This window comes from Paenibacillus sp. FSL R5-0923, assembly GCF_038009145.1.
GTDB lineage: Bacteria > Bacillota > Bacilli > Paenibacillales > Paenibacillaceae > Paenibacillus_AQ.
On sequence record NZ_JBBPAT010000001.1, the window covers coordinates 3,517,101 to 4,439,846 of the forward strand.

General features: G+C 42.8%; 801 protein-coding genes, 1 tRNA gene, 25 pseudogenes, 2 riboswitches and 1 other annotated feature (2 of these 830 running past the window's edge). Of the genes and pseudogenes, 461 read left to right on the forward strand and 366 right to left on the reverse strand.

What is annotated here, in order from left to right:
• The 3 genes from MKX35_RS15650 to MKX35_RS15660 all read left to right on the forward strand — a co-directional run.
• Window positions 1-42: the 3' portion of a hypothetical protein gene (locus tag MKX35_RS15650; RefSeq protein ID WP_076300587.1), read on the forward strand. 1,560 nt of this gene lie to the left of the window's left edge; 42 of the gene's 1,602 nt are visible here — the last part of the coding sequence; its start codon lies beyond the left edge, outside the window; its stop codon occupies window positions 40-42.
• Between the two features lie 135 nt (window positions 43-177).
• The gene (locus MKX35_RS15655; RefSeq protein WP_179086740.1) at window positions 178-1,785 is read left to right on the forward strand and encodes an S-layer homology domain-containing protein; all 1,608 of its coding nucleotides are present in this window, start codon (window positions 178-180) and stop codon (window positions 1,783-1,785) included.
• Between the two features lie 245 nt (window positions 1,786-2,030).
• Window positions 2,031-3,323: a galactokinase gene (locus tag MKX35_RS15660; RefSeq protein WP_076300588.1), complete on the forward strand. Its 1,293-nt coding sequence runs from the start codon at window positions 2,031-2,033 to the stop codon at window positions 3,321-3,323.
• 93 nt (window positions 3,324-3,416) lie between these two features.
• Here the strand turns inward: MKX35_RS15660 and MKX35_RS15665 are convergent, their stop codons facing one another.
• From MKX35_RS15665 to MKX35_RS15680, 4 genes are all read right to left on the reverse strand, one after another.
• Entirely contained in the window at window positions 3,417-3,935 is a 519-nt protein-coding gene (locus MKX35_RS15665) for a GNAT family N-acetyltransferase (RefSeq protein ID WP_076300589.1), read from the reverse strand.
• 25 nt (window positions 3,936-3,960) lie between these two features.
• The gene (locus MKX35_RS15670) at window positions 3,961-4,413 is read right to left on the reverse strand and encodes a MarR family winged helix-turn-helix transcriptional regulator (RefSeq protein ID WP_076300590.1); all 453 of its coding nucleotides are present in this window, start codon (window positions 4,411-4,413) and stop codon (window positions 3,961-3,963) included.
• A 342-nt stretch (window positions 4,414-4,755) separates the two neighbouring features.
• On the reverse strand, window positions 4,756-5,472 hold the full coding sequence (locus MKX35_RS15675; RefSeq protein ID WP_076300591.1) for a glycosyltransferase: 717 nt from the start codon (window positions 5,470-5,472) through the stop codon (window positions 4,756-4,758).
• On the reverse strand, window positions 5,469-6,176 hold the full coding sequence (locus MKX35_RS15680; protein ID WP_076286234.1) for a glycosyltransferase: 708 nt from the start codon (window positions 6,174-6,176) through the stop codon (window positions 5,469-5,471). Before MKX35_RS15680 ends, MKX35_RS15675 begins: the two co-directional genes overlap by 4 nt.
• 340 nt (window positions 6,177-6,516) lie before the next feature.
• On the opposite strand from MKX35_RS15680, the gene MKX35_RS15685 reads away from it, so the two are divergent.
• The 7 genes from MKX35_RS15685 (at window position 6,517) to MKX35_RS15715 (ending at window position 11,311) form a co-directional block, all read left to right on the forward strand.
• The gene (locus MKX35_RS15685) at window positions 6,517-7,089 is read left to right on the forward strand and encodes a hypothetical protein (RefSeq protein ID WP_076300592.1); all 573 of its coding nucleotides are present in this window, start codon (window positions 6,517-6,519) and stop codon (window positions 7,087-7,089) included.
• 68 nt (window positions 7,090-7,157) lie between these two features.
• Window positions 7,158-7,775: a hypothetical protein gene (locus MKX35_RS15690; protein ID WP_076300593.1), complete on the forward strand. Its 618-nt coding sequence runs from the start codon at window positions 7,158-7,160 to the stop codon at window positions 7,773-7,775.
• A 12-nt stretch (window positions 7,776-7,787) separates the two neighbouring features.
• A complete protein-coding gene (locus tag MKX35_RS15695) occupies window positions 7,788-8,798 on the forward strand; it encodes a hypothetical protein (protein ID WP_076300594.1) in 1,011 nt (336 codons plus the stop codon).
• A 35-nt stretch (window positions 8,799-8,833) separates the two neighbouring features.
• A complete protein-coding gene (locus MKX35_RS15700; RefSeq protein ID WP_076300595.1) occupies window positions 8,834-9,583 on the forward strand; it encodes a hypothetical protein in 750 nt (249 codons plus the stop codon).
• A gap of 37 nt (window positions 9,584-9,620) precedes the next feature.
• Complete coding sequence (locus MKX35_RS15705) at window positions 9,621-10,187, forward strand: hypothetical protein (protein WP_076300596.1); 567 nt, start codon at window positions 9,621-9,623, stop codon at window positions 10,185-10,187.
• A gap of 62 nt (window positions 10,188-10,249) precedes the next feature.
• Window positions 10,250-10,708 carry an SMI1/KNR4 family protein gene (locus MKX35_RS15710; RefSeq protein WP_042189330.1) on the forward strand — a complete coding sequence of 153 codons (459 nt, stop codon included), beginning with the start codon at window positions 10,250-10,252 and terminating at the stop codon, window positions 10,706-10,708.
• Window positions 10,709-10,729: 21 nt separating this feature from the next.
• The gene (locus MKX35_RS15715) at window positions 10,730-11,311 is read left to right on the forward strand and encodes a DUF4303 domain-containing protein (RefSeq protein ID WP_256716386.1); all 582 of its coding nucleotides are present in this window, start codon (window positions 10,730-10,732) and stop codon (window positions 11,309-11,311) included.
• Window positions 11,312-11,409: 98 nt separating this feature from the next.
• Here MKX35_RS15715 and MKX35_RS15720 read toward each other — a convergent pair whose 3' ends face one another.
• Window positions 11,410-11,985, reverse strand: coding sequence for a hypothetical protein (locus MKX35_RS15720; protein ID WP_076286227.1), 576 nt, complete (start codon window positions 11,983-11,985; stop codon window positions 11,410-11,412).
• 508 nt (window positions 11,986-12,493) lie between these two features.
• On the opposite strand from MKX35_RS15720, the gene MKX35_RS15725 reads away from it, so the two are divergent.
• A complete protein-coding gene (locus tag MKX35_RS15725; protein WP_042189324.1) occupies window positions 12,494-13,000 on the forward strand; it encodes a DL-endopeptidase inhibitor IseA family protein in 507 nt (168 codons plus the stop codon).
• 271 nt (window positions 13,001-13,271) lie between these two features.
• Here the strand turns inward: MKX35_RS15725 and MKX35_RS15730 are convergent, their stop codons facing one another.
• The 3 genes from MKX35_RS15730 to MKX35_RS15740 all read right to left on the reverse strand — a co-directional run bounded on the left by MKX35_RS15730 (window position 13,272) and on the right by MKX35_RS15740 (window position 16,379).
• Window positions 13,272-14,102: a carbohydrate ABC transporter permease gene (locus MKX35_RS15730; protein ID WP_076300599.1), complete on the reverse strand. Its 831-nt coding sequence runs from the start codon at window positions 14,100-14,102 to the stop codon at window positions 13,272-13,274.
• Between the two features lies 1 nt (window position 14,103).
• The gene (locus tag MKX35_RS15735; protein WP_076286224.1) at window positions 14,104-14,991 is read right to left on the reverse strand and encodes a carbohydrate ABC transporter permease; all 888 of its coding nucleotides are present in this window, start codon (window positions 14,989-14,991) and stop codon (window positions 14,104-14,106) included.
• 68 nt (window positions 14,992-15,059) lie between these two features.
• Window positions 15,060-16,379 (reverse strand): ABC transporter substrate-binding protein, encoded by a 1,320-nt coding sequence (locus MKX35_RS15740; protein WP_076300600.1) that lies wholly within the window; start codon window positions 16,377-16,379, stop codon window positions 15,060-15,062.
• Between the two features lie 244 nt (window positions 16,380-16,623).
• Between MKX35_RS15740 and MKX35_RS15745 the strand changes: the two genes are divergently transcribed.
• The 8 genes from MKX35_RS15745 to MKX35_RS15780 all read left to right on the forward strand — a co-directional run bounded on the left by MKX35_RS15745 (window position 16,624) and on the right by MKX35_RS15780 (window position 30,583).
• Window positions 16,624-18,195 carry a response regulator transcription factor gene (locus MKX35_RS15745; protein ID WP_076300601.1) on the forward strand — a complete coding sequence of 524 codons (1,572 nt, stop codon included), beginning with the start codon at window positions 16,624-16,626 and terminating at the stop codon, window positions 18,193-18,195.
• Window positions 18,192-19,907 carry a cache domain-containing sensor histidine kinase gene (locus MKX35_RS15750; RefSeq protein WP_076300602.1) on the forward strand — a complete coding sequence of 572 codons (1,716 nt, stop codon included), beginning with the start codon at window positions 18,192-18,194 and terminating at the stop codon, window positions 19,905-19,907. The genes MKX35_RS15745 and MKX35_RS15750 overlap by 4 nt, the downstream gene beginning before the upstream one ends.
• A 174-nt stretch (window positions 19,908-20,081) precedes the next feature.
• Complete coding sequence (locus MKX35_RS15755) at window positions 20,082-25,526, forward strand: glycoside hydrolase domain-containing protein (RefSeq protein ID WP_076300603.1); 5,445 nt, start codon at window positions 20,082-20,084, stop codon at window positions 25,524-25,526.
• A 96-nt stretch (window positions 25,527-25,622) separates the two neighbouring features.
• Window positions 25,623-27,029: an alpha-L-fucosidase gene (locus tag MKX35_RS15760; protein WP_076300652.1), complete on the forward strand. Its 1,407-nt coding sequence runs from the start codon at window positions 25,623-25,625 to the stop codon at window positions 27,027-27,029.
• Window positions 27,030-27,429: 400 nt separating this feature from the next.
• A complete protein-coding gene (pnuC, locus tag MKX35_RS15765; protein ID WP_256716387.1) occupies window positions 27,430-28,107 on the forward strand; it encodes a nicotinamide riboside transporter PnuC in 678 nt (225 codons plus the stop codon).
• A complete protein-coding gene (locus MKX35_RS15770) occupies window positions 28,104-29,114 on the forward strand; it encodes an AAA family ATPase (protein ID WP_076300605.1) in 1,011 nt (336 codons plus the stop codon). Before pnuC ends, MKX35_RS15770 begins: the two co-directional genes overlap by 4 nt.
• A 27-nt stretch (window positions 29,115-29,141) precedes the next feature.
• Window positions 29,142-30,035 (forward strand): NUDIX hydrolase, encoded by an 894-nt coding sequence (locus MKX35_RS15775; protein ID WP_076300606.1) that lies wholly within the window; start codon window positions 29,142-29,144, stop codon window positions 30,033-30,035.
• A complete protein-coding gene (locus MKX35_RS15780; RefSeq protein ID WP_076300607.1) occupies window positions 30,032-30,583 on the forward strand; it encodes an NADAR family protein in 552 nt (183 codons plus the stop codon). Before MKX35_RS15775 ends, MKX35_RS15780 begins: the two co-directional genes overlap by 4 nt.
• A 49-nt stretch (window positions 30,584-30,632) precedes the next feature.
• Here the strand turns inward: MKX35_RS15780 and MKX35_RS15785 are convergent, their stop codons facing one another.
• On the reverse strand, window positions 30,633-31,403 hold the full coding sequence (locus MKX35_RS15785) for an AraC family transcriptional regulator (RefSeq protein ID WP_256716388.1): 771 nt from the start codon (window positions 31,401-31,403) through the stop codon (window positions 30,633-30,635).
• A gap of 282 nt (window positions 31,404-31,685) precedes the next feature.
• Between MKX35_RS15785 and MKX35_RS15790 the strand changes: the two genes are divergently transcribed.
• Window positions 31,686-33,761 (forward strand): beta-galactosidase, encoded by a 2,076-nt coding sequence (locus MKX35_RS15790; protein ID WP_076300609.1) that lies wholly within the window; start codon window positions 31,686-31,688, stop codon window positions 33,759-33,761.
• Between the two features lie 44 nt (window positions 33,762-33,805).
• On the opposite strand, the gene MKX35_RS15795 is transcribed toward MKX35_RS15790, so the two are convergent.
• Together MKX35_RS15795 and MKX35_RS15800 are read right to left on the reverse strand one after the other, a co-directional pair.
• Entirely contained in the window at window positions 33,806-34,351 is a 546-nt protein-coding gene (locus tag MKX35_RS15795) for a GNAT family N-acetyltransferase (RefSeq protein WP_076300610.1), read from the reverse strand.
• Entirely contained in the window at window positions 34,348-34,998 is a 651-nt protein-coding gene (locus tag MKX35_RS15800) for an NUDIX hydrolase (protein WP_076300611.1), read from the reverse strand. The genes MKX35_RS15795 and MKX35_RS15800 overlap by 4 nt, the downstream gene beginning before the upstream one ends.
• Window positions 34,999-35,140: 142 nt before the next feature.
• On the opposite strand from MKX35_RS15800, the gene MKX35_RS15805 reads away from it, so the two are divergent.
• Together MKX35_RS15805 and MKX35_RS15810 are read left to right on the forward strand one after the other, a co-directional pair.
• The gene (locus MKX35_RS15805; protein WP_042189307.1) at window positions 35,141-35,662 is read left to right on the forward strand and encodes a hypothetical protein; all 522 of its coding nucleotides are present in this window, start codon (window positions 35,141-35,143) and stop codon (window positions 35,660-35,662) included.
• A 5-nt stretch (window positions 35,663-35,667) separates the two neighbouring features.
• Window positions 35,668-36,102 (forward strand): DUF5301 domain-containing protein, encoded by a 435-nt coding sequence (locus MKX35_RS15810; protein ID WP_076300612.1) that lies wholly within the window; start codon window positions 35,668-35,670, stop codon window positions 36,100-36,102.
• A 45-nt stretch (window positions 36,103-36,147) separates the two neighbouring features.
• Here MKX35_RS15810 and kduD read toward each other — a convergent pair whose 3' ends face one another.
• The 3 genes from kduD to kduI form a co-directional block, all read right to left on the reverse strand.
• Complete coding sequence (gene kduD / locus MKX35_RS15815; protein WP_076300613.1) at window positions 36,148-36,906, reverse strand: 2-dehydro-3-deoxy-D-gluconate 5-dehydrogenase KduD; 759 nt, start codon at window positions 36,904-36,906, stop codon at window positions 36,148-36,150.
• 43 nt (window positions 36,907-36,949) lie between these two features.
• Window positions 36,950-37,705, reverse strand: coding sequence for a DeoR/GlpR family DNA-binding transcription regulator (locus tag MKX35_RS15820; RefSeq protein WP_076286209.1), 756 nt, complete (start codon window positions 37,703-37,705; stop codon window positions 36,950-36,952).
• Between the two features lie 132 nt (window positions 37,706-37,837).
• Window positions 37,838-38,671, reverse strand: a complete 834-nt coding sequence (gene kduI / locus MKX35_RS15825) for a 5-dehydro-4-deoxy-D-glucuronate isomerase (RefSeq protein ID WP_076300614.1) — start codon at window positions 38,669-38,671, stop codon at window positions 37,838-37,840.
• A gap of 235 nt (window positions 38,672-38,906) precedes the next feature.
• On the opposite strand from kduI, the gene MKX35_RS15830 reads away from it, so the two are divergent.
• On the forward strand, window positions 38,907-40,583 hold the full coding sequence (locus MKX35_RS15830) for a hypothetical protein (protein WP_076300615.1): 1,677 nt from the start codon (window positions 38,907-38,909) through the stop codon (window positions 40,581-40,583).
• Between the two features lie 297 nt (window positions 40,584-40,880).
• A complete protein-coding gene (gene aspA / locus MKX35_RS15835) occupies window positions 40,881-42,305 on the forward strand; it encodes an aspartate ammonia-lyase (RefSeq protein WP_042128747.1) in 1,425 nt (474 codons plus the stop codon).
• A 107-nt stretch (window positions 42,306-42,412) separates the two neighbouring features.
• Here the strand turns inward: aspA and MKX35_RS15840 are convergent, their stop codons facing one another.
• Entirely contained in the window at window positions 42,413-42,952 is a 540-nt protein-coding gene (locus MKX35_RS15840; protein ID WP_076300616.1) for a MerR family transcriptional regulator, read from the reverse strand.
• 15 nt (window positions 42,953-42,967) lie between these two features.
• A complete protein-coding gene (locus MKX35_RS15845) occupies window positions 42,968-43,090 on the reverse strand; it encodes a hypothetical protein (RefSeq protein ID WP_339265453.1) in 123 nt (40 codons plus the stop codon).
• Between the two features lie 74 nt (window positions 43,091-43,164).
• Between MKX35_RS15845 and MKX35_RS15850 the strand changes: the two genes are divergently transcribed.
• The 5 genes from MKX35_RS15850 (at window position 43,165) to ybaK (ending at window position 46,031) form a co-directional block, all read left to right on the forward strand.
• A complete protein-coding gene (locus MKX35_RS15850) occupies window positions 43,165-43,785 on the forward strand; it encodes a bifunctional transcriptional activator/DNA repair enzyme AdaA (protein ID WP_076300617.1) in 621 nt (206 codons plus the stop codon).
• Complete coding sequence (locus MKX35_RS15855) at window positions 43,775-44,308, forward strand: methylated-DNA--[protein]-cysteine S-methyltransferase (RefSeq protein ID WP_076300618.1); 534 nt, start codon at window positions 43,775-43,777, stop codon at window positions 44,306-44,308. Before MKX35_RS15850 ends, MKX35_RS15855 begins: the two co-directional genes overlap by 11 nt.
• A complete protein-coding gene (locus MKX35_RS15860) occupies window positions 44,305-45,123 on the forward strand; it encodes an SPL family radical SAM protein (protein ID WP_076300619.1) in 819 nt (272 codons plus the stop codon). The genes MKX35_RS15855 and MKX35_RS15860 overlap by 4 nt, the downstream gene beginning before the upstream one ends.
• A gap of 86 nt (window positions 45,124-45,209) precedes the next feature.
• On the forward strand, window positions 45,210-45,461 hold the full coding sequence (locus MKX35_RS15865) for a YolD-like family protein (RefSeq protein ID WP_042189285.1): 252 nt from the start codon (window positions 45,210-45,212) through the stop codon (window positions 45,459-45,461).
• 96 nt (window positions 45,462-45,557) lie between these two features.
• Window positions 45,558-46,031, forward strand: coding sequence for a Cys-tRNA(Pro) deacylase (gene ybaK, locus MKX35_RS15870; RefSeq protein ID WP_076300620.1), 474 nt, complete (start codon window positions 45,558-45,560; stop codon window positions 46,029-46,031).
• Here the strand turns inward: ybaK and MKX35_RS15875 are convergent.
• Entirely contained in the window at window positions 46,020-46,772 is a 753-nt protein-coding gene (locus MKX35_RS15875) for a YdcF family protein (RefSeq protein WP_076300621.1), read from the reverse strand. The two genes, ybaK and MKX35_RS15875, sit on opposite strands and share 12 nt — an antisense overlap.
• A 368-nt stretch (window positions 46,773-47,140) precedes the next feature.
• Between MKX35_RS15875 and MKX35_RS15880 the strand changes: the two genes are divergently transcribed.
• From MKX35_RS15880 to MKX35_RS15915, 8 genes are all read left to right on the forward strand, one after another.
• Window positions 47,141-47,710 carry an RNA polymerase sigma factor gene (locus MKX35_RS15880; RefSeq protein WP_076286199.1) on the forward strand — a complete coding sequence of 190 codons (570 nt, stop codon included), beginning with the start codon at window positions 47,141-47,143 and terminating at the stop codon, window positions 47,708-47,710.
• Complete coding sequence (locus MKX35_RS15885; RefSeq protein WP_076300622.1) at window positions 47,703-49,184, forward strand: DUF4179 domain-containing protein; 1,482 nt, start codon at window positions 47,703-47,705, stop codon at window positions 49,182-49,184. The genes MKX35_RS15880 and MKX35_RS15885 overlap by 8 nt, the downstream gene beginning before the upstream one ends.
• Before the next feature lie 430 nt (window positions 49,185-49,614).
• Window positions 49,615-50,025 carry a hypothetical protein gene (locus tag MKX35_RS15890; RefSeq protein ID WP_218641871.1) on the forward strand — a complete coding sequence of 137 codons (411 nt, stop codon included), beginning with the start codon at window positions 49,615-49,617 and terminating at the stop codon, window positions 50,023-50,025.
• A gap of 242 nt (window positions 50,026-50,267) precedes the next feature.
• Window positions 50,268-50,717, forward strand: coding sequence for a DUF1569 domain-containing protein (locus MKX35_RS15895; RefSeq protein WP_042189271.1), 450 nt, complete (start codon window positions 50,268-50,270; stop codon window positions 50,715-50,717).
• A gap of 217 nt (window positions 50,718-50,934) precedes the next feature.
• Window positions 50,935-51,456: a phosphotransferase-like protein gene (locus tag MKX35_RS15900; RefSeq protein ID WP_076300624.1), complete on the forward strand. Its 522-nt coding sequence runs from the start codon at window positions 50,935-50,937 to the stop codon at window positions 51,454-51,456.
• A gap of 147 nt (window positions 51,457-51,603) precedes the next feature.
• Entirely contained in the window at window positions 51,604-52,437 is an 834-nt protein-coding gene (locus MKX35_RS15905) for a GNAT family N-acetyltransferase (RefSeq protein WP_076300625.1), read from the forward strand.
• 92 nt (window positions 52,438-52,529) lie between these two features.
• Window positions 52,530-53,330 (forward strand): aminoglycoside 6-adenylyltransferase, encoded by an 801-nt coding sequence (locus MKX35_RS15910; RefSeq protein WP_076300626.1) that lies wholly within the window; start codon window positions 52,530-52,532, stop codon window positions 53,328-53,330.
• A 413-nt stretch (window positions 53,331-53,743) separates the two neighbouring features.
• Window positions 53,744-54,271 carry an aminoglycoside adenylyltransferase domain-containing protein gene (locus MKX35_RS15915; RefSeq protein WP_143759562.1) on the forward strand — a complete coding sequence of 176 codons (528 nt, stop codon included), beginning with the start codon at window positions 53,744-53,746 and terminating at the stop codon, window positions 54,269-54,271.
• A 188-nt stretch (window positions 54,272-54,459) separates the two neighbouring features.
• On the opposite strand, the gene MKX35_RS15920 is transcribed toward MKX35_RS15915, so the two are convergent.
• Window positions 54,460-55,476, reverse strand: a complete 1,017-nt coding sequence (locus tag MKX35_RS15920; RefSeq protein WP_076300628.1) for an aminoglycoside phosphotransferase family protein — start codon at window positions 55,474-55,476, stop codon at window positions 54,460-54,462.
• Complete coding sequence (gene rsgA / locus MKX35_RS15925) at window positions 55,473-56,546, reverse strand: ribosome small subunit-dependent GTPase A (protein WP_076300629.1); 1,074 nt, start codon at window positions 56,544-56,546, stop codon at window positions 55,473-55,475. The genes MKX35_RS15920 and rsgA (MKX35_RS15925) overlap by 4 nt, the downstream gene beginning before the upstream one ends.
• 824 nt (window positions 56,547-57,370) lie before the next feature.
• Between rsgA (MKX35_RS15925) and MKX35_RS31875 the strand changes: the two genes are divergently transcribed.
• From MKX35_RS31875 to MKX35_RS15945, 5 genes are all read left to right on the forward strand, one after another.
• Window positions 57,371-57,625, forward strand: a complete 255-nt coding sequence (locus tag MKX35_RS31875) for an NUDIX domain-containing protein (protein WP_081383049.1) — start codon at window positions 57,371-57,373, stop codon at window positions 57,623-57,625.
• A complete protein-coding gene (locus tag MKX35_RS15930; protein ID WP_341044326.1) occupies window positions 57,573-57,863 on the forward strand; it encodes a hypothetical protein in 291 nt (96 codons plus the stop codon). The genes MKX35_RS31875 and MKX35_RS15930 overlap by 53 nt, the downstream gene beginning before the upstream one ends.
• 242 nt (window positions 57,864-58,105) lie before the next feature.
• On the forward strand, window positions 58,106-58,555 hold the full coding sequence (locus MKX35_RS15935) for a hypothetical protein (RefSeq protein ID WP_076300632.1): 450 nt from the start codon (window positions 58,106-58,108) through the stop codon (window positions 58,553-58,555).
• Window positions 58,556-59,081: 526 nt separating this feature from the next.
• Window positions 59,082-59,717: a hypothetical protein gene (locus MKX35_RS15940; protein ID WP_076300633.1), complete on the forward strand. Its 636-nt coding sequence runs from the start codon at window positions 59,082-59,084 to the stop codon at window positions 59,715-59,717.
• 173 nt (window positions 59,718-59,890) lie between these two features.
• Window positions 59,891-60,238, forward strand: coding sequence for a RidA family protein (locus tag MKX35_RS15945; RefSeq protein ID WP_076300634.1), 348 nt, complete (start codon window positions 59,891-59,893; stop codon window positions 60,236-60,238).
• 143 nt (window positions 60,239-60,381) lie between these two features.
• Here MKX35_RS15945 and MKX35_RS15950 read toward each other — a convergent pair whose 3' ends face one another.
• Window positions 60,382-60,624, reverse strand: coding sequence for a hypothetical protein (locus tag MKX35_RS15950; protein WP_341044328.1), 243 nt, complete (start codon window positions 60,622-60,624; stop codon window positions 60,382-60,384).
• On the reverse strand, window positions 60,612-60,875 hold the full coding sequence (locus tag MKX35_RS15955) for an LD-carboxypeptidase (RefSeq protein ID WP_341044329.1): 264 nt from the start codon (window positions 60,873-60,875) through the stop codon (window positions 60,612-60,614). Before MKX35_RS15955 ends, MKX35_RS15950 begins: the two co-directional genes overlap by 13 nt.
• Before the next feature lie 368 nt (window positions 60,876-61,243).
• Here MKX35_RS15955 and MKX35_RS15960 point away from each other — a divergent pair, with 368 nt between their 5' ends.
• A complete protein-coding gene (locus MKX35_RS15960; protein ID WP_076300636.1) occupies window positions 61,244-63,517 on the forward strand; it encodes an alpha/beta hydrolase in 2,274 nt (757 codons plus the stop codon).
• 15 nt (window positions 63,518-63,532) lie between these two features.
• Complete coding sequence (locus MKX35_RS15965; protein ID WP_143759563.1) at window positions 63,533-63,718, forward strand: hypothetical protein; 186 nt, start codon at window positions 63,533-63,535, stop codon at window positions 63,716-63,718.
• 562 nt (window positions 63,719-64,280) lie between these two features.
• Here MKX35_RS15965 and MKX35_RS15970 read toward each other — a convergent pair.
• Window positions 64,281-64,598 carry a hypothetical protein gene (locus MKX35_RS15970; RefSeq protein WP_076300637.1) on the reverse strand — a complete coding sequence of 106 codons (318 nt, stop codon included), beginning with the start codon at window positions 64,596-64,598 and terminating at the stop codon, window positions 64,281-64,283.
• Between the two features lie 475 nt (window positions 64,599-65,073).
• A complete protein-coding gene (locus MKX35_RS15975; RefSeq protein WP_081383050.1) occupies window positions 65,074-65,580 on the reverse strand; it encodes a hypothetical protein in 507 nt (168 codons plus the stop codon).
• Window positions 65,581-65,777: 197 nt separating this feature from the next.
• Here MKX35_RS15975 and MKX35_RS15980 point away from each other — a divergent pair, with 197 nt between their 5' ends.
• From MKX35_RS15980 to MKX35_RS16025, 10 genes are all read left to right on the forward strand, one after another.
• Window positions 65,778-66,329 carry a hypothetical protein gene (locus tag MKX35_RS15980; RefSeq protein ID WP_341044331.1) on the forward strand — a complete coding sequence of 184 codons (552 nt, stop codon included), beginning with the start codon at window positions 65,778-65,780 and terminating at the stop codon, window positions 66,327-66,329.
• Window positions 66,330-66,486: 157 nt separating this feature from the next.
• Entirely contained in the window at window positions 66,487-66,921 is a 435-nt protein-coding gene (locus tag MKX35_RS15985; RefSeq protein WP_076300639.1) for a GNAT family N-acetyltransferase, read from the forward strand.
• A gap of 106 nt (window positions 66,922-67,027) precedes the next feature.
• Entirely contained in the window at window positions 67,028-68,242 is a 1,215-nt protein-coding gene (locus tag MKX35_RS15990; RefSeq protein ID WP_076300640.1) for a YARHG domain-containing protein, read from the forward strand.
• A 393-nt stretch (window positions 68,243-68,635) separates the two neighbouring features.
• Window positions 68,636-69,139 carry an RNA polymerase sigma factor gene (locus tag MKX35_RS15995; protein ID WP_076300641.1) on the forward strand — a complete coding sequence of 168 codons (504 nt, stop codon included), beginning with the start codon at window positions 68,636-68,638 and terminating at the stop codon, window positions 69,137-69,139.
• Window positions 69,132-70,157: a DUF4179 domain-containing protein gene (locus MKX35_RS16000; protein ID WP_076300642.1), complete on the forward strand. Its 1,026-nt coding sequence runs from the start codon at window positions 69,132-69,134 to the stop codon at window positions 70,155-70,157. Before MKX35_RS15995 ends, MKX35_RS16000 begins: the two co-directional genes overlap by 8 nt.
• A 257-nt stretch (window positions 70,158-70,414) precedes the next feature.
• Complete coding sequence (locus MKX35_RS16005) at window positions 70,415-70,786, forward strand: hypothetical protein (protein WP_076300643.1); 372 nt, start codon at window positions 70,415-70,417, stop codon at window positions 70,784-70,786.
• A gap of 87 nt (window positions 70,787-70,873) precedes the next feature.
• Window positions 70,874-71,215 carry a hypothetical protein gene (locus tag MKX35_RS16010; protein WP_076300644.1) on the forward strand — a complete coding sequence of 114 codons (342 nt, stop codon included), beginning with the start codon at window positions 70,874-70,876 and terminating at the stop codon, window positions 71,213-71,215.
• Window positions 71,216-71,344: 129 nt separating this feature from the next.
• On the forward strand, window positions 71,345-71,902 hold the full coding sequence (locus MKX35_RS16015; protein ID WP_076300645.1) for a class I SAM-dependent methyltransferase: 558 nt from the start codon (window positions 71,345-71,347) through the stop codon (window positions 71,900-71,902).
• A 204-nt stretch (window positions 71,903-72,106) separates the two neighbouring features.
• On the forward strand, window positions 72,107-72,358 hold the full coding sequence (locus tag MKX35_RS16020) for a hypothetical protein (protein WP_076300646.1): 252 nt from the start codon (window positions 72,107-72,109) through the stop codon (window positions 72,356-72,358).
• A gap of 475 nt (window positions 72,359-72,833) precedes the next feature.
• Window positions 72,834-73,709, forward strand: a complete 876-nt coding sequence (locus tag MKX35_RS16025) for an aldose 1-epimerase family protein (protein ID WP_076286184.1) — start codon at window positions 72,834-72,836, stop codon at window positions 73,707-73,709.
• Between the two features lie 33 nt (window positions 73,710-73,742).
• On the opposite strand, the pseudogene MKX35_RS16030 reads toward MKX35_RS16025, so the two are convergent.
• A pseudogene (locus MKX35_RS16030) lies at window positions 73,743-74,112 on the reverse strand (transposase); the annotation flags it as partial.
• A 150-nt stretch (window positions 74,113-74,262) separates the two neighbouring features.
• Here MKX35_RS16030 and MKX35_RS16035 point away from each other — a divergent pair.
• From MKX35_RS16035 to MKX35_RS16050, 4 genes are all read left to right on the forward strand, one after another.
• Complete coding sequence (locus MKX35_RS16035; RefSeq protein WP_339796512.1) at window positions 74,263-75,030, forward strand: nucleotidyltransferase domain-containing protein; 768 nt, start codon at window positions 74,263-74,265, stop codon at window positions 75,028-75,030.
• 286 nt (window positions 75,031-75,316) lie between these two features.
• Window positions 75,317-75,661: a hypothetical protein gene (locus MKX35_RS16040; RefSeq protein ID WP_179086757.1), complete on the forward strand. Its 345-nt coding sequence runs from the start codon at window positions 75,317-75,319 to the stop codon at window positions 75,659-75,661.
• Window positions 75,662-75,909: 248 nt separating this feature from the next.
• Window positions 75,910-76,158 (forward strand): hypothetical protein, encoded by a 249-nt coding sequence (locus tag MKX35_RS16045; RefSeq protein ID WP_076287095.1) that lies wholly within the window; start codon window positions 75,910-75,912, stop codon window positions 76,156-76,158.
• 68 nt (window positions 76,159-76,226) lie between these two features.
• Entirely contained in the window at window positions 76,227-76,481 is a 255-nt protein-coding gene (locus MKX35_RS16050; RefSeq protein ID WP_076301144.1) for a cold-shock protein, read from the forward strand.
• Between the two features lie 154 nt (window positions 76,482-76,635).
• Here the strand turns inward: MKX35_RS16050 and MKX35_RS16055 are convergent, their stop codons facing one another.
• The gene (locus tag MKX35_RS16055; protein ID WP_076301145.1) at window positions 76,636-77,448 is read right to left on the reverse strand and encodes a class I SAM-dependent methyltransferase; all 813 of its coding nucleotides are present in this window, start codon (window positions 77,446-77,448) and stop codon (window positions 76,636-76,638) included.
• Window positions 77,449-77,759: 311 nt separating this feature from the next.
• Between MKX35_RS16055 and MKX35_RS16060 the strand changes: the two genes are divergently transcribed.
• From MKX35_RS16060 to MKX35_RS16115, 12 genes are all read left to right on the forward strand, one after another.
• Window positions 77,760-78,107, forward strand: a complete 348-nt coding sequence (locus MKX35_RS16060; RefSeq protein WP_076287092.1) for a VOC family protein — start codon at window positions 77,760-77,762, stop codon at window positions 78,105-78,107.
• 57 nt (window positions 78,108-78,164) lie between these two features.
• Entirely contained in the window at window positions 78,165-78,731 is a 567-nt protein-coding gene (locus MKX35_RS16065) for a MarR family winged helix-turn-helix transcriptional regulator (protein WP_076301146.1), read from the forward strand.
• 108 nt (window positions 78,732-78,839) lie between these two features.
• Window positions 78,840-79,343 (forward strand): hypothetical protein, encoded by a 504-nt coding sequence (locus MKX35_RS16070; RefSeq protein ID WP_143759608.1) that lies wholly within the window; start codon window positions 78,840-78,842, stop codon window positions 79,341-79,343.
• Window positions 79,344-79,346: 3 nt separating this feature from the next.
• Window positions 79,347-80,213 (forward strand): SDR family oxidoreductase, encoded by an 867-nt coding sequence (locus tag MKX35_RS16075; RefSeq protein ID WP_076301147.1) that lies wholly within the window; start codon window positions 79,347-79,349, stop codon window positions 80,211-80,213.
• A gap of 586 nt (window positions 80,214-80,799) precedes the next feature.
• Entirely contained in the window at window positions 80,800-81,546 is a 747-nt protein-coding gene (locus MKX35_RS16080; RefSeq protein WP_256716446.1) for a class I SAM-dependent DNA methyltransferase, read from the forward strand.
• Between the two features lie 172 nt (window positions 81,547-81,718).
• Complete coding sequence (locus MKX35_RS16085) at window positions 81,719-82,336, forward strand: hypothetical protein (RefSeq protein ID WP_076301148.1); 618 nt, start codon at window positions 81,719-81,721, stop codon at window positions 82,334-82,336.
• 186 nt (window positions 82,337-82,522) lie between these two features.
• On the forward strand, window positions 82,523-83,092 hold the full coding sequence (locus tag MKX35_RS16090; protein WP_256716447.1) for a CHAP domain-containing protein: 570 nt from the start codon (window positions 82,523-82,525) through the stop codon (window positions 83,090-83,092).
• 120 nt (window positions 83,093-83,212) lie between these two features.
• Entirely contained in the window at window positions 83,213-83,641 is a 429-nt protein-coding gene (gene fabZ, locus MKX35_RS16095) for a 3-hydroxyacyl-ACP dehydratase FabZ (RefSeq protein WP_076287072.1), read from the forward strand.
• Between the two features lie 277 nt (window positions 83,642-83,918).
• On the forward strand, window positions 83,919-84,422 hold the full coding sequence (locus MKX35_RS16100) for a DinB family protein (RefSeq protein ID WP_341044335.1): 504 nt from the start codon (window positions 83,919-83,921) through the stop codon (window positions 84,420-84,422).
• A gap of 337 nt (window positions 84,423-84,759) precedes the next feature.
• Window positions 84,760-85,047, forward strand: coding sequence for a hypothetical protein (locus tag MKX35_RS16105; protein ID WP_341044336.1), 288 nt, complete (start codon window positions 84,760-84,762; stop codon window positions 85,045-85,047).
• 157 nt (window positions 85,048-85,204) lie between these two features.
• Window positions 85,205-86,182, forward strand: coding sequence for a phosphotransferase enzyme family protein (locus tag MKX35_RS16110; protein ID WP_076300859.1), 978 nt, complete (start codon window positions 85,205-85,207; stop codon window positions 86,180-86,182).
• Window positions 86,183-86,310: 128 nt separating this feature from the next.
• On the forward strand, window positions 86,311-86,805 hold the full coding sequence (locus MKX35_RS16115; protein ID WP_076300860.1) for a GNAT family N-acetyltransferase: 495 nt from the start codon (window positions 86,311-86,313) through the stop codon (window positions 86,803-86,805).
• A 25-nt stretch (window positions 86,806-86,830) separates the two neighbouring features.
• Here MKX35_RS16115 and MKX35_RS16120 read toward each other — a convergent pair whose 3' ends face one another.
• Both MKX35_RS16120 and MKX35_RS16125 read right to left on the reverse strand, forming a co-directional pair.
• A complete protein-coding gene (locus MKX35_RS16120; RefSeq protein WP_076300861.1) occupies window positions 86,831-87,232 on the reverse strand; it encodes a VOC family protein in 402 nt (133 codons plus the stop codon).
• Window positions 87,233-87,386: 154 nt separating this feature from the next.
• Complete coding sequence (locus MKX35_RS16125; RefSeq protein WP_076300862.1) at window positions 87,387-88,262, reverse strand: LysR family transcriptional regulator; 876 nt, start codon at window positions 88,260-88,262, stop codon at window positions 87,387-87,389.
• 168 nt (window positions 88,263-88,430) lie between these two features.
• On the opposite strand from MKX35_RS16125, the gene MKX35_RS16130 reads away from it, so the two are divergent.
• The 4 genes from MKX35_RS16130 to MKX35_RS16145 all read left to right on the forward strand — a co-directional run bounded on the left by MKX35_RS16130 (window position 88,431) and on the right by MKX35_RS16145 (window position 91,773).
• Complete coding sequence (locus MKX35_RS16130; protein WP_076300863.1) at window positions 88,431-89,600, forward strand: MFS transporter; 1,170 nt, start codon at window positions 88,431-88,433, stop codon at window positions 89,598-89,600.
• Between the two features lie 254 nt (window positions 89,601-89,854).
• Window positions 89,855-90,406, forward strand: coding sequence for a glutathione peroxidase (locus MKX35_RS16135; RefSeq protein WP_076300864.1), 552 nt, complete (start codon window positions 89,855-89,857; stop codon window positions 90,404-90,406).
• A 135-nt stretch (window positions 90,407-90,541) separates the two neighbouring features.
• Window positions 90,542-91,135, forward strand: a complete 594-nt coding sequence (locus tag MKX35_RS16140) for a chloramphenicol phosphotransferase CPT family protein (protein WP_076300891.1) — start codon at window positions 90,542-90,544, stop codon at window positions 91,133-91,135.
• A 269-nt stretch (window positions 91,136-91,404) separates the two neighbouring features.
• Complete coding sequence (locus MKX35_RS16145) at window positions 91,405-91,773, forward strand: hypothetical protein (protein WP_076286696.1); 369 nt, start codon at window positions 91,405-91,407, stop codon at window positions 91,771-91,773.
• A gap of 36 nt (window positions 91,774-91,809) precedes the next feature.
• Here the strand turns inward: MKX35_RS16145 and MKX35_RS16150 are convergent, their stop codons facing one another.
• Complete coding sequence (locus MKX35_RS16150) at window positions 91,810-92,238, reverse strand: VOC family protein (RefSeq protein ID WP_076300865.1); 429 nt, start codon at window positions 92,236-92,238, stop codon at window positions 91,810-91,812.
• A gap of 311 nt (window positions 92,239-92,549) precedes the next feature.
• On the opposite strand from MKX35_RS16150, the gene MKX35_RS16155 reads away from it, so the two are divergent.
• From MKX35_RS16155 to MKX35_RS16210, 12 genes are all read left to right on the forward strand, one after another.
• Window positions 92,550-92,622 (forward strand) — tRNA-Lys (locus tag MKX35_RS16155).
• Window positions 92,623-93,500: 878 nt separating this feature from the next.
• Window positions 93,501-95,789: a helix-turn-helix domain-containing protein gene (locus MKX35_RS16160; protein WP_076286697.1), complete on the forward strand. Its 2,289-nt coding sequence runs from the start codon at window positions 93,501-93,503 to the stop codon at window positions 95,787-95,789.
• A 247-nt stretch (window positions 95,790-96,036) separates the two neighbouring features.
• Window positions 96,037-96,996, forward strand: coding sequence for an ABC transporter permease (locus MKX35_RS16165; RefSeq protein WP_076300866.1), 960 nt, complete (start codon window positions 96,037-96,039; stop codon window positions 96,994-96,996).
• A 3-nt stretch (window positions 96,997-96,999) separates the two neighbouring features.
• Window positions 97,000-97,872, forward strand: a complete 873-nt coding sequence (locus tag MKX35_RS16170) for a carbohydrate ABC transporter permease (protein WP_076286699.1) — start codon at window positions 97,000-97,002, stop codon at window positions 97,870-97,872.
• Between the two features lie 52 nt (window positions 97,873-97,924).
• Window positions 97,925-99,454 (forward strand): extracellular solute-binding protein, encoded by a 1,530-nt coding sequence (locus MKX35_RS16175; protein ID WP_076300867.1) that lies wholly within the window; start codon window positions 97,925-97,927, stop codon window positions 99,452-99,454.
• 30 nt (window positions 99,455-99,484) lie between these two features.
• Entirely contained in the window at window positions 99,485-101,605 is a 2,121-nt protein-coding gene (locus MKX35_RS16180; RefSeq protein WP_076300868.1) for an MGH1-like glycoside hydrolase domain-containing protein, read from the forward strand.
• Window positions 101,542-102,945, forward strand: coding sequence for an FAD-dependent oxidoreductase (locus tag MKX35_RS16185; RefSeq protein WP_081383074.1), 1,404 nt, complete (start codon window positions 101,542-101,544; stop codon window positions 102,943-102,945). Before MKX35_RS16180 ends, MKX35_RS16185 begins: the two co-directional genes overlap by 64 nt.
• 84 nt (window positions 102,946-103,029) lie before the next feature.
• Complete coding sequence (locus tag MKX35_RS16190) at window positions 103,030-106,287, forward strand: hypothetical protein (RefSeq protein ID WP_076300869.1); 3,258 nt, start codon at window positions 103,030-103,032, stop codon at window positions 106,285-106,287.
• 351 nt (window positions 106,288-106,638) lie between these two features.
• Complete coding sequence (locus MKX35_RS16195) at window positions 106,639-107,085, forward strand: hypothetical protein (protein ID WP_076286704.1); 447 nt, start codon at window positions 106,639-106,641, stop codon at window positions 107,083-107,085.
• Window positions 107,045-107,617, forward strand: coding sequence for a hypothetical protein (locus MKX35_RS16200; protein WP_076286705.1), 573 nt, complete (start codon window positions 107,045-107,047; stop codon window positions 107,615-107,617). Before MKX35_RS16195 ends, MKX35_RS16200 begins: the two co-directional genes overlap by 41 nt.
• Before the next feature lie 148 nt (window positions 107,618-107,765).
• On the forward strand, window positions 107,766-108,425 hold the full coding sequence (locus MKX35_RS16205; RefSeq protein ID WP_076286706.1) for a VOC family protein: 660 nt from the start codon (window positions 107,766-107,768) through the stop codon (window positions 108,423-108,425).
• Window positions 108,426-109,054: 629 nt separating this feature from the next.
• Window positions 109,055-109,792, forward strand: coding sequence for a carbohydrate ABC transporter permease (locus MKX35_RS16210; RefSeq protein WP_143759585.1), 738 nt, complete (start codon window positions 109,055-109,057; stop codon window positions 109,790-109,792).
• A gap of 76 nt (window positions 109,793-109,868) precedes the next feature.
• On the opposite strand, the gene MKX35_RS16215 is transcribed toward MKX35_RS16210, so the two are convergent.
• Entirely contained in the window at window positions 109,869-110,783 is a 915-nt protein-coding gene (locus MKX35_RS16215) for an AraC family transcriptional regulator (RefSeq protein WP_076300871.1), read from the reverse strand.
• 173 nt (window positions 110,784-110,956) lie between these two features.
• Between MKX35_RS16215 and MKX35_RS16220 the strand changes: the two genes are divergently transcribed.
• From MKX35_RS16220 to MKX35_RS16285, 14 genes are all read left to right on the forward strand, one after another.
• Window positions 110,957-113,068 carry a glycoside hydrolase family 52 protein gene (locus MKX35_RS16220; protein ID WP_076300892.1) on the forward strand — a complete coding sequence of 704 codons (2,112 nt, stop codon included), beginning with the start codon at window positions 110,957-110,959 and terminating at the stop codon, window positions 113,066-113,068.
• A 162-nt stretch (window positions 113,069-113,230) separates the two neighbouring features.
• Window positions 113,231-115,012: a methyl-accepting chemotaxis protein gene (locus MKX35_RS16225; RefSeq protein ID WP_076300872.1), complete on the forward strand. Its 1,782-nt coding sequence runs from the start codon at window positions 113,231-113,233 to the stop codon at window positions 115,010-115,012.
• 186 nt (window positions 115,013-115,198) lie between these two features.
• Window positions 115,199-116,053, forward strand: a complete 855-nt coding sequence (locus tag MKX35_RS16230) for an AraC family transcriptional regulator (RefSeq protein ID WP_052404329.1) — start codon at window positions 115,199-115,201, stop codon at window positions 116,051-116,053.
• Window positions 116,054-116,191: 138 nt separating this feature from the next.
• Window positions 116,192-117,082 carry a DUF6923 family protein gene (locus MKX35_RS16235; protein WP_076300873.1) on the forward strand — a complete coding sequence of 297 codons (891 nt, stop codon included), beginning with the start codon at window positions 116,192-116,194 and terminating at the stop codon, window positions 117,080-117,082.
• 33 nt (window positions 117,083-117,115) lie between these two features.
• Complete coding sequence (locus tag MKX35_RS16240) at window positions 117,116-118,486, forward strand: ABC transporter substrate-binding protein (RefSeq protein WP_076300874.1); 1,371 nt, start codon at window positions 117,116-117,118, stop codon at window positions 118,484-118,486.
• A gap of 85 nt (window positions 118,487-118,571) precedes the next feature.
• Window positions 118,572-119,480 (forward strand): carbohydrate ABC transporter permease, encoded by a 909-nt coding sequence (locus MKX35_RS16245; RefSeq protein ID WP_445671585.1) that lies wholly within the window; start codon window positions 118,572-118,574, stop codon window positions 119,478-119,480.
• Window positions 119,481-119,564: 84 nt separating this feature from the next.
• Window positions 119,565-120,401, forward strand: a complete 837-nt coding sequence (locus MKX35_RS16250) for a carbohydrate ABC transporter permease (RefSeq protein WP_081383077.1) — start codon at window positions 119,565-119,567, stop codon at window positions 120,399-120,401.
• A gap of 12 nt (window positions 120,402-120,413) precedes the next feature.
• Window positions 120,414-121,274: a metallophosphoesterase family protein gene (locus MKX35_RS16255; RefSeq protein ID WP_076286711.1), complete on the forward strand. Its 861-nt coding sequence runs from the start codon at window positions 120,414-120,416 to the stop codon at window positions 121,272-121,274.
• Window positions 121,271-122,473 (forward strand): Gfo/Idh/MocA family protein, encoded by a 1,203-nt coding sequence (locus tag MKX35_RS16260; protein ID WP_076286712.1) that lies wholly within the window; start codon window positions 121,271-121,273, stop codon window positions 122,471-122,473. Before MKX35_RS16255 ends, MKX35_RS16260 begins: the two co-directional genes overlap by 4 nt.
• 2 nt (window positions 122,474-122,475) lie before the next feature.
• Window positions 122,476-122,991 (forward strand): GNAT family N-acetyltransferase, encoded by a 516-nt coding sequence (locus MKX35_RS16265; protein ID WP_076286713.1) that lies wholly within the window; start codon window positions 122,476-122,478, stop codon window positions 122,989-122,991.
• Window positions 122,992-123,156: 165 nt separating this feature from the next.
• Complete coding sequence (locus MKX35_RS16270) at window positions 123,157-124,185, forward strand: ROK family transcriptional regulator (RefSeq protein WP_076286714.1); 1,029 nt, start codon at window positions 123,157-123,159, stop codon at window positions 124,183-124,185.
• Between the two features lie 19 nt (window positions 124,186-124,204).
• Window positions 124,205-125,407 (forward strand): MFS transporter, encoded by a 1,203-nt coding sequence (locus MKX35_RS16275; RefSeq protein ID WP_076286715.1) that lies wholly within the window; start codon window positions 124,205-124,207, stop codon window positions 125,405-125,407.
• A 65-nt stretch (window positions 125,408-125,472) separates the two neighbouring features.
• Window positions 125,473-126,564, forward strand: coding sequence for a glycosyltransferase (locus tag MKX35_RS16280; RefSeq protein WP_076300875.1), 1,092 nt, complete (start codon window positions 125,473-125,475; stop codon window positions 126,562-126,564).
• On the forward strand, window positions 126,564-127,175 hold the full coding sequence (locus tag MKX35_RS16285) for a glycerol-3-phosphate acyltransferase (RefSeq protein ID WP_076286717.1): 612 nt from the start codon (window positions 126,564-126,566) through the stop codon (window positions 127,173-127,175). Before MKX35_RS16280 ends, MKX35_RS16285 begins: the two co-directional genes overlap by 1 nt.
• 104 nt (window positions 127,176-127,279) lie before the next feature.
• On the opposite strand, the gene MKX35_RS16290 is transcribed toward MKX35_RS16285, so the two are convergent.
• Window positions 127,280-128,788 (reverse strand): MFS transporter, encoded by a 1,509-nt coding sequence (locus MKX35_RS16290; RefSeq protein ID WP_076300876.1) that lies wholly within the window; start codon window positions 128,786-128,788, stop codon window positions 127,280-127,282.
• A gap of 114 nt (window positions 128,789-128,902) precedes the next feature.
• Here MKX35_RS16290 and MKX35_RS16295 point away from each other — a divergent pair, with 114 nt between their 5' ends.
• The 8 genes from MKX35_RS16295 (at window position 128,903) to MKX35_RS16330 (ending at window position 135,454) form a co-directional block, all read left to right on the forward strand.
• Complete coding sequence (locus MKX35_RS16295; RefSeq protein WP_076300877.1) at window positions 128,903-129,721, forward strand: MerR family transcriptional regulator; 819 nt, start codon at window positions 128,903-128,905, stop codon at window positions 129,719-129,721.
• A gap of 283 nt (window positions 129,722-130,004) precedes the next feature.
• A complete protein-coding gene (locus tag MKX35_RS16300; protein WP_076286720.1) occupies window positions 130,005-130,832 on the forward strand; it encodes an AraC family transcriptional regulator in 828 nt (275 codons plus the stop codon).
• Window positions 130,833-130,918: 86 nt separating this feature from the next.
• Window positions 130,919-131,902, forward strand: coding sequence for an iron-siderophore ABC transporter substrate-binding protein (locus MKX35_RS16305; RefSeq protein ID WP_076300878.1), 984 nt, complete (start codon window positions 130,919-130,921; stop codon window positions 131,900-131,902).
• 29 nt (window positions 131,903-131,931) lie between these two features.
• On the forward strand, window positions 131,932-132,297 hold the full coding sequence (locus tag MKX35_RS16310) for a cupin domain-containing protein (protein WP_076300894.1): 366 nt from the start codon (window positions 131,932-131,934) through the stop codon (window positions 132,295-132,297).
• A gap of 118 nt (window positions 132,298-132,415) precedes the next feature.
• A complete protein-coding gene (locus tag MKX35_RS16315; RefSeq protein ID WP_076286722.1) occupies window positions 132,416-132,838 on the forward strand; it encodes an SRPBCC family protein in 423 nt (140 codons plus the stop codon).
• 1 nt (window position 132,839) lies between these two features.
• The gene (locus MKX35_RS16320; protein ID WP_042128608.1) at window positions 132,840-133,172 is read left to right on the forward strand and encodes an ArsR/SmtB family transcription factor; all 333 of its coding nucleotides are present in this window, start codon (window positions 132,840-132,842) and stop codon (window positions 133,170-133,172) included.
• A gap of 429 nt (window positions 133,173-133,601) precedes the next feature.
• Window positions 133,602-134,636, forward strand: a complete 1,035-nt coding sequence (locus MKX35_RS16325; protein WP_076300879.1) for an ATP-binding cassette domain-containing protein — start codon at window positions 133,602-133,604, stop codon at window positions 134,634-134,636.
• On the forward strand, window positions 134,633-135,454 hold the full coding sequence (locus MKX35_RS16330) for an ABC transporter permease (protein ID WP_076300880.1): 822 nt from the start codon (window positions 134,633-134,635) through the stop codon (window positions 135,452-135,454). Before MKX35_RS16325 ends, MKX35_RS16330 begins: the two co-directional genes overlap by 4 nt.
• A 62-nt stretch (window positions 135,455-135,516) precedes the next feature.
• Here MKX35_RS16330 and MKX35_RS16335 read toward each other — a convergent pair whose 3' ends face one another.
• On the reverse strand, window positions 135,517-136,170 hold the full coding sequence (locus MKX35_RS16335; protein WP_076286725.1) for a TetR/AcrR family transcriptional regulator: 654 nt from the start codon (window positions 136,168-136,170) through the stop codon (window positions 135,517-135,519).
• Window positions 136,171-136,366: 196 nt separating this feature from the next.
• On the opposite strand from MKX35_RS16335, the gene MKX35_RS16340 reads away from it, so the two are divergent.
• The 13 genes from MKX35_RS16340 (at window position 136,367) to MKX35_RS16400 (ending at window position 150,576) form a co-directional block, all read left to right on the forward strand.
• Window positions 136,367-137,152 carry an SDR family NAD(P)-dependent oxidoreductase gene (locus MKX35_RS16340; RefSeq protein WP_076286726.1) on the forward strand — a complete coding sequence of 262 codons (786 nt, stop codon included), beginning with the start codon at window positions 136,367-136,369 and terminating at the stop codon, window positions 137,150-137,152.
• Between the two features lie 179 nt (window positions 137,153-137,331).
• Complete coding sequence (locus MKX35_RS16345) at window positions 137,332-138,051, forward strand: SDR family NAD(P)-dependent oxidoreductase (protein WP_076286727.1); 720 nt, start codon at window positions 137,332-137,334, stop codon at window positions 138,049-138,051.
• Window positions 138,052-138,404: 353 nt separating this feature from the next.
• Window positions 138,405-139,163, forward strand: coding sequence for a YveK family protein (locus MKX35_RS16350; protein ID WP_042189097.1), 759 nt, complete (start codon window positions 138,405-138,407; stop codon window positions 139,161-139,163).
• Window positions 139,111-139,818, forward strand: a complete 708-nt coding sequence (locus MKX35_RS16355; protein ID WP_042189094.1) for a CpsD/CapB family tyrosine-protein kinase — start codon at window positions 139,111-139,113, stop codon at window positions 139,816-139,818. Before MKX35_RS16350 ends, MKX35_RS16355 begins: the two co-directional genes overlap by 53 nt.
• Before the next feature lie 6 nt (window positions 139,819-139,824).
• Window positions 139,825-141,060, forward strand: a complete 1,236-nt coding sequence (locus tag MKX35_RS16360) for an oligosaccharide flippase family protein (protein WP_076300881.1) — start codon at window positions 139,825-139,827, stop codon at window positions 141,058-141,060.
• A 32-nt stretch (window positions 141,061-141,092) separates the two neighbouring features.
• Window positions 141,093-142,364, forward strand: coding sequence for an O-antigen ligase family protein (locus MKX35_RS16365; protein ID WP_076286729.1), 1,272 nt, complete (start codon window positions 141,093-141,095; stop codon window positions 142,362-142,364).
• Window positions 142,365-142,428: 64 nt separating this feature from the next.
• On the forward strand, window positions 142,429-143,610 hold the full coding sequence (locus tag MKX35_RS16370) for a glycosyltransferase family 4 protein (RefSeq protein ID WP_256716418.1): 1,182 nt from the start codon (window positions 142,429-142,431) through the stop codon (window positions 143,608-143,610).
• 62 nt (window positions 143,611-143,672) lie between these two features.
• Window positions 143,673-145,583, forward strand: a complete 1,911-nt coding sequence (locus MKX35_RS16375) for a polysaccharide biosynthesis protein (protein WP_076286731.1) — start codon at window positions 143,673-143,675, stop codon at window positions 145,581-145,583.
• A gap of 3 nt (window positions 145,584-145,586) precedes the next feature.
• Window positions 145,587-146,705, forward strand: a complete 1,119-nt coding sequence (locus MKX35_RS16380; protein WP_231573288.1) for an LCP family protein — start codon at window positions 145,587-145,589, stop codon at window positions 146,703-146,705.
• Between the two features lie 24 nt (window positions 146,706-146,729).
• Window positions 146,730-147,356, forward strand: a complete 627-nt coding sequence (locus MKX35_RS16385; RefSeq protein ID WP_143759584.1) for a sugar transferase — start codon at window positions 146,730-146,732, stop codon at window positions 147,354-147,356.
• Complete coding sequence (locus MKX35_RS16390; protein WP_076286732.1) at window positions 147,353-148,162, forward strand: GNAT family N-acetyltransferase; 810 nt, start codon at window positions 147,353-147,355, stop codon at window positions 148,160-148,162. The genes MKX35_RS16385 and MKX35_RS16390 overlap by 4 nt, the downstream gene beginning before the upstream one ends.
• A 78-nt stretch (window positions 148,163-148,240) precedes the next feature.
• Window positions 148,241-149,350: a GNAT family N-acetyltransferase gene (locus MKX35_RS16395; protein WP_076286733.1), complete on the forward strand. Its 1,110-nt coding sequence runs from the start codon at window positions 148,241-148,243 to the stop codon at window positions 149,348-149,350.
• A 59-nt stretch (window positions 149,351-149,409) separates the two neighbouring features.
• Window positions 149,410-150,576: a DegT/DnrJ/EryC1/StrS family aminotransferase gene (locus MKX35_RS16400; protein ID WP_076300883.1), complete on the forward strand. Its 1,167-nt coding sequence runs from the start codon at window positions 149,410-149,412 to the stop codon at window positions 150,574-150,576.
• A 4-nt stretch (window positions 150,577-150,580) separates the two neighbouring features.
• Here the strand turns inward: MKX35_RS16400 and MKX35_RS16405 are convergent, their stop codons facing one another.
• The gene (locus tag MKX35_RS16405; RefSeq protein ID WP_076300884.1) at window positions 150,581-152,227 is read right to left on the reverse strand and encodes a glycosyl hydrolase family 28-related protein; all 1,647 of its coding nucleotides are present in this window, start codon (window positions 152,225-152,227) and stop codon (window positions 150,581-150,583) included.
• 194 nt (window positions 152,228-152,421) lie between these two features.
• On the opposite strand from MKX35_RS16405, the gene MKX35_RS16410 reads away from it, so the two are divergent.
• The 6 genes from MKX35_RS16410 to MKX35_RS16435 all read left to right on the forward strand — a co-directional run bounded on the left by MKX35_RS16410 (window position 152,422) and on the right by MKX35_RS16435 (window position 159,412).
• Window positions 152,422-153,366 (forward strand): NAD-dependent epimerase/dehydratase family protein, encoded by a 945-nt coding sequence (locus tag MKX35_RS16410; protein ID WP_076300885.1) that lies wholly within the window; start codon window positions 152,422-152,424, stop codon window positions 153,364-153,366.
• 27 nt (window positions 153,367-153,393) lie between these two features.
• On the forward strand, window positions 153,394-154,512 hold the full coding sequence (locus MKX35_RS16415; RefSeq protein WP_076300886.1) for an acyltransferase family protein: 1,119 nt from the start codon (window positions 153,394-153,396) through the stop codon (window positions 154,510-154,512).
• A 354-nt stretch (window positions 154,513-154,866) separates the two neighbouring features.
• Window positions 154,867-155,922, forward strand: a complete 1,056-nt coding sequence (locus MKX35_RS16420; RefSeq protein WP_076286738.1) for an LLM class flavin-dependent oxidoreductase — start codon at window positions 154,867-154,869, stop codon at window positions 155,920-155,922.
• Window positions 155,923-156,003: 81 nt separating this feature from the next.
• Window positions 156,004-156,684, forward strand: a complete 681-nt coding sequence (locus tag MKX35_RS16425) for a Crp/Fnr family transcriptional regulator (RefSeq protein ID WP_076286739.1) — start codon at window positions 156,004-156,006, stop codon at window positions 156,682-156,684.
• A gap of 112 nt (window positions 156,685-156,796) precedes the next feature.
• Window positions 156,797-157,609 carry a DNA alkylation repair protein gene (locus MKX35_RS16430; protein WP_076300887.1) on the forward strand — a complete coding sequence of 271 codons (813 nt, stop codon included), beginning with the start codon at window positions 156,797-156,799 and terminating at the stop codon, window positions 157,607-157,609.
• A 252-nt stretch (window positions 157,610-157,861) separates the two neighbouring features.
• Window positions 157,862-159,412, forward strand: coding sequence for an acetamidase/formamidase family protein (locus MKX35_RS16435; protein WP_076300888.1), 1,551 nt, complete (start codon window positions 157,862-157,864; stop codon window positions 159,410-159,412).
• Between the two features lie 75 nt (window positions 159,413-159,487).
• Here the strand turns inward: MKX35_RS16435 and MKX35_RS16440 are convergent, their stop codons facing one another.
• The gene (locus MKX35_RS16440; protein WP_076286742.1) at window positions 159,488-159,934 is read right to left on the reverse strand and encodes an Lrp/AsnC family transcriptional regulator; all 447 of its coding nucleotides are present in this window, start codon (window positions 159,932-159,934) and stop codon (window positions 159,488-159,490) included.
• A 151-nt stretch (window positions 159,935-160,085) separates the two neighbouring features.
• Window positions 160,086-160,316, forward strand: a binding site (T-box leader).
• Between the two features lie 139 nt (window positions 160,317-160,455).
• Here MKX35_RS16440 and tyrS point away from each other — a divergent pair.
• From tyrS to MKX35_RS16455, 3 genes are all read left to right on the forward strand, one after another.
• The gene (gene tyrS / locus MKX35_RS16445) at window positions 160,456-161,715 is read left to right on the forward strand and encodes a tyrosine--tRNA ligase (protein ID WP_076300889.1); all 1,260 of its coding nucleotides are present in this window, start codon (window positions 160,456-160,458) and stop codon (window positions 161,713-161,715) included.
• A gap of 204 nt (window positions 161,716-161,919) precedes the next feature.
• The gene (locus MKX35_RS16450) at window positions 161,920-162,207 is read left to right on the forward strand and encodes a hypothetical protein (RefSeq protein WP_042189061.1); all 288 of its coding nucleotides are present in this window, start codon (window positions 161,920-161,922) and stop codon (window positions 162,205-162,207) included.
• A gap of 211 nt (window positions 162,208-162,418) precedes the next feature.
• Entirely contained in the window at window positions 162,419-163,663 is a 1,245-nt protein-coding gene (locus MKX35_RS16455) for an anaerobic sulfatase maturase (RefSeq protein ID WP_076300890.1), read from the forward strand.
• A 74-nt stretch (window positions 163,664-163,737) separates the two neighbouring features.
• On the opposite strand, the gene MKX35_RS16460 is transcribed toward MKX35_RS16455, so the two are convergent.
• Together MKX35_RS16460 and MKX35_RS16465 are read right to left on the reverse strand one after the other, a co-directional pair.
• Window positions 163,738-165,296 (reverse strand): IS3 family transposase gene (locus MKX35_RS16460; protein ID WP_143759361.1). Its coding sequence is split into 2 segments (ribosomal slippage): window positions 163,738-164,663 and window positions 164,663-165,296, totalling 1,560 coding nucleotides; the frame shifts between segments, so codons are not numbered across the junction.
• 106 nt (window positions 165,297-165,402) lie between these two features.
• On the reverse strand, window positions 165,403-166,602 hold the full coding sequence (locus tag MKX35_RS16465) for an ROK family protein (protein WP_076298781.1): 1,200 nt from the start codon (window positions 166,600-166,602) through the stop codon (window positions 165,403-165,405).
• Between the two features lie 186 nt (window positions 166,603-166,788).
• On the opposite strand from MKX35_RS16465, the gene MKX35_RS16470 reads away from it, so the two are divergent.
• The 5 genes from MKX35_RS16470 to MKX35_RS16490 all read left to right on the forward strand — a co-directional run bounded on the left by MKX35_RS16470 (window position 166,789) and on the right by MKX35_RS16490 (window position 171,387).
• Window positions 166,789-167,451, forward strand: a complete 663-nt coding sequence (locus MKX35_RS16470) for a chromate transporter (RefSeq protein ID WP_256716245.1) — start codon at window positions 166,789-166,791, stop codon at window positions 167,449-167,451.
• An 11-nt stretch (window positions 167,452-167,462) separates the two neighbouring features.
• Complete coding sequence (locus MKX35_RS16475) at window positions 167,463-167,996, forward strand: chromate transporter (RefSeq protein ID WP_076298782.1); 534 nt, start codon at window positions 167,463-167,465, stop codon at window positions 167,994-167,996.
• Window positions 167,997-168,032: 36 nt separating this feature from the next.
• A complete protein-coding gene (locus MKX35_RS16480; protein ID WP_076298783.1) occupies window positions 168,033-169,010 on the forward strand; it encodes a formylglycine-generating enzyme family protein in 978 nt (325 codons plus the stop codon).
• A gap of 39 nt (window positions 169,011-169,049) precedes the next feature.
• Window positions 169,050-169,883 (forward strand): AraC family transcriptional regulator, encoded by an 834-nt coding sequence (locus MKX35_RS16485; RefSeq protein WP_076298784.1) that lies wholly within the window; start codon window positions 169,050-169,052, stop codon window positions 169,881-169,883.
• A 106-nt stretch (window positions 169,884-169,989) separates the two neighbouring features.
• A complete protein-coding gene (locus tag MKX35_RS16490; RefSeq protein WP_076298785.1) occupies window positions 169,990-171,387 on the forward strand; it encodes a sulfatase in 1,398 nt (465 codons plus the stop codon).
• A gap of 71 nt (window positions 171,388-171,458) precedes the next feature.
• Here MKX35_RS16490 and MKX35_RS16495 read toward each other — a convergent pair whose 3' ends face one another.
• Both MKX35_RS16495 and MKX35_RS16500 read right to left on the reverse strand, forming a co-directional pair.
• Entirely contained in the window at window positions 171,459-173,237 is a 1,779-nt protein-coding gene (locus MKX35_RS16495; protein WP_076298786.1) for a cache domain-containing sensor histidine kinase, read from the reverse strand.
• Window positions 173,224-174,663 (reverse strand): response regulator, encoded by a 1,440-nt coding sequence (locus MKX35_RS16500; RefSeq protein WP_076298787.1) that lies wholly within the window; start codon window positions 174,661-174,663, stop codon window positions 173,224-173,226. The genes MKX35_RS16495 and MKX35_RS16500 overlap by 14 nt, the downstream gene beginning before the upstream one ends.
• A 250-nt stretch (window positions 174,664-174,913) precedes the next feature.
• Here MKX35_RS16500 and MKX35_RS16505 point away from each other — a divergent pair, with 250 nt between their 5' ends.
• The 5 genes from MKX35_RS16505 (at window position 174,914) to MKX35_RS16525 (ending at window position 182,031) form a co-directional block, all read left to right on the forward strand.
• On the forward strand, window positions 174,914-175,882 hold the full coding sequence (locus MKX35_RS16505) for an ABC transporter permease (RefSeq protein ID WP_076298788.1): 969 nt from the start codon (window positions 174,914-174,916) through the stop codon (window positions 175,880-175,882).
• Between the two features lies 1 nt (window position 175,883).
• Window positions 175,884-176,807: a carbohydrate ABC transporter permease gene (locus tag MKX35_RS16510; protein ID WP_256716246.1), complete on the forward strand. Its 924-nt coding sequence runs from the start codon at window positions 175,884-175,886 to the stop codon at window positions 176,805-176,807.
• A 57-nt stretch (window positions 176,808-176,864) separates the two neighbouring features.
• The gene (locus MKX35_RS16515; RefSeq protein WP_076298789.1) at window positions 176,865-178,496 is read left to right on the forward strand and encodes an extracellular solute-binding protein; all 1,632 of its coding nucleotides are present in this window, start codon (window positions 176,865-176,867) and stop codon (window positions 178,494-178,496) included.
• Between the two features lie 124 nt (window positions 178,497-178,620).
• Window positions 178,621-180,516, forward strand: a complete 1,896-nt coding sequence (locus MKX35_RS16520) for a family 20 glycosylhydrolase (RefSeq protein ID WP_076298790.1) — start codon at window positions 178,621-178,623, stop codon at window positions 180,514-180,516.
• Between the two features lie 15 nt (window positions 180,517-180,531).
• Window positions 180,532-182,031, forward strand: a complete 1,500-nt coding sequence (locus tag MKX35_RS16525; protein WP_076298791.1) for an arylsulfatase — start codon at window positions 180,532-180,534, stop codon at window positions 182,029-182,031.
• An 81-nt stretch (window positions 182,032-182,112) separates the two neighbouring features.
• On the opposite strand, the gene MKX35_RS16530 is transcribed toward MKX35_RS16525, so the two are convergent.
• Window positions 182,113-183,567: a sulfatase family protein gene (locus MKX35_RS16530; RefSeq protein WP_076298792.1), complete on the reverse strand. Its 1,455-nt coding sequence runs from the start codon at window positions 183,565-183,567 to the stop codon at window positions 182,113-182,115.
• A 153-nt stretch (window positions 183,568-183,720) separates the two neighbouring features.
• Between MKX35_RS16530 and MKX35_RS16535 the strand changes: the two genes are divergently transcribed.
• Complete coding sequence (locus MKX35_RS16535; protein WP_076298793.1) at window positions 183,721-185,466, forward strand: glycoside hydrolase family 35 protein; 1,746 nt, start codon at window positions 183,721-183,723, stop codon at window positions 185,464-185,466.
• A 139-nt stretch (window positions 185,467-185,605) separates the two neighbouring features.
• Window positions 185,606-185,995, forward strand: a complete 390-nt coding sequence (locus tag MKX35_RS16540; protein WP_042189026.1) for a hypothetical protein — start codon at window positions 185,606-185,608, stop codon at window positions 185,993-185,995.
• 84 nt (window positions 185,996-186,079) lie between these two features.
• Here MKX35_RS16540 and MKX35_RS16545 read toward each other — a convergent pair whose 3' ends face one another.
• From MKX35_RS16545 to MKX35_RS16565, 5 genes are all read right to left on the reverse strand, one after another.
• A complete protein-coding gene (locus MKX35_RS16545) occupies window positions 186,080-187,108 on the reverse strand; it encodes a serine hydrolase domain-containing protein (RefSeq protein WP_076283436.1) in 1,029 nt (342 codons plus the stop codon).
• 45 nt (window positions 187,109-187,153) lie between these two features.
• A complete protein-coding gene (locus tag MKX35_RS16550) occupies window positions 187,154-187,981 on the reverse strand; it encodes a MerR family transcriptional regulator (RefSeq protein WP_076298866.1) in 828 nt (275 codons plus the stop codon).
• 129 nt (window positions 187,982-188,110) lie between these two features.
• On the reverse strand, window positions 188,111-189,118 hold the full coding sequence (locus tag MKX35_RS16555; protein ID WP_076298794.1) for an alpha/beta hydrolase family protein: 1,008 nt from the start codon (window positions 189,116-189,118) through the stop codon (window positions 188,111-188,113).
• Window positions 189,102-189,782: a GNAT family N-acetyltransferase gene (locus MKX35_RS16560; RefSeq protein ID WP_081382786.1), complete on the reverse strand. Its 681-nt coding sequence runs from the start codon at window positions 189,780-189,782 to the stop codon at window positions 189,102-189,104. Before MKX35_RS16560 ends, MKX35_RS16555 begins: the two co-directional genes overlap by 17 nt.
• Window positions 189,779-190,555, reverse strand: a complete 777-nt coding sequence (locus tag MKX35_RS16565; protein WP_076298795.1) for a helix-turn-helix domain-containing protein — start codon at window positions 190,553-190,555, stop codon at window positions 189,779-189,781. Before MKX35_RS16565 ends, MKX35_RS16560 begins: the two co-directional genes overlap by 4 nt.
• A 242-nt stretch (window positions 190,556-190,797) precedes the next feature.
• Between MKX35_RS16565 and MKX35_RS16570 the strand changes: the two genes are divergently transcribed.
• From MKX35_RS16570 to MKX35_RS16580, 3 genes are all read left to right on the forward strand, one after another.
• On the forward strand, window positions 190,798-193,908 hold the full coding sequence (locus MKX35_RS16570; RefSeq protein ID WP_076298796.1) for a hybrid sensor histidine kinase/response regulator: 3,111 nt from the start codon (window positions 190,798-190,800) through the stop codon (window positions 193,906-193,908).
• Between the two features lie 3 nt (window positions 193,909-193,911).
• The gene (locus tag MKX35_RS16575; RefSeq protein ID WP_076298797.1) at window positions 193,912-195,003 is read left to right on the forward strand and encodes a response regulator; all 1,092 of its coding nucleotides are present in this window, start codon (window positions 193,912-193,914) and stop codon (window positions 195,001-195,003) included.
• 157 nt (window positions 195,004-195,160) lie between these two features.
• On the forward strand, window positions 195,161-199,255 hold the full coding sequence (locus tag MKX35_RS16580) for an S-layer homology domain-containing protein (RefSeq protein WP_341044365.1): 4,095 nt from the start codon (window positions 195,161-195,163) through the stop codon (window positions 199,253-199,255).
• 112 nt (window positions 199,256-199,367) lie between these two features.
• Here MKX35_RS16580 and MKX35_RS16585 read toward each other — a convergent pair whose 3' ends face one another.
• The gene (locus tag MKX35_RS16585) at window positions 199,368-199,853 is read right to left on the reverse strand and encodes a DUF2975 domain-containing protein (RefSeq protein WP_076298799.1); all 486 of its coding nucleotides are present in this window, start codon (window positions 199,851-199,853) and stop codon (window positions 199,368-199,370) included.
• Window positions 199,854-200,074: 221 nt separating this feature from the next.
• On the opposite strand from MKX35_RS16585, the gene MKX35_RS16590 reads away from it, so the two are divergent.
• From MKX35_RS16590 to MKX35_RS16600, 3 genes are read left to right on the forward strand one after another with little or no spacing between them, the layout of a single operon-like run.
• Window positions 200,075-200,593, forward strand: coding sequence for an ankyrin repeat domain-containing protein (locus MKX35_RS16590; RefSeq protein ID WP_076298800.1), 519 nt, complete (start codon window positions 200,075-200,077; stop codon window positions 200,591-200,593).
• A gap of 1 nt (window position 200,594) precedes the next feature.
• On the forward strand, window positions 200,595-200,957 hold the full coding sequence (locus MKX35_RS16595; RefSeq protein WP_076283444.1) for a DUF4180 domain-containing protein: 363 nt from the start codon (window positions 200,595-200,597) through the stop codon (window positions 200,955-200,957).
• A 28-nt stretch (window positions 200,958-200,985) separates the two neighbouring features.
• Window positions 200,986-201,366 (forward strand): iron chaperone, encoded by a 381-nt coding sequence (locus tag MKX35_RS16600; RefSeq protein WP_076298868.1) that lies wholly within the window; start codon window positions 200,986-200,988, stop codon window positions 201,364-201,366.
• A gap of 85 nt (window positions 201,367-201,451) precedes the next feature.
• On the opposite strand, the gene MKX35_RS16605 is transcribed toward MKX35_RS16600, so the two are convergent.
• The gene (locus MKX35_RS16605; RefSeq protein WP_076298801.1) at window positions 201,452-202,390 is read right to left on the reverse strand and encodes an ArsR/SmtB family transcription factor; all 939 of its coding nucleotides are present in this window, start codon (window positions 202,388-202,390) and stop codon (window positions 201,452-201,454) included.
• A 145-nt stretch (window positions 202,391-202,535) separates the two neighbouring features.
• Here MKX35_RS16605 and MKX35_RS16610 point away from each other — a divergent pair, with 145 nt between their 5' ends.
• Window positions 202,536-205,289 (forward strand): glycoside hydrolase family 2 protein, encoded by a 2,754-nt coding sequence (locus MKX35_RS16610; protein ID WP_076298802.1) that lies wholly within the window; start codon window positions 202,536-202,538, stop codon window positions 205,287-205,289.
• Between the two features lie 96 nt (window positions 205,290-205,385).
• Here MKX35_RS16610 and MKX35_RS16615 read toward each other — a convergent pair whose 3' ends face one another.
• Window positions 205,386-207,080, reverse strand: coding sequence for a M3 family oligoendopeptidase (locus MKX35_RS16615; protein ID WP_076298803.1), 1,695 nt, complete (start codon window positions 207,078-207,080; stop codon window positions 205,386-205,388).
• A gap of 136 nt (window positions 207,081-207,216) precedes the next feature.
• Here MKX35_RS16615 and MKX35_RS16620 point away from each other — a divergent pair, with 136 nt between their 5' ends.
• From MKX35_RS16620 to MKX35_RS16660, 9 genes are all read left to right on the forward strand, one after another.
• Window positions 207,217-207,351, forward strand: a complete 135-nt coding sequence (locus MKX35_RS16620; protein WP_341044371.1) for a hypothetical protein — start codon at window positions 207,217-207,219, stop codon at window positions 207,349-207,351.
• Window positions 207,352-207,379: 28 nt separating this feature from the next.
• A complete protein-coding gene (locus MKX35_RS16625) occupies window positions 207,380-207,802 on the forward strand; it encodes a VOC family protein (protein WP_076298804.1) in 423 nt (140 codons plus the stop codon).
• A gap of 226 nt (window positions 207,803-208,028) precedes the next feature.
• Complete coding sequence (locus tag MKX35_RS16630) at window positions 208,029-209,213, forward strand: GntR family transcriptional regulator (protein WP_076298805.1); 1,185 nt, start codon at window positions 208,029-208,031, stop codon at window positions 209,211-209,213.
• 233 nt (window positions 209,214-209,446) lie between these two features.
• Window positions 209,447-210,712 carry a glycoside hydrolase family 125 protein gene (locus MKX35_RS16635; protein WP_076298806.1) on the forward strand — a complete coding sequence of 422 codons (1,266 nt, stop codon included), beginning with the start codon at window positions 209,447-209,449 and terminating at the stop codon, window positions 210,710-210,712.
• 43 nt (window positions 210,713-210,755) lie between these two features.
• Window positions 210,756-212,060, forward strand: coding sequence for an ABC transporter substrate-binding protein (locus MKX35_RS16640; protein WP_076298807.1), 1,305 nt, complete (start codon window positions 210,756-210,758; stop codon window positions 212,058-212,060).
• 65 nt (window positions 212,061-212,125) lie between these two features.
• Window positions 212,126-213,013 carry a carbohydrate ABC transporter permease gene (locus MKX35_RS16645; RefSeq protein ID WP_076298808.1) on the forward strand — a complete coding sequence of 296 codons (888 nt, stop codon included), beginning with the start codon at window positions 212,126-212,128 and terminating at the stop codon, window positions 213,011-213,013.
• A gap of 33 nt (window positions 213,014-213,046) precedes the next feature.
• Window positions 213,047-213,934, forward strand: coding sequence for a carbohydrate ABC transporter permease (locus MKX35_RS16650; RefSeq protein WP_076298809.1), 888 nt, complete (start codon window positions 213,047-213,049; stop codon window positions 213,932-213,934).
• Between the two features lie 33 nt (window positions 213,935-213,967).
• Entirely contained in the window at window positions 213,968-215,023 is a 1,056-nt protein-coding gene (locus tag MKX35_RS16655) for a glycoside hydrolase family 76 protein (protein WP_076298810.1), read from the forward strand.
• Window positions 215,024-215,035: 12 nt separating this feature from the next.
• On the forward strand, window positions 215,036-216,097 hold the full coding sequence (locus MKX35_RS16660) for a glycoside hydrolase family 76 protein (protein ID WP_076298811.1): 1,062 nt from the start codon (window positions 215,036-215,038) through the stop codon (window positions 216,095-216,097).
• Between the two features lie 103 nt (window positions 216,098-216,200).
• Here MKX35_RS16660 and MKX35_RS16665 read toward each other — a convergent pair whose 3' ends face one another.
• The 5 genes from MKX35_RS16665 to MKX35_RS16685 all read right to left on the reverse strand — a co-directional run bounded on the left by MKX35_RS16665 (window position 216,201) and on the right by MKX35_RS16685 (window position 219,244).
• Window positions 216,201-217,217, reverse strand: coding sequence for a glycoside hydrolase family 88 protein (locus MKX35_RS16665; protein WP_076298812.1), 1,017 nt, complete (start codon window positions 217,215-217,217; stop codon window positions 216,201-216,203).
• 135 nt (window positions 217,218-217,352) lie between these two features.
• A complete protein-coding gene (locus MKX35_RS16670) occupies window positions 217,353-217,667 on the reverse strand; it encodes a helix-turn-helix domain-containing protein (protein WP_076298813.1) in 315 nt (104 codons plus the stop codon).
• Window positions 217,654-218,211, reverse strand: a complete 558-nt coding sequence (locus tag MKX35_RS16675) for an AraC family ligand binding domain-containing protein (RefSeq protein WP_076298814.1) — start codon at window positions 218,209-218,211, stop codon at window positions 217,654-217,656. Before MKX35_RS16675 ends, MKX35_RS16670 begins: the two co-directional genes overlap by 14 nt.
• A 365-nt stretch (window positions 218,212-218,576) precedes the next feature.
• Window positions 218,577-218,942: a hypothetical protein gene (locus MKX35_RS16680; protein WP_341044377.1), complete on the reverse strand. Its 366-nt coding sequence runs from the start codon at window positions 218,940-218,942 to the stop codon at window positions 218,577-218,579.
• A 65-nt stretch (window positions 218,943-219,007) separates the two neighbouring features.
• Entirely contained in the window at window positions 219,008-219,244 is a 237-nt protein-coding gene (locus MKX35_RS16685; RefSeq protein WP_305953476.1) for a hypothetical protein, read from the reverse strand.
• Between the two features lie 295 nt (window positions 219,245-219,539).
• Here MKX35_RS16685 and MKX35_RS16690 point away from each other — a divergent pair, with 295 nt between their 5' ends.
• Complete coding sequence (locus MKX35_RS16690) at window positions 219,540-219,917, forward strand: DUF1304 domain-containing protein (RefSeq protein WP_042188986.1); 378 nt, start codon at window positions 219,540-219,542, stop codon at window positions 219,915-219,917.
• Window positions 219,918-220,062: 145 nt separating this feature from the next.
• On the opposite strand, the gene MKX35_RS16695 is transcribed toward MKX35_RS16690, so the two are convergent.
• The gene (locus tag MKX35_RS16695) at window positions 220,063-220,950 is read right to left on the reverse strand and encodes a fructose bisphosphate aldolase (RefSeq protein ID WP_076298815.1); all 888 of its coding nucleotides are present in this window, start codon (window positions 220,948-220,950) and stop codon (window positions 220,063-220,065) included.
• A 771-nt stretch (window positions 220,951-221,721) separates the two neighbouring features.
• On the opposite strand from MKX35_RS16695, the gene zwf reads away from it, so the two are divergent.
• From zwf to MKX35_RS16710, 3 genes are all read left to right on the forward strand, one after another.
• Window positions 221,722-223,257, forward strand: coding sequence for a glucose-6-phosphate dehydrogenase (gene zwf, locus MKX35_RS16700; protein ID WP_076298816.1), 1,536 nt, complete (start codon window positions 221,722-221,724; stop codon window positions 223,255-223,257).
• A gap of 72 nt (window positions 223,258-223,329) precedes the next feature.
• Complete coding sequence (gnd, locus tag MKX35_RS16705; RefSeq protein WP_076298817.1) at window positions 223,330-224,223, forward strand: phosphogluconate dehydrogenase (NAD(+)-dependent, decarboxylating); 894 nt, start codon at window positions 223,330-223,332, stop codon at window positions 224,221-224,223.
• Between the two features lie 166 nt (window positions 224,224-224,389).
• Window positions 224,390-225,034, forward strand: a complete 645-nt coding sequence (locus MKX35_RS16710) for a class I SAM-dependent methyltransferase (RefSeq protein WP_076298818.1) — start codon at window positions 224,390-224,392, stop codon at window positions 225,032-225,034.
• A gap of 86 nt (window positions 225,035-225,120) precedes the next feature.
• Here the strand turns inward: MKX35_RS16710 and MKX35_RS16715 are convergent, their stop codons facing one another.
• The gene (locus MKX35_RS16715; RefSeq protein ID WP_042194054.1) at window positions 225,121-225,876 is read right to left on the reverse strand and encodes a DeoR/GlpR family DNA-binding transcription regulator; all 756 of its coding nucleotides are present in this window, start codon (window positions 225,874-225,876) and stop codon (window positions 225,121-225,123) included.
• Window positions 225,877-226,194: 318 nt separating this feature from the next.
• Here MKX35_RS16715 and MKX35_RS16720 point away from each other — a divergent pair, with 318 nt between their 5' ends.
• The 16 genes from MKX35_RS16720 (at window position 226,195) to MKX35_RS16795 (ending at window position 246,693) form a co-directional block, all read left to right on the forward strand.
• On the forward strand, window positions 226,195-227,346 hold the full coding sequence (locus tag MKX35_RS16720) for an iron-containing alcohol dehydrogenase (RefSeq protein WP_076298819.1): 1,152 nt from the start codon (window positions 226,195-226,197) through the stop codon (window positions 227,344-227,346).
• 27 nt (window positions 227,347-227,373) lie between these two features.
• Window positions 227,374-228,840 (forward strand): rhamnulokinase, encoded by a 1,467-nt coding sequence (gene rhaB / locus MKX35_RS16725; protein WP_076298820.1) that lies wholly within the window; start codon window positions 227,374-227,376, stop codon window positions 228,838-228,840.
• A 38-nt stretch (window positions 228,841-228,878) separates the two neighbouring features.
• Window positions 228,879-230,135, forward strand: a complete 1,257-nt coding sequence (rhaA, locus tag MKX35_RS16730; protein ID WP_076298821.1) for an L-rhamnose isomerase — start codon at window positions 228,879-228,881, stop codon at window positions 230,133-230,135.
• 49 nt (window positions 230,136-230,184) lie between these two features.
• Window positions 230,185-231,030, forward strand: a complete 846-nt coding sequence (gene rhaD, locus MKX35_RS16735; RefSeq protein WP_042128469.1) for a rhamnulose-1-phosphate aldolase — start codon at window positions 230,185-230,187, stop codon at window positions 231,028-231,030.
• A 164-nt stretch (window positions 231,031-231,194) separates the two neighbouring features.
• Window positions 231,195-232,289, forward strand: a complete 1,095-nt coding sequence (locus MKX35_RS16740) for an NADH:flavin oxidoreductase (RefSeq protein ID WP_042188971.1) — start codon at window positions 231,195-231,197, stop codon at window positions 232,287-232,289.
• Between the two features lie 107 nt (window positions 232,290-232,396).
• Window positions 232,397-233,836, forward strand: a complete 1,440-nt coding sequence (locus MKX35_RS16745; protein WP_076298822.1) for an SWIM zinc finger family protein — start codon at window positions 232,397-232,399, stop codon at window positions 233,834-233,836.
• Between the two features lie 48 nt (window positions 233,837-233,884).
• Window positions 233,885-235,762, forward strand: coding sequence for a HEAT repeat domain-containing protein (locus MKX35_RS16750; RefSeq protein WP_076298823.1), 1,878 nt, complete (start codon window positions 233,885-233,887; stop codon window positions 235,760-235,762).
• 6 nt (window positions 235,763-235,768) lie between these two features.
• Window positions 235,769-236,863, forward strand: a complete 1,095-nt coding sequence (locus MKX35_RS16755; RefSeq protein WP_076298824.1) for an ATP-binding protein — start codon at window positions 235,769-235,771, stop codon at window positions 236,861-236,863.
• The gene (locus MKX35_RS16760; RefSeq protein ID WP_076298825.1) at window positions 236,863-239,202 is read left to right on the forward strand and encodes a DUF5682 family protein; all 2,340 of its coding nucleotides are present in this window, start codon (window positions 236,863-236,865) and stop codon (window positions 239,200-239,202) included. The genes MKX35_RS16755 and MKX35_RS16760 overlap by 1 nt, the downstream gene beginning before the upstream one ends.
• 2 nt (window positions 239,203-239,204) lie before the next feature.
• Window positions 239,205-240,425 (forward strand): VWA domain-containing protein, encoded by a 1,221-nt coding sequence (locus tag MKX35_RS16765; protein WP_076298826.1) that lies wholly within the window; start codon window positions 239,205-239,207, stop codon window positions 240,423-240,425.
• A gap of 403 nt (window positions 240,426-240,828) precedes the next feature.
• Window positions 240,829-242,415 carry a tRNA (N6-isopentenyl adenosine(37)-C2)-methylthiotransferase MiaB gene (gene miaB, locus MKX35_RS16770; protein ID WP_042188958.1) on the forward strand — a complete coding sequence of 529 codons (1,587 nt, stop codon included), beginning with the start codon at window positions 240,829-240,831 and terminating at the stop codon, window positions 242,413-242,415.
• Between the two features lie 13 nt (window positions 242,416-242,428).
• Complete coding sequence (locus MKX35_RS16775) at window positions 242,429-242,893, forward strand: RicAFT regulatory complex protein RicA family protein (RefSeq protein ID WP_445667671.1); 465 nt, start codon at window positions 242,429-242,431, stop codon at window positions 242,891-242,893.
• A 165-nt stretch (window positions 242,894-243,058) separates the two neighbouring features.
• Window positions 243,059-243,829, forward strand: a complete 771-nt coding sequence (locus MKX35_RS16780) for an NUDIX domain-containing protein (protein WP_042128449.1) — start codon at window positions 243,059-243,061, stop codon at window positions 243,827-243,829.
• 30 nt (window positions 243,830-243,859) lie between these two features.
• Window positions 243,860-244,399 carry a cysteine hydrolase family protein gene (locus tag MKX35_RS16785; RefSeq protein ID WP_076298827.1) on the forward strand — a complete coding sequence of 180 codons (540 nt, stop codon included), beginning with the start codon at window positions 243,860-243,862 and terminating at the stop codon, window positions 244,397-244,399.
• A 52-nt stretch (window positions 244,400-244,451) separates the two neighbouring features.
• Complete coding sequence (locus MKX35_RS16790) at window positions 244,452-245,903, forward strand: nicotinate phosphoribosyltransferase (RefSeq protein WP_076283476.1); 1,452 nt, start codon at window positions 244,452-244,454, stop codon at window positions 245,901-245,903.
• Window positions 245,904-246,003: 100 nt separating this feature from the next.
• On the forward strand, window positions 246,004-246,693 hold the full coding sequence (locus MKX35_RS16795) for a DUF6273 domain-containing protein (RefSeq protein WP_076298828.1): 690 nt from the start codon (window positions 246,004-246,006) through the stop codon (window positions 246,691-246,693).
• 110 nt (window positions 246,694-246,803) lie between these two features.
• On the opposite strand, the gene MKX35_RS16800 is transcribed toward MKX35_RS16795, so the two are convergent.
• A complete protein-coding gene (locus tag MKX35_RS16800) occupies window positions 246,804-248,147 on the reverse strand; it encodes an amino acid permease (RefSeq protein WP_076298829.1) in 1,344 nt (447 codons plus the stop codon).
• A gap of 322 nt (window positions 248,148-248,469) precedes the next feature.
• Here MKX35_RS16800 and MKX35_RS16805 point away from each other — a divergent pair, with 322 nt between their 5' ends.
• The 9 genes from MKX35_RS16805 (at window position 248,470) to MKX35_RS16845 (ending at window position 261,779) form a co-directional block, all read left to right on the forward strand.
• Window positions 248,470-249,480 carry a 2-oxoacid:acceptor oxidoreductase family protein gene (locus MKX35_RS16805; protein WP_076283479.1) on the forward strand — a complete coding sequence of 337 codons (1,011 nt, stop codon included), beginning with the start codon at window positions 248,470-248,472 and terminating at the stop codon, window positions 249,478-249,480.
• Window positions 249,481-249,505: 25 nt separating this feature from the next.
• Window positions 249,506-251,812, forward strand: coding sequence for a thiamine pyrophosphate-dependent enzyme (locus tag MKX35_RS16810; protein WP_076298830.1), 2,307 nt, complete (start codon window positions 249,506-249,508; stop codon window positions 251,810-251,812).
• A 53-nt stretch (window positions 251,813-251,865) separates the two neighbouring features.
• The gene (locus tag MKX35_RS16815; RefSeq protein ID WP_076298831.1) at window positions 251,866-252,510 is read left to right on the forward strand and encodes a hypothetical protein; all 645 of its coding nucleotides are present in this window, start codon (window positions 251,866-251,868) and stop codon (window positions 252,508-252,510) included.
• Window positions 252,511-253,297: 787 nt separating this feature from the next.
• Window positions 253,298-254,038: a LytR/AlgR family response regulator transcription factor gene (locus tag MKX35_RS16820; protein WP_076283482.1), complete on the forward strand. Its 741-nt coding sequence runs from the start codon at window positions 253,298-253,300 to the stop codon at window positions 254,036-254,038.
• 1 nt (window position 254,039) lies between these two features.
• On the forward strand, window positions 254,040-255,326 hold the full coding sequence (locus MKX35_RS16825; RefSeq protein ID WP_076298832.1) for a sensor histidine kinase: 1,287 nt from the start codon (window positions 254,040-254,042) through the stop codon (window positions 255,324-255,326).
• A 121-nt stretch (window positions 255,327-255,447) separates the two neighbouring features.
• Window positions 255,448-257,502, forward strand: coding sequence for a serine hydrolase domain-containing protein (locus tag MKX35_RS16830; RefSeq protein WP_076298833.1), 2,055 nt, complete (start codon window positions 255,448-255,450; stop codon window positions 257,500-257,502).
• 76 nt (window positions 257,503-257,578) lie between these two features.
• On the forward strand, window positions 257,579-258,751 hold the full coding sequence (locus MKX35_RS16835; protein ID WP_076298834.1) for a serine hydrolase domain-containing protein: 1,173 nt from the start codon (window positions 257,579-257,581) through the stop codon (window positions 258,749-258,751).
• A 133-nt stretch (window positions 258,752-258,884) separates the two neighbouring features.
• Window positions 258,885-259,439, forward strand: a complete 555-nt coding sequence (locus MKX35_RS16840; RefSeq protein ID WP_076298835.1) for a DUF1700 domain-containing protein — start codon at window positions 258,885-258,887, stop codon at window positions 259,437-259,439.
• 270 nt (window positions 259,440-259,709) lie between these two features.
• Window positions 259,710-261,779 carry a serine hydrolase gene (locus MKX35_RS16845; RefSeq protein ID WP_076298836.1) on the forward strand — a complete coding sequence of 690 codons (2,070 nt, stop codon included), beginning with the start codon at window positions 259,710-259,712 and terminating at the stop codon, window positions 261,777-261,779.
• A gap of 1,044 nt (window positions 261,780-262,823) precedes the next feature.
• Here the strand turns inward: MKX35_RS16845 and MKX35_RS16850 are convergent.
• Window positions 262,824-263,036, reverse strand: a complete 213-nt coding sequence (locus MKX35_RS16850; protein WP_076283489.1) for a hypothetical protein — start codon at window positions 263,034-263,036, stop codon at window positions 262,824-262,826.
• Between the two features lie 99 nt (window positions 263,037-263,135).
• Complete coding sequence (locus MKX35_RS16855) at window positions 263,136-263,648, reverse strand: MogA/MoaB family molybdenum cofactor biosynthesis protein (protein ID WP_179086664.1); 513 nt, start codon at window positions 263,646-263,648, stop codon at window positions 263,136-263,138.
• A 172-nt stretch (window positions 263,649-263,820) separates the two neighbouring features.
• Between MKX35_RS16855 and MKX35_RS16860 the strand changes: the two genes are divergently transcribed.
• The 3 genes from MKX35_RS16860 (at window position 263,821) to MKX35_RS16870 (ending at window position 265,994) form a co-directional block, all read left to right on the forward strand.
• Window positions 263,821-264,846, forward strand: a complete 1,026-nt coding sequence (locus MKX35_RS16860; RefSeq protein ID WP_076298838.1) for a CobW family GTP-binding protein — start codon at window positions 263,821-263,823, stop codon at window positions 264,844-264,846.
• A gap of 94 nt (window positions 264,847-264,940) precedes the next feature.
• Window positions 264,941-265,288 (forward strand): four-helix bundle copper-binding protein, encoded by a 348-nt coding sequence (locus tag MKX35_RS16865; RefSeq protein ID WP_042128424.1) that lies wholly within the window; start codon window positions 264,941-264,943, stop codon window positions 265,286-265,288.
• Between the two features lie 241 nt (window positions 265,289-265,529).
• Window positions 265,530-265,994, forward strand: coding sequence for a hypothetical protein (locus MKX35_RS16870; RefSeq protein ID WP_042188942.1), 465 nt, complete (start codon window positions 265,530-265,532; stop codon window positions 265,992-265,994).
• Here the strand turns inward: MKX35_RS16870 and MKX35_RS16875 are convergent.
• The 3 genes from MKX35_RS16875 to MKX35_RS16885 all read right to left on the reverse strand — a co-directional run bounded on the left by MKX35_RS16875 (window position 265,971) and on the right by MKX35_RS16885 (window position 271,215).
• Window positions 265,971-267,224, reverse strand: a complete 1,254-nt coding sequence (locus tag MKX35_RS16875; protein ID WP_076298839.1) for a winged helix-turn-helix domain-containing protein — start codon at window positions 267,222-267,224, stop codon at window positions 265,971-265,973. The two genes, MKX35_RS16870 and MKX35_RS16875, sit on opposite strands and share 24 nt — an antisense overlap.
• Before the next feature lie 107 nt (window positions 267,225-267,331).
• Window positions 267,332-269,419 (reverse strand): ABC transporter ATP-binding protein, encoded by a 2,088-nt coding sequence (locus MKX35_RS16880; protein ID WP_076298840.1) that lies wholly within the window; start codon window positions 269,417-269,419, stop codon window positions 267,332-267,334.
• Between the two features lie 47 nt (window positions 269,420-269,466).
• The gene (locus tag MKX35_RS16885) at window positions 269,467-271,215 is read right to left on the reverse strand and encodes an ABC transporter ATP-binding protein (RefSeq protein ID WP_076298841.1); all 1,749 of its coding nucleotides are present in this window, start codon (window positions 271,213-271,215) and stop codon (window positions 269,467-269,469) included.
• Window positions 271,216-271,762: 547 nt separating this feature from the next.
• Here MKX35_RS16885 and MKX35_RS16890 point away from each other — a divergent pair.
• Complete coding sequence (locus tag MKX35_RS16890) at window positions 271,763-272,080, forward strand: HesB/YadR/YfhF family protein (RefSeq protein ID WP_076298842.1); 318 nt, start codon at window positions 271,763-271,765, stop codon at window positions 272,078-272,080.
• Between the two features lie 76 nt (window positions 272,081-272,156).
• Here the strand turns inward: MKX35_RS16890 and MKX35_RS16895 are convergent, their stop codons facing one another.
• A complete protein-coding gene (locus MKX35_RS16895) occupies window positions 272,157-272,672 on the reverse strand; it encodes an ADP-heptose synthase (protein WP_076298843.1) in 516 nt (171 codons plus the stop codon).
• Window positions 272,673-272,796: 124 nt separating this feature from the next.
• Here MKX35_RS16895 and MKX35_RS16900 point away from each other — a divergent pair, with 124 nt between their 5' ends.
• From MKX35_RS16900 to MKX35_RS16910, 3 genes are all read left to right on the forward strand, one after another.
• Window positions 272,797-274,545, forward strand: a complete 1,749-nt coding sequence (locus tag MKX35_RS16900; protein WP_076298844.1) for an ABC transporter ATP-binding protein — start codon at window positions 272,797-272,799, stop codon at window positions 274,543-274,545.
• Between the two features lie 133 nt (window positions 274,546-274,678).
• Window positions 274,679-275,197 carry a sigma-70 family RNA polymerase sigma factor gene (locus MKX35_RS16905; protein ID WP_042194048.1) on the forward strand — a complete coding sequence of 173 codons (519 nt, stop codon included), beginning with the start codon at window positions 274,679-274,681 and terminating at the stop codon, window positions 275,195-275,197.
• Window positions 275,190-276,128 carry a hypothetical protein gene (locus MKX35_RS16910; protein ID WP_076298845.1) on the forward strand — a complete coding sequence of 313 codons (939 nt, stop codon included), beginning with the start codon at window positions 275,190-275,192 and terminating at the stop codon, window positions 276,126-276,128. Before MKX35_RS16905 ends, MKX35_RS16910 begins: the two co-directional genes overlap by 8 nt.
• Before the next feature lie 77 nt (window positions 276,129-276,205).
• Here the strand turns inward: MKX35_RS16910 and MKX35_RS16915 are convergent, their stop codons facing one another.
• Both MKX35_RS16915 and MKX35_RS16920 read right to left on the reverse strand, forming a co-directional pair.
• Entirely contained in the window at window positions 276,206-276,649 is a 444-nt protein-coding gene (locus MKX35_RS16915) for a DUF441 domain-containing protein (protein ID WP_042188929.1), read from the reverse strand.
• A 1-nt stretch (window position 276,650) separates the two neighbouring features.
• Window positions 276,651-277,655 (reverse strand): YpdA family putative bacillithiol disulfide reductase, encoded by a 1,005-nt coding sequence (locus MKX35_RS16920; protein ID WP_076298846.1) that lies wholly within the window; start codon window positions 277,653-277,655, stop codon window positions 276,651-276,653.
• Between the two features lie 179 nt (window positions 277,656-277,834).
• On the opposite strand from MKX35_RS16920, the gene MKX35_RS16925 reads away from it, so the two are divergent.
• The 5 genes from MKX35_RS16925 (at window position 277,835) to MKX35_RS16945 (ending at window position 283,133) form a co-directional block, all read left to right on the forward strand.
• Window positions 277,835-278,431 (forward strand): DUF2087 domain-containing protein, encoded by a 597-nt coding sequence (locus tag MKX35_RS16925; protein ID WP_076298847.1) that lies wholly within the window; start codon window positions 277,835-277,837, stop codon window positions 278,429-278,431.
• Window positions 278,432-278,551: 120 nt separating this feature from the next.
• On the forward strand, window positions 278,552-279,007 hold the full coding sequence (locus MKX35_RS16930) for a DUF3939 domain-containing protein (protein ID WP_076298848.1): 456 nt from the start codon (window positions 278,552-278,554) through the stop codon (window positions 279,005-279,007).
• Window positions 279,008-279,168: 161 nt separating this feature from the next.
• The gene (locus MKX35_RS16935; RefSeq protein ID WP_076298849.1) at window positions 279,169-279,840 is read left to right on the forward strand and encodes an HAD family hydrolase; all 672 of its coding nucleotides are present in this window, start codon (window positions 279,169-279,171) and stop codon (window positions 279,838-279,840) included.
• A 496-nt stretch (window positions 279,841-280,336) separates the two neighbouring features.
• Entirely contained in the window at window positions 280,337-281,428 is a 1,092-nt protein-coding gene (rsgA, locus tag MKX35_RS16940) for a ribosome small subunit-dependent GTPase A (RefSeq protein ID WP_076283500.1), read from the forward strand.
• Between the two features lie 146 nt (window positions 281,429-281,574).
• Window positions 281,575-283,133 (forward strand): IS3 family transposase gene (locus tag MKX35_RS16945; protein WP_143759361.1). Its coding sequence is split into 2 segments (ribosomal slippage): window positions 281,575-282,208 and window positions 282,208-283,133, totalling 1,560 coding nucleotides; the frame shifts between segments, so codons are not numbered across the junction.
• A gap of 88 nt (window positions 283,134-283,221) precedes the next feature.
• Here MKX35_RS16945 and MKX35_RS16950 read toward each other — a convergent pair.
• Together MKX35_RS16950 and MKX35_RS16955 are read right to left on the reverse strand one after the other, a co-directional pair.
• Complete coding sequence (locus MKX35_RS16950; RefSeq protein WP_042188917.1) at window positions 283,222-283,848, reverse strand: FMN-dependent NADH-azoreductase; 627 nt, start codon at window positions 283,846-283,848, stop codon at window positions 283,222-283,224.
• A gap of 496 nt (window positions 283,849-284,344) precedes the next feature.
• On the reverse strand, window positions 284,345-284,584 hold the full coding sequence (locus tag MKX35_RS16955; RefSeq protein ID WP_042128392.1) for a hypothetical protein: 240 nt from the start codon (window positions 284,582-284,584) through the stop codon (window positions 284,345-284,347).
• 142 nt (window positions 284,585-284,726) lie between these two features.
• Here MKX35_RS16955 and MKX35_RS16960 point away from each other — a divergent pair, with 142 nt between their 5' ends.
• Window positions 284,727-285,395 carry a hypothetical protein gene (locus MKX35_RS16960; protein ID WP_042188915.1) on the forward strand — a complete coding sequence of 223 codons (669 nt, stop codon included), beginning with the start codon at window positions 284,727-284,729 and terminating at the stop codon, window positions 285,393-285,395.
• On the opposite strand, the gene MKX35_RS16965 is transcribed toward MKX35_RS16960, so the two are convergent.
• The gene (locus MKX35_RS16965) at window positions 285,382-287,076 is read right to left on the reverse strand and encodes an alpha-amylase family glycosyl hydrolase (protein ID WP_076298779.1); all 1,695 of its coding nucleotides are present in this window, start codon (window positions 287,074-287,076) and stop codon (window positions 285,382-285,384) included. The two genes, MKX35_RS16960 and MKX35_RS16965, sit on opposite strands and share 14 nt — an antisense overlap.
• A 272-nt stretch (window positions 287,077-287,348) precedes the next feature.
• Here MKX35_RS16965 and MKX35_RS16970 point away from each other — a divergent pair, with 272 nt between their 5' ends.
• The 7 genes from MKX35_RS16970 to MKX35_RS17000 all read left to right on the forward strand — a co-directional run bounded on the left by MKX35_RS16970 (window position 287,349) and on the right by MKX35_RS17000 (window position 294,690).
• Window positions 287,349-288,371 (forward strand): ABC transporter substrate-binding protein, encoded by a 1,023-nt coding sequence (locus MKX35_RS16970; protein ID WP_076298778.1) that lies wholly within the window; start codon window positions 287,349-287,351, stop codon window positions 288,369-288,371.
• 52 nt (window positions 288,372-288,423) lie between these two features.
• Window positions 288,424-289,200, forward strand: coding sequence for an ABC transporter ATP-binding protein (locus MKX35_RS16975; protein WP_076283504.1), 777 nt, complete (start codon window positions 288,424-288,426; stop codon window positions 289,198-289,200).
• A complete protein-coding gene (locus MKX35_RS16980) occupies window positions 289,200-290,036 on the forward strand; it encodes an ABC transporter permease (RefSeq protein ID WP_042188906.1) in 837 nt (278 codons plus the stop codon). The genes MKX35_RS16975 and MKX35_RS16980 overlap by 1 nt, the downstream gene beginning before the upstream one ends.
• 95 nt (window positions 290,037-290,131) lie before the next feature.
• Window positions 290,132-291,118 (forward strand): aromatic acid exporter family protein, encoded by a 987-nt coding sequence (locus tag MKX35_RS16985; RefSeq protein WP_042188904.1) that lies wholly within the window; start codon window positions 290,132-290,134, stop codon window positions 291,116-291,118.
• A 165-nt stretch (window positions 291,119-291,283) separates the two neighbouring features.
• The gene (locus MKX35_RS16990) at window positions 291,284-292,306 is read left to right on the forward strand and encodes an HD-GYP domain-containing protein (protein ID WP_052404322.1); all 1,023 of its coding nucleotides are present in this window, start codon (window positions 291,284-291,286) and stop codon (window positions 292,304-292,306) included.
• A 225-nt stretch (window positions 292,307-292,531) separates the two neighbouring features.
• Window positions 292,532-293,089: an outer spore coat protein CotE gene (locus MKX35_RS16995; RefSeq protein WP_036687755.1), complete on the forward strand. Its 558-nt coding sequence runs from the start codon at window positions 292,532-292,534 to the stop codon at window positions 293,087-293,089.
• Window positions 293,090-293,796: 707 nt separating this feature from the next.
• Window positions 293,797-294,690 carry a putative amidoligase domain-containing protein gene (locus MKX35_RS17000; protein ID WP_179086663.1) on the forward strand — a complete coding sequence of 298 codons (894 nt, stop codon included), beginning with the start codon at window positions 293,797-293,799 and terminating at the stop codon, window positions 294,688-294,690.
• Between the two features lie 114 nt (window positions 294,691-294,804).
• On the opposite strand, the gene MKX35_RS17005 is transcribed toward MKX35_RS17000, so the two are convergent.
• The gene (locus tag MKX35_RS17005) at window positions 294,805-295,602 is read right to left on the reverse strand and encodes a GNAT family N-acetyltransferase (RefSeq protein WP_076298776.1); all 798 of its coding nucleotides are present in this window, start codon (window positions 295,600-295,602) and stop codon (window positions 294,805-294,807) included.
• Between the two features lie 275 nt (window positions 295,603-295,877).
• On the opposite strand from MKX35_RS17005, the gene mutS reads away from it, so the two are divergent.
• The 13 genes from mutS (at window position 295,878) to glnA (ending at window position 312,468) form a co-directional block, all read left to right on the forward strand.
• The gene (mutS, locus tag MKX35_RS17010; RefSeq protein WP_076298775.1) at window positions 295,878-298,631 is read left to right on the forward strand and encodes a DNA mismatch repair protein MutS; all 2,754 of its coding nucleotides are present in this window, start codon (window positions 295,878-295,880) and stop codon (window positions 298,629-298,631) included.
• A 32-nt stretch (window positions 298,632-298,663) separates the two neighbouring features.
• Entirely contained in the window at window positions 298,664-300,649 is a 1,986-nt protein-coding gene (mutL, locus tag MKX35_RS17015) for a DNA mismatch repair endonuclease MutL (RefSeq protein WP_081382783.1), read from the forward strand.
• Window positions 300,650-300,691: 42 nt separating this feature from the next.
• Window positions 300,692-301,471: a class I SAM-dependent methyltransferase gene (locus MKX35_RS17020; RefSeq protein ID WP_076298773.1), complete on the forward strand. Its 780-nt coding sequence runs from the start codon at window positions 300,692-300,694 to the stop codon at window positions 301,469-301,471.
• A complete protein-coding gene (miaA, locus tag MKX35_RS17025) occupies window positions 301,461-302,441 on the forward strand; it encodes a tRNA (adenosine(37)-N6)-dimethylallyltransferase MiaA (RefSeq protein WP_076283510.1) in 981 nt (326 codons plus the stop codon). The genes MKX35_RS17020 and miaA overlap by 11 nt, the downstream gene beginning before the upstream one ends.
• Before the next feature lie 19 nt (window positions 302,442-302,460).
• Window positions 302,461-302,700, forward strand: coding sequence for an RNA chaperone Hfq (hfq, locus tag MKX35_RS17030; RefSeq protein WP_042128368.1), 240 nt, complete (start codon window positions 302,461-302,463; stop codon window positions 302,698-302,700).
• Between the two features lie 139 nt (window positions 302,701-302,839).
• Entirely contained in the window at window positions 302,840-305,410 is a 2,571-nt protein-coding gene (locus tag MKX35_RS17035; protein WP_076298772.1) for a transglycosylase domain-containing protein, read from the forward strand.
• Window positions 305,411-305,620: 210 nt separating this feature from the next.
• Window positions 305,621-306,175, forward strand: coding sequence for a DUF402 domain-containing protein (locus MKX35_RS17040; RefSeq protein WP_042128364.1), 555 nt, complete (start codon window positions 305,621-305,623; stop codon window positions 306,173-306,175).
• A gap of 4 nt (window positions 306,176-306,179) precedes the next feature.
• Window positions 306,180-306,836: a YdcF family protein gene (locus MKX35_RS17045; protein ID WP_076298771.1), complete on the forward strand. Its 657-nt coding sequence runs from the start codon at window positions 306,180-306,182 to the stop codon at window positions 306,834-306,836.
• Window positions 306,837-306,929: 93 nt separating this feature from the next.
• Entirely contained in the window at window positions 306,930-307,895 is a 966-nt protein-coding gene (locus MKX35_RS17050; protein ID WP_042188887.1) for an AAA family ATPase, read from the forward strand.
• Between the two features lie 40 nt (window positions 307,896-307,935).
• Entirely contained in the window at window positions 307,936-309,225 is a 1,290-nt protein-coding gene (hflX, locus tag MKX35_RS17055; RefSeq protein ID WP_042188885.1) for a GTPase HflX, read from the forward strand.
• 133 nt (window positions 309,226-309,358) lie between these two features.
• Complete coding sequence (locus MKX35_RS17060; protein ID WP_076283514.1) at window positions 309,359-310,612, forward strand: methionine gamma-lyase family protein; 1,254 nt, start codon at window positions 309,359-309,361, stop codon at window positions 310,610-310,612.
• Window positions 310,613-310,695: 83 nt separating this feature from the next.
• On the forward strand, window positions 310,696-311,106 hold the full coding sequence (locus MKX35_RS17065) for a MerR family transcriptional regulator (RefSeq protein ID WP_042128355.1): 411 nt from the start codon (window positions 310,696-310,698) through the stop codon (window positions 311,104-311,106).
• 33 nt (window positions 311,107-311,139) lie between these two features.
• A complete protein-coding gene (gene glnA / locus MKX35_RS17070) occupies window positions 311,140-312,468 on the forward strand; it encodes a type I glutamate--ammonia ligase (protein WP_042128352.1) in 1,329 nt (442 codons plus the stop codon).
• A gap of 115 nt (window positions 312,469-312,583) precedes the next feature.
• On the opposite strand, the pseudogene MKX35_RS17075 reads toward glnA, so the two are convergent.
• Window positions 312,584-312,838: pseudogene (locus MKX35_RS17075) on the reverse strand (tyrosine-type recombinase/integrase); the annotation flags it as partial.
• Between the two features lie 291 nt (window positions 312,839-313,129).
• Between MKX35_RS17075 and MKX35_RS17080 the strand changes: the two are divergent.
• Window positions 313,130-313,306, forward strand: a complete 177-nt coding sequence (locus MKX35_RS17080; RefSeq protein ID WP_341044378.1) for a hypothetical protein — start codon at window positions 313,130-313,132, stop codon at window positions 313,304-313,306.
• A 61-nt stretch (window positions 313,307-313,367) separates the two neighbouring features.
• On the opposite strand, the gene MKX35_RS17085 is transcribed toward MKX35_RS17080, so the two are convergent.
• Window positions 313,368-313,613: a DUF2642 domain-containing protein gene (locus tag MKX35_RS17085; protein ID WP_076298864.1), complete on the reverse strand. Its 246-nt coding sequence runs from the start codon at window positions 313,611-313,613 to the stop codon at window positions 313,368-313,370.
• 134 nt (window positions 313,614-313,747) lie between these two features.
• Window positions 313,748-313,909, reverse strand: coding sequence for a hypothetical protein (locus tag MKX35_RS17090; protein WP_179086661.1), 162 nt, complete (start codon window positions 313,907-313,909; stop codon window positions 313,748-313,750).
• A 176-nt stretch (window positions 313,910-314,085) separates the two neighbouring features.
• Here MKX35_RS17090 and MKX35_RS17095 point away from each other — a divergent pair, with 176 nt between their 5' ends.
• The 5 genes from MKX35_RS17095 to MKX35_RS17115 all read left to right on the forward strand — a co-directional run bounded on the left by MKX35_RS17095 (window position 314,086) and on the right by MKX35_RS17115 (window position 316,746).
• Complete coding sequence (locus MKX35_RS17095; protein WP_256716244.1) at window positions 314,086-314,397, forward strand: hypothetical protein; 312 nt, start codon at window positions 314,086-314,088, stop codon at window positions 314,395-314,397.
• A 418-nt stretch (window positions 314,398-314,815) separates the two neighbouring features.
• Window positions 314,816-315,268: an ASCH domain-containing protein gene (locus MKX35_RS17100; protein ID WP_076298769.1), complete on the forward strand. Its 453-nt coding sequence runs from the start codon at window positions 314,816-314,818 to the stop codon at window positions 315,266-315,268.
• Window positions 315,265-315,696, forward strand: coding sequence for a hypothetical protein (locus tag MKX35_RS17105; protein WP_076298768.1), 432 nt, complete (start codon window positions 315,265-315,267; stop codon window positions 315,694-315,696). The genes MKX35_RS17100 and MKX35_RS17105 overlap by 4 nt, the downstream gene beginning before the upstream one ends.
• A gap of 380 nt (window positions 315,697-316,076) precedes the next feature.
• Complete coding sequence (locus MKX35_RS17110; RefSeq protein WP_256716243.1) at window positions 316,077-316,325, forward strand: hypothetical protein; 249 nt, start codon at window positions 316,077-316,079, stop codon at window positions 316,323-316,325.
• A 67-nt stretch (window positions 316,326-316,392) separates the two neighbouring features.
• Window positions 316,393-316,746, forward strand: coding sequence for a DNA methyltransferase (locus MKX35_RS17115; protein ID WP_256716242.1), 354 nt, complete (start codon window positions 316,393-316,395; stop codon window positions 316,744-316,746).
• Between the two features lie 136 nt (window positions 316,747-316,882).
• Here the strand turns inward: MKX35_RS17115 and MKX35_RS17120 are convergent, their stop codons facing one another.
• Entirely contained in the window at window positions 316,883-317,050 is a 168-nt protein-coding gene (locus tag MKX35_RS17120; RefSeq protein ID WP_234541773.1) for a DUF4083 family protein, read from the reverse strand.
• Between the two features lie 569 nt (window positions 317,051-317,619).
• On the opposite strand from MKX35_RS17120, the gene MKX35_RS17125 reads away from it, so the two are divergent.
• The 6 genes from MKX35_RS17125 to MKX35_RS17150 all read left to right on the forward strand — a co-directional run bounded on the left by MKX35_RS17125 (window position 317,620) and on the right by MKX35_RS17150 (window position 320,664).
• Entirely contained in the window at window positions 317,620-317,802 is a 183-nt protein-coding gene (locus MKX35_RS17125) for a hypothetical protein (RefSeq protein ID WP_076298766.1), read from the forward strand.
• A 40-nt stretch (window positions 317,803-317,842) separates the two neighbouring features.
• Window positions 317,843-318,277 (forward strand): hypothetical protein, encoded by a 435-nt coding sequence (locus tag MKX35_RS17130; RefSeq protein ID WP_076298765.1) that lies wholly within the window; start codon window positions 317,843-317,845, stop codon window positions 318,275-318,277.
• A 24-nt stretch (window positions 318,278-318,301) separates the two neighbouring features.
• The gene (locus MKX35_RS17135; protein ID WP_076298764.1) at window positions 318,302-318,535 is read left to right on the forward strand and encodes a hypothetical protein; all 234 of its coding nucleotides are present in this window, start codon (window positions 318,302-318,304) and stop codon (window positions 318,533-318,535) included.
• 784 nt (window positions 318,536-319,319) lie between these two features.
• Window positions 319,320-319,499: a hypothetical protein gene (locus tag MKX35_RS17140; RefSeq protein ID WP_256716241.1), complete on the forward strand. Its 180-nt coding sequence runs from the start codon at window positions 319,320-319,322 to the stop codon at window positions 319,497-319,499.
• 83 nt (window positions 319,500-319,582) lie between these two features.
• Window positions 319,583-319,843, forward strand: coding sequence for a sigma factor-like helix-turn-helix DNA-binding protein (locus MKX35_RS17145; RefSeq protein ID WP_256716240.1), 261 nt, complete (start codon window positions 319,583-319,585; stop codon window positions 319,841-319,843).
• Window positions 319,844-320,112: 269 nt separating this feature from the next.
• Entirely contained in the window at window positions 320,113-320,664 is a 552-nt protein-coding gene (locus tag MKX35_RS17150; protein WP_076298762.1) for an RICIN domain-containing protein, read from the forward strand.
• Window positions 320,665-321,232: 568 nt separating this feature from the next.
• Here the strand turns inward: MKX35_RS17150 and MKX35_RS17155 are convergent.
• A complete protein-coding gene (locus MKX35_RS17155; protein ID WP_076298761.1) occupies window positions 321,233-321,487 on the reverse strand; it encodes a hypothetical protein in 255 nt (84 codons plus the stop codon).
• Window positions 321,488-321,709: 222 nt separating this feature from the next.
• Here MKX35_RS17155 and MKX35_RS17160 point away from each other — a divergent pair, with 222 nt between their 5' ends.
• The 9 genes and pseudogenes from MKX35_RS17160 (at window position 321,710) to MKX35_RS17195 (ending at window position 327,094) form a co-directional block, all read left to right on the forward strand.
• Window positions 321,710-321,835: a phage terminase small subunit-related protein gene (locus MKX35_RS17160; protein ID WP_256716239.1), complete on the forward strand. Its 126-nt coding sequence runs from the start codon at window positions 321,710-321,712 to the stop codon at window positions 321,833-321,835.
• Window positions 321,836-322,026: 191 nt separating this feature from the next.
• Window positions 322,027-322,110 (forward strand): hypothetical protein, encoded by an 84-nt coding sequence (locus tag MKX35_RS31880; protein WP_445671587.1) that lies wholly within the window; start codon window positions 322,027-322,029, stop codon window positions 322,108-322,110.
• Window positions 322,098-322,613 carry a terminase small subunit gene (locus tag MKX35_RS17165; protein ID WP_076298760.1) on the forward strand — a complete coding sequence of 172 codons (516 nt, stop codon included), beginning with the start codon at window positions 322,098-322,100 and terminating at the stop codon, window positions 322,611-322,613. The genes MKX35_RS31880 and MKX35_RS17165 overlap by 13 nt, the downstream gene beginning before the upstream one ends.
• Window positions 322,614-322,653: 40 nt before the next feature.
• A pseudogene (locus MKX35_RS31885) lies at window positions 322,654-323,646 on the forward strand (PBSX family phage terminase large subunit).
• Window positions 323,647-323,665: 19 nt separating this feature from the next.
• Entirely contained in the window at window positions 323,666-324,130 is a 465-nt protein-coding gene (locus tag MKX35_RS17175) for a phage portal protein (protein ID WP_076298759.1), read from the forward strand.
• 457 nt (window positions 324,131-324,587) lie between these two features.
• Window positions 324,588-324,791, forward strand: coding sequence for a DUF5316 family protein (locus MKX35_RS17180; protein ID WP_076298758.1), 204 nt, complete (start codon window positions 324,588-324,590; stop codon window positions 324,789-324,791).
• A gap of 266 nt (window positions 324,792-325,057) precedes the next feature.
• Window positions 325,058-325,681 (forward strand): DUF4352 domain-containing protein, encoded by a 624-nt coding sequence (locus tag MKX35_RS17185; protein WP_076298757.1) that lies wholly within the window; start codon window positions 325,058-325,060, stop codon window positions 325,679-325,681.
• A 133-nt stretch (window positions 325,682-325,814) separates the two neighbouring features.
• Entirely contained in the window at window positions 325,815-326,315 is a 501-nt protein-coding gene (locus MKX35_RS17190; RefSeq protein WP_052404320.1) for a cupin domain-containing protein, read from the forward strand.
• Window positions 326,288-327,094: an MBL fold metallo-hydrolase gene (locus MKX35_RS17195; RefSeq protein ID WP_076298756.1), complete on the forward strand. Its 807-nt coding sequence runs from the start codon at window positions 326,288-326,290 to the stop codon at window positions 327,092-327,094. The genes MKX35_RS17190 and MKX35_RS17195 overlap by 28 nt, the downstream gene beginning before the upstream one ends.
• A 125-nt stretch (window positions 327,095-327,219) precedes the next feature.
• Here the strand turns inward: MKX35_RS17195 and MKX35_RS17200 are convergent, their stop codons facing one another.
• From MKX35_RS17200 to lexA, 4 genes are all read right to left on the reverse strand, one after another.
• A complete protein-coding gene (locus tag MKX35_RS17200; RefSeq protein WP_076298755.1) occupies window positions 327,220-327,798 on the reverse strand; it encodes a hypothetical protein in 579 nt (192 codons plus the stop codon).
• A 234-nt stretch (window positions 327,799-328,032) separates the two neighbouring features.
• Window positions 328,033-328,413 (reverse strand): hypothetical protein, encoded by a 381-nt coding sequence (locus tag MKX35_RS17205; RefSeq protein WP_076283533.1) that lies wholly within the window; start codon window positions 328,411-328,413, stop codon window positions 328,033-328,035.
• 149 nt (window positions 328,414-328,562) lie between these two features.
• Window positions 328,563-328,901, reverse strand: a complete 339-nt coding sequence (locus MKX35_RS17210; RefSeq protein WP_042188851.1) for a L,D-transpeptidase — start codon at window positions 328,899-328,901, stop codon at window positions 328,563-328,565.
• A 273-nt stretch (window positions 328,902-329,174) separates the two neighbouring features.
• Window positions 329,175-329,801 carry a transcriptional repressor LexA gene (gene lexA / locus MKX35_RS17215; RefSeq protein WP_042188849.1) on the reverse strand — a complete coding sequence of 209 codons (627 nt, stop codon included), beginning with the start codon at window positions 329,799-329,801 and terminating at the stop codon, window positions 329,175-329,177.
• 295 nt (window positions 329,802-330,096) lie between these two features.
• On the opposite strand from lexA, the gene MKX35_RS17220 reads away from it, so the two are divergent.
• The 18 genes from MKX35_RS17220 (at window position 330,097) to MKX35_RS17305 (ending at window position 348,223) form a co-directional block, all read left to right on the forward strand.
• Complete coding sequence (locus MKX35_RS17220; protein ID WP_076283534.1) at window positions 330,097-330,510, forward strand: LysM peptidoglycan-binding domain-containing protein; 414 nt, start codon at window positions 330,097-330,099, stop codon at window positions 330,508-330,510.
• Between the two features lie 109 nt (window positions 330,511-330,619).
• Window positions 330,620-330,829: a DUF896 domain-containing protein gene (locus tag MKX35_RS17225; RefSeq protein ID WP_042188845.1), complete on the forward strand. Its 210-nt coding sequence runs from the start codon at window positions 330,620-330,622 to the stop codon at window positions 330,827-330,829.
• A gap of 49 nt (window positions 330,830-330,878) precedes the next feature.
• Window positions 330,879-331,406: a hypothetical protein gene (locus tag MKX35_RS17230; protein WP_076283535.1), complete on the forward strand. Its 528-nt coding sequence runs from the start codon at window positions 330,879-330,881 to the stop codon at window positions 331,404-331,406.
• 33 nt (window positions 331,407-331,439) lie between these two features.
• Window positions 331,440-332,225, forward strand: a complete 786-nt coding sequence (locus tag MKX35_RS17235; RefSeq protein ID WP_076283536.1) for an HAD family hydrolase — start codon at window positions 331,440-331,442, stop codon at window positions 332,223-332,225.
• 263 nt (window positions 332,226-332,488) lie between these two features.
• Entirely contained in the window at window positions 332,489-332,920 is a 432-nt protein-coding gene (locus MKX35_RS17240; protein ID WP_076298754.1) for a FixH family protein, read from the forward strand.
• A 179-nt stretch (window positions 332,921-333,099) separates the two neighbouring features.
• The gene (gene metH, locus MKX35_RS17245) at window positions 333,100-336,477 is read left to right on the forward strand and encodes a methionine synthase (RefSeq protein WP_371916531.1); all 3,378 of its coding nucleotides are present in this window, start codon (window positions 333,100-333,102) and stop codon (window positions 336,475-336,477) included.
• Window positions 336,478-336,621: 144 nt separating this feature from the next.
• Window positions 336,622-337,569, forward strand: a complete 948-nt coding sequence (gene rnz / locus MKX35_RS17250; protein WP_076298752.1) for a ribonuclease Z — start codon at window positions 336,622-336,624, stop codon at window positions 337,567-337,569.
• 283 nt (window positions 337,570-337,852) lie between these two features.
• Window positions 337,853-338,641, forward strand: a complete 789-nt coding sequence (locus tag MKX35_RS17255) for an HAD-IIA family hydrolase (RefSeq protein ID WP_076298751.1) — start codon at window positions 337,853-337,855, stop codon at window positions 338,639-338,641.
• Window positions 338,642-338,687: 46 nt separating this feature from the next.
• Complete coding sequence (locus tag MKX35_RS17260) at window positions 338,688-339,503, forward strand: Fpg/Nei family DNA glycosylase (RefSeq protein WP_042188834.1); 816 nt, start codon at window positions 338,688-338,690, stop codon at window positions 339,501-339,503.
• Entirely contained in the window at window positions 339,493-340,350 is an 858-nt protein-coding gene (locus MKX35_RS17265) for a deoxyribonuclease IV (RefSeq protein ID WP_076298750.1), read from the forward strand. The genes MKX35_RS17260 and MKX35_RS17265 overlap by 11 nt, the downstream gene beginning before the upstream one ends.
• Before the next feature lie 2 nt (window positions 340,351-340,352).
• The gene (locus MKX35_RS17270) at window positions 340,353-340,697 is read left to right on the forward strand and encodes a cyclic-phosphate processing receiver domain-containing protein (RefSeq protein WP_042188830.1); all 345 of its coding nucleotides are present in this window, start codon (window positions 340,353-340,355) and stop codon (window positions 340,695-340,697) included.
• On the forward strand, window positions 340,694-341,017 hold the full coding sequence (locus MKX35_RS17275) for a thioredoxin family protein (protein WP_231573284.1): 324 nt from the start codon (window positions 340,694-340,696) through the stop codon (window positions 341,015-341,017). The genes MKX35_RS17270 and MKX35_RS17275 overlap by 4 nt, the downstream gene beginning before the upstream one ends.
• Window positions 341,017-341,799: an ABC transporter ATP-binding protein gene (locus MKX35_RS17280; RefSeq protein ID WP_076298749.1), complete on the forward strand. Its 783-nt coding sequence runs from the start codon at window positions 341,017-341,019 to the stop codon at window positions 341,797-341,799. The genes MKX35_RS17275 and MKX35_RS17280 overlap by 1 nt, the downstream gene beginning before the upstream one ends.
• On the forward strand, window positions 341,796-342,863 hold the full coding sequence (locus MKX35_RS17285; protein ID WP_076298748.1) for an SAM-dependent methyltransferase: 1,068 nt from the start codon (window positions 341,796-341,798) through the stop codon (window positions 342,861-342,863). Before MKX35_RS17280 ends, MKX35_RS17285 begins: the two co-directional genes overlap by 4 nt.
• Before the next feature lie 117 nt (window positions 342,864-342,980).
• Window positions 342,981-344,480, forward strand: coding sequence for a serine/threonine protein kinase (locus MKX35_RS17290; protein ID WP_076298747.1), 1,500 nt, complete (start codon window positions 342,981-342,983; stop codon window positions 344,478-344,480).
• Between the two features lie 238 nt (window positions 344,481-344,718).
• Complete coding sequence (locus tag MKX35_RS17295; protein ID WP_042188823.1) at window positions 344,719-346,272, forward strand: ABC-F family ATP-binding cassette domain-containing protein; 1,554 nt, start codon at window positions 344,719-344,721, stop codon at window positions 346,270-346,272.
• A 72-nt stretch (window positions 346,273-346,344) separates the two neighbouring features.
• Window positions 346,345-347,385 carry a ThiF family adenylyltransferase gene (locus MKX35_RS17300; protein ID WP_076298746.1) on the forward strand — a complete coding sequence of 347 codons (1,041 nt, stop codon included), beginning with the start codon at window positions 346,345-346,347 and terminating at the stop codon, window positions 347,383-347,385.
• On the forward strand, window positions 347,330-348,223 hold the full coding sequence (locus tag MKX35_RS17305; RefSeq protein ID WP_081382776.1) for a response regulator: 894 nt from the start codon (window positions 347,330-347,332) through the stop codon (window positions 348,221-348,223). Before MKX35_RS17300 ends, MKX35_RS17305 begins: the two co-directional genes overlap by 56 nt.
• A 45-nt stretch (window positions 348,224-348,268) precedes the next feature.
• Here MKX35_RS17305 and MKX35_RS17310 read toward each other — a convergent pair whose 3' ends face one another.
• Both MKX35_RS17310 and MKX35_RS17315 read right to left on the reverse strand, forming a co-directional pair.
• Window positions 348,269-348,769: a C40 family peptidase gene (locus tag MKX35_RS17310; protein WP_076283549.1), complete on the reverse strand. Its 501-nt coding sequence runs from the start codon at window positions 348,767-348,769 to the stop codon at window positions 348,269-348,271.
• A 326-nt stretch (window positions 348,770-349,095) separates the two neighbouring features.
• On the reverse strand, window positions 349,096-349,737 hold the full coding sequence (locus tag MKX35_RS17315) for a thiamine diphosphokinase (RefSeq protein ID WP_076283550.1): 642 nt from the start codon (window positions 349,735-349,737) through the stop codon (window positions 349,096-349,098).
• Window positions 349,738-349,899: 162 nt separating this feature from the next.
• On the opposite strand from MKX35_RS17315, the gene MKX35_RS17320 reads away from it, so the two are divergent.
• Window positions 349,900-350,364, forward strand: a complete 465-nt coding sequence (locus MKX35_RS17320) for a low molecular weight protein-tyrosine-phosphatase (protein ID WP_076283779.1) — start codon at window positions 349,900-349,902, stop codon at window positions 350,362-350,364.
• A gap of 136 nt (window positions 350,365-350,500) precedes the next feature.
• Here the strand turns inward: MKX35_RS17320 and MKX35_RS17325 are convergent, their stop codons facing one another.
• Window positions 350,501-351,232 carry an alpha/beta hydrolase gene (locus tag MKX35_RS17325; protein ID WP_076298745.1) on the reverse strand — a complete coding sequence of 244 codons (732 nt, stop codon included), beginning with the start codon at window positions 351,230-351,232 and terminating at the stop codon, window positions 350,501-350,503.
• 265 nt (window positions 351,233-351,497) lie between these two features.
• Here MKX35_RS17325 and pdhA point away from each other — a divergent pair, with 265 nt between their 5' ends.
• From pdhA to MKX35_RS17370, 9 genes are all read left to right on the forward strand, one after another.
• Entirely contained in the window at window positions 351,498-352,565 is a 1,068-nt protein-coding gene (gene pdhA / locus MKX35_RS17330; RefSeq protein WP_042188812.1) for a pyruvate dehydrogenase (acetyl-transferring) E1 component subunit alpha, read from the forward strand.
• A gap of 15 nt (window positions 352,566-352,580) precedes the next feature.
• The gene (locus MKX35_RS17335; RefSeq protein WP_076298744.1) at window positions 352,581-353,558 is read left to right on the forward strand and encodes an alpha-ketoacid dehydrogenase subunit beta; all 978 of its coding nucleotides are present in this window, start codon (window positions 352,581-352,583) and stop codon (window positions 353,556-353,558) included.
• Window positions 353,559-353,668: 110 nt separating this feature from the next.
• Window positions 353,669-355,321 (forward strand): 2-oxo acid dehydrogenase subunit E2, encoded by a 1,653-nt coding sequence (locus MKX35_RS17340; protein ID WP_076298743.1) that lies wholly within the window; start codon window positions 353,669-353,671, stop codon window positions 355,319-355,321.
• A gap of 2 nt (window positions 355,322-355,323) precedes the next feature.
• Window positions 355,324-356,736 carry a dihydrolipoyl dehydrogenase gene (gene lpdA / locus MKX35_RS17345; protein WP_042188806.1) on the forward strand — a complete coding sequence of 471 codons (1,413 nt, stop codon included), beginning with the start codon at window positions 355,324-355,326 and terminating at the stop codon, window positions 356,734-356,736.
• Window positions 356,737-356,914: 178 nt separating this feature from the next.
• Window positions 356,915-357,889: a S66 family peptidase gene (locus MKX35_RS17350; RefSeq protein WP_076298742.1), complete on the forward strand. Its 975-nt coding sequence runs from the start codon at window positions 356,915-356,917 to the stop codon at window positions 357,887-357,889.
• Window positions 357,890-357,996: 107 nt separating this feature from the next.
• Window positions 357,997-358,977, forward strand: coding sequence for a thymidylate synthase (locus tag MKX35_RS17355; RefSeq protein WP_076298741.1), 981 nt, complete (start codon window positions 357,997-357,999; stop codon window positions 358,975-358,977).
• A 52-nt stretch (window positions 358,978-359,029) separates the two neighbouring features.
• Window positions 359,030-359,521 (forward strand): dihydrofolate reductase, encoded by a 492-nt coding sequence (locus MKX35_RS17360; RefSeq protein ID WP_076283555.1) that lies wholly within the window; start codon window positions 359,030-359,032, stop codon window positions 359,519-359,521.
• Between the two features lie 230 nt (window positions 359,522-359,751).
• Window positions 359,752-361,239, forward strand: coding sequence for a glutamate synthase subunit beta (locus MKX35_RS17365; protein WP_076283556.1), 1,488 nt, complete (start codon window positions 359,752-359,754; stop codon window positions 361,237-361,239).
• A 424-nt stretch (window positions 361,240-361,663) separates the two neighbouring features.
• A complete protein-coding gene (locus tag MKX35_RS17370; protein ID WP_076298861.1) occupies window positions 361,664-363,379 on the forward strand; it encodes a proline--tRNA ligase in 1,716 nt (571 codons plus the stop codon).
• Window positions 363,380-363,390: 11 nt separating this feature from the next.
• Here the strand turns inward: MKX35_RS17370 and MKX35_RS17375 are convergent, their stop codons facing one another.
• Window positions 363,391-364,254: a pentapeptide repeat-containing protein gene (locus MKX35_RS17375; RefSeq protein WP_076298740.1), complete on the reverse strand. Its 864-nt coding sequence runs from the start codon at window positions 364,252-364,254 to the stop codon at window positions 363,391-363,393.
• Window positions 364,255-364,440: 186 nt separating this feature from the next.
• Between MKX35_RS17375 and MKX35_RS17380 the strand changes: the two genes are divergently transcribed.
• A complete protein-coding gene (locus MKX35_RS17380) occupies window positions 364,441-366,696 on the forward strand; it encodes a type IA DNA topoisomerase (protein WP_076298739.1) in 2,256 nt (751 codons plus the stop codon).
• Between the two features lie 89 nt (window positions 366,697-366,785).
• Here MKX35_RS17380 and MKX35_RS17385 read toward each other — a convergent pair whose 3' ends face one another.
• From MKX35_RS17385 to MKX35_RS17395, 3 genes are all read right to left on the reverse strand, one after another.
• Window positions 366,786-367,511 (reverse strand): thioredoxin domain-containing protein, encoded by a 726-nt coding sequence (locus MKX35_RS17385; RefSeq protein WP_076298738.1) that lies wholly within the window; start codon window positions 367,509-367,511, stop codon window positions 366,786-366,788.
• Window positions 367,512-367,614: 103 nt separating this feature from the next.
• The gene (locus tag MKX35_RS17390) at window positions 367,615-368,361 is read right to left on the reverse strand and encodes an HAD family hydrolase (RefSeq protein WP_076283560.1); all 747 of its coding nucleotides are present in this window, start codon (window positions 368,359-368,361) and stop codon (window positions 367,615-367,617) included.
• 36 nt (window positions 368,362-368,397) lie between these two features.
• On the reverse strand, window positions 368,398-369,315 hold the full coding sequence (locus MKX35_RS17395; protein ID WP_076283561.1) for an ArsR/SmtB family transcription factor: 918 nt from the start codon (window positions 369,313-369,315) through the stop codon (window positions 368,398-368,400).
• 162 nt (window positions 369,316-369,477) lie between these two features.
• Between MKX35_RS17395 and MKX35_RS17400 the strand changes: the two genes are divergently transcribed.
• The 6 genes from MKX35_RS17400 (at window position 369,478) to MKX35_RS17425 (ending at window position 375,985) form a co-directional block, all read left to right on the forward strand.
• Window positions 369,478-370,632 (forward strand): MFS transporter, encoded by a 1,155-nt coding sequence (locus MKX35_RS17400; protein ID WP_076283781.1) that lies wholly within the window; start codon window positions 369,478-369,480, stop codon window positions 370,630-370,632.
• Between the two features lie 90 nt (window positions 370,633-370,722).
• Window positions 370,723-371,448, forward strand: coding sequence for a phosphonate ABC transporter ATP-binding protein (locus tag MKX35_RS17405; RefSeq protein ID WP_076283562.1), 726 nt, complete (start codon window positions 370,723-370,725; stop codon window positions 371,446-371,448).
• Window positions 371,449-371,488: 40 nt separating this feature from the next.
• The gene (locus tag MKX35_RS17410; protein ID WP_076283782.1) at window positions 371,489-372,766 is read left to right on the forward strand and encodes a hypothetical protein; all 1,278 of its coding nucleotides are present in this window, start codon (window positions 371,489-371,491) and stop codon (window positions 372,764-372,766) included.
• Entirely contained in the window at window positions 372,759-373,457 is a 699-nt protein-coding gene (locus MKX35_RS17415) for a response regulator transcription factor (RefSeq protein WP_042128265.1), read from the forward strand. The genes MKX35_RS17410 and MKX35_RS17415 overlap by 8 nt, the downstream gene beginning before the upstream one ends.
• Window positions 373,454-374,920 carry a sensor histidine kinase gene (locus MKX35_RS17420; RefSeq protein ID WP_076283563.1) on the forward strand — a complete coding sequence of 489 codons (1,467 nt, stop codon included), beginning with the start codon at window positions 373,454-373,456 and terminating at the stop codon, window positions 374,918-374,920. Before MKX35_RS17415 ends, MKX35_RS17420 begins: the two co-directional genes overlap by 4 nt.
• A 6-nt stretch (window positions 374,921-374,926) precedes the next feature.
• Window positions 374,927-375,985: a GNAT family N-acetyltransferase gene (locus MKX35_RS17425; protein ID WP_081382775.1), complete on the forward strand. Its 1,059-nt coding sequence runs from the start codon at window positions 374,927-374,929 to the stop codon at window positions 375,983-375,985.
• A gap of 195 nt (window positions 375,986-376,180) precedes the next feature.
• On the opposite strand, the gene MKX35_RS17430 is transcribed toward MKX35_RS17425, so the two are convergent.
• A complete protein-coding gene (locus MKX35_RS17430) occupies window positions 376,181-377,404 on the reverse strand; it encodes a glucose-1-phosphate adenylyltransferase (RefSeq protein WP_076283564.1) in 1,224 nt (407 codons plus the stop codon).
• Window positions 377,405-377,620: 216 nt separating this feature from the next.
• Between MKX35_RS17430 and glgB the strand changes: the two genes are divergently transcribed.
• The 6 genes from glgB to MKX35_RS17460 all read left to right on the forward strand — a co-directional run bounded on the left by glgB (window position 377,621) and on the right by MKX35_RS17460 (window position 385,347).
• Entirely contained in the window at window positions 377,621-379,558 is a 1,938-nt protein-coding gene (glgB, locus tag MKX35_RS17435; protein ID WP_081382774.1) for a 1,4-alpha-glucan branching protein GlgB, read from the forward strand.
• 48 nt (window positions 379,559-379,606) lie between these two features.
• Window positions 379,607-381,031 (forward strand): glycogen synthase GlgA, encoded by a 1,425-nt coding sequence (gene glgA / locus MKX35_RS17440; RefSeq protein WP_076283565.1) that lies wholly within the window; start codon window positions 379,607-379,609, stop codon window positions 381,029-381,031.
• A gap of 329 nt (window positions 381,032-381,360) precedes the next feature.
• Window positions 381,361-382,179, forward strand: coding sequence for a transporter substrate-binding domain-containing protein (locus MKX35_RS17445; RefSeq protein ID WP_042188769.1), 819 nt, complete (start codon window positions 381,361-381,363; stop codon window positions 382,177-382,179).
• Between the two features lie 106 nt (window positions 382,180-382,285).
• Complete coding sequence (locus MKX35_RS17450) at window positions 382,286-382,951, forward strand: amino acid ABC transporter permease (protein WP_042128253.1); 666 nt, start codon at window positions 382,286-382,288, stop codon at window positions 382,949-382,951.
• The gene (locus MKX35_RS17455; protein ID WP_042188767.1) at window positions 382,938-383,660 is read left to right on the forward strand and encodes an amino acid ABC transporter ATP-binding protein; all 723 of its coding nucleotides are present in this window, start codon (window positions 382,938-382,940) and stop codon (window positions 383,658-383,660) included. Before MKX35_RS17450 ends, MKX35_RS17455 begins: the two co-directional genes overlap by 14 nt.
• A 157-nt stretch (window positions 383,661-383,817) precedes the next feature.
• Window positions 383,818-385,347: a Ppx/GppA phosphatase family protein gene (locus tag MKX35_RS17460; RefSeq protein WP_042188766.1), complete on the forward strand. Its 1,530-nt coding sequence runs from the start codon at window positions 383,818-383,820 to the stop codon at window positions 385,345-385,347.
• Here MKX35_RS17460 and ppk1 read toward each other — a convergent pair.
• Window positions 385,295-387,409 (reverse strand): polyphosphate kinase 1, encoded by a 2,115-nt coding sequence (gene ppk1, locus MKX35_RS17465; protein ID WP_076283567.1) that lies wholly within the window; start codon window positions 387,407-387,409, stop codon window positions 385,295-385,297. The genes MKX35_RS17460 and ppk1 overlap by 53 nt on opposite strands.
• A gap of 401 nt (window positions 387,410-387,810) precedes the next feature.
• On the opposite strand from ppk1, the gene MKX35_RS17470 reads away from it, so the two are divergent.
• Window positions 387,811-388,470, forward strand: coding sequence for a 3D domain-containing protein (locus MKX35_RS17470; protein WP_076298737.1), 660 nt, complete (start codon window positions 387,811-387,813; stop codon window positions 388,468-388,470).
• A gap of 130 nt (window positions 388,471-388,600) precedes the next feature.
• Here the strand turns inward: MKX35_RS17470 and MKX35_RS17475 are convergent, their stop codons facing one another.
• Window positions 388,601-389,482 (reverse strand): polysaccharide deacetylase family protein, encoded by an 882-nt coding sequence (locus tag MKX35_RS17475; RefSeq protein WP_076298736.1) that lies wholly within the window; start codon window positions 389,480-389,482, stop codon window positions 388,601-388,603.
• Window positions 389,483-389,667: 185 nt separating this feature from the next.
• On the opposite strand from MKX35_RS17475, the gene MKX35_RS17480 reads away from it, so the two are divergent.
• The 8 genes from MKX35_RS17480 (at window position 389,668) to MKX35_RS17515 (ending at window position 396,006) form a co-directional block, all read left to right on the forward strand.
• Window positions 389,668-390,702, forward strand: coding sequence for an NADH:flavin oxidoreductase/NADH oxidase (locus tag MKX35_RS17480; RefSeq protein WP_076298735.1), 1,035 nt, complete (start codon window positions 389,668-389,670; stop codon window positions 390,700-390,702).
• Between the two features lie 87 nt (window positions 390,703-390,789).
• Window positions 390,790-391,494 (forward strand): dihydroorotate dehydrogenase electron transfer subunit, encoded by a 705-nt coding sequence (locus MKX35_RS17485; RefSeq protein ID WP_143759356.1) that lies wholly within the window; start codon window positions 390,790-390,792, stop codon window positions 391,492-391,494.
• Window positions 391,487-392,419: a dihydroorotate dehydrogenase gene (locus tag MKX35_RS17490; protein WP_076298734.1), complete on the forward strand. Its 933-nt coding sequence runs from the start codon at window positions 391,487-391,489 to the stop codon at window positions 392,417-392,419. Before MKX35_RS17485 ends, MKX35_RS17490 begins: the two co-directional genes overlap by 8 nt.
• A 23-nt stretch (window positions 392,420-392,442) precedes the next feature.
• Window positions 392,443-392,781, forward strand: coding sequence for a prenylated flavin chaperone LpdD (gene lpdD, locus MKX35_RS17495; protein ID WP_081382772.1), 339 nt, complete (start codon window positions 392,443-392,445; stop codon window positions 392,779-392,781).
• A 70-nt stretch (window positions 392,782-392,851) separates the two neighbouring features.
• Window positions 392,852-393,520: a PspA/IM30 family protein gene (locus tag MKX35_RS17500; protein WP_076283572.1), complete on the forward strand. Its 669-nt coding sequence runs from the start codon at window positions 392,852-392,854 to the stop codon at window positions 393,518-393,520.
• A gap of 123 nt (window positions 393,521-393,643) precedes the next feature.
• Window positions 393,644-394,048: a DUF350 domain-containing protein gene (locus MKX35_RS17505; RefSeq protein ID WP_042188754.1), complete on the forward strand. Its 405-nt coding sequence runs from the start codon at window positions 393,644-393,646 to the stop codon at window positions 394,046-394,048.
• Between the two features lie 14 nt (window positions 394,049-394,062).
• Entirely contained in the window at window positions 394,063-394,569 is a 507-nt protein-coding gene (locus MKX35_RS17510) for a DUF4178 domain-containing protein (RefSeq protein WP_076298733.1), read from the forward strand.
• Between the two features lie 174 nt (window positions 394,570-394,743).
• A complete protein-coding gene (locus MKX35_RS17515) occupies window positions 394,744-396,006 on the forward strand; it encodes a molybdopterin molybdotransferase MoeA (RefSeq protein ID WP_076298732.1) in 1,263 nt (420 codons plus the stop codon).
• A gap of 230 nt (window positions 396,007-396,236) precedes the next feature.
• On the opposite strand, the gene xerS is transcribed toward MKX35_RS17515, so the two are convergent.
• A complete protein-coding gene (xerS, locus tag MKX35_RS17520) occupies window positions 396,237-397,319 on the reverse strand; it encodes a tyrosine recombinase XerS (RefSeq protein WP_076298859.1) in 1,083 nt (360 codons plus the stop codon).
• A gap of 164 nt (window positions 397,320-397,483) precedes the next feature.
• On the opposite strand from xerS, the gene MKX35_RS17525 reads away from it, so the two are divergent.
• From MKX35_RS17525 to MKX35_RS17540, 4 genes are all read left to right on the forward strand, one after another.
• Entirely contained in the window at window positions 397,484-398,029 is a 546-nt protein-coding gene (locus tag MKX35_RS17525; RefSeq protein WP_076298731.1) for a GNAT family N-acetyltransferase, read from the forward strand.
• A 184-nt stretch (window positions 398,030-398,213) separates the two neighbouring features.
• Window positions 398,214-398,315: a sporulation protein YjcZ gene (locus tag MKX35_RS17530; RefSeq protein ID WP_197069683.1), complete on the forward strand. Its 102-nt coding sequence runs from the start codon at window positions 398,214-398,216 to the stop codon at window positions 398,313-398,315.
• Window positions 398,316-398,496: 181 nt separating this feature from the next.
• Window positions 398,497-399,144, forward strand: a complete 648-nt coding sequence (locus MKX35_RS17535; protein WP_076298730.1) for a TetR/AcrR family transcriptional regulator — start codon at window positions 398,497-398,499, stop codon at window positions 399,142-399,144.
• Between the two features lie 33 nt (window positions 399,145-399,177).
• Window positions 399,178-399,657 carry a flavodoxin domain-containing protein gene (locus MKX35_RS17540; protein WP_076298729.1) on the forward strand — a complete coding sequence of 160 codons (480 nt, stop codon included), beginning with the start codon at window positions 399,178-399,180 and terminating at the stop codon, window positions 399,655-399,657.
• Between the two features lie 288 nt (window positions 399,658-399,945).
• On the opposite strand, the gene MKX35_RS17545 is transcribed toward MKX35_RS17540, so the two are convergent.
• Window positions 399,946-400,881: a Gfo/Idh/MocA family protein gene (locus MKX35_RS17545; protein ID WP_076298728.1), complete on the reverse strand. Its 936-nt coding sequence runs from the start codon at window positions 400,879-400,881 to the stop codon at window positions 399,946-399,948.
• Between the two features lie 111 nt (window positions 400,882-400,992).
• On the opposite strand from MKX35_RS17545, the gene MKX35_RS17550 reads away from it, so the two are divergent.
• Complete coding sequence (locus MKX35_RS17550; RefSeq protein WP_076298727.1) at window positions 400,993-401,949, forward strand: helix-turn-helix transcriptional regulator; 957 nt, start codon at window positions 400,993-400,995, stop codon at window positions 401,947-401,949.
• Window positions 401,950-402,119: 170 nt separating this feature from the next.
• On the opposite strand, the gene MKX35_RS17555 is transcribed toward MKX35_RS17550, so the two are convergent.
• Window positions 402,120-403,355: an MDR family MFS transporter gene (locus MKX35_RS17555; protein WP_076298726.1), complete on the reverse strand. Its 1,236-nt coding sequence runs from the start codon at window positions 403,353-403,355 to the stop codon at window positions 402,120-402,122.
• Between the two features lie 143 nt (window positions 403,356-403,498).
• Between MKX35_RS17555 and MKX35_RS17560 the strand changes: the two genes are divergently transcribed.
• The 3 genes from MKX35_RS17560 to MKX35_RS17570 all read left to right on the forward strand — a co-directional run bounded on the left by MKX35_RS17560 (window position 403,499) and on the right by MKX35_RS17570 (window position 406,933).
• A complete protein-coding gene (locus tag MKX35_RS17560; RefSeq protein ID WP_076298725.1) occupies window positions 403,499-405,274 on the forward strand; it encodes an ABC transporter substrate-binding protein in 1,776 nt (591 codons plus the stop codon).
• 287 nt (window positions 405,275-405,561) lie between these two features.
• Window positions 405,562-406,485, forward strand: a complete 924-nt coding sequence (locus tag MKX35_RS17565; protein WP_076298724.1) for a ketopantoate reductase family protein — start codon at window positions 405,562-405,564, stop codon at window positions 406,483-406,485.
• A gap of 34 nt (window positions 406,486-406,519) precedes the next feature.
• Complete coding sequence (locus MKX35_RS17570; protein WP_076283581.1) at window positions 406,520-406,933, forward strand: VOC family protein; 414 nt, start codon at window positions 406,520-406,522, stop codon at window positions 406,931-406,933.
• Between the two features lie 383 nt (window positions 406,934-407,316).
• On the opposite strand, the gene MKX35_RS17575 is transcribed toward MKX35_RS17570, so the two are convergent.
• Window positions 407,317-407,712 carry a hypothetical protein gene (locus MKX35_RS17575; protein ID WP_143759354.1) on the reverse strand — a complete coding sequence of 132 codons (396 nt, stop codon included), beginning with the start codon at window positions 407,710-407,712 and terminating at the stop codon, window positions 407,317-407,319.
• Between the two features lie 148 nt (window positions 407,713-407,860).
• Between MKX35_RS17575 and MKX35_RS17580 the strand changes: the two genes are divergently transcribed.
• Window positions 407,861-408,799 (forward strand): GNAT family N-acetyltransferase, encoded by a 939-nt coding sequence (locus MKX35_RS17580; RefSeq protein ID WP_305953473.1) that lies wholly within the window; start codon window positions 407,861-407,863, stop codon window positions 408,797-408,799.
• 131 nt (window positions 408,800-408,930) lie between these two features.
• Here the strand turns inward: MKX35_RS17580 and MKX35_RS17585 are convergent, their stop codons facing one another.
• Both MKX35_RS17585 and MKX35_RS17590 read right to left on the reverse strand, forming a co-directional pair.
• Complete coding sequence (locus tag MKX35_RS17585; RefSeq protein ID WP_167348469.1) at window positions 408,931-409,107, reverse strand: hypothetical protein; 177 nt, start codon at window positions 409,105-409,107, stop codon at window positions 408,931-408,933.
• A 237-nt stretch (window positions 409,108-409,344) separates the two neighbouring features.
• Window positions 409,345-409,803 carry an Hsp20/alpha crystallin family protein gene (locus MKX35_RS17590; RefSeq protein ID WP_076283584.1) on the reverse strand — a complete coding sequence of 153 codons (459 nt, stop codon included), beginning with the start codon at window positions 409,801-409,803 and terminating at the stop codon, window positions 409,345-409,347.
• A gap of 116 nt (window positions 409,804-409,919) precedes the next feature.
• On the opposite strand from MKX35_RS17590, the gene MKX35_RS17595 reads away from it, so the two are divergent.
• The 4 genes from MKX35_RS17595 (at window position 409,920) to MKX35_RS17610 (ending at window position 411,584) form a co-directional block, all read left to right on the forward strand.
• The gene (locus MKX35_RS17595; protein ID WP_036687577.1) at window positions 409,920-410,144 is read left to right on the forward strand and encodes a spore germination protein; all 225 of its coding nucleotides are present in this window, start codon (window positions 409,920-409,922) and stop codon (window positions 410,142-410,144) included.
• A 12-nt stretch (window positions 410,145-410,156) separates the two neighbouring features.
• On the forward strand, window positions 410,157-410,378 hold the full coding sequence (locus MKX35_RS17600; protein WP_076283585.1) for a spore germination protein GerPB: 222 nt from the start codon (window positions 410,157-410,159) through the stop codon (window positions 410,376-410,378).
• A gap of 48 nt (window positions 410,379-410,426) precedes the next feature.
• Window positions 410,427-411,047, forward strand: a complete 621-nt coding sequence (gerPC, locus tag MKX35_RS17605) for a spore germination protein GerPC (protein WP_076283586.1) — start codon at window positions 410,427-410,429, stop codon at window positions 411,045-411,047.
• 159 nt (window positions 411,048-411,206) lie between these two features.
• Entirely contained in the window at window positions 411,207-411,584 is a 378-nt protein-coding gene (locus MKX35_RS17610; RefSeq protein WP_076283587.1) for a hypothetical protein, read from the forward strand.
• Window positions 411,585-411,823: 239 nt separating this feature from the next.
• Here the strand turns inward: MKX35_RS17610 and MKX35_RS17615 are convergent, their stop codons facing one another.
• Together MKX35_RS17615 and MKX35_RS17620 are read right to left on the reverse strand one after the other, a co-directional pair.
• Window positions 411,824-412,780 carry an alpha/beta hydrolase gene (locus tag MKX35_RS17615; RefSeq protein WP_076283588.1) on the reverse strand — a complete coding sequence of 319 codons (957 nt, stop codon included), beginning with the start codon at window positions 412,778-412,780 and terminating at the stop codon, window positions 411,824-411,826.
• Window positions 412,781-412,867: 87 nt separating this feature from the next.
• A complete protein-coding gene (locus MKX35_RS17620) occupies window positions 412,868-414,190 on the reverse strand; it encodes an APC family permease (RefSeq protein ID WP_076283589.1) in 1,323 nt (440 codons plus the stop codon).
• Between the two features lie 127 nt (window positions 414,191-414,317).
• On the opposite strand from MKX35_RS17620, the gene MKX35_RS17625 reads away from it, so the two are divergent.
• Both MKX35_RS17625 and MKX35_RS17630 read left to right on the forward strand, forming a co-directional pair.
• A complete protein-coding gene (locus MKX35_RS17625; RefSeq protein WP_076298857.1) occupies window positions 414,318-415,214 on the forward strand; it encodes a LysR family transcriptional regulator in 897 nt (298 codons plus the stop codon).
• A gap of 63 nt (window positions 415,215-415,277) precedes the next feature.
• The gene (locus MKX35_RS17630; RefSeq protein ID WP_076283590.1) at window positions 415,278-416,183 is read left to right on the forward strand and encodes a tyrosine-type recombinase/integrase; all 906 of its coding nucleotides are present in this window, start codon (window positions 415,278-415,280) and stop codon (window positions 416,181-416,183) included.
• A gap of 90 nt (window positions 416,184-416,273) precedes the next feature.
• Here the strand turns inward: MKX35_RS17630 and MKX35_RS17635 are convergent, their stop codons facing one another.
• Window positions 416,274-417,197: an L-lactate dehydrogenase gene (locus MKX35_RS17635; protein WP_042188714.1), complete on the reverse strand. Its 924-nt coding sequence runs from the start codon at window positions 417,195-417,197 to the stop codon at window positions 416,274-416,276.
• Between the two features lie 172 nt (window positions 417,198-417,369).
• Here MKX35_RS17635 and MKX35_RS17640 point away from each other — a divergent pair, with 172 nt between their 5' ends.
• From MKX35_RS17640 to murB, 15 genes are all read left to right on the forward strand, one after another.
• A complete protein-coding gene (locus MKX35_RS17640) occupies window positions 417,370-418,752 on the forward strand; it encodes an amino acid permease (protein WP_076283591.1) in 1,383 nt (460 codons plus the stop codon).
• A gap of 26 nt (window positions 418,753-418,778) precedes the next feature.
• Complete coding sequence (locus tag MKX35_RS17645; protein ID WP_081382771.1) at window positions 418,779-420,068, forward strand: WD40/YVTN/BNR-like repeat-containing protein; 1,290 nt, start codon at window positions 418,779-418,781, stop codon at window positions 420,066-420,068.
• A 241-nt stretch (window positions 420,069-420,309) separates the two neighbouring features.
• The gene (locus MKX35_RS17650; protein WP_179086660.1) at window positions 420,310-420,486 is read left to right on the forward strand and encodes a hypothetical protein; all 177 of its coding nucleotides are present in this window, start codon (window positions 420,310-420,312) and stop codon (window positions 420,484-420,486) included.
• A 191-nt stretch (window positions 420,487-420,677) separates the two neighbouring features.
• Entirely contained in the window at window positions 420,678-421,070 is a 393-nt protein-coding gene (locus tag MKX35_RS17655) for a DUF2500 domain-containing protein (RefSeq protein WP_076298855.1), read from the forward strand.
• Between the two features lie 213 nt (window positions 421,071-421,283).
• The gene (locus MKX35_RS17660) at window positions 421,284-421,715 is read left to right on the forward strand and encodes a cell wall hydrolase (RefSeq protein WP_042188711.1); all 432 of its coding nucleotides are present in this window, start codon (window positions 421,284-421,286) and stop codon (window positions 421,713-421,715) included.
• Window positions 421,716-421,900: 185 nt separating this feature from the next.
• Window positions 421,901-422,311, forward strand: a complete 411-nt coding sequence (gene gerQ, locus MKX35_RS17665) for a spore coat protein GerQ (RefSeq protein ID WP_371916527.1) — start codon at window positions 421,901-421,903, stop codon at window positions 422,309-422,311.
• A 312-nt stretch (window positions 422,312-422,623) separates the two neighbouring features.
• Window positions 422,624-423,940 (forward strand): hemolysin family protein, encoded by a 1,317-nt coding sequence (locus MKX35_RS17670; protein WP_042188644.1) that lies wholly within the window; start codon window positions 422,624-422,626, stop codon window positions 423,938-423,940.
• Window positions 423,941-424,100: 160 nt separating this feature from the next.
• Window positions 424,101-424,853 carry a DsbA family protein gene (locus tag MKX35_RS17675; RefSeq protein WP_042188642.1) on the forward strand — a complete coding sequence of 251 codons (753 nt, stop codon included), beginning with the start codon at window positions 424,101-424,103 and terminating at the stop codon, window positions 424,851-424,853.
• Window positions 424,850-425,314, forward strand: a complete 465-nt coding sequence (locus tag MKX35_RS17680; RefSeq protein ID WP_076298723.1) for a disulfide oxidoreductase — start codon at window positions 424,850-424,852, stop codon at window positions 425,312-425,314. Before MKX35_RS17675 ends, MKX35_RS17680 begins: the two co-directional genes overlap by 4 nt.
• 197 nt (window positions 425,315-425,511) lie before the next feature.
• Window positions 425,512-425,670, forward strand: a riboswitch (cyclic di-AMP (ydaO/yuaA leader).
• A 123-nt stretch (window positions 425,671-425,793) separates the two neighbouring features.
• On the forward strand, window positions 425,794-427,611 hold the full coding sequence (locus MKX35_RS17685; RefSeq protein WP_076298722.1) for an APC family permease: 1,818 nt from the start codon (window positions 425,794-425,796) through the stop codon (window positions 427,609-427,611).
• A 202-nt stretch (window positions 427,612-427,813) separates the two neighbouring features.
• The gene (locus MKX35_RS17690) at window positions 427,814-428,821 is read left to right on the forward strand and encodes an ABC transporter substrate-binding protein (protein WP_076283596.1); all 1,008 of its coding nucleotides are present in this window, start codon (window positions 427,814-427,816) and stop codon (window positions 428,819-428,821) included.
• A 221-nt stretch (window positions 428,822-429,042) separates the two neighbouring features.
• Complete coding sequence (locus MKX35_RS17695) at window positions 429,043-430,098, forward strand: FecCD family ABC transporter permease (RefSeq protein ID WP_076298721.1); 1,056 nt, start codon at window positions 429,043-429,045, stop codon at window positions 430,096-430,098.
• Window positions 430,098-431,132, forward strand: a complete 1,035-nt coding sequence (locus MKX35_RS17700; protein WP_076283598.1) for a FecCD family ABC transporter permease — start codon at window positions 430,098-430,100, stop codon at window positions 431,130-431,132. The genes MKX35_RS17695 and MKX35_RS17700 overlap by 1 nt, the downstream gene beginning before the upstream one ends.
• 75 nt (window positions 431,133-431,207) lie before the next feature.
• A complete protein-coding gene (locus tag MKX35_RS17705) occupies window positions 431,208-432,008 on the forward strand; it encodes an ABC transporter ATP-binding protein (protein ID WP_042188632.1) in 801 nt (266 codons plus the stop codon).
• 151 nt (window positions 432,009-432,159) lie between these two features.
• Window positions 432,160-433,071, forward strand: a complete 912-nt coding sequence (gene murB / locus MKX35_RS17710; RefSeq protein ID WP_076283599.1) for a UDP-N-acetylmuramate dehydrogenase — start codon at window positions 432,160-432,162, stop codon at window positions 433,069-433,071.
• Window positions 433,072-433,131: 60 nt separating this feature from the next.
• Here murB and MKX35_RS17715 read toward each other — a convergent pair whose 3' ends face one another.
• The gene (locus MKX35_RS17715) at window positions 433,132-433,467 is read right to left on the reverse strand and encodes a hypothetical protein (protein ID WP_076283600.1); all 336 of its coding nucleotides are present in this window, start codon (window positions 433,465-433,467) and stop codon (window positions 433,132-433,134) included.
• 213 nt (window positions 433,468-433,680) lie between these two features.
• On the opposite strand from MKX35_RS17715, the gene MKX35_RS17720 reads away from it, so the two are divergent.
• From MKX35_RS17720 to MKX35_RS17800, 17 genes are all read left to right on the forward strand, one after another.
• Window positions 433,681-434,529, forward strand: coding sequence for an ABC transporter ATP-binding protein (locus MKX35_RS17720; RefSeq protein ID WP_076298720.1), 849 nt, complete (start codon window positions 433,681-433,683; stop codon window positions 434,527-434,529).
• A complete protein-coding gene (locus MKX35_RS17725) occupies window positions 434,526-435,212 on the forward strand; it encodes an ABC transporter permease (RefSeq protein WP_076298719.1) in 687 nt (228 codons plus the stop codon). The genes MKX35_RS17720 and MKX35_RS17725 overlap by 4 nt, the downstream gene beginning before the upstream one ends.
• A gap of 74 nt (window positions 435,213-435,286) precedes the next feature.
• Window positions 435,287-435,330, forward strand: a riboswitch (PreQ1 riboswitch).
• A gap of 163 nt (window positions 435,331-435,493) precedes the next feature.
• Complete coding sequence (gene queF, locus MKX35_RS17730; protein ID WP_042193989.1) at window positions 435,494-435,967, forward strand: preQ(1) synthase; 474 nt, start codon at window positions 435,494-435,496, stop codon at window positions 435,965-435,967.
• A 29-nt stretch (window positions 435,968-435,996) separates the two neighbouring features.
• On the forward strand, window positions 435,997-436,659 hold the full coding sequence (gene queC / locus MKX35_RS17735; protein ID WP_076298717.1) for a 7-cyano-7-deazaguanine synthase QueC: 663 nt from the start codon (window positions 435,997-435,999) through the stop codon (window positions 436,657-436,659).
• A complete protein-coding gene (locus MKX35_RS17740; protein WP_076298716.1) occupies window positions 436,659-437,141 on the forward strand; it encodes a 6-pyruvoyl trahydropterin synthase family protein in 483 nt (160 codons plus the stop codon). Before queC ends, MKX35_RS17740 begins: the two co-directional genes overlap by 1 nt.
• A complete protein-coding gene (queE, locus tag MKX35_RS17745; protein ID WP_076298715.1) occupies window positions 437,134-437,856 on the forward strand; it encodes a 7-carboxy-7-deazaguanine synthase QueE in 723 nt (240 codons plus the stop codon). The genes MKX35_RS17740 and queE overlap by 8 nt, the downstream gene beginning before the upstream one ends.
• Before the next feature lie 128 nt (window positions 437,857-437,984).
• Window positions 437,985-438,509, forward strand: coding sequence for a cysteine hydrolase family protein (locus MKX35_RS17750; protein ID WP_042188616.1), 525 nt, complete (start codon window positions 437,985-437,987; stop codon window positions 438,507-438,509).
• Complete coding sequence (locus tag MKX35_RS17755; RefSeq protein ID WP_256716237.1) at window positions 438,510-439,328, forward strand: VanW family protein; 819 nt, start codon at window positions 438,510-438,512, stop codon at window positions 439,326-439,328.
• 81 nt (window positions 439,329-439,409) lie between these two features.
• Entirely contained in the window at window positions 439,410-440,546 is a 1,137-nt protein-coding gene (locus MKX35_RS17760) for a zinc-dependent alcohol dehydrogenase (RefSeq protein WP_076298854.1), read from the forward strand.
• A 141-nt stretch (window positions 440,547-440,687) separates the two neighbouring features.
• A complete protein-coding gene (locus tag MKX35_RS17765) occupies window positions 440,688-441,602 on the forward strand; it encodes a DMT family transporter (protein WP_179086659.1) in 915 nt (304 codons plus the stop codon).
• 32 nt (window positions 441,603-441,634) lie between these two features.
• The gene (locus MKX35_RS17770; RefSeq protein WP_076298714.1) at window positions 441,635-442,480 is read left to right on the forward strand and encodes a class I SAM-dependent methyltransferase; all 846 of its coding nucleotides are present in this window, start codon (window positions 441,635-441,637) and stop codon (window positions 442,478-442,480) included.
• 232 nt (window positions 442,481-442,712) lie between these two features.
• A complete protein-coding gene (locus MKX35_RS17775) occupies window positions 442,713-444,212 on the forward strand; it encodes a sugar ABC transporter ATP-binding protein (RefSeq protein WP_076298713.1) in 1,500 nt (499 codons plus the stop codon).
• A 31-nt stretch (window positions 444,213-444,243) separates the two neighbouring features.
• A complete protein-coding gene (locus MKX35_RS17780) occupies window positions 444,244-445,236 on the forward strand; it encodes an ABC transporter permease (protein ID WP_076283610.1) in 993 nt (330 codons plus the stop codon).
• A 60-nt stretch (window positions 445,237-445,296) separates the two neighbouring features.
• Window positions 445,297-446,277: an ABC transporter substrate-binding protein gene (locus MKX35_RS17785; RefSeq protein ID WP_060623448.1), complete on the forward strand. Its 981-nt coding sequence runs from the start codon at window positions 445,297-445,299 to the stop codon at window positions 446,275-446,277.
• 113 nt (window positions 446,278-446,390) lie between these two features.
• Window positions 446,391-448,001 (forward strand): response regulator, encoded by a 1,611-nt coding sequence (locus MKX35_RS17790; protein WP_076298712.1) that lies wholly within the window; start codon window positions 446,391-446,393, stop codon window positions 447,999-448,001.
• Window positions 447,998-449,782: a cache domain-containing sensor histidine kinase gene (locus MKX35_RS17795; protein WP_076298711.1), complete on the forward strand. Its 1,785-nt coding sequence runs from the start codon at window positions 447,998-448,000 to the stop codon at window positions 449,780-449,782. Before MKX35_RS17790 ends, MKX35_RS17795 begins: the two co-directional genes overlap by 4 nt.
• Window positions 449,779-450,768: a substrate-binding domain-containing protein gene (locus MKX35_RS17800; protein ID WP_076298710.1), complete on the forward strand. Its 990-nt coding sequence runs from the start codon at window positions 449,779-449,781 to the stop codon at window positions 450,766-450,768. The genes MKX35_RS17795 and MKX35_RS17800 overlap by 4 nt, the downstream gene beginning before the upstream one ends.
• A gap of 65 nt (window positions 450,769-450,833) precedes the next feature.
• On the opposite strand, the gene MKX35_RS17805 is transcribed toward MKX35_RS17800, so the two are convergent.
• Window positions 450,834-451,718, reverse strand: coding sequence for a LysR family transcriptional regulator (locus MKX35_RS17805; protein WP_076283614.1), 885 nt, complete (start codon window positions 451,716-451,718; stop codon window positions 450,834-450,836).
• 332 nt (window positions 451,719-452,050) lie between these two features.
• Between MKX35_RS17805 and MKX35_RS17810 the strand changes: the two genes are divergently transcribed.
• The 10 genes from MKX35_RS17810 (at window position 452,051) to MKX35_RS17855 (ending at window position 459,395) form a co-directional block, all read left to right on the forward strand.
• The gene (locus tag MKX35_RS17810) at window positions 452,051-452,983 is read left to right on the forward strand and encodes a phosphate ABC transporter substrate-binding protein (protein ID WP_042132223.1); all 933 of its coding nucleotides are present in this window, start codon (window positions 452,051-452,053) and stop codon (window positions 452,981-452,983) included.
• A 97-nt stretch (window positions 452,984-453,080) separates the two neighbouring features.
• Window positions 453,081-453,977, forward strand: a complete 897-nt coding sequence (gene pstC / locus MKX35_RS17815; protein ID WP_076298709.1) for a phosphate ABC transporter permease subunit PstC — start codon at window positions 453,081-453,083, stop codon at window positions 453,975-453,977.
• A complete protein-coding gene (gene pstA, locus MKX35_RS17820) occupies window positions 453,974-454,870 on the forward strand; it encodes a phosphate ABC transporter permease PstA (protein ID WP_042128135.1) in 897 nt (298 codons plus the stop codon). The genes pstC and pstA overlap by 4 nt, the downstream gene beginning before the upstream one ends.
• 39 nt (window positions 454,871-454,909) lie before the next feature.
• Complete coding sequence (pstB, locus tag MKX35_RS17825) at window positions 454,910-455,686, forward strand: phosphate ABC transporter ATP-binding protein PstB (protein WP_042188599.1); 777 nt, start codon at window positions 454,910-454,912, stop codon at window positions 455,684-455,686.
• Window positions 455,687-455,803: 117 nt separating this feature from the next.
• Window positions 455,804-456,406, forward strand: a complete 603-nt coding sequence (locus MKX35_RS17830; protein WP_076283615.1) for a nitroreductase family protein — start codon at window positions 455,804-455,806, stop codon at window positions 456,404-456,406.
• A 240-nt stretch (window positions 456,407-456,646) separates the two neighbouring features.
• On the forward strand, window positions 456,647-456,826 hold the full coding sequence (locus MKX35_RS17835; protein ID WP_042132222.1) for a helix-turn-helix transcriptional regulator: 180 nt from the start codon (window positions 456,647-456,649) through the stop codon (window positions 456,824-456,826).
• 2 nt (window positions 456,827-456,828) lie between these two features.
• Complete coding sequence (locus MKX35_RS17840) at window positions 456,829-457,302, forward strand: DUF6773 family protein (protein WP_076298708.1); 474 nt, start codon at window positions 456,829-456,831, stop codon at window positions 457,300-457,302.
• Window positions 457,303-457,385: 83 nt separating this feature from the next.
• Window positions 457,386-458,102 (forward strand): MBL fold metallo-hydrolase, encoded by a 717-nt coding sequence (locus tag MKX35_RS17845; RefSeq protein WP_076298707.1) that lies wholly within the window; start codon window positions 457,386-457,388, stop codon window positions 458,100-458,102.
• Between the two features lies 1 nt (window position 458,103).
• Window positions 458,104-458,676: a TetR/AcrR family transcriptional regulator gene (locus tag MKX35_RS17850; protein WP_076298706.1), complete on the forward strand. Its 573-nt coding sequence runs from the start codon at window positions 458,104-458,106 to the stop codon at window positions 458,674-458,676.
• 26 nt (window positions 458,677-458,702) lie between these two features.
• Entirely contained in the window at window positions 458,703-459,395 is a 693-nt protein-coding gene (locus MKX35_RS17855; RefSeq protein WP_076298705.1) for an AlkZ-related protein, read from the forward strand.
• A 71-nt stretch (window positions 459,396-459,466) separates the two neighbouring features.
• On the opposite strand, the gene MKX35_RS17860 is transcribed toward MKX35_RS17855, so the two are convergent.
• From MKX35_RS17860 to MKX35_RS17870, 3 genes are all read right to left on the reverse strand, one after another.
• Window positions 459,467-459,649 carry a hypothetical protein gene (locus MKX35_RS17860; RefSeq protein WP_042128123.1) on the reverse strand — a complete coding sequence of 61 codons (183 nt, stop codon included), beginning with the start codon at window positions 459,647-459,649 and terminating at the stop codon, window positions 459,467-459,469.
• A gap of 221 nt (window positions 459,650-459,870) precedes the next feature.
• Entirely contained in the window at window positions 459,871-461,100 is a 1,230-nt protein-coding gene (locus MKX35_RS17865) for an aminopeptidase (RefSeq protein WP_076298704.1), read from the reverse strand.
• 50 nt (window positions 461,101-461,150) lie between these two features.
• Window positions 461,151-462,383, reverse strand: coding sequence for an aminopeptidase (locus MKX35_RS17870; protein WP_076298703.1), 1,233 nt, complete (start codon window positions 462,381-462,383; stop codon window positions 461,151-461,153).
• Between the two features lie 177 nt (window positions 462,384-462,560).
• Here MKX35_RS17870 and MKX35_RS17875 point away from each other — a divergent pair, with 177 nt between their 5' ends.
• A complete protein-coding gene (locus MKX35_RS17875; protein ID WP_042188584.1) occupies window positions 462,561-462,836 on the forward strand; it encodes a hypothetical protein in 276 nt (91 codons plus the stop codon).
• 61 nt (window positions 462,837-462,897) lie between these two features.
• Here the strand turns inward: MKX35_RS17875 and MKX35_RS17880 are convergent, their stop codons facing one another.
• The gene (locus tag MKX35_RS17880; RefSeq protein ID WP_081382769.1) at window positions 462,898-464,244 is read right to left on the reverse strand and encodes a TrkH family potassium uptake protein; all 1,347 of its coding nucleotides are present in this window, start codon (window positions 464,242-464,244) and stop codon (window positions 462,898-462,900) included.
• 161 nt (window positions 464,245-464,405) lie between these two features.
• Between MKX35_RS17880 and MKX35_RS17885 the strand changes: the two genes are divergently transcribed.
• The 3 genes from MKX35_RS17885 to MKX35_RS17895 are packed head-to-tail and all read left to right on the forward strand — an operon-like array spanning window position 464,406 to window position 465,591.
• The gene (locus MKX35_RS17885) at window positions 464,406-464,759 is read left to right on the forward strand and encodes a VOC family protein (protein WP_042193979.1); all 354 of its coding nucleotides are present in this window, start codon (window positions 464,406-464,408) and stop codon (window positions 464,757-464,759) included.
• A gap of 25 nt (window positions 464,760-464,784) precedes the next feature.
• The gene (locus MKX35_RS17890) at window positions 464,785-465,213 is read left to right on the forward strand and encodes a GNAT family N-acetyltransferase (RefSeq protein WP_076298702.1); all 429 of its coding nucleotides are present in this window, start codon (window positions 464,785-464,787) and stop codon (window positions 465,211-465,213) included.
• A gap of 6 nt (window positions 465,214-465,219) precedes the next feature.
• Window positions 465,220-465,591 (forward strand): hypothetical protein, encoded by a 372-nt coding sequence (locus MKX35_RS17895; RefSeq protein WP_179086658.1) that lies wholly within the window; start codon window positions 465,220-465,222, stop codon window positions 465,589-465,591.
• A gap of 36 nt (window positions 465,592-465,627) precedes the next feature.
• On the opposite strand, the gene MKX35_RS17900 is transcribed toward MKX35_RS17895, so the two are convergent.
• The gene (locus tag MKX35_RS17900; RefSeq protein ID WP_042188579.1) at window positions 465,628-466,953 is read right to left on the reverse strand and encodes a hemolysin family protein; all 1,326 of its coding nucleotides are present in this window, start codon (window positions 466,951-466,953) and stop codon (window positions 465,628-465,630) included.
• A gap of 113 nt (window positions 466,954-467,066) precedes the next feature.
• On the opposite strand from MKX35_RS17900, the gene MKX35_RS17905 reads away from it, so the two are divergent.
• The 13 genes from MKX35_RS17905 (at window position 467,067) to MKX35_RS17965 (ending at window position 485,127) form a co-directional block, all read left to right on the forward strand.
• Entirely contained in the window at window positions 467,067-467,834 is a 768-nt protein-coding gene (locus MKX35_RS17905) for a DUF1836 domain-containing protein (protein ID WP_076283623.1), read from the forward strand.
• Between the two features lie 91 nt (window positions 467,835-467,925).
• Window positions 467,926-469,128 (forward strand): MFS transporter, encoded by a 1,203-nt coding sequence (locus MKX35_RS17910; protein ID WP_042193977.1) that lies wholly within the window; start codon window positions 467,926-467,928, stop codon window positions 469,126-469,128.
• A 195-nt stretch (window positions 469,129-469,323) separates the two neighbouring features.
• Window positions 469,324-470,928: a TerB N-terminal domain-containing protein gene (locus tag MKX35_RS17915; protein ID WP_076298700.1), complete on the forward strand. Its 1,605-nt coding sequence runs from the start codon at window positions 469,324-469,326 to the stop codon at window positions 470,926-470,928.
• A gap of 15 nt (window positions 470,929-470,943) precedes the next feature.
• Entirely contained in the window at window positions 470,944-472,263 is a 1,320-nt protein-coding gene (locus MKX35_RS17920; RefSeq protein WP_076298699.1) for an ATP-binding protein, read from the forward strand.
• The gene (locus MKX35_RS17925; RefSeq protein ID WP_076298698.1) at window positions 472,260-474,458 is read left to right on the forward strand and encodes a DEAD/DEAH box helicase; all 2,199 of its coding nucleotides are present in this window, start codon (window positions 472,260-472,262) and stop codon (window positions 474,456-474,458) included. The genes MKX35_RS17920 and MKX35_RS17925 overlap by 4 nt, the downstream gene beginning before the upstream one ends.
• Window positions 474,459-474,636: 178 nt before the next feature.
• A complete protein-coding gene (locus MKX35_RS17930; RefSeq protein WP_076298697.1) occupies window positions 474,637-476,304 on the forward strand; it encodes a spore germination protein in 1,668 nt (555 codons plus the stop codon).
• Between the two features lie 36 nt (window positions 476,305-476,340).
• The gene (locus tag MKX35_RS17935; protein WP_076298696.1) at window positions 476,341-477,444 is read left to right on the forward strand and encodes a GerAB/ArcD/ProY family transporter; all 1,104 of its coding nucleotides are present in this window, start codon (window positions 476,341-476,343) and stop codon (window positions 477,442-477,444) included.
• Window positions 477,437-478,627, forward strand: a complete 1,191-nt coding sequence (locus MKX35_RS17940) for a Ger(x)C family spore germination protein (protein ID WP_076298695.1) — start codon at window positions 477,437-477,439, stop codon at window positions 478,625-478,627. The genes MKX35_RS17935 and MKX35_RS17940 overlap by 8 nt, the downstream gene beginning before the upstream one ends.
• Before the next feature lie 191 nt (window positions 478,628-478,818).
• Window positions 478,819-480,192, forward strand: coding sequence for an extracellular solute-binding protein (locus MKX35_RS17945; protein ID WP_076298694.1), 1,374 nt, complete (start codon window positions 478,819-478,821; stop codon window positions 480,190-480,192).
• A 76-nt stretch (window positions 480,193-480,268) separates the two neighbouring features.
• Window positions 480,269-481,162 carry a carbohydrate ABC transporter permease gene (locus MKX35_RS17950; RefSeq protein ID WP_042188566.1) on the forward strand — a complete coding sequence of 298 codons (894 nt, stop codon included), beginning with the start codon at window positions 480,269-480,271 and terminating at the stop codon, window positions 481,160-481,162.
• 17 nt (window positions 481,163-481,179) lie between these two features.
• On the forward strand, window positions 481,180-482,103 hold the full coding sequence (locus MKX35_RS17955; RefSeq protein WP_256716236.1) for a carbohydrate ABC transporter permease: 924 nt from the start codon (window positions 481,180-481,182) through the stop codon (window positions 482,101-482,103).
• Between the two features lie 77 nt (window positions 482,104-482,180).
• On the forward strand, window positions 482,181-483,962 hold the full coding sequence (locus MKX35_RS17960) for a cache domain-containing sensor histidine kinase (RefSeq protein ID WP_076283631.1): 1,782 nt from the start codon (window positions 482,181-482,183) through the stop codon (window positions 483,960-483,962).
• Complete coding sequence (locus tag MKX35_RS17965) at window positions 483,943-485,127, forward strand: response regulator (RefSeq protein WP_076283632.1); 1,185 nt, start codon at window positions 483,943-483,945, stop codon at window positions 485,125-485,127. Before MKX35_RS17960 ends, MKX35_RS17965 begins: the two co-directional genes overlap by 20 nt.
• A gap of 76 nt (window positions 485,128-485,203) precedes the next feature.
• Here MKX35_RS17965 and MKX35_RS17970 read toward each other — a convergent pair whose 3' ends face one another.
• Together MKX35_RS17970 and MKX35_RS17975 are read right to left on the reverse strand one after the other, a co-directional pair.
• Window positions 485,204-485,518 carry a DUF4190 domain-containing protein gene (locus MKX35_RS17970; protein ID WP_076298693.1) on the reverse strand — a complete coding sequence of 105 codons (315 nt, stop codon included), beginning with the start codon at window positions 485,516-485,518 and terminating at the stop codon, window positions 485,204-485,206.
• Window positions 485,519-485,542: 24 nt separating this feature from the next.
• Window positions 485,543-486,322, reverse strand: a complete 780-nt coding sequence (locus tag MKX35_RS17975; protein WP_076298692.1) for a GNAT family N-acetyltransferase — start codon at window positions 486,320-486,322, stop codon at window positions 485,543-485,545.
• A gap of 176 nt (window positions 486,323-486,498) precedes the next feature.
• On the opposite strand from MKX35_RS17975, the gene MKX35_RS17980 reads away from it, so the two are divergent.
• Complete coding sequence (locus MKX35_RS17980) at window positions 486,499-487,722, forward strand: MFS transporter (protein WP_076283635.1); 1,224 nt, start codon at window positions 486,499-486,501, stop codon at window positions 487,720-487,722.
• Window positions 487,719-488,243, forward strand: coding sequence for a GrpB family protein (locus MKX35_RS17985; RefSeq protein ID WP_076298691.1), 525 nt, complete (start codon window positions 487,719-487,721; stop codon window positions 488,241-488,243). The genes MKX35_RS17980 and MKX35_RS17985 overlap by 4 nt, the downstream gene beginning before the upstream one ends.
• Window positions 488,244-488,254: 11 nt before the next feature.
• Here the strand turns inward: MKX35_RS17985 and MKX35_RS17990 are convergent, their stop codons facing one another.
• Window positions 488,255-489,118: an AraC family transcriptional regulator gene (locus tag MKX35_RS17990; protein WP_076298690.1), complete on the reverse strand. Its 864-nt coding sequence runs from the start codon at window positions 489,116-489,118 to the stop codon at window positions 488,255-488,257.
• Window positions 489,119-489,372: 254 nt separating this feature from the next.
• Here MKX35_RS17990 and MKX35_RS17995 point away from each other — a divergent pair, with 254 nt between their 5' ends.
• The 15 genes from MKX35_RS17995 to MKX35_RS18065 all read left to right on the forward strand — a co-directional run bounded on the left by MKX35_RS17995 (window position 489,373) and on the right by MKX35_RS18065 (window position 513,527).
• A complete protein-coding gene (locus MKX35_RS17995) occupies window positions 489,373-490,671 on the forward strand; it encodes an alpha-glucosidase/alpha-galactosidase (protein WP_076298689.1) in 1,299 nt (432 codons plus the stop codon).
• Window positions 490,672-490,800: 129 nt separating this feature from the next.
• A complete protein-coding gene (locus MKX35_RS18000; protein ID WP_076298851.1) occupies window positions 490,801-491,478 on the forward strand; it encodes a succinylglutamate desuccinylase/aspartoacylase domain-containing protein in 678 nt (225 codons plus the stop codon).
• Window positions 491,479-491,639: 161 nt separating this feature from the next.
• Window positions 491,640-492,020: a GntR family transcriptional regulator gene (locus tag MKX35_RS18005; RefSeq protein ID WP_042188506.1), complete on the forward strand. Its 381-nt coding sequence runs from the start codon at window positions 491,640-491,642 to the stop codon at window positions 492,018-492,020.
• Window positions 492,017-492,886, forward strand: coding sequence for an ABC transporter ATP-binding protein (locus MKX35_RS18010; protein WP_076298688.1), 870 nt, complete (start codon window positions 492,017-492,019; stop codon window positions 492,884-492,886). Before MKX35_RS18005 ends, MKX35_RS18010 begins: the two co-directional genes overlap by 4 nt.
• Window positions 492,879-493,514, forward strand: a complete 636-nt coding sequence (locus MKX35_RS18015; protein ID WP_076298687.1) for an ABC-2 transporter permease — start codon at window positions 492,879-492,881, stop codon at window positions 493,512-493,514. Before MKX35_RS18010 ends, MKX35_RS18015 begins: the two co-directional genes overlap by 8 nt.
• Window positions 493,515-493,531: 17 nt before the next feature.
• On the forward strand, window positions 493,532-494,170 hold the full coding sequence (locus MKX35_RS18020) for an ABC-2 transporter permease (RefSeq protein ID WP_076298686.1): 639 nt from the start codon (window positions 493,532-493,534) through the stop codon (window positions 494,168-494,170).
• A gap of 83 nt (window positions 494,171-494,253) precedes the next feature.
• Window positions 494,254-495,351 (forward strand): HAMP domain-containing sensor histidine kinase, encoded by a 1,098-nt coding sequence (locus MKX35_RS18025; RefSeq protein ID WP_076283642.1) that lies wholly within the window; start codon window positions 494,254-494,256, stop codon window positions 495,349-495,351.
• A gap of 146 nt (window positions 495,352-495,497) precedes the next feature.
• On the forward strand, window positions 495,498-495,914 hold the full coding sequence (locus tag MKX35_RS18030) for a MarR family winged helix-turn-helix transcriptional regulator (protein WP_256716235.1): 417 nt from the start codon (window positions 495,498-495,500) through the stop codon (window positions 495,912-495,914).
• A 62-nt stretch (window positions 495,915-495,976) separates the two neighbouring features.
• A complete protein-coding gene (locus MKX35_RS18035; RefSeq protein WP_042188496.1) occupies window positions 495,977-496,201 on the forward strand; it encodes a DUF896 domain-containing protein in 225 nt (74 codons plus the stop codon).
• 277 nt (window positions 496,202-496,478) lie between these two features.
• Window positions 496,479-497,417, forward strand: a complete 939-nt coding sequence (locus tag MKX35_RS18040; RefSeq protein ID WP_076298685.1) for an alpha/beta fold hydrolase — start codon at window positions 496,479-496,481, stop codon at window positions 497,415-497,417.
• Window positions 497,418-497,523: 106 nt separating this feature from the next.
• Window positions 497,524-498,702, forward strand: a complete 1,179-nt coding sequence (locus tag MKX35_RS18045; RefSeq protein WP_076298684.1) for a hypothetical protein — start codon at window positions 497,524-497,526, stop codon at window positions 498,700-498,702.
• Window positions 498,703-498,851: 149 nt separating this feature from the next.
• Window positions 498,852-502,340 carry a hypothetical protein gene (locus tag MKX35_RS18050; RefSeq protein WP_076298683.1) on the forward strand — a complete coding sequence of 1,163 codons (3,489 nt, stop codon included), beginning with the start codon at window positions 498,852-498,854 and terminating at the stop codon, window positions 502,338-502,340.
• 10 nt (window positions 502,341-502,350) lie between these two features.
• Window positions 502,351-510,924, forward strand: a complete 8,574-nt coding sequence (locus tag MKX35_RS18055) for a hypothetical protein (RefSeq protein ID WP_076298682.1) — start codon at window positions 502,351-502,353, stop codon at window positions 510,922-510,924.
• Window positions 510,925-511,109: 185 nt separating this feature from the next.
• The gene (gene asnB, locus MKX35_RS18060) at window positions 511,110-512,987 is read left to right on the forward strand and encodes an asparagine synthase (glutamine-hydrolyzing) (protein ID WP_076298681.1); all 1,878 of its coding nucleotides are present in this window, start codon (window positions 511,110-511,112) and stop codon (window positions 512,985-512,987) included.
• A 15-nt stretch (window positions 512,988-513,002) separates the two neighbouring features.
• On the forward strand, window positions 513,003-513,527 hold the full coding sequence (locus MKX35_RS18065; RefSeq protein ID WP_076298680.1) for a putative immunity protein: 525 nt from the start codon (window positions 513,003-513,005) through the stop codon (window positions 513,525-513,527).
• Window positions 513,528-514,212: 685 nt separating this feature from the next.
• On the opposite strand, the gene MKX35_RS18070 is transcribed toward MKX35_RS18065, so the two are convergent.
• A complete protein-coding gene (locus MKX35_RS18070) occupies window positions 514,213-515,139 on the reverse strand; it encodes a helix-turn-helix transcriptional regulator (RefSeq protein WP_076298679.1) in 927 nt (308 codons plus the stop codon).
• Between the two features lie 96 nt (window positions 515,140-515,235).
• Here MKX35_RS18070 and MKX35_RS18075 point away from each other — a divergent pair, with 96 nt between their 5' ends.
• Entirely contained in the window at window positions 515,236-515,727 is a 492-nt protein-coding gene (locus MKX35_RS18075; RefSeq protein WP_076298678.1) for a GyrI-like domain-containing protein, read from the forward strand.
• Between the two features lie 449 nt (window positions 515,728-516,176).
• On the opposite strand, the gene MKX35_RS18080 is transcribed toward MKX35_RS18075, so the two are convergent.
• Complete coding sequence (locus MKX35_RS18080) at window positions 516,177-516,422, reverse strand: winged helix-turn-helix transcriptional regulator (RefSeq protein WP_341044464.1); 246 nt, start codon at window positions 516,420-516,422, stop codon at window positions 516,177-516,179.
• Window positions 516,423-516,618: 196 nt separating this feature from the next.
• Here MKX35_RS18080 and MKX35_RS18085 point away from each other — a divergent pair, with 196 nt between their 5' ends.
• Window positions 516,619-517,041, forward strand: a complete 423-nt coding sequence (locus tag MKX35_RS18085) for a YybH family protein (protein WP_076298677.1) — start codon at window positions 516,619-516,621, stop codon at window positions 517,039-517,041.
• A gap of 445 nt (window positions 517,042-517,486) precedes the next feature.
• On the opposite strand, the gene MKX35_RS18090 is transcribed toward MKX35_RS18085, so the two are convergent.
• Window positions 517,487-518,074 carry a DUF4291 domain-containing protein gene (locus tag MKX35_RS18090; protein WP_076298676.1) on the reverse strand — a complete coding sequence of 196 codons (588 nt, stop codon included), beginning with the start codon at window positions 518,072-518,074 and terminating at the stop codon, window positions 517,487-517,489.
• A 472-nt stretch (window positions 518,075-518,546) separates the two neighbouring features.
• On the reverse strand, window positions 518,547-519,494 hold the full coding sequence (locus MKX35_RS18095; protein WP_076298675.1) for a DMT family transporter: 948 nt from the start codon (window positions 519,492-519,494) through the stop codon (window positions 518,547-518,549).
• A gap of 399 nt (window positions 519,495-519,893) precedes the next feature.
• On the opposite strand from MKX35_RS18095, the gene MKX35_RS18100 reads away from it, so the two are divergent.
• The 4 genes and pseudogenes from MKX35_RS18100 (at window position 519,894) to MKX35_RS18115 (ending at window position 522,817) form a co-directional block, all read left to right on the forward strand.
• Entirely contained in the window at window positions 519,894-520,088 is a 195-nt protein-coding gene (locus tag MKX35_RS18100) for a hypothetical protein (RefSeq protein ID WP_076298674.1), read from the forward strand.
• Between the two features lie 756 nt (window positions 520,089-520,844).
• Complete coding sequence (locus MKX35_RS18105) at window positions 520,845-521,459, forward strand: DJ-1/PfpI family protein (RefSeq protein ID WP_076298673.1); 615 nt, start codon at window positions 520,845-520,847, stop codon at window positions 521,457-521,459.
• A gap of 159 nt (window positions 521,460-521,618) precedes the next feature.
• Window positions 521,619-521,860, forward strand: a pseudogene (locus MKX35_RS18110) (IS4 family transposase); the annotation flags it as partial.
• 645 nt (window positions 521,861-522,505) lie between these two features.
• The gene (locus tag MKX35_RS18115) at window positions 522,506-522,817 is read left to right on the forward strand and encodes an ArsR/SmtB family transcription factor (protein ID WP_149647484.1); all 312 of its coding nucleotides are present in this window, start codon (window positions 522,506-522,508) and stop codon (window positions 522,815-522,817) included.
• A 215-nt stretch (window positions 522,818-523,032) separates the two neighbouring features.
• Here the strand turns inward: MKX35_RS18115 and MKX35_RS18120 are convergent, their stop codons facing one another.
• The 4 genes from MKX35_RS18120 to MKX35_RS18135 form a co-directional block, all read right to left on the reverse strand.
• On the reverse strand, window positions 523,033-523,287 hold the full coding sequence (locus tag MKX35_RS18120) for a hypothetical protein (protein ID WP_179086657.1): 255 nt from the start codon (window positions 523,285-523,287) through the stop codon (window positions 523,033-523,035).
• A 238-nt stretch (window positions 523,288-523,525) separates the two neighbouring features.
• Window positions 523,526-524,044, reverse strand: coding sequence for a GrpB family protein (locus MKX35_RS18125; RefSeq protein ID WP_076298670.1), 519 nt, complete (start codon window positions 524,042-524,044; stop codon window positions 523,526-523,528).
• A gap of 71 nt (window positions 524,045-524,115) precedes the next feature.
• Window positions 524,116-524,565: a GNAT family N-acetyltransferase gene (locus MKX35_RS18130; RefSeq protein WP_341044386.1), complete on the reverse strand. Its 450-nt coding sequence runs from the start codon at window positions 524,563-524,565 to the stop codon at window positions 524,116-524,118.
• A gap of 55 nt (window positions 524,566-524,620) precedes the next feature.
• Entirely contained in the window at window positions 524,621-525,592 is a 972-nt protein-coding gene (locus MKX35_RS18135; protein WP_076298669.1) for a LacI family DNA-binding transcriptional regulator, read from the reverse strand.
• 157 nt (window positions 525,593-525,749) lie between these two features.
• Here MKX35_RS18135 and MKX35_RS18140 point away from each other — a divergent pair, with 157 nt between their 5' ends.
• Together MKX35_RS18140 and MKX35_RS18145 are read left to right on the forward strand one after the other, a co-directional pair.
• On the forward strand, window positions 525,750-526,940 hold the full coding sequence (locus tag MKX35_RS18140) for an MFS transporter (protein ID WP_076298668.1): 1,191 nt from the start codon (window positions 525,750-525,752) through the stop codon (window positions 526,938-526,940).
• 22 nt (window positions 526,941-526,962) lie between these two features.
• On the forward strand, window positions 526,963-527,754 hold the full coding sequence (locus tag MKX35_RS18145) for a Cof-type HAD-IIB family hydrolase (RefSeq protein WP_076298667.1): 792 nt from the start codon (window positions 526,963-526,965) through the stop codon (window positions 527,752-527,754).
• Between the two features lie 6 nt (window positions 527,755-527,760).
• Here the strand turns inward: MKX35_RS18145 and MKX35_RS31890 are convergent, their stop codons facing one another.
• Window positions 527,761-527,919 (reverse strand): MerR family transcriptional regulator, encoded by a 159-nt coding sequence (locus tag MKX35_RS31890; protein WP_081382767.1) that lies wholly within the window; start codon window positions 527,917-527,919, stop codon window positions 527,761-527,763.
• Window positions 527,920-528,588: 669 nt separating this feature from the next.
• Here MKX35_RS31890 and MKX35_RS31895 point away from each other — a divergent pair.
• On the forward strand, window positions 528,589-528,852 hold the full coding sequence (locus tag MKX35_RS31895) for a hypothetical protein (protein WP_445671586.1): 264 nt from the start codon (window positions 528,589-528,591) through the stop codon (window positions 528,850-528,852).
• Window positions 528,853-529,272: 420 nt separating this feature from the next.
• On the opposite strand, the pseudogene MKX35_RS31900 reads toward MKX35_RS31895, so the two are convergent.
• The 10 genes and pseudogenes from MKX35_RS31900 to MKX35_RS18195 all read right to left on the reverse strand — a co-directional run.
• A pseudogene (locus MKX35_RS31900) lies at window positions 529,273-529,461 on the reverse strand (serine hydrolase domain-containing protein); the annotation flags it as partial.
• Between the two features lie 218 nt (window positions 529,462-529,679).
• Window positions 529,680-531,089, reverse strand: a complete 1,410-nt coding sequence (locus MKX35_RS18160; RefSeq protein WP_076298666.1) for an alpha/beta hydrolase family protein — start codon at window positions 531,087-531,089, stop codon at window positions 529,680-529,682.
• 115 nt (window positions 531,090-531,204) lie between these two features.
• Window positions 531,205-532,671 carry an alpha/beta hydrolase family protein gene (locus tag MKX35_RS18165; protein WP_256716250.1) on the reverse strand — a complete coding sequence of 489 codons (1,467 nt, stop codon included), beginning with the start codon at window positions 532,669-532,671 and terminating at the stop codon, window positions 531,205-531,207.
• A 185-nt stretch (window positions 532,672-532,856) separates the two neighbouring features.
• Entirely contained in the window at window positions 532,857-533,156 is a 300-nt protein-coding gene (locus MKX35_RS18170; protein ID WP_076298664.1) for a hypothetical protein, read from the reverse strand.
• A gap of 88 nt (window positions 533,157-533,244) precedes the next feature.
• On the reverse strand, window positions 533,245-533,565 hold the full coding sequence (gene trxA / locus MKX35_RS18175) for a thioredoxin (RefSeq protein ID WP_076298663.1): 321 nt from the start codon (window positions 533,563-533,565) through the stop codon (window positions 533,245-533,247).
• Window positions 533,566-533,737: 172 nt separating this feature from the next.
• Window positions 533,738-534,664 carry an NAD(P)/FAD-dependent oxidoreductase gene (locus tag MKX35_RS18180; protein WP_076298662.1) on the reverse strand — a complete coding sequence of 309 codons (927 nt, stop codon included), beginning with the start codon at window positions 534,662-534,664 and terminating at the stop codon, window positions 533,738-533,740.
• A gap of 114 nt (window positions 534,665-534,778) precedes the next feature.
• A pseudogene (locus tag MKX35_RS18185) lies at window positions 534,779-534,966 on the reverse strand (transcriptional regulator); the annotation flags it as partial.
• A 541-nt stretch (window positions 534,967-535,507) separates the two neighbouring features.
• A complete protein-coding gene (locus MKX35_RS31905) occupies window positions 535,508-535,705 on the reverse strand; it encodes a GrpB family protein (RefSeq protein WP_445671588.1) in 198 nt (65 codons plus the stop codon).
• Window positions 535,624-535,821: a GrpB family protein gene (locus tag MKX35_RS31910; RefSeq protein WP_256716234.1), complete on the reverse strand. Its 198-nt coding sequence runs from the start codon at window positions 535,819-535,821 to the stop codon at window positions 535,624-535,626. Before MKX35_RS31910 ends, MKX35_RS31905 begins: the two co-directional genes overlap by 82 nt.
• Before the next feature lie 246 nt (window positions 535,822-536,067).
• Window positions 536,068-536,206: pseudogene (locus MKX35_RS18195) on the reverse strand (serine hydrolase domain-containing protein); the annotation flags it as partial.
• A 108-nt stretch (window positions 536,207-536,314) separates the two neighbouring features.
• Between MKX35_RS18195 and MKX35_RS18200 the strand changes: the two are divergent.
• From MKX35_RS18200 to MKX35_RS18235, 8 genes and pseudogenes are all read left to right on the forward strand, one after another.
• Window positions 536,315-537,127 (forward strand): MerR family transcriptional regulator, encoded by an 813-nt coding sequence (locus MKX35_RS18200; RefSeq protein WP_076298661.1) that lies wholly within the window; start codon window positions 536,315-536,317, stop codon window positions 537,125-537,127.
• Complete coding sequence (locus MKX35_RS18205; protein WP_076298660.1) at window positions 537,102-537,734, forward strand: GNAT family N-acetyltransferase; 633 nt, start codon at window positions 537,102-537,104, stop codon at window positions 537,732-537,734. The genes MKX35_RS18200 and MKX35_RS18205 overlap by 26 nt, the downstream gene beginning before the upstream one ends.
• Before the next feature lie 60 nt (window positions 537,735-537,794).
• Window positions 537,795-538,988 carry an MFS transporter gene (locus tag MKX35_RS18210; RefSeq protein ID WP_076298659.1) on the forward strand — a complete coding sequence of 398 codons (1,194 nt, stop codon included), beginning with the start codon at window positions 537,795-537,797 and terminating at the stop codon, window positions 538,986-538,988.
• Between the two features lie 98 nt (window positions 538,989-539,086).
• A complete protein-coding gene (locus tag MKX35_RS18215) occupies window positions 539,087-539,572 on the forward strand; it encodes a hypothetical protein (RefSeq protein WP_143759348.1) in 486 nt (161 codons plus the stop codon).
• A 14-nt stretch (window positions 539,573-539,586) separates the two neighbouring features.
• Window positions 539,587-540,207 (forward strand): DedA family protein, encoded by a 621-nt coding sequence (locus MKX35_RS18220; RefSeq protein WP_076298657.1) that lies wholly within the window; start codon window positions 539,587-539,589, stop codon window positions 540,205-540,207.
• Complete coding sequence (locus MKX35_RS18225) at window positions 540,204-541,283, forward strand: DUF418 domain-containing protein (RefSeq protein ID WP_076298656.1); 1,080 nt, start codon at window positions 540,204-540,206, stop codon at window positions 541,281-541,283. The genes MKX35_RS18220 and MKX35_RS18225 overlap by 4 nt, the downstream gene beginning before the upstream one ends.
• 368 nt (window positions 541,284-541,651) lie before the next feature.
• Window positions 541,652-541,897, forward strand: a pseudogene (locus MKX35_RS18230) (GNAT family N-acetyltransferase); the annotation flags it as partial.
• A gap of 43 nt (window positions 541,898-541,940) precedes the next feature.
• Window positions 541,941-542,498 (forward strand): NADPH-dependent FMN reductase, encoded by a 558-nt coding sequence (locus MKX35_RS18235; RefSeq protein WP_076298655.1) that lies wholly within the window; start codon window positions 541,941-541,943, stop codon window positions 542,496-542,498.
• A gap of 514 nt (window positions 542,499-543,012) precedes the next feature.
• Here MKX35_RS18235 and MKX35_RS18240 read toward each other — a convergent pair.
• Together MKX35_RS18240 and MKX35_RS18245 are read right to left on the reverse strand one after the other, a co-directional pair.
• A complete protein-coding gene (locus MKX35_RS18240; protein ID WP_076298654.1) occupies window positions 543,013-543,543 on the reverse strand; it encodes a GNAT family N-acetyltransferase in 531 nt (176 codons plus the stop codon).
• A 151-nt stretch (window positions 543,544-543,694) separates the two neighbouring features.
• On the reverse strand, window positions 543,695-544,336 hold the full coding sequence (locus tag MKX35_RS18245; protein ID WP_076298653.1) for an FMN-dependent NADH-azoreductase: 642 nt from the start codon (window positions 544,334-544,336) through the stop codon (window positions 543,695-543,697).
• A 227-nt stretch (window positions 544,337-544,563) separates the two neighbouring features.
• Here MKX35_RS18245 and MKX35_RS18250 point away from each other — a divergent pair, with 227 nt between their 5' ends.
• A complete protein-coding gene (locus MKX35_RS18250) occupies window positions 544,564-545,070 on the forward strand; it encodes an RrF2 family transcriptional regulator (protein ID WP_076298652.1) in 507 nt (168 codons plus the stop codon).
• Between the two features lie 203 nt (window positions 545,071-545,273).
• On the opposite strand, the pseudogene MKX35_RS18255 reads toward MKX35_RS18250, so the two are convergent.
• From MKX35_RS18255 to MKX35_RS18265, 3 genes and pseudogenes are all read right to left on the reverse strand, one after another.
• A pseudogene (locus MKX35_RS18255) lies at window positions 545,274-545,600 on the reverse strand (transposase); the annotation flags it as partial.
• A 478-nt stretch (window positions 545,601-546,078) separates the two neighbouring features.
• Complete coding sequence (locus tag MKX35_RS18260; RefSeq protein ID WP_143759346.1) at window positions 546,079-546,501, reverse strand: phosphotransferase; 423 nt, start codon at window positions 546,499-546,501, stop codon at window positions 546,079-546,081.
• A gap of 33 nt (window positions 546,502-546,534) precedes the next feature.
• A complete protein-coding gene (locus tag MKX35_RS18265) occupies window positions 546,535-546,984 on the reverse strand; it encodes a hypothetical protein (protein ID WP_076298650.1) in 450 nt (149 codons plus the stop codon).
• A 154-nt stretch (window positions 546,985-547,138) separates the two neighbouring features.
• Between MKX35_RS18265 and MKX35_RS18270 the strand changes: the two genes are divergently transcribed.
• The 3 genes and pseudogenes from MKX35_RS18270 to MKX35_RS18280 all read left to right on the forward strand — a co-directional run.
• Window positions 547,139-547,384: an IS110 family transposase gene (locus MKX35_RS18270; RefSeq protein WP_081382766.1), complete on the forward strand. Its 246-nt coding sequence runs from the start codon at window positions 547,139-547,141 to the stop codon at window positions 547,382-547,384.
• A 79-nt stretch (window positions 547,385-547,463) separates the two neighbouring features.
• Window positions 547,464-547,988, forward strand: coding sequence for a hypothetical protein (locus MKX35_RS18275; protein ID WP_143759344.1), 525 nt, complete (start codon window positions 547,464-547,466; stop codon window positions 547,986-547,988).
• Window positions 547,912-548,420: pseudogene (locus tag MKX35_RS18280) on the forward strand (Tn3 family transposase); the annotation flags it as partial. The gene MKX35_RS18275 and the pseudogene MKX35_RS18280, both read left to right, overlap by 77 nt.
• Before the next feature lie 310 nt (window positions 548,421-548,730).
• On the opposite strand, the gene trxA (MKX35_RS18285) reads toward MKX35_RS18280, so the two are convergent.
• The 9 genes and pseudogenes from trxA (MKX35_RS18285) to MKX35_RS18325 form a co-directional block, all read right to left on the reverse strand.
• Window positions 548,731-549,051 carry a thioredoxin gene (trxA, locus tag MKX35_RS18285; protein ID WP_076298850.1) on the reverse strand — a complete coding sequence of 107 codons (321 nt, stop codon included), beginning with the start codon at window positions 549,049-549,051 and terminating at the stop codon, window positions 548,731-548,733.
• Window positions 549,052-549,339: 288 nt separating this feature from the next.
• Window positions 549,340-549,615 carry a hypothetical protein gene (locus tag MKX35_RS18290; protein ID WP_076298648.1) on the reverse strand — a complete coding sequence of 92 codons (276 nt, stop codon included), beginning with the start codon at window positions 549,613-549,615 and terminating at the stop codon, window positions 549,340-549,342.
• A gap of 197 nt (window positions 549,616-549,812) precedes the next feature.
• A complete protein-coding gene (locus MKX35_RS18295) occupies window positions 549,813-550,580 on the reverse strand; it encodes a GNAT family N-acetyltransferase (protein ID WP_076298647.1) in 768 nt (255 codons plus the stop codon).
• Between the two features lie 269 nt (window positions 550,581-550,849).
• Window positions 550,850-551,384, reverse strand: a pseudogene (locus tag MKX35_RS31915) (FAD-dependent oxidoreductase); the annotation flags it as partial.
• Between the two features lie 100 nt (window positions 551,385-551,484).
• Complete coding sequence (locus tag MKX35_RS18305; RefSeq protein ID WP_076298646.1) at window positions 551,485-551,883, reverse strand: Rrf2 family transcriptional regulator; 399 nt, start codon at window positions 551,881-551,883, stop codon at window positions 551,485-551,487.
• Between the two features lie 454 nt (window positions 551,884-552,337).
• Window positions 552,338-552,808 carry a GNAT family N-acetyltransferase gene (locus MKX35_RS18310; protein WP_341044467.1) on the reverse strand — a complete coding sequence of 157 codons (471 nt, stop codon included), beginning with the start codon at window positions 552,806-552,808 and terminating at the stop codon, window positions 552,338-552,340.
• A 344-nt stretch (window positions 552,809-553,152) separates the two neighbouring features.
• Entirely contained in the window at window positions 553,153-554,841 is a 1,689-nt protein-coding gene (locus tag MKX35_RS18315) for a methyl-accepting chemotaxis protein (RefSeq protein ID WP_076298644.1), read from the reverse strand.
• Window positions 554,842-555,220: 379 nt separating this feature from the next.
• Window positions 555,221-555,509, reverse strand: a pseudogene (locus MKX35_RS18320) (NAD(P)/FAD-dependent oxidoreductase); the annotation flags it as partial.
• Window positions 555,510-555,633: 124 nt separating this feature from the next.
• Window positions 555,634-557,676: a serine hydrolase domain-containing protein gene (locus MKX35_RS18325; protein WP_076298643.1), complete on the reverse strand. Its 2,043-nt coding sequence runs from the start codon at window positions 557,674-557,676 to the stop codon at window positions 555,634-555,636.
• Between the two features lie 440 nt (window positions 557,677-558,116).
• On the opposite strand from MKX35_RS18325, the gene MKX35_RS18330 reads away from it, so the two are divergent.
• Together MKX35_RS18330 and MKX35_RS18335 are read left to right on the forward strand one after the other, a co-directional pair.
• On the forward strand, window positions 558,117-558,749 hold the full coding sequence (locus MKX35_RS18330) for a TetR/AcrR family transcriptional regulator (RefSeq protein WP_076298642.1): 633 nt from the start codon (window positions 558,117-558,119) through the stop codon (window positions 558,747-558,749).
• A 420-nt stretch (window positions 558,750-559,169) separates the two neighbouring features.
• Window positions 559,170-559,460, forward strand: a complete 291-nt coding sequence (locus MKX35_RS18335; protein ID WP_143759340.1) for an MFS transporter — start codon at window positions 559,170-559,172, stop codon at window positions 559,458-559,460.
• Window positions 559,461-559,613: 153 nt separating this feature from the next.
• Here MKX35_RS18335 and MKX35_RS18340 read toward each other — a convergent pair whose 3' ends face one another.
• The 9 genes and pseudogenes from MKX35_RS18340 to MKX35_RS18385 form a co-directional block, all read right to left on the reverse strand.
• A complete protein-coding gene (locus MKX35_RS18340; protein WP_076298639.1) occupies window positions 559,614-560,375 on the reverse strand; it encodes a GNAT family N-acetyltransferase in 762 nt (253 codons plus the stop codon).
• A gap of 324 nt (window positions 560,376-560,699) precedes the next feature.
• Window positions 560,700-560,837: pseudogene (locus MKX35_RS18345) on the reverse strand (MerR family transcriptional regulator); the annotation flags it as partial.
• A 502-nt stretch (window positions 560,838-561,339) separates the two neighbouring features.
• Window positions 561,340-561,786 (reverse strand): GNAT family N-acetyltransferase, encoded by a 447-nt coding sequence (locus MKX35_RS18355; RefSeq protein ID WP_076298637.1) that lies wholly within the window; start codon window positions 561,784-561,786, stop codon window positions 561,340-561,342.
• A gap of 218 nt (window positions 561,787-562,004) precedes the next feature.
• Window positions 562,005-562,289 carry a TetR family transcriptional regulator C-terminal domain-containing protein gene (locus tag MKX35_RS18360; RefSeq protein WP_445671589.1) on the reverse strand — a complete coding sequence of 95 codons (285 nt, stop codon included), beginning with the start codon at window positions 562,287-562,289 and terminating at the stop codon, window positions 562,005-562,007.
• Window positions 562,290-562,295: 6 nt separating this feature from the next.
• Window positions 562,296-562,511 carry a TetR/AcrR family transcriptional regulator gene (locus MKX35_RS18365; protein ID WP_256716231.1) on the reverse strand — a complete coding sequence of 72 codons (216 nt, stop codon included), beginning with the start codon at window positions 562,509-562,511 and terminating at the stop codon, window positions 562,296-562,298.
• A 73-nt stretch (window positions 562,512-562,584) separates the two neighbouring features.
• Window positions 562,585-563,370: an aminoglycoside nucleotidyltransferase ANT(9) gene (gene ant(9) / locus MKX35_RS18370; RefSeq protein WP_076298636.1), complete on the reverse strand. Its 786-nt coding sequence runs from the start codon at window positions 563,368-563,370 to the stop codon at window positions 562,585-562,587.
• A 224-nt stretch (window positions 563,371-563,594) separates the two neighbouring features.
• The gene (locus MKX35_RS18375) at window positions 563,595-563,834 is read right to left on the reverse strand and encodes a hypothetical protein (RefSeq protein ID WP_179086655.1); all 240 of its coding nucleotides are present in this window, start codon (window positions 563,832-563,834) and stop codon (window positions 563,595-563,597) included.
• 158 nt (window positions 563,835-563,992) lie between these two features.
• Window positions 563,993-564,937 carry a DMT family transporter gene (locus tag MKX35_RS18380; protein ID WP_076298635.1) on the reverse strand — a complete coding sequence of 315 codons (945 nt, stop codon included), beginning with the start codon at window positions 564,935-564,937 and terminating at the stop codon, window positions 563,993-563,995.
• A gap of 184 nt (window positions 564,938-565,121) precedes the next feature.
• Window positions 565,122-565,391 (reverse strand): annotated as a pseudogene (locus MKX35_RS18385) (Rrf2 family transcriptional regulator); the annotation flags it as partial.
• Between the two features lie 255 nt (window positions 565,392-565,646).
• Here MKX35_RS18385 and MKX35_RS18390 point away from each other — a divergent pair.
• Window positions 565,647-565,790 (forward strand): transposase, encoded by a 144-nt coding sequence (locus tag MKX35_RS18390; RefSeq protein WP_179086654.1) that lies wholly within the window; start codon window positions 565,647-565,649, stop codon window positions 565,788-565,790.
• The gene (locus tag MKX35_RS18395) at window positions 565,790-566,095 is read left to right on the forward strand and encodes a transposase (RefSeq protein WP_076298634.1); all 306 of its coding nucleotides are present in this window, start codon (window positions 565,790-565,792) and stop codon (window positions 566,093-566,095) included. Before MKX35_RS18390 ends, MKX35_RS18395 begins: the two co-directional genes overlap by 1 nt.
• 547 nt (window positions 566,096-566,642) lie before the next feature.
• Here MKX35_RS18395 and MKX35_RS18400 read toward each other — a convergent pair.
• From MKX35_RS18400 to MKX35_RS18465, 14 genes and pseudogenes are all read right to left on the reverse strand, one after another.
• Entirely contained in the window at window positions 566,643-566,885 is a 243-nt protein-coding gene (locus tag MKX35_RS18400; protein WP_076298633.1) for a hypothetical protein, read from the reverse strand.
• A gap of 456 nt (window positions 566,886-567,341) precedes the next feature.
• Window positions 567,342-569,096 carry a S41 family peptidase gene (locus tag MKX35_RS18405; RefSeq protein WP_341044389.1) on the reverse strand — a complete coding sequence of 585 codons (1,755 nt, stop codon included), beginning with the start codon at window positions 569,094-569,096 and terminating at the stop codon, window positions 567,342-567,344.
• A 1,134-nt stretch (window positions 569,097-570,230) separates the two neighbouring features.
• Complete coding sequence (locus tag MKX35_RS18410) at window positions 570,231-571,229, reverse strand: NADP-dependent oxidoreductase (RefSeq protein ID WP_076298631.1); 999 nt, start codon at window positions 571,227-571,229, stop codon at window positions 570,231-570,233.
• An 80-nt stretch (window positions 571,230-571,309) separates the two neighbouring features.
• Entirely contained in the window at window positions 571,310-572,392 is a 1,083-nt protein-coding gene (locus MKX35_RS18415) for an alkene reductase (RefSeq protein WP_076298630.1), read from the reverse strand.
• 43 nt (window positions 572,393-572,435) lie between these two features.
• Window positions 572,436-573,134, reverse strand: a complete 699-nt coding sequence (locus MKX35_RS18420) for an SDR family oxidoreductase (protein WP_076298629.1) — start codon at window positions 573,132-573,134, stop codon at window positions 572,436-572,438.
• A 239-nt stretch (window positions 573,135-573,373) separates the two neighbouring features.
• Entirely contained in the window at window positions 573,374-573,952 is a 579-nt protein-coding gene (locus MKX35_RS18425) for a TetR/AcrR family transcriptional regulator (protein WP_076298628.1), read from the reverse strand.
• A gap of 465 nt (window positions 573,953-574,417) precedes the next feature.
• Window positions 574,418-576,289 (reverse strand): M56 family metallopeptidase, encoded by a 1,872-nt coding sequence (locus tag MKX35_RS18430; RefSeq protein WP_341044390.1) that lies wholly within the window; start codon window positions 576,287-576,289, stop codon window positions 574,418-574,420.
• Entirely contained in the window at window positions 576,286-576,699 is a 414-nt protein-coding gene (locus tag MKX35_RS18435; protein WP_076301167.1) for a BlaI/MecI/CopY family transcriptional regulator, read from the reverse strand. Before MKX35_RS18435 ends, MKX35_RS18430 begins: the two co-directional genes overlap by 4 nt.
• 75 nt (window positions 576,700-576,774) lie before the next feature.
• Entirely contained in the window at window positions 576,775-577,506 is a 732-nt protein-coding gene (locus tag MKX35_RS18440) for a hypothetical protein (RefSeq protein ID WP_341044391.1), read from the reverse strand.
• A gap of 405 nt (window positions 577,507-577,911) precedes the next feature.
• Window positions 577,912-578,307 (reverse strand): BlaI/MecI/CopY family transcriptional regulator, encoded by a 396-nt coding sequence (locus MKX35_RS18445; protein ID WP_076283655.1) that lies wholly within the window; start codon window positions 578,305-578,307, stop codon window positions 577,912-577,914.
• Between the two features lie 410 nt (window positions 578,308-578,717).
• Window positions 578,718-580,919, reverse strand: a complete 2,202-nt coding sequence (locus MKX35_RS18450) for a M1 family metallopeptidase (protein ID WP_076299870.1) — start codon at window positions 580,917-580,919, stop codon at window positions 578,718-578,720.
• Window positions 580,920-581,249: 330 nt separating this feature from the next.
• Window positions 581,250-581,393 (reverse strand): annotated as a pseudogene (locus tag MKX35_RS18455) (MFS transporter); the annotation flags it as partial.
• A 26-nt stretch (window positions 581,394-581,419) separates the two neighbouring features.
• The gene (locus MKX35_RS18460) at window positions 581,420-581,800 is read right to left on the reverse strand and encodes a hypothetical protein (RefSeq protein ID WP_076299869.1); all 381 of its coding nucleotides are present in this window, start codon (window positions 581,798-581,800) and stop codon (window positions 581,420-581,422) included.
• Window positions 581,791-582,870, reverse strand: coding sequence for a DUF418 domain-containing protein (locus tag MKX35_RS18465; protein ID WP_076299868.1), 1,080 nt, complete (start codon window positions 582,868-582,870; stop codon window positions 581,791-581,793). Before MKX35_RS18465 ends, MKX35_RS18460 begins: the two co-directional genes overlap by 10 nt.
• 532 nt (window positions 582,871-583,402) lie before the next feature.
• Here MKX35_RS18465 and MKX35_RS18470 point away from each other — a divergent pair.
• Window positions 583,403-583,726, forward strand: a pseudogene (locus tag MKX35_RS18470) (IS3 family transposase); the annotation flags it as partial.
• 64 nt (window positions 583,727-583,790) lie between these two features.
• Here the strand turns inward: MKX35_RS18470 and MKX35_RS18475 are convergent.
• The 18 genes and pseudogenes from MKX35_RS18475 to MKX35_RS18560 all read right to left on the reverse strand — a co-directional run.
• Window positions 583,791-583,993, reverse strand: a pseudogene (locus MKX35_RS18475) (hypothetical protein); the annotation flags it as partial.
• A gap of 10 nt (window positions 583,994-584,003) precedes the next feature.
• Entirely contained in the window at window positions 584,004-584,972 is a 969-nt protein-coding gene (locus MKX35_RS18480) for a glycoside hydrolase family protein (protein ID WP_256716329.1), read from the reverse strand.
• A 208-nt stretch (window positions 584,973-585,180) separates the two neighbouring features.
• The gene (locus MKX35_RS18485) at window positions 585,181-587,460 is read right to left on the reverse strand and encodes a chondroitinase-B domain-containing protein (RefSeq protein WP_256716328.1); all 2,280 of its coding nucleotides are present in this window, start codon (window positions 587,458-587,460) and stop codon (window positions 585,181-585,183) included.
• A 157-nt stretch (window positions 587,461-587,617) separates the two neighbouring features.
• On the reverse strand, window positions 587,618-588,748 hold the full coding sequence (locus tag MKX35_RS18490; RefSeq protein WP_076299866.1) for a glycoside hydrolase family 88 protein: 1,131 nt from the start codon (window positions 588,746-588,748) through the stop codon (window positions 587,618-587,620).
• A 21-nt stretch (window positions 588,749-588,769) separates the two neighbouring features.
• Entirely contained in the window at window positions 588,770-589,645 is an 876-nt protein-coding gene (locus MKX35_RS18495; protein ID WP_076299865.1) for a carbohydrate ABC transporter permease, read from the reverse strand.
• A gap of 12 nt (window positions 589,646-589,657) precedes the next feature.
• Window positions 589,658-590,611: an ABC transporter permease gene (locus MKX35_RS18500; RefSeq protein WP_042188470.1), complete on the reverse strand. Its 954-nt coding sequence runs from the start codon at window positions 590,609-590,611 to the stop codon at window positions 589,658-589,660.
• A gap of 103 nt (window positions 590,612-590,714) precedes the next feature.
• The gene (locus tag MKX35_RS18505; RefSeq protein ID WP_076299864.1) at window positions 590,715-592,385 is read right to left on the reverse strand and encodes an extracellular solute-binding protein; all 1,671 of its coding nucleotides are present in this window, start codon (window positions 592,383-592,385) and stop codon (window positions 590,715-590,717) included.
• A gap of 173 nt (window positions 592,386-592,558) precedes the next feature.
• Window positions 592,559-594,913: an AraC family transcriptional regulator gene (locus MKX35_RS18510; protein WP_081382929.1), complete on the reverse strand. Its 2,355-nt coding sequence runs from the start codon at window positions 594,911-594,913 to the stop codon at window positions 592,559-592,561.
• 21 nt (window positions 594,914-594,934) lie between these two features.
• The gene (locus MKX35_RS18515; protein WP_076299863.1) at window positions 594,935-596,116 is read right to left on the reverse strand and encodes a polysaccharide lyase 6 family protein; all 1,182 of its coding nucleotides are present in this window, start codon (window positions 596,114-596,116) and stop codon (window positions 594,935-594,937) included.
• A 282-nt stretch (window positions 596,117-596,398) separates the two neighbouring features.
• Window positions 596,399-597,109: a metallophosphoesterase family protein gene (locus MKX35_RS18520; protein ID WP_076299862.1), complete on the reverse strand. Its 711-nt coding sequence runs from the start codon at window positions 597,107-597,109 to the stop codon at window positions 596,399-596,401.
• Between the two features lie 1,001 nt (window positions 597,110-598,110).
• On the reverse strand, window positions 598,111-599,037 hold the full coding sequence (locus tag MKX35_RS18525; protein ID WP_076299860.1) for a VanZ family protein: 927 nt from the start codon (window positions 599,035-599,037) through the stop codon (window positions 598,111-598,113).
• Between the two features lie 179 nt (window positions 599,038-599,216).
• Window positions 599,217-599,771: a CPBP family intramembrane glutamic endopeptidase gene (locus MKX35_RS18530; RefSeq protein WP_341044392.1), complete on the reverse strand. Its 555-nt coding sequence runs from the start codon at window positions 599,769-599,771 to the stop codon at window positions 599,217-599,219.
• Window positions 599,772-599,937: 166 nt separating this feature from the next.
• Entirely contained in the window at window positions 599,938-600,705 is a 768-nt protein-coding gene (locus MKX35_RS18535) for an ABC transporter permease (RefSeq protein WP_076299858.1), read from the reverse strand.
• Window positions 600,702-601,475, reverse strand: coding sequence for an ABC transporter permease (locus tag MKX35_RS18540; RefSeq protein ID WP_076299857.1), 774 nt, complete (start codon window positions 601,473-601,475; stop codon window positions 600,702-600,704). The genes MKX35_RS18535 and MKX35_RS18540 overlap by 4 nt, the downstream gene beginning before the upstream one ends.
• Window positions 601,472-602,185 (reverse strand): ABC transporter ATP-binding protein, encoded by a 714-nt coding sequence (locus tag MKX35_RS18545; RefSeq protein ID WP_076299856.1) that lies wholly within the window; start codon window positions 602,183-602,185, stop codon window positions 601,472-601,474. The genes MKX35_RS18540 and MKX35_RS18545 overlap by 4 nt, the downstream gene beginning before the upstream one ends.
• Before the next feature lie 92 nt (window positions 602,186-602,277).
• On the reverse strand, window positions 602,278-603,285 hold the full coding sequence (locus MKX35_RS18550) for a sensor histidine kinase (protein ID WP_076299855.1): 1,008 nt from the start codon (window positions 603,283-603,285) through the stop codon (window positions 602,278-602,280).
• Entirely contained in the window at window positions 603,282-603,959 is a 678-nt protein-coding gene (locus MKX35_RS18555; protein WP_076299854.1) for a response regulator transcription factor, read from the reverse strand. The genes MKX35_RS18550 and MKX35_RS18555 overlap by 4 nt, the downstream gene beginning before the upstream one ends.
• A 250-nt stretch (window positions 603,960-604,209) precedes the next feature.
• Entirely contained in the window at window positions 604,210-606,090 is a 1,881-nt protein-coding gene (locus tag MKX35_RS18560) for a peptidoglycan D,D-transpeptidase FtsI family protein (RefSeq protein WP_081382927.1), read from the reverse strand.
• 540 nt (window positions 606,091-606,630) lie between these two features.
• On the opposite strand from MKX35_RS18560, the gene MKX35_RS18565 reads away from it, so the two are divergent.
• The 3 genes and pseudogenes from MKX35_RS18565 (at window position 606,631) to MKX35_RS18575 (ending at window position 609,174) form a co-directional block, all read left to right on the forward strand.
• Entirely contained in the window at window positions 606,631-606,762 is a 132-nt protein-coding gene (locus MKX35_RS18565; protein ID WP_256716327.1) for a hypothetical protein, read from the forward strand.
• 567 nt (window positions 606,763-607,329) lie between these two features.
• Window positions 607,330-608,481, forward strand: a pseudogene (locus MKX35_RS18570) (glycosyl hydrolase family 8); the annotation flags it as partial.
• Window positions 608,458-609,174, forward strand: a complete 717-nt coding sequence (locus MKX35_RS18575) for a galactose-binding domain-containing protein (RefSeq protein ID WP_256716331.1) — start codon at window positions 608,458-608,460, stop codon at window positions 609,172-609,174. The pseudogene MKX35_RS18570 and the gene MKX35_RS18575, both read left to right, overlap by 24 nt.
• 375 nt (window positions 609,175-609,549) lie before the next feature.
• Here MKX35_RS18575 and MKX35_RS18580 read toward each other — a convergent pair whose 3' ends face one another.
• The 10 genes and pseudogenes from MKX35_RS18580 to MKX35_RS18625 form a co-directional block, all read right to left on the reverse strand.
• A complete protein-coding gene (locus tag MKX35_RS18580; protein WP_076299852.1) occupies window positions 609,550-616,323 on the reverse strand; it encodes a stalk domain-containing protein in 6,774 nt (2,257 codons plus the stop codon).
• A 109-nt stretch (window positions 616,324-616,432) separates the two neighbouring features.
• The gene (locus tag MKX35_RS18585; protein ID WP_076299851.1) at window positions 616,433-617,374 is read right to left on the reverse strand and encodes a hypothetical protein; all 942 of its coding nucleotides are present in this window, start codon (window positions 617,372-617,374) and stop codon (window positions 616,433-616,435) included.
• Between the two features lie 421 nt (window positions 617,375-617,795).
• Window positions 617,796-618,732: pseudogene (locus MKX35_RS18590) on the reverse strand (alpha/beta fold hydrolase).
• Window positions 618,733-618,750: 18 nt separating this feature from the next.
• Entirely contained in the window at window positions 618,751-622,050 is a 3,300-nt protein-coding gene (locus MKX35_RS18595; protein WP_076299850.1) for a sugar-binding protein, read from the reverse strand.
• A gap of 109 nt (window positions 622,051-622,159) precedes the next feature.
• Complete coding sequence (locus MKX35_RS18600; RefSeq protein WP_076283675.1) at window positions 622,160-623,008, reverse strand: carbohydrate ABC transporter permease; 849 nt, start codon at window positions 623,006-623,008, stop codon at window positions 622,160-622,162.
• Window positions 623,009-623,025: 17 nt separating this feature from the next.
• On the reverse strand, window positions 623,026-623,895 hold the full coding sequence (locus tag MKX35_RS18605) for a carbohydrate ABC transporter permease (protein WP_076283800.1): 870 nt from the start codon (window positions 623,893-623,895) through the stop codon (window positions 623,026-623,028).
• 118 nt (window positions 623,896-624,013) lie between these two features.
• Window positions 624,014-625,351 carry an ABC transporter substrate-binding protein gene (locus tag MKX35_RS18610; protein WP_076299849.1) on the reverse strand — a complete coding sequence of 446 codons (1,338 nt, stop codon included), beginning with the start codon at window positions 625,349-625,351 and terminating at the stop codon, window positions 624,014-624,016.
• 105 nt (window positions 625,352-625,456) lie between these two features.
• Window positions 625,457-626,893: a response regulator gene (locus tag MKX35_RS18615; protein WP_076299848.1), complete on the reverse strand. Its 1,437-nt coding sequence runs from the start codon at window positions 626,891-626,893 to the stop codon at window positions 625,457-625,459.
• Window positions 626,865-628,889, reverse strand: a complete 2,025-nt coding sequence (locus tag MKX35_RS18620; RefSeq protein WP_081382926.1) for a histidine kinase — start codon at window positions 628,887-628,889, stop codon at window positions 626,865-626,867. Before MKX35_RS18620 ends, MKX35_RS18615 begins: the two co-directional genes overlap by 29 nt.
• Window positions 628,890-628,991: 102 nt before the next feature.
• On the reverse strand, window positions 628,992-631,241 hold the full coding sequence (locus MKX35_RS18625) for an FAD-dependent oxidoreductase (protein ID WP_076299846.1): 2,250 nt from the start codon (window positions 631,239-631,241) through the stop codon (window positions 628,992-628,994).
• A gap of 125 nt (window positions 631,242-631,366) precedes the next feature.
• Here MKX35_RS18625 and MKX35_RS18630 point away from each other — a divergent pair, with 125 nt between their 5' ends.
• Window positions 631,367-632,158 (forward strand): helix-turn-helix domain-containing protein, encoded by a 792-nt coding sequence (locus MKX35_RS18630; RefSeq protein ID WP_076283679.1) that lies wholly within the window; start codon window positions 631,367-631,369, stop codon window positions 632,156-632,158.
• 541 nt (window positions 632,159-632,699) lie between these two features.
• On the opposite strand, the gene MKX35_RS18635 is transcribed toward MKX35_RS18630, so the two are convergent.
• The 11 genes from MKX35_RS18635 to MKX35_RS18685 form a co-directional block, all read right to left on the reverse strand.
• A complete protein-coding gene (locus MKX35_RS18635; protein ID WP_076299845.1) occupies window positions 632,700-638,306 on the reverse strand; it encodes a golvesin C-terminal-like domain-containing protein in 5,607 nt (1,868 codons plus the stop codon).
• Window positions 638,307-638,603: 297 nt separating this feature from the next.
• Window positions 638,604-639,812, reverse strand: coding sequence for an SGNH/GDSL hydrolase family protein (locus MKX35_RS18640; RefSeq protein ID WP_076299844.1), 1,209 nt, complete (start codon window positions 639,810-639,812; stop codon window positions 638,604-638,606).
• Window positions 639,813-639,829: 17 nt separating this feature from the next.
• Window positions 639,830-642,046 (reverse strand): FAD-dependent oxidoreductase, encoded by a 2,217-nt coding sequence (locus tag MKX35_RS18645; protein WP_081382925.1) that lies wholly within the window; start codon window positions 642,044-642,046, stop codon window positions 639,830-639,832.
• A 99-nt stretch (window positions 642,047-642,145) separates the two neighbouring features.
• Complete coding sequence (locus MKX35_RS18650) at window positions 642,146-643,771, reverse strand: response regulator transcription factor (protein WP_256716326.1); 1,626 nt, start codon at window positions 643,769-643,771, stop codon at window positions 642,146-642,148.
• Window positions 643,768-645,507 carry a sensor histidine kinase gene (locus MKX35_RS18655; RefSeq protein WP_076299841.1) on the reverse strand — a complete coding sequence of 580 codons (1,740 nt, stop codon included), beginning with the start codon at window positions 645,505-645,507 and terminating at the stop codon, window positions 643,768-643,770. Before MKX35_RS18655 ends, MKX35_RS18650 begins: the two co-directional genes overlap by 4 nt.
• Before the next feature lie 291 nt (window positions 645,508-645,798).
• On the reverse strand, window positions 645,799-647,385 hold the full coding sequence (locus tag MKX35_RS18660; protein WP_076299840.1) for an extracellular solute-binding protein: 1,587 nt from the start codon (window positions 647,383-647,385) through the stop codon (window positions 645,799-645,801).
• 66 nt (window positions 647,386-647,451) lie between these two features.
• Complete coding sequence (locus MKX35_RS18665; RefSeq protein ID WP_042188438.1) at window positions 647,452-648,321, reverse strand: carbohydrate ABC transporter permease; 870 nt, start codon at window positions 648,319-648,321, stop codon at window positions 647,452-647,454.
• A 13-nt stretch (window positions 648,322-648,334) separates the two neighbouring features.
• Window positions 648,335-649,282, reverse strand: a complete 948-nt coding sequence (locus MKX35_RS18670; RefSeq protein WP_042188436.1) for an ABC transporter permease — start codon at window positions 649,280-649,282, stop codon at window positions 648,335-648,337.
• 350 nt (window positions 649,283-649,632) lie between these two features.
• On the reverse strand, window positions 649,633-649,782 hold the full coding sequence (locus MKX35_RS18675) for a hypothetical protein (protein WP_231573272.1): 150 nt from the start codon (window positions 649,780-649,782) through the stop codon (window positions 649,633-649,635).
• A gap of 18 nt (window positions 649,783-649,800) precedes the next feature.
• Window positions 649,801-650,382, reverse strand: a complete 582-nt coding sequence (locus MKX35_RS18680; RefSeq protein WP_076299839.1) for a TetR/AcrR family transcriptional regulator — start codon at window positions 650,380-650,382, stop codon at window positions 649,801-649,803.
• 92 nt (window positions 650,383-650,474) lie between these two features.
• On the reverse strand, window positions 650,475-651,485 hold the full coding sequence (locus tag MKX35_RS18685) for a fumarylacetoacetate hydrolase family protein (protein WP_076299838.1): 1,011 nt from the start codon (window positions 651,483-651,485) through the stop codon (window positions 650,475-650,477).
• 155 nt (window positions 651,486-651,640) lie between these two features.
• On the opposite strand from MKX35_RS18685, the gene MKX35_RS18690 reads away from it, so the two are divergent.
• Window positions 651,641-652,663 (forward strand): MBL fold metallo-hydrolase, encoded by a 1,023-nt coding sequence (locus MKX35_RS18690; RefSeq protein ID WP_076299837.1) that lies wholly within the window; start codon window positions 651,641-651,643, stop codon window positions 652,661-652,663.
• 162 nt (window positions 652,664-652,825) lie between these two features.
• Here the strand turns inward: MKX35_RS18690 and MKX35_RS18695 are convergent, their stop codons facing one another.
• The 3 genes from MKX35_RS18695 to MKX35_RS18705 all read right to left on the reverse strand — a co-directional run bounded on the left by MKX35_RS18695 (window position 652,826) and on the right by MKX35_RS18705 (window position 654,826).
• Window positions 652,826-653,650, reverse strand: coding sequence for a hypothetical protein (locus MKX35_RS18695; RefSeq protein ID WP_076299836.1), 825 nt, complete (start codon window positions 653,648-653,650; stop codon window positions 652,826-652,828).
• An 85-nt stretch (window positions 653,651-653,735) separates the two neighbouring features.
• Entirely contained in the window at window positions 653,736-654,329 is a 594-nt protein-coding gene (locus MKX35_RS18700) for an RNA polymerase sigma factor (protein WP_076299835.1), read from the reverse strand.
• A 350-nt stretch (window positions 654,330-654,679) separates the two neighbouring features.
• Window positions 654,680-654,826 (reverse strand): hypothetical protein, encoded by a 147-nt coding sequence (locus MKX35_RS18705; protein WP_179085726.1) that lies wholly within the window; start codon window positions 654,824-654,826, stop codon window positions 654,680-654,682.
• A gap of 58 nt (window positions 654,827-654,884) precedes the next feature.
• Here MKX35_RS18705 and MKX35_RS18710 point away from each other — a divergent pair, with 58 nt between their 5' ends.
• Window positions 654,885-655,412 carry a DUF1036 domain-containing protein gene (locus MKX35_RS18710; RefSeq protein WP_076283691.1) on the forward strand — a complete coding sequence of 176 codons (528 nt, stop codon included), beginning with the start codon at window positions 654,885-654,887 and terminating at the stop codon, window positions 655,410-655,412.
• Window positions 655,413-655,479: 67 nt separating this feature from the next.
• Here the strand turns inward: MKX35_RS18710 and cydC are convergent, their stop codons facing one another.
• The 6 genes from cydC to MKX35_RS18740 form a co-directional block, all read right to left on the reverse strand.
• Window positions 655,480-657,207: a thiol reductant ABC exporter subunit CydC gene (gene cydC, locus MKX35_RS18715; protein WP_076299834.1), complete on the reverse strand. Its 1,728-nt coding sequence runs from the start codon at window positions 657,205-657,207 to the stop codon at window positions 655,480-655,482.
• A complete protein-coding gene (gene cydD / locus MKX35_RS18720) occupies window positions 657,204-659,003 on the reverse strand; it encodes a thiol reductant ABC exporter subunit CydD (protein WP_371915718.1) in 1,800 nt (599 codons plus the stop codon). Before cydD ends, cydC begins: the two co-directional genes overlap by 4 nt.
• A gap of 101 nt (window positions 659,004-659,104) precedes the next feature.
• Window positions 659,105-660,121 carry a cytochrome d ubiquinol oxidase subunit II gene (locus tag MKX35_RS18725; protein ID WP_042188427.1) on the reverse strand — a complete coding sequence of 339 codons (1,017 nt, stop codon included), beginning with the start codon at window positions 660,119-660,121 and terminating at the stop codon, window positions 659,105-659,107.
• On the reverse strand, window positions 660,118-661,482 hold the full coding sequence (locus tag MKX35_RS18730) for a cytochrome ubiquinol oxidase subunit I (RefSeq protein ID WP_076283693.1): 1,365 nt from the start codon (window positions 661,480-661,482) through the stop codon (window positions 660,118-660,120). Before MKX35_RS18730 ends, MKX35_RS18725 begins: the two co-directional genes overlap by 4 nt.
• Window positions 661,483-662,022: 540 nt before the next feature.
• Window positions 662,023-662,874 (reverse strand): GNAT family N-acetyltransferase, encoded by an 852-nt coding sequence (locus MKX35_RS18735; protein WP_076283694.1) that lies wholly within the window; start codon window positions 662,872-662,874, stop codon window positions 662,023-662,025.
• A 61-nt stretch (window positions 662,875-662,935) separates the two neighbouring features.
• Window positions 662,936-664,783: a hypothetical protein gene (locus tag MKX35_RS18740; RefSeq protein ID WP_076299833.1), complete on the reverse strand. Its 1,848-nt coding sequence runs from the start codon at window positions 664,781-664,783 to the stop codon at window positions 662,936-662,938.
• Between the two features lie 106 nt (window positions 664,784-664,889).
• Here MKX35_RS18740 and MKX35_RS18745 point away from each other — a divergent pair, with 106 nt between their 5' ends.
• A complete protein-coding gene (locus MKX35_RS18745; RefSeq protein ID WP_076299832.1) occupies window positions 664,890-665,498 on the forward strand; it encodes a TetR/AcrR family transcriptional regulator in 609 nt (202 codons plus the stop codon).
• Between the two features lie 123 nt (window positions 665,499-665,621).
• On the opposite strand, the gene MKX35_RS18750 is transcribed toward MKX35_RS18745, so the two are convergent.
• The 6 genes from MKX35_RS18750 to MKX35_RS18775 are packed head-to-tail and all read right to left on the reverse strand — an operon-like array spanning window position 665,622 to window position 673,157.
• Complete coding sequence (locus MKX35_RS18750; RefSeq protein ID WP_076299831.1) at window positions 665,622-666,515, reverse strand: glycoside hydrolase family 43 protein; 894 nt, start codon at window positions 666,513-666,515, stop codon at window positions 665,622-665,624.
• A gap of 41 nt (window positions 666,516-666,556) precedes the next feature.
• Entirely contained in the window at window positions 666,557-668,605 is a 2,049-nt protein-coding gene (locus MKX35_RS18755; protein WP_081382924.1) for a glycosyl hydrolase family 28 protein, read from the reverse strand.
• A complete protein-coding gene (locus MKX35_RS18760) occupies window positions 668,592-670,061 on the reverse strand; it encodes a glycosyl hydrolase family 28 protein (RefSeq protein WP_076299830.1) in 1,470 nt (489 codons plus the stop codon). The genes MKX35_RS18755 and MKX35_RS18760 overlap by 14 nt, the downstream gene beginning before the upstream one ends.
• 8 nt (window positions 670,062-670,069) lie before the next feature.
• Window positions 670,070-670,888: a carbohydrate ABC transporter permease gene (locus tag MKX35_RS18765; protein ID WP_076299829.1), complete on the reverse strand. Its 819-nt coding sequence runs from the start codon at window positions 670,886-670,888 to the stop codon at window positions 670,070-670,072.
• Window positions 670,888-671,769 carry a carbohydrate ABC transporter permease gene (locus MKX35_RS18770; RefSeq protein WP_076283699.1) on the reverse strand — a complete coding sequence of 294 codons (882 nt, stop codon included), beginning with the start codon at window positions 671,767-671,769 and terminating at the stop codon, window positions 670,888-670,890. The genes MKX35_RS18765 and MKX35_RS18770 overlap by 1 nt, the downstream gene beginning before the upstream one ends.
• Window positions 671,770-671,807: 38 nt before the next feature.
• The gene (locus tag MKX35_RS18775) at window positions 671,808-673,157 is read right to left on the reverse strand and encodes an ABC transporter substrate-binding protein (RefSeq protein WP_076299828.1); all 1,350 of its coding nucleotides are present in this window, start codon (window positions 673,155-673,157) and stop codon (window positions 671,808-671,810) included.
• A 217-nt stretch (window positions 673,158-673,374) separates the two neighbouring features.
• Here MKX35_RS18775 and MKX35_RS18780 point away from each other — a divergent pair, with 217 nt between their 5' ends.
• Together MKX35_RS18780 and MKX35_RS18785 are read left to right on the forward strand one after the other, a co-directional pair.
• On the forward strand, window positions 673,375-675,159 hold the full coding sequence (locus MKX35_RS18780) for a cache domain-containing sensor histidine kinase (RefSeq protein ID WP_076299827.1): 1,785 nt from the start codon (window positions 673,375-673,377) through the stop codon (window positions 675,157-675,159).
• Complete coding sequence (locus tag MKX35_RS18785; RefSeq protein ID WP_076299826.1) at window positions 675,152-676,771, forward strand: response regulator; 1,620 nt, start codon at window positions 675,152-675,154, stop codon at window positions 676,769-676,771. The genes MKX35_RS18780 and MKX35_RS18785 overlap by 8 nt, the downstream gene beginning before the upstream one ends.
• A gap of 133 nt (window positions 676,772-676,904) precedes the next feature.
• Here the strand turns inward: MKX35_RS18785 and MKX35_RS31920 are convergent.
• The 13 genes and pseudogenes from MKX35_RS31920 to MKX35_RS18845 form a co-directional block, all read right to left on the reverse strand.
• A pseudogene (locus MKX35_RS31920) lies at window positions 676,905-677,474 on the reverse strand (chitinase N-terminal domain-containing protein); the annotation flags it as partial.
• Window positions 677,475-677,720: 246 nt separating this feature from the next.
• A pseudogene (locus tag MKX35_RS18790) lies at window positions 677,721-681,449 on the reverse strand (CBM96 family carbohydrate-binding protein); the annotation flags it as partial.
• Window positions 681,450-681,627: 178 nt separating this feature from the next.
• The gene (locus tag MKX35_RS18795; RefSeq protein ID WP_076299824.1) at window positions 681,628-683,361 is read right to left on the reverse strand and encodes a hypothetical protein; all 1,734 of its coding nucleotides are present in this window, start codon (window positions 683,359-683,361) and stop codon (window positions 681,628-681,630) included.
• Window positions 683,362-683,450: 89 nt separating this feature from the next.
• Entirely contained in the window at window positions 683,451-685,037 is a 1,587-nt protein-coding gene (locus MKX35_RS18800) for an extracellular solute-binding protein (protein ID WP_076299823.1), read from the reverse strand.
• 62 nt (window positions 685,038-685,099) lie between these two features.
• Entirely contained in the window at window positions 685,100-685,990 is an 891-nt protein-coding gene (locus MKX35_RS18805) for a carbohydrate ABC transporter permease (protein ID WP_076299822.1), read from the reverse strand.
• 4 nt (window positions 685,991-685,994) lie between these two features.
• Window positions 685,995-686,969, reverse strand: a complete 975-nt coding sequence (locus MKX35_RS18810; RefSeq protein ID WP_076299821.1) for an ABC transporter permease — start codon at window positions 686,967-686,969, stop codon at window positions 685,995-685,997.
• Between the two features lie 201 nt (window positions 686,970-687,170).
• Window positions 687,171-689,483: a helix-turn-helix domain-containing protein gene (locus tag MKX35_RS18815; RefSeq protein ID WP_076299820.1), complete on the reverse strand. Its 2,313-nt coding sequence runs from the start codon at window positions 689,481-689,483 to the stop codon at window positions 687,171-687,173.
• A 183-nt stretch (window positions 689,484-689,666) separates the two neighbouring features.
• The gene (locus MKX35_RS18820) at window positions 689,667-690,470 is read right to left on the reverse strand and encodes a polysaccharide deacetylase family protein (RefSeq protein WP_076283710.1); all 804 of its coding nucleotides are present in this window, start codon (window positions 690,468-690,470) and stop codon (window positions 689,667-689,669) included.
• Window positions 690,463-691,521, reverse strand: coding sequence for a glycoside hydrolase family 88/105 protein (locus tag MKX35_RS18825; protein ID WP_076299819.1), 1,059 nt, complete (start codon window positions 691,519-691,521; stop codon window positions 690,463-690,465). The genes MKX35_RS18820 and MKX35_RS18825 overlap by 8 nt, the downstream gene beginning before the upstream one ends.
• Window positions 691,522-691,858: 337 nt before the next feature.
• On the reverse strand, window positions 691,859-692,773 hold the full coding sequence (locus MKX35_RS18830) for an N-acetylneuraminate lyase (RefSeq protein ID WP_076283712.1): 915 nt from the start codon (window positions 692,771-692,773) through the stop codon (window positions 691,859-691,861).
• A 30-nt stretch (window positions 692,774-692,803) separates the two neighbouring features.
• Window positions 692,804-693,589 (reverse strand): carbohydrate ABC transporter permease, encoded by a 786-nt coding sequence (locus MKX35_RS18835; protein WP_340974848.1) that lies wholly within the window; start codon window positions 693,587-693,589, stop codon window positions 692,804-692,806.
• A 169-nt stretch (window positions 693,590-693,758) separates the two neighbouring features.
• The gene (locus MKX35_RS18840) at window positions 693,759-694,703 is read right to left on the reverse strand and encodes a carbohydrate ABC transporter permease (protein ID WP_076299817.1); all 945 of its coding nucleotides are present in this window, start codon (window positions 694,701-694,703) and stop codon (window positions 693,759-693,761) included.
• An 84-nt stretch (window positions 694,704-694,787) separates the two neighbouring features.
• The gene (locus MKX35_RS18845) at window positions 694,788-696,161 is read right to left on the reverse strand and encodes an ABC transporter substrate-binding protein (protein WP_076283715.1); all 1,374 of its coding nucleotides are present in this window, start codon (window positions 696,159-696,161) and stop codon (window positions 694,788-694,790) included.
• 239 nt (window positions 696,162-696,400) lie between these two features.
• Here MKX35_RS18845 and MKX35_RS18850 point away from each other — a divergent pair, with 239 nt between their 5' ends.
• Together MKX35_RS18850 and MKX35_RS18855 are read left to right on the forward strand one after the other, a co-directional pair.
• On the forward strand, window positions 696,401-698,200 hold the full coding sequence (locus tag MKX35_RS18850; protein ID WP_076283716.1) for a sensor histidine kinase: 1,800 nt from the start codon (window positions 696,401-696,403) through the stop codon (window positions 698,198-698,200).
• Window positions 698,181-699,776 carry a response regulator gene (locus tag MKX35_RS18855; protein WP_076283717.1) on the forward strand — a complete coding sequence of 532 codons (1,596 nt, stop codon included), beginning with the start codon at window positions 698,181-698,183 and terminating at the stop codon, window positions 699,774-699,776. The genes MKX35_RS18850 and MKX35_RS18855 overlap by 20 nt, the downstream gene beginning before the upstream one ends.
• A 100-nt stretch (window positions 699,777-699,876) precedes the next feature.
• On the opposite strand, the gene MKX35_RS18860 is transcribed toward MKX35_RS18855, so the two are convergent.
• Window positions 699,877-700,440, reverse strand: a complete 564-nt coding sequence (locus MKX35_RS18860; RefSeq protein WP_179086709.1) for a hypothetical protein — start codon at window positions 700,438-700,440, stop codon at window positions 699,877-699,879.
• A gap of 675 nt (window positions 700,441-701,115) precedes the next feature.
• On the opposite strand from MKX35_RS18860, the gene MKX35_RS18865 reads away from it, so the two are divergent.
• Complete coding sequence (locus MKX35_RS18865) at window positions 701,116-702,318, forward strand: LamG domain-containing protein (RefSeq protein WP_179086708.1); 1,203 nt, start codon at window positions 701,116-701,118, stop codon at window positions 702,316-702,318.
• Window positions 702,319-702,534: 216 nt separating this feature from the next.
• Here the strand turns inward: MKX35_RS18865 and MKX35_RS18870 are convergent, their stop codons facing one another.
• From MKX35_RS18870 to MKX35_RS18895, 6 genes are all read right to left on the reverse strand, one after another.
• Window positions 702,535-703,521, reverse strand: coding sequence for an alpha/beta fold hydrolase (locus MKX35_RS18870; protein WP_076299815.1), 987 nt, complete (start codon window positions 703,519-703,521; stop codon window positions 702,535-702,537).
• A 232-nt stretch (window positions 703,522-703,753) separates the two neighbouring features.
• Entirely contained in the window at window positions 703,754-707,050 is a 3,297-nt protein-coding gene (locus MKX35_RS18875; protein WP_076299814.1) for a chitinase N-terminal domain-containing protein, read from the reverse strand.
• Window positions 707,051-707,470: 420 nt separating this feature from the next.
• The gene (locus tag MKX35_RS18880; RefSeq protein WP_341044393.1) at window positions 707,471-708,001 is read right to left on the reverse strand and encodes a YfbM family protein; all 531 of its coding nucleotides are present in this window, start codon (window positions 707,999-708,001) and stop codon (window positions 707,471-707,473) included.
• Between the two features lie 291 nt (window positions 708,002-708,292).
• Window positions 708,293-709,561 carry a cytosine deaminase gene (locus MKX35_RS18885; RefSeq protein WP_076299812.1) on the reverse strand — a complete coding sequence of 423 codons (1,269 nt, stop codon included), beginning with the start codon at window positions 709,559-709,561 and terminating at the stop codon, window positions 708,293-708,295.
• On the reverse strand, window positions 709,530-710,807 hold the full coding sequence (codB, locus tag MKX35_RS18890) for a cytosine permease (protein ID WP_076299811.1): 1,278 nt from the start codon (window positions 710,805-710,807) through the stop codon (window positions 709,530-709,532). Before codB ends, MKX35_RS18885 begins: the two co-directional genes overlap by 32 nt.
• Window positions 710,808-711,305: 498 nt before the next feature.
• Window positions 711,306-713,228: an AraC family transcriptional regulator gene (locus tag MKX35_RS18895; protein WP_076299810.1), complete on the reverse strand. Its 1,923-nt coding sequence runs from the start codon at window positions 713,226-713,228 to the stop codon at window positions 711,306-711,308.
• A 159-nt stretch (window positions 713,229-713,387) separates the two neighbouring features.
• Between MKX35_RS18895 and MKX35_RS18900 the strand changes: the two genes are divergently transcribed.
• On the forward strand, window positions 713,388-713,963 hold the full coding sequence (locus MKX35_RS18900) for a dihydrofolate reductase family protein (RefSeq protein ID WP_076299809.1): 576 nt from the start codon (window positions 713,388-713,390) through the stop codon (window positions 713,961-713,963).
• Between the two features lie 161 nt (window positions 713,964-714,124).
• On the opposite strand, the gene MKX35_RS18905 is transcribed toward MKX35_RS18900, so the two are convergent.
• The 6 genes from MKX35_RS18905 to MKX35_RS18930 all read right to left on the reverse strand — a co-directional run bounded on the left by MKX35_RS18905 (window position 714,125) and on the right by MKX35_RS18930 (window position 719,296).
• Window positions 714,125-715,072, reverse strand: a complete 948-nt coding sequence (locus tag MKX35_RS18905) for an ABC transporter substrate-binding protein (protein WP_076299808.1) — start codon at window positions 715,070-715,072, stop codon at window positions 714,125-714,127.
• A gap of 28 nt (window positions 715,073-715,100) precedes the next feature.
• Window positions 715,101-716,147: an NAD(P)/FAD-dependent oxidoreductase gene (locus tag MKX35_RS18910; RefSeq protein ID WP_076299807.1), complete on the reverse strand. Its 1,047-nt coding sequence runs from the start codon at window positions 716,145-716,147 to the stop codon at window positions 715,101-715,103.
• A gap of 25 nt (window positions 716,148-716,172) precedes the next feature.
• Entirely contained in the window at window positions 716,173-717,477 is a 1,305-nt protein-coding gene (locus MKX35_RS18915) for an NtaA/DmoA family FMN-dependent monooxygenase (protein ID WP_076299806.1), read from the reverse strand.
• Between the two features lie 215 nt (window positions 717,478-717,692).
• Window positions 717,693-718,490, reverse strand: a complete 798-nt coding sequence (locus tag MKX35_RS18920; RefSeq protein WP_341044395.1) for a helix-turn-helix domain-containing protein — start codon at window positions 718,488-718,490, stop codon at window positions 717,693-717,695.
• Window positions 718,491-718,628: 138 nt separating this feature from the next.
• Window positions 718,629-718,913 carry a HesB/YadR/YfhF family protein gene (locus MKX35_RS18925; protein WP_076299804.1) on the reverse strand — a complete coding sequence of 95 codons (285 nt, stop codon included), beginning with the start codon at window positions 718,911-718,913 and terminating at the stop codon, window positions 718,629-718,631.
• Window positions 718,914-718,936: 23 nt separating this feature from the next.
• Window positions 718,937-719,296, reverse strand: coding sequence for a HesB/IscA family protein (locus MKX35_RS18930; RefSeq protein WP_370510539.1), 360 nt, complete (start codon window positions 719,294-719,296; stop codon window positions 718,937-718,939).
• Between the two features lie 294 nt (window positions 719,297-719,590).
• Here MKX35_RS18930 and MKX35_RS18935 point away from each other — a divergent pair, with 294 nt between their 5' ends.
• Window positions 719,591-720,256 (forward strand): helix-turn-helix transcriptional regulator, encoded by a 666-nt coding sequence (locus MKX35_RS18935; protein WP_076283730.1) that lies wholly within the window; start codon window positions 719,591-719,593, stop codon window positions 720,254-720,256.
• Between the two features lie 233 nt (window positions 720,257-720,489).
• On the opposite strand, the gene MKX35_RS18940 is transcribed toward MKX35_RS18935, so the two are convergent.
• The 16 genes from MKX35_RS18940 to MKX35_RS19020 all read right to left on the reverse strand — a co-directional run bounded on the left by MKX35_RS18940 (window position 720,490) and on the right by MKX35_RS19020 (window position 737,802).
• Window positions 720,490-720,681 carry a hypothetical protein gene (locus tag MKX35_RS18940; protein ID WP_076299803.1) on the reverse strand — a complete coding sequence of 64 codons (192 nt, stop codon included), beginning with the start codon at window positions 720,679-720,681 and terminating at the stop codon, window positions 720,490-720,492.
• 71 nt (window positions 720,682-720,752) lie between these two features.
• Window positions 720,753-722,018 carry a YncE family protein gene (locus MKX35_RS18945; RefSeq protein WP_076299802.1) on the reverse strand — a complete coding sequence of 422 codons (1,266 nt, stop codon included), beginning with the start codon at window positions 722,016-722,018 and terminating at the stop codon, window positions 720,753-720,755.
• Between the two features lie 597 nt (window positions 722,019-722,615).
• Complete coding sequence (locus MKX35_RS18955) at window positions 722,616-722,804, reverse strand: hypothetical protein (protein WP_042188410.1); 189 nt, start codon at window positions 722,802-722,804, stop codon at window positions 722,616-722,618.
• A 71-nt stretch (window positions 722,805-722,875) separates the two neighbouring features.
• Window positions 722,876-723,145 (reverse strand): hypothetical protein, encoded by a 270-nt coding sequence (locus MKX35_RS18960; RefSeq protein ID WP_081382921.1) that lies wholly within the window; start codon window positions 723,143-723,145, stop codon window positions 722,876-722,878.
• A gap of 171 nt (window positions 723,146-723,316) precedes the next feature.
• Window positions 723,317-723,574 carry a glutaredoxin family protein gene (locus tag MKX35_RS18965; RefSeq protein WP_060623601.1) on the reverse strand — a complete coding sequence of 86 codons (258 nt, stop codon included), beginning with the start codon at window positions 723,572-723,574 and terminating at the stop codon, window positions 723,317-723,319.
• Between the two features lie 233 nt (window positions 723,575-723,807).
• The gene (locus MKX35_RS18970) at window positions 723,808-724,728 is read right to left on the reverse strand and encodes a hypothetical protein (RefSeq protein ID WP_076299800.1); all 921 of its coding nucleotides are present in this window, start codon (window positions 724,726-724,728) and stop codon (window positions 723,808-723,810) included.
• Window positions 724,729-724,863: 135 nt separating this feature from the next.
• Complete coding sequence (locus tag MKX35_RS18975) at window positions 724,864-725,214, reverse strand: metal-sensitive transcriptional regulator (protein ID WP_076283736.1); 351 nt, start codon at window positions 725,212-725,214, stop codon at window positions 724,864-724,866.
• A gap of 116 nt (window positions 725,215-725,330) precedes the next feature.
• Window positions 725,331-726,776: an MFS transporter gene (locus MKX35_RS18980; protein ID WP_076283737.1), complete on the reverse strand. Its 1,446-nt coding sequence runs from the start codon at window positions 726,774-726,776 to the stop codon at window positions 725,331-725,333.
• Between the two features lie 586 nt (window positions 726,777-727,362).
• Window positions 727,363-728,082: a trehalose operon repressor gene (treR, locus tag MKX35_RS18985; protein WP_076299799.1), complete on the reverse strand. Its 720-nt coding sequence runs from the start codon at window positions 728,080-728,082 to the stop codon at window positions 727,363-727,365.
• A gap of 163 nt (window positions 728,083-728,245) precedes the next feature.
• Complete coding sequence (treP, locus tag MKX35_RS18990; RefSeq protein WP_076299798.1) at window positions 728,246-730,216, reverse strand: PTS system trehalose-specific EIIBC component; 1,971 nt, start codon at window positions 730,214-730,216, stop codon at window positions 728,246-728,248.
• 50 nt (window positions 730,217-730,266) lie between these two features.
• Window positions 730,267-731,970 carry an alpha,alpha-phosphotrehalase gene (gene treC, locus MKX35_RS18995; protein WP_076299797.1) on the reverse strand — a complete coding sequence of 568 codons (1,704 nt, stop codon included), beginning with the start codon at window positions 731,968-731,970 and terminating at the stop codon, window positions 730,267-730,269.
• 310 nt (window positions 731,971-732,280) lie between these two features.
• Window positions 732,281-733,462 (reverse strand): NupC/NupG family nucleoside CNT transporter, encoded by a 1,182-nt coding sequence (locus MKX35_RS19000; RefSeq protein WP_042188403.1) that lies wholly within the window; start codon window positions 733,460-733,462, stop codon window positions 732,281-732,283.
• A gap of 15 nt (window positions 733,463-733,477) precedes the next feature.
• Window positions 733,478-734,824, reverse strand: a complete 1,347-nt coding sequence (locus tag MKX35_RS19005) for a purine/pyrimidine permease (RefSeq protein ID WP_256716325.1) — start codon at window positions 734,822-734,824, stop codon at window positions 733,478-733,480.
• 3 nt (window positions 734,825-734,827) lie between these two features.
• Window positions 734,828-735,535, reverse strand: a complete 708-nt coding sequence (gene deoD, locus MKX35_RS19010) for a purine-nucleoside phosphorylase (RefSeq protein ID WP_076299796.1) — start codon at window positions 735,533-735,535, stop codon at window positions 734,828-734,830.
• A 161-nt stretch (window positions 735,536-735,696) separates the two neighbouring features.
• Window positions 735,697-737,130 carry a helix-turn-helix domain-containing protein gene (locus MKX35_RS19015; protein WP_076283742.1) on the reverse strand — a complete coding sequence of 478 codons (1,434 nt, stop codon included), beginning with the start codon at window positions 737,128-737,130 and terminating at the stop codon, window positions 735,697-735,699.
• Window positions 737,131-737,250: 120 nt separating this feature from the next.
• Window positions 737,251-737,802, reverse strand: coding sequence for a biotin transporter BioY (locus MKX35_RS19020; protein ID WP_076283743.1), 552 nt, complete (start codon window positions 737,800-737,802; stop codon window positions 737,251-737,253).
• A gap of 247 nt (window positions 737,803-738,049) precedes the next feature.
• On the opposite strand from MKX35_RS19020, the gene MKX35_RS19025 reads away from it, so the two are divergent.
• Complete coding sequence (locus MKX35_RS19025) at window positions 738,050-739,027, forward strand: biotin--[acetyl-CoA-carboxylase] ligase (protein ID WP_076299795.1); 978 nt, start codon at window positions 738,050-738,052, stop codon at window positions 739,025-739,027.
• A gap of 138 nt (window positions 739,028-739,165) precedes the next feature.
• Here MKX35_RS19025 and MKX35_RS19030 read toward each other — a convergent pair whose 3' ends face one another.
• The 4 genes from MKX35_RS19030 to MKX35_RS19045 all read right to left on the reverse strand — a co-directional run bounded on the left by MKX35_RS19030 (window position 739,166) and on the right by MKX35_RS19045 (window position 743,472).
• Window positions 739,166-740,065 carry an NAD-dependent epimerase/dehydratase family protein gene (locus tag MKX35_RS19030; RefSeq protein ID WP_076283745.1) on the reverse strand — a complete coding sequence of 300 codons (900 nt, stop codon included), beginning with the start codon at window positions 740,063-740,065 and terminating at the stop codon, window positions 739,166-739,168.
• Between the two features lie 172 nt (window positions 740,066-740,237).
• Window positions 740,238-741,116, reverse strand: a complete 879-nt coding sequence (locus tag MKX35_RS19035) for a LysR family transcriptional regulator (RefSeq protein WP_076299794.1) — start codon at window positions 741,114-741,116, stop codon at window positions 740,238-740,240.
• 76 nt (window positions 741,117-741,192) lie between these two features.
• Window positions 741,193-742,545, reverse strand: a complete 1,353-nt coding sequence (locus MKX35_RS19040) for an MATE family efflux transporter (protein ID WP_076299793.1) — start codon at window positions 742,543-742,545, stop codon at window positions 741,193-741,195.
• A 243-nt stretch (window positions 742,546-742,788) separates the two neighbouring features.
• The gene (locus MKX35_RS19045; RefSeq protein WP_081382919.1) at window positions 742,789-743,472 is read right to left on the reverse strand and encodes a MarR family winged helix-turn-helix transcriptional regulator; all 684 of its coding nucleotides are present in this window, start codon (window positions 743,470-743,472) and stop codon (window positions 742,789-742,791) included.
• Between the two features lie 285 nt (window positions 743,473-743,757).
• Here MKX35_RS19045 and MKX35_RS19050 point away from each other — a divergent pair, with 285 nt between their 5' ends.
• Together MKX35_RS19050 and MKX35_RS31925 are read left to right on the forward strand one after the other, a co-directional pair.
• Complete coding sequence (locus tag MKX35_RS19050; RefSeq protein WP_076299792.1) at window positions 743,758-744,600, forward strand: copper amine oxidase N-terminal domain-containing protein; 843 nt, start codon at window positions 743,758-743,760, stop codon at window positions 744,598-744,600.
• A gap of 89 nt (window positions 744,601-744,689) precedes the next feature.
• The gene (locus MKX35_RS31925; protein WP_076299791.1) at window positions 744,690-745,010 is read left to right on the forward strand and encodes a YfjL-like protein; all 321 of its coding nucleotides are present in this window, start codon (window positions 744,690-744,692) and stop codon (window positions 745,008-745,010) included.
• A 27-nt stretch (window positions 745,011-745,037) separates the two neighbouring features.
• On the opposite strand, the gene MKX35_RS19055 is transcribed toward MKX35_RS31925, so the two are convergent.
• The 3 genes from MKX35_RS19055 to MKX35_RS19065 form a co-directional block, all read right to left on the reverse strand.
• Window positions 745,038-745,559: a PadR family transcriptional regulator gene (locus MKX35_RS19055; RefSeq protein ID WP_076299790.1), complete on the reverse strand. Its 522-nt coding sequence runs from the start codon at window positions 745,557-745,559 to the stop codon at window positions 745,038-745,040.
• A gap of 30 nt (window positions 745,560-745,589) precedes the next feature.
• Window positions 745,590-746,438, reverse strand: coding sequence for a sialate O-acetylesterase (locus MKX35_RS19060; RefSeq protein WP_076299789.1), 849 nt, complete (start codon window positions 746,436-746,438; stop codon window positions 745,590-745,592).
• Window positions 746,439-746,615: 177 nt separating this feature from the next.
• Window positions 746,616-748,130: an NAD-dependent epimerase/dehydratase family protein gene (locus MKX35_RS19065; protein ID WP_076299878.1), complete on the reverse strand. Its 1,515-nt coding sequence runs from the start codon at window positions 748,128-748,130 to the stop codon at window positions 746,616-746,618.
• A gap of 170 nt (window positions 748,131-748,300) precedes the next feature.
• On the opposite strand from MKX35_RS19065, the gene MKX35_RS19070 reads away from it, so the two are divergent.
• Entirely contained in the window at window positions 748,301-748,858 is a 558-nt protein-coding gene (locus MKX35_RS19070; protein ID WP_076283751.1) for a TetR/AcrR family transcriptional regulator, read from the forward strand.
• Here MKX35_RS19070 and MKX35_RS19075 read toward each other — a convergent pair.
• Window positions 748,839-751,499 (reverse strand): alpha-L-rhamnosidase, encoded by a 2,661-nt coding sequence (locus MKX35_RS19075; RefSeq protein WP_076299788.1) that lies wholly within the window; start codon window positions 751,497-751,499, stop codon window positions 748,839-748,841. The genes MKX35_RS19070 and MKX35_RS19075 overlap by 20 nt on opposite strands.
• 210 nt (window positions 751,500-751,709) lie before the next feature.
• Between MKX35_RS19075 and MKX35_RS19080 the strand changes: the two genes are divergently transcribed.
• The gene (locus tag MKX35_RS19080; protein ID WP_076283753.1) at window positions 751,710-752,588 is read left to right on the forward strand and encodes an AraC family transcriptional regulator; all 879 of its coding nucleotides are present in this window, start codon (window positions 751,710-751,712) and stop codon (window positions 752,586-752,588) included.
• A 53-nt stretch (window positions 752,589-752,641) separates the two neighbouring features.
• Here MKX35_RS19080 and MKX35_RS19085 read toward each other — a convergent pair whose 3' ends face one another.
• The 8 genes from MKX35_RS19085 to MKX35_RS19120 form a co-directional block, all read right to left on the reverse strand.
• Window positions 752,642-753,424 (reverse strand): ABC transporter ATP-binding protein, encoded by a 783-nt coding sequence (locus MKX35_RS19085; RefSeq protein ID WP_076283754.1) that lies wholly within the window; start codon window positions 753,422-753,424, stop codon window positions 752,642-752,644.
• Between the two features lie 38 nt (window positions 753,425-753,462).
• Window positions 753,463-754,149: a FadR/GntR family transcriptional regulator gene (locus MKX35_RS19090; protein ID WP_076283755.1), complete on the reverse strand. Its 687-nt coding sequence runs from the start codon at window positions 754,147-754,149 to the stop codon at window positions 753,463-753,465.
• Window positions 754,150-754,313: 164 nt separating this feature from the next.
• Window positions 754,314-754,691, reverse strand: a complete 378-nt coding sequence (locus tag MKX35_RS19095; RefSeq protein WP_042188380.1) for a VOC family protein — start codon at window positions 754,689-754,691, stop codon at window positions 754,314-754,316.
• Between the two features lie 230 nt (window positions 754,692-754,921).
• The gene (gene ppsA, locus MKX35_RS19100) at window positions 754,922-757,534 is read right to left on the reverse strand and encodes a phosphoenolpyruvate synthase (RefSeq protein WP_076299787.1); all 2,613 of its coding nucleotides are present in this window, start codon (window positions 757,532-757,534) and stop codon (window positions 754,922-754,924) included.
• Window positions 757,535-757,766: 232 nt separating this feature from the next.
• Window positions 757,767-760,418 (reverse strand): endo-beta-N-acetylglucosaminidase, encoded by a 2,652-nt coding sequence (locus tag MKX35_RS19105; RefSeq protein ID WP_076299786.1) that lies wholly within the window; start codon window positions 760,416-760,418, stop codon window positions 757,767-757,769.
• 247 nt (window positions 760,419-760,665) lie between these two features.
• A complete protein-coding gene (locus MKX35_RS19110; protein ID WP_076299785.1) occupies window positions 760,666-761,592 on the reverse strand; it encodes an aminoglycoside phosphotransferase family protein in 927 nt (308 codons plus the stop codon).
• Between the two features lie 243 nt (window positions 761,593-761,835).
• Entirely contained in the window at window positions 761,836-762,168 is a 333-nt protein-coding gene (csaA, locus tag MKX35_RS19115; protein WP_076299784.1) for a chaperone CsaA, read from the reverse strand.
• 42 nt (window positions 762,169-762,210) lie between these two features.
• A complete protein-coding gene (locus MKX35_RS19120; RefSeq protein WP_076299783.1) occupies window positions 762,211-763,119 on the reverse strand; it encodes a DMT family transporter in 909 nt (302 codons plus the stop codon).
• A 151-nt stretch (window positions 763,120-763,270) separates the two neighbouring features.
• Between MKX35_RS19120 and MKX35_RS19125 the strand changes: the two genes are divergently transcribed.
• Complete coding sequence (locus MKX35_RS19125; RefSeq protein WP_042188375.1) at window positions 763,271-764,212, forward strand: AraC family transcriptional regulator; 942 nt, start codon at window positions 763,271-763,273, stop codon at window positions 764,210-764,212.
• Between the two features lie 60 nt (window positions 764,213-764,272).
• On the opposite strand, the gene MKX35_RS19130 is transcribed toward MKX35_RS19125, so the two are convergent.
• The 5 genes from MKX35_RS19130 to MKX35_RS19150 form a co-directional block, all read right to left on the reverse strand.
• A complete protein-coding gene (locus tag MKX35_RS19130; RefSeq protein ID WP_042188373.1) occupies window positions 764,273-764,752 on the reverse strand; it encodes a DUF6530 family protein in 480 nt (159 codons plus the stop codon).
• Window positions 764,753-764,827: 75 nt separating this feature from the next.
• A complete protein-coding gene (locus tag MKX35_RS19135; protein WP_076299782.1) occupies window positions 764,828-765,187 on the reverse strand; it encodes a GIY-YIG nuclease family protein in 360 nt (119 codons plus the stop codon).
• 53 nt (window positions 765,188-765,240) lie between these two features.
• Complete coding sequence (locus MKX35_RS19140; RefSeq protein ID WP_076299781.1) at window positions 765,241-766,452, reverse strand: MFS transporter; 1,212 nt, start codon at window positions 766,450-766,452, stop codon at window positions 765,241-765,243.
• A gap of 291 nt (window positions 766,453-766,743) precedes the next feature.
• Window positions 766,744-767,268, reverse strand: a complete 525-nt coding sequence (locus MKX35_RS19145; RefSeq protein ID WP_076283764.1) for a GNAT family N-acetyltransferase — start codon at window positions 767,266-767,268, stop codon at window positions 766,744-766,746.
• Entirely contained in the window at window positions 767,268-767,936 is a 669-nt protein-coding gene (locus tag MKX35_RS19150) for an epimerase (protein WP_076283765.1), read from the reverse strand. Before MKX35_RS19150 ends, MKX35_RS19145 begins: the two co-directional genes overlap by 1 nt.
• A 370-nt stretch (window positions 767,937-768,306) precedes the next feature.
• Between MKX35_RS19150 and MKX35_RS19155 the strand changes: the two genes are divergently transcribed.
• Window positions 768,307-769,164: a class I SAM-dependent methyltransferase gene (locus MKX35_RS19155; protein ID WP_081382918.1), complete on the forward strand. Its 858-nt coding sequence runs from the start codon at window positions 768,307-768,309 to the stop codon at window positions 769,162-769,164.
• A gap of 65 nt (window positions 769,165-769,229) precedes the next feature.
• On the opposite strand, the gene MKX35_RS19160 is transcribed toward MKX35_RS19155, so the two are convergent.
• The 4 genes from MKX35_RS19160 to MKX35_RS19175 all read right to left on the reverse strand — a co-directional run bounded on the left by MKX35_RS19160 (window position 769,230) and on the right by MKX35_RS19175 (window position 779,869).
• Window positions 769,230-774,152, reverse strand: coding sequence for an S-layer homology domain-containing protein (locus MKX35_RS19160; RefSeq protein ID WP_076299780.1), 4,923 nt, complete (start codon window positions 774,150-774,152; stop codon window positions 769,230-769,232).
• Between the two features lie 25 nt (window positions 774,153-774,177).
• Window positions 774,178-775,269: a peptidylprolyl isomerase gene (locus MKX35_RS19165; RefSeq protein ID WP_076299779.1), complete on the reverse strand. Its 1,092-nt coding sequence runs from the start codon at window positions 775,267-775,269 to the stop codon at window positions 774,178-774,180.
• Window positions 775,270-775,462: 193 nt separating this feature from the next.
• Window positions 775,463-777,628, reverse strand: coding sequence for a GH92 family glycosyl hydrolase (locus tag MKX35_RS19170; protein WP_076299778.1), 2,166 nt, complete (start codon window positions 777,626-777,628; stop codon window positions 775,463-775,465).
• Between the two features lie 63 nt (window positions 777,629-777,691).
• The gene (locus tag MKX35_RS19175; protein WP_076299777.1) at window positions 777,692-779,869 is read right to left on the reverse strand and encodes a beta-galactosidase; all 2,178 of its coding nucleotides are present in this window, start codon (window positions 779,867-779,869) and stop codon (window positions 777,692-777,694) included.
• Between the two features lie 307 nt (window positions 779,870-780,176).
• On the opposite strand from MKX35_RS19175, the gene MKX35_RS19180 reads away from it, so the two are divergent.
• Both MKX35_RS19180 and MKX35_RS19185 read left to right on the forward strand, forming a co-directional pair.
• A complete protein-coding gene (locus MKX35_RS19180; protein WP_076299776.1) occupies window positions 780,177-781,418 on the forward strand; it encodes a response regulator in 1,242 nt (413 codons plus the stop codon).
• Entirely contained in the window at window positions 781,411-783,177 is a 1,767-nt protein-coding gene (locus MKX35_RS19185) for a cache domain-containing sensor histidine kinase (RefSeq protein WP_076299775.1), read from the forward strand. Before MKX35_RS19180 ends, MKX35_RS19185 begins: the two co-directional genes overlap by 8 nt.
• 218 nt (window positions 783,178-783,395) lie before the next feature.
• Here the strand turns inward: MKX35_RS19185 and MKX35_RS19190 are convergent, their stop codons facing one another.
• From MKX35_RS19190 to MKX35_RS19260, 15 genes are all read right to left on the reverse strand, one after another.
• Window positions 783,396-783,644, reverse strand: a complete 249-nt coding sequence (locus MKX35_RS19190; RefSeq protein ID WP_042188352.1) for a hypothetical protein — start codon at window positions 783,642-783,644, stop codon at window positions 783,396-783,398.
• 34 nt (window positions 783,645-783,678) lie between these two features.
• Window positions 783,679-783,810, reverse strand: coding sequence for a hypothetical protein (locus MKX35_RS19195; RefSeq protein ID WP_341044397.1), 132 nt, complete (start codon window positions 783,808-783,810; stop codon window positions 783,679-783,681).
• A gap of 14 nt (window positions 783,811-783,824) precedes the next feature.
• On the reverse strand, window positions 783,825-784,853 hold the full coding sequence (locus MKX35_RS19200; protein ID WP_076299774.1) for a cache domain-containing protein: 1,029 nt from the start codon (window positions 784,851-784,853) through the stop codon (window positions 783,825-783,827).
• Between the two features lie 65 nt (window positions 784,854-784,918).
• Complete coding sequence (locus MKX35_RS19205; protein ID WP_076299773.1) at window positions 784,919-787,366, reverse strand: alpha-L-rhamnosidase-related protein; 2,448 nt, start codon at window positions 787,364-787,366, stop codon at window positions 784,919-784,921.
• 99 nt (window positions 787,367-787,465) lie between these two features.
• Window positions 787,466-788,893 carry an ABC transporter substrate-binding protein gene (locus MKX35_RS19210; RefSeq protein WP_143759488.1) on the reverse strand — a complete coding sequence of 476 codons (1,428 nt, stop codon included), beginning with the start codon at window positions 788,891-788,893 and terminating at the stop codon, window positions 787,466-787,468.
• A 141-nt stretch (window positions 788,894-789,034) separates the two neighbouring features.
• A complete protein-coding gene (locus MKX35_RS19215) occupies window positions 789,035-789,919 on the reverse strand; it encodes a carbohydrate ABC transporter permease (protein ID WP_076286758.1) in 885 nt (294 codons plus the stop codon).
• Between the two features lie 5 nt (window positions 789,920-789,924).
• Window positions 789,925-790,857, reverse strand: coding sequence for a carbohydrate ABC transporter permease (locus MKX35_RS19220; RefSeq protein WP_218640913.1), 933 nt, complete (start codon window positions 790,855-790,857; stop codon window positions 789,925-789,927).
• A 274-nt stretch (window positions 790,858-791,131) separates the two neighbouring features.
• Window positions 791,132-793,237, reverse strand: coding sequence for a hypothetical protein (locus MKX35_RS19225; RefSeq protein WP_076299771.1), 2,106 nt, complete (start codon window positions 793,235-793,237; stop codon window positions 791,132-791,134).
• Window positions 793,230-795,872: a glycoside hydrolase family 2 protein gene (locus tag MKX35_RS19230; RefSeq protein WP_076299770.1), complete on the reverse strand. Its 2,643-nt coding sequence runs from the start codon at window positions 795,870-795,872 to the stop codon at window positions 793,230-793,232. Before MKX35_RS19230 ends, MKX35_RS19225 begins: the two co-directional genes overlap by 8 nt.
• 653 nt (window positions 795,873-796,525) lie before the next feature.
• The gene (locus MKX35_RS19235; protein WP_076299769.1) at window positions 796,526-799,330 is read right to left on the reverse strand and encodes a glycoside hydrolase family 2 TIM barrel-domain containing protein; all 2,805 of its coding nucleotides are present in this window, start codon (window positions 799,328-799,330) and stop codon (window positions 796,526-796,528) included.
• Window positions 799,331-799,560: 230 nt separating this feature from the next.
• Entirely contained in the window at window positions 799,561-800,673 is a 1,113-nt protein-coding gene (locus tag MKX35_RS19240) for an alpha/beta hydrolase (RefSeq protein ID WP_076299768.1), read from the reverse strand.
• Between the two features lie 239 nt (window positions 800,674-800,912).
• Window positions 800,913-803,372, reverse strand: a complete 2,460-nt coding sequence (locus tag MKX35_RS19245; RefSeq protein WP_076299767.1) for a GH39 family glycosyl hydrolase — start codon at window positions 803,370-803,372, stop codon at window positions 800,913-800,915.
• 102 nt (window positions 803,373-803,474) lie between these two features.
• On the reverse strand, window positions 803,475-804,611 hold the full coding sequence (locus MKX35_RS19250; RefSeq protein ID WP_076299766.1) for an MFS transporter: 1,137 nt from the start codon (window positions 804,609-804,611) through the stop codon (window positions 803,475-803,477).
• Between the two features lie 131 nt (window positions 804,612-804,742).
• Window positions 804,743-805,369 carry an FMN-dependent NADH-azoreductase gene (locus MKX35_RS19255; RefSeq protein WP_076299765.1) on the reverse strand — a complete coding sequence of 209 codons (627 nt, stop codon included), beginning with the start codon at window positions 805,367-805,369 and terminating at the stop codon, window positions 804,743-804,745.
• Between the two features lie 34 nt (window positions 805,370-805,403).
• Window positions 805,404-805,988, reverse strand: a complete 585-nt coding sequence (locus tag MKX35_RS19260; RefSeq protein ID WP_076299764.1) for a DUF3238 domain-containing protein — start codon at window positions 805,986-805,988, stop codon at window positions 805,404-805,406.
• 152 nt (window positions 805,989-806,140) lie between these two features.
• Between MKX35_RS19260 and MKX35_RS19265 the strand changes: the two genes are divergently transcribed.
• Window positions 806,141-806,614, forward strand: coding sequence for a MarR family winged helix-turn-helix transcriptional regulator (locus MKX35_RS19265; RefSeq protein ID WP_076286766.1), 474 nt, complete (start codon window positions 806,141-806,143; stop codon window positions 806,612-806,614).
• Between the two features lie 133 nt (window positions 806,615-806,747).
• On the opposite strand, the gene MKX35_RS19270 is transcribed toward MKX35_RS19265, so the two are convergent.
• A complete protein-coding gene (locus MKX35_RS19270; RefSeq protein ID WP_179086707.1) occupies window positions 806,748-807,851 on the reverse strand; it encodes a Gfo/Idh/MocA family protein in 1,104 nt (367 codons plus the stop codon).
• A gap of 24 nt (window positions 807,852-807,875) precedes the next feature.
• Window positions 807,876-808,535: a ThuA domain-containing protein gene (locus MKX35_RS19275; protein ID WP_076299763.1), complete on the reverse strand. Its 660-nt coding sequence runs from the start codon at window positions 808,533-808,535 to the stop codon at window positions 807,876-807,878.
• A gap of 224 nt (window positions 808,536-808,759) precedes the next feature.
• Here MKX35_RS19275 and MKX35_RS19280 point away from each other — a divergent pair, with 224 nt between their 5' ends.
• Window positions 808,760-809,539: an AraC family transcriptional regulator gene (locus tag MKX35_RS19280; protein WP_223178944.1), complete on the forward strand. Its 780-nt coding sequence runs from the start codon at window positions 808,760-808,762 to the stop codon at window positions 809,537-809,539.
• Between the two features lie 140 nt (window positions 809,540-809,679).
• Here MKX35_RS19280 and MKX35_RS19285 read toward each other — a convergent pair whose 3' ends face one another.
• From MKX35_RS19285 to MKX35_RS19295, 3 genes are read right to left on the reverse strand one after another with little or no spacing between them, the layout of a single operon-like run.
• Window positions 809,680-810,663, reverse strand: coding sequence for an aldo/keto reductase (locus tag MKX35_RS19285; RefSeq protein WP_076299761.1), 984 nt, complete (start codon window positions 810,661-810,663; stop codon window positions 809,680-809,682).
• A 41-nt stretch (window positions 810,664-810,704) separates the two neighbouring features.
• The gene (locus MKX35_RS19290; RefSeq protein WP_076299760.1) at window positions 810,705-811,100 is read right to left on the reverse strand and encodes a cupin domain-containing protein; all 396 of its coding nucleotides are present in this window, start codon (window positions 811,098-811,100) and stop codon (window positions 810,705-810,707) included.
• Between the two features lie 55 nt (window positions 811,101-811,155).
• Window positions 811,156-811,998 carry an SDR family oxidoreductase gene (locus MKX35_RS19295; RefSeq protein WP_076299759.1) on the reverse strand — a complete coding sequence of 281 codons (843 nt, stop codon included), beginning with the start codon at window positions 811,996-811,998 and terminating at the stop codon, window positions 811,156-811,158.
• 327 nt (window positions 811,999-812,325) lie between these two features.
• On the opposite strand from MKX35_RS19295, the gene MKX35_RS19300 reads away from it, so the two are divergent.
• A complete protein-coding gene (locus tag MKX35_RS19300) occupies window positions 812,326-812,856 on the forward strand; it encodes a TetR/AcrR family transcriptional regulator (RefSeq protein ID WP_076299758.1) in 531 nt (176 codons plus the stop codon).
• Between the two features lie 97 nt (window positions 812,857-812,953).
• On the opposite strand, the gene MKX35_RS19305 is transcribed toward MKX35_RS19300, so the two are convergent.
• Together MKX35_RS19305 and MKX35_RS19310 are read right to left on the reverse strand one after the other, a co-directional pair.
• Window positions 812,954-813,520: an NADPH-dependent FMN reductase gene (locus MKX35_RS19305; protein ID WP_076299757.1), complete on the reverse strand. Its 567-nt coding sequence runs from the start codon at window positions 813,518-813,520 to the stop codon at window positions 812,954-812,956.
• 19 nt (window positions 813,521-813,539) lie between these two features.
• Entirely contained in the window at window positions 813,540-814,595 is a 1,056-nt protein-coding gene (locus MKX35_RS19310) for an LLM class flavin-dependent oxidoreductase (RefSeq protein ID WP_076299756.1), read from the reverse strand.
• Window positions 814,596-814,839: 244 nt separating this feature from the next.
• On the opposite strand from MKX35_RS19310, the gene MKX35_RS19315 reads away from it, so the two are divergent.
• Complete coding sequence (locus MKX35_RS19315) at window positions 814,840-815,886, forward strand: stalk domain-containing protein (protein ID WP_076299755.1); 1,047 nt, start codon at window positions 814,840-814,842, stop codon at window positions 815,884-815,886.
• Between the two features lie 47 nt (window positions 815,887-815,933).
• Here MKX35_RS19315 and MKX35_RS19320 read toward each other — a convergent pair whose 3' ends face one another.
• The 12 genes from MKX35_RS19320 to MKX35_RS19375 all read right to left on the reverse strand — a co-directional run bounded on the left by MKX35_RS19320 (window position 815,934) and on the right by MKX35_RS19375 (window position 827,194).
• A complete protein-coding gene (locus MKX35_RS19320) occupies window positions 815,934-817,214 on the reverse strand; it encodes a M20 metallopeptidase family protein (RefSeq protein WP_256716324.1) in 1,281 nt (426 codons plus the stop codon).
• Window positions 817,211-818,548 (reverse strand): LLM class flavin-dependent oxidoreductase, encoded by a 1,338-nt coding sequence (locus MKX35_RS19325; protein ID WP_076299754.1) that lies wholly within the window; start codon window positions 818,546-818,548, stop codon window positions 817,211-817,213. Before MKX35_RS19325 ends, MKX35_RS19320 begins: the two co-directional genes overlap by 4 nt.
• Window positions 818,549-818,623: 75 nt before the next feature.
• Window positions 818,624-819,103 (reverse strand): DinB family protein, encoded by a 480-nt coding sequence (locus tag MKX35_RS19330; RefSeq protein ID WP_076299753.1) that lies wholly within the window; start codon window positions 819,101-819,103, stop codon window positions 818,624-818,626.
• The gene (gene solA, locus MKX35_RS19335) at window positions 819,103-820,278 is read right to left on the reverse strand and encodes an N-methyl-L-tryptophan oxidase (RefSeq protein ID WP_076299752.1); all 1,176 of its coding nucleotides are present in this window, start codon (window positions 820,276-820,278) and stop codon (window positions 819,103-819,105) included. Before solA ends, MKX35_RS19330 begins: the two co-directional genes overlap by 1 nt.
• A complete protein-coding gene (locus tag MKX35_RS19340) occupies window positions 820,275-821,456 on the reverse strand; it encodes an amidohydrolase (RefSeq protein ID WP_076299751.1) in 1,182 nt (393 codons plus the stop codon). The genes solA and MKX35_RS19340 overlap by 4 nt, the downstream gene beginning before the upstream one ends.
• A gap of 51 nt (window positions 821,457-821,507) precedes the next feature.
• Window positions 821,508-822,524: an LLM class flavin-dependent oxidoreductase gene (locus MKX35_RS19345; protein WP_076299750.1), complete on the reverse strand. Its 1,017-nt coding sequence runs from the start codon at window positions 822,522-822,524 to the stop codon at window positions 821,508-821,510.
• 11 nt (window positions 822,525-822,535) lie between these two features.
• Window positions 822,536-823,288, reverse strand: coding sequence for an amino acid ABC transporter ATP-binding protein (locus MKX35_RS19350; RefSeq protein ID WP_076299749.1), 753 nt, complete (start codon window positions 823,286-823,288; stop codon window positions 822,536-822,538).
• On the reverse strand, window positions 823,285-823,995 hold the full coding sequence (locus MKX35_RS19355) for an amino acid ABC transporter permease (protein ID WP_076299748.1): 711 nt from the start codon (window positions 823,993-823,995) through the stop codon (window positions 823,285-823,287). The genes MKX35_RS19350 and MKX35_RS19355 overlap by 4 nt, the downstream gene beginning before the upstream one ends.
• Entirely contained in the window at window positions 823,992-824,777 is a 786-nt protein-coding gene (locus MKX35_RS19360) for an amino acid ABC transporter permease (RefSeq protein ID WP_076299747.1), read from the reverse strand. Before MKX35_RS19360 ends, MKX35_RS19355 begins: the two co-directional genes overlap by 4 nt.
• Before the next feature lie 33 nt (window positions 824,778-824,810).
• Window positions 824,811-825,662 (reverse strand): transporter substrate-binding domain-containing protein, encoded by an 852-nt coding sequence (locus MKX35_RS19365; protein WP_042188293.1) that lies wholly within the window; start codon window positions 825,660-825,662, stop codon window positions 824,811-824,813.
• Window positions 825,663-825,666: 4 nt separating this feature from the next.
• On the reverse strand, window positions 825,667-826,182 hold the full coding sequence (locus MKX35_RS19370; protein ID WP_076299746.1) for a GNAT family N-acetyltransferase: 516 nt from the start codon (window positions 826,180-826,182) through the stop codon (window positions 825,667-825,669).
• A gap of 118 nt (window positions 826,183-826,300) precedes the next feature.
• Entirely contained in the window at window positions 826,301-827,194 is an 894-nt protein-coding gene (locus MKX35_RS19375) for a LysR family transcriptional regulator (RefSeq protein ID WP_076299745.1), read from the reverse strand.
• Between the two features lie 363 nt (window positions 827,195-827,557).
• Here MKX35_RS19375 and MKX35_RS19380 point away from each other — a divergent pair, with 363 nt between their 5' ends.
• Window positions 827,558-828,091, forward strand: a complete 534-nt coding sequence (locus MKX35_RS19380; protein WP_076299744.1) for a GNAT family N-acetyltransferase — start codon at window positions 827,558-827,560, stop codon at window positions 828,089-828,091.
• Between the two features lie 134 nt (window positions 828,092-828,225).
• On the opposite strand, the gene MKX35_RS19385 is transcribed toward MKX35_RS19380, so the two are convergent.
• The 4 genes from MKX35_RS19385 to MKX35_RS19400 form a co-directional block, all read right to left on the reverse strand.
• Window positions 828,226-830,163, reverse strand: a complete 1,938-nt coding sequence (locus tag MKX35_RS19385; RefSeq protein WP_076299743.1) for a hypothetical protein — start codon at window positions 830,161-830,163, stop codon at window positions 828,226-828,228.
• Between the two features lie 216 nt (window positions 830,164-830,379).
• Complete coding sequence (locus MKX35_RS19390; protein WP_076299742.1) at window positions 830,380-831,273, reverse strand: sugar phosphate isomerase/epimerase family protein; 894 nt, start codon at window positions 831,271-831,273, stop codon at window positions 830,380-830,382.
• Window positions 831,274-831,298: 25 nt separating this feature from the next.
• Complete coding sequence (locus MKX35_RS19395; protein WP_076299741.1) at window positions 831,299-832,156, reverse strand: sugar phosphate isomerase/epimerase family protein; 858 nt, start codon at window positions 832,154-832,156, stop codon at window positions 831,299-831,301.
• Window positions 832,153-833,211 (reverse strand): Gfo/Idh/MocA family protein, encoded by a 1,059-nt coding sequence (locus MKX35_RS19400; RefSeq protein WP_076299740.1) that lies wholly within the window; start codon window positions 833,209-833,211, stop codon window positions 832,153-832,155. The genes MKX35_RS19395 and MKX35_RS19400 overlap by 4 nt, the downstream gene beginning before the upstream one ends.
• Before the next feature lie 123 nt (window positions 833,212-833,334).
• On the opposite strand from MKX35_RS19400, the gene MKX35_RS19405 reads away from it, so the two are divergent.
• Window positions 833,335-834,204, forward strand: coding sequence for a helix-turn-helix domain-containing protein (locus MKX35_RS19405; protein WP_042188277.1), 870 nt, complete (start codon window positions 833,335-833,337; stop codon window positions 834,202-834,204).
• 180 nt (window positions 834,205-834,384) lie between these two features.
• Window positions 834,385-834,954: a hypothetical protein gene (locus MKX35_RS19410; RefSeq protein ID WP_076299739.1), complete on the forward strand. Its 570-nt coding sequence runs from the start codon at window positions 834,385-834,387 to the stop codon at window positions 834,952-834,954.
• 35 nt (window positions 834,955-834,989) lie between these two features.
• On the opposite strand, the gene MKX35_RS19415 is transcribed toward MKX35_RS19410, so the two are convergent.
• The 6 genes from MKX35_RS19415 to MKX35_RS19440 form a co-directional block, all read right to left on the reverse strand.
• Window positions 834,990-835,889, reverse strand: a complete 900-nt coding sequence (locus MKX35_RS19415) for a glycerophosphodiester phosphodiesterase (RefSeq protein ID WP_081382910.1) — start codon at window positions 835,887-835,889, stop codon at window positions 834,990-834,992.
• Between the two features lie 141 nt (window positions 835,890-836,030).
• Window positions 836,031-836,234, reverse strand: a complete 204-nt coding sequence (locus MKX35_RS19420; protein ID WP_076299738.1) for a biotin transporter BioY — start codon at window positions 836,232-836,234, stop codon at window positions 836,031-836,033.
• Window positions 836,235-836,387: 153 nt separating this feature from the next.
• Complete coding sequence (locus tag MKX35_RS19425) at window positions 836,388-837,377, reverse strand: ABC transporter substrate-binding protein (RefSeq protein ID WP_076299737.1); 990 nt, start codon at window positions 837,375-837,377, stop codon at window positions 836,388-836,390.
• Between the two features lie 130 nt (window positions 837,378-837,507).
• The gene (locus tag MKX35_RS19430; protein WP_076299736.1) at window positions 837,508-838,482 is read right to left on the reverse strand and encodes a helix-turn-helix domain-containing protein; all 975 of its coding nucleotides are present in this window, start codon (window positions 838,480-838,482) and stop codon (window positions 837,508-837,510) included.
• Window positions 838,483-838,766: 284 nt separating this feature from the next.
• Window positions 838,767-840,527 carry a dihydroxyacetone kinase subunit DhaK gene (gene dhaK / locus MKX35_RS19435; protein ID WP_076299735.1) on the reverse strand — a complete coding sequence of 587 codons (1,761 nt, stop codon included), beginning with the start codon at window positions 840,525-840,527 and terminating at the stop codon, window positions 838,767-838,769.
• A 1-nt stretch (window position 840,528) separates the two neighbouring features.
• The gene (locus MKX35_RS19440; RefSeq protein WP_076299734.1) at window positions 840,529-841,665 is read right to left on the reverse strand and encodes a glycerol dehydrogenase; all 1,137 of its coding nucleotides are present in this window, start codon (window positions 841,663-841,665) and stop codon (window positions 840,529-840,531) included.
• Window positions 841,666-841,867: 202 nt separating this feature from the next.
• On the opposite strand from MKX35_RS19440, the gene MKX35_RS19445 reads away from it, so the two are divergent.
• Window positions 841,868-842,902 (forward strand): PocR ligand-binding domain-containing protein, encoded by a 1,035-nt coding sequence (locus MKX35_RS19445; protein WP_076299733.1) that lies wholly within the window; start codon window positions 841,868-841,870, stop codon window positions 842,900-842,902.
• Here MKX35_RS19445 and MKX35_RS19450 read toward each other — a convergent pair whose 3' ends face one another.
• The 12 genes from MKX35_RS19450 to MKX35_RS19505 all read right to left on the reverse strand — a co-directional run bounded on the left by MKX35_RS19450 (window position 842,903) and on the right by MKX35_RS19505 (window position 854,662).
• Window positions 842,903-843,424 carry a redoxin domain-containing protein gene (locus tag MKX35_RS19450; protein ID WP_256716323.1) on the reverse strand — a complete coding sequence of 174 codons (522 nt, stop codon included), beginning with the start codon at window positions 843,422-843,424 and terminating at the stop codon, window positions 842,903-842,905. It abuts the gene before it with no gap.
• Between the two features lie 2 nt (window positions 843,425-843,426).
• Window positions 843,427-844,146: an ABC transporter ATP-binding protein gene (locus MKX35_RS19455; RefSeq protein WP_076299731.1), complete on the reverse strand. Its 720-nt coding sequence runs from the start codon at window positions 844,144-844,146 to the stop codon at window positions 843,427-843,429.
• Window positions 844,139-844,960, reverse strand: a complete 822-nt coding sequence (locus MKX35_RS19460; RefSeq protein ID WP_076299730.1) for an ABC transporter permease — start codon at window positions 844,958-844,960, stop codon at window positions 844,139-844,141. Before MKX35_RS19460 ends, MKX35_RS19455 begins: the two co-directional genes overlap by 8 nt.
• Window positions 844,960-845,517, reverse strand: coding sequence for a nitrous oxide reductase accessory protein NosL (locus MKX35_RS19465; protein WP_076286794.1), 558 nt, complete (start codon window positions 845,515-845,517; stop codon window positions 844,960-844,962). Before MKX35_RS19465 ends, MKX35_RS19460 begins: the two co-directional genes overlap by 1 nt.
• The gene (locus MKX35_RS19470) at window positions 845,514-846,872 is read right to left on the reverse strand and encodes a right-handed parallel beta-helix repeat-containing protein (protein ID WP_256716322.1); all 1,359 of its coding nucleotides are present in this window, start codon (window positions 846,870-846,872) and stop codon (window positions 845,514-845,516) included. The genes MKX35_RS19465 and MKX35_RS19470 overlap by 4 nt, the downstream gene beginning before the upstream one ends.
• A 202-nt stretch (window positions 846,873-847,074) precedes the next feature.
• Window positions 847,075-850,242 (reverse strand): ATP-binding cassette domain-containing protein, encoded by a 3,168-nt coding sequence (locus MKX35_RS19475; protein ID WP_076299729.1) that lies wholly within the window; start codon window positions 850,240-850,242, stop codon window positions 847,075-847,077.
• Window positions 850,243-850,344: 102 nt separating this feature from the next.
• Window positions 850,345-850,761, reverse strand: a complete 417-nt coding sequence (locus MKX35_RS19480; RefSeq protein WP_076299728.1) for an SRPBCC family protein — start codon at window positions 850,759-850,761, stop codon at window positions 850,345-850,347.
• Window positions 850,761-851,090, reverse strand: coding sequence for an ArsR/SmtB family transcription factor (locus MKX35_RS19485; RefSeq protein WP_371915753.1), 330 nt, complete (start codon window positions 851,088-851,090; stop codon window positions 850,761-850,763). Before MKX35_RS19485 ends, MKX35_RS19480 begins: the two co-directional genes overlap by 1 nt.
• 152 nt (window positions 851,091-851,242) lie before the next feature.
• Window positions 851,243-852,151 carry a hypothetical protein gene (locus MKX35_RS19490; RefSeq protein ID WP_256716321.1) on the reverse strand — a complete coding sequence of 303 codons (909 nt, stop codon included), beginning with the start codon at window positions 852,149-852,151 and terminating at the stop codon, window positions 851,243-851,245.
• Window positions 852,148-852,774, reverse strand: coding sequence for an RNA polymerase sigma factor (locus MKX35_RS19495; protein ID WP_341044399.1), 627 nt, complete (start codon window positions 852,772-852,774; stop codon window positions 852,148-852,150). The genes MKX35_RS19490 and MKX35_RS19495 overlap by 4 nt, the downstream gene beginning before the upstream one ends.
• Before the next feature lie 251 nt (window positions 852,775-853,025).
• Window positions 853,026-853,715: a hypothetical protein gene (locus MKX35_RS19500; protein WP_143759486.1), complete on the reverse strand. Its 690-nt coding sequence runs from the start codon at window positions 853,713-853,715 to the stop codon at window positions 853,026-853,028.
• Between the two features lie 80 nt (window positions 853,716-853,795).
• A complete protein-coding gene (locus MKX35_RS19505) occupies window positions 853,796-854,662 on the reverse strand; it encodes an alpha/beta fold hydrolase (protein WP_076299726.1) in 867 nt (288 codons plus the stop codon).
• Window positions 854,663-854,819: 157 nt separating this feature from the next.
• Here MKX35_RS19505 and MKX35_RS19510 point away from each other — a divergent pair, with 157 nt between their 5' ends.
• The 3 genes from MKX35_RS19510 to MKX35_RS19520 all read left to right on the forward strand — a co-directional run bounded on the left by MKX35_RS19510 (window position 854,820) and on the right by MKX35_RS19520 (window position 856,720).
• Window positions 854,820-855,518, forward strand: coding sequence for a MerR family DNA-binding transcriptional regulator (locus tag MKX35_RS19510; RefSeq protein ID WP_076299725.1), 699 nt, complete (start codon window positions 854,820-854,822; stop codon window positions 855,516-855,518).
• 618 nt (window positions 855,519-856,136) lie between these two features.
• Window positions 856,137-856,433 (forward strand): DUF2089 family protein, encoded by a 297-nt coding sequence (locus MKX35_RS19515; protein WP_076287105.1) that lies wholly within the window; start codon window positions 856,137-856,139, stop codon window positions 856,431-856,433.
• Window positions 856,434-856,435: 2 nt separating this feature from the next.
• Window positions 856,436-856,720 (forward strand): hypothetical protein, encoded by a 285-nt coding sequence (locus MKX35_RS19520; RefSeq protein WP_076287106.1) that lies wholly within the window; start codon window positions 856,436-856,438, stop codon window positions 856,718-856,720.
• A 533-nt stretch (window positions 856,721-857,253) separates the two neighbouring features.
• Here MKX35_RS19520 and MKX35_RS19525 read toward each other — a convergent pair.
• The 3 genes from MKX35_RS19525 to MKX35_RS19535 form a co-directional block, all read right to left on the reverse strand.
• Window positions 857,254-858,120: an SDR family oxidoreductase gene (locus MKX35_RS19525; protein WP_076287107.1), complete on the reverse strand. Its 867-nt coding sequence runs from the start codon at window positions 858,118-858,120 to the stop codon at window positions 857,254-857,256.
• Window positions 858,121-858,123: 3 nt separating this feature from the next.
• Entirely contained in the window at window positions 858,124-858,627 is a 504-nt protein-coding gene (locus MKX35_RS19530) for a hypothetical protein (RefSeq protein WP_179086706.1), read from the reverse strand.
• Window positions 858,628-858,735: 108 nt separating this feature from the next.
• Window positions 858,736-859,302, reverse strand: coding sequence for a MarR family winged helix-turn-helix transcriptional regulator (locus MKX35_RS19535; protein WP_149645603.1), 567 nt, complete (start codon window positions 859,300-859,302; stop codon window positions 858,736-858,738).
• Between the two features lie 78 nt (window positions 859,303-859,380).
• Here MKX35_RS19535 and MKX35_RS19540 point away from each other — a divergent pair, with 78 nt between their 5' ends.
• Complete coding sequence (locus MKX35_RS19540) at window positions 859,381-859,749, forward strand: transposase (RefSeq protein ID WP_256716443.1); 369 nt, start codon at window positions 859,381-859,383, stop codon at window positions 859,747-859,749.
• Window positions 859,750-860,041: 292 nt separating this feature from the next.
• Here MKX35_RS19540 and MKX35_RS19545 read toward each other — a convergent pair whose 3' ends face one another.
• The 3 genes and pseudogenes from MKX35_RS19545 to MKX35_RS19555 form a co-directional block, all read right to left on the reverse strand.
• Window positions 860,042-860,704, reverse strand: coding sequence for an NAD-dependent epimerase/dehydratase family protein (locus MKX35_RS19545; RefSeq protein ID WP_076286956.1), 663 nt, complete (start codon window positions 860,702-860,704; stop codon window positions 860,042-860,044).
• A 59-nt stretch (window positions 860,705-860,763) separates the two neighbouring features.
• Window positions 860,764-860,892 (reverse strand): annotated as a pseudogene (locus MKX35_RS19550) (MarR family transcriptional regulator); the annotation flags it as partial.
• 135 nt (window positions 860,893-861,027) lie between these two features.
• Window positions 861,028-861,282 carry a cold-shock protein gene (locus tag MKX35_RS19555; protein ID WP_076301118.1) on the reverse strand — a complete coding sequence of 85 codons (255 nt, stop codon included), beginning with the start codon at window positions 861,280-861,282 and terminating at the stop codon, window positions 861,028-861,030.
• Window positions 861,283-861,395: 113 nt separating this feature from the next.
• On the opposite strand from MKX35_RS19555, the gene MKX35_RS19560 reads away from it, so the two are divergent.
• On the forward strand, window positions 861,396-861,536 hold the full coding sequence (locus MKX35_RS19560; protein ID WP_179085873.1) for a hypothetical protein: 141 nt from the start codon (window positions 861,396-861,398) through the stop codon (window positions 861,534-861,536).
• A 27-nt stretch (window positions 861,537-861,563) separates the two neighbouring features.
• Window positions 861,564-861,632 (forward strand): annotated as a pseudogene (locus MKX35_RS31930) (GMP synthase (glutamine-hydrolyzing)); the annotation flags it as partial.
• Window positions 861,633-861,691: 59 nt separating this feature from the next.
• On the opposite strand, the pseudogene MKX35_RS19565 reads toward MKX35_RS31930, so the two are convergent.
• The 4 genes and pseudogenes from MKX35_RS19565 to MKX35_RS19580 form a co-directional block, all read right to left on the reverse strand.
• A pseudogene (locus tag MKX35_RS19565) lies at window positions 861,692-861,931 on the reverse strand (aminoglycoside phosphotransferase family protein); the annotation flags it as partial.
• A 220-nt stretch (window positions 861,932-862,151) separates the two neighbouring features.
• Complete coding sequence (locus tag MKX35_RS19570) at window positions 862,152-862,649, reverse strand: hypothetical protein (protein WP_076301117.1); 498 nt, start codon at window positions 862,647-862,649, stop codon at window positions 862,152-862,154.
• A gap of 163 nt (window positions 862,650-862,812) precedes the next feature.
• Window positions 862,813-863,274: a GNAT family N-acetyltransferase gene (locus MKX35_RS19575; RefSeq protein WP_076286962.1), complete on the reverse strand. Its 462-nt coding sequence runs from the start codon at window positions 863,272-863,274 to the stop codon at window positions 862,813-862,815.
• Between the two features lie 48 nt (window positions 863,275-863,322).
• Window positions 863,323-863,766: a tautomerase family protein gene (locus MKX35_RS19580; protein WP_081383103.1), complete on the reverse strand. Its 444-nt coding sequence runs from the start codon at window positions 863,764-863,766 to the stop codon at window positions 863,323-863,325.
• Window positions 863,767-864,191: 425 nt separating this feature from the next.
• Between MKX35_RS19580 and MKX35_RS19585 the strand changes: the two are divergent.
• Window positions 864,192-865,409: pseudogene (locus tag MKX35_RS19585) on the forward strand (IS110 family transposase).
• A gap of 286 nt (window positions 865,410-865,695) precedes the next feature.
• Here the strand turns inward: MKX35_RS19585 and MKX35_RS19590 are convergent.
• The 4 genes from MKX35_RS19590 to MKX35_RS19605 all read right to left on the reverse strand — a co-directional run bounded on the left by MKX35_RS19590 (window position 865,696) and on the right by MKX35_RS19605 (window position 868,412).
• Window positions 865,696-866,319, reverse strand: coding sequence for an HXXEE domain-containing protein (locus tag MKX35_RS19590; RefSeq protein WP_076286964.1), 624 nt, complete (start codon window positions 866,317-866,319; stop codon window positions 865,696-865,698).
• 23 nt (window positions 866,320-866,342) lie between these two features.
• Window positions 866,343-866,924, reverse strand: a complete 582-nt coding sequence (locus MKX35_RS19595; RefSeq protein ID WP_076286965.1) for a TetR/AcrR family transcriptional regulator — start codon at window positions 866,922-866,924, stop codon at window positions 866,343-866,345.
• Between the two features lie 257 nt (window positions 866,925-867,181).
• Window positions 867,182-867,535 carry a VOC family protein gene (locus tag MKX35_RS19600; RefSeq protein WP_042188233.1) on the reverse strand — a complete coding sequence of 118 codons (354 nt, stop codon included), beginning with the start codon at window positions 867,533-867,535 and terminating at the stop codon, window positions 867,182-867,184.
• Between the two features lie 76 nt (window positions 867,536-867,611).
• Entirely contained in the window at window positions 867,612-868,412 is an 801-nt protein-coding gene (locus tag MKX35_RS19605) for a phosphotransferase (RefSeq protein ID WP_081383102.1), read from the reverse strand.
• A gap of 219 nt (window positions 868,413-868,631) precedes the next feature.
• On the opposite strand from MKX35_RS19605, the gene MKX35_RS19610 reads away from it, so the two are divergent.
• Window positions 868,632-871,742 (forward strand): ATP-binding protein, encoded by a 3,111-nt coding sequence (locus MKX35_RS19610; protein WP_076301114.1) that lies wholly within the window; start codon window positions 868,632-868,634, stop codon window positions 871,740-871,742.
• A gap of 58 nt (window positions 871,743-871,800) precedes the next feature.
• On the opposite strand, the gene MKX35_RS19615 is transcribed toward MKX35_RS19610, so the two are convergent.
• The 5 genes from MKX35_RS19615 to MKX35_RS19635 form a co-directional block, all read right to left on the reverse strand.
• Window positions 871,801-872,595, reverse strand: a complete 795-nt coding sequence (locus tag MKX35_RS19615; RefSeq protein ID WP_076301113.1) for an SDR family NAD(P)-dependent oxidoreductase — start codon at window positions 872,593-872,595, stop codon at window positions 871,801-871,803.
• 92 nt (window positions 872,596-872,687) lie between these two features.
• Window positions 872,688-873,716, reverse strand: coding sequence for an AraC family transcriptional regulator (locus MKX35_RS19620; protein ID WP_076301112.1), 1,029 nt, complete (start codon window positions 873,714-873,716; stop codon window positions 872,688-872,690).
• Window positions 873,717-873,756: 40 nt separating this feature from the next.
• Window positions 873,757-874,707, reverse strand: a complete 951-nt coding sequence (locus tag MKX35_RS19625) for an LLM class flavin-dependent oxidoreductase (RefSeq protein ID WP_076301111.1) — start codon at window positions 874,705-874,707, stop codon at window positions 873,757-873,759.
• Window positions 874,688-875,050 (reverse strand): hypothetical protein, encoded by a 363-nt coding sequence (locus tag MKX35_RS19630; RefSeq protein ID WP_042188220.1) that lies wholly within the window; start codon window positions 875,048-875,050, stop codon window positions 874,688-874,690. The genes MKX35_RS19625 and MKX35_RS19630 overlap by 20 nt, the downstream gene beginning before the upstream one ends.
• 52 nt (window positions 875,051-875,102) lie before the next feature.
• Window positions 875,103-875,552: an OsmC family protein gene (locus tag MKX35_RS19635; RefSeq protein WP_076286972.1), complete on the reverse strand. Its 450-nt coding sequence runs from the start codon at window positions 875,550-875,552 to the stop codon at window positions 875,103-875,105.
• Between the two features lie 151 nt (window positions 875,553-875,703).
• Between MKX35_RS19635 and MKX35_RS19640 the strand changes: the two genes are divergently transcribed.
• The 3 genes from MKX35_RS19640 to MKX35_RS19650 all read left to right on the forward strand — a co-directional run bounded on the left by MKX35_RS19640 (window position 875,704) and on the right by MKX35_RS19650 (window position 878,494).
• The gene (locus tag MKX35_RS19640) at window positions 875,704-876,186 is read left to right on the forward strand and encodes a nucleoside deaminase (RefSeq protein WP_076301110.1); all 483 of its coding nucleotides are present in this window, start codon (window positions 875,704-875,706) and stop codon (window positions 876,184-876,186) included.
• Window positions 876,187-876,327: 141 nt separating this feature from the next.
• A complete protein-coding gene (locus MKX35_RS19645) occupies window positions 876,328-877,302 on the forward strand; it encodes a glycoside hydrolase family 43 protein (RefSeq protein WP_076301109.1) in 975 nt (324 codons plus the stop codon).
• Window positions 877,303-877,351: 49 nt separating this feature from the next.
• Complete coding sequence (locus tag MKX35_RS19650) at window positions 877,352-878,494, forward strand: glycosyl hydrolase family 8 (RefSeq protein WP_076301108.1); 1,143 nt, start codon at window positions 877,352-877,354, stop codon at window positions 878,492-878,494.
• An 83-nt stretch (window positions 878,495-878,577) separates the two neighbouring features.
• Here the strand turns inward: MKX35_RS19650 and araA are convergent, their stop codons facing one another.
• From araA to MKX35_RS19665, 3 genes are read right to left on the reverse strand one after another with little or no spacing between them, the layout of a single operon-like run.
• A complete protein-coding gene (gene araA, locus MKX35_RS19655; protein WP_076301107.1) occupies window positions 878,578-880,002 on the reverse strand; it encodes an L-arabinose isomerase in 1,425 nt (474 codons plus the stop codon).
• Between the two features lie 32 nt (window positions 880,003-880,034).
• Window positions 880,035-880,730 (reverse strand): L-ribulose-5-phosphate 4-epimerase, encoded by a 696-nt coding sequence (locus MKX35_RS19660; RefSeq protein ID WP_042188210.1) that lies wholly within the window; start codon window positions 880,728-880,730, stop codon window positions 880,035-880,037.
• Window positions 880,731-880,746: 16 nt separating this feature from the next.
• Window positions 880,747-882,354, reverse strand: coding sequence for a xylulokinase (locus MKX35_RS19665; protein ID WP_076301106.1), 1,608 nt, complete (start codon window positions 882,352-882,354; stop codon window positions 880,747-880,749).
• 262 nt (window positions 882,355-882,616) lie between these two features.
• Between MKX35_RS19665 and MKX35_RS19670 the strand changes: the two genes are divergently transcribed.
• Window positions 882,617-883,699: a GntR family transcriptional regulator gene (locus MKX35_RS19670; RefSeq protein WP_042188207.1), complete on the forward strand. Its 1,083-nt coding sequence runs from the start codon at window positions 882,617-882,619 to the stop codon at window positions 883,697-883,699.
• Window positions 883,700-883,833: 134 nt separating this feature from the next.
• On the opposite strand, the gene MKX35_RS19675 is transcribed toward MKX35_RS19670, so the two are convergent.
• The 4 genes from MKX35_RS19675 to MKX35_RS19690 form a co-directional block, all read right to left on the reverse strand.
• Window positions 883,834-884,961, reverse strand: a complete 1,128-nt coding sequence (locus MKX35_RS19675) for a glycoside hydrolase family 11 protein (protein ID WP_076301105.1) — start codon at window positions 884,959-884,961, stop codon at window positions 883,834-883,836.
• A 312-nt stretch (window positions 884,962-885,273) separates the two neighbouring features.
• Complete coding sequence (locus tag MKX35_RS19680; protein ID WP_076301104.1) at window positions 885,274-886,107, reverse strand: formylglycine-generating enzyme family protein; 834 nt, start codon at window positions 886,105-886,107, stop codon at window positions 885,274-885,276.
• Window positions 886,108-886,258: 151 nt separating this feature from the next.
• On the reverse strand, window positions 886,259-886,894 hold the full coding sequence (locus MKX35_RS19685; protein ID WP_042188200.1) for a glycoside hydrolase family 11 protein: 636 nt from the start codon (window positions 886,892-886,894) through the stop codon (window positions 886,259-886,261).
• A 357-nt stretch (window positions 886,895-887,251) separates the two neighbouring features.
• A complete protein-coding gene (locus tag MKX35_RS19690; RefSeq protein WP_340969413.1) occupies window positions 887,252-888,175 on the reverse strand; it encodes a ketopantoate reductase family protein in 924 nt (307 codons plus the stop codon).
• A gap of 148 nt (window positions 888,176-888,323) precedes the next feature.
• Here MKX35_RS19690 and MKX35_RS19695 point away from each other — a divergent pair, with 148 nt between their 5' ends.
• The 10 genes from MKX35_RS19695 to MKX35_RS19740 all read left to right on the forward strand — a co-directional run bounded on the left by MKX35_RS19695 (window position 888,324) and on the right by MKX35_RS19740 (window position 901,630).
• A complete protein-coding gene (locus MKX35_RS19695) occupies window positions 888,324-888,875 on the forward strand; it encodes a TetR/AcrR family transcriptional regulator (RefSeq protein WP_076301174.1) in 552 nt (183 codons plus the stop codon).
• A gap of 287 nt (window positions 888,876-889,162) precedes the next feature.
• Window positions 889,163-890,950: a cache domain-containing sensor histidine kinase gene (locus MKX35_RS19700; RefSeq protein ID WP_076301134.1), complete on the forward strand. Its 1,788-nt coding sequence runs from the start codon at window positions 889,163-889,165 to the stop codon at window positions 890,948-890,950.
• Complete coding sequence (locus tag MKX35_RS19705) at window positions 890,943-892,496, forward strand: response regulator transcription factor (RefSeq protein WP_076301135.1); 1,554 nt, start codon at window positions 890,943-890,945, stop codon at window positions 892,494-892,496. The genes MKX35_RS19700 and MKX35_RS19705 overlap by 8 nt, the downstream gene beginning before the upstream one ends.
• Window positions 892,497-892,627: 131 nt before the next feature.
• Entirely contained in the window at window positions 892,628-893,584 is a 957-nt protein-coding gene (locus MKX35_RS19710; protein ID WP_076301136.1) for an ABC transporter permease, read from the forward strand.
• 9 nt (window positions 893,585-893,593) lie between these two features.
• Window positions 893,594-894,496: a carbohydrate ABC transporter permease gene (locus MKX35_RS19715; RefSeq protein WP_076301137.1), complete on the forward strand. Its 903-nt coding sequence runs from the start codon at window positions 893,594-893,596 to the stop codon at window positions 894,494-894,496.
• Between the two features lie 76 nt (window positions 894,497-894,572).
• Window positions 894,573-896,324 carry an ABC transporter substrate-binding protein gene (locus tag MKX35_RS19720; protein ID WP_076301138.1) on the forward strand — a complete coding sequence of 584 codons (1,752 nt, stop codon included), beginning with the start codon at window positions 894,573-894,575 and terminating at the stop codon, window positions 896,322-896,324.
• Between the two features lie 124 nt (window positions 896,325-896,448).
• Window positions 896,449-897,543 (forward strand): GerAB/ArcD/ProY family transporter, encoded by a 1,095-nt coding sequence (locus MKX35_RS19725; protein WP_076301139.1) that lies wholly within the window; start codon window positions 896,449-896,451, stop codon window positions 897,541-897,543.
• Window positions 897,540-898,991 carry a spore germination protein gene (locus MKX35_RS19730; RefSeq protein WP_076301140.1) on the forward strand — a complete coding sequence of 484 codons (1,452 nt, stop codon included), beginning with the start codon at window positions 897,540-897,542 and terminating at the stop codon, window positions 898,989-898,991. The genes MKX35_RS19725 and MKX35_RS19730 overlap by 4 nt, the downstream gene beginning before the upstream one ends.
• Window positions 898,988-900,127 (forward strand): Ger(x)C family spore germination protein, encoded by a 1,140-nt coding sequence (locus MKX35_RS19735; RefSeq protein WP_076287027.1) that lies wholly within the window; start codon window positions 898,988-898,990, stop codon window positions 900,125-900,127. Before MKX35_RS19730 ends, MKX35_RS19735 begins: the two co-directional genes overlap by 4 nt.
• A gap of 249 nt (window positions 900,128-900,376) precedes the next feature.
• Window positions 900,377-901,630 (forward strand): sensor histidine kinase, encoded by a 1,254-nt coding sequence (locus MKX35_RS19740; protein ID WP_076287026.1) that lies wholly within the window; start codon window positions 900,377-900,379, stop codon window positions 901,628-901,630.
• A gap of 73 nt (window positions 901,631-901,703) precedes the next feature.
• Here MKX35_RS19740 and MKX35_RS19745 read toward each other — a convergent pair whose 3' ends face one another.
• The 3 genes from MKX35_RS19745 to MKX35_RS19755 all read right to left on the reverse strand — a co-directional run.
• A complete protein-coding gene (locus MKX35_RS19745) occupies window positions 901,704-908,027 on the reverse strand; it encodes a discoidin domain-containing protein (RefSeq protein WP_341044404.1) in 6,324 nt (2,107 codons plus the stop codon).
• 97 nt (window positions 908,028-908,124) lie between these two features.
• Window positions 908,125-916,620, reverse strand: a complete 8,496-nt coding sequence (locus MKX35_RS19750) for a glycosyl hydrolase family 95 catalytic domain-containing protein (protein WP_341044405.1) — start codon at window positions 916,618-916,620, stop codon at window positions 908,125-908,127.
• Between the two features lie 91 nt (window positions 916,621-916,711).
• On the reverse strand, window positions 916,712-922,746 hold the 3' portion of the coding sequence (locus MKX35_RS19755; protein WP_341044406.1) for a discoidin domain-containing protein. It continues 979 nt past the right edge of the window; the window shows 6,035 of its 7,014 coding nt (coding positions 980-7,014); its start codon lies off the right edge, out of view — the gene reads right to left on this strand; it ends in the stop codon at window positions 916,712-916,714.

Sequence of the window (922,746 nt, forward strand, 5' to 3'; positions counted from 1 at the left end):
TATATTCAATCCAAAGGGGAGCTTTTATTTCGGGCTCTTTAAATCATAGGGGGATCCTAAAAGTCGTAACGGCTAGTGGGATGCCCTATTTTTTTTGCGCTCTACCAATATTTTAGCAGTGTTTATAGCTTCTATCCTTGGTATAATTCGAAGATTATATCCGAGGAGGATCATCTCGTGAACAATAGATTTGGTAGATTTGTAATTACGATACTTGTAGTAGTGCTTGTAGCTGGAGTATTTATTCAACATATATCGGCTGATGATGAGGCGCCTTTTAAGGATATAGATACTAGTTATGCTAAAAATGAAATTATAGATTTGTATCACCGCAACATATTAACCGGCACAACGGCGACAAGCTTCTCACCTACTAAATCGATTACTAGAGCGGAATTCATTACGGTTCTTGACCGTCTGCTAAAGCTTGATCCGGCAGTCAGTCCAGTATCTTCTTATACAGATGTAGCTAAAAAAGCTTGGTATTACGGCTGGATACAGGCAGCTGTTCAGCTTGAGCTGGCTAACGGCACATCGGCAACTACTTTCACGCCAGCAAAAGCAGTTACCAGGCAGGAAGCGGCTGTATGGATGGCCAAAGCTTTAAAGCAAACAAACCATACTCATGTTCTAACTTCGTTCAATGATCGAAATAAGATTGCTAGCTGGGCAAGATCAGCTGTTGCTACTGTAAATGATCTAGGTTTGATGAAGGGGGATAATCGCAAGAATTTCCGCCCCTCTGATCCTATAACTAGACAGGAAACGGCCGTCCTCATTGACCGAGTGCTGCAAAATGAGAGTTGGGCAGCAGAACTCGATGATGAGCCGGAGGATCGAATCGTTATAGGCTGGCAATATGGGCAGACGACGGCACAATATGAGAATACGGTTCTGAAATCCAACGTTAACACCTTATCACCACGGTGGTATTATGTAGGAAAAACAGGTGCAGTAACGGATTCAACGGATACTTCGCTGATCACATGGGCAAAGAAGAATAATAAGAAAATATGGGCGATGGTAGGCAATCGATCGGATCAAGAAGCGACCCATCAAATGTTGTCGAGTGTAACCACAAGGAATACTGCAGTAAATCAATTAGTAGCTTTAGTGAGCAAATATAGATTAGATGGACTAAACATTGATTTTGAAAATGTAGCGCCTGACGATCGTGAGTATTTGACCTCGTTCATTACATTATTAGCTGAGAAAATGCATGCTCTTAACGCGAAGCTATCAATAGACGTCTCTCCTGATCTTGGAACAGATTGGACAGATGCTTTTGACTACGCTGCACTAGGTAAGCAAGTGAACTATATGGTGATGATGGGTTATGACGAACATTATGACGGGAGTAAGCTTCCAGGGTCCAATGCTTCTATTCCTTTTGATCAACATGCAGTGGATACTGTACTAAAGGACGTACCCAGCCATAAGGTTATATTGGCACTGCCTTTATATAATCGGGACTGGACATTGAATCAGAATGGTACGGTTTCATCTTCAAAGTATATCTCGCTTCCGGAGCAAAATCAGATTATTAGTAGCTATGGAATGAAACCTGTATGGAATGAGACTTTAGGACAATATGTTGCCAACTATTCGAAGCAGTCCATAAAGCACACGATCTGGATTGAGGATGGCCGTTCTTTAATAGCGAAATACGATTTAAGCGTTAAGAACAATCTAGCCGGAATCGCTTATTGGTATATAGGTGGGGAAAGCGCAGATATATGGTCTAGCGTAAGTAATGCAGAGAAATTTTACGATTATAGCTTTTAAAAAGAAAGACTGGATGCATATAGCTATCTTGCTATGGCATTCAGTCTTTTTATTTAGTTATCACAGCGCAACGACCGCGCGTTACGGTGAAAGCTCTTGGCACGCAACATATACACTAAATATATATATTTGAGGAATTATAAGTCATAATCATCCATATAAAAGTTACATTTTTCACTAGTATGAAATAATTAATAAATGCTATATTCTTCTTGATCAATTATACATATGGAGGAATTCAAAGGATGCCATCAATTACAGAAACAATTCAACTGATCGAATCAAAAGAATTTCAAAGAACACTAGAAAGTCTGTATGGTGATGTTCCATCTATCATTAACGATCAAAAGCAAAGATATAAAACCTTGGTTCAGGAATATGTAAAAAAAATTGCAGAGGGCGAAGTGTTTCTCTTTAGCTCACCAGGGCGCAGTGAAATTAGTGGCAATCATACAGATCATAATCTAGGTAAAGTAATTGCTGCCAGTATAAACATGGATTGTATTGGAGCGGCTGCGAAAAATGATCAAAATATTATTCGTATAAAAAGCATTACCTATAACGAAGACTTCATTATTGATTTAAATTCGAGTGGGAATAGCCTTAACCTTTCAGGAACATATACCTTAGTTAAAGGGATTTTGGACGGTTTTGAACGTTACGGTTATAAATTAGGCGGTTTTGATGTTTGTATCACAAGTGATGTCATAAGTGCAGCAGGTGTAAGCTCATCAGCTTCTTTTGAGATGTTGATATGTTCTATTATTAATTTCTTCTACAACAATAACGAGATGGATGTCGTTACCTGTGCCAAGATAGGCCAATATGCAGAGAATTCAGAGTGGAACAAACAATCGGGTTTGCTCGACCAAATTGCTTGTGGATATGGGGGACTAATTTCGATTGATTTTAAAAACATCGAGGCTCCGCTGATCACTACATTAAATTTTTCATCCATTGACAAAGGTTATGAGTTATTTATTGTCCCCACAGGTGCAAACCATGCAGATTTAAGTGAAGAATACTCCTCAATTCCAACAGAAATGAAGGCTGTTGCCCGAGAACTTGGGAAAAATGTGCTTCGTGATTTAGAAAAGCAAGATATATTGGACAACCTGGACAAACTTAGAGAGAGTGTTGGAGATAGAGCTGTATTGAGAGCACTGCATTTCTATGAGGAAAACATTCGAGTTGATCAACAAGTAGAAGCTTTGACAGACGATAATGCAAACAGCTTCATAAGACTCGTAAATGAATCTGGAAACTCATCCTGGAAATGGCTGCAAAATTGCTATTCTAACTCTACTCCTACTGAACAGGGTGTGACACTATATTTGGCATTAACTGAGCTGTTTATCAAGGAGAAGGGGGCAGGAGCCTGCAGGGTACATGGAGGCGGTTTTGCAGGAGTTATAATGGCTTTATTGCCAAAAGAATATACGGATTCCTATAAAGCATATATGCACTCATTTGGTGTTGAGCAGATTTATCCTGTCCGCATTCGTAAACATGGTGCTATTAATTTAAATCTATTATAGGCGTTTATCAGCCGGCACCTAGTTAGCATATAGCTATATACTTGGTGCCGATTTTTTTTCTGATGATGTTCTGGTTCACGAAATATGAGAATATTAAATGAGTGTTTTAGTCATTATAAAATCAATTTGTTCTTCATTACCCATATAGAAAGAGTGAGTCCCTGTTTGAACGAAATTCATTTTTTCATAGAATTTAATTGCATTCTCATTTTTTTCCCAAACGCCTAACCAAATCTTCTCTTTATTCTGATCTTTTGCTATGTCTAATGCCTTATTCATCAGGTATTTACCTAGTCCCCGTTTATGAAATTTCCCCCTGATATAAATCCTCTCGATTTCAAGCGAATCATTACCCATTTTTTCTGATTGGGCATCATTAAAGTTTAGCTTTAAATACCCAGCAACTTCCTTATTCAAAAAAATAAAATAGAATTCCGAACAATTATTTAATAATTCTTTTCCTAATTGTTTCAAATTAAAAGCACGATCTAAGTAAGCTTTCATAATTGCAGGTGAGTTTTGATTCTGAAATGTATCGTTAAATGTTTCAACACTGATTTCTTGGAGCAACCCTAAATCTTCAAACGTACACTTTTTTATATTTATGGTCATTTTTATTTGTCCTCCGTTTACTAAGTCAATAATCTCTTTTGTTTCCTTTTTTGACTAACTCCCAGTCTTTTTCTACATTTTTTCTAACTCTCTGCAGCATGGTGGAAATATGTTCTACTTCACTCTCGGAGAATCCAGATAATGCGACCTTATTGGAATAATCGTTTTCCCTTTTTATGTATGGGTACAAAGTAACCCCTTTCTCTGTAGGAAATAGTTTTTTTATTTTTTTATTTTGATTGTCTTCTTTCTTTTCAATAAATCCATTAATTTCTAATTTCTTAATTGCACGTGAAGCTGTTGTTCGATCTACTTTTATCATCTCAGCTAACTTTTCTTGAATTATTCCTGGGTTTTCACATATTCGAACAAGGTACAAATATTGCCCTTTTGTAAGGTCATGTTCTGCAAATTCTATATTGCTTATTGAATCTAATGCCCTAGCTATCATTCCAATTTCACGTAGGATTTCCTTCATAAATAACTCCTTAGCGCGTATTTTGTTGTAAATGCAATAAATAATATATATTAACTTATCTCATAATTGTTGCATTTGCAATAAAAAATAAATAAATAAAATAGCGAGGTGAGTAAAGTGAAGCGTGACTTCTATGTATTAGAAATTTATAAAACTAACTCTTGGTATTTCACGATTGGAAGCCCTTATAAAAAGACTGGATAGCAAGATGGTTATGTTGCCATCCAGTCTTTTTATTGGGTTATTACCGCACAAATGGTAGTCTCTCGTTATTGAACAGTGTCCGGTAACATCAGCAAATAACTCGATCTGGCCAAAGTCTGCATTTCGTATTTCATTAATTCAGTTTCGAGTGACGTATTTTTTGAAGTTTTTTACTTTAATAACTTTAACACTTTTTGATAAAAGCTTCTTGTCGCTGACGATCCAGGTGTGATCTTTGGAGTTTTTTCTACGAATTGCAGCGAAGTTATACTTATTACCTGCGTAAATCTTAAAGCCATGAGCTGCGCAATCAGCACAAAATTTAACGCATTCACCTCTGTTCCGATTTGAAAAAGAAATCTGATCGAACACCTTGCGTTTAATGAGTAGGGTCGCACCTTGAACATTGGTTACATATTTATTCTCCATTCGGAGGTAACGAAGCAAAAGTAACTTCTTATCATTCAAATACATATAGTGAGCCCGTTTTCCAACGATATCTGCTTTAGTCTTATGGAGTATTTGCATGCTATCAGTTAAATAGTTGGAAGCGTAATAATCGTCATCATCAAATTTTGCAATATAACTATAATTCGCTAATTGCACACCAAAATTCAAACAATAACCGAGAGAATGATGTTCCGGTACTTTAAAAACCCACACATTCTTATGTTTTTTTGCAGCAGCTGTATAGTCATCTATCTTCAAACTATCATTATTTATGATTACGATAAGTTCTTTAAGATTAAAATTTTGTCGTCGATAGTTATCAAACAGTGTATTTATACAGTCAGCTCGTTTCGTACAGGTCAGAATAGATACAGCAGATATAGTGGAATCTGTAGCCCGTTTCATAATTTGATCTTTGGACTGCGTCCAACAAATGCTTTGTAATTTTTAATATTACGGATGATCTTATGGTTTGCTATTAAAGTGCTATCACTGATGATCCATGTGTGCTTTGAAGAGTTTTTTCTACGGATGGCTACGAAGTTATTCTTACTCGCAGAATAAACCTTATAACCTTTCTTTCTACTTCTGCTGCAAAAAAGATCATCTTCACCCACGTTTTTATTAGGGAATTTCACATGATCGAATACTTTACGTTTGAAGACGAGTGTAGCGCCTGGGAGATGGGTAACTGTTCGATGTTCGTCATGCGCGAAACGAAGGATTAAAGTCTTTGAACCACTTAAATACATATAATGAGCTCGTTTTCCAAGAATATCAGCATTTGTTCTATTTAATGTCTGAATACTTTCTGTCAAATAATGAGGGGCATAATAATCGTCGTCATCGAATTTGGCGATGGTATGATATTTGCATTTTGTGACGGCATAGTTTAAGCATGAACCCAGAGTTTGATGTTCTGGCTTACGAAATATCTTTATGTTTTTGTATTTTTTAGCTAAGTGTTGGTAGGGGGAAAGTGGAATTGCATTGTTATTGATAATAATGATGAGTTCTTTTTGGGCATATCGTTGTCTGTTGTAATTTTGGAGTAGGTTGTTTAAATAATTTTGACGATTTGTACAGGTAATAATAGAAACACCTTTCATCTAACCAACCCCTCAGATGCTTTTTTTGGAAAAAGTCTCATAATACGATATGTCCAAGTTAGAATAGAGTAACGGCATATTAACCTCAGGGATGCAAATATGGATTTTTATAAAGAACACAAAACCACAGTCATGACTGTGTTATCGAGATCTAGCTCAGCTTGAAGCAACAATACAGTATCTCTCCCTAGTAAAGGTCATTTTCAAAATTCAGGTGAAAAGTAGGAAGACTCAGGACAAATGATCACTATAATGGAAATAAGAGACATACTTAGATACAATCTATAGGATATAAATAAGAATTAGTCTGAATAAGAAAGCGATTAGAGGAGGCCATCTCGTGGGAAGATCATTCGCAAATTTGCATATCAAGTCGAACAACCTTGAGAAGACTGTCGGAGCATTAAGAGAGCTAAGCGAAGGGCATGCCACAGTATTAGGCAAGCCAAATAATGAGGCTCAAGAGTTCAATGTTGTCATGTACGTAAGCAAAAGCAACGAGTACTGGATCAGCGTGCTCCATGATTATTTTGTATGGGGTACGGTGAAGAAGATCGGCAAAACGCTGTCTCGGCTTATCGAGGAGCCAGTGATGACCGCCGGATATATAAATGAGGAAATATTCGAGTTGTCGTTGTTCGAGAATGGAGATATTGAGGCCGAAAGAATCTTTTGTGAACAGTGGACGAGGGATGAATATGAACAACTCAAAGAAGAGCGTCTTAACGATGACTATTTGCAGAAAGCGTTGGATATCCGCAATGAGGATTTTGACGACTTCATTAGCATTACGAGTCCGGCACAAGCCGTAGATAAGCTGTCAGAACTCGTAAGAATGTCATTATGGAGCGATTGGGAGTGGATCCCGCACGAAGAAACTCTCAAAGAACGATTTGCGAAATATGAATTTTGAAAATACATGAGCAAATGGCTAAGGTCATCTGAGATGACACTTTAGAACATGGCGGTGAGAGAAAAGAAATGGATAGATTAAAGAACAGTGGATTTTATAAACTTAGATTCTTCATAAGGCCGGAAGAGTTTGAAAGCGTTTTGAAGCTTTTTGAACATAAGCAAGCGCAATTTTATCTAACCAATTATGCCCAGACAGAGCATGACCAGAATCAGGTGTATGAGGCGTATCAGTCATTTTATCATTATTTTACGGCAGAGGAAAAAAGGAATGATGGTCACCCATTCTTTGTTTATTCCATTTCTGTTGCGTCTGATAATGAAGGCTCCGGATTTTTTGCGAGAAATGAAGGTGTCCATTTTCCCTATTACGGACAATGGGCAGAGGATGAATTGCCGTGTATCTTGCTTTCATTTCCTAAAGGCTTTCAAATGGATTTGGAAGATGAAAACGGGAAGTATTATATCTATGAGGATATCAGGGATCATAAGCCGTTAACATATAAGTTTTTCGATGAAATAAAAGACTCTATTAATAAAATGACAAAGCCGCTTCGCTTCTCGGCGCATGACGCAGATGCTATGAAGGAGCAAAAGCCTTCTGTGCGTATAAGCCATGGTGCGATTCAAGATTTGAGCAAATCGTGGATTTTCAATAAATATGGACTTGTGATGGGTGGCAAATAGGAGGATTCAGCAATGCGGAAAATATGGAAAAAAAGAATTCTGATCAATAATCCTGCCCTGCTGGACCGGGATCTGATCGAGCGGGATTTGCACGACGGTAACCAAGTGATTATTCAATTTTCTCACCCGGATTTTTATGGCTCCATATTGGAAGAAGTGGATGAGCTTTGCGCGCGCTGGAATGAGGATTTCGGAGTACGTTTCTACGCCCACTATTCGCTGTCTTTTGATTGTCATACTCTCTTGCGGATTCCTCATGTGAAAATGCTGCACCTCGATAGTCTCACCCAGGCACATAACACTGAAGCATTGGCGAAGCTGGATCACCTGCGCAGTTTGAGCATAGGCATATACGAGCTGGAGAATTCGGAAATTTTGGGGATTGATACGTTGCACTCTCTAAATAAATTAAACATTATCTCGGATAAAAAGACCCTCAACCTGCAATATTTTAGAGAGTTCTCTGATCTGGAGGAATTACATGTAGGGGGTAAGGTTAAAAACCTTGATGCTATAGGTTATCTGGAGAACTTGAATTATCTCGCGCTGCATTCGATCAGCAAACTGCCGTTACATTGTATTAACCGGCTGAGGAAGCTGGAGCACCTTCGCATTTTGCTTGGAGGCCGGGAGCACATTCATGAAATTGAAGAGAATACAATCGAGAACCTGGAGATTACTAGAGTCCGCGGCTTCCATGACCTGACCAATATTACAGCCTTTCAAGCGCTGAAGAGACTTGTTATTGAGGATCAAATCCAACTGAAGGAAATCAGCTTTAACCAGGATATGAAGGCACTGGAGGAACTTTCTATTAGGAATTGTAAAGGCTTAACCCGTTTGACGGGAATGGAGCAACTACCTTTGCTGCACACGCTTCGTATTCTCAAGACGGCAATCGATTTTGATTCCTTTATCCATCAGAAACTTCCGAATTCTTTATCTTCAGTGGAGTTTGCAACTTTCAAAAGTAAAGCAGACCGGGAAATACAACAATCTTTAGCAAAATTGGGTTTTCAATAAAAGGTAGGATCGTTCAGTTAACAGGAGGAGTATTTATGTACATCGTATCTCAGCCAAAACCGCTATCTGACGGCCAAAACCAAGCACTTGCGAAGGAAGACGTTACTGTTTATCCACAGGGCTACCTCCGGTTTTTGCGGCGATTCGGTGAAGGGACTTACAGAGGGTGGTTGAATGTTCAGCTTCCCGATGCGGAGGTGCTTAAACCTTTTGCCGAGTACGGATTATGGGAGCATGACGAAAACAGCCCCATTAGTGAGCAACAGATCGGCGAGTGTATCGTTATAGGTACAACGGTGGACGGTGATTTTCTGGCAGTACATCCCCAGACAGCTAGGCTGCTCTGGCTACCTCGGCATGCGGAGCACGTAAAGGCGATTTCCCTGCTGGCACGGGAGCAGGAAGACGAAGGGATGTACGCCTTGGTGCTGGATGAAATATATCGTCAGGTGTATGGAATCAGCCAAGGGGAGAGCATCTACTATGAACCGTGGACGGGCACTCGGAGCCATCTCTTTTTGCGTTTGCCACAAGGACAGGATCAGCTTACGCTGCCCGAACTGGCCGACTTATGCCAAAACGAATTTCCGCCGGATTTGTCCATTGAGAATGCCTATGCTTGTTTCCTGTTCTACCGGCAGCTGGGCGGCTATGTACGATTGAATTATGCCTACCAGCAAGAGGTGGCTGTCTTCTATGAACAGGATGCGGGGCAGGCGTTTGAAGTTATGGAGCAGTGGCTCTTGTCGAAAGGCTGCGAAGCGATCTCAGAAAATAACAGATGATCCGGATACTCCTTAAGTGTGGGAGAGGGAGGTATGTATGAAACTAGTTTTTACTTTGGATACACATGGAACGTGTGTGGGTCAATTGAGAGATGAGCTGCTGCCCTTAGAGGAATTAGCAAATACATGGAAGTTTCCCTATGATATCTTTTTTGTATTGCGTGTTTTACCTGAAAGTTATGGTCGAACAACATCCAGACGTTTTGATAGCAGGGATCATACCCTCGAATTAGATATCAGCATAAGTTATGAACAGTACCAACGGATGTCCAAGCATGAGCAACGTGAGGTATTAGGCAGTCACCTTTGTAACTATTTGTCAGAGTCAGTCGCTAAATATAATAAGCATGCAGATAAGGAAACTCAAAATCAACTACTGGATCTGGTGAAAAAATGGATGCTTGAAAACAATTGGCTAAATGGAAAGCTAAATCAAGCACGGAAACTACTTTCGCAAGACATGGGTCTTTATGAAGTCAGCCAAAAATTGCAGATGCCATTAGAAGAGATTGAGTATATCCTTCTCCGTATGAATGACTATGAGCCAACTGACGTTCATCCTGATAACATTGTAGCAGGAAAAGCGCCGCCATATCATTTGTAGAAGATTGGAGAGATATCCAAAACTTACAATAAACCCATGTATAAGGAGAGGGGATCGAACTTATGTATGAGCGTTTGGCAGAAAAACTGAAAACGACCTCCGCTTTAAAATGGTTTCCTGGCCATGGTGCGGAAGAAAGCTGGATAGCAGAAGCTGAAGAGGAATTAGGATTCTGCCTGCCGCCATCTTATCGCTGGTGGCTGGTTCATTACGGTAATGCCCGGTTGGGAGACGGCAACATTCTAGCGATCGCAGCTCCGGAACATAGAGAGTATTACGACGGCGACCTTCTTTACATACATAGACTGAATAAAGCCGAGGAATGGTGGGTAGGTCGGTTTCCCCACAGACTGGACTTGTTCGTGCCGGATAGCGACGAGCTTTATTTTTTTGATACGTCTACTAGAGATAAACAGGGGGAATTTCCGATCATGTGTTATGATCTCATGAATGATTTGATCGACAAGTATGCTTCAACGTTTGCGGAATTTCTAGAACGGCTGATTGACGAGCGTTCTTAAATAACCTGAGCTGATCGACTAATGGAAAGGAGGACCATTATCATGAAGCCGATGCAAGAAATAGAGACGCTGGCGATAGAAATCGCCGCTGCTGCCAGAAAGTCATTTCGTGCTCTTTTTGAAAATGGCGAACATTATTATTACTGTACGCTACATACTACTGGCGAGGGACATGCGCCTAGCATCTCTGCCTGGTCGTGGGAAGCTTTGGAGATGGAATCGACCAGACAAGGAGACGAAAGTGACACACCGGGTTCGACAATTGCTGAACTGATCAAATGGTCCTATGCCGATTCACCCTATTGTTGTTTCGGGGATGAGAACTTCGATCACGTTAAACAACGATTCATCGAGCGTCCTTTCATTGCGGATCTTGAGAATGACGAAGGGAATCGCGAGTTTGATTTGAGGCTGAAGGCCATGGAGCTGGCAATGAAAATGCTCGATGATGAAGGTGTGTTTGCATTGAATCAACTGCGAGAGTCAGTATGCGTCCTTGTCGAAGTCATGCCGCCGGATGAGGTTAATACCGAAATTGCCCTACGTTTAAATCGGGCGGAATCACCGGTTATGCAAGCATGGTTGGCGGAAGCGGCGGAGTAGAAACGTTAGTCTCCCGTACTTTGGAATCTTGCCACTTTAGTCGCGAGTAGTTCAATCAGTTGCTGCCACCAGTGAAAGCCGGCAGTCTTCACAACTAACTAGCCCACTCCTAGTAAGGTGTAATTAGTATATATTTTGCGACTGATCGGAAATCTAAAGCTGATTCTGAAGCCTGAATCTTGTGCTCTGATAGTTAGTAAAAAACGGGAGCGTATTAATCCACGAATTAAATTGTTCAGTCTTGTCGTATTACCTGAATTAATTGCGGCAGTGACACGCGTTGCAAATGGAATATCAGTCGCCAACCTGAGGTATAAGGGAAGAATAGCTTGTACTACTACGAGATGTTCTCCCACTTTATACTTACTTTGAGCGGGGTCAAGAAAAAAACCGTTGACGTATAGTCGATCCCGCATAGGTGTACGAAAGCCGAAACTGTACCCTGATCCCAATTCTGCAATTGGGGCATGGCTTACCTTTTGAAACAGTCTTTCCATCTGCACAAAATCAATCGTATTCACCGCTTGTACCCATGCAGCTGAGTATGCTGGATTGCGCACGATTTCGCGATAGAAGGGCAGCACATTTCGTATCGTTCGTCTTAAAATTGCAGGTGTTATAAATTCGTTTTGCTGTTTGCGAACGGGGAGTTGACGTTTTCTTTTCTTATTCAATATGCTTCCCTCCTTGAAAATTCAGTTATCTGCAACATATGCTTTACCGGAAAGGTACGTTTGGACATTTCATCGAAAAAGCACTCCAGGCTTTCGGGATTTAGATTTACTGCTAGAACGATAAGAAAATTACTTAGCAAGAAATGACGCGGCTGCCGGTAGGAACGGTTTAGTCGCGTTTTTTTTGTGTGCTGCAGCTTGCATGGAAATGATCGATATTCTCTCCCGAAATGTAGGTATACAAGGATGAAATCTGTTTTATTTTTCAATGCTCGGATATCCGCTATCATCTTCATTTGCTCCTTGACAACGAAGATTGTAATGCGTGAAGTGCGAGCAGTAATCGTTCCTTGCTACAAGTTGCTGTCTCAAAAATAAGGTTTTTACTTATGAGCCGGCAAACATCATGAAATGAAAAATCATGAAATACGAGGATCCATTCTTGCCGTGCCTTCCATAAGGTAACATACATAGAATGCAATGGAAGAGCGATAAGGAGGGGGACGGCATGGTTTCGAGAAAACGACTTATGGCATTTATTCAGAATGCGGAAAAGGCATGGGAGAAAGTAGTCTTTTCGTATGATCTAAACAGTCCACCGATTCGAATCGGTGATTTTGATTACTACAGACTTCCCTTGCGATTCTCGACCCGAATCAAAATTTTTCGGTATTATCGCCAATTTTGGAACAATGTGTACGCAAATCGCATGATCTGCTCCGCAGGTTTTAAAAACATTCGAGGACGTCTTTACTCTCCTGATGCAGATACGGGGGGATTGCCTAGCAGAGTGTTGGGTTTAAAAATTATAAAACAGACAAGCACAAATATAATAGTTGATGCTATTCTAGGTATTCCAGGTGACTCAATCGCTGATGGGGAAACTATTCGTTATTTCATCTTGCGCAACCCATCCACCCAAGTACTTACGATCAATTTACGCAGAAGCCGATATGCCGATTACCGTTACGATCCATGCAAAAAAAAGAGTAGGATACTAAGAAGGAAAAAATGAAATAGCGCCTGTTATATAGGGAGATAATTTATTCATTGAAAAAACTGATTGCAGAAAGAAGAGCTAGAGCTTTTATATTGAGATGGATAGTAGCCAAATCGGTAAAATGAATTATTGAACTAACAGAAAACGTTACTTCAATAAAACAGCGACAGCCTAGGACTTTTTTCTCGTCCTGTGCTATCGCTGTTTTAATTTCTAGGTTCAGTGTAATATTTTACTTTCTGCTGACAACTGTATGATTCAGTGTGAACCCCTTGTCATTAACTCCCTATCCCTTTAGCGAGCCGGACGTGATGCCGTTAATGATATATTTTTGCATGAAAATGTAGAACAGAATGAGTGGTGCGACCGCTAGGAGCATCATCGGGAAGAAATTCGTCCAGTCGGTCGAGAATTGCCCAATATTGCGGAACACTTCTAAGAGTAATACACCCTTTGAACGGGATTGCAAGAACAAGAGCGGTGTCATGAAATCATTCCAGACTCCCAGCGTATTCACGATCGCTACAGTGGCAATCACCGGCATAAGCAGCGGGAACACAATCTGCAAGAAAGTTCTCCACACCCCACAGCCGTCTACTTTTGCTGCTTCTTCCAGTTCAAATGGAACGGTAGAACCGATAAAGCTTTTAATTAAAAAGATAGAGAGCGGGAGGCTGTAACAAATTTCTATAAGAATAACACCCGTGTGGGAATTCATAAGTCCAAGCTGGGATATTTGTTTATAAAGTGCCAAGATCCCCATTTGGTACGGTACCATCATTCCAACCATGAATAAAAGGAACACGAGGCGATTGAAGCGGTTCGTATGTCGTACCAAGCTGTAAGCAGCCATCGCAGAAAACATAACAATACCCGCGACGGAGGAAATCGTAATGAGAAGGTTATTTCCTAACACATGGAAGTAGTTCATTGCTTTAAAGGCGCGAACGTAGTTGTCGAATGTGATATTAATTGGAAGGCCCATCGGACTAGAGACTGCATCAGCTGGGGTTTTAAAAGTCGTGATAATCAAATAGTAAATAGGGATCAAAAAAATCGCGGCTATGACGATCAAGAGAATTTCAGTAACGGCAGACCCTTTAGTATATCGATTCATATTACCGCCGCTCCCACATTTTGATTAGTGTAAAGTGAAGAAAGGTGATGAAGCCAACGAGGATCACGAAGACGATTCCGAATGCGGCTCCGTAGCTATAGAAACCTTCACTGAGCCCTTTTTTGATCATGAGTGATACGATCGTTTCAGTAGAATACCCAGGGCCACCTCCAGTCAAGGCATAAACAATATCAAATACCTTCATCCCGTTTATCATCCCCATAACCGTATTGAAGGTGATCGCTGGAAGCAGTAGAGGAAGCGTGATATAACGGAACAATTGCCACCCGTTCGCTCTGTCGATCTTCGCCGCTTCATAATAATCTGTTGAGATGCTCTGTAAGTTGGCCAAATAAATAACCATTGTGTAACCCACCCACTGCCATACGGAGGCGATGATGACTGAGTAGAGTGCAAGTCGCGGATCTCCGAGGAAATTAATGCGTTCGAAGCCAAGAGCAACTACAAGTTGATTAATCAAGCCGAAGTCGGAAGGTGAGTACATAAAATTCCAGAGAAAACCGATAACCAATACGCTGAACACCGCAGGAAGGAAGAACGCAGCCCGCAGCAGATTTTTTGTTTTTAATTTTTTATTGAGAAATACCGCTAATGGAATGGCTAGCAAATTCTGTCCGAGCATCGCGAGTACTGCATAGATTAATGTGTTGCTAATCCCTGTTAAATAGAGGGAATCTTTAAATAGAGCGATATAATTGTTTAATCCAACATACTTGACAACAACGGGATGTACGTCTGACCAGTTCGTAAAGCTGTATACAGCGGTCTTTAACGTCGGATATATGAAAAAGGTACAATAAATAAGTAAGGCAGGAAGCAGAAGCAGAACATAATTGATTTCTCGTTTGAAAATGTTTGGTTTGTTCATATGCAACAACCTTTAGCTTATAGGATGTACAAGGAGCAAATCGCTTTGCCCCTTGTAATTTATACGACCTATTTAGATTTCTCCAACAGTTCAACTGCTTTTTTGTCTACCGCTTCTAGCACTTGTCGAGGCGTTTTAGTACCTGCTATGATTTCTTGAATACCTTTTCCTAGATCTGAGAAAGCAGGGCCAGCAACGCCCCAATTATTAACAGGGTACATGACATTGCCCGCCTTGAAAGCTTCTTGAGCACCGTTGTACTCTGCTGGCATTTCAAAAGTAACCCCTTTCAAAAAAGAGGAACCTCCTTTATTATCGACCCAGTAAGCATTCTGACCTTCTGGTGTAGATAACAGGTCAAGCACCTTGTACGCTGCATCCTTGACTTTGGACTTCGCATTCAAACCAAACGATACCCCTGGACCACCGACCATCCAACCCGGGCCACCTTTTGTACCCAGGTTCGGGAACATATCAATCTTCATGTCAGGCGCCTTTTGCTTAAAGGTTTCCATATACCAAGGTCCTGCTTGGAACATAGCTGCCTTGCCACTTGTAAACTCATCAATCGCTTGTTCTTCTTCAAGCCCAAGCATATCTTTGGTGAAGACACCACGTTTCAAGTATTCGGTCCATGTCGTCAAAGCAGGCTCCAGGGCATCGACCATTTTTGAGTTTCCTTTACCAAAATCATCGTTCCATTTTTTTCCTTCGGTTGTGCCGATAAATTCATTAAGTGCTAAACCAAGGAAGGACTGGCCTGCTACGTTAGGATTTTTTAGACCGATTGCTTGCGGTTTAATTCCATTTTTCTTAAGTACTTCAGCTACTTGGAAATACTCATCAAGCGTTGTTGGTACTTTTAGGTCATATTTGGCAAATAGATCAACATTATAGTAAACCCCGTTAAACCAACTAGCTTGCGGCAATCCGTACAGTTTATTATCAAATGTCGCGGTGGACGTGCCGGTTTCATAATACTTGCTAGCATAACGTTCTGTTAAATCTTCGAAATATCCTGTCTTGACGGTATTTGCGTCGATTACTCCACCGATAATGTCAGGACCTTCGCCTGCTGCAAGCTGGGTCTTGATGACATCTACGTAAGTCTTGTTATCGATGAACTGATACTCCACATCTATATCGGGAAGTTTATCTTTGAATAATTGCAGAAGTGCCTTTACACTGTCTTCTTTGTTCCAATATGATAATCTAACCTTCACTTTTTTTACCGGTTCGGGAGCCTTTGATTCTTTCGGCGCCGCCGTATCATTTGGTGTTGCACTTTCCTTTGTGCTGCTGTTGTTCGTACTGTTGGAACTGCAGCCTGTTATGAGGATTGACAAGGCGAGTAAAGCAGTAGTGGGAATTAACCACGTTCTCTTCATACAAAGACCTCCCAAATTTAAAATTTGTTTTGCGGTATAGATTTCATTGTAATGTAAATACCATTTCCATCGAAATAACAGATTTTTGCGAAATCTAACAGAATCCATCTGACAATAGAAACCAAATCATGTGGTTAATGTAACATGGTATGAATTGGAATGCCTAGTGTGCTATGCTTTGGTTTGTAGTGAGTATCCTCTGGAAGCGAGTAAATACCGCCCGATGAACGGTTAGGAGGAAAATATGTATCATATTCTAGTAGTCGATGATCAACAAGCCGAAATCGATGCTATTGAATGGCTTATTCAGAAGCATGCTCTACCCTTTTCTGTTGCTCAGGCCAACGATGGGGAAGTAGCGCTGGAATATATTAGGGGCCATCATGTAGATCTGTTATTCACGGATATTCGCATGCCATTCATGGACGGTTTAGAGTTAATCAAGCAGGCAAAGATAGTCATTCCGGACCTTAAGGTGCTTATTTACAGTGCTTATGGGGAATTTGAATATGCACAAAAAGCGATTCAACTTGGAACGGTTAGTTATATGTTGAAGCCGATCGATGTGAAGGAATTCCTCAAAGTATTCCAATCCATAATCGATATACTAGATGACGAACGACTTCAGAGAGAGAAGGACGAGTTGCTGATCAAAGGCTTTCATAAAGGAGTGGCGTATGAGAAACAAAAGCTCCTGTTTGATCTCATCCAAGGTCGGGAAAGTGACGTCTATTACGAGGAACGGGCAGCTTTTGCTGGACTAAATCATCTGGAAAATAAGCGGATGTATATGATTATGATTGGATTGCAAAATCACTTTTTTGATCAACATCATACAGAAGCGTTTGAATTTCTTCAATCGACTAGTAAACATGAGATGCTTTTATTACATATCAATGAATACCAAAGCATCATGCTCGTCGTAATTGATCCCGCTTCAAAGAACAGCGATAACGGGCAAGAGCTTATGACTTATGGAGAAAAGGTTAAAGAATGGCTGGAGACTCGCTTCGACCGGCGATGTTTAATTATTGTCGGTAGTCCGGTAGATAAGCTAGAGGGGCTTCATGACGAGTTCACCCAAATGGAAGAGTTAATGAATTTTCGGTTTTTTATGGATAGAAGTGTCGTTTGTTCCAAAGATGCCGAAAGCATTCATGACCATATAGACGACGAATCGTTAGAGCTTATGCTTAAAGAGATTTATACTTCCATTGCACGAAATGAATATCGTACACTCGAGCATCAAATAGAGTATCTCATTGCGAGTATGCGAAATAGTAAGCGCTTTAGTTCTATGTATGCCAAACTTTTATTTACAGAAATATTGAAAAAAGTAGTAGAGCTTCAAGGCAAAAAAAGCAGCAGTTTACTAAAGGAAGGTTTGGAGCGAATCGCACTTTGCAATTCAATTGCTGAGTTGAGGCAAGTCATTTTATCCGTTTTTCAGGAACATTTGCTGCAAATTAAAACGAATACAGATGATCAATGCCGCAAAGTAATTGAAGATGTACAGATACTCATCCAGATGGAGTACGGAAATGATATTGGGGTTGACTATTTAGCTAATCGTGTCTTTTTATCGCCAAGTTATTTAAGTTTCCTCTTTAAAAAAAGTACAGGTCAAAACCTAATCAAATATATTACAGCTGTACGTATGGAGCGAGCGAAGGAGCTACTGCGAGATTCAACGATTAAAGTTGTTGATATTGCCAGTACAGTTGGATTTGCGAATACTTCCTATTTTAATTTAATGTTTAAGCAGCATAACGGCCTGACTCCTATTCAATATCGGGAGGGTGGCGGAAGAAGATGAGTCTGCTCAAATTTATTCGTAATATCCGCCTGCGTCAGAAATTATTGCTTTCATATGTGATTGTTATTTTCCTGCCAACGATTGTACTGGGCTTGTATGCCTATCAAAGTTCCAAAGCTTCATTGAAAAGCCAGGTTCAGCAAAGCGCGGATAACGAGGCGAGGAAGCTGGCGTTAGAAATTAGTTACCGTCTTCAGAGACAGGATGTATCCATGAAATCGATTGTATTTCATCCTGCGCTTCTTGATTTGATGAGTAATCCAGATCAGGATTTGTACGCTCAATTTAAGACGTTGAATGATAAAATTGAACCTATTTTTTTTAATTTAATGTATATGGTTGGGGATATGACTGAGATTATGTTGTATTCTGAGAATCGGCAATCCGAATTAGGAAACTTCATTACGCCTTCTTCAGCAGTTAAGGATAAGGATTGGTATGAAGCGACAAAGAGCAGCGAGTCAACGAAGTGGTGGTTCGAGGATGGAGAATTGTTTGCCACTCGAGTGATTCGCGATATCGATCTTCAAATCGTGAGCGCTGAACTTTACGTCCGGTTTGATTACAATAAAATCTTCGGTGATTTCATTGGCAAGATGAATGAAGGTAGGGGCATCATTATTACCGATCAAAAGAATCAGCCGGTGTTAACAGAGCATGCCCCGCAGATGGATGATGTTCAGCTTCAATCCCTTTCAAGGAGTGGTACTTCAAAAGCAAGCTTAGGTGGCGAATCCTACCTAGTTATAAACAAAGATATTCCGCAAACCGATTGGGTCCTGCATTATTTGGTTTCCGATGATCAATACAATACAGGCATTCGCAATATTTTAAGCGCCACGGGTATCATTGTACTCATCTGTATGGTTTTCCTCAGTATTATTATCTTCTTGTTCTCTGAGACGCTGTTAAGAGGAATCGAGAAATTAAACACCAAAATGAAGATGGTGGAAGATGGTGATCTTACAGTTGTTGTTTCCACGAATTCCAAAGATGAAATCGGGCAGCTTACCGATCGATTCGGTTCTATGCTTAAACAAATAAATCAACTCATTTCGGAAGTATATCAAACAAAGGTCACGCAAAAGTCGGCCGAACTCAAAGCGCTGCAAGCTCAGATCAATCCTCACTTTCTATATAATTCTTTATCTTTAATTAATTCCAAAGCGCTGCGAATCGATGCTCAAGAAATTAGTGACTTGGTAAATAACCTTTCTAGTTATTACAGAACGACTTTAAATAAAGGGAAGCAAATTATTGCGATTCAAGATGAATGGACTAACGTTCAAGCATACATACATATTCAATTAGCTATGCACAATTCAAGATTTGACGTAGAATTCGATGCCGACGACAAGGTATTTCAATTTGAAATGATTCATTTGATTTTACAGCCGATAGTTGAAAATGCGATTATGCATGGCATCGATCTGAAGCGGGAGGGGCGAGGTAAACTCATCCTGCGGGCAAGTCTTGACGGTGAGGATATTGTTTTTGTCGTGGAGGATAATGGCGTCGGTATGGAACCGTATATGATCGCACGTATTCTTGAACATGAAAGTTCCGGCTATGGGATTAAGAATGTGCAAGAAAGATTACAGCTCTTATTTGGATCTGAGTACGGGATCAATATTCATAGTCAACCTGGGATTGGCACTTCCGTTATCGTACGCATACCGCAGTATCGTCACATCAGAGAAGAAGATTCATGATCACATAAGGGCCAATGCTCATAAAAGCATGGCCTTTTTTTTGTTTACAATCGAAATCTGTTAGATTTCAAAAAATACTCTTATTTAGCAAGACTTCAATTGAGATTATAATGCATAATGTGAGCGCTTTAAATGTGTTCTAAAATTAAATGAATATGAAAGGATGGTTGATCTATGTTCAAACGGACAATGTATACAATGATCTGTTTCATGATTCTAGTAAGTACATTTTTCCAGGGCAATGCGCCTAGTGTCCATGCTGACAGTAACAACCTGGACGTGTGGGTGGAAAATGCATTGAAAGCTGTATATAGGACCAGCACGATTCCCGCAAATCATGACAACAGCATTGATCTTGTTTCAGCCAAGAACGAATACGAAAGTGAGCAAATTGCTGTAAGAGGCACAAGCGATTTTAAGATTACAGGAATTGAATTTTCCGATCTTGTATCTCCTGGAAATACGATCTCAAACAGCAACTTAAGCTATCATTTTGAAGAATACGTACTTGAGGATACCGTGCAGCCCAATCAATATCGACCGGATTTGGTAGGCACGCAAATCTACCCCTTATCCGAAATTCCCGACCCGCTTTCGAATGATACCTCTATAAATGTAGCAGCAAATTCAACTCAGCCCATCTTAATTACGAATTATGTCCCTGCCGATGCTGTTCCTGGCCTCTATTTCGGTATAGTTACGGTGAAATCAACTTTGGGCGATTATCAAGTACCTATTAACGTTGAAGTTGCTAACGCTGCAATCCCTCCAACCTCTGAGGCTAATTTCGTTAATTATCAATGGTCGATGACGAATGGTTTTATGATTGGAGGTAATCCACCTGAGATTGTAGATGATCCTTTAACTCAGTCTAGTTATGACGTTGGCGAGAACTATTATGGAGTGGAGACGTATAGCGATGAGTGGTTTGAGCTTATGGATAATTTCGCCAAGACCATGACCGACTATCGCCAGAACATGATTTGGGTTCGTACAGACTTATTATTAAATGAAAAGGGTACAAAAATGGTGTCTTTTAAAGACGGGATACCGGAGAATATCGACTGGTCTTTGTTCGATCGATATGTTCAAACCTTTATGGATAGAGGAATTACTCATTTTGCGAACATACACTTGATCCATGCTTTAGAACAAATGCCACAAAGTGAGAGACCAAACAATAATAATCCACAAGATCCGTGGAAAACGTCGGTACCTGAATTCGATTCACTACCTGTTACAGACGCTTATCTTACGAACTACTTGACAGCATTGCACGATCATTTAGAGGAAAAAGGTTGGCTTAATGGTATTACTTGGTATCAGCATACTAAGGACGAACCTAACGGTTCGAGCATTACAAACTATATGACCTATATCGCTAGAAAAATAAAAGAGGTCGTTCCGGATTTCAAGACTTTGGATGCTGATGCGGCCGGTACTCTAATGAACGATACCATCAAACCTTATGTGGATGTGTGGGTCCCGTTAACCCCAGTTTTCGAGGACAAGAAAAGTCTCTATAAAGCGGAGCAGGCGGCAGGCAAAGACTTATGGGTGTATACTTGCGATGTGAATCCGGCTCCGTGGTTGAACAGATTCTGGACGCAGCCCATATTGACTGGCAGACTGTTATTCTGGAATCTTAGTCAAGAAGGTGTACAAGGACACTTACATTGGGGATGGAACGTATGGTATGTCCCTCATTATGGAGATTCTACGATCGTATATCCAGACAAGGAACATATGACGGTTAAGAGCTCACTGCGTTACGAGGCCCAAAGAGACGGACTTGAGGAATACGAACTGATGCACCAACTCAAGCAAACCAATCCTGGGCTTGCAAAACGTATAGTAGATAGCGCTGTTAACCCATCTGATCCGAGAAAATATACCCTGGATAATGAATATATCAGCAAGCTTCATGATTATCTGGTTAAAGCGGCGGCCGGAGAAACATTGGGTGAAATTCCTGTGCCAACTAGTCCCTACGATGGGCAGGCTGTACCTATGACTTACATGACCGATAACGCGACCGGTGAGATCACTTTTGATGGTGAATGGTTTGCAAAAAGCCGGAAATACGCTTATATGGGAGGCGTTCAAGGCACGTTAAAAGCGGATGATGAATTGACCTATACTTTTACAGGGGCTGGCATCGATCTTATCGCGGAGAAAAATGAAGGCTCTGGTAAAATTTCCGTATCCATCGACGATTCCGCGCCAGTGATTATAGACCTATATGAAAAAGTTCAACTCGATTCGATATCGGTATACAGCAATCATAACTTGTCAGCAGGCAAGCATACGATCAAGGTAGTGAATCTGGAGAACAAAAACCTATTCGTTGACGGCTTCAGAGTAAGCATGTATGAAGGACAGGAGCTCTATGACGGAACGCTGCAAAGTTTGGAAATGACTAACATGCCGTCGGTTATTTTTAATAAAAACAATATCAATTACCAGGCCATTATTCCGAGCGATGTAGATGTGATCACGATTACGCCAACACTTACGGATGCAAATGGCACCCTGGAAATCAACGGGTTACCTTACCGCAGCGGTGAGAGGCTTACATTCAACATCCCTACTGGCAAAAGTAAGATCCTTATTCGCTCTACCGCAAGTGATGGGGAAACCTCGAGAATGTATACTTTAAACTTTCTCAAAGGCAATGTAAATCAACCGACCACCAATATTGCGAGAAGTTATTCAGCGATTACAGCAACAGCTGATAGGGGAGGCAGCAGTGGCTATGGTGTGGCTAATATGGTTGATGGAAGTTACGGTTCCATGTTTGCTAGTATAAGCGGGTATACGAGCATTGTGCCATTCCCACATGAGATCAATCTGACTTGGACTCAACAAAAGACCTTTAATACGATGGTCATGGCCACGCCATCAGGCTTATTACAGGGGATAACGGATATTGATATTGAGGCTACATCAGATGGAACGAATTGGACCACCTTTGCAAAGAGGGTACCGATTCAATGGTTTAGCAGCACAGACGACAACAAGATGGAATACGCATATGCGAATATCCCTACAGTTAATGACGCACTGAAGCTGAGAATACGGGTCAATGACGCTAACAATACGTATTGGGGCATATACGCGCTATATGAGCTTGAGCTTTATAATCTTCCAGACAACGGAGAGATTTCCCCTACAGCAGACGGAACGCTTAGTAATTTAACAATCCCTAATGTTCCTACTTTTACATTTGACAATAGTACGATGACCTACTCAGTAATGATCCCGAATGATCTAAACTCCATTGAGATAACGCCAACACTTTCGGACGGAGCGGGTACCTTGCAGGTCAACGGAAAGACTGTCGCCAATAACACAGCGCAGACTTTTGACATTCCATTTGGAAAAAGCGTAATTCATATCAGGTCCACTGCAAGCGACGGGACAACAACAAAGCTCTACACGTTAAATTTTCTCAAAGGAAATGAGGATGGGCTAGGTACCAATATTGCCAGAAGCTATTCTGAGATTACAGCAACGGCAGAACGTGAAGGCGAGGACTATAGTGCCAAAAAAATGGTTGACGGTATTATTTATACCATGTTCGCGAGTTCGCGAGGCTACAATACCGAACATCCGTTTCCGCATGAGATTAATCTTACTTGGGAACAACCGCAAACCTTTAACACCATCGTCATGGCTACGACATCTGGTTTAATTCAGGGTATTTCCAATATCGATGTTCAGGCTTCTACAGACGGAATAAACTTTGAAACCATAGCACAGGGGGTACCCATCCAATGGAAAAGCAGCAAAGATGACGGCGTTATGGAGCATACCTTTGCCAATATTCCTGAAGTACGAGATGCGCTTAAGCTCAGAATAAAGATCAACGATGCGAACTATACGACATGGGGTATGTACGCTATGTATGAGCTTGAGCTCTATAATCTCGCGGAGAACGGAGAAATTGGCGAGAGCAGTAATACGATTACGGCGAGCGCGGGGGACAACGGAACGATCAGTCCAAATGGCGCCGTTGTAGTCAATGAGGGTGATGATCAAACCTTTACCTTCAATCCGAACAATGGATACGAAGTCGACGAGGTATTGTTAGACGGTACCGCCGTGTCGGTGACCGGAAGCGTGTATACGGTTACTAACATAACCGCCGACCATACGATCAATGTTACGTTTAAGCAAAAAGAGACAGGTGGCGAGAACAGTAAGACGATCACGGCGAGTGCGGGGGAAAATGGAACGATCAGTCCAAATGGCGCCGTTGTAGTCAATGAGGGTAATGATCAAACCTTTACATTTAATCCGAATAATGGATACGAAGTCGACGAGGTACTGTTAGACGGTACCGCCGTGTCGGTGACCGAAAACGTGTATACGGTTACTAACATAACTGCTGATCATATGATCAATGTTACATTTAAGCAAAAGGTGACAGGTGGCGAAAATAGTAATCCTCCGACGAGTGGTGAGAATAGTAGTATTCCTTCTACCGGTGGTACAGTCAATGGGAATACCGATGCTCATACACTTGTAGTGAAATCGGAGGACCTTACCACTCCAGCCTCCAACGGAGTCGTGACGATTGTTGCCAAAGATAAAGAGAAAATTGTACTTCCTGCCAATGCAGCCGAACTGCTTGGACTACATCCATTAGTCATTCAAACGGGTTCATTCACATTGGAGGTCCCTGCTGAATTACTTAAACAGTTGACGGATAAATACTCCGCAGAAGCTAAACGAGACAGTACGATAGAGTTAATCATGACTCTCTTATCCGAATCTGATGCTAACAACCTTCTAGCGATAAGGCAGTCTTCCACGCATGCAAATATTAAAATTTCCGGCAATGTGATCAATTTTAGATTATCGATTGTCGGAAAAGATGGTAAAGTGACAAGCTTGAACAGCTTCGATAAACCGATGACGATTCGATTTAAAGCAGATCCTTCCTTAAATCCGAATCTGACTGGCATTTACTATTTGGCAGACAACGGTACGCTGGAATATGTGCGAGGCACGTTTATAAACGGAGAATGGGTGGCCGATATTCACCATTTCAGTAAATATGCGGTGCTCGAATTCAAGAAATTATTTACCGATGTTAAGTCCACTCACTGGGCGGCCGATGCGATCAAACAGCTAGCAGCGAAGCAATTTATTGAAGGCACTAGCGCGGCAATGTTCGAGCCAGAGCGTTCTATAACACGGGCCGAATTTACGGCGATGCTTGTCAAAGCGTTGAACCTGACATCAATGGGCGAATCGAAATTTACGGATGTATCGAAGGGTGCCTGGTACGAGGGAGCTGTTTCCATGGCGGTCAAAGCAGGCATTATTAAAGGAATTAGCACAATGTCTTTCAATCCCGATGCTAGCATCAAACGCGAAGAAATAGTCACTATGCTGATGCGGGCGTATGTTATCTTGAAAGAGGTCGAGTTGAACGGAAAAACGGCTTCTTCCTTTACCGACGAATCCGCTGTGGCAACCTGGGCGCTTGAGTCAGTAAGAGCGGCGGCGGCACTTCATTTAATTAACGGTCGAGAAGCAAACAAATTCGTTCCGAGCGGGATCACTTCCCGTGCAGAAGCAGCAGCTTTGCTCAATAGAGTTATACACTAGCCGGGTAAACCCCCAATTTCTATATTGGGGGTTTACAATTAATAATTTTACTTTGATGTGACGCGGAGAACCGAAGGAGGCAACCCGATGAACGATATGGAAATCAAGGAACTTCAGCAAGCAGATGTGGCGGAACTGAAAGAAGGCGTCCACGGTTACAGCAGCGAGACGAATTGGGTGAAGCCGGAAAATCCAATTACGCTGGAAAGGTTGGAATGGTTCAAGGATCAGAAATTGGCCCTAATGATGCATTGGGGACCTTATTCGCAGATTGAGGTTGAGTCCTGGATTCTCAGCGACGAAGATGGTGATTGGGCGCGTAAAGATGTCGATTGGACGAGCGACTACGAAGAGATGAAGCGCGAATATTTCGGACTCAACCGCACGTTCAATCCGTTCCGCTTCCAGCCGGAGCTATGGGCGGAAATCGCTGCAGAAGGCGGGTTCAAATATTTGATTTTCACGACCAAGCATCACGACGGATATTGCATGTGGGACACACATACGACGAATTACCGAATTACTGGCTCCGAAACGCCGTTTCATGCACATCGCTATGCCGACGTTTGCAAGCATGTGTTTGACGCTTTCCGCAGCAAGGGGCTTGCGATCGCCGCATATTTCTCGAAGGCGGATTGGCAATCGCCGTATTACTGGGCGCCAGGAATGGAACGGGGCAGCAATACGTGGAGAGGGCCTTCGTACTCCCCCGAGGAATATCCGTGGCTGTGGGAGCAATTCGTCGATTTCACCCATGAGCAAATCATGGAGCTGATGAGCCGTTACGGCCGGATCGATATTTTGTGGCTGGATGCGGGCTGGGTTAAAGATAGTGATCAGGTAAAGCAGGACATTCGATTGGGCGAGGTTGTCGAGCGCGCCCGTCAAACGCAGCCGTGGCTGTTATCCGCGGATCGTACAGTCGGAGGGCCTTACGAAAATTACGTGACGCCGGAGCAAACGATTCCGGAGCGTCCGCTGAACGTACCGTGGGAAAGCTGCATTACGATCGGCACACAGTGGGCTTTCAAATACGATGACCAGTATAAATCGGGGAGAGAGCTCGTTCGCATTCTGATGGAAGTCGTATCCAAAGGCGGCAATTTGGCGCTTAACGTAGGTCCTCAACCCGACGGACGATTGCCGGCTGGGGCGGTTAAGAGTATTAATGAGCTGGGCGGATGGATGAAGGTTTACGGTGAAGCGGTATACGGCACACGCGTGTGCGGACCGTATTTTGCCGGTTCCTGCGCGTTCACCTCGAAAGGAAATACCGTATACTGTACGTACTTGTATGAAAGCGCAGATCAAGCCGTAGCTAAGCTCGTTCATATTCCTTATAAGGAGCCCGTTTCAGGCATCGAGCTTGTCGGAAGCGACGCTTTGCTGCAGGTTGAGCGTACGCCGGAAGGAATCTCGATCACACTTCCGGATTGCGAATTGAACGGGCAGGCTCCGATCGCCCATGTTTTCCGCATGCAGAAGGGCGAGGAGGCAAAGTGAACGATAAGATTCTTAGCTTTAAGTTATTATACGATGGGGTCTGTGGGCAATAATGCGAGAGCAGAGGTGAGAAGAAGAAGTAGCCGGATGACAAATACATGTTCGAACGCCAACCCGCGTAAATCGCGGGTTTTTTCCTTTGTCAGCGTATATTCTTGCCAGAAATCATTGTCAAGAATAAGTACCGTTAGCTGATTCTAGAAATAGGCTTATGCTAAGGAAGAGGATACCGACCATGGACTGGGGCTAGACTTAAGTTGGAAATTATTCTCACCTTTTTATTGCATCTTCCTCGCCTTTTTGCTATATTTGATATTAACAAATTGTTATTATCAAAAAGTTACTAACAGTAAACTGAATGGTGAAGATTAGGAAATTTAATGAAAGGGAGCGGATGAAAGTGGATAAAACATGGGGTGGTTGGAATCTGTTTGAAATCGTCTGGCTAGTTTTATTTACCTCTATTGCTGTTGCGTTTACGGTTATTTCTAAAGATTCCTTATTCGGATTTACGGTCTTTATCACCGGGGTGCTGTGTGTGGTGCTCGCGGCGAAAGGAAACCTGATGAGTTATGTTTTCGGAATGTACAATACCGTTGGTTACGCGTACTTGGCTTATATAAACGGTTTGTTTGGAGAGGTCATGCTGAATTTGTTATTCTTTGTACCTATGAATGTCATTGGCTTCTATATGTGGAAAAACAACCGCCAAGACGGCAAACTATCCATGCGACAGATGGATCTTAAGTGGCTGTTCTTTGTCGGAGCAGTCTGCGTAATAGGCTGCCTGCTACTGGGAATCGGGCTATCGTTCATCCCAGGGCAGAACTCGCCTTATATAGATGCTATTACAACGGTATTATCCATTGTGGCTACCTTTTTAATGGTCAGAAGATTTAAGGAACAATGGCTGGTCTATATTGTATTGAATATATTTACGGTGGTGTTGTGGGTAATAAGGATGCTGGAAGGCAGTAACGAAGGGGTGCTAATGATCGTCATGTGGAGTGCGTATCTGATTAACGCGGCATACGGCTATTACAATTGGAATAAAGGAGCTAAGGAGGTGGCGGTATGAAGACGCTTGGATTAACACTGGGGAAGTTTGCCCCGTTGCATAAAGGACATCAATTCATGATCGAGACGGCGTTGCAAGAGGTCGACGAATTGATTGTGGTAATCTACGAAACGACGGTGACCCCGATTCCGCTTCATATCCGGGCGAACTGGATCCGCAAGCTCTATCCGACGGTCCGGGTAATCGAAGCTTGGGACGGTCCAGATGGGTATTCGAACGATCGGGAGCATGAGATTCGAGAGGAGCAGTATATTCTGGGGGTGCTGAAGGGCGAGCAAGTGACGCATTTTTACTCTAGTGAGTTTTACGGTGAGCATATGAGTGTCGCATTAGGCGCGGCGGACCGGCGGGTGGATGAAGCCCGTGAGCGGGTGCCGATTTCGGCCACGATGGTACGAGCCGACCCTTATAAATATCGCAGATTTGTAAGTGATGTAGTGTATAGGGGGTTAATCACGAAAGTGGTTTTTGTGGGAGCGATGTCGACTGGCAAATCTACAATCACCGAAGCGCTGGCGCGGCGGTATCGCACAACCTTTGCGAGCGAATATGGGCGTGATTACTGGACCGAGCATCAAGTTGATCGTAGAATCAGCCTAGAAGCGTTCGATGAGATCGCTTTGGGCCATATCGAACGTGAGGAGCAGGCGATGCTGGAAGCTAACCGATATCTCTTTGTCGATACCAATGCAATTACCACATATATGTTTGCTTTGGATTACCACGGCCGGGCTCCTGAATGCTTAGCCCGGATCGCATTAGAAAACGCGCAGCGCTACGATCTGTTTTTCCTGTGTGACGATGATATTCCTTATGAGAATACATGGGACCGTAGCGGGGATCAGAAGCGGCATGTTTTTCATAAGCAAATCATTGCCGATTTGAAAGAGCGGCGGATTCCCTATATCACGTTGCGAGGAAACCTAGAGGAACGAATGCACAAAGTAAGTGAGGTCTTGGCAAAGTTCGAGCCCTACCGGAACTATTTCGGAGAGTTGAATGGCTAGAATAAAGAACAAAGGAGGCAAGGATACATGAATATGTTGGATCGCGATGGACTTACGGAACGTCAATTTTTAGAGCAGTACCATGCCGGGGATTTCGAGCGGCCTTCGGTGGCGGCGGACATGGTCATTTTCACCGTTACGAACACGGAGGCGGACAGCTACCGCAAGCTTCCGGAAAAAGATCTGCGAATTCTGCTCATTCAGCGGGGAGGTCACCCGTTCCTGGGCAATTGGGCACTTCCAGGCGGTTTCGTCCGGCCGGACGAGACGACAGAGCAGGCGGCGGTGAGGGAGCTGAGTGAGGAAAGCGGTGTGGATGACGTTTATTTGGAGCAGTTGTACACCTTCAGCGATGTTGGAAGGGACCCTCGTACCTGGGTGATGAGCTGTAGCTACATGGCCTTAATCAACAGTGATCAGGTACAGCTGAAAGCAGGAGATGACGCTGTCCATGCTGCCTGGTTCAAGGTAACCTATCGGCTTCTGCGCGAGCGGAAAGAGATTATTGAGGATGGGTATGTGAAAACGAAGGAATACGAGCTCAAGCTAAGTAGCGATGAAGAAGAGTTTACGGCAGTTGTGGGTCGGACGATGACATCAAAGTCGGCCTCTACGTCAACCGCATACTCCATTGTATCAAATGACGGATTGGCTTTTGATCATGCGAAGATTATAGCTTGCGCTATTGAGAGACTGCGGGGAAAAGTGAATTACACCGATATTGCGCTAAACTTGATGCCGGGTCTCTTCACTTTGACGGATCTACAGCAGGTTTATGAGGTGATCTTAGACAAAGAGCTGCTGAAAGCCGCATTCCGGCGTAAAGTAGCGGATCTCGTAGCGGAGACCGATCATTATACTGAAAATGCGGGACACCGTCCTTCCCGCTTATATCGGAGAAATATGGAGGAATATCAATGATATACAATATAGAGCAGTTAAGAAAAGCTTATATCGCGGGCAAAACGTTCAAGTTTGTGTTCTTCTGGGGCCATACACCGCCAAAGCACGACGGCGTCGACAAAAGCTGCTTCAGCCAATGGTGGATGAGTCCTTTCGTGGTAGAGGGGATCGAGTATTCCTGTGTCGAGCAGTTTATGATGTCCGAGAAAGCAAGACTGTTTGGAGATGACGATATGTTGGACGCGATCCTTAAAGCTAAGCATCCCAAGGAGATGAAAGCCTACGGGCGTGCAGTAAGAAACTTCGAAAATGACACTTGGGATAAAGAATGCTATGACATTGTCAAAAGAGGAAATATAGCCAAATTTTCGCAGAATCCGAAGCTTGGTGAATACCTCAAGTCAACGAAAAACCGTATTCTCGTCGAAGCTAGCCCACAGGATCGCATTTGGGGAATAGGCATGAGCCAGTCCAATCCGGATGCGGAGAATCCCGTAAAATGGCGGGGTAGGAATCTACTTGGATTCGTGCTGACCGAAGTGAGGGACGAATTGCTACGGGATTAACTTCATCCTATATTTAAATGAAAAGATAACGATATCCCTTTGGATTTCGTTATCTTTTTTGTTCACCCTCTAAAAGCCGAAGCTTCATCACCCCAGGTGTACAGCCATAAGTATTTCGGAAGATTCGGATAAAATAATTCGTCTCCATTCCCAGTTGAATCGCAATATCCTGAACGAGAATATCAGCATTCTCTGTCATTAACTGTATCGCACGTTCTAGTCGCAGATTCTGTAGATATTTATGTGGAGTTACGGCATATTCCTGTACGAATAGACGCTGGAAATGCTGAACGGAATACCCCACAGCAGCTGCTAGATTGGAGATAAGGAGTGGCTCAGTATAATGTTCGTTAATAAGTTCAACCGCTTTAGCCAACGCTTCATTACGCACAGACTCAAGTTCTAAACGACTGCCTGAGGAGTGTATGGATTCAGAACGACGTAACATCAGAAGTAATCGATATAGGGTTATAGATAGATCCTCCATCCCTTGCTCGTCTTGACGACTAGCCGTCTGCGTATGCCAGATCTTTCCGATTTCCTCCCAACATTGTTCAAAACGAGCAGGATGATAGGGGAGAGAAGGGAGAAGGCCAATCCCCTCCAGCATTCCTTGCGATTGACTCCCTTCGATTCCGATGAAACCCACATGCCATGGTTCATGTGAGGTAGGATAATATTCGTGTCCTCGATCCGGTGGGAAGGCGAAAGCCATTCCAGGTTCTAGTATGGTTTCAGAACCGGTCTCCAGATCACGAAACAACCCAGTTCCGGTACGAATCAGAAAAACTTGATGAACAGGAAAACCTGTAGGGCGCACATGATGAAATTGTATATGACGACCTACAGAGTAGGGATATAAGGGAAGCGTCTCAGCGTCGCGCGGTAGTTCTATCAGTGAAAAAGGAAGCAGGATGATTCACCTCATATTCATTTTGTACTATCACTTCGAGAGTATATTCCTACTGATCGGGATGAATTTTCTTATATTATAAATAGTATAAATGATGATTCGTGAATTTGATAGCTTAAGCATCTAGCGTCTCATCAGAGAATAGTCCCATTTAAGAAATGGGCAGAATTGAGAGGATGATCTTACATTATGACTAAAAAATACTCCCCGATTAGCAGCAAAGCTCCAGTGATGCTGCACGGTGCCGATTATAATCCTGAGCAATGGCTGAAGTACCCAGAAATTTTGCGTGAGGATATTCGTCTGATGAAGCTTGCGAATTGCAATGTGATGTCTGTCGGGATTTTTTCTTGGGTATCCCTAGAGCCTGAAGAAGGTGTGTTCACTTTCGATTGGCTCGATAGTGTTTTGGATTCTTTTGCAGAGAATGGGATTTATGCTTTCCTGGCAACTCCTAGTGGAGCACGACCTGCTTGGATGTCTGAGAAGTACCCTGAAGTTCTAAGAGTGGAACGTAATCGTGTTCACAATTTACATGGCTTCCGTCATAATCATTGCTTCACCTCGCCTGTGTATCGGGAAAAGACTGCGATTTTAAATGCGAAGCTAGCAGAACGTTATAGCCAGCATCCTGCGGTTATCGGTTGGCATATTTCGAATGAGTTCGGTGGCGAATGTCACTGTGATCTTTGTCAGAATGCTTTTAGAGATTGGTTAAAGGTCAAATATAATAACAGTCTGGATGAGGTGAATCATGCTTGGTGGGCTACTTTTTGGAGTCATACCTACACTTCATGGACACAGATTGAATCCCCGGCTCCACATGGAGAGACGCAAGTACATGGCTTGAATCTCGACTGGCGGCGGTTTGTCAGCGAACGGACGATTGATTTCTGTCAGCATGAGATCAATACTGTTCGCCCATACAATCCAGCGTTGCCAATTACGACGAATATGCATATGATCGATGGCATTGATTACCGCGAACTGGCCAAAATTCTGGATGTTGTCTCATGGGATGCTTATCCAGAATGGCATTATACTGAAGACGGTGACGATGCTAGATTAGCGGCATGGGCGGCAATGCACTACGATTTAATGCGTTCTTTTAAAAAGAAACCGTTCCTGCTCATGGAAAGCACGCCGTCTCTTACGAACTGGCAATCGGTCAGTAAGCTGAAGCGTCCTGGCATGCACAAGCTGTCTTCACTTCAAGCGGTCGCACATGGTTCGGATTCCGTTCAATATTTCCAATGGCGTAAAAGCCGGGGCTCTAGTGAGAAGTTCCATGGTGCAGTTGTTGACCATAGCGGCCACTCCGAAACTCGTGTGTTTAAAGACGTTACAGAGGTAGGAAAGACGCTGGCGGGAATGACAGAAGTAGTAGGTACATCAACTCCAGTAAAAACAGCGATTATTTTCGATTGGGACAACCGCTGGGCGATCAAGGATGCGCAAGGCATTCGTAATTCCGGATTGCGTTATGAGGAGACTGTACTACAGCATTATCGTGCCCTTTGGGAGCTAGGCATTCCAGTTGATATGATCGGATCGGGGGATGATCTGTCCGCTTACAAGCTGGTGATCGCACCTATGTTATATCTGATCAGTGAAGAGAATGGAAAGCGTATCGAGAAGTTTGTTGAGCAAGGCGGAACTTTCCTTGCAACCTATTGGTCTGGTGTCGTTAACGAAACGGATTTATGTCATTTGGGTGGATTCCCAGGACCGCTACGTAGAACGCTCGGCATTTGGGCAGAAGAGACCGAAGGGCTGCATAGCCGTGATTTGAATGGTGTTGTAATGCAGGCGAGCAATGTACTTAATCTTAGTGGAGATTATGATGCGCATGAAATTGCTGAGCTGATCCACTTGGAAGGTGCGGAAGCATTAGGCACTTATCGCAGCGATTTCTATGCTGGCCGTCCAGCGCTTACGGTAAATCGTTTCGGTGAAGGAAATGCGTATCATCTCGCTACTCGTGTAAAAGATGCCTCTTTCTACGTTGAATTGTATGCTGCAATCACTGCAAAAGCGGGAATTACTCGTGCGCTTGATAGTGAGCTTCCAACTGGTGTGACAGCGCAGCTTCGTACGGATGGAGAGAGTGATTATATTTTTGTGCAAAACTACAGCGGCAGTCCGCAAGCGGTACAATTAGATGGAGCGGATTATACGGATTTGTGCTCAGGCACTGCTGCTCCGTCTGTGTTAAATCTAGCTGTAAATGATCTCGCAATGTTGAAGCGTAAATCGTTAGTATAAAAAGAAGGCAGGACCTGAGGGATTCAGGTTCTGCCTTTTTACTATCAATCCATAAATCGTCCCATCATAATCGTGTTATAGAATTTTCCATCTGAAAGGCACTTATCATTCTTTAATATTCCCTCGATTTCAAAGCCAAGCTTCTGATAAAGGGTAATAGCTTTGTCGTTCGTTTCGAGGACATTTAAAGTGATTTTTTGGATACCGTTAGCGTCGGCCCAAGCAATCGATTCTGCTAAAAGATTTTTTCCAATTCCATAACCCCAATAATCCTGCAGCACACATACTCCGAACTCGACTTTATGAGCGAATCTTGCTAATGAATGGCCTTCGCATCTAGAGAACCCAACGATTTGATTATTAACTACCGCGATTAGAAATAAGTTTCTTAGTTTCTCTGAATCAGATAGAATAAGCTGCTGAAACCCTATTTCGTCTATAAAAGCCTCCCCTGGTTCTCTGTCTAAATTCTCGGTCTCACCATCGATTTGTACTCTTAATTCGGATAATGCCATAGCATCCTTAGTGATTGCAGATCTTATGTTGTAATGGATGCCTTTCACGGTAAATGTTCGTTGATCAATAATCATTTGTCCTCCGTTACTACTGGTGATTTTAGAAATATAGCTTCGATACCCTCGATAATACGAGTATAATAACCCACTTCATGGGGTACAAAATGGGTCTTGTCTACATCCTGCTCAATGGTAATTCTATGTCCATGCGGATCGATTTGAAAACCGTTGACTTGTAGACTATGTATTTCTCCCTGCCAAAATTTGCGGAAATCAGAGAACTTAGCTTTGACAATGCCGGCGACCTCTTCTTTTTGTAGCTGAAAATCTTCTAGACGATAGGGATTGTTATAAACAAAGACATGCGCTCGTTCATTATCGATAAGTTTTTCTTTTTTCATACTATAAGGAATTGTCCCTAGCGGGATCAGGTCTTTTAAGGATAAATCCAGTCCGAGCTCTTCATGAACCTCGCGTGTTCCATCTTCTACAGTTTCGTTTGCCAGCAAATGTCCGGCGGCCGTGATGTCCAGTAGTCCCGCATAATCTTGTTTCTGTTCACTCCGAAGTTGTAAATAGATATAGGGTATTTCCTGATCTTTGCTTATAAACCAGCAGTGGAAAGTCTCATGCCAATGTCCTAACCGATGTACCTCTTCACGTGGAGCCGTACCTGTTCGGTTGCCTGCTTCATCAAAAATGGTAAGTATCTCATTATGCATAGAAAAGCTCCTTTGTGATGATTTTTTCTTTCTAAAGCCTATCATAAAAACGTTCGAATTACCCTAAATGTTAGGGAGGTTCTTATTGACAACCGCTAGAATGAAATGTATATTTTTGGATGTTGATCAAAGGAGGAGTTAAATGAATTTAGTAACCATGAAGCAGAAGGATTTGGACACTTTTAGTGATGAAAGATTAGGATGGGCCTGTATGGAGCCTACCTTTCAGCAGATTCGCGCAAAATCACCATCGATCAAATCCGAAGTGATCTCAAAGCTCACAGATGGACAGAAAGCACTTTGTATGTTCAGAGTAATGCATGATCACAGCCGTAATTCCGAAGGGGAGTACTATGCTTGGATTTCTTACATGCAAGACCTACCGGGGTATTGGACAGGGGTGATGGGAGGCATACGATTTTTTGGCGACGATCCGATGATTCTTTTGCTTCAGGAAACAAAGGCATTTCTCGAAGAAAGAAACAATCGATTAGGAATACAGTGGGTTGATGCTACCATCACGGATCTCGATCGAGATCCTGAGTTGTTGAATGAGATGAGTGGTTTATTTGAACGATTTAAGAACATAGCCGAAGATAGCCACAGGTTGATTGGCGAGTATATTCGGGCACATCCGGGAGAATTTGTGGAGATAGAAGGCTAATAATTATGAAAAAAAGTAAATTATTTTTATTGTTTCTTATAGTAATAAATCTGCTTCTTTATGGAGTTCCCTTATATCACAGTTATAATTCATTTCAAAATCTTGTACTGGATCGAATCGATGCTACTCAAATCACCTCCATTAGAGTTCTTAAGAGTTCTAATGAACAAGAAATTAAAGTGGATGACCCGAAAGAAATTGAAAAGATCATACATGAGTTTTCTGACGTGAAATTAAAAAGAAGTGATGCATCAGAACGACCTGCGGAGACCTATTGGATAAGAATATATGTAAATAAAGATCAGCGCTTTGGAATGACACTCTATGGCACAGATTACTTGTATTTCAGCGATCGATCTAGTAATAGTAAGTATCACTCTGGAAATTTTAAGATTACTAGTAAATTTGATGGGGAATCCATTACAAGCTTGTTTAAGTAAAAATAACCCGCTGCCACAGGCAGCGGGTTAAATATTTCAGGTTATTTATCTAGCCATCCATCCGCCGTCAACATTAAGAATATGACCATTCAAATAGTCGGATGCTGCGGAAGCTAAGAATACAGCAGGACCTTTAAGATCATCAGGTGTTCCCCAACGTGCAGCTGGAATACGATCTAAGATAGCATCCGAGCGGCTTTGGTCAGCACGGATCGGCGCTGTATTTTCAGTCGCCATGTAGCCTGGTGCAATCGCATTGATGTTCAGACCGGAGCCTGCCCATTCATTGGCAAAAGCTTTAGTAAGACCTGCAACCCCGTGCTTACTCGCGGTGTAGCCAGGGACATTGATTCCGCCTTGATAGGAGAGCATAGAGGCGATGTTAATGATTTTGCCGGATCCTCTTTCCAGGAAGTGGCGGCCAGCGATCTGAGACAGAAGGAACACTGTGTTCAAGTTCAGGTTAATAACATCGAACCAGTCTTTTTCACTATGGTCTTTTGCAGGAGTACGGCGAATCATTCCTGCACAGTTCACGAGAATGTCAACATGACCAGTCAGTTCAAGTGCTTGGTCAAATGTGTTTTGCAGGTTGCTATGATCACTTAAGTCAGATTCGATGCTAACCGCTTTTACACCAAAAGCATTTGCGGCGTTTACGGTTTCTTGACTTGTATTAAGCGATACGGATGCAATATCCGCACCTGCTTCTGCGAAGGCAAGGGCAATGCCTTGTCCAAGACCTTGAGCAGCACCGGTTACGAGTGCTGTTTTACCTGCCAAGCTGAATAATGATGATGACATTATAAATTACGCCCCTTTGATTTAAATGGATTTGATTCCGTTATTACTCACATTCAATGGCAATGCCTGCACTGCGGAACTGTTCTGCTGTTTCGGGAGAGAGTCCTTTATCTGTCAAGATAACGTCAACTTCCTGCAGAGAAGCGAATGTACGCAGCGCAGTTTGGCCGAATTTATGATGATCCACAACCGCGAACACTTTACGGGCAGTAGACACAAGGGCTTGCTTAAACTCAATTAAATCTCCTGTATAAATAGAAAGTCCATGTTCGATATGAACAGCTGTCGAGGACAGAAATGCTTTTTGAATATTAAGTTGTTGCACATAGGAGACGGCTTCTGGGCCGGCCAACATATTGCGGACACGGTAACCTCCGGGAACGACGAGACGAATATGATCTTTGGGAACCAGTTCGCTGATGATGTATACATCATTGGTGACTACCGTTAGAGGCATATTGTCCAGGCGTCGGGCAATTTCAAGCGTTGTGCTCCCGCCGTCAAGAGCTATAATATCGTCCTGTTCAATATGAGCAAGCGCGCGCAAGGCGATCTCTGTTTTTTCGTCGGAATACTTATCCAATGGATCCTTAGAGGGCAAAATACCAAACTGGTCGCTTTGTGCCAGCACAGCTCCGCCATGTACACGTACGATCAGTCCTTGCTCCTCCAGCTTGCTTAAATCCTCACGAATTGTTTTTCCTGTAACCTGTAGTTTATCGCTCAGTTCATTCACCGTTACATCTTTTTGGTTCAGCATAACTTCCATAATCATCTCATGTCGTCGTATCGGGTTCATCCGCTTGCCTCAGCTTTCCGTAATTGATTAAAATTATAAGAAAGTTTAAGTTTCACGCTAGACTCTTCCTTATAATTCTCGCACAAACGCTTATCGTCCTTAAAAGGACGCCGAAGGCGTTTTAGCTTGTCTCTATTGTAGTTCTTTCATGGATACGGGGTCCATATCATCATATCTTTTATTATCGCCAGCCATACTCCAGATAAAAGTATAGTTATGAGTACCAACACCACTGTGGATGGACCAGCTTGGAGAAATAACCGCTTGTTCGTTTTGCATTACGATATGGCGAGTTTCATTAGGCTCTCCCATCAAGTGGAACACAACGGAATCGTCCGGTAGATCGAAATAGAAATATGCTTCCATCCGGCGTGGATGTGTATGTGCTGGCATCGTATTCCACATGCTACCTGGCTTCAGTTGAGTCATACCCATAACTAGCTGAGCACTTTGCACGCCGTTTGTATGAATGAACCGGTGAATGGTACGCTCGTTGGAGTTCTCCAAACCGCCCATCGCACCAGATTCGGATTCAGCCAGAGTGGTTTTGGTAGTTGGATAGGACTGGTGAGCAGGCGCAGAATTCAAATAGAATTTAGCGGGCTTGGAAGCGTCTGCACTTTTGAAGATAACATCTTTAGAACCTTGACCGACATACAGACATTCTTTGAAATCTACTTCATATTCTGTACCATCGACAATAACCGAACCTTTACCGCCAACATTGATGATCCCCAGCTCACGGCGTTCCAAGAAGTAAGTAACTCCAAGTTCTTTAAGGTCAGTTGTAAGTGCAACTTCTTCCTTAACAGGATTAGCACCGCCAACGATCATGCGATCCTCATGGGTAAGTACAAGTTTCAGTTCATCTGGTGCAAAAATGACAGGAATGTGGAATTCCTTACGGAGGCGATCAGTGTCAAACTGCTTAACTTCATTAGGGTGGGATGCAAAACGTCTTTCCATGGAATATTCAATCTCCTTCACAAGCATATTTTCGTTCGTATAAGTACAATTTACTCCATTTATGTTCATATTACAAGTGTTTGTTTTTATATGATGGTTCATTTTAGTTTATTTTTAAGTTTTAATAATTGCCAAATGAACGAAAAGTGTGCACAATAGATCTAAAATGCTTAGTTCTCATTTATAGGATTGTTATCATACTATTGAAAATTGAGATGTGGGAGGTTGAACTTGAATGCTGGAGTCGAATGGTATTCAGAGTACTTATCAGGACCGTCAACAAGAAATCATTATAAGTATAGCGCTGGAAGCGCAGAGACGGCCTCTGCTTGAGAGTGGACTCTGGTTCCACGATGATGTGCGAAATAACTTTTATTATGCCTCATATCTTTTTGCAGCTGCAGTAGATGATTCTTTGTCGTTGCCTTTTGACCGGGAAGAAGCGAAACAGAAGGCACAGGATGTATTACTAGAGACATTAATGCTACAGAATCGTCAACCTGGCACGGAGCTATACGGGCACTGGCCGCTTGGATTGAATCCGGTTCCACGTGAGGCTTCGCCGCATGAATTGCCTGTGGAAATTATGGGCAGTCTGATGGCCTACTTTTGCAAAAGATATGGTGGAGCACTAAACGCTCAGCTTCGCATTGTCCTGAATACAGCATTTGGACACATTTATCGGAGTGATTTCTACCGTAAGCCGGTAATCACTTTTGGACATCATGAAGCGAAATATACAGCAGCAAAGCTGATTTTTGGTACTATGTTTGCAGATGATGTGCTCGTTGAGGATGGTCGGCAAAGTTTGAAGGACACATTGACATACATCCGCTCTAAGGGTATGCCAGAATACGGCAGTCTCCCGTGGTTCTGGCATTGGATACAAGCGTTTACCTGCGCTTTGGAGCTTGTCCCAACAGAGGATACGGATTTAATAACTACTCTTAAAGACATGCTTGATCATCTTTGGAAGGTAAGAGCAGAGTTTTATTTACATGGTGCTTGGGTGGGTGCACATTCTAGAGGTTGGCCACATGATGTACCAGGGGATGCTAATGTGCTTCATGACTATGTTCAGTTCGGGGACTTCAAGCTTTCAGAGGCAATGCCGCGTACAGAATACGCTGGACTCCTATTCTATAAAGCACCAGATGAGGCTTTAACAGCTGCGATGAATCACCGGACGCCAGTGGAAACCACCAAGATTACACAGAAGGTAGTCCCAGCAGATCCGAACGCTCAACCGTTACTTCATTCTTATGCCTATATTACTGAGGATTTTGCAGCAGGCGGGATGTGGGAACGGGTAGAGGAATTTGATAATGAACAGCTCCGTTGGACTTTCTCTCTGCCTGTGAATGGAGAAGGAGGGTCCAACCAGCTATTTTTCTTCCATCCAGGTCAAGGCTACAATGAGGGAGATCCTCGCCATCAGAGCCGTTATATGGAGGTCCTCTATCACAAGAATGTAGTTATTTCTTTATTTCCCATTCCTCAGGGGGAAAAGAATACGATCATCGGTGTTCTTCCTCATGGGGAGTGGATGCAAGACCCGAACGCCTTATTCGGTCAGGTTGGGGATGTCTATTTCGCAATATATTTATCTCAATCGTACCAACTACAGGAACGTTCGGGATACATTGAGGTAACCGTTCAAGGGATGCCGGGTGGGGTGATCGTTGAGGCGATCGGTGTTAAGGAGTCTGCAGAGCGTGGCATCATCGGACTGGATGCATTCGTAATAGCAATGGCCCATAATGAACCCCAATTTGAGATGGAAGGCGGCTTGGCGGCTCATTATACGACCAGTAATGGCGATAGATTGCATTTGAGTATGAAGAGCGAGTCAGAGCAACCGCGAGCTTTGCTGAATGGTGTGAAGATCTCTTTGGAGAACTATACGGTTTAATAAGAACTCAACATAGTTGTGAGTTAAGTTTGGATGGAGTCGACCTTAAGGTCGGCTTTTTTATATTATAAATGCGCATACTATGCTATAGCTTCAATTGGAAATTTACTCCTAATAAAAACCAGCTTTCCTTTAAGGGCAAGGCTTTCGTAATCTTATTTGAAATTAATTACATTAATCTCTAATTTTATGAGAGACATTTATCACAATAAAGGTTAATATCTAAGTGAGACATATGAATGAATGCGCTTTCTTAAATCCGTTCAAACCTAACTCAAAGAATGCGAGGGATTTACTGTGACAGGAACTGAATTTCGTGTAGAAAATGATTTTCTAGGCAGCAAACAAGTAGATAAGAATGCATACTATGGGATTCAGACATTACGCGCAGTAGAGAATTTTCCAATTACGGGTTATAGAGTGCACAATGAATTAATCAAAGCGATGGGGATCGTAAAGAAAGCCGCTGCGCTTGCAAATATGGAAATCGGCAGGCTCTATCGTGGGCTTGGAGAAGTTGTTGTGAAAGCAGCAGATGAGATCATCGAAGGTCAATGGCACGAACAATTTATTGTAGACCCTATACAGGGTGGTGCAGGTACCTCGTTAAATATGAATGCCAATGAAGTCATTGCTAACCGAGCATTAGAGCTGCTTGGTCATGAAAAAGGAGACTATCGTCATTTAAGTCCCAACTCTCATGTGAATATGGCGCAGTCTACAAATGATGCATTCCCGACGGCTATTCATATTGCGACGCTTTCTCTTCTGGAACAACTGCTTGTTACAATGCGCAGAATGCATGAGGTGTTTGCAGACAAAGCCAAGGAATTCGATCCGGTTATAAAAATGGGACGCACGCATCTACAAGATGCAGTACCAATTCGTCTGGGCCAAGAGTTCGAGGCTTATCGCAGAGTACTTGAGAGAGATATCAAACGTATTGAACATACACGTCATCATTTGTATGAAGTGAATATGGGGGCAACGGCTGTAGGAACTGGATTAAATGCTGACCCTCGATATATCGAAGTGGTTGTAGAGCATTTGGCTGAAATAAGTGGATTGCCGCTAGTTACTGCAGATCATCTTGTGGATGCTACGCAAAATACAGATGCATACACAGAAGTATCTGCTGCCTTAAAAGTCTGCATGATGAACATGTCCAAGATTGCTAATGATCTTCGACTCATGGCCTCCGGCCCGCGGACAGGATTTAATGAAATTTCACTACCTGCTCGCCAGCCTGGTTCCTCCATTATGCCAGGTAAAGTTAATCCGGTTATGGCAGAGGTCATCAATCAGGTAGCTTTTCAAGTGATAGGAAATGACCATACAATCTGTCTGGCTTCCCAAGCGGGTCAACTGGAACTGAATGTTATGGAGCCAGTTCTAGTGTTTAATCTCATTCAGTCCATCAGCATCATGAACAACTCCTTCCAAGTCTTCACAGATTTCTGTCTGGCTGGTATTGAAGCCAATAAAGAGAAGCTAGAGCGGGATGTGGAGCGGAGTGTCGGAATCATTACTGCGGTTAACCCACATTTGGGCTACGAAGTGGTTTCACGTATTGCTCGTGAGGCGATTTTGACAGGAGAATCTGTTCGTGAATTGTGCCTTAAGTATAATGTGTTATCCGAGGAAGAGCTCAATCTGATTCTGGACCCATACGAAATGACGCATCCAGGAATCGCAGGCTCAGCTTTATTGCAGAAGCAATAGGGGATTACCTAACCGTTAATCGCTGACTTTGTCATCCATGTCCAACGATATTTAAAAAGAACCTACTTCAACGTTAGTTAGAAGTAGGTTCTTTTTGTGTTTCAGGCTTACAGGAAAAAGAATGAGCGTAATAGACCACGTTTTCTTGGTGGAGAGGGTAACCTTGCAGTAGTAACGGGATGGGAAGCTTCATTAGATGTGAAGGTGTTGCCTTTTGAAACTTGCATGGGTTCTAGGGTTGCCGCTAATTGTTTGATCATTATCCGCAGATCCTCAAGCTCCTCACGCTGCTGAAGCAACTGTATCATGACTACTTCGTCAGCTTTTTGATCGAGTGTACGTTCAATATAATGAATCCGGGATAATATATCTTGCATAGGCTCAGCGTCTGTGGGATGAAGTGGATCTTGCGGTGACGTGGACATCTGCTTTTCATTCGAGTCAGTTAATTGAATACTCTCTAGTGGTTCTCCGTGATTAATGTGGTCTTTAATATGACTAAGCAAGCTGATTTGCTGCTCTGAGAATGTATAGTGGCCAAACCGGTCTTTTGGGAAAAAATCAGGGAACATAGCAGCCCAACGTTTGATCGTAGTCTGGCTAACGGACAGCAGCTCTGCGGCATCCTTTGTTTTCAGAATTTCCATTTTGATTCCTCCAGTTCAGGTAGTCATGTTATGAGTAATTCGTTGTTCAATTGCTGCTCCCTGCAAGGTTGACAAAGGAAGTGCGGATTCGATAAACAAAGTGTAATTACGAGCAATCTCACCATTCTTGTATTTCACTATCTTGCTTTTACATTCTAGAATGAGTACAGATGACCCAGTAGCGGGGTATACTTGGTTTAGAGGTGAATCGTATGGATAAGAGTGGAGAAGTGGAAAAGATGACTGAGGAGCAATGGCAGGCTATTTTGCAAAATGATGCAGCTTATAACGAAAAATTCTTTTATGCTGTGAAGACTACGGGAATCTTTTGCCGACCTTCCTGTAAGTCCAAAGCACCTAATCGAGAGAATGCACGTATCTTTCAAAATGCAGAACAAGCATTAGAATCTGGATTTCGTCCCTGTAAAAGATGCAAACCGACGGGTGAGCGGCTACCGGATAAGGAATGGGTGGTTGTAATGACTGAATATATCGACAAACATTATCATGAACCTCTTACTCTTGAAACGCTGGCAGAAGTCTGTCATGGAAGCCCTTATCATCTGCATCGAACCTTCAAGAAAGTAACGGGAATCACTCCAGTGGATTATATACAGCAAAAGAGAATCGATCAGGCATCTGAATATTTGGTTACCACGGATCGGGATGTAGCTGATATTGGATTACATGTGGGTCTGCCAAATACGTCGTATTTTATTACCTTATTTAAGAAAAAGACGGGGCTTACCCCAATGAAGTATCGACAGCTTAACAAATTAGAATTAACGAATCATTCTGAATTATTCTTGGAGGTACAGAAAAATGGAGAGTAGACCAAGTGCAATCATATACTGGACATTGCTAGCTTATAAGGAATGGAGTTTCTATATCGCAGCGTCGGAGAAAGGATTAAGTTATGTGGGGTCGCAGCAGAAGCCATTCGAAGAAATGAGTGACTGGATCAGCCGTAGATTTCCTGAAAGTAAACTGGTGCAGGACGATGAGAAAATGGTTCCATTTGTACAGGAACTGATCGAATATTTGCAAGGGGTACGGCAGGCATTCAGCATTCCTTTTGACTATCGTGGGACTCCATTTCAACTCGCGGTGTGGAAAGCGTTATGTGAAATCCCATATGGACAAACGTGGTCTTATTCGGACATCGCCACACATATTCAAAAGCCTGCTGCAGTACGCGCGGTAGGGACGGCCATAGGTGCAAATCCGATACTAATTACGGTGCCCTGCCACCGAGTCATTGGCAAGAATGGAACATTAACTGGCTACCGCGGGGGATTAGAGATGAAGACTAGGCTGCTTAATTTGGAAAGTGGAAAGAGTGCTCTAGAATTATGAATATTGAGATCCAGTACAAAACCCCAAAGACCTTACTAAATAAAGGGACGGGTTATCTGAACGGATATAGTCATTCTTTAAACCCATATACCGGCTGTACTTATGGCTGTTCTTATTGTTATGTGCGTCAAATGCCTGTTTCACTGTTTTGCCAAGAAGAATGGGGAACGTGGGTAGATGTCAAACAAGAAGCTGCAGCTATCTTACGCAAAGAACTCCTGAAAGCAAAGTCCAAAGGACCGGTCTCCATCTTTATGTCCTCTAGTACAGATCCATACCAACCGATAGAGCACAAGGAGCAGGTAACCAGGGCTTTGCTGGAGGTTATGGTGGAGACCCCGCCCGATTTTCTGTTCGTGCAGACGCGCAGTCCGCTCGTACGCAGAGATATAGATTTATTATTACGCTTAGAAGACAAGGTTCGCGTGAGTATGACTGTAGAGACGGATCGTGAAGATATTCGCAAAAAATTCACACCAAGTGCTCCGCCCATTTCTGCAAGATTAAAGACACTGAAATTACTGCGTGAAGCGGGCATTCCTGTTCAAGCAACCATCGCTCCGGTATTGCCAAGCAGCACTTCTTTTCCAGAGATCCTAAGGGGTTTGGTGGATAGGGTCTGTATCGACGATTATTTTATGGGAGATGGCAGTGGGGGCAAACGGACACGGAGATTAGGTATTTATTCCCTTTATGAAGAGCTGCAATTGGAAGAATGGTACGATCCGGCGGCTTATCGCAGGGTGTACGATGGACTCCGGAGTGTTTTTAATGAAGATGAGCTTTTCTTGAGCCAGAAGGGGTTCGAGCCTTAAACTGAAACATGATATAATAAACGAGAGCATTCATACTTAGTATTTTAAAATACTTAATACCTGTAATCGCTTATTGGAGGAGTAGAGTGGCAAAAGCAAAAGTGGCCAAGCGGCCCACAAGAGATGAATTTGTACTTGAGGAGCTAGGCAATCAGCTAGTTGAAGCGAAGCAAGAAGGTTCTGAGATTTTATTGACCGTATGGGGAAAAGAAGAACAGGTGCGCGGAACGATTGTAGAAATGGACTCGCGGACAGGAAAAGTACACATCAGTAAAAACGAAGGTATCGAAAAAGTTCCGTTTATGGATATTATGCAAGTTAATTATCCCAGAGATTAATGGGAACGCAGCAATAAGAGGTCCTGTGAGCCATGTTGGCTTTGGGGCCTCTTTGACCATATGGTATTGAATAGATTAAAGAGAGGTAGATCAGAAATGGCAATAACCAAAACCAACGCGATGCGAATGCTAGATGCGAAGAAAATTGGATATGAAGTGTTTTTTTATGACAACGAGGATGGACTAATCCATGGTACAGCAGTTGCGGAGAAGATTGGAAAGGCGGCAGAGACGGTTTTTAAAACTTTGATCGCTCATAGCGGAGCAAATCTTTATGTATTTGTTATACCGGTTGCTGAGGAGCTGGATCTCAAAAAGGCGGCCAAGGCCGCCGGAGAGAAAAAGATTGAGATGCTGCCAGTGAAGGACTTGCAGAAGTGGACGGGTTATATCCGTGGTGGATGTTCACCAGTCGGTATGAAAAAGCTATATCCAACGTTCATTGATAGCAGCGCAGAAAGTCAGGAAACGATAGCCGTTAGCGCCGGAAAAATTGGTCAACAAATGGATGTATCACCGCAGCTTCTTGCAGGGGTAACAAATGCGAAATTCACAGATCTAATTAAATAGATGAGCAACAAGAAGACCTAAATACTCCTTCAAGGCTGTGCCTGTAGTGGAGATGGCTCCTGGCGAAGGAGTGAACTTTGAGGGTTGCAACGAAAATTCAGCGCTGGCGATATAATCTGTAGGAAAAGCTTGCGCTGTTAGCCCTGCATTCTTGAAGTGCTGCATCGAGCGGGGCATATGAAACCCTGATGTGACTAGTACAGGACGCTTAAGTCCCTTCTCTTGTAGGATTGCGGCGGTATTTACAGCATTCTGCTCCGTGTTAAGAGATTGATTGTCGGTCAGGATATCCTCTTCGGGGACACCGAGTCCAAGGAGTTGTCTTTTTGCGATATCCGCTTCATTTCCGCTGTCGGAGAAGACTTGTCCACCAGAGAATAGGATGGGTAAACCACTCGCATTATGTAGTCGTACAGCTGTAATTAGCCGATTCGCTGCTGATCCATATAAGTTACCCTCGCCATCAATATCCGGTGTCCCAGAGCTTGCACCTCCACCAAGCACAACGATGACATCTCCTTGCAATGTATCCGGTTGTGGATATTTTCGTTCTAAACCTCCGATTAACGCATCGCTGACTAAGGGAGTCATGGAGAAGTACATAAGCAGTGTAACGCCAAGCAGGACAAGCGCAGGACGACGGTTCTTTTTCCATAACCAAATGACAAGACCGAGCAGAAGTAGGATGAAAAGTCCTGGAGGAAGCACAAAGCTGTATACAAATTTGATGATGTAAATCAACAGTATCAACCGCCTTCGTAAAGTATGAGTTCAGGTTGTATTGTAACATGAGTTGGGGTGTTCGAAGTTGCACAAAAGACCGAAACGGTCTTTTTTTATTTGATGAGAAGCCTAATCTAGAACTAGATTGGGAGCGGCATTAAGCTAAAAGGGAAGGATAGTTGAATAAATTTTTCCTAAACTCCCCAACCTTTATCGTTTTCGCTGCAGTATATATTTGAGTGCCACCGATAAGAAGGGGAAATTTATTGATAACCTCGCAAGTAGCAGTTTACCCAAGTGAGGGAAAAGTTTTTTCCTCTTTTTATGAACCAAAATACGAGAACTGGTGAATAAGAAGTGAAAGGAAAAACGAGGAGGTCTTTTAAGTGAAAGAAAATCATCATTTTCCAATACCCAAGGAAGGAGGTCCAGTTGATTTTGAAGCACTTGTTCAACCTCACTTAACTAGTGCATTTCGAGTCGCTTTTTTGATCGTCCATGATTATCATCTAGCTCAGGATGCCGTTCAAGAAGCACTATGGGAAGCGTATAAATCACTTTATCGATATGATAAACGAAAAGGGACATCGTTTCGAGCTTGGTTTATAAAAATTGTGACACATCGTGCACTTAATATGGTGCGTAGAAAGAAAAATACGGAAGAATATTTGGACTCTATTGACCCTGGGCAAAACCCATTGGAGAGTATTCTTCAAAAGGAGAAAGAGCAACAGATTTGGCGAGCGATTCAGATGATGACGCTGAAACATCGCTCAGTAGTTATCCTTTACTATTATGAGGAGTTTAGTATAGCTGAAATTGCAAAAATCCTTGGTGTATTTGAGGGAACGGTAAAATCAAGGCTACATAAGGCCAGAAACTTAATTGCTGAAAAAATACAAGTTAACAAAGAAACACAGGTATTTACCGAGATGGGAGTGAACATGCATGACTAATCTTGACAAACAAATTGCACAAACTCTAAAAAATGTTGCTGGAGAATTGGATCAGCCTAGTTTTGTGATTCCTGACCAAGTGGTAGCCTATAAAAGAAAAAGGTCGCGTTTACTAGGCACTTTGGTACTTCCTGTCTTAATCAGCTGCGCTTTGCTTTTAACGATATCGGTGAGTCCTACCTTTGCGGCCTATGTTAAATCGCTATTTAATGGTTCTGATAAAGAACTGCAATATGCAGCACAGGAAGGTTTTTCACAGAAGGTAAATGCCTCTGTTACTGATCGAGGCTATACTCTTGAAATAGAGGAGATATTGGCTGATCCGATGAGAATTGTGGCTGTTTATTCGATCAAGGATCAGCAAAAGAACTTTATTCATCCGGATAAGCTTCACATAAGTAACGTAGAGGTAACAGATTTGAAAGGGAATGTGATTAAAGAAACTAAAACGTATATGGTAGAAATCCAAGAAAATTACGGATATCTCACTCTAAAAAAACCGGGGGAAACAGAAGATCAAAACCTTTTATTACAGTTTGAGGGGAATCAGATCGACTCTGTTAAAGGAAATTGGGCCTTACAGATTCCTATTGATTTAGAAAAAGCAATTAAGGCATCCAAGGTGCAACCAATCGATAAAACGTATACTACACCACAGGGACTGCAAATCAATCTAAATAGCATTATGCATTCACCGACTGCTGCTCGTGTGGATTATGAAACGAAATGGACGGAAGAGGCAAAGAAAAGATTAGTAGAGGAAAGTAAACAAGTGAAAGGAAAACTAGATTCAGTTGATCCTTATGTTCGCTATGATGATTATAAACTGAATTTTCATGTTGAAAATGAAAAAGGAGAAAAAGTAAAAGATTTAACTAGGGCGCTTGATATTCCACGCAAGGCTGTGGGAGAATACGGTCATTCCAATCGGAAGTATGGATTTGCTCCACTGTCTCCTGATCATCAATATACACTTGTATTGGATTCTTTAGAAAAAACAGAACCGTATGAGCTAGGTGTATCATTTGAGCCAAAACAGCTTGCTGAAAAACCTGTAAGAGTAGATGAGGATGGCAAAACGATTGAGATCATGTCCGTAACCTTTGACGAACCATTAAATGAAGCATCTCCAAAGAATGAGAAGCACGCTACTATTTTACTAGAGGCTTATTTAAAGGATATTTCATATATTAATGTAGCAGATACGATTTTAGTGGATGATGACACAGATAAAATTATTAATCGTTTTGGTTGGACTATAAAGGATGAAAAGGGCAAAATATACAATGTAACAGGTGGAGATTTTAAAATGATAGGAAAGGATGAACAAGGCAGAAACCATATCCGAATAAAATTGCAAAGTGATGAAATGAAAGAACTCCCTCAAAAGCTAAGTCTTACTTCAGAATTGGCAAAAAAGAGCTATGACCTGGATTGGAAAGTACCATTGCCAATGCCAAAAGAAGACAAATAAGAAAAGCGAAAGCGGAAAATCATGGCCTTTTAATCGTTTAACAGTGTCTTGTAGCAGCCGTTCGAGTCTGTTCAACTAACGGGGAACGATAGTTACTTAAAACAAGGAGCAGATCGCCGCGGCAGCTGCTCTTTGTCTTATTGAGCGATAAAGGAGACGGGTGAATTATATGCCAAATGATTATGTTTGGGGGATTTTCGTTGCTGATGCTTCAACTGATTTTCCGAAATAATAACTTCGCATATTACCATAGAAAGAGTAGTAAGTTGGTTGGAATGGATACGATCCATCATGAACATTTTCATTTCAAAGATGAAAGTTAACCGATAGCGGTTGCTTCGGCAGCCGGTTTTATTTGTTCAACTAACGGCAGGTTAGTTGAACTAAATTTTTATGTTAAAATGTGAATAAATCTGTTTATCGGGGTTGAATGATGATTAATTCGGCTGAAGAATTTGTAAGGTTAAGGCTTAGTGATAACATGGAGGAATATCTGAAGGCTGCATGGGATGAAGCACCTTTTGAGGTTTGGTTACAAGTAATTGAAACGTACCCTGAAATGCGTGAATGGGTAGCACATAATAAAGCAATTCCTATTGAGATTATGGAAATTCTAGCTGACGATGCAGATGAAAGGGTTAGATTTAATGTTGCTACAAAAAATCGACTACCAGAAAGTTTACAAATGAAACTGGCAAAAGATTTAGATAGCTCAGTTAGAAAACGAATTGTCTATAACAAAAAAGCGACATTTCGAGTTTTAACTATTTTATTGAACGATGATGACGAAGATATAAGAATAGTGGCGAAGAATAGGGTTGATGAGGGACGACATAGGTAAACGTTAGTAGAATAGCGGTTGCTTAGGCAGCTGTTTTTTATTTGTTCAACTAATGGGCAGGTTAGTGAGCCAAGGATAGATTGATGGAAAATGGTAAATATTAGATTGACAGCATACTGTCGAATTGTACTGATGCAATTATGAATATAATAGACAAACCAGAAGATTCTAGATTATGCAGGAAATCGCATCGGTCAACACCATATATGAACTTCCTCAGATAAATTTAATGGAGCGTGCCGATGGAAAATATATATAATGAATTGCATACAGCAGAAATACTGAACCGCATCGAGAATTTAAGTCCAAATTCAAAACCACAATGGGGAACAATGAATGTTGCTCAAATGTTGGCTCACTGCTCAGCATTTCAAGATATCGCATTGGGAAATTCCTTCCCCCCTAGATATTGGCTAGGAAGGTTAATAGGAAGGTTTGTGAATTCTATTTTCTATAATGACAAGCCGGTACCACACAATATGTCAACAATTCCGACCATACTTATTGTAGATGAAAGAGACTTTATGACAGAAAAAGAAAAACTGAAACAAAAGATTTTAACTTTCCAAAGAAACGGTCCGGAGAAATGTTCATCCCATCCGCATCCTTTTTTCGGCAAGTTTACTCCTGAGCAATGGGGTAAAGGGATTTATAAACATCTAGACCATCATTTAAGACAATTTGGTGCTTAGTATTTTTTCGCAATGATTAATAATTGTTCAGTTTAGTGCAGTAACAACACTTCGCTGTGCTAACGGGACTCGATAGAGGAATAGCGGTTGCTTCGGCAGCCGTTTTTTATTTGTTCACTAACGGTAGTATAGTTCAATTATAGTTGTTTTTTATTTCCAGACTTACAGTTTAAATATTAAAATGAGATTAATTGAATTAATAAGGGGCATTAACAGGATGAACAAGGGTAGAATCGTATTTTTGAACGGTGTTACGAGCTCTGGAAAAACATCAATAGTAGATGCTTTACAGTTAAAATCGCATGAATTTTTTTATGTTGTTGCCAATGACCTTTTTGAAGAAATGATAGGTGAACGTTATCTTCGTGAAGATTATTGGAAGTATTTAAGTGAAGCAATTATCATGATGTATCATACAGCCAAATTATTTTCTGACCATGGTAAAAATGTACTTATTGATGGCATTATGGTAGAAAGGCCTGAGTTGAAACCGCATTATGAAAAAGTGAACAATATATTTTCTGGTTACCCATTATACATTGTTGAAGTGTTTTGCCCTTTAGACATTTGCCGTCAGAGAAATATTGCACGAGAAAATAGAACCGAAGACCAATCTGATTGGCAACACAAAATAATGGCAAAAGATATCCAGTATAATTGTACTGTCAATACACATTTAAACACTTCCGAAGAATGCGCAGATTTGATTTTAAAAAGTATATTTGAAGATGAAGTATGAATTACTATGCTCGAGATGATATATTCCGGTAACGGGGAAGGTTAGTGTAATAGCGGTTGCTTCGGCAGCCGTTTTTATTTGTTCAACTGTGTTCAGGTTAATTTAACAAGGAACTTATCTAATGATGAAATTTGAAGGAGAGATGAAATGATAGAATTATCTAAAGAAAACTACGCACACGTTCTGCCACTGTTGAAAAATCTAGCATATGAACCTGTGTTTGCGTATTCAGTAATTGAGCGAAATCAATCTGGAAAAGTGTTTGTTGATCACAACGAAAATCCTACCTGCAGTCTTATTATCAATTCATATGGACAGTATTTTTTGGTTAAGAGGGGCGACAATGAGTGCTTCATGAGCGATGTAGTTGAATTTTTGCGAAATGATCAAAATCATTCAAAATATTACGATCTTTATGCTTCAACACCCGAACTACTGTTTCAAATTAGTGAAAGTTTAGCGGGAAAGACCGTATTATTGCACCGTTCTTCTTTTACATTCGATCTATCCAAATTCCAACATCTAAAAAAACCTAACGCATTGCCAGAACAATTTGTTATGAAACGGATGGATAAAGCGCTATTCGATAAATACAAGAATGAAATGGACGCTTCTTATGATTCGTTATGGAGTTCGGCACAACACTTTTCGGATCGAGGGTTTGGTTACTGTCTTGTGATGGATGATGATTTTGCAAGTGTTTGCAATTCTTATTTTGTGGGTGGAGGGTTTGCAGCTATTGATATCGTAACCGTGGATGAATACCAGAATAAAGGGCTAGCAACACTCACGGGTGTAGCATTTATCGAACATTGTCTGAACCATAATCTAGTGCCGAATTATAATTGTGACGCTGGCAATGAACGATCAATACAGCTAGCGAAAAAGTTAGGGTTTGCAAAAAAGTATGATTTTCCAATGTTATGGTGGCATCAGGATCAGAGTATAATTAGTGATTATTTGAAAAGATTCAATTATTAAAAAAGAGAGTTTAAAACGAAAACTTTCCAAAATGACAGGAGTAAACCGGTGATAAAACTATTATTATATGAAAATACATGGGAGGTTTAGCTATGACGATTAACCGTGAGACCATTCTAAACGCAATTGTATCAGACCTTGGAATTGAAAATTATATTTTAGCTATCTGGCTAGAGGGTTCAGATGGTACTAAAACTTTGGACGAGTATTCTGATATCGATTTGGTGTGCTATACAAAAGAAGGCTGCATAGATTCTGCAATTACCCGGTTGGATGCCTGTATGCGTCGATTAGGAAAAGTAGATATTGCCTATGAAGAAACTGGTCGACCCACAAATAACCGCTACAAGGTTTACCACCTACAGGAGTCATCAGATAGTCTCTTAGTTGACGTGACGATCCAAAGTGAGAGTGTCCCTGTTTTATTCATTAACGAAGACAAAACTGTCGTACCCGTTATATTGATAGATAAGACTGGTATCGTGAAGTATCAAAACGTTGATCACACGACTCACCATTCACAACTTCAATCACAATTGATACGTGCTCAGGGTATTTACAGTCAAAGGAACCGAGCTGTCAAATATACCAAACGCGGGCTTTTTTTAGAGTCGTTGATTTACTATCATAAGTATGTTGTGAATCCACTTGTAGATGTACTTCGGATAATCTATACACCATTCCAAGCTGACAGCTTCTTGGTTCATGCATCTCGGGATTTTCCTGTCGAAGTGGTACTAATCTTGGAAAAGCTATATGGTGTAAAAACCTTAGAAGATATAGTAGATCGCATCGAAATGACAGACAAATTGTTTCGTAATGCTGTAGCAGAGGCTGATGTCATGCTGTCACAATCTAAAGAAGGCGAAAGATTAGCGGATATCAGCCCATAAGCATTACTGGGTTATTGTGAGTGATCGCAGATACATAACTACGGGAACGCTAGTATTATACTGATAGCAATAGGTTTATAGTATTGAGATAAAACTGAAAAATAGAAATTCATAATGGAGCGATCGTATTGTTTATCCAATCCTTTGAAGACGAAATACTTGAGCAATCTTTGTCCATATTTGTGAAAGATATGAGAGCCATACTTAATAGAAAGTTGCGAAGCATTTACCTTTACGGTTCGGCCATACACAATGATTTATCCCCGGGATACGGGGATTTGGATTTTCTCGTCGTAATTGGAGAGGACCTAAGCCAAAATGAAATCGAATTTCTAAATAAACAAAGATCCAATTATAGATCATCCCTTCTTAGAAGATCCGTTGATAGACAAATCCCCAACCTCTATATCGATATGCTTGAGGGTGCCTTTCTTACGATTAATATGCTGAGTGGGGAAAAGGGCAGTGGCTTATGGTGGGGAACAAAGCGCGAATCCGACTGGACAGAAAATCAATTAGATCTGTTCACCATGCACACGATCAAGGAGCAGAGTATCTTGTTGTATGGTGAGTCCCATCTAGACAATATTCCATCGTATTCGAAGGAAGAGTTCATTAGTTTTTTTAAGGAATATGCCAAGTGTATGCGGAAGTTTGGCAAGGGAAATAGTCTACATTCCGTCGACTGGCTCCTATTAGCTTCTAAATTTATAGCTTGGTGGCAGGAAGGTGTCATCTTGTCTAAAAGCCAAGCAGCAGATTGGGGGCATTTACATCTTAGTAGCGGATGGAAAGATAATTTGAAGAGATGCAAGGAGCTAAGGAAGGATCCATCCATGGTAACACGTTTAGAGTATTCCGAATGGTTGAGTAATTTGGAGCCAGCCATTATTGAAGCATCACATGATCTGGACAGAGTTCTCGAAACAACAATTCATTAAACTAGAATCTTTTTAGTCCTATAAAAAAGACTGTTAATAATAGATTTTTCGCTAACAGAACACGTTAGTTAAGTGAAATAGCGACAGTCTAGAACTTTATTTCCATTGTCGATCCACCGAATGGGAGTAAAGAAAGAAGCTCCGAAAACCCATTATATTCAAGGGGTTTCGGAGTTCTTTTTTTAGAGTCAACCCTGCGCAGGGCTGGTCTTCATTTCATGGATTTTTTGGAGCGTATGAAGACACTTTGTTTTCTCGTCATCGTCCTCTGTGTGGAGATACCATTCTACAAGCCTGTACCCGAACATGAGAAGGATCAATTCGAAGACGCAATTATCGGCGATAGGGGATGCATCTGCATACTCCGAAAAACCTTTGTAATACGCAGGGACACATCGTTGGTAGTATTCGACCATGTGATCGATATCCGCTTCATCCGCAATCAAGCTTGCGAGATCCTCGCCCATGTAGCCCCATCCGCATGTATCCCAGTCGATGAGCGCGATTTTCCCGTCGGCATAGATCAGGTTGGTCACCCAGAAGTCCCGGTGGCATAGCACTAGGGGCAATTGCTCAATGCGGGCGAGTATCTCATCTGCGTGCTCATCGATGTCGATGAGCATTTGCCGCATGTGCTGCGGGAATTCGCAGTCCTCCGAGCGTATATAATCGTAGACGACTGGCCACGACCGGTAATGCAGATACGTATTCTTCATGAGATCTGCATGGCTCAGGTTTGTCAGGCTCTGCAGCACAGCGGGCTTCTCCGCATACAGCTTGCCTTGATAGCGTCCTAACTCCAGCGCCGCCTCTTCATACATGTCACCGGTTAAGTCTAAACCGGTTACGCCATCGATATATTCCAGCCACAGCTGGAATTCATTTTCTTCGGCATTCATCTCCGCATGGTAACATGTTGGCCAGCGGAAGGTATCCGAGAACGTCGTTCCCAAGTCAGACATATAGAGATCATATTCCCGGCGCCAGGAATCCGGATCGTTGTAACGTTCCCATTTCTTTTGAATTTTCAGCACGATACGGTACGGCATTTTTTTACCATCCGCGGTTTCGGCGATCCCGTTTACCAGGTGCACATTTCCCACAGTTCCGCCCTGTAACGGCATGGTTTGGCAGTCAGCCGAGATAATATCCTTCTTGAAGTGTCGGCTTAAGGCATAGATCAGCGTTTCAAATTTAATATTCATTTCTTCCATCCTCCGTTTTTCTTCGTTTGCTTGCTTGACATAGCTATCGTTTTATTTCGAGCCCTCTTGTCGATGAGGTAGCTTGTTTTATCCTGGACATACTTGTGCTCATGTTGCTGGGCAACATAATACTCCCACCGTTCACGCGGCAACGAACCGTCGGCAAGCGCGGCGAGAACGGCACAGTCCGGCTCGCCCTGATGGCGGCAATTTGCAAACCGGCATTGCGGGAACAATTTCTCCACATCGGTAAAGCTTGTGCTTATACCTACCCCGGCATCAAAAAGCCCGAGCTCACGCATTCCCGGCGTATCGATGACCATCGTTCCGGAGGGGAGCATGAACAGCTGACGGTGCGTTGTCGTATGCCGCCCCCGGCTATCAACCTCTCGAATCGCCTGAACCCTCATTACGTCCTGTTCTATCAATGCATTGAGCAGAGAAGATTTACCGACGCCGGACATGCCGAGAAAGACGACTGTTTTACCAGGCATCAAGTAGGAAGTGAGTTCGTTCAGCCCCAGGCCGGTATGACTGCAGATCGCATGAACTGGCACATCAGGGATGCTTTGTGTAACTTCTGCGAGCGGGAGATTATAATCTTCAACGAGATCAGCCTTGGTTAGAATGACGACTGGCTGACTGCCGCTCTGTCTGACTTGTGTCAGGTACCGCATGAGGCGGGTAACGTTGAAATCCCAATTCAAAGAAGAAAGAATGAACACATAGTCAAAGTTGGTTGCAACGACCTGTTCCCGCACGGTTTTGGCGTAACCTACGGCATGCCCTGAGTAATCTGCGCGTGAGAACTTGGAACGGCGGGGCAGTACCGTAACGATGAGCGAATCTCCGCTCTCGTTGTATTGCAGCAAGACGAAATCTCCGACGCATGGAAAATCTACGCGTGTTTCCACGCTGTGATAGAATGCTCCTTTGAGCACCGCCGTTGCTTCGCCGCGCTCGGTCATGACCGTGAAGCGCTCGCGCCGAAGCTCTGTCACCCTGCCGGGCAATAATCCGTCGGGAATTGCTTCTATTTCTGTATAGCCATAGGTTTTCAGATTTATCATAGTTTTTTTGTTAGCTCCTTTAATGTTGTTTTTGGACGCAAAAATGCCACGGACAAGCAGCCTCTAAAGAAGCTGCTGTCACGCGGCATCAGGACGCAAAAAAGACACGACCTTCATCGTATCCTGCAAACAGCAATATTCACGAAAGGTTACTTCGGATGGCATACCAAATAATTGGGGCGTTTCCCCGCTTTTTTCGCGTATGCCTACTATTCAGTTTTAAGACCAAACCACCATATAAGTAGTTGCCATTAAAACACATCTCCCTTCGTGTCAGGAACTTGCTTATCGCTAAGCTTTCTATAAAATAACCTATTTTGGAAAAAAAATCAATGCCTGACAGCGCAGATTGTCGGCCTGCTCCATCGAGTCTGCCGTTGATAAAGAACTCGCGAGCATTAAAAGTCAGCGTGAGCGCTTCCTCAAGTTGTTTGAAGGAAACGGCGATGGTATATCAAAGATCAGCGAAATTGCAGAAATCGACAAGATACTCATTGAATATTAATAATTCATCATTCAACTAACGGTAGGTTAAATGGGAGTTATTTACAAATAGACAAGCTATTCTTTATTCAGCTCTCTATCGAAACGGAAATATTGAAGCACTCGATGGTTGGTCTAGGGAGTTTTTGAAGCGTGCCCGATATAATATGGAAAACAATATTTCACTGATTGAACCCGATGATATTTTAAATTTTATAACTTAAAAGAGCAATAACATGAATAAACGTCAGCCAAGTTGATTGGCTGCTGTTTCTCAACTAACGGGCAGGATAACGCAATGCTTATATGGAATATATTTGAAAAATAAAATACTATGAGGAGTGAAAAATTTGCGATATAGAGCTTGTTCACTTTGCATTATTAAAAGAAGAGAATCAATATTACTTGAACAATTCCCGGAAGAAGATGGTATCATTACATTTCGCCCAGTTGGTGGCACGATTGAGTATGGGGAAGATAGCAAATCAGCTGTAATACGAGAAGTAAAAGAGGAAATTAATATTGATATTATTGAGCCCAAAATTGATAGGGATTATCGAGCACATCTTCCCTTGGTACGGAGAAATTGGACATGAATATGATTTTTTTTATGAAGCGAGCTTTAGTCGAATGGATAACTATAACAAGAATGAATTTGAAGGGATTGAGGGGGACAAAAAGTTTATAGCTGTTTGGAAGAACTTAGATGATTTTGAAGAAAACATTCAGTATAAACTTGTTCCTGACGGTCTTTATGAGATGCTTACAAGTGGGCAAATTTCTGATATTAAACATATTAACACAAAAGATTTATTGGCTTTTAAAGGTTCTTGATTTAACCTAGCGGGACACGTTAGTGGAATAGCGGTTGCTTCGGCAGCCGTTTTTTATTTGTTCAACTAACGGGCAGGTTAGCTGAGTAACAGAAATGTTGATATTGGATTATATACCATTAAATTGAAATTTAAAAAATGTCTAACGTCTATACTGTCATAGCGTAATAAAAAGGGGTTTCTAAGTGTATTGAACCTGTGTGGTTCGGTAGGATATTTATATTTTTTGAGAGAGGTGTTAACTTGAAGAAAACATTCATAATCATTTTAATAATTGCAGTAGGTGCTCTTGTTTTACTAGTCGTATCCACTCCATTTATTAACAATTATATTGCATATTCCATAAAAAAAGATCTAGTAGAAGTATCTTTGCCAGACAAAACTGAATTGATAGATGATTTATCATCAGCTGGAAAATTAATTGGGAATGGAAATGGAATGCAATTTTTTGGCGCTATTTTAATCAAATCGGAACTAACTTTAGAAGAATTAAATCATTTTTATTCAAAGTATCGCGAGAATGAATGGAGTTACATCGTTGAAAAGCAAGTGAGTAATAACATTGATTTTCTTAATGGTAACTTGAAATTCAAAGCATTGAAAGCAGATGAAAAACTAATTAACAATTATATTGTTTATACTTGGGGCAGTAGTAACTATCCATTAAGTGATCTTGACATCCGTGGGCATTAACACTCTGCATAAGCAAGATTACGTGCTAGAATATTATAAGCATTGAGGGTGTTTTATGAAATTAATTCGCCGCGCCATTAAGTAGAACCGTACCATAGATGACAGATCATCATTACGCTAACGGGCAGGATTGCGTGGTGGTAGACTGATGCCTCCGCATGAATATTGAGCAGTAAAGAACGGTTTGAATTCAAACCAAACTTCCATTTATTAGGATTCTATTGCATAATCATTAGCACAATAGAAGTTTGAACTGAAGGTGGGGGGAAGACAGATGAATGCTTTTACATTAAGCGATGCTAATGAATATGCTCTGGCCAATGATATTGAAACGTGGGTTCATCTTTTTTTAAATGGAGAAGGCGACAATAGGTAGGAATTAAACTTACGAGACACTATAGTGGAATAGCGGTTGCTTCGGCAGTCGTTTTTTATTTGTTCAACTAACGGGCAGATTAGCGCGAAGGCAAGCCAAACGAAATAGAGTATAATAGGATTAAAAGTTGAGCCCAAAAGGTGTGTTCTCATGCCCGAATATTCTCAAATCCAAACTTATATAAAGTGTGATCATCTCAATTTCCAGGATGTTATCAGGCTCTTTTCAGAAGTAATAAACTCGCTAGAACTTGATTCTAAATACTTCAACGATGAGCTGGAATGGAAAGTCTCGGAAAATGGTTTCATGTACGTTGGTGGCGGCGCTGCGCCTCAATTGTATGACAATAACGGGTTCCAACTCCATTTACGGCCATTTGTAGTAGGTTTAACACCTGGAGTTATTGAGGAATTAAAAGAATCATATCTGGAAATTAGTATCTTGCTTTGGACGGAAGAGATAGAACTCGATTGGAGAACAGGACTATTACGAAGCCAGCATCAATCCTTGATTTGGAGGATTATGACAAAGTTCTCTGAGGAGTTTAAACAAACTGGAGTATTTTTCACAAATGAAGTTATGGATGGAGTTCCTTGGGAGGCAATAGTGTCAGGCAATAAAGAGGGACTTTGGGCATTTGATGCTGCTATTTTACCTGTGCACCTGTTTGATTTATATAAGGATTTTCCAGAAAATATTTTTATTTATAAGGATGAAAAGGTAATGTATGTTGCCAAAAAATCCGTATGGGGGACAGAACCTTGGCATATCCAACGATTGAACTAACGGGGGAACTATAGTTGAACGAAACAAGGAACAGTTTGCCTCGACAGTGTTCCTTGTTTTTATTAAGCTAAAGGGCAGGAAAGCATGGAGTTCTATTAAAAGAAAATATTTACAAATAGGAACAATTGTTCTATTGTGAAAGAGTGAACTTATTACATAGGGGGCTCATGGAAATGATAAATCGAATTTCAACGCCGTTTAGCTATTCGTCTGCTGTTGAGGCTGGAGATTATGTATTTCTAGGATTACATAGAGGTTTTGGAGTAACCTTTACCGAGCAGATTCACAATACTTTTTCACACTTAAAAGACACACTCAATCAACTCGATGTACCACTTGAAAACGTTGTGAAAGTTAATGTTTACCTCAAAAATATTAAGGACTTACCCGAAATGGAACAAGTTTTTTGCGGGTATTTTGAGAAGGACAAATTCCCTGCAAGAATGACATCCACAACAGAGTTCATTGATTCAGATTGTCTTATGATGATTGACGGAATAGCGTACAAAGGATTGAACTAACGGGGAACTATAGTTGAACAATCACCAGAACGAGGCTGCCGGTAAGAAACGGCAGCCTCGTTGAGCTAACGGGCAGTGTAAAGCCCAATAGATAGTTGATTTCATAAATTCTAATACTTCGATACATCCACCCCACAAATATCCTAGCTCGGTGGTAAAAACGTCCATCCAGTCTCATTATTATAAAACTGTTGACACTCACCTAGCGTATCTAATTTGCTCCAATCTTTATATCCATTGGTCCATTTCTCAAATGGAGAATATGTATAAGGGAAACGACCTTGAAATAAAATCGCTTCTAAATGTTCAGTATATTCGGTTGGAAGGCTTTTTATTTGGGCTAAACCTGCCATAACAGAAGGTCCGTAAAAAGTTACCATACCCATTGGTTTAAGTAAGTTATAAAAGTAGTCGCGTCTGAAAAACCCATGATAAATTCGGTTTTTTTTTGGATTGTCTTTGTATCCAAAAACGGTAGTATTCTAACCGATTCATACCCACCAATTGAAGTGATGATGTCATCTATACTCTCATACTCGAAACATTTATTTATATCATCTGCACGAATTTGTGGATTTTTGTATAAATCATCTGGAGACATTCTTGCGGTTGGCATCTCAATAACTTCTAATCCCAAGTTGTCTTAAAGATTTTTTATACCAAGCTCGTAGATATCTGGGAACAGATAAGGTAGACCATTAGAAAGTGAAATTATCGCTATTTTCGAACCAGACTTAAGTCTTTTGGGTTTTATCATTGCTCTTCCTCCCAATATATTATTTCCTAATGTTACCACGCAACCCTACTTGTAATAAGAACAATCTTAATTCAGCTTAAACATGGATCTGTTTGAAATTGTAAAACTATGTAAAAGAAGAGGGTTTCTAGTATCTACCTCGAATATATGAATGGTCCATCATGAACGGTTGCATCTTGAAACTAGCTTATTTTTCTATACCTTATGCGGTACATTTTGAACAAGCTCTATGGGAAAGAGGTCGTTACATGTCAAGAATAGAATTGAAGCCGACGGGGCGAACCCCACGGTTAATGAACAAATGGAAAAAAATTAGTCCACTTGCCCCAAGATGGAAAGGGGCCTCCATCGTATTGCTCATCATCGCATTATGCTTGTATTTCATCCAAGGATATTTCGTTTTGGGAACGCGCAGTTTGGGCGAATATCTGATCGGAACGTTAGTGATCTTGCTTGTGATTGTGCTCGTAACCGGCGCAATTGCAGGAGTGCTTCATGTTGCCAAGCGAATGCCTTCGCGTTATGTTTGGATTGCTCTCGCTTCGTTTTTTTTGCTGTTCATTAGCTTCATCGGGCCGATACAGTTGATGTTTATCGTCCCATTGTTGATAATTGTCGTATTTTCTATACTAGGAGCCCTCTTATCCCGATTGATAACCGGTAGATACCGAGAGGCAAAGCTTATTTCGAAAGTAACTGCTGGGGTTTTGGCGGCAGTTACGCTAGGATCCATTGGCATTGGCGGGTATTGGCTGCTGAACAACGGCAATGCGGATTTGGCGAAGCCGTACCGCTTAACAGCGATGAAAACTGCGGACCGCTACCCAACGGCGGCGGCGAATCCAGCTGAACAAGGACCGTATAAGGTCAAAACGTTAACTTACGGTAGCGCAAACAGTTATCGGAAGGAATTTAACCAGAATGGGTCGCTCGTGACAAAACAGGTGAACGGATCGGCTTTTGTGGAAAAGTGGTCATCTAATCGTACAAATACGTTTGGTTTCGGACCGGATCAAATGCCGCTGAATGGATTGGTCTGGTATCCTGATGGCGAAGGACCGTTTCCGTTAATCGTCACCGTTCATGGCAACGCCAACTCAACCGATTATTCGGACCCGGGATATGAATATTTGGGTAAGCTGTTGGCGAGTCGCGGGTATATTTTTGTATCCATAGACGAAAATTTTCTCAATACATCCCTTTACGATGATTTGTTTACACTCAACCTGTTGGAGAAAGAAAACCCAGCCCGGGGATGGTTGATGTTGGAGCATGTGAAAGTGTGGAACGAGTGGAATAAGACGAAGGATAATCCGTTTTTCGGTAAAGCGGACATGAGCCAGATCGCTCTGATCGGCCACTCTCGCGGCGGTGAGGCGGTAACGGTCGCAGCGGCATATAACAAACTGCCGGCCTCCCCGGAAAACGGCAACATCAAATTCGACTACAACTTTGGTATCCGTTCCATCATTTCGATTGCGGGTACTGACGGGCAATACAAGCCTGCGGGACACCTGACTCCGTTAAAGGATTTGAACTATTTGACTTTGCAAGGCGCACACGACATGGACGTCAGCACATATTCCGGCGCGAGCCAATACAGTCGGATCGGCTTTTCAAACGGTAGTGATTATTTTAAAGCATCGGTATACATTTATGGTGCGAATCACGGCCAATTCAACACCGTCTGGGGAAGAAACGACAATGTAGGGCTTGGCAATAAACTGTTCAACACCGCTCAACTGATACCGCAGGAGGAGCAGCTACAAGCAGCTAAGGTGCTCATATCGTCCTTCCTAGATACGACATTGAAAGGGAAAGGAGAATATCGGTCCATGTTCCAGGATATTGGTTATGCCCGAGAGTGGCTGCCGGACACCATGTATATCAGCAACTATATGGACTCGAATACAAAGCTCATTAGTAGCTTTGACGAAGACATCGATCTGAGTACGTCGACATTGGCTGGAGGAAGGCTGAACGGGGAGCATCTGAAGCAGTGGAAAGAGGAAAAAGTGGAGATGAAATTTGCCCCCGACTTGTACAGTGCAGTGCGTCTGGGGTGGGACAGTACTGCGACACCTGGCGTTCCCTCTTACACGGTTGTTTTGCCAAATGACAGTCTCGATATACGAGAAACGAGCTCCATCGTTTTTTCGATGGCTGACTGGAATGACGAGAAAGCAAATCGTGACAAGGATGTCCTCGTAGATTTGACCATTAATGTGGAGGACAAAGAAGGCAACGTGGCGTCCCTCCCTCTTAGCAGCGAAGCTTATTTACTACCGATGTTCGAAGGCAACATCATAAAATGGCCTTTCACGACTTTGCAACCGACGAAGGAGCCGGTGTTCCAAAACTTTGCGTTCCACCTTGCCGATTTAAAAAGGGCCAACCCGAATTTCCAACCTGAGCAATTGAGCAAAATCGGTTTTGTATTTGATAAAACGAAAAAGGGCACGGTACTGATCGGTAATATCGGCATCCAAAATGAATATGTTACAGGAGGTAATACGCCTTAATACAGGAAGTTAGACTTGAACAAGTTGGTGACAAGGGCAAAGGTGCTGGAGACCATCGTATCTCAAGAACAGGAAAACACATTTATCTATATCAAAACAGCCCGATCATTTGGTGACCGGGCTGTTCTGATTTTGCAACCACACTGTGTCTATACCAGTGTAAACGCGATAAGATTCTTACCCCTCTTCAAAACGTTGTGAGAGGCCTCATCGCTAATATGGAATAAGCTTTATGTGCTACAAGTTTATTTATTCTGCAAATTAATTTTTAATACATCCCCCTTAGCACCACCAAAAACGATCATCCCACCTTTAGGCAGTACTACTGAATGATTGCTCGTTGCCTTTGAAAAGTTCACAACCTTCCCTCCGCGTCATAAACGACAAATCCCCCAATTAATAAATACACTCCATTCAATTTTGTTGTGAAGGATGTAGAAGAAGTGAGGGCTAGACTCGAGAAAAATGGAGTAGCCGTTTCAGAGGTAAGGAACGGTGAACCTAAACGTTTTGATCTTACTGATAATAACGGAAATATGATCAGTGTCATTCAATTGTAATTCAAAATAGAGTTCGAGGTTATTTTTTGTTATTGAACTAACGGGACACGATAGTTGAATAATACAAATTGAAGAGCAGGAGCTAAGGTATCCTGCTTTTTTCATTGAACTAACGGGCAGTTTAGTTGAACAAAATAAGTGGAGGTTTTATGTCACATTTGACGCAAATTGCGACATAAGGAAAGGTGAAAATTCGGAAGTATTCATTTGAAAGTATGGGGAAATATCAGTTCTCTTATTTGACTTAAAACGCTAGGTGAGTTTTCTTGTGGGTGCATAATAATTGCTACTAGCACGCTTATTGAGATAACTGTAATCCAATAAAAGCTTTTGTATACTCTTGACTTTATTTTTCGAGTGATAAGTAGAGAAATTAACAAAATAATAATATTAAAAAACAATGTTATCGGAATACTCAAAATTCTTCCAAGACCAGTATAAGGAAAATATTCGATTAATAAAAATATGGCTAGTATACTCGGGATCATGGCTAGAAGAATAGTTTTTACTGCCTTTTCCATGTTGGTCTCCTAATCTAGTTTTCTGTGTCTCACATAACGTTTTATTTAGCGATTAGATATTCGTGAAATGAATTAAACTATCCTGCTCGGTTTAATTCCCTCGACAGATTATAACTTTATTTTCTTTTGACAGAAAGGGTTCCGTTTGATGATGCACAGTACGAAGATATTGTGTAATAAAAGAAAGCGTGCTCGTTCAACTAACCGGACACTTTAGCTCAAGCAGTTTAGAACGAGATAAGTGGAGGTTTTATGTCGCATTTGACGCATACTACTCACTAGTAAATTCCAAAAGAGCTCGTTTTGAGGGCTCCAATATAAAAACCAACACCTGTCTTAAACTGAGAAATAAAGTCCTAGACTACTGTTGGTTTATTGAACTAACGTTCCCGTTAGCCATCCATGTCGCTCAAGCGACACCACAGATTATGGAAGTAATTACGTTCTTCCATGGGAGCTTAACAAGAAAAAGAAGTCACATTAATTGAAGTTCAAGAAGATCTATATTATCGCTTACGAGGATCATTTTATCCTTATAGTCCCAATGGTCGACTAAGTTAGGCAACTTCGTCAGATTGTAATCTTTATTCCATGCCAACAAGTTATGGATTCCTTCGAGCGTCTCACGCTTCTTGTTTGGGGCAATGTTCACAATGCGCTCTTCATAGCGCTTCCAGATTCGTTCCTCTTGAACGGACAACGGCGTCATCAGTACGACGATCTTATCTGCAGCGGCAAAACTAGGCCCTACCCATGACCTGTATACCCCTTCTGCGATCCATGAATCGAGACCGATGATTTCTGTGAGCTGACGATCACGCTCATTCTCCGGTGTCTTTACGCCATATTCGCTTGATTGCTGATCCCAGAAAATATCATCTAGATCGTAATGCGGAATCCCGAGCTTATCGCTCAATAACGCCGCGATATAGGATTTACCGCTTCCTGAGCCGCCGATTATATGGATTCGGATTGTAAACACCTCTTTCTTCCAGATTATTCGTGGAACTACCAATGCCTAAAGTACTTCGTCGTGTTGTTAAAACTATCCTGCCCGTTTTTCTTAATGCCCTCGGCAGTCTAGTAATTTATTTCCTCAGTCTAATACTTTTTTTCTTTGACAGAAATGGTTCCTTTAGATGATGCACAGTACGAAGATATTGTGTAATAAAAGAAAGCGTGCTTGTTCAACTAACGGGCAGTTTAGCGCAACTAAATATTTCCTTTTTCGTTAAAGTAATAAGGAGTGAAACAATGAGGAATATTTCTTTTTCTTTTCTAGTAATGATTTTTTTAATAAGTGGATGTAGTAGCAGCAATCCAACCGAAGAAAGAAGTAAATCAATGCTCTATGATTTCAATGAACCATATAGATTTCCATTTGAAGTTAATGAAGTTCGCACGGAAATAGCAATTGATAATCCTGATGTACTTCAACAGTATATTTTTCATTATAAAAACAAGCAGACCACGCAAGAATTAAGGTATATCTTGAGCAAGGTTATTGATGAACCAGAGAAAATATCCTCGCAAGGCAAGCAACCCTTTGAACTTGAAAATGGGAAACAAGCATATTACGAAGAGGACGAAACCAGTCAATCAATTTGGCGGGAAAGTGAAAAAGGATTTTTGGCTCGATTTGTTTATTATATTAACGGGAACCTTAATCAGTTAAACAATTATAAATTAGATGAGTCCGACCTAATTGATTTAGCTAATCAGGTTCAATAGTATCTTTGCGCTAACTGGGAACGTTAGCTCAAACACGATATGGCAGCCTGTCAAGTCAACTCGATCGGCTGCCTGTATTCAACAGGCAAGATAGCTTAACATGTGTCAAGAATACGTAACATCTGTAAGATCATCTAAATAAGGAGTGGTGCTTCTTATGATTTGTTTAAAAGATTATGAAGACTTAGGTGAATTGAAGCTTTTAATGGCTGAGTGTATGTGGGCTAATGATGAAAGAATTGATAATGAACTTAAAACATACATAGACAATGATTCGCGGGAATTAGTAGGGAGTTTAAATAATGATGAGCTAGTAGGATTAATTGGAGTCATATACGAATCAACAAATGAAATAGAACTTAAGCATATTGCAATTAAACCCAATTATCGTGGTAAAGGTATAGGCAGCGAAATGGTAAATGAGTTCATTAAAACTAAAAAGATTGTGAGAATAAAGGCAGAAACCGATAAAGATACTGTTGGCTTCTATAAAAAAAATGGTTTCTCGATAACAAGTTTGGGAGAAAAATACCCAGGAGTAGAGCGGTTTGAATGTATTTTTTTAGTCACAAATAATTCAAGTGATCATTAAGCTCACGGGCAGGTTAGTGAACATTCAAATCAAAAAGGAGATATAAACTGTAGCGGCTCCTTCAGAAGTGGAAGACTCGCTTTTTCTATACGCTAGATTCCACTTTATGGTACATTTATACACGATTATCAAATCGAATTCATATGACGAAGCGGGTGTCAACAAAATGGATTTTCGGAAGTTTCGGCTTATATATGGGGGGATTGCCCTGTCATTAATCGTTTCCGGATGTACTTATGCGGAAAAAGAGAAAGCCGCTAAAGGAACGGTCGGTAATCTAGTTGCGGCAAGTGAGACAACTGCTGCTCCTTCTACTGTTGCAGCTGCAATACGAGAGTATATTTTGAAAGACAGCTCGAATACGGTACTTTCCCCGGAAAAGATCGGCAGTCTGGACGACCGAATTCTGAAGCTTGCGCGCAACGAGATATTTGCAAGGCATGGGTATGTATTTAAACAGAAGGATTTGCAAAACTACTTTGCCGCCAAGCCTTGGTATCATGCTGACTCTGCCTACAAGGAGCATCTTAGCCCGACGGAGAAACAGAACGTGGCGCTACTAAGTGACTACGAACTCAAATACGCTGACTATAAGCTCGAACCATCTCATACAGATGATGTCCATTTACGGGATTATACAGGCGATTCGGCCTTTAAACAGAAGAAGATGAACGTGGATCTGAACGGAGATGGTCGTGAAGAAGAGATTCAGTTAATACCGCCGGTAACGGAATTAGGAGCCTTCAACCTGAAGGTGAATAACATCACAATGGAGGTGGGCAGTGAGCTGCTTCCTTATCTGGATATTGTCGATCTGGATATTGACGATCCATATTTCGAGATTGCACTTCAAATGGATTCGCAAATGGTCTTTTTACGATCAACATCTTTCTATTCTTATGACGGCGAAACCCTCAAGCAAATAGGTGAGCTTCCCGATTTATCGGCACACAGTTCGATGTATGACGGACACGGGAGAGTGATCAGCGCAAAAGAAAGCGACGATTTTCAAACCTGGTTCCGAGATTCGGTATTCCGTCTGGATGCCGAACATTCCCTTCATGAAGAGCAACAGGATTTTTATCCGATGGAACCACCGACGCTTTTAACGATCAAAAAGGAAATTGCTGTGCAGTTTTATAAAGATGGCACGGACGAAGCCTTTTCGCTGGAGCCTGGAGACAACGTGAAATTCCTGGGTGACGACAAACGCGGCCATATCATGCTTCAGACTAGCACTGGTAAGGAAGTCTGGTACATCATGGGCGATGAGTATGTCGACTATAGTAGTTTTTTTGACGGGTTGATTTTATATGATTAGACGGAGGATGTCGGTATGGGACCCGTTGCTAAAAGTAGATATGGACATTTATTTAATCTCACTGGTGAGCGGATTGACGAGTAATCAACCGTTAAGCTAACGGGACACTATAGTTCAATAATGAGAGGGCTACCGAGAGGTAGCCCTTTGTTCAACTAACGGGCAGTTATGCGTAGGCGTAATTGTAAGCAACGACCTATTAGTCATTACGATTACGGAAACGCTAGCTTAATAAAACAGCAGAAGGATCCGCCTTGGTGGGTCCTTTGTCTTGAAATTTAAAAACACAAGGAAATCGTCCAAGTGTGCATAATCTGTCTCATGTAAAAAAATAAAACCGGGTAATGAGATATTTTGGAATCATCAATCGTGTTGAATGTAGGAGGCGAAAAAATGGAATGCAATTCTTTATTACGTACGGATAAAGAATTGGCTGAACTATATCAACGGCGTGCAGATCTAGTCTACAGACTTTGCTTTATATACTTGAAAAATCCCGTTGATGTTGAAGATGCTGTTCAATCTGTATTTCTAAAACTAATTAAATCTCCAATGCTTTTCAATGACCACGAGCATGAAAAAGCATGGCTGATGGTAACCACTCGAAATTACTGTAAAGACGTTCTTAAAAATTGGTGGACAACCCGTCGTGTGGCATTAGACGCTTTGCCGGAAGTTGCTTCTTGGAATGGTGATGAGCCATCCGGCAAGATGGTTGCAAAACTGCTCTCACTTCCCGAAAAATACAAAACTGTATTATATCTATACTATTTCGAGGAGTACACGGTAAAAGAAATAGCAGAAATGTTAGGACGCAAAGAAAGCACGATCCAAACGCAACTATTCAGAGGCCGCAAACGCCTCAAGATGGATTTGGGAGGGAATTATATTGAGTAACAAAAATATTAATCGAATTTTTGAAGCTCTTACGCCAAGAACCGAACAAAAAGAAAAAATGTTTCATAACATTTTAATGCAAACCCAGTTTGAACATAAAAGGCAAAGAAGAATTCCTCCTATTAAACCTGTAAGATATGCCGTGCTGGCTACCGTGCTGATGGTTTGTTTAACGACAACGGCATTCGCAGCGGCATATATGGGATTAGATGAAGCATTTATAAAATTTCTTAAACCAGCAAATAACGAGCAAACGGAATATTTATCCAATGGCGCTTATGTAGTGGGCAAAACCGTGGAAAATGAGTATGGATCGCTTACTTTTAAGCAAGTGATCGGCGACGGCAATCTAACCTATATTTTAATGGACTTTACTGCTCCAGAAGGCACTGTTCTAAATGCAGCGCGATACCGTTTTGATACTTCGATTACGACAAATCAAAGCTTTCACAGTACAGGATTTGAGGTGCTCAACGATGGAAATCCTAATGACAATAAAATTAGCTTGATCATGAATATTATGACCGACAGTTCCTTAGCAGATCAAACGGTTAATTTAAAACTCTATGATTTACAAGCTGCAGATCTGTTTCCCGGCAATTTTAAAACCATCATTCCTGGTCCTTGGGAAACCAGTTTTAAACTAGAATTTAAGGAGTATTCGACCCTTTATCAGATCGATCAAAGCTTTACGATGTTTGGTTATACGGCAATATTAAAAACGATCTCTGTCTCGCCAATTTCAATTACTTTGAAGATTAATAGCGGATCATTGAAGGAGATTAATGCTGCCAGCAGATTTAAGGAAATTGGTCCAAATGAATATTTGGATGACTTCCCTATCACGATAAACTATAAAGATGGCACCTCAGAAATTACCAGCATTTTTACCGGATTATCTAGAAGCAATTACATGAGTAACCAAATGGTTACAATTAAAACGTTTGAAAATGTTATAAATGATAAGGAAATCGCGTCTATCGTTTTCTTTGACAAAGAAATTCCAATTAATAAATGAATCTCCACTACTTTACTAATATCTTATTTAAGTAAGCTTCAAATGCTCCCCATCACGCTTAGCTTGGCTAGGCACAATGCTATTTGTAGTTTGCGACAAAGATGGTTCCGAGTCATTAAGCTAACGGGACACGATAGCTCAATAACGACACAAAGGCAATCGATCAGTGGATCGGCTGCCTTTGTTCAGCTAACGGGCAGGATAACGCAACAAATTTACTGTTCCTACGTATAGGATATAATTGGAAAACCAACTCTATGAGAATTGTAGCCAAGGGGCAACAATTTGCAGGGGAGCGAAATGAAGTGACAATAAAAAGATCATTTGGTACTGGGTCATTTGCAATAGTTGTTCTTATTTTAGGTTTTTTATTTAATTTTAAATTTCAAAACGACTTCATGTTGAGCCATTATCTTTTTAAGTTATTCAATTGGAATATATATACGAATGAAACCGAGGGGTATCACATTCCATTTATGGCTGCTATCGTATTTTGGTTACCAGCAGTGATAATTTCGAAAAAATATCCAAATAATTTTGGAACTACTTTCTGTTATAGGGTGGGAGGAGTTATGTTGGTTCTTAGTATTACTGTGTTTGCAGTTTATTTGTTTGGGACTCTTGTATAGAAACAAGCGATGATTAAGGTTCGTCGTTTGGTTAAGCTAACGGGACACGTTAGTTCAGTGAACTAAGAAAATGAGGAGATATTTTAAATGGGACAAGGATATATTTTAGTCAATAAAAGCAAAGGAGAAATAATAAGCTTTGCCCATCTCCCAGCAAGTAAAGCAAAGGAATTAACCGGAAATCCCGTAACAGCAGCTATGACGACCTGGTACCTTTTGAGTAATATAGGCGATCAAATTAGTTTTATTGAAGAGGAAAATGTATTGGACCATTATCACGATGTAACCGATCTGCTCATTGACGATTTGATTAAAAGACAGCTTATAAAAGATGACGGGATTGAGGTGTTTGACCCAAATGAACCTGAGATATTCATTCGGCGGCTGAGGAACACGTGGATGGATTGTGAAGCTAACGAGGAACGTTAGCTCAAACACGATCGGCTACCTTTATTCAACTAACGGGCAGGTTAGTTACAAATAGAGGAAATAACCTAAGCCTAAAGAATATTTACTTAGTTATATTGTTCAAGAACAAGATTGGATGGTGGTATTTATATGAAAGTGGTCATTGGAGCAGGACAGACAAAGTATGATGGTTGGCTCAGTACGCAGGTAGATGAGTTGAATTTACTATCTTTAGAAAGTTGGAATAAATTATCTGAACCAGAGAGTATTGATGCGCTCTTGGCTGAACACGTGTGGGAACATTTAACCTATGAGGAAGGGATTATGGCTGCGAAGCATTGTTATAAATTTTTAAAACCTGGTGGGTACATTCGTTGTGCCGTTCCTGATAAAAACTTCAGTAACGATTGGTATCAACAGATGGTTCAAGTCGGTGGTCCAGGACCAGCGGATCATCCTGCTGCAACTCATAAAATAGTTTATAATGCTAAAACTTTCGTATCAGTATTTGAAATGGCAGGGTTTGAAGTAACGCTGTTAGAGTATTGTGACGAGAACGGAGATTTTCATTATACATACTGGAATGAAGTGGATGGGAGAATAGGAAGATCTTTTCGGTTTGATTCAAGGAATTCTATCGAGGAACTTAAGATGGTTTCGATTATTGTGGATGCCAAAAAGCCATTTATAATTAAGAATAAAAACTGATCATTTACCGCCTAAGCTAGAGTCGGGATAGGATAGTGCAATAAAGGCACGCAAGTATTCGAGTCAGAACGATCAGCTGCTTTTATTCAACTAACGGGCAGTAGAGCGTAAGCATTTCGACGAATACTTCATACATAAGAAAATTCACGAAGTTCGTAAATAAGGCGTTATATGAAACCGCGGTGCAAGGAAAGGATTGAAATCATGGATCCGATCAATGAAGAAATTATAGAATGGTTTCACTCAGTCTTGAGGAATAAACTTTCAACAAAGGAATTTGAACAGTGGCTTTATGACAAAAAAGAGATACTTGAAGAATCAATAGGTAAAGATGTCTATTTTAGATTGATTAATCTAAATTATAATTCTAAATATGTGATGGATGAATTAGAAGGGCAACTTACAAAAATTCTTAATTATAGGTCAGTTGAAGGTTTAAGATCAGAGATCTATTAAATCGATTTGTTTATATTGAGGAGGAATTCATTAGTTCTTGTTCACACATTTACAGGGAGTATTGTAATGGATATTCCTTTTTTAGGATGATAGCCCTTAAATATATTGTATTTGATTACGATGATCAACTTGCAGACCCAGTTAAAAGGTCAGAGTTTTCCCGACAATATAAAGATGAATTGTTAAATGAAGGATTGAGATTGCTTAGTTTTTTTGATTCTAATGAAATAGAAATAATTAGTGAGAATGAGTACGTAGATAAGAGACATAAGGATCTAAAGATTGAAGAGCAATATTGGACGTAATTCAGGAAGGCACACCGGCATAATAAGATGCCATTAAGCTAACGGGACACGATAGCTCAATAAGCACGAAGAAACGGCAGCTGATGAATTGGCTGTCTTTTTCTCAACTCCCTCAAGAACTTTGATATAATATGTGTATCTGGACTATAAGTATGAAAGGGAGTACAACAATGAATAAAATTTTGCGCAGCAGCTCGGCGGAAGCTGAGATTAATACCCTTGGGGCGGAACTGATCAGCTTCAGAAAGCTGGATCCGGAAGCTGAATACATCTGGAGCGGTGACGCCACGTATTGGACAGGCCGTTCTCCGGTGCTGTTTCCCATTATTGGTGCGGCCCGGAACGGAGAGATTAAGGTGGACTGCAAAGCCTATAAGATTGGCAATCACGGATTCGCCAGACGCAGCGAATTTACGCTGGTCCAAGAAAGCGACACCCACGCGGTTTACCGCCTCTCTTATGATGAGAAAACCCTGGCCAGTTATCCTTTTAAATTCAACCTATATATTACATATAAACTGAATGCAAGCACACTGGAACTTAGTTACCGGGTGGAAAATAGCGATGAACAGGATATCTTCTTCCAGCTCGGAACCCACCCGGCGTTCAATTGTCCGCTTGATGACAACGGTAGCCTGAACGATTACTATCTGGAGTTCGCTGAATCGGAAAACCTTGAAAGGTTGTTCTTGAATTCGGACGGCCTGCTGATCAGCGGCAAATCGGAGCCCGTTCTGAAACAAGAGACCATCCTGCCTTTATCCCATGAAATGTTCGCCGAAGGCGCATTGATTTTCCGAAATGTGAGCTCTCGGCAGATTTCGCTTAGAAGCAAGCACTCCTCCAAAAGCGTAGTTGTCAGCTATAAGGGTTTTCCCGACCTCGGCATCTGGCAGCCTTTGAACGCTCCCTTCATATGCATCGAGCCTTGGCAAGGAGTAGCGGATATGGACGTCTTCGAAGGTGAACTTCAAGCTAAAGAGGGAATAATCACCCTGGAGCCGGGGGCGAATTTCACAAGCTCCCTGACCATAGAAATCAACTGACGATCCGAAGGGATCTGCAGGGTTCTCAACTGGTTAAGCTCGGCTCCATACCATTGCAAAAAACTTTAAGTTCACGGCGAATATCTTCATCGCACCTTGTAATTCCATACCAATCAGACCCGAGGATGTAGCTACATCATACCCGTGCCCATGTTTAAGTTCGCTATTCTTCGCTTCAATTTTGTAGCGTTCCTTAGATTTTTCTTTAAAGTACTCTGTTTCCTGGAACGCAACGCAATCTGTTCCGAATGTTCTTCAGATTTAATCGTTACAGAGTAGGTTTGCTCTTCGATCCTTCTTTATAACAACCCTCTTTAAACGGACAACGCTTGCACTGTTCCACGTTAAAATAATAGGTGTCTGCTTGGTTTTTGTCGATGCCTTTCTTGCCCTGTTCTCTTTTTTATTGAAGTAGGCGTCAAATCGTGGATGCCGTTGAGCTAACGGGCAGGATAGTTGAATGATTTCGCGAATAACTTAAGTCATGACGAATTTACGAAGTTCGCAAAAAAGACGTTAGCCGAAAGAAGTTCTTAGTTTAGGAGGAGTCTATATGATATTAGAAAAAGTTATAAATAGAATTGTAATACAAAGTGAATATAAGGATTTTGTTGATAAGTATATAGAAAATATACTTACCGAATTTAAAGGTAAGATTCATAGCATTTATATGTGTGGCTCGATTCCAAAAGGAACTGCTAAACCTTTTAAGTCAGATGCAGACTTTACTATTGTATGTGTAAATCCCAAAGATATTGATTACGAAAGATTGTCAAATATTAAAGACAGGCTTTTGGAAGAATATCCAGTAGTAACTAAGATTGATACGATAATTTGCTCGATTGACGATGTATTAAGTAAACCAAATGAGTGGGGTTTTTGGGTAAAGATAATTTGTGTTTGCATATATGGTCATGACGTTGGTGAAAAAGTACCACCGATAATTATTTCTCCAGAGTTCATTTTAGACTTAAATACAGAGACCAAGGAGGAAGTAGATCATATACATAGTTTACTTTCTAATGCTAATGATAACACAATGAAAACTAGATATATTAAAGGTTACTCTAAGAGATTAATTCGTGCATTATACTCTTTGGTTTTAGAAGATACAGGTGTATGGCAAGATGACATTATTAAGATGAAGAATGCCATATTAAACTATTGTGAGATTGACCCCGCTTTAGTTGATTATCTGTATGCTTGTTACTTGGATAGTAATGTACTTGTTGAAGAGTTTCTGGGAATTGCAGATGAAGTATATAGCTATTTTGAGAACGCCTTAAATGCAATGGCTGCTTCCAGAACTTCCTTCGGCTAACACCATATTGACGCTCCGGGTCACTCTCAGAAGCGAGTGACCACATCCAGCCCCCTAAGCCCGTCGGGACGTCACTGCATTAGGTGTTCGGCAAGCCTTACAACTATAAGCAGCGACTCTAATTAAAACATAAGACTATTGAACTAACGGAGAACTTTAGTTGAATGATACACACTAATGAGCAGGCGCTACGGTAGCCTGCTTTTTTCATTGAAGTAACGGGCAGGATAACTTGGACAATCACGGTGATTTGAATATGAAGATTGTTAAGGGATGTGTTATTAACATGAGTCTACAATTGGTGCCATTAAATATTCCGTCAGATTGGACTGTCTTATGGAATCATTTTTATGAAATTAATCCCGATGACTTTCATGACGACTCATTTCCTTATGTATGGGAGCTACATGAGGATATATTCTATTTAAGAAATGAAAAGACAGGTTTGATTTTTGATTTAGGATGCTATCCAGCTATGCGTTCAGAGGGTGTGTATACATTGAATTTAGTGAAAATTGGTGATGATGAAACTGGACCCGAATATTGGGCTAACCCTATTTTAAAATATTGTTCCCGCAAAATTAACGACATAACAAATATAATCCATGAAGTTCTCAATAAAGAGCAATAGGATTCGTCCGAAGCAAAGTAAATCATTAAGCTAACGGAGAACGACAGTAGAATAGCGGCTGCTTCGGCAGCTGTTTTTTATTGTTCAATTACCCGGCAGAATACTTACAATTTGTGGCGCTATAGCGTCACATTATTAGCATTAGGTTATGTAATGATATTCTGATACCCAGAAAATTGGAACAATGTGGTAAAGTGGGATCGTGGGAGAAGTACTTAATAAAAAATAGAGGAGGAGACAAATATTTCATGGGCAACGACTTTTACAGAAAACTAGGTGCATCCTTTCTAATTTCCGCTGGAGTAATCTATGCAATCGAACGAGTAGGCTCTTTGATAGCTCGCAGCCATGAAATTGCAGCGTTGTACGAAGCAAATATGTTCAACGCCCTACCTGAAACTCATATTACAAGCTTCTTCGATAATATCTTTGTGCCAATCCTTGCGTTTCTCGGTATGATACTTTTTGTATATGGGTTTCCGAAAAAAATCAAATGAGATAACTCATTCAACGCGATGTGAGCACATAATGAGTTGTACCATAAAGTTACAGAGGAGGTGCTTAGGTGGCGGAAAGAAGATGGGGTGTTGTCAAATGGTACAAAGAAGATAAAGGTTACGGACGGATAATGCTAGACGGCCAGGAAGGTTACCATGTTTTTGTACACTTCAGCGAAATACTACCAGACCCTATTAGGTTACCGAACGGCTTTCGGTTCCTTAAAGAGGGTCAAAAAGTTGAATTCGACCTATTCGAGTTTCCGAATATAGTTGATTCTCAGCGCAGGACAGCTAAGAATGTGCAAATATTAGAGGAATGAAGGAATCGAGACGTACTTGATGAATGTATGGACTTTCGGGAATCATAATTAAGCTAACCGGAGACGATAGTTCAATAAACGCGATAAGGCAGCCAATCAGTCAACATGATCGGCTGCCTTTATTCAATTAACGGCATTTATCTTCAACTACTAATTATAGTTTTCTTGCTTTGATTACAAAAGTTACAGGGAGCATTTTTGCTTTTTTTGCAAAATCGTCGTTATCGTCCCGCAATTGAATAATTTCATCATCAGATTGCTCAATCATTTCTTCAATAACAAATCCCGCTTTTGAGAGCGCATTCACATAGGTTGATAGTTTACGGTCAGCTAATGTTAGCGTACTTTCGTCAAGAGTTACCGAATACCAAGATTCATCGAAGTAACATTTTTTAAAAACAAGCATATCATTTTCTGCAACAACACATTTGTGTATAGGGTGAGACCAACTGAAAATAAAAACGCCGTCTTTTTTTAGGTAAGAAGCAATCCTGCTAAAAGTACCCTCAAGATCGGTTGTCCAGCCTATAGCATAAATCGAATAAACAAAGTCAAAATAATCCTCAGGTAGTCCACATTTTTCTTCCATGGGTGAACAGATTAATTTTGCTGAAAGTCCGTGATCTGATAAGTATTCTCTTGTTTTTTCGATTTGGTTTTCTGATATATCCATACCCCATAGTTCAGATGCTTTACGTTCCCCGAGATATTGCAAGGATTGACCGCTTCCACAGCCTATCTCCAACATCTTTTTTCCTGAAATATCGCCAAAAAGCTGGCATTTTTCTTCTGAGACAAATGCTCCATATAAAGGAAGTGCGGTTGCTCCTAAAATATCATTTCCTTTTGTATCCCAAAATAAGCTGTTAGTTTCATGAATAACATTCTTGTCCATATCGACCGAGATAGCGCTACCAACCTCGCCAGCGCCTATAATATTTGTTCTATAAACAGAATTCTTGTCCATGCCAGTACCATCCCCCAATATAAAAATATTAGTCTAAATGTATATCCTGACTTGCGCGCTATTGATTCCAAAATAATGTACCATTTTTCTATGAATACATCTACCTAAAATCTTCCATACTGCATCCATTGGATCTAGTAGACTCATTGCGCTAACGGGACACGATAGTGGAATATCGGTTGCTATGGCAGTAGTTTTTTAATTGTTCAATTCATGGGCAAGATAGTTAAAAAAGGAACTTAAATTTAAATCTCGAATATTTATTGAGAACGGATAGCTAAAAAATTGATGACTGACAGGAGATAAATACGATGATAAAAGGTTTCGGAGGAATCTTTTGGAGAACTAAGAATCTTGAAGTTATAAAAAAATGGTACAGTGAGGTCTTGAAGATTGAAATAGATCATTGGAATGGGACTGTGATAAAGCCCCAATCAGGAAATGAGACTATCTTTTCTTTCTTTACCGAGGATGACAGTTATTTTCCAACAGAACAACAAGTGATGTTAAATTTCCAAGTACATAATCTAGACGAGACTATTAAGCATCTTGAGCATATTGGTATACCACTTGCAAAGAAAAAAGAAATTAGTGAATTTGGAAAGTTTGTTTGGATTGAAGATCCTGAAGGTCGACTGATCGAGCTTTGGGAGAAATAACGAGTTGTGTAATAAAAATGAGTTGACACAAAAGTAGTTAGGGACCATACTACATATATGAACAACAATAATAAAAAAATAAATGACATTGAGGCTATTCCCTCGCTTGTACAATCCAAGCGTCAGATTGATCGCTATAACCTAGACATAGACGCACAGGCTATACTCGTCGCCTCTAGGCTAATGGCAGCGGGAGCCATGCTTGGACACGCCTCAGAGATTCATTTCTCTAGATTCGGTTTATCAACAGGGCGTTATCGTTTATTGGCAGATCTTGAAGATAACGAAGGAGAAGAGTTGCCTTCGCAATTAGCGGAGAATCTAGGCGTTACACGTGCTACAGTGACTGGTCTTATCGACATTCTTGAACGAGATGGGCTAGTGTCTCGGCGATCAAGCTCAGACGATGGCCGTCAGAAATCAGTCGTCTTAACGGAAGAAGGAGCGAAGAAGCTCCGTGAAATGGCTCCTGAGCATTTCGCTCGGTTGGAAGCAATGGTGGGCTTGCTCAACATCGAAGAACGCAGCGTATTTCTCGACTTGCTAGGTCGAGTTACACAAGGCATCTCAGCACTTACGGGCGAATTAGGCTCGAAACCAAAGGGAAACATCAGTAATGAGTAGAATGGGCTAGTGAAGCTAGCCTATTTTTACTCTTATATAGTTAGGCACCTAATTATATCTAGCTGAACGCAATCATTGAACTACTTCAAAGATGAAAGGAGCAAGTAAATGAACCAGATGAAATACTCGAATCAGACAGATGATGTTTACGGCATCAAGGCTGCTGGTTCCAAGAAAAAGACTTTTGTACTATGGCGTGAATTTGTAATGGCCTATACTGCTCCTGCCATTATGGCAGGTATCGGGGGATTGGTTACTGCAGATAGGGGGCTTCAAATAGCGGCATTGACCACAATTGGCGGCGCATCGGCCTTGATGGCCTTGATGATTGGCCTTTTGTTGCGCAGCCGAGTGGGCCATTTGCGATGGGTCATCTGTGCACCTCACTTGGTTGTAGTAGGGGTATTCGCAATGGCCGGGTCCTCATTTGGACTATACGCTGCATGGGTGACATCTGTTTTTGTAGAATTTATGATTCCGATTAATTACTTGGCCTGGGTCAATCGTGTATGGATCGATTTCCCGTTGTCTGGATTCATAGCAAGCACGATAGTGACATGGCGGTGGCGACTTGCCGTCACAACTAATTTTTCATCTAAAAGGAGAAGATAAAAAATGATAGTTATTATGGGAGCAACAGGTACGATAGGTAGTGCGCTTTTGGAACGTTTAGTTGATCTTGGCGTTCCTGTCAGGGCGCTAAGCAGAGAGCCAGAGAAGTTGCGTGATCAGATCGGAGAAAAAGGCCGATCAATTATCGAGGTCGCTTTTGTCGATGCTTCTGACCCCACATCGATGCGACGCGTGTTTACAGGTGCTAGCCAGCTCTTCCTTGCCATGTCCAACAGTCCAAGACAAATCGAATTGGAAACCTCTATCATTCAGATTGCCGCCGAATCTGGAATCAAACACATCGTAAAAATATCCAGTCCAGCCTTTGAGCATAGCTCTCCAGTGGCAGTAGCGGGCTGGCATCAAGAAATTGAGAAAACGCTGAGAGAATCGGGTCTCACCCACACCGTATTGCGCCCCTATGCGTTCATGCAAAATTTAAGGCGCTTTGCACCAACGATCACAACCCAAAATGTTTTCTTCGGCTCCATGGGCGTTTCACCGTGTAACTTTATAGACTGTCGCGATATTGCAGACGTTGCCGCAGAAGTTCTGACCAACCACAAGGTATCAGGCCATATATATACGCTTACTGGTTCGGAGATTTTCAGTTATCCCCAGATCGCGAGTCGACTATCTGCCCTGCTTAATCGGCCGATAAGTTACATCAACTTGGAACCCCAAGTACTACTCCGTAATCTTATCGAGCACGGGAATCTGCCTCCTTGGCTCGCGAACCACATTGTGGAAATTCAAACCATGTCTAGGATGGTGCCAGAAAGTCCAAATGACACTGTGAAGCGCTTGCTCGGCAGAGAGCCACGCACACTAGACGCCTTTCTACATGAGTGTGTAGAAAATTTCCGGTAGAGGTGGAGTCCACCTATTCTGATATTTGTGTCGATAGCAGAATTTTATTCCGATTTAGATAAGTCATCGAGCTTACTGAGAACGTTAGTGGAGGAGCTTCCTATATGGTAGCTCTTCTTTTTCATTTAAGCTAACAGCAGGTTAACGGAATGGGACCGCAGTCGAAATAATTTTGCGTCATCTGGCCCGGTTATTGTTCCGACACGGTGTCTGCGAACCAGTTTCGGCTTGAAGATGGGAACGAGATATCGTTTACTCGATCACCTGTATCGAATAAAGAAAGATGCTATACCGAATATGAAAAAAAGATGACCATTTTGTTGGGTCGGCCTCTAATTATTCTATCGCGGTCAGGATAAAGTAGTGATTATCGACTTAAAAAGTAGTTATGTAAGGTTCGATAAAAATTGATTATAACTATGAATTACCAAACGGTTTATCGAATAAATAGTAAAATAATACTATTAAGTACGAGGGTTATCGAGAGGGTTTTATTTTGATTATCCTTTCTGAGTCTATATAAGTACAGTTTTTCCTAATGAAAATTATTTTTTCTCCAATGTAACATTGAAATGAAAGAGGGGGCATGGCGTTGATTGAACATAGCAATCTTGAAGAATATCTGGATCCGGTAAATTATGATCTTGAATTTGACGGTGAAATGGACAAATATCAGTTCTATCTTGAGCTTGCAAGATCGAGTCCTGGCGAAGTGTTAGAACTTGCTTGTGGTACAGGCTTAACAACGATACCCCTGTCGAAAGCCGGCATAACGATGACTGGTGTAGATATCTCTTCGGCGATGCTCGCATATGCGCGGCTGAAGGCGGAAGGGTTGACTGTTACTTTTATGGAAGGCGATGCCCGTACCTTCGAATCGGACAAGCGATTTTCGATGATCTATTTGACTGGCAATGCATTTCAGGCATTCTTAAGTGATCAAGATCAAAGCGATTTACTTACTACCGTTCACAAACATTTACAACCCCATGGAATCTTTGCATTCGAGACCCGTAATCCGGAGGGAACGGATTTATCCGATCAAGAGGAGACAGGATGGGGGTCCTTTATTGATAAGGATGGGCAAAACGTCAAGGTATCAGGCACACAATGTTACGATGCTAGCCAGCATATCATGCATTGGGTCACGATTCGTGATTGGGGAGATAAACGAACGACTTCCCGAATTGCTTGTCGATTCACAGATCAGGCTACGCTGCAATCTTTATTAATCCGTCACGGCTTTCGCGTCGAACATCAATATGCTGACTGGGATAAAAAGCCGTTCTCTCCGTCATCTTCATCTATTATTAGCGTTTGTAGGAAATGTTAGGAGAGACGTAATGCATTGCAATAGGAAAAATCCCCTCAGGTCGAGGGGATTTTTGGTGATCCTAGCAGATTCCCCCTTAGAGTCCGCCTTTATTCAACTAGACGGCAAGATAGCGTAATAGCCTGTCTGAAAATATGGTACAATTTGTAATACTAAAGCGAGGTGAAAGAATTTGAGGAATATTGTTGAGGACTCACAGTTTCTCAGTGAAAGAGCTGAGATGATGTACTATTTTCAAGATGAATTTTACATCTCTGAGAAAACTGAAATTATTCATTCAACTTCAGGAAAGTTCAAACTTGAAATCCATCACTATAACCATGTTGAAGGTTTTATCAGACATAATTACACAAAAGGGATTGTTACGGATAGTGAGCATAAAATCATCGACATAATATATAGAAATTATGACCCATTCTTATTCAGTTGGTTGGAGGTAAATGGCACAGAATATCTGTTGTGTGGGTTAGATTATCAAGGGTATTCAATTGTTAATTTATCAAATAAAGAAACCAATCATTATGTTCCCGAAGAGGCTTATAAAGGGCATGGATTTTGCTGGGGGGAAATAATATATTTTCAACAAAAAAAACTAATAGTGATTGATGGATGCTATTGGGCATGCCCCTATGAACTTGTTTTTTATGATTTTTCTAATCCTATGAATGTACCATATAATGAATTATTCCGTGTGGATGTTGATAGCGTATTAAATTGGGATAGTTGGAAAGATTCCTGTAGGGTTATATATCTTGATAAGGAAAACAACGAGACAGAATTTGTATTTTAGAAACTAAGTTAACGGAGAACGATAGTGGAATAGCGGTTGCTTCGGCAGCCGTTTTATTTGTTCAACTAATCGGGTAGTATAGAGAAACCTGTTTTTGTAAATTATGGTTTGATTATTATAGAGTACGTATTAGCTCCAGTCCTAAGGATTAAGTAGGGAAATGTAGATACAGAATTAAACGTAGATGTGGAAGCATTAAATAGAGAAACTAAAGACAGACGACTTATGCTGGCTGATTTTGCGGAAAAGCTCGCAGAGCAAAACATAATCGGGGTACCGGAAGATGAACGTTATCGGGAAATTTGCAAGTATTGGCCGGACTCTGATATCTATAAATTACTAGAAGGTAACTGGTGTGCTGCATTTGTATATTACTGCTGTATGCAGGTTGGAATACTTCTTCCAATTCGATATCCTAACCGAATGTATCGTCTAGCTGGGGTTGGTGCGTGGTTGGATTGGGCTCAGCTGCACGAAACTAGATTTTTCTATGACGCTAAACAAGAAGAATTTATTCCGGCACGTGGTGATATTGTTATTTTCGATAAGCTTCTCTCCGATAATTCTCACGATCATATCGGAATTGTTTTAGCTTGTGAAGACAATGAAATTTTGATTGCTGAAGGTAATAAAGACAATAAAAACTACTCTAGTGTCTCATTCAGGGGTAGAGATCATTGTATACTCGGATATGTCCGAATAGATAACGGCTACCGTTATCATTTCAATGGAGAGTATGTACCCTTTGGTTATTGATTTCGAGCAGTTATTACGCTAACGGATAGGATAGTTTAATAAGAGTTATGTTGAGTTTTTTCGGGCCAGTTTAACCCAAAGGCGATAAAATGGTAATAAACCGATTAGGGAGGCAAATCCATGATTGATATTGAAAGAATTAAAGAGATTATTCCTCATCGGAATCCATTTCTCTTGGTCGATAGAATATTGGAGATTAATGAGGGGAAGAGAGCTGTTGGGATTAAAAATGTAACCATTAATGAACCTTATTTTCTCGGTCATTTCCCTGACTATCCCGTAATGCCTGGAGTCTTAATTGTAGAAGCACTGGCACAGGTCGGTGGAGTCGCTATGTCTAACGTTGAAAGCAACAATCATAAAATAGGCTTACTGACTGGTATTGATAATTGTCGTTTCAAACGACAAGTAAAACCAGGAGACCAACTCCTTCTTGTATTTGATGTAATTCGAATCAAGGGACAAATCGTCAAAGGAAAGGGAGTCGCCACGGTAAATAATGAATTGGTATGCGAATCTGAAATAATGTTTGCATTCAGTTCGATTTAGGTTTTAATGTAACGGGAAACGACAATTAAACAATATACATTGATGAGCAGGTGCTTCGGTATCCTGCTCTTTTCATTAAGCTAACGGGCAGGCTAGCGTAAACAAAATGATCAAAAGTATTAACCATACGTAGTTAATTACATTTCGGGATTAGCGCAATGATTTTCGGCAGCTTCGTTTGAATAACGGGGGTAGTTTAAGTAAATGTAAATATTTACTTACGAACTAGTGTTCGGTATAATAAACTTGATTCCATTACAAAAAGGAGATGTTGGATATGTATAAACACATTAAAGATTTTGCCGCAACTTGGCAGAATGAAACGGAAGCAACAATGCGGACACTGGAGATCCTGACCGACGAGTCTCTTGGCCAACAGATAACAAGCGATCATAGAACGCTTGGACGTGTTGCATGGCACCTTGTACAGACGTTGCACGAAATGCCATCTCGGACGGGACTGTCTTTCGAAGGACCGAGCGAAGATATGCCGGTGCCAGCTTCGGCAGCAGACATCGCATCAGTCTATAAGAGGACCTCACAAGCGCTCCTTAATGCTATACAGTCCAGTTGGAAAGATGAGAATCTGCTTATCATGAGCGATATGTATGGTGATCAATGGCCAAACGGCTTAATGCTGGATATTCTCGTAAAGCATGAGATTCATCATCGTGGTCAGATGACAGTCCTGATGCGTCAGGCAGGCCTTCGTGTGCCGGATCTTTACGGCCCGACAAAAGAGCAGTGGGCCGAGTACGGAGCGCTACCTCCAGTAATTTAGAGTAAGATTATATCCGCATTTGGCCGTTTGGCTATAGTGGGATTTATAAGTATTTAATCATAGGATTGAAAGTGGTGGCTTGAATCATAGACAAGAGGATACCATCGGACTGAAACTGTTAATTCTATTGAACTAACGGGGAACGTTAGTGGAATAGCGGTTGCTTCGGCAGCCGTTTTTTATTTGTTCAACTAACGTGCAGTAGAGCGTGATGTTGCCTTGTTGAACTATTAGGCAGTTAAATGCGGTATTATATTGTACGATTATCCATAAGAGATGAGGTGCCTTTATCAAGAAGAAATATGCTTTCCTAATAGTTTCCATATTATTATTTGTGATGGCTTATACAAAACCAAGTAGTCAAGATTATGATAATTACCTCCAAAAGGTTCACGGTCTTAAATGTGACAGTTCCGAAAGCTCAAATTGCTTTCATACTATTAATGACTTGAAATCATCAAGTCTCACACATCAGATTATTTTTATGACAGCAGAAACAAAAATTTTTGGAGAGGCAGATAATAAAGTACGAGTAGTAGGTATTTTCAATCATTTTTTTGTAATAGAAAATCGTCTTCATCCTAAATCAGATAATAACAATAATATCGAAGTTCCGTTGAGCTAACGGGACACGATAGTTGAATAATACATATTGATGAGCAGGTTACCTTAATCAACTAAGTGATGGATAAAATATAAATATAAGTGTTCTCTCTCAAACTATTGGAAAATATTATGGTACGATATCCTTATTCGGTTGTTTCAAGGGGAGGGAAGATACCGTGCTGAATACTCAGGATATTGCTATAGAAGCATTAACTTGTTATCCAATTACTTATCAATCAATAGCACATATTGGCCAAAATGCAAACACCATCTATAAAGTGACAGATAAGGAAAGTAACTGCTATAGTTTGCGAATACATCTATCAAAAAATGATTCGATGGAAAGTATTTGGTCTGAGGAAAAAGTCATCCATTCAGAAATGATTTGGTTGGAAACATTAACAAATGATACAAATCTGGTGTTGCCATCACCTATAAAAAATAACATTGGTGAATATGTTACTAAGATAGCTGACATAAACTGTACATTGTTAAAATGGGTAGATGGTGAACAAAAACAATTTGTTCCAACAGTCAATGATGCCGAGTGTGTAGGCGAATTGATCGGAAAGCTTCATAAACATTCATCTTTTTGGAAAATTCCGTCATCATTTACTCGACCGTCATTTGATAATTCTAGAATTTCACAATCATTAGAAAAGCTAAAACAGCTTGCTAACGGTGGTGAGCTCGATAAAAATGATGTGGAAATTCTGCAATTGGCCGGAGAGTGTGCAATTTTAATGATGAACGACATAGAAAGAACACCAGGCAATTGGGGGATAATTCACGCAGATTTGATTCCAAGTAATTTTGTGTTTCATGAACAAGAAGCTAGAGCTATTGATTTTGGAGCTTGTGGGTTCGGATATTATTTATTCGATTTAGGTTGGACACTTTCTTATATCCACCCAGCATTCAGAAACCAGTTGCTAGAATCATACGCAAAACAATTCGACCTGCCTCATAACTATGTTCAACGTTTGGAAGGTTTCTTTGTAGCAGCCCAACTCGAAACAATGAATTTTTGGCTTGGGCTGCCTGAATCTAATGAGTGGTTAACCAGTCACATTAGTAAATTAGCAAGTCGGGAATTTAAGCGATATGTAAATAAAGAAGAATTTCTCTTTAGTGGTACTCCTTACTGGGAGTAGTTTGTTCAACGAACGGAGAATGTTAGCCCAGATACTTTGGGAGCAGTTTTGCTTCAGAAGAATAGAGATCATGATAAGCTTATTGTCGAAAAGAATCTATAACCGCATAAAACAAAAGGAGAGGTACTTTGAAAAAAATTAGGGAAGCAACAAAAGAGGAAATGATCGAAATTTATAAGATGGGCTATGATGTTTGGGGAGATAATCTGCCATATGAAGAATATATAACTATGTGCCAGGCTTCCAAAAAGTATAAAAAGGGAAAGTGGTACGTTCTTGAAGCAACAGATACAAAGCAGCTATTAAGCTCCCTCATCGTATATGAACTAAATCTTTCTGTTGACCAAATTGTAAAAGGGATTGGTTCAATTGCTACCCCTTTATATTTAAGAAAAAAAGGATATGCTTCTTTATTGGTCAAAGAAACGATAAATAAACTTGAACAGGAAGAAAAGTGTAACAACTTTTTCCTTTATAGTGATATTGGAATAGAATTTTACAAAGAATTAGGTTTTATTGTACTACCTAATGAGTTTCAGAAATATAAAGACAGTGTTTGTATGTATTACTCAAAAGAAAATGATATCGACTCCATAGTACTTGATATCCCCGATTACTTTTAAAGCACATCCTTATTGAAGTTTCATATTAGCTTTTAGGCATTTTGCTCTCATCCATGTACAGCAGGTTCCAGCGGTGACCGTCCAGGTCGGCAAATCCTGCGCCGTACATCCAGCCGTCAATTTCACTCGGCTTGCCAAAGATGTTTCCTCCGGCAGACTCTGCTTTTTGAATAAAGGCATCTACTTCTTCTCTGCTTTCAGCGCCAATGGAGAATATTACTTCAGCGCTATGGGTAGTATCTGCGGTTTTAGAACCTGTGAATTTCTCAAACGCTGCATCCGGGAACAGCAAAATCGTTGTTTGGCCTATGTCAAGCTTGGCTCGCTCGTTACCAACGCTCACTGCATGGAATCCAATCTCATTGAAAAAGGCAGTTGACCTCTCAACATCTTTGACCGGCAGGTTAATCCAGATCTCCTGTGGCATGGCTATAGCCTCCTGGAATATATTTTTAACAACTCCTACTATACTCTAGTTCTGGCAGCAGAAGCGAATCTTACAAAAGAATCCGTAATGACATTTCTGTCATGTATTATGCGGTTTCCTTAGTAACTTCTCTTCTCTAAATCGCAACTCACTCTTAATTGAAATACTCGATAGTTTTCTCAATAAATGCCTTGGCCGATTTTGTCAGAAAACGGTCGGACCTATGAATGATCTCAAAGTGACGGTATGGCGGATCGTCTGTAATTCGGATGCAGCGTAGTGTTGGTTCATTCATCGCTTGGATCAAACGATAAGGCAGCAATGTTCCTCCGACGTTGGCTTTAACCAAGCTAATAATGGAAGTAGCCGAACTGGTCTCCATGATCGTATTTAAACTGAATCCATATTTACGGCAATAGCCATCAACCAGTTCTCTGCCTGTAAATCCTTCGGGGAACATCACAGTTTGGATATTTCGCAGTTCCTGGATTCCAATCGTGCTTCGTTCAGCCCAATCATGATTCTCGGAAACGACGAGTACATATTCTTCACTGCACAAAGGAATGCGTACAAGCCGATCATCAGGAGCAGACGTGATCTCGATGCCGATGTCTACTTCATTATCCAGCACTTGATTCAAGACATAGATCGAAGAGATAACCTTCAGTTGTACCTTGGGGAATCGTGCATGAAAATTCACGAGCAATGGGGTGAGCCGATAGTCCAGATCGGAAGGGAGAACACCAATTACCAACCGACCTCGTTGATCATTGCGGAGTTCAGCTAACGCATCCTGGGTATTCTGTAAATGCCGAATCATCTGTACACAGTGCTCCAGAAACAGATTTCCTGCCTGGGTCATCACAATCTTTTTGCCGACTCGGTCAAATAAGGGAACACCGAGTTCATCCTCGAGCGCGCGTATTTGTTGGCTCAACGTAGGTTGAGATATGCCGAGTTTCTCAGCTGCTCGTGTAAAATGAAGCTCCTCACACACCGTAATGAAGTTTTCCATCTGACGAATCTCCATATGAATCTCCCTCTTATCATTGGTTTTAGTAATCATTTTAATAGAAACTATAGTATTGTTCAATCATTCTAATGATTCTATACTTAATCGTGCACCACCCAACGATCTGTCGTTAACAAATAGGATGATGGGTGATGTAACGATACTACTACCATGAGGTGATTCATAATGAAACTTTTTTATATCGTCCTGGCGCTTATCCTGGCTTCGCTGAATTTACGACCACCCATTACATCCATTTCACCTCTAATGAGCACCGTACAGAATGATCTGGGTATAAGCGGGATTACCGCCAGTCTGTTAACCACACTTCCGGTATTATGTATGGGGATATTTGCACCGTTCTCCGTAAGATTAAGTAGAAAGTGGGGAAATGAGGGCGCAATTGTTCTGGCTTTAATCCTCATTGGGTTAGGTACGGGATTACGATGGTTTGTGGGTACAACTCCATTGATGATGTTCACTTCTTTTCTGTCCGGAATAGGAATAGCATTGGCAGGGCCGCTATTATCCAGCTTCATTAAGCAGTACTTCCCTGACCGAGTGGCAGCTATGGTGGGTATCTACTCTACAGCGATGGTGTTGGGGGCCAGCATTAGTGTGGGATTATCGGTTCCGCTTCAGCATACGCTGGGTGGTTCGTGGAGGGGCTCGTTGGCTGTATGGGCATTTCTCGCAGCCATTGCATTGCCGATCTGGTTGAGATTAGCCTGGTCTGCGCGCATAGATCTACAATCCGGTAAAATCTCGAGTGTACTTAATGCACCACTTCCGGTGAACAACAAGCGTGCCTGGATGCTGACATTATTCTTCGGGCTGATGGCAGCGATCTTCTACTCGTTGACCGCTTGGCTTGCGCCAGCAATCCAAAGCAAGGGGTATAGTCAAGAGACGGCCGGCAACATCCAAACCTTATTTACATTGATATCTCTGCCCTCTACGTTGTTCATTCCCATGCTTGTACACCGTTACCAAAGACGTGTATTCTGGCTTGTCGGGTGTGCGTTATTAGAGTTGATGGGTGTCCTGATGCTGAACATATCCGTAAGCCCCTGGCTCGCGGCGATTCCACTCGGTATTGGAGCAGGTGGACTGTTCCCGATTGCACTGATGTTGCCCATTGATGAAACAAGCAATGCTCAGGAAGCCAGTAGCTGGTCCGCAATGACCCAATCAGGTGGCTACATTCTCGGAGCGCTTGGGCCGCTAGCCATTGGCTGGCTCCACGATACAACGGGCAGCTTCGTCCAAGCATTCTATGGTTTGGCTGTAATCATCGTGCTTCAGATTATCGTTCAATTGGCTATAGGTAATAAAAAAAGTTCTCCAGCGAGTTAGGATAAGCCCCAGAGCTGAGAGGATGTACTATTTTCATGATGAATTTAGAAACGGATTTTGTTGGGGGGAAATAAGTAGAGGAGCTTCCTATATGGTAGCTCCTCTTTTCTAGTAAATTAAATGGGCAATATACTAAGGTAATATTGGATTATAGGTTCATTCTATAAATATTATTCCTTTTATATATTAGACCAATAAAAGCCTGTAGCGATATTATGTTATTTATAATAATAACGCGGAGGAATGGTGGTCTGATGTCTATTTATGATTTTCAAGCGAAGTCAATTAATGGTGAGCCTGTTGAATTGTCAATTTATCGTGGAAAAGTTCTGCTTATTCTGAACACTGCCAGTAGATGCAGCTATTCTCGCCAATTACCTGATCTTCAAAGGCTTTACGAAATACACCATGAGCAAGGGTTTGAAATACTAGGTTTTCCTTGTAACCAATTCAACGAGAAAGAGCCAGAGAGTAACTCGGAAGTACATGAATATTGTGAGAGCAACTTTGGAGTTAAGTTTCCTTTATTCGAGAAAGTTGAGGTTAGGGGACCGTCTGCTCATCCGTTATTTCAATATTTAACACAGCAAGCACCATTTCAAGGGTTCGATACTGAGACATCAGGCGGTCAATGGATGCAGGATTTTCTGATGGAAAAGTATCCGGACATATATGCCGGTGACGGGATCAAGTGGAATTTCTCAAAGTTTTTAATCGATCGAAACGGCCATATATATGGTAGATACGAAACTACGACTGAACCATTTGACATAGAGGTATTTATTGAATCACTTCTTTTAAAGTAAATGAATCCGATTAGTGATTGAGCTAACGGGCAGGATAGTTCAATCGTTTCTCGAATATTTTATGAGTTGGATAATTTTATGGACTTTGTGATTATAACGTTATCTGTAAAATACGTTTTTGAAGGGATGATTAAATTGAAGCAAGGGATGTTAGTTTATCTAAATGGAACTTCAAGTTCTGGAAAGACCTCCATATCGACTGAACTGCTAAATCAGAAAGAGATTCCTTTTTATCATTTATCAATTGATGATTTTTTTAATAATTACAATGATTTTATTAATAATAAATTTCCAGATGAACCTCCAAGAGAAATAGATCATCAAGTTGTCTCACAAATACTTGATGATTCCATATTCTCAGTGTACCATTCGACAATTAAATTGTTATCAGAAATGGGTTTTAATGTAATAGTTGATACCGTAATCGACAATGACAAGAGGTTTAATGAGTTTCTTGATCAATTTTTCGATCAGCCTACGTTATTTATAGGTGTAATATGCTCGAAAGAAGAACTCATAAGAAGAGAGCAAGCAAGAGGAGATAGAAAAATCGGACTGGCAGCTTCACAGTTTAGCAAAGTATATTGCTTTGATGAATATGACCTCGAAGTAAATACTGAAGAGATGAATCCAAAAGAATGTGCCGAAAAGATATTAAGTTTTATTAAGTCCAATAAGGAATACTCGGTATTTAAGAAATTAAGTAAAAGAAATGTTAGTGCTTCCTAGTAGGCGAATCCATCAGATAACACCATATCAAGCGTTGGGGCTATCGCCTCTCGGTCTGCCCGAGGGATTTCGGAATTAAGCTAACGGGCAGTTTAGTTGAGTGTCAACCAATAGGATTTGAGTATTAGTTTGCAGAGCTTATAGACGAACACTTCAATTTCGAAAGCAGGTGAATAACTTGACAGTGCCACCATTGCTGGATGGAGCAAATGTTTTGATTTATACAGCAAACGAGCATTTCAATAATAACGGATATGTTTTGTTCGAGGGTGAAAACAAAAAAAGAGGTTATCACTGCTTTCGCGGTAGCTAAATATGACGGTGCCAGAGGTTACTATCTATTCTCATGTGACCTAGAGTGGAATGTTATTGGTGGCACTCTGCACGATTCATTGCAGGAAGCTAAAGATTGTGCAGAAAACTCAAGCCATGTACCGATAAATTGGATTTCAATAGTCATTCATCATTACGAAATCTTAGTCGAACGTTTTAAGAATAAGGAATACGGAATTGAAGAATTACAGCGCAGATTAAACACCGCTGTAATGCCTGATCCTCCAAAAACTGAAATTTCGACTAGACTCTTAAAATTGGATAATGATTTAGAGATGTACGCCCAGCATGGGCGTCATCTCTAGGGTGAAAGTCTCCCACGGGGGCTGGCAAGTTTACCTTTAGCGAAGGGCAAGGGTATCTACCGCGAGGTGAATCTGAAGGAAGTTGGAGGCAAAAGTACGGGCCAAGGCAGACGAATCTACTTTGAGGCGGCTGCAGCCGTAAAGAACATAAAAGAACCGCAAGCGGGGATTCGGCGTGATCGGCCTGCGCGCTACCGGGATGCCCTGATTTTTCAAATGATCTATTGCCTCATCCAGTGACTCCACCTCGAACCCAACGGAAGCGCCGCATTCTGGCTTCAGAGCCGGTCGGTTCCCTGTATAAGCTTGATCTTGGGCTGTCCCTCCGTGCCTAACATAAACAATCTGTTTTCCTCTGCTCTCAAATCTGCGGTCTATCGGAAGTCCCAGAATCCTATGATAAAAATTAAGGGATGCCTCCAGATCGCGCACCTTTAGCGTAATCCAATTCAGGCTCAATTTCATGACTTTAATATCCCCTTATGTGAATTTATATTTTGTTCATTATACGCCATTTTGCACTGAAACCGGGGAGGATGAGGAATCGTGGGGCGTTTATAAGGGATTTGGCAAGCGGCTTACCCCTAGTCAAAAGTATGAAAGGGGTCCATCGTGAGACGGGTTTTCTTTTTTGGAAATGAAACAGTTGGAAATTGATCATTGCTTTGTGAGGTGAAGTATAGGGCAGTGCCCCTGACCACCACGCCAGAGCGCATCGCTGCAGCGATGAGGTCAGGGGTTCGATCCCCCTTGGCTCCACCAACAATTTTATACATGGACTCTTAGCTCAGTTGGTAGAGCCGTTGACACTTAATCAATTGGTCCAGGGTTCGAGTCCCTGAGAGTCCATCCAGAAGAAAAGGCGGAAATGCAGTTTTTTTGTTGTTAATGGGAGTTGGAGGAATAAGCAGAGAGTGGGGGGTTCTGAGCTGCAAATGCCAACGGCAACAGCCCGCTCGTGCATCCAGACCGGAACTCACCCTCTGAACTCTAGATGTTAAAGCTAAACGCCAAGCCGACCGCCAGTTACGATCGGTGCTCGCTAACCCCGAAATTCAACTTCAGACTAACCAAGTTCTTGTCCCGAGCTGAGTACAAGAACTTACATCGTTAGCCGAAATGAACAAGAACTTTGAATCATAGCTGATTAGATGTATGTCTAATATTTGAAGGGACACGAGAGATAAAAAAACAGTTGGGGAGGCAGCCGGGAGATCAGCTGTCTTATTCTCAACGGGCAGGATAGCGCAACAATCGCCGAATTCCATTGAAAGACGCAGTCTTAGCATTATGACTAAAGAAATGCAGCCAAACTAATGTGAACTCTAGGAGGTTACAGAATGTCTGTCATACCTGATGAATCAAGACGAGCGAGGTTCTCTACCCTAGCCAATGCGATAGTCTATTAAGTTTGATTATCCGACAAGGGTAGCATGTAGATGGTCGATTTGTCTTAATTAAAAAGCCTAATCAGGTAAAAAATCAAAATATAACTGAATCCCCAAATAGTCCCCTAAAAGCCTAAAAGTACGTTTCTCTTCATGTTCATGCCGTTGAATATAAGATCACGCTTGATGTCAAAAAAAGTGTATTCAACATTATGCTAAGCTGATAACGAATCAAACCAGATAATCCGTTCTAATGATTATGTCCTGATTATGGACTTCCTTTAATCTCATCTCTATAATAGGTGAAACATTATTGAAAACGTTCACAAGGGAGTTGCCATGAAAATTCGTTCCAGCAACTATTTCACCCGTCTCTTAATGTACAGTCTGCTGATTGGCTCTATTCCAGTGATCATCGTTGGAATCATCTCATATTTCAAAGCTTCCTCAATCGTGCAGGACAAGGTAAACCAGAGCAGCATGGCGACACTTCAGCAGACCCAACTTCGTGTGGAGCAAACCCTCAAGACGATCGATCATTCGGTTACGCAGTATATTAGCTCGCCCCTTGTGGTGAATGCGATGTCGCTCCCTTATTCTGCAGCCCATTATCAGGTTTATAATGAGATGTACCAGAACATGGTGCGCAGCCAAACCTTCGAGCTGACGATAAACAATATGACTGTAGTAAATTTAAAAGGTAAATGGGGCGTCGACAACAACAATATTTTTACATTTGACGATGTAAGGAATCTGGATCATCTTCTCCGGTATGAGAAGCTGCCTTCATTTTCTCTTTGGGTAACGGACGAGGACAAAAGCTCGCCAAGTATTAGTCTCGTGAAGAAAATCCCGTTGAATTCGCTGAAAGCCAACGGACTGGCCATCGTGACCATCGCCGAATCGCAGCTGGCGAGCCTTCTGGCGGCCGACAACCAAATCGGTAGCATTATGGTAATGGATAAAGATTACCGGCTTTTGTCCCGAAGCGATCGGAAAATACAGCAATCCGGTTTTGAGCAACTTGTTGCCGAGATGCAAAGGCGAAATGAAACGGAAGGACAATTCAACGTTGAGCTTGATGGGGACAATACAACCGTTATCGTTCGTAAGTCAAGTTATAATGACTGGATTTATGTTTCCGCCATATTCATCAAGGATATTACCCGAGATTCCCGCTCTATAGGCTGGGTTACTCTGTTTGTATGCCTGCTCATGGTTCTGATAACCGGCGGACTCGCACTACTTGGTTCCCGTAATTTCTACCGGCCAGTTCGGAAATTGGCCGCAACGATTGCCAGCAGATTCGGAGATCCGCCAGATGAAGCCCGTACCGACGAATTCACCATGATCGGCTGTCGGTTGCAATCCATGCTGCAGACGGAATCCCGCCTCCTGGCTCAGCTGACAGGACAAGTACGGGAACTAAAGCAATTTTTTGTCATGAAGCTGATTCGCGGCGAGGAGAAAGAATCTCAGTTACCGGCCAGATTGAAAGAATATGGCTATCACGCCGATTGGAACTGGTATGCCGTACTCGCCATTCAGATCGATTTTCTGGAGCGGTCCCGGTATAGCGAAAACGACCGTGATCTGCTGCTCTTCGCGATCGCCAATATCGTCGGCGAGCTGATCCCCGCCGAGGAACGGCTAGATTCTGTGTTGCTGGAACAATCCCAGATCACGGTTGTCGGAGGTGCCGTAACTACGGATGTGGAGTACAAGAACCGGTTGTTTGCTGTAGCAGAACTGATCCAGAGAACAGTACTGCAATACCTGAAGCTGCATATTAGCATCGGCATCAGCCGTCCCCAAAATCAGCTCGTCGATATTTCTATCTCTGCCAAGCAAGCACTGGAGGCGCTTCGCTATAGGATCCGTTTCGGCGCGGAATCAGTTCTGTTTATCGATGATGTCCAGCCTGAAGACTTAGTATCCAGCGTGTTCCCGCACCGTGCAGCCAAAGAGCTCTACGATGCAGTTAAGCTCGCGGAGCGGACAAGGGCTGACGAACTGTTGGAGCGCTGCATTGGATTGATCTTTGAAGAGCAAGCCGACTGGCGCCAATATCGGATGGCATTGGTCAGGCTGTACACGATACTGACCGAGCTTGGACAGTCCGAGATAACAGCAGATACAAAGAAGAATACAGACGCGGAATTTCCACCCGATCAGGAAAAACAGCTTTTTGACAGATTGCTTGATCTAAAATCCCAGGAGGAAATCCGATTTTGGTTTAGTGAGACAGTCATTACTCCAATCATGCGCAGGCTGGAGCACCAGAGAAAGTCTCATGTCAAGAAAATATCGGACCAGCTAACTGATATGATCCATCAGAACTTCGACACCGAGCTTACGCTTGAAGCATGCGCAAAGCAATTGAATTATCACCCCAACCATTTGGGGCCGCTGTTCAGCAGGGAAAAGGGGATCAGCTTCAGCGAGTACCTGCAAAACTACCGTTTACAGATGGCGAAGCAATGGCTGGTAGAGACTGATATGAAGATCGGAGATATTGCGGATCGATTAACCTACACCAATCCCCAGAACTTCATTCGCTTTTTTCGCAAGATGGAGAACATGACGCCCGGACAATACCGGGATTTGCACTGCCATCAGAAAAAATGAACGCTTCAGCCGAAGACTCCCTGCGATAGGTCCACAGCCTGTCGTTGGGGGTCTTTTCATTATGATGTTACAGAGTAACAAGAAGTTACTCCTGATCGTATCCTCATGATTGTTCCGCACGTGATCATGATTATAACCTAAATAGTGGCAAATACCTTCCTTGATGATTATCCCTTGATTATAGACGTCGGCTTGTCGGACGCTTATCTTGAAGGTACGCACAAATAACACGAAGGTGGAGTCGAAGATGAATCAACCCAAAGGAAATCTTGCGATTGAAATATCTGCCCCGTTGAGAAAGAGACCCTATTTCTGGGGGCAGATACGGAGAAACAAATGGTTGTACGGGATGCTGGCCCCCGGGGTCCTTTACTTCCTATTATTCAAATACGCCCCGATGTGGGGACTTCTCTTGGCTTTCAAGGATTATCAGCCTTTCTTGGGCTTTTTCGGCAGTCAGTGGGTTGGCATGAAACACTTCGAGCGGCTATTCCATGATCCCGCGTTCTGGATGCTTCTGAGGAATACCCTGGTACTGGCCGGATACAATATTCTATTCTTCTTTCCTGCACCGTTCCTGCTCTCTCTTATGATTAATGAAGTGCGCCGTGAGAAATTAAAAAGAGCCATACAGACCGTCATCTACATCCCGCATTTTGTCTCATGGGTCGTGGTAGTCGGCATCGCCTATACCTTCTTTACAATCGACGGCGGACTGGTGAATGAAGCCATTATGGCAATGGGTGGAGATAAGATCAATTTTCTCGCCAGTTCAGGCTGGTTTAGAACCATGGTTACATTGGAGGTGATTTGGAAGGAGACGGGATGGGGAACCATTATATTTCTTGCAGCCTTGGCAGGAGTTGATCCCCAGATATATGAAGCGGCAAAAATGGATGGTGCAGGAAGGTTGCGACAATTATGGCATGTGACACTTCCGGCCATTCGCTCCACCATTATTATTCTTTTCATCCTCCGGTTGGGAAGCTTTTTGGATACGGGCTTTGAGCAAATTTTCCTGATGCTAAATCCGATTAACCGTGAGGTCGGAGAAGTGTTTGATACTTATGTATATACGGCGGGGATTACGCAAGGGCAGTTCAGTTTCAGTACCGCTGTTGGCCTTTTTAAGTCGCTGGTTGGATTTGTACTGGTCATCGGTTCCAACTGGTTGGCCAAAAGATTCGGCGAGGAAGGAGTGTATTAATCTATGAATCAACAAAACCGAAGCTGGAGCACCCGTATGTTTGACGGGATCAATGTCGCAATCCTGCTATTGGTATCGGCTGTGATGATCATCCCGTTTATTTACATCATATTGATTTCCTTCGCTACAGAGCAGGAGGTGCTGTCCAAGAGCTTCCTCGTATTTCCAACGAAATTCTCGTTAGAGGGCTACCGATATATCTTCTCTACTCCAATATTGCTGCGCAGCCTGGCAGTTACCATTGGGGTGACTGTGATCGGGACATTGGTGAACCTGCTGCTGACTGTGCTGATGGCGTATCCACTTGCCCGCAAAGATCTTTACGGACGGCGCGTTGTCATGCTCATGGTTATCTTCACAATGCTATTCAACGCCGGTATTGTACCTACTTTTTTGATTGTCAAAGAGCTGCACCTTACCAATACCTACTGGGCGCTTATTATTCCCAGCGCGATCAGTGCTTTTAATATGATCATCATCAAAAATTTCTTCCAGCAGTTGCCTGACGGCCTGGAGGAATCGGCCAAGATTGACGGTTGCAATGACCTTGGGATTTTATTCCGTATAGTCATCCCACTATCTCTGCCTGCGCTGGCAACCTTTTCACTGTTTTACGCAGTAACTCATTGGAATACCTTTCTGAGCGCTATTTTGTATATCAACGATTCGAATAAATGGCCGATCCAGGTCCTGCTAAGACAGATTGTGATTCTCTCGGAGAAGGGGTTGTCTGATATGAGCGAGGCCCCTCCGCCGCCGTCCAAGATTATCAATATGGCGGTTATTGTGTTCTCCACCGTCCCGATTCTGTCAATTTATCCATTTTTGCAAAAGCACTTTGCCAAAGGAGTGCTGCTAGGTTCGGTTAAAGGATGACCCTATTCATCTTTTAATACAATATCTTCAATATAATGAGGGGGAGTAAGACATGAAACAGTTAAGCTACAAAATGTTCCTGACAGGTCTCTTAGTCATTCTGACAGCCGCAAGTTTGTCGGCGTGTGGAAGCAAACAGGAAGGGAAGAGCCCGCAGGCAGGTGGACAATTTTCATTTACAATGATGAACCAGTATTCCTCGACTGAGCCGCCCAAAGCCGACAATTCGATTATCAAGCAAATCGAAGAGTATACGAATACCAAAATCAATGTCACTTGGGTTCCGGCGTCTGCTTACAATGACAAGGTCAACGTCTCTATCGCCTCCAATGATCTACCCCAGGTACTGATGATTGCGGATACCAAGTCCTCATCTATCATCAATGCGGAGCGGTCGGGTATGTTCTGGGAGATCGGACCTTATATCAAGGACTATCCTAATCTGAGCAAGTACAACACCAATGAACAGGTACTGAAGAATATATCGGTAGATAGCAAGGTTTACGGTTTGTACCGCGCCAGAGCTTTGGCCCGCCAAGGCATAACCTTCAGGCAGGATTGGTTAGATAATCTAGGCTTGCAGCAACCCAAGACCATCGATGATCTCTATAATGTTATCCGCGCATTTGCCCTAGACGATCCGGACAAAAATGGAAAAAACGATACATTCGGGCTGGTGGAAGCCGAGGATTCCGGCGGAGCAGGGTCCACAGGTCTCCTTGGATTCCAGACCATCGCGTCCTTCTTCGGAGCGCCCAACCAATGGGATATTCAGGATGGCAAAGCAGTTCCCGAGTCTATGACTAAAGAAAATATGGAAGCCATGAAGTTCTATAGGAAGCTGTATGAGGAAAAGCTGATTAATCAGGATTTTGCGGCTACCAAAGTCAACAAACAGCAAGAGCAATTCTTCCAAGGTAAGGCCGGGATGCTGTTCACCACCCTTGACTTCGTGATCACAGGAGGAAACGAGCTGAAGAAGGCCAATCCTGACGCCAAAATTGATATTGTCAGCAGAATTCAAGGACCAAAGGGGGAACAGGTATTTGCGACCACTGGATATAACGGAATGTTCGTGTTCCCAAAGGCTACAGTCAAGTCGGAGGCGGAGCTGAAACAGCTTCTTGGTTTCTTTGACAAAATCGTCGATGACCAAATGTTGTATACCTGGACGTGGGGTATCGAGGGGGTCCATTACACCAAAGGAGAGGACGGAGAACCGAAAATCACTGACCAAACAGCGTATGCCAACGAGGTATCTCCACTAAAGCAGCTGCCTACCTATGATGGTGCGCTGATGATCTGGAAAGGGAAGGGGGAGACGGACAATAAATTCCGTACCATGATGAAAGAAAACGAGGCCATTGCCGTATCCAACCCGGTGGAGCCCCTGATCTCTCAGACCGCTGTGGAAAAGGGAACGGAGCTGAACAAGATCATAACTGACGCCCGTGTCAAATTTATTATGGGAACTCTTGATGAAGACGGCTTCAATAAAGAAGTGGAGAAGTGGCGCTCTCAGGGCGGGGACCAGATGATCAAGGATTATACGGAGCTGTATGCTAAGCAGGCTAAGAAATAATGTGGCTATTTAAAGAAAATGAGGTGCGTTATGAGTTATTTGCTGGAGGACTTTGCATTTGATCTGCGGGCTTGTCTTGCGCCTAAGGAGCATATTTGGGTATGTAGCGGTTATAGCACCGTAGCTCCGGAACGAAATATGGTAATGGGAGTTAAGGGGTGCTACTCGCCCCCTTTTGCCGCTAAGGATCTGCATGCTGGGATTCACATGATCGTGAACGACCACGATATTGAGGATACAGGAAACTTGGGCAAGGGAGACTGCGGAGTACTTTACGCCGAAGAGCGCTGGCGCCCCGATCGAATTTTCCGCCGTGGCACATACCATCATTTTATCGGAGAAAGGCTGATTTCCTTAAGCGTTTGCAGTGAGCTGGTTCCATTATTGAACACCCATGGATTTGTTCTGAAGGTGACCATCCGCAACCGCAGCGGCAGCCCGGTGCCAGTTAGGTTGCGTCCCCGAGTAACACCGGGCAGCCCGGCTTATGTAGCTTATGACTTGTGGGACTATGGCTGGCCAGAGGCGGCAGCAGCGCCTGCTCAGGAATTGGAGCCTGGCTTGTGCGAACGCGAATCTGGGGGCTTGACCTTTGCAGTGTCCGGTGTTTGGGAGAATGAACAGGTCCGAGTAACTCTGCTGCGGGAAGGAGTTTGGGAAGCGGAGCTGGCCGACGGGGAAGATCTGGAGGTACGTCTTGGCATCATCATGACCGAGTCTGGAAATCCATTTTGCCCGGATGAGACGCTGGCAGAGCTGGAGCAGCGGACGACAGTAGGTTGGGAGAAGCGATTGGAGGATGCCGGCAAACGTCTGCCTTACTTGCAATCCGATATTCCTGGGCTGGAGGATTATTATAAACGTTCGCTTATTAGCGGACTCGTATGTTTATGGGAAAACCCTGAGTTCGTCATGACGCCGTTTCCTGCGGTATCTGGTATGGAGGGGGCGGGCATATGCTGCTATCCGTGGGATGTTGGCGGCTACGCAGCCAAAACGATGGTTCTTCTGCTTGGCAAGGAGAAGAGCCTGGAGTTGGCCAGACTGATGGTGGCAAGTGGAATTGACCGCCACTCTCGGTTTGCCCCAACCGGCAGAGGAGCGGACGTCCCTTACTCCTATAGCCTGTGGTCCTTTATCCATTTTGCTTGGTCCGCTATTGTGCTCCATGGGGAAGGGAGCGATCTGTTCCCGGCGATGAGACTGCTAACACTGTATGATGACCAGCGCCTTACCGAATGGAATGATTTGCTGGATTACGGTTTGCAGCATAATTTGCTCGAAATGCGCGGGGCGGGCTATGAGCACATTGTAGCCAGCCCTAATGCCGAGCGGGCCTGGAGCTACGACCGTCTGGCGGAGTTGGCATTGCATTTAGGAGCAGACCATGAGCCGGTTAAGGAGTGGCGGGAAAAGGCGGAGCGGATTCGAAAGTCAATCCGGGAGCATCTGTGGGATGATGAGGCTGGCTGGTTCAAGGCACTCTATCCCGGGGGCCACGAGGAAATAATCTACTCGATCCAATATTATGACGCTTTGCGCTTTGGCGCTTGTAATGAGACCATGATGGCCGGAATGCTCAGACAGGTAACAGACGATGCATTCCTCGGAGCTTACGGAGTAAGCAGTGTATCCGCCAGGGATGAACTTCATTATGAACTGAATGATCCGGACTGGTCCGGCAGTGGATCATACACGGGAGACGGACCGATGCTGGCTTTGACTTTATGGGAAAATGGCCAAAGTGGACCAGCTTGGAATGTACTGAAGCGTTTACTGTGGATGGGAAGGCATCTGCCCTATTATCCGCAAGAGCATTATTGTGACAGGCCTGCTGTACCTGCACATAAACGGGCCAATGTGGTGGCGGGGTTATCGGGGATGGAAGCTCTACTGTTCGGTATGGCGGGTATCGAACCAGGATTGGACGGCAGCTTATGGATACGTCCGAACCCGCCGGAGGAAGGTACGGTACGCGTTTCCGGTTTCCTATTCAGGGGACAAAGCATTGACGTCAGCATGAACCCCGGATATTGCGAGATTTCATGCAATGGCAGCATCGTTTATAGCGGTGCTCCGCAACGAGTATGGGTAGGTCGTTTTTCCGCAGAGGAGAGAGAAGTTACGGATTTAGGGGGTCTAACGATATGAACAAAGAGTCTTTTGATTTTGATATTATCATCGCGGGTGCGGGTGTCGGAGGTATTAGCGCGGCGCTTGCTGCTGCAAGATTGCAGATGAGGGTGCTACTGATCGAACAAGCCGGGGAAGTGGGGGGAACAGGTGTATTCTCGAGTGTATCCTTAATATGCAACTTCCGGGATTCACGGGGAAAACCGATTACCAGCGGCATTCACCGGGAGTTGTTCCCCGCCGCATACACGCATTACAATGAGAAGCTCGTTCCTACCTATGATGAGCAGGAGTTGAAGGCTGCATATGAGGGGCTATTGGCTTCCGAACCGACCCTTACGCTGTGGACCGACTGTAAGGTCTTCCAAGTTGATATGAAGAATGGACGAATTGTCCGTCTGCATATTCAGGGCAGCCGAACAACTGCGGTTACCGCTAAGATATACCTCGACGCCACTGCCGACGGCAATCTTTCCGCGTTGGCGGGATTGGAGTACAAACTGGGCAGAGAAGGCGACGGTAAGCTGCAGTCCGCCACTGCCACCTTCAAGGTCAGCGGTATAGACTGCTCCCGGCTGAAGGAGCCGGATATTCGGCAGTGGTCAGCCATTCATTCGTTGCGAAGGGAGCTGTTGCCTTATTACCTCGACATGAAAGCGGCAGGCCTCACCGGCAACACCCGGCAGAGCATTACTTGTTTTCCTTATCCAGATGGAAAAGCCCTGCTGTTCAACTCTACTTCGGTGCTGGATGTAGACCCCACCCGGCCGGAAACAGTTATTAGAGGGAAAGAAGAAGGTATTCGGCAGGCGCAGGAGCTGTTTGAGGCTATTAAGCAGCATCCCGCTTTCCATCATGCCCAGCTGGAATATATCGCCCCTAAACTGGGTATCCGAGAGGGGCGGCGAATTGTCGGAGAATACGAACTGACTGCAGAGGACTGCCTGCAGAGCAGGCGCTTTGATGATATGGTGGCAGCATGCGCTTATTCCTTGGATATTCATAGTCCGGATGGAGGCGCCAGTAGGCTTGAGAGCATCCCTGAGCCAGGCTACTACCATATTCCATACCGTTCGCTTATCCCCAAGGGCTGCACCAATCTATTACTCAGCTCCCGATGCATCAGCGGCACCCACGAAGCTCACAGCTCCTACCGGATCATGGCCTCGGTAAGCGCCATCGGGGAAGCATCGGGTACAGCTGCTGCGCTCTATGTATTCCAGGGGCTACAGAATGTCCGGAAGGTTCAAACTTCCCACATCCGGTTCCTTCTCCAGCTGCGTGGTCAATTTATAGAAGGAGAGGTGGAGCGGATTCCAATGCCAGCAAGCTCTGCATGGGCGGAAGAGATAAATTAATACGGAAAAACTCTAATTATCTTTGATAACGCTTACAGAGTCATTTGTGATTGAGTTCCAGTTCAAGATAAGGGAGTGAACGTCATGTTCGTGAAAAAGTTGATGATCCGTTTGGTACTTGTCTTGCTTGTGTCAGTCAGTGTTATTGGGGCGGTAGCACCCCATACCGTCGCTGCCCAGCCCCAGGTCGACGTAATTTTGAGCTCACCCCCAATATACAGCGGTGTTAACAAGGCTTGGCCTGGTGACGCAGACAAAGACCCGACACACGCTGCGACGACCAGGAACGGCAGGGCGTGCTGGACGACGTCACAAGATCCGCTAAATCCCTTTCTCTACATTGATGTAGGGAGCTCCGCGAAACCTGATGGCGCGACGTACGCAATCGTGTCCGTTGACTACTTTGACGCAGCGGCGACGACCATGGCCATCGAGTATGACGGTCAAAACAACGCATACCAGGCCACCCCTTGGATACCTACAAGCGGCAGTCAGACTTGGAAAAATCAGATTTTTGAACTGAACGGAATTAGGTTCGCAAATGGCACAAACGGTGCAGATTTCCGTCTGCGCGTTCACAGTATCAATGGCGTCATGCCGGAAATCTGTTTCGCGCGAGTCCAGGTGACTTTTGCAACGACCCCAGCGCTATCCGTGATGAACCCGAGTCTGCTCTTCACAACCAATTCCGCAAACCTGGATTTTGGCACAGTGGGTGACTTGGTTTCATATGAAATTACGGATGATCAGGGCGTGAGTCTTCGCACGGGATCTGTACCCGTAGGAGCTGACGGACATGCTTCGCTATCGGTGCAGGACCTCGGTCCGGGATTTTACAACCTCACTTTCTCAAGCCTGATTGATGACCAGATGGTAACGCGCACCACAACGTTTGGCATTGTGACCCCGACGCCAGCCGGCGCCTTAAGCCCTGATTCCTTCTTCGGGATCGACACACACTTTGGTCACTACAAATCCCTTGAAGACGGACTCATGAATTCTCTGGCGACAATCGGCTATGGCCACATTCGCAGCGATATTAACTGGTCATTAATTGAAAAGCAGCCAGGCGTGTACAACTGGGCTGGGTATGGTTTTGAAGCCAAGTCACAACAGTCTCTTGAACTCGGCATGACTCCCCAGGGTGTTCTGGCCTACAACAATGCAAATTATGACAACGGGAAAACGCCGAGCTCCGCGGCTGGCCTAGCCGCGTTTGGTCAGTTCGGAAAAGCTGCCGCCGAGCACTACAAAGGGAAGGTCAGCGATTTCAACATCTACAACGAGTTCAATGGCACCGGCTTCAACAACGGTGCTTGCGGTACTACTGCAGCCTGCTATGTACAGATGCTTCAGGCTATGTACGGCCCCATTCACGAAGGAAACCCCGACGCGAATGTCATAGGCCCGATTCCATCTACCATTGACGATAACTGGAATAATGCCTTTTTCGCTGCCGGCGGCATCAACTACATTGATACGTTCGCGACGAATGTCTACGGTTACGCTCTCAAGGGGGCAAACACCCCGCCCGAGCAAACCCTATTGGTATCGAAGCTTCCTGCGTTGGTGCAGCAGGTGAGGCAGGCGGCTGGAAATCGGCATGTCCCCGTGTGGATTACGGAGAACGGTTGGCCCACGTATGCCCCTGGCTCTACGGAGCTCCAGCAAGCGGATAATCTGGTGCGTGCTCAGGTGCTGGCAAAGGCAGCAGGCGTGGATGTCTTCAGTTGGTACTCGGCTATGGATGACGGTACGGACCCCAATAATAGGGAACATCACTTTGGACTGTTCGGGCAACCCGTCGATGGCGTAGTCGGCGTAGCTCCGAAACCGGGAGCTGTCGCAAACGCTGTGCTCATTCGCGCGGTGACCGGAAAGACTCTTGGTGCCCGCGACAGCCTCGGCTCCGCTACCGCCTACTCGTATCCGTACACAGGAGGAGGCTCGACGACTCGGGTGATGTGGTCCACGGGCTCCGAGGACATTGCTTTGCATACTACCCAGCCTCTGATCGTCACTGATGAATATGGCTCGGCTCAGACGGTGAATCCGACAGACGGCGCGGTCATTCTGACGCTCAACGGCAGCCCGATCTACGTCACAGGCAATGTTGACAGCTTAGGCTTAGCGCAGTCAGCGATCACGATGAAAGTTGCCGACCAGTCGATCAAAGGAGAGGCGGTTCTTGTAACGGTGACTGCAGATCGCTCGGACCGCAAGACGGATCTTCCCAATGAGTTGACGATCATTGCGAACGGGGCACAACCTATAAAGCTTCGAACTTCCCCAGGCAAGGTAACGAGCGCCACTATCAGCGTTCCTGCAACCATGCTCCTTGGCCAGCGAACTATAGCCGTAGATGTAACGAAAGCGAAGCCGGGGAAAGGGGGCAACAATAAGCACGAGCCGAGTCTTGTTGCCGGCTTGAGGGTAACGACAAATGTCGTCAAGCCGTTCGAGATCAGCGTCCAGCCAACAATCACCTCAGATGCGACGTCCCGAAGCTATTTTCTCGACATCGATCTGAAGAATAATCGAACCAGCGCCTTCACGGCGACCCAAGTTACCTACCAAGTTGGGCCGGCATCTGGGGAGGTGCCGGATGTGGCCAATGTCTCTGCGAATGGAACTGCATCGATGCGGTTCCCGCTCTCCGACATTCCGTTGTTCGATTCCCTGAGGTATAGCGTGACCGTCGATAGCGAGAACGGTTCGGACACTTTATCCGGATCGATTTCCTACGCTCCCATCGAGCCCACAGACCACCAATCGTTGCCCGCAATCGACTTGGCGACGCAAGCGACATGGGTATCGATTTCCGGGTCACGAAGCGGCAACAGCGATCTCAGTGGGCATCTGCGCATCAACTACAACAGCGACGCACTTGTGATTGACGCCATGGTCACAGACGATAAACATTTCGGCGCGCGCACTCCAAGCACACTATGGCAGACCGATTCCATCCAGTTCAGTACCTATGACCGAGTGCCAGGACACGCTGGCGGACAGCGTGTTGAAATCGGGGCTGCACTTCTCGACAGCGGACCGTCAGTTTACACCTTCGCGGCGCCGGCCGGCCAGCAGTCGGGACCAACCCCTGGCGCTAAAGCGAACATCGTTCAAGACGGAAGTAACATGCACTACGTCATCTCTGTCCCGTGGACCTCGCTAGGGTTTAGCGGACCGCCGATGCAGACCATTGGAATCTCGTTCCTGGTGAATGACGATGACCGGGGATCCAGTGGCGATTCCCGCGATGGTTTCTTGCAGTGGGGATCAGGAGTCGGCACGACACCGAAGAACCCCTCATTGTTTCGCCACGCACAGCTGGTACTGTAAAGAACATATCTGAACCGAAGATGCAGAAGATTTGATTTATAAGCACGGAACAGGACACGAGATAAAAAAACAATAGAGACAGCCGGTAGATCGGCTGTCTTTTTCTATTATAGCGTGCCCAGAGGCAAGCATTATCTAGTTGGTGAAAGTCCAACCAAAGGCGGGGCTACAAAGTCTTATAGGTCCCTTCGGGCTTTCCCTTAACATGGTGAGGTCTTTCGATGGTGGGGCTATTCCAACCGTACTTAACGCAAATAGAAAGGATCCGATTATTCCGAACGTTTGTCCGGTGAGAAGCAACGGGACTATCAGAGCGCTTACGAGCGTGAGCATTATGCGTAAAAAGCAGACATGCAAAGGGCAAGGAAGGAACGGTTCAAAGATGAAGTACCAATTACAGATGGCTACACAAATCAAACTTTAGAGCGAGATGGCCAATCACATATCGAACATGTCATATCCGCAAAAGAACTTCATGATGACGATTGGCTTCGATTATATCTAGACGTAGATGAACGCAAGGATTTAGCGAATAGCGACAACAATAAGACTTGGACGAATGCCAGTTTAAATAAGTCTAAACAGGACCAAGACCTGATAAAATGGATGGAAACTCCATCTACAAATGACGAAACAAAGACAAACGCGCAGTATTATAAAGTAGACAAAGAACAGGCCAAAGAACTTTATTCACAAGCTCGCCGGGAAAGAAACAAACGTCTATACAACAAAGTCGGGAAGGAAGTCATGGTGCAGTGTGAAAGATTTGCTGAGCAAAAAGAAGAAACAATCCATTAAACTAAAGGACGAGCTTCCAGGACGCCTGAAATCCATTGCCCTCCTTATCACGGACAAATGGAAGGAAGTCATTAAGCAGTTTATAGACGGTGCAATTACTGGATTCGTATCAGAACTAATCATCTTCCTGATCAACAACTTCATTACCACGATGAAACGCATGGTTCGGATCATCAAAGAAGGACTTATGTCCCTTGTTAGTATGATTCGCTTCCTTCTTAATCCACCGGAGGAGATGTTACCGGAAGAGGTCCATCACCAGTGTATGAAGTTGGGGATGTCTATCCTCGTCACATCGGGCGGTATTTTGCTGGAGGAAGTAATCGAAAAGTTTCTCATGGCCCAGGTGTGGATAGCACCGATAGCGAACTTCCATGCACCTGTAATAGCAGGTCTTTCAACGGGACTCATTCTTTCCCTCTTAACTTATGGGATCGACAAACTCGATTGTTCGGTGCACGAGAGAGAAAAATCGACAGACAAATATCGCAATCTATCATGGACCAGCTTTGGGAAGTTGAAGTGGAGTTAAGCAAGATATATTTATCGAAGAAATCGTCACATCGTTCACTAGTGCCTGTTCAGCTAACTGACAGGATGATGTAGCGATGATCCCGAATTTCTAACTAAGTAAATTAATGGAAGTGAAATATTTATTAGAAATGCTGAGGTGAAAATGAATGATAAGAGAAGTAGAGATGCTTGCTCATTCCATTAAAGAATTGAAGGAGTTTTATGTGGATTCTCTTGGGCTAACTGTAATTAAAGAAAATCAAACTTCATTTAGTGTAAAAGTTGGGGAGTCTAGCCTATCCTTTAAAGAGTCTGAACAAAGCGTAAAACCTATGTATCATTTTGCTTTTAATATACCTGAAAACAAAATGGACGAGGCGGTGCGATGGATAACTCCTAAGGTCCCTATAATACTCGATCAAGACAAGCAAGTAGTGCACTTCAAGGACTGGAATGCCCATTCTATTTATTTCTGTGATCCCGCAGGCAATCTTGTAGAATTGATTGCACGGCATAATTTGAACAATTCAACCGATCAATTATTTTCTCAAGCGAGTTTATTATGCGTAAGTGAAATCGGTTTGCCTGTACCCAACGTTGAAAATGCAGTACTCAAACTATCACATGCAAGGATCTTTCCTTGGCGGGAATATCATAGCAAATTTGCTGCTGTCGGTGACGAGCAAGGGTTGCTTATTGTTGTAAAGGAAGGCAGGGTCTGGTTTATGTCAGACAAAGAATCGTATCCATATAAACTAACAATAAAGACTGATGTCTGTGAAGTTACCCTCGATGATTCAAATGGAATGAATGTCACGAGGTTATAGAACCTACGTAGAAAGGCCGCTTCTTCAACTAACGGGAAACGTTAGTTAAATGAACCAGCGACAGTCGAGGATTTTATCGTCCTTTGCTGTCGCTGTTTCAATTTCTAGGGTCAGTCTAAAACTTATTTTTATGGATTCTGATGGTATGATAGTTCGAAAAGCCTCGTGGAATAAAGACATTCAGTCTAAATGCTGTCAAAAGGAAATAAAGTTGTAGACTGAGAAAATAAAGTATTAGACTGAAGATGCTTCATTGATCGGGTAGGTTAGTTTAACTCAGGAAACAAGAATAGAGAACAAGCGTGCTTTATATATATAATATATTAGTATAAATCAAAACGAAACGGAAACGGAGATCTGGTTTGCTTGATAAAGCAATGTAGATTCTTCTTTAGTGTAAGAATATTATAAATAACTCAATTTTGGAGGAGTCTGTATGCCATATTGTTAACTTATATTATTTATAAAGTTGGGTTTGGTGAATTAAGACAAGGTTTTGGTACGGCGCTGGCCATGGTCTTGTTCTTAATCATACTGATCATTACAGTCTTCCAGTTGGGCAAATCGCACTTTTTTTGGTTACCTTAGTAGTGGCTATTCTATTTTTCTTTCCTATTTTCTTTAATTTGATGTCGGCCTTTAAGAGTAATGCAGAGATCATGAAGGATGCCATTGCTTTTCCGAAAACCCTTTATCTGGACAGCTTTAAATACCTGTTAACAGAAACAGAGTTTCCACGAGCGATTCTGAACAGTCTGATTCTGACAGCGGTGTCTATCTCCGCACAGGTCTTGATCATTCCCATGGCAGGGTATGCCATTGAACGTAGAAATACTAGATGGACTCGGTTTATGTTCGTATATTTTTTGGCCGGAATGATGATTCCTTTTCAGGCGTATATGATTCCTTTGTTTAAAGAGCTTAGAATGCTAGGATTGTACGGTAGCCTTGCGGGACCCATTCTTATTTATGTAGCCGGTGCAGTAGGTTTTGGATGTCTGCTGTATACCAGTTTTGTCAAAGGAATACCTAGAGAAATTGAAGAAGCGGCAGAGATTGATGGCTGTTCTCGGTACGGGATATTTTGGAGAATTGTTTTCCCGCTATTAGGGCCTGTTACGGCAAGTATGGTTGTCTTGAACGGACTTGGAATCTGGAATGATTTCTTGATGCCGATGCTGGTATTACCTTCAGGACAGGCTAAGACGATGGTTGTGGAAATTTACCGTTATATCGGAGAATTCTCTTCCCGTTGGGATATGATTTTTGCGGGAACAGCGATGTCGGTGGTGCCTGTGTTGATTGTGTTTATCGCTTTGCAGAAGTATTTTGTGAAGGGGATTGCGTCGGGAGCGACGAAGGGGTAATTCATAAGAGGGATGTATCCTGTAACCACTTAGTGGACAGCGGAATACACCCCTTTTTTCGTAGGCGTAAAGATCTTTAAAGTGTACTTGGATTCGCAGTTAAACGGCGATAGCCCATTGGCGGGAGACCTGTCCAGCGTTTGAATTGTTTGCTGAAATGGGACACATCACGGTACCCCAGTCGTTGAGCAACCGATTCGACAGATAGACTATTATCCATCAGCAGCAGTTTGGCGTGTCGAATGATTAAGCGTGATAAATATTGCCTTGGTGACATCCCATAGATTTGATGAAAAGCACGATTACAGTGAGTAGTGCTATATCCGAGCTTGGCAGCAATGTCCTCAATACCGCCACCTCTTTCGCCTGTGCTGGCAGCGGTGGAGACGGATTCCTGCAATAGTCCTTCAATAGCGTTAGCTAGGGCAACTGTATTTTCTGTAGCTTCTGTATCTGCTGGGAGAGGCATTTCCGAAAGCACCCAACCGCTGAGCGCGGTCAGAAGCTGCAGTGAAGCATGCAGTGTGATCAAGCGATTTCTATGTATGTCTTTAGACTCTGACAAGATGGAAGAGTTAATGATTACATCTAGCGCGGAACGGATGGCCAGCAGTTCGGGGGTGTTCCCGCTGAGACTAACAGCATCTGCTGTAAGTAAGGCACGCCGCAAAATCAGGTCATCAATATCAAAATGCAGGCAGTAATAAGTCATGTCACAGTCAGCATTTGAACCCATACTACTATGCTCAACACCGGGACGAATGAATAAAATATCGCCGCTTTTCTGTATAAAAGACTTATTGCCTACCGTCATTTGTTGCTCACCTTGAAGGACAATATTAATCTCAAACATCGGATGAGTGTGTACAGGATATTGCCAATCCAAATTTACTTTTCTCCAATGTGCGGCGAAGATATGAAAGGCTGCTTGAATGTCTGGTGACATCTGACCGTCAATAGAATTATGGAAGGCGGGATCATTCGAGATCATTTCAATCCTCTTTTACAATAAAATTTGGCTTAATTATATCATAGGTTGTTATCGATGTTTGATTTGCCCAAATAATAGAAGGCTTTAGCCCTGTTGCACTTCCAGAAATATCGATAACATGGATATATAGCCCGGAGGTATCCGGGATCATGTTGGAGGGAGTGCATTTATTTATGTCACATAATAAATTTTTTAATGCTCATCATTCACCGATCGGTGCATTTGCGAGTTTTACCTTAGGATTTAAAGGAGCTAGTGGTGGTTTCGATTTGGAGATGGCCAAACCTCCTAGACAGAATATATTCATAGGATTAGAACGCAATGATGGGAAAGGGTATGACACACTACCATTTCACGAGATTGGCGGAGATGACGAGAGCAAACGCTATGACATCGAGAATCCAGACCCCAATCCAAACAAGGAGAATATTCTGTTCCCTTTTCAAGATCGTGAGATTTCTAGAGATTTTCAAGTAGCTACAGACAGCTGGAGTGCGGGGGATCTGACCTTCCGGATTCTCTCGCCAGTTCGATCAGTACCAGATCCTGAAACTGCGTCTGTGGAAGAAATGAAGGAAGTGTTGTTGCCAGCAGTACTGGTTGAGCTCGAAGTGGATAACACCTCATCAGCTACCTCACGTCGCGCGTTCTTTGGTTTTCAGGGAACAGATTTGTATAGCGGAATGAGAAGACTGGATGATGTGTCATCTGAAATTACAGGCGTTGGACAAGGAAGATTTATTGCGATTGCTGCCGAGAAAGGCACTACAAAGTCCGCACTTCATTTCACGATGGAGGATATTCTAAGTGAGGAGCTTCAGGAAAATTGGACCTTTGGACTGGGTCGCGTGGGTGCTTTAATCATAGATGTTCCAGCCGGAGTAAAAGAAACGTACCGGTTTGCGATTTGTTTCCACCGTTCGGGTTATGTTACCTCTGGTATGGATGCTTCCTATTACTATAATCGCTATTTCAACAATGCTGAGGCAGTAGCCGAATATGCATTAGCTAAATTCGATGTTCTTAAACAAGCAGCGGAGAAGGCTAACGAGATGTTTAATCATGCAAACCTATCCGAAGACCAAACCTTTATGCTAGCGCATGCGATTCGTAGTTATTATGGTTCCACACAATTACTGGATAATAAGAATAAGCCATTCTGGATCGTCAACGAAGGCGAATACCGGATGATGAATACCTTTGATCTGACCGTCGATCAGTTATTCTACGAGCTGCGTCTGAATCCTTGGACGGTTCGTAATGAGCTGGATATGTTCGTAGAAAGATTCAGCTATGAAGATACGGTACGTTTCCCTGGGGATGATACAGAGTATCCAGGTGGAATTAGCTTCACACATGATATGGGTGTAGCCAACGTAGTTTCACGTCCGGGCTATTCCTCCTATGAGTTATATGGCATTGATGGTTGCTTCTCTCATATGACACATGAACAATTGGTAAACTGGGTGCTGAGTGCGGCAACTTATTTTGAGCACACAGGTGATCGGAGCTGGATGGAACGTAATCTGAGTATCTTGGAGAAGTGCTTGAATAGTATGTTAAATCGGGATCATCCAGATCCTGAGCAAAGAAACGGTGTTATGGCGCTAGATAGCTCACGTACGATGGGTGGAGCAGAGATTACTACCTATGACAGTCTGGATGTCTCTTTAGGTCAGGCTCGCAACAATATTTACTTGGCAGGAAAATGCTGGGCGGCTTACTTAGCTATGGAGAAAATATTTGCAGAGTATGAGCGTGCGGAGCTGTCCAAAACAGCAGGGGCAGGGGCAGAGAAATGCGCCGCAACGATGGTGGCAAGCGTTACAGCAGATGGATATATCCCGGCTGTGATTGGAGAAGGTAACGACTCCAAGATCATTCCAGCTATCGAGGGTCTTGTATTCCCATACTATACGGGTTGTAAGGAAGCTCTTGATCGCAATGGACGGTTCGCCGCATATATCGGCGCACTCGACAAACATCTTCATGCGGTGTTGAAGCCGGGCGTTTGCTTATTTGATGACGGCGGTTGGAAAATCTCATCCACTAGCAATAACAGCTGGCTTAGCAAAATCTATCTCTCGCAGTTCATCGCCCGCAACATTCTGGGACTGGAATGGGATGAACGCGGAGCGGCAGCAGATCGCGCTCACGTGGCATGGCTTACCCATTCAGAATTATCGATCTTCAGCTGGAGTGATCAAATTATTTCCGGGGAGATTACGGGCAGTAAATATTATCCTCGTGGAGTAACAGCGATATTGTGGTTGGATGAGAAGTAGGGATTTGGAGTTTCATTGAATAAATGGCAAACGGACCTCTTATTAGGGGAGCGTTTGCTTTTTTTTGTTAAATTATGAATTTCTTTTTTTGATTTATATTCCCAAAACTAGTACTATAGTATTAATTTGTAATTAATTCTAATAGGATGCGGAGCGGTGTATATGGTAAAAGTTACACGTACAAGGTTGCGACTAACAATTCGGAAAAAACTGCTCATGATGTCACTCACGCTACTAATTCTTCCCATCGGAATATTAGGAGCAGTTATTTATCAGATTTCAGTCAAAGAAACGAATCAGCTCATTGAGAGTAAACTGAGTTCAAGCGTAAACCTGGCTGTCGCCTTAATTGAGAATTTGGAAAATTCCGTTCAATCGGGGCAGTTGACTGAAGTGGAAGCCCAAGAGCAAGTACGGACCTTACTACTTGGAAACAAAAATGAGGATGGTACTCGGCCTATTAATCAATCAATTGATTTGGGTCCAAATGGCTACTTCTTTATTTTAGATAACAAAGGGAAACTGCTTGCTCATCCCAAACTAGAGGGAGATAATATTTGGGATAAACAAACCTCAAACGGTACTTTTTACATACAGGATTTGATTAAAGCAGCACAGAACGGTGGTGGAGCTACTTACTATAAATGGCCGCTACCTAAATCGGATGGTACTGGAAACGCTGTAGGAGAAGAAGCGTTGAAAATATCTTATGCTAAACTATCGCCCTCTTGGGGCTGGGTCGTAGCTGCAGGCTCTTATATGCAAGACTATAATACCGGGCAACAAACCATTCTAAAGGGAATTATTACTACATTGATTGTATGCGTTGTCATCGGAATCGCTGTAATATACATATTTGCACAACATATTTCAAGACCGATTGTACGCATTGCCCGTGAAGCTGAACGGATCGCTCAAGGGGATCTAAGCGGTAAAGCATTGACTGTGCGCAATCGGGATGAGATCGGACAGCTCGGAATCAGCTTTAATCAATTATCGGGTAATATTCGGCAATTGGTTGGGAATTTAACCATAAGCTCGGAGTTATTAGCTTCTTCCTCCAAACAGTTGTCTTCAACGTTAGGTGAAACCACAGCGGCACTTGTTCAGACTTCATCCTCAATGACTGAAGTGGCGAACAATAGTGAGAAACAAGCTTCCTCAACGCAGGAGACTTCCCAATCGATGGAGGAGATGGTAAAAGAGATTCAGCGAGTAGCTGAAGCCTCTACACATGCCTATCAGCTGTCCATGCAAACACTGGAAGAGGCTGATAAAGGAAACAGCCTTATCATTAACTCTTCCGAGCAAATGAACGCAGTAAGTAATACTGTTGATGATTTAGGGATCACCGTTACTAGTTTAAATGACCAGTCTCAACAAATAGGCACCATCGTCAGTACTATTAAAGGAATATCTGAGCAAACGAATCTATTAGCGCTTAATGCGGCAATTGAAGCTGCTCGATCAGGAGAACAAGGCAGAGGATTTGCAGTGGTAGCTAGTGAAGTCCGTAAGCTGGCAGGACAAACAAGTGAAGCAGCTGAAAGGGTTTCAGTCATGGTTGAAGAAATTATTACGAGTATAGGTCATGCCCATCATTCGATGAGTAAAGGCCAAAATGAAGTCGCAGCAGGGGTTCAAGCGATTGATGATACGGGTAAAGCATTTGAACGCATTTTGCAGGCCACCCGGACCATCGTAGATCAGGTGGAGCAATCCTCGACCGCTGCACAACAGATGTACACGGGCTCCGAACAAATATCTGCTGCGGTGATGGAGGTCGAGCAGGTTTCATTGCACTCAGCTTCGGCTGCACAGACAGTATCTGCTGCCACTCTGGAGCAGCTTGCATCTATGGAGGAAATTGCCGCATCTGCTCGCAAGCTCCAAGAGGGTTCAAATGAGATGCGTGCTTTAGTAAATCAGTTTAAATTGGAATAGATGTTCAGACTTAGAGTTACAGAAATAGAATATGTAAAATATTAAAGAGGGGAATTAACCCCTCTTTTTTGCTGTTCTGACGTAAATAACCTTTTGAATACTATGAGGAAATTAATATAGCTTTTACAGCTCATTGACGCGGAGCGTATACTGGCTTGCTATATTGAAGGGAAAAGGGGGATGAATATGAAAGAAATGGAAGAATCGTCCTTTGCAGCTGCTCAGCCTGTCCTTGCAAGTGATACTTTTGGTTGGGATAAGCTTCAGGTTTCGCAATGGTATAGCCCGCAGCAAGCTTTCACCCCATCCTCGGAGTCTAAATATTTAATAGGAATTCACTGCACAGCCTACTACGAAAATTACTACACCATTCATATTACCCCCTGTAATGAGAGCCTTCTTTGCCCTTGGGGCAGAACCTCGCTCTATTTTTTGAAAATAGAAATTACGCCAGCGGTACTCGAAGAGATTGCTCGTGAATCTGGTTATCTAAAGGAAGGCCATATCCAGTTGGACCGCAAATTTCATGTCAAGGATTCCAAGCTACTGCAATTAGGGCTTTGGATGCTGGAGGAATTACAGAATGGCGGTGCCAAAGGAAAAATATATAGCGACTCTTTATCCAACATGTTAATTATTCACTTGTTACAACACTATTCTTCAGTGATTCCCCAGCATTCAAACCGAAAAACGCCAGCCAATCAAGAAATATTTCAGGTCATTCAATTTATGCGTGAGCGTTTAGAAGATGAGATTCAACTGACTGATCTCGCTGGCATGGCTAATATGAGCCAGTCGCATTTTATTCGGATTTTTAAACAACAGACAGGATATACTCCCCATAATTATTTAATTCGCCTGAGAATCGAACGTTCTAAATTTCTTATTCGTTCCGGAAAAATTGGTTTGAAGGAAATTGCATCTCAGGTTGGTTTTGCCGATCAAGGTCATTTTACTAGATTATTCAAACGAGAAACCGGCCTAACCCCAAAGCTGTATGCGAATCAAAGCTCCTCCAAACCTAATCATATGATTTATTGATTTTATTCTTGCAAATGAGAGTTTTGTTCAAGGAAAGAAGTGTTTTGTTCAATTAGAGAGCTGTTGCCAGCTCCTATAATAAGGTTGAAGTAAGGCGCACAAATGCCGAACTACAACCTTATTAGGAGGAGAGAAAACATGAGATTAAAGAGATTATTCAGTCTGATTTGCGCGGGGGTACTTACGACCAGTTCTTTATCTTTAGTAGCATCTGCCACACCAGTCGGACCGGATAACCTAGTAAACACTGAGGTAGAAATCAGTGCAGAGTCAACTTCGACTTCAGCTACAACTGCTGGAACTTGGCATGAAGTATCTAAGCAAACCTTCTGGTTACTTGATGCCCTGGAACGGGGACAAGGGGTGGCTACAGACGGGAATTCATGGATCTTTAATTCCTCGTATGGGCTCTTACGGACTGGACTTGATGGAAAATCCGTAAAAGCACGGAATGAATTGGCTATTCCACTGGAGATTGCCTCCCAAGGTGGAGACCATATCGGTGATATTTCCTACTATAACGGTAAAATATACGCTCCTATTGAAGACGGCAAAAACTATCAGCATCCTTACATCGCCCTCTATGATGTGAACACTTTGAAATATACGGGTACATCCTATGCTTTACCGTTGAATCTGCATATTGGCGGTGTGCCTTGGGTAGCCGTTGATGCTGCTCGCGGTCAGGTCTACACAGCTCAGTGGAGTAATGCAAGCGTCTTGAATGTACTAAGTCTTGATGATATGCATGTGATCACAACCATTCCACTTTCCCAAAGTATTGATCGAATTCAAGGTGCCGAAATGTACAACGGTGTTCTGTATGCTTCTACGGATAACGCAACCCAAACGGTTTATCAGATTGATCCGGAGACTGGAAACGTATCTGTTGCCTTTGATCGCAATCTGCCTAGTGGTACTGAAGCCCAAGGAATTGCTGTATTGCCTACCGCTGATGGTGCACAGCTCCATATTCTTGATGTAGGCTCGAATCGCATTAGTGTGAACTTTCGCCATTATGCATTTTAATTCAAATCCAAGCGAAAAAAGGGGCTAACAGAAATGCTAAAGCAAACCAAAACTATTCTAACACTGCTATCCGTCTCAATGCTGGCAGTAGCGGGCTGCGGACAATCTAATAACAGTACGGCTGAAGCCAAAGAAAATACCGCTCAACCCACAGCAATCGCTGCAACTCCGGAATCCACAGAGACTCCAGTCACTAAGCCGGTGGAAATTACATTTTATTATCCGGTTAATGTTGGTGGTCCCCTTACAAAAGTAATCGATGGGATGGCTAGTGCATTCATGGAGCAGCACCCGGAAATTAAGGTTAATCCCGTGTACACAGGTAATTACGGTGACAATACCGTGAAAATTCAAGCAGGTGTGCAGGCCAAACAGCCACCGGATGTCGCGGTCATGATGTCAACAGAGTTGTACAGTATGCTCGATATGAATGCAATCATTCCGCTGGATGATTTTATTGCAAAGGACACGGATATTCAGATGGCTGATTTTTATCCCGCCTTTGTAGAGGATACACAGTCTGAAGGTAAAACTTACAGCCTGCCTTTTCAGCGGAGCACGATTGTTATGTACTACAACAAAGAAATGTTCAAAGCCGCAGGACTTGATCCAGAGAAACCACCCACTACAAGGGATGAGCTTGTAACCTATGCTAAGAAGCTGAACAAAGACGGTCACGTGGGGCTGGAAATTCCGGGAAATGATGATTCCTATTGGATGTTTCAAATGCTTGCACGGCAAAATGCTTCCGATCCGAAGCAAAACATAATGTCCTCCGATGGCAAAAAAGCGATGTTCGATACGCCGGAGAATGTGGAGGCATTGCAATTCTGGTTAGATTTGTCCCATAAAAATAAGGCGATGCCGGAAGGTGTTATTGATTGGGCAACCGTTCCGACAGATTTCATTCAAGGCAAAACAGCCATGATGATGCATACAAGCGGCAACTTAACCAATGTAAAAAATAACGCGAAGTTCGAATTCGGCGTAGCGTTCCCACCCGCACAAAAGCAATTTGGATCACCTACTGGAGGAGGTAACCTGTATATTTTCAAGGACACATCTCCTGAAAAACAAGCTGCAGCTTGGGAATTTGCCAAATATATGACGGCTTCAGAACAAGCTGCCCTCTTTAGCAGCTCATCCGGTTATGTTGGCGTAAGAAAATCCGCATACGATACAGATGCTATGAAGAAGTATACGGCGGATTTCCCGCAAGCATTGGTAGCGAGAGATCAATTGGAATATGCGTTCCGGGAATTGTCCACTCATAATCATGGTAAAGTATCGACGGCAATTACGAACCAGATTCAAGCGGCATTGGCAGGAGAGATTGATGCAGCAGGTGCACTTAAAAAGGCTCAAGCAGAAGCAGATCAGGCACTTGCTCCCTTCAATAAGTAAGCTTTGAGGTATGGAATACGCCAGGACGGCTCGATAGCTTGTTCTGGCGTCATTACTTTATTCATTAATCGTAGAAACCTTAATCATGGAAGGATTGAATGGTATGAATGCCGGATGGAGTGAGAGGCTTAGACGAAACGGATTTGGCTGGGGACTAGTGTTGCCTTCGCTGCTCTTTCTTTGCTTGTTTACTTATTACCCTATGTTTAAATCGTTCTGGCTTAGCTTTTATGAGAAAAATTTGGCGACTCCTGAGCCTTTGTTCGTCGGTTTTGACAATTACGCTAATCTATTGCACGACAATGTCTTTATGAAGGTGATCAGTAACAATATATGGTTCGCCATTGGCACAGTACCCACTTCATTAGCTTTGGCTTTCTTGATGGCACTGTTTGCCGACAAGGCGATAAAAGGGCGGGGACTGGCACGTCTTTCATTTTTCTATCCGAATATGATCCCGATGATCGCTGTGGCGAACATCTGGTTGTTTCTGTATACCCCTCATTTTGGGCTCTTTGCCAGACTGGCTTCATGGATCGCGGATCAGCCTGTGAATTTGCTGGGAACACCTGATACGGTGATGGGTGCATTAGTCATTATGATGATTTGGAAAGAAGCCGGATATTTTATGATTTTTTATTTAGCAGGAATGCAGCAGATTCCAAAGGATTTATATGAAGCGGCTGCAGTAAGCGGAGTCGGTACATTCACTTCCATCCGCAGAATCACAATTCCGCTCACGATGCCGACTACGTTGTTCGTGGCTGTTGTGGCGATAACCAATTCTTTTAAGCTGGTAGACCATCTCTGGATTATGACAAAGGGCGGTCCGAATAATGCAAGTAATCTGCTGCTTTATTATATCTACGAGTCCACCTTTAATTTCTACGATCAAGGGATGGCCGCATCGATGACAGTAGTAATGATCGTGCTGCTGCTCCTGATTTCCTCTTTACAGTTTTTTGGCTGGGATCGGAAAATCCATTATGAATAGGAGGTGGAATCCATGGAGGATAATCCACTAAAGCTGCCCTTAGTATTAAGGCAGAATACACGCAAAGCTTTAGAAGAGGAGCGCATGCTGAACTCCGAAAGAACGAAGCGCCGAATCGGGCAGATACTGTGGCATGCGGTTGGATTTACGTTTGCCGCGGCTTGGATCATTCCCTTCCTATGGGTGGTCAGAACGGCTTTTCTACCCAAAGACGTCGCTATCGATGCGGGATGGTCTTGGGACTTCACGTTTGTGAATTTGATTCATGTCTGGAATGGAGCGCCTTTTGGACGATTTTTTATGAATACATTGCTTGTGTGCGGTGTTGTGCTTGCTGTGCAACTCGTTACAATGACGATGGCTGCTTATGCGTTCGCACGGGTACGATTCGCCTTGAAAGATCTGTTATTCATGTTATTTTTGGTGCAAATTATGGTGCCGCCAGATGTACTTATCTTTTCCAACTATCAGGTGTTGAACGAAATGGGTCTGCTGGATACCAAGCTGGGGATTATGCTACCTTACTTTGCCTCCTCCTTTGGAGTGTTTCTGTTAAGGCAATCCTTCAAGCAATTACCCTATGAGCTGGATGAAGCTGCCCGGGTGGAAGGCGCCTCACGCCTGCATATTCTTTCAAGAATCTATGTCCCACTGTCACGCCCGATTTATGTGTCCTTTGCGATCGTGTCGGTCAGCTTTCATTGGAATGATTTCTTGTGGCCCCTTATTGTAACCAATTCGGAGGAGAATCGCTTATTAACTGTAGGCTTGGCGATGTTCGCAAAAGCCACAGAGTCGGGTGCACAGTGGTCTGATGTCTGCGCGGCTACGTTGATTGTTTCGGCACCCTTAATGATTGGATTTTTATTGTTCCAGCGGCAAGTGATAGGTAGTTTTATGAGCTCTGGCATTAAAGGTTAGGAGGAGGCATTTATGAGGCTGGCGATTATTGGGGACTTACATTACCCGGACGAATTGTTAAACAACAAGGTTTTGATTAAAGATGCACGAGATGCTTTTTATGAGCAATTTATGAATCTATTCTTGTCCATCCCAGCCGATTATCATATTTCCGTGGGAGATATGGTGCACGCAGGAGAATTTAGCGAATTTAATTATATCATGGGTAAGATTAAGGATAGCAAGCATTCTAGACGTTTTCTACATGTTCTTGGTAATCATGATACGTACACTTATCCTAAGGAAGAAATCCTTTCCGTCACCCGGCAGCAGCGATACAGTGTGATTGAAGAGACAAATGCAATCATTATTTTGCTGGATACCGCACGGGAAAATCGTGACGATTGGAGCGGAACACTTGATGATGAACAGCTGACTTGGCTCGAAGCACAAGTGAAGCGGAAATCGGAAAAACCTTTATTCGTCTTCGGTCATCATCCCTTGTATAATACGACGGCCAGATCAACTGAGCCAATGATGTCACTGGATCCCAGCTTAGACATTTGGCCGATATTGAAGCAATGGCAAGGTGTGGGTTTCTATTTCAACGGGCATAATCATGTGCATTCTATCGTTAGAAAAGAAAACTGGCATTTCATTCAAACAGCCTCCATCCTGGATATTCCTGCTGCTCGAATCCTTACTGTGCTTGAAGATGAAATCAGGTTAGAGATGGTGAATCTGGCAAGCGAGCAATTGAGTAAATGGTCTTCATTATTTACCTTCAGCATTTTTGATTATGAAAAATATCCGCAGGCTGAAGGGGAGACAAGAGATCAGGAGCTAATCATCAATCGACTTCAAATGGATAGAAAGCAGGTGGACCAGCAATGAATCGTCAGCCAGTAAGATTAGCGATCGTAGGTGGAAATCGCGGAGCCAGTTTTATGAATGCACTGTACTCTCTATCGGATCGGATACATCTAACCGCCACTTGTGACTTGAATGAGTGGGTGCTTAACCAATGGAAAGAGAAATTCCCAGAAATCCGAACGTATCGGGATTATCATGAAATGTTAAAAGATTCGGCGATAGATGCGGTGTTTATCTTAAGCCCCATGCATTTGCATGCCAGACAATCTATTGATGCTTTAAAAGCGGGTAAGCATGTCCTAAGCGAAGTGATTTCGATCCAATCTTTAGAGGAAGCTTGGGAGCTTATCGAAACTGTTGAACAAACTGGACTTAAATATATGATGTCTGAAAATTACTGCTTCTCGCGCTCAAATCTGACGATTAAACATATGGCGGATCAAGGCATGTTCGGTGAAATTACTTATCTGGAAGGCGGATATATCCATGATTTACGTCATTTGACTCATCATCCGGATGGTTCTCTGACTTGGCGGGGGCAATTACATCAGCAGTATAACGGGATCAATTATCCAACACATTCTATTGGTCCAGTTGCGCAATGGATTAACCTCAATAAGCCTGAGGGTGATCGATTAAAAAGCGTCTCGTCTTCTGTTTCCAAATCTAGATCCTTACAATATTATTTCGGAGAGCATTATGGAAAAGATCACCCAGCAGCACGGGAGGGATTCTGGCGGCAAGGGGATAGCGCGGTTGCGGTCATTCAAACGGAAAAGGGTGTACTGATTGAACTGCGTGTAGACTGGTCCTCCGTTAGACCGCATAATAAAACTCATTATTTACTGCAAGGAACTGAGGGAGCGTATATTACGGGCCGCCATCAGTACGAAGAGGATTTGATCTGGTTCAAGAATCTCTCGCCCAAAAATATAGCGGATGGAGAGGAAATGTGGGAGCCTTTAAGCAGTTATCAACCACTCTATGATCACCCGACATGGATGAAATGGGGCGAATATGCCGCTGGGACGAAACATGGCGGAGGCGATTTTATGGTGCTTGAAGAATTTATTTCTGCCATTCAGGAGGATCGAACCCCCTCGGTGGACGTATATGATGCCGTTACTTGGAGCTCTGTGTTTACATTGTCTATGGAATCTGTAGAGAATGGTGGAAAAGCAATAGCCTTTCCTGATTTTAGAACGAGAGTGAGGAATTGACGGTGGATCAGGCCCTTTCCAAACTTGTGATGAAAAAAGAAATGCTGTCCGACTTGCCTGTTTTTCACTGTCCTACCGGGTATCTAATTCGTCATTTCGAGCCGGATGATGAACGGAACTGGGAAGAGCTTATACGCCATTCTTTTACAAGGGAAGTTAAATTTGCTCATAAAATCAGTGATCATGTACCCTTGTATTCGGATCGCTTGTTGTTCATTTGCCGCGGGGATCAACCTGTAGCTACTGCTACGGCCTGGGAGTCGGGTAGTGAGGACAATAAGAACTGGTACTTGCATATGGTTGGAGTGCTTCCAGAATATTCTGGTAAAGGTCTCGGCTATGCTGTGAGTCTAGCTGTCTTGCACAAAATAAGAGATTCAGGGGGAACGGTGGCATGTTTAGAAACCGATGATTTCAGACTGCCTGCCATCCGCATTTATTTGAAATTAGGCTTTCAGCCTGTGTACTTGGATGAAAGCCATCCTGGAAGATGGGAGCGAATCCTGCAAAGGCTTTAAATTTGTTGATAATTAGGGGGGGGCTTCATGCCCCTTTATTCATGTTGGAGTTTCAGAAGGGGCAGCATCCAAAAATTATGTTGTCGTTAAGAAGTATTCCTGCTATAGTCAAACTGACTTATTAAATGCATTTAATAAGTCAGTTTGACTATAGGTGGGAGAGCCATGGCAAGTGATAAAAGACTTCCTTCACAGCAACTCAAATCCGAAATTATTCGGAATATTCGAACAGCATTATTAGAATTCGGAAGGGCTACGAAGGCGGAGTTAAGTCAAAGATTACAATACAGTTTTCCAACGATCAGTAAATTTCTAATGCAGATGGAAGAGACTGGGGAAGTGACGATCATTGGCCTTGATGAGTCTAGTGGCGGAAGAAGGGCAATAAGATACGCCTATAATCCGAATTACCGATTAGGGATGGCTATTTTTTTGGAAAAAAATGAAACGAACTATACGATCTATAATTGCATTGGCGATGTTGTAAAAGAAGGGAATTTACCTAGTATTCTTGAGGAAGACGTTAGTACACTGGTCTCGCTTATCGAAGGCGAAAAAAAGGTCAATCCTAAGATTCAATCTGTAGCGATTGGTGTTCCAGGCGCGGTGAAACAGGGGAAGATTTTTCTGATCCCAGGTTATGCGAAATATCAGAATCTAGATTTGAAAAGATGTATAGAAGATCAGCTCTCTATCCCGACAATCGTGGAAAATGATATGAATGCCGCTGTAATCGGTTATATGGCGCAAAGAAATTTGAAGGAGAATATTTCTTTGATGTATCTGTATTTAGGGAAAAACGGACCGGGAGCTGGGATAGCCGTTAATGGTGAAATTGTTCGGGGAAAGACGTTTTTTTCAGGGGAAGTTCAATATATGCCCCAGTATGACAATAGAAATTTCATAGAAGCATTAACTGGAGATCAGGGTGGATCAAGCATGCAGTCGGATCATAAAGTAGATGCGATTAGTCGGTTAGTGGCTACTATGACCTCTATTTTGAATCCGCATTATATTATTTTTTGTGAGGATGAATTAGCTCCAGCTATGCTTAATCAAATCGCTGAGCGAACTGCTACATACGTTCCTAAGGAACATCTTCCGGAATTAGCGGTAAGTGACTTGAAGCGTGATTATCTGAATGGATTACAAAGTCTTGGATTAGGTTTATTAGTTTCACAACAAATAGATTAGAACCCTTAAGGAGATAACGATGGCTACTTTTTTTCTTATTATTATTTATTTAGCATTTATTAGTTTAGGACTGCCAGATTCATTACTTGGATCCGCATGGCCGGTAATGAGAATAGATCTAAATGCCTCATTAGGTACTGCTGGAATCCTTTCAATGGTTATTGCAGTAGGCACAATTGTCTCCAGTTTGATGAGTGGTACAATCCTTAAACGTTTTGGTACGGGGAAAGTGACCCTTGTAAGCTGTATAATGACGGCTGTAGCTTTATTTGGTTTTGCATGGTCACCTTCATTAGTATGGCTAATTGTTGCTGCGATTCCACTCGGTTTAGGTGCGGGATCTGTAGATGCCGGATTAAACAGTTATGTTGCTACGCACTATAAAGCCCATCATATGAGCTGGTTACATTGTTTCTGGGGAGTGGGCGCGACGCTGGGTCCGATTATTATGGGGTCTTTTATCTCTGGTGAAGGTCTATGGCGAGAAGGTTATCTTACGGTTGCTTATATTCAATTGAGCTTAGTTGTAATTCTCTTCGTTACGCTGCCTTTATGGGATAGAGTGGCTGGAAACAATAGCAACTTGAATGCTGGTAGCGAACATGAGCTCAATCATCCGGAGCTAGAGCAAGCTACTGAGAACACAAAACCTTGGAAACTAAGAGGGGTTAAGCTTGCGATGTTAACCTTCTTATTTTATTCTGCCATCGAAACGAGTATGGGGTTATGGGGGAGCAGCTTTCTAGTAAATATCAAAGACATCCCTGCATCCACTGCAGCGACATGGGTATCGGTATTTTATCTAGGGATTACCTTCGGCAGAATGGTGACGGGCTTCATTACGTTTAGAATGAGTAATAAACAGCTAATACGATATGGCCAACTCATTGCATTAATCGGTACAGTGCTGTTAGTATTACCACTTCCCACTATAGTTTCACTGGTAGGATTTATGATTATAGGTCTGGGCTTAGCCCCCATTTTTCCATGTATGCTACATGAAACTCCTGTACGTTTCGGGAAGAAGCACGCCCAGTCGATTATGGGCTTTCAGATGGCAACGGCATATACCGGTACCACGCTGATGCCGCCGTTTATCGGCTTACTTGCATCGAATTTTACGCTGGGTATATTCCCTGCGATGATCGTTTTTTTCGCTATCGTCATGCTCTTATGTACAGAAAAGCTTAATAAATACTCAGCTAAAGTAAATGTAGGTTAAATTTGAATTGAATATATTACGGACTAACCCTTCATATATATAGATGTAGAAGGGGGGGAACCGTAATGTGGTTGTTAATGGTTATATGCGTTGGATGTCTCTCCGGTTTTATTTTGTTCAGAAAGAATACTTTGACCACTTATCACGAGCCTATTCAAGGACCGGAGAAATTGTCCATCATCATTCCCGCAAGGAATGAAGAATATAATTTGCGCTTTTTGCTCGATTCACTTCAGTCTCAGACCCTTACACCCTATGAAATTATTGTTGTAGATGACTTCTCGGAGGATCGGACCAAAGAAATTGCTGAGAGCTATGGAGTTAAGGTTATTGCGAACAGCAGTCTCCCTGAGGGGTGGACGGGTAAGAGCTGGGCAGTATGGAATGGATATTTACAGGCCTCGGGCGATATTTTTGCTTTTTTGGATGCGGATATTCGATTAAAGCCTAACGCCCTGGCTTCATTATTAAAAGCAAGGGAGCTATCGAAAGGCGTCATTTCGGTAGTTCCTTTTCATCATACAGAAAAGCTGTTTGAGAAGCTCGCCCTAATCATGAATATGCTGGGGATCTTCACGTTCACCTCAGTTTTTGAAAGGAATAATGCCAAAAAAGGGCTGTACGGCTCGTGTATTCTAGTATTAAGGCAGGATTATGAAAAAGTTAATGGCCATCAAAGCATTAGATCTGAAGTGCTGGATGATTTGTCTTTAGGAGAAAAATTTATTGCGGCAGGTGTTCCGATCACCAATTATATCGGGTATGGCTTAGTATCGTTTCGCATGTATCCGAAGGGAATCAAAAGTGAAATTGAAGGGTTCAGTAAAGGGGCTGTCTTAAGCACTTCAACGATAAGTCCGCGGACAATTATTCCAATCGCGCTTTGGGTAATCGGACTAATCATCTCAGAAACCGTGTTTATTTTTGCGAATACTTCATGGTTTATGCCTTTATTGATCGGTTATCTCCTTTATATGTTCCAGCTCTTTTATTTTATAAAATATGTAGGTGTATTTGGCATCGTTATTCCTGTATTTCACGTGGTAGCAACTGTTTTCTTTATCTTGATCATGCTGTATTCGATTTATCAGGTTGTTTTTCTGAGGCATGTAAGCTGGAAAGGAAGGCATATCCAGGTGGGAGGCCATAGGGACTAATGATTATATTGTGGGTCGCGGGTTTATTTTTGTCGGGATCTCTTATGTTTTCCTATTGGCTTGGTCTAGCGCGTAAAAAGAACCTGAAAGACATTGGCGACGGTAATCCGGGGGCTTTGAATCTATGGAAGTCGTCAGGCTATAAATTCGGCATATTGGGGATTATATTGGATTTTTTAAAAGGGTATCTACCACTTCTATGGGTAATGGGAAGTCATTATAGTCAGGGGTATTTCATTATTCCGTTAGCCCTAGCTCCCATTGCGGGTCATGCCTTATCTCCCTTTCTTAAAGGAAAAGGTGGTAAGGCAATTGCCGTAACCTTTGGGGTATGGAGTGCATTGACAGGATTCAAAGCTTCTTTAGCGCTAGCAGTCATTTTAGCAGTGCTGAAAATGCTCAGCAGTTGGTTCAAAAGCAGAGGAAATTCACCTGTATCGGATGGTGTGCAAGTAGTTAGCGGAATGCTGCTTCTTTCCGTTTTTTTGTACATTAGTAATTGGTCTGCTCCTATCTTATGGGTATGGTTTGGAAGTTTTGTGATCCTTGTGTATACGCACAGGTTAGAATTGGCAGTGTGGGTGAGGAAGTATTCATCAAGGAAACGATAAGGAACATAATATAGGCTTGGTATAAACAAGGGTGTCCCAGCAGCTATCGCATAGCTGTTGAGACACCCTTGTTTGGTGAAGCAGTAGCTTCGTCTTTTCTAATATTAGTGTTCTAGGATTGAGGATTTACGTTTTGACACAGCACGGATAATAAACGCAGAAGCTAAAAGAAGGATTGTGGCAGTGGCAAGGACAACAATAAATGACTTATCAAAAGCTGATTGTGCGGCTTCAACGAGCGCAGATCCAGCAGCAGTAGGCATATTTTCTGCGGCTAGAAGAGCTTCGTCAAGGCTGTCGCGAACGATCGGCGGGACTGTTAGTTCATCAGGGAGAACTAATGATGCTGTATAGATGAATGACGAAAGACTGCCCAGAAGTGTAATACTTAGGGCGCTGCCGAGTTCGAACGATACTTCCTCTATAGATGCGGCCATGCCAGCTTTTTCGACGGGGACATTTAGCATGATTGAATTTGAGGCGGCAGTCATGGCTCCCCCAAGACCTGCACCCAGAATCATTAAGGCTGCGAATTGTAACAATATATTTCCGTCATGGAAGAGTAGAAGGGTGCCCATTCCTATACCTGACACTAACAGACAGACCCACTGTACTTTTACTTTGTCCACTCGATGCAACACAAGTCCGATGAGTATCCCTGAGATGAAGGACGCTATCGAAGTGAATACAACGTACAAGCCTGCTTCCAACGGTGTATATCCAAGAACAAGCTGGAGCCGTTGAGTCACGATCAATTCCATTCCAATAAGTGCGAAACAAGACAATAGAGCTGTAGCCACTCCAGTAGTAAAGTGGGAGTCTCTAAATAGTGCAAAATCTATTAATGGATTCTGGCTCTTACGTTGATGGCGCATAAATATGATCATAGCTACGACACCAATCACGGCAGATAACACAGCGATGGAAATTGAACCTTCACGTCTGCTGATCTCCTTAACTGCATAAACAAGGGCAACCAGACCAATCATAATTTGAACGGAACCAATGAAATCCCATTTCTTATTCTTATTCCCTTTAAGGTTTGGGATTAGTAAGATGGCCAAGATCAGTGCAAGAATAACTATAGGAATATTGATGAGGAACACCGATCCCCACCAGAAATGTTCCAGTAAAAAACCACCAACGAGTGGACCCATTCCTGCTCCCACAGAGGAGACAGATGCCCAAATACCTACGGCTAGTGAACGCTCACGCTCATCCGAAAAGGTAGTTCGAATAATGGAGAGTGTTGCGGGCATCATCATGGCTGCACCAATAGCTAGTAGGGTACGCGCAGCAATAAGCACGAGAGGTGTCGGCGCGTAGGCGGCGATTAATGAAGCCAACCCAAAGATAGTAAGTCCCATAACGAAGAGTTTTTTATGCCCAAGACGATCGCCTAGTGTGCCAAGACCGAGTAATAATCCTGACATTACAAGTGGATAAATATTTACGATCCATAGTTTTTCCGATGCAGAAGCAGCAAGATCATGCGTAAGTCGTGGTAGAACCGAATAAAGTACGGTCATGTCGATGACGATCATAAAGAGTGCGCTGGACACAATCGCCAGCACGATCCAGCGTTGAAATTTAGATAGATTTGATGAAAACATGGGTAATCCTCCTAAGATGATAGTAGCTAATAACGTTACCTTGACAAGGTAATGGTGTTACGTTATTGTACTTTGAGGTATAGGGTAACCCGATAGTCAAGAGGAGTGATCTGAATGTCTATTGATTATGATCAATACTTTACGACGAGTGAGTTCGCAAAGGTATGTGGGGTAACGAAGCATACGTTATTCCATTATGATGAAATTGGTATATTAAAACCGGAGATCGTGAAGGAAAACGGATATCGTTATTATTCCTATAAGCAGTTTTATACCTTCGATATTATTGCCGTACTAAAAGGGACAGGAACGCCGTTGAATGAGATCAAAGAATATATACAAGATCAAAACACATTGCATTTTTTATCCATGCTTAAGCAAAAACAGCTGCAGTTGGTTGATGAACAAAAAAAGTTAGAGCGAATGCAGAGGCTTTTACAAGGGGCTATAGATAATACGAATCGTGCGCTCTACGTTGATTGTGGAGAACCCTGGGTCGAGGAATGTGATGAAGAGTATTTTATTGCGGTTAGACTCTCGAAGGAGAAGGGTGAGAAGGATCATGTACGAAAAGTATATCGAATCTTCGATTATTGCGATGAACATCATCTTGAATATGACTTTCCGATAGGTTCGATTATTTGTAAAAGCAGTTTGGAAGAAGGTGACTATGACCCGGATTATTATTGTAATAAAATCAATGAAAAGCATAACGGTGAATTACTTTATATTAAGCCAAAGGGTAAATATTTGATCATGAATCACAAGGGATCTTATGAAACCTTACCTGCGTCCTATGAGAAGCTAAAGTCTTATATTGCTGAAAATGATTTACACATAACCGGAAACGCTTATGAGTATGAATTGCTTAGTTATTTAGCTGTAGGGGATCCGGATAAGTATGTTATTCAAATTGCGATCCAAACCTTTTGAGGTTTAGAGCATTGGATTGACTTTAAAATTGGCTTACAAATTGACACGCTTGGGATTCCAAGCGTTTTTTTTATGGATACCTGATGGCTTGAGCATTAGCCAGATGCGACATTTTTATTATCTATATTGATTGACAATGATAATCATTATTATTAATGTGTAAACAGGCGTGAATCCTTATGCTCACCTTACCGACGCCAATGCCTCTGAGCTGGTGCACTATGATTGAGTTTTGTTGATGATTATCCATAGAAGAGACTACTATTGAAATGAGGTATGCATTGTGAAAATAGATGTTAATCAATTAGCAGAGCATTTTGCACACACTCCTTTCCAAGTAGAAGGAGTATATCGATATGCTGAAAATCCAGGTGTGCCTTACGCTGACTATACAGATTCTTTTCCTGGATTTGTGTTTCCACTTACAGGAAAGATTAAATTTAAATTTAATGGCACGCCTTATATCTTTTCGCCTGGAAAAGTTGTGCATGGGGGTGCAAAAATGAAATTAGATCAAAAAATGTTAGGTAGAACCAATTGGGAATATATTCTTGTTCAATATCGGATATGTAACTCAGAACTAAAAGAGTCAAGCTTTTCTCATCAGCATTTTGAATTATTAACAGGTCAATCTCCTCGTCTTATTGAATTAATTATGCGTCTTTGGCATGTGTATAATCAGCGTGGAGGCATTTCGATGTTTCAGACTGAAATGCTGTTTCGCGAAGTGCTGAATGAGGCCTTATTATGTGTTATTAATAGGGAAGATAGCTGTGAATCACATACTTTATTCGAGCGGGTATCTAATTATATTCATCAAAACTATTATCAAAGTCTTACAATAGCTTCGCTTGCAGAACAAAATAACGTTAATCGAAATCGACTTTCTTACGTATTTAGAACACATGCCGGTATGGGACCAGCAGAATATTTATTAAAATATCGTATAAATATAGCGCAAGAAATGCTATTTACAAGTGATGCGCCTGTACAACAAATTGCGCAAACCGTTGGAATGGCTGACCCCTTTTATTTTAGTAGAGTGTTCAAAAAACAATGTGGCATTTCACCTACCGAATATCGAGAGAAGTTCATCAATAATCCATGGTAAATTCAACCTGCATCCATTCTTATCTAAAAAGTACTTTACTATAATAATGGTTAAGCAAAGAAACCATTATGTTGGAGGAATTTCGTATGAAAAAGATTAGAGGACTGCTAGTCGCAACACTATTATTAGCAGGTATACTAGCGGGTTGTACTGAAACACCTGCTGAAAATAAAGAATCAACTAAAGAAGGCGTATCTTCAACAGCAGTTAATGTAGATGCAGCTGATTGGCCAAGAACATTTAAGGATGCCTTAGGTAAAGAAATTGTTATCGAGAAAAAACCGGAAAAAATAGCCTCGCTATGGTATTTTTATCCTGAAATATTAGTTGCATTAGGTGAGCCACCTGTTGCATCTACAGAAAAAGATTATCTATCTTCTTTATCTTATTTAAAAGGAAAGCTGGATTCAGCTGAAGAACTAGGAGATAAAGTGTCTCCTAGCATTGAGAAAATTCTATCTATTAATCCTGATTATATTTTAGCAACAGAGCATCATGAAGCAGTGTATGATTCACTAGATAAAATTGCACCAGTCATTACATTAAAATACAAGGACATCTATGAAGATTGGCAATATGGACTCCGTACAGTAGCCATGATTATTGGAAAAGAAGACGAAGCGGAAAAAGTAATTGATAAAATGATGAAAGATATTACAACTGGGCGTGAAACATTAAAGTCGATGGAAAGAGAGACAGTATCGCTTATATTGTCTTGGGATGGAAAAACTTTTAATGTTCTAGGTGAAGGGAATCCGGTCTATAAACTTGCTTTTGATAAAAAAAAGGGACTGGGGCTTACACCGGATGATACATATGCAGGTAATAATAATGAATTTACTTCGTTTGAAGGAATATCAACTGTTCAAGCAGACCATATTTTCCTTATTGGTGACATTACAAAAAAGGAGGAATTAATGAATAACTTAAAACAAAGTAATGTGTGGAATGCTATGAATGCCGTAAAGAAAGGCAATGTCTATTTAATGGATAATTCCGCTATTACTGGTGGACCATTAGCTATTGATTACGCTTTACAAAATATATTATCAGCCTTGCTTAAGCTCTAATAAGTTGAGGGAAATAAGGAGTGATTACTATCCATTATCAAGCTATTAATCTGAACGATAAGTTATCTAAATTTAACGACCTTTGGTCTCCGAAAGTCATTGGTGAAATGAATGACTATCAATTTAAACTTATTAAGATCACTGGGGATTTTGAATGGCATGTTCATCAAGATACCGATAAGGTATTTTTTACGCTCGAAGGGGAGATGATCATTGATTTCCGTGATGGTCAGGTTAAAATCTCCAAGGGTGAGATGTTTTTTCTCCCAAAGGGAGTCGAGATGAAGCCTTCTGCCGAAAAGGAATGCCATATCATGTTGGTGGAGCCTAGAAGCGTAGTAAACACTGGCGGTACTGAATCCGAATTAACCGCAGCCAATAATACTTGGATCTAGTTAAGGCTTTCCTCCGCTATTCTCTTTAGGTTTCTGCAAATTGACATAACACCAAATGGTGTTATAATAAAAACGAAACCAGAAGGTGTTACATTAAAATGAATTTTGGAGGAAATTTATGCAAACTCAAGGACCACTACAAGATATTCGTCAAACAATTACACTCAATGCGCCCATTGAAAAAGTATGGAAAGCTGTTTCCACTGCTGAAGGAATAGCTGCCTGGTGGATGCCAAGTACATTCGAGCCAGTGGTAGGTCATGAGTTCATTCTACATGCTGGACAATTCGGGGATTCCCCATGTAAAGTTACCGAGATTGATGAGCCGAACCGTGTTGGTTTTAATTGGGGGAAGGATTGGCATCTTGCCTTTGAATTGAAAGAAATTGATGGGAAGACGGAGTTCACCGTGATTCACTCTGGATGGGACCCTGAAAAGGTAACTGAATTTGGTCAACCGCATCCAATCGTTCGTGGCTTTATGAACGGCGGCTGGGAGAAAATCGTCCAAGAAAAACTTCCTGCTTATATCGAGGTTTAAGATGCCAGTCGCTGAATCTGGACATGATGTATTTCAAGCGATAGCAGATCCTACCCGCCGCAGTCTGCTAAAGCTGCTTGCTAATAAGGAAATGTCCATAGCATCCATCTCGGACTGCTACCCGATCAGCCGAACCGCTGTTAACAAGCATTTACAAGTATTGTCCGATGCGCAGCTTGTTAGCAGTCAGAAAGTCGGTCGGGAGACTCGGTACAAGCTTCAGCCAGAGCCTCTACTGGAGCTTCAAGATTGGCTTACCTTTTTTGAACAATACTGGGCTAATAAACTGTTTGCGCTTAAAGAATATGTTGAAGCAGATCATAACAATGAATGATAAACCGAGAGGCGTGAGATCGCGCTTCTCGGTTTTTTTGATGCATTGTGCAAAAATATTTAAATGAAACAGATATAATGGATTCGTATATACATATGAACTGCTATTTGCTCATTTTGAGGCATTTGGGGCGAGTTGCGGACTAGAGAGACGTTAATCATCATTATCAGGGGCAATATTGTGTACTTTCAGTCCGATAAAGCTCCATGGAGTCCGTTAGCATTCCAGATGAACATAAGGACAAGGCAGAAGCATTTTTGAAAGAATAAACGGCGTAGCATTGAGCTACACCGTTATTTCTGCATTTACAGGATAGCTTTCAACGGAAAGCATATCTCATTTATAAACTCAGTTTAAACCTTCGTTTAAATTCAGTTTATAAAAGGGAGTTAGCATCACAATACAAACTAAAACGTTGGAGGAATTGTAATGGTTAATGAACGCAAAAAAATAATTGAGCACAACCCTGGAGATTGGGCCGTCGAGGCGCGTGGACTCGTCAAAACATTTGGTGACAATCGCGCTGTGGATGGGGTGAATTTAAACGTAAAAGCAGGTACGATCTATGGAGTTCTTGGTCCAAATGGAGCCGGAAAAACTACCGTCATACGGATGCTGGCGACCTTACTTCGCCCTGATGCAGGTTCAGCGCGAATCTTCGGACATGATGTAGTGAAGGAATCGCAGATAGTGCGGCAATTAATTGGTGTGACAGGACAATACGCCTCAGTCGATGAGTCATTAAGTGCTACAGAGAATCTTATTATCTTCTCTCGGCTATTAGGGCTTGGGCGCGCAGAGTCGCGGAAAAAAGCAACAGAATTACTGGAAGAGTTTGGTCTGACTGAGGCGGCTAAACGGCCTCTTCGAAATTTCTCTGGCGGTATGCGTCGCCGTCTGGATTTGGCAGCTAGCCTTATTGCACAACCACCTTTAATTTTCCTGGATGAACCGACTACAGGGCTTGATCCTCGCACTCGTTCACAGATGTGGGATACCATTCGTCGATTGGTGAATACGGGATCAACAGTTCTTTTAACGACGCAGTACCTTGAAGAAGCAGATCAACTTGCAGACCGGGTGGCAGTTATTGACCGTGGGCAAGTCGTCGCCGAGGGCACTGTGGATGAGCTGAAATCATCCGTGGGTACCACATCTTTACTATTGAAGGTCCGAGAGCTAAAGGATTTTAAACAAGCTCGTCAGCTTGTAGAACATGTTCTGCATGTCCAATCCAATGTGTCTTCGTTCGAGGAAGGGCAGATTTCTGCACCGATGGCGAACGCGGATTTAGTGACTGACTTACTTATTGCTCTGCGCGAAGCAGGCATTCCACTTGCAGAGGTGAGTGTGCAGAAACCAACACTTGATGAAGTATTCTTAACAATCACGGGTCAGGGTGTAACAGATAACGCTTCAAATGCGTCTGGGCAGTCAAACAAGAAGGAGGCAGTAAGAGTATGAGTACAAGAACTTCTGCAATAAACTCAGGAACTACAAGACAATTGAAAAACCATACGAGTCTCAGACAGAGTATACGAAATTCATTCACAATGGCGTATAGAGGTATACTAAAAATACGGCGAACACCTGAGCAATTATTCGATGTTACGCTTCAGCCTATTATTTTTACTCTGATGTTTACCTATATTTTTGGTGGAGCCATCTCTGGTGACATTGCTAGCTATTTGCCTGTTATCATTCCTGGTATTCTCGTTCAGACCGTAATTACTACTTCGATCGTTACTGGAGTTCAATTACGTGAGGATATGGATAAAGGTGTGTTTGACCGATTTAAATCACTGCCAATTGCAAGGATAGCTCCGTTAGCAGGTGCTCTATTAGCAGATACGATTCGGTATACGATAGCGACTGTGCTCACTTTCACCATGGGTTATATTATGGGATTACGGCCCGAGGGAGGGCTGGGGCATGTTGCTGTAGCGGCACTTCTTGTTATTGTCTGTGCTTGGTCGATTAGCTGGATCTTTGCTTTCTTTGGTGTCATTGCAAGAACAGCCTCAAGTGTACAAGGGATCTCGATGATTGTGCTGTTCCCGCTTACGTTTCTGTCTAACGCATTCGTACCGGTAGATACAATGCCTAGCTGGCTTCAATGGTTTGTTAAAGTCAATCCGATCTCACATTTGGTGACCGCGGTGCGGGAGCTTACTAACAATGGTACCGTAGGCTGGGATTTCGTAATCTCTCTGATCGGAGCAGCTGTCATCGTTGCGATTTTTGCACCAATTACAGTTCGTGCTTATATGCGCCGGACATAATATGAAATGAAAAAACGGCAGAAATGCCGTTTTTTTGTATTAGCCGCAAAAAAGCTTCTTTTTTAATTATCGCTTCTAAAGAACGTATGGATTAAATTGGATACTGATCTATCATACAATGTTTTAGCAGCTTCCTCATTTTGAATATGTCCCCCCAAATGCAGATGAATGACGCCATGCAACGATGCCCACACCAGATTCACAACAAGGAGGGGATCTTTCTCCTCAATAAACCCTTGTTCGATGGCTTCTGTAATAAGGGCTATTACTTGTTGAAGTGCCGTGAAGATAGCATGTAAACTTTCTTCCTCCGGTTTGAACTCGCTAAAAGCCCCTCCAAACATAACCATATAATAGCTGGTATGATTCCGTGAGAAATCCCAATAAGCTTGTCCAAGATCGCGAAGATATAAATTTAGATTGTCTTGTTTTGGAACCGCTTGAAAGGCAGCGGCCAACAATTTACACCCTTGCAGAAAAAGCTCCTTCGCTAAACCTTCCTTGTTTCCAAACAAGTTATAAATGATTTTTGTGGGACATTCCATTTTTTCAGCAACCTTGCGAATGGTTACACCTTCAGGTCCGGATTCATGCATAATGGCCGCAGCGGCTTCGATAATATTCAGTCTTAATATTTCTGCATGCTGTAGTTTTGCTTTTGGGTAGGTTGTAACGGATTGAGCATCTATAGAAGATATTTTGGACGATTTTTGCATGTAGTTTCACTTCCTTAGAACTTTACTTTAGCTTTTTCAAATAGCCGTTATTTCTAAACCTTATTTTACTGATGTAGAAGAGAAATAGCCAATAATTAAATGTAGAATTTTATTTGACAACGCAACCTCACTTGGATACAATGATTCATATTGAAACACTGTTTCTAGATGGTCATTAAAGGGAGAGATGATAGCAATGATTACAATTCAAAATAAATGGACGTTGATTACAGGTGCTTCTTCAGGAATAGGTGAAGCGTTTGCTCGAGAACTTGCAGCCAAAGGAAGTCATTTGATATTAGTCGCCCGTTCCGAAGATAAATTGATTGCTTTAGCGGAAAAATTACAAAGAGAATTTCATATTCAAGCGGAGGTTATCGTTGCTGATTTATCGCAAGAAGGTTCTCCTAGCAGGCTCTATCAACAATGTATGGAACGTGGTCTGAACGTTGATATTCTGATTAATAATGCAGGTTTTGCTACGTATGGGCTTTTTGAACAACTGTCTGGTCCAAGACAACATGAAGAGGTGATGCTAAATGTTTTGGCGGTTGTAGATCTGACCCATTTATTTTTGCCAGGTATGTTAAAAAGAAAAAGTGGTGTGATTATAAACGTTGCATCAACAGCAGCATTTCAACCTCTCCCTAATATGGCTGTATATGGAGCGACAAAAGCTTTTGTATTATCATTTACACAAGCACTATGGGAGGAAAATCGGAAACGGGGCGTACAATTTCTTGCGTTATGTCCGGGGTCTACGGAAACAGAATTTTTTAATGTTGTGGGAGCCGATGAAGCATCAGTAGGGAAGCGAGATACTCCAGAAAATGTGGTTCAAGTGGCTCTTCGGTCGCTTCAGGCAAAGAAAACATTTGTTGTCCCAGGATTTTCAAACTATATTTCAGCTCAAATGTCACGGTTTTTCACACGTAAACAAATGCTTTATTTAGTTGGACGTATGCTCCGTACTAGACATTAATAAGTCAACATTTTGCTTCGATGATGTAAAATAAAGAGCCGTTATCTATGGATTACTCCATGATAGCGGCTTTTTTCAAAAGTTAATTGCCTAACTCCGAATTTTAACCCTACTTCTTCATGTCCTTCGATGGTACTATGATATAAAAATAGAATGATGCATATAGAAAGGACGACAGTATGAGAAACTATCTAATTTTGGGGGCAAGTAAAGGTTTGGGAGATGCATTTGTGAAAGGTTTACCTGAGTATGGTGATCGAGTGTGGATCGTCTCCAGAAGCAGACCGGGCAGTCTGGATCTTAATGATGGCATACAGCGGGTATGGATTGCAGTAGATCTATCGCAGCCAGATGCCGCACAAGTCTTATCAAAGGGAATTCAAACGGAGAAGATTGATGTTTTAGTTTATAACGTGGGTATTTGGGAGAAAGAAGGTTTTGAGGATCACTATACTTTTGACAAGGATGAGACGAGTGACATTGCCAACATTATTAATGTGAATATAACTTCAACAATTACCTGCATACAGGCTGTACTGCCTAATCTTCGCCAATCGGAAGCAGGAAAAATTATTCTAATTGGCTCCACAGCAGGACTGGATCATACCAATAACGCCCAGGTATCATTTGTAGCTTCCAAGTTCGGTCTGCGTGGCATTACACATGCATTACGTGAGCATGTTCGTAAGGATGGCATTGCAGTAACTTGTGTAAATCCGGGTGAGCTGGCAGCAGAAATTCCTTATGAGGATGGCGCAGAAAAAGCGATTGCAGAATATAGCGGCACAAGAATTCCTGTTCAGGACATTGTCTCCATTGTGAAATGTATCGTTAACCTCTCTAGCGCTTCCTGTGTCAAAGAAATTCATATTCCAGCAATGGCGGATTTGAATGCATAATAAATCTCATTTATCCTTTAAGATTTCATTAAGATTCAATACGAAGATAAACCATATAATTGGATTATAGAAATGTTATCAAAAAAAGTGCTACATAAGCGCGTCAACTAGCACGACGTATTATTAGGTTGTAGTAAAAAGTGAATATATAAGGCTGTCTACCAGTAGAATCTTACTAGTAAACGGCCTATTTCTGTTGGGATTTAATAGAGAGTCGGGTGGATTTTATTAAAAGAAGACTTATAAATTCCCAACTTTTTTTGGACATATATTGGGCTAACGAGAATATAACTATACAATAAAACACTTGTTGAAGAAGAGGAAAATACATTAACGGTTAGGAGAAATGAACGATGGAATTCGAACTAGGCAGCATTTTGAAACTAGTGAAACGTAGGCTGCTGTTCATCATTGTATTATGTATTGTTGCGGTCGGAATTGCTAGCTTCGTTAGCTACTATGTCTTAAAACCGAAATACGAGGCGACGGCTTCTATTCTTATTCAAGGGGATAGGCAACAGAAAGCAATCAATGACATTATGGCTGGGCAAAAACTAGTAACCACTTACGGAGAAATTATCCGAAGCAGTAGAATCGCTGAAGAGGTCGTTAGAAGACTGCAATTAAACATGACCCCTGAAAAACTATTAGAAAAAGTGAAAACAAGAACAAGTAGCGAGTCACTCGTGACGACGGTAATTGTATCGGATTCTAATGCTCAGCGGGCAACGAATATCGCGAATGGCTTTGGTGAGGCCTTTAATGAGAACATCCAAGCGATTATGGGGGTAGAGAATGTTGTGCTTCTTGACCGAGCCAAGGTTCCTTTCGAGGCGATCTCACCCAAGCCAGTATTCAATATGGTCGTTGCTTTCGGACTTGCATTGATTGCTGGGATCGCATTTTCCATTCTACGGGAATTGGCGGAGAAACCTGTGAAAAGCGCCAAGAATATTCAGTTGGATTTGCAGCTTCCTCTTCTGGGAACGGTGGGAAAATTGAAGCCGCGGAAACGGCGGGAGAAGACGAAATCCAATTCAGTAGAAGGAGCCAGCAGACATGAAGAAGAAAACGCCAAGATTGTATTGCCTGGAACAACCGAAATCATCTAATGGTGACCAATTCCGAACGATACGATCTAATATTCGTTATACCCGAGTTGGTGGAGAAATTCGATCTTTATTAGTTACAAGCTCACTTCCGAATGAAGGTAAATCAACAGTGGCGATGAACTTGGCCATAGCGATGGCAGAAACGGGAAGAACTGTGCTGCTGATCGATGGGGATTTGCGTACACCAACGGTGCATAAGGCATTCGATCTACCCAATTGGATCGGATTAAGTAGTATCCTAGTGGATCAAACCCGTGTGGATGATTGTATTTTCCCTATTGAGGGATCAGAAGGACTTTCTGTAATGACATCGGGTCCGATCTCCCCAAATCCAGCCGACTTACTAGGATCAACAGGAATGAAAAGGTTATTTGCAGAGCTTAGTGAGAGATTTGATACGATTGTCATCGATTCTTCTTCGGTGTTAATGCCTTTTTCGGATGCCCTTATCTTGGCAAAGATGACCGAAGGGGTACTGTTAGTCGTAAAATCCGGGAAAGTGCTCTTAAAGCATACCAACTCTGCAAAACAGATCCTTGAGCAGCAAGGAGCACATATTTTGGGAGCGGTTTTGAATTATCGAAAAAGTAGCAAACGTTACAAGATTCGCGGTGAAGATTTTGCCGATTGGGCCTCAACTTCAGGGTTGGTCTAACGCATTATGACACTTGCTTCTCTTCGTTATTTATTCGGAAATATCACATACGCTGGCGCTCAATTCGTGATTGTAATTTTGCTTAATAAATTTGGCTCATCCGAAATCGTTGGGCAATATTCGTTAGGGCTTGCGGTGACTGCTCCCATCTTCATGCTGTCGCATCTGCATCTGCGTTCGGTCTTGATCGTTGATACATCTGGAAAATATCTTTTTGGAGATTTTTTTGGCCTTCGTCTCGTGACAACCGCAGTTGCATTCACGGTTACAGCAGGTTGTTGCATCCTTAGTGGTGCTGATTGGAATACAGCTTTAGTCATATTTTTCATAGGATTGTATAGAATTGTTGAGTCGGTCAGCGATATTTTATTGGGTATCGTTCAGAAGCAGGAAAGGCTAGATCAAATCTCTTTCTCGAGAGCTGCTAAAGGATTGTTCTCCATACTTGTCTTCGCCCTCGTATTTATCCCTACTCAGAGTCTCATTCTAGCGTTGTTAGTCATGATTATCGGATGGTTAGCAATAACCATTGGATATGATGCTCGCAAAGCGAGAATGCATACGTCGCTCAGGCCACTTTTTAACAAAAGACGATTATGGGGCTTGCTGCTCGTAAGCTCACCCCTTGGCGTGGTGCTGGCGTTGATGTCACTAAATACAAATATCCCACTATACGCGATTTCATATTTTAAAGGAGAACATGACTTAGGCATATACGCTACGCTCTCATACATGATCGTTGCCTGCAATGTTGTTGTGACTGCACTCGGTGAAGCGATAACACCACGTCTTGCCCGTTGGCACGCTAGCGGACGACATAAGGAGTTCATCTCTTTACTCAGTCGAATGATTGTAATGGGTATAGGAATTAGTGCGATCGCTTGTTTGATCGGGTGGATCTTTGGTCATCAGCTACTAACTCTTCTATTCAGTCCAGATGTGGCTGTAGAAATAGGTTTATTTCATTGGTTGCTCGTTTCTACCCTATTGGTATTTGTAACGTCTTACCTGTGGTATGCCATAACGGCTACCGGGAAGTACAAAGCGCAGATTCCCTTGTTTCTGTGTTCCGTGATCACTAATGGGCTTTCTTGTCTAATATTCGTGCCTATTTTCGGGGTGATAGGTGCTGCGGTGGGGGCTAGCTTGGCCTTATTCGTTCAGATGATAGGCAGTGTGATCGTACTTTTCTTGGTAATCCGCCAGGCAAGGAAACAGGTACAACGGGAATTGGCTGCATAGAAGCAATTTCTCATAGGAAAGTAGGGGCTTGTATGACATCTGTACTCGTTGTAGGGAAACCCTACACCATGCGTAATTTATTTCTGTTTGCGGTTATGGGTTACATCATCTGCCTTCCGGCTCAAATTGATTTCGGCGGCGCATTTCGAATCGCACCCTCTGACCTTTTCTTAATGCTTGGTTTGTTTGCAGCAGGTTTACACCTCAAATTGGACCCGAGGCAGTTCAGTTCATGGCATTGGGGGATGTTGTTTATTTTCGTCCTTGCTTCATTTGTATCCATTTGGCGCAATGGATTCATTACGCAATACGCTCTATTGCAAAAAGATTTTGGGTTTATACTCCTACTGCTGACTTACATCATGCTTGTTCAGGCTGTAGACAGCTGGGATCGGTTATATAAAATGCTACGAGCTTTTTTGATCAGTGTGCTGATCTTCAATGGCGTCGCTTTGTTCGATTTTTTTAGTGGAGTGAAGGTTCCGTTTATGGTGCAAGACGGTCGCCTCTCCGGGATGCTAATTGATCCGAATGCATACGGCGGATTACTAGTTACGGCTTTTGCCATTCATATAATGACGAGTGGAGACGGGGTAAAGCTGCTTAGAGGATGGGTGAGTACGCTAGCGACGATCACCTTAGCCGGGGGCATAATAATGACTTTTTCGCGTTCGTCATGGATAGGATTGTTCCTTGTCCTGCTTACATTACTGCTGACTAATCCTTCTCGACTTCTCAAGATCGGTATGGGGTTTAGCGTCGCGTTTGGAGCATTGCTGTTGTATAAAGGTACAGCTTATCTGGATGTGCTTGGGAATATGGCCAGCAGACCCTCGCAGATTCAGTCGCGTCTAGACATCATTGGGAAGGCTGTGGAGTGGATCGCTCAAAGTCCATTATTAGGGATTGGACTCGGTAGCTATAACTATGAACTGCGGATTATTATCCATAATACTCCGATCTGGTTTATGACAGAATTTGGCTTGTTGGGCTTGATTGTGTACGGCGGATTCATGATCTGGTTCTTCATCGTTGGGATCCGTTCTTATCGCGCGGCAGATAGGGTGAACAGACCGATCATTATGGCATTATTGCTGTCTCACGCAGCGATGATTGGACTTTCGATGGGTATTGAAGCCTTATTCCAGCGGTATTGGTGGTTCATGATGGCTATGAACGCAGCTTGCATCCGATTAACGAATACGGGATGGAAAGGAGTGAAGCGATATCGAACCAAGGGCACTGAAAAGTCAACGGGTCGTAACCTACGACAACAAACAGAACAAGCGCAACAAGCGCAATAATAAGAGGTTCGGGAGCATACCTGCTGAAGACTGTGGGCCGGTAAGAGTTGCTTTTGTAGCCTCCATTTTTGGGCATTTTGAGAGTTTCCATCTATCTTACATGGCGTTATTGCAGCAAAAAGGTTGTGAAGTGCATGCTTACGCGCAGCCCGGGGAAGCGAGATTGCGATTAGAAGAGAAGGGGATCGTGTGCCATGATGTGCCCATTCAGCGTAGCCCTTTACAGATGCAGAACTGGGCAGCGCTAGGGATACTAACGGAAAGCTTCAAGGAGGAGGGGTTCCAGTTCATCCATGTACATACGCCAGTCGCTTCGATTCTCGGACGGATTGCGGCCCATAAAGCAGGTGTACCTTGCACATTGTATACAGCGCATGGTTTTCATTTTTTCAAGGGAGCTCCTTTTCTGAACTGGATGCTTTATTATCCGCTCGAGAGGTTAATGGCCCGCTGGACAGATGTGCTAATCACCATAAATAGAGAAGATTATGAACGTGCCCAGAAATTTTCTATACGGAAAAAGGTGACTTATGTGAGTGGTGTAGGACTTGATCTCCAGGTTTACGGCAGTGAACAGGATCATCCTGAAACTGCGTCGGAGAAGGCAGATAGGCGACGCCAACTGTTTGATCTGCCGAAGAGTGAGCATGATGAACCTCCCTTCGTCATCCTATGCGTTGCGGAATTGAACGCCAACAAGAACCAGAAGCAGTTGATCGAAGCGCTGGGTCAGTTGGGGTCTCAAGCAGGCAACATCCATCTGGCTTTTGCGGGTACAGGACCGTTCGAGCAGACTCTATTGGAACTTGCTAATCGGCTGGGTGTCAGCGATCGGGTGCATATGCTTGGGTACCGTAGAGATATTCCGGATCTACTCAGAGCATGTGATGTTGCTGCACTTGTGTCTTATCGCGAGGGGCTACCTCGGGCGATTATGGAGGCGATGGCAGTAGGAAAACCCGTTATAGGTACGCATATTCGGGGGATTCATGATTTGATCGAACATGAGTCAACAGGCATGTTGGTTCCTGTTGGTGATATTACCGCTACCGCTAAGGCTTTTACTCAATTACGAGATGATCCAGCATTAACTAGGGCAATGGGAGAAGCAAACAAGGAGAGGATCATTCGTTACGGGTTGCCTGCGGTGCTCCGTGAAATGGACTCGATCTATATAGAAGCGCTAAACAAGGAGGAAAGAAAGCGGGTTCCGTCTGAAATGCATGCCAGCCTATCGGGGGATTGAATATTCACTCTCACTTAAAAGGCGAGTAAATGAATTTTTAGTTAATTAGGGAGAAAGAAGTGATGAAAATGCGGATCGTCCGTTTGGTCATGTTGGATGCAGGGATTATTGCGGCTTCAGTGTGGCTTGTGTTTTTACTTCGGTTTGATTTTCAAATCCCTGAGATGTACGTGTGGATGCTTCCGTGGGCAATATTGATTCACATTGCGGTGTATGCGGCCTTCTCATTTGGATTCAAAGTGTATAACAATATCTGGCGATACACCGGAATGAGAGAGTTACTGCAGCTTCTAAAAGTGAGTGTATTAACCCTCGTTGGAGTGATTGCTGTCAACGTATCCACCCATGTAGTAATTCCTTCCTATCGACTACCGATTTCTATCTATTTTGCAGCGGGTTATGTGTTTCTGGGCATTGTGGGGTTACGAATGGTTAAACGTCTTCTAAATGATGGATTTGAGACAACGGGTGTGAAGGATGCCTTCGAAGGTAATCTTCTAATCGTTGGGGCTGGTAAAGCTGGAATCCTCGTTACGAAAGATATCAAGCATTCAAGGTTCAAATTTATGCATCCCGTTGCCTTCATTGATGATGATGCATCTAAACAAAAGCTGGAAGTAATGGGGCTGCCGATTGTGGGTAACCGAAATTTCATTCCCGAGGCCGTGAAACAGCTGGACATTGCATTCATTATTATTGCCCTTCCGACAGCGCCACATAACGACTTAATGGAGATTATTGAGATCTGCAAATCAACAAAAGCACAGATTAAGCTAATGCCTAGTATGACAGAAATTTTGGACGGGAAAATGGCAGTCAATCGAATTCGTGAAGTGTCCGTAAATGATTTGCTGGGTAGAACTCCTGTTGAGATTAATACTGAAGAGATTCGTGAGAATTTAGGGAGTGAGTGTATTCTCATCACGGGTGCAGGAGGCTCCATTGGCTCAGAACTGTGCCGTCAGCTAGCTGCGTATCGTCCGAAGGAAATGTTGCTGCTTGGTCATGGTGAGAACAGCATTTACCTGATTGAACAAGAGCTACGCCAGTTATATCCCGATCAGAAGATTCAACCTATCATAGCTGATATTCAGGATGTGTCGCGGATCGATAGTGTTTTTCAGAATTTCCGACCTACGATTGTGTATCACGCCGCTGCGCATAAACATGTGCCCCTTATGGAGATGAATCCAGTGGAGGCGGTAAAGAACAACGTTATCGGAACAAGGAATGTAGCGGAAGCGAGTGCCAAATATGGAGCTAAGCGGTTCATTCTGATCTCTTCGGACAAAGCGGTTAATCCAACAAGTGTCATGGGAGCTACAAAGCGAGCGGCAGAAATGATTATTAATGATCAGAATTCATCTAGCAAGACGGTTTTTGCTGCTGTCCGTTTCGGTAATGTTCTCGGTAGTCGGGGAAGTGTTATTCCGTTATTCAAAAGACAGATCGAGAGTGGTGGCCCGGTTACGGTTACCCATATGGATATGGTGCGGTATTTCATGACGATCCCTGAAGCAGTGCAATTGGTTATCCAGGCGAGCGTACTGGCACAAGGTGGCGAGGTGTTCGTGCTTGATATGGGTAAGCCGGTTCGGATATACGATCTAGCAAGAGATTTAATACGTCTGTCGGGCTTAGAACCCGATAAAGATATCCCTATCGTGGTCACGGGCATTCGTCCCGGAGAGAAATTATTTGAGGAACTCCTGACAGAAGAGGAGGGATTGATGGTCACCAATAACTATCGCATCATGATCAGTCGGCCTCAAAGTGTTTCCAGATCCGAATTGAATTTGGTCCTTGGTGTGCTGGAGAATTTGTGCAAACGGTACGAATTTGTGCCAAGCAGTTATCAGATTAAGAAATTATTAAAGCAGCTTATTCCAAGCTATTCGGGCTTTCAGGAAGAACCACAGGTGGCTACTCATGAGCTTGAACGGATCAAATCCGAAGTTCATGCGGGGATCTAAGTGATGAAGTCGTTTATGAGTAGATGGAACAAGAAATTGCGTTTGCGTGGCAAGAGTGACAAGGAATTCACAAGAAAGCAAATAGTCATGCGGCGAATTGGAAGATTCGCCCTGATTGGTTTTCTGATTGTGATTGTAATTGGTGGCATTTGGATTAGAGGGGTATTAAATGCTGAGCAGCGATTTCAAAAGGCTGCCCTTAATCCATTAACGATACCTAACTCTAAAATTTCTGCAGTACCTGTGGGGAAGACGCAGTCGGATGGGACTACGAAAAGTCCAGCAAATTCGGATGGCGTGGTACTACCATCGACTGAACCAGCAGCATCGCCAGAAGCAACCGATAAAAAAACTTCATCCTTTAATGTTGTATTAATTGGAACAGATACGTGGGGTGGGGAAATCTCGCGTGCAGACACGATAATGGTTGTGCATGTAATGCCGGAACAGCGGAAGGTGAACATCGTCTCTGTACCGCGCGATACAAGGGTTTATGTACAAAATGTTGGATACACCAAAATTAATCATGCTCATATTGTTGGTGAATCCAAAGGTGGGAATGAGCAAGGAACGTTGACGCTCATTCAAGCGGTGAGCGACTTTATGAATATTCCCATTCATCATTACATCAAGACGAATTTCTCTGGAGTTCGTGATTTCATCGATTCAATCGGTGGGATCGACATGGTAATCGATCAGGATGTCACAATAACCCCAGAGATTACCATCAAAAAAGGCGAACAGCATTTGGATGGTGTGCATGCTCTCTACCTTGCTAGGGCGCGTTACTCTACTCCGAACGGTGACTTTAGTCGTCAAGAGGAGCAATTCAATATCGTTAGAGCTGTGGCCAATAAGCTGTTGAGCCCTGAGCATCTTCCGGATCTGGCGGGATTATTGCTCCATGAAAAGAAAGACATTATCGATACAAGCTTCAGTGACAGTGATTTGCTCAGCTTAGCTTGGTTATTCAAGGGAATAACTTCCGAGGACTTTAAATACGAGCAGATTCCAGGCAACAACAGTTTTGGTTCTGATCCGCTAGTCAGAACTAAGGTGTACTACTGGAGTGCTGATTTAAAACAGGTGAACTCACTGAAGGAACGTCTTTTTACGGATTAAGAGAAAGGCGGGAGGAGTACTAACATGTATCGCCATATGAAACGAGGCTTCGATCTTGTGGGAGCGATCGTTATGTTATGTATATTTAGTCCAGTCATGGCTGTGGTGGCGTTGTTGATTCGAATGAAGCTTGGAAGCCCAATCTTGTTCAAGCAGCAACGACCAGGGCGGGGAGAGAAACCCTTTTTTATCTACAAATTTCGGACCATGGCTGAACTGTATGACACGCAGGGTCAGCCGTTACCAGATGAGCGACGATATATCAAATTTGGCGGAATCATCCGGAAGCTAAGTCTGGATGAACTACCACAATTGGTGAATGTTGTGAAGGGAGAAATGAGTCTGATTGGTCCAAGACCCTTACTCATGCGTTATAGCCCATACTATTCCGAACAGGAGAGGTTGCGTTTCTCAGTAAGACCAGGAATTACGGGATTAGCACAGGTTTCAGGACGCAATACTTCGTCGTGGAAAGACCGGCTTTCGTATGATGTCACCTATGTCGAGAATTTAAGTTTCAGACTTGATGCGCTGATATTGTGCAAGACCGTCTTGAAGGTGATTCGCCAAGATGATGTTGTAGCCAATCCAGGTCGGCATAGCCTGCCTCTGGATGAGTATAGGTTGAATAAAAAGGAGGGCCAGGCATGAGTGTGCAGTTTAGACCGCTGCATGAAGACGATATACATCATGCATGCCGGCTCTTGAAGAGCAACTTACCGGAGCATGTGTACAATCAAACGATATTTGCTTGTAAGGGTTATCCAGCATATCTACAAGCGGCTTGTAAGTGTGGAGGTCATTCGGCCACATTGTTGATTGGAGCCTATATTGGAGAAGTGCTCATTGGATTCGCGGAATGGCGAAGAATGGAACAAATATTGGTTCTGAATAATTTAAACGTGGATGCGGCGTTTCGCAAGGACGGTATTGGCGGAATGCTCATGGCGTACGGAGAGAAATTAGCCAAGAAGGACGATATTAAGAAGTTGGTACTGGATGTGTTCTCGTGGAATGAACAGGCGCATGCTTGGTACCTTCGCCTTGGCTTTGTAGAAGAAGGACGTACTTATTGGTATGTGAGGGATCTGGATCGTTCATTAACGGCTAGCGCAGATGTTATTGCTTCTGGAGTGGATATAGATGATGAAGAAGTGACTTACATTATTGATGATTACCCAATGGCAGAGGCTCATCATCTAAAATACGGATTTTCTTCATTTAGGATTAGAACGAAGCAGAAGACTTCAGTTGTGGGCCGGCTAGGCGAGCAGTATTTTCGCATCCAACTGCAAAGTGGGGAGTGGGACGGCGGATATCCACTAACCGATGTGTTACTCGACCTTGACCGGGAGAGAAAGCTGTTATTGCTCTCATCCGATGCATTCTTACGTGAGAGAGACCCAGCGCTAAGCTTAAGCACTGAAAGTATACGTATGATCAAGATATTGGATTAGCAGCGAATGCTTCCAAAGTAAGTTTTGTCGAAGTACCTCAAGGAAGCGTACGCTAACATAACTTTTAGGAGGTGACGCATGAGTGATTTCATTGTGCTTAATAGCTCGCATTCTGAAGAATGGGATGCTTATTTGAATCAGATGGATAGTAAGGATATCTATTTTTCTGCAGATTTTTTTCGGCTGTTTGAGGATGATGATCATCAACAGGCAGAGCTGTTTGTTTTTAAGCAGGGTGAGAAGCTCATCATTTATCCTTACTTACTTCGCTCCATTAGCCATCTTCCCGCAGTCATCCAGCTGGGACTTGAAGGAGAATGGTATGACATCAGCACACCTTATGGATACGGGGGGCCAATATCTAATGTGCCTATAGGAGCGGAACGAACAGAGTTGTACCGACAATTCAGTGATACGTTTACAGATTACTGCAGAGAGAAAAAGATCATGACCGAGTTTGTAAGATTCCATCCTTTCATAGGCAATGCCGCTGAATACCAAAAAGGGCTTACTACGGAGCTCAATCGGAATACAGTATACATGGATTTGACAGTTGGCTCAGAGTCAGTGCTAATCCAGAACTATGGCAGCAATCATAAAAGAAATATCCGTAAATTAAAGTCAGCTCCATTCACCATTCGAAAGTCGGATCTTAAGGATCGGATCGAGCCTTTCATCGAGTTATATTACGGGACGTTAAATGATTTACAAGCAGATCCCTTTTATTATTTCCCTCGAAAATTTATAGAAGATACAAGCCTTATGCCAGAAGGACGGGTAGCGCTGTTTGAGGCGATGGATGGGGAGAGGAGTGTAGGGGCAAGTATTGTACTCCTTGATCGACCATGGATGCATTATCACTTATGCGGTTGGGATCGAGCTTATCTGCAGTGGTCACCCACCAAATTTCTCATCCACGCAGCAGCCGTGTGGGGGATGGAGAATGGATACGACAAATTCCATCTCGGTGGGGGATATAAGGGGAATGACGAGTTGTTTCAGTTCAAGCTAAGATTCGCTACTCAACTAGAACCACTAGACTATTACTTAGGTAAGCGAATATTTTTCCCCGAGGTGTATGAACGAATGATTGCACTCTGTGACACTGGGGTTGCGGGAAATTATTTTCCGCTCTACCGGCATCCATCTCTGTTGAATCAAAATATCATGGACCACGCTCTGAAGTAAGACAATAAGATATGTATTCCATTTGGATTAAAGCATCCAAATGGAGAAAGGAGCAAGGCATGAGTATTCGTCAACCACGCATTCTACCACGAATCTTGTTATCCCCACCGCATGTAAGTGGACGTGAACAGGCTTATTTGGAGGATGCAATTCACTCTGGCTGGATCGCTCCCATCGGACCACAAGTCGATGCTTTCGAGCGGGAGATGGCCGACTATACAGGTTCAAAGGGTGCACTTGCATTAAGCTCTGGAACAGCGGCAATTCATCTTGCACTACGTCTAGCTGGCGTTTCTCAAGGAGATTGCGTGATTTGTTCGACGCTCACGTTCGTAGCTAGTGCCAATCCTATTTTATATTTGGGGGCTACACCTGTATTCGTAGACTCAGAACCAGAGACATGGAATATGTGTCCACTAGCCTTTCAGCGGGCCTGCCTGGATTTGAATGATAGAGGGATACTGCCTAAAGCAGCTGTTGTTGTCAATTTGTACGGGCAGAGCGCAGACATGGAACCAATTGTAGAAATCGCGAATCGTTACGGTATTGTTTTAATAGAAGATGCTGCGGAATCCCTCGGTGCCTTTTATCACGGAAAGGCCAGTGGTACTTGGGGCCGCTTCGGAATCTATTCTTTCAACGGGAATAAAATTATTACAACCTCAGGTGGAGGTATGCTTGTATCGGATGATACCGATGCATTAGATCAAGCCCGTTTCTGGTCTACCCAAGCACGTGACACTGCTCCACACTATCAGCATTCCGAAATGGGTTATAACTACCGGCTAAGTAACCTGTTGGCAGCTATAGGACGAGGGCAACTGGAGCTACTTGAGGAAAGGGTCGAACGTCGTAGATATATTTCTCAAGTGTACTCAGATCGATTGGGATCCATTCCGGGTCTTCATTTCATGCCGGAAGCGCCAAATTGTCGCAGTACACGCTGGTTAAGTGCGCTAACGATTGATGAAGAAATCGCAGGCTTCTCCGCTAATCAACTCTTAAAGTGCCTGGAATTCAACAATATAGAAGCTAGACCTGTATGGAAACCTCTACATTTGCAACCTCTGTTCGAGAACGCCTTCTATTATCCATACATGGAGGGACATAGTGTATCTGATCAATTGTTCACAAAAGGTGTATGTCTACCTTCCGGTAGCTCTTTATCGGATGATGATCTGATACGCGTAATGGATGCGATAGAGTCTTGTATTCAGAACCGCTGAAAAATTACTTAGCAATCCATCCGTTAGCACCGGTTCCGCTTTCCTTCACATAAAAAGTGGCTTTCGCTACACCATCTGTTCGCATAGCCAGACTTCCAATCGGAGCGGTAATGGTTCCCTCAGGCGTTCCTTCCACGATAAATACTGCAGGAAGTAATGTTCCACCAACGAGTCGGACTGCCCGTTTGAAGTTACCATAGGTAGAGAACCATTCAGTTAAAGCATAAGGATTATACAAAGTACCAAGAGAAGTACCCTGCATGGCAACCAATGTTTCGAATTCTAGAATGCGTTTTACCTTTACAGAACGGGTATCGAACACTGCTACATTGTTCAGGTGCAGGAAGGGCTTAGCTGCACCATAAGAAGACGCTAGCACGACTTGATTGGTCCCGCTGTTACGGACAATCATATTGTCGACAGTAACCATCGCGTCAGACTCTGTTGTGAATAATTGTAAGGTACTGCCCGTTAAGTCCTGTGCATCTATCGTCCCCACATAAAGATCTCCTCCGTCGATTCGGACTCCGCTTGCTAAGGTGGAACCCGAGCCGTACATCCCTAACGAGCCGATATGCAATCTTGGTTTTCCTCCAGCAGCATTAAACGCAGCGTAGATCGCAGGGCCGCCGATTCCATCGAACCTTGCGCTTCCGATATCAATAAATTGTGAATAGATCGTTTGTAGACCGTAATTAGCTTTATGATCCGTCGAGCGAATAGACAAATGGCTGATTTTTAGCGTCAATCCATAGGACAGCAATGCTGGACTTACTGATCCACTTACACGCATATCTAGTGAACCGATGTCGAGAGTCCAGAGTCTCGTTATCTCATCTGAAAGTCCAGTTGTCATATCATTGCCGAAACCAGTTGTTGTCAAAGAGTCGAATCGCTGATAAAAGCTACGCGTTCCCTTGAAGATGTCGGGTTCTACATCGAGTGAATTGGCGCCATTAAACCCAGGTGCACCACCTCGACTGTTATTTAATACCGCTCTGTTGACATGAAGCTGGTCTACAAAATGGACTACAAAGTTCTTTCGACCAGCCGTTTCACAGTACGCATATCCGATATGCACATTAACGGATGGGATATCTTCTGTCCCTCCAATGAAAATATTATCACCATAGCAATCATGAGAGTACACCGATTCAATCGTTATATTTTGCGAAGAAGAAATGAACAAGCCATGAAGTTGATCGTTGACGGCTGTTTTAACAGTCGAAGCACTTCCGTCTATTTCGAGGCTGCCGGATATCGTGATGTTTGCGGCATTTAACATAACGAGAACTCGAGTATCCGATGGTGGGTTAGGGGCAAGCACCAATTTTGAGCCGGCTTCAAAGCTTAGGTTAGTTCCGGTTGGAATACGAAGACACCACCAATCTAGGACTGAAGGGTTACGCATGTGGCCGGAAGAGACTTTATATACACCAGGCGGAAAAATAACAACCTTGCGTTTGGCATTTCCAGCATTAATTGCATTTTGAATCGCGACGGTGTCATCTTTGGTACCATTCCCTGTAGCTCCATAAGATCGAACATTCACGTAACCGTTAGTTTCAGGATCTAATTTAATAGAAGTGACTGCTCCGTCCGCAATAACGGACGTTGTTACAGAATTATCTGGAATAGGTGCAGTTGCCATATACTTCACTCCTTTATTTTTTGATTTGAAATATAAGGCTAAGTTTCACGTTATAAATCATCCTTATATTTCTACGAGTAACGGTTGTCGTCCATAAAGGATGACAACATCGTTTCTTCTTAAGTATTTTATGTGAACTTTTCTACAGATGCATGGTACAAAGAGCACTTTACAGGGCGAAAGGAGTTTTTTATTTGAAGGTATTAGTAACTGGGGGGCTTGGTTTTATTGGGTCACATGTTGTTGACCGGCTTATAAGAGAGGGGATCGAAACTGTAATTGTAGATAATTTATCGGGTGCTTCCGGCTCATTCTATAGAAATCCTTCCGCTGTTTTATATCCGTACGACATTCGGGACGAGACTCTGGGTGAAGTCTTTATCCGTGAGAAACCGGATGCGGTCATTCATCTGGCTGCACAGATTGACGTAAGAGAATCTCAGCGCAATCCATTGTTTGATGCGAATGTGAATATTGTTGGCACACTTAACGTCCTGCGGATGTGTGAGGCCCATCAGGTTGAAAAGATCGTGTACGCCTCGTCGGCCGCTGTATACGGTAATCCTGAATATTTGAGCATTGACGAGAAACATCCCTTAAATCCTGAATCTTGTTATGGGGTATCAAAAAGTGTTCCTGAGTCTTATATTCGGATGTTTGCCAGCATGCATGGGCTAAAGTACACCATTCTTCGTCTTGCAAATGTATATGGACCTCGACAAAGCTCGCATGGTGAAGCTGGTGTCGTTTCGATTTTTCTGGATCGCATAAAGCAAGGCAAGGAACTTGTGATTTATGGGGATGGAGAACAGACCAGGGATTTTGTCTATGTTGAGGATGTTGCACAGGCGTTTGTAAATGCGGCTTGTACAGATGAGAATGCGGATAATCAGATCATAAATATTAGCTGCGGGGTGGCGACCTCCATTAATACGATTGTAGAAATGATAGGCGGTATTACAGGTCGGGAATCCCAGACAACCTATGAACAGGCTCGACCGGGAGATATTCTTCACAGCTACTTAAACAATAGTAAAGCAAACGAGTTGATGTCCTGGTCACCTCACCATGATCTTCACCGGGGACTCAAGAAGACGATTGCAGCCCGATTGACTGTAGGCAGTGCTGTGGACCATTAATCGCAAATATCGAAAGGGGTTATCCCCATGGAACGAAAATTAAATTCGGAAATGTTTGTTCTACGAAGTATTGCCTGCTTAAGTATAGCGCTGTTACATGCTTTATATCGAGTCTATGACGATGGGAACACGCCTTGGGTAGAGTCAGTGGGTCTACTGCTTACATTTGGCACACCGGTATTCGTATTTATCTCGCAATTCGTATTGTCTTTTGCATACCCGGACGGAATTCCCGCGAAATTTTGGGAGAAACGGATCAAGTATATTTTGCTTCCTTACTTTTTTTTCGGAGCTTTGTACGCAGGGTTAAAAGGATTGGATATGGCGGGCAGTGAGGGGATTCCGCTTCTTCAGGCTTTTTGGTACTTTCTCTGGCGTCATTGGTTACTTGGCGATTTTCATGGCTACTTTATCCTAATTATCTTTCAGTTTTATGCCTTGTTTCTTTTATTTCAAAAGCATGCCAAAAAATTCACTCCACGCTCTATACTGATTGCGTCATTCGTTATAAATGTGGCTTACTTAGGTTTTTTCAATTTCACCAAACCCGTAGATACGGTAGCTGCTCAATATATTTGGGATAAATTGTATTGGGTTTTCTCTCCGGGGTGGATTTTCTACTTTACTGTGGCTTATTACTTGGGGCGAAATGAGGCTTGGTTCCGGGAAAAATTAAAACAGTTCCGTGTAGCTGTCTACGTGCTTCCAGTTGTAACAGGCGCGTTTGTGCTATTCGTGAATGGGCAAGGCTGGATTACGGCACATAGTTCCAAGAGAATTGATATGTTACTTTTCGCCATGAGCATGATTCTACTACTCTTCACAGTGGCTTCTTCATTGAAAAAAGTGCCGCGTGTGCTGGAGTGGAGCAGTAGATACTCCTTCGGCATATATTTGCTTCACCCGTTGTTGTTGGCTTTATTCGTCAAACTTCCTTCTTCGTTCGGGTTGCAAAACCTTGGACTATTCAGTGTGCTTCTCCAATTTGTCGGATGTGTGGTAGGATCGGCGATCATCATGAACATAGCGAATCGTATTCCAGGCGGAGCCTTTGTGTTCGGTCGAGTCGGGATTGGAATCAATCAGAGAAAACCCCCGAAACCGCTGGATAAGCCCATAAGCTCGAGTATAGGGAACATGAACTAGCTAAAAATAGACCACTAAACTTCCGTTTTTCAGGTGATTAGTGGTCTTTTAATATTGTCTTGGCTCTTACATCGCACTAGTTTCGGACCGTATAGTTGTTATTTCTATAAAAACACACATTTTGGTATTGGTTTTGAGCAAAAAGCAGCATCTGAGTCCAATAATCTCGCAAAATGGACAAAACCATTAAAATAAGGGCACCTCAGACCGATCAATAATCGAGGGGATCTGAAATAGTTGGAATTATCGGTGAATCCTATTATAATGGGTTTCTTGATTAAATGTAATTATGAATATTCAAACATTTACATCCAGAGAATAATGCATCGTGCAGAACTTTAGGAGGAAACGAAAGTGGAACTTGGAATAAGTACCTTTGTCGAGACAACGCCCGATGTCCAAACGGGTGAGACAATAAGTCATGCAGAACGACTACGTGAAGTAGTGGAGGAAATTGTACTTGCCGAAGAGGTGGGACTAGATGTATACGGAGTGGGCGAGCATCATCGTAATGATTATGCGGCTTCATCACCTGCGGTTGTGTTAGCTGCAGCTGCATCGTTGACTTCGAAAATTCGTTTGACCAGTGCCGTAATGATCCTGTCTTCAGCAGATCCCGTACGTGTATTTCAAGATTTTGCAACACTAGATGGCATTTCGAATGGACGTGCAGAAATTATGATCGGCCGCGGCTCGTTTACAGAGTCTTTTCCATTATTCGGCTATGATCTGAAAGATTATGAAGAACTCTTTAATGAGAAGCTGGAATTGTTATTAGCCATCCAAAAGTCAGAAAAAGTAACCTGGAGTGGTAAACATCGAGCGGCCATAAAGAATTTGGGGATTTACCCGCGTCCGGTTCAAGATCCGTTACCGATTTGGATTGGGAGTGCAGGTAGTCCAGAGTCTGCGATCCGCACTGGAGCATTAGGTTTACCTTTTGTATTAGCTATTATTGGAAATGTTCAGCCGCTTGATTATGCGAAGCATGTGCAGCTTTACAAAAAAGCAGCGGCTGAAGCCGGATATGATCTTTCAAGCCTGCCTATTGCCTCACACTCACACGGGTTTATTGCTGAGACTAATGAGTTAGCACTGGAGAAATTTTTCCCTTCAACGCATGCTCGGACCAATGTGCGGGCGAAGGAAAAAGGGACACCGCCATACCATCGTTCCGATTATGATGCAGCATGCAGCTTTGATGGCGCTCTGTACGTAGGTGATCCAGAAACCGTTGCGAACAAAATCATTCATCTTCGCAAGCATGTGGGAATTACGCGATTCTTTTTACATATGCCCCACGGTACAATGCCTCATGAGGATGTTATGCAGGCGATTAGACTGCTGGGAACGGAAGTAGCTCCTCGTGTTCGTGAAGAAGTAGCGCGCTGGGAAGCAAGTAATCGTTAACGAATAAGCTGCGTCCTTAGGACGTGGCTTTTTTTGTGCGGTATACTAAAATAACGAATAACGTTATATAAGGGAGGGGCAATGGAGACTATTCATTATTTATCTCAATTCAATTTGCTTCAATCGTTAGCGCTGGAAGATCTAATGGAAATGGAAGAGTTAACTCGAATAACAGTAGTTCCGAAAAATACATATATCCAGACACCGACAACCTTCTCTGAAGGATTATTTTTTGTGAAAAAAGGAAAGGTGCGTTTATACCGATTGAATGCGGATGGGAAGCAGTTTACTTCGGATATTCTGAGTGAGGGTAATGTTTTTGGTGAAATGAACGTGATTTCGTTTGGAACCAAAGATCATTACATTGAAGCCATGGAAGAGTGTCATATCTGTACAATTGATCCTGTAAGATTTGAAGAATTCGTAGCTACTCGACCTAGATTTTTGATGTCATTAATGCAAGTATTGAGTGATCGTATAAAAAGTATGAGTCAGTTAACTCAAAACCTAGCCATCGGAAATCTGCATGATAAAATATTGTGCGTTCTTTTAAAGCTATCTGATCAACTAGGCGTTAAAAGTGAGGATAATTATTATAAAATCAATGTTCCACTGTCACATCAAGAAATCGCCAATTTGATTGGTGCGAGCAGAGAAGCGGTTACTGTGGCATTGCAAGAATTGGTAAAAGCTGAGGTGCTTCAGACTGGGTTCAAAACTATACGTATCCATCATGATAAGATTTTGGAAAGAAATTTATAAAGATTATGAGTTGTAAATGAGATTACATCTTTGTGGTTAGAAATACCCGTATCCTAGATATAAGAAGAAGGTTATCCAAGCCTTTAAAATCATAGGTGAAGGGAAGATTTCTATGGAGCATAGGAAGGGAGCTCGAAAAGTTAGCGATATTCCTGCTGATGTTGTAGGACTATTGCATAAAGGACAATTACAGACTGTAAATCTAACGGAATGGCTTGCTGTCGACCATATGGTTTTGTTGGAAAATGTGCTGGACGAGCTAGGTTTTGGACAGGAATCCGAACCAATTTTACAAAGGCTTCGCGATTCATCGGAAAAGAAAATCATGAAGCTCATACCGGCTATCGCGCGGGAGTGGCAACAGGTATTGGAGTGCAAATCAGAGGTGGAACAAGTCCGAGTATTCTCAGCTTTAGCGCAGCATCGTTCCGATAGTGTCCGCTGTTGGGCTGCCTATATGATCGGTCTAAATCAATCTTTAAGTCTATCGCAAAAGCTAATGGATATCCGTCCCTTTGCAGCGGATGATCATTTTGGGGTACGTGAGATTTCATGGATGGCTTTAAGGGAATCGGTCATTGCAGAATTGGATGAATCCATTAAGTTCTTAGAGAGCTGGGTTCATGATCAAGATACGAACATAAGGAGATATGCAATCGAATTGACGCGGCCACATGGGGTATGGGCGAAGCATATTACTGCGCTAAAAGAAAACCCAGCAATAGCACTTCCATTATTAGAACCACTTAAGTCAGATCCGGCAAAATACGTTCAGGATTCTGTAAGTAATTGGTTGAACGATGCGAGTAAAAGCAATCCAGACTGGGTGCAACAGCTTAGTGAGAAGTGGTTAATTTCTTCGGATTCCAAGGAAACGAAACGGATTGTAACACGGGCAACTAGGAGTATTACTGATCTACGTTGAAAATGAATTGTCGCTTTAGAATGGATGATAAACGTCAAACACTATGGCTAATTAGCTAATAAGTGTTGGCGTTTTTTTATTGTAACGAAGAAGGGGGCTTGGATAATTAAAGATATCTAATAGTTCTGATTTATTATTTAAACCTAGAAGCGCATAAATATTTATATTGTTAATCTCGAATCCTTATGTTATACTCAAAAACACAAAATGTTATAAAAACTAACACGAAATTGAGTTGAGGAGGATTTGACTATGAAAATACAAACATTTCTGAAGGTTAGTGTCATTTTATCGGCGGTTTTGTTAGCTGACTCGTCAGTTAATGTTATTTTTGCTGACGCGATGGAAAGTGCGTATAAACCGAAAACGCATGTTCTAAAGGCGAATTCGGAGACTGTTCGCTGGGGGAATATTGGTAAAGGTGATCCAGCTTTAACAGTACAATCGGGAGATATTGTGACGGTTGAGGCCATTACGCATCATTCCGGTGATGATTACGATCGGATGATTAAAGGGGATGCGGGTGTTGAAGATGTTTTTCACTGGATAGAAGGGGAGAAGAACGAAGCGCTTCGTGGACCAGGCGTACATATTTTGACGGGACCTATCGCAGTAGAAGGCGCTGAGCCAGGGGATGTTCTGGAAGTGAAGATTCTGGACATGAAGCTGAGACCTAATGGAAATGACCAATATGCAGGCAAAACCTATGGCGTGAATGCCGCGGCGAACTGGGGTTATCTATACGGAGATATGGTTGAGGAGCCGAAAAAACGTGAAGTGGTCACCATCTATGAGATGGATACTGAAGGTGGGACGGATTATGCAACAGCTGTTTATAACTACAAATGGACAGTGCAAACCGATCCGGATGGTCAAGTGCACCCGACAATCGACTACCCAGGTGTAATTGTAGACCATAATACGATTGATAAGAACTTTGATGTATTGAAAGGTATAAAGATTCCAGTACGTCTCCACTTCGGCACGATGGGTGTGGCGCCTAAAGAAGCGGATATTGTAGATTCAGTACCTCCTTCATACAATGGTGGCAACGTTGATGATTGGCGGATTACTGAAGGTGCAACGATGTATTATCCTGTATCCGTACCGGGTGCGCTACTGTCAATTGGTGACCCGCATGCCGGCCAAGGGGATTCAGAGATTAACGGAACTGCGATCGAGACATCAGTTACTGGTGATATACAAGTTATTCTTCATAAAAAAGCAACGCTTAACCAAAAACTGAGTGGGTTAAGTTTCCCATTACTTGAAAATGAATACGAATGGGTTGTGCATGGCTTCAGCTACGCCAATTATTTGGAGGAGCTGGGGGCTAGTGCTCAGACGGATATTTTCAAAAACTCGTCCATCGACAAAGCAATGAAGGATGCCGCTCATAAAACAAAAGATTTTTTAATGGCTGGAATGGAATTGAGCGAGGATGAAGCGTACTCACTGATGTCTGTGTCCGCGGATTTTGGAATTACACAGGTGGTGGATGGAAACTGGGGTGTGCATGCTTTGATCGATAAAGGCCAATTCGGTGATTCGGAGCGCAAGGCAGTGGGATTACGTAGCAGCTTTGAAAGCTTTGGTGCGAAGGTGAGCTGGAAGCCGACTACTCAGACAGTAACTATAAGCTACAATAATAATGTTCTAGAGATGAAAGTCGGGGCGACGACAGGAATGTACAATGGAGAGATCGTTAAGCTCGTTGCTCCAATAGAAGTTGTAAAAGAGAAGGTTCAGGTCAGCGAATATTTCGCAAAATTTTATAAAGCTAAGTTATCTAAAACAGAGTAGGTCGAATTAGCAATCATTTCATAAACATAATAAGATCCAAACCAGAGAAGAACCGTCTTAAAGTCGGTTCTTTTTTTATATATTTAGACCATCCTGATTTTTGTGGCGTTTTAATAAGATTTGGTTTTCTACACGGACTAGACCATCCAGACAGTAGATGGATTCATGCATAAACCGCTCCATCTCTTCAAGGTTCTCAACTAGAATATGAATGTGAAGAATGCATGGCCCTGTCATTTCATAAAGTACGGCTACGCGTTCATTTTCTTTTAGGACTCTGACAATATGATTTAAATGGGCAGGCTCCACTTCAAGCTCTAGATACGCCGAAATTTTCTTTCCTAATTTTTCTGCGTTGATGACGATTGAGAATTGCTCAATAATTCCTTGATTGACGAGCCGATCAATACGATCCTTAACCGCGACACTTGATAAATTAACTTCTTTAGCTAGATCGGTGTAGGAAATTCTGCTGTTTTGAGTTAGGCGTTCTAAAATATGATTATCGATTGGATCAAGCATACGGAGTCGTTCACCTCTTTTTTCGTAATTGTAACAGAAAAAAATAGGCAATGCCTAGTAGTGCGTCACAGCAGGAGTGTGTCTCAGCATTCTCAGCTTAAGATGTTGACATTGAAGAATTATTTCACTATACTGGCTGTAATCTTATATACGATATACGTTGAAGAAGCCCAGTAGTAGCTTAGTCCCTGTTTCAGAAAGCCGGGGGTTGATGAAACCCGGTACACACTAAGAGTACGAATTACACTTTGGAGTATCTCGGCTAACACCGAGCGGAATGGCGAACGATATCTCGTCACGAGTGGCATCAATGCTGTGTTTTAGCATTAGCGTTTCATTGGTGCAATCTGGGTGGTAACACGGTTATTCAATCGTCCCTATGTCTACAATAGACAAGGGGACGATTTTTTTGTTTTTAAATATAAGGATTTATAAGTTTCTCTTCATCAACTATCCTTATATTCGCTTGGCGGACTGATGATTCGTTATAGGATATCTACTAATTTAAGGGGTGTTAGGCAATGAATATTATCGATGAACTAGAATGGCGCGATGCCATCAATCAACAAACCGATGCCGAAGGGCTTAGAGAATTGACCAACCAGAAATCCGTTTCGGTGTACTGCGGTGTAGACCCGACGGGTGACAGTATGCATATTGGTCACTTGATTCCGTTCATGGTACTCAAAAGATTCCAGCTTGCAGGACATCGTCCGGTTATGCTAATTGGCGGTGCTACAGGTACGATAGGTGATCCAAGTGGACGACAATCCGAGCGTTCATTGCAGACACTGGAGCAAATCCAAGCTAACGTAGATGCGCTTACCGCACAAATGAAAAAACTGTTCGTTACTGATGGCGACAATCAAATTCGTATGGTGAATAACTATGATTGGACGCATAAAATCAATGTGATCGAATTTTTGCGTGACTATGGTAAGAACTTCAGCATCAATTCGATGCTTGCCAAAGATGTTGTAGCGAGCAGATTGGACAGCGGAATTTCCTTTACTGAATTCTCTTACCAAATCCTGCAATCCCTAGATTACCTGCATCTGTACCAGCATGAAGATGTGCAGCTGCAAATTGGTGGCTCCGATCAATGGGGCAACATTACAAGTGGTCTGGATCTGATCCGTAGAAAAGAAGGACCTGAAGCAAAAGCATTCGGTCTAACGATCCCGCTTATGTTGAAAGCTGATGGAACAAAATTCGGTAAATCAGCTGGAGGAGCAATCTGGCTCGATCCAAACAAAACGACTGCGTTTGAGTTCTACCAGTTCTGGGCGAACACTGATGACCGTGATGTTGTGAAATACTTGAAGTACTTTACATTCCTATCTAAAGAGCAAATTGATGCACTTGCGGAAAAAGTTCAGACTGAACCGCATAAACGCGAAGCACAAAAAACACTTGCTGAAGAAATGACCAGATTCGTGCATGGTGAAGAATTGCTGGAGCAGGCTAAACGTATTACTGCTGCTCTGTTCAGTGGAGATATCAAATCCCTAACTGCTGATGAGATCGAGCAAGGCTTCAAGGAAATGCCGACCTACGAAACTACACTGGAATCTAAAAATATCGTAGAGTGGTTGGTTGATCTCGGTATCGAGCCGTCTAAGCGTCAAGCACGTGAGGATATCACCAAAGGAGCAATCACCATGAATGGTGAGAAAGTTAGCGACGTAGCACTGGAAGTTACAGCTAGCGAAGCTATCGGCGGCCGGTTTATCATTATCCGTAAGGGTAAGAAAAACTACAGCTTGGTGAAATTGTCCTAAAAATAAGAGCCTTCCTTATGAATAAGGGAGGTTTTTTGTTGTATTTTAAGTATAGAGGCGGATCATTTGCATATTAAGTGAAATTTGAAAGGTGAAATAGCGAAAATTATGGTAAGCTTAGGATTCGTGTGATTTATGGATTAACATGATATTCTACAACTATAACAGAAAATTAGGAGTGGTAATTTGAGAAGACAAAAACCAATGACCATGGAAGAATTGATGAATGAGTTACAAGGACAGAAAACGTATCAAGAAGATCCCAATCACATCTCTTTCGAGAAATTGTTTAATGAAGCGTTTATGAGTAAGTATTCCAATTACAAAAGTTTCGATGAGTTTGTAACCAAAGGAAACTTTCAAGTAAAGACAGAAGAAGATGTTGCTGACATACCTGATGAACTTTTTGATCGTCATGTAGTTAGAGAGACTAAATTTGCGGATTGGAAATCAATGTTGGAAACAGCGAATAAGGAATACGTCCGTAATTAAAGAAACGGTGTCTGGTAATGCTCTATTTATCTTCAAAGAAAATACACTCCGCATTGTTTTAACAGACAATGGGGAGTGTATTTTTTTATCTCTAGATATTCGACAAACTATGATGTTTTACTCATCGTTGATGCACATACCTATGATTTAATTGAAGAAATAGGAAATAGGTTTCATAAAGGTTGTATTTATATAGGAGGGGCAGAATCGTATGACAACTTGCATACAGACCTCGAGGCCTGCGACTCTTCATGTCATGTGGAAAACCGTCTCAGAGGATTGTAATCTAGCCTGTGATTATTGCTATTACAGTACTGCCGGGGGACATCCTCAGCAACCGATCCGAGTGATGGATACGGAGCTTCTGGAGCGGTTTATCGCTCAGTACATGAAAAGATCATCAGGGATAGCGACTTTCTCTTGGCAGGGTGGGGAGCCATTATTGGCCGGACTTTCGTATTTTGAACAAATGATTTCATTCCAAGCTAAGTACGCTCCACCTCATACGATGATCAGTAATGCACTGCAGACGAATGGAACGCTTATCCATGAGAAATGGGCGAAATTTTTTAAACGGTATAACTTTTTGGTTGGGATTAGTCTGGATGGCCCAGAGCCTATTCATGATGCTCATCGTGTAACGGGTTCGGGAAAAGGCAGTTATGATCTAGTTATGCGTGGGATTCGTCATTTACAGAATGAGGGTGTGGAGTATAGTATTCTGACGGTGATTCATGAAGATAACGTGACGAAACCAGATGAGTTGATGGCATTTTATCTAGAACATACCTTTCCGAATATTCAGTTTATCCCCTGCATGGATTTTGTTTCTCAGAAAAGTGATGTAGCGGGACGTTTCCGAATTACACCTGAACAATACGGAGTCTTTTTATGCCGTACATTTGACCTTTGGTACAACGGTGGGTATCCAGAGCTTCCTATTCGTATTTTTGAGAATATGCTTCTTGTATTCATGCATCGTGAGGCAGAGTTATGCGTTCACAACTCATGTTGCCCGAAGATGATGGTGCTTGAAACGAACGGGGATGCCTACCCTTGCGATTTCTTTATTGATGAAGAGCATAGGCTAGGAAATATCGGCCAAACTGACCTGGAAACACTGCTAACCAGCCCAGTATATGATGATTTTTTGTTAATGAAGCCCAATATGAATGAATCATGCTATAAGTGTGAGTACCTTAGCTTTTGCAATGGGGGATGTCCGCGCAACCGGAATTGGCTTGATGTTCATGATCGTACTGAGGTTGATTATTTCTGCCGTAGTTATAAAATGTTCTACTCATATGCCTATGAACGGATGATACTGCTAGCAAACCGACTTAAATCGGAGCAGATGCTGGAGTTCAGGAAAAGTGCCAAACCACTTCCAGGTAGAAATGATCCATGTCTCTGCGGAAGCGGGAAAAAATTTAAGAGTTGCTGTCAACCACTATAGCTCAAATTAAAAAAAGGCTGTCCCAACAATGAACTGCACCCCGTCAAGTAGACAGTACAAAAAATAAAAGTAGTTTAAGCGGCCTTAGTCCTAAATTCAATGGGACTGAGGCCGTTTAATTTTGCCTGTAACCGTTCGTTATTGTAAAAGTGAATGTAGGTATCAATATCTGTTTGGAGTTCTTCAAAGGTCTGGTAGGTATGTAAGTAGTACTTCTCACATTTCAATGTTCCCCAGAAGGATTCCATCGGCCCATTGTCAATGCAGCAGCCTACTCGGGACATGCTTTGCTTCAGTTCTGCATCGTCCAGCATCTTCTTAAAATGCAGAGAGGTATACTGGAAACCGCGGTCGCTATGGAGTAAGGTTCGGCTCTCCGACGCTGCCTGCAATGCTAATTCCAGCGTGTTAAAAACTAGCGAATTATTATTGGAATGGCCCAGAACGTAAGCAACAATGGAATTGTCATACAGATCTTTTATTGCACTTAAATACGCCTTCTTACCCTTGCCGTATTTGAATTCTGTTACATCCGTTACCCATTTTTGGTTTGGAGCTTCCGCCTCAAAATTACGGTTCAGCACATTCTCCGCGACCTGCTGAGGCGTGGAGCCTACATACTTCTTTCTTTTTCTGCGGATGACAGACTGGATACCTTGGCGTCTCATGAGCCGGTATACTCGTTTTGCGTTAATAGATTTGTTCATTTGTCTGCGCAAATGCAGGGTCAATTGACGATACCCAAAGGTTCGTTCCACCTTCTCATACAAGAGAAGCATAGCCTCTGTCAGTTTCTCGTTTTCGGTCTCTCGGGAACTGGGTTTGCGATTCAACCATTTATAGTAACTTGACCGTGAAATCCCTACGATTTCACACATAAGTCGAATGGAGCAAGACTGTTCCTGCTGAACGGCTTGAATGGCCAGATAGATGATCTCCTGGCGAATGGTTCTTAACGTCTCCTCCTTTCGAGTTCCTCTAACTTTTTTAGAAAAGCATTCTCCGCACGCAGGCGTGCATTCTCGTACTCCAGCTTTTGCATCGCGAGTTTGTGGCGATCTGCTTCCGTAAGTTCTTCGGGCGCTTTAGTACGTCCTCTGCCGTCTCGTAACGCCTCTTCACCGCCTGCTTCGTACTTCTTTACCCAGCTATATACTTGTTGGTAAGACACGTGAAAATGGCTTGCCGCCTTCGTGTAGTCTTCTCCGTTCGAAAGGCAGTACAGCACGATATCTATCCGTTCCTGCCAAGTGGTTACGCGTCCTTTGGTCATAGCTTTAGATCCTCCTGAATGAGCTGTTAAGCTGTTGCTATGACCATTATACTTCCTAATCCAGTTGGCAAGTTGGGTTGAACTTGCAATCTTATACTTGCAGATGATTTGGTTTTGTGACAATCCTCCCTCGAGATAATCCTTAACGGCATGGAGTTTAAGTTCTGCGGAATACGTACGGTTGTGGATTCGAACTTCCAGCCCTTCGTACCCATACAATTGATAACGTTGCCGCCACTTCACTACAGAGGTTTTGGATAATCCATATTTTCGGGCCGCAGCTTTCAAACCAATGTCGCCCCGTTCAATTTCTTGGAGAATCGTTAATTTTTCGAGTGCCGTATACTTCTTTTGTTCCATAAAAATACTCCCCATACAGCAGCAGGTTTTTATTATTTCGCCTGTCTACTATATGGGGAGCATATCACAATCATGCAAATGGTTGTGGGACAACCTTTTTATTATGTTAAAGAACCATTTGATTTCTCATCATAATAGCCGCGCCAGTCACCACAGCTTCTTCTTTTAATGTACCTAGGGAGAAGTGAGGTTGGTATTCAGGATAACGGTAAGTGTTTCGCTGTGCCACTTCAACCGCCGTTTGGAAAAACAACTCGTGAGAGTGGATGAGCGCACCACCTAGAATGATGGTCCCAGGATGAAACAGGTTGATAACGTTGGCGAGGCCAATACCGAAGTGAATGGCGGCTTGAGTAAATAATTCACGCGCATGTGGATTACCGTCTCTAAAGGCTTGTACCAATACATCATAAGTTAGTTTCTCAGGCGCCACTTTATATCTTTGGAAGATCAGATCGTTGTCTATTTTCGCCTCTGAGCGCGCACTTTGTTCTAGCGCCTGCACAGATACGAATGCTTCCAGAGCTCCGTAGTTCCCTTCATTATTTAATCGGGGTCCATCTGTCTGGATGATCATTTGACCAATGGCATCTTCCATATCCATCGTGCCATGAACAATACTTCCATGCGACATCATCGCATAGCGGAGTCCTGCTCCAGCATGAACATAGAGCATATGTTGAATGTTAGCGTGACGGATGGACCATCGTTCTCCAAGGAGTGCGGAATTGGCACCGTTGTCGAGTAAAGCTTTGAAGCCCGTTCGTTCCTGCACCAGTTTGCAAATAGGGAGATTGTTCCATCCAGAAGAAGGGAAGTGTAGCGGTTTTAAGATTAAACCATTTTCCCGGTCAAGCGGTCCCACTGCTCCTATTCCTATCCCAATAATTTGACTGTCCTTCAGCTGATGGTCTCTAAGGAAGGCGCGTATTTGATTACTTATGTGATCCATAAATCTTTCAGGTGTGAATGCCTGATCCATTCGCCAGTGAACAATTGATTTTGGGTTCATTTGCATATCAAATAAACCAAGGGAAGAATACAGTCTGGAAATCTCTAAACCGATGATGTAGCCGTAGGAAGGATTGATCTGGTATAAAATAGGTCTTCTGCCTCCGCTAGATTCCCCGAATCCGCATTCTATCAGCAAGCCTTCTTCCGTCATCTCATCTAATATTCGGGTCATTGTGCTTTTGGTAAGTGAAAATGTCTGTAGAAGATCTAACTTGGAAACAGTGCCTTGTTCGGCGATTCGGTCGTATAGGTGTTTTTTTGGTGATGGAATGTGTGTCGAGCGCTTTTCCACGATATACCTCCAAGCTATATATAGGATGAACTAGTAAGATCGTATTTTATAAAGTTTGTATTTATTAACATTAATATAGTATAACGCATAAACCATAGATTGTATTTTACCGTTCAAAAAACTTAATTCCATTTTGGGAAAAAGTGATATAATGAAATTACGACAGAAAACATAAGGGTGGAATCCATGAGAACAACTATGAAAACAAATGTGACTACGAATACAGACCTAAGGATAAGTCTATTGTTCCAGTTGTTTTGGGTATTTGTTCGAATCGGTCCCGTAACTTTCGGGGGAGGTTATGCGATGATCCCTATGATCGAACGGGAAATTTCCACTAAACGGAAATGGCTGGCTGAAGAGGAGATGGATGAAATTCTATCTTTAGCTGGCGCAGCACCAGGTGGGGTAGGTGTAAATGCGGCGGCATTCATTGGTTATCGTCTTGCTGGTGTGAAGGGTGCGATTGCTGCAATCGCTGGGATTACGATTCCAACCTTTATCATTGTTTGTTTGCTTAGCGCCGTTTACTCACAACTGGCCGACCAACCAAAAGTTATTGCCGCCATGAAGGGGATTCATGGTGCTGTTATTGCTTTGATCCTAGTAGCAGCATATCGAATGGCCAAGAACGCTATTTTTGACAAGACTACGGCTGTTACAGCGTTGGTTATACCGATTGTTTTATTAGTTTCCGGAATCAATCCCATTTACGTGATCGCAGTTGGATTGATTATCGGTTTTGTATATATGCCGATCAAACAGCTCTTAGGGCTCCAAGTTCGGACAGAGAAGGATTCCTTGAAAGCTTCTGATGAAGAATCGAATTATCCGGAGTATTACATCTAGGGGGAAGCGATGTGATTTGGAATTTATTTTTTATCTTTATAAAAATTGGACTGCTCTCCTTTGGAGGAGGGTACGCCATCATTCCGATGATTCAGCATGAAGCTATGGCTGGTGGTTGGTTATCTGAAAGGGAATTTCAAGAGGTAGTTTCCATCGCAGGGATGTCACCGGGCCCTGTTGCTACGAACAGTGCAACCTTGATTGGATATCGTGTAGCCGGAATAGAAGGAGCGATTGTGTCCACATTAGGCATGGTTCTGCCTTCATTAATCATCATCATTGTTATTTCCATCTTTTTTTATAGGGTGAGGGACAGTCAATGGATTAAAACGTTATTTTATGGTTTGCGACCAGTGATTACAGGTTTGATTGCCTATGCTGCGATTCGGTTTGGTTTAAATAGCGTGGAACACGCCTTCGTTACTTGGCAAACCATTGGCACGTTGATCATTGTATTCGCTGCACTTTATGGTTTAATGAAATATAAGCTGCATCCGCTCACCATTATCGTTGCCTCTGGTATTCTTGGTGTAGCCTTTTTTTAGACAGAGCCGGGACGATCCCAGATTGGAGGTAAGTACATGTCAGAGAATATACGGGCTTGCTGTTCAGCTAGTCGAAATCAAGTCGAGAAACAAGGTTCCATCGATGTTTGTAAGGAGAACACAACTATCCAAAGACCAGAAGGGGATAAAGATTTCTCAGACATGATCCTTATTCCTGGAGGTACTTTTCTTATGGGGACGGATGACAAAGAAGGGTTCCCCGCAGACGGAGAAGGTCCCGCTAGGAATGTTACCTTATCTCCCTTTTTGATTGATGCAACGGCAGTTACGAATAAGCAGTTTGCTGCTTTTATCAAGGAAACAAACTACGTTACAGATGCGGAGCGTTTCGGTTGGTCTTATGTGTTTCATTCTTTTGTTTCCATGGAGACAGGGAAAAAGGTGATCCAAGTAGCTACTCAAACTCCCTGGTGGTGGGTAGTAGAGGGCGCGAATTGGTGTCATCCGGAAGGTCAGGATTCTCATATAGACGAACGCCTTGATCATCCGGTGATCCACATATCTTGGCATGATGCTGATGCATATTGCAGCTGGGCCGGCAAACGTCTGCCTACGGAAGCGGAGTGGGAGTATGCCGCACGAGGGGGTCTAGTTCAGAAACGATATCCTTGGGGGGACGAATTAAAACCGGGCGGTGAGCATCGCTGCAATATTTGGCAAGGAAAGTTCCCTGATAAAAATCATGCCAGCGACGGTTATGCAGGTACGGCACCTGTGAAATCCTATCTACCTAACGGATATGGTCTTTATAATATGTCAGGAAACGTGTGGGAATGGTGCGAGGATTGGTTTACTAAGGCCTATCATTTAACTTCCGAATCCGAGAATCCGAGAGGCCCGGTAAGTGGTGTAGCAAGGTCGATGCGCGGAGGATCGTATTTGTGCCATAAATCTTATTGTAACCGTTATCGGGTGGCGGCCAGGAGCAAAAATACACCAGACAGCTCTGCAGGAAATATTGGCTTTCGATGTGCGGCTGATTATACCGGTTGAGAATACATAAAGACTACTACATTAGAAGGAGGAACTTCTTTGTCCTCTATCATTCATAGTCAGTTTGATATCACCGTGCTGGACGTCATAAAAATTCAATATCAGAAGCGGGTCTTATTCGATTACGTCCAGTCTTGTTATACCGTCTCGTACATCCAAAAAGGTGAGGTATTGACGACATCCTCCGAGGGAGAATATGTTGCTTCTGCCGGAGACGTGATGATCCACCGTCCTAATGAGCCTTTTAATGTGATCTCCAAAATGGAAGGCGTACATTATCTGTTTAATATTAACGCTAAAGTTAAAGACGGAGATAATTTCTTCAAGTTATTCCCGCTAGGCAAGGTGATTCGGATTCGGGATCAAAGCGAATATGAGCGAAGGTTTGACGAGCTGCGAAGCCTGTGGTTGCAGGAGGAGGAAGATTTCAGAAATGTTCAGGTCGGTTCATTGGCATTTTTTCTCCTTTATGAAATTATGGAGAGCACCAAGCTTGGCGGGCGCCGCTCATCACGAGATCCCTATGTCACGGACCGCTTTAACGAGGCGTTGAAATATATGGAGGAGAGACTTGATCAGGAGATTAGTAGAGAGGAGCTTTCCAAGCTATATCATATGAATCCTGTTTATTTTAGCCGGGCGTTTCAGAAAATATATAAATTGACACCTATGCAAATGTTACGAAAATTACGGCTGCAGCAAGCTAAACAAATGTTGGAGTATACGGATTATACCATCGAGCATATCTCCCAGAGATGTGGTTATTATGATGCTTCGCATTTCAGTAAGGTATTTCGTGGCGAATACGGCAGGGGTCCGGCAGAGTACCGAAAAAGTATCGAATATACAAAAACAAACATCGCTACTCCATAGCGGAGCTTTCCATATTCATTTACTCTATAAGCATGAGCAGATCATTCTGAACTGCCCGAATCGATGCGTAACCATTTCGATTAAAAGGAAAGGCAGGTTATAACTCATGAGAATCTTGTATTTGGATTTGGATTCGCTTCGCCCGGACCATCTGGGATGTTATGGCTATCATCGGAATACCTCCCCGAATATCGATTCAATCGCTAAAGAAGGTGTCACCTTTACCAACTACTATTGTTCAGATGCGCCGTGTCTACCGTCCCGTTCTGCTTTAATGTCGGGACGATTTGGCATTCATAATGGGATTGTAGGACATGGCGGGACCGCTGCTGATATGCGTAGAGAAGGGGCGAAACGCGAATTTAATGACCGGCTGGGAATGGAGAGTCTTCCCGCTATATTAAGGCAAGCAGCCATGAAAACCGCGTCGATTAGCACCTTCGCCGAACGGCACTCGGCCTGGACCTTTAATGCCGGTTTTCAAGAAGTGTTCAATGTTGGTGGAAGGGGGCATGAGACGGCAGAGCAGGTACTTCCTGTGGCACTTAAATGGCTTGAGGATAATGGGGAGTCCGAAAATTGGTTTCTGCACCTGAATTTCTGGGATCCGCATACGCCTTATCGTACACCCGAGAGCTACGGTAATCCGTTCGAGAAGGAGCCTTTACCCGATTGGATCACGGAAGACGCGTTTGAGCTTCACCGGAGTAAAAAGGGGCAGCATAGTATTGAAGATATGAATGCACTCGCGAAATCGCATTATCATCAGCATTTTAGGCATCATCTGGAGATAGAGAATCGTGATGACCTGCGAGTTATCTTTGACAACTATGATGCTGGAGTTAAGTATCTGGACGAGCATCTCGGGAAAGTATTTTCTAAGCTGAGAGAACTTGGCGTGATGGAAGATACGGCTATCTTGATCTCAGCGGATCACGGAGAGAGCCTGGGCGAGCTAGGGATTTACTCCGAGCACGGCACGGCAGACGAGGCGACTTGCCACATTCCGATGATTATTCGCTGGCCAGGCGGCAAGAAGGGAATAGTGGAGGATGGGCTACATTATCACCTTGATCTCGGACCGACATTAGCAAGCCTTCTGAATTTGAAAGGGGCTCCTTCTTGGGATGGTGAAAGTTATGCTGATACCATTCTGGAGGGACAATCAGGAGGGCGTGAGTATCTCGTAATCTCACAATGCGCGCATGTGTGTCAACGCAGCATCCGATTTGAGGATTGGTTATATATACGCACCTATCATGACGGACACCATGGATTTCCGAAAGAAATGTTGTTTGATTTGAAGCATGATCCTTACGAACAACATAATCTCGCCGAAGTGCGTAAAGACATTTGTATGAAGGCTGTCTATCTGTTGAATGAATGGCATGACAACATGATGAGCTCCATGGACTGTGATATCGATCCCTTATGGACGGTACTTATGGAAGGTGGACCCTATCATGCGAAAGAGTATGCGAGCTCATCCTCAAAGGATGCTTAGCGTTGTCCCTTTGAATGAGGAAAGAAAGACAACTGAGAAGGAGGCTGCCCCTGAATGGGCAACCTCCTTTTTTATTTTCTGGCTTCTTGCTGATCAATTAAAGCCCCGGGAAGCCTCAAAACGGTTTTCGTCCCGCTACCTTCCTTACTGTACAGCAGAACGCCGCAGGGATCACCGTACTTAAGATTTAGACGGTTGTTGACGTTTAGGAGCCCGATATGATCACCGGATTCTATGTTCTTACCAGCCAGCAGCTCGGTTAGCTGTTCCAGTCTCGCAGCAACGATGCCTACACCATTATCTTCTACAGCGATTTCAAGCAGTCCCGCTTCGCTTTTCTCTACTGTGATCAGCAAGACTCCCTGACCTTGAGCCTCAAGTCCATGACCAAGCGCATTTTCGACAATAGGTTGAAGGATCATTTTAGGTACGGGAATGTGTAACCATTCCTGTGGACAGAACAGCTTGTAACTGAATTTGTCAGGGAAACGGCCTTGGTAAATCCTCACACAAGATTCTGCGATTTTCAGCTCTTCCCCAAGAGTTACCTCCTCCTTGCCTTTGATGCTGTACTTGAGCATTGTGCTTAAGGCGGTAGTCATTTCGTAGATTTCCCGATTTCCTTTTACGATCGCAACGCCTTTGATTGTATCTAAAGTATTGCTTAAGAAATGGGGATTAATTTGACTTTGCAAATACGAGTATTCGGCACGTTGCTTTTCCAGATCTGTCTGGTAAAGCTGGGTGTTTGCATCGATTAATTGGTCCGTCAAATCGTGAATCCGTGTTGTCATATCATTGAACTGTCGAGAGATGATTTCAATTTCAGCATAGCCTTTTAAATCGACCTTATTGTTCAATATTCCTAGACTTCCGCCTTTTAATTGATTCATATAGCGCATAAGCCTAGACAACGGTCTTAAGAGATTCATCATGAGTACAGAGTAGGGAATAGAGACGACCAATAAGATTAATGCTAGAAGAGCATAGCTGACCTTCTTTAATTTCTCCAGTTCTTTCATTAAATTATGGACAGGAACAGCGGTTATAATTTTTCCGGAGATCTCCGGTAAGATAAAGGACTGAATTGCATATTTCTTTCCGTTAACTGTTTCGACGATTGACTCTCCATCCCTTCCAGTTGCCCGAGTTTGAAACTGCTGGAGCATGTCCTCCGGCTCATCACTATTTGAGTAGATCAGCCCTTTATCATCCATCATAAAAAAGCTGGTTCCGACTAATCGAGGGTACTCTGAAATTTCAGTTTGAATAGCCTTCATATCCACAATAACTGCGATGTAGCCGATTTTTTCGCCATATAGGGACGTGTCACCTGAAGCAAAGATGTTCATCCCGAACAGTAATTTTCTCTTGTCGATGACCTTGTCTGGAGGACTGTATCCGCGATAATGAACGATTCCATCATCCCCAGCCGTCTTCATAAGATCGACGGCATATTTGGTTCTTCCCGCTAATGAAATACGTGTGTTAGAGCTACCAATAACAATAATATCTAAAATGTCCGTATTCATATTTCGCGCGATACTCAATAGCCCCTCTACCTTTTGGGATAGGTCGTAGCCACGAAGCTTATCATTCTCGACTAGGAACTTTTGGACGGTCGAATCGTATCCTACATTCATCATCATGGAAGAAACGTTGGCATAGTTGTTAGAAATCCGTTGCTTGAGAAGGGAGACCAGCTCCGTATTGTATTGCGTATTTTGATTAATGATGGTCTCGCTTGATAGTTGGTAGACTCGTGAAACGATGATTGGGATAATGGCAACAATAAATAAACCAAATAACAGAACCTGAGTACGGATGGATAATCTCTTAAATGTCTTCATTGCTTTGTTCCCTATATTGCGTAGGTGTCATTTTGAGATGCCGCTTAAAAATTCGTGTGAAGTAGAAATAATCCTGAAAACCGCATTTCTCACCGATTTGGTAAATGGAAAGGTCGGTCTCGACCAGCATTTTACAAGCGTATTCAATTCTTAAACGACTGATATGTTCGATGATGGTCTCGCCGACTTCTTTCTTGAATAGTTGGCATAAGTAATTTGGACTTAAGAAGAACTGATTGGCTAAATGCTGAATCGAAATTTCTTGATTGAAGTGGTTGCGGATGTACAACATGATTTCTTTGACTTTGTGGTTTGAAATTCGTGAAATATCAGTTTCGTTTCTGTTCATAAAAATATCAAGTGTCATAAGAATCAAATCATCGATCATAGCTTCAGCCGTACCGTATCGATAATAGAGCTGTTCATATCCTTCAAAAAAACGGCCGTTAACCCGAGTCCCTTCCCGAGGAAATAAGTAGAGGATCGATGTGTAGAGCAAATAGGCTTCTTTAATGGTGAACGTTCCCTCTTTGAATAATTTCTTTATCGATTCCATGGCTGCTATAAAACCGAGTCGGTCTTTATTATGAAGAATCCGGGAGATCTCTTTGAGCTTCTCGTCGATCGGTATTTCCTGTTGTGGATTCACCCGATAACATCCAGGCATCCCCGTTGCGAACATACTGAAAGCAGCATGAGAAGCGGATTCTAAAGCCGCATCCAGTTGATGTATATCCGAAATAGGAGGACCGATCCCGACCCCGCATTCTTGTACAACCTCTGTATGTTCAAGACCCCGAAGGAAGACTTCGTATTGGCACTCTTCCAATAAGTAACCATAACGTCGGCGGCTCATCGGGAAGACCAAGGAAGAGAATTGCCCGACATCTGCGGGCGAACTTAACCCTTGGATAACAATGGGGATATGAGGGCGATCTTCCGACAAGGGTATTCGCTTCTCGTCCAACCATAAGCTAATTCGTTCAAGATCTCCGGAACAAACCGCTTCATATAGTTCGAAGTCATGGACAGGGATTTCTTTAGCCACCTTCGATTCGTGTTGCTGGGCTATTCGGTTAAGCATTCCTTCAATTTCTTCGATTTCAAAAGGTTTCAGGCAGTATCCGAACGTACCATAATTCATCGCTTTTTGTGCATAAGCGAACTCTGCATGTCCGCTGAGTACGATGAAAATTGTATCAGGTGCGATGGCTTTGCCACGTTGAATGAGCTCTAGCCCATTCATTACAGGCATTTTAATATCTGTTAGAACAAGGGTGGGGCGAAGCGATTGAATTAATTGCAGGGCTTCTTGCCCGTTTTCGGCATCGTCGATCACTTCAAAGCCGTATTTCTTCCAATTCACTCCTGCTTTAATTCCCTCTACAATCCACTTCTCATCATCTGCAATAATCACTGAACGCATAAGTGAATCCCCCTTTCTATATGGAGCTCTTAGATTTATCCTAGCGATTGTGGATCAAGGGGGGTATGGACTATCTTACGCTCACTATGTCCGATATTACGTGTCACAGGAAGGTCACCCACAAAGGTGTGAAAAATCCACATGACCGGAGTTGTATCCTCTATACAAGAGAATTTACACTCCCGATATAATTTACCATATAAACCGCTTACAAGCATAAACAATCTCATACAGAAAGGTGGGGAGAAGATTGGCTGATTCTGTAACCGCTCGTACGCCTAAGCGAAGCTTAAAGACTCGTACTCCTAAGCAAAGCCTAGGAAAAACGATTTTACAGTACAAGTATTTTTACCTCATGGTTCTACCGGTGTTAATCTGGTACGCCCTCTTCAGCTATGCTCCCATGTACGGTGTAACGTTAGCATTCAAATCCTTTGATTACAGTAAGGGGATCCTGGGAAGTCCCTGGATTGGCTTAGAGAATTTTCAAACGCTGTTGACCGACCCCGATTTTCGCAGGGCATTTTGGAATACGGTCATTATCAGCTTGATGAAGCTGATCACTCATTTTCCGATGCCCATTATCCTGGCGATTGTTTTATATGAGTTTTCCAGGACAAAAATGAAGCGGTTTTTTCAGACGATCCTGACGTTTCCACATTTTATTTCGTGGGTTGTGCTGTCAGGGATTATCATCAATATTTTAAGCAAGGACGGGATTTATAACCAGATCATCATGTTGTTTGGCGGGGATCCAAATTCTCCGCTTGTAGATGAAAGTGCATTTAGACCCGTTCTGTATATCACACATGTGTGGCGAGAGATCGGTTGGGATTCAATCATTTACTTAGCGGCGCTTGCAGGGATCAATCCTGAGCTGTTTGAAGCGGCGGAAGTGGACGGAGCGAACCGGTTTCGCCGTCTGCTAAACATCGCATGGCCGGGCTTGAAGAGTACCGTCGCAGTTTTGTTAATTCTTCAAGTTGGACAATTATTGACGCAAGGTTCGAGCTTCGAGCAAATATTCAATCTGCATAGTTCACCGGTATATTCGGTTGCCGACACGATCGATACATACATTTATCGGACTTCATTCACGATTGGAGGCGACTTTGGATATATGACCGCCGTGGGTGTCGTCAAGTCCATTATCAGCCTAATCCTTTTATGGGCGGCCAATACGTTCGCTAAGAAGATGGGCGAGGAAGGACTGTATTAATTTGGCAGGAAAAGGGGAGAAGCAAGTGACCGACACAACGGTTAAAAAGAGAAAAAAATGGAGTGTCTTCGATATCGTCGCATTCGTGGTTCTGGGGCTTCTAGCACTAGTAACATTTTTTCCCTTCTATAATGTTCTTATTATCTCAGTTGCAAAGTTCGAAGCGATTAGTAAAAGCGACTTTTATATTTTTCCGCTTTCGTTTGACCTGTCGGCATACAAGCTGTTGCTTCAGGATATGAAGTTTTGGACTTCGATTTTAAATTCTGTCATCGTAACGGCGGTTGGCGTGTTGTTCAGCATGACGATCTCTGTAGCGGGAGCATACGCATTATCCAAGCGGGGCATGCCGGGAAGAAACATAATGCTTAGTTTGATCTTGTTCACTATGTTTTTCAATGGCGGTTTAATTCCCTTTTATCTAGTCGTTAAAGATCTAGGATTCGTAAACAATATACTCGTCATGATCATACCCGCCGGTCTCAATACGTTTTACCTGATCATTATGAAAAACTATTTCAACACGATTCCAGAAAGTCTGGAAGAGTCAGCTAAGCTGGATGGGGCAAATGATCTGTACATCCTTTACAAAATCATTATTCCGATCTCTGCCCCATTCATGGCGACCTTTGCTTTGTTCTATGCTGTGGAAAGATGGAATGAATGGTGGTACGCGTTGATCTTTATCAGTGACGCTTCAAAGGCCCCGCTTCAGATTTATTTACGTGAGACACTCATTACTTCGAATTCCTTGCTAAGTCAAATGGCACAGACGATGGCCGAGCAGGAGCAGACGGGGAAGGTCTACACACCTGCACTTCAAATGGCAGCAATTGTAGTTTCGAGTATTCCGATTATTGTTGTTTATCCATTCCTGCAGAAGCATTTTAATAAAGGCATTATGGTTGGTTCGATAAAAGGATAAGAAAGATTTTAAATAGATTGATTCTATCCTAAAATAGTATAAAGGGAGGTTTCAAGCATGCTTAGAAAGAAAATGATGACACTGGCATTATGCATAACTTTATTGGCTTCGGTGCTCACGGCTTGTGGTGGAGGCAATAACGACAAAGGGCAGGCGGCATCAAACGGTGAAGTATCTCCGGATTCTTCTAATTCCACGGACAACCCTTACAAGGATCCAATGACCATTTCTCTTGGTTTCTGGGACGCGGATGCTGAAATTGCTAACATCGAAAAAGACCCGATCGCCAAACAAGTATTAGAAAAATTCAACATTACATTAAAACCTGTCAATATGACCTGGGATGACTATACCCAGAAGATTCAAATGTGGGCTGCTTCCGGTCAATTGCCTGATATTTTCGCGATCGACGCTGTCGGTACGCAATATCAGCGTAAATGGGTTGAACAAGGTGTTGTCAAAGCACTTCCGGATCTTTCTAAGTATCCTAACCTTGCAAAATACTTCGAATCGCCGGACATTAAAGGTTTAGGTGTAGACGGAAAGTATTATACCGTTCCTCGCCGGATGTTCCCGAGTGTCGATTGGAGCGCGCTGGATCGTATGGTGTTCTATCGATGGGATCTTGCTCAAAAAGCTGGAATCACAAAAGAACCCGAGACCTGGGAAGAGTTTGAAGCTATGCTTGATGCAATCGTCAAGTCGGATCCGGAAGGTAAGCATATTACCGGTCTTACGACGACAACTACCAAGATGCTGGGCGGATTCTTCTGGTTGTACGGTAACCCGGTCGCCACGAGTGATGGAAGCGGCAGTGACTTTAAATGGATCAAAGAGGACGGTAAGTTTATACCTGCTGTATTTTCGAAAAATGCACTTCCGGCATTACAAAACATGAAGAATATGTACGAAAAAGGTTTGATCGATCCAGACATCGCGCTTGTAAAGCCTGCAGAGTCTTATGACAATTTCGTAGCAGGTAAAGCAGCTGCTCTTCTAAGCGGTGGCGGCTTTATAAATTTAAATAGCGATATGTATGAAAAACGCTGGAAAACAGCTTATCCGGATAAAGATATCATGGAGAGCGTAAAGGCACTCAAGCCACTTATTGGACCTGATGGTGAACGCTCACATGCTATTTTTAAAACGTACTGGTCGGAAAGTTATTTCAGCAATAAGGTTGACGATAAAAAGATGGATCGCATCATGGCACTCTATGATTATGTGTTGTCTCCTGAAGGTAAGGACCTGTTGACTTATGGCATTGAAGGTGTCGATTACAAGATCGAAAATGGGCAGAAGGTTGTCATTGAAAAGGGTTCATTAAATGAGAAGTATCCTGCTAGCAGATTTCTAAAAAATTTGGTGGCTTATGAAACTTCAGATAGCTATAACATGGATAACCCGACGATCGCTAACGAAGGGATCCGCAAAGAAGCTGTCGATTATATCGATTGGATTCAGAACAATACGAAGGTTCCAGAATACGACATTCGGTTAACGTATTTGTCCACCCCAACAAAGGATAAATTTACTGTGCTGGACCATGATGATCTGCTTAAGATCATGCTTTCCAAAGAACCCGTTGAGAGTTACTGGAATAACATTGTGAACGATTATAAGGCTAAAGGTCTTGATAAAATGATAGAAGAAGTAAATGCGAAGGCCAAAGAACAAGGTATTGAATAATTGATGGATAGAGAAGATCCGGGCTGAAGCAGCCCGGATCTTCCGTTTAATGATTTGAAGAAGAACCAAGAATGTGCGGCGCTACTGATCGCATACTTATAATAAGATTAGGAGGGGAAAGTCTATGATACATAGCATTCACTTGACAGGGTTAACCGAGAAACAGTTAGCAGCTGTTTCAGAAGTAGCGGGAATATTGAGTATCCGAATAGAACGGTCAGGGATTCCAGTAAATTGTAAGAAACAAGGGAAGGGCATTCGAATATCTTACGATGAGATTCAGGCCACTATTGAGTATGAACAGGAACATCAGTTGATCCGGGCACTCAGCCGATTGCTAGAGAATTTACGTCGTGGTGAGAGAGTTGGAATTAATGAAATGTCGGTTTATGAACAGCTAGGTTTCATGGTAGACTGCTCAAGAAATGCTGTTCTTAACCATGAAGGATATAAGGAATTGATTCGGCGCTTAGCGCTTATGGGATATTCAACGGTTCAACTGTATACGGAAGACACCTACGAACTTGAGGGGTATCCTTATTTCGGTTATTTAAGAGGTCGATATACAGGGGAGCAAATTCGGGAGATGGACCAGTATGCCGCGTTATTTGGTATAGAATTAGTTCCTTGTATCCAGACGCTGGCTCATCTGGGCCAAGCATTGAAATGGCAAGCACATGCACCGCTAGTGGATTTCCAAGACATTCTCCTCATTGATGATCCGAGAACTTACGAGTTAATTGATCGAATGTTCGCTTTCATGGCGACCCATGTAAGCAGTCGTCGCATAAATATTGGGATGGACGAAGCGCATATGATGGGACTTGGTAAATATCTAGACAAGCATGGGTATCAAGATCGATCCTCCTTGATGTTAAAACACTTTAGTACTGTTATGGAAATCGCCAGGAAATATGGTTTCCGTACGATGATGTGGAGCGACATGTTTTTCCGTCTGGTCAGTTCCGGAGAATATTACGATGCTGAAAGTCCAATCAGCCCCGATATTGTTAAGCTGATTCCTGAAGATGTTACCTTGATCTATTGGGATTACTATTCGGAAACGCAGGAGAAATACGACGGAATGTTACGCAAACATAAGCAGCTGAATGATCATATTGGATTTGCAGGTGGTGCTTGGAAATGGATGGGCTTCGCTCCAAACAATGAATTCAGCTGCAAAGTCAGTCTGCTGGCTCATGATAGCTGTGTTAAGCATGGAATTCAAGAAGTGCTGATTACCGCATGGGGAGATAATGGTGCTGAAGCTTCCGTCTTCTCGGTTCTTCCTACCCTTCAACTTTGGGCGGAGCTGTGCTACACGGGATGTTTCGTGGAGAATCATGTCAAAGAAAGATTCAGTAGCTGCGTGCAAGGCCATTATGATGACTTTATGGCACTCGATGCGGCTAACCTGGTTCCAGGTAATTCGGTTCCGGGGGGGTGTTCCATCAATCCGGCTAAATACTTGCTTTATCAAGACATTTTGTGTGGTTTGTTCGATCGACATGTTATTCCTAGCGTGTATTCGAAGCATTATCAGCAAAGTGCGAAAATGCTCGAACAGGCGATTACTCGGAATTCGCCTTGGCAATCCTTATTCTCTGTACAAGCCAGCTTGTGTCGCTTGCTTGCGATAAAGAGCGAAATTGGGATTTCCATACGTGATGCTTATCATCGAGGGAATGTTGAGGAATTGGCTCATCTTGCCAAGGTGACTTTGCCAGAACTATCAGATTTAGCCGTTCGATTTATGGATGACTATCGGGTGCAATGGGAGCTGGAAAATAAGGTGTTTGGTCTTGATGTTTTTGATCTTCGTATGGGAGGTATGCTTCAGAGGATTAGGACGGCTATTCATCGAATCAATAGTTATGTCGAAGGGAAAGTGGAACAGATAGCTGAATTAGAAGAGGAGCTACTTACGTTCGACGGTCTCGTTGACGATGACGGCCCAAGGGCGATAAGTGCGAATTTGTGGCACACGATCGCAACACCGTCCGTCATCGCAGGAGTATAAGAAGGGAGTGAGGTTATGATTGACACTAATCTGGACCATCAAAATGGCTCAAAGCGGCCCAACCTTATGCTTATCACAGTGGATCAGATGCGTTTTGATTGCCTGAGCATCATGGGACATCCCGTCGTTGAGACACCCAACCTGGATTCTCTTGCATCAAGAGGGATATTATTTGAACACGCTTACTCAGCTACCCCGAGTTGTATTCCCGCAAGGGCTGCTATCATGACAGGAATGGGCCAACGATCACATGGGCGGGTGGGGTATCAGGATAAGGTTGAATGGAATTACGCCCATACGATTGCCGGAGAGCTTGCTCAATCTGGTTATCATACGCAGTGTGTTGGCAAGATGCATGTGTATCCTGCACGTAATCTATGTGGATTTCATAATGTAGTGCTTCATGATGGATATCTTCACTACAATCGGGACAAGAGCCAAGCCATATATGATGAACACTATGATCAAGTAGATGATTATTTACAGTGGCTGCGAAGACAAACCAATGCCAATTCGGATATCACTGACTTAGGACTTGATTGCAATGCCTCAACGGTTGCCCGCCCCTGGCATTTGCCGGAATCGATGCATCCAACGAATTGGTGCGTAACCGAATCGCTAGACTTCTTACGAAGAAGAGACCCTGGAAAACCATTTTTCCTATGGTCCTCCTTCGTTCGCCCACATTCCCCCTTGGATCCGCCGCAATGTTATCTAGATATGTACATGGATTTGGAAATTCCTGATCCTCCAGTCGGAGATTGGGTGGACGAGAATGCAGCTTTAAACAGTGCTAAGGATCCAACATCTTCGTTCACTCATTTGCCAAAGCGCAGATTGGATCGTGCCCGTGCCGCATATTATGCACTAATAACGCATCTTGACGACCAAATTGGGAGGTTGATCAATGGGCTGCAGGAATATGGAGTTTTAAATGAAACTTTGATTCTATTTACTTCTGATCATGGTGAAATGATGGGGGATCATCGTTACTTTCGCAAATCTCTTCCTTATGAAGGAAGTGCTAAGATTCCTTTCATAGTGTTTGATCCGGGAGAAACGCTTGGACTTCTTGCAGGCTCCCGGCTTGATTCCATTATAGAGCTTCGCGATATTATGCCGACGTTTCTTGAAGCTGCTGGCGTCCAAATACCAGTTACAGTAGAAGGGCAAAGTGTGTTGCCGCTGTGTAAGGGAGAACAGATAGTGTGGCGGTCTTATATTCATGGGGAGCAAGCCTATGGAGAAAAGTCTCACCACTTTTTAACGGATGGAAGAGAGAAATTCATATGGTATTCTCAGACAGGCGAAGAGCAGTACTTTAACCTAGTGACCGATCCCTTAGAGAAGGTTAATGCAATCGGATGTACCGATAATTTAGAGCGTATACGTGAATGGAGAGAGCGTCTTATTCACGAGCTGGAGGGACGAGAGGAAGGGTTTGTAAACAACGGCGAATTGATTGCCGGACGTCCAATTTCTCATATTCTAAAGGCATCCGAATTGGGGAAATGATCTTAACGAAGGACAACCTGAACATTCAGGTTGTCCTTCGTCTGTTACGGAAAGATTAAGGAGTTTAGCATGTGTTTTGATTTACCAGCTACTCCGGCGCTGAGGCAATGGGTCCTGATCTTGAATCATTCGATGGACGAGCAATTCTACCATCGAACGGCGAATTTCACTATAATCGGGATCTTCAAAACGATTGTAGTTTTCATGAGGATCCTCTTTCAGATCATATAATTCACCGTAGGTCTCTCCTGCAAAGATAACTAGCTTATAACGTGTAGTTCGCAAACACTTAGCGTTTATGCCTCGATCATGAGCAATATAAGCGGTAAGGGCAGAATTACGTACATGGGGCTCCCTGCCAGCTAGCACTTCCATCTGTGACACGCCTTGAATTCCGTAGGGGAATTTGAGACCTGCGGATTCAAGCAGTGTGGGGACAATATCAACATGTTCCATCAAAGCAGAGACCCGTTGCCCGGAAGCAATCCCAGGACCACGTACGATCATCGGGATCCGTGTTAACCCTTCATAAAACCACGGTCCCTTGTAAATTAGTCCATGGTCACCGAGCAGTTCTCCATGATCGCTGGTAAAGAGGATGACAACATCATCGTACATTTCTTTTTGACGCCAAGCTTTTATAATACGTCCGATCTGCTCATCAATGAAGGTAATCATCGCATAATAATTTCGAGTGAGCCGTTTCATATGCGCTTCATCAAGAGAATGCTCCTCACCGCCACCAGGCCAATATCCTCCCTGACTCTGACGCAGCAGATGTGGAGGACGAAGATGAACGTCGTCAGCTTCTCTGGTTGGTGATGGAATGTCAATGTCCGCGTACATATCCGTATAAACTTTTGGAGGGTCAAAGGGATGATGCGGATCAACGAAACTGGACCATAAGAATAACGGTTGCTCGGTTTTGTGGGCGAGGATAGCATCGATACTCCGTTCAGCAATCCAGTAAGTCTGATGCAGCTCCGGAGGAATTTCGCTCTCCCACACATCGTGTTGAGCATCGGAGGCTCTGAAACGGTCTTTACTGAATCGTTCTGCTACTTCCGGGTTGCGTTCCCTAAGCCACTCCATATATTCCCCGATACAATTGTCTTCAGTAATATGATGCTCATCAAATCCGTAGTACGTTCCATCGGAAGCTCTTCCGCGGTCACGATAATCAGGATCTTCATATTCTTGTGAAAAGTCCCCCTTCATTTGTGGACGGAAGTGCATCTTTCCTATACCGATGGTTTTATAATTCGCTGTCTTTAAATGATCGCACAAGGTAAGTTCGTCTTCTTTTAGTGTGGTACCGATGTTCCAAGCACCATGGACATGAGGGTACCTTCCAGTAAAAATGGAGGAACGTGAGGGCGTGCAAACGGGACTAGCGCAGTAAGCTCCAGTGAAGAGCGTGCCTTCTGAAGCAAGCTTGTCAAGCTCAGGTGTCAGTACGGAAGCGTTCTCGATACCTAGTGCATCCGCACGCATTTGATCTGTGGTAATTAACCAAATATGAGTTCTTTTTGACATCCGTAAAACCTCCTATGAATATAGTTTATAGCATCACAAAAGCCTCTAGCAACCAATGAATTCTCCATATATTTCATTAGAATTGTCCATATGGGTTGATATTTTTATTACCTATAATTGAATAGTCTATCTCAATGTTGGAGGAGAAATTATATGCGGAAGTTATCCATATCAGGGGATCATTTTATATTAGACGAACAACCCATCCGGTTGCTTTCTGGTGCGCTTCATTACTTCCGGATCGTTCCGGAATATTGGCAGGATCGTTTGCTGAAGCTGCAGGCTTGCGGATTAAATACTGTTGAAACCTATATTCCTTGGAATTTACACGAACCAGAGGAGGGGAACTTCAATTTTGATGGATTTGCTGACATCGAGGCTTTCGTTAGACTTGCTGGAGAGCTTGGTTTGCACGTGATTTTGCGGCCAAGTCCTTATATTTGTGCGGAATGGGAATTCGGTGGATTGCCAGCTTGGTTACTTGCGGACGATAACATCCAGCTGCGTTGTAATGATAACGTCTATTTATCTAAGTTGGATGCCTATTTCGATGAGTTGCTTCCACGTCTGCGGCCTTTGTTAAGCACTAACGGTGGGCCTGTGCTTGCCCTTCAGGTAGAGAACGAATATGGAAGCTTTGGGAGTGATAAGACTTACCTGCATGATCTAAAAGCAGGAATGATCGCCCGCGGCATGGACGTTCTGCTGTTTACTTCAGATGGAGCTGAAGATCATATGCTTCAAGGCGGTATGATCGACGGAGTGTTCGCCACCGTAAATTTCGGTTCACGGGCAAAGGAAGCCTTTGCTAAATTACGTGAATATCAGCCTACGGGACCGTTGATGTGCATGGAATTCTGGAATGGATGGTTTGACCACTGGATGAAACCGCATAATACCCGCCCCGAATCCGAAGTAGCGGAGACTTTGGATGAAATGCTGGCTCTAGGAGCCTCTGTTAACTTCTACATGTTTCATGGGGGGACGAATTTTGGATTTATGAATGGGGCAAATCTTTTTGACAAATATGAGCCCATCGTAACCAGCTACGATTATGATACACTGCTGGACGAATCGGGTAAGCCAACTGCAAAATTTTATGAAGCTCGAAAAATTATTGAGAAATACGTAACGTTGCCGCCACTGGAATTACCGCCGTTAATAAAGTCACAAGCTTATGGTAAAGTGTTGATGACAGAAGCAGCACCACTGTTCACTCAGTTAGACGTTTTGTCTCGTCCAGAACGTAGAGCATGTCCCGAGCCAATGGAGAAACTGGGTCAAGATTATGGATTTATCTTGTATTCAACGAAGATCAGTGGACCCCGCAGCAGTACGGAGCTCGTTCTTCAAGAAGTTCGCGATCGTGCGCTTGTATTCGCGAATGGGGCCTTTGTCGGTACAGTTGAACGCTGGGATCCGCGAGGAATTTCATTAGAGATCCCGATTGAGGGACTGCAAATCGACATTCTTGTGGAGAACATGGGACGCGTAAATTATGGCCCTCTGCTTCGTGATCCGAAGGGCATAACCTGTGGCGTTAGACTCGGCTATCAATTTTTGCATGATTGGACCATTCGTTCCTTGCCATTAACAGATCTTAAAGGATTATCATTCACACCGATAAATTGCGAAGAACGTCAGCGGCCCACTTTCTACCGGGGGAGCTTTCAAGTCAGTAAGCCTGAGGATACTTTTTTGCGGCTGGACGGATGGAGTAAAGGTCAAGTTTTTATAAACGGCTTTAATCTAGGTCGTTACTGGGAGGAGGGTCCGACAAAAACGCTTTACATACCGGCACCGCTTTTGCGTCAAGGCGGGAACGAACTAATCTTGTTTGAATTACATGGCGTAATGGAGCCAGTGGTTACTTTTGTAGATACACCTGAGCTCACATGATATTTAAATATTTAATGGGTGAGTAAGTATCATAATTCTATAGTATGGGTCTGATGATTTTTAATATATAATCAAAACAGCCCAACAATTTATAGGAACTGAAAATGCACGATTAGGGTGGTTTAGAGGAGGATTGCTAATGAGTTATGATTTGATGGCGTTCGAGACGTCTAAAGCACCGCAAGAGAGAGCAGCGTTTATGAAGTGGTATGAGCAGCAAGTGCAGTGGTCGGAAGACCATGCCTATAATGATCCATCAGTTTTATCGGAGGCGCTGCAACGTTTTTATAGTGAGTTGTCCGAGCAATTTCCTAATATGAATGTAGAGGATGAGATTTTTGAGGCGATGGAGGAAGCAGGAACGGATAACCGGTTGACTGACTACTCGCTTGGCTCATCCGTCATCTATGCAGCTTTCGCTTATTCTGTAGCTGAGGAAGCTTATACGGCGATGCGGGAGTTGGCTATAAAACACAAAGTAGGATTTTTTGATGTGAGCAGCAACGAAGGCGATATTATTTTTCCTTGAAGCAAAATGATTTAGATTGTAGACAGCTGGTTGCACTCCTAGTTGTTAATGAAGTAGTGGCAACCAGCATGTTTTCTATCTTCTTTACTCTACTACAGACGGAATAATACAATCCTTAATCAGAGGCCACCGGTCACGAGGCTGAAGTGTGAATTCTGAGGCGATAGCTACGACAAGTTTTTTTTCTGGAATGCAGCAAATGACATTACCACCATCCCCTAACGCTGAGTAAGTGTAAGTCCCATCTTCTTCGCGTAGCCACCACAAATAACCGTAATGATTAGGGTTCATCGCTGTTGATTCTTCAATCCATGTCTCCGAAATAATCTGATTATTCTCCCATTTTCCACGGTTCAAATATAATAAACCAAAACGCGCCATATCACGTGGAGACAACGTAAGTCCCCATCCTCCTGTGGTGATACGATTGGGGTCTTCCACCCATCCCTTCACATTTACCCCAAATAAATCATCAAACCCAAATGATTTCATCTCATAATCCGGGATTTCCGTCATGCCGATAGGGCTGAATAATCGCTCGTTAGCAAACTCACGGGCACTTTTTCCTGTGGAACGAGTGATGACAGCTGACAGTAAGTGCGCCCCTGCGCTGGAATATTTAAAATCACCGACATTCCCTTGGTGGCCAAGGATATCAAGTGTGTATTTGACCCAGTCGGACGATTTACAGAGTTGCTCCAGTGGCTCGTGCCAGTCTTCAAAAGCATAGGGAGCTGTCATGGTGAGCAAATGGCGTATAGTGATTTCTCGTTTTTGTAGATTGGCAGCAGCATCGTCGGGAACATAGTCGGGGAAAAAATCCAGCACCTCCTGATCAACATGCTTGATAAATCCGGCTTCAATGGCAATACCAATGAGGGCGGATAAGATGCTTTTCGTTACAGAAGCCACATGATGCAGATCATCCGGGCCATAGTCATTGAAGTATTGTTCATAGGCAATATATCCATTTCTCACCACTACAATTCCGTTTATATTACTATAGTCGGTTTTAATCTTAGCTTCTAGTTCTGAAAGTTGTTCAGCATCCATTCCTAAGGTAGCCGGATCTGAAGTTTGCCAGTCTTTTGTAGGCCAGTAGTTTCTGTGCATATCGATAACTCCTTTAATTAAATTTTTGTGTGAATATGAGTGTGGCTACGATCTTTTCTTAACTGGAAAATACACCTCAGTAACAAGATCCTCAGGATGAGTAGTTTGCGTGGGGTCTGTTATATATTTTTCATAGGGTGAGTTCACCATTTCATAACCTTCATTTTCAATCCATTCTGTGAGCTTCGCATAAACCGATGTTAATTCTGAATAAGGGCCCTTATAAACAGACTTCGCACACAGCCCTTCACGTAATTCTCTCGTTCCATTTACGATCTCCTCAATAGGTAGGGCAAACTCTGTATCATTCCCGGCAGGATTATATTCCTCACTGTGATAAATTGTTATTGGCGTGCCCAGCAAGGTCAGCTTTTCAGTGGCAATAGTTTCATACAGTTTGCTAAAATACTTACCATATCCAAACGTATAATCATCACTGCTCAACATTTGACGTGTATATAGGATATTCATTGGTTTGGTTTCAACAAGTTGCACTTCTATCTTATTTAGGTAGGACATCATCGATATTCCTTTCTCTAAATTTAGAACATCACTATTAAGTTGCTTTAATGTATATTCGTAAGTTCGTAGTTTCTCTTGTAGTTTTCTTTTTTTGAGATTTAGGGCTGTACTAAGCTTCTCTTCAAAATGATCCTGCTCCCATTCCAGAATATCTTTGATTTCTTCTAGTGAGAAATGATAAGATTTCAAACGATTGATAAAGAGTATTTTTGTTAGTTGTTTGATGGAATAATACCTATAACCGTTCTCGGGATTAATCTCATCGGGATGAATTAATCCAATTTCATCATAATACCGCAGCGTTTTGGTTGACACTTCGCATATCTTCGAGAATTCTCCTATGGACAGCAACAATCTCATCTCCATTTCTTCGATATTTAATGATATATAAACTTTGAATTTCGGTGGTTTGTTCAATTCCACTATGCACCTTCCCCTAAGGGTAAAGTCAATAGCCAGACTTCTTATCTGGAAATAGGTTTAATGTTGTGTCTTCACAAATCGGTTTAGATCATTTAAATATTGATCTTCCACCAATTGTCGTGGAAAGAAAACAGCGGTTAAATAAGTCCTTAAGGGGGATGCGGCATTCTTCTTTGACAGCATAGAGTGGTCAGCTTTGGGAAAATAAGAGACTGAGAGCAAGCTGGCAGGTATTTTTTCACGATAAATACGTTCGGTTTCCTCAATATCTACATTGATATCTTGACCGCCGAGTACTAAATGGACAGGAGCATTGAAGTAACTAAGGTCTTCTGTGGCATCAGACTGATAGTTTTTGGCAATAAATCCCCAGCGTTCCTTAGAAATCAAGTCCTCGGATTGTGCAATACGCAAGTAATCCTCGTAAGATGCTCGTTCGTTAAGTAATTGTAATACTTGAGCATTATAATATTCTTTCGCTTGGATCTCATTTTCCGAGAAGCCTTCTTGTTTCATTTCTAATCTTGTATTGTATTTACCTTGAGAAATCCAGTTCACCGCAGGCGATACAAGAATACTGAACGCGAGATCAGGAACTTCTTTTACAATCTTGGGAATCACCCAACCGGCCTGACTTGCTCCCCACAAACCAATAGACTTCTTATCAATCATTGGTAAGTTCTTCGCCCAGTTAATCGCAGATATCGTTTCCTGAGCACGATCTTCCATGCTTTGCTCCAACCAGTTACCAGAGGAACCACCAATACCAGGCTTGTTAAGAGACAAAGACGCATATCCGGCAGATGCGAATTTCTCCCATAAAGGTTTATATCCGTCATCGTATGTGTCATTTATGGGACCATCACCATGAACAAAAACTATTAGCCCTACGTTTCCAGAATAGTGCTGGGGTAGAATTAAAGTTCCTGTTAGTTTACCCTGAGGGGTTTCGATTTCTATCTTTTGCTCATTCATTGCATAGGAATGCTGATTTAATACGAATAAGACTGAAGCTGCCATTAAGCCAATGATCAAGCATGCGGTTAATTTAATATTTTTTTTCATTTATTGAGCTCCTAGGATGTAGTGGTAAACGCCTCGTCATGTAATGCCAATTAGCCTCTTTAAAAAGAAGGTGTCTAATCCCGCTATAGTTTGATTGATCGATAGCAAAGTCCATCTGTTGGTACATATGAATAGCTCGTTTATTATTTTTAGCAACATGTAGCGTTAATTTGTCCACTTCGGAGTGACTGTTTACAAAATCTATTGCCCAACTAAGCAACTGCTTACCGATTCCTTTATTACGGTGGCTAGATCGAACGGCCAAATGATCGACATAACATTCTTTTGCGCGAGGCTGATAATTCAAAAAATGTAACCCAACCATTAACTTACATACATTTAGATATCCAAATTGCTTAAATAATTGTGAAAAGGAACTATGGTGAGATGATATAAATTTACTTCTGTCTGAGGCTTGGTTGTCCTTCCACTTAATGCTGAGTGTACCGACAACCTCTCCATTTTCTTTAGCTACGATTTGTTGTGATGATGCGGACGGTTGATCATGCTCCCAGAGCCCAAAAAGTAGTTCAGCAATATCATCATCCGCTAGTGAGATGAGGGAGTGGAACTTACCGTGGAACGCATCCACTAAAAGACTGCACACTGCTCTATGATCTTGTTCTTGGTAGTGAGCGATTGTTATCTTGTTCGGACTTATCATGCTACACCGTCAGAGTCATGCTTGATATTAATTTGGATTTCATAATGAAGCTTGTCATTGTTGAATAGGGATAGATATGATTTTTCCAAAAGGATCAATGGTCCCTGAATTGTATAGTGATGTTGTGTTATATAGTGTTCCAGTTGAGCAATCTCAAGTTCAATATCATGATCATCCGTCACGAAAAATGCTTTATATAAGTAGCTGCCTTTTTCTAGGATGATGTCCGGTAAGTGAGTGCTTTCAAAACATAAGGTTACTTGTTCAGTATCGTATAAATAATGCAGATCTGTTTCAAATAAATGAGTCGGTTGCGGCTTTTTTTCATACAGACTTCGAGCGGTGAGTGACTCATCTTGCTCTATTTCCATCCATTTTTTTAAATGACGAGTATCCAATTGTTTAATGTGATATTTGTCTTCTAGAATGTCGGAGTGCTCGTATTCCTTAAGTACCTTTTGTAAAAACTGCTGCAACAACATTAGCTGGTTTATTTCAGAGTTTATTTTACTTAGAGACTGCTCCAAAAGTTGATGGTAGTCATTTTTGGTGAAGTTATTCATGCTTTTGTTAATCGTACTGACAGGCACGTTCAATTTGCGGAGTAATAGGATCTGGGCCAACTGATAAATCTCATTAATTCCGTACATCCGGTATTGATTGCTATCGGTATAGGCTGGAAATAAAATCTCTTTCTCTTCAAAATATCGGATTTGATGTACGGATACATTCATAAGTTTTGAAAGTTCACCAATCGTAATGTAATGATTCAATGGAGGTGCTCCTAACTATATTGGTATTTGTTGATTTAACTATAAACCTTAGGTCTGACCTAAGGTCAAGTGTGGATCTCAGTTTCGTGTAATCGCTAATCACCATTTATTTTGTCGAAACATGAAGGAAAACAGAAAATTTTATAGAATTATCTATCGTTATCTATCCTATATAATCCAAGTGTTGCACGATGCCCCAAGCGTTTGCGCAGCTTAACATCACCATAGAAAAGGGGCCTACGATGCTCAAAAGGACGTTACTTATTTATTTAATTGCTTTCATCTCATTAGCAACAATCCCACTATCCATTTTTATAGATAATGATCAACATGAGAATTATCTGCAAGTTCAGAAGGGGAGCATGGATCTTTCAACTTGGGATTATGGGCAACAAAAGATCATCAAGTTAGATGGTGAGTGGGAATTTTATTGGAACCAGCTGCTAATGCCTGAGCATTTTATAGAATCGAGCACAGACAAACCTGCTCCTACGGCATTAATGGAGGTCCCCTCACGATGGAATGGCAAAGTGGTTGATGGACAACCTTTACCTGCATTCGGTTCTGCTACTTATCGGATGGTGCTGAAAAACTTACCTGTAAACGGTGTATTCGCTTTGAAAAAAACGAATATCCGCTTTTCGAGTGCGATTTATGTGAATGGGCATTTACTCATTAAGGATGGAAACCCCACTATGAGTACTGCCGATTACCAGTCGGGGAATATTCCGCAGATTGGGCTTTTTTCGTCTGAAAAAGGTGATGTAGAGATTATCATTCAAGTTTCTAACTATGAATATGTAAATGCAGGTATTCCGGTATCTCTTACTTTTGGCGAGGAAGCCGCTATGCTGGAGAACCAGCAGAAGAGTACGGCTCGTGAATTTAGTACAGTTGCAATATTGGGAACATTATCACTTATTTTTGTCATCTGCTTTGTAGCGGCTGCTTTATACCGTAAGAAGGATTACTCCTTACTTGTATTTGCTATTATTTGTTTACTGCTTGCGATCTATCATGGCTTGATTGGAGAACGTTCGCTGTTACTGTTTTTCCCAAACCTTTCGTTCATTGTGTTATACAAAGTGAAGGATATTAGCTCCATATCGTGTTTTATTGTTCTGGCTATATTTTTCTACCAAATGCACAAAAGCATAATCTCTTTAAAACTTACGCAAGTCGTAACGATTATACTAGGCAGCTTTATAATATTGGTAGCAATCCTGCCTATTCGTACTTACACGCTTTTCTCTACCTATGTGATCATTGTATATGAATTGATGTTAATTTGGATGTTGTTTAGAGTGGCTATCTTGTATATCAGAAGTCCAGAAGTAAATCGGATCAAATCGTTGCTGCTGTTCTTGGCGATTCTTGCTATCAATCTGTACTCGATAGACATCATTCTGTTTGCTCTTTCGATGAAAGAAAACCTTTGGCTAGGACAGTTTTACATTGTAGCCTTTAATATCATTATGATCGTTCTGATTGTTCTCCGTTTTTTCGAGGCTTATCATACGATAGATGAAATGAAAAACCAGCTGATCGGTCTGGACAAAATTAAGGACGAATTTCTCTCCAATACCTCTCATGAGCTGAAGACACCACTGAATGCCATAGTCAACATTACTGCTACACTACTTAATGGGGTTGAAGGTCCAGTTACCGAAAGGCAAGCGCAGAATCTAGCGATCGTAATGGGAAGTGGAAGAAGATTAACTTATATGGTAAACGAATTGCTCGATTATTCCAAAATGAAGCATGGAGATATCACCTTATATAAAAGCACCCTAGATCTGAAAGCTGTTGTTGATTCTGTTATCGGTATACATTCGTTTCTGCTCGGAGAAAAGTCGATCTTTCTCGTAAACAATGTTGCTCCAGAGTTTCCACCTGTACATGCAGATGGCAACCGTTTGATTCAGATTTTGCACAACTTGGTAGATAATGCGATTAAATTCACGGAGCAGGGTGAAATAAATATTAGTGCCAGATTTACTCATGAATGGGTTGAGGTTCGTGTGGCAGACTCGGGAATCGGAATTGCACCGGATATGCAGAAACGTATTTTTATGGCCTTTGAGCAAGTGGACGAAGCTGAAATTCACAGTCATGGTGGGACAGGTCTCGGACTAAGCATTACCAAGAAGCTGGTTGAGTTACATGGCGGGAACATTAGAGTGGACTCTGTTGCAGGTAAAGGTTCGGTCTTTATATTTACTCTTTCACGATGGGATCGAACATCTAATCAAGTCTCGGGTCCAATCGTGGATAAGACTCTTCCTTATAGAGAAGTTTTCTTTCCGCGCCAGGAGTATCCTATATATATCAAAGGTAAAATCAATGAGCCGATTTTGGTCGTGGACGATGATTTTGCCAACCTGCAATCTATGATCAACTTGTTCAAGCTTGAGGGATATTCCATTGTTGTTGTGAACCGCGGGCAGCTGGCACTTGATGAGTTATCGAAGAATTCAGACTTCTTTCTCGTTGTACTGGACATTACAATGCCGGATATTTCTGGCTATGAGGTTCTGCAAAGGATTAGAGAGAGATTCACACCCTTTGAGCTGCCTGTGTTAATGCTAACGGCGAAGAATAGAGTTAGCGATATGAAAATGTCCATGGATAATGGGGCAAATGATTATGTGGGGAAGCCGTTTGAAGCGGAAGAATTAATGGCGCGTGTGAAAAGCCTGACCCGATTGAGAGCTTCTGTGAAGAAAGCTAAAGATGCCGAAATTGCCTTTTTACGTTCTCAGATCAAACCGCATTTCTTGTACAATGCCCTGAATTCAATTGCTGCATTATGTGTGGAAGAACCTGAGCAGGCGGAAGAATTAACGCTGGAGCTGTCACAGTATTTGAGAAGCAGCTTTGACTTCAAACAGTTGGATTCGTTAACTACCTTGGAGGGTGAGCTAGAGCTAGTTAAAGCATATATTAATATTGAAAAAGTGCGCTTTGGTGCTAGATTACAAGTGGAATATGATATAACCGCAAATACGGATAGCCGGATTCCCCCACTTATCCTACAACCATTAGTAGAAAATGCTATAAGACATGGACTGATGTCCAATTTACGGGGAGGAAAGGTAACTATATCTGTGAAAGAGTCGGATCCTTCTGTAGTCAGCTTTGTTGTAGAAGATAATGGACGCGGAATGAGTGAGCACAAGCTGGAGGAAATCATGAAATCAGATGTAGATAAAAGAGGCGTAGGGCTTTGGAATATTAGTCAACGCATCAAACTTCTCTATGGAAAGAACATTCGTATTCAAAGTGTTGAAGGAAAAGGCACACGGGTTTCTTTTGATATCCCCAAACAACACATGAAGCGGATAGGAGGTTGAAGTATGCTGCGGGCCATTATCGTGGATGATGAAGAATTATCAGTAAAGCGCTTAAAAAGGATATTATCTCAGAGTGGAGAGATTGAAGTATACGATACTTTTCTGGATCCGACGGAAGCCTATGAATTTGTGAAGGGGAATTCGATTGATGTAGCTTTTTTGGACATTTCTATGCCTGACACAAATGGAATGAAGCTTTCCACCCTTTTGCATGAACTAGATGAATCGATTAATGTGGTTTTTGTTACAGGGTATGACGAATACGCACTGCAAGCCTTCGAACTGAGTGCTGTGGATTATTTGCTGAAGCCTGTAACTGCACAGCGTTTAACTAAAACTTTGGATAAGATCAAAAAAATGAATAGAGGTGTGACGGTTCAGCCCGTCATAGAAGTTCTCTTATTTAATGGACTAAAGATATACCGCCGTACGCAAGACAGAGAGCCCATCAAGCTAAGGAGCCCAAAAACCGAAGAATTGTTTGCCTTTTTGATTAGTAAAGGGACGGTTAGCCGAGATGAAATTATCGATACCTTATGGAGCGGGCTGGAGCCTGATAAAGCGTTGAAGAATCTGAACTCAACCCTATACTATATTCGAAAAGCAATCGGTACTAGCTTTATTAAAGCCAGCAGAACCGAAATTAGTATAGAGGAACGCAGTATTTATTGTGATTTGTATGAGTTTAAGCGACAGCTGAAGCAAATTAGGCAGGTCTCGAAAAAAGATTCTGAATGGTTCAATCAAGTAGAAACATTGTATACGGGGTCCTTTCTCAAAGGTAAAGCATACGATTGGGCTAGTGGGAAGACACACCGACTTGAACAGGATTTTATTGGACTGCTGGAACTAGCTGCTAGATTTCATATGGAGCAGAACGAGCGTCAACAATCGCTGCACTACTTTGAGAGAATCTTGAAATTGGATCCCTTGAGAGAAGATATCCATCAGGAAATCATTCATTTGTATATTGAACTAGGGCGTATGAATGAAGCTTATCGGCGATATGGGCAATTGGAAGAGACCCTTCAACAGGAGCTTGGAACTTCACCTGATCCTAAGCTCAAAGCTCTGATTAAGAAGATGATGAACTAGTATAAAGAAAAAGCGAACCGACGAATCGATTAGAATTCGAAGGTTCTTTTTTTGTTTATTTTTCGTTTATCATAATTTTGTATAATACTCTCGATTATTGTCGAAATGATGACATGATTTAAGCTAGAGGGGGAAAAAGAGTTTGAAGCCATCATTTATGAAAATAGGCATTAGTATTTCGTTAGCCACTGGAGTTGTGGTGCAAGGTGTGGGGCCGATCCACACTCAAATAGTGAGTGCAAAATCGGACTTTGGTTGGATCGTGAATAGCCCAACTGTGATACCGTCCATCAATGAAGACGATACTTCCAACGCAGGCGTTGTTGTGTCTAGTCTTTTGTCGGGTAAGGTAACTGACCCAGCTTCAACAGGAATTGCTGTGGTGTCATTTGATAATACCAATGGGGCTTGGCAATATTACAACACGCAAGCAAATATTTGGTATAATATCGAGCCAGTGTCTGACACTAAAGCTTTTCTGCTGCTGAAATCGGAGAAAATTCGTTTTGTCCCCGCTAAAGACTGGAACGGAACAGCTTCCATTGACTTTAAGCTATGGGACACAACAGCAGTCGGCTATCAAAATTATCAAAAAAATGCGAATACCACTGTTTCTGCAGCATTCAACCCAGATCTAGGTACTGCTACAATTACTGTAAATCCAGTGAACGATGCACCTTATCTGACAGAACTGAATGGTGGGGACTATCTTAGTTTTGACGGCAATGGGGATTATGTGACGTTCCCAGATCAACTGTTATACAAGAATTCTTTTACAATTGAAGGTAATTTAAAAGTCAATGGTTTTAATACCTGGATGAGATTCTTCGAATCTTCGATCGCAGAGCAGAACCACAATATTTTTGTGGGTTTTAACGGCAAAAAAATGCATTTCATCGCTTACACCAATAAAGGAGATATTAATGTCACAGACGATTTCCCGATATCCAAGTGGGTACATGTCTCGATTGTTTACGATCACAGTCAGAAGAAGGGGCGTATTTATTGGGATGGTGTTCTTAAGGCAGAAGGGGCTATGGATTTAAGTACAGTTGGAAATATGGCACGTCCGAACAACTGGCTTGGTAAAAGCACCTGGAGACAGGACGGAGATTACAGCGGTGGGATGAGAGACGTAAGGTTTTGGAGTAAAGCTAAAACCCAGAGCGAAATTGTTCGCGAAATGAACGTCGATTTGAATGGATCAGAGCCTAATCTGGCTTTAAACTATAAATTAGCAAATAGTAAAGATGGTAATGTTGCTGTCAATACAATCACCCCACTTAAGAACGGTTCAATCACTGGTGCTAGCTGGAAGCAGGACACAGGCTTCATGGGAAGTACTACAACGGAAAAAAATAAATCTGTATCACGCTCCTTTAAGGTCATTGATGTGGATGGGGATGACCTAAATGTATCAGCTACATCTTCTAATACTTCCCTAATTCCGAATAATGGACTGAAAGTAAGTGGAAGTGGGGATGTGCGGACGTTAGAAATAACACCAGCGAAGAATGCCTACGGAAACAGTGTGATTACTGTTACTGTAAATGATGGCACTATAAGTAGTTTATACACCTTCAATGTGCAGGTAAACGATGTGGGAGATGTCCTCGTAACTGGAGTGACTTTGAATAAAACATCACTTAGTTTAACAGAGGGAGAAGCAGGAGATACACTAAATGCTGTAATAGAACCTGCTAATGCCACGAACAAAACCGTGATCTGGAGCTCCAGTGATGCAACTGTGGCGACAGTTGTGAATGGAGTGGTCACCCCAGTTGGCGTTGGAACGGCAACGATAACAGCAACAACAACAGACGGAAGTTATACTGCGACATCCACCGTAACTGTGAGTGCTCCAATTGTGAACGTAACCGGAGTGAAGCTTGATCAGGAGACGCTCGACTTAACTGCTGGTGAAGCAGATGCCTTACTAAAGGCGACAATAGAACCTGCAAATGCGACAGATACAGATGTGATCTGGAGCTCCAGCGATGAAACTGTTGCAACAGTCGTGGATGGAGTGGTTACACCAGTTGGTGAGGGTATAGCAATTATTACTGTAACGACTAAGGATGGAAGTTTTAAGGCTTCAACAACTGTGAATGTGGCAGCACCTAAGCCACCAATTGTTATAGTAACCGGAGTAACCTTAGACCAGCCAACACTTGATTTAACAGTTGGAGAAGGTGATAAAACGCTACAAGCGACAGTCGCACCTGCCGATGCAACCAATAAGGGGGTAATCTGGAGCTCCAGTGATGAAACAGTAGCTAAGGTTGTTTACGGAGTAGTAACCCCGGTTGGTGTTGGAACAGCCACCATTACGGTTACGACTAAAGATGGAAGTTTTACTGCTTCAACAACAGTACATGTAAGTGAACCAATTCCACCAGTTGTGAATGTAACTGGGGTGAGGCTAGATCAGGAGACGCTCGTTTTAACAGCTGGTGAAACTGTGGGAATACTAAAAGCGACAATAGAGCCTGCAAATGCAACAGATCCAGACCTGATCTGGAGCTCCAGCGATGAGACTGTAGCCAAGGTTGTGAATGGAGAAGTAACTCCAGTTGGTGAGGGAACAGCCATCATTACAGTTACAACGAAAGAAGGAAGTTATAAAGCTTCAACAACCGTTACTGTGAAGGCTCCTGCTAAGCCAATTACAGCACCGGGTATTCCAACATCCGTAACTGCAACTGCAGAAAATGGTCAAGCGATCATCACCTTTACACCGCCGGTGAACGATGGTGGAAGTGAAATCACAGGATATATTGTAACGGCTCATCCGGGAGGGCTGACGGTTACGGGTAATGGAAGTCCGCTTACAATCAGTGGTCTTACGAATGGTACAAGCTACACCTTCACGGTACAGGCTATCAATAAGGCTGGCTTTAGCGAATCATCTGCTGAATCTAATACAGTCATCCCGAGCGCACCATCCAGTGTTGATGTTCCTTCTCAACCAACTCCATCAGCAACGCCGGCACCTGTGGCAAATGATGCTTCCATTTTAATCAATGGTAAAGCGGAAACCGTGGGAACTGCAACGAATGGTAAACGGAATGATCAAACGCTAACCACCATTGCTTTAGACCAGAAGAAGCTGGAAGACAAACTCGCCGCTGAAGGTAAAGGTGCTGTGGTTTCTATCACTGCCACTAGTAAATCTGATATTATCGTTGGCGAACTAAACGGACAAATGGTTAAAAATATGCAGGGAAATCAAGCTGTACTTGAAATCAGAACGGGAAATGCGACATTTACACTGCCTGCTGGGCAGATTGATATTGAGGCCTTATCCGCGCAGATTGGTAAGTCTGTAGCTTTACAAGATATTAAAATACAGATTGAAATCAGCGCACCAACTGCCGATCAAGTTAAGGCATTAGGAGCTGCTGCACAAAACGGATCATTTTCATTAGTCGGCGCACCAGTAAACTTTACTGCTAGAGGCATGTACGGAGATAAGAGTATTGAACTTTCTCAATTCAATACGTATGTGAAACGTACGATTGCTATTCCGGAGGGGATGGACCCGAAGAAGATTACAACCGGAGTGTATATTGATGCTGATGGCTCAGTGCATCATGTACCTACTAAAGTGATAGTCATTGAAGGCAAATATTTTGCTACAATCAACAGCCTTAGTGGCGGCACTTACTCTGTAATCTGGCATCCACTTGAATTCAGTGATGTTGCTAATCACTGGGCAAAAGATGCAGTGAATGATATGGGTTCCCGTTTAGTTATCGAAGGGACTGGCAATGGTCAATTTACACCTGATCAAGCGATTACCCGCGCAGAGTTTGCGGCGATTGTCGTTCGCGGTCTCGGACTAGGATTGAGTCAAACAGCAACACCATTTTCGGATGTTAAAACTACGGATTGGTATAACAGTGCGATCAATACTGCATATGCATATCAATTAATCAATGGTTTTGAAGATGGCATGTTCCGCCCTGATGACCAAATTACCCGTGAACAAGCGATGTTGATTATCGCCAAAGCGATGAAAATTACAGCGCTAAAGGCTAACCTTCCTAATCAATCCGCTGAAGGATTCTTGAACCCATATACCGATGCCGGCAAAGCATCTGACTGGGCGATTAGCGCAATTGCTGACTGCTTGCAGGCAGGCGTAATCATGGGACGAAGCAGCAATGTACTTGCTCCCAAGGATGATATGACCAGAGCTGAGGTTGCAGCGATCGTTAAGCGGCTTCTTCAAAAGTCTGATTTAATTTAAAAATTGGCTCACAATATACATTGAAAAGAAAGAGTATTCATTCGATAACCTTCGAATGAATACTCTTTTCTTTTGGCTTTATTAAATTCTAATGTTGATATTTGACTGTTAATCATACATTTTTTGGCTTTATATCTGGGGCGTTTTTTAATGGCTTTTGAAGTGCGTCCACAATGGCTGCGATGATGCTTGTTGCTAAAAGACCCATTAGACATAATGATGTAGGACCCGCTGGATCATCACTATCTGTAACTTTAGCAAGCACCCTTAAGCTTACTAGTCCTAACAAAATGAGGAAAATGACAGTAAAAGCACATTTCTTTATAATCTTCAAAGAGTTAAGGGATAATTCAGAGAAAGCATTGTTCTTTTCGATGTTGTTTAATAGTTTATATGCTTGGTACAGCGCAACAGAAAACGCAATACAGAATCCGTAAGCACATACTAAAAAGGGAATCAGGAAGTAAGCCGTATCTGGATGTACTTTTGCATCTCTTACCGCTATCTCAGGCAACCAGATACACAAAGCAAGCACTGCAATTCCAACCAGAAAAATAATTACTTTTAAAAAAGTGGTTGAACCTCGTTTAACATTCATTTAAAACACCTCAATTATTTAATGACTTCATGATTTTAGCATTTAATTTATTGATTTACAATAAATTTGTATTGTTTTTTGTGTTTGTTATTTTACGAGAAATGGTTATCGTCTTTAAAAGACGACAACATCATTTCTTCTTGTTAGCAGGAGAATGGCTTCACTATCCAGAAAAAATAAGCTAAATCATTTCTTCATCAATTGAAAAGAGGCGAAATCTAATGGAACTACGGCAAAGTATTAATGAAGTTTTTCAGTCGGCACAACATGGCGATGCTGCACGGCTAACAGAAATTTTAGAATTCCATCCGGCTCTTGCAAATACGGAAAATAACGAGGGCCTCACACCTTTGGGATATGCAGCACATTTCGGTAAAGAAGCAGCGGTGCAGGTATTGATAGACCATGGTGCTGAGGTTGATGCAGTATCCCATTCCAAGATTAATTTCATTCCTTCTAATACTGCACTTCATGCTGCAATTGCTGGGGAGCGGAATATGGGTGTTATCCAACTGCTATTGAACAAGGGTGCTCAGACACATATTTTTGATAGCGATGGGCACACTGCCTTGCATTCTGCAGCTTTTCATTCGGATAATGTGGAGCTGATATGCTTGTTAATCGAACACGGAGCTGACATCCATGCTAAAATTGAAGGTGGTGAATCAGTATTAGCTATAGCTATCCAACAAGGAAACCACAACGTAAAAGACTTTCTTATTGAAAAAGGAGCAATTTAGAATGCAAATCACATTAAACCGTAAAGACAATTCAACAGTAGCTTTGATTTCCAGCGAAGGTATTGTAATTAATAATGTAAATGATGCACTCGATCTAATGGCAAACGTGAGATATCAAGAATGCGATAAAATGATTCTAAGAAAAGAGCAAATCACAGATGATTTTTTTGAGTTAAAGACGGGCCTTGCCGGAGAGATTCTTCAAAAGTATACAAACTATCAGATGCGAGTTGCTATTGTGGGAGAATTTACTGGCTATAATAGTAAAAGTCTGAATGATTTTATTTACGAATGTAATCAGGGGAATAAAATATTGTTCAAGAGTACAGAAGACGAGGCATTGGCAGCACTTCATCAAAGTTAAATGTGAACTTGAAACAGAGAGGGGACTTATTGTGGAGGCTAAAATCACGTATGAATCGATCGATGACTATATTTCCAAGTTTCCATCTGAGATTCAGGAAATCCTTAGTACAATAAGAAAAGTAATAAAAGAAACGGCACCTGATGCGATTGAAAAGATTAGCTATCAGATGCCTACTTTTACACTGCACGGAAATTTAGTGCATTTTGCGGCTTTCAAAAACCATATTGGATTTTATCCAACGCCTAATGGTATTGACGCTTTCAAAGAAGAATTATCAGTCTATAAAGGAGCAAAAGGATCCATTCAATTCCCTCTTAATCAGCCGATGCCCTATGAATTAATTAGTAAGATCGTGAAATTTAGAGTGGCTGAGAATATCAAAAAAGTTGAAGATAAGCGTAAGTAATTGGTGTGTAAAGAAAACATTGTCCACTGGCACATCTGAAGCTTTCGATCTACACTGGTTTCAGGTGTGCAATTCTTACGTGTTATCATGTACTCGATACTGAACGACGCACAAACGACAGGATAATATCCTGTGAGTAGTCTCCGAAACCACTTCCGAATAGATTAAGTCCTCGTCTATTGAGGGCATCCTCGCGAATCTCAAATCGTACTCGAATGGGCTCATTAAATGCCAGCTTCAGTGAGCTAATTGTAGTAGGGGAAGAAGCAGTTCCATTTATTTTGCTACCCTGTTCTGAGATACTCCACTCTGTCAGCATTCCATATTCTGTACCCCCCTTCCATCGTTCGGGTGTTAACTTTCCTTTCCGGTTACCGAAATCTGATGGACAAGTCCAAGTACCGACATGTAGGTCATTTATAGTTAATGTGATGTCACTTGCCCAATCTTCCCGAAATGCAGGTGCTTCAGAACAAACCTCAGCCGAAATCCGAATCTCATCAAGCTCGACACCAGGGGGTAGTGGATTGGCAAAATAGTATTCGACATAGCCAGAGTCAGCGAACCATAAGAGAGATGCATCAACTCGTTCCGGCATGTAGAATACCCGTGGATCATCCTGAGAACCGATGACTCCGCCGTCTTTTCCAGTCATACCACAAGAGGGTTGAATAGAACAGTGGGAGAACATCCCGATGGGCATATGTATTTCTTCCGTTTGATGCAGACCATCGCCTAGCTTCGAAGGAAGATCGAGATGGATGGATCGGCAGGTGACCGCACATATTTTCTCGCGATTTGCACCCTGTGTAGATGAGATTAAGTTAACTTGCTCAAGGGTCTGTACATTGATTGAAATTGTTGGTTGAGCTACGCCAAGTGTCTCGGCCAATTGACTGACACTCATGGGCTTGTCACCAAGGGCTTCAAGAATACGGACTCTGACATCTCCAGAAAGTGCTTTAGCAACATCTAAGATGCGTGATGCGGGGTACCGTATCGTTTCTTGCGAAATATCATTCATTGGTTGTATTCCTTTTCGTTAGGATAGGTTGAGGATATTGTACACTGAAGATTCTATATTGTAAAATTATAATATACATTGCGAATTTTATATACTGGTGCTAAAATGAGCTCAACTTCTTATTTTGAAAGGCTGTGCTCATATCATGACAACTTCCGTACTGAATGTTGAGAGTCTTCCGATTCCTCGTCCCGAACATCCGCATCCACATTGGCAGCGCAACGAATGGATGAATTTGAATGGGGAATGGTCATTTAGCTTTGATCCGAGCAATGAAGGAATTAGCGAACATTGGTATTCCAATTCCGAAATCGCTTACAGTTCGATGATTACTGTTCCTTTTTCTTGGGTAAGTCCATTATCAGGTATTGGCAGTGATCATAAAGGGATAGGATGGTATCGGCGGACTTTGAAATGGCAGACTACCGACTCACAGACACGACTATTTTTGCGATTCGGGGCAGTAGATTATTCATGTGACGTTTGGATTAACGGAGTGCATGTTGGTTCACACCAAGGTGGATATGGTTCATTTGAGTTCGAAGTTACTCAGTACTGGGTTGAAGATTTAGACAATACAATTGTCGTTAGAGTAGAGGACTTCGATCATGATTACCAAACGCGTGGCAAACAAGGTTATGGAGAAATTCGCGGAATCTGGCAGCCCGTATGGCTAGAATCTCGGCCTCAGACTTATATGAAAGATGCTAAGTTTGTGACCACTATTGATGGGCAAGTGAACGTGACCACAAGAATCTTTGCACAAGAAAATGGATCGGCAGATTTCACGCTGAAATTCGCAGAGAATTCTATATTGCATACTGAGAAAATAGATCTTATCGCAGGGGAGAATGAATTTAAGCTCTCTATTCATATAACAGATCCAATTTTGTGGAGTCCAGATACACCTTATTTGTACGAAGGCGAACTACAACTTAACGGATCTTTTGGCACAGACACAGTCAGTACCTATTTCGGAGTTCGAGAAATCCAAACTGTGCGTTTTGATGAGCGTGGTTATCGCTGGATTACCCTCAATGGTAAGCCGATTTATTTAAATGGTACCCTTGACCAGTCTTATCACAAAATGGGATATTTCACTTATCCGTCTGATGAAGATATGCGGGATGAAATCTATCTAATGAAACGTTTGGGACTGAACTTTGTGCGTATTCATATCAAGCCAGAAGAACCACGCAAACTATATTGGGCGGATAGACTGGGTATTTTGGTGATGGAAGACATGCCTTGCTTTTGGGGAAATCCCGATGAAAAAGCACGTAACGCGTATGAACGTGAAGCACTTGAGATTATTGAACGAGACTATAATCATCCATCGATTTTCTCATGGGTAATGTTTAACGAGACTTGGGGCTTGAAGACGAACGCTCAGGACACTAGTCTGACGAGTGATGTACAACAGCAGTACAGTTATCTCAAAGTAACACAGGAATGGGTTCGGGAACAATATCGCTGGGCAAAACGACTAGATCCATCTAGAATCGTTGAAGATAACTCGCCTTGTAACTATGATCATGTGGAATCTGATATCAATACTTGGCATTTCTACATTAATGGTTATGATCAGCTTAGAGCTCATTTGAATGAGGTTGTAGACAAAACTTTCCCAGGTTCAGACTTTAACTGTATCGGAGGTAATGTACAATCTGATGCCCCGCTTATGAACAGTGAATGTGGTAACGTGTGGGGAATCGAAGGCGGGGCAGGGGATAGTGATTTAGCGTGGCATTACCGCTATATGATGAATGAATTCCGGCGGCATGATAAGCTATGTGGTTTCGTATTTACCGAATTTCGCGATGTTACGAACGAGTTCAATGGTTATTATCGGTTAGATGGCAGCGATAAAGATTTTGGTTATGATGACTTTGTTCCCGGGATGACGATTTCTGATCTGCATTCTCCGGACTTCATCGTGATCGATGCACCGCCGTGTCAGACCGTAAACGCAAAGGATGAAGTTAAAGTTCCGCTCCTTCGTTCCAGCTTCTCAGATAAATATCATGGACAGCATGTGCAGATGAAGTGGGAGCTTTGGTACGACAATTTGGGAACAAGAGTTGTTGCACAAAGTGAGCATATGTCAGTGAATTGGGACGGATATGGAGTAGCAGATTTACCACCACTATTTATTATTATGCCCGATCAGGATGCAGTTGCAGTGCTAGCAGTTTCTTTGATAAATAATAAGGGAGAGGTAATCACTCGCAACTTCATTACGTTTGATGTAAGAAGCGGTAATCAAGGCGAAAGGTTTGAAGGGGATGGAGATTGTATTAGTATCCCTGTTGGTGCGTATAAAGAACACAACTTTAATCAACAATGGGAAGCTATTCAATGCGCAAAAATCAATGGAGCTGGGCAAGGCCGTTATGCATATGATGTAACTCTTCCAGATGGTATGGAGAAAAAGATGATTGGCGAGATCGAAATCATGTTCGAAGCCAGCGCAAAGCGAGTATTGGCTCGAAATGTTGAAGGCGCAAAGCAAAATGAAATGGGACTTGATCTCATGCATGGTGCAGATGCTAGGGTGGAGTATAATCCGAATACGTATTATATGACCGACGAAGAACGTCATCCTTCACGTGTGAATGTTCTGATAGAAGGTCAACGGATTGGCTCCTTCTATTTGCCAGATGATCCGGCCGACAGCCGAGGTGTATTATCTTGGCATTATCAGCCATTAGCGAATAAGTTGGATGAGGCGGGCTCTTACGGCTATCTGTGTAAAGTAAGTGTACCGGGGCAGTTAGCAGCTAAACTAGATCGCAATCGTACTTTCCGTTTGGAGCTTCAAGCAGAGGGTGGAGGCTTAGCCTTATATGGTCGCAATGCGGGTCGTTACCCTATAGATTTATTGATTCGTTATCGATAACATACATGGGTGAAGTTGGATCATTCAATTTTAAAAAGCAATCCAAGCCATAAGGCAAGGATTGCTTTTTTTGTGATGAGCTTATCAGAGTATGGATTAAAGCTCTTTATCATTAATGCTGTTCAGCCAACCTTCAATATCCCCAATAACGGAGCTAATGCAGCCATCTTCAAATGGTGAAGTCAGACCCGCTAGTTCAACCAGTTTAATAAAGGACTTGCTTCCACCAGCTTGGCATAGCTCCAAATAATCGCTCCAAGCAGATTTGAAATCTTCGTTCGAACGTTTCCAGAATTGGAAGGCACATAGCTGTGCTAGTGTGTAGTCAATGTAGTAGAACGGTGAGGCAAAGATGTGGCCTTGTTTATGCCAGAAGCCCCCTTGTTCCAGATAAGTGTTACCTTCATAATTACGATGTGGTAAGTATTTCTTCTCGATGTCTCTCCAAGCTTGCTTGCGTTCAGCAGGAGTTGCTTCAGGGTTGCTATAAACAAAATGTTGGAATTCATCGACAGATACCCCGTAAGGAATAAACTGAAGGCTATCAGATAAGTGATTAAAGCGGTATTTATCTGCATCTTCTTCAAAGAACAAATTCATCCAAGGCCAAGCGAAAAATTCCATACTCATTGAATGAATCTCACATGCTTCATAGGTTGGAAAAGCATATTCTGGCACATTAATATTGCGGCTTTCATAAACCTGGAACGCATGACCCACTTCGTGAGTTAAGACATCAATATCCCCAGAGGTTCCGTTGAAATTTGAGAAAATAAAAGGGGCTTGGTATTGGCTGAAATAGGTGCAATATCCGCCGCCTTGTTTTCCTTTTTTGCTTACTAAATCCACCAGATTATTGTCCAGCATGAAGGTGAAAAATTCATCCGTTTCAGGGGAGAGTTCTTTGTACATCTTCTTACCGTTAGCTACAATCCAGTTTGGATCCCCTTTAGGGGTAGCGTTCCCGGTCTTAAAGCTAAAGTTCTCGTCGTAATATTTCAATTCATCTAGACCCAGTCGTTCAGTCTGACGTTTCTTTAACTGCTGGGAGACAGGTACGATATATTCAAGAACTTGTTTGCGGAAATTAGCAACCATTTCAGCATTATAGTCGGTACGCATCATACGGTCATAACCTAGCTGAACAAAGTTACTGTACCCAAGCTTTTTAGCTATGCGGTCACGGACCTTTACGAGCTCGTCATAGATGCGGTCAAATTCAGTCTCGTGTTCGGACATAAAACCAAAACGAGCTTCAGAAGCACTTTTACGCATATCACGGTCTGTAGACAATTCGAAAGGTGCGAGTTGAGGCAGTGTACGCTCTTCACCTTCGAAAAGAATCTTGGCAGATGCGATAAGCTGGGAGTATTCAGTTGATAGTTTGTTCTCCAATTGTAAATCTTCAATGATTTCCGGACTAAACGTCCGCAGCGAGACTTCAGCAAGCTGGAGTAACTGCGCACCCCATTCCTTTTCAAACTCGGCTCTATATTTGGAATGTACGAGTGCTTTGTAGTAGTCAGTTATGTATTCCTGAACGACAGGCCCGATTTCGTCCATGAATTCTTGTTCGGCTTTGTAAAATTCATCTGTCGTGTTGATAGAATGACGAACGCTAACCAATGTCTGCATCGTGTCAAACTCATTGCGAAGCTTGTTAATGGCAGTGACGGAAGCTTTTTGCACCTCTAGTGGTGATGTGTCGTTGAGATCTTTCAGCAGGGCGTTAAAGTCTTGCTTGAATTTCTCTACATCCGGTCGCTCATAGCGGTAATCATCAAATTTCATAAAAAAATCAACTTCCTTTCTATACCAGATAGTCTCTATTATATAATCTGAACAGCCATTTACGATAGACCTGTGTAAGCTTTTTATGGTCGAAAAAAGAACAAATGTACAAAAGTGTAAAAACTTGTTAAGCGGAATGTGGTTTGATATTATCTATGAATATAGTAGATCTTATCAAGAAAAAATGGTCCATCCGGATATGCGAGAGCAGATGAAGATGTATTGGGAAGAAGTACTGAACACAATTAATGGGCGCACTCGTACAATTTAACGAAACGAAAATAGGAGGCTCGATATAGATGAAACCCCGAATTACAGTAATAACACTAGGCGTGGATGATTTGGAGAGAGCTTTGGTTTTTTACAGGGATGGATTAGGATTCCCGACCGAAGGGATCATTGGCAAAGAATTTGAACATGGAGCGGTTGCCTTTTTTGATTTGCAGGCAGGCTTGAAGCTGGCACTTTGGAATCGGAAAGATATGGCCTATGAGGCAAAGGTTCCATTATCCCCAGCCAGTTCAACAGAAATAACGATTGGCCACAATGTAGGAAGTAAAAAGGAAGCAGATCAGGTTATGGAGCTAGCTCAAAAGGCTGGTGCGAAGATCGTTGACCCTTTACATGATACCTTTTGGGGAGGGTATTCCGGTCACTTTATGGACCCCGATGGGCATTTGTGGGAAGTCGCATGGAATCCAGAATGGGAGCTCGAGAATTAAAGGAGTCTATTCAGAGCTTTGTTACTTAGCCTCTCTTAAACCGTATTCTCAGAATACGGTTTATCTCTGTTTCTATACGAATCTTAGAATTTTTTCGCTTTACACTCTGAACCCTTTCTCCCTCTTTTTTCAACTGCTTCAGTACAAATGTCGACAAACTTAATATATCATGATATATTATTATGTATAAAGATGAAAAAATTAGAGTCAGGAGATAACGAAAGTTATGAATGAGACAACGTCATCCAAACCGATGTATGAAAAAATATTTGATGAAGTGAAGCAGCTTATTGTAAATAAATCCTATGGACAAGGGGAGCGAGTTCCTTCAGAAAAAGAACTGGCCGAAACCTATAATGTAAGTCGGATTACGAGTAAAAAAGCTCTGGAAATGCTAGCCGCCGAGCATTTGATTGTGAGAAAACCGGGAAGAGGTTCGTTTGTGGCTGATCCGGCAGTTGACTACATAGATTCAGTTATGTCTCCTGAGACGACCTCCGACGGGACTGTTTTTAATGCCTTTAACCATGAGGAAAAGACGATTGGTCTGATTATTACCGACTTTGGCAACAGTTATGGAACAGGCTTGATTTATGGGATGGAACAGGCTTCCCGTGATAATGATTGCTTTCTCGTTCTACGAAGAACATTTGGCGTACCAGAGAACGAAGAACAGTCTATTCAGAAGTTGCTTAGCTTGGGTGTAGATGGTCTGATTGTTTTTCCGGCTCAAGGCGAATTTTTTAATGCTGAGATTCTAAAATTGGTGATCGGGCGTTTCCCATTAGTTCTGGTAGATCGCCATCTGAAAGGAGTAGCGGCTGCTTCGATCGGCACGGATAACATAAAGGCTGCACTTAAAGGGACGGAGTACTTATTTGATCTCGGGCATACTCATATCTCTTTCCTCTCTCCACCTCCAGCGGATACGACGGCTCTTGAGGAGCGGGTGGAGGGATTTATACAAGCACATGCGGAGCGGGGGATAGCTGTAGATAAGGGGTTGTGGGTTAGTGATTTAACCTCAACATTACCAAATTCCTTTAATGATGAGAATATTGAACACGATATCTCACGGCTAGTTTCTCATTTACAAGAGAATCCAACAATAACTGCGCTTTTTGCCGTGGAATATAATATTGCCCTGCTGGCTAGAAATGCGGTTGAACGCCTTGGGCTGAGGATTCCAGAGGATATTTCAATCATTTGCTTTGATAGTCCACCAACTCCACTCGGCTCGGGTTATGCGTTCACTCATTTGCGGCAGAGTGAAGAAGAAATGGGGCGACTGGCAGTTGAGAATGTACTGCAAATTATGAACGGCCAGACTGTATCGAACAAGATAATGCTGGAAGCTGAGTTGATTTCTGGTGAATCTACGGGTTTTGCTAAACCATCTAATTCTAATTAATTTTATGCGATTATCCATAAATTAGTTGTTATAAAAACCTATCTTTTTGGATGGGTTTTTTTGTTTGTTTTAGATAGATGTTTATCATTATAGAAGTATTGATATATCATTATCAATAAATAAACATATTGACATACTAATCACATGACAATATACTAATTTGTGAAAGCGCTTCAAAGGAAAAAGAAAAGGGGGTATTATAACTGAAAGCAACCAGAGAAATCCCTGAGTCGATGAAGAAACTGGCATCTAATGTAAAAGCGCAGCTGAGTGATCGTCCAAAATTAGCCGAAATGTTCGAGAAATGTATGGCTAACACCTGGAATACAACCTTAAAAAGAATGGCGAATGGCACCACTTTTGTCATTACCGGAGATATTCCAGCGATGTGGCTGCGGGACTCGGCCGCTCAGGTTAGACCCTTTCTGATCCTTGCCTCCGAGGATGAAGAAATTGCGGACATGATTGAGGGACTTGTACTAAGACAATTCGCCTGTATTCAGCTTGACCCTTATGCGAACGCGTTCAATGAAGAAGAAAATGGGAATGGCCATCAGGAGGATCTTACAGAGATGAGCCCAGGAGTATGGGAAAGAAAATATGAGATTGATTCATTATGCTATCCGATCCAACTGGGTTATCTGCTCTGGAAGAATTCGGGCCGAACTAGTCAGTTTAATGATTCATTTGTTAAGGGTGTAGAAAGAATTATTGCATTATGGACTACTGAACAGAAACATGAGAGCGATTCCAATTATCTTTTTCAACGGATGAACTGTCCACCTACGGATACATTAGCGCGTGAAGGCAAAGGAACGTTGACAGCATATACAGGAATGACTTGGTCTGGATTTCGTCCTAGCGATGATGCCTGTGAATACGGGTATTTGGTTCCTGCAAATATGTTCGCTGTGGTTGTTTTAGAGTATGTGTGTGAAATTGCCCGAGAAATCCTAAGGGATCAGGAACTGGAATTGAAAGCTAGAAGACTTTCTGAACAGATTAATGAGGGAATACGCCAGTATGGAATCGTAGACCACACAGAGTTTGGGTCAGTCTATGCATATGAAGTAGATGGCCGTGGACAGGTGAATTTGATGGATGATGCAAATGTGCCGAGTCTGCTCTCAATCCCTTATTTGTCTTATGTGAGTGCCGATGATCCTATCTACAAAAATACCCGAAAGTTTATTCTAAGTAGCAATAATCCTTATTTCTTCGCTGGAAAGGAGGCTTCAGGTATTGGAAGTCCACATACGCCTAGTCGTTATATCTGGCCTATAGCTTTAGCGATCCAGGGTATGACATCTACCAGCAATGAGGAACGGGAATCCTTGCTTAATCTGCTGGAGAAGACGGATGCGGGCACCGGATTTATGCATGAAGGGTTTCATGTGGATAACCCTGACGAATTTACACGCCCATGGTTCTCTTGGGCAAATATGATGTTCTGCGAGCTGGTGCTTATGCGCTGCGGGTTACAAGTTAAGCGAGGTTAATGTCTACAAGTTTTTTTAATCGACTCTAAAGGGGATAGAGAACATGAAAAAATGGCTGGTTACCACACTTGCCTTGGTTATGACAGCTTCACTTGCATCGGGCTGTGGTGGCAATAATGGTTCTACCGGTAAAGAGTCCGGAACTGCAAGTAAACCTGGAAGCAGTGATGTGAAAAAGACGGAGCTTACCTTCTGGGGGGATTGGGGCGGTGAGGGGCAGAAGCAATTTGAGACCATGGTTGATGCCTTTAATAAATCGCAGGATAAGATTCATGTAAAGTATGTGCTGCAGCAGGATATGATCACGAAGTTCCTGACTTCCGCAACCAATGGCGGCACTCCTGATGTGCTGTTTTGGGATCGCTGGAGAACTTCATTGTATGCTCCAAAAAACGTCCTGCATCCGGTTGACGAATACTTAACGCGTGACGGTATCTCCAAAGATGACTTCTACAGCGAATCCCTTCGTGAGCTTTCATACGATGACAAATTATATGGGCTGCCGCTTACCGTAGATGCTCGTGCTCTTTTCTATAATAAGAAGCTGCTCGCAGATGCAGGACTTCAGCCTCCAACAACATGGGATGAGCTAGAGGCGGCTGCTACGAAGCTCACCAAATGGAACGGCAATAAATTGGAAATTGCAGGTTTTTCAATGGGGGATTTGGGGCTTTTTAATATGTATCTTCAACAGGCTGGCGGTACCATGCTTACGGAGGATGGAAAGACCAATTTTAATAATGATAAAGGCAAACAGGTGCTAGAGTTCTGGGATCGCCTGATGAACAAAGATAAGGTGTATAAAGTAGGGTTTGAGCTTGGACTTGGGGAAGGGCAAGATGCTTTTGTCACAGGCAAAGTTGCTATGTTATATTCCGGTCCGTGGATGCTCAGCACTTATAACAAATATGGTAAAGATCTAGATTATGGAATCGTACCCCCTCCAGCTGGACCAAACGGGGATAAAGGCAGTGTTATGGGCGGATTTGGTCTGGTGATTCCAGAAGGCTCTAAACATAAGGAAGAGGCGTGGGAGTTCATTAAATGGTGGACAGCGAACAAGGATAACGCATTGCTCTGGGCCAAGACCAGTCTGAATCTGCCTGGCTATAAGCCGTCTATGGAAGATCCATTCTTCAAAGATGATCCTAAGTGGCAGCCGTTTCTAGAAACACTGGAGTTCGCTAAGGTTCGTCCAAACCACCCTGGCTATTCCGTGATGGAAACCGACGCGTTGGCACCCAATTTGCAGCTAAACCAGCAGAACAAGCTGAGTATTGACGAAACCTTGAAGAAATCACAAGAAGAAGGCGACAAAATGCTTAAGGATAATGAGGTAGTGAAGTAATAAGTAAGACATTTGAAGTAATGGGGAGGTTTTGCCTCCCTTTTGCTTAGGAGGGGGTAGCTGAAATGGCTTCCATCAGAAAGCTAGAGAAACATCAGGCGCGGACGGCTTATCTGTTTATTACACCCACGATATTGTTGTTTACAGTTTTCACGGTCATCCCCGTGGTAATGGCTCTGTATTTAAGCTTTACCAATTACGATGTACTTAGTAGAAATGATTGGATCGGTTTTGATAACTATCGCCGTTTGATAGAAGACAGTTTGTTATGGAAAACATTCCGAAATGTATTTTTTTATTCGATCATTTTCGTTCCGCTAAATATCCTGATTTCGCTGCTCCTCGCGATTCTACTTAGTCGAAGCTGGCGTGGGGTGAAGCTGTTCCGCACTCTGAATTATCTGCCAACTCTTACATCCGCCGTTGCTGCTGCTACCGTTTGGATATGGCTTTTGCATCCTGAATTTGGTTTGGTTAACGGATTGTTGTCCTATGTTGGGATTACAGGTCCAGCTTGGTTATCCGAGACCCGAACGGCGATGTTGTCCATTATTATGCTTACACTCTGGCAGTCGGTAGGTTCTAATATGATTATCTACTTGGCAGGTCTGCAAGGTGTGCCTGACTATTTGTATGAATCCGCAAGGCTGGACGGTGCCAATAAACTGGATTGTTTCCGGTATATTACTTGGCCGCAACTACGTCCTACGACCTTTCTAGTCAGCACGATGGCAATCATTGGTGCGTTACAGTTGTTCGACCAAGCTTTTGTGCTGACGCAGGGTGGTCCGGCGAATATGACGAAAACTCCGGTTTATCTGATCTATCAACAGGGCTTTAATCAATTACAAATGGGGTATGCGTCTGCACAAGCTTTTGTGCTTGCTGTGGCGATTCTCATATTCTCACTTATAAACATGCGGATCACAAAGGCGGAGGAGTCCATTGTATAAGCCGGGCTTGTCATGCAGAAAGGGGATAGAGGTATGGATGCTAGTGGAAGTTCGTTATTAAAAAGACGCTTAAGTAAATCTATTTATTATATAGTGTGCATTGTTATTGCAATCGTAATGTTTTTACCTTTCTATTGGAGTGTTCTTACATCTTTGAAGCCTGACGAAGAGATATTCGCCATGCCCATTCGGTGGTTTCCTTCACATTTGACCTTAGAGCATTATCGTAAGGCGTTTACAACGGTTCCATTTGCCCTCTTTTTCTGGAATTCACTTGTGCTTGCTGTAGCGGGTGTACTGGCGAATCTGTTTTTTGGTTCGATCAGTGGCTACGCATTCGCTAAGTTGAATTTTAAGCTCAATAAGCCAATATTCCGCGTGCTGCTAGCGGCGATGATGATACCGGGCATAGTGACGATGATCCCTACAGTTTATGTCATGCGTCATATTCCATTTTTCGGTGGTAACGATATTTTTGGCAGTGGTGGGAACGGGTTGATGAACTCCTTCTGGGGGATTATTCTTCCGGGAGCTTCAGGAACTTTTGCTGTGTTCTTTATGCGGCAATTCTTTCTTACCCTACCTAGTGACATGATGGAAATGGCCCGCATCGAAGGCTGTGGAGAGTTTAAGATATTTTGGCGCATTTATTTGCCGCTGACCAAACCAGCGCTGGCGACTTTAAGCATCTTTACTTTTCAAGCGGGCTGGAACAGCTTCCTATGGCCCATGATTGTACTGAATGACCCGGATAAAGCAACGATCCAGATGGGACTTCAAGCCTTCTCCTATAATTTCCAAACGGATTACGGTCCAATGATGGCTGGTGCGCTTGTTGCGATTCTGCCGATATTGGTGCTCTTTCTGGCACTTCAGCGTTATTTTGTGCAGGGGATTGCATTCAGTGGCATAAAAGGTTAATTCAATAAAAATCGAATCAGGGAGAGAGTTTATATGAACCAATTGGAGATCGGGATTTGGGAGGAGCGGGCGAATCAAGCACAAGCTGCGCTGGATTCATTATTCTGGAATGATGCGATCAAAATGTACAATATAGAAACACCTTGTCCAAACGGAGAATGTAATACCATTTTTCATTATTGGTGGATGGCTCATGCTGTGGATGTATTGGTAGATGGATTACAGCGAACTAGAGAGGAATGGTATGCCGAACGGCTTTCCGCGCTTCATGAAGGTCTTTTGCGACGAAATGGGGGAGTGTGGCCCAATGAGTTGTATGATGATATGGAATGGATGGCTCTCGCGTGGCTCCGTGCCTATCAAGCAACAGGAGAGGAAGTTTATAAAGATACAGCCCTTCTTTTATGGGAAGACATTCAGACAGGCTGGAACGAGCATATGGGTGGTGGGATCGCTTGGCAGAAGTCACAGTTGGATTATAAAAATACACCTGCCAATGCACCGGCAGCTATACTGGCGGCTCGTTTGTATCAAGCCTTCGGTAAAGCTGAGAATCTAGAATGGGCGCTAAAAATTTATAGATGGCAAAAAGAGCATCTGGTAGACCCGACGACGGGTTTTGTATGGGATGGCATGAATCGCACGGGCAATGGCCAGATCGATAAGGATTGGAGATACTCCTATAACCAAGGCATCTATATTGGCGCAGCTGTAGAACTCTATCGTATCACTAAGGACTCATCCTATTTGGAGGATGCTCGATTAACTTTTTCCGCTGCTGCTCATGAGCTTGCTGAGGCTAAGGGCGGTGTACTTCCAGACGAAGGAAATGGAGATTCTGGATTGTTCAAAGGAATCCTGATTCGGTATACGGCAGAATGGGTCAAAGCTGATGTCGCAGCTGTTGAAGCTGTCGATTTTCTGCGTAGGAATGCTGAATCTCTCTGGGAGCAAGGAAAGTCAGAGGACGAAGCTTTGTTTGGCACAGATTGGACTTTGTCATCTACTGGTGTAATTCAGCTCAGCTCCCAGCTTAGTGCAATGAAGTTATTGGAGAAGATGGCTGAATTAACTAAGGATCAGATTTGAGGTGAACTTTTAATGACACAAGCAAAAGAAGCCCTAAAAGCGCTTAACTGGCAGGAAAGGTCGGAGTGGTTCCAACAATGTCTAGAACGTAATTATTATAATGCGGAGACGGGGATCATGAATCAATGGTATCCCAGAGAGTATAACGTTGCAGGTGAGAATTTTTATTACTGGTGGCAGGCTCATGTCATTGATATTCTAGTGGATGGCTACGAGCGTAGCGGAGATCCTGCATATTCACTGAGAATCAAGGAATTGAGTGAACATCTCCAAGCTTATAACGGTGGGACTTTCAGGCATAATTACTATGATGATATGGAATGGACGGCATTGGCGCTGCTACGAGCTTATCGGGCAACTGGATATGAAGCCTACTTAGACGCTGTGCTAGATCTATGGGAGGATATAAAATCAGCTTGGAATGAACATTTTGGAGGCGGTTTGGCCTGGAAGAAGGATCAGCTCGATTATAAAAACACACCTGCCAATGCACCAGCCGTCATTCTAGCAGCTAGGTTATATGAACTTTTTCAAAAGCAGGAGGATCTGGAGTGGGCACTCCGTATCTATGAATGGAGCAAAACATATTTAGTGGATCCTGCGACTGGTTTTGTGTGGGATGGAATGAACAGACTCGGGGATGGCCAGATCGATTTCGATTGGGAATTTACTTATTGTCAGGGAGTGTTTCTAGGTGCGGGCTTAGAGCTGTATAAGAATACGGGGGATGTCCATTACTTAGAAGATGCGAATCGAACTGCTAATACATGTATTGATCGTCTATGCGATCCGATGAATATGATGTTGCCTGATGAAGGCATCGATGATACTGGATTATTCAAAGGGATTCTGATTCGTTATCTGGTTCAACTTTGTGGAGAGGTTCCTGAGGCTAGCAGGATTCGTGAGGTAATCATGGCCAATGCTCAGCAGTTGTGGGAACAAGGTCTGGATAAACAGTTGGGTCTTTGTAGTCCATCGTGGGAATTGAAACCGGAGCTTCCGGTTCAACTGAGCATTCAACTCAGTGGCTTGATGTTGCTGGAAGGGGCCGCTGTACTCATGGAGAAGTAACTTAAAGGCGTATAAAGAAGCTTCTCTTTTTAAATGGTGCATTGATCTTCCATTTAAAAAAGAGAGGCTTCTATTTTGTTGTTTTAAATTAATCGTTTATCTGTTAGAAAATCCGATGTTTCCAACCATTCAATTTAGCGACAGCTTCAATATAATAGTAGTCTCCATAGATCAGCGATACATCGATAAAGGAAGTGCCGCTGCCCGTTCCATGCAATAAAATCGCTTCATACTTTGGCTTCTCCCAAGTCGCGTAATTTCCGGTCAGTGAGTGGAGAATTCGCTCCGCTGCATTAGCGTAGAGGCTTTTTTCGCCTACAGGTACGATCGCTGCAAGCTCTAACAAACCTGAAGCGGCGATAGATGCCGCAGAGCTATCTTTGAACATCCGTTCGTCATCCGCTAGACGGAAATCCCAATAAGGAACTTGATCCTCAGGTTTGATGAAGCCGTACAGCCCCCAAGCCGTTCCACGGCTCCATGAGGATTCAGCTGAATAACCTTGACCGCCAAAATTCTCAATATATGCCCCGGTCTCCGCATCGAAAGATAGAATATGTTTGGTTGATCCATCCTCGCGAATGCCATATTGGATCGTCGTCTCTGCATGGCTAATAGCAATATGCTTATACCGTGGATCACCAGTTACTTTGCTGGCCCAGAATAGTAGAGAAATATTCAACATGCAGTCTATAATTACCCGGCCGTATTTATCTTCATTCCATGCGCGGATGAATTTGCCTACAGGATTATAGCGGGCAGCGAGGAAATTCGCCGCTTCAATCCCCCTACGCAGGGCATCTTCGTCACCCGTAATCGTATGTTTGATAACAGCCGTCGGAAGGAATTGAAATCCTACATCGTGATGCATCTCAACCGTTGGTTTGATAAACCATTCTTCCAAGGTTCCGTCCCAATGCCAAGCGGCTTCCTTGTATAAGTCTTTTCCAGTCATATCATGCATGATCCAGAGGCCTGTGGTCCACCAATCTGAACCAATATCATCAAATTTTCCATCTTTCCCTGCAAAATGTGGGCATTTGTCACCAATCTGCTCTACCATCTGTTCTACTTTTGTGTCGAGTCTGCACATAAGCTCTTGCCAATAGGATGATGTCATAATTACTGCCTCCAGTGTGGTGGTTAAGATATTATGAGTATAGCTTTCCTAGTGGCTGAAAAGTTTTGTTTTGATACAATGAAATGTTTGAATATTGTCATGGTGTAGGGTTGGAGGATGGTGAAAATGTTGGCGTTAATTATTCTTTCTATATTTTAATGGCGTTGTTCCGAGGACTTTTTTGAACAAGTGATTGAAATAGGAGGCGTTCGGGAAACCGACAATGATTCCGATTTGCTCCACAGGCAGGTCTGTCGTTCCTAACAAGCGGCAAGCTTGTTTGATTCTCCGGGCTGTTAAATAATCCACGAGCCGTCCGCCGGTCTCTTGATGAAAGATTCTAGAGATATAGGATATGGACAAATGAATTTCCTCAGCCAGCTGATCCAGATTAACATCCTCATGATAATGCTCTTCGATAAAGCTGATTATTTTTTCAGAATAGCGCAAGGTCCGCCGTTCTCCTGATTGGAATATCTGCTGATCTCCAGTCTTGATACTGCTCAATAATTGAAGGATTAACATCGAAATGTCTTCGGTATTTTCGCTTGGATTGCTTTTTTTTATTGTGATCATATTGCTCCAGAGTCCACTCCACAATCTCAACACGATCTTCAAGATTAATGGCGCAATGCGTATTTTCCCCTCGCCAAAGTGTTGTGAATAAAGCTTTTCTTTTCGAAAAGCCCACTAGCAGGTTCTCCGCAACATGTGGATCAATATAGAAGATGGATCTTTCAAAAGGACAAGCGGGAGAGACCTCAGAATAGATCCGGTGCAGCTGATAGGGCTGGAAAAAGAATAACATCCCCCTGCGGATATCGTACATCTGCTGATTGACAACAACATTTCCCTGACCGCCATGCACGAACATGATTTCACAGCATTGATGCCAGTGATAATAACCTTTGTAATAGTCGTCTGTATATATTTTGTAATCCCAAACTAAGGGCTTATGTTCTACAAAAACAACGGGTTCGAATAGCTGCTTCATAGGCCCTCCAAGATGACAAAATACAAACATTTTTTTATTCCATTGTAACTTTAAGGGTTATGAAAGCGATACAATAAAATGAATTGAGTAATTCTATCGGGAGACAGGTCGCCATGTTAGATTACATAAACAGAAGGCCAGAATCCAGAATTCAAAATCTTAAAGCTGAACTCGACTTAAAAACTGCAAAAGTGCAGTTTTTATCAGTTAATTAGGTGTTGGTTAAGGATATTGCTGCAAATATACAGGAATATGACTCTAAATTAACCTTGGTTATCTATAAAATTAGTGAAAAACTGTATTTATGCAGGAAAACTCCTCCGTGGATGAATAAAGGACTTAAAAGATGTAAAATTGCAGGATTTCTACAAGCGGTTCATCGCGTTGGGCTGGAGTTCATACTTTACTACATATTTGCCTTCTGGTCCGGTTACAGGTGAGAGCACCCCTTTGGTGCAGAGGGAATGCAGCATTCGAACGGCTGATCGATGATTGATATTTAAATGAATCTCTACATCAATTGGGCGTAATGGGCGAGCAAGCGTATAGGCAAGTCGGATGATTTCCCGTTCCGCCACACTCTCCAGACTAACTGGAGAAGATTCTGACTGATATCGGCTAAGCAGCATTCGCAACAGTGTCATGCAAATCTCGGGACGACTAGCGACGTCGTCGTATGCAAATGAAATAACTTGAAATCCCATTGCAGATAAGAAGGTTTCTCTGTTCAATTCATTACAGTATTTATTTCTATCCATATCTCGAACATGTGGACCAAAACCTTTGATTTCGATGACTAGCTCACATACCGAGTGATGTATGCAAAGTCACAGAAATAGGATTGACCCCGCCAATCGAGCACTTCGAATTCTGGATGTAGATCGTCAAAATTCAATCGAAGAGACCACCAAACGTTGCGGCAAAATTGCTTCTCCGCTTCCCGATGTCCACGTTCCAAGCGACCTTTGCGTTCCCCTGATCTTTTTTGTAAATGGTATTGAATAAATGAAGCATGCGCCGTTTCGAAGTTCATCTTTAATCATTCCCCCTTAATCAACAAAAGAACGTCCCGATCCATTCAAAAAGGAATGAATCGGGACGTTCTTCGTCTCGTACATTTAATTATAGTTAAGATTCTATTAGTTGACCAGACGAATAGGACTTTAAAACTTCATAAATCAGTAGCTTGATTTCCGCATTCTTTTGTTGATTACTAAGAAGGGGATTTGAGTGGCTTTAATATGAAAATGATGATGGAATGTACAACTTTTATTTAATATGTGATACAATTAAATTGCACACTAATTAAATTAAGGGGAGTTAATTAAATGATCATAGCAGGTAATATCATGGTAGGTCTCGTTGCGTTAATACATATTTATATTGTCTATCTGGAAATGTTCGCTTGGTCAAAGCCCAAAGGGCTTCGAGTTTTTGGAATGACGCAGGAAGTTGCGGATGCTTCTAAAACTCTAGCAGCGAATCAAGGGTTGTATAATGGATTTTTAGCAGCTGGTTTAATTTGGGGACTGGTTCATCCGAATGTGAATTTCGGCCACCAAGTTGTAATCTTTTTCCTCTGCACTGTTATAGTGGCGGCGATTTATGGTGCACTGACGGTGAAAAAATCTATTTTGTTTATGCAAGGCCTTCCAGCTTTCATCGCTTTAATACTAGTAGTTTCGACTTATTTTCCTGTGACTTAAGCAGAAGTGGCAACTAACTGTTTGCGAGCAATACCCTTAAAAAAAGTTAATCCAAATTAAAAAAAAGGCTGTTTCCCGGCAGGTAATTACCTGTCAGGGAAACAGCCCTTTTTATGTCTTACGTCTTCACGAGGGGAAGAGCTACTTATTGAATAGAGGCAGCATAAATCGCTTCGACAGATTTGGAGAGGAGTGCGTTAAACTCTTCGTCTGACTGCCCGGAACTTAATCCTTGCGATAAAGCACGTGAGAAGCTGGCGATTAATCCTTGATTATGGGCGAGCTTATCGTTGGCCTCAGCTTGAGTGTAACCGCCGGACAAAGCGACAATTCTTAAAACGTGAGGATCGTCCATTAACTCGCGGTAGAAGTTATTCTCCGTGGGTATGGAGAGCTTAAGCATGACCTTTACGTCTTGGCCCAGCTTAGACAATTGAACTGAAAGTTCTTCTTTTAACAGCTTTTCCGACGCTGTTTTATCAGCAGAATGGATATCAACCTCAGGCTCGATAATCGGAACCAGTCCCGCTTCTAAAATTTGCTTGCCGACTTCAAACTGCTGTTCAACCACTTTTTTGATGCCGGAAGGATTGGCTTCTTTAATCACCGAGCGCATTTTCGTTCCAAAGATATTCCGTTCGTTGGCCCGCTTCAGAAGATCACTTAAGCCGGGAATTGGCTTCATGAGCTGTACCCCGTTTTCTGGCTCGGCAAGTCCTTTATCGATTTTCAGAAATGGGACAATGCCTTTTTCCTCCCACAGATAATCAGCAGTATATTTTCCGTCGATGAGACGGTCCATTGTGTTCTCAAATAAGATTGCACCCAGTATATTCTTCGAATCAAATGCAGGGCTTTTGATAATGCGCGTTCGCATCTCGTGAACCATTGCATACATTTGATCTTCATTGGAGTAGCTGTCCTCTTTAATGCCATATTGCAGCAGCGCTTTAGGTGTACTTCCACCACTTTGGTCCAAGGCAGCTATAAATCCCTGTCCCGTCCGAATTCGATCCCATTGCTTCATATTCATGAAAAAATCTCCTTCCTTTCGTAAACTGAATGGAAATTCATGCGTTCTTTAATTATAACACTTAAAATACTGGCCTTAAACAAGAGGCAGGGTGAACAAGGAGGTAACCGTCCTACATGAAGTGGTAGCAAGCAAAGAATTAAGGACTTCTGAGTCCGTTTCAACCAAGGAGATCAGCGCGAGTTGACGTAAAGGACTGCATTGCAGCTATTTGTTTAGTTGGCGCATTTTTGAGAGAAATCGGACTGTATAGCTCTTATCATCTCTCCGAAGCGTACTCTGATAATCTTCCTCGAAGATGACCTTTTTTATGCTTAAAAATCTAAGTTGAGATTAAAAGCAAGATCGATTTGTAATATTTTATGGACGTAGTCCATTTCAAAATGATCAATTACTTGAAGTTAGTTTGAAGATACGAGCGAGCACGAGTAAAGGTGACGACTGGAAATTTTATTCTTGTTACAAAGTGGCTGTTGTGATGATTTTCTAATCGGAGGGTGTGGATGGGATTTGGCTAAAGCCGTACTGGGATTGAGATTTTTCTTTAATCAACGTGAATATCCGAGTAATTTAATGCGAATGATCCAATACTATTTTCTTTGTGACATTAATCATAATTACCAATTCATAGCTTTGTGAAAATAATAACTTTTCGTAAATGTCGAAATGAGGTTGACGTATGAAAATATCAGTCGTATGATTGATTCTACTGAGTATGTTAGTAATTAAAAGTAAGTATATAAATAATGTATAACAACAGGAGGAATGAAAGTGGAATCATCAACATTTGTGCTATTCGGCGCTACAGGAGATTTGGCAAAACGTAAAATCTATCCTGCACTATATAACCTCTTTTTAGATGGTCAAATTTCAGGTCCTCTTTCTGTGATTGGATTAGGGAGAAGAGAAGTTTCGAACGAAGCCTTCCGTAAGCAAGTACTGCAATCCTTACAGACTTTTTCTAGACAACCAGCCGTTGACTCACCGCAATTGCAGGTGTTCTTGGAGGCTTTTGAATATAGCGTACTAGACGTAGGGAATACCGAAGATTACTCCAAGCTGCTGGAGCATGTTAAACGTCGCGAGCAGTTGTTCAATATTCCGGAGAATCGGATGTTCTATTTGTCTGTGGGTCCTGAGTTCTTCAAGGAAATCGCAGCTAATATTCACTCAAGCGGTCTGGGTTCCACGAAAGGCTGGAAGCGTCTGATTATTGAGAAGCCTTTTGGCACAGATTTGAAATCAGCAAGAGAGCTGAATGATAGCTTGAATGCCGTATTTACTGAAGAAGAAATCTTCCGGATTGACCACTTCCTAGGTAAACCGATGGTGCAAAATTTAGAAGTTCTGAAGTATTCTAATCCAGTGCTAAGAGCGCTGTGGAAAAATAGATATATCGCGAATGTTCAAATTACGGCGAGTGAGACTGTCGGCGTTGAAGAGCGGGCAGGCTATTATGATAAAGCTGGCGCACTTCGTGATATGTTCCAGAACCATATGCTGCAGTTGATGATGATGATGGCAATGCAGCTTCCTAAAGGCAGTACACCTGAAGAAATCCGTGGGAAGAAAATATACGTCATGGAGCATCTTATTCCAATTAGCAAAGATGAGGTTAATAAACATGTTGTCCGTGGACAATATACAGAAGGTGAAATCAAAGGGAACCCTGTTGCAGGTTATTTGAATGAGCCAGGCATTAACCAATCCTCGCAAAATGAGACGTTTATCGCAGCGCGTTTATTTATAGATGATCCGCTCTGGAATGATGTACCTTTCTATGTTCGTACTGGGAAGAGAATGAAGGAGAAATCCACACGTATTGTTATTGAGTTTAAAGAACCGTTTAATGATAGTAATAACTTGAACAAAGGAAATGACGTACCCAATTTACTGATTATCGAGATTGGACCGAATGAAGCCATAACGCTACAACTTAACACGAAAGATCAGCTGCAAAAAGGAAAGCTTGAGCCTGTCCGCGCTACTTATGAAGCGGGTACTTCAGATGTTCCGGAAGCCTACGAGAATCTAATCTTCGATGCACTTCGTGGAGATGCTACCTTCTTCGCACACTGGAGAGAAGTAGAACTGTCTTGGCAGTGGGTTACACCTATTCAGGAAGCGATGGAAGAGGGGCTTATGCCACTTCACACTTATGCTTCAGGTTCATATGGTCCAGATGCGGCTATGGAGCTATTGGGTGAGGATCGCTGGTGGTTCGATGAGGCAGATAAGGAGACAGAAGTTCTCTCTGCTCAGGCAGAAGTTGCAGCAACAGAGGAATCTATACGGCCAGGGGCGTAAGCCCCTGCCTGTTTTTTTTACCAATTTTGGAGAAATTACATCATAAGAGTCTATATATCGGAGGGGAATTACATGAAAGTAGGATTAGTTGGATTAGGAAAAATGGGCTTCAATTTGGGCCAGAATTTGCTGGATCATGGACATGAGGTTGTTGCATTTGATTTGAATGCACCTGCTGTAGAGGAAATGAAAGCTAAAGGTGCCAGTGGAGCAGTAACGCTCCCTGAGTTGGTACAACAATTGGAAACGCCTAGAATCATTTGGATTATGGTTCCACATCAGGTTGTGGACTCTGTCATTACTGAGATCACACCTTTGTTATCAAAAGGAGATATCGTCATTGAAGCTGGGAATTCGCACTATAAGGAATCGATTCGCCGATATGAGCAATTGAAGGAACATGGAATCAACTTCATGGACGCAGGTACGTCCGGAGGGATGGAAGGAGCGCGTAACGGCGCTTGTTACATGGTTGGTGGAGATCCTGAAGCTTGGGAGGTTGTGGAGCCCATCTTCCGTGATACGGCTGTGGAAAGCGGCTTTTTATATGCCGGCAAAGCTGGTAGTGGCCATTTTCTAAAAATGGTTCATAACGGTATCGAATACGGCATGATGGCTGCCATCGGTGAAGGCTTTGAGGTGCTGGAAAAGAGTGAGTTTGATTATAACTTTGAGGAAGTCGCCCGGGTGTGGAATCATGGTTCTGTCATCCGTTCTTGGCTGATGGAACTGGTTGAACGTGCGTTCTCGAAAGATGCTAAATTGGATGAGATCAAAGGGATTATGCACTCCTCCGGAGAAGGCAGATGGACGCTCGAAACCGCATTTGATCTGCAAGCTGCAACTCCAGTGATCGCGATGGCGTTATTAATGCGCTACCGTTCACTTGAGACAGATACCTTCACTGGTAAAGTAGTGGCTGCACTTCGGAATGAATTTGGTGGACATGCCGTTGAAACGAAGTAATTAATGTTAATCATTAGCCCGAATTTCCTCGCAATTCATTCTGCGGTGAGATTTGGGCTTTTGTTTTGCAAAAATTAATAAATGGAGAGAATAGATCGAGTACGACTTTAACCTTTTTAACATATTTTAGAGTTAGATGGGGAAATTACGATAAGGGGGAGTTGACATGCAAAGCGGAATTCGAGAAAGACTTCATTTTCTGTATAAATTTCTGCATGCGCCCCGACAATTAGGAAGCGTTACTCCCAGTTCGCGCTGGCTGGCAAAAACGATGCTCGACATCATTCCGTGGCAACAAATGCATAATATAGCTGAGCTGGGTGCAGGTACTGGAGCCATCACAAGATTTATTCCAAGCGGGGAAGAGACCGGGATGAATGTGCTCCTGTTTGAGAAGGATCCTGATTTTCGTCATCAACTAAGACTTAAATTCCCTGACCGTATTTTTTTTAACGATTGCCTGCGGCTACGGCTTGCGCTTCATAATAGAAGGTTGGAGAAGTTAGATTGCATTGTGAGCAGTTTGTCTTTTAGGAATTTCTCAGCCTCAGATCGGATGCTTTACATTGAGCAAATCATATCTTCTTTAAAAGAGGGCGGCTGGTTCATCACTTTTGAATATTTTCCTCAAATGAAGAAGGAATTAATGCAGTATTTTGATATTGTGAGTGTTAAATGGGTGCTGTTAAATTTCCCGCCAGCGCTTGTTTATATTTGCAGGAAGAAGGCTTCTACACAAGTAAAGCAATCAGATTATATTCATTCTTCCATAGATGTAAAATCAATTTCTCGGGTTTCTACGGAGAGATAAGGATGAAAAATACAACAAATGCCGTCACCCATAGCTCACTGGGGAACGGCATTTTTTAAATTAGGCTCAGTATGTTATTACCTCTGTCAATAGAGAACCTCAATATTGTCCTCGTTCAGACGTTTTAGCCAAGCTTCAGAAGGCTTACGGTCAGTGATCAAGAAATCAATATGGCCAAGCTCAACCAACTTTGTAAAAGCAGTTTTATCGAATTTGGTGTGATCCGCCAGGAGTATGACCTTATTGGCTTGTCGTAGCATGTACTTCTTGAGCTCACACTCCGGTTCGTTGGAATCTGTGATGCCTCGTTCCATATCCATTCCTTTGCAACTGATTACCGCTGTATCCACATTGTATCTTTGAATGGTGTCATGGGCTACCGGTCCCACTAGCGACAACGATCGGTAACGAAGTGAACCGCCAGTAGAGATGATATCCATCCCTGAATTCGAGAACTCATGCAAAATATTAATAGAATTTGTGATGATGGTTAGATTGTTTTTGTTTCCCAGCAATTTTAGAAACTCAAAGGCTGTAGAGCTTGGATCTACCATTAATGTATCTCCATCATTGATTAAATCGAGCGCCTTCAAGGCGATTCCCCGTTTTATATCTGTATTCAAGGCATTACGTGTAACAAAAGGCAGATCCTCATTCGTATGGCGATTCAGCATAGCACCTCCATAGGTACGACTAAGGATGCCATCCTTCTCTAGCTTCTCCAAATCTCTGCGTATCGTTTCTTCAGTGACCTCAAACATTTTACTTAGATCGGAGACTAGAACGCGTTTATCTTGATGGACGAGATCTATTATTTTTTTGCGTCTTTCGGCTGCAAGCATAGGAATCACCTTTCCAAAGCTATATTTTACAATCATAGCGCTTAATATCTGTGTTTTGCAATAAAAACAACTTAAAAATCTCTGTACTTTCCAATAATATTCACAAAACAGATATAAAACAAACAAAAACAACATAATTAATATTTAAAATGTTGACAACGAAGATTTAGGAGCATACGATGAAGAAGGAAATAATTCCCTTAGAGATTAATCGAGTTAGTGTGATGCAAGGCCGGCCCAGCTGCTATTCAGAGGCCAACCTGAGGCGCAGCAGACGGAATACAACGATTATTGAACTCATTAGGAGGCTGTCAAGCAATGAGCACGCATGTGTATTATGTTCCATCGATCAATATTATGGGCAAGGGATGCTTACAGGAGATTGGTCCTTACATTCAAGAACTTAATTTGAAGAAGGCACTTGTAGTTACAGACAAATTTCTTATGAAGAGCGGCATTGCCGGTAAATTGCTGGCGGTATTGGACGAAGCGGGGATTGAATATGCCATTTATGATGAAGTGAAGCCCAATCCGACCTGTAAAAATGTCCATGATGGCGTAGATTATCTCAAAGCGCAGAATTGTGATTCTCTGATTTCCATCGGCGGTGGGTCGCCACAGGATACTGCCAAAGCCATTGGTATCCTTGCCACAAATGGCGGTCACATCAAAGAATATGAGGGCGTACACAAGTCGAAACATAAATCGCTGCCGATCGTTGCTGTGAATACCACCGCAGGGACATCAGCTGAAGTCACTATTAATTATGTAATCACAGACGAAGAACGCAAAGTGAAGATGGTAATGGTGGATAAGAACAGTATTGCTACGATCTCAGTTAACGATCCAGAGCTTATGGTTGATAAACCCGCTGCACTTACGGCAGCAACAGGAATGGACGCTTTGACACATGCAATTGAGGCACTGGTAACGCCAGGGGCTTATCCGGTAACTGACGCTACGGCACTAGCCGCAGTGGAGATTATTTTCGCTAACTTGGCCCGTACTGTGAAGAATGGCCATGATATTGAGGCTCGTGAGCAAATGGTGTATGCGATTTTCCTAGGCGGACTTGCTTTCAATAATGCAGGGCTTGGTTATGTGCACGCGATGGCGCATCAGCTTGGCGGTGTATATGATCTGCCACATGGCGTATGTAACGCAATGCTACTCCCATATGTGGAAGAACAGAATGCCAAATATGTGCCTGAGAAATTCAGGGCTATTGCTAAAGCGATAGGGTTAAACGTTGAGAGTCAAACTGATAAGGAATGCGCGGACTTCGTAATTGAGTCGATCAAGGCGTTGTCTAAAGAAGTAGGCATTCCATCTAAACTATCCGAGCTTGGAGTAGATGAGGTCGATCTTGATCTTTTAGCAGAGAACTCCATGAAGGACGCTTGTGCACCGGGTAATCCTTTTATTCCTACGAAGGAAGAAGTCATTGCACTATTCAAAAAAATACTATAACTCATCCCTTACTTTAGGAGATTCTTTATGAATAATCATATCGCCGTTGATATTGGTGCCTCTAGTGGGCGGTTAGTACGCGGAATACTGCAAGAGGGCGTCCTCACCTTAGAGGAGCTTCATCGGTTTAGCAATCGTTTTATAGAACAAGAGGATTCTTGTCTCTGGGACATAGATTATTTATTCGAGCAGATTATTATAGGGCTTCAGAAAGCCAAGGGGCAAGGCATTACAGCGTGTACGCTGGGTATAGATACATGGGCTGTAGATTATGTTCTTGTGGATGCAGAGGGAACCCGTATTCAAGAGGTTTACGCTTATCGTGATCGTAGAACTGATAAGGCTATGGATGAGGTAGCTAAGCATATTTCTCCTCTAACTATATATGAAAAGACTGGTATTCAACAGTTGTCATTTAATACGTTGTATCAGCTTTATGTTCACAGTGAAGAAGAAATAGCCCAAGCGGATCAAATCTTACTCGTGCCTGATTATCTGTATTACAGATTAACGGGTCGCAAGATCAATGAGGTTACTAACGCATCTTCAACTCAGCTATTGAATCTAGAGAGTCGAGATTTCGACGATGACCTGTTGGATTTTCTGAATATTAAAAGAGATCAATTCGCTACATTGACTGAACCTGGAGTAATTATTGGCCCCCTCGATGAAGCACTAATTCAGGAATATGATCTTCCGGATTGCCAACTGATCTGTGTAGCCACACATGATACAGCTTCTGCAGTGCTTGGTGCTCCTCTTCAAAGAGACTCCGCGTATATCAGCAGTGGAACATGGTCATTGCTCGGTGTTGAACGAACTCAGCCACTCAATTCTATGATGGCCATGAAGGCCAATTACACCAATGAATGGGGCGCATACGGAACCTATAGATTCCTCAAAAATGTTATGGGCCTTTGGCTCATCCAAGAGGTTCGCAGGCTAATGGACGATCGTTGTAGCTTTGCGGAACTAGCAGAGCTTGCACATGGAGAAGAAGGCTTCCGGAGCCTGATCTCCTGTAATGATCCAAGATTTCTCAATCCTTCAAATATGATAGAAGAGATTCGTAATGCCTGCGCAGAGAGCGGGCAGCCTGTTACTGAGACGCCAGGTCAGTTGGCTCGCTGTATTTTTGACAGCTTGGCATTATCGTACCGTACTTACTTGGAAGAACTAGAAGAACTAATAGAAAGCCGAATCGAGGTTCTGCAGATTGTGGGTGGAGGTGCTAACAACAGTCTGTTATGCCAACTGACTGCTGATGTTATAGGCAGAGAAGTTAAGGCTGGCCCAACGGAATCCACAGCACTTGGTAATATAGTGGTGCAGATGATTAGCACGGGAAGCATAACTGATATTAATGAAGCAAGAGATATTATCGCTGAATCATTTGAGATAAAGTCGTATACACCGCGCCCGACCGCTCATCTTGAAGACATTCTAAATCGCTGGAAAGAGCTTCAGTTGTCCAAAATACAACATCAAATCTAATTAAACTTATGCTATATGATTTTAGGAGGAACTACAGCATGAATCAGAGTATTATCACTAGCTATAATGAAGCCAAAAAATTATACGCAGCCCATGGGATTGATGTGGAGAAAGTGCTGGAGCGGCTCGCGCAAATTAAGATTTCCATCCATTGCTGGCAGGGCGATGATGTACAAGGGTTTCTTTTTAAAGATAAAGAACTAAGCGGGGGAATAGCAGTAACAGGAAGTTATCCCGGTCGAGCTGGCACGCCAGATCAATTGCGCCAAGATTTAGAAAAGGCATTATCCCTCATTCCAGGCAAGCACAAAGTAAATTTACATGCGATCTATGCAGATACAGATGAAAAAGTTGATTTAGATGAATTGGAGCCACGCCATTTCCAATCTTGGGTAGACTGGGCGAAGGAGCGGGGGCTGGGACTTGATTTTAACCCTACTTGTTTCTCACATCCTAAAGCTGCAGACGGTTTTACGCTAAGTCACTCGGACGATGAGATTCGTAACTTCTGGATTAAGCATTGTAAGGCTTCTCGGACGATTGCCGAGCATTTTGGTAAAGAACTGGGTCAACCTTGCGTGACTAATTTTTGGGTACCAGACGGATATAAGGATACACCAGTCGATCGTTTAGCTCCAAGAGTGCGGTTAAAAGAGTCACTGGATGAGATTTTTAGTGTGGAAATAGATCCTCTCTATAATATTGATGCTGTAGAAAGTAAATTGTTCGGAATCGGTTCTGAGAGTTATGTGGTTGGTTCACATGAGTTCTATATGGGCTATGGTTTAACTCGCGGCAAAGCTATCTGTTTGGATGCCGGACATTTCCATCCTACTGAGATGATCTCAAATAAGCTATCTTCGATTCTTATGTTTAGTGAGCAGCTGCTGCTGCATGTAAGCAGACCCGTCCGTTGGGACAGTGACCACGTTGTAACTATGGATGACGAGTTGCTAGAAATCGCTCGTGAGTTGGTGCGAGGAGATTTACTCTCCCGTACGAATATCGGACTTGATTTCTTTGATGGCAGTATTAATCATATCGCTGCTTGGGTGATTGGTACACGCAATACCATTAAGGCGTTACTTCGCGCAATGCTCGAACCGGTGGAAAAATTGAAGCAAATCGAGCGGATAGGTGATTACACTTCACGACTAGCGTTGGTGGAAGAATTCAAATCGTATCCGTTTGGAGCCGTGTGGGATTACTATTGTGCATCACAAGATACACCCGTTAGGGAGCAATGGCTGGCTGAAGTAAAGCGTTATGAGCAGGAAGTTCTGTCTGCAAGATAGAGTGTTAGAGTGGATGTGGAGAGCAACATATACAAAGGAGAGATTGACAATGAGTACATCTGTATTAGAATCCAAAGGGTATATTGCCAGTAGTGAGGCTCCATTTATTCAGGAAATGTCAGAGATTACCCGTCATATGTGGGAGCTTGGCTGGGATGAGCTGAATGGCGGTAATGTCAGCTATCTGCTGGATGAGAATGAGGTTGCTAAATATATTAACGTTCTAGAGCCACTACGCACCATTAAACTTACCTTCCCTGTAAAAGAATTAGCCGGCAAATACTTCATCGTGACAGGTTCTGGCAAGTATTTTAGAAATGTGATCAAAGACCCGGAAGCCAATCTCGGTGTGCTTCGTGTTAGTGCCAATGGTGAAAGCGTAGAAGTGTTATGGGGATTACGGAACGGTGCTGTACCTACTAGTGAATTGGCTTCCCATTTCATGAGCCATATTGAGCGACTGAAGGTGGACCCTACGCACCGTATCGTACTGCATACACATGCTACGAATGTTATCGCGATGACCTTCACGCATGATCTGGATGAATTGAAGTTTACGAAGACGCTTTGGGAAATGTGCACAGAGTGCCTTGTTGTTTTCCCAGATGGTGTTAGTGTCATTCCATGGATTGTTCCTGGCAGCAGCGAAATTGGCCGCGAAACCGCGAAGAAAATGAAGGATCACCGCCTAGTGATCTGGCCGCAGCACGGGATTTTCGGCACTGGCTCCACTATGGATGCCACCTTTGGTCTAGTAGAGACTGTAGAAAAGGCTGCTACGATCTACAACCTGATTGGTGGAAGAGAAATTAAGCAAAAGATCACAGATCAGCAACTGTGGGATTTAGCTAAGGCGTTCGGAGTAACTCCAAAAGCTGGTATTCTTGAGGTTTAGGAAGTTCGTAATGGGATGAAAACCGGGCGTTCGCAGATTTTGCGGGGTCCGGTTTTTTTATGATTTTTCCTACATAAAGATCTTAAAAATTTGCATTTTCCATCTTCTGGGGAGATAATTAGCCTTACTTAAAGTAATCAAATAATCAATTGGAGGTAATATGTATGAACACTGAGCTATTATTTTCACCTATTCAAGTGGGGAATCTTTCGCTGTCAAACCGAATCGTCATGGCGCCGATGACTCGGGTATACTCACCGGATGGTGTACCAGGAAGTAATGTTGCCGCATATTACCGTAGACGGGCAGAAGGTGGAGTAGGATTGATCGTTACCGAGGGTACAGCTATTAATCATCCTTCGGCAGTCAGCCACGCCAATATTCCCAATATACATGAAGAAGCAGCTTTAGAGGGCTGGAAGCAGGTAGTAGAAGAAGTTCACGCAGCTGGAGGTAAGATCATCCCCCAATTATGGCATGTGGGAATGGCGCGAACTATAGGGGAAGGTCCAAATGTTGAAGCCCTTCCTATTGGCCCTTCTGGTCTGAATTTAGCAGGAGAACCTGTGACAGAGCCACTTACTACAGCTGAAGTTGAAAGCTTAGTTTCAGCATTTGCTCAAGCAGCAGCGAACGCGAAAAAAGTGGGTTTTGATGGTATCGAGATTCATGGTGCACATGGTTATCTGATAGACCAGTTCTTCTGGGAAGGAACGAACAAACGTACCGATCGTTACGGTGGCGATTTGGTTGGTAGAACTACATTTGCAGTAGAGGTTATTGAAGCGTGCCGTAAAGCGGTTGGGCCAGATTTTCCGATCGTGCTACGCTTCTCTCAATGGAAATTGGGTGCCTATGATGAGAAGCTGGCAAAAAATGCAGATGAGCTCGAAAGATTCCTTACTCCACTTAGCGATGCTGGCGTTGATATTTTCCACTGCTCCACTCGTCGCTTCAGCCAACCTGAATTTGAGGGATCTGAGCTTAATCTCGCAGGGTGGACCAAGAAAATCACGGGGAAACCATCAATTACGGTGGGTTCTATCGGTCTTCACAGTGATTTTTTTGCAGAAGACTCAGCTCAGAAGACAGAAGATAACATTAATGAATTACTAGAAAGAATGGACCGTGAGGAATTTGATTTGGTTGCTGTTGGCAGAGCATTAATAAGCGATCCGGCTTGGCCTGCCAAAGTTCAAAGTGGAGCAATAGACGAGATCATTCCATTCACGGCTGAATCGACAAAAACTCTATACTAAAGGGAAAGAACAGCGGGTTATGGACAGCTCTGTTTTTAGAATAATTTTCATTAAGGGCTAATATTATCATAGATATTAAAAAGCGTAATAGGTAAGGAGGATATGGGTTGATAGATATCACAGAAGTCTTCATAGATACTCTAGCACCGAACAGTGCAGCAATTAAGAACGGACAAGGACTAGTTAAGAAGAGACGATTCGTCCAATTGAATCAGTCGGAAGACGGTGTGGTTCTGTTTGGTGAATGTGGTGGTAGCGGTAGCAGCAACTATTATCCTTCAGCTGATTTTGTTGTTTCTGACAAACCGGTGATGCGTTGTACTTGTCCAAGTAGGCAGATTCCTTGCAAGCATGTCCTCGGATTGCTATATGCCTATGTAGGCAAGGAGACTTTCGTATCTGCAACGATTCCTGAAGATCTTGCTGTTAAACGAGAGAAGATGAGTAAGCGTGAAGAACGAAAATCTGAGCTTGCTGCGGAAGGGGCTATTGTTAAGCCCAAGAAAGTGAACAAGTCCGCACTTAAGAAAAAGATTGGAGCTCAACTGGAGGGCTTGGCTGTACTGGAGAAATTGACCCAATCGCTTATACGTGCAGGACTTGGAACAATAGACGCCAAAGGTGTAAAGGATATTCAGGTGCACGTGAAGATGATGGGCAATTATTATTTAACTGGTGCACAAATTGAATTAAGACGATTAGCTTTATTGCTCTCTTCTTCTGACAATCGTGAGAAAACTTATTCATTAGCAATAGAGCAGCTAACCCGAATTCATGCGTTCATTAAGAAAGGGCGCGCTCATCTAACAATGAAGCTGGAAGATCCGGATATGTCTTTGAATCATGAATCTACGATTGAAGAATGGCTTGGTCATGCTTGGCAGCTAACGGAGCTTAAGGAATGCGGTCTGATGAGCTCGGATGTAGAGCTGATCCAGCTTTCATTCCTCAGCTATGATGATGAAGCCAGACAGGAATTTGTAGACCTCGGCTACTGGATAGAAAAATCTACAGGTGATATACATCGTACGCTCCAATATCGTCCTTATAAAGCAGCTAAATATATTCATGAAGAAGATAGCTTCACTGATGTTGCACTTATTCCTTCCTTCTATCGTTATCCTGGTGACCGGAACCGGAGAGTTCGTTTCGAGAATATGTCAACACGGCCTCTGACTAATCAGGATGTAGAGTGGATCGTTTCTAAGGCAGTTCATTCTTATTCCGACAGCTTCAAGCAGATCAAAAATCAGTTGAAGAATCCGCTAGCGGACAAGAATCCTGTGTTGCTGCTGCATGTGAATAAGATTAGCAAATCTCAGCAAGATCAGTTCGTCATTACGGACGAATCGGGCCAGCATTTGGTGTTAGACCAAATAGTAGCACTCGAGCAGGATACACTTGCACTGTTACAATACTTTACACTCGAAGAATTATCGGATACTACGATGCTGCTTATGTTTGAACATCAACTCGATACAGGACGATTGAAAGCACAACCGTTAACCCTTATCAAAGGGATGGAGATGATCCGTCTCTTATATTAAAAAAATTAAGAAAACATAAGATTCACATAAACTTTGGGAGGAATATCCATGAGTACAGCTTTACTACAAGAGCTTCATCAAGAAGTAAACCGGCTGTATATAGCTGGAAGTGAGCTCGCTGCTGAGGATTTCCGCTTAAAGCGGCTATTGCCACAGTTTCAACAGTTAGGTGAACGTGCTCCCATATTCAAAAGGTTAGGAGAGGGAATTGTTGCGGTCATTGAACCAGATCATTCCGAGGGATCTTCCTCTGCTCAGAACCTACAGGAGCTCAGTGTGCTGCTTAGCTCGGTGCTATATACACAAGGAGCGACTTCGCCTGATGGTGAACTGCTTGAGGTGGAAGTCCATCCGGTGAGATTGCCTACTCAGTTTTCATATCGTAAGCTGTCAGCGGTACAGACGGCATTAAAGACTCGCGGGGGAGGACGATATGAGATTATCAAGGAAGCTTTTGAGACAGGATTGTTTCAAGATCTTCGAATGATTCATCCCGCGTTAGCAGCCCTCCAAGATCCATATGTTGAGATCGCCGAGCTTGTGATGAAGCAGATCCTGCCAGCTTATGGGCCTCAGATTATTCCGATCCTTATCGATCAATTTGATCCTGCTGGAGGAATAGTAGAGACGAGAAAGCTGTACGTGATCGCAGTATTAGGTGGTGATAGCGTTCAGGATCTGATCTATCAAGCTGCAGATTCAGGATCAGAAGATGTTCGAGCCATGGCTATTTCTCTGCTCGCAGGTCAGGGACAATATGAAATCGAATTACTGGCTTGGAGTACAGATAAGAAGAAAAAGATTCGCGAAGCTGCCTATAATGCGCTGGCTAAGAGCGACTCGGTAAATGTGGTGAATCGGCTGCATGAGGCGTTTACGGGAAAAGATAGTGAACTTGTAGTTCCTGCATTGAGACAATGTCAAGCCCAAGAGCTCACAAAACGACTTGTTGTAGAGTTATCAGATATGCTTCAAACTGTCTCAGAGATTATGGGCGATACGAAGAAAAAAGACGGATTATGGAATAAGGTAGTCCAGTATCTTCGGGTTTTATCTTACAAACGCAGTCCTGAACTAGAGAAACTATATTTCAATGTTCTCGAGCAGTATCCATTATATATGAATCAGCTAAAGTGGAATTCATTGATCGAGGAAGCAAACTCCTATTTTAGACAGATAGATTCTATCGAAGCGAGACGTATATTACAGCAAACACTTGAGCGTGATCTTGTCTACTATAGAAACAATAGAAGATATGTGAATGATGTTTTTAAAGATGCGTATCTCTACTTGTCACCAGAGCGTGTGTATGAACAATATGTTGAAGTTCTAAAGCATTATGCGCCATCTTCAACTAGCCATGCTTCTTCAATGGCGCAGCAACTGCTACGCACCATATCTGAAGTTGTAGTTCAACGATATCATGGAACTTATGATGCAGTTTGGAATTCACCTGTAGACCTGATTCAATATATGTATAAGGTCGAAATGCAGCCGCCCGAGGTACTGGCTGTTCAATGGGATTCACGGTGGCTTGACGCTTTTATAGAGCTGGATCAATACGAACTGGTAAGTGCCTTTGCAAGGCCGGGACATGCCGAAGCAATGCAGTATTTGCTTCGTAAATTGACCGATAATCCTGAATTCCGACATCGGTTTTCCAATATTCTCTTGATGGGCTTAGCACGTACAGGGATAGGTAAACAACGCTTGCAAGAAGCTCTCCTAGTGGCTTTGGAAGATGATAGAAATACAGAATGTCGATTAATTGAACCGTATACGTTTGAACAGCTATGTCAGCTTCCAGCGAGTTTTGCGAGTCGAATAATAACTGTTCTACCTCGATTTAGTGAGGTTGCAGAAGAACAACTTGAGTATGTCATTCGTCTCATGCAAGGACCATCAAACCCAATAGAAGAGGTGTAGCTACCGATGAGTCAAGAACTATTACAAGATATTATGAGGCTTCCAGCAGAAAGATTGTATGAGCATGAGTTGGAAGCGCTTCGTAAAGCGGACACAGGTAAGGTTCCAGCAGGATGGCAGATGTCGCCCCAATCTGTACTGAAGTTTATCGTTGGCGGTAAAGCAGGGAGTACCGAGATTACACCTAAGTACATTGGTAACAAGCGATTAATAGAGATGGCGATAGCCACGCTGGTAACTGATCGTGCGCTGCTGTTAATCGGTGAGCCGGGTACAGCAAAGTCATGGTTATCTGAGAATTTATCAGCTGCTATATATGGACAATCAGGACTTGTCGTACAAGGTACTGCGGGTACGAGTGAAGAGCAGGTGCGCTATTCGTGGAACTACGCAATGCTGCTTGCACAAGGCCCTACGCCGGAAGCGCTAGTGAAGAGCCCCATTATGCGAGCGATGGAGGATGGGGGCATTGCACGTTTTGAGGAGATATCTCGTTGTGCATCTGAGGTACAGGATGCGTTGATATCCATCTTATCGGAGAAGACGATATCCGTTCCTGAGCTAGGTAAGGAGATGAGTGCGCGCAAAGGCTTCTCGATCATTGCAACAGCTAATACGAGAGACCGTGGTGTAAATGACATGTCAACTGCCTTGAAGAGACGGTTTAATATTATCGTCCTTCCAGCCCCTGCGGATTTGTATACTGAAGTTGAGATTGTGAAGAAACGGGTTCGTGAAATTGCCTCTTCCTACGATTTGCAAGCGGCGCTCCCTGCAGATGAAGCTTTACATAAGGTCGTGACCATCTTCCGTGAGTTGCGTAGCGGGATGACATTGGATAAGAAGGAGAAGGTGAAGTCTCCAGCAGGTGTGATTTCCACAGCTGAAGCGATCTCGCTCTTAACGAATAGTATGGCGCTGGCCGCAAGCTTCGGTAATGGAGAACTGACGGACGAAGATCTGGCCGCAGGGCTGCAAGGTGCCATTGTGAAAGATGATGATAAGGATCAACTTGTCTGGAGAGAGTATCTCGACAATATTATGAAGAAACGTGGCGCAGATTGGCGGGGGTTATATACGGCTTGTAAGGAGATGAACTAGTGGAGAGCGAAACTACTGGAGCAGGCGTGCATATTTTTGGGGTGCGGCATTTGTCTCCTGGTGGTGCGCAGCATCTATTGAGCTTCCTTCATGAAATAGAGCCCACAGCTGTGTTAATTGAGGGTCCATCGGATGCCACACCTGAGATTCGCCATGTCATCAACATGACAACCAAACCTCCTATTGCCATTCTAGCTTTTACGGAGGAAGTTCCTGTGCGTACAGCCCTTTGGCCGCTTGCGCTATATTCCCCCGAATATCAAGCGATGAGATGGGCGGAGCAGCAAGGGGCTTATACAGCTTTTATAGATTTACCTTCATCAGTGGTCATCGCGTTACAGGATATACGAACCAAAAGTAGAGATTCTGTTGAACAGAGCGATGAATCTGAAGTTAACAATACAGTTGAGAAGGCTCCTGAAGAAGCATCTCTATATGATAGAGTAGCTGAGCTGGCTGGTGAGCTTGATTATGATATGTATTGGGAGCGCAATTTCGAACACAACACTAACAAGGGTGCATATCAGGAAGCAATTATTTCCTTCTCATCCCAAATGCGTCAGATTTCTGAAGAAAATGAGAGACATAACAACGTAATAGAATATGCACACAATACTATACGTGAAGCTTATATGCGTCGTCAGATTCAGGATACAATCGCTGCTGGCCATCAACCAAATAAGATCGTTGTTGTATGTGGAGCATACCATGCAGCGGCGCTTGCTGATCTGGCATCTGGTATGTCAGATGAGGAAATAGATGCTCTTCCTTCTCTAAATTCGAAGCTAACACTTATGCCCTACACGTACTATAAGTTATCTTCTTTGTCTGGCTACGGAGCAGGTAACCTCGCTCCTCATTATTATCAAATGATGTGGGAACGTATGATGAATGGCTCACTTGAAGACTTGCCGAATCATTATCTGTCTACCGTAGCCAGATACTTGCGTAATACAGGGACACACCGTTCCACAGCGGAAATTATCGAAGCCGTTCGCTTAGCTGAATCATTAGCTGCCCTTCACGGTGGAAGTGCTCCGACGTTAAGAGATCTAAGAGATGCTGCGCTGACTTTACTGGGGCGTGGAGAGCTAAGTGTGATCGCAGAAGCGCTTGCTCGTACAGATATCGGTACTGCTATTGGTGAGTTGGCAGAGGGGATTAGTCAGACGCCGATTCAAGATGATCTGAATCGGCAATTAAAGCGCTTGAAGCTTGAGAAATATAAAACCCCAGTGGCAAATGATCTTGAACTAGATCTCCGAGAGAACCGAAGAGTGTCTTCTGAGGAAGCAGCTTATTTAGACTTAAATCGTTCCTTTCTTTTTCATAGGCTCAGATTACTTGGGATCGATCTAGTGAACATAAGAGCAAGTGGTCAGACTGGCGCAACGTGGGCAGAGCATTGGGTAATGAAGTGGTCTCCTGAAGTTGAGATCCAGGTCGTTGAATCTACGCTACTTGGGGAAACAATTGAGCTTGCTTCAGCTTATGTATTGCAACAAAAATTAGATGGCAGCAGTACCATTGCGGAAGCGTCAGCACTTATTCGAACGGCTTATGAGTGTGGAATGATACACCAGATGGAAGCGGGACGGCAGACGCTTCAGCGTCTAGCTGTTGATACTCGAGATGTGGTGCAGATTGCTGCTTCCATTCATGAGTTATCTCTTCTGATTCAATATGGCGATGTTCGACGGATCGATACCAAGCCGCTCATTCCTTTGCTTGAACAACTGTTCAGACGAGCCTGTCTGTTCTTGCTGGATGCGAGCCAATGTAACGATGAGGCTTCAGGTGAGATGCTTAAAGCTATGAACATACTGAATCAGGCAGCTATTGCGCATAGTGAGGAATTAGATGAGCTGTTGTGGATACAAGAGCTGAAACACTTGTCAGAGAGGGATGACTGCAATCCGCGTTTATCTGGAGTGGCGTGTTCCATTTTATTGGAGCGTAATGCGATGACTGCACAGCAATGTTCAGAAGAAGTATCGAGGCGCCTGTCGCCAGGTATACCCGCAGAACTTGGAGCAGGCTGGTTCGAAGGGATGTCTATGCGTAATCGATATGTACTGTTGTCTCGATTAAGTCTGTGGGAACAATTGAATGAGTATATTAATTCATTAGATGATGAAGAATTTGTACGTGCATTAGTATTTTTACGGCGTGCTTTCAGCACCTTTGAACGAAGAGAAAAGACGATGATTGCCGAACTTCTAGGGGAGTTGTGGGGTGTGAACACCGAGCAGGCTGCTGAGATTCTGACGGGTGAGCTGAAGGAGGCCGAAGCGAAGATGATTGAGGATTTGAATGAATTTGACTTTGGAGATATATGACGATGAGTACATCCGTGGATTCAAGTGTTGTAGCTCGGTGGCGCCTTATTCTTGGTCAGTCTGCAGAAGCGCAATTGACGGTTTCTAGCGGAAACGCAAGTATTCACCTGTCTGAAGATGAACTCATCATGGACCAAGCACTGGCTGCTATCTATGATGAGACGAGCGATATCGTAAATAGTGGTGCTGCTAACTCTTCGGCTACGGGACAAAGAGGAGCGGGATCAGGTAAATCTGCACCCCGGTTGGCAAAATGGTTAGGAGATGTTCGCAATTTCTTCCCAGAGGATATCGTATCGGTTATTCAACATGATGCGATGGAGCGGAAGGGCTGGAAGCAATTATTGTTTGAGCCGGAAGTTCTGGCAACAGTGAAGCCTGATATACAGCTAGTAGGTACACTACTTTCGCTAAAAGGGAAAATTCCTGAGAAGACAAAAGATACGGCTCGCCTGTTAGTGAAGGCAGTTGTGGATGATCTTGTAAAGCGTATGGAGGAAGATCTGCGTCGGGCGGTGACGGGTGCACTGAATCGCAGAGAGCATTCTCCATTACCGTCACTTAGTGGTATAGACTGGACACGGACGATAAAACGCAATCTGAAGCATTATGATGCAGAGCGACAACAGATTATCCCTGAGAGATTCTACTTTTATGATCGGGCAAGACGCAGTAAGGAATGGACAGTCATTGTGGATATCGATCAGAGTGGTTCTATGGCAGAATCAATTATTTGGGCTTCAGTAGTTGGTTCTATTTTTGCAAGCATCCCATCGCTTAGTACCCGAGTAGTTGTATTTGATACAGAGGTCGTTGATCTGACAGAGCAATGTGCGAACGATCCTGTTGACATGTTATTCGGGATTCAGTTAGGTGGCGGTACAGATATACAAAAGTCTGTTGCTTATTGCGAACAGTTTATTGATCAACCGAAGAAGACATTATTTATCGTGATTTCGGATCTTTATGAAGGTGGGAACCAGGCAGGCTTAATCCGTCGTATGCGTCATCTGAAGGAATCTGGAGTTAGAACGATGTGCTTGCTGGCTTTATCTGATGAAGGCAAACCTTTCTATGATGAGCATGTGGCGAGATCTTTGACTCGCGATGGAACACCCTGTTTTGCGTGTACACCTGCACTGCTGCCACAGTTAGTAGAAGGTGCACTAAAAGGACAGGATCTTACTGAATTAGCAAAGAAACTTGGTACAAAAGGGATTTAACAAGAGTCGTGCTATTACAAGTTTCATTAAAAGCGATATTCAGACAAGAACTGTGATTCATTACAGTTTTTGTGGCGTATATAAATATCATACCCCCCTTTATAGAATATAATTTGGCCCTGTCGCTCGTCGGCAGGGTATTTTTTTTATGAAAGTCTTTAGAAAAGCAATTATCCTGACCTATTAAAATTTTCATTTAGAGTATGCTCTGCTCTCACGCTGTGGTAAAATAGACCTGATTTTTCAAAAAAATACGCAAGTTAAGTTTTTGCTTGATAAGCCTAAATCAGTGCATAATGGGATTGACATCTAAGATGGATGTAATGTTATAGAATGTGCTATAATTTTATATTAGGTTAAAACATCAATAAGCTACATTTTAGATAGAGGACGTGAAAACAGCATGACTAAGGGGAACCATAACTCACCGGACTTAAAATCCGGCAAGGGTTCGAAAGATTATTCGAAATATTTTGATTTTAGCGATGCGAAGGTAATTAGTGAAGAAGAAGGTAAGATTACTTATCGGATTAAAGGAAGAAACGTTCAAATTAATAGCCAGCCTGATTATAAAGAAGGAAAACGGCGTGGCAAGGAAGAAATAGAAGTGCATTATGATTTCGAGATTCCTGAAGAGATGCAGAATTTCGGAGTAGACAAATATTATCATATAACGACTTATGGCTGCCAAATGAATGAGCATGACACGGAAACGATGAAGGGCCTGTTGGAACAGATGGGCTACAAAAGCGTCGATGATCGGAATCATGCGGATCTCATTCTGCTCAATACTTGTGCGATTCGCGAGAATGCCGAGGATAAGGTGTTTGGAGAGCTTGGTCACCTTAAGAACTTGAAGATTGAGAAGCCAGGTCTTTTGCTGGGCGTGTGTGGCTGCATGTCGCAGGAGGAAGGCGTAGTTAATCGAATTATGTCTAAGCATGGATTCGTGGATATGATCTTCGGTACGCATAATATTCACCGTCTGCCACACCTCATTAAAGAAGCTGTATTCAGTAAAGAGCTTGTGGTGGAGGTATGGTCTAAAGAGGGCGATATTATTGAGAACTTACCGAAAAAACGTGAAGGTATGCGGGCTTGGGTAAACATTATGTATGGCTGTGATAAGTTCTGTACGTACTGTATCGTACCTTTTACACGAGGAAAAGAACGCAGCCGCCGTCCGGAGGACGTCATTGCTGAAGTAAGAGAGCTAGCGCGTCAAGGATTCAAGGAAGTGACTTTGCTGGGGCAGAACGTAAACGCATACGGTAAGGATTTTACAGACATCGATTACACCTTTGGTGACCTAATGGATGATATGCGTTTAATTGATATCCCGCGCATCCGCTTCATGACATCGCATCCACGTGATTTTGACGATAAATTGATTGAAGTACTCGGCAAAGGCGGCAACCTGGTGGAGCATATCCATCTGCCGGTTCAATCGGGAAGTACTGCCGTACTTAAGAAAATGAGTCGTAAATATACTCGTGAAGCTTATCTGGAGTTAGTTCGTAAGATCAAGATAAGTGTGCCTAATGCGGTATTAAGTACCGATATTATCGTTGGTTTCCCTGGTGAGACGGATGAGCAATTCGAAGATACTCTTTCGCTAGTGCGCGAGGTTGGGTATGATATGGCATATACGTTCATTTATTCACCTCGTGAAGGTACCCCTGCAGCTGCTATGGAGGACAATGTACCGATGTCAGTGAAGAGCGAACGTCTGCAAAGACTCAATGATCTCATTAAAGAGAATAGCCGGATCATTAATGACCGTATGCTAGGTGAAGTCGTCGAGGTACTGGTAGAAGGCGAGAGTAAGAATAACTCGGAAGTCCTTTCTGGCCGTTCCCGTGCGAACAAGCTGGTCCATTTTGAAGGTTCGAAGGAGCTTATTGGCACATTTGTAAAAGTGAGAATTACAGATACCAAAACATGGTACATCAAAGGGGATATTGTGGCAGAAGCTGCTGCTGTTCATTAATCATCACATACGAATGGGGAGATGGCTTGTGAGTACAGAGGAACAACGTTTGAATAAATATGGAATGAAGACTTATAATACCCGTGACTTGATCGTACGCGAGGATATTATGGGTAAAGCCAAAGAACTGGCTACATTGATCTCGACAAGTGAAGAAGTAAAGCATTTTCAGCAGGCTGAGCAAAAAATCCTGAACCACGAGCGTGTACAAGGTCTGATTGCAACGATTAAGAAAAAGCAGAAGGAGATTGTCGCCTTCGAAAGCTTTAAAAATAAAGATATGGTAGCCAAGATCGAGCGTGAAATTGAAGTGTTGCAGGATGAAATTGACGGCATTCCAGTCGTGAACGAATTTCAGCAGAGCCAGAGTGACATCAATTATCTACTCCAGCTTGTCATTTCCGTGATTAGAGATACCGTTTCGGAAAAAATAAATGTGGAAGCCGGCACCGAGGCGCCTCCGACCACATGCGGATAACCCACACTCAGTTTAGGGGGCGGATGCAGATCCGCCCCTTTAAGTTTCACACTATACATAATCCTAATCTTTCTATGTCCAGTTGTTGATTTTAGAAGTTAAGGTTTGGTACATTTAAAGATACGATTTAGTAAAATTATAGCTTCGGAAAAGGATGGGGCAAATATGAGCGAAAATGGGGAACAAACCTATAACGCCAAAAAATATCGTACACCGGACGGAGTTCCGGCCGACATCGTAATGTTTACACTGACCAAACGCGAACGTAAGACGGTCACGAAGACGCTTCCCTTACGTGAGCTTAAGGTAATGTTAATTAGACGAAAGAAATGGCCATGTGCTGGAATGTGGGCTCTCCCAGGCGGATTCTGTCAGGAGGATGAGTCCATTTATGCTGCGGCTACACGTGAACTGAAAGAAGAGACTGGTGTAGATGGTGGTCATTTGGAATATCTGGGCGTTTACAGTACACCAGGTCGCGACCCTCGCGGATGGATTATCAGTCATGCTTTTTTTGCCCTTGTAGAAGAATGGATGTTGGAGCAAAGACAAGCTTCGGATGATGCTGGCGAGGTAGGTTTATTTACGTTGCAGGAAGCACTTGAAGAGCTGGAGCTCGCTTTTGACCACCATGATATCATCAAGGATGCATACTTGCGTATTCAACAACAAATGCTCCAGACTACGATCGCAAGACAGTTTTTACCTAGACATTTTACCCTTAGTGAGCTCTATCAAGTCATTCAAACGGTAGTGCCGGAATTTAAGGAACCGAATTTTATTCGTAAAATCACTTCAACACGTAGTCGTCAGGGTATATTAAAAGAAGTAAGAGATGAAGAGGGAAATGCGCTTAGTTCAAATCAATACTCCCAGCGTCCCGCTCAGCTCTATATGTTCACAGATCATGAGCCTTTGTTATCCATCTACACGTAGTGGCTTAAATCAGGAGAGGGGATTAATCTCATGAGAGCACTAATAGTGATCGACTTTACGAATGATTTTGTTAACGGAAATCTGCCGGTTGGCCAGCCAGCCGTAGATATCGAGCCTAGAATCAGCCAATTAACGTCGGAGTTTGTCCAAAGTGGCGATTATGTCGTTATGGCCGTGGATTTACATGAAGAGAATGACTCTTACCACCCGGAGAGCAAACTTTTTCCTCCTCATAATATACGCGGGAGTGAAGGACGTGAGTTGTTCGGAAGTTTGAAATCTGTGTATGAGCACAACCGCGATTCCATCTATTGGATGGACAAAACGCGTTATAGCGCTTTTAGTGGAACTGATCTGGAAATCAAGCTGCGGGAGCGTGGCGTTACTGAACTTCATTTAATTGGGGTCTGCACCGATATTTGTGTACTGCACACAGCAGTGGATGCATATAACAAAGGGTTTGCAATTATTGTGCATGAAGATGCAGTTGCCAGCTTTAATCCAAATGGACATACTTGGGCGTTAGAACATTTCCGGGGAAGTTTAGGAGCAGACGTTGTTAAGGCATAATACTAGAACAGAACATACACATATAGCAGCGTAGATATTAGGAGATGAGGACTTGAGAAGAGAACTTGCGCTACATACGGATAAATATCAGATCAATATGATGTACGCTCACTGGGTGAATGGAACTCATAAACGGAAGGCTGTATTTGAGGCTTATTTCCGTAAGCTACCTTTCGGTAACGGCTATGCTGTGTTCGCAGGGTTAGAGCGTATTGTTGGTTATATCGGCGGCTTACGGTTTACCGAAGATGATATCCGTTATTTGTCTGAGCAAGAAGAAAACTATGCTCCCGCTTTTTTGGAGGAACTGTTGCAGTTTCATTTTCAGGGAACCGTTCATTCGATGAAAGAAGGCGCTTTGATTTTTCCAGATGAGCCATTAATCCGTGTGGAAGGGACAATTATGGAGGCTCAGCTGGTGGAGACCGCCATTCTGAACTTCATGAACTACCAGACGTTGATCGCTACTAAGGCTTCACGAATTAAGCAGGTGGCTCCGAATGACATCTTGCTGGAGTTTGGTACCCGGCGTGCGCAAGAAGCCGATGCAGCGGTGTGGGGGGCTAGAGCAGCCTATATTGGCGGCTTTGATGCTACTTCAAACATGCTGGCAGGCAAAATGTTTAGTATTCCGACCAAGGGAACACATGCACATTCCTGGGTTCAGAGCTTTGGCAGCGAGCAGGAGGCTTTTGATGCCTATGCTAAGGTGATGCCGGACGAAGTTACGCTATTGGTCGACACCTTCGATACACTCCGTAGTGGGGTGCCTAATGCAATCAATACAGCCAAGAAGCTTGAGGCACAAGGTAAAAAAATGGTCGGTATCCGTTTGGATAGCGGTGACTTGGCTTATCTATCCCGTCAAGCGCGTAAGATGTTGGATGATGCTGGCCTGGATTATGTGAAGATAGTCGCTTCCAACGATTTAGATGAGAACACGATCATGGATCTGAAGCTGCAAGGCGCAGCAATTGATACTTGGGGAGTGGGTACACAACTAATCACCGCCTCTGACCAACCCTCTCTGGGTGGCGTCTATAAGCTGGTGGAAATTGAGTCCGCTACTGGAGAAATGATCCCGACGATCAAGATTTCCTCCAATCCTGAAAAAGTATCCACGCCTGGCAAGAAGGACGTATTCCGGATTATCGGTAAAAATGGCAAAGCGCTTGCGGATTATATCTGCTTTCCAGAAGAGGAAGCTCCACGTAACGGTGCGCGGTTGAAGCTGTTTAATCCGCTGCATCCATACATGCATAAGTATGTTGAGCGTTACGAGGCATTGCCTATGCTAGAACCGATATACGTTAACGGATTTCAAGTGTATACTTTGCCGGATTTGAATGAGGTTCGCCGTTATCATCGGGAGCAAAAGGACCTATTCTGGCCGGAGTATCAACGTAAGCTGAATCCCGAAGTATATCGGGTGAATTTGAGTGAAAAGGTCTGGACTAGCAAGCAGCAATTAATCGCTGAGCATATACGACCGGATATTGAATAGATTTTGCAGGATTAATTCTGTCAACAGTGTTAACGCGGGAGAGTGATATACCCGCGTTTTTTTGTTTTTTCAGAGGCTTGTAAATAAGGAGGAGAACTTAATGGAAAAGGGGAAGCTTGCTTTAGCGCCGAACAGGAACGTTAAGCCAGGCGAAATCATTACTTTCGGTAAGTATTCACAATCGAAGGATGGTAAAGAGCTGCCGATTGAATGGCGTGTTCTCCATAATTCAGATAGCGAACTGTTCGTTTTGAGCGAGTACATTTTGGAATGTAAGAGGTATCACGGCAAGAGCGCAGATATTAAATGGCGTGATTGCGTGGATATTACGTGGCACGACTGTGATTTGCGTGAGTGGCTGAACGATGAATTCTATAACAGCGCATTCAATGCTGCCGAGAAGGAATTAATAAAGACGACCCGTTGCTCAGATAACGGAGAGGGTACCCCAGATACAGAGGACAACGTTTTTTTGCTTAGCGTTGATGAGATAAAGGCATTCTCAGAGATACACGGAAAAGAACTACGGCGTGCAGTTGGCACGGAATTTGCTAAAATGAAAAAGCACGATGGATGCAGCTTATACGTATATGATAAAACGGATAAAGATAACTATATAATCAAAGACGGCGAAGAGGTTGGCTGCTCTTGGTGGTGGCTGCGAACACAGGGAAACAAACCTTCGCGTGCGTTTTTTGTCGGACCGAGTTACAGTATTCGCAGCTATGCGAATGTCAGTGTAGCCCGTGACGGCGTCCGTCCCGCTATGGTAATTAATCTTCCACGATAAAGACAATCGGTTTAGAGTGGCAATAATTAAAAAGAGGCGTGTCCCTCTCTTCGCTAGTGTGAAGAACAAGGGATACACCTCTTTTTGATACATCAGCCAAGCTAAATACTTCAGTTTTTCTTCTTAAATTTCACGAAGGACCAGATCGTAAGCATCAACAGAACTGCTAGGCATGTTCCTATACTGATACGGTTCTGAACATCGAAGAGAAAAGAAACCGCGATAACAGTTAAACAAACCAGTGTAACAACGGTTATATAAGGGAATCCCCATACCTTAAAGGTTGGTTCTTTCGGATAAGATTTTCTCAGTTTAAGTTGTGACATACAAATGCTGATCCATACGAGAATAACCACAAAGCCTGGAACAGCCATTAGCAAACGGAACAATCCATCCTGGGCGAAGTACGCTAACAAGGAACCAATAACAAGAACAACGGCACAGAGCTTCAGACTGTTGATGGGTACACCTTTTGCAGAGGTTTTTGCCAAGCTGCGTGGTGCTTCGCCCTGTGACGCCATAGAATGCAGCATCCGAGTGGCGCCATAAATACCAGAATTGGCCGCAGAGAGCACCGCTGTAATCAGAATAAAGTTCATGATGTGATCGGCACCCTTAAGTCCTGTTGCGGCTAATACCTGAACAAACGGGCTTGTATGCTCATTCAGTTGATTCCATGGTATTAATCCACAGATGATTAGGATCGGCAAGGTATAGAACAGAATAACGCGCAGAATGAAGCTTTTGACAACCTTAGGTAAGACCTTTTCTGCATCCTGTGTCTCCGTCAAGGTAAGTCCAATCAACTCTGACCCACCGTAGGAGAACATAACGACAAGAAGGGCAGAGAAGATGGGGGTCCAGCCTCGTGGGAGAAATCCACCATAGTCTGTAAAGTTGTGTAAGTAAGGCGTAGCTTCAGTCATTGGCAACAGCCCGAAAATTAATGAGCTTCCTAAGATAATGAAGATGATGATCATAGCAATTTTGATACCTGCTAACCAAAACTCCGTTTCTCCATAACCACCTACACTCATCATGTTGATGCCGATAATTAAAGCGCCACTTGCAAGACTGAGCAGCCATAAAGGAACATCCGGTAACCAGTATTGCAAGAAGCTGCCTGCTGCCAGCACTTCAATCACACAAACGGTCAACCACATGAAGCAATATAACCAGCCCACGATAAAGGAGAGTCGTTCTCCAAAAGCCTCACGTATGAAGTCCTTCATATTCCTATTCGGGTACACCGTAGCCATTTCGGCTATTGCCCCCATGACCACTAAGAGTAGCAGGCCTGCTAATACATAAGTAAGAATAACCGCAGGTCCGGCAATACTTATGGTCTCAGAACTTCCTTTAAAAATCCCCGTACCGATTACTCCGCCCATCGCCATAAAGCTGATATGCCGAGGAAGCAATTTCTTCTGTAATGATGCTTCGTTTGACTTCACAATTAATGCCTCCTAAGCTGTCTTCGAAAAATTACACCAAGCATCAGTTTATCCTGAAACGGACTAGTTGAAAAGTAAAAATAACACACATTTTTATGAAGAGGCGCGACTTTTCACTGGAGTGTGATATTTATCATGCAGAATGTGATGAATTTAACATCTTAATTTTTAATTTTATTGCTAAATAAAAGTAGCTAAATAAGCTTAGGTAACACATGGAAAATGCAAGATTTGTCACTTCGCGACTTGCAAAATCAAGATACAATCGTTGAAAAAGTCAAAAGGATATTATACTGATGACATTCTGAAAGGGGCTATGTCGGTGGTACAGTTACCAAAAGTGAACGAACTCGGATTTTTTGAGATTCGTCTGGAATCAATTGGAGGGCTAGGCGCGAACTTAGCTGGTAAAATGCTTGCAGAAGCAGGCGTTGTCGGTGCTGGAATGAATGGAGTGAGCTTTTCATCCTATGGTTCTGAGAAAAAGGGATCAGCGGTAAAGGCACATATCCGTTTTTGTGATTTGAACACACATATTCGTGACACTTCACCGGTAGAACGACCTCACGTCGTAGGCATATTCCATGAAGCGTTGGCAAAGACCGTCAACGTGACTAGCGGAATTTATGATCATAGCACGGTGCTAGTGAACTCGGCTAAGTCGCCAGAAGAATTGAAGTCCTCCCTGAACATGATGGCAGGAACTATAGCTGTCGTTGATGCTACATCGATCGCATTAGATGAGAAGAACCGCGTAAACATGGCAATGTTAGGTGCGTTGTTCCGGATGTGTGATTTCTTGGATCCTGAAATTATGAAGGGGGTTATCGAGAAATCACTTGGCAAAAAATATCCGCAGGCTGTTCAATCCGCACTAACTACTTTCGAACGTGGATTTAATGAAGTTACTTTCATGCATTTCCCTTTGCCTGAAGGTGCGATTATGCCTGAGTTCGTTCGGTCCGATATTTCGGCCTTAGGTTATGAAACTCAGCCTATTGGTGGTACCATTACGAATCCTGGCAGCAGCTTTTTAAAGAATCTTAGCATTTCAAGATCCGGTTTATTGCCTCATTTTAAATTAGAGGATTGTATTCATTGTGCGCAGTGCGATACAGTATGTCCTGATTTATGTTTTGTTTGGGATGAGCAGCCTGATAAGAAGGGACGTCCGCAAATGTTCCTGCAAGGCATCGATTATCAATACTGCAAAGGCTGTTTAAAATGCGTAGAAGCTTGTCCTACAACGGCTTTGTCTGGCGAACGCGAGGAAGATGGCTACGCTGAGAGCCATACGGTCCGGCATATTTTTGATCTTGTTACTGAGGCTTAATTAACGGAGGAAAGGTGGAACACACGTGGCTATTGATTATGAAAAAGAAGTAAGCTCTACGAAGGTTGAGCAGAAATTCCTATATGAATCCGGCAATGAAATGGCGGCTTATGCAGCCCATCAGATAAATTATCATGTCATGGGTTATTTTCCGATCTCCCCATCGACAGAAGTCGCTCAATTTCTAGATACCATGAAAGCGAACGGTCAGCATGATATTATGCTTATTCCATCAGATGGCGAACACAGTTCTGCAGGAATCTGTTATGGGGCTTCGACGGCTGGTGGACGTGTATTTAATGCTACCAGTGCTCAAGGTTATATGTTCATGCTAGAGCAATTGCCGGTACAAGCTGGTACACGGATGCCTATGGTAATGAATTTGATCTGCCGCTCGATATCCGGTCCGCTTAATATTCATGGTGACCATTCTGATTTGTATTTTGCGCTAAATACGGGCTGGCCGATTCTGATGTGCCGTGATCCACAATCCGTTTATGATATGAATCTGATGGCACTTAAGCTTGCTGAGCACGCCAAAGTGCGTCTTCCAGTAATGGTAGCATCAGATGGGTATTTTACTTCTCACCAGAAACGTCGAGTACAGGCATTTACTCACCGTGAGGATGTTCATAAATTCGTTGGCCCACAACCACCGGTAGGCTTCACAGATACACTAGACCGCAATAATCCAGTTACCGTAGGTCCTTACATGAACGAACCTGATTATATCAACAACCGTTATCAGCAGTCGGTAGCGATGTATAATGCGGGTGAAGTCTTCGAAGAAATTGCTAAGGAATTCGCTGAATTGACTGGACGCCACTATCCAATGATCGAAGAGTATCGGATGGAAGATGCGGAAGTAGCCGTATTCTTGATGAACTCTGCCTCAGAGATTATTAAAGATGTTGTGGATCAGCTTCGTTTGCAAGGGATCAAAGCAGGTGCAATTTCGCCGAATATGATTCGTCCTTTCCCGCAGAAGCAAATGGCTGAAGCGCTGAAAAATGTTAAGGCAATCACCGTAGGCGACCGTGCGGATTCGGTTGGTGGTCACGGCGGTAATATGGTAAATGAGATCAAGGCAGCCTTGTTCACCTATGGTAACACTACTACAAAGGTAATTAGCCGTATTTACGGGTTGGGCGGTAAGGACTTCTACGCAGAAGATGGTCATGCATTCTTCCAATTAGCATTGGATGCCGTTGCTGCAGACCGTGTTGAAGTTCCATTTGACTACTATGGTCACAATCCAGGTGCACCGGACAAAGCGCCACAGCGTCTATTGAAGCCGATGGACTTTGATTCGCTGAAGACAGGATTAATTACGGTTAAACAGGATGAAGCAACAGGGAAATTAAGTGTGCGGATACCCCCACTGCGCAGCTTGACGAAGAAACCTAAACGGCTTGCACCAGGTCATGGCGCTTGTCCAGGCTGTGGGATTTTCTCAGGACTGGAGACGTTCTTCAAAGGCATCGAAGGGGATATCGTAGCGCTTTATCACACGGGTTGTGCGATGGTAACAACTACGGGTTATCCATATTCTTCTCATAAATCTACGTTTATTCATAACCTGTTCCAAAATGGTGCAGCTACCTTATCCGGTGTCGTAGAAATGTTCTGGGAACGCAAACGCCGTGGTGAATTGGACGGACTTGGGCTTCAAGACGACTTCACATTTGTAATGGTAACTGGTGATGGCGGTATGGACATCGGAATGGGACCTGCGATTGGGGCTGCACTACGCGGTCACAAAATGATTATCGTAGAGTACGATAACGAAGGTTACATGAACACAGGTGCACAGCAGTCCTATTCCACACCACTGGGTCATCGTACATCTACATCCAGCATTGGTAAGAATCAGCAAGGTAAAGTTACACAGCATAAGGATACTGCGCAAATCATGGCAGCTACTAACATTCCATATGTCTTCACAGGTTCCGAAGCTTACCCGCAGGATCTTGTGAAGAAAGCGGCAAAAGCACAATGGTACGCTCAGAACGAAGGACTTGTGTACGGTAAAATCCTGATCGCATGCCCACTGAACTGGATGTCTGAGGATAAAGAGGGTACCAACATCGTTTCGCTGGCTGTTGAATCTTGCTTCTTCCCTCTATATGAAGTGGAGCACGGTTCTACGAATATTACGTACAATCCAGAGGATAAGGGCAAACGCGTTGAGCTCTCCGCTTGGTTGAAGACAATGGGCAAAACCCGTCATTTACTGAAGCCTGAGAATGAGCCAGCTTTACGCAGCTTCGAGGCAGAAGTGGAGCGTCGCTGGAATCGTCTGAAAGCGAAACATGAGCATCCTGATTTGTAAAATATAAATGATAAAACACCCGGCAGATTCGTCTGTCGGGTGTTTTGTATATAATGAAAGAAGGGAGGACTGATACTATTGAGCTGGATTTTATGGATCTGTTTTTTTGTTTCATTACTGTTGTCTTATTTGGATTACTGATTCCTGTGGGTTTTATCATGGGCTTGATTTATATGAATAAAAAGAAAAAGTTTCTTTACGCAAAGGCGCTAATGTTTGGGTTGATTACCGTCTTCGTCATTTTCTATACCCCTAAGATTAGTTTTCAACAAATCAAAGCGCTTTCGGAGAGTAACAAATATACGGAGCAATTTAATCAGGTTAAAGCCGTTTCTAATTTTAAAATTGAATCAGATGTTAACAATGTACTTCAGAAGGCAGCAAATCATTTAAAAGATAAAAATCCAAACTCAGAAATACCTGTAGACGATCCTCATGTAGTCTTCAGTATATGGGTTCTCCAACACAGAAATGTAGCTCTTCAAGATTTAGATTGGTTATGGTACAAGGCGCCGTTAGAATTACATTATTATTGGCAAATTAATCGTCCCGATCCATTGGTTACTCTTGAATATGTTGTATTTAATGAGGTTGGGTACATGGGTGTTTTTGAAAGAGAGCATGAAAAAGAACCCTATCATCTCCGAACGATCTATGAGTTTGACCGCCTTAAAACATGGACTCCGATGATTCCCTGATTCTGAGTTTAACAAAGATAAATCGTGAGCACCGACTCACAACCTAGAATGGAATTTATTTCTCATAGTCATACAAACCTTTCGCTAGACAAAAGAAAACTGCAAATGTGCATCTTTTTGCGCAGATTTCTTCTTTTATTAGGTGGAAACCTGCGAATATACAGGAATATCCGTACTTATGACACGAAGACTTATTCTTAAGCAATAATTACTGTGAATTTGCAGGAATCTATACTTTAGTCCGCCACGTATCATTTAAAGATGTACTTTTGCAGGTTTATTCGACATTTCGGCATTTACAGTGAGCGATTAGTCGACCCAGCGGTGGATTTGATTAACTGCGCTTATAAGCCGCTTAACAACGGTCTCTCGATTTGCCATAAGGACTCAATGAAAACGGACAGGATCTTCGTACACATAAAGATGCCATCATCTCTGTTAATTTTTCCTCTCCAGCGCTCAGAACTTCATCTGAGGTAGGGAACGTCAACAATGTTTTCAAAGATACAACAGAATGTAAACCCCCAAATAGACCCTTATATTCAGGAAATACCTGATCTAAAACAGCTTGGAATTGCAGCTTAACTCCATATGGATGTTATAAAAAAGACATTCACAACACCTCTGAAAATGGGTAAGATGCAGTCAAGGAAATATTCGTTCATGTGGTGTTGAGGGATTTTAATTTGCATTTCATCCAAAAGCTATCTATACAAAGTCAAAAGGTTGTATCATGTTTATATGGAGTTTTAGAATAAAGGTATAGAAAATGAGAGGTGTATTATTTTTGTATAGAGTGGCTATTTGCGATGATGAGGAAAAACAAAGAGAGCTTGTCAAAAGTATCCTGATTACTTTGTCGATAAAGACTAATATAGATTTTGAAATTGAATTATTCGGCTCGGGAGAGCAATTGGTATCCCATTATGAGCGCTTTGAAACTCCATTCCATATTTTAATTTTGGATATTGAAATGGGGGGGATAAACGGAATTCAAACAGCCCGAAAAATAAGAGAGTTAAATAACCTAGATGAACAAATTATTTTTCTGACAAGCTATCCTGAATATATGGTGGAAAGTTTTGATGTCATGACATTTCAGTATTTGATAAAACCCATTGCTCCTTCGATCTTGGAGGAGAAAATGATCAAGATATGCCAATACTTTCAAGCACTTGATAAAAAGTTTATGGTTATCAAGTCAACCTATGAAGAAATCGTTTTAAAATATGATGACCTCATTAGTATTCAAGCTGCCAAAAGCTTAACTATAAAAAGCAAACTACATTTTACGACCACTAATCAAACCTATGAAAGCAAAGGCATCATTTCAGATTATGCTTTGGCCTTAAAAGACTGTAACTTCTTGCAAATCCATCGTTCTATTATTATTAATCTGCTTCATGTGAAGAAATTTTCTAGCGGAGTTGTTCTAATGTCCAATGGGTTGGAATTACCCATAGGTCGTTCTAAAATTAATGAGGTTAAAGATACTTACACCAAATTTATGATTATGAAGGTCGATTGATATGATTCAAAATAATTTTCCTATTGTCTTTAGCATTGTACTTGTGATGGGTGTTCAAATTAATTTTTTCTTCAACTCGGTGTTTGATAAATCAGCTAAAAAACATAACCGATTTATTTATTTCATTATGTTTGGGTTGCTTGATTACATGTATCTGGTTATTCCCATCTCTCCTATTTTATCTTTGATTCTACCTTTGCTCATGATATTTAGTTTTGCACAATCTTATCAAGTAAAAATTAAAGACAAGATCATTTTTTCTATGTTTTACGGTGTTTTAATATCTCTCGTTAATTTTATATCCCTTTATATTTTTTATACCCTATATTCAATTGAGTTTAGCTTTGACCCTGTAAATGAATATGATCAAATAGCCTACACAAAAGCTATTTTACTCAGTTGCATGATCATGTTTGCTATCATTCAGATCATACGTCTACTTGCAAAACGTAGAAGTTACTCTTTGGATTATCGTTACTACATATTTTTTTCAGTTATTCCTATCGTAAGTATAAACCAACTGAATATTCTAACTTATAAGGACGCCTATTCTTTCATATCCGTCATTGTATTACTATTCTTAAACGTTATGATTTTCTATGTTTTTGATAATATCATTGATAAATTTCAATTCATGCATGAGAATGCTCAGCTGCAACAGCAGATGGACCATCAGGATGCGAATTACGAAAAAGTCGTTCACAGCTTTAAATCCATTAAAAGAATCATTCATGATACGAATCAACAGTTTTTGTATATTGAAGAGTGTATTGAGCGAAATGAGTTAGCAGCAGCAAGGGAACATATTAAGACTACATTAAATAAAGCTGAAGGGGCTTATCAACGGGTAAACACAGGGAATCTAGTTATAGATGCCCTTGTCACAAATACACTTAATATTGGACAAGCCAATGGCATAAGAATAGATACAAAGCTTAGCTTATGTTCACAAAAAGTCCATATTGACCGTTATGACTTATGTGTTGTCATTGGAAATATGCTAGATAACGCAATAGAGGCTTCTAAAAAGTTGAAGATCGCAGAAGATAGGTACATTCTTATAAAAATACATTCTACCGAGTCTACCCTTCTCATTCACATCATGAATCATATGGAGAATGAAGTTACCCACTTAAACAGCCAAAAATCAAACCCGGAATTTCATGGTATCGGATTAACGAACATAGCTAGAATCTGCGACAAGTACGGTGGTCATATGACCATTGAAACGAAACATAAAGTATTTAATAATATGGCACTAATACCATTATATACCAACAATCCCTAAACAACCTGTTGTTTAGGGATTGTTTTTTGCGTTTCAGGGCGATTTTCATTCTAACGGCGTTCTTCCTTGTATGATGATTTCAGTAAGTCACATCTAGAAGGAATACGAGGAGGGATTAATAATGAAGAAGATGGTTTCCGTAGTAATGACTGCAATACTTTTTGCAATACCAGTCACCCCTGCTTTTGCTCTAACGAATAATGATACTGTAAAAGAAAAGGCACAGGAGCTGGCTGCGAAGATTGTGTCCGATTATGGTGCAAGTGGATTACAGTATGCAATTATGGATCATGGATCCATTGTTTTATCGGATAGCGCTGGTGTCTACGATAAAGCGACCAAGAGTCCGATAACCAAAGAGACGATGTTTGGAATAGGCTCAGTAAGTAAAACGTATGTGTCTGCTGCAACGATGATGCTAGCTGATTTTAATCAAATTGATATTGATCAACCACTAACCACGTACATTAAGGACTTTAAAATGGCAGATGAACGATATAAAGAGATTACGCCACGCATGTTGATGAATCATTCTTCAGGAATTTACGGTAGTCACTATGGGAATAGTTTTTTGTTTGATGATAATGATACGAAAAATCATGATGAATTATTGGTCAAATTACAATCAGATAACTTAAAGTCAAACCCCGGCGAATTTTCGGTATATTGTAATGATGGTTTTCAACTGCTTGAAATCTTGGTTGAAAGAGTGAGCGGTTTAAGTTACAGCGAATTTCTTGAAACCCATATTAGCAAGCCTCTTCAATTAACCTCTACCCAAACACCACGTGATTCGTTTGATAGAGACAGACTCACAAAAACTTATTTTCCCGGGATCGATCAAGCTTTACCCACCGAGAATGCCAATCTCATTGGGACAGGAGGCATCTACTCCACGGCCGAAGAAGTAAGTAAGTTTGCTGAAGTATTAATCGGGAATCGAACGGATATTTTATCTGAGAAGTCAGCAATGGCTATGCAAAGTCATGAGTATAGAAAGGGAGTTTGGGTTTCTGAAGAGACAAACACCATTAATTATGGCCTGGGTTGGGATGCCGTCCGTTTAGCACCATTTAGTGATTACGGAATAACCGCATTATTCAAAGGTGGAGATACGTATATGTATCACGCTGCTTTGACTACCCTACCCGAACATGACATTTCTATAGCTGTACTTTCATCGGGAGGTAGTGGTATTTACAATAGTATATTTGCATCTAATATTTTATTAGAATATATAAGCGCCAAAGGCATCATTAAAGAAATCCTACCTAAAAAAACATTTGAACCTCCATTGAAAGTGGAAATGCCATCCGATTTGCTTGCTTACTCTGGATTATACGGTACCGTAGGTAAAACGGTAAATCTGGAGATAAAGAACGGAGAGATTGATTTACCCGATCTAGGATTTGGATCGATACCGCCTCAAAAATATGTATATACGGGCAAAGGACAATTTAAAAACAACGATGGGAATGCAACCATAAGCTTTGACCACCAGAAGAATGGAACAACCTATTTAAAACTTAACGCTTATACGGATACTCCAGGATTAGGTCAAACAGTTGCGGTAACCTACGAATATCAAAAATTAGATTCCAATCCTCTAAGTCAGTCAACTAAAACGATATGGGAACATAGAAATGGAAAAAACTACTACTCTTTGGATGAAAAGATAACTTCAATGTTGTACTTGAGCAAATCGCTTTTGGCAAAAAATATATCCGTTGATATCAACCATGGATACGCAACCGGCACTAAAATTGTTGACGAGAACAAAGCAGTAAATGTAATTGAGATTCCTACTTTGAACGGAAGAGATGCTTTCGATTTGAATTTCTATAATGAGAACCATAAAGAGTATTTAAAGATCGACGGACAATCCTATATTAGTGAAGATGCTATTCAACCCATTTATGAAGGGAACGACTCGTTTTGCATCATACCATCGGGTGTTCAGGCTGTATGGTATAGAATTGATGATCAATCAGCCAATCGAGTCATGAACGTTGAAACTCCAGTGAGTGGAGGATTTGCCGTTTATGACGCAGATGGAATCGTTGTGAACTTTTCAAAGGCAACGAGCAATCATTCGGTAGTTCTACCTGAAGGTGGGATGATCGTTTTTGGTGGTAATGAGGGCGATAAATTTAAAATTAATTTGATGAATAAATAGACGACTCAACTTTGTAAAACAACAATTAGGAAGATGATTACAAACTTACAATATTAATTGAGAAGAGGAATGCCTTATGAAAATACGTAGTCAAATTACATTTGCAAGTCTGGCCCTTTTAATAACTGGAAGTTCCCTGCTATACACATCGTCAAGCTCAATTATAAAAGCAGAACCCACTCAAAATGTATCTAGTTCGTTACAAACAACAACCACTCAACGAGATCATAATTCCGTCAAGCAAGCAATGCGGGATACATTGCAACTTGGATTCCCGGGGATACTTGCTAAAACTTCTGAGGGTGGAAAAACTTGGGGTTATGCCGCTGGGGTAGCGAATCTGAGCACCAAGAAACCAATGGAAACAGATTTTCGATTTCGCATTGGCAGCGTGACGAAGACGTTCACCGCAACGGTTGTACTTCAATTAGCTGGAGAGAACCGCTTAAATCTAAACGACTCCATCGAAAAATGGCTGCCCGGTGTCATTCAAGGAAACGGATATAATGGTAAACAGATTACCATCCGGCAGATATTGAACCATACAAGTGGTATCGCTGAATACTCAAGGTCAAAAGACGCTGATTTTATGGATACAAAAAAATCGTATACGGCTGATGAAATAGTGAAGATGGGGATTTCTCTGCCCCCAGACTTTGTCCCAGGAAAGGGCTGGTCTTATTCAAACACGGGATACGTATTACTGGGTATTCTTATTGAAAAAGTAACCGGAAACAGCTACGCGGAAGAGATTGAGAATCGGATTATTGAACCGCTTGAATTATCGGATACATTCCTACCTGGCAATTCAAGCGTTATTCCAGGCACCAAGCATGCTCGGGGATATTCCCAACCAGACGAAGCAAGTGAGATAAAAGACGTTACTTATTATAATCCAAGTGCAGGTAGCTCGGCTGGAGATATGATTTCTACTGCTGATAACTTAAATAAATTCTTCTCTTCCTTGCTTGGTGGCAAATTACTCAAGAAACAGCAACTAAAACAAATGCTTACTACAGTTCCTACAGGAAGAGCAGGAATCGATGGATATGGTCTTGGAATCTTTGAAACTAAGCTTCCAGACGGTGTCTCGATATGGGGACACACAGGTGGTATTCTAGGGTTTTCTACGATTGCGGGAGGTACACTTGGAGGCAATCATACGTTGGTCGTCAGTTTGAACAGTTTGGGTAGAGATAACAGTCCTAATCCGTTTAAAAGTATTTTACTTGCTGAATTTAGCAAGTAGGAAAAAATGAAAAATGGAAAATGGAAAATGGAAAATACGGATAAATTCTGCGCAATACAAGGGGTTGGTCCCTTATTTGAAGATTATGATAATTTATTAACAGCTATATCAGTAATCAAAGGAGAGTTAAATTATGGATAAAATTATGAATGATTATCTAATGAAAATTGACAATCATTTGAAATCGATGACCGATTCCGAGCGTATTGACATTTTAAAAGAAATCAAAAGTGTAATACTTGAATTGCAAAATAATGGTGTATCTACTGAGCAAATCATCGAACGGTTAGGAAGCCCAAAAGAATTAGCGAAAGTATACTTAGGTAAAGCCATTTCAATGAACAGTAAATTTAGTTGGCGTAAATTTGGTGCAATATTTGCTCTTTGTAACAGTTTTGTAGGTGTCAGTGGTATCTTACTCTTGCCGTTCATCAGTACTCTTTCCATTGCTTTAATGATTGGTGGAGTTATTACGCCGATAGGCGGAATTCTTAAATTTGTCGGACAACATATGGGATTTGATATTGGGGGAATAACAATCGAAATGGGAGCATTTACACCAAGCCCAATGTATTCCTTGCCAATTTCTATTGTGATTGGAGTGTTAATGTTTTGGTTTGGGAAAGTCTTATGGAAGCTTACTATTAAATATATTCAGGCAATTAGTCAGAAAAAGAAATTAATATAATGAACCGGGCGCGTCGGTCATTCATAGACCGACCGTACCCCGATTTCTGGCTGGCCTATTTTTTTGTAGGCATATATCGTCAATCGCAATCGAAACAATCGAAAGGCACACCGTAGCCATCGGAGTTAGCTGCAGAGGTCTGACCTTTTTTTGCTTGACCTTAGGCTAGGTGATGAACTATTCGGAAGACTGTGCGGGGAAATAATTCATCATATTACACTGAGAGGGTACTTCTAGCCTATACTAATTTCATTGACGGAGGATTTTCTAATGCGTAAAAAAAGAGTTTCAAAAGTGCTCGCTGTAACGCTAAGCACGTCTCTAGCTGTGACTTACTTAATTGCTTTGGTCGGAGGGTATAGTGTCAGTGCGGAACAGCTCCCTCTTAAGGGACAAACAATCACAGCGATTCAGACTGCAGCTGTTCCTGCTGCTCCAAGCGGTCCGGTTGACCCCAAAGAAGTGGAGGCCTTCGCGGACAATTACTTTGGGAAAAGCCTGAAGAAGTTCAATGTTCCGGGGGCCATGTTCGTCGTCGTTCAGGACGGACAAGTGGTTTTATCCAAAGGATACGGGTATGCAAACAAAGAAAGCAAAACCCCAGTAGATTCCAATACCGTTTTTCGCATCGGTTCCATTTCTAAGACGCTTACAGCTGCGGCTGTGCTGCAGCTTGCAGACCAAGGGAAGATCAAGCTGGATCAGGACATCCAATCATATCTCGGAGGTATCACAATACCAAATTCGACAGGTAAACAGCTAACTTTGGAAAATATGCTGACCCACATGACTGGGTTCGATTTCCCATATGAAAAAGACGATGACGCCTCGCCCGATCTTCTCAATCAAGAGAATTCTCTTCGAGATTTCTTAATGGATCGAATGCCAACCATCGTCCGGACGCCGGGGGAAGCCTACCAGTATGACGATTATGCTTTTGCTTTGGCGGGATATGCCGTGGAACAAGTTACTGGGCTCCCTTTTCATGAATACATGGATAAAAACATCTTTCAACCACTCGGCATGAATTCTTCCCATGATCTTGTAACCCCAGAGCTTAAAGCCCGAATGGCTGCAGCTTACGATCCGGAAGGCACGCCATATCCGGAGTATGGCCTTTATCCTACGGACATGCCTCAGGGCGGAATGTTGTCCACCGGAAGCGATATGGCTAAATTCATGATCATGCTTCTACAAAAAGGAAAGGCCGGAGATCGGCAAATGTTAAGTGAACAAAGTGTTCAACGAATGAGCAAGTTTTCCGTTTTCGCTCATCCGGCCATACCTATAACAAGCTATGGATTTGAAAGCATTTTTAATGAACTGTCGAATGGTCAGTATGTCGTCAGCAAAGGTGGGAACATCCCCGGACATGCCTCTTTTACATGGCTACTGCCTGAGCGCAAAACGGGGATGTTCGTCATTTATAATAATGATTCCGAATTGCGCTCGGATTTGTATGCTGCTTTTATGGACCATTATTATCCGAAGAGCACTGAGATGCCTGAATCGGTATCACCTCTTACAGAACAGCAAGCCGCGCGTTATATCGGATTATACAAAGACCTGCATACCCCGTCATTTGTGACTAGAATTACGTACAATAACGGACAACTTGTAGCGGAAGACAGATACAAATTGAGGAATGGCAAGACTACTTTGAAAAAGATAGATCCCTTGTTGTTTATGGATGACCACGGGAAGAAAATAGCATTTCTTGAACAAAAGGATGGAGGTATTGCTTATATGTATAGACCCTCCAAGTCCCCGATAACCTATTCGCCCAAAATACAGGAAAAAGCGTTGTTTTCCGATGTCTCGAAAGAAAGCCCCTACCAACCGTCTATAGAAAAGCTCCATTCGCTTGATATCATTAATGGAAGAGATGGGCGCAGCTTTGACCCGAAGGCGTCCGTGACCCGTGCGGAATTCATCACAATGCTGCTGCATGCTTTCGGCTATCCGCCCTCCAAATCGAAATCCGGTTATACGGATATCGAACACCATTTTGCCTTCAAAGAGATACAGGCAGCGGTCGAGCAGCATTGGTTGGAGGAGGAGACCGGAGACCGATTTGAACCGGATCGCACGATAACTCGGGAAGAAATGGCCGTCATCTTAACGCGCATTCCTCTTCCATGGCCGCTTGGCGATGAGGTCCGATTGGCAGGTAAAACCGATGATTCGGCTATCAAGGCCGTAAGCAAGCTTGTTGCTGCCGGAGTTACGGATCCGGTCACAATAATCAATTCTGACGGTTCAGTCGATTTCCACTCCAAAGAACCTTTGCTTCGCCAAGAAGCCTCCTATTTCATTGACAAGATTCTATTTGTTCCTTAATCGCTTATCGGCCGTTACAGCCGCATTCGCGCCGTTACGGAATCTCCAACCATGACTAACTTGTTGTTTCTTTCCAGTTTTATTTTTCACTACCTTAGCGCTTAGCACATTCTATTCGTGAGGGATGGGACACTATTGTTCAATAAAATATCGACAGGCTATAATCTATGGTTTCCGTATTTTATTATTTGGTCGATCTAAACCTTTACTTTCCCTTTCCTTAAACAGCAACAAATTTTTTTAGAAAAAGCTTAAAAATGAATGTAAATATGGGGCAATAGAAGGGGATTGAAAGAATCTGCCTACGCTATTGCCCGTTTACAATGATTAGGATATAATCACCTCATTACGAAACACATTCATTTTCTCCGCTGTCTTATGTTCAGCTGGAGAAGGAGCTGTTGTCTTAATTGACAACTTATAGAATATGCCTTGAGGTTGAAAAAGTGTGGCCATTTTTTGGTTATGCCTTTTTTTCATTTCAAGGCTTTTTTTATGTCCAAAAACATGAAAAGGGGGAGATAAAGATGGACTATATGAAGAAATACTGGCCTATAGAGCTGGAATGCATAAGAAAAGGCGTAAATCATCTTGATGATTACGTCACTATGATTTGTCCACATTAATCAAGTGCTCGCTTACTCGAAACAGTATCGGGAGCAGATAACAATCACTCAATTTGAACCAGTTCAAGATATTAAGAACAGGGGAGTGTTGTGATCGCAATAGACAGGCAACTACGGCGGATCAAACTGCAAATAGAATATGACTATGATTGGATTAAGATCGATGATGTGGTTAAGGTAACTACATAAAAAACGCCCCGGAAACTTTCCCCGGGGCATAACTACTATTCCTCGAATAACTCATCCATTAAACTATCGATTTCCTCTTTTTGGGAAACCGTAGCCTCAATATCGAATTTAGTTTAGAGTATGAATTTGAATTGTTTTTTGACAGAAAAAAGCGAGAGAAGACCCAATGCATTTAGCACGAGTCTGTCTCTCACATATAGGGGACTTTTAATAGTGTTGTGAAGTAGAGTTATCTTCCGCCTCTAGGCATCATGGAGTTATCCACAAATACATCTTTAACAGAATAGGTGTAGCAATGGCGAGGTACGGGTACACAGTGGTGACGTCTTACGATTTCAATTGGATGAATCACATTTACTACTTGTGGGTGGAAGTGATCTTGATAAACCACCTTAGGTGGGTCAGTAACCGTTTGGGCTGGGCATTTTGGACATTCAGACATTTCCTTCAGCTCCTTTTGTGTGTGGACTTACCGTATTATACGCACAGAACAAAAGCCTGCTTGGTTGTTTGTCTATTGTATTTAAAAATGGGTATTTGCTTAACGCTTGTAAATTTCACGCATAACATGGCGAAGTTCCGGGATAATTAGCCGTTCCATAGCCAGTTTTACGGCTCCAGTAGAGCCGGGCATAGAAAAGATAGCGGTCTTTCCCATGGTGCCTGCAATGGCTCGACTAAGAATAGCTGCCGAACCGATGTCCTCTGTGAAGCTTAGCATCCGAAAAATCTCACCGAAGCCAGGTAATGTTTTATCTAGCAAAGAGGCAACAGCTTCATACGTCGTATCCCGTGGAGAAATCCCTGTTCCACCAGTCAGAAGTACAGCTTCTATTCCGGCGTGGTCAACACATTTATATAATAGCTCACGAATATCTTGATAATTATCTTTCGTAATGGTGCTGCCTATCACTTCATACCCGGCTTCTTCGAGCATAGATTTAATCAAAGCTCCTCCGGTATCTGTTTCAATAGTTCTGGTGTCCGAGACAGTAATGATATAGCAGGAAACGGTTTGAGGCGATTCTTTCCGATGTTCTTCAACAGATGACAAATGGCTCAACTCCTAGATTAGAGATGTTATCATGATAGGGTATGGCAGAAGCAAAGACAAGCTTACTTGTACTCACAGAATTCAGCAGGAATTTGGGGTGCCGCTTGCGTGCTTCGCGCGCATGTAGTACACTCGCTACACATAACTGTAATTTGCTGGGGAGCGATGAAACATGGAACAGGTCGTACCTGTGTATATATTGTCAGGATTTCTGGGGAGCGGCAAAACAACACTGCTGCAGCGCCTACTAGATCATTGGAAAAATCAGGGTTTACGCCCTGCAGTAGTGATGAATGAGCTGGGTGAAGTGAATTTAGATGGATTGTTAGTTGAGCAAACTGTCCCTATGGCAGAACTACTTGGTGGATGCATATGCTGTTCTATCCGAAGTGATCTTAGTACAGAACTCGCAACACTGATCAAGAAGGAGACTCCGGATGTCGTAGTGATCGAGGCAACAGGCGCTGCGAATCCGCTGGAAATTGTGGATGGCGTAACCGAGATTTCGTTGTATCAAAAAGTAGAACTAAAAAGCTTGATCACCGTCGTTGACGCCGCGCATCTTCTTGAACTGTATCGCGCACAGCAGGGGGCAACTTATCGTTTGATGCAGGAGCAGATTCGCTGCGCTTCTGTCTTGCTATTGAATAAAATTGACCGTGTAACCGCTGAAGAGGCGGAAGAGGTTAACGCTGTACTGCGGAAATGGAACGCTTATGCACCCATTCTGCCAACTGTGCGTTGTGAGGTGGAACCGGAGGAACTGCTGCGTGATGCAGGTGGAGTTCTTACGGATAAACAGCTGGAAGAGGTTGAGGACGCAAGCGAAAGCTTCATGCATGATGAAGATGAACACACTACTGGTGGCACACATACTAGCCACGATCATGTGATGACGTACACACATTATTTTAAACGTCCAGTAAACAGTGAAGAATTCGAACAGTTCGTTAAGGAATTGCCGCGTGATGTTTATAGAGCTAAAGGTATTGTGACCTTTAATGACACCTCCAGCCGGTTTCTTTTCCAATATGCCTATCGTGAAGCTGATTTTATGAAAATCACACCACAAGGCGAAGTGCCTGACGTTGCCGTATTTATCGGCGAACATTTCTCATCAAATGAACTGCGCACTAGGTTACTGGAGATGGAGGGACGTACCTTCGTTCGTCCTAGTACAGTTAAGAGAAGTCTATAATCAGATCTCCTTGTCAGAAGTTGTAATGGTTCATTCCTAATCTTGTAGGTTAATAGTATCGCATACCCTATAAAAATACAGGAGGTTTAAGGCTATGACCCGAATTCAATATCAGGAGTGCATTGACGCTTGTTTAGAAAGTATGAATGCCTGTAATTATAGCTATGTCTCAAGCCTAAAAGAATATGATCTTGCTTCTCTGCGTGAAAGCATGCGGCTAGATCGTGAATGTGCGGATATTTGTTCATATGCCGTACAAGCGATGACTCGCCAAAGTCCGTTTGTAGCCGGAATTCTCCGTCTGTGTGCCGAAATTTGTGAAGCCTGTGCAGATGAAAGCAGCAAGCATATACATACACATTGTCAGGAATGTATTGATGCCTGCCGTAGATGTGCTGAGGCGTGTCGTTTGATTAGCGATGCGGTTGAAGTATACGCGTAAGGTTGTATACCCAACCTAACTATATAATAAGCAAATGACCAGACCATTGCTGTGGATGTACAGCATGGTCTGTTTTTCTTTTTAGCACAAGGCTAGATTAAATTTCGTTTCTAGAAGAGGAAATATGTAGGGAACTGGAGAATTAACAGTAGATATGAAGCGAACATAAACTTCTCCGAATCACCTGGATGATATCAGTTTATTATAGCTCTGGCAGGCCGAATAGAAGTGGAGGGGAAAGATGAAGCATACACAAGTACCAGAGAGTGAACAATCCAAGGAGTTATTTGCGTATTTTGGACTAGCAGTTTATTATGGTCAAGCTCTAGAACAGCAGTTGACCAATTTGTTATTGCTCACCAAATTATCACAAGGGAAGACGCCCACTGAAGCAGATCTGACTGATTTGTATCAGCGAAAACTCAGCAATTCACTCGGTCAACTCATCAAAGAAATCCAGCATCACTTTCCTTTCTCAGAGCAAGAAACCGCTCAGCTAGAAGAAGTGTGGAAGCAGCGTAACCATATCGTTCATGATTATTTCAAGGAACGGATACAAGAAACGTTCACCCCCGCTGGAAGGGCGAAAATGATTGAGGAGTTAAAACGATTCAAAAATAAAGCAAGAAGGCTAGAAATCAAATTACAAGGCTATTGTACAGAAATGTTCACGAAACTGGGGTTAGAAGAGGAGACTTTGCACTAATAACCCTTCTAATCCGCACTCCTCTACAACCTCCGGTCTAAAATGAATCTTAGAAGCTCTAACGCAGCGTGACAGTGCAGATAGAGCTTCGCCTAATGCCGGAAGCATCTCTGGCGTTAGGTGTTCACCTGGTTCCCACCACCAATTCATAATGTTCAATGTTTGGCTCTTCTTATCCATCACCGGTTCAAATCTCGCAATAAAACGATCATTATATAATATAGGCAGTACATAATAACCATACTCCCGTTCCAAGGCTGGTTTATAGACTTCCCAGCGGTAATGAAATCCAAATAATTGTCGGATCAGCTCTCGATCCCATATCAAGTTATCGAGTGGAGCCAAGACAGCCGCAAACGAATAACTTGAATGACTCTCAGCATCTTCAGACTCCTGCTGTATTACAGCTTCTAAAGTTAGAGCGTCCATGCTACGGATGTAGAGTGGAAGCTTAATACCCTCCACTAGAACTTCTCTGAGACTGTCCGCCATTAACAGTCTTTGAATCGCTTCAGTACGTTCCTTGCTCTTTAGACCAGAAATTCCAAGCCATCCGTCGCCAGATTTATTCCATAACAGTCCGATGCTACCTATTCTACGCAGCACATACCAATCATTAAATTGTTCATCAGTGGGGTTAGGGTCTTCAGTGTTTAAAAGATTATGAGGAAGCAGGCGTTCAGTGAAATCGTAATACCGACGGGTATGAACACGATGATGAACGACGACTTCCCCCCAAAAGTACATACTTTCCAAAGCGGCCCGGGTTAATCTAGCCGGAGCCCAAGCCCAATCCACCTTATCCTTACCATCTAGATCCAGAGAGGAGAGGGGACCGCGCTTTAATAGCTCTTCACGAACCTGTTCTACTGTAGCCATTACTGGCTCATTGGCCCGATGGCGTGTGGCTGATGCCTCTCTTCTGCGTTTAAAATAAGGCCAGTCCTCTGTACAATAAATGGACATGTTCTTGTCCCAGCCATCTATTAGAAGTCGGTCTTGATACAGTAGCTCTTGGGCTTGCTCAGGTGTGAAACCGGGAACTCGTGCTTGGAGGACAAGCTCATGGTTATGGCCTGCGATGTTAAGTGGATCATATTGGATACAGCCTACGTGACGAACGTAATCATAAACACTAAGTTTACCGGCAGGAAGAGCGCCCCTAGTTAACTTTTGGTGAGCCAGGAGAAAAAGTCGAGCTTGCTTCTTAGTTATAGTGTATGTACGCATCAAAAGCCTCCTTCACCTATATGTATTATTTTTCATTTTACAGAACAAACGTTCTAATATCAAGTATAGAAAAACCCTGAATCACAGGATGTGACTCAGGGGATCGATTACATCTTCTCTAACGATGGTTGCAAGCTGCCTAACGAAGGTCGGGAGGGTGCACCATTGTTATTGTCTATGCTGTTAGAACCAGCACCTACTTGTAGCTGGTACATCCGGAAGTATCTACCGCCGAGTGCCATCAGCTCATCGTGGCTACCGCGCTCTACGATCTCTCCGTGATGCAGAACAAGAATCTGATCTGCGCTGCGAATTGTAGATAGACGGTGCGCGATGATGAATGTGGTACGTCCTTTTTTGAGGACTTCTAATGCATCTTGAATGACGCTTTCTGTCTCCGTGTCGATATTGGAGGTAGCTTCATCAAGAATCAGAATAGCTGGGTCGAAGGAGAGCGCTCTGGCAAACGAAATCAATTGCCGCTGACCTGCAGAAAGGGTGCTCCCTTTTTCAATAACCGGTTCATCAAAACCTTGAGGAAGGTGGGCCAGCAATTTATCTGCTCCGACTTCCCGTAAAGCCCGTTCAATCCGTTCGCGTGAGATTCGTTCATCCCCCAGGCTGACATTGGAAGCAATAGTACCAGTGAAGAGGTAAGGGTCTTGAAGAACAATCCCCATGTGATTGCGTAGCCATTGCTTCGGAATATCTGTAACCTTCTGGCCATCAATCGTGATTTCACCTTTCTGTGGATCATAGAACCGGAATAATAAGTTGATGATCGAGCTTTTTCCGGAACCGGTGTGACCTACTAGAGCAACGGTTTCGCCTGGGCGTGCTTCAAAGGAAATATCGCGAAGGACGAAGTCTTTTTTATAAGCAAAAGATACGTTCTTAAACTCCACTTTTCCTTTATAGCGCGGCATGGAACCATCGGTAACATTCTCCCCAGGCTCATCCATAAGAGTAAACACACGACCCGCAGACACCATAGAAGTGTCGAGGTTTGCAAGCTGATTCACCATACCTGTAATCGGTTGGAACAAACGTCCAAGCACATCGACGAAAGCGTATAGAACACCTAAAGATACAAATGTAGAACCCGTAATACTGCCATGTCCGAAATACCAAAGCACCATCACAAAAGAGAGACTGCGTAGAGAGTTCACCAGGTTGTGGGAGGTGAAGGCATTCAGATTCAGCATTTTATTCTGATATTTCAAGTAGTCATCGTTCAGATGCTCAAATTCTTCACCAAGCTGCTTCTGACGGCGGAATATACGAACAATGGACATTCCTTGAATCGATTCATTAATGATAGCGTTGATCTCACTCAGACGTGAGCGGATGATCGTATTGTATTTTGTAGCGATTTTGCGATAGAGCACGATCCAAAGAATAAGAATCGGGATGATGAACAAGCTGATCAGACCTAGCCGAACATCGAGCAAGAACAAGGCGATGTATACACCAGTAATATTAATAATACCAGTACTGAAATTAGAGAGAACGGCAATAAATAGATCCTTAATCGCCTCGGTATCATTAGTTACACGTGAAACTACCTTACCTGCTGGCAAGTTGTCAAAAAAGTAAACCGGAAGTCGCTGGATATGCGCATACACATCTGTTCGTAGTTTTCGGATTACCTGATTCGCCGAAGATTGCAGCCAATAGGTTTTACCGAATTCGGCAAAGATCGAGATGACCAGGAAGATAGCGTACAAACCGACCAGCTGATAAATACCAGGGAGCTCAGGTTTGTAAAAATCAAACAGTTCATCCGCTGAAAGTTTAACCGCAGGATAGATGACTTCATCCTGGCCGCGCGTGATATGCATTTCACCATTACTGAACTTTCTCTCACCATCGGACTGTGTTACGGCTTCATTGATAAAGTAGAAACTTCGTCCCGATTGAAGAATGCGAATTTCTTGACCCTTAGCTTCCCCGGGTTCAAAACGGTCTCCGCGTTTGTAATAAGCGTTGTTATACTGAACCGCCTCATCTGGTGATGCAGTACTAAAATAAGGCTTTTCGATGGCCAACATATGATTGTCAATCATGCTTTTGGCAATAAATGGACCTGCCAGTTCAGCCGCTACCCCGATGGAGAGGAGTAGAAGGGCTGCGATAAAGGTTTTTTTTGCGGTCAATGCGTATTCAAGCAGGCGTTTGCCTGTACTCTTTGTCAACGGTGACACCTCCTAAAAGTTTTGCATAGTCATAGCTAGTATGTCTTTTAATCATTCGATAAATTATTCTCTACTTGTTGCCGGTCATACTGCTCGCGGTACCAGCCATTCAGATCCAGCAGCTCTTGATGCGTACCACGTTCCACGATATGTCCGTTATCAAGTACGACGATCATGTCGGCATGTTGAACAGCAGAGAGGCGGTGCGTAGAGATCAATGTAGTCTTTCCCGCACGCTCTTGGCGAATATTCTCAATGATCTGAGCTTCAGTACGAGCGTCAACAGCGGATAAGGCATCGTCCAGAATCAGTACATCTGGATTTGCGATAAAGGCTCTGGATAAGGATACACGTTGTTTTTGTCCACCGGATAAGGATACTCCACGTTCACCAACCAACGTATCTAAACCATCGGATAATGTTCCTAAGTCATTTTGGAAGGCGGCAGCTGTGATAGCTTTCATGATCGTATCGTCATCCGCGTTGTCTAGACCAAATTGAATATTCTGACGTACTGATTTGGAGAAAAGGATCTGCTCTTGAGGAACATAACCCATCCAGCTGTGTAGTTGATCCAATGAAATCTGTTGAATCGGAACTCCAGAGATGAGAATTTCACCATTACCTGTCGGATATTCACGAAGCAGCTGTTTGAGGAGCGTTGATTTACCGCTTCCCGTACGACCGACTACACCTAGTGTTTGCCCTTGGTTTAAGGTCAGACTGACATTGCTTAGATTGTCAATCGTCGATGAGGGATAACGGAAGGTCACATCGTTAAGTTCAATTCGGGTAGGATTAGCAACTTGAACCGGATTGTCAGCACTTTGAACATCCGCTTTGGAGTTTAGCGTCTCATCAATACGTTCGAGAGAAGCGCCACCACGTTGCATGATGTTAATAAGCTCTCCAATAGCGAACATCGGCCAAACGATCATTCCGAGGTACATATTAAAGGAGACAAGATCCCCTAGGGTGATCTGATTACGGAACACAAGATAAATCCCATAGGTAAGACCGATAATGTAGCTGAGCCCTACGCAGAACCGAATCGTCGGTTCGAAGAAGGCATCGACACGGGCGACGGCCATGTTCTTGTTGTATACATCTTCTGTAATATCTGAGAATCGCTTCTCATCAAGTCTTTCTTGTACATAAGCACGGATAACTCGCACACCTGAGACAGACTCGAGAACCTGATCATTCATATCTCCGAACGCATCTTGTGCTAAGCTGTAACGATCATGGATCGCTTTACCATAAAAAATCATAGCTATTGCAATTAGTGGTAATGGTAAGACTGCTGCAAGTGTCAGCTTCCAGCTGACAAGAAAACCCATTGCGAATAGTACGACAGTGAGGTAAATTGTAGAATCCACCAGGGTGAGCATCCCGAATCCAACGGTAGCTGAGACAGCTCTGATATCATTGGTTGCCCGAGCCATCAGGTCGCCGGTTCTATTGCGTTCGAAAAACGACGGGGTCATGGTCATCAAATGATTCATAAATCTCGAGCGCAGCAGGCGCTCTACGAGGTTGGAGCCTCCGAATAATTTGTGCATCCATATGTAGGTAATCCAATAAATGACTAGCAGCAAAATGAGGATCATACCGATGTACTTGGCTAACGATGCTGTAGTAATAGAACCGCGTACTATGTCGTCAATGGCATTGCCTAGCAGACGTGGGGGGAATAATTCAAGAACACCTACACCAATAAGTAAGATAAGGCCAATCAGGTAACGCCTTTTTTCTCGGCGAAAGAACCAGCCGAGATTACGGAGAACGGAGAACAAGTAAATCCCTTCCTTTCGAGTTAAAGTACTAGCTGTGATGTTGGAAAAAAGCGCAAGTGGTTATCTCGACAGCCAAGAAAAAACGACGTTGTCGTCCTTCAAAGATGACAACCGACAAAAAAAGGCATATCATCCGAAAACGGACGATATGCCTGTAATTTACAGCTATCATGCGCACGGTGCTATACAGCACCAGGCATGTGAGAGACCTTCAAGAACTAAAGTTATACGATCAATTACACTCGCAGGGAACTTCAGGATGGTTTCACCACTTGGGCTGCTTCGGTATTCGGTTGATTGGAAATTCCAACAATAGTTATTTGATATGGCTGTAACTTCGTAAACACCGCGCTCACCCCTTTCATTGATTTAATAATAACTTTTGGTAATAACTAGTAGACCGTTAGTTATGTTCAGAGTTTATCACTCGGTTCGCAAAGTTGTCAAACTAATTTTTGAGGAGCTTGGGAAAACATTAATTGTATAAAGGTATTTGAATATCGATTCATTTTCAGTATGATTAGACTATACAAAGGAGCTGAGAGAGATGAACATGGAAATTAGTCAAGCAGCGGCAGCTTGGTTTAAAAGAGAACTGGATCTTAAGAATGGAGACTATATTCGTTTATTTCCCCGCTATAGCTCGGGAGGTGGACTTCACCCTGGTTTCTCACTGGGTATCGGGACGGAGGCACCAGGACGTTCGGCAATACAAGTTGAACAAGACGGTATTGTGTTCTACATGGAAGAGCAGGACTTATGGTATATGGAAGGTTACGGCTTAACTATTGTGTATTCTGAGGCAGACGATGACATTGAATATAAGTATGAAGCCAAATCGGTGCCTGGCGGAGTACAGGTTTAAATGTCTTAATTTTGTTTTTTTTACTAATGTGAAAAGCCCTTGCCAAAAGGCAGGGCTTTTTCTAGTGTTGATATAATCAGTGCGAATTGCGAAACGTTTCTTCATCCATAGCAAAATCGAAATCGTCAATGTCGTATACTTGAACAGGGACTCCACCTTCAATAATGCGTTGAATCAGCTCGAATTGATCTGTAAGAATAGGCACCTTCTCACGTTGTGAGGACAATAGAAGCTCCGTTTCGATAGGATCGAACGTTTCGCCGTAGACAGCGGTATCCATGCTGTTAATGATGGTAATCTTTGATTGTCCGCCTAGTAGAATACCAGAGCTTTTTGCCCAAGGAACGGCCAGACAGCGGTTGATTTTTTTAGCATTAAGTGGCTCTTCAAAATAGGCAATGAGCTCACCAATCTTGAGTTTGACATGCTTGTCATCATCTGGACGGTTCATTAACGGATCATCACTGTCCCGCAGTTCGTATAATTCCATCACGGTCGTATAAGGCACTATATATTCTACAGGGCTGCTCGATATGAGAAGCTGGCCGTAAATCGCCATCATGACGGCTTCCGTCACAAATTGTCTAGACATCTTTATCCTCCTGAAGTTCGGGTACTGCTATCGTACTTATGGACTTAAAAATATAAAAACACTGTAGAGCGCAAAAGTCAACTGTACTTAGCAACTCAGTAAAGAGAAAGGACAGAATATCCCTGTGAAGCAATGGAAATCATATTTTACTTTTGTACGGCCTTACATGAAATGGATTGTGTTTACGCTCTTTATAGGTATGATCAAGTTCAGCATCCCGTTGACACTGCCTATGATTCTGAAATACGTAGTCGATGATTTGCTGATGAACCCTGCCATGAGTGCCCAGGAGCGGGTATCGCAATTGATGCTCATCCTCGGAGGCGCTTTTGTTTTATTCGTAATTGTAAGGGGACCGGTGGAGTATTACCGGCAGTATTTTGCACAGCTGATCACAAGTAAGATATTGTTCGATATGCGGAATAAGCTATACAGTCACTTACAGCGGTTGTCGCTGCGGTATTATCAGAATACAAAAGTGGGCGAAGCGATTTCAAGATTTATAAATGATGTGGAACAGACCAAAAATTTAGTAGAAGTCGGAATGATGAATGTATGGCTGGATTTATTTACGCTAGTGTTTGCGCTTGGTTTTATGTTTTATTTGAATCCAGTTCTGGCGCTAGTATCTATCGCTGTACTTCCGTTTTACGCCTTTGCGGTAAGTAAACTATATAAACGACTTAAGGTGTTAACGAAAGACCGTTCACAGGCTCTGGCTGGCATTCAAGGCTATCTTCATGAACGGATTCAAGGCATTTCGATCATCCGCAGCTTCACCATGGAAAAAGTGGATCAGAAGCAGTTCGAAGATATCAACGGTAACTTTCTCAAAAAAGCGATGGCTCAAACTCGTTGGAATGCGATTACCTTCGCGATTATTAACACACTAACGGATATTGCACCACTGCTAGTCATCGGATACGGTGGTTATCAAGTGATTCATGGCAATTTGACTGTGGGAACCTTTGTTGCTTTCTTCGGCTATCTGGACCGGATGTATGCGCCTCTGCGTCGATTGATAAATTCCTCGACAGTGCTCACGCAAGCCTCGGCTTCCCTTGAACGGGTGCTAGAGCTGCTAGAAGAGCCTTATGATATCGTGGATAAACCGGGAGCAAGACCTCTGACGAATGCACGTGGTGAAATTGATTTTCATAATGTTTGGTTCAAATACAACGAAGAGAATGATTGGGTACTGAAGGATATTAATTTAAGTATCAAACCTGGTCAGACGGTCGCTTTTGTTGGAATGAGTGGTGGCGGGAAGTCCTCTCTCATAAGCTTGATCCCGCGATTCTATGACATAAGCAAAGGTAGCCTCCAGATGGATGGTCAGGATATACAGGGTTTGACGCAGGAGAGTTTGCGAAGAGCCGTTGGGATGGTGCTTCAAGATAATTTCTTATTTAGTGGGTCTGTACGAGATAATATCTTGTTCGGCAATCCTAATGCTACAGAGGAGCAAGTCCTTTCGGCGGCGAGAGCTGCCAATGCGCATGATTTTATTGAGCAGCTGCCGCTAGGCTATGATACAGAAGTGGGAGAACGTGGAGTGAAGCTGTCCGGTGGGCAAAAGCAACGGGTAGCCATAGCAAGGGTGTTTCTTAAAGACCCAAAGGTTCTTATATTAGACGAAGCTACGTCAGCACTGGATCTGGAATCAGAGCATTTAATTCAACAAGCGCTGCAATCCCTCTCGTCGGAACGAACTACACTAATTGTTGCGCATAGACTGTCTACCATTACACATGCTGATCAGATCGTGGTGCTTGAGAACGGTGAAATCACAGAACGTGGTACACATGAGGAACTAATGGGACTAGACGGAAGTTATGCGAGATTGTTTAACGTACAGCATTTGGATACATGATAAGATCTAACATTATAATAAATTACTTAGGTGGTCTTCTCGGGAGAGAGGGCCATTTTTTTAAATCCATTTGAGTCTTTTTGAATATCACGTGCGTCTAAAAAATATAAGCAACATGAAAGGTAGTGAGAACTTGAATACAACAGAGCTGGAGGAAAAGGCGATAGCGGGTGATGAAGACAGCTTTACTGCATTGATAGACGGGATGCAAGAGCGTCTTTACCGTATGGCGTACTCCTATGTGAGGAATAAGGATGATGCGCTGGAGATTGTACAGGAGACCGTTTATAAAGCGTTCATCTCAATTCATAAACTGCAGCAACCTCAATATTTTAAAACTTGGCTCACAAAAATAGCCGTCAATTGTGCCTTGGACTTTATCCGAAAATCTAAAAAAATCGTGTATATGGAGAAAGATCCCGAAGGCAGCTACGCTTCAGAACCCATAGAGGATGTCATTGATCTTCAGGAGGCGCTAAGAGTTCTTGATAAAAGATCAAGAATGATCATTGTGATGAGGTATTTTGAAGACTTGCCCATAAAGGAAATTGCCGGGGTATTGGACATGCCAGAGAGTACAGTGAAAACCGTCATCTATCGGGGATTAGGGAAATTAAAAATTAATATGAAGGGGAGTGAGTACTTTGGATAATCAACTTGAACGTTTACAGAAAGCATACAACGATATTGAAATCCCCGAAGAACTATCACAAGCTTCTCGAAAAGGTATTGAAAGAGGAAAACGCTATAAACAACAGAAAAGAGGAATAAAAATGAGCGGATTAAAATGGACAGGATCAGTTGCAGCAGCAGTTATCATTTCTTTTACAGTGGGTGTAAATACGGTACCCGCCTTCGCAGATAGTATGAATCAAGTGCCCGTTCTCGGTAAGCTGGTAAGTGTATTGAAATTTACGGATGGAAGTGCAGGCGGCGGCACGATTCAGGATGGAGTAGATGTCAATTTCATTTCGTTGAAACATCAGAAGAACAGTGATCAAATGATTTTAAACTTTGCAAATTCGGACAATACACAAGACCTTGCAAGCTCTTATAACGTAAAATTCACTGACAATCCTTATACAATGACCGTAACCGTGAGTGGGGCAAGGAACTTCTCAGCTGTTAAAGATCTTGAGACATTAAAAGAAAGCAAGTATGTTCAAGATGCTTATCCTTTAATTACATTGGATGACTCGATGATACGTTTCAATGTAACCTTCAAAGAGCCAGTTGCTTATGAGGTGAAGGAATATAAGGATCCGGCACAGGTGGCGATTACATTGAAGGATAAGAAGGGTGACGTGGAAGAAGGAACTTCTATCTATTCACTTAGAACAATCTCAGAGCCTTCCGGCGAGAGTCAAGGCATGGCTGAAGAGATGTTATTCGGGTTAGAGAACGTGCGCGTATTAAAGGATCAGAAGGGATTATTCCTAGTGGAAGCTGGGTATTTCAATACAGAAGCAGAAGCTTTGGCCCAACTGAAAAAAATTCAAACAGAGCATGGGGTTGGTGATCTATTGTTTGTAGAAAAACGATCGTCTCAGGAAATTCCACAGTCCATTTCTCAGGCTGAATAAAAATAAAATAGAGCAGCGATTCTCTCGATAGTGGAGAATTGCTGCTCTATTTTTGTGTTGAATGGTTGCTCCACCTTTTACATTTTGCCAATCAAGAGCGATAATATACCGGCTGCGATAAGCGGTCCTACAGGGACACCCTTGAACAATGCAACGCCAATCACTGTTCCGATCAGGAGACCCGCAACAACTGTGGGCTGGTTGGTCATAAGGATGGCTCCGCGCCCACCAAGATAAGCGACGAGAATGCCGATCGCAATCGCAAGAAGAGACTTCCAGTGGAGGAAGGACTGACCGACCATCTGTAGCGATATTTTTCCGCTGGCCAAGGGCGTCATGACTCCGATCGTAAGAATGATAATCCCAATGGTTAAACCATATTTCTCAAGCCAAGGGAAGGTCTGCTGCAGGCCAAGAACTCTTAGCAGTAGTAGGACGACCATTGCTATTGTTACAGGGGAATTACTGCTTATAATACCGAGCGCAGCAAGACCAAGCAAAAGCAAAGAGGTCATGTCCATCTTAAACGTTCAACTCCTTATTGTGAGAACTGCGCTTCGCAAGAATGTGATCTGCGATAAGTTTACCATGCCCACGTCCTGTCTCAATAAATACTTCATTCGCATTGCGGCCTGAAGCGATTACTCCAGCAACATAAAGACCTGGAACATTACTTTCCATAGTTAAAGGATTAAAAGCTGGCTTATCCATATCGTCATCCATAACTACGCCGGCAGAAGTGAGAAGCACCCGGCTAGGCCGGAAGCCAGTCAAAGCAAGGACGAAATCATTATCTATGGATTTTTTGTCTCCATTATGACTCGTAACTATAACCGAACTAGCCGTAATTTCAGTTACACGTGATTCCAGATGTAGAGTGATTTTACCCTTTTGTACCATCCCTTCAAAGATTGGCCGAACCCAAGGCTTAATATTCGAGGAAATGCTCTCACCACGATAGACCATATCTACTGTAGCTCCAACGCGCATAAGCTCCAGTGCTGCATCTACCGCTGAATTACTGCCACCAATGACAGTAACTTTCATCCCTGTATATGGATGGGCTTCACCGAAATAGTGGGTAACTTTAGGAAGTTCTTCCCCTGGAATGCCGATCATATTCGGTTGATCAAAATAACCTGTAGCGATAACGACATTTGCAGTGATACGTGTGTGATGCTCACCACGCATATTGGACGTATGTACAGCATAGGTTCCATCTTCCAGAGGCTCAATGGATAACGCTTCTTCGTAAGCGGCGATATCTAGACCATACTGCTTCGCAGCCCGGCGGTAATAGACAAGAGCTTCATGGCGGTATGGTTTATCATTGGTCGAGGTGAAAGGAACGTCTCCGATTTCTAATAACTCAGCGGTACTGAAGAATTGCATATTTGTTGGATACAAATAAATGGAGTGTACGATAAAGCTTTTTTCGATAATGAGACTGGACAGTCCTTGGCGCTGGCATTCGATAGCTGCCGAGAGGCCGCAAGGACCTGCACCGATAATAATTACATCTTTCATACAGTGGGTTACCTCCTGATTGTTACTATCTTTTCTTTAAATCCTACCCTAAATTCATGAATTTTTCCATAAGAGCAGATTGAGTATAATAACCATTGCAAGAACAGTGTTGATTATTATATAATTAGATATATATCTAATGTTTCGATTTATTGTGAAATTCTAGGAGCGTGAACCCAATGCAGTTAGAAAAAATAGTGAGCTATCATAAAGCTTTGGCTGACCCAACGCGCCTTCGCTTATTGTTGCTTCTGTCCCAAGGAGAAATGCACGGGCAAGCGCTGGCTGAGAAGTTGAATTTATCGCAGCCCACAGTCACTCATCATGCGGCTAAATTACGTGAAGCGGCTCTAATAATGGAAAGACGCGACAAAAATACAGTTTACTTTAAGTTGAATCCGGAGTTTATCAATAATGGGGCTGAAGCTTCACTGCAATTTATTTTTTCGAAAGGAGCTGAAAATATGGAAGAGCAATTGCCTGAGAATAGTCTTCAGGATACTGTAATTCGTAATTTTTTCTCTAAAGATGGCCGGCTGCGGCAAATTCCCGCACAATACAAGAAGAAATTGATAGCGCTTCAATACATGGTTGAGAAGCTGGAGCCAGGTGTTGTTTATACGGAAAAGGAAATCAATGAGTTTATTAAGCAGTTTCATGAAGATTTCGCCACTATTCGTCGTGAATTCATCATGCATCAGTTTATGTATCGTGAGAAGGACAAGTATGAACTAAATCCTCGAGAAGTATGGACTCGGTGGGAATATGTCAAATAATGATCTTTTAAATATTAACATTCTGTGTCGATTTGAAATGTACTGATTAATTATTCGAATTTCGAATAAAATGGAATTGTAAGCGTTATCTGAGACATATTTAGAAAGGAGACTTTCGTTATGTTATTTAAACGCACAAAAAAGCAACCCAAATCAGATCATATTACCGTTACCTTAACCCAAGTCAAGCAGGCGATCAGACAGTTTGAAGAAGATATGCCTGCGCTCATTAATAGAACAGCTTTAATCCTTGACGACAAAAGAATAGATTTGAGCAGACTAAAACGGTATTTAGGAGGAATTCCAGAGCAGAATTTCTATATGTCACGCGAGACCTATGAAGTTTTCGAGGAACAAGATAAGCTTGTTCCGTATTACCTTGATATGGTTCAGTCCGCTGTAGACAATTACATCAGTGATACAGGTCAGCTGCCACTTGTTGAAGATGCATGGTTACCTGAGGTCCATTATCGTTTGCTAGCCACAGAAAGTTATCTCAAAGAAACCCCTCCTTTCCCACTGTATATCACAGAAGAGGAAATGATGCTGACACATCGTGCGGAGCATTTTGAGTAAATGAATAAATCAAATATAAAGCCTATAAAGACTGTTCGGTAGAAGGGGAGACAGCTGTTCCTTTTTTACAGAATGGTCTTTTCATTGTCTCCAAAGGCATAGTACAATAGATTTCTGTAAGTTAAATTTTATAATCAACAGCATATAAGGGGAATCGCTTGATGAAAGAAGTACAAGCTATATTATTTGATTTGGATAATACTTTAATGGATCGTGACCATACATTTCGCAGTTTTAGTACTCAGTTTGTTCAGGATTTTCTAGGACATTTGGAAGCTGAAGAAGCGCAGGAAGTAATAGAAGATATGATTCACAGAGATGCTGATGGTTACCGTGATAAGGACGGATTCTTCGTAGAGCTAAGCGAGGTACTGCCTTGGGAAACACCAGTTACGGCTGAACATATTCGTGCGTATTATGATGCAAGCTATATCAATCATGGTGCTACGATGAAGGATGCTGTGGACGTTCTAAAGTACTGCAAAGAGCGCGGTTATATACTTGGTCTGGTTACCAACGGCAAAGTAGATATCCAGAACACCAAAATTGATACCCTTGCCCTGCGAGCGTACTTCAAGGCTATTGTCATTTCTGGAGAAGTAGAAATCGCTAAGCCCGATCCTAAGATTTATCAACTTGCATTAGACAGATTGGGAGTTACTGCGGATCAGACATTGTTTATTGGAGATCACCCCGTGAATGATATCTGGGGTGCAGGGAAAGCAGGGCTACAAGGCATTTGGCTGCAAAGAAAACATACTTGGGACGATCAATTGGACATAGAACCTTGGAAGATAATATACGAGTTGAATGAGCTTAAGTCCATTTTGTAATTTTATCAAAATTTATAGTTGACATTATACGGCAGCGCCGTTTATGATAACAGCATCTTATTTCGGAAGGAGACGATGTTTTATGACAGTTTTAAATGTAATGAACTCAACTGTTGTGGATACGTGTCTTCCGGGAACAGCGGCTGCCGAATAAGTTATTCGTGCAGTTTAGCAGGTAAGCTCTATTACGCTTATTAGAGCCGCGGGAACCGTATTGGGTCCGGCGGCTTTTTTGCGTATATAGAATCGATAGGAATTGTAGTTAATTGTCTATTTCTCTATATATCGCACGGGAAAATGAACTTATCCTTGTCTTTAGGATGAGACATTTTCCTGATTATGTGTACACTTTTTGTCCTTTTCGTTCTAGAAGAGTTCATGAAGTGTGACCGCCGCCGGAGTCTTAAATTCCGACGGCTTTTTGTGTTCTCGGAAAATGCTAGCAGTACATGGTAAATAAAAACAAAAACTTAAACAGATCTTTAGGAGGATTCAAATGACTAACATACAGCAATATGGTTGGAATGAAAATTGGAGTTCAAAATGGGATGAAAAGTGGAAGGAGACGGAGGATAAACGGCTTGTTCCCGGAAGAATTGTAGGCGATTTTGGCAGTAAGTATAGGGTGATGACTGATTTGGGAGAGACATGGGGGGAGCTATCAGGCAAGTTGAGACATACGTTTGTCGCTTCAGGTGATTTTCCAGCGATCGGCGACTGGGTGGCTCTTTCAATGCAGGATGGCGGCGAGCATGCGATTTTACATGGGATATTGCCTCGGCATAGTGTTATCTCTCGCAAGGTGGCTGGTAACACACAAGAGGAGCAGATTGTTGCCTCGAATGTAGACACTTTATTTCTGGTCAGTGCTTTGAATGATGACTTTAATGTTCGGCGGATGGAGAGATACTTAATCATGGCTTGGAACAGCGGGGCCAATCCAGTCATTCTGCTGACCAAAGCAGATCTTTGCCTAGATGCAGAGAGTAAAATTGCCGAAATGGAAAGCGCCGCACCAGGTGTGCCAGTTCATGCGGTTAGTGCACTGCAAGATAATGGCCGTGAGAAGCTGCTGCCTTACATTGGGAGTGGACAGACAGTAGCTCTAACGGGCTCATCAGGCTGTGGCAAATCTACGATGGTCAACTGGTTATGTGGAAAGAATCTTCAGCTTACACAGGATGTAAGAGAAGGAGATAGCCGTGGACGTCATACCACTACCCACCGTGAACTGTTTATTATGCCGGACGGAGGAATCATAGTAGACACACCAGGGATGCGTGAGCTGCAGCTGTGGGAAGATGAGGGTGGATTAGATCTGGCGTTCAGTGATATTAGCAGCTTAGCTGCTGCATGTCGGTTTAGTAACTGTAGACATGAACGTGAGGAGGGCTGTGCGGTACTTGAAGCGGTTCATAACGGTGAGCTCGAAGAGAAGAGACTGCTGAACTACCGAAAGACACAGCGGGAGCTGCTGTACCAGAGCACCAAAGAGGTGAAGCTCAAGAGAAAAACTGCAGCTTCTTCTAAAGTTCATTCGACAAGGACTAGAGGGTACGGTTGGCGTAAAGAACTTGATGAGTATTAGAAGAACTTTATAGACAGCGACGGAGCCAAGAGTAGTGTTCCAATAGGCTAGAAAGTCAAAAAAAGGGTGACCCTGAGCTTGATATGCTCCCCATATAGTAGACAGGCGAAATAATAAAAACCTGCTGCTGTATGGGGAGTATTTTTATGGAACAAAAGAAGTATACGGCACTCGAAAAATTAACGATTCTCCAAGAAATTGAACGGGGCGACATTGGTTTGAAAGCTGCGGCCCGAAAATATGGATTATCCAAAACCTCTGTAGTGAAGTGGCGGCAACGTTATCAATTGTATGGGTACGAAGGGCTGGAAGTTCGAATCCACAACCGTACGTATTCCGCAGAACTTAAACTCCATGCCGTTAAGGATTATCTCGAGGGAGGATTGTCACAAAACCAAATCATCTGCAAGTATAAGATTGCAAGTTCAACCCAACTTGCCAACTGGATTAGGAAGTATAATGGTCATAGCAACAGCTTAACAGCTCATTCAGGAGGATCTAAAGCTATGACCAAAGGACGCGTAACCACTTGGCAGGAACGGATAGATATCGTGCTGTACTGCCTTTCGAACGGAGAAGACTACACGAAGGCGGCAAGCCATTTTCACGTGTCTTACCAACAAGTATATAGCTGGGTAAAGAAGTACGAAGCAGGCGGTGAAGAGGCGTTACGAGACGGCAGAGGACGTACTAAAGCGCCCGAAGAACTTACGGAAGCAGATCGCCACAAACTCGCGATGCAAAAGCTGGAGTACGAGAATGCACGCCTGCGTGCGGAGAATGCTTTTCTAAAAAAGTTAGAGGAACTCGAAAGGAGGAGACGTTAAGAACCATTCGCCAGGAGATCATCTATCTGGCCATTCAAGCCGTTCAGCAGGAACAGTCTTGCTCCATTCGACTTATGTGTGAAATCGTAGGGATTTCACGGTCAAGTTACTATAAATGGTTGAATCGCAAACCCAGTTCCCGAGAGACCGAAAACGAGAAACTGACAGAGGCTATGCTTCTCTTGTATGAGAAGGTGGAACGAACCTTTGGGTATCGTCAATTGACCCTGCATTTGCGCAGACAAATGAACAAATCTATTAACGCAAAACGAGTATACCGGCTCATGAGACGCCAAGGTATCCAGTCTGTCATCCGCAGAAAAAGAAAGAAGTATGTAGGCTCCACGCCTCAGCAGGTCGCGGAGAATGTGCTGAACCGTAATTTTGAGGCGGAAGCTCCAAACCAAAAATGGGTAACGGATGTAACAGAATTCAAATACGGCAAGGGTAAGAAGGCGTATTTAAGTGCAATAAAAGATCTGTATGACAATTCCATTGTTGCTTACGTTCTGGGCCATTCCAATAATAATTCGCTAGTTTTTAACACGCTGGAATTAGCATTGCAGGCAGCGTCGGAGAGCCGAACCTTACTCCATAGCGACCGCGGTTTCCAGTATACCTCTCTGCATTTTAAGAAGATGCTGGACGATGCAGAACTGAAGCAAAGCATGTCCCGAGTAGGCTGCTGCATTGACAATGGGCCGATGGAATCCTTCTGGGGAACATTGAAATGTGAGAAGTACTACTTACATACCTACCAGACCTTTGAAGAACTCCAAACAGATATTGATACCTACATTCACTTTTACAATAACGAACGGTTACAGGCAAAATTAAACGGCCTCAGTCCCATTGAATTTAGGACTAAGGCCGCTTAAACTACTTTTATTTTTTGTACTGTCTACTTGACGGGGTGCAGTTCAGCTCAGGGTCACCCTTTTTTATTAAATTCTCTTATAGCTTGTATTAGAACGATGCTGCAGTTTCCTTAGCCAATTGCAATCCGTTCTCAATAATTTCAGCGGATTGTGCAGGAAGTTGGTTGTGACCTTCGATGATTACTTGAGTAATATCTTTGATACCCCAAAGGTTAAGGTTACCAACGATGAAGTTTACAGCCATTTCAGCACTTGCTGCAGGACCTTCGGAATAAATGCCACCTCTAGCGTTCAGTACGATTGCTTTTTTACCTGTCAAAAGACCAACTGGACCTTCAGCAGTGTAAGAGAATGTTTTGCCAGCTTGGCAAAGGTAATCGACATAAGTATGCAATACAGCTGGTACAGTCATGTTCCACAGTGGGAAACCGAATACTACTTTATCAGCAGCGATAAACTGTTCCAGATATTTATTAACTACAGCAGCACCTGCTGCTTCTTCAGCTGTTAGTTCGTAACCTTGAGCAGCTTTGTACATACCAGTGATCAGGGTATTGTCGTAGTAAGGAAGTTGCTCTGCGAACAAATCAAGTTCAGTGATTTCATCTTCTGGATTGTTAAGTTTGTAGTTCTCCAAAAATTCATTGTAAAGCTTAACACTTACGGATTGTTCTGCTGGACGGTTGTTTGCTTTGATAAATAAAACATTAGACATTATGATTGCTCCCTTGGATGTGTGTATTTAATATTAACTATAAATAATATAGCATGTATTTTTTTGTTTGTAAATTTTTTTTTTGTGATTTTTTTTAGGGGGGAAAGAGTATTTTATAAAGGAACAAGAGTTTGAATAATAGAAATCCCGGTTAATAAACTTACAAGGAAACAGGAAAATATTCCCTATATTCATAAGGATCTGAATGAATTAAAAGGAGCGATGGACATGTCCATTGATCGGTTTATCATTAAGAAATTGGATAGCTGTCACGAAGAGCATACACGCCAAAATTTAGTGAGACTCTTTAAACTTCGAATACAGAAAGCTGAAAAAGCAGAGAATAAGAACTATAAGATTAGCTGATATTGTCCCATCCTGGTGTAATCATTCATTACTAAAGCTGCAAAACTTAAAAACAGCAAGTCTCTTTCAGAGACTTGCTGTTTTGTCTGCCAAAGGATAAAAGAAACTTTACAAAAAAACTACCCCTCTATTAATAGAGGGATAGCGCCAATGAATCATTCTCACTATAACTGTGCAATATAGCCTCAGAGCCTTTAATTTCGATACTAATTAATGAATTCAGGCATTTCTGGATAGCATTCTTGCCCTTTTGAATTTTGAGCTCCAACGTACTGTTAAGTAATCTAAGTACTTTTTGAGTGGGCTGTTTATTTTCTGTTGTGAAATACACAGGTACAAGTTTGTTCTGAAATGTGATGAGCATTCTCATTTTGAAGACACCTCGCTAAAAGTATTTCATGTTAATGATAATACCCTTTGTTTCTTAATTTTACCTTAAAATTAGCTTATGATAACATAAAGATTGTTAGATTAATATACATATATATGAAATACAGGAAGGATACAATGATGTGAATGACAATGGATTGGCCGATTTAACGCATTTTTTATTTCCAGATGAAGTAATGGGGCAAGCAGTTCTGGATCAGTTACATACAGGTTTAAACGCAGAACGGATCTGTAGATTGAAATATAAAGAGAAGGAGGAAATGAAGGATCTGTGTCTGCAAATACATAAAGACCGGATACTAGTAATCTGCAATAGTAACCCGGAAACCCTGCCCTATGAATTAAAGGATGAAAGTGAAACGGAGAGCTTTTGTCTTCAGCTGTTCGAATGTGAGAACATGAAGGAGCTCTTTAATCACGGGATTCCGGCATTACTAATGTCAAAAAGAAAATTTGAGGAGCTGAAAAAAAGCTCATGCTCATCCACGCTGCAAATGCTCTCAGATTGTTTAGCAGCAGAGACAGGGGATGATGTACATTCCATCCAACTAGCACGGGTAATGAAGTGCTTCATGGCGGAAGGAGAATTACGACTCTGTACGTCCAGTGACAGTGGATGGAGCTTCCAGAAAGCACGCTTCTTAGGCGATCATTCCAGTGGCTGGTTGTTACGAATGAGCAGTGATCCATCCAAAGACTGGCTTATAGCCCTCCCGATTACAAAAGCTCAATTATGTGGGTCAGTAACAAAGTGGGTGTTACATTCTTCCGCATTTCTCACTCCACAATAGCAGTTGAATAAGGAGGGAGGGTAAGTTGATCTGAATTCAAGATCGATTTGACAGCAATCGTCTTTAGGATCTTGGAGTAAGAGAAACCCTCGACATTGGGTTGTAGTACAATAGTTTGTTCTTCTCCAGTAAGGTTATGAACGACGAGCACCTGATCCTGTGTTGTTAGTCGTTCGTAAGCCATAACCCCGGGATTGCCAGAAGCATAGTCACGGATTCCGCCATCCCGGAGCGCAGGAATCTCATTTCTTAGCGCAATAAGCTCGCGATATCTTTCTAGCATTGAACCACTGTCATTCAGCTGGCTCTCAACATCAACGTTTATCGCACCCGCATTATTACGTCCGGCCTCCCAAGTAGTCTGCCCCTCTCCTTGATCAGCTGCACTCCATCTCATAGGCTCTCGAAGTCCTTCATCTGGCTTCACACCGCGCATTCCAATTTCTTCACCATAATAGATAAAAGGATTCCCAGGCAAAGTTAATAGTAGGGCTGCTGCCATTTTTGCATGATTTGGGTTATTGTCTAATTGACTCATGACTCTGTTTTGATCATGATTCGTCAAGAAAGTAGCATCGGTAAATTGGTTATCGGATATTTTGGAATACAATTTATAGGTTCGTTCCAGCGTAAAGGCCGTTCCGCTGTCTTTTTCAGTTTTTACAGAGTTCACCAGTGTTTCTGCTAAGCCAAAGTTAAAGCTTGAGTTAAAAGCTTGATCTAAATAAGCTCCGACAGTGACAGCAGAATTCTCCCAGACCTCGCCAACTATATATGCCTCTGGATTTACTTCATTCATAGCCTTGCGGAACTCCTGCCACCAGGACACATTTTTAGCGGTAGTAGCCTCACTTTTATCACTCAAAAGATCTTCGTAGATATGCTTCGCAGCATCTAGTCGGAAGCCATCCACACCTTGCTCCAGCCAAAATTTTCCGATGTCCTTCATCTCAGTACGAACTTCTGCATTATCGAAATTCAGATCAGGCATGCCTTCCCAAAATCCGCCCAGATAATGACTGCCAAGTATAGAATGCCACGCACTCCCACCGCCAGCAGCGCTGGCTCCATTTGCGGGACGACCTTGATCTTCAGCCCAGACGTACCAATCGCGATATTTGCTGTCACTGTTTTTAGCCGAGTCTACGAACCATGGGTGTTCTTTGGAGGTATGATTCACAACCAAATCCATAATTATTTTTATTCCTCGTTTATGCGCTTCTTTAATTAGCTCCTGCATATCCTCAATCGTCCCATAATCAGGATTAATCGCACGATAATCGGTTACATCATATCCATGATAGCTTGGTGATGGGTTGATGGGCATGAGCCAAATCCCGCCAATCCCCAAATCAGTCGTGGTTTCAGGATTCCCATCATTTAAGTAATCCAGCTTTTGGGTGATCCCTTTTAGATCTCCAATGCCATCGCCGTCTGAATCATAGAAGGAACGAACAAATAATTCATAAAAAACAGCGGAAGGTTGTTCATCCGACTTATTTATCAATGCTTGAGGTGTAGCGGTGCTCTGAATGGAGTCTGCTTTAGGGGAGGGCGTGGCAATGGATGTTTTGTTGCTTTGATTACCAGAACAACCGGACAGCAGTAATGTGGTTAGACTGATGCCCACCAGAGAGCATATTGTGATTTTTTTGGTTTTGAATGTAACACCTTTATACATATGTAATAACTCCTTCTATTGCAAATTTTCTAATTCAAGAAATGGAAAGCGCTTTATTTCCTATAGTACTCGAATGCATCCCCATTGGTAAAACGTTTGCACAGATACAAAAACAGCAAATTAAACGATATTTATCCATTCCTTCAATAAAAGTCGCTAGTATCATGGTAATCTTGGATTTCCCTAGGTTATTGGAGGTTTTAACCTTTTCGTAGGCATCTGCATATGCTTTAAGCAAGGGCGAAGGACCCGGTAAGAAAGGAGAATGAAGAATGAAGATTAGGAAAAAGCTGTCATTGTCGCTCATGATCATTACTTTATGCTTTTCAGTGCTTGCCGGTTGCGGCGGAAAGTCAGAGTTGGTACAGGTGAAGATTGGTGAAGTCACCCGTTCTGTCTTTTATGCACCCGAATATGTTGCCTTATCACAAAATTTCTTTAAAGACGAAGGACTTGACGTAGAACTACAGACGATCCCCGGTGGAGATAAAACCATGACTGCACTCCTCTCAGGTGCCATCGATGTTGCATTGGTAGGTTCTGAAACCTCCATTTATGTGTATCAACAGGGTTCAGATGATCCGGTCATTAATTTTGCACAGCTGACTCAGAGGGATGGAACGTTCTTGTTTGCCCGTAAAGCTGACGGAGCGTTTAACTGGGATAAAGTAAAGGGTTCTACCTTCCTGGGGCAAAGAAAAGGCGGAATGCCACAAATGGCAGGTGCGTTTACTTTATCTAAAAAAGGAATAGATCCTACTAAAGACATTACCTTGATCCAAAATATTGACTTTGCTAATATTGCCGGTGCTTTTGCTTCAGGTACAGGCGATTATGTGCAGCTGTTTGAACCACAGGCTTCAATCTTTGAACGTGAGAACCGAGGTGCAGTAGTGGCTTCGTTTGGTGTGGAAAGCGGCTATTTACCGTACACCGTGTTTATGTCTAAGAACAGCTATATTAGTAAAAATGGAGACACGGTACAGAAGTTCACAAATGCGATCCAGCGTGCTCAGCTTTGGGTGAAGGAACATAGCCCTGAAGAAATTGCGGATGCGATAATGACTTATTTTGATAAGACAGATAAAGATATCGTGGTTTCTGCAGTCAAACGTTATAAGGAACAGGATACCTATGCGGTTAATCCAATTATAGATCAAGAAGAATGGAACAATTTGCTCGATGTCATTGATAATGCTGGTGAGCTTAAAGAACGCGTTCCCGCTGACAAAATAGTGAATAACAGTTTTGCTGAGAAAGCTGAGAAGAGCATAACGAGCAGCACTTCAAAATAAGAGAGAACCAAAGATCCTAAATAAGATGTGTAAATTGAAGGAGGGGCTGACAATGCTTCCAGTAGTGCAATTAAAGGGAGTAACGCATGCCTATCTTGGCGACCGTGAAGCTTCACTGGCCGTTGAGGACCTGAACCTTAATGTCGAGCAAGGAGAGTTCGTTAGCTTAGTCGGACCAAGTGGTTGCGGTAAGACGACTCTCCTATCGATTATTGCAGGACTGCTGCAGCCATCTCAAGGCGAAGTGTTCGTAAATGGAGAGCCCATTATGGGACCCTCACCAGAGGTTGGGTATATGCTGCAGCAAGATTATCTTTTTCCTTGGCGGAGTATTCTGGATAATGCCATTCTAGGACTAGAGCTGACTGGAAACTTGAACGAAGAGAGCAGAAAGCGGACGTTGGAGCTACTTCGAGAGATGGGCTTAGAGGGCAAAGAGCACGCCTTTCCTACTCAGTTATCAGGTGGGATGCGGCAGAGAGTAGCTCTGGTACGCACCTTGGCAACGAATCCTGGACTCCTTCTACTAGACGAGCCGTTCTCGGCACTTGATTACCAGATCAAATTACAGCTGGAAGATTTGGTCTCTGAGACCTTACGCAGCAGGGGGACAACTGCAATATTAGTTACTCATGATCTATCTGAGGCCATTGCGGTAAGCAGCAGTGTTATTCTTCTACAACGAAATCCAGGGAAGATCCGAAAAGTATTTTCAGTGCCAGAGCAAATCCGGTCAGCACCTCCGCTATTTGCACGTGATCAGCCAGGCTTTTCGGAGCTTTTTCATGAAATATGGAAAGAGATGGAGATTGCAGGGAGGGAAAGCTAATGAAGCATACGGAGCAATCGGGGTTATTAGCTTCCCGTGAACAGTGGCTACAACAATTGCATGGCGATTATAAAAAAACGAAGCACCGCTGGCGCAATCAGGTGATTGTTGTAAGGAGCAGTCTGTTACTGCTGTTTTTTGTTCTCTGGGAAGCTGGCGCAAGAATGGGCTGGATTGATGAGCTATTATTCAGCTATCCCACAAAAATCTTCCGGCAGATCTGGGGAGATATGGTCAGTGGAAGCTTGTGGCCGCATCTGGGGATGACGGTAGGTGAGACTGCGGTAGGCTTTGTACTAGGAACGCTATTAGGGACACTACTTGCTGTGATCATTTGGTGGTCTCCTTTTTTATCAGCAGTGCTTGATCCGTATATGGTCGTATTTAACAGTATGCCGAAGGTGGCGCTGGGGCCGATTTTTATCGTCATGTTCGGAGCCGGATTCACTGCTATCGTTGTTACTACTTTATCTATAACGGTGATTATAACGACGCTTGTTGTGTACAATAGTTTTTGCAGTGTGGATCCGAATCTGGTTAAGGTGGTTCGTTCCTTCGGAGCTTCTAGAGTTCAGGTGTTTTTTAAAGTAATTCTTCCAGCCTCGTTCCCGACGGTGGTCTCCACCTTAAAAGTGAATGTGGGGATGTCATGGGTAGGAGTTATCGTAGGGGAGTTCCTGGTCGCTAAATCGGGTCTGGGTTATCTGATTATTTATGGTTTCCAGGTCTTTAATTTCACGCTAGTGATGTCCAGTCTTTTGATTATCGCGGCCGTGGCTACAGCAATGTATCAATTAGTGGTATATCTTGAGAAGCGGCTGTTATCCCGGCGATGAACCTTATGTAATATTGTGTCCGTACACAAAATCTTGTAACATGTCTATATCTTTACCTATTTATTGGGTTAGTGCTTGTAAGGAGAGATAAGGCTATGGGATTTCGTGTGATAAAAACAGCAGCAGCTACGTTATTATCCGTATTAGTTGCGTCTGCAGTGGGTATACCTAATGCGCAGAGTGCAGGCTTGCTGGCAATTTTGGGTGTTGAGGTTACTTTGAAAAGGAGTTTCCGAACGATAACGGCTCGTTTTTTAGCCTCGCTCGTGGGACTCTTTTTTGGCTGCATCCTATTCTGGCTTCTAGGGTTCCATTACTGGGTGCTCGGGCTGTATGTACTCGTGGGCTTTCCGATGATTGTAAAGTCTGGCTACAAAGAAGGAATTGTCACCAGCTCGGTTATCGTGTTTCGCGTGTTTGGACAAGCTGAACTATCGCTCCATGTCCTGTTGCAGCAAATAGAGCTTCTTGCTATCGGGCTCGGTTCAGCAGGGCTGGTAAACTTGATTTACATGCCTCAGACTGGTGGGGTCATTTATGGGATCCGTAAGGAAGTGGATCGCTATTTTTCGGTTATTTTTACACAGATGGCCCGAACGCTTCGAGATCCTGCGTATATTTGGGACGGCAAAGAATTAATTGACGCAGATAATACAGTGCAGCGGGGATTAACGGCAGCTACCCGTGAGATGGAGAATCATGTTATTCATCCTGATGAAGCATGGAATGTTTATTTCTACATGCGGAAAGAGCAACTGGAATCGATTCAAAGTATGATGCAGCTGCTTTCTCAAGTGTACCGCCATTTACCGCATGGGGAGATGGTTGCTGAGTTATTTGACCAGCTTAGCGGGGATGTGCTTGCGGAAGAATATACTGGACGAACTGAACATTTACTGGACGAGCTAACAAGAGAATTCGAAGAAATGGATCTGCCAGAGACACGTGAGGAATTTGAAGTGCGCTCAGCTATTCTTCAGTTATGCAGGGAACTGGCACTTTATTTAAAGATCGCTAAGCGGCATAAAATCCCGGTCAGTTACAAGCCGGAGAAACGTTTGAAGATTCGAAATAAGGCTTAAATTGAGGCTTTAATAAACTGAAGTATTAACTATCTCTGTCAAAATCACGATAAGATATGTATGAGCTAAAAGTTGATCACAGGATATGATTAACGATTTTATGGTGAGTTCAAATAATAGCAGGAAGTTCGGTAGTCGAATTTTCCGCATTGGCAGGTGAGGCGTATGGACAAAGTTATGGAATCATTTATAGGAAAACAGCTTATAGCTAACCTTTTTAATGACAAAGGAGTATTTGTTTTACCCGCATTGACTTTATTAAGTGCTGAGCATATACGATTAATTAATCAACATAAGATCACCCTAGAGTCTCATGACGTCGTACAGCTGGATAGCGCGGAATTTTTCCAACTTGCAATCGATGATTGCACAGCTGCGATAGAAAATATTTTTGAACAGCTTCGTCATAACAAAAACAAACGAATTCCTATGCTTGAAGTTAGAAATGAAGTCATTCCGTTTATTCAGCAGGTAAGCGAAAAGAATGACTTCTACGGCGTATTGGCTGCATTGCAGTCCAAGGATGATTATACATACAGACATAATGTAGCGGTTGGTATTTTATCTACATTGCTAGGTAAATGGCTAAAATTAAAGCCTGAGGATTTGAGTATGCTGACGATCGCAGCGACCCTTCATGATATCGGAAAAATGAGGATTCCGGATGAATTATTAACCCGGCCGGGCCCGTTGACCGCTGAGGAGTATCAGCTTATGAAAAAGCATACGACCTATGGATACGAGATGATCCGGGACACTATTGGAACCAATCATTTGCAAGCGCTCGTCGCCCTGCAGCATCATGAAAGAATGGACGGCAGTGGTTATCCATTCGGCGTACTTGGGAATCGGATCACTGATTTCAGTAAAATTGTTGCAGTAGCAGACGTGTTCCATGCGATGACATCCGACCGGTTTTATCGTAAAGCTTCACCTCTTTATGAAGTGTTGCTGCAGATGGAGGAAAACGTATTTGGCAAGCTTGACCCTTATATTTGTAGAGTCTTTATTAATAAGTTAATGCAGTCAATGATAGGGAATGAAGTGGAATTGACTGATGGACGGACAGGAAAAATCATTATGATTCTTGCTACTGATCCACTGCGTCCCCTCGTGAATATTGATGACGATTTTATTGACCTGAGCAAACATAGATCTATTGGTATTATGCGCGTAATCCCGCAATAGCGGGCTTTATAAGGTTTTTTTAACGTTCAGAATGGATATGTATCAGGCTGGACCATTTTTATAATCTACTCATATCTGTACAAATTTTGAAATAAAATGAACTATAAGTCTCCTGATAAGACCCTCTGGAGGGCTTACTCAAATTTATTTATAGACTAACAATCAACAAATGCCTAGAACCTGCATACACTTGATAGTGAATGATTGTATGGAGGAGGTTTAAAGATGTCATTAAGCCATAAACGTCAAACAAGGGAGATCATTACGAAGGCAATTTGCGGCAAAGGTCGTAAGTTCTCTACAGCAACCCATACCGTGACTCCGCCACATCACCCGACTAGTATTCTGGGGGCTTGGATTATCAACCACCAGTACGAAGCGGTTGCCGCCGGGAACGGAATCGAAGTAATTGGTACTTACGATGTAAACATCTGGTACTCGTACGACAAGAACAAGCAGACCGAGGTAGCTAAAGAAACGGTCTCCTATGTGGAGCTCATTCCGCTTTCGTACCTGGACACGAGACACCGCACTTCTACCGTTGAGGTCTCTGCGGAGGCAACGCAGGAACCCAACTGTGTAGAAGCGGGCGTATCGCCAGGCGGAGGCAGTGTGACACTTCGCGTAGAGCGCGAATTCGAAGTGGAGTTGGTGGCTGAGACCAAAGTCCGTGTGTATGTCACTGAGCAAAGCGATGATCCAGAAGACAAGGATTATGATTTTGAAGGTGATAGCTTCGATTACGATGATCTAGACCCTGACAATCTGGATGATGAACTGTAAGGAAGGATACGCCGCCGCTAACTGAGTACTGATGGGTTATGGTCCATTATATGTAGGGAGGGCGGCGGCGTAGAGGGCGAATGCCCTCCTTTTTTTTATTTATTTTTAGAATTAAAACTGGAATCAGAGTGGATGAAGAACAACTTGGTTCATATGAATGGGCAAGAAGTGCTACTGCAGGGCTTTCAATCTTGGGCTGCGATGGATGGAGGGACAGGAGAATGAATGAGGGGTTTAAGGTGTATTGGGGATTGTCATCAGCACAGAGAGAGTCCAGATTATTTCGGAGCGGGATTGAAGCGACGCTCACTTCGTCTAGTAAGCAGGAACTGTTGCGAATGAAGGGCTCAGAAGCATCTCTGCGGAGAAACCAGACCTCTGGTGAAAGAAATCGCTTAGAAGATACATATGATACTCTGCCTTCCGATAAGGCCCATAAACAGTGCTATAACATACTCGTGTATAATTTGAGCGTTCTGCAGATCACTCCACTAGGAGCAGGCCCAGGTATGCGCGCAGCCTCCGATTTGCTAGCCGGGGTTGTGCGAATGGATAGAGTCGATAGCAACGAATCAATGGGGGCTGCACCAGGAGTATGGCGTGGAGTAATGAAATTACTTCAGCGTATTGCTGTTCGGACTTTGTACAGCTTGGGGCTGGATAGCGGTGAGGTCCTGCTGAGGGCAATGGGGAACCGGAGGTATGTCGTGGAGGGAGTCACTCCACTATTACAGAGTTCCGGCAAATCATTGCCAGAGCCTTATCGTTCCGCTGCATTAGCGCTGGAACGGAGCCTTGCTCTGGAGCAGCCAGGCCGCAGCGGCCTGCTCATGGGCATGGACCCGGAGTTTATCATCCTCCGGGAGTCCACGGGGCGCGTCGTGCCTGCGTCGCGGTACCTGCCCACGGACGGCGTCGCAGGCTGCGACGCCGGACCTCCGGGAACGCGCGGCGCGTTCCCGGTCGCCGAGCTGCGCCCCCAGCCGCGCGGGGAACCACGCGCGCTGCTGGCGCAGCTGATGTCCGCCGCGGCTACGGCGGACCGGCTCATCGCCGACCGCACGCTGCGCTGGCGGGCGGGAGGGATGCCGCTGACGGGCTGGGCCCTCGGCGGCCATTTGCACTTCAGCGGCGTTACGCTGACGGCGCCGCTCTTGCGCGCGCTCGACAACTATCTCGCGCTGCCGATGCTTTTGCTTGAGGACGTCCGCGCGGGAGCGCGTCGTCCTCGTTACGGCGTGCTCGGCGATTTCCGGATTCAGCCGCATGGCGGCTTTGAGTACCGGACTTTGCCGAGCTTCCTGGTATCCCCGGTCATCGCTAAAGGCGCGGTCTATCTGGCTCACCTTATCGTGAGCCATTATGAAGACCTGACGCTACGCCCGCTCGACCGGGAAGACCTGCATATCGCCTACTACGGCGGCGATAAATCCCCGCTGCGCGACGCAGTACCCCTTCTGCTGGCGCAGCTACGCTCTCTAGGCGGCTACGAGAAGGCCGCCCAATACATAGAGCCTTTATTTCAGTATATCGCCTCTAAACGAACGTGGGATGAATCTCGCGATATCCGTGAGCTGTGGTGCAGCAAAGTTAAAGCTTGAGCTTATATTTCAAAATATTAGAAAGTATTAGTTTTTCACATATCCCTTATATCTAATATTTCTCGCATAAACGCTTACCGTCCTAATAAGGACGCCGAAGGCGTTTATGCTTGTCTACATGTACAAGATGCTCCAAGAGCCGATATCTTGAAATCCAAGTCGTTTGTATATGACCCCAGCATGAGGGTTGTCATAAAAGAGGCATAAAGATTTCCCTTCAGAGAGTAAGTCTGTGCATAGCTGTGCAACTACGCTTGTAGCTAATCCTTGCTCTCTGAATGCTTGATGAGTGGCAACCCCTACAATCATAGCTGACATGGAATTTTCCGCTGATGTTGAGGCCGTTGTAATCACCTGATCTTCACGTTTCATATAATACGTACGGCCAGTGCCAGTCGCCAATGTTTTACGTAGGCTAGTTCTCGATCCATCCCGACTGCTTTCAAACTCTTCTATTGTATCCGTAAGCGAACAAATCGCTTCCACATCCTGGATGGTTGCTTTATTCATGTTATCAACGGAAGAAGAGTACTGTTTAATTTTGGCATTCATTTCCTTTAGCTCAGCAAAGTATAATTGCTTTTCTTGTTTAAAGTTAATTACTCCGTCAAAGGCCTTTACCACTTCGGTTACACCGGAAATCATATGAATATCGTTATCTTGTCGCATGATTGTAGCGAATCCTTCCACATCAAACGGCCCATCCGCGTAAGGAAGATAGCTTCTATAGAAACGTAATAGCACGGCTTTTATCCGACCATCAGATGGATCTATCTCTCCCCACAATGCCATAAAATCCTGTTCAAACCCGAAATTCTCTACATCTCCAATGATGAACAAATTAAGAGCAGGCTCTTTCTGTAGCAACGCCATTAGAAGTTCCCGATCATCCTCTGTAAGTCTTCGTATCATTTGATATTCTCCTTTTATTTTCTTATGATCTAACGCTCTGTGTTAAGATTTTACAATATTAAAATGCAGAAGAATACATCTCTTTCTAATGAACGATGGATGCTTGTAATATATACAAAAGGTACTACCCATTGAGCTTCAGGAATAGTGTCGGATTTCGTGATTTTTTGTCTGAGGATCGAGAAGAATGAACTTCTATGCGGTTGCAGGGTGACTTTGTACGCAAATTTTCTGTTATAATGGAGGACAGCAATAAATAGGCATGGAGGTTGACCATGGCACAATATACGCCGATGATTGAGCAATATTTAAAAGTGAAGGAAGGGGCAAAGGATGCCTTCCTATTTTTTAGACTGGGCGATTTCTATGAAATGTTCTTTGAAGATGCCATTTTGGCTTCCAAGGAGCTTGAAATTACGTTGACAGGTCGCGAAGGCGGGGGCGCAGAGAAGATCCCGATGTGTGGAGTACCTTATCACGCCGCCGAGGGTTATATTCAACGCCTGATTGAAAAAGGATATAAAGTCGCTATTTGTGAGCAATTAGAGGATGCTTCTGTCACAAAGGGAATGGTGAAACGGGATATCGTACGTGTCGTGACACCTGGAACAGTTATGGATGGAAAAATCATTGCCGACAAAAGCAACAATTATCTTGTTTGTGTAACCGAAAGTGATGGGATGATGGCATTAGCTGCATGTGATTTAACTACAGGTGAATTGTATGTTACTTCAGTGTTATCTGGTGCAGAGTGGCTGCGCGATGAGATTGGCATTTATGAACCGGCTGAGATCATCGGAGACCCGACGTTATTGGAGCTTTTACGTAGTGAAACGCCTCTGTTGGCGAAACCTGTTGTGTACACACCTTGGGAGAAACGTGAGGAGGAGCTGGCACGTCGACAATTCGGTGAAGCCGCATGGGTTCGTCTGGAGAAAGAACGTGGACAATGTCTAACGCTGCTAATCTCCTATCTAAACGAGACGCAACGGCGTTCAATGGGACAACTTAGTCAAATTTCTCCTTATGAACCAGGTAATTATATGATTCTTGATCCGTTCACACGCCGAAATCTGGAGCTAACAGAGACGGTCCGAGAACGTTCTAAAAAAGGATCTCTTCTATGGCTACTAGACCGTACCGAAACATCCATGGGTGCGCGATTGTTACGTCGTAGAATAGATAAGCCGCTGTTGCAGCGCGCTCCGATCGAACGTCGCCTAGAAGCAGTTGATTATTTGTACAATCAGTTTATTGTTCGAGAGGACCTGCGTTTAGCGTTGAAGGAAATTTATGACTTAGAGCGGCTGGTAGGTCGTATTGCCTTTGGTAGTGCGAATGGTCGTGACATGAATGCCTTAAAGCTATCACTGGCACAAATCCCTGCTTTGAAGGAATTATGTATGACTTCGGGATCTGCAACCCTACGCGAGATCGGTGCTAGCATGGATGAATGTGCCGAGATACGGGAGGATATAGATCGAGCAATTGTTGAAGATGCGCCGGTGTCCGTGCGAGACGGAGGGATTATCCGTTCTGGTTATCATGCCAGGTTGGACGAGCTGCGGGAAGCTAGTAGTAATGGTAAACGTTGGATCGCCGAACTGGAAGCGAAAGAACGGCAAGCCACAGGCATCAAATCACTGAAGATCGGATATAACAAAATCTTCGGTTATTTCATAGAGATCACCAAATCCAATCTGGCTTCGTTGCCGGAAGGGCGTTATGAACGTAAGCAGACGCTTGCAAATGCAGAGCGATTTGTTACACCTGAGCTTAAAGAGAAAGAGGCACTGATTCTGGAAGCGCAAGATAAAATGACAGATTTGGAGTACAGCCTGTTTACTGAACTGCGTGATCGAATCAGCGGTCAAATTCCGCGACTGCAGAATCTTGCGGAAAAGGTAGCAGAGATTGATGTGTATCAATGTCTGGCAGCCGTCAGTGCCGAGCATCGCTTCGTAAAACCTGTCCTATCGGATGGGTACGATCTTCGACTTGAAGGTGGTCGTCATCCTGTCGTGGAGGCTGTGTTAAAGGACTCGGCTTTTATAGCAAACGGAAGTACGCTAAGTAAGGAAGACGGAAATATTCTTTTGATCACTGGTCCTAATATGGCTGGGAAAAGTACCTATATGCGGCAGGTTGCACTCATTTGTATTATGGCTCAAATTGGCTGTTTCGTTCCGGCCACCAGTGCAGAAGTTCCGCTAATTGATCGAATCTTTACTCGTATTGGGGCAGCTGATGATTTGATCGGAGGTCAGAGTACATTTATGGTAGAAATGGCCGACATACAGGTCATGACAGAAAAAGCAACAGTCCGGAGTTTAATTATCATTGATGAGCTTGGTAGAGGAACATCGACGAGTGAAGGCATGGCGATTGCACAAGCGGTAATTGAGTATGTGCACGATACCATTTCTTGCAAAGCTTTAGTTTCGACGCATTTTCATGAATTGGCTCACTTAGAAGAAAGTCTTAAAGGGCTTAAGAATTACTCTATGGCCGTACAGGAGAGCGGGGATAAAGTTAACTTCCTGCGTAAGCTTGTTCCGGGAGCGGCAGACAGTAGCTATGGGATTTATTGTGCACGCCTAGCAGGGCTTCCTGAAGGGATCATTGATCGTGCTTACGGTCTGCTTCAAAGTATCGAGCAGGCGGCTCATCCAGGTGGTTCCTCTATTCATTATGGGGGTGGACTAGAAAGTCAGGCCGCTGCAAAAGAGGTCGCAACTACATCTACCCAACAACCCGATAATGTCATCGCAGAAACTTCGGGGATTCCTGCAGACTCCTATTCATCAATAGCAGATGAAGTAGTTCAACTGTCTATCTTTGGCGAGGAAGAACCACGTAAGAATCGGAAAGGTAGTGCAAATCAGTCGGCTGTAGTAACTGAAGTACAAGAGAATCCTGCGATAAAAGAATTCATCACTTCTGTGCGTAACGCAGATCTTATGAATATGACTCCGCTTCAGGCTATGAGTCTGCTGAACGACCTGAAGATGAAAGCAAAGGATCTTTAATTATTGATTGCCTAAATAAGAGGTGAATGAAATTGGCCAAAATTCATATATTGGACGAGCATATTGCCAACCAGATTGCTGCGGGTGAAGTTGTAGAGCGACCAGCTTCTGTTGTGAAGGAGCTAGTTGAGAATGCTATTGACGCAGGAAGCACAAGGATTGAGGTTTCGGTGGAGGAAGGCGGTTTACAGAGCATCCGAGTAAAAGATAACGGCTCGGGGATCGAGCCTGAGGATTGCGAGACCGCCTTTTATCGTCATGCCACAAGTAAAATCGCTAATGGGCGTGATCTATTCCAGATCACTAGCTTAGGGTTCCGAGGTGAGGCGCTCCCCAGTATTGCTGCGGTATCCAAAGTCTCTCTTCTAACGGCTACTGCCGATGACGGCAAAGGACGCCTGATTGATATTGAGGGTGGTAATTTAATTCGGAATGAAGATTCCCCTTCGGGCCGTGGGAGCGATCTAGCGGTGCGTGAATTATTTTTTAACACACCGGCACGGCTGAAATACATGAAGAGTATCCAGACGGAGCTTGGTCATATATCGGATGCCATGTATCGAATGGCGTTAGCCCATCCGGGAATCTCTTTTACCTTGCATCATAATGGCAATCAGCTGCTGCACACGCTTGGTAATGGTGATCTGCTGCAAGTGATCGCAGCGGTGTACGGAACCTCCGCAGCCAAGGCTATGTTGCCGATTACGGCAGAGGATTTGGATTATCGTATTTCTGGTTATATAAGTCGTCCGGAATGGACACGCTCAAATCGAAACGCAGTGACTACCATTGTGGGAGGACGATATATTCGCAGCAATGGTCTGAACGCAGCGATCATGCGTGCTTATCATACTTTACTTCCGATTAACCGCTATCCACTGCTGGTGCTCGAACTGGACATGCATCCTTCACTTGTGGACGTCAATGTTCATCCAGCTAAGCTGGAGGTTCGGTTTAGTAAGGAGAATGAGCTTTACACGTTTGTTGAACAAGAAATTCGTAAAGTGTTGTTAGGGCAAAGTTTGATACCGCGTCCAGGTAAAGAAACCATTGGGCCAAAGGGTAGCAGTTCATTTATACAGGAGCAGTTTGCTTTTTCTAAAGGGTCAGTTCCGGCACCCCCACCGTCTGAGGTGGGCAAGGATTCAGTTCCTCAGGGATCTGGTAGTTCCTTTAGTAGACAACAACCATCAAATGTTGAGCAGAGCGCCAGTGAGTTCAGAAAAGAGGGGCAGATTGATACTCCGATGACCCGTGAAACAGCTCCATCCTACGGGTCAGGATACCAGTCTTCCTCTTCACAAGGACGTCAAAATAATGTGAGCAACAACTATGCTAATGGGTATCGCCCGCAAGAAGCTTCATCCCTGCAGAAGCAGATTCCTTCTGCCCAAGCGTTATGGGCACCGCCAGTCGATGAAGAACCTGGGCTTCCTGCCTTCCCGGAACTAAATTATATTGGACAGCATCATGGGACTTATATTATCGCTCAAAATGACGGCGGATTGTATCTCATTGATCAACATGCGGCACACGAACGCATAAATTACGAGTTTTTTTATGAGAAGTTCGGTCGTCCTGAAGACGCTTCTCAGGATCTGCTTTTGCCAATTACGCTTGAGTTCACGCCTTCGGAAAGTCGTCAACTTAGTGAACGTCTACATTGGTTTCAGCAGGCTGGAGTGTACCTTGAACATTTTGGAGGACAGACTTTTCTGATTCGATCTTTGCCTTATTGGTTTCCTGAAGGTGAGGAGAAGGCGATCGTTGAAGAAATGGCGGAGTGGGTCTTGAGTGAACGATTGATTGACCTAGCAAAGCTACGAGAGAAATCGTCTATTCTATGCTCGTGTAAAGCCTCCATCAAAGCCAACCAGAAACTAACAGAACAGGAAGTCGAGGCCTTGTTGTCTCGTCTGGCAGCATGTAGACAGCCGTATACTTGTCCACATGGGCGTCCGATTGTGATTTCTTTTTCATCCTATGATTTAGAGAAATTGTTCAAACGGGTGATGTAATTGTACGATTAGAAATTTGTTTATAGCAAGACTGGAGGCAACATGATTATAACTACGGGTTATAGCCCGATAATGGATATTGTAGAGCGAGCTCAGAATCTCGCAGAAAGAACGGGCTGTAAATACGCTCCACGCGAGAAATTCTCTATACCCAAGATGGTGGAACACTATGGAGATGAGGATATACTAATCCTTTCTCAAGAAGCCGTTCGTTTACACCGATTAGGGATGGAGCCTATGGAGTTTCACCCAAGCATGGGTTTTGTTCGTGCGAAACGGATTCTAAAGGGTGAAATAGAACCGATGCTTGTCGCTGCTCGAATGCTTCCCGGAGATAGCGTACTAGATTGCACAGCGGGTCTAGGTGCTGATTCGTTGCTATTTGCTGTGCATGGTGGTGAGTCCTCAGAGATTACCGCTCTGGAGAGCTCATTGCCGCTGTATGCACTGCTCTATGAAGGGATGCGGCATTATACCTCTGGGCAAGTAAGGGTTAATGAGGCCTTGCGTAGAATTAATGTCGTTCATAGTGAACATTTGGACTACTTACGTGCTCTACCGGATCGAAGTGTAGATATTGTGTACTTTGATCCTATGTTCCGAGTGCCGCTGACCGGTTCTGCTTCGATTTCCCCCCTGCGGCAGTTTGCTAATCGTGCAGCATTATCACTAGAGAGTGTAGCTGAGGCGGTAAGAGTGGCCCGTAAAACTGTTCTTTTGAAAGAAAAGGCTCTGAGCGGCGAATTTGAAAGGCTTGGCTTTACAGAGCTGCTCCGGAGCAACTCCAAAACATCGTACGGGGTGATACACATTGACAACTAAAGAGAGACATAAGGTTCTAGTCTTATTAGGACCAACAGCTGTAGGTAAAACCAGGTTAAGTCTGGAGCTTGCGGCTGCATATAACGCAGAGATTATTTCTGGAGATTCGATGCAGGTTTATCGTGGTATGGATATTGGTACAGCTAAGATTACTCCAGCTGAGATGATGGGAATTCCTCACCACCTAATCGACATTCATGATCCACAGGACCCATATTCTGCTGCTGAATTTCAGGAACAAGGTAGCAGACTTATCGAAGAGATAAGCAGTCGTGGGAAACTTCCATTTATTGTTGGGGGAACGGGTCTCTATATTGAGTCCTTATGTTACGGTTTTCAATTCTCTGAAGCTGTGGCTGACGAAGCTTTCCGTAAAGAACAGGATCAATTTGCAGAAGAACATGGAGCGCTTGCACTGCATGCCAGACTTGAAGCCGTTGATCCGGTCAGTGCAGCGAAATTGCATCCGAATGACCGCCGTAGAATTATACGGGCACTGGAAATTCATCACCAGACAAACACCACACTTTCCGCTTCTCATGCAGCTCAAAAGAAGGAGTCGCCCTATGACTTATGCCTTATCGGTTTGACAATGGACCGGAAAATACTATATAAACGTATTGAGGACCGAATTGATAGCATGCTTGCGGATGGTCTTGTTGCTGAGGTGAAGGGACTGCTGGAAAACGGCTACAGCAGAAGCCTTGTGTCCATGCAGGGACTGGGCTACAAGGAAATTGCCGCTTACCTCGCAGGGGAACTGACGCTTGAGGAAGCTGTGATACTGCTTAAACGCGATACTCGCCGATTCGCCAAAAGACAGTTGTCATGGTTTCGCCACATGAAGGAAATCGAGTGGATCGATGTCGAAGGTGAGCAAAACTTTTCTGAGAATTTCTCGAAAATACGTGCTATAATAGCAGGAAAGTTTCTCTCAGGTCTTGAATATACTTCTGAACAATATAATTGAACCATTGGGGGTACGTCATATGAACAAGTCCATTAACATCCAAGATACATTCTTGAACCAACTACGCAAAGAAAATATCCCTGCTACAGTATATTTGACCAACGGCTTTCAAATCCGGGGAATTATTAAAGCATTCGACAATTTTACAATCGTTATTGACAGTGATGGACGCCAGCAAATGGTGTATAAGCACGCGATTTCCACTTTTACACCACAGCGCAGTGTGTCACTTATGCAGGACAATAGTAACGAAGAATAACATTAACAAAATTGAAGTGAAACCTTTCTTGTTAATAAATCGTTTGAATAGAGTGTGAGAGAGCAACCTGAGAAGGTTGTTCTTTTCATTCAGAGAAGTCCATACATGATTTATTCAAGGAAGGGAGTCAGGAGGCATCATGTCTAGAGATGATACATCAAGGACGAACAACAATAGAAATAGAGGATCGTCCAGTACCAATTCAAAACCAAAACCGAAAAGTAAGAAGAAAAAGAAGTTTTTGACTAAAAAGCGTGTGCTGTGGAGCTTGTTCTTTGCTACAGCGTTGGCCATTTTCTGTGCGCTTGGCGGTTATCTGTTCATTATGCTGAATGGGCAAAAACTTCTCCTAGAGAACCAAGACAAGCTGACCGTAAATGAAACTACAAAAGTATATGACCGCAATGCTAATTTAATCGGCGAATTATCGCTTGAGAAAAGCGATCCTGTAGAGTATGAGAAGATTCCACCGTTATTGATCAATGCCTTTGTGGCCACAGAAGATAAACGCTTCTTTGAGCATTCTGGTGTGGATTTATGGTCAATCGGCCGGGCAGCGGTAAAAGATATTGCTGCACGCAGCATGGTAGAAGGTGGTAGTACCATTACTCAGCAGCTGGCCAAAAACATCTTTTTGACACGGGATAAAACATTTTTCCGTAAAGCGACTGAGGTATCCATTGCTGTAGCATTGGAGAACCAGAAATCTAAAGAAGAGATCATTACGATGTACCTGAACCGAATAAACTTTGGGGGTACGATCTACGGAATTAAAGCAGCATCTGAAAGATATTTTGGTAAGAGTGATCTGAATGATCTGAAAGTTTGGGAAATTGCGACACTGGCTGCGATGCCTAAGGGACCGTCTCGTTACAACCCTCTGCGTAACCCGGATCTTTCAAAGGAACGTCGCGCAGTAGTGCTTCAGCTCATGTACGAACAAGGTTATATTACGGAGCAAGAGAGAGACGAAGCACAAGCCGTGGATTATAATTATAAGCCACCTGAAAAGAAACAGCGTTATCAAGCTTTTATTGACTTCGCAGTGGAAGAAGCAGAAGAAAAGTTTGGACTATCCGAAGATGATCTGAATATTGGTGGTTACAAGATATACACCACGATGGATAAGCACGCTCAAGAAACCGTAGAAGATGCTTTTGCAGACAGTGATAACTTCGAGAAGAGTGTAGACGACGAACTGGTACAAGGTTCTATGACCATCGTGAATCAAGAGAATGGCGGCATTGTCGCACTTCTAGGTGGACGGAATTATGAGAAAAAAGGTTACAGCCGTGTAAATGGCAGCCGACGTTCTCCTGGTTCAGCCTTTAAACCAATCGTTGCTTATGCTCCAGCACTGGAAACTGGAAAGTACGACAAGTATTCTACGTTAAGCAACGAGAAGCAGTGTTTTTCCAACTATTGCCCAACTAACCTTCACGGATATTCCAAGAGTATTAGTATGAGTGATGCTATACAGAAATCAGAGAATATTCCTTCGGTCTGGTTGCTTAATGAAATTGGAGTGAATACCGGATTTAAGTTTGCCAAGAAATTGGGGATTGGACTGGAAGACGAGGACAAGAACCTCTCACTGGCTCTCGGAGGTATGAGCAAAGGAACGAATACACTGGAAATGGCACAAGCTTACAGTGCTTTTGCAAATGGCGGTGAACTTCGAGAATCATATTCCATTAAATCGATCACTGATAGTAGTGGAGAGACCGTCTTCAAGGCTAATACAACGCCTGAGCGTGTTATGAGTAAGCAAACGGCTTATCAAATGACCGAGATGATGCAAAAGGTTGTAGAGAGTGGTACGGGTAGAAAAGCAAGGATTGATCGTCCAGTTGCTGGTAAGACCGGTACGACTCAAAGTGGATATTCTGGAATCAGCTCGAACCGTGATGTTTGGTTTGTGGGATATACACCTGAATGGACAGCTGCTGTGTGGATGGGTTATGACAAGCCAAGCAAGAAACATCTGCTTAAGAATAGCAGTGGGCTTGCCGCAGCATTCTGGGGTAAAGTGATGGAGGAAGCGTTAAGGGATGTTCCTAAGAAGTCCTTCCCACAGCTAGATAATGAAATCGCTCCTGCACCTACAGAAACACCTGAACCAGCTAAGAATGTTAGTGGACTTACTGCAGCTTATGATCCATCTACGATGACAGTAAATCTGGGCTGGCAGGCAGTTCCTGTTGCGGGTGTAGAATATCGTATTTATCGTAGAGAGACATCCGAGGCTGATTTCGGTTTACTGTTAAATACGGTCACGACTAGTGCAGGAGACTTTAGTGCAATGCCTGGTCTGGTTTACGAGTATTACGTTACTTCCTACGATCCTGCAACCCAAGTAGAAAGTGAACCATCGAATGTGGTTACTGTCTCAGTGCAGGATGAGATGCCAACACCTGAGCCAACCATTGATCCTAATCTCCCGACACCAACCCCTGAGAATGGTGGAGACAATGGCTGGGATAATGGCAACGGTGGAAATAATGGTAGTGGCAACGATGGAAGCGGAAATAATGGTGGAACAGGAACCTTGCCTGAATTCACTACGCCTCCACCGTCAGCAACACCGATACCTACCGCTCCGCCAGATGTACCTTCTGGAGGCGGAAGTTCGGGGAATGACAGTGGTAATGCAACACAAAGCCCTGATCAAGAGGCTAGCAATGTGAATGGTGATTCTTCTGTTCAATAGTGATGCTTTGAATTTATGAAGTTAGCTTTTCTTTTCCTGAGGCTGTCTCAAAAGTAGTGAATGCTACTTATGGGACAGCTTCTTTCTTTTATAACTCCATATTTTTCTAATCGAATCTGTGATAAAAATTTGCTGTATTTTGCGGGATGTTTTGAGTGTATCCTCTAAATGTGGTAAGCTGAAGAAACCATACTGGAGAGGGTAATTTCTATGAAACGTAAATTCGGAGACCGGGCCAACTGGCGCCGGATTACGCGTCGCCATTTTGCCTGCCGCTATGTGGAGAGCCGGGAATTCAGCGGATATATTACGCTTTATACCATCTACGGGCTGAAAGAACCACTGTGGAAGAGCTATGGACGGCATACATATCGTATTGCGGATAAAGGTTATTCCTGGCTGCAATATTTCCCCAAAGACAGTCACTATATTGTGACGGCTATGTTTGACGAACGGCAAAATATCATTCAATGGTACATAGACACCTGCAAGGTGCAGGGCGTCACAGACCAAGGCGTTCCATGGTTTGATGATTTGTATCTGGATGTGGTTGTGCTTTGGAATGGCGAGGTTTTCTTGCTTGATGAGGATGAATTAGAGGAAGCGCTGGAGAGGGAAGATATTTCCGAGAGTGATTATAAACTCGCCTGGGAGACAGCCAATACTATTTTACGCGGCATCGATGCTCATGCTTTCCCTTATTTCTCACTATCTTTGAAGCATCGTGCCGAATTATTTCATCATGGAGAATTCAGGAGGAAATAAAGAAATGGAATGGTACGTCTACGGAAGAGGGTCTTCCCCGATTCGGATTGTTTCCAAAAAACGCAGATTCTGGACGAAACGAACGTTGCTTATCGCTTTATCGATTATTGTGATTGCTGGATTGTTGTGGTGTGCTTATGCGTTAAACAATATTAATAAAGCTGCCACGACAGATCCTATGCAAAAGGCGGATGTTGGGATCATTCTTGGTATGTCGATGTGGGGGGATGAGCCTAGCCCAGGACTTAAGGAACGGCTGGATTACGGACTGAAGCTTTATCAAGAAGGGATGTTCCCACATCTTATTGTATCTGGTGGTTTAGATAAACCTGATTTACAATACACCGAAGCTCAAGGAATGCGTAATTATTTGGTTGCTAAAGGAGTGCCAGATAGCGCCATTTACGTAGAGAATGAAGCTACCAGCACTTACGAGAATCTTTTGTTTAGTAAAGAGATTATGGCACGTGAAGGTTTGTCTTCAGCAATAATCATTACGCATACTTATCATGGGTGGCGGGCTCATGAAATTGCTGACGAGCTTGCATATGTGAATCCTGAGCTGGGACTTACAGAATCCACCGTTCTATCGATGACAAGACATAAAACACGTGAGATTCTAGCCTATACGAAATGGAAGCTTCAGCAGCTATTCCTGTGATTTGTCCAAAAAATCCCGAATCTTCTAATAACACTTCATTTACTGGAATAGACTTGATTAGAGAAGTCAGCCCTGGATAATGAGGTGATACCGATGAGCGGACGCGTAGCAGCGGCCAGTGGACGGGAGGAAGAAAGACCGTCTCGACAAATCAATATTGTATTGCGGAGTCAAGAGCCTCCGGCTATAACTAACCCTTCTGGAGAGAGTCGGCCGGTACCTCCAAAAAATCACGGCCACACTAGCCTATTCCAAGAGTTAACGCAAGAATTGGAAGGTTTAGTAGGTCTGGACAATATCAAAGAGCTAGTCTTTGAAATCTACGCCTTGTTACAGATTGCTCAAATGCGAACTGAGGCAGGACTTGCAAGCGGTGGGCAAGCTTATCACATGGTTTTTAAAGGGAATCCCGGAACTGGCAAGACAACCGTGGCTAGAATCGTAGCTAAGCTGTTCCAGCGTATGGGTGTACTGACCAAAGGACATCTCATTGAGGTGGAGAGAGCCGACCTTGTAGGAGAATACATCGGTCATACTGCACAGAAGACTCGCGATCTGGTAAAAAAGGCTTTGGGCGGTATTTTGTTTATCGATGAGGCTTATAGCCTTGCTCGCGGTGGAGAAAAGGATTTTGGAAAAGAAGCGATTGATACGCTCGTCAAGGCCATGGAGGATCATCGCAGTCAATTTATACTTATCTTAGCGGGGTACTCTGGAGAGATGGAGTATTTTTTGATGAGCAATCCCGGATTGCCTTCACGGTTTCCGATACAGGTGGAATTTCCTGATTATACGATCGATCAACTGCTGCAAATTGCTGAACTCATGGCAAAAGATCGCGACTATATTTTGATGCCACAGGCGATACTCAAGTTAAAGCAGCATTTGTTAGTAGAGAAGACGGAGAGTCTTCATGCTTTCAGTAATGCGCGGTATGTTCGCAACGCCATTGAGAAAGCTGTTCGGGGTCAGGCTGTAAGACTGTTAAACCAGTATGAAAGTACCAGCCCAGGCAAGCAGGAATTAATGACGCTTCGAACTGAGGATTTCAAATTATGAATTACAGGATACTATCACCGTCATAAGGAGCATGACATACATGGCAATAACAACGCATGATACGGAAACAGATGTACAAGATCGAGCGATATTGGTAAGTCTCGTCACAGATAAAATTAAAAGAACCGGAATTGATCCAGAGCTTTCATTACAGGAATTAGTGCAATTAGCCGAAACCGCTGGTGTTGAAGTTCTGGATGTGCTGCGTCAAAACAAGGAAACGCCTGATTCTAGATGGTTTATTGGTAAAGGTAAAGTAGAAGAGCTACGGATGGCTGCTGATGCTCTCGGGGCTAATACAGCTATCTTTGATCAAGAATTGTCCGGAGCCCAAGTACGGAACCTTGAGGAGGCTCTCGATCTTAAGATTATTGACCGGACGCAGCTTATTCTGGATATTTTTGCGGGGCGTGCGAAGACGCGAGAAGGAATTATTCAGGTAGAACTGGCACAATTGTCCTATCTGTTACCCCGGCTTTCCGGCCAAGGGAAGAACTTATCTAGACTAGGTGGAGGAATTGGTACCAGAGGTCCGGGTGAAAGTAAGCTGGAAACCGATCGCCGACATATTCGTGATCGGATTACGGAGCTGAAACGCCAGCTGGATGAGGTTGTTAAGACTCGTGAGCTACATCGGGAGCGTCGCCGCAAGGCGGGAGCGGTGCAAGTCGCACTTGTTGGGTATACGAATGCAGGGAAATCAACGCTGCTTAAGCAACTAACCGATGCGGATGTCTATATTGAAAACCAGTTGTTTGCCACACTGGACCCTACTTCACGTGTGCTTGAGCTAGCAGGTGGAAAAGAGGTCGTGCTTACGGATACTGTAGGCTTCATTCAGAATCTTCCGCATGATCTTGTCGCATCTTTCCGTGCAACGCTGGAGGAAGTGAATGAGGCTAATTTGGTGCTACATGTGGTGGATGCCTCTTCACCAATGCGTGAGGAGCAGATGGAGATTGTCCAATCCATCTTGCAGGATCTTGGTGCATCTGGTACACCGCAAATCGTACTTTTTAATAAAATTGATCTATGTCAGCCTGAGCAACTGGAAATGTTGCCTACAGGTACAGGGTACTTGAAGATCAGTGCATTTAATCCTGAAGATTTAACACGGATTACCGAAATGATCGCCGATGAACTGGCTGGCGACACACTCAACTTCCGCATTCCCGGAGACCGAGGTGACATTTCTTCCTTGCTCTACAGGGTGGGAGAGGTTCTGGAAACGACATATGATGAGAACGATGTGCTCTATAACGTTCGTCTTAATAAAGAGGATTATGACAAATGGGGTTACATGCTTGCTGATTTTGTGGACCAGCAGTAATCTTGTCAGTCATTCCTAAGGTGGAAATGCTTCGTTTATAGGTATAAAATAATAGCTAATCTAGAAAGCGTCAGTTTACTGCCGCTTTCTGTCATTATGATGGCAAGTAAATGTAAGGAGCGAATAAGAACGAATGGTAGTTTTTGCAGAGGATATTTTGAGCGCGGCAGAGGCCGCAGAAGTTGAAATAGAAGGCGCTGTCAAAGCCCTTGATCGTATTGTAGATAAGAATCAGTGGAAGGTTATAGAAGCGTTCCAGCGTCATCAAGTCAGTGATTTTCACTTTGCCGGTTCAACGGGGTATGCGTATAATGACCGTGGCCGTGAAGTGTTGGATCTTGTCTATGCTGACGTTTTTGGTGCGGAATCTGCACTGGTACGCCCGCATTTCGCTTCAGGAACACACACCATATCAACAGCTCTATTTGGTGTACTGCGTCCAGGAGATGAGCTGCTATACATCACAGGACGTCCGTACGATACCTTACATAAGGTAATTGGTCACACAGGGGATGGGACAGGTTCTCTCGCAGATTTCGGAATTACTTACCGGGAGGTTGCTCTTACTGCAGATGGCAAGATCGATTGGGATGAGGTAGCTCTCGCTATTAACGAAAATACTAAAGTGATTGGAATCCAAAGGTCACGCGGATATGATTGGCGTGCTTCTTTCACAGTGGCTGAAATTGGTGAAATGACTTCGAGGGTAAAGGTGTTGAAACCGGAAGTGATTGTCTTCGTAGACAATTGTTATGGTGAGTTTACCGAAGAGCTTGAGCCTCCACAGGTTGGTGTGGATCTAGTAGCAGGATCGTTAATTAAGAATCCGGGTGGGGGTATTGCTGAGACAGGCGGTTATATTTGTGGCCGACAGGATCTTGTGGAATTGGCAGCTTATCGATTAACCGCTCCTGGCATAGGTGGTGAAGTAGGGGCTATGTTAGGAACAACACGTGGGCTTTACCAAGGGTTGTTTATGGCTCCACACACGGTCGGACAAGCTTTAAAAGGGAGTATTTTTGCTGCATCCGTATTTCAGCGTTGCGGGTTTGAGACAAAGCCAGCGTGGAACGAGCCTCGTACGGATTTGATTCAGGCGGTTTCCTTTGATGGACCAGAACACTTAATTGCCTTTGTTCAGGGCATACAACGCGCTGCAGCTGTGGACAGCCATGTGGTACCAGAGCCTTGGGATATGCCAGGTTATGAACATCCTGTTATTATGGCTGCAGGCACGTTTATACAAGGTGGAAGCTTGGAGTTATCTGCAGATGCGCCTATACGTGCTCCTTATATTGGCTATATGCAAGGCGGGTTAACCTATTCACATGTTAAATATGGCGTTTTGATGGCACTTCAAAGTATGCGTGAAAGAAAATTGCTGTAAGAATATCTCACATACCATTGACACGCTGTATTAGGAAATGTACAATGAGATCAGAAAAAGATCATTGGAAGGTTGGATGAGTCATGGGTGATGAAATCCGCAGAAATATGGCACTATTTCCTATTGGAATTGTAATGAAGCTGACTGATTTGTCCGCGAGACAAATTCGTTATTATGAGCAGCACAGTCTGATCGTACCAGCACGTACGTCGGGGAATCAGCGTTTGTTCTCTTTTAATGATGTTGAGCGCCTATTAGAAATTAAAGCTCTGATCGAGAAGGGTGTTAATATTGCTGGCATTAAGCAAGTAATGAATCCTGTCTCTAAGGAATCCGAGGAAGCTACTGTTATTACCCCTGATACAGAGGTTAGACGTAGAGAGTTATCCGATTCCCAGCTTCACCGAATGCTGAAGCAAGAACTAGTTTCCGGTAAAAGACCGGGACAAGTGTCTCTGATTCAAGGTGAGTTATCCCGGTTTTTTAATAAATAATAATATATAGAAGTTCGAAAGGGAGAGGATCACATGAGCTTTTCTAAAGAGGATATTTTACGCATTGCCAAGGAAGAGAATGTTCGTTTTATTCGTCTGCAATTTACGGATCTATTAGGTACTATCAAGAATGTAGAGATTCCAGTTAGCCAATTGGAAAAAGCGCTTGATAATAAAATGATGTTTGATGGTTCTTCCATCGAAGGTTATGTACGGATTGAAGAATCTGATATGTATCTCTTCCCTGACCTAGATACATGGGTAATCTTCCCTTGGGTGACAGATAGTCGTGTAGCTCGTCTGATTTGTGACGTCTACATGCCAGATGGTACACCTTTTGCTGGAGACCCGCGTGGTATCCTCAAACGTTGTCTGAAGGAAGCAGAAGAAATGGGTTTCACAGCTATGAACGTTGGACCAGAACCTGAATTCTTCCTATTCAAGACAGACGAAAGAGGCAATCCTACTACGGAATTGAACGACCAAGGTGGATACTTTGACTTAGCGCCAACGGATTTAGGGGAAAACTGTCGTCGTGAAATCGTACTGACCCTTGAAGAAATGGGCTTTGAAATCGAAGCTTCCCACCATGAAGTAGCTTCGGGCCAGCATGAAATTGACTTTAAATATGCTGACGCGATTACTGCTGCTGACCAAATTCAAACCTTTAAGCTCGTCGTGAAAACGGTAGCCCGTCAACACGGCCTGCATGCAACTTTTATGCCTAAACCATTGTTCGGTATCAACGGATCTGGTATGCACGCTCACCAATCCTTGTTTAAAGGCAAAGAAAACATGTTCTACGACGAAAGCGACAAGCTGGGTCTGAGCAAAACTGCACGTTACTACATGGCTGGTATTTTGAAGCACGCTCGTGCTTTTGCAGCGATTACTAACCCAACAGTGAACTCATACAAACGCCTTGTTCCTGGTTATGAAGCACCTTGCTACGTAGCTTGGTCTGCAAGTAACCGTAGCCCAATGATTCGTATTCCGGCTTCTAGAGGTCTTAGCACACGTGTTGAGGTTCGTAACCCGGACCCAGCAGCTAACCCTTACCTCGCACTTGCTGTTATGTTGAAAGCAGGTCTTGACGGAATTAAACGTAAGCTTGATCTTCCAGCTCCGATTGACCGTAACATCTATGTGATGTCTGAAGAAGAGCGCATCGAAGAAGGCATTCCAAGCTTGCCATCCGATTTGAAAGAAGCACTTAGCGAAATGATCCGTAGTCATGTTATTACCGAAGCTCTCGGCGAACATGCTTTGGCTCACTTCTACGAGCTAAAAGAAATCGAATGGGATATCTACCGCACACAAGTTCACGAGTGGGAAAGAGCGCAATACATGACTCTTTACTAGAACTGTTAAACCCTTGACACCATTGGTGTTGAGGGTTTTTTTGTGTGTGGGTAAGGTTTGGAGGTTTTGTGGAAGGTTAATGAGCGCCCCCGTAATGCCCCCTGAAAATGTAGTTTTATTCGAGGATACTTCTCATATGAGCTTCAAATTTCTCCACACTGCTTTCATTTATTTTCTTTGAAATATGTGTGTATGTGTCCGCTGTGATTCTCATACTACCGTGACCTAAACGTTCTTGTACGTACTTCATATCGTTACCAGCCTCAAGTAAAAGGACAGCATGAGTGTGACGAAGAGAATGGATCGGCAGCGCTGAGAGACCAATACGTTTCAAAATTCGCAAAAAAGAATTGAATAGAGAGGATTTCGGCTAACCCGTGACGAAGCCACGGCATGTGTTAAGCCACTTTATATCACAGGTGGACCCGGATGGCGTCCGGAACGTCCGAAAGGCTGGGCAATTCTTCCGAAATATCGATGTGCGGAACTTAAAGTTCATGTGGAAGCTACAGAACAACCTATTGCTTATCTTCATGTGCGAAACGCAATACCACCCGTAAGAAGGTGAAGAAGGAAATATCTCCTTTGAAGCAAAAGATATTCGCTGAACACAAACCAGGAAAGAGTACGGCAGATAGAGGGGAATTTCCGCGAGATTAGATTGCTTGAGTCGTTTGAGACCAACGATCTAAAGAACTTCACTGCAATGTTTACTGGTGCTCTTAATGGCTATGCTGCACAGGGGTCTTATCATCCAAATGATCGATTTGAAGATTATAAGATTTGTATAACAACGAGGTTATTGCATTATTGGTTATCAGGAATGCTGAACAGTTAGCTACAAGAGGCAAATAGATATGAAAAAAGAGCTGTTTTCACAGCCCCTCTGGAATAGAAAATTACTCAGGCATGATCCAAACAATCTCACATATCCGGACAAAGAACTTTCTACCTCTAGTATCTAACACAACATGGTCTGGTTTGACATCAACTACACATCCGCTGACTCCACCACGAGTAGTTTCTAACACAACTTGTTTTCCAATAACAGATTTTAAGGTTTCTACAACATATGGATCAACAGGGTATACCACGATGGGTTGTGGCATTTGGTGCATTTGATGCATTGAATTCATTTGGTTCATTGGATAGTTCAACATATTACCTCCCAATTGGTTATACGTCATCCTATGCTGATGCCTAGCCAATGTATTGGGCAGTAACCCATTTTCAAAATAAGGGTAAGCCATTAATCGGGGATAGCCCCAGTAGCGGAACCTCATTTATCTTTAGGAGTTTTGGGTTTACCTGTCTGAGGCAAGGCAACACCAAAAACAATTCCTAAACCAATACCTAATGCAATGTTGTGGAATGCAAATCCAAAAGCAACAGCAGAGCATATTCCTAGACCCAAGCCGTAAAACTTTTTATTTTTATCCATATGTAACACTCCGATTTCAATTATTTAACAATTGTACGTGGCTTATCAAAATAAGTTTCGTTAGTCCCAGGGAGGGAAAAGACATGGAAACATTGGATAAATACCGTTGTGAGTGCGGCAGGAAATACGCTGACGGATGAATAAGCTGCAGATTCTGTTCTGTATCGACTACAACCTTGAAATTATCGCTGATTTTGAACGGGATATACAAGGAGCTGAAAAGCAACTGCTTCAATGCAGGCGAGATTATAACACTCGGAGCACAGATCCGGGCTGGTGAAATGATTGAGTGGCTTGAGAAATCCGGACTGATACCGGAAGACAAAGTAATCATGCATTCATGCTACGAAGCTCGGAAGGAAAAATACAAGGATAAGGTTTGGACGGTGAAGTGGGAACCGTGGGACTTGTGCGGATCAGAGGTAGTGCTGCTGGAAGGTTTTAATGGCGGGTTTGCCACTGAATATCTAAAGAAGGTAGAGGGTTAACCACCCTCTCCCATATAAAGGAGAGGACAAATAACCAGTATGTATTGAAAGAACAATTATGCAAACAAGTTGCTCAGCGCCAGGGGTTGGACAAATGCGGAGACTATAATCGGGGGATGATTGGTGACCTCAAACGATCGATGACGAGATAAATTAAACCCAACCAAGGTATGAAAATTGTCAGTATGACAGCAATAACAATCTTCCATATTTCGGATTTCTTTTTCCACATAACTCTAGCTACAAAAATTGGAACAAGTATACGTAGTGCATATATTCCAATACCAATGAGTATATATTCCATTTCAAATTCTCCTTATGTATTATTTATTCTCTTTTTACTATCGGTTGGAAAATAAATCATTATTAACATTGCTTCAATTTATTTGAAAATACGATGAAGAAATGAGGCAAAGCCATGAAGTCCATAACCATCATTCAGCCGTGGGCAACACTGATAGCTCTCAATGAGAAGAAGTTTGAAACGCGCAGCTGGCCCACAAAGCACAGAGGACCACTCGCTATCCATGCAGTGAAGAAGATTGATAAAGAGGCCTGCGAAGTGCCAGAGATTAAAGCAGCGTTGGCTCGGAACGGTTATACAGTGGACAACTTACCGACTGGGGCTGTGGTAGCTATTTCAGAGTTGAAAGATTGCTTCAGAATCCGGCGAGATGTGCTGGGCGGAGTGATTGCCTTAGAATCAGACACTCGAAAAACTCACTTCAATACTCTTGATAAAGAGTATTCCTTCGGATGGTTTGATCAAGGACGCTATGCTTGGGAATTGGCAGACATTAAGCAACTGCTGGCTCCGATTCCAGCCAAAGGGCAACAACAGATTTGGAACTGGGAAGGAGTGCAGTTATGAGTGAATCGGGAAAAATTCCCTTATCCAGCATGACACCAGAACGGATAGAAGAGATAAAGAGAAATTTTAAAGCAGGTTCTCCATGGTGGTTCATGATTGAAAAGGCAGAAATTGCGTATTTAATTCACTCACTAGAAGAGTCACAACAACAGAACGCGCGTTGGAAAGAAGCTGTAAACGGGTTGATGATGGCTGACACAGATGTTCAGAGGGATTTAGCAGAGGCACAGCAGACCATAGCCCGGCAACAGGCGGAGTTGGATGAATATCAAGGGCAAATGAAAATCCTGACCGAGTGGGCGAACGCAGAGGAAATGAATGTTTCTGATTTGATTTCTGAGCGAAATGATCTACAGGAAGCGCTTGAAAAGATTAAATCCGCGGCGCCAAATCCTTTTTATCACATGGCTTCAGATGCTCTGAAGTGAAATAAGGAAGGGAGCAACAAGTCTTGACACAGGTAAAGGATAAGACAAACATTTGCCCCCGAGAGAGGGCAGAGGCGGCATTTATCACGCTTAGTATTGTTAAGTAGACACATAAGGCGTAACAAATGCTATTCGTTTTTCTTCTGTATCAGCTTCTCTATATAAATCCAAACATAGTAAGTAATCCAAAATGCCATCATGGTTGCTAATAATGCATAAGACCTTTTATCGTATGGAAGAGTGAAAGCCAAGATGATCCCTAGAATGAGGAACGGTGGTGAAAGGGTGAAATATTTCTTTTTATGCAATTTATCTATCTCCTTATTATTAATTAGTTATAAGTACATTATCACTATTAACAAATTATAGGAAGTGTGGACATGATCCTATGCGATCTACCATACGGCACAACGCAGAGCCCTTGGGATTCTATCCTGCCGTTTGATCAGCTATGGAAGGCATATGAACGGATCATTAAGGATAACGGGGCAATCGTCTTATTTGCTAAAGCCCCATTTGATAAGGCACTCGCAGCCAGCAATATGAAATTATTTAAATATGAATGGATATGGGAAAAGAACAAGGCAACAGGACACTTAAACAAAGGTCATGCCGCTGCAAGCTCATGAAAACATACTAGTCTTTTATAAAAGGCTGCCGATCTATAATGCTCAAATGAGTTAGGGACATAAACCAATGAATGCAGCGACTAACAACCATAAATCATCTGTTTATGGTGATGAAATTCCGTGGTCAAACGAGGCTGGGAAGACTGAGAGATTGCCGCGCAGTGTCTTGTACTATCCGGTAGTTAACAACGATGATCCTGAACTAATCCATCCAAATCAAAAACCAGTGGAGTTGTGCGAATACCTCATACGCACCTACACCAACCCTGGGGAAACCGTCCTAGACAATTGTGCTGGAAGTTGTACAACGGCTGTGGCTGCATCAAGGACTGGAAGAAAATATATCGCTATAGGGCGTAATGAACGACATGCTGCAGACGGAATGGAACGGTTGAAGAATATGCAATTAACGTTGTTCTAAGGGGCGAAGGCGATCGTCCGATAGCATAAACCCAGCAACAAGGGGGCCGCACCAGATCATTAAGGGAGTAGGAGTATCCCTCCTCTCCCAAAGGTACAGTAGACGCATACTGCGACATAAAAAAAGATAAAAGTGATTATGCACCCTTATCTTTTTCAAGCAATTCTATTATTCTGTCTAATTTTTTCTCTATGCTAGCATTTTTATCTGAAACCTTGTTTTTAGTAAGATAATCTCTTTTTAACAGTAAAACCAAGGGAATCGCCCAAATAAATGCCAATGGTATTAAAAAAATATATTGCAAGATAACACCTCATTAATAGTTATTGTTTTATTATAACAAACTAAAACTAAAAAAAAGAACTTATTTGAAGTTATTTACTGCGCAGTACGAAGATACATGACATTAAGGGATAGAGGAGGTTACAGCACTCCTCACCCAAAGTTTATGACGCAGTAGACGCATACTGTGAAGCAAAAGTATTTACAACTTAGATTTCTCTTTATACTTTGACCAATTTATCCAAGATAAACTTATAAAACCTAACGCCATAAGCAGAATTTGTATTGGATCTCGATAAATATCGAATACAATTCCGATGCCAACAGAGAGAGGTATTAATATAAGACAAATAATAGAAAGCCATTTATTAATATTTTGATTTTCCTTCTTTATGTTATTCATGTTTATCCCCTTTCAAATAAATGATAATTATTTACAAATGTATTATATCATGCCAACTTAGGTTGATGTCCACATGCTGCACAGTACGAAAATACTGGGACAGAGATGGGTTAATAGCCCTCCTCTCCCACAAGGAGGATATAAATGATGGAATTGGCTGTACTGAACTTATAAGGGGGCTGAGACACATGGATAAGCATGACATTGTATACGTTTTGATTAACACGCTGCATGGAAAGGTAGAAATGGCAACGCAAAACGATTCTGAGGCATGGGCATTTTATCGGGATATGAAGGGAATTCGAATACAAGTGTTCATGAACATGAATCTGATTGCAAGTATAGAGCCTACAGTATCAGCGCTGGATTAATTTAGGGGGCTGAGACCCCAATCAAAGGAGACGATACACGATGAATACTTATGAAGTATGGGTCCAGTGGAACGAATGGGATGATCCTTGGTGCAGACGAACAGTACAAGGTGAAACTGCTGGGAAGACTAAGTATTCATTTTGGGAATACCTTCAGGATGGATTGTGGGAAGAGAAATTCGGTACAGTAGTCAAGAAATTGCGCTGCCGGAAGATCGGCGGTATCAAGGTCAGTGACTTGTTCACCAATCCAGCGACCTTCCGGGAGATTTGCGAGCGCCGTGCAATTGACTTCACATATCAAGGAATGAAGATCGAGGTTGACGGGCAATGTGGCGTGATGGTGGGTGGCAATCACTCGGGAAATATTGACGTTTGCTTCGAGGGGAAATACTACGCTGAGAACTGCCATCCCTGGTGGCGTACTAAATACTTTGATCGTAAAGGAAATTTGATTAAAGAATTCTTGGACTAATAGAGGTATAAGGGGGAGAAAAGTATGAAAGAAGTAAATGCAGATTTGTACCATGTGCTCAATGAAAACGAAACTGGCCTATATACTCAGGAATTTCATAAGAACAAAACGGTATATGCCTACGTTCATATTGATTTTTCAGACTTGGAGGACTTCGCAGAAGCCGTAGGTACCTATCCGTTTGAAGAGGGCGGCATGAAAGTCACGATGTTTGAGAGAACAATTTGCATTGACTTGAATGACATCATAGAAGGGTAAGGACATAGCTTGAGTAGTTATAAAAAATGCTTCGAAGAAGACACTTGGGACAGGTACAAAGAGCAGATCGAAGAGATGGAACTTGACTATTAGGCCGAAGGCCATCGAATCAGATCGAATAATTCCAGTAAAATGGGGCCCGGGTAATCATAGATCTTAACCATTAAAGATATACCAAAGTAATCCATAAGCGATTCCGAAGTAAGCAATCACACCCAGTAAAGAGATGGACAAAAGAATAATGATAACTTTCTTACCGTTCATAAAATTCACCTCTTATTTAATATAGCACGGGTTGAGAGAGGAACAAGAGACTTTGATAATCCGAAAGCGAGGAAATCATAATAAGCGATTGGTACTCAGGAATCAAAAGCAAGGAGATTGAATCTACAGGCGGTGGGCAAGGAAAGATTAAGAGATCACAACTCACGGAGGAAGAGAGAGCAAACCTAGATTCGAAATATCCCAAACCTATTGGTAAGGCTGCTGAGCGTCCATTTGTGATAAAGAGATCCGTAGAATGAGATACAAGGACACTCAAAAAGCATTGTCGGACGGGCATAGACAGTTTATCTTTACTGAAAGCCCAAGAAAACCTGTAGAAGTGCTGAAGTGGGGACCGAGTTGGGTTAGATTCAAAGATGCATACAACACATATCCTATCAGTACAATCATGAAGATGTTCTCTGATGGTGGAATGTATTTATACAGAAAAAAGCCCTGATGCGTCAGGCCAATAGCAGCTTTTATCCTCGACCAAATTGTACCACAAAGGGGAATGAGGATGAACATCGCCAATAGCAAGGCTCCTGCAGTAAAGGTAACGGACTTAGCTCCAGCAATTGCCCTAAACTATCGACTCTCCCTTAAAGGCGCGGAGCGAGCATATAGGAAGGCTGATGCTGAAGATAAAAAGGTGATTTCTGGAATGAATCTGACTGTGAGTTTGTCATTGAGTGGCTGAATTCAGGACTGAGACCAGGGAATAAGCGTGGGATAGAAAGGCGAGCAGTATATCAGCGTGAGATACTGATGGACCCTATTCGAATGCAATCATTTATCCAACAAAGTAATGCAGGGAGTCCAAGTAATTTATCAGAGTGGCAAAGATTTCAGATTGAAGATGCATTATCAACATTGAGTCCTCGCGAAAAGGAATGTTATGTATTAGCTTTTGGCAATTGCTACTCGCGTATTCAAATTGCTTATCTTCTTGGAATGAAAAAGGAGAGTGTTAACGAGTATATTGCCCGAGGGCAGGTGGAAGTTGGAAAATCACTTCAAAATAGTTTGTTATTATGTGATTAAATTGACAACATCTCTTTTGTAACCGATGTATAATTAAGGAATAATTTTCCTATATTTGAATTGATTTCTTCTAGATCTATTTCTATGAACATCATTGCGAGCGCTCGCCTTCAAATGATAGAAATAGAACCTCATCATGAGATTTGATGAAATGGGTATTACTTACTTTTTATCAAAGGAGGCGACAACATTCTAATCGTCTATAATGGAGTTTAATTGGGAGAGGTTGAAATCTGACTAAATGAAAATTAAAGGAGTGGACTTATCTTATGAAACGGTTACTCAATAGGAAATGGTTGATAGCGATTCTGGCACTTGTATTTATTGGATCCGCAGCATCTGCTGCATTTACTCAGACGATGCATGCTGCTGGAACGAACCCTAAAGTCATTATAAATGTAAATAGCAATAAAGCATTGGGAGTCAGTGGATGGGATAAACAAGCGGATGGGGCGCTTATCATACAATGGCACTTTAATTGGAATTCCATTGTTAATGATCAAAAATGGTATTTCGAAGATCTAGGAGACGGCTATTATCACATCAGAAACGTAGAAAGCGGAGATTTACTGGAAGTCAGCGAATCGTCTACATCCGATGGTGCTAATGTGATTCAATGGCCGGATAATGGCGGATGGAACCAGCAATGGAAAGTTGTTCCAACCAATCTGGATAGAGGTGACTCGTCGTATATTATCAACCGAGGTAGCGGCAAGTATTTGGATATATCGGGACAATCGACATCCGATGGAGGACAGGCTATCCAGTGGGATTATAATCGCGGCGCCAATCAACGCTGGTTCATTCCGCCTGCATCGTAACACATATGAAGCTAATGCCACGCCGTTTCTACACATAGAAACGGCGTGGTTTTTTAGATAGAGAAATTCAAGTTGAACATCCGACACGTATAGATAATTATAGATTCGGAATACAAGTGGCGAATACAGTTTTTGAAGACACTCTTTGTTAAATTTCATATCCTCTCTTTATTTGGAATATCGATGTCCGAAGTATAGTCCAGCAAATGCAGCACCGAATGCTCTTGCGCTGTTATATAAGGTGTCAAATTAATGTTCATAAATATCCTCCTTATCTAGTGTTGGTGAATCAAATCTATAACAAAGAAATCAATAAAAACAATGAGATTTTTAATTATTTTGAAAGTTGTCACCCGATAGCCACCTATATATAGGAGGAACCTATTAATTATTCGACTCTTATAATGAATGGTGTGTGAAAAACCCACGCCAGCCGATGAGCTCACGGTTAATTGAGCTCGACAATGATATAATAAAGATGTGGTGACCATAGCTGAATATTATTAAACAAAAAACGGAAAGCATCCTCTTAGGTGTGCTGTTCGTTTTTTTTGTTTATGTTATTTCATTAGCAACGACTTTTACATTCAGCTTCAGCAGCATTAACAGCTAATTTGCAAGCTGCTACCGCAATGGGATTACTTAGATTATTGCAAGCATCTCTACCGGCGTTAGCAGCTGCGGAACATAGATCCTCATAGGCTCCCATCAAGCCTACATCAGAAAAAGTAACTTCGACAATATCGCTAATTATTTGGAGATCAGATGGAGATACCTTTTGTTTAACAATGGAATTGTTTAAAGCTGGATTGTTAATGGTCATTATTTTTCATTCTCTTTAAAGTGTTTTGTATATTTCAGGATTAAGATGCACTTTGTTTGAAGGGATAATACGCAATTTAAATGTGGATAATTTGTGAGGTTATAAAATACTCTTTAAAATTTTCTTATAACCCCATAATCTAAACCCAAAAAGCTGCAGAGGTGACGGTGAAGTAAGGTACATGGGTAAAGATCCTGAATTGTCGGGGGTGGTGATAATGTAATGCCAAGAGCACGTGATCCAAACCGGGACCGCGCACTAGAGATATGGCGTGAGCACGGTGGGGAAATAACAAACAGGCAGATATCCGAGCAACTGCATATTGATGAAAAGAAGGTAGCCGTCTGAAAGCAGCGTGATAAATGGAGTGTTGTACAACAATCATCAAATAATGTTGTACAACAGCCAAAGAAAAAAAGAGTGTTGTACAACAAAAGAAGCCGAAATCCAATAAACAGAAAAAAGAAGTGGCTCGGGGTGATCCACCTGAAGTAGAAGCTGAGCTAACTGACAAGCAAAGAATGTTTGTCCTTGAATATATGCGAGACTTCAACGCAACTAGAGCGGCCTTAGCTGCCGGTGATTCAAAGAGGGCTGCCTATTCCATAGGATGGAAAACCTGAGGAAACCTGAAATACAGGCAGAAATCACAAGGTTGAAGGATCAGATGGTTGGTGAGATCGGGTTGAGCGTTCATCGGGTTATAGCCGAGTATCTTAAAATCGTATTTGCTGATACTTCTGATTATGTGGAATTCAGGTCCCAAGAAGAAACAGTTATGAGTGAATATGGTCCAGTGTTAGATAACGAAGGTGATCCAATTACTAGACCAGTAAGCTATATGTGTTTTAAATCCTCAGAAGAGGTCGACGGAACGTTAGTGAGTGAGGTAAAGCAGGGACGTGAAGGTCTTAGGATCAAGTTTTATGACAAGCTCAAGGCACTGGATAAGCTGGAAAAGTATCTAGGCTACATGGATGAAGAAACTAAGCTTCGCGTTCAGAAACTACAACTTGAAATTAAGGGTATGACTCCTCCAGACGCTAATGATTTGCCAGACGCTGGCTTCATTGAGGCTCTCAAGTCTCAAGCGAGAGGAGTGTGGTCAGATGAAAGTGAAGCGTAAGGATGCAATCTTTAAATAGAAACCATTCTCTAGTAAGCAGATTCAGGTTCTTACTTGGTGGATGTAAGGTGAAAGCCCTCACGCAGATAAAGATGCTTTAATTTTTGATGGTGCAGTCCGCTTTGGTAAAACATCTTCAATGTCCTTTTCATTTATTGTTTGGGCTACTGAAACCTTCAACGGCGAGAACCTGGGGATGGCGGGAAAGACTATAGGTGCTCTTCGACGGAACCTTATAGGGCCGTTGAAGCAAATGCTTAAATCCAGAGGATACACTGTAGTGGATCATAGGGCAGAGAACTATCTTACTATCAGCAGGAGGCCGGTAAGTAAAGACTTCTACTTGTTTGGGGGTAAGGATGAACGAAGTCAAGATTTGATACATGGGATCACGCTTATAGGAATGTTTTTGATGAAGTGGCCTTGATGCCGCGCTCATTTGTAGAACAAGCGACTGCTCGATGTTCTGTAGATGGGGCAAAGTATTGGTTTAACTGTAACCTGTTAAGACAGAGGATCGCCGCTACAGCAAATATCATATATCTCTTGTGACTACAGCACCCAAAGCCCGATGACGTTCGGGCTGTCGGGGCTTTTTTCTGGTGTCTGGTACAAGGTGAAAGAATACCACTATGACGGTCGCCAGCAGAGCCAACAGAAGACGGATAAAGAGTACTATCATGATTTGGTTGAATTCGTTGGGGATATATCGCTTCAAAGTCTTATCATTGACCCTTCCGCAGCAAGCTTTATAGCTACTGTAAGAAAATACGGAAAGTTTATAGTGAAAAAGGCAAAAAACGATGTGTTAGAAGGCATCCGCAATGTATCCTCAGCACTGAATACCGGAAAGATTCTCTATAATGATTGCTGCAAGGAAACCTTTTGCGAGTTATCGTCCTACATATGGGATGAAAAGGCAGCTGATTGCGGGGAAGAGAAGCCCATTAAGCAACATGACCACCAGATGCACGGTGACCGCTATTTTGTGAACACCATTGTTATGCGTCCAGCTTCGTTCTCATTTGATTAATAGGAGAGGAGGAAACTAATTGAGCACAACAGAAGAGGTTAACCGGATCATTGAAAAAGGTGCGGCATCCGCTATGACAGACGAGGAGATCGTTAAGCAAGAAATAGATGATTGGTTATCATCCCAGGAACGTAAGGAAAAACTTGCTGGTGAACGCTACTACCGGAATAAGGCTGATATCTTAAAACGTAAGCGAATGACCATTGGAGCAGGTGGGGCGCTGGTAGAAGCTACAAACCTCGCTAATAATAAGATCGTTCACGGATTCTTGCGAAAGCTCGTTGATCAGAAAGCCGGTTATCTGCTGAGTAAGGAAATGAGCATCCAGACAAAGAACAAAGTTTATGATGAACTGTTGACAGGGATTTTTGATAAAGGATTTAAAAGACTATTAAAAAACCTGTTGAAGGAGAGCGTTAAAAAGGGGTGCGCATGGTTGCATGTTTATTTAAGAAGGGAGTGCCCTTTCAGCGATGGCTGTTGAGGCACTCCCTTCTTTTTGAGGATATTCTTGAGCAATAACAAACTTCATTAATTTAGTCGTCTGAATAGGCTTATAGGTTCGCATACAAGGTTGCTATCGGACCTATCGGACCGCGATGCAGTTATTGGCCTGAAAAGTACCCAATTATGCTCTAAAGAAGCAACAAGGTTACTGGAGTCCGAAACCCTGCACAAAAGACGATTATTTTGTAAATAACGTCATCTGAGTCCAAAACTCGAAGAAGAGGACTCTCTCCGTTAGTGGAGAAACTAAGTAGACACCAGAAGGGCTGCAATACCAATCGCCACAAGAAATAGCACCTGAGCACATACCCATGATTCCTCGATTATGTGCATTCTCGTCATACATCATTTTAACTTTTCCAATTAGTAGTGCAGAATAATGTTAGAATATCTTATATATAGATATACAATACTTTCCTGGGAGGAGCACTAATATGCGCATTTTCATATATATAGGACTGGCTTTTTTTGTGATCTCTGGTATATGTGTTGGCGGATTTACGACAGGTACTCAGCAAAGAGGGAATTTTTATTCAGAATCCAAAGAAGACCGTAAAATTAAAAACAAAGTAGCGAATTGGTCTGCTTTAGGAGGGGTTCTTTCCTTGGCTATAGCTGGACTAGTATATTTGTTGTGATATTTACCACACTCAAATTCAAGAGTGGTAAAGAGTGCAATACATGACTTTTTACTAGAACCTTTAGACCCTTGATGTCGTTGCCGTTGATGTTTTTTATATTTATAGTTCTAGTAAAATGGAATTTAATATAACAGTCACAATTATTCTTATCATCTGACATTATTTTATATTTTTCTTGCAAAGGTATATCTTTCATAGGATAATATGGGTATATTTTCCTAGCAAAAGTTGGAAGTGGATATTATCTGAGAGGAAGTAGAATATTGAAAACAAAGAAACCTTTTTTTAAAAAATGGTGGTTTTGGCTTATTATTGTTTTTGTTGTAATAGGGGTGATTGGATCACAGGGGAATGATAGTGAACCTACAGTATCAAAATCAGAACCAGCAGTGGCAAAGGTAGATGATACTGCAGCAACAGAGAAACCGGTCGAAAAGGAAAAGCCTACCAGCAAGCCTACAGAAGAGCCAAAGGAAACGATGATAACTGAAGTTGGACAAACCATCACAACTAAGAATTTTAAGCTTACAGTTGAATCTCTGGAAAAGCCTAAGGGAAATGATTATGTACAACCATCAGAGGGTAATGAGTTTGTAGAAATCGGAATTATACTTGAGAATATTTCCAGTAAAGATTATATGGTAAGCTCTATGCTAATGTTCAATGCATACCAAGACAGCTTCTCCATAAATGAAGATCTCTTGGCTCATACTTTGGATAGTCAAGTAGGAACAATGGACGGCGCTTTAGCTGCAGGAAAGAAAATTCGTGGCAAACTAGCTTACCAGCTTCCTAAGGATTGGAAAGAACTTGAAATCAATACTGATTTTACGGTTTTAAGTTTTAGTTCAGATGGAGAAATCAAAATCGTTCTTCAAAATAAATAGGATATTTCACATATAAGAGTCTCGCCAAAGCTGGCGGGGCTTTTTTTATTATTAAACCTGATAATCTGCATTTACATAAAGTACCAAACCGATTATATTGAAAGAAAAGCGTAATGGATGAGGGGTGTTATATTTGGCGAAGATTTTTAATGAAAATACAGTTTCATTTAAACAAAAGTTATCTCCGATCCCTGAGTTTGCTTGGCATACGAGTGAGAGGTTAGCTGAGATCGCAAATTCTAAACATCTTGTCTTCGACATAAGATCGCTTGATCCAGATAAGTATTCCTTTCCTTATCATTTTCATAGAAACGCTGAAGAAATATTTGTGATTTTGACGGGAAAAGCGATGTTAAGAACTCCCGAGGGTTTTAGTGAGGTTTCTGAAGGTGATGTACTATTTTTTGAAATAGGACCTGAAGGAGCGCATCAACTTTATAATCATACGGATGCCCCTTGCAAGTATCTTGATCTCCGAACGAACCAGGGCATAGATGTTTGCGAATATCCGGACTCAGGTAAAATCAACATTCTCCCCTATCAAGAAATTTATCAGGCGGATCAACAAGCGGACTATTATAAAGGAGAAGAGCAGGTAAGGGAGAAATGGAACGGAATGGAGGATCACACTTGATTCAAGATCGATGGTTCACAGTCACGAAAATTGATCCAATTACTTATGCAATCAGTGAATATGGACATTGGGAAAAGGTGCACTCTTTTTTGTTGTTAGGGAAAGAACAAGCGGTGTTGATTGATACGGGATTAGGCATCGATAATATAAAAAGAATAACGGATCAGTTAACGGATTTACCTATCGCTGTCATCACTACGCATGTGCATGCAGACCATATAGGCAGTCATGGACAATTTGAGACGATCTATGTTCATAAAGAGGATGAGGATTGGCTAATTAATGGAATACGAGGTTTGACCCTTGCCCAGATCAGAAAAGATATGAGCCGAGATATTACTCTTCCTGTTCCTGAGACATTTGATCCTAATAGGTATACGCCTTATCAAGGGAAACCAACAGCTCTATTGCGAGAGGGAGATGTGCTTAATTTAGGCGGGCGTAGATTAGTAATTTACCACACACCGGGTCATTCGCCAGGTCATATTAGCATCTTTGATCATGCCAACGGGTATCTGTTTACAGGGGATTTGTTGTATGATGTTACGCCAATTTATGCTTTTTATCCCTCTACTAGTCCGGCAGATTTAGTGGCTTCTTTAGAAAAGATTGCGCAAATTCCAAATGTATCTCAAGTATTCGGCTCTCATAATACGTTGGGTCTAGATCCAGCTATTTTGCAAGAGGTTATGAAGGCAGTTCGTGAACTACGTGAACGGGATCTTGTCGCTCATGGTACGGGCATTCACCGATTTAACGGATTTAGTGTGCAATTTTAAAATGAATGTTGGATGCAGCGAAAACGGCCCTCTCAAAAGGACCGTTTTTTTGTCTTTCCTTAAGGTTTTCAAAATTTCTAATTGGGAAAGGTAAAGTGAAGTAATAATAGGCGGAAGGGGGGCATTCATTCGGATACGATCGACCTGAAGAAAGCATGTAATTGTTGGACTTGGGAGTAAGCTTCTTTGTATTGATTATCGGATTGTTGAATGGGCAATAAGCCTGGCAAGAAGGAAATACTATACACAGGTATTTCATTGCTGTTCATGTATATTTTAAGCGTAAGTTCCTCAATAACATCAGCCTCTTCGTCAAAGCTATTAACCACATTAATATCCGCACTTGAAGCAGTTGATTTGCTGTTTTGTTGTCGTTTAGATACTTTTGAAAGGGTTAGTGCGTTAACAACAATCTCTGATCCCATTATATTGTCGAACGAGTATAGCTTTGCTATTGCTTTTTTGCTTGTTTTCGGATTGCTGGTACCTATTGCTATTTTTTTATAAGGTTCATTAAGGGCGATCAAGTGCGATTGATTGGGCGGAATGAATGTTTTGGTGAATATAATATTAAAAGATGAGGTTGCGTTTAACAGCTTAGAAAGTTCAGAAGAAGTAGATAGTTTTTTTAATTCTATAATAACGGCACTTAGAATTAAGACTCCTCCTACAATGGCAAACATATACATTAAGAAAATCAGCATGTAATCACACCTCCAATGATCTCAGTAGAGCAAGATTTATTGCTTATTGAAAGATATGCCTGAATTCTCTCTACTAGTATCTGTTAAGAGCGAAAATCGTGGGAATTTAGGAAACGACTACTGATTAGAAAAGAGAAAGCACCCAGAGATCTGCCGATTTTGCAAGCTGAGTGCAAAATTGGGGCAACTGCTGGAGTGCTTTGTTGAGAGCTTTTTAAAATAAATATGTCAAGATCATAAGAAATTGAAGGCTGTGATTTGATCAGTATAAACAATTAGCTGTTTGTATTCGATCGGAGATTCATAGTGAGTATAGGGTCTTACAGAAACATCATTAAGGACTACAAAGTTATAGCTGAAATTTTTATCGGGATGTTCCGCACCTAAATAAGATATGTATTCATCTACAATGACATCATCCATTAGAGATTTTAAGTCAAAAACATCCTCTTTATTGGAGGTGGAAGGGGAGATGGTCCCTTGAATACTGCCGAATGAGGTGAGTAAATTTACTTTTTTTCCACCCGCTTGATCGTTATTTAACAATAAGCCAGAGAGTTTAACAAGTGCATCGACTTTAAAATCGACGAGGGTTCTAATTTTTGAGTTGTTCAAAACGAGACACTTCCTTTCAATTTGAAATCCTGTTAACATTATTCGACATATAGCCACATAATTCCTATTAGGTCATCAAAAATACATAAATACAAACACGCCCCCTCCATTGAACCATGAGTGAGGCGTGTTTATCTATAGAGATAGATTTAATTCCTGATCGTTACTCGTGTTCCAATCGGTACAATCGCAGCTAGTGCTAACACATCTTCATTGTACATACGAATACAACCGTGGGATACTTCGTGCCCTATGGATGAGGGATCATTATTTCCATGTATCCCATAGTGAGGCTTAGATAGCCCCATCCAAAAGACCCCAAATGGACCACCTGGATCGGGTTGTTTGTTGATGATTGTGAATTCACCGAGTGGTGATTGAGTTAACATTTTACCGATTCCGACTGGGAAGCCCCTGATCACAATGTCGTTATCAAGAAGATAAAGCATACGCTGCGTCAGATCAACTATAATCCGGTAATTTGGCATTGTGCAACACTCCTTTCTAATTAAGATATGAGGAGGATGCCTAAACGGTTATTCATTAAAAATGGTCATTTTAGCCTATGAGAACAAATGTTCTGTAATTGATAAATGGAGTTTGATAACAATAAAAAAGCTATTCTGCATTTGCAGAACAGCTTTTTTAAAAAAATAAAAGAAAGTATATATTTTTACGATATACCCTATCCTTATACTTCTCGTAGAAACGGATACCGTCCTTTAGGACGGTATCCGTTTTCGCTAGGTAGGAGTGCAAACTTAGTGGATATCTCGAAATAATCCGATAACTCTGCCGAGAATGGTTACGCGATTAAGGCGAAGAGGCTCGTACGCCGGATTCTCCGGCTGAAGACGTATATGATCACGTTCTTTATAAAAAGTCTTAACGGTTGCTTCATCTTCTTCGGTCATAGCTACAACGATATCTCCGTTATCAGCCGTTTGTTGTTGACGAACAATAACATAGTCGCCATTCATAATCCCAGCTTCGACCATACTGTCACCTTGAACCGATAACATAAATACTTTGTTATCTCCAACATAGTGAGTTGGAAGCGGGAAGTAGTCTTCAATATTCTCAGTAGCAGTGATAGGAACCCCGGCGGTAACCTTACCTACGACAGGAATGCGAGCGACGGTTTGCGCGAAATGATGGACATTCTCGGAATCCTCTTGGCCAAGCAATTCTATCGCACGAGGCTTCGTTGGATCTCGACGGATAAGTCCCTTCTTCTCTAGCCGATCTAAATGACCGTGAACTGTGGAGCTGGAAGCAAGACCAACAGCTTCTCCAATCTCCCGGACGGAAGGAGGATAACCCTTGCTGCGGACTTCGCTACGTATAAATTCCAGGATCGCCAGCTGGCGACTTGAAATCTTTGACATTGGAATCAACCCCATATAGTAATGTTTGGGAAAATTATAACATAGAACTACCGTTCGCACAAACATAAGTTCTAACTATTATAAATATTAATTCGAAAGAGTTAATAAATGGTAGTCTTGTATTGATTGCGTTTCCTTCATCTAAACGATAAGAGTGATTCTTTATATGAAGAATATGGTAAATATTAACCTCTGAAAAAAAGAGAACAATTGTTCTAAAATAGTATTGAAGAAAACACATGTTCGTGTTATTATAATTTCAAAAGTAAGAACAAGTGTTTGGAGGATGATATTCATGTTAAAATACAGTACATACCGTAGCATCTACGATAAAGCCCCAGTGGTTGAATCTTTAGGACATAATCCTATTACCCGTTATTCAGCTCAGATTAAAGAGATTACAGAGTTTTTGCTTGAAGGCTTGATGCGTTTGTTCCGTAGAGATTTTGTTATTAAACTGACATTGATCATCGTGCTCGTACTATCAGGACTTACAGTAGTAGGTAATGTATTTGCAGGATCTACTACTTTAATGAAGGATGAGAAGCGCGTAGTGGTTGAACGTGGAGATACACTTTGGAGTATTGCTCTTGAGAATAAACCTTCTGATATGAAAACGGCTGTATATATAGAAGGAATTAAAAAATCCAATGGCATTAAAGGTAGTCAGATTAATGCTGGAGATATTCTCACTTTACCTATATATTAATATTCTAAGAACATAATAAGAGGACATGAAGAGCTTGCAGGGAGTAAACCTTGACAAGCTCTTTTTCTCATGGCAGAGTTAGAATTAATTTATAAGGGGAGGGAAAGTTTTGAATATTGATGAGTTGGTCGCGCGTATTAACGAATTGGCACGCAAACAGAAGAGCGTAGGCCTTAATCAAGAGGAAACGGCGGAACGCGCCAAGCTTCGTGAAATTTATTTGGGGAATATTCGCAATAACTTCCGAGCACAATTGAATACGATTGAATTGGTTGATAATGATGAGCATGAACAAGGTAACAAGGGGCGTAAGCATTAACACCCTGTTCCTTTTCATAGATATTACTGGATGACTAGGGGGAACGCATATGGCCCGTTCTTGGGAAAGAATGGTTCAACGCAACACGCAGCAAATTAATAAGCAAAGAAAGAAACAGGGGAAGGAAACGATTTACGCATCTAAATCTAAATCTCCTGGTAAGAACAGTGAAACCTTTAAAGGCCGTAACATTGCATTTCCATTAGTGTTATTAGTGCTTGGTACTATGTTTTGGATGGTTGGTTCAGTGGACCAGGCCAAAGGTAATGGTATGCTTATGAACTGGCTAGGAGTCGTTTTGTACTACTTACTAGCGGCACTTCTGTTCTTCCGACGTCCGTACTTGAAGGTAGAGAATGCTAGACTATCTACTATAAAATTCAACCGCGAACGTTATCTGCCAGCTTCTGATATTGAGAAAATCATCCTTTCGCGTGGAGCTGTTGTAATTAAGCATAAAGGCAAACGCACGAAATGGATTTTTACCAGACTTATGAATCGTTATGATACCAATGCAATGGGGACTCGACTGGAAGCATTCGCAAAAGCTCACCAAATTGAAGTAGTTCACGAATAGAAATTAACCAGCCATGGGAGAGGGAGACCTGTAATGCCAATTTCCGCCGTACTATTTGACCTTGATGATACACTGCTCTGGGATGATCGGAGCGTTAATGAAGCATTTCGTTCTGCATGTGAAGCCGCTGGGGATACGATTGATCCACAAGAACTGGAACTTGCGGTGCGTAAAGAAGCCATTGGACTATATGAATCCTACGAAACGAACCCGTTTACAAAGATGATTGGGATTAATCCGTTTGAAGCACTTTGGGGGAACTTTACTGCAGGTGAACAGCCGGAATTCCGTCAATTGGAGCAGCTTGCACCGGGATATCGTAAAGAGGCATGGCGTCGTGGTCTTGCAGCACTTGGTGTAGAGGACGAAGCTCTTGCTGAGACATTAGCAGCCAAATTCGCAGCAGAGCGTAGAAATCGACCTTACATCTATGAAGAAACGATTCAGGTGCTTGAAGAACTGAAGGGGAAAGTGAAGCTATTGCTTCTGACTAATGGATGCCCTGCATTGCAACAAGAGAAACTAGATGGCGTACCTGAAATCGTTCCTTTCTTTGATCACATCGTGATTTCTGGAAGCTTCGGCAAAGGAAAGCCGAATAAGGAAATTTTTCTGCATGCCCTAGAACTTTTAGATATTGCACCTGAGCAAGGAGTTATGGTCGGAGATAAGCTTACAACGGATATTCGTGGTGGGCTGGCAACAGGTTTGACTACAGTTTGGATTAACAGAAAAGGCAAACAGCCAGATCCGGAAATTCAGCCGGATTATGAAATCAAACATCTTGGAGAGCTTCTTTCATTGGTCCAATCTTTATAAAATTGAGTAGAAGAGGCTTTCATTCATTTAAGCTTTAAGAAGGCAGTGAGTTCCTAGGTATCTAGGAGACTTACTGTCTTTTTTATATCTACATCATATTTAGTATGTTAGATGAGATTTACTAGTATATGATTTAAGTCACAAGAGTTTAGCTGAATTGATGCGAAATACTGAAAAACCAATAATAATGTGTATAATAGATGGAGAATGTATAACATGAATTGGTAGATTCTTAGTAATCAATTTGACTGGGAGGAATCTAAATGAAGATTTCAAGAACAATAGTTCCTTTATTATTAGGTGCAACACTTTTAGTATTGGGAGGATGTTCATCAGACCAAACCAAACAATCTGGAATACATAATATGAATATGAACATGGACATGTCTATGGAGCCTATCAAGGTCGAGTTACATTGGAGTCCTGAAGAGGTTGTTGTAAATCAGAAGGTGACCTTTGAGGCTGTGGTGACGCAAGAAAACTTAGCTGTGGATGATGCGAAAGAGGTTTTATTTGAAATTGTGAGGAAAGATGATGAGGAACAGAAAATTGAGCTTAAAGGGAAGCTAGTCGGTGATGGAATCTATCAAGCAGAAGGAACACTTGCGAAAGAAGGACAATATATTGTTACATCGCATGTAACTGCTAGAACTCAGCATTCTATGCCTAATAAAGAACTCTCTGTGAAACCATAATTAAAAAGAATAGCAATTATAACCTGTAATTACAGATAATGCAGAGTGGAAAGGAAGGCTTTCCGAAATTCCTTTATTCTGCTAAACTTACTCTAATGTTTTACTGGGGGGACTATACGTTGGCTAAATATACACTTGAGGAAAGCTTACAACAAAGAATATTAATTCTAGATGGTGCAATGGGCACAATGATCCAACAGGTGCCTCTGACAGGTGAGGATTTTGGTGGGGAAGAATTAGACGGCTGTAATGAAATGCTAGTATTAACTCGTCCAGAAGTAATTCAGACGATTCATGAGCAGTATCTTGAAGCAGGTGCTGATCTCATTGAAACGAATACATTTGGTGCAACGTCTGTTGTACTTGCTGAATATGATATTCCGCAGCGGGCTCGTGAAATTAATCTGGTTGCAGCAAAGCTAGCCCGTAATGCCGTTGATAAATATGATACACCAGATCGTCCCCGCTATGTTGTAGGTGCGATGGGTCCTACAACAAAGACACTCTCTGTTACGGGAGGCGTGACTTTCCAAGAGCTCGTTGATAGCTACGAGGAACAGGCAGTGGCATTGATTGATGGTCAAGTAGATGCGTTATTGCTAGAGACCTCTCAGGATACTTTGAACGTGAAGGCTGGAAGTATAGGTATTCGAAATGCATTTGAGAAGACGGGTATCAAATTGCCAGTGATGATTTCGGGAACAATAGAGCCGATGGGTACAACACTTGCCGGTCAGAATATTGAAGCATTCTATATTTCATTAGAACATCTGAAGCCAATCTCTATTGGTCTAAACTGTGCAACGGGTCCAGAGTTCATGCGTGATCATATTCGTTCACTTTCTGCAATCTCTTCAGCGGCTGTGAGTTGTTATCCGAACGCTGGACTGCCAGATGAGAATGGGCATTATCATGAATCTCCTGATTCTCTTGCGCGTAAAATTGCTGCGTTTGCAGAAAAGGGATGGCTTAACATTGCGGGAGGTTGTTGCGGAACGACACCGGAACATATCCGTGCTATGTCGGAGGCACTTTCGCAATTCCCTCCACGTCCGCTTGCAGGAAATCATCCACCGGCACTTTCTGGGATTGAGCCTATTTATATTGAAAACGACAACCGTCCATACATGGTTGGTGAACGTACGAATGTATTAGGGTCGCGTAAGTTTAAACGTCTTATCGTCGAAGGTAAATATGAGGAAGCCTCTGAAATTGCCCGTGCACAGGTGAAGAGTGGTGCTCAAGTTATCGACGTCTGCGTGCAAGATCCGGACCGTGATGAGATTGAAGATATTAAGCTGTTTCTAGAATTAGTTGTAAAAAAGGTTAAAGTTCCTCTGATGATCGATACTACCGATCCTAAGGTTATTGATCTGGCGTTACAATACTGTCAAGGTAAGGCTATAATTAACTCCATTAACCTTGAAGATGGTGAAGAAAAATTCGAACTGGTCACTCCTTTGATTCATAAGTATGGCGCAGCTATCGTTGTAGGTACGATTGATGAGACAGGACAAGCAATCAAGGCTACGGACAAACTGGAAGTTGCCAAACGCTCCTACGACTTATTAGTGAACAAATACGGATTAGCTGGAGAAGACCTTATTTTCGACACGCTTGTGTTCCCTGTAGGAACCGGGGATGAACAATATATTGGCTCTGCTAAAGAAACTATTGATGGGATTCGTTTAATCAAAGAAGCACTTCCAGGTGTTCATACGATCTTGGGAATCAGTAACGTCTCCTTTGGATTACCGGAAGCGGGGCGTGAAGTACTGAACTCAGTATTCCTCTATGAGTGCACTAAGGCTGGATTGGATTATGCGATCGTAAATACCGAGAAGGTAGAACGTTATGCTTCTATTCCTGCTGAAGATCGTCGTCTTGCTGAGGAATTGATTTATAATACGAATGACGACACACTTGCTGCTTTTGTAGCCGCCTTCCGTGGGAAGAAGATTGAGAAAAAAGAGAAAATTTCTAACCTGTCGCTAGAAGAGCGTCTCGCTTCATATGTGGTTGAAGGCACCAAAGAAGGGCTTATTCCAGACCTTAATGAGGCGCTTACCAAATCAGGACCTTTGGAGATTATCAATGGCCCGCTAATGGCCGGGATGTCAGAGGTTGGACGGCTGTTTAATAACAATGAGTTGATTGTAGCTGAGGTACTGCAAAGCGCTGAAGTGATGAAGGCTTCGGTTGGTCATTTGGAGCAGTTTATGAAGAAGGATGAGACAGCGGTAAAAGGCAAGATCATGCTGGCAACTGTAAAAGGCGACGTGCATGATATAGGTAAGAATCTGGTGGAGATCATCTTATCCAATAATGGTTATCAGATCATTAATTTGGGTATAAAAGTACCACCTGAGACCATTATCGAAGCGTTTCGTCGTGAAAAAGCCGATGCGATCGGATTGTCTGGACTACTCGTAAAATCGGCACAGCAGATGGTGCTGACTGCGCAAGACCTACGCACGGCTGGGATTGATGTGCCTATTATGGTAGGTGGTGCTGCCTTGACTCGCAAGTTCACCAAAACACGTATCCGGCCGGAATATGATGGGCTGGTATTATATGCTAAGGATGCTATGGATGGACTCGATATTGCTAATCGGCTTATGAATCCTGTTGAACGGGAGAAAATTGCCGAGGAAATTCGAGTGGAAGCAGAATCCGCAGTGGCAGTTGCTCCTAAGCAAGAGCTTCCTACGCTGACTAGAGCTGTACGCTCCAAAATATCTCCAGATGCACCTGTATTTGTTCCACCGGATTTAGAGCGCCATGTCATTCGTAATTATCCATTGGGGCATATTATCCCTTATGTGAACATGCAAATGCTGCTCGGTCACCATCTGGGACTACGAGGTTCTGTAGAGGCGCAATTAGCTGCTGGTGATGAGCGGACTGTGGAGTTGAAAGGTACTGTCGATGACATTCTACATCAAGCGATGCTGGAAGGTACGATTACTCCTCATGCGATGTATCAATTCTTTCCGGCACAATCAAGTGGTAACGATATTATCGTTTATAATCCACAGAATACAGCCGAGATTCTGCATACCTTTACTTTCCCAAGACAAGGTGTTGAGCCTTATCTCTGTCTAGCGGACTTTTTGAAGTCGGTCGACAGTGGAATGATGGACTATGTTGGATTCCTCGTGGTAACTGCGGGACACGGTGTTCGTGAGCTCTCTACAGCCCTTAAGGATAATGGAGATTATTTACGCTCACATGCGTTACAATCTGTAGCGCTGGAAGTAGCAGAAGGATTAGCGGAGCGTGTTCATCACATGATGCGTGATACATGGGGCTTCCCAGATCCTGCAGATATGACCATGAAACAAAGACATGGGGCAAGATATCAAGGGATTCGTGTATCCTTTGGTTATCCTGCATGCCCAGATCTGGAAGATCAGGGACCACTATTTAAACTGTTATCCCCAGAGGATATCGGTGTTCACCTTACAGAAGGCTTTATGATGGAGCCTGAGGCTTCCGTTTCGGCGATGGTATTCGCTCATCCAGAAGCGCAGTATTTTAATGTAGAGAAGCTGTAATTCTTTCATTTATACACCCGGTCTGTAGGGGGATTGTATCCCTTTCAGCGGAACCTCCCGTAACTGGGGGGTTTTTTGCTGGAAGAAGGACGTTTAGAATAGATAAGAGATAGTTCAGTCAATAAGAAGAAGGGAGGAAGAGGGATGGAATTATATTTTTTAGGTACGAATGCAGGGGTACCAACTATACAACGCAATGTAACGTCGATTGCATTAAGACTTCTGGAAGAACGCCGTAGCATTTGGATGTTCGATTGCGGGGAAGGGACTCAGCATCAGGTTCTTCGCTCACCGATTCGCCTAGGGAAGCTGGAAAAGCTATTTATTACACATTTACACGGAGATCATCTATTTGGTCTTCCGGGTTTATTATCTAGTCGTGGTTATCAGGGAGGGACATCTCCTTTAACGGTTTATGGTCCCCCTGGATTGAAGGCATACTTAGATATATCCTTAGCTGTGAGCCAATCCCGAATTCCATACAAGATTGAGATTGTCGAGCATACAGGAGGAACGGTATTTGAGGATGATGGTTTTAAAGTGGAGGCAGCATTATTAGAGCATCGTATTGATAGCTATGGTTACCGGGTAACGGAAAAGGATAGTCCCGGGAGCCTCAATACGGAATTACTAAAGAGTTATGGCTTAAAGCCTGGACCGTTATATGGAAAATTAAAAAAAGGTGAAGATGTTATAACGGATGACGGTGTTCGTATCTGCGCTGCTGATGTTGTTAGAGAACCTAAAAGAGGGCGTATTGTTACGATCTTGGGAGACACAAGACCTTGTTCAGGGGCTTTAGAACTCTCACTTCATGCAGACCTTATCGTTCATGAAGCAACCTTTGCTCATGATCTGGCAGAAATGGCGTATCAATACCATCACAGTACAGCACGTCAAGCTGCAGAACTAGCAAAGGAAGCCAATGCAGGCCAACTATTGTTGACTCATTTCAGCTCTCGTTACAGTTCGTCTGAAGAGTTGATTCCTTTGCTGGAAGAAGCTGAGCTCATTTTTCCAGAGACATTATTAGCGGAGGAATTCGGCACATATCCAATTTATCGAAGACAAAACGGGCAATTGGGGAAATGATTATTTTCCGGGAAAGCGCAGGAAATGACAGTGCTATGCTAAAAAATGCTGGAAGAGTCTCTCGTTCGATTTCATTCGACGAAGTGTGTTAGATTTAAAGTAATTACAGCGTGAAAGAGGTACGAATGGCTGGAAATCTTGCCGAAAATAAACGGACAATACCACCAAACAAAAAGTATTATTAATCATTCTAAATCCAAGCTGGGCTTAGGTTGAATGTTTATTAATACCATTATTAATTTATCACATTAATTAATTTTTTATGGAAATAGAGGGATTTATAATGGAACAGATTAAAGGATTATTGATTGACTTAGATGGTACGTTATACCATGGGCATAAAATGATTCCTGGTGCTGATTTACTGATTAAAGGTCTGCGTGAAGCGGGCATTCCTTTTTTATTTGTTACCAACAATTCATCGCGTACAGCGGCTAATGTGGCTGCACATTTATGTGGAATGGGAATCGATGCGAAAGCTGAGGAGGTATGTACCTCATCAATGGCGGCCGCACGTTACATAGCTGAGGAATCACCTGGGGCTGCAGTGGCGATACTTGGAGAAGAGGGTTTGCATGTGGCTTGTACCGAAGCTGGGCTCCGCATTGTCACAGACTCACCCGATTATGTACTGCAAGGCATCGATCGCTCCTTCAACTATACGTCGCTCTCGCAAGCTTCACGCTGGATTCTGGGAGGAGCAAAGTTTGTACTCACTAACCCAGACTTAATGCTGCCATCAGATGATGGCATTATGCCTGGCGCAGGTACGATCGGAGCAGCCATCGAGGCTGCTAGTGGAGTGAGTCCGGTAGTGATTGGCAAGCCGGAATCCCATTTAATCAAATTTGCGACAGATCTTCTTGGTATCGAGCCTGAACATGCAGTGGTTGTCGGTGATAATATGCGTACAGATATAGCAGCTGGAGTAAATGCGGGCTGTCGCACAGTTCTTGTATTTACCGGATTAACCAATGCAGAAAATCTTGACCACTATAAAAACCTTACCGGAATCTCACCGGATGAAATTTGTGCCGATTTAACTGAACTTAAAACGTTTCTCGGTGTATAATAGCTAGGATCTTATTACTTCACCAACCTAGAAGGGACGATGAGCTATGCCGGAATTGCCGGAAATGGAGAATTATAGAAAGCTGCTTAGTCAGCATATTATAAATGTGCCAATATCTGATGTAATCGTGAACAGAGAAAAATCAATTAATATGGAAACAGAAGCTTTTAGAAATGCATTGATCGGTGCGCGTGTTGTTTTTGTTGAGCGGCGTGCCAAGTATATTTTGTTTCATCTTCATGATGGACGAAGACTACTTTTACATTTAATGCTTGGTGGAATACTTTTTTATGGCACGGAGGAAGAACGGCCGGATCGTAACACACAAGTCGAAATCGCATTTGGAGATCATATCCTTTACTTTATTGGACTTCGCTTAGGCTATATACATTTGCTGTCGGTGAAGGAAAGCGAAGCCACAATGGGTAAGCTTGGACCTGAGCTGCTGGATCGTCGGATGACGCTGGAAAGATTCACTGCATTATTAAAGGGACGGAGAGGTGCGCTCAAAAGCCTGTTAGTAAATCAGCATGTGATGGCTGGAGTCGGGAATTGCTATGCTGATGAGATTGCCTTTGAAGCTAGGCTTTTACCTTCTGCATTAGTACAAAATTTAACAACTGAATCTATAGCCCGTCTTTATGAGAGCATCCAAAAAGTACTGACTGAGGCCACTGAAATTGGTGGGTACATGGAAATGCCGTTTATGACTGGGGATACTGTTACAGGTTCATATAATAATCAATGTAAAGTGTATGATCGTGAAGGCGAGTCTTGTCTTCGTGATGGGGGAACAATTATCAAAACAGAGCAGTCTGGACGCAAAGTGTTTTATTGCCCAAACTGTCAGCATGACGAATAGCTCCAAAATAGGGGCACATGTTAGCATTCGCGGTGGTTATGGGAGAGCTGCCCGATTCGCTTGGGAGAGCGGTGCAACATGTTTTCAATATTTTCCTAAAAATCCGCGTAGTTTGAAACTTAAACAGGTAGATGTAAGAGATACGAGGGATTGTGCGCTCTTTTGCCAAGACAAAGGGATTGCTTCGATTGCTCACACACCCTATGGGATTAACATGGCGGCTGGTGTAGATGATGTTACTCCGCGAAAGGTTTATGTATCCTCTCTCTTAAATGATCTAGAGATTGCAGAAGCTTGTGGTTCATTAGGCATCGTTGTTCATTTTGGACATTTTGGTGGAATGGAGCCGTTACAAGGCTATCAAAATATTATACAATGTATGAATGATGTGCTTCAGTCCTGGGATGGTCGTACTAAGCTGCTTATAGAGAATCAAGCGGGCAACCATGGAAATGAAGGGATTACACTTGAAGAACTCGTGAAAGTTCGAGAGCTTAGCCAATTTCCGGAGAAAATAGGATTTTGTTTGGACACCTGTCACGCTTACGCAGCTGGTATCTGGAACCCTGAGCGAACGGAAGCCTTCCTTAAACGAGGAGAGCGACTTGGATTTTGGCCACATCTTGTTGCTGTTCATTTAAATGATTCTAAGTTTCCTTTCGACTCAAGACGCGACAGACATGCTGGAATCGGACAAGGACATATTGGAGAGCAGGGGCTGAAAAGCTTATTGTCCTCCGAGCTTTTACGAAGCTCAGCTGTTGTCATGGAAACGGAGAAGGGTGCGGATGGCAGTCACCGAAAAGAAATTGCCATTGTGCGTGGTTGGTTTGAAGCGGAGGCGTAATTGTGATTCATATCTATATGGATGATCTTCGAAAGGTACCTAAAGGGTTCGCTCTGGCTCGTTCGACGGAAGAATGTCTTCTAATGCTGCGTGAGTGCGAGGTGGATATTTTATCACTGGATTACGATATGGGGCCGGGTGATTATTCGGGTGGAGAAGTTGCCAGACGGATCGTACTGGAAGGACTGTTCCCCCGAGAAATCTATTTGCACACTTCCAGTCTGTGGGGGCGAAAAGAAATGTATGAGATCTTATATACTGCTAAACCTGAGGGGATGCTTTTGGTAAATGGTCCCCTGAGTTCTGATAAGCTTCGCGATATCGCCGAGGAGACGGACTTGAAATGAAGGTAATGAATGAAGTGGAATTACTGGAGGCGCTCAAGAGTTCAGGAGAACCACTTGTAGTATTCTTACACACTCCACTGTGCGGTACTTGTAAGGCTGCTGAACGGATGTTAGAGGTGGCGGCTCATCTATTGCCTGCTGAACTTCAAATGGTTGCAGGCAATGTGAACATGCTGCCGAATTTGGTACAACAATATCGTATTACGAGCGTTCCTGCACTACTTGTAGCTTCTGCAGAACGGGAAAATGATCCGAAAGTTTATTATTCCATGGTTTCAGTTGAGCGAGTGCTGGAATACATAAGGAGTGTTATATCATAATCATTTCATTACAACATTTATCTCTCCGCAGGGAAGAAAGCTTAATCTTGGACGATGTGTCGCTAGAAGTTAAAGAAGGTGAGAACTGGGTCATTTTGGGACGGAATGGCTCTGGTAAAACCACAATTTTAGAGATGATGACTGGTTATTTGTTTCCTAGCAAAGGGACTGTAGAAGTGCTGGGTTATAAATATGGACAATGTGATATACGTGAGGTTCGTAAAGAAATTGGCTATATCGGGCCTTCCTTGATGGAAAAGATGTCATTAAATGATCCGGTGTGGGAGGTCGTAGCAACAGGTGCTTACGCTTATTTGCGTTTCTACGAGACGATCCCCTCCGAAGTACAAGAGAAAGCAATCAGCATGCTGGAAGATATGAATCTAGGCAATATGGCATTTCATCCTTTTGGGACCTTGTCACAGGGGGAACGTAAAAAAGCTATGCTGGCAAGATGTCTTATGGCTGACCCTAAGCTATTAATTATGGACGAGCCATGTGCCGGCCTTGATCTATATGAAAGGGAAAAAATGCTGGCTGAAATAGACAAGCTGAGACAGCGTAATGTTTCTGTAGTATACGTAACTCACCATGTGGAAGAAATTGTCCCGCTTTTCACGCATGTTGCATTAATTCGTGAGGGTAAGCTAGCTGGATCTGGACCGAAAGAAGAAGTATTAACGAAAGAAATGATCTTGGCCACTTATGATATTCCTGTTGATGTTGAATGGGATAGCGGTCGTCCCTGGATTAAAATTAGACCTGGAGGCAAAACGATTTGAACGATTTAAGACAAGATACCGAAGAGCAGAACATTGCTCCGGAAGAAGAAGTGTATTCCCGATATATTTGTACAGCTAATCACGGATTTGCGCCTTATGCGCAAGAAGAGCTTCGCCGTTTATTCGGTGCTGTGAAGAGTACCTTGTTACTACCAGGAGAAATCTTTCTGGCTACATTGCAATCTGAACCAGAGGAAGTAACGCGCCTACTCACACAGAATCTTCCCATTTTCCTGCGTCATATACAACCTGTTCAGTTTCAGGATGAAGGAACCATGGAAGCTCTACAGCGTTTGGCAATGTATTTAAGTCGCCACACTGAGCTTGAGGGTGAGAAGGTATCCCTGAACGTTCGTAAAGGTGATCCTTCCTTCTGGCAGGACAGTCCAGGAGAACTTCGTGAATGGCTCCAAGAGCAATTGCAGAGCTTAGGCGCAGAATTTACTGTGCAAGATCCAGCCTGGGTTATTTCAGTCTACGCAGACGGGAATGCCTTATATGCAGGTGTGTCCAGACCAGAAGCGAATTTATCTGGATGGAATGGCGGTGCCATCCGTTTCCGTAAGGAAGATGGACAAATCTCACGTGCCAAGTTCAAACTAATGGAAGCCGAGAAGGAGTTTGATATTCCTTTTTACAGTTTCCGTAATGCGTTAGATATTGGTGCTTCTCCAGGTGGGTGGACTTCTTTCTTACTGGAACGTGGAATGAAGGTTACAGCTGTTGACCCTGCGTTAATGCATGAGTCCCTACGTAATTATCCGGGTTTGAAAATCCTTCGTAAAAACGCTGGAGAAGTGAAATTCCGCGATAATGAATTTGATCTAATCGTATGCGATATGAGCTGGAGTCCTAAGCTGATGGCGAAGCTAGTAACCGGGTTACTACACAGTCTGTCACCGGGTGGGACAGCCATTGTGACCGTAAAACTGATGCATAAGAAACCACTTGCGATGATCAAAGAAATTATTGCGATGTTTGAAGGGGAGCGCATGCAGATTCAGCGTGCAAAGCAGCTATTCCATAATCGTGATGAGATCACACTTTATATGATTAAATACTAATCAAACAAATTTTAATTTTCTAAGGGAAAGCATCCCGTTATTAACGTGACCGTATTTTGCGGTAAGAACGTTAATGGCGGAAGCTTTCTCTTTTTTTTGCGAAAAGGGGGAGTAAGTTTGTATTTTGAGACAAAACTTAAGATTGGACAGGTTATTGATGACAGATACAGAATTACGGGCCATATTGGTTCAGGTGGGATGAGTAATGTTTATCTTGCGGATGATTTGCGTCTAAAGGGTAAACGATGGGCTGTAAAAGAAAGCTTATGCTTAGATGAGCTGCATTCTGACATCCAAGCGGAAGCCGATATGTTAATTACACTAGACCACCCACGATTGCCGCGTATTGTCGATTTCTATCTTCCAGATCGAGAAGGGTATTCCTATTTAATCATGGACTATATTGAAGGTGTGAGCTTGAGTCAGCTAATGAAGGATAATCCCGGACCTTTGCCAAGTGACTTCATCATTCAGGTGGCTAAACAGCTTTTAGAAGTCCTTCAATATCTGCATAATCATCAACCACCGATTATCTATCGTGATCTAAAGCCTTCAAATATCATGTTGACACTGCAAAAAGAACTGATGTTAATTGACTTTGGGATCGCACGAAGCTACAAACACGGTATCTCTGAAGATACGGTTAAGCTTGGTACGGTTGGCTTCGCGGCACCTGAGCAATATGGAAGTGGGCAGAGTCAGCCGGTATCCGATTTATATGGACTAGGAGCATTAATTCTCTATATGGCAACTGGAGGGCAATGTAGTCAATGGGAGTTTGGGATGGAGAATAGGCTTTATAACCATATGCCATCTGGCATTATTCCAATCATAAGACGCTTATTACGACATCACGCTGAGGAGCGTTATCAGAATGCAGAAGCAGTTCTACAGGCACTAATTCGTATGGAATCTGAAATGGATAGAGGAAATGATTTTACTATTTTAGTCCCACATTCTCTAGAAAAGCGAAAAGCGATGGTCATTGCCATACTCGGAGTTGCCTCAGGTCTTGGAACAACACATACTTCATTCGCAGTGAGCAGCTTACTTGCGCAGAAGGGGGCAACTGCGTGGGTTGATTTTTCTCCTGATTCATCGGTTTATGAACGCATTCGCAGCATGTTACAGACACAGATTACAACTGTTGCATCCAAGGATGAGATATCTGCTTTTTCATGGAAAGGGGTGCATTATTGGAAACGTCCTATTCACGGAAAAATGGCTGATTTGCTGAGAGGGGATTATCAATTTGTAGTGTTGGATCTTGGCGTTGGGGAATATGAAGGGGCGCTTGATGAGTTCAAATATAGCGATATGCCGATTCTAATTACTTCTGGTGCAGATTGGCGACTCGAAGATTTACTAGTGTGGCTTAGGCGTAAAAGGTTACAGCCTGAAACGAATTGGAGGGTGGGGTTACCACTCGCAGAACGCTCAACTGTACAACTGTTACAAACCGCTATAGGTACAGATAAGATTTATGGACTACCTTTTCAGCAAGATCCATTCAAGCCTAAGGGGAAGTTGGTAGAAGTGATCAATGAAATGTTTGAGGGAGTATTAGATGTACCCAGTAAGGGGAAAAGCCGTAGTTTTTTTCAAAAGAAAGGCTGAATAAAGCGGTTCTCTATGCTTCCTCTTTTCACTCAACTAACTTTTAGTTCAGTGTTGCATTAAAGTGTGTTAAAATATATATTTATACGTGTTTTGAAAAATATAAGAAAGTATAAGCTTCACACTATACTTTATCCTTATATTTTTACGAGAAACGGTTGTCGTCTTTAAAAGATGACAACGTCGTTTCTTCTTATTACGCATTATTTAAGTATAGACAGGAGCTTGCGGAGAATTTATGAGTTTACTTAGTGTAGAAGACGTTTCCCACAATTTTGGGGATCGGACGTTGTTTAAAAATGTTTCTTTCCGGTTGCTACCGGGTGAGCATGTAGGAATCGTAGGAGCAAATGGCGTAGGAAAATCGACGCTTATGAATATTTTGACTGGAAAACTGTTGAAGGATAGTGGAAAAGTAGAGTGGACGCCTCGCGTCCGTTACGGTTACTTGGATCAGCATACGATCTTAACGCCAGGGAAAACCATCCGTGATGTATTGAAGGACGCTTTCTTGCCACTTTTAGAGCTGGAACAGGAAATGCTAACTATAACTGAAAAGATGGGCGACGCTTCTCCTGAAGAGTTAGAGATGTTACTCGAGCAAATGGGGGACATTCAGGAACAGCTGGACATCGGAGATTTTTATCTTATTGATGTAAAAGTGGAGGAAATGGCAAATGGTCTTGGTCTTTCCGTTATTGGACTTGACCGTGATGTCGCTTCACTAAGTGGGGGTCAGCGCACAAAGGTTCTGTTGGCGAAGCTTCTGCTTGAGAAACCGAATGTACTATTGCTGGATGAGCCTACCAACTATTTGGATGTTGAGCATATCGACTGGTTAACTAACTATTTGAAGCAATATCCATATGCATTTATATTGATCTCTCATGATACGGAATTCATGAATAAAGTCGTAAATGTGGTCTATCACCTGGAGTTCGGTAAACTTACTCGATACACTGCGAACTACGAGAAATTCCTGAATATGGCCGAGATGAATAAGATCCAACACATAGATGCTTATGAGAAACAACAGGATTTTATTAAGAAACAAGAGGATTTCATTCAGCGTAACAAAGCTCGTGCCTCCACATCTGGACGGGCGAAGAGCCGTGAGAAACAGCTGGATCGTATGGATCGAATTGATCGACCAGAAGAAGCTGCAAAACCTACCTTTAAGTTTAAAGAGAGCCGTGCCAGTGGCAAAACAGTCTTCGAAGGCATTGATTTCGAAATTGGTTACGACCGTCCGCTTCTACCTATGCTGAACATGACCATTGAACGTGGAGAGAAGATCGCTATAACTGGCTGCAATGGTGTTGGTAAATCGACGCTACTGAAGACTATTCTTGGCGTGATTCCAACATATAGCGGTAAAACCTATCTAGGAGATTATCTGAACTCAGCGTATTTCCAGCAAGAAGTGAAAGCAGCTAATCTTACACCTATTGAGGATGTCTGGAATGAATTTTCTAGTCTAACTCAGAATGAAGTGCGTGGACATCTAGCTCGCTGTGGTCTGAAAAATGAACATATTACCCGACCGCTTAGCATGCTGAGTGGTGGCGAACAAGCTAAGGTCCGTCTCTGTAAGCTGTTGATGCGTGAGAGCAACTGGGTTCTGTTCGATGAACCTACCAATCACCTTGATGTTATTGCCAAGGCAGAGCTGAAGCGGGCATTACAAGAATATAAAGGCACAGTCCTGCTCGTCTCCCATGAACCTGATTTCTATGAAGATTGGGTTACGAAAATTTGGGATGTTGAACAGTGGTCAGCAGTACAAGTATAGAATCTTCATACTCCCGGGGAATAGCAGACGATCTGCTGTTCTCCGGTTTTTGGATACGGGGAGGGAAACCGAATGATTCATACAGATGGTCGTGAAGATCGTTATTCTCGTCAGGTGCGATTTGCGCCATTTGGAGCAGAGGGACAAGAAGGGCTCGCGCAGTCTAGTGTTTTAGTAGTGGGCGCAGGTGCGCTTGGTACAGGGATTGCAGAGACGCTGGTACGCTGCGGGGTAGGCAAAATTATTTTAGCTGACCGTGATTATGTAGAGTGGAGTAACCTTCAGAGGCAACAGCTCTATACAGAGGTAGATGCTATTGAACGTATGCCTAAGGCTGCTGCTGCGCAGCGCAGACTTCAACAGATTAATTCTGAGGTCGTTATTGAAGCCTATGTTATAGATGTTCGTGCCGAAGAGTTGGAAGGGCTTGTTTCAGGGGTTGATCTGATCATGGATGGTACAGACAATTTTGATACTCGGCTCATTATTAATGATATGGCGCAAAAGCACGGTATTCCTTGGATCTATGGTGCATGTGTAGGCAGTTATGGAATAACCTATACGATTTTGCCAGGAGAAACTCCATGTCTCCATTGTCTTCTAGGTACAGTACCGCTAGGAGGTGATACCTGTGATACCGCAGGTATACTTCCGCAAGCAGTACAACTAGTTACGGCAAATGCAACGGCAGAGGCGCTGAAACTACTAGGTCAGCGTAAAGATCAATTAAGAAACAAACTGTTAACGTTTGATGTGTGGCGAAATGAATACCATGAAATTGGAGTGAAAGCTGCCAAAAAGAAAAACTGCCCTTCTTGTGGGAGTCTTCCGATCTACCCCTATCTAATGGCAGCGAATACCGAACGAGGCGATGTTCTTTGTGGAAGGGATACAGTACAAATTCGACCTGCGAGACCACAGAAGCTTAACTTGCAGGAAACTGCGGATCGTTTGTCTCGTTTAGGAAGCGGAAGCGTGGACAGCAACGCTTATCTGGTTTCTTTTATAGAAGGGCCTTATCGGTTAGTAATTTTTGCTGATGGTAGAGCGTTGATTCATGGAACAAAAGATATTGCTGCTGCTCGAGGCTTTTATCATCGATATTTTGGATAAAGAAGCTGTAAATAGGTGTTCAGGCCATTTCTTAGGAATGGTCTTTTTGTTTTCCGGGAATTCTATACGTACCGCAGTGATGCTGGTGCAAGTCATATGGATATGGGGGAACTTTGTGATTGAGCAAATAATATGGTATATGGCTGATAGCAGTAGTAGAGAAGAAGATCGAACCGTTATAGAAAGTGTGCTACTAGATATTGGACTTGAAGCAACAAAAAGCGAAGATCCCGAGGATCTCCGCTTATCCATATCAAAAGTAGAACCGGTACTGCTGCTTGCTGAGTTATGCGAGGTGGGGACTTGGGAAGGCTGGGACATAATTTCCGCTGTAAGAGCTGAGGGGATGATACTACCGGTAATGGTGATTTCCGGTGAACAATCTGAATCTGGAACTGGGGCAGTTTCGGCGTTCTCAGCCGGGGGTAATGAATATATGACAAAGCCTTTACATACCGGTGAATTCAAACACAGAATTCTAAATTTGTTAACCCTTACTGGACGGCGTCGAAATTTAAATCAAATACTGAGAGTCGATGGTTTAATGCTCGATCCCAGCCGCAGGTTTGTAAGTCGCGACGGGATCGAGTTAAAAATGACACCCAAAGAATTTGATCTATTGTATTATCTCGCTGCGAACCAAGGAATGATATGCTCTCGCATCGAGATACTTAAGGAAGTATGGGGTTACCAATTTCACGCAGATACCAATGTTGTAGATGTTTACATCAGACATATCCGTTTGAAAATGGATAAAGGTCACCGGAACAAGTTGATTCACACCGTTCGCGGAACAGGATATGTAATGAGGGCGCCCGAAGGCGGCACCACATCCTGAGACTATTTCTCTATTATAGTTTGAACTCTACTACAGAGTCGTTGTTTACAGTACGCGGCGAGCCTTTAAATATGTTTTTTTCCAAGTACCGGAGTTAAGATCGGAAATCGTAACACCAGGTTTGCCGTAAGTGTGCAGAATTTTACCATTGCCGGCATAAACAGCAACGTGAGTTACGTTTTTACCAGTTGCTCTGCTACCGCTGGAGAAGAATACGAGATCGCCTACACGAAGATTCGCTTTAGATACGGCTGTTCCTACTTTTGATTGCGCTGCAGCCGTACGAGGCAGTGTTACGTTATATTGTTTAAAGATGTATTTTGTAAAAGAAGAGCAGTCAAAAACTTTAGTAGTAGAAGTGGATGCACCGAACTTGTAAGGCACTCCCATATATTTCTTCCCGAGATTCACTACACTTTGACCTTTAGATACGGAAGCTGCTTCAACTTTCGTTGCGCCTACGCCTGTTGCCATCATTGTACCCAAGCCCATTGTAGTAACCATACCTATAACAATCGCTTTTTTAATCCATTGTTGTTTATTCATGTTGTATTACCTCCAAGGTGTTAGTCTTTGTTGTTGTGTTTATCTGTCTTGCTTGCCTGATTCGTAGTATAGCAGGTTATCTATGACATAAAAATTGGAAGAGGTGCAATAAAGTGAGGCTGGGTATGGGTTGTAAGCGTTTTATTAAAAATTCATTAAAAGTTACAAAAAATTAATAATTTGATGGAATAGGATCTTAAAAAAGCCGGGAAACCCTTGGTACAAAAGAGTTTTCACGGCTTTTTCGAATTTGAGATAAAAGTTACAATGATGTTTCTAAACTATAAAAAAGTAGCATTTTTACGTTAAACATGATCTCTATGTATCTAGTCTTTACTCTGAATGATCAGCAACAATCCACTTCGAATGGTAACCGTCCCTGAGGATGAAACCAGTTTGTTACTCACACCAAGTGATTGTCCAAGCTTTAGTGTAGCGTTAGTCAATGGATATTGAAATCCTTCTAAGGTAATACCCGATACTTCTGGGGTTAAAGGCAGTAAAGAAACGTAGGTATAGCCTAAATCGTTGATAACTGCTTGGGATCCTGTAAGGGTTATATAGTTATGCGTGTCCATGACGTAGCAGTTGATTTGACGTTGTAGGGCTCTTGTCATCATTTGAATGCTAGCCAGGGAGTGGTCAATTCGAGTACCTGTAACACCTAATAGTAGAATAGAATCGGGTTGCTGATCCATCGCAATATCTAGCGCCATCTCACTATCTGTCAAATCTTTGTTCACGGCATCACAGGTGATAGTCTTCTTGCTTTTGGATTCAATATCTTGAAGCGCTTCAGGCGAAACGGAATCAAAATCACCTACTGCTATATCTGGTGTATATCCGTGTGAAATGAGAAATAGCGCTCCCTGATCCGCACCGATAATAAAATCATCTTCATCTAATAGGTTGAAATATTCTGGAGACAGTTCTCCACCTGCAAAAATTACGACTCGTTTGGATGACATAACATCCATTCCTCCTCTTAAACCTCTTGTTGAGTATCCTGTCCAGTATAATGCAGATCGAAAGGTTGCACAATTGACCTCGAGAACGCTAAAATGAGAGTGTGCGATCTTTTGAGTATAAATTCACATATAATTAGGTTTAACAACTGGGAGGTGAACGAAATCGTAAGAGTACTGTTTGTATGTCTGGGTAATATTTGTCGATCACCAATGGCGGAGGCTGTTCTGCGGCATAAGATTAATGAAAGAGAACTATCTGATAAGATTCTTGTAGACTCAGCGGGAACTGGAGATTGGCATATAGGAAAAGAGCCGCATGAAGGAACAAGACGTATCCTTGATCAGAACGACATTAGCTATGAGAACATGTTAGCGCGGCTAGTCGACAGTGAAGATTTTCAAAAATTTGACTATATCGTCTGCATGGACAAGTCTAATGGAGAGAATGTTCGAAAGATTCCAGGCGGGAAAGACGCCGAGCTAATGTTCTTCATGGATTTATTGCCTGAGGAGGAGCTGCGCGAAGTGCCGGATCCGTATTTTACAGGTAATTTTGAACAGGTATATGATTTGATCAACGCGGGCTGTGACATATTGCTGGAAAGAATGATAAGAGAAAAGCTGTAACCCATTCGGATTACAGCTCTCTCTGTATGATTCATATGGTAAATCGAGGGAAATTGCTGGATTTAACTGTAAGCGCAATCAAGTAATCTACATACTGTTCTTTAGATGTTCACTATTTACTACTATCAATAGGTCATTATGCGTTTAAGAAATAGAGTAGAGATTCTGGTAGCTCTTTCTGCCAGAAACCCCAGAGATGAAGTCCGTCTTTCTCTCGGTAGGATACGGTTGCTCCGCGTGATTCAAGCAATGTTTTTGTTTCTCGATTCATCTGAACAAAATCATAAATGCCAGTATCCGTTTTGTAGTCTGTTTCCTGCAGACCAACGACCATATTAATGTTGAGCCAGGAGAGATCCTCTTCTTTAGCCAGCATGTCGCGGGATTCAGGATAGAATGCACCGGAAAGGCTGATGATACGTGTGAAGATCGCAGGATAAGCAAGTGCAAGATGGAGCGATACACTGCCCCCAAGGGAGTCACCTGCTAAGATTCGTTCGTCCGGAGTACGGCGCACAGGATATTTTTGTTCAATGAAGGGAATAATCTCTTCGGAAAAGCAAGATAAGTACTGCTTGAATCTGCTGCCAAAAGGAGCGTATTCTTGAGTGCGAACAGCGACGTCTACTTCGACACCAACAATGATGAAGGGCTCCACGTCTTCTTCTATAATAAGACGTCCAGCGAGTGTAGCGATGCGGCCAAAGTTAAAGAACTCTTCGCCGTCTTGGCAGTACACCACTGGGTAGCTCAAGACTTCGTTGTAGCCGGGAGGGAGATAGATGCGTAATTTACGTTCCTCCTGCAGATGTTTACTCCAAAGCGTTTCTTTTACAATTGTGCGTTTCAGAAAAACAGAATCGCTCATAGTTGCCACGTCACCTTTCTTGTCGAATTTTGCAATACACAACGGTTTGCTCTAAAATGAATAGCTGAGTAACTGTGTGATTAATCATTTACTTGTTCCAAAAGCTTTAAACTGTTATATAAAAATAAATCACCTGTTATACATACAAAATTTAAAGGAATATAAATTTTATAAGTATTTCTTTGACGAAAGTAACCAAACAGGTGTATAATAATATTATAACAGAGGCAGCTGATATTCAAATTTTTTTATTGAGGTGAAGATAATGAGTAAAGTTCCTTATGAAGTGTATACAGAGGACGTCGAGGCTCTAACGGTACTTTCCCCGGATGGAGAAATTATCAACAAGGATAAAATGCCTGATTTAACCGACGATCAACTGAAAGAAATTATGTATCGTATGGTATTTACCCGTACTTGGGATGATCGTGCAGTAAATCTTGGTCGTCAAGGCCGTCTTGGTTTCTACGCACCGGTATCCGGTCAAGAAGCTACTATGATTGGTAGCGAGTACGCTTTGGAGAAAGAAGACTTCTTATGCCCAGGCTACCGTGATATTCCGCAGCTAGTATGGCACGGACTTCCATTGTACCAAGCATTCTTATATTCCCGTGGACACCAACATGGTGGAGCTATTCCTGATGGCGTTAATGTATTGATGCCACAAATTATCATCGGCGCGCAAATCTTGCACGCTACAGGAATTGCAATGGGCTTTAAATTGAAGAAACAAAAGAGTGTTGCAATTACTTACACTGGTGATGGCGGTTCTTCTGAAGGCGACTTCTATGAAGGCTTGAACTTTGCTGGTCGCTTTAAACTGCCTGTTATCTTCTTTGTTCAAAACAACGGTTACGCGATTACGACTCCATTCGCAAAACAAACAGCTTCCAAATCGATCGCTCACAAAGCGGTTGCAGCTGGTATCCCGGGAATTAAAGTTGACGGCATGGACATCTTTGCAGTAATCAGTGCTGTTCGTGACGCTGCTGAGCGTGCACGTAATGGCGAGGGTGCTACATTGATCGAAGCTGTAACTTACCGTTTCCGTCCACACTCCCTTTCTGACGATGCAAGTAAATATCGTTCGAAAGAAGAAGAAGGACAATGGAGCGAAAAGGATCCAATCAACCGTCTTGCCAAGTATTTGGAGAAGAAAGGTCTTTGGACTGAAGAAGATACGCTGCGCGTGAAAGACGAAGCGAAAGCTACTGTTAACGAGCAGATTAAAAAAGCTGAACAAACCGAAAAAATGACTATACCTGGCTTGATCGACAGCATGTTCGAAGTAACACCTAAACATCTGGAAGAGCAAAAAGCCGATTTTGAATAAGGGGGATATCAGGCAATGGCACAAATGAATATGAAAGAAGCGATCCGCGACGCGATGCGCGTTGAACTGAATCGTGACCCTAACGTTCTTATCTTCGGAGAGGATGTTGGTAATGTAGGTGGCGTTTTCCGTGTAACGGAAGGGCTGCAAAAGGAATTTGGCGAAGATCGTATTTTTGATACTCCACTAGCTGAGTCCGCTATCGGTGGTCTGGCATTTGGTCTTGGTGTACAAGGCTTCCGCCCAATTGCAGAAATTCAATTCGTTGGTTTTATCTTTGAAGCACTTGATCAGATCGTTGTTCAAGCGGCACGTCTGCGCTGGCGTTCTGGCGGTAAATATAATGCTCCGATCGTATTCCGTACTCCTTTTGGTGGCGGAGTTAAGGCTGCTGAGCTTCATACAGATTCACTCGAAGGTTTGATTGCACAAAGCCCGGGTATTAAAGTAGTAATTCCTTCAAACCCATATGATGCTAAGGGACTTCTTATCGCGTCTATCCGCGACAATGACCCTGTATTCTTCATGGAGCATTTGAACCTTTACCATGCATTCCGTGCTGAAGTGCCAGAAGGTGAATACACTGTTGAACTTGGCAAAGCTAACGTAGTACGTGAAGGTGCTGATGTATCTATCATTACTTACGGGCTGATGGTACATACAGCTACCAAAGCAGCCGAGCAACTCGAAAAAGAAGGCATTAACGTTGAAATTATTGACCTTCGTACTGTAAGTCCAATCGACATCGACACTATTGTAGCGTCTGTGAAGAAGACTAACCGTGCTATCGTAGTACAAGAAGCTCAAAAGAGCTCCGGTGTTGCTGCTGAGGTTATTGCGCAAATTAACGAAAAAGCATTGCTGCACTTGGAAGCACCTGTTCTTCGGATCGCAGGTCCGGACACAATATATCCATTCGCACAAATTGAAGATACATGGCTTCCAAACCCTGCGCGTATTATTGCAGGCGTGAAGAAAGTTTTGGATTTCTAAAATATTTTTTCTATGAGAAACGGTTGTCATCCTTTATGGATGACAACGTCGTTTCTTCTTCTGAATTCTAACCATAAGGTCAGTCCCAATTTCACAAGGAGGTTTTCAAAGTGGCAAAGTTTGAATACCGATTCCCTGAACTAGGTGAAGGTTTGCATGAAGGTGAAATCATCAAAATGCATATCAAAGCCGGTGACAAGGTAACGGATGATGATATCGTAATGGAAGTTCAAAATGATAAGGCGGTAGTTGAGGTGCCTTGTCCAGTGAACGGTACCGTGTTGGAAGTTTTGACTAAAGATGGCCAAGTTTGCCGTGTTGGCGAAGTTGTAGCTATTATCGAAGCTGAGGGCGACGTGCCTGAGCAAGAAGGTCATGCTGCTGAAGAAGCTCCAGCTGCACCTACACCTGCTGCACCAGCTCCTGCGAATGCTAAATCTGCGAACTTTGAATATCGGTTCCCAGAACTGGGTGAAGGTCTGCATGAAGGTGAAATCATCAAAATGCATATCAAAGCCGGTGACAAAGTAACCGATGATGATATCATCATGGAAGTTCAAAATGACAAGGCAGTAGTTGAAGTTCCTTGTCCAGTGAACGGTACTGTGTTGGAAGTTCTGACTAAAGATGGTCAAGTATGCCGTGTTGGCGATGTTGTAGCTATCATTGCTGCAGAAGGTGACGTTCCTGAACAAGCAGGTCATGCTTCCGCAGAAGCAGATGCAGCAAAAGGAAGTGCAAATACCACTTCTTCCCCTGCAGCAACTAGCCCATCTGATGCTAAACAAGGTGGATCTGTTAGTGCAGCACCAGCGCCTGATCGTGATGTGTTGGCTACACCAAGCGTTCGTAAATTTGCTCGTGAGCAAAAAGTGGATATCTCTAAAGTGAACGGAACTGGAAAAGGCGGCAAAATCACTCGTGAAGACGTTGAAGCATTCTTGAAAGGTGGTTCAGCACCTGCGGCAGCGGCAACACCTGCAGCGGCAGCTTCTGAAGCTCCTAAGGCTGCTAAAACTGAAGCTAAAGCAACATCTGCTGCAGCGAGCGGTAATGTTAGTCTTGAAGAAGAACGTGTACCTTACAAGGGCATTCGTAAAGCGATCGCCAATGCAATGGTTAAATCGGCTTACACTGCACCTCACGTTACAATTATGGACGAAGTAGATGTTACTGAACTGGTAGCATTCCGTACACGTATGAAGCCAATCGCTGAGAAAAAAGGCGTTAAGGTTACTTACCTTCCGTTCATTGTTAAAGCATTGGTTGCAGCTTCCCGTCAATTCCCAGCGCTTAACGCTATGATTGATGAAGAAGCAGGCGAGATTGTTTACAAGAAATACTACAACATCGGTATCGCTACTGATACACCAAACGGCTTGATCGTTCCAGTTATCAAAGATGCTGACCGTAAGAGCATCTGGATGATCGCTAGCAGCATCACTGACCTTGCAGTTCGTGGTCGTGACGGTAAATTGTCTGCTAACGAAATGAAGGGCAGCACGATCTCCATCAGTAACATTGGTTCTGCTGGCGGTATGTTCTTTACTCCAATCATTAACTTCCCTGAAGTGGCTATCCTCGGAACTGGCCGTATCAGTGAAAAAGCAGTAGTTAAGAATGGTGAAATCGTAGTTGCTCCTGTAATGGCGTTGTCACTCAGCTTTGACCACCGTATTATCGATGGTGCGACTGCTCAAAACTTTATGAACTACATTAAATCGCTGCTCAATAATCCTGAGCTGCTGGTTATGGAGGTATAATTATGGTAGTAGGAGACGCTTCTCTAGATATTGACACATTGGTCATTGGTGCAGGTCCTGGTGGGTATGTGGCGGCAATTCGTGCCGCTCAGCTCGGCCAAAAAGTCCTCATCGTGGATAAATCGGAACTCGGCGGTGTATGTTTGAACCGTGGATGCATTCCTTCTAAAGCACTGATTGCTGCTGCACATCAGTTCGAATCTGCTAAGCATGGTGAAGTTTTCGGTGTCACTGCTGAGAACGTTAAAGTGGATTTTGCCAAAACTCAAGAGTTCAAAAACGGCGTAGTTAAGAAAATGACTAGCGGCGTGACTAGCTTGATGAAAGGCAACAAAATTGAAGTATTTAACGGCGAATGCATGTTTATCAGCGACACAGAAGCACGTGTGTTCAATGATCATGAATCCCCACGTTACCGCTTCAAACACTGTATCATTGCAACAGGTTCCCGTCCGATTGAACTGAAACCTTTCCCATTCGGTGGACGCATTCTGTCTTCGACTGAAGCTCTTGAGCTTCCAGAAATTCCGAAGAGCATGATCGTAATCGGTGGTGGTTACATCGGCGCTGAGCTTGGCCAAATGTACTCCAAATTCGGTACTAAAGTAACAATCATCGAAGGTTTGGATACTGTACTTCCAGGCTTTGATAAAGATATGACTCGTCTTGTTGCGAAAAACATGGCTAAAACTGGCATCGAAATCGTAACTAACGCTAAAGCTGAAAGTGCTGTACAGAACGACAAGGAAGTTACCGTGAAATATTCTGTTGGTGGCGAATCCAAAGAAGTTACTGCGGATTACTTGCTTGTAACTGTAGGCCGTCGTCCTAACACTGATGGTGAACTTGGACTAGACCTGATCGGTCTTGAGCTCGACGAGCGTGGATTGATCAAAGTCGATCACCAAGGTCGCACAAGCATTCCTAACATCTTCGCTATCGGCGACGTTGTTCCAGGTCTGGCGTTGGCTCACAAAGCTTCTTACGAAGGTAAGATTGCCGCAGAAGCGATTGCAGGACTTACATCTGTTGTTGACTACAAAGTCATCCCAGCAGTTGTGTTTACAGATCCTGAATGCTCAAGCGTTGGTTTGACTGAGAAAGAAGCGAAAGACAAAGGCTACAAAGTGAAAGCTGGTAAGTTCCCATTTGCAGGGAATGGCCGCGCCGTATCTTTGAACAGCCCAGAAGGTTTCATCAAAATTGTTGCTAACTCCGAAAACAATCTTGTGCTTGGTGCACAAATCGTTGGTATCGAAGCTTCTAACTTGATCGCTGAACTTGGTTTGGCAATTGAAATGGGCGCAACACTTGAAGATATCGCTTTGACTATTCATGCGCATCCAACCCTTGGCGAAATCGTCATGGAAGCTGCTGAACTGGTTGAAGGTCATCCTATTCACGTAATGAAATAATTTCTCTACCCAATTGCTCTAGCAGGCACTGAAAGGCGGAACGCATTTGCGTTTCGCCTTTTTGAGTTTTCCACTTTTTTGAAAAAAGATATAATGGGAGGAGATGAAACAATTTGAGCGAATACACTATAAAATCATTCATCCGTATTTTAAAAAACTTATATAGGGAGGACAAATGATGAAACCCAATAAGTTAAAGCCTGGTGATGAGTTGCGAATCATCTCACCTGCCAGAAGTCTGTCGTTAATCGCTGCTGAACAAAGGAAAATTGCCAAAGAACAGCTACAAAAATTAGGCTTTCGGATATCATTTTCCGTAAATTCTTTTGAGAAGGATGATTTTGTTTCCTCATCGATCGATTCTAGAATAGAGGATTTGCACGAAGCTTTTTTAGATCCGAATGTTAAAGGGATTCTTACGACCATTGGAGGCTTTAATAGCAATCAACTACTACGTTATATCGACTATTCCATCATTGCAGAGCATCCTAAACGATTATGCGGGTATTCGGATATTACTGCTTTAAGTAATGCAATCTATGCTAAAACAGGATTAGTTACATATTCCGGACCACATTTTTCTAGCTTCGCAATGCTTCACGACAATGAATATACCACCGAATATTTCCGTAAGCTGATGATGGACACCAAAGAAATAGTGGTGAGGCCTTCGAAGCATTGGAGTGATGATGAGTGGTATCTGGATCAGGAGAACCGTGTATTTATCAGAAATGAAGGTCCGTTCATTATCAATGATGGAGAAGCGAAAGGGACAATTATCGGTGGGAACCTCTGTACATTAAATCTTTTGCAGGGAACGGAGTATATGCCAAGTTTAAAAAATTCGATATTATTTCTTGAGGATGATTATGAGTCATCGCCTGCAACCTTTGATAGGGATTTACAATCGCTGATTCATCAACCAGATTTTCAGCATGTTAAAGGATTGGTTATTGGCAGATTCCAACAAGGATCACGTATAACTAAAGAACTGTTGATTAAAATCATAACTTCGAAAGAAGAGCTATCAGACATTCCTGTCATTGCAAACGTGGACTTTGGACATACCTCCCCTATGATTACTTTTCCTGTAGGTGGACAAGCCTCACTTCGTGCTTATGGGGTTAGAGTAGAGTTAAGGATATCGGAGTAGTGAATTCCTCAGATTATTAAATAAATTTAAAAAATATCTTACCTTCTACAAAAATCGGATTTTTCAGATATAATATATGAGGTGAAATATTACGGAGGTGCAGTAAATTGAATAATGAGTTAGAACAAACCTATTTGAATTTTTTACAATATATTTTAGATAATGGTGTAAAAAAAGAAGATCGTACCGGAACGGGTACAATTAGTGTATTTGGTTATCAAATGCGATTTGATTTATCAAAAGGCTTCCCATTATTTACAACAAAACGGACTCCGTTCCGTTTAATCGCAAGTGAACTATTATGGTTTATTAAAGGCGACACAAACATCCGTTATTTATTGAAAAATAATAATCATATTTGGGATGAATGGGCTTTCAAAAGATGGGTTGAATCAGACGAATATACAGGTCCAGATATGAGTGATTTCGGGAATCGTTGTTTAATTGATGAAGACTTCAATCAAGTTTATCAAGCAGAGATGAAAGCATTTTGTGATCGTGTCTTAGAAGATGATGCGTTCGCAGCGAAGCATGGTGACCTAGGGAATGTTTATGGTAAGCAATGGCGAAATTGGACATCTTCTACGGGTGAATCCATTGACCAATTACAAGATGTAATTCATCAGATCAAAACAAATCCTGATTCTCGTCGTTTAATTGTAAGCGCATGGAACCCGGAAGACGTTATAAATGCTGGGGCAAAAGGGAGTAAAGCAGCGTTACCACCTTGCCACGTTATGTTCCAGTTCTATGTTGCAAATGGTAAATTAAGTTGTCACTTGCTGCAGCGCAGCGCTGACTCTTTTCTTGGAGCTAACTTCAATATCCCGTCTTACTCCTTACTTACACATTTAATTGCACATGAGTGTGGTCTAGAAGTAGGCGAGTTTATATATAGCATTAGTGATGCACATATCTATTCAAACCATGTTGATCAAGTTAAAGAGCAATTATCAAGAGATTTAAGACCATTGCCAACATTGGTTATTAATTCAAATCAGAAATCACTTTTTGATATCGAGCTGGAAGACCTTATCATTGAAGGATACAATCCGCATCCTTCGATAAAAGCGCCGATCGCAGTATAAATTAATGGTTATCAAGATTTTTGATCTATATAGGTAGGAAGGAGCGTGTTTCATGAGTATTAGCTTAATATGGGCAATGGGCACCAATCATGTTATTGGAAAAGATAATGATATGCCTTGGCATTTACCGCTTGATTTTGCTTATTTCAAAGCGGAAACACTGGGGAAGAGAATGCTTATGGGCCGCAAAACGTGGGATTCGCTCGGAGGGAAGCCTCTAAAGGGCAGAACAAGCTTAATTATGACTAGAGATACTGATTATGCTCCTGAAGGTGCAGAGGTTGTACACACGCTTGAGGAAGCTCTCAGCGAGGGTGGAAAAGACGATGAGCTGATGGTGATCGGCGGTGCGGAAATTTATAAGCTGATGTTGCCGTATGCTGACAAGTTGATGTTAACGCAAATTGAACAGGATTTTGAAGGAAATACCCGGTTTCCTGATATTGACTGGAGTGTGTGGAAAGAGGTTTCCAATAAGAAGGGAATTCGTGATGAAAAGAATCCGTATGATTACCGTTTTCTTGTTTATGAACGTACGGAATAGCAATAAAACGTTTTCTCTGACATAACATGTGAAATAGTACAAAAAATCAGTAGATTAATCCATTACTGTGCAAAAGTAATGAGTGCTACTATAATTAAAATTAGAAATGATAATCTACAGGTATAGAATGTGCAGGTACTTCATTGCGCTGCTCACGACCATACGAAGCCGCAATATGCTACAATGTACTATACTTCAACACGAAGAGAACGGATGGGGGAAACGTAAACATGTCTACACCTACAGGTTTTATGGAGTATAAACGGCAGCTCCCAGGTGATCGGGATCCTGAGCAGCGGGTAAAAGACTGGGAGGAGTTCCACCATCATTTATCCGAGGACGAGCTTCAGACACAAGGAGCGCGCTGCATGGATTGCGGAACGCCGTATTGTCATACAGGAATTGATATGGCTGGAGGAACCTCGGGTTGTCCAGTTCATAATCTAATTCCAGAGTGGAATAATTTGGTGTACCGCGGACTCTGGAAAGAAGCCCTGGAACGTCTGCATAAGACGAATAATTTTCCTGAGTTTACTGGAAGCATTTGTCCTGCTCCTTGCGAAGGCTCTTGCACAGTGGGTCTAATTGGACAGCCGGTGACCATTAAGACCATTGAGTTAGCTATTATTGATAAGGGCTTTGAAGAAGGCTGGGTTGTACCTAATCCTCCAGAGAAACGTACAGGCAAAAAGATTGCAATCGTAGGCTCTGGACCTGCTGGACTCTCAGCAGCAGCTCAACTTAATAAGGCTGGACATACAGTAACTGTATTTGAACGCAGTGACCGCATCGGCGGACTGCTGACATATGGCATTCCCACTATGAAACTCGATAAGAGAGTTGTTCAACGTCGTGTAGATTTATTAGCTGCAGAAGGTATTAATTTTGTAGTGAATACAGAGATTGGCAAGGATATTCCTGCTCAACAGCTAGTGGATGAATATGATGCGGTTGTTCTGTGTGGTGGCGCTACAAAGGCGCGTCGTTTTAACGTTGAAGGCAGTGAGCTTAAGGGTGTTATGTACGCCATGGACTATTTAAATGGTACGATTAAGAGCTATTTGAATTCCAATCTTGAAGATGGCAACTATGTATCTGCTGAAGGTAAAGACGTGATCGTCTTGGGTGGCGGTGATACTGGATCTGACTGTGTTGCTACAGCACTTCGTCATGGCTGCAGCAGTATCACTCAATTTGGTACACATGAAAAAGCACCTCTTCAGCGTGATCCGATTGCTAACCCTTGGCCACAATTCCCGAATGTATATAGCCTAGACTACGCGCAAGAAGAAGCTAAAGCCATATTTGGGGATGACCCGCGTGAGTTCTCTATCATGACTACTAAATTTGTTGGTGATGATGAAGGTAACTTGAAAGAGCTGCATACTGTACAGATCCGCCGGATCGTGGATGAGACAGGTCGTAAGATCTATCAACCTGTTCCAGGTACCGAAGCTGTATATCCTGCTCAATTAGCTTTGATAGCCATCGGTTTTGATGGGCCAGAACAAGATATTATTCAAGAGCTTGATCTTGAGACAGATCGTCGTTCCAATGTGAAAGCTCGTTATGGTAAATTCAATACGAACGTGGATAAAGTATTTGCTGCTGGCGATATGAGACGTGGTCAAAGCTTGGTTGTATGGGCCATCAACGAAGGACGCGAAGCTGCGCGTGAAGTGGATAAATACCTGATGGGTTCAACCGTTCTTGTTTAAAACGTTAAGATAATAATTGTCTAATAAGCCGTTTCAAAAGCAGTTTACCTGCTGGAGAAACGGTTTTTTAAATCAAGCGATGCTTGACGTAGATATCAGTATCATATAAATTAAATACATTATTCACATGATAAAAGCATTGACCAAGGATCTACGATTCAAGAAGCGTTAGAACAGAGAGGGAACCCACCGGGTGAAAGGTTCCTCAAACACGTGTGAGTGGTATCCTGCCTTGGTAGCTGTAGCGATAGTATCTACTAACCCGCTACCGGAATCGACCGTTATCCGATTTGAGGATTGCCAAATCAGAATGGATTGTATGTTGGAGCTGGCAGTTGAATAAGGGTGGTATCACGACACATTCGTCCCTGACGAATGTGTCTTTTTGCATTTAGAGAGATAATTTCTGGGGAGGGTATTTATGATGCGACAAAGCAATTTATTATTAACAACACTGCGTGAGGTGCCTTCGGAAGCGGAGACAAACAGTCATCAGCTACTGCTGCGTGCGGGGTATATCCGTCAATTAGCTGCTGGAGTGTATACCTATTTACCACTTGGACGGCGGGTTCTTCGAAAGATAGAAGCGATTGTGAGAGAAGAGATGGATCATTCCGGAACGCAGGAGATTTTAATGCCATCCATGCAGCCTGCGGAACTTTGGAAGGAATCAGAACGTTATGATGTTTATGGTAAGGAGTTGATGACTTTTAAGGATCGTCATGAGCGGGAATTCATTCTCGGTCCAACGCATGAAGAAGTAGTAACCACACTTGTGCGGAATGAGATCAGCTCCTATCGTAAGCTTCCTATTACCGTGTATCAAATTCAGACTAAGTTTCGAGATGAACGGCGACCACGTTCCGGATTGCTAAGAGGAAGAGAGTTCTTGATGAAGGATGCGTACTCTTTTGACATAAGCTCTGAAGGACTTGATAAATCATACCACCAAATGTTCGATGCTTATCACCGGATATTTAAGCGATGTGGATTGAAGTTCAGAGCTGTTCATGCAGATTCTGGTGCAATTGGCGGAGAAGGGGGCAGCCATGAATTTATGGCACTGGCTGATATCGGGGAAGATACGATTGCGGTATGTTCCTCTTGCGATTACGCAGCCAATCTGGAACAGGCAGAAGCTGTACGTCCTGTTAAGAAGGAAATGAATTTCGAAGTACCAGCGATAGAGAAATTCCATACTCCAAATTTACGTACAATTGATCAATTAGAGCAGGAGTTGGAGATCCAGCCAGAGCAGATTATGAAAACATTGATCTACGAAGGTAGCGGACAATTCTTTGCTGTAGTGGTTCGAGGAGATCATGAAGTTAATGAGATAAAAGTGAGTAAATATATCGGAGCGATGGAGATCGGTCTTGCTGACTATGAAGCTGTGAAATCCTTAACGGGTGTAGAGAGTGGGTTTGTGGGGCCTGTGGGACTTCAATTAACTGTACTAGTTGATGCCGCAGTTGCTGAGATGACGGAAGGTACGACGGGAGCAGGAGAAAAAGATTATCACTTCCGTAATGTTGTACCTGGTAGAGATTTTGGGCTTGAGCATGTGGGGGATTTTCGCAATGTAGCGGAAGGAGAAGCTTGTCCACATTGCGAGGATGGCGTTCTTCATTTTCATCAAGGCATTGAAATCGGACATGTCTTTAAATTAGGTACCAAATACAGTGAGAAGCTTGGAGCTTCCTTTTTAGATCGTTCAGGCAAAAGTCAGCCTATGATCATGGGTTGTTACGGAATTGGAATCTCGCGACTATTGTCCGCAATTGTAGAACAGAATCATGATGATCAAGGAATAATGTGGCCAGTTGCATTAGCACCTTATCAGGTTCATATTTTGATCATGTCCATAAAGGACTCGGAGCAACTGGAAGTTGCAGAAGAGCTTTATAATCAACTTACTAAGCTCGGTTTTGAGACGCTTCTAGATGATAGGGATGAACGTGCTGGCGTTAAATTTAAGGATTCAAGTTTGATTGGTATACCCGTAACGCTAGTAGTCGGTAAGGAGGCTGCACAAGGTAGGGTGGAGTATCTAGAAAGAGCCTCCGCTGCGGGTAAAGAAGTCTTAGAAAAGTTAGAAGCAGTTTCTCGTATCCAAGAATTCTTTTCGCAGCTGAATTAAACTTCTATAACTCAAACTGAAAGCCATTGTTCAGGGCGGGAAAGTGCTGGAGGTAACTTTGTGAGATCATCACCTATTGCCGCATTAATCTGACCCTGAGTTAGAAAAATGCTCTCTGATAGATCAGCCCCCCTAAGATCAGTGTCACGGAAATCTGCACCAATAAGATCTGCACCTCTAAGATTAGCGCCTTTAAGGTCAGCGGCAATCAAATAGGCTCCCCTCAGGTTGGCGCCCCTGAGATCTGCATTTTTAAGATTTGCGCCGACAAGGTCAGCACCACGGCTGAAAGTTCTCGATGCTTTTTTTAGTTTACGACGAGCCTCAGTACGCACAAGTTCACTGACTTGCAGCAGTAACAGATTAATCTTTGCTCGATGAGCGTCAACATTCACCTTCTGTAGAGAATCAGGGTTAAGTAAAGTGAGTTGTTCCGTCTCATCGAGTGCTGTTTGCAGCTCAACATGTATTGAATGGGTTATATCTAAGTTCAATGATTCATTTAAGTACCATAGCAATTCGTGCAAATGCCACATGGCCGTAAATACCTCGAACATTTGCTTTGCAGTTTTTGGATTCTTCCGCCAGTCCTCACCGGTATAAGTAACCTGAGAAAGCTTTTGCCCAGCCCCAAAACAGTCATATACAGTACAACCACGAAATCCAAGCGTTCTTAAATCTGTATGTACACCACAGCGAAAGTCTGATTGTAGGTTATGGCACGGCTGGCCAGCTGCTTTATCCATAGCAAAATCCACTGAAGCTGAAAAAGGTAATGCGGAACAGCACAAACCGAAGCAGCTCTCACATTCTGCTTTTAAATAGTGACCGTTTTTGTCCTTATAAGGTTCTGTAAATTTGTGATTTTCAGACACGTTTTGATTCCTCCGATATATAAAACTCGTTTACCAAACTATTCTAATTCATAGAAAAGACAAAGGGAAGTCTGAATTTTACCTAGGCCTACTAACCAATCCATTAAAAAAAACCGAGGTTAATGGTATAATAGAATACTGGACGCATTTTGGACTTAAGAACGAAAAGGTAAGGAGCGATTGTTTTTGAAGACACTCATTATTGCGGAGAAACCGGATATGGGGCGGAATATCGCCGCCGCAATAGAACCGAAGGCCAAAAATTACCGTTCCTATCTTGAAGGGGAGCAGTACATTATTACTTGGGCAATAGGGCATCTAATCGGTTTGGCCGAGCCGGATGCCTATGATGTTAAATACAAAAAGTGGAATATTAATGATCTGCCCATTATTCCAGACCAGTTCAAACTGGTTCCTAATGCGCGGACAATCGACCAGCTCAAGGTAATTGGAGATCTTGCGAAACGTAGCGATCTTCTAGTGAATTCATGCGATGCCGGGCGAGAAGGGCAGCATATCTTTTCACTCATTCAACGACATTTGAAGCTGGAGCATCCTGTGAAGCGGTTGTGGATCTCGGATCTGACGCCAGAGACCATTCGCAAAGGATTCCAGGAGCTGAAGGATGGATCGGAGTACGAGAATCTAACGAAAGCAGCAAAAGCTCGCAGTGAAGCGGATTGGCTCATCGGCATGAACGGATCACGTGCTTTTACTACAAAGCATAATGTGCTGCTGTCCGTGGGTAGGGTTCAAACTCCCGTACTCGCGCTGATTTACGACCGTCAGAAGACGATTGAGGCGTTCTCTTCCCTAAAGTTTTTTGAGGTGGAGGGACATTTTACTCAGAATGAAATGACCTATAAAGGCATGTGGCAGGGGGATCGGCTGACTGATGGGGATAAGGCGGAGGCGCTAGCTGCCAAGGTCAAAGGAAAACCGGGCCGGATTGAGTCTTACGAGGTTAAGGAAACAAAAGAGTATCCGAATAAGCTGTACGATTTGACGCTGCTGCAGCGTGAGGCGAATGGAAAGTACGCTTTTTCCGCAAAAAAGACGCTTGATATTGCTCAAGCGTTATATGAAAAGCATAAGGTGATCTCTTATCCGCGGACGAACTCCAACTATGTTACAGAACAGAATATTCCTGAGATGCATAAGACGTTATCCGCGCTGCAAGGGACGGCGTATGATGAGTGGGTGAAGGGTGCGAATCGCAATCTCGTTCATAAAGGGAATAAATTCATCTGCAACCCCTCGAAGGTTGAGGATCACCACGCGATTTTGCCTACATATCGTAAAGCATCAGGACTTAGTGCAGATGAAGGAAAGCTGTATGATTTGATTGTGCGGCGTTTTTTGTCTCAGTTCTATCCGGCAGCGGAGTATAAAGTGCATACGGTGATGACCGAGGTAGAAGAGGAAAAGTTCAAAACCACAGTCAAGGAATTATTAAGCCTCGGCTGGAAGGTCATTTACGCGGACCAGAAGAAGGATAAAGCGAAGACTTCCAAGGGTAAGAACAAGGATGACGAAGAGGACGAAGAGATCGAAGTGAACGAACCATTTTCTATTGCTCCGGCAGAAGAAGTGGTTTGTAGTGAGGCTATTGTTAAAGAGAAAGATACTCAGCCACCCAAGCATTACACAGAAGGTACGCTGCTTCGAGCGATGGAAAGTGCCGGAAAGCAGATTGAGGATGAAGAGCTTCGCGATGCTATGAAGGATTCAGGGCTTGGAACTCCGGCTACCCGTGCAGCAACGATAGAACGGCTGAAGAATGTCGGATACATCGAAATGCAGGGCAAAAAAATTGCCATCACACAAAAAGGACGAACAGCCATTGAGCTGATTCGTGGAGCGGGTATTGAGCTGTTGACTTCACCGGAAATGACCGGACAATGGGAACGTCGTTTGAACGAAATATCGAGAGGAACGGCGTCGGACGGGCAGTTTATGGAGAATGTAAAAAGATTCGCCTGCATGATCGTAGACAAAGTACGAGTACAATCTCGGGCGTCCAAAACCTCATTTGAAGGGGAGACGCCTTCTGTCAATACAAGTGCTAAAGGGCGAAGTGCTGGAAGTACATCTCGTAAAACCACCGACAAACCTGCGGCGCCGCGAAAGCGCAAGGCAAGTAGTGAAGAGGAATCTGCCAATTCAGGGCCTAAGGTCATTGGAAACTGTCCGCGTCCCGGCTGCGGTGGAATGATTTTTATGGGTAAAAAAGGCTACGGCTGCTCTCATTACAAGGAAGGCTGTAAATTCGTGATTTGGAAAGAGAATCATGGTCGTACACTCACGGATGCACAAGTGAAGGCGTTGATAGAGAAAGGTCGGACGGGCAAGCTAAAGCTTACCAGCGAAGACGGTACACCTCTGGAAGGCAAGCTAGTGCTTCAAAATATGGATACGGGCGAATTAGCAATTGAATCATAGTCGATCAAAAAGAATGGGTGTACGGTAAAAAGGTGTCTCTAGCCATGATGGATACATGGCAGAGACACCTTTTTAATCATGCCTTATAATTATTCAGCGGATTTAGCCAGCTGTGCTTCAATCGCTGCAGTTAACCCTTCATAGGAGGAGTCAGGAAGCAGGGTTCCGTTTACCATAAATTTAGGTGTACCATTAACCGCGTACGATCCCGCGATCTTGAAGTCTTCTTTGACGTCGAACATATAGGTATGATTCTTGAGATCTGTTTCGAATTGAGCGTAATCAATACCTTCTATGTTATCTTTGACGAAATTTAGAATGAACTTCTGTGTGGCCCATATTTTGCTCTCATCGCCTTGATTGGCGTACAGCTTATGGAGATATTCCCAGAACTTCTCGTTGCTTTGCCTATAAATGGCTTCACCTGCACTTGCAGCAAGATAGGAATCTCGATCCAGAAAGGCAAAGTTCATGAAGAAAAGCTCAACTTTTCCGGTATCCACGTAGTCCTTAACAAACGTATCCAGATATTTCTCCGTCCAGTTTTTGCAGGCAGGACATTTGAAATCTGCAAATTCGATGACTTTGATTTTGGCATCAGGACTACCAAGATGAGGTTGCTTTTCATATTTCAGCCCATCAACAACAATGCTCCCCTTCACATCAGTGTAGTTAGGTAAACCCTCTGTACTGTCCGTCTTGTCATTTAGAATGAAGACAATAACAGCGACAAGGATTACAACAACTATACCTAAGAGCATGGGAAGCATTTGTTTGTTAGTTCGAGAATGGTTGGACTTCACTTTCTTGTTCATATCTCATCTCCTACCTCATTTAGGAATTATACAAAAATAGTATAAACATCCCAGAGGTAGAGTAGATATGTCATTTGTAACAATGTCTGAGGTTACTTTGCACCTAGAGTTTCTGCAGGGTAGCAGTACGAATAACAGGAGGCACCTCATGGATGGAGGAAATGGTCTTCACTGCTTGTTGCATTTCTTGCTCCAGTTCAATAAGGTTATAGCTCCATTCATTCTGTTGCTTCAGATAGATACTGTTAATGCCTGCGGTTACTGCCGGTAGTACATCTGTACGTAAAGAGTTACCAATCATCCAGGTGCGTTTGCGGTCAAAGCCTTGCGTAGTCAAAATATTTTCAAGTGCCTCAACATTTTTATGTTGACGAATATAGATCCGGTCATCAAAGTAAGCATCTAGCTTCATTTGCTCAATTTTACGTTGTTGGATCGTATCGTCTCCACCTGTGTACAGGAATAAATGGTGACCATCCTGCTTCAGAGTATCCAACGTTTCAACCATGCCAGGGTAAGCTTCGATTTCTTGATCATAGACGCTTAGTCCAAGCTTGTGTAACTGTTGTTCTTGAAAACGGTCCGTCGGACGATTATATTTTGCGCAGAAATAGCGGTAGGTAGCGATTAGGGATTTAGGGAAATTATCGCTGGCAAGACCACTTGTGTTGACCGTGTGCACGTCAATTTCTATTTGTTTGTCGCGTAGGTCACTGGTGCTCGGGCCAAATTCGTTAAACCAATCAGTCATTAGCTCAAAATATTGCCCTAAAATCAGATCGAAATATTTGTTGCAGTGGACCAGTGTATCATCTAGATCGAAAATCACCTGTTGTGTCATGTATTTCATATCTCTCACTCCTTGGATCTGTATCTGTATAGTGTTCTATAGATAAATATAAGACTCTAGGAACATTTGAAGCTCTGATGCGCCGTCAGGGCGAATACTGAAACGTTCATCTTGTTCACCTCTAAGATGGATGCGGAGTAGGCCGGCTACTCGTAGAATCATAAGGTGATGCATCAGCATTTCTCTGGATTGATTAAGATCTGATTGCATCTCCCACAACGACTTGGGTTCATGTGCGACATAGCGAAGCAATCGAAGTCTGGTGGGGTCGGATAGTGCCTTGGTCATGCGCAAAAGCACCATAGGTGGTTCATTTTCGTCTTCTAAAGGTACATCTACAGGGTATTGTACGATCACCATGGTTTTGTAGAAGCAGTAGGTGTTAATCGGACGATTATGAACAGTTGGTAGTAATACAATCGTTTTTAGATCCGTGATCTCCTCGAAAACTACACCGCCAGACGCGTATTCAATTAGAGAAATGGGATCCATTTTACTTTCAAGCATTTTTTTCTCAGAAGCATCTTCAATTAATAGCGGTAATATTTTGTGCTCCACATGGCGGAAGTATTGCTCGTACCAGAGACGCAAGAGTGGACTATAGCTGCTCCGAATCCGAAAAGCATCTTCAATCGTAAACTCCTGAATGAGCGGAGCGATTTGCTGATAACATTCTTCTATGGAGGCTGAATCCAGATCATCTAAGAAATGCTGCACTGAAGTTGCGGGTCCTCGAATGTAAACCCAGGCATATAGCACATCATAATCCGTAAAAGGCCACTCGGCGGCTTGCATTAAAGCTGTTACCTTATGAGGAGAAATGCGATCTTCCACATCACTTATCCAGTGGGGACCAATGTCCAAATTGGAGATCCATTTTCTAGTTACATATAACATAAAACTGTCCAGCAGTTCATAAACCGGCGATACGTCGATCTTTAATTCGTACTCCATGTCTCATGCACCCCCAGGAAATCCGTAACATCTTCATATTATCTCTTGTTTTGAAGAGGGTTGTCCACTATAATGTTCGGTGTTTGCCAATTGGCGTTAGAACAAATTAGCGTTATTAATCATAGGGGGATATCATCTGTGTCAGACCGGCCAAAATTATCTATTCGAAGTAACAGCAAAATGAATTTCATGATTCTTATTACCGCTACTATAGCGGCTGGACTCAGCCAAGGAATGCTGCTTCCCGTATTATCCATTCTATTGGAGCAGAAAGGAGTTTCCTCTTCGCTTAATGGACTTAATGCAGCTGCTTTATACATAGGATCATTCGGAATGACCTTGATTGCTGAAAGAGTTCTCGGAGCGATTGGATTCAAAAAATTGATTGCTGGCGGGATAAGCTTAGTCTTAGTAAGCTTGCTTTTATTCCCCTTTTTTCCTGGAATCAAAATATGGTTTGTGTTACGTCTACTTGTAGGTGTTGGTGATGCAGCTATCAATTATGCCGCCCAGCTATGGGTGCTGCTAATGACACCTGCCGAGCATCGTGGACGAAATCTTTCCCTGTATGGGATGTCCTATGGTCTGGGCTTTAGCTTGGGGCCACTTGGAATTAGTCTGCTGCGCTTTGGTCAGGCAACACCCTTTATTGTTCTAGCTTTTCTTTTTTTGCTGGTCCTAATACTAGCCGTTACAATGCTTCCGGATTCACGTCCAGATAAAGTTGAGAGTGGAGAAAGTCAGGTACGCCGGTTTGGACGTTGTTACAGTCTAGCGTGGTTTGCTTTAATTCCTGCACTCCTATACGGTTTCATGGAAGCAAGCTTAAACAGTAATTTTCCAGTGTATGGCCTCCGGATCGGATACAGCACGGATCAAATTGCAGCCTTATTGCCTTTTGCGGGCATTGGAGGACTGTTGTTACAATTCCCGCTAGGACTGTGGAGCGACCGTTTTGGTCGAAAGAAGGTATTGATTCTTACTGGGATTGGAGGCGGGATTGCCTTCGCATTACTGCCATTAGCAGGTGACCATTTCAAAGTGACTATGGTGCTGTTGATGATTGCTGGTGGACTTGTAGGCTCCTTTTTCTCGTTAGGGCTCAGTCTGGCTGCGGACATTTTACCACGACATTTACTGCCTGCTGCAAATGTGGTTGCTTCTTTTCATTTTAGTATAGGCAGTATTATAGGTCCAGGGATCGGCGGTTTGCTCATGCAAGTCGGCTGGGGCGGGGGGATTTTCGGCTTGATGGGCGCTTTATATATCGCCTTCGGATTGCTTGGGTTATTTTTCTCGCCACGGCAAAAAATTTGAGGTAAGATAAGAACGAGTGCTCGCATGGAAATTCATCTGGCTTTCAGAGTACACTATAGATTATAGATAAAGACAGGGAGAGGCTGAACTATGATCACAGTTGAACACTTAGCCAAGGCAGTTGGGGAAGATAAGAATCCAGTTCTACAGGATATAGGGTTTCAATTAGAACCGGGTGAGTTCGTAGCAATACTTGGAGCTAGCGGTAGCGGTAAGACCACTTTACTGCGCTGTTTAGCGCTGCGTGAGAAGTGGGATAGAGGGAATTTTAGAGTGGACGGTACAGATATAATGGCGAGTGCCTTTACAGGTAAAAGAAAAATCCGCCGCGAGTGGGCATACCTGGAGCAGAATGCAGAGCTCAATCCTAACCGTACTGCATTGAAAAATGTACTGATCGGCCAGTCTTCACAAACGCCGTTATGGCGAATGGTCACTGGGATGGTACGTTCAGATGATTATATGGGTGCAATGGATGAACTGGACGCCCTTGGCCTCCTGGATAAGGCGAAGATGAAGACAAGTCAACTTAGTGGCGGAGAAAGGCAGCGTGTAGCGATTGCTAGAGCGTTGACTCACGGTGCTAAAGTGATTTTAGCGGATGAACCGGTTACGGGATTAGATCCTAAATCCGCGGAGAGTGTCTTGGAAACATTGCGAAAGCTGTGTAAAGAAACCGGTCTTACGGTTGTAACGGTATTACCGATTGAATTAGCGGAACGTTTTGCTACGCGTCTATGGGTACTAGAAGATGGCAGAATTAAGCATGATATAAAGGGGCGTAGATTAACGTTCCAAGAACGTGCAAATCTTTAAATATAGGACACGGATAAGGGAAAGAGTGATGAAGTTGAATATGAGAAGTCTTAGGTGCTTTGTAGCCGCAACGCTGACGTTATCCGTACTGTCGGGTTGTACTTTCATCAGTGATCCTGTTTCTAAGATGAAATCCCCACAATTGTCTGCTGACAAAGCAACACTTATGGCTGCTATTAATTCACTTAAGCCAGCAGGTTCCACGTTGATTCGTCCGACCAATGACGATGATAGTACTATCTTTACTGAGGATCTCAATAAGGATGGAATTATGGAGACGCTAGTGTTCTATAAGACTCCAGGAGAAGCCGTACAGATTCACGGGATGATCCTGGAGAAACAGGGCGACACTTGGGTCAAGAAGCTAGTATTCGATGGCGATGGATCTGTGTTGGAGTCGGTTGATTTGAAGGATATGACGGGTGATGGGAAGCTTGAAATTGTTACCGGCTATTCACAAGGTGAAGAGAAGGGTCTTGTCGTCTATAGTTATTCCAGCGGATCATTAGAGGAAGTGCTTTCACATCCTTATACAAAATATATGATTGATGATCTTAATGGAGATGGAATTGAAGATATAACCGTTGTTTACTTTAAAAGAAATGAATTTGCAACCATTTCGGTCTATCAGTACAATGATGGCTTTAAGGTACTCGATAAGCTGGATAATATCGACCCTTATTTTAATAATTATTACAATATTGTTGCAGGAAAAATCTCTGAGGATAAAGAAGGAATCGTATTGGATGCTGCAGTGGATTCCCAATCAGCTTATACCTCTATAGTCGTTATGGAGAATAACAAGCTGCGTGTGGTATTACCAGGCGATGCGCGGACTTATAAAGATCGTCGGATTGCAAGCGAAGATATTGATCATGATGGCATTATTGAAATTGGATTGCTTGAGGCGCCTAAAGGATGGGAGTATTTCGATCCAGCTGAAATTCCATACTTTACCTCCTATTATAAATGGGATGGGAAAGAAGGTCTGACCTTCGCAACCCAGCTATATCATGATCCATCGGATCGATTCAATATTAATTTTTCTCCGGAATGGCATGGAAAGGTGACAGTTGATACGAAATCGGTTCTGGATAAGAACCTTAAGTTTATCATGTCAGATACCGGTGAGACGGTTGCTGAGGTTTCCTTCTTTTCTCCTTCAGAATGGGATCGCGTAAAAAATGACGGTTGGGATTTGCTTGCACGTGATGCAGACAAGGTCATCGCCTACCGCGGTAAGTTAGAACAAAGTACAACAAAGGAAGGAAGCAATAAAATTGCTTCCCCTATAGAAAGGAAGGGAATAGATGAGTAAAGTACTGATACTGGAAGATGAGGAGTCCATTCGTAGTTTTATTGTCATTAACTTGAAGCGTAATGGGTTCGAAGTGATAGAGGCTGCGGATGGGCATGAAGCTCTTCACAAGTTAACCACGATCCCTGATATTGATATCGCGCTATTGGATGTAATGGTTCCGGGTATTGATGGATTTGAAGTATGTAGACGGGTCAGAGAAACTAATGAACGTTTAGGTATTATTTTTCTGACAGCTAAAGTTCAAGAGCAAGATAAAGTGTATGCCTTATCCGTAGGCGCTGATGACCATGTTAGCAAGCCATTCAGCCCGACAGAACTGATTGCTCGAATTCAATCGTTGCTGCGCCGAGTGAACGTTCATCGTGAACAGTCAGCGAAAGTTTCTTTCGTTTCAGGGCCATTTACCTTGGATCTTATTTCCAAACATTTTAAACGTGATAATGAAGCGATTGAACTGACGCCAACGGAGTTTTCATTGATCCAATTCTTTCTCGAAAAAGAAAATACACCGCTCAGCCGCGATCTTCTGCTGGATCATGTGTGGGGCAAGGAGTATATGGGGGATCCCAAGATTGTGGATGTGAATATTCGTCGTTTGCGTCAAAAGATAGAGAATAATCCGTCAGAGCCAGAATTTTTGCAAACCGTATGGGGACACGGATATAGATGGAAAGGCCAAGTACAATGATTAAGAAGGGGATGCGCAGACAAATTGTTCTACACTACATTCTTGTAGTTTTTTTGGCGCTTCTCCTCGTAGAAGTTATCTTCCTGCTTGCCATTAGAACGTATTATTATGACAGTGTATATAGCAAGATGAAAAATCACATTACCACGGCAGAGTCGTTTTTTCATAAATACGAGATAGATAGCGATAACAACTCGTACCAACTGCAAGTCCTGCTGGATAGATTTGAGCTGCCCAATACAGAGCTAGAAGTATTGACCCTGAATGGTGACATGATTACCAGTTCGACCGGTTTTCAGCCTGACCGTACGATTACAACTAGTGACGTCCCTGAAGCGGTAGGGGGCAGCATTGGCCGTTGGGTAGGGCGCCAGAGTGGTACTAACGAGAGTGTTATGGCTGTGTCCAAGATGCTGCAGGTTCACGGACGTGATACGTATGTCCTAAGGTATCTTACTTCACTTGAAGGCATTAACAACGATTTGCTTAATCTTACATTACTGTCAATTGGTATAGGTGCAGCTGTCATGGCTGTTGTTATCGTGTTCAGCTTCGGACTTGCCAATTCAATCGTAAAGCCGCTCAATAACATTACGGCGGTATCAGCCCAAATGGCTAAGGGTAGATTTAATGTGCGGATTAAGGGGAATTACAAATTTGAGATTGGTGATTTGGCTTCAACGCTGAATTATATGGCTCAGGAAATTGTGCGCAGTAATCAGATTAAGGATGATTTCATCTCGTCCATTTCACATGAGCTTCGGACACCCCTTACTAGTATCAAGGGCTGGAGTGAAACCTTGGTCTCTGGTGGCTATGATCCGGAGGAGACGAAGCTTGGAGTCAGCATCATTTCCAAAGAAAGCGAACGCTTGATTGGACTAGTAGAGGAGATTCTAGACTTTTCAAAGCTGCAGCAGAACCAAATGAAGCTGTCCATTGGGAATGTTGACGTGAAAGTGTTACTACAGGAGACTATACTTAATATTTGGGCCAAGGCAGAGAAGAAACGGATTCACTTGCTTCTTGAATGTGAAGATGGGATCTATGTTAAAGGGGATGCCAATCGTCTAAAACAAGTGTTCTTGAATCTGGTAGACAATGCCGTGAAGTTTTCACATGAGGAGTCCAGTATAGAATTGTCTGCGAAGAGAATTTCCGCTACAGAGACTGCTATCATGGTTCGTGATAGTGGGATTGGGATTAGTGAAGCACATATCTCCAGAGTGAAAGACCGTTTCTTTCAAGTGGATGCACTCAATGGAGGAACAGGCTTGGGGCTAGCGATCTCACAGCAGATTGTAGAACTTCATAATGGGACACTTGATATGGTAAGTGAGCTTGGAAAAGGAACGGAAGTTACCGTCATCTTGCCTCTTACAGAACCACAGCCTGAAGTTAACTCAGAAGGGGTAACTCAAATTACAGCTACCTTTCCAGAATTAGATGATTGGGAGGCATGACGTGTGATGGGAGTGACGACGAATTCGATTAGTATAGTTCGTGGAGAGCCAGATCGGGTTAGCGACATCTTGAGGCTGCTGCAGGAAGCAGCAAATTGGATGGAACGAAATGGGATTAAGCAATGGACCCCCGGCCAATTTAACGAGAATGATATCACAGGCTATTTCGCTGATAGGCATGTTTATCTTGCGATTGACGATGAAACAGTAGTTGGAATGTTCACGTTACAATTCAGTGATCCTCAATACTGGGGTAGCAAAAACGATGAGTCTTATGCATATTTGCATAGATTAGCTGTAGCGGGTTCACACCGCAGTCAGGGACTTGGTCAGCATATGCTTAAATATGCTGCGGTGCGAGCCAAAGAACTTGGCTGCAGAGGACTCAGATTTGATACCGTCGCACATAACATTAAACTCAATCGTTATTATCAGAGCATGGGTTTTCATTACATGGGTACTAACGATATGGGAAATGGTCGTTTAGTGAACCTGTATGAGCATTTTGAGGAACAACCTGATTCCGATCGTCTGATTCTTAGATTTATTTCTGAATCGGACTTTGAGCACCTGAAACGATGGAGTGTCTCACCTGAGTATCTGAAGCAATGGGCTGGACCTTCACTAACTTTTCCTCTTGACGATGACCAGCTTACTAAGTATTTAGATGGGGCTAATCATCCAGCGAATTCTGATCGCCTTATCTTCTGTGCGGTGCATGAAGCTACTCAGCAGGTCGTGGGACACATCAGTTTTTCAGCCATAGACCGGGCGAATCGATCTGCACGTATTGGCAGAGTAGTAGTAGATACTGATTATCAGGGCAGAGGCTTTGGAACAAGGATGATGAATGAAATGCTCCGGATCGGATTTGAGAGTTTGGATCTGCATCGTATTTCTCTGGGAGCTTTTGCTTTCAACACCGTTGCCCTTAAAACCTATGAAGCATTAGGCTTTAAGCGGGAGGGTGTAGAGCGCGAATCAGCGCTGTTTGGGGAGCAATATGTAGATTGTGTGGAAATGAGTATTTTAGATCGAGAATGGTTAGCGCTCCATGAATCATAAAGGTTAACTTCTAACAACCGAAGGGGCTGTTGCTCTGGTCATGTTCGACCAGGTCAACAGCCCCTTTTTATAAATATAAGTATATATAGGTTTCACACTATACATTATCCTTATATTTCTCGCATAAACGCTTACCGTCCATTTGGGACGCCGAAGGCGTTTTTGCTTGATAAAGTATTTATATATATAATGGTTTTATGAAGGGAGAACTTCCCGTAGACGTCCTGTCTTCTCATAAACATCCTGAAACAGACGGGAGGGTTGATTTCGAACCGCTGGCTTAGGAGCTACGGTCTCATTGGGCCCAACAACTACAATATTATTAATACTTCCCTTGACGACAGCACCATCCTTAATAATGGCGCCTTCGCCTATAATGGCATTTTCGATCTGTACTCCACGTCCGATGCGAACGCCAGGCATAATAACGCTTTGTTTAATTTGGCTCATTTTTCCAATTTCCACACCATTGAAGATTACAGAACGTTGCAAGCTACCTTCTTGCGTGCAGAATTCATTCACGAGAGAGTCCGTTGATGGAATCTGAACACGTGGTTTATGAACAGCAAGCTTAGTCCGGCGACTCCGGCTATACATCGGCCAATGAGCTTTGTCGAGCTTCATGCCATTGTTTTTTTGCAGAAGATCCATATGTGCTTCCCAGAGACTACCCACAGTACCTACATCTCTCCAGTATCCTTTGAAGCGGTAAGCGAATAAATCATCATTCTGATCAAGCATCGTTGGTATAACGTCTTTACCAAAGTCATGACTGGAATTCGGATTAGCTGCATCCCGCAACAAGTGCTCCTTCAGATAAGCCCACTCAAACAGATATATACCCATAGAAGCTAAATTACTTTTAGGTACTTTTGGTTTTTCCGCAAACTCAGAGATTTTTAGTTCATCATTTACGTTCATCACTCCAAAACGACTAGCTTCATCCCACGGCACCTCCATTACGGAGATGGTGGCTTTTGCAGCCTTCTCTACATGGTAATCCAACATTTTTCGGTAATCCATATGGTAAATATGATCACCGGATAGAATGAGAACATGTTCTGGATTACGGCTATCGATATACTCAATGTTTTTATAAATTGCATCAGCAGTTCCTGTATAGCTGTCTCTGCCTTCAACACCGGAAGGAAGCAGGGTTACACCTTTATCCTTTTGACTATGTAAGCCCCAAGGCTCACCTTCACCGATGTGTTCATGTAAGGATTCAGCTTCATATTGCGTCAGGACACCTACTGTATCAATTTTAGAATTTACACAATTACTTAGTGGGAAATCAATAATTTTATACTGTCCACCGAAAGGGACTGCAGGCTTAGCCATACTGGAAGTCAAGGGAGCCAATCTGCGGCCTTCCCCTCCTGCCAAGAGCATGGCGATACAATCTTTTTTGTTATTCATTTGTTATCCCTCCCATTTATTTTGTCAATGCTTGATATATAAACTCACGACAAGCACTTGAAACGACATAGGTGAAGTATATTGCTGTGTAAAAAGAAAAATTACAATTAATATTTCTTTATCAGAAAATCTTTTGTTTTCACATCAAATCATTTTCAAAATGGTAATATTCGGTTAATGTAATAGGTACAAGCATTCAAAAAAGGTGGTGTAGAATTGGCTGAAAAAGCAACAATCGATACCCTTCCGTCAGCTGCTGATATTTATTTGTTCCATGAGGGCACCAATTATCGCAGCTATTCTATGCTGGGTGCGCACACTGCCGCTGAAGAAGGCGTTACGGGCGTGCGCTTTACCGTGTGGGCTCCTCATGCGACATATGTAGGACTAGCTGGTGATCATAATGGCTGGGATGGAACGCAGGACATGGACTCGTTATATAAGATACCCGATTCAGGATTTTGGAGTCGTTTTTTTCCGGGAATACAGCCGGGAACTTTTTACAAATACAGGATTGTTGCCAGTGATGGCTCCAGCTTCCTAAAAGCGGATCCTTTTGCCTTCAAAGCTGAGGTTCGACCGGCGACTGCATCCGTTGTTACGGATCTCAGTGGTTATCGTTGGGGAGATGCTGCATGGCGGAGAAAGAGTAAAGCTCCATATCATCAACCGATGAACATTTATGAGATGCATTTTGGAACTTGGCGTCAGAAAGAAGACGGGGAATTTTACAGCTATCAGGAAATGAGTGAATTATTAATTCCTTATTTGGTGGAAATGGGTTATACCCATGTTGAGTTTATGCCGCTTGCTGAGCATCCATACGATTTGTCATGGGGCTATCAAGGGACGGGGTATTTTGCGGCTACGAGCCGATATGGTGAACCCCATGAGTTGATGTATTTAATCGATCATTTGCATCAAGCTGGAATTGGTGTCATTCTGGATTGGGTTCCGGCCCATTTTGCAAAGGATGCACACGGTTTAAGAATGTTTGATGGCTCGCCACTTTATGAATATGCAGATCCAATGTTAGCGGAAAAACCAGGCTGGGGAACCCTATCGTTTGACTTCAGCAAGCCTGAGATTTCTTCGTTCCTCATTTCTAATGCACTCTTTTGGTTTGAGTATTATCATATTGACGGGATGCGTGTAGATGCGGTTACCAGTATGCTACGTCTCGATTTTGAGAAACAAGCTCATCAATATCGACGTAATGTGAATGGTGGTCTGGAGAATTTAGAAGCCATTAAGTTTATTCAGAACCTGAATAAAGCGATATTTCAGTATTTTCCTAAGGCATTAATGATGGCAGAAGAATCTAGTGCTTGGCCGGGAGTTACAGCGCCAGCTCATGAAGGTGGCCTCGGTTTTAACTACAAATGGAATATGGGATGGATGAATGACACCTTGGGTTACATAGAACATGATTTTTGGGGGCGCCCTCATCATCATAATTTATTAACATTTCCAATATGTTATGCTTATGCCGAAAATTATGCATTACCTTTATCACATGACGAGGTTGTACATGGCAAGAAGTCGTTACTGGACAAAATGCCCGGTTCTTATGAACAGAAGTTCGCAGGACTTAGGCAACTGCTCGGTTATCAAATATCCCATCCCGGAAAGAAACTTCTGTTCATGGGAGGAGAATTTGGTCAATTTATCGAATGGAAGGATCAAGAGCAGCTGGATTGGCTACTGCTGGACTATGACAGCCATCGTGGTATGCTAGCTTACACTGCTGCACTTAATAAACTGTATCGCTCGGAGAAAGCCCTGTGGGAGCTTGATCATTCCCAAGAGGGTTATCAATGGATTGATGCAGATGACAATGAACAAAGCGTAATTTCATATCTGCGTAAAGGCAAGAAGCCTGGAGATACGTTGCTTTTTATCATCAATTTTCAACCTGTCCAGCGTCAACAGTATCGTATAGGGGTTCCACGCCCAGGGACTTATGAAGAACTTTTTAGCTCGGAAGATGTAGCGTTCGGAGGTTCGGGTATACACAACTTGCCTCAGAAGAGCAAAAAGTTAGAATGGCATAATCAGGTGAACAGTATAGAGCTAACATTACCGCCTCTTAGCTTCCTGGTGTTTAAGAAAACGTCACGAGTGGGTAAGAGTAAAGAGGCAAATGAGTCATAGATTAAAGAACGAATAGAGAATCCGTACACTTTAAAGGGGGAAATAATCATGAAAGTTTTATTTGCCGCAGCTGAAGCTCATCCATTTATCAAAACGGGTGGTCTGGCCGATGTCATTGGGGCATTACCTAAAGCGCTGAAGGGTGCCGGGGTGGATGTACGAGTGATTTTGCCTAAATATCGTGGGATTCCAGAAAAGTTCACTTCAAAAATGGAGCATTTAACAGAAGTTTATGTGCCAATCGGCTGGCGTAATCAGTACTGCGGAATCGAACATATGGTTTATGACGGTATCCCCGTTTACTTTATCGACAATGAATATTATTTTGGACGGGACGGAATCTACGGATATATGGATGATGGAGAGCGCTTCGCGTTCTATAATCGTGCGGTGCTGGAGTGTCTGCCAGCTATTGATTTTCAGCCGGACGTCTTGCATTGCCATGATTGGCATGCGGCTGTAATCCCAATGCTGCTTCAGGGTCATTATCGACACAATCCATTTTACAGCGAAATGCGAAGTGTATTTACCATACATAACCTGTTGTATCAGGGTGTGTTTCCTTATGAGGTGCTTGGGGAGCTATTGGGTCTGGACAGCAGTTATTTTGGCGGCGTGGAGTATTATGGGAATGTGAATTTCTTAAAAGGTGGCATTGTATATAGCGACCGTGTCACCACAGTAAGTCCAACCTACTCGGAAGAAATTCGAACACCTTATTATGGTTACGGACTGGATGGATTGTTGAATGCGCGAGCGGATGTTTTAAGCGGTATTGTGAATGGAATAGATACAAAAAGTTATAATCCTGCAACAGATACAAGTCTTGTTACCCGTTATCGTTCTAATCTGGCGAAGAAAACGGAGAACAAATTAGCCTTGCAGGAGGAATTAGGACTACCTGTGGATGCTAATATTCCGATGGTGGCTATGGTTACTCGTCTTGTGGATTCCAAAGGTTTAGATTTGCTTACGCGTGTATTGGATGAGCTATTGTATAAGGATGACATTCAATTTGTTCTGCTTGGAACGGGGGATGAGTCCTATGAGCGGTGGTTTAAGGAAGCGGCTTGGCGTTATCCGACAAAGCTATCTTCACAAATCCTCTTTAATGATGCACTCTCACGCAAAATATATGCTGCTAGTGATATCTTTCTTATGCCTTCCAAGTTTGAACCTTGCGGGATCAGTCAACTTCTCGCTTTACGCTACGGAAGCATACCTGTTGTGCGGGAAACTGGCGGCTTGAATGACACCGTTCAAGCTTATAATGAAGAATCCGGTGAAGGGAACGGCTTTACATTCAGCAATTACAACGCCCACGATATGATGTTTACACTTCGCCGGGCGATCTCATTATACAAGCAGCCTGAACATTGGAAAAAGATTACGAAAAACGCATTCGCTGGTGATTATAGCTGGAATGTATCGGCGCAACAGTACATTGATATTTATAATGAAATTACGGAATAAGGATTCATTAGATTCCGTAATAGGTTAATAAGGGAGTGCACTGAAGTATAACTCATACTTTAGTGCACTCCTTTTTTTGATGAAAATTAGGGGCGATTTGCCGCATGATTTGGTTAAGTTAGGGAATAGTAAAAATGTAAAAAAATTATATAAAATTTGAATAAATGTTGAATAATATGTTTCAGAAGAATGAATTCTTTGCTTTGAAACCCAATAAAAGGAAGTTATTGTCACAATTATGCCTTTGCATATTCATGCGTTTTGATTTATAATAAGTCGGTCAAAGAGACAACTTGAATTTTTTTCATACGAATAGGGGAGATATAGAAATGAACAAATGGGGTAAACTTAGTTTAGGTATGTTATTAGCAGTAGGCCTGTTGTCAGGCTGCGGTCAAAATAAAAATGATAGTGATACCGCTGCAAGTGGAAATGCAACTAACGGTGGGGCTACTAAGAAGCTTACTATGGGCACAAGTGCAGATTTTCCTCCGTACGAATTCCATAAAGTAGTAGACGGTAAAGATACTATCGTGGGCTTCGATATCGATATCGCTAAGGAAATTGCTGCTGATATGGGTGCAGAACTTGTAATTAAGGACTTGCCATTCGACTCACTATTGAACGAATTGTCCAGCGGAAGAGTAGATATTGTAATTTCTGGACTTAGCCCGACGGAAGAACGTAAAAAAGCTGTTGATCTTTCAGACATTTATTACAAGGCAGAGCAAGCGATTGTTGTGCGCGAAGCGGACAAAGATAAATACGCCACTATGGATGCTGTAAAAGGTACCAAAATTGGTGTGCAGACTGGATCCATTCAAGAGGAAATTGCTAAAGGGATCGAGGGAGCGAAAATCACTTCGCTTGGTAAAATCTCCGAAATCGTTCTACAATTGCAATCCAATCGTGTAGATACTGCTATCATTGAAGGGCCCGTCGCCAAATCATTCGTTAAGAATGTTCCAGGTCTTGTAATTACTGATGCTAAGCCAGAAGTTGAAGATGACGGTTATGCTATTGGTATAAAAAAAGGAAACAAAGAGCTACTGGATCAAGTAAATAGCACACTGACACGTTTAAACTCAGAAGGTAAAATTGATGAGTACGTAACGGCAGCTAGTGAGCTTGCAGATAGCACGAAGTAAAGAAACAACGGACATTTTTAAAGTCTGCTAAAGTAAATTGTATGTGTATACAGAAAATAGCGACAATAAGCTATTTTCTATTTTTTTGGAGATGGGAGGATAGGTTATGGACATTACTTTATTTAAAATGGCTTATGATTATCGTGATTTTTTCCTAACCGGTTTGCAGTATACCTTGCTGCTTGCTGTTCTAGGCGTCTTCTTTGGTTTTATTCTAGGGATTATTGTTTCCTTGCTACGTATGTCCAAATGGGGTGTGCTTCGCTTCTTGGCAACAGCCTGGGTAGAATTCCTTCGTGGTACACCTATGCTTGTACAACTGTTTCTGATCCATTATGGATTGGCTACATTCGGGATTGAATTTACACCGATTCAGTCCGGGGCAATCACTTTATCCATTAACAGTTCTGCTTACCTTGCAGAGATTTTCCGTGCTGGGATACAAGGGGTAGATCGTGGACAAATGGAGGCAGCCCGTTCGCTTGGAATGAAGCAAGGGATGACTATGCGCCATATCATACTCCCGCAGGCACTCAAGAGTGTTCTTCCGGCAATCGGAAATGAATTTATTACCATTATCAAGGAATCATCGATTATTTCTTTTATCGGCGTTACGGATTTGATGTTTCAAGCACGTACGGTTACAACGATTTCTTACGATGGTATGACACCACTTGTAATTATCGCATTTATGTACTTTGTGCTGACATTTACGCTATCGAAGATCCTAGGTAGACTGGAAAGGAGGCTGAATACCGATGATCGCCGTTAAGAACTTGCAAAAAAATTACGGAAAGCTGGAAATTCTCAAGGGAATTGACTTGGAGATTCATAAAGGTGAGGTCGTCGTCGTTATCGGACCGAGTGGATCGGGTAAAAGTACCTTTCTGCGCTGTTTGAATCTCCTGGAGCAGCCAACTGGTGGCGAAATCACTTTTGAAGGTGAATCTATTACCTCCAAAAAGCACGATATTAATGTCACACGTGAGAAGATGGGAATGGTATTTCAGCAGTTTAACCTCTTTCCTCACAAAACAGTTCTGCAGAACATTACACTAGCACCGATTAAGGTGAAAAAACAGCAGCAGTCCGAAGCTGATAAATTCGCAATGGAGCTGCTCAAGACTGTAGGCCTAGAAGATAAAAAGGATGCATATCCTGCTCAACTGTCCGGAGGACAGAAGCAGCGGATCGCGATTGCCCGTGCGCTGGCGATGCAGCCTCATGTGATGCTCTTTGACGAGCCAACCTCAGCCCTTGACCCAGAGATGGTCGGTGAGGTGCTGGAGGTTATGAAGAAGCTTGCAGAAGATGGGATGACAATGGTCATTGTTACGCATGAGATGGGCTTTGCACGCGAAGTGGGCGACCGTATTCTATTTATGGATGGCGGCGTAATTGTAGAGCAGGGTACACCTGCACAAGTATTCGGAAATCCTCAGCATGTACGTACACAGGATTTTTTAAGTAAAGTGTTATAAGTAAGTCAAATCGAAGCGGCGCTCGGGCAAGTTATCCGGGTGCTGCTTTATTTTTTTAACAGTTGCATAATTTGAGGATATAATGGACTGAGTTCATTTATTTATGTAAACCATGTATAATAGATGGTCAATCAACTTGAAAAGGAGTACATACATAATGAGAGATGATCTGCGCCGGATAGGCATTATCGATATTGGTTCTAACTCCATACGTCTTGTAATCTATGATACAACGCCGGAGGGAGGCTATAAGATCATCAAGGAGTGTAAGTACTCTGCACGTCTTAGTGAGAAGATTACGAAGGAAGGTCGACTGGAGCAGAAGGATATGGAGACGATCATCCCAGTCTTGCGCCAGTTTAAGGAGATCTGCAATGCTTTTGATGTAGAGACCATTCGTGCGGGCGCTACAGCGGCAATCAGAAATGCTGCTAACTCCAGTGAAATTATTGCCTTTTTGTCAGAAGCTTCTACCATACCCATTGAGGTTATCAGTGGTCATCAGGAAGCTTACTTTGGCTTCTTAGGTGTCATAAACGCATTTAATGTTGAAGATGGTTATGTCATCGATATTGGTGGCGGGAGTACTGAAATCACACTTTTTCGCGGGCGGCGTTATCAACATAGTATTTCCTTTCCGTTCGGAGCGGTGAATACCAATCTTATGTTTGGTCAAGGCGGGAACTGGAATGGAGAGCAGATTCAGAAGCTGGAGACCTATGTTCTGGGGAGATTGGTAGAGCATGATTGGCTTAACTCAACAGCAGGTCTTCCACTGTTTGGTCTGGGAGGTACGGTTCGTTCTCTAGGTAAGCTGGATCAAAAGACTAGAGCATACTCATTACCTAACTCTCACGGTTACACCATGGCCAGTGAGACGATTGAGCATTTTATGAACACATTACCTTCAATGCCTTATGATAAGCGTAAAGACTTAGATGGGTTGTCTAAGAGTCGAGCAGATATCATCGTATCCGGGTTGATTATTTTCCATACGGTATATCAGTATATTGGGGCTAGCCAGGCTGTAATCAGCGGGGAGGGGCTCAGGGAAGGTATGCTACATGATCTACTGAAGCCGGAGCAACCGGTGCGAGACAGTGCGCTTGAATACAGTTTAAATACGATTATTCGGTTTGATATTCGTACTTCTAAACGGTATTTAGATCATATTAACAAGCTTGCTCTAAGTCTGTTTGACGCGTTCAAGGATGAGGAGAATAAAGCTGAACATGAGATGTTAATTTATGTATCCATCATGCTACATCGAACAGGGTCTAACATTAACTATTATCAATCTAAACGACACACCCTGTATTGGCTGATGAATTCACCTATTCGCGGGTTGACACACCGCCAGCTTATCCTGTGCGCGATGATTGCCTCGTATAGCACAAAAAGCCGGAAGCAGAAATTGTCCCAGATGTATAAGGACATTTTACTGCCTTCCGACGAAGAGTGGATTCATAAGCTCGGATCGCTTGTACAGCTTAGCATTGCACTAGACAGCACCGAGATCGGGATTGTAAGCGGCCTGAAGGCTAATCTCCACGGCAATACTCTTAATCTGGATCTTGAGGGCGCTTCAGCGCTTCTGATTGGTCTAGAGGACATTGAGAACGCCTTGAAAGCATTTAAGAATGCTTGGGCGGTGAAGGTAAAACTCGATTTTCCTTCCAACGTGTAACATCCATTGCTGCGAACTGGCTCCGGAAAGGGGCCTTTTTGTCGTCTGGTTGCTCGTAATACCCATTAGGCTGTAAGAAGCTGGCCTTCACATTATCTTTAAGGGATAGTTCAAGAATCTTAACGATTTGTTTACGAATATTGCTGTCTCTTACCGGACACATCAGCTCGATCCGTCGGGTTAGGTTTCTAGTCATCCAGTCTGCACTGGATAAATACACCTCAGGCTTCCCGCCATTTTCAAAATAGTAAATTCTTGAATGCTCCAGAAAGCGGTCGACAATACTGCGAACCGTAATGTTTTCGCTCAAGCCTTCAATCCCCGGACGAAGACAACAAACCCCCCGAACGATTAAATCGATAGATACACCGGCCTGTGCGGCACCATATAAATCGTCGATGACTTGTTGATTAGAGAGTGAGTTCATTTTGGCAATGATACGTGCAGGCCTTCCAGCTGCAGCATGCTCCGCTTCACGCTTCATCAGCTTTTGTAAGGAAAGGCTCATGTCCGTTGGAGCTACAATGAAGGAATTCCAGTCAAAATCAGCGGAATAGCCAGTCATTTGATTAAACAGCTCGGAAGCATCAAGTCCGATATCGCTTTGAGCAGTAAATAGACTTAGATCCGTGTAGACTTTGGCGGTACTGTCATTGTAATTTCCTGTGCCTACATGCACGTAACGACGTAATTCATGGCCTTCCTGACGGACAATCAAGGTGACTTTGGCATGTGTTTTGAGTCCAACAAGACCATAAACGACATGGCATCCGGATTTTTCAAGTTGGCGAGCCCAAGCGATGTTACGTTCCTCATCAAATCTTGCTTTTAACTCAACGACGACTGTTACCTGTTTTCCGGATTCAGCAGCATTAGCCAGTGCAGTGATCAGAGGAGAGTTTCCGCTCACGCGGTATAAAGTCATCTTAATGGCCATCACTTGTTCGTCCTCTGAGGCTTGAATGATAAAGTCCGTCATCGCATCAAAGGATTCGTAAGGGTGGTAGACCAGAACATCTCGCTCACGTAATACCTCGAAGAAATCCTCGTTCTCTTCAAATTCAGCAGGGTAGACGGGTTCAATGCTTGGATAGTTTAAGTAACTAAAGCCCTTAATACTGCCGGCGAAATTACGAAGGAAACTTAGATCTAGCGGACCTTCAATTTCGAATACGAAATCTTCAATTTCAAACTCAGCTTGCAGCTGTTCCAATGCATATGGATGAATTCCTTTTTGTACTTCAAGTCTTGCTGGAACACCGCGGCGACGCTTGCGCAGCTCCTTTTCAATCTCTTCTAGAAGATCCTCGGCCCCTTCTTCGTCGATCGTGAGATCAGAGTTGCGGGTCAAACGAAATTCACTAACAGCAACGGGCTCATAACCACTAAATAAAGTTTGAATGTGATGACGGATGACATCCTCTATAAATACGAACTGCCGTTTCTTACTGTTAGACCGGTGTGGTAGCGGGATACATCTTGGCAGATTAGATGGAATTTGCAGAATAGCAAAAAAAGGCTCTTCTTCAAGCCCACTCTTACGAGTAAGAACTACTGCTAAATAGATAAATTGGCTATGAACGAGTGGAAACGGTCGACTCTGATCTACAGCCATTGGCGTAAGTACAGGATAGATGATATCCCGGTAATATTGTTCTATGGACTGTTCCTGTGCATGAGTGAGATCCTCATAATCCACAAAAACGATACCTTCTTTATGCAAACTCCGTGAAATATCACGGAAAATCCGGTATTGGTCGGCAACAATTTTGGTAACTCGCTTGATGAGACGTTTGTATAGCCCGGAAGGGGTGTAGCCAGTGAAATCTTTTTTAGTATAGCCTGCCCGGATTTGATCTTGAATTCCTGCCACTCGAACGCTTATGAATTCATCAAGGTTGCTTGAGACGATAGCCAGAAATCTAGCCCGTTCCATTAGCGGATTATCAGGGTCTTGAGCTTCTTTCAGCACGCGTCGGTTAAATTCGATCCAGCTCAAATCTCTATTGAGGTAAGCAGTGGCTGGGCTGCTTTGGTTGTTTTTATTCTCTTCTGTATTCATGGGACCTCCAAATATGATTCGTTGTCTATATCTATTCTATTTATCATATTCTATCATTCTACTATTGGATAAAGCATGAAATGTTAACGCTATGTAAAATCTTCGGGAATTTTATATGATAATTTTTAAAAATGGTGCATGTATCTTTTAATGTAGTTAACATAATGAAAAATATGTTAACCATAATCCAAAAAAAATGACAATATTGAAACTTGATTTTTCACAATGGTAACAATTACATAAGCACAGGTTACAAAATTGTGATATATTAAGTCCTGTCAGTTTTACAAAAGACTGCAACACATCAAGAAATCACACACGGGTTGTACATAAGTACTTAAAATGTACACGAGCGTATACGGAAGTGATACCGTTCACGCCCATCTAATGAGGAGGCAATTATGAAGAACAGATTTAGAACAATTAAAACCCTTGCTGCAATTATGGGAATCAGTGCATTACTGCATGCCGTTCCAGCTCAAGCAGACAGCGTTCATATCGCTAAGAATGGCAACACTTTTTATACTTTATCCAAGCAATATAATGTAGGTATGAATGAATTAATGAAAGCAAATCCAAACGTTGCAGCACTTAACATTTACGAAGGCCTTGAAATTACTATCCCTAGTAAGATGCAGGCTGAGTCCGTAACTACAACTGACAAATCACCAGTGATTACACCAAGTCTGAATGTAAACTCAGAGTCCAAAACAGTAGAAGCATGGGGTAAGTCCTTTAATTATGACAAATCGATTCAAGTCAAAGCTTCAGCTTATTCTTCTGCAAGCAGTGAGAACGGCGGATGGGGTGCAGTAGATTATTTCGGAAATACTCTCAAGCTTGGTACTATTGCTGTTGATCCAAATGTGATTCCTCTCGGTACCAAAGTATTGGTGACAGGCCATTCACATGATGGATTGCCTAAAGATGCGTTCTTAGCAACTGCAACGGATGTGGGCGGTGCTATAAAAGGCAATCGTATCGATATCTTTATCCCTGGTAGCCAAAGCTTTGTATCATCATTCGGTTATCAATATGTACAATTATACATTGTTAAATAGATAGATAAAAATAGAGAGAATACCTATGAGATATGAAAAGTTCTAAAATAAGGTTACACAGGAAACGGAGGAAGTCCTTAGCGGCTGCCTCCGTTTTTTGCGTATTATAAAATATATATTTGGGGGTAATTTATTTACTTTTGGACACTTGTAGTAATTGAGGAACGGTAACGAATGTATAGCCCCGCTTGCGCATAATAGTGATTACTTCAGGTAAAGCCTGAATCGTTCCCTGTAGATGACTACCTGGACCGCCTCCACCGTGCTGAAGAATAATCGCTCCTCTTCCAATATGGGCTAGAATATTATTTCTGACTTGGTTTTTGGAAAGTCCCTTCCAGTCCAATGAGTCCACATTCCAATTCACGAGCGTGTAGCCATGGCTTTTTGCCCATTTAAGCTGCTGTTCACTGATGTCCCCATAGGGTGGGCGAATTAGTCGTGGTTTATATCCGGCCAAGGTTTGTATAATATCCTCGGTCTTTATGATTTGTGATCGAAAATCATTCATCGCAAGCTTCACAAACTGAGGGTGGTTATACGAGTGATTTCCAATCGCATGTCCGTCTCTAATCATTCTTTTCACCAAAGCTGGATGTTTTTTTGCTCTGCTTCCCACCACAAAGAAGGTTGCTTTGACATTGTATTTTTTCAGGGTGTTAAGCAATTGGGGGGTAAATCTTGGATCAGGAACATCATCAAAAGTAAGTGCTATGACTTTATTCCGAGGTCCACTAGTCTTAAAAGTCTCTGGGTATTTGTGTAACAGCTGACTTAATGTCAGACCTTTAGTGTTTTTATTGCTGTTAAGCGTCGAACTATTTGTAGCAGCGCTACCTGCTGAAATTGCCGTATCTTCGTCTGAAGCGGGTACACTTTGTGTTTGTTCTTGCGGAGTCTTCTGACTCTGCACAGGCGCTGACGCAACCTCTGAAGAATAGGTTGGGAATAGCATAGTTATGATTGTTCCTAATATTACAAGCAGTTTCTGACCTCTCCGTTGAAAATACATCCCCATCTGCCTCCTTTACTACCTGATCACCGTCATATTCTTAATTGTTATCTCCACAGATGGGTAAATTTATGCTGATAACAATACAGTATTGGTTAAGATTTCTTGAAGGAACCAATGCGTGTATACTAATAGAACGGGGAATTCCCGAGTCAATTATAGATTACGGAAGGATGGAGACATGAATGTCTGATTTGTTTGCACCGTATGAATTGAAGGGGTTATCGCTGAAGAATCGTATTGTCATGCCACCTATGTGCCAGTATTCGGTGGATAAAGAGGATGGCATCCCTAATGATTGGCATTATGTTCATTATGTAAGCCGTGCTATTGGCGGTACAGGATTTATTATCGTGGAAATGACTGGCATACATCCAGATGGTAGAATCACTAATCGAGATACAGGAATCTGGAGTGATTCGCAAATTGAAGCTTATCGTAGAATCACGGATGGTGTGCATGCGTATGGATCAAAAATCGCTGTTCAATTAGGACATGCTGGACGAAAAGCTGTGGATGCAGAGCCGCCAGTGGCTCCATCAGCAATTCCTTTTGATGCTAATTTCAAAACGCCACAGGCTCTTTCTAAAAAGGGAATTTCAGAATTAATTGAGGCCTTCCGTGAAGGGGCGCGCAGAGCTATAGAAGCAGGATTTGATACGGTCGAAATTCATGGTGCACATGGTTATTTAATTCACCAGTTTCATTCACCATTGACGAATACAAGAGATGATGAATATGGACAAGATCCTGCGTTGTTCGGAGAACAGGTAGTTAAAGCAGTCCGAGAAGTGGTTCCTGTAGACATGCCATTGATTATGAGAATATCTGCGAAGGAATATGTAGAGGGTGGATACGATGCTGCATACGCTCTGGATATTTGCCGACGGTATAAGAATGCTGGAGTGGATCTGTTTCATGTTTCTTCTGGAGGAGAAGGTCCTATAGGTTCAAATGGAGGGCCCAATGCAGGCCCTGCTTATCAAGTGGATCTGGCAGAGTTTATCCGTAGTGAATTACAGGTGCCTGTAATTGCAGTGGGGCGGCTTGAATCCTTTACTGAGGCACAGTCCATCGTCGCGGAAGAACGGGCAGAGCTGATAGCCGTTGGCCGTGGGATGTTGAGCGATCCCTATTGGGCTTTACATGCGGAAGAGGCGCTTGGAAGCGTACGTAATGTCCCCAAACCTTATGAACGCGGGATCTGGAAAAAGGGATAGCGCGCTTTGAATGTGAAGTTTGTCACAGATTTTATACTCCTTCTAAGGCAATCTTAATAAAGATAAAATTTGAAGGAGCTTGATAACGTGGGGATGGTTTTAAGTAACGATCGGCTAACTGACGGAGTGTACCACCTTAAAGTTGAAACGAATAGCGGCGGTGAAATGGGTCAATTCTACATGTTACGGGCATGGGATGCTTATCCGATCCTTTCCAGACCGTTAAGTATACATGAAGTAAAAGAAGATAGTGTCGAATTTTTATATCACGTAGTGGGGGAAGGCACTGAGATATTTTCACGGTTGAATCCTGGTGACTCAGTGGAGCTTGAAGGGCCTTTTGGCACGGGATTCCCACAGGTCGAAGGCAAAGTTGCACTTATTGGTGGTGGAATCGGAATAGCGCCGCTATATTATTGTGCAAAGCAGCTGCCTAGTTGTGATATCTTTCTAGGTTTTAGTCGGGAAGCTTACCGGACAGAAGCTTTTCGTCCATTAGCAGCCGAGCTTACAGTAGATTTAGGCGGATTTATTTTGGATCGTGTGGATTTTAGTCAATATGATCATGTTTTCGTTTGCGGCCCACATCCTATGCTTAAAGCAGCACAGCTTAAAGGCGTAGCGGCCGAAGAGGCAGGAAGCAATACAAAAGTTTATCTCTCTCTAGAGAATCGAATGGCTTGCGGCATTGGTGCCTGTCTTGTTTGTAGTGTTTCTTGTCGTGATGGTCAGCGAAAAGCCTGTGCAGACGGACCCGTGTTCCTTTCTGAGGAGGTGATTTTTCATGACTAAGATGAGTACAACAATTGCAGGCGTTCATTTTAAGAATCCGATTGTAATGGCTTCAGGAACATTCGGCTTTGGTCGTGAATATGGAAAGCTGTATGATGTATCTTTGCTAGGTGGAATCTCTGGGAAAGGGCTCACCCTCCATCCAAAAGCAGGTAACCCTGGCACTCGTGTTTATGAGACAGCCTCTGGCATGCTGAATAGTGTAGGATTGGAGAATCCCGGTGTAGCTGCGTTCTTGGAAAAAGAATGCCCTTATTGGGAAACACTCGATACAGCCCGTTTGGTGAATCTTGGCGGCGGGACGCTTGAGGATTACGTACTTGGAGCAGAAATGATCCAGCGTGATGCAGATCTTCGATCAAGCGCAGGTAAACCAGCTGTTGATATGATTGAGTTGAATATTTCCTGTCCAAATGTAAAAGAGGGCGGAATTGCATTTGGAATCAAGACTTCAGAAGCGCAAAAAGTAGTACAAGCTGTTAGACGTGCCACTAAGCTACCACTTGCGGTAAAGCTGTCTCCAGGTGCTGAGAATATCGTTGAGATGGCGCAAATGTGTGAGGCAGAGGGAGCAGATGCTGTCTCGCTGATCAACACCATTTCCGGGATGAAAATTGATGTGCGACGGAGAAGTAGTGTATTTAATAACTTGTATGCCGGACTGTCCGGACCAGCGATTAAGCCAGTTGCATTGCGCATGGTGCATCAAGTCACACAGAACATATCTATTCCAGTAATCGGAATGGGGGGCATCACCACAGCTACTGATATTATTGAATTTATTATGGCAGGTGCTTCGGTAATCCAAGTAGGAACCTACAATTTCATGAATTTGAGAGCAGGTAGCCAGCTTGTTGAAGAGCTTGAGCAATTCATGGTTCAAGAGAATATTCAATCCTTGGATGAAATACGTGGCATTATATAAAGTGGAGTAGTGAGGAGATACTATTGACTTCTAACAAGATTAACCCCGAGGATATTGAGCTGACGGCGACGCCTGTCGGACGTGATCTCTTACTCGTAATTAGTGGGGGCGTTCGTCATATTGGAGCGGCAAGTACTGCGTATTTAAATGGAGAGCGGGTGGAAGTGCAGACCTCTGCGGTTCCTCATCATAAAGAGCATACGATAAGCGAAGATATTGCCATTAGGGTAGCTGAGGCTTTAAACAGGACGGTCACAGTGGTTATGGGCATTCATTACGACGATCTCACGAAAGAAGGTATTAAAGAGGTCGTTGAGATCGTAAATAATAAAGTAATTCAATATTTAGCGCAACAAATGTGAAACGGGATTGGCAATTCTGCGTAAAAGATATCAAGTGAGTATTTAAATTATCTTTTGGAGGAATGAAACCATGTCTATATTTAAAAGATTGCGCGATTTAACAATGTCTAACGTGAATGCGATTATCGACAAAGCAGAAGACCCGATTAAGATGACCGATCAGTACATTCGTGATATGACCGAAGATTTGGAAGATGCAGAAAAAGCGGTAGCGGCTCAAATCGCTATTGAGAAAAAGTTCAAGCAGCTTTATGAAGAGCAGGAAGCGCTTGTTAACAAACGTACGCAACAGGCACATGCTGCAGCTCAAGCTGGTAATGTTGACCTTGCTCGCCGAGCTCTGGAAGAGAAGAAGGCTGCTGAAGCTAAACTGGTAGAATACAAAGCTAGCTTCGATCAGAACAAAGCATCTGCGGATAATCTTCGTGGGAAGCTTGACGAAATGCGTAAGCAACTTACTCAAATGAAGAACAAACGTGAAACCTTGGTTGCTCGTTATAATGCTGCTAAAGCTCAAACCGAAATTAATAAAGCGATGAGTGGTTTCAGCTCTGATTCCGCATCTGCTGGCCTGAAACGTATGGAAGAAAAAATGATGCAAGCAGAAGCTCAAGCCGAAGCTAGCAACGAGATGAGCTCGGGCAACAAATCACTTGATGATGAGTTCGAGAAGTTGAACAAAGATCAAGCAGTAGAAGATGAATTGGCTGCTCTGATGAAACAATACGAGAAGCAATAACATTTGATCTTAGCCGTTTCACGGCTGATGTTCACAGGCGAAGGGGAGACAGGAATATCGTTTCCTCTTCGCTTTATCTATGCTTATGACAGCATGCAAAATGAATAAGCGGGGGCTATTAGAATGGATTTCCATATCCTGGTGTCCATGGTCGTGTGGACAGTGAGCGGCGCGGTGTTGCTGTTTGTGCTGATGTTCGTAGATTCACTCTTCACTCGATACAATGATTTAGAAGAGTTAAAGGCTGGAAATATGGCAGTTACTACACGTTTTGTAATGAAGCTATTGGCACAGGCATTCATTTTATCATCATCGATAGCTGCTTCTAACAGCCTGCCAGATGCTTTGCTGATCTCGATTGTATCTTTTTTTCTTTTGCTTATATTGGAAAGAACGGTCCGTCTCCTCTTGGCTAAATGGGGGAGTCTGGATCTGGATCATGGTACACAGCTTGGCAAAATCGGGTACGGCTTATTATCAGGCTCACTGCAAATTACGGGAGCTTTAATTATTTCTGCATTTATGTAGGGGGAACGATCAAGTTGAGTATATGGAAACGTATAGGTAATCTTTTATCCAAACCAGCGGCACAGGAAGTTCAGAAAAGTATGCTTAATTTGTCTCCCGGAGACATCTGTGAAGTATCGCTCGTTACCTACGAGGTTACCGGCAGGACCCATAATCGTGGACGAAATGCGGTAGTGCTGACATTAAGAGATGGTAGTCAAATTGCCTATTTGCATATTGAGGAGCGGGAACAGCTGCAATATGGTTTATATAAACCTATTGATGGGCGCTTAGATAATCCTGCTGAGGTTCCAACAACACTTGAACTGGATGATTATACATTTTTTCTGGAGGAAGAGTATGAAGGATATGTTGCTGCCCTAGGCCAAACCCCTTTTATGAATGGTGGAGAGCAGCATGTATGGCAATATCAGTCAGATGATTCTCGGCTTCTGCGTGTAGAATGGCAACATGGACGGTTCATGCTGTATGAAGGGGAGAAAGTAATTCCTGGTGATGTGAAGGTAATTAGAGCATCCTAGACATGAATCGTAAGAGATGTGATCTTGAGATCGCATCTTTTTTTTGTAATTACGTAGCTGAAATCGGTAAAGGATTAATGTCGTTTCCACCATTCATTTTACTTCAGGATAGCTCATGTTAAAATAGTACCTATTGTACTACAAAAAACGGACGATTTAGAGCGGAGGTATGGTATGAAGGATCATAAATTTCAGCGCAGAGCGCTTCAAGTAAAAGAGGCACAGGCCAAAATAATCAAATTTGCTAATCCGCTAGAGTCACAGGAGGTCTCATTGAATGAGGTCTGTGGACGTTATTTGGCTGAGGAAGTGATTGCGCCACATCCTTTTCCCGCGTTTAACCGTTCTAGCATGGATGGATATGCAATTATTGCAACAGATACCAATCACTGTGTAAATAAACAAGTCGTATGGTTAGAAATGGTGGACAATATTCCATGTGGTGCTGTGGCTTCGGTAGATATAACTTCGGGAACAGCAGCAAGGATAATGACTGGAGCACAAGTGCCGTTAGGGGCAGATACTGTAGTTATGCTAGAAGTAACGGAGACACGTGAGGAGGAAGGAAAGACTTACGTAGGTATTCGAAAGAAGCAGGAAGCGAAGTCTAATATCACACCGATGGGGCTGGAGTTAAGCTCTGGTGAGCTAGTGCTGCCAGCGGGACGATTAATCTCTGCGGGGGATATAGCTGTTCTGGCAGCGTTTGGCATACATACAGTGAAAGTCTATCGTCGGCCCAAGGTAGCTATCTTTGCGACAGGCACAGAGCTGCTAGAGGTACATGAACCACTACAGCCTGGCAAAATTCGAAACAGCAACTCACCCATGCTCGAAGCTTTAGTCAAAGAGGCAGGTGGGGAGCCCGTGATGCTGGGATCTATTGTGGATGATCTGGAGCTGGCTCGAAGTAAAGTACAGATGGCGCTGGAAACCTATGATTTTGTAATCACTACGGGTGGAGTATCGGTAGGAGATTATGATATTATGGGCGATTTGGTTCGTGAACAGAGTGGAGATATGTTATTTAATAAAGTGACGATGCGTCCGGGGAGTGTAACCACTGCTGCTGTTAGAGGTGGTAAGCTGCTGTTAGCCCTATCAGGTAATCCAGGTGCTTGTTTCGTTGGTTTTCAATTGTTCGCACGTCCGGTTATCAGATTAATGCAGTGTGCGTCACAGCCGTTCTTACCAGAATGGAGCGCCACACTCGGTGCAGATTATAACAGAGTAAATGACTTTACCCGATTTGTTAGAGCGCGATTAGAGATCCGTGAAGGCAGCCTTTATGCCATTCCAGCAGCGATAGACGAATCTTCCGTGATGGTCACGATCAAGGATAGTGATTGTCTGATTGTTGTTCCACCAGAGGAACGAGGCTTATCTGCGGGTGCTAAAGTGACTATTATCAAGCTTCCGGGAGAAATACGGGGATAGGATAAAGGTAAAATGCTTTTTGACATTAACAATAGGACGGAAATAGCTAATTATCTAATATGACAACGATATTATTTACAACATTTCAATATATGAAAAATTCACAATAGAAAAGCTAATAATTCAACATAATGCTAATCTGATCAGTCTTTCTAATCCATGTAAAAAGAGAGCCCGCCACACCTTTTCCATAAAAATCGGATAGGGTATGGCCGGCTTTTCGCAAAAAATTAACTATCCAAACGCCGTTCAATCGCCTCAGACATCGTTTTGTCCGTGAGATGAGCATAGATCTCGGTTGTTTCTGTCGAAGCATGCCCGAGCTGTTCTTTCGTTTTATAAATATCGTTTTGCAGATAATAGTCTGTTGCAAAAGAGTGACGAAGCTTATGTACCGTTAGATAGGGCTTACCAAAGCGTTTTGCATATTTTATAATCATTTCTTGAATGGCTCTTTTGGTCATGCGTTTGCCTTCTTGCCGTCCATTGGGCAAAGCGATAAATAAAGCTTTTTCCCTTTTTGGCGTTTTATAACGGGATTGACGTAGGCTTAAATAAAGAGCTAAATCCTCTTTAGCTTGTTCTCGAAAATAAACAGGGGTTTTGAAGGTTTCATCATTGTTCCCTTTTCGGGTGATGTAGATCAGCTTGTTGTTAACATCCAGATCATCCACGTTTAGATTGACTACCTCTGATACACGAAGACCAGAATTCAGAATTAAGCTGGCAATACAGGCATCGCGTTCACGATTTAATTGAAAGGAGTAATAGGCTTGTTTGTTCCCTTCAACATCTCGTCCATATCCTTCGAAAATGTACCCCACGAATTCCAGTAGTTCCTCATCCTCCAGAATCTTGCCCTTTAATTTAGCAGCAGTATCCTTAGGTTTATGCGTTCGTTTAACTTCAACCTTAGCCATAATGTTTCGCTTAAGTAATGGATAGAAGTTCTCGTCCTCAGCGATTTGACTTAAATAATGAAATAAAGAGCGTAATGCGGACAGCTTACGGGACACGGTTACTCGTGTATTGGTTCCCTCAGCTCGGGTAGTGAGATGTAGGCGGTATCCAACAATACTATCCATATGCAGGGTTTCTAATTCCAGCAGAGTGATCTCTGTATTGGAGCTGGCCTGTGAGAGGCCTTCTGCACGCAGCCATCCAAAAAAGGACTCATAGTCCCGAATATACTCCAGCAGGGTGGAAGGGGATAGATCAGGACGCTTATAATCAATAAACTGCTGAACAAACCAAGGCATGAGAGGTAGCTTTAGATCCAGTTTTTTACGGTCATCGTTCTTTTGAACGCTCATGTGATTCACCTTTTCCATAGTTTGCATATAATTTCTTCTTTCTATCTTATCATGTTTTGTCCTCCCATGGGTTTTGATCAAAGCTATTGACTAGTGATGAACTTGCTCCTGAAGTAACTAAGTTATATGATGTGTAGTAAACATAAATGTCAGAGGTGCACTAAATGGAACTTGGAATGGAGCTGGTTCCCAAAGAGCGGAAACAGACGATAAGCAAACTAATGCAGTACTATTTATATGATTTCACCCGTTATCTGGAGCTTGATGTAGATCAAGATGGTGTATATCCAGCTTATCCGGGATTAGAATCATTTTGGAGTAGTGGCAACAATAAATTTGCGTATTTGTTCAAAGTAGACGGGAATATTGCCGGATTTGCTTTGGTAGAACGGTTGTTGTATGATCCCGAAGGGCAATTTTACATGACTGAGTTTTTTGTGATGCAAAAATATCGCCGGAGCGGTGTGGGGACCTGGGCCGCGCATAAATTATTTGATATGTACCCAGGCAACTGGAAGGTGTCACAGGTACGCGCGAATACGCCTGCCCGTAATTTCTGGCATAGAGTGATTGGAGAGTACACAAATGGAGATTTTAAAGAGCGTTTTAATCCGCCTCAAGGAAATCCGAGTCAATACTTCAACACATTAACTAATAATAAGGTTAATAATTGTAAAGGTAACAGCGATGATGTAGTCATGAAAAATTAATGGTTATCTTACGATAATTAAGATAAATGCAGAAATAGTTTACATAATAATTGTTATGTAAACTATAAATGAATAACCTAACAGCCTTAACTGGATTGTTGGGTTATTTTTGTTCATTTCACCCAAGCACAGAGTGGGATTTAGCATATCTTATGATGTACTCAATTACAAAGGAGGAGTTAAAATGGGCGAATTCGCAGGAGGATATGGTGGATTTACTTCCACAGGAGCGATTCTGGTTCTGTTTATCCTGTTGGTTATCATCACTAAAACTCTTTGTCTGTAATCCTTTAACATCATGAAGTGTGGTTCCGCCAGTCTATAAGGACTGGCGGTTTTTTATGTCTGGATAGGACCTTAATCGTTGGGAGTTGTATGTGACTTACTATATAGAAAAGAGCGTTATAAATTATATATATTTAACAGTGTTCAATGACTAAACGATGTTCAAATTATAAGGAGACGTAATGATGACCAAAGAACAAAGGCAAATGCGTGAGCGTGAGGAAATGAAGAAAAGAATTTTAGAGGCTGCGGCTTTGTTGATTGCAGAGGAGGGGATTGAAAAGCTTTCTATTCGCAAAATTGCAGAGAAAATCGAGTATTCTCCGGGTATTATTTATCATTACTTTCAGGGTAAAGATGAAATTGTGGTGAGATATTTGCAACAGAAATATACAGATATGGTTGACGGGCTTCAGTCTGTACAACGAAAGGCAGAGCATGAACTGCCACCAGAGATGCTTTTGAGACAATCGCTTGAGCAATGGATCAGGATGACCCTTTCCACAAGTGTTGAGTACCGTAATGTTATGCTAAATGATACACCGGCTGTTCTTAGTTACACAGCAGTTCTATTCAAGGGAGCTGGTCAGGAGCGTAAAGCGATAGGTATGCTCTGTCAATGTCTATCTAGGTTCGAATCGAAAGAACAACATATGGAATCTTCGATAGAGCTCACTGCTCAAGTGATGTGGAGTGCTGCGTTCGGATTAATTATGCGTTTGATTGTGGAAAAGGATTTGCCTGAAGATCAGGTTGAAGCACTGATATCTTGTTATTTGGATTCTATGGTTTCAATAGCAACCAGGGAGATACGTGAGCCTTTAACATAGTAGGATGATCAGAGGGTGGAGGGAAAAATCAGAATGAAGACGATTATTATTTATACTTCTAAATATGGATGTACAGAGAAAGCTGCCTATTTATTGAAAAATCAATTGGATGATGAGACTGAAGTAGTTAATTTAATGCATGCTAAAGAGCCTACATTAGAACGGTACGATACTGTCATCTTAGGTGGGTCTATTTACTTTGGGAAAATACAAAAACAAATGACGGAGTTTACTTCAAAATATCAAAATGAACTAGCTAAAAAGCGCGTTGGATTGTTTATTTGTGCAGGAGCGAAGGGGGAGCAAGCCATACAAGAATTGAAATCTTCATTTCCAGAGAAGCTGTATAACCAATCAATTACAAAAGAAGTGTTCGGTGATGAGATTTACGAAGAGAAGATGACTGCATTAGATCGAGTGGTTCTGCGAGTGGTAAAAGGGAAGAATAAGAGTGTAAATGGATTATCCAAAGAGACGATAGAACGTTTCGCACTTGCGCTAAAGAAGCGGTGAACGAGTGTGGAAAATCGATTTCCTGAAATCAGTTAACATAATCATTATTATGTTAACTGATTATTGTTTCAGATACCAATTATCATTAGTTAGGAGAAGGGGGCTTATAAAAAGTATTGATTTTTGATTTTATCGCTATTATTTTCCGCTATTTCATCATATGAAAAATTCACAATAGATTAATCAAAATCCACTACCGCCTCACCCTTGACACTACACATCAATAAACAATTCACCTCACCCTACAAACAAAACCCATGAAAAAGGATATAACATCCCTTGATCCATTTATACAAGCTTTTTTTCAATGCAAATAGCTAGTTCTATAGCTTGTATCGCATTGTCTAATTCAATTACTGATGAACTACCCTCCACTAGACATTGGAGTGCATACTCCAAACTTTTTTCATAGGGATTAGCTGGTTCTAACAAAAGATCTTGTTTACCTACAGCGGTATATTCAATTAATGAGCTTTCAACAGCTCCATTCATGTTGTCACTCTCTTGATAGACAAGCTTGCCTTGTTCAAAATAAGCCTCATAGCCTACGGTAAAAGGATACGAAGCCGGCATTTGTGAAGAAACAACGATCTCTGCGGATACAGGAGGTTGTTGAAAAATTGCACGGACTAAGGCTTGATTACTTTTACCACCATCGGATCCCCAAACCGATTGCGGCTCCATAGATCCCAGCATCCAGGTCACAAAATCCAATTCGTGAATCATCAGATTTGTAGCGATAGCGTGTAGACCGAGGTCACCCCACAAAGGAGGCGTTTCTCTTTTTAAGGTAAGAGATAAGAGTTTTCCGTATTTCTCATTATGAGTCGCTTCGTAAAGATATTTGTACGCAGGATCGAATTTAATAAACTGGTTGACGAGAATTCGCGAATCATACAGTTGTTCAGCTTCCTTCATCGCAAGAGCATCTTCTAAGTTGTAGCAAACCGGTGTCTCACAGAATACATGTTTTCCATGCTTAAGCGCATCGACTGCATACTGCCTATGTAAAAAAGAGGGCAAACAGATATCAATCACATCGATGGTGGAATCAAGCATAATATCGTCAATATTGGTAGTTATCTCAACGCCTAAAGATTGTTTTAGCTCCTGCAGCTTAGCTTCGTTCCGACCAAAGATAATTACTTTGTCTACTCGATCTATTGTCGTCCATAACTGTGAATGATAAGCTCCGAATCCAGTTCCCAATACGCCTATATTCATGTGTATCAGCTCCTTTAATGTAATGAACTAATCATAACCAACTATTGTTGACAACAGCTTGGCAAGAATTATGATGTATACTATAAAAAAAGAAAAACTTGGAGGCTCCCCATGCGCTTGCATCGTTTGATTGCAATTTTATTATTAGTGGAATCAAGAGGGAAGATGAAGGCCAATGACTTAGCTGAAGCCTTGGAAACCTCCGTACGTTCTATCTACAGAGACATTGATGTATTAGCTGAAGCAGGAATACCACTGTTATCCACGCCGGGACCGAATGGTGGCATCTCCTTGATGGAGGGGTATACTGTTAACCTAAATCAGCTTCATGGGGAAGATGTAATCAATCTATTTCTAACAGGAATGGGGATTCATACTGGCGGACATACAGATTCCGGATTAAAGCTAAAGACAACCCTCTTGAAATTAGAAAAATCATTACCCGCTTCCTATCAAAATGATATCCAGAAGGCACAAAGACGTTTTTATTTTGATGATACGCCTTGGTGGACAGAACGCTTAGAGATTCCATGTCTGGAATCGATTCGAACTGCTGTTTGGAGATCTCAGAAACTACAGATTGAGTACCACAAGATTAACGGAATCATCTCGAGTAGGAAATTACAGCCCTATGGTCTAGTTGTGAAAAAAGAAGAGTGGTATCTTATAGCCTACTGTGAAGAAATCGAACAAATCCGCACGTTTAAATGTGAGCGAATCGCCTCTATACAGCTTATAGATGAAGAGTATGCTATCCCTCAGGACTTTTCATTAGAAAGGCACTGGAAGCAGCAGGAGAGGGGATTCAAGCAAGCTTGTAAAGAGGAAGAGATCTACCCAGTATTGATTAGAACGGATAAGAGGAGAGAGACCTCGCTACACGGGGTGGAGATTATGAATAGAGTAGAGGAAGGAGATCAAATAACCATTACTGTAAATATGTATAGCTATGATAGTGCATGTACGAATATTTGGGGAATACTTGGACAAGGCGAGATTGTGGAACCTTTGGAACTGAGACAATATGTGAAAGTACAGGCAAATTTGCTACAGGAGGTTTACAATTAGCATGATTTATTTGTGAAAAAGGGACCGTTTCGATTGCATGTTCTGCAATGAAACGGTCCCGCTCATTTGTGAATAGGCTTTATTCATTCAATAAGTTTACATAATAATTAATATGTTAACTAATTTGGGATTGCCCCATAATAACCTTTAGATTTAAAAAATTTAGCCTTTTATGTGCTAGCGTCTACGCCAAGAGATAACTTCTCTCTAGCAGTAAGCCTCTTGTGCGCTACGAATAGAAAAGGAAGACCTATAGCCGTGGTTAAAGCGAGTGGCAGGAAGATCGTAAGGCCATTCTGAGCTCCATAATGATCCAGCAATACACCGCCGAAGATAGGCGCGATTACACTCCCCAAATTGTTAAAGCCAATCGTTCCAAAGTACGTACCCTTCATTTCTGGCTTCGCGATCCGATCAATTAACATATCCATCATCGTAAAGAGCAGTACTTCCCCTATCGTAAATAGTACGACACTAAACATTAGAAGGGCTACACCTTCAGCTAAACCTACTAAGAGAAGACTAATAGCAACGCAGATATTTCCGAGAATCAATGGAACAATCGGTGAGAATTTGCTTGCAGTACGTACGATAGGATATTGTACCACGAGCACTGTAATGGCATTGAGTGACAACATATAGGAGAATAATTGTCCACCATTTGTGAAATGGGTGTTCATTGCTAAATATTGCGCCATAGTTGAACCAAAATGTCCGTATCCAAGTACACAAAAGATTGTACCAAGTAGAACTGGCAAGAATACACGGTCTCTACCGGTTGTTGCCAAGGCTTCAAGTAAACGTGGTGGTTCAGCTTGCGTATGACTCTGCATGGTTGAACGATGCAATTTAAATTGGATGAATAGTACAAGTCCATATGCAACATATACAATACCAGCGATCATAAAAGGAAACGTAGATTCGGCAGAACCGAGCTGTACTCCAATAATCGGACCAAAGACAACACCAAGATTAATCGCAGCGTATCTAAGATTGAATACAAGCAGCTTACTTTCAGCAGGGGTAATGTCGGATAAAAGTGCCCGTGATGTGGGCTCAAACACGGATCTGCATAAACCGTTCAGGGTGTTGACCAGGAAGAATACCCACAGATGTTGTGCAACAGAGAATCCGAAGAATACTGCTGCCCAGCCAAATACGGAGATTAACATGACAATTTTGCGGCCTACAATATCCGAGATATATCCTCCGTAGAAGCTGGCCATTACGCCCGCCAGAGAGCTGACGGCTACCGTAATCCCCGTTTGTGTGGGGGTGGCTCCAAGGACTTGGGTTAAATAGATGGATAAGAACGGAATGCTCATTGAAGTTACCAAACGTCCGAACATCGTACCGACGATGATGGTCCAAGCTAGTGGGTGAATATGCCTAAGATACTGGTTCATAATTGAAAAGGTCTCCTAATCTGATAGCTATAATTTAGTACTGCATATTCATTAACGATATATGTATAATTATAATGATAAAAGGGGGAAGTAAAAGTGTAAGAATTACTTACAGTGTTTCACCTTTAAAGGAGTGAACGATCGTGGACCATATTAGTAATCATTTTTTATGTTTAGCAATAGCCATCCCATCCTCAATAGATATAGGGGAAGCTAATCCTGTGACGATAGATAGACTAGCTTCGATTCTGTGCTGCACTCCGCGTAATGTAAAGTTTATTCTGCGAAAACTTGAAGAGCAGGGTTTTATACACTGGCAGCCTGGAAGAGGACGTGGAAATATCTCGCAGCTAACTTTTCTTCGAACGATTGAAGAGGTGCTGGAGGACAACTTTCAGGAACTGATTAATAAGGGGAAGATTAAGGAAGCTATAGAGTTATTAAGTCGTGGTCAGGTTAGCGACACATTAAAGGAACGGTTATTAATGGTGTTAAATAAGCAGATGGGCTTCCGTAGTGAAACGGAGTCGACATCAGGATTAGATGTCTTGCGAATTACACGAAACCGGCATATGGAAGTGCTGGATCCAGCTTATGTATATACCGCGTTTGAATCCTATTTACTCGGACAAATTTATAGCACATTAGTTACCTATGATGCGGCAAGTGATACCTTTCTTCCCGGATTGGCGCATATGTGGGAAGCCAATGAAGATTATACTAGTTATATTTTTTATCTACGGAAAGGTGTGCGATTCCATCACGGCAGGACTATGACCTCTAGAGACGTAAAAGAGACATTTCAACGAATTATAGATTTGAACAGTCCGGCGTTGAGCTTGTACAAAGATATTGAACGAGTAGAGCTTGAAGGAGATCACAGGATCAGGTTTGAGCTGTCTCGTCCGAATCTCTTTTTTCTCCATATGTTCAGTTGTATTCATATGTCGATTCTTCCTCATGACGTAGATCTTGTAAATGAAGTGAGTGGAACAGGGCCCTATCGTTTACTAGATCTTAATGAAGATGTGCTAGTCCTCGCGGCATTTGACCATTATTACGGTATACGCCCACTACTAGATCGTGTGGAAATCTGGTATTTGCCAGAACAAGCTTCAAATGAACGATTGTATGAACTTCCTGAATCTGCTCAGGAAGGTTTATTACCTAATATCATCTGTAACCACAGTATTGACTACCCTGCCTTGGGATGCCGATATCTCTTGTTCAATTTCCATAAAGACGGAATTCATCAACACCAACTATTCCGGCAGGCTATACGAATCCTTTACAGTCGAGAAGCCTTAATTAAGGAGTTAGGAGGGAACCGTAGTACCCCTGCTGATAGCTTTTTACCTTGGGAGAGCAGTAAGAAAAGTATTATTGAGCCTACCCTGGAACATGCGAGAGAGCTTCTAGTGGCAAGTGGCTACCAGGGGGAAACCTTAAGTTTAGCTACAAAGGATAAAAAAGAAGAGCGAGAAGAAGCCCTGTGGCTTCAAGCACGAGCTGCTTCAGTAGGACTGCATATTGAGCTGTATTTATTCAAAAAGTTTAACTCAGCAGATATAAAGAACACCTCCGAAATCCTCCTTGCTGAAGAGGTTCTTGAAGATGATTGGCAGTGGGGAATGGTTAACTACTTTAATAATAAACTTAATTATCTTTTTTCTCTGCTGAGAGATGAACAGATCTTGTTATTCTCAGATGTACTTACCGATTTCACGCAATCCTCAAAGGAAGAAAGAATTAAGTTGCTGGATCAGGCAGAAGGTGTGCTTAGGGACAACTATTGGGTGTTATATGGTTGTCATATGAATAAAAAAGCGCAGCTAAATCAAAGCTTGTTTGGACTTCACACCAGTTCCTTCGGATTTCTGGATATCTCAAAACTGTGGATCAAAACTACTAGTCTTTAAGGAGAGTTACCTAAATATGCTTGTACAGGAATGTTTTCTTTTGCTATACTTTCCAGGGAGGCTGTATCGATAAAACATCGAATGGTGCTCTAATAGGTTTTAATAAATGAATAGTAATTAACTTGTAGCCATGGAGGTGAACTCGTTGGATTTTGCTCAGATCCGTAAGGACCGAGACAAAAGAACGGTCGATACTTGACTCTTTTTTTGCCTTTCGGACCTGTTTAGCAGATAGCTAAAAGGTCTTTTTGTTTGTTTAAATTAAGGGAAAAGAAGGGGAGACTATTATGCGTTTTCTTATCGTGGGTGCAGGAGCTATAGGTGGATATTTCGGGGGGCGTCTAGTTCAAAAAGGAGAAGATGTTACTTTTCTCGTCCGAAATGCCAAACAGATTCAGTTAGAAGCGGACGGTTTGATTGTAAAGAGTGTTCATGGGGATTTTCAGACTTCTGTACGAACGATTTCTAATAGGGAAGCAGTAGAGCCCTTCGACTGCATTATTATAGCGGTCAAGGCATACCATTTGCCTCAGGTGATGAATGACATTGAACCCTACGTCGGTGAACATACACTGATCCTCCCGCTTCTCAATGGTTATGATCAATTTAGCATTTTGCAGAAGCGTTTTGGCCCAGAACATGTACTGGGTGGTCTTTGTTATATTGAAACAACTCTAGATTCAGCAGGTACTATCGTTCAAAGCAGTTCATTTCATAGTATTGTGTTTGGTGAATGGGCCGGCGGTGAGTCAGAACGAACACAGTTGCTGCTGAGTCATTTGGATCATGCTGGTTTTACTGTAACATTAAGTTCTGACATTCAGCGCGAAGTGTGGCAGAAATATATATTTGTAGCTAGTCTAAGTGGGATTACCACTTTAATGGATAGCTCTGTTGGGCCTATTTTTGCTTCCCCAAAAGCACGTGCAATCTATGAGCAGCTTCTTCAAGAGATTGTTAGCTTGGCTCAAAATGCTGGAATGCCTGTGGGACCGGAAAATATAGCTTCGACGATGCAAAAGATGCTTTCTGTGTTACCTGAATTTACTTCATCCATGCATCGGGATATGCATAAGCTACTACCTGTAGAAGCGGACCATCTGCATGGGGCACTTCTGGCTATGGCTGTTCCGGGTCAAGGCGCGTATCCGGTTCTTGAAACCGTGTATGCCCGTTTGAAAGTATACGAAAGCGTTAATGATATGAAATGATCTACTTTAAATCACAATAAGGAGCTGGACAATTATGAAGGAAACGAATCAAAAGATCATGACTTTTCTAATGTTCGAAGGTAAGGCAGAAGAAGCTATGAATTTCTATACGTCCTTGTTTGATGATTCCGAAGTTATTAGCATTAAGCGATATGGAGCGAATGAAGCAGGACCTGAAGGGAGTGTAATGCAAGCTTCCTTTTCTATGCATGGACAAGTATTTATGTGTATAGATAGTTATGTTCAGCACGGGTTTACCTTTACTCCAGCGATATCCTTATATGTAAATTGCGAGAGTGAAGCTGAAATTGATCGGGTCTACGAATCATTAGCACAAGGTGGACAGGTCCTAATGCCTCTTGGAAGCTATCCGTTTAGTCCGAAATTTGGCTGGGTAGCGGATAGATTTGGCGTGACTTGGCAATTAAATTTTTTGGGGAATGCGTAGCAAGAAAACTTTGAAGAAGGCCCATATCAGGAATGCCCGGTATTTGAAAGTGATCAATTGATGTATAGATTGGCTGTATACGATTCTGGCTGGATGAATATGCAGGACATGGTTACGTTCGATTTAGTATTGTAGAGAAAGATAGTGATAAAGCTGTTGGTACTGTTGAATTTTTTGCGAGAAATGAGAGCGTTGAAGGGGTAGGACTGATTGGTGTTCTAAGGCTTGATCTGATCTCGAGGGCTGCAGTTCAGGAGGTATAATCGCAAGCTGCATAAATGAAAGAGGAGGTGAACCTAATAGGGTTTACCTCCTCTATTTTTACGAGAAACGGTTATCGTCTTTAAAAGACGACACTATCGTTTCTTCTTAGAAGAACGGATTTAATTACATTGCTGAACAACAGTTGTGCCCTCATTAGTAATCGTGACAGTTGAATAACCAGATAGATACTCTGTATAACCGCATACAGTTTCTTGGGTGGATTGTCCTTTTGCGTTAGTATACTTAAGGTATATAGAACCTTCACCACTTAAGCTCAGTGTAGGTTTGAACCTTTTCGTTTCACCTTTCTTGATGGGACTTGTAAATAATTCCTTGGAATCCGTATGGATTAAACCTATTTCAATAGAGCTAATATCATCATCCGACTGATTATCTACAGTGAGCAAGAAACTCTTAAATGGACTCAGAATATTGGATATCGTACTGATCCCGAAAGCTATCACAATACCCATTGAAAATATAGCAATACCTATAAAAAATCGTCTCTTCATCATTTAGTCCCCCTATGTAAGTAAGACAGGGTTCACTCGATAAATGTTACGGTATATAAGAATTAATTATAACTATTCATTAACAAGTGAAATTGGAAGAGATGTGCTACCCTTAATGTATGCCAAAATTTATATGAAAAGGGGTTTTGTTTTGACAAAATCTACGATTCTTTCATCAGAAGGAATAACGATTCGTCATTTTGAACAAGGGGACATGCCATTACTGGGTGAGTTATATAACTCGGTTACTTCGCGGGGAAATGCTGTTTTTTGGTGGGTTGGTGATGAGGAAAACTGGGAGAATGTGTACTGCGCCTTTGAAAATGGAAAAATGGTTGCCAAGGGTCAAGTAGAGATCATAAATATTGTGCCGCCCGGGCGTTCAAAGGAAAGCAGACATTCGATCTATTTGAATTTGAAAACAATACCTGAACGAGAAGAAGACTACGATTTATTAGAGAGCATGTATCGAACGCTCCTCTTGAGAGCACTTGAATTGAAGGAAACTTTATCAACAGCTTACAAAACGACGCTATGTGTCGGGAATAACGCATCGGAGATCGCAAATACGCAATTTTTTGAAAAAGAAAAGGGCTTCTGTCAATACAACAGCTTATTTAAAATGAATCATACTCTTGATCATTCCTACACCGTACCTGAACTGAAAAAGGAATTTGAATTTGCAACTTGGATGATGGAGACACCACAAGAAGAAGATCTTTATTTAGAATTGGAAGCAGAGGTTTGGCCAGAAACCCCACTCGGGAAAGAACGGCTATCTCAGTTTAAGCAAAATCCGCTTTGGAACTCTATGGTTGTTCGAGAAGGGGAGAGGGTTGTAGGCAGCTTGATGGTATGGCAGGAAGAGAAAAGTGGGTATATTGAAAATGTTTTTGTACTAGAGCCTTGGAGAAGATTTGGAATTGCTAGGTACATGCTTTCTCAAGCGTTAAACTATTTCAGAACACATGGACTTGAAGAAGCTTATTTAATGGTGTTAACAGATAATGATTCTGCATTGCATCTTTATGAATCTGTCGGATTCCGTTTATCGAGTGAGGAAAGACGGTATCGTATAGAACTCCTATAGTTTTTGAAGTGGAGGATTACTAAGCAAAGTGTGATTCAGTTTCATCGAGGTTCGATGACAGGATTGCACTTTTTTAGTAATCCGTTCGCCTTGTAATAAATGATGACTGGAAATCCTCTGAACAATTTTGTTCAGTTACTGTTAGTTACTTGTTTACCCTCGCATTTCTTACACACGTTAACCTTTTCGCCAGAAAGTCCTTTTCCGATGTACAAAAGCTTAATACGAGTGCTGCCGCAGATCAGACATGTTCCTCTACCTCGGGATGGCATACGCCAGAGTGCTTTGCCGCGCTTGTTTTTGGACATAAATAGCCCACCTTTGCGATTGATACCCTATCTTATGAGCGAGGGAACCTTAAAGTTCGGAGAATGAAGCTTCTAAATTCCTTTGTGATTGCAGACAAAATTAAGGATAAAAAGGGCAAAAAACGCCCTAAAAAAACAGCGCATAACTTAAATTATACGCTGTTTTAGTTTTAAGACGTTTTTTTGAGGAGTGATCGCCACTTGGACGAGCAAAAAGGAGGGATTTTAAGGATTTTTTTATAAATAACGGATGTCGATATCTCTAAATTTACCTACTGACATTTTCGGCATTCTGAATTGCAATGATCCTTGTTTATAAGTGCCTCTGCTCTGATCCGGATTGACTGGAACGGGGAGTGGGATGATCTCGCTATGATCTTTTCCGAGACCGCTTAATTTGATTTGTGTTCGGTTGATTTGTGCCCAAATACTTTCGGGGTGAATTCCACTTGGAATACGAATTTTCGTGATCAAATAATTATGTGTGTCTAGATGCTCAAATTGCAGACTTGAGGTTTCGTCCGTCAATGAGGAAGAGGTGGCCGCGGTAGCTTCTCTGATTATTTTTTCAACATAGCCATCGATCTGGCTTGGATCCAGCTTCCATTGCTCTTCAAGCGACTTTAAGGATAACTTTTTCTTAAAAAAGGGATCTTCGTTCATCCAATCTAAAGGGTTCGATTTATTGGGGCTCATGAATGCTGAACCTCCTTCATTTTTTTATCCATTGTATGGGCGTATGACTTATTCAGTGACATCTGGGCGGATATCTACATAGAATAGGTTATCATTCCGAAGGGAGGAGTGGTTTGGTGGTTTCAATCATCGGCAATATTAAAATCAACAGCGTAGGCCCCAGTTCCACAGTCTTAGTAGGAAATACGGCATCTGTTATCTTGAGCAGTAACTCCAAAATCTATGCCGGTGCCAACTCCTTCTCCATAGGTGACTCCATAGGTACAAACATTACGAATAATGCAGCCAGCAGTACGAACACGATGGATTCAGATGTGGTGGATCAAGTATCGCCTCCTTAAGGGTGGGTTTACATGAATATTACGGTGTATCAGTGCATATCGGTCAATCATCTGAAAATTGGTACGATCTCAAATTCATCGGTACTGCAGATCGGTACTTCCGGCCGAATTAATGCCTTGTCTCATAGTTATCAGTCTAGTGACGTTCCGGAATCTCCTCCTGCGCCATCGCCAGCGGTAAGTGATTCACCTCTTGTACCCTTGCCTCCACCAACTGAACTATATACACGCTAGAATTAGGTTCTTATCCTTCGCATACAATAAACCATAGGAGGGGGTTGTATGCACCCGTATTATGTTCAGCAATTTTTTAATGCACTAAGAGTGCAAGCAGAAAAGATTCAACTGCTAGAGAAACAACTCCAAGTTTTAAAAGGGGACGTAGACAGCATAAAGAACAATAAAACTGCAAGTATAGGTCCTATAAATTATCATTTTGAACAATTGAAAATCGAGAAGCTGGAAGGCACTTTAAATATAGGCATTACACCAAATGAGGGAAATAATCTGGATGAAGCGATGATCAATGGTAAGCCTATTGGGGAGCAAGAGGGAGGGACACCAACTGCATCTGCATTATCGGATAAAATTCGTCCAGAGATTCTGAAGTATGTGCAAGACGAAGTTCCTTCTCAATTTTCACGCTTAGAAAAAGAACAGAACTTAAGTATTGATGAGCAGTATATCCAAATGGTAACCCAGGATCTGCTGAATCAGATGGATGGCCGGATTAACGAGTATGTAAGCCAGCTTCCTGACGCAGAAGAAGGGCGTGGATACACAGAAGGGGAAAGTGTTTCTATTGTTGAGCAAATCAAACGAGATATTGTTACGGCGGTAGAACGGCATTTGGAAATAAACATAACTGGAAGGCGGGATCCGCATGAAAGTAACCGTGATTAACAGAGACATAAATGTAAACGCAGTAAAAGTGGTTTCGATATCAGGTTCTTCGGTATTTTTAGTAGGGGATACGCAGACGATTAATTGTTCTTCGGCGTTTGACAGCGTGATAGAATATACTCCAAGTGCTCCGGATCAAGTCAAAAAAGGCAGTTAACAATGCACAACTCACGTATACAAGATGTATACATTAATAATCTGTCTGACAGTTCGATTTTCTTATGTGGATCTGTAGAGCGGATTCAGTCCAAATTCGTGGGCAGTAAAGAAAATTACCTATATAACATACAAGAGATTAATAGCAATGATAGAGAGGCTTTACGCTTAGACATCTTTCTTGCGACCTGGTCGAACCAAGTGAATGATGATGTTGAGATTTTGAATGATTCTGAGGAATCAAGCATTAATATTAAATTTATTAAAATCTTATCGATTGGGTCTGGGACGACCTTCCAGATTGGAAATGGTGGCTCAGTTCATCTGGAGAGTCGAACCAGTGAGTTCAAGCGGGAAATAGCTTCAGAAGATGAGGGGTAATTTGGCATATTTGCTGATACTTATTTTATGAAAATAAAATAGTTTACATAATCATTATTATGTAAACTAATATAAGGTACTGTCCTATAAGAAAGCACTTTTCACAAATAAGCGAGCTTTGAGCTACGAAAAGGAGGGCCATCAAAGGCATTCAGCTATTGAAATAGCATTAAACTCATAATTAGAGAAAGCCTGCACTTTTGCAGGCTTTCTCTAATTTGGTGAACGAACATATTTATTTAGAAACCTTCGCGAAGCCATGTAGTCGCCAGCTTGATAGCGGCTTTTTTGGCATTGGTTTCAGCTAAAGGATTTAGCATCACGAAATCATGTATGATCCCTTGAAAACGAACTGCTGTGACTGTGACTCCAGCTTCAAGTAATTTGGCGGCATAAGCTTCACCTTCATCACGTAGAACATCTGCTTCACCCGTTATGACTAGTGCTTCGGGTAGATCGCGTAACTGATCTACACTAGCTCGAAGCGGGGAGGCTGTGATCTGCTTCCGCTCCTCAGGGTCAGTTGTATATTGATCCCAGAACCATTTCATTCCATCACGCTGCAAGAAGTATCCTTCTGCGAATTCATGATAAGATTCGGTATCAAAGGAGGCATCCGTTACCGGATAGAACAAAAGTTGTTTCCCTATCTTCGGGCCACTGCGTTCTTTAGCCATAAGCGTAATGGCGGCTGCCATATTTCCACCGACACTATCACCGCCTATGGATAGCTTGCTAGCATCAAGTGCATGTTCACTACCCTGTGCAGCGATCCATTTCAGAACAGCATAGATTTCTTCAATTGCTGTAGGATATTTAGCTTCTGGAGAGAGGCTGTAATTTGGAAAAACAATGGCAGCCTCCGCTCCAACAGCTAGCTCACGGATCAAGCGGTCATGGGTATGCGCATTACCAAACACCCAGCCAGCACCATGAATGTAAAGGATCACTGGCAACGACGTGGAAGAGGAGCTAGGGGGCCGAACAATTCTTATGGAAACATTACCATTAGGTCCTCCTGGCACCATAAGATCTTCAATTTCGACTTCAGGTTTATATATCTCACTGGATTGTACAGTATCTACCGTCTCACGGCCTTTTTCTGGTCCAAGATCAGGAAGGAAGGGAGGTTTGGAATTATCATCGGCAAATTTCTGCGCTGCTGGCTCTAGAATGATCTTTTGTTGATTTGACATGATGTATCGTCTCCTTTATCTGGTCATAGTATAGTTTACCCTCTTCATACCATAACCATCTAAACGAATGCTGAAACGATATGAGTCTTACAATGCTTTTTGTTGATCCTCACGAATTTCACTTTTTAAATCCCTTATTCCGGCAACCGTTTGTTTATGTTTGATACGGAAGATCAAAATAAACATCAAAGTAATAAGTAACGGATAGCCTATCGCCCAGCCCGTAAAAGGAAACACAGCAGCGGTAGCTAGAAAAGAGATCCAGCTAATCGTTACGCCTAATCTGCTTCCCTTAAGAAGGCGTATCCCCGCAGCACAGCCTCCGATATAAGTCAGGATAAATGTCGCATTTGGAAACTGGATTAAAGTAGTGATAGATATCAATCCGCTGCTGTACAGTGATATGACCGTTACAAAACAGAGGAGCAGGAAAGCTATCCCACCGATAGGGGTATGATATGGTTTGGATAGTCTCCCCATCCATTGCGGTGCATAGCCCTGACGTGATAACGCATAAGCCACACGCGAGGCAGCACCGGCATAAGCGATAATGGTGGCGGTACAGATGAAGAGACCTGTAAGTCCTGCGATAAATCCTCCCCAGCGTCCAAGTGGCTGGCTGATGATCCAGACAAGTGATGTGCTCGACCCACCTTTAAGGTAGCTTTGTGTGCCAACCGTTGCTAAAGCGGATAAGAAATATAGAACACCTACAATAATAGCAGCGATGGTCACACCTTTAACTGCAGCACGTTGTGGATCTTTGAACTCCTCAGAGAGATGTGAGACAGCTTCCCAACCAATAAAACACCAAAATAAGATTGCTGCAGCCTGTCCAATGCTCATCCATCCGTGTGGGGCAAAGGGAGTGAAGTGTTCAATCTCCATCCGAGGAAGCGCAGTAGCAAAGGAGAAGACGAGAACAGCTACAATCGCAATCACTACAGCAATTTGTACCTTTCCCGCCACTTGCATACCAATCCAGTTTGTAATTAGACCAATGGCCAACATCACCGCAGCGATAGTAATTCTCGCAGGTTCATCCCAGCCCATTGCGGCTGTCATATAACCAGCTCCGGTCAGTGCAGCGACAGGCGCACCAATCGGAACAGACATTAGGAAGAACCAGCCCACTAAAGATCCGGCTTTAGGTCCGAAAGCAAGGGTGACGAAGTGGGACACGCCTCCTGCGTTAGGAAATTTGGCAGAGAGCAAGCCCATCGATAAGGCCATTGGCAAAATCAACAGCGTCATAAATCCCCATGCCAGCAATGAAGCGGGACCTGCCATTTCTGCAGCCAGTCCGGGAACGATTAAGACTCCCGAGCCCAATACTGCGCCGATATAAAGAGCTATGGCTTGCGGCATGCCGATGTTTCTTCGTAAAGTGGTTGAACTTGGATCTTTCATGATTATTAATCCTGCTTTCATTGTCTTTTGTTATAGAGTAGCAGATAATAGATCCATTGGAAAAACAGATTTTTTGAATAGTATCCATTCGAAATTCCGATGGGTAACTATTATTCAGGGGGCACGTATGGAATCACGTCATCTTTTTACCTTTATAGTCGTAGTGGAGACGGGTAGCTTCACACGCGCTGCACAGAAGCTTGATTATGCACAATCCAGTATTACCGCACAGATCCAAGCATTAGAGACTGAAATAGGTCAGCCTTTATTTGATCGGATCAGTAAAAAGATCATCCTAACCGATGCAGGCCGCCGTTTGCTCCCATTCGCTCAAGAGATCTCCAGAATGCACTCTCTAGCGCAAGATGCTCTTCGCTCCGAGAGTGAGCTAACAGGGTCTTTACGCATTGGCGCACCTGAATCCCTGGCTGCTTTTCGTTTACCAGGCATTATCAAGGAGTTTCGCGTGAAATATCCAAAGGTCCAAATTCTTCTGAAGCCTGGGGCCTGCTGGGAGCTAACGGATTTAGTTCGATCCGGTGAATTGGATTTGGCCTTCCTACTGCAACCAGAGACGGAAGATAAAGATCTGAATATAGAAACACTGGTGCATGAACAAATGACCCTGATCGCTCCGCCGGATCATCCCTTATTGAATCTTCCAGTGGTAGAACCGGTTCATCTTAAGGGAGAAACGATATTGCATACGGAAACTGGTTGTAGCTACCGTACTTTATTTGAACATCATTTAAACAGACACGGGGTATTTCCGGACCCTACGTTAGAGTTTTGGAGTATTGAGGCGATCAAGCAATGTGTTATGGTGGGTCTAGGCATCGCTTTTATTCCAATGATTACAGTGAGCAACGAATTAGCGGAAAGGAAGTTAGCTAGGCTGAATTGGAATGATGAATCGCAGCGTGTGGCTACTCAAATTGCCTATCATCATAAGAAATGGAAATCTCCTGTTCTAACAGAGTTTTTAAAAGCTGTACAAAAGCATGCTGAAAAATGGAGCAGCTAAGTTTAATTCTTGTAGCTATTCTATGGTACAATAGATTGTCGAAAACAAGGGAGGCTCGAAGCCATGAATGAGTGGAGTGAAGACTACGAAGAGGGGCTTGAGGCTTTTTTAATCTGGATGAAGGATGCCGGTTACACTCCCTATACGCAGAAATCCTATTTAGTGGATGTAAAACAGTTTTTAGAAAGTCTGAATGGTAAAAAGCTAGAGTCCGTAAAGAAGCTACATGTTATTTCTTTTCTTACGTCAGTGCGTGAACGTGGAGTAAGTGATGCTACCCGTAACCGGAAGCATGCCTCAATTAACTGTTTTTTTAAGGCATTAATTGAGCTGGAATTGCTTCTAACCAATCCTGCAGCTGGGATTAAGAAATCTAAAACTGAGATCAATCGCGAACCGGTCTACTTAGATGAAGGTGATCTGGGGCGATTTTTGTCTTCTATAGATGGGAAATACAAAGGTCGTAATTTAGCAGTCTTTTTACTGATGTCCTATATGGGGCTTCGGGTGGGGGAAGTCCACACGCTTAATTTAAGTGATTATAATGTAGAAAGACATTCCCTTCGAGTGTTCGGTAAGGGACGTAAATGGCGTAATGTACCGATTCCAGAGGATGTGGTACCTTTTCTCGATCTGGCGATTGAAGAACGATTAAATCCTTGGCGCAGTAAAGAGGAAGCTATGTTCATTTCACAGAAAGGACGCAGGCTGTCCATACGTGGCATTCAGCAAATCGCTGCGGACACCTTCGATCGTTTCCAAAGGGATGTGCCTGCTGCACAACGTCGACCCTATTCCAGCCATAAGTTACGACATTCCTTCGCTACTATGCTGCTACGAAAAGGTGCGGATCTGAGGACGGTTCAGGAGCTGCTGGGGCACTCTTCCATTCAGACAACAACGGTTTACACGCATATCACGAGCCGTGAGAAGGAAGAAGCCATGTCGAAATTGCAAGTCCAGATTTGATAGAATTCAAAGTGCAATTCTTTTCGTGAAAAAGGGGCTATCCCCGGCCATGTATCATGACAACAGGGAGAGCCCCATGTATTCATTTGCTTATAGTTCTAGCTTAGCTATCTCAGCTTTAAGCTTCTCGGCAGATTTCTGGAATAGAGCTCGTTCTGTCTCATTTAATGGAAGATCTAGTACTTCTCGTACACCGGACCGATCTACGACGCAGGGGGCGCCAAGGTAGACATCCGAAACTCCGTTATAATTATTCAATAAAGTAGATACGTTCAATACAGAACCTTCATTATGAAGAATGGATACTACAATACGATCTAGTGCTAATGCTATTGCGTAAGAGGTTGAGCCTTTGGCATCAATAATTTCATAAGCGGCATTCTTAGTATCCTGGAATATTTCATCTTGTTCTGCTTCGTCAAAACCGAGATCAATCCCGGCAACATTCGCTAGACTCCAAACAGGAAGTTCCGAGTCTCCATGTTCCCCGATAATCTGACCATGAATACTGCGTGGATCAATTTCTTTGTGGCGTCCAATCAGGTAGCGAAAACGTGCACTATCCAGCACCGTTCCGGAACCGATGACTCTTCTGCGATCAAAACCGCTTATTTTCAAAGTGGCATATGACAAAATATCTACAGGATTAGTAGCAATAAGTAGTATCGCATGTTGATTATATTTGGTGATTTTTTGAACGATATCTTTGAAAATTGAAATGTTTTTGCGGAGAAGATCTATCCGGGTTTCACCCGGTTTTTGTGATGCACCGGCAGTTACAATGATGATATCCGCTTCCCGGCAATCTTCATATGTACCAGCCCATAGCTTCACACCACCAACAAAGGGCATGCCGTGATTCATATCCAATGCTTCTCCAAGGGCTTTCTTTTGATTAACGTCAATAAGTACGAGCTCAGGCATACGTCTCCGTAGAAGTAATGTATAGGCTGTTGTTGTACCAACTGCTCCAGTACCAATGACTACGACACGATTGGGTTTCGGGGGGGCCATGATTCCATCTCCTCAGTAATTAAAATTTTTAGCTTTTAATCTTGTCCATCATAATCGCTAACGATATTGTTTTCAAGCAGGTCTTATTTAATGCATTACCCCATTCTGGGCATACTTAATAGAAATTCTCTAATCAATTTGACAACAAGACTAGACAGGAGAGAATGTAAGAATGGATTTATTTCGCAAAAAACCGCTAATCGCACCTTCAAACTCGGGCGCAACCAAGTTAAACAAAACACTTGGTGCGCTGGATCTAACCATGCTAGGTGTAGGAGCGATTATTGGTACTGGTATTTTTGTAATGACAGGAGTAGCGGCAGCAGAACACGCTGGTCCTGGCCTTGTCATTTCATTCCTGTTAGCCGCGTTTGCCTGCGTGCTGTCAGCCCTTTGTTATTCAGAGTTTGCATCGACCATCCCAGTCTCCGGAAGTGCCTATGCTTATAGTTATGTAGCTTTTGGAGAATTACTCGCTTGGATTTTGGGCTGGGACCTTGTGTTAGAGTATGGCGTTGCAGCAGCTGCAGTAAGCAGTGGATGGTCAGGCTATTTGCAGGGACTTTTAGAGGGCTTTGGTATCCATATTCCTACAGCACTATCCGGGGCGTATAATGCGGAAGCAGGTACCATTATTAATTTACCAGCAGTAATAATCATTTTACTAATTTCCTACTTACTAACTCGGGGAACTAAAGAGACTGCTCGTTTTAATGCGATTATGGTCGTTATCAAAATAGCTGTAGTGCTTTTGTTTATCGTAACTGGATTTTTCTATGTTAAACCAGAGAACTGGACTCCATTTCTACCCTTTGGCTATCAAGGTGTTGTAAACGGTGCGGCAACTGTCTTCTTTGCCTACATAGGTTTTGATGCGTTATCGACTGCTGCAGAAGAAGTAAAGCAGCCACAGCGCGATTTGCCTATAGGGATTATTTCATCCCTTGCTATATGTTCTGTATTGTATATCCTAGTTTCACTTGTATTAACAGGTATTATACCGTATACGGATCTCAATGTTAGTGATCCCGTTTCTTATGCGCTTCGTGTTGTAAATCAAGATATGATAGCGGGTCTAATCTCTGTTGGAGCTATTGCGGGAATGACCACCGTACTGCTCGTAATGCTGTTCGGTCAAACCCGACTGTTATTCGCAATCTCACGTGATGGTCTTTTACCACGAGGATTGTCTAAGATCAATGCTAAAACACAGACACCTATTCGTAGTACGTGGATGGTTGGGATCATTATAGCTGTATTAACGGGCTTTATTCCTTTGGATCGATTGGCTAACTTAACAAGCATTGGAACACTGTTTGCCTTCTTTGTCGTTTCTTTGGGGGTAATTGCCCTGCGGGTTATTCATCCCAATATGAAAAGAGGGTTCAGAGTACCCTGGGTACCCTTCATTCCATTGCTAAGTGCGGCAACATGCGGATATTTGATGTATAATCTAGGAAGTGAGACATGGATTGGGTTTCTGATTTGGACGAGTCTTGGACTTCTGATCTATTTTCTATACGGCTACCGTAATAGTAAGTTAAATCATAAATAAGATTCCAATTGAGAGGAGAGAGGGCATTGACATCTAGAACCGCTGGATTGAAAACTCTAAGAATGTTTATGATGCTATTTTTTTTAGCGTGGATAGTCTCAGCATGTTCTTCACCACCACCGGAGCCTTCTCCACAGCCACAGCCTACAGAAGCACCGGAAGAAGGACAGACGATTACTCTGATTACACCACCAAGTAACGATACTAACAAAGAGAGTGGCCCGAAATATCAGGTTCAAACTCGAATTACGGGTTTTCATCTACTTAGTGAGACAGAGGGCATGGTATGGGGTGTAACAAAAAATGAACTTCGTTTGTACGTTACCCATAATAACGGGGCGACCTGGGCTAATATTTCTCCTGCACCCAATGTGCAGTTCCTGTCCACACCTGTCTATGGAAAAGGCATCTTTTTTACTGACTCTAACCATGGTTGGATTATAAGAAGTGCTTTTGGTACGACAGAGAATATAGTGCTACGAACCACTGATGGAGGGAAAAGCTGGAAAATCTCTTCATTAGGTGATGATAATAATGTATCTTCCGTTTATTTCAATTCACCAACTCAGGGATGGCTAATGACCTCTGCGAACGCTACTCCTAATAAGGAAAGCAAGGCGATTTACTCAACGTCAGATGGTGGGGCCACATGGGAAGAAGTGATGCAGAATGAACAGTATAATCCGAACCTTCCCAATCATTCGATCCCGTTCACAGGTGTAAGTACTGGAATGATCTTCAAGAGTCGTGTAGAAGGATTTGTGACTTTGCAGACCGGTGCCCTTCCTAAGATCTTTATAACTAAGGACGGTGGTCAGAGTTGGAATCCAGGACAGCCTTTTCTGGTAAATGAACAACTGGAAAGCTGTGATAGAGTAATTACTGGCAAACCAGAGTTCTTCGATATTAGTAAGACTAATGGTTGGATGTCTGTGGGCTGCCAAAATGATAAAGATAAGACGATTACTTACCACGGTTACTTTACCGCTAATGGTGGAGATAACTGGAAATTTACACCCTTTGAATTAAAGAGTCCAACCGGAGGGAATCATCAGAGCGCTCCGACGTTTCTGAATTCGCAAGTTGGTTGGGCCATTATTGGTGATACTCTTTACCATACCGCTAACCAAGGGAAAACTTGGCTCCCTCTTAAGGAGAGCAGTGTTCTGCAGTCTAAGCTTGAGGAATATCCTGAGACGATTAAGATGCAGTTTATTTCCACAGAGGTGGGATGGCTTTTACTTGAGAAAAAAGAACAGAAACGCTCGCTCCTCTTGCAAACTACAAATGGTGGGATTAGTTGGCGTGTGATGTAAAGTGAAGTGAAGCTGTTTCAAAAGTAGAGGATAATACTTTTGAAACAGCTTTTTTTGAATAAGAATGAACTTCTAAATCATTATGTTTTTGATTGATTGAATATAAGGAAAAAACTTAATTAAAATTTTCTTTATAGATGTGAAAAAAATCACATGACATTTAAATGATCGTGTGATATATTTAACACATAGAACAAGTTCAAATTTTCACAAACTTAACTTTCGAATAGGAGAGATTACAATGAAAACTTTTGAAACAGATTATATGACAAGAAACCTGCTGCAACTTTGCTACAACTGTGATGACGCTCACCTGTGTGAAACGGAAGAACAATGCAGAGCATGCTGGGCAGACAATGGTATGTTAAATGTTGAGACTGACGAAACGAAGCAATTGCTAGACCTCGTTCATGCTTAATCTGATCACTCAAAATTATGATTAAAGACCACTCGATTTCTTGATTTCTAAGAAAACGAAGTGGTCTTTTTGCATGAAGTCTCACTAATTTAATGCTTTCTGGACTAGAAGAGGCATATACATGTACAGAAGTGCCTGAAGTTAAGTTAAGGGTTGAATTAATGGGTATGAAGGGGGAAAATGTCATGGGAATGGGCCCGGATCTTTCATGGATGTTTGATTTCTCTGGAACAGTGATGCCAATATTTCTCATTGTAATGGTTGGTATTCTTGCAGTATCAGCAGGCAGGGGTTTGCTTCAATGGAGCCGGAACAATAGCTCACCCATGCTAACCATCCCTGCCCGTATCGTCAGCAAGCGGAGTGAAATAAGACAGCAGCAGGTTCAAGAAGATAATGGTTCAAGTCGTACGAGTACAACCTATTACTTAACGTACGAAATGAATGGGGGCAGTCGAATTGAATTTAAAGTAGATGGCCATGAATATGGAATGAGTGCAGAAGGCGATAAAGGCATGCTTACCTATCAAGGAACCAGATATCACGGATTTGAGCGACAACCACAATACTCCACAGCGGAGTAGTCATTAGCTATACATTCATTCTTAAACCATTCTTCTGTTCCATTCAACGGAGCAGAGGGATGGTTTTTATTTGCGGACTATTTAGCAACTAAACGGAATGCAAATGGCTTTAAAATTAGGTTGGAACTGTCACCTCTTGGGCTAATGCACATACAATACACCATGCAGTTAAGAACGAGGTTGTTTACGAAGCAACCCCAAGGAGGAGACAGCGTGGCCGTCATCAAAACGAACTCGGAAGATGTGAAGGTGCTAGCGCGGTTGATGAGAGCGGAAGCTGAGGAAGATGGAGATCTCGGTATGCTTATGGTCGGCAATGTTGGTGTCAACCGGATTCTTGGCAATTGCCTTGATTTTTTGAACATTCGTAATGTGAATGACATGGTCTATCAAAGTCCAGGAGGATTCGAAGCCCCGCAGAAAAGCTACTTCTATCAACGAGCAAGAGAAGCAGACATTCGTCTTGCTAAACGTGCAATTGCAGGTGAAAGAACATGGCCAGCGACCAATGCTTTATGGTTCTTCCGTCCTGTAGGAGATTGCCCTCCAACCTGGTATAACCAACAAAACACAGGCCGCTTTAAAGCTCATTGCTTCTTTACTCCGACTGGAGAAGATTGTCCGTCTGTATTTATTGGTAATTAACAGGGTAACTGTGTAAAAGAGAATTACTCATTATTATGAGTAATTCTCTCAGTAAGCTAGTGCAAAGGTTCTTTTGTGTCCAAAGGGAGCAACTGCTCCGATAAACATTTAGGAGGTTTCATTAAATGATCGTTCAACCATACCGTCCCGTCACTTATACTATTGGTAGTGTTTCTTCTTCAGGTATGCAAATGCCAATGTCTACAGGAATGCAAGGGATGCAAGGAATGCAAGGCATGGGAAGCATGCCGCCACAAGTTAGCAGTGGAAGTCCAATGACACCAGGAGGGGTTGTAGTTCAAAACCCACCTCAACAGTTTGAACAATCGTATATCGAAAATATTTTCAGACTGAATTTAGGCAAAGTAGGTACATTTTATTTTACTTATGAAAATAACAAAGAGTGGAATGCCAAAGTTTACAAGGGTGTGCTGGAAGCTGCGGGCCGTGACCACATTATTATTAGTGACCCAGTAACTGGTCAACGTACTGTATTACTTATGATTTATTTTGATTATGCTACATTTGATGAGCCCCTTACTTACCAGTACCCTGGAGTGATCGGTAATCCTCCAACAACAAGAAACTGTCGCTAATCAAGTCCTTATATTTCTGGATGAACCCCAACACTTAACGGTGAGGGGGTTTTCTTTATACATACTGATATTTTGGAATAATAAGGGGAATAAAGACCCATTTTTTTTCGAAAGGACACGCATGCTTGCGGTTTGCCCCAATATATTAATATAATAAAGTATATATTCAAAAACGTGATTCCAGACTGGAGATGAAACCATTGGGAAATTGATACTGAAAGGAACAACTGGCAAGCTTCTTGCCGATACTCTGAAAAAACGAAGGAGGTGGGCCTATCCATCCGTACGGAGAATGATGGATAGGATTATAAATTGAGCGACCCTTTACCCGGTATATTACACGTAGGTCTTATTATTCTGTTGGTATTATTAAATGGATTTTTTGTTTCAGTCGAATACGCAATGGTGAAAGTACGAAGCGGTAGAATTGATACCCTTATTGAAGAAGGTAGTAAAAAAGCTTTAAAAGCGAGAAGCATCGTACGCAACTTGGAAGGTTATCTATCCGCCTGTCAGCTTGGTATTACATTGGCTTCACTTGCGCTAGGATGGTTGGGGCAACCCGCTATAGCTAACCTTGTTGGGCCCTTATTAGGAAGTATAGGTTTTGGAGTAACCGCTGTTAATGTTGTATCTTTGATTATTGCTCTAATGTTTATCACTATCTTGCATATCGTACTAGGAGAACTTGCACCTAAGACTATTGCAGTTAACAAGGCTGAATCTGTCCTTTTGCTAACATCTGGGCCGATGAATGTGTTTTACAAGATCATGTATCCAGTGATTTGGATCGTAAATGGGCTGGCACGTGGTTTATTACGGATCTTCCGTTTATCCCCTGCTTCAGAGCTGGGAACGGCGCATACGGAAGAAGAAATCCGTATTATCATGCAAGAAAGTAATAAAAGCGGCTTTATTGATAATACCGAAATGGCGCTGGTTGACAATATTTTTGAATTTGTGGACACAATGGCCCGTGAGATCATGATTCCTCGAACAGAAATGATTTGTCTGAATAATCATCTTTCAACGGAAGAGAACCTTGAGATTGCTTTTGATGGAATGAGGACGCGTTATCCAGTCTGTGATGGTGATAAGGATCATATCCTAGGCTTCATTCATATCAAGGACTTAATTAGGGATCGTGAACAAAGCTATAATAAATTGATTCGTCCTATACTAACCGTACCAGAATCTATTCAGATTAGTGCTCTGCTGAAAGTCATGCAGCGCGCAAAGACACAAATCGCCATTCTGATTGATGAGTACGGTGGAACATCAGGAATGGTTACGCTGGAAGATATCATGGAGGAAATTGTAGGAGAAATTCAGGATGAGTTCGATGAAGAACGTCCTGGTGTTGAGAAGCTGGGGGAGGATGAACACTCCATCGACGGCTTGATGCTTATTGAAGAGATCAATGATCTTTTGGGGCTCCATATGGATACTGAGGATTATGATACGATAGGCGGTTGGCTGTATTCTAAATTGGAGGTTAATCCACCTCAAAAAGGACAGTCTGTAGAATTTGATGATCATCTGTTTATTGTGGAAGAAACGGATAATAAGCGGATTTCTCGAATTAAGCTGCTGAAGTTACAGCTATTGACTGAAGAAGCTGGTGCATAACGAACTTATTAGTAATTATTAGGACACAGTGCTATAGCGCTGTGTCTTTTTTACAGCGTTTTTACAGTATTGTTTGCCAAAAAGAGATTAAAAATTATATAATTTTAAATGTATATGATAAAAACTACATTAGTCCACAGAGGACAGAAAGGAACTCTCCTTGAGTAAACCTAATAAAAGTACAAGCGTTCCCCAGCTCAGCAAACAAGAGAAACGGCGGGTAGAACAGGAGCAGCAAAAGCAGAAGACGAGAATTTTAATTATTAGTTCAATAGCTTTAGTAGTCATCATTTTTGTTGGATTGTTTATGTTAGCTTCGAAAGATGCCGCAAAAAATGCCACTTCGGGAGAACCAGTAGCATTCAATTACAGTGAGCTACCTAGAGTCGGTAAAGAGGATGCACCTGTTAAAATTGTTGAATTTGGTGACTTAAAATGTCCAGCGTGTTCCCAATTTGCAACTTCAGTTAAACCGAAAATTGTTCAAGATTTTGTCAACGAGGGAAAAGCAGCGCTCTACTTTGTAAATATGGCTTTCGTTGGTCCAGACTCTGAAACTGCCTCACTTGCTGCATTATCTGTTTACCATCAGAATCATGATGAATTCTGGAAGTTCTATGATGCTGTATATGCTCAGCAAGGTGATGAGAGCGAAGAATGGGCGACTGAAGATTTCTTAGTAAGCCTTGCGGAGAAAGAGAAGTTAGCTATCGATTACGAACTGCTTCGTAAAGATATTAAGGATCGTACGTATGCAGATGAGCTGAATAAGGGTATGCAGTTAGCTAGTGAAGCTGGGGTGACGACTACACCATCCCTTTATATCAATGGAGTAATGACTGCGGATCCATTTAACATTGAAGCGATTTCAACTGAGATTAACGACGCCGCAAAAGCTGTGGAGGCAAAGTGACAAAGTTCCTATCTTTTTGCAAGCGTAACTGCCTGTATCTGGCCTGGTTCGTCTCTTTAGTTGCTGTTGCTGGTAGCTTGTATCTGAGCGAAGTATTGAAATATGAACCTTGTAAGCTTTGCTGGTTCCAGCGAATTTTTATGTATCCTCAGTTATTCCTCTTGGGAATTGCAACCTTTCGAGGGGATAAAAGGATTATCCCATATGTACTTCCACTAAGCTTGATTGGTGGCAGTATCTCGATCTATCATTATGCGGAGCAGAAGATTCCTGCGTTAAGTAAAGTGCTTCCTTGTACAATTGGTGTTCCTTGTAATAAGGATTACTTGAACTTTTTTGGATTCATTACGATTCCTTTCCTAGCATTAATCGCTTTTGTTTTAATTAGCATTTTACTTTGGTACGGACGCAAGGAAGAAGAAGTGATGGAGTTAGATACAGAGGAAAGTTTAGGATTTTGATTTTTTAACTTTAAGTGATCCAAAAAAATGTGAAAAGTGATTAAAAACACGATCCAGAGGGATAATTGAAGAGAATGAAAGAGAGCATCCAATAAGACGCCGTATTTGCGCTTACTGGATGTTTTTTCATTCTTTTTTCATTTTTTTCAACGCTTTACTGTATACACTTTGTAGACTAATATTAGACCTTGTGAGAAGTTGAATATGCGCTGAATTTTCTTAGGAAAAACGGGGGAACCAAACTTGGCATATGTGCCAATGGGGTGAATCGGAATGGGTCGATTAGACTTATACCGTAGGGCTAAACCACAGCCCGAATCCGCCAGCTAACCTCGTAAGCAAAGGTGGGATAATGACCATGCATAGCATGCGGATCATTTCCGTATGCTAATTTTAGTGTCTGCATTTATGAAATCCACCAATGAAAACAGCGCGCGGAAATTCCGTTTCAGCTCCCAAAGAAAGGAACTGTATCCACCATGGTAAGCAAGGTAAAACGACTATTGATCGGGCGTCCGATGAAGTCGAACGAACTCGATCATGAAAAGTTATCCAAGGTTAAAGCACTGGCTGTCCTGTCTTCTGATGCGCTCTCGTCTGTAGCCTACGGAACGGAACAAATTTTGATTGTACTGGTGGCTGCGGGGTTTACTGCCATCTGGTATTCCCTGCCAATTGCATTAGCCGTATTGGGCCTGCTGGCCATCCTGATTTTATCCTATCGGCAGACGATTTACGCTTATCCTCAGGGAGGCGGAGCTTACATCGTTGCCAAGAGTAATCTTGGTGTTCCGACAGGGCTCTTAGCAGGAGGGTCTTTGTTAGTGGATTACATTCTGACCGTAGCTGTTAGTGCGTCGGCAGGGACGGATGCGATCACATCGGCTTTTCCAAGTCTTCATAATCACACCGTTCTTATTGCAGTATCAGTTATTATTTTACTTACTTTGATTAATCTTCGCGGAGTTACAGAATCAGCTTCATTCATCGCAATCCCAGTGTATTTGTTTGTAGTGTCGATTGTAGTGTTGATTATCTCCGGTATTATTAAATATGCAGCAGGTGGCGTACATGCGAATGTCCCTGAAATTGGCTCTGCTGTTTCTAATGTTAGTTTGTTTCTACTATTAAAAGCCTTCAGTTCTGGCTGTTCGGCACTTACGGGTGTAGAGGCTGTATCTAATGCCATTCCAAACTTTAAAGCACCAGCTGAAAAGAACGCAGCCAAGACCTTAATGGTTATGGGGGTTATACTTGGATTTATGTTTACAGGTATCACACTACTGGCGTATTGGTACGGCATAGTGCCTGATGAAAAGGCAACGGTTGTTTCACAGATCGCTGAATCGACCTTTGGCCGCGGAACCTTATATTTTTTCATTCAAGGTATCACAGCAGTAATTTTGTTCTTGGCAGCTAATACAGCTTACTCAGCGTTCCCGCTGCTCGCATTTATGTTTGCAAAAGATAAATATATGCCACATGCTTTTATGGTTCGTGGAGACCGTCTAGGTTTCTCTAATGGTATTATTTTTCTAGGTGTTCTGTCTGCTGTGCTTGTAGCTGCATTCCACGGAAATACAGAAAGCTTGATTCCACTTTATGCGGTTGGTGTATTCATTCCTTTCACATTGTCACAGCTAGGAATGATGGTTCATTGGTTTAAAACAAAACCAGCGGGATGGAAAAAAAGATTTGTTGTAAATACCATCGGTATGCTGACTACATTGACGATTACGCTTATTTTTATCATCACTAAATTCTCAAGCGTATGGATGGCTTTCATTTTCTTACCTGCTGTAATGTTCGTGTTCCACCGGATTCACAAGCACTATTTGAACACTGCAGATCAGCTTCGTATATGCCCGAGTACAGATAAACCTTTGATTAAAGGCAGTACGGTTGTTGTTCCTGTTGCGGGTGTAACACGTGCTGTACTACATTCCATCAGCTATGCCAAGTCTCTAACGGATAATGTTGTAGCCGTGTATGTTGGCTTTGATGAAGAGGACATTCAAAAAATGGAGCAACGGTGGGAGGAATGGAATCCGGGTGTACGCCTGATTGTACTTCGTTCCAGATATCGCAGTATTATTCGTCCGTTAGTGAAATTTATTGATACAGTGGAGTGGAAGACCGCAGCGACGGATCATATCACGATTCTGATTCCACAGTTTATAACTAAGCATTGGTGGCAAGCTGTACTTCATAATCAGACCAGCTTTTTAATCCGTTCGTATCTAATGAATTCAAAAGATGTTGTAGTTGCGACTGTCCCATATCATTTGAATAAATAATGGATCATTAAGGAGAGGCTATATCCGGAACGTTCGGAATATAGCCTTTTTTTGTATTTTTAAGAAGGAAATTATTACAAATCCACAAAATTTAAAATTTATATGTTGACATAGAGAATGAGAATCAATATCATTTAAAAGTGAGACTGAGGTAGTCAACACCTTTGAATAACATAGGATGTACACACTAGGAGGGTATTTAATGTTTTTGTTTAACAGAATAAGATTTGGAAGCATGAAATTAACGATGATCGGATTAATGGTGATGGTGCTATTCTTATCCGCTTGCGGTAATAATAATCCCGGTAACGCTTCAAACGCAGGAACAGACAAAGCGACGGCACCTACTGCTGAAGCTACAGAAGCTCCTGCAGCTGCTAAGACGTTAACGGATGCAATGGGACATGAAGTAACGATTCCAGCTAATCCTGGGCGTGTACTGGGTTCTTATTTGGAGGATGCTTTGGTAACTCTAGGTGTGACTCCAGTAGCGCAATGGTCCGTGACTAATGGTATTCAAGATTATCTGTCCACTGAATTGAAGGATGTTCCTACGATCAGCTACGATCTTCCGCTCGAGGCAGTAACCAGCTTCGCTCCGGATCTTATCCTCATCCCATCGGAGTCATCTGTACAGAATGGTATCTATGACCAACTGAATAAGATTGCACCGACTTATGTGATTGGGGATAAGCTAAATCAAGATTGGCGTAAATCGCTACTCAAGATTGGTGAAATTCTGAACAAGACACCTGAAGCAGAGAAAGCCATTAAAGATTATGAAGACAAGGCGGCTGCAGCGAAAGAAAAGCTTAAAGGAGCTATTGGAGATGAGTCCGTGGCGATTTTATGGTTGGTACAAAAGAACTTCTATATTGTAGACGAAACCCGCAGCAGTGGTGCTGTATTATATACAGACCTTGGTGTAAAGCTGCCTAACTTAGTAACAGAAATTCCTGTTGGTACAAGAGCTACTTGGAATCCAATTTCGCTAGAGAAGCTTTCTGAGCTGACAGCAGATCATATTATCCTTGTAAATAGTGATAAGACTGAGGGTTCGGAGATTCTGGACAGTGCAATTTGGAAAGGAATCCCGGCTGTAAAAGCTGGTAATGTACATGAAATGAGCTCAACAAGCAGTTGGCTATACAGTGGTGCTAACGCTGGTGGCAAAATTATTGACGATGTGTTAAAAAGTTTTGTGAAATAAAGAGTCGTAATTCACCATGATTGAGACTGATCATTTGGGTGAGGAAGGGCGTGCAGATCAAGTATCTTAGGATACTTAGATCTGCACCATTTTTTTATAAACCATTCCTGTATTACTGAAAAATAACTCCTACAATTGTACAACCTAATTTTTTTTGCGATAATGAGAATGATTGTTGTTATCATATAGACCATTGTAACTATCGATTAAGGAGACGACTCATGGTTTCACCCTCAGATTTCGCACATCGTAATAAAAATGCTACACAAAAAGCTCTACATACCCGACCGGCAGCTGCAATGGGTATTCTAGTGTTTGGACTCGCTGCCATTGCTTTTGGACTGGCACTTTCGGTCTCAGTGGGTGCGGCAGATATCAAGCTAGCTACGGTATGGGAAGCAATATTTCATTTCAATCCAGATTTACAAAAACATCAGGTGATAAGAGAACTGCGATTTCCACGCGCGATAGCAGGTGCTTTGGTCGGTGCTTGCTTCGCAGTAGCAGGGGCAATCATGCAGGGGATGACAAGGAACCCTCTTGCGGATTCAGGTCTGTTAGGCTTGAATGCGGGAGCAGGTGTAGCGCTGGCCATAGTTTTTGCTTTTGCACCTTCGATCTCATTCACTTCACTTATGTTGTTTTGTTTTATAGGTGCTGCTATAGCGTCTTTTATCGTATTTGGAATCGGGTCGCTATCTTTTAATGGCCTTACCCCTTTACGTTTGACGCTGGCAGGTTCCGCGGTTAGTGCACTACTGGTTGCTGTTAGTCAGGGCATAGCTATTCTTTTTAACTTATCCCAGGATATAGCCTTCTGGTTAGCTGGCGGAATGGGTGGGGCAAGCTGGACTCAGATCAAGATTATCTTCCCTTGGGTGTTCGTGGCATTAATCGCAGCGATGATGTTATCGCGGTCAGTCACCTTGCTCAGCTTAGGAAGAGAAGTTGCAGTTGGTCTGGGGCAGCGGACAAGATTAGTACAGTTGGCATGTATGATTGTTGTAGTAGTTCTTGCCGGAAGTGCAGTCTCAATGGTTGGCCCGATTGCTTTTGTAGGACTAATTATTCCACATGTAGCACGTTATTTCGTTGGAGTAGATTATCGCTGGATCATTCCTTGCTCGGCAGTTCTTGGAAGCTTATTGATCATCTTTGCGGATATCGCCGCTAGAATGATAAATGCCCCTTATGAGACGCCGCTAGGCGCATTAATTGCCATCATCGGTGTACCTTTCTTTATTTACTTAGCGAGTAAGCGGAAGGGGGAGCTGTAATGCACAGAACAACCCTTTCTCCCAATGACAATGAACGCCGTACACGTGCTATTACAGTGTTATCACTCCTTGCCATATTGATCGTTGTTGTTTTTATTGTCAGTATGAATACAGGATTTATGCGTCTATCCCCACGGGAGGTATTACATACACTGCTGGGTGATGGAACTCATCAGCAAAAGCTTATTTTATTTGATTTCAGATTACCTCGCATCGTAATTTCATTGTTGGTTGGAGCGGGCTTTGCAGTGTCAGGCTGTATTTTACAAAGTCTCGCAAGAAATGCACTTGCTGAACCGGCTACGCTGGGCATAAGTGCGGGTGCTGGTTTTGCGGTAATCATTTTTATCTCGTTTTTTCCGGCTACAACAGCAGCTCCGGTATTTGTCTTGCCGCTCTTAGCGCTTGGAGGGGCTAGCTTAACCGCCGCTTTAATCTATGTTCTTGCTTATAGAAAAGCAGATGGTCTATCTCCAACAAGGTTGATCCTTATCGGGATTGCAGTCGCTGCCGGAATTAACGCTTGCCAGCTGGTGTTGGCACTTCGGCTTGATCCCAATAATTATCAGTTTGTAGCGACTTGGATCGCCGGGAAAATATGGGGTGGCGATTGGAGATTCGTCCTTGCTCTGCTACCTTGGATAGCGATTCTGTTACCGTTCGCCTTCTATAAAGCCCGTATTCTTAATGTATTGAATCTAGGGGACCATACTTCAGTAGGACTTGGAATGCGAGTGGAGAAGGAGCGTATTCTCCTTCTAGTGACAGCAGTTGCGCTTGCCGGCTCCTGCGTTGCTGTAAGTGGAGGAATTGGCTTTGTCGGCCTAATTGCACCACATCTTGCCCGCAAGCTTGTGGGACCCCGTCATCAGGTATTATTGCCCGCTAGTGCGTTGACAGGGGCGCTTCTTATGATTACTGCTGATACTATCGGCAGATGGGTGTTACAGCCTGCAGAAGTTCCAACAGGCATCGTGGTTGCGATCATTGGTGCACCTTACTTTTTATATTTACTCGCCAAATCAAAAGCATAATGCGTACGAAGCGAGTTTTACTATGTAGTTCATTCTAGGAGCATAGCTCCATAAAACTTTTAAGGAGTTGTTAACATGTCAGAACGTTTGAACACAGAAGAGTTAAGTATTGGGTATGCAGAGGCTACAATTGTTAAAGGGTTGAACTTAACTATCCCTACGGGAAAAATAACCGCACTAGTGGGCGCTAACGGTTCTGGTAAATCTACAATTCTTAAAACAATGGCCCGGATCATGAAGCCTAAGAGCGGCAGTGTAATGTTGGACGGCAAATCGATCCATAACTTTTCAACGAAAGAGGTAGCACGTCAGCTTGCGATCTTACCGCAAAACCCAACGGCTCCAGACGGACTAACGGTCTCTGAACTTGTCAGCTATGGTCGCTTCCCGCATCAAAAAGGATTTGGCACAATGACAGCAGAGGATCGCAGCATTATCTCTAACGCAATCACTGTTACAGGTATGGAGCCTTTCCATGACCGTCCGATTGACCGCTTATCTGGAGGACAACGTCAGCGTGCTTGGATCGCTATGGCATTGGCGCAAGAAACTGACATTCTATTCCTGGACGAACCAACAACATTTCTAGATATGGCTCACCAGCTTGAAGTTCTACAGCTTCTGCAAAAGCTGAATGAGGAAGAAGGCCGTACCATTATCATGGTCGTGCATGATTTGAATCATGCTACTCGTTATGCACAGCATATGGTAGCTATTAAATCCGGTACTGTGGTTAGTGAAGGCTCACCTACTGAAGTTATGACACCAGATGTACTGCGGGAAGTGTTTGGAATTGAGGCAGATATTGTTCCAGATCCACGCACCGGTGTGCCGCTGTGCCTTCCTTACGAGCTTGCTGCATACAAAGCTGTGTAATCATAATTGAAAATCATACAACGAACAGGCTCCCGTCATTGACAAGGGAGCCTGTTCGTTGTTACAGTTGTGGTTGCCTACAAATCCATGATACCACTACTAAAAATAGATCAAGGACCATCATTTATACATGGTTAAAGGAGCATGAAACATGAATATTGACAAAATTCAAAATGACCTAGAGCAGCTAATGACTGCAGGGATTGTGAAGAGTCATGAGAACTTAAAAGATCACGTGTATACCAAAATGGGCGGTAAAGCTGATATTTTGGCAGCACCAGCTACTTATGAGGAAATTCAAAAGATCGTTACATATGCAGAACAGAATGGGATAAACCTTACGGTACTTGGGAACGGCTCCAATGTGATTATCCGTGATGGAGGTGTGCGTGGAATAGTTCTGCAAACGGCAGGACTAACGGATGTGGGGATTCGAGACAATCTCTTATATGCGGAGTGTGGCGCTAAGATTATTGATGTTTCCAGATATGCGCTGGATATGGAGCTTACGGGTCTTGAGTTCGCCTGTGGTATTCCAGGAACGGTTGGTGGAGCGTTATACATGAACGCAGGCGCTTACGGCGGAGAAATTAAAGATGTACTGCATAGTGCACTGGCTATAACTAAGAGCGGACAATTAGTGACTCTGCAAGGGGATGAGCTGCAATGGGGTTATAGAAAAAGCGTGTTCGCAAGCGGTGAATACATCGTACTTGAGGCCAATTTTGCTATGACTTCTGGTGATGCATTAGCTATCAAGTCGAAAATGGATGAACTTACTTATCTGCGTGAATCCAAGCAACCGCTTGAGTATCCTTCCTGTGGTAGTGTCTTTAAACGTCCTCCAGGTCGGTTTGCAGGTCAGTTAATTCAAGAGAGTGGCTTGCAGGGAACAAGAATTGGTGGTGCTGAGGTATCCAAGAAACATGCAGGGTTTATTGTAAATGCAGATAATGCAACCGCCAGCGATTACATTGGGCTAATTCACCATGTAAGAGCAACTGTGAAGGATAAATTCGGCGTGGAGCTTGAAACTGAAGTGGAGATCATTGGGGAAGAGTAACTATTAATTAGAAAGAGCCCACAGATTACTGTGGGCTCTTTTGCTGTCATTACATATGGCTTAATCCACTGAAAGGGTATATTTAGCTCTCTCAGTAGTTATTCCAGCCTTGCGATCACTTATGTCCTCAATCCGAAGCCCGTCAATAGCTAAGTCATAGGTGGAGTGTGGTAGCGATACTAGCTCACCATCGGCGTTTAAAGTGCTGCCAAATCCTTTTAATATTAATGCACTCCCAAGATAATCATCGATAACATCCTCCGCACTCCGAAACTCAACAGCCTCTAGATTAAAATGAATTTTATCCAGATCACGAAGCTCTTTCTTTTCAATTACAATAGTTTCATTCACATGACTGTTAATCCAGTCCATAAGTTTCTGTATACTTTGTTCCATTAGATGATCCCACCCTTACCTCGAAGATTATTATGTTTAAGTTACCCTTTTCTTAGGATTTGAATCCTTACTTTTGCCACATCTGAGCGGATTTGAACAAAGGAAGGTACTGAGGAATAGCGAATGTTACAGAATAGCAACAACAGAGATAATCCTCTACAACCAGAATAAGGATAGAAGAAAGTTAACTATTCTAAAAAGGGGGGAGTGTTATTGATTCAGCTAACTGAGGTCTCAAAATATTATCAGGAGAGGTGTGCAGTTGATCGAATTACTTTCACGGTGGAGAAAGGTGAGGTCTTTGGATTTCTAGGTCCCAATGGTGCAGGGAAGACTACAACGATGCGCATGATGACAGGGCTTCTTCAGTCTACAAGCGGAGAAATTTTAATTAATGGCATGAATATTTCACGTCATAAAAAAGAAATCCATGCTCAAATTGGTGTTGTTTTCGAGCTTCCGAACCTATACATGCGTAGTTCTATTCGAAATAATCTGGAGCTGTTCGCTGATCTGTATAGGGTAGCAGGAAATCGAGTGAATGAAGTCATGGAAACCCTCCAGCTGTTAGATAAGGAAAAAGCTAAAGTAAGCAGCTTATCCAAAGGCTGGAAGCAGCGTGTTCTAATCGCCAGAGCATTATTACATAAGCCTCAAGTGTTGTTTTTAGATGAGCCTACAAGTGGGTTAGATCCAAATTCAGCTTCACTCATACGTAATCACGTCAAGAGAATTCAAGAAGAAGGCACAACCATTGTCTTAACGACGCATGATATGTACGAAGCCGAGGAATTAAGCGATAGAGTGGGCATCATGCACGCTGGTGCATTAGTGGCACTCGATGAACCGCATAGACTTAAGACCATTTATGGTAAACCAGAAATTGAAGTTAAATATCAGCAGGATGGTAAAGTGGTTATGAAATCCTGGCCGATTGCAGAAGAAGCTACTAAAGATCATATCTATCAGTTAATGTCTACGAATCAAATTCTAAGTATGCACAGCAAAGAAGCTTCGCTGGCAGATGTATTCGCTGCCCTGACGGGAAGTGAGCTAAGTTGAGTTATCAGATATGGAAGCTGTTTAAACATGAAAGTAAGGATATACTGGGTAATCCTGCGACTGTAATTCTAATAATTTTGCCTATATTTATGGCTAAAATCATCATTACTGTAGTGGACAAGAGCGGTTTGGACTTCATGCTTCTTTCTACATGGATATTATTTGCGCAAGTGATGGTTGGGATCATGATTACCGGCCCAGGATTAATTGAGGAGCGGGAGAGTAAGACTTATGATGCGCTGTTGATTACTCCGCTAAGCAGAGGCCAGATTATTACTGCGAAAGCTGGATCTGTTCTTGTTTTTTCTTTGTTATCACAGATGATTGTTTATGTACTAAATCAAGGTTTGACAATGGATTTACTCCCTTCCTTATTGTATATGTTATTGGGTGGAATTATCTTTGTGCAAGTTGGAATTATCATTGGTTTAAAGGTAAGTTCCTCCAAAAATGGTTCAGCCATCAGCTCCGCATTTATGGTTGTTTTTTTCTTAGTAGCTTCTGTGTACGTCGCTCTTCCAGAATGGACCTATCCGATCTTTGTTATTCTGCCAAGTATTGAAATCGTCCAGAATTTGAACAGTATTCTAAATGGAGAAGGAGTATTGCTCCTAGAAAGCCTGCTTTTACTCTTGTGGATTGTGGTGCTTTCGCTCTGGATTTGGAAGACGGGCAAAGCGTAGAACTTGTCAGAAGCAAATTACCGTGGTATAGTTCAAGACGCAATATGCATGAAGAAGAAGTCTGCACGGATTGTGCAGGAGAGGTTCGCGAACTCCCTCTATAAAAAACTAAGAGTATATTAAATCTTATAAGCGGATGCAGTCCTTAACCCGGACGTTGCTTCCGTTTCTTCTTAGTGGAGCAAAGTTTTCGAAATCTCGTTCTTCTTTCCATTACCGGCCAAGGCCGAAGGAAAAGAGAGGGGTTTTTTGTCGTGTCAGAAGGAAGATTGAAAGAGGAAATGCAAGAAGTCACTTTACTTGGTAATCAGGGAACGCAGTACAAGTTTGGTTATGATCCAGCTATTCTTGAGGTGTTTGATAACAAGCATCCAGGGCGTGATTATTTTGTTAAATTCAACTGCCCTGAGTTTACTAGCTTATGTCCTGTTACAGGCCAGCCGGATTTTGCCACACTGTATATTTCGTATATTCCTGAACAGAAAATGGTGGAATCTAAATCATTAAAGCTGTATCTGTTTAGCTTCCGTAACCACGGTGACTTTCATGAGGACTGCGTCAACATTATTATGAATGATCTGATCTCACTGATGGACCCACGATATATTGAGGTATGGGGCAAGTTCACTCCGCGTGGAGGCATATCTATTGATCCTTATTGCAACTATGGAAGACCGGGTACGAAGTATGAGGCGATGGCGGAGCACCGCTTAATGAATCACGACCTCTATCCGGAAAAAGTGGATAACCGCTAATCCCAACAAGTTGATAAGGAGAGATTAAGATGAACAAAAAAGCACTCGTCGTATTTAGCGGCGGACAAGATAGCACCACTTGCCTGGTTTGGGCATTGAAGCAGTTTGAGGAAGTGCAGGTAGTTACCTTTAATTATAATCAGCGTCATGCGGCTGAAATCGAAGTTGCTACAGAAATAGCAGCTAAGTTTAATGTAAAACAGCATATCCTTGATCTTGGGCTGCTTAATCAGCTGGCACCAAATGCACTAACCCGCCAGGATATTGATATCGTTGCTGGCGAAGGTGATGAGCTTCCTAGTACATTTGTTGACGGACGGAATCTGTTATTTTTGTCTTTTTCCGCAATATTAGCTAAACAATTGGGTTACTCCCATATCGTCACTGGTGTCTGCCAAACGGACTTTAGCGGGTATCCGGACTGCCGTGATGTATTTGTGAAATCATTGAATGTTACGCTGAATTTATCTATGGACTATGAGTTTGCGATACACACTCCATTGATGTGGCTGGATAAAAAAGAAACATGGAATATGGCAGATGAACTGGGTTATTTTGATTATGTTCGCGAACACACATTGACCTGTTACAACGGTATTATTGGCAGTGGCTGCGGTACTTGTCCAGCCTGTCTGTTGCGTCAGCGTGGTCTTGAGCAATATGAGGCGGAGAGAATGGAGGCCGGTTCTTAATGCTTAACGAGGTTTCAGTCTGCAAAATATTTACGTTTGATGCGGCGCACCAATTAATTGGTCACAAAGGGAAATGCAGCAATCTGCACGGACATACTTATAAGCTCGAAGTAGTGCTTAAGGGCAAACCAGAGGCTACGGAAGGCCATTCAGACGAAGGGTTTGTTATTGACTTCAGCGATATCAAGACGACTGTGCAACAAAGCCTTGTAGATCGTTTAGATCACGCTTTTCTTGCTATGGGAAATGAACCTGTGTTAGAAACGTTAACGAATACGGGCTCCAAAGTAGCTTTGTTGTCTTTCCGCACCACAGTGGAGAATATGTCTTCATATATTGCCTACAAGCTTAAGCAAGCAGGGTTGCCTTTGTACTCGGTAAAGCTATGGGAGACTCCAACCTCCTGGGCAGAGGTGCTGGCTGAAGATGTTCCGGATGAAGGGCCATCCTACCGTTTATATGGAGGCTGTGACTGTGAGTAAGATTCCTGTAATTGAAATGTTCGGTCCGACTATTCAAGGCGAAGGTGCGGTAATTGGAGTGAAGACGATGTTTGTCCGCACCTATGGCTGCGATTATCGCTGTGGCTGGTGTGACTCTGCTTTTACTTGGGATGGTACTGCTAAGGATAAGGTTCGAATGATGACCTCGGATGAAATTATGAATGAACTTTTAGCTATAGCTGGAGATAATTTCGACTGTGTTACGATTTCAGGCGGAAATCCTGCTTTGATTGGTGACGGGATGGGCACTTTTATTAACCTGCTACATGAGCGAGGGATACAAGCTGCAATAGAAACTCAGGGGAGTAAATGGCAGGATTGGTTCAATGACGTGGATGTGCTGACAATTAGCCCTAAACCCCCAAGCTCAGGAATGACGACGAATTGGGAAATGCTAGATAACATCATGAGTAAAATGGAGAAACTGGGTCGTTCTACGCATAGCTTGAAGGTCGTAGTGTTTGACGATAAGGATTTTGATTATGCAAAAGACATTCACCAGCGATATCCCAATGTGCAGCTCTTTCTGCAGCCTGGGAATGATGATGTCACTGAAGAAGGCGACATTTCTGCTCGACTTTTGGGAAGGCTGGAATGGTTGTTTAATAAAGTAATCGTAGACGCTGATATGAATAGAGTACGTGTCCTTCCACAGCTGCATGCATTGATCTGGCATAATAAGCGTGGCAAGTAAAAAGTATTTAAATGTAACGGGTGTCTGCTCAGCAGATGCCCTTTTTTTATTGATTTAAGCCTTTAAATAGGTAGATAGAATGTCCCATAATCTGGTATGATTTTCATAAAAGTTGTAGGAGGTACTAAATGGGAAATTCAACTGCACTATTAATTATCGATGTTCAAGAAGCTATGTTCTCCTATCCTGATCAAAAGCTGTACGATGAAGAGGGTGTAATGGAGAGAATTATTTCCCTTCAGAACAAAGCTAGGGTAGCAGGTACTCCAATAGTTTATATTCAACACACCGAAGATGAGGAATATACAAAAGGTACGCCCACATGGCAGATCAGTCACCGCATCACACCGCAGGAAGGTGAAGTTATTGTGGAGAAGCCTACTTGGGATGCTTTTCACCGAACCGAACTGCAAGAGGAGCTACAGAAGCTGGGGATCACGAATCTGGTGATTTGTGGGATGCAAAGTGAGTTCTGCCTAGATACGACAATAAGACGCGCATACAGTATGGGTTATAAGAGTGTTCTCGTACAAGATGCTCATAGCACCTTTGATAATGGGGTACTGAATAGTAGTGAGATCGTTAAGCATCATAATGCAGTAATCGGAGGGAGATTCGCCCAGTTACGAGCTGAAAGCGAGGTTCAGTTCTAGATGAGTACACCTCAGGCTGCCATGAAACCTATTCAGCGTTCTCGACTTAGACTATTTGCCGGAAAGCGATATTTTATTTGGAAAAGATATTTGAAATGGTGCACTAGCCGCAGCAAGGTGGCGAAGCAGCGCACTAGTGAAATTTTATCTAATGAAGTGATGACTCATGCTACACCGTTATTAAGAAGTCTACGGAATGTAGATATGGTGCTTCAATACAATAAAATAACCAATTTACGTCTGGCGATAACGAAGCTGGATGGGCTCATGGTGCGCCCGGGTGAGACTTTTTCCTATTGGAGAAGCATCGGTAAGCCCAGTAAGCGAAAAGGGTATCTAGAGGGGATGGTGCTGCATTATGGTGGCTTCCATTCTGGAGTCGGCGGGGGACTGTGCCAGTTGTCCAATCTGATCTACTGGATGACACTGCATACACCTCTTACGGTTACAGAACGGCATCGGCACAGCTATGATGTATTTCCAGATGAACAGCGTACACAGCCATTTGGAAGCGGGGCCACCTGTTCTTATAATTATTTGGATCTTCAAATGAAGAATAACACGAATCAAACATATCAATTAAAGCTCTGGCTGGATGACAGCCATTTGCATGGGGAATGGAGATGCGATGAGCAGTCCCTTTATAAATATGAAGTGTACGAAAGTGATCATCGGATAAGCCTAGAACCATGGGGCGGATATATTCGTAGCAATAAGATCAGTCGAAAAATATTCACACGTACCGGCGACCTAGTTGGAGATGAAGCTGTAACGGATAACTATGCGCTTATGATGTATTCTCCGCTTCTTCATGGATAAGAGGATAAGGTAATGGGTTATAACATAGAAGACACGTTATCGTTCTATCCTATGCTATACTCAAAGGAGCGGCTTAACAGCATGAAAGCATTAACCTACCAAGGGAAGAAGAAAGTGAAAGTTAAAGAGGTTGCTGATCCGAAGATTGAGAAAAAGGATGACATTATCGTTCGAATTACTTCTACAGCGATTTGTGGCTCAGATCTGCACATTTTTAACGGTGAAATTCCAGGTATGCATGATGACTATGTTATTGGTCATGAGCCCATGGGCATTGTTGAGGAGACCGGTCCAGACGTAACTAAGGTCAAGAAAGGCGACCGGATCATTATTCCCTTTAATGTAGCCTGTGGTCAGTGCTACTTCTGCCAGCATGAGATGGAGAGTCAATGCGACAATGCTAATGACGCCAAGGATACAGGCGGATATCTGGGTTATTCCGATACTTATGGGGGCTTTGCAGGAGGGCAAGCCGAATTACTGCGGGTTCCTTATGGTAATTTCGGCCCTTTTGTCGTTCCTGAGGATGCAGAAATGGAAGATGAGAAAATTCTTTTCTTATCTGATATTGTTCCTACTGCTTGGTGGGGAGTAGAAAGCGGCGGAGTGAAGCCAGGGGATACAGTCATTGTTCTCGGCTGCGGGCCTGTTGGTCTGCTTACTCAGAAGTTTGCCTGGATCAAAGGCGCCTCAAGAGTAATTGCAGTTGATCATATTGGCTACCGTCTGCAGCATGCGAAGCTGACCAATAATGTCGAAATTTACAACTTTGAAGAGATTAAGGATATTGAAGCTCATTTGAAGGAGATAACACATGGGGGAGCAGATGTAGTTATTGACTGTGTAGGTTTGGATGCCAAAATATCTGCTTTGGAGAAAGTGGAAACCACTCTGAAGCTACAGGGAGGCTCACTCAGTGCATTTAGAATGGCCTCGGATATCGTACGTAAATTCGGAACTATTCAGCTTGTAGGAGTTTATGGGCTTAATTACAATATGTTCCCGCTGGGTCAGCTATTTGAACGGAACATTTCATTAAAGATGGGACAAGCGCCAGTGATTCACTATATGCCGTTGCTGTATAAGATGATTAAAGAAAATAAATTTGATCCTACAGATATCATTACGCATCGCCTGCCAATTAGTAAAGCGGAGTATGGCTATGACATTTTTAGTGAGAAAAAAGAGGATTGCATCAAGGTGGTTCTGAAACCTTAGCCTTTAAGAAGCATGAGCTCTCGTCAGAAATGACATTGCTTATGCTTTTTTTAGTGAAATCTAATGAAAATAGATGCATTTTTTCACGGTCTGCGTTAAATTAACATAAGTGACTTAAGATAGTGAAAGGACGCGTACCATGTGAAGCTTAAAAAACCGCCACTTCCTATTCCGATTTTAATGTTGATTGGGATTGTGGCCATCTCTTTTTCCGCCATTTTTATTAAGTGGTCTGCAGCGCCAGCGTCTATACAAGGAATGTATCGGCTGTTGTTCACCTCGCTGCTGATGTTGCCTTTTGCAAGACCATACAGCGGAGCAGCGTTCGCTCTTCGTAAAAAAGACTGGATCATGCTAGTGCTCTCAGGCACTATGCTAGCTCTACATTTTTTGCTTTGGATGGGCTCTTTGAAGTATACTTCGGTAGCTAGTTCAACGATGATCATGGCGCTGGAGCCAGTGTTTATTATGCTGGGCGTTTATTTTTTGTATAAGGAAAAAACGGCTGTGTCTGCTATTCTGGGGCTGAGTATTGCTATTGGCGGAGTAGTGTTTATCGGTTGGGGCGATATTGGTATCTCTGCAGATAATCTTAAAGGTGATTTGTTATCGGTTGGAGGAACAGTAGCGGTAGCTGTGCATATGCTTATCGGTCAAAAGCTTGTAGTGCGCATGCCCTCATACCTGTACAGCTTGATAGTCTTCTTATCAGCGGCTGGTGTGTTTGCCATTTACAATCTGTTCATGGGGATTTCCTTTTTTAATTATCCTGCGAATGAGTGGGGGATTTTCCTATTGCTAGCAGTTGTTCCTACGGTGTTTGGCCATATATTATTTAATTGGTTGCTTCAGTATGTATCCGCAACTACGGTATCTATGAACATCTTAGGAGAACCAGTGGGGGCTAGTATCCTTGCTTATCTGCTATTAGGTGAACAATTAACTGCGCTACAATGGGCAGGTGGACTTTTGGTTATGTTTGGACTTGGCGTATATTTGTACGCTGGAAGAAAGAAAACGATTCAGGTGGCAGATGCCATTCAGAATGCTTCATAACAGATATTTTAATCATAAAGGGGTCGCAAGGTATGGAAGAACAAGATCAAAATTTAGAACTGCATCCTGGAAAAGGCACTGCGCCAACGAGTGAGGAACTATGGAACGAAGACACGTACACAGCTTGGGTTGCTCGATTTGGTACACCGTCTGAGGCTGCAGCCAAGTTAATCAAGGAACCAAGTGCAAAGCTGTACCCGCTCTCTTCTTATTTTGGAGATGTACAGGGTAAAAAGATGATGAATCTCATGGGATCAAACGGAATGAAGGCAGTCGCGCTGTCATTACTTGGAGCGGACGTTACTGTTGCTGACTTCTCAGAAGCTAATGCGCGTTATGCAGCTGATCTCGCACAAGAAGCAGGTGTTCAGCTTAACTATATCGTATCAGATGTTCTTAAGCTGCCAGATCACGTGCTCGATGGTTCATATGATATCGTATTTGCTGAATTAGGAATTGTACACTACTTTACCGAACTAGCACCGTTTATGGAAACCGTCCGCCATTTACTTTCTCCTGGTGGGATTTTTGTTCTACGTGATTTCCATCCTGTGACAACTAAGCTTATATCCTCTAAGGGTTCTACAGCGAAGGTTCGTAAGCACAAAGTTAGCGGGGACTATTTCAATACGACATTGGAAGAAAAAAAGGTCTCGTACTCTAAGTATTTGCCTTCCACAGGCAAACCAATAGACGAACAGGAACATAGCGTTGTATATTGGCGCCGCTGGACGCTTGGAGAAATTGTAACAGCTGCTGCCAGTTCCGGGCTTGTGATCCGCCAATTGATCGAAGAACCCAATCTATCCTCGGATGTTTATGATAAAGGAATACCAAAGACATTCACCTTGGTGGCAGGAAAGGGTCAGAACCTGTAGGCTATTCGAATGTAACTGTTATACACATATGAGCTTATCTAAAGGCTACTTCGTCCGTAAAAGGACGGTGTAGTCTTTTTTGCTTGCTTCAAAACATAAAATTTTAAACTTTTTTACGGAGATTATTCCATTACATTGGAAACTTATAGGTAATACAATAATTTTACATTCAACATTTGAAAGCGATTACTTTACAAAAAGGCATTTATAAAGGATTTGAGGTGGATATGAAATGGACGAAGTATTGCTACGAATGGCGGGGATTGATAAATTTTTTCCTGGTGTTCATGCATTGAATCAATGTCAATTTGAGCTGAAGCGTGGGGAAGTGCATGCCTTAGTCGGTGAAAATGGCGCAGGAAAGTCTACCTTAATGAAGATTGCAACAGGAGTCTATTCCAAGGATGCGGGTCAGATGTGGTACAAGGGATCTGAGGTGGAAATTGCCAATACTCGTGCTGCGCAGGAACTCGGGATTAGTATTATCCATCAGGAACTGAACCTAATGCCGCATCTTACAGTGGCCCAAAATATATTTATTGGTCGTGAGCCACGTAAGGCATTGAAATGGTTCGTTGATGATCTGGAGCTAAATCGTAAGGTGCAGGAACTGTTTGATCAGATGAATCTAAAGCTTGATCCGAAGACCTTGGTCTCAGACCTGACTGTTGCCAATCAGCAAATGGTTGAAATCGCCAAAGCCTTGTCCTTTAATGCGGAGGTACTGATCATGGATGAACCAACTGCAGCGTTGACTGATACGGAAATTAACGAGTTATTCCGTATGATCGAGCAATTACGAGAAAAAGGTGTAGGTATTATATACATCTCTCACCGCATGGATGAGTTGAAACGGATCACAGACCGCATTACAGTCATGCGGGATGGTTGTTATGTGGATACTGTTCGGACGGATTCAATAACCATTGATCAGATAATTAGCATGATGGTTGGTCGTGATCTGTATCAAACGTCGAAGCCAACGCTTTCGTTACAGACAGAGCAAGTCGTATTAGAGGTTCGAAACTTATCCAGTGGGCAAATGTTGAAGGATATCAGCTTTCATCTGAATAAAGGTGAGATTCTGGGCTTCGCTGGATTAATGGGCGCTGGACGTACTGAGGTTGTTCGTGCCGTATTTGGGGCTGATCCTATCGATAAGGGTGAGATTAAGCTGCATGGAAATACGGTTCGTATAAAACAGCCTCACCAAGCCGTGCAGCATGGAATTGGCTATTTGTCCGAAGATCGCAAACGCTACGGGCTGCTTGTAGATATGGACATTAGCATGAATAATGCGATTGCTTCCTTCTATAAATTCCGTAATGCATTCGGATGGATGAGGGATCGGGAGATGCGAAAGTCCGCGGAGCAGCATGCGGAAGCACTAGCAACCAAGACTCCAAGTGTAAGTCAAAAAGTCAAATTCTTATCCGGTGGGAATCAGCAAAAAGTAGTTATCGGGAAATGGTTAACGAGAGATTGCGATGTGTTGATCTTTGACGAGCCAACACGTGGTATTGATGTAGGAGCGAAAAGTGAGATCTATAAGTTGCTTGATCAGCTAGCAGGTGAGGGAAAAGCGATCATTATAGTCTCTTCAGATCTCCCAGAGATTCTAAGAATGAGCCATCGCATTATTGTCATGTGTGAAGGACGTATAACTGGTGAACTACTCGCAGAAGAAGCATCGCAAGAAGCGATAATGAAATATGCGACGATGCGTTCATAATCGTTCAATGTTTATCGGAGGTGTCAAGGTCATGAAGATCGCAGATAAAGGGATTAGCCAGCCTATCAGCTCGAAGCAAACCGGGGCGCAATCAGGGTTTAAACAAAAATTACTAGCATTCGCAAGTTTGATCATTCTGGTCATCGTATTTTCAGTAGCATCAAGTAACTTTTTTCAGTTTTCTAACCTAGTTGGAATCCTCGTCTCGACAGCTGTAATTGGGGTATTAGCGCTGGGCGCAACCTTTGTAATTATTACGGGCGGGATCGACCTTGCTTTGGGTACTGTGATGACCTTCTCCTCGGTGATGGTTGGCGTCATCATTACATTCTGGGGTCTACCTGTTCCACTCGGAATTGTAGGCGGGATTCTAGCTGGTGCACTATGCGGTTTTATAAGTGGTTTAATGGTGGCGAAAATGAATATTCCACCTTTCATTGCTACTCTGGCGATCATGATGGTCACTAAAGGATTATCACTTGTCATAACGGGTGCCAAGCCGATTTATTTCAATGATGATCCGATTTTTGCCAAGATTGCAATGGGCAAGATGATCCCAGGCATTCCTAACACCATCGTAATCTTCCTATTGCTCGGTGTTATCGCAAGCATCATCTTGTCGAAGACCATTATTGGACGCTATAACTTTGCACTTGGCAGCAATGAAGAAGCAACTCGCTTATCAGGTGTGAATACGGTCAAATGGAAGATTGTGATCTATACCATCACAGGGATTTTCAGCGGAATCGCTGGTATCCTGATGGCATCACGTCTAAATTCAGCCCAACCATCACTTGGCACTGGTTATGAACTTGAAGCTATAGCGGCTGTCGTCATTGGAGGCACATCTTTAAGCGGGGGCGTAGGTTCTATTCTAGGTACAATTATTGGTGCACTGATTATGAGTGTACTGACGAATGGCTTACAGATTATGTCCGTTGCTCAGGAATGGCGGACAGTCATTGTTGGTGTTGTCATCATCATAGCAGTGTATGCTGATATTCTTCGCAGACGGAAGCAATGAACGAGGTATTATCTCCATACGGAGTGATATACAAAGCAAATGACGAGGGGGAAGATTTAAATGAAACAACGTCGAAGAGGGATTATCATGCTTGCCAGTTTGTTATTGGCTACTACCTTACTTGGTGCTTGTAACAACAGTGATAGCAAAAAGAGTGCATCCGGTTCAGACAAACCATATATCCCAGTCATTTCAAAAGGCTTCCAGCATCAATTCTGGCAAGCGGTGAAGCAAGGAGCCGAGAAGGCTGCCAAGGAGTTTAATGTCGAGATTACGTTTGAAGGACCTGAAAATGAGAGTCAGGTAGATAAACAAATTGAGATGCTGCAGACGGCGCTAGATAAGAAACCAGCAGCAATCGCGTTAGCAGCTCTCGATAGCAAAGCAGCGATTCCATATCTGGAAAAGGCAAAGGAAAACAATATTCCAATCATTGGCTTTGACTCTGGTGTAGATAGCGATATTCCTGTAGCAACCGCAGCGACTGACAATAAAGCGGCAGCAGCTTTGGCAGCTGATAAAATGGCTGAGTTGATCGGCAAAAAGGGTAAAGTAGGTTTAGTTGTACATGACCAAACAAGCAGCACAGGTCAACAGCGTCGTGATGGCTTCTTAGAACAAATGAAAGCGAAATATCCAGATATTGAAGTGTTAGAGCCGCAATATGGCGGCGGAGATCAGTTGAAGTCCACGGATCTTGCAAAAGCGATGATGCAAGCCAATCCGGACCTTAAAGGAATCTATGGCTCAAACGAAGGATCTGCAGTAGGAGTAGCTAATGCAGTAAATGAATTACAGATGGGTGGTAAGATTGTGGTTATCGGCTTTGACTCCGGTAAACAGTTAATGGATGCTATTCGTAGTGGTGTTGTAGCTGGCGCTGTTACACAGGACCCCATTGGTATTGGGTATCAAGCGGTGAAGGCAGCTGTGCAGGCGATTAAAGGGGAAACCGTAGAAAAGAATATTGATACCGGGTTTCACTGGTACGATAAGAACAATATAGATTCCGATGAGATCAAACCTCTGCTGTACGAATAGAAGAGATTAATAATAGAGGTTGCCTCAAGAAGGCAACCTCTATTATGCTTATCCCAAAAGGTAAACATTTACATTACATGTACTCGATGAGTCAATAGCTGAGGAGGTGTTGGATGTATAAGATTATTCTAGTTGATGATGAAGACGAGGTTCGTGAGGGGATTAAACAGAAGATAGCATGGAATAATCATGGTTTTGAACTTGTTGGAGATTTCGATAACGGCAGAGATGCCCTTGATGCAGTCGAGCAGTATCGACCGGATGTGATTATTACAGATATTTGCATGCCCTTTATGGATGGACTAGGATTGGCTAAAGCTGTAATGGAACGATACCGGGACATGAAGGTCATTATCGTAACTGGTTATGAAGACTTCGAATACGCTAAACAGGCTATAACCTTGAAGGTGACGGAATATTTGTTAAAACCAATTAATGCTCGTGAGTTTGCCGAATATCTAAGCAAGATGAAGCAGGGTTTGGATGAAGAGCATTTACAAAAGTCCAATATCGCTAAGCTTCGTATGCAATTAAATCAGAGCTTTCCTTTGCTTCGCGAACGTTTTCTGGAGAAGCTTGTTACTACTCGTATGAAAAACGACGAGATCGAGAATAAAATGAATTATTTTCATATACAGCTGCGGGGTGAGGCTAACCTTGCACTCGTAATCGATATAGAAATGGACAATCGTAGCCTGGATATTGCTTCTGATGCTGAGCTGCTGCGCTTTGCAGCTTTTAACATTGTGCAGGAGCAACTTGAGAAGGAGCAGGGCGGTGTCGTATTTCAGACGAGAGATGGGAAATTCGCTGCGATATTATCAGGGGATTCCGAAGAGATCGAAGTCACAACACAACTTCTTGCAGATCAAGTACAAACCAGCCTGAACAAGTATTTGAAGCTGACGGCTACCATCGGCATCGGTAGAAAATACGTTGATTTACAGCAAATTCCACAATCATTCCAGGAAGCGATTTCATCCATAGAATATCGATATCTTTTAGGCATAGATAAGGTTATCTCCATACAGGATCTTGAGTTCGGCAAAGGATTGGATCAAGCACATTTCTCTTCATGGGAAAAGCAATTCATATCCGCGTTGAAGACAGGTAAAGCATCAGCGATCTCAGAGGTCCTCTCAAAATGGTTTCAGGAGCTAAAGAGCAATAGCTCTTCTATAGAAGACTGCCGCAGTAGCATCTACCAAATGCTCGTTTCTCTAATGAACTATGTGGTCGATATCGGATTCCCAAATACAGAGCTTGTTTCGCATAATATGTTTGCTGAGGTTGCAGCCCTTAAGACTTTAGATGAAGCTAGGAATTATTTGGAGAGAACTTGCCATGAGTTGATACTCAAGCTATCGGAACAAAGAACAACCGTCAGAACCTCTCAGATGAAAGCAGCAGAAGCTTATATTCGGGAGAATTATTGTAATGACAGCTTTTCACTTAATGAGCTCTGCAGCCATATTTTTATGAGCATCAGTTATTTCAGTGCGACTTTTAAACAGCATACTGGAGAGACTTTTATTGAGTATTTGACTCGTCTCCGTTTGGAAAAAGCTAAAGAGCTCCTTACCGTCACACAGTTGAAGACTTATGACATCGCTGCTAGAGTTGGCTATGCTGATCCTCAGTACTTTAGTGTGATTTTCAAACGTAATGTTGGGATCACACCGAAGGAATATCGACAGCGACAGAAGGAGAATCTCCTTCTATGAAACCTCATCGCTTCTTCCGAAGTCGAAGTATTCATAATAATATCGCTATTTCTTTTTCCCTTCTTATTCTCTGCACAACTATAGTTCTGAGCTATACTTCATACCGACTCTCCTCAGCTGCCGTCATGGGGAATTCCGTAGCCTATACTTCACAATTAATAGAACAAGTAAAACTGAACATCGAGAATTATATTAGTAACATGGAGAGTATTGCTGCTTTGGTATTAACTAGTAGTGATCTTGAGAGATATGTAGAAGGTTCGAGTTCGGGACAAGAAGGGAACGTCAAAGATAAGCAGTTAGCCAGCCAATATCTTCGATCTGTCGTCCAATCCCGCACCGACATTTCTTCTATAGTGTATGCAAGCTCGGAGGGTATAACGGTTTCAGATCGACTGGACGCGGTTTTGAAACCGCTTCCTGAGTTGATTGCTCAAGAGTGGTATCAGCAAGCTTTGAACCAGACGGGAGTCGCTGTCTCCTCTTCACATGTGCAGCACTTATTTCAGGATGAATATCGTTGGGTAGTGTCGATCAGTAGAAAGCTATCAGATACCTTTTCAGAAATGGAAGCAGATCGACAAGGTGTGCTACTTGTAGATCTTAATTACAGCGTTATTAACAATTTGTGCAAACAAATCGAACTGGGAAAACGCGGCTATGTATTCATCGTAGATCCGTCAGGGAGCCTAGTCTATCATCCTCAACAGCAGCTGATCTACTCGCAGCTTAAGTTTGAGCAATTGGAAACCGTTCTTGGGATTAAAAGCGGGTCGGTTACAGTGAACACAGGGAACGAGCAGAAGCTGTACACGGTGGATACAACCAGCTTTGGTTGGAAGATTGTGGGGGTGACCTATCCAGATGATCTGGTTGCTAACAAACAGCAGATGCAAGGTACAGCTGCCTTGTGGGGAGCAGTAAGTCTCATCTTTGCCATGGCTATATCTGTGCTTCTTTCGTACGCACTAACTAAGCCACTCAAGAATCTTGAAATAAACATGAAAAAGGCTGAACGCGGAGAGTTCGACATTCGTGTGGAAATTGAGAGCACGAACGAAATTGGCAAGCTTGCCCGAACATTTAATCTGATGATCATGAAGATTAAAGAGTTAATGAGCCAGATTGTGATGGAGCAAGAGATGAAGCGTGTGAGTGAGTTGAAGGCATTACAAGCACAGATTAAGCCCCACTTTTTGTACAATACGCTAGACTCGATCATCTGGATGGCAGAGACCGGTAAGATGGAGGAGGTGGTCGAAATGACCTCATCATTATCGAAGCTGCTGCGTTCTACGATTGGTGAGGGCGAGGAATTGATTCCGATCGCAAGAGAATTAGAACATATTCGACACTATCTAACGATTCAGAATATGCGCTATCGCCATAAATTCACATATTCGATCGAAGTGGATGAAGACATTCTTGAATGCAGTATATTAAAATTGGTCCTTCAACCCTTAGTTGAAAATGCGATTTATCATGGGATAAAGCATAATCCTGAGCAAGGGCACATCCTGATTAGAGGTAAAAGAGAGCAAAACGATATTACCATTCAGGTTATTGATAATGGTGTTGGTATGAATCCAGAGCAGATGAACAAGTTATTGCTTCAAAAGGCAGATTACAGGATTGGCAGTGGGGTTGGCGTCGCAAATGTGAACCATCGCATTCAGCTATATTTCGGGGACCATTACGGGTTGTCTTTTACGAGTGAAATGGAAGAAGGGACGACGGTCACTTTAAGAATTCCTGCGCTCTATGAGGAGGAGAATCCATGAGCTCACTATGGTCGAAAATAGGCTTGTCTGCTCTACTGTTATTCTTCATTGTAGCGCTCGGGTGTGTAGGTTATCGTATGTTTATGAACGATCTTGATCCAAAGGTCAGAACCATTATCTACGTTCCTAAGACTATCGATACCAGTATTGAATTCTGGGAGGTAATGAAACAAGGGGTGGCGACTGCTGCCAAGGAATTCGGTGCAGATGTCCATACGGTAGGAACAGATACCGAGCTAGATGTAGATAAGCAGATTCAATTACTGGAACAGGCGATTGAGGAGAAGCCTGATGCCATTATTTTGGCTGCTACCGACTATTATCGTCTCGTTCCGGTTGCAGAGCAGATTAAGGCGGCTGGTATCACTCTTATTACGGTGGATTCGGGACTGAACGGCGGTGTATCGGAGAGTTTTATAGCTACAGATAATTATGAAGCAGGCCGTAAAGCAGCGCAGAAGTTGATTGAAAATATTCAAAGCGACGATCAAGTCGCCATTATGAATTTTGTACAAGGCTCCGCTACAGCTATCGAAAGGGAGAAAGGGGTTCGGGATGCTTTATCTCAGAATGGAGTTAATCTTGTGCAGGATACTCTTTACAGTAACGGATCTTCGAAGAAGGCATATCAATTAACTGTTGATCTTCTAAAGAATCAGCCACAACTAAAGGGAATCATTGGCTTAAATGAGCCCTCTACATTAGGTGCGGGACTGGCAATTATGGATATGGGCTTAAAATCAAAAGTGAAGCTGGTTGGGTTCGACAATTCCAGTAGTGAGGTTCAGTTGCTGGAGAACGAAACGATGCTGGGAACGGTGATTCAAAAACCTTTTACTATGGGGTACTTGGCTGTGAAAACCGCACTTGAAGTCGTTTCAGGTCACAAAGTAGCTCCTGTTATGGATACAGGCTCCGAATTCATTACGAAGGAAAATATGTACACAAGTGAGAATGAAAAGTTAATGTTTCCCTTTATAGAATAAGCAAATAAGAGCGCTCAAAACCATTTTGGCTTTGGGTGCTCCCTTTTATAAAATAGAAGGACCTATTAGTTGTTGTTTAATATATCGGCAAAAGATTGCTGCAACGGTGTTAATATATGATCTTTTCGCCAAGCCAGTACAAAACCACCGCTCTCAGGCAAAACTCCCGGTAGAGGAGCATAACAAAGACGACCTAACGCAAGTTCTGCTTCAATGCTAACTCTAGAACAAATACCTACGCCATCTCCCTCGCTAACTAACATCTTTAGAGTTTCAGGTGAATTCAACTCGGATCGGTTCCACAAGCGAATATGATTTATTTCTGCCCATTGATCCGCAAATCCCCGTAAACAAGAACCACCCTCATACTGAATCCAAGGCTCAAGCGCGATCTGTTCTGGTGTTAACTTCTCTATAGTTGCAAAAGGGTGACCAGGGGCAAAAATGAGCACAGGCTCGTCGCGGACAACCAGCTGAAAGTTAAAGGATTCATCATGCCAATCAGAAGTGTGTAAAATAGCCATTTGAATTTCTCGGCTTCGGAGTCGTTCCTTTAACAAAATATCACTTTGGATCGACATTGAATTATTAATCCCAGGATATTGTTTCATGAATTGGATTAGCGCTTTAGGTAAAATATAAGTTGCAGGTATATAACTTGCTTCCAGCTTTAAAGTACCTTGTGTTGGTGAAGAAAACTGTTTAACAGTACGTTCAGCTTCAGCTGTAAGTGAGACAATCTTGAGCGCATATTGATAAAGGGCCCGACCCGCATCTGTGAGCAGTACTCTTCCACTTCGATATTGGAATAAAGGCGTTCCAAATTCATTCTCTAGATTCTTCATATGAAAAGATACTGTGGGTTGTTTAAGGCCTAATTCAGCAGCTACATCGGTTACTTTCTTATATTTTTCAAGTAGGATAACGATCTTTAACTTCATAATATTCATGACTTTCCTCCGTACAATGATAAGTTGGATAACAAATTATATCTCCATTATAGATTAAATCTATACATATATATAGTTTCTATTGGTATTTTTATCGTTGGCTTTACAAAGTTAAGAAGTTTCTCTAACGAACGAGCTCTAGAATAAGAAGAGTCAGAGGGGCTAAGAAGCTCCGGACAACAACAATAACATATGCGTACAATGCACTTTTACAGTAAACAAGCATATGGGGGCCAAAGCTCCACAACACCATGTTAAAGCTTGCGAAGCCAGTTCCGTATGAACTGTATGAGGAAGCCGTGCTAACAAAACATTTAGGAGGAGACAAAACAATGCAATTCAAAAAATCTTGGGTTATGACTTTGGCTTTAACAAGCGTACTAGCACTTTCAGCTTGCGGTAATGGTGGGGCAAACAACACGGGAGGAAACGCTGCAGCTACAAATGAAGGTAGCGGCGCTAAAATAAGTGGTTCGATTCTAGCTTCAGGTTCAACAGCACTACAACCATTGGTTGAGCTAGTAGCCGAGAATTTCATGGATAAAAATGCTGGTGTGGACATTCAGGTTCAAGGCGGCGGCAGTGGTACTGGTCTTACTCAAGTAGCTGAGAAACAAGTAGATATCGGTAACTCTGACGTATTCGCAGAAGAAAAACTAAAAGATGCAGATGCAGAAAAAGCAGCAGCTCTTGTAGATCATCAAGTAGCAGTAGTAGCGATCGCAGCAGTAACCCATCCGGATGCTGGAGTAGACAGCTTGACTAAGCAACAGCTTATCGATATTTTTACAGGAAAAGTTACAAACTTTAAAGAAGTTGGCGGAGCGGATCAAAAAATCCAAATCATCAACCGTCCAGGCAGCTCCGGTACTCGTGCAACCTTTGAAAGCTTTGCACTTGGAACTAAAACTGAAGATATCCCAGGATCGATTCAAGAAGATTCCTCCGGTACTGTTAAGAAAATGATCGGAGAAACTCCAGGGGCTATCGGTTATCTGGCTCTTTCATACCTTGATGACTCAATCAAAACACTTAGCCTTGATGGTGTAGAAGCATCTGTAGACAATGTTATTTCTGGTAAATATCCAGTATGGGCTTACGAGCACATGTACACAAACGGCGAACCAAATGAAACAGTAAAAGCATTCCTTGACTTTTTCTTGACAGACGAAGTACAAACAGGTGAAGTCGTTGAGCTTGGATACATTCCAGCAGTAAAAATGCAAGTTACTCGTGACGTTGCAGGAAATGTTACAGCTAAGTAATTCACTTCTAAGTAATTTGTAAGGATTAGAATCTCAAGTGATTAGAGGCGGATACATCTGCCTCTCTTTTCACTTTAGAAAGAGGGAGCAATTAAGGGTGAAACTAAAGAACTCACGCATCGAGAAACATCATATTGAAGATTTTGTGGGACGTACATATATGTCCTTCTGTGTACTGCTATTGATAACAATCATTGTATCGATGGTATATTTTGTGGCGTCTAAAGGTATTTCAACTTTCACAAGCGGTGATGTTAGCGTTACTGATTTTCTATTCGGAACAAAGTGGTCACCTGAAGCAGATACGCCATCCTTTGGTGCTTTTCCGTTTATTACTGGATCCTTCTTAGTTACTCTACTTGCAGCATTGATTGCTAGTCCACTTAGCCTTTGCGCTGCGCTGTTCATGACTGAGATTGTCCCAGGATGGGGCAAAAAATTGCTTCAGCCCGTAATCGAGCTGTTGGCAGGTATCCCTTCAGTTGTTTATGGTTTCATCGGATTAAGTGTTATTGTACCGTTTCTACGCAACAACCTGCCTGGTCAAGGCATCGGGGTAGCTGCAGGCGCGCTTGTGCTCTCGGTCATGATTCTTCCGACGATTACAAGCGTGGCTGCAGACGCGCTGGCTTCATTGCCGCAAAATTTAAAGGAATCCTCCTATGCGCTTGGTGCCACCCGGTGGCAGACGATCTCTCGAGTGATTATTCCGACAACGTTTCCTGCTATTATGACTGGTATTGTACTGGGGATGGCACGTGCATTCGGTGAAGCCCTTGCTGTACAGATGGTTATCGGGAATGCGCCATTCGTACCAAAATCACTCTTTGAATCAGCTTCTACCCTGACGAGTGTAATCACACTTGGAATGGGGAACACAACCATGGGCTCTGCGCACAATAATGCTCTGTGGAGTATGGCACTGGTTCTTATGTTGATGACCTTTGTATTTGTCTTCTTTGTGAGACTGCTTGAAAGGAGAAATAAAATTTGAAGCCGAGAACCGTAAATAAAATTGCCACAAGCCTTATTGTGTTTTTCGCATTGCTCATCGTAGCTATTCTGGTTGGTCTATTAGGATATATCCTCTTTCGAGGTCTTAGTCACATTAGTTGGGATTTTCTATTCTCTGCACCGCAAAAAATTCGAGCAGGTGGAGGAATTGGCCCTCAGCTATTCAACTCCTTATTCCTTTTGGTACTCACGCTAATAATTACAGTACCTCTAGGACTGGGTGCCGGTATTTACATGGCTGAATATGCTCGTCCGGGAAAAATCACCGGCTTTATTCGCTTAATTGTTGAGGTATTATCTTCGTTCCCTTCAATCGTAGTCGGCTTGTTTGGTCTATTGCTGATTGTTAACTATTTCAATCTTGGCTTTTCATTAATCTCTGGAGCACTGGCATTGACGGTCTTTAATCTACCGCTGATGGTTCGGATTACTGAGCAAGCTTTCCGTAGTGTTCCGAAGCAACAAAAAGAGGCTGGTTTTGCACTAGGATTGTCCAAGTGGAAAATCGTAACCTCCGTGTTATTCCCAGTAGCATTACCAACGATTATTACCGGTACTATTTTGTCCGCTGGCCGTGTCTTTGGGGAAGCAGCCGCGTTGATGTTCACTGCAGGAATGAGTAGCCCAAGACTAGATTTCACTAACTGGAATCCACTTAGTCCGAACTCACCACTGAATCCTTTCCGTCCAGCTGAAACACTGGCTGTTCATATCTGGAAGGTAAATAGTGAAGGCCTTGCTCCTGATGCCGCGCAAATTGCTGCGGGAGCTTCAGCAGTACTTGTAATTATGGTGTTGATCTTCAACTTGGCAGCACGTTATTTCGGTAGATTTATTTATCGTAAGCTTACAGCTTCAAAAAGAATGAACTAATTCCTAAAAACTAAAGTAGAGATGTAGGAGGAGTAATCGATGGGAACGTCGGCAACAGCAGTGCGTGAATCTTTTCAAACCGAGGACCTGAGTATTTTTTATGGAACATATGAGGCTGTAAAGGGGATTAGTCTTCCTTTTGCTGAAAATACGGTTACTGCACTGATCGGCCCATCCGGCTGCGGTAAATCAACCTTTCTTCGTTCACTGAACCGTATGAATGACGAAATCTCCGGATCAACAACCAAAGGAAGCATCTGGATTGATGGCGTTGATATTAATGCTCCTGGCACAGACGTTATCAAACTGCGTCAGAAGATCGGTATGGTTTGGCAAAAGCCCAATCCGTTCTATAAATCCATTTATGATAACATCGCCTTTGGACCGAAGTACCATGGGGTAAAAGGAAAAAAAGCACTCGATGAGATTGTAGAGAGCAGCCTTCGTAAAGCAGCATTGTGGGATGAAGTGAAGGACCGTTTAAAAGATTCAGCATTAGCTTTGTCCGGTGGACAACAGCAGCGCCTTTGTATTGCAAGAGCGTTGTCAGTTAACCCACAAATTCTACTCTTGGACGAACCAGCATCCGCACTAGATCCGGTTTCCACTGGTAAAGTAGAGGAGCTCATCAAGGAGTTAAAAGAAGAGCTTCGTATTGTAATTGTGACGCACAACATGCAGCAAGCTGCACGGATTTCTGATTATACAGCTTACTTCTATCTGGGATCCCTTATAGAATACGATAAGACGGATAAGGTTTTTACTAATCCAGAGAATCAAATGACACAAGAATATATCATGGGTCGTTTCGGCTGAAGCCTTTCAACATCGTTCCTTAGGGAACGGTGTTTTTTGTTTCTATTATTTGCAAATGGCAGATAGATACTGTATCATTAATGATAATGATTATCATTATTATAGGGAGTGGATCTCATGACACAAACTCAACCGACTCAAAAGAATAGTGTAGCTGAAGTAATAAGAGAAAGACGCTCTATTAAGCTTTTTAAAAAAGATCCACTGCCGCAAGGTCTCTTAGAGGAATTGTTAAATGTAGCTGTATGGGCGCCGAATCATGGGGTACGTGAGCCGTGGAGATTTATTGCTTTTCAAGGTGATGGTACAAAGTTCTTGGCTGAAGCGGCATTTGCTTTTGTGAAACGTGCTTTTTCTGATCCTGAAGTGGCTGCTAAGCGAAAAGAATATATCTCAAATATTCCATTAACGTTAATTGTGGTGATGCCTGAGGATCCTCGGCAGAGAGAGTGGGATGAGGATTTTGCAGCAGCGTCAGCACTTGTGCAGAACTTCCAGCTAGCAGCTTGGGAGCAAGGCGTGGGAACGATTTGGAAGACCGATCCTTATATCAATAATCCTGAATTCCGTAACAAAATTGGTGTGAAGCCTGGAGAGAAGATCATAGCTATGATCCATGCCGGATACCCGGAGACTGTGCCAGACAGCCGTCCACGAACGGATGCTTCTGAACTATTGAAGATCATTGATAGCTATCCAGAGAACGATGTAGTGGAATAAGCAGAAGGTTTTACGGTATTTGAATAATGAATATTAAAAGAATATATATCCGAAGCATCCGAAGGGGTGCTTTTTTGTTGTAAGTTCAAGCTCCTAATGTCGTATGGTTGGATTGAAAAATCGCGTTAAGTGTTTATAGCAATGTATAATGTACATAATGAATGATATTGATTACAATTTGGTTAAGTGGATGAATTTAAATAAGGAGGGAAAAGCGTGGGGGAGAACAAGAACATCAAGATGAAACTGGCACGTATACAAAAAGATCTTTCCCAAGAACAGTTAGCGGAAGTTGTAGGGGTTACAAGACAGACAATTGGTCTGATTGAAGCCGGGAACTATAACCCAACGCTTAAGTTGTGCATAGCTATCTGCAAGGCATTGGATCGATCTTTAAACGATATTTTTTGGGAGGAATAAGGGTGAGCAGGACAAGGATTAAGGATGAGCGGATTATCAGCGAAATTCAGAAGTTTAGTACGCATGGTTTTATGATTGTGTTCGTGGGCTTTATGGTTAGTCTTTTGGTAAAAGTGTTTATTCTGCAATGGGACATTAAGTATTGGTTTGATACGTTTGTGATTGTGATGGCAGGGTGTTTGTATATAACTGTTCGTTCCGTCAAAAATGGAATATATCTGCTACCGAGTAAAGAAGGCGAAGGCGATGTAAGACGGTATAAGAAAATCAATTTAATTGGGGGAGCTGTCAGTACGTTAATATGGGCCGCTTTAATGTTCCTATCTGATTTTAGAGAAGCCGGGGAGTTGGATATTGCTAAAAGTATCATGAGCACCCTTGTGGGTTCCGTTATATTTTTCGTTGGGATAACATGGATTCAGTGGTTCATTATTAAAAGATCTAATAAAAATGCGGACAAAAGTCTAGATGGATAAGAAAACTAATAATTCACTCTTGTAAAACTAATATGATTAGTTTATATTTAAGCTAATACCATTAGTTTTATGGAGGGGTAATGATGAGAGTAACGCGTGAAGGTCATTTATTACAGCTAACTTGGATGCCAAGAGTGTTTCCTGTGAATTGTTACATCATTGAGGAAGAGAATGAGTTGACTTTGATAGATGCGGCAATGCCGTTCAGTGTAAAAGGAATTATAGATACCGCAGCGAAGCTTGATAAAAAGATCACTCGTATTATATTGACGCATGCTCATGACGATCATATAGGTGCACTGGATGAGCTAAAGAGACAGCTTCCAGAGGCTCAGGTGTACATTTCAGAAAGGGATGCAGCATTGCTTAGTGGAGATCGTTCCCTTCGTGAGGGAGAACCTCAGACCCCTATAAAGGGAGGCGTACCCAAGAAGGTAGCAACGAGACCAGATGTATTGCTCTATGATGGGGATACCATTGGTTCATTAACAGCAATTTTAACTCCTGGTCATACTCCTGGATCTATGTCTTTCATGGATACACGAAGCGGCGCTGTTATCGTTGGAGATGCTTTTCAAACCTTCCGGGGAACCGCAGTTTCAGGAACCGTAATTCCTTGGTTTCCGTTTCCGGCTATGGCAACCTGGAGTAAAGATCAAGCATTAAAAAGTGCGATTAAGCTTCTAGAGGCTTCCCCGACTATACTGGCTACTGGACATGGAGACTTACTTAGAAACCCAGTGCAAACGATGGAGAAAGCTATACACAAAGCACAAATGATTCAAGATAGGAGTAATTAAAATGTCACCTAGAGCAGGATTAGATCGTCGTACGCTAGTTATTGCAGCAGCAGAAATCGCCGATCATGAAGGGATAGAGGCCGTAACCTTAGCCGCATTGGCTAACAAATTAGGTGTTCGTTCTCCGTCTTTATACAATCACATTAACGGGCTACAGGAATTGCGCACACAACTTGCAATTTATGGACTAGGGGAACTTTCCAATGCAATGAACAACGCAGCTAAAGGCTTTAGTGGAGACGCTGCTGTACAGGCGATGGGGCGAGCGTATGTGGACTTTGCTAGAAGCAGGCCTGGATTATACGAGACAACGTTGCGAGCCCCTGAACAGGCAAATACGGAGCTGGAAACGGCAAGTGATCATATTTTGAAGCTTATCATTCATGTGATGAAGGATTATCAATTGGGTGATGAAGGAGAAATTCATGCAGTACGCGGGTTACGAAGCATACTGCATGGCTTTGCCTCTTTGGAACAAAAGGGCGGTTTTGGAATGGCGCTTGATACGAATGTAAGCCTATCTCGGCTCATCAGTACTTATATTGCTGGGATCGGAAATATGAAGTCTAAATAATGGAGTACATAGGAGATGATGTTGTGATGTATAAGGAATATGAAGAGGAAAGTGTTATCACCTTTGAGGAAACTGCAGAAATCGTTACCAAGATTGGGATTTTGCCGCTTGCCACTCTGATTCCTGAGCACCCATCTTTAAATGGATTAACGAAAGCGGAGAATTGGCATACGGGTTCAGAGCTAGATCCATGGTCATGGCGTGTAAGGTTTCCTGGTGAAGGCCTGGCTGGATACGGTAAATTTGTTAAGAAGAAAGCTATCTTGGTCTCTAGGGAGTGGTTTCCAGCATTTGTGGCAGCTGTAGGTAGTACTAAATCTATAGAAGAACGTTATAATGACGGATTGGCCAGCAGAGAAGCAGTGACTTTACTGCAAATTATCCGTGAACATCAAGGGATTGATACGCGTATACTTCGTATTGAAGCTGATATGAAGGCTAAAGAAAAGAAGACGGCTTTTGATAATGCGGTTACGGAGCTTCAGGCAACGCTGGACATCGTTATTTCAGGTGTAAAAGAACGACAAAATGCAGAAGGTGAGGAAAATGGCTGGAGCAGTACCTCGTTTGAGACTGTACGCCACTGGATGGAAGCTAACGGTCTTTCCTCATTTGAAGGCGATAGAGAAGAGGCAATAGCTTGGCTACATTCCAAAATGAATGGCATATGGTCGCCTACAGCAATAGCCTGGACGAACAAAGCATTCTCATGGAAATAAAAACGGTTAATCACTACTCCCATGAGAGTGATTAACCGTAAGCGTTTTCTAATAAAATCATATCCATCACATTATTGTTCCAACATAGGTGCCAAGTAAGCAATCAGGAAATACAAGAATCCGAAAAACAGCATAACATAGGCGGTATATTTGATTGCATTAGATGCAACAATTCTTGAATCCACCGGTGCTTGAATTTCGAGCTGTTCTTCTTCAACGCTGTCAATTTCATTGGATATTGGGTCTCTCAACATGATAATCCCCTCCTTGGAAATTAGATCCTTAACTGTATTGTGACATATTTGTGAACGGAAATCAACAATAGTGTGAACAAATATTGAACTTTTATTCAAATTTGGACTATTTATTTTCTGGATATCTAGCATGCAATAAAAAACAACCTGCTTTTGTCCTCGGAAGAGGAACCAAGCAGGTTGTTTGGCATTTCATTTATTCAATAATTTAAGCGAACAATTTAAGCCCAATCTCCATCACGGAAGATCGGTACAGTGGTTCCATCATCCTTAATACCATCAATGCTCATTTCAGGTGAACCCATCATAAAATCAACATGTGTATGGCTTTGGTTCATTCCTTTTTCCTGCAATTGTTCTTTGGTCATTGTTGTACCCTCTTGAAGGGTAAAGGCATATGCTGCACCTAACGCCAAATGGCAGGAGGCATTCTCATCATATAATGTGGTGTAATATAGAATTCCGCTCTCGGAGATCGGGGAGTGGAAAGGCACCAAAGCGACTTCTCCAAGATAAGCAGAGCCTTCATCTAACGCGATAAGGGAAGCTAGCGTTTCTGAACCTTTTTCAGCGGTGAAATCCGTTACTTTGCCGTTCTCAAAGGTGAGGGTGAAATTGTCAATAAGATTACCCCCATAGCTAAGCGGCTTAGTGCTGCTTACCTTACCATTCACACCAGACTTCAGTGGGGCAGTAAATACTTCTTCTGTAGGGATATTGGCTAGGAAGGGAACTCCTTTGCCATTGACAGCTCCTGCCTGACACCAAATATGCCCTTCTGGTAGCTCAATCGTCAAATCGGTTCCATGTCCTGTATAGTGCAGCTTGCGGAACTTATTATCATTCAAAGCAGTACAACGTGCTTTCAGGCCATCTAAATGTTGACTCCATGCTTGAATAGGGTCAGCTTGATCCGCACGTGTAGCTTTAAAGATAGCATCCCATAGAAAATCAATCTGCTGATCAGGTGATGCTTCAGGGAATACCTTTGCCGCCCACGATGCTGATGGGAATGCTACAATACTCCAGCTTACGTGATTCCCCATTAACAACTCACGATATGGAGCTAATGTCTGTCCAGAGATCCGCTGATTATCCGCAATTCTTCCTGACTCAACACCGCTCAATAGATCTGGATTCGTTGAAGTTATCGATAGAAATGCTGCACCTTTTTTAGCTAGATCTTCCAATTCATCTGCTTGCCATTGTGGCGGTTCCAAAAAGGAATCGGATGGAGCGAGGTCATAACGAGTACGTGTAACAACCTCATCACTATAATTAACCTTGACGAGCTTCGCACCCGCTTCATAAGCTTTACGTACTACAAGTCGCACTAGTTCTGCGGAAACGATGTCGGAATTTACAACAAGGGTCTGTCCAGGTTGGATATTAACCCCAATCTTCACTGCCAGCAATGCATAATTCTCCAGTTTTTGCTTGAAATCCAACATAGTTTCTACTCCTTTCAATATCTCTAGTCTTTATTTCATATTTACAGTTATTAGAACGCCCAGTTTCCATTAAGGAATACAGGTTCTTCTGTTCCATCAGCAGTAATTCCGTAAATATTCATCTCGGCAGAACCGATCATGAAATCCACATGGGTAACGCTATTATTCAATCCATGTGCAATCAGTTCATCCGGAGTCATATCTTTACCGCCTTCTAAACAGAAAGCATAAGCCATACCTATAGCTAGGTGATTGGATGCATTCTCATCAAACAAGGTATTGTAATAAAGAATATTGGACTCTGAGATTGGGGACTTATGTGGAACTAATGCAACTTCACCTAGGTATTTTGCTCCTTCATCCATACTAATGAGGTGCTCTAGTGCTTCTTGTCCTTGCTCTGCACTAACACTAACAATTTGTCCGTTCTCAAAAGTAATAGAGAATCCATCGATAATGTTGCCGCCATGGCTAAGAGGTTTGGTGCTTCGTACGGTGCCATTTACACCAGTCTTTAGAGGAGCGGTAAATACTTCCTCGGTAGGCATATTGGCTACAAAAGAATGACCTTTCGCATTAATGCTGTCACCTTGTGCCCAAATATGACCTTCTGGAAGCTCGATGCTTAGGTCCGTACCAGGTGCTATGTAATGCAGTTTCTTATATTTTTTTGCGTTGAGTACATTTGCTTTTTGATCTAAGGTGTCGAGATGTTCTTGCCATGCAGCTACTGGATCTTCACGATCAAGACGTACGGTGTGGAAAATAGCTTCCCATAGCTTACTTACACGTTCTTCAGCTGGAACATTCGGGAATACTTTATCCGCCCAAGCCTGACAAGGTACGGCAACAATACTCCAGCTAACTTTGTCGGACATTTGCATTTCACGATATTTGGTGAGTGCGGCTCCCCGTACTTTTTGATAATTTGAAATGCGTACAGGATCAATACCTTTAAGTGCATCAGGATCTTCCGCGATCACGTTAAGAATAGCCGCACCCTTCTCGGCGAGTTCGGTCATTTCACCTGCGTACCAAGTAGGAGGCTCAGTGAACACTTCTGGTGCAGCATGTTCAAACTGCTGGCGTGTAATGCTTGCATCACTCCAGTTCACCTTCACCAAGCTTGCTCCAATCGCATATGCCTTGGCGGTAATCATACGAACGAAATCAGCTGCAAGAATCGGTGCATTCACCACCAGAATTTGCCCTGGTTGAACGTTAACCCCAATTTGCACAGCTAAATCTGCATATTTACTAAGCTTTGCCTCGAAATCAGTCATCGATATTTCCTCCAATTACTAATAGTTTGGTACTTTACAAGTATTGTACTAAATTATTAACCGCCGGATGAAAAAAGTCAATTACATGGAATTTACAGTGTAAATTGAGGAATTACATTCATTTCAATGCTATACTGAGAGGGGAAATGATTTGATGAATGGAAGGAAGATTAGCGGATGAATTTAGAGATCGTAAGTGCTGAAATGAGCCGTAAAGAGGATAAAAGCTATGTAGGGAGGACGATATTTACTCTCGAAAACCATAAGGCTCCATATGAGATTACTTTTTTCAGTACAAGAGGAACGGAATGGGATTACAGCCTAAGCTTTGCTGGTGAGCCTGGAAGTGAAGAGCAGTTCTTAGAAACTGACGCGCTACTTGAAAATGATGACGATGTATACAATCAATTGCTTGATGCCGCACTAGATAAACAAGAGATCGTTGAAGAGTAAAACATACAAGTGTTGATTGATTACCAGCGGCAATATTCATTGCCGCTGGTTACATCTCGCCTTATCCGATTGTAATCTTACCTTCAGGATATCTGTAAAGTTCCTTACTACCCTTAGGTTTGAGTGCATAAGCTAGAGTAAGCGGACCTGTCCGACCCAGAAACATTAGAAAAATAATGAGCACTTTACCCGCCGTAGTCAATTCTGGAGTAAGTCCCATGGAGAGACCAGAAGTCCCGAATGCAGATACGGATTCAAAGAGTACAGCAAGAAAGTCAGCCTTTTCTGTCACGGATAACAACATCGTAGCAATGACCACTAACATTAGAGACATCAGTGTCATCGTCACGGCTCTATAGACATTTTCTTTGGCGATCCGATGACGAAACATTACAATATCCTCTTTACCCCTTAGTCTTGCAGAAACCGCAGCCACTAGAACAGCGAACGTAGTAATCTTAATTCCCCCACCAGTAGATCCAGGCGCAGCCCCTATGAACATTAGCAGAATCATTAGAAATTGCGTTGATTCCCGCATCAGTGGAATTTCAATTGTAGTGACGCCACCTGAACGTGGTGTTATCGCTTGTAAAAATGTAGCCATCATCTTTCCACCTGCACTCAAGGGCTTCAGTGTAGAATTAAATTCTAGTAAGAAAAATAGAGCAGCCCCAATGACAATCAATATCATAGAGGTCGAAAGAACAACCTTAGAATGTAGAGTAAGCTTTTTGCGTTTTGGAAAGTCAAAAACATCAGATAGGACGATAAAACCGACCCCTCCAAGAAAGATGAGAATCATTGAGGTGAAATTCACTATAGGATCATTTACAAAACGAGTAAGTCCACTAAAGGGCCCATGAATGTCACCGAATAAATCAAAGCCTGCATTATTAAAAATAGATATGCTGTGAAAAATTCCATAATATACAGCTTTCCCGAAAGGCATATCCATCATAAACCTACCGGCAAACACGATGGCACCTGTGAGCTGAATAACAAGGGAATAGATCAGGACTCTGCGGATCAACTGGACAATACCTTGCATGGAATTCTGGTTCATAGATTCTTGCATAAGAATTCGCTCTTTAAAGGATATTCGTTTATTAAGGACCAAAGTAATCAAGGTGGCCATCGTAATAAAACCCAATCCCCCAAATTGAAATAATACGAGTAGAACAACTTGTCCAAAAGTAGTCAGCTGTGTGCCCGTATCAATGACTGCCAAACCTGTAACACAGGTTGCCGATGTAGCCATGAATAATGCATCAATAAAAGAAATGTGCCCTTCTACGGAGGAGACCGGCAAACTAAGTAAAAAAGTTCCGGCAGTGATAAGTATTACAAATCCTAGTGATAAGACTTTTGGTGGAGTTAATTTCAATCCACCGAAGTTCAGATTAGCCAATTCAATTCTCCTGTCATACGTGAAATTAGAGTAGTGCACACAAAATTATAACATAACTTGCCAGACCTTCCCTAAGTGGAGGGAGGGAATTGACATATTTTATCGAATTATTCTAGAATAACACCCTATTCTGCAACTTTAAAGAGGAGGCTTTCTTAATGGTGGTAAGTCCGATTCTGAATCAGATTGGTGCAGTTTTTATTCCGGTAAAGGATATTGAGAAATCCAAAGAATGGTATTGCCAATTGCTTGGTTTGCCTTTGGATGGTGAAGTATTATTCGGGCATCTATACGTGATCCCCATGCAAGGACCAGAAATCGTATTAGACAGCAAAATTTACACTTCTGAGTCCGTTCTTAATATCCCCTCTTTTCATCTAAATACCGAGGATATTGATGCTGCTTATGACTATGTGAAAGCAAATGGCGGGGAGATTCTTACGGATATCGAGCATGACCATTGGTTTAATTTTAAAGATCCGAATGGCAATGTTATCATGGTCTGCCGTTGTTAAGAACGATTAAGAAAGGAATAAACAAATGATAAGAGAGGCTGTTCCTGAAGACGCATTGTATATTGAAAACTTATATCGAATGTTGTTGCCTGAGCAGACAGCTATACAAGTGTCACCGGACCGACTGAAGCGGATAGCTGACAATACGGATAGTTTTCTTTATGTGTACGAAGAAGAAGGGACTATTGTTGGGACGCTTCATCTTCATTTATGTATGGATGCTTTATGTGACGATCGACCCTTTGCTGTCATTGAAAGAGTCATCATATCACAAGAGGTGAGAGGGAAAGGATACGGTGCGAAACTAATGAGATACGCTGAGCACGTAGCCACTTCTAGGGGCGCCCTTAAGATCATGCTATCGAGTGCGGTCACAAGAGAGGATGCACATCAATTTTACGAGCATCTTGGATACAATAGCAGCTCCAGTAAGCTGTTCAAAAAGTACTTATAGCTATTTATGATTGGAAGTGATGATATGATGGTTACACTTAAAGTGCTTATACCAGAGGATGCAGAAGAATTACTTCGATTACAGCATCAGTTGGATCAGGAATCCAAATTTATGTTATTAGAGCCGGATGAACGACAATCCAGTCTAAATCAGGTCAAAGAGATGATCGAAAGCTTCGCTTTAGCAAATACTTCAATCCTTATTGGGACAGAGGTTGATATGACCCATAATGAGCTAGCTATGTCGCTATATATCAAAAATGGGTTTGAGATCGAAGGGACGAAAAGAAAATCACTTGTAATCGATGGCCAATGGATAGATGAATATTACATGAGTAAGATTTTGATAAAAGAAAAAAGGATAGAGGATCAGATTTAATCTGATAACTCTATCCTTTTTTTTATGATTAAAAGCTTATGAATTCTCAAGCTCTGACGATTCAGTGTCACCAGTGGTCTCAATGATGACCTCAACCTTGCGTACACGGTATCTGTTCATTTCACGAATGATTAAGGTTACGTTGTCATGTACAATGCTTTTGCCAACGGCCGGATCTGGGATATGACTGTATAACCAGCCTCCAATCGTTGTCACTTCCTCATGTTCGAAATCAAGACCGGTAAGCTCCTTGACCTCAATTAAAGATACCTTACCATCGAACAGATAATTTGTATCGCTTAGTTTCTCAATTTCTCTGCGCTCATCACCGTCAAATTCATCTCGAATTTCACCAACGATTTCTTCCAAAATATCTTCAATTGTGATGAGTCCAGACGTTCCACCATATTCATCAAGCAGCAGGGCGATATGCACCCGCTCCAACTGCATACGTGTTAAAAGGTTCTTAACAGGTGTTACCTCAGATACGGTTAGGACTGGCTGAATCAAGCCTTTGAAATCAAAATCAGGGTTATTGTCATATTGCAAATAAAGCTGTTTCGTATTAATCATTCCGATGATATTATCCTTGCTACCTTCTGCAACCGGGAAGCGAGTATATTGTTCCTTACGAATAATCTCGAAATTTTCTTTCAATGAATGATTGGTGAAAAGACATACCATATCCGTTCGTGGAACCATGATTTCTTTGGCCAACATCTCGTCAAAAGTAAAGATACGGTTGACATAGCCATATTCAGCTTTATTGATTTTTCCACTTTCATAGCTTTCGGATAAGATCAAACGAATCTCATCTTCACTATGAGCGTCTCCATGCTCACTGGCAGGCTTCATCCCGAAAAGGCGAACAAGCAGATTTGCGGAACCATTCATAAACCAAATGAGTGGGTACAAAATTCTGTAGAACCAAATAATCAGCGGTGATGTAATTTGACCGATTTTTTCCGGAATGTTTATAGCTACTGTCTTCGGAGCAAGTTCCCCGACAACGACGTGTAGGAATGTTGCAATGACGAATGCGAATAAGAACGCAAGAGGGTGACTCACACTTGGACTAATATTAGCCCAGTCGAATACCGGAAGGAGCAACTGCTCAAACGCTGGCTCTGCCAGTGCACCAATACCCAGTGCAGTGATTGTAATCCCGAGCTGACAAGCAGATAAGTACCCGTCAAGATTAGCAGACACTCGTTGTACAGCAAGCGCGTTCTTCTTTCCCTCGATCACCATTTGACTGATCTGACTACCTCTAAGTCTCACCAATGCAAATTCCGTTGCTACAAAAAAAGCGGTTAAAATAATCAAAATAGCCACCAACGTCAAACTAAGTCCTATACCCATATAATCTTTACCATCCCTTTCGTTCCTAAAATAGGTTATACTCATATTATGAGTTCTTATGAACTATTCTACGAACTTTTCAGAGAAATATCAAATGGTGGAGGGAAACAGATATGGAATCATTTGCATTGACTCGTGTGGAGATGTCCAGTCTTCTGCTCTCATTGACCGGATTATCAGACCGGAAACCGCTGAATATCCTCCAAGAGGCATGGACTAAATTTCATCTTGATGAAGTACAAAAGGGGACTTCGTTACCCGCTTTTTTATCTACAGATGTTCCACCCATTTTTCAAAAGATCATTAAGGGCCATGATGTAAAAGGCTTTTCACTCGGTGAAATTGCTTCATTAGGCCATCTAATAGAGTATTCCACCTTGACTGTGACTACTATGCAAAATTGGGTGAAGCGTGATTTTAAGGAGTATCTCGGTTCTCCAAGAGAAGGAAAGAAGTATTCAGTTAATCAGGCAGCACTTCTGTTTATGATCGATGATCTCAAATCGGCCCTAAATTTCGAAAGTATTCGTCAGCTATTCCGATTAATGTTCTTAAAGCCAGATCGAGACGATGATGATCTTATAGAACCGACAAAGCTGTATTACGCATATGCTGGGCTGTTTGAAGAGATCAAGAGCAATCCAACAATACAAACCCAATGTAAAGTAGATCAACTTATACACAAGGAGTTCTCCTGGAAAGAAGATTCCCTGCTTAGAAGTTCCACAGATCGTGTGATCAATCGGCTGACGCATCTTACGAGATCTCAGAGAGAGTCTGTCCGCAACATACTTCTGATAGCCACGATAGCTGTTCAGACCTGTTATTTTCAATCGCTTGCCAGACAATACTTTAATGCAGCTTTATTTCTTGATTTTTGAACGCTTCAATTTTAATATGTATAAGTGAAACAATCAAAAGTAAGTTTCATAAGATATATGTTGGATATAAGGGGGCTTAGAAGTGAATCAAATGACACTGCTGCGGAATCCGAAGCAAAGGAAATTACTCTTCAGTGCAGGCTTAAGCTGGATGTTCGACGCGATGGACGTCGGGATGATTTCTTTTGTTGTAGCGGCTTTAGCCAAGGATTGGAATCTGGGACCGGAGCAGATAGGTATATTGACAAGTATTAACTCCGTGGGCATGGCTGTGGGTGCTGCGGCAGCAGGGATATTAGCCGATCGTTTTGGACGTAAACCAATACTTCTATGGACACTCTTAATTTTCTCGGCTGCGAGTGGGTTATCGGCTTTTGCAACAGGCTTCGGAATACTCTGTGTACTTAGATTTATCGCTGGATTTGGACTAGGTGGGGAGCTGCCCGTCGCCTCAACATTAGTGTCTGAAAGTATGCCTGCCCGTGAGAGAGGCCGTGCGGTTGTGCTACTAGAGAGCTTTTGGGCGGTTGGATGGATCGCTTCTGCTTTAATTGCATTCTTTGTTATTCCTGATTATGGCTGGCGTGTAGCATTCGGTATTGGTGCTGTTCCCGCTCTATACGCTCTATACTTAAGACGTGCTATAGACGATTCACCGAAGTTTGCTGAGATCAAGAAGGCGCCTGTGTCCTTGAAAAAACGTATCACAACAGTATGGTCACCAGAGTATCGTCGTTCTACGATTATGCTGTGGATTTTATGGTTTACTGTAGTGTTTTCGTATTATGGGATGTTTCTATGGCTGCCTACAGTTATGGTACTTAAAGGCTTCAGCTTGGTTAAAAGCTTCGAATACGTGCTTATCATGACGCTAGCTCAGCTGCCGGGTTACTTTACTGCCGCTTACTTCATCGAGAAGTTCGGACGTAAGTTTGTCCTGGTCATCTATATGCTGTTCACTGCCGTTAGTGCGGCATGGTTCGGAAATGCAACTACAGAAGGAATGCTGATGGCTGCTGGAATCTGCTTATCATTCTTTAATCTCGGAGCATGGGGTGGCATGTACGCTTATACACCAGAGTTGTACCCAACAACTATTCGTTCAACAGGCGCTGGTTTAGCGACTTCCTTTGGACGGATTGGTGGCATCATCGCTCCTTTGTTAGTAGGGGTGCTGGTAGGTAAATCTATAGCGATTGGCTCGATCTTCATGTTATTTTTTGTAACGATTATTATCGGTGCGTTAGCGGTGCTCTTCCTAGGAAAAGAGACAAAGGGAACGGAGCTCCTGTAGAGGATAATTCTTCATTACATACTTGATGTTAATCTACCAACAATGCTAAAATTTAATAAGAACAAAACGGTTCCTTCACAGTTGTGAACAGGGCCGTTTTTTTTAACATTAGAAACTACTATACATTTAGGGCCCCCGCAAAGAAGGCGTTATGCTTGCATTAGTCCTTCTTTTATAAGAACGGAGCGATCGAACATGAGTAAGGATAGGAATCAGCCTCATTTCACGGAATTAGTCTGGGAAAGTACGGAACAAAATGTTCCTATTCCCCCGCGAAATTCATCAGAACCAGCGCTGCCAAAGTTATCTACTGCAAATGTAGGGAAGCCTAAAGCGTCGTCTGAACCTTCTTTACAGCTTCAGCTTTGGGATCTGGAGACCGACACGCCGGAGCCTGTGACAACCACCGAAGGTCAGTTTGTAGCTAGAGCGAAGGAGTTGGAACATAGAACCGAGGATTCGGCGCTATTTATTCCTTTTAAGAGTTACTGGCCAACGTATGGTCATATGACAGGCACGCAAAGTAGATGGTATTTTTATTGGCGCAATGAAGTTAGACAGGGTAGATATCCGAAAACGGATCTTTCATATATTTTTCTGCACGTGTATGAGCTTATTAATGGTGTAGGTTGGCAAGGTCCTTATGATGGCTATAAGCAGCTCAGTCAAATCTGGGAAGCTTATCGTGAAAATTATAAACGTCTGGATCAATATTTGGGTGGTTGGATCGCAGACTTCTCGTTTGTTCATCATTTGGATGTGCCTCTATCTTTAATCGTTGCTCGTTCACGCGGTCTTGCCGGAGATTTGGCAGAGCTAGAGTTAGAGAGATGTCTTACTGTAGCTCCTGAGCAGTTAACCTTTACAGTATTAACAGCAATGTCGGACTACGATATTAGTAAATCGAAGTTTTATATGGGGGAAGGTAAAGAAGCCCTCGAACGATATATTCCACAGGTAGTGGCATTAATCAACGCTTATGTCAGTAGGAAACATGGCTCGAATTTGGTTGAAATGTTCCCACCAGGCCCCTCAGTAATGCGGGAGCGTTATTTATTTCGTAGCGCCGTATATGATATTTCGCTATATGGTTATTCAGTGCTTATACCGGTTGTGCGTATCAGTAAATCTCCACCGCTTCGCAGTTTGATTACAAGGCTATTCCGTTTGACTGAGAATAAATTACGGGAACTGCTAGGGTATCGAGGACGGCTCAAAGGGGTTAATGTGGATGCGGATATGGATGACCTTATCACTCGTTTTCTGAAGCGGGAATTTGAGAAAGAGAAACAGGAAGATAAGGGGCCGGCAGTAGTTATTGATCGTGAGAAGCTTGAAAGGCTGCAGAGTGATTCCGAGATTGTACGAACCATGCTTACGGTTGAGGAAATGAATGAGCTGGAAGAACTTGAGGATAGCGGTTTTGAGATTACTAATGAGGAATCCGAGCTTGAAGAAGTAGTAGAAAAAGAAGAATTTGAAGATATTGAAGATGAAATCATTGTACCGCTTCAGTCTCTTGAGCCTGAATTAACTATAGAAGAAATTCAATCTGCTAACGTAGATACGGAGTGGGAGCAGTTCTCTAATGCTTTAAGTCCACTCCAACACGAAGCTCTGATTGCGTTTATGAACGAGGATGGAACACAAACCATACAGAAGCTAGCGGCTGCAAATGGCACGATGTCAGAACTCTTGATTGATGAGATAAATGATATCGCAATGGACATTCTAGGTGATTTAATCATAGATGGTGAAGAAATTGCAGAAGAATATAAAATTCATCTGCTTAATATTTAATGGGGTGAACTTTGGATGAATGGTTTAAAAATACCCAAACGCATGACGACAGCGCTAGTCAATTCACTGACAGCCGGTGTGGTTCCGCGTATCGGACTAGAGCATATAGCCGTTGGCCGCAGGCCAGAGATTGAAGCGATATTGAGAGATATGGATAATATTGCGGAGGGTGGAGCTGCTTTTAAGCTGATTACCGGCAAATTCGGTAGCGGCAAAAGCTTTCTTTTGCAGATGATCCGTAATTATGCGATGGATCGGGATTTTGTAGTAGCCGATGCGGATCTATCCCCTGAACGAAGATTAGTGGGAACGAAAGGACAAGGTCTTGCTACATATCGAGAGCTGATGAGTCATTTGTCTACCCGGACGCGTCCAGATGGAGGCGCTCTGGAGATTATTTTGCAAAAATGGATCATTACGCTTCAGCAGTCTGTGATGCAAGAGAATGAATATGGCCCTGATCACCCCCAGCTTGGAGACGAGGTAGAGAAACGAATCTATGCTGTAGCCTCCGAAATGCGCGGTTTGGTCCATGGATTTGATTTTGCCAAAGTGCTGGCTTCTTATTGGAATGCCCATAAGCTCGCTGACGATGAATTGAAGCAGGATTCCCTTCGCTGGCTAAGAGGTGAATTCGCTACTCGAACGGAAGCACGAAAAGCACTTGGTGTTGGCGTGATTATTGATGATGATAATTGGTATGATTATATGAAGCTGTGGGCGGAATTCACTTCTGCTATCGGTTATAAGGGACTGCTGCTGTTCATAGACGAAGGCGTCAACCTCTACAAAATCACGAACAGCATCTCACGTCAGAGTAACTATGAAAAGCTGCTTACGATGTTCAACGATACGATGCAGGGCAAGGCAGAAAGCCTAGGGATTTTTATAGGGGGGACTCCGCAATTTGTGGAGGATGGACGGCGTGGATTATTTAGTTATGAAGCGCTGCGTTCAAGATTAGTTGCAGGAAGATACGGCGCAGCAGGTCTGAACAATTATACTGGGCCTATTATTGCACTGGACATGCTCTCACATGAAGAAATTTTGATCCTTTTGCAAAAGCTTAGAGATATTCATGCCCTTCATTATGGTTACGAAGCACAGTTAACACAGGAACAATTGGTTCATTTTATGGAAGAAACTGTGGGCAGATTAGGGGCAGACGAGCTCCTGACTCCGCGTGAAGTGGTGCGTGATTTCATGGATCTACTTCACACCTTACACCAGCATCCGGAGATCTCTTTCGAGAAGTTAGTGGGCGAACGAACCTCTAAACCTGCTGATACTGAACAAAATGAGTTAGATGGATTCCTCGCGGAGTTTGAATTATGAGTGATAATCCGTTTTATAGGCTGGCTCCCTTTATTAAAGAGTTTATCTATAAGAACCGTTGGGAGACTTTGCGTGAGGCGCAGGTGGATGCCTGTCGTGTGCTGTTTGATACGCCGCATCACTTACTGATTGCTTCGGGTACAGCTTCAGGTAAGACAGAGGCGGCTTTTTTTCCAGCGCTTACTGAGCTGTATGAACGTCCTTCCGGTTCGGTTGGCATTCTGTATATCGCTCCGCTGAAAGCATTGATTAACGATCAATTTACACGGCTGAACGATTTGCTCCGTGAGGGCAATATTCCAGTGTGGCACTGGCATGGAGATGTACCGCAAGCTGATAAAACCAAACTTGTGCAGAATCCTTCAGGCGTACTGCAGATCACCCCTGAATCCCTTGAGGGATTACTGATGAACCGCCCGAATGCTATTCCGGCGCTGTTCCATGATCTCCGTTATATTGTCATTGATGAGGTCCATGCCTTCATGGGAGCTGATCGGGGAATTCAGGTCCTGAGTCAGCTGGCAAGAATCTCACGAATGGCGGGATGTCATCCGCGTAGAATCGGTCTATCGGCTACGCTTAGTGACTATGCTTCGGTGACGGAGTGGCTGGCGGCAGGGACGCGGGAGAGCGTAGAGGTGTCCGCTCCACAGGGCGGGCGTAAGCTCCGTTTAAGTGTGGAGCATTTCTCTTTCCCGGATGCACGGGATGAAGTGCAGGCGGAGCATTTAGAACGCGCGAAGCAGTCTTACTACGATTTCATTTATGATCATACGCATCTTAAGAAAGCGTTGATCTTCACGAATAGCCGCTCGGATGCGGAGACGGCAACCCTTGAGCTGCGGAGAACGGCCGCGAAGCGTGGGGAACGGGATGTTTTTCACGTTCACCATGGCAGCATCTCCGCGATGCTCCGCGAAGAGACGGAAGCCGCGCTGCGGCAAGGCTCCGGTCCTGCAGTTGCGGCAGCGACATTGACGCTGGAGCTGGGCATTGATCTAGGAGAGCTGGAGCGGGTGCTCCAGGTCGGCGCTCCTTATAGCTGCGCAAGCTTTGTGCAGCGACTCGGCCGCTCGGGCAGGCGTGGTGACGCCGCATCCGAGATGATCTTTGTCACGCCCGAGGAAGAGGATGAGGAAGCACAGCTTCCGGCACGGATGCCTTGGACGCTGCTTCGAGCGATAGCGGTTATTGAGCTATATGTGCGCGAGAAGTGGGTTGAACCACTGGTGGTGCGCCAGCTGCCAGTCGGGCTGTTATACCATCAGACGATGAGCATATTGAAGAGTATGGGGGAGGCGGAGCCGGAGGATTTAAAGGAGGCTGTACTAAGCTTACCTTCCTTCAATAGCATTGATCCTGCCGACTACGATACCTTCATGATTTATATGCTGGGTATGGGACAAATCGAGAAGATGGATGAAGGCAGCTTGATTATTGGGATGGCGGGGGAGAAGATCGTGAATAACTTCCGCTTCTACGCAGTCTTCAAAGACGATGAAGAGCATGTTGTCTATAACGGGACTGAAGAGATCGGTTCGATCACAACAGTACCACCACCAGGTTACTGTTTTACTCTGGCAGGGAAGCTCTGGAAGGTAGAAGAGGTCGATAATCGCCATAAAGCTGTTTATGTAAAAACCTCACGCGGTAAAGTGGATACGTTGTGGCTTGGAGCGGGCGGGGATGTGCATACACGAATTATGACCAAAATACGTGAAGTGTTAGGCGCAACATCCTTGTATCCGTATCTTGCACCGAGTGCGGCTGCGCGGCTTGAACGAGCTCGTCGTTTAGCGAAGGAAAGTGGAATGCTTGAACGTTCCGTTATGCCGGCAGGTGGAGATTCGATGTTTATCTTACCGTGGGCGGGTAGTCGGCAATTCCGCACACTAGAGCGCCTTCTTAAGAACAATTTGAAGAGCTCACAGGGACTTCGATCTATCGTGCCGATGGAACCTTATTATATGGTGGTTGCAGGCAAAACAGAAGCAGAAACGCTGGAAGCGGAGATTATCGCTGAGAGTATGGCTGCCGCTGATCCTTTAACATTGTTATCTCCAGATGAAGCACCCTACCTCGGAAAGTATGACGAGTTCATCCCGCATGAGCTGTTGCGCAAAGCTTTTTCTTTAGATGGATTAGATGTTCCGGGGTTGCTTGAAGTGCTAAAACAATGGCGGCAACCACAGTAACTATTTTAAATATTTTTAATCGAGACGCCCGCTTATGCGGGCGTCTCTTTATGTTCGGACGCACAGCAACGTGTATCTCCTTGCGCCGATATAGACTTTCCTCCTATTCCATAAGTTGTATAAAAACAGGGCAGGCAGAGAATAGTATCTAGAAGATTCCTATTAAAGGATGATAACGATGTGGTCTAAAATAGTCTCTTATATTCCAGATTGGACAGTTTTTATGCAGGCAGCCATCACGCTGCTCTTTCCCATAGGGTTATATTACCTTTACAAGCATTTGTATTTTTATGTTGGAAGCGGACGTTCCAAGGAGTCAGGAGCTGACTCTCAGGAGGAACATAAGAAGGCAGACAATGAGGGAGTAAAACAGCAGCAGGGTGCGTCTACAGTGTTTACGCAAGATTATGATGCCGACCTAGCGGCGATAAGAACGGCCTTGGGGGGGAATAGTGATGTGCATTTTCGTGAATTTTCAGTCAAAGGTATTCAGGCACGTGCCGCATTGGTCTATGTGGAGGGCATGCAGGATGAAGAGCTAATCAATCAACAGGTGTTGCAAAATCTGATGTTTGCCGGTGAAATGCAAGCTTCGGAAGGAATATACACCTATATGAAACAGACTATGCTCCCGCTGGCTCAGCTTAGTGATGCTAGAGATTTGGATCATCTGCAGGAGTCTGTCCTGTTTGGATACACTGCACTGATTGTCGAAGGCATGCGTGAGATGCTTCTGGTGGGCTTTCCACATGGAGCAGTGCGCGCAATAACTGAGCCAACCTCGGAAGCTTTACTGCGGGGACCCCGGATTGGCTTTACCGAAGTGCTCAGTGAGAATACCTCTATGCTACGGCGCCAAGGTCTTAATATGAATCTGGAAATGAAAAGGGTTGAAGTGGGTAGCGAAATCAAGAAGAGTCTAGTTATCGCTTATATGAAAAACATTGTAAATCCTGATCTGCTACAGGAAGTGAATGAACGGATCTCCAAAATTGATATGGATTTCATTCTGGAATCTGGCTATGTGGAGCAGTTAATCGAGGATGATTATTTAAGTCCGTTTCAGCAAACACAGAATACGGAAAGACCCGATCGAGTGATTGCCTCTTTATTAGAGGGGAGAATTGCAATTTTGCTGGACGGCACACCGTTTGCACTCATTGTTCCAGTGACGTTCAGTATGCTTTTACAGTCTCCCGAGGATTACTATGAGCGCTGGTTTCCAGGTACCCTTTTAAGGGTGTTACGGTTTTGCGCATCATTTCTGGCTCTGTTAGCCCCTGCGCTTTATATTTCCTTTATCTCCTTTCATCCGGGACTAATTCCTACTCAGCTGGCCATTTCCATAATTGAAGCACGCCAAGGTGTACCCTTTCCTGCTTTAATTGAAGTACTGATTCTGGAGATTTCCATTGAAATCTTACGTGAAGCTGGAATTCGTCTGCCGAAGCCCATAGGTCCGGCAATGGGAATTGTCGGAGGTCTGATCATTGGAGATGCCGCGGTACAGGCCGGTATTGTAAGTCCATTTCTAGTAATTGTCGTTGCAGTGACAGCGATCTCTTCGTTTTCCATACCGATGTACAGTGCCGGCATTACCCTCCGGATCTTACGATTCGCAGGCATGTTATTTGCAGCGGTCCTGGGCATGTACGGAACCATCCTGTTCTTCCTGCTGATTTGCAGTCATCTGACTCGCCTTTCAAGCTTCGGGGTGCCTTACATCACACCTATCTCGCCCTTTCGGGTAAGTGACTGGAAGGATTTATTTATCCGTGCACCCTTATCCATTATGAAGCGAAGACCGGAGATGCTGAAGACCCAGAAGAAAAATCGCAAATCCTAGAGAATGTATTCTTGCAGGAGCAGGGGGGAGACCACAGTGTTCAAACGTACGGATGACAAGATCACAACCTCGCAAGCTGCCATAGTATTGACCAATTCAATGCTGGGTGCCGGAATTTTGACCTTGCCAAGAGATCTTGTCAAGGCTGTACAGACTCCTGATGCCTGGGTTTCTGTGGTGCTGGGTGGTATTGTCGTGTTTATAGTGATAATGGTTATGGTGAAGCTTAGCCAGCAATTTCCAGGTAAAACTGTCTTTCAGTATTCTAAAAAAATTGTTGGAAATCTTCCAGGTGGTGTACTGAGTTCTTTGTTGATTCTGTACTTTATTGTGATTGCGGGCTTCGAAATCCGAGTACTGGCGGAAGTAACGTTGTTCTTTCTTCTGGAAGGGACTCCAATTTGGGCGATTGTGATGCCGTTCATCTGGGTAGGCACCTATTTGGTGTATGGGGGGATTAATTCCATTGCCCGTGTGTTTCAAATTGTGTTTCCGATCAGTATCTTTATTCTGATTATTTGTTTTATCTTAAGCTCCAGAATATTTGATATTCATCATTTACGCCCTTTTATGAGTGAAGGCCTGATGCCGGTCATTCGGGGGATGAAGTCGGGCATCCTGATCTTTACTGGATGTGAGGTTGTTATGATCATGACGGCCTTTATGGAGCATCCGCAGGAAGCGGTTAAAGGGATGATGGTCGGATTCAGTATCCCGTTGGTACTGTATTTGGTAACTGTTGTGATGGTTATTGGAGGTCTGTCCATCAATTCTGTAATCACCAGTACCTGGCCTACGATAGATTTGGTACGAAGCTTGGAAATTTCAGGATTCTTTTTTGAACGATTTGAATTTCCTTTGTTAGTCATATGGCTGATGCAGATGTTCTGCAATTTTTGCAGTTTTTTCTTTAATGCGTCACTTGGAATTTCGCAAGTGTTTAATCTGAAGATCCATCCGGTTATGTTCGCCTTAATGCCTGTAATTTTCATCTGCACGATGATTCCTCAACGCATCAACGATGTCTTCAGTCTTGGTGAATCGATTGGCTATATGGGTGTGCTGATTTTTATGTTGTTGCCACTGTTATTGTCGATCGTATTACTGATCAGGAAGAAAGGACTCAAGCAGAATGTTTAGACAGAGGGTAATACACTTACTAATAATATTCATGATTCTGCTTACGCAGCCTGGTTGTTGGAGCAGTAAAGAGATTGAAGACCTGAGTGTTATTACGGGATTGGCGCTTGATAAGGGGGAACCTAGAACGCTCGAACGGGAATTTGAGGAGCGTGGAGGGAGCTACCCAAAGCATAATAAACTTACGGCAACCGTACAAATTGTGCCTGAAAGAACAATCGGGAACTCCGGTAAAGAAGGCGAAAAAACCAAAACCCATTTTTACAATATTTCAGAAACAGGGGATTCTCTGCTTGAAATATTCCGTCAGTTCTCCATTCGCAAGAACCGTCCGATTATAGGCCATCACCTTAAGGTTATCGTCATATCAGAGGATCTAGTGCAAAAGGCGAAGATCAGACAGTTAATGGATTTTGTACTCCGAGATAACGATATCCGTCCCAGTTGTCTCATATTTCTTAGCCAGGGGCTCGCGTCCGATTCGCTTATGACGACTGAGGAGGAGATTCCTTCCTTCCGGCTGGTGGAGATGGTCCGTAACAATTTCAGAACCAGTAAAGTTATGAAGGGCATAACGCTATCGAATCTAGATGCGCTTATGTACTCCAAGCAAAGCTTTGTGTTGCAGAACGTTATAGAGGCACATGGTGAGATCAAATTTTCCGGAGCCGGTATAATCAAGGGAGATACAGGACATTGGATCGGAAATCTCGACCAAAATGACGTGGAGAGTATTGCCTGGATCAAGGGGGATATAAGAGGAGGGAGTCTCAAAGCATATGATCAGTCGAACGAGTCGATTACTTATGAGATTAAATCCGTTAAGAGTAAGATTACGCTGAAAGAGACCGATGATAAGAAGATATCATTTCATGTTGCAATTGAGTCCACTGGACGCCTAATTGAGAATTGGGATGTTGATGCGCATTCCTCGGAAGTTGATTATTTCAAAGAACTAGAGAAGATATTCGAAGAAAAATTAACCCAACAAATCAATGCTCTTATCAACAAAATGCAATCCACTTACAAAGTGGATGTAGCAGGATTCGGAGATTGGTTTAGCATTGAAAGGCCTCATGTCTGGAAACAGATTAAGGATCATTGGGACGAGGAATTTACTCGGATTCCAGTGACCTTTGATCTAAAGCTTAAGATTACCGATTTTGGTACAACATCTGATTGAACGAATTTCCAGACAGAATATCGAAAATTATTTTTAATCGAAGCACCCCAATTAGCGGGTGTTTCGTTATGTTCGGACATATATTGTATTTTTCTAGAAAAAACAAACCATATATCTTAAATTTGACACCTTGTTGAAAGCGCTTAACAGTACAATAATAAGCCTATAACGAAAATAGGGGGCGTCAAACAATGGTCAGCAAAAAAATGAAGGCAACTTCAGCAATTGCGTTATCAGCAGCTTTGGTTTTAAGTATGGCAGCGTGTGGAAATTCAAACAACAACGAGAGTAAAGGCGCTACAGAGTCGAAAGGGAATACAGCTACGAATGCTCCAGATGCCGGAACTACAAAAACCGAAAGCGGTAAGAAGGTCACGATTACTTTTCAAAATATCTACCCGGATCCAGCAACACCTTCTTATAAGATGCTTCATGAATTAGTTGACCAATATGAAAAAGAAAACCCTAACATTCACATCGAACTGGATACTTTAAATACGGACCAGCAAAAGGTCAAATTGAAAACACAAGCCGCTTCCAAAGAAATCCCTGATATTACGATTGTTAACCCGGCTGCACAAATGAAACCTTTCGTTGATGCAAAGCTGTTTGCTCCTCTGAATGACATGCTGGATCAAAATGGACTGAAAGACACTTATCAATCCGGTCTACTTGATTACTACAGCTTCGATGGTAATGTTTATGCGCTGCCAGATGGTAATAACATCGAGGTAGTCTACTATAATAAAGAACTCTTCGAGCAAGCGGGCATCGCAGACACTCCTAAAACATTCGATGAATTACTCCAAGATGTAAAAACTTTGAAAGCAAAAGGCATTACGCCAATCGCGATCGGTGAAAAAGATTCCTGGACGGGTTCATTCTTGTTCATGAATATCCTGCTTCGCACCAATGGAGGCCCTGGTTTCCTTCAAGACGTACTTGATGGCAAAAAAACATTTGAAGATCCTGCTTTCATAGAAGCTGTAGATCGTTTCCAAGACCTCGTGCAAGCAGGTGCATTCCCAGATGGAGCAACTTCCATCGATGCTAATGCAGGTGGTAATATCTTCAAATCCGGTAAAGCCGCTATGTGGGTTATCGGTTCATGGGAAACAGGTGCAATTGACGCTTCCTCAGTCGCTGGTAAAGCAGGAGCCTTCCAATTCCCAAGCGTTAATGGTAAAGGGGATCCAAATGAATTCATGCTCGCACCAGGTAGCGCCTTTGCGATTTCTGCGAACAGTGAGCATTTACAAGAAACGAAAGATTTCTTGAATTTCTTCACACTGAATCTTCCTAAAAAACAATTTGAACTTAAAAATGCTGTAGGGATTGGTCAAAAAGTGGATGGGGACCTGAAAGGCGCAGGATATTCTGATCTGGCGATCAACATTTCAGGATTGTTCAATCAGGTTAAAGGTGGCGACTTGGCCTTTGACAACACCATGAACCCAGCTACGGCACAAGTCCATCTAAGCAGTATCCAAAATCTTTTTGTTCAAAAAGTGGATTCCGCTCAAGTAGCTAAAGAACATCAAACCGCATTTGAAGCTAATAAATAAGAAGGTTTTGAAAACGCGATGCGAGGGTGCTTAAACGCTTCTTCGCATCGTGTTTACATTCTAGGGGGCGGAAATAATGAAGGTACTAAAGGTTCCAGCGCGCACAATCGCCGTCTTCGTGTTACCTTGCCTGCTTTTGTATGTGTGCTTGGTGTTTGCTCCTATCCTAGTATCCTTTTATACAGGATTGCTGCAATGGGACGGAATTACGACTACGAAAACATTTGCTGGACTTGCTAATTTCAAAGAGATGTTTTTTCATGATCCAGTGTTTTGGCCATCTGTAAAGAGAACGTTACTCTATGCTGTGGCTTCTATGGTGGAAATTCCATTTTGTTTGTTGATGGCTATCCTGCTAAATCGGTACGTGAGAAAAGGAAACACTTTGGTTTCTATTTACTTTACGCCGGTTATTTTGTCGGTGGTTATCATTGGGCAGCTCTGGAAAACGATCTATGACCCTGTCTCCATGGGCGGGATGTTGAATGGCGTCCTGATCTCTCTTGGGCTGGATAGCTGGACTCACAATTGGATCACAGAACCTAAAATTGCGATGTTTGCGCTTTATGCAGTATCTCTTTGGCAATATTTTGGCTACCATTTGCTGATTCAATATACCGGTGTTCAGAATATCCCGGATGAGCTGTATGAAGCGGCAAAGATTGATGGGGCTGACGGATTCAAAGCCGATCGATATATTACTTTTCCGCTGATTATTCCAATCTTTAAAATATCTATCGTACTCGCTTTTATAGGATCTTTGCAGGCTTTTGATCTCGTTATGGTCATGACAGCCGGTGGACCCGCTCATGCTACAGATGTTATTTCCACACATATGTACAACAGTTCTTTCTTATCCTTTAAATATGGATATGGTAGTGCTATCGCTTCGTTCTTGGTCATACTGTGCCTTGTGTTTACTGCTAGCATTAATACTATCTTTAATAAGCTTGAGAAAAAATTCAGTTAGCAAAGGAGTGCGCGATCATGCGGAATGTCAAGCATAAACGCCCAAAGCGTCCTTACAAGGACGGTAAGCGTTTAAGCGAGAAATATAAGAATAATGTATTCCGTGAAACTAATACGTTCTTATATTTTAAAAAAGGACTCGTGTATCTTCTCTTTGCGATTCCTGTCGTTACCCAGCTATATCCTCTGCTATGGCTAATGCTCTATTCCTTGAAGACCAATGAAGAGATTTTGGGAGGAAGTTTTTTCTCATTTCCTAAAGTATTTCAGTGGCATAACTATAGCGAGGCTTATAAGTCCGGTAGCTATTTAAAGTATTTATCTAACAGTGTAGTGGTTACCGGTGTAACGATGATCTTCGTCATCCTGCTTAGCTCGATGGTAGCTTACGCGATCTCACGGTTCCGTTGGCGTTACGGCAACTTGGTCATGACGATCTTCTTAATGGGGATGATGATTCCCATGCAGGCCACCTTGCTTCCGCTGATGATCATTTTCAAAAATATGCATATTCTGAATACACACTTATCGCTCATATTGCCTTATGTAGCTTTTTCAACCCCAATAGCGGTGTTCATATTAAGTGGCTTTATGAAGAGCATTCCGCATGAAATTGAAGAATCAGCCTTTATTGATGGGGCGAGCGTATATCGGATCTTCCGCACGATCATTCTTCCTGTATCTGTACCACCTGTAATGACTGTATGTATTCTAACGTTCATCAACATTTGGAATGAGTATATCTTAGCGGCCACCTTCATTTCCTCCGAGAAATTGAAGACCTTGCCCTTTGGCGTGTACACATTCGTTAGTCAGTATTCTGTAAACTATGGGAATATCGGTGCATTTCTAGTGATGGGTGCGTTACCCGTCATTTTAATCTATTTCTTCTTATCCAATCAGATTACAAAAGGAATGGTGGCGGGCGCAGTAAAAGGATAAATCTATATTGCAAATTACAATAATGGAATTATAATGAAGAAGCAGCAGGACAGATGAGTTTGAGGAGGGAAGCCTTTTTGAGAAACAGCTTTCATTCCATCCACCATCGATTGTTTTTGCTGTTTCTTTTTTGCATGTCTAGCATTCTATTAATTGTGAGTCTGCTCTATTACAACCGGACAACCGTACAGTTTCATGAGAAAATAAGTGATTTGTCGCAGAAGAATGTCGCTCAGACAGCGGATCTATTCAGCTTACTGTACAAAGGGTATGATAGTCTCTCTAAATCACTCAGCAATAACTTTGAATTGATACGTTTGATTAATGAGACAAGCACAGAGCCCGCGGTAGCTTACATCAATGAACAGACGATTACCAATATTTTAGGAGCTATATTTTATTCTCGGGATGATCTCGTAGGTATTCATGTCATTACAGATAAAGGTAAGATCTATAATTACGGAAACTATATGAATGTGGTTGATCCCGAATATATGAAGGAAGATTGGTACCATCAGCTGCAAGCTTCCTCCGGTAAAATGGTCTGGCTCGGCGTCTATGAACATTCTCTTATCGATCAAGTGGAGGATAGTCCTGTGTTTGCCTTCGGACGTCAGATTTACGATCTCAATGAACACAAACCGATTGGCATTGTTCTGTACGAGACGAATCCGAAGCCTGTTCTGGATGCGCTGGATAATGTGAAGCTGGGTGAGCATAGCCAGGTGTATTTAATGTCGCAGGATGGACGATTCGTATCCTCTGCCGAAGATCAGGAACCTGATTTAACTCAGCTCCCGTCTTTACAGAACTCCCAGAATGTTGTGGTCGAACAGACAGCCAATCGTCTGCTTGTCGCTTCTAAACTGTCCTTCTCTGGTTGGTGGGTGCTTAGTATCACTCCTAATCGCGACCTAAATGTAGAGTTGGTAGAGATGAAACGTTATCTGTTCATTGTATTTTCGATTCTTGTTCTCGTCTCTACTTTGATAGCTTCTATTGTTTCACGAACGATTTCTTTGCCGCTTAAAAAGGTGATTCGAGAGATGAAGCAAGTGGAGATCGGTAATTTTCGGGGAATGGTGAATGTTTCATCTTATCAAGAGATTAATATTCTTGTTGCTTCGTTTAATCGGATGGTTCGCCGAATCGAAGAACTAATCGAGCGGGTAAAACTTTCTTCCGTCAGTGAGAAGAATGCTGAGCTTCATGCCTTACAATCTCAAGTGAACCCACATTTTCTATACAATACTCTGGATATGATTTATTGGATGCTGGATGAGGAAGGGAATGAGCAACTGGGTGAACTTGTTCTCTCGCTATCTTCGATGTTCCGGTACAGCAGTTATTGGGAAGTTGACGTAGAAGTCACGTTACGAGAAGAACTGGAACAAATCGGGCACTATCTAAATATTATTTCTATTCGGCTGGAAGGTCGTCTACGGATTGAGATAAATATAGATGAACGATGGCTTGAGGTTCGCCTTCCCAAGATGACTGTACAACCGGTCATTGAAAATGCTGTAAAACATGGCTTGGAATCGCTCGATCGTCAAGGTATTTTGAAGGTGAGTATACTTGAAGAAACTGGATTGCTGAACATCGTCGTTCAAGATAATGGCAAAGGTATGGATGCAGAGAAGCTGAATGCACTGGTGGAATCCTTGGATCGACCTACAACGAAAGAAAATGGAAAAATGGGGATCGGTCTTCAAAATCTGCATCGGCGGCTCCAGCATATGTTCGGAGAATCTTATGGTCTTGTGATTCGAAGCTTACCTGGAGAAGGAACCGTGGTTGCTATTATGCTGCCGATTCCGCAGGAAGGAGAGCATAGTCGTGAACATTCTCATAGCTGATGATGAACGGGTGATCCGAGAAGGCATTAAGCGCACTATAAGAAGTATCTATCCAGATTATTGTGTACATGTTGCTGCGTCGACAGAAGAAGCTGTCAAGATTATGGAGGAACAGTCCATCCATATCGTCTTAACAGATATTCTTATGCCCGGTATGAATGGTCTAGAGTTCATGAGGATTTCTAAGCGGCGGTATCCTTATGTCAAATGGGTGGTCATCTCTGCACACAGTGAGTTCGCCTATGCGCAGGAGGCAGTTCGTCTTGGAGCGAGAGATTATCTACTTAAGCCGATCGGCAAAAGCAAGCTACTTGAGATTATTAGTAACTTATCGCTAGAAATAGAGCAGGATCATAAGCTTATTAAAGATGAAGACCGATTAAGGTCAAGTCTGAAATATTTAAGAGAAGGTGTATTTCAAAGGCTCGCTTCTGGTTTTAATCTCGGTAATTTAGACATCAGCCAATTAATAGAAGACCATCAATGTTTCTATTTGATTTTGCTACAAATGGAGGCGGGTGATAAAAACATCCGGATAGAACATTTTATTGTAGAGAATGTGTTAACTGAGCTGATAGAGCGTGACGGGAGCGGTTTTGTGGTCAGCTATGACCGCCAGAGTCTGCTGGGATTAATCACCTTAAGAGAAGAAGCACGATTAGAATCTTTTCTGGAAGATGGGCGGACCTATTTGAAGCAATATTTAAAAACACCTTTCCAAATGATCCATTCCGGACTTAGCTACGATATAAATACTGTCCCTCAGATCGTAACGAGCTTAAGAGAGGCAGTGAATTCGCAAGTATTGGATTTAACGCCAGCGAAAGGTAGTGGCGAAAAAGCCATCGACATCGCATTGCAGTATGTAAAAGAACACTATTTCGAAGACCTTACTTTGGAAAAGATTGCTTCCGTTGTATTTCTGAATCCGGTCTACTTCAGTCAATTATTTAAACAGAAGACGGGTCAAGGCTATAAAGAATATGTGACATCCTTACGATTAGAGCAAGCCAAGCTGCTGCTAGTGAACTCGAAGCTTAAGGTGGCAGAAATCGCCGAACGTATTGGATATCAGGACATGCGACATTTTACACAGATGTTCCGCAAGCGGTTCCTAGTAACTCCGACGGAGTATCGTCAGCAGCTTAACAATGGAACCTACTGAATTTTTGTTCATAGGAAAGGAAAAAGGATCTCTGCAGCCATTAGGGTGGCTATAGAGATCTTTTTTTGTGTGTAGATCAGTATGGGTAACTAGAAGCAGCGTATATAAAAATAACGAAAAATAAAATGATTATGGCATAAAGTAGAGTGCCGACAATCCCGCATACCAGACCCGCAATAGCTAAGCCTCTTCCTTGCTCATACCGAATCCGTATTTCTTTAAGGGACAGGGCAGACAGAATAACCGCTACAATCCCTAACAAAAATCCGATATAAGGAACAATTATGGAAAGTACTCCTAAAACGAAACCAGCAATTGACTTGCCATTCATCGGTGTTGGTGGGGGCGGGGGAGGATAATAGTTTTGATTCTCGTTCGGCCCATAACTCATTCAAATCACCTCCTATCAAGCGTGTTATTGGATGTAGTTAATCCAGTGTTCAAGCTGTACACAAGGAATGAGTCCAATAGATTCAGCTAGTCTGATGGAAGCTTGATTTGTTTCAAGCACATGATAGCGTGGAATAAACCCTCGTTCTAACGTTTCTTGTATGGCGGTTTGGACCACCTTTTTCGCATACCCGTTTCTTTGAGAGGATTCTAAAGTATGTACAGCGCCGATTTCCCAGATGGTTTCTTCATTACGGAACGCTAAGCAGGTACTGACCGGATTGTTGTCTAGGAAAATTGACACGGAAAAAGCCCCGTTTTGAAAATAGTCTTCTATTTCGTCTTTCGTGTAATGATTAGCGGCCCACAGCGGAATTAATCTGTCGTCAACCACATGACTGATAACAACATCTTCGTCCTTCGGAAAGATTTGTCCCGCAGCTGTACTGTATGAGTAGAACCCCCGGACTTTCTCCATTGAAAAATGTGATGATAATGCCTCTTTATAGTTCACGTCTTGCAGTTTAAAAACAATTTTTGCTTGTGGAGGCAACAATTGAAACAGAGCCGGAAATACATCTGGGCTGCTGTAATCCATAAATACGATGTAATCCGCTTGAGGATATACTCTATGATCATATGCGTACGCTGAAGCAGGAAGAAGCAATAAAACACCCCATTGATTTCCTTGCTCCACAAGATGAGACTCCATGACTTCATGGAATGAGGTTAGCATTTTTAATAAACTGACATTCTTTAACGGTTCTTTGCGCAATCTGGTCATAATTCGGTCATTCTGGTGCATGTTATTTACTCCCCGCTCAATATATTTCAATAAAAATTGCACTTATGCAGATCATTGTATTTAGGATAATTATTATATCGCAGAAATACGTCAGCTTGACAGTGACTGCTATAATGTATTAGGAAAATAAAGCTTGCTGTTTGATGCAGCATACGTAATCGGAGGCACAGAATTTCATGACACAATCTATCACACCCGCTGCAGTTCGTGTAGGAGGAGGCCTAACTAAGCAATTTATACTTATTTTAGCCATTGCATCAGGATTAAGCGTTGCAAATATGTATTACAATCAGCCCCTTTTGGCTGATATAGGACGAACATTCCATGCATCCTCTAACGCAGTAGGATATGTATCGATGCTTACTCAGATCGGTTATGCGCTTGGGATGTTATTCTTTGTTCCGTTGGGCGACATCCGTGAACGAAGAACACTAATATCCGGACTTCTTATTGCTGTATCACTATCACTTGTTGGTTTCGCTACAGCTCAGAACCTTATTTGGATGTATATCGCCAGTTTTGCTATTGGCATAACTACGGTCGTGCCGCAGGTCATCATTCCTCTCTCGGCGGAGCTCGCTTTGCCAGAAGAAAGAGGTAAGGTTATTGGAACCGTAATGAGCGGGCTATTTTTTGGTATTTTGCTGGCAAGAACAATATCCGGAATTATAGGAGATATGTTCGGCTGGAGAGCCATGTACTGGATTGCCGCAGCTATAATGCTATTGTTATCCCTTATCTTATACCAACTAATTCCAAAGACGAAACCAGAAAATAATTCATCCTATTCAGATCTACTGAAATCAATGGGGAATTTGATTCGCAGATATTCGACGCTTCGTGAAGCATCATTGATTGGTGCTTGTATGTTTGGTGGCTTCAGCGTGTTCTGGACTTCACTGGCTTTCTTTCTAGAAGGTGAACCTTACCACTATAGTAGCTCTATCACAGGCTTGTTTGGGTTGATTGGTGTAGCAGGTGCTGCGGGCGCTCCATTTATCGGTAGGTTAGCTGATAGGATCGCACCGAAAAAGATAGTAGGTATACTACTATTGCTGACATTGATTGCTTATGGATTCTTCGGTTTAGCTGGATTTACAATTTGGAGCCTGATTGCCGGTGTTATTATCCTGGATCTTGGAGTACAAGGGTCACAGGTTAGTAACCAAACACGAATCTATGCACTTGAGCCGGCGGCGCGCAGCCGAATAAATACGGTGTTTATGGTTAGCACTTTTACAGGTGGAGCTATTGGATCAACACTTGGAAGCTTTGCATGGCAGCATTGGGGCTGGAATGGCGTCTGTCTGATGGGTGGAATGCTAATTGTGGCCGCTATATGCATATGGATAGTCTATAGAGGAATTGAGAAGAAGACATTCAACGCAGGAGGTGCATGAGCATCGCTCAGAAGACGAAAGTCGTAGAAGTTGTCCCTTATGATCCAGAGTGGAAGGTAGAATTCGATAGAATAAAAGAACAGTTGTTATCTTATGTTGGCGACCTCATTATTACGATAGAGCATGTGGGGAGTACTTCCATTGAAGGACTCTCTGCTAAACCCATCATAGATCTTGATCTTGTAATGGATAGCTACGATGTACTCCCACAAATCATAGAACGTTTACAACAGCATGGTTATGAACATCAAGGGAACTTGGGAATCGAGGGCAGGGAAGCCTTCAAAAGACGTCAAGCGGACGAATTCATGAAATATCATCTGTATGTATGCCCTAAGGATGGAAAAGGGTATTTGGAGCATATCGCTTTTAGAGACTATCTCCGTTCAAATGCGGAAGCACGTCAAGCATATGCAGAAGTCAAACAGCATTTGGCGGAACAACATCGCTACGATATGGATGCTTACTGTGAAGGAAAGACAGCGTTTGTCACCTCGATTTTATCAAAAGCCATGAAATAACCCATAAGCAATCATATGCCAGATCGAAGATGGCTTCGATATTCACTGGGGGACATACCGCTCCACTTACGGAACTGCTTGGAGAAATATAACGCATCATTGAAACCGACCGAAGAGGATACCTGGTCGATGGTGAGCGTTCCTCCAAGCAGTTCCTTTGCTTTATCCATGCGAACCTTTAACAAATATTGCTTGGGTGACATTCCGATCTTTTGCTTAAAGGCCTTAGAGAGGTGTGCCCTATGATAACCAAGAGAGGATGCCATGTGGTCGATACTGATCTGTTGATGAAATTGGAGAGAGATCCAGCGGATCGCTTGATTGATCTGGCGGTCGATAACATCCGGTAATTGTGCGGATTTAGGGGTGAGCGAACTTATGTTCGCAAGACCGAATTTGTGCACCAGAAGGCGCAGCCACCCAGAAGCCTCCAAACTTTCCAACCTTGGATAAGCAGACTGCTGAAAAGAAAAACGAATATGCTCATACAAGTTATGTATCTCTATAAGGTTATCTAAGTGTATTAACGGCTTGTCCGGTGTAATCCCCACTTCTTTAAATAGCTGCTGAACGGCTTCTCCTTGCAAGGCTACCCATACATAAGTCCAAGGCTGTTCCATGTCTGCCTGATAACTGAATAATGCCCCTGGGAAAATAACAAAGGTATCTCCCGTACCACATATATGAGAGTTACTTCCACTCTGAAACACACCCTTTCCATCCATTACGGTATGTATAAGGTAGTAATCGTGAACAGAAGGCCCCATCTTATGTCCCGGGACCGGTTTACCTTCTCCGCTGAACAATACAGTTAGGTCGATTTCATCAGGAGCAAGATTAAACCCTGCTGAGAAATGATAATGCTCTGAAGCCATTTGCTTCTGACCTCCTATACATGATTTGAATTACAATAAGATTATAGGACATATCACTAAAATGCAACAAACATCCATATATGAATTGTATTTCTCCATACTCATTGAGACCGCTCTCATTTATAGTGAATAGTGAAGAGAGAGACGGATATCCTCTGACATTCTAGTGTTTATAAGGGAAATTCATTGAGGTTTTCTGAGTGGCTAGCGATGTCGAGACCGTAGAACTCACTACTTAAGGAGGAATATTTCATATGTCCAAAATTACATTTATCGGAGCGGGTAGTACTGTATTTGCAAAGAATGTTTTAGGAGATTGCATGAGAACTCCAGCCCTTCAAGGCTTTGAGCTTGCCCTATATGATATTGATCTTCAGCGCCTGAAAGATTCCGAGAATATGCTGAGTAATATAAAAGCAAGTAGTGGCAGTACTTGTATCGTGAAATCCTATACGGATCGTAAGGAAGCTTTGCGCGGAGCTAAATATGTGATTAATGCGATTCAGGTCGGGGGTTACGATCCTTGTACCATTACAGACTTTGAAATTCCGAAGAAATATGGTTTGCGTCAAACGATTGCGGACACGGTTGGTATCGGTGGTGTTTTCCGCAACTTACGCACAATTCCTGTCATGCTTGATTTTGCGGCAGATGTGAGAGAGGTTTGTCCAGATGCTCTGTTCATGAATTATACGAATCCAATGGCAGTATTGACCAATGTGATGAACACTTATGGTGGTGTGAAGACTGTTGGATTATGTCATAGCGTACAGCATTGTATTCCAGGCTTATTCGAGCATCTGGGAATGGATCAGACGGGTGTACAGGCTAAGATTGCCGGGATTAACCATATGGCTTGGCTACTCGAGGTTACGAAGGACGGAGAGGACTTATATCCGGAAATCAAACGCCGCGCTGCCGATAAGCAGAAAGAGCATCACGGGGATATGGTTCGTTATGAAATGATGCTTAAATTTGGTTACTATATTACGGAGTCTTCAGAACATAACGCAGAGTATCATCCTTATTTTATCAAACGTAATTATCCTGAGCTCATCGAACGTTTTCAAATTCCACTCGACGAGTACCCACGCCGTTGTGTAGATCAAATTGAACGCTGGCAGCTAATGCGTGAAGAATTAGTAAATAATAAAGAGCTTGTACATGAACGTTCGCATGAATATGCGTCCTACATTATGGAAGCCATCGAAACGAATGTACCTTTCAAAATTGGTGGTAATGTTATGAATACAGGTCTTATCACCAATCTTCCGAAAGAAGCATGTGTAGAAGTTCCGTGCCTTGTAGACCGCAGCGGTGTCACTCCAACCTTCGTGGGAGATCTGCCTCCGCAGTGTGCCGCACTGAATCGTACGAACATTAATACACAATTGTTAACAATTGAAGCAGCGATTACTCATAAGAGAGAGCATATTTATCATGCAGCTATGCTCGATCCGCACACTGCCGCCGAACTGTCGATGGATGACATTACGAATATGTGTGATGAGCTGATCACAGCCCATGGAGATTGGTTGCCCGCGTATAAATAAATTGCCTATATCTATAAAGTAATACTTAGAAAGCCTGAGAAATCAGGCTTTTTTTGCTTATCTGTCTAGGACAACTGTGGTCCTACGGAATACACATATATGGACACCTAAATGCGGAGGTGAAGCATGATGATCATTGAGAATTATACCTTAGCATCGTCCACATCCCATGCTACCCCTTATTACGTGATCAGTGGTGGGCTCCCTGGTCCTGTGTTTATGGTGGTGTCCGGCATACACGGGAATGAAACGGCAAGCATTCGTGCGGCGAAAAACATCGTGAATCACTTAAGACAAGGAGAACTATATATTTACCGTGGTACGCTTATTATTGTTCCCCTCATGAATCAAAAAGCTTATCGCAAACGAATTCGGGGCGTGCCCGATTTGAACCGAACGTTTCCGCGTACTCGGAATGGATCTGCCAAACATCCGTTATCCGTAGCCTTGCTTCAATTAGTACGGCGTTATCGCCCCACCTGGTACCTTGATCTCCATGAAGCGAACGGTTTGTCTCAAAGAAATCCGAAACGCCTCGGTCAGTCTATTATTATTAAGCCGGAGAGCCAAGGTACGGTTACGGCAAGACGTCTCATAAAAGACATTAATCGTACGATCGCTAATACTTCTTATCATTTTAATATCCGTTTACGAGAGCGCCCCGGCTCGTCACGTTCAGCCGTCTCCCGCATCATAGGAGCGAAGGCATTTACTGTGGAAACATGCTGGAGTCTTGATCGTGACCTTCGTATTCGCTATCAGATAGACATTGTTAGTCGCTTTTTAAGAAGTGCTGGATTGATGTGATGATGATTATATATGCTGAATGTCAAGCAAGCTGACCCTGAGTTCATAGGAATCGGCTTGTTTTTTGTGGATTTTGAAAGATCATTGACAACAATGAGTATAGTGTATATATTACATATATACATTGAACACACATAAACTAGGAGTGAGGGCACGAGTTCATGAACATATTGATATCCAACACTTCCGGTGAACCCATCTATGCACAGATTGTAAGTCAGATCCGCCAGATGATCCTGCAAGGAGAGTTAGTCTCAGGTACGCCTTTACCTTCTATTCGACTGTTAGCTAAAGAGCTGCAGATTAGCGTAATTACAACAAAACGAGCTTACGAAGAACTGGAGAGAGAAGGGCTTATCAATTCCATTGTGGGAAAAGGCTCCTTTGTTTCTGGTGCGGATCAGGAGTTTATTCGTGAACAACGGTTACGGATCATGGAGAACAAAATGAAGGAGATTATCGACGAGAGTAAAATGTTAGGGATTGATTTTGCTGAGTTCAGTGAGATGTTGAAATTGCTGTATGAGGAGGAGACAGAATGAACGATGTCATTCAATTGAATCAAATATCTAAAAAATATGGCCATTTTAGCCTATGCGAACTTACGTTCGGTATCAAGGAAGGATATATTACGGGGTTAATAGGACCCAATGGGGCAGGGAAAACAACATTAATTAAAATGATGATGGGTATGGTACAACCCGACCAAGGAAGTATCGAGATTTTTGGGGAAAAAACATCCATAAAGAATGCAAAGTACAAAGATCGAATTGGGTATGTTTCCGATGAGAACTACTTTTACGATCAATTAACCATCGATCAAATGAGCAAGATGATTGCTCCCTTTTATAGTCAGTGGGATAAAGAGACTTATAGGAAATACATAGAGATGTTCAAGCTTTCCCCGCGGAAAAAGATTAAAGAACTCTCTAAAGGGATGAAAATGAAGTATTCGCTCGCCATTGCTTTATCACACGGTGCAGATCTGCTCATCATGGACGAACCTACTGCAGGTCTTGATCCCATATTCCGAAGAGAACTGCTTGATCTGCTTAGTGAGCATATCCAGGATGAGAAGAAATCTATTCTTTTCTCCACGCATAACACGACTGATTTAGACCGGATAGCGGATTATATTGTTTTTGTGAATGAGGGGAGGCTAGTTTTTAATGAGATGAAAGAATCTCTCCCAAATAAATATATGCTGGTAAAAGGCAACAAGGAGTTGCTTGATCGGGATGTGCGGAAGTGTTTCATTGGGATTAGAGAGACAGCACTTGGTTTTGAGGGGCTTCTTAACAATAATTCTGAGGAGGCGCGGTATTTTAGAGATCAAGCGATATGCGAAATACCTACCCTGGAAGAAATCATGTATTTTACGGTAAAGAGAAACGCTTTGTATGTCTAATCTCTTGCTGTTGATTCGGAAAGACTTTATTCTCCTGGGGAATTTTATTCCTTTATTTCTCTTGAGTATTTTGTTTGTTGCATATGTACAATTGGATAGCTCCAGTATGTTTGCTACCTTTCAATCTTTACTATTGCTCGTATACTCCTGTTCGATGGATGCACAGAATAACAACACAAAGTTTGTTATAGGACTGCCAGTAAGTCGGCAAGAGATTGTCTTGGCTAAATACTTATCACTGATTCCTTATAGTTTCATTGGTTTGGTTTGCTCTTTTGCTTTGTTTCTAATTTCCTTTTCATTTGGATATTCCATTAGCCCGGTGTATTGGATAGGGGTATCTTTAACGTTACTTATGATTCCTGTGACTGCGTCTATTTATCTGCCGATTCATTATTGGCTTGGTAACAAGAACTATCACTTTAATATCCTTTTTAATGTAGTTGTAACGATAACCACGATAAGTGCTGGATCTTCACTCAACAATTCATCTTTTTTCTTAACAATAACCCACTTAAAGCTGCAGGATCATCTGGTACAGACAGCTTTGATAGGGATCGTTTATCTATTCATCTTGTACTTCTCATATAAGATTTCACTACGAATGTTTAGCAGGGAAGAGTTATAAGCTAAGGAGGAATTATAGTGTATCATTCATTGTATCTTATTCAAAAAGACTTCATTCTTTTGCGTAAATTTCTGATGTTGCTCATCCCTTTCTTTATTTTTATAGCTTACTCGAACTATCATAGCTTCAGTTTATTTACGGTAATGCCACCCATGCTGTTGTTGATTAGCTCCTGTTCTATGGATACTCAGCAGATGACGCAACGGTTTCTCGTTAATCTCCCTGTGCGGAGACAAGAGCTTGTCCGCGCTAAATACTTCTCAATTCTTCCGTATGCGCTTGTTGGGCTGGCAGCAACTGCTTTTACCTATCTCCTGATTATTATGACAGGTAAAGAGGTGACCCCTCATTTCTGGCAAGAGGTTGGTATTGCGATATCTATTTTCCCGCTCCTCGCTATGCTTTATTTACCGATTCATTACTGGCTAGGGGCTAAAGGAACGCAAGTGGTTAATCTCGTTTTTATGATGATTATAATGGTTGGTCCGAATGTGATTGGTAGCTTGCTTCAATGGTTTCCTGAATTAGAGAACTGGCAGAGCTTTGGTGTGAAGTCTAGCTATATTCCTTATATCATACTAGGACTCGCTTACGTGTTCTTACTCAGCTGTTCTTATCTTATTTCATTGCGGATTTTTGAAAAAAAGGATCTGTGATACTAATAATTTGAGATTTAGATTGAATTCATATACCATTATCACTACAAAGATAAATACTGTAGGGGAAGGGTATACATTCAATGCCTAAAATGATTTATAGTTTTCGTACAAAAATGATTATGCTGCTGATGGCCAGTATGCTAGTATCCGGTGGGATAACCTTTTTAATCTATAAGGCGCTCCAGCGATATTATCACTCTGAGGTGAAGTTTGAGAATCCACTAACCAAAGTTCGCTATGTAATAAGAGATATTGGAGATGTGAATACATTTTTAATTATCTTTATACCACTAGCCATTCTATTTTTCTTCTTATTCACTAAGCCGTATGCAAAATACTTCAAAGAAATATCAAAGGGGATTCATCAACTAGCGTCAGGTGATTTCTCCGAACGAGTAGATATACCCTCCAAAGATGAATTTGGGATGATTGGTCATGATCTCAATCTAGCCATTGAGAATATGCAAGAAGCCATTGAGCGGGGAGACATTGCCGAGAGCAGTAAAGATCAACTCGTGTTGAACCTAGCGCATGATTTGCGTACACCCCTAACGTCGGTTATCGGCTATTTGGATTTTATTTTGAAAGACAATCAATTAACCCCTGAACAGACCAGGCATTACACGACAATTGCTTATACTAAATCTCAACGTTTAGAAAAATTGATTGATGAGCTGTTTGAAATTACAAGAATGAATTACGGCAAGCTTAAGCTTGAGAAATCCTCGATTGATCTCAGTGAGCTTCTCTTACAATTAAATGAAGAATTATATCCAGTCTTTGAGAAAAATGGCCTAACCTCCAAATTGGATATGACACAACCTCTGATGATTTACGGTGACGGGGAATTGTTAGCACGTGTATTTGAGAACCTTCTTACGAATGCGGCCCGATACGGAAACGATGGTCAATTTATTGATATTCACGGTTACTTAGACGCTAACGAGGTAGTCGTTGAAGTAATTAACTATGGAAATTGTATTGAGCCGGAAGAGCTGCCACGAATTTTTGATATGTTTTACACGGGTGATCGTGCACGAACACATCCAACAGGAAGTACGGGACTTGGCTTGTTTATTACTAAAAATATAGTAGAGCAGCATAATGGAACCGTATCTGCGCAAAGCGGTGTGGTGCGGACAATCTTTGAAGTGAGACTCCCGAGAAACAGTAATTGAAGACCATTTCTATACGATGAAGTACCAACCTAAAGAGGATTCGTTGGTGGGTGATATCTAAAAATCGTCCACCTTTGAAATCCTCTTAAAAATATGATATAATTAGCATGCTAATTAATTTGTAAGGTGGTTCGGGGGAACAAGCTGTGATTGAAAATGAGATAAGAGAACTACTGGATAGAATTTCAGCGGAAATGCGTAGAGATTATGCAGCATTGCTTAGAGAATTTAATCTTCATGTGGGCCAAGAACAGTTATTATGCCGGTTATGGAGATCAGATGGAATGACACAGATCCAGTTAAGCGAAAGTCTGAATTGTGAGCCTCCAACTATTACGAATATGGTGAAATCACTTGAGAGTCATGGGTTTGTTGTTCGAAAAAGAGATCCTGAAGATGGCAGAGTAAGCCGAGTGTATCTAACTCCAGCCGGACGTAATCTTTGTGAACCTGTGGAACGTATATGGAATAAGCAATTGGATAAATTATTAACAGGAATTTTACCCGAAGAACGTTTATTATTAAGAAGGCTTATGAAACAGATGGCGGATAATTTATCTTGAATCTGGCATTACTCACCACATCCATTAGCAAGCTAATCAAAACTTAGAAAAGAGGAACATAGATGATTACCAGTTTGACTCGTATTAATGAACTAGCCAGGAAAGAACGTGAAGAAGGTCTGACAAAAAGTGAATGGGTGGAACAGATCGCTTTGCGTGAAGATTATCTACGTGAAATTCGTGGACAAGTTCGTAACAGTCTATCGGGAGTAACGATTGTAGATCCTGAGGGAAATGATGTTACGCCTGAAAAAATTCGTTTATCGCGTAAAGAAACTTTGAACTAATATTCAGCTAATGAAGTGAATTTACACCTTTAGAATATCGTTGAATGGTCTTATGGGCTAATCAGCGAATATCTAAAGGTGTTTTTTTATGATATCAAATGGACGAAAGTGGAATCATATTTATAAAAGTTATCTTAACGGAAGCTTAATTTGATTTTGTTAGCTGATGCTGAAAGTTAAGGTTCACTTAAACTTGTGTTTCACAGGATCTAAGACTGGATTGTTAGAATGAAATGGACAGAAGAGAAGATATAAATATGTGGGGAGCGGGAATTACATGATGAAAAAGACATTTTTCTTTTTACTGAAAGCAATAGGAGTTATAGTCATAGCCATAGCGCTTTTTCTAGCCATTGTTTTTACTGTTAATGTGATCTGCAACAAAATCGAGAAAGGAAAAATTGAACCCTATGGTCAGCTTGTACCTGTAGATGGAAAAAACATGAACGTCACGATTCATGGAAGTGGTGAAGAGACGGTAGTATTATTACCAGGATATGGAACTGCAGCGCCGGGTATTGATTTTAAGCCGCTTGTAGACGAGTTATCTCCATTTTACAAAGTGGTTGTGATTGAGCCATTTGGCTATGGATTAAGTGATATCACCGAAAAAGAACGAAGTACTGAAAATATAGTGAGTGAGTTACATGAAAGTTTACAACAATTAAATATAGACCGTTATATTCTGATGGGACACTCCATATCCGGAATTTATGCTCTAGACTATGTAAACAAATACAAAAACGAAGTTAGTGCATTCGTAGGGATCGACAGCAGTGTTCCGGCACAAGGAGCCGGCGATGCACTTCCAACAGCAGCCTTAAAATCACTTAAACAATCAGGTTTCTACAGATTGCTGGTTAAACTCTCGCCTGATCAAATCATTGCACCCGATGTTGATGCTAAAACGAAAGAGCAAAATAGAATGCTTTCGCTTAAAAATATGATGAATCCAAATATCATCAACGAAGCAGATCATTTCTCAAGCAACTTCAAAGACGCAGAAAACTTAAAGTTCCCTAAAGAACTTCCCGTGATGTTCTTCTTAGTAAAAGATAATTCGGATGTTGAGGGTTGGGCAGCTTTACACGAAGAACAGATCAAAGATTCATTACATGGGAAGATGATGATGTTTGAAGGCGATCATTATTTACACCATACCCGATCGAAAGAAATCGTGGAGAACTTCAGAAACTTCATGAGTGAGATAAAATAAGAGTGAATAAGAAAACGTCGAACGATTCATATAGTGAATCATTTGACGTTTTTTTTAGCTTATATCATACTACTCATATAACAAGAGATAAACAGCGAGGTAAATCATGAGCAAAAGAAATAGAAAAAGAAACATTCTATTAACGATATTGGCAGCAATAGTTGGAATATGCACGGTATCGATTTTATTAAATAAGACCTACCGTACTACGTTTGAATCCTTGCCTGAAACCGATCGGCGGATGCTGACAGAGTTATCCGAGTTGTATAACCATTTTGAGCAATCCAGTGATCAGCTCTGGAATAAGGATTATCGATTTGACTCCAAACCCTTGTTACTGGTACGAACGACTAAGGATAGCGGTCTGTTTCGTAGCGAAGGGTTTGCCGTGAATGTGCCTATGAAGAAAGGGATTTTTGCTCAAGAAATCAGTCTGCCTGAGTCGATGGGCTTACCGAAGGTATATCGTATCAGTCGTTTTTCACCGACAACCCTCTCAGCATGGTTTCCAGCTAATTTTGGAACGCTAAATCTGAAAGGTATGGAAACAATGTATTTTAAGTATTATCCCAAAATGTTCAGCGATCCCGCGCTGTATTTTGATTTTTCATCTTTTTTATTGCACGAAGGGTTTCATATCTTCAAACAAAAAGACTGGACGTATGATGCCAATGGTGCTGAGCATATCGAAAACTATCCTATAAATGAAGAAAATTACGCATTGATGGGTATCGAATTCAAACTGTTGGATCAAGCAATGGCTGAAAGCAATCCTGAACTCGTTCAACAGTATTTACATGATTGGACAGTTGTACGAAATTACAGATACTATAAATGGCCGCAATTAATTGGCGAGACGAAGACAGAGGCTATCGAAGGTTCTGCAAGGTATTTGGAATATCGTTATAGTAAGTTAACTGGCCGTAATTTAATGGTGCTGGCCACTAAGCAGGAGCCTTACCATGTGACATTTATGCAAGCATATGATTTTATTGCTAACGGACAAGCGGAGTCGCCTTCTTTCTTAGAAAGAAGTATCCGTTATGAAACTGGGGCTGCTTTGGAGCTAACGATGGATAAGGCAAACTTACCATGGAAAGAAGCGATAGAAGATGTACCTGGGAAGAAACCAGGAATGACACCGTACGAGATTTTGAGTAACTATTATAAAATGAATGATCTAACTACTATTGAAAGCCAGTTAGGTGAAATTAAAGAAGTATACGATTACGATGCCTTACGCAAACAGGGGGCGAAGATCGTTAAGCAGCTTAATATCGAATAGTAACATTAAACGTAAAACGTCGAACGATTCATATAGTGAATCATTCGACGTTTTTTATATGTTCTAATTTTCATACTAATTCTTATGAATATTTTCATTTCATAATGAAACACTAGAGCACAGACATATTCAACGAGGGGGGACTTCATATGATTCAGCCTAATCATGAATTTATTGATTTTTTCGATCGGATATTCACAAACTCAACCGGCTCATTATATAGACATCATGGAGCGGAAGGACTATGGGTTGGTTTTGTTGCACGAGGGACAACTCCCGAATCCATAACTTTAGAAAAATCCTGGTCATATAACATAGGCAGTTACGTTTTTTGCGAAAAGGAACCTGCAGACCATAATGCCTTTCTGGATTCCATATTGAAACATATGAACAATCAGCAAGGTCTTTGTTATGAGAGTGACAGTCCAATGTTTGTGTCTAGGTACTTTTTTTGGTGTGACTGTAGCGATAGTGGCGAGGCTGTAATAAAAAACTGCTATCTTGTATCACATGTTAATGGTGGTAGTGGAATATCACAGTTTAACAACCCATTATTTATTAACAACACGAGCCTGAAGCTTGAATTTATCGAAAGGGTCTCTGTTCATCTGACTGCAGGAAATCAATTTCTGTTTAATCAGTATGGAGATCAAGGGATAATTAACTTCCTTTCTTATACTAATTCTTCTGTTGAAATTAGTTATATACAAGTAGGGATTCAAAACTTAGTCCTGGCTCTTCATGGCAAAGAGTCAGGTTCATTTAAGTTTGATACACGAGCGAAATTAAATGATAAAGGATTAAATTTCTATCCATCTCCAGAGTTACCTGTGACCCAGTTACCTGTAGGTTTGCGTTATCATTTTTTCTATAATGAAGCCGGAAAACAAAAAACAAAAAGCCAGCATTTCGGAATAACAGGAACTAGAGATACCGATACACCATACCGCTTTCAGTGTGTTTTAAATCCGCTTTTCCCACTCGCCAAAGAAAAGCTTCCAACAGCTTTCCGGTTTGGAATATTACCAGATGAAAGTACTGATATAAACATTAATCTGTTTAAGACTCCTTTTCGTTCCGATTTCGGACATCCCATTATGTTAAAACCTATAGTTTTTAGCTCTGAGTTTAGACTGGAGGATAACGATTATGAACCGTACTGGACTCCAGGTGGACCTTTCCAAATTCAGATGGCGAAACTAAGCGAGCGAACTAAGGATGTGCGACATTTACTCTGTGGATTATCCGGCACTGAAACTATAGGTTTCAGAAACGGGCACATGCTTAATTTTGTTTCCTATCAACCGGCGTTAGCCCCGATATTTCCTGTTCCTTCTCTTGAAGAACAAAGGTTCACAAGTGGTGATGCGACGATTCCGGAGCTCTTACAATCTCATCGTACAACTTCATGGATTTCCGTCCAAAATAATCAATCACAAGAGAATATCTACGTCTCCCAACCTGAAGATGCTGTTTTATTTAAAACGACAGAAGTACGATTAACACCACCAAACTTACCCAGTCCATTAATTTATGATCAACAAAAAACTTCCCTGTTAACTGCAGAGCATCTATATCCTCTTGTTCCATACGTGGGTATGAAGAACAGTGATATATCAGATTTTGAGGATGAGGTAGTGACTCAGTATGAATACCAGGTTATTCATCCAGTCCGTAAACGAAATATTACAGGACTATCAAATCATGCGGTCATTACTTTTCCTACTATTGAGGGTGATTTGCGAAAAACGACAACTCCACAAGGTCTACTGGTTGAAGCAGATATAAATGATAATTGGGAGAGTATTTTATTAGCACAAATCGCTAACGGCACAGGGACTACTCAATACCTGAAATTAGGAATGATAAGTTCGCAACTGAAAAGTGCATTTTTAACCAATCAGTTATTTCTTGTCATCACTAATCCGCTGGATCCATTTGTTGGTCAATTTATGGATGAATTAGATATTTCGGAATGGCCGTTCCATATCAACAATAAGAAGGCTGACAATAAATACGGTAACTATCAGAATGTAATAATTCTGAAATTTTGTGAAGGAACGCTTAAGGATTTAGTAGAAAAACCTCAAAATTGGACTAACGCGGATACGTTTAATAAATCTGATAACGGTGAATTATTCGCGCTTTCTGCTTGGTTGCGCGAATATTTCGAGGATGCCTTAACGCAAAAGGACCCTTTCTATGCTCTTTTTAATCATAAAATTCAACAAGCCAGTTGGACTGGGATATTAGCTTTAAAGGTAGACATAAAACAAAAGGCAATGCCGAGTGATTTGAAGGTGCTGAATGCCGGGATGGAGAAGGATCTCTTTCACGCGCATCATATAGGTATTAATGTGAATATTCCTGAGGAAGTGAATGGGAAGATCGTTCTCGAAAAGGATAGCTCTTTATTCGCTTTAGTTCACTATATGGATCCAGTTTACGAACAAGTGAACAAATTTGGGAACCCAATTCCTGTATACACTGAAGATGATTTCGATTTTAAAGTTTTATCTGTACGTGCACTTTTTTTTAACTCAGAGATACAAGACTTTACAAGCGAAGTACAGTTGACAGTAAAACATATGTTTGAGGAATCGGTAAACGAAGTGATTTCGCAGGGAGATCAACTCACTGTATCATCAGGCTTAAAATCCATTTTCTTTACAGGGCGTAGAGAAAATCACGGTGAAACCAATCTCTACATCTTTAATACCCCGAAATCAAACAAATGTCAGCTGGAGAGTAGTGTATTCCATCATGTGGAGATTTCTGGTGCCAGCATTGATACTGTACAAATAGCAAATGGACCCAAATTTGAAACAAGGTTTAATCTTATGGGATTTATGGATTTTCAGAACATTAAAGGACTTGATGCTTTCTCGTATGGCAGTTTAAGTGCGGAGGATGCAAGCAAATCGAAGAAATCTGGACTTCCATTCTCGAAACAGTTGATCCGCCTTGTCTTTGATGAATCCACTATGAAGAGGGATAGTATCTGGATGGATACTTCAGATATCCTGATAACTCCTGAACAAGTACAACCACGTAAGGAAAGTTTGATCTTTGGATTGCCTTTAAAATTTAAAAGGTTCGTATCGTTCGCTTCTTCTGGAAAATTGCCCTCAGAATTGGGTTATATCCCACTTATCCTCGTTAACACTGCAATTACTGTACCACAGCCTCTTGATATTAAAGGACCTTGGTCAGGCTTTGAGTTTGAGCTGGATCTGGGGAATGCGGGAATGCTTGCAGCGGATACACTTTTCACTACTCGTGTGTTGTTAGCGTGGACCAAATCTAATGCTCCAGTGAATATTGAACGTCCGAAATATAACTTCTTTCTTGGATTGCAATTACCCGGAGGAGGAGAACAGGGCAAGCTCTTTAATTTACAGGGAGTTATTAAAATGGGTATCGGTGATATCGTGCTAACAGCAGATCCAAGTAGCGGTACAACATCATACTCGATGCAATTTAATGATGTAGGCTTACAATTTTTGAATTTCAAATTTCCACCTGGAGGGACGATGAATTTTGGCCTACAGCCTCCCCCTGGAGCTACAGCTGATCAAACCAACGGGCCTGGATGGTATGCGAATTATATAAAAGATTCCACTAATCCAATTTGTTAAGGAGGGTACCATGAGTATTTATATTTTAAGCCAGAAATTAATGGAGCAGAAATCATTGTATCAAGCAGTGGCTGAAGCTAATTTGATATCTCCTACTGATCTTGAGACGTTGAGACAATTATTGGTGAATTCGTTTGGAGTCGCAACTGACGATGTCTTGGTCATAACTAATCCAGAAATTGATGATGCAACTGCAACTCACCTGAAGATCAAAGGCTCTATGCAAGTATTAAAAAAGACCACACATATAGCTGTTGAATTTATCTGGGATGGAACAGAATTGAAAATTGTTCTTGCAGCGGAATTCAGTTCGAAATGGAAACTACGCGATAGCTTTCCAGGACTTCCACCATCACCGCTGGACTTGTTAGAGATGAATGGCATTACGTTCTTCTTTACAACTACGAATTTGACTGATTATCCAGTTGAAGGAGGCCAGTTTATTCCTTATTTGAAAAAAGGACAAAATTTAGTGTGCGATTTTTCAGTTAAGGATATGCTATTTCAAACCTATAAAGCCTACCTACCAGATTCGAAGATTTATTTGTTCTATACTCCTCTTGATGTTCAAGGCTTATTACGTAAAGAGTTGCCACACTGGGAATGGATACAACAACTTTCTGGCGTTATGGTGAACATGCCAGATTTTTTAACAGTGTTGAATCCGGGATTAGGATTATCAATTAATGATGTACGAATCAAAGCTTTTTTGGTAGCTGAACTACGCGTTCCGAATGGGTCACTAATTAAGGTACGGTTGGAGCAGCTCACAGACGGTAACTACCAACTAAGCTTAGGAGATGTTAGGGAATTAATCACTCCTCCTCAAGTATTTGCGCTCATGGAAGGACGAAATTGGTTTAAAGGAATTCCCTCTAAAATGCTATCTTTTTTTGTTGAAATGACGCTGTTAGATTATAAAGTAACTCTAAATGGAACTAATCATCAGATGAATTGTCATGAGATAACTGTTGCTTCCACCCAAGCATGGGAGGTGGGGAATCTCTCTATGATCCCGGAGATTTATTGGAAGGTTGGGGATTGTCTCCACCCGGGTGAACAGGAATTGATTGTTCGAGGGCGCATATTAGTAAGTGGATTCAAGGAAGCCGTTCTTTTATTAGAAGAAGATCTTTCTTTTCACGGGATCTTTGATGCAGAAAATGACACGATTCAGGTGAACGATATTCTAAATACATTTGAAGGTAATATCATCAACCTGCCTGGAACCTTACACTTTCCAATCAAACAAATGGATTTGACCATTACAAATGCTTTGAATGGTGACTATAAAGTTATACTTATTGGGAAGAGTGACCTCAATCTCTTGAATTTTCAAATTCAAGATCCTACCTTCGAATGGCGCAAATTCAGTTATATTAACCAGATAAGATATCATTACGTGTTTCGAGGGAAAGTAGTGATTGGACCATTGAGCTTTGAGGTGGAAGCTCAGCCGAATGCAGTGGGTTGGTTATTGAAGGGGATGACTTTGAAAGAGGTCAAGATGAGTGATTTGGTGCCTTCATGGCCATTCTCAGATGTAATTGCTGACAGTATAACCTTTGAATATCAAATCACTGATAATGCAGATAACGATTCGTATAGTATATACGCTGATTTCAAATGGGAAATTAATGAACGATTTTTACAGCTAGAAATCGATGCCGTATTAAAGATTGAGGGAGGCTCCACCCATAACACTTATACAATTGAAACGGAAGTGGAGATACCAAGGATAGGGGCACAAGTGTGTCTAACTTATATTCTAGGTGGAGCTCCAATATATAAGGTTCAATGGGAAGGTATGAAATTTGATTACTCACCAGATCAAGAATATATGCGTTTTGCTTTTACAGGTAATAACATAAGATTCCTACTGACAGCTATGATGAAGTTAACAGGGAGACCTTACTTCCATCTGCCTGAACCCTTAGACCAGCTCTTAGATAAGGTGGGGCCAGCTTCCGTTCTTTTTGATTTAGGACCTGCTGAAAAGGTTACTTTAGAGACAGATTTGAACATAAGTATTTTGGGGTTAGATTTGAAAAAACTTAACGTTAACAAAGATAACTTAGATCACGTATTTGTTACTATTACAACTAACCAGTCCGACCTTGAATGGGATCTTAGTGATCCAAAAGAGAAACCTAACATTAAATTGTTCCCCGATTTTTCAACAACGTTTGACCTTGAGTGGCTAGGACTAGCGCAAAGATACACCATGAATCAAACTAAGTTTGATTCCGTGGGTGATGCGGTCAACGCGATGAAATGTGCCTTTCAAAATGGAGCCGGATCAGCTGAATTACCTTATGATGCGGCTAGCCAGTGGCTGATGGGTACGGAGTTTAATTTGTTACAATACAACACAGGGAACTATTTCCTCAATATGCAGCTTGTTTTTAATGACCCCAAGTTATATGGGATAAAGATTGCATTAAAGGGTGAATTGGCGAAGCTGTTCGACGGTCTTGAGTTGGAGGTTATGTACACTAAGCTTTCAGAATCCAAGGGGGTTTACTCAGCTGAACTAACACTTCCAGATTCCATGCGATATATTCAAACCCCACCGTTTACGATAATCATTCCGATATTTGGCATCAAAATTTACACGAATGGTGATTTTGAGATTGACGTAGGTTTTCCTCGGGATCTCGATTTTTCAAGATCTTTCACCATTCAAGCTCCCCCATATTATTCAGGTGCCGGTGGGTTTTATTTGGCTCGATTGAAATCGGATGCTTCAGAGTATGTTCCAATAGCAACGAATGGCCATTTTGGACAAGTCTTAGCTTTTGGTTTAGGTATGGCTCTTGGAGTGGGTAAGGACTTCAATAAAGGAGTTCTAAAGGCAGGATTTAATGTGAGTGCGGTTGGCGTCTTCGAGGGTGTTCTCGCAACATTTCATCCCGATAACGCAAATAAGGAGGAACGTTATTTTTCATTAGATGCAATGCTTGGTGTCATTGGACGAATCTATGGAAGTGTGGATTTTGGTTTTGTGATGGCTGATCTTAACATAGCTGTTAACCTGGTCATTCGTACTCTGATCGCTGCTTACAAGAACCTGGTTCTCGAACTAATAGCGACTGTGGATGTATCCATTAAGTATCGTATTAAAATTTGTGGTGTGAAAATCACAGCCTATAGCTCTTTTCATACAGATGTGAATGAATCGGTTGATCTTGGAGGAGGGAGTAAGGCACCGTGGATAATAGAGGGTGAGAGCCTAATTGCACCATACATTACAAATGAGTGTAAAGCACCCGTTTGGAAACAGCTTCCGATAAATCGCAGAATTAAGATCAAGACGTATTTTGTTCCTCAGCTTACAGTAGATCAACTGAAAGAGACGGATTCAGTAAATGCTCATTACGTTGCAATGCTTTATATAAAAAAAGATGAATTTAAAGGCTTGTTAGAATCACTTTTCTTATGGGTATTACAAGCCTTTGGTCAAGGGGATCTGGACCAAAATAACCCTATTATCACTAAGCAAGTTGTTAGTGATGCACTTTGTTGGTTCAGGGATGAAACAAACGGGACTCCGATGGATTATGATCATTTAGTTCAATATTTTTTCACTGATGAAGGTGCGATCCAAATCCATCAACCTGGCAGTGATTTGAGCGATATTTCTGTGTTCCCAATGGTTCCAGCCCTTTCGATGCGAGTTCCCTATTATAACGGGACTTCGCCCGTAGATGTAGACTTTAGCTTATACAACGAGTTAACACCAGTATATCTTGATAATCTTAGATTACATTTCTCACAAGTCCGAGCACGTTATTTATCGGAACTTGGTCAATCGATATCAAAACGCAGCTATTCATGGACTACAAGTCATAAATCGGCCTCTAAAGTCTTGTATGAAGATTTCTTTGTTTCACTCGCCAAACAAGGACTTCAAGCTACAATGGATCTATTTAAGGGTGATAACAGTTTAGAATGGGATGCTATAAAAAACGAGTTGGAGTCTAAAAGCTCTGATATTTCAGCAATGGCGAGCCATTCATTGTTAAGCGGTATGCGGCCACCCAAACTAGACGGATTTGAAAATAATGTTTCAATGGTATGTACAGGCAATCCTCCAGTCTCCACCATGTCTCTTTACCAACTGACGGGTCAACAGTTTCTTTTACCAATCTTTACTCAGGTGCCTGATTGTAACGATTATGGTATTAAGATATCCTCAAACCAAACCTGGGTTCGTCTCTATGATTCGTCTAATATTGAGACAAGTGAAATCTGTGTGAGCCTCCTACGAGAGGATATCGCAAACATCCAAGAGTTGACAATCGAAGCGAACAATGGCATCAAAACAATGTCTGGTATTGGGATATTGCCTACCATGAAGCAAGTTACAAAGTGGTATACACTTGTTTCCCCTACAACAGTAGGTAATTTGCAGCTATGGAGTTTCCCCAACAGCCTGCTAGGACTTATAGCGAAACAAAGCCCAATAAATTCATCTTTGTATGCTCAAGTGAACCAGGATGGTAACGGGGACGGCGCCATTGATTATCGGTCAGGTGTTATGATTAATGTATCGCTGAAGAAGCTGCCGGAAAGGGATAGTGTTACTGGAGTCAAGCTAGATGGAGCACTGTTTGAACTAGTAGGTACGGATGAAGCCGGTACAACTCTTTTAGAAAGATGGCTGACTTCCAATCAAGGGGATCCAGAAATACAGGTGAGTTATTCAACGAAAAGTGGTGAATGGACTCTAGGTGAAGGTATACCTACCATTGTGAAAAGCAACCTTTCTACAGAAACCAATCCGATGAATGGTTTATCTTTTCAAAATACGTATGAAAGTATTCTATGGGCATGGGAGTGCAGTATCGTTCGATCTGGAGGCTTCTATCTCCATTATGAGAATAATGGGAATACACTTCCCGAAGAGATCTTTAATGAACAGGGCATAGGACAAATCCGTCTGATCCTGTTGAACGAAGTAAATTCAACAACCTTGGATACCTATTCAAATTGCTTAATAACAATGTCTGGACAGACAGCACCACTCTATATAAGTCTGACCAAGAATAGAGCAACGATCGCTAATAACGATGATACACTAATGAGGATTTCTTCTCGCCTAAGCTTACCTTTCATGGATACGGGACGTCTTCTTCAAAATCAGCTACTTAATACGATTGAGCTTACTATTCCGAAATCCGGTGGTTTTGTTCATTCTGTTGCCCGAAGTGAAACCCTTCTGTCTATATCTGAGAGTTATGATGTATCTCTGGAATCTTTACTATGGGAAAACAGGAATCTAAAGAACCTCTTTCTGGTCGGTGATCTCCTTGACGTTTCATGGCCCATTCAAGAAAAGGTTAACACGATGCCTGTGGGGCATGTAGGTTTCTCAGTCCTCAGGGATGAGGTAGCAGATAACGATACTATCGAAAATTATTTGGAACAGATTTATCGACTGCTAGGATATCGTATTCGAGGGAATTCGGATTTTTGTCAGAGCATTGATGGACTACCAGTTGCTATTCACAGTTTAAATGATGATGAGGGGAAGTATGAGAACGTAGTTCCTATCTTCCCATATGCGAAATATAATCCACTGAATTGTATGCCTACTGTTCCGAATAACTATTGTGTGCCGGAGTTTGACTTGAATCCCTATTCCGGAATAGGGAAAACGGTTCAAATCGATTTCTTTTGGCATGATTACTTTGGAAACCAACTAGTGATGAAACAATTTCCAAATTTCATTCAAATCCCAATTGGATTTACTGATCGTTTATTAGCTATTGAACAGTGGCCTGGTATAACGACTTCTTACACATTTAGTGTAAAAGAGATGAAGCGGAGATTTCATATCGAACTTCTGTTGAATTTTGAGTTATATAAACAACAGCCAAATGAAGAGTACGGGGTCTATCTTAAGCGGTTGGAAGCAGACATGCTAATTTACACTAAAATTTATTATCAGCTATGCCAGTGTGACGAGACTGGTAATCCTTTAGTTTCGTACAAAGTGCAAACCAGTCTTGATGAGTATGTAGATCATTTATTTGACACCGTTCAAACTGACGAATTAAAAGCTTTTATCACCGATTGCTGTATCTACTTAAATAACCTGTTAAATCCTCTCGACTGTGATGGGAAAAGTGAAATTAGGAAGTCACTCGATTGGCTCATCGAAGATACGAATCCATTGGATATTTATGAATTAAAAGTACTCTTGTTTATAGAGCGTCCGATTGATTTAGTGGATATAAACTTCAAAGACGAAGACACTGTTCGAGCCGCTGTTTCGGAAATTCGACCGATGATCAAAGAAAACAGCTTAGTGGACTCTGATCCTAAGATGCGTTCTCTGAAGAAATTCGCAAGTAACTTTGAGATGGTATTCAATATGGATGCTTATGATCTTAAAGTGGCCATGGGAAGAACTAGGTTCGGCAGTACAGGAACAGATGCTGATAAACTATGGGCTGTCCGTGTTGCAAAACCTGGAATTACAGATCATGATCCAGATGCCACTTGTGGGGACAAGAAAGGACTGCGATATACGGTCGGTGCTTATCCGATATTTTTTGCGCCAAAATTAATGTCCAAAAGTAAGATTTCCCGGCTTGTTAGCATCCCTGAGTTTGATGGAGCTACTGGAACATTGGGGATATATAGGAATCAATTAATCGGACCGATTGATATGGATAATTGGGCAAGATTGTATTTAAGTGCAATAGAAAATCTATTATCAGCTTCCATGGGCTGCAAAGTGTATGAGAAAGATCCACCTATGTATAGAAGTATACTTAGTCTAAAGGAACAATTAGCTAAGATCATACCGGAAACACTTGACCCCATACTGGAACCTACTGAGAGTGAGCGAATTAATGTTCCAATGGAAAAGTTAAAAGCCGATGCTGCCGAGAAACTTAAACAGCATTTGCTGATAAAGTTAACTAACGCCTATGACATTGAGACCATTGTCTCGTTTCCAGTTTCCGTTCCTTGGAGTCCATGTACCGAATCTCAGGCACAGCTTCCACAATTGTATGGGGGCATTAAGGTTCAAAAAAATACCAAACCTCTACGAGATGAGGAGCAGGATGGAACTGAATCAGCTTATCAAACCTCGAATTCTAAAGTACTACTTGAGAAAGGGGATAGTGCTCTTAGTTTTACATTCGATGCGAAGTGCGCTGAATGTCAATCCAGTGTAACGGTTGATTTAGCTTATGAAATTCAACATATTGAGCACGAAATAGGGAGTCTCCCAAATATTGAAGGTTATAAGGCTTCTTCATGGCTAAGTTTTATTCACCCACTGGAGCAAGTTGAAATAGCTAAAGATGTAACTGTCCCGATACCACTTCGTTTTTATCCGGATGAACCTAAAATGATTAGACATGAAGGGGTTTCCATGCTTCAGGGTCTAAACAATACATCTGAGGAAACTACGGTGCAAACAGCCGTGAAGTGGAGATATGGGTTTGAGTTTGAAAGAGAATATGCTTCTCAAGATATTCTGGAATGCCAAGTGATGTTTAATCAGAAATCTAATGATGCATTTGTGAAGGTGGAAGACTTTTATGATAAACTCACTCGATGTGTACAAGTATACAAAAAGATGGAAGAGGTTCTAAGACAAGATAACATTGATGAGGAGCTTCTGCTGAAGATTGTATCTTCCTTTATGTCATTAGCAATTCCAGTAGCGTCTTCTTGGAAAGAATGGTATGAACATGGAAACAGAAGAGCAATGAACGTAATTTCTGATACTGAGTATCGCTTTAGAATTCTACAAACACAATGCGATTACAACGGTGAGAAACAGATTTTCAATACGATTATCAACCCTGTATCTGTACCAGTGGAGCTTAAAGATCTAGCTCCAAAGCTTCAAATTGACGGCTATAATCTGGAGAAGATCGCCGACAATAGTTATGTGTATCAATTAAAGAACCCAGGTGGAGGGAATAAGTATTTAAGTTGGGCGGACGGGTTGGAACTTCCGAAAAGGAGTATCCAATTTGATGATTTACATTTAGCTTATTTACAAGATGCATGGGCTGGATTAATGGTAATTCGGAATGCGGAACTCGTTCCAGGAAGAACAACGAATGAGAATTTTGTATATAGAACACCTGTCATTCGCTTCCCAATGAAATTAACACCTCAATTGGATATCTACCCAACAATCCATATAGCAGCTATAGGAGCAGCAGGAGGGCAATTAGTAAGACGTTCATTGGATGAACATCTTACTGCATTATTTACAAGTTTGTATGGAGAAATGAATACAGGCTCGAAGATAGACAAATCAATTATTAAGGTAAAACCACGGTACCAACAAAAACTAAGTGGTAACTTGAGATTTGGGACATTACCTATATCATTGATTTTACCTTCAGATTATCAACTACCTGTTGATGATGATTTTATCAAAATATTGGGAGGCAACATTCGGGATTGGTATAATCAAGTTGAACCGTATAAGGACGGGGTTTACCAATTTGAACTTACACTATACACAAGTGTAGATGATGCTAAAGCTCCTTTGGTTCGTCTTAGAAATTTGGTGTTAGATCGTAAGGATATTACACATGAATAAGATAAGGATTGAGAATAGCCTTGCAAAAGAACCAACATAACTACTTCGAGAAAAGCTTGTTCATTCAGGCTTTTCTTTTTTTATTTATTATAAAAAAGTAAATCGTTTAGAAAAAAAGATGATTGATCAACGCAATTGTGGGCACTCTATATCCTAATCTTTACTATAGGAAGGACTACAATAGCATGTGCGGAATAGCAGGAATCTTAAAATGTAATGGACAACCCCCGCAAGAAGAAACCTTAAAACAAATGACAGGCGCAATGAATCACCGAGGTCCTAATCATGAAGGCGTATGGCTCGATTCTCGAATTGGGCTCGGTTTTCGTAGGTTATCCGTTATAGATTTACGTGATGGAAATCAACCGATGACGAATGAAGATCGTTCCCTTTGGATTGTTTTTAATGGTGAAATCTATAATTATAAAACACTACGAGATCAGCTTAAGTTAAAGGGACATCACTTTCAAACGCAATCAGATACAGAGGTCATTGTGCATTTATATGAGGAATACGGTAAGGATTGTGTCCATCATTTACGAGGAATGTTTAGTTTTGCGATTTGGGATGTTAAGAAACAGACGCTTTTTGCTGCCAGAGATCATTTTGGCATCAAGCCTTTTTATTATTACAAAGATGAGAATAACCTTTTATTTGCTTCGGAAATTAAAAGCATTCTTGCAGTTCACGGAGTACCAAGAAAGCTTCAGTATCAAAGTTTATTTAGCTACTTAACTTTTCAGTATGTGCCGCAACCGGATACGATGTTTGAACATATTCATAAATTAGGACCTGCAGAGCGAGTATTTGTTAACGCTAAAGGTGAAATGAAGATCGAGAAATATTGGGAACCCCATTTTCATCCGGTAAAACGATCTTTAGCGGACTATGCGGAAGAAATTAAGTGGAAATTGAAAGAGTCTGTAAACCTTCATTTACAAAGTGATGTGAATAGAGGATGTTTTTTGTCCAGTGGAATTGACTCTACAGCTATAGCTGCAATGATGAAAGCAGTAGAATCCACAAAGACCTTTTCGATTGGATTTGAAGGGGTAAACAATGAAACGATCATTGCAAATCAAACGGCAGCTAAACTGGGAACGGATCATTATTTTCACATCTTATCTACAGAAGACTTTTTTGAGAGTATTCCGAAAACGGTATGGCATCTAGATGAGCCTGTCGCCGATCCTTCCGCCATCGCTCTTTATCATCTAAATCAGCTTGCAAAAGATCATGTCACGGTTGTCCTATCCGGGGAAGGAGCTGATGAATTATTCGGAGGATACCGGATCTATAGAGAGCCAGATGCACTAAGACCCATCACATGGATGCCCAATTTCATAAAGGATTCGTTACGAAAATCATTGTCTATATATCCATATCATTTTTATGGAAAAAACTATTTACTTCGGGGGCTGACACCTTTAGAGGAACGCTTTTTCGGTAATGCTAATATCTTTAACAAAAGCGGAAAGATGAACTTGCTCCATGAGTCGGTACACGCTCAAAATAGCTTTTTACATCCGACGGATATCGTTAAGCCTTTTTATGATAAGACAGTACACCTAGATCCTACGACAAGAATGCAGTTTATTGATATGAATTTTTGGTTGCCTGGCGATATTTTGTCAAAAGCAGATAAGCTGTCTATGGCACATTCATTGGAATTAAGAGTCCCATTTTTAGATAAAGAGGTTTTTGAAACGGCTAGTAAAATTCCAGTCTCCAATCGAATTGGCAAAAATACAACAAAACTCGCTTTGCGTAAAGCTATGGAAGGAATTGTTCCTGATAATATTGTGAATCGCCCGAAATTAGGATTTCCCGTACCGATTCGTGATTGGCTTAAGACCCCGATTTCAGATATAATGTTTGAGCAAATACGCTATAGTGGTATTGAAGAAATATTCAATATGAATATCATCGAAGAAATGTTTATCCAGCATCGGAGTAATAAAGGTGATTATTCGCGTAGAATCTGGCTAATTTACATTTTTTCAGTGTGGTACACGCTTTTTATGAAAGAAGATCTGAAACAATTAAAGAGTGCCGTGCTGTAATGGGGGAGAGATCGTTTGAACATTGGGGAATATGCTTGGAATAAACATGAGCAGCAAATAAAATCAACTAACGAATTTACTTACAGTAGTCCTAAGATAAAGATTGTAGACAATATTGAATTAAGAAATCAACTTGAAGAGACACTTGAAAAATTACCGCAGAAGTTCCTGGCCAAATGGGCTTTGAGCGTTGCTGTTGAACACCTGGATCATCTGGATCAACATCTTATAAATGACCCGCGCATTGATTTAGGGGTAGAAACGCTAGAAAAACGTATAGCTGGTGGTATCAGAGCCTTTGACTTAAGAAAAGTTGGATTCATAGTCAATGAATTAGCGAAAGAGTCCACAACCGAAGCAAGTAAGTATGCTGCTCGTTCTTTTGCACAAGCCATTGCAACTGGACATATGAGAGGACACGCTATGGTAAGCAGTGACTATGCTGTTAAAATGGTAAACATATCCAATAATTCTTCGGTGGCCGAGACTGCCACTAAAGAACGGGAAAGACAATTAAGGATAGCTAAAGAAATGTTTTAAAATTAAAGCTATACGACTGAACGTGTATGAAGATACTGATATAAGTTAATTAATGGTAATAATTAGCTTTTTTATTTAAGAGGTACGTAAAGAACAATCAACAATAAACATATAAATATAACTACACAAAGTTTAATCCGAGATTCTGATACACTTTAAAGTTTAATACTCGTTAGAGACAAATCAATATCTAAAAAGAGATTCAATTGTTCATGAAAGGGAAGCTAGTATGAACAATTTTGAATATTGTATAGATATCAATTATGGACAGCTAATTGGCATTAGTATGGTTTAAATTGGCTTGCTCCATTAATTTATATACTACTTCCTCACAAAACCCGTATTTTGTACATATGTCTATGAGTTGGAATAAGCCCTGTTTACATCTAGGATGTTGTACAATTGTCGGAGGACAAGAACTTGTACCTATAACCGTAACCGCCCCCGCTTTCCTTTCATATAAAAAACACTGCATCCTTGGACCAGTGTTTTTAAAAATTGAAAAGATTCATATTTTAAACTAACGCCATATAAATTTCTGACTCAACATATCCAGATAATTCAAAGCTTCTCTCCACAAAGCGACTGATAACCATTGGAGTTGATTACCATGAGTTCCGTTTTTCTTGAGTGCATTTTCAACGGTAAATGCAGAAGAGCTTGTTTTCTTCCTCCAGACACCGATTTATTGTTCTTCGTATTTCGCCAATATTCTTCGAATATAGTTTTGAAAAGCTTCTCGAATATCGGTAGGCTCTATGATCTCGCATTTATCCCCAAACCTCAAAAGTACATCATAACCGGATTCATTATTGATAATTGGAAATGTAGCCAGACAGCTATTCCCCTCTACACTAATAATGTTCTCCTCGCCATATCTTTCAATCACTTTATCCTTTATAGATAAGGCAATTCGGATCGTGACTGGAACCCATTCCCGGCTCATCCAGCCTGATCCGTCCATTGCAAGGGGTGAAAAGTCGCGGGGCAAAAACGTTTCCGGCAACACATAAAGCTTGTTTATCCTAGCCAATTTAAATATTCGGTAATCCTCTTTTAAGGTGCAGAAAGCTTGCAAATACCAACTGCTTTCTTTAAAAACAACTTGATATGGCTCTATTTTCCTAGAAGTAACATTCCCGTCTTTATCGATATAATCAAAAGTTATATATCGCTCTTCATTGATGGCGGTTTCTACGCTGCTTAAAAGAGAACGCAGGGATTGATTTCCTTGATTTAAGGATAAATCGATAGCAAATCTGCTTTCTTTTTCCGATTGTCTGCCTTCTTGGCCTATATTGCTTAGCTTTTCCAGAACATGAACGATTTCTTTATGATCGTATAACTGCCTATAGCTTCCCAGACTCGTTAGTAGAGTTTGAATGTCTTTGGGCGTGAACAGTTTTTTATCGATTTTATATGACTTCATTAAACCGACCCCACCTGTAACTCCTTGAGTGGTGAAAATTGGCAAGCCCGCCATCGTTAACGTATCGATATCTCTATAAATGGTTCTGCTGCTGACCTCAAGCTTTTTGGCAAGTGCTCCGGCATTCATAACCTCGTTCTCCAAAAGAATCATGATCATGGCAATCAGACGATCGATTTTCATAAAGTCACCTCAACTCTAAGTATGCCATACTGTTGTCATATATAGAATGCTATGTTACTTATGTACCAACAAAAAAATATGCAGGAGGAAATTGAAATGAGTAACTTTAGAGTTGAAAGAAAAGAAAGCTTCCGTTTGGTTGGTTATAAAACGGTTTTAGAGGGGTCGAGCAACGCACATTCTCCTCAATTTACTAAACAAAAAACGACATTTTTCATTGGAGCCTTTGAAAATGGGCAAATGGCACTCCTTCGTCCACTTGCTGAAGGTTCGTATGGTTATGCCGCGATAGCTGTGGAAAAAGGGAATGTCTTCTATTATGCGGGAGTCAAAACCTCGCAGCCTGCATTGGATCAAACAGAAGAGGTTCTGTTTCCGGAAAGCGATTATCTAGTCCTTACAGGAAACGGCGGATTGTCGCGTTTAGCCTTTGACAGGTTGGAGGATCAGGCATTTAACGATCTGTTAAATGAAGATTATGAATGGATCTATTCAGGTGCTCCTATCGCTGAAATTCTGCTGAATGGAAATCCGTCCGATGCCCAGGTTGAAGTATGGGTACCCGTAAAGAAACGAAATGACCGTTAAAGAGTTGCTCTGTCTTTAATTCTTCAGGTATAAAACCAAGCACACCGATAAACTGGACAAGCGACTTTTGGAAAAGCATCGTATAATAAAAAGAGAATGTGAAGCATTAATAAAGCTTGAACAAGTCAGCATGCCCAGTATGGAGTTCCGGGACAACCTGATGGATGATGATGTTTTGAAGTTAATCAGCATTTAATGCATTTACTCAAATAATGAATGACGAACAACAGCCCTTCACCACCATTCAGTGGTGAAGGGCTGTTGTTGTGCATTTTGGATGCAAAGACACTACCGACTCCACATGTGTCGATTCCCGTCACTTAATCTGTAAATTTAACATTGTGGCTTCTACTCTCAACTCAACTCTCCGCTGTACCAGTATGTGCGATACGGTTCACCGCACAGGCTAATACGGCAAGTTTTAGCTTTCCATATCATTGGCTTCATTCTTATGCAAAGAAATGTAATGCTCCCCCACTTTTATCATTTGCTCCAGAATGGGTTCCAAGCTTTTTTACAAAATCGGTTAATGTGTACTCAACCTTCGGCGGCATCGTTAAAAATGCGGTACGTTTAACGATACCACCTACCTCTAGCTCACGTAGCTGTGTAGTTAGAACATGCCTGGACACGCCGGGGATGAGTCGCTGGATTTCACCAAAACGCCGGGTTTGCTGAAGCAGTTCATAAATGATCCTAGGCTTTCACTTCCCGCTAATCATTTGAAGTCCCACTTCTACAGGGCAACCAAAAGTACTGTCCTGATAAGGCATCATTACCTCCACAATGGTTAGATTTTTATGACTATGTCATCATTTTCTGCGTACTTAAATTATTGCGAGAATTCTGCTAAGCTAACACATATAACATCATACAGAAAGAGGCGATCTTATGAAATCCCCTAGTCAAAAAAGCCCAGTCATGAATCCGGAAGATATGAATGCTGCATTTGCCGAAGCCTACAACTCTTGCGACATAGGCAACCTGCTTGCTTTATACGAACCGGGTGCCGTTGTGATTAATCCGGATGGCTGCAAGGATCAAGGAATTGATCTTATTCGCAAGACTCTTGAGGACCTATTCCGACTGCAAGGCAGCATGGTATCCAAAAACATTTACTGCATCCCTTTTGAAAATATCGCTTTGCTGCGTGCACATTTTATCCTTAATACAGTGGATGCGGATGGAAGTCCGATACAAATCCAAGGGCATACTTCAGAAATTGTGAGAAAGCAGCCGGATGATAGCTGGCTGTATATCATAGATCATCCGTTTGGCGCGGATCAGTTAAGAGAAACGGAGCCCATCAGCTAACACATAAACTTGTCGTTATTTGTGGTACAGCTCACCGTAGTGATTTTAAAATATCCTGCTTAGTAAGAAATCAACAAAGAACTGTAACAGAGCCTTTCAAGAAAATAAAAACTCAAGCATTATCTCCACTTGAGCTCTACTGGTTATACATTTAGGTAATGTGGCGTTAAATCAATGCTTTCTCACTACCGACACACAGCACTCCACGTGTGTGGGTGCTGTGACTTACGTACCTACTGTCACTTTTAGCATTGCTGCTTCAACTTTTAACTCAACTCTTTGCTGTACCAGCATGCGCGATACGCATCTCCTCAACGTAGATAACGGCGAAGTTGAATGAAAACTTATTATGATACAGTCAAATTTGTAAAATGTTCATTATGTACACATTTTACCATTAAGCTTAACGTAATGACGATCCGACAAACTGAAATTTAGTTTGTTGTCACATATCCAGCCTTTTTCTAATTTCGTTGTTTTTAATAGGGTAAATTCTTTCTATTGGTATATTTTTAGAGTTTAGTTTTCCCTGCTTTCGCTGTACATTCCATTTCTTCACAAGCGGTGTCAAATCCTCAATGCGGTAAATTCCATCGGCCAGAAATTCTTTTAAAGTGGTTCCTTTTAGACCGATTTGAATTGCTGCACGATTTATGGAATTGCCATTCACATTTCTATCGGGATCCCATTGGCAATAAACTGTTGTTTCCTCAAATGCTTTTTCCCATTGAGTTGAACCTTTGTAAATCATTGAGTCTGGTGAAGTTAGCACCGCTTCCCTTAACAATTCATTAAATTTTTCCATATATACATCCAAAGCCAAAATACATTCCTGATTTTTCTTTGTTCCCCAATTAGACCTATACATCATCCACAAAAAGGAAGGTTTTATCCATGTCATGCGATTGAGATTAAAGTTTTCACCAAAAGTCTGTAAGGCGACTGCTTCTTTTGCAATTACTGGATTATAAGCCTGATAAACCCGAATACATTGTCTATCGTATTGTGCAAATACCTCTTTTATATATTCCATGTTGTCTCCCTAAATTCAGATTTGTCGCACTGCGTCTTATCTGCCTTATGTGTAATGTGTCTCACTGAATGTAGCAAGCGCCCTGTCCTCCTCCTAAAGTATATCCCCTTATGTAGGGTAACCCCTTCGCTACTAACAAGACGTATCTCATGCTAAACTAAGATTTAGAAATATGGCTTAGGCGTTACCTTGGTAAAGGTAGTTTACGTCATAAAACCCGCGAAGTGTTGAAAACAAAGGATTTCTACGTATCGATTCCTTGCATTCCTATTACACACTCCTCATGAACCGTTTCTGAACCTTTTAACACTTTTGAGTTAACCTGTTATAACTCTCCTTGTACCATCAATATTACACATTGTACACGACTTGTCTGCTGTCCTTTTTTCTTAAGCTTCATCCACAGTTCTATTTTCGTATACCTTTAAGATGAAAAATGAATTATGCAAAATGCTCAAATATTAAATTAAAGTTAGAACTTGACAAGTATAATTCCAATAATCATCAAAATTATCGTAATAATTTTTCTAGCATCAATTTTTCTTTTTTGCAAACTGAACAATCCGAACTGATCAACTAGAATAGCCATAATCATTTGTCCTAATAAGAAGATCATAACAGTTAAAATTGAACCTAGTACAGGCAATAAAATGATGTTACCTGTTACAATAAGGACACTACATACACCACCTATATACGTCCAAAGAGGAATTCGCTGCTGTGTATGCTTGTCATACCGCGGAATTTCTATACCACGTTGTGTAATGAGTAGCAAAACAGCTAAAAGTACCGTACCGACAAAGAAAGAAATAAAAGCAGATCCTAAAAAGGAGCCTGTTGCAACACTGAGTTTGCCGTTAATAGCTGTTTGCAAAGGTGCTAAGAAACCAGCCAGTACGCCCACAATACCCCAAATGAATTTTCCGTCTTGCTTTTTTACGCTTGATGATGTCACTGCCATATCATTTTTCTTATTGAACTGTGCCACAAAAATAGCAAAAATCATAACAATCCCACCAAGCACTCTAGTCGCAGACATAATTTGGGGTGACACGTCGAACCAGCCAAAGTGATCGATGAGAATCCCAACAATCATTTGCCCTGTTATAGTCAATAGTGTTGTCATCGAAGCACCCAATTTAGCAAATAAAACAATGTTAATGACATTAAAACTCAGGCCAGCTATTCCTCCGCCAATGAAAACATATAATGGATACGAGAAATCAATCCTTGTGCTAATTCCAGCAGGATCAATAATCAGATTAAGGATAAGCAATATAATTAATCCAGACAGAAACGCAATAAATGAAGCGGTTAACGGTGTTTTGGCATGAACACTGAGACGAACATTTAGAGAGGCTTGAATAGGAAAAGACATACCTATAGCTACCCCTATTATTAAATAGAGTATTATTTGCACGAAGACATCCTCCTTGATGTTATCTATTACAGACTTAATATATCCACAATAACTCTAATAATGTTGTTTTGTCAAAGTTTTTCTTTCTCCGTGTTAAGAAACTTACCGTTGTCAAGTACAGGTGAATGTTGTATGATTTCGGGTGCGGTTGTTAATCAAGCGGATGGGCTCGGTTAGTTATCTGTCCGTAACCAATGCACACGCAGCCCACAGGCACATTTAGAGCGCAAAGCTTTATACGTACCCACAGGAAAGTATACTTCCGAGCTTGAAGAGGAACTCAACCAGAAGCTGAAGGAAATAATTCGCAGCCCCGTACTCTTCCTGGCAACTGGACCCCAGCGAGAACGGAAATGGTCTACTAAGGTAATTCTTCCCCAGAGGGCATGACTTCGCAGTATGATAACACAAGGTGAAAATCGAGTATTAAAGATGATTGCTGTAGGAAGTGACGGGGATAATATGCCGCCATGTGGACGATGTCGTGAATTTATTAACCAAATACATGATGAGAACTTAAGCACGGAAGTTATAGTGGATAATGGGGTGATTGTTACCCTGGAAGATCTATTGCCGCATGATTGGCGTAAATAAACTACTGACAATTTGAGGATATTATTTATAATTCAACCTTTCGCGAGTTAATGATGGAATTATATTTCATCATTAACTCGCGAAAGGTTGAAGCAGCTTAGATCCTATTAAAGCCAAAGCAAGCTAATTTATAGGTTGGATTGAAAGTTGAAACTTGACACTGTAGCAATTTTGAGGATATTATAGATATATCAAGTCTTTAATTGGGTGACACGATGATATTTATAAAAGCCACGAACTATGCTCTGCATACCATACTTGCTCGTTGAAGCTTCTACGGATAAGTCGTTAGGCTTACAGCAGTTGGCAGAATCACGCTGTAGAGTGACTCCCGCTTCATTTAATATCCGGCGAAAGATCGGCTCAGACAGATCTTGTCGTTGATAAGGCCTACCTTATCGGCCAGTACAGGCGTCAGGACTGCCATAACCCGTCCGTCGGTGGTTGCGCCAGTACCCTGGATCCGATTATCTTCGTCCAGGCCTGGGTTGACGGTGACAGTAAAGGCTTCATCGCTATAGAGAACGTCTCCGTTCAAAAATTGGACCCGTCAAAAGTCAGTTATCCTTTGTGAAAAAAAAGGCATACTTCTTACTTGACTTTTGATTAAGTTCACATCCTAATTCTATATTATTGTAGCAGGGTATAACTCTGTGGCACCAATACATGGTTAAACCATATTATAAAGCTTCACATAGTGACTTGATGGATATGGTTACATAAAAAGCTGGAATCCCTACTAGGAGATGAACCGTTATGAAAAAGAAGTGGAGTGTAGGAATATTTCTCTTCAACGATGTTGAGGTACTTGATTTTGCTGGTCCCTTCGAAGTGTTTTCCGTTACTACATATCCGGATCAACATGTAGGTACTCCAGAATCCAATCCGTTTCTCGTAAAACTAGTTTCGGAGACGGGAGAATTGGTACAAGCTTGTAATGGATTGAAAGTGCAGCCAGATTACAGTTTCGACAATGCGCCTTATTTTGATATTTTGGTGATTCCTGGCGGACTTGGCGTCAGAGAGAAGGAGATTTACAACGAAAAAGTCATTCAGTGGATTTCGCAGCGTATGGGTAAGGTTAAACTAATGACATCCGTTTGTACAGGTGCCCTCTTGTTGGCGAAGGCAGGTCTTCTAAATGGAAAGATGGCAACGACTCATTGGGCCAGCTACGATAGACTCGAGAATGAGTTTCCGGCTGTAACTGTAAAGAGGAATATCAAGTTCGTTGATCAAGGGAACATTGTGACATCGGGTGGGATTTCCGCCGGAATCAATATGACATTCCACATTGTTAAACAACTACTAGGTTCTGAAATTGCTCGAACAACAGCTAAGACAATGGAGTACGACATCACGATTGAGTAACATCAATACTTAGAGTTACGTGTAATGGTCATAATATGGATGTTAATTCCATTTTATGACCTGTTTTATTTAGAAATACCGTCACATGCTCATGAAGCTAAGGCAAATCATTATCTGAAAACGAAAAAACGCTATTATTCTGTAATAGGATGGTTTTTTATCTGTAGCTGGGTTTCAAATGAACTTACTCTGTTTTCTCAGGAATTGTAATGATCTTTGTCCACACAAGCTCTCAACAGCTGGCAAGAAAAGTGGCATGTTTTAAAGGACAAGCGTTGTGCGTATGGTTAAGTCAAAAAGTAGCGAATACTTCCTTGACTCAGTTATGTATTTCTTTAGAATCTTCAACGGGTGTCTTGATAAGTCCCGAAGGACTCAACCAACGTTTTAATCCTTCAGCAGACTAACGGGATAAATAGTCAAATAAACATAACAAATCTGTTGTGAATTCGTTTCTTTTCTCGTATCTCTTACAAGTACTTACACATACAAAAATTTGCACTTATATTCAAGATTCCGGGACGCGCGGCAAGTATCTGCAATTAAGCAGGTGACAAAGATAGCTTCTGTAAAAAAGAACACGTCTTTGTCTCCTCAAAAGCCACAACCGTCTTGATCTTGGATTTGTTGATCGATGATCTTTCTAGTCATAGTATCATCAATAAATGTTTGAATTTTTTGCTCCCTTAACAAGGAAGGAATCTCCCTCAATAGGTAGGGAAAAAATCAATCTGAATAACGAGGCATGAGCATATACAAACAACTTGTGAAAAATTCAGTATAGAAACTTTACTAATACAAGCATCCTGCGTTCAATAAATTCTTGAATTCAGCTTTGGATGAAAGTAAATCAAGCGCTCATCGTGGTTTAATTTACAAGAAAAAGAATAGTATCCCCCACTCCAATGTGAATCGAAAAGTTCCACTTGGGCTTCTTTTGCCATTCATTCATGAAAGTGAAATCATTGAATGAGTACGTTATGATGAAGTTCTTATTTTGTTACAGACGTTATTGAGAACACGAATTCATGAAAGGAGACCAAAAAATGACTTTCTTAACTGATAAACAATTTTTGAGAATTTCTCGCGCTTTGGCCGAACCAAGACGCTATCAAATGCTCAAGGAAATCGCCGCATCGAAAGATCCGTTACCTTGTGGCGTACTGATCGACACACACCATGTGAGCGCCGCAACGGTATCTCACCATTTGAAAGAACTTGAGACGGCAGGCTTGATTCAAAACATTCGAAATGGCAGACTTTTGAGTCTCGTTTTTCAACATGGTGTCCTGCAAGCTTATTTGGATCAGCTTTCTGAATTATTCTCGGAAGACAAACAATCAAAGAACGTCAAATAATAATCTATAAAGTAAGTATAACAAGGAGATTTCGGGCTCCTTGTTTTTGTTTTTACAATCACAAAAATACATCTATGCCTCGTATGCCTGTCCGTTGGTACATGATCATAAAGGGATCCTTCCAATTTCTGAGCTCTTCGTATATCGACTCCCTCCATCTTTTCATATAACGGTGAAAACAAGTGAAAATTGAAAAAAACCATATACGCCATATTTTAAATTTTAATCCAATAATTCTTATTATGTGCAACATCCTTATCTTTCCATAAAATTGCTGAATGACATACCCATATTTTGTATATCCATTCTCCTGTAAAACGATAGTCTGGATCAGCTTTGACCAACTTTTCCACTTGGTCTAGTAATAACATGTGAGGATAAGAAGATTCCTGATTTGATATCGTCGCATTCTCAATGGCATGTGTTTTGACATAGCTAAAAGTTGTAAATAAAAATTTGGGTAGATTCATCACAGTACTGTACGCCTCGGCAAATACATCCCCATCAGAATGATACTTAATCGAACCGGTGAAGTACATTCGGCAGACGGTACGTGAACAACGTTTCATCTGCACTTATGACCAGTGTACCCGTCACCTCGCCAGATTGCTTGACTGCATGCTGTACCACCACACGCGCCAGTAGTTGGCCTGCGTGTTTTTTGTGATATTATGCTTTGCTTGTCCCCTCCGCATCAAGCTTTTGATTTCAGCGAGTAGTCCAATGCCATTTAAGAGCTTCTTCTTCTATTTTTTTGACAAACTCATCTTTACCATCACCATAGCCATCAATGTCAGTTGGATATTGGCCAGCTAATTCACTTTTTAATTCCCCATATTTCTTACATATTTCTGGGCTTTGTCGAAGATAATCTCTAAACGATAGGTGTCTTTCGATTTCTTGAATATTATCATACTGGAAAGCATGAATTTGATGAGTTCGATTGTCTCCACCCTTACGGAAGTATCTCCTTCCTTTAATCCCGAATTCACCCATGACTTCATAGCCAAGCTTTTCAAAATGTACTGAATAATTATCTAATTCATTGATGTCGTTGGCTACAAGCAGAATATCAATGATAGGCTTTGCTTTTAAATGGGGTACAGAAGTACTCCCAATATGAAAACTGTTCACTAGTTCCTCTTGAAGAATTCCCTTAATGGCCTCTTCTTCTTTTAGATACTCGTTTTTCCAATTTGGATCATATTCAACTACTATGATATTCATTTTGTAACTCCCTTCATTTGAAAGCTTTCTCCATTTCATATTGCTCGATGTATACTTCAAGACCAATTCTTTCAAGGAGCCGATTTAACTACAGCATAACCACAAATCATGTCGTCTTCCCTTATCGTAATCACATCGTATAAGTGTGAGTTTAATAAAATGGCATGAACGGATTGCTCCCTAGAAGGTTCACAATTCCAAAAAGAATGTACCGATTTCCAATCGCATTCATCCGGACAAACAATAGTGATGGATGCGTGTTTGTGGTCAGCCGGAAGGTGTAAATCGATACGCCCCTTCAAACAAACCCGTTCCCTATTGATTTGAAATCCTAAAGCGCTATACACTTTAATAGCATTTTCATTCGTTAGGATCACTTCAAGCAAACATTTTTGTACATGATGTTCTTTAAGAATGGGAAAAGCATGACGATAGATTTGTGTAACAAGCCGTCTCCCTCTGTATAAAGGAATGGCTCCTTTGTAACATTCATAGAGTTCGAACACCCATAAAGAAGCCATTCTCTAAAGGGTATGGCTTCTTTGTGGTGTAGGTAGGAGTAAAATTCGCGCTCATTCAGGACAACACACTCGCTTCTGTTCGAGCTCTGAAGTTGAGTTTATGTCGAATCTGAATTCGGGCATATTCATCGCTTAGTAATAGCGAGACGGCTTGCTCACCAATTGCAGTTTGATGATAATCCACACTTGGGAAACCTAATATTTCACTTAATGGCGTATTCTCCTCACCAATAATCTCGAAATCTTGCGGATAATTGTAGCCGTGCATCTTGGCGGAAGCTATAATTCCTGCAGCGACTTCATCGCCATTCGTAAAAATCGCATCCGGGACGATCGAATCTCGAAACATGAGGTCGCCAACTCTTTTCCCATCTTGATAGTCGAAGCACTGGTCGAAAAACTGACCTTCATAAGCTTCAGCAATGGTTTCTTGATAAGCCTGAATACGTAATCGCGTACTAGGACTCGATTGAAAATCTCTTCCCGATGTGAAATGTATACGTTTATAACCTTTGTTCTTCAAATAAGTGAAGACTTCGATATACGCTGCAAATCGATCTGGGAACACAGACGAGACAAGCTCGACGGGGCAAGCCTCGCAGCATACGATTTTTCCCCACTCGGACAAGGCTAAGATCTGCTCAGGATGAAGTGTATGCGAAGTGAGTAGGATTCCATCGATCATTTTCTTTTTCAGTAACGTAAGATAGCTACTTTCTATGACGTTCTCATAATAGGAAGGCAGCAAGAGAACTTGATAATGCAACTCATGCGCTTTCTTCAGAATGCCGTTAATGAGTTCATCATAACAAGAGTTATTGTTATACGGCACAATGACACCAATGGTATTTGTCTTTCCTTTGATTAGCTTCACCGCGTTGCCATTCACCGAGTAATTCAATTCCTTGATAACCGCCATAATCTTTTCTTGCTTGTCCTTGGCGACATAAGGATACCCATTGAGAACGCGGGATACGGTTGTAATCGAGACACCTGCCATTCTAGCTACATCTTTGATATTCGCCATAAGGATCCCCCTCTTTTCTGCATATTCGGAATCATTGTAACATGCTGATTTCTTTTTTAGAAATATGATTTTGAATGCTTGACTTGAAATGCATTTCATTCTTTACAATGAAAAAATATCAGCAGGATGATTCCTATTTTTAGAAGGAGGTTAAGGCATGAGAACCTTTGCGTTCGCTTCGTATTCATTGTATTTTCTAGCAGGACTTGTCATTACAACGATCGGTTCTGTGATGCCGCAATTGCTCGCTCACTATGAACAATCTTATACGGTTGGCGGTCAGATGGTATTCGTGAGTGCAGTCGGCTTTATTGCGGGCGTGCCAATTTCGGCATGGCTCATGAAAGTGTTGAAGAAGGAAAAATACGTACTCGCGCTCTCTGCGATCGTCATTGCAATTGCGCAGTTCAGTGTATGGTCACTTCCGCCGTTCGGCTGGGTTGTGGCATTAAATTTCTTGAATAGTGTCGGTACAGCATCAATCGAGTGTGTTGTTGCGACATTGATGATGGAAGTATTCGTGGGTCGTCGAGCTGTGGTGATGAGTTATCTCGAGGTCTCATTCGGGATCGGTGCGCTCTGTATGCCACTCATCGCTAGTGTATTGATTGCGAATCAGGTTTGGCGGTATTCCTTCCTCGTAACGGCATGTCTTGGAATCATTATGGCAGTCGTATGGTGCTTCATCTCTTTTACCAAGGAGGAAACGGAAGGCGCGGAATCTTTGGATGCCGACATTGCACTACCTCCAATGTTCAAAACTAAGCAGATAAAGCGGTACATCCTTTTCGCATTCGTCTTCTTGATTTTCATTTACAGCGGAATTGAGGGGAGTCTGAATCATTTCATGTCCTCCATCTTCCTGAATCATTTAGAGGTTACCCCTTACTACGCCTCGTTAAGTATTAGCTTGTTCTGGATAGCGATGGTGATTGGCAGGGCTGCTACAGGTTGGATTATTCGAAAAGTAAATTATGCGAGTTATTTGCGCTGGAGTATGTTCGGCACGCTCGTGGTGATCGTGATGTTTGCGTTATCGAGGGATGCTGTTATCGGTTTTATCCTGGTCATCATGATGGGGTTAACGATGTCTGGTGTATATTCGATCACGATGGTGTATGCGAATCATACGTTTCTCGGCATGACGCGTCTCGTGACCAGTCTGATAACAGCTTTTGCCGGGTTCGGAGCCGCGGTCTTCCCTGCACTGATTGGATATTCGATGGACCACTCAGGCACGGTGTCTGCGTTGTGGTATATCGCTGGCTTTGCGGCGATCTATTTGATCATACTGCTGCTAGTTATCGGCAGATTCTACCGTAATCAAGCGGACGTGACCTTAAATTAATGAAAATGGGGAGGACTTTAATATGGATGTACAAATCATTGCAGTAGACATGGATGGCACGTTTCTGAATGACCGCAAGGATTATAATCGAGATCGCTTTCTGGACCAGTATGCCCAGATGAAAAGAAAGGGCATTCGGTTTGTTGTGGCTAGCGGTAATCAATATTACCAGCTGCGGTCATTTTTTCCTGAAATTGAGCATGAAATTGCTTTTGTTGCGGAGAATGGCGCTTATATTATAGACGGGAAAGAGGAAGTGTTCACAGGTCGAATGTCTGATGAGACAATTGCGAAGACGCTGGAGCTTCTGAAAGACTATCCTTCCTCGAACATTGCATTATGCGGCAAACAAAGTGCTTACATGCGGCATGATGAATCAGATGACTATTATAACTATTCGAAACAATACTACCATCGATTAATGAGAGTAGAGAATCTAACGCATATTGAGGATCAATTGTTTAAATTTGCCCTTCGTTTTCCACTTGAAGATCTGGATCTAGCACTTCTGAACCTGAAGCTTGAGTTAGAGGAGGAAGTTACGGCCGTATCGTGCGGACATGGGGATGTGGATATTATTGTGACAGGTATTCACAAGGCGCATGGAATTCAGCTTCTTCAGCAAAGATGGCAGATTGCGGACGATAAGACGGCGGCTTTTGGAGATAGTGGCAATGATGTCGAAATGCTAAGGCATGTACATTATAGCTACGCGATGGAACATGCGAGTGAACTTGTGAAGAGGACGGCGAAATATCAGATCGGTTCGAATAATGCCGAAGCTGTGCTGGATGCGATAGACTTGCTATTATGATTTACATCAATTGAAAAATGATATTTGCGCAGTAATTTTTATTTTACTTACCGTTTTAATATCATTGTTTGTAAAGTATCTATAACCGTTCATTTCATTTTTTCTTAGCTTTAATAGAGAATTCACATCGTAATATTTCAATATTATTTGAGATATATTGTTAATTTTTGAAAATTAACCAATTTTATATAGCGACAAAATCACCTCTTAACTTGTAGTGGTTAACTGAAAAACAATGGTAGGGGTATTTTGGAATATCGGAAGGGATGAGAAGCTTGGTTTAAAGTGGTATTGTGAATGATTGCTTACGAAGATTTTTTAGAAGAAGTTAAAGGGTTTGGGAACCAACCCTTTTTTCACTCGCTTCTACTGAAGCCTGGCTGCTCATCGCAGCCATCCGGCGCATGACGCACCGTGTTGCAGGAACTTGAATAAAAAGAATTTAAATTTGAGTCGGACTCTCAGTCAGTGGAGTTAGGAGAAATCACTTCCCACTTTCCAAAGAGCGTCAAACCCGCCGCTTTAGCCAGCGACGTAGACGCCTGGTTATCGATCTGGCATCTGTACAGGGGTTCGTATAAGCTTGAACAACTTTTAGTTAGAAGCCTTTAGATTATTCGTGGCAATCTATCTCTCCTTTAAGCAGATAATCTTTCTTCTTATGTACCCGTGTGCATTATTTCAAAAGATTAGGGAACTATCCTGTTACGCATTTTTGGCGCGATGCATTTGTAAAAGGCTTACCCACCAAGGGAGATACAGTATGGGTGGTGTCACGCACACGACCAAATAGTTTAGATATAAATGATGGCGTAAATCGTAAATGACTTACCATTGATTTATCTAGTCAACAACAAAACAGCAGATTTAGATCATCCGAATAATGCACAAGTTTCGATTGTCACATCTAAATTTGGATTGCGTGGTATTACAAATGCTTTGCGTGAGCACGTGAGAAAAGATAAGATCTCTGTAACGTGTATTAATCCAGGAGAGCATGCTGCTGAAGTTCCTTATGAAGAAGGTGTAGAAAAGGCAATCACGTTGTATGAAGGTACACGTATTCCAGTACAATACATTGCGACCATTGTCCAATAAGTTATTAATTTATCGCCTGTTTCAAGTGTAAAGGAAATGAATATTCCTGCCATAACAGACTTAAATGCATGATTGTATAGCATATGAATAGAGTTTTTCGGTATATTATAAAAATTAATCATTCGGTACTAATTACAGCTCGCATTTTTATCACTCTTTTTTCAAAATGCGAGCTATTTTCTATCCCTAGAATTAATGTTTGCAGATATCTTTCAATCAATCTTTTTAAAGCTACACATTACACTTTTTTATACAAAATATAAAAGAGTAGCAAAACGCTATCCTTTTAAAACCGCATCGCAATATGAATTAAATTGCCCGCGGCATCCTTTGAATTCTTCAAGAAAGTTTAATAGATCTTTATTTTTTTGCGCTTTTTCCTAAAATAATTTCTGCTATTTTTCAGCATATTCTTGAGTATCAAAATTCAAAATCCTCATAATTACTTAATGGAACAATAGTCAAACGTTCTTCTAGGAAGCGCATAAAGTGTGTACTGTAGCCAGCCCAAAGTCCTGAATGTTCTAAGTAATGACAATCAAAATCTTCGCCAATAGACAAGCCTAAAGCATAATCTTCATATTCAATAATTATCTCACCGGTTGGAGAATTATTGGTCCTATTTCTAGTGATTTTATAGCAGTTAATTAATCTGAATTTAAAATCCCCTATTTTTCAGATAAATCCATATAATCTACTAATCCACCAGTATGATGAATTAAATATCTTAGAATCACAGGCTCAGCATATGTTGATAAAATATTTTTTTCGCTTCGCCGAATATATTAAGAAGACTGCAACCGAACGTCACAACGGTGCATTTTACATTAATTTGTTTGTAAAGTGAATTCCGGGTGATCACCGATGGTTTGCTCTAATAACTTAAATGGCTGTTGTTTTAAATAGTAATTGAAGAAGTCTAGTGAGTAATCGTTAATAAGGCGATGAGCCTCTCTTATATCGACTCCTTCCATCTTTTCATATAACGGTGAAAGCAGATGAGAATCAGAAAAACCGTAATGCGTCATATTTTTAAATTTTATCCAATAATTTTTATTGCGTGCAGCATCGTTATTCTTTGTCATGATCGTCTCTATAAATCCGCCGAAATCCGAATTATCTGTGCCCTCATCAGCAGTCATCATCATGAATGGTTTCTTCAATCCGCCTACGGAAATTGAACGTTTACCATACGGAACACCATCCATATTGATAGCTGCTTTAATTCTAGAATCCGCCATTACCATTTGAGTCGTTGCTGCCCCACCGAATGAATGACCAAACATACCTATATTTTGCATATCCATGCGGCCTGTAAAACGATGATCTGGATCAGCGTTGGCCAACTTTTCTACTTGATCCAGTACAAATTTAGCATCTTCCACCCATATTTCATTAGTTTGGTTTAATTGAGCAACTGAATCTAAGTCATCCGATATAAGACTAGCTACTCGCCCATCTGGAAAAACAGAAACCATACTGTTATAGGTGTGATCTATACCTACGACAATATATCCATGACTAACTAACTGTTCGATCTGGAAAGTGTTCTGATTTTTGTGCCCACTGAAACCATGTGAGAAAATAAGTACAGGATAAGTAGATTCCTGATTGGATATCCTCGCATACTCAATGGCATGTGTTTTAACATAACCGAAATTTGTAAATAAAAATTTAGGTAGATCCATCATGCTACCGTATGCCTTGGCAAATACATCCGCATTAGAATGGTACTTTACTCCTCCACCTTCAGCTGTAGCATCAGCAGGATACCAGATTTGTACCATTAACTCTCGCTTGTCGCCAGATTCCGGTGTCAGAGTTTCTTCCCGCTGATTATCCCGCCAATCATAGGTTACTGTACCAATTTTGTACGGGCCTGTCGGCTTCTCAAAGGTGAACACTGGAAGTATAAGTGGCAGAGCCACTGCTACGGATGAATATATCACAGCTAGCGCTGTTAGCGTAATCCGCTTTGCAGAGGATGCCTTGTTGGCTACTCTCTCCTCAGGCTTAGATTTCAATCTGCTGGCTAGAATTACTAGAGGGACTGCTGTCATAGTATAAGCAGGAATCATTTGCCAACGCATGCCTTCAATAACCCCATGCAGCAATGTAATGATGGCGGAAATACCAAAACCAATAAGCAACTGACGCTGCGATTTGTTCTTAGCGAATATGAACCAACCAAATAGAAAAATATTGAAAACAATCAACAACATTTCAAATAACCTCATAATTTGCCATCCTTCCTATTAACTATTAATAGCATGAGTTAATCCGCTTTTTAAGCGGGTCTTTAAACATATATGTTCTTGTCTCGCTCAGGTGGCGTTCGCACCAAATGGAATATTATCCCTTTTCCAGAATATAATCATCATGCGTGCCAACAGCATTGTTCAATATCTGTAAAGGCACCCCTTTCAGATAATAATTGAAGAAATCAAGGGTAAACTCGTTGACGACCCGATGCGTCCCGCGCGCGTCCGTTCCCTGTACCCACTCCAGAATTGGCGAAATCAAAAAGCTATCGGTGAAGCTCATATGAGAAGTGTCGGTCAGCTTCAGCCAATAGTTTCCGCCGGCCGTTACCGGTGCATACCGGGCATTTACCTCTTTAAAGTATCGTTCAACTTCGCCGCGGTTCAAGCCCATGGCGGCGAGCTGATCGTCGCTTAAGGCGCCGCTGGAGGCCGCTATCGAACTGTCCGCACTGATCATCAGAAACGGCTTGCTTATGCCTGCCGTCGGAATGCGGCGTTTACCGTACAAGGCTCCGTCCATATTGATACCTGCCTGAACCCGCGGATCACTCAGCAGCATCTGAACCGTAGTCGCCCCGCCGAACGAATGTCCGAGCATGCCAACCCGCCCCATGTCCATTCGTCCCGTAAACCGCTGATCCGGGTCGGTAGCAGCAAGCTGTTCAAGCTGATCCAGTACAAACCGCACATCATTCACCCAAACCTCATTCAGCTTGTCCGTTTTTTCAAATGGCTCTATCCCAGATCCTGTTTTATCCTGGAACAACGCCACCCGTCCATCCGAGAATATCGAAGCCATACTGCTGTATGTATGATTGATTCCTGCCACAATGTAGCCCTTGCTCACCAACTGCTCAATCTGGAACATGTTCTGACCCTCGAACCCACGAGACCCGTGAGAAAAAATAATTACCGGATACATCGCTTCCGCATCAGACAGCGCCGCGTGTTCAATCGCATGCGTGCGGACTTCGCCAAGGCTCGTAAAAAATACCTGTGGCAGGCCAAGCAGCTGCTGATGTCCCTCGGCATAAATTTTGGAATCAGGCACATACGGCGCCCGGGTTCCCTTAGCGTCCTTGCTGGCCGGATACCAGATCCGTACGTTTAGTTCCCGCTTGGCCCCGGCCGCCGCCACAGCGTTCTTTTCCTCACGGGTGCTGTCAATCCAGTGATAAGCGACCGTGCCAATCCCATGCGGGCCTGCCGGTTCAGCGAATGTAAACACCGGGAACAGCAAAGGCGCAGCAACGGTTGCCGCCCCGTATAAAACGGCGATTAACAACGCTGCAATTCTGCGTACACCGCGCCTTTTAACGATCCCTTGCCCGGCTCGGGCGCGCCGCTGATGATCGAGCACCAGCGCCAATAAAGGAGCCAGCGTCAATGCATAAGCGGGGATCAGGGGCCAGCGCCATCCCTCAACCCAGCCCTGTACAACGAGAAGAACCACCGAGACGGCCAACCCTTCCCACAATAACTGTCGCGGCTTTTGTTGCCTGACAACCAGCAACAGCAACATAACCACATTAAACATCACCAGTACAACTTCCATGATTCTCACTTGATGATGACCTCCTCGAATACTGTGTCCGACGAATCTATAATATCCTTAAGGCCCCGCCACCAGATCGCAGATAGAGTTACTTTACCTAATTTTTCGCAATTGACCATACCCATGTTGATATATACGTTTTTACAATCTTTTTGTTCCTGCTTGTATCAAACGGCGTCGTTCCGTTAGTTTGTTGTGATTACCGTTGGCTTCATGCTGACCTCGATCATTCGCGACCTGTCGCTGAATGGGTAGAAATGATACTTACAAAGCATAAATTTTGCACCTAACATGGTATTGTTGACGCATAATCCTTGCTCATCATATGCCGAGAAAGCACCATTCGTTGGCAGCTCGCTCACAAGTAAGTACGCATTAACCTTCAAATATTCGATGCCGTCTTCCATGTAGAACTGAACTTCAGTCGTATCCCGGCAAACCAATCCTGGGAAGTGGATCTGTGCTGTTTTGTCTAACTTCTTCACTCATTCTATCTCCTCTTAAAATTTCACTACTCAACTTAACGAAAGCCGCCAATTGGGCTGGCGGCTTTCGTTGGGAGTTTTACGTTGTTTAATTATTTTTATCTGGTATGAACTGTTTTAATTTATCAATATGAACAGCCCCAACAACTTTATCGATCGGCTCACCATTTTTAAGAAGAATCGTAGTTGGAAGGCTCAAAATTCCATAATGAGCGGCAGTATTTGGTTGTTCGTCTACATTGATTTTTAGCACCCTCACTACTTTACTATACTCCTGATCGAACCTCTCGAGTATAGGTGCAAAAGCGCGGCAAGGTCCGCACCAAGGCGCCCAAAAATTAACTAATGTTAAACCTTCATTTTTCAAATCACTTTCAAAGGTTGTATCCGTAGAGTGACAAATAGTCATGTGTATCTTCCTCCATTTCATAATTTTTCACACATTTCCCACTACCAATGATGAACCGATTGGATATCATCACCTCCTTAAACCTTAAACAACACGTCTGAAATCGAAAAACTTTGGTACGTACATCCCCAACTCAACTTTTTGAGATATTAAAGATTTTTTATATCCGTAATTAACCCATAGGTGAACTACCACGATTTGTAAAGTCTTCCTCCGTCAAATCCATATTTACGCTCATAGCTGTTTGGCTGCCGTCCGCTGCAGCAAAAACCACTTGGGAAGGAGCCACGTACGAAGTATCTCCGGCGATGTATAAACCAGGTATTGCAGACCTCCCCTTTCCGTCCGTTTTAATCCCGCCCGAGGCCGTCATTCCACAGCCTAATCGTTCTGCGAACGGAACGCTTTGCACAAATTTAGGAGTTATGAAACCGCCAGCTCTCGGAATTTGAGTTCCGTCTGCAAAGCGAACATGTTCAAGCTGCCCATTTGGGCCAATGAAAGCTGAAATAGGTTGCTCCATTACCACAATATCTTTTGATTGAAGGTGCTTTTTGTGCACATCTGACAGAGACGCCTTGCCGTTCGTACAGACAACCAAATCTTCGCTCCAATTGAGAAGTAGTTTGGCCGTATGAAATAGGTTTGGATATTCGGATACAACAACAAGCGGTTGATCTTGAAGCTCCCAGCCGTCGCAATAGGGACAATTGAACAAGCTTTTCCCGTAAAGCGGATAAAAGCCTTCAATATCTGGATATATCTCCTTTACGCCTGTTGCCAAAATCAGTTTTCGCGCTTTAAGGTGAAGGCCAGCAGAATCAACTAACTCAAATCCGAATTGGGTAGTGTCAACGGAAATAACTTCGTTTTGAAGATGATCGACTAACGGATAACTTTTAACCTCCTCAAGAGCAATTCTGCGGAACTCGGCCGGCGTTACGCCGTCTCTCGTAATAAAGCCGTGAGATGCATGTGTAACGGCATTTCTGGGTTGATTGTTGTCAAAGATAGCCACGCTTCTCCTTGCCCTTCCAAGGATGAGGGCTGCGTTCAACCCGGCCGGTCCTCCACCAATAATGGCGCATTCGTAAATCATGACGCTCAACTCCTTTATATAGACTTTAAAGACTTATTATATCTATGATTGGATGAAAAATATTCTAATGTGTATCAAACTCCTCTCCTCCTTTCAATATAAAATGGCTCAACCTTAAACCTGTGTTTGCTTTTGGACCAGATCCGTCAACTTCGTGTTTTTAAGATGGCTTTCCATTTTCTCTTCTGCTTCCTTCATTACAGCTTGAATCCAGCATTCTTCGCCGTGGACAAAATCACATTCAAATAAGGATGCGGTGCCTCAATAACGTGGGTATTATCCAAAAATGTATTATCATCTTTCTTGCATGGTGTGCAAAGCATAATTTGTTGCTTTTGTAAATATCACACTAACACCTCATTCAAAGACTTATTGTATCTATAATATCTTTGAAATCGTCAATGTGTCAAGTTATACCTTGGTGAATCATTCACCCAATCGTCATCTGATGCAGATAAACTGGTAGCAGGGCTAGCTATTTCTTTTAGATGTTGATGTAATTTCTATTATAATAAGTTTATTGTAAGCGTAAGTTTCGAAGTAATATAAACTATTCTTAATTTAACTTTTGAGGGGGATAACGATGGTTAACTTTACTAACCAGCCAGCAGTACCTCAACAGTAGAATCTGCTGTTAAAGATACTTACTGAGTTTTACTGGACCTTTTCCGCAGATCTACTGTGTGCATGTGGCAGCCGACATCAATTTGTCGCCCTATCATAATCCCTTTGCAAGTTCATCTCGCTACCCTATTCACCATCACACGCAGCCAACAGTGGCTGCGTGTTTTTTTGAGTGCATATTATTATGCAGTGCTTGTCACCTCCATCAAACTTTTGATTTCAGTGGATAGTCCAATGCCATTTGAGAGCTTCTTCTTCTATTTTTCTGACAAACTCATCTTTACCGTCACCATAGCCATCAATGTCAGTTGGATATTGGTCAGCTAATTTACTTATTAATTCCCCGTATTTCTTACATATTTCTGGGTTTTGGCGAAGATAATCTCTGAAAGATAGGTGCCTTCCGATTTTTTGAATTTTATCATACTGGAAAGCATGAATTTGATGAATGCAATAACTACAAGCAGAATGTCAATGATCGGTTTTGCTTTTGAATTTGGAACAGAAGTACTCCCAACATGAAAACTGTTCACTAATCATCTTGAAGAATCTCCTTTTTGCATGTTCTTCTTTTAGATATTCATTTTTCCAATTTGGATCATATTCTACAACAATGATATTCATTTCTTAGCCTCCTACTTTAAAGTAGTGTTTTTTGTTTTCTCGCTCATTCTCATGATTTCAACTGGGTCATTGCTCATAATTATTGTGAAAATCCCCTAGCTCTACCAGGGATATTGAGGATTCCCTTGGTTTTCTTTTTCATAATGATTAATCTATTTTACCAATTCTTCAACAGTTGTATGAACTCCTCCATCCCCTGTATGTTCCCAAGGACTTTCATAGATTCCATATGCTCCTTGTTCATTTTTCAAATATCCACTAGCAATCCACAATTGTTGTGTCCTTCATATTCAAATAATTTAAATGATCTAGTATTAACAAAAAAATTTAACACAAACACTTGACCTTAGGTCTGACCTAAGGAATATCGTTGAGGTATTAAAAGCTTTAGGAGTGAACTTTATGAAGAGTGAAATTACGATCAGTGAATTAGCCAATCTTATGAACGTGTCTGTTCATCAAATTCGTTATTTTGAAGAGAAAGGAGTTCTTGGGCCCGCTTATACAGATAACAATCAATATAGAATGTACAGCATTGAGCAAGTCTACCAGCTAGCACATATTCTATTGCTTCGTAAGCTGGGAGTGTCTGTTCAGTCCATAAATGATTGTATGACCTCGTATTCTGCGGATCAATATCAACAGCTTCTCCATCATTCCTTGTGGGAAGTGGATACTGAGTTGCTGCGGCTCAATGAGCTTCAGCATTTCATCAAAAAAGTTTTACATGAACAGCAAAACTTTAATTCGCAGTCCAACCGGTATCACATAAAGCGGCGAGACACCACCTACTTTGCAAGTTGGATTGAAATGGATTCACACACTAAACTTAATGCCAAACTTTTGGCTGAACAAGCGAAGCGCGTTCCGAACTTGTTCGAATCGGACATTCATTATATATATGACGGTTCGAGCACAATTTCCTTATGCCTAGAAACTCAAGGGCCTGGCGATTTTTCTTTACCTGGAGGCAATTACCTTTCCATGCAGAGCCTAATTCATGAAGATGATGAGCTCAAACAAATGATTGAACAGTTGTACGACTATGCGGCTGTGCAATCTTATACCATAGCTGGACCCCTAATTCTTATTGAAAGATCCTATTTATCGTTATTTAGCAAGAACGAGTTGTATTACGAGTTGCAATTCTTGATCGAATCGGCAACAAAATCCGAAAGGAGAAACCATCATGATTGCAGCACCGATAACAATTGAACCTATGCAGGCCAAGTATAATCCACAGGTCGGCCGCTTGCTTGTTCACGGGTTTCGCGGAAAATTTCAAAAGTTGACGAGCATGAATGATGACGATCTCTCTCTTTTTTTCGAAAATCTGTTTGAACATTATCCCACCGAACTGGCAAGTCAAAGAATGGTCGCCCTGCAAGATGGAGAGGTTATCGGAACGATATCTATCAAATGGAAGCCCGAATCTGATGTGAAGCAAAAGCAAGAGCTTCCTTCGTGGAAGAGCTTCAATAATTTGGGGAAATGGAACCTGTTAAAAATGCTGATCGGGTTATCTTTATTAGATCACAAACCACAGGCTGGAGAATGTTATATTGCAGACATTGTTGTCCATCAAGACCATCGAAGCAAGGGGATTGGAAAGCTATTATTTCAGTGGGCGCAGCATTTTGCGCAAACTGAGCCACACCTAAATGTTCTGAGCTTGCACGTCGTAGGTAGTAACCCACGTGCCAAGCAACTATACGAGCTCCTGTCATTCCAGACTCATTTACAAAAGAATAGCTTAGTGCGGCATCTTTTGTTCAATGAATCGAAATGGGATTATATGGTCTTGAATTTAAATAAACAGTAAATTTTATAGGAGGCTATTTAATGAAAATGAAAAAGATACAAAGTTGGGTGGGGAAAGCGTATGCGTATATTTACTAAAGAAAAAAAATCATTAGTTGTCATCTTAATTAACTTATTTATTGCCTTTGTAGGGGTAGGCCTTGCTGCCCCAATCATGCCATCCCTTGCAAAAGAAATGCATTTAAGCGGCCAAGTGATGGGATACTTGATTTCTGCCTTTGCATTTGCCATGCTTCTCGTCTCTCCTATTGCCGGGATCTGGGTAGATACGATTGGCAGAAAGAAAATGATTGTATTCGGTCTATTCCTTTTTTCTATCTCGGAGCTGTTATTTGCCATTGGGAATCAGGTTTGGGTACTGTTTCTTTCCAGAATATTAGGAGGGATTAGCGATGCCCTCATTATGCCAGCAGTAACTGCTTTTATCGCGGATAGCACTTCATTAGAAGAGAGAGCTAAAGTCATGGGATATCAAGCTGCTGCGATTAGTTTAGGGTTCATCATTGGTCCTGGCATTGGCGGGTTTGTAGCCGAATTGGGCATACGCGCCCCATTCTTTTTCGCAGCAGGCTTTGCCCTGGTCGCTGCTTTCATTTCACTCCTTGTTTTGCAAGAGCCTTTATCTAAAGAACAACTTATAAAAAACAGAAATTTGAGATCAAAAACAAACTTTTTCTCAGAGATTAAGAAATCTTTTCATCCTATATATTTGATGCCCCTGATCATTGTCTTCGTACTATCTTTTGGACTATCTGCCTATGAAATGATGTTCAGCCTTTTTGTAGATTCGAAATTCGGTTTTACTGCCAAAGATATAGCTATCATAATTACAGTAGGCTCCATCTCGGGTGTTGTAGCTCAATTGTTATTCTTTGATAAGCTGGTAAACAAGTTCGGCGAGAAGAAGATTATTCATGCCACGATTATAGTTGCTGCAATTTTCATTGTTGTTTCTGTGTTTGTCAGTCGTTATTGGAGCATTATGGCCGTTTCCAGTATTGTATTTTTCGCCTGTGATTTACTTCGTCCTGCATTGACAACACTTCTTTCCAAATTGGCAGGGAAAGAGCAAGGTTTTGTCGCTGGGATGAATTCCATGTATACAAGTCTTGGAATTATTATGGGACCAGCAATAGGCGGTATTTTGTTTGATGTGAATATTAATTTACCATATATTTTCGCAGCAGTAGTACTGTTTGCCACATTTGTAATGTCAGTAGTGTGGAAAAGTAAAGCAATGGAATCCATTACATAATACCTTGATCTGCTGCAGGGAACATCAGGAAGCGGAGCCTCTATGCACATGATAAACATCTTTTATCCTAGATAGAACTAATAAAAATTTGTAGAGGGTTGGTAGAAGAAATGCGAATTTCTGTCACGTTATCTTTAATTATCTTATTCGCAGGCATCTGTTCGATTCTGGCAGTTTATCAGGGGCATCGTGAATGGTCTTTATTTAGCTTTGGCTTAGGTGTTTTATTACATGCGTTAAAACCGAAGCCTATCCAGAAAGAAGCCTTCTCGCAAAGTATCCATTCTCTAAGTCAATTGATTACATTTGGCACAGTTCCTGGGATTATGTTGTATAAAACTGTCCTAACTCCCAATTCATTTTTGGTTTGTATCGGTATATTTGTCAGCGCCTGTGCAATCCAACTAGCACATAAAAATACGAGGTTCCCTAGTAAAGTGAATAAAAGAATGTCAGTTGCTGCAGGCGGAAGTCTTTTAACTCTGTATGCATTATTTATAGAAAAATATTCAATCATACTAACGACTTTATTAATATTGCTTTTGAGCTTGCTTATTGTTTTTCCTATTCGAAAAAAGAATTAAAGGATGTGATATCGATGAATATTGAAGCGCTATTTGAGCAATATGGATATGCACTCCTGTTCATAGGATTACTGCTGGAGTTCATCGCCCTTCCCTTTCCAGGGGAAATAACAATGCTGTATGTGGGGTATCTGTCTTATCTGGGTGTATTAGACGGATGGACGGCACTTTTTCTAGCGTTTACCGGAACGACATTAGGAATGACTGTGACATATGTTATCGGTCTGAAAGTGGGAATGCCTTTTATTCAGCATTTTGGCAAATGGGTGTTCATTACACCAGGCAAATTCTATAAGACGAAAAAATGGTTTAGCAGGCGCGGTAATTTTTTTATATTCATCGGCTATTTTATTCCCGGTGTTCGTCATATAACCGGTTATTTAACAGGTATCTTGGGTTCTTCGTTTCGAACCTTTGCAGTCTATGCTTATAGCGGCGCCTTGTTCTGGTGTATTTGCTTCATCGGGTTGGGAAACATGTTTGGCTCACAATGGGACAATTTGTTGCACACCATTGAGAGTTATTCTTGGAGCATCGTAATCATCTTGGTACTGTTTGGAGCTGTTGCCTGGCTAGTAAAACGAATGGTTCAATCGTCACGTCGCAAAACACTAAGAGGGGATGAAGTGGAATGAGTCAATCGAAAGCGAGGATAACCGCCCTTGATTTTGCGAGAGCATTGGCGATCTTTGGAATGATTATCGTGAACTATAAGCTTGCAATGCAGGCAGAGAATAGCGGACCGGGATGGCTACAATCGATAGCAGGTCTGTTTGAGGGGAGAGCATCTGCATTGTTTGTCGTACTGGCTGGCATCGGAGTAACCCTAATGACCTCCAAAGCCCGAAGCTCAATGAACAGGGAGCTTATTCGACAAAACCGGAACAGCTTATACAAGAGAGCAATTTTCCTGTTTATTGCGGGCGTGCTTTTATTGTTAATGGACTGGAGCGCAGACATTTTGCACTACTATGCGGTATTCATGCTTGTGGCTGCGGTATTGATAACCGTATCCAACAACAAAATACTCGGATTGTTCGCGTTTATCCTGGTAGCATCACAGTTATTATTAGTCATATTCGATTACACCCAAGGGTGGAACTTGAGTTTCAAAGAATATACGAGTTTTTGGACAATAGAAGGGTTCATTCGTAATCTGTTATTTAACGGATTCCATCCGATCTTTCCTTGGCTGAGCTTCTTCCTCATCGGCATGTGGATTGGCAGAAAGGGCTGGCTGAGCAAGGAGCATCGATCGAAGTTGTTGATATATTCATTGTCAGGAACAATTGTTTTTGAATTCCTTTCCTTCTTCTTGATTAAATGGGCTTCCCCTGTACTGGGGAATGAAGCGGCACATTATTTGTTTGGAACGAAACCGATGCCGCCTACAATGCTGTATGTGCTCTCAGGAATTTGTTCAGCTATGGCCGTGATCGCGATTTGTCTTTATGTCGTCGATAAATTTGATCAGTCCGTTCTTACGCAAGCACTGATCAGTACCGGGCAGTTATCGTTATCTCATTATATTGGACATGTAGTGATCGGATTAGGGCTGCTTCATACAACGGGCTATTTGGAAAATGGCTCCCTTGTTTTTGCAATGGCATACGGAAGCTTATATTTTATAATGGCCATTATCTTTTCGCATATGTGGAGAAAATGGATGACGAGAGGGCCGGTCGAGTTGCTTATGAGAAAGTTAAGCTAAAGTCATGGATAGATGCAAAGGTTCTTTAATATGTCAGTTGCTATTACTGTGTCAATGCTGGAATTAATTTGACCACCTGTGCAGACTCGAAAGTGACTCACCCCGTTATTTCAAACGTCCTTGGTAAGCGGCAGAAGAATCGAATGTCCCCTTTGTGCTCTTAGACTTGATTTTGGGGCATCTCAGTAAAGTGGGATAGTCCCCCTCATTAATTTCTATATTTATAGTAGTGAAAATGCAGTTCTGCGAAAGTGAGTTACTAACTAATTCGAAAGAAGATTACATTAAATGAATATAACCCTTACTGATGTAGATTAGAATAATTATTAAGATGTTGTGACCTAACTGTAGCTGATCAGCAGCATGAATATGTAGCAGACAATACGTGGTCACTCATTGAGTCAAAATTCACCCCCTCATATCAAACACGCGCAATTTGTTTAGACGGCAAGCCTGTTGGATTTTTCATGTGGGTGCCTGAGACAAAACGAAGAATATCGATTTGGCGATTTATGGTGGATCAGAACTATCAAAACAAAGGTATCGGGCGCAAAGCTTTGCTGCTGGCCCTTGATGAAATTAAGCGGACGATATCGAAATTAAGTGATAATTAAATTTAGTAATAATCAAATCACAGAAGAAATGGGATGATGTTAAATGGATAAAGAAATTAAAATCTTGGCTATTTCGGGAAGTCTTCGTCAAAACTCTTCGAATAAAGCACTAATGAATGCCATCATCGGATTAGCCAAGGAGAACGTTAAATTTACCATCTATGGCGGGTTGGGCGACCTGCCGCATTTTAATCAAGACATCGATGCAGTCGAAGAACCTGTTCCGGTCAGAGAATTAAGGACACATATTAAGGAGGCAGATGGTGTGCTTATATGTACACCGGAATATGGGAATGGAGTGCCTGGTGTGTTAAAAAACGCCTTGGATTGGCTCGTATCTTCAGGCGAATTCATAAATAAACCTACAGCGGTAATCAGTGCCTCACCATCTCCAATGGGCGGTGATAAAGCTAATGCTTCACTTCTGCTTACACTTAAAATGATTAATGCTGATATTGTAGAAAGAGGAACATTGGTAATACCGCACATTACTTTGAAACTAAATAAAGAAGGCAATATTACAGATCCAGAACTAAAGCAGGAATTATTATCTGTGCTCCAGACACTTGAGCATGCTTGTCATCAAGGCGAGACGATATAAACCATGAAATGAGAATTATCCAACTACGAAAAACGATAGGCTAGATCAACAGAACAGACTTTGTGCTTCTTTTTCTGCAAGCGCCTAATAACCATCTGATAGAGCCGTAAAAAATGACACCAATAACAACACCAATTGTATTGAATATGATATCGTCTACTAACACGTACGGGAATGTAATCAGATTGAAAATGATCGGATAGCAATTGCCATCCGGTCATTACTTAATTAGCAATGCTAAAAGATTAAGTTCACATACGTCTACGACAACCTCCACCCTGCGCTTTACCACTATTTGTGATACGGTTCGGTGTATCATATTTAAGCAAAGTATGATTTGACCATAACGTTAGATCAGTTCAAAGAAGCCACTCCAAACAAATGGAGTGGCTTCTTTTTATTAAATCCTCGTGTCCCGTTAACTCAATACTCTGTGATACGGTTTCCCGGGGCTGTCTATAACAGTACGTTTTCGTGAATGCTTCTTACAATTCAAAATAGGTAGAAAATCAAATCAATCTGATATTAATTTTGAATAAATATTGAGATCGTTAAACTTTCCTTCTACTTTTTCATATTGTCTAAGTGTTCCTTCAAACGTAAAGTTGAGCTTTTGTAAAAGCTTTATAGAATTCACGTTTTCGGGGTCAACCTTTGCTTCGATTCGATTCAGCTTTAAAGATGAGAATGCGTGATCTAACAAAGAACAGATAGCTTCTGAAGCGTATCCTCTTCCCCAAAATGATTTAGCAATGTCATATCCAATTTCTGCATTTTCATTTTCAAAATCAAAGGAATTAAAACCACAAGAACCTATAATTTCATTTGACTCTTTTTTAATTATGGAGAAACGAATAGCCTTACTGTTTCGAGAAAGTCCATCAAGAAGATTAATCATCTCTTTTGCTTGATTTTCATCAGTAAAACAACTTACATTCATAAATTTAGTAACGTCTGGATCAGACCAGATTTTAAACAAACTAGACGAATCCGATACCTTCATTTTTCTCAAATGTAAACGTTCTGTGTGTAACTCTGTAATCAATACTTTTACCTCCATTATATTATAATATCAGGTTTAAGATATTGACATCTGCGCATAGTTCAGTCCCTTCATTTTTGAAGTTAGTTTCATTATACAAGAGCTTATAGGATTTATCTACGATCGGCTTTTGATGTTAAACTTTTCCCTTAGCTTATTTCACTGCTAATTTCGAAGCGGCTTCTTCAACTTCTTTATAAGCTTTTTTTAATACTTCATCTTTGTCCAGTTTATCAGTACCTTGTACACGAAGAATTTGATAATCTTCAATACCAAAAAAATTGAACATCGACTTCAAGTATTTATGCGAATATTCAATTTCGGTATACCAATCATTATTGGTATAGATTGCCCCACTTCCTTGTATCACAAGCATACTTCTTCCATCTTTAAGAAGACCAACTGATCCCGTTTCTGTATATTTGAAGGTTTCCCTTGCAATCATAATATTATCCATATAATCCTTTAACTTTGATGGCACATTAAAGTTATGCACTGGATAAACAATTACATACTTGTTTGCACTTTTGAATTGTTTTAGTACATCATTCATACGCTCTGTTACTTCTTGTTCTCGACTTGTTAGTTCTTGACCTGTTTTTAGTTTTCCCCATGCACTTAAAACAGTTTGATCTATCATTGGTACTACGTCCTTGTACAAGTTAATTTGTTCAATAACTTCATCATTAGAATGCTTCTCCTTATATATTTTCATAAAGTAATTGAATGCATTTAGACTAAATGAAGATGTGGAATCGACTTCTGGATGTGCATTAATGACAAGCAGTTTGCTCATTGGATGTTTTCTCCTTTAAATTTAATTTACTTAATCTTAATTGTATATTATATCAATCGACGATTAGTTAAATCGTCGATTGATATAATATACAATATAAAGGTGTCATAGGCTTTTGTCAAATTCTATAGATTCTAAAGTTAGTTTTTGCTAATTTACAAAAAAACATTTAGGGAGTATAATGATTTTTTTGATAGCCTTTTTACAATGAAAGCAGGTGAGTCTATATGCAGTATAGTGTTATGGTTGAATATGCGTTGCATAGCCTTGTTTATTTAATAGATGCACCCGAAGAGGAAAGTATTGGAATAAAAGACCTTTCAGAATTTCAAGGGCTTTCAGAAACATATCTCTCAAAAGTTTTTGGTAAATTATCAAAGGCTGGTATTGTGAGTTCTACACCTGGAGTAAAAGGTGGTTATAAATTAGCTAAGTCCCCCGTAGAAATTTCTTTTTGGGATGTAATAGAAGCAGTTGAAGGAGTAAAACCTATTTTTCAATGTAAAAATATTTTGAAAGATAATCTTATGCATTTAGATAAAAAATGCTCTTCCTGTATTTCCGCCAATTCTTCTTGTACGATTAACTTAACGATGCTTGAGGCAGAAGAATATATGCGTGAGTTTCTTCGTAATAAGACCCTTGCATGGTTAAATGATGAACTTAATCACGTTTTACCTGAAAAATTGCGGACAGATAGCCGAGAATACTTTATAAGGAAAAACTCAAACTAACTCAAAACGTAATTATTCAAATATATAAAGCCCTGAAAATCTTTTTTGAATTTTCAGGGCTTTATATATTTGAGCATTTTGCATAATTCATATTTTGATTCAGAGTCATGGTTAGGGCATAGAGAAATCACAGTGCTGTGAGAGCGGAGCGATAAATGAGCAGAATGGAAGAATTTCGATGAATCTGAAATTTTTAAGCCGTTTTAGACTCGTTTCTTCGCGATGACAAGTGCAGAAGCAAGTAACACAATCGCATTCAAATATTGGTGAGTCGTCACTTTTTGAATCCCCCAGGCATGAAGCTGGTCTGCGATTAAATAGGTCTTCATTCGAGAATCGCAGCGTTGCACACTGGTTCATTTATTGTAAAGTTCTTTCCAGCCTCGGCTTTCCCGATGCGGCAGCGCATAGCGCCGGATATCCGATTAACTGTTGATTTTGACCACCATTCCATAATTGAAGAACGAACAAGCAGCCATGCCTAAAGGACAATCCACTTGATCTGTCGCATGCGGACAACGGAATTCTAAATGTATCTTCCACACTTCATCCCCATTTATAACGAAAATTACCAGCATTTAAAGTGCATTCAAAATGCTGCTATAGATTTCTCCTGATCTGTAACAAGATTATCCACCACTGGTGTACACAGAAAGATAGTAACAATCGCTAACGCAGCTAATCCCCAAAGCATGATTTTTTTCGGTTAAAACGATCAGATAATGGTCCAAAACGTAAGCATCCAACAGCGAAACATAACATAAACAAACTACTCGCCCATGCTGCTTGCCATTGTGATACTGAAAACTCCCTTTAAAGCACGGGGGTTAAGGTGATTGTATTTTAGAAGGGGTCACCTCACGAAACGGAAAAATCGTGCGCTAAGCAATTTATTTCATGGAAAAACCGGACTCTTTATTCTACAAAGAAATCCGATTTTAGTAATCGGGTAGCTAGAACTCGTTGAACTAACGAACCCGTTAGTGGAATAAAATGTGTTGACTTGTATTAACAGTTCTGTGTTAGCTCTTTGTACAATCGCCTGACTGATGGAAGTAATCCAGGCCCATATTTTTGTTGTTGTAAATCTGCGACTTCTTTTTCTGTTACAAGTTCTGAAACTAAATAAGCTATTTGACAGCTTTTTACGTAGTCCTTATCGAATTTTCTATTAAGTCCTTTGAAATACTCGTCCCAAATGATGTTTGATTGGCTTGATAAACTGTCATCAGATAAGATCATATTAACTATTGAGATGCCACCTACTCCCCATAATGCATCTCCCCAATCAATTATCATAACATTTTCATCTTTTACTGCTATATTTCCTGACCAAAAATCCTTATGAACGCACGTAGATGGAATACTATTCAGATTTTGCTCATGATCATCATAATAGTCAGAACTTATGGATAAAAGACGTTGAATTATTTCGGATTCTTCAGCATTAGAAAACTTTAGGGCTCACCTACCTACATTATCCACTGCTTCTTGTAAACGTTGGGCCTCACACTGTGGCAAAAGTTTTGAAATGAAAGAACCTTCAATAAACGTTATTCTCTGCAGTTTTCCCAAATTGAGCGCTGCCTTTAAAGCACACTTCAACTCAATTCCTTCATAGCAACATGTTCCAGCGTTTGTAACTAAAAACCATCGCCATGTAGATTCAGGGATCAAATCATCATTGATAACTTCAGGTACAATGTTAGGTAAAAGTAAATGAAGATGTTTTGTTACCGACGCTTCTTTCCTTTGCCGAGGAGTACCTTTAAGGAAATAAGTCAAGTTATTATTTAGCGATATTTTATAGCACTGTGACCATGCACTATGTTCCCAAGGTACACCGATGGTTTTTACTAAACCATGAAAAATTTCTTTCGATTTACTAAGAGCTTTTTGAGAATCGTTATCCATAATACCCCCTAAGATCAACTACTGTTTATATCTCAGCTGTTGCTGCATTATCCTGCCCGTTAGAATTCCTGTAGGTGGATTATTTTCGGCTTTGTAAAAAACGAGCGCCTCAGTACGATGGAAGTACACAAAGGGTCAAAAGTTCGGTGAGTCCCTGTCTTTCTTTAATAACGAAGACGGATTTAGTTGCCTTTTACATTGGATCCATAAGTTGCTGGTACCCTTTCAACTTAGCGAAGCCATTGTCGGTTTAGAGCTGACCGGAGATTACTGGTTAGCCTTATCACGCTGGCTTTTCGACCATAAGTTTCAAGCAGTGCTAGTGAACCCACAACTGGTTAAAAAAACAAAGAAAACCGAGATAATACAAGTTCTAAAAGTGATGTTAAAGATGCCTTAGTCATTGCAGATATGATCAAAAACGGGTACTACTCATGGATTCGCACCACAACCGAAGAATTCGAGGAACTACGTGTTTCTTGTCTAACCGTGATGCCGTCGACATGCGTTTGGTAAGCACTGTAAACCAGTTACACCGCTGGGGCGATCTTGTTTTCCCCGAAATGAGACAAGTATATAAACACTTTACTTGTACCGGGGCCATAGCAACACTCCGCCTGTTTCCAACGCCATCTGAGCTTCGTAACATGCAGCTACAAGATGTAATTGACGGTTGGCGAAGACTAATGAAACGGCATTATGGAAAGCGAAGAGTACACATGCTTGTCACTCTAGCAAGTTCTTCGTTCGGCTCTTCTCAGGCTCATAAAGTCTATAAATTGCATTTGAAGCAACTGCTTGAAGAATACGACTTAGCTACTATTCAGAATCAAGCCGTGGAACAAGAAGTCATTGCTGTGCTTCATCGCATACTTTATGCCAAGCAGATGCTAGCCTTTAAAGGAATTAACGCTATTTTATACGAGCTTGATCGGAGGTACCATCAACGTAAAACACATTCAAAAAGAGTGGAACGAAGTTCTTCGCTTAGCGGCATCGATTAAACAGGGCACCGTTTCTGCCTCTCTTATGCTGAGGAGGTTAGGTAGTTATCCGCGTCAGAACGGGCTGGCTGTGGCACTGCGAGAATTAGGACGTATCGAGCGACGTTGTTTACGCTGGATTGGATGCAAAACGTTGAACTACGCCGTCGGGTACAGGTTGGATTGAACAAGGGAGAAGCCAACAATGCTCTGGCTCGTGCCTTATTCTACAACCGTCTGGGGGAACTGCGTGACTGCAGTTTTGAGAATCAGCGCTATCGTGCTTCCGGCCTCAATCTGGTAGTAGCAGCCATCGTATTGTGGAATACGTTCTACTTGGAGAGAGCTATACAGGCATTGAGAGCACGTGGAGAGTTGATTGATGACAATCTACTAAAACATCTTTCTCCACTTGGTTGGGAACACATAAATCTGACAGGCGACTACACTTGACAACAGAACAATCAGGTGGAACGTGGTAAGTTTAGACCGTTACACTCCATTTCTTAAAGGGAAACGCCAGCAAACCAGATTTTCTGGCGTTTCCCTTAACGTACGATTTTTTCCGTTTCGTGAGGTGATCCATAGAAGCTTGACTTAATTACCAATCCCGAAAAAAACAATATCAATAAAATGAAAGAATTAGGTTGTGTAGGTTTTATCTAACTTCTTCATTCATTTTATCTCCTCTTAAAATTTAACTACTCAACTTAACGAAAGCCGCCGATTGGGCTGGCGGCTTTCGTTGGGAGTTTTACGTTGTTTAATTATTTTTATCTGGTATGCACTGTTTTAATTTATCAATATGAACAGCCCCAAGAATTTTATCGATCGGTTCACCATTTTTAAAAAGAATAGTAGTTGGAAGGCTCAAAATTCCATAATGAGCGACAGTATTTGGTTGTTCGTCTGCATTAATTTTTAGCACCCTCACTACGTTGCTATACTCCTGATCGAACCTCTCGAGTATAGGTGCAAAAGAGCGACAAGGTCCGCACCAAGGTGCCCAAAAATTAACTAATGTTAAGCCTTCATGTTTCAAATCAGCTTTAAAGGTTGTATCCGTAGAGTGACAAATAGTCATCTGTATCTTCCTCCATTTCATAATTTTTTTCACATATTTAAGCAACAGCTTACTAATCTGAATCCGAATTCGGAGAGCCAGATTATTTTCAAACTTTCTACTACCAATGATGAATCGACGGGATATCATCACCTCCTTAAACAACAAGGTTGAAATCGCAAGGCTTTGGTACGTACATCCCCAAGCCAATTATTACAAAGATATCAAAGGTATTTGATATCCGTAATTAACCCGTAAGAGCACTCCTACGAATAGTAAAATCTTCCTCCGTCAAATCCAAATTTACGCTCATAGCGGTTTGGCTGCCATCCGCTGCAGCAAAAACCACTTGGGAAGGAGCCATGTCCGAAGCTCTCCGGCGATATATAAACCAGGTATTTCCGGTCTCCACTTTCCGTCCGTTTTAATTCCGCCCGACGCCGTCATTTCACAGCCTAATCGCTCTGCGAACGGAACGCTTTGCAAAAATTTAGGAGTCGCGAAGCCACCAACCCTTGGAATTTGAGTTCCGTCTACAAAGCGAACATGTTCAAGCTGTCCATTTTGGCCAATGAAAGCCTGCAATAGGTTGCTCCATGACCATGATTCCCTTTGATTGAAGCTGCTTTTTGTGCTCTTCTTGTTGTTTTATAAGTTTGTTCAAATTAATGCAAATAACCTTGATAAACGAACAAAAAGAATGAGCGTGTTTTGAAAAAGATTGATCATTTCCTATCTATGTTGCTGAACAATCGCGCCCTTTAGCTTAATAAGAAAAACCCTTATTCAAATACAACCATTTCTCCGACATCTATAAATCCAAATCCCTTATAGATATTTTTCCCATCATCTGAAGCCTGTAATACAACTGGTTTTTGTTTATCCTTTGTTTGATTTAGAAGAAATTGAAACATTTCACTACCATTTCCTTTACCTCTAAATGTTTCTTTTGTCATCACATCATAAATACCATAACTATCTTTGCTTTCTATTAATAAACCAGTAGTTACAGCCATTTCGTCTATGCATCCAATAAACATTTGAACTTCTGAACCTAATTTTATTTGTGAAAACTTATTAAAATAACTTTCTAATGCATCTTTTTCTGGTGTACCTTCAAATAAGCTCATAAATACCTCTATATATTTTAAAAGTTCTTCATTATTTTTCACATTAGTAATCATAAGCTGATGGAAAATTCTTTGACCAACATTAAGAGTATTTTCAAGTTTCATCATTACATTACGTTCCGTTTCTTTTAGGTCATATTCTTGCACAAGTTTTTTCCAATCATCGTTTAAATACTGAGCATCAATCCAAATACTAAAGGGATATTCTTTATAAGAAAAATTATCGATTCCATGTCTAATCTTAACTGCATTTTTGATATTTGGAGATTTCGGCAATAATATATTGAATGTATCAGTAGGAATTTCTGTATTTGCTATAACGAAATCTTCTTCCTTTGTAAGTTCTCCACTAACTGCATGAGTAAATACTTTTAATTTTTCTTCAAAATTGTTTATTACTAATTGTTGATTTGTAATCATGTTTTTGCTCCTTTCAATTTAATTTTGCGCGCTCTTTTCATTATTAGGTCAGTTAAATTCTGAAACAACTGTGTTCACAGTATTTATATCCTACCATAATTTAACATTTAAGCGATTCATTTTCTTTCTCAATAATCTGGCCCGTTTGTTGCACCAGTAGGAAACGGAGTGCATTTAATTTTTTTATAAAACTTTTTACAAATTATCAATATTTATTATAAATGATCAGACTTTTTTATAAATTATCGAAATTTATTCTAAATTCACCCTTCTGACAGAGATGCCTTGCCACTAGTACAGACAAACAAATCCTTGCTCCAATTGAAAGGCAGTTTTTCCGTATGAAATAAGTTTGGAAATTCGGAAACAACAATAATCGGTTGATCTTGGAGCTCACAGCCGTCGCAATAGGGACAATTGAACAAGCTTTTCCCGTAAAGCGGATAAAAGCCTTCAATCTCTGGATATATCTCCTTTACGCCTGTTGTCAAGATCAGTTTTCGCGATTGAAGGCGAAGGCAAGTAGAATCAAGCTACTCAAATCGGAATTGGGTAGTGTCAACGGAAACAACTTCGTTTTGAGGATGATCGACTAACGGATAACTTTTAATCTCCTCAAGAGCAATTCCGCGAAACTCGACCGGCGTTACGCCGTCTCTCGTAATAATGCCGTTAGACGCATGTGTAATGGCATTTCTGGGTCGATTGTTGTCGATGATAGCCGCTTCTCCTTGCTCTTCCAAGAATGAGGACTGCATTCAACCCGACCGGTCCTCCACCAATAATGGCGCATTCGTAAATCATGACGCTCACACCCTTATTCGGATATAAAAGACTCATTATATCTATTATTGAATAAAAGTAGAAAACTGCACTCCTCCTTTCAATATAAAATGGCTCAACCTTAAACCTGTGTTTGCTTTTGGACCAGATCCGTCAACTTCGTGTTTTTAAGATGGCTTTCCATTTTCTCTTCCGCTTCTTTCATTACAGCTTGAATCGAGCATTCGTCGCCGTGGACAAAATCACATTCAAATAAGGATGCAGTACCCTCAATAGCGTGGATAATATCCAAAAATGTGATATCGTCTTTTTTGCGAGATAAGCGATATCCTCCGTTGACTCCGGAAACAGACTCGATCATCCCTGCTTTCACGAGCCTTGTTAAAATTTTGGATAAATAGGTTGGTGAAACACCTTGTAATTCTGTTAACTGCTGAACACCTATCGGCTTAACTGGAGAAGCGTCAAGTAGCGCGAGCATGGTGTGCAAAGCATAATTTGTTGCTTTTGTAAATCTCACGGTAACACCCCATTCAAAGACTTATTGTATCTATAATATCCTAGAAATCGTTAATGTGTCAAGTTTATACCTTATCATAAAATCCACGAAACCATTTAGATTTTGTAGTTAAAGGACACTTTCTTAAAGATTGTAAATATACTTGCTGCAGCCCTTCACAATTATATAAAATACAATTTCAAATTTACAGAATAGAAACCAAATGAAGAATAGACTGCTTGATAGAAGAACGATGGGAATTACACCTTCACAACTGTAACGCTCAATCTGAAAATAAATTTCCAACGTAAAGCATAAATAAACACGCAGCCAGCAACGGCTGCGTGTTTATTTATGCGGTGCTCATCACTGCTTCATCATACTTTTGATGATTACTTGGAGATATCTTTTCTCATTTATTTCAAACTTTTAACCATACAGATCCAACTCTTTTCATTGAACATAAAATATCATACTAACCTATTTTCCTGTATATGAGTATGGAATGCAAATTGGTCGTATTGATGCTTGGCCCAGGATTTTCACCCGAGACGTGCAGGCATAGCATATTCGAGCTTGGCTCGCTTTGCACAAAGTGCTGCGCCCACTGCAATAGCAGCTTTCCAACTCTCTCGCCTCGGTGGTCAGGATTGATAGTTACATCTGAAATATTATATTCTCCAACCTGCGGGTTATATTCAAATAAATGTACCCTAATCTTCATTTTAAGTAGATTCCATTTTCCAAACCTATTGAAGTTTTTCCAGGAAGAAAGTTTTTGTTTGTGATTCATATCTGATTCAGACTTCCATTTGATGGATATCGTTCCGATCACTGCTCCCTCTTGCAAGGCAACCATCCTTAGACTTGTAGGCTTGCTGGGGAAATGATCAAATAGTTTTTCGAAAAAAAGAGTGAGAGTGTCATCGCTCAGGCTCTTTTGCAGAAGTCAATGGTGAAATCATAGGTTCAAATGTAGTTACTAAATTCTCCGATTCAACGGCTCAACTGCGTTGGTTTTTTTAGAAAAACACTATCAAGGATTAGGCATGACTCGCCTTTCTTCGTCCAGGTCTGAGTTGATGGCGACACTAAAGACTTCATCGCTATAGAGGACTTCTCCCTTCAAAAATTGCGCCCACAAGAAGTTAGATCAGTTCAGCCTTAAAGAAAGGGGCAGGTAAACCCCCTTAACAAACGCCTATTGTACGGATTGTGGGACTAATATCAAAAATTCTGTGCACATAAATAATACCCCATTCTCCCATCAATAATATGCCCGGCGTCTTCCTAGACCTTAAACTTACCGATTTGATCTCGTAATTGATCAGCCATTTTAGACAAAGAGGAAGCAGAGGTGAAAACTTCCTCCGAGGACGCGATCTGCTCTTCCGTAAATGAAGATACTTGCTGCATCCCCAATGCGGATTCCTCGACGATTCTGGAAATGTACTTCATAGAGCTACCGATCTGTTCCGTACTAGCAGACATTTCTTGAGAAGCCGCAGCCACCTCTTGAATTTGAGTGACAACTTTATGTACCGATTGTTGAATATGTTCAAAGGATATTCCAGCCTTACTTACAACGTGAATCCCTTTGTTCACTTCTTTTGTTCCGACTTCCATAGATTGCGTAGCGGCAGTTGTTTCTTGTTGAATGTTTGCTATTAGTTTAGCAATCTGTTGTGATGATTGAGTCGACTGTTCGGCTAATTTCCGGATTTCGCTTGCCACTATTGCAAATCCTCTTCCCTGCTCTCCTGCTCTCGCTGCTTCAATTGATGCATTAAGTGCCAGTAGATTCGTTTGCGAAGCGATATTCGTTATAGATTCAGTGATTTCTCCAATATCCTGTGAACGTTCTCCCAATCGGTTTATCACTCCCGATATTTCTTCAAAGGTTTGATGAATAAAGTTCATCTGATCCACTACTTGTTGAATGGCTTGATTTCCTTCTAACGAATTGTCAGCCGCCTGGGATGCAGAATATGAGACGCTTTGAGCATTGATAGCAATTTGTTGCGTTCCTTCCGATATCTCGTTAACGGCCTGCACGCTTTCATTCACACTTTTAACTTGATTATTTGCTCCGGAAGCAACTTCTAGAATGGTAGAAGAGATTTGTTGCGTAACACGATTGGTCCCTTTGGAGCTAGCCGTTAACTCCTCTGAGGATGTGGCAACATATTTGGCACTCATTCCGACCTGCAAGATTAAACTGCGGATGTTTTGGACCATTTGATTAAAAGAATCCGCTAACTCGCCGATTTCATCCCTACTTTTCACGTCCATTTTCTCTAACGTTAGGTCACCTGAAGCAATTCGTTTTACTGCATATGAGATATGAACGATTGGTTTAGAGATTAATCTGGAGATAAAGTAACCTATCGTAAGAGCCGTTAGAAATATGATTATACTTATGATCAGAACGGTTGTTCGGACGGAATCAACCATCAACTCATTCTCTTTGACATCTTCATCAACTAGCTTTTGTTGTCCATCGGCTATCTCATTGGCCAATTTCTCCATTTCACGCCCGAGCGGAATAACATCACTTGACACCAATTTTATTACCGCTTCCATGTTTGTTCCCTCTAATGAAATAACTTGATCTGCGCCTTTCTTGAATTGTAAACCTATTTCATTTAGTTTCTGTAATTGGTTTTTGTCCACATCACGTTGTACCAGTCTTAAGGTAGCGTTTATTAATTCCGACAATTGCTTGTTCGATTCGTCAAGCCTATCCAATCCGTTATTGCTTTGGTTTAAAAGAAAATCTAGCAAACTGCTCATCTGCTGCAGCGTGCTAGCTCTCATATCCTTCAAATTAGACAAGATCTGTTCTCCCCTTCTAATTATATCCGAATTGGAATCGTCTATCTTTTTTAAATAAAATAGGGATAGACCGCTTACGATTCCAAAAAGAACCGCAATACTTATGAAAGCACTTATTATTTTCTTACCTATAGTAAATCTCATAGAGCACCATACCTCTTCTATTTTTTAAATAAATTTGTTGAATAATAATAATAATTAATTTATAACTAACCATTTTGCTGTCGTTATCATTACGTATTTTCTCAAAGTCGATTTCGTATACCCCGAAAAATCCCTGGGAGGTTCCGGTTTCTCGCGAAGAACAACTAAGCTTTTTAATCCTGCGCCTAGCAGGATTGTATTATCAAGTAAGCAAGGAAATACGGAAAAAAGTGGATAATAATCAATGCCTTTGAGCAGTACTATCACCTCTGAATTATGCTTCTTACAATCCAGGGCAGCATATATCTGCTGCCTGCTGCTGTAAGGCTTGACGATAATGACGATCTTGTACATCGCCGCAAGCGAACATGCCCTCAACGCTGGCAAAACGGTTCAGGAAGTGTACCTCTTCCATGCCTGAATCTCCCCCCGCCCACCACAATAATCTTCTTGCTGCGGAGGAAAAATCCGTCACAAGTTGGGCATGTACTGACTCCACGGCCGATGTTTGCCTTTTCATGTGGAATGTCGGGTGATTTTGCAGAAGCTTCCGTGGAAATAATTAAACATTCCGTCATTAGGTCTTTTTGACCTTGCACTTCTTATGTAAATGGTCGCTGCGACAAATCCACTTGACTGACCCATCCCCTGTGGAATTCTGCGCTAAAGTGCTAGCTTGCGGTGGATGTCGCACACCTATATAAACAAGAGGAGGATCATCGTAAATTTGGGATGAGCACAAATATAAGGAAGCCTCAAGAATTTTGCCCCTTGAGGCTTTATATAATAAGCTTATTTCATTGTTATTTTAAATTCCAAGTCCGGCGCGCCGGCAAATACGATCGTTCCGTTCTTGGGCAGGGTCACTTTGTTGTTGCCGCTGACAAGGCTATAGTTAACGCTTAATCCGTGCTCGTCATATACCGCGAAAGCACCTTTCATTGGCAGCTTGACCGTCATCGTTTTACCTGCCGCCGCTGCCGGGATAGTATACCATTTAGCATCCCCGTTCGCTGACACCGTGGCCTTGGACTGATTTCCTGCATAGATCGGTTTTACGTTCGCCTCGCTCACAAGTGAGAACCCGTTTACGTTCAAATATTCGATGCCGTCTTTCGTGTAGAACCGGGCTTCCGTCGTATCCCGGCCTGCTATTCCTGGGATTTGGATCTGACTCGTCGCCGTATTTGGACCTGTGATTTTTCTATCCACCCAATAACCCGGCAGACCGTCGGCGAGGCTAATTTCGATTGCCGGCTGCCCAAAGAAATACTCTTCGGAGCTGAATTTTTGGTTAACGACATAGAACTTAGCGCCTTCCCGTTTTGCCCAAGCTTCTGCGGTCTCCTTCGGCAGCACGTTGTCTTCCAGCTTCTCAGCTGCATACTCTGACGTTGCTAGCTGCCCCAATCCCGGCAACGTCTCATAGGCTCTCTTCCACAAATACGTGCGTCCGCTCTTCTCGGTGACGAAGCTGATCTTGGAGTTTCCGTTCTCGTTGATAAAGCTTCCATCCAAAGTATATATATACTTCGTCTCCGGATTGTTTGCCATGGACAGTTCCCCGTCCTTGGTGATCTCTATCCGGAACTGCGTTTCACTGCTGGCATAATAGCCTGCTTGCTTCACTACATCATTGGGCATCTTGGCCTTAACCGGCTTGCCGAATGATTTATCCGGCATGACGTTCTTAATTTCGCCCTTATCCTTGAGCGCCAGCAGCAGTATTTCGCTTGCCAGCAATTGATTCGTGCTACTGCTACCGCCGGATGTTAACACAGCAGCTGCCATCTTTTTCTCTGGAAGCACGACGAGAGAAGCAGAATACTCAGAGATGTCCCCGCCCTTGGCCAAGCCCTTTATTCCGTAATCATTGAACGGGTATAGCTTCACATTGTCCCAACCGAGACCGTAATTGTTACTATCATCCGTATCTTCCGGCCAGATGCCTTTCTTGTATTCCTCCTGTTCCATCGCCCGTACCGACTTGTCAGAAAGGATGTTGTTTGCCTGTCCCATAAATATTTGCGAGAATCGCACCATATCTTCTGCCGTAGAATTAACCCCTCCTTCGGCGATCACATTAACAAAAATATCTGGAAGTTGTACTTGGTAATCCGGGACATGGAACCCAGCAAGAGTGCTGCCTTTCGATTTGTCCTGCGGTGTCTTCGTATGATTCATCTGCAATGGTTCTGTGAAATATTGATGAAAAAATTCGGTAAAGCTCATGCCGCTGACTCTTTCAACGAGAATCTCAGCAAGCGTAAAACCGCTATTGCAATACACTGAGAATGCTCCAGGGTCCGCCTTCAAGGTCTGGTCGAACAAGGTTTGCAGTAAGGTATCATGGGCATAGGTGTCATTATCCTCGAACAAGGAGTCGCTCGTAGATCCAGTACCGCGCAGACCGGAGGAGTGGTTCAGCAGCATGCGCGGAGTAATGCGCTTATACCGTTCGTCCTTCATCTTGAAATCGGTTATATATTGAACGACGGGAGTATCCAGATCGATTTTCCCTTCGTCTACCAATTTCATGACGGCCGCAGCCCCAATTACTTTGCTGACCGAGCCAATACCGTATAATGTATCCTTGGTCAGCGGTTTATCGTTCTTGCCCGTCTGGCCAGACACAGTGATATTCCCATTATCAATCAGCGCATACTGAACGCTAATCGTATGGGTAGATTCTATTAGCAACGCAGCCTTCTCGGCAGCGGTTTTCCCCAATCCTTGGTTATCCGCAACAACAGGGGCGACGCTGGAAGCCATTGCTCCGGATGGCATAGTCAACGCAAGTGTAGCTAATAACACCCAAGAAAGTCTCTTTTTCATGATAATATCTCCTATATCTATTTATTATTGACTTCAAGAGAAGCGTCTGATGTACCAAGATAATTATTATGGTCCAAGAAATAACGCTCAATAGAGTGCAACAAATTGTCCCATTGTGAGCCAAATATGTAACTTCTCCCCGAGTAGGCTTCGGTTTGAACGCATGTATTATAACGACTAGGTTTTAAAGCTGTGTAAAGCTTATAAACAACGTCAACAATGCGAGTACGATCGCAAAATAAAGTAACTTCCCCTTTTTCTTTTGCTCCACTCCTTTCTTTTTATCAAAAGTTTCATACAACTTAAAAAAGGTAGTACACAAATAATATTTAACCGAACGGTCAGTTTCATCTTACTAAAAACTAACCAATCGGTCAATTTTTATGTTTTATGCTATAATAACTGAAGAAAATGAGCCCACTATTCTAGGAGGAACGGTAATGATAGATGGTAGAGAAAAAAAGGGGAACAAAACAAAAGAAGTTTTATTAAACGCTACAATCGCTTTAATAGCAGAAAATGGTTTAGAAGCATTAAGCGCTAACAGCATAGCAAAGAAGGCAAATGTTAGTAAAGCAAGCGTGTTTCATCACTTTGGTTCTATGGAAACAATTCAACAAGAAGCTTTTATTTTTGCTGATGTGCTAATGAGTGAAGCGCTGGAACAAATTTATCAGGAAGCGAAGGAAACGGATTCTTTTGCGGATATTATGCTCAAATACTTTCTCTTCTTCATTGAAGAAAAAAATAAAGACTACTTAAATTTAATTAATGTTCAAATGCAATTTGTATTGAAGTCTTCATATGATACGGAGTTTGAAGAGATTATCTTTGGTAAAGACAGCGAAAAAACACCGTTTGATTTCTTTGAGATCTTGGTGGGCGATTTTTATGGTGATACGCTAGACGCGAATGACTTGGAGTTAGTAAATGATTTAATAATAATTCTTATAAATGGATTCACAACATTTTTAATCTCTAAGGCAGACAAAGAATGGCTTGTTTCATTATGGAAAGAAAATATTAAAATGATTGAAATCTATATTCACTCATTAATTGAATCAAATTCATAATACTTCATCTAAAAACTATAATTATGCAAGATTTTTGTTTTTCTATATCATCGATTTTATGTGTCTTTGCAGATAGCTTCTGGGCGATTTGCCTATTTCGCTTCCTCGCCGACGTAAGCGCAGCCTTCACAGCTCCATAGGTATGGGTTTCCAATCCGTATGTCGTCGTGCCTGCATCCAGCATCTAGAAAGCGATGGGGATCGCCTTCTCAGCACCGGCTTTCTTACCTATTTTCTGCGTCAATTGGGCACCGGTATTACATTTGCCTTCACTGGCAAGTGGTTGTTCGATCGGTTCGAGATTTCCCTCAGCTTCAGCAGCATGCTGGGAAGCGCGGTCAATGATTACGTCACACGTAAGATAGGGATGTTGCGGACAATAGTAGTGGGATGGTGCAGCTCATAGCGTTGTACATATTGATGCCTAATCTACCGAACCTCACTGCCGTAACCATCGTCTATCTGATCATCAGCGCTGTGCTCGGCATTATATTCCCGCTTGTCATGGGTGCGCTCACCTTCCTGAACGTCTCCATACGTGGGACGATTTCTGGCCTAGCCAATTCGACGATGAACGGCCCTCATGCGTTAGGTGCGTGGCTCGCTGGTCTGCTCTACGCCCAGTACGGCGGTTATCCGTCGAGTGATCTCTTTGCGGTGGTCTGCCTAGCGCTTTCGCTTGACTGCTTCCTTTATAGAAATTCAAAATAAAGAGAACACATATCAAGTTAAATATGTGTCCTCCTTTATTCTAGTGAATCATCCAATATCATTTGAACGATTATTTTCTATTTTTTAACAAAATCATCTTTACCGTTACCTATGTCAGTTGGATTTGATGCTGCGGTGATCTCCATCGGACTCTCAGTCAGTGGAGTCGGGAGAAATCACGTCCCACTTTCCAAACAGCGTCAAACCCGCCGCTTTAGCCAGCAACGTAGATGCATGGTTATCGAGCTGACATCGGTACTGAGGTTCGTAACCTTGGTCATAGGCATACTTACAAATGGAACGCACCACTTTGCGGGCATAACCTTTTCCTCTAAATGGCGTCAGCGTCAGTACGCCAAGATCCGCAATTTGCGTATCGTTCTCCCAGGGATACATGCTGGCAGCACAGACTAGGCGGTTCTGCTCAAAAGAGCCGAACACGGCCCAGTGATCCATTTCCACAAAAGCATCATCCAAGTCTTGTTCCGAAGCGGAGGACTCGAACTCGGAGAAAACCACATCATCTTGCTCTGTTAGCCGGCGCAAGTCACCTTCCAAATTTCCCTGCAGCAATACGTTCTTATCCGCTTCTGAGAAATAATAAACATAATCTGCGCCATGCAGAGTTACTCCTGCTTCTTTTAATTTCCGGCGAAAGATCTCCTCAGACAGGTCTTGTTGTTGATAAAGACCAACCTTATCGGCCATCGCAGGCGTCAGGACCGCCATAATCCGACCGTCGATGGTTTCCAGCACCATGACCCGACTGTCTTCGTCAAGGTCTGGGTTGATGGCGACAGTAAAGACTTCATCGCTATAGAGGACGTCTCCGTTCAAAAATTTCTCCCGCCAATAGTCGGTTATCGTTTGTGAAAATAAAGGGATATTGTTTACTCGACTTTGTTGATTTGTCATTATGTTCACTTCCTTAGACATTTGTAATTGCTCTAAAAGTATCAAAATATTTAAGAATCAAGTAGAGAATGTTTAATTATAATCGAATTTTCCACCCGCTAACTTAAGAGTTCAAATCGCGGGAAACGATACGAGAAAATCCAATTAAAATCTGGAGAAATGCTTTCTAATTCTTTCATCTGCACATTATCAATAATCTCGTTTGCAGCCAATCGGGTCATAATAGGAGCCAGCGTAATAGCTGTATGCATAACCGCTAAATAGAGACCTTTTAATCCTATAGATGATTAGGTTATTTTTCAATTCAAGCCACTCCTCCATTCGTTATGTATTTATTATTGGAATTTGTATTTCCATTAATTGTGCATCTTGTTTTGTAGATAACGGTAAATATATTTCCCTACCAGGTTCGTTTTCTTTGATCAGATAGTTATTTTTCTCAATCCATTTCGCTAAATCAACAAAGGAACGTCCTTCTTTACGGAAAACAATATATGTTCTTTTCACCCTACAATACAATTCAAGCATATTTCTGTGCGTTACCATTCACAGAATTTTTATATGAGACTGACTTTTCGTATGTTTTTAAGTATTTCTAAGTATGTTCAGGTACTGAAATAAGACTCTATAGAGTTTTTCATATGATTAACGAGTGCTATTACTTCGCTGTCCAGTCCTTCCCAATTATCAACATTCTCTCCGCGGAAAGAATTGCTGCTCCCACCCCTCCAGCACTTGCATATTCTGAAAGTTACCGTGAATTTATAACTTTTTTTGCATTAATGTACAGTTCCTCAAATGTAATTTTTATCCACCCTTGTATTATTATTTAATCATATATTTTGTATTCCTCTTTGCGTAGGACCCTCAATTAGTGGAATCGGGAGAAATCACTTCCCACTTTCCAAACAGCACCAAACCTGCCGCTTTAGCCAAGCAGAGGAAGCTAATAGAATAGACATGCTCACTTGGCAAGAAGAATTGCATTGTCGGATTTTTGGAATCCATTTTTAATATAAAATTTTTCTGATGGGAATCCCTTGGAAGTTGTTAACACGATAGTATTTATATCCTGCTTTTTAATGTCAGATTCTATAAGCTCTAGAAACTTGCTGCCTGCTCCTTGTCCCTGGAATTTTTCACTTACACAAAATTGATCAATGAAATATTCCATTCCTTTTAGACATGGCTTTTTTGCGCCTAGGCTCAATCCAACAAGTTCATCGTCTATTTTTAGAACGTAACCAATGAAATAATTGTTTTTCATATGATTCTCAAAAAAATCCACAACTTGTTTTCTTGACTCATAAACATCATTCCAAGGTTCTTTTGAGAAAGTTCCCATGAATAAATCAACACAGTCATCAAGCATGTCGTATTTCAACGAATATAGATTAGCCTCTAATCCCATATATATTAACCTCCATCAAATATCTGTAGAGCAAAAATTTCTCTGCATTGGACACATTAGCCCTTTCTATTACTATCTTCAATCCAACTCACCTTTCTTGGATATACGTATCTCCTTCCCATATTTCATTTTATCTCACCCTTAATACGCGGCATAGGCTTTTTTCGTACAGACAGATTTCATATGATAGGTAACCAAATTTTCGATTTGTTAATAATTTACCCGCGCTCTATACCATCAATAATAAAAGCGTATAGTCGTTCTATCTCCAGTGTACAGTCAAGTTCAGGCCGCAGCACTCCTGACTCTTTCAAACTGCGCAGCATACGCTCTACAAGATCCAGCAAGCCATCGTGCTGCGCGTCAAATGCAGTGCCGCTTCTTCTATAGTGAGCGGTGAATGCGAACCACACCTCCATTTCTGCCAGTTTGTTGTCATCTGTAGGCAATAGCTCCAATAATATTCGAAGCGCCTTTTGAAATAAAGATATGTCTAAGTCGATAGGTTATTAACGGACAGTCGCTCGCTCTTTTACCAACCTCATGGAAAAGTCAATCAGGTCATCCTGAGTCGAGAAATAATGACGCATAGCACCAAGCAAAAAATCCGACTCCTGGGCAATATTTCTAACGGTCGCCCCATTCATGCCTTGCTGTCTGATGACACGCAAAGTAGCCTCGGCTATTCGTAATCTTCTTTGAGCGTGATCTACAATTTTTGCCATCCCTCCATTGTAGCAAAGGTCCCTTAACAATCTCTTCTTATTTTCACAAATTTTTAAGTCTTTCAAAGCATGTTCAGATACTAAGATAAGACTCTATAGAGTTTTTCATATGATTAACGAGTGCTATTACCTCACTGTCCAGTCCTTCCCAATTATCAACATTCTCTCCGCGATAGGCTTTTCTTGCTAAGTTGAGTAAAGTCGCATGCACTTTAGGCAACTGAGGTATAGCCCATTCTGCAGCTATATCTTTTGATGAGATTTCGCCAACAGCCACTGTCAGCCACATTCGTGCAAGGGTTAAAATTACGTTTCGTTCGTCGCCCTTGATGCCCTCAATTAATCCTGGCAAGGATTCCATAATCGCCCTTTTAATATGTGTCATCGGCACGGGTTCAAGTATATCAGAAGCATCAGGACCAAAAAGAGAAACACTATTCTTTCTCACTTGCGCTAAAACAATAGCCAAATCAGGGTCATATGATGGTTCCTGAATTTGTCCATTCTCAAACTCATCCCTGAGCCACTCACCATAGATATATTCATTTTTTGGCGGAAATCGCCAGGGGACAACATCTCCATGGTTTATTACCGTGACTTCAAGTGGTCGCACAGAATCTGAATTTCCTATCTTTCCGGATATATGCATAAATCTATCTGTTAGTTTTCTACGAATTACTTTAGTCAAACTTTGATTTACAACCACTAGGACATCTACATCACTATTAATGCGTAAGCCACTTGTTACTGCAGAACCAAATAGATATACCCCGACTACTGCACTGCCAAGCAACTCCTCTACAATTTTAAATGCTTGGATCGTTTCCTTCGGTATTTTTTCGTTATTCAAGTCACTCACCAACTACAACCTCCTCTTGTCTAAAATGTAATGTTCTCTTAAAGTCAAATACTCATACGTATAGTTTGACTAAATAAACAATACTGCTGGTTATTGCAGTTTTCAAGCCATCTTAAATGATCACACAGGGGAGGGAGAATATGGCTTTCCTGCATGACTCAAGCACGATTAGAGCTTTTCACTGCGTTCCTGCTCATATGTTTGTGCAACTCAATGAAGCGGAACTAGAACAGGTAGTTATCGATGAAACGAATAGCAACTCCCTTGAACCGTTGAATCCATGTCTTTAACCTCTGATGATAAGCGTTGACATGCTGGATATGATAGAAGCCTTTCTTGACTCGTTCGCCCTTGTTCCCGTTCAGAAACTTGTGGCGAATGGCTTTTTTCTTCGCATACAGCTTGTAATTGAAAGCCGAACCAGTACAAAGAACAACGTCCGTGTCCAAGTTCGTTCTTAACACTTGGTCAATTTCGTCAGCGGTAATACATCCTCTACACGCCGCTTTTGAGAACTGATATCCGATTGATTTGCGGTTCGGTTATGCTTTATGAATTGCCTGTATTTTATTTTTTGTAGTTTTGGAACTATATTGAATATGCGCCTAGCTTACATAGAAAATCACAAGAACTTAACAAACATTATTCCAATAATAGTAAATACTAAAGCAGCAATTCTTCTACTATCAATTTTCCTTTTTTGTAAATTAAACAATCCAAACTGATCGATTGTTAATGCCATAATCATTTGTCCCAATAGAAAAATCATAGTAGTTAGAACCGATCCAAGTATAGGTAATAAGACAATGTTACCAGTTAAAATGAATATGCCAAATATACCTGCCATATATACCCAAATAGGAATACGATTTTTTTGAGTGTCATACAAAGGAATCTCTAAGCGACGTTGAGTAATCAATATTAAAATAAGCAAGATAATGGCACCAACGAAAAAAGAAATGAAAGTAGCTCCTAAAAGTGAACCTGTTGCAACGCGAAGATTTCCATTAATAGCAGTTTGCAATGGAGGTAAAAATCCAGCTAAAACGCCCAAAATAATCCAAGTAATTTTTCTATCTTTTTTTTCTTCTTCTATGGATGTAGTTAAATCTCTTTTCTTTTTTGTTTGAACAAATGAAATGGCTAAAATCATAATGAGAGTCCCGATTGTCCTAGTAATACTAATAGGATTAGTTGGTACACCAAACCACCCAAAGTGATCGATTAGAATTCCTAAAAACATTTGCCCTGTTACAGTTACTATTGTAGTAACTGAAGCACCAAGTTTTGAAAAAAGAATGATATTAGCCAAATGAAAGCCAACACCAGTTATTGCTCCACCTATAAAAACATACAATGGATATGAAAAATCAATCCCAACGCTGATTCCTCTAGGATCTACTATTAAATTAATAATGAGTAATATCACTGTTCCTAAACAAAATGCGATAAAGGAAGCTGTTAAAGGCGTTTTTGAATAAGAGCTTAAACGAGCACTTATAGATGCCTGAATAGGGAAAAACATTCCTAAAATTATCCCCATAATTAAGTAAAGTATGATTTGCACAAATTTCTCTCCTTAATTTAAAAATTGATAAAAACATTTAGCCCAATTAATATTGGTATTTTCCATATTACTAATTTGAAACTATATACGAAGGAATTAAAAGATCCTTTATGTCTGCGATTTATTGAAAAATATGAGTGGATTATAAATACACAGTTTTTATAAAACATTCTGAAAAAGACTAACAGCAATCAAATAAAGATGATTTACCTTCAATAGCAGTATGATGTACAAGAATGAAATATCTTCCCAATTTTGACTATGCGAATAGCTGTTGACATCTGAAAAAGATTAATCATTCCTTCCTTAGCCAATTTAGTTAAGATTTTGGACAGGTAAGTCGGATAAAGTTTTGATTTTCTACTAAATCCTGTACACCAGCAAGCTTGTTAGATGTGTCCATTATAAGAAAAAGCATGTTGTGAAGAGCATATTGTAGCTTATAAAATTTTATAAATTTTGAATCACTCCCAATGAAGGATTTAATATATCCATAATAGCTTTAATTGTGTCATTTTGTCAAAAATTTTTTTTATTCAGAAATATTCTTAACACTTCATTGAGAATGCTGTCAGATCAGAAGCATCAAGGGATTACAGCAATACGAAGCTTCACTTAAAAGGTGTAAAGTAAACATGGAAAAAAGAGCCCTTACCTCGGTAGTGTTGATGGTGACGAAACACACCAAAACTACAAATTAGACTCTTCTATGACAAGTTTACAAAAGTACGGCATGAACTTCAGCCCTCGAATTAAAGTGAATTTCGAAGGCGGCAATCTGACCTCGGTTGCCGGCCTGCTTTTATATAAAGAATTCGATCATAAACTGGGTCTGGCTCAGACCGTAAAGTAATGCTTGTAGTCCATGATCCCGTTCATCATCGGGATCATTCCATTCTAAATGTTGTGCTCCAGAATGTCTATCAGCATTTGTGCGGATACCACACCGGTGATCATGCGGATGAGTTGTCTCACGAACCATTGTTGACTACATTACTTGCAAAAGAACAGCTCGCCTCGCAGCCGTCTATCTCTTGTTTCAATGAAAAGGTGGATATTGCATCAGCTAAATCGTTGGAGTTCATTGATGAAGTCTTGCAGTGGCGAGCCTATGTCATAGAGTCTCGTAACCAGTTCGTTCTAGATTTGTACTCCTAAGGGTTTGCTACCTCAAGCAACATGGAGCGAACTACAAATCATCACTATGCGTAAAATGGATTTCATTCGCTGTTTTTCTTTGACGGATTGAATGGGGACTGCCTTCGTGCTGACCTTCGTGCCGAAAAAGTGTATACTTCTTGTCAGCTCGTAAGGATCCATAGGCCCCGTTCTTAGAGCGTTATCAATTATGGGTGCCAAAGGCTTTACTTGTTTACCGCGATGACAGCGTCTTCTTTGCACTGTACTAAAATTCAAGGAAATACACTTGCTGCTCATGTAACTTTTGGGGATTAAGCACATGATTCGCCATCTCATGTGCAGTAGATTTCACTGTTTATAGGTTTCTCCCATACCCAGTTATTTTGCACGTATGAATTTAGCCATACAATGAGGTGGAAATAGGTATGCTCTCTTGGCAAGAACAATTGCATTGTCAGAGGTTTAAATCCATTCTTAAAATAAATCCAACAGGAGTTGTTAACTGATAGTATTTATATCCTGCTTTTTAATATCAGATTCGATAAGTTCTAGAAAATTGTATGCACTATGGCAATAGTACTATGTTTTTCAAAATCGCTATTAAACACTTGAATCTTCCTGCGCTATAGATCTCTTTACGGACAGAAGCAGGAATTACAAATAGGTCCATCCACTTCCAATAAATATCGACCTTGATAGTATCGACCAATGGGCCTTGAATTAGCGCTGGACCAACGGCGCTTCTTTTCTCCTGACGATATAAGTCGATATAATTTTTTCGTTTCTCATAGCTAATCTCCAGCTTCATTTATTATAGTTACGTAGCCGCAGTGCGGACGTCCAAACTTTGCCTCATTAGCACGTTCTGGATATCATATGGAACTGTTGACTCATCAAGATATTCATGGTGATAAGTGTACCCTTTTTAACCTATCTTAAAAGAGCAACCCATAGTTTTATCCATTTTTTTGAATCATTCGTGCATAAACCATTGGCATCTCAGATGTGACATTCGCAATCAGTTGATATATTTGACCCATATTCAAGCTGGCTTTTATTAACTTCAAACCATAACGATGTTTAAACACATTAGCTGTGAAATGAAGCTGGGTGCGGGTTTTTCATGAGACTATGTTCTTGTCCTTCGACAAACTACAACAATTAAGCTGATTAATATGACCCGTCTAGTCTTCATCTCATTCCTCCCTAAAAAAATCACCCCCGAAGTGAGTAGATGTTCATTTATATTCCAAATATTTTATAATTAATAACCACCTTTAATTAATTCAACAGCTCTCTCAATATACTCGTCTCTGCCTTCCATAATCCCTTCAATAGTAGGATCAAGACGAATATCTGGCTGCAATCCTATTCTTTGCGTTGGGTTTTTATCTGGATTAAATATGCCGAGTCCACTTATAGCGGTTTTTATTTTTCCTGGAAGCATAATGATACGTATATCACCATCAGTTCCAGCAGACGGCCTACCGAGAACTATGGAGTTATCTGTATTTCTAAGAGACATCGTTGTAAACTCGCCTTGACTAGCAGTATGTTCATTGATTAGAATCACTACTTTCCCTTTATAAACGGCATTTGTTTCTTGGGGCTTCCCTGAAACCATAGGCTCAAGGAAATAAAATTCACCGGGTATTGCACGATTGGGGACCGACACTGTGGCAAACTCTTTTTCAAAAGCGATCAGATATTTGGCTAATTCATAAGTAAGTATGCTAGATGGGTAGTTTCTAAGATCTACAATTAGCCCTTTAGTGTTCCACCACTTTTTCATGATTTTATCAATCTCTCCATCTTTCAAAAGACCAGCATTAATATAGTAGATTTCTCCACTCTCCATTGCTTGTGATTTCGTATCAACCAGGAAATTAATGTCTTGTTGACTGCCTACTGCACTAATGTTCCTCTTATTTCCCTGCCGAATTACAGTAACGTCCGTATTCTTCTGTTCAGTTCGGAATAAATCAAGAAAAAATAAGCTGGCCGTGTCTTCTCGCGACTGTGATATATATTTTCTTCTATCTTCAAATAATTCATCTATATTTTTGTCGCCTACTTTTAATACAATGTCTCCGACCTCAAGTCCACACTTGTTAATTACTTTATTTATAACAATCTGATTGTTAATTTCGATAAAGTTTACGGGAAGCCGATACGTTCCAAAATAATCAGTAATCGTCTCTCTATCTTTGCCCACCAAATATGCATGAGAATCATGTATTCTAGTTGTCAGTTCTGCTAAAGTCATGAAATAGGAGTCATAATCCGATCCATCTACCATTTTAGGGATAAACTCCAGAAGCACTCGATCCCAATCTTCTCCGATGACATCTTTATACGGATAGTAATATTCGATAATATTCCAGTAGCGGAATAAACCTAGCAACCTGTAGCCTGTATCATCGAAATTCATATTAGAGTACGGGTTTTCATTTCCCATAGACGGAAAGAATGAATCTTCCTTAAAACTAACATATGCATATTCTCGTTCTGAAATATTAGAATCCAGAAGCTTCGATAATTCAAGACTCAAGCCTGTTCCGAGATATTCTTCATCCTTGGACCAATCTGTAGATGGACTGAGCTGTATGGAATCTTCGGAAAATTGATATTGAACATCAAGCTCTTCAGAAATGGACTCGCTGCCTAATGAATGAACCCACTCATAGAGAATTGAATTCACATCTGAATTTTCTTCTAAAATAGAGGGCATCACCCGAAACAGCTCATAATCCCAATTTACATCTCCAGATACAACCTTAGGATGATAGTATTTCACCACTCCCCAAACCTTACTGAGCTTAGCAAAATCCACGATCTTTTGTTCAGAAAGGCTGGAAAATTTCATTCTACTTCCTTGGTCAAATTCCTGCTCCTTCTCTCTCCCGAGTTGATGAGTCTCTTGTGATGTAGAACATCCTGCAATAATAAAAATAAGCAATACACTGAAAAACACCAGGGACTTCCAGTTTCTTCTTTTTACTTCCCCCACCTTTTTCACGCCTTTCAGCTTAACAATTTATCTTTTTGTCATTCTTACAAATCTAGGACCTGCTTCACCTAGCACTGCAAATTTACATGTCGTTTTTCACCAATTTTATAAACTATCCCTCAGAATCACTAGTGTAAATAAAAAAAACCAGCCTTATAGCTCTTATCCTAGGCTGGGGCGTATGTTGTCTGAGCTTTCACCCTGATTATACATCTAATAACCATAAAGGTGATAGCTCAGCATCAAATAATGACAGATTAGATTTGCGTGTTGTTCATTCAGGCATTAATGTTCCTCATACAATTCATTCATAAATTTCCCGGCACTAATGATCCCTTCTTTCGCTTCCTCCTGAAAGGAATGACAGCACAGCCAACCGTGAAACAATGTCTCTTAATGATCTTGCTTGATCTCATAGAGCTTTCCATTCTCATTTTTTTCCGCCATTGGACTATATAGAGGTGCCGACAAGCATCGCATTATTCCCTGCAGATATATAGTTTTTTGTATTTAGTAAATCAAAATAGACACCTATCAAATCCGCAATAGTAACAAGTTCTTGTCCATTATCGGCAATCGGTACAAGTTCTTGTCCTCTTACAACAATGACAAAAAGTTACCTACATAAATATAAATGTCACCCTCCCTATAATGATAACAAAAAATCTATCATCAAAAAAAATTTTTCTTCAATCAAAAAGACTATCTCCATTAGGTAATAGCCTTCGGTATTTAGAAATCATGATTTTGCCAGGAAAAACCCTATCTAACATATCACGCATTTCTTCTTAGCATTGCTTTTAATTATTAGTATTTCAGAAATAAGTATTCCGATGACATCTTCAAAATGGATATTCTCTTATGTAGCGGTTCTTTAATGTTGTTCTAATTCAGTCAATTACACGCTAGTTTTTAGGGTCCGAGCCGTACTCTCGTCTAGTAAAGTTGCGGCTGATTGGGATCCAATTCGCTGGGTAACCTTGTTTTGTTCTCCCCATTCGAATCCGCCATCTCTTGAAATGGACGAGGTAGCTGCTGAGCAAACTACCAAGCACGTCTCAGCCGTTCATCAAACCGTATGCAGAGTGAAACGAAGTAGTCTTCTTCTCGGTCACAGACAGTCGGCTAGATTCGCTCTCTCCCTTAGAAAGTTATAATAACTTTGCCTTGTGAGTGACCAGTAGAAACTTGTTGTAGCGCCTTATTAATATCATCAAATTTGTAAGTAGAATCAATTGAAGGTTTAATATTGTCATTTTCAATAAGGCTAGTAATCTCTTGTAGCTGTCTTCCATTGGCTTGCACAAATAAAAAGTGATATTCTTTTTTATCTCTTGCTGCTAAACGGTCTAAACGTGCACCTACTAAAGCAAACAACATTTTTTTCCACATTGGAAGATTATTTTCAACGGCAAAGCGATAATTTGGTAAAGCCTTCAATGATACTAATTTTCCTTGAGGTTTTAAAATATCAAGTTCCCTTTTTATTTCGTTTGTACCCAAGGTGTCTATAACATAATCTATATTGGATAGAACCTCAGCATAGTTTTCCTCCTTATAATTTATAAATTCATCTGCTCCAATCGACAGTACACGTGATCGACCTCTTTCACTGCCACTTGTAATAACGTATAACCCCATTGCTTTAGCAATAGGGATTGCCATAGCACCGAATCCGCCAGTTCCGCCAGGAATAAATAGTTTTGCATTAGGCTGAGCGTTGAGCACTTCTTTCAATGCTTGATAAGCTGTTAAAGCAGTAAGTGGGACCGCAGCTGCTTCAATAAAGGATAGATTTTTAGGCATTTTAAATATAGCTTCATCTTTGACCGCCACATATTCAGCGAAAGCTCCTATTTTATTCACCGGCAACCTCGTATAAACTCGGTTACCAACCTGAAAATCAACAACATCTTTACCACATGCTTCTATAACACCAGAAAGTTCATTGCCTAATGTTAATGGGAAATCATAATCAGCAATCATTCGGATACTGCCATTTAAAATAAGAATATCTAAAGGATTTACACCTGCAGCTTCTACTTTAACGAGTACCTCACGATTATCGATTTTCGGTATTTTAACATTGTTTATTTCCAAATGAATTTCTTTTGAGTATTTCTGTATTTGAGCAGCTTTCATGTTGTGCCAGCTTCCTTTCCATTTGCAAATCTTATGGCGTACAATTTTCAGTTGTACGCCATTTGTGGTTTCACTTATTCTTATTGCTGTTGAGCTTTTAATTCTTCCATTATAGGGTAGTCTGTATAACCTAAGCTTCCGTTACCAGCGTATAATGTTTTAGGATCAACTTCATTTAAAGGTGTTCCTTTTTTTAGACGTTCCACAAAATCCGGATTAGCTAAAGACCAGATACCGACTGGCACCACATCAGCAGTACCACTATCAATATCTACACTAATATCTTCAAGTGCCCGCCCTGCTCGATTGACCAATAATGGATTTGACCAAATTGAACGAATTTCACGGAGCAGTATTTCATTCCCTAAATGCATAACATGGAGGTATGCTAAATTAAACTTAGCTAATTCTTTTACAAGATGGCGATAAACCTCTGGTCCTTGTGCGCCTTCATCAATCCCACCAAGAGGTGTTCCTGGTGAAATCCGGAAACCGGTTCTTTCTGCTCCAATTTCTTCAACTACTGCTTTTGTTACTTCGATTGCAAAACGAGCACGATTCTCCACAGATCCACCGTATTTATCGATTCGTTTATTAGAATTCTCACCAATAAATTGATTAATTAGATAACCGTTGGCTCCATGAATTTCAACCCCATCAGCACCTGCTTTAATAGCTGCTGCAGCTGCTTTTCGAAAGTCTGCAATAGTATTTTGAATATCTTCTTCGCTTAGCTCTCGTGGAACGGGTATTTCCTGCATTCCTTTATCAGTAAACATTTCTACACCAGGTGCGATCGCTGAAGGTGCAACTGCTTGTCGATGATGCGGAGTATTGTCGGGGTGCGATATACGGCCCACATGCATTAATTGTATATACATAAAGCACCCTGCTTCATGTAATGCATCGGTAACCTTTTTCCAACCTTCTATTTGCTTTTCAGTATAGATGCCAGGTGAATTTAAATAACCTTGTCCATCATCAGAAGGTTGTGTACCTTCACTAATAATTAATCCCATTGATGCTCTCTGAGCATAATAAAGGGAGCTTAGTTCTCCCGGTGTGCCGTCCTTTTGTGCTCTACTACGTGTCATAGGTGCCATTGCTAATCGATGAGGTAATTCCATATTTCCAATTTTCGTATTACTCCACAATTTGTTCATTTTGTAGTCTCCTCTATAAATTAAGTTAGAAATGAAATTGTTATTAAGAAAGATGAGGGTACAGTGCAGGAACGCCACCTGCAAGTCCACCTTGTATCATTCGGCTGTTATCATCAGCAATAATTTCAAAACTGCCAGATTCTATGCCATCAATAGCTATTTTTGCGATATCTGCAGGGCTTACTTTGGGAACTTCTAAGCTGGATGTCATGTCTGTCTCCATAAAGCCAACATGTAATCCTGCTACTCTCACATTATGTGGATACAAGTTTATACGTAAATCGTTCGTCAATGCCCATGCTGCAGCCTTCGCGGCTGTATAAGCACCCGCAGTTCCGGAACTAAACCAAGATAATGCGGAAAGAATATTTAAAACCGATCCTCCCCCGTTTTTCTCAATGATCGGTGCAAAAGCACGAACCATGTATAGCGTACCGAAGAAGTGCGTATCAAACTCCAACTGTATTTTGTCCACATCACCTTCCAGCAAAGAAGCGCCAGTAGATGATCCTGCATTGTTGATTAAAAGCGTAACGTCCTTAGCCAGGATAGCAGCTGCTTCAACTTCTTGAGTGTTGGTAATATCAAGCTTTACAGGTATAACGCCTGGAATATCAATGGTTTCCGGATTTCTTGCACCTGCATAAACCTTAGCCCCTCTGGATAGAAGTTCAAGGGTGAGATGGCGGCCAAAACCTCGGTTTGCTCCAGTTACAAATGCCACTTGTTCAGAAATTATCATTTTATTTACTCCTTTTATTCATCTATTAACTACTATATGGGAATGATCATTCTAAAATGTACACAAGAATAGATCATTCATGAAAGAAAACTAAAGCAAGGAAAGAAACATATTTTGAGAACGATCATTCTAAAAAATATACAAGAAGGATCGTTTAAAGAGATCTATAAACGAGACAATACTCAGTTATGAGAACAATCATTCTAGAATATGCATAAGCAATTATATTTAAATAATAATTACTTATGTAAAAGTTTAATTGATAAATCGGCTATTCGATGTAATTTTTCTTTAGGTACGGAGGTCCTTGTCATTACCCTTAACCCCACACAAACAGAATGCAGATGTTCCGCTAGATCGTCGGCATTGTAATCCAAGCTAAATTCTTCATCCTGCTGCCCCCACAGAATAATATCTTTGAGCAGCTTCTCTGATAATGTGAACGATTCAGTGGACTTCAAATCCACATTGGCATCGCGCATTGCTAATTCCACCGCTGAATTCACCATCAAACAGCCTGAGGGCGAATCTTCTTCACCATTTATTATGAAACTAAAGATAAGCTGAAGTGCCTCAGTTGCAGTCTTGGAACGTTTAACTTCCCTCGTAAGCTCAGCATTCACCTTATCGCGAAAACGGTCCATGGCTTTCAAAAACAGCGTATGCTTGTCGCCAAATGTGTCATATAAACTTCTTCGATGAACTCCCATATGCTCTACAAGATCTGTCAAAGATGTCTTCTCGTAACCCTGTTCCCAAAAAAGCTTCATTGCCTTATCTAATACTTCGTTCTCTTCGAATTCTTTGCTTCTTGCCATTCGATTCCCTCCCTAATAGTAAATGTAACATATTGAGAACGATCAGTAAAGAATAGATTTTCTAATCACAGTTAACGATGTGATCTCTTAGCTTTCTTCTTTACTCCTTCCGACTGGTCTGTGGTGACTTACCTCCGAGCGGATCCCTTCCCTGTTCCTTTTATTTATCTTAGACTTTTCATACAGGACATTTCTTAGTGCATAAATCATCATAGCGCGACTATGTAGGTAACTTTAAGTCAATAAACCACAATGTAGGCACTTTTGTGTCATTGGACAGTAATAGTTCGTAACTTCATCCATCGAAGCAAACCGCAGTGTTGCCGTCCACTGCCCATCACTCACCTCACTTTTTATATGATAAGCAATTTACTAAGATAATCATTCACTTATATCAATTGTTCCAACATAAAAAACCCATATCGACCCTAGTTATAGGGTGATATGGGCGCCTGCCTTGAGATGTTATTTTTTAACTGCAGCTTTCAGAATTTCGATCTTCTCTTGTCGTGATAGATCCGATGAGGTTGAAATGCTATATCCAAATTTACCGCCATCTTGCCAAAAAACGTATTTTGGGAAAACATTTGCTGGTAAATCATCGTCAAAAAATCCATTATTCTTGCTTCCATCGGCGTCCACAGTATACTTCGTAATCGCAAGCGTATCTTTCCCGTTCGTGTATTCCAGGCGAATATCGTCGGCTTCTTTCCAGTCCATTTTTTTCGTGAAGACCGGTTTGCCGCTCTTCTTCCCTTCAGCTCTCAAATCATCGATGAACTTGCCTCCCAAGGGTCCTTCGATTCTCGCTTTGGAGAAAGTATAGCCTTCTGGCAGGTTGGAAGGCTCTTGCAAGACAGCGCCTTTTAAGGTTGCTGCTTTCTGAAGATATTCATCAAAGGAAGCATATTCCTTCGTCAGCCCCCAATAGCTAAGATTAAGTCCGCTGTTCAACGCGTTATATTTATGATAGATGACATACGTGTCACCCGTCTCTTTAACCAATTCCTTCACGCGATTGATTTCATTATCGATATATTTTTTATCCTCTGCAGGAAGTGCCTTAGCTGCATCCGCCGCTAGTTTATTCATTTTATCCATTTCTTGCTTATACAACGTACGGTCTACCTTAGACCCATTGAATTCCTCAGGATAGGTGATATCTAATTGACGATCCCCAGCTTCTGATTGTACTGAAACAGCTATCGTTGCGTTCCCATCATCTTTTTCTTTGGCATTGACCAGCGTCACGCTGCCAAGCGCGAGAATGATTGTCATCCCTAAGATAGAAAGGCGATATGATTTTTTATTGAATTGTTTGATCATGATAAGTCTCCTTTTCATTTGTTTATGTGTCGCAGATAGGCCGGCAAGTCCCGGCAGGCGATGATCTCCCGAGAAATGTTCCAACACTTGGATGATCGTCTGCCCATACGCATTATTTTGCTGTGGTCTCATTCGATCCAGCACGAAGGCATCACAGGCCATCTCTTGATCTTGTCGCGCTCTGTTCACTGCAAGCCATACAAGTGGGTTGAACCAATGGAGAATCAGAACCAAGTGCATGATCCAATTCACGGCTACATCCCTGCGACGGACATGAGCGAATTCATGCGCCAAGATATACTGAAGCTGTCCTTCATGCAGCGACATCAGTAGACTTGGAGAGATGACGACTGTCGGCTTACAAAACCCAACGACGGCCGGACCGGGAATACGCTCGCTGGAAACAAATTCAACTTTGCGCTTCACGCCGAGCTGCTGCCGTGTATCATGGAACAAGGCCAATAACAAAGGCGTTTCTATACGGCTACCAGCGCGCAGGGCATGTTGCAATCGCAGCTGATCGTATATGGTTTTCGCGACGAGAAGCAGTACACCCGTAAGCCAGATCAGTACCAAGACTGGAACAACGCCCATGGCTGTAATTTCATTCCACCAGAAATAGTTCTCCGGCTTGCTTCCCGATGTATCCGTGGGTGCGGTTAATTCCGTTATCCTAACGACAATTCCATATTTCTCCGCCACTGAACCCTTTACTTGTTCTCCTGTCTCGCTTGCACTTATCGATGGATCTTGCATTTGCTGGTGAATGCCAGGCATGAAGGATTCCAGAGACAATACATTATAAAGGCTAAGAGAAGACTCTGGTGCCCAAGGAAGCAGCAAGCGGATCGCCACTGGTATCCAGAGCAAATATTTCCATCTGGCTTCCAGTTTGTTTTGGAATAAGAATTGCAGAATCAAGATCAGCATGACCAGAATGCCTGCCATGAACGATCCCTGGATCACCCAGCCGAAGAATGACACAACAGTTTCGTATAAGCTTGGACTCATTTAGATTCTCTCTTTTCTAGTTCCCCAATTCTGCCGCTATTGTCAAATAACCTCTTCAAATCCTCAATTTCCTGCGTATTCAGCTTCTCATCTTGGAGGAAATTAGCCAACATCGGCATAATGGAACCACCATACATCTTCTCCATGAAGGAAGTAGTCTCGGAACGCTGATATTCTTGCTCGCTGAACCGAGGATAAAATAATTGCATACGCCGCGAACTCTGCTCCAGCTTCACGCCCGCCGCTTCCTTCTGTACCAGTCGGCTAAGAAGCGTTCGGGTCGTATTCGGGCTCCAGCCCATTCGATCCGTCATTTGTTGAACAACTTCACTAGAATAGCAATCTGGATTTAGCCACAATACCCGCAAAATTTCGAGCTCTGCATCCGTTATGGATGGTATTCGGTTCATATATACAACCTCCAAATCAAACTTGCGCAGAATGCATAGGATGGGCGAACTGCTGCGCATGCTCAAGGCAACCTATCACTTCTTGACCGCTGCTTTTAGAATTTCAATCTTCTGTTCTCGGGTGATATCGGATGAAGTTGAAAGGCTGTATCCGAATTTGCCGCCATCTTGCCAATAAATGTATTTTGGGAAAATGTTTGCCGGAAGGTTATCGTCAAAATAACCTTTCTTCTTCCCTTCCTTCGCATCCACCACAAACTTCGTAATCGCAAGCGTATCTTCCCCGTTCGTGTATTCCAGGCGAATATCGTCGGCTTCTTTCCAGTCCATTTTTTTCGTGAAGACCGGTTTGCCGCTCTTCTTCCCTTCAGCTCTCAAATCATCGATGAACTTGCCTCCCAAGGGTCCTCCGATTCTCGCTTTGGAGAAAGTGTAACCTTCTGGCAGGTTGGAGGGCTTTTGCAAGACAACGCCTTTTAAGGTTGATGCTTTCTGGAGATATTCATCAAAGGAAATGTATTCCTTCGTCAGCCCCCAGTAGTTAAGATCAAGTCCGCTGTTGAGTGCCTTGTACTTATAATACATGACATAGGTATCTCCAGTCTTGGCGGTCAAATCCTTCACTCTCTTAATTTCTGCGTCAACCACCTTTTTTTCCGCTGCCGTTGGAGCTTGGACGGCTGCTTTTTTAGCCGTCGACTTCTGGGCTGACTTGGAAGAAGCCGCGTCTACCTCAAGGTTCATCGATGAACCCAATAGTAGAACACTGCTGAGGGTTGCGATGGCTAATTTTGATGCTGCTTTCATGTGAAAAACTCCTTTCTGTGATCCTGTTTTAAAACTACACGTGTAGTTATAATTTAATACTACAGTTGTAGTCATAGTTTGTCAACACTATTTTAGCGGACCCTTTTCGAGTATCCATGAAATAAAAAAAACTCCTCCGGAGAGCAGTTTGATCGTACGATGGATTCGTTATTGCTGTTTTTTCCACCCCAAGGTTCCGGCGTACCTGGCGTTGGAAGCAGTCCTAGGTCATGGAAGATTAAATCGGCGATACCGGTCTTCACATAGATTCGTTGTTGTTTTGGGTTGTTGAATCGTCTCATAATTGTATGCTGGGTAATTTTGTGAAATTATACTAATAAAAAAACCGCGATTTACGCGGCGGTTCGACGTTAGGCTGAATTGTTCTACCTTTAATCAATTTTCTTATCGATCATCGTTGTTGCGACTCTCGTCAAACAAAGCTTTCAAGTCATCAATTTCTTTCTCGTTCAGCTTCTTATCCTGCAAAAAATTAGCGAGCATGGGCTTCAAGGCGCCGCCATACAGTTTCTTCATGAACGATTTAGTCTCCGACTTCAAATATTCTTGTTCGCTGATGAGTGGATAGAACAAAAAGTTCCGTTTGGATCCCTCTTCCTGTGTTGTTCCCGCCGCTTCTTTCTGCACTAGACGGTTCAGGAGCGTCCTTGTCGTATTCGGGCTCCACCCCACTTGTTCCGCCAATTGCTTGACGACCTGGCTGGAAGGACAATTCGGACTGGCCCACAATACGCGCATCACCTCGAGCTCCGCATCCGTGATGGGTGGTATTTTTGTCATGCCTAAACCCTCCAAAATCAAGTTATAACTACATCTGTAGTCACACTTAAATAGTACAATTGTGGTTTGATCTTGTCAACCTGCATAGTGTTTCATTCTAAAACATAGCCTCCTCTTCTCCATTCTCTTGCCCAACATATTCCTCTATGTTTAGTGTCAATTAAAAGTCACAGAATTTTCTCGAATTTTAAAGCTCGTAAAAATAAAAAAGAACACCGGTTAACTTTGAGCAAGCCCAAATTAACCGGTGTTCTTGAAATTATCCAAGTTCGCTACGTTTTGGCTGCCATGGAACACACGAAATGATCCTTGAAAGTTAATTCCCGAAAACAGTACAAACGTTTGTTTTTTAGATTTTCACCTGCTGTGCGGATGGAACTCCCTCGGGACTAAGACTGCCCTGTGATTTATTATTCTGCAAATAGTTTCGCATACGGATTATCGATCTTTTGTTCGCTGCTGCTCTTACCTGTGTTATTCAGAACATAATATTGATAGAAATGGTTTGAAAAATTCAATGATTCCAATGCTTTAGCCATAAATGGATCTTCCGTCTGATCACTCAATTGGTCCCCTGTCCAAAAATAATGCAACATGAGACGATTCTGGTTATACGGATGTTTGATAATGTAGGCTCCGGATTGATTAGACTTATTCATGATTTCCTGCCATTTAAAACCGACTGTATCAGCACGCTTGATGATGCCGGACTTCAAGGCTTGTACAAACCCATTCGCATCCGGTTTGCCTATGACAATGATATTACTGTCCCCTAGCTCCTTCTTAAGCTTGTTTTTTAATACTTGACGTTCCGTTATAATCGTTGGCTTTATTCCTGCTATTTGGAAGAAGCCTTGAAATTGGTTGAGCAATTGATCCTGTTGTTTTGTTGCTTTGTCCGATGTCAAACGGTCGCTCAAGATAATCGTTAGCGGCTCGCCCTGCAACGTTTTATCGATAATTCGGCTCATCGTTTCAGACGGAACCTCTGGAAACTGCACAAACACCGAATGGTATATTGATTTAAATTGCTCGTACATATAAGCGGCTTCCTCGTCCGCTGTTAGACGATATTCAGACTTCAAAGAATAATTGGGCTGGCGCAAATCCGCTTCCCAATCATCTCTGATCTTTTTGCCCGCTTTGTTCTCAACAACCTGAAGCAGTCCTTCGATCGTCGCATTTTTGTATACATACTGGTCAAAATATGTCTGCATCAACTCATCAAACTTCTCTTCGCCAAGCGTACGATACAACTCATAGATGGCTTGACGGCCTTTTTTATAAAAAATGGCGTCGGGAGAATCGCCAACCTTATCATTGGTCGCATCAAGCGGACTATCTAACGATACTTCATCGAATTGAATCACCTTGAATCCATTTAACGGATTTCCTTGTTTCTCATAGAAATAAACCATAGAGAAATCGGCAAATCCTTCATCTAGAAATGATTCCTTCTCAGAATTATTTCCAATTAATGCGTGGAACCATTGATGCGCAATTTCATGGACAAATGCTGAATGGTTTGAAATATCTGGCTGACCCTCGATCATGCCCATCTGAATCATTCGCGAAAATTCAACAGCGATCCCTTCAACGTACGATTCAACAATTCTGAACTCCGGATAAGGATATTTACCATATTTTTCGCTGAAGAAGTTAATGACTTTAAACGCTTGATCAATATATTGATCGATAATCTGTTTTTTGTCTTTCTGATTATCAAAGTAATAGTATTGTATGGTCAGACCATCTCGTGTAACACTTTCTACTTTAAAATCTGGACTCGTGAAGAAGACAAATTCTCTCGTATTATTCGCAGTGGCCGTTACCATCTTGCGGCCTGCTTCGGCATCCTGTACGGTCAGTGTTCCAGGCATGGAAACCTGGTAATCGGCGGGTACATTCATGGTTACCTGATAATCCGCAGAATCATAATAATCGGATTCAAATGTAGTACTGTAAGGAGTTTTGTCCCACGTATGATCTGCAGGGTTATAGACCGAAAGCACAGGGAACCAATGAGCGCCATTGATGATATTCTTGTAATGGGACAACCGCTGTGAGCCATAAGGAATTTTTACGTCGAATTCAAGTTCTAGTGTGATAGATTGCCCGGGCTGCAATGCTTGTCCCAATGCAACCTTAAGTGCCTGATTCGTATTATCGAACTTCAAGGGTTGACCTAACGACTTCACATTGTTGATGTCTATGCCGCCCAGGAAATCTTCAGGTTTCTTATCCGGATTTTCCTTTGCCATTCGTTCATTTGTATTTTCGAACATACCCGACTGTGTTTCCTTTGAACGGTTTGCATCTGCAAAGGTGTGAAATACAATATTGTCCAGTGTATCCTTCGTGTTGTTTCGATAGGTCACAGTTTCTGTACCGTGAATTGTCATCTTCTTCTCATCAAGCCTTGCGTCTACTTGATAGCGCGCAAGCTGATGAACAGCCGCATCGGCTTCTAGCAACGAATCGTTCTGAATCGTTGGTTTCGCCGCCATCGCTATCCCCGTCCCGAAAACAGGGCCTGTACTTAATGCGACAACAAGACTGCCGGCAATCATGCACTTCGGTAGTTTAGTATTCCAATGTTTAAGTTTATTCATGTTGCTCCTCCTAATGATAAGTTCCTAATCATGATCGTAGATTCTCGAGTATGTACAAAGACTAGTATAAAGCTCTTACTTTACACGAGTTTTAAAGGAACCTTACATTAACCTTAAAAAGGAATCACTTATAGTTTTTTAAAACAGATACTCTGCACAAGTGTATTCCACTAACACGACTGTTGAGAGAATAGAAAACGGCCCATGGATGAGTGGGTAAATCGATAAAACAGCGTTCCAAGGAGGTCCGCTCCCGCACTTGGCTTGACAATACATCTAGCCCAACAGGCTGCCGTTATAGTAGCGCCTGTTGGGCTTCAAAAAAGGGTCTTATGTGGCTCTTGAACTAAAAGCTTTAATTTTTATCATAATCAACATGAAAGCAAGCAAAGCGAATATGATTCCAGTCCATATGAGCGGATGTATCCCCCATTGAGAGATAAACCAATCACCAATGGAAGCTCCCAACGTAATGCTTTTAGCCTCACTGACACGGAACTCTATAAACGAAATGATGATCGATTTGAGCTGCTATATTTAAAGGAACGGGAAAAGGTACGCAATGACAATTTGGAATAATTCAGCTTCCATATATGCCAGGATTCGAACTCGGAGAAAGCCGCCTCATCTTGCTCGGTTAACCAGTGAAAGTCTCCTTTCAGGTTTTTTTGCAGCAAGACGTTCTCATCGGCTTCTGAAAAATAAAAAAGATAATCTCCGCCATGCAGAGTGACTCCCGCTTCATTCAATTTTCGGCGAATGATCTTCACAGACAGGTCTTGTCGTTGATAAAGGCTTACCTTATCGGCCATCGCATGCATCAGGACCGCCATAACCCGGCCATCGGTGGTTTCCCCGGACCATACACCACTCAGCACCATTTTCTCATGATCAGCTCAATCGGACCTCTTTTCATCCACTTTCTCCACAGACTCGAAAAGATAATGGAGATAATGAAATAAACGGTTCCGTATGCCATTGCAAAAGAAAGACTTCCGTTTTCCAAATAACCCACTGTCATAAGAAAACCAATTCCGATCACTACGTGCCCGATATAATGGGTTAACGATAACTGTCCTGTATGGATCATCGCCTGTGTCAGAAGGGAATTTTCAAATTTATCGACCACATAAAGACAGATCGCAATGATGGCGACAGCTGAACAAATGCCAGAGAAAACATACAGCATTGTGGGCGGCATCGGTTTTGTTCCAAAAAGATAAGTTGCTGCTTCTTTACTCAGTACTGGGGAGGTCCATTTAACCAAGAAGAAAGAAATCGATTCAAAAACAACCGTTCCTGACAACGAATATACTAGTAATTTCGAACGGTTTTCCTTATTCAGCCAACGCTTCCTGCCAATCCACATGCCGATGAGGAAGAAGCTCAGCCAAGGAAAAATGGGATGAAATCCGTTAAATAACAGATTGCGAGTAAACCCTTCTATCGTCCAAAAGCCCATGTATTCCTTAAAACTCGAGTCCCATCCCTTGCTGTAATCGAATACGGCTAAAAACAACTGCGATGCTACCAGGATTATCGAAAACAAAACTAGTATTATATTATCGGATACTGTGATCAAGACTGCAGCTACAAGCATAAATACCGCATAATAATGCAAAATATCGGCACTCCAGCCTATTAGCAATAAAAGCACGCCAGATATAAACAGAAAAGCAGCTCTCTTGTACAAGCTGTTCCGGATTTGAGGAATGAGTTCCCAGCTCATTGAGTTACGGGCTTTCGAGGTCATTAATGCCACCCCAATACCAGCCAACACGACAAACAAGGCGGATGCTCTCCCCTCAAAAAGGCCCGCTATCGCTTGCAACCATGCAGGTCCGCCACTCTCTGCCTGCATCGCTAGCCTATAGTTCACCATTACCATGCCGAAGATCGCCAATGCTCTTGCAAAATCAAAGGCAGTTATCTGCTCTTTCGCTTGACTCATGCCGCATCCTCTCCCTTAATACATTTCGCTTTATGACATGACATCGCTCAATAGATAGCAGCAGCTTTTCCCATTGTGAACTGAGTGAGATCCTAATCCGATAAAACTAATACACCAAAATAAAGCACCTCTATAAGCATAGACTTCAATGGTTCAGAACGAAGAACCCAAAATGCCTGTGAAGTATCCGGTTAGCGTCACTCCTAAGGGATGCGGCTTGGAATACCTAAACAATAAACCCTAGGTCTGACCTAAGGTCAATTGTTTTGTTCAAAATTTCAAGAAGTATGTTCTATTTTCCTGATTTTCTGTATTGAACAACAGGCATGCAGGACGCCTCTAGATCACAAGCACGATGCAGCGGGGTTGTGGTGCATAGCTCAAATTAATGATGATTGAACTGAAGTTAAGGGATGGGGCAATTATTTTGGAAACAGACTTAGATTTGTCTAAATGGAAGCGTTTTGAAGCAGAGATCATCCTATTAACCGTAAGATGTTATTTAAAATATAGTCTAAGTTATCGTGATAGATTATCAGATGAAGATAAATCTCTTATTCATTCTGACCAAGGCTGGCACTATCAGATGAAACAGTATCGTCATGCTCTCGAAGAACGCGGCATCAAGCAAAGTATGTCCCGTAAAGGTAACTGCTACGACAATGCCGTCATCGAGAACTTCTTTGGTATCATTAAATCTGAATTTCTATATTTAAAGGAATTCGAAAGTATCGCACATTTTAAACAAGAGCTATTAAATTACATCGATTATTACAACAACAAGCGAATTAAAGCAAAACTAAAAGGCCTGAGTTCAGTACCGAACTCAGGCCCAACAAGTTGCCTAATTAAATAACCTGTTTAACTTTAAGGGAAGTGTTTAGTGCTTGAACAGTCTGATTCAATCAGAAAAGCCATGATTATTTTAAATATTTCCCTGTGAAAGAATGTTTCGCTTAAATGAAATGTATAGGTTCGCCTCAAATATAATTTGGCCACCCCTACTGCCGCCATCAGGCCCCATGTCGATAATCCAATCCGCCTGACTGATGACGTCAAGGTTATACTCGATAACGATAACTGTATTGCCCTTGTCCACGTGCCGGTTCATAATCTGCCACAGCCCCAGTGAATCATTGCTTCAAAGGTATAACCATGTTCCACGTATCGGAAGCGTCCTTAAAACCATCACTGCCGTCCGAGACGGCCGCGAACAAATGAGTCGGCTTGCCGTTCTGGAACAACAGGAACGGCCGCTCTAGATTGCCCAGCGTCTGCACCGTGCCGTCATCCCAACGCACCGTCCGGGAATAGCCTTGCGGCTGCCCATGCAAGCTCCATTTCAGTCCGTCCGGCGACTTGGCGTAGATGCCGCCGTATTTTTCTCCGCATAGATGCCCTTCCATATCTTTGGCGATCAAATTGTATCCTTCGTTTGTTTGCCAGATAAAAGGGTCTTCGATATGGAACGACTCTGGAGGAAACACCGGCTCGTCACTCAGCACCCGGTACAGCCTCTCGTAGTGATCCGCATACGCAACGCCAATCGTCATGCCGCCATGCAGGTTGCCTTCGTAGTGACGTGCCTTGTAGATCAGCAGCACGGAACCATCCTCCCTGACACACGGAGCCGGATTGGAGGTCAGAAAGCTATCGAATCGGCCGGGACGTGTTGGCAATATCGGTTCGTCCGCTCTGCGCCACGGGCCCAAAACGCTGTCCGCTATAGCCAGACCTACCCGTTTGTTCGCCCGCGCCACGATGCATTGAGGATCGGTTAACCCGAAATTCCCGGGCGGCTCTGGATCGCTTAGCGGATGGGTCGAACCCGTATAATAAAGCAAATATTTGTTGTTGTGCTTGACGATATGGGGGTTGTGCGTGCAGCGTCCGTCCCAATATTCCGCTCCCCTCGCCGGAAGCGCCACCTCGCAGAATCGGTACGGTCCCTCGGGGGTATCCGAGTCTGCCCTGACAATCTCTGAAGCTGTCATCCAGCCGGGATGCATCGGCAGTGTCTTCGGCCAGCGCGAGGCAAACATATGGAATTTGCCGTCCTCGCCCTGCACGACGGAACCGCACCATACCCAATAACCTTCCATACGGAAGCCGCCTCCACGCGGAGCCGGCAACATTGTGCTAGTATGCATGTGCAGTCACCTCGTTTTTTCCCGCTGCTCCATAATTGCTGTGAAACATGGTCTCCCATCCTTCCAAATGAAGTGAATAACAGGACTGCTCCATACATCAATGGATCGACATAGTCATGCCGGCGAACCAACCGCCGGCATGCTTGCACATATATCGATCCTAAGGCGTATTCAGCCCCACATTGTCGGCCGCTAGCGGGCGATTCAGTAGAGGCGCGCCGGAATATTCGTCCGCCCCCACATCTGCTGTCGCCCGCATTTGACCGTCCATATCCGCCAGCACGAACGTGTATGTCCCCACAGCTGCAGCAATTGCCGGGCTGCTCGCGGACAGTTTCTGAATGCCGTTCACCGCAGTCAGCAGCGGATTGATATTTCGGATCTGCTCCGAGCTGCGCGATATGTTGCTAATAGTGCTGCCAAACCCGATGTTACCTTGGAACAGCGTATTCGTTGTCGCCGCCTCGTAATAAAGCGTGCCGGTGCTGTTGTATACGATATTGTTCGCCACGACGGAATCCTGCGGAGCATACGCTTTGCCCGAGCCGATGACGATACCGGTTTTGCTGTTTACAATCGTATTGTTGACGATAAGCGCCCGGTAAACTTTCCATTGTTTGCGCAATTGTTCGACCGTCGGACTTGGAGGGGAGCCTCCAGTACCGCCGTCAAAGTCTCCGTTAGGCAAGTAGATTGCTTCGCCAGTCAAATTCTCAAAGTAGTTGTTATAAATCTTATGGTCATTGCCGAACATCCGGATGCCTTCCTGATCCGACTCCACGCCGTCCCCGAGGAAGAAGTTACCATATACGCTGTTGTTATGGCCATGCCGCAGCGTCAGACTGCCCTTGGACGTGCGGAATGTATTGAAGCGCACGGAATTGCTGCTGCTCTTGACCGATATGATTTCCGGTTCTCCATCGCAATTCTGAAATACATTGTATTGTATCGTATTATAGCCGTGGGAGAGCGTAAGACCCGACAAGCCGAGACGAATTGTCTCTTTGCCGTTAGCTACCCATGGGCCTACATCATGGAAATAGTTGTATTCGATAATATCGTATTGCGAAATTTGACCTGAGCCATCCTGTCCTTCGTAAGCGATCAGCGGTTCGGTGTCGCTCTTCAGTCCGAAGTCGTTCCGGTCGATGCGGTTATGATGGCTGTTCGTGCCCCGCACTTGCAGCCACATCAGGCCGCTCCCCGAGCTTGGAAGCGCAAACGTATTACGGGTCAGTCGCACATGGTGCGAGCCTTCCAACACCACTGCGCCATTGCTTGTGTTCGTAAACTTTAATCCGTCCAGCACCACATGCGAGGAGTTCTCGACGCGGAAGCCTGATGCTCCCGAGATGATAGCCTGACCGCGGTTTTTCGCTTTAATGACGATTGGTGCGTTGGCAGTGCCGTTTTTGTTCTGAACAGCAAACGGGCTTGTACGCGAATACGTGCCGTTTGCCAACACAATCGTTTTACCCGCCGTAGCGGTTGCAACCTCGGCAGCCAACTGCGTGGAAGTGCTAACTTCGACGACCGTCCCTTCGCTACCGCTGCCGCTTGAATCGCTACCATAAATTTCGACCTCGGCAAAGCTGTTCCAGGCGTTCACCGAGTTGCCGTGGCCAACAATACGAACGTAGCGGACGGGGGCAACATCGGCAAAATCAAACGTCTGCAAGCTGTTGCTCAGACTGCTGACCGCTCCCGAAAGCACTGTACTGAAGTTATAGCCATCATACGAAGTCTGGATATCAAAAGCGAAAGTTCGCTCCACCCCGTTGGTGAAGGCAATCTTCACGTATTCCACCCGCTTGCTCGATCCAAGGTCGTATTGGACCCACTCCCCTTCGCCACTCGCTGACCAGCGCGTGTTAAGATCGCCGTCGATTGTATACGCGACGATATTGCCGTCATCTCCGCTGGCCATAAGTTGTGGCACGGTAATCGCCAACTTGCTTGCGGCTGGCGGAGATACGCTCGCGGTGCCGTAGAGTTCAACTTCAGAATAGCTGTTCCACAGGTTGGAGGAATTGCCGTGCCCAACGATCCTCACATAGCGGGTAGAATCGACATCCGGAAAATCGAACGTTTGCAGACCTTCCACAAGGCTGCTCACAACTCCGCTGCTGACGGTCGTAAAGGTGGAACCGTCCATTGACGTCAAAATATCAAAAGTAGAAGTGCGGCTTGACCCATTCAGAAATGCAATTTTGATGAAAGACACTTTGCGATTTACGCCCAAATCGTACTGGATCCATTGCATGTCGCCATTCGCCGACCAACGTGTTAAGAAATCGCCGTCCACCGTGTTGGCTGGAACGTTGCCGTCATCTCCGCTCGCCGTCACGTCGGAGCTGCCAATTGTGAACTTCGTATCAGCCGCACTTGCCGTTCCTGGTATTAACACAACCAGCATACAGATCAAAATAATGAACGTCATACATTTGGTTCCCATAATTCATTTTCATCCTTTCTATTATGAAATGATGGTTATTGAATCATTCCCTTCGTTCCGTCCGGCACCTCCTCTCAAAAATACGGAAGCCGGGAGGAGCTTCCTGTCCTCCCGGCTTCGTGATTACAGCCTTTGATCCCGCTTAAAAAACATGCTGGCTCCAGCCTTTGCTCTTCGCCAAAGCTTCAATATAATAGTAATCGCCGTAAATCAGCGATACGTTGATGTTGGTATTGACTGGCTTATGACCGGTTGCGCCGAGCAGGATGCCTTCATACTCCGGCTTGTCGAGCGCACTGTAGTTGTTCGACAGCGAGCGAAGAATGCGCGTGGCCGCGCGCTGATATAAAGCGGCTTCCTCAGGAGCTACCTGCGACGCGATATCGATCAAGCCAGATGCTGCGCAGCTCGCCGCCGAGGTGTCGCGCGGCTCGTCCGTCAAGTCGGTCGCCGCACGGAAATCCCAATGCGGTACATCGTCTTCCGCCAACGCGCTGATGAAATAATGCGCCACCCCTTTCGCCGCATTCAAGTAACGCGCTTCTCCCGTATAGCGGTAAGCGCAACTCATCCCGTAGAGTGCCCAAGCTTGGCCCCGCGACCAGGACGATTGCGGCGCGAAGCCCTGTCCGCCGTCATAACGCTCCACTTCGCCCGTCTCCGGATCGAAGATAACGATATGATGCACCGAGCCGTCGCCTCGGATGAATGAGCGAAGCACCATATCTGCATGGGCGACCGCAATATGCTTGAAGCGCGGATCATCGCTTTCTTCACTCGCCCAGAACAGAAGCGGCAAATTCATCATCGAATCGATGATCGACCAACCCGTCTGGTTGCGGGGCCAGGCTCGAATGAACTGTCCTGCCGGGTTGTACCTGCCCGCCAGATAGTTGGCGGCGAACAGGCCGCGCCGCCGAGCGTCCGGGTCGCCGGTCAGCTTGTAGCGGATAACCGATGTCGGCAGGAACTGAAAGCCAACATCGTGGTGGAAATGGTTGTCCCGCAAGTAACATTGCTCCATGCGTTCGTCCCAAGGCTCCGCCTCCTCCCGATAACGTTGCTCGCCGGTCATATCGTACAGAATCCACAGAATGCCCGGCCAGAAGCCTGAAATCCACTGATCCACTTTGATCTGGTCATATTTGCCCGCCGCCGAAACATGTGGCGCTTCTGTCCAGCCCGCTTCGATCATATGATCAACTTTAATCTTCACTTTATCCCACCAAGCCGTCAGCTCGGATGGTTTCAGTTTCACATTTTCATTGCTCATCTCTGAAGTCCACCCCTTCTCCTAACCTTTAATGGCACCGATCAAGGCGCCTTTCACGAAATATTTTTGCAATAGCGGATAGACCAGAAAAATCGGAAGGGTTGCTACCATAATCGTGGCGTATTTCAATGTCTCGCCCAATATGATGATCTCATCTTGGGAGGCTCCTTCCGCCATGGAGTTTGCCTCGCCAATAATCAAAATTTCTCGCAGGATCAACTGCAACGGATACAGCGACCGATCCTGAAGGAAGATCATGGCGTTAAACCAGGAGTTCCAGTGGCTTACTCCGTAATACAGGCCTACCACTGCAAGCACGGGCTTGCATAGCGGCAGGAAGATGCGGAACAGAATGCCAAAGTCGTTGGCGCCGTCGATCTTGGCCGACTCTTCTAGCGCATCCGGCACTGCCTCGAACGATGTTCGCATGATAATGAGGTTAAATGCGCTTATTGCGGTAGGCAGGATCAGCGCCCACAGTGTGTCCGTAATGCCCAACCCTCTGACCAGCAAGTAGAACGGAATTAATCCACCGCTGAAAAACATGGTAAATACGATAACCAACGTAAGCTGCTTGCGATATTGCAATGTTTTTCTGGACAAAGCGTATGCGGCAAAAGAAGTAAGCAGCAAATTGAGAGCCACGCCTACAATGACAATAAATAATGTGTTGCGGTAGCCGAGCAGGATCATCGGGTTGCTGAATACCGCCTCATATGTTTCAAGCGAGAAGCCCAGCGGCTTCCAAAGAATGCCCTTATGCGCCATCATCAGTGCTGGTTCGCTGAATGAAGCAAATGCCACGTATAGAATTGGGTACACTGTTACAATCATGAGCGCGGACAAAAACAACGTATTGCAAACCCGGAATATATGTTCACCCAAGCTTACTCGCATGCGAACCCTCCTCTACCACAAACCCGTATTGTTCAACTTCCGGCTTATCCAGTTGGAGCCGATAACAAGCGCGAAGTTAATCACGGAGTTGAACAATCCGACAGCGGAGCTGAAACTGAATTGAAAATCTTGAAGCCCGATCCGGTACACATACGAGGAAATGACATCTCCTGTCACATAAGTGGTCGGGTTGTACAACAGAATAACTTTCTCGAAGCCAACGCTCATAATTCGGCCAATGTTTAGGATGAGCAATATAACGAAAACGGGAAGCAGACCGGGTAGGGTAATATGAAGCATCTGCTTCCAGCGTCCACCCCCGTCGATCTTGCAAGCTTCATATTGCTCGAGATCGATCGCAGACAGCGCGGCCAAATAAATAATTGTACCCCAGCCTATATGTTGCCATATATTCGACGAAACGAAGATTGTCCGGAAAAAAGACGGCTCCAGCAGCATCGTAACCCGCTCACCACCGAAAAATGCGATAATATCGTTAATGACGCCGTCACTGCTCGTAAAATCTTTGATCATGCCGCAAATAATGACAAGCGAAATAAAATGCGGCAAATAAGTAATCGTCTGAACCGAACGCTTGAACAGTGCATTTTTCACCTCATTAAGCAACAAGGCGAGAATAAGCGGAGCGGGAAAACCGAAAATGAGATCGTACAAGCTAATCATCAGAGTGTTTTTTAACACCCGCCAAAAATACATACCGCCAAAAAAGTCTTTGAAATGCTCAAGTCCTACCCACGCGCTGCCCCCGATTCCAAGCCGGGGGTTAAAATCCTTGAACGCAATAATCGAACCGTACATCGGGAAATAATGAAAAATAATGAAATATAACAAAACAGGAGTAAGCATCATGTACAAATACTTGTTCTTAACCATGTCTTTCGCAATATTAAGCGGCAGACGACCGGCATGCGTGACTTTGCTGCGTCCCAGCTTCAATTGAGCCATCTCCTACTCCTCCTATCCAAATCCAGCATTATCGGCAGGGGATGGCTGCACCATTCCCTTGCCCCACGGCATCCTGCAGCCAGCCGTGGGACGATACATGGAGTTATCTGTTGTTGTAGCGATCCAAAGCGCCTTGATAGATGTCGATTACATCACGAATCCCCATATCTTCCAGCTGCTTCACAAAGCTGTCGAACTTGTCGAGCGGCTCGTTGCCCATTACAAATTTGATGAACATTTCTTCCAGATACGTGTTGATTGCCGTCATCGTCTGCGCTACCTTCTTGCTCTCATCTACAGTAGGCGTAATGAACGCGGGCAAAATATGTTTCGCCGCATCGGTCTCCGACCAAATCTGGACCGCCTCGTCCTGTTGTGGGAACGTGTTGGTCGTTTTTTGCTCATGCATCGGAAATGGACCGTTCGGAACCGTATACTGCGCCAACATCTGCTGTGAAGTGTACTTATCGTTTTTTACGATCATATCAGTAAATTTCGGAACGCCGTTGTCCATCGTGTAGCTTTCACCTTCAACGCCGAAGTTGTACATCATGGTTCCTTGCTCGCTATATGCGAAGTCCAGCCATTTTACGATCGTTTCTAGGTCTTTCGCCGATGTCGTCACGGCCGCGCTTGCTTTCGGGTTATATTTGAAATCGCGCTGTCCGGTGAACGGTCTTTCGCCTGCTTTCAATACCGGATAAGGAGCAGCTACAAGATCAAAAGCCGGATTTTGGGCTTTACCGGACTCCAGCCATTTGCCCATGCCGCCGCCCAGCAGGAAAACAGTCGCGCCGGACTCACCGTTCAGAAGCCGCTTATCCAGCGTGTCGCGCTCGACGATCGGGAAGTCTTTATCAATCAGCCCTTCGGAATACCACTGGCGGAACAGCGTCATAACATCCTTGTATTGTGGATCTAACGGACCGTATTTCACTTTGCCTTGGTCGTCAATATAGAAGCCGTGCGACGTTTTGTATGCGTCGAAGAACGCGTCCTGCAAATTCATTTTGTTCGCGTATAGAGCCGTCAGCGGTGCTACGGCGCCTTTTTTATCTTTGAACGCCGTCAGAACCTTATGCCAATCGTCTATCGTTACAGGCAATTGCAGCCCTAGCTCATCCAACCAATCTTTGCGCAGCATTGGTCCGCGGAAGACTAATCCTTCCTCGTTTCGCACCATCGGGAAGACGTAATATTGGCCACTGTCGGTCTTCACCATTTTATCCAGTTCTGGATTAGCTTCCAGCATCTTCTTCAGGTTAGGCGCATATTGGTCGATCAAATCGTTTAGCGGTACGATAACCCCGTCTGAAATCGCCTTTTCCGGTCCACCCGGATAAATACTCCAGTCGTACTCCAGCACATCCGGCAGCTTGCTGGAAGCCAGCAACAAATTAAACTGCTCTTCAGCTTGACTTTCGGTCGGATGGATGTAGTTCACTTTCACGCCGGTAGCTTCTGCAATCGCCTTCCCGATCGGCGCTTCCGCCAGATTCGTTGTAAATGTAATCAGGTTTCCGTTGATTGGAGCCCAGTATGAGAAAGTATCTTTCGTATCCAGCGGATACACCGGCATATCCGATCCCTCGTTTCCTTTGCTTACGCCATCGCCGCCCTTATTGCTGACGGCGCTTTGAGTCGGCTCTGTCTTATCCTTGTTTCCAGAGCCCCCATTACTGGAGCATGCGGTTAACAACAATAAAAGTACCATTGCGATCCCCAGTGTGAGCTGCAGCCTCTTATGAGTCTTGACGTTGCGATTTTTCGCCATTGTGCCCTCCGTTCTTTTCGTCTCGAATAAGTTGGTGTGAATACGCTTTCAACCTATCGTTAATCCGGTGCCGCAAGCTATCGTTAAAATCTAAAATATACTGCAATTTCTCAAAAATGAGGGTAACAAAACCGTATGTTTGCTACTTTTTCTTGAAAAGAAAAGCCCTAGAGCTACTTGACTTCCCTGTAGCGCCCGGGCGTTATTCCTTCAAATTTTTTGAATATGCGGTGGAAGGTATTCACATCGTTGTAACCAACCTTCAGCGATATTTCGCTGACCGTATATTTCCCGCCGATAAGCAGCAATTTGGCCTGCACCAGCCGGGTCTTGTTAATATAATCGAGCAGAGATTCGCCGGCAAGTTCCTTGAACAGTTTGGAAACATACGACGGCGTCATGGAGAAGGCTTCCCCGATCATCGAAATGTTCAGGTTCTCGTCCTGGTAATACTCGTTGACATATTTCATGACCTTATCGATTAGCGGATTGCTGCAGTATTCGCGGTTGTTATTAACGTAGCCGCACAGAAGCTCTAGCATATCGTAAAGCTGGCTGCGCATCTCCCCTACCGTCTGGCATTGCATCAGGCGTTCGATGGCGCGCACTCCGTCAGGCATATCCGGCTTGCCCGCGATGCGGATTTCGCCGATTACTTTTTGCAGCGTAGCCATTAGATCGAACATGAGACATTTGGCAGTATGAAAAGGAAACGGCTCCGTCGTCACATTTTTCTGAATGATCTCCCCGACGAACGCTTTTGCCTTATCGAGCTGCCCTTCGCGAACCATAACGATCAATTGCTGCTCGACCTTGAGCGGATAAAAATAACCACCTGGAGCAGCCCCTAGGTTGTCGTTACCGCTCAGGTCCCCATAATGAATAATGCCCCCGCTACCTACAATGATTCGGTATTCCATCGCCTCGATCGCTTCCTGGAACGCCTGGAAGATGCCATATTCGCCCTCCTGTTGCGCGCTGATGGCAGCGGTCAACTGGACATGGGCATGATTGGAGATGAACGACATCGTTTCTTCCGCGATGTGCCCCAGCTCTACCCGCTGCTCCGTCGGCGATGCAAGCTGATGGTTGACGATGCAGGCGAGCAACTCCTGGTCCAGCTCTACCGCATAGGCGTTTACTGACTTTCGCGCGACCTCCTCGACCACGTTGGCGATCAGGAAGTGCAGCAACCGCTTATTATGGACCTGATCCTCATCCTTCCGATGGAACTTGCCGAAGTGCTCGATGCGCAGCAAAATAACAGAAAATCCGCCCAGCGGGAAACGCAGATCATAGGCTGAGAAAGATTCGTGCAACGGGATATGGCTGTCGAGTTGCCCCTTCAGCAGCCGCTGCAAAAAGTGCGATCTGAGTGTATTGTTATGCTGATTCAGCTTGTAATGAAGCTCCTCCTTCTCATGGAAGGTGCTGCTCAGCGCCTGCTCCAGAAAGGAGTATTCATTGGAGCCGCGATCAAAGGTAAAACCCGCCTTGAACGACAAGCTCTGGATCAGCGCATGGATCGGCAGGTAGTTCCGTTTGAGGAGCCAATACGTCACGCCACCGCCAACAATAAGGCAAAGCAAGATGCTGGCGATCGTCAATTGCTCTACCACGTTCATTTTCTGGTGATATACGTTCGCCGGCAGCGTCATCACATATTTCCATCCCGTAATGGATGAGGTTGTGTAGGATGCAACAAGCCGGTGACCGTCAGTCTCGATCTCAAGTTGCCCCGATTCTTTCGACATATCGCTGTATAATAGAGCAGGTTCCGACAGCGAATCGCCCGTAGACGCAATGAACCGGTTGTCTTCATCCAGAATAAAGATCGTACCTTTCTCAGGTACCGAAGCTTGCTCTAGCAGCTTACTGCGGTCAATCATGAACAGCAAGACAGCTCCAGGTTGATTCATGATTGTTGAGTTCACATTTTGGGCATACATGACCGTAGGCCGCCACTCATTCTCTTCAGACACAACAACGGAGTGGTAGCCTTTAATGTACCCTTGGTCAAAATATTCTCGTAACGACTGGAACGGCATATGCTCTTCAAGGCGAATATGGTCGTATAACGCTTCGATGTTCATACGGTTGTTGCGGGCGATGACCGTATCGCTATTTTTGTAGTAAATATAAATACCTTCAAGAAAATCGTTAGCGATTTCGTATACGCGCAAATCATTAGCGATTTGGTATATATCGTAGTGGTCCGAATCAGACAGATTGGTATCGGCCGAAATAAATGCTGCGATTCGCCTGTTGAGGCTTACCTCGAGGCTTAGATTCTCGATTCCTTTGAACTGGCTATCTATGGCTTGCTCCATCTGAAGAAGAATAGATTGGTTGGCACGGTTAATTTCAGCCTTTACAACGTTCAGCGTCGCGCCGTATATAACGCCGCTGATCAGAATGGGCACGAGCAGCACTGAGACGTAGGAAAGCATCCAGGTCATGTATACGCTGCGATTTTTATGCCGGAGCTGCTTCAGATAGATTGTCCACCGGTTTCGAGTTTGGGCCATAGGTTCTCCTCCATGTTAGCTTTAGTCGGAATCGGGACCGACGTCAATTCTTGTCAGAATAGCCGGACAACGAATATCCGCGACATCCGCTTTATGATTGTTAATGCAAACCGCCGGAGACGGCCGGTATTCATAGATGGCCGGCTGCTCCTTGCCACATATTCGATTGTAAGCGATTACACATTGCTCCGGCGCATAAGGAATCCGCTTGCCGAGCGTAATGCCGTGACGACAATTGACAATCGTATTATTCACTACACTGGCTCGATAGACGCGCCAATGTTTCCTCAGTTCCTCCTGCGTCGGCGCCTCGGGATAGCCGTCTGATCCGCCATCGTAGTTGCCGCCGTCAATGAGCAGCGCATCCAACGTCAAGTTTTCCATATAGTTATCAAAAATGTGATGGTCGTTGCCGTAAATGCGAAATCCGCCCATTTCTTCCTTCACGCCATCGCCGATAAATGCATTATTATGAAAGCGATTTCCATGTCCGTGACGCGCTGTCACTTGGCCGGCGGAGTTAAGGAACGTGTTGTACCGAACTGTATTATAGCAGCTTTTTACCGAAATAATCTCGGGCTCTCCGTCGCAATTTTCAAACAGGTTGTGTTGAATGGTAATATAGCCGTTCGAGAGAGAGATGCCGGACAGGCCGAGCCGGATCGCTTCAAGCCCATTGACGACACGCGGGCCTATATGATGAAAATAATTATATTCAATGACATCATGCTGCGAGATTTGTTCACCGTCGCCATCAAAAACAACGAGCGGTCCGAGGTCGGCCTTTGGCCCGAACTCGTTGCGTTCGATCCGGTTCCAGCCGCTGCCGCTTCCCAGCACAGACAGCAGGCTATACTCCGCCCCAACCTGTCGCGGCTCAAATCTATTCCGTGCAATCCTCACATGCCGCGAACCATCCAGAATGATAGATTCGCGCTGCTCGACCTGGAAATGCAGTCCCCATACCTCTACATAAGCAGAGTTCAAGATGCGTATACTTGATTCTCCAGCGATCGTTGCTTTTCCTTTATTTACAGCGCGAATGCTTAATATTGCGGTGTCCGATCCTACTTTGCCTTCAATAATATAATCTTCATTCCGTTCGTAAACGCCGTCTGCCAACAAGATCGAAGAACCAGGTTCTGCCCGGCCAATGGCTGCCGCCAACTCGTCGCTACTCGATACCCAATAAATAGTAGTCATTTTCCCACCTGCTTCCTATAGAATAGGCGGATATGAACCGCAGCCTCTTCAGGATCATATCCGCAACTTCACAACCTCTATTATGAAAGATACGTTTCCCATGCCATAGTGTAAAAAAATGAAGTAATCATAAAAATGTAAACTGAGGCGCAAAATGAGCAGGAATTACCGCCTTGCCAGCTGTAAATCGCAACCTGCCGGTGTACAATAAATGAGAAAGGACGTATCCCGACACCAAATCGTGGATACGTCCCCATTGTTGTTGCCTGCTCTGCCGCCCGCTTACCCGAAAAAGAAGTACGCAACCTTCATCTCTTCTTCTTTCAACAGCAACTTTTGTGCCGCTTCGAGCAAAGGCGTGCGGTCATAGACGAGACTTTTCATCGCTATTTTGCCATCGGTAATCGTAAAATAGTGCGCTTCTTTCGATGGATCGTCGCGACGGCGGTAGGACACGCTTCCCGGATTCAGCCACAAACTGTCGTCACTCAAATAATGAATGCATCTGCGATGCGTATGTCCGAAAATAATGCGGCGATATTCTTTGGCCTCAATTGTCCTGACGTTGCGTTCCGCCCAGAAAGCATCGTACTTGGGCAAGCTATCAATCGTCAAATAGTTTTCGTACAGATGCTGCATTGTATAGCTATAGCCGTCCATCTCGAATGTGCGGTAGACCGGAATGCTTTCGAGGAAGGAAATTTCCGCTTCGCCGAGCAGCCTTGCATTGTAATGCGCCCACTTGATCTCATCCTCCGCCACATCGTGACCGCTATTGCCGTTTCGGTACAGGTCGATAATAATGTCGTCATGGTTGCCGCGAACACAATTCGCATCGTTCTTATGCACCCATTCGATAACTTCCCGCGGGAAAGGCCCGTAGTCTACAAGATCTCCCGCGCAATAAATCACGTCACAGTCGGATTCTGCCTTGCGGATCGATTCCAGCGCTTTGACGTTGCTGTGAATATCCGAAATAATTAAAGCTTTCATAATCGATTCAACTCCCTAAGATTCAACATTCTCAGCAGTACCGTCACCACATCCGCCACGTAGCTTTATCGTCTGGCATGAAATGGTCCCGCGGCAGACGCACCTCAATGATTCCGGCGGCAGACGCCAAGGAAACAGCCTGTCTTTCCCAGTCGGGGGTGTCTCCACTGTCCTCAAACCACTGCGGCGCAGGGGCGCCGTCCACAACATTGGCCGGGACATAATTGGAGGCTGGTTGCGACGAAATGGCCGTAACGGAACCTGAGTGTAACCCTATTTGACGATTCCCTTCAATCGGTAGCCTACCGGACAATATTCAGGCTGTAGACATTACGTATCAGGCTGTTCTCCCATTTGTCGAGTGCACTCTCCCTCCTTTATATAAAAAGATGAAACCTTGATAAATCGTCAAAAGCTAAAATCGCCCTCAAATATTCCAACTTCTTATCTACAATTTTTGGAATGGACATCAAATCTTAAAAAAGTCACTCACATCTCACGAATATGCATAGAAACATCTTTGTAGCTATTTTTATATACAGCATTCAATGTTCTTAAAACAAAAGCATCAACAACATGATCCTTTTCATTTGGAGAAATAAACAAAACGACATCCGACCTTAGATGTTTCAGCAAGATTTCATTTTCGCAACTCCCTATGTTCATTTTAATTATTATGTTTCTTGCCCTGGTCATATATTGCTTGAAGCCAATTTTGTAGGTCAGATCTTATATGCACAGAATCCTATAGTTGGGGACCCGCCAACATTTTAACGAAAATATACACTAAGCCCTGAATCGCGTCCAGCTTGGTGTATTCTCATACTCTTAGGTGGTCCGGGACGTGTCACGAGCGGACGCAACGAAACGTATTGGACAATCATTCGGCAACATTAACGCGGTACTGAATTAAATGATTATGATATAAAAAAAAGCTGTCGAGACTTTCTTGACAGCCTTGCCGCGATTATCGCGGTTTCTATATGTTGCGTGTTTGTTCTTCACTCCCACCAATGCTTCATTTCACTGAATCCAACGTCCCATAGTTTAGCGTTCCCGGAAACGATAATCGTAATTTCGTTCACCTTGTCATAAAATGGTATATTTAAAGGTTCTGTTCCATTATTATATTGTTCATTGTACTGATAATGAACTCTTTGGTTTCCGTCTACCAATATAGTGAGTTCTCCCTTGGAATCTCCCTTGTCTGGAATGCCAAAATAAGAATAGAACGTCACATCTTTTTTGTTCCCCAAGATGTAGGTGTATGATTTTCTTTTATCCCCTTCACTGTAATACACGTTTATTTTGGGTTCTATTTTCTTGCCTGCTACGGTGAAACTTGGAAGATTTTCAGTCATAGGCATGGTTCCATTCATTTCTTTCACATCGTGTAATGCTTGAATTGGGCTTTCTCTTTTCGCTACAACATAATTGATGGTTTCCGAGATCACGATTACTCCAACAAGAAGAACAACAATAGATAGGGCTGAAGCAATAAGCTTTTTATAAGAAATTTTTGAAGAACATCCAACTTTATAGGCGATAAATCCTATCGCTGCACCTATTGTATTGGATATAACATCATCTACATCAAAGCTGCCAAGATGAGTTAAAGCCTGCATCGTTTCCAGAACGAGAATCGTCAAGACAAAAAAGGATATGAACTTCCCAAAACTGGAACGATACAACAGAGGAATTACTACTCCAAAAGGGATAAAGGCAGCAATGTTTCCAAAGTTGTATACCCATGAAAAAGTTAGTTTTGGAAATCGAAGTGGAACTCCTTCTGGAACAAGTATAAATGTGTATCCATAATCGCTGTTCCAATGATCTAATCTACTGAAAGCAAAAAACATAAAATATAATATCAACAGCGTGTACAAAATTGTTCCTACAAAGAGGAGTTTCCGTAATTTCACTTCCATAATATCTCCTTTAATAATTCATCGATGGGTTTAGTATATCTTCCCAAAATGACATTAAAGTGACATTGAAGTGACATTTTATTCACTTAAACGCTCATTAAATGATTTGTTTGTAAAATTGAATCCGAATCTATGTTTAATCATCGTCGTAGTATAGTCTTATTCAACTAAAGCACCCGCTAGTAGAAGAGCAACACTAATAAATTATACAGAGAATGAATAATAATTACTGACCAAAGAGAATTACTTTTCTTATATACAAACCCAAATATAATACCCAACACAAAAACTGTTAATATGGAACTTAGAATATAAGGGAATTCAAACAGACCTTTATAAAACCAAATAGGAAAATGAATCGATACAAAGAGTAAAGCTGTAACTGTATTTGCTATCCAAAATCTAAAAGAATCCATAAGCTTTCTTAATAAAAAACCTCTAAAGACAATTTCCTCAGTAATACCAACCAATAGAATAGTATTAAGCCACCCGTTAAATCCTATTTGAAAATCGATATTATTATTTAAAACGATAAGATTTATTACAAAATAGAATAGTATCAAGGCTAAGGATACCCAACCTGTCCATTTTAGACTTTTTCTAAAGTTATGATGTAACTGTAAATAGGAAAATAGTTTTCTTTTTTCCATAATTATAACTAATAAAATAACAGGAATGACCCAAACAACTATTTTAATAGTGGCTGATGTTATAGCTCTTGGAACGGGTTCCATCAAATCTAAATATTGAACCAACCATAATTCTCTGATACACCATAGGGCGTAAAATATTATGAAATATACCCAAATATAATTTTTATTTACTTTGAATTCTATCAGAAACTCCTCCTTTACTTCTTCGATAATCCTGCCCCGTTAGTTGAATAAGATATAATTATAACTAGGCATCTCGTTTACGGTAAAATACAATAGCTACTGTAATAAAGCTCAGTGTCCATAACATTGAAATACCTGTCCCTTGCATTGGTGTAAGGACACTTATTTCATCAGAGGAAGACGGCATATACATATAAGATCCTGCCGTATCCGGAAAATAATTTAAAAAATTTTTATTACTAGGTAGAAAAACCCTCGTCAATGGACTGACAATGAAATAATAACCAAGCAGTACCACTAAAGCAGGAGTGGTTCGTCTTAATAAAGCACCTACAGCTGCACTGAGAAGTGTGGTTAATGTTAGATAGCCCGTTGCACCTATTAATGTTGTTATCATTGTGTCTATTTCTATCACTACTGTTGTGTCTCTCATCATAATAAAAGTATAGAGTACAGCAGATGCAGCAATAATAAACGCCATAGGAAGGGTTATAATCGCCAATGCCAAATGCTTCGTGGATAATTGAAACACACGCCAAGGTATCGTAATTAAAGTAGTTCGAATCTGTCCACCAGTATACTCCGAACAAGTAGCTAAGATTCCAAGAATAATGAACCCTGCTTGAAGATATCCCATAGAAGCAAGTCCTATATTCAGTATATTTTGCGTACCTGTTGCCCCTTGTACACCAACAGAAGTAAAAGCTGCGGCTAAAACTAAATTTAGAATGAATGTACCCGTAAGAGTGAACCATATCAATGGTAATGTAACTAATTTATCCAGTTCAGCACCAAGGATTTGTCTTAACTTTATACTAGATGAGACACTCATGCTGCAACATCCCTCCTATGGAATACAACAGCTGCAACAATGAAAACAACGAGTACCCAGGCAAACATGACTAAACCGCCTGTGAAGGGGGTGTGAAACCCATCGAATAAAGTGCCTGTGGACGTGTTGTCCGTAAACATAAACATTTCAGCGCCAGCCCTATCTGGTAAGTAAAACGCCAACTTTGTAACCCTATACAACAGGACACTAAATGATACAACGGATGAATTTATTATGAGCACAGCAAGCGGGAGGATGCCATTCTTAGTTAGAAAAGTAATTCCAAGTGCTAAAAGAGCAGTGAATGTCCAGTAACAAACTGCACCGATAAGTCTGGACCATTCAAATGCAGGGGCATATTCACCAAGAATAAGATGCGTTGCCGACACAGTTGTCGTAATAGCAACAATACAAAGCAGTATGCTGATCACAGTCACAGCACCTGCTTTTGCCAGTAAAAAATGAAACCGGGATGAAATAACAGTTAAACTCGTTGTTATCTGTTGTCCTCCACCAGATTCACTGCTCTCTGTCAAATACTCACTGCTGACAGCAAGCACACCAAGAATAATAACGCCTTGCACACCAAGAGCTAACCCGATATAGCCAACTTCCGATAGCCGCGTGCTAACTCCAGCTATAATCTCCTCTTTTTGTACTATGCTGTCCAAGGCAGCAATAAGCGCTGGTGCAAACGCTCCAATGAGAAAAGCAAGCCAAATACCCGGTAAGGAGAACAATTTAGATAGTTCCGCGTTAAATGCTCTCATACAACATCACCTGCAATTTCAGATGTCAGGGCAAAAAAAGCTTCCTCCAGTGTGGAATGGTTACCTATTACTTCTTCCAATGTTCCATCTGCAACGATGGTTCCATGCTTAATAATCACCACATCATCAACCGTCTCTGCAAGCTCTCCCATTAGATGACTGGATAATAACACCGTATTTCCAGATTCAGCACGTTCACGTAAAAATGTCCGAATCCACCGAATTCCTTCTGGGTCGAGCCCATTTACGGGTTCATCTAAAATCAATATTTTTGGATCACCAAGTAACGCAGCTGCTATTCCCAGTCTTCTCCCCATACCAAGAGAGTACTTCCCAACTCTTTTCCCAGCGGCATTGGTAAGACCTACTATTTCCAGAACTTCCTCGACACGTGAGTTAGACAATCCTGCAGCACGTGCAATCCAACGCAAGTGTGCCCGTCCTGTTCGCATACGATGAGCTCCAAAGCCATCAAGTGCGGCACCTACTGTTACTAGAGGATTATGTAATTCTGCGAATGGCTTTCCATTAATGAGTGCACTCCCTGAGGTAGCGCGGTCTAATCCAAGCAGGATGCGAAGTGTAGAACTTTTACCTGCCCCATTTGGACCTAAAAAACCAGTTACTCTACCTGGTCTAGCTTTAAAACTGATACCTGATAAGATTTCCCTAGTTCCGCGATGTTTGACTAAGTTATTAATTGTAAGCAACCATAACACTTCCTTTCTGTTATGGTTCTAATTATAAAGAAGCAAAGTTACATCTCGGTTATCATGCTGTTTACTTCTGGGTTAACTTTAGGTTAAGATCTTCCGATAGCTACTCTTGTGCCACTATCATTTGATGTAAAATCAGCTTTCAGCTTCATTTTTTTCAACATATAATTTGAAGTCGATAAACCAATCCCCGCCCCACGCTCATAGGAAGAGTTATCCATACCTGGACCTCTGTCTGCAACAGTGATTTGTTCTTTTTCTACATCAACCACAATATTTACATATTTCCCCTCTGCTGCATGACGAAGAATATTCTGAAATAAATTATCCAGAACCCGTGTCATCCATTTAGGATCTGCTTCCCAATAAAAAGTCGCCTCTGTCGGTAAATCAACCTCGATCAGGATTTCTTTTTCTTCAAATACAGGATACCACGCAGCAACAGATGCTCTTACTAAACGTCCAATATCTGTTGAAGTGGGCCTAAAAGGATGTTTCCCTGATGTAAGCAATGTATAGGAAAGTAAATCATCCATTAGATCCCCCACTCTTGTAATCGTATGATTCATTTCTGTTAATGAATTTTGTCCTTCTAGACTCATTGATTCTTTATTTAATCGGGTGACATGTCCTCTCAAAATGGTAAGTGGCGTTCGTAAGTCGTGAGATAAATTCGCTATGAGTCGATGTCGTAACAATTCCTCTTCATGTTCTCGCTTGCGGCTGTCTTCAAGCTGCTGAATCATCCAATTAAAAGAATTGCCTAACTGGTCTATTTCATCCATACGATCACTTTGAACAGATATTGGTCTAGGAAATGAGTTATGATTAGCTGAAAATGACATGGCTTCCTGTAAGCGGGTGAGACGTTTACGAAGTCTTAAGAAGAAAATCCAAGATATTACAACAAATGCGACAATAATAAAACCAAACAAAAGTAGTACAACGTAAAATAGATTTAATGCATTCAGCTCTTCTCCATTAATAGGAGATTCAATGAACGCAGATAAGAAAATAAGTATAATTGGAGGCAAAAAGATAAATAGAAAATGTCCTTTTAGAAAATGACGAAATAATGATTTAGTCTGTTTCATAGTTTCACCCGATAGCCTATTCCCTTCAACGTTTCAATAATCTCTGGGGAATCTGGATGACGTTCCAACTTTTGACGCAGTCGATGGATATGTACCATTAGTGTTTTATCGCCAGTTATATATGTTTCTTCCCAGATGGCTTCATAGATTTGTTCTTTTGGTAAAACTTGATTAGGGTGGCGTAAGAAGTACATTAAAATATGATGTTGCTTCCCTGTTAATATAATTTCTTCTCCTGTGCGTTTGTCAAATACCATTTGGACTTCTGAATCTACTTCAATATAATTTCCTAATGAAATGCGTTCGGAATGTGTTCCGCCACTTCGACGGATTAGTACTTCTAATCTTGCAACTAATTCATCCGTATGGAATGGTTTCGTTAAATAGTCATCAGCAAATTGTAAACCTTCTACCTTATCATCTATCGATGTTCGAGCTGTTAACAGCAAAATAGGAACAGCAGGAGCTACCTTTTTTAATCGTTTTCCAACAGTAAATCCGTCTAAACCGGGTAACATGATATCCAAAATAACGATTTCATGCTGATTTACTTCTTTTTCAGCGCCTTCACCAGAAAGCAGCCACTGAACTGAAAATCCCCGCTGTTCCAATTCTTCTTTTAGAAAGCTGCCTATTTTCTCATTATCTTCAATGTATAATACATTTCTTTTCAAGTAACATCCCTCGCTCTAAATTGAATTCACTATTAGACAGATTAACACAATCTAAAAAATATTTGTTTAGATGCTCATGAAATCGGCAATGGGATCAAGTTCTTGTCTTAAGCAAAGGACAAGAACTTGATCCCATAAAACAGAAAAACCGCGCCAGGCGCGGATTCTAATGGGACTATGTTATTGTTCACCGACACCGATCCATAGTCCAGATATTGAGCCTCCGACCGTTTCAAAATAAAAGCCCTAATCAATCAGGAATTTTCTGGCCGCCTGCATCATTTTTTTCGGTCAGATCGGGTGCGGAGCGCTGCGCGGAAGGTGCATTCTTGACGGATATGGAGACACTGCCTCCATCGCCCGATGTAACTTTTGGCACACCTATATATGACAATGCTTCGGATACGATCTCTTTAAACACCGGCCCCGCCGCAGCACCACCGCCAGCAGCATTAGCAGGCTCGTCAATGCCGACATAGACCACAATCTTCGGATTATTAGCCGGTGCGTATCCGAGAAAGGACGAGTGCACCTTGTCGCGGTCATACCCTCCCTTACCGTCGGGTTTAATCGCCGTACCGGTCTTACCTGCTACACTATAGCCTTCAATGTATGCATGGCGGCCGGTTCCATGGACCAGGTCTGCAACGACCTGCTCCAGATAGCTGCTGGTTTCCTTGGCGCTTTCCTCGGAAATAACCTGACGTACCACCTGGGGCTGGGTTACGGTAGTCTTGCCGGTATTCGGATCGGTGGTCGCCTTGACCACGTGCGGCACCATCAGTTTTCCGCCGTTGGCGATGGCCGAGATGGCGGTAAGCTGCTGAATCGGAGTAACAAGCACTTTGCCGTGCCCGAATGCAATCGTCGCGTTCTCTGAAGCATTATTCGGAGTCGGATTGACGATTCCGCTGATTTCGCCCGGCAGGTCAATACCGGTAAGATCGTTAAATCCGAAATCATCCACGTATTGCAGCAGCCTTTCCGGACCGAGCATTTCATAGCCAAGCTTGACGAAGGCCACGTTACTTGACCGCTTCACGCCTTCCAGGAAGGAGATTTCGCCATAACCGCTTCTCTTCTGGTCATACAGCGGCTTGCCGTACCCCTTGATGCGGATAGAACCGGACATGAAGGTTGCGTCCGAATCGAACAAATTCTCCTCCACCGCTCCTGCAAGAGGTACAATTTTGAACGTGGAGCCTGGTTCAAATCTTGTTTTGATGGCATGGTTGAAGAATACCCCTGGATCAGAGGCATATTTCCAGAACTCATTCGGGTTAAAGGTCGGCATATTCGCTAGCCCCAATATCTCCATGGTGCTGGGATCCGCGGCAATTACCGTAATACTCTTGGGTTTATATTCTTCATAGGCCTTCTGCATTGCCTGCTCGATATAATACTGGATTGTGCTATCAATCGTCAGCTTGAAAGTACTTCCATTGACCTCCGGCTGGTAAGTGTCCTCCGAGTCAGGCAGCTTGATGCCTTTGGCGTCGCTCTGGTAGAATAGCTTACCATCCGCGCCCTTAAGCTGCTTGTCAAAATACTTTTCGAACCCCATCACCGCATTGCCATCGCGGTCCGTATAACCCAAAATATGTGCGGCCAGTGTTTGTTGCGGATAATAGCGCTTCTGCTCCCTAATCAGGCCAACGCCAGTCTCCAGAGTGTCATGTTCATCCTTCAGTTTCTCAATGAACTCGTTGACCTTGTCGCGCAGCTCCTGGTCTATCTTCCAGCCTTCATTACGGATCTCCCGGTTCTTCAGATACTTGCCGTTCTCGTCTTTGGCTTCCACGAGCGCCTTAAGCTCATCCTCAGGCTTGCCGAGCAGTTCATGCAGGCCGGTGATAACTTCTTCCCCGATACTGAGAGCGGTAATCGCTTCCGGATTGACCACTACCGTGTAGGCCGGCACATCGCTAGCCAGCATCCTGCCGTTGCGGTCCTCGATCGTGCCACGCACCGCTTTAAACACCGAAGTATGGGCCCATTGCTTTGCGGCCTTGGTTTGCCAGAAATCACGATCCAGCACCTGAATCCAGAACACTCTGCCGAGCAAAACAAGAAAAAAGAGGGTAATACACCCTCCTATAAACAGCGTACGAAGTTTTATTCTCTTCACCATAAGCAAACCCCACAAACATATATATTGCAATTTTCGGCAAATCGCTCGTTAATAGTCACTGCGTTTTGTTCGCTGATATGAATGGTATCGTCGGCATTCGCCTCCTGATATCCCATATCCATGGCTAGCTGAACAACCTTGGCACGGGATTGCTGTTTTTCCTTGTCCCAGTAAGGCTCATTATTGTAGGCATAGGTAATGCCAGGTTTTATTAGTTTGATAAATGATCACCATAATGAACACCAGGCTTGTTACACATTGTACAATGTATAACAAGGTAAAAACAACCATTTTTGTGAATCCTTTGTCACTACGCTATTTCGGGAACTTAGGCTACATGTAATAGACAATTGGAACATCTTTGTGAATTCTCCATTTCACTGTATGCGGTCATTCAGATAAGGAGCGCTGAGCCAGCATGAGGTTGAGCAAAAATAAATTCAACGGCTGCCTGCTCGGCTTTATCGATGTAATCTGCTCAAATTCCAGAGTAATCTGCTAGAGTTATTCCTTTCCTTCAAGGGTGAAGGATTTAAAATTGTGGCGGCTTTTATCTTCTCAATTACCGCCATTTATGCCAAGAGATTAACAGCGTCTATTGATGTCCTGATCGTATCCAGCGCCAGTCTGTTCACCGATGGATTGATGCTCATTTTTCTGACTATGCTATGAAACCGTATGAATATTTCTTTTTCTTTTTGGATGATTGCAGAATGTTCCTCGTGCCATCTAATCCAGTATGACCATGTTGTTTACTATACTGTTTAGTGTAAACGCTTTTATTTTATGAACATTACTTTTTAATTTATTTTAAAGCATCTAGACACGGCGAAAATAGTTGTGTTACATTTGTGTGAATAAAGTAATGCAGTTTAGCTGGTGATTTGTAACCTGTAGGTGAAAAGTGACGTTGAGGATGCGATGATTTCCTATTGGAGCGCGTACCTTCAAATCTCTTCAGCATATATATAAAATGTCACTTCCGCCCTAAAGTTAAAGCGCTTAAACTTTAGAAGTGTGAATAGCACTTATTGTTAAGCGGTTTACTTTGGAGATCAGTCTAAAGGGAAGGAGGATTCATTGACGTTAATTAAACTAACCATCACTAAAGGAGGAATTTTTGTGTACTCATTGAAATCGACCTCAGGCACAATGAAAGTGATGTTACTTGTCATGCTTTCGGCGGTTATGCTTCTAGCGACATTAGCCGCCCCTGCACCGCTTCAACGGAAAGTTCATGGAGCGGGTGAATTGAAACCGTTTCCTCAACAAGTCAGCTATCCGGGTATCATTAAACCAAACCACGTCAGTCAATCCTCGATGAACAGTTCTGTATCTTCCTACTATGACTATTGGAAGGCTACTTATCTTAAAAACAACTTGTCCTCGCTGCCCGGAGGGTACTATGTAAAAGGTGATATTACTGGCGAAGCGGACGGCTTCGATCCTCTCGGCACATCGGAAGGCCAAGGATACGGTATGGTTATTACCGTGCTAATGGCTGGATACGATACGAATTCCAGAACAATCTATGACGGTTTGTTCAAAACGGCTAGAGCGTTCAAGAGCTCTAATAATCCGAACCTGATGGGATGGGTAATAGCAGATAGTACTGGGGCTCAAGGGCACTTCGGTTCAGCAACAGATGGGGACCTCGATATCGCTTACTCCCTTATTCTAGCTGATCGCCAATGGGGCTCGGCTGGAACGATCAATTATTTGGCTGAAGCCAAAAAGATGATTGGCGCTATTAAGCTTAGCAATGTGACAACTAACAACAGGTTGAATCTTGGTGACTGGGATACGAAGAGCGCCTTGAATACGCGTCCCTCCGACTGGATGCTCAGTCATCTACGGGCTTTCAATGAAGTTACTGGAGATTCAACTTGGCTAAATGTCATCAACAATCTGTATAACGTATACAGCCAATTTACAGCAGCTTATTCGTCTAGCACAGGTCTGATTTCGGACTTTGTGGTAGGCAACCCGCCTAAGCCGGCCCCCCCAAACTATTTGGAAGAGTTCCCTGAAACAAATGAATACAACTACAATGCAAGCCGTGTACCACTTCGTATCGTAATGGATTACGCCTTGTACGGAGACACCCGTGGTAAGGATATCGCTAATAAAATGGTAGTATGGATCAAAGGAAAAACAGGCAACAATCCGAACAATGTGAAGGACGGTTACCAACTGAACGGTTCGAATCGCGGTACTTATGCGACAGCGGTATTCGTAGCGCCTTTTATCTCCGCAGCGACGACTACCAGCACGCATCAAGCTTGGGTCAATGCAGGCTGGGACTGGATGAAGAACAAAAAGGAAAGTTACTTCAGCGACTCCTTTAACATGCTGAACCTACTGTTCATCTCGGGGAACTGGTGGAAGCCTACCTACAGTGCAGCGGATACTCAAGCTCCCTCGGATCCAACGAATCTGAACGCAACAGCAGCTTCAAGCAGCCAAATTAATCTGAGTTGGACTGCTTCTACCGATAATGTCGGTGTAACAGGCTACCGGGTATTCCGTGACGGCGTGGAAGTAGGAGCGCCTACAGACACATCCTTCAGCGATACCGGACTTACCGCATCGACAGCTTACAGCTATATGGTAAAAGCTGTCGATGCCGCAGGCAACCTGTCTGCTAACAGTAATACCGCATCAGCAACTACAAGTTCAACTCCTGCTGCCGGTATCAACCTTGCGCTGGGCAAGACAGCGGTAGCCAGTTCTATCGAAGGTGTAGGATTTGAAGCTTCCAAGGCAACAGACGGCAACTCTACTACCCGTTGGGCGAGCATCGAAGGAAGCAACAATGAATGGATTTACGTCGATCTTGGCGCAACCCAAAGCGTAAACCGCGTCAAGTTGAATTGGGAAGACGCTTACGCTAAAGGCTACAAAGTTCAGGTGTCTAACGATGCAACAACATGGACGGATACTTACGTAACAACGACCGGTAATGGTTCTATTGACGATATTACATTTACCGCAAATAGCGGACGTTACGTCAGAGTGCTCTGTACTGCTAGAGGGACCGTATACGGATATTCGATATTCGATTTTGAGGTTTACAGCTCTTAATTGAACAAATCCTGGCGGATATGAATCTGTCAGGATTTGTTTGTCTAAAAGAGCAGAATGTAACTTCTCGGGGGGGTCGTTAGTAAACGAATGGCCTCTTTTTTGATCTCATTTGAGTATGTCTTAAACTTCTAACCTTTAATCGCCATAAAAATGCACCCCCTAGAATTTCATCGGACAAACCAGGGGGTTTATCCAATATCTATTCTAAGGGGTGCATTTCAGTTATCATCAAGACTTTTTTGATGATAACTGAAAATGAAATATTCATAATTATTCAGCGATTGCCTTTTCAACGTCCTCGAAACGAATCTTTATGAGACGCTGCAGTGCTTGTTAGAGGGTTTCGTGTGTAGCTGCTATTGTTAGCGAATACTACTTCATGATACTAATGGATTTCGTAGTATTATTGAAGAATACATCTGCACCAAAATATTCAGCAATGAAGCGTAATGGGAGCATAGTACGTCCGTTTACAAGTTCAGCTGCAACATCCATTCCTGGTGTAAGTTCACCGATCACAATGGACAAAGTCTGACCTTCCAAGGTAATCATTACGGTTTTCGTAATGTTATCCCAGCTTACATTTGCTCCTAAGCTCTCCGCAACGAAGCGCAGTGGCACTAACGTTCTGCCTTTAACTACCCTCGACTCAACATCCATACTCATTTCGATTCCGTTTAATTTATACCCTTTCTTACCTAGACTAAGTTCTAATTTCACAGGTTCAGGCTTGGTTGTAACAAAGATATAGCCTAGTCCTTTTGCCGTGAAGGTAAATTTACCTGTCTTATGGTCATATTTGCCGCCTAAGCGTTCCATGTTACCGTCTAATCGAAGCATGACACCGCATAACATGCTAATATCGTTAGTCGACAACTTCTCTTTTGTCAGATCGAAGGTTACTGGTATAAGCCCTGTATAATCCGTTACTTCCCGGCCATCTGCGAAGATCTTCAACTCATATCCCCGCCCTATAACTCCGTCTCTATCATTTACAGGTTTAATGACAACCTTCATACTCTTGCCTGTATTCAACTGCTTCAACAATTCAGGGGACAATTCAACAGATACGGTGTCATTCGTAACGGTTAGCGGTTTGTTGGCTTTAATAATCGCACCGATCGTATCGTTTTGAATCTCAAGCTCATCTTTTCCGGCTGACATCGTCAATGCAATGGAATTGCCTTTCATCAGCTGCTCTTTGATTGTAGCATCAATAAGATCTGCTACCGGTGATTCTGGAAAAGGAGTCGGCGTGCTGATTTGGCCACCTGATCCTCCGCCGTTATTATTTGCAGTAATTACGATAGTTAACTCTATCGTATCCATGCCAGCATGGTTAGAAGCCGTAACAGTGAATTTGTATGTTCCCTCTTCATTAGGCACCCCTGAAATAACACCCGTAGCTCCTTCTAATTTCAACCCTGCAGGTAAATAATTATCTCTCACTGTCCAGGTAATCGTTTCGTCGCCGTATACCGCTAATGTTACCGTATAAGGTTCTCCAACTTTGCCGCTTGGCAGATTCTTAGTGATAATCTCCGGAGCTGTTTCCACTGGCTTATCCTCATTAATCTCGATGCTCAATACTCGCTTATCTATACCAAAATCATTCGTTGCGCCAACAGTGAATTCGTAATATCCTGCCTCTTGAGGCGTACCCGAGATAACGCCTGTTGCTTCATCTAGGTTCAAATCTACTGGCAAATCTCCTCCCTGGACCTTCCAAGTAATCGGTTCGCTGCCGTATACCGCTAATGTTACCGTATACGGTTGTCCAACTTTGCCACTCGGCAAAGTCTTAGTGATAATCTTCGGAGCTGTGTCAACTGAGACATCTTCAGTGATCACTATATTGAACGGTTTCGAGTCACTGCCTGCGTCATTGTTAGCTTGAACTTTGAATGTAAATTGACCCCATTGATCCGGTGTACCCGAGATAACACCTGCATCTTCATCCAAGCTCAATCCTGATGGCAATTGACCATCTACAACAGCCCATTTGATCGGCTTATCGCTGTCAGTGGTAAGAACTGCCGAATAAGGTTGTCCTACCTTGCCATCCGCAAGCGATTTCGTCGTAATCGTTGGCGCAGTACCTGCGTCTTCAACCCATTTCGCATATAATTCAATATCCCTTGAAACAGGATCAGCAACGAAATCCCAGACATCGTTTAATCCTGCATCTTGATACCAACCGCCGAAAACAGTGTTTTCTTTTGTCGGCGCTGTTGGCTCGGTAATTGTCCCGCCCATATCTGCGAACTTCATCACCACTTCGCTGCCACCGTTGGAATCAAAAGTTACCGCATAAGGGTTGTGTGCGCCGATGGAAGGCGTTCTGCCGCTAAGTGGATTGCCGAAGAAGTCTGTTCTCTCCGTCATATGAGGCAGAGCGTTCGCGCGATCCACATATGGGCTTACAATCTCGGCACCTGCACCATAGGCCAGGTTATTACCGTCAGCAAGACGGAACCCGTTCATCGCACTGTAATCAAGCTTGGCATCAACTGTTCCGCTGTTGGTAATCCAATGTTCCGGCGCAGATTTATAATCATTTAATATAGAGTTAAGTTCCTCTTCCGATACATAGCGGTTGTCAGTTGCTGTTACGCCTGCACCTAGATACCCGCCTCCGCCTGCGTTCATGCTACCAAAAAGATTAGCCGGATATACAATGTTGTTCGTAAAACGTCCGGCTGCAAATGAAGCTGATGTTCCCCCACCTTTCAGACCAACCTGGTTGTTTGCTCCAGTGTAGGCAAAAATATTATTTTGGAAATAAATATGCAAGTTGGAGGCCGTTGGATCAAATACTAACGAACTGCTATTCTTCAATGGTGTGACGATGACATTGTTATAGTATAACCCGCTTAATTCCTCGCTCGTTGAAGAACCTCCCGCAAGTAATATAAGACTGTTAAAGCTCTTGTTAAAATCCGGGCTGCGACCGTCGTTCACGCTAATGTTATAGCGAACGATATTGCCCTTGGCAGCATTCATCTGTAAGTACCAACCGCCATAGTTATTTCGGCTGTAATTGTATTCATACACATTGTCCTGACAATAGTTGTCAATGTCCCATGCCATACCGTCATTACTTGCATGATAAGGGTTGTCCACGGCTTCATTATAGCGGAAGATCGTGCCTTTACTTGCCATAATCCACGCTGCCGCATAGTTTTGCGAACCTAGATATGTTGGCGTTGTATTATTTGGCCCCCAGTTCGTAACCAGGTTGCCGCTCTTATCGCTTAAATAGCTGTATCCGCTGTCTGTGACCACATTTCGTTCCACAAGGGAGTTGTTCCCGCCGGACATAACAATGCCATCTCCAACCGAACTAGAAATCCAGTTGTTTCTAAACACAGCGTTTGATGCCCAAGGATAGCTTGAGTTACTCCAAGTAATGCCTGTGTTATTCGTCCCTGGATTGCTTGGCCCGTAGGCATTGTTGCGAATACCTTCGTTATCGCAGCGAAGGGTTTTATTACCTTCAACCAATATATCTACATAACCATTAATAATGATGCCGCCGGATACCTTACTTGCTCCATTTGCTTGGTGCAGACCATTTACATCATGAACGTAGTTATCTCGAATGACGATGCCTTGCATACGAGCATCAGCATAATCTTGAATATTAAACTGACCTTGTCCCAGCTTGGAAATCCGTGACATTACAGCGATACCAGAACGGCCGTCACCTGCTTTATTGCCGATGTTCGTTACTTCAATTCCACTGACTACCCAATAGTTAACGTCATATAACTCAATTGTACCGTTTAAGGAAATGCCTGATGGGCTTGACGCTGTTCCTCCACCATTAATTATCGGGCGTTGGTTAGGGTCGGTCGTATTATATTTTGTAAGCGTAATCGGATTTCCTTCCTCACCATTGCCGCGCAGTCTGATTTGTTCGTTCCATACGCTATTCGCATCCAGATAAATGGTTGAACCTGGCATAAATACATATTCATTAATCTTGGAGATTGATTTCCATGCCGTAGCCGGTGTGCGTCCATCTGCATGATCGTCACCGTTATTGGAGAAATAATAATCACGGACTTCAAGTGGTAGAATGTTCAACTCGAATGTGATTTCGGCAGGATTCAGATCCAGTCTAATGGTATATTTTCCTGGCACGATATTATTTCTTGCGAATGATTCTTTGTTAATTTTCAATACATTACCGCTAACTGTATAATCCACATCCCGCTGCAGTGTTACAGCGCCGATCTCCACTCCAGCTAGATCTGCTAAATCAGGATTTACGGTGATATTATAGTCGTCCAGACCAATAACATATGTGCTGTCTTCCAAGTGGCTATACTCTTTGGGCATGAGCTTTAGTGTAATAGAAGATGTTCCGGTTTGGGCTGTTATTCCACTATCGATAACATATACGTCATCGATAAAGTGCCTGTTCTGTATATCCTTAATCGTTCCAGCCTTGTTGCCCCAGTTCGTAGCAAGCTGGAATGCATCGATCTTGGAAATATTGTTCTTAACTAGGGTATCAAAATTGCCGCCATCTGTTGATTGCCTTTGAATGTCTTGTCCATCGATTTTATAGGTCGTTCCCGTTGATGTAACGAACCATTGGAATTTATGCCAGCCTTCGCTTCGCTTGACATCTACAGGATAGAATCTCCCGGATGAACCGGGTCTGACTGCGTAATTGGTCAGATTTGCGGCCCAATCGCCATCTCCATTGCCATAATTTATTGCGATATGTTCATTGGATGATGGGGTTAAGCCAAAGACAGCGTGGTCATTGGAAGCCGCTCTGCCATCATCATAGTACCAAGCAGTAACGATTGTTGTCTTACCGGTTGCAGGGGCGTAATTATAGGTACCTGGAACAGTAGCCACCTGACCGGCGCCGCTTGATGTTGCGGCTTTTCCTCCGGTACGGGACATCACATCGCTGTGAACATATCCGTTCGCACCATTTGAAAATTTCTTCTCCCCTTCAAATCCATCGTAAAACATAGTGTCAGCCTTATTGAAGTAATCAACGCTTACTTGAACAGTGACCTCTTCGTTCCCTGTCGGAACATAACCTTTCTTAACCGTCACGAATCCGGCATCATCAACTTCAATCTTATCCTTGTCTTGATCTGCCGGTCTGAAGCTGATGTTATCAGCAACGAACACATCAGCAGTGTCAACGATTAACCGTGTTCTATCTCCTGCCCGTAAAGTATCGCTCTGGCGAATTAGTGCAATGTTGGCTGAATATTGTGCACTCTCTTCTGATTCATCAGAGTCCAAGAATCGTGACGTTGCATTGCCGTTTGCTTTTACTTTAAATGTATCATTTAAAGTCGGGGACAAAGCCGCATCATTGCTTGTTGCTGCAATCGGGCTTCCTTTAGCCACTCCATTACTGAAGAGTTGAACCGAATAGGCAGATGCGTTAGCGACGCGGTCCCATGTAGCGTATGTGCCGTTCCATCTGACATTTACCGGTACAGGCAATTTCTCGATCTTTAATATTCCGGATGCTGCAACTTCTTCACTGATGTCCCCCGCATTATTAATGACAATGGCTGTAACCGTGTAGTTGCCCACTCCCAGTGCCCTTGCATAGGGCAGAACATGATGCCTTTCGTGATTGTTAGGCTGGTCGGGTCCTCCATTTTTCGATAAATAATAACCAACAGGTCCACCGTCTTTGAACAGTGTTACAAGGGTGTCACCGTAATTGGAAGCGCCACTATAAATGCCCGTGTCCGAGTCAAGCGTCGGTTTAATTGGCGCATTCACCTGTGTATTGGTGGTTATCAACAACGGTGCAGCATTGGATTTCACCACAATTCCGTCTGCCGAAGACACTTCGCAATAATAGAAATTGCCTTGTTGTGAAGCTGCGTCCACATTGGGAAGCGTTAATAGCGCCTTATCAGCTCCGCTGACTTTTGTCCCGTTCAAGCCAGACTCGTCGTCAGATACATACCATTGATATGCTGAAGCAGCGGCTGATGCCGCAACGCTAAATGTTGCTGTCTCACCTTGTTTCACTTCTGCCGCTGTTGGCTGAGTGATTATTTCTAAATTTGGCAATCCACCGGGAGGTACCAAATTCAATGTTAATGTTCTGGTTCCTGTTGTTGTAGCCACATCTTTAACAACATAAAAATCGTCGATTAGATGTTTATTTTTAATATAAGCTTTGTTACCTGACTGGTTGTTCCATCCTCCTGCTATTTTAGGCTGAATGGTTGTACCGCTCTTCATAGCTTTGTAAATATTACTTTGCGCTGAATCGGATACTAATGTTCCGTCTATTTGTAAAGTCGCACCATTCGGTGTAATGAGCCACTCGAATTTATGCCAGCCTGTGGAACGTAAAGCCCCGCTATCTTTCCAACGGTTGCCTGCTGTACCCGCTGATGATGGTGCATATGCCCAAGTATATCTAGTCGGGTTATGAATAACATCAGCCTCTGAACTTTGATAGAATGTCCCGACAAAGGTGGCATTTTTGCCATCTACAATAGCAAATTGAGTTCTATCCGTCGCTGTCTTCTCCTCATCAGGATACGGGTCAAAATACCATGCAGTCATCTTATAATTGCTACCTGTCGGCAATGCCACGTCTTGGGCTACATTTTCATTATTCGTATCACTTGAAGGTGTGATCGCTTTCATTCCAGAACGGGACTGAGCATCGGAAAGCGTGTATGACGAACCTAATTTGCCAGTTGATGTCATTGGACCATTGTTGTTCTCGAAATCCTCCATGAATAATACATCTGAGTCATGGTAATAACTCGCCGCGGCCGTGATTGTCACCGGGATGCCCGGAGCACCTGGCAACGCAAATGTATAACCGCTAGCTAAAGTAATGTTCCCCTGATTATTAACAGTTAAAAGATTCGCATTGCTGGAATCATAATTAACCTCGTCAATAACCGGTCCTTTCACGAGACTGCTTAAAGGCGAACCTTTATAGGTAAGATTCACCCTGCCTGCCTGACCTGCCGCTTGTGTCAATTCTAGTACAACAGAGTCAAAAGATTCGCCCCCTCCCGCAGCTGACACTTCAGATGAAGGCGCCAAGCCGAACAGACCAGGGAACACCAACGAAGTTGCCGTAATCATCGACAAAGCTTTTTGCATCCATTTCGATCGTATCATCCCAAAACTTCCTCCCTTTGAAATTAATAAATTAATACTTTATAAAAAATCTGCATCTATGGAAGCCTCAATAGACATAGATTTTTATAAACTTAAAAACATAACTATTCTAGTTCACTACTAATTCACTGAATCGATTACCGTTATATACGATCTTCAACTTATTCGTATTTGCAATTAACGCTCGCAAGTCAGACTCCGCCGATCCGTATAGAATGGAATCTTTCACTTCTTCCAGTTTAAGCTTGGTGATTTCCGGTTTTGTGGTTAATGTGGCAACGACATCCTCGCCCATATATTTACCGATTACTGTCTCACCTACAGAAGCAGCAGCTAAAGACTCCCAGAACTTAAGAGACTCGGTTTCTTCTTTGGATATATCCAAACGGTTTAGCACTTTCTCTTCCTTGGCCTGTCCCGCTGTCGCTAACGCAGCCGTCAATTCATTTGCAACACGAACATATTCCGCACTTTTTGATGCATACTCAACTTGCAACTCTGTTTCGCTCATTTTCGTTTTTTTAACCTGCGTTTCTACCAAATCCGGCCAACGGGCGCCACTTAAATATTGCATGTATTGATTTAAATCAAACTGAGGCAATCCATAGTAAGTCCCTTCTGAATCTTCCATCTTAGCTCGCTTAACATTTTCATCTTCCATGTCGGATTTTAGCTCATCAAAGCTTTTGTAAGGGGCGATCCCCCGCTCATCTGCAATAAATTGCTCCTGCTTGGTCTTTAGCAATGCAGTCATTGCAGATTTTTTGGCGTATTCAGTTGGGGTTTCATGGTTTTCTCCGTATTGACGTGTCCAGAAGCCCTCATCTACTTGGACCCCATAAATTCTGAAGAAATAGTCTGCCGTTATAGCTCTTTGCTCCTTGACATAAAATTGAAATTCGTCCTCTGTTACGGCGTATCTATCTACTGTAAATATCCAATCTTCAGGTAGCTCCGCCTTTTTGTTAGTTAAGCTCAACACGAGTAAAGCAAGAACAATCAGAGTGGTAAACAAAATAATCACGGTTGCTTTTCGTCTAGTAAGCCCCATGACGCCCCCCCTTTCAAATATTCAACCTAGCTTTGCAAGAAAGCTTATGACAGTGAAATTCATCGCCGTTGCTGGAGAAGTTCCCAAATTTAAATGGTTAGACATAATTGTAAGTTTAGCTGCCCTCTAATGTAAGCGCTTATTTAGACTGAATTAAAACAAATTTGACTAATAAAAAAACAGTTCTAGTTCGCAATTTTGTGTATGCTAGGGGATTAATATCTTATAAAGGAACTGTCGTTTTGACAAAGTAACACCTCAATTTTGGTTTTCAAAAGACAGCCTAAAGCGAGCTGTCCGTTATAATCCCCAAAACACTAATGGCTTCGCCCTCTGAAAACAAAGGACGAAGCCATTAGATATTAACGTTTAAATGTAATTATGGGTGATTATTTTAATGTTGATATTTCGTTCTGATTCATTACTCCAGGAAAAATTGCATCGTCCGGTCGGACGAACCTGGTAAATACTCATGTCCAAAGTCAGGATAAATAACAAGCTGCTTCATCGTGTTCATTTTATTGTATGCTGCAAATTGCGTAGATGGCGGGCATATGGTATCCATTAGCCCGACGCTCATCATGACCTCGCCACGAATTCGATCAGCTAGAAATTGTATGTCAATGTAGCCGAGCTTCTCAAATACATCATGTTCGCGTTGATGAAGCACATCATAGTAGCGAAAATACGTACGCAGCTCGCCATAAGCTTCTTGATCTAAATCCATGTCCCATGTACGCTTGTAATCACTAAGAAAAGGGAAAATCGGTGCAAGCTTCTTCACTCTCGGCTCCAATGCAGCACAAGCTATCGTAAGTCCACCTCCCTGAGATCCCCCTGCAGCGTAAACGCGTTCAGGATCGACTTCAGGCAGCTTCATCGCTATTCCGGCAAGCTGTGCAGTATCTAAAAAAATGTGACGAAATAGCAGTTCATCCGGGTGATCATTTAACCCGCGGATAATATGTCCGTGATGCGTATTTCCCTTTACCCCTCCTACATCCTCCGAGGTTCCCCCCTGGCCGCGGCAATCCATGGCAAGCACAGAGAAGCCTAACGATACATAAGCCAGTTTCTCGCTCCAATCCCCGGCATGGCCGGAATAGCCGTGAAACATAACGACAGCCGGATGAGGGGTTTCCATATTCTTGGGGCGCACGTACTTCACATGAATTCGCGCTCCCTTCACGCCCGTGAAATACAGGTCAAAGCATTCGGCATGGGGTACTTGAAAGCTGCTGATCAACAGTCCGCATCTCTGCCAGAGCACGCTCCCAATATTCATCGAAATCCGCTGGGCGTGGATTCGTTCCTTCATAGGTTTTCAATTGTTCTAACGGCATATCAACAAGTGGCATAGTTCTTCTCCTTATTGCTTATTGGGTCGGCATCATCCACTGCATGGAGCGGAATAAACTCGGTCTTTTCTCGGAACCGATGCCGCTTGCCCATTCGATCCAGCCTCGTCGTCCCTGTCCGTCATTCTCATTCACGAGCAGCGAGAAGCTCATCACATCTCCATGCTGAGGTGCAATCGGTGTCAGCTCCGACCAAGGCAGAGCTAGCTTATAAATCGTCAGCTTCTGTTCCTCATTCCTGGTTACCGATGCTTCACCATGTTGCACCAGCCCTACTGGCAATCCCCCCAACGCCGTCCAGCGATAGACTTGCGGACCATTAGGCGAATCCGATATGCCATACTCATACCATCCCCGGCTCTCACCCGGAATTCCCGGAGATAACGCAAACTGAATGCTGTCATTATTCCATATATTAGCATCGGAAGCTGCAGCCGAATGAACATTATCATTAATTTTGGCCGTCAGGTACAGGTGATCCTGATCAAAGTGAAGCCAGGCTTGACCGCTCACGCCAATGGTTCCGCTATGGCCGGAGAGCAAGACAGGCTTACCCTGCGACAAATCGATTGTAGGCGCCAAAGCTTCAATTTCCGGTTCGATATGGTCATTGACCGCAATCGTCCCCCGGTTGACCGGATTAAAACTAAAATTCCCTTTATAGACGTATGGCTCCTGCTCCGCAAACTCGACGCGGATGGACGTCAGCTGATCTCCTCCTAGCGCGATCGGACTAAGCGGGATACTGAATTGCTGTTTGCTGCCTGGGAGTACGACCGTGTTGATAAGCTCTTGATCGGACTGTTCCCCAACCTGCCAAGTCACCCTGTCGACAGTAAGACCGGCGGCCTTTCTGAAGTTTTCTACATCGATATTTAGCGTTTGACTGTACTGTCCTTCCTTCTGTTGCATCGCAGGTCTGACCGTAACCTTGTGTGGTACGCCGGTTGCAACGCTATGCTGTAGCTTGCCTATCTTGTTGCCAGCCTCGTCCAACAAGTGAATGATTACCGAACGGAAACCTTCTCGCGTCTCGTTAATGCTTAGAGTAAGCGCTTCTGTTTGACCTTGCACCGCTTCAATCGGATAGTTATTCTCCTCCATCTTCGCTGTTATAGTCAGGTTAGGCAGATCATCGTTATTAATCGTTAAGTTGAACGCATGCGGATCTCCTACTGCTGTTTGCCCTCCAGCGATTGTAAATGTGCCGTCCGTAACGATCCGGTTGATGCTTCCTTTGATATAGAATGGCTCTCCCGTTATCGTTATATAGATCTTGCCATGATGCGGGGAGTAAATTTCTGTATTTCCCATAAAATCAGTAATTTCTAGGTTGTTATCCGTTTCGATAACGGCTTGAGTGTCACTCTGCGCCCAGACAACTCTAAGATTTTCGCCACCTTTTGTGAATAAATTGCTTCTGATCGGATCTCCGAATTGCTCAATTTCCTCAAATACTGCACCGGCAAGTTGTCTGCTCATTGCGGCATAACTCGCATAGGCCGGCTTCGGTGTATAGGCCCCCATCGGGTCATTCTTATGTCGGACCAGTCCGAAATTATCCTCATTATAATCATCTCGAAGTCCGTCATTCATAAAATCATACCAAGACATCCGCTCTACGCCGAGACTCAATCCCGATACAAAACCACGCGGCAAATAATTGGCCTGGGTCTTCTCATCGACGCCTTTTGCAGATTGGTGTGTCGGTGATCCGAATTCTGTTACCCAGATCGGTACCAGATTGCCGTTATTGTATTGCTTAATCAAGGTTTTCAGACCTTTCAATTTTGCAAATACGTCGTCAGGTGCGTTCGGGTCCATATAGGTCTGTACAGAGACAGCATCCAGATATTTCAGTCCTGCGTTTTTGTCCTCGCCTTCTCCTACGCCTTTCAGTACACCTTCAATCCAGTTCAGGTCGACGCCTCCTGAGACGATACCGACAACCGGCACATTCGGATGGATCGGTTTAACGACATTATAGGTCTCTTTCATCAGATTGAAGTAATAGTTCGGCTGCGAATTGGCAGGACTGTTGCCCCTTTTGCCGAACCCGCCATTGAACTCATTGTATACATTGAAACCGATGAGCTGATCCTTGTACTGCTCTATATAAGCTTTAGCGTATTCCGCAAGTCCCCTTCTTCCTATATCCGTGTAGGGTGTTGCATTATTATCGTAGAATGGGTTGTTAAATGCCGCCACAAAAAGCAGCTTAAGATCATTCTCCGCAAGCTTCTGCATATAATCATCCGGTGAAGGGGCGAAGGTATAGATGCCTTTTTGTTTCTCGATGCTGCTCCATTCCATGCCATCCCGAACGAAGGATGCGCCCATATAACGGATCAGTTTACTCAGCTCTTTGCTCCATCCGGAGGCAGTCCAGTTCAAATGCGTGCTGACACCAAACGGTGACTCCCCATTACCGGGTGGCAATGCTGAAGAAACAACGGCGTAAGCTGTACTTCGGACCAGTGGTTCACTGCCGGGTCTCTCCGCAGTAACTTCAAGCGTAAAATAGCCCAATTTGCTGAAAGGCACCGTGATCTGAGCTTTCCCGGCGACCGGACTCTCGCTTCCCGAAGTAATCTGTGCGCCATAAATATCATATGTGGCCCAACTTACTGATGGTCTGCTTGTTCTTACAATAAAAACGTTCGGTTCAGAATCCAGGAAAATATTGCCAAGTGCTGTTTGCTGAATTTTCAGCTCTGGCTGCCAATCACCCATCTGAGCCGTCATGTGGTCAACCAGGATAGTGGCCGGTAACGCGGCGTTCTTCATATCAAATCGGTCGAAAAGGATTGTGATGGCGTTTGCCGGTTTATGCCATACACCGTCATTTGCTCCATTCCAGTAAGTAAATGTGTTCGATCCCATCTGACTTACGACAACTTGCTGCCAATCCGATGTATTTTGCAATGTAATGCGCTGTTGGAATGTTTGCCCTGTCGAATCTGTCGTTCGGATTCGCAGTGATTTCAAGTCCGAGGTTTTGACCCAGAATGTTAGTTGTTCAATATCTAGCTCATCCACCTCTTTTTTTATGGATGCAAATGGCGATCCCGTTGGTCTTAGGCTGAAATCTGCTTTTATTTGTCCCATATGGGCTCCGTTGTAACTCTCAGCTGATTCGATCCGATTGAAGCTTCCCTTCACTTCAGGCGAATCCCCCATAGCAAAAATCCAGTTATCGTCTCCTTGCTCAAAATCACTCAGTACATGATTAAAATCCGCTGCTGCATGCGCAGGACTGTAGAACAATACCAGATTGGACAATAAAACCACGACAATCACAATCGATATCCTCTTCATACAGACGAAATTCCTCCTAAAACATTTTTGTATGCGCTATCATAAATCATTTTGAATGGACCCCGAGGCGTCTTTAATCTCCGTCTATCTCTATTGTTCGTATCGTTGTTTATCCTTTGACAGCAGAGCTTGAGAAGCCTTGAATAATATACTTTTGGCCCATGAAGAAGACAATGAGAAGCGGCACGACTCCCGCTGTAGCGGCAGCCATCATCATGTTATAATCCACTCCCGCTTCCAGCATGAAATTCTGCATGCCTAGCGGTACCGTGAACAATCTTTTGTCTAACAGGAAGATCAAGGAATTCTCGTAATCGTTCCACGTCCATGTAAAATCAATAATTGCGAAGGTTGCAAGCACTGGTTTGGATAGCGGCAGAAACAGTTGAAAGAATATCCGGAAATGACCGGCTCCGTCAATGAAAGCCGCTTCCGATATTTCATGGGGAATGCTCATGAAAAATTGCCGAATCATGAAGACGCCGAATACCGTAAATAAGCCTGGGAGGATGAGCGCCCAATGGGTATTATAAATTTTCATCCAATCAAACATGATGAATTTCGGGACAAACAACACTTGCTGTGGAATCATCATCAGACACAGATACAGCAAAAAGATGGCGTTCCTTCCCTTAAATGGAATCCGACTGAAACCATATGCGGCAAAAGCGGCCAACAAAGGAGCTCCAATCATCAAAATCAAAGATATTTTCAAGGAATTGAAATAAAAAAGCGAAAATCCGTCTCCAGTCGTCCAAACCTTAAAATGGTTGGTCCATACAGGATCGTGCGGAATCCACTGAATCGGATAGTTAAAAACGTCCTTCGGCTTCTTAAACGAAGTGCTGATCATCCAGATCATTGGTGACAGCAGCAGCAGACTGGCAAGCGCCATGATGATCGTATTGAAGGTTCTCATCACCCGTGTTCTGATTACTCTTACATTTCTCCTAGCCATTGTGCGTCTCCCCTCTGTTAGTAATGGACCCATTTTTTCTGACCAACCCATTGAATAAGCGTGATGCACAGGATGATCAGGAACATAGTCCACGAGACAGCCGACGCGTACCCCATTTCATAGAAGTTGAAGGCTTTTTTATATGCAAAAATCGAGAAAACCGTCGTACTATTGCCCGGCCCGCCTTGGGTAATCGCATAAATCATGCCAAATCCCTTGATCGAGCCGATAAAACCAGTAATCATTAAGAAAAACGTCGTTGGACTCACTAATGGAAAAATAATGAGATGCAGCAGTTGCCCAAATGTTGCTCCGTCTATCTTCGCGGCTTCCAGTTGCTCGGCGGACAATTCCTGCAAGGCAGCTAAATAAATGATCATGTTATAGCCAATGCCACCTGCGGTCATCATAATCAGCACTGCATACATTGCTGTATCCGGGGAAGCAAACCATTGTGGAGGATCAGTTATACCAATGGAGTGTAGAAAGGCATTTATCGGACCACTACTAGGCTGAAATAGTACCATCCAGACAAAAGCAATGGCTATGCCACTGGTAAAATACGGAGCGAAAAAGAACGCTCTGAGTGTCTTTTGAAAATACGTCCGATTATTTAGCATGACAGCAATCAGAAACCCAAGCATGATAGAAATCGGTACAGGGATCAGTAGCAGCAAGGTGTTTTTGACCGATACTAGGAATAAATCGTCTCTCACCAGCATCCTGAAATTATCCAATCCAACGTAGTGCGGGGCTTCCCCACTAGCGAATACCCAATCGGTAAACATTAAATAAAAGGAGAACAGGGCTGGAATGAGCATAAACACGGTCATTCCGATAAGATTGGGAGCGATAAACACATAACCAATCAGCCTCTGTCGCTTCATCCAGCTCACGATCGGTCACCGCCTTTCTCTCTAAATAAAGTAACTTGCATCATCAGGCAGCTAGCGGTGTATAGAGGGATACGGTACGAATCACCCGCCCCTCCTTGGCCAGGTTGTGCTATTTCGATGATGCCTGCAAATTCTTGTTATGCACCCGCGCTAATTCTTTCGCGCCATCTTCAGCTGTCAGCTTCCGAGAAAATACGTTGTCATAGATAGCTTGTTGCTCGCTTCCTGTCTTCCGGTCCATACGGCTCAGACCCAGCGGCAGATCACCGAACATCACCCGTTTGATTGAATCCAGATCATACGTGTCTTCCACGCCTTTGAACATAAGCGCGACAGCCTCATCGACCGGGAAGTCCTTGGAGGAAGGTACTCTTCCACCCGCCGCCATCGGCAGCATCCCTTCATCCGCATACCACTGTATAAATTTCCAGGCAGCTTCCTGATGCTTGGAGCTCGGATTGATGGAAATCACATCTCCCAGGCCACCGGCGTTAATATAATCGGTCTGATCCTTGTTCACTTTGGGAGCTGGTGCCGCTGCCACCTTGAACGACCGGGGAAATTCAGCTATATTATTCGTCGTGCGGAAGATCTGGTTCGTGGAGAACAACATTGCCGCTTCTCCTTTCACGAACATCTGGTCCAAGGCAGGCTTCGAAGTGATCTGCTCCGTATGAGGCATCAGGCTCTTATCGGTGAACATCATGTCCGAATAGACCTGAAGCGTCTTGACCGTTAGCGGGTTATCAAAAGCGGAAGTTCCATCGTCTTTGGTCAGTTGCAAACTTTGCTTCTGCAAGGACCCGTTGATAGGTACGGTGAAGTAATAATCGCTCTGTGCCAATCCCCATACCTTGTCACTCTTCAGCTTGGCAGCGTAATCTCTGAACTCTTCAAGCCCCCAATCCATCGGAACCGGCAGTCCTTTTGCATCGAGCATATCCTTGTTCAGCCAGACAAAAGACAAGCCTTTTTGGGTAGGCAGACCATAATACTTGTCGTCTACTTTCCATAGCGCAGCGCCTTCCCCCATCTTATCGTCCACGTTGTAATCGGAGAATATGCCCAAATCAAGTGCGTTGCCTGCTTTAATCCGCTTCTCGTAAAGGCTGAAATCATAGTTGACGTACATGTCCACGGGCTGATTAGAGATGAGAGCTGTATCCAGCTTCAGGTTCCCAGCATCGTCATTGACGAACCGCACATACTCCACCTGAACATCCGGATTTTGCTTATTCCAGTTGTCTACGACCTCTTGTGGGCCATTCTCGGATGGTACCGCTCCCCACAGGGTAAGTTTGATCGGCTCACTGCTGGTCTTAGTTGCTCCAGGAGAAGTCGCTCCCTCCGCTTGCTTGCCACCCCCGCTTCCACCACAGCCGGCGAGTGCCAGAGGCACGGTCATAAACAGAGCAAACCCTGCCATCATCCATTTTCTGTTTCTCATCTTCCCTGCAACCTCCCTTTGATTGGATTGTTTGATTCCACCCAACTATACCAATCAATCCCTTGCCTCATTAGGGTTGAAACTTACAGATGAATAGTACAAAACTTAGGTATTATTCTCACGCCTGAAGGAGCTAGGCGTTTGTCCAACCATGCGCTTGAACACCTTAATGAAGTATGCATCATCGGCAAAGCCTGTCTGAAAAGCGATCTCCTCCACATTCAGTTTGGAATGCAGCAGAAGACGCTTCGCCTGCTCGATCCGGATGTTTTGCAAATAGGCGATCGGTGTCAGTCCGGTTTTTTTACCAAAAACGGTGCTTAGATAGTCGACGTTAATGGATACCAGCTTGGCTAAATCCGCAATCTTAATATTTTCTTTGAAATGCTCCAGCATATATTGAATCACCCGATTCACCTCAGGATGATCTGTAAAACTTACATGTTCTTCCTTCATTTGCTGGATTAGCTTATGTATGACTTGCTGTACATGAACAAGCAGCGACGCATGGCTGATGGCTGAGTCAAGTTCCTGCCGGTACTCCGATTTTCGTCCTGCTAGCATGGCTAGCATATGAACAAGATGGGCAGCCAGTATTTTCACTTCTACATGGGAGAACGAAGAGGCTTCCATGCTCTTCCACATTAAAGCTGTCACTTCGGTGCATTGGCGTTCGTCGCGTACTTCGAAACGCCGGATCAGCTCTGCTTCCAGCTCTGCGATCGGCGGCAGTTCATGCCGCTCCTTCACCTGACCTCCCATTGAGCCGTACCAATATCTGTTCAACTGATTCAGTGCTGAGCGCCAATCCTGGGACAACTGGCTCAGACTGCTGCCGGAAGCCATTCCAATCGAAAGGATATGTTTGTGTCTGTTCGCACACGTTGCCTTCTTTCCAAAGCCCCAGCAAAAGAAAGTTGTCAGTCCTCCTTCATGGAAGGGTTGAACCAACAGATATTCCTCTGTCTGAATATTCATCTTTTCCGCAGCAGCGGGTACAGCTCCACTCAGTATGGTATAAATTTCAAGTTCTAAGCCGTGGAATTTCTCCGTTACCGCAATTGTTCCGGTCTGATCTTGATCGGCCGCTGCGACCGTTCCCCGGATACCCGACCAAATACGGTGAAAATAAGGATAAAGTGCCTCACTAGCTACGCTAAGCTCCTCAAGCAGTTCTCCCTTAATCCGCGCCAGATTCTCGAGCAAAACTTCATCATTCAAGGAAAGTTTCAAGAGATAGTTGAAGGCCCCGTATTGAAGGGCATCCCGGGCATATTCAAAATCGCTCATAGCCGTCAGCATAATAAACCGGCTGCGGATTCCCGCTTTCCGTGTCTCCTTCAACAGTTCAATCCCGTCCATCCCCGGCATAACAATATCCGCGATCACGACGTCAGGCTTAAGCTCCAGAATAGCCGTAAGAGCTTCCTTACCGTTACCAGCCTCACCCACAACGTAAAATCCGTGCCGTTCCCATTCCACCGTATCTCGTAGGGTCTCCCGGACAAATGCCTCATCTTCCACTAGTAAAATCGCCCACATGCCCATCGCCTCCTTCCTGTGAATAAGGTGTTGCTATCAGTAAAGGCAGCCGGAGCCGGACAAGGGTCCCTTCCGCGCCTGAAATAATCTCCATGGAACCTTCCCGCTTAAAAAGCAATTGTAGCCTTTCTCTCAGATTACTCAGTCCGATGCCATGACCGCTTCGTCTTCCCGGTTTTAGTGCGGCCGCTTCCATGCCGATACCATTATCCTCCACCTCCAGGATAAGTTCTCTACCCTCTGCTCTCACCCTCACCCAAATCGTGCCACACCCGTCCGTCATGTCAAAGCCATGGACGATAGCGTTCTCCACCAGAGGCTGAAGACTAAGCTTGGGAACGAGAGCATGTTGAACCGGCCCATCCAATTCATAGCGGACGATGAAATGATCCCTGAAGCGAAAGGACTGAATGGATTCGTAGGAACGCAGCAGCTTCATTTCTTCTTTAAGGGGAATCAGCTCAATTTCCGAGTTCAGGCTGGCCTCCAGGATTAGCCCCAAAGAAGTGCAGATGCCAGCGATCGCTTCCTGCTTTTCTTTTCTGGCGATCCATTTGACCGTATTCAAGGTGTTCAACAGAAAATGCGGGTTCATTTGGGAGAGCAGCATTTGAAAACGTACCGCCTGCTTCTGCCGCTCCTCCAGCTTAAGCTTGTTAATGAGTGCGATGACATCATCTATCATGTGGTTAAAGCTGTCACCAAGGGAACGCACCTCGTCAGTTGCCCCCTTTCCGATACTGATTTTGACATTCAACTTCTTGTCCAATGCCTCCTCCATGCTCCGCTCTAAGACAACCAACGGCTTCGTCATACGAGCAGATAGGATGATGGTTACTAGTACGTAGACGATGACCAGAATCGTCAAAAAGAGGAATGCGATAAACCTTAATTGCCGGATTTCCTGCTGCAGTTCGCTTAACGGCATTTGACTGACCACATACCAATCCAGATCTTCAAGATAGCTGTAATTGACTAGGGATGAAGAACGTTTATCCTCATAGTGTCCTTCCTTTGCCTGTAGCGACGTAATTCTATGTAACATATCCATACTGAAGGTTGTTTTCTTACTTTGGAGAACAGTCTCTCCTTGTCCCGTAAAGATGGTCAAATCCTGGTTAGCCGGACTATCCTTTAATGTGCTCAGGAACCATTCCTGAATATTGATGCTGATGCGAGCCAGTCCGAAGTTTCCACGCAGTGGGTCATCCAGGACTATGTACAGGCTTAAAACCTTGCTTCCTTTACTGCCTATTACGTCATTCCAATCATCAGCCACCCATCGGTATGAATGTGTCCCGCTATGTAGCTTATCCTGCCAATCTTGTAAGGTTTTGAGCTCGTTAGTCAACCGGCCGGCAGGTGCATAGGAGGTGTATACATTGCCCTTCAGGTCGATGAATCTAAAATACAGTTCTGTTTGATGGAAGAAGAAACTGTTGTTGATGCCAAACATCTTACTCTCGATGACTTTCTTTCGCTCAAGGGGATCGTAATTGTCCGGATCGTGCATAATTTGGATCAGGCTCTCGTCCTGGCTCAGCATAATATTCGCCTTATAGGCGAATGCCATCATATCTGTCAAGGACACATGAACCTGCTGCATGTGCTCGGACATCCGATCCATCATATCCTTCTGACGAATCGATTCAAAATGCTGGAACAGATAAAAAATAGCTATGCACAAAGGAATCATTAGAAGGGTGATATAAGCCATGATTAGCCTGTACTTCAATTTGTTCGGAAGCAAATAGCGCCAGTTGAACATCGTGTAGGATCCACTCCCAAAAATGTAGTTGAATGTTCTTATCGTCTGAAGAGTTTCCAGATTTCTCGAATAGGCAAAAAAAACCTCTGTTTCAAGAGGTTTTTTTCCACAGTCAATCGTGGGTATTGGTTTATGGAGTATGGTTAACAATACTAGCCTTGCAGAGCCAGTTCCGATACTTAAGTCAGGCTCATTCATTGATCTTGTGATGAATCTTTCTTTATTCATTCGATTATATCATCTTAAAACGAATCCAGAAGATATAAAACTTGTTGATTCATATAACGATTCTTGGGAGTTGCAGAACTGCAGACAGGTCTTTGTTGTCTGCTATTCGTATACGCGAATCTCGAAGATCTCGGCTCTCGGGCAACCGTTCGTCGCTTCTACCACAACGCGGAGACGATCAGAGGAAACCAGCTGATCTAATGAATGGACAACTCTTCGTTTACGGTTGTTTTTGCCTTCGGCAACGGTAATCCATTCGCCATCCACATCAACCTGCACAAGGTAATCCTTGACCAGTTCGGGAATCACTTCGAACGTTGTGCGGTGATGATGAAGATTGATCAGATCCTCGTTCACATCGTCGTTAAATGTGATATGCACCGTGCGAATGCTGACCGGTGCTGGCCAATTGAGCTCCAACCACTCCGGAGAGTCTTTCCGAAGCGAGTCTGACGACCACAGATGCGGCCCAGCAAACGGTCGGTGATATCCGTCGATTACCTTTTCCGCTGCGTATGCTTGCGTTGGCGAGAGGAGGCGGAAGCAGATCGGTTTGCGGTTAAATGGACGCATATTCCACTGCACGACCGGCTGACTTGGTTGATGATCTCCGAGATCCGGAGAAACCACGGGGCGTGGCCCTTTCGCAAATGAAAGCACTCCAAATTGAGACTCATCAGACAGATGTAAGGCAAGCCGTTCGTTGGCTTTGACCACGAGGAATGCGTTTTGTGGGGTGGTCGGCTTCCAATGGAGGTTCACGATCACATGTTGTCCTGTGCCTTTTGTTACCGGAGTCAATGTCGCCAGTTGTTTCGTATGCGGGACATAGTTTTCACCGCGACCGGTGTCCCATAGCTCCAGCTCCAATGTCGTGTTCTCTGCGGCATCGACGAATAGAGCGATTCCGTTCAGCTCCGGGTCGACCGGCAGAAGCAGGCCGGTGTCGGAAGCAAGTGGATAGGTTTCGATCGGCTTCTCCACAACTAGTTGCGTCAATGTACTGGAAGCTTTTAATTTCGCGCTCCGTGCCAAATCGGTCACATCATCATTGCGTAGACCGATGATGGACGCACCTTGGTGAAGCAGTGTTTGCTGAAGTTCACGTAGATGAGTCTGGTATAGCTCACGTGGGACGACCCCTTTCTCAGCGCATAATGCAGCCCCAGTGCCGGCAGCCTCGCCGATGACGGCACAAGTAGCCATGACACGGGTCGTCCCGAAAGCCACGTGCGATGCGCTGATGTTGCGGCCGGCCATGATCAAATTGTTCACGTTGACAGAATACAGGGAACGGAACGGAATATGATAGACTCCGTCTGCATGCAAATGCTTGGAGCCACTTTCAGTCGAATACATCCCTTGTGGCGGGTGCAAATCGATAGACCAACCACCGAAGGCCACACCGTCTTCAAACTCGCGCTGAGCAACGATATCGTTCTGGTTGAGCATATAATCACCAATGAAACGACGGTACTCCCGCTTGCCTGGAATCGAGCCCACCCACTCCAGCGTCATGTTGTCGGCATTGAAGTTGCCGGAATTTTTAATATAGTCCCATAAGCCATAGATCACCGCCCATAACTCGTCACGGATACGTTCGTTGTCGAGAACCGTATCCATTTCACCGCCCCACTCGATCCACCAATAAGCGCATCCATTATCGCCACTGCGGATGACGCGCGTCATCGGAATGGTCGTCTTCGTGATATCCTTCGCAAAACTTGGCGGTATAAACTTGACCTGATGGCCTGCATCCTTCGTATAGAAGAACATTGTACTTCCCAGTGTAATGTCATCCGCAACGGGCGGTGCCCAATCCTCGTTGTACTCTTCCCTCGCTTCTCGGCCGATACGATGCTTGGCCCCGGCCAGAAATCCAACCAGTCCGTCGCCCGAGCAGTCTAGAAACATGCCACTTTCAAAACGAATACGCTGCTCTGACCCCATCATCCAACCGGTAACTGAACGGATGACCCTATTGTCTGTATCGCCGTCAGCTTCCACCTCATGAACATCGGTATTCAAAAACAAGCGGATATTGGGCTCTGCGCGAACCGTTTCAAGGAGAACCATATCCCAAATATAAGGATTCCCGTCGATATTGCAGTACTGGTTTTCAAGAAAAAGCTCACCCATTATGCCGGTTTCTCGCGCATACCGATTCGTTCCGTGAGCGGTAGCTCCGCACACCCATACACGTACCTCGCTGCTTGAATTTCCGCCTAGCACAGGACGATTCTGAATAAGTGATACGGACCTTCCCAAACGGGCTGCAGCAACAGCTGCACTTACTCCCGCCAAGCCGCCGCCGACAACTGTAATATCTGATATGATAACTTCCTGTCTCATGATTGAACATCTCCTTTTAAAGAACTAATATCCATGATTTCATCGTATGCTATCAACTTTTCAATTTCCATACACCATGTTACGATAAGGCATATACTTTATTTCATAACATTGGTGGCGATAAAATGCGAAGTGACTTTGCGATCCGGCTAGTGACTCACTTTTATTGGGACAAGAAAGAGTCGTTTGCTCTCGACCGGGATATTTATTCCTATTGGACAATATTGGCTGTGGAAGAAGGCCGATTCACTTACCGCATTGAAGATCAAGAAGGCGAAGCAGGGTTCGGCAGCTTGGTGGTCTGTCCTCCAAACACCTGGTTTCATAGGAAGACACTTGAGCCTTTGACCTTTCACTTTATTCATTTCACATGGAACACGGAGCCTTCGCTTGAAGAGCAGCGCTCGTTGACTGGCAATCTGATGATCGCGGACATCGAACGCCTTTGCTCCGACTACCGCTACTTGCGACTAATTGCGTTGGAACAGGATAAGGCCGCAATAGAGCGAAAACAACACCTCGTAAGCGATATGTGGCGTTTGTACGAGCTGGAGAGGAACGTGCCGAAGGAAATAGGGTTAACAGTGGTGATTGCTGATGAGGAGATGCGGAAGGCGGCCCACTTCATCACCGCCAATATTTTCGGTCCGGTCGATATGAAGAGCTTAGCGCTCTCGCTACAGCTTACCCCGGTGCAGTTGACGAGACGTTTTCGTGCGGCTTACGGAATGACCCCCTCTGAATATATGACTCGGCTACGGCTGGACAGGGCTAGCAAATTGCTGCTAGAAACAGAGTTTAGTATCGACAAAATTGCGCAGCTGTGCGGATATGAGAACGGCTTCTATTTGAGTCGTATATTCCGGAACAAACGGGGGATGCCCCCTTCACAGTATCGTAGCCTGCCTCGCGTCTAGGCTTAGATCCGACGGAGGAATTCTCTTGCACAAGCAATTTAGGGTATATGGGGATAATGAATACAATGCAGTGGTAACATCAGTTAATATAAGAACGACAATCGGAGCATAATCTTGGCTCTTTTCGATTGAATAAAAAAACCGCGATTTACGCGGAAATTAATCGGTATATGTTGTTGCCGCTCGACACTCGGATCTTGTTAGGTTGTTTCTCTTTCAACTATCCTGCCCTTGGGACTTGATCTCGAGCGCCATAATGTTCACCTCTACTTCTCATGACCATAAATAAAACGGACCGCCTTCAGTAGACAACACTGGAGTTGGTCCGTTCTCCATCTAATATCCGACGCCTTCTCCCTCATCCGGGTGCAATCCTGCTTGTTTCAATTCCTTAGCTAGGATTTCTGAAGCACTACTACCTGTTCGTGTAAATATCACTCAGTTGAGAGCCTTGAAAGATTAGCATTTTGCATAGTTCAATACTAAATTCCAAGAAATAAAAAAGCCGAATGGATCGTTCTCATCCACTCAGCTCATAGGTTTATTTTACAATAATCTGTATAGTATCACTTTCCGTTGTTCCACTTCCATTCATAAACTCACAGCGATATTGATAGATGCCAGGCGATTTCCCTGAAATTTGTGTAGTGGCCGATTGAGCACTTGGTGTTTGTGAAGATAAAGATTGCGTTTCAATAAGTTCGCCATTTTCATATAATCGATACTGTGTTGCGTTCGTGCCCCACCACATATTAGCAGTAATGTTATAGTCCCCATCTTGATCCCAGTTGTCACTAGACAAAACAGGTTTGCCGGGCATCGCATCAGTCACGGTGACGGTGTGTGGATCACATGAAGTCGTTCCATACAAATTCGATAACTCACATGTATACACATAGGTTCCATTCGGCTTTCCTTGAATAGGCATAATGGAAGTCTGAGCAGCTGGCGAAACATCGGCGAGTGACTTCGTTTGGATAAATTGGCCATTCTCGTACAGCTTATACAGTGTGCCATTGTTTCCCCACCACATATTCATCGTAACCTCATAATTGCCATCATGTAAGCCTGTCGCAACACCGCTATTATTCGATAGTGTCGGTTTACCTGGCACCCCATTTGCAAGCAACGGCAGACTACTGGAATGGCGTTCGAACTTGACTGCATCAGCCCTGGTATAAATCATATCGGCAGGTAGAGTTGGCGGATCTACCGTTGTCGGAGTAACCCTTGTTAAACGAACATACTCGCTACCGTCTCCAGTAAAGTCGAACGTTCCTAGATTAACCCAACCCGACGAGCCAACGGTTGCATCGATATACGTGACCTCGGTAACCGACTGATGCTTCACTTCCACTTTGACATAATTGTCATTTGCCGTCGTATGGACGAGCTTGTAGATGGAGACCGTATATTTCCCCTCTGGAAACTGGCCTTTCCACGTCGCTGAGGATCCTTGAACGGTAGAGTAACGGGACTTCACACCAATTTTGTATCCGGCTAAATTGCTTTGGCTCCAAGACCCTTCTGTCGTGTACAACCCAGTCGTATTCGTGCTGTCGACAATAACCGTTAATTCCCTGATCGCAATTGTCAAAGGCGGTGTTGTTAAGGTCACCCCGTCAATCGTTACAGTGGCCCATACCTCAATGTGATCCTTTTCCCCGTCGAGACTTAGAAGGGTCAACAAACCGCTACTGTCCACTTCAGCCAGATCGGTTCGATCAACGAAATACTGCACATTTGCCTGTGATAGATCACCAATCAGACCATTATCCAAATAGCCGGTTACGCTTAGTTGTGCGGTTTGAGTCATCTGCAGTTCGTTCCGATCCGACAGGATCACCGCAGACTCCAATTGCGGTATCTTGTTCGGGTCCACCCACATCATCGCATCGGCGACTACCCGTGACTTATTGGCCTTATTGGTTAATTCCACGTACCCACTATCGCCTGCTGCAAAAGGATAAGCACCCAGGTACACCCAAGTCCCATTGGCCGCTGTCTCATCTACGGTAACCGTCTCGGAGCCTCCGCTATAATAAACGGTAAATGAGGCATTCGTTGCCCAATTTTCACTGGCAGCGGTTATTTGCGGAAGCTTATAGTACACACTGTAAGTAACACTTTCCGGCAGATCAGGTCGCCAAACAATTCTGCTTGTCGCTGTGCCGGCAGTCGATTTGGCATACACATAGTTATCATAATAATAGTCGTTAGCCGTTGTATCCCGTATCCAGACGCCTTCTGTCTCTGCCTCCGTATTATCCACAATGATAGATGAACCCTCCTGCCAATCCGGTTGAACTGGAGTTTCGGTTACCTGATCAGGCAGATAGAGTGTCCGCTTGCGAGTCTGTTTCCCGTCCGATTCCACATAATAAGTGAAGGTTTGGGATAAATCGTTTACCCGTATCGACCATTCCATCGGATAGATCTTATCTGGAATGGTTGTATACGTAGCCCCGCCATCCAAGGAATAATGGATCGTCGCTGGTTTCGTCGTTTTTGCCTGCACATAAGCATCGTAGGCCGTTTCGTCGGGCTTGACGATCAGCATGCCTTTAACCGCATCTATTGGACTGTGGATATCGAAGAAATAGCTTGCATCCGATGTATCAGTAGTTCTGACCTGGTGCAGCGGCACTTCAATGTTGAGTCCTTCCACAATGATAGCGGTTATTCCCTTGCTTGAAACCGTGGCTTGAATGATTCCGCCACTCATAACCGCTTGCTCTGGTGTGCCATTGTCGCGGATGATGGTTACGGTATAATCTTGTGCCGGGTTGAACCCAATGATTTGCGCATTCAATTCGATCGGAGTCTGGACTTCAGCTGAGGATTCGTTGCTTAACCCGATGTAGAATTTATTCCCGCTCTCTCCCGTTATCCAGTTCAATTGAGGATTGTTGGTCTGAATTATCCCCTTAGGCATCCAGAGCCAAACGTCGGAATTACCGTAAAAATTCCCTGGTTTATTTCCATAGAGGTGATATTTGAACCATAAAAAATTAGTTTCAAATACAGAAGGAAATGTAATACTTCCATTCGATTTCAACGATTGCTCGCTGATCAAATAATCCATCGTTTGCCCGAGTTGTCCCGGTATATGGTGATAATAGATGGATGTAGCCCCGCTTGGGCCTTCTAGAGGAAACTCCGGTTCAAGTTGACTAACGGCGAAGCCCTTATAGTAATAACCTGGATAGCTCGAATATCGACCAATAACCGCATTATGAGCAATATCCTGTAGTAGTTTATCACCTGTATAGAGCGACAATCTCAGCATGAATGGAGCTTCCTGAGCATTCATCCGATAATAACCAGTTGTACTTCCCGCTTCAAACGTCAATCCATTGGGAGAGACAAGCCAACTATCCGCTTGTACGCCTCCGGCTACATCTTCTGGGAGCTTGATCCGAGGATATTGATATTTACCACTTTCCGGCCAATGGAACGACTCCGCGTAATTATACGTCTCAGGCTGCGGAATCGTAACGGCACCTTCTGGAACCGGACGAGCAACGAACATCGTTGCATACCGTTTGGCTTCTTTATAAGCAGCATTCAAGTATTTGGGTTCCTGAGTTTCCTCGTAAAGCTCCAAGATCTCCATCCACAGCTTGCTATAATAATAAATGAACTCATTTTTACTCACATTTACGGATGCAGGCTTATCAATATGCTGCATGATATAGCTGTCGGCTGCAGCCTTGGCAGCCTGTAAATACTGCGCATCTCCCGTCATACGATACATCATCAGGGGCTGAATGACAGGACCCCGGTCTTTCTGGTCAGGATCACGCACGAGGTACTCTTCCTGTGCCAGCGCTCCAATTCCTGCCGTAGTCCCCAGCATCTGATTGACAGCGGCTACGCTTGAAAAATCAAACGGCAAGGTTGCCATTTTCCATAACGACGGCACACCGTATACTGGCTTCTGCGTCGGCGACCAACCTATACCATTTCGCGATAAGCCATACTGGACGGACGGCAATGCTCTTGTATCGTAAAGCTGGTCATCCCCAGTCAAATAGTAAGCCCCCAAAAGAACCGCATTCGAGCTTGTTCGAACACTATCCTCGTTTTCGATGTCAATAAAGCCCTTGGCACGGCTCCACCATCCGCTGGGTGACGGGACATAATCAACAGAGTCATCCCCTTGCGGCTCTATCTTAAGTAAATCGATCATATTGAACATCGCGTCAGTAAGCGACTGATCTGATACATTTTCCCGGTATGCGGAATAACTGTACTCATTGCGAAGAATATCCGCGTAGGACTCATACAAATTGCTTTTTTGAGCGATTAGTCCCATATGAAATTTATAAGTGCTTTCTGCGGCCATTTGCGAATAAGTCCCTAATTGAGGAGCATACAAGATTGGCTGCACGCTGCCTTCGTTGTTGACAAGGCTCATGCCAAGCCTTTGTTTCGTAACACCTCCCGTCGGTTCAAATTCAACCGGAAGCTCATCCGAAGGTACAAATACCCCATACGTCAATGGATTGCCCGAACCGTCATTCTTTTCAACCAGACTCATTGGAGCGCTTAGCTCCCTTAAGCTTGTTGATTCCACCGAACCTACCATTTTGGCGTGTGACCTGAAACCATTTAATACTTCATTGACGCCAGAGATCTGCTCTGTTGTGAAAGACTGATAGCCGATCACGTAATTGCCATCCCGGCGGGGTGTAAAAGCGAAGGAAACATCAGGTTTGTCCCCTGACATGGACCAGTTCACTTGTAAATCGTAATCGCTTCCATGTGAAGAATCGGTTAATATCGCCGTGTGGCTGTCAGGGAAATCAATCTCGTCGAATGTAATCCAGCGTTTGTTCATCGTATCGTAGTAATTGGTTAGACTCCCCGCATTTCCATCCATTAAGACCCATTGCTCTTCAAGTCTTTCCGCCACATTATTGACAGGCACCCAGTTCCCCGTATCCGTGTCCTTGTAGAACATATCACGAACGATGGATTTGCCACCATCCCAAGCTGCTTCATAGAAGGTTACTTTGTAGCTGGCATTCTCGATGCTGCCTTTTTCCGTGTAACTGAGATTCGCCAATGTACGGCTGCGCAGCGGAGGCAACGGCGGAGCTTGCTGCCGGATATTCCCTTCAAACTTGACCGCATCGGCCCGCGTAACGATCTTTCCGGTCGTAGGTTGCGTTCGAGTCAGTCTGACAAATTCGCTATCATCACCACTGAAATAATAGGACCCCAAATCAACCCATCCGGCCGATGGGCCCGACGAGGGCCTCAGATCCATGAACATGACATCCGTAACCCCATTGTGAACAATTTCAATTTTAACATTACTGTCTGCTTTATCCGCCCAATCAAGTTTGTTGAATGAAATTTTCGCCGTTCCTGCTTCCAATCGCGGATTCCATGTGATGCTTCTTCCTACTGCATCGGTAAATTTGGAACTGGAATTATTATATCCCTTCACTCCCGTACTTGTAGTCCAATAAGGAGCGGAGAACCCGTTATTTGCGTTATCTACATCAGTGGTGACGACATCATCAATCGTGATGCTTCCATCATCAATGATGATCGTCTTATGCGGCTCTTTTTGCTGAATATTCCCTTCGAACTTGACTGCATCAGCTCGCGTAATTATCGTGCTGGTTGTGCTGGTAGACCGAGTTAATCTAACGAATTCTTTACCAACTCCGGAAAAATAGTACTCTCCCAAATCAACCCATCCCGCAGGAGCACCAAATGAAGGCCGCAAATCCATATAGAGAACATCGGTCGTTCCATTGTGGACGATTTCAATTTTTACATTGCTATCTGCTTTATCTTCCCAATTAAGTTTGTATAACGAAATTTTCGCCGTTCCCGCTTCCAATCGTGGATTCCAGGATATCGCTCTGCCTGCTGTACTCGTATATTTAGAACTGGAGTTATCATATCCCTTCACCCCTGTACTTGTGGTCCAATTCGGAGCTGAATATCCGTTGTTCTCGTTACCCACATCAGGTGTCACAACATCATTGATCGTGATGCTCCCGTCATCGATGATAATCGTCTTATACGGTAAGGGCTCCGCGTATGCGGTCCTTATTCCGACTAGGCTGAAAGGAACTAATATCGTCACGATGAAAACGATTAAGAAAAACAGCTTCCTTTTTATCATACAACTCACAGCCTCCCTTGTGTTGATAACGCTTTCAAAATAATGTTGCCCTCCTTTGTTCGAAGATCGTATAGAAGCAATTAGCCTTATCCTTCTGACTAAGCCCGCTCTGTCGGTTTTATCATAGCATGTTACAGAACTGTGAAATTTCTTTAATTTTAAGAATTTCTTATAAGATTTTAAGCAAGAAGAAACGACTTTGTCGTCCTTTAAAAAAGAGACCTACATCATAACTGTCCGCTCAACTGCAGTCAGTTATGATGTAGGTCTACCAATTGTACAAAGCCTAATGATTAATTATAATGGCGGCTGCACTAATAACAACTTCCCAAGCTGAATCACCGTTTGATCATACCAATCTGGATGCTGCCTAACGTGCTCTCTACTTCGTTCATTGCCGCATGCCTCAAACACGGCCGCTTTGTCTGTCTTCTCGGTATCGATTTCAAAGCGAACCGTATGTTTTCCATTCGGGAGCTCCGGCAAGAATACATACTGATTTCGATTATGATCGTTGTGTAGTGTGAATCGATCGATAATAAAGGGTTCCCCACCATCCACCGACACCTTCAATCTGCCAGAATCAGGCCCACCGATATCGAATAACCCGATATGGGTGCCCTCGAACTGCACCGTGATAGCCTCTCCAGGATCGACTGCTCGCCATAGGCCGGGGAACAACCAATTGTACTCGCGCACTAAAGCAAAATCATCGGGCGTCATGTAAGACCATCCTGCGGAAAAAGTAGTAAGACTATCCAGTGACAGCATGGTCGCATACTCCCAAGGATTAGCCGGAACCAACGGATTCTGAGGTAAGTGATGTACTAACCTTCCCTGATGACCTCTGAGTTCGATAATTACCTCAAATGACCGGGTGATCGTATCCGTGTAAATCTGGTGTCCTTCGGGAATAGTCGGATGGATCGAATCATGCGTAAAAACAACGGCTCCAGAAATGGACACGTCTTCCCTTGAGGTAAAAACGAGTTTTCCCTCCGACACCAAGTGACTGACCGCTACGCCCAGATGAATCGAAGGAATACCATAATAGTCGGCCACTTCCTCTTGCATTAGAGCCCCCTTCTGGTATTCCCCAGACTGAAATAAGGCCACATCCCGCTCCTTCAGCGTATAAACGAACAGGATATCGGTAAACCGGCTCCGCTTGCGGATCTGACGGACAATCCCTTCGATCCGCGCCTTGGATTCGGGATCTCCGCCATCGTTACCGACAAATTCAACAAATACTAGATCAGGCCGATGACGCAGTACATCTGTCTGCAAACGTGCACAGCCCAAATCCGATCCTGTTCCATTAATGCCTGCATTCACAGAGCGGATATCCGCCTTAGGGTATTTCTCACGAAGCCAATCCGCTGTCATAACCCTGTAGCCTTCAGAACGGGTATTACTGCCGCCGAAATAGACGATTGTTACGGTATCCCCATTTTCCAATTTCTGAATTATATTGGGGAGCCCATTACGCGGGAATAATTCCTTCATCGTTACTTCACCTGACCTCATTTATCAATTTTAGGAGCAAACAATTTTACTGCAAACACTTCAAAATAAGGCGAACCATACGTTGCGCAGAAATTAATCCGGATTCGGGTTACATGTTTCGCATCCACCTTATGTTTATTCAACGTGAGATAATTCCCACGAGTTATGATTGTCCTCTCGGTTCCGTCTTCTAAGGTCAAGGTCATATCATAATCTTGGATAAGGGACTCGATCGGGTCGTTGAAATGCTCCAAATCCAACTGTGAATTGAAAACAAGATGGATTTCGTCTACATTTTTGGGGCTTGCAAAACAGAATTCCAACCATTCCTGTTCTTCCGTACGTTCAGAAATCCAGCCGTTCGGTAGACCATAAGGTCTGGAGAAGCCGTTGACGACATTCTCGGGATTATACATACTCTGGGACGGTAACAGATCCTTGAAGCAAATGCTCTTATTGAATTTCTTCAGCCTGGACGGCTCTTCCGGCCTATAATGGAAGCTGACCGCTCCTGTTATTTTTTCTTCATTGCCGTAGACGGCAAGGCTCGCCGTACCTTCCAATACGATGTAGATTTTGTCGTCAGCCGGTTTCTTGCAGCCCAAATTTAGCGTAATCCAGTCGTCATGACCGGCTGCAATATCCAAGCGGTAATCTTTCAACTCGCTGGTGGGAATGTAGTTTTCCTTCCGTTCCCCGGCAAACAGCTTTACATGCAAAGTTTCCGAATGCTCGGACCTATTTTTAATTTTGATCCGTACACTTTCAGCCACGGATGTCTGAATCGGCAAGACCAAACATAACCCTTTCTCCAAGGGAATCTCTTCAGTTGGATGAAGATTATCATAGCTGCGCTGAGACGAGGCACGAATAGTTAATCCGTCAGCGAAGTAAAGATTCAATTCCTCTTGAAGCCCTACAATCGTTTGGCCATCTCGAAGCAGCAGCGCCTGCAGCTCCTCCATATGAGATTCGACTATGGCCGCAGGGTCTATCTCATATTTCAAGCATAACGAAGCTGCCGTTCCAACCGCCTGCCCCATACAACCGCAGGTTGCCATTACCCTAGTAGATCCGAAAGCCACATGGGTAGCACTTATATTGCGACCAGCGAACATGAGATTAGGAATATTTCGTGAATATAAACTGCGGAAAGGGATATTGTACAATCCAGGCACGAAATTCCATGCTGTAGCTGGCCCCTCATCGTAGATGCCCTTATTCGCATGTAAATCCATATACCATCCACCGACGGATACAGCATCTTCGAAATGCGGCTTTGCTGTAAGATCGTTCTGAGACAACATGTGGTCCCCTATGAACCGCCTCGACTCCCGCTTTCCAGGAATCGGGCATACATAATCCAAGATGAGATTGTCTACATCATCAAATTCGCCGCTATTTTTGATATAATCCCAAATCCCGTACACCAATTTCCGCAGTTCCAATGCGATGTCTTCATTATTCTTGATAATATCCATATGTCCACCGTATTCCAGCCACCACAATCCGCCAAGCCCATTGATTTTTCTTGGTAAAGCCCGATGGTTTAAGCCTTTTCTGATACTATCGAAAAAAGCCAACTTCGTAATATCATACGCAAAGCCAGGCCTTTTGAATGGAACGGAATATTCTACGTCACGGGCTTGAAACAGGATCGTATCGCCCATGGTGTAATGGTCCGCCACTTCAGGAGCCAATTCTTCCATGTATTCATGCTTCGCTTCTCTCCCCCAGCGGAAGAGAGCACCTGCTTGAAATCCGACAACTCCATCTCCGGAGCAATCAATGTAGGTTCGGCTTTCGAAACGAAATTTTCTTTCGGAAGCCAATTGAAGGCCCTCCACCCATTTAATTCTGCCGTTCTCCATGCCCGTTTCATGCACGCATGTATTCAGAAATAGAGAAATGTTAGGCTCAGCATAAACCATATCCAACAAGACCGTATCCGAAAGCGAAAGCATAAGCTTCTTGTTGTATAACGGATTATAGTGAAAAATCTTCAACTTGAGTTCTTCCACCAATCCGCCCTCGCGTGCATAATAGGATGGACTGTTTCCGAGATATGCTGACCCGTTGATATGAACCCGGACCTCGCTGCTCGCATTTCCTCCAAGAACCGGCCGATCATTAATAAGTGAAACCTTCAGCCCTTGGCGTGCGGCAGCAATGGCAGCGCATATCCCAGCAATACCTCCGCCTACGACGGTTACATCTGCTTTAATAAGCTCCATTTTGATAACCTCCATGATTAGATCCTTCTATCATGGTAAGCCTTTTGATGCCCTTTTTTTTACATGATTTCGCGAGAAATTTATACATTTTTTGCAACCTTATTTGGATTCATACCGTGTCATTTTTATCCGATATTGCTTAGGCGTATCACCCGTATATTCTTTAAATAATTTGCAAAAATAACCTTCATTCACAATTCCTACTTCCTCGCACAATTCCAATAAAGAATAATCCTGAACATTTAACAGCTCGAGAGCTAAGTGAATTTTTTTGCGGTTGATGTAGCTGATAACGCCCTCGTTCATTGTTTTTTTGAATAAGCTGCTAAAATACGATGGAGCTAAATTCACTTCCTCAGCAATCGCCTCCAGCGTTAATCTCTGTTTCAGGTTTTTCTCTATAAACCGCATAGCACTCATGATTTCTATACGATGTAAAAGTTGGCCAGCGTGTACATATTCGAAGGTGAAGTCGCCAATATAGGCAAGCTGCTCCCGAAATGTCATGAATTTTATGGGAAACTCTGATGCATCCGTGGTCAACGAGTTCCCCGATTTAAATTTCGCAGTAATGTCTCTGTACAAGCCTTGAAGCATAGGTGCCATGATGGACTTATGAATTTTATAATCCGTCACAAATTGGTTTAAAGCAGAGAGTTCTTTTTCCAGCTCTTCCTTGGAAACTTTCCTTTGTACCCATGTGAGAAAATCAGCCAGTTTCAGCTGAAAGTCCTCCTTTTTTTCATTACGGTAATGGAACCGATGCATGGGTGTTTTGACTACTTTCTCTTCATGATAATAGAAATCCTCACTCACGATATTAGCTTCCATGTAAGCTTGTTTGATAGATTCCCAGCCTCGGTGCGGACCTCCAAAAGCGACGGATACCCTTTGATTCAAATATTGATGTATATGGGAGACGATCTGACTGCCCAATGAATGGCAAGCATATTCCGTGTCCATATCGCTGCGATTATTTTCCCAGGAAAGAAAGCCAATAAAACGATTATCGGATAGATCCGCAGCTACACCTCTGCCACCGTTCACCACAGTTTCTTCAATTATATTCGTAATCGCATATTTCAAGATGTTTTGATCAGACGCTGAATAATCGTTTCGGAAACTTTCATACAGATTCATTTCAACAATGAAGCAGCAATAGTTGGCTTGAAAGAAATGGAATTGCATGCGATTGGCAAAATCCGATGCCCGATGAGAAGGAATTTCGCCTCTGATAAGCTCGTTAAAAAATTGCTTGCGGACTCTATATTTATTTTCAAGTACGGATACGTTTAACGATTGAAATTCCGCTTCTTTTTTCTTAACCTCATTTAAAATCCCGGCTGCCTTATCTAAAGCGCGATCTAAATCTGCTTCCCTGAGCGGAACCTTAACAATGTACTCCAATACGTTGGCTTGAATAGCTCTCTGAGCGTATTCAAAGGATGAATAGGCAGTCAAAAGAATGTATTGGGTATGGGGAAGCTTTGGTTTTAGCTGCTCAATCATGGAAATTCCATCCATTCGCGGCATAACGATATCAGATATCACGATATCCGGCTTAAGCTTCTCTATCTCCTCTATCCCCTTCAGCCCATTATTCGCTTTTCCCACTAAATGAAATCGCTTATCCCTATGGGAGAGTTCGTTAAAAAACAATTCCAATCTCTGAATGATTAGATCTTCGTCGTCAACAATGAAGCAGGTGTAGTCTCTCACCATCATGCATCTCCTTTAAACGAGCCTGCTGGGAATAAGGCTTGAACACGGGTTATATCCTTAGGTATGCTTATGATTTGGAGCCCGAACTGTTCTCCGTAGTGGAGTCTGATTCGGTCATGAATATTATTTAACCCGATTCTTTTCCTTTTCACTTCCACATCACTCGGTTCTGAAATCAAAATATGCTTAATTTTATCAGTTGGAATTCCCTCGCCTTGATCCACTACTTCAATGATGACGTTGCCGCCCTCCCTGTACGCATGAATAGTAATAGGGCCTTCGATCCCCCCTCCGTTATAACCATGGAAGATACTATTCTCCACAAGGGGCTGCAGCAGCATTCGAAAAACTGGGAAATCTATTAAATCTGCTTCGATATTTTCAATCAAGTGGAAGTTCCTGTTATAGCGGATGTTCTGAATCGCGATATAGTCCGATACATTTTGCAATTCCTGACGCAGTGAAACCTTCTCCGAAGCATCAGCTATCCCATATTCCAATATTGAAATGAGAGACTCGATCACCACATCTACTTTCTCTATTTGTCCGAGTCGTATGACATTGCTGATAGAACCAAGCGTGTTATACAGAAAATGAGGGTTTATTTGAGACTGAAGCACTTGGATTTCCAGTTTCCGCTCAAGTTCATTATGTAGCTCTGCTCCTCGTATCAGTTCCACAATTTGCTGCAGCATACGATCGAATGCTCGGGAGAGATCTCCAAACTCATCGTTTCGGTTAATCGATATTGTAGTTGTGAGGAGGCCTTGCTCCACCCGCTTCATTTTTGTTTTGAGCGCATAGAGAGGGGTCCTTATATATTTGGCAATAAAAAAGGAAATGAACAGACTTAAGAGAAGACCTGCAGCTAGAAGCCCGATATAATAGGTTTCCAATCTGGACAAAGCAGCTTTCAAGCGTGATTCATCGTTGATCGAGATGATGGTCCAGTTGAATTTCTCCGTCGGTTTTTTCAGAAGGGAGACTGGAATACCATCCTTGGAATGTAGTTGAAGGCTTGTTTCTGTAGTATCCAGAATTTGTTCCGCTGACGTTTCACCGATTGAAAAAGTATGATCTTGAATATTCATGGGTCCTTTATTTTCCGAAAATCCGGCAATGATTTTTCCCGATGCGGTGATTAGAGCCAAATCCATTTGTTCTTTTTTATTAATCTTGAACAAGGTTTCTTCAATGGCATTTAGATCCAAATCTACCGCAATGGCCATAGGAAACGGAGCATTGTTCAGATATCGAACCATCGTAACTGTCCAGCCGGAATATTTAGATTTGTAAGGATCACTGACAAATGTAGTCCTTCTGTTCTTGTCAGCCGCATCAAACAAAGGTTCTCTTTCAGCTAAAGGTTCATCGAATATTCGGGTAGGTGTACTCCCGCCTAGAATGGATAAATCGCTTTTGATCAAATAAATATTACTGACGTAATTACTGTTGAGTTCATACAGCTCTCTTAATTGCTTTTTAATCACTTCTGTATTGTCAATGTTGGCTTTCACCGATGTTTCGACCGAGAACAGGATCGTCTGAAAGGAGGAAAAATTAACTGTGAAATACTGATCTACCTTGTCTAGTATTTGGTTGGTGTAATAAATGTCAGTTTTTCTTATTTCCTTTTGGACATAGTGGTAAGACAATTGACTTATCAAGATTATGCAGCTTAATACAAATGCAAATACGATAAAAAATAATTTTAAAGGCAAGCTGATTCTTCTTCGCATCTATCATCTTCCTTTTAAATCTGTATTAAACAAATAATAGCATATGATAAGAAGAAACGCCTTCGGCGTCCTTTTTAAGGACGATAAGCGTTTCTTCGAAAAATAGGAGGATAAAGTATAAAGTAAAACTTATACTTTCTTATATTTCAATAAAGAGAGGGGCTATTTATAGCCTCTCTCTTTGTTTAAAAGATAAGGAACATTTATATGCTTCGCGCATAAATGTTCCTTATCTTTCTCGCTGAAACGGTACCGTCCTTTAAAAGGACGGCGAAGCCGTTTCTACTTGATTTACTTGATTAAGCCCGCTTCTTTAAATTGCTTGATTACTGTGTCCTTATATTTCTGCATGTCAAACTTGGTATCCAACGTATTGAGGAAATTCTCCCAGTTAGAAAGAGGATCTTTGCCGGTCATAAATTTGACCAAACTTTCATTAATGAAACGCTGGCGGTCAGCTGCCAATGTATCGTTCGGGTCTTCAGTCAATAAATTCCCGGGCAAAGTAGGCGCCACGTATTTCTGATTGTTCTCAAAAGCTTCTGCCGTCTTAGGATTCTGGAAGCTGAAGTACTCAGCATCATCACCACGACGCGGCATTCTATAATGGTCAACCCATAGGTACTTTTCTTTCATTTCCTTTGATAATTCGGAGGTTTTATTCTTGATCTTGCCGTCCACTAAATCCCAATGAATTCCTTTAATTCCGTATGCAAAATTCGGATATGCATCTTTGTCCGTAAAGAGATAATTCAGCATGGACAAGATCCGAATGATTTTGTCCTTATCCGCTTTCTTGGATATGGCCCATGAATTGCCTTGGAACGATTTTCTCTCTACAATTTGATCACCATAAGGACCTATCATTGGAGGAATAACGATCCATTCCGGCACCTCTCCACTGATTTCTTTCATTTTCTGCTGATAATCCGGTTCCAGCCTGCGTGCATCTCTTATCATGAAGCCAACTTTACCCTTAAATAACTTTTGGTCCAACAAATCGGGAGTATTCATTGTCACCCAGTCTGGATCTACAACTTTGGCTTCCATCATATTATTGATATAAGCGAGCGCCTCTTTCATTTTTGGGTCGGTATACAAGAACACCGGTTCATTGTCTTTCACATCAATGGCTGATGGAGGATTGACGCCAAACATCCACATCAAACTATCGAAGCCGTAGGTTTGCAGATTGCCTTCTTTATTCATGCCGCCTATGAATCCGTAAGTATCGTTTTTGCCATTACCGTCCGGGTCTTTCTCTGTAAAGGCTTTCATAACTTCGAATAACTCGTCAGGTGTCGTTGGAACTTCCATATTCAGCTTTTTCAGCCAATCATTGCGAATGAAGAAGCTTCGACTGATACCATTTACATTATCATAACCTGGAACCCCAATGGTTTTTCCTTGATAGGACATCGCCTCCCAGGAGTCGTTGCTAAAACGTTTCTGTAATTCAGGAAATTGATCCAGATACGGTGTCAAATCCGCAAGAACGCCTTGGTCATAATATTGCGCGAGATCAGCCCGGCTCTTTAAGAAAATCAAATCTGGAATATCTCCTCCAGCAATGAGCGTATTTAACTTAGTCGTTGCTTGACCTGATTGAGGAATCATCATTTCCAAGTCGATATTTACTGCTTTCTCCAACATTTGGCGTTGGATATCTTCTTCACGGGGAGGAATCGGAGCAGCAGCATTGAAAGTGCCTTGGTTAAACATCGAAATTTTCAATTTGGTTTCAAAGGGACTAGACTGGCCTTGTGAATTACCCGTAGCTGACGATGTAACCTCTTTTTTGTCTCCACATCCTGACAATACCGTTCCCACACCGACCATTGCTGTCAGAATAGCAAATGTAATCGCTTTACGTTGCATAATGACCTCTCCTTTGCTTCTATATTATCACGGTTTCCCCGTAACAACTCAGGTTGGAATATCTTTTTAACCTTTAACCGATCCCAAGAGTACACCTTTGGTAAAATGCTTTTGCATAAATGGGTAAACGATCAAAATCGGAACTGTAGTCACGACAACTGCTGCCATTTGTATAGCGAACGTACTAACAGCTCCGGTATTGGCAAGCGAATCAGCACTTTGTGTTGCGACGTTAAGCAGGATGTTGCGCAAGATCACTTGAAGCGGCATTAAGTTGGAATCATTGATATAAACAATAGCATCGAAATAACTATTCCAATGCCCGACTGCGTAAAATAAGGAAATTGTGGAAAGGACGGGCAAGGACAGGGGTAAAATGATCCGCCATAACGACTGAAGCTCACTTGCACCGTCTACCCTCGCTGATTCCTCGATTTCAGCAGGCAATTGCTCGAAAAAGCCTTTAATGATCACCAGATTAAATGCACTAATGAGATTGGGAATAATCAATACCCACGGACTGTTTAGCAATCCCAGAGAACGGACTAGTAAATAAGTCGGAATTAATCCTCCCCCAAACATCATGGTAAAGACAATGAATAGTAAAAACGGGCTTCGACCCGGCAAATATTTTTTGGATAACGGATATGCCGCTATTACCGTAAAGAACACATTGAGAGCAGTGCCTACTATCGTTCGAAACAATGTAATTTTATACGCCTGCCCGATACCATGAGAAATGAATACTTCTTTATAGGCTAGAAAGGTAAAGGATTCTGGTATAATAACAATTCCTCTTCTTAACACTTCCGATTCTGGCGTCACTGAAACAGCAACTACATATAGAAAGGGTAGTAAGCAAAGTAGAGCTAGCAAAATAAGAATAAAATAAACGACGGCTTGCCAGACTTTCTCTCCGATTGTCAAATTGATCATATTGATAACCACCTCACCAAATTTGCCCATCGAATTTTTTGGCGAGCTTATTCGCTGCCAACACTAAAACAAATCCGATGACCGCTTTAAACAATCCCACAGCAGTAGCCAAGCCAATCTTAAGTCGCTCGAGCCCTTCACGGTATACCCATGTGTCGATAATGTCGATCTTCTCCTGATTAAAGCTGTTGGCAAACATGAATATTTGGTCAAAACCAGCATCCAGAATATGGCTTAATTTAAGGATCAGCATCAGAATCATCACGCCTCGAATGCCGGGAAGTGTTACATGCCATAGCTGTCTCCATTTGGAAGCGCCATCAATTCTAGCCGCTTCATATAAGCTTGGATCGATTCCTGCTAGTGCTGCAAGGTACAATATCGCTCCCCATCCAATATCCTTCCATATTTCAGATAAGATGATCAGCAGTCTGCCCCAGGCAGGTTCCGTTAGGAATGAGATGGGTTCAACTCCAGCTTCCTTCAAAATCATGTTAAAAAGACCATCCCCTGGGGCTAATAATGCCACCATCATTCCATAAACAATGACCCATGATAGAAAGTGGGGTAAATAAGTGATCGTTTGTACGATTTTCTTAAACCATTGGGTATAAACTTCATTGAGCAGCAAAGCAAGTATGATAGGAGCTGAGAAACCGAACAATAGCTTATACAGCGATATGATTATCGTATTTCTCATGATGTCCCAGAAATAAACGCCGTTCATAAAATCTGTAAAATTTCTAAATCCCACCCATGGACTATCCCATAGTCCCAATGCTAGGTTATAGTTTTTAAAAGCAATAATGATTCCCGCCATAGGAACGTATTTGAAAACGGCAAAGTAAAGTAATGCCGGGAACAAGAGAGCGTACATCACTTTATACTTTTTTATCGTTCTTATCCATGAATTTCGCTTTTTGGTGAGGGGAATGGCGTCCGCTGCCAATTTTGCTTGCATATCATCACCTCGTCTTTATTTATATTTGTATAATAGCATCCCACTACCCGAATAAATTTCTGTGATTTCAAGAATTTCTTATAAGATTTTAAGTAAGTACAGCCTTGGATAATTCCAATACAATAGGCATGATTGTCTTGATTTAAAGCTGTACAATAACTCTGACTCGAAAGTTTGAGTATAGACCAAATACAATCCTGAGGTCTCAAACAAAAAAAGCCCTAGAAAAAATTGGGCTTAATTTAATGAGACATGTTTTTTATATAATGCATCCACGTATTTTATTTTCCATTACTAAAAACTACATTCATGAGCAAAAAAGGCATCCTCCAGCGTGGAAGGATTACCTTTTACTTCTCCAATGTTCCATCAGCAACGATTGTTCCATGCTTAATAATCATCACATCATCAACCGTCGCTGCATGCTCTTCCATTAGATGAATGGATAGTAACACCGAGTTTCCAGCCTCAGCCCGTTCTCGTAAGTTTAGACTTCTCATTAAATAAATCAATAGTGCTTATGACTGAGCCAAAATTCCTTTAACAAACAATGAGACACTGTGCTTGTAGAACTCTTCCTCGGTGACGAGTTGGGATTGATATTGCCGGTGAATCAGCTCGCTCATCTGAAATCCGTAGCACATCGAGAGAAAAGACATTGCGACAAGGCGCTCATCCTGTCTGGCTATAACTTTTTTATTCTGCAAGCGTTGAAAATATTCAACCAGCAAGGAGTGAAGCTTCGCCGGCGGATCGGCTAGCACTCTGTCTAATTCGGGAAGCATTCCTTTGTCGCGGATGCCAATCAAAATGATGTCCGCATTTTTATGGAAAAACAAACGGTACTGCTGGCTTACATTCAGCAGATCAACTTCCGGATTATCGGTCGCGTCCTCTTTTAACAGCTTCTCAAATTGCGGGATATCCGAATGTCTTTCAATGATGGCTTCCAATATGCCTTGCTTGCTTCCAAATTGCCGAAAAATCGTAGATTCATTGACTTTAGCTTCCGTTGCAATGGCTTTGGTGCTTACTCCCCGATAGCCATTCTTTTTGATGAGCTGTGTCGCGGCTTCAATGATTCTGTCTGAAGTTTGCATTGTATTTCTCCTTTTGCATATGTTAATCCTATTCTACTACAAGTTTTGCATATGCAGCAGGGTCGGGGTTCATCATTTTGATAAACGTTTTTTTAAGGCAAATCACTTCTTTTTTCCCAGCGGCTTGGTTCCGTAATCTTGACATGATCAGGCACCAATTGCGTGAGCGTGCCTAATTTATCAAATGTAATCTGGATTCGGTCAGAGGGCAACAGCCATTCTTCGGTCTCGATTGCGCAGCAATCCGGTATCGTCCCCATTCCTATAATTGTGCCCGGGAGTGGCGTGAAAACTTTGAGAATCTCCTCCATCACTTTTGCAGGGTGTGCAGAATACTCGGATGTGCTTCCCTTCCAGTGCAGTCTCTCCCCGATGCGTACATCCACATCCAGTGCCAGCGGGTTGTCGATTTCATCCGGCGTTACCAGAAATGGTCCTATTCCTTTGCTGCGATCGAAATCTTTGCAGCGCGTCGGTCCGGTCATCGCCTGGAAATCCGGCCACTGCACATCGCGGACAGTACTGTCGTTAAAAATAACATAACCTGCAATGCAGTTCCCCTTCCCTGTAACAAAGGCCAGCTCCGGCTCGATATCCAGGTAGGAAGAGTACGAAGGCCAATGAATCGTATCCCCATCGCCAATTAATGCATTATGGTTACACTTATAATAACTGAAAGTTACTTTATTCAGATCTTTCTGGAATTTTTCGGAAATTTTACGTGTAAGCTCTTCTCTTTCCGGCCCTGTATATTCTCTTTGCAGCAGATTTACGCCAGCATTTCTCAGATGTCTTGGCGTCAGCCCGAAATCGATAAGCGCAGCCGGATTCGGAACCGGCGGTAGCAGGTTTACCGCTGCAATCGGGCTGATTTCATTTTCATTGAATTGATGCAACTGTTCGACAGCATATTGCATCATTTCCTTAGCGGCATCATAACTTGCCGGCAAATAATGAAGATAGCTGTCCATACTTTCAAGACTGTCAACGAATGTTCCCTGCTTTTTCATGATTGCGGCAAAAGACACGACAAATTTCTCGTTAATTACAAGCCCAAACAAAGGTTCCTGGGATATTTTGGTTTGAAAGGTTACTAGCTTCATGTTGCAGCGCCTCCATACATGTAGTGTGATGTTGTTCTGTTACATCATATTACATGGAGCAAATGCATGCAAGTACATGCTTGCAATTATGTTTTCCACTCTCTATAATAAAGGCATGCTTTACCCCAAAAACATATACGCAAAGGAGAATTTTCATGAAGTATGGACGTATTATCCAAAAACCTCGCGTTAAATTTTTTGAAGTCGCAGATGGCGTCTTTGCCGGTATTTCGCCGTATCGCGGCATCAGTTGGGCCAATGCCGGGTTCATCAACAAGGGTGAAGGGCTGGTGTATGACACGTTCTTCGATTTGTTCCATGCACGGGAAATGCGGGAGGCTTTTAAGGAAGTAAGTAACGGTGGCTCTCCCGCATATGTGGTGAACTCGCACTATAACAGTGATCATGCCTGGGGAAACAAAGTGTTTGAAGATGCTTGCATTATTATGCACAAGGAAGCGTCCAGAGAGCGTCTCACCGAAAATATCGCCTGGATGGATAACGTCATCAGAAGAGGAAAGGATTCTCCGGAATCGACTTCGGGCGAGCGGTTTTTTGCAGCAGAATTTGAAGGATTCGACCTGGAAGGCGTAGAATGGGTGCTCCCGAATATTGAGATAAAGGACGATATCAACATCCGTCTTGGCGATACGGAAGTTATGATTTACAACGTAGCTCCGGCCCACTCTGACAGTGACTTGCTGCTGTGGATGCCTAAAGAAAAAGTGCTGTTCGCCGGCGATGTCGTGTTTAACGGGTGTACGGCATACAGCGAAGAGGGAACCCACAATTGGGTTAAAGTGCTTGACCGCATTATTGATGAAATTAAACCCGAAATCGTTATTCCAGGACATGGCGCCATCTGCGGCCTGGACTTCGTGAAGGAGCAGAGAGACTACCTCCTGAACTTGATCAGCGAGTTCAACAAGCATTACAATGACGAAATTGATGCCTTGTCCCTGACCAAGCAAATTGATATTTCCCGCTTCCTTCATTGGATTCAGCCAGAACGCTTGTATGTTACAGTGGATATCCTATTGAAAAGCAAACGAGGGTTACCCCCCTTTCCAATTTGGAACGAAGTGCCTGCTAAGCTGGAAGACATGAAAGCTTTTTTGGCTGGAAAATATGGCAATCAGATCAAGCCATGGGACCCTATGAGTGTTTGGCAAGAATAGCAATTTACAGCAAACCTATGAAAAACAAAAAACGGCCCTGTCGCAAACGATGCGAACAGCGGCCGTTTTTTTGAATTGTTCAACGGAATTAAATGGGCGCTTAGAACCGATTATGATCAACCCCAACTAGATTTGGAGAAGATTCCCGTTGTTTTAGAATTATTATTCCAAATAGCCTTCGGCAAGTTTCATTAGGGTTTCTTTGCTTACTTTATTTATGTCTCCACGTAAAGTATAGGCGTATTTCACCTTTTTGTCTGGGCTCTCGTATACCCATTTCAGCTCGTGCGTCTGCGAAGGAGCAAATTCTGTATGCAGCATTTCTACTCCCTTCACTTGAACCTTCTCCTGCTTAAATTCAACCTTCTCGTCAATATACATTGTAGGATCGCTCATTCCACTCAGATTAGTGATATTAACCCCGATTTTATCTTCGCCATTTTGATACGTAGCAAAGAGAAGGAAAAACTGATCTGTCATTTCAACCGGCATCATGGCATATCCCTGATTGGATTCTTCCGCCTGCTTTCTCAGCTTTTCTGCCATTTTCTTTTTTTCTTCCGAAGAAGGAGGATTCACTTCCTGAGCATTTTTAAAGATTACGTCCGCCTTTTGGAATGTATAATTTCCATTGACTTTGTCTGCGATCTTAATGGATTTATCCGTAATCTTATCTCTCAATTGAGAAAGATCTTGGAAGATAGTCACCTTCGTTCCAAGAATTGTTTCATGATTCGGATTATTGGCAACCATATAGAACAGCCCAGCTTCCCCGTTCTTTAGCGCCTTATCCTTAAGTTCATAAAATGCCTTGTAACGCTCTATCTCATCTTTCGATTCTGTTTTTCCGTAATCTTTCGTCGATTTAGTCTCATATACGACTTCGCCATCCTTATTCGTCAAAGAATGATATTGAACTGCCGCATAACCTGTGGAGGCCATTAACATCATCCCTACACACGCAGTCAAAACAACTTTATATTTCATAAAAAACCTCTCCTTTTCTTTTGGCTTAGCATGTAATATTCTCATTACTTTTCCTGTCAAGTCGGCGTCGGGAATGCGCGGGTCATCAAACAGTTTTTTCAAATCCCGATCCCTGTCCATATTCATACACTCCCACTCCCTTCACTTGAGCATAATACTTTCGAAATTTTGCAGATGCACGTTCGTATTTTTTACGAAGGCTGGCACTGTTTTTGCCGAGAATCAATCCGATCTCCTGGTAGCTTTTATCCTCGACACAACGTAAGATTAACAAATTACGCTCTTCCGCCGATAATTTTGCCATGGCTTGATGTACGGATTCATCAAAATAGTTGGCTTCAATATGCAAGTCGACTTCATTATTTTCTTTCTCATCCTGGTAAAAGAAAGGCAAATATTTCACCAACTTTCGCTTACGGATGATGTCGATACATTGATGGTAGGCAATCTTGTATACCCAGGCGCCAAAATCTATTTGATATTGGGTATATTTCTTCATGGTGCGGAATGTCTTCAAAAATACTTCCTGTGCGTTATCCTCGGCTTCGGCGTAATTGCCCAGCATATGATAACAGTAGAGAAAAATCGGTTTTTGATAAACCTCCATGATTTTTTCGAATTTTTCTGTGTCCCCATCCAACACATCTGCAATGATCTGACTTAACTCCGTATCATTCAAGCTGTCTCCCCCCCTTTCACTCTATACAACGAAGAGCTCGACCCAAAATGTGACAGCAATTGTTTATGTATTAAGCCATAGTTACTTACTTTAAATATTTTTTTCTTTTGTTGTATGTGAAAATTCATAGTCAGTTAGAGCCGCATCATAGACAAAGCCTGCAACCCCCTACACAGCATAAATGCGTTCATCTTCTTCATAAACCTTAGGAATATCAAGACTATGTATCATCACATTTTCTGTAGTAGATTCAAAGAAAAAACGGATTTTGGTGTTTACCTAAATCTTATATAAAAAACGAAAGGTGCCCTAAACAGCCATAAAATGGCTTTCTGGACACCGCAAGAGAATTAATCAGTCTTTTGTTTTAGATATTCATCTTGGTACGATTGTTGAAATAAAACTGTAATAAGTAGTGCTAGAACTTCATAAATCCAAATCGTCAGTTTACTCATGAGCAGCCCAATCGATTCGAAATTGTTTCTCTTGCTGTCCATTTCCTTCTCCTATTAAACTGCATACTTTATTCTATTAACAAGAAGGGAGCTGAATGCAATGGGACTTAGTTTTCGTAACAATACGAGTTTAACTGTATATGTTGCCTTCGCATATTACTCCTCTGCAAGCTGTAATCAGGGCTCTAACCCCTTGATACCTTGGCCCAGCTGGTATGAAGCGGTAGGTTGGTACACAATAAATCCAGGTCAAACGGTAGAGGTATTGAGTGGGGCAGTCAACAATCGAGAGATATATTACTATGCTGAATCTACAGATAGGAGTCTTGTATGGTCAGGTGTTAACTATCTTACTCTACCGCAAAATGCTTTCAAACTTTGTGGTGGCGCAGGTTACTGTGATGCTCCGCTTTGTAGAAGGCTAGGATTGAGAAAAATCAGTATTGGTAACTTCAGAAATTATACAGTTAATATTGTATCTAGTAATATTCAAAGTCAATCTAAGTTTTTAAATGTCAACACGGCAGTTCCTGGTAAAAAGAAGAATGTTGGCCGGAGTACCTCTCCTATTAAAGGTCTTCGAGTTGTACGGCCTGCTGCTGGCAGAAAATCTATCTCGAAACGTTAAGCGAAAAAATGCAGAAACAGTCTGGACTTTCCTATTCAGTCCATGACTGTTTCTACTTTTCAAAACATCACACTCCAACTTCTCCGATCATTTGCTGTTCGATTTGTTTCATCTCATAAAAATAGCCTTTTTGCCCCATCAACTCCGAATAGGAACCCGTTTCGACTACCTTGCCTTGGTCCATGACCACAATCCGGTCCATCTCTTCCAATCCGGTTAGCCGATGACAAATCATGAGAAGCGTATCATTAGCCGCCTGTGCGTAGAGATGCTTCAAAACGTGATGCTCTGTCACATAATCCAGCGATGAAGTTGGTTCGTCCAGAAGCCATACCCGTCCTTTGCGGAGCATCGCTCGCGCCAGAGCCAACCGCTGCTTCTCGCCGTCTGACAGATTCTCCCCTTTTTCATACACCATATCGGTCAACGATGTATCGGGCAGCTGCATTTTAGCTAGCACATCCAACAATTGTTCGTCAGTATGTTCTTCTCCATTTAGCAGCAGGTTTTCCCGGATCGTTCCCCGGAAAAAATGACTTTGCTGAAACACTACATTAGCCGTTTGCCAAATGCTCGTCTCATCCAGTTCCTTCACCGAAGTGCCGTTTAATCGTATATCTCCAGCCGTTGGTGTTCGCAGTTTGAGCAGCAATTCGATAATTGTTGATTTTCCTGACCCACTCGGCCCGACAATCGCCGTTTTGGAGCCAGGTAAAATGTGCAGGGAAACATCCCTGAGCGCCGGTCTCCACTCCCCTTCATATTGAAACGTAACATCGGATAGCTCCATCGTAACGGCATGTTCAACTGACAATGTGCCACTTGGCTGCGAAGACTGCTCATCAAAGGTCTGAACTGTTTCCGTCAGTCGTTTGGCTGCGTGTTCGCTATCCTCTTTATACGCGGGTAATGTGGCCATAGCCGTCGCTTCTTCAAATACGGTTTGTGATGCCATAACCAACATGGCAAGAAATACGCCTGCAAGCGCTCCTTCCATAATTAAATAGGCGCCGAGCGTCAGCACTCCCCAGGAAACGAGAAACGTAACAAAAGTGTGCATCGATTGCCCGCGCAACAAGTGCCCGGCTGCTCGTTGCTGTTCAGTTGCCAATACAGCGGAAGCGTGCTGAAGCTGCTCCTCCCGCTGTGCCAATTGACCGTATACTTTTAAATCCCGGAAACCGTACAACACTTCTGTAACTTCCGTGGACAGCTGCGCCCTCTGCTCACGAACGCGTCCATGTATTCTCCGCTGCCCGAGTAACACAATTCCCGGTACAACGAATGCCGTTATCAGCATACCTAATACAAACAAAACGGCAATCCAGATCGAATAGGTAGAAGTAAACAGCACCGTAGCCAAAAACACCATGACGACCATGATCGGAGGATAAGCGACTCGCAAGAAATAATTTTGTAAACTTTCGACATCCCCAACGATCCGCGCAAGCAGATCCCCGCTTCGATTTTTGTTCAATATACCAGGCGTTAAAGGAATAAGCTTGGCAAAAAAGGATGTACGTAAACGGCTAAGCATGGAGAATGTCGCCCGGTGAGAATATAAGCGTTCTCCATAACGACTCGCCGCCCGAAGCAGACCAAGCAGTTTGACCATCGAGGTGAGTACAATTAAAGTATAAAGCGGCGGCGCAAATACCGTTTGCGAAATTAGATACCCGCTCGCAGAAAAGAGTGCCACACCGGCTATGCCGGCGATAAATCCACCCAAAATCGAAAGAATGATATCCTTACGCTCCTGAATCATCGCCTTTGACAGAACGGCCAGTTCATTCATGAGGATATCCCCCCTTTCCGCTCTACATCAATCATCTCGGCATATTGAGGCAGGCGCCCCAGAAGCTCTTCATGCCGTCCGGAGTCCACCAACACTCCATTGTCCATAAACAAAATCTTGTCGGCTTGTTGAATCGTATATAATCGGTGAGCCACCGTAATCATCGTAGCCGTTTTTGCCAGTTTGGCTATGGAGCGTTGCAGTACCCGCTCGGTGTGCAAATCCAGTCCAACTGTGGGTTCATCAAACAAAATGATAGCAGGACGCTTCAAAAAAGCGCGTGCTAAGGCAAGCCGTTGCTTTTCCCCACCAGACAGTCCCCTGCCTCCTTCACCAACAAAGGTATCAAATCCATGCTCCAATTGGGCTGTAAGCGCAGTGAGTCCTGCTTCCTCCCCCGCCCGCTCAATTTCTGCCCTGGAGATGCTCCCACGAGCACCAATCGCAATATTTTCAGAAAATGTGCCTGCAAAAATATACGGATGCTGTGTAATGTAGCTAACATGTTCGAACCATTCAGTTTCATCGTATTGCGAGAGTGGACTACCATTCACCAGAAGCGTTCCAGATTCTGGTTTTAGCAGACCGGCAATGAGATGGAGCAAAGTCGTTTTACCGGAACCACTTTTACCTACAATCGCAATATGTTCTCCCGGTTTAAACTGGATCCGACCCGTCTCAAGCTTGAATGAATCTGGAGCATATTGAAACTGAAGATGATTTATTTCCATGGATGGCGGTACTGAAAGATCATTGGAATTTGCAATTTCCAATTTGCTTCCCCTGTCGACTCTATCCATGCTGTCGATCTCGTCGAGTCCATCGGTTGTTAATGCTTCTTCAACGCTATTCGCGTCCCTGCTCTCCCCTGCCGGTTCTTCAAGCATCTGTTCCACCTTACGAACCGCACCCATACTTGTCCGGCCACTGTGAAAGGCCGTTCCCGTATTCTTTAAAAGGTTGTAAAACTCGGGAACGAGCAACAACACGAGAAAGGCGGTGTGGAACGTCATAGATTTGAAAACAAGCAATTGGATGGCCAGCTCAAGAGCGACAATGCCAATGCTTAGCATCACGATCGATTCCAGCATGAAGGTATTCGTAAACGCAATCTTCAAAATGCCCATTGTGGCATCACGGTAACTAAGGCTACTGTGTTCAATTTTCTGTTGCTGACGGTGTGCCCGTCCAAATATTTTTAACGTCACCAGCCCTTGAAGAGAATCCAGAAAAGTACCTGAAAACTCGGCCAGCTGCGCATATTTTTCTTCGGATTTGTTCTTCGTTTTCAGCCCTACCAAAATCATGAATAGCGGGATGAATGGAGCTGTAAATAATAGAATGAAACCTGTGTTGGCATGTTGGATAAATGTAACGACCAAAATCAGAATCGGGATGATAGCAGCTTCCATCATACGCGGCATGTACTGACTGAAATAACTATCAGCCTCATCCACAGCATCAAGAGCAATACTGACCTTGCCTCCCGTCTGTCCACGAAGGGTGGAAGGCATGGAAGCATGGGTCAAGTTTTGCAGCACGGCTGCGCGCATATTTGTCTTGGCAGTGGCAGCCATACGCAAGCCAACTTTACCGTTTCCATATGACAACAATGTGCGTACAGCCATAACAGCCAGAAGAATGCCGAGCAACAGGATAACCGATGAAAATGAAGCTCTCTCCACAAAAATCCGTTGGACTGCTTCAGCAAGCAGTCCAGCCTGACTCACAATAGCTGTACCAAGCGCGAGCGAAAGGATCGCGAGGAGGGCCATATTTTTTCTTTGTGAAGACATTTGTTGAGAAATCAGACTGGATTTCCTCGGCACAGATCACACCTCCTTTATATATAGGCTTGTAGAGAAACCTCATACACGCCGTAATGGATCAATTAGCTTTATTTTTTCCCTTTTACATAATCCGCATCAAACAGGAAGAGCTTGAAGACCAGAATAAGGGATGGGATCAACAGGCACAGACCGCCGATAAACACAACAACTAACGCTAAGCCCATTGCTGGTGAAGTTGCACTGCTCTGAATCGTGATATACGGATCGAGAATATAAGGGTATTGCCCAATCCCATAAGCGAAAAAGGCACAGAAAAATTGCAGCATGATGCATATGAAAGCTAATCCGTAACGGCGTCCGTTATATAACAGCCACATCGCGATCATGAAGAAAGCAACGGAAAGTGCCAAGAGCCACCATAAATCCATCATATTTTGAAAATGCCGCTCATTGTGTTGACCCAAATAGATAAATGCTGTCAGTGCGAGAATTATCGTCGGTGTGCTCCAAAACAGGGCGTAGTTCCGCATCAGCTTCAACGCGGAATGATCCTCTGCACGAGATGCGTAAAAAGTCAGAAATGAGCCGCTTATGAACAAAACGGACACGATTGCCAGTCCAACGATGCTCCACGATAACGGATTGGTAAACAGCGCCCAGTAATCCAGAGAAACCGTCTCAGCCTGCTTCACAATAAAGCCGCCTTCAGACAAAGTAAGTGCCACTGACAACGAAGCCGGAATAAGCAGACCTGTAGCTCCGTACAAAAAAAGATATACTATGTTTTTCTTGGAACCATAATTTTCAAAAGCGTAGAACGAACCGCGAATCGCAAGAAGAATAACTGCAATACTTCCCGGAACAAGCAGCGCGGAGCCATAATAATAGGCTGTGTCCGGAAAAAATCCGACGATGCCAATATAGAAAAAGATAAAAAATACATTTGTAATCTCCCATACGGGTGATAAATATCGGGAAATCAGACGATTAATGAGATGATCCTGCTTCGTCAAACGGGCATAAAAGGCGAAGAATCCCGCTCCGAAATCAATGGAAGCTATAATTAAATAGCCGTACAAGAACAGCCAGAGCACCGAGATGCCAATTATTTCGTAACTCATCATTCAGTGCCCCCCTTTTCCACAGATTGATTAGGATGTTCCTTCATCCATTTCTCCATCTCAACTTCTGCCGGATTATTGTTGAACAAACGTCTTAGCACGATTACACACATACTGCCGAGTACGATGTACAAGAGCAATAAGGCGAAGAATATAATTCTTACATTCGGTGAAGTCGTGGCAGCCTCCTCTACACGCATATATCCACGGATAATCCACGGCTGTCGCCCAACCTCTGCATAAAACCAGCCCAGCTCTACAGCTAGAAAAGCGAGCGGTGCGATCAGTGCGATGATGCCAAGCATCCACTTGTTAAGCACATTGCGTTTTTTCCAGAACACAAACAGGAAGTACAGGACCGAAATCGCGAGCAGAGCAAATCCGATTCCAGCCATTAAATCAAACAGGTAGTGAACAAGAAGCGGTGGCCATTCTTCCTTGGGGAATTCCTCCAGCCCCGTTACCTCCGCATTAAAGTCTCCAAAGGCCAGGAAGCTGAGCACTTTCGGCAAATGAAGAGCCCCTATCACTTCATGCTCTGCATTCAGCCATCCCATTAGAACCAAGTCCACACCGCTACCCGTCTCAAAATGCCACTCTGCCGCTGCAAGCTTCTCTGGCTGATGCTCGGCCAAAAACTTGGCGGACACATCACCAGCTAATGTGTTCAGCAAGCTGAACAGCAAAACGACCGCCATCATGAGATTCAAGGATTTTTTGTGGTATGCGGACACTCCTTTTCTCAGCATCGCAAAGGCTGCAATCCCGGCTAACAAGGCAGCTCCTGTCAAATAGGCCGAGCTTAATACATGGAACACCTTGGAAAAGGTCGCCGTATTCAGCATCGCTTGCACCGGGTCAATCGCTGTGAATTGGCCCGCTTCCATGACAAAGCCTCCAGGCTGGTTCATGAATCCGTTCACCGTCGTAATAAAAACGGCAGACATGCCTGCCCCGGCGACAATCGGAATCGTCAACAGCCAATGGATATACGGATTTTTAAACCGATCCCACGTATACAAATAAATGCCCAGGAAGATGGCCTCAAAAAAGAACGCGAACACTTCCATGAATAACGGAAGTGCAATCACATTCCCAGCCAGTTTCATAAAATTCGGCCATACCAGGGCTAATTGTAGTGATATGGCTGTACCGGTCACGACACCAACCGCTACAGAAATGACAAATCCCCGAGACCATCTCTTTGCCATAAGTGTATAATGGGGATCCTTTTTGCGGATCCCGATGAACTCTGCAATAGCGATCATTAGCGGTATACCGACGCCAATCGTCGCAAAAATAACGTGGAACCCGAGAGTCAAGCCTGTCACCAGCCTGCTCCATAGCACCGTATCAATTGCCATTCTTTACTGCTCCCTTCAAACGCTGTTCATTTTTCGTCATAACTTGATGCTTATGATTAGGCCGGCTAATTCTGGGGCTGCATTCAATATCAGGTTTAGCAGGGCTCAGCGACATCGTTGCCTGTTCGTTTTAGTATGACGTTCCTCGTTCTTTGCTATGTAAAAAGAGAAAAATTTCACAAAGCAAGAGTTGGCGAGCCTGATTTACCTGATACTGAGCAGTCAAATTAATAACGTGACCTAATGATTAAAATCATCTTATCTTAAATTGCAAGTAATTCAATCACAGATATCTCTTAATCCCTAAATGTTCAAGAAAGGGTCAAATCTTTCTGACAACTCAGTGAATAACATAAAAAGAACCCAAAAGAGCTATTGATTCAATAGCGTATATATGATTTCACAAGTCTCCTCCTACTTCGATGTTAGAAAAAAACAATATTTCCTCATTTTAACCTCTAATATATACCCCCTTCTGCAACAAAAAAAACACTGACTCAAATCATCAGTGTTTTTGAATTAAAGCTAATGTCATCTTCGTCATGACAAATCTTTCTCCATTTCATATTGCTCGATGTATACGTCAAGACCAACACTTTGAAGGAAACGTATAGAATTTGTATCTCTTTTGTCTACATTATTGACGGTGATGATAGAATGTCTCTCTCCCATCCAATGGAATAAGGAACGCCCAAATCCCTGGTTTCTTTCTTCTCGCAAAATACCGAACTGTACAACTGCTCCGTTGGCCGATTTTATTACCGCGTATCCACAAATCTTATTCTCTTCCCTTATCGTGACCACATCGTATAAATGCGGATTTCGTAAAATTGCATGAACAGATTGTTCCCAAGAAGGTTCAAAATTCCAATAAGAATGTACCGATGTCCAATCGAATTCTTCCAGTCGAACCATAGTAATGAATGTATGTCTATGATCGTCCGGAAGGGTGACATCAATACGCCCCTTGAAACAAGCCAATTCTCTATGAATTTGAAATCCTATGGCGGTATACGCTTTTATAGCTTTATCATTCGTTTGAATCACTTCAAGCAAACACTTTTGAATATGAGCTTCTTTAAGGATGGGAAGAGCATGACGATAAATTTGTTCGACTAGCCGTCTCCCTCTATATAAAGGAACGACTCCTGTACCAGTATTAAATGCAGTACTTTCGCCGTTACGATCCCCGATGCCATGCATAACAAATGCAACCAGCTTCTCTTGATCAAAAGCACCAAACGACATCTGATAATTAACTCCCGCACCTGCAAATTTATCAGCTAAATACTCCGAAGAAACATGAAATGGAATTACATAATCGGAGAAGGCTTCGTTAAAGCAAGTTGTAAACTCTTGTAATTCAAGATCCTTAACACTTTTGATCAACATGTAGTTTTTTTCTCCTTTTTTTTGGTACTAAGTTCTTCATCATCAGCCAATCTCCAATTCATCATTTAGTACGGCCATAGAAAAAAGAATACCCATCTGACTTTCCAAGCTTAGTCGTCTCCGTTCCGTCCACTATCTTGACCGCTTTCAGTAACGATATAATTTGTGTATTCATGAGCTTTGCATCAAATTTGCCCATCTCTCTGTCTTCACTATCCACGAGCAGATAGTCGGGCATTGGAATGAAGCCAATCACCGGTATCCCTGCTTCAAATAAAGGCTGACTCTCTCCAAACTCAAACTTGTTATGTCCACGTAATAATACAGTACGTGTGCCGTCGGACTTTTCAATAGCTTTCAGCCATATGGACGCCATCATTTCATTGCCCGCATAGGTATATTCTGTACTTATTTTTCCAGTTGGTCTATAGTGACCCGTATCATCGTCCTTCCACTCCATACTGCCTAAATGCTCAACCGTAATTCCAGCTACAGCTTTCATATGGCCTTTCTTGCCATCCCAGAGCTCTCGATGCCCCTCCATCCAAGTGGAAGTCGCCTGAGAAGTTCCTTTGAAATCCGGTAATCTAAAATGGCCTGTCACAAAGGTGAAAATCATCGTACGTTCCGGCTGCTCCTGCTGTAAGTAACGAATCATGGACAGCATGCCCACAGCACCATTTTCCTCCACCACATTTATCCCATCCGTATGGGTATTTATGATAATCGCTTCATCTTTATTTTTCCCGTCAATTTTCACATAAAAGGATTCTGTTGGAGCATTTTTTTGTATTTCCGCTTCTAAAATAACCGTACCTTCTTTGTGCTCCTGGGCTGCACTGATCACCTTTTTCCCTTCCGTTTCATTGACCCAGATCGCAGGAATTCCAACATAAGCTGTAGTAAAAGGCACATACTGCTTTTCAACCTTATCGTCGGATACCCCTTTCCAGACAACAACAACAGCTTTCACACCCATTTCCTTCGCTTGCTCCAATTTAGCTTCTTTTAAAGCTGTAGTGAGGACTAGATCGCCTTCATTTGGGGCAATTTGGCTTTCCATTGGAGAGGAATCCCGCATGTTCATAACGATCCCACTTGGGAAATTTCTGAAATTCTCAATTTCAATGACAGCAATTTTTCCGCTGGCCTGGTCATACTCACCACGCTTCGTATATACCAGCTCCCCTGTTACCCCATTTTCGTCAGTTTCCCCGGAATAAGGAAAAGCTGAAGAGACATGAATTGACTGCTGATCAATCATTAAAGAGCTGCTCTTTTCTTCCCATCGGTCAAAAGTATAGTGATCACGATAAACTTTCAGCCCCATACCTGTTACCTGTTGCTCCAGCCATGAAATAAATTGATTATGACCCTCAGAGCCGGTTGTACGGCTTCCAAAAGAATTCATTACTTCAATATCCTTCAGCATCACTGCTGCAGAATCCAATTTACGTTCATCGATCGTCACAGCCGCATCAGCTGCTAATGCCACAGGTGTTGTAATAGGTTTTGAATAGATTCCAATACCCCAAAGTGCAGTAACGATAAGAGCAGCAATGCTGAATAACACTTTACGAACCACTATCAATGGAGTGACTCTTCTGCGCACCTTTTGTCCAAAGAGTCCTCTCCATATGCCCGCTACGATCAGCAGCAAGATAGAAAGCGCAAGCAGCCAAAATTCTCTTGTCAGTAAGTACAACCCTTCTGCCACCATCGCACTAATTAACACCACATGTAACTTTTCACGCTTCTTTAAAAGTAAAAAAGAGATGCCTAATTCCGCTAACAAAAGGGTAATGGTCACTATCGAGATTACCGTTTCTTTGCCAATGAATACCGTAGCACAAAGTGCTAGGATCAAAAGCAGCCCCGCTGACAATCGTCTATATAAGTTTTCTAACATGACGCCCTCCCATTTTATCTACTACTATTTTGACATTACATTTGTAATGCCTTATGGTTTTAGCATATTGAAAAGACTCATGTAAAACAATAAAACGAACACCAGAATGTACAAACGGAGGGGATATGTCATCTCAAATCATGAATTATACAGTCCGAATACCTCTCAGCATCGTTCCAATAAAGAAACCAACCGTTTGACAAGAGAAGCCATCTGCACGGCATTAGTATACTTGATCCAGGAACAGCCTTTTAACAAAATCACCATCACCGATATTGTGAAGCGTGCAGGGGTCTCTCGAACGGCCTATTACAACAACTATTCCTCCAAGCAAGAGATCCTGGTGGATTTGGTCGATTCGCTTATTTTCGAAATTAATCAAAAACTCTTACCTTACACCAATGAATTAACAGGCAAAGCTAAAGAACCTCAAAAATTTATCAGAGTGCTTTTTGAAGTTGTTTTTCAGCAGCGGAACATCTACAAAGCACTTCAAAGCGCAAAATTTGATGATGTGATTCTGCATTGCTTGAATGAAATGATGCTCTCTACTGCTCACGACAAAAGCGATGAAAATGTGTACCGAATATACTTTAAAGCGGGGGCCCTCTATAATGTTCTCCTCAAATGGATACAATCCGACTTTGCAAAATCCATTGATGAGATGACCAAGATTTGTCTCGATGTATACCAAACACCAATGTCCCAGGAATAAGGGGTATTATCAGCAAAAAAACGTTCACTCATCAATCGATGGGTGAACGTTTTTTATACTCTGTAACGCAATGGGCATAATGAGGTGTAAGAGTGCCTTTAGCTTACTGGCATCAGGTCTTGCTCATATCCTGTTGACGATACGAACACTATCCCCAATCTCTTCCATTGAAAAAAAACAAGGCCGTTCAAAACTCACTGTATTGGGTTGGTGAATGGTTAGCATTAACTCGTCTTGCCAGGTATAAAACAGCATCCCGTGGCCTCCGTCCTGTGCAAACAGCGGTTGAGGCTCATGAATCCAAGGTCCCTGGATATGACCACTTTGCGATCTAGCAAGCCCGATTGCATATCCTGAGCTTGAGTAGCTTGACCACAGCAGCAGAAGTTTCCCGCTCAGCGTTCGATGTAAGAAAGGTCCATCTGTGACATAGTTTTCACCTGAATGAACAATAACATCCCCTGTATTAGATACGCTCCAGCCTGATTGTGATGCCGTAAACATATACTGCGGCGGTGCTAAGGCATGACGTAAATCGATGGATAACGGCATGCAGCAAATCGCACCATCTGATATTTGAGTCCATTCATGCGAGAAGACTATCCACGGTTGTTGATCTTCGTCGATATGCAAGGTTCCATCCAGACATTCCCAGTCCGGTGGTGTGATCGGTGTTTCACTGATGGGAACGAACGGACCCAAAGGTGTTTGTGTTTTTAGAATTTGAACGCCACGTGGCTTGTTTTCTGCCTTGAAGCTAGCGAGCATGTAATATGCATCCTGGTATAGATGTACCTCTGGTGCCCAGAATTGTTGTTCTGCCCAAAATCCAGGTGGTGGCGTAAACACGGAATACGGTCCTTCCCATTCCTCTAAATCATGACTTCGATAGGCTTGAAATCCTTGAGCCTTCCCAGTCCAAGGATTTGCATCGGTTGTTCCGTAAAGATAATATAGCTGCTCCTCGTCCACACGCAAAATAAACGGATCCCGTATTTGAATTTGTGTCGTATGCATATGATGTTCTCCTTATCTATCGTATTCATATCGCTAGTGGTTCAATCTATGAAAGTAATCTCAGGTGTCCACTTGGTCGAATCGTAGTCGGTTGTTCCGCGCTTATCCACCCGAAATGATATCACATCGCCTTTATTCAAGATCGTAGAGGCCGCTGTTTCATGTCCCATATTGTCATTGTACTCAAGGACTTGCCACTGACCATTGGAAGGCCAAATCATTTGGTTGTTCTTCCAAATGCTTACCGTCACCCCATCTCCACCATTAACGACCGATTTCTTAACGATCCCGTTAATCTCAATCTTCCCTGCACGTGGAGACACCCAATCTAACAGAATCTGCGTTACATCCGGATGAAAATAGAGCTCTCCATCCGCTTTCCATATCGCATCCCAAGCTTTTGGACCGTGCCAATGCATTGAACCATCTAAATTCCATACCATATCCCTTGTACCAACACCTGCCTGCCAAGTTCGATAAAACCAATGGTTCACTCCCTGTTCCATGGAAAACTGTTCAGCCGCATGATGAGTGGAACCATCAGGGAGTATCGGGCCGTCTGTCGTAATTCCATTTGGGTTCTCCGGTGAGTACAACTCCAGATTACGTGCAAATGAATTGACTCTGAAATATGCACTTTGGAAGGCTGATACGAATTGATCGCCTATTTGGATATTTTTAAATGTAATGTTTTCAATAAGGTGTGCTGCATCTCTACCATAAATACGAATCTCGTTCGAACCATCCGACATCGATGTTATATTTTTATAATGAACGTTGCGGATGACTCCAGGCCATTGCCAGTTTCCTGGTAAACTACCGAACCAGAAATCGTCTTCCATTGTAATATTAATGAGACGTTTGGCTTTCTCCACACGGATATCTTCGAACGTGATATTCTGGATCGTAGTCGCATTCAGCGCGCAAATATTGATTGCCGCCCGCTCTGTAAGCTGATCCGGGTAATTGATATCATCAAAATTTCGTAAGATATCGATATTTTTAAATTTGATATTGTCAAAGGTACTTGCTAGTGTTTCCGCCCCGATACCGATGGCATTGTTCGCATCACTCCAGAGCTGAGAATTTTGATAAGTTATATTGTAGGTCGGTGGTGCTGTTGCAGGATCCACAGCCGGATCATAGCCTGCATTACCTGTACCTTTGATCGCTACGCTGTCATCACTTGTATGAATAAAAGCATGGTCAAACAATACATCATGACTGTTTGCGATATTAAAGCCATCCGACGAAGCATAACGCGCATTAATCGCTTTGTAATTAAGCACATCTACTTGTGCGGACTTCCACATAAAAGCCGTCCACGCATTTTGGTCACGTGCTACGATCAGGTCGCGAATTTCTATATTTTTGCTATTTTTCAAAGCAAGTGCGACTTCGTCAAACCCATCACCGCTCACGTAATCGTTCAGCAATATGCCGCGTCCGCGTATCGTTACATTCTCAGAACCCTGCACGAGAAAGCGCCCCCGCACAATAGCACCCCCTGAAATATATACAGTCTGACCTGAAGTGATTTGTACGGGTCCTTGCGCAGACAGATCATAGTATCCAGGTGGGTAATAGATCACATGGCTATCCTGCATCGAAGGGATATTGGTTTCAGGTGAACGAACAAATAAATGAAGTACACGACCGTTATAATCACCATCCAGCAGTAACGTAACGTCGGTGTCAGGATTAACTTGTACAGATACGCTATTACCATTCCGTGTCCCTGAAAGCCCGAGCGAATGTGGAAGTAACTGATAGGAATTAAAAGGAAAATGTACGTTGATATTCACGTTGGTCAAACCCGAAGTATCCAATGCTGCATAGGAGACATTGTTGCCCCACGCGTTTTCTCCAGAAACATATACTGGAACAGATGTATTCCCCGCAGTTATCGTAAAATCAGAAGAAACATATTTTGACGGCAGACCACTTGGTACAGGGTAGGCCGTAACCATAGCATCCTCGGACGCCTGTGCGTAGCCAGCTGGTATGTTTGCGCTAAACAATACAATGAACGACAAAGAAAAAAACAGTACAAAAACAGCTTTAGGTAAATGAAACTTAGAATGAGCCATGATGATCCTTCCTTTCTTTGATGTGTATGTTGTTTACGTATGGATTTGTTTCTAGCCACAGTGTATCTGACGTGTGAGCAATGCCATCAGGTGTGTAGATGTGATCAAATAATATATCCTCTACCCGATGTTCTTCATCATAGCCCCATAACCGAACCGGCGCATTGGACGGTATACGTATATTTCGAAAACAAACCCTTTTGATTTGACCTGCATCGTTGTCAGTTGACCAGCGGTCGCGCATCAAAATGCAGTTCACCACACTGGAATCCTCCTGGTGAATCGTAATATCTTCAAACAGAATATCGGATATGGTACCACTGTCACAAAGTGCGATACACAACGCACCCAACTCATACGCCCAGCGAGCAAAGCTGTGGAATACCGTGCAATGGCGGAATGTCACGTTTCGAATATCACTCTTCGATTCGCCTGCAATGCCAAGTCCTCGTACTTTGTCATTCCACACCTCACAGTACTCTACGACAATATCATCACCACCTAGGATCGGAGCCGGTAACATTGCTTTCACGCAAATCGCATCGTCACCCGTACGAACAAAGCAATGACGAACACGAACATGTTGAGAACTGACGATATCAATGCCATCACTATTCTCGCGATAGCCAAACAAGGAAAGATGTTCGAACAATACATTTTTACAATGGAACGCCTCTACAGTCCAATGCGCAGCTCCAACCAGGATCGGCCCATCTACGATAACGTCTTCACAATCTGTAAAACACATCGTCCGGCGCGCATGCCAATCTAGTGCTGATGTATCAATGATCCCGCGGCCCAGAATACGAATACCTTGTTTGCCTTTAGCGAAGATAAAATCGTTGAAATTCGGCTTGCCAGCCCAATCAACACCCAGGATAGGTACCTCATCATTCTGAGGTGGAACAGCTCTTAATATAGCGCCTCCAGCGATATAAACCGTTTGATGATCACAAAGCTCCAAGTAACTAACCTCATGCACGCCCGGTCCAAAATATAGAACATGAGGTGACGCCAGATCGGGTATGCGGTTTTCAGGTGGCATTACAAAAATCGATAGAGGCGTATGGACCCGTCCGTTCACTTCCACAAGCAAATGACATGCTCCAACGACGGAACAATGAACCTGATTCTCCTCAACACGGTAGGTAACACCTTGTTCTTGTGAAAACACCGTCGCAGAGTGAAGTTTCCCTTGAAAAGTCATGCATAAATCAATGGCAACGTCATCGCCTAGTAGCTCGATGGTACAAAAGCTGTGCGGGCCACCAGACGTGACGGGTACTGCATATACAGGCACCTTTTGACCTTGCACATGAACATCCCAATCCAGAGAAAGTGCTAGACTATCGGTATAGGCATTGTAAGCGTCAGCGCCACGACGCATAAAATCTAAACGATTCTTAATGGGCTTAATTTGTGATGGCACTTCGAAAATGCGAAATGCTGTTTCCATACTCTAACTCATCCTTTCACTGCCCCAGCCGTCATCCCCGAAATAATCTGCTTTTGGGCAAGAAAATAAACGATAACAACGGGAAGCGATATGATAATGACATTCGCGAACACAAGATTCCAATCCGAGCTGTGCACACCGAAAAAATTAAAGATCGTAAGCGTTAATGTGAAATTTTTGGTACTGTTCAAAAAATAGATCGTTGTTCCAAAGTCATTCCAAATCGCCATAAAGGTAATGATAAAAAGCGTGACTGTGATGGGTTGAAGCAACGGAAAAATTATTCTGAAAAACAGCTTTATCGGATCACAACCGTCGAGTATTGCAGATTCATCAATTTCTGCCGGAATACTTTTACAGAAGCCCATATATAGAAAGACGCCCATGGGAATATTCGCTGCAATCAAGACGAGAGCAGCTGCAGTGAACGATGAAATATTTAAGTAGTGACAGATGAAATACGTAGGAATGATCTGCCCTGGGATAAAAAGTCCTAGAATAATGAGTGAAGACATGATCGATGATACCCTATGTTTACGTCGTTGCAACACAAACCCGGTCATTGCACACAAAATGATGATTATAAGAACACTCGGTACGGTGAGGAGCATGCTGTTTTTAAACGCTGTCCCAATTCCGCCCTCTTTGAACATCGTTGTATAGTTTGATATCGCTTGCCATTGCGATGGAAAGTGCAAGTTAATCAGCGCAGCGTCCTCTTTATTCTTAAACGAGTTGATAAGGATCATATAGAATGGAATGATGACGACAAGACTGAACAAAAGTCCGAGTGCTTCGACTCCCCAGTGTCCTTTTTTTCGCTGCATCACATTTCCACCTCCTTGGTGGACAAAAACTTATAAACTGGCAATACAACAAGAAGCACGACGATACACAAGATAATACTTGCTGCAGAACCCTCGCCGTAGCGGCCGCTACCAAATGATTTGTACACGAGTGTACCAAACACTTCGGTTGCCGAACCAGGCCCTCCTTGCGTCACGGACTGTACAATATCGAACGCTTTTAGCCCACCAATTAGATTAACGACCATTGCATTAGTAAAGGCAGGCATTATCAGTGGGAAGGTCACATATTTAAATTTCATCCATGCCGTTGCACCATCAATTTCTGCCGCCTCGTAATAACTTTCAGGTATGGTCTGCAGTCCTGCAAGTAAGATCACCATCGTAAAGCCTGTCCATTTCCATACCTCAATGAACGCGACGGAGAATATAGCGATTTGTGGATTCGTCAGCCAATGTTGTGCGAATACATCCAGCCCAATGGTATCCAAAAAGACATTCATGATACCTCGAGTCGGATGCATGATCGCTGTAAAAATAATACCCACAGCAACACTGCTAAGCACAGCAGGCAAGAAAAACACCGTACGAAGAAAATTGGTTGTTCTAAGTTTGTTATTTAAGAACACAGCCAATAACATACCAAATACGACTTTTAATGCTGTGGTGACAAAGGCAAATATAAATGAATTTTTAATCGCAATATTCAGATAACTGTCCGTAAACACATTGATATAATTCTGCAACCCCGCGAAGGAGGCTGCAGAAAATTCAAAGTTACGTATATTTAAAAAAGAGAATCCAAATCCCATCATGGAAGGCAGTAAAAAAAACAGTCCATAGATCACAAAACATGGGATAACCATCCAGTAAGCATAGATATTTTTGAGTTGTTTTGGCATTAGATCACCCATTTCAAGTATTTCGATATCAGTTACGTTTATTTCCAGTTCGGATCTTGGGCTGCTGTTGCGTTTCTCGTGGTTTCTTCATCCATTGATTGGAGAACTTGATCTACGGTTTTAGAGCCCACGTAATAATCTTGCAGAAACTTGTCGTAAGAGCCGTAACCATAGTTATTTCCTGTTCCTTGCCATAAGGCTATACTCTTACCTTCTTTCATCAGATTCAAGAGATCTTGGTGTCCTGGTGAAAGATTCACTTTTACATTTTTATTAATATAAATACCTGTTTGAGCATCAGCATAAATTTGCTGTCCTTTGGTAGAGCTAATAAAATCAATTACTTTCTTCGCAGTGTCAACATCTTTTGCGCTGGTCGTAATATGAAGGGAGGCTGGCAAAGAAGAGTCCGTGAAATTTTCACTCTCATTATACAAAGGCAATGCAAACGCCCCGATATCCTGTACTGCATCCGGATACTTACTTGAAATTTCATCAATTACCCAAGTTGCATTGACATACATACCAGCATCGCCCTGTGCCAATGCGGTCTGAGCCATATCGTATGTATCCGATAGGTAAGTTTCATTAACATAACCTTTATCTATCATTTCTTTAGACTTTGCTATGGCATCAGCAAAATGTTTATTTTCCGCATAATTACGTTTGTTCGTATTCATTTCACCCCAAAATTGACTATATGATTTTCCACTTTCAAATACTTCTTTATTAAATCCAAAATGTGTGAAGGACTGAAGTGTCCACGCATCCTTACCGGAATAATAAAGAGGTATTTTTTTGATCGTTTTTATCTTTTCAGAAGCAGCTAGAAATTGCTCCCAGTTCGTAGGGATTTCTGTGATACCCGCTTCTTCGAATACTTTTTTGTTGTAAAACACACCTAATAGGTTGGTTGTATCGATTGGCATGCCGTATAGTTTACCGTCGTAGCGATATCCACCTTCTTCAAGTGTAGCAGCGTCATACTCCGATTCACTAGAAAGTGAGCCCATATCCACGATTTTATCCAGTGCGTTTACCTGTGTATCAATCCACTTTGCGCCATAAGTTTGAATTATGTCTGGTAAATCTCCTGTGGCAAACCGTGCTTTGACCACATCTTCGCCTTGAGAGCCTCCTGCTATTTTTTGAATATCCAATTTAAATCCAAGCTCCTGAGAGTTTTCATTGACATAGCTTTCAAGCGCTTTCCATCCATCCTTATACCATTCTGTAAATGTAAGAACGGTAACAGTTTTCACATCATTTGTTGCGTTTGGACTAGGATCCGATGATTTGGATGAATGAGCCCCCTGTTGTCCGCAACCAACCATGGATAGCGCCATGACGGATGTAAGCAGGATCACAAACATTTTTTTGGATTTCATTTTGTAACCTCCCTTATGTAATGTACTTTCATCTTATCAGCATCTGTCATGCGAGGAATTGTTCTTTTTTAAACTGAACTGTCCTTTTTTAACTGATTTTCACGTTCTGCTCTACCATCAGGGATTATGCATTGACTTCTTGAAAGATGGAGTGATAAGTTCGGAATACGAAGTTCAATCATCACATCATTCGCTTCAAGAAAGGGAGATACAGCCCGTGCATAAACTTCTACGACATACCTTACATAGCCTGCAATTTAAGATAATAGGTGTAACATTGACGCTGTTTTGTATATTTACGACGGCTACGACTTATTATTGGTACGATAGCTTGACCAAACAGGCCACGACCACATCTGTAAATAACTTGTATGCCATGCTGCAAATATCCAACAACAATTTTGAAACCGCTCTCAAGGATATTGACCGCGTGACAGCACTCATTTCCAGTAATTTTGGGAACAACCTGAATAGTCGGATTTTTAATTATTTGAAGTATAAGAATGTTGGGGATGCTACCTTGTTGCAATACCGTCGCGAAGCTGAAGACTATATGATTAGCTTGTGTAATTTTAAATCTTACCTTAATGGGATGGCGGTGTATGATCTGGAAGGCAATAGCTTGTCCTATGGACCCACCATGAATGGAAAGGAAGTTTTGAAGCAAGTTTGGTACGAAGAGTTGAAGGCATCAGATACTGCAGTGAAGTTTATACCGCCTCATTTCTATAGTTCATATCGTAGGCAGGACTCTGATCTTGTATTTTCAATTGCACGCCCAATCAAGTACCATGGAGAGTTGATAGGTCTTGTGATCGCCGATATTAAGATATCCATGCTTAACGACATGTTTGGTATTGATAATATCAATGATTATGCGGTGTTCGTAATGGATGAGGAAACCGGTACGCCTATCTTTCCTGCTGGGTCCGATGCCCACAAGCTCAATGATACGGAAATGAGCTCACTAACAGACAAAGCGTCTGTAAGTGACGGACGGTTTGTCACTATGTTACGTGGAGAAAATAGTCTTGCCGTTTCACAGAAAATGTTCCTAACAGGATGGAGAATCATTGGTTTCGTCCCATTTAACGGAATACTAGCTGATTTTCTCAATACACGCAGTCAAGTCGTTATCATTGCCTTACTGTGTGGCGTAATGTTTATATTATTGGTTTCATTGTTTACATTTTTTCTGTCCCGTAATTTACGTAAGCTTTCTCGTGCAGTCACAACAATTGACCATGAGAATCTAAATCTCGACGTAGATATCCGTTCAAAGGACGAAGTTGGGCAGCTCTACCAGCAAATCCGTATTATGATTATGCGTATTCGCGAATTAATCACAGGTATACATAATAGTGAGCAAGAGAAAAGAAAATCAGAAATGCGCGCCCTGCAAGCACAGATCAACCCGCATTTTCTGTACAATACTTTAAACACGATTAAATATCTCGCTACGCTGCGTGGCGCACAAAATATTGAGAATGTATCCATTGCACTTTCCGATATGCTACATGTGAATTTGAGCAACGATCGTTTTATTACGGTTAAAGAGGAAATTCATTATTTACAGCAATATCTTGAAATCCAAGAATATCGTTACAGTGGAAAATTCACATGTTATTTTTCGGTGAGTGAAGATGTTCATGATAAGATGGTTCCTAAGCTCTTACTACAACCAATTGTGGAAAATGCTTTACTCCATGGTCTTGTGCCACAAAATGAAGTTGGAATTCTTCAAATACGTGTATTCACTGAGGACGATTTGTTACGAATACGTATTAAAGATAATGGGAAAGGGATGACAGAGGACGATCTCACCGCGTTACTCGCTTTCACAGCTTCAAACACAACTCATATCGGACTTGCCAACGTCCGTGCCAGGCTTCACCTACTCTTTGGAGAACTTAGCAGCTTTACCATGTGGAGTGAGCCTAATCTATATACAACCGTTGAAATTGGAATTCCAATGATCACAAAGGGGGTGCAATATGATTAAAGTGATGATTGTGGAAGACGATGTCCTTGTACGCAACAATCTCAAATACATGCTCAGTACGGAGCTGGTGAGTGCGGTAGGCAGTGCTGAATACATATTATGTGGTGAAGCATGTGACGGCCAAGAAGCTCTCGATAAAATCTCGAAGTGTTCGCCTGATATCATACTCTCAGACATGAAAATGCCGAATATCGATGGGCTTGCCTTGTGTGAGAGACTACATATCGAGCATCCTCATATTCAATTTATTGCGCTTAGTAACTACGATGACTTTAACTATGTGTATGGTACACTGCAAAATGGAGCCGTCGATTACATTCTCAAACATAAAATATCAGCTGTCACGTTGAAGGAAGCGTTGAATAAGGCAAGTCGTTCGCTGACACAGAGCCCCAAACAACCTGACCACATGCTTGACACCAACAATATCAATGCGTTGAAACAAGAGTTTCTTATTCAGTTGCTGACATGTTTTTATATCGATGATGATGAGATCGCCGCACATATCCAAACCCTTAAGCTCAATTTAGATCTCTCTCAAGTGTTAGTTATGATCATGTGCATCGACGACTACCAATCCATGGATCTGAAAAAAACTACACTGTTGCGTTTTTCTGTTAACAATATTATTTCCGAAATTCTTGAAGATCAGCAGAACGGAGCGGTATGCCCTATTGTCAATGAAAAGTATGCTGTTTTTCTCTCATTCGCGAATATCGTTAGCCAAAAAAAGATTCAGGATATTATACAGAATACGATGACACGAATCTCATCTTGCATGAAGAACTTTCTGAATCTTTCGGTCAGCTTCAGCATCGGCAACATATGCAGTCACATCCAGCAACTTCCGCAAAGTTATCAGCAAGCCGAGAAAAAGCTGAAAACCAAGTTTTATTACGAGGCTGGAGCTGTATTCACTAGCTCGGATGAACAGCAAGATGCGGCGATGCTGAACTACTTTGACATCCAGAAAGAATCAACGCTCACTCATCTGATTTCTATTCAGGACCGTGAAGGAATCTGCACCATGCTATCTCATTTATTCAGCGAAATTCGAGCAAATAAACCACCGCTTGCGATTGCACAAATGGTCTTCACCGATTTACTCAGTCTTATTAACAAGATTTGCAAAAATCATTCGATCGATCTACGTGAGGTTTATGCAGACCCAATCTTGCCTGATAAGCATCTGAGTGATTTTTCATCTCTGTCATCCGTACAGGAATGGCTATTATCGCTATTCGACAAGCTCTGCGATGCGCTTGCGATGCATGAAGCATTGCCAACCTCAATCTATGTAAAAGAAGCACTAGCGTTTATCCATGTGCATTATACAGAAGATATTTCACTAAGCCTGATCGCTGACAAAATAAATATTAGCAACGTTTATTTGAGTAAGCTTTTCAAACAAGAGATTGGTATTGGCTTTGCTGAGTATTTGATAAAATACCGATTAAAGCTAGCACAGACACTCTTGGATCAGCATAGGCTCTCAATTCACGAAATTGCCACGGCAAGCGGGTTCAAAGATTATATCTATTTTTTAAAAACATTTAAAAAGCACGTTGGTGTCACGCCGACTGAATATATAAAAAAAACCTGCAACATTTGATCGATGATTATCAAACTCAAAAATAAACTAAAACGCAGTCACAGCAGCTGCGGCAGAAGCCCGAATGCTCAACATGTTGAAGACGCCAATACCACGTGATGTATTGGCGTCTTTGTGATTTAGCGGCTAAGGATTATTGCACGTGTACGGTGATCGTATTACTCGATGTCACGCCAGCTTCGTTCACAAGCTCGCATCGATATTCATACATGCCCGCCGGTAGATCACGGATCTCCGTTACTGCCGATTGCGCTTGAGGTGTCTTATTGGTGAGCGTCTGGGTATCGATGAGCACGCCGTTCTCATAAAGCCGGTACGACGACCCATTTGTTCCCCACCACATGTTCATGCTCACTTTGAAGGTTCCATCCCCATTCCAGTTATCATGTGAGAGAACTGGTTGGCCTGGATCAGCATCGGTCACGCGCACAGTTAGTATGTTGCTTCGCGTGGTACCGAATGCATTTGTCAGTTCAGCGATATAGCGGTACGTACCGTTTGCCTTGTACGTCACGGAGGTGACTGTGGATTGGGCTTGAGGTGATGCGTCTTTGAGTGTTTGTGTATCGATGAGTGCATCATTCTCATATAATTTGTAAGTTGTACCGTTGTTTCCCCACCACATGTTCATCTTTACGTCATAAGTTCCGTCCATTAAGCCTGTATTATGGCCGTTATTGCTTGATAGTTCGGGTTTACCGGGACCCCCAGAAGCATTCGCCACGATGTTGCTTACCTCCGCTTTCGCCGTACCCGTGTTCCCTGCTGCATCAACGAATTCGAATGTGAAGATGCCATTCTCCTTAAACGTATAGCTATCTGCTCCCTCATTGTTCGTTATCGTAACCGGCTCACTTGCCGTCATTGTAGCGATGACCTCTTGTTTGGTCGGTTCCGTAGTGCTGTATACAATTGATGCCGTTGGTGTAGTCTTGTCTATGCGGAAGGTGATTTTCTGGTTTGCCTCCACATTTCCTGCTCGATCCATCGATCGATACAGTAGGGTATACATACCGTCTTGTTCAAAAGTCAGAGGAATCGTGTACGGCAGCCATATTTTCCCGCCATCTAAACTGTATACCACGGATGCTACATCGGACTTGTCATCGGTTGCGCTCAGTGTCGCTTGTACGCTGCTCATATACCAACCGTTACGTTCCGTCCCTTCGAGTGAAGCGATCGTCGTCGGAGGGGTCATGTCAGTAACAATCCACTGCATGGAACGAAACTTGGAAGATAACTTCCCGTCGCCGATTCCTCCTCCCCATTCAATGAACCCTTTTCTGCCGGATCCGTCATTGTCATTAACAAGCAACGAGAAGCTGATGTTCCCGTTCTTCTCCGGCTTAATCGGTGCGACTTCCGACCAAGGGAGAGATAGTTCGTAGATCGTATTCTGCTCTTGATCTCTTGTAATAGCTAGCTGACCATTGGTGATGGGTCCTTTAATCACGCCCGGAGGGGCATTCCAACTGTATATTTGTGGACCATCAGGTGTTTGAGAAATTCCGATTTCGTACCAATACGGTTCTTCACCCGGAAGGCCATTCGCAATGGCAAACTGAATGCTGTCGTTGTTCCAAATATCGGCACCCAGGAAAGAAGAATAATGCACATTGTCCTTTACTTTCGCAGATAGATAGAGTTGGTTTGTATCGTAACTGATCCAGACATTTCCGCTTAAATCTCCTGCACCTTGATAGCCTGTCATTTTGACCGTACCCTTCGACAGATCGATCGGAGATGCGCTGGCTGCCGTGTCCGGATCCAGCACTCCATCTACTGCAACAGACCTAAGGGGCACAGGATTAAATTCGGCAGATCCCGTGTAGGTATACGGATCAAAACCATCGACATTAACTGTCACTTTAATTGTACTACTAACACCAAGGCTAATGGCAGATAGGGGGAATTTCACGGAGGTAGATGCATCAGCTGGAATCGAAACATTCAGAACCTCCGATCCGGATTGGGTTCCGAATCTCCATTCCACTTTATTAATCTGAATCGGCTTGGTTGTGGATTCGTTCTTAATTGTAACCATAAGTGCTTTGCTGCTATCCGATTCATTAAGAGTAGGTCGTACCTGAACGTTATACGATGGAAGTGTCGATGCCGAACTTCTCAACAGGCCGACTCTCTCGCTCCCATTCATCAATACGCCTGTAATAAGACGAGTACCCGGTTCGTTACCACTCGGCACGCTGATTGTTTCCGTCGTTTTCTGACCGCTAGGTGTAGACACCGAATAGTGCTGTCCTTCTACAACTAGATTGAAATCAAAGTCATCGGACATCTTGTTATCCGTCTCAAGGGCGAGTGACATCGAATCACCTACGTGTGATGACTTACTTGTTAACGTAAATGTGGAATCCTTCTCAATACCTCTAACTTCTCCTGCCACAAAAAAGGGTTCATTGCTTAATGTCACAAATACGTTGCCATTATACGGCGTGTATGTGTGCGTATTTCCCATCATATCCGTGATCTGAATCGGACTCGGCGTACGTATGACGACTGGCGTCGATGTGCTTGTTGTCCATAAGACACGAACCGGTTCACCATTTTTATCGAACGTATAGCTTCGAATATCTTCTTCCGTGACATCCCGCGCAACGAACTGTACGTTGTTCAGTATCCTTGTCATAGTCGCAAAACTCGTATAGGCGGGCTTTGGCGTAAGGCTCCCTAACGGATCGTTCGGATTTCGCAAAAGGCCGAAGTTATCTTCATTAATATTTTGGATCCCGTCATTGATCAGGTCGTACCATACAACCTGATCCACACCATTCGCGATTGCAACGACATAAGCGCGAAGCAAATAATTGGCTTGGGTCTTCTCATCCACGCCGCGGGCATCAAGCTGGGTTGGCCATCCGGTCTCATTAATCCAGATCGGCTTCAGATTTCCGTTGTTGTACTTCAGAATCAAATTTTTCAAATCAGCAATCTGGGTTTCATACCCTTCCGGCGCACCGGGATATAGATAGGGATGAATCGAGAACCCATCCATATATGACATGCCGCCCAGCTTAAGCACATCTTCAATCCATTTGAGATTACCCACTGTCGATGTGCCAAGAACAGGCAGTTCAGGGTACATAGGTTTGATCGTCTCATACGTTTTCTTCAAGAGTGGATAATAGAATTCTGGTTTGGAATCGGCTGGCCCATTGCCGCGATCTCCGAAGCTGCCATAAAATTCGTTGTATACTTCAACGGCATCCATCTGGCCTTGGTAATGATCGACGTAAGCCTTCATATAATTGGCGAATCCTGTCCGCCCGGCATCTGTATAAGGGGTACTGTTATTGTCGTAATTGGGGTTAGTGTATCCGGATACATAAAGGAAATCAAAATCGTCTGAATCTAGCATATTCATGTAATAGTCCGGCTGAGGGGTAAAGGTGTAGTTCCCCTGCTGTCGCTCGATGCCAGGCCACTCATAGCCGCCCCGCACCATGCGGATGCCGGCATCCTTCATCAGCTTCACGATATCAGGAGTCATGGCCTGTGGAAAACGATGCAAATGAGTCGATACTCCGAACGGAGCATGTTCATTTCCCGTTGCATCACGAGTGGCAAGTACAGTGAATGGTGTTTTAATTAATACAGGATCGCTCCCTGCAAGATCGGCTCTGACATGCAGTGTGAAATATCCATACGTGGAATGTGGAACAGTCCATATGGCTTCGTTATGAACCGTTGGTGCCACGCCTTCCGATACAAATGCTCCTTGATAATCGTAAACAGACCATGCGACAGATGGCCTCGCCGTTCGGACTTTGAACTGAATCGGCTCACTGTTCGTATAGACATTCCCTGGACGGGTCTGGATCAGCTTCGTCGTTGGTGTCGCTGCTGTAACATACGGACCATCATTGCTCCATTGATTCTGGGCGTTTCCGGCTTCCACTTTGAACGTATAATTCTGACCTAGCTGCAATCCCGATACGGTGTAAGAAGTCGTTGTTCCATTCACCGTCCCTAAGATGCTGCCATTTCGATACACCGTATAACCGGTCACGCCAACTGGGTCGGTTGCTGTGGACCATTCGAGCTGTAGACCAGACTCCGTTATATTGGTGACGCTCAGTGCTCCACCACCTTGCCAACTCGGTGCATTTGCATTCGTCCTATTGGAAGAAATGTCCAGGTAGGGCTGGTTGACGATGTTCTCCCTGCTGTTGATAGAGACCGAATGGCCTTGCGCCGCCTGCTGTATCAATGCTAGGCTTGCTATACCGTCTGCAGCCTTTTGCTGTTTGACAAAGGCCGTTACATCCCATTCTTGCCAGCTTGCCGTCTTACCGACATTAGCGGAGGACAAATAATGATTGATGTCAGGTTTATTGTTCCAGGTCACTGACTGCTCTTCCCAGGTGTCGTCCTCCATGCCATACGCTTGAACGCCGATCGTCGAATTCTCTGTATCGATTGCATATACCTTTATTTTGGCCGTGCCAATCTCTCCGGTAATGGAGCTAAGATCGAATTTTAAATACGTTTGCCGATTTAAATTAATATCCGCGTTATAATTTTTGACAATGAGCTGATTAGAGGTCCCATAATTTTTACTCGCATTCCCTCCAGCATTGACATAGGTATCTTCGAGCGGATTCAACTGGACAACCGTGGGAGCAGTATTAGCAGAGGCGATAGAAGACGTTACGAACATCGGTGCAGGCCATGGCAGTACAAGACTATGAAGCAAGGCTAACGACAATGCTAATCCCAAGATACGATTGGAGGCTTTCGTTGAGCTCTTATTGAACACCCTTCTCACCTCAATTATTTATTGTTAATCTACTTGATTTCACGTTCACAAACTTCAGAACTTACGTCCTCCTTATTTGTTAATTATGAAATAATACGACCCGTTCGGATGGCTTCTTCGCTAGCTTCAATGTTAGTGATTGGTCAGGCGACTCCAACGATGTTTGAACTTCATGTTCCGAGATAGAGAGCGACGACCTTCTGTCGGAATCCTCGTCCGGTCCGCAAAGCGTCAATGCAAACATGAACAACGCTTCGTTCATCGCATGGAAGTCAATCATCGAAGGTTCTCCTTTGTAGAGGACGTAATCCAAGCTAACAACCGGACCCTCTTCGACCAATTCCCAATGAAACGCACTGAATTCATCCATCGCGCCATATAAAGCCTTGACCGATAACGTCATCTCTCCAAGATACGTTTGGAATGCATCTTTGCCGATCTGTTTCCATGCAGGTACATCACCAGTACTGCCAATTTCAAGCCGGATTCGCAGATCTGACGCCGTCATTCGACCGTGGATAGGATCCAAATTCACATGTGTATCTCCGCCGTCCAGAGCGAATTGGATGCCATATAGTACGGAAGCTTGCTCCTGTACACTTGTATACACCGCCGAACAGAAGTCGTAACCGTCATGCAGCACCCGAAGCTGGATATAACTTCGCCCCTGATTTCCGGTGTGAACGTAACCCAGCAGATTTCGGCACTGCTTCCACATCACATTATGATTGAACGTGCCAAGCGTGAACTCAGAAGTCATGTACGTATAAGCCTTCCGCGTCCGGAACTCGTGATAAGAAGGCAAATCCTGCCTCAGTTCCCGCTCAACAATACTGGTGAACAGTCCATACAGCCGCTCCGGACAGACGATGCCTTGCGCATACCATTCCAGTCCATATACGAATTCGTCATTGCTTACAAATGACACGTCACCTTTACAGGCCATCTGAAGGAATGAGAGATGCGAATTACTTAGGAATGTCTGGTATGAACGGGCGTGGGGTCCGGACCATTGCTTCAGCAGCGGGTGGAAATGCTCGGCAACCATCAGCCAGGTCGCCTCTAACATCTCGTTCGCCAACCGCTTGGCCTCTGCTGTATTCGAATACATCACAAGTGCGGATAGTTCCAGAATGGCTACCGTACTGTACGCCGGGCTATTATATTCGAGGAATGCGCCGGTCTGCATAGAATAATCGTATAGGCGCGTGAGTCGTTCCAAGCCATACTCGAAATAAGTGCGGTTCTTTAAGCGTTCGCCTGCAATCAATGTAACGAATGCCCCCATAATCGCAATATTCGTGTAATCAGGTCCGACATTTCTTTTGATGATGGCTTCGCAGCTATGGGAGATCGCCTGGCTTGTTAATTGCTCAAGATCGCCCGGAAGTCGGTTGCTATGACGTATCAACACTTGCAGTAGTCGCCTCCCGATGAAATCAGCCCAGTTCCAATCCGGCGGTGACATCATGGACAGAGGCTCCTCAAAGTACCATGACCATATTCCGAAGGTAGGCGAATCCAGCTGCTGATCCTGAAGGGATAGAATCGTTCGCAGTATTTCGAACGCCCGATCTTTATAAGCATCTTCATGGCAATCCAGAATGGCCAGGGCATAATCCAGAGACTCCCGGATGGGGTGAACATTTTCTACATTTCTAAGCTTCGTATGATACCCTGGACTCGTAAACGGTGTGCGAAGCAACTTGATCTCATCATTGTAATTCACATGTTTGGGTTCCAATGCTTTCTTGAGGAAGGGAAGCCACTGGGTTTCCTCTTCGTGTATTCTGCTGAATTTCGTGCTCGACATGTTTTTCCTCCTTAGCTTTACCTGGTTACGGTATACTTCTGATCCTTTAGGCAATCAGAAGTATACCTACCGAGTGTTTCAACAGCGTTCTAATTCAGATTATCTTTGTTTGCCTCATACCACGCTTGCGCGAGCCTCTCCACATTGTCGCCGCCAAGACGCTTCCATTCTTTCTGTAACTCGTTCAGACCTTGTGCAGGCGTCATCGAGTTTCCGCCGGTCACAACCTTCGCTTCAATCTGTTGTGCGATCGGATTAAATGTCGCGATTAATTGGGTCAATTCCGGGAAATCAGGATTAAAAGGGATATCTCTGCGGTATTTATTTTTCATGACCAGTTCAAGCGACTTACCCTTCTCTTTGGCATAATTTTGTGACTGCTCATCCTTGGCCGCCATAGCGAGGAACGTCTCTGGACGTAACACATTATCGAGCATGATCGCATATTCAGAAGCATAGGCAACTTCATTCTTGAATTTATCCGGGTCGGTTTTCTGCCGGACGCCGTCGACTATGTTAAAGTGGACGCCTTCTTCGCCATACCTGAGCGGTTCCCAACCATCCTGCAGCATCCAATCGATAAATTGAATTGCTGATTTAATCTGATCTTCATTCATTTTGCTATTGAACGCGGTGAATACGCTCGGCGGTGCCTCTTGATACAATCCGTTTTTGCCATATTTGCTGCTGATCGACTCCAATGGAACTAGCTTTGCTGTGGGATCATTTTTTATTAAGTTATTATTCAACTCTTCGATATCCCAGTTGGCAAGGTAGATGCCAGCTTTGCCTGTCGTCAGCAGTTGACCTGAGCGCTGGAAATTCGTATCCGTGATATATTCCTTGTCGATTAATCCTTCGTCGAAGAGCTGCTTCTGGAAGGTTAACGTATCCACATACCGATCTAGCGTTCTGCCGAATTGCAGTTTGTCATCCTCGACGTACCATTGGTTCTCGCTTGTAAAAAAGAAAGCTTGATCAATCGAGTTGGAACTCACGCTTAATGCGATCGGTACGGTGTCTGCTTGACCATTGCCATCCGGATCCCCCTCCTTGAACTTTCGGGCAACATCGATGAACTCTTCCACGTTTGTCGGCGCTTTCAGTCCAAGCTTATCCAACCAGTCTTGACGTATCCACATCCCGTGGTTGGCAAGCGTTTCCCGTGCGAACGACACCGCATAAATTTTTCCGTTAAAATTCAAGTAGGGCAGTAGCTCAGGATGCTTCTCTAGATACGCTTTGTACGTCGTACTATATTTGTCGATATAATCGCCAATCGGTTGGATTGCGCCTTGATTTGCCAACTGACTGATGTAATTCCGATCGTATTCCCAGATTAGATCAGGTGCTTCCCCAGCGGCGATGAGTGCGTTCAACTTCGGCTGTGCTTGATTCCGCGCAATAGGAACCCATTTCACATGGACGGGTGATTTCTCATTGATCCACTTCGTCCAGCGATTATTCTCATACGTCCCTTCCTCTGTCGGCACTTTCCCACGATCAAACATCGAAATGCTGATTTCTTTCTTGTTTTCCTCATTTACTGTGGTAGCTGTGCCCGATGAATTAACCGGTTTCTCTGATACAGTTTTGTTCGAGCTGCATGCGGCCAACATCGTCACGGACATCGTGATCACCATCATAGTCATCATGGCTTGTTTCAGCTTCTTCATCGTTTCATCCCCTTTTTCCTATTGAACTATATCAAGAGCCTTCAGCCCTGTGATATCAGTCGTCAACCCTTGACCGACCCAATAAGTACACCTTTAACGAAATGCTTTTGTAGGAATGGATACATACATAAGATCGGCGTGACAACGATGACGACGGCAGCCGCCTTCAGCGCCTCTGGTGTCAGGAGTACCTGCTCCAACGCCTCATTTCCCCCCATGTTGTTCAATAAGTTACTGTCCACCAGACTAATCATCTGATATAGCTTGACCATAACGGTCAGCTTCGTTGATTCTGTGATATACAGCATCACGTTGAAATAACTGTTCCACCAGCTGACAGCGTAGAACAGAGACAACGCCGCCAAGATCGGCTTGCACAGCGGCAAATAGATTTGTAAAAGGATCCGCCAGTCGCCCGCGCCATCGATGGATGCCGACTCCTCAATTTCCTCCGGCAAGCCTTCCATAAACGTCTTCATCACGAACATGTTATACGTACTGATCAAGCCTGGAAGCCATACCGACCAATATGAATTCATAAGCCCAAGCGACTTAATCAAAATAAAGTTTGGAATCAACCCAGCGACAAAGAGCATTGAAATTGTAATGAACATCAGCAATACGCTTCTTCCCACCAATCTCTTCCTTGAGAGCGGGTATGCTGCCATAATTGTCATTACTACGTTTAATATTGTTCCGATAATCGTAACGACGACGGTATTTCCCATCGCTTTGATGAGCTGTCCATCATCGAATAGCCGACCATAAGCAACGGTATTGAATTCAATTGGCCACAAGAACACTTCACCGGACGTAATTGCCCTGCTGCTGCTGAAAGAAGCCACGATTTCGTACCAGAAGGGGAATAAGGTTAACAACGAAATAACACCTAGGATTGCGTAAGCGCTTACCATTGCGAGTTTATTTAAGAGTCTTTTTTCGGTTCGTATCATTGGATCACCACAACCCCCGTTCCCCGAAAAGTCGGATCAGTCGATTGACGCTGAGAATAAGAATGACACCAATGATGGATTGAAACAAACCGATGGCCGTCGTGTAGCTGTAGTTCATGTTCTGAAGCCCTACCCTATACACATAAGTACTAATGACATCGGCCACATCCAGTACGGAATTATTCTGGAGGACAAGGGTCTGCTCCAATCCGACATCCATCATTTGTCCCATTCGGAGAACGAGCAAAATGGCTATAGTACCGCGAATGCCGGGCAATGTGATATGCCAGATTTGCCGCAGTTTGGCGGCGCCGTCGATTTTAGCTGCTTCATAGAGTTGAGGATCAATCGAAGCCATGGCCGCCAGATAAAGAATGGTTCCCCAACCAGCTTCTCGCCAAATCCCTGCAAGGGTATAGGCAATAGGCCACCAGAACGAATCTGCCATAAAATAGATGCTTTCCCCGCCGGTTATTTTCTTCAATAGAAGATTCACGATTCCCGTACTCGGCGATAACGCAGCAATAACAATGCTCCCTAGCACTGCCCACGACATAAAGTGGGGAATGTACAGCATATTTTGCACGATCCGCTTATACCAGTTACGACGTACTTCATTTAATAAGAGAGCTAGTAGTATCGGAACAGGAAAGCCGAACACCAGACTATACAAGTTAAGAACAAGCGTGTTTCTTAGAATCCTCCAAAAATCTGAGCTTGCGAATATCATTTGAAAATGTTTGAATCCAACCCAAGCGCTGCCGAATACACCGTCCGAGAATCTGTAATCTTTAAAAGCAATGACCTCTCCGACAATCGGCACGTATTTAAATAGAAAATAAAATCCGATGACAGGCACAAGCATTAGATATAAATGTTTGTCCTGCAGCATTCTACTCCAGATCGACCGCCTGTGTGTTCCGCTTCGTACTACATGCGATCCGGCCTGCGATTTCGCTGTCGCTAACCTCCCCTTCATATGTTCTCATCCTTTCACATCATCTCGCCTCACCCTTTCGCATGAAGACATGCGACTGATGAGTGCTACGATTCAAATTGTAGGATAAGAAGCCTTAACCCGGAAAGAGACGCCTTATGCTATGAGTGACTTTTCTTACAAGATGTCGGGTCGCATTTTTTATGCTTCGTTCATTTTTTTGTGATGAGTTTCGTAAAAATCTTATTCCACGGTGATTTCGGCATTCGTATCTAGCATCCAATCCCGATGTTCCGAAGGCGTCATGCCTGTATATTTCTTAAATGCCCGTAAAAAGCTTCGAGTATTGTTATACCCAACCTCTTCGGCAATATCGATGATTTTGCGATTCTTATCTATGAGCAAACCAACAGCAGCTTTAATCCGTGTCTCAATCAAGTAATCAATGAAGTTCTTCTCGGTATGCTCTTTGAACAATTTGCTGATGTACGTAGGAGTGAGCTCAAACTGATCAGCCAACTGTGCAAGTGAAAATTCGCTTTCTCTATAATGCTCCTCGATATAGATCAACATGGCCTCGATCAATTTATTACTGCCCCGCTGCTCCCGCTTCTCTTTTACTTTGTTTGCTATCTGCGTAAGCACGTCCAGCACGATCTGCTCCAGTACCTTCCAATCATGACAACGGTTCATTCGTTCGTGTAGATTGCCCATGCTATCTAGTACTTCGTCTGTTTCAATGCCTGTCACAGCAATGGCCTGCAACGATTTTATCACCAGCTCATAGGATAAATGCCGGATGAGTTCCGGGGACAGACTGTTCCCAATCGCCTCCTGGTATAAGAGTGCAACAGTTATCCTGATTTTCTCGATCTCCGTGTGCCTAAGCGCTTCAATAATGCGCTCTGTCATTTTAATGAGCCGGTAATAATATTGATTATCCGAGCCGATCAAATCTTCAAATGAGATAACGGCATGGCTGCCGAACACCATGCGATATTGCAGTGCTTTTTGTGATTGCTCATACGATGTCGGAATATCCTTCATATCGAAATAACATCTACCTACCCCTGCCGTTACGCATAGTCCGAACTGATGCTTCATAATGTCCAGAATGAGTTCAAGAATCGTTAGGGCATGCAAATGGTTCTGTTCCACATCTCCTTCTGCGAAGCTAAAAATAATGGCAGATCTACCTGAACCTAAATCGATTGCAATGCCGGCGGTCTCCATATTGATCAACTCTTCGGCGACATTACAGAACACATAGGTATATAGCGTCTCATCCTTGGAGCTCATACTGCCTTCTTTCTCAATCTCAGCTGTACAGACGACAAACATGCTCGGATGCAATGGAAACCCAGTAAATTCTAACTGGATGCTTACGGACGAATACTCAGTTCGATAACCCGCTAACATATCCATCACGATTCTCCATTTCAGGATCGGCTTGGAGTCCCGAACGCGCTGCTCCAACTGCTCGCGATCCATGAACATTTGATCAAATACCGTCTCTAAATAATCAAGTCTGGCGGCGTGCTCCGGCTTCATTGGTTTGAATGCGCCAGTCATTTTATTTGCCAAGCGATCCAGCGGTCTAAAGGTTCGACGGTTCACGTAGAACAGCACGGATAATGCGAGTACGACCATCAAGACAACAATCCCGATCATAAGATTTCGAATCGATGCTAATGGATGGTACAACTGAGTCTCAGGAATAACGCTTACAATTCTCCAACCCGTATAATTGGACTTCGTATAGAAGATGGACTGCTTGCCTCCATTCCATTCAACTGCGAATTGCCCACTCCCCTTCTCACCTAGTATCCGGTTGATGTAAGGAATGTCTGTCATATTCTTATATAATTGTGATTTGTCATCATGCGTCACGATGTTCCCTTTGTCATCGATGATGAACGTATGTATTCCTTCTTGATTGCCATCGAACACATCGCTAATCATGCGGTAGAGTACCTCTTCATTAATATTGACAGCTACAAGACCTTTCCGGTAAGCCGGACTACTAATTAGCGGATAGGGTCGGATTAATGTGACGACATCCTGCATTTTCTCCCCATCCCATATCTTGTGCGTCGCGATCCACTTCGTATAACCATCCATATCTAGATAACTTCCTAACCAATGATCTTCTGACTCGTTTTTGTTGATATAAGCTTTATCCGTTAATACATCACCGCTCGTATTCGAGTAAATAAAGACGGAGGAAAATTGATTGTTGGCATGAACCATCGTTTTCAATTTGTTCGATAAACCGAAGAAATTCGCATACTTCTGTGAGACATCATCGTAACTGTCATACATGAAATACACGTATTCAAGTTGTTCAGATAAATTCAGCAAATCTTTCTCTGTTGAGCGAAACACGAGTTCGATCTTATCGTCGATCTGCTTGAGTAGCGCAATATGTGTATCTTTCAAATCGCTACGCAGACGTCCTACCATCCCGAAATAAGACAAGCTAAAGGTAAGGATAATAACGATGATAAAGATCGATCCATAAATCATCATAACTTTCCCCGAAATACTTAAGCGCATAACATATCCCTCCCTCAGCAGATGATTGGATGTCATTCATTTCGTCGTGAATTGCTATATCACTCTTTAAAATTCTAGAAATAGAAAAACTCCCTCCTGTTCCATCGTTTCTCTCTAGTTAAGAGCCTTGATGGACAAAAGGGAATCTATCTTGATTACGAATTCGTTGTTTGCGTGGTCAGATTACCGTACCAGTATTATTTGACTTCCGCCTTTCACTTCAATGACTTCACCATTCACTTCCAGCCATATCGAATGATAAGAGGGATTGTATACAAGATCCATCGCAGCAGAAAATCGTAGGCTCTGATAGATTCGCATGTAATCTACGATTTCGATGTTCGTCGCGTACCATATATCCTCACGACCACTAACCGATTCACAAAAGCTCTCGATTAGTTCCCAATTACTGTCTTGATCGAACTCGTAGCTGTGTCCCCAGATATACATCAAATAAAGATGCTGTCTTCGACCAAGCTGCTTGAATGTCTCGGTCAACGCAAGAAGGTTTTGGTTGTGGTGACAGGTCGGGTTCCACGCGAAGTAATCATCTGGCAGGTGGAAATTCCCATGACTTAGGACGTTTCTGGCATATTCGATCCCGAGGTGTGGGAGCATCTCTTGGATCTGGCGGTTGAATGAACCGTTGGGATAGGAAAACCCTCTGATCGGGTAGCCTGTGACTCGTTCTATAGACTTCCTGTCTTCAATTATCTCACCAACGATTTGCTCCCTTGAACATCGTGTTAGTGTCGGATGCGTAACCGTATGCACCGCGATTTCATGGCCTTTGTACAGATCCTTGACTTCTTCCAAAGGAATTCGTTCGTGATGTCCGGCCAGGCCTGAATTTAAATGGAAAGTTCCTTTAATGCCATATTGATTGAATAAGTGCAACAATCGTCTATCGGCTGATCTTCCGTCATCATAACTCATCGTGAGTACCTTATGTTTCCCCTCAGGGAACGTCAGTTGTACATTAGGCATAGAATTTTCCACAGTCTGCGTGTGCGAGTGATAACAGAATAAGAGTTAGCCCTTGGCCATACAGGGTCGGAATGCACGGAATTTCATCATAGGCCGCAATGCTCGGCATCACTGGCGTTCCTCCGGATACCCCTTGTACTGTACCGTCAGGGTCAATCCGATCTATAACGCCATGCAATGCCAGATTAATGGCTTTCTTGTATGAATCATCCAGCCAACCTAAACGCATACCAGCTAACCAACCCGCCGCGATGCCTGCGCTCCCGGATGTCTCCTTATAAAATTCGGATTGATCCATGACGGTACTCCACATGCCAGATACCCCTTGGAAATGCCGTATTCCTGCTGCAAGCCGCTGGTATCGTTCTACAATCTCATCTGAAAATGGCGTCGTGGTACCAATCTCCTCCGCAATCCAAGGAATTGCGAGGATGACCCATGCATTCGCACGCGTCCAACGAGCGGAGGACATATGATTCTTCTCCTCACAATTCCAGCCATGGAACAATACACCCGTTGACGGATCCTGAAGCACACGTAAATGGCCAAGTAGTTGGAATTCCGCTTCTATCGCGTATTTGCGATCACCAGTTAGCTTTGCAAGTCGAGCCAGAAAGAGTACGGTCATAAATAAGCTGTCCGCCCACACTTGTTCGGAAAACTGAACATTCTCCGTGACTGTATGCTCAAAAGTACCTTCCCGCGTGCGTGGTGCTTCCGTTAGCATCCAATCCCCGACATTGAGCGCGGTATCCATGTACCAATGTTCGCCCCCCAGCCGATACAAATCCGGGAAGATCGCATACGGCGCCATGGAATTGATGACATTCACTTGCTCACTCAATTGTTTATTTCGAGCCGTCCATTGAAGCAAATATTCGATGGCTTCATGATTGTTCATTAATTTGCCGTAAGCCAGAATTGAAATGACGCCGACGCCCGGAACCCAATCCCAGCTATCGATACCCATTCCCCAATCATTCGTCGTTTTATCGATCATCCGATGATAGACGCGATCCGCTAGTTCAGCTAGTTCATCTTTTCCCAACATCTAGATCCTCTCCCCTGAACAAGAATCATACTTTTGTTGTTCCCTTTCAAAAGGCTCTATTGTAAATGTAAAGGATATCCCCCTCAAAACTTGAGTAAATGTTCAGGTTTTATGGGGAATTTCCAAAATAGCAAGAAAGCATTGGAATAACACATGGTAATATTCACTTACTGCTCATCATTCCTTTTGGAACAGAAGCGCATATCATGGGTTTGTTTTCCGTGACGGGTTTATTGGACAAAACAAGATATTTTTGCCTGGAAAGTGAGGGCAAGCTGCTAGTCGCGCCGATCGCATGTATTCTTTACATCCTGGCTCCATTGTCATCATCAATTTATTACACTTGATAAGCCGATACCTTCAAAACAGCACTTTTTTCATAAAACGTTCGGATTGCCGCTGTCTCTACCTCCGTCAGTTGCTTTAGCGGCTGCCTTGCTCTGTACGAGCGGATAATGCCCTGTGCATAGCAAATATACTTCTCATAAGGGATCACATCGAAAGACACCATATTCGCAATGACCTCATTCGCCTCGCCCTGCAGTTTTGAAAGACTTGACCAGTTCCCATGTTCCGCTTCTTGATACATCTGAACGAATAACGGAGCCATCATATTATAGGTGCTGCCTATAGCGCCGTCGGCTCCAGTGAGCGCGCCAGCCGCATACACCTCATCATGTCCGTTAAAGATTAGAAAGCGGTCTCCGCAGCGGGCACGAATTTGCTGCATCTCGAACAGGTTGAGGGATGTGAATTTGACGCCGATGCATTGGGGATACTGGGCCATCTCTTCGTAGAAATCCATCGATAATTGGACGCCTGTCGCTCCCGGGTAATGATAGATAAGCATCGGCAGCGGGACAGCGGCCATAATTGCAATATAGTGTTCCTTGATCTGTTCAACTGTCGTCTTGTAATAAAACGGCACCACTGCCGACATCGCATCGACGCCCTGCCGTTCGGCATGACGCGCCAACTCGATTGAAGCTTCCGTACCTATGGCTCCGACGTGGGCAATGATCGTTGACTTCCCCTCCGCCGCGCGGACGACTGTCTCCAGCACCTCTTGCCTCTCCACCGTATTCAGGATGAAGCCCTCACCAGTACTTCCGCCTACATAAAACCCTTTAACGCGCTGGCTTTGCAAATGTCGAACTAGACGGGCAAGTGACTCATGATCAATACTACCGTCATCGTGCATCGGCGTAATAAGCGCGGTATACACGCCTTTGAAATCATAAGAATTAGTCATCTCTATCGGCTCCTTTTTTAAAAAAAACTATCAACCCTTTACGCTCCCTGCGGTCATTCCCTCGATCAAATATTTCTGAATAAATGCGAAAATGACGATAATCGGTAAAATAACGATAACCCCGCTTGCGAGCAATCCGCCCCAGTTGGTCGAACCCATGCTTTCCATCAATTCGGCGATGCCGACCTGAACGGTCTTTGCGTCGATAGAGCTGGTTAAAATGAGCGAGTACTGGTAGTCGTTCCATCCGAGAATAAATGCATATAGTGTGATTGACACCAACCCCGGCAAACTAAGCGGAATAATGACTGTGAACAGCGTCCGCCACTTGCCTGATCCGTCAATCGCCGCTGCTTCCTCCAGCTCGGGCGGTATGGTACGGAAAAACCCGCTCATAATCCACACACCAACAGGTATCGTCAGTGTCCCGTAAATTAAGACCAAAATCGCTTTCGTATTCAGCAGTGAAAACGCTGCCGCTATTTTGTACCAGGGAATCATGATCAACGGACCCTGAATCATCTGGGCCAGCACGATTAGCACGACGACCAGGCTAACGCCGGGTACCTTATAACGGGCCAGACCATAGCCGCTAATGCAGGCGATGGCTCCTGTAACCAGTGCGGTGATACCGCATACGATAATTGAATTGAGCAGCAGTCGGGGCAGCTGAAATCCTACATCGCCAAGCGCCCATCTGTAATGATCCCAAGTCAAATTGTCCACGATCCAGGTCGGAATCGTTGAGAACATTTCCGTGTCCGACTTCAGCGTCGTGACGATCAACCAAGCGAACGGCAGCAGCGTGAATACCATCAACAGCGCCAGCCAGACATAATTTGCCGTTCTTTGAGCAAAAGACTCTTTCATAAGTCGCACCTCGAATCATGCATCGTTGTTAGTGGTACTATCCTGCATAGTACAAGCAGGACCAAGACTCGTTAGAACATCGTTTTAATCGGGTATAATATCGTTCCTCTGATGCCTATTCTAGGTTTCGGCCGAACAGACGCGAGTAAATACCGACGAGAATCAATACTATCGCCATCGACAGCGTAGCGATGGCCGAACCTTTGCCGAGATCGAAGTAAACGAATGAATTCGTATATAAATACGTCGGCAAAATACTGGTCGAATAGCCCGGTCCACCGTTCGTCAGCGCCCATATCATTTCGAATTTTGTCCAGGAGGAGACAATGCTGACAAGCCCGGTCACGTACATGATCGGCTTAAGCATTGGCAGCGTAATCCGGGTAAACCTCTGCCACGCGGAAGCCCCATCCATATGCGCCGCCTCAATCATTTCTTGGGAGATGCCCGTGAGTCCAGATAGCATCATCAGCGTAATATAGGGGAATCCCTTCCACGCCGACGTTAGCAGCAGTGCGGGCCAGACCAGTTGTTCATCTCCAAGCCAGACGATATTTTCCGAAATCAAGTGAAACATTTTTAAATAATGATTGAATAGTCCGTAATGACCGTCGTAAATCCACTTCCAGACAATGCCGATAATGACGACCGGCGATACCCATGGAACCATCATCAATCCACGCCACAACCCTCTGAACCGTATCTTGCTGAACAGAATAATTGCGGCGGGTATTGCAATCGCGAATTGAAGGGCAGTGGAACCCAGAACCCAGATGAAGCTGTTCCAGAAAATTTGCCAGAAAGCTCCGTCATTCACGAGCAGCTCCTTGTAATTGCCGAAGCCGTTGAATGACATGTCACGTCCGGAGATGAGCGAATAGTCGTACAAGCTCAGCCGGATCGTTTCCACAAGCGGATAAAATTGAAATACCACAATATAAAGGACGACGGGCGCCAGCAAAAAATACCCGAAGCCGAATTCCCGAAAAAACGCCGAAACGCGTCCCCGCTGTCGGTTGAGCGGCGGATCCTGCCTATCTAGCCTCAGTATGTCGGACATTTCTTACGCTTCCTTTCCTTCACCGGTCCCATAACATCCTGTGAAGCTGCAATGGCTCGGCATGCAGCTCCAACGGAGTCTGGCCTATTCCAGTTTTGCCTTGATTTTGTCAATGCCGTCTTTGATGGAGGCATATGCCTCTTCTACCGTCACTTTGTTGTTAAGCAGCTTGGCCATCTGTTCCTGAACGATGACTTCCATCTCGCTTTGTCCCGGAATTTTGTCCATCGGAACGCCGGATTCATCCAGCAGCTTGCTGAAGTCGTTCAGCATCGTCTTGTGTCCCTCTATCGCTTTTGGATAAATTTTTTCTGACTTCTTGATAATTTCATCGAGGCTTGTACTCTTGATCGCCGTCACGTTGACGACGGACGCTGCCGTGCTGTTGAATTCCTGGGATGACCATTCCTGAATGAGTCTCCAGGCGACTTCCTTGTTTTTACTGTCCTTGAACATCGCGATACCGACGTTCGATACCGGCGCTTTGGCTGATGTGCCTGAAGGCCCCTTCGGATACGCAATCGTACGGGAGACATTGACGATGTCTGGGTTAATGCTGTATACATTGGCTGTAAAGAACGTTCCCGCCGCAATCATGCCAACCTCGCCATTGCTGTATGCGCGAAACATTTCCGGGTACCCCCAGGTCAGATGCGCTTTCGGCTGATAAGGCTCCAGATTTTTGAAATGCTGAAGCGTTTCCAGGTATTTGTTTTTGCTCTCAGCTGACGTATCGCTCAGCAGCAGATTATTGCTATATGCGGCCGTGAACGGCACACGGAATGCGAACCGGGCTGTTCCAAGCGGATAGCCGAAACCGTACTTGCCGTCTTTCGTCATCGCCTTGGCTGCTTTCTCAACATCCTCCCACGTTTGCAAGTCCTCCAGCTTCATGCCTGCTTCGTTCAGCATTTTCTCATTGACGATCATCGTGAAGGAGTTCGCTAGATTCGGTACAGCGTACAGTTTGCCGTCCTCTTGGGCATATTCCATCGTACCCGGCAGAAAATCGTCCTTCTTCAAATGCTCGCCTTCTTGCTCAAAATAGGGGGTCAAGTCTTCCAAGCCGTTCAATCGAACCAAATTGGTGATGTCTTGCGTTTGTGTGAGATCCGGGACGTCCCCCGAATTTAACATGACGGATAGTTTTTTCTCCATATCGGCCCACGACAGATACATGTACTCGATATTGACGTTCGGATATTTTTCCTTCATTCTCGCCTTGAACTGTTCAGCCAGCTCTTTCTCCGCCTCCGAAGTTCCCGGATAGACGAACCGGATGTCAGCCTTGACTGTGTTCCAGTCGATGGCCTCTCCGCTTGCCGCCGTCGATGGCGGCTGGCTGTTCTTTCCATTCTCTGCCGCGTTATTCCCGCCAGATGTTCCGCATCCGCTCGCTAACAGCGACAGTGCAACAACTACCGCGCCGAACCCAAATCTCTTTTTCCCCCTGCGCATATCTGATCATCCTCCCGTTTGGACTTGTCTTGCTTGTGCACAATCCCATCTTACCCGCAGATTCGATACGCAACAATGCGGCAATTTCAAGGTTTAGTGGACTTCGTCAAGTAACTGGTTTCGATCTTCTACCTCCATATTGAATGTAGAGAAAGGATTTGCTAATGTAACAGTATAAATTGCTTATAACATTATTTTCCTATGCGGATGATCAAGCGCCGCCTGTTGGGAGGCTTTCCATGTTCGTATTCAGACATCTGCAAACGAAACTGTTCGTATCCTTTGTATTACTCGTCCTCATTCCGCTGCTGACGCTCGGCTTCTTTTCGTTTCGGACCGCCACCTCCTCTCTAGAGAAGGAAACGGAGCAAAATCAAGCCCAGACGGTACGCTTGATCGGCAATAACATCAAGCTGATGCTAGACGACGCCGGAGACATTACTTCCTACATTATGAATAACGTTAGCTTACAAAGCTTGCTCAGTCGGGATTATAACGGACCGGTCAACACTGAACAGGCTGCCGCACTTGCTTATCTCGACAACATCAAAGCCGCCAAAAAATACGTTAGCTTCCTTGTTATCTACGGCCAAAACGGCTTTTTGTACCGCGATTTCAGCGAGTTTTTCCGGCAGGTCATCCCTTATTCAGACTTCGCTGAGATGCCGCTATACACCGCTGTTGCTTCCCGGGACGGCGAGGCATTCTGGACGTATTACAGCACCCCCCTATTTACATTCGGGCACAGCTACAATGAAATTATGATTGGACGGCGGATCGTCGATTTATATGACCCGGACAACAAGCTCGGCTTGCTTTTTATGGGTGTTAATCGTGACGCTATCGGCAATATCATTCAGGACATTGAGATTGTGCGCTCGTCTAACATCTTTATTTTTGATGACAACTACAATCTTGTATCGAGCAAAAGTCAGGACAACGGATTAAAAAAAACACTGATGGACGATCTGAAACTCAAGCAGCAGCTTTCACTTAAGTCGCATTCGGAGATCTATGATATTAACGGAAAGCGTTATTCCGTCGCCAGTACGGTCGTGGAACCATATCTTTGGAACATTGTGAGCCTCACACCGCTGGAAATTATCCGTAGCCAACACCGAATCATGCTAAATGTAACTCTCGCCCTATCGGTATCGCTGCTCGCTCTCGTCGGGTTCTGCTCGGTATTCCTATCGCGCAGTATTACAAAACCGATTAAGAAGTTACTCCGTTCCATGAACAACTTCAAACGGGGCGACTTCAACCAGAATGTCGAGGTCACCTCACGAGATGAGATTGGATTGCTTACCCAAAAGTACAATGATATGGTCATGGAAACGAACAGTCTCATTCAGAAAGTGTACATTAGTCAAACAAAACAAAAGATGATTGAACTTAAGACGCTTCAGACTCAGATCGAACCGCACTTTCTGTACAATACGCTGGACTATATTTTCCTTAAATCGAAAATGAACGGTGATGATAATACAGCCCAGGTAACGCAATCCCTGACTGAGCTCTTCCGTCTTTCTCTTAACAAGGGTAAAGATTATTATACGATTCGTCAGGAGCTGAGCCAGGTCAAGGCCTATATTCATATCCAATATGCCCGCTTTCCGAACCGATTCATTCCTTGTTATGAGATCGATCCTGACATCATTCACTTCTATATGATGAAGCTACTGCTGCAGCCATTGGTGGAAAACGTGATTCTACACGCCTTTAGTACAAAGCGGGCACAGCCCGGCACGCTCTCGATCAGAGGAAGAAAACTGGACGAGCAGCGGGTTGAATTCGTCGTCGAAGATGATGGATGCGGCATGAGCCCGGAGATGGCAAGTTCTCTGCTTGAAAGTGATACCAGCGGCACCGGTTATGGCATCCGTAACGTCAATGAAAGACTGACGATGATGTTCGGGCCGGAATACGCACTACGTATTGAGAGTGAACTGGGGCATGGCACGCGTGTTATGCTGGTTATCCCGCTCATATCAGACGAAAACCAATGGAGGCTGCTTTATGAAAATCATGGTCATTGACGACGAACCCATCGTACCTCAAGCCCTTCGTGCCCTTATTCCATGGGAGGAGCATGGTTTTACTTGGCTTCCGCCTGCCGATAACGGAGATGAAGCGCTGGAGCTTATCGAGCGAGACAAGCCCGATTTGCTGTTACTGGATTGCCGGATGCCGGGCAAAACTGGCCTGGAGCTGTTGCAGGAAATCCATGCGCGGGAGCTGCCGGTTAAATCGATCATCTTGAGCGGACACGACGAGTTCACGTACGCACAGCAGGCGCTCAAGCTAGGCGCACTGGATTATTTACTAAAGCCACCGGATCTCGACCAGCTGCTGAATGTTGTCCTATCCATCCAACAGCAATGGAAAGATGAGCAAAAGCTCAAAAGTCAACTTAAGGACCATCTGCCGCTGATCCGTTTCCGTTTTCTTACTTCTTTGCTGGAGGGCGCCTGCTTCAACGACGATCTGTTCGTGGAAAAAACGGAGTTCCTACACATCCCTCTACGGATCGGTCCCGTATATCTAGCAATCATCGAGTTGGACGAAGATCCAGACTTTCCGAAAAACTACTCTTACGAAGATCAGCAGTTGATGAACTTTGCTGTTATGAATATAGCTGAGGAGACGCTTGCGGCATGGCCTGACAAATTCTTAATTTGTCCTGAGCACAACCGATTCATTCTGCAGGCCAATGTCACACCGTCGCAGAAGGCTCAGTTTCGGGAGGATTTGTGCAGACTGGTAAGTAATCTGCGCGAGGCGCTTCACTATATGGTGATGATCGGGGTATCGGTGCAAGGGATGAGCCTCAATACGGAGGGCAAACATCTCTATCAATCGGCTCGGACGGCGTTGGAGTACAAATACTATACCGGTCAAAACCAGGTCGTGTTCGTTGAGGATCTGGAATGGGAAAATACCGTCTCACCGAATCAGAAGTTTCCAGCTTCCACTCCAGTTGACGAAGCGCTTCAACTTGCGCTCAAAGTCGGTAATCCTGATCAGCTCACCCGATGGTTAGAGGACTTTATCCAACATTTGAAGAGCCGCGACTATCCTGTACAAGTGACCAAATCCATTGCACTCCAGCACATGGTGGCAGCTGCGGACTCGCTGATGGGCATGCACCCGAAGCTGGCACTCGACGAACTGCTTCCCGCAGGTCAAATTACGATGTTCTTCGAGACGTCTACGCTGGAGCAGTTAGTGGAAGAAATGCGACGCTATCTGGACGTACTTCTGCGGCGGACCCTCGATTTTCGCAAAGTCGGTAAAAACGCTATCGTGGAAAAGACAAAGCGATTTATTGAGGATAATTTTAGGGAGTATGTGACGCTGGAGACAGCAGCACAGGCAGTCTACTTGTCGCCCGTCTATCTAAGCTTTTTGTTCAAGCAGGTCCAAGGCATCAACCTGTCGGATTACTTGACCGAAATACGGCTTGCCGAAGCGAGACGATTACTTGCGGAAACCTCTCTGAAAACCTATGAGGTGGCACTCCGCTCCGGCTACCAAGACGAGAAATATTTCTGCCGTCTGTTCAAAAAAAGGACTGGCCTGACACCGACCGAATACCGCAATCGCCAAAATTGATCAGCCATACCGCTCAAAAGATTAATATAATCTACCAAATCTAGACTCTATCCAATAGGTTAGAAAGAGTTGATTTGGTATGATTCTTAATGTAAGCGCTTTATATTTTATGTCCAAGGAGCTGATGATTCTTTTGAAACAAGCTATTTCCTGTTTGCTGCTCGTTTGTCTTATGGCGGCTTTGGCTGTGCCAGCAGCCGCTACTGGTTACCGTGTCGATCCGAAACGGATCTATGCAAATGATGGCACCAATGATTTCTGGTGGTCTCATACGCGTTGTGCCACCCTGCCGGGACAAGGTCAAAATGGCACTCCGGCGATATTGTGCACGGCATCCAAAGATTTGAACGACAACCACTCTGACGTGTTTTATGACATCGCCTACACGGTCAGCACTAATCTTGGTGACAACTGGACGCCTTACAACGTTATCCCGCAATACGATTGGAAGACACTTCCGAATGGCTACAGGGGCATGCTCATCGATCCCGTTCCTGTCTATCATGCTGCAACCGGCAAGATCATACTGCTTGGCATGGCGCAGTCGTACGACGCCAATTTCGGCAAAAAGCAAACCTATCCGGCATACGCCGTATTCGACCCAACTATCGAAGCCTGGAGTGCAGATTGGCAACTCTTTGATTGGCCACAAGTATTCGGTCATGCGGGAAGCTCTTATCCACACATAGACGAGCAGACGGGCAAGGTGTTATGGCCGATCCATTCGACCTCCGGCTCTGGCGCGCTGCAAGTTGTGACCGCCTCCTTCGACGGGACCTCGTTGATATACGAAAGCATGAGCGGTACGGTCCCGAACACCGGCGTACACGGCAATCGTTCAGGTATCGAGGCTTCGCTGACCATGTTCGGCGGCGAATACTTCCTGACGAGCCGTGATGACACGAATAATCGTTTGACCAAGAGCGTCAACGGTATCGACTGGCAGCCCGCCGTTGATCTACAGTGGGAAGACGGCACTCCCATCGTCGGTAGCATGAATACGCAGATGCATTGGATTACGCGACCGGACGGCTTGTATCTCGTTTATACTCGGCAAGATTCCGTCAATTCGGATGTGTTCCGATATCGGGCGCCTCTATGGATGGCCAAGATGAATCCGGAAACGCTTAGGCTTAAGAAGGAAACAGAGCACAACGTGATGCCGAACACGACCGACCGTGCGCAGCTCGGGAACTTTGGCACGCTGGATGTTACGCCAGAGCTGAGTATTGTGACCAGCAATGAGTGGAATTCGCTCCAGCCTAACAGTACCATCGTGTCGCGTATCTGGTGGAACCGTTCATTGCTCGGGAGCTGGCCGCTGAACGAAACAGCCGGGATGACGGCCGTCGATACATCAAGTGCAGGACACGACGGCTCGATCTCAGGTGCAGTACCGGGCGCGGAAGGGCACTTTGGTCCAGCACTGAGCTTCTCCCAAGCTGGCGATCACGTCAACCTTAGCCATTCTGCGGACGGCTCGTTTGACTTCGGCTCGACGCAAGACTTTACTGTCTCGGCATGGGTCAAGACAAGCCATACCGGATCGATCCAATATATCGTGAACAAAGGCGATACCAACGGCTCCTTCTGGCTTCGCTTCGAAGCGGACGGCTCACTCCGATTCTTGCTCGATTACGGGAATACGTTCGATGCAGTACAGTCCGCCGTTTCCTTAGCGGACGGTAAGTGGCATCATGTCGCTGGCGCGGCAGACCGCGATGCCGGACTACGGCTGTACGTCGACGGATTGATTGTCGCGCAATCGTCTGCGTTCCTGGGAGGCGACATAGCTAGCAACCTCCCCCTGACGATTGGTTCTAATTCAGCTTTGACGTTAAAGGGGCTGATTTCTGAGGTTAAATTATTCAATTATGTCTTAGAAGAACATGAGATGCTTGCTCTTGGTGGTGTCGCTGGCAGCTGGAGCTTTGACGAACCGACGGTGGGAAGCGGCATTATCACAGCCAACGATATAAGCGATTACGAATACGGGATGCTTTTGAACGGCATGGCTCGCAGCTCATCAGGTAAATCAGGTGGAGCTGTCCAATTCTCGGGAAGTGGACAATTCGTCAAGCTTGGTGATCCGGATTCCGGCTTGTACGACTTCGGCACAGATCAAGACTTTAGCCTGACCGCTTGGTTTAGAACCAATGTTGTCGGCACGCCGAAATACATCGTAAATAAAGGGGATACTAACGCTTCCTATACCCTGCGAATCGAGAGCAACAATACAATTCGATTCTGGCTCGATTACGGTAGCACCGCCGATGTCGTACAATCGACGCAGACGTATACAGACGGCAACTGGCATCATGTCGCGGCTGTAGCGGATCGAGACACGGGACTGAGACTGTATGTAGACGGTATATTAGTTGGAGAAAATAATTCGCTGCTCGGAGGTAACATCTCGAACAAACTGTCGTTGACCGCCGGACATAACTCGTCCTCCACAATGAACGGCCTAATCGACGAGGTTCGGCTGTACCGCTATGCGTTAACGGAAGAACTTTTACTGAACGAAATTGTAGGTGATTAAATCGGTGTACAGTTCCTTGTAGGACAAGTACTTGGACCTTAGCGCTGATTCTCTCTTGATCGGCAGATGTGACACAAGAATTGGAATCAAACAAAAACACCCTAATGCATTATGAAGTGCACCCCTTAGAATAGACATCGGATAAACCCCCTGGTTTATCCGATGAAATTCTAGAGGGTGCACTTCAATTTCGGCTCCGCAGTTCAATTATAAACACTACAATTGGATTTGTTTCATGTAAGCTTTGAATTCCTCAGCGATTTCTTTGTATTTTGTATGATGCAGGTAATGAGAACCTTCCATTGGGATCATTTTTCCCTGTGCGGATTGTTTGACTTGCTCTTCATGAAGCGGAATCCACTGTTTATTGTGCTCATTATTCGATTGAACGAAGAGAAGCAACGGCAAGTCTTTTGGCATTGTGAGTTTTTCTCCATTTTTAAAATTGGAACCGAGGTGGCTCAGTTCATTCATCAACGTTGGATTGGTCGCGACTTGATTCGAAATCAAACGCATCTGTTCTTTGGTATGCTCATCAAATGCAAGCGATTTATACGCATCTCCGCTCACTTTTTGGAACAATCTCATCAGACCTGATTTTTGAAGAAATTGCATGGATTTCAAAGGTAATTTGACATCCATCCCGGGTTGATTGGGAACGCTGCTATCGATGCCGACAAAAGCAAGAACTTCATCCGGATAAGTGTTCACATAGGTCGCTCCGTAAAGCCCCGCGATGGAATGTCCCATTAGAATGTAACTGTCTAAACCCAGTTGCTGCAAAGCTTCGTGAACCTCACTTACTATATTCTCCGTCGTTCTTTCCTTCTCGGTTTTATCGCTCAAGCCATAACCGAAAGGCTCGACCAACACGACTTTATAATTAGGGGTAATTTCATCGATCAGCAATTTGAAATCAAGTGCAGGTGACGGGGTTCCTTGTCCCGGTAGGAGTACAACGGTTTGTTCTCCGCTGCCTTGAATGAGCACATTCATCTTTTTCCCATCCACATTGACATACTGGCCATAGGATTCGATTTTCTTTTTCTCTACCCCATCGCTGATTGCATCAACGATAAAAACGATGCCCATGAACAGCACGAGCGCCCCTACAATACCTCCGATTATTTTTAACCATAGGTTCCGTTTCTTGTGGCTCTTAGTCCCAGTTGTTTTTATTTCTACCTTATTTGCCACGTTCATCTCTTCCCTTCCTTGTCTCTGTATCTGAAGTGCCGCCTTGACGACATATTCAAAGTGTAATCAACTAAGATGTACTCATCGTGACGACAATATGAACGGAATATGAACAAGTCAAAAAGGAGGCGTTATATCTGAAAGATATAAGTACCTCCTGGAGACATATTTAGATCAACAGCAAATCGGAATGCAACACCTTGGAATACTTCTTACAAGATTTAAAACGCTCATCGTATTATTTGTTGACGGTTACCTTGATGATATCACTTATGGTCTCTCCCGCTGCATTAACCAGCTCCGCCCGGTATTCATAATTGCCGGAAGCGCGTCCAGTGACTTCAGTCGTAGCGCTCTGCGCCGAAGGCGTGTTGGCGTTTAGCGCTTGCGTGTCGATCAGTTGCCCGTTCTCATAAAGGCGGTACTCTGTGGCATTAGTGCCCCACCACAAATTCATAGTTACTTTATAAGAGCCATCTCCTTCCCAGTTGTCATGGGTCAGGACCGGCTTGCCCGGTGCGGCATCGCGGATCGTCACCGTGAGCGGCTGGCTCTTGCTTGTGCCGTATTTGTTGGTAAGCTCCACTGTGTATATATAGGTGCCATTCGGCTTACCGTGAAGCGCTGTGCTTGCCGTCTGCGCGGAAGGAGATACATCCTTCAGAGACTTGGAGTCGATCAGTGTGCCATTCTCATATAGCTTGTAGCTGGTAGCGTTATTGCCCCACCAGAGGTTCATGGTGACGGTAAAGTTGCCGTCACTGAGTCCATAACCGTAGCCACTATTCGAGGACAACACAGGCTGTCCAGGCTTGTCAGTTGCAAGTGCCGCTCCGCCAGTAATTTGGAACGTGTAGCTCTTTTCGGCAGTGTTGCCTGCGGCATCGGTCACGACGTAGTTTACAGTATGGGACCCGGCACCCAGCTCCGCAGCGTTCAGGATCTGTCCGTCGGCTATGGGCTGTCCATCCAGCAGAAGCTGCTTGGAGGTGACGCCAGACAGATTATCTTCGGCAGCCAATACAAACTTAAGCTGGGCCTCCTCCTCCACATCTCCGACCGCATGACCGGACTCCGTCAGCTCGGCTGTCGGTGAAACCGTGTCGATATTAAGGCTCAGTGTCTTAGTTTCTTCCGCCTTTCCCTTGCCCGAAACCGCATGATAAGACAGCGTATGCCGTCCATCTTTGCTTACGACCAACGGAGTGCTGTATACGGCTTCCGCACCGCCGTTCAGCGAGTAATAAACTTTAGCTGTATCGGAGTCGGCCTTCAGGGTTACTTCGGTGGGTTGGTTCAACCAGCCGGCAGCGTTCGGATTTGCCGACAGGGTTGCCGTCGTTACTGGAGCCCCCACTTCTTCCACAATGCTGAAGTCTCCGAGACTTCTAGGCTTGAGTTGGTATACGTCTTTGAAGATCGCGGCTACGCCCGTAATATCGAGCTTCTGTCCTTCCGCATAAGGGAAGCTGTCTTTCGTGATGCCCGTCCGGGCATCCACCCGGATGTGATTGCTTGTCCCGCCATCGGCGATGGCGTCAAATTCAAAGGAACCGCTTGGAGTGGCTGTGATAATATTCGTCACTTTCACGTCTTTAAGCTTGAGCAGCTGACCTTGATTGGTATCGTTCACAGCCGGCACGTCAACGGACTCGGGCAGCTTCGCAGTGCCGCTCTTCTCGATCTGCACAACTTCGGTCAACTCTAGCTCCGAATTGTACAGCGCCGTGGACGCTGTTACCTTGACCGTGTCGCCGGCATGGAAGCCACTTTGGCTCTGGTAGACATAAAGTCCGCCGGTCTCATCCTGCAGATAAAAGGTTTGCCCGCCGAAAATACCCGGCTCAGTCGTTACGATCCCCTCAACCGTCACCAAGGATCCAACAATCTTGGTCCGGGCTTCGCCGATGGAAACGGTCGCTGGAATCGGATCTTCCTCGTCCGGAAGCGGTTCTGCTGGGACGTTACCGAGCGTTACTGATTCGGTCTTCAGGTTCGTTCCGTTCTGGCGCAGACGCAGATTGGATGCAGCCGTGGTGCCCGGTTTGATCTGTACGGTCAGATCTTTGTAGGCATGGCCGTTCAAGTCTGAAGTCAGGCTAAAGTTGGCGCTGTAAGCATAGCTACTCGGCCAAGTGCCGTCACTGTTCTGGATCTTGGCGATCTGGGCACCGCTACTCACCTGGTAGATACCCAATTGGAAGCCTGATACGCTCGTATTGGCAGGGAGATTATCTGCGCTGACACGAATCTGGAAATCCTGCGCGTTCGGCAGCACCGTTTGGTGCGTGAAATTGTACACCGCACTTGCAGTAGCTGCCGGTCCGCCGTAAGAGCCCGCCTTGTAGCTGGTGCGGTCAAACCATTTGTAGCCGGCATTCGGAGCGGCCCATGGCTCTGGCTGAGGCTCAGTGGAAAGCGCCGGCTCTTCGAACGGCAGCAGCTGCGTCGGCTGATCCAGCGTCAGGCCACTTACCTTGGTGAAATCCGTATAGCTCTCTTGTTCGGCGAGCCAGTTAACCGTGTTCACCAGGAGCTCAGCATCGTCAGCCTCCTTGAAGCCATCGTAAGTCGTTTTTTTGGCACCGGTATCCTCGCGCAAATACTTCGGCGTGGCATCCTCGACTGGGGAGGAGTCGCCGAGAAAGGCGGCTTTGCCGGCACCTTTTTTCGCCACGGCCACATAAGGACCTTCCGCTACGCCGCCGCCATTGTAGACACCTTGGTCCACCGCGTTGCCCCAAGCATTGTTGGTTTTCGGCAGATAGACGATGCCCTTCGCTCGGGTCGGGTCGAGGATTGCCAGCGTGGAGCCGGCATGCATGGCTACACTTGATACTCCTGATGTAATACCGAAGGCCTGATCGGGAGCCACGATGTTGGTGGCGTTAATGTCACCAAGCGCATTGAAGCGGAACCGGACACCGAACTCTTCCGCCAGCCAGTCGGAGCTGACCACGCCTTGCATTGCCGCGGAACCGGCCTCTTCAGTGCTCATGCCTTTGGCCGGGTTGTCCCAAGCTCCGCGGCGGTAACCGTTGAATGCCTCATTGCCGTCCCAGCGGTTCTTATTGCGGTCCGCATTGTAATGATCGCCGATGAAGAAGATGCTGCCGCCGTTCTCCACGTATTCCGCCATAGCTGCCTGCTCGCTGGATTTATATGGAATGTTAGATTCGGCCACGACGAAGACGTCATAGCTGGAAAGATCGCCTAGCGTAAACGGAGTGGTCTTACGAAGCTCTTTGACGTAATAGCCTTCTTGCGCAAGCGCATTACCAAAATCGGAAAAAGCGCCATCAATAACCCAGTCGGCCGCTCCGGCCGTCTGCGCGTGGGTATTGTCAAACAGAATTTTCTGGCCTGCATGCTCGTTGACCACTTTGGCTTCAATGAATGGGGCGGGGTCGCTTGGCCCCTCAGCGTATATTGCCGAGCCGGCTCCGAATGCGAACAAATGCAGGGGTACGGCAACAGATGCAACCAGCATGCTTTGTAGCAGCTTCTTATTCCAACCTGAACACTTCTCCTTCATATTCATCCTCCTTAAGATATAGATCGGTGGATTTTTCCATAATTGTCCACCGCTTTCGTCTAATATGCTATCTCATAAGGATTAGGAAAAACATAGATTTTTGTAAAGTGTTGTAAATTTATACTTTCGGCCTATACAGTGGGTGAAAACAAGGTCGAATCTTGGAAATAAGCTATGAAAAAAGTCTTAGTGATACTGGAGTTTAGGTCCGGAACGTCCTAAGTGATTCTACAAAAATATAACAACTTTCAGCGGCAAGTAAAGTAATAGACTGACCCTAGAATTAAAACAGCGACAAAACAGCGACAGCAAAGGACGAAAAATATAGTCCTAGACTGTCGCTGTTTAATTGAACTAACGTTTCATGTTAGTTTAGCACTATTTGATATATTAGCCCCTGAATGATTCAAATTATTGGAATCAGAAAATATAGAAGATGAGACCTTTGCCCTTCGCTACAGTTTGACTGTAGAAACGCCGGATTTCGTTAAAATGCTGAAGCATGTAAGCAAAGAACTCGTCCTTATCCTCGTCTGAAACAGTATCAGGATCTAGAGGATATACCTCGTTCTTGACCATGGCCGGGAAATTATACCGCAAACGGAGCTGTGCTTCAACCAGCGTAGACATAGCCTGAAGCGCTTCTGCAACTTGCTCGGCACGTAAGGAAAAAGCCCCGTATGAGCCAAAATCGATGGCTCTTTCTGACGTCAGTGGAACAACATAGCCAAGAGGCGCATCTCCATCGGAGATATCTCCACAAAGCAAGTAGTGAATCGCCTCCCAGGATCTATCAATGTCCAGTCCGGGATAATCGTCTATTTTCAAACTCTTCAATGCAATGTCTCCTACTGCGATTTTCTGCACCAGATTGTCATCCATTGCAAAGTAATAACCACGCATTCCCATGTTCTCAACCTTCTTTCCATTTTTAACCCCATAAATTTCCATGCACTGTTATTGTAAACTGCCTGTTAGCTGAGTGAAACATCGTCTATTGAAAAACGGTTATCACAACCAATATATAAAATCCCACTTTTTTCTCTTTTGAATGTACTTATAACAAATTTTACTGTGCTGAAGTACTGATTCATGAACTGTGTCCTACACTAGACACTAAAAAATCCCCCCATGTATACAGGAAGAGTTCACAATCACGTGATCTCATATATTCCTGACTATCATGAAGGGATTTTTGGCTAAAAAGTAGGCTCTGCTTGATGGAGCACATACTTCATTCGATTATTTATTGAAAGTAATCTTCTCCGAACCGTTCTCAAGAATGATCGAAGTGTCCCGCGGCTTTGTTTCCGCGATTTTGCGGCCGGCTCTGAACGAATAAAGTACTCCGGCCTGTTTACGAATGGTCTCATACTCGTTCTCTGCTTCAAGAACGATGAAGTTGGCAGGTTTACCTACTTCAATGCCATAGATATCCTCGATATTCAACGTTCTTGCGCTATTTTTCGTAATAAGATCGATTGAATTTACGATTTGATCGTATCCGAGCAACTGAGAAGCATGAATACCCATGTGCAGCACCTGAAGCATATTGCCTGTGCCAAGCGGATACCATGGATCAAAAATGTCATCGTGACCGAAGCATACATTAAGTCCCGCTTCCAGCAGTTCTTTGACGCGAGTTAACCCTCTTCTTTTCGGATAAGTGTCAAAGCGTCCCTGCAGATGGATGTTAACCAGAGGATTGGAGACGAAATTTAGGTCAGCCATCTTCAGTAATCTAAACAATTTGTACGTATATGCGTCATTGTATGACCCCATCGCCGTCGTGTGGCTTGCTGTCGTACGGGAGCCAAGCCCGCGTTCGTAAGCTTCTTTGGCTACAACTTCCAAGAAACGGGATTGCTCGTCATCGATTTCGTCGCAATGGATATCGATCAGACGGTCGTATTTTTCAGCGAGGTCAAACGCAACTTTCATCGAGTCAACGCCATATTCTCTTGTGAATTCGAAGTGTGGAATACCACCCACCACGTCAACGCCCATTTTCAGCGACTCTTCTAGTAATTCCACGCCGTTCGGGAAGGAGTGAATACCTTCTTGTGGAAAAGCGACAAGCTGGATGTCAATGAACGGTGCCATTTCTTCTTTTACTTCAAGCATCGCTTTTACGGCGGTCAAGCTTGGATCAGTAACGTCTACATGTGTTCGTACATGCTGGATACCCTGCGCGATCTGCCACTTCAATGCAGTTTTGGAACGCGTTTTGACGTCTTCATGCGTCAGGAAGGCCTTGCGTTCTGACCAACGCTGGATGCCTTCAAACAGTGTTCCGCTCAAATTCCATTCCGGCTCACCTGCTGTTAACGTTGTATCCAAGTGAATATGAGGTTCAATGAACGGCGGCAGCACAAGTGAGCCGTTAACATCAATTACTTCCTCATTCGCAGTTAGTTCCATTGATTGCGTGATAAGCTCAAACTTCCCATCTTTCACAACAATATTCCATAAACCTTCTTTACCCCGCAATTTTGCGTTCTGTATAATCATTTTTATTCCCCTTTTCTTTGGATTCTTTCTTAGCAACGATCAGCATTATCACGGTGTATACAACCGCTGTTCCAATCAGTGCATTAAGTGGTGTTATTCCTGGAGCCAGCTGGGCGAAGGCCACGCCGATAACCCAAGCTACCATCGCGATCCAGTTTACATTTTTGAAGGTCATGTCGGCAAATGGTTGGTAGTTTCTGCGCTTCACAATAAAATAGTCTGCGATGATGATCGCCCCGATGGACGGGATCGCCGCGCCCAGCACATTCAGGAAACCAACGAAATTGTTGTACATCCACATGGCAAATACGGTACCCACGATGCCGTTAACGATAACGAAAAACTTTTTCGAAATTTTAGTGATATTGGCAAAGCCCAGCCCGGAAGCGTAAAGTGCGTTATCGTTAGTTGTCCAGATGTTCAGCCCCAGTACGATGATCGCAGGAATGAGCAATCCTTGCAAGAACATGACCTCCGAGATATCTGCCAAATTATAAGCCATTGCGCCGACTGCACCGAAGAGAAACATAAGTGAGTTCCCTAAAAAGAACGAAATGACCGTTGCAGTAACCGCCTGCCGGGATGTTCTGGCAAACCGGGCAAAATCGGGCGTCAACGTTCCGCCGCTAATGAATGACCCGATACAAATGGTCAATGCTGCTGCTGCGGTGAGCGACTCTGTTGGTGAGTAATCGAGCAACCCTTGCATACCACCCAGCGTGTTTACTCCTTCGAACACGGAGTAACCACCGAGAATAGCAATGGCCGGAACTGCTATATAACCCAGAATGACGAGCGACTTCATGCCGAAGATGGCTGATGCCGTCATTGCGAGACCAAACACGAAGATTAAAAGGTACACATTCCAGTCCATCGCTCTGGCGACAGGTACCGCGAACATGGCTACACCGACACCGAACCATCCGACCTGTGTGAAGCCAAGCAGGAAAGAAGGAAGGTACGAGCCTTTTTCACCGAACGCATATTTTGCAAGCAAATGCGTGGAAAGACCTGTTTTGGCAGCGATATGTGCCAGTGCTCCGGTATAGATGCCGAGTGCCAGATTACCGGCAAGCACGATTCCAATGAACTCCATGAATGTCAAACTGACCCCTAACGTTCCCCCTGCCAACATGCTTGCGGAAAAGAAAGTGAATGCTAACATGACGGAGAACGTCTTTCCAAAATGATTTCTCTGCGTTTTCGGCACCGCTTGCCACGAAAACTCTTGATCTTGTTTACTCATCAGAATACCCCCAGTATAAAGTGTCCTGATACCAAAAAAGCAGAAACAAAAGAGGCTACTCGTCAGATCAAACTGACAAGTAGCCTCTTTTGTTCATCACAATCCGCGCTAAGACACAGAGCATCCCTTGACGGAATATGCCCTGCTTCTCACGTGATTATAAAAATCCGCTGTCCTTGTCAGCCTCTCTGGACTGAATTAAAGGTACCAGTATTCAATTACATTCTATTATTTTAGAAAAACCTGTAGATGTCAATGTCATTAATATCCATTGATATAAATCCTCTTTTGAATGCTGCGCTTGGAATTTTTATGTGGATGATGCCGACCAAGGCACTTGCTCATAGGACAAAGCCTTATGTGGTACCGGACAACCTCACTCTCGGAGTTCCTCCACTTCCTATCAGGAACGGCCTGATCCACAGTCCAAACGGAGCGTTTTTTTTATTTATTCAGGAGGTGAATTCCGTTTCGTTCAGATGTGCCATATCTATTAAATTATTTAGTAGTGTCAAGTAATAAATTAACAATCGTATCCAGCTGAAGCTCTAATGAAAAAGGGTCCTCCATTACGAATTCATCATGATAGTTATCACCATACAAATAAACTTTGCCATTTTTCACTGCAGGGATGCCTTTCCATATGTTACTTTCCATTGCTTTATTTGTTGCATCAGCATCGCCATTATAAACAAAAACATAATCCCCTAAGTATTCTGGGAGCACTTCAAGTGAAATCGATTCAAACCCCTCAGCCATATTTTTTGCACTTTCTGTTGGAGGCAGCTGCAGCATATTGTATATAGTGGAAGAACCATAGTTTCCTCCCTTTGCCGCTAAGACGTATACCGCTTTTTCTGAAAATGAAACAACCGAAACGGTTTCCCCTTCCTTGATAACACCGGCGAGTTTCGACTTTGCTTCAGCTACTTTCTGTTCGTATTCCGTAATCCATTCTTCTGCTTCTTTTTCTTTTCCGAATATCTTGCTTACACCCCTGAATTTATCAAGCGGCCCTGCGGTTGTTAACCCCTCCCAATAAGGCAGAAAAACAGTCGTTCCAATCTTCTCATATTGTTCTATGTTCTCATCGATTGAACCGATAATTAAGTCCGGATCTAGCATCGTTAATTTTTCCAGGTTTAAAGGAAAATCCCCTAAATCTTCAATTTTCTCGATCGTTTCTTTCGGAATGTCCGCCTTTTCCATCCAGCCTTCATCCAGCATAAATGTTCTTGCACCGATTGGAACAATTCCTAATTTCAATAAATGTCCCATATATTGGTCAGCCGCTACTCTTTTCGGCTCTGCAGGTACTTCCACATCTCCCTTTGGCGTTGATACTATTCGAGTCTTCGAACTTTCTTCTAATACTGTTTGATTAACGGTTCCATTCCTAGTACTCTGCTCCTTCGCAGCTGTGCCCGTCCCGCTTGAGCAAGCGCCTAATAATAGAGAACCGCAAAGCAGCAAAGCTGCCGTCGTCTGAGATTTTGTCATTTTAAACATATGTAATTCCCCTTTTTCCGTATTATGATAATGATTATCATTATTAATATACTGTTGAACGATGTGTTCAAAAATAGAGGATGTGGGGAAGTTTGATGGACTTTCAGCAACTTTATGTGCCTGTAACTCTCTTGTTCTAAAATGTGCAGGGGATACACCTTTTCTTTTCTTAAAAATTCGGCTGAAATAATAAACGTCTTTATAACCAACGCTTCCTGCAATTTCCCCGACAGAAGCCTCTGTTGTCATTAAAAGCTCTGTTGCCCGTTCAAGCCTAAAACGAATTAAGTAATCAATCGGACTCATACCTGTGTACTCTTTAAACAATGATGACAAATGATAAGCACTGAAATTAAATACTTCCGCAAGAGAATCTAATGTGATTGGCTCCGCATAGTATTCCTGGATATAGGTGATGACTTGGACTGCAACACTTGTTTGTTTCACCTCAGTCTCTTGTCTATGTAATTCTTTTAAAACCTGATCAATGAATTGATAAAACAGTGATTTAACATGGAGTCTCTCTTCTTGCCTGTTCCATTTTTGATGCATCATTTGAATTTTGTTATAAAGTAAAATGGGTGCATCAGGGGAAAAACAATATTGTATTTGGAAGGGATCCTCTTCATGAATCCATGCACGGTAGTAAATGATATAGTAAACAAATTTTTTGCTTGTCGGAACAATATTGAGGGTCGCCCCTTTCCCGCTATGGAGGATTTGAAATCCTGTAAAAGAAAATTCGGCCTGATCTAACTGAACTTGAGCGCTCCCATGTACCGAAAGTAAAAAAATACTGGCAGGAATCTTATATTTTTGAAGAATTTCGCCTTGAACCATTTCAATTTGGCGTACATCCAATAACTTGACGGTCGCTTGATCCCAAAGAAATATTTGATTGTTGATGTGCATAATGACTACCCCTCCGTTATCTGTCTAATGATCATCATAAATGATAACCATTATCAATAACAGTTGTCTAAAGATAATAAAGGTCTAGACTGAAGAAAACTGCTAAAATGTAGTTAATGTATAGTGTAAATATCACTTATGAACAAAGGAGAACTGAAAATGAGAAAACTCGTTCTATTTCTTCACGCATCGCTTGACGGTTTTGTAGAAGGGCCGAATGGTGAAATGGACATTGGCTGGGTTTCCTATGATGCTGATTTGGAGAAACATGCGAAAGAAATTCTGAGTACTGCCGACACTGTCCTTTGGGGACGTGGGACTTATCAGATGATGTATAGCTACTGGCCATCTGTGCCTTCGAACCCATCAGCTTCGCAGCATGAACGGAATCATGCCGAGTGGATCGAAAAGACAGCTAAAATCGTTTTTTCCACGACGCTGGAGAAAGTCGAATGGAATAATTCCAGACTCGTGAAAGAAGATGTCGAGAAAGAGATCAATAACCTCAAACAGCAGCCAGGCAAGGATATGGTTATCCTCGGCAGTCCTAGGTTCGCACACCACCTCATGCAGCTTGATTTAATTGATGAGTATAAAATTACGGTTTCTCCCGTTCTGATCGGTAAGGGATTGCCGTTATTCCAAGGTCTCAAGGAGAAGATCAATCTTAAGCTAATCGAAAACAAAACCTTTGATTCTGGAGCCATAGGCCTCGTTTACCAGACGGTAAGATGACCTTGTCGCTTAAGGTGATTATGCTAACGGGGAACGTTATTGGAACGACAACAGCTGCAATCTAATATTTTATTTTCACCAAACAACAGGTCAAGATATTTATCTAAATAACAAAAATCCGATTGCGCCCAGCAGCGTCAATCGGATTTTTGTATAATAAATTATTGTTCAGCCGCCAATTGCAGGAAATGATCTGCAGCTAAACGGACAGCCAGGATACTTGCGCTGTTTAGTGAATTATCAAAGATAAGAACATGATTGTTTTTTACTGCTTCCAGTGAGTTCCACGCTTTTGAAGTTTCCTTCTCCTTGATGGCCGCCTTTGCGATATCCATATCATGCTGGATAATAATATAATCGGGATTCATGCTGTATAGACCCTCCAGAGAAAGAGCCCCGCCCTCCTCGGGATATCCCTTTGGTGGCAACAACCCAAAGCCCACAGTTTGATTGTAGTACATCGTGTTTTTAGAGCCTTGAGCATTAAAATTGGCTTTTCCATCGACCCGTAGCAAGGCAAAGGTCTTATTTTCAAGACTATTTAACTGTTTTTTCGTATTGGCTATCATTTCTTGTGTTTCCTTAATGGCTTGTTCTGCTAACGTCTCTTTTCCAACAATCTGAGCACACAGCATCGTCGTTTTTTCCCAGGTATCGGTGTAGTCAATTAAGATGACAGGTGCAATCTTATTCAACTCATCATAATTGCTATCAACAGAACCTTTGAAGGTTACAATCACATCAGGCTTTGCATCCATGATCATTTCCAGATTCGCATTGCTATTGCCCAAATCAATAATCTCAGCAGTTCCGGCATAAGGCTGTAAAGTAGCGAAATCTTTCATTGCTTCAGCTGCGTTAGTTGATGCGATTGGAGGCGTATCTAGAGCAAAAAAGTAATCCAAATACAAAGGATGAAGAACCGCTATCCGCTCAGGTCGTGTCTTGAGCACCACTCCATTGTCGCTGGCATCTGTAATTGTTCTTGGCCATCCCGCTTCCTCGATCTTGCCGACTTCAGGTGCAGATGTGACTGAAGTTTCGGAACATCCAGCCAGTAATCCTGCTATTATAATTAAGGATGCAATCCATCCAAATAGTCTATTCATTTGGCTCCCCCTTGAGTTGTTATCATTACTATCTGTATAAATGCTTCATTAAATCACGATTTTTCTGTATGAACAGGTCATTGTGCGAAGACACCATCCCGGTCGAATTTGCCTCCGGCGTGATGTATTGTTTGGCCTGGTTTACTGCATTGGCAGAATCCTGGAACGCTCCCGCTATCAGGTGCAGCTTTCCTTCATGATGCAGAACATCACCTGCCGCATAAATGCCCGGCACGGATGTCCCGCTCATTGCTGATCCTGAAATCCGATGTTCCCACAGATCAATTTTAATTTCACTGTTCACCAGCAGTTCTTTGTCGCGTTCATAACCGTGATTAATGATGACCTCATCAACGGACAGCTCAAATGCTTCTCCGTTGTCATTGCTTTTTAGCAGTACTGTCCCTATTTTTTCGTGATCCGGTGTGGCAATCAATTTTTCGATTGAAGTATTTAACAAGCACACTACGCCATTGTTCGCCAAGCGTGAAATATCGGCTTCATGCCCCTTTAAGTTCTCTTTCCGGTACGTTAAATACACCTTCTTGGCAATCAGGGCCAGTTCGTTCGCCCAGTCAACAGCAGAATGTCCGCCACCCGATATTAGAATAGTCTTCTCTTTGAAGCGGGCAAGTGACTTCACCGTATAATGCAAATTTGTAATTTCAAATCTTTCGGCACCCTCGATTTCAAGCTTGATCGGCTTCAGAATGCCTCCTCCAATGGCCAATATTACAGTTCTAGTGAAATGCTTCCGGTTTGCGGCCGTGTGCAATATAAAGTAACCTGCTTCATCTTCCGAGATGGATGTGACCTTTTCATTAAAAGCAACCTCCGGCTGGAACGTCATCCCTTGCGCAACCATTTGTTCAATAAGCTGCGAGCCAAGAATAGGTTGTAAGCCTCCCACATCCCAGATCATCTTTTCCGGATAAACATGCACCTTGCCGCCAAGTACAGGCTGAAATTCAATGATTTTGGTCTTCATTTCGCGGAGTCCACTATAAAATGCAGCAAATAATCCGGCTGGACCGCCGCCAATAATCGTAACATCAAACATTTCCTCTTCATGCATCGTTCAATCGCCTCAATTCTCTTTTTTATATCCCTAGATGCTCACGAAAAGTGCACCCCGTATATTCACTTCGGAACAAGCCTCTCTCAACCAGCTTCGGTACCAGCTTCTCAAAAAACAGTTCCATAGATTGTTCTGAACCGCCCGGCAAGGCGATGAAGCCATCCATAGCCCCCGCTTCAAACCGCTCAATAATATCGTTCAGTACATCCTCGACTGTCCCGACAGATACCCAATGAGCAGATCCGACAACCTCCGGCCTGTCCAGGATCTCTTTCACTGTAGGCTGGTTTTTGATAATATACCGCCGCAATAGTTCGGCATGTGTCCGGCTGCGGACGGCCTGATTTGAATCGGGTAACATATCAGCAGTTACGCGCCTATCTATGGAATAACCGGTTAAATCAAGACCTAACACCGATTTAAGCGAAGCATGTCTGCGCTCAAGACTTAAATTCGCATGTGCGGTCTTATGTAATTCAAGCGCTTCTTCGCGCGTATCAGCCAGGAAAAAATATAAGCCCGGCAAAACTCTGATGGCATCCGGATCACGTCCCTGCTCTGCCGCTCTTTTTCTCAGATCATTCCTTAGCTCCACTCCTGATTCGATATCCGGCATTGCTGCAAAAATAGCATCTGCAATGGAAGAAGCGAAATTCCGCCCAATATCCGAAGCGCCTGCTTGAAATAGCGGAGGCGTTCCTGACCTGTGAGCAGGCAAAGTAAGTGGTCCTTTTACACTGAAAAATTCTCCGGAATGATTTATAGCAGTCACTTTATCCTTATCCGAGAACATACCCGACTGACGGTCGATAACAATCGCTTCATTCGGAAAACTCTCCCACAGCTTGCATACAACATCTGTGAACTCTTTTGCCTTGGCATATCTCTCTTCTGGTGAAGGCATAGGTGAATCGCTGAAATTATCGGCGCCTTCAATAGAAGTGACAATATTCCAGCCGGCACGTCCATTGCTCAGCCAGTGTAAAGACTGAAGCTGTCTTGCTACAACATAAGGCGGATTAAAAGTGGTAGAAATCGTCGTCACTAGTCCGATCCGCTCGGTTTCACGGGCTATCGCTGCAAAAAACAATGCAGGGTCCGGACTGCCGAAATTAGAGGAATCCCCTAACATCTGCGGGCTAACATACAGATAATCAGCCCTGAATAGAAAATCGAGCTTAGAATTCTCCGCCATTTTTGCCAAATCAATATAATATTCGATAGACCCCATCTTTTCGACTCCGCTATCCGGGTGCCGCCAGCCGTCTCCTTTCATCCAGGTTGCATTTAAGGACAACCCAATACATAATTGTCTGTTTCCTGTCATATCTACCAGCCTTTCATTTATAAATCAATTTACTGATAATGATTCTCAGTTACAAGGGTGAGTTTATCAAAAATTTAAATAAATTCAAATGTACAAATCTCAAATTCTACATGCATCATTATTTAAGCTAAATAAAAAAGTCTGCACTTCTGGTTCATCACCAGTAGCTGCAGACTTAATTCAAGTATAAGAAACTCGATATGTATATTATCTAATTATCTATAGGCAGAGGGAGAAACACCGAATTTCTTTTTAAATAATCGGCTGAAATACAGCGGATTGTCATAACCGACACGGTCCGCAATCTCGTGGATAGGAAAATTGCCTGCTTTGAGTAAGTCACAGGCTCGTTCCATACGATAATTAACGACATAGTCGATTGGACGCAGCCCCGTGTATTTGTGAAAGAAGTAAGAGAAGCGGTTCGTACTCATTGCATGCCGTTCCGCTAACTCACCGAGTGTAAGTGAATTCATATAATGGAGTTTAATGTATGCAAGGGCTTCATCAACCATCTTTTGATTCGGTGAACTGTCGTTCTCTCTGTAACTGCAAGCAATCAGAACCTGATGCATTAGGCTTAAGAACAGCTCTTTGATACGCAGCTTTCCAATTTCTCCGGATGGATGGGTATTCTGATGAAGCATGATTAGTAATTCAATAATTTTTAGATTGGCTCCTGGCTCCAGCTTGAAATGAGAGTCAAATTCGGTAGTACAATTCATTTCTTCTGGCATATCCAATTTATAAAAAAGGGAGTAGTACTCAAGCTCTGATTGTCCTATAACCTGCGAATCCATCTGCATGCCTGGAGCCGCATGAAAAACTGACCCTGGCCGTAATTCATATACCGTTCCATTCACACGTATTCTGGCTCCCCCGCGAATGATAAACAGAAATCCATGCTTAACGGTGGTAAATTCACTTAATAAACTTTTGGGCTGGATGACTAATCTGCTTCTATCTTCTATATCATAGACACCATTAGTAAATGCCTTTGCTAATTTGTCCAAATTTATCAATGTTCTGCACCTGCTTCTGTTAAAATCAGATCCCATTCTGATATTTATTTAAAATAGTATAGACAAAAGCGTGCGAAATTGCTAGAAGTGTAGTAGATATTCTACTGTACATTGCACTCAAGAAGATGCTCAGGAGATTTTGGTTGAAAATATGCCGTCTTCATTACAATCAATTTGAAGAAGTTCATCCTGTAAAATCCAAACATCAGTGTTTTCAACAAAGAAATGAAATCCGCTAATAGATTGAACCCATGCGGGATCGATCGGTGTAGCACTTGCATTAATTCCAACAGTGAAGGCATCTGAGCCTCCACCGGAATATTTTGCATAAATTCTTACATATTGGCCCTCTTCCAAATCCCATTCATTCTTAAATGAATCCAATGCTTTTTCGGATACTGCAAATGATATCATTCCTCTTCTCTCCTTTCTGCTGTTTAATCACATTTTTTTATTTCGCCACGATAATTGGCCATTCTGAAACTGGCTCCGCATCCACATGAAGCTTTTGCATTAGGGTTATTCATAGTGAATCCGCCTACCATTCCACTCTCTTCATAGTCAATTTCAAGACCGTCAATATATGGGATACTATTCGGGTGAACCAATATACTAAAATCCTTTTTATTTAATACAATGTCCTCTTCTGCCTGCTGTTCATCTACGACTAGGGTGTAGGATAATCCACTGCATCCCCCTTCATCAACACCCACTCTAAGGAATGGATTTCGGATATTCGCACTTAATAAGATTTCGGCGATTTTTTCTGATGCCTTATCACTGACCTCGATGATCATTGTAAACTCCTCCTTCGGTTATTTGTTTTTCAAACCTAAAGATTGGATACCCTTTCCTATCTTGATATACGTCCTATGGATAGTACAAAATAACGTGGGCTGAAAATGCTTTGATGATTAGACGGCATGAAATGTGACTTCCAAGAAAATTGGTATGTATACATCGTATCCGGACACTTAGTAAACATTTTTGTTTATAATGTCTAAGCTACAGTTCAGCTTTGACTTTGTCAACATTTTTGTTTAAAATGTACTCTGTGATGTAGATTTAGTAGCTTCAAAAGGAGGTGCACCTTGAGCCGAAATCATACCAAAAAGGATGTCTCAACCAAGACCCGAAGAGCGATCATTGATCTGTTAAAGCAACAAGGGGGAATGGATGTTATGGCACTCTCCTCCCAGTTTTCGCTATCTGGAATGGCTATTCGTCAACATTTGAATGATCTGAAAGAAGAAGGGCTGGTTACTAATAAAGAAGAGTCCCGTCCCATGGGGCGACCCACCAAGCTATGGATCTTAACACCTGCGGCCGATCGATTTTTTCCAAGCGGATATTCGGATTTATCCATCAGTTTGATCAATTCCATGAAAGAAGCTTTCGGAAATGAGGGGCTGGACAAGCTGCTGGCTGTTCGAAATAAGAATATGCAAGAACAATATCTTCAGCATCTTGGTGATACAGCAGACGTTAGAGTGAAGCTTGAGAAACTGGCCGAGATTCGAACAAATGAAGGTTATATGGCCGAGGTTAAGGAGCAGGATGATGGCAGTCTTTTATTCATTGAGAAACATTGCCCGATCTGTGAAGCTGCTGCTGTATGTACCGGGTTATGCAAGAATGAGTTACATCTATTTAAAACTGTTCTAGGAAATAATGTTCATATTGAACGGGGGGAGTACATTTTAGCGGGAGGAAGAAACTGTGTATATACGGTTAGGCAAAATAAGCTGCTGTTTTAGCGACTTTTAAAGGGACTATGTTCTTGTCCCTCGATCTTAAAACCAGCGGTGCGACGGATGAAAGAACCAGCCGCCTATGAGATTTATGGGAAGTATCTCATTTTTTCAGATTATCGAATACACTACCCCAATGTCCCAGGAATAAGGTGTATAATCAGCAATCACGACCCTCAGATACAAACCCCAAAATCAGCTTCTTCCTTACCGCAAGAAAGCTGATTTACTGGCAATCTCTAAAGATAAGGGTTCCTTGTTAACCCTGCTACCGGTATGCGTTCTTCTGCTGCTGCCCCGCTGTTGCCTTCTTTCTTCTGCAGTACAATCGTGAATTCACCTATGCCCGGAACGTAGATACGTGCTACAGAATGCTCTTTGTCCATGCTCGACAACAGAATCATGATTTCTTCTGCCGATGTTATTTCCATCGTATAATTCACCCCCTGCGGTAAGATGAAGAACAGAATTTAGAGTGTACTAAATTCTTTGTCCTTGCCTCCTACGGATTGACACCGATTGAGAACGGACGTGCACCTACAGGAATAACACTAATCACAGCCTGGGTAACCCCATCAATGACCGATACCGTGTTATCATCCTGATTGGTGATATAGATGCGGTTGGTCAATGGATTAACTCCTGCACCATTTGGGTTATTCCCGACCGGAATGGTAGTAATCACCGTATTCGTTAATCCGCCAATCACCGACACATTGTCGTCATCCCGGTTTGGCACATAGATGGCATTGGTTGATATGTTCACTCCCAATTCAGCCGGAGTCGTTCCTACAGGCAAGTTAGTTATCACTGTATTGGTGGCTCCATCAATGACTGAAACGGTGTTACTGGTGAAGTTCGAGACATAAATCCGGTTCGTTAAGGGATCAACACCGACCCGGAACGGGTTAACCTGAACGGGAATCTGTGTAATAACCATATTCGTAGCCCCGTCAATGACGGTAACAATATCCGAGTTGAAATCAGCTACATAAATAGTATTGGTTAAGGAATTCACGCCGATCCCCGTTGGAAAAGGAGAACCGCCGGCGGGAATAATGGTAGTCACAACAGTGTTGGTTAATCCGTCAATGACAGTAACAGTATTATCATTAAAATTGGCAACATAGATAGCATTGGTAGAGGTATTGACCGCGACTGCACCTGCTCCATCCCCGGCAGGAACGGTGGCCAGCACCGTATTGGTCTCTCCGTCGATAACGGATACGTTGTCGCTGTTCAAATTAGCAACATAAATACGATTGGTTAACGGGTTTATGGCTACTCCCGCAGGATTCACGCCTACAGGGATGACTACTATCACCGCACCTGTTACTCCGTTGATCACAGAAACATCATTGCTATTGAAATTGGAAACATAAATGCGGTTAACGGAGCCTGTGGCTCCCCTATTTTCAGCTCCTAGCAGCTCGGATGAGACAAGACGGTGGGCGGTAACCAGCTCCCCGGCTGAGTTTTTGCCCCACACGGAGATTTCCGTTTGCAATTCAGCGAGACCTTCCGTTGTAAAGACAAACTCAAAGGCATCCAGATTGGCAAAGTAATTTCTTGTGATCACCTCGTCTGGAGAAGCCGTAATAAGCTCGCTTACATACAAAGTCCTTGTGAGGGTTAAATTGTACCCTTGGATCAGAATAGCGGACTGATTCAGCGCATCCCGGTTATCGATCTTGATCGTCACCTGCTCAGTAGGCCTGACACCGCTCACAGCACTATTATCAATAGGTCCTGATGATAAAATTGCCATTCTAACGAATCCTCCCTTAATTCCCATAATTAAAGATTTAAAAAACTACCAGTCTCTCTTTAACGTATGTAAGAACTGTAGTTGGGATTGGACTATACTATAGCTAGAATTTAATTTCAGCAAAATTGATCTGTTCTCCCATGGAAGAAAACTACCAGAGGATTATTTTGACTTTGTTTATTCGATTTATGCTATAAGCTGGACAACCGACCTTTAGCCGGAGTGCTTCTTACCTTAAAAAAAGATGGTCTCACCCTATACACAAATGTGTCTATACAGAAAATGAAATTCTAGTTTTTAAAAATTGTTATTTCGATGAACCTTGGTGTTCAGTATCTCTTGACGAAAGTACGTTAACATTATCGGATCCATTTGTCATTGAGCAAATGATTGAGCAATCTGATGATAACTTATGCAGTCGCGGGACGATAAAAGCGATTTTTCAAAAAAAGCAAAAGATGCTTCCTGTAACTTCTGTAATTAAAGCAAGAAAACTCTAGCATCCGATACCTATTGAAACAACACCTTACAACGTATTAATTATATAAAATAAGCCGATCCAGAAATGGATCGGCTTATTTTATAATTTTTTCATGGTCAATCTTGTCTGTTCTCAACAGATTTCATGCGGTTTTGATCGTCAGGCACTCGGTCATTACTGAATTCCTGGCCTGCTTCTACTTCACCATGACCGGAAGCACTTCGGGCAAAATTTGTGAACTGCCTTTTTTGCTCATCTAGCTTGTGTTTACTCTTAAGAAGCTCCTGCGGATCCTGATTTGTCATAATGTTATCCTCCCAAAATGGAATCATGCAGTTTATTCGCACTACAGAAGTTTTCCATAATAGAGCGGTGCTTATGCAAGAATTTCAAATACTTTATTCAAAACAAGGTATTCTAAAACAACGATCCCAACACAAAGAATAATAAAAAACTGAAGTCTTGCCGTATTCATTCTATCCTTCCAATACTCTCCTCGGAATAATGAAACGATGTTAGGTGTAAAAGTATGTCTAATCGATTCGTTATAATCATCATTATCCACAAAGAACACGCGAAACAATACTTTATATACTGGAATATTTAAGAACAGTAGAAAAAGGATCATCACAAGATCGAGACTCAATTTACTCGCCTCCCAAGATTCACTTATCCTAATTTTACCACATAAATAACTGTAGACATTGGAGGTCGATGACATTTTTATAATTGCTCTATTCAAAAAAGCCCTTCCTTATATAGGAAGGGCACTCATCGCTAATCTCCTTTGTCTACCATACTTCCATCATTTTAGCTGTCAAGTTTGCAGAAGATTGCTTATCTCGTTCAAGTTTTCAGAGAAACCAACGAACACCTTGTCTTGAATGACAATGGTCGGTACGATCTGCTTACCTGTCAGCTCCAGCACTTCCTTCGCATAATTCACATCTTCTTCGCAGTTGAATTCGATGTAGGGAATTTGATGCTCATTAAAGTAGCGCTTGGCAAATCGGCAATCGCTGCAAGTTGGAATCGTGTAAATTTTGATCGGTGTTTTCGAATCGATTTTCAACATAAATGTTCGCTCCTTTACACGTTAATTTGTTTTAACTGCTCGATTTAATTCGGTCCACAACATGCTAAACTTTTCTTTCCCTTTCGCCTGCTCCTTGTATAAATCGATCGCGTGGATACGACAGGAACAAATCATAACTATCTTGGTAAGCAGATTCAGCGTAAAGCGACTTCCCCCGACTTGAATAGCAGATGATACCGCCAGCATCGTCTTTTATCCCATGATCATTCGCCTTACCTCACATCAACGACGAATGGTACGGTGAACACTTCCCCGTTATGCTGAAATTGTCCCCATAATTTATACGTCCCGCTTTGCGGAAAAGAAGTCGCGAATTTCGCATCCGGTCCCGTAGCTTTCTCATCGATTGGATGAACATGAAGATATTGATTCGCATCTTTTGATAGAATCACAACATGGCCGACCGCTCCTAAATAAGGCTGCAGGTTATCAATCCCCTTCTTCGTCTTCGCATCGCGAATGTTGAAGGTTAATGTCACTTCTTCGTTTGGTTTCGTATCACTCAAGGCCAGTTCAATTTCCTTGACACCCACTTCTTTCACCAGTTTCCCTTCGGGCGTAATCGCGGCATGTTTGCTTTCCTTGCCTTCCACCTTCACCCACTCGCTAAGCGTGGAATTGGCACCGCCAGTAGGAATAAAGTCCGCAAACACCTTGTACTCACCTCCAGCCGGGAACGAAGTGTTCACTGTAAATGTGCCGTCTCCCTTAAACTCGGGATGAATGTGGTTAAAGAATGACAAATCGTGATTGACGATGATGAGATGAAGCAATTTCTCGTGATTGATATCATACTTATTGACCGTTTTCCCGTCCTTATCCGTAATTTGAATAGTCAATTCCGTTTCTTCGTTTGCTTTTGCGGCGCCTGTGGGGAAGGTAAACGATACGTTAAGATCCTCCAATGCAGGCTTCGCAGCTGCGCTATGATCACCGTGGCTGCCTCCGTGCTCCATGTCTCCCGCCTCCTCTTTCTCATTTCCTGTATGCTTCTCGGCGTTCTCTTGCCCGCTTGCTGCATGCCCGGCATGGTTATTTCCGTTTGCTGGCTTCTTGTCCTCCGCTTTGCCGCATGCAGCCAATACGCTAAAAGCGACCACCGCAGCAGCGACGAGGAGTATCTTCTTCTTCATGGTTATAGCAACTCCGTTTCAATCTAAATTCGAAGATGCAGAGCGCATCTTGACACGCTGCAGCCGCAAAGCCTCCCCTTACCCTATAATAATGATGGCATAAAAGCCGTATCATTACTGAAAGCGGTCCGACCTTTATTTCATCAGTTTATTGATCGTCTTCATGAATTCCGTTAATACTTCCGTATCCCCTACTTGAATCCGTTCGATGACACAACTTTTCATATGATATTCAAGTACTAGCTTCCCGACATCATTCAATGTTGCTTGCACCGAAGAGATCTGATTCAACATATCGTCACAGTAAATATCTTTCTCAATCATGTCTTTAATGCCACGGACCTGTCCTTCGATTCGATTCAATCGGTTGAGCAGATCGCTATTGGCTTGATCGGAATGATGGCTCTTGCGCTTATCCTCTCCAGGTGAGCAAAAGCCCGGATCTTGCTGTATCACTTGTTCAAAGAGTATCGATTCTTTGCTCATCGGAATCCCCCTTTCTTTTAAAATACTCCACACCCCTATATACATAAAATATAAGTTGTTAATTCGATGGAGTCCTGTCAACTCCGTTGATTAGGCACTGGAGCTCGATTCATTGGTTACATAGCTACCTTGTCACTTGCTTCACCCTGCTTAGGTGAACGGATAAATAGAAACGCTAGCACAGCACCTGCAAGAGCGACTATACCGGACCACATAAAAGCTTGTTGAAAGCCTTCGTTTAGCACGGAGACCGGGTCAATACCGGTTTGGGAAGCAGTTGTTGAACCCGCAATCGCAACCATGATGGCCAAACTGATAGCTGACCCAATCTGGTAGCTCGTATTGGCGAGACCCGATGCAAGCCCTGCTTCTTCGGGTTTAGCACCCGACATGGCGGACATCGTAGCCGGAATATAGGCAAGTGACATGCCAAGTGCACCAAGCAAGGAAGCTGGAAGCACGTTGGCGATAAAGTTTCCATCAACCGGCGTATTGCTAGCGAACAGAAGCATCGAACCCCCGAGTGCAATCAATCCAATGACCAAGTTTGTTTTTATTCCGAATTTTCCGATTAATTTACCGGTAATCAAAATCATGAAGATAGTAATTAGGACCGTCATCGGCAGTAAGCCGACTCCGCCGGCGAAAGCAGAAAACTTTAGCACCTGCTGCATATAGAGATTGAGGAAATACCACAGCGGAATCCAACTCCCTGCCAGCATAATGAGCGCGATATTGCCTGCAGCCAGATTGGGTGTTTTAAAAATCTTCAGTGGAACAAGCGGTTCTTTTTTAGTTGCCTGAACGATCAGGAACAGGATAAATAACACGATTCCTGAAATAAGCGTCCACAACGTGGATGGCGCTCCCCATCCATTGTGTTCTGCAGTAACAATGCCATATACCACCAAAACCAAAGCCGCTGTGACGAAGATGGAGCCAATGACGTCAATGCTGCCTTTTCTTCGCATTCCCTTGGCTAAAAGTCCTGGCGACAGGAGTAATGCAATAATGCCAACGGGTACATTGATGAGGAAGGTCCATTGCCAGCTGAGCCACTCGGTAATGACCCCGCCAAGAAACACGCCGGCTGAACCGCCAGCAGCAGCTGATGCGCCCCAGAAGCCTAATGCTTTCCCTAGTTCTTTGGGGTTGCCACCGAAGAGCATCATAACAATCGTTAACGCGGATGGGGCTATTAACGCGGAACCAAATCCTTGTAGGGCGCGACCAACATTAAGCGCTTCCTCGTTCCAAGCGAGTCCTGCCAGCAAGGAAGCTAACGTTAGAATGGAAAATCCCCACATGAATATGCGGCGCTGACCAAATAGATCGGACAATCGACCACCAAGTAACAATAATCCGCCAAAGAATATGACATACGCATTAAACACCCACTGTAAACTTGCCTGCGTATAGCCGAGCGCTTCTTTGATGGCTGGCAGTGCAACGCCGATAATGGATGTGTCCATGATCACCATGAAATTGGCAAGACATAGTAAGGCCAACGCCATCCAGCGTTTGGGATCGGCTTGCGGTAAAGTCTGTGCTTGATTATTCATAACTTTCTTTCTCCTCCTTTGGTAACCAATAATTAAAATTTTTAATACCAACGTAGCAATACTATACCCCCCTACCCTATAATGTCAAGAGTGAATTTTCGTATTCTCCTCAGTACCAGAAGAATTTCAAAACTGAACTAGGAAAATGTTCATTACAAGGCTGTTTATTGGCACCCAGAAGACGATTCATGGTTTTGCCTTCAACCATAAGAAAATTGAAATCAACTTTCCTTATCCACGTCATTACGATTTGGGCGTTTTATTGTCTCTATCCTTCTACCTCATTAAGAGGAAGACTGAAATAAATCTCTCTTCCTCTTATTTTTCACAGAAGCGATTAACTATAATTATCATATAAAAATATGAGAGATGCTTTATGAGTAATGAGGAATGAGGAATCGCCAGGGGTAGCTTGTTGTTTAGAACGCCATATAAAAAAGCTGCCTCTGAGGGCAGCCTTTTTCTTAATATATCGTTATTTGCGAACGTAGGAATGAACTTCTCAAGCCTTCTTGTATCGGTAATATAGTGCCTTTTTGGAAAAAAAGGCGTATCCCAAACTGGGACACCCCTCTTTAAGCTTAGCTTAACGTTTCACCCTTCGAGCAAAATCCACGAACTGAAATTTATCCAGTCGATGCCTGGACTCGGTATATTGGAAAAGCACCGTGTTCTCCAAATAAACATAGTTTCGTACTACTACAATATGCGTGTAACTCTTCAAATCAAGCAGTCTATGATCCTCCTCGGTAGAAGGCTCAACGGATATCAGCTTCTTCGCATAACTGATTTTAAGCCCCAATTCCTGCTCCAGATATTCATAGAGTGAGCCTTCCGCGATTTCCTCGCTTAGGAATGGAACAATATCCGCCCGGAAATAATCCTTATCCAAAATGATCCGATCGCCTTCAATCTCTCTGGCACGAATAACTTTCCAAACCAGGGTTTCAGGCGGAATCTGTAGATGTCTGGCGAGCGTGGAGCCTGCCGGCTCATTTATCGTCCGCTCTACCAGTGTCCGTGAGGCAGTACCCAGTGTATCGGCCATCTCTTTAAATGAAATCAGACCGGTAATGGGGAAATCCATTCTCGTCATATCAAGCACAAAGGAGCCTCTGCCCTTAATTTTGTGAATGTATCCTTCACGGAACAGCAGGTTCAGCGCTTTGCGAACGGTCTCTCGTGAAGTGCTGTAAGCTTCAGCAAGTTCACTTTCAGAGGGCAGTTTGGTTCCCGGTACCAGTTGTCCAGAAAGAATTTGGTTGCTGTACTCATTATAAATTTGCAAATATTTATTTTCTCTCAATTTTGATCACCGCCCTTTATTGTATCACGTCATGCCTTTAGAAGCATCGATTCAATTGGAGGGGAATTTATAGCGTGGAACATATGAATTCTTATATTTACAGAAAGACAGCCCCCAGGGGCTGTCTTTCTGTAATATAAAGTCTTTGCCAATATAGCCTGTATCAACCCTTGAGATGAATAGTCAAGATGCTAGATTGTCTAGCTGCAGCTGGTCCAGTCTTCTCCTCAATCTTCTCCACCATATCCTGACCTGCAGGAATGATGATTGGAGTAATCAAAGGGTAACCTGCTGCGCGGATAGCTTCCATATCAAATTCTAGCAGAAGCTCGCCTGCCTGCACCTTGTCGCCAATATTCTTATGGGTGGTAAAACCACTGCCTTTAAGCGACACGGTATTAATTCCAACGTGGATGAGTACTTGTACACCACTAGCATGCTCCAATATAAGCGCATGTTTGCTCTTGATCACATGAGCTACTGTAGCATCAAAGGGTGCATATACTTTACCCTCAGAAGGTTCGATTGCAATGCCTTCGCCCATCTGCTTCTCGGCAAAGGCAGGATCAGGCACCTGTTCTAGGGATACTGCAGTTCCACTGAGCGGAGAGATAAGCTCCAGAATATTCACGGATTCATGTGACTCTTGAACTGTAGGGCGGCTGTTCAAATTGTCTGTCTCGCTCACAGTAGTAGTAGCCTTTGTAGCTGAGTTCTTTTCGGAACGCCCCACCACAGAACGGCCGTAGAGTACAGTAGCGACAAATGGCACAATGATAACAATAAGCATGCCAATGAAGAACACGCCCCACTGGTTCGGGAATATCGAAAGGAAGCCGGGAATCCCGCCTACGCCAATGGAAGAAGCGCGAACCTGATTAACGGTAAGAAGCATACCGGCAATCCCTGAGCCGATCATCCCGAAGATGAAAGGATAACGATAGCGGATATTCACTCCGAAGATCGCCGGCTCCGTCACACCGAGGAATGCAGAGACTGAAGATGTAGCCGCCAAGCCTTTTGCCTTCTGTTCTCTGACTACGAACATCATTGCCAGTGCCGCGGCACCTTGTGCAATATTGGATAACGCTAACATCGGCCAGAGGAAAGTGCCGCCCTCGCTGCCGATGAGCTGCACATCAACCGCCAAAAAGGTATGATGCATACCAGTGATGACGAGAAGCGCATAGAATCCGCCGTAAATCAAGCCACCAAGAAGCGCAAAATGATCAAATACAAAGATCAGGCCGGAGGTGATGGCATTGGCAATGCCAAACGTAACCGGACCGATAATGGTGAAGGCCAGAAAACCGGTAATCAGTAGAGTCACTGGCGCAACAACCAGCAGTTTAATGGAATCATGCACCCGGCGGTTGAGGAACTTCTCCAGCCTTGCTAGAATGTAGGCCGAAACCAGCACTGGCAATACTTGTCCCTGATAACCGATCTTCTCCAAATGCCAGCCGAACAAATTCCAGGTTGGAACAGTACCCTCAGTGGAAGCACTTGCATAGTTATAGGCACTTAATAGATCCGGGTGCACGAGAATGAGACCCAAAACGATCCCGAGCAGAGGACTGCCGCCGAAACGTGTAACAGCTGCCCAACCGATAAGTGCTGGTAAAAAGGTAAAAGCTGTGCTGGCAATCGTATTAATAATCGCAGCAATGTCTTTCCATGCGGGATAGACATCCACCAGCGACTGATTATCAAAGAAGATACCAGGCCCGGTCAAAATATTATTGATCCCAAGCAGCAAACCTGCGGTTACGATAGCTGGAAGAATAGGAATAAATATATCAGCCAGCGTCTTGATCGCACGCTGCAGCGGATTCTGTTTTCGGGCAGCAGCGGATTTCACTTCATCTTTGGAAGAACGAGAACCGCCAGTGATCTGAATCATTTCATCGTATACTTTATCTACAGTTCCCGGTCCGATAACGATCTGAAACTGCCCTTGGCTAGAAAATTGTCCCTTTACTAGTTCGTTGCGGTCCAAGGCTTCCGAATCCACCTTGCTCTCATCATACAGCGAGAATCTCAGCCGGGTTACACAATGTGTCGCAACCTCTATATTCTCCTTGCCCCCAACTGCCCGTACAATATCCTCAACATTTTTGCGGTCTATAGCCATATTTTCACTCCTTACATAATTGATTTGTGCTCCTTCTCAAGTACACCTCGTTAGCGGATTAACCACATGTAGGAAGCATAAGGACTAAGCTGAAGCTCTTGTGTTAATGCAGGTGTTTCTGTTGTATTTCCAATCAGAAGCTCGTCTTTACCACTTGATGATAACTCTGCCCAGTGACTATCTTCAAAGCGGAAGGTAATCTCTTTACTGCTGAAGTTCGAGACCACTACAAGCGCCTCTCCATCACCTGTTCTGGCGTAAGCGAACACTTCAGGATGACCATCATCGAGTCTCTTGAATACACCTTCAATGAATATCCCATAATCCTTGCGTAGCGCAATCAGCTTGCGGTAATGATGGAAGATGGAATCGGGATTGGCTAGCTCCTTCTGCACATTGATGTCCGAATACCGCTCATCAACTTTCAGCCATGGAGTACCTGTGGTGAATCCGGCATTTCGGCTGTCATCCCACTGCATCGGCGTACGGGAATTGTCCCGTGAACGTTCCTGAAGAATACTCAGGGCAGTCTCAGGGCTTTTCCCCTGTTCACACAAAATACGGTACATATTCAGTGACTCAATGTCACGGAACTCATCGATGCTCTTCCATACCGGATTTGGCATCCCGATTTCTTCCCCTTGATACACATAAGGTGTTCCCTGAAGGCCATGCAGAGTTGTTGCAAGCAGCTTGGCACTCTCTACACGGTAGACCTTATCATCAGTGAATCTGGAGAGGGCACGCGGTTGATCGTGATTGTTAAAAAATAAGGCGTTCCAGCCCTGACCTTTCTGCATTCCGGTCTGCCACTCTGTGAACAAGCTTTTCATCGCCTCAAAATCATAGGGCATTAGCTCCCACTTCTGTCCATTCGGATAATCGACTTTTAAATGATGAAAATTGAAAGTCATGGAAAATTCCCGCTCTTTAGGACTCGAGTATCGGATGCAATGCTCCAATGTAGTTGAGGACATCTCTCCGACTGTCACCATCTCATACGGACCAAATACCTCTTCGTACATCGCTTTGATGTATTCATGAACCCGTGGACCGTCAGTATAGAACTTGCGTCCATCCCCCGGTGGAACACTCCCGTCATCGTTAGGGAAGCGTTGATCCTTGGAGATTAAATTAATTACATCCATGCGGAAGCCGTCGACACCCTTTTTAGCCCAGAATAGCATCATATCATTCACTGCTCTACTTACCTTCTCGTTCTCCCAATTCAGATCCGCCTGGGTTTTATCGAAGAGAGTAAGATAATATTGTCCCGAAGCTTCATCAAACTGCCAGGCAGGACCTCCGAACTTCGACTGCCAATTGTTGGGTAAGCCACCGTCCGGAGCGGGGTCCTTCCAGATGTAGTAATCACGATAGGGATTGTTCCTGCTTGAAATGGACTGTTTGAACCACTCATGTTCTGTTGAAGTATGGTTAACCACGATATCGATCATTAGCTTCATTTCACGTCTGTGCAGTTCCTGTACTAACTCGTCGAAATCCTCCATCGTACCAAAATCCGGGTTGATATTTTCATAATCCGCAACATCGTAACCGTTATCATGTTGTGGCGAGACATAGACCGGCTGTAACCAGACAATATCAATTCCAAGCTTCTGCAAATAATCTAATTTTTCAATAAGTCCTTTAATATCTCCTGTTCCGTTGCCTGTAGTGTCCTTAAAGCTCTTCGGGTACACCTGATACACCGTGGACCGGCGCCACCACTCCGAATACTGGGACTGACTCAAGTTGAACACCTCCAAAAGAATTACTTTATGTCAAATATTAAACCTGTATATACAAGTTCAAACACTTCACACAGTTTAAACCTGTATATACAGGTTGTCAATACTTTTGCTATCTGACTCGGAAAAAGAGTAAAAACTGGCGGTTCTTCTTTAATTAACCCATTTGATAATCAATTATTCTTTTTCCTATTTCCTATCTTAATCATTGTTCTATAATCACAACAAAAAAAGCCGCTAAGTAAGCGGCTTTTTATATACAAAGATGTCTTGTGCAGAATTCATAACGATGACGAATATCCGCTAAGTTTAACTAAAAAATGATACCGATGATCAGAGCGGATAAAACGCTTACAAGTGTGGCGCCAAATAACAGTTTCAATCCAAATCGAGCCACAATATTCCCTTGTTTTTCATTTAAGCCTTTCACTGCACCCACAATGGTACCAATGGACCCAAAGTTAGCAAATGAGATTAGAAAAACCGAGACAATGGCTGTAGTACGCCCACTTAAACCATCTTGGATCTTAACAAAGTCAAGCATAGCAACGAATTCATTCGCAACAAGCTTTGTCGCCATGATACTGCCTGCATCAACAGCTTCATGCCATGGGACACCGATAAGAAAGGCAATGGGTGCAAAGACATACCCTAAAATTCCTTGAAACGAGATACCGAATACTCCGCTGAAGACCCCGTTAATTAATGCAATGATCCCAACGAAACCAACCAACATTACACCAACTACTATGGCTACTTTAAAGCCATCCATAATATATTCGCCTAGCATTTCAAAAAACGTTTGTTTTTCTTCTACCTGAACTTCAACAATATCTTCTTCAGGTGTAACTTCATACGGATTAATGATGGATGAAATGATGAATCCACCAAATAGGTTTAATATCAATGCAGCTACTACATAACGAGGTTCTAGCATCGTCATATATGAACCAACAATTGACATGGATACCGTCGACATTGCAGACGCACATAATGTATACAAGCGATGTTTTGGTAATAATCCAAGCTGGTTTTTCACCGAAATAAACACTTCATTTTGTCCTACAATTGCGGCTGCAACTGCATTATAAGACTCCAATTTGCCCATGCCATTTATTTTACTTAGTACCAAACCAATATACTTGATAATGAACGGGAGAATTTTGTAATGCTGCAATATCCCAATTAATGCCGACATAAAAACAATTGGCATCAAAACATAAAGGAAAAATGTATGGGCCCCTTCATTTGCAATCCCACCAAAAACAAAGTCAGTCCCTTCATTGGCGTATCCAAGCAATTTTGCAAAACTATCGGCAAACCCTTTAATTAAGAATTCACCTATACTTGTTTTTAGTATAATTAATCCCAAACCGATCTGAATAGCAATCATTACAATGATTGGTCGATATTTAATCTTTTTCTTATTGTTACTTCCTAGCCATGCCAGTAATAGAACAATGACCAAACCAGCAATAGAAATTAGATAATGCATTTTTAGCCCTCCAAATTATCGGTTAATTTTCTTGGAATCCTCATATCGAAATGCATCTTTCCACATTAACCCTTGTTCCAAAATAATCGCCAACAGACTTCCGCATATTAATCCATTATTTAAAATGGCTATCACGATCGGAGATAAATGGGCCGTAGCTGATGAAGGGATAAACATTAATCCCACACCCACTAAAAGGGAAATTCCACTAACGATAAATGTTCGTTCTTCATGAATGACCTTCTTCAATTCCTTTAGCGCTAGTCCGACCATCTTCACAAAAATGACGAAGGTAACGGAATAGCCTATGGGAGCTGGAATCGCTGATATAACATTCATCATTGGCGGAAATAAGGATATTGAGATCACAAAGCAACATCCAATTAAAAATGATCTGCGCTCCTTCATCCCTGTTTGTTCAACATATCCTGCCGCTCCCGAGATAGGGACAGAACCGACCGCTCCTAAACCGCCACTAATAAGATGCGTAATTCCAGAAGTAAACCCGGCGCGCAAATAACGATGATGATCCACTTGCTTTTGTTTCATAACGGTCTCCATCAAACGGATCGACGCAACTGCATTGGTTATTAATAACAGCGTTAATAAAAATGCAGTAGTGATTGTCCCAGCATCGAATTGAGGTCTGCCAAATGGGAATATTTTCGGTAGCTTAAATAGAGTATCCGCATGAGAAAACAATGGTATATTACCGCAGATAATAAATAATAGGCAGCCTATCAATATACTGAAAATTATTGAAAACTGGCTGAGTACTACAAAGCGACTTTTTCCTAACCAAAAGGTAATGCAAACCACAATCACACTAAGGATGAATACTTTAACATCTAACGTGGTGTGGGCTATGGTAATCCCCATCATCCCTTTCATAAAAGATCCACTTAATTGAAAGATCAATAAAAGTAAATAAATAAAAGTGATGGTGGGAGTAAATAGACGAGCGATTTTATCCATTAGCTTAAATGCTGAAATTAGGATAAATAACACACCGCTAATGATCATTGCCCCACTTAAAGCTTGTAAAACACCATTGTTAGAAGAATAAAGTCCCCCCACTAAACTTGCGTAAATCGTAAAAATACTCCACCATAACCCTGCCGGACCTTCATGGATAGGGAATTTATGACCCATCAGGCCTTGTAAAAATCCAGCTATCCCTAAAGTAATCATTGTGCTCTGGATAAGCCCGGAAGTTTCAATGGGTGTTAAGTTATATAAATCTGCGATAGCAATGGGTGCAGCAATTGCACCAGCGATCATAAAAATCATCCACTGCAATCCTGACAGTATTACCTTCATTTCTTTCTCACTCTCTTTTCTAACAACACTGCTCTTATCCATAAATCAGCCATCAATGACTGTGTTAAGGGCTATTTCGACCATTTCATAAAAGGATTGTTCACTTTCTTTATGAGTCAGGTGTTCCTGTCTTAGCAATTGACTGCCGACTGTTAAAATCGATAACGCTTTTACACCATATTTAGCGGCTAAAGTGTATAGGGCTGTACTTTCCATTTCTACTGCTAATACACCAAAATCCATAAACTTGTGAAGTCGATCTAAATTTTCACGATAGAATTCATCAGAATTATAAATGTTACCAACAAAAACATTTGCATTTTTAGCTTGTGTTTGTTGATACGCTTTCATTAACAATGAGAAATCTGCTGTAGGTGCAAAATTACAACCATGAAAGATCTTCTCCGTCATATTACTGTCTGAAGACACCGCTTGGGCTATTATAATATCGCGGATATTAATTTCACTTTGCATCGCACCACATGTACCAATGCGAATCAACTTCTTAACTTCATAATCGACGATCAATTCTGTAGCATAGATACTCATCGATGGATTTCCCATCCCTGTCCCCTGAACTGACACCGGTACACCCTTGTATAATCCAGTGTATCCATACATCCCTCTTACTTCGTTATAACAATTAGCCCCCTCTAAAAAGTGTTCTGCTACAAATTTTGCACGTAAAGGATCTCCTGGGAGCAAAACGCGCTCTGCTATTTCTCCCTTATTTGCACCTAAATGCCTACTCATAGTTCTTCCTCCAACTTTTAATAGTAAACTGAGGTTTACCGAAATCGCTTTCCACTTGCCCTCAAGTAAAATCAGTTTCGAAACTAGATTGAGCATAAGGTTTTTTAACATTACAAACTAGACCAAAAACTTACGTAGGTAACGGAAAATAATTGGTCAAATTATAAAAGCAATTCTTTACGGATATTGTCCAAATCTCTTTTAGAAGGGATCGTAGAAATAATAACAACAGGCACGGTCTTTAGTGCAACCGGGATATTACTAATGACAAGATCAATATTATTTTGCTGCATGATCTCGTCGGTTAGCCCTTTCATAATGGAGGTATTAAGGATCAACTGATCCCCTATTTCCTTCTTTATCAAATCTGCTATGTAATGACGAATTGAAAATTCCTCTCCGATCACTAAGAAAGCCCTCTTACTCTTATAACGTAAACTCGAACGGACAATTAAGGTTAGTTTTGTTAAATGAAAATTATTGAAGAGAACGGAAGGGTAAGTTTTATTCCACGTTTGCATACAGGTTTGCATTTCTTGATAAATCTGCTGGCACTCCTGCTCTACATATGTTGTTAAATGACTTTTCGAAATCATCATCCATTCCGGAATGGCATTTTCGATTAATAACTTGTCAAAGAACCCGTAAATCTCCAAGATAAATCGTTCATGCATATCCAAGTTCGGGTATACCTTTGCCAACAACATTAGAAGCAGATTCCCCATTTGATATTCTTCTTTATTCTTGTGTAATTCGACTTCTTTAATCGGAGTGATCTCTGACCCTTCATAATAATGATATTGGCTGAGACTAACCATGGATTGCATAAAGAATATTTCACTCTTTGGAAATTCGATGGACAGCTTTTCTTCAAGACGCTCTGCTATGGCTCTCACTGGTATATAAAACATTCCCTTTTCCCAGGGGTATGCATTTTCGTCGATGGTTACACAATTTCCTTTCCCAGCTCTTTCTATTACAATTGCCAACAAAAAGGACAATTTCCTTTTGGAATTGATAAAATATACAATGTTATTCTCAATCTCTATATTTGTGATCAACTGATTTATATAAGCAAAATCGATATTCGCAAAGGGCCATCCTGTAAACTCATACGCATCACAATATAAATTCCAATAAAAATACCGAATATTCATTTCATTCCCTTTGATCACAGGTGTAGAGTAACTAATGCGTAACTTATACGCTTTTAGATCATTATTATTTAATTCTACAATCAGCTTCTTCAAAGACGAGGTACTCATAAACATGGCTTCAGAAAGCTCCTCCACAGACATTTGACCAGCATTCGTAAACAATAAATGCATCAGCCGATAGAAAATGGTTTGTCTGAACATAGAAGAAATCACTTCACTTATCGTACTTTGCCCATCACGTAGAAGAACGATTCCCTTACCTCTAGAAACTTCAATGGTTACAGTAGAGGGTAGTTGATTACTGATTTCCTCCACCATCTTCCGTATTGTCTTATCTGAGATCCCTAAACTTTTTTCCACTTCGGCTAAGGTAAACCATCTTTGTTCTGTATCAAGCAGCGTTAATAGTTGGCTAGCTAAATTAAATCCCTTATCCATTGTTATCCACCCTATTTCAATTTCATTTTAATTTTTATAGTATAAACAAATTCACATCTATAACCATATTATTTTTCAATAAAAAAACCCGGGTTTCATTTACCCGAGTTTCACATCACTTTATATTTGTGTTTTTTCTTCAATAGGGCTAATTGCTTTCAGCTGCATCGTTATGACGGCTGCTATAACGGCTTTGATGATGTCCCCCGGAAGAAAGGCTAACGCTCCGACAAGTCCAGCCCAGATCGACGTATTGGTTATTAATGCCATGACTGGTGCACCAATCAGACTCACTAGTAATACACCAAAGATTATGTTGATCGCTATCAGCTTCCAAGTTCGGACCTTCGGCCAGATTTTTTCAGAATACCAGCCGATAAGGCCGGCCGCGATAGGGAAGCTAAATATGTATCCTGCAGAAGGACCAATGAGCACTGCGATTCCGCCGCGGCCACCAGTCAGTACAGGCAGTCCAATGGCTACTAGAATGATGAAAATGACTAGACTGAGGGCGCCCATCCGTTTCCCCAGAAAACATCCAGCTAACATGACGCCAAGCGTCTGGGCAGTGATCGGAACGGGGATGAAGCCGAGGGGGATGGGTGGAATCATGCCCAGCACCGCGATAAGTGCTGCGAATAATGCAGCATAAATAAGTTCTTTTGTCTTCAAAAAATTGACCTCCATTGGATATAAATAATTGTATTCTGGTTAGTAAATACGTCCAGTAAGCTGAATTATAATGGAGATATTCATGATTGTAAACCGAAAATTAATTTATAGTTCACAATAGAATGAAATACCAAGCTTGAGTTTTTCCAATTGTTATATAGAATTAGAGTATTCAGTCGCAATCGTTGGATGTTATTATATTCAATGGGTTTTGGTCGGAGAGTTATACTTTTGGAGGTTTAAGTTCATGACAGTAAAAGAACATATTCTTGCCTTGCTCGACAGTAATAAGGGTGAATACTTTTCCGGCGAGGAAATAGCCGTTCAGTTATCCGTGACGCGCAGCGCTGTCTGGAAAGCCATAAAATCGTTACAGACAGACGGATATTCCATACAAGCTGTAACTAATAAAGGATATTCCATGTCACCTCAAACAGATATCCTATCTGCAAGTGCAATTTCAAAATATCTGGATACCCAGGGGCAAAAGTTACGTTTAGAAGTCTTTAAGACACTATCTTCAACGAATGAAGCAGTAAAAAGTCTTGCCTCAAATGGAGAAGCTGAGGGTAAGGTGATCCTTTCCGAAGAACAGACCGCTGGACGCGGGAGAATGGGCCGAAAATTCTTTTCTCCACCGGGAACGGGTATCTATATGAGTATCCTGCTGCGTCCCAAGCTGTCAGCAACAGATTCCGCTCTGCTGACCACTTGCGCCGCTGTTGCAGTCGCCCTTTCCATCGAGAGCGTATCCGGTAAAGAAACGCAGATTAAATGGGTGAATGATGTCTTCATGGAAGGTAAAAAGGTGTGCGGGATTCTTACTGAAGCATCCGTGTCACTGGAAAACAGCTGGCTTGATTATGCCGTTCTTGGTATTGGTATCAATGTAGCGCTGCCGTTCGACGGCTTTCCTAACGACCTTACCGAGATTGCAACAACTGTAATTTCTGAAAACAATTCTTATGGTGATCTCCGCAACCGACTGGTAGCAGAAGTACTGAACAATTTCATGGGATATTATGAGCAATTAACGGACAGATTGTTTCTTTCCGAATATAGAAAACGGTTAATTTCACTTGGCAAACCCGTAACAGTGATAAAGAATAATGAACAGCTTAAGGCAACAGCCATTGATATCGATAACGATTGCCATCTGAAAGTCAGATATGAAAATGGTGACGAGGAATATCTTTCAAATGGAGAAGTCAGTGTTAAAATTTAGCTATTGTTCTTTTTAAGATAGGCTAGCTTATGACGTTTTTCGCAGAAGAAGCCACCTTGTAGGCGGCTTCTTTTGCGTATATGTTATTCGTGGTGATCGTCAAATTTAAACATGGAGAAATCATTTTTCAGTGGTTTATTATTGCAAATTATTTTTTATCCAGCTAAGCAGCGACTCTTCCTTCGGAGCCCAAGCAAGTAGATTTCTTGCATGGGTGGCACGCACACGGCTGTTCGAGGCGATAGCAAAACGCGCCCAGTCTCCAAGTTCTGCTATCGCTTCGTCTGCGGGCCAGCTTATGGTCTTGCCCCCAAAGCCTAACGCCTCGCTGACAGATTTGGCGATGTCCCCATAAGATTCCTCCCCATTTTCGGCAAAGAAATACGATGCAGACGGTGCTTTTTCAAGTGCCAATACATACAGTTGTACCAAATCTTTGATGTGGACATTAGACCAGCGATTTACGCCTTTACCTACGTGAACGCCTGCCTGCAGCTCTCTCGACTTGCGAATAATCTGCGGCAATTGATCGCTTTCCACAGGCAACGCTAGTGCATCACCATAAATCATAGATGGGACTATCACGATGCTTCTCACCCAATCCTCAATTCCAGCCTTGCGTACGAGGTTGTTTATCGCTACACGGTTTTCCCTAATATCCATAGGTACAAATGGTGTTTCCTCGTCAAAAATTTGTTCGCTCGCCGTTTCGCCACGGGCATCATCTCCAACCACACTTGAACCCGATGTATGCAAAAATGGCTTTCCACTTCCACGTAGAGCAGCTATAAAAGTTTCAACTGCCAGCAAATGATCAGAATCGGCTGTGTGAATTACTGCGTCGCTGAGCTTAGCATATTTCGTTAGCGTATCCGTATCTTCCAACGTGCCGAGTATAGGCTCTATACCAATATCCCTTAATGCTTCCACCTTATCGGGATTGCGAACCAGACCGAAGACAGTATGCCCGGCATCAAGTAAACCTTTAGCCACCGACCCGCCGATATAGCCTGAAGCTCCTGTGATAAACACTTTCATAATAATATTTCCTCCTCATCTATGCTGTTGATGCTTGTCCATTCGACAAAGTGTAGTGCCAGTCTCAATTATTTATTAATTTTGCTGCTTCTTTATTGTAAGCTCCAAAACATAAATAAAACAAATTATGAAATAGCCACTTATTAATAAATAATTTTATAAATAATACTAGCTAATCCATCTTCTTTTCCCTTAGGACAGATATGATCTCATGAATCAGAGGCAAATGCTTATTCTTTAACTGATAAGCGATATATAACTCGTTTTTTACTTTTAAATGCTTAGAAACAACTTTTGATTTGCCTTCTTTTAACGAGTTTCGCAAGAGGTATGTAGGTATGACACTCAAGCCCACCCCGAGCTCAACTGCCTTCAGGATCATGTGTAAATTAGGAATGATATGAATAGGTCTAATTTCAGGACGTTTCTTAAAATGTTCTCTCCAAATTCTTCTTATTATCGGCAATTCCAAGCCATAGCTGATCCATTTCTGTTCAGAGAGCCATTGCTCTTCAAGCTTCAAATTATCAAATTCAAGGATTTCATAATTGCTTGGAGCTACTATAACAAACTCTTCATCCATTAATTTCAAATACTCGATACCGGGAGTTTGGAACCTTTTTGACATAATGAGAATGTCTAGCTTGTCTTCCTTCAGGAGCTCTAGCAATTGCTCGGAGGTTCCAAAATGCGAAATGGTGCAAGTATTAAAATCAGTAAGTTGTGGCAGTATTTTTTCACTAAAAAACTCATGCGCCGCTCCCAGCTTGATTACACTCAGCGTAGGCAAAGAAGCGGATTTAAAGCTCATTGTCGTATTCTCTAATGACTCTATAAGTGGAGCGAGCTGGGAATATAACTCCTTTCCCCGCTCTGTTGGAGTGATTTTTCTAGTCGACCGAATAAATAAAGTTTCTCCCACCTCCGCCTCCAAGGCGGCTAAGTGCTGACTCATGGCTGGCTGCGTCATCATGCGGGTTTTTGCGGCTTCAGAAATCGATTGATACTTATATATTGTGCAAAAGCTTCTATACCATTCAAAATCAACCATACTCTAGGCTCCACCTTTATACTGTAAAATTTATATTAGAAGATGAACTTAATATATCAACTTAAGACGCTGTATTCTACTGCGGTAAAGCATCTAAATCCGGCTGCATCTTGTTCCGCAGAACATACAGCATGATGGCACCAACAAGGAACGCAACGGCATCCGAAATGACGAGCGACCAGACCACACCATGAAAACCATTCATTCGATTGGCTATATACAACACAGGAATCAGAGTAACTCCTTGAATAATTGACATTATAAATGCAGCAGTTCCTTGCGCTGTAGCTTGGAAGATCCCGGTAAACAACGAAGTCATTCCTGTAATGAACAAGGATAAGAATGTCACATGCAGAATGTAGCTGCCCATTTCAATTAATTGCGGGTCATTCGTAAATAAGCCAATTAAGTGGTCGGAAATCAGATAGACGATAACGCCGAACACGACAGCTAAAGCTATTATCGCTTTGATCGTGAATCCGATGGTATGCTTCATGCGTAATTTATTTGCTGTAAAAGAGAAGGCAATGAGCGGCACGACACCTTCGCATAATCCCATCAGAATACACTCAGGTAATTGTAATAAACGTGATGAAATTCCGAACCCCGCTATGGCTTGATCTCCATATTCGACAAGAAAATGGTTCAATACGAGTGACATTGCACCCAAGAAGATACTCATAATAAAGACGGGAATTCCGATTTTGAATACATTGCTCAGTATTTCCTTGGTAGCTTTGAACCATTTTAAAGAGACAGTTAAGAATTGGCTTTTATAACCCAAATGGTAGGCGTAGAATGCGCTCGCAACCAAGTTAGAGATGACCGTAGCAGTAGCAACGCCAATCACGTCCCAATGGAAGACGAAGATAACTAGCGCATCGAGAATAATATTCATGACAACACTTAGAATCATCCCGATCATCGATGTGATTGCTGAACCTTCCGAGCGCACGATATTCTCCAATGTGAAGCATAATACAACGAATGGTGAGCCGATAAGCATAATCGTTACATAGTCCTTTGTAAATCCGAAGGAGTCGGGCGTCGCTCCCAGGCCATGAACAATTGGATCAATCAACGGGAGGCCAACAGCCATCACGATAAGACCGATAACTAAACTGCTATAAAAAGCGAATGAAGATACATGCTTTACATCATCATATTTTTTCTCCCCTAGCAAGCGGGAGATGAATGTACCACTGCCCATGCCAATCAAATTTCCTAGAGCCATAATGATCGCGAATAACGGCAAGGTTAGTGCAAGTGCGGTTAACATAGCCGTATTGCCCAGTGTGCCAAGGAAATAGGCATTCAAGATGGAATATATGACACTCATTGACATGCCTAACATCATCGGTATACCGAAGTGAGCTACGGCTTTTGAGATGGGTGCTTTTTCAAAGTAATGAAGGTTTTCTGCATCCATGTGGGTCACCACTTTCTTCATCTATTTGGTATTCAAATTACTTAGAATTCTAACTATTTATAGAATATGAACCATGACGCAGCAACAAACAACCCCGTACCGTAACATCGACTTTACGGGGTTGGTGTGCGAAATTTAACTGTTCTTCAGTTTCCAAGAAAGTACGTCATTGCGCCGCCTTTGCCGTTCATCTTTCTTTTGTAAAAGGCTCGCCACTGCTACTGTTTGACGAAAAGACTCTGCTTACTTATCGTCCGGATCATGTGACTGGTCTGGTGACGAATTCCTTCCATCTCTGGAAGGCCAGCCGAATCCGCGCATGTCACGATGCCCTTCCCCGCCAAAGCCAGGGAACCTTCCGCTAAAGCGTTCGTCCCTAGAATTCCCCCACATTTTTTGCATTTGTCCACGCATGGCCATTAGTTTTTCGAATTCCTCTGTTCCCATACGCTCCTTTGCAGCCTCCATCCACATAGCCATTACATCACGTTCTCCGTCCGTTCCAAGCTCTTCTTCTAAAGCCATAATTACGCGGGTTAAGTAATCCCCGAAAGCAACCTGCTCTTCTGAAGATAGGCTAGAAAATATGTTGACGCTGTCTATCTCTTGCCCCTCTTCCTCTTGTCCTTTTTGGGTTAAGTAAATCAACATGATGCGTTTGTCTGTTTCTGATGGCTTACGGGTGATATATTCGGCTTTTTCCAATTTTGCAAGCAATTCATTGAGGGATGATACACGGATGTCCAGCATATAGGATAAATCTTTGGTGCTGATACCATCTTTCATCCGGAGAAATGCCAGTATCCTGCCTTGCCCGCGGGATGTGTCGGCCATAGGGCCAACAGCAGCGTGTGTTTTTAAGTGTTGGCGTTGCAGCAGCCATTGCAGTTTCGCGAGTTTTTCGTATAATTCAGTATTCATGTCCATATTGGATCCTCCATAAAGTTTGTATGGTACCTGTTAATCTTTGTGACGGTACCTGTTGATTTTTATTATAACGGTACCTGTTAGATATGTCAAAATGTTTTTTACAGGTACCGTTAGTATGTTGTTGATTGTTACCGTGACAATGTAGCGGACAAAATTACTTACATCCTTATTACATTTTTTATCATATACTTACTGTAAGTTCGCTTGCACGATATTATAATTGGTGTTTATAACAGTAACACTTATTCGGGTTTGTTTTAAAAATATCTGGAGGTGACTTGATTGAAATTATTACAGCTCAGTTTAGCTGTTACTTTAGCGAGTACCCTATTATTTGGTCCTTCGTATCAATCTTTTGCAGCGTCTACTACAATAAACTCCCCTGTTCTATTGCAAATCAATGAGTACAATATTCTCTACACTTATCCAAAGCAACCTTATATTGATAGCAAACAAAGATTAATTGTTCCCCTTCGTGCAGTAAGTGAACTACTAGGAGCTTCTGTGTCGTATAATGCCGAATTAAAACAAGCAATAATTGAGAAGAATGGCAAGGAAATTATTTTAACAGAGAGTTCGAATAAGATAATAGTAGATGGTGTAGTGAAAACAATGGATACTGTTCCAGTAGTATACAAACAATCTTTTATGTTACCTATTCGTGTACTGTTGGATAATATGAATTTAAGGGGAACTCACGATAGCCAAACGGGTATTTTGCACTTGGAAGATGAAGCGATCAACGGATTTAATATGGTAAAGTCTATTAAGGAATCGGACATTCCTCCTGATAGAATTGCTAATCAGAACGGAATTTTACCAACCACTTTTAATTTGACACTTAGTGAACTAAGTGAAAATAAGCTTCAACAGGGAAATATCAATTTAAGCGCAAAAAATATTAGTGGAATTTCTATACCTAAAGGTAAAGAAGATCTACATGTTATTGTTATATTTAATAATACCTTTCAAATGGAAGCTGATCTTAACCCAACAACAGAACAACTACGTCCTCGTCCAGCCCTCATAAAAGATCAAGTATTTCAGCAGAAAACGGAGTTTACAGCAGGTAATTATGGCGACTATTTAAAATATATACTAGTAGTGGGCAGGATTCTAAAATAAGTAAATACAATTCACGAAACGCAAAACGAGCCTAAAAGGGATTTTAGAGGCTCGTTTTTGCCTTATTTTACAAGGAGGGTTATTAATAAATGAAACACCCCATTCTAAGTAAAAAATCGCTCATTCTAATAATTTTTTTGATATTCCTTATAGGAATATACTTTTTATTCTTCGGATTACCATGGAAGTCCATAGCCCATAAAAAACAATTCGAAGTCTATTTAGAAGATAAGTATCAAATTGACTTCAAGTTAAAAAAGATGGACTATGATTTTATGCACCGAACATACCTTACTTATGCATATCCCGTGAGTGACCCAACTTTAGTTTTTTTTGTAGGTCAAGATATTGAAAACAAAGAAATTCATGATCTTTATCTATATGAACTAGAAAAACGTATGTTCAAATAGGTTACCAGAATAATCGTTGAGCTGTGATCAGTTTTCTTTTTTTATATCTTCAAGCAATCCTTCAAACCATTGAACATTTACTATATGGTGGGAAAGTGAATTTTCTAACATTTTTTTAAAATAAGCAGTAATATTTTCATCGTTCTCAAGAGATAGCTGTATTAAAGAAATCTTATTTTTAGTTTGATCGATTTGTATTTCTATTAATTTAGTTAGCTCTTCTTTTTTATATTCATCTGAAAATAACATTGCTACATAAAAAGATAAGTTTATATAGTCTGTCTTAGACCCATATTTGAACATCAACTTTTCAAACTCTTTTTCCCCTAATTCCGTGATGTTATAATTATGTGTCTCTCTGGTGCTGTCTCTTTGGTCAACTTTTACAATATACTTTTTCTCTACTAATTGCCCAAGATTATAATAAAAGGACCCTTTGGTGAAATTCACTATATATTTATAGTGTTTTTCTTCCATTAAGGATAACAATTCATAACCGTGAGCCCCTGGATTTTGTTTTAATAATCCTAAAATTAGTAATATTATCAACTCAACGCCTCCGTCAAAATGCTACTAGGTTTAATCATTGTTGATTTGTATAAACTTGGCTTGAAATTCGTCAAATGATATTTTTCCCCATGCAAAATCCATACTCAATATATACATTTTTTCCGCTTTAGTGTGTGTTCTTGCATTATGGAGACTTAACAACTCCTGTTCATTAATTAGCGGCTCAAGTACATGTTGCTTATTAATAAAAGCTTCAAAATATCGCAACCCAAATTTTCTTTGAGATATTGCATCGATATGAATACCATCCGGATTAGAAGTTAAACCTGAAGCTGTAACAAAGTAACAATCATCTTGTTCAAAAGCAAATTTTTGTAACTCTTGATTCATCAACTCGTATTCAGTGCAATGTTTCCCAAATCCTTCTTTGCCTAAAAAATCCCCTAAGCCACCAATTATAAATGGAATATTTGGAGCATCTGACTCTTTTCTAAGGGCCGTAACCATTAAAAGTAATTTCTGATAATAGACTTTGTAGCTGCCATTACTACTATCACTTTCTCCTTGATGCCATAAAATCCCCGTTAATTCACTATTTTGCATAGCAAATTTAGTTTCTTGCAATGCATGTTTAAAAAGTGCCCCATCTACAGCCCATTCATCAATGGTGCTCCCACCCTCAGCACAAGGAATTAACCCAATGATGTCTTCTTCATTTTCACGACACCATGCATCCGCAAATGATCCTGCCAGACTTATTCCTGAAACAGGACGGTCATAATTAATAGGTTCAGCCATCATTTGCCATCTACCATTACGTAGCATTTGTATTCTCTCGTTATAAATTGGGGGTACTTCATGTATAAATCCTCGTCCAGCCATATTTGACTGTCCAATCATTAGAAATGATTTGATCATTATTCTCATCCTCTCTACAATAGTCTAATTAGACTGTTTATATTATTAGTCTAATTAGACTATTTGTCAACAAATACGCTTTTATTCTCTCCCTCTTTATGAAATCAAAAAAGCTGATCTTCAAAAAGATCAACCTTTGTATGAAGTATTAACATCTCAGAAGTGAGGTAATACCATCTAATTCTGATACGATTTCATATACTCGCGTCCGTCTGCCTTTCTTTGAATAGGGTTCCAAACCTGAGCAAAGAACGGTTCACGCTTCGCACGTTCTTTGTAATTCCAGCTTTCGAGCTCACACTGCGGGCAGAAATGTCCACCTTCTAGCATAAGCTTGGGGCTAGCCGTAAAGGTATGGTCGAACGCACATTTGAAATCAAGTTTGCCTGCCCAATTCCCCGTTTCCATATCTGTTGAAAGACATTCACCACCACGAAATTTCGCAGCACCCTTGATATCTTCAAGATTTAATTGCGATGTTGGCTTATTCTCATCATACCCGTGGTCAAGTTTGATGACTTTATCCCAATCTGCGAATTTCTTCATTTCAGACACCTTTGCAGGAATCGCCTCCCAGTTGTTCTTGCTGCCCCAATAAGCGTCTATTTTCTCAATGTCATTTTCCTCGATAAAACGTATCGTTCCTCGCTCTTTTACTGCTTGCTTTTTCATCGTCCGCTTAATCATCGCACCCATCAATTTTTGACCTCCGGGCAATTTAGTGATGACTTTCGCAACAGGCACAAGTGCGCCTAGATTATCAAGGTAGTTTTGATAGAAATAATCTATTGAATCTCGGCGAAAGTGAAAATACTCCTCCAGCTTATCAGAGTCCAGATAATATTGTCCGTGAAAATTCCGTGTTGCATACCATTTAGGATCTATCACATAATCAAGATTTGTTAAACCTAACTTACCATAAAGCACCTGATACATCTCAAGCGTGCTGACTCGACAGCTCTCGCCCCCGCCAATGTTGTAAATATGTTGCCAAAATCCTTCATTTAATTCTCCGTCTATATCCGAGATGCAGAGGTTTCGCATTAAACGTCCTGAATCCCGATCTGATACGTATTCAAGCACATTTTCTAGACAGTTATGGAACATAATAGGGTCTTCTATCTTGCTCATCGCTGGCCCCATAATACCTGTTTGGCGGAGGCTCACCCAATAGCGTAGTCCTGATTCAATTACCATACGCTCGGCGGCAATTTTCGAAACGGCATAGTAGTCATAAACACTTGGTTTGAGAGGGTCGCCCACACGTCCCCAATGGATCGGCGGCATACGGTCACCCGTTTCCGCAATTGTACCGATATTTACGAAACGCGTTACATGGGCACGATCGCTTTTCTTGATGGAATCGACGATGTTCTTCGCTGAACCATAATTAATCTGCATCGTTCGTTCGGGAAACTCATCTGCAGCAGGAGATACAAAGGCTGCTATATGAAGCACAATGTCGGCATCTTTCACACATTCATAGACAAGGTCGCAGTCTAGTAAATCGCCATAGACTACTTTAACGCCACTTAGTCTCTCATATTCTTTCAGCTTTTGGCGGCTGGTTGAATTGTCTAAATCAAAGAGTAACAGCTCGCATTTCGCTAAATCGTTTCTAAGAAATTTCAATGTTTCGCCACCCATATTGCCCGCTGCACCTGTTATCATGACTCGTTTTTTCTTTACCATATTCTTCACCTGCATTATAAGATTATTGACAAGTCATTCGTCTCCCTTCAGAATACAGACACAGTGTCTATTTCACAACCACCAGTTGATTATCAAACTGATGTAATATAGACAGTCGAAGATATTCTGTCCATTAGTTTTCAAAAATTTTTATAGGGGGTGAATCAACAATGAATCAACGTGAACGGTTAACCAAATTGCTGCTGAAGCAAAGCTTGATTCGTCTGCTCAAAGAAAAAAACATAAGCCAAATCAGCGTAAAAGAATTATGCGCTTCAGCAGGCATCAATCGCTCTACCTTTTATTTGCATTATGCAAATGCATACGATCTGCTTGAACATGTTGAGCAGGAGATTATTGATAACACAAATGCATATCTAGAAAAAATCGAAGCTAATGACAATGGCATCACTTATATATTGACCTTCTTAGACTACATCAAAAAGAATGATGATTTATTTGCCATCATGCTACTCAAATCAAATGAAAACGAGTTGTTTTCAAAACGTTTGCTTAATGAAGTACTGATGAATATTGACACTTTCCTTCAGCTTGACGTTCCCGAAAATATGAAGCGTTTTACTTACGCTTATTTGGTTAATGGAAGCTTAGCAATTATACAGGAATGGATATTAGAAAATTTCATTATATCAAGCGATGAATTGGCTCAACTTATTTTCTCTTTGGCGGATCATTCCTTATTAACGTTTAAGTCATCGGAAACTTGAAGTAATAGTCACCAGATCCAACTAGTAGTTTAAGGCCTTCTGACATTTGTTCCACACTGGATAGACCTATGACTTGTTCTATTGGTGTCCCAGACTCCAAGATACTGTCCTGATTCATCGTTGGAATAATAATCTCAGCTGTTGTATTGGATGGAATCAGCACTTGCATTTCTACTGAATCTTCGTTCTGTTTTTTCCAAGTTACCTTGATCGTTCCATGGACAGATTCAAGCGAAGCATCAACCCACGTCAAATGTTCCCCGATCTGCGGCTGGATCCGTATTTTTTTATAGCCTGCTTCTAATAGTTCGATGCCACCGGCAGTGCGATAGAGCCAATCTCCAATAGCACCGTAAGCATAATGGTTATAGGAGTTCATATCATCGCTCCAGAACGAACCGTCCTGTTTTATTCCATCCCAATGTTCCCAAATGGTTGTAGCCCCTCGGATTACAGAATATAACCAGGAAGGATACTCTTTCTGCAGTACCAATTGGTAGGCTACATCCGTATTACCAAATCTAGAGAGAACTAGACACAGATAGGGAGTTCCCACAAAGCCGGTCGTTAGGTGCACTCCATTTTCTTCGATATGGTCGGCTAGCATCTTGGCCGTCCGATGACGATCCTTTTCCTCTAATAAGTCAAACATAAGGGCAAGTGTATACGCAGTTTGTGTCGGTGAGGCCACCCGACCATTTGGTGTTACGAACTCTTGGCGGAATGCCAGAACAATCTTCTCATGCAATGTTTCATATTTTAAGGCATCTTCGGGTTTTCCAATGACAGCCGCTGTCTTAGCTAGCAATTCCGTTGAATAAGCATAGAACGCGGTAGCGATCAACTCTTTTGGTGTTGCTCCGACGTAGCTGTTTTCTTTGGCATCCAGACCTAACCAATCTCCGAAGTGAAAACCTGTATTCCATAAATATTCGTCTTCACCTTGCGCCCGAATATACTCGACCCATGCTTTCATACTTGGATATTGCGTTTTCAGCACACGAATGTCCCCATAACATTGATAAAGCGTCCAAGGACAAATCACCGCGGCGTCTCCCCAAGCAGCAGAGCCGTATCCTGCCGCTGGCACATCGGGAATAACATGCGGAACTCTTCCGTCCTCTTCTTGGTCAGCGGCCAAATCCTTTAGCCACTTTTCAAAGAACGGAACGACATTCATGTTGTAGGCAGATGTGCGAATAAAAACTTGAGCATCCCCGGTCCATCCCAATCTTTCGTCTCGTTGTGGGCAATCAGTCGGGATATCTAGAAAATTCCCCTTTTGTCCCCATAAAATGTTGTGCTGAAGCTGATTCAAGAGTTCATCTGAACACTTGAAGTTTCCCGTTTGCTCCAAGTCCGTATGGATGACGCAGCCGATAAATTGTTCCAATAATTGATCTAGCGGTATGCCAGTCACTTTTACATAACGGAATCCTTGGAAGGATAAATACGGTTCAAACGTTTCTGCCTCCCCGCCATGGCATATATAAGTAACAGTCTGCTTTGCAGATCGTAAATTTCCGATGTAGAAATTCCCCTCGCGGTCCAACACCTCAGCATGTTCTAAAGTAATTATCGTTCCAGCTTCAGCATGAACCGTAAATCTTACCCATCCAACCATATTTTGTCCCATATCCAGCACGTGTTCGCCTTTGGGTGTAGTAATGACTGCGATAGGCTTGATGGTTTCTATAACCCTGGTCGGTTCGTTTTCCTGAGCAACCAATGAAGTCTCTGGACGGTCCTTGAGAATAGTCTTTTGCCACTTTACATCCTCAAAACCGGGAGAAGACCAACCTTCTACCTCGAGCCTCGCATCATACGTTTCGCCATGATACAATTCTGACATCAAGAGTGGACCTATAGAAGTACGCCAGTTGTCATCCGATACAATGATTTGCTCAGAACCATCAGATAATGTGACGTGTAGCTGGATAAGCACAGCACGATCCTCACCAAAGATGTCTTTCTTTCCTTCCCAAGCTAAATATCCTTTATACCACCCGTTTCCCACCATGCAACCAAGAGCGTTATTGCCAGCAGCAATCAAAGAAGTCACGTCATAGGTCTGATATTGAAGCCGTTTATTATAACTGGTCCAGCCAGGGTTAAATAACGTGTTATCTGCTGGTTTACCGTTTATATATAAGCGGTACATCCCAAGAGACGTTGCATACACACGCGCTGATACAACATTATCAGGGATTGAAAATTCCGTACGAATATAGTCGCAAGGATCAGCCCCATTCTCTTGGTGATTCGGAGGTGCTGCTATCCATTTTGCCTGCCATTCATCTACCGATAACAATGCCGTTTCCCAGTACGCAGGTTCACTCCATTCTGAAACTATCCCATGATCGTCCCAAGCTCGAACCCTAAAGTAATACCGAGTGCGGGATTGTAAGGCGGAACCTTCGTATTCAATATGCACATTGCTATCCGACTCTACCTTTTCAGAATCCCATATGATTTTTGAAAAGAATTTGTGATCATTTGCGACTTGAACTTGATAGGCTGATTGGATAAATCCCCGTATTTCTGTGCTGATCCACCAACTAAGCCGCGGATGTAAATCATCAATCCCCAACGGATTCTTTCTATAGTTCACTTTAAGATTTGTAACTTCAAAATTGGACATTTGTATCAACCTCCTATATTCATCCAGTAACCTGCCGGAACACTTTGAACTGTATTCATAGATCTTTGATCCGGCAGCTATTTCTATTGTATGAGTTGAGAGAATTTAGAATTGGGGGTGTTTCAGACATTTTTATAGGTGGATCTAGACATTCATTCATTAGTTTCGTACGATATGTCTAGCCTTAGCAATTTGAAAGGGGCCACGATTATGAGTATCAGACGCAGCACTTTTGTCATGTCTGGAGATAGCTTTTTCGAGCCTGGTGTGCCAATTTATGTGAACAGGGCTTACGAAACGTTCGAATTGAATGCGCATTCCCATGAGTTTATCGAAATTACTTATATCAGTGAAGGAGCAGGCGTTCACTACATTGACGATGAGGCTGTTCCTGTCGAGCACGGTACGTTATTTTTTATCCCCATTGGGCGCAGTCATGTATTTCGACCTAAGACCCCGATGAAAGACCGCCCGCTCATCGTTTATAACTGTTTATTTCCAGTAGAGTATTTATCAGAACTTCAGGCTACCTTTCCTCACGCTACAGATATTTGTGAATTTTTCACAGACATGCAATTGCTATGGTTCTCTATGAAAGATGTCAATGGCGCATACCATATTATGTTTCGTGAACTGTTTCGTGAATTCTCGGCAAAACCGCCAGGATATCTAGCTGTCCTCGATGCTCTTTTCGTACAAATATTAACAGGCTTGTTTAGACACCGGTTGCAGATTGTTGCGCCGTCAGGGGATAAGCCGCAATGGATGGCAGTGGATGATGCGATTGCATTTATAAATTACAACTATGCCAATGGGCTTAAACTTAGTGATCTCGCCAGTAAAGCGAACCTTAGCGAACGGCAATTCAGTCGCCTTTTTCAGCATCAGACTGGAATGAGCTTTACAGATTATACGCAAAGTATTCGAATGGATGCTGCATGTCGTATGCTTTCAGGAGGTCATAGAAGTGTAAGCGAAATTGCCGCTGCAGTTGGATATGCTGACCTCAAATTTTTTCACCAAATATTTAAAAAAAAGATAGGAATGAGTCCCCGACAATATAGTAATTCTATTCGAAGTGAGCACTAGCTTCTAACATTCAAGATAATAAAAGCTGCCTAGCAATTGCTAGGCAGCTTATCCTACTTATCACCGGCAAGTGTAAGCCACTTACGATTGTGATGCTCCTGAACTTCAACGGGGGTATCAAAGAAATCACTCAACACATCCGACTGCAAGCAGTTTTCTGTCTCATCCCCTTTATAGATTTCTCCGTTCTTCACCAGCAAAGTATGTGTAAAGCATGGTGTTATCTCCTCGATATGATGCGTTACATACAGCAAAGTTGGTCCGTTGGTTTGCTTCGTAATCTTCTCAATCATTTGCAACAGCTGTTCTCGGGCAAAAATATCGAGTCCTGTGCAAGGCTCATCAAGGATCAATAGATCTGGATTGGCCATAAGTGCGCGTGCAATGAGGACTTTTTGACGCTGACCTTGCGACAAGGTATCGTATGTACGAGCGGCTAAGGAAGAGCAGTCTAGAAATTCCATCAGCTCCTCGGCTTGCTTTTGATCCTCTTCATTCGTCTTGTCGTATAAACCGATAGTTGCGAATTTTCCGCTGAGGACGATGGTCAGCGCAGTCTGATGGCCATATAGCTTCTGTTGCAGCGAGGTGCTGACCCAACCGATTCGTTTCCGTAACTCTCTAAGATCCACATCGCCAAAGCGGTGGTCTAACACTTCGACTTGCCCAGTCGTCGGCCATATATAGCCGTTTACTACGTTCAGCATCGTCGTCTTGCCTGAACCGTTTAGTCCGACGATACACCAGTGTTGCCCTTGTTTCACTTCCCAATTCATATCGCGTAAGATCATTGTTGTATCACGTTGCCATGATACATTTTTGAGTGATATAATCATGCCCAAATTCCTCCTCTACATGAATGTCTATATTGAACTTAAAGCTCAGAAAGTGTTCCATTTAAAATTTTGAGCGTCAATTGTACTGCTTGATCTGAATCCCCATTTTTAATAGATTCATACACTTGTTCATGGTAATCGGATTGAGGATCATGGGAACTATAATTACGGTTTAATTTACTCATTGCATCTGACAAAATATGAGTAAACGTTCTATATAAGTCAATGATTACAGCGTTTTTACTTGCCATCGCTACAGCCATGTGGAATTCTATATCCGATTTGGCATACAGTTCACGATCATTCTGCTTTAGAGCCATATCTCTTGTATCCAAATGTTTTCGCATGTTGAATAAGTCAGTGTCATCATGCCGTAGAGCTGCTAATCTTGCGATTTCTAATTCAATCATTTTTCGAGCTTCAAAGACCTCAATCAATTCTGCACGAAGTAAACGATGGGTAAGTGGTTCTTGAATAATAGGACTGGATTTTAAGTAAGTTCCAAAACCCTGCTTTTTCTCCAATAGACCAGCATGAACTAACACACGGACTGCTTCTCTTATCGTTGATCGCCCTACATTAAATAATTTCATTAATTCAGGTTCTGGAGGTAATTTGTCTCCTGGCAGGATTGTTCCTGTTGAAATTTTTTGTTGTATTTGATTAACAACATCGTCCACTAACTTAGTGGCTTGAACGGGTTGGAACGACCCCTTTTCAAACATCTGATCATCTCCTCTTTTTGCAGAATAACATGATATTCTTTACTTAACAAGTAAGATTTTGAAGTTTATAACGGTCATTATGGGTATGAAAAAGCAGCTAATCATTTTGATTAGCTGCTGACGTAATTTATTTAACTATCCCCTTATTGCATGTTCATTCAATTTTATTGTCCTTTTTCCATTACAGCAAAGTAGTTATTTTCACCGTCTGCGAAATTGAATACTCTTCCACCAGGAATTTCTACAATATCTCCAACCGTAACATTTTTGTCCTTCAACTCTCGATTCAATTGATCAAAATTATCCGAAAAGAACATTAAAGAAGGTGTTCCGAGATTCATTTCAGGATTCATTTGGGCAACCAACTCTTTATTATGAAGAACAATGCTAGTCGCTGCACCTTTCGGAGCAAGCTCGATAAATCTCATAGGGCCATTTGTTTCGTCTAAAATCACTTCGAATCCTAGCTTTTCTGTCCAGAATTTTTTGGATTCCTCTTGGTTATTTACATATAACATAATTTGTCCAATTTTATTAATCATAAGTTATACTCTCCTTCTTAGCGGGATAATTTATTGCTTTTACAATATACCTCATGAAGAATATTCACGTCAAGGAATATTAATTCGAACTCCCCTTTTGCAAATATAAGTTGGCTTTGTTTCCGGAGGTTGTCCATATCCCCATATTATTTACTTTCTTTTCCTACATTAAACCGAATTTCAGACCAGCGAAAGAGAACATCGATAATTATTTTTATTTTTAAATACCTCTACAATATTTCAATATAACCTTCTGTTCCATTCACACGAATTCGTTGCCCGTCTTTTATCAGCTTGGTGGCATTTTCCACTCCGACAACTGCTGGCAAGCCATATTCACGAGCGATAACGGCTCCATGGGTCATCAGTCCGCCAACTTCGGTGACCAGGCCTTTAATAGATACAAACAATGATGTCCAGCCAGGGTCAGTAAAGGCGGTGACTAATATATCGCCATCTTCCAGATCTGCCTCTTCCATGTTTAAGATGACACGAGCTCGTCCCTCTATTACTCCGGTAGAAACAGGGAGACCTATAATCGCGTTGTCTGGCAAATTTTCTCGTTTGTATTCACCTGTAATAATTTCACCATCAGATGTGATTACACGTGGCGGAGTAAGTTTTTCAAAAAAATTGTAATCGTCTTTTCGTTTACTGATGATCTGATCATCCAGTTTATTTGTGCGTACGACTTCGTGAAGTTCTTCAAAAGTGAGATAGAATATATCTTCTTTTTCATGAATAACGCTAGCTTGTACAAGTTGTTCGGCTTCTTTCAGTAAAGCCTGCTTATAAATGAAGTAGCGGTTAATCATTCCGTATTTTGGATATTCACGGTAACCGATATAATTCCGGATAAAACTGATTACTCGTTTTGTCTCTTCAGCTTTTAGTTCTCCATCCGGTAATTGCTTCAATCGATCTAATAACTCTTGTTCTTTTTCTAAAGCCTCCTGTCGGCCTTGCTCAAATTTTCGATTGCCAGCATTAGGCTCAAAGTTTTTGATATTACTGAGAATCATGGGGACAAGTGTAATCGGCTTTTCACTCCAACGAGTTCTCGAAATATCGATTTCACCGGCACATCGCATTCCGAATTTGTTGAGATAAGCATAGATTGCATCTTGAGTTGCCTGTCCACCATCAAACTTAACCAGTTTATCCAAAAAATCATCATCTTTTACGTGTTGTAAATAATCAACTATTTCCGGGAAAGGACGAATCACATCTGCAACATCCAAAAGCGCCAGACCCATTTCCGAGGTAATGTTGTTTGATACAGATTGAGAAAGCATATCTGCTGCGTTTTTTTCACCTAACCACTCGTACATTTTTTCATTAATCCATGACGAAGCGTTCATAGCAGTCATAAAAACCTTTGTACTTTGTGGGTCAGATAAGAACTTCTTTAATTCCTGGAGATCTTCAAGAATAAAATCAAATAGATCTGCTCCTGATTTCGTTCGGATGTTTTGTCTTAATTCTTCTATCGACGTTTGACTGTTCTTAATCAAATCAGAAACGATTGCCGGATCATTTTCGATTAATGCTTGAAAACCTTCTGACGAACTATCTTTACTGCTATTAACGGGACTCCCTTCTTTTCTATCATCTGGTAACGATTTTATATATTCTCGTTCTATTAAGGTCATAAATGCGTCTTTTATGAGCGGATCGGATTTCCCAAGGGTATTTATGAAATTTTCTCTGCTCACAGGTGAAGCCAGCATATGTGTAACATCAACAAACAACCTTCCACCGGCCTTACGCATGGGTGCAGGAGTGATTAACAGGTAAAAAGACAATCCTAGTGGTTTCATGGGATCCGTCATCATTTGTTGATGACCGACAGATACGTAAACGTGATTTTCTTGATCATTTACTTCAGGGATCGGGTATAAAGTAGTGATTGGCCGACTCTGAACAATATAAAAAGTATCATGATCCAAACACCATTCGATATCTTGTGGACAACCAAAATAAGCTTCAATCTCTCTACCTAAACGTGCCAGTTGTAAAATTTGTTGTTCGGAAAGGGTTTGAGTCTTTTGCTGATCGAGATCGATTTTCAGGGTCTCTGTTCCACCTTCTTTTAATCCATAGATAGCTAATTTTTTGGTGGCTATCATCATATCGACGATTTCCTCTTCCTGTACTTTATAACAATCGGCAGATACCAAGCCAGAGACCAGAGCTTCTCCGAGCCCAAAACTGGCATTAATAGATAGCAGCTTTCGATTAGAAGTCATCGGATCCGCTGTGAATAAAATCCCTGAAGCCTGAGGGAAAACCATCCTTTGCACGATAACAGATAAATATACCTGTCTGTGGTTAAATCCATTTTGCATGCGGTAGATTACCGCGCGATCCGTAAATAGAGATGCCCAACATTTGCTTATGTGCTGCATGATTGCTTCTCTTCCGATGATATTTAAATAGCTGTCCTGTTGACCGGCAAAAGAGGCATGTGGTAAATCTTCAGCAGTTGCACTAGAGCGTACTGCATAAGCCTGTTCTTCACCAAGTTGGGAGAGATAGTGAGTAACTGCTGTCACAACATCGGAAGGAATTTCTACTTCCATAAGGAGTTGTCGAAGCCTCTTACTGATTTCACCAATTTGCTCTCGATCGTCTACGTTTAACATGGATAGTTGATCCAATAAAATATGATACTTTTCGTTCTTTTCGATGGCTTTTTGGTAGCCCACTGTTGTAACACAAAATCCTTCTGGTACTTTTATTCCTTCGATAGTTGATAATCGCCCTAAATTCAACCCTTTTCCGCCCACGAGCAAAAGCTGTGTGGTTTCTATTTCCTGAAAACCAAGAACCAATGAACGCATACAATATCTCTCCTAACCATTAAAATGAGAAAAAATTTGACAAGAGTTTAGCTGCATGGTATATTATAAATATAAGATGCATTATCTATGCCTTTATATTTTTTGTAGTCGTGATCCGATTATATCATCGTGTCTTTTTATATGCAATAAAAAAGAACCTGAAAGCTATTCAGGTTCTTTTTTTGTGTTTCCCGCTATTATTTGTTATTCAAAGACCATGGTTCGAACCGAACTACAACCCATAGACTTCAAACTCATAAATTCGTGCTGCTGTATCGGCTCCTTGTGTGGGCTTAAGAGTTATTAATTTTACATAGCGAGCTTTCACCAATGCAATCGCGTCTGTCGACTCAGCTGCCGAGTTTCCTTGCACGTTTACAACATCCGTCCAGTTCGTTCCGTCGTTACTCACCTGAATGGTATAATCGCTTGTATTAAACCCGGACCATTCTCCTCCACTCTGAGCATGCTTGATGATAAAAGTGCTGATTTGATGCTCGGCTCCTAGATCGACTTGTAGCCAATGAGGCAGATTTCCAAGTGCACACCATTTGCTATTATCCGTCACTTTACCGTCAACTGCGTTTGGTGCGCCTTCTTTGTCTCCACATGCATGATCGGCTGTTGCAGGTTTTCCAAGTGCTAAATTCCTCACCGCACCAGCTTCCTTACTCACTGTAATGAGCGCCTTTTTCATAATTGTGTCTTGGCCCGAACTGTTGGTTGCAGTTAGTGACACGTTATATATGCCCTCCTGATTGAACGTTACAACCGGGTTCTTCGATGTGCTGACAGCTGGGCTACCGCTTTCGAAGCTCCATGACCATTCTTCTGTCACTTCGGTCGACAGGTCGGTGAAGTTTACGCTTTCACCTGGAGTTACCAAGGTCCGATCAGCCTTGAACTCTGCAATCGGCTTCGGATAAGCTGGCCAGCTGATCTTCACGCTGGAGGCCTGACCTTGCTCGTATCTCCCATTGATTGCAACGACCTTTAATGCTGTGAGCGTTTCTTTGTCTATTCTTCTCATCTCAGGAACGTAAAACACATGATTTGGCGTTGCGCCCAATAATACCTCACTGCCATCTGGCAGTACTCGATAGATTTCGTATTGCTTCATCTGCTGGTCAAGTGGTTTCCACTCTAATCTAGCATCTCCATAAATTCCATCGCGGAAATCGGATTGGGTAACCTTCAGATCGCGAACCGCTGGTAGCGTTTTGATCGGGTCGTTGGCATTTTGGATGGAGAGCTGGCCAATTTGAATACTATAATTATTAATCGTATCCTTGGAATCAAAATAAAGTGACAATGCTACGATTCGTTTCCCTTTGTATGGGGTCAAATTCAAAGTTTCGGTAGTCCAGCCTGGTGCTGTCTTATCCTTCACATTAAGAAAGATAAATTGGTCTGGTTGGTCTGCAAAAGCAAGACCTACCTTCAAGCTAGGCTTGTTCAGCGTTTTAAAAGTAACCGATAGCTTTGTGCTTGCTTCGATTTTAAGGTCTGTCTTGTAGAGCTTCAGATGCGTTGCATTGTTATGGGTCAGATCACCTGAAACCTTCAGCGAACTGCCACCGTAATACGCATCGGACCAATCGAGCTCTGGAGTAAGTGAAGTTCCTTTGCTGTCTGCGATCCAGCGCCATGTTGGCAGGATATCCTGCAGGCTCCGGTTATTCCATCCCTTATCTCGTACCTGCTGCCCTCGGACATAATATTTCTGCCCGCTTCCTGTATTGAAATTGGTGATGAAAGGTAGCTTATTTACAGGGGATGATTCTGCCACATTGTTCGCGATTCCTTTCCAGGCCTGATCGCTCACGGTGTTACCCGGATTCCCGTTTGGCCCCACCCAGAATTTGTTCTCGCGTGCGAAGAAATCCTCCATGCTTTCTGCACTGTTGAAAGCCCAGTCTGGACGGTAGATACCAAGGGAAGTGACGGCAGGTTGACTATCCGGAAACAGCAGATTCCAGTTCACATTCGTATCGTAGCCCTTGGCTTCAACATCTATCCCTGCATACAGGTCATACGGACTTCTATCTAAACTTTTGGCCTTCTCTGCTGAGCTTTTAAGATCTTTCCACCAGAAGTTCAGGAACATATTGTCTGTTATTTTCTTATTATTGTCTTGCAGGAACATTGCATTCTTGTCATTTAGCGCATTTTGCCAACTGATACTGCCCTCCTTGGTCATGGAGTCGTACCATACGATTTGCATAGATGCAGATTTGTGCGATTCTAGATAACTTAGGAAAGCTTTCATTTTCTGGGCATCAGCTGGTGTTCCACCCTCAGTCTCCTGGTTAATAAACCAACCGTCAAATCCGTAATACTTCGCAACCTGGATCAGCTTATCTGCGGCAGGAAAGGAACCGTCGCTGTTCTGCTGAAGCATTTGCTTCACCCATTCAAATTTCCCTCCATAAACAGTTGGCGGGAAGAACACCGTTCCGACGATCGGTACGCCATTTTTATGTGCTGCGTCGATCGTATCAGCGCTTGGTGGTACGATAATTCCTTCCCCGGCAGATCCGCCCCAATAGACCAGCTTGTCAACATATTGCCAATAAGTAAACGTATTAGCTCCAAATTTGTCTGATCCCTGTGATGGCACACCACTTGTTCCCGAGTTCAGTGCTGATAAAGCCATAACTTTTGGCGCTTTTGTCGCATGAGCATTGACTCCATCAGTCACAAAGCGGTCTTGCAGCGGAATTGTACTTCGGTTGAATACCGCATCCGGGTCGGATGCAGGACTCCACTGAAGCAATTGCTCTGGAAACCAGTAGGATGAATAAGGCTGTTTAGCGAACGCAGTAGTGGATAATGCTACGCACATCACAAATAAGAATATAAAACCTGCACCAATCTTTTTCATGCCGTACTCCTCCAATCGATTATTTTATGATTGCGCTTACATTTTATCAAGTTGGACAAAGCTCTAGATAGTGGATTAATGACAAGTCCAGGTGCAAATATTACAGATTGTAAGTATGAAGCTAGTATCAGACAGCACTCCATAAATAAAAGAGCCCTCATTTAAACAAATGAGGGCTCTCAATCTTTTTATGTCATTTAGAATCAATACTGGACTTGTTTGGGATTTCAAGTTATGTATCCTGACGTTAAGCATTCAGATTTAAAAGAAATTGCCGTGTGTTCTGATAAGCATCGTTCCATCCCATTTTAGCATAGAAGCGTAGTCCGTCGAGCCCCTTGAAATAATAAGCTCCCATTAGCCGCTCTTTAAAATAAGGTATCTTTATGCTGGCTTTCTCTTGATTGATTTGATATGTCTTAATGACATCACTCCACGGCATATGCCGATCGAGGATCGCAAGGTCTATGAGAGAATCACCGTACATGCAATTCCCATCGATGATGCCGGTAATTCGTGTTCCATCGGACAAAATATTCCACTGTTGAAAATCTCCGTGTATAAAGCTTCTGTACGATTCATTATAGGGTACGTAGTCCATCAACCGACCGTATATTTCTTCATATACATCTCTCTCCAAGCAAGAAGTACGGAAGAGATCATGCCAGTTCTCCCAGAATGTTCCCCTTTGATCCTCTGCATTTACGGCAACGACGAAGTCTTTCCATGATACATAGGATCCGTTGCCGTCAGCAGCGATCCACCCATAGCCGTTAGTTGACCCAATATCTGCTTCAGCCATTTTTTTCAAAATACTAATAATCTCAGTCAACTGATGAGTTTGTTCCTCTGCTGTGAAATCGGATAGATTCAGTCCTTCAATTCGTTCCATGATTATATAGGTTAACTGGTTAATTCTCCCTAACGCCAAACATTTGGGGAAAGGGATGTTTTGACCTGAGAGCAAATGGGATACATAGTGTTCCGTTTCATATGCTCCTTCCAGATCACTGAATTTCATAACATACCCCTTCCCTTCGTGGTTGAATGAAAACACATTACTTATGTTGCCGCCAGAAAGCGGTTTAATCTCAGTCGAACCAGGCCCAAGATGATTGTCTAATAGTTTTTCAATTGCACTTATGGCCAATTTCGGTTTCTCATAAGTCACCATTGCTTCAACTCCTATAAATCGAATAGTCTCGGATCTATATCCTTTGAGGACTACTTCAAAATTTTCTTAGCCTTTCGTTTCCTAATACGATCAATTTACGTACAGCTTACCAGATAGTATTGATAAACTGGATAGTAAAAACAATTATAATTGAATTATCCGCAACTGAGCATTATTGAACAGAGGGGACATTTTTAGGGGACCAACTAGTTAAGTATTAGACTTAATTATATTTCTGGAAAATCATCCTATGGGTGTTCCATTAGGCAGTTTCATATCTGGCTTCAATAGAATTACGTCACCCTTTTCAGGTACACCTCCAAGGACTAATACCTCTGAATTAAAGCCTGCAATTCGTCGAGGAGGAAAATTGACTACCGCAATTACTTGCTCTCCGATGATATCTTCAGCCACATATCTTCTAGTAATTTGTGCACTAGATTTCTTTATTCCGATCTCATCTCCAAAATCAATCTCAAGCTTGATCGCAGGAACTTTTGCTTCGGCGAAGAATTCAGATTTAATTATTGTTCCAACACGAATATCCAGTTTCAAAAAATCATCAATAATAGCCATATAGCATTCTCCCTTTAAATGATATTTTCTTAATTTATTTGCTTATCTACTTTGATTCTGATATTTAACAGTAGTGTAATTGAAGGCTTTTACCCAGAAATACATCCCCATGCCGAGTAGAGTCATCATCCCTCCTATAAATTGAAAGCTAGTGATTGTTTCTCCCAAGAATAGATAAGCTAGTATTATGGCGAGAACAGGCTCACCAATAATCCCTACAGAAATAGTAGTTGCACCTAAAGATTTCAATAACATATTAATAATAGATTGTCCCAAAATAGTTGGGATTAATGCGAGTAAAAAGAAATAGATCCAGTCCGAAGAGTTATAATCTATCAAAGAGAAATGGTTTGACAAATTGTAGATTAACAAGACGCTTCCGCCAAGGAAAAAAACAATAACACTGTATAAACTTGCTCCTATTTTATGACTTACTTTTTGTCCTGCCAGCATATACGCTGATACAAAAACGGTTCCTAATAATGATAAGCCATCCCCTATTAACGCCACTTTAGAAACTCCAAAGTCTCCCCAAGCGATAACTATTGAACCCAGAAGTGCAATCACTAAACAAAGAATGTTTACCACATTTACCCGTTCTCTGAAGATGAAGTATGAACCAATCATTACAAATAAAGGCTGCAATGATAATATCACCATAGAGCTTGCAACCGAAGTATAAACTAAAGACTCCATCCAAAATAAGAAGTGTAATCCAAGAAAGAGACCCGCTAAGAAAACAATACTCCAGTCTTTTTTACTCATCTCCAGACAGCGAAGCTTTTTCCATGATACAAAAGGAAGCAATAAAATTACAGAAGCAAACAATCTATACATGCCGGCTACAGAGGTGGGAGTATTTGAAAATTTTATCATGATGGAAGAGATCGAAATAGATAAAATACTAATAAAAAGCAAAATGTACGGATATGACGGTTTATTTGATTTCACATATAATCCTCCAAAATGTTCTATCTACTTCCTGTGCACAGAGTGATAAAATCAAGATTGGATATAATAATATCATCATCATTGTTTAAATTGTGTCATTATATCGTTGTATTATATATAAATATCATCATTTTAGAAGGGACGTCATTAGATGTCAAAACTGCTGCACGAGAACATTCTTTTTCCTGATGCTTCATTTCCATACATTATGTACACAGCTAACTCTCGGAAAATTATCCCTGAAGGACGAGGATTTAATGACTTACATTGGCACGAAGAACTTCAGATCACTTTGGTTACTCAAGGTAAACTAGTTATACAAGTGAATGGTATTGATTATGAATTGAAAAATGGCCAAGCCATTTTCATCAATAAAGGTGCCCTTCATGTTACGACGCACCTGACTCCTGACGGTCAGTATGTGAGTTTCAATTTTCCTGAAAAGCTGTTGGTCTTTTATGCAGATAGTGCTATGGAAAAAAATTATGTATCACCTTATACGAACTCTTCCTTACTGTCTCTAGTAATTAAAGGAGATGCTGAATGGCAAAGAGATGTACTAAACATGCTTTTGGAGCTGAAGAATAGATTTGATATGCCAAAGAAATGGGGATGGGAATATGAGGTTTCTATCAGAACCGTACAACTCTGGTTAACCTTGATATCTAATATTTCTCTCTCCTTTGAGGACACAGCTAAATACGTAAAAAGGCAGCAAGAACGACTTCAACTCATGCTTTCTTTCATCCATCAGCACTACGCAACTAATATAACTTTGCAAGATATTTCTGATGCTGCTCATTTAAGTGTTTCAGAATGTACCCGTAGTTTCAAAAAGACCCTTCATATCACACCGTATGAATATTTAATAAAGTACCGGATTAAGAAAAGTATGGAGCTATTAATTTCAACTGATTATACAGTAACTGAAATTGCCCATAGAGTTGGTTTTAATCATGTTAACAACTTCATTCAGTCCTTTAAAAAACATCAAACAAGAACACCTAAAGATTTCCGGAAATTAAGAAATGAAATCAAAATCCAAGATACTTTGCCAATAGATACTCCTGGACGGGGGCCGGAATTGTTTTAAACTATATAAAAAGTGGCAGTCACGAAGGCTTTTTTGCCCTGTTTGACTACCACTTACTGTTTAATATCCCATATCCTTCAATATTTTGGATAACGTGCTCAGACGCTCACCGATCATTTCATCGTCATCGCTAAGAGCTTGATTAAATAGCTTAATATCTTCATTAATTCGCTCATTATCTGTACATACCGCTACAGTCATCGCATCCCCTTGCAAGCCAACTCTGTCGATGACGGGCTGCTCCGGGTCATATAAATTCTCATATCGATACGCTTCGCGGAAATGTTCTAACGACCGGCAAATTAGAATGGACAAATCAAGCACGCGATGAAGAGGCAGTTCCTCAGATTGTCTGGACCATTTTTCCCCGGTATATCTCCATACCTTAGCCGAAATATCGACCTTTCCTCTATCATTCCACTGCGCCAATCCTAAGGAAAGACCTTTCGCATCTGTGTTTCCAGCCATTCGGCCGTCAACCTTCTCATAATTCTCCGATACGACAACAGGCTTATGTTTTAAAGTTGTAGGTATTTTCATGTTTTTTTTCTTCCTTCCAGTTACTATTTTACTAATTTACTAAACGACGGTTTCATCTTATCTTGGATTTCATCGTTAGTCAATTCGTGGTTTGTTATAACCTTTATCTCCGTAGGGCTGTAACTTCTCTAACCATGGCTTTAAGATTTTCTTCCGTTCCCAGCGCATATCAGTTACCTTATCTATCTCCTTCTGTTCTAGTACCTCATAAGTGAACCCATCCGCACCGAATTCTTTCCAATCCTTCTGGAGCTGGGCATTTGCAAATCTCCCTGAATCCAACTGCATTTGCAAGGTAAGCCATTTGTTTTTCAAATTAGGATAGCTGTCGATAAATATTTTGCCGTTGATTTGGTTTTTGATTTGAGCAACACCCATATAAATCTTAATTTGTTTGTACTCCTCGATCAGCTCTTTGCGTTTATTCATATCCATATCTTTCTCTCCTTATCTTAGATAATAAATTCATGGAAATTGTAGTTGGATTTTCATTTTCCCAGCGATTCCAGCTGCACTTTACTTCTTTTCTTAACCACAATAGGAAGCAGAAAAAGCGCACCAATAATCACAAATACACCACTCGCCATAAATACGCCCATCAAGGAGAACGTATCCTTTAGGTAGCCGGAAATGAACATGCCAACCACCATCATTCCCATAAAAATAGGCATGATTGCTCCTGAAACTCGGCCAATAAAGGCCCCTTCGGTATTTCGCACAAGAAGTGTCTGAATCCCTCCTTGAATGCAAGGGTAAAACAAACCACTGATCACCAAGAAAATAATCGTCAGCCAAATTTGCTTAGAAGCACCCATTCCAACCGTACAGACGGCATTGACGAGTAAGCCTATCAAAAGCAATAGCTGTGGCCTTACTTTTTTGGCTATCCCGATTATTGCAGCTCCGCCTACTAACATGGCTGCCCCACTAGCCATCACAAGCCACTGAAGAAATTGTTTGTCCTTACCTAAGTTCTCGATGACAAGAAAAATCTGAAGTGGCTGAGTTAGTCCTGATGCCAAACCCACCGCCGAGAAAGTTAAACTAAGTGTTCTTAAGGGTTTACTCGACCCGATGTATCGCAAGCCAGCCGTTAACTCTTTAATGAAGCCGCTGGCTTTACCTGACTTCGGCTCTTCTTCATCCCGAGGAAGGGAAGACAATATAAGCGAAGAGCCCAGAAACATAACGGCTGTCAGGATCAGAGATACGTGAATTCCAAACTTAATAAAAATAAACGTACCAATAACGGGTCCCAAAACCGTAAAGACAGCGACAAGGGTTTGGGACATCGCCATAACGCCTTGCAGCTGTTCAGCTGGCACATGTCTCTTGTACAGTTTCATCGCCGAAGGCTGAGAAAATTGAGATAAGCTGGCAGATACAAAAGATCCGATAAGAAGCGCAATCCATTCGCCATTCATGACCGCAATCAGCACCACCCCGACGGACAAGCCAGATAACAAATCGCTCCATACCATGGTTCTCTTCGGCCGCCATCGGTCGGCAAAGGTCCCACCAATAAGACCAAAAAGAAAGATCGGTGCAAATTCGGCAACCGATATCAGAGATACATCTACCGGATTATTATTCGTCAATTCAGATACATAAAGAAGGACGGCATAATTCCGGATCCATATTCCGAGCTGCAATAACACACGGGAGAGGATAATTGTTCGAACATAACGATTAGAAAACATTTTAATTCCCCATATCCTTTACTATTTTTTACACCTTCTCAAAACTCTCCAACATGACAACAGGATTATGTTTAAACGTTGTTGGTATTTTCATTGCACCACTCCTATTTACTAATTTACTGATTTACTAATTTACTAAATCACTGCTTCATTTTATACAGGATAGTGTCGTTCGTCAAGCCGTTTTCAGTCTCGATATTCCACAATCCTTTTTTTAAAGGTGTTAATTGATTCTGTAAACAAATAAAAAAGTGGAGCAACTGCCGTAGCATTTGCTCCACTTTTTTACGTTTATCTAATTTCAAAAAATTCTTTAGTGTATTCGACAACGCCATGGACATTTGAGAGACCGTCATCTATAAGCTCAACGGCCATAAAATTATCGTCTGAAACTTCGAAAGGTGCTTCTATACCAAATTGACTAGCTTTTTTATAACCAAACTTCGGATAATACTTATCATGACCCAAAACGACAGAGCCTTTATATCCAAGCTGTGTTGCGATTTTGTGGCCTTCAGTAATCAGTAGCTTCCCTATACCCTTGCTTTGCATTTCTGGTAGTACTGCAACAGGTGCAAGCGCAACCAGAGTTTGATCACCTACTAGTACTTCTGAAAAAAGGATATGACCGACGATCTTATTCTCATATTCAGCTACAAGAGATAACTCCGGAATAAACTTTGTCGAGCTCCTTAGTCTATTTACCAAATTGTGCTCATCATGATCTGAATGTTCCGCATTTTCAAATGATTTTTGGACTACATGGTAGACTTCGTTAATATCTTGAGCTTTTTCTTGTCTAATGATAATGTTCATTAAATTAACCTCCTGATCATGGATTTGAGCTCATTGCTTTCTATTCTGGGTCTTGGATAACCGTTAATCGTTACCTGAATCATAGCTCGTCCCAATTGTTCCGATGTAATGACACTGTTTAACTTCTTTAGCAAGGGATAAAGTGGCTTCATCACATCATAAAAAATCTGATACACTTTTGTTTTGGATTGTATGCCATATAGGGGTAGAATTACACCTGGTCTGAACATATATGCGTCCTTAAAAGGTAGCTTCAACAGATCGTTTTCTGTCTTCCCTTTCACTCTCGCCCACATAGAGCGTCCTTTTTCCGAACTATCCGTCCCACTTCCAGAAACATATATAAAGGTCATTTGAGGGTTCAATCTTGCTAATGTTGTTCCGGCGGATAGCGCGATATCATATGTTACTCTTTTATATTCATCTTCCTTCATACCAGCAGAGGAAACCCCAAGGCAGAAAAAGCATGCATCATAACCTGTGATTTCATGTTCTATACTTGATAATTCAGCTACATTGGATAGTTGAATTTGTCTTAGTTTTGTATGTTGATGCTCTGTCTTTTTACGCCCAATCGTAAGTATTTCTTGAACTCTATCATCCATCAAACATTCACGCAACGCGCTTTGACCAACCATACCTGTAGCTCCAAAAATAATGACCTTCATATCATTGACTCTCCAATCTAAGAGATGATTCTATTTCCAATATTAACAGGCATTTCCGAAGCCAACAATCTTTTGACGTAATCATGGATTGTAACAATGTGCTTGCTTCTTCATCCTTTATTATCATGCAACGACAACAGAAGGATTCCCAATTTCCGCTTCACCTAATATAAAGTCCTAGAAAGCTATACTATAAATCTATTGAAGTTTGACCTTGTTTAGGATCAGTGAGACGAGCATATTCTATCGAGATTGATAATAGAATGAAAGAAATGAAACCCGCTCCAAGCCCTTCAACTGAACTATGATGCCCTAACCCCAGCTTGGTCTGGGGGGAATAAGTGAAACGATTAACGGAGGTGTTTTTTATATGCAATGTATTTTGTGTGGCCCTGCTCCAGCTATTACCGTATTTCATGAGTATCATTCGTTTACGTTGATGCGGTGTAGCAATTGTGGTCTTATCTTTAGAGCGAATATTGCGGAGGTTGATACAACCGGCTTAATCACAAATATTTATAATACAGAATGGATTGCAATGCGTGAAAAATATGCTCAAGCTACCTATTCTGATCATGCTCTGTTTAATTTAATGCTGCTGGAAATGTTCAGTCCAGAAAAAGGAGCATTGCTAGAGTTTGGTTCTGGAACAGGTGAATTTTTACATGCTGCTGAAAATGGCGGCTGGAGAGCGGTTGGCATTGAACCCTCACAATTGTCACGAGCCTATGCCAAATATAAATACGGTGTGGATCTGGTTAAAGATGAATGGAAAAGCACCCAAGACGATGACTCGGCTGAAAATCCTGATCTTCCTCGTTATGATGCGGTAGTGTTCTGGCATGTGCTTGAGCATATTTCCGATCCATTTGCATTTTTGAAGGATATTCGTAATCTTTTGACAACGCAAGGGAAAATATATTTCAGTATTCCTAACAGCCATTCATTAACCAACGAAGTCTACGGACCTGAATCACCGTTATTTATTGAACCCGATCACCTGTATCATTACACGGACGCTAATGTGCGTGAATTACTCAATCAGGCTGGATTTGAGATCATTTCGATATTCACGCGGCAGCTGGTCTCTGTTTCGGATGTATTGATCGATGCACATCCTCACTATGGGCCGAATACTCCATTTGTAGAGCGAATGGCATTATTGGCCAAATGGCAAGGCGAACGTCGCGGACATGAGATATGTTGTGTGGCCAGCCTGAAGGAATAATTTATTATACTTGCAAGAAAAAAAGCTGGAGCCAAATACACTTGGCTCCAGCTCTTTTGTGATGATTACAATCCCATAATTCTATAAATCAAAGCAGCAGCCTCCGCACGGGTGGTCAGATTTAGTGGTCTGAAGGTTCCGTCGGAATAACCATTGATTATCCCTGACTGCTGCAGGTACTCAACTGCTTCCCTGGCATAAGCTCCGATTTGCTTCTGATCAGCAAATACTACGGTTTTGCTGGAGTAATCCGGCTGAAGAGCAGCTAAACTCCGAGCGCGAAACAAAATAACAGCCATTTCTTGGCGAGTAATCGGTTCTTTTGCGCCAAATAAGCCTTCGCTGCGTCCGTTAACAATCTTTAGCGCCTGAGCTGTTGAGACAGCTTGGTAATACCAAGCGTCTGGACTCACATCTTCGAAAGTATTGCTGTTCTCAGCCTGAAGGTCCAGTGCCGATACCAGCAGTTGAACAAACTCTGCTCTGGTGATTTGGCGGGCAGGCTCATATTTGCCATCGCCTGTGCCGTGCACCAGGTCACGGGAAGCCAACGCTTCTAGGATAGCAGCGAAGTCCGAATTGACATCAGAGAAGTGTATATCTCCATTCGCTGCAGCGTATAATCCGAAGTTCCGTGTTGTGAAGGTGATGCTCTCTGTACCTGAAACGTATTTGGAGTTCTTGACCACTTCCGCCAGCCCCTCGCGGGTAATAGAATAGACGATGGCTTGATTCGGCGCTTCACTAGGATTCAATTTATATCCAAGCGATACCTTCATTGCCGCAGATTGACTTAATGTTTCTATTTGCTTTCCGTCTACCATCAAGGAGATCCGGTACACGGCATGCGTTTTCCATTTCTCATTTAATGCAACAGAAAGGGTTGAAGGATCAACAAAATGAATGGACAGCTCTAACTGCTTGGAACCCTCCGGAATATTGCTACCCTTCTTGTCAATTGGGAACGTTACGGTGGTTGCACCTGCTTTTATTGTAAGAGAGGTAACATTCTCTTTCAGTTCGGTAACGGGCAATTGAAAGGTTACACCCTTAGCTGTGGCATCTAATTTAGTAAGCTCAAGTACCAATGCACCATCTTGCACACCATTCATCGCTTTTTGAATTTCTCCAGTAGGAAGCTGTGCAAGGCGCATTCCTTCAGTATCAGGTGAAGCCTGAATCTGAATATGGCCGGCTGAGATTATATTCACTGGATTAACTATTTTCCCTCCACTGTTACTATTGTTCCCGCCATTATTGTTGCCGGACGAACTGCCGGGCGTTTCTGTTCCCCCGCGGTCTTCACTCCGTACCACTTTCAAAGTGTAGGTCTTTGTTGTTGTTCCATTTGCGGCGGTAACTTTGATGCTGACGCTATTTTCTCCTACTTTTAGTTCACTTCCGCCAGTTACTGTTAATTTGGCTTTCGGATCTAAAGGTATCCCTGTTACAGTCACGGCTGTTTTAGAAAAGGGTACATTTATTGTATAGGTGAGTGTGTTCCGGTCAAACCCGGAAATATCTGTACCGTCCATACTCAAAAAGCTCAAATCAGCATTATCACTCGGTTGTGTCCCCTCCTCATCTTCGACATTCATAAACTGGAAGGTGCGGAAGAGTGTCGCATCTTTCGCTGCGCCAATGCCTGATCCCCACTCAATATACCCTTTTCGGCCAGCACCATCATTATCGTTAACCAACATCGAGAAGCTCAAGATATTGCCTAATGCTGCCCGAATTGGACTTACTTCACTCCAAGGTAGTGCCAGTGCATATGAGGTAATCTTAGTCGCTTCATCTCGGGTTACACTTAGAGTTCCTTTGGTCAACACTCCAGTAGCAGCACCTTTCATGGACAGCCAACGGTATATTTGCGGCCCCTCCGGCGTCTGTGAAATTCCGTATTCATACCAGGATTGGCTATCGCCCGGTACACCGGGAGCAAGGCTGAATTGAATACTGTCATTTTGCCAAATATTAATCCCGGAAGCGTTATGGCTGAATACATCATCACGGATGTCGGCGGTTAAATAAATGTTATCCGCGTCCCAGCGTAATTGCGCTGTTCCGCTAAGATCATCCGTACCGTTATACCCGCTCAACAAAGGGGTTCCGTCTGCAAGATCAATCAGCGCGGGAGTTCCTGTGTCTGACTGATGCTTCATCCGGTTAATATCTATGTTTTGCTTGAGGTGAACTGTCTCATAGCCTTCAAGGTCAACGGTCAACTCTAGTGGATATTTAACGCTTTCAGAGAATCCCGGCAAAGGAATTGGATAAGTAAATCCGCTATTCGGAGCGATTTCAGCTAGTTGCGACTGGCTACCACTGAGCTGATCACTTCCTTCTCCTATTTTCCAGGAAATTTTGTTAATTCTCAGAGGGTCTACTCCAGAACTGTTTGTAAACTGAAGTTGAAGGGATATGCCTCCGTTTCTACCATCTGTAATATGAGGAGCAATTTTTAAGCCTTGAAAATATAATCGTAGATCATCCACAGGTGCTTCAGGCAGTGTAGCAGGATCAAGTCCGGGTCCATTATAGGCTCCGATATTCGGTGGATTTTCTGCTGAGATAGAGTTGCCCCAATAGTCACGGCCTCCGTTGTCTGCAATGATTGCACCTGCCCCAAGCGCAGGGGAGCCTTCTCTTAACTTGTAACCGTCCACTGTATTCCAGCCAATTCCACCGCTGCCCTGAGCAACCAAGAGCGGATTCGCTGTGACGGGATTCGTATTTTCCGGCTCGCTTACTGGATGATTTCCATACAACAGGTTGTGGTCGAAGCTGCCATTTACCCCGGGCAGATTATAACCTCCCTGTCCAAGGTTGTAGACCAGATTGTTCCTGAACGTATAGGGAGCGTTGATATTTCCCGCGTCGTCCCATTCATGGTCGATTATTTTGGTGTTTTGCCCAGTGCCGATATAGATCGTATTGTTATAGATTTGCGTATCCGGCGTAACCCCGCCTGCAAAATTAAACGTATGCGTCAGATCATTCTGGCTGATGTTGTATCTGACTACATTGTTAGAGGAGCCGGTAAGCACTCCTGGAGTTAAACGGGCATCGACAAAAAGCATGAATCCGCCCTTATTGCCATGGCTGTAATTATATTGAACTACACTGTCCATAGTATCGATATCCAGATTGAAGCCCTGTCCATCTCCCTCTGGTTTATTTGTGTTAAAGGACTCATTAAACTGCACGATATTATTCTTGCCCCGGGTCGGCCAGATTGCGGCTGAGCCGTTAAACTCGCCTTCTTCGGAGTAGTTCCCACCTTCTTCTGCTATGTTATGCTCAATTAACGCTCCGTCCGCACCGAAGGTGAGGATGCCGTCGCTGTCTGCTTGTTTGACATAATTTCCGCGGATCGTAACATTGACCGTAGCATAGTCGGCTCCGTTGAAACGCTGATCCCATACCACAATTCCTGTCCGTCCAATTCGTTCGACCGTGTTACCTTCGATCCATACCCCATCAAATTTGTCCGTGCCCGTCGTTCCGCCCACATATACGGAAATTCCACCGAACGCATGTGGACCACCTTCTGCACCGGAAACTGTCGGATAACGGAAGCTGCTTGATACATCATGTATATAGTTATCCTGGATGCGGATATTTCTTAAAGTTCCTCCGTTTGCGTTCTCCACCATTATGCCTTCCCGGTAAATGGTTCCTCTCTCGGAAGCATAGTTTGTGACCTCCAGATCCCGGATGCTCCAGTTTGAGGCGTTGCGCAGGTATACAGCTGCTCCGGCCATGCCTCCACCATTGATAGTCGGTTTACTTCCGCTGCCATAGGCAGTGATTGTTATCGGTTTATCGTCTGTTCCGCTACCCTTAGGATATAATTGTTCGTTCCAGATTCCACCCTTCTTTAACAAAATTCGGTCTCCAGCCTCAAAGGTAGTCTGGTTAACTACAGAGAAGGTCTTCCAGGCGGTCTCCGGTGTTTTTCCATCATTGCTGTCGCTGCCTGCAAATGAATCGACGTAATAATCTCCGTCTCCACCGCTGTTCCCTCCATCTCCAGGCAAGCGGTTGGACAAGGAGACCGATCCTAGCTGCATCAGCCAAGGGGCGGAATCGCCGCTGATCTCGATTTTTAGATAATGAATGCCGGAAGGAATCCCTTGTTCTGGGGTATAATTCGTCCCGGTCCAAGCTGCATCTCCTGTAGATTGTGGAGCTTCATGTATTGCTGAAATCTCTGTCCAGGTGGATGCATCCGCCGATCCATAGAACTTGATGCTTCCGCTAGACCCGGCAAAGGAATGCAGACGGACGATGAAATGCTGCAAATTATGCAAATGGTACACAAGTGATTCTGCCGAATCTGCTGTTCTCACTGCACGAGAATGATCTCCACCAAAAAAAGTGGGATTGCTTGTATCTAAAGACCAATTTGTACTAAATGCATAGAGCTGTGAAACGTCATCAAGCTCATCGTTAATCGTTTGAGGTGCAAGTGATACATTGGAGAGCGTAAGGTGTCCGAGCTGCATCAGCCAGCTGTCGAGGTCGCCGCTGATCTCGATTTTGAGATAATTGATATCATTCGGAAGTGTACCTGCGGGCGTGTATATTGTTCCATACCAACCAGAACCGGTTGCTGTAGGACTGTCATTAATGGACGGAAGCTCCGTCCACGCTGTCGCATCGCCCGATCCGTAGAACTTGATTACGGCTGTTGAGCCAGAGAAATAATAGGCCTGAAGCGTAAACGACTGAATTCCTGTTAATGAATAAACGGCATAACCGGTATCCGTGGATGTCCTGACCAACCGCGTAGCATCTCCGCCGAAGAATTGAGGATTGCTGCTGTCAATCAACCAATTCTCCGAACGCAGCTCCGCTGCTGGCAGAGCAGAGAAATCATCGGCATACGTCTCTTCAGCATGGGCAGAAGCACCCATTACAGGGAACACTGTCGTGAAGATCAGCATTATCATTAGCAGTGATTTTGCGAGTTTTTTTAACATTGTTGTAGGATTCCCCCTTGAATATTTATTGAATGGCTTGGTTTGCGAGTCTTTCAGCCATTGGGTAATTCCATTCTGGGACAGCTTTGGATAGCTTATCGTCCACCATGGATCTAAACTTCTGTTGCGCCAAATGAAGTGTGATAGCATCCTTCACTTGATCGAAAGGTATAACTCCTGCATCCTCTACCGATAGACAGTAAAGTAGATGGATGGCCCCATTTTCAGCAAACAAGCCACTAATCTGTCCAGGTGCAAGCTGATCTGCAGCAAGCAATACCTTAGGATTTTCCAGCGCTGCTGTTCGCCGGGAAGCACTTGTTATTTTGACTTCGCCCACGTTTATACCAAACTCTTTTGCCTGCTGATGGATGCCTGTGTCTGATCTTATTTCTGCTGCTATTACTGCTGCCTTGAGCAATTCCATTTTCTCCAAGGCCTTCTGCTGATCTTTGTATTCTGTTTCCGGACCAAAAGGCAGTGACGCCCATTCAAGACGTATAGCTCCCGGCCGAGAATATTTAGCAGCTAGATTTGCTTCATATTCCAGCCTTACCTGTTCATCTGAAATCACGATACCTCCGTTGCTGCGCATTGCCTCAATCGTGGCATCCTCAAGGTTGCTCATGTAATAACTGTAATAGGCCTGCGCTTCCAGATGAAGAGGACCATACACCACTTCCTTATTCGCTGCCGCCTGACTCCTCCGTTGATTCTCGTGCTCCATTCCTTTTAGAAAACCTTCAAAGCTGATATCCGATACCACCCCTGCTTCTTGAGCAAGATGCAACTCCATCCGCTTCGTCAGTAGCTGTGTCTGGGATTCTTTTATCCACCTTTGGATTGGTTTTTCGCCGGAATAGTCGGTAAACCAGAATTTCTCTGAGTAGTTGGCATCGTAGGTCTGTTTAAAGTAATCAGCAGTCAGTGCCCGATTCATTTGAAGATGCCAGTTGAACTCCGCTGCAGTGACCTCCTGTCCGTTAAGGGTCAGAAGTGGTTCTTCTGCTTGTGGAGCCTGCACATTCATCGCGCCAATCAGCAGCAGGCTTCCCGCAATCAGAGCGAATAGAATAGTGATAAGTCGATTTCTTTTGGAATGAAGCCTTAAAGTCATAAGTTGATTCCTCCTCTCCGCATTCTTATTAAGCGCTTTCATTCTCTTCGATATTAGACATGTTACCCTTGAAAAAACAGGCGGGAATGCTGCGAAATGGTTTGCCATTTCACGATTTGACCAAAAAGAGCAATTTCACTCCATCCAAAAAACAAAAACAGCCCGAAATAATCCGGACTGCCTTGCATTGTTTTTAGGACGGGACTACCCCCGGACACATACTGAAGCTCAGGACGCCGCCTTTGATAATCTCTTCATGAGGCAAAGAGTGGTGCTCCCAAAGCGTGTGGTTCCAGTGGATTGATTTACTGTACACATTGGCGGGGCTGTTGTTTTGTGCTTCAATGACCCATTGCCGCCCATCTTCGAGCTGAATCGTTACTTTATCAAATAGAGGGCTGCCTAGCACATATTCGGGAATCCCGGGACTTAACGGATACAGTCCGATGGCGCTCCAAATATACCAGGCACCCATGCTGCCATTATCCTCGTCGCCGGGTAACCCATCCATTCCACTGTTGAACAGTTTAGCCATGGTTTTGCGAACCCAGTACTGTGTTTTGGACAACGCCCCGAGTCTGGCGAAAATATAAGGAATATGGAAGCTGGGCTGATTGCTTATGGCAAACTGCCCTAGATCGGCCGCAGCCATTTCCGACATTTCATGAATTTCCAAGCCATAAGATCCCACTTTGAATATCGGTTCCTCGGCCATTAACTGGTCCATTCGCCGAACAAAAGCTTCCTCGCCACCCATCAGACTGGCTAATCCCGGGAAGTCATGGGGAACTGCCCAGCTACCTTGCCAAGCCCCACCTTCACAGAACGGATCACCCCACGCTAAAGGATCAAATCCTTCCTGCCAAGTACCGTCCTCGTTACGGCTTCTCATAAAACCAACCTCTGGATCAAACAGCAGCTTGTAATTCTGCGCCCGGTCCATAAAACGCTCATAATCATCCATTTTGCCGAGTGCTTTGGCTATCTGGGCTATACAGAAGTCTCCGTATATATAATCCAGCGTGTTGCTTACACTTTCATGAAAACGATCATGCGGCAGATAGCCGTGCTGCAAATACAATTCTAGCCCCCGTCTACCCAGCTTCTCGTCTGTAGCCGGACGATCTGCATGTTTCAGCAAACCTTCATATAATAGCTCTACGTCGAAGCCGCCGATGCCCTTAACCACGGCATCCGCAGCTGCCGCATCGATCAGTGTGCCGGGCATGGCACTGCGTTCGCCTGGTGACAGCCATTTTGGCAGCCAGCCGCTTTCACCGTAAGCTAATGTCCAAGCCTGCATGATCTCACCGAGCAAGGATGGAAACAGGATACTGTATAACGGGAAGCTAGTCCGGTATACATCCCACAGTCCGATATCTGAATACATTGGACCCCGGCAAATGCTGCCGTTAAAAGGACTGTAATGAATTTGCTCGTGCTGCTCGTTATATTCATGCCATGTTCTAGGAAACAGGCAGATCCGGTACATACAGCTGTAAAAGGTACGGAGGTTCTCTTCATCCGCGCTTTCGACAACAATGCGGCTCAGCCGTTCTTCCCAGCCTGCCTCTGCTTTGCTCAAGATCTCTCCGAAGCTGTGCCCACCGACCTCCCGATCGAGATTCAATTGCGCTTGCTCCCCACTAATAAAGGAAGTGCCGCATTTCACTTCTATTACACCGGATTCCGGTATGTTTAATTCTACGTATGCGCCCAGCTTATCGCCGGTTCCTTCATACGTCCTTAGAGGTTGGTACTCCCCGTCAAAGATTCCCGAATCCTCCATGAGGATGTCTGTGTCGAATTGGAAGACGAAATACATCGCGAAATTATCGGGTACCCCGGCGGTATGGCCTCTTGTAAAGCCGATGATCCTGCGTTTCTCCGGTTGAAAGGTGAGTTGAGACTCGCCTTTAAGCGGTGCTATTATGAGCCTGTTCTGTTGTCCCTTAGCGTATGTTATTCTAATCACCGCACAGCGCTCTGTAGGGGTCAGCTCCAGTCGGGTACGATATCGTTGAAGAGACACACCGAAGTAGTGTGGGGACACTTGCATCTCTTCCGGTTTAAAGGAAGATGAGCGCGAATCAGGACTGAGCAATAACGGTCCAGTCTGTGGCAACAGTGTTAGATGTCCATAATCTCCGATCCAAGGACTGGGCTGGTGAGTTAGTCGTATGCCCTCCAGGTGGCGATGGTGCGGATGGAAGAACCAGGTCCCCCCTGCTTCGTGGGTTTGTGGGCTCCAAGCCGCCATGCCAAATGGCATCGCTGTAAGCGGCAGCGTATTGCCGTGTGAGTAGCGGAAATCCGACTTAGTCCCCTGTAATGGATTAACATAATCTAACAAAGTCAAATGGATACACTCCTTTGGCTGGCTTACACCAGCTCTATAATCTCCGACCTTAACTGCTGCCGGCTAAGATAATCGAAATACTTGAACATCTCCAGCTTCTACCCGTATAGACAGGTGAGTTGTTGAAGGTTCAAACGGATTTATTGGCTGAATTCTGGCATTCCCATCGTCAAACCATGGCTCTGCTGAAGTATAATTGGCAGGCAGCGTAACTTTGGCTTCTGCCAACGTCTTCCCTTCATTATGCACATAGAGGAACGCACCTCTGTCTTCTTCAACTTCCCACTCGGAAAGATCAGCGCGGACACCTCCGCTTACTTGCACATTCGGCTGTAGCTTCAATTCCTGCTGTAAAAGATCGCGCACCAACTGGAGCGTTCCGGTATGTCCATCCTGCCAGTAGGCAGCCGCAAGTAAGGTACCGAACCACACAGCACGCCCATTTCCATAAGTAGCGGCCGTCAACACAGGCATGTTGTCCTCGGCAAATTCGGCTAGGACCTTCACATGACTTTGCAGCGAAATATCTGATTTGTAATAGGAGCCGTGTGCCTTATCATCTGCGGCTGCTTCCCCTTCCTTGCTGTGCTCCATTACATTAAGGAGTGGGATCGCCGTCCGTGATTCGAATGCTACCTGATGATAGCTATGATCCAGATTCTCGGCAGAATGAATCCAAGTCTCCCGAACCCCAAAGACTTCATCAAATCCGTAACCGGGAACTGTATAGCTGTGACAGCCATTCTCTGCCTGAAGCGCGCCGAAGGAGCATTCCGAAATCAATATGCCTCCCTTTTCTACCCACTCACGCAGGAGGTCACACAGTTTACGGTTCAGATACAGTGGATAAGGCATCCACAGGCAGCGGTATTGCTCCAATGTCTTTTCCGTAACATCCGACTCATGCAGAAATTCCACTTTATAATTAAGATCATGTAGCAGTTTATGGACGCCTTGAAGGGAATCGTTATAGGTGTCCAAATGATCATGGGCAGCAAAGTTTGCGATTTGGTTCTGTGGGCTGAATAGAATAGCAATCCCGTCCCCACGCCGTTTTGCCTGTAAAAGCTCTTGCTTATTGTCTTGCACAAGCTTATTTAGTTGGGCCATATCCTTGTACCATGGGGTTGGACTGCCGTCCAAATACACACTACCCCAAGCCGGAGCCTCCTGTCCTAATACCTCCGGTCTATACTGCCAGAACAGATATCCCGTGATGCCACGGGCGAGCGGGGTCAGAATATGCTGCTTCATTTCTCGCAGCTCCGGCTGGCGCGGTTTCATCGCCGTATTGCCAGGCAGCGCATGAATCTCTGAGTTGATGATCGGTTTGCCTTTGGCGGCAGAGATCAGTAGATCAGCCGACCAAGCTGAGGACCCTAGGCTATTGCCTGTCAGGTCACAGGGCTCAGCCAGCTTAAAGTCGTCTGAACCTGCTGTAATCATATTAAAAATAGGAGCTGGCACAGTATGTGCCATAACAGGATGCAGCAGATCCAGTGACTTCACAGTATCTACCCGGCTCCGCAGCTCATCTGTTAAAGTACCGGACATGTACAGCCGCCAGTCCACCAAATCATTGAATACGCCTTGCCCACGCGGTGCCTCTACTTCCTCCCAGCTTCTGTAAGTCCGCTGCCATGATTCGTTCAGAGCTTCCAGAGCAATATATTTATTTTTCAGCCATTCTTGGAATGCCAGCACTGAGTGCTCGCAATAACATACCTGGTTGTCAAATGACAGCTTGCGCTTAATCCCTGTCGTCAGCTCAGGCTCATTCCATAAATCCCACACCCAGAGTGCAGGATGATCTTTGAAAGTCTTCACTGTTTCCGCCAGAAATTTCGCCTTCTCCGTGGCTGCAGCTGCATGGTGATAACAAGGTCCAGGAGCTCCGCCAATCTGGCGGCAGTTAATTGCCCTTGGTTCCAGAACGGAACCGTCTGCTGTGATCATTTTGGAATCAGGATGTTTTTTATAAAACCAGGCTGGCGCCACATCGAAAATCACGTTCAAAATGACCTTTAAGCCATTCTGTTCAGCAATATCCATCAGCTCCTGAATATCATCGAACTGGTAGATCCCTTCTTTGGACACGCTGGCGCGCCACTGCACCCAATACTTCACACAATTGAAGCCCTGCCCGGCAATATTGCTTAGGTCTTTCTCCCATTGATCCCGGAATGGGGTTGGGGAACGGTAATATTGAAACCCGAATGGAATAAATGATTTTTGTATCAAGGGTACTCCTCCTACAGCGTTCAATTTCGATGTCATGTATTTATAAAAGCGCTTACCGCTCTTTTACGGTTAAAGTCTATCACAGTACATTTTGCAAAAGTTAGGATGGAATCCTATGAAACGGTTTGTTAAGCTGTTGAAATGTTTAGAACTTCCGCTATGCGGACATTTTTGTACTTAGCCACCGGTGAACATACTGCGAAATCGTTTGTGATCCTGACAACTGAGAAATTACCGCTCCTCTAAAAGAGGTTTCATGTTTATAATGACTGTAAGACATATTAGAAACTACTTCGAGGTGAGGCCAATGTTGAAAGCGCTTATAGTAGATGATGAATATCTCGTCCGTATGGGCATCACCCAAACCATAGACTGGGCAGAATACAACGTCGAGATCATAGGAGAAGCCAGCAATGGTGAAGAGGGTTTGGAGCTTGCACTACAGCACCGCCCGGATGTGATTATTACCGATATCCGTATGCCGTATATGAACGGTCTTGAACTTATCGAGAAAATACGGGAGCAGGACATGATCGTAGGCATTGTCGTACTTAGCGGTTATGACGAATTTCAATATGCGCAGGCTGCATTACGTTATGGTGCCTCCACCTATTTGCTGAAGCCCATTAATATAGAAGAACTCGCAGATACAGTACGAAGCGTTGGCGAAGAAATTCTGGGGAAAAAGCAACTCTCCAAGCGATATTCACAGCTTAATGAGGAAATTGCCGCGATATCCAAACAATTCTGGCAGGATTTACTGCATGGCCAGCTGCATAGTGAGGAATTCATTACCAGCAAAATAAAGCTGCTGGAGCTGCAATTGGAACCAGGAAAAGCTATGCTGCCGCTGTCCATAGCCTTCCCTGCTGATAATGGTCTTCAAGGAACTGATGTAAGCAAAGCGTTGGAGGATGAAGCAGCGGTTATTCTGGAAGCGTATTCTTTTGAACAGCTCTGTCTATTCCGCGATAGTCATCTGGAGTGGGTTATGATTCTCCGAACCGATGAACCTGAGCTTGCCGGCGATTCTGCCCGCAGATTAGGTAAGCAGCTATCGGAATGGAGCCAGCAGCACTTCGGCCAGGCTCTTAGCGTTGGCATCGGCAAACCAACTGAAAAATGGAACGGAATCGTAGATTCATACAAACAGGCTGTGCTTGCTGCGCAGCGTGCATTGTCTGGTATTGAACGCGTGTTGTACGCTGAGGAAGAGGCCGGAGCTCGATGCCGGCGTGAAATCAGAGACGCCCTCGCTTTTATCCGGGAGCATTATGCTGGGAACATTACCGTGGAGATGGTTGCTGCTGCGGTGTTCGTCAGTCCAACCCATTTAATGCATCTATTCCGCAAAGATTTGAACAAGACTTTCTATGAATGTCTGACGGAATATCGGATTGAAGAAGCCAAACGTATGCTGCGCAATCCGATGTACCGGGTCTATGAGGTGGGCAATCAGGTTGGTTTCACTGACTCCAAATACTTTAGCCAGATTTTCAAAAAGATGACGGGCATCCCGCCGAGCGAGTATGCAAAAACCTATGGTTAAGCTAACAATGGCCAACCGGATGGATTCTTGGATGCGGAGGTTCAAGATCAAAAGTCGGATTGTTGTTGTCCTGTTAGTGGGATTGTCTCTGCATCTGGTGCTGATGCTTGTTATTTTCAACTTCTATTCCTATACCTATCTGCAGAAGGATCTGTATCGCCATGTGGTCCAGACTCAACGCCAAATTGGGCTCAGTGTGGAGTTGATGGTCGATGACATTCAGATGTTGTTCCTGCGATTTCTGGTGAACAGCGACATTTACCAGATCATTAATAACGATTCCCTGCCGGCAGCAGACAAGGAATTACGGATCGGGGCTATCATCGACGGTATGCTGGCACAGAATGATCTGGTGGGCAATGTAATCATCAACACCAATGATAATATGCTTTACTCTTATCAGTCCAAGGAGCAGATGCTCGAGGTTCCCGAAGCCTTGTTCATTAAACGTATACAGGAGAGCAGCATGCCTGTTGTCGGTGAAATCAAACGGGATGGGGACGGCAATGCCTATATCCCCTTCGGACAGCAATTCCGGAACTTCAATACGGGGCAAAATATCGGGGTCGTCATCATCTATGTCAGAGAAGCCGCCTTGGCAGATCTTTATTCCTCCAGTTTCACTGGCATTGGCTACTCCTTCCTGACTTCCAGCGAGCGGATTATATCTCACCCCGACAAGCGGCTCTTGGGCAATTTTTTGGAGGAGAACGCACCTCTTCGCCCGGGTCAGAAAGAAGGCTACCGCACCTGGTCAGATAACGGGAATTCCTATATCATTGCTACTTATCCTTTGAATCCTAGGTTGGAAACGCTTGGCGTTAGCTGGGAGTTCACCAGTGTGATTTCTAGCCATAAGTTGCTGGAGGGAATTGCCAAGGGTAACCGAAATGCCCTTCTTTTCGCCAGTGTTACCTTCATTGTCCTACTGATTCTTTCCTTTTATCTGGCGGCCAAAATCACCCGACCACTACTGAACTTGAAGAAGAAGCTGAGTCTGTTTGGCAAAAAAGACTTAGCAGCTGTCTATGAGCAGCGGGCACAGGTCGATGAGATTTTCCAGCTAGAGAACAGCTACTATCAGATGGTAGAACGGATCAGCCAATTAATGCTTGAAAAAGATGAGGAAAAAGAGAAGCAGCGCAAGGCGGAGCTGACTGCGCTACAGTCGCAGATCAATCCTCATTTCCTCTACAACACGTTAGATGCGATTGCCTGGATTGCCCGGCTGAAGAAGCAGCCCGACATTGAGCGGCTGATTTCTTCTCTGGCGACCTTTTTTCGGATTAGCCTGCATAAAGGCGATAAATTCGTTACTGTCGACGAAGAAATCCGTTTGGTGGAGAGTTTTGTGACGGTCGAGCAAATGCGTTTCCCGAATAAATTCGAGATTGAATACGATATTGAGGAATCGCTGCGCAAAGTCCGCATTCTAAAGCTGATTCTTCAGCCTATCGCAGAGAATGCGATCAAGCACGGCATCAGCGAGAAACGTGGCATGGGCAGAATCTGGATTAAAGGCGAGCTGCTGGAGGATGAGATTCGCTTTACAGTGACGGATGATGGAGTCGGCTTTGCCAACGGCGCGACACTTAGCCAAGCTAAGGAAGATGTGCTATTCCAGAGCGGATATGGGTTGCGAAATGTGGACGAACGGATCAAGCTGGAATACGGTCCTCAATATGGGCTAAGCATTTCCAGCACTCCGGGGCAAGGTACCACGGTTACGATTAGCTTGAAGAAGGAGCTGCCCAATTAACTAAGATTGTTAATGAATGCGGACACTACAAAGAAATCGTTCCTTTTTTGAGAGGTAGGTGGTACTTCCACTTTTCTCACAAAGAACGATTTCTTTTTTTGACGTGTGAGCAGTGTGGGTAGATATTCTGCTCAATGTCGCGGGGAAAATGAAGCCCTGGACTGTCGCTATTACGTTTCAGTAACGTTTCCTGTTTGCTCAATGCTGTCAATACTGGTTTAATAAATAATATCGTGTTGTTCCCCGTCTTTGGGATCGTTAATAACAACCCACTGTTCCTCAACTATGTTTAGTTCCTCATTGCAGAATTCCATTGCTTCTTCTAATGTTTCATAACAATAGTCAGCATTTGCACCCTTATTTTCATGAGTTTCAAATAGAAATAAATAAACACGATACTTTGATTCATAAATCATTACCTTACTGATGTCCCCTATTGGTTCTGTAAGAAGAGCATACATTCTCATTTTTTCACCCCATATGTTCTATTACAACAAACCCCTACGAAGTAGATTCGCTGTGATCGGTTCCTGCCCAATTAGATATAAGCACTGCTAGCCAGTGACCTTTTGCAGATTTTAGCGGGTAGCCTGAAATCTGCTTCATAGATTCTGTCTGCCATTCTGCTGCCATTCAGCATGCCAATCTTAGTCTTTCATTGTGGAGTTAATTTTCAAGTACAACTGTTTCAGCGGATTAACAATACTGCCACTAAGCATTGAGATCAGCAACCAGAACACTATAAACACGACGATGTTTAAACCGATCATTAAATACTTAAACGTCCGCAGCTCTGCATTCATGCCGTCTGCAGAGATATAGGTGACAATCCGCTCGTCCGATTCGGGCAGCGGATAGAGCAAAATCAAGCCGTCGGCCGTTTCACGCTCCAACAAATCCATAGCACCGCTACTTGAACTATCTTGTTCTTCCGGCATAGCTGGATTATCCTTCTCCGGTGTGGCCAGCGCAGCTCTAATTTTTTGCAATCGCTTCATAGGAACATCCGCCGCACTCAGTAGCTTTCCGTTACTTGTCAGCAGATAAACTTCATTCTCGCCGTAGATCGTATTTTTGCCTGACAGGTAGAAGCTGTACAGCTTGTCAATCTCAACTTCGAGTGAGAGCAGACCTAAAATTTGCCCCTCCGTATTCTGAATTTTTACCTCAAGCAGCAGACGGTCGCGCAGATCAGAAGGCGCATTCATCAGATGTTCCCGGTTCAGCACCGTCCAGCGCAAAGCCTGTTCCCGATTATCCAGAAATTGTTCCATCCCCGGAACTTTCTTGATCTCTGTAAAGGGGAGAAGCCCGGATACATTGCTCGAGGAGTACGTCCCCCCTGCTTCACCCCAAATATAAATGCCGAGAATGTCACTGCTAGAGGAGCGAATGCCCTCAAGTATCGGAGAAATTGCTCCGTCGTACGCTGGTTTTTTCAGAGCGTTTTGTACCACCTGATTGTTGGAGATAAGCTTGGAGGTCTCCTCCAGCCAGTTCATGAACAAAAGAGTATTCTTATGCTGCTGGCCAGTGTATTGAACAGATAACTGCCGCAACATATCCAAGCTTCTATGCTCCATAGTACGGTACAAAATGAAACTTGAAGCAGCAATGTAAACGGTAATAAACAGCACCAGGACAAGGCGGATGTTGCGGCCGAATGATCTGAACATATAACTCCCCCATCCCCCTCCGGTGTATGAATCAACAAAAACGAAAATCAATTGAAATCAGACTATCAGCTAAAGTGACTAATGTCGATCTCCTTATAAAAAGAACCTGCATCTGTCAAAAGCACTTCAGTATTCGGCAGGATAATTGTAATCGCCGAACCGGCTGGCCAGTTAGCTTCAAAATGGAAGCTTTTATGTCCCGCTTCTGAATGGATTTTCCATTTTACATGTATTGGACCCAGACTTGTGCTTACGGTTCCACTGGCCTGTTGCAGTTCTCCGCAATGTGGCTTTATGGTTATTCCCTCTATCCCTTGATGGACACCCAATATCCCTCTGGTGAACTCAGTGATCGGCAGCGCACTCCAGGCGTGACAGTCACTTCTGGTTCCAACAGAGTCCATTTCTGGGAGTGTAGTGAGGTTCAAATCCAGCTGCTTCATCCAGCGTGCCCATAGTCCGAAGGAGCGGTCATACAATCCGCAATGCTCCAGCGCGCGGAATAAATAGTAGCTCATCGGCAGTGAAAGCTTAGCCAGCGATGTGTCAGCCATTGTAGTCTCTAGTAGTGCTGCCCCCTCTACAGCGTCCACCGTGCCAGCTAAAATCGCCCAGACCTGCGTATGCTGGCTCAGCTGCATTTCCGCTGTTGCCGCCGGACTGTCGCGGAACATCAAGCTGTTCGATTGGCGACAGCAATCCAGTACCGCAGCGTTGACCGCGGCTTTGCGCTGGCGCAACTCAGATGCAATCTGCGTCCACCCGCTGGCGGCAAGTAATTCAGCCGCTTGCTCCAACGCGGCTGCATACATCAGGCTAAGCACGGTTGCAGGTGCATCATCCGTACAGTCTGGTGCACCAAGTGGCCATTCTTCTACCCAGTCGAAATAATTCCAATATTGGCGAGGTGTTCTGTCCACCAGACCCTGCGGTGTCAGTCGCTGATCGAACCAGTCCAATACGGATAACAGTGGCAGTCGGTACTGATTTACGATATCCAAATCTCCAAAGGATCTGTAGTGGTCATGAATCATCCCGATCCAATATAAAGAGAAGGAGGGGATGACCTGTGGCAGCACGGAGGGGTAGCGGCTTTGCAACATGCCGTTTGGCAGCTGCGAAGCCCTATAATCTTCCATTGCCCTCCGTGCCAATTGGTCGTTTCCTGATAACAGGTACGTAAATTCCATCATCAGTTTGGTATCCATGGTATATTGCAGCTGTTCATAATACGGCGTATCCTCGTAGGTCTCATGCATGCAGCGTTGTAGTGTTCGGACACTCAGCTCCCAGAGCTGGTTATATCGTTCATCGTTGCAATGAAAGCTTCCTTCCGGCAGCAAAGGATATCCGGTCTCCCGATAACTGAAGCCGGATATCGTCAAAGGCTCAGCTCCAGTATTCACCTCCAGCCGGACATACCGGAAGGTACGAAACCAGAATGGCTCATAGCATTCCATCTGCACCGAGGTGCCATAACCGGCTGGATAGTAGCTGTCATAACCGCCTCTTAACACATGCTCCTGCATATCATCGCGGACAGCTTTGCGGCGGATCTCGTCATCCCCAGTCTCTTCTTCGTAGCACTCGGCGTACAGGAGGGTGATCCGGCTACCTTTCCCCCCAAGAAGCTTAAGCTGCGGATAAGCTGTGATTAGCTCACCTGCATCCAGCTCCAGCCAGAGTTGCTGTCCCGCTTCCACGTGTATTCCTGCTAATGGCGTCGAGGCTCCACCAGCTTCATTCCGCAGCTCCAGACTATGCCCGTTTTCAAAAAGGGCTTCCCCTTCACCACTGCTGCTGCGCATCAGCTTCAGGAAGAGTTGCTCGCGCTCATACAGCAGCGGAATCGGTCGCTCCGCCAATTGCCAGGGGGTTAATTGACCATAATCATCCCGCACCGGCTGTACAATCCCTGCGGCTAGCCAGGCGCTGTCGTCATATTCCGGCAGAGTCCATTCCAACAGCGACAAGTCCCCCTCCACCTCTTCCAATCCGCCCATCCAGCGCATAATCGGAAACGGCTGAAGCCGGTAGCTGTGGTCCCTAATGCTTTTCCATGAGGTATCCGTATTGAGTTCCTGCACAAGCTGCCCATTGTTCATAACATCCGCTTCTACAAGCAAGCCGCCTTTTTGCGAGCGCCAAATCGATAGAGGACCGTCTTCACCCAACTCAAATGGCGAAGTCCCAGCATAATGAACTACCACAACAGCAATCACATTTATACCTGGTTGTAAAATGTCGTCCAAACTGAACTCCTCATAATAGTGTACATAACCATGACCCTTGCAAGGACCGGCCCATAAACGCTGCCCGTTAACAAAGAGTCTGTAGCGACTGTCAGCAGTAATGGCCAAATTCAGACTGTAAGCCCTCCCGGCTCCAGCTGGCAGCTCAAACATTTTGCGAAAATACACCCGCTCGTGTTGCTCCTCCCAACTTTCTGTCCCTTCCTCATCCAAAGGCCAGATCCATCGCGCGTTCCATTCTCCCCATTCTTTTGCTGCCATATAATGCACCTCTCCTTTATCCCTTAGAGTAGATTTGGCAATTTACGCAGAAACGGCATCGCCGCCCTTCAGAAGGTCGACGCCGCCGTTTGACTGTGCTTATTTCACCTTGTCGAGATAATCACGTTGGAATTCTTCAGCAGCCTTAGTTAAAATCTCCAGTGGATCTGCGTTTTTGTCCGTTAGGACAGTTTGCAGTACAATATCCAGCTTCTGGTACAATTCCTGAGCGTTGACCGGCTCTTCTGCCCGCATGCCTTTGCTGCCGTTGTCCATATAATCACGGAACAAATCCAGGTTCACATTGTTGTATTTGTCGAGAATCTTCTGTTCTTCACCAATCCGTTTCTCATCTGTCCAAATCCGCAGGCCGTAAGGGCCTACGATCAGCCCCTGATCACTCAGTGTCTTTTTCTCGATATCCCAACCAGTTAATGCCTCTTCTGAGGACTCCGGTGTGAAGCCGTAGGTTTTTAGCCATTTGAATCCAGCATCAATCTGCTCAGGGGTTACATTAGGCGAGAACATATATAGACCACCGCCGAGCAGAGTTACAGGTTTCCCGATCGGTCCAACTGGAAGGGCGGACATTGCTACATTATCTTTAGACATTTTGGTCTGCTGCTGGATGACTGGAGGCCAGTCATTCATGCCGAAGCTCATAGCGACTTGATCGGTTCCGAACATGCGGAACATGTCATTCGTAACATCCACCAGATTATTGTCCGGCAGGACATCATATTTCCATTTCAAGTCCTTCACATATTGCAGGGCCGCCGCTGCCTCTGGAGAATTGAACACCGCTTGCCATTTTCCATCCACCTGTTTCTCGAATTCCGCGCCGTAAGCCCAAGCAATGTTCATGAACATCCAGCCGCCCTGGCCGCTTTTGGTTGGCAGGAAGATTCCCGCCTTACCGGTCTTTTGCTTGATAATCTGCGCAGTTTGTGCCAGCTCTTCATATGTTTTAGGGAACTTTGGTATGCCCTTATCGTCCAGCAGTCCAGCTTCCTTGAAGAGATTCATATTGTACAGCATCCCCATCACGTAGCCGTCCTTCGGAATCCCGTAATATTTGCCGTCCTTGGTCACCATCTTCAGCAGATCTGGATTGATCGCTTTGTCATAGCCATATTTTTTCATCGTATCCGTGATATCTGCCGCGTAATTTGCCTTAATGATTTTGCTAGTTTCTGTAAAAAAGGTTTCGTACACCGTAGGAAGCTGACCGCTAGCCGCTTTAGGCAAGAAAGAGCTGACATCATAACCCCATTCATCCTTGTCCACAGTGATATCTGGATAATTAGCTTTCATCTTCGCCATGAGCTGCTCATACTGGGCAATTTTGGCTTCCTCATTCGGCTTCGGCCAGTTGCTGACCTTGATCGTCACCTGTTTGTTGCTCGCTTCCTCCGTATTCACTCCGGCGTTCTCATCTTTGGAGCCTCCGCAGCCAGCCAGACCGGCCGTAAGGAGCAGCGTTAGCGCCAGTGTAGCTGTAATTTTTTTGGTGTGTTTGATTCTCAATGTAATTCCCCCTAGTCTTATTGTTAAAGCATTCTTCACAACATGTAAAGCGCTTTCTTTTAAATCTGAAATCATCTTACCACGCACCTTCTGCAGCACCCTACGGGGCAAAGCTGTGAAATGGTTTGTGATCGGGTGATGTTACCCTTTAATGCTGCCGCCCATGGATTGTCCGTTCATAATGTACTTTTGGAAAAAAACAAACAGAATAATCGGCGGCAGAATCGCAAACGTCAGCGCAATAAACTGAATGTCCTGCGGCAAAGTCGCTTTCAGATTATAGATGGCCACAATGACCGACCAGGTCGATTTATCCTTCAGCACCATAAAAGGCCAGAAGAAGTCCTGCCAGACACTGTTCATCGTTAGTATCGTAATTGTGGCCATAACTGGTCCGCTAAGCGGGAGGATTATCCTGATAAAAATGCCGATGGTGCTCGCTCCGTCAATTTTGGCCGCTTCCAGCAACGCCAGTGGGATGGTATCAAAAAAGTTCTTGAAGATCAGAATTACCACTGGATTCACGGCAGCCATAAACCACATCGGCCAGTAGGTATTGGTCAGATTCAAGTGCAGCAGTGGAAAATCAATCAGGTTTTTGAAAAGCGGCACCATACCGACTGTATTCGGAACCATCATAGTCCACACGATCAGGGCAAACAGCAGTGCACTCCCTCGAGGCTTCAGCTTAGAAAAAAAATATCCTGCCAGCCCGTTAAACGTAAGACAGAACAGTACAGAACCGACAGCTAAGTAAGCCGTATTCAGATAGTAACTGAGAAAGTTAAATTCCTGCCAGGTCTCCCATAGCTTGCTTACATTGAATGAGCGAGGAATCAGGGTAGGCGGGATCGCATAGAACTCTTTGATGTCTTTAAGACTCGAAACCATAATCCAGACCGGAGGCAGAATACAGACGGCGGCAAGCACAATCATCAGAATGAACATGCACCAATACAGCACGCGTACCCAAGGTGACCTGTATTCTATATTGCCGATAATGCCAAATGCTTCTTTTGTTTTCATAGCTTCTACTCCCTGTTCAATTTCTTATCCAGCCGGAAATATATAATAGTTAGCACCATCAGGACAAGGAAAGTAATAACCCCCAGCGCCATGGAATGGCCTGCTTCAAAACTCCGGAACGCATAGTAATAGCTTTGGAGCATTAACGTCATAGAGGCGTTGTTCGGCCCACCTTCGGTCATAACCAGAGGCTCGTTGAAAATCTGGAATACACCGCTGATCTGCAAAATCATCATCAATCCGATCATGCTGGAAATTTGCGGAATGGTGATGCTTTTAAATCTCCGCCATACATTCGCACCGTCGATGGAAGCCGCTTCGTACAGATCATGATTAATGCTTTGCAGACTGGCTAGATAGAGCAGCACCGTTCCCCCGAAATTCCGCCAGGTAATCGTGAAAATAATCAGCATAATCGTCATGTCCGGGTCCTGAAGCCACTGCTGCACCGGGAATCCCAGAGCGCTCAGCATAATATTCAGCACGCCGCCCTTCCCAGGCTCAAACAGAAACATCCATAACATCGAGGCAGCTATGCCGGGAACCATGCTCGGAAAAAAGACCGAAAAGCGGAAGAACGATTTCCCATGCCTGAGCTCATTGATCACAACTGCGACTATAATGGGTACAGCAAAACCGATCAGCAGCGACCAGAACACATACACAAAAGAGTTGGTCAGTGTCTGTTGAAACGCTGAGTTCTGTATCACATCCTTGTAATTCTGCAGTCCGGCAAAGCTTACGGCATTATAACCCTCTGTATTGAAAAAAGAGAGCACAATGCCCTTGACGAGCGGCTGCCAGGAAAAAAAGAAAAAGGCAAACAGCGTAGGGACAATTAATATCCAAGATGACCAATCTCTAAATAGACGCCGCACAGGATAACCTTTCTTTTTCTTAGTCATTAAAGGATTTAGTTCAGTGGTTTTTCCAATCATGCTCCTGTCCTTCCTTCCTCCCGAAGCCAAGAATTCACTCCGGTCAGGCGTTGTATAGTTGTTATATTTAAATGATAGCGCTTCCTACAAAACCTCGAAATCCGGTAACCCTGCGAAAGCGTTTGTAAAGCTACTTATTTTGCTGGCAAGCAATCATGCGAGAAATATAAGAGATTGTGTATGGTATGAAACTTATACTTTCTTATATTTCAAAAAAGCGATGTACGCACCGGAATGGTCGTACACCGCTTATGTTCATGGTATGACGTTTTGTTTAGGCCTCACTTAGCCCTGAGCTAATGCATAGGACGGCTGCTTCCGCTCGAAATGCTTCGCTCGCCGGATTGGGCTGCTCCTCCAAAATGCGGAGTACCGCCTGCGGCTCCACGCCGGGCTGCGGCACACGGGATGGAGATACTACGTTCCAGTCCTGTTCACCCTTGAGCCTGTAAGATAACTCATAGAGATAATAACCCGCATGCTGCCCGTCAGCGAGTTGACTTACCCCATCCTGCCACGAGCAGAGTTCAAGAGGATGCTGTTTGTCAGGTAAAACACCGGACGCGAGGGTAATGCACTCATTACGGACTACCTGCTGCTTCTGTTCCCAAGCCTGCTGATCTAGGATTCCCAGCTCTAGGCGGTATTCCATTCCCGGCTCTCCATAAAGAGTCCAAGCCACTGGACTACCCACCGCTACGAACTTCGGTGCCTCCAGAAAAACTGGCTGAGGAACCGGAACAAAACGTTCCGTCTGCTCCCACTCGCCCACAGCTGGACTGCGTCTGCGATAATGCACCGTCCCCGTGAATTCAAGCTCCTGTTCCTGTAGTATAGCTTTTAGACACAGAGCAGCCTGCTCGTAAAGGTCCGTGCAGTTGTTATGCCCGAAGCGGTAGCCGATCTCATGGCGAAGTGGAATGCCGTGACTCCGGACCAAGGCCGCGAAGGCAAAGCTGAATCGGCTGAGGGTAAAGGCATCATGCGTGCCATGGTTTATCAGTAGCTTAGTGCCGCTCGCTTTAAGACCGTCTAAGAAGAAATCGGATTCCAGTCCGGTCGTTTCCCGCAGACTTGCAGAGTCACCAGCTCCCGTAAGTGTCTGTAGCAGAGTCTCGATACCTGATCTTCCGGTCTGAGGATGCCGCCAGTCCTTCTTCCAGATATCCCGGTAACCGGTGTCCACCTCTGCCACATGCCAGATCAACGGGCATGCCCCTTCCGCAAACTCACGGGTAAGCCCATTCAGAATTAACGGAGGTGCATAACACAATGTGTACCGCACCCGGTACGGCAGCCTTAGAGGATTGCCTCCCGCCAGCAACGCGGTCAGCCCACCGCGTGAGCCACCCACGGCCACAACCTGCTCCGCATCACCACCATAGCTATCTTGGCCTCTGGCAATTGCCGCACCAATCCCGGCGTAAATGGAGCTTTGCAGGGAGCGGCTGCCGATGTAACCTCCACCGTTCCAGAGAACACCAACAATACCTTTGCCTGTGCTGGCTAGAGTCTTTCCGATGATTTCCAGAAATGAGGGACCTACAGTGCTGAAGGTATTTTCATTGGCATCATAATAACCGTTGAATAACAGCGGATAGCCCTTAACACTTTTCGCACTCCAATTGGGCGGCAAAATATAGGACGCAAGGCTATGCTGACCGTTCTTCGTAACTAACAGACTGCCGCTGATGAGCTGAACCACAGGCGCATTGCTTAAAAGAGCCCCATCGTCAGCGGATTCATTACGGTAGACCACCGGATACCCGAAGGTCTTCAGGATACGGTCGCTCAAGGAGATGGCAACTAAATCATCTACTGCATAGAGACTGTAGCGGTCACCAATATAGCGTTCAAATTGCGGGGTTTTAAGTTCTTTATCCCCTTCGTTACTGCCGAACAACTGATAATCTTCGGTATTGTATACATAAGGGCTATCTGGATCGTTATTATAGAGCCGTACATGCTCAGCTACAACCTTCTCTCCAGCTTCGTCCATCCGCAGGGTCCCGATGCCGTCGGTCCCACCATAACGGAAGCCGCCTTTCCCCTCAGCAGCACTGTTATCCCAGTGTGACACTACTGGAAGCGTATTGATCAGTAACGGACTGACCAATACGAACACTCCTTCCTCTGAATTCTGGGTTCCTTCCGCCTTTTCAGCCTCGACTGTATCCTCTCGCAGGGTTGACCAACCGGCTTTGTGATAAGTTACTTCACCGCTCCGCAAGCAGGCTAGTAGTAGTTCTGCATCGTGCATTTTTAAGTAATCGGCCACAGCCCTAGTAATGGGTAGAGCAATGGGTTCAGATCCACCACTCAGAATAAAACGACTTAGCGGAACGTATTTCCCCGGTACAAAACACAATGATTTACTCATAAATTCCTTCTCCTTCATCTGGTATCGTATCGCCATGTGCTGTCAGAAACGAGCAAAATTTAATTTCTGGCAGACCGTCGGTACTACAGTAATTCTCCCCAGCCAGAAATCCTCCCGACAGTTTTGGTGTGCAAGTAACCGTCACCGTCCTTTTTTCTCCTGGAAAAAGGGTGAGGAACTGTTCTTCTGCTTCCATCCAGTAGCGGTCCCCCTTCTCCTCTGCATGTACATGTAACAGTACTTCACTACCAGTATTATGGAGAGTGAAGTGAGCTTGGTGACTTATCTTTCCTACACCAGTAGGTTGCCATAAGCTTTCCTGCCGCACCTGAAGATTGCCACCTGTAAGATCAAGTGCTGGGGCATAAAGATGTTGGTTAGCGGTAGAGAGCACATATAAATTTTGCTGCGATTCTTCTTCAATGTTCCGGAATGACAATCTGACAAAATATAATAGATCCTCAGGCTCAGGCACGCTGAAATTCAACTCCCCAACACAGACAGCACGATCTTTGTCTCCTTCTGCCTCGAAGGTTTGCCGATATAGGCTTCTACCCGTTGCATCTAGCACTTCTGCATCAACCTTTACCTTGCCTCCATCCACACCATGCACGAATACATTTCCATGAAATCTAGTACCAGGCGTTAAAAGTAGGCTGCGATAATCTAGCGAAGCATGCTGCGGACGGAAGGCTTGTTTCACCCAGTGGTAGGCCATTTTAGTTTCACCATAATAATCTACAAGATTGGTGCAAGACACATTCGGCCATGGCTCGTTGAACTGCCAGACAATGCTGCCGCTGTTCCGGAATTTGCGGCGACGGTTAGCCTCAAGCACGAAGCGGATTCCTTCTGCCTGCATCCATTGGCTGCAAGCAGAGAACTGCTTCAAATCATTCATGCTACCGAACATTTCTTCTTCACGGCTTAGCGTATCCCACCACTCCCCGTGATGTCTCCATACGGCGCTGTTCTCCATCGAGACAGGCTGCTGGTTGGCTTCATTCAGAAATTTCTCTAGGCTTTTGAGAGAACTCAGACCGTCCACTCCAAATTCGCTATGCAGCAGATTATCGTTACTGCCATATAATTCGTAGTGATAGGGGTTGCCCATATACTTCCAGTAGCCATGAACATCATGCCCCTGGCCCTTGGCTTCTGTAATATATTCCACTGGACCGGACGCCGAGGTCGGCAGAAAGAGCCGCTGCGGATCATACTGCTCCACCAGACTCTTCAGCATCGCCAGATTGGAATCGCTGAGGTCTGATGGCTTGTTCGGTTCACTCATTAATTCATTACCACCGCTCCATACCGTCAGCGATACATGATTGCGTTTGTCACGGAGTGCGGTGCAAGCCGTTGTGTGTAGCAGTTCCAGAAACTCAGGCTGCTTGGACGGAATATTATCTATGCCGGAGCTCGATTGAATGAACTCCTGCCAGATCATAATGCCGTTCACATCACATAAATCGTAAAAGGCTTTTTTCTCAATGATTCCGCCGCCCCAAACCCGAACAAGATTGATATGTGCCGCTTTCATTAAATAGATCATCTGCTGATACTGTTCGATCGTCACATTTCCGTAGAGATGATCCAAGGGTGTCATATTTACACCTTTTATATAAATCTTGCGCCCGTTGATCACGACCGTATAAGGTAGTGCGTTGTCGGGGCTTCCTTCATTAAGGATATAATCGAGCTTGCGGATGCCTGTCTGTAACCTCCGGGTATCCAGCACCATATCCTCTTCGTCCAGCAGCTTCAGCTCAAGGCTGTAGAGCGGTTGCTCTCCGTAGCCGTTCGGATACCATAGCTGAGGCTCAGGAATATCAAGCTCCGCGTTCAGAACTTCTCCCGCGAGAACCGAGTATGTCTGAACCACCAGCGGATTCCCCTCCGGATCAGAACAAGTGATACTCGCTGTCAGCCTTCCTGTATGTTCAGGACCAGCCATCTGTTTGATGCTTGCCTGAATAGAAATTCGACCAGACACCTGCCCGTCATTTTCACCAAGCTCCGCATCTGTAGTGATTGACACGTCTTGCCAAGAACAATCCCGGTGAACCCTCAGTACCACATCATCCCAGATTCCGACGTTAACTAACCTGGTGGAGAAATCCCATTTATAATTAAAACGGCTCTTCTGCGTGAAGGTGGCCGAGGTTTTGCCGATTTGCCCCATTTCATCCGGTGCCTGCTTCAGTAGCACTGAGATTTCCAGACTCTCCCGCTCCGAAAGGAGATCTGTAACATCAAATACAGCCGGCTCGAACATTCCCTTATGTTCACCCAACAGGATATTGTCGGCGTAAACAGCTGCTTCATAGTCTAGCCCCTGAAAGACCAGTTCAACTCGGGATGCCTTCAGCTCAGGATGTTTCAAAGTCGTGCGGTAAACCCACCAACGGTTCTCTACCCATTCACAGCTTAAGCTGTTCAACTCTTCATAAGGATTGCTAATCCAGCCCTGTCTGTAGAGATCATAATGAACTCCACCCGGCACAGTAGCTGGCATCCAGTCTGTAACTCCCATCAATTCCTGCCCCAGCTCCATGCTGGTGCCCTTTAACGGCACCCAAGGCCAGTACCCTTTGACTTCCCACTTTAGATCGTTCAATAAAATTTGTTTCATGTCTTCTCCCGTTCCCCCAAATCCTGCTTAATTTGGCGCTGTTCATGACTAAGAACGGCTCTGGCGCCATCGGTTAATGCGCTTACAATTCTATTCATCCAGCTTCATTACCAATGATAGCATCGGGTTATCATTTTCGAAGGCCCCTAACCCTGTGAAATCGTTTGTTAATCTGCGCAGTTGCAGATAAATACAAACAACTATTCTAGAACCAAGCCGTTTGTAGAACGCGAAAAAGGAGTTCCCTCAAGCCGTGAAAGGCCACTGGGGATCTCCTTTGCTTTTTGTTTGGTTTGAGATTCAAGAACTCCTGCAACGACGTAGCACCTATCGGACTGAGATGACCCTAAGCGCAGTATTATTACACTTTTGGAATGCTAACGGACCCCGAGTCGCTATTCGCATAAAAAACTCTGTAATTGAGCCTCTTTCTGAGCAATAGGTTCACTGGAGTCCGAAACTCTCACAAGCTAGAGGATGATTACACTGTTGAAGTTGAAGTCTGCTCCCTAACTAGCACCAAAAGAGCAGCGGTTCTCTCGTAACTTAGAGAATCGCTGCTCTGCTGTTAAACGGTCCATCGTATATAAAGAAGCACTGTCCCTGTGTTCTGTTCATCCATATGAAATACAATGAAGAGTCTTAGCAAACCCCTACTTGATTAACTCAAGAAGCTCGTTAACAGTTGCTTTGTATTGTGGTTTGAACGCTGCGGATTTCATGTAACCCGCAAGGCTTGATAAGAACTGTCTTCCTTCAGGCGTATCGCTTACCTTGTCTGCATCTAAAGCGCACACTAGTAAGTTGCCTGCTCCTACGCTGCATTCCACGAGGAAACTAAGCTTATGATTTCTTTCAAAATTGTCGATGGTCTGCACCACGGGATTCCAACTTCGATCAGCTTCATCCATGATAATGGATTTTGAGTGCTGAACGATATTCCACCATGGATAGGTTGAATACTCCTCGGTAGGGAACTCGTGGAATACAGGATGGCTGTTATCAATTAACAGCCCCATGGTACCCACAGGAACTGGCCGGTTCATGCTCTCTGAGATAGAGCGGAACATTGGGTAACACCAGAAATCTGTGCAGTAATAACCCTCGACAGCATTTTGGAGAGTTTCCGGTTTCGGCATCAGCAGCACGCTCTCACCTTGCTCCAGCAGTGCAAACGCATCACTAGACAGCTTGTCGAATACATGGATGCCTTCCAGCATATTGCCGCTCTTTTCTGGGTAAATCCATAGATCGTAGCTCTTGCGAATATCTGTCCCCTGTATCGAGAGAGACAATACGATTGTACTCATCCGGTCAACTACAGGCAGCGTTATTTCCAAATCGCAGATATCGATGTAATTCGTTCCTGCAGGAACGTTCACCTCGGTTGTCCCTTCTGCCAAAATACCATTATCCACAGTCAGTTCCCAACGTAATTCAAGTGTATCTTGCAAACCGCTGCGGAAGCAGCTTAGCTCTACATGAGCATCGAACGGTTCACCGGAGACATAGTTATACTTAGGAAATCTCGCCAGCAGAACGGCATCATTGCAAAAGGTTCGCCATTCCTCAGGGCTAATCATTCCTTTGGAATCCATAAAGGCGTCGAGGACACCTACTAATGCTGTTCCCTGACCGCTGAAATCCTGGAGATCCAGGAGCTGGAAGCCGGCAAGCCGCCGGGAGCGGAATGCCGCCTCGAGTTCCTCTTTGTAACAGGCTACGGCCAGCTGCCCTGAACATTCGAAATATTTAGCCGCTAAATGCCCCAGTCCATTACTTTCCAAGCGTTCACGGAAAATTTTGAAATTCTCGGCCTTGAGTGGTCCGTTATATTTTTCGATCTCTTCAAAATTTGGATAGGTTGCGTATTGTCCAATCTCATGCGAAACAACAGGTATGTGCGGTATCCATTCTCCGGAAGCCTCATCTGCCTTCACGGTCTTTGCTTCGGTACCATACTGAATCTGGATCTCACCGCCAGCTGTATCTTCCATCTTCTCTCCATTCAAGAGATCCAAAGGTACGATTTGATCATCATAATCCTTCATTGTACTCGGCAAGGCAGTCTGTACATGTCCTAGTGGTGCATCACACATGGCATAAGAGCCTCTAAATAGTCGTTCTCTGGAAAAGCGTACCCCACTGAAGAAATCGTCATGTTCCAGAATTTCCGGTACCCATTGGTGGTTATTGGAGCCCTGTGTATAGAGAATCCGTTTATCGAACGCTTTATAGTCCTTCAGGAAAGAATCAATTTTAGCTTTACTGCCCCATAACTCATTACCAAGGGACATCATCACGAAGGAGGGATGATTGCCGAAGGCCTGGAGAATGGCATAACCCTCACTGATCAGATAATCCTGCTCTGCTTGATTATGGCCATCATCGGTTTTTTCCGTGATTGTACCCCAGAATGGAAGTTCTGGTTGCATATAGATCCCAAGCATATCCGCAGCGGTAAATGCAGCCTCCGGTGGACAGCAGGTATGGAAGCGATAATGATTGATACCGTAGGACTTGGAAATGCCAAGGATTCTTACCCATTCCTCGACATCAGTTGGGGCATAGCCGGTGAGCGGGAAGATCAGGCCGTCATGTTTGCCGCGGAGAAAGGTTTTCTCTCCGTTGATTGTAAACTTGTCGCCCTCCGCTCGGAATTCCTTCAAACCAAAGATGAGCTCCTGTTGGTCAGTAATATGTCCATCCCTGTCTTTCAAAACAAGGGTTATATTATAAAGATTGGGAGCGCCTTCACTCCAGAGCAACGCGTTTTGGCCCAGCACATAATCGACGGAAAAAAGCCCCGGTGAAACAGGAAACTCACCCTCGTCCACCGCGTGTGTCTCTTCACTATTGAAGCTTTGAGCAGACACCGCAAGCGTAGTTTCACAGTTGCTGTCCAAAGTTGCTGTAATACGAACCGTACGTGCAGCCAGATTCGACTCCAGTCGGATATTAGTAAGCTGCGATTCCCCATAGAACTGAAGCTCCATACGACCGGTAATTCCATTCCAGTTGGTCTGGGTATCCTGTGAAGTCAAATGTCCGCCTTTGGTTGGGTAATCGGTATTGTCCACACGGACGGTGATTGTATGAATTCCAGCTTGTAGCTTCGGCAATTCATATATATGCGGGGTGTTCAGACTGTTACGGCTACCGATCTCCGTATTGTCCAGCCAAAGCGTCGTAAGTCTCGTCCGTTCCAAAAATAGATAGCAGGCCTTACCGGCCAGCTCATCCGGAATGAATACCTCTCTTGCAAACCAGACTTGCCCTTCAAACAAATATTCATCGGTTAGAGCGCTTACTAAAACTTCCTCGTTCTTTGGTCCTTTACGTGCGTATGACGTTGTTCCCGGCAGTGTGATAACATCTGTAAAAGGCAAGGTTAGTCCCTGTTTTGTCTCATCCAATTGCAACTTCCATTCGCCTTCTAGGTTGATCTTTGTCTGCAAAATATCACTCCTATTATGGTAATCACTGAACTCAAGCAGTATAATGCTCTACTATATAAAGCTTAGCATATTAGGCCAGATAATTCAGTAGAGTGGTTAACACTCATTTGAATGACGACAGGTCTAAACTTACACTATAGCCGGAGCATGAATGTGCCTGATGACAAGATTTAATAGTAATTTCAGAACAATAAAAAAAGCCGCAATGAGCGGCTTTTGAATATAATTTATTACACATTCTCCAGCATGAAATTCCCAATTTCAATCAAACTATCTTCCGCTTGCGGTGTGACCCCCACCTGATCGGCAAAGCCGTGAGAAAGTCCTTTGTACCGTACCGTTTTCACTTTGACGCCCGACTCCTTCAGCTTTAAGGCATATGCATCATCCTCAATCCGCAGAAAGTCATATTCGCCAAACAAAATAATGACAGGCGGCATCCCTTTCAGATCTCCTCGCAGCGGGCTCACATGAGGGATTGTATCATCGGGCACGCCCAGATATTCACCTAAGCCGACAGTTCCTAAACCACCGCTCAACAGATCCAATATAGATCTAATTTCTTTTTCCTGAGAAGGGGATATTTCATAAACATCTCTGCGCTGCATATGTTCCTGCATACCTGCTGCGTCCACGCTTGGATATAGTAGTGCCTGTGCCTTTACCATCTGCGTTCCTTCATCCCGATCTTTCATTGCGCATACCGTGGCTAAATTCCCACCTGCGGAATCACCGGAAATACAGATGCGATTCGGATCACCATTAAATTCTTCGGCGTGAGCATATATCCATTTCAACACGGTATAACAGTCGTCGAGTCCAGCGGGGTATGGGTTCTCCGGAGCTAAGCGGTAATCAACCTGAATCGATACACAGCCCGTATTTGCAACCACAAGCTTGCACATCTCCTCTACTACTTCGGGTCCTCCTGCTACGAAACCGCCTCCGTGGATGTAATAGAACACTGGCTGCAACTCTCCACTCTTCTTCTGCGAAGTGTAAATTCGCACTGGGACAGCAACATCACCGTTTTGAACGGTAGCATGCCTCACATCAACACCTTCAGTAATCGGAATGCTGTTCACGCCATTCATCATCTTGCGCATTTGAGCTGCACTTTTTTGGATATTTTTCTTTCGGCTGCCTTTCAACATCATCTTAACCAGCATTCCCTTGAAGCCTTTTAGGATTGACTCCATACTTTGATAAAAGCGAGGATCCAGCACGCCAGGCTCATCGGTTTCAGGAATAGGCTTAATCAGGATATCCAGTCCATTTTCATTAATTACATGTTGCCTTTCTAGCATCGATGTAAGAAGCTGTTGCGAATATTTACGTTCCATGATGATTACTCCTTTTCAAATGTTGTATGGTAAAATGATTTGCGGCGATTTGTATTGGTTGCCATAACTCAATTATAGGTTTGGGTTTGCAGAAAAAATATCGCATTATTTCTTTTGTTATATCCTTCTTTTATCATTATTATTGAAAGCGATTTCAAAAATGATGTCGAGAGCAAAAATACAATATAAAAAACAAAAAAGGACAACAGTAAAGTCATCCTTGTTATACTATTCTCTATTTAACGTGTTAATCTAATCACTTGTACCTCATGAGGTTGTACAACAGCATTTACCACAAAATTTGCTGTCACTTGCAGCGAACGCATTTGAAATAACGGCAGGGACCGACCTTCAAGATAAGACCATTCTTCTGGACGCATGTCCTTAGGTGCCCCCATATTCAACCATTCATCAAAGGCGCTTCCCCCAGCCGGACCTACTGAATACCTTCGCTCTGTATAAACACCCGGCGTTAAGCCGTCTAGACGAATGTGATACTGACGGGTATTGCGTATATTGAACACGTTGTAACGTTCGGTTTGAGTCAAGTGAGTGGTATGACGGTAGCGATATAGAGTATCATAATGACAATAATTATATAGGAATATCTGTATTTCACCTTTCGAGGAAGTTATAAAATACCCATCACCTTCAGCTATTAGACCGCTTCCTGCATAACGCAACAATTGCAGCGCCCGATAACAGCTTTTGGGCAAACCTCCGCGAGTGAATAAACCAAACCCGCCATGAAAAAGATCCGACGAAGGAACAATTTCCTCCATATGGTCACTGAGAGACCAGTATCCCATAGCCTCAAAGTGGTCGTAATTCTCCAGAATATTTTTGAAAAGAAAAGCAGATTTGTAGGAGGTATCATTACACAAATCACGCTGCCATATGTTATTACTCCACTCTTCAAGAATCACAGGCAGACTAGCGAAACCACGTTGACGCAACAGCTTTTTGACCTTATGTAACGCGTGTTTCATAAACTGTTCATCGCCGCTTACCGCAAGTGGAAAAGCTTCATCCTCTGCCATGAGCTGAAGACCATTGTCTTCCTGACCCGGTAAGATGCTGTGATAAGCACGTAGAGCCAGAGAGTCGGGCAAACAATTCCCCTTACTGCAAGACACTAGGAATTCGCTGATAAAATTACTAGAATCAATGTTGCTTCCTGGACCAACAATATGTAGCTGCGGATCGATAGCACGGATGGCGTGGCTGGTTTCACGGTAAAGCACCCAGTATTCTTCCATGGTAAACACACCATATCCTGAGAACTCTGGACTCACAAAAGGAGCAAATCTCCATTCCCGCACGGACTCAATCCCATACCGATCAATGAAATGCCTAATAAGGGAAGTCACAAGGTCGAGCCATTTGTCTAGATGCTCAGGCATAGAAAGGATACTTGGCCTCTTAAATGGAAACACGGCTTCCCTCGCTAATGCAGAAGGCATATAACTAAATTCAACATAAGGCTTTAACTCCACTGAAAGCATGAAGTCCAGTACCTCATCTACATAAACAAAGTTATAATCTGCGCTACCAGACATTTTCCTGACATACAGCATCATGTCATCGTCTAACAGACCTTTGCAGCGCATATAGCGAAAGCCAATCTCCTTTTGCAGCTTTCGTATTTGCGCCTGTATCGCGCCATTCAACAGATCCTTGGCGTAACCTGCATTAATCAACGTCCGCCAGTTATGACTCAGCGTCCGAATCTTACGGCCAGTGTCCACATGAAGATCATATCCCTCATTGACCTGAGGTTGGACAATGGAGTGCTCGTTGTGATGCAAATGCCGCATTAGTGAAGTGAAATCGGTCGAAAATCCCGCTGTGACCATTCTGTTCTCCTGTGGATCTGTCGCATCATGCTCATTTACTAGACGGTATTGCCCTGGTGTAACACCAAAGCGCCGTTTGAAGGCGTCGATCAAAGCGTTGGTACTTGGAAATCCAACTTCTGAGGCGATGTCCGTGATCGTTCTTTCACTACGAAGAAGTGCCACTGCCTGACTCAGTCTGACATTTGTAAGGTAGGCAGTAAAAGTAAGGCCAAGCTGTTTCTGAAATAAATGGGACAGGTAGGAGCTACTTAAATAGATAGTAGAGGCTAGTCCACTCAGAGTAATATTTTCCCGATAATGTCGGTGGAGATAGTCGGTTGCTTTGCGCAATCTTTCCTTACTTGAGGATTTGGAGGGATCCTTCTGCTTGTTCTGCTCAAGAAAAGTATGCACTAGACTGTTCAGCAGTACACCTACACGACTACGCATTAGTATAGGTAAACGAGATTCGTTTTTGTAATAGGCCTGGAATACACTGGCGAACTCACTTCGGATTACATTAAAGCGAGCTTGTTCGTCCTTAGGGTATAGAAAAGACTTACACTCTATAATTATACTTTCAATCTCAGGACAAAAAGCTGCCAAAAATGCCGGCGAGATAAACAGCGATAGCGCCTTGCCCGAACCTTTCATATTTAAAGCGTGCAGTTGGTAGCTATTCAATACAATAATGTCATCCTGCTGAACTTCATAGGTAAACTGATTGTCATCCAACTGTAGTACCCCAGTTCCCTGCAAGATGTACATTACCTCAAGTTCTTGATGCCAGGAAGCGATAGCGTCTTCAGGGAGATTAATTGAAAACCTGAAATCCGAGGCTATCAATGTATTTTCTTGCATACCCAACCTCCTATTCTTAATCTTAATAGAGCCTTGCCTCATCCAAAATCCTATCATATAAACCCATGAAATCAAGTTTACTGTCTTATTGATAACGAAGGTTCAGGTTGTTTTTAGTGTCTTTTTTACAATCAATATAAAAAGCACCAGACTAATAAACCCAGATATAGCACAAGTAATAAATACCATCTGATATCCCATAAGCTGTGAAACAAATCCAAGTAGTATAGCTCCTAAACCAATTCCTAAATCAAAAGCAGTAAAGAATGTAGCGTTCGCTACACCTCTTTTCGCTGGTGGGGCTAATCGAATCATCGCTACTTGAAGCGCTGGTTGAGCTGATCCGAATCCAATTCCGTACAAAATAGCTGTAATAACCACTCCAGCAATTCCTTTAGTCATTGTTAGGACGAATAGTGCGACTATCAATATGAAAAGAGCAGGTACAATAATGACCCCTTCCCCATACTTATCGGATATCTTCCCTGTAAGTGGTCTAATTACTGTAAGTGTGACTGCATACACTAAGAAAAAAGAACCCGTGTTAACTTCAATATTTGCCGCAAACAGTGGTAAAAAAGTTGTAATACCACCAAAAGTAAATGATAAGAAAAATGTAACGATAGCGATAGGTAAAACTGTTTTTTCATAAAATGATATTGTTTTTTTTGATGTGTTTTGTACTGTTGGAATTTTTGCACCAAATCCAAGTATGTATGCAATCAAAGCTAATGCTGTACATAGAAGAAATAGGTAATGAAATGAATAAGATTTTGTTACCCAAAGACCAATGATTGGTCCTAACGCCATACCTAATGTCATTGCTAGTCCATACCATCCCATTCCTTCTCCACGACGAGATTGTGGAATAACATCAGTCACAGCCGTTCCTATCGAAGTTGTAGCAACTGCCCAGCTGACTCCATGAAGGATACGTAATATTACTAAAAATATAATGCCTGTTACCCAATCATAAAAATACATGGTTATAGCAAAAAATAGTAATCCGCTTATTATAAATGCACGTCGACCAAACCGATCCATTAATCCTCCAATAATAGGACGAAAAATTACTGCCGATATTGTAAACACTCCAATTATTAATCCAACTTGAGATTCACTTCCACCTAGTTGTTTGATAAACATAGGCAAAGTTGGCATTAGTAAATAAAATCCACTAAATAGTAAAAAAGCTGTAAGGGTCAGCATGATATAGTTTTTTGTCCATAAACGTTCCATTGTAATGTAATCCTTCTTTCTATCGACTTTACGTACTCCCAAAAAATAGTGAAATAGGCGAATAAAAAAGCAGCACCACCGCTATAAAAGTGTTGGTACTGCCCTATATAGACTGATACACGCTTGGTTAATTAGAACGTCCTTGATACTTTAACAGCTTTTTCAAGCCCTGCGACAATAATCTCTTCTGCCTTGTCAGGGAATTGGCTGTGCCCTTCAATGATAATAGTCTCTATATTTTTCACACCAAAGAAGTTCATCATACTTGTTACATATTTAACAGCCATCTCTAAATCAACTTTTGGTCCCTCAGAATACACACCACCACTTGCGTTTAATAACACTATTTTTTTATTTCCAATAAGCCCTACTGGACCTTCTGGCGTATATTTAAATGTTTTGCCTGCGCGGTTTAAGTAATCAATATATGTGTGTAGTACAGCTGGGATGGTTAAATTCCATAAAGGGAACCCAAATACGACTTTATCCGCTGCAAGGAATGGATCTAAATACTTATCAGCAACAGCTACTGCTTTTGCTTCTTCTACTGTTAAATCTAATCCTCTACTAGACTTAAATGTTCCGTTAATCATATCTGCACCTACGTAAGGCAACTCCTCATTGTATAAATCCAGCTCTACTACAGTGTCATTTGGATGTGATTCTTTATAGCTCGCTAAAAAAGCCTCAAATAATCTAACACTTACCGACTGATCTGCTGGTCGATTGTTTGCTTTTACAAATAAAACGGTTGTCATTCCTTGTTCCTCCTGATGTGCACTCTTATGTTGTTTATAATATTTTTTTGAAGCTATACTCCATTTCTCCAGCCATAGCTTCAGGAGTATCACCAGTTACTCTGTAATCATGTGTATAAATTTGTTCGAACGTTCCAAAGTTCACTTGTTTATAAAATTCAAAACAAGGAAATCCATCATGTGCTCCTTGCATATTGACAGTACCATCCTTTTGAATATGAACTATTAAAAGATAGTCAACTGGAGGTGCAAATGCATTTAATGGATTGCTAGCACTTGCACTCATTTGAAACCTAACGTCTTCAGAGCCCCACACAATATCAGTGCACAAAATACCTTCTGTAGTAGCTTTTCCTGTTTTTTTATTAACAGAACCATCTGGAGTAGTGACTCTTTCTGTTGTAATACCAGTATTTGCATATGTGAAAATATCTTTTTTGTAAAAATCTACAACTACTTCTTGTTCCACTCTGGAGCGCATAGCGTTGACAGCATAGGGTGTGAATTCACGTGAGTCACCTTCAAAATGGATTATGTTTCCTGTTTCTTCATCCTTCCTAGGATCAGTCCACGGTGTTGGAATAAATACACTTGCTCTAACTTTAACAATATTAGTCATGAGAACCCCCCATAATTTATTAATTCTGTTTCAGTGATTTCTGTTTCTTTCACAACAGAAAATATAGTCAACTTGATTGACTACTTTTCGCATAGTACAATGTATTTCGTACAAAGTCAACTAAGTTGACTTTATTTAAGGAGGTTTTATGTATGACTCAGGAAGTCTTTAGTGAATTGGATCTGACAACACTTTTATCATTATCCTTTAGTACATCAATTAATGAACTACATGATAGATTGCGTGAATTAGGATTTGCAGATATTAGACCTGTACATGGTTTTATGTTTAAGTGTATTGCTCCAAACGGAGCAACAGGTATAGAATTAGCCGAATATTTAGGAATTACGAAGCAAGCCGTAAGTAAAATGGTAGATTATCTTGAGAAAAGTGGTTATGTAATTCGCGAAAATCATCCCACTGACAAGAGAGGAAAAATCATTGTTTTGACTGAGCGAGGTTGGTTAGCAGTGAAAGCAAAAGAGGAAATACTAACTGAGATTGAGCAACGTTGGATTGAAATCATAGGTACTGAACGACTGCAAATGCTCAAAGATGATTTAACAACACTTGTATATAAAGCAAATGAAGATAAATCTACTATGAGATCAAGACCTGTCTGGTAAGTGTATGGTGAAAATTTGGTGTATGCTGTGATTCATCAAACCAAAAAGGGTAGAAGACTTAAAGATCTGTCTTCTACCCTTTTTGAAAGCTGATTATCTGCAGCGTACATTTAGTATTTGCTCTGGGAAATTACTACTCTAAATACCCTTTGACTAAGCCCAGCGGCAATGGCTTGGGCTGCTCGCAGCTGGTTACCAGTTGAGCATATTGCTTAGAGTCGGAACTTGTATGGAATGCATGCATGATCTCAAGTACGTGATTGGCGAGTTCTCCGTTTGCACGAGGAGTCTCCCCCGTGTCGATGCAGTGTGCCATATCTGCTACTCCTATGCCTCTATTATTATCTGCATAATTGTAGATTAGTGGGATCTCTTGGAATTCCGAGCTGTGTGCCGGGCGTAAAAGGATCGGCCCTCCAAAGTTGTTAGGGTCCGGTACGATCAAGGTTCCTTGCGATCCGTAGATTTCGATCCTCGGTAAAGTACTGTGCCAAACATCAAAGCTGGTAATCATGGTTGCCACAGCGCCACTGTCAAACTCAATCGTTCCAGCAACATGTGTGGGCACCTCTACATCAATGACTTTGCCAAACTTTTTGTCGCTCGTGATCGTTCTATGAGCAAAGGAGGTTTTAGTGATGCCGCATACTGTTTTAGCTGGGCCTAGCAAAGATACTAACGCTGTTAGATAGTAGGGTCCCATGTCAAACATGGGTCCTCCACCGGCTTTATAATAAAATTCCGGATCAGGATGCCAGCTTTCATGTCCATGACAAAGCATAAAGGCAGTTGCTGCCATCGGCTCCCCGATATAACCATCCGCAATCAGCTTACTGCAGGTTTGCAGACCGCCTCCAAGGAAAGTATCTGGTGCGCAGCCAAGGAACAGGTTCTTTTCCTTCGCCAGACGAACTAGCTCAGTGCCATTTTCAAGGGAAAGGGATAAGGGCTTCTCCACATACACATGCTTGCCAGCTAGCAAGGCTTGCTTGCACACGTCAAAATGAAAATTAGGCGTTGTTAGATTAACGACTATTTCAATCTCTTCCGAAGCAAGTAATTGTTCTGTCGTCCATACATGAGGAACGCCATATTTCTCCGCCGCATGCTCTGCACGACCTTTATCCAAGTCGGAACAAGCATAAACCTCAGTATTAACGAAAGTCCCGTTCAAATTTTCAAAATAAATGCTGCTGATGTTTCCGCAGCCGACTATACCTACCTTCACTTTGCGCAAGATCATTCCCACCTTATCTCAGTTTTAGTTAGCCGCCCACAAAAAGCCTTTTCGCATCAGTTCCTTGGCTTCCGGTATATCGAAAACGTCTGCATGATGGCCAAGTGAATTATAGAAAACCTTCCCTTTTCCCCATTTCTTCGTATATACAACGGGCATCGTGATGACACCATTTGCTGAATGCTCACCCTCACTCATTACAAACGTAGTTGTTGCCAAGACATCCACTGCAGGATCTACATGTAAATAATATTGTTCCGATTTCACCTTGAAGTCTTGGATACCCTCCACAATGGGACTGGAGCCAGAATGTACGATATTAACTTCGTACTCTACCCCATCGTTAAATGGATGTGCTACCCATTGTGACCCGGTCAAAAATTGCCACTCTGTATTGTTACGGAAAGAGTCGCACATCCCTCCATGACAACCGGCAATTCCTACTCCAGAAGCTACTGCCTTCAGAACTGAGGATACCTGATCATTACTGATTTCTCCCATGGTCCATACCGGTACAATAAGGCTTAAATCCGTAAGCTTCTCTGCACTGTTGAAGCTCTCCAGCGTATCAGACACTTCAACTTCAAAGCCTTCAGCCTCTAAAATGCCAGCAAAAATTGCGGCTACTTCATTTGGTTCATGCCCATCCCATCCACCTTTTACAATCAATGCTTTCTTCGTCATCCTGCAATCTCCTTTTCCTTTATATATGTAATCAACCTTTCGTCCATCTGATGAAATTGTAATCCAGATCAGAGAGGTGTGCTCGCCATTTCACTTGTAGGAATGGTCATTTTTTGCTAAGTTTTAGAGGTGAACCTAAAATTCAAACCACATGAACAGGAGATCTCATGAAAGCCTTTCACGAAAATAGAACTTACCATTCGACTTTCCCCTTCACTGTAATAATGTCTAATGATATTGATTTTCTAGCCCACTGGCATAACGATCTTGAGATAGTCTATGTATTTGAAGGTTCAATTCGGATGGGAATCAACTCCGAAACGAGGATCTTGAAAGCGGGAGATATGGCTATATGCAGCAGCGGAGACATCCACTACTATGACAGTAAAGACAGCAGCTCCAAGATAATGATGGTGATATTCAATCCTTCATTAATCGGCTTTCCTGGTGGATGGCCTTTGAATGTGAGGCTGACTTCCCCATTTATGGAGAAACGAATAGCAACACGAGAAGAAGAAGTCCGTATCAACAACCGTCTTTCTCTGATCCTGCAGGAACTTATGGACGAATATAATCAGAAGCTGGAATATCATGAACAGGTAATCATTGGCCTTTTGCACGAGTGGAGCGGACTCATTTTACGGCATGTTCCCTTGGATAAGATTAATCCACAGAAAGATAAAAGGCGCATCACTAACATGAAGATTATGCAAGGGGTTCTTGAATACCTCGACGTCAACTACATGCATCCCATCACACTTGCTGACGCCGCAAGGCAAGCCAATATGAGCCTCTTTTATTTCTCCCGCTTCTTCAAGAGTCTTTCGGGTATGAGCTATATTGCATACCTTAGCAACATCCGAGTCAACCAAGCAGAACAGCTGCTGCTGACCACAGACAAATCCATTTTAGATATCGCACTGGAATGCGGTTTCACTAATATCCGTACCTTTAACAGAGTATTTAAACAGATTAAACAACGGACTCCAAGTGAATTACGTTAAAAGATACATGGTCCGTTATCTTATTTAGCAAACAAAAAACCGATGATCTTTTGGTTTAGATCATCGGCTTTATTTTAATATTCGGATGCACAAAGACGGCGAAAAGGTCTACGTTTAAGTGACAACTTACCCAGTCCTCATTACTGAGCTCCAACTATTGGATGAGGAACATACAACTCTTCAAGGAATGAAATTTCTTCAGGTGATAATTTCACCGCTAGAGCATCTACTGAATCTTCGAGCTGAGCAATTTTCGTCGCGCCCACAATTGGAGCAGCTACAGAAGCTTTTTGCAACAGCCATGCAAGTGCGATATGAGTACGTGGTACGCCTCGTTTCTCTGCTAACGACGCTACTCGCTCAACAATTAATCGATCTACATCAGCGGTTGAATCATACTTTGATTTTTGAATGAGATCGGTTTCGGATCTGCGTGTTGTTTCCGACCAATCGCGAATCAATCTTCCTGATGCCAGAGGACTATAAGGAGTTACCGCAATTTTTTGATCCTGACAAAGCGGCATCATTTCCCTTTCCTCTTCTCGGTAGATGAGATTAAGGTGATTTTGCATGGATACAAAGCGAGTCCAGCTATTTGTCTCGGCCACATGTAATGCTTTTTGGAATTGCCAAGCATACATAGCAGACGCACCGATATATCTAGCCTTTCCAGACTTCACCACATCATGCAAGGCCTCCATGGTTTCTTCAATGGGTGTGTTATAATCCCAGCGGTGAATGATATAGAGATCCACATAATCGGTCCCAAGTCTCTTCAAACTGTTATCTATTTCGCTCATAATAGCTTTTCGAGAAAGCCCACCACCATTAGGACGACCTGGACGCATCTGGCCCCAGACCTTCGTGGCAAGTACAATTTCATCCCGATTCGCATAGTCCTTAAGCGCACGTCCGATAATCTCTTCACTGGAACCACTTGCGTAAATATTAGCTGTATCAAAAAAATTGATGCCGAGCTCAAGCGCTCTTTTAATGATAGGACGACTGTTCTCCTCATCGAGCACCCATTGGTGCCCTCCAGGCAGCACTTTTCCAAAGCTCATACAACCAAGGCAAATCCGAGAGACGTCCATTCCCGTATTTCCAAATTTGATATATTCCATAAAGCAAGCCTCCATTTCTATGTTTAAATGAGTTTTAGTTCTTACAGTGCTTCAAACCATTCATCCTCGACAGCTTCAAACCATTCTGTTTCGCCTGGAGTCATAGCCAAGTGAACAAACCAACTATCCTTTGTCGCGCCATGCCAATGTCTCACATTAGCTGGAATGTTGACCACGTCACCTATTTCGAGCAATTGAGCAGGTTTTCCTTCTTCCTGATACCAGCCATTTCCACCAGTGACTAACAGAACTTGTCCAACCTGATGAGCATGCCAGTTATTGCGTGCGCCTGGAGCAAAGGTTACATTACCAATTGCGGTATTAAGCGGCTTCGGATCTGTAAACACCATTTGCAAATAAGCGTCACCCGTAAAGTTTGCTTTAACCTTTTCCCCTAAAGGAAAAATAGTGCTGCTACTAAGTTGTTCATTTTTCATCGTTGATTCCTACTTTCTGCCTATAGTTAATGTTTATTAGAGCCCTGCGATCCTCTTACTCTCCCGCTGGAAAATCAGTAGAAGCTGCCAGTTCAGTCTGCTTCTCATAGTCGGCAACACGAGCTTTGAGGGTCGAAATCGTGCTTGCCAGTGCATGAGATCCAAGTATCATTCGTATCGGTGCCGGTTCTAATTCAACACTTTCTATGATTCGGGCAGCCATCCGCACAGGATCTCCAGGAGCTAAACTCTTAGAAGCGTCCAGCATGTTCAAAAAGTTATGTGCTGGGTTGCCTTCGTATTCTGTCATGAGTTTCGTTACCTGTGCGCTCCCATAACGGAACTCGGTGCGGGCTCCTCCCGGCTCCACCAATGTAATACCGATGTTAAAAGCTTCAACCTCCTGAGCAACGGACTCACAAAAGCCCTCTATCCCAAACTTGGTCGCATGGTACATCGAATTTCCTGGGAAGGCGACCTGCCCGCCATAGGAGGAGATCTGAATAATGCGTCCACCACCCTGAGTGCGTAAATGCGGGAGAGCTGAACGAATAAGCTGGATGGACCCCGTTAGATTTGTGGCAATGATATGATTAACCTCGTCGTCAGAGAGTTCTTCTGCAGCCCCGAAAAGTCCATAACCAGCATTGCTTATGATAACGTCGATTCGTCCAAACTTTTCAAAAGATCTATCGACAAGATTTCGAATGGCAGGAAAATCGGTCACATCTAGAATCTCGCAACTGAAGGTTTCGGGATAGTTCTCAATGAGGTCAGCGACCTTGCTTTTGTTACGAACAGTACCGATAATCTTATTGCCCTTTTCAAGAAGCTGTCTCGTCATCTCATAACCAAAACCACTGCTCACACCGCTGATAAGCCATGTGCGATTGTTCATAATCATTTCCTCCTAAACTTCATATTCCGATTTTGCTGCTGGAATACTTAGCACATGAGTAGTTGTGACGAATATTTAATACGCATAATTACAATAATGATCACATGTCTATTATTATAATCAGATTAAATTTGGTGCCAATTGTTAATTTGATGCGATTTGTACATTAATAAACAAAACCATCGAAATTGTTTATTTCCTACTGCGTATTCGCGATTCTTTTATATAAATTTATAAACAGATGTCCCATTGATGAGCTCGTTATAGTATGTTATATAATGAATTCTTACTCTTTTGTTGATGAATAAAGAAAGTTCGGTGAGCAAATTGTCCAAAGTCGATCGAAGAATCCTAAAAACACAGGAAGCCCTGAAGACAGCAGTCATTGAACTAATGACTGTGAAAAATTTTGATGATATAACCCTTCAGGAAATCTCTGATAAAGCAAACGTGAGCCGTGGTACTATTTACCTTCACTATATGGATAAATATGATCTTCTTGATAAGCTTATCGAGAAGCATATCAATGAACTTCGTGAAAGATGTGAAGCAGCCTCTGATTTGGATTTTGTAACGGGGTCCGTGATTTGGACGGAATACTTTGAGAGTAACTATGCCTTTTTCTCCATGATGTTAGCTAGTAAAGGAGCCCCTTTCTTCCGGAGTCGTTTTCTGGAATTTCTTATAGAAGAGTTCAAAGACGAAGTGGATATCACAAAGGGTAAAAACGAAGGTTTAAATAAGGATCTAGTCGTACAATTTGTAGCTTCTTCGTATGTAGGTGTAGTTGAATGGTGGTTCACGAACGAAAGACCAGTAACCTATCAAGTATTAGCAGAACAGCTTGGAGCCTTATAGGAACGAAATTGTACAAATAACCCCTCATCCTAAAGGATGAAGGGTGACTTGGAAAATAGTAACTAGTTTGCGAAATGTTAGCCTATTTCGATCTTTCTTAGAAACCATATTTAGCTTCTTCAGCCTCTCGAATTTTGGCATAGGTCTCAGAGAGTACATAGGTATCTTCCACTAAGCGGTCTATACGGAATAGCACATCATCATTTACTATTTCTTTTCGATAAAAATCCTTCTCTTCTATAAATACATACGTTTGAACAATTTGGGCTTTCATATAGGCCAATATCGGTTTCAATTGCTGCTCAGCTACCAGATAGTGACGTGCAGAACCTGCCGTGACGAGCATACTTACAACCTTGTGTTGAAATGCTTTTTCGGGTGCTAAATCGAATATATTCTTTAGTGTTGCTGGGATGGAAGCTTGAAATATAGGCGTTCCGATTACGATAACATCTGCTTCCATGATCGTTTGAATTACGTACTTGGTGTCCCCTTCGTATTCCAGATAATTGCGACCATCGCTGAATTGAACATCATACTCCGCCAGATCTAGAAGCGTAACTTCTTCATCTTTGTATTTTTCATGAAACGAATTTATTGTGTAATTCATAGCGATTCTGGTTTTCGATCCTATCTTTGACCCTGATAATGCTACGATTTTCATAATTCTGACCTCCTGGAGTTTATTTTTTTGCCGTATATTTTTTAATAGCTGGTAGAATTTCAGAACCGATTAAATCTATGTTTTTCATTAAATTTTCAAAAGGTACGCCACCAAAATCCATCTGTGCGATATATCGCTGATGGCCGAAGAGTTCATGTTGATATAGAATTTTTTCAATGATTTCCTGTGGACTGCCAATATTCATAACATCGCGGGGATCGGCTCCTTGAGCAAACGCCTGTTTAGGAAAACCACGTCCATTGGTTAATTTCATTCCTTCGTTTATATATGGATAATAGGCTCTTTGTGCCTTCTGTGTCGTTTCATCCGCGTAAAAGAATCCAGCAGTCGCTACAGGCAGCTTCGACGGATCGAATCCGTTCTGGCTTGCAGCTTCACGATAAGCATCAATGGATCTTTTAAACAAGACTGCGGGACCCCCTAAATGGGCCAAAAACATAGGAACACCTGCAATGCCTGCTTTGATCGCACTGGCAGAAGTTCCCCCTACAGCTCTCCATATCGGTAAGTTTCCCTCAGGACGGGGGAGGATTCTTGCATTTTTGAGAGGGTTACGAAATTCTCCCTTCCAATTCATAACTTCGTTTTCATTTATCTTTAATAACAAGTCGAATTTTTCTTCAAATAATTCCTCATAATCATTAAGATCATAGCCCAATAGTTCATATAACCCCACTCTAGAGGCACGGCCAGCTATTATTTCAGCTCGACCATTTGAGATCAAATCAATTGTAGCGAAATCTTCGTACACCCTAACCGGATCAGAGGTGCTTATAATCGTAGATGAGCTACCTATTTTCATTTTCTTAGTAGCCTGTGCAATAGCTGACAGCACAACGGTATGCGCCTGAGTAGCAAAATACTCTTGATGACTCTCTCCTACACTAAAAAAATCAATTCCTGCTTGCTCCGCTAATTGAGCCAAGTCAATAATTTCACGTATGCGTTGTTTGGCAGAAATTCGGCTCCCAGTTTCAGGGTTCGCTAGATGATCACCTAATGTATAAAGTCCAAACTCTAAGCCGTTGTCTGCATTGATCCGATATTGTTCCATGACTATCCTCTTTTCTTTAAGAAGTAAGAATTCATTTATGATTTGTCGATTAAATATAATTAAGTAAGTCACTATAATAAGTATAGTTAAGTGCTTGCATAATGTCAAACTAATGATCCTGTTAAGAAAAAACTACTCGATTTAAGCCTTGTGCTAAGAATCCCCTATAATAATCTCCACATGGTATATTTAGGATATTGATTTGATTATTAAAGTGATAAGCAAAAAAAGGAGACTTGTATTCATGCACAACCGCCGCTTCATGAACGTATTACTTATTCTTTTCTTATCGGCTTCCAATTCGACTCCGATCTTTGCATCGGCTTCGGTTGTACCGAAGTTATCCGATTCTATCCAACGTTCTGCGATCCAACCCTCCGTCACAATTAATGGCATAAACTTTTCCTTTCAAGATGAGTTGCCTACGTTAATAGAGGGAAAAACGTTCGTTCCAACCCAACTTTTTGAGCATCCCGACATACAAGCCGATATTTCGAAGTTTATAGATAACCCTTATCCGCATGTTTTTATATCACATTTTAACGGAGCACTTTCTATTTATCCGGATAAAAATGATTATATGTTTAGCGATTACGACGAAGATATAGAGGATTCTGATGTTTGGATCAATTGGAAGAGTCCTACACCTTATCTCTCCGGCAGTGATATTATGGTTCCATTGCGCGCTATTGCCGAACGAATCGGGATCTCCGTTGATTGGGATGTAACAACTAGAACAGCGATCATTACCACGGATGATGACTTTCGTGCTGAACTCGAATCTCCTGAGGAGTGGGAAGATTGGCTAGGAATGAAACCTATCGAGATGGATGATCCCTCAGGAGAGGCAATAACAGAGCAGGAGTTAACTGAATTTGCTATTTTGAGCGGACTCCCAGTTCTGGATTCTCGGATTATTGATAAATATACAGCTGTACTCTTACATATCGAAGAGGAAGATGGCGTAGAATCGCTTACGTTGAAATACGTCGATCGTTTAAAAAACGGGAGTTTGGACTGGAGTATGGATTTAGGCATGGGGGATGATGGAGACGACGTCCAAGTGAAGAGGAGCGGACAACTCGTTAGTGTCGGTATGTTCGATCAAGGTCTTAAGAAGCAATTCAGTCATTTCGAGGTAAGTTACAAAGTTCATGATAAGAAAGTAACTCACACCTTTGATATCGCGGGTAAACAAGGCATGTTTTTTGACATTCCTGAGGAAGTGACAAGCGGTGAGATAACTTTCTTTGGGAAAAACGGTTATACATTCGAAACGTATTTCTGGTGAGTTGACAAGCCTAAACAAAAGTAAAAGGTATCCCATTGGGGTACCTTTTACTTTTGTTTGCCGCTGGCCGATCCATTATGCTGTATTGCGAGTCTAACCAGTATCCTCGCACCATGAACTAGCATCGCTTCATCGATATTAAACTGTGGCTGATGGATAGCATGGACAATTCCCTTCTCCTTATTACCGCAACCAATAAAGGCGAAGGCACCGGGAACCTTTTCAAGATACCAACCAAAATCCTCACCAGCCAGACTTGGCTGCTCCAGAAGTATTACCTGATCCTCACCTAGAACTGCACGGGCTGCATGAAGCACCTGCTGCACCGCTTCCGCATTGTTCACTACTGCAATTCCTTCACGCAGCTCCAGCTTGTATTTCCCTCCATAAGACTCAGCTATAGCTGAAGCATGGCGCTGTAAACCATTTGTAATTGCAGCTACCGTCGTCTTGGTAAACGCTCTGAACGTTCCTGTTAGTTCACTGTGTTCAGCGATCACATTAACAGCAGTACCAGCCTGCAACGTTCCGAAGGCCAACACCGCCGCCTCCTGCGGATCGATTCGATTAGCCATCATTCCGTTAATCTCTCCTATATATCGTGCCGCCATCTGGATCGCATCTACAGCTCTGTGCGGAGCACTATGATGACCGGATATCCCCTGAAATTCCACCTTAAAATGGCTGGACGCTGCCATGGCATCATGAGGGTGAATACCAAGCGTTCCGACCGGAAGCTCTGGCATGACATGTAGCGCGTAGGCATGGTCGACACCTTCCAGCACGTTATCCTCAATGAGATCGCGGCCGCCTGAGAGTAATCTTCCATCAAGCGGACTCTTGACCGCGCCTTCCTCAGCTGGTTGAAAGACGAAAATGATCGTGCCCATCAATCGTTCCCGGAAGGCTGCCAAGGTTCGGGCAGCGCCCAACAGCATAGCGGTATGGGCATCATGGCCACAGGCGTGCATGATGCCGTCATTGACTGACTTGTAAGGCAACTCATTGCACTCTTGTATCGACAGGGCATCCATATCTGCCCTAAGAAGAAGAGTGGGCCCACTATTGCCATTGTCTGCTAAGCCTTGCAGGAGGCCGACCACCCCCATTCCGAAATGTTTACCTACATTTCTACGTACTGTGATCCCCCACTCCTCTAACAAATCTGCTACTTTATTAGAAGTGCGAACGACATCATACAGTAGCTCCGGATGGGCATGCAAATCACGACGGTATTCAATCATTTCATCCTGCAGCTGGCCGGCGTAATGCATCATCTCCGCAATATTCGAGTTTTGGTGGATTGCGAATACTGGATCAACCGTCAAATTTGCCCTGCTGGCTGAGAAGCTTTGGAATAGCGGTTCTCCGGCAACGGAATGCCGAGGTTTCCACGCAGCGTGTCACTTTCGTATTCAGTGCGGAACAAACCCCGCTCCTGCAGAATCGGTACCACCCGATCGATGAATTCCTCCAGTCCGTTAGGGACGGCAGCCGCGATCATAAATCCATCTGCCCCACCACTCTCAAACCAAGTTTGAATCTGATCAGCTACTTGCTCCGGTGTGCCAATGAAGCTGCTGCGTGGGGTAGCCGATTGCAAGGCGACCTGTCGAAGCGTCAAGCCTCTCTCCTTCGCATCCTTTTTGATTTTATCCGTGCCGCTCTGAAAGCTATTGCGCCCCAACTCGCCAAGCTCAGGGAACGGCTCATCCAGCGGATATTGCGAGAAATCATGATGCTCGAAGAATCTGCCTAAGTAATTCAGTGCATTCTCAATCGTTACAAGGCCAGCAACCTCCTGGTATTTGCGCTCTGCCTCCTCCGGCGTGTCACCGATGATTGGAGCGATTCCAGGGAAGATCAGCACCTCATCCGGGTTCCGGTCAAACGAAGCTACCCGTGTCTTAACATCGTTATAGAATGCTTGGGCATCTTCTAGTGTTTCGTGTCCAGTGAAGATAGCATCTGCTTCCTTGGAGGCATAATTCTTACCGACTTCCGAGGAGCCTGCCTGAAATACGACTGGCTGCCCCTGTTTCGAACGAGCAATATTCAGCGGTCCCTTCACAGAGAAGAACTCTCCTTGATGGTCCAGGGTATGCATTTTTTGCGGATCAAAGAATACACCTGATTCCTTGTCTCGTACAAACGCATCATCCTCCCAAGAATCCCATAGTCCGCGTGTCACCTGCAAATATTCGGTGGCAATACGGTAGCGCTTGCCATGGTCAGGATGCTCTTTTTTGCTGTAATTTGACGCAGAACCTTCCAGAGGTGAAGTCACCACATTCCAGCCGGCCCGGCCGCCGCTGATTACATCCAGTGAGCCGAATTGACGCGCTACGGTAAATGGTTCACTGTACGAGGTAGACAGGGTACCAACTAAACCGATGTTAGTGCTGACGGCTGCGAGTGCGCTAAGTATGGTCAGCGGCTCAAACCGGTTAAGGAAATGAGGAATGGACTTTTCATTAATGTACAGACCGTCTGCGATGAAGATCAGATCCAACTTGCCTTCTTCCGCCTTCTGTACCCACTCTTTGTATAATTCAAAGTTTACACTGGCATCTGGTTTGGCATCTGGATGGCGCCACATCGACGTGCTGCCTCCTACCCCATGCAGCAGTGCACCCAGCTTCAGTTGTCTTGGTTTGGTCATGTTCATTCCTCCTAAAAGTTTTGTGAGCATACGCTTCCTTGATTTCACTTCATGCAAAACTGACTTCGGAAGCAATCATTGCACAAACGATGCATTAGCTGCGCCCTGTTTGATTCGCTCGATCTGACCAAGATGTCTCTCCACATGTCCAGTGAAGCCGTGCACGATATCGGAAATTTTCACGGTCTCCCCCTTGAAATTAATTCCGCTTTTCTCCCAATCTTCTTCGCTAAGCCGTTCAAACAAAAGGCTGTTATAGTAAAGCAGGCTGCGGAACAGCTCCAGATTGTCGGAAGCATTGCCGCTGTTGGCGTACTGACCGCTGACCCAAGCATCCTGATTGAAGACTGGAAGCTGTGTAGTCGTAGCAGCGAGAATATCACGAATGCGGAACGAAACTACGATGCTGTGATCAGCCAGATGAGTCAGTACCTCAGTCACACTCCAACTGGCGGGTTCTGCCTTCCATTTCAGTTGTTCCTCCGTTAACCCGGCGGTCGACTTTACTAATTGATGATACGTCCTTAGATAATCACTGATTTGAACTCTGCTCATTAAATCCCCTCCAATATAAGACTTGTTCGCGAATGATCCGGTGGTGCGAAACGAGATAACGAAAAAGGCTGGATGTTATGAGTTGTAACTCCGCCGATCGCTAAGTCAGCCAGTATTTCACCCACAACACTAGAAAATTTAAAACCATGCCCCGAAAATCCTCCAGCTATCAGCACGTTGGAATGGAGCGGATGGCAGTCTATAATGAAATCTTCATCAGGCGTATGCTCATATTTACATGCAGAACCTTTTAGCAATCGACCAGCCGCACCGGGCATGTAAGACTCCAGTACCTTGCGGAGGTCACCCTCATCGCTGGCTTCACTGCCGAACGGGGCAAGCTGTGTACCCGGCTTCCATTCCAGCCCTGTATCATGCCGGCCGATCTTCAGGCCAGCTCCATCAATGCTGGGAAATCCGTAATAGCCACCTTCCTCTGCTCCTAACGTAAAGCCAGGGAAATTACCAGCAGCAAAAGCAGGGGAGCTCTCAAACCAGCCCACAACTTTGCGGATTGCTTTAATCGGCAAATGTACAAAAGGTGCCAATTTGCCAAACCAAGCTCCGGCACTAAGAATAACTGCCGCTCCGTGATAATCGCCATTTGTCGTATGAACCGTAACGCTGCCTTCGCGAGCGGTGACATTCACTACTGGAGTGTTCGTCAACAGTTCCGCACCATGTCCAAGGGCAAGCTGACGGTAGGCGGAAATACAGCGTTCGCTGTACAAATATCCGGCATCTGGTTCATACATTGCCTCGAATGATTCTGGTATGTTCAATGCCGGCCAGCGCCGCCGGATCTCTTCGGCATCCAGATGATGGACCAGCACCTTCCGTTTCTTCGCTTCTTCGAGTCGACCGTTGAAGGAATACACTGTGCTATCCGCGAGATTCAAGACACCTGAGCGGACAAGGAGTTCTGTTTCGCTCAACTGTTCCGCTTCTTTCCATAGTGTATCTGCCCGCAAAGCTAAATCAATGTAGGCGGGATCACCGCTGTAAGCATGCCGGATCAGCCGGGATTCCCCGTGATGGCTGCCCTGTGTATGTGGAGGATCGAATGCATCCACTAGTAGCGTCTTCACTCCGCGCCTCGCAAGATTGTAACCAGCGCTCATGCCCATCGAGCCTGCGCCTACGATAATTACATCGTAACTCTTATGTTCAGCTATAATTCTGCACCTCCACCGGAATTGTTGTACTCAAGGGAACGTACAGCCGCATCCGCTAGGAAACGTGCTGCCACAGGGAGTGCCTGTTCATCCAGATTGAAGGCTGGATGATGCCATTCTTGGCTTCCTTCAGTACCTATATAGACGAATAATCCCGGTACCACGCGCTGATAGAAGGCAAAATCCTCTCCGGCCAGTGAAAGCTCTGGTTTGACCGCTCGGTAGCCAAGAGCTTCAGCCGACTCTACCCCTAACGCCGCTAAGGCGGCGTCGTTGATGACCGGAGGCGGCCCTTCGATCCAGCGGACAGTGACTTTAGCTCCAAGAGCAGCTGCCACACCAGTCGCCACTTCCCGAAAGCGGTCAAGTACTTTGCTGCGCACCGTTTCATCAAAGGTACGGATTGTACCCTCAAGCACGGCTTTTTCGGGGATGATATTCCATGAATTTCCGCTATGAATCTGCGTCACACTGACCACCGCACTTTGTAGGGGACTGACATTGCGACTTACAATGGATTGAAATGCAGTCACGATATGCGAAGCAGCTACAATCGGGTCTATCCCAGCTTCTGGAACGGCAGCATGAGAACTGCCACCCTGCACTTCAATCACAAAACCGTCAGCCGCTGCCATTAAAGGGCCCGCCGTAATACCGATCGTTCCGACTGGCAGTTCCGGCTTGTTATGCAGCCCGATTACTGCCCGGACTTCTTCTAGCGCCCCGCTAGCAATGATCCGCTGTGCCCCTTGCGCCTTCTCTTCAGCCGGTTGAAACAACAGGCGTACCGTTCCTAGTAACTGACCCTCTCGCTGCTTCAATTGATAGGCGGCACCGATCAAGGCAGCCGTATGGAAATCATGTCCGCAGGCATGCATTTTGCCGGGATACAACGAAGCATAAGCTGCTCCAGTTTCCTCCTGGATTGGCAAGGCATCGATATCAGCGCGCAGCGCGATGACCGGACCGGGCTGCTTGCCCCCAATTTCTGCGATCACTCCGGTAGACAGACCGTAATCTACGACCCTGACTCCTGCCCGCTCCAGCAGGGAAATAATATATTTTGTTGTCTCATATTCTTCGTTCGACAGTTCCGGGTGCCGATGCAGATGACGGCGTATCCCGATTAATTCTTCTCCAAGCGCTTCCGCACTCAGCTCTTTAGCTTTACTAGTCATATACAGTCACCCTCCTTTAAACGATTTGTTGTGTGATCCTGATCCGCCCGCTTATGCCTCTGCCGGCACTTCAGCGATTGCTTCGCTCAGTAGCTCAAAGGAGCGGAACCGTTTGTCAAAAGGCTGCACATTCGTAGTTATGATGAACTCCTCAACACCGGATGCCTCTGAAAGTGCCAACAGCTGTTCACGTACAGAGTTCTTTGTTCCTTTGGTAATCTCTGGTTCCAACTCTTCAATCGTGTATGCTTCATTGCTCTGGCGGGCAAACTCCTCCGCCTGTTCCCGGGTTCCAACGGTTAGCTTCTTCCCGCTTGCCAGCTGAATCCGAATCAACTTATGTGCGCCCGCCAGTTCTTTCGCTTCCTCTTCGGTATCAGCCACCACTAGTGCTAAAGCGATAATTGCTTGCGGTTGTCTGCCCTGTGAAGAAACAAAACCGCTTCGGTAAGCACGAATAGCATCTAGCGCTACTGTCTTATCGCTATTAATAAATAGGGAGAACACATAAGGTAATCCAAGTTCAGCAGCAATCTCTGCACTGCCTACACTCGCGCCAAGCACATACAGCTCAGGCGGAATACCAGGAAGGGGACCTGCCTTCAACCCAGCCAGCGGGTGGTTTTCTTCGAGCCGGTTATGCACATATTTCTCCAGCTCGATGATTTTGTCCGTTAAGCTAGGGGATTCGGTTCTTTCCTGCTGAAGCGCTTGTGTGCTGCGCGGGAGTCCACCGGGAGCGCGTCCCACTCCGAGATCCACTCGGCCAGGAGCCAGTGTAGACAGCACATTGAAGTTCTCCGCCACCTTGTACGGACTGTAATGCTGGAGCATGATGCCACCGGAGCCAATGCGGATGCGCTCTGTTTTGGCCAGCAGATGTGAGATGAGTACTTCTGGAGAAGAACCGGCTACCTGCTCAGAGTCATGATGCTCGGAAACCCAGAATCGATGAAATCTAAGCTCCTCAGACAGTTGAGCCAGCTTAATGGTATGCTGGAATGCTTCCTCTGGCGTTTCTCCCGGATAGATCGGACTTTGATCGAGTACGCTGATAGTAATAGCCATTGTTTTTCCTCCTATATGGAATAGTTAAATTCAGGTGTGATTCGCTTCAGGAACTGCTTCGTTCTTTCTTCGCGCGGATGATTAAACAGCTCTGTCGGCGTTCCTTCTTCAACAATGACGCCTCCGTCCATAAAAACCACATGATTCGCCACATCACGAGCAAACCCCATTTCATGGGTGACTACAATCATTGTGATGCCTTCCTTGGCAATTTTTCGGATAACTGCCAGCACCTCACCCACTAGCTCAGGGTCCAGCGCCGATGTTGGTTCGTCGAACAATATAACCTCTGGTTCAAGCGCCAAGGCGCGGGCAATCCCTACTCGCTGCTGCTGACCCCCGGACAGCTGACTCGGGTAGGCGTCCAGCTTGCTGGCAAGACCAACCTTTTCAAGCAGTGCAATACTCCGCTTTCTCGCTTCGTCCTTCGGAAGCTTTTTGACAATTAACAGCCCTTCCATCACGTTCTCCAGCGCGGTTTTATGACGGAACAAATTGTACTGCTGAAATACCATTGCCGTTTTTTGCCTTAGCTGATGAATCTCCTTTTTGCGGGCATGTTTGCAGTTCACTTTGAAATCGCCAATGGCGATCTCTCCGCTGCTTGGCCTCTCCAGATAATTCACACAGCGTAAGAGAGTCGTTTTGCCGGAGCCACTGGGGCCGAGAATGACGACAACCTCTCCCTTCGTCACCGTTAAATCTATATTGTTTAATACCTGATTCCGACCGAATGACTTCGAAATTTGCACAAGTTTGATCATGCTACTCCACCTCGATTGTACAGATTAATCCTTTTCTCAATGACCGACGTCACGCGTTCGATCAGAAATGTTAGTGCCCAGAAGATCAGCGCAGCTGCCAGATAAGCCTCAAAAAACTTCCAGTTCGTTGAAGCCACTATCTGTGCCTTAGCATTGATATCCACCACCGAAACAGTAAAAGCAAGGGTAGATCCGTGCAGCATACCGATTACTGAATTCGAAAGATTAGGCAGACTTGCCGCCAGCGCTTGAGGAAAAACAATCCGCTTTAGTGCTTGGGGCGTAGTCATACCGATAGAGTGGGCTGCTTCTAGCTGACCGCGATCCACAGCGAGCAGACCGGAACGGACGACCTCGGACATATAAGCTCCAGCAGTAATCGAGAACGAAATATAAGCAAAACCGATCATCGGAATCGAAACCGACCTAAAGCTCCAGCCGAAATGCGCCGCCAGACCATCAATCAGCACAGGAAGCCCAAAATATATAAGAAGCAGATGCGTCAGCATCGGTGTCCCGCGGATGAACGTAACATAACCGACGGCCAGCGGATGCAGCAGTGGAATTCTGTATAGCCGGATCAAGGCTACAGCCACTCCAATCACAAAACCAATCAATACAGAGACAACGGTAATATATAAGGTCGTAGGAATTGCACTTAGAATTTGTACCAGAGCAGTCCATATAAACGAGGGGTCCAGTTTCATAATCCGGTGCCTCCTTTGCCCGGTCCCAATTCTGCAATAATGCGTCGGTAGGACCAGCTTTTGTTGATTTTAAACAATTTTTTCTCAGGCGTATTTCGCTTTTCATGCCGTAGCAGATGGTGTTCTGCTACAAGCAGCAGCTTCTCAATCGTAAAGCTGATGACCAGATAAATAAGCGCAAGCGCGATATAGGTTTCAATAAAATGCTGTGTTAAGCTGCCAAGCGTCTGAGCTTTACCTGACATTTCCATCACCCCGAGGGTAAAAGCTAATGACGTATCTTTCAGTAGTGCAATTACTAGATTGGAGAATACAGGAACTGCTATACCTAGCGCTTGGGGCAGCACGATTCGTGTAAAAGCTTGAAACCCCGTCATCCCTGCAGCGTATGCTGCCTCCACCTGCCCCTTATCCACCGCCATCACAGAAGCCCTAATCATTTCGGACATGTATGCTCCCGTATGCAGACCGTAGGTTAGAATCACAAAGACAAGTACAGGAGTTCGGGTCATATCCACATGGACCAGCTTCATGATTTCAGGCAGACCATAATAAAACAAGAAGAGCTGGATAAGAATCGGAGTTCCCCGAAAAAAAGAAATATAGATTTCGGAGAGGGTCTTTAACACAGGCACTTTATAAAGTCTTGGCAGAGCTACGAGAAAGCCGACAATAATTCCTGTCAGTAGAGAACAGGCGACAATCAGAAGCGTGGTGCTTAAAGTCCCTAGTAACTTAGGCAAAAACGAAAATACAAAACTGATATCAAACTGTGCGCCCATATATTCCCTCCCTTCCCGTGCTCACCGGCTCAATCATTTAACCGAATCCGCTGTAACATCCGCACCCAGCCATTCCGTGCTCAGCTTACCCAGTGTTCCGTCCGTCTTCAGCTCTTTAATCGCACTGTCAATCGCATCTGACAGCTTTTGTGAATCGGCATCATCCTTACGGAAAACATAGAGAATGTCCGCGGAGGACAGCTCGTCGCCCGTAGCTTTTAGCTGACTCTGCGGATCAATGATCGGCAGGACAAAATCTGCAGCCAGCGTAGCGTCCACACGCCCAGTACTAATCTGTGCGACGGTATCATTCGCTGCACCGTTCTGATACACGATATTAATCGCATTGTCATGCTCTTTATTGTAGTTTTCCAGAATTTGCGCTTGTGCGCTTGTCGCACCGACTAATACCTTTTTTCCTTTAAGATCATCCAGTGATTGGATCGAATCATTATCCTTCGCCACTACGATGCGGTTTCTCCAGTGGGCATAGGCTTCTTTGTTAAAAGAATATTTCAACTCCCGCTCTGGATTTTTCTCCATGACATGGGCAACCAGGTCGATTTTTTTAGTTTCCAGACTCAGCAGTAAATTGCTGAAATCCATGGTTTGAAACTCGAATTCATATTCAGGCAGCTGCTTATCGATTTCTTTGAGCAGTTCCACATCGAAGCCTGTAAGCTTGCCGTTCTCATCTATGAAGCAGACCTTCGGAAAAGCAGTACCCGTGCCTACGATGATCTTAGTTACCTTTGTCGAACTATTTGCCGTTGCCGAAGCTTCGGCTGCATTTCCATTCTGACTACTGTTCGTGCTGTTATTTCCGCAACCTGCTATCGCCAGTGTCAATAACGATGCAATTACTAATGAAATGGACTTTTTCATTGTTCTATCCCCTTTGAATGATTTGTGGTTTATCTATAAGTGTTTTTTTCATCAGAAACATAATGCCGTCACCATTCTGCTGATCCAGTTCCAGAAACCGTTCATACCCCCGGCGTTCATACATTTGAACTAACCATGGGTGCTTCTTCGCCGTTGCCAGCGTGACCGCAGCCGAACCCAATTGTCCAGCAATAATGTGCTCTTCCACCCAACCTAGAAGCTTTCCACCATAACCTCTGTTACTGTAATCCGGATGAGCAGCAAACCATTTAATAAAAGGCAGTGGGCTAATCTTCTTAATCTCTTCTTCTTTTGAAAGTGTTATCGTCGCAACTATCGTTCCATCAACTTCAAGCACATAACACTCATTCGTAGCAATATTGTCTTCAATAAGTGCCAAGTCAGCTGTAGCCGCCGGCCAATGCAGCCCGAGCTCACGAATCAGCTCATACGCACGATATGTAACCTCAAGCAAAATCTCCGCATCTTTCAGTTCTGCTAGTCTGTATGTCTCACTCATCGCAAGCCCTCCATCCTTCCGAAATTAAATTTATAATTCCTATCGAAATAGTCGTCATTATATGCAATTAACTTTATCACTGCATGTGTCCATGCGCTAATAGAGTTTTTTAATACATCTATACAATTAGTCGATCTCCCGTTTTACCAATCCCGAGTTCAAGTAGAGTTTCTATGAATTCAGCGTTCTCCCCATTTAGTGAAATCAGGCTGGTACGTAAGGAGATGCCTTCCGTCTCCGCAATATCCACCCGTACTAACGTCCCAGCTGCTACTTCCTCTTGCACACTAAGTGCCGGAAGGAAACAGATACCTGCTTTTTTCAACACCAGCTTCTTGGCTGTCTCCAGGTTATCCACCTGATATTCAATTTTCGGCGGCTGTTCCATGCTCTCAAATACACGATGCAGTCGCATCCAATCCAAAGACCCGCATTCAAAAAAGACTAACGTCTCCTGGCGAATATCCTCCAGCGATGTACGTTGTGCCTTAGCTAAGCGATGCCCCTTCTCTACATACAGCGAAATGGGGTCTTCGCAGAAAGGAAAGGCTTGAATGGCTGGATTTACGACCTTACGGATAAAAGCCAGATCTAGCTCTTTCGATTTCAGCTTATCAATCAATACCTCCGTAGAAGCTGTCGTCAGCTTGATCGTGATATGCGGATACCTGCGCTTCAAATGAAGCATCAGTTGCGGCATTAAATAATTGGATACCGAGACAGTACTGCCGATCCTCAGTTCATTTGGAATAAGCCCCTTGGCCTGAACCTGATATTTACCGTTCTGATAGATCTGGAGAATCTGCTGGGCATAGGGAAGAAATTGCTTACCTTTATCCGTTAGGCTAATCTGCTTACCTAACCGATCAAACACTCTGCAATCCAATTCCCTTTCGAGCGATTGAATCCGTGCCGTAACTGTCGGCTGAGAGATATATAGGACTTCAGCCGCTTTATTGAAGCTTCCATAATGATTAATGTAGACAAAAGCCTCAATATTTTCAATGTTCATCCCTACTCCCCCTAAACTAATATTAATTTTACTATTCCGATGAAAAAACAATGAAATAAAACGATGCTTTCCTATAGATTTTGTTTATATCTTATGCACCCCCCTATTTTTTGTCAACTTAAATTCCGTGTAAAATAATCGGATTTCCACAAAACTTCATTCATAAATGATTAATAATTTAAAATTTGAAACTACAGAAGTTATAGTAAATCCCTTTATAATCGACTGTTATGTTTATTTCATATAGAGCTTTTCTATTCATTTATCAAAATAATAAAATACCCCTTATATAACTCGGAATTATCGTTTATAATGACTTCATTCGTATGAACTATACATTAACTGAAAGGGGATCGCGAGATTATGTCACAAAAGATTATTATCCGTGAAGCTGAGAATAATGACCGTGATGCCATCGCTGAAGTGATACTGGACGCTTACCACCAATATTCGGAAATCATGCCCGAGCCGTTGTGGCTAGCGTACCGGAAATCACTTCTTGAATCTGTCCATGGCGATGCCCCGATCGTGCGGATCATCGCTGAAATCGACAAGAAAATCATTGGTAGCGCACTCTTGTTTAGCTCCTCGGAAACGGCTTACGGTAAACCAGAACTAGGCATTCACTCCCCTATCCTACGCTTGCTTGCCGTATCCCCATCCGCTCGCGGCCTCGGTGTTGCAACCCATCTAATTCACGAAGCTGCTAGGAGATCTCATGAGTTAGGAGCCACCACTTTAAATCTGCATACTTCAGAAATGATGGCTTCAGCAATCAAGCTCTACTATCGCTTAGGCTTCAAACGGGCGTATGAGACCGATCTTATGAACGGGGAAACCCTGGTACAGGGTTTCCAACTAGACCTACAGAATTCCGTCCGTACTTCAGCAGGATAATTATAAAATTCAAGTACAGACTAACTCGATGAATATAACGCATTCTTAAGCATTGTCTTGAAATAATAAAAAAGAAACCTCGGGAAGCTTCCAATGATCTTATGTGATCATTGCGGCGAACTTCCGAGGCTCATTTAATTTCCTTTTTTATAGGTAATTTCTTTAAAACTCACAGTGATATCGCCTTCAGTATCTGCATCATCCAGGCGATGATCTAAAATTACAGTTGCTTTGGCGGGGATGGACGAAAAGCTAGCTCCCTTCTGCTTCTTCTTTACATCATAGAGATAATAAGAAACATTCTTAACCTTCAGCCCTATAGTATCCTTGTACAAAAGTTCTACTGAATAGGATTTTATCACAGCTACATTAGCGTCCATCCATCCTACAACTTCAACCGCTGCATCTTCTTGGTCGCTTTCAGTCTTAATGGAGCCGATGGGAAGCCCATCCTGATTATAAAAATCAATTTTTTGGGGAGCGATTTTCAAATAATCGATATCGATGTCATGGATTCGGTTTTGGTTGATCTCTGCTGTATCCATCCAGGCAATCGTGCCCGCCGGGTTCCACTTTATTTTCTCAGAAGGTACATATTGCTCTTGTGGTAACGGCACAGTACGTAGCGAAGCTCCTTTATTATCATAAAAGGTTAATTGGCCGCTCTCATCATCATGTACAAATCTCTTAAAGGTTGGTGAAAGAAACAGAGATGGTGCACCGGTCGTCGAGTGAGGGATTACCGGATATTTTAGAAGATACACATCGTCCTTTCCTTTCCTCAGATCAAACAACCATACATTGCCGAGGTAACTTTGCATAAATAATATTTGTTCATCCGCATTCCACTGGAATTTATAGATGTAGTCAGAATCATCAGAAAGCGGCCAAAAGTCTTCCCGAAGTCGTTCAATATCTCCTGTAACAACATTATAAGAGGACAAATGATATTTCCCAGCTTCTTTCGTCAGATCCGATTCCAGAAATAATAGATGATCCTCATCCAACTTGATTAGCATATTATAGTTGTTCATAAATGCATTGTTCCAACGGTTATCGGTATCGATCAGCTCATCGCTCCATTTCACCATCACCTCATCCGTAGCAGGATCATGGGCTAGTAAAGCGTTAACTGCATTATGGTCGCCATAGAAAAAATGAATGGTATGATATAAGATTCCTTGTAATTCAACCACTGCCCCACCGTTTAATAGATAGTTATTTTCGGTTATGCCAATTGGTTTAGCCACCAGTTCTCCATTTGAGCTCCGTACTGCATTAAACTCCAGCCCCTTAAAGTTTGCTTCCAAGAATATAAGCTTTTTTAACTCGATAGTTGATTCCTTAGTAAGTGTGTAGCCTGTGCTTGTTTCGTTCACATTCATTAACATGCCTTGCTCGCTTGTTTCGTTAATCCATAGATGAAAGGCATATTTATTATTATTTGAAATTAGAACAATATCATAGTTAGGCGTTGCGGTATTTAAATTTCCTGGTATTTGTACAGCGGTACGGATGGCTCGGACGAAAGTTTCTATGCTTTCATGATCTATGTATTCAGCCTTTATGTTAGCATTCACTGAACCATGTGCTAGAGATTTCGCTACTGTGATTCGCTTGATTTCCTCGTCAATTTTTAGATTATCGGCTTCTACTTGTTGCTCATTGGGTTGAAATAAATCAAGTAAAACTACTTTTTTTGTTTCCGGCAGCTTGTAATGTCCATTTTGTCCTGATTTGGTGAAAAGACCATTATTCTCGCCATTAATCCAGAATGAGAACTTTTCGTTTTCTTTATTCTTCAATTCAACAGTAGCTTCATAATCAGGTGCTGCAATATCAAGCTTGGCGCTGTCATACTCAGCAGTATGTATGGCTTCATTGAATTGTTCTATTAAATTATTGTCCGTTATGGTCATGGATTCACCGCTATCGTTCTGGATTGTTATGGAATTAACAGAGCTCAGATCGATCAGGGTTTGATTCACTTTATCCTTATTCCCTGTATTGATACATCCAACAATGATTACTGAAATGACTGCTAAAAGGGCTAGTAGATTTATCTTTTTCATATAGGCTCCCCCTTCATGTTCTCTCTTCTTTAACGCCAAATAGAGGATAAAGTTGCAATAAATGAGATTAGCAATTGGATCAGATTCTTATCCTGAATTAAGTAACATTGTTTGTAGCAATAAAAAAAGCCACCGTACAGGCCTGTTCTCCTGTAAGGCAGCTTCTCTTTTATCCCAAAGGTTGGATGAACTATTTAATCATTATCACTACCATGTTCAGACCCGAAAAGCCTTTAAAAAATTCACAGCCTGGCGGATATCTTCCTCTGGATTAGTGCCAACTTCCCGTTCTATGGTCAGGAAACCTGTATAACCGATGTCGTTCAGCGCTTGCAGATAATTGTTCCAGTCGACAGAACCTGCTCCAAGTGGAACTTCACGGAACGCCGAGCCGGTCTCGGCCATTTCAGCCATCTTCTCATGGTCTAATGCGGGTGCTTCATAACCATATTGACCGTAAACATCGCGCGGATCGATATCGGCAAGTTTGAGACCATCTTTAGCATGGGTGTGTACAATGTAGTCTTTTAGTGTATGAACACCTTGCACGGGATCATCACCAGTCACCATCACCATGTTGGCCGGGTCAAAATTAACAGAAACCCCTTTGGAACCCAAACCGTCGAGGAACGTCTTCAGACGCGCAGCGGGTTCTGGCCCAGTCTCAATCGCAAAGTAAGAATTCATCTCATGCGCGTATCTGCTTAGTTCCTCACAGGCGATGTGCATGGTTTCATAAATTTTACTGGTGTGGTCAGAGGGAACAATACCGATATGTGTAGTTACGATATCTGTACCTAGCTCCTTGGCCAGCTCCATAATGCGTTTGGACTTTTCGATTTTGGCACGGTTCTGTGCAGGGTCCTGAAATCCATGTCCGCCTAAATCTCCAACGAGGGCAGAGATTTCGAGACCCAGTGAAGCGATGTATTCCTTCCATTCACGGCGGGCTGAAGGAGAAAGGTTAGCGGGATCAAATTCACCTTGCACCGCATAAATCTGAACTCCATCAGCCCCTGCTTCTTTTGCCTTGCGCAACCCCTCTTTTACTCCGACCTGAAAACTGTCTACGATAACGCCGATTTTGTTAGTGATAATTGGTTTAACCATGGTAATAATCCTCCTTTAAAATGAATTAGATTTGGTTCCAAACCCGCTTGATGTATTCTAACCCAAGTCTTGTCCCCTTACGGCACTCTTCCATTCCCTCAAATTCTACAGAGATATATCCGTCGTAGCCACTTTCCTTAACGGTTCGAATGACACTCGGCATATCGATGTCTCCTTGACCAACGATGGCACCCCTCAACCAGTTCCCACCAGTAGACTGGAACCAGCCTTCGCCAGGCTGGCGATCCTGCGGACGAATATAGAAATCTTTGAAATGCACCATCGAAGCAAGCTTAATATTGTTAGTCACAGCAATAAGCGGATTCTCATCTGCGCACAGGAAGTTACCAATGTCGAGTGTTGTACGGAAGTTATCTCTTTCTACTGCGTGAACCAACGCCTGTACACGATCGCTGTGCTGAATAAAGTATCCATGATTCTCCACACTGGTCGTGATGCCCAAACCTGCGGCATAATCGGCAATTTCTCGACAGGCTTCAGCCAAATGTGGAAGCTCTTCCAAAAAGTGCGTAATTGATAGATCATTTGACGAGGCTACATCATGCCGCATCCGCTGAATGCCTAATGCCGCACAGACGTCTACTTCCCGCTTTACCCGCTCGACTTCCCGCTGTCTTTCCGCTGTCTCCAGCCCGGCAAAATTCGCCCCGATAGCATAATTAGACAACTCTAGTCCACGACCTGCTGCCGTTCGTACAATCTGATCAATTAGCTCAGGATTCTCAACCAAATTGATGCCCAAGGGTACAATCTCCGCATGCTCCGCGCCCAGATCGGCGATCGTCTCAATGACTCCTTCAAGCGTAAGCTCACCCGTTGAAAAAGCTGAATGCAAACTGTAGGTACTGATTCCTAGCTTCATAGTTTCACCTCTTCACCTTTGGCAGCGGATTCATAGATCGCGCCGAGAATCTTCATGATTGTAACGCCGTCCTGCACAGGACTAATCGGTGTAGAGCCGTTGCTGATGTTGTTCGCAAAGTGATTAATCTCATTTTGAAATGCACTGTTGAACTCAAACCCCTTATGATCAGTCTGCGGATAGGTATTGACGATCGTATCCGACAGTTCTTTGACGAGGACTATCTCAGGATCAATTTCAAACCCACCCTTGTCACCGTACAGGCGGACTGAGCGCTCGTCTTCTTTGGCATGCAGTGTAAAGCTTACATCAACCATCAGCGAAGCTCCATTCTCAAAACGAATTAGTGCATTTGCTAAATCTTCCACCGTATTGTTCGCTGCGTCGTAATCAGCGGCTTTATAGAAAGAAAGGTTCTTGATATTGGAACGATTGCCGAGCTTCCGGTAAGTATTGGCGCTTACTGATACTGGATTCGGACGGCCCATCAAATACCAGCATAGATCGATCACATGGACGCCGATATCAATCAATGGTCCGCCGCCGGAGCGTTCAATATCACTGAACCAGCCGCCGGGATTACCAAGTCTCCGGAACGTCGTTGCCTTCGCATAGTAGATTTCACCGAATTCTCCTTGTTCCACCAATGTCTGAAGTAGCTGGGCATTAGAGTCATAACGTCGTACAAAGCCTACTTGCAAAATTTTACCGCTCTTTTCCACTGCCTGCTGAACCTGAAGCGCTTCTTCAACCGTGCGGCAAAGGGGCTTTTCCACAAGTACATGTTTGCCTGCCTCAAGTGCCGCGATGCTAATCTCAGCATGAGAGTTGTTCCATGTGCAGATGCTGACTGCATCTATTTCGGAATTAGCCAGCAATTCACGATAATCCGTGTATACGTTCTCCACGTTATACTCAGCAGCAACAGCTCGTGCACGCTCTTCATTCAGGTCACAAACCGCATATATGATTGTCTGCGGATTATTCCGATAAGCACTTAAGTGCATGCTGGAGATAGAGCCGGTTCCTATTACGCCAATTTTGATCATATCCATAAATACTCTCTCCTTTATTTTGCATAGGTTATGATTCGTATTATAATGATTTCAACCCTAAACACCATGCAGAACCTTGCGGTTTCATTTGTACAATTGTGCTATAGGAGGTGCAGTCAATAAATGTTGGACTATGATAAACATCTACAGGAACCCATGGACATGCCGGATCCCGAGTTTCCGATTAAAGTACATACCCAGCGCTTCAACCAAGAAGGAGTTTTGTTGTTCCCACATCATTGGCATGAGCATCTTGAGTTTCTGTTTATTGAAAGCGGTGAGGCTGTTTTTGAATGCGGACGAACACCGATCAACGTACGGGCTGGTGATTTAGTTGCTGTAAACAGCAACGAGCTGCATTATGGGGTGAGCGCTTCTTCTGATTTATTGTATTATGCGATCATTGCAGATACTTCTTTGCTGCATAGTGCGGTAAGCGACGCTGCCGAGACCAAGTTCATCGCCCCGATTCAGCAGAACCAGCTGCTGTTACGTAATCATATCCGGGGAGATCAGCACATTACAGACTGTGCGCTGGCGATTATTCGGGAACTGGAACTTCGCGAATTCGGATATGAGCTGGCCGTGAAGTCCGAGCTATACCGCCTGCTAACGTTGCTATTGCGCAGACATATCGTCACCGTACTCTCACAGGCTGAGCAAGAAAGACGTATTCAAACCGTTGAACGCTTCGCACCTGTTTTGCGTTATATCGATACCCATTACCAGGAGCCCATTCAAGTTGACGAACTTGCGGCTCTAACAGGGCTAAGCCGCTTCCATTTCAGTCGTCTCTTCAAGGAATTAACTGGGCATACGATATCGGAATATATAAATGCTGTCCGTTTAGACCGTGCAGATTATTTGCTAAGGCATACCCAGTTAACGATTTCTGAAATCGCTACCACAACTGGCTTCAGTGATATCTACTATTTCAGCCGGACTTTCAAAAAACATAGAAAAGTACCCCCAAGCAGTGTGAGAGGGTTCTAGTTAGGGTGAACAAAGGAAGCAGTCTTGTACTTGCTATCGCTCCTTAATTTTAACATCAAAAAGGTCAGGAAAGGGTAATCCCCTCTACTGACCTTTTTTTATTTTATTAATTGCATAAAAGAAACTATCTTCCATCTTATGGGTATAATTAACATAACAAAAATATAGGAGGAGATTTCATTGAGAAAAATAATTAAACTGACTATATTAGCACTTTGCATAATGATTCTACCGGGAACAATGATTTATGCCGCATCGAACCAATCAGAAGTTTCATTATATTTCAATAATGTGGTACAAAAACAGGCAGCAGTAATATCCGAGGGGGACATTCTCTTACCTGTTGAACAGCTCTCTAAAAATTTGTTTGCTTTAATCGCTTTAGATGAAACAAGTAAAACGGTTCGAATCTACAAGCCAAATGTGAACATGGTATTGCTTGATAACAATGGAGAGATTTTCGGTAAGGTAAAAAGCCCTGCGCGGTTTGCCTTTTCAACCTTATTACAAGTAGATCATTTAAAAACAGAAATTTCAGATATAAAACTTACGATCACTGATCCCGCAGATAAAACAGAAACTATCGATAATCAACAAATTAAGAAGAGTGAAGAAAACTTTTGGTTCAAAACTAACGAATTTACTTATTCGTTTAATACAAAAGGCACCTATACTATTCAAGTATTTTTTAAAGACGTAAATTCAAAAACATGGTATCCTGTCTCTGAAATCGATGTATTCGGCATATGAGTTTCCGATAGTTGAATTCCCGTTTCCGTACTTCCTCACTTCTTATTATTCTTAATCACTTCATTAAAACGGTCAGGAAAGTTGGTATGTACCCCGTCTACCCCCCAAACCACAGCTTTGTCCATATTCACTTGATAATTCACTGTGTACGGAAATACCTTTAGACCCGAATTTTTCACCTGTGCGACATAGGAGGAATTTATTCTTTGAAAGTTAGGGCTAATACCAACTGCATAAGTTTTCACCCGATTGATAAAAGACTCTGGTACTTTGTAAACCGGAATATTATACCAAACAATTTGATAAAGCGGGATCTCTGGGTTAATCGAATGAAGCTTACGTAAACTCGCCTCACTAAATGAATGTACGGAAACATGATCAGACAGATTATATTTTTCAATTTGTTCGTTTAATATGGTTTCGATATTCGGATTCAAAGCAGGATCTTTAATCTCAATCATATAGTCCACTTCTTTTCCAAACCTTTCAAATACCTCTTCTAAAGTCGGAATACGTAATCCAGCATATTGATCCCTAGCAAACATGGGATATTGTTCGTTAAACCAAGAGCCAGCGTCTAATTTCGAAAGCTGCTCTAAAGTATAATTCTTAACATACCCCGTTCCATTTGTCGTACGATTAATAGTTTCATCGTGAATAACAACAGGAACACGATCCTTTGTTAACTGAATGTCTAACTCGATATAATCGGTATCCATATCAATGGCTAGTTCGAATGCAGGTATAGTATTCTCAGGAGCATATCCCGAAGCGCCACGGTGAGCAATGGTATAGACTTTGTCCGCAGGCTCGAGAATTTCCTTCACTTTAGTACGAATCCATGGAGAATAGGCATACATTGAGGTACACAATAAGATCAATAAAAATATGTGAATAAATATAAAGTACATTTTAGAATTTTGAATCCTTTGCATAAAACTTCCCTCTTCTTTTCAATAATTTATTGTTGTTTACTTGGTGCTGTTTTCTACATCATATCCAGTTAATTACCATCCATAATCCTATCAAATCTCCTCTTGATTTATAATTATGTAAAACCTGCGGATTATTCTAAGCTATATCGCAATGATGGCTGCAATAACCGCTTTAATGATATCACCTGGAAGAAAGATCACCACACTTGTTAATCTAGCCCAAATGGAAGTATTCGTAATCAATGCCATGATAGGCGCACCTATCAGATTAATCAACATTACACCAAAAATCAAATTTACGACAATCAGCTTCCAAGTTCTGACTTCCAGCGAATCATGCAGCATATACAAATTCTTTGATTTTCATGAAGAAACCCTTCATAGGAAAATTGAATGCATTGATTAGATTCATAAAGTTGGAAGAATCTCGAACTAAAAAAACACTGATCCAGATTAGGATCAGTGTTTTTTAGCTACACAATTTTAAACAGAATAGCTTTACTTGTTGATATGTTCATTGATTTGTTCAGCGATTTGTTCCAGTAATGCCTCTTTCCCTAATGCAAAGAATGCTTCATTGTAATTTTGTCTGCTTGTCATGTGATATATATTTTTCGATTTTACAGCTTTTAAGCTGCTCCAGACCTTACTTTGGTCTAGAACATTCCGGTCATTATCAGATAATAAAATGATGTGGTCTGGATTAAAAGTAGACAGTGCTTCTAGACTTGTTACTTTTCCTCCCCATGGGTCTGGTTCCGGTGTACCTGGCGCGATGAGTAATCCAAGATCATTAAAAATCATATCTGCAATACCTGTACGGGAATAGATCCGGATTTCTTTCTCTGTAGCTTCGATTACCGCAAACGTTTCTTCTTTAGTTATCTTTGTGATTTGATCATGCAGTTGTTGAGCACGTTGATCATAGGCCTTCAGCCACTCATCCATTTCTGTTTTCTTATCAAGTACCTCTGCAACAAAGGCAAACCGCTCTCTAAAAGCATTAAAGCCATAAGGAACCCTCACTGTTGGAGCAATCATATTTAGTTGATCATAGATTTTCTCTTGCGTAGGCCCTGCCAGTATCAAGTCAGGACTTGCTGCACTAATCGCTTCCAAGTTGACTTCCGTTTGAAACCATCCAACGGGCGTTACATTAGGCAGTTCTTTTTTTAGAATAGGTGTGATTTCCAGTGAATTAGCCATGTCTGTATTCCCGGTAATCACAGGTTTATATCCAAGCACTAAAAGTTCTTCAGTTGAGCCAGATACATCGGCAATTCTAACCGGGTTTACCGGTATTTCAACATCTCCCTTGGCGTCCTTAATGGTACGTGTTTCGGAGGAATTCGTAGCGACGGGTTCAGATTTTACCGCAGGTGGGGAGTTCTCCCCTTGAGCCTCCTGCCCTGAATTCCCACATCCGTACAACATCACCATCATAAATAAGGCGATTCCGACAAAAGAGATACGTTTTAAACTGAACATTTTTTCCAACCCTCTCCAATCTATTGATAATCATTCTCACTACTAGCAAGTCCGATCATACACTCTGCTGATAGGGCTGAACTACCGATAGAGGGATTGAATAACGGTTTGGCGGATATTTATTTGTTGTCTAACGTTTTTTTATTATTTCAGAAGGATTTATTCCATATTGCTTCCGAAACGCCTCCGCAAAATGACTAAAGTTGTTGTAACCTACCATCGTCGCTGTTTGACTAACACTACTCTCCCCGGAACGCATGATTTCCCATGCTTTTTCTAAACGTTTGTTCCGTAAATAGGCAAATACAGTCGTACCATACTCTTCCTTAAAACCAACTTTTAATTTGTATTCGTTAATACCCGCCAGCTTGGAAAGCTCTATGAGTGATGGAGGGTTTGCCATTTGCTCGAGTATGATTTCCCTGGCTCTCCGAATGCTTTCCCGGTCAGTGCGAGATAAATGCAAGCTACGTTTAGTATGACTCTGCTCAAAAAGAAAAGCGCCCAAATATGCGGAAAGGAGTTCTAATGCCTTACCCTCTGCGTATAACCTGCGCATTGAGGTATGATATGGGCAATCTCTCAATTGAACCAATATTCGGGAGGTTTCTGGAAGAATAGGCATACGGAACATACGAAATGATTGTGTATCTAACAGCCCGGATAAACTGCAAGTATGTAGAGATCCTTGCTCTACCATCCATGAATCGAACAGTGTTACCGGTACACCAATGGACAGTAAACGGATGGGTTCAGCACTGCGATAGTGAAATTCGGCTTGGAAATCTCGCATGAGCTGCAATGAACAACTGTCGGGCACCAACTCGTGACTATTGCCTGTTACCTGAACTTCTCCGCTGCCCTGTAGACAAAAGCTTAGCTCAATCATAGCTGCTTCGGATTGAACTCGGACTAAACGATCCTCAGTGAAACGGTAATCACTATCTACAATTTCGATCCCGGAAGATGTGATAACCCTATCGACGTATCCATGGTCACTAGGTTGTGAGAAATGCATTCGCTCTGTGGTGTCCCTTATAGCCGGAGTCTCAAACAATGCATTGAAATACCCGTTGTAGATGTTATGAATTGATTTTCTTGTCATTAATTCATACCCTCAGCAGATCTGTAGTATGCTGTAACCCCAATGTAGTGTTTTATCATGAGGAGATCACCTTTATTCATGTATTAAATGATAACGATTATCATTTGTATCATTATATTCGAGACATTAGCTAAACCGCAACGAACAGTTTATGAGGAGTGTTAGCGTATGATTCCAAATACAAACAACCCCTCATCCTAATGGATAAGGGGAAGTCGATTTCTGTTAATCAGCTTTTAACTTTCGTAGCATTATTCAGATCCGGATTCAGTTTATATTATCTCTTATCTCATCGCTTTAGCTAGCTCTGTGAAAATAACTCCAAGCGCGTAAGCTCCTGCATCCGGATAACCAATGCTTCGTTCACCTACCGTGCCTGCTCTTCCCATACGCGCGACGATATCGGAAGTCTTCCGGGCACCGAGAACCGCCGCCTCAGCAGCTTTGATAGCTGCCAGCTTTATATCTTCGCCTTGTTCTGCGCTTTGTGTCCAGGCATCCGCAAAAGGTACAAGCGCATCAATTAAAGTCTTGTCTCCAACGACAGCACCTCTCCCGAAAGACCTTTCGCCCGTATCTTGAATTCCTTTGACGACCGCTTGCATCATATTGGCAAATTCCTGAATGGATAACTCCTGCTTCTGCTGCGCAGTCTTGCTCGCAGCGCGGAATCCCGATCCCCAGATTGGCCCGGAAGCTCCTCCACAATGCTCCATAATGATCAATGAACAAGCATCAAGGAAGTCACCGATATCACTCTGATGATTAGCTAGAATATCTTCCCATTCTACTTTCAACTGCTTAAAGCCCTTGGCTACGCTCATCCCAAAATCACCATCTCCGGCGTGGGCGTCTAGCTCGCAGAACGGTACCTCATTCTCGATAATGACCTCACTCATTTGATCGATCAAAAATACGATATTTTGTAAGGAAAACTGGTTGTTCTTAATTACCGCTGCTTCAGCATCCGTATTATTCTTGAAGGATACCGTGCTGTCTGCTTTCTCTTCCTTGATGACTTCCGTATATTTCACAGGCTCAAATGAACCTTTAACCGACAATACCGGTGTATCACACGGAGCAGACAACCATTTCTTCAGCGTCTCATCCAGCTTCATAATCGACACTGATGCGCCAGCCATATCGATGCTGGTCATATAGTTACCGACAAATACTTTAAACACTTGCTTATTCTTCGCCGTCAATTCACGGATCACAGAATTATTCAACAAATAAAGCTCTTGCAGTGGTGTTCCACCAAATCCATTGATCAGAACAGCAACTTCTTGCTGCGACTCATCGTTCATTTGCAAGTTGCTCAGCAAGGACGTAACCATTCGCTGCGCCAGTTCATCCGCTGACACGGCTTTTTCTCTGCGAATTCCAGGTTCACCGTGAATTCCAACACCGTATTCCATCTCATCCTCTTCGATATGAAACGTCGGGGTTCCTTTGGCAGGAACGGTGCAAGATGTAAAGGCGAAGCCGATGGTGCGAACATGGTCAATCGCATGTTGCGCCGCTTCTTTTACTTCCGACAGGGACAGCCCTGCTTCTGCCGCAGCCCCGGCTACTTTATGAACGAGAACAGTTCCGGCCACCCCTCGTTTCCCTACGGTATAGAGACTGTCTTCAACGGCAATGTCATCGTCTACTTTGACATATTCCACTTGTATGCCATCTTCACTTGCGAGATGAGCCGCATTTTTAAAGTTCATGATGTCACCGCTGTAGTTCTTAATAATAAGCAGCGTTCCCTTTTTACTAGCAGAGCTACGGATCGCTTGGTAGACCTGAATCTGGGATGGAGAAGCAAACACATCGCCACACACGGCTGCATCCAGCATACCACTGCCTACGAACCCGGCATGGGCCGGTTCATGCCCACTTCCGCCACCGCTTATAAGTGTAACTTTATCGGTGTTGATCTCTTTTTTAGAAATCACTTTGAATTTATCGTTGAAATCCAGCTCAGGATGCGCTAAGACAAGTCCATTACACATTTCCCGGACTAGCGTTTCCGGCTTATTCATAATTTTCTTCATCTTAAAGCTCCTTACTTAATTTGTATTGACGGCCTAATTGGTCGGCAGCCATAATCGCCGATGCTACGGCTTCTTCTGTAATGGGGAACGGCATCGAATGAATCGATTCCTCAGCAATACAAGCTTTTTTAGCAACCTCAAGAAGTTCTTCGTAAGTTACTTGCTCCACTCCGATATCTGCTAAGCACACCGGAAGCCCAATAGACAGGCAGAAATCCAATACTTCTCTTAATTCGGTACGGTCTGCATTTTCAAGCACCATTTGAGCAATTGTACTGAAGGCTACCTTCTCACCATGATAATAATGATGTGTTCCTTCTAAAGCTGTTAAACCATTATGGATCGCATGAATCGCAGCCAATCCTCCACTTTCAAAGCCTAGTCCCGATAACAAAATATTCGTTTCGATGATATTCTCCAAGGCTGGGGTTACGATATTCAGATCGCAGGCCTGCTTCGCCTTGAACCCATTTTCAAGCAAAGTGTCATAACACAGTTTGGCAAGACCTAGTGCGGTTATTGTTCCTTTAGCTTCCCCACAAACACCCTCACGAACCCCGCAAGGCAATCCCGCATTCACATTGGAATAAGAATTTGCTGTAGCTCTTGCTTCGAAATAAGTGGAGAGTGCATCTCCCATCCCTGCAACAAGAAATCTTGTTGGTGCTTTGGCAATGACTGTTGTGTCGATCATGACTACACTTGGGCTTTGCTTGAAATAAGCATAATCATCAAACTCACCTTCTGGGGTATAGAGTACTGCGGAGTGGCTTGTTGGTGCATCAGTGGCTGCTATCGTTGGAACGATAATCAACGCTTCTCCTTCTGCTACGCATTTTGCCGTATCAATCGCCTTACCTCCACCCAAACCAATCGTACATGCACATCGATGTTCCTTAGCCAGAGCCTGTAATCTTGCGACTTCTTGTCTTGAGCATTCCCCATGGAAGCCACTTTCAACAAGCGTTATATTAAATTTCTGTTTAGTTGACTCCAATTTATCTTTCACACGTGTAACATCATCTGGATGTGCAATGAGCAGTGCGGAATCACCGAATGTTTTTACAAAATAGCCTAAATTCAAAAGTTCATTCTCACCTTGCACATATTTCGTCGGACTGATAAACGCTCTTCTCATTTTCATTCCTCCTAGGTTGTATATAGTTATTATTATAGATTGCTCTATTTCGGTATGCATGAAACAATAAGATCAGAATAAAGCGTTTTCTTATCGAGTTTTTTTGTCTTCTTATTAAGGAATAGTATTATCTTGTCCTTTTGAGCAAAAATTCGCTATAATGTTCAATATGTTTCTATAACTTACCTAGGAGAATATCGTGATGTCCAAATCTCGATTTAATTTAGAAGAAATAATTGATTTGAAGAAATGGGAGAAACTGCAGGATTCTTTATCACTCGTGACTAAAATGGCGATTCTTACCGTAGATTATAAAGGCGTTCCCGTGACTAAGCACAGCTTCTGTCAGCCTTTCTGCCAAGGCGTTCGCCAAGATTCTAATCTCTCTCCTTATTGTCAAAAATGTGATGCTCGTGCCGGCATTGAGGCTGTACGCCAGAACAAGCCTTATATTTATTTATGCCATTTCAATATTATCGATATCGCGATTCCAATTATTATTGACGATCAATATTTGGGTGCAATTATGGCTGGACAGCTTAAGCTTCGTGAACCTGATGTGTCACAGCTGGAGCAGATAGTATCTAGGCCACCTAATGTTGAGTCGAACATGAAGTTTCAAGCGCTTAAAGAGGATTACGAAGCACTTCCTGTCCTATCCTACGATGAAGTAACCAAGTGCGTGGACCTACTTCTACAGTTAAGTACTTACATCGTGGAAGAAGCCATTCAAAAGCGTACCACCGTTGATTTGTACAAAAGAGTACTGACCACAGATATCGATATATCTACTTCAGCAGAATCTTTCGAGGAGACAGACCTTACTTATCGCAAAATTCAGTCTCTGCAGCAAGAGTTGTCAGGAGCGCTTATTGAGACCAAATTGAAAAATGGAGCACAAAAGTTGGTCTCTTCAAATGCAGTGCTTCAGCCTGCGTTCGATTACATCTATGCGCACAAAAATGAAAATTTCAGCCTAAAAGAAATGGCCAAGCTTTGTCATATCAGCCCCAGTTATTTCAGTCGCATATTTACAAAAGAAACAGGCGAGAACTTCTCCCTCTTCGTTGCCAGGCTCAAAATTGAATGGGCCAAGCAGTTGCTGGAAACCACAGACGCACCTATTAATCAAGTGAGCGATGATTTAGGATTTTGTGATACTGGTTATTTTATTAAAACATTCAAACGGTTCGAGAATCTCACTCCAGCTGTATACCGGAATATGTATATGAGTTGATCAGTTATGATTTCTAGCATCCTCCAGCCACTGCTGCATTAAGGGGAAATCTGTGATTTCGCCTAATATAGCCTCTTTGATCTTTCCCTCTCCGTTTATAATAAACGTGGCAGGAAGCGCACTAACTCCGAACGAAGTAGATATTTTTCCGGTAACATCGATGACAACTGGAAAAGAAAAACTGTGATCCTTAAGATATTCTGATACTGTCCCTTTAGACTCACCAACATTAATAAACAAGGTTTCAATTTGAGAACTAGTGGATTTGTGAATGTCCTTCAGAAGGGGCATTTCACGCACACATGACGTGCACCAGGAAGCCCAAAAGTTAAGCACCACAATCTGTCCCTGAAAATCGCTTAGTCGAACCTTTTTACCTTCTATAGTAGTAGCTTCAAATTCGGGAGCGATAGAGCCCACTGCAATCCTCTCAGATGAATCTCTTGTTACATTATGGCTAAATATCCATACAACAGTCGTGACAGCTGCGATGATCACCAGCAAAGCAATGATTCGACGCATGCTCATTTCAGACCCAGACTATGATTAAAGGCTGTATACAGAGAACCAAATTTCGCATGAAATTCTTTGGTCGGACCTGAACCAACATTTCTTCCATGACTTAAAAAGACAATCTGATCTGCGATCTTATCAGCGATTTCTAACTGGTGTGTGGAGAAAATAACAGTATGCCCTTCTTCCTTGATTCTTTGGAGTAGGTCTACAAATTCATTCATCCAGAAAGGGTCAAGACCGTTTGTGGGTTCGTCCATAATTAGCAACGAAGGTTTGGCCAGCAATGCCTGAGCAAATAAGATACGCTGACGCATTCCCTTTGAAAAGGTGTTGACCAGACGATTTCGTTTATCCTGTAGACCTACTAAGCCAAGGACTTCGTTTACTCTCGCTTTGCGATTGGGTACCCTACGGAGAGCGGCCCAAAAAGTCAGAGCTTCCTCTGCCGACAGCCCCTGATTGAATTGATAATCATCCGGCATATAACCAATTTGTTTCGAGAATTGTTTGCGTGATTTGTGCCAGTATAAACCTCCCACTGAGATTTCGCCCACCGAAGGCTGAAGAATACCCGCAACCATTCGCAAAACGGTACTTTTGCCAGCCCCGTTACCGCCACATAGTGCAAGTATGCTCCCAGTGGGGATTTGAAAGCTAATCTCTTCAACTATTGTTTGTTTTTTAATAACCTTAGAGATTCCTCTTACATTCACTAAGGGGTTATCCACGAGAGCGCCCCCTTTCCCATATCCAATATACAAACAGGATCGAGCTCAACATCCAGACTAGACAGACTCCCATAAACAACAAACTACCCTTCGAACCATTTATCCATTCTACCCATTGGTAATATTCAGGTCCCAGCACTGAACCTCCGCCCAGCTTAATTACAACGAATAACCGAACAAGCTCTGCTGGGTTGAGTATTGTGAATACGACCAGCAAGGGCTTAATCCAGAGATAAGGCATTAAACCTAAAAAGGCGATCAAAAAGGTCGGCCACCCTATTACTGTGAAAAACCACACAGCAACAGAAACAGTCAGCGCCTGCCAGCGGTTTCTTGATAATGAACCGATAAACAAGGCGATGGTCAAGAATAGTAAAACAAGTCCTGCGGAAAACAACAAAAATAGAAAGTAAGTAGTAGAATCATAGGCCATGCCCAAGAATCCACTAATCATTCCCATTAAACCATAGCCGAAAGCCACAACCGTAAGTAATACGACAGCCAGCCCCACATACTTGCCAAGAATAAATGACAATGTTCCTATTGGATAAGTAGATAAAAGCTGCCAACTACCTTCTTCCTTTTCTGAGGTCAGTGAAAAAGAGCCTAGGAATAAGGTCATAAGCGGCAGCAGATACAAAATCAGACTTAGCATGGAACCTGTAACTGCGGTGTAGCCTTGAATCTCATTTTGTTTATTAATCAGCAGTAAGCCAAGACTAAACGCACAAAATAATGCCAAAAAAGAATAAGCCCATGGATTTCGAAACCCCATTTTAATCTCTCTGCGTGCGACTTGCAGGATATCAACCATTACATATCCATCTCTTTATCCGATGTCATACCTTCCATTTCCTCAGACTTATGCTCGTCCATATGACCTTCTCCGCCATTCATATCCATTTGCATCATATCCGTATTTTGTTTCCATTCATGCTTGGACAGATCACTTGCTGACAGAACGCTGCCAACACCTTGTTCCTTCACAAAAGCTTCGGCTGAAGCAGTGTCCTTGAAGCTGATAACTCCATAAGCCATAGGTGTGCGTAGTGTCTCATCATAGACAAAGCTTGCCTTACTGAATTCCACCCATTCTTTGTCGTTATAGTCACGGACATAATCCTTTCCGATGTTTTTGGTTCCATTCTTGTTCTTCCATTCATTCATACAACCAATATCATCAAACTTATAATTCTTCCCGTCTTTCGTTGTTAGCTGAGTAGCAAAGGCATCGTCCTTAACCTGCATATTGCAAATCGCGCAAATATCAACTTCTTCATTAATCGCCAAAGGTTCAAACTTTTTGGAACCACAAGCCGCTAGAATTAACAAACCCACCATCAACATCAGCATTAAACTCCATTTTTTCATAACCGTAATACCCCCATATATAGTATTGTGATCACAGAGAAAAACAAAAGTAGCCAACCGGCTACCATCACCGACCCTTGCCCCTCACTAACTTGTCCAACATCTGCATGAACTGAATCCAATTGCATAAGCGGCTCTGGATCGGTGGACCATTGTTCTTTATCATTTGTATACAGATCGCTTAAAAATGTCATGCCCGGTGATTGAAAAAAGAGCTGATAAGCAGCATTTTCTGTAACTAATTGCTGATAAAATGGATTAATAGCATATGGCAGATCACTTAAGCCATCACCCGATACATCCAGCCCTTCGAATGAATCCCAAAAATTTCTCGTCATCTTATTATTCTTAGAATCCGTTGCCTGTGCTTCAATCACATTGGCAATAAAAGCATTCTTCTGAAAGCGGTTTCCTTCAGAACCCTCAAATTGAATCCCAATATAATTTCGGAGCACCATATTATTCTGGAGAGTGTTGTCGGAGGATTGTTGCATATAGATTCCTACCCGATTTCCTTCCACGAGGTTATTTACAATCTGAGAGGTACGAACGTCAAAGAGCAGGATTCCTTGAGAATGAACATTCTGATTTTGTTTACGGAAAGAGTTTCCTGATACCATAACGTCGCTCACTCCCATCACCATCGCGCCAGTAATATTGTATTCTCCAATATTGTTCGTAACAGATGATCCATTGATATACATACAGTGAACACCGTATCGTAAATGATAGAGCCGATTGTGATCAACCTTTGTATTGCGACTCTTCTCTAAATAAATGCCATCTCGGAGATAAGAGATTTCATTCTCTCTGATATCTGAACCATGAGAGTTATAGAGATCGATGCCATTACCTCTTTTTCCCGAAGCAGCACCTTCAGGTATAAACCAACGGATTTTATTGTTTACTATAACTCCACTATCAGACTCACGTAGCATAATGCCAAAGCCAAATGTATGTATGACTAAATCTTTCAAAGTTACCTGATCGGCTTCCACCCGAATCGCTGCTGCTTCTCCCCCGTTATGCTGCTGTATATTAAGTCCTTGAAGCTTTACCCCATCAGCCTGAATCATAACTGCAACCTCAGCATCGGGAGATGAATTTAATAGTGTTGCCCTTCCTTCCCCGCTAATCGTCAGCCTTTTATCAATTTGAACCGGACCCAGGTAAGTACCTGGAGCTAAAGTAATCGAATCTCCGATTTGGGCCGCATTAATAATCGGCTGGAGTGGAATCGCTTTCGAAGTAGTATTTGCACTGGCACTCCCACTGTAGGTCGTGATTATTAAGAAAAGGCTGAATAACATCATTAGCATTACTCTGAGGTGACAGAAACTTTTGCGTATAACCATTGTTCACCCCCTATCAGTAATTCATTCTCTAATCTATCATTTGCCTAATTGTAAAGAAAAGGAAGTTGCATGCCTATAGCTCAATGTAGCTATCCCTATTAATAAGATGTGTCTAAATTGTGAGTTATGTCACATCGTTTACTATCCCAAATGTGTGTCCATATAATAAAAAACCGCGCATAGCGCGGTTTCATTAGGTTAACTAATTATTTTCAAGGTAATGATAAACGGCCATCATTTCATGTTTATTTAACTCCCGAATACGATTGAAAATTGGAATATCTGCTACAGCATCAATATTTGAGCTTTCAGACATAACATCACTTACATTGCCAGTTAGCCAAGTTTGTACGTCAATGCCTTCGACAATTTCTTTACGCCCTTCATCATTAATGCCACTTGCGTAACAACTAACACATGGAATCGTTAACTTATAAACACCATCATGGAGTCCATCTTCTGATATGACTTTCTTTCCTTTACAGAATGGACATGGCTGACTAGCTTTTATCTTATTAATTAAAGTGACCAGCTTTTTGTATCCAAACGCTTCATAAACATAGGTCAGCTTTTTGTATTTTCCATTCGTGAAAAACTTATCAATGATGTATTCTCTGGTTTCGGTGATATTCTCAAAATCACAAATCGTAATCTGATTATTCAAGCTAATTGATTCAATACTGCCGCTAATATCGCCCCAGAATGGCAGTGCATTTTGCAATACCATTTCATAGTGTGCAAAGCTCGCTACTTCAAGTTCAAGCATTTTTAGAGCAACTTGTATTTCCCTAGGCAATAGAGAGACATCCACTGTTAGAACCATATCACCGCCGACAATAGCTTTCATTTTTTCAAGCACCTGTAATTTGCCAACGGTACTGATCACTTGATCAAGAGGTAGTCCAATGATCTCACGAATATCTGTGTCGCCAAACTTTAGCTTCTTATGATGATTTAGTACGGTTCCTTCACAGATTGGACAGGTAATCAGTATTTTGGACTGTTTAATATGCTCTTTAATAATCGCTTTTGATATCACCATGTAGTTCCCAATGATGTAATTAAAGCCTTCCCAAGTTCTTGATGCCTTGCTTGCTTTATCATAAAATGACTTTTCCCAATATCCGTACCAAAAAGTATGCTTTTCTGCATCCGTCATCTCATTATAACTCTTACTGATATCTTGTCCGAGTTCATTCTTAATCTCATCAAAGATGAATTTTATTTTGGGGAATTGATAGAATTTCAGAATATCCATTGCATCTGGATGTAACAAGCCATCCCAAAATGGCACATTTTTATCCCGAAGAACAACTTCAAAATCAAATTTTTCAATGACTCGACGTCCCTTGCAGCATGGACAATGATTGTCTTGATTATAGAAATCGAAGCTATTTGTATCTTTATTAGTTGGATGTGCCGTTACAATTTGGTTGATCAAGCCACCAATTTCATATAGAAAAGTATATTGACTATATAAGTGTCTTTCCAGATCAATGGCGATGACAGGTGCAATGGTATCTGATTCATATTCACCATATATCAAACGCGCCATAGAGGATAAGCTTTTTAAGATGCCACCTTTATAAACGTTTTCCGCATTTTTAAAGTAGGCAATTTGATTTTCTTTTAAATAGTTAATGCCATTTTGTTGACGCAGTGTTGAAGAAATCTGCAATGGGGCGACATGATCTTCACTGTTTTGCTCGAGATAATAATTTTGATGACCGACAACTTCTAGATGCTCAACAGGTTCAAGCTGTCTTTTACCAAAATCAACGATAAAATCAGAGTTTTCCAGCATATACGAGTTATGTTCAATCATCATTATGGAGACCGATTCGTCCTGAAGAATGACTCTAATGCTATCAATGAATTGATTTAGAATATTTTGTGATAACCCTTTGGAAGGCTCGTCAAAAATGAAAAGTGTATTGGGGTTTCTTGAACCTGCGAATAGCTCGGAGACTAAATGAACACATTGAAATTCACCTGTGGATAAAGACTGTGTTTTTCTTTCCAACGTTAAATAACCCAGCCCAAGCTTGATCAATAAACTTAAACGTTTATGAGCGAGGTCTTCATTTGGCAGATCATCAATAATATCTTCAATTGAGCGCTGAAAAATATCATCAATCTCTTCACTATATTTTGTGAGCTTTCTCTTAATATCAAGAAAAGTCGCAACCGTAGACCGGCTGGTAATCGATTGATTTCGATCCTGCCCCACAATCACCAGCTTATCCTTGGGATATCGCTTCACAAAATCCTTGGACATACACTCATTGACCAATGTAGATTTACCGCAGCCAGATTCCCCAGTGAACGTTACAAGTCTATTACGGGGAATCTGAATTTCGGCGATTTGAATATTACGACAGTAAAGATCATGAAAATGATAGTATTCTGTTGGTTTAGCTTGATTTATCTCTCCATTGATCGGCGCCGGACGTGGCGATTCTTCAACGATTTTCCCGCCATATTTACCACTTCCTGGCCCAAAGAACAATTGCTCGTCCGTTATGTCTAATACGGTATCCGAATGATCAATAAGCCAAATTTGATTCTTAAATCCTAGTTGTTTTATCTGCTCTAATATTTTTAAAAGGGTTTGGTGATCCAGACCCACAGAGATTTCGTCAATGATAATTACTGTATTTTCACTGGTTGCCATGAATTCTGCCAAGTAAAGTCGTGTTAACTCTCCACCTGACAAGGTACCCATTATACGATTTAAGGTTAGATAACCAATATTCATATGGATTATGTTCTTTAGAATGTTTTGTTTACCTTCACTAATGTTTAGAACTTCTGCTAGAGAAAAAATGGTTTCAATGCTTAAGTCATTAATATCGGAAATACTCTTGTCTTGGTCTAATAACTCCATTTTGTATTGTTCAGCTTCGTGATTATATCGCTTACCCTTACACTTTTTACATTCGACATTTTTAGTAGTGCCGCGACCTTTACAATCTGGGCACCAGCCTAATTCATTATTAAATGAAAAAACCTCTGGCGATAGGTTATATTGTTCAGCAATCGCAACTCGAATCTCTGTGAACACACCCGTATGTGTGCCAATGGTTGAACGAGGATTGGAAGAAATAGATGATCTCCCTAGAAAAAGTACAAGTGGCATTTCTTCCATCTGAATCGCACTGAAATTAGTCTCCATAATGTTAGGGAATAAATACTGATATTCTGCCTTTGGCAATAAAGAAACGAGACGTTTCTTGGATTCTTCGCCGATGGTTTGACAAAAGGTGGTTTTACCAGATCCGGATAAACCAGCAATCCCTAGGGATTGCTCAACTGGAAGTACTGCATCTAACTTATTAATATTGTTCGCAATCAATCGATTGATTTTCATAGTGGTATCATCTCATCTCCATTCTCTTCATTTAGTATTGCCATCATTTATTCCATTAAAAAGGGCACTTTCCATTTTCAGAAAAGCGCCCTATTCTTGAAATTACAGTTCTGCTAATACTTTTTCAAGCTGACTGCCCATATTCATCCAAGCATATTTAGCGCCCTCGATAGCACCTTGGCGAGCTTTGGTCTCTTCACTAAATCCAGATTGAGCAAGATGCAGATGAACCTTACCATCTTCCTCTTTGCTCAAAGTCCAAGTAACTGTAGTACCTTCCCCGGCACTATGCCAAGTATAGGATAATGTATGTGGCTCATCTACTACGAGAACCTCGCAATCTACAATACCATCCCACCATTCATTTGGCTCTGCACGAAATTGAAATTTATGCCCTACGACTGGTTTAAAGTCATTGCTCCAAATCCATTTCGCAAGTGTATCTGAATCCGTCAAAGCGTTCCATACCTTCTCGATGGAGCTTGTAAATTGATAATCTAAGGATACATCTGGTTTCATTATTCTTCCTCCAATAAAAGTTTTAGTTTATCGATTCTTTCTTTCCAGAAGCCTTCGTAAAAAGATACCCAATCCCGAATTTCTTTCAATGGATTGGCATTCAAACGATACCTCGTTTCTCTACCAACCTTTCGAGCAACTACAAGATCAGCCTCTTTAAGAATAGACAAGTGCTTAGATACTGCAGTACGGCCCATTTCGAAATGAATCGTGATTTCATGTAGGGGTAATTCATCAACATCAGCCAGGATTTGAAGTAATTTTCGCCTTGTTGGATCTGCAACAGCGTCATATACATCCCTCACTTGACTATTATCGTTCAAAACCACCCCCACCTTTTCCGTAATATTACCTGTAGTGTGACCGATTATACTTCATCAGTACCCAATTGGACACCATTTAGTGTCTATTTGATTATAGGACACCAAAAGGTGTCGTGTCAATAATCTTAAAATTATATTATTTATTTTTAAAGGAATACTCAGTAAAGCGGCAACACTTCTTGTTTTAGCCCTGAAAAAAGATCTCCAGATTGTTCAAAAAAGGTGTCAGGCAAATGATAGTAAGCATCTCCCATAGATACGACTTTTAATTCAGGAATGATATACATGCCCATATAGGTTCCATCCTTGAGGTTAAACTTTAACTGATACGATTTCCCTTGGGATTGCGCCTCTGCAATAGCCTCGTATTCTTTATTACTTAAATCAGCTGTTTTTGCGCTGTACAATCCATCAATGATAGACTCCACAGAAGCATGATCTGTCATTTTCTTTAACACGTCATTTCCCACATGATTAAGAACATGGATATCTTTTGCATGCTCTTTTAGATTAGACATATCCAGATATTCTTTAGCGGTCATCGTAGAATCGTTAGTCTTCGCCACGATTTCTGCCAAATAATAATGCTCCTCAACTTTAACAGCGATGCGGAATTGGGATGGGTACGTCGGAATTTCATATAACTTACCTCCAACAGCGAACGTAGACGAAAAATCCTTTTCTACAACTTCTCCTCCATTGTTCTTCCCGATCTCTTGGTTAATATCAAAATCTATGGTTCCAAGTGATTTTTCAGGCTTCATTCCTGTGAACTTAAACTGAGCACCATCACTTACGAATGCATAACGAAATCCGTTGTAATTTAAAATTTTCCGAACTCCGGTAGGAGCTGAAACTGGCGTTTGCTGCGAGATTTGTGGTGAATTCGTTAATGATGACTTTAGAGGAGATGTATAAATGGCCACTCCTAACACAAGTGCAGCACAAGCAGCCATGGTTCCCCACTTCGCATATGTTCTCTTATTAGTACGCCTCGCAGTGTTGGCCTTTTCCACCAGATTGCCGTCTACATAACCAATAGTCTTAAATAGATCTTTATTATTCATAGGATATAGCCCTCTTTCATAAGGTATAATTGGAGTTTTTTTCGTGTTCTAAAAAGAACCGATTTCGTTTTACTTTCACTTATTGAGAATCGAGTTGCGATATCAGCCAAAGAATCGGAATACCAGTAACGTCTAAGAAAAATATTCCGATGATCTTCATTAATCTTCAGCAGAAAATTGCTTATAGATTCAGCGATTTGTTCTTCCTCATATTGACTTTCGACATTGTCTGGAGAGGATAAACAATCATTTAATTCATCAAGAATCGTATCGAATGTTTTATTCCGCTTTTTGGCCATGTAATAATCGTGTTTATTTAACGCGATATTTCGTGTGATCCTCCCCAAAAAAGATGAGAGCTTAGCAGGCGTCTTCGGCGGTATCGTTTCCCACGCTCCTAGAAAGGTATCGTTCACGCATTCTTCCGAATCTTCAAAATTAGACAGAATGTTATGAGCAATCTTGGTACAATAATTTCTATATTTTTTGGATGTTTCTTCTATTGCTGTTTCCTTGCGGGCAAAGTACAGCTGTATGATTTCACTATCGTCCACTCCATCACTTCCGTTCAGTTTGATTAAGGCCTCACTTATAAAGTAAGAAAAGAAGGGTTTTGGTTGCAAAAAAGTTTTTTTCTTATGTACTAGTGCGGGAAATCATTTTATGTCTTCATAAGCTTCGACATTCAATGTCAATAATATGACGTGTGATCTTATCCTTTTGATTCCTATGAAAAAAGCCGGTGTACCCTTTAACGGGTAACACCGGCCAATATATTAAAAGTAGAAACTATAGAGGAATTGCTGTAGCTTCAAGATAGAAGCATAGACGCTCCGCGATTTCGTGAACTGACCTTCTTTTTGTTCAAATCATGCTATTCAGCCACTAACCGTTTATTGTGTAATTCCAATTTGTAAAAGATATCTTTTGCATCTGCTTCTTGTGTACCTGCTCCAACTGGTGGATGGACTACTAAGATATTATTTTCGATACTTGGTAAAGGCTCTGCTTCTGAATAAAGAAGTGTTTTCGAGACTTGTTCCTTATTTACCATTTCCAATGGGAATACATCTTCATTTTGCTTATCAATCGCGAAAATATATCCTTCCACGCCATGACCTGTTTGATATTGAGGAGTAAGGATGTAAACCTCAGCTTCTTTAAAAATCAGCTTCTCAAAGGATATTTTTTTGCTGGATGGTCGGAAAAACAAGTAATTGGGTAGTTCCATTAAGACTTTGTCCTGATCTCCCTGTCTGTAGATAATAGAGTAATTACTCTGAAACGTCTGATCACCCTCTTGTCCCATCGTGCTCGATACGACCAAATGCCCAAGTTCTTCTCTACCTTTGGCTATCATCAATAATGTTCCCTTTTCCGTTTGCTGTTCCGCCCGAATTGATTTATCCTCATTTACTGCGTCAATTACAATAGAATCCATGAGATCGTTTTTTGGAAATAAGCTAACCTCTGATGGTTTTTGTTCCTGAGTAGATGAGTTGATTTGTTGATGGTTACAGGCAACGAGTAAACTAAATGCTAAAACCGATGATGCTACTTGCAAAATAAGCTTGTTAATTGTAACCCTCTCACTTTCATTTACAGCTGGGTACAACTACTCCCGAATTACAGTCCAGTCTGTATTCATAATTGTTTTATAAACCAGGGCTTAATTAATGGTATTACCATGGCTGGTTGCATAGCTTTTGTATGATCCATTTGGCTTCCCGTTAGCACTTCAACATCCCAGCCTAAATCACACAGCTTCGTCGTATTCTTCTTTAATATCCCAGCAATATCAACGGTAACATTTCCAAAATTCTCACCATATACGATAGTATCATTTTCTCCTGCAAAAGCTAATTTTGGAAGACTAAGTAAATGGTGAATACTACGATCATCAAAAGCAGTGAGGCTCTCGTATAAGGCAACAAATTGAGCTGTTACACGGGTATCCATTGATACTTTGATGTTGTCCCAGTCTATCTCATCAGGATTCTCTGTTTCCATAGAGCTTTTTTCAGCTGCCTCATTTTGATTATTCAAAGCTTGGGTATGTGTTTTGTGAGTTACAATCAGCATCTCTTGATAGGGACCATTATAAGGCGGAAAACCTCCCATGACCAAGCTTTCCAGACGATTTGTTCTGATAGCCAATTGTAGTCCAATTAAAGCTAGCCAAGAATAACCGTAGTAGCTAAAGCTCTTAACGTTCATTTCATCAGCAATGAGGAGCAGATCCTTCACAATATGGTCTACGGTTAAGTTGTCCACTGGATGTTGAAAGAGATGACCTTCATAATCAAAATAAAGCACTTGAAACGTATCCGCGAGACCTTCAACAAAATGTTTACCTAATTCTGGATCTACGCCCCATAGCTTTAGATTTTCTGCCTCCTGATTGTATACGGATTTTTTAGCGATAGGTAACATAATGGTTGGACGATCTGATCCTCCTGTCAATCCTACTTCTATTGCTGAATGGTTGGTTAATCGTATGATTTTTTTCAAACAATCCTCTCCTTACTGTTTTATAAAAATATCATATAACATTCATGCAATCTTTCGGTTTATCCCATACTAATCCTTGATATATCTAATTAAATTAGATTTAATGTTGTTGTAGCACTTGAAGGTTTAACTTTAATGTTCTGGGGCGATGACGATTATGGGAGATAATTATACACCAACAATAATAGCTAAGAAATTAAATGTAAGTACCACTACATTAAGAAGATATGAAGATCAAGGCTTAGTTCCAGAAGTCCCGAGGACTCCTAGCAATCGCCGGTGTTATACAGACATTCATGTCCAAGCTTTTATTACGATTCGGGAACTTTTACAAGGATATGAGATTCCAGTTGTGTACGATGTGATGAGAAAGATTAAAGCTCGGCAAATTGAGGATGCACTTTGGTCAATCAATCAGGAACAGCATAATACACAAACGGAAAAGCATAGGTTAGAGGATGTGTTACGCATGTTCCGAAATGCAGATTTATCAAAATACAACGATTTAGAGGTCACAAATGCAATGACTATTGGTGAAGTTGCACAAATGGTAGGCGTTAAGCCTTCAGCCATTCGACATTGGGAACAAGAAGGCCTTATTACTTCTAACAGAAACAAAGACAACGGCTATAGGGTCTATACTGTAACGGAATTAAGAAAGATTATACTAATCAGCAGTCTAAGGAAGACCGTGTATTATATCGAGAATATGAAACAACTCCTGAATGAAATAGAGACACAAAACTATAAAAAAGTAGAAATGTCATTCGAGCTTGCGTTACAAAAATTAAATAGTCAATTAATGAAGCAGTTTTTAGGAATCGCTGAGCTTATGAAATATGTGAAATACTATTAAACTTGATAACTTGATATCAACAAACATTCTTTCCAAAAAGAAGAAAACTTAACTCAAATACCAGTGCACCTGCATCCCCCTTCTTTCGGCAAGAAGTCCTTACAGCAATAAACATATTCTGGCTCAGAATTCGATCGAAAGCATAGATTTTTTGGAACATTATTAATCCTTCTTAACATCATTTATAAGAACGCAAAAAACTCCTCCCTTAAGGGACGGAGTTGATTTCGCGTTACCACCCTGATGGGTGTATTCATGAATACACCCTCTCTTTTATCGTCTAATAACGATGCTCCCTTGTAACGGCAGAATCCCGGAACTATTTAGACAGCCGCTAGTTTATTGAACTAACGTTCCCCGTTAGCTTAATCATAATTCCCAAAATGAAGGAGGAACTGTTTTTATTGTATCTACTTTATACACCCTCATATCCCTTAAAAAAATCATTATTAAGCGTTTCTAATCTCTTCATCAGCAATAAAATTGAAGTAAATATAACTTATATACTTATATAAATTAATTAGTAATTTAGATTCATGTTAAATAAAGTTTATATTTTGTTTGATTTAATTAAAGTGATGTGTTACTGTATTAATGAGAAAGGAGGGGGAACATGCCATGGATATAAAAAAAGTGCCTAACTGGATATTATCCTTGGAAAATGAGGACTTAGAATTCATAAAAAATTTAGTTCTCAAATCAGGTTCTTTGAAAGAAATCGCAAAAGTATATGAAGTGTCATATCCAACAGTAAGGATTAAGCTCGATAGATTGATCGAGAAAATAAAAATCAATGACGCTATAGATAATGAGGACTTCATCAAATTCATCAAAAAACTATCGATTGATGATCGCATAAACGTAGAGGACGCAAAACTGATCATTGAAAAATATAAACAAGAAAGGAAAGAATAATAATGGATGATTTATACAGACTTTTGGTTATAGTCGGGATATTAGCGGTTCAATACTTTTTTTCAACCAGGAACAACGTTTATTGGGGATCAGTTATACCAGTAGCCTATATTGTGTTTTTAATATGGATGTTTGTTACTAATCGTATCGAAAACACTTTAGGTTTTATCCTTTATCTACTATTAGGGTTGCTTTTCCTTATTGCAGAATGGAGTGCAGGAAGAAAGTCCCTTAGCCAGAAGAGAAAAAAAGAATTGGATAAGATAAAGACTCACGACTTAAAATAGTTTGTATTCAGAAGAAATCAAAGAATGGTCATCTCCTAGAATTAGATGATCATTCTTGTCATGTAAATTCAACTATCCTGCCCGTTAGCCATACATGCAGCGCAAGCGCCGCACCACAGATGATGAAAATGGGTAAAATCAGTCAATACTACTACTACGGCTGGCGAAGAAGGTCGATGAGCTATGGTGCCTTAGAGCCCATCCCTTAGTCTGACTCCAACGACCCCGGTGCATCACAGATTGTCGCTCCCTTTCGGGAAGCACTCATGGGAGATTAATCCTACTCTGGTTTTTGCACCAGCCTAGTCTTTAGTGATTGTAGAACGAAGTTTGTTGTTTTTCTGTCTGCCTAACTTTATTTAAGTACACATAAGGCTCAGCCTTTTTTTAAAAAGTGTCTTTCTGGGTCTTCTTTCTTATGTTCTTTTTCTAGTTTTGAGCTATTTTAATTTTCATGGGAGCTCAAAAACTTGTCTGAGATCGGAATTAAATGCTGCCAACGACACAAATTTCAAAATAGGTGGACTCCGCCTCTACCGGAAATTTTCTACACACTCATGCAGAAAGGCATTTAGCGTGCGTGGCTCTCTGCCGAGCAAGCGCTTCACAGTGTCATTTGGACTTTCTGGCACCACCGTAGACATGGTTTGAATTTCCACAACGTGGTTCGCGAGCCAAGGAGGCATATGGCCGTACTCGATAAGATTACGTAGTAGTACTTGGGGTTCCATGTTGATGTAGCTTATCGGCCGATTAAGCAGGGCGGACAGTTGACTCGCGATCTGGGGATAACTGAAAATCTCCGAACCAGTAAGCGTATATATTTGGCCTGATACCTCGCGGTTGGTCAGAACTTCTGCAGCAACATCAGCGATATCGCGACAGTCAATGAAGTTACACGGTGAATCGCCCATGGAGCCGAAGAAAACATTTTGGGTTGTGATCGTTGGTGCAAGGCGCATTAAGTTTTGCATGAACGCATAAGGGCGCAACACGGTGTGGGTGAGACCCGATTCCCTCAGCGTTTTCTCGATTTCTTGATGCCAGCCAGCCACTGCCACTGGAGAACTCTGCTCAAAAGCAGGGCTGGATATTTTTACGATGTGTTTGATTCCGGATTCAGCGGCAATCTGAATGATTGAAGTTTCCAATTCAATTTGTCTTGGACTGTTGGACATGGCAAGGAAGAGCTGGCTAGCACCTGCAAACGCGCAGCGCAGCGATTCGGGGTCGGAAGCATCCGCCAATGCGACCTCGATAGTCGAGCGGCCTTTTTCTCCGATCTGATCACGCAACTTCTCTGGCTCTCTGCTCAGCGCCCTGACGGGTAAGCCAAGATCAACCAAACGTTCCAAAAGCGCACTGCCTATCGTACCTGTTGCTCCCATAATAACTATCATTTTTTATCTTCTCCTTTTGGATGAAAAATTTGTTGCGACGGCAAGACGCCACCGCCATGTCACTATCGTACTTGCTATGAATCCAGACAAGGGGAAATCGGTCCAGACACGACCGACCCAGGCCAAGTCATTGCTCGGAATCATAATTTCTAGTAAACCAGATGTCGCCCATGCGGCGAATAGGCCAAACGAGGACCCGGCCAATGCGAACACCCCTACCACAACCAAGTGAGGTGCACCGATGACCCATCCCAAATGGCCCACTCGGCTGCGCAACAAAAGGCCAATCATCAAGGCCATCAAGGCCGATGCAGTGCCGATTGTGGTCAATGCCCCTATTTGAAGCCCCCTATCGGAAGTAACCAATCCCCCGATACCTGCCATGATGGCAGGAGCAGCATAGGCCATTACAACTTCGCGCCATAGTACAAAAGTCTTTTTCTTGGAACCAACAGCCTTGATACCGTAAACATCATCTGTCTGATTCTGGTATTTCATCTGGTTCATTTAGTTGCTCCCTTCTTCTTTGAAATAGTTCAACGATTGCTTTCAGTGAGCTATAATTAGGCACCTAACTATATAAGAGTAAAAATAGGCTAGCTTCACTAGCCCATTCTACTCATTACTGATGTTTCCCTTTGGTTTCGAGACAAGTTCGCCCGTAAGTGCTGAGATGCCTTGTGTAACTCGGCCTAGCAAGTCGAGAAATACGCTGCGCTCATCAATACTGAGTAAGCCCACCATTGCTTCCAGCCGAGCGAAATGCTCAGGAGCCATTTCACGGAGCTTCTTCGCTCCTTCTTCCGTCAAAATGACCGATCTCTGACGGCCATCGTCTGAGCTTGATCGCCGAGAAACTAGACCATCTCGTTCAAGAATGTCGATAAGACCAGTCACTGTAGCACGTGTAACCCCTAGATGCTCCGCTAATTGCGAAGGCAACTCTTCTCCTTCGTTATCTTCAAGATCTGCCAATAAACGATATCGCCCTGTTGATAAACCGAATCTAGAGAAATGAATTTCCGAGGCATGTCCAAGCTTGGCTCCCGCTGCCATTAGCCTAGACGCGACGAGTATAGCCTGTGCGTCTATGTCTAGGTTATAGCGATCAATCTGACGCTTGGATTGTACAAGCGAGGGAATAGCATCGATGTCATTTATTATTTTATTATTGTTGTTCATATATATAGTATGGCTCCTAATTACTTTTGTGTCAACACATTTTTATAACACATCAACACCTCGGCTTTTCCGAAAAAGCTGCTTCTCATTGATGCCACTACGATGACTGTTGGGAAAATGCGTTTGCCCTGGGCTCCTTATCACGATGAACGTGCAGGTATCAAACTTCATGTGGCCTTGCGGGCTGAAACAGTGCAACCTCTAAACGTCATGGAAACGATCGGATCCAGACATGACAGGCCGGTAAGTGAGCATTTAGAACATCCCGACTATATTATGGTAATGGATCGAGCTTACGAAAAGTTGGAGCGTTTGGATCGTTACAAAACAGACAAGCAATCCTTTGTTATTCGGCTTCGGGACTTTGAAGATAGAGAAATACGCGTTGTTACGGATTTGATGCAAGTAACACCAGAACAAATCGCTCAAATCTATAAAGCTCACTAGCAGATTGAAGTGTTCTTTCGCTGGATCAAACAACATTTGAATATTCCTAAGTTATTTGGCACGACAGAAAACGCAGTATATGGCAAACTATTAGTGGCTTTAATGGTCTATGTGCTGTTTAAATGGCTTTTTGATTCGGCCAAGCATGCGTTACCTCGCCACGCTATTACGCATATTCTGGATGCGCTTTGTACTTGAGGAGAGCGATACATTGAGAATAATTACCCGGATAAAACAGCTGTATTATTGAGCTCAGATGAATTAGATTATGAGATCAGCCAAAAGTACCCGGTTAAGATTTAGCCAATTTAATGATATCCTTGCTCTCCAGAATAGATTTATCATATCCTTTTGTAACAGTATGAATCATTGCAATACCAAGCTCCTTTAAAGACACAGTAAAGTTTGGAAATAGTCTTCTTAGAATAGGATATAGCCACATCAATGCATAATAAGATTTATGCGTATTTTTTAATCCCTTTATTGGATGGATGTAGGCAGGGCGAAACATGTACGCTTTTTTGAAAGGCAGCTGCATGAGGTGATTTTCTGTCTTGCCCTCCACTCTTGCCCACATCCTTTTTCCTAATTCTGTACTATCCGTTCCCATTCCGGAAACATAGCAGAATACCATATCTGGATTCAAGCTTGAAAGTATGCCTGCCACATGCATTGTAAGATCATACGAGAAGCGCGCGAACTCTGCCTCCTTCAAACCAACAGAGCTTACACCCAAACAAAAGTAGCATGCATTATAGTTACTTAATTGAGACTTTATTGCAGATAAATCAAAAAAATCTTTGTGGATGATTTCAGTTAATTTGGGATGTGAAACGCCGCATGGTTTGCGGTTAATCACTAAAACGTGTTCCACATCAGGATGCTGCAGGCATTCATGTAATACACCCTCGCCAACCATCCCCGTAACTCCTGTAATTATCGCTCTTATTTTCACGATGGATCCCTCCTTTTTCTCAATTAAATTGTTATTAACCAATTCGTCTGTCCATAGTGAAGCTTGGCTCCCGCTGCCATTAGCCTAGACGCGACGAGTATAGCCTGTGCGTCTATGTCTAGGTTATAGCGATCAATCTGACGCTTGGATTGTAGAAGCGAGGGAATAGAGTCAATGTCATTTATTATTGTTGTTCATATATAGTATGGTACCTAACTACTTTTGTGTCAACACATTGTTATAACACATCAACACCCCGCCTTTCTTCATATCTGGAACTGTATTCCTCCTCGGTTACATTCATGAAGTACGTTTCGATTCCTTCAATCCTCTAAAATTTGCAGATTCTTAGCTGTCCAACGCTGAGAATCAACTATACTCGGGAACTCGAATAGGTCGAATGCAACTTTTTGACCCTCTTTAAGAAACCGAAAGCCGTTCGGTAACCTAATAGGGTCTGGTAGTATTTCGCTAAAGTGAACAAAAACATGGTTACCGTCCTGCCCGTCTAGCATTATCCGTCCGTAACCTTTATCTTCTTTGAACCATTTGACCATTCCACATCTTCTTTCCGCCATTTAAGCACCTCCTCTGTCACTTTATTAAGTATCATGGAGATTGAGCTTTTTTTCCCCGCTTCCGACGCATAAAAAACAGATGCCGTTCTTAATGTGAAGGTGAGGACTTGGCCATGACTTTGACAAAACGTAAGATATTGCAGGGGTACAGCCTTGAAGCACAAGTCGAAGAAGTTAAGGCCAAATGTCGGCAGGAATCCAGGAAGTTTCCAGTAACGATGACGTACATCGGAGCTTCCGATGTGACGCCGTAAACATTTGTCAATTCCACTGTTGATTCACCGACTGGAATGTCCCGCGTCGTCTACGACATCACGAGCAAGCCGCCGGCGACGATCGAATGGGAGTAATGGAAGAAACTCCGAAAACCCATTACATTCAAGGGTTCTCGGAGTTCTTTTTTTAGAGTTCAACCCTGCGTAGGGCTGGTCTTCATTTCATAGATTTTTTGGAGCGTATGGACACGCTTCGTCTTCTCGTCATCGTCCTCTGTGTGGAGATACCACTCCACAAGCCTGTACCCGAATATGAGAAGGATCATTTCGAAGACGCAATTATCGGCGATAGGGGATGCATCTGCATACTCCGAAAAACCTTTGTAATACGCAGGGACACATCGTTGGTAGTATTCGACCATGTGATCGATATCCTGATGATGTTTTTAAATGTTAATGTTGGCAACTCGCAATAGGCTCTACTATCAGAATATGGGTCAATAAGTTCAACCCTCATAGTCACACCTCTTATTCATGCACTACTTTCTTCAATAGTTCAACATTGATTTCGAACTATCCTGCATATTAGTTGAACAAAGGCAGTCGATTCACTGATCGGCTGCCTTTATGTCGTAATTGAGCTATCGTGTCCCGTTAGCGTAATGACTTTCCATATTTTTTTTTCCAATTATCACTCCACTCTTTATAACTTAATCCTGTTACTTCCTCCAAGGTTTTACCATCCAGTGAATAACATCCTCCGTCGCTATCGTTATCAGGAAATGAATAGCCACCGATAACTTCACTCTTGGAAAGCATGATATAAACATTTATTTTCGATTTATATATCTTTTCCAACGGATGGTTTTGAACTGTGTAGCCATATATTTTTATGACTTTCCCAAAATATTTTTCTGGTTCTACCTTTTGAACGCCCCAAGTCTGTTGAAAAGGTATTGATTCTGTACTTTCGAAAAGTTTGCTCTTTTCTAAAGTATAGCTATAAACTTCGCCTTTGTAGGTGATATCTTTATAACCTTGAGCCATAACGTATTGTTCGGCTATTTTTTCATCACCTGTGACTTCATTGTTACATCCAACAAGAATTAATAACATCAAACCAATCAAAATACCGAAATTTAAATATCTCAATTTAAACGTCCCCCAACATGGAGAAATCCTCCTAATATCTAGACGGAATCGAAGTAAATGAAGTTGCGTTAAACTGCCCAATAGTTGAACAACAAGAGGAGCAGCTGCCGCGGCACTCTGCTCCACTATCGTGTCCCGTTAGTTGAATAGTCGAAAGTATTAATTATTCAATCTTTAACTTATATATAGGTTGCTGGTAAGTATTTTCTTGGTTTTGGCTTATAAACCCCGCCTTCTCATATAAATCAATAGCTTTCTCGTTTTCTTTTTCTACTGTTAAAGATATAACCTTACATTTACGGTGTTTTTCTTTTATATATTCAATAATTTTATTTAGAGCCTGTTTTCCGTACCCTTTACCTTGAAGTTCCTTATCAATCTGAAATCCACCAATCCAATAATTTTCCTCACTGTTTGGTGTATAGCTAATATAAAACGCACCAATAATTCTATTGTTTTCATATAAAACGTAAGGGTCCAAAGCCTCATCCCAAGGTTTTATATAAGCAAACGCAAGTGATTCTGCAATATTTGGAACAAAAGATTTTTGGCTTTCGTGTACTGATAGTTCAAATGCTTCTTCCCAATTGTTCTTTGTGATTTCTTTAATACAAATATCATACATTTACTTTCGTCCCCCAATACTTCAAATAATTATATTTTACAACATGAATCAAAATTCTCTTAAACTAAACTGAGTCGTTCCAAAATTAAAATAGGCAACCAAATCTGATCGCCTTATTAAATTAAGCTGAAGCTCATCACCAGGTAATCCCCTAATTCCCCAATTTGATTTAAGAGTCTCGATGATTGTTATTTCAATATCTTGTGGGGAAATTCTTAGTTCTTGTTGGATGTGTTCAAAAAGCGACCGTATCAAATGTTTTTTCGATTCCACCGAACGCCCTTCAAATATACTTAGTTCAATTATGGTATATGCTTCTGTACGATCGGGGGCATAATGAAAATCTTCCCTATCCATTGGAAAAAAACGATGGAATTTTTTATCGGCGGGTAATTTAAATGCTTCAACTACACATGTATGAATTACCTCCGAAAACCTTTCCTTTATTGGGTTTAAATTTTCCTTCAAACCAAAAATTTTCACTTGAGCCATGCTCCTCATCTCACCTTTCTCTTCTCAACTTTTCTCGACTATTTTCGGGTACAACCAAATTATAACAGTTACTTTCAGACTATAAAACCCGTCTGCCCGTTAGCGTAATAAAGGCTACCGATTAAATTAATCGGCAGCACAGCTGGTGTTTATTGTGCTATCGTGTCCCGTTAGCCCTACATGCAGCGCAAGCGCTGCACCACAGATGATGAAAATATTTGTATTTGTTAATACTTCTACTATGGCTGGGAGAGGAAGGTCGATAAGCTATGGTGCCTACGAGCCCATCCGTTAGTCTGACTCCAACGATCACGGTGCATCACAGATTGTCGCTCCCTTTCGGGAAGCACTCATGGGAGATTAATCCTACTCTGATTGTTGCACCAGCCTCTTACCTAATTTAGCCGTAGAGAGGATACTTGAAAGTGGAAATCGTAGTTGAACGGGCATGTGGTATGGATATCCATAAGGATAACATTACCGCATGTATTCTAACGTCTAATGGAAAGGAGATTCAATCGTTTCCGACTAAAACAGTGTTTCTTTTACAATTAATTGACTGGATTAAACAACATGAATGCACTCACGTCGCTATGGAAAGTACAGGTGTATTTTGGAAGCCTATTGTAAATTTGCTTGAAGCTGAAGGCGTAGAATTTTTAGTAGTGAATGCCCAGCATATGAAAGCTTTGCCTGGACGTAAAACAGTTGTCAAAGACTCCGAATGGATTGCAAAGCTTCTTCGTCATGGGTTACTTAAAGCAAGTTTCATTCCAGATCGAAATCAACGGGAGCTTCGAGAACTTGTTCGTTACCGTCGGAGTATTATCGAAGAACGAGCTAGACAACATAACCGAATTCAAAAAGTGTTAGAAGGAGCCAATATTAAACTCAGCTCTGTTGTCTCTGATATTATGGGGGTCTCCTCTCGTGATATGCTTCATGCTATTGCTGATGGTGAAGATGATCCTGAGAAACTAGCGAACTTTGCTAGACGCACCATGAAACGAAAGAAGGATGACCTTGAACTTGCTTTACACGGCTATGTAAACCCTCATCAACGCTTGATGATTAAGACTATTTTAACTCACATTGATTTTTAAAGTGAACAAATCACAGTGCTAGACCAGGAAGTCGCTACGAGGGTTGTTCCATTTTCTGACGATGTCGAACGTTTAGATTCAATTCCTGGAATAGCCACTCGAATGGCAGAACAAATCTTAGCCGAAATTGGGACCAACATTAAGAAGCAGTTTCCCAGTGCTGCGCATTTATGCTCATGGGCTGGACTTGTGCCTGGGCATAACGAAAGTGCAGGAAAAAGAAAATCTGCTAAATCTAAAAACGGAAACAAATATTTGAAGTCCGCCTTAGTGGAAGCAGCCCATTCCTTATCAGCCTCAAAGAACTATCTTGGTGCCATGTACAGACGAACAGCGGCAAGAAAAGGAAGAAAAAGGGCTGCAATCTCTGTCGCGCATGCTATGTTGAGAATAGCCTACTATTTGTTGACTCGTGAAGAAATGTACGTGGATCTAGGCGAAGATTACTTTGACAAGCAGAAGCAACAATCTATTGTGAAATACGCAGTTCGAAGACTAGAAAACTTAGGTTATTCTGTAACTATTGCAGAAGTCTCCTAATTCATTAAGACACCCATATTCTTATTTCGGATGCTGTGACATTCAAAAAAATGAATGGACTGCGTCTTATTTACTTTGCCTCTTTACAGTTACTGCAGATTTAATTTTCATGGGAGTTTAATAAAAAAGAGCAGGATACGAAGCACCTACTCATCATTGTGTGTTATTGAGCTAACGTTTCCCGTTAGTTTAAAAAATAATCATCCTTCAATTTCAGTTACATTAACCCCGTCTAATTTTACATCAAGAGTTATAACAACTGGACCTTCTGGTGGGTTATGAGGACCTACTTATGAAAAGACCATAATTGTTTTTGCGAAAATTTGTGAATGGAGTTTTTGTTTTTCATCCATGTATTTCCTTTCACTATTAAAATATAAACAGCTATGGCAAAATAAATTGCACTCCAAATCCAGTCTGAGAGGGTTATTAAATGATGCTCATATAAGTAGTTGATGTACCAGATCCCCACCGGTAAATGTACAATAATTGCGGAGACTAATCCTGGATTATACATCCTTTTTGCTCTTATATTAATGACGACTCCATGGAAAATGATTTGGAAAAAGCCCATTAAAACAGGTGCCATCCCCAGCCATACTACTGACGGGAAGAATACAGGGAGCAAGTAGAACACATAGGCGATGACCACATTAATAATCATTGCCGACTGTTTATTTAATGGATAGTTGTTAGGGGATTCACTTTTAAAAAGGGCTATATTGAATATGCCTGGAAAGTACCCTGGCCAGCGGTATTCCTCAAACTGATGAAGAAGGATCGCCACAAAGCTTAACCATAATATGCTGTTTATCCGCGGTATTGTTTCCCAATTCATTAGAAGATACATGCATATAACAATGCCAATGAATAGTCCTATATCCTGCCAATATTTTCTCAAAAAATTCATTTAATCACCTCAATCTGAGTTTATTAATGAAAGTATCTTGCAAAGAGCAAGTCAATCTGTTCCTCTATAGGTGCAATCTTCACGGAAGCTCCTGTTTCTAGAATAGGACTCATAAGTGCCGGTAGAAAAAGCGCTCCAAAAATCTGCATCGTCATGGTCATCAGGTGCTCTGGCTGCTGTTCATCGGTTAACTCTCTTAAAGTATTTTGTATCTTAGGAAACCCCAATAGATTCAAAAATGATCCATATTCATGCTGGGAGGAGAAAACGGTATTGCCCATCAGGATGATTCTGGAGAGCAATTCGGGATATTGACGGATCACTTGCAAATAATCTAGTAAAAATTGCTTCAATCTATCCCGTGAGGGTATAGAGAAATCGTCAAGTATGGCAAAGGTATGCTGAAAGCTGTTCAATATCAATTTGATGGACTCGCTAAACAAGTTTTCTTTGGACCCAAAGTAATAGTTAACTAGAGCGACATTCGTGCTTGAGGCTTCTGCAATTTTTTTTATAGTGATCCTTTCAAAGCCTTCTTGTTTGGTCAACTCCAGTGTGGCACGCATAATCTTCTCTTTTGTTTCCAACTTTTTGTCTGTCTCCATAGGCAACCTCCAAGTATATTTACCCTGATTTAAACAACATTTTAAATAACGTTTTAAATGACGTTTAAACTTATTATAGCAATATTTTTCCTTTTTGCAACTTTTATTTATCCGGAATCAAACCAAGTCTCAAAGTCTCATTGTGACTATCCTGCCCGTTAGTTTAATAATAAAAGGAGCTACCCTATAGGAAGCTCCTCCACTATCGTTTCAAGTTTGTTTAACAATCTAGATTTCTGCACGCCGTGACCGTTTATCTAATGTCCATGAGCAAGGATGTTGATAAGTTTGCCAAATGGGTCGCGGACATAGAATCGCCGAACACCCCAAGGCTCATCGACAGGTCCATATTCTATCGTATATCCAGCACTCTTCATACGTTCAAACACTGCATCGACATCATCAACTTCAATCGATAGATCAGGAGTAGGCGTATTGGAGCCGCCCTGTGATGCGAAGCTTATTTGAATGTTCTCCTTCCCCAGTAAGCCGTATGTTTCAATCCAACCATGATCCATCAATAAATCAAGCTCGAGTACGTCCTGGTAAAAGCTTTTTGCTGCCGAAACATTCTGCGTTTTAATATTTGTGACAATTCGTTTTACACTCATTCTCAGACCTCAATTCTAATGGTATACTTTTTTAATTTTATTCAATGATCCTGTCCGTGAGCGGAATATCCGATTTTTATATCCAATCTTCGAAATGATCTGTTACAAACCTAATCTCACTCTCATAGTGGGCCAAGTGACCCTCATCAACCATTTTCTGAAAGGCAGGATTCCCATCAGCAGCACCATTTCTCAACGTATCACACAGTACTATCAAACGTTGTATAATCCACTGTCGCAGATTATTTGGGACGGGAATTCCATAAGCTTCAAAAAACAAATGAATTCGCCGACGTCGCTCTACGGCATGTATTTCACATTGGTATGCTACTATGGTTCCAGAAGTATGGTCAGGTGCAAAACTCGCAAGTGGAACAGATGTGTAAAGGGTGTACGCAATGTCCCACATACGCGGACCTGGACCTGCCATGTCAAAATCAATGAGCGCCACAGGAGCCTCCTTTTGAAAGACAACATTATACAATGCTGCGTCATTATGACAGATCACTTCATGTTCGGCATCATCGGCATAGCTAAGCTGCCATCTGTCCTCCATATTGGACCTGAACACTGTAGTCACATCATGGAAACGACGTATAAGGTGTGCCAGACCCACAAGCGTTTCGTCCGTCCACATATACGGTTCAAGGTTTGGATAATTATTCCCTGGAACTTCTCCAGAAATAAATGTCAATATTTCACGACCAGAATCATCGATTCCGAGGAATTTTGGTGCTCCCTCATAGCCCTGTTGTTCCAAGTGTTTGAGTAGTTCATGAACATTCGGACTCCAATAACCTATAGGGCGGCGAACAGTGTTCGCCATACGGACTATATGATTTACATTACCGCCTTTTAACACTTCTTCCTTAGTCATTAGGTTCATTCCTTTTCTTTTCAGTGCATTACCTGTTGCAGATTTTGACCTGTTAGCGATGAAAACTCCCTCTCTAATAATAACAATATTTACAAGTTATTGTTTAGAAAGAACAATTATAACTATACTGTCCTTTAAGATCATTGCTGGCATTTGCTCATCTTATATAAATAAAGCCATTTTAGAATCTAGATTAGAATTATTTGCTATAATGTTCTCATGAAAAATAATACGATCCTAAACAAATTAGCTATCATTCTACTTTTTATCAGCGTTCTCTTTGGCTTACGCTGCATTTGGTTCAGCATATTTAAGGTTTCCAACAATGTACCTATGATTAGCAACGGTGTACTGGATTTACGTGGCCAGGATCTGGAGAAAGCTAACTTATTCAGGCTAGATGGTGAATGGAGCTTCTATCCTTCGCAATTTGTTTCATCCAAGACTTCCACTAGCCCAAAACAATCCCAAGCGCTTCAAGTTCCTGGGAAATGGAGCCACGCTATCGGAACTGATAACACAACTTCATATGGATACGGGACTTACCGTCTGCGTATTTTGGTAGAACCGCTTCAGGAGCCTATCTCGTTCTGGATCAAACAAATTTATTCCGCCTCCAGTGTGGAAATTAACGGTACCCCTGTTCTCAATAATGGGACAGTTTCTCTCGATGCCAATACATATGCACCAAGAACCACCTCATTTACAGCATCATATTTTTCGAAAAATATGACAGAAATAGATGTACTTATTCAGGTAGCAAACTTTGATCACCCCTATAAAGGCGGTATTAGTGGGCCTATTTTCTTTGGCTCTCAGGAAGTGGTTAACCGGACAAATTTTTATACCGTTGGATTTCAAATACTTACTGCAATCATCCTGCTACTACATGGGCTGTATGCCTGTATTCTGTATTTATTTAATCCTAAAGAACGTGCCCTGTTTCTTGTAGGGCTAATGACATTATCTGTAGCCGTAATCCTTTTAGCCCGAAATGACAATTTAGTTCTAGCATTACTGCCGATTAATTACACTTGGTCATTAAAAATCCGTTTAATCGCCTTCTTATGGCAGAACCTTTTTATTCTGATTGTTTTCAGGAAATTCACCTCAGGTGCCGAAGTCAACAAGTGGTTACGTGCTTACACGTGGTGTCTTTTCCTTTATACCTTATTTATATTTATCGTTCCTGCTTATTTGGTCAGTACATCGATTCACTGGGGAATCATTCAAGTGTTTCAGTATATCCCCTTCATCTGGTTAATATATAGCTTGGGGCGCTTATTGTTCAAAAGGCAAGATGAAAAAGATGTTGTTTTTCTACTGATATCAGGTGCGGCCATCATCTCTAATTTGTTATGGAATTTGTGGGATAATAACGGCCATTATTCAATTGTTTACTATCCTGTGGATATTATTTCCGCCATCGTTGGCTTCTCAGCTTATTGGTTTAAAAAGTATTTTCAGAATGCCAAAGAGAACATGGAGCTAAATGAACAGCTGAAAAAAGCGGACAAACTCAAGGATCAGTTTCTCGCCAATACTTCTCACGAGCTGCGAACACCAGTTCATGGAATTATGAATATCGCGCAAAATATAATAACGAAGGAAAAGGATAGACTCTATGAGAGTAGCCGGCAAGATATGGAGTTACTGATTACTATTAGCCGCCGTATGTCCCATATGCTTGGTGATCTACTGGATGTAGTACGTCTTCAAGAGCATCGCGTTATTTTGCATCAGGAGCCTATTTTGGTTCAATCGGTGGTTCCCGGAGTCATCAATATGCTTCAATATATGATTGAAGGCAAACCGGTACGGCTATCCATGAACATACCAGAATCTATGCCTCCTATTCTTGCGGATGAGAAACGACTAGTACAAGTATTATTAAATCTAGTGCACAACGCGCTCAAATACACCGAGCAAGGACTTGTTTCTGTTTCAGCTGAGGAAAAAGACGCTCATGTCTTTATATATGTAACAGATACCGGAGTAGGCATGACCGAAGAGACCATGGCGCGGGTATTCCTCCCCTATGAGCAAGGCCCTCACGGAATAAATGACGGGCGTGGAATTGGACTGGGACTAAGCATTAGTAGGCAGTTGGTAGAACTACATGGTGGCAGCTTGAGCATACATTCTGAACTCGGCAAAGGTTCAACTTTCAGTTTTGCACTACCCCTTGCTGATTCCTATAGCGAACAGATAGTAAGAGAGGTTTCACCTATAACAACGTATACACCAGATGAGATTTATAAGCAGATGGCTGAATGGGGGATTTCCGAACAAACTAATCAACACACTGACAAAATCCCGCCACTCTTTACAGATGCGAAGGTGAATCTCTTGGTGGTAGATGATGACCCTGTTAATCTGAATGTGCTAAAGGGCATTCTCGAAAACGAACCTTATCTCATTACGACAGTGAACTCAGCACAAGAGGCACTGGATTGGCTAGATAAAAAGAGTTGGGATTTACTGATTAGTGATGTAATGATGCCGCATATGTCAGGATATGAATTAACGCAAAAGGTTCGCGCTCGTTATTCCCTATATGAGCTCCCAGTGCTATTGCTGACTGCCCGCAGTCAACCTGAGGATATTTACACTGGATTCTACTCCGGCGCAAATGATTATGTTACCAAACCGGTGGATGCAGTTGAACTCAAATATCGCATTCGAGCCTTAACAGCGATGAAAATTTCTTTTAATGAACGGGTGCGTATTGAAGCGGCTTATCTACAGGCACAGATACAACCCCATTTCTTGTTCAATACATTGAACTCTATTGCGGCACTCAGTGATATGGATACTAAAAAGATGCAAGAGCTCATCACTGCATTTACTTCCTTTTTGCGAATCAGCTTTGACTTTTTAAATATCGGAGAACTCGTGAACCTTTCTCATGAACTAGAGCTGGTAGAATCTTATTTGTATATTGAACAAACACGATTTGCAGAACGAATTTCCGTTGTTTGGGAGGTAGATCCAGACATTAATATCCTGTTACCCCCTCTATCCATCCAACCCTTGGTAGAAAATGCTATCAAGCATGGTCTGCTCAAGCGTCAACAGGGGGGTACCGTTTATATTCGGATCTCACGTCTGAACAATGCTGTAAAGATCGAAGTGGAGGATAATGGGCAAGGTATGGATCATAGAACGCTCGCGTTGTTGCTGGAACCGACCATAAAAGCTAAAAGTGGCATCGGACTGGCTAACACCCATCGAAGACTGATGCAATTGTATGGTCAGGGTCTTTTTATTCAAAGTAAACAAGATGAAGGTACTTTGGTATCCTTTGTTATACCGGAGGACAGTGAATAATATATCAAATAAAAAAGCCATTCCATAAGGAGTGGCTTTTTGTTTATCGATACTAGATTTAGAAAATAGTAGGTACCATGCCCCCATCCATACGGATCGGGGAACCTTTAAATGCAGAGGCATAGGGACTGCTCATAAATGCTGCTAGTCTACCTATTTCATTAGGTTTAATAAATCGCTGTATTTCAGATTGCGGTAAGTTTTTAGCCATGAATTTTTTCTCTTTTTCTGAAAAGGTCAACGCTTCATCTGGGTACATTCCATCAATGATTTGGTGCACGTTTTCAGAGAGTGTTGGTCCTGGCATGATAGTATTGACGGTAACTTCTGTTCCGATTGTTAATTTAGATAAGCTTTTTGCTAATGATAATAGCATTGATTTGGTCATTGCATACTGTGGCATTTGAGCTGACGGCATTATTGCTTCTTCACTAGCAATGAAGATCACACGACCAAAATTGTTTTCTAACATTTTTGGTAAATAAAATTTTGTTAATCCATTTGCAGCAAGAACATTCGTACGGATGTATTTTTCAAATATTTCATCGTCAACGTCGTCATAGCTCATCAGTTCATAAATCCCCATATTATTAACTAAAATATCGATATGGGGGTGTTTTTCAAATAAAGCTTCTCTTTGCTCCATATCTACAATATCGGCTGTAGCATTCTGTGGAGAAGTTTCCGGGAATTTTGCTTTAATTTCATTTACTGTTTGTTCTACCTTTTCATAATTACGTCCATTTATTAGTACATTAACGCCTTCGTTGGCAAGTTCAAAGGCGATAGCTTTACCAATACCTTTTGTAGATCCTGTAATTAAAGCTGTCTTATTGTTTAATCCCATATCCATATTTCTTTTCTCCTTTTATCATGGCGAGTTAATTAGCAGTTTCTCAAGAACTGTACTGAGCATCGGCTAGTATTTATACTATCTTACCGGGATTATTCAGTAACTAGTGTCTTGCGCCAAACTTCTTGTTTAACACGCCAATTTGAAGGAGTATCTCCTTCCCAAAGTCGGAAGGCACGATAGAACGAGTTCTGATCTTCATATCCGATCAAGAAAGCCACCTCTTTAACATCGAGGGAAGGATCTGCTAAATACGCTCGCGCCTGCTCATGTCTGGCTTGTGTCAGCAAATGCTTGAAGCTCGTATTTTCTTCAGTAAGCCTCCGCTGTAAGGTACGAGCACTCATCCTTAGCTCTTTAGCAACGGTTTGAATCTCGGGTTGGCCTCCGCTAAGGCTGCGTTTCATAATCCATTTGACCCTTTCAGTAATTGAGCGACTACCCTGCTGTTCAGCAAGTGTCCGATCCAAAACGGGAGTCAGAATCTCTAGCAACTCTTCGTTATACGAGATAAAGGGCAGATCCAAGTCACTTCGTCGTAGTGTTAAGCGGTTAGTCTCAGCACCGATCTGAATTCGACAGCCGAAATAAGCTTCAAGAACCTGTAAATTCCCTATGGGTTGTGAAAATTCTACAAACTGTGCTGTCATTGGTATACCAGTTCCCCGCCGCCCAAGCTCCAGTAAAAACGCCAGTGTAAGGCCAAGCAGCAGCGGTGGACCGGAATACTCGGGAGGCTGCCAATTCAATTCGATTGTACACAACTCTCCCTCTTCGATGATATGCAAGCTTTCTGGAGGGCACATTCGTTTATAGCGCACCATTCGGTTTAGAGCGTCGCGATAATCTTTAGCATGATAAGTGGCTAAGACGGTCGGCGGATATTGTGTGGTTTCAAAAACGGTTGCTAGCTTGATGATTCCCTCAGCAGTGTCTCCAACGAGATCCGAATATGCCTGCCAGATAGCGAAATATTGGGCTGTGGTGACTGCTGACTCCGTGATAAGGCTCAGGGGAAGACTTGCTTTACTGGCTATATCTTGAGCGGTTATCCCTAATTGAATTAATCCAGCCCAAAATCCGGGAGGGATTTTAATGGAGTCAGAGGTATGAGTCTGCATCTATGTGGACCTCCTTTAGCATCATTGCATGAAGAAAGGGCTAGTTAGAATTCAAGCAAGCGCGGGCAAGCAACTCAAACGAATGCAACCGTTTCTCATAGTCTGGAATCATAGTAACGATAATGAATTCATCAACTCCATACAAGTGAGATAACTGTTCCAGCTTTTCTTTGATATTTTTGGGTGTGCCTATCAGCAGTTTACGTTCCAAAAGCTTGGATTTCTCTTCCGTTGAGCCTTCTTGTTGAAATAATGTCATACCGGAAGAGGCTAGCCGCTCTGCTTCTTCCTCAGTCTCGGCGCAAATAACGCCAACAGCTACGATAGCCCGAGGGCTAGCATTAACTGAAGAAGGGATAAAAGCTTCACGGTAAGCTTGCAAAATCTCTTCCCCAGCTACATCGCTCATGAATTGACCAAACACATAGCCTGCTCCAAACTCGGCAGCATATGCCGCACTTTTCTTGTTTGTACCCAGCATCCACAGCTCTGGCGATTCGGGTGGAGTCGGACGGGCGGTTATCTTACGTCCTTCATATGAATAGTTCCCCTGCAACAATTCGGTGACTCCCTTAAGCAGTTCCGGCATTTTCCAAACATTTTCGAGAAAATTTCCGCTCAGCGCTAAGCTTACTTCAGCAGCACCGCCAGGAGCCCTGCCTAACCCAAGGTCGATGCGTCCCGGATATAAACTTGCCAGCAAATGAAAAGATTCCACTACTTTTAACGGCTTATAGTGCGGCAGCAATAAAGCTCCCGATCCGATGCGGATATGCTGTGTTCTCGCTCCGATATGCGATAAAAACACCTCTGTGGAGGTACACGCTAAACCCGGCATATCATGATGTTCGGCAACCCAATAACGAGTATATCCCAGTCTTTCAGCTGTTCGAGCCAGTTCCACCGCTTGTCCTAATGCAAAGCTTGCATCCACATTATCAAATACAGGTACAAGGTCCAAAACGCTAAGCTTAATGGATGTCGTTGTCATGGCTACGTCCTACTCGAGGGTTTCGGTAAAATTCAATCATATCAATAAAAGTAACCTTGTAATCGCCGGCAATCGCTGCCAGATTATACATTCGTCCATGGCCGTCTTCTTTGGACGCGAACACAACATCATGCCGCAGCTTATCCATAATCACTTTGCCGATGAACTGGTGCTCGTATTCCGCATATTTCTTTTTAAACTCTTCATTAAATTCCAACAGGTCCTGATAAGAACGCTCAAGCATTGCATTTACCAAGGTCAGTTCATTGCCCTCTTTTTGTACCGCTACGTAATAATTCCCACGCTCATCCTTGATCAAATCCTTATACAACTCAACGTTCAAAGTTAATTTCTCCTCTCTGATTCCTAAGGGATAACTCCTTTAGAACTTAACCTTACATACTTGATGTTAGCACTGTTGGCTCTGTGGTAATTTGTACGTTTCCTGCTACAGCTCTGGAAATCATACAAGAGCCTTCTGCTTTATGGGCAATACGAATTGCTTTATCAATATCGTCCTGTGACGCATCTTCGGTAAGTGTGATGATGGGTGAATGTTTGATCGCTTCATATGTAAAAATGTTATTTGTTACATCCACTGTCGCCTCTGATGTTAACGTCAGGCTGGAAGTCGTAAGCCCTGATCGCTCCAGCATAGCTGCTAGTGTAATGAGATAGCAGGTTGCCGCGGCACCCAGTAGCATCTCATCCGGATTCGTTCCAACTCCTGGCCCGCCCATTTCTTTCGGAATGGAGATTTGAGTCTTGAGTTGTCCAGCTTCAATCGTTCCCTCACTATTACGACCGCCGTTCCATACGGCATTTAAAATAAATGGGTGTTTCATTTCTAGATGTCCTCCCTATCTTGAAATTGCATGACATATTTTTAATCGAATACTTTACATGCTAACATAGAAGAATGCGGTGAACAAACAGGCTCAGGCCTACTGTTCGTGAGATTTATCTATAAATTAAATTTCAGGAGGCTCTATTATCATGATAAACAATACAGATATCAAACATCTTCAGCGTTGTATTGAACTTGCCCGAATTGCACTCGAGGTTGGGGACGAACCTTTCGGCTCCATCCTGGTCTCAGCAAATGGAGAGGTCTTGGCCGAAGACAGTAACCATGTAGGCGGTGGTGACCATACTCAGCACCCCGAATTCGCTTTAGCTCGCTGGGCAGCTCAGAATATGTCACTGGAAGAACGTAAGCAGGCAACTGTGTATACTTCCGGGGAACATTGCCCTATGTGTGCGGCAGCTCACGGTTGGGTTCAATTAGGAAGGATTGTATATGCCAGTTCTTCGCAGCAATTATCACAGTGGTTAAGCGAAATAGGCATTGCAGCATCACCTGTCCGTAATTTGACCATTCAGGAAGTTATCCATAATGCAGTCGTAGATGGCCCTGTAACGGAGCTTGCAGAACAAGTGCGGGAACTTCATCGACAATTCCACGGACAAAGACAGTAGTAAAAAAAGAACCTTTGAATAAAGGTTCTTTTTTATGTTCTAAACTTTGTGGGGTATAAACTATAGTTGCTATATATACAGAGTCCTAAAGTTCTTATACCATTAACTTTGTAAGCGATTAACTTTATAGGAGGAAATGATTTGACAAAGCCTGTGCAGCCCAATGAACCTCTCGTAACTCATATTTATACTGCGGATCCTTCCGCTCATGTATTTGAAGGTAAAATTTATATTTATCCCTCACATGACCTGGATCACGAAATGATCTCTAATGACAACGGTGACCAATATAATATGGAGGATTACCATGTTCTTTCTATTGATGGAGATGGCTCCCCTTGTGTTGACCACGGTGAAGTGCTTCATGTGAAGGATGTTCCATGGGCTAAGCAGCAAATGTGGGCTCCGGATGCAGCATACAAAAACAATACTTACTATTTGTTTTTCCCAGCTAGAGACCATGACGATATTTTCCGAATTGGGGTCGCCACCTCAGCTTCACCTTCCGGACCCTTTACACCTGAACCAAGCTACATTCCCGGCAGTTATAGCATTGATCCCGCCGTTTTCGTTGATGATGATGGTAAATCGTATATATACTTTGGGGGTCTTTGGGGCGGTCAACTTGAAAAATGGCAAACCGGCTCATTTGTTCCGGATGCCGAGGGGCCGTCTGAAATGGCACCAGCTCTTGGACCTATCGTAGCGGAATTGAGCGAGAATATGCTGAGCTTTGAAGGTGAACCTAGAGAAATATCCATCATCGATACGAACGGAAATCCGATTCTTGCTGGAGATGAAGAGAGAAGATATTTTGAAGGTCCATGGGTACATAAATACAACGGATTTTATTATCTTTCTTATTCCACTGGTACTACCCACAATATTGTATACGCTATCAGTAAAGATCCGCTTGGACCTTATGAATATCAAGGAAAAATCCTTTCTCCAGTGTTAGGCTGGACAACGCACCATTCTATTGTTCAGTTTAAAGAGAAATGGTATTTATTTTATCATGACAGTTCTTTGTCTGGTGGAGCTGACAACAAGCGTTCTGTAAAATATACAGAGCTGAGATACAACGATGATGGCACCATTCAAACCATCCATCCTTAGTTTTTATTAAAATGGACTGCATGCTGTAGTTCACAGGAGGGCGTTTTTGATGACAATGAAACAACAAGGTGCTTTTTATACAGGGGAATATCGCAATATATTTAAGGAGCTCGGCTTTTCTGAAGATGATATCAACGCTAAACTCAATGAAACTTGGAATGATTTGTTTTACGGAGATCCGAACGTACGAATATACTATCCACAGGACGAGGATAAAAGCTATATCCTGGATACAGGTAATCTAGACGTTCGGTCGGAAGGAATGTCCTACGGGATGATGATGGCCGTTCAAATGAATAAAAAAGAAGAGTTTGATCGTCTATGGAACTTCTCAAAGACGTTTATGCAGCACAAAGAAGGTCGCTATGCCAATTACTTTGCTTGGCACTGCAAGCCTGACGGTACAAGGATTTCTCAGGGACCTGCACCTGACGGCGAAGAGTTTTTCGCCATGGCTCTGTTTTTTGCCTCAAAACGTTGGGGGAACGGTCCGGAACCTTATAATTATTCTGAGCAGGCCCGAACGATATTGCATGCTTGTGTACATAAAACTGAAACAGGAGATGGCGACTCAATGTGGGATGCGGAAACGAAATTGATCAAATTCGTACCGGAATCCACCTTCAGTGATCCGTCTTACCATCTCCCCCATTTCTATGATTTGTTCGCCTTGTGGGCTGACGAACGTTACCACATGTTTTGGCGAGAAGCCGCGGAAGCCAGCCGCACATATCTGCATACTGCATGCCATCCGATAACTGGCCTTGCTCCCGAATATGCTAATTTTAACGGGTCCCCGGCAGAACCCCAGCCTCATGGTGATTTCAGCCATTTTTTCAGTGATGCTTACCGGGTAGCGGCTAATATCGGTCTGGACTGGGCTTGGTTCCAAAAGGACATCTGGCAGGTCGATCAATGTAACCGGATTCAGGCTTTTTTTAGGAATATCGAAGTTTCCGATTACCGGCGGTATACCATTGAGGGACAGCCCTTCGACGAACCGGCACTGCACCCGACAGGTCTGTTGGCGACCAATGCCATGGCTTCCCTTGCTTCTAATGGCCCGGAGGCAGAGCATTTTGTCCGTTTGTTTTGGGATACACCATTGCGCACTGGACTCCGTCGTTACTATGACAACTGTCTGTACTTTTTTAGTTTACTGGCTTTGAGTGGAAATTATCGCATCTATTGAAGGAAATCGAACAAAAAAATAGGACTCCATTCCTCGAGCATTTTGAGGAATGGAGTCCTATTAATCGTAATAAAGCTTTGCTATTATTTAATAACTACATATTCCAAGTTTACAAGTTTTGCATAAGCAATAATTTGGTCTGTTGTAAGCGTTAATGAAACTACGGTGTGGTGACCGCCACCATTTTCGATCCAAGCTTTAACCCCATCTTGGAAGTTAGGTTTAACATTCCAAAGTACACGAGCTACTGGAAGGTTGGGAGCTGGAACCGTTGGTTCGAAAGCAGTAACTTCATTGATCAACAGTTTGTAATGCGTCCCAAAGTCAGCCATGGAAACAACCACACCGTCTCCTGCTTTACCGTCAAATACTAAACGTGCTGGATCGTCTTTACCACCAATACCCAGTGGAGATACGATAATTTTTGGTTTGTTGCTTGCCAAAGTAGGATCTACTTCAAGCATATGGGATTGTAGAATGGATTCTTGGCCAACCGTCAATTCATAAGTGTAATCTTCCATAAAGCCAGTGGATTGGTTATGGCTCATCACTTTAAGCAAGCGATCGAGAGCTGCAGTCTTCCAATCTCCTTCTCCAGCAAAACCATAGCCTTGTGCCATCAGTCGTTGAACAGCAAGTCCTGGAAGTTGTTTCATTCCGTGTAAATCTTCGAAGTTCGATGTGAAGGCGTTGTAGCCACCTTGATCAAGGAAACGTTTAATAGCAATTTCATAGCTTGCTTGAACTCTCACGCTAGCTTCCCAAGCTTCTTTGCTGTTAGTCCCATAATCAAATTCATACAGCTCTGAATACTCAGTGAATAAGGCATCGATCTCTTCTTCTTTAACTTCATTAATGATTTGTACTAGATCGCCAATACCAAAGTAGTCAACAGTCCATCCAAATTGAATTTGGGCTTCAACCTTATCTCCTTCGGTTACGCCAACGTTACGCATATTGTCACCAAAGCGAGCGACCTTGATATTAAAGCTTTCGTTATAAGCAACGGCTACGTCCATCCATTCTGCAATTTGCTTTTGGACTTCAGGACGTTCCCAGTAGCCTACTACCACTTTGTTTTGTTTGTTCAACCGTGCGTTAATAAAACCATATTCACGGTCACCATGAGCGGCTTGATTTAGATTCATGAAGTCCATATCGATGGTTGCCCATGGAATACTTTCATTATATTGCGTAGCTAGATGTAGCAAAGGCTTTTGCAGCATTTTAGTTCCGCGGATCCACATTTTTGCAGGTGAGAAGGTATGCATCCAAGTGATAACACCGGCAACTTCATCGCGGTAATTGACTTCTTTCATGATGTTTGTGATTTTATCTGCGCTGACAGCCAAATCCTGCAATACTAGTGGGTAAGGCAAAACTCCGCTTTTATTCAAAGCATCTGTCATCGTTTGGGCATGCGCCTTAACTTCAGCCAAAGCTTCTTCCCCATAAAGATGTTGTGAACCTACGACAAACCAAAATTCTTTTGCTACTGCTGTTGACATATTCATCCTCTTTTCGTAATTTTGTGGTTTAATTATTTTTGTCCGTAATAAGCGTCTTTTCCATGTTTGCGCAAGTAATGTTTATCTAAAATACGTTGTGGCAACTCCTCAGCAAAATGATTCAGCTCTCTTGCAAACAAATTCATTTTGGATACTTCATCCAAAACTACGCTGTTTATTACCGCCGATTTCGCATTTTTCCCCCAAGTAAAGGGTCCGTGTCCTTTAAGTAAAACACCAGGAACCGCCATAATATCAATCCCACGTTGTTCAAAGGTCTCGATGATTACATTACCCGTTTCCGCTTCGTAACCACGATCGACTTCTTCTTGCGTCAAGAAACGCGCACAAGGAATGGAACCATAGAAGGTATCAGCATGGGTCGTTCCCATGACAGGAACATCTAGTCCTGCTTGAGCCCAAATGGTCGCCCAAGTGGAATGCGTGTGCACGATTCCCCCGATCTCGGAGTAATGCTTATAAAGCACGGCGTGAGTAGGTGTATCGGAGGAAGGTCTCATATCTCCTTCAACCACATTGCCATCCAGATCAACAACTACCATATCGCTGGCTTTCATTGTTTCATAATCTACACCACTAGGTTTGATTACGAATAATCCACTTTCACGATCAATTGCACTCACATTTCCCCATGTATATTTAATAAGTCCTTGTTTCGGCAATTCCAGGTTGGCTTGAAAAACCTCTTCTTTAAGTTGTTCTAACATCTTGCTACCTCCATTTTCACACTAAATTGTCAACAGCGGACTGCTCAATCGCCAGACCCTTTTTATAACGTTCGATAAAGGTTTCAAATCCTTTAATGTCGGTTGCCTCTGGATGAATTTCTTCCCCCTTAACATCTTTGAACACTTTTTGATCGAGGAAGTCTTCTAAACTTTCTTCCTGATTTTTATTCATCATGTAAGCGGCAAGAATAGCCATTCCCCATGCACCGCCTTCACCGGCAGTCGACATTACGGAAACAGGAACATTCATTGAAGCTGCCATCATTTTTTGGCCCACTACCGGAGTCTTAAATAAACCGCCGTGACCTAAAATACTATCAATGGCCACATTCTCTTCCTTCGTCAAAATGTCCATTCCAATTTTCAAAGCACCAAAGGCGCTGAATAGATGTGTACGCATAAAGTTGGACAGATTGAATTTGCTCTCCGGCGAGCGGACAAATAGCGGACGACCTTGTTCTAACCCAGTAATATTCTCTCCTGAGAGATAACCATAGCTTAGTAATCCACCGGCATCAGGATCTGCTTCCAAAGCTTTATTTAATAGCACGCTGTACAATTTATTGGCATCCACTTTGTGTCCCATGGCTTCATAGAATTCGCGGAATAACCCTAGCCAGGCGTTAAGGTCACTTGAACAGTTATTCGCATGAACCATGCCCACTGGACTTCCGTTCGGAGTAGTGACCATATCAATTTCCGGATAAACCTTGGAAAGTTCTTTTTCTAATACAATCATGGCAAAAACAGAGGTTCCTACAGATACATTCCCGGTTCGTTTTCTTACGCTATTCGTTGCAACCATCCCGGTTCCAGCATCCCCCTCTGGAGGACTAAGCGGAATACCTGATTGTAAATGCAGCGATGGATCCAGAATTTTAGCTCCCGCTTCGCTTAAAATACCTGCTTGCTCTCCTGCAACATACACCTTAGGAAGTAAATCACTGGTCTTCCACGGATAAGCTTTGCTTGCAACCTGTTCATCAAACTGCTGTATCATGGAAGCGTTAAAATTTCCTGTAGTTTCATCAATTGGGAACATACCGGATGCATCACCAACACCAAGTGCTTTATTTCCAGTCAATAGCCAATGAATGTATCCTGCTAGTGTCGTAACAAAACGTATCTGTGGCACATGTTCTTCTTCATTCAAAATCGCTTGATAAAGATGAGCTATGCTCCAGCGTTCTGGGATATTAAACCCAAACAGATCGGTCAATGCTTTGGCAGCCGCACCCGTAGTTGCATTACGCCAAGTCCGGAATGGAACAAGTAGTTCATTGTGCTCGTCGAAAGCCATGTATCCATGCATCATTGCAGAAAAACCGATTGAACCAACCGTTTGAAGGGTGATTCCGTATTTTTGTGCAACTTCTTCCTTCATCTCGCGATAGGCGTCTTGCAGACCTTTGATAATATCTTCCAAGTTGTACGTCCAAAAACCGTCCTTCAACTGATTTTCCCATTCGTAACTTCCAGAAGCGATCGTTTGAAAGCTATGATCGATAAGTACAACTTTAATGCGCGTGGACCCAAATTCAATACCAAGCGAAGTTTCTCCCTTATTAATCGCTTGTTTGATGCTTAATCGATTCGATATCACGTTTGTCACCTCTCTGATAGCGCTTTTTTAAAAGGTCATGATAAGAATTTGCTTTCTTAATTGACAGCTATAGTATAATTTTTTGTACGTACATTTGTCAATTGAATAGTTATATATACATACAAATATGGAGATAATAATGATTTAACTGTATAAAAAAAGAGCCCCTTTCTATTTTTTTCGTTGTCATGCTATAATTTGTACATACAAATTTACCGAATATACGAATAACTTAGCGAACAAGAATGGAAAGAGGAATTACATGAAACCAAAGTATCAAGTGATATTAGATGACATAAAAAGCAAAATCCTTTCGGGAGATTACAATGTTGGTGAACAAATCCCTACTGAATCTGCCTTGCAGTCCATGTACGAAGTTAGCCGGCAGACTGTTCGAAAAGCAATTTTAGAACTTTCCAACGAAGGCTTCCTCCGAAGCGAAAAAGGGTCTGGTACTTATGTCAGCAACCAATATCGTTCGAAGACCGGCGGGAGTTCCCATAAGAAGACGATCGGCGTAATTACGACCTATATTTCCGACTATATCTTTCCTTCCATTATCCGTGGGATCGAGAGCCGGCTAAATGAGGATAATTATTCTCTACTATTAGCTAGTACAAATAACGATGTTGCTCAAGAAAAAAAGGCCCTTGAAATGATGCTGTCCTACGGTGTAGATGGTTTAATTATTGAACCGACGAAAAGCAATCTATATAACCCCAATATTGCTTACTACCTTTCTTTTAAGGAACAGGATATTCCGATTATAATGATTAATGCCTTTTATGAAGAAATAGAACTGCCGTACCTTTGTCTTGATGACGTGCAGTCCAGCTATTTGGCAACAAAAGAGTTGATAACCAAAGGGCACACCCAAATAGGGCTCATTGCAAAAATGGATGATTTACAAGGAAAGTATCGGATGAAAGGGTATATTAAAGCACTCGGAGAATCCAAATTACGATTTTATCCTGAGCAGATTTTTTCATTCAATACGGAGACAAAACAGACGTTATCTACAGACTTGAAGGATTTTCTGAATAAAAATAGAGATACGCTCACTGCTATTGTTTGTTATAACGACGAGGTTGGGTTGGAAGTGGTTCATGCCTGCAGACAGCTGGACATCACTATTCCGGAGGAATTATCGATTATCGGACAAGACAATTCCTATATCGCCAAAAACGCGAACATCAAACTAACCACCTTGACACACCCACAAGAAGCCATGGGACGCGATGCAGCGGATTGGGTCATTAAGAAACTACAAGGAAAAAAAGACCTTCCAAACAACACTTATTATCAGCCTGTGTTAATTGAAGGTGAGACCGTTGTTGAGAGATAGGTTGTAATTTAAACAGATAAATAAATTTTCCGTTTATACAAGGCAAGCAACCCGCCAGTCATGGCTGGTTGCTTGCTTTTTTCATTTTGTCTCTACATTAAGCAGTCCGGCTCCAATTTCCGTGTTTGGAATATTTACTGGATTTCCAGATAATCAAGATAAGCATCCCATGTCCCGTTATCAGCTGTTACGACGAGCTGGATCTCTTGATTTCCGGTTCCATGACTGACATTGTTTAGAGTATAAACGGCGGGACTGCTTCCCCCGAAGTAAAAGATGCCCTTGGTTACCCCGCCGATTTTCAAATCGACCCTCGCTATATTGGAGTTATTTGAAGCCCCGCGGAGTGAAAAATTATGGGTACCGGTCGTAAAATTCTGTGTATATTTCACTAGATCATTGTTGGCGTATAAAGCCACTCCACAGAATGGTGAGCTTAAATTGGAGGTATACTGACCACTTTTGGTCATATTTTCAGCTTCTATTTTTGTGCTTGTGCCCGGATTTGGTGTGGAGGTTGGGTTTGGCGTTGAAGTCGGATTAGGCGTTGGCGTCGGATTCGTACCTCCGCTACCTCCGATCGTAATTGTATTGCTAGTCACGGTAGCTGTTCCACTACTTTGATAACCCTCTACCGTAAGCGAAGTTTCATACATCTTCCCCATTGACATTCCTCTGCTCTCCCACGCATTAAAGTGTTCACTTACAGATATGGTTCCGCTTGTACGTTTGGTCGTCCGGACACTCCAATATTGTTTAAAGGTTGCTGTGCCTTTAATTGAAGGTTGGTTGACTCTGGTAGTCTCATATATGTCATATGTTCCCCCATCAACGGTAATGGTACCTTTAGACGTTCCACCAGGCGGACGCCAGCTCCCCCAGCTATCAACGATGTAATATTCGATTAGTGGATCAACGGTCCATCCGTAGACACATAAATACGAATTGCCGTTTGGTTGGTAGTTGGCACTGTAGTTAACAGTTATGTTTCCAATTTGCTGGTGTGTCTGGGTCTCATCGAACTTCTTACCTTTACGGAACAGAGCATTTCCGATGTTGCTCCACTGAGCACTGAATGTACCTCCACTATCAAGAGTCATACTCGTGGCACCGGAATCCTTCCATAGCTCATAGTAGTAGCCGTCTTGGGTGCCACTTTGATTAGATGTGATCGTTGTTGCGGCATTTACACTTACTGCAGGCAATGCAAGCATAAAACAAATAATGATTACTAAAAACAAACGCATTCTCTTTTGTTTCATTTGCTGTCATCCTCTTGGTTATACTGCAACTAATCTTACTAAGATGCTGTGCAACCTGTTTGATCAACATCCTTTTTATTCTATATTTATTAATGTAAGCGGAAACAATTAGATTCTATCATTGTCCTAATTTTTTCATATGCATAAACTAAAGCTTATACCGTGAAAAGTTTAGATCTTTTGTAGTTGGAAATAAACGAAATTAAATAAGCTGCTTCCGGTAGAGTACCGGAAACAGCTTATTGGCTAGATCATTTTATCATTGCCTACGAAATGGAGTCTTAACTTAAAAGTGAATAACCTTCCCGCCGTTTACTCACCACGACTCACACGAAAGCCTTGATCAGGTCCCATGCCATTTGCGTCGAACTTGCCTTGAAAAGATATTTCGTTGTTGGTGATGTTGCCGATCCAACCGCCGCCCTTCACAACCCGGAAAGAACCGACATCGCTTCCTCTATCCCCGTACCAGTTCCAACACCATTCCCTTACATTCCCTGACATATCATAAAGTCCTAACTCGTTGGGCTGTTTGACACCAACTGATTTTGTTTTATTATTGTTGTTTTCAATGATAGGCCAGTTCCATTTTCCCGATAAATATTTATCTCCAGCGTTTTTCCAATACCATGCTACCTCATCTGCATTATTGCTTCCACTGTAGGTGTAACTCTTGCTTAATTGACCTCCACCTGCAGCATATTCCCACTCTGCTTCTGTCGGTAATCGATAACCATTAGCACCTTCATTGATCGTTACGGTCCATTTTATATTATCGTTTTCGCTCTTATTATTTGTATCTATTTTATTCTTATCTATATTGTAATAGGGTGTTAAACCCTCTTTTATACTCCGCTTATTACAGTACTCAACAACGTCATACCAGCTAACCATTTCAACCGGCAAATTGTCGCCCTTGAATTCTGAGGGATTACTTTCCATTACCTCAATCCATTCTTTTTGAGTTACCTCATATTTACCGATATAAAAGTTCGATAGGGTTGCACCATTGTAGTTGGACTTTGTGTTTATAAAAGTCCCTCCCTTTACAAATACATTGTCATTACTCGTTTCAGGCTTTTCTTGTGAGCAAGCGCTGATAACAACTATTGTTGCTATAAATAGGAAACTCAATAGTTTTCTCATTGATTTATCTCCTTTGAACGGATAGGAAAATAAAAAGTCGTGACGATAATCTTAGTAGTATGTAAGTATTCTTTTGGAATAAATAAGGCCGCCGGTTGTGAGACCGGCAGTCCTTAGTATTATCATCGATTAAGAGGCTACAGTTTACCTGTTACCACACCGTTACGTTAGAGCTCCCACTACTTTGATATCCCTCAGTAGCTAACACTTGGTAAGCCCAACTACTTCCCAAATTCATTCCATATTTCTTCCATGCGTTAACGTGGTTGCTAAAAGTGATAGCAACATTACTCCCAGTTGCTCTCTTCGACTGTCTTACACTCCAGAACTGAGTGAAAGTTGCAGTGCCGTCAATAGAAGGTGCGTTGGTTCGGGTAGTCGTATAGATGTCATATGTGCCACCATCACTGGTTACGGTACCTTTAAATGTTCCAGTTGGTCTATAAGTGCCCCAGCTATCAACGACGTAATATTCTATGAGTGAGTTTCTCGTCCACCCATAGAGTGTCAAATATCCATTACCGGAAGGCGCCCAGACTCCGGCATTGTAGTTTATTGTCCTTGTTGGTGATCCGGTATTCCAGCCTTTACCGACAACAAAGTTCCCAGTGTTTGACCATGTAACACTGTAATTCCCACCTGATCCATTCGTAGCATTTACTGTTCCTCCACCATCAGTCCAATTTTGCCAATAATCTGTCGCCGCATTTGTAGTTGCTGCAAACAAGCTAAAGCTCATTGTAGCTGCGAATAATACAGTCAAGATTTTCTTATTCATCTTAAACATAATCTACCTCCTAAGATTTTTTTGATTACATACTACTTGACTGACCTCTAGTATTCCAAGCAATCGTCTGTGGTTTTCTTTGTTGTTTGGTAAAACTCCCGAGATCACCACATCCTTCCATTTATATAATTGTAAGCGATTTCAAATAGAAGTTTATCATAGCTTACGTACAATTTAATCTGTTCAAATTAAAGGTTTTACCCCAAAAAGTATTGTTCTTTTGTGGTTATAAATGGAAATATAAAGAAATTACAGACAAAAAAAGAGGACTTAGCGTCCCCCTTTTACTTGTCATATATCAGATTAATTATGTTCATTACAAGCCCCTCCACAATACTATAATATTTTAACAAAAAATTACTGAACATGTATTTCCGATTTGATATCATGTTGACTTAAAAATTTCATTAAATCATTACTCAGCTGCACAATCTCATTGTTAGCATTATTCGCATAATCCGGCAACATCATATCCCTAACCATTTTAGTCCGTAGCCATGTCATAAAGAAAAGATCCAAAAATAAGTTTGGAAATTTAAGCACCTTTTTAAGCATTGGTGGATCAATTGAAACGCCAGCTTTTTGTATTGCCCTTAAATACGCTTTTAAAGTGAATGTTATTTCACGTGCCGTCTTTCTAGTTCTGGCTGTTTTTTTGTCAATGATCTTATTCTCAGAATGCAAAAAGCTCAACATGGCAATGTCTGATACGGAATGTGTGATTAGATACGCTTGCATATCTTTTTTAATAACGTAGGGAAGCTTTGCAGTTTTAAATAATTTTGCAAGGTTTTCTATGCGCTCTGTCACTACACCATTAATTTCTCCAAATGCAGTTGCCGCTATAAACTTTGGTAGAAATCGAGCATGCAATACTCCATCTTTAATCTGTCCGCCGAAGCCGGGAAAAGCTGGTAAAAGTCTATCCCCTACGATATCCAGCCACGAAGAAAATCCAATTGAATTACTAGTCATCGTAACTATATTTTTGCTTTGATTATCTTTTAGCGCTAACAACGCTGCTTCGGACCGATCATAACGAACGGTAACGAAAATAAAATCGTATACATCGTCATTTTCGAGCGTATCAATAACATTCACTTGTATCGATCTAACTGTACCTTTTTCTATATACTGCAGGCCATTTTCTCTTAATGATTTATATCTATTCGAATGTGCAAACAAGCTAACGTCAAACCCTGCTTCAATAAGCTTAATTGCGTACATGCTCCCGATGACACCTGCACCAAAAATTAAAATTCTATCTTGTTTTGCTGACATATAAACCACCCCTACTTATTAATATTCCCTTTTGATTATCCGACAACATGTTGTATGATGTGATTATAAATCTTCATTATTCCTTGATCAACCATCAGTTTTTTATGATTTGTCGGATGATATTCTTATTCACTAATAGGAGGGAAACATGAAAAAGCAACCCCAAATAACGGAGAAAACAAAACAAAAGTTTGTAGAAGTTTTTTGTGAGTTATATAGCCAAAAGCCGATTGAGAAAATTTCGATTCAGGAAATTTCGAATAAGTCAGGATATAACCGCAGCACCTTTTATCAATACTTTACTGACATTTACGAATTGTTAGACTCTGTTGAAAATGACCTATTGAATGAAATGAAAAAAGAATTGGCAAATAAAGAGCTATCGATGGATAAGGTTCAAGATACGCTCTATTGTCTGGATAAAAAAGAACATCTCCTGGTTCTTAATGCCCTTTTGGGTGATTATGGAAGTGCCCGTTTTTTAAAACGCTTAAAAAAAGAAATCACTTTGGATCAATTAGAATTAAACGTTCCGCAAAACCAATCCTTAACACCATACTTCATTGAGTTTTACCTGACAACTGCCCTTTCTTTATTTCGTCTTTGGCTCCAGCGTCAAAAGGATTTATCGTCAGAAGAATTTTTCAAGTTAGTAGAGAACCTATATTCAAAAGGGATTACACCCTATTTTAAAGAATAAGTCTGTCATTCAAACCAAATCCTCATAAGGGTCCGCATTCTGGTTTAAGAATTATTCTTCGGTAAAGAAAATCGAGACCATTCAATTGGATAAAAAAAACCACTGATCTAGTTGACTAGATCAGTGGTTTTCTATTTTTTTGTAGATTTTTATATAATATATCCTCTTTCCAAAACTCCATAACAGAAGACAATAAATCCCTATATGATCACATATAATGGAAGTTCGTTTAACGATATACTTTTATGTAAGCGTTAACATTCCGATGCAGGAGGTGGCCCTTAGTCTTGTATGCTCGTATCATCACTCTTATGAATAATCTAAGACTCAGAACGAAGTTATTTCTGTCATTTGGCTGTGTTGTTCTAATCCCGGTCTTAATTGTAGGGCTGTTCCTTACAAATGAACTACGGAATATGGCAATGGCTAATGCGCTTGAGCAGATTACAGCCAACGTGGATCGTGTGAAAAAACGGACTGGCGAAATGCTCAACATCCCGCTTGATATTGCTTATCGCCTATCGAATGATAGCCGGCTTGAAGAGGTTGCCAATCATCGTTATGAGTCTGTCTATGATGTTGTTGAAGCTTACTGGAACTATCCTGATTTCCGTGATTTTGTTCGACTATACAACGAAGTTTCCAGTATCCGCTTATATATCGATAATCCAACGGTTCTCAACAACTGGGAGTTTCTACAGACGAATGAGAGTGTTACGCAGGAACAATGGTACCAAACCGCACTAGCCCAAAGGGGACTGGTCTGCTGGAATTATATTCGAGACAACCGTAATGGACAATATTATTTAAGTCTAATCCGAAAGGTCAATTTTTTTAAGGCGAGAACCACCGGTGTGCTAGTCGTGAATGTGAATACCAAAAAGCTCAATGCGATCCTCAACCAAGAATCTTTTGAAACTCTTATTATGGATGAGAACGACAATATTGTCGCCTCAAATCGTGTAGATACACAAGATAAATCACTGTCGAATATTGACCTAGCAACCTTATCCGCTACAGGGCAAGGTCCCCACGATGTAACCATTGATGGCAAACCCTTCAAAATGGTGATCGATCACTGGCAACCCGGAGGAAGCTTGAATAGCCTGCGTATCATTTCCATTTTTTCTGTAGCAAGCATCGTCGATGAGCCCAACCGAATTATCTTTCTAGCTTCAATTGTAATTCTTTCAGCAATGATTATGGCTATTCTCTTGATTTACTATGTCTCACGGCTACTCACCGGAAGGATGCTACATTTGAGCAAACATATTTCTAAGGTCGCTGCGGGAAATTTAGGAGCCACGCTTGTTATTGACGGTAAAGATGAAATCGGTCAGCTTGCCAGACAATTCAATCATATGGTTCGGAACATTAATGAACTAATGAGTGAGGTACAAGAATCTAATCGACAGAAAAATGCGACTCAGCTTAAGCAAAATGAAATTAAATTCAAGATGATGGCCAGCCAGATCAATCCTCACTTCCTCTTCAATGCCCTAGAATCAATCCGAATGAAAGCTCTTGTCAGAGGACAAGCGGATATTTCTCAAGTCGTTCGACTGCTGGGAAAAATGATGCGTAAAAACCTTGAGGTCGGCAATGGGATGATCAGTCTGCAAAGTGAGCTAGAAACCGTGAACAGTTACCTAGTCATCCAAAAATTCCGCTATGATGACAGACTCACTTATGAGCTACTTGTGGACCCAAAGGCGAATCCTTTTCAAATTCCCCCTTTAATTATTCAGCCCCTGGTAGAGAATTGTGTCATCCACGGATTGGAGAATCGAATTGAAGGCGGCATGGTTCGGGTGGAAATCCGCTTAGAAGACAGTTATCTAAAGGTTCAGGTATCTGACAATGGAGTGGGTATTTCAAAAACACGGATACAAGAAATTAGGAAGATGTTGAATAACAATGATGACTATGAAACTAATAATATTGGGATGCGCAATATTCATTTGCGGCTGCAGCTGACCTACGGTCCACAATTTGGGCTGACCTTAGCAAGTCAAATCGGATTCGGAACGCAAATCAGCTTTGCGATTCCATTAAGGAGTGATTCTTATGTATAGCGTGTTGATAGTGGATGATGAGCTGGCGATCCGTGAAGGACTAGTTGCTCTGCTAGACTGGGAGAGTCTTGGATATCAAGTCATCGATTCCGCCGCAAATGCCATTGAGGCTAAACATAAATATGAACTTTACTCCCCTGATTTAATGATCGTAGATATCCGTATGCCCGGTAGAGATGGTCTAGAGCTTGTTGAAGAGCTGAGAGCACTTGATCCGGAAATGCACATCATCATCCTCAGTGGCTATGCGGATTTTAACTATGCTAAGCGAGCGTTATCCTTTGGCATTGATACCTATTTGCTCAAGCCTGTAGATGAAGATGAACTACAGCTATACTTGGAGAATCTGTCCATTGAGCTGGATGGACGTATTACTGATCGTAAGAAACAGGCCGCAATCAAAGTATGGAACCGGGAAATGCTAGTTCAATCCTTGTTAATGGATCGAAGTGCGCAGAATCCGTCAATAATGGAGGCAACCGTTCTTGAAGCAGAACTACTATGGGATTCCTATCAAGTGGTTCTGATTAGGCTGATACTTCAGGACAATGCGGATCATGGACCTTCAACAGTCGTAAAGGCGAGACTTGCAAAAAGCTTTGAAGAAAATGACTGGGGCATAGTATTCTTGCTAGATTCTTATTTGGGGGTTCTGCTTCAGCCCTCATTTCAGAAAGAACTTGTACATAAGTTAATGGTCCAGAATATACAGCAAGTAGTATTTGACCATGAACTTGAATGTATCATCACCGCAGGTGATATGGTGAACTCTCTGGAGGATATCTCCGTCTCCCACCTATCGGCGCTGGCAAGGATGAAAGAGCATTTCTTCTATGACGAGACGGGGATGATTGGACCGGATTCCATGAAAATAAAGAATGGGCTGACAGTTAGTTCAGAGGAAATAGAGAACCGGCTGGAGTCCGTTCTAGAACGGATGTTTTTTTGTATGGATACCGGCAATTGCGCGTTACTCTTCACCCTGATTCAAGAAGCTGGAGAACTTATGATTACCGCCGATTATTCCGAGATGGCCGTGAAATCGCGTTATGTGCGTATCGTCTCTTATCTACTCAACAAACTCTCGTTTCAATATAAGGAGCTGAGTCCTCTGCACAGCAACATGGATGAGCAAATTGAACAAATCTATAAACATACCTCTCTGCCTCAATTGCAGCGCTATGCCTCCACTCTTCTTGAGTATTATGCAAAAGGCATTACCCGCGACGATATGGAGGTCTTCCTAAAGCGGATGCTGGACCTCATCCATCGACATTATAATAAGAATCTTAAGCTCGACACGCTAGCGGATGTACTTAGTTATAGTAGCGCTTATCTAGGGAAGCTTTTTAAGAACAGCACGGGGTATTCCTTTAACAGCTATCTAGATAATGTCCGCATGGAGAAGGCCAAGGAACTGCTTACTCAAGGCTACAAAATCCATCAGGTCGCAAACGAAGTGGGCATCAGTGATGTAGATTATTTTCGTGAAAAATTCAAGAAGCATGAAGGTGTCTCTCCCTCCGACTACCGCAGAAAGAATTGAAAAAGACTCAATATTTTTCAGAAAACGCTTACGAAAATAGCAAATATAACCCTGTTTTTTATATAAAATATTCGGGTGTTTCTTTCACTTTCTGTAGATTATGATTATGGCATATCGAAGGAGGGACATAAATGAAAGCGATTACCTCAAAAGCTCAACCGGAGCTGAAGAAGCCTACTTCACGCTTTTGGCCAACTTTTATACAGCAGAAATACCTCTATATGATGGCCTTCCCATTTGTGCTCTGGGCATTTGTATTTAATTATTTGCCTTTATGGGGCTGGACGATGGCTTTTCAGAAATACAAACCCGGGAAATCCTTTTTCGATCAAAAATGGGTCGGCTTACAGTACTTCAGAGAGCTTTTTCAAGATGATCAATTCTTTAATGCACTTCGCAATACACTCGCTATGAGCATCATGGGCTTGTTGGCTGGATTCATTATTCCCATCATTTTTGCTATCCTTCTGAACGAGCTACGGCTTCAGTTTCTGAAACGGTTTGTACAGACAGTCTCCTATCTCCCCCACTTCGTATCTTGGGTGGTTGCTGCCGGAATTATTACCAAGATGCTCTCTACCGATAACGGTGCGGTAAACGACCTGCTGCTAAGTCTTCATCTAATTAGTGAACCTATACAATTCATGGCTAAAGGTCATTTATTCTGGGGGATCGTCACAGCTTCTGATGTTTGGAAGGAAACCGGGTGGAACACAATCATTTACCTTGCAGCTATCTCAGGTATAGGTCCAGAGCTTTATGAAGCAGCAAGAGTAGACGGTGCAAGTCGCCTGCAGCAAGTACGAAACATTACACTTCCAGGTATTCAGACAACCATCATTATTCTGCTCATTATTTCCATCGGACATTTAATTAGCATTGGGTTCGAGAAGCAGTTCCTGCTAGGCAATAACCTGGTGCGCGACTACTCACAGACGCTGGATCTCTACGCATTGAACTACGGGCTTGGCATGGGCCGCTTCTCCTTCGGTACAGCCATTAATATCTTCAATTCTGTGGTAAGTGTGATTCTGCTGTTTGTCGCCAACGGGATATTCAAAAAAATAACCAAAGAAAGCATCATATAGGAGGCCCTTATGCTAAGTAAAAAACTGGCCGCCGTGTCATGGTCGGACCGCATCTTCGATCTGGTAGTCTATATTGCGATCACTGTAGTGACCATAGTTACGCTATATCCTTTTCTGAATGTGTTGGCAATTTCCTTTAACGACTCCACTGACAGCATTAAGGGTGGAATTACGATATATCCACGCGTCTTCACTATTAAGAACTATGAGACGATCTTTGCCTATTCCGGGCTGATGACCGGACTCAAAATCTCTATATTACGTACGCTGATTGGCACGATTCTTGGGTTGGTTAGTGCCTCCATGTTAGCTTTCACTCTGAGTCGGGTAGACTTCCAAGCCCGAAAGTTCGTCTCTACATTTCTCGCGCTTACGATGTATGTCTCAGGTGGTCTCATCCCTGGCTACATCCTGATTAAAGATCTTCATATGATAGGAACCTTTGGCGTGTATGTCCTCCCCGGTCTAGTCAGCGCATTTAATGTATTTGTCATCCGTTCCTTTATCGATGGCTTGCCCTATGCGCTGCAGGAATCCGCTAAGTTGGACGGGGCTAATGACTTCACGATTTATTGGCGGGTTATTCTTCCGCTGACCAAGCCTGCCCTGGCAACCATCGCTCTCTTCCTCGCCGTTGGCCAATGGAATTCATGGCTTGATACTTATCTTTACAATGGTTCCAAGGATTCATTGACCACCCTGCAGTTCGAGCTAATGAAGGTCATACAGAGTACGACAACTAATGCGGACAATTTCCGAGGTCGCAATATGACAGAGGTTATGGCACAGATTTCTCCGGAATCAGTCAAAATGGCAATCACGATCGTAGTCACAGTGCCTATTCTAATCGTCTATCCATTTTTGCAGCGCTACTTTGTTAAAGGTATGACTTTGGGTTCAGTAAAGAGTTAGTACGGTAATGGTATAAGCAGGCTCAGCCTGTATACACAATACATTTTTTGACCAGAAAAAGGGAGGGTTTCTATTCATGACAAGAAATACAGTAAAATCGCATGTGATGTTGATGGTCTTGACTTTACTAATTAGTGTGCTGGCAGGTTGTAGCGGATCAAGCAACAAAACAGCTGATAACAACGAAGGAACTAAACCAACGAATGAAGTTAGTGCAACTGCAGAGGCTACCGCGGAAGCAACTGCACAAGCCGAAGATTTAAGCCCGCTTACACTCTCCTTCTTCGCTGAAGATCCAAATCCGAACTGGAACAATATGAAAGACGACATCAGTAAAGTGATTACAGAGAAAACAGGCGTCACACTCGATGCGGAATTTGCGGTAGGTGATCCACAACAAAAAATCGCCTTAATCGCTGCTGGTGGTGATTATCCGGATATCATCTCTGCCAAAGCTGATATCGGTAAACTTGTAGATGCTGGAGCAATCATCGATTTAACGGAGTTAATCGACAAGTATGCACCAAATATTAAACGTGTGCTTGGTGACAACCTTGCCCGGGCAAAATACACGAATGAAGACCAATCGATTTATGCCATTCCTACCTGGGCAGCGGTTGATGAGAAGAAATTCGTGGCTGGCGGTGGATTTGAGCTTCAACATCGCGTCTTGAAGGAAGCCGGATACCCTGAAATCAGAACAGTCACCGATTATGAGAATGTAATTAAAGCCTATCTTGAGAAACATCCAACTGATGAGAACGGCAACAAGAACATCGGAGTCTCCCTTAACGCGGATGATTGGCATATGTACATTTCCGTCACTAACCCTGCTGTTGCAACGACAGGCGGTTCGGATGACGGGGAATATTACGTAGATCAACAGACACATGAGGCGATCTACCACTTTCGCCGTCCGGAGGAGAAAGAGTATTTCCGCTGGCTGAATCATATGAATGATATCGGATTGCTAGACAAAGAGAGCTTCGTGCAAAAGTATGACCAGTACAAAGCTAAAGTAGCCACAGGACGTGTGCTTGGATTGATTGATCAAGATTGGGATTATAATGATGCTCAACAAGCGTTGAAAACGGCAGGAAAGTTCGATCAAACTTATGGTCATTATCCGGTAACATTAACGAAAGAATACAAGGAAACTAGCTTCTGGCCTACCGGCTTCATGGGTGGTTATGGCATCTCGATCTCCAGCACAAATCCGGATCCGATTCGTACAATTAAGTTCCTGGATTTTCTCGCTTCTGACGAAGGACAAATCTTGAATAACTGGGGAATTGAAGGTAAGCATTATGTGATAGAGAACGGCAAACGGATCGTTCCGACAGATGTACAAGATCGCATCAACAATGACAACACAGCCTTCACCAAGGAGACAGGAATCGGCTTCTACTGGAATATGATGGTTCATTACGGAGACGGCGCTAAGGATGCAAGTGGAAATTATTACACTAAAAACTTCCCGGAACAACTTGTACTTGGGTATAGCGATGTTGAGAAAGAAACTTTAGCTGCCTACAAGGCAACCACTTGGAAGGATCTATTCCCGAAAGAAGAAGAATTCACTGAAAAGGCCTATGGTGCAGCGTGGAATATCGCGATTCCAGGTGAAGATGAGGTCACCGTTTTAGGTAACAAAATGAGAGATATTACATGGAAACGTATTCCGGAAGCCATTCTTGCCAAACCAGCAGATTTCGATAAAATCTGGGCAGACTACATGGCAGCTCTGGAGAAAGCCGGAGTAGAAAAAATGGAAAAAGGCTACACCAAATATGTGCAGGATCGTGTTGCCTTATGGAGCGCTAAATAATAACACTTTGAGCCGAGCGGATATCCGCTCGGCTCTTTACGTTTTGCACTGCTCAATTCTCAGAATAAATCAACTCCAAGAATGGCATTATAAGGTAGACGGTGGGTCCGGTTTATTTAGGAGGATGAGGAAAATCAAAACAAATATTACGTTTATTCAATCCATCATGATTATTATGCTGAGTACAGGCCTTCTAAATCATGTCATTATCATCCCCATCCTATTGGACGCGGCAAAGCGTGACGCCTGGATCTCAGTGCTGCTTGCTGGGGCATGTGCGCTAGTTTGGATCTTTATCCTGCACATTAGTACTACCAAAATCAAAAAACAGCATCTTTTCGCTTGGCTGGCTAAAGCTTACCCTCCTATCGTGAGCCGTATTCTTGCGGTAGTCGCTAGTGTATATTTGTTTGTCTTATGCATGATTACAACTAGAGACACTGTATACTGGGTGCATCTGACCTTCTCACCAGAGACACCTATACTGGTCCTTACGTTCGTATTACTTTTGATTTCTGTGATAAATGCTTATTTAGGTATTCACTCGCTCGCGAATACCGCTGCTATTTTGCTGCCTTTTGTTATTATATTGGGTTTTTTTATAATGTTCTCTAATACAACTCATAAAGATTATTCCTTATTAAGACCGATGCTTGAGCACGGTATGCAGCCCGTTTGGAAAGGGAGCGTGTACGTAGGAGCAGGTTTTGTTGAGGTCATCATGCTTTTCTTTATGCAACATCACATCAAATCGCGATTGTCATATCTATCGTTTATGATCATGATCCTGCTTATCTTAGGTCTAACCATGGGTCCGATAATTGGTGCAATTGTTGAATTTGGTCCGGATGAGGCTAATAAACTCAGATTTCCCGCGTATGAAGAATGGAGATTGCTGACGATTGGACGATACATTGAGCATCTAGATTTTTTTAGCGTTTATCAATGGTTCAGTGGTGCTTTTCTGAGAATTTCTCTAACTATGTTTCTAATTCTCGATATACTCCAAATTCAAAGTAAAAAAGTGAAAATGTTGGTTCTTGGAAGCATTTCTTTTGCTATTGTAGTGTTCACAGCCATTCCATTTAGTGACCAATTTTTTCTGAGTATGTTAGCTCACTATGTACTTCCCTTTTCTTTATGGGGGGTACTCGCTTTTTCTGTAATTATTGCAGGGCTGATTAGCTTGGCTCAACGAAAGGGGAAAGCAACATCATGAAAGAGCCTGAGCAAAAGGAATCCAATACGTTCGAGGATGTGTTCACACGAGTATTTGGTTCAAGTTCAGACATTAAGAGACTAACTATCTCTTTGTCTGACTCGAACAATGCCGTTCAACTGGTGTATTGCCAGGGGTTGTGCGATGAAATCAAAGTGGAAGAATATATCATCCCGGAATTAAAAAAGATCCCGGAATCTATTCTCACATCGAATGAACTCGATCTTATGCAAAAGGTTCCGTTTCACATGACCCCCCTTCCATCAAAAGAGATTAATGCTTCAATGATTGATACTGTGCTTAATGGTGATCTTTTCCTTCTTTTTACGCCATCGAATCAATACTATGTTGTGAAATTGGCTGATCCACCTAAACGGCAACCTGAAGAACCCAATACAGAAGTGTCCACAAGAGGGCCTAAGGATGGTTTTACGGAAGAATCATTTACCAATATTGCCCTTATTCGAAAAAGACTTAAGACAGAATTATTGGCTGTTGAACAATTCAGTATTGGAATCCAAACCGCGACTGAAGTTCATCTTTTATATCTCAAGGAAACGATTAAACCTCATGTACTAGATGAGATCAAGTCAAAACTAACCAACATTCAAATCCAGGGATTGGTGAGTAGCACCCAGCTTGAAGAAAGTCTGACTGGGTTTTCATTTTTTCCATTATTCGCATATACGGGCAGACCTGACTATGCTGCGAATTCACTGCTTCATGGCAAATTTGTGCTTTTGACGAATGGTTCGCCTACTGTGATTATAGCGCCAGTGAGCTTTAGCTTCTTGTTGAATACTTCGGAAGATGCACATATGGTAAATATCTTTGTTGCTTTTACTAGGTTATTAAGAGTCCTAGGGGTTATGCTTTCCTTGTTTTTGCCGGGCTTTTGGATCGCGCTTACTACGTTTCATCAAGATCAAATCCCCTTTACGCTGCTTGCAACGTTAGTAAATTCGAGACAAGGCGTGCCTCTTCCGGCTCCCTTGGAGGCGATTGTGATGCTCATTTTGTTTGAGATTTTTCGGGAAGCAGGGATGAGATTACCTACTGCTTATGGCCAGACCTTATCGGTAGTTGGAGGTTTAATTATCGGTCAGGCAGCCATTAGCGCCGGCATTGCAGGTCCAGGTACGATTGTGGTAATAGCCATTTCAGTATTGGCTACCTTTACATTGGTCAACCAGTCATTAGTTAGCGTTGTTAGCTTGCTTCGAATTGCTATTCTCATCATTAGCGGGTTTCTGGGGTTGTTTGGTACGATGACATGTCTGCTTGCACTGATCCTCTTTATGGTCAATCTACGTTCTTTCGGCACCTACTATCTTTCCCCTCTATCCCCGCCTCACTGGAAGGATTTTTATAAAGTTATTTTCAGAATGCCGTGGGGAAAGGGAAAATTCACGGACAATACGGGAAATAAAGGACGAGAGCGATCATGAAATTGATCCGATGCATGCTTGTTACTGCTCTGCTCTCCATGCTGCTTACAGGTTGTTGGGGATCAAAAGAAATTGAGCATATGATCTATGTGAATACATTAGGCGTCGATTATGTAGATAACAAAGTCGTTGTTTATATTCAAATGGTTAACTTTAGTGGCATTGCGAAAAAAGAGGCGGGGCAGAGCCAAGAACAAAAAACCTTCATAGGGAAAGCAGAAGGAGATTCGTTTGATGCGGCAATATTTAATTTATATGCCACTAGTCCACAAAGAATTATCTGGAGTAATGTGAAAACAATCGTATTTAGTGAAGCAGCGCTAAAGAAGGGTAGCGTCATCAATCAAGTATTGGACGTTTGGGATCGATATTATGAATTTCGATATACCGTTTGGACCATGGCAACCAACGATCCTATGGAAGAAGTGCTGACTACCCCGTCGATCGCCGATCTGTCAGTGATCTACTCGCAGCTTAACAGTCCCATGCGAACCTATGAACAGAGCTCGGTTGTCGCTCCGTTGTATCTGTACAAGTTTATATGGAAATGGAGAGAGAAAGCCGAAACGGTTCGATTACCTTTTCTTGAAATTGCGCCAGACTGGACCAGTAATAAGGAACCTTCCCCTAACATTAGCATGACGGGGATCTGCTTTCTGCAAAATGAGCAATTTCGTGGTTGCCTGAAGTCTAAAGAGATATTAGGGGTTCGATGGCTGGAAAAAAAGACGCAACGAACGCCTCTGATAATCAAAGATGACAAAGAAGTACTTGCTGTGATCGTCATGAACAAAGTTAAATTCTCTATTAAACCCAAGATGAAGCATGGCAAACCTATTTTCGATATTAAAGTGTCTATGCAGGGCACTCTTCCGGAATTGAGCGCAAACCTTAATCGAAAAGATATTGAACTGAAAGCGATAAAAGTAATTGATGATCAGATTAGGGAAACTTACTTGAAAGGTTTAGAAATAAATGCCGATGTATATGGACTCTCAGGAATATTCTATCGTAATCTTCCAAAAGAGTGGAACAAACTGAATGATAAAGGAATCTTACCGCTCGATTCAAGCAGCATCGAAAAGATTGATATCAAGGTGAATCTGATCAGTGGTGGGATATCTAAGATTGAGTAAACTCAGATGAAATGATCAACTAAAGGCTGATGAACAACTTTTAATTACTAAAAGTTGTTCATCAGCCTTTTTACTTGAAATGATTAAACGACAGGTTTCGCACGCACAGTATAATTCTTCCTGAATATGTAACTTTCTTCTCAATAGTTATTTTTAGTGCCTTCACATCGCTCCCTCAGAAGGAGGAATTCATAGTCACAACGAATAAACAGTATATCAAATTCTTTCTAAACTATTGGGAGGGCTAATATGCTGTATGTTAAGGATATTTTACTGCAATTATTGTTTGCCCTAACCCCTTTTGTCCTTTATACCATTTACTATCGTGACAAAGCCGAAAACTATTCAAAACAATTTATTACGATTGCTTGTATGTTTTGCCTTTTTATGTCGATGACCTTTCCTGTTAGTGTACAAAATGGAATCATATTCGACATTCGTTACGTGATCATGTTTTTCGGAATGGTGTATGGCGGCATAACTACTGGAGTGTTTCTTCTCGTTGAGTTTCTAGTATACCGCTTGCTTATAGGTGGCCAGGGACTATTTTCCGCGATAATTATTCTCTCCATCACTTTCTCCTTATCCGCATTGTTATCCAATCTATACCGTCGTCGTTCCGAGTACCGAAAGCTTATTACACTCATTGCAGGGATATGCTTTTCCATTATTCCAATAGGTACTATGTTTGCAACGGAATACCAATACACGATACAGCATTTAAAGTTCAATATCCTCGTTATGCCAGTACAAAATTTCCTCGGAATTTGGATATTGATTTCCCTTTTTAATAAAGCAGTTTCTGATAAGGAATTATATCTCAGGTATCTTCAAAGTGAAAAATCGGAAACGATTGCTCATGTCGCAGCCTCTCTAGCTCATGAAGTCCGTAATCCACTTACAGCCGTTATGGGATTTTTAAAATTATTGAAGGATGATTCGATCACAAGAGAAAAGAGTCAGAAATATATTGAAATTTGCCTTGAAGAGATTAAGCGGACAGAAGTTATTCTATCTGAATATTTATCGATAGCTAAACCTAATCATTCTATGGTAGAGAAAATTGAACTTGTGCAGCAAATCTACTCAATTGTAGATATCATAACGCCGTACGCCAATATGAATAACGTTACTTTGGAGATACACCCCTTGGAGGATAAACTATATGTATCTGCAAATCCTACTGAAATCAAACAACTATTTATAAATTTCATCAAAAACGCGATAGAAGCTTGCACTGTTCATTCAACAGGTATTGTGAGCATCCGTATCGAGCGTCAATCCCAATTCGCAAAAATAATAATAATTGATAATGGGGTTGGAATGAGTAGCGAGCAGATGGATCGACTGGGAAGCATTTATTTTTCAACTAAAAGCAAAGGTACCGGATTGGGACTTACGCTTTCTTATCAACTGATCCGTTCGATGAACGGTGATGTAAATGTACGAAGTAAATCAGGAGAAGGAACTGAATTCATTCTCTCAATTCCATTAACTGACTGAGTACTTAGATGCTCCAACGAAACAAAAAACTCGGCTCAAACTTATCGTTTGAACCGAGCCTATTTAATATTACTTAATTCATAAACTTCAAATATTGCAAAAGCTGTTTAATCATCAACGCTGCCTCAGCACGTGTTGCTGCGTCTTGCGGAGCAAATGTTGTTTCTGTTTTCCCTTTGATTAATCCTTTCTCTGCCGCTTCTGTTACCGCTTCGCTAGCATAATCAGAGATTTGGTCCTGATCAGCAAATGGAGTACGTTGTTGCGCTTCAGTTCCGTTATCACTTTGCACGAGATGAATAGCTTTCATGATCATCACGACCATTTGCTCTCGTGTAATCTGTGTATCCGGACTAAACTTCCCTTCGCCAACGCCTTGAACCAAACCGAGTTTCGCTGCTGTATTCACGTCCGGCGCATACCACGCTGTGGCACTAACATCTGTAAACACATTTGTTAACGAATCCGTTGATAATCCCAGCCCTCTAACTAATAGTGCTGCAAATTGAGCTCGTGTGACCTGGCTTGCTGGAGCAAAGGTCCGCTCCGTCATTCCGTTAATGATCAGTTTGGATGCCAACGTCTCAACATCCTTTTGCGCCCAATGTCCACCCATATCATCGAATGTTTTCTTGTTCTGAACGATGGTGTATAGACCATTTGCATGTCCGAAGATCGAAACTTCAGTCTTGCCGTTCTTCACATTAAACACCGATGGTACGAACCGCAATTGTCCTGTAACCGGATCGAATAAAACAGCGGTCGCAGTCGATGGATCTTGAATAACGCGATCCATATTTATGACACGTGTCATAAACGGATTTCCGAAACGTTGAAGCTCTTCTTCTTTATCATTCGATTTAAGAATGACTTTGTACGCGATAATGTCGCTTACTCGTTTCATTCCTTTTTCTACTATGGATTGTTCAAACTTCTGCTCATGCTGTGAAGTCACATTATCCATTCGAATGATTAAGGTTGCACCCGCAACTTTAGCTGCTTTCTCAAGTTCTTCACGATTAAGATTGGCAAGCGGAAGTTCATAACTGCCTAAATGGCCTCTTAGTGTTATGATTGTGTCCTTATTTGCTTTCAAGCTGTTGTACAAGACATCCAGTGGAAGATTCACTGCATTCCATGAATTCACTCCTGGAATCTCAATATCGAGATTAGGGGTTCCTGTAGTTTTGTTAAGTGCTTCTAATTTCTTCGCTAAAGCTTCCTTATCAATGTTAATGGTCAGGCTCGTTGTTCCATTCTGTGCAGTTTCACTTTGCAGTTCTTTTCCCGCTGGCACATAACGATGTGGATCTTCTTTCGCCGGTGGTGTCGTTGGACTTGTTGGTGTCGTTGGATTGCCTGGATCTACGCCCGTTCCTGGACCTGTACCTGGATCAATAATTTGCATTTGACCACTTATGGTAATAACCATGTCACCTTGAGCACCAGAACCATCCATTGCTGTAGCTACCACTTTCACAGTTCCATCTTTTACAGCCGTGAGCAAACCGGATACATCAATGGTTGCGATATCCGTTGCTGTGATTCCATCTACTCCGTATACAGCCCATGTTACTGACTTATTCGTAGCATTTGCAGGCAGTACGGTAGCGCCTAATTGCAGGGTTCCGTTCTTAGAAGTAATCGTGGACACATTTCCTGAGCTTGTGATGTTTATCTTTTCAACATTCACTGGATCAGTGCCTGGATCGATAATGTCCGTTTGACCACTTATGGTAATATCCATTTCATCATGAACACCTGAGCCATCCGTTGCTGTAGCTACAACCTTCACGGTACCATCTTTCACAGCCGCCAGCAAACCGGATAGATCGATGGTCGCTTTGTCCGTTACTGTTATACCATCTACTTCATACACAGCCCATGTTACGGATCTATTAGCATTGGTAGGCAGCACGGTAGCGCCTAATTGGAGAGTTCCGTTCTTAGTCGTAATCACTGATGATCCACTTGTAATCCTGATCGATTGAACCATCTCATGTTTATTGATACTCTCCTCCATCACTTGCAAGGCAGCAATTAAGTCATTCGCCGCTTGCTGCAATTGCTGCTGGGTAACAGATAAGCTATCGCGCACTTTCTTCGCTTGATCAATAGCTTTTTGCAATGTTTGTTTTGAACCTTCTGGATACTGACCCTCTTCATTCCCTTCTACAGCACTATCGTGCTTACTTTGCACACTTGTAATGAGCGCTACAAGGGCTTGATAGTCCTCCCCCATCTCATTCTTCATGATGTTAATCTCTGCTGCGGAAGCCAATCCACCATGACCTTCAATAGCAGTAAGTCTCAGGTATCTACTAGCAACCGGAACGAAATCCGCGACTTTCTCAGTACTGTCATCATCCCAGCTTCCGCTTGTAACAGGTGTAAAGTTAACTCCGTCCAAACTTGTTAATATCTCATAAGAAGTAATATTTCCGTTTTGTGCCCCATTTTGTCTTGGCAAATACTTTAGTTTCGAAATGACATGCGTATTACCAAGATTAAGGGTGATCGACTGTGGCAGCGGATTAGACAAATCCCACTTCGTATGCCAGATTGTTGACGAATTACCGTCGATGGCTTGCGAAGCGTCATTATTCTCGCCGCTTGTCTCTTCACTCGTTGCCGTAGCTGTCATTTGCGATTGTGGAATCAACGACGTATCAACCGGAACCGCGCCATAAACATCAAATTCCCAGAAGCTCGCCCAACTATCGGACAACTCCGTCACTTGGATTCGAACATATCTTGCGTGTGTAGTGAAATAGTCAAACTGTACTTGCTGTGAGCTTGACTTTTTCGCTACTGACACCCAGTTTACATCATCATCCGAAACCTCGATTTGATATCCATAATTCTTATTCTCCATTTCCCATTTCACCCTGGTACCCGATAAGTCATAAATCGCCCCAAGGTCAACCTTGTACCAGTGCCCAACATTACCGTCGGCTACGCTCCAACGAGTCGTTTCATTTCCATCGTTACCTGCCGAGACAGGGTTATTATTTTGCGAGCTGTCAGCGGTAGCAGGCTTATTAAGCGCAATGTTCTTAGGATCGCTGTAGACTTGAATTTCTTTGATCGCTGGCTTCTCCGTACCACTGCCCCCTGCAAGAGAATCTACAAATACTCGTACATATCTAACGCCAGTTGCCGTGTAGTTGTCTGGTCTCATATCTTGACCTGAAGCCGAGCGGCCCGCCACTTGCGACCATTCTTTACCGTTGGCGGATACCTCTAATCTGTAGGAGTAATAGATGTTATCCCTTCCCCAAAGGATTTTACTGCCTGAAAGATTGTAGGAAGCACCCAAGTCGACCTGCCACCATCCAGGTGCATTGCTGCTAGCCTCCCACCAAGTGGCATTGATTCCGTCGTTTGCATTGTAAGCTTCGTTGCCAGTTACCGAACTGCTTGCACTGACGGACTTATTTAATGCGACATTCACCAACTCTGGATGCCGCGTCGCCTGATTTTGAAACGATGCTACTCCAAATACTTTTATCTCATTCAAACCAGCCTGACCTGTTTGTGCACCCGTTAACGTTACTCGCACATACCGTGCGTTAGCAACGAGCTTATCCCTTTGCAGCGCCGTTGCCGTCTTATATTGGGTTTTATCCAAAATAGTCGTCCAATTTCCCTGATCTTCAGATACATCAATTTTGTACTGATTATTGGAGCTCTTATTCGCCCAAACGATTTCAGATCCCGTAATGTTATAGGCTTCTCCTAAATCGACTTCCCACCATTGATCCGAGCTGCTATTTGAAGCTGTCCATCCAGCATTTTCGTCTTCAGCATTGCCGTTTGTTCCTGGATTACCGCTTTGCTCGCTACTTGTTATTACAGGTTTGTTCAAAGCAACATTCTCACCTTCAAACCAGTTGTCACCTCCATCACTTCCACCAGGAACGAATACACTTTGACTTGAAATACTGGTGATTTCAGCGCTTCCAGGGAGCAATCCACTCGCTGATGCCGTTAATTTCAAAGTGCCATCCGTTAGTGAGGATTTCACGATTGCAGCGGCAACGCCACCTTCCACGGCAACAGGGTTGGCAAACGTTCGCGTTACACCATTACCGATAAGTCCCCCCGGACCGCTCAAGTTTAGGGAAACAGAAATAGAGTTTGTTGGAACAATGTTATTGTCAGCGTCCCGCACCGTAATATAAGCCATCACTAGGTCGGAACCGTCTGCAACAAGATCCTTCCCTTTCGTATCGTAATCAACAGCCAAATGATGTGGCTTTCCCGGTGTTTTCACGGTATGAGAAGCCACGATCTTGCCGTCAATCAATCCGTCAGCTCGTAATGTTCCCGCCGCCCAGGACACATTGTTAAATGTAAATGTCGGATGGGTAACATACTTTAATCCACTATCGGGACTTTGGGTAGCGATGAGTGTATCGTTCAAATAAAGCTTAACTTGCTTCGTATTACTAGCGACTGTGACATTTCTTGACGAAGATGGTGTCCAATAATTAGCGATATAGACCATCGGTCCAGATTCGACACCACTTAGCTTCACAGCAGGATTACGCTGGCTCTGGAAGAAATAATAATTAAATTTCGGATACCGATCCAGATCCACTAGGCCTGAATATGCCGGGTCAGAATCCATACCCCGGTTGTTATCGCTAAAGCTCCAAACCGAATGTCCGGCTATACGTGAATTGGCATTGAGGCCCGCCCAGTCGAAGTAGCCTTCACCATTTAGCGCCTTTTGACGCATGATCATGGAGTTGAGCATATCGGTTTCGCCTACTTTGCGTACCGATCGATAACCCGTTGGACTTGTCGCGCTTTCCGACCAATCGTCTCCCCATTCCCTCGTAAAGAGTGGTTTGAATGCTGTATCTAATTCTTTGTAGTTTACATCATAAACTTCTTTACCGAAGAATCCGTATTCTGCAGATGTGTACGTCTGATCTCCCGGATATTCTTCATGGGTAGCTTTATGAGCATTTTGTGCATACTCCAATGAGTATGTCGTTTCATTCAAGCTGGATTCCCACATAATAATACTCGGATGGTTTCGATCACGGCGTACCATATCCCGAATGGCTTGATAGGAACGCTCTTGGAAGACAGAATCTCCGAAGAACTGCCAGCCTGGCGTTGGGGAGATGACAGTCAATCCAAGCTCGTCTGCCGCATCAAGGAATGCTGGATCCTGTGGATAATGACCCGTACGCACGTTATTAAAACCGCCTTCTCGAAGCTGCACAGCGTCTCTGTACTGTCCAGAATTAGGCATTGCATTGCCGACATACAAATACTCTTGGTGGCGATTTGCGCCATTTAACATTAATTTTTCTCCATTGATGAGAAAGCCTTGATCAGGTGTAAATTGAATATGACGAATTCCGATACGGGTCTTGTAGCTATCTACATAAGCAGCCCCATCATTCACAGCGGTATACACCGTATACAAATTAGGATGGTCAGGATGCCAAAGCTGTGGTTTGGATATCTTCGTCGATTGGATAAATGTATAATCGCTTCCCGCTCCTATTTTCTGTGGATCACTCACCATTGTAGCAACCACTTGATTATTGCTGTCTACAATTGTGGTTTTTACACTGGTGTTCTTAGCGATCATGTATTCATTGATGATATTTGTCTTCACCTGCACCGTCGCTTCCTCTTTACTCACCTCTGGGTAAGTAACAAAGATGCCACCGTCCGCCACCTTATTTGCGTATATAGCATCGGAGACGTGTAAATTGTCCATGACATGCAGTTTAACATCTCGATAAATTCCTCCGAAATATTGAAAGTCCAAACCACTTTGCGGCTTGCCAGGTGGCGTTTGTGGGTCATCTCTGTTATCAAGCTTGACTGTAATGACGTTTGTTGCCCCCTCTAATTGAACATAGTTCGTGATGTCGAATGTAAAAGGGGTGTAGCCTCCGTGATGGTTTCCTAGATAAGTGCCGTTTATCCACACTTCAGCATTGATCATCGCACCTTCGAATTCTATAAATAGCTTCTTACCGCTGTAAGAATTGTCGAGCGTAAAATGTCTTCGATACGTTGCAAAGCCTTGATAGCTTTGATTAGAGCCGCCGCTGATCTTCGGCTCCAGACGCACACTATGAGGTAGATTGACTCCCTCCCAGCCGCTATCGTCAAAATTTGCCTCTTGGGATCCGCTTACATCTTCACGTTTGAATAACCAACCTGTGTTGAAATTTAGTTCCTCTCGATTTGTCGAATCGGATGACAGATTCAAAAAGTTATGCTCCGGGGTATCGGATAATCCTGTAATAACGCTTACATTTTCTGCTTCAGCTTTTGGAACATTTATAGGTTGCTGTACAATTAAACCTACCGTTAATAAGCTGACAATCAAACGTTTGGCTAAAGATTTGATTTTGAACAAAATCATACTCTCCTCTTTTGTTTATGAAATAAGTAGATAAACATTGTGCTCGGCTCAATCTTAATAATTCAACCGAGCACAATATATTAATCTTTTACTAATTCATAAACTTCAAATATTGCAAAAGCTGTTTAATCATCAACGCTGCTTCAGCGCGTGTTGCTGCATCTTGCGGAGCAAATGTTGTTTCTGTTTTTCCTTTGATTAATCCTTTGCTCGCTGCTTCTTTTACCGCATTACTAGCATAATCAGAGATAATGTCTTGATCAGCAAATGGAGTACGTACTTGAGTTTCCGTTCCATGATCATCTTGAACGAGATGAATAGCTTTCATGATCATGACGATCATTTGTTCTCTCGTAATCATTGTATCCGGGCTGAATTTGCCTTCGCTTACGCCTTGAACTAAGCCTAACTTCGCTGCTGTGTTCACATCCTTCGCGTACCACTTCGTAGTACTAACATCTGTAAATACGTTCGATAATGAATCCGTCGTTAGCCCAAGACCTCTTACCAAAAGCGCCGCAAATTGAGCACGGGAAACCTGGCTTGATGGATTGAACGTCCGATCCGTCATTCCGTTAATGATCAGCTTGGAGGCTAAGGTCTCAACATCCTTTTGCGCCCAATGTCCAACCAAATCATCGAATGTTTTCTTGTTCTGAACGATGGTGTATAGACCATTTGCTTGACCGAATATTGTGACTTCAGTCTTTCCGTCCTTCACAGTGAACACCGATGGCACGAAGCGCATTTGTCCTGTAACCGGATCGAATATAACAGCGGTCGCAGTCGATGGATCTTGAATAACGCTATCCATATTTATGACACGTGTCATAAACGGATTTCCGAAACGTTGAAGTTCTTCCTCTTTATCATTCGATTTTAGAATGACTTTGTACGCAATGATGTCGCTTACTCTTTTCATTCCTTTTTCTACTATGGATTGTTCAAACTTCTGTTCATGCTGTGAAGTCGCATTATCCATTTGAATGATTAAGGTTGCACCCGCAACTTTAGCAGCTTTCTCAAGTTCTTCACGATTCAGATTGGCAAGCGGAAGTTCATAACTTCCTAAATGGTTTCTAAAAGCTATGATTATTTCCTTATTCGCCTTCATGCTGTTGTACAGAACATCAAGCGGCAGATGTACTGCATTCCATGCATTCACTCCTGGAATCTCGATATCGAGATTAGGGGTTCCTGTAGTTTTGTTAAGTGCTTCTAATTTCTTCGCTAAAGCTTCCTTATCAATGTTAATGGTCAGGCTCGTTGTTCCATTCTGTGCAGTTTCACTTTGTAGTTCTTTAGTTGTTGGAATATAACGATGTGGATCTTCTTTTGTAGGAGGGATCGTTGGTGTAGGTGATGGCGTTGGTCTGGTTGATGTCGTTGGGTTACCTGGATTTGTTCCTGGATCTGGAGTAGGCTCTGGACTTGAAGTAGGGTCAGGAGTGTCATTTTGACCGCTAATCACAATCTCCTTAAATCCATGAACCGCAGAACCATCCATTGCACTGGCAACCACTTTTACAGTTCCGTTCTTCACAGCTGTCAACAACCCGTTTACATCAATAATTGCTTTATTCGTAGGTGTGCGGCCATCGGCTTCGAATACAGCCCATGTTACAGACTTATTAGTTGCATTGTCAGGTAACACGGTAGCGCCTAATTGAAGGGTTCCGTTCTTAGCGGTAATCGTCGACACATTACCTGCGCTTGTGATGTTAATCTTTTCAACATTCACAGGATCAGTGCCTGGATCAATAATGTCCGTTTGACCACTTATGGTAATAACCATGTCACCTTGAACACCAGAACCATCCACTGCTGTGGCTACCACTTTCACAGTTCCATCTTTCACAGCCGTGAGCAAACCGGATACATCAATGGTTGCAATATCCGTTTCTGTTGTGCCATCTACTCCATATACAGCCCATGTTACCGACTTATTGGTTGCATTGTCAGGTAGCACAGTAGCGCCTAATTGAAGAGTCCCGTTCTTAGCGGTAATCGTTGACACATTTCCTGAGCTTGTGATGGTTATTCTTCCAACATTCACTGGATCAGTACCTGGATCGATAATGTCCGTTTGACCACTAATGCTAATATCCATTTCATCATGAACACCAGAGCCATCCGTTGTTGTGGCTATCACCTTCACAGTTCCATCTTTCACAGCCGTTAGCAAACCGGTTTGATTAATTGTCGCTTTGTCCGTTGCTTTTATGCCATCTACTTCATGCACAGACCATATTACCGACTTTTTCGTTGCATTAGCAGGCAGTACAGTAGCGCCTAATTGGAGAGTTCCGTTCTTAGCAGTAATCACTGATGATTCACTTGTAATCGTGATCGATTGAACCATCTCATGTTTATTGATACTATCTTCCATCACTTGCAACGCAGCAGTTAAGTCACTCGCCGCTTGCTGTAATTGCTGCTGTGTAACAGGTAAGCTATCGCGTACATTCTTCGCCTGATCAATGGCTTTTTGCAATGTTAGTTTTGAGCCTTCTGGATACTGACCATCTTCAGTCCCTTCTACAGCACCGTCGTGCTTGCTTTGGACTCTTGTAATGAGCGCTTTAAGGGCTTGATAGTCCTCATCCATCTCATTCTTCATAATGTTAATCTCTGCCGCTGAAGCCAATCCACCATGGCCTTCGATAGCAGTAAGTCTCAGGTACCTACTAGCGACCGGAGCGAATTCTGCGATTTTCTCGGTGCTGTCATCATCCCAGCTTCCGCTTGTAAACCGTTTAAATGTTGTTCCGTCTAAACTGGTTGATAATACATAAGAAGTAATGTTCCCGTTTTGTTCCCCGTTTTGTCTTGGCAAATACTTTAGTTTAGATATGATTCTCGTATTTCCAAGATCTAGGGTGATCGATTGCGGCAAATCCGCCATAGGATCCCATTCAGTATGCCAGATGGTTGAAGGGTTTCCATCTATGGCATTATCCGCTTCGTTTCCACTGCGATTACTGGTAGATGAAGCTGTCATTTCACTTTGCGGAATATCATTTGGATCTGTAACTGCAGGTGTATAATCATTCGTTCGCGTGACAATAAATCCTTGAGTTGCTTCTACGGAATCCGTACCAGGGATCATGCGATTGAAGTTGATTTTCTTGTCAACATCACTTTCTTTAAAACTATTCCCCGTGACAGTAACAGCTTTAGAGGCATCAAATGTAAGTTCAATACCACCTTGATTTGCAGTATTGTTCGTAAACGTTAACCCGTCTACACTCTTTGCATAAATCTCAGAATTGCCGCCCACCTTGTTAAACTGGTTGCCGTCAATCTCAATATGACTATGCACGGTCTTATCGGGATTCGTCAGGGAAGTATTCGGATCAATACTGATCACCGCGTTACCGTTATTATTAAACCTATTGTTACGGATCAAGACGTCCTTCACCATTCCTGATTCGTACCAGCTACTAGCATCATGTGCGATCAAGATCGCACTCATCTGCATGCCATTAAACGTATTGTTCTCGATTCGAACAGAGCCGCGCGTTGTTACGAGGAGGCCTCTTGTCGGTATCGATTCAAACGTTGAATTCTTAACGGTGACATTCGGCGTCCATGTGGCATTTTCAACGACATACTCATTCGCAGTTATCGAAGAAGGCACCGGTTTATCTAGCGTAAGAACAATTTGAGTATCATTTAGGCGTGTCACATCGGTGACCACTGCACTTTCCTTCGAAAGTAAAGTCGACTTGTTGATATATTCGATCGTATCTCCGACGGCAAATGCATCAAAGCCCCAGCTCTCAGGATGCATAAATTGTACTTTGACCTGATTGGATGACGTTACTTGCACAATTTGCAGATGAGTGCCGTGAATGTTAATCGCATCATCGTGAGCTCCGGAAAAATAAGAGTTTAACACCCGAATCTCACCCTTGCCTCCAGAAACTTGCAGGAAGTCTGCCATTGATGCGTTCGTCCGTCCACTGCCTGTCTTAGGTGCAAAGTTCAAGTTATCGAGCGATACATTTTCACTATATTGGCTGATAATTCCAAGCCCAGGTGCAGCATAGAAGTTAACATCTGACCACGCAATATTCTTGCTTCGATAGATCAACGCACCTTGTTCTCTTCTTGTTGTATCCCGAAACTGAAACGTGTTTCCTACCGACAAATTTGGGCTCTTAGTGAAGTTGAATTGCACCTCACGTTTACCGAGATCCTTCGTGCTTGTTGTGCCGTCTAGAGGATTGGCCACTCTCCATGTCTGTTTCGTAGCTGGGTTATACTCTTGCACAGCGCGTACATTTTGTGTTCCGTTCTCTGTCCAGTTCTCCTCACCGAACCATACTAATTGATTATTCTGAATAGAGTACCATGAATCCGGATGTATACTCGCTTTCATGTAGTTGTTGCCTACTTCAGTAACAGTCATCTCCGATACGACAGGACGATTGAAATCGATGTTAATTCCGTTCACTTTAATATTTGTTGCATGGTCGAATACGATAGGTGTCATCACACCATGGAATAACAAGGTCGAACCATTCCCTCGAATGGTAAGATCATCGATATCCTTGAATATAAGACCTACCTTACGAGTGCTACTAGGTGTCTGTTCTTTTGTGGTTGTATTTGAAATGAAATATTGCACTTGATTTGCGGTTAATGCTTTAAAATGATACGTTTCTGTAGGAAAGTCTAGGATGACAGGCTTCTGCGCCGCTTTGGCAGCCTCGATTGCCGCTCTTACTGCATCACCTGCGTCTTCACCATTATAATTCAGGGTGATTACGCTATGATTAACTCCGTTAATTGTTTCTATAGTCTGTATATAATAATCTTCGGCTTTGTCCACGCTCTTAACTACACGAGACTGAATATCCGCTCGATCAACTGAAATATATGTGTTGTTCGAATTGTCATTCTTTTGATCTGTCACCCGAATTTTGAGTACATGCTCCTGATTCAACATCTCAGAGCTTTCAAAGAGCAGTTGTTGATCTAAACGTGAAGAGGCGTAAGTATCAACCAATTGTTCAGGACCATCATCGATAGAGAATGCAACGATACCCTGATTATTGTTCTTAGCCCCATACAATTGCACTTTAGAGCCATTAAAACGCAAGAACGCATATGAATCCGTCTCGTTTGAATAATGATTGTCACGATTGTATGCCCCGGATTCGAATCCGCTATACTCCCATCCCGAGCCATATACAAACTGGTCATTCCCTGATCCGGTTGCATTGTCGTTCACGGTTCTATCTAATGAAAAAGCAAACTTCTGGTTACTCCCCTTACCGGCTTTATTTTGTACGAATTGTTCACCACTAGAAACACTGTTATTTGGCATGTCGATCACTTTGCCGCTAGCCCGATTTCTCAATTGATAATAGCCATCACCAGCATCTACGACTAACCATTCATCATTGTAGGTTGCATCATCGGTGAATGTGGCTTGAATTATCCCTGCACCATCCGCTGTTGACGCATTCTCTACAGCCAACACTTTTGAACTGCTCATTGAGATAATTTTGTAATAACCCGGGGTTGTCTTCATAAACATCCATTGTTGATTTTGACCCGAACTTTCGGACCATTGTATGATAGCGGCGCCATCTGATTTAGAATCCTCGTTCACGTCCATACGAAGATTGCTGTGTTGGATGGTTAGATTGAACTTTTGCTGATCAAAAAAGTCTCTCACAGGATCGATTCTCACCAATTGCTCATCAGAATCTGTGATTGAAGATTGGATCAACTCTATCCCAGTCCCTGTGCTAGTGTTTGAAGCTGTAATCGCTTTACCACTACCACGATTAACCAACTGAGAATAACCGTTCCCTTTATCAACGAGAAGCCATTCATCATGATAAGAGTTGTCTGAAGTGTAGGTTTGTTGAACGAGCTTTGCACCCTCAGACATTGATTCATTTAGCACAGCAATCACTTTACTGCTCAAGCTATTTGTGATTTTGTAGTATCCATCACTTACGCTTTCTGCATACCACTGCTGACTCTGTGATAACGATCCTGCTCTCATTTGAACAACCGCTGCTTGTTCTTGCTCCGATGCCCCTTCAATATCTAGCAAATGACCACTATTTTTCATTGTCATTGTCAACAATTGTCCATCTTGTAAAGGAATTGAGCCAATCGTGTAAACGTCTCCAACTTGAGTGTCGAAAGAAATCTGATTGTTATTGTCTATGGAATACTTTACACTTTTTCCCGCTTGATTCATGACAGTTGCTCCAGCTATGCTTGGATAAGAAACAACCGCACGATTGCCTTTATTAGATTTGACACTGATGCTTGTAGCTCTAGCATTGTTCCAATTCACACTGACCTCAAATCCCCCGCGGGCAACCAAGCCCGAATAACTTCCTTTCGGCCATGAAGCTGGGAGCGCTGGCAAAACATCAATATTGTCCAAATGACTTTGTAGCAGCATTTCAGACATGCCGGACGTAGCTCCGAAGTTGCCATCGATTTGGAATGGCGGATGCGTATCGAATAAGTTGTTTAATGTACTTCCAGTAAGCTGACCCTCTAGAATCGTATGTGCATGTGTGCCATCTTGCGCACGAGCCCACATGTTAATTTTGTTAGCTTTGCTCCACCCGGTACCCTCGTCTCCGCGATGCTGCAATGACACTCTGGCAGCTTCCATAAGCTCAGGTGTATTTTTGTTAATTTGCTTGCCTGGATATAAGGCAACTAGTTGGGACAAATGGCGATGTTTGTTATTCGGATCGTCGATGTCCTCTTTCCATTCTTGAATTTGACCGTACTTTCCTATTTTAATTGGAGACACCTGATTTAATTTACTTTGTACTTCCTCACGAAAATCGGAATCGACAGCTAATGTTGTACTTGCCTCCAAGTAGTTAGTAAATAAATCTTGTACAAGCTGCTGGTCATAGGCACATCCTGTACTGATCGTACCTTGCTCTGGTGAGTAACAAGGTGTGGATACCAATGTCCCATCCGTATCTTCTACTAAATACTGGGTCCAAAATCGCGTCGTTTCCTTCAATATTGGATAAACACGTGACTTTAGTAGATCGATATCTCCGGAAAATTTATAACTCTCCCAAATGTTATTCGAGATAAAAGCATTGGATGCTGGTGACCAGCCCCAATCAAAATTCCAACCCGGCGCAGTATATCCGAACGGATTGTTTGCCACTCCAATCGACCACGCATTAGTAATGCCATAATATTTTTCGGAAGAAATACGCCCAGGAGTACGCAGCGAATCTATGTAATCGATCAGTGGTGTCATTGTCTCCGAGAGATTCGTTACCATCGCTGGCCAATAGTTCATTTGAATATTGATATTAAAATGATGATCGCTGCTCCAAGGCGCTCTATTAGAATTATTCCACACGCCCTGTAAGTTGGCCGGTAGTGAACCGGGACGAGAAGATGAAATCAACAAATATCGGCCATATTGATAAAATAAAACCTCAAGCGCTTTACTTTTCGTTCCTGCATAGGTGGCTAAGAGCTCGTCTGTCGGAATCGTAGGCTTAGACTCTCCCAAATCTAATTTCATACGATCAAATAATGACTTATAATCTTTCTTATGATTCTCAAGTAATGTTTCGTAAGATTTACTCTCAGCGGCATCCAATATCGCAACTTCCTCATTATGCGGATCAGTGCCTCTATAATTAGGATAGCTGTTGGCATAGTTGGTGCCTAATGATGTAAGGATGGTTAATGAATCTACATTCGCTGCATGGATCTTTCCGTTACCTGATGTTATATTTCCACCTTGATTTAGGACGCGGAAGTTACCTTCATATAGCATATTGTTGTCTAGTACATTACCCCTAATATTAATGTTGTTGCCATTCGCCGTGACGGTCCCTCCCTGAGCACTTGTCGGGCGTACATCCAAGGACAGCTTACCCGGCTGATTGGCTGTCAGGCGAGTAACCATTACTTTATCTGGATAACTGACAAAGTATTCTCGTGTATACTCTACTCCATCCAGCGTGTATTTAACTCGAGATATCGCGTCTTCAAGATCAAGCTCCCGGCGATAATTCTCTACATTGGTTGTTGAGGACTTCTCAAAGTCCAGGTACAAGTCACCAAAGGTTAGATAACTTCCTAAGCCTTCATTCAAGCCTGTAAGATTCTCATCCGCTTCTTTGTGAGCACCATCGATATCCCCCGCGCGGAGTTTAGCTCGGACACTCTCTAAATGATCCGCACCACCCTCACGATTACCGAATGTATATGGGATAGAAGTCGTTGGATCATCCGTGGAAGGCCAAGTATATACAAAAGAAGAACCTGGACCACCGGACCACAACGTTTTCTCATTTAACTGAATGCGTTCTTGCTCGATGCCACCAAAGATCATCCCTCCCATAAGGCCATTGCCAATTGGAAGCGCATCCGTTTCCCAATTTATCGCTGGTTGTCGGTACCATAGGGACAATTTATGTTCCGGTGCATCGGATAATCCAGTGATAGCGCTTACAGGATTTGCTTTAGCTATGGGGATAGATAAAGGATGCTGAATAATTAAGCTCAATGATAAAGCGCTCACAATCAAACGTTTAGCTAAAGATTTGATTTTAAACAAGATCATTCCCTCCTCCTTATATAACTAGTTGATAATTATTGTGCTCGGTTCACAGATCAGTGTGAGCCGAGCACAATTTTTAAACATTTATCTAGTTCATAAACTTCAAGTATTGCAAAACTTGTTTGATCATCACTGCTGCCTCAGCACGTGTGGCTGTATCTTGCGGAGCAAAAGCTGTTTCTGTTTTGCCTTTGATTAATCCTTGGCTTGCTGCTTCTGTTACGGCTTGGGTAGCGTAACCAGAGATACTAGCTTGATCGGCAAATGGAGTGCGCAATTGAGCTTCTGCTCTATCATCTCCTTGAACGAGCTGAATAGCGTTCATGATCATCACGACCATTTGCTCTCTCGTAATCCGTGAATCCGGACTAAATTTCCCTTCACCAACGCCTTGAATCAAACCAAGTTTCGCTGCTGTGTTCACATCCTGTGCATACCACGCAGTTGTATTAACATCTGCAAACACATTCGTTAACGACTCCGTCGATAACCCCAGTCCTCTTACCAGTAGTGCCGCAAATTGAGCACGTGTAACTTGGCCTGCTGGTGCAAACGTCCGATCCGACATTCCGTTAATGATCAGTTTAGAGGCTAAGGTTTCAACATCCTTTTGTGCCCAATGTCCAATCATATCATCGAATGTTTTCTTGTTCTGAACGATGGTGTATAGACCATTTTCATGTCCGAAGATCGAGACTTCAGTCTTGCCGTTCTTCACATTAAACACCGATGGTACGAAACGCATTTGTCCTGTAACCGGATCGAATATAACAGCGGTCGCAGTCGATGGATCTTGAATAACGCCATCCATATTTATGACACGTGTCATAAACGGATTTCCGAAACGTTGAAGCTCTTCTTCTTTATCATTCGATTTAAGAATGACTTTGTACGCGATGATGTCGCTTACTCGTTTCATTCCTTTTTCTACTATGGATTGTTCAAACTTCTGCTCATGCTGTGAAGTCACATTATCCATTCGAATGATTAAGGTTGCACCCGCAACTTTAGCTGCTTTCTCAAGTTCTTCACGATTAAGATTGGCAAGCGGAAGTTCATAACTGCCTAAATGGCTTCTTAGTGTTATGATTGTGTCCTTATTTGCTTTCAAGCTGTTGTACAAGACATCCAATGGCAGATTGACTGCATTCCATGAATTCATTCCTGGAATCTCGATGTCAAGATTAGGACTTCCTGTTGCTTGCTTAAGTGCTTCTAACTTTTTCGCTAAAGCTTCCTTATCAATGTTAATGGTCAGGCTTGTTGTTCCGTTCTGTGCAGTTTCATTTTGTAGTTCTTTACTAGTTGGCACATAACGATGTGGATCTTCTTTTGTAGGAGAGGTCGTTGGTGTAGGTGTAGGACTCGTTGATGTCGTTGGGTTGCCTGGATTTGTTCCTGGGCTTGGAGTAGGCTCTGGGCTGTCATTTTGACCGCTTATCATAATCTCTTTTATTCCGTAAACTGTGGTGTTATCAACGGATGTTGCAACGACTTTCACAACGCCGTTCTTCGCAGCCGTTAACAACCCATTTGTATTGATGATTGCTTTATCCGCTACAGTTTTTCCATCTGCTTCATAGACCGCCCACGTAACGGTTTTGTTCGTAGCATTAGCCGGTTGGACTTCCGCTTGTAACTGCAGAGTTCCTTTCTTCACTTCAATGGACGACGAAACGCTCGTGATTGAGATAGACTGTACTTTAACATGTTGATTCTTTGAAGCCTCTAATACTTGAATTGCTGAATTCAAATCATTTGTTGCTTGTTCTAACTCAGACTGTGTAGCTGAATCATTGTCAAGCACTTGCTGTGCCTCCATGATCGAATCCATCAGTTTCTGTTTCGAACCTATTGCATACTGACCAACAGCCGTTCCTTCCACGACTAAATCATGAATGGCTCGTGCATCTGCGATTCGTGCGGCAAGTTGTGCTCTATTAACATCATCGCTTACGATCACATTCGCAACAGCTGGGATCACTGTGCCGTCTACCGCTCCACTTACGCTAAAGACACCCGCTTCGGCATACTGTGAAGGATCAATTACGTCCCATACAACTGATTTATTTTGGCTTGTTCCATCGCTGTATACAGCCGTTACAACTGTTGGCAGTACAGGTGGAGTTCCAATCACCGTAGCTACATTGACTGGCATGATATTTGTAATCACTGGTGCAGCTACAGGCTCCCATTTCGCATAGAGAGTAATATCATTTGCCGGAACCGTATCAACAGTAAAATCCCATACTGTATTCAAGGCTGCGTCTTGATACCAATTCACAAATTTAAATCCATCACGAGTCGGTTCTGTAGGCGCAGTAATTTTCGTACCGACTACAACCCCATACAAGGAAGAAATCGAACTTCCTCCATTACTATTGAAGTTAATAGTCGTACCGGTCTTGAATAGAGAAGTATCCCACTCATCATGCCAACTTACCGCAATTCTGCGATTCTCGTTATCGAGTTCAATCGGAAGCCAAACATATCTGGAATCACTCAAATTACTCGGGTACCAGCGATCGGCCATAAAGATAAATTTATTCGGCACCAGAACACCATTACCATCCCGATAAGGCAGTACAAACGTGCTTTGGCTCCTGAAGGTATTTCTATTGTCATTAACCATAGGATTGCCTTTATTTTCCCACGGTCCAAACATTCCCTCAGTGGAGACGCGGTATTGGGCTTCGTTAGGATCCCAACCGGACAAACCGGACGTAATCATATAATAGACTCCGTCTTGCTTAAAGATCGTTGGTGCTTCTCTCCAATCTTTAAACGCTCTCACATAGTGAGTTCCTTCTAAGGATTCACCCTTCTCATTCTGGGCTGGACCAGTATAATCATCGTTCAACATCATGATTATGGTCGTAGCATTTTCTTCGGAAGAAAAAATCAAGTAGGCTTTGTCATCCGTCGCTTCATTACCATCGTCATCGACATACAAGGTCATATCACGAAGCATTCCTTCATTGCCATGTTCATCACCTACATTTGGCAATCGGGATGAGCCGAGATATTTAAATGGTCCAGTCGGCGAATCACTGACAGCAACACCACCTTCGGCTGTCCAATATTCGCCAGCAATCGGTCCGTCTTGATGCCACCACAACACATAATTGTTGTTCTTCTTGTTGTAGACGACTTTAGGACGCTCGACAACTTTATCCCAGTTGAAATCCTTATACATCTTTTGCTTCTCTTCATTCGAATAATTCGCATACAGCGCATTTAGCTCAGCGATTCGAGCTGGTGAATTATGTTTACTGAGCGTATTGTTTGGTGCTTTCATGTTACCTGTATAATCTTCATCTTTACTTTTAATTTCTACTTTCCTATCCGGATCGTATGGAACCCCGCTATTCTTGTACGTTTCAGAATTTTCATCTAGATATAATGGCAGGTCATTTCCAGCCGGCACTACAGCTTCGCCAAGTTGAGGGTTATTGAAGACAGGCAATACAATGCCTTCATTTTGCCATTTGTACAAATCTTTGGACGAATATGCGTGAACTCCAGTAGGAAGATAACCTTCCGTCTTGTCTTCACCATACCAGTAATATGTCTTATTCTTCTCGTTGTACAGAATGCCTCCGCCATGTGCTTGAATCGGCACGCCTTCCGTATCCAACCATACTTCACCGCTCTTAATGGAGTTTCTGTTATTTACAGTCAAATAGAGATTGTATAAGTCATTTATCTGTCTGGTGTATTGCGAAATGCTTTCTTCGGTTAAATCACTAAGATCACCGATCGTTGTAATTTGCTTTTCTATCGCAGCTTCCACTTTTGGACTAATGTCTGACAACGTACGCAATTGATCGATTGCTGATTGTAGTTTACTAGTATCAAAAGTCGCTGTTTGTTTCTGACTAACTGCAATTTCTGCAGCGCTGAGTGTGTTACCGTCACCGCCAGTAGTTATAGCCTGAATCGCGATATACCGAGCTTCAACGGATTTGAACGTTGCGGATTGAACACTCGTGCTATAGTCATCAAAAGAGCCATTTGCTGCAAATTTGAAATTCTTGTCCAAATAATCTTGCGTACCGACAGCGTCAGCAGGTAAATCCTTCAGATTCACATCGCTGTAATAGATTTTGAATTGTTTGATGCGGCCGTTTGCCTTGTCTTGTCTTGGTGTAACAAGCACCTTACCAACGTCACGCATGCTCTCACCCAGATCTACAACGATATAATCGCCAGATTTATACTTCACTCCATTCTTGTCCCAGTTCGATTCGAAGTAGGTAGATATGTCGTTATCCACCATTAGATTGGCTGGATTCGCGTAATAAGCTTCTGGTGTATAGAAAAGGCTCATTCCCTTAATATTTGGATCACTGTTTTGAATATTGGATATTTCAGTTAAGATACGGCTGGCAAATTTCGCGATCTCTTCTTGTGTCGCTGTTGCGCTATTTAGCAGAGTACTAGCTCGACTAAGGATCGCGTCCAGATTCTTGAAGTAAGACTCATCTTTCCCAGAATCTGTTTTGAACTTCTCTGCAGCTTGAATTGCGCTGTCTAAGCTGGAGAAATCCACTTTATATCCCTGCTTGTTAAAAATATTGATCTCTGCAGCAGATGCATATTGCTTACCTGCATCGCTTCTCGATTCAAGTGCAGTAAATCTAACATATTTAGCACCCTGAGCATTAAAGGTTGCTGTTTTCTCTGTCTTATCGGCATTCCAAGTTCCTTCTGCAACTACTTTGGTGAATTTATCACCATCGTCACTTACAGAAACTTCGAACTTAGTGACTACACCATTCCAGTCTACATCCTGTCGTGGCAAATATTGAAGTTTATAGATACCGTTATATGCTTTACCGAGATTATAAGTAATGGAATGCGGAAGTGTTGAATAATCGTTGTTATATGCAGTATGCCATTTGGTCCAAAGATCGCCATCAATAGTCTTCTCCGGTCCATCCTCAGATGCGGAATTGTCAGACGCTGCCGTCATCTGGCTTTGTGGGATAAGTCCTTGGCCTAAAACGCTATATTCGACGTTCAGTTTGTAAAGGATTTGTGTGATCTCTTCCTGTGTTGCTAAAGTGTTCTTTTGAACAACTTTGGCTTCAACCACCAACTTTTGCAAATCCGATACATTTACATTTGCGTTATTAGCTGAGATATAGTCTTCTGCTCTAGAAATTGCATTAGCGAGTGAAGTCGTATCCACTGTGAAATTGGACTTTCTCATAATATTTATCTCTGCAGCCGATGCGTACTGTGCTCCAGACCCATTACTTTCATCTACGTTTAACCTTACAAACTTCGCTTTCTGCGTAGAAAACGTTGCAGTTTTTTCGGATTTATCGTTCTTCCAGGTTCCTTTCGCAACCGGTGTGAAGTTATCGCCATCGGAACTAACTTCGATGGTGAACTTCGTTACAATACCGTTCCAATCGTTATCTTGTCTTGGCAAATAACTCAGCTTGTTGACATCTTCATAGTCAGCTCCAAGATCATAGGTAATCGTATGTGGTCCCTCAGCTTTAGGGTCCCACGAAGTGTGCCATTTGGTCCAGTTATCTCCATCCAATGTTCTCTCAGCTTCTTCACCTGACTGAGCGCTACTTGCTGTTGCCGTCATATCACTCTGAGGAATTAGAGAGTCGCTTGTATAGGTAGCGCCATCAATTACGAAGGTTGTGATGGATTTTGCTCCAACAGTCGTTTGCAACATATTATCCAGAACAGGAACTTTAGTCTTCTGTACGACATTCTCTGTCGCGGAAGAAACATAAGGCGTTGCATCTCCAGTGACCGTATCAAACTGTGACAAGTCTAAAGAAATATTTTGACTGGTTACGTTAGGATTTCTATATACAACATGAATTTTGTTAGTTGAAGGATCATAAGCGGCCAACGTGTTATCGTCTGTATCCCCTATGAAGCGTGAACCCTGTGGAATAAATTTGCTAAATTGCTGCATAGCGTAATACTTCTTCGTGTACCACCATTCTTGCGTGTCGAAATCCGCGTGAAGGAGACCCCAGTTACTGTTCTCCTTATCCTTCTGCATGTTCTTCTCGCTTTCAATCGCTTGCCAAGTAATCCAAGCCTTAGGTTCAAGCCAAGTAATGTCCGTCATAATTCTTTCTGCCA

Excerpts from the sequence above, each read along its gene's own strand:
- MKX35_RS15660 (WP_076300588.1), top strand. The coding sequence starts at position 2,031 with ATGCCATCAATTACAGAAACAATTCAACTGATCGAATCAAAAGAATTT.
- MKX35_RS15665 (WP_076300589.1), bottom strand. The coding sequence starts at position 3,935 with ATGACCATAAATATAAAAAAGTGTACGTTTGAAGATTTAGGGTTGCTC.
- MKX35_RS15670 (WP_076300590.1), bottom strand. The coding sequence starts at position 4,413 with ATGAAGGAAATCCTACGTGAAATTGGAATGATAGCTAGGGCATTAGAT.
- MKX35_RS15675 (WP_076300591.1), bottom strand. The coding sequence starts at position 5,472 with ATGAAACGGGCTACAGATTCCACTATATCTGCTGTATCTATTCTGACC.
- MKX35_RS15680 (WP_076286234.1), bottom strand. The coding sequence starts at position 6,176 with ATGAAAGGTGTTTCTATTATTACCTGTACAAATCGTCAAAATTATTTA.
- MKX35_RS15690 (WP_076300593.1), top strand. The coding sequence starts at position 7,158 with ATGGATAGATTAAAGAACAGTGGATTTTATAAACTTAGATTCTTCATA.
- MKX35_RS15695 (WP_076300594.1), top strand. The coding sequence starts at position 7,788 with ATGCGGAAAATATGGAAAAAAAGAATTCTGATCAATAATCCTGCCCTG.
- MKX35_RS15700 (WP_076300595.1), top strand. The coding sequence starts at position 8,834 with ATGTACATCGTATCTCAGCCAAAACCGCTATCTGACGGCCAAAACCAA.
- MKX35_RS15705 (WP_076300596.1), top strand. The coding sequence starts at position 9,621 with ATGAAACTAGTTTTTACTTTGGATACACATGGAACGTGTGTGGGTCAA.
- MKX35_RS15710 (WP_042189330.1), top strand. The coding sequence starts at position 10,250 with ATGTATGAGCGTTTGGCAGAAAAACTGAAAACGACCTCCGCTTTAAAA.
- MKX35_RS15715 (WP_256716386.1), top strand. The coding sequence starts at position 10,730 with ATGGAAAGGAGGACCATTATCATGAAGCCGATGCAAGAAATAGAGACG.
- MKX35_RS15725 (WP_042189324.1), top strand. The coding sequence starts at position 12,494 with ATGGTTTCGAGAAAACGACTTATGGCATTTATTCAGAATGCGGAAAAG.
- MKX35_RS15730 (WP_076300599.1), bottom strand. The coding sequence starts at position 14,102 with ATGAATCGATATACTAAAGGGTCTGCCGTTACTGAAATTCTCTTGATC.
- MKX35_RS15735 (WP_076286224.1), bottom strand. The coding sequence starts at position 14,991 with ATGAACAAACCAAACATTTTCAAACGAGAAATCAATTATGTTCTGCTT.
- MKX35_RS15740 (WP_076300600.1), bottom strand. The coding sequence starts at position 16,379 with ATGAAGAGAACGTGGTTAATTCCCACTACTGCTTTACTCGCCTTGTCA.
- MKX35_RS15745 (WP_076300601.1), top strand. The coding sequence starts at position 16,624 with ATGTATCATATTCTAGTAGTCGATGATCAACAAGCCGAAATCGATGCT.
- MKX35_RS15750 (WP_076300602.1), top strand. The coding sequence starts at position 18,192 with ATGAGTCTGCTCAAATTTATTCGTAATATCCGCCTGCGTCAGAAATTA.
- MKX35_RS15755 (WP_076300603.1), top strand. The coding sequence starts at position 20,082 with ATGTTCAAACGGACAATGTATACAATGATCTGTTTCATGATTCTAGTA.
- MKX35_RS15760 (WP_076300652.1), top strand. The coding sequence starts at position 25,623 with ATGGAAATCAAGGAACTTCAGCAAGCAGATGTGGCGGAACTGAAAGAA.
- MKX35_RS15770 (WP_076300605.1), top strand. The coding sequence starts at position 28,104 with ATGAAGACGCTTGGATTAACACTGGGGAAGTTTGCCCCGTTGCATAAA.
- MKX35_RS15775 (WP_076300606.1), top strand. The coding sequence starts at position 29,142 with ATGAATATGTTGGATCGCGATGGACTTACGGAACGTCAATTTTTAGAG.
- MKX35_RS15780 (WP_076300607.1), top strand. The coding sequence starts at position 30,032 with ATGATATACAATATAGAGCAGTTAAGAAAAGCTTATATCGCGGGCAAA.
- MKX35_RS15790 (WP_076300609.1), top strand. The coding sequence starts at position 31,686 with ATGACTAAAAAATACTCCCCGATTAGCAGCAAAGCTCCAGTGATGCTG.
- MKX35_RS15795 (WP_076300610.1), bottom strand. The coding sequence starts at position 34,351 with ATGATTATTGATCAACGAACATTTACCGTGAAAGGCATCCATTACAAC.
- MKX35_RS15800 (WP_076300611.1), bottom strand. The coding sequence starts at position 34,998 with ATGCATAATGAGATACTTACCATTTTTGATGAAGCAGGCAACCGAACA.
- MKX35_RS15805 (WP_042189307.1), top strand. The coding sequence starts at position 35,141 with ATGAATTTAGTAACCATGAAGCAGAAGGATTTGGACACTTTTAGTGAT.
- MKX35_RS15810 (WP_076300612.1), top strand. The coding sequence starts at position 35,668 with ATGAAAAAAAGTAAATTATTTTTATTGTTTCTTATAGTAATAAATCTG.
- kduD (WP_076300613.1), bottom strand. The coding sequence starts at position 36,906 with ATGTCATCATCATTATTCAGCTTGGCAGGTAAAACAGCACTCGTAACC.
- MKX35_RS15820 (WP_076286209.1), bottom strand. The coding sequence starts at position 37,705 with ATGAACCCGATACGACGACATGAGATGATTATGGAAGTTATGCTGAAC.
- kduI (WP_076300614.1), bottom strand. The coding sequence starts at position 38,671 with ATGGAAAGACGTTTTGCATCCCACCCTAATGAAGTTAAGCAGTTTGAC.
- MKX35_RS15830 (WP_076300615.1), top strand. The coding sequence starts at position 38,907 with ATGCTGGAGTCGAATGGTATTCAGAGTACTTATCAGGACCGTCAACAA.
- MKX35_RS15840 (WP_076300616.1), bottom strand. The coding sequence starts at position 42,952 with ATGGAAATTCTGAAAACAAAGGATGCCGCAGAGCTGCTGTCCGTTAGC.
- MKX35_RS15850 (WP_076300617.1), top strand. The coding sequence starts at position 43,165 with ATGGATAAGAGTGGAGAAGTGGAAAAGATGACTGAGGAGCAATGGCAG.
- MKX35_RS15855 (WP_076300618.1), top strand. The coding sequence starts at position 43,775 with ATGGAGAGTAGACCAAGTGCAATCATATACTGGACATTGCTAGCTTAT.
- MKX35_RS15860 (WP_076300619.1), top strand. The coding sequence starts at position 44,305 with ATGAATATTGAGATCCAGTACAAAACCCCAAAGACCTTACTAAATAAA.
- ybaK (WP_076300620.1), top strand. The coding sequence starts at position 45,558 with ATGGCAATAACCAAAACCAACGCGATGCGAATGCTAGATGCGAAGAAA.
- MKX35_RS15885 (WP_076300622.1), top strand. The coding sequence starts at position 47,703 with ATGACTAATCTTGACAAACAAATTGCACAAACTCTAAAAAATGTTGCT.
- MKX35_RS15890 (WP_218641871.1), top strand. The coding sequence starts at position 49,615 with ATGATGATTAATTCGGCTGAAGAATTTGTAAGGTTAAGGCTTAGTGAT.
- MKX35_RS15895 (WP_042189271.1), top strand. The coding sequence starts at position 50,268 with ATGGAAAATATATATAATGAATTGCATACAGCAGAAATACTGAACCGC.
- MKX35_RS15900 (WP_076300624.1), top strand. The coding sequence starts at position 50,935 with ATGAACAAGGGTAGAATCGTATTTTTGAACGGTGTTACGAGCTCTGGA.
- MKX35_RS15905 (WP_076300625.1), top strand. The coding sequence starts at position 51,604 with ATGATAGAATTATCTAAAGAAAACTACGCACACGTTCTGCCACTGTTG.
- MKX35_RS15910 (WP_076300626.1), top strand. The coding sequence starts at position 52,530 with ATGACGATTAACCGTGAGACCATTCTAAACGCAATTGTATCAGACCTT.
- MKX35_RS15915 (WP_143759562.1), top strand. The coding sequence starts at position 53,744 with ATGCTTGAGGGTGCCTTTCTTACGATTAATATGCTGAGTGGGGAAAAG.
- MKX35_RS15920 (WP_076300628.1), bottom strand. The coding sequence starts at position 55,476 with ATGAATATTAAATTTGAAACGCTGATCTATGCCTTAAGCCGACACTTC.
- rsgA (WP_076300629.1), bottom strand. The coding sequence starts at position 56,546 with ATGATAAATCTGAAAACCTATGGCTATACAGAAATAGAAGCAATTCCC.
- MKX35_RS15940 (WP_076300633.1), top strand. The coding sequence starts at position 59,082 with ATGCCCGAATATTCTCAAATCCAAACTTATATAAAGTGTGATCATCTC.
- MKX35_RS15945 (WP_076300634.1), top strand. The coding sequence starts at position 59,891 with ATGATAAATCGAATTTCAACGCCGTTTAGCTATTCGTCTGCTGTTGAG.
- MKX35_RS15950 (WP_341044328.1), bottom strand. The coding sequence starts at position 60,624 with ATGGGTATGGTAACTTTTTACGGACCTTCTGTTATGGCAGGTTTAGCC.
- MKX35_RS15960 (WP_076300636.1), top strand. The coding sequence starts at position 61,244 with ATGTCAAGAATAGAATTGAAGCCGACGGGGCGAACCCCACGGTTAATG.
- MKX35_RS15970 (WP_076300637.1), bottom strand. The coding sequence starts at position 64,598 with ATGGAAAAGGCAGTAAAAACTATTCTTCTAGCCATGATCCCGAGTATA.
- MKX35_RS15985 (WP_076300639.1), top strand. The coding sequence starts at position 66,487 with ATGATTTGTTTAAAAGATTATGAAGACTTAGGTGAATTGAAGCTTTTA.
- MKX35_RS15990 (WP_076300640.1), top strand. The coding sequence starts at position 67,028 with ATGGTACATTTATACACGATTATCAAATCGAATTCATATGACGAAGCG.
- MKX35_RS15995 (WP_076300641.1), top strand. The coding sequence starts at position 68,636 with ATGGAATGCAATTCTTTATTACGTACGGATAAAGAATTGGCTGAACTA.
- MKX35_RS16005 (WP_076300643.1), top strand. The coding sequence starts at position 70,415 with ATGAGAATTGTAGCCAAGGGGCAACAATTTGCAGGGGAGCGAAATGAA.
- MKX35_RS16010 (WP_076300644.1), top strand. The coding sequence starts at position 70,874 with ATGGGACAAGGATATATTTTAGTCAATAAAAGCAAAGGAGAAATAATA.
- MKX35_RS16015 (WP_076300645.1), top strand. The coding sequence starts at position 71,345 with ATGAAAGTGGTCATTGGAGCAGGACAGACAAAGTATGATGGTTGGCTC.
- MKX35_RS16020 (WP_076300646.1), top strand. The coding sequence starts at position 72,107 with ATGGATCCGATCAATGAAGAAATTATAGAATGGTTTCACTCAGTCTTG.
- MKX35_RS16025 (WP_076286184.1), top strand. The coding sequence starts at position 72,834 with ATGAATAAAATTTTGCGCAGCAGCTCGGCGGAAGCTGAGATTAATACC.
- MKX35_RS16035 (WP_339796512.1), top strand. The coding sequence starts at position 74,263 with ATGATATTAGAAAAAGTTATAAATAGAATTGTAATACAAAGTGAATAT.
- MKX35_RS16040 (WP_179086757.1), top strand. The coding sequence starts at position 75,317 with ATGAGTCTACAATTGGTGCCATTAAATATTCCGTCAGATTGGACTGTC.
- MKX35_RS16045 (WP_076287095.1), top strand. The coding sequence starts at position 75,910 with ATGGGCAACGACTTTTACAGAAAACTAGGTGCATCCTTTCTAATTTCC.
- MKX35_RS16055 (WP_076301145.1), bottom strand. The coding sequence starts at position 77,448 with ATGGACAAGAATTCTGTTTATAGAACAAATATTATAGGCGCTGGCGAG.
- MKX35_RS16060 (WP_076287092.1), top strand. The coding sequence starts at position 77,760 with ATGATAAAAGGTTTCGGAGGAATCTTTTGGAGAACTAAGAATCTTGAA.
- MKX35_RS16065 (WP_076301146.1), top strand. The coding sequence starts at position 78,165 with ATGAACAACAATAATAAAAAAATAAATGACATTGAGGCTATTCCCTCG.
- MKX35_RS16070 (WP_143759608.1), top strand. The coding sequence starts at position 78,840 with ATGAACCAGATGAAATACTCGAATCAGACAGATGATGTTTACGGCATC.
- MKX35_RS16075 (WP_076301147.1), top strand. The coding sequence starts at position 79,347 with ATGATAGTTATTATGGGAGCAACAGGTACGATAGGTAGTGCGCTTTTG.
- MKX35_RS16080 (WP_256716446.1), top strand. The coding sequence starts at position 80,800 with ATGGCGTTGATTGAACATAGCAATCTTGAAGAATATCTGGATCCGGTA.
- fabZ (WP_076287072.1), top strand. The coding sequence starts at position 83,213 with ATGATTGATATTGAAAGAATTAAAGAGATTATTCCTCATCGGAATCCA.
- MKX35_RS16100 (WP_341044335.1), top strand. The coding sequence starts at position 83,919 with ATGTATAAACACATTAAAGATTTTGCCGCAACTTGGCAGAATGAAACG.
- MKX35_RS16105 (WP_341044336.1), top strand. The coding sequence starts at position 84,760 with ATGGCTTATACAAAACCAAGTAGTCAAGATTATGATAATTACCTCCAA.
- MKX35_RS16120 (WP_076300861.1), bottom strand. The coding sequence starts at position 87,232 with ATGCCACAGGAGATCTGGATTAACCTGCCGGTCAAAGATGTTGAGAGG.
- MKX35_RS16125 (WP_076300862.1), bottom strand. The coding sequence starts at position 88,262 with ATGGAGATTCGTCAGATGGAAAACTTCATTACGGTGTGTGAGGAGCTT.
- MKX35_RS16130 (WP_076300863.1), top strand. The coding sequence starts at position 88,431 with ATGAAACTTTTTTATATCGTCCTGGCGCTTATCCTGGCTTCGCTGAAT.
- MKX35_RS16135 (WP_076300864.1), top strand. The coding sequence starts at position 89,855 with ATGTCTATTTATGATTTTCAAGCGAAGTCAATTAATGGTGAGCCTGTT.
- MKX35_RS16150 (WP_076300865.1), bottom strand. The coding sequence starts at position 92,238 with ATGAAATTGAGCCTGAATTGGATTACGCTAAAGGTGCGCGATCTGGAG.
- MKX35_RS16160 (WP_076286697.1), top strand. The coding sequence starts at position 93,501 with ATGAAAATTCGTTCCAGCAACTATTTCACCCGTCTCTTAATGTACAGT.
- MKX35_RS16165 (WP_076300866.1), top strand. The coding sequence starts at position 96,037 with ATGAATCAACCCAAAGGAAATCTTGCGATTGAAATATCTGCCCCGTTG.
- MKX35_RS16170 (WP_076286699.1), top strand. The coding sequence starts at position 97,000 with ATGAATCAACAAAACCGAAGCTGGAGCACCCGTATGTTTGACGGGATC.
- MKX35_RS16175 (WP_076300867.1), top strand. The coding sequence starts at position 97,925 with ATGAAACAGTTAAGCTACAAAATGTTCCTGACAGGTCTCTTAGTCATT.
- MKX35_RS16180 (WP_076300868.1), top strand. The coding sequence starts at position 99,485 with ATGAGTTATTTGCTGGAGGACTTTGCATTTGATCTGCGGGCTTGTCTT.
- MKX35_RS16185 (WP_081383074.1), top strand. The coding sequence starts at position 101,542 with ATGGGTAGGTCGTTTTTCCGCAGAGGAGAGAGAAGTTACGGATTTAGG.
- MKX35_RS16190 (WP_076300869.1), top strand. The coding sequence starts at position 103,030 with ATGTTCGTGAAAAAGTTGATGATCCGTTTGGTACTTGTCTTGCTTGTG.
- MKX35_RS16195 (WP_076286704.1), top strand. The coding sequence starts at position 106,639 with ATGCAAAGGGCAAGGAAGGAACGGTTCAAAGATGAAGTACCAATTACA.
- MKX35_RS16205 (WP_076286706.1), top strand. The coding sequence starts at position 107,766 with ATGATAAGAGAAGTAGAGATGCTTGCTCATTCCATTAAAGAATTGAAG.
- MKX35_RS16210 (WP_143759585.1), top strand. The coding sequence starts at position 109,055 with ATGTCGGCCTTTAAGAGTAATGCAGAGATCATGAAGGATGCCATTGCT.
- MKX35_RS16215 (WP_076300871.1), bottom strand. The coding sequence starts at position 110,783 with ATGATCTCGAATGATCCCGCCTTCCATAATTCTATTGACGGTCAGATG.
- MKX35_RS16220 (WP_076300892.1), top strand. The coding sequence starts at position 110,957 with ATGTCACATAATAAATTTTTTAATGCTCATCATTCACCGATCGGTGCA.
- MKX35_RS16225 (WP_076300872.1), top strand. The coding sequence starts at position 113,231 with ATGGTAAAAGTTACACGTACAAGGTTGCGACTAACAATTCGGAAAAAA.
- MKX35_RS16230 (WP_052404329.1), top strand. The coding sequence starts at position 115,199 with ATGAAAGAAATGGAAGAATCGTCCTTTGCAGCTGCTCAGCCTGTCCTT.
- MKX35_RS16235 (WP_076300873.1), top strand. The coding sequence starts at position 116,192 with ATGAGATTAAAGAGATTATTCAGTCTGATTTGCGCGGGGGTACTTACG.
- MKX35_RS16240 (WP_076300874.1), top strand. The coding sequence starts at position 117,116 with ATGCTAAAGCAAACCAAAACTATTCTAACACTGCTATCCGTCTCAATG.
- MKX35_RS16245 (WP_445671585.1), top strand. The coding sequence starts at position 118,572 with ATGGAAGGATTGAATGGTATGAATGCCGGATGGAGTGAGAGGCTTAGA.
- MKX35_RS16250 (WP_081383077.1), top strand. The coding sequence starts at position 119,565 with ATGCTGAACTCCGAAAGAACGAAGCGCCGAATCGGGCAGATACTGTGG.
- MKX35_RS16255 (WP_076286711.1), top strand. The coding sequence starts at position 120,414 with ATGAGGCTGGCGATTATTGGGGACTTACATTACCCGGACGAATTGTTA.
- MKX35_RS16260 (WP_076286712.1), top strand. The coding sequence starts at position 121,271 with ATGAATCGTCAGCCAGTAAGATTAGCGATCGTAGGTGGAAATCGCGGA.
- MKX35_RS16270 (WP_076286714.1), top strand. The coding sequence starts at position 123,157 with ATGGCAAGTGATAAAAGACTTCCTTCACAGCAACTCAAATCCGAAATT.
- MKX35_RS16275 (WP_076286715.1), top strand. The coding sequence starts at position 124,205 with ATGGCTACTTTTTTTCTTATTATTATTTATTTAGCATTTATTAGTTTA.
- MKX35_RS16280 (WP_076300875.1), top strand. The coding sequence starts at position 125,473 with ATGTGGTTGTTAATGGTTATATGCGTTGGATGTCTCTCCGGTTTTATT.
- MKX35_RS16285 (WP_076286717.1), top strand. The coding sequence starts at position 126,564 with ATGATTATATTGTGGGTCGCGGGTTTATTTTTGTCGGGATCTCTTATG.
- MKX35_RS16290 (WP_076300876.1), bottom strand. The coding sequence starts at position 128,788 with ATGTTTTCATCAAATCTATCTAAATTTCAACGCTGGATCGTGCTGGCG.
- MKX35_RS16295 (WP_076300877.1), top strand. The coding sequence starts at position 128,903 with ATGTCTATTGATTATGATCAATACTTTACGACGAGTGAGTTCGCAAAG.
- MKX35_RS16305 (WP_076300878.1), top strand. The coding sequence starts at position 130,919 with ATGAAAAAGATTAGAGGACTGCTAGTCGCAACACTATTATTAGCAGGT.
- MKX35_RS16315 (WP_076286722.1), top strand. The coding sequence starts at position 132,416 with ATGCAAACTCAAGGACCACTACAAGATATTCGTCAAACAATTACACTC.
- MKX35_RS16320 (WP_042128608.1), top strand. The coding sequence starts at position 132,840 with ATGCCAGTCGCTGAATCTGGACATGATGTATTTCAAGCGATAGCAGAT.
- MKX35_RS16325 (WP_076300879.1), top strand. The coding sequence starts at position 133,602 with ATGGTTAATGAACGCAAAAAAATAATTGAGCACAACCCTGGAGATTGG.
- MKX35_RS16330 (WP_076300880.1), top strand. The coding sequence starts at position 134,633 with ATGAGTACAAGAACTTCTGCAATAAACTCAGGAACTACAAGACAATTG.
- MKX35_RS16335 (WP_076286725.1), bottom strand. The coding sequence starts at position 136,170 with ATGCAAAAATCGTCCAAAATATCTTCTATAGATGCTCAATCCGTTACA.
- MKX35_RS16340 (WP_076286726.1), top strand. The coding sequence starts at position 136,367 with ATGATTACAATTCAAAATAAATGGACGTTGATTACAGGTGCTTCTTCA.
- MKX35_RS16345 (WP_076286727.1), top strand. The coding sequence starts at position 137,332 with ATGAGAAACTATCTAATTTTGGGGGCAAGTAAAGGTTTGGGAGATGCA.
- MKX35_RS16350 (WP_042189097.1), top strand. The coding sequence starts at position 138,405 with ATGGAATTCGAACTAGGCAGCATTTTGAAACTAGTGAAACGTAGGCTG.
- MKX35_RS16355 (WP_042189094.1), top strand. The coding sequence starts at position 139,111 with ATGAAGAAGAAAACGCCAAGATTGTATTGCCTGGAACAACCGAAATCA.
- MKX35_RS16360 (WP_076300881.1), top strand. The coding sequence starts at position 139,825 with ATGACACTTGCTTCTCTTCGTTATTTATTCGGAAATATCACATACGCT.
- MKX35_RS16365 (WP_076286729.1), top strand. The coding sequence starts at position 141,093 with ATGACATCTGTACTCGTTGTAGGGAAACCCTACACCATGCGTAATTTA.
- MKX35_RS16375 (WP_076286731.1), top strand. The coding sequence starts at position 143,673 with ATGAAAATGCGGATCGTCCGTTTGGTCATGTTGGATGCAGGGATTATT.
- MKX35_RS16380 (WP_231573288.1), top strand. The coding sequence starts at position 145,587 with ATGAAGTCGTTTATGAGTAGATGGAACAAGAAATTGCGTTTGCGTGGC.
- MKX35_RS16385 (WP_143759584.1), top strand. The coding sequence starts at position 146,730 with ATGTATCGCCATATGAAACGAGGCTTCGATCTTGTGGGAGCGATCGTT.
- MKX35_RS16390 (WP_076286732.1), top strand. The coding sequence starts at position 147,353 with ATGAGTGTGCAGTTTAGACCGCTGCATGAAGACGATATACATCATGCA.
- MKX35_RS16395 (WP_076286733.1), top strand. The coding sequence starts at position 148,241 with ATGAGTGATTTCATTGTGCTTAATAGCTCGCATTCTGAAGAATGGGAT.
- MKX35_RS16400 (WP_076300883.1), top strand. The coding sequence starts at position 149,410 with ATGAGTATTCGTCAACCACGCATTCTACCACGAATCTTGTTATCCCCA.
- MKX35_RS16405 (WP_076300884.1), bottom strand. The coding sequence starts at position 152,227 with ATGGCAACTGCACCTATTCCAGATAATTCTGTAACAACGTCCGTTATT.
- MKX35_RS16415 (WP_076300886.1), top strand. The coding sequence starts at position 153,394 with ATGGAACGAAAATTAAATTCGGAAATGTTTGTTCTACGAAGTATTGCC.
- MKX35_RS16425 (WP_076286739.1), top strand. The coding sequence starts at position 156,004 with ATGGAGACTATTCATTATTTATCTCAATTCAATTTGCTTCAATCGTTA.
- MKX35_RS16430 (WP_076300887.1), top strand. The coding sequence starts at position 156,797 with ATGGAGCATAGGAAGGGAGCTCGAAAAGTTAGCGATATTCCTGCTGAT.
- MKX35_RS16435 (WP_076300888.1), top strand. The coding sequence starts at position 157,862 with ATGAAAATACAAACATTTCTGAAGGTTAGTGTCATTTTATCGGCGGTT.
- MKX35_RS16440 (WP_076286742.1), bottom strand. The coding sequence starts at position 159,934 with ATGCTTGATCCAATCGATAATCATATTTTAGAACGCCTAACTCAAAAC.
- tyrS (WP_076300889.1), top strand. The coding sequence starts at position 160,456 with ATGAATATTATCGATGAACTAGAATGGCGCGATGCCATCAATCAACAA.
- MKX35_RS16450 (WP_042189061.1), top strand. The coding sequence starts at position 161,920 with ATGACCATGGAAGAATTGATGAATGAGTTACAAGGACAGAAAACGTAT.
- MKX35_RS16455 (WP_076300890.1), top strand. The coding sequence starts at position 162,419 with ATGACAACTTGCATACAGACCTCGAGGCCTGCGACTCTTCATGTCATG.
- MKX35_RS16470 (WP_256716245.1), top strand. The coding sequence starts at position 166,789 with ATGAGAACAACTATGAAAACAAATGTGACTACGAATACAGACCTAAGG.
- MKX35_RS16480 (WP_076298783.1), top strand. The coding sequence starts at position 168,033 with ATGTCAGAGAATATACGGGCTTGCTGTTCAGCTAGTCGAAATCAAGTC.
- MKX35_RS16490 (WP_076298785.1), top strand. The coding sequence starts at position 169,990 with ATGAGAATCTTGTATTTGGATTTGGATTCGCTTCGCCCGGACCATCTG.
- MKX35_RS16495 (WP_076298786.1), bottom strand. The coding sequence starts at position 173,237 with ATGAAGACATTTAAGAGATTATCCATCCGTACTCAGGTTCTGTTATTT.
- MKX35_RS16500 (WP_076298787.1), bottom strand. The coding sequence starts at position 174,663 with ATGCGTTCAGTGATTATTGCAGATGATGAGAAGTGGATTGTAGAGGGA.
- MKX35_RS16515 (WP_076298789.1), top strand. The coding sequence starts at position 176,865 with ATGCTTAGAAAGAAAATGATGACACTGGCATTATGCATAACTTTATTG.
- MKX35_RS16520 (WP_076298790.1), top strand. The coding sequence starts at position 178,621 with ATGATACATAGCATTCACTTGACAGGGTTAACCGAGAAACAGTTAGCA.
- MKX35_RS16525 (WP_076298791.1), top strand. The coding sequence starts at position 180,532 with ATGATTGACACTAATCTGGACCATCAAAATGGCTCAAAGCGGCCCAAC.
- MKX35_RS16530 (WP_076298792.1), bottom strand. The coding sequence starts at position 183,567 with ATGTCAAAAAGAACTCATATTTGGTTAATTACCACAGATCAAATGCGT.
- MKX35_RS16535 (WP_076298793.1), top strand. The coding sequence starts at position 183,721 with ATGCGGAAGTTATCCATATCAGGGGATCATTTTATATTAGACGAACAA.
- MKX35_RS16540 (WP_042189026.1), top strand. The coding sequence starts at position 185,606 with ATGAGTTATGATTTGATGGCGTTCGAGACGTCTAAAGCACCGCAAGAG.
- MKX35_RS16545 (WP_076283436.1), bottom strand. The coding sequence starts at position 187,108 with ATGCACAGAAACTACTGGCCTACAAAAGACTGGCAAACTTCAGATCCG.
- MKX35_RS16555 (WP_076298794.1), bottom strand. The coding sequence starts at position 189,118 with ATGAAAAAAAATATTAAATTAACCGCATGCTTGATCATTGGCTTAATG.
- MKX35_RS16560 (WP_081382786.1), bottom strand. The coding sequence starts at position 189,782 with ATGATAAGTCCGAACAAGATAACAATCGCTCACTACCAAGAACAAGAT.
- MKX35_RS16570 (WP_076298796.1), top strand. The coding sequence starts at position 190,798 with ATGCTCAAAAGGACGTTACTTATTTATTTAATTGCTTTCATCTCATTA.
- MKX35_RS16575 (WP_076298797.1), top strand. The coding sequence starts at position 193,912 with ATGCTGCGGGCCATTATCGTGGATGATGAAGAATTATCAGTAAAGCGC.
- MKX35_RS16580 (WP_341044365.1), top strand. The coding sequence starts at position 195,161 with ATGAAAATAGGCATTAGTATTTCGTTAGCCACTGGAGTTGTGGTGCAA.
- MKX35_RS16585 (WP_076298799.1), bottom strand. The coding sequence starts at position 199,853 with ATGAATGTTAAACGAGGTTCAACCACTTTTTTAAAAGTAATTATTTTT.
- MKX35_RS16590 (WP_076298800.1), top strand. The coding sequence starts at position 200,075 with ATGGAACTACGGCAAAGTATTAATGAAGTTTTTCAGTCGGCACAACAT.
- MKX35_RS16595 (WP_076283444.1), top strand. The coding sequence starts at position 200,595 with ATGCAAATCACATTAAACCGTAAAGACAATTCAACAGTAGCTTTGATT.
- MKX35_RS16605 (WP_076298801.1), bottom strand. The coding sequence starts at position 202,390 with ATGAATGATATTTCGCAAGAAACGATACGGTACCCCGCATCACGCATC.
- MKX35_RS16610 (WP_076298802.1), top strand. The coding sequence starts at position 202,536 with ATGACAACTTCCGTACTGAATGTTGAGAGTCTTCCGATTCCTCGTCCC.
- MKX35_RS16615 (WP_076298803.1), bottom strand. The coding sequence starts at position 207,080 with ATGAAATTTGATGATTACCGCTATGAGCGACCGGATGTAGAGAAATTC.
- MKX35_RS16620 (WP_341044371.1), top strand. The coding sequence starts at position 207,217 with ATGTGGTTTGATATTATCTATGAATATAGTAGATCTTATCAAGAAAAA.
- MKX35_RS16625 (WP_076298804.1), top strand. The coding sequence starts at position 207,380 with ATGAAACCCCGAATTACAGTAATAACACTAGGCGTGGATGATTTGGAG.
- MKX35_RS16630 (WP_076298805.1), top strand. The coding sequence starts at position 208,029 with ATGAATGAGACAACGTCATCCAAACCGATGTATGAAAAAATATTTGAT.
- MKX35_RS16635 (WP_076298806.1), top strand. The coding sequence starts at position 209,447 with ATGAAGAAACTGGCATCTAATGTAAAAGCGCAGCTGAGTGATCGTCCA.
- MKX35_RS16640 (WP_076298807.1), top strand. The coding sequence starts at position 210,756 with ATGAAAAAATGGCTGGTTACCACACTTGCCTTGGTTATGACAGCTTCA.
- MKX35_RS16645 (WP_076298808.1), top strand. The coding sequence starts at position 212,126 with ATGGCTTCCATCAGAAAGCTAGAGAAACATCAGGCGCGGACGGCTTAT.
- MKX35_RS16650 (WP_076298809.1), top strand. The coding sequence starts at position 213,047 with ATGGATGCTAGTGGAAGTTCGTTATTAAAAAGACGCTTAAGTAAATCT.
- MKX35_RS16655 (WP_076298810.1), top strand. The coding sequence starts at position 213,968 with ATGAACCAATTGGAGATCGGGATTTGGGAGGAGCGGGCGAATCAAGCA.
- MKX35_RS16660 (WP_076298811.1), top strand. The coding sequence starts at position 215,036 with ATGACACAAGCAAAAGAAGCCCTAAAAGCGCTTAACTGGCAGGAAAGG.
- MKX35_RS16665 (WP_076298812.1), bottom strand. The coding sequence starts at position 217,217 with ATGACATCATCCTATTGGCAAGAGCTTATGTGCAGACTCGACACAAAA.
- MKX35_RS16675 (WP_076298814.1), bottom strand. The coding sequence starts at position 218,211 with ATGAAGCAGCTATTCGAACCCGTTGTTTTTGTAGAACATAAGCCCTTA.
- MKX35_RS16685 (WP_305953476.1), bottom strand. The coding sequence starts at position 219,244 with ATGAACTTCGAAACGGCGCATGCTTCATTTATTCAATACCATTTACAA.
- MKX35_RS16690 (WP_042188986.1), top strand. The coding sequence starts at position 219,540 with ATGATCATAGCAGGTAATATCATGGTAGGTCTCGTTGCGTTAATACAT.
- MKX35_RS16695 (WP_076298815.1), bottom strand. The coding sequence starts at position 220,950 with ATGAATATGAAGCAATGGGATCGAATTCGGACGGGACAGGGATTTATA.
- gnd (WP_076298817.1), top strand. The coding sequence starts at position 223,330 with ATGAAAGTAGGATTAGTTGGATTAGGAAAAATGGGCTTCAATTTGGGC.
- MKX35_RS16710 (WP_076298818.1), top strand. The coding sequence starts at position 224,390 with ATGCAAAGCGGAATTCGAGAAAGACTTCATTTTCTGTATAAATTTCTG.
- MKX35_RS16715 (WP_042194054.1), bottom strand. The coding sequence starts at position 225,876 with ATGCTTGCAGCCGAAAGACGCAAAAAAATAATAGATCTCGTCCATCAA.
- MKX35_RS16720 (WP_076298819.1), top strand. The coding sequence starts at position 226,195 with ATGAGCACGCATGTGTATTATGTTCCATCGATCAATATTATGGGCAAG.
- rhaB (WP_076298820.1), top strand. The coding sequence starts at position 227,374 with ATGAATAATCATATCGCCGTTGATATTGGTGCCTCTAGTGGGCGGTTA.
- rhaA (WP_076298821.1), top strand. The coding sequence starts at position 228,879 with ATGAATCAGAGTATTATCACTAGCTATAATGAAGCCAAAAAATTATAC.
- rhaD (WP_042128469.1), top strand. The coding sequence starts at position 230,185 with ATGAGTACATCTGTATTAGAATCCAAAGGGTATATTGCCAGTAGTGAG.
- MKX35_RS16740 (WP_042188971.1), top strand. The coding sequence starts at position 231,195 with ATGAACACTGAGCTATTATTTTCACCTATTCAAGTGGGGAATCTTTCG.
- MKX35_RS16750 (WP_076298823.1), top strand. The coding sequence starts at position 233,885 with ATGAGTACAGCTTTACTACAAGAGCTTCATCAAGAAGTAAACCGGCTG.
- MKX35_RS16755 (WP_076298824.1), top strand. The coding sequence starts at position 235,769 with ATGAGTCAAGAACTATTACAAGATATTATGAGGCTTCCAGCAGAAAGA.
- MKX35_RS16765 (WP_076298826.1), top strand. The coding sequence starts at position 239,205 with ATGAGTACATCCGTGGATTCAAGTGTTGTAGCTCGGTGGCGCCTTATT.
- miaB (WP_042188958.1), top strand. The coding sequence starts at position 240,829 with ATGACTAAGGGGAACCATAACTCACCGGACTTAAAATCCGGCAAGGGT.
- MKX35_RS16775 (WP_445667671.1), top strand. The coding sequence starts at position 242,429 with ATGGGGAGATGGCTTGTGAGTACAGAGGAACAACGTTTGAATAAATAT.
- MKX35_RS16780 (WP_042128449.1), top strand. The coding sequence starts at position 243,059 with ATGAGCGAAAATGGGGAACAAACCTATAACGCCAAAAAATATCGTACA.
- MKX35_RS16785 (WP_076298827.1), top strand. The coding sequence starts at position 243,860 with ATGAGAGCACTAATAGTGATCGACTTTACGAATGATTTTGTTAACGGA.
- MKX35_RS16795 (WP_076298828.1), top strand. The coding sequence starts at position 246,004 with ATGGAAAAGGGGAAGCTTGCTTTAGCGCCGAACAGGAACGTTAAGCCA.
- MKX35_RS16815 (WP_076298831.1), top strand. The coding sequence starts at position 251,866 with ATGAAAGAAGGGAGGACTGATACTATTGAGCTGGATTTTATGGATCTG.
- MKX35_RS16825 (WP_076298832.1), top strand. The coding sequence starts at position 254,040 with ATGATTCAAAATAATTTTCCTATTGTCTTTAGCATTGTACTTGTGATG.
- MKX35_RS16830 (WP_076298833.1), top strand. The coding sequence starts at position 255,448 with ATGAAGAAGATGGTTTCCGTAGTAATGACTGCAATACTTTTTGCAATA.
- MKX35_RS16835 (WP_076298834.1), top strand. The coding sequence starts at position 257,579 with ATGAAAATACGTAGTCAAATTACATTTGCAAGTCTGGCCCTTTTAATA.
- MKX35_RS16840 (WP_076298835.1), top strand. The coding sequence starts at position 258,885 with ATGGATAAAATTATGAATGATTATCTAATGAAAATTGACAATCATTTG.
- MKX35_RS16845 (WP_076298836.1), top strand. The coding sequence starts at position 259,710 with ATGCGTAAAAAAAGAGTTTCAAAAGTGCTCGCTGTAACGCTAAGCACG.
- MKX35_RS16850 (WP_076283489.1), bottom strand. The coding sequence starts at position 263,036 with ATGTCTGAATGTCCAAAATGCCCAGCCCAAACGGTTACTGACCCACCT.
- MKX35_RS16860 (WP_076298838.1), top strand. The coding sequence starts at position 263,821 with ATGGAACAGGTCGTACCTGTGTATATATTGTCAGGATTTCTGGGGAGC.
- MKX35_RS16865 (WP_042128424.1), top strand. The coding sequence starts at position 264,941 with ATGACCCGAATTCAATATCAGGAGTGCATTGACGCTTGTTTAGAAAGT.
- MKX35_RS16870 (WP_042188942.1), top strand. The coding sequence starts at position 265,530 with ATGAAGCATACACAAGTACCAGAGAGTGAACAATCCAAGGAGTTATTT.
- MKX35_RS16875 (WP_076298839.1), bottom strand. The coding sequence starts at position 267,224 with ATGCGTACATACACTATAACTAAGAAGCAAGCTCGACTTTTTCTCCTG.
- MKX35_RS16890 (WP_076298842.1), top strand. The coding sequence starts at position 271,763 with ATGAACATGGAAATTAGTCAAGCAGCGGCAGCTTGGTTTAAAAGAGAA.
- MKX35_RS16895 (WP_076298843.1), bottom strand. The coding sequence starts at position 272,672 with ATGTCTAGACAATTTGTGACGGAAGCCGTCATGATGGCGATTTACGGC.
- MKX35_RS16915 (WP_042188929.1), bottom strand. The coding sequence starts at position 276,649 with ATGGACATGACCTCTTTGCTTTTGCTTGGTCTTGCTGCGCTCGGTATT.
- MKX35_RS16920 (WP_076298846.1), bottom strand. The coding sequence starts at position 277,655 with ATGAAAGATGTAATTATTATCGGTGCAGGTCCTTGCGGCCTCTCGGCA.
- MKX35_RS16925 (WP_076298847.1), top strand. The coding sequence starts at position 277,835 with ATGCAGTTAGAAAAAATAGTGAGCTATCATAAAGCTTTGGCTGACCCA.
- MKX35_RS16930 (WP_076298848.1), top strand. The coding sequence starts at position 278,552 with ATGTTATTTAAACGCACAAAAAAGCAACCCAAATCAGATCATATTACC.
- MKX35_RS16935 (WP_076298849.1), top strand. The coding sequence starts at position 279,169 with ATGAAAGAAGTACAAGCTATATTATTTGATTTGGATAATACTTTAATG.
- rsgA (WP_076283500.1), top strand. The coding sequence starts at position 280,337 with ATGACTAACATACAGCAATATGGTTGGAATGAAAATTGGAGTTCAAAA.
- MKX35_RS16950 (WP_042188917.1), bottom strand. The coding sequence starts at position 283,848 with ATGTCTAATGTTTTATTTATCAAAGCAAACAACCGTCCAGCAGAACAA.
- MKX35_RS16955 (WP_042128392.1), bottom strand. The coding sequence starts at position 284,584 with ATGAGAATGCTCATCACATTTCAGAACAAACTTGTACCTGTGTATTTC.
- MKX35_RS16965 (WP_076298779.1), bottom strand. The coding sequence starts at position 287,076 with ATGTATAAAGGTGTTACATTCAAAACCAAAAAAATCACAATATGCTCT.
- MKX35_RS16970 (WP_076298778.1), top strand. The coding sequence starts at position 287,349 with ATGAAGATTAGGAAAAAGCTGTCATTGTCGCTCATGATCATTACTTTA.
- MKX35_RS16975 (WP_076283504.1), top strand. The coding sequence starts at position 288,424 with ATGCTTCCAGTAGTGCAATTAAAGGGAGTAACGCATGCCTATCTTGGC.
- MKX35_RS16980 (WP_042188906.1), top strand. The coding sequence starts at position 289,200 with ATGAAGCATACGGAGCAATCGGGGTTATTAGCTTCCCGTGAACAGTGG.
- MKX35_RS16985 (WP_042188904.1), top strand. The coding sequence starts at position 290,132 with ATGGGATTTCGTGTGATAAAAACAGCAGCAGCTACGTTATTATCCGTA.
- MKX35_RS16990 (WP_052404322.1), top strand. The coding sequence starts at position 291,284 with ATGGACAAAGTTATGGAATCATTTATAGGAAAACAGCTTATAGCTAAC.
- MKX35_RS16995 (WP_036687755.1), top strand. The coding sequence starts at position 292,532 with ATGTCATTAAGCCATAAACGTCAAACAAGGGAGATCATTACGAAGGCA.
- MKX35_RS17005 (WP_076298776.1), bottom strand. The coding sequence starts at position 295,602 with ATGATACGAAGACTTACAGAGGATGATCGGGAACTTCTAATGGCGTTG.
- mutS (WP_076298775.1), top strand. The coding sequence starts at position 295,878 with ATGGCACAATATACGCCGATGATTGAGCAATATTTAAAAGTGAAGGAA.
- MKX35_RS17020 (WP_076298773.1), top strand. The coding sequence starts at position 300,692 with ATGATTATAACTACGGGTTATAGCCCGATAATGGATATTGTAGAGCGA.
- hfq (WP_042128368.1), top strand. The coding sequence starts at position 302,461 with ATGAACAAGTCCATTAACATCCAAGATACATTCTTGAACCAACTACGC.
- MKX35_RS17035 (WP_076298772.1), top strand. The coding sequence starts at position 302,840 with ATGTCTAGAGATGATACATCAAGGACGAACAACAATAGAAATAGAGGA.
- MKX35_RS17040 (WP_042128364.1), top strand. The coding sequence starts at position 305,621 with ATGAAACGTAAATTCGGAGACCGGGCCAACTGGCGCCGGATTACGCGT.
- MKX35_RS17045 (WP_076298771.1), top strand. The coding sequence starts at position 306,180 with ATGGAATGGTACGTCTACGGAAGAGGGTCTTCCCCGATTCGGATTGTT.
- MKX35_RS17050 (WP_042188887.1), top strand. The coding sequence starts at position 306,930 with ATGAGCGGACGCGTAGCAGCGGCCAGTGGACGGGAGGAAGAAAGACCG.
- hflX (WP_042188885.1), top strand. The coding sequence starts at position 307,936 with ATGGCAATAACAACGCATGATACGGAAACAGATGTACAAGATCGAGCG.
- MKX35_RS17060 (WP_076283514.1), top strand. The coding sequence starts at position 309,359 with ATGGTAGTTTTTGCAGAGGATATTTTGAGCGCGGCAGAGGCCGCAGAA.
- MKX35_RS17065 (WP_042128355.1), top strand. The coding sequence starts at position 310,696 with ATGGGTGATGAAATCCGCAGAAATATGGCACTATTTCCTATTGGAATT.
- glnA (WP_042128352.1), top strand. The coding sequence starts at position 311,140 with ATGAGCTTTTCTAAAGAGGATATTTTACGCATTGCCAAGGAAGAGAAT.
- MKX35_RS17085 (WP_076298864.1), bottom strand. The coding sequence starts at position 313,613 with ATGAACCAAATGAATTCAATGCATCAAATGCACCAAATGCCACAACCC.
- MKX35_RS17090 (WP_179086661.1), bottom strand. The coding sequence starts at position 313,909 with ATGGATAAAAATAAAAAGTTTTACGGCTTGGGTCTAGGAATATGCTCT.
- MKX35_RS17100 (WP_076298769.1), top strand. The coding sequence starts at position 314,816 with ATGAAGTCCATAACCATCATTCAGCCGTGGGCAACACTGATAGCTCTC.
- MKX35_RS17105 (WP_076298768.1), top strand. The coding sequence starts at position 315,265 with ATGAGTGAATCGGGAAAAATTCCCTTATCCAGCATGACACCAGAACGG.
- MKX35_RS17110 (WP_256716243.1), top strand. The coding sequence starts at position 316,077 with ATGATCCTATGCGATCTACCATACGGCACAACGCAGAGCCCTTGGGAT.
- MKX35_RS17115 (WP_256716242.1), top strand. The coding sequence starts at position 316,393 with ATGAATGCAGCGACTAACAACCATAAATCATCTGTTTATGGTGATGAA.
- MKX35_RS17125 (WP_076298766.1), top strand. The coding sequence starts at position 317,620 with ATGGATAAGCATGACATTGTATACGTTTTGATTAACACGCTGCATGGA.
- MKX35_RS17130 (WP_076298765.1), top strand. The coding sequence starts at position 317,843 with ATGAATACTTATGAAGTATGGGTCCAGTGGAACGAATGGGATGATCCT.
- MKX35_RS17135 (WP_076298764.1), top strand. The coding sequence starts at position 318,302 with ATGAAAGAAGTAAATGCAGATTTGTACCATGTGCTCAATGAAAACGAA.
- MKX35_RS17140 (WP_256716241.1), top strand. The coding sequence starts at position 319,320 with ATGAACATCGCCAATAGCAAGGCTCCTGCAGTAAAGGTAACGGACTTA.
- MKX35_RS17145 (WP_256716240.1), top strand. The coding sequence starts at position 319,583 with ATGCAATCATTTATCCAACAAAGTAATGCAGGGAGTCCAAGTAATTTA.
- MKX35_RS17150 (WP_076298762.1), top strand. The coding sequence starts at position 320,113 with ATGAAACGGTTACTCAATAGGAAATGGTTGATAGCGATTCTGGCACTT.
- MKX35_RS17155 (WP_076298761.1), bottom strand. The coding sequence starts at position 321,487 with ATGACCATTAACAATCCAGCTTTAAACAATTCCATTGTTAAACAAAAG.
- MKX35_RS17160 (WP_256716239.1), top strand. The coding sequence starts at position 321,710 with ATGCCAAGAGCACGTGATCCAAACCGGGACCGCGCACTAGAGATATGG.
- MKX35_RS31880 (WP_445671587.1), top strand. The coding sequence starts at position 322,027 with ATGCGAGACTTCAACGCAACTAGAGCGGCCTTAGCTGCCGGTGATTCA.
- MKX35_RS17165 (WP_076298760.1), top strand. The coding sequence starts at position 322,098 with ATGGAAAACCTGAGGAAACCTGAAATACAGGCAGAAATCACAAGGTTG.
- MKX35_RS17180 (WP_076298758.1), top strand. The coding sequence starts at position 324,588 with ATGCGCATTTTCATATATATAGGACTGGCTTTTTTTGTGATCTCTGGT.
- MKX35_RS17195 (WP_076298756.1), top strand. The coding sequence starts at position 326,288 with ATGGAACGGAATGGAGGATCACACTTGATTCAAGATCGATGGTTCACA.
- MKX35_RS17200 (WP_076298755.1), bottom strand. The coding sequence starts at position 327,798 with ATGCTGATTTTCTTAATGTATATGTTTGCCATTGTAGGAGGAGTCTTA.
- MKX35_RS17210 (WP_042188851.1), bottom strand. The coding sequence starts at position 328,901 with ATGCCAAATTACCGGATTATAGTTGATCTGACGCAGCGTATGCTTTAT.
- lexA (WP_042188849.1), bottom strand. The coding sequence starts at position 329,801 with ATGTCAAAGATTTCAAGTCGCCAGCTGGCGATCCTGGAATTTATACGT.
- MKX35_RS17220 (WP_076283534.1), top strand. The coding sequence starts at position 330,097 with ATGTTAAAATACAGTACATACCGTAGCATCTACGATAAAGCCCCAGTG.
- MKX35_RS17230 (WP_076283535.1), top strand. The coding sequence starts at position 330,879 with ATGGCCCGTTCTTGGGAAAGAATGGTTCAACGCAACACGCAGCAAATT.
- MKX35_RS17235 (WP_076283536.1), top strand. The coding sequence starts at position 331,440 with ATGCCAATTTCCGCCGTACTATTTGACCTTGATGATACACTGCTCTGG.
- MKX35_RS17240 (WP_076298754.1), top strand. The coding sequence starts at position 332,489 with ATGAAGATTTCAAGAACAATAGTTCCTTTATTATTAGGTGCAACACTT.
- metH (WP_371916531.1), top strand. The coding sequence starts at position 333,100 with ATGGGCACAATGATCCAACAGGTGCCTCTGACAGGTGAGGATTTTGGT.
- rnz (WP_076298752.1), top strand. The coding sequence starts at position 336,622 with ATGGAATTATATTTTTTAGGTACGAATGCAGGGGTACCAACTATACAA.
- MKX35_RS17255 (WP_076298751.1), top strand. The coding sequence starts at position 337,853 with ATGGAACAGATTAAAGGATTATTGATTGACTTAGATGGTACGTTATAC.
- MKX35_RS17260 (WP_042188834.1), top strand. The coding sequence starts at position 338,688 with ATGCCGGAATTGCCGGAAATGGAGAATTATAGAAAGCTGCTTAGTCAG.
- MKX35_RS17265 (WP_076298750.1), top strand. The coding sequence starts at position 339,493 with ATGACGAATAGCTCCAAAATAGGGGCACATGTTAGCATTCGCGGTGGT.
- MKX35_RS17275 (WP_231573284.1), top strand. The coding sequence starts at position 340,694 with ATGAAGGTAATGAATGAAGTGGAATTACTGGAGGCGCTCAAGAGTTCA.
- MKX35_RS17295 (WP_042188823.1), top strand. The coding sequence starts at position 344,719 with ATGAGTTTACTTAGTGTAGAAGACGTTTCCCACAATTTTGGGGATCGG.
- MKX35_RS17300 (WP_076298746.1), top strand. The coding sequence starts at position 346,345 with ATGATTCATACAGATGGTCGTGAAGATCGTTATTCTCGTCAGGTGCGA.
- MKX35_RS17305 (WP_081382776.1), top strand. The coding sequence starts at position 347,330 with ATGGAACAAAAGATATTGCTGCTGCTCGAGGCTTTTATCATCGATATT.
- MKX35_RS17310 (WP_076283549.1), bottom strand. The coding sequence starts at position 348,769 with ATGAATAAACAACAATGGATTAAAAAAGCGATTGTTATAGGTATGGTT.
- MKX35_RS17315 (WP_076283550.1), bottom strand. The coding sequence starts at position 349,737 with ATGTCATCCAAACGAGTCGTAATTTTTGCAGGTGGAGAACTGTCTCCA.
- MKX35_RS17325 (WP_076298745.1), bottom strand. The coding sequence starts at position 351,232 with ATGAGCGATTCTGTTTTTCTGAAACGCACAATTGTAAAAGAAACGCTT.
- pdhA (WP_042188812.1), top strand. The coding sequence starts at position 351,498 with ATGAGTAAAGTTCCTTATGAAGTGTATACAGAGGACGTCGAGGCTCTA.
- MKX35_RS17335 (WP_076298744.1), top strand. The coding sequence starts at position 352,581 with ATGGCACAAATGAATATGAAAGAAGCGATCCGCGACGCGATGCGCGTT.
- lpdA (WP_042188806.1), top strand. The coding sequence starts at position 355,324 with ATGGTAGTAGGAGACGCTTCTCTAGATATTGACACATTGGTCATTGGT.
- MKX35_RS17350 (WP_076298742.1), top strand. The coding sequence starts at position 356,915 with ATGAAACCCAATAAGTTAAAGCCTGGTGATGAGTTGCGAATCATCTCA.
- MKX35_RS17360 (WP_076283555.1), top strand. The coding sequence starts at position 359,030 with ATGAGTATTAGCTTAATATGGGCAATGGGCACCAATCATGTTATTGGA.
- MKX35_RS17365 (WP_076283556.1), top strand. The coding sequence starts at position 359,752 with ATGTCTACACCTACAGGTTTTATGGAGTATAAACGGCAGCTCCCAGGT.
- MKX35_RS17370 (WP_076298861.1), top strand. The coding sequence starts at position 361,664 with ATGCGACAAAGCAATTTATTATTAACAACACTGCGTGAGGTGCCTTCG.
- MKX35_RS17385 (WP_076298738.1), bottom strand. The coding sequence starts at position 367,511 with ATGAACAAGAAAGTGAAGTCCAACCATTCTCGAACTAACAAACAAATG.
- MKX35_RS17390 (WP_076283560.1), bottom strand. The coding sequence starts at position 368,361 with ATGAAATACATGACACAACAGGTGATTTTCGATCTAGATGATACACTG.
- MKX35_RS17395 (WP_076283561.1), bottom strand. The coding sequence starts at position 369,315 with ATGGAGTACGAATTAAAGATCGACGTATCGCCGGTTTATGAACTGCTG.
- MKX35_RS17405 (WP_076283562.1), top strand. The coding sequence starts at position 370,723 with ATGATCACAGTTGAACACTTAGCCAAGGCAGTTGGGGAAGATAAGAAT.
- MKX35_RS17410 (WP_076283782.1), top strand. The coding sequence starts at position 371,489 with ATGAGAAGTCTTAGGTGCTTTGTAGCCGCAACGCTGACGTTATCCGTA.
- MKX35_RS17415 (WP_042128265.1), top strand. The coding sequence starts at position 372,759 with ATGAGTAAAGTACTGATACTGGAAGATGAGGAGTCCATTCGTAGTTTT.
- MKX35_RS17420 (WP_076283563.1), top strand. The coding sequence starts at position 373,454 with ATGATTAAGAAGGGGATGCGCAGACAAATTGTTCTACACTACATTCTT.
- MKX35_RS17425 (WP_081382775.1), top strand. The coding sequence starts at position 374,927 with ATGGGAGTGACGACGAATTCGATTAGTATAGTTCGTGGAGAGCCAGAT.
- MKX35_RS17430 (WP_076283564.1), bottom strand. The coding sequence starts at position 377,404 with ATGAATAACAAAAAAGATTGTATCGCCATGCTCTTGGCAGGAGGGGAA.
- glgA (WP_076283565.1), top strand. The coding sequence starts at position 379,607 with ATGAAAGTTTTATTTGCCGCAGCTGAAGCTCATCCATTTATCAAAACG.
- MKX35_RS17445 (WP_042188769.1), top strand. The coding sequence starts at position 381,361 with ATGAACAAATGGGGTAAACTTAGTTTAGGTATGTTATTAGCAGTAGGC.
- MKX35_RS17450 (WP_042128253.1), top strand. The coding sequence starts at position 382,286 with ATGGACATTACTTTATTTAAAATGGCTTATGATTATCGTGATTTTTTC.
- MKX35_RS17455 (WP_042188767.1), top strand. The coding sequence starts at position 382,938 with ATGATCGCCGTTAAGAACTTGCAAAAAAATTACGGAAAGCTGGAAATT.
- MKX35_RS17460 (WP_042188766.1), top strand. The coding sequence starts at position 383,818 with ATGAGAGATGATCTGCGCCGGATAGGCATTATCGATATTGGTTCTAAC.
- ppk1 (WP_076283567.1), bottom strand. The coding sequence starts at position 387,409 with ATGAATACAGAAGAGAATAAAAACAACCAAAGCAGCCCAGCCACTGCT.
- MKX35_RS17470 (WP_076298737.1), top strand. The coding sequence starts at position 387,811 with ATGAAGAACAGATTTAGAACAATTAAAACCCTTGCTGCAATTATGGGA.
- MKX35_RS17475 (WP_076298736.1), bottom strand. The coding sequence starts at position 389,482 with ATGTATTTTCAACGGAGAGGTCAGAAACTGCTTGTAATATTAGGAACA.
- MKX35_RS17480 (WP_076298735.1), top strand. The coding sequence starts at position 389,668 with ATGTCTGATTTGTTTGCACCGTATGAATTGAAGGGGTTATCGCTGAAG.
- MKX35_RS17490 (WP_076298734.1), top strand. The coding sequence starts at position 391,487 with ATGACTAAGATGAGTACAACAATTGCAGGCGTTCATTTTAAGAATCCG.
- MKX35_RS17500 (WP_076283572.1), top strand. The coding sequence starts at position 392,852 with ATGTCTATATTTAAAAGATTGCGCGATTTAACAATGTCTAACGTGAAT.
- MKX35_RS17505 (WP_042188754.1), top strand. The coding sequence starts at position 393,644 with ATGGATTTCCATATCCTGGTGTCCATGGTCGTGTGGACAGTGAGCGGC.
- MKX35_RS17515 (WP_076298732.1), top strand. The coding sequence starts at position 394,744 with ATGAAGGATCATAAATTTCAGCGCAGAGCGCTTCAAGTAAAAGAGGCA.
- xerS (WP_076298859.1), bottom strand. The coding sequence starts at position 397,319 with ATGAGCGTTCAAAAGAACGATGACCGTAAAAAACTGGATCTAAAGCTA.
- MKX35_RS17525 (WP_076298731.1), top strand. The coding sequence starts at position 397,484 with ATGGAACTTGGAATGGAGCTGGTTCCCAAAGAGCGGAAACAGACGATA.
- MKX35_RS17530 (WP_197069683.1), top strand. The coding sequence starts at position 398,214 with ATGGGCGAATTCGCAGGAGGATATGGTGGATTTACTTCCACAGGAGCG.
- MKX35_RS17535 (WP_076298730.1), top strand. The coding sequence starts at position 398,497 with ATGATGACCAAAGAACAAAGGCAAATGCGTGAGCGTGAGGAAATGAAG.
- MKX35_RS17540 (WP_076298729.1), top strand. The coding sequence starts at position 399,178 with ATGAAGACGATTATTATTTATACTTCTAAATATGGATGTACAGAGAAA.
- MKX35_RS17545 (WP_076298728.1), bottom strand. The coding sequence starts at position 400,881 with ATGAATATAGGCGTATTGGGAACTGGATTCGGAGCTTATCATTCACAG.
- MKX35_RS17550 (WP_076298727.1), top strand. The coding sequence starts at position 400,993 with ATGCGCTTGCATCGTTTGATTGCAATTTTATTATTAGTGGAATCAAGA.
- MKX35_RS17555 (WP_076298726.1), bottom strand. The coding sequence starts at position 403,355 with ATGAACCAGTATCTTAGGCATATTCACCCACTAGCTTGGACCATCATC.
- MKX35_RS17565 (WP_076298724.1), top strand. The coding sequence starts at position 405,562 with ATGCGTTTTCTTATCGTGGGTGCAGGAGCTATAGGTGGATATTTCGGG.
- MKX35_RS17570 (WP_076283581.1), top strand. The coding sequence starts at position 406,520 with ATGAAGGAAACGAATCAAAAGATCATGACTTTTCTAATGTTCGAAGGT.
- MKX35_RS17575 (WP_143759354.1), bottom strand. The coding sequence starts at position 407,712 with ATGATGAAGAGACGATTTTTTATAGGTATTGCTATATTTTCAATGGGT.
- MKX35_RS17585 (WP_167348469.1), bottom strand. The coding sequence starts at position 409,107 with ATGTCCAAAAACAAGCGCGGCAAAGCACTCTGGCGTATGCCATCCCGA.
- MKX35_RS17590 (WP_076283584.1), bottom strand. The coding sequence starts at position 409,803 with ATGAGCCCCAATAAATCGAACCCTTTAGATTGGATGAACGAAGATCCC.
- MKX35_RS17600 (WP_076283585.1), top strand. The coding sequence starts at position 410,157 with ATGAATATTACGGTGTATCAGTGCATATCGGTCAATCATCTGAAAATT.
- gerPC (WP_076283586.1), top strand. The coding sequence starts at position 410,427 with ATGCACCCGTATTATGTTCAGCAATTTTTTAATGCACTAAGAGTGCAA.
- MKX35_RS17610 (WP_076283587.1), top strand. The coding sequence starts at position 411,207 with ATGCACAACTCACGTATACAAGATGTATACATTAATAATCTGTCTGAC.
- MKX35_RS17615 (WP_076283588.1), bottom strand. The coding sequence starts at position 412,780 with ATGTCAAATCAACAAAAGATCATTCTAGAGCCAGCAGCGCAGAAATTT.
- MKX35_RS17620 (WP_076283589.1), bottom strand. The coding sequence starts at position 414,190 with ATGAAAGATCCAAGTTCAACCACTTTACGAAGAAACATCGGCATGCCG.
- MKX35_RS17625 (WP_076298857.1), top strand. The coding sequence starts at position 414,318 with ATGGAATCACGTCATCTTTTTACCTTTATAGTCGTAGTGGAGACGGGT.
- MKX35_RS17630 (WP_076283590.1), top strand. The coding sequence starts at position 415,278 with ATGAATGAGTGGAGTGAAGACTACGAAGAGGGGCTTGAGGCTTTTTTA.
- MKX35_RS17635 (WP_042188714.1), bottom strand. The coding sequence starts at position 417,197 with ATGGCCCCCCCGAAACCCAATCGTGTCGTAGTCATTGGTACTGGAGCA.
- MKX35_RS17640 (WP_076283591.1), top strand. The coding sequence starts at position 417,370 with ATGGATTTATTTCGCAAAAAACCGCTAATCGCACCTTCAAACTCGGGC.
- MKX35_RS17650 (WP_179086660.1), top strand. The coding sequence starts at position 420,310 with ATGAAAACTTTTGAAACAGATTATATGACAAGAAACCTGCTGCAACTT.
- MKX35_RS17655 (WP_076298855.1), top strand. The coding sequence starts at position 420,678 with ATGGGCCCGGATCTTTCATGGATGTTTGATTTCTCTGGAACAGTGATG.
- gerQ (WP_371916527.1), top strand. The coding sequence starts at position 421,901 with ATGCAAATGCCAATGTCTACAGGAATGCAAGGGATGCAAGGAATGCAA.
- MKX35_RS17685 (WP_076298722.1), top strand. The coding sequence starts at position 425,794 with ATGGTAAGCAAGGTAAAACGACTATTGATCGGGCGTCCGATGAAGTCG.
- MKX35_RS17690 (WP_076283596.1), top strand. The coding sequence starts at position 427,814 with ATGTTTTTGTTTAACAGAATAAGATTTGGAAGCATGAAATTAACGATG.
- MKX35_RS17695 (WP_076298721.1), top strand. The coding sequence starts at position 429,043 with ATGGTTTCACCCTCAGATTTCGCACATCGTAATAAAAATGCTACACAA.
- MKX35_RS17700 (WP_076283598.1), top strand. The coding sequence starts at position 430,098 with ATGCACAGAACAACCCTTTCTCCCAATGACAATGAACGCCGTACACGT.
- MKX35_RS17705 (WP_042188632.1), top strand. The coding sequence starts at position 431,208 with ATGTCAGAACGTTTGAACACAGAAGAGTTAAGTATTGGGTATGCAGAG.
- murB (WP_076283599.1), top strand. The coding sequence starts at position 432,160 with ATGAATATTGACAAAATTCAAAATGACCTAGAGCAGCTAATGACTGCA.
- MKX35_RS17715 (WP_076283600.1), bottom strand. The coding sequence starts at position 433,467 with ATGGAACAAAGTATACAGAAACTTATGGACTGGATTAACAGTCATGTG.
- queF (WP_042193989.1), top strand. The coding sequence starts at position 435,494 with ATGCAAGAAGTCACTTTACTTGGTAATCAGGGAACGCAGTACAAGTTT.
- queC (WP_076298717.1), top strand. The coding sequence starts at position 435,997 with ATGAACAAAAAAGCACTCGTCGTATTTAGCGGCGGACAAGATAGCACC.
- MKX35_RS17740 (WP_076298716.1), top strand. The coding sequence starts at position 436,659 with ATGCTTAACGAGGTTTCAGTCTGCAAAATATTTACGTTTGATGCGGCG.
- MKX35_RS17750 (WP_042188616.1), top strand. The coding sequence starts at position 437,985 with ATGGGAAATTCAACTGCACTATTAATTATCGATGTTCAAGAAGCTATG.
- MKX35_RS17755 (WP_256716237.1), top strand. The coding sequence starts at position 438,510 with ATGAGTACACCTCAGGCTGCCATGAAACCTATTCAGCGTTCTCGACTT.
- MKX35_RS17760 (WP_076298854.1), top strand. The coding sequence starts at position 439,410 with ATGAAAGCATTAACCTACCAAGGGAAGAAGAAAGTGAAAGTTAAAGAG.
- MKX35_RS17770 (WP_076298714.1), top strand. The coding sequence starts at position 441,635 with ATGGAAGAACAAGATCAAAATTTAGAACTGCATCCTGGAAAAGGCACT.
- MKX35_RS17775 (WP_076298713.1), top strand. The coding sequence starts at position 442,713 with ATGGACGAAGTATTGCTACGAATGGCGGGGATTGATAAATTTTTTCCT.
- MKX35_RS17780 (WP_076283610.1), top strand. The coding sequence starts at position 444,244 with ATGAAGATCGCAGATAAAGGGATTAGCCAGCCTATCAGCTCGAAGCAA.
- MKX35_RS17785 (WP_060623448.1), top strand. The coding sequence starts at position 445,297 with ATGAAACAACGTCGAAGAGGGATTATCATGCTTGCCAGTTTGTTATTG.
- MKX35_RS17790 (WP_076298712.1), top strand. The coding sequence starts at position 446,391 with ATGTATAAGATTATTCTAGTTGATGATGAAGACGAGGTTCGTGAGGGG.
- MKX35_RS17795 (WP_076298711.1), top strand. The coding sequence starts at position 447,998 with ATGAAACCTCATCGCTTCTTCCGAAGTCGAAGTATTCATAATAATATC.
- MKX35_RS17800 (WP_076298710.1), top strand. The coding sequence starts at position 449,779 with ATGAGCTCACTATGGTCGAAAATAGGCTTGTCTGCTCTACTGTTATTC.
- MKX35_RS17805 (WP_076283614.1), bottom strand. The coding sequence starts at position 451,718 with ATGAATATTATGAAGTTAAAGATCGTTATCCTACTTGAAAAATATAAG.
- MKX35_RS17810 (WP_042132223.1), top strand. The coding sequence starts at position 452,051 with ATGCAATTCAAAAAATCTTGGGTTATGACTTTGGCTTTAACAAGCGTA.
- pstB (WP_042188599.1), top strand. The coding sequence starts at position 454,910 with ATGGGAACGTCGGCAACAGCAGTGCGTGAATCTTTTCAAACCGAGGAC.
- MKX35_RS17830 (WP_076283615.1), top strand. The coding sequence starts at position 455,804 with ATGACACAAACTCAACCGACTCAAAAGAATAGTGTAGCTGAAGTAATA.
- MKX35_RS17835 (WP_042132222.1), top strand. The coding sequence starts at position 456,647 with ATGAAACTGGCACGTATACAAAAAGATCTTTCCCAAGAACAGTTAGCG.
- MKX35_RS17845 (WP_076298707.1), top strand. The coding sequence starts at position 457,386 with ATGAGAGTAACGCGTGAAGGTCATTTATTACAGCTAACTTGGATGCCA.
- MKX35_RS17850 (WP_076298706.1), top strand. The coding sequence starts at position 458,104 with ATGTCACCTAGAGCAGGATTAGATCGTCGTACGCTAGTTATTGCAGCA.
- MKX35_RS17855 (WP_076298705.1), top strand. The coding sequence starts at position 458,703 with ATGTATAAGGAATATGAAGAGGAAAGTGTTATCACCTTTGAGGAAACT.
- MKX35_RS17860 (WP_042128123.1), bottom strand. The coding sequence starts at position 459,649 with ATGTTGAGAGACCCAATATCCAATGAAATTGACAGCGTTGAAGAAGAA.
- MKX35_RS17865 (WP_076298704.1), bottom strand. The coding sequence starts at position 461,100 with ATGTTGGATTTCAAGCAAAAACTGGAGAATTATGCATTGCTGGCAGTG.
- MKX35_RS17870 (WP_076298703.1), bottom strand. The coding sequence starts at position 462,383 with ATGACTGATTTCGAGGCAAAGCTTAGTAAATATGCAGATTTAGCTGTG.
- MKX35_RS17875 (WP_042188584.1), top strand. The coding sequence starts at position 462,561 with ATGAATTTAGAGATCGTAAGTGCTGAAATGAGCCGTAAAGAGGATAAA.
- MKX35_RS17890 (WP_076298702.1), top strand. The coding sequence starts at position 464,785 with ATGATAAGAGAGGCTGTTCCTGAAGACGCATTGTATATTGAAAACTTA.
- MKX35_RS17895 (WP_179086658.1), top strand. The coding sequence starts at position 465,220 with ATGATTGGAAGTGATGATATGATGGTTACACTTAAAGTGCTTATACCA.
- MKX35_RS17900 (WP_042188579.1), bottom strand. The coding sequence starts at position 466,953 with ATGGGTATAGGACTTAGTTTGACGTTGGTGGCTATTTTGATTATTTTA.
- MKX35_RS17905 (WP_076283623.1), top strand. The coding sequence starts at position 467,067 with ATGGAATCATTTGCATTGACTCGTGTGGAGATGTCCAGTCTTCTGCTC.
- MKX35_RS17910 (WP_042193977.1), top strand. The coding sequence starts at position 467,926 with ATGACACTGCTGCGGAATCCGAAGCAAAGGAAATTACTCTTCAGTGCA.
- MKX35_RS17915 (WP_076298700.1), top strand. The coding sequence starts at position 469,324 with ATGAGTAAGGATAGGAATCAGCCTCATTTCACGGAATTAGTCTGGGAA.
- MKX35_RS17920 (WP_076298699.1), top strand. The coding sequence starts at position 470,944 with ATGAATGGTTTAAAAATACCCAAACGCATGACGACAGCGCTAGTCAAT.
- MKX35_RS17925 (WP_076298698.1), top strand. The coding sequence starts at position 472,260 with ATGAGTGATAATCCGTTTTATAGGCTGGCTCCCTTTATTAAAGAGTTT.
- MKX35_RS17930 (WP_076298697.1), top strand. The coding sequence starts at position 474,637 with ATGTGGTCTAAAATAGTCTCTTATATTCCAGATTGGACAGTTTTTATG.
- MKX35_RS17940 (WP_076298695.1), top strand. The coding sequence starts at position 477,437 with ATGTTTAGACAGAGGGTAATACACTTACTAATAATATTCATGATTCTG.
- MKX35_RS17945 (WP_076298694.1), top strand. The coding sequence starts at position 478,819 with ATGGTCAGCAAAAAAATGAAGGCAACTTCAGCAATTGCGTTATCAGCA.
- MKX35_RS17950 (WP_042188566.1), top strand. The coding sequence starts at position 480,269 with ATGAAGGTACTAAAGGTTCCAGCGCGCACAATCGCCGTCTTCGTGTTA.
- MKX35_RS17955 (WP_256716236.1), top strand. The coding sequence starts at position 481,180 with ATGCGGAATGTCAAGCATAAACGCCCAAAGCGTCCTTACAAGGACGGT.
- MKX35_RS17970 (WP_076298693.1), bottom strand. The coding sequence starts at position 485,518 with ATGAGTTATGGGCCGAACGAGAATCAAAACTATTATCCTCCCCCGCCC.
- MKX35_RS17975 (WP_076298692.1), bottom strand. The coding sequence starts at position 486,322 with ATGCACCAGAATGACCGAATTATGACCAGATTGCGCAAAGAACCGTTA.
- MKX35_RS17980 (WP_076283635.1), top strand. The coding sequence starts at position 486,499 with ATGACACAATCTATCACACCCGCTGCAGTTCGTGTAGGAGGAGGCCTA.
- MKX35_RS17985 (WP_076298691.1), top strand. The coding sequence starts at position 487,719 with ATGAGCATCGCTCAGAAGACGAAAGTCGTAGAAGTTGTCCCTTATGAT.
- MKX35_RS17990 (WP_076298690.1), bottom strand. The coding sequence starts at position 489,118 with ATGGCTTCAGAGCATTATCATTTCTCAGCAGGGTTTAATCTTGCTCCT.
- MKX35_RS17995 (WP_076298689.1), top strand. The coding sequence starts at position 489,373 with ATGTCCAAAATTACATTTATCGGAGCGGGTAGTACTGTATTTGCAAAG.
- MKX35_RS18000 (WP_076298851.1), top strand. The coding sequence starts at position 490,801 with ATGATCATTGAGAATTATACCTTAGCATCGTCCACATCCCATGCTACC.
- MKX35_RS18005 (WP_042188506.1), top strand. The coding sequence starts at position 491,640 with ATGAACATATTGATATCCAACACTTCCGGTGAACCCATCTATGCACAG.
- MKX35_RS18010 (WP_076298688.1), top strand. The coding sequence starts at position 492,017 with ATGAACGATGTCATTCAATTGAATCAAATATCTAAAAAATATGGCCAT.
- MKX35_RS18015 (WP_076298687.1), top strand. The coding sequence starts at position 492,879 with ATGTCTAATCTCTTGCTGTTGATTCGGAAAGACTTTATTCTCCTGGGG.
- MKX35_RS18025 (WP_076283642.1), top strand. The coding sequence starts at position 494,254 with ATGCCTAAAATGATTTATAGTTTTCGTACAAAAATGATTATGCTGCTG.
- MKX35_RS18035 (WP_042188496.1), top strand. The coding sequence starts at position 495,977 with ATGATTACCAGTTTGACTCGTATTAATGAACTAGCCAGGAAAGAACGT.
- MKX35_RS18040 (WP_076298685.1), top strand. The coding sequence starts at position 496,479 with ATGATGAAAAAGACATTTTTCTTTTTACTGAAAGCAATAGGAGTTATA.
- MKX35_RS18045 (WP_076298684.1), top strand. The coding sequence starts at position 497,524 with ATGAGCAAAAGAAATAGAAAAAGAAACATTCTATTAACGATATTGGCA.
- MKX35_RS18050 (WP_076298683.1), top strand. The coding sequence starts at position 498,852 with ATGATTCAGCCTAATCATGAATTTATTGATTTTTTCGATCGGATATTC.
- MKX35_RS18055 (WP_076298682.1), top strand. The coding sequence starts at position 502,351 with ATGAGTATTTATATTTTAAGCCAGAAATTAATGGAGCAGAAATCATTG.
- asnB (WP_076298681.1), top strand. The coding sequence starts at position 511,110 with ATGTGCGGAATAGCAGGAATCTTAAAATGTAATGGACAACCCCCGCAA.
- MKX35_RS18070 (WP_076298679.1), bottom strand. The coding sequence starts at position 515,139 with ATGAAAATCGATCGTCTGATTGCCATGATCATGATTCTTTTGGAGAAC.
- MKX35_RS18075 (WP_076298678.1), top strand. The coding sequence starts at position 515,236 with ATGAGTAACTTTAGAGTTGAAAGAAAAGAAAGCTTCCGTTTGGTTGGT.
- MKX35_RS18085 (WP_076298677.1), top strand. The coding sequence starts at position 516,619 with ATGAAATCCCCTAGTCAAAAAAGCCCAGTCATGAATCCGGAAGATATG.
- MKX35_RS18090 (WP_076298676.1), bottom strand. The coding sequence starts at position 518,074 with ATGGAATATATAAAAGAGGTATTTGCACAATACGATAGACAATGTATT.
- MKX35_RS18100 (WP_076298674.1), top strand. The coding sequence starts at position 519,894 with ATGATAACACAAGGTGAAAATCGAGTATTAAAGATGATTGCTGTAGGA.
- MKX35_RS18105 (WP_076298673.1), top strand. The coding sequence starts at position 520,845 with ATGAAAAAGAAGTGGAGTGTAGGAATATTTCTCTTCAACGATGTTGAG.
- MKX35_RS18115 (WP_149647484.1), top strand. The coding sequence starts at position 522,506 with ATGACTTTCTTAACTGATAAACAATTTTTGAGAATTTCTCGCGCTTTG.
- MKX35_RS18120 (WP_179086657.1), bottom strand. The coding sequence starts at position 523,287 with ATGAATCTACCCAAATTTTTATTTACAACTTTTAGCTATGTCAAAACA.
- MKX35_RS18125 (WP_076298670.1), bottom strand. The coding sequence starts at position 524,044 with ATGAATATCATAGTAGTTGAATATGATCCAAATTGGAAAAACGAGTAT.
- MKX35_RS18130 (WP_341044386.1), bottom strand. The coding sequence starts at position 524,565 with ATGGCTTCTTTATGGGTGTTCGAACTCTATGAATGTTACAAAGGAGCC.
- MKX35_RS18135 (WP_076298669.1), bottom strand. The coding sequence starts at position 525,592 with ATGGCGAATATCAAAGATGTAGCTAGAATGGCAGGTGTCTCGATTACA.
- MKX35_RS18140 (WP_076298668.1), top strand. The coding sequence starts at position 525,750 with ATGAGAACCTTTGCGTTCGCTTCGTATTCATTGTATTTTCTAGCAGGA.
- MKX35_RS18145 (WP_076298667.1), top strand. The coding sequence starts at position 526,963 with ATGGATGTACAAATCATTGCAGTAGACATGGATGGCACGTTTCTGAAT.
- MKX35_RS18160 (WP_076298666.1), bottom strand. The coding sequence starts at position 531,089 with ATGAGGTTATTTGAAATGTTGTTGATTGTTTTCAATATTTTTCTATTT.
- MKX35_RS18165 (WP_256716250.1), bottom strand. The coding sequence starts at position 532,671 with ATGGAAGTTGTACTGGTGATGTTTAATGTGGTTATGTTGCTGTTGCTG.
- trxA (WP_076298663.1), bottom strand. The coding sequence starts at position 533,565 with ATGACTATTTGTCACTCTACGGATACAACCTTTGAAAGTGATTTGAAA.
- MKX35_RS18180 (WP_076298662.1), bottom strand. The coding sequence starts at position 534,664 with ATGATTTACGAATGCGCCATTATTGGTGGAGGACCGGCCGGGTTGAAC.
- MKX35_RS18200 (WP_076298661.1), top strand. The coding sequence starts at position 536,315 with ATGAAGAGTGAAATTACGATCAGTGAATTAGCCAATCTTATGAACGTG.
- MKX35_RS18205 (WP_076298660.1), top strand. The coding sequence starts at position 537,102 with ATGATTGCAGCACCGATAACAATTGAACCTATGCAGGCCAAGTATAAT.
- MKX35_RS18210 (WP_076298659.1), top strand. The coding sequence starts at position 537,795 with ATGCGTATATTTACTAAAGAAAAAAAATCATTAGTTGTCATCTTAATT.
- MKX35_RS18220 (WP_076298657.1), top strand. The coding sequence starts at position 539,587 with ATGAATATTGAAGCGCTATTTGAGCAATATGGATATGCACTCCTGTTC.
- MKX35_RS18225 (WP_076298656.1), top strand. The coding sequence starts at position 540,204 with ATGAGTCAATCGAAAGCGAGGATAACCGCCCTTGATTTTGCGAGAGCA.
- MKX35_RS18235 (WP_076298655.1), top strand. The coding sequence starts at position 541,941 with ATGGATAAAGAAATTAAAATCTTGGCTATTTCGGGAAGTCTTCGTCAA.
- MKX35_RS18245 (WP_076298653.1), bottom strand. The coding sequence starts at position 544,336 with ATGAGCAAACTGCTTGTCATTAATGCACATCCAGAAGTCGATTCCACA.
- MKX35_RS18250 (WP_076298652.1), top strand. The coding sequence starts at position 544,564 with ATGCAGTATAGTGTTATGGTTGAATATGCGTTGCATAGCCTTGTTTAT.
- MKX35_RS18265 (WP_076298650.1), bottom strand. The coding sequence starts at position 546,984 with ATGGATAACGATTCTCAAAAAGCTCTTAGTAAATCGAAAGAAATTTTT.
- trxA (WP_076298850.1), bottom strand. The coding sequence starts at position 549,051 with ATGACTATTTGTCACTCTACGGATACAACCTTTAAAGCTGATTTGAAA.
- MKX35_RS18295 (WP_076298647.1), bottom strand. The coding sequence starts at position 550,580 with ATGATTACAAATCAACAATTAGTAATAAACAATTTTGAAGAAAAATTA.
- MKX35_RS18315 (WP_076298644.1), bottom strand. The coding sequence starts at position 554,841 with ATGAGATTTACTATAGGTAAGAAAATAATAAGTGCTTTCATAAGTATT.
- MKX35_RS18325 (WP_076298643.1), bottom strand. The coding sequence starts at position 557,676 with ATGAAAAAGAGACTTTCTTGGGTGTTATTAGCTACACTTGCGTTGACT.
- MKX35_RS18330 (WP_076298642.1), top strand. The coding sequence starts at position 558,117 with ATGATAGATGGTAGAGAAAAAAAGGGGAACAAAACAAAAGAAGTTTTA.
- MKX35_RS18335 (WP_143759340.1), top strand. The coding sequence starts at position 559,170 with ATGCCTAATCTACCGAACCTCACTGCCGTAACCATCGTCTATCTGATC.
- MKX35_RS18340 (WP_076298639.1), bottom strand. The coding sequence starts at position 560,375 with ATGACAAATCAACAAAGTCGAGTAAACAATATCCCTTTATTTTCACAA.
- MKX35_RS18355 (WP_076298637.1), bottom strand. The coding sequence starts at position 561,786 with ATGGGATTAGAGGCTAATCTATATTCGTTGAAATACGACATGCTTGAT.
- MKX35_RS18365 (WP_256716231.1), bottom strand. The coding sequence starts at position 562,511 with ATGGCAAAAATTGTAGATCACGCTCAAAGAAGATTACGAATAGCCGAG.
- MKX35_RS18390 (WP_179086654.1), top strand. The coding sequence starts at position 565,647 with ATGACAAGTTTACAAAAGTACGGCATGAACTTCAGCCCTCGAATTAAA.
- MKX35_RS18395 (WP_076298634.1), top strand. The coding sequence starts at position 565,790 with ATGCTTGTAGTCCATGATCCCGTTCATCATCGGGATCATTCCATTCTA.
- MKX35_RS18400 (WP_076298633.1), bottom strand. The coding sequence starts at position 566,885 with ATGAAGCTGGAGATTAGCTATGAGAAACGAAAAAATTATATCGACTTA.
- MKX35_RS18410 (WP_076298631.1), bottom strand. The coding sequence starts at position 571,229 with ATGAAAGCTGCTCAAATACAGAAATACTCAAAAGAAATTCATTTGGAA.
- MKX35_RS18415 (WP_076298630.1), bottom strand. The coding sequence starts at position 572,392 with ATGAACAAATTGTGGAGTAATACGAAAATTGGAAATATGGAATTACCT.
- MKX35_RS18420 (WP_076298629.1), bottom strand. The coding sequence starts at position 573,134 with ATGATAATTTCTGAACAAGTGGCATTTGTAACTGGAGCAAACCGAGGT.
- MKX35_RS18425 (WP_076298628.1), bottom strand. The coding sequence starts at position 573,952 with ATGGCAAGAAGCAAAGAATTCGAAGAGAACGAAGTATTAGATAAGGCA.
- MKX35_RS18430 (WP_341044390.1), bottom strand. The coding sequence starts at position 576,289 with ATGAGTCCAAGCTTATACGAAACTGTTGTGTCATTCTTCGGCTGGGTG.
- MKX35_RS18435 (WP_076301167.1), bottom strand. The coding sequence starts at position 576,699 with ATGAACCGAATACCATCCATAACGGATGCAGAGCTCGAAATTTTGCGG.
- MKX35_RS18440 (WP_341044391.1), bottom strand. The coding sequence starts at position 577,506 with ATGAAAGCAGCATCAAAATTAGCCATCGCAACCCTCAGCAGTGTTCTA.
- MKX35_RS18445 (WP_076283655.1), bottom strand. The coding sequence starts at position 578,307 with ATGACAAAAATACCACCCATCACGGATGCGGAGCTCGAGGTGATGCGC.
- MKX35_RS18450 (WP_076299870.1), bottom strand. The coding sequence starts at position 580,919 with ATGAATAAACTTAAACATTGGAATACTAAACTACCGAAGTGCATGATT.
- MKX35_RS18460 (WP_076299869.1), bottom strand. The coding sequence starts at position 581,800 with ATGGTGCTGAGTGGTGTATGGTCCGGGGAAACCACCGATGGCCGGGTT.
- MKX35_RS18465 (WP_076299868.1), bottom strand. The coding sequence starts at position 582,870 with ATGAGTCAAGCGAAAGAGCAGATAACTGCCTTTGATTTTGCAAGAGCA.
- MKX35_RS18480 (WP_256716329.1), bottom strand. The coding sequence starts at position 584,972 with ATGGAAGGTTATTGGGTATGGTGCGGTTCCGTCGTGCAGGGCGAGGAC.
- MKX35_RS18485 (WP_256716328.1), bottom strand. The coding sequence starts at position 587,460 with ATGACGTTCATTATTTTGATCTGTATGCTGGTTGTGTTAATACCAGGA.
- MKX35_RS18490 (WP_076299866.1), bottom strand. The coding sequence starts at position 588,748 with ATGAGCAATGAAAATGTGAAACTGAAACCATCCGAGCTGACGGCTTGG.
- MKX35_RS18495 (WP_076299865.1), bottom strand. The coding sequence starts at position 589,645 with ATGCGAGTAAGCTTGGGTGAACATATATTCCGGGTTTGCAATACGTTG.
- MKX35_RS18500 (WP_042188470.1), bottom strand. The coding sequence starts at position 590,611 with ATGGCTCAATTGAAGCTGGGACGCAGCAAAGTCACGCATGCCGGTCGT.
- MKX35_RS18505 (WP_076299864.1), bottom strand. The coding sequence starts at position 592,385 with ATGGCGAAAAATCGCAACGTCAAGACTCATAAGAGGCTGCAGCTCACA.
- MKX35_RS18510 (WP_081382929.1), bottom strand. The coding sequence starts at position 594,913 with ATGGCCCAAACTCGAAACCGGTGGACAATCTATCTGAAGCAGCTCCGG.
- MKX35_RS18515 (WP_076299863.1), bottom strand. The coding sequence starts at position 596,116 with ATGACTACTATTTATTGGGTATCGAGTAGCGACGAGTTGGCGGCAGCC.
- MKX35_RS18520 (WP_076299862.1), bottom strand. The coding sequence starts at position 597,109 with ATGAAAGCTTTAATTATTTCGGATATTCACAGCAACGTCAAAGCGCTG.
- MKX35_RS18525 (WP_076299860.1), bottom strand. The coding sequence starts at position 599,037 with ATGGAAGTGAAATTACGGAAACTCCTCTTTGTAGGAACAATTTTGTAC.
- MKX35_RS18530 (WP_341044392.1), bottom strand. The coding sequence starts at position 599,771 with ATGGAACCCGTTCCAAGAGCTATAACATCAGCCACTATTAAAATAGTT.
- MKX35_RS18535 (WP_076299858.1), bottom strand. The coding sequence starts at position 600,705 with ATGAGTGTCTCATCTAGTATAAAGTTAAGACAAATCCTTGGTGCTGAA.
- MKX35_RS18540 (WP_076299857.1), bottom strand. The coding sequence starts at position 601,475 with ATGAGAGCATTTAACGCGGAACTATCTAAATTGTTCTCCTTACCGGGT.
- MKX35_RS18550 (WP_076299855.1), bottom strand. The coding sequence starts at position 603,285 with ATGAAACAGACTAAATCATTATTTCGTCATTTTCTAAAAGGACATTTT.
- MKX35_RS18560 (WP_081382927.1), bottom strand. The coding sequence starts at position 606,090 with ATGGTGAAGAGAATAAAACTTCGTACGCTGTTTATAGGAGGGTGTATT.
- MKX35_RS18580 (WP_076299852.1), bottom strand. The coding sequence starts at position 616,323 with ATGATACGATCGAAATGGATGCAAAAAGCTTTGTCGATGATTACGGCA.
- MKX35_RS18585 (WP_076299851.1), bottom strand. The coding sequence starts at position 617,374 with ATGGGGCTTACTAGACGAAAAGCAACCGTGATTATTTTGTTTACCACT.
- MKX35_RS18595 (WP_076299850.1), bottom strand. The coding sequence starts at position 622,050 with ATGAAGAGGATATCGATTGTGATTGTCGTGGTTTTATTGTCCAATCTG.
- MKX35_RS18600 (WP_076283675.1), bottom strand. The coding sequence starts at position 623,008 with ATGGCTAGGAGAAATGTAAGAGTAATCAGAACACGGGTGATGAGAACC.
- MKX35_RS18605 (WP_076283800.1), bottom strand. The coding sequence starts at position 623,895 with ATGAAGCGACAGAGGCTGATTGGTTATGTGTTTATCGCTCCCAATCTT.
- MKX35_RS18610 (WP_076299849.1), bottom strand. The coding sequence starts at position 625,351 with ATGAGAAACAGAAAATGGATGATGGCAGGGTTTGCTCTGTTTATGACC.
- MKX35_RS18615 (WP_076299848.1), bottom strand. The coding sequence starts at position 626,893 with ATGTGGGCGATTTTACTAGTGGAAGATGAGGCATTTGTCCGGGAGACC.
- MKX35_RS18620 (WP_081382926.1), bottom strand. The coding sequence starts at position 628,889 with ATGAATAAAGAAAGATTCATCACAAGATCAATGAATGAGCCTGACTTA.
- MKX35_RS18625 (WP_076299846.1), bottom strand. The coding sequence starts at position 631,241 with ATGAGACAGGAAGTTATCATATCAGATATTACAGTTGTCGGCGGCGGC.
- MKX35_RS18630 (WP_076283679.1), top strand. The coding sequence starts at position 631,367 with ATGCGAAGTGACTTTGCGATCCGGCTAGTGACTCACTTTTATTGGGAC.
- MKX35_RS18635 (WP_076299845.1), bottom strand. The coding sequence starts at position 638,306 with ATGATAAAAAGGAAGCTGTTTTTCTTAATCGTTTTCATCGTGACGATA.
- MKX35_RS18640 (WP_076299844.1), bottom strand. The coding sequence starts at position 639,812 with ATGAAGGAATTATTCCCGCGTAATGGGCTCCCCAATATAATTCAGAAA.
- MKX35_RS18645 (WP_081382925.1), bottom strand. The coding sequence starts at position 642,046 with ATGGAGCTTATTAAAGCAGATGTAACCGTCGTAGGCGGAGGTATTGCT.
- MKX35_RS18650 (WP_256716326.1), bottom strand. The coding sequence starts at position 643,771 with ATGATGGTGAGAGACTACACCTGCTTCATTGTTGACGACGAAGATCTA.
- MKX35_RS18655 (WP_076299841.1), bottom strand. The coding sequence starts at position 645,507 with ATGCGAAGAAGAATCAGCTTGCCTTTAAAATTATTTTTTATCGTATTT.
- MKX35_RS18660 (WP_076299840.1), bottom strand. The coding sequence starts at position 647,385 with ATGCAACGTAAAGCGATTACATTTGCTATTCTGACAGCAATGGTCGGT.
- MKX35_RS18665 (WP_042188438.1), bottom strand. The coding sequence starts at position 648,321 with ATGATCAATTTGACAATCGGAGAGAAAGTCTGGCAAGCCGTCGTTTAT.
- MKX35_RS18670 (WP_042188436.1), bottom strand. The coding sequence starts at position 649,282 with ATGCAAGCAAAATTGGCAGCGGACGCCATTCCCCTCACCAAAAAGCGA.
- MKX35_RS18675 (WP_231573272.1), bottom strand. The coding sequence starts at position 649,782 with ATGAGAAGTCTAAACTTACGAGAACGGGCTGAGGCTGGAAACTCGGTG.
- MKX35_RS18680 (WP_076299839.1), bottom strand. The coding sequence starts at position 650,382 with ATGCAAACTTCAGACAGAATCATTGAAGCCGCGACACAGCTCATCAAA.
- MKX35_RS18685 (WP_076299838.1), bottom strand. The coding sequence starts at position 651,485 with ATGAAGCTAGTAACCTTTCAAACCAAAATATCCCAGGAACCTTTGTTT.
- MKX35_RS18690 (WP_076299837.1), top strand. The coding sequence starts at position 651,641 with ATGAAGTATGGACGTATTATCCAAAAACCTCGCGTTAAATTTTTTGAA.
- MKX35_RS18695 (WP_076299836.1), bottom strand. The coding sequence starts at position 653,650 with ATGAAATATAAAGTTGTTTTGACTGCGTGTGTAGGGATGATGTTAATG.
- MKX35_RS18705 (WP_179085726.1), bottom strand. The coding sequence starts at position 654,826 with ATGGACAGCAAGAGAAACAATTTCGAATCGATTGGGCTGCTCATGAGT.
- MKX35_RS18710 (WP_076283691.1), top strand. The coding sequence starts at position 654,885 with ATGGGACTTAGTTTTCGTAACAATACGAGTTTAACTGTATATGTTGCC.
- cydC (WP_076299834.1), bottom strand. The coding sequence starts at position 657,207 with ATGAATGAACTGGCCGTTCTGTCAAAGGCGATGATTCAGGAGCGTAAG.
- cydD (WP_371915718.1), bottom strand. The coding sequence starts at position 659,003 with ATGTCTTCACAAAGAAAAAATATGGCCCTCCTCGCGATCCTTTCGCTC.
- MKX35_RS18725 (WP_042188427.1), bottom strand. The coding sequence starts at position 660,121 with ATGATGAGTTACGAAATAATTGGCATCTCGGTGCTCTGGCTGTTCTTG.
- MKX35_RS18730 (WP_076283693.1), bottom strand. The coding sequence starts at position 661,482 with ATGGCAATTGATACGGTGCTATGGAGCAGGCTGGTGACAGGCTTGACT.
- MKX35_RS18735 (WP_076283694.1), bottom strand. The coding sequence starts at position 662,874 with ATGTTGATCAAAAGTGTTAAGGATCTTGAATTACAAGAGTTTACAACT.
- MKX35_RS18740 (WP_076299833.1), bottom strand. The coding sequence starts at position 664,783 with ATGTTAGAAAACTTATATAGACGATTGTCAGCGGGGCTGCTTTTGATC.
- MKX35_RS18745 (WP_076299832.1), top strand. The coding sequence starts at position 664,890 with ATGTACAAACGGAGGGGATATGTCATCTCAAATCATGAATTATACAGT.
- MKX35_RS18750 (WP_076299831.1), bottom strand. The coding sequence starts at position 666,515 with ATGCATACGACACAAATTCAAATACGGGATCCGTTTATTTTGCGTGTG.
- MKX35_RS18755 (WP_081382924.1), bottom strand. The coding sequence starts at position 668,605 with ATGGCTCATTCTAAGTTTCATTTACCTAAAGCTGTTTTTGTACTGTTT.
- MKX35_RS18760 (WP_076299830.1), bottom strand. The coding sequence starts at position 670,061 with ATGGAAACAGCATTTCGCATTTTCGAAGTGCCATCACAAATTAAGCCC.
- MKX35_RS18765 (WP_076299829.1), bottom strand. The coding sequence starts at position 670,888 with ATGCAGCGAAAAAAAGGACACTGGGGAGTCGAAGCACTCGGACTTTTG.
- MKX35_RS18770 (WP_076283699.1), bottom strand. The coding sequence starts at position 671,769 with ATGCCAAAACAACTCAAAAATATCTATGCTTACTGGATGGTTATCCCA.
- MKX35_RS18775 (WP_076299828.1), bottom strand. The coding sequence starts at position 673,157 with ATGAAATCCAAAAAAATGTTTGTGATCCTGCTTACATCCGTCATGGCG.
- MKX35_RS18785 (WP_076299826.1), top strand. The coding sequence starts at position 675,152 with ATGATTAAAGTGATGATTGTGGAAGACGATGTCCTTGTACGCAACAAT.
- MKX35_RS18795 (WP_076299824.1), bottom strand. The coding sequence starts at position 683,361 with ATGTCGAGCACGAAATTCAGCAGAATACACGAAGAGGAAACCCAGTGG.
- MKX35_RS18800 (WP_076299823.1), bottom strand. The coding sequence starts at position 685,037 with ATGAAGAAGCTGAAACAAGCCATGATGACTATGATGGTGATCACGATG.
- MKX35_RS18805 (WP_076299822.1), bottom strand. The coding sequence starts at position 685,990 with ATGATACGAACCGAAAAAAGACTCTTAAATAAACTCGCAATGGTAAGC.
- MKX35_RS18810 (WP_076299821.1), bottom strand. The coding sequence starts at position 686,969 with ATGAAGGGGAGGTTAGCGACAGCGAAATCGCAGGCCGGATCGCATGTA.
- MKX35_RS18815 (WP_076299820.1), bottom strand. The coding sequence starts at position 689,483 with ATGCGCTTAAGTATTTCGGGGAAAGTTATGATGATTTATGGATCGATC.
- MKX35_RS18820 (WP_076283710.1), bottom strand. The coding sequence starts at position 690,470 with ATGCCTAATGTACAACTGACGTTCCCTGAGGGGAAACATAAGGTACTC.
- MKX35_RS18825 (WP_076299819.1), bottom strand. The coding sequence starts at position 691,521 with ATGTTGGGAAAAGATGAACTAGCTGAACTAGCGGATCGCGTCTATCAT.
- MKX35_RS18830 (WP_076283712.1), bottom strand. The coding sequence starts at position 692,773 with ATGACTAATTCTTATGATTTCAAAGGCGTGTATACCGCGCTTATTACG.
- MKX35_RS18835 (WP_340974848.1), bottom strand. The coding sequence starts at position 693,589 with ATGGTATTCACGCTGCTGCCGTTCGCTTGGTTGATCGTCACGACGCTG.
- MKX35_RS18840 (WP_076299817.1), bottom strand. The coding sequence starts at position 694,703 with ATGTCCGACATACTGAGGCTAGATAGGCAGGATCCGCCGCTCAACCGA.
- MKX35_RS18845 (WP_076283715.1), bottom strand. The coding sequence starts at position 696,161 with ATGCGCAGGGGGAAAAAGAGATTTGGGTTCGGCGCGGTAGTTGTTGCA.
- MKX35_RS18850 (WP_076283716.1), top strand. The coding sequence starts at position 696,401 with ATGTTCGTATTCAGACATCTGCAAACGAAACTGTTCGTATCCTTTGTA.
- MKX35_RS18855 (WP_076283717.1), top strand. The coding sequence starts at position 698,181 with ATGAAAATCATGGTCATTGACGACGAACCCATCGTACCTCAAGCCCTT.
- MKX35_RS18860 (WP_179086709.1), bottom strand. The coding sequence starts at position 700,440 with ATGACCGAATACTTGTGGCCAATCAAAGAGTTGCCAATCTGCACTCCA.
- MKX35_RS18865 (WP_179086708.1), top strand. The coding sequence starts at position 701,116 with ATGACGGCCGTCGATACATCAAGTGCAGGACACGACGGCTCGATCTCA.
- MKX35_RS18870 (WP_076299815.1), bottom strand. The coding sequence starts at position 703,521 with ATGAACGTGGCAAATAAGGTAGAAATAAAAACAACTGGGACTAAGAGC.
- MKX35_RS18875 (WP_076299814.1), bottom strand. The coding sequence starts at position 707,050 with ATGAAGGAGAAGTGTTCAGGTTGGAATAAGAAGCTGCTACAAAGCATG.
- MKX35_RS18880 (WP_341044393.1), bottom strand. The coding sequence starts at position 708,001 with ATGGAAATTTATGGGGTTAAAAATGGAAAGAAGGTTGAGAACATGGGA.
- MKX35_RS18885 (WP_076299812.1), bottom strand. The coding sequence starts at position 709,561 with ATGATTATACAGAACGCAAAATTGCGGGGTAAAGAAGGTTTATGGAAT.
- codB (WP_076299811.1), bottom strand. The coding sequence starts at position 710,807 with ATGAGTAAACAAGATCAAGAGTTTTCGTGGCAAGCGGTGCCGAAAACG.
- MKX35_RS18895 (WP_076299810.1), bottom strand. The coding sequence starts at position 713,228 with ATGCACATCAACAATCAAATATTTCTTTGGGATCAAGCGACCGTCAAG.
- MKX35_RS18900 (WP_076299809.1), top strand. The coding sequence starts at position 713,388 with ATGAGAAAACTCGTTCTATTTCTTCACGCATCGCTTGACGGTTTTGTA.
- MKX35_RS18905 (WP_076299808.1), bottom strand. The coding sequence starts at position 715,072 with ATGAATAGACTATTTGGATGGATTGCATCCTTAATTATAATAGCAGGA.
- MKX35_RS18910 (WP_076299807.1), bottom strand. The coding sequence starts at position 716,147 with ATGCATGAAGAGGAAATGTTTGATGTTACGATTATTGGCGGCGGTCCA.
- MKX35_RS18915 (WP_076299806.1), bottom strand. The coding sequence starts at position 717,477 with ATGACAGGAAACAGACAATTATGTATTGGGTTGTCCTTAAATGCAACC.
- MKX35_RS18925 (WP_076299804.1), bottom strand. The coding sequence starts at position 718,913 with ATGATATCATTTGCAGTATCCGAAAAAGCATTGGATTCATTTAAGAAT.
- MKX35_RS18930 (WP_370510539.1), bottom strand. The coding sequence starts at position 719,296 with ATGATCATCGAGGTCAGTGATAAGGCATCAGAAAAAATCGCCGAAATC.
- MKX35_RS18940 (WP_076299803.1), bottom strand. The coding sequence starts at position 720,681 with ATGGAAATAACATCGGCAGAAGAAATCATGATTCTGTTGTCGAGCATG.
- MKX35_RS18945 (WP_076299802.1), bottom strand. The coding sequence starts at position 722,018 with ATGGCAATTTTATCATCAGGACCTATTGATAATAGTGCTGTGAGCGGT.
- MKX35_RS18955 (WP_042188410.1), bottom strand. The coding sequence starts at position 722,804 with ATGACAAATCAGGATCCGCAGGAGCTTCTTAAGAGTAAACACAAGCTA.
- MKX35_RS18965 (WP_060623601.1), bottom strand. The coding sequence starts at position 723,574 with ATGTTGAAAATCGATTCGAAAACACCGATCAAAATTTACACGATTCCA.
- MKX35_RS18970 (WP_076299800.1), bottom strand. The coding sequence starts at position 724,728 with ATGAAGAAGAAGATACTCCTCGTCGCTGCTGCGGTGGTCGCTTTTAGC.
- MKX35_RS18975 (WP_076283736.1), bottom strand. The coding sequence starts at position 725,214 with ATGAGCAAAGAATCGATACTCTTTGAACAAGTGATACAGCAAGATCCG.
- MKX35_RS18980 (WP_076283737.1), bottom strand. The coding sequence starts at position 726,776 with ATGAATAATCAAGCACAGACTTTACCGCAAGCCGATCCCAAACGCTGG.
- treP (WP_076299798.1), bottom strand. The coding sequence starts at position 730,216 with ATGGCTATAGACCGCAAAAATGTTGAGGATATTGTACGGGCAGTTGGG.
- MKX35_RS19000 (WP_042188403.1), bottom strand. The coding sequence starts at position 733,462 with ATGCATTATCTAATTTCTATTGCTGGTTTGGTCATTGTTCTATTACTG.
- MKX35_RS19005 (WP_256716325.1), bottom strand. The coding sequence starts at position 734,824 with ATGGATAAGAGCAGTGTTGTTAGAAAAGAGAGTGAGAAAGAAATGAAG.
- deoD (WP_076299796.1), bottom strand. The coding sequence starts at position 735,535 with ATGAGTAGGCATTTAGGTGCAAATAAGGGAGAAATAGCAGAGCGCGTT.
- MKX35_RS19015 (WP_076283742.1), bottom strand. The coding sequence starts at position 737,130 with ATGGATAAGGGATTTAATTTAGCTAGCCAACTATTAACGCTGCTTGAT.
- MKX35_RS19025 (WP_076299795.1), top strand. The coding sequence starts at position 738,050 with ATGACAGTAAAAGAACATATTCTTGCCTTGCTCGACAGTAATAAGGGT.
- MKX35_RS19030 (WP_076283745.1), bottom strand. The coding sequence starts at position 740,065 with ATGAAAGTGTTTATCACAGGAGCTTCAGGCTATATCGGCGGGTCGGTG.
- MKX35_RS19035 (WP_076299794.1), bottom strand. The coding sequence starts at position 741,116 with ATGGTTGATTTTGAATGGTATAGAAGCTTTTGCACAATATATAAGTAT.
- MKX35_RS19040 (WP_076299793.1), bottom strand. The coding sequence starts at position 742,545 with ATGGATGCAGAAAACCTTCATTACTTTGAAAAAGCACCCATCTCAAAA.
- MKX35_RS19045 (WP_081382919.1), bottom strand. The coding sequence starts at position 743,472 with ATGGACATGAATACTGAATTATACGAAAAACTCGCGAAACTGCAATGG.
- MKX35_RS31925 (WP_076299791.1), top strand. The coding sequence starts at position 744,690 with ATGAAACACCCCATTCTAAGTAAAAAATCGCTCATTCTAATAATTTTT.
- MKX35_RS19060 (WP_076299789.1), bottom strand. The coding sequence starts at position 746,438 with ATGATCAAATCATTTCTAATGATTGGACAGTCAAATATGGCTGGACGA.
- MKX35_RS19065 (WP_076299878.1), bottom strand. The coding sequence starts at position 748,130 with ATGGTAAAGAAAAAACGAGTCATGATAACAGGTGCAGCGGGCAATATG.
- MKX35_RS19070 (WP_076283751.1), top strand. The coding sequence starts at position 748,301 with ATGAATCAACGTGAACGGTTAACCAAATTGCTGCTGAAGCAAAGCTTG.
- MKX35_RS19075 (WP_076299788.1), bottom strand. The coding sequence starts at position 751,499 with ATGTCCAATTTTGAAGTTACAAATCTTAAAGTGAACTATAGAAAGAAT.
- MKX35_RS19080 (WP_076283753.1), top strand. The coding sequence starts at position 751,710 with ATGAGTATCAGACGCAGCACTTTTGTCATGTCTGGAGATAGCTTTTTC.
- MKX35_RS19085 (WP_076283754.1), bottom strand. The coding sequence starts at position 753,424 with ATGATTATATCACTCAAAAATGTATCATGGCAACGTGATACAACAATG.
- MKX35_RS19090 (WP_076283755.1), bottom strand. The coding sequence starts at position 754,149 with ATGTTTGAAAAGGGGTCGTTCCAACCCGTTCAAGCCACTAAGTTAGTG.
- MKX35_RS19095 (WP_042188380.1), bottom strand. The coding sequence starts at position 754,691 with ATGATTAATAAAATTGGACAAATTATGTTATATGTAAATAACCAAGAG.
- ppsA (WP_076299787.1), bottom strand. The coding sequence starts at position 757,534 with ATGCGTTCATTGGTTCTTGGTTTTCAGGAAATAGAAACCACACAGCTT.
- MKX35_RS19105 (WP_076299786.1), bottom strand. The coding sequence starts at position 760,418 with ATGAAAAAGATTGGTGCAGGTTTTATATTCTTATTTGTGATGTGCGTA.
- MKX35_RS19110 (WP_076299785.1), bottom strand. The coding sequence starts at position 761,592 with ATGGTGACTTATGAGAAACCGAAATTGGCCATAAGTGCAATTGAAAAA.
- csaA (WP_076299784.1), bottom strand. The coding sequence starts at position 762,168 with ATGGCTATTATTGATGATTTTTTGAAACTGGATATTCGTGTTGGAACA.
- MKX35_RS19125 (WP_042188375.1), top strand. The coding sequence starts at position 763,271 with ATGTCAAAACTGCTGCACGAGAACATTCTTTTTCCTGATGCTTCATTT.
- MKX35_RS19130 (WP_042188373.1), bottom strand. The coding sequence starts at position 764,752 with ATGAAAATACCTACAACTTTAAAACATAAGCCTGTTGTCGTATCGGAG.
- MKX35_RS19135 (WP_076299782.1), bottom strand. The coding sequence starts at position 765,187 with ATGGATATGAATAAACGCAAAGAGCTGATCGAGGAGTACAAACAAATT.
- MKX35_RS19140 (WP_076299781.1), bottom strand. The coding sequence starts at position 766,452 with ATGTTTTCTAATCGTTATGTTCGAACAATTATCCTCTCCCGTGTGTTA.
- MKX35_RS19145 (WP_076283764.1), bottom strand. The coding sequence starts at position 767,268 with ATGAACATTATCATTAGACAAGAAAAAGCTCAAGATATTAACGAAGTC.
- MKX35_RS19150 (WP_076283765.1), bottom strand. The coding sequence starts at position 767,936 with ATGAAGGTCATTATTTTTGGAGCTACAGGTATGGTTGGTCAAAGCGCG.
- MKX35_RS19155 (WP_081382918.1), top strand. The coding sequence starts at position 768,307 with ATGCAATGTATTTTGTGTGGCCCTGCTCCAGCTATTACCGTATTTCAT.
- MKX35_RS19160 (WP_076299780.1), bottom strand. The coding sequence starts at position 774,152 with ATGTTAAAAAAACTCGCAAAATCACTGCTAATGATAATGCTGATCTTC.
- MKX35_RS19165 (WP_076299779.1), bottom strand. The coding sequence starts at position 775,269 with ATGACTTTAAGGCTTCATTCCAAAAGAAATCGACTTATCACTATTCTA.
- MKX35_RS19180 (WP_076299776.1), top strand. The coding sequence starts at position 780,177 with ATGTTGAAAGCGCTTATAGTAGATGATGAATATCTCGTCCGTATGGGC.
- MKX35_RS19185 (WP_076299775.1), top strand. The coding sequence starts at position 781,411 with ATGGTTAAGCTAACAATGGCCAACCGGATGGATTCTTGGATGCGGAGG.
- MKX35_RS19190 (WP_042188352.1), bottom strand. The coding sequence starts at position 783,644 with ATGAGAATGTATGCTCTTCTTACAGAACCAATAGGGGACATCAGTAAG.
- MKX35_RS19195 (WP_341044397.1), bottom strand. The coding sequence starts at position 783,810 with ATGGCAGCAGAATGGCAGACAGAATCTATGAAGCAGATTTCAGGCTAC.
- MKX35_RS19200 (WP_076299774.1), bottom strand. The coding sequence starts at position 784,853 with ATGTTCAGATCATTCGGCCGCAACATCCGCCTTGTCCTGGTGCTGTTT.
- MKX35_RS19205 (WP_076299773.1), bottom strand. The coding sequence starts at position 787,366 with ATGGCAGCAAAAGAATGGGGAGAATGGAACGCGCGATGGATCTGGCCT.
- MKX35_RS19215 (WP_076286758.1), bottom strand. The coding sequence starts at position 789,919 with ATGAAAACAAAAGAAGCATTTGGCATTATCGGCAATATAGAATACAGG.
- MKX35_RS19220 (WP_218640913.1), bottom strand. The coding sequence starts at position 790,857 with ATGATTGGAAAAACCACTGAACTAAATCCTTTAATGACTAAGAAAAAG.
- MKX35_RS19225 (WP_076299771.1), bottom strand. The coding sequence starts at position 793,237 with ATGAGTAAATCATTGTGTTTTGTACCGGGGAAATACGTTCCGCTAAGT.
- MKX35_RS19230 (WP_076299770.1), bottom strand. The coding sequence starts at position 795,872 with ATGAAACAAATTTTATTGAACGATCTAAAGTGGGAAGTCAAAGGGTAC.
- MKX35_RS19240 (WP_076299768.1), bottom strand. The coding sequence starts at position 800,673 with ATGGAACGTAAATATTCGCAACAGCTTCTTACATCGATGCTAGAAAGG.
- MKX35_RS19245 (WP_076299767.1), bottom strand. The coding sequence starts at position 803,372 with ATGCAAGAAAATACATTGATAGCCTCGGATTTCAGGTTTTCAATTAAT.
- MKX35_RS19250 (WP_076299766.1), bottom strand. The coding sequence starts at position 804,611 with ATGGAACGTTTATGGACAAAAAACTATATCATGCTGACCCTTACAGCT.
- MKX35_RS19255 (WP_076299765.1), bottom strand. The coding sequence starts at position 805,369 with ATGACAACCGTTTTATTTGTAAAAGCAAACAATCGACCAGCAGATCAG.
- MKX35_RS19260 (WP_076299764.1), bottom strand. The coding sequence starts at position 805,988 with ATGACTAATATTGTTAAAGTTAGAGCAAGTGTATTTATTCCAACACCG.
- MKX35_RS19265 (WP_076286766.1), top strand. The coding sequence starts at position 806,141 with ATGACTCAGGAAGTCTTTAGTGAATTGGATCTGACAACACTTTTATCA.
- MKX35_RS19275 (WP_076299763.1), bottom strand. The coding sequence starts at position 808,535 with ATGACGAAGAAAGCATTGATTGTAAAAGGTGGATGGGATGGGCATGAA.
- MKX35_RS19280 (WP_223178944.1), top strand. The coding sequence starts at position 808,760 with ATGTCTAATGATATTGATTTTCTAGCCCACTGGCATAACGATCTTGAG.
- MKX35_RS19285 (WP_076299761.1), bottom strand. The coding sequence starts at position 810,663 with ATGGAATATATCAAATTTGGAAATACGGGAATGGACGTCTCTCGGATT.
- MKX35_RS19290 (WP_076299760.1), bottom strand. The coding sequence starts at position 811,100 with ATGAAAAATGAACAACTTAGTAGCAGCACTATTTTTCCTTTAGGGGAA.
- MKX35_RS19295 (WP_076299759.1), bottom strand. The coding sequence starts at position 811,998 with ATGAACAATCGCACATGGCTTATCAGCGGTGTGAGCAGTGGTTTTGGT.
- MKX35_RS19305 (WP_076299757.1), bottom strand. The coding sequence starts at position 813,520 with ATGAAAATCGTAGCATTATCAGGGTCAAAGATAGGATCGAAAACCAGA.
- MKX35_RS19310 (WP_076299756.1), bottom strand. The coding sequence starts at position 814,595 with ATGGAACAATATCGGATCAATGCAGACAACGGCTTAGAGTTTGGACTT.
- MKX35_RS19315 (WP_076299755.1), top strand. The coding sequence starts at position 814,840 with ATGCACAACCGCCGCTTCATGAACGTATTACTTATTCTTTTCTTATCG.
- MKX35_RS19325 (WP_076299754.1), bottom strand. The coding sequence starts at position 818,548 with ATGACCAAACCAAGACAACTGAAGCTGGGTGCACTGCTGCATGGGGTA.
- MKX35_RS19330 (WP_076299753.1), bottom strand. The coding sequence starts at position 819,103 with ATGAGCAGAGTTCAAATCAGTGATTATCTAAGGACGTATCATCAATTA.
- MKX35_RS19340 (WP_076299751.1), bottom strand. The coding sequence starts at position 821,456 with ATGACTAGTAAAGCTAAAGAGCTGAGTGCGGAAGCGCTTGGAGAAGAA.
- MKX35_RS19345 (WP_076299750.1), bottom strand. The coding sequence starts at position 822,524 with ATGGCTATTACTATCAGCGTACTCGATCAAAGTCCGATCTATCCGGGA.
- MKX35_RS19350 (WP_076299749.1), bottom strand. The coding sequence starts at position 823,288 with ATGATCAAACTTGTGCAAATTTCGAAGTCATTCGGTCGGAATCAGGTA.
- MKX35_RS19355 (WP_076299748.1), bottom strand. The coding sequence starts at position 823,995 with ATGAAACTGGACCCCTCGTTTATATGGACTGCTCTGGTACAAATTCTA.
- MKX35_RS19360 (WP_076299747.1), bottom strand. The coding sequence starts at position 824,777 with ATGGGCGCACAGTTTGATATCAGTTTTGTATTTTCGTTTTTGCCTAAG.
- MKX35_RS19365 (WP_042188293.1), bottom strand. The coding sequence starts at position 825,662 with ATGAAAAAGTCCATTTCATTAGTAATTGCATCGTTATTGACACTGGCG.
- MKX35_RS19370 (WP_076299746.1), bottom strand. The coding sequence starts at position 826,182 with ATGAGTGAGACATACAGACTAGCAGAACTGAAAGATGCGGAGATTTTG.
- MKX35_RS19375 (WP_076299745.1), bottom strand. The coding sequence starts at position 827,194 with ATGAACATTGAAAATATTGAGGCTTTTGTCTACATTAATCATTATGGA.
- MKX35_RS19380 (WP_076299744.1), top strand. The coding sequence starts at position 827,558 with ATGTCACAAAAGATTATTATCCGTGAAGCTGAGAATAATGACCGTGAT.
- MKX35_RS19385 (WP_076299743.1), bottom strand. The coding sequence starts at position 830,163 with ATGAAAAAGATAAATCTACTAGCCCTTTTAGCAGTCATTTCAGTAATC.
- MKX35_RS19390 (WP_076299742.1), bottom strand. The coding sequence starts at position 831,273 with ATGGTTAAACCAATTATCACTAACAAAATCGGCGTTATCGTAGACAGT.
- MKX35_RS19395 (WP_076299741.1), bottom strand. The coding sequence starts at position 832,156 with ATGAAGCTAGGAATCAGTACCTACAGTTTGCATTCAGCTTTTTCAACG.
- MKX35_RS19400 (WP_076299740.1), bottom strand. The coding sequence starts at position 833,211 with ATGGATATGATCAAAATTGGCGTAATAGGAACCGGCTCTATCTCCAGC.
- MKX35_RS19405 (WP_042188277.1), top strand. The coding sequence starts at position 833,335 with ATGTTGGACTATGATAAACATCTACAGGAACCCATGGACATGCCGGAT.
- MKX35_RS19415 (WP_081382910.1), bottom strand. The coding sequence starts at position 835,889 with ATGCAAAGGATTCAAAATTCTAAAATGTACTTTATATTTATTCACATA.
- MKX35_RS19420 (WP_076299738.1), bottom strand. The coding sequence starts at position 836,234 with ATGCTGCATGATTCGCTGGAAGTCAGAACTTGGAAGCTGATTGTCGTA.
- MKX35_RS19425 (WP_076299737.1), bottom strand. The coding sequence starts at position 837,377 with ATGTTCAGTTTAAAACGTATCTCTTTTGTCGGAATCGCCTTATTTATG.
- MKX35_RS19430 (WP_076299736.1), bottom strand. The coding sequence starts at position 838,482 with ATGACAAGAAAATCAATTCATAACATCTACAACGGGTATTTCAATGCA.
- dhaK (WP_076299735.1), bottom strand. The coding sequence starts at position 840,527 with ATGAAGAAAATTATGAATAAGCCGGAAACGCTAGTCCGGGAAATGTGT.
- MKX35_RS19440 (WP_076299734.1), bottom strand. The coding sequence starts at position 841,665 with ATGAGAAGAGCGTTTATCAGTCCGACGAAATATGTGCAAGGTGAGAAT.
- MKX35_RS19445 (WP_076299733.1), top strand. The coding sequence starts at position 841,868 with ATGTCCAAATCTCGATTTAATTTAGAAGAAATAATTGATTTGAAGAAA.
- MKX35_RS19450 (WP_256716323.1), bottom strand. The coding sequence starts at position 843,424 with ATGCGTCGAATCATTGCTTTGCTGGTGATCATCGCAGCTGTCACGACT.
- MKX35_RS19460 (WP_076299730.1), bottom strand. The coding sequence starts at position 844,960 with ATGGTTGATATCCTGCAAGTCGCACGCAGAGAGATTAAAATGGGGTTT.
- MKX35_RS19465 (WP_076286794.1), bottom strand. The coding sequence starts at position 845,517 with ATGAAAAAATGGAGTTTAATGCTGATGTTGATGGTGGGTTTGTTAATT.
- MKX35_RS19470 (WP_256716322.1), bottom strand. The coding sequence starts at position 846,872 with ATGGTTATACGCAAAAGTTTCTGTCACCTCAGAGTAATGCTAATGATG.
- MKX35_RS19475 (WP_076299729.1), bottom strand. The coding sequence starts at position 850,242 with ATGAAAATCAATCGATTGATTGCGAACAATATTAATAAGTTAGATGCA.
- MKX35_RS19480 (WP_076299728.1), bottom strand. The coding sequence starts at position 850,761 with ATGAAACCAGATGTATCCTTAGATTATCAATTTACAAGCTCCATCGAG.
- MKX35_RS19490 (WP_256716321.1), bottom strand. The coding sequence starts at position 852,151 with ATGAATAATAAAGATCTATTTAAGACTATTGGTTATGTAGACGGCAAT.
- MKX35_RS19510 (WP_076299725.1), top strand. The coding sequence starts at position 854,820 with ATGGGAGATAATTATACACCAACAATAATAGCTAAGAAATTAAATGTA.
- MKX35_RS19515 (WP_076287105.1), top strand. The coding sequence starts at position 856,137 with ATGGATATAAAAAAAGTGCCTAACTGGATATTATCCTTGGAAAATGAG.
- MKX35_RS19520 (WP_076287106.1), top strand. The coding sequence starts at position 856,436 with ATGGATGATTTATACAGACTTTTGGTTATAGTCGGGATATTAGCGGTT.
- MKX35_RS19525 (WP_076287107.1), bottom strand. The coding sequence starts at position 858,120 with ATGATAGTTATTATGGGAGCAACAGGTACGATAGGCAGTGCGCTTTTG.
- MKX35_RS19530 (WP_179086706.1), bottom strand. The coding sequence starts at position 858,627 with ATGAACCAGATGAAATACCAGAATCAGACAGATGATGTTTACGGTATC.
- MKX35_RS19535 (WP_149645603.1), bottom strand. The coding sequence starts at position 859,302 with ATGAACAACAATAATAAAATAATAAATGACATCGATGCTATTCCCTCG.
- MKX35_RS19555 (WP_076301118.1), bottom strand. The coding sequence starts at position 861,282 with ATGGCGGAAAGAAGATGTGGAATGGTCAAATGGTTCAAAGAAGATAAA.
- MKX35_RS19560 (WP_179085873.1), top strand. The coding sequence starts at position 861,396 with ATGACTTTGACAAAACGTAAGATATTGCAGGGGTACAGCCTTGAAGCA.
- MKX35_RS19575 (WP_076286962.1), bottom strand. The coding sequence starts at position 863,274 with ATGTATGATATTTGTATTAAAGAAATCACAAAGAACAATTGGGAAGAA.
- MKX35_RS19580 (WP_081383103.1), bottom strand. The coding sequence starts at position 863,766 with ATGGCTCAAGTGAAAATTTTTGGTTTGAAGGAAAATTTAAACCCAATA.
- MKX35_RS19590 (WP_076286964.1), bottom strand. The coding sequence starts at position 866,319 with ATGAATTTTTTGAGAAAATATTGGCAGGATATAGGACTATTCATTGGC.
- MKX35_RS19595 (WP_076286965.1), bottom strand. The coding sequence starts at position 866,924 with ATGGAGACAGACAAAAAGTTGGAAACAAAAGAGAAGATTATGCGTGCC.
- MKX35_RS19600 (WP_042188233.1), bottom strand. The coding sequence starts at position 867,535 with ATGAGTGTAAAACGAATTGTCACAAATATTAAAACGCAGAATGTTTCG.
- MKX35_RS19605 (WP_081383102.1), bottom strand. The coding sequence starts at position 868,412 with ATGACTAAGGAAGAAGTGTTAAAAGGCGGTAATGTAAATCATATAGTC.
- MKX35_RS19610 (WP_076301114.1), top strand. The coding sequence starts at position 868,632 with ATGAAAAATAATACGATCCTAAACAAATTAGCTATCATTCTACTTTTT.
- MKX35_RS19615 (WP_076301113.1), bottom strand. The coding sequence starts at position 872,595 with ATGGATATGGGATTAAACAATAAGACAGCTTTAATTACAGGATCTACA.
- MKX35_RS19620 (WP_076301112.1), bottom strand. The coding sequence starts at position 873,716 with ATGCAGACTCATACCTCTGACTCCATTAAAATCCCTCCCGGATTTTGG.
- MKX35_RS19625 (WP_076301111.1), bottom strand. The coding sequence starts at position 874,707 with ATGACAACGACATCCATTAAGCTTAGCGTTTTGGACCTTGTACCTGTA.
- MKX35_RS19635 (WP_076286972.1), bottom strand. The coding sequence starts at position 875,552 with ATGAAACACCCATTTATTTTAAATGCCGTATGGAACGGCGGTCGTAAT.
- MKX35_RS19640 (WP_076301110.1), top strand. The coding sequence starts at position 875,704 with ATGATAAACAATACAGATATCAAACATCTTCAGCGTTGTATTGAACTT.
- MKX35_RS19650 (WP_076301108.1), top strand. The coding sequence starts at position 877,352 with ATGACAATGAAACAACAAGGTGCTTTTTATACAGGGGAATATCGCAAT.
- araA (WP_076301107.1), bottom strand. The coding sequence starts at position 880,002 with ATGTCAACAGCAGTAGCAAAAGAATTTTGGTTTGTCGTAGGTTCACAA.
- MKX35_RS19660 (WP_042188210.1), bottom strand. The coding sequence starts at position 880,730 with ATGTTAGAACAACTTAAAGAAGAGGTTTTTCAAGCCAACCTGGAATTG.
- MKX35_RS19670 (WP_042188207.1), top strand. The coding sequence starts at position 882,617 with ATGAAACCAAAGTATCAAGTGATATTAGATGACATAAAAAGCAAAATC.
- MKX35_RS19675 (WP_076301105.1), bottom strand. The coding sequence starts at position 884,961 with ATGAAACAAAAGAGAATGCGTTTGTTTTTAGTAATCATTATTTGTTTT.
- MKX35_RS19680 (WP_076301104.1), bottom strand. The coding sequence starts at position 886,107 with ATGAGAAAACTATTGAGTTTCCTATTTATAGCAACAATAGTTGTTATC.
- MKX35_RS19685 (WP_042188200.1), bottom strand. The coding sequence starts at position 886,894 with ATGTTTAAGATGAATAAGAAAATCTTGACTGTATTATTCGCAGCTACA.
- MKX35_RS19690 (WP_340969413.1), bottom strand. The coding sequence starts at position 888,175 with ATGTCAGCAAAACAAGATAGAATTTTAATTTTTGGTGCAGGTGTCATC.
- MKX35_RS19695 (WP_076301174.1), top strand. The coding sequence starts at position 888,324 with ATGAAAAAGCAACCCCAAATAACGGAGAAAACAAAACAAAAGTTTGTA.
- MKX35_RS19705 (WP_076301135.1), top strand. The coding sequence starts at position 890,943 with ATGTATAGCGTGTTGATAGTGGATGATGAGCTGGCGATCCGTGAAGGA.
- MKX35_RS19710 (WP_076301136.1), top strand. The coding sequence starts at position 892,628 with ATGAAAGCGATTACCTCAAAAGCTCAACCGGAGCTGAAGAAGCCTACT.
- MKX35_RS19715 (WP_076301137.1), top strand. The coding sequence starts at position 893,594 with ATGCTAAGTAAAAAACTGGCCGCCGTGTCATGGTCGGACCGCATCTTC.
- MKX35_RS19720 (WP_076301138.1), top strand. The coding sequence starts at position 894,573 with ATGACAAGAAATACAGTAAAATCGCATGTGATGTTGATGGTCTTGACT.
- MKX35_RS19725 (WP_076301139.1), top strand. The coding sequence starts at position 896,449 with ATGAGGAAAATCAAAACAAATATTACGTTTATTCAATCCATCATGATT.
- MKX35_RS19730 (WP_076301140.1), top strand. The coding sequence starts at position 897,540 with ATGAAAGAGCCTGAGCAAAAGGAATCCAATACGTTCGAGGATGTGTTC.
- MKX35_RS19735 (WP_076287027.1), top strand. The coding sequence starts at position 898,988 with ATGAAATTGATCCGATGCATGCTTGTTACTGCTCTGCTCTCCATGCTG.
- MKX35_RS19740 (WP_076287026.1), top strand. The coding sequence starts at position 900,377 with ATGCTGTATGTTAAGGATATTTTACTGCAATTATTGTTTGCCCTAACC.